At 36.7% G+C, this 922746-nt stretch carries 892 protein-coding genes, 35 tRNA genes, 3 rRNA genes, 2 other RNA genes, 4 pseudogenes, 1 CRISPR repeat array, 4 riboswitches and 5 other annotated features (2 of these 946 only partly in view); of the genes and pseudogenes, 709 read left to right on the top strand and 227 right to left on the bottom strand.

Features of this window, described 5'->3' with window-relative positions:
- The 11 genes from LF20184_RS11435 to LF20184_RS11385 form a co-directional block, all read left to right on the top strand.
- Positions 1-356, top strand: the 3' end of a protein-coding gene (locus LF20184_RS11435; protein WP_010018266.1) for an L-lactate dehydrogenase. It extends 571 nt beyond the left edge of the window; the window shows 356 of its 927 coding nt (coding positions 572-927); the start codon falls outside the window, past its left edge; its stop codon occupies positions 354-356.
- 339 nt (positions 357-695) lie between these two features.
- A complete protein-coding gene (locus tag LF20184_RS11430) occupies positions 696-1412 on the top strand; it encodes a GntR family transcriptional regulator (RefSeq protein WP_010018267.1) in 717 nt (238 codons plus the stop codon).
- A 33-nt stretch (positions 1413-1445) separates the two neighbouring features.
- Complete coding sequence (locus LF20184_RS11425) at positions 1446-1934, top strand: PTS sugar transporter subunit IIB (RefSeq protein ID WP_010018268.1); 489 nt, start codon at positions 1446-1448, stop codon at positions 1932-1934.
- Positions 1935-1956: 22 nt separating this feature from the next.
- Complete coding sequence (locus LF20184_RS11420) at positions 1957-2886, top strand: PTS mannose/fructose/sorbose/N-acetylgalactosamine transporter subunit IIC (RefSeq protein WP_010018269.1); 930 nt, start codon at positions 1957-1959, stop codon at positions 2884-2886.
- Positions 2873-3688 (top strand): PTS system mannose/fructose/sorbose family transporter subunit IID, encoded by an 816-nt coding sequence (locus tag LF20184_RS11415; RefSeq protein WP_010018270.1) that lies wholly within the window; start codon positions 2873-2875, stop codon positions 3686-3688. The genes LF20184_RS11420 and LF20184_RS11415 overlap by 14 nt, the downstream gene beginning before the upstream one ends.
- A gap of 13 nt (positions 3689-3701) precedes the next feature.
- Positions 3702-4124 (top strand): PTS sugar transporter subunit IIA, encoded by a 423-nt coding sequence (locus LF20184_RS11410; protein ID WP_010018271.1) that lies wholly within the window; start codon positions 3702-3704, stop codon positions 4122-4124.
- Positions 4117-6132, top strand: a complete 2016-nt coding sequence (locus tag LF20184_RS11405; protein ID WP_010018272.1) for a hypothetical protein — start codon at positions 4117-4119, stop codon at positions 6130-6132. Before LF20184_RS11410 ends, LF20184_RS11405 begins: the two co-directional genes overlap by 8 nt.
- A 27-nt stretch (positions 6133-6159) precedes the next feature.
- On the top strand, positions 6160-7332 hold the full coding sequence (locus LF20184_RS11400) for an SIS domain-containing protein (protein ID WP_010018273.1): 1173 nt from the start codon (positions 6160-6162) through the stop codon (positions 7330-7332).
- A 112-nt stretch (positions 7333-7444) separates the two neighbouring features.
- Positions 7445-8605 carry an N-acetylglucosamine-6-phosphate deacetylase gene (nagA, locus tag LF20184_RS11395; protein ID WP_010018274.1) on the top strand — a complete coding sequence of 387 codons (1161 nt, stop codon included), beginning with the start codon at positions 7445-7447 and terminating at the stop codon, positions 8603-8605.
- Between the two features lie 137 nt (positions 8606-8742).
- Positions 8743-9903, top strand: a complete 1161-nt coding sequence (gene nagA, locus LF20184_RS11390; protein ID WP_010018275.1) for an N-acetylglucosamine-6-phosphate deacetylase — start codon at positions 8743-8745, stop codon at positions 9901-9903.
- Positions 9904-10020: 117 nt separating this feature from the next.
- Positions 10021-10764 (top strand): glycerophosphodiester phosphodiesterase family protein, encoded by a 744-nt coding sequence (locus LF20184_RS11385; protein ID WP_010018277.1) that lies wholly within the window; start codon positions 10021-10023, stop codon positions 10762-10764.
- A gap of 417 nt (positions 10765-11181) precedes the next feature.
- Here LF20184_RS11385 and LF20184_RS11380 read toward each other — a convergent pair whose 3' ends face one another.
- The 3 genes from LF20184_RS11380 to LF20184_RS11370 all read right to left on the bottom strand — a co-directional run bounded on the left by LF20184_RS11380 (position 11182) and on the right by LF20184_RS11370 (position 15703).
- On the bottom strand, positions 11182-13092 hold the full coding sequence (locus LF20184_RS11380; protein ID WP_010018278.1) for a hypothetical protein: 1911 nt from the start codon (positions 13090-13092) through the stop codon (positions 11182-11184).
- A gap of 158 nt (positions 13093-13250) precedes the next feature.
- The gene (locus tag LF20184_RS11375; RefSeq protein ID WP_010018279.1) at positions 13251-14582 is read right to left on the bottom strand and encodes a zinc ribbon domain-containing protein; all 1332 of its coding nucleotides are present in this window, start codon (positions 14580-14582) and stop codon (positions 13251-13253) included.
- Positions 14583-14950: 368 nt separating this feature from the next.
- Positions 14951-15703, bottom strand: a complete 753-nt coding sequence (locus tag LF20184_RS11370; protein WP_010018280.1) for a tyrosine-protein phosphatase — start codon at positions 15701-15703, stop codon at positions 14951-14953.
- A gap of 92 nt (positions 15704-15795) precedes the next feature.
- On the opposite strand from LF20184_RS11370, the gene LF20184_RS11365 reads away from it, so the two are divergent.
- From LF20184_RS11365 to LF20184_RS11355, 3 genes are all read left to right on the top strand, one after another.
- On the top strand, positions 15796-16530 hold the full coding sequence (locus tag LF20184_RS11365; protein ID WP_236906319.1) for a glycosyltransferase family 2 protein: 735 nt from the start codon (positions 15796-15798) through the stop codon (positions 16528-16530).
- Positions 16531-16750: 220 nt separating this feature from the next.
- A complete protein-coding gene (locus LF20184_RS11360) occupies positions 16751-17443 on the top strand; it encodes a hypothetical protein (RefSeq protein WP_010018284.1) in 693 nt (230 codons plus the stop codon).
- A 43-nt stretch (positions 17444-17486) separates the two neighbouring features.
- Positions 17487-18503, top strand: a complete 1017-nt coding sequence (locus LF20184_RS11355) for a helix-turn-helix transcriptional regulator (RefSeq protein ID WP_010018285.1) — start codon at positions 17487-17489, stop codon at positions 18501-18503.
- A gap of 152 nt (positions 18504-18655) precedes the next feature.
- On the opposite strand, the gene LF20184_RS12980 is transcribed toward LF20184_RS11355, so the two are convergent.
- The gene (locus LF20184_RS12980; protein WP_010018286.1) at positions 18656-19243 is read right to left on the bottom strand and encodes a hypothetical protein; all 588 of its coding nucleotides are present in this window, start codon (positions 19241-19243) and stop codon (positions 18656-18658) included.
- Between the two features lie 206 nt (positions 19244-19449).
- Between LF20184_RS12980 and LF20184_RS11345 the strand changes: the two genes are divergently transcribed.
- Together LF20184_RS11345 and LF20184_RS11340 are read left to right on the top strand one after the other, a co-directional pair.
- Positions 19450-20115, top strand: a complete 666-nt coding sequence (locus LF20184_RS11345) for a type 1 glutamine amidotransferase (RefSeq protein WP_010018287.1) — start codon at positions 19450-19452, stop codon at positions 20113-20115.
- A 9-nt stretch (positions 20116-20124) separates the two neighbouring features.
- The gene (locus LF20184_RS11340) at positions 20125-20727 is read left to right on the top strand and encodes an alpha/beta hydrolase (protein WP_010018289.1); all 603 of its coding nucleotides are present in this window, start codon (positions 20125-20127) and stop codon (positions 20725-20727) included.
- A 19-nt stretch (positions 20728-20746) separates the two neighbouring features.
- Here the strand turns inward: LF20184_RS11340 and LF20184_RS11335 are convergent, their stop codons facing one another.
- Together LF20184_RS11335 and LF20184_RS11330 are read right to left on the bottom strand one after the other, a co-directional pair.
- Positions 20747-21559 (bottom strand): hypothetical protein, encoded by an 813-nt coding sequence (locus LF20184_RS11335; protein WP_010018291.1) that lies wholly within the window; start codon positions 21557-21559, stop codon positions 20747-20749.
- A gap of 374 nt (positions 21560-21933) precedes the next feature.
- Complete coding sequence (locus LF20184_RS11330) at positions 21934-22173, bottom strand: hypothetical protein (RefSeq protein ID WP_010018292.1); 240 nt, start codon at positions 22171-22173, stop codon at positions 21934-21936.
- Between the two features lie 128 nt (positions 22174-22301).
- Between LF20184_RS11330 and LF20184_RS11325 the strand changes: the two genes are divergently transcribed.
- The 3 genes from LF20184_RS11325 to LF20184_RS11315 all read left to right on the top strand — a co-directional run bounded on the left by LF20184_RS11325 (position 22302) and on the right by LF20184_RS11315 (position 24432).
- A complete protein-coding gene (locus LF20184_RS11325) occupies positions 22302-22682 on the top strand; it encodes a YueI family protein (protein ID WP_010018294.1) in 381 nt (126 codons plus the stop codon).
- A gap of 15 nt (positions 22683-22697) precedes the next feature.
- Complete coding sequence (locus LF20184_RS11320) at positions 22698-23678, top strand: ribose-phosphate diphosphokinase (protein WP_010018296.1); 981 nt, start codon at positions 22698-22700, stop codon at positions 23676-23678.
- Between the two features lie 112 nt (positions 23679-23790).
- Positions 23791-24432, top strand: coding sequence for an SDR family oxidoreductase (locus tag LF20184_RS11315; RefSeq protein WP_010018297.1), 642 nt, complete (start codon positions 23791-23793; stop codon positions 24430-24432).
- A gap of 39 nt (positions 24433-24471) precedes the next feature.
- Here the strand turns inward: LF20184_RS11315 and LF20184_RS11310 are convergent, their stop codons facing one another.
- From LF20184_RS11310 to LF20184_RS11295, 4 genes are all read right to left on the bottom strand, one after another.
- A complete protein-coding gene (locus LF20184_RS11310; RefSeq protein ID WP_148223951.1) occupies positions 24472-27030 on the bottom strand; it encodes an L-type lectin family protein in 2559 nt (852 codons plus the stop codon).
- Positions 27031-27249: 219 nt separating this feature from the next.
- Entirely contained in the window at positions 27250-27618 is a 369-nt protein-coding gene (locus tag LF20184_RS11305) for a hypothetical protein (RefSeq protein ID WP_010018299.1), read from the bottom strand.
- A 137-nt stretch (positions 27619-27755) separates the two neighbouring features.
- On the bottom strand, positions 27756-27959 hold the full coding sequence (locus LF20184_RS11300; protein ID WP_010018300.1) for a helix-turn-helix domain-containing protein: 204 nt from the start codon (positions 27957-27959) through the stop codon (positions 27756-27758).
- Positions 27960-27968: 9 nt separating this feature from the next.
- The gene (locus tag LF20184_RS11295; protein WP_010018302.1) at positions 27969-28442 is read right to left on the bottom strand and encodes a DUF2975 domain-containing protein; all 474 of its coding nucleotides are present in this window, start codon (positions 28440-28442) and stop codon (positions 27969-27971) included.
- A gap of 179 nt (positions 28443-28621) precedes the next feature.
- On the opposite strand from LF20184_RS11295, the gene LF20184_RS11290 reads away from it, so the two are divergent.
- The 5 genes from LF20184_RS11290 (at position 28622) to LF20184_RS12795 (ending at position 34155) form a co-directional block, all read left to right on the top strand.
- Positions 28622-30073, top strand: a complete 1452-nt coding sequence (locus tag LF20184_RS11290) for a glycoside hydrolase family 1 protein (protein WP_010018304.1) — start codon at positions 28622-28624, stop codon at positions 30071-30073.
- A gap of 399 nt (positions 30074-30472) precedes the next feature.
- The gene (locus tag LF20184_RS11280) at positions 30473-31492 is read left to right on the top strand and encodes an acyltransferase (RefSeq protein WP_010018307.1); all 1020 of its coding nucleotides are present in this window, start codon (positions 30473-30475) and stop codon (positions 31490-31492) included.
- A 147-nt stretch (positions 31493-31639) separates the two neighbouring features.
- On the top strand, positions 31640-33742 hold the full coding sequence (locus LF20184_RS11275) for an SLAP domain-containing protein (protein WP_010018309.1): 2103 nt from the start codon (positions 31640-31642) through the stop codon (positions 33740-33742).
- Positions 33743-33833: 91 nt separating this feature from the next.
- Complete coding sequence (locus tag LF20184_RS12800; protein ID WP_010018311.1) at positions 33834-33992, top strand: hypothetical protein; 159 nt, start codon at positions 33834-33836, stop codon at positions 33990-33992.
- A gap of 10 nt (positions 33993-34002) precedes the next feature.
- Entirely contained in the window at positions 34003-34155 is a 153-nt protein-coding gene (locus tag LF20184_RS12795) for a hypothetical protein (RefSeq protein WP_010018312.1), read from the top strand.
- Positions 34156-34217: 62 nt separating this feature from the next.
- Here LF20184_RS12795 and LF20184_RS11270 read toward each other — a convergent pair whose 3' ends face one another.
- Entirely contained in the window at positions 34218-36551 is a 2334-nt protein-coding gene (locus LF20184_RS11270; protein ID WP_010018313.1) for an HAD-IC family P-type ATPase, read from the bottom strand.
- 87 nt (positions 36552-36638) lie between these two features.
- On the opposite strand from LF20184_RS11270, the gene LF20184_RS11265 reads away from it, so the two are divergent.
- The 4 genes from LF20184_RS11265 to LF20184_RS11250 all read left to right on the top strand — a co-directional run bounded on the left by LF20184_RS11265 (position 36639) and on the right by LF20184_RS11250 (position 41594).
- Positions 36639-37301 carry an HAD hydrolase-like protein gene (locus LF20184_RS11265; protein WP_010018315.1) on the top strand — a complete coding sequence of 221 codons (663 nt, stop codon included), beginning with the start codon at positions 36639-36641 and terminating at the stop codon, positions 37299-37301.
- 5 nt (positions 37302-37306) lie between these two features.
- Positions 37307-38122, top strand: a complete 816-nt coding sequence (locus LF20184_RS11260) for a hypothetical protein (protein ID WP_010018316.1) — start codon at positions 37307-37309, stop codon at positions 38120-38122.
- A gap of 65 nt (positions 38123-38187) precedes the next feature.
- Positions 38188-39843 (top strand): putative glycosyltransferase family protein, encoded by a 1656-nt coding sequence (locus LF20184_RS11255; protein ID WP_010018317.1) that lies wholly within the window; start codon positions 38188-38190, stop codon positions 39841-39843.
- A gap of 47 nt (positions 39844-39890) precedes the next feature.
- Positions 39891-41594, top strand: coding sequence for a YfhO family protein (locus LF20184_RS11250; protein ID WP_010018318.1), 1704 nt, complete (start codon positions 39891-39893; stop codon positions 41592-41594).
- A gap of 36 nt (positions 41595-41630) precedes the next feature.
- On the opposite strand, the gene LF20184_RS11245 is transcribed toward LF20184_RS11250, so the two are convergent.
- Complete coding sequence (locus LF20184_RS11245; protein ID WP_010018320.1) at positions 41631-43019, bottom strand: hemolysin family protein; 1389 nt, start codon at positions 43017-43019, stop codon at positions 41631-41633.
- A gap of 228 nt (positions 43020-43247) precedes the next feature.
- Here LF20184_RS11245 and LF20184_RS11240 point away from each other — a divergent pair, with 228 nt between their 5' ends.
- From LF20184_RS11240 to LF20184_RS11210, 7 genes are all read left to right on the top strand, one after another.
- Positions 43248-43808, top strand: coding sequence for a MerR family transcriptional regulator (locus LF20184_RS11240; RefSeq protein ID WP_010018322.1), 561 nt, complete (start codon positions 43248-43250; stop codon positions 43806-43808).
- Positions 43809-43929: 121 nt separating this feature from the next.
- Complete coding sequence (gnd, locus tag LF20184_RS11235; RefSeq protein WP_010018323.1) at positions 43930-44853, top strand: phosphogluconate dehydrogenase (NAD(+)-dependent, decarboxylating); 924 nt, start codon at positions 43930-43932, stop codon at positions 44851-44853.
- Positions 44854-44907: 54 nt separating this feature from the next.
- Positions 44908-45324, top strand: a complete 417-nt coding sequence (gene crcB, locus LF20184_RS11230) for a fluoride efflux transporter CrcB (RefSeq protein ID WP_010018325.1) — start codon at positions 44908-44910, stop codon at positions 45322-45324.
- Complete coding sequence (locus LF20184_RS11225) at positions 45321-45662, top strand: fluoride efflux transporter FluC (protein ID WP_010018326.1); 342 nt, start codon at positions 45321-45323, stop codon at positions 45660-45662. Before crcB ends, LF20184_RS11225 begins: the two co-directional genes overlap by 4 nt.
- 11 nt (positions 45663-45673) lie before the next feature.
- Positions 45674-46096, top strand: coding sequence for a DUF805 domain-containing protein (locus LF20184_RS11220; RefSeq protein WP_010018327.1), 423 nt, complete (start codon positions 45674-45676; stop codon positions 46094-46096).
- A gap of 52 nt (positions 46097-46148) precedes the next feature.
- A complete protein-coding gene (locus LF20184_RS11215; RefSeq protein WP_010018329.1) occupies positions 46149-46718 on the top strand; it encodes an SOS response-associated peptidase in 570 nt (189 codons plus the stop codon).
- Between the two features lie 6 nt (positions 46719-46724).
- A complete protein-coding gene (locus tag LF20184_RS11210) occupies positions 46725-47564 on the top strand; it encodes a methyltransferase domain-containing protein (RefSeq protein ID WP_010018331.1) in 840 nt (279 codons plus the stop codon).
- An 11-nt stretch (positions 47565-47575) separates the two neighbouring features.
- On the opposite strand, the gene LF20184_RS11205 is transcribed toward LF20184_RS11210, so the two are convergent.
- On the bottom strand, positions 47576-48127 hold the full coding sequence (locus tag LF20184_RS11205) for a TetR/AcrR family transcriptional regulator (RefSeq protein WP_010018332.1): 552 nt from the start codon (positions 48125-48127) through the stop codon (positions 47576-47578).
- A 425-nt stretch (positions 48128-48552) separates the two neighbouring features.
- Here LF20184_RS11205 and LF20184_RS11200 point away from each other — a divergent pair, with 425 nt between their 5' ends.
- Genes LF20184_RS11200 through LF20184_RS11190 form a run of 3 tightly spaced genes read left to right on the top strand, consistent with a single transcriptional unit; the run spans position 48553 to position 52545 of the window.
- A complete protein-coding gene (locus LF20184_RS11200) occupies positions 48553-50925 on the top strand; it encodes an ATP-dependent DNA helicase (protein WP_056945162.1) in 2373 nt (790 codons plus the stop codon).
- Positions 50915-51631, top strand: a complete 717-nt coding sequence (locus tag LF20184_RS11195; protein WP_010018333.1) for a hypothetical protein — start codon at positions 50915-50917, stop codon at positions 51629-51631. The genes LF20184_RS11200 and LF20184_RS11195 overlap by 11 nt, the downstream gene beginning before the upstream one ends.
- On the top strand, positions 51628-52545 hold the full coding sequence (locus LF20184_RS11190) for a sce7725 family protein (RefSeq protein ID WP_010018335.1): 918 nt from the start codon (positions 51628-51630) through the stop codon (positions 52543-52545). Before LF20184_RS11195 ends, LF20184_RS11190 begins: the two co-directional genes overlap by 4 nt.
- Positions 52546-52614: 69 nt before the next feature.
- Here the strand turns inward: LF20184_RS11190 and LF20184_RS11185 are convergent, their stop codons facing one another.
- On the bottom strand, positions 52615-53475 hold the full coding sequence (locus LF20184_RS11185; RefSeq protein WP_010018337.1) for an NAD(P)-dependent oxidoreductase: 861 nt from the start codon (positions 53473-53475) through the stop codon (positions 52615-52617).
- A 459-nt stretch (positions 53476-53934) separates the two neighbouring features.
- Between LF20184_RS11185 and LF20184_RS11180 the strand changes: the two genes are divergently transcribed.
- From LF20184_RS11180 to LF20184_RS11155, 6 genes are all read left to right on the top strand, one after another.
- Positions 53935-54786, top strand: coding sequence for a YitT family protein (locus LF20184_RS11180; protein WP_010018338.1), 852 nt, complete (start codon positions 53935-53937; stop codon positions 54784-54786).
- An 85-nt stretch (positions 54787-54871) separates the two neighbouring features.
- Complete coding sequence (locus LF20184_RS11175) at positions 54872-55453, top strand: NAD(P)H-dependent oxidoreductase (RefSeq protein ID WP_010018339.1); 582 nt, start codon at positions 54872-54874, stop codon at positions 55451-55453.
- 87 nt (positions 55454-55540) lie between these two features.
- Complete coding sequence (locus LF20184_RS11170; protein WP_010018340.1) at positions 55541-57421, top strand: LTA synthase family protein; 1881 nt, start codon at positions 55541-55543, stop codon at positions 57419-57421.
- A gap of 100 nt (positions 57422-57521) precedes the next feature.
- Positions 57522-58631, top strand: a complete 1110-nt coding sequence (locus LF20184_RS11165) for a DMT family transporter (RefSeq protein WP_010018342.1) — start codon at positions 57522-57524, stop codon at positions 58629-58631.
- A gap of 113 nt (positions 58632-58744) precedes the next feature.
- The gene (locus tag LF20184_RS11160; RefSeq protein ID WP_010018344.1) at positions 58745-59656 is read left to right on the top strand and encodes an aldo/keto reductase; all 912 of its coding nucleotides are present in this window, start codon (positions 58745-58747) and stop codon (positions 59654-59656) included.
- A gap of 24 nt (positions 59657-59680) precedes the next feature.
- Positions 59681-60277, top strand: coding sequence for an NAD-dependent epimerase/dehydratase family protein (locus tag LF20184_RS11155; RefSeq protein WP_010018345.1), 597 nt, complete (start codon positions 59681-59683; stop codon positions 60275-60277).
- 77 nt (positions 60278-60354) lie between these two features.
- On the opposite strand, the gene LF20184_RS11150 is transcribed toward LF20184_RS11155, so the two are convergent.
- Positions 60355-61020 carry an ABC transporter ATP-binding protein gene (locus LF20184_RS11150; protein ID WP_010018347.1) on the bottom strand — a complete coding sequence of 222 codons (666 nt, stop codon included), beginning with the start codon at positions 61018-61020 and terminating at the stop codon, positions 60355-60357.
- Positions 61020-62084 carry an ABC transporter permease gene (locus tag LF20184_RS11145; protein WP_010018348.1) on the bottom strand — a complete coding sequence of 355 codons (1065 nt, stop codon included), beginning with the start codon at positions 62082-62084 and terminating at the stop codon, positions 61020-61022. The genes LF20184_RS11150 and LF20184_RS11145 overlap by 1 nt, the downstream gene beginning before the upstream one ends.
- A 117-nt stretch (positions 62085-62201) precedes the next feature.
- Here LF20184_RS11145 and LF20184_RS11140 point away from each other — a divergent pair, with 117 nt between their 5' ends.
- The 10 genes from LF20184_RS11140 to LF20184_RS11095 all read left to right on the top strand — a co-directional run bounded on the left by LF20184_RS11140 (position 62202) and on the right by LF20184_RS11095 (position 71918).
- Positions 62202-62762: a TetR/AcrR family transcriptional regulator gene (locus LF20184_RS11140; protein ID WP_010018349.1), complete on the top strand. Its 561-nt coding sequence runs from the start codon at positions 62202-62204 to the stop codon at positions 62760-62762.
- A gap of 98 nt (positions 62763-62860) precedes the next feature.
- Complete coding sequence (locus LF20184_RS11135) at positions 62861-64483, top strand: APC family permease (RefSeq protein ID WP_010018351.1); 1623 nt, start codon at positions 62861-62863, stop codon at positions 64481-64483.
- Between the two features lie 297 nt (positions 64484-64780).
- Entirely contained in the window at positions 64781-65485 is a 705-nt protein-coding gene (locus tag LF20184_RS11130) for a helix-turn-helix domain-containing protein (RefSeq protein ID WP_099240395.1), read from the top strand.
- Positions 65482-66375 (top strand): IS3 family transposase, encoded by an 894-nt coding sequence (locus LF20184_RS11125; protein ID WP_099240391.1) that lies wholly within the window; start codon positions 65482-65484, stop codon positions 66373-66375. Before LF20184_RS11130 ends, LF20184_RS11125 begins: the two co-directional genes overlap by 4 nt.
- Positions 66376-66771: 396 nt before the next feature.
- Positions 66772-68400 (top strand): APC family permease, encoded by a 1629-nt coding sequence (locus LF20184_RS11120; RefSeq protein WP_056945188.1) that lies wholly within the window; start codon positions 66772-66774, stop codon positions 68398-68400.
- Between the two features lie 130 nt (positions 68401-68530).
- Positions 68531-69061, top strand: a complete 531-nt coding sequence (locus tag LF20184_RS11115; protein WP_010018353.1) for a DUF1836 domain-containing protein — start codon at positions 68531-68533, stop codon at positions 69059-69061.
- 5 nt (positions 69062-69066) lie between these two features.
- Positions 69067-69915 (top strand): DegV family protein, encoded by an 849-nt coding sequence (locus LF20184_RS11110; protein WP_010018354.1) that lies wholly within the window; start codon positions 69067-69069, stop codon positions 69913-69915.
- Between the two features lie 136 nt (positions 69916-70051).
- Complete coding sequence (locus tag LF20184_RS11105; RefSeq protein WP_010018356.1) at positions 70052-70423, top strand: GntR family transcriptional regulator; 372 nt, start codon at positions 70052-70054, stop codon at positions 70421-70423.
- A gap of 2 nt (positions 70424-70425) precedes the next feature.
- A complete protein-coding gene (locus tag LF20184_RS11100) occupies positions 70426-71274 on the top strand; it encodes an ATP-binding cassette domain-containing protein (RefSeq protein ID WP_010018358.1) in 849 nt (282 codons plus the stop codon).
- Positions 71274-71918: an ABC-2 transporter permease gene (locus LF20184_RS11095; protein ID WP_010018360.1), complete on the top strand. Its 645-nt coding sequence runs from the start codon at positions 71274-71276 to the stop codon at positions 71916-71918. The genes LF20184_RS11100 and LF20184_RS11095 overlap by 1 nt, the downstream gene beginning before the upstream one ends.
- 82 nt (positions 71919-72000) lie before the next feature.
- On the opposite strand, the gene LF20184_RS11090 is transcribed toward LF20184_RS11095, so the two are convergent.
- Positions 72001-72600, bottom strand: coding sequence for a TetR/AcrR family transcriptional regulator (locus tag LF20184_RS11090; RefSeq protein WP_010018361.1), 600 nt, complete (start codon positions 72598-72600; stop codon positions 72001-72003).
- Between the two features lie 132 nt (positions 72601-72732).
- On the opposite strand from LF20184_RS11090, the gene LF20184_RS11085 reads away from it, so the two are divergent.
- The 4 genes from LF20184_RS11085 (at position 72733) to LF20184_RS11070 (ending at position 76350) form a co-directional block, all read left to right on the top strand.
- The gene (locus tag LF20184_RS11085; protein ID WP_010018362.1) at positions 72733-73416 is read left to right on the top strand and encodes a hypothetical protein; all 684 of its coding nucleotides are present in this window, start codon (positions 72733-72735) and stop codon (positions 73414-73416) included.
- Position 73417: 1 nt separating this feature from the next.
- Complete coding sequence (locus LF20184_RS11080) at positions 73418-74386, top strand: SIR2 family NAD-dependent protein deacylase (RefSeq protein ID WP_010018363.1); 969 nt, start codon at positions 73418-73420, stop codon at positions 74384-74386.
- A gap of 61 nt (positions 74387-74447) precedes the next feature.
- The gene (locus LF20184_RS11075) at positions 74448-74933 is read left to right on the top strand and encodes a PH domain-containing protein (RefSeq protein ID WP_010018364.1); all 486 of its coding nucleotides are present in this window, start codon (positions 74448-74450) and stop codon (positions 74931-74933) included.
- On the top strand, positions 74923-76350 hold the full coding sequence (locus LF20184_RS11070; protein WP_010018365.1) for a PH domain-containing protein: 1428 nt from the start codon (positions 74923-74925) through the stop codon (positions 76348-76350). Before LF20184_RS11075 ends, LF20184_RS11070 begins: the two co-directional genes overlap by 11 nt.
- A 72-nt stretch (positions 76351-76422) precedes the next feature.
- On the opposite strand, the gene LF20184_RS11065 is transcribed toward LF20184_RS11070, so the two are convergent.
- A complete protein-coding gene (locus tag LF20184_RS11065) occupies positions 76423-78738 on the bottom strand; it encodes an ABC transporter ATP-binding protein/permease (RefSeq protein ID WP_010018367.1) in 2316 nt (771 codons plus the stop codon).
- 158 nt (positions 78739-78896) lie between these two features.
- On the opposite strand from LF20184_RS11065, the gene LF20184_RS11060 reads away from it, so the two are divergent.
- Positions 78897-79433: a TetR/AcrR family transcriptional regulator gene (locus tag LF20184_RS11060; protein WP_010018369.1), complete on the top strand. Its 537-nt coding sequence runs from the start codon at positions 78897-78899 to the stop codon at positions 79431-79433.
- Here the strand turns inward: LF20184_RS11060 and LF20184_RS11055 are convergent.
- Positions 79420-79950: a PadR family transcriptional regulator gene (locus LF20184_RS11055; RefSeq protein WP_010018371.1), complete on the bottom strand. Its 531-nt coding sequence runs from the start codon at positions 79948-79950 to the stop codon at positions 79420-79422. The two genes, LF20184_RS11060 and LF20184_RS11055, sit on opposite strands and share 14 nt — an antisense overlap.
- Before the next feature lie 70 nt (positions 79951-80020).
- On the opposite strand from LF20184_RS11055, the gene LF20184_RS11050 reads away from it, so the two are divergent.
- Complete coding sequence (locus tag LF20184_RS11050; RefSeq protein WP_010018373.1) at positions 80021-81436, top strand: MFS transporter; 1416 nt, start codon at positions 80021-80023, stop codon at positions 81434-81436.
- Positions 81437-81556: 120 nt separating this feature from the next.
- Here the strand turns inward: LF20184_RS11050 and LF20184_RS11045 are convergent.
- A pseudogene (locus tag LF20184_RS11045) lies at positions 81557-82899 on the bottom strand (cytosine permease).
- A 206-nt stretch (positions 82900-83105) separates the two neighbouring features.
- On the opposite strand from LF20184_RS11045, the gene codA reads away from it, so the two are divergent.
- Both codA and LF20184_RS11035 read left to right on the top strand, forming a co-directional pair.
- Positions 83106-84338 carry a cytosine deaminase gene (gene codA, locus LF20184_RS11040; RefSeq protein ID WP_010018374.1) on the top strand — a complete coding sequence of 411 codons (1233 nt, stop codon included), beginning with the start codon at positions 83106-83108 and terminating at the stop codon, positions 84336-84338.
- A gap of 51 nt (positions 84339-84389) precedes the next feature.
- Positions 84390-85073: a GTP pyrophosphokinase gene (locus LF20184_RS11035; protein ID WP_029606438.1), complete on the top strand. Its 684-nt coding sequence runs from the start codon at positions 84390-84392 to the stop codon at positions 85071-85073.
- Between the two features lie 43 nt (positions 85074-85116).
- Here the strand turns inward: LF20184_RS11035 and LF20184_RS11030 are convergent, their stop codons facing one another.
- Positions 85117-85659: a GNAT family N-acetyltransferase gene (locus tag LF20184_RS11030; protein ID WP_010018376.1), complete on the bottom strand. Its 543-nt coding sequence runs from the start codon at positions 85657-85659 to the stop codon at positions 85117-85119.
- 235 nt (positions 85660-85894) lie between these two features.
- Between LF20184_RS11030 and LF20184_RS11025 the strand changes: the two genes are divergently transcribed.
- Entirely contained in the window at positions 85895-87541 is a 1647-nt protein-coding gene (locus LF20184_RS11025) for an alpha,alpha-phosphotrehalase (RefSeq protein ID WP_010018377.1), read from the top strand.
- A 510-nt stretch (positions 87542-88051) separates the two neighbouring features.
- Positions 88052-88783: a GntR family transcriptional regulator gene (locus LF20184_RS11020; RefSeq protein ID WP_010018378.1), complete on the top strand. Its 732-nt coding sequence runs from the start codon at positions 88052-88054 to the stop codon at positions 88781-88783.
- Positions 88784-88819: 36 nt separating this feature from the next.
- Here the strand turns inward: LF20184_RS11020 and LF20184_RS11015 are convergent, their stop codons facing one another.
- From LF20184_RS11015 to LF20184_RS11005, 4 genes are all read right to left on the bottom strand, one after another.
- Positions 88820-89560: a GntR family transcriptional regulator gene (locus LF20184_RS11015; protein WP_010018379.1), complete on the bottom strand. Its 741-nt coding sequence runs from the start codon at positions 89558-89560 to the stop codon at positions 88820-88822.
- 147 nt (positions 89561-89707) lie between these two features.
- Positions 89708-89863, bottom strand: coding sequence for a hypothetical protein (locus tag LF20184_RS12790; protein ID WP_010018380.1), 156 nt, complete (start codon positions 89861-89863; stop codon positions 89708-89710).
- Positions 89864-89886: 23 nt separating this feature from the next.
- On the bottom strand, positions 89887-90783 hold the full coding sequence (locus LF20184_RS11010) for a GDSL-type esterase/lipase family protein (protein ID WP_010018382.1): 897 nt from the start codon (positions 90781-90783) through the stop codon (positions 89887-89889).
- Between the two features lie 154 nt (positions 90784-90937).
- Positions 90938-91750 (bottom strand): WxL domain-containing protein, encoded by an 813-nt coding sequence (locus LF20184_RS11005; RefSeq protein WP_010018384.1) that lies wholly within the window; start codon positions 91748-91750, stop codon positions 90938-90940.
- A gap of 307 nt (positions 91751-92057) precedes the next feature.
- Between LF20184_RS11005 and rpsN (LF20184_RS11000) the strand changes: the two genes are divergently transcribed.
- The 16 genes from rpsN (LF20184_RS11000) (at position 92058) to LF20184_RS10925 (ending at position 107225) form a co-directional block, all read left to right on the top strand.
- Positions 92058-92327 carry a 30S ribosomal protein S14 gene (gene rpsN / locus LF20184_RS11000; RefSeq protein WP_010018385.1) on the top strand — a complete coding sequence of 90 codons (270 nt, stop codon included), beginning with the start codon at positions 92058-92060 and terminating at the stop codon, positions 92325-92327.
- A gap of 607 nt (positions 92328-92934) precedes the next feature.
- A complete protein-coding gene (locus LF20184_RS10995; RefSeq protein ID WP_010018386.1) occupies positions 92935-93084 on the top strand; it encodes a teichoic acid D-Ala incorporation-associated protein DltX in 150 nt (49 codons plus the stop codon).
- 20 nt (positions 93085-93104) lie between these two features.
- The gene (dltA, locus tag LF20184_RS10990) at positions 93105-94625 is read left to right on the top strand and encodes a D-alanine--poly(phosphoribitol) ligase subunit DltA (RefSeq protein ID WP_010018387.1); all 1521 of its coding nucleotides are present in this window, start codon (positions 93105-93107) and stop codon (positions 94623-94625) included.
- Positions 94618-95826 carry a D-alanyl-lipoteichoic acid biosynthesis protein DltB gene (gene dltB, locus LF20184_RS10985; RefSeq protein ID WP_010018388.1) on the top strand — a complete coding sequence of 403 codons (1209 nt, stop codon included), beginning with the start codon at positions 94618-94620 and terminating at the stop codon, positions 95824-95826. Before dltA ends, dltB begins: the two co-directional genes overlap by 8 nt.
- Positions 95827-95841: 15 nt before the next feature.
- The gene (dltC, locus tag LF20184_RS10980; RefSeq protein WP_010018389.1) at positions 95842-96081 is read left to right on the top strand and encodes a D-alanine--poly(phosphoribitol) ligase subunit DltC; all 240 of its coding nucleotides are present in this window, start codon (positions 95842-95844) and stop codon (positions 96079-96081) included.
- An 11-nt stretch (positions 96082-96092) separates the two neighbouring features.
- Positions 96093-97349, top strand: coding sequence for a D-alanyl-lipoteichoic acid biosynthesis protein DltD (gene dltD / locus LF20184_RS10975; RefSeq protein ID WP_010018390.1), 1257 nt, complete (start codon positions 96093-96095; stop codon positions 97347-97349).
- A gap of 122 nt (positions 97350-97471) precedes the next feature.
- Entirely contained in the window at positions 97472-97885 is a 414-nt protein-coding gene (locus LF20184_RS10970) for a MerR family transcriptional regulator (RefSeq protein ID WP_148223953.1), read from the top strand.
- Positions 97886-98028: 143 nt separating this feature from the next.
- A complete protein-coding gene (locus LF20184_RS10965; RefSeq protein WP_010018392.1) occupies positions 98029-99153 on the top strand; it encodes an acyl-CoA dehydrogenase family protein in 1125 nt (374 codons plus the stop codon).
- 9 nt (positions 99154-99162) lie between these two features.
- Entirely contained in the window at positions 99163-99960 is a 798-nt protein-coding gene (locus tag LF20184_RS10960) for an electron transfer flavoprotein subunit beta/FixA family protein (RefSeq protein WP_010018394.1), read from the top strand.
- A complete protein-coding gene (locus LF20184_RS10955; RefSeq protein ID WP_010018395.1) occupies positions 99961-100929 on the top strand; it encodes an electron transfer flavoprotein subunit alpha/FixB family protein in 969 nt (322 codons plus the stop codon).
- A 209-nt stretch (positions 100930-101138) separates the two neighbouring features.
- The gene (locus LF20184_RS10950) at positions 101139-102350 is read left to right on the top strand and encodes a quaternary amine ABC transporter ATP-binding protein (protein ID WP_010018397.1); all 1212 of its coding nucleotides are present in this window, start codon (positions 101139-101141) and stop codon (positions 102348-102350) included.
- Positions 102343-103209, top strand: a complete 867-nt coding sequence (locus tag LF20184_RS10945) for an ABC transporter permease (RefSeq protein WP_010018398.1) — start codon at positions 102343-102345, stop codon at positions 103207-103209. Before LF20184_RS10950 ends, LF20184_RS10945 begins: the two co-directional genes overlap by 8 nt.
- Positions 103210-103219: 10 nt before the next feature.
- Positions 103220-104125 carry a glycine betaine ABC transporter substrate-binding protein gene (locus LF20184_RS10940; RefSeq protein ID WP_010018399.1) on the top strand — a complete coding sequence of 302 codons (906 nt, stop codon included), beginning with the start codon at positions 103220-103222 and terminating at the stop codon, positions 104123-104125.
- A 195-nt stretch (positions 104126-104320) separates the two neighbouring features.
- Positions 104321-105211 (top strand): helix-turn-helix domain-containing protein, encoded by an 891-nt coding sequence (locus LF20184_RS10935; RefSeq protein WP_082607437.1) that lies wholly within the window; start codon positions 104321-104323, stop codon positions 105209-105211.
- An 85-nt stretch (positions 105212-105296) separates the two neighbouring features.
- The gene (locus LF20184_RS10930) at positions 105297-106418 is read left to right on the top strand and encodes an AI-2E family transporter (RefSeq protein WP_010018401.1); all 1122 of its coding nucleotides are present in this window, start codon (positions 105297-105299) and stop codon (positions 106416-106418) included.
- A gap of 18 nt (positions 106419-106436) precedes the next feature.
- Positions 106437-107225, top strand: coding sequence for a membrane protein (locus LF20184_RS10925; protein ID WP_010018402.1), 789 nt, complete (start codon positions 106437-106439; stop codon positions 107223-107225).
- Between the two features lie 55 nt (positions 107226-107280).
- Here LF20184_RS10925 and LF20184_RS10920 read toward each other — a convergent pair whose 3' ends face one another.
- From LF20184_RS10920 to LF20184_RS10895, 7 genes are all read right to left on the bottom strand, one after another.
- Entirely contained in the window at positions 107281-108492 is a 1212-nt protein-coding gene (locus tag LF20184_RS10920) for an MFS transporter (protein WP_010018404.1), read from the bottom strand.
- Between the two features lie 159 nt (positions 108493-108651).
- Positions 108652-109101: a hypothetical protein gene (locus LF20184_RS10915; RefSeq protein WP_010018405.1), complete on the bottom strand. Its 450-nt coding sequence runs from the start codon at positions 109099-109101 to the stop codon at positions 108652-108654.
- A 109-nt stretch (positions 109102-109210) separates the two neighbouring features.
- Positions 109211-109864, bottom strand: a complete 654-nt coding sequence (locus tag LF20184_RS10910) for an HAD hydrolase-like protein (protein WP_010018406.1) — start codon at positions 109862-109864, stop codon at positions 109211-109213.
- A gap of 49 nt (positions 109865-109913) precedes the next feature.
- Positions 109914-111095, bottom strand: a complete 1182-nt coding sequence (locus LF20184_RS10905; RefSeq protein ID WP_010018407.1) for a CynX/NimT family MFS transporter — start codon at positions 111093-111095, stop codon at positions 109914-109916.
- A gap of 100 nt (positions 111096-111195) precedes the next feature.
- A complete protein-coding gene (locus LF20184_RS12785) occupies positions 111196-111357 on the bottom strand; it encodes a hypothetical protein (protein ID WP_010018408.1) in 162 nt (53 codons plus the stop codon).
- 66 nt (positions 111358-111423) lie between these two features.
- Positions 111424-111975, bottom strand: a complete 552-nt coding sequence (locus LF20184_RS10900) for a TetR/AcrR family transcriptional regulator (RefSeq protein WP_010018410.1) — start codon at positions 111973-111975, stop codon at positions 111424-111426.
- A gap of 11 nt (positions 111976-111986) precedes the next feature.
- Positions 111987-112460, bottom strand: coding sequence for a nucleoside 2-deoxyribosyltransferase (locus tag LF20184_RS10895; RefSeq protein ID WP_010018412.1), 474 nt, complete (start codon positions 112458-112460; stop codon positions 111987-111989).
- A 410-nt stretch (positions 112461-112870) separates the two neighbouring features.
- Here LF20184_RS10895 and LF20184_RS10890 point away from each other — a divergent pair, with 410 nt between their 5' ends.
- Complete coding sequence (locus tag LF20184_RS10890; RefSeq protein ID WP_010018414.1) at positions 112871-113812, top strand: ADP-ribosylglycohydrolase family protein; 942 nt, start codon at positions 112871-112873, stop codon at positions 113810-113812.
- A gap of 38 nt (positions 113813-113850) precedes the next feature.
- Here the strand turns inward: LF20184_RS10890 and LF20184_RS10885 are convergent, their stop codons facing one another.
- Genes LF20184_RS10885 through LF20184_RS10875 form a run of 3 tightly spaced genes read right to left on the bottom strand, consistent with a single transcriptional unit; the run spans position 113851 to position 116025 of the window.
- Positions 113851-114702 (bottom strand): amino acid ABC transporter substrate-binding protein, encoded by an 852-nt coding sequence (locus LF20184_RS10885; RefSeq protein WP_010018415.1) that lies wholly within the window; start codon positions 114700-114702, stop codon positions 113851-113853.
- An 18-nt stretch (positions 114703-114720) separates the two neighbouring features.
- Positions 114721-115359 (bottom strand): amino acid ABC transporter ATP-binding protein, encoded by a 639-nt coding sequence (locus LF20184_RS10880; protein ID WP_010018416.1) that lies wholly within the window; start codon positions 115357-115359, stop codon positions 114721-114723.
- A 12-nt stretch (positions 115360-115371) separates the two neighbouring features.
- Positions 115372-116025 carry an amino acid ABC transporter permease gene (locus LF20184_RS10875; protein WP_035181739.1) on the bottom strand — a complete coding sequence of 218 codons (654 nt, stop codon included), beginning with the start codon at positions 116023-116025 and terminating at the stop codon, positions 115372-115374.
- A 150-nt stretch (positions 116026-116175) separates the two neighbouring features.
- Positions 116176-116396 (bottom strand) — a binding site (T-box leader).
- A 204-nt stretch (positions 116397-116600) separates the two neighbouring features.
- On the opposite strand from LF20184_RS10875, the gene LF20184_RS10870 reads away from it, so the two are divergent.
- The 4 genes from LF20184_RS10870 to LF20184_RS10855 are packed head-to-tail and all read left to right on the top strand — an operon-like array spanning position 116601 to position 119340.
- Positions 116601-116918, top strand: a complete 318-nt coding sequence (locus tag LF20184_RS10870; RefSeq protein WP_010018419.1) for a PadR family transcriptional regulator — start codon at positions 116601-116603, stop codon at positions 116916-116918.
- Positions 116908-117570, top strand: coding sequence for a DUF1700 domain-containing protein (locus LF20184_RS10865; RefSeq protein ID WP_010018420.1), 663 nt, complete (start codon positions 116908-116910; stop codon positions 117568-117570). Before LF20184_RS10870 ends, LF20184_RS10865 begins: the two co-directional genes overlap by 11 nt.
- Positions 117563-118495 carry a DUF4097 family beta strand repeat-containing protein gene (locus tag LF20184_RS10860; protein ID WP_010018422.1) on the top strand — a complete coding sequence of 311 codons (933 nt, stop codon included), beginning with the start codon at positions 117563-117565 and terminating at the stop codon, positions 118493-118495. Before LF20184_RS10865 ends, LF20184_RS10860 begins: the two co-directional genes overlap by 8 nt.
- A 59-nt stretch (positions 118496-118554) precedes the next feature.
- Complete coding sequence (locus tag LF20184_RS10855; protein WP_010018423.1) at positions 118555-119340, top strand: DUF975 family protein; 786 nt, start codon at positions 118555-118557, stop codon at positions 119338-119340.
- Between the two features lie 43 nt (positions 119341-119383).
- Here the strand turns inward: LF20184_RS10855 and LF20184_RS10850 are convergent, their stop codons facing one another.
- Positions 119384-120034, bottom strand: a complete 651-nt coding sequence (locus tag LF20184_RS10850; RefSeq protein WP_010018424.1) for a metal-dependent transcriptional regulator — start codon at positions 120032-120034, stop codon at positions 119384-119386.
- Between the two features lie 128 nt (positions 120035-120162).
- On the opposite strand from LF20184_RS10850, the gene LF20184_RS10845 reads away from it, so the two are divergent.
- The 4 genes from LF20184_RS10845 to LF20184_RS10830 all read left to right on the top strand — a co-directional run bounded on the left by LF20184_RS10845 (position 120163) and on the right by LF20184_RS10830 (position 123997).
- Positions 120163-120684 carry a DUF308 domain-containing protein gene (locus tag LF20184_RS10845; protein WP_010018425.1) on the top strand — a complete coding sequence of 174 codons (522 nt, stop codon included), beginning with the start codon at positions 120163-120165 and terminating at the stop codon, positions 120682-120684.
- A gap of 53 nt (positions 120685-120737) precedes the next feature.
- A tRNA-Thr gene (locus tag LF20184_RS10840) sits at positions 120738-120811 on the top strand.
- Between the two features lie 185 nt (positions 120812-120996).
- Positions 120997-121866, top strand: a complete 870-nt coding sequence (locus LF20184_RS10835) for a DegV family protein (RefSeq protein ID WP_010018426.1) — start codon at positions 120997-120999, stop codon at positions 121864-121866.
- 310 nt (positions 121867-122176) lie between these two features.
- Positions 122177-123997: a collagen-binding domain-containing protein gene (locus tag LF20184_RS10830; protein WP_198403322.1), complete on the top strand. Its 1821-nt coding sequence runs from the start codon at positions 122177-122179 to the stop codon at positions 123995-123997.
- Positions 123998-124043: 46 nt separating this feature from the next.
- Here LF20184_RS10830 and LF20184_RS10825 read toward each other — a convergent pair whose 3' ends face one another.
- Positions 124044-125117 (bottom strand): acyltransferase, encoded by a 1074-nt coding sequence (locus tag LF20184_RS10825; protein WP_010018430.1) that lies wholly within the window; start codon positions 125115-125117, stop codon positions 124044-124046.
- A gap of 444 nt (positions 125118-125561) precedes the next feature.
- On the opposite strand from LF20184_RS10825, the gene LF20184_RS10820 reads away from it, so the two are divergent.
- From LF20184_RS10820 to LF20184_RS10795, 6 genes are all read left to right on the top strand, one after another.
- Complete coding sequence (locus tag LF20184_RS10820; RefSeq protein WP_010018431.1) at positions 125562-126227, top strand: CPBP family glutamic-type intramembrane protease; 666 nt, start codon at positions 125562-125564, stop codon at positions 126225-126227.
- Between the two features lie 158 nt (positions 126228-126385).
- A complete protein-coding gene (locus LF20184_RS10815) occupies positions 126386-127513 on the top strand; it encodes a helix-turn-helix domain-containing protein (RefSeq protein ID WP_010018432.1) in 1128 nt (375 codons plus the stop codon).
- Positions 127506-127715, top strand: coding sequence for a PLD nuclease N-terminal domain-containing protein (locus LF20184_RS10810; protein ID WP_010018433.1), 210 nt, complete (start codon positions 127506-127508; stop codon positions 127713-127715). The genes LF20184_RS10815 and LF20184_RS10810 overlap by 8 nt, the downstream gene beginning before the upstream one ends.
- A complete protein-coding gene (locus tag LF20184_RS10805; RefSeq protein WP_010018434.1) occupies positions 127715-128620 on the top strand; it encodes an ABC transporter ATP-binding protein in 906 nt (301 codons plus the stop codon). The genes LF20184_RS10810 and LF20184_RS10805 overlap by 1 nt, the downstream gene beginning before the upstream one ends.
- Positions 128617-129381 (top strand): ABC transporter permease, encoded by a 765-nt coding sequence (locus LF20184_RS10800; protein ID WP_010018435.1) that lies wholly within the window; start codon positions 128617-128619, stop codon positions 129379-129381. Before LF20184_RS10805 ends, LF20184_RS10800 begins: the two co-directional genes overlap by 4 nt.
- A gap of 35 nt (positions 129382-129416) precedes the next feature.
- Positions 129417-129977, top strand: coding sequence for a GNAT family N-acetyltransferase (locus tag LF20184_RS10795; RefSeq protein ID WP_157769894.1), 561 nt, complete (start codon positions 129417-129419; stop codon positions 129975-129977).
- Between the two features lie 62 nt (positions 129978-130039).
- Here the strand turns inward: LF20184_RS10795 and helD are convergent, their stop codons facing one another.
- Positions 130040-132313, bottom strand: a complete 2274-nt coding sequence (helD, locus tag LF20184_RS10790) for an RNA polymerase recycling motor HelD (protein WP_010018438.1) — start codon at positions 132311-132313, stop codon at positions 130040-130042.
- A 326-nt stretch (positions 132314-132639) separates the two neighbouring features.
- Between helD and trpS the strand changes: the two genes are divergently transcribed.
- From trpS to LF20184_RS10750, 8 genes are all read left to right on the top strand, one after another.
- Positions 132640-133656: a tryptophan--tRNA ligase gene (gene trpS / locus LF20184_RS10785; protein WP_010018440.1), complete on the top strand. Its 1017-nt coding sequence runs from the start codon at positions 132640-132642 to the stop codon at positions 133654-133656.
- Positions 133657-133785: 129 nt separating this feature from the next.
- Positions 133786-134223, top strand: a complete 438-nt coding sequence (locus LF20184_RS10780; protein ID WP_010018441.1) for a MarR family winged helix-turn-helix transcriptional regulator — start codon at positions 133786-133788, stop codon at positions 134221-134223.
- Between the two features lie 180 nt (positions 134224-134403).
- Positions 134404-135897, top strand: coding sequence for an MDR family MFS transporter (locus LF20184_RS10775; RefSeq protein ID WP_010018442.1), 1494 nt, complete (start codon positions 134404-134406; stop codon positions 135895-135897).
- Positions 135897-136625 carry a DUF4811 domain-containing protein gene (locus tag LF20184_RS10770; RefSeq protein ID WP_010018443.1) on the top strand — a complete coding sequence of 243 codons (729 nt, stop codon included), beginning with the start codon at positions 135897-135899 and terminating at the stop codon, positions 136623-136625. Before LF20184_RS10775 ends, LF20184_RS10770 begins: the two co-directional genes overlap by 1 nt.
- Positions 136626-136839: 214 nt before the next feature.
- On the top strand, positions 136840-138078 hold the full coding sequence (locus tag LF20184_RS10765) for a C39 family peptidase (RefSeq protein WP_010018444.1): 1239 nt from the start codon (positions 136840-136842) through the stop codon (positions 138076-138078).
- A gap of 21 nt (positions 138079-138099) precedes the next feature.
- The gene (locus LF20184_RS10760; protein WP_157769893.1) at positions 138100-138303 is read left to right on the top strand and encodes an NlpC/P60 family protein; all 204 of its coding nucleotides are present in this window, start codon (positions 138100-138102) and stop codon (positions 138301-138303) included.
- 163 nt (positions 138304-138466) lie between these two features.
- Positions 138467-139111 carry an ABC transporter ATP-binding protein gene (locus LF20184_RS10755; protein WP_010018447.1) on the top strand — a complete coding sequence of 215 codons (645 nt, stop codon included), beginning with the start codon at positions 138467-138469 and terminating at the stop codon, positions 139109-139111.
- A complete protein-coding gene (locus LF20184_RS10750; RefSeq protein ID WP_010018449.1) occupies positions 139104-139877 on the top strand; it encodes an ABC transporter permease in 774 nt (257 codons plus the stop codon). Before LF20184_RS10755 ends, LF20184_RS10750 begins: the two co-directional genes overlap by 8 nt.
- Before the next feature lie 40 nt (positions 139878-139917).
- Here LF20184_RS10750 and LF20184_RS10745 read toward each other — a convergent pair whose 3' ends face one another.
- A complete protein-coding gene (locus tag LF20184_RS10745) occupies positions 139918-140733 on the bottom strand; it encodes a 2-keto-4-pentenoate hydratase (RefSeq protein ID WP_010018451.1) in 816 nt (271 codons plus the stop codon).
- Positions 140734-141281: 548 nt separating this feature from the next.
- Between LF20184_RS10745 and LF20184_RS10740 the strand changes: the two genes are divergently transcribed.
- Positions 141282-142202 carry a Ppx/GppA phosphatase family protein gene (locus tag LF20184_RS10740; RefSeq protein ID WP_010018452.1) on the top strand — a complete coding sequence of 307 codons (921 nt, stop codon included), beginning with the start codon at positions 141282-141284 and terminating at the stop codon, positions 142200-142202.
- On the opposite strand, the gene LF20184_RS10735 is transcribed toward LF20184_RS10740, so the two are convergent.
- A complete protein-coding gene (locus LF20184_RS10735; protein WP_010018453.1) occupies positions 142203-142706 on the bottom strand; it encodes a YbhB/YbcL family Raf kinase inhibitor-like protein in 504 nt (167 codons plus the stop codon).
- Between the two features lie 31 nt (positions 142707-142737).
- Here LF20184_RS10735 and LF20184_RS10730 point away from each other — a divergent pair, with 31 nt between their 5' ends.
- From LF20184_RS10730 to LF20184_RS10685, 10 genes are all read left to right on the top strand, one after another.
- A complete protein-coding gene (locus LF20184_RS10730) occupies positions 142738-143694 on the top strand; it encodes an HELLH-NELLK family protein (protein ID WP_010018454.1) in 957 nt (318 codons plus the stop codon).
- A gap of 23 nt (positions 143695-143717) precedes the next feature.
- Complete coding sequence (locus LF20184_RS10725) at positions 143718-144419, top strand: NAD-dependent protein deacylase (protein WP_029606442.1); 702 nt, start codon at positions 143718-143720, stop codon at positions 144417-144419.
- Between the two features lie 48 nt (positions 144420-144467).
- Entirely contained in the window at positions 144468-146486 is a 2019-nt protein-coding gene (gene metG, locus LF20184_RS10720; protein WP_010018456.1) for a methionine--tRNA ligase, read from the top strand.
- Positions 146486-147247 carry a TatD family hydrolase gene (locus tag LF20184_RS10715; RefSeq protein WP_010018457.1) on the top strand — a complete coding sequence of 254 codons (762 nt, stop codon included), beginning with the start codon at positions 146486-146488 and terminating at the stop codon, positions 147245-147247. The genes metG and LF20184_RS10715 overlap by 1 nt, the downstream gene beginning before the upstream one ends.
- A gap of 2 nt (positions 147248-147249) precedes the next feature.
- Complete coding sequence (gene rnmV, locus LF20184_RS10710) at positions 147250-147825, top strand: ribonuclease M5 (protein WP_010018459.1); 576 nt, start codon at positions 147250-147252, stop codon at positions 147823-147825.
- The gene (gene rsmA, locus LF20184_RS10705) at positions 147812-148693 is read left to right on the top strand and encodes a 16S rRNA (adenine(1518)-N(6)/adenine(1519)-N(6))-dimethyltransferase RsmA (RefSeq protein WP_010018460.1); all 882 of its coding nucleotides are present in this window, start codon (positions 147812-147814) and stop codon (positions 148691-148693) included. Before rnmV ends, rsmA begins: the two co-directional genes overlap by 14 nt.
- A gap of 75 nt (positions 148694-148768) precedes the next feature.
- Positions 148769-149044, top strand: coding sequence for a Veg family protein (locus LF20184_RS10700; RefSeq protein WP_010018461.1), 276 nt, complete (start codon positions 148769-148771; stop codon positions 149042-149044).
- Positions 149045-149220: 176 nt separating this feature from the next.
- On the top strand, positions 149221-150063 hold the full coding sequence (gene purR, locus LF20184_RS10695) for a pur operon repressor (RefSeq protein WP_010018463.1): 843 nt from the start codon (positions 149221-149223) through the stop codon (positions 150061-150063).
- Positions 150064-150137: 74 nt separating this feature from the next.
- Positions 150138-151526, top strand: a complete 1389-nt coding sequence (gene glmU, locus LF20184_RS10690) for a bifunctional UDP-N-acetylglucosamine diphosphorylase/glucosamine-1-phosphate N-acetyltransferase GlmU (protein WP_010018464.1) — start codon at positions 150138-150140, stop codon at positions 151524-151526.
- 14 nt (positions 151527-151540) lie between these two features.
- Positions 151541-152521, top strand: coding sequence for a ribose-phosphate diphosphokinase (locus tag LF20184_RS10685; RefSeq protein ID WP_010018465.1), 981 nt, complete (start codon positions 151541-151543; stop codon positions 152519-152521).
- 66 nt (positions 152522-152587) lie between these two features.
- Here LF20184_RS10685 and mscL read toward each other — a convergent pair whose 3' ends face one another.
- The 4 genes from mscL to LF20184_RS10665 all read right to left on the bottom strand — a co-directional run bounded on the left by mscL (position 152588) and on the right by LF20184_RS10665 (position 157446).
- Positions 152588-152998, bottom strand: a complete 411-nt coding sequence (mscL, locus tag LF20184_RS10680) for a large conductance mechanosensitive channel protein MscL (RefSeq protein ID WP_010018466.1) — start codon at positions 152996-152998, stop codon at positions 152588-152590.
- A gap of 517 nt (positions 152999-153515) precedes the next feature.
- On the bottom strand, positions 153516-155213 hold the full coding sequence (locus tag LF20184_RS10675; RefSeq protein ID WP_010018467.1) for a glycerol-3-phosphate dehydrogenase/oxidase: 1698 nt from the start codon (positions 155211-155213) through the stop codon (positions 153516-153518).
- 77 nt (positions 155214-155290) lie between these two features.
- A complete protein-coding gene (locus LF20184_RS10670; RefSeq protein ID WP_010018468.1) occupies positions 155291-156634 on the bottom strand; it encodes an HD domain-containing protein in 1344 nt (447 codons plus the stop codon).
- On the bottom strand, positions 156634-157446 hold the full coding sequence (locus tag LF20184_RS10665) for a lipoate--protein ligase family protein (RefSeq protein ID WP_056945145.1): 813 nt from the start codon (positions 157444-157446) through the stop codon (positions 156634-156636). The genes LF20184_RS10670 and LF20184_RS10665 overlap by 1 nt, the downstream gene beginning before the upstream one ends.
- A 55-nt stretch (positions 157447-157501) precedes the next feature.
- Between LF20184_RS10665 and LF20184_RS10660 the strand changes: the two genes are divergently transcribed.
- From LF20184_RS10660 to LF20184_RS10635, 6 genes are all read left to right on the top strand, one after another.
- Positions 157502-157942 carry a YwiB family protein gene (locus LF20184_RS10660; protein ID WP_010018472.1) on the top strand — a complete coding sequence of 147 codons (441 nt, stop codon included), beginning with the start codon at positions 157502-157504 and terminating at the stop codon, positions 157940-157942.
- A 46-nt stretch (positions 157943-157988) separates the two neighbouring features.
- Positions 157989-158627 carry a DNA-directed RNA polymerase subunit delta gene (gene rpoE, locus LF20184_RS10655; protein ID WP_010018473.1) on the top strand — a complete coding sequence of 213 codons (639 nt, stop codon included), beginning with the start codon at positions 157989-157991 and terminating at the stop codon, positions 158625-158627.
- A gap of 176 nt (positions 158628-158803) precedes the next feature.
- Positions 158804-160417: a CTP synthase gene (locus LF20184_RS10650; RefSeq protein ID WP_010018474.1), complete on the top strand. Its 1614-nt coding sequence runs from the start codon at positions 158804-158806 to the stop codon at positions 160415-160417.
- 37 nt (positions 160418-160454) lie between these two features.
- Positions 160455-161735: a UDP-N-acetylglucosamine 1-carboxyvinyltransferase gene (locus LF20184_RS10645; RefSeq protein WP_010018475.1), complete on the top strand. Its 1281-nt coding sequence runs from the start codon at positions 160455-160457 to the stop codon at positions 161733-161735.
- A 227-nt stretch (positions 161736-161962) separates the two neighbouring features.
- A complete protein-coding gene (abc-f, locus tag LF20184_RS10640) occupies positions 161963-163459 on the top strand; it encodes a ribosomal protection-like ABC-F family protein (protein WP_010018476.1) in 1497 nt (498 codons plus the stop codon).
- 100 nt (positions 163460-163559) lie between these two features.
- Positions 163560-163808 (top strand): type B 50S ribosomal protein L31, encoded by a 249-nt coding sequence (locus LF20184_RS10635; protein ID WP_010018477.1) that lies wholly within the window; start codon positions 163560-163562, stop codon positions 163806-163808.
- A gap of 25 nt (positions 163809-163833) precedes the next feature.
- On the opposite strand, the gene LF20184_RS10630 is transcribed toward LF20184_RS10635, so the two are convergent.
- Positions 163834-165072 carry a multidrug efflux MFS transporter gene (locus tag LF20184_RS10630; protein WP_010018479.1) on the bottom strand — a complete coding sequence of 413 codons (1239 nt, stop codon included), beginning with the start codon at positions 165070-165072 and terminating at the stop codon, positions 163834-163836.
- An 88-nt stretch (positions 165073-165160) separates the two neighbouring features.
- On the opposite strand from LF20184_RS10630, the gene LF20184_RS10625 reads away from it, so the two are divergent.
- The 5 genes from LF20184_RS10625 (at position 165161) to ald (ending at position 171478) form a co-directional block, all read left to right on the top strand.
- Entirely contained in the window at positions 165161-166522 is a 1362-nt protein-coding gene (locus tag LF20184_RS10625) for a UDP-N-acetylmuramoyl-tripeptide--D-alanyl-D-alanine ligase (protein WP_010018481.1), read from the top strand.
- 83 nt (positions 166523-166605) lie between these two features.
- Entirely contained in the window at positions 166606-168129 is a 1524-nt protein-coding gene (locus tag LF20184_RS10620; RefSeq protein ID WP_010018482.1) for a degradosome RNA helicase CshA, read from the top strand.
- Positions 168130-168371: 242 nt separating this feature from the next.
- Positions 168372-168734, top strand: a complete 363-nt coding sequence (gene acpS, locus LF20184_RS10615; RefSeq protein ID WP_010018483.1) for a holo-ACP synthase — start codon at positions 168372-168374, stop codon at positions 168732-168734.
- Positions 168734-169846 (top strand): alanine racemase, encoded by a 1113-nt coding sequence (gene alr, locus LF20184_RS10610; RefSeq protein ID WP_010018484.1) that lies wholly within the window; start codon positions 168734-168736, stop codon positions 169844-169846. Before acpS ends, alr begins: the two co-directional genes overlap by 1 nt.
- Before the next feature lie 516 nt (positions 169847-170362).
- Complete coding sequence (ald, locus tag LF20184_RS10600) at positions 170363-171478, top strand: alanine dehydrogenase (protein WP_010018485.1); 1116 nt, start codon at positions 170363-170365, stop codon at positions 171476-171478.
- A gap of 195 nt (positions 171479-171673) precedes the next feature.
- Here ald and cbpA read toward each other — a convergent pair whose 3' ends face one another.
- A complete protein-coding gene (cbpA, locus tag LF20184_RS10595; protein WP_010018486.1) occupies positions 171674-172336 on the bottom strand; it encodes a cyclic di-AMP binding protein CbpA in 663 nt (220 codons plus the stop codon).
- Positions 172337-172455: 119 nt separating this feature from the next.
- Complete coding sequence (locus LF20184_RS10590) at positions 172456-173439, bottom strand: L-lactate dehydrogenase (RefSeq protein ID WP_010018488.1); 984 nt, start codon at positions 173437-173439, stop codon at positions 172456-172458.
- A 146-nt stretch (positions 173440-173585) separates the two neighbouring features.
- Between LF20184_RS10590 and pth the strand changes: the two genes are divergently transcribed.
- From pth to LF20184_RS10490, 20 genes are all read left to right on the top strand, one after another.
- Positions 173586-174143 (top strand): aminoacyl-tRNA hydrolase, encoded by a 558-nt coding sequence (gene pth, locus LF20184_RS10585; protein WP_010018489.1) that lies wholly within the window; start codon positions 173586-173588, stop codon positions 174141-174143.
- Between the two features lie 23 nt (positions 174144-174166).
- Positions 174167-177691 carry a transcription-repair coupling factor gene (mfd, locus tag LF20184_RS10580; RefSeq protein ID WP_010018490.1) on the top strand — a complete coding sequence of 1175 codons (3525 nt, stop codon included), beginning with the start codon at positions 174167-174169 and terminating at the stop codon, positions 177689-177691.
- 1 nt (position 177692) lies between these two features.
- Complete coding sequence (locus tag LF20184_RS10575) at positions 177693-179252, top strand: putative polysaccharide biosynthesis protein (RefSeq protein WP_010018491.1); 1560 nt, start codon at positions 177693-177695, stop codon at positions 179250-179252.
- Between the two features lie 2 nt (positions 179253-179254).
- A complete protein-coding gene (locus LF20184_RS10570) occupies positions 179255-179494 on the top strand; it encodes an RNA-binding S4 domain-containing protein (RefSeq protein WP_010018492.1) in 240 nt (79 codons plus the stop codon).
- A gap of 98 nt (positions 179495-179592) precedes the next feature.
- The gene (locus tag LF20184_RS10565; RefSeq protein WP_010018493.1) at positions 179593-179982 is read left to right on the top strand and encodes an FtsB family cell division protein; all 390 of its coding nucleotides are present in this window, start codon (positions 179593-179595) and stop codon (positions 179980-179982) included.
- Positions 179983-180005: 23 nt separating this feature from the next.
- Positions 180006-180419: a S1 domain-containing RNA-binding protein gene (locus LF20184_RS10560; RefSeq protein ID WP_010018495.1), complete on the top strand. Its 414-nt coding sequence runs from the start codon at positions 180006-180008 to the stop codon at positions 180417-180419.
- A gap of 56 nt (positions 180420-180475) precedes the next feature.
- Complete coding sequence (tilS, locus tag LF20184_RS10555) at positions 180476-181801, top strand: tRNA lysidine(34) synthetase TilS (protein WP_010018497.1); 1326 nt, start codon at positions 180476-180478, stop codon at positions 181799-181801.
- On the top strand, positions 181798-182343 hold the full coding sequence (hpt, locus tag LF20184_RS10550) for a hypoxanthine phosphoribosyltransferase (RefSeq protein ID WP_010018498.1): 546 nt from the start codon (positions 181798-181800) through the stop codon (positions 182341-182343). The genes tilS and hpt overlap by 4 nt, the downstream gene beginning before the upstream one ends.
- 82 nt (positions 182344-182425) lie before the next feature.
- Entirely contained in the window at positions 182426-184606 is a 2181-nt protein-coding gene (ftsH, locus tag LF20184_RS10545) for an ATP-dependent zinc metalloprotease FtsH (protein WP_010018499.1), read from the top strand.
- A 56-nt stretch (positions 184607-184662) separates the two neighbouring features.
- Positions 184663-185544 (top strand): Hsp33 family molecular chaperone HslO, encoded by an 882-nt coding sequence (gene hslO / locus LF20184_RS10540; RefSeq protein WP_010018500.1) that lies wholly within the window; start codon positions 184663-184665, stop codon positions 185542-185544.
- A 69-nt stretch (positions 185545-185613) separates the two neighbouring features.
- Positions 185614-186618 carry a tRNA dihydrouridine synthase DusB gene (gene dusB, locus LF20184_RS10535; RefSeq protein ID WP_010018502.1) on the top strand — a complete coding sequence of 335 codons (1005 nt, stop codon included), beginning with the start codon at positions 185614-185616 and terminating at the stop codon, positions 186616-186618.
- Between the two features lie 75 nt (positions 186619-186693).
- Entirely contained in the window at positions 186694-188184 is a 1491-nt protein-coding gene (lysS, locus tag LF20184_RS10530; protein WP_035181814.1) for a lysine--tRNA ligase, read from the top strand.
- A gap of 135 nt (positions 188185-188319) precedes the next feature.
- A tRNA-Val gene (locus tag LF20184_RS10525) sits at positions 188320-188392 on the top strand.
- 36 nt (positions 188393-188428) lie between these two features.
- A tRNA-Leu gene (locus LF20184_RS10520) sits at positions 188429-188511 on the top strand.
- A 62-nt stretch (positions 188512-188573) separates the two neighbouring features.
- Positions 188574-188646: transfer RNA gene (locus LF20184_RS10515), tRNA-Thr, on the top strand.
- Between the two features lie 10 nt (positions 188647-188656).
- Positions 188657-188728, top strand: a tRNA-Gly gene (locus tag LF20184_RS10510).
- A 263-nt stretch (positions 188729-188991) separates the two neighbouring features.
- On the top strand, positions 188992-191493 hold the full coding sequence (locus tag LF20184_RS10505; protein ID WP_010018505.1) for an ATP-dependent Clp protease ATP-binding subunit: 2502 nt from the start codon (positions 188992-188994) through the stop codon (positions 191491-191493).
- 245 nt (positions 191494-191738) lie between these two features.
- Positions 191739-195347, top strand: a complete 3609-nt coding sequence (rpoB, locus tag LF20184_RS10500) for a DNA-directed RNA polymerase subunit beta (RefSeq protein WP_010018506.1) — start codon at positions 191739-191741, stop codon at positions 195345-195347.
- 24 nt (positions 195348-195371) lie between these two features.
- Positions 195372-199040: a DNA-directed RNA polymerase subunit beta' gene (rpoC, locus tag LF20184_RS10495; RefSeq protein ID WP_056945144.1), complete on the top strand. Its 3669-nt coding sequence runs from the start codon at positions 195372-195374 to the stop codon at positions 199038-199040.
- Between the two features lie 134 nt (positions 199041-199174).
- A complete protein-coding gene (locus LF20184_RS10490) occupies positions 199175-199993 on the top strand; it encodes an alpha/beta hydrolase (protein ID WP_010018508.1) in 819 nt (272 codons plus the stop codon).
- Here LF20184_RS10490 and LF20184_RS13155 read toward each other — a convergent pair.
- Positions 199979-200653, bottom strand: coding sequence for a prepilin peptidase (locus tag LF20184_RS13155; protein ID WP_412766373.1), 675 nt, complete (start codon positions 200651-200653; stop codon positions 199979-199981). The two genes, LF20184_RS10490 and LF20184_RS13155, sit on opposite strands and share 15 nt — an antisense overlap.
- 221 nt (positions 200654-200874) lie before the next feature.
- Between LF20184_RS13155 and rpsL the strand changes: the two genes are divergently transcribed.
- The 3 genes from rpsL to fusA are packed head-to-tail and all read left to right on the top strand — an operon-like array spanning position 200875 to position 203945.
- Positions 200875-201288, top strand: a complete 414-nt coding sequence (rpsL, locus tag LF20184_RS10480; protein ID WP_010018509.1) for a 30S ribosomal protein S12 — start codon at positions 200875-200877, stop codon at positions 201286-201288.
- 46 nt (positions 201289-201334) lie between these two features.
- Positions 201335-201802 (top strand): 30S ribosomal protein S7, encoded by a 468-nt coding sequence (rpsG, locus tag LF20184_RS10475; protein WP_010018510.1) that lies wholly within the window; start codon positions 201335-201337, stop codon positions 201800-201802.
- Between the two features lie 46 nt (positions 201803-201848).
- Complete coding sequence (gene fusA, locus LF20184_RS10470; protein ID WP_010018511.1) at positions 201849-203945, top strand: elongation factor G; 2097 nt, start codon at positions 201849-201851, stop codon at positions 203943-203945.
- A gap of 75 nt (positions 203946-204020) precedes the next feature.
- Here fusA and LF20184_RS10465 read toward each other — a convergent pair whose 3' ends face one another.
- On the bottom strand, positions 204021-205226 hold the full coding sequence (locus LF20184_RS10465) for a CPBP family intramembrane glutamic endopeptidase (protein ID WP_010018512.1): 1206 nt from the start codon (positions 205224-205226) through the stop codon (positions 204021-204023).
- 285 nt (positions 205227-205511) lie between these two features.
- On the opposite strand from LF20184_RS10465, the gene rpsJ reads away from it, so the two are divergent.
- The 38 genes from rpsJ (at position 205512) to LF20184_RS10275 (ending at position 224996) form a co-directional block, all read left to right on the top strand.
- Entirely contained in the window at positions 205512-205820 is a 309-nt protein-coding gene (gene rpsJ, locus LF20184_RS10460; protein WP_010018513.1) for a 30S ribosomal protein S10, read from the top strand.
- Positions 205821-205860: 40 nt separating this feature from the next.
- Complete coding sequence (gene rplC / locus LF20184_RS10455) at positions 205861-206496, top strand: 50S ribosomal protein L3 (protein WP_010018514.1); 636 nt, start codon at positions 205861-205863, stop codon at positions 206494-206496.
- Between the two features lie 17 nt (positions 206497-206513).
- Positions 206514-207137: a 50S ribosomal protein L4 gene (gene rplD, locus LF20184_RS10450; RefSeq protein ID WP_010018515.1), complete on the top strand. Its 624-nt coding sequence runs from the start codon at positions 206514-206516 to the stop codon at positions 207135-207137.
- Positions 207137-207424, top strand: coding sequence for a 50S ribosomal protein L23 (gene rplW / locus LF20184_RS10445; RefSeq protein WP_010018516.1), 288 nt, complete (start codon positions 207137-207139; stop codon positions 207422-207424). Before rplD ends, rplW begins: the two co-directional genes overlap by 1 nt.
- A 16-nt stretch (positions 207425-207440) precedes the next feature.
- Positions 207441-208274, top strand: a complete 834-nt coding sequence (gene rplB / locus LF20184_RS10440; protein WP_010018517.1) for a 50S ribosomal protein L2 — start codon at positions 207441-207443, stop codon at positions 208272-208274.
- 34 nt (positions 208275-208308) lie between these two features.
- Positions 208309-208590 (top strand): 30S ribosomal protein S19, encoded by a 282-nt coding sequence (rpsS, locus tag LF20184_RS10435; protein WP_010018519.1) that lies wholly within the window; start codon positions 208309-208311, stop codon positions 208588-208590.
- A 17-nt stretch (positions 208591-208607) separates the two neighbouring features.
- Positions 208608-208961 (top strand): 50S ribosomal protein L22, encoded by a 354-nt coding sequence (rplV, locus tag LF20184_RS10430; RefSeq protein ID WP_010018520.1) that lies wholly within the window; start codon positions 208608-208610, stop codon positions 208959-208961.
- A 17-nt stretch (positions 208962-208978) separates the two neighbouring features.
- Positions 208979-209653, top strand: a complete 675-nt coding sequence (rpsC, locus tag LF20184_RS10425; protein ID WP_010018522.1) for a 30S ribosomal protein S3 — start codon at positions 208979-208981, stop codon at positions 209651-209653.
- Between the two features lie 3 nt (positions 209654-209656).
- Positions 209657-210088 (top strand): 50S ribosomal protein L16, encoded by a 432-nt coding sequence (gene rplP / locus LF20184_RS10420; RefSeq protein WP_010018523.1) that lies wholly within the window; start codon positions 209657-209659, stop codon positions 210086-210088.
- Positions 210078-210272 (top strand): 50S ribosomal protein L29, encoded by a 195-nt coding sequence (rpmC, locus tag LF20184_RS10415; RefSeq protein ID WP_010018524.1) that lies wholly within the window; start codon positions 210078-210080, stop codon positions 210270-210272. Before rplP ends, rpmC begins: the two co-directional genes overlap by 11 nt.
- A gap of 22 nt (positions 210273-210294) precedes the next feature.
- A complete protein-coding gene (gene rpsQ, locus LF20184_RS10410) occupies positions 210295-210567 on the top strand; it encodes a 30S ribosomal protein S17 (protein WP_010018525.1) in 273 nt (90 codons plus the stop codon).
- Between the two features lie 29 nt (positions 210568-210596).
- Entirely contained in the window at positions 210597-210965 is a 369-nt protein-coding gene (gene rplN / locus LF20184_RS10405) for a 50S ribosomal protein L14 (RefSeq protein ID WP_010018526.1), read from the top strand.
- A gap of 32 nt (positions 210966-210997) precedes the next feature.
- Entirely contained in the window at positions 210998-211240 is a 243-nt protein-coding gene (rplX, locus tag LF20184_RS10400; protein WP_010018527.1) for a 50S ribosomal protein L24, read from the top strand.
- A gap of 16 nt (positions 211241-211256) precedes the next feature.
- Complete coding sequence (rplE, locus tag LF20184_RS10395; RefSeq protein ID WP_010018529.1) at positions 211257-211799, top strand: 50S ribosomal protein L5; 543 nt, start codon at positions 211257-211259, stop codon at positions 211797-211799.
- A 16-nt stretch (positions 211800-211815) separates the two neighbouring features.
- Positions 211816-212001: a type Z 30S ribosomal protein S14 gene (locus tag LF20184_RS10390; protein WP_010018530.1), complete on the top strand. Its 186-nt coding sequence runs from the start codon at positions 211816-211818 to the stop codon at positions 211999-212001.
- A gap of 30 nt (positions 212002-212031) precedes the next feature.
- A complete protein-coding gene (rpsH, locus tag LF20184_RS10385; protein ID WP_010018531.1) occupies positions 212032-212430 on the top strand; it encodes a 30S ribosomal protein S8 in 399 nt (132 codons plus the stop codon).
- A 30-nt stretch (positions 212431-212460) separates the two neighbouring features.
- Positions 212461-212991 (top strand): 50S ribosomal protein L6, encoded by a 531-nt coding sequence (gene rplF, locus LF20184_RS10380; protein WP_010018532.1) that lies wholly within the window; start codon positions 212461-212463, stop codon positions 212989-212991.
- A gap of 16 nt (positions 212992-213007) precedes the next feature.
- The gene (rplR, locus tag LF20184_RS10375; RefSeq protein ID WP_029606445.1) at positions 213008-213373 is read left to right on the top strand and encodes a 50S ribosomal protein L18; all 366 of its coding nucleotides are present in this window, start codon (positions 213008-213010) and stop codon (positions 213371-213373) included.
- Between the two features lie 18 nt (positions 213374-213391).
- Positions 213392-213892 carry a 30S ribosomal protein S5 gene (gene rpsE, locus LF20184_RS10370; protein ID WP_010018535.1) on the top strand — a complete coding sequence of 167 codons (501 nt, stop codon included), beginning with the start codon at positions 213392-213394 and terminating at the stop codon, positions 213890-213892.
- A gap of 17 nt (positions 213893-213909) precedes the next feature.
- Positions 213910-214095 (top strand): 50S ribosomal protein L30, encoded by a 186-nt coding sequence (gene rpmD, locus LF20184_RS10365; RefSeq protein WP_010018537.1) that lies wholly within the window; start codon positions 213910-213912, stop codon positions 214093-214095.
- A gap of 30 nt (positions 214096-214125) precedes the next feature.
- Positions 214126-214566 (top strand): 50S ribosomal protein L15, encoded by a 441-nt coding sequence (gene rplO, locus LF20184_RS10360; RefSeq protein ID WP_010018539.1) that lies wholly within the window; start codon positions 214126-214128, stop codon positions 214564-214566.
- Positions 214566-215861, top strand: coding sequence for a preprotein translocase subunit SecY (secY, locus tag LF20184_RS10355; protein ID WP_010018541.1), 1296 nt, complete (start codon positions 214566-214568; stop codon positions 215859-215861). Before rplO ends, secY begins: the two co-directional genes overlap by 1 nt.
- Positions 215862-215875: 14 nt before the next feature.
- Entirely contained in the window at positions 215876-216529 is a 654-nt protein-coding gene (locus LF20184_RS10350; protein ID WP_010018542.1) for an adenylate kinase, read from the top strand.
- Positions 216530-216624: 95 nt separating this feature from the next.
- Positions 216625-216843: a translation initiation factor IF-1 gene (gene infA / locus LF20184_RS10345; protein WP_010018544.1), complete on the top strand. Its 219-nt coding sequence runs from the start codon at positions 216625-216627 to the stop codon at positions 216841-216843.
- 32 nt (positions 216844-216875) lie between these two features.
- The gene (gene rpmJ, locus LF20184_RS10340) at positions 216876-216992 is read left to right on the top strand and encodes a 50S ribosomal protein L36 (protein ID WP_010018546.1); all 117 of its coding nucleotides are present in this window, start codon (positions 216876-216878) and stop codon (positions 216990-216992) included.
- A gap of 23 nt (positions 216993-217015) precedes the next feature.
- A complete protein-coding gene (gene rpsM / locus LF20184_RS10335) occupies positions 217016-217381 on the top strand; it encodes a 30S ribosomal protein S13 (protein ID WP_010018548.1) in 366 nt (121 codons plus the stop codon).
- A 21-nt stretch (positions 217382-217402) separates the two neighbouring features.
- Entirely contained in the window at positions 217403-217789 is a 387-nt protein-coding gene (rpsK, locus tag LF20184_RS10330) for a 30S ribosomal protein S11 (protein ID WP_010018549.1), read from the top strand.
- A gap of 63 nt (positions 217790-217852) precedes the next feature.
- Positions 217853-218791 (top strand): DNA-directed RNA polymerase subunit alpha, encoded by a 939-nt coding sequence (locus LF20184_RS10325; protein WP_010018550.1) that lies wholly within the window; start codon positions 217853-217855, stop codon positions 218789-218791.
- Positions 218792-218821: 30 nt separating this feature from the next.
- Positions 218822-219202: a 50S ribosomal protein L17 gene (gene rplQ, locus LF20184_RS10320; RefSeq protein ID WP_010018551.1), complete on the top strand. Its 381-nt coding sequence runs from the start codon at positions 218822-218824 to the stop codon at positions 219200-219202.
- Between the two features lie 188 nt (positions 219203-219390).
- The gene (locus LF20184_RS10315) at positions 219391-220224 is read left to right on the top strand and encodes an energy-coupling factor ABC transporter ATP-binding protein (RefSeq protein WP_010018552.1); all 834 of its coding nucleotides are present in this window, start codon (positions 219391-219393) and stop codon (positions 220222-220224) included.
- The gene (locus LF20184_RS10310) at positions 220200-221051 is read left to right on the top strand and encodes an energy-coupling factor transporter ATPase (RefSeq protein WP_010018554.1); all 852 of its coding nucleotides are present in this window, start codon (positions 220200-220202) and stop codon (positions 221049-221051) included. Before LF20184_RS10315 ends, LF20184_RS10310 begins: the two co-directional genes overlap by 25 nt.
- Positions 221052-221849: an energy-coupling factor transporter transmembrane component T family protein gene (locus tag LF20184_RS10305; RefSeq protein ID WP_010018556.1), complete on the top strand. Its 798-nt coding sequence runs from the start codon at positions 221052-221054 to the stop codon at positions 221847-221849.
- 3 nt (positions 221850-221852) lie between these two features.
- A complete protein-coding gene (truA, locus tag LF20184_RS10300; protein WP_010018557.1) occupies positions 221853-222599 on the top strand; it encodes a tRNA pseudouridine(38-40) synthase TruA in 747 nt (248 codons plus the stop codon).
- Between the two features lie 126 nt (positions 222600-222725).
- A complete protein-coding gene (gene rplM / locus LF20184_RS10295; protein ID WP_010018558.1) occupies positions 222726-223169 on the top strand; it encodes a 50S ribosomal protein L13 in 444 nt (147 codons plus the stop codon).
- Between the two features lie 13 nt (positions 223170-223182).
- Positions 223183-223575 carry a 30S ribosomal protein S9 gene (rpsI, locus tag LF20184_RS10290; protein ID WP_010018559.1) on the top strand — a complete coding sequence of 131 codons (393 nt, stop codon included), beginning with the start codon at positions 223183-223185 and terminating at the stop codon, positions 223573-223575.
- A gap of 90 nt (positions 223576-223665) precedes the next feature.
- Positions 223666-223911, top strand: coding sequence for a hypothetical protein (locus LF20184_RS10285; protein ID WP_010018561.1), 246 nt, complete (start codon positions 223666-223668; stop codon positions 223909-223911).
- A complete protein-coding gene (locus LF20184_RS10280) occupies positions 223908-224411 on the top strand; it encodes a GNAT family N-acetyltransferase (RefSeq protein ID WP_081454074.1) in 504 nt (167 codons plus the stop codon). The genes LF20184_RS10285 and LF20184_RS10280 overlap by 4 nt, the downstream gene beginning before the upstream one ends.
- 123 nt (positions 224412-224534) lie before the next feature.
- Positions 224535-224996 (top strand): DUF8821 family protein, encoded by a 462-nt coding sequence (locus LF20184_RS10275; RefSeq protein ID WP_010018563.1) that lies wholly within the window; start codon positions 224535-224537, stop codon positions 224994-224996.
- 47 nt (positions 224997-225043) lie between these two features.
- On the opposite strand, the gene LF20184_RS10270 is transcribed toward LF20184_RS10275, so the two are convergent.
- Positions 225044-226147 (bottom strand): YdcF family protein, encoded by a 1104-nt coding sequence (locus LF20184_RS10270; RefSeq protein WP_010018564.1) that lies wholly within the window; start codon positions 226145-226147, stop codon positions 225044-225046.
- Positions 226148-226254: 107 nt separating this feature from the next.
- Between LF20184_RS10270 and LF20184_RS10265 the strand changes: the two genes are divergently transcribed.
- The 13 genes from LF20184_RS10265 to LF20184_RS10205 all read left to right on the top strand — a co-directional run bounded on the left by LF20184_RS10265 (position 226255) and on the right by LF20184_RS10205 (position 238013).
- A complete protein-coding gene (locus LF20184_RS10265; protein ID WP_154645999.1) occupies positions 226255-227079 on the top strand; it encodes a Cof-type HAD-IIB family hydrolase in 825 nt (274 codons plus the stop codon).
- 9 nt (positions 227080-227088) lie between these two features.
- Complete coding sequence (locus LF20184_RS10260) at positions 227089-227586, top strand: macro domain-containing protein (RefSeq protein WP_328285109.1); 498 nt, start codon at positions 227089-227091, stop codon at positions 227584-227586.
- 86 nt (positions 227587-227672) lie between these two features.
- Positions 227673-227939 (top strand) — a binding site (T-box leader).
- Positions 227940-228054: 115 nt separating this feature from the next.
- Positions 228055-229074 (top strand): anthranilate phosphoribosyltransferase, encoded by a 1020-nt coding sequence (gene trpD / locus LF20184_RS10255; RefSeq protein ID WP_010018567.1) that lies wholly within the window; start codon positions 228055-228057, stop codon positions 229072-229074.
- On the top strand, positions 229071-229850 hold the full coding sequence (gene trpC, locus LF20184_RS10250; protein ID WP_010018569.1) for an indole-3-glycerol phosphate synthase TrpC: 780 nt from the start codon (positions 229071-229073) through the stop codon (positions 229848-229850). The genes trpD and trpC overlap by 4 nt, the downstream gene beginning before the upstream one ends.
- Positions 229851-229853: 3 nt before the next feature.
- Complete coding sequence (locus LF20184_RS10245) at positions 229854-230432, top strand: phosphoribosylanthranilate isomerase (RefSeq protein WP_010018571.1); 579 nt, start codon at positions 229854-229856, stop codon at positions 230430-230432.
- 15 nt (positions 230433-230447) lie between these two features.
- Entirely contained in the window at positions 230448-231656 is a 1209-nt protein-coding gene (trpB, locus tag LF20184_RS10240; protein ID WP_010018572.1) for a tryptophan synthase subunit beta, read from the top strand.
- Positions 231649-232425, top strand: a complete 777-nt coding sequence (trpA, locus tag LF20184_RS10235; RefSeq protein WP_010018573.1) for a tryptophan synthase subunit alpha — start codon at positions 231649-231651, stop codon at positions 232423-232425. Before trpB ends, trpA begins: the two co-directional genes overlap by 8 nt.
- Before the next feature lie 81 nt (positions 232426-232506).
- Positions 232507-233244, top strand: a complete 738-nt coding sequence (pxpB, locus tag LF20184_RS10230) for a 5-oxoprolinase subunit PxpB (RefSeq protein ID WP_035181747.1) — start codon at positions 232507-232509, stop codon at positions 233242-233244.
- Positions 233237-234253 carry a 5-oxoprolinase subunit C family protein gene (locus LF20184_RS10225; protein ID WP_010018575.1) on the top strand — a complete coding sequence of 339 codons (1017 nt, stop codon included), beginning with the start codon at positions 233237-233239 and terminating at the stop codon, positions 234251-234253. The genes pxpB and LF20184_RS10225 overlap by 8 nt, the downstream gene beginning before the upstream one ends.
- A 14-nt stretch (positions 234254-234267) precedes the next feature.
- Positions 234268-234666: an acetyl-CoA carboxylase biotin carboxyl carrier protein gene (locus tag LF20184_RS10220; RefSeq protein WP_010018576.1), complete on the top strand. Its 399-nt coding sequence runs from the start codon at positions 234268-234270 to the stop codon at positions 234664-234666.
- 10 nt (positions 234667-234676) lie between these two features.
- Positions 234677-235984 (top strand): acetyl-CoA carboxylase biotin carboxylase subunit, encoded by a 1308-nt coding sequence (locus tag LF20184_RS10215; protein ID WP_010018577.1) that lies wholly within the window; start codon positions 234677-234679, stop codon positions 235982-235984.
- Between the two features lie 24 nt (positions 235985-236008).
- Complete coding sequence (locus LF20184_RS10210; RefSeq protein WP_010018578.1) at positions 236009-236758, top strand: LamB/YcsF family protein; 750 nt, start codon at positions 236009-236011, stop codon at positions 236756-236758.
- A gap of 19 nt (positions 236759-236777) precedes the next feature.
- Positions 236778-238013, top strand: coding sequence for an NRAMP family divalent metal transporter (locus LF20184_RS10205; protein WP_010018580.1), 1236 nt, complete (start codon positions 236778-236780; stop codon positions 238011-238013).
- 2 nt (positions 238014-238015) lie between these two features.
- Here the strand turns inward: LF20184_RS10205 and LF20184_RS10200 are convergent, their stop codons facing one another.
- The 4 genes from LF20184_RS10200 to LF20184_RS10185 form a co-directional block, all read right to left on the bottom strand.
- Positions 238016-238774, bottom strand: coding sequence for a biotin--[acetyl-CoA-carboxylase] ligase (locus LF20184_RS10200; RefSeq protein ID WP_010018582.1), 759 nt, complete (start codon positions 238772-238774; stop codon positions 238016-238018).
- A gap of 77 nt (positions 238775-238851) precedes the next feature.
- The gene (locus tag LF20184_RS10195; protein ID WP_010018583.1) at positions 238852-241065 is read right to left on the bottom strand and encodes an L-type lectin family protein; all 2214 of its coding nucleotides are present in this window, start codon (positions 241063-241065) and stop codon (positions 238852-238854) included.
- A gap of 233 nt (positions 241066-241298) precedes the next feature.
- Positions 241299-243053: an ABC transporter ATP-binding protein gene (locus tag LF20184_RS10190; RefSeq protein ID WP_010018585.1), complete on the bottom strand. Its 1755-nt coding sequence runs from the start codon at positions 243051-243053 to the stop codon at positions 241299-241301.
- A 19-nt stretch (positions 243054-243072) separates the two neighbouring features.
- Positions 243073-243738 carry a MarR family winged helix-turn-helix transcriptional regulator gene (locus LF20184_RS10185; protein ID WP_010018587.1) on the bottom strand — a complete coding sequence of 222 codons (666 nt, stop codon included), beginning with the start codon at positions 243736-243738 and terminating at the stop codon, positions 243073-243075.
- A 176-nt stretch (positions 243739-243914) separates the two neighbouring features.
- Here LF20184_RS10185 and rpsN (LF20184_RS10180) point away from each other — a divergent pair, with 176 nt between their 5' ends.
- From rpsN (LF20184_RS10180) to LF20184_RS10165, 5 genes are all read left to right on the top strand, one after another.
- Complete coding sequence (gene rpsN / locus LF20184_RS10180) at positions 243915-244184, top strand: 30S ribosomal protein S14 (protein WP_010018588.1); 270 nt, start codon at positions 243915-243917, stop codon at positions 244182-244184.
- 9 nt (positions 244185-244193) lie between these two features.
- On the top strand, positions 244194-244307 hold the full coding sequence (locus tag LF20184_RS12870) for a putative metal homeostasis protein (RefSeq protein ID WP_010018589.1): 114 nt from the start codon (positions 244194-244196) through the stop codon (positions 244305-244307).
- An 85-nt stretch (positions 244308-244392) separates the two neighbouring features.
- A complete protein-coding gene (locus LF20184_RS10175; RefSeq protein ID WP_010018590.1) occupies positions 244393-245922 on the top strand; it encodes a YfcC family protein in 1530 nt (509 codons plus the stop codon).
- A 110-nt stretch (positions 245923-246032) separates the two neighbouring features.
- On the top strand, positions 246033-247430 hold the full coding sequence (locus tag LF20184_RS10170) for a class II fumarate hydratase (protein WP_010018592.1): 1398 nt from the start codon (positions 246033-246035) through the stop codon (positions 247428-247430).
- Complete coding sequence (locus LF20184_RS10165) at positions 247420-248805, top strand: flavocytochrome c (protein ID WP_010018593.1); 1386 nt, start codon at positions 247420-247422, stop codon at positions 248803-248805. The genes LF20184_RS10170 and LF20184_RS10165 overlap by 11 nt, the downstream gene beginning before the upstream one ends.
- Positions 248806-248833: 28 nt before the next feature.
- Here LF20184_RS10165 and LF20184_RS10160 read toward each other — a convergent pair whose 3' ends face one another.
- From LF20184_RS10160 to LF20184_RS10145, 4 genes are all read right to left on the bottom strand, one after another.
- Positions 248834-249460 carry an HAD family hydrolase gene (locus tag LF20184_RS10160; protein WP_010018595.1) on the bottom strand — a complete coding sequence of 209 codons (627 nt, stop codon included), beginning with the start codon at positions 249458-249460 and terminating at the stop codon, positions 248834-248836.
- Positions 249461-249472: 12 nt separating this feature from the next.
- On the bottom strand, positions 249473-250225 hold the full coding sequence (locus LF20184_RS10155) for a DeoR/GlpR family DNA-binding transcription regulator (protein WP_010018596.1): 753 nt from the start codon (positions 250223-250225) through the stop codon (positions 249473-249475).
- Positions 250226-250301: 76 nt separating this feature from the next.
- Complete coding sequence (locus LF20184_RS10150; RefSeq protein ID WP_010018598.1) at positions 250302-251717, bottom strand: PTS transporter subunit EIIC; 1416 nt, start codon at positions 251715-251717, stop codon at positions 250302-250304.
- A 12-nt stretch (positions 251718-251729) separates the two neighbouring features.
- The gene (locus LF20184_RS10145) at positions 251730-252527 is read right to left on the bottom strand and encodes an alpha/beta hydrolase (protein WP_010018599.1); all 798 of its coding nucleotides are present in this window, start codon (positions 252525-252527) and stop codon (positions 251730-251732) included.
- 130 nt (positions 252528-252657) lie between these two features.
- Here LF20184_RS10145 and LF20184_RS10140 point away from each other — a divergent pair, with 130 nt between their 5' ends.
- A complete protein-coding gene (locus tag LF20184_RS10140) occupies positions 252658-253506 on the top strand; it encodes an AraC family transcriptional regulator (RefSeq protein WP_010018600.1) in 849 nt (282 codons plus the stop codon).
- Here LF20184_RS10140 and thrB read toward each other — a convergent pair.
- Both thrB and thrC read right to left on the bottom strand, forming a co-directional pair.
- Complete coding sequence (gene thrB, locus LF20184_RS10135) at positions 253503-254384, bottom strand: homoserine kinase (RefSeq protein WP_010018602.1); 882 nt, start codon at positions 254382-254384, stop codon at positions 253503-253505. The genes LF20184_RS10140 and thrB overlap by 4 nt on opposite strands.
- Complete coding sequence (gene thrC, locus LF20184_RS10130; RefSeq protein WP_010018604.1) at positions 254371-255861, bottom strand: threonine synthase; 1491 nt, start codon at positions 255859-255861, stop codon at positions 254371-254373. Before thrC ends, thrB begins: the two co-directional genes overlap by 14 nt.
- A gap of 109 nt (positions 255862-255970) precedes the next feature.
- Between thrC and LF20184_RS10125 the strand changes: the two genes are divergently transcribed.
- Positions 255971-257143 (top strand): homoserine dehydrogenase, encoded by a 1173-nt coding sequence (locus LF20184_RS10125; protein WP_010018606.1) that lies wholly within the window; start codon positions 255971-255973, stop codon positions 257141-257143.
- On the top strand, positions 257143-258468 hold the full coding sequence (locus tag LF20184_RS10120; protein ID WP_010018607.1) for an aspartate kinase: 1326 nt from the start codon (positions 257143-257145) through the stop codon (positions 258466-258468). The genes LF20184_RS10125 and LF20184_RS10120 overlap by 1 nt, the downstream gene beginning before the upstream one ends.
- Positions 258469-258504: 36 nt before the next feature.
- Here LF20184_RS10120 and LF20184_RS10115 read toward each other — a convergent pair whose 3' ends face one another.
- Complete coding sequence (locus tag LF20184_RS10115) at positions 258505-259374, bottom strand: aldo/keto reductase (protein ID WP_010018608.1); 870 nt, start codon at positions 259372-259374, stop codon at positions 258505-258507.
- Positions 259375-259548: 174 nt separating this feature from the next.
- Here LF20184_RS10115 and LF20184_RS10110 point away from each other — a divergent pair, with 174 nt between their 5' ends.
- The 6 genes from LF20184_RS10110 to phnW are packed head-to-tail and all read left to right on the top strand — an operon-like array spanning position 259549 to position 264896.
- Positions 259549-260592: a phosphate/phosphite/phosphonate ABC transporter substrate-binding protein gene (locus LF20184_RS10110; RefSeq protein ID WP_010018609.1), complete on the top strand. Its 1044-nt coding sequence runs from the start codon at positions 259549-259551 to the stop codon at positions 260590-260592.
- Positions 260593-260604: 12 nt separating this feature from the next.
- Entirely contained in the window at positions 260605-261360 is a 756-nt protein-coding gene (phnC, locus tag LF20184_RS10105; protein ID WP_010018612.1) for a phosphonate ABC transporter ATP-binding protein, read from the top strand.
- Positions 261360-262151: a phosphate/phosphonate ABC transporter permease gene (locus tag LF20184_RS10100; protein ID WP_010018613.1), complete on the top strand. Its 792-nt coding sequence runs from the start codon at positions 261360-261362 to the stop codon at positions 262149-262151. Before phnC ends, LF20184_RS10100 begins: the two co-directional genes overlap by 1 nt.
- Entirely contained in the window at positions 262148-262999 is an 852-nt protein-coding gene (locus tag LF20184_RS10095) for a PhnE/PtxC family ABC transporter permease (RefSeq protein WP_010018614.1), read from the top strand. The genes LF20184_RS10100 and LF20184_RS10095 overlap by 4 nt, the downstream gene beginning before the upstream one ends.
- 17 nt (positions 263000-263016) lie before the next feature.
- Complete coding sequence (gene phnX / locus LF20184_RS10090) at positions 263017-263811, top strand: phosphonoacetaldehyde hydrolase (protein ID WP_010018615.1); 795 nt, start codon at positions 263017-263019, stop codon at positions 263809-263811.
- Positions 263805-264896: a 2-aminoethylphosphonate--pyruvate transaminase gene (gene phnW, locus LF20184_RS10085; protein WP_010018617.1), complete on the top strand. Its 1092-nt coding sequence runs from the start codon at positions 263805-263807 to the stop codon at positions 264894-264896. Before phnX ends, phnW begins: the two co-directional genes overlap by 7 nt.
- Positions 264897-264928: 32 nt before the next feature.
- Here the strand turns inward: phnW and LF20184_RS10080 are convergent, their stop codons facing one another.
- Positions 264929-265585, bottom strand: a complete 657-nt coding sequence (locus tag LF20184_RS10080) for a phosphatase PAP2 family protein (RefSeq protein WP_010018618.1) — start codon at positions 265583-265585, stop codon at positions 264929-264931.
- A gap of 140 nt (positions 265586-265725) precedes the next feature.
- Here LF20184_RS10080 and LF20184_RS10075 point away from each other — a divergent pair, with 140 nt between their 5' ends.
- The 4 genes from LF20184_RS10075 (at position 265726) to LF20184_RS10060 (ending at position 269271) form a co-directional block, all read left to right on the top strand.
- The gene (locus LF20184_RS10075) at positions 265726-265971 is read left to right on the top strand and encodes a hypothetical protein (RefSeq protein ID WP_010018619.1); all 246 of its coding nucleotides are present in this window, start codon (positions 265726-265728) and stop codon (positions 265969-265971) included.
- A 92-nt stretch (positions 265972-266063) separates the two neighbouring features.
- On the top strand, positions 266064-266993 hold the full coding sequence (locus tag LF20184_RS10070) for a DMT family transporter (RefSeq protein WP_010018620.1): 930 nt from the start codon (positions 266064-266066) through the stop codon (positions 266991-266993).
- A gap of 115 nt (positions 266994-267108) precedes the next feature.
- Positions 267109-268869 carry a thiamine pyrophosphate-binding protein gene (locus LF20184_RS10065; protein WP_010018621.1) on the top strand — a complete coding sequence of 587 codons (1761 nt, stop codon included), beginning with the start codon at positions 267109-267111 and terminating at the stop codon, positions 268867-268869.
- 87 nt (positions 268870-268956) lie between these two features.
- Entirely contained in the window at positions 268957-269271 is a 315-nt protein-coding gene (locus tag LF20184_RS10060) for a hypothetical protein (RefSeq protein ID WP_010018622.1), read from the top strand.
- Positions 269272-269311: 40 nt separating this feature from the next.
- On the opposite strand, the gene pstB is transcribed toward LF20184_RS10060, so the two are convergent.
- From pstB to LF20184_RS10040, 4 genes are all read right to left on the bottom strand, one after another.
- On the bottom strand, positions 269312-270106 hold the full coding sequence (pstB, locus tag LF20184_RS10055) for a phosphate ABC transporter ATP-binding protein PstB (protein WP_010018624.1): 795 nt from the start codon (positions 270104-270106) through the stop codon (positions 269312-269314).
- 10 nt (positions 270107-270116) lie between these two features.
- On the bottom strand, positions 270117-271004 hold the full coding sequence (pstA, locus tag LF20184_RS10050) for a phosphate ABC transporter permease PstA (RefSeq protein WP_010018626.1): 888 nt from the start codon (positions 271002-271004) through the stop codon (positions 270117-270119).
- Positions 271005-271922: a phosphate ABC transporter permease subunit PstC gene (gene pstC, locus LF20184_RS10045; RefSeq protein ID WP_010018627.1), complete on the bottom strand. Its 918-nt coding sequence runs from the start codon at positions 271920-271922 to the stop codon at positions 271005-271007.
- A gap of 76 nt (positions 271923-271998) precedes the next feature.
- Positions 271999-272904 (bottom strand): phosphate ABC transporter substrate-binding protein PstS family protein, encoded by a 906-nt coding sequence (locus LF20184_RS10040; protein WP_010018628.1) that lies wholly within the window; start codon positions 272902-272904, stop codon positions 271999-272001.
- Between the two features lie 377 nt (positions 272905-273281).
- Between LF20184_RS10040 and LF20184_RS10035 the strand changes: the two genes are divergently transcribed.
- Positions 273282-274019, top strand: a complete 738-nt coding sequence (locus tag LF20184_RS10035) for a winged helix-turn-helix transcriptional regulator (protein ID WP_010018629.1) — start codon at positions 273282-273284, stop codon at positions 274017-274019.
- 41 nt (positions 274020-274060) lie between these two features.
- Here the strand turns inward: LF20184_RS10035 and LF20184_RS10030 are convergent, their stop codons facing one another.
- Positions 274061-276715, bottom strand: coding sequence for an HAD-IC family P-type ATPase (locus LF20184_RS10030; protein ID WP_010018630.1), 2655 nt, complete (start codon positions 276713-276715; stop codon positions 274061-274063).
- A gap of 374 nt (positions 276716-277089) precedes the next feature.
- Between LF20184_RS10030 and nagE the strand changes: the two genes are divergently transcribed.
- From nagE to LF20184_RS09990, 8 genes are all read left to right on the top strand, one after another.
- Complete coding sequence (gene nagE, locus LF20184_RS10025) at positions 277090-279066, top strand: N-acetylglucosamine-specific PTS transporter subunit IIBC (RefSeq protein WP_010018632.1); 1977 nt, start codon at positions 277090-277092, stop codon at positions 279064-279066.
- 157 nt (positions 279067-279223) lie between these two features.
- A complete protein-coding gene (locus LF20184_RS10020) occupies positions 279224-279904 on the top strand; it encodes a DUF4867 family protein (RefSeq protein WP_010018633.1) in 681 nt (226 codons plus the stop codon).
- Positions 279905-280561: 657 nt separating this feature from the next.
- Positions 280562-281533: a PTS sugar transporter subunit IIB gene (locus LF20184_RS10015; protein ID WP_010018634.1), complete on the top strand. Its 972-nt coding sequence runs from the start codon at positions 280562-280564 to the stop codon at positions 281531-281533.
- Positions 281534-281574: 41 nt separating this feature from the next.
- Entirely contained in the window at positions 281575-282393 is an 819-nt protein-coding gene (locus LF20184_RS10010) for a PTS mannose/fructose/sorbose transporter subunit IIC (RefSeq protein ID WP_010018635.1), read from the top strand.
- Positions 282394-282412: 19 nt separating this feature from the next.
- Positions 282413-283324: a PTS system mannose/fructose/sorbose family transporter subunit IID gene (locus LF20184_RS10005; protein ID WP_010018638.1), complete on the top strand. Its 912-nt coding sequence runs from the start codon at positions 282413-282415 to the stop codon at positions 283322-283324.
- A gap of 112 nt (positions 283325-283436) precedes the next feature.
- Positions 283437-283829 (top strand): DUF956 family protein, encoded by a 393-nt coding sequence (locus LF20184_RS10000; RefSeq protein WP_056945143.1) that lies wholly within the window; start codon positions 283437-283439, stop codon positions 283827-283829.
- A 169-nt stretch (positions 283830-283998) separates the two neighbouring features.
- Complete coding sequence (locus LF20184_RS09995) at positions 283999-284532, top strand: hypothetical protein (RefSeq protein WP_056945142.1); 534 nt, start codon at positions 283999-284001, stop codon at positions 284530-284532.
- 208 nt (positions 284533-284740) lie between these two features.
- Positions 284741-285478: a CPBP family intramembrane glutamic endopeptidase gene (locus LF20184_RS09990; RefSeq protein ID WP_056945141.1), complete on the top strand. Its 738-nt coding sequence runs from the start codon at positions 284741-284743 to the stop codon at positions 285476-285478.
- Positions 285479-285494: 16 nt separating this feature from the next.
- On the opposite strand, the gene LF20184_RS09985 is transcribed toward LF20184_RS09990, so the two are convergent.
- Positions 285495-286235 (bottom strand): DUF5067 domain-containing protein, encoded by a 741-nt coding sequence (locus LF20184_RS09985; RefSeq protein ID WP_010018643.1) that lies wholly within the window; start codon positions 286233-286235, stop codon positions 285495-285497.
- 198 nt (positions 286236-286433) lie between these two features.
- On the opposite strand from LF20184_RS09985, the gene LF20184_RS09980 reads away from it, so the two are divergent.
- The 5 genes from LF20184_RS09980 (at position 286434) to LF20184_RS09960 (ending at position 290472) form a co-directional block, all read left to right on the top strand.
- Positions 286434-286646, top strand: coding sequence for a hypothetical protein (locus LF20184_RS09980; protein ID WP_235699452.1), 213 nt, complete (start codon positions 286434-286436; stop codon positions 286644-286646).
- 99 nt (positions 286647-286745) lie between these two features.
- Positions 286746-287624, top strand: coding sequence for a cation diffusion facilitator family transporter (locus tag LF20184_RS09975; RefSeq protein ID WP_010018645.1), 879 nt, complete (start codon positions 286746-286748; stop codon positions 287622-287624).
- A gap of 64 nt (positions 287625-287688) precedes the next feature.
- Positions 287689-288363 (top strand): 2,3-bisphosphoglycerate-dependent phosphoglycerate mutase, encoded by a 675-nt coding sequence (locus LF20184_RS09970; protein WP_010018646.1) that lies wholly within the window; start codon positions 287689-287691, stop codon positions 288361-288363.
- Positions 288364-288702: 339 nt separating this feature from the next.
- Positions 288703-289563 (top strand): GRP family sugar transporter, encoded by an 861-nt coding sequence (locus LF20184_RS09965; protein ID WP_010018648.1) that lies wholly within the window; start codon positions 288703-288705, stop codon positions 289561-289563.
- Between the two features lie 102 nt (positions 289564-289665).
- Positions 289666-290472: a Cof-type HAD-IIB family hydrolase gene (locus LF20184_RS09960; protein WP_082607429.1), complete on the top strand. Its 807-nt coding sequence runs from the start codon at positions 289666-289668 to the stop codon at positions 290470-290472.
- Between the two features lie 48 nt (positions 290473-290520).
- Here the strand turns inward: LF20184_RS09960 and LF20184_RS09955 are convergent, their stop codons facing one another.
- Positions 290521-290808, bottom strand: coding sequence for a hypothetical protein (locus tag LF20184_RS09955; RefSeq protein ID WP_010018650.1), 288 nt, complete (start codon positions 290806-290808; stop codon positions 290521-290523).
- 236 nt (positions 290809-291044) lie between these two features.
- Here LF20184_RS09955 and LF20184_RS09950 point away from each other — a divergent pair, with 236 nt between their 5' ends.
- On the top strand, positions 291045-291563 hold the full coding sequence (locus LF20184_RS09950) for a hypothetical protein (protein WP_010018652.1): 519 nt from the start codon (positions 291045-291047) through the stop codon (positions 291561-291563).
- A 35-nt stretch (positions 291564-291598) separates the two neighbouring features.
- Here the strand turns inward: LF20184_RS09950 and LF20184_RS09945 are convergent, their stop codons facing one another.
- The 5 genes from LF20184_RS09945 to LF20184_RS09925 all read right to left on the bottom strand — a co-directional run bounded on the left by LF20184_RS09945 (position 291599) and on the right by LF20184_RS09925 (position 298719).
- Positions 291599-293683 (bottom strand): KUP/HAK/KT family potassium transporter, encoded by a 2085-nt coding sequence (locus LF20184_RS09945; RefSeq protein ID WP_010018654.1) that lies wholly within the window; start codon positions 293681-293683, stop codon positions 291599-291601.
- 124 nt (positions 293684-293807) lie between these two features.
- Positions 293808-296228 carry a Xaa-Pro dipeptidyl-peptidase gene (locus LF20184_RS09940; protein ID WP_010018656.1) on the bottom strand — a complete coding sequence of 807 codons (2421 nt, stop codon included), beginning with the start codon at positions 296226-296228 and terminating at the stop codon, positions 293808-293810.
- A gap of 130 nt (positions 296229-296358) precedes the next feature.
- On the bottom strand, positions 296359-297702 hold the full coding sequence (locus tag LF20184_RS09935; protein WP_010018657.1) for a C1 family peptidase: 1344 nt from the start codon (positions 297700-297702) through the stop codon (positions 296359-296361).
- A 24-nt stretch (positions 297703-297726) separates the two neighbouring features.
- The gene (gene rpiA, locus LF20184_RS09930; RefSeq protein ID WP_010018658.1) at positions 297727-298416 is read right to left on the bottom strand and encodes a ribose-5-phosphate isomerase RpiA; all 690 of its coding nucleotides are present in this window, start codon (positions 298414-298416) and stop codon (positions 297727-297729) included.
- Positions 298417-298719 (bottom strand): GNAT family N-acetyltransferase, encoded by a 303-nt coding sequence (locus LF20184_RS09925; protein WP_010018659.1) that lies wholly within the window; start codon positions 298717-298719, stop codon positions 298417-298419.
- Positions 298720-298850: 131 nt separating this feature from the next.
- On the opposite strand from LF20184_RS09925, the gene LF20184_RS09920 reads away from it, so the two are divergent.
- The 23 genes from LF20184_RS09920 (at position 298851) to LF20184_RS09810 (ending at position 315066) form a co-directional block, all read left to right on the top strand.
- Positions 298851-299393: a dCTP deaminase/dUTPase family protein gene (locus LF20184_RS09920; RefSeq protein WP_010018661.1), complete on the top strand. Its 543-nt coding sequence runs from the start codon at positions 298851-298853 to the stop codon at positions 299391-299393.
- A 19-nt stretch (positions 299394-299412) separates the two neighbouring features.
- Positions 299413-300783, top strand: a complete 1371-nt coding sequence (radA, locus tag LF20184_RS09915; RefSeq protein WP_010018662.1) for a DNA repair protein RadA — start codon at positions 299413-299415, stop codon at positions 300781-300783.
- Between the two features lie 17 nt (positions 300784-300800).
- Positions 300801-302099: a PIN/TRAM domain-containing protein gene (locus tag LF20184_RS09910; RefSeq protein ID WP_010018663.1), complete on the top strand. Its 1299-nt coding sequence runs from the start codon at positions 300801-300803 to the stop codon at positions 302097-302099.
- Positions 302080-303576, top strand: coding sequence for a glutamate--tRNA ligase (gene gltX, locus LF20184_RS09905; RefSeq protein ID WP_010018664.1), 1497 nt, complete (start codon positions 302080-302082; stop codon positions 303574-303576). The genes LF20184_RS09910 and gltX overlap by 20 nt, the downstream gene beginning before the upstream one ends.
- A gap of 85 nt (positions 303577-303661) precedes the next feature.
- The gene (gene cysS, locus LF20184_RS09900; RefSeq protein ID WP_010018665.1) at positions 303662-305068 is read left to right on the top strand and encodes a cysteine--tRNA ligase; all 1407 of its coding nucleotides are present in this window, start codon (positions 303662-303664) and stop codon (positions 305066-305068) included.
- Positions 305061-305474, top strand: a complete 414-nt coding sequence (locus LF20184_RS09895; RefSeq protein WP_010018666.1) for a Mini-ribonuclease 3 — start codon at positions 305061-305063, stop codon at positions 305472-305474. The genes cysS and LF20184_RS09895 overlap by 8 nt, the downstream gene beginning before the upstream one ends.
- A complete protein-coding gene (gene rlmB / locus LF20184_RS09890; protein ID WP_010018668.1) occupies positions 305455-306231 on the top strand; it encodes a 23S rRNA (guanosine(2251)-2'-O)-methyltransferase RlmB in 777 nt (258 codons plus the stop codon). Before LF20184_RS09895 ends, rlmB begins: the two co-directional genes overlap by 20 nt.
- Positions 306232-306352: 121 nt before the next feature.
- Positions 306353-306910, top strand: coding sequence for a sigma-70 family RNA polymerase sigma factor (locus tag LF20184_RS09885; protein ID WP_081454077.1), 558 nt, complete (start codon positions 306353-306355; stop codon positions 306908-306910).
- Positions 306911-306980: 70 nt separating this feature from the next.
- Positions 306981-307130, top strand: coding sequence for a 50S ribosomal protein L33 (gene rpmG, locus LF20184_RS09880; RefSeq protein WP_010018670.1), 150 nt, complete (start codon positions 306981-306983; stop codon positions 307128-307130).
- Positions 307131-307143: 13 nt separating this feature from the next.
- Positions 307144-307329: a preprotein translocase subunit SecE gene (gene secE, locus LF20184_RS09875; protein ID WP_010018671.1), complete on the top strand. Its 186-nt coding sequence runs from the start codon at positions 307144-307146 to the stop codon at positions 307327-307329.
- 97 nt (positions 307330-307426) lie between these two features.
- Positions 307427-307972, top strand: a complete 546-nt coding sequence (gene nusG, locus LF20184_RS09870) for a transcription termination/antitermination protein NusG (RefSeq protein WP_010018672.1) — start codon at positions 307427-307429, stop codon at positions 307970-307972.
- Between the two features lie 119 nt (positions 307973-308091).
- Positions 308092-308514 (top strand): 50S ribosomal protein L11, encoded by a 423-nt coding sequence (gene rplK, locus LF20184_RS09865; RefSeq protein ID WP_010018673.1) that lies wholly within the window; start codon positions 308092-308094, stop codon positions 308512-308514.
- A gap of 96 nt (positions 308515-308610) precedes the next feature.
- Positions 308611-309291, top strand: coding sequence for a 50S ribosomal protein L1 (gene rplA / locus LF20184_RS09860; RefSeq protein WP_010018674.1), 681 nt, complete (start codon positions 308611-308613; stop codon positions 309289-309291).
- Between the two features lie 34 nt (positions 309292-309325).
- Positions 309326-309445 (top strand) — a sequence feature (ribosomal protein L10 leader region).
- Between the two features lie 48 nt (positions 309446-309493).
- Positions 309494-310000 (top strand): 50S ribosomal protein L10, encoded by a 507-nt coding sequence (rplJ, locus tag LF20184_RS09855; RefSeq protein WP_010018675.1) that lies wholly within the window; start codon positions 309494-309496, stop codon positions 309998-310000.
- Positions 310001-310043: 43 nt separating this feature from the next.
- A complete protein-coding gene (gene rplL / locus LF20184_RS09850; protein ID WP_010018676.1) occupies positions 310044-310412 on the top strand; it encodes a 50S ribosomal protein L7/L12 in 369 nt (122 codons plus the stop codon).
- Between the two features lie 69 nt (positions 310413-310481).
- On the top strand, positions 310482-311084 hold the full coding sequence (locus tag LF20184_RS09845) for a class I SAM-dependent methyltransferase (RefSeq protein ID WP_010018677.1): 603 nt from the start codon (positions 310482-310484) through the stop codon (positions 311082-311084).
- 43 nt (positions 311085-311127) lie between these two features.
- Positions 311128-311442: a lipase chaperone gene (locus tag LF20184_RS09840; RefSeq protein WP_010018678.1), complete on the top strand. Its 315-nt coding sequence runs from the start codon at positions 311128-311130 to the stop codon at positions 311440-311442.
- 1 nt (position 311443) lies between these two features.
- Complete coding sequence (locus LF20184_RS09835; RefSeq protein ID WP_029606450.1) at positions 311444-311920, top strand: nucleoside deaminase; 477 nt, start codon at positions 311444-311446, stop codon at positions 311918-311920.
- A 43-nt stretch (positions 311921-311963) separates the two neighbouring features.
- Positions 311964-312046, top strand: an RNA gene (gene ffs, locus LF20184_RS09830) — signal recognition particle sRNA small type.
- Positions 312047-312130: 84 nt separating this feature from the next.
- On the top strand, positions 312131-313837 hold the full coding sequence (gene dnaX, locus LF20184_RS09825; RefSeq protein ID WP_010018681.1) for a DNA polymerase III subunit gamma/tau: 1707 nt from the start codon (positions 312131-312133) through the stop codon (positions 313835-313837).
- An 11-nt stretch (positions 313838-313848) separates the two neighbouring features.
- Positions 313849-314178, top strand: a complete 330-nt coding sequence (locus tag LF20184_RS09820) for a YbaB/EbfC family nucleoid-associated protein (protein ID WP_010018682.1) — start codon at positions 313849-313851, stop codon at positions 314176-314178.
- Positions 314178-314777 carry a recombination mediator RecR gene (gene recR, locus LF20184_RS09815; RefSeq protein WP_010018683.1) on the top strand — a complete coding sequence of 200 codons (600 nt, stop codon included), beginning with the start codon at positions 314178-314180 and terminating at the stop codon, positions 314775-314777. The genes LF20184_RS09820 and recR overlap by 1 nt, the downstream gene beginning before the upstream one ends.
- A gap of 1 nt (position 314778) precedes the next feature.
- Positions 314779-315066 (top strand): YaaL family protein, encoded by a 288-nt coding sequence (locus LF20184_RS09810; RefSeq protein WP_010018684.1) that lies wholly within the window; start codon positions 314779-314781, stop codon positions 315064-315066.
- A gap of 189 nt (positions 315067-315255) precedes the next feature.
- Here LF20184_RS09810 and LF20184_RS09805 read toward each other — a convergent pair whose 3' ends face one another.
- On the bottom strand, positions 315256-316149 hold the full coding sequence (locus tag LF20184_RS09805) for an IS3 family transposase (RefSeq protein WP_099240376.1): 894 nt from the start codon (positions 316147-316149) through the stop codon (positions 315256-315258).
- Positions 316146-316820, bottom strand: a complete 675-nt coding sequence (locus tag LF20184_RS09800) for a helix-turn-helix domain-containing protein (RefSeq protein WP_082607452.1) — start codon at positions 316818-316820, stop codon at positions 316146-316148. Before LF20184_RS09800 ends, LF20184_RS09805 begins: the two co-directional genes overlap by 4 nt.
- Positions 316821-317242: 422 nt before the next feature.
- On the opposite strand from LF20184_RS09800, the gene tmk reads away from it, so the two are divergent.
- The 21 genes from tmk to LF20184_RS09700 all read left to right on the top strand — a co-directional run bounded on the left by tmk (position 317243) and on the right by LF20184_RS09700 (position 334940).
- Complete coding sequence (gene tmk / locus LF20184_RS09795) at positions 317243-317893, top strand: dTMP kinase (RefSeq protein ID WP_010018685.1); 651 nt, start codon at positions 317243-317245, stop codon at positions 317891-317893.
- Between the two features lie 3 nt (positions 317894-317896).
- Positions 317897-318223, top strand: coding sequence for a cyclic di-AMP receptor DarA (locus LF20184_RS09790; protein WP_010018686.1), 327 nt, complete (start codon positions 317897-317899; stop codon positions 318221-318223).
- 2 nt (positions 318224-318225) lie between these two features.
- Positions 318226-319179: a DNA polymerase III delta subunit-related protein gene (locus LF20184_RS09785; protein ID WP_010018688.1), complete on the top strand. Its 954-nt coding sequence runs from the start codon at positions 318226-318228 to the stop codon at positions 319177-319179.
- An 11-nt stretch (positions 319180-319190) separates the two neighbouring features.
- Entirely contained in the window at positions 319191-319556 is a 366-nt protein-coding gene (locus LF20184_RS09780) for an initiation control protein YabA (RefSeq protein ID WP_010018690.1), read from the top strand.
- Positions 319557-319570: 14 nt separating this feature from the next.
- Positions 319571-320440 (top strand): 16S rRNA (cytidine(1402)-2'-O)-methyltransferase, encoded by an 870-nt coding sequence (gene rsmI, locus LF20184_RS09775; protein ID WP_010018691.1) that lies wholly within the window; start codon positions 319571-319573, stop codon positions 320438-320440.
- 2 nt (positions 320441-320442) lie between these two features.
- A complete protein-coding gene (locus tag LF20184_RS09770) occupies positions 320443-321186 on the top strand; it encodes an acyl-[acyl-carrier-protein] thioesterase (RefSeq protein WP_010018692.1) in 744 nt (247 codons plus the stop codon).
- Positions 321187-321247: 61 nt separating this feature from the next.
- A riboswitch (THF riboswitch) is annotated at positions 321248-321342 on the top strand.
- A 55-nt stretch (positions 321343-321397) separates the two neighbouring features.
- On the top strand, positions 321398-321922 hold the full coding sequence (locus LF20184_RS09765) for a folate family ECF transporter S component (protein WP_010018693.1): 525 nt from the start codon (positions 321398-321400) through the stop codon (positions 321920-321922).
- A gap of 66 nt (positions 321923-321988) precedes the next feature.
- Entirely contained in the window at positions 321989-322711 is a 723-nt protein-coding gene (gene tsaB, locus LF20184_RS09760; protein ID WP_010018694.1) for a tRNA (adenosine(37)-N6)-threonylcarbamoyltransferase complex dimerization subunit type 1 TsaB, read from the top strand.
- The gene (rimI, locus tag LF20184_RS09755) at positions 322677-323228 is read left to right on the top strand and encodes a ribosomal protein S18-alanine N-acetyltransferase (protein WP_235699453.1); all 552 of its coding nucleotides are present in this window, start codon (positions 322677-322679) and stop codon (positions 323226-323228) included. The genes tsaB and rimI overlap by 35 nt, the downstream gene beginning before the upstream one ends.
- 11 nt (positions 323229-323239) lie before the next feature.
- Positions 323240-324262 carry a tRNA (adenosine(37)-N6)-threonylcarbamoyltransferase complex transferase subunit TsaD gene (gene tsaD / locus LF20184_RS09750; protein ID WP_010018696.1) on the top strand — a complete coding sequence of 341 codons (1023 nt, stop codon included), beginning with the start codon at positions 323240-323242 and terminating at the stop codon, positions 324260-324262.
- Between the two features lie 132 nt (positions 324263-324394).
- Positions 324395-327775 (top strand): type II CRISPR RNA-guided endonuclease Cas9, encoded by a 3381-nt coding sequence (gene cas9 / locus LF20184_RS09745; RefSeq protein ID WP_010018698.1) that lies wholly within the window; start codon positions 324395-324397, stop codon positions 327773-327775.
- A 181-nt stretch (positions 327776-327956) separates the two neighbouring features.
- On the top strand, positions 327957-328865 hold the full coding sequence (gene cas1, locus LF20184_RS09740; protein WP_010018699.1) for a type II CRISPR-associated endonuclease Cas1: 909 nt from the start codon (positions 327957-327959) through the stop codon (positions 328863-328865).
- An 11-nt stretch (positions 328866-328876) separates the two neighbouring features.
- Positions 328877-329185 (top strand): CRISPR-associated endonuclease Cas2, encoded by a 309-nt coding sequence (cas2, locus tag LF20184_RS09735; protein ID WP_029606452.1) that lies wholly within the window; start codon positions 328877-328879, stop codon positions 329183-329185.
- Positions 329182-329490: a P-loop NTPase family protein gene (locus tag LF20184_RS09730; RefSeq protein WP_099240499.1), complete on the top strand. Its 309-nt coding sequence runs from the start codon at positions 329182-329184 to the stop codon at positions 329488-329490. Before cas2 ends, LF20184_RS09730 begins: the two co-directional genes overlap by 4 nt.
- A 31-nt stretch (positions 329491-329521) precedes the next feature.
- Positions 329522-330196 (top strand): helix-turn-helix domain-containing protein, encoded by a 675-nt coding sequence (locus LF20184_RS09725; RefSeq protein ID WP_082607452.1) that lies wholly within the window; start codon positions 329522-329524, stop codon positions 330194-330196.
- Positions 330193-331086, top strand: coding sequence for an IS3 family transposase (locus tag LF20184_RS09720; RefSeq protein ID WP_099240376.1), 894 nt, complete (start codon positions 330193-330195; stop codon positions 331084-331086). The genes LF20184_RS09725 and LF20184_RS09720 overlap by 4 nt, the downstream gene beginning before the upstream one ends.
- A gap of 44 nt (positions 331087-331130) precedes the next feature.
- Complete coding sequence (gene csn2-St / locus LF20184_RS09715) at positions 331131-331898, top strand: CRISPR-associated protein Csn2-St (protein ID WP_056945244.1); 768 nt, start codon at positions 331131-331133, stop codon at positions 331896-331898.
- 27 nt (positions 331899-331925) lie between these two features.
- Positions 331926-332225: a CRISPR direct-repeat array (repeat unit 36 nt; unit sequence GTTTTTGTACCTTAAAGAATCTAGAAATAGTAAAAC).
- Between the two features lie 241 nt (positions 332226-332466).
- Positions 332467-332733, top strand: coding sequence for an ACT domain-containing protein (locus LF20184_RS09710; RefSeq protein WP_010018703.1), 267 nt, complete (start codon positions 332467-332469; stop codon positions 332731-332733).
- Positions 332734-332744: 11 nt separating this feature from the next.
- A complete protein-coding gene (locus LF20184_RS09705) occupies positions 332745-334088 on the top strand; it encodes a PFL family protein (protein WP_010018705.1) in 1344 nt (447 codons plus the stop codon).
- 144 nt (positions 334089-334232) lie between these two features.
- Entirely contained in the window at positions 334233-334403 is a 171-nt protein-coding gene (locus tag LF20184_RS12780; protein WP_010018707.1) for a hypothetical protein, read from the top strand.
- Between the two features lie 51 nt (positions 334404-334454).
- Positions 334455-334940 carry a hypothetical protein gene (locus LF20184_RS09700; RefSeq protein WP_198403320.1) on the top strand — a complete coding sequence of 162 codons (486 nt, stop codon included), beginning with the start codon at positions 334455-334457 and terminating at the stop codon, positions 334938-334940.
- A gap of 30 nt (positions 334941-334970) precedes the next feature.
- On the opposite strand, the gene LF20184_RS09695 is transcribed toward LF20184_RS09700, so the two are convergent.
- Together LF20184_RS09695 and LF20184_RS09690 are read right to left on the bottom strand one after the other, a co-directional pair.
- Positions 334971-335816, bottom strand: coding sequence for a DUF368 domain-containing protein (locus LF20184_RS09695; protein WP_035181753.1), 846 nt, complete (start codon positions 335814-335816; stop codon positions 334971-334973).
- Positions 335817-336430: 614 nt separating this feature from the next.
- On the bottom strand, positions 336431-338344 hold the full coding sequence (locus LF20184_RS09690) for an ABC-F family ATP-binding cassette domain-containing protein (RefSeq protein ID WP_010018711.1): 1914 nt from the start codon (positions 338342-338344) through the stop codon (positions 336431-336433).
- A 138-nt stretch (positions 338345-338482) separates the two neighbouring features.
- Here LF20184_RS09690 and LF20184_RS09685 point away from each other — a divergent pair, with 138 nt between their 5' ends.
- The 3 genes from LF20184_RS09685 to LF20184_RS09670 all read left to right on the top strand — a co-directional run bounded on the left by LF20184_RS09685 (position 338483) and on the right by LF20184_RS09670 (position 342162).
- Positions 338483-339133 carry a redox-sensing transcriptional repressor Rex gene (locus LF20184_RS09685; protein WP_010018712.1) on the top strand — a complete coding sequence of 217 codons (651 nt, stop codon included), beginning with the start codon at positions 338483-338485 and terminating at the stop codon, positions 339131-339133.
- A 20-nt stretch (positions 339134-339153) separates the two neighbouring features.
- On the top strand, positions 339154-340122 hold the full coding sequence (gene manA, locus LF20184_RS09680; RefSeq protein ID WP_010018713.1) for a mannose-6-phosphate isomerase, class I: 969 nt from the start codon (positions 339154-339156) through the stop codon (positions 340120-340122).
- Between the two features lie 759 nt (positions 340123-340881).
- On the top strand, positions 340882-342162 hold the full coding sequence (locus LF20184_RS09670; protein WP_010018715.1) for a cation:dicarboxylate symporter family transporter: 1281 nt from the start codon (positions 340882-340884) through the stop codon (positions 342160-342162).
- A gap of 84 nt (positions 342163-342246) precedes the next feature.
- On the opposite strand, the gene LF20184_RS09665 is transcribed toward LF20184_RS09670, so the two are convergent.
- Complete coding sequence (locus tag LF20184_RS09665; protein WP_010018717.1) at positions 342247-342798, bottom strand: CPBP family intramembrane glutamic endopeptidase; 552 nt, start codon at positions 342796-342798, stop codon at positions 342247-342249.
- Positions 342799-343014: 216 nt separating this feature from the next.
- Between LF20184_RS09665 and groES the strand changes: the two genes are divergently transcribed.
- Positions 343015-343299, top strand: coding sequence for a co-chaperone GroES (gene groES / locus LF20184_RS09660; protein ID WP_010018718.1), 285 nt, complete (start codon positions 343015-343017; stop codon positions 343297-343299).
- 49 nt (positions 343300-343348) lie between these two features.
- Positions 343349-344986 (top strand): chaperonin GroEL, encoded by a 1638-nt coding sequence (gene groL, locus LF20184_RS09655; RefSeq protein ID WP_010018719.1) that lies wholly within the window; start codon positions 343349-343351, stop codon positions 344984-344986.
- A 64-nt stretch (positions 344987-345050) separates the two neighbouring features.
- Here the strand turns inward: groL and LF20184_RS09650 are convergent, their stop codons facing one another.
- A complete protein-coding gene (locus LF20184_RS09650) occupies positions 345051-347558 on the bottom strand; it encodes an isopeptide-forming domain-containing fimbrial protein (RefSeq protein ID WP_010018720.1) in 2508 nt (835 codons plus the stop codon).
- A gap of 184 nt (positions 347559-347742) precedes the next feature.
- Positions 347743-350214: a DUF11 domain-containing protein gene (locus tag LF20184_RS09645; RefSeq protein WP_010018721.1), complete on the bottom strand. Its 2472-nt coding sequence runs from the start codon at positions 350212-350214 to the stop codon at positions 347743-347745.
- A gap of 166 nt (positions 350215-350380) precedes the next feature.
- Between LF20184_RS09645 and LF20184_RS09640 the strand changes: the two genes are divergently transcribed.
- The 6 genes from LF20184_RS09640 (at position 350381) to LF20184_RS09615 (ending at position 358886) form a co-directional block, all read left to right on the top strand.
- Complete coding sequence (locus tag LF20184_RS09640) at positions 350381-351196, top strand: MerR family transcriptional regulator (protein ID WP_010018722.1); 816 nt, start codon at positions 350381-350383, stop codon at positions 351194-351196.
- Between the two features lie 58 nt (positions 351197-351254).
- Positions 351255-351950, top strand: coding sequence for a DUF554 domain-containing protein (locus tag LF20184_RS09635; protein ID WP_010018723.1), 696 nt, complete (start codon positions 351255-351257; stop codon positions 351948-351950).
- Between the two features lie 73 nt (positions 351951-352023).
- On the top strand, positions 352024-352992 hold the full coding sequence (locus tag LF20184_RS09630) for a restriction endonuclease (RefSeq protein WP_010018724.1): 969 nt from the start codon (positions 352024-352026) through the stop codon (positions 352990-352992).
- A 163-nt stretch (positions 352993-353155) separates the two neighbouring features.
- The gene (locus tag LF20184_RS09625; RefSeq protein ID WP_010018725.1) at positions 353156-356134 is read left to right on the top strand and encodes a type I restriction endonuclease subunit R; all 2979 of its coding nucleotides are present in this window, start codon (positions 353156-353158) and stop codon (positions 356132-356134) included.
- A gap of 3 nt (positions 356135-356137) precedes the next feature.
- Positions 356138-357745: a type I restriction-modification system subunit M gene (locus LF20184_RS09620; RefSeq protein ID WP_010018727.1), complete on the top strand. Its 1608-nt coding sequence runs from the start codon at positions 356138-356140 to the stop codon at positions 357743-357745.
- A complete protein-coding gene (locus tag LF20184_RS09615) occupies positions 357738-358886 on the top strand; it encodes a restriction endonuclease subunit S (protein WP_010018728.1) in 1149 nt (382 codons plus the stop codon). Before LF20184_RS09620 ends, LF20184_RS09615 begins: the two co-directional genes overlap by 8 nt.
- A 51-nt stretch (positions 358887-358937) precedes the next feature.
- Here LF20184_RS09615 and LF20184_RS09610 read toward each other — a convergent pair whose 3' ends face one another.
- The 3 genes from LF20184_RS09610 to LF20184_RS09600 all read right to left on the bottom strand — a co-directional run bounded on the left by LF20184_RS09610 (position 358938) and on the right by LF20184_RS09600 (position 361928).
- Complete coding sequence (locus LF20184_RS09610; RefSeq protein ID WP_010018729.1) at positions 358938-359864, bottom strand: site-specific integrase; 927 nt, start codon at positions 359862-359864, stop codon at positions 358938-358940.
- Positions 359865-359953: 89 nt separating this feature from the next.
- Entirely contained in the window at positions 359954-361126 is a 1173-nt protein-coding gene (locus LF20184_RS09605; RefSeq protein ID WP_277751462.1) for a restriction endonuclease subunit S, read from the bottom strand.
- A 232-nt stretch (positions 361127-361358) separates the two neighbouring features.
- Complete coding sequence (locus tag LF20184_RS09600) at positions 361359-361928, bottom strand: SLAP domain-containing protein (RefSeq protein ID WP_010018731.1); 570 nt, start codon at positions 361926-361928, stop codon at positions 361359-361361.
- A 175-nt stretch (positions 361929-362103) separates the two neighbouring features.
- Here LF20184_RS09600 and LF20184_RS09595 point away from each other — a divergent pair, with 175 nt between their 5' ends.
- From LF20184_RS09595 to trxA, 19 genes are all read left to right on the top strand, one after another.
- A complete protein-coding gene (locus tag LF20184_RS09595) occupies positions 362104-362907 on the top strand; it encodes a TIGR00282 family metallophosphoesterase (RefSeq protein WP_010018732.1) in 804 nt (267 codons plus the stop codon).
- Positions 362908-362919: 12 nt separating this feature from the next.
- Positions 362920-365556 (top strand): DNA mismatch repair protein MutS, encoded by a 2637-nt coding sequence (mutS, locus tag LF20184_RS09590; protein ID WP_010018733.1) that lies wholly within the window; start codon positions 362920-362922, stop codon positions 365554-365556.
- A 24-nt stretch (positions 365557-365580) separates the two neighbouring features.
- Positions 365581-367515, top strand: a complete 1935-nt coding sequence (gene mutL / locus LF20184_RS09585) for a DNA mismatch repair endonuclease MutL (protein ID WP_010018734.1) — start codon at positions 365581-365583, stop codon at positions 367513-367515.
- Between the two features lie 3 nt (positions 367516-367518).
- On the top strand, positions 367519-368106 hold the full coding sequence (ruvA, locus tag LF20184_RS09580; RefSeq protein ID WP_010018736.1) for a Holliday junction branch migration protein RuvA: 588 nt from the start codon (positions 367519-367521) through the stop codon (positions 368104-368106).
- Between the two features lie 13 nt (positions 368107-368119).
- Positions 368120-369139 carry a Holliday junction branch migration DNA helicase RuvB gene (ruvB, locus tag LF20184_RS09575; protein WP_029606454.1) on the top strand — a complete coding sequence of 340 codons (1020 nt, stop codon included), beginning with the start codon at positions 368120-368122 and terminating at the stop codon, positions 369137-369139.
- Between the two features lie 65 nt (positions 369140-369204).
- On the top strand, positions 369205-370239 hold the full coding sequence (queA, locus tag LF20184_RS09570; protein WP_010018740.1) for a tRNA preQ1(34) S-adenosylmethionine ribosyltransferase-isomerase QueA: 1035 nt from the start codon (positions 369205-369207) through the stop codon (positions 370237-370239).
- 9 nt (positions 370240-370248) lie between these two features.
- On the top strand, positions 370249-371391 hold the full coding sequence (gene tgt, locus LF20184_RS09565; protein WP_010018741.1) for a tRNA guanosine(34) transglycosylase Tgt: 1143 nt from the start codon (positions 370249-370251) through the stop codon (positions 371389-371391).
- Between the two features lie 96 nt (positions 371392-371487).
- Positions 371488-371973: a preprotein translocase subunit YajC gene (gene yajC / locus LF20184_RS09560; protein WP_010018742.1), complete on the top strand. Its 486-nt coding sequence runs from the start codon at positions 371488-371490 to the stop codon at positions 371971-371973.
- Positions 371974-372464: 491 nt separating this feature from the next.
- Positions 372465-373904, top strand: coding sequence for a glucose-6-phosphate dehydrogenase (gene zwf / locus LF20184_RS09550; RefSeq protein ID WP_010018744.1), 1440 nt, complete (start codon positions 372465-372467; stop codon positions 373902-373904).
- Between the two features lie 8 nt (positions 373905-373912).
- Positions 373913-375046 carry a DNA polymerase IV gene (gene dinB / locus LF20184_RS09545; protein ID WP_029606455.1) on the top strand — a complete coding sequence of 378 codons (1134 nt, stop codon included), beginning with the start codon at positions 373913-373915 and terminating at the stop codon, positions 375044-375046.
- The gene (locus tag LF20184_RS09540) at positions 375039-375995 is read left to right on the top strand and encodes a DHH family phosphoesterase (protein ID WP_010018746.1); all 957 of its coding nucleotides are present in this window, start codon (positions 375039-375041) and stop codon (positions 375993-375995) included. Before dinB ends, LF20184_RS09540 begins: the two co-directional genes overlap by 8 nt.
- Positions 375996-377336 carry a DEAD/DEAH box helicase gene (locus tag LF20184_RS09535; protein WP_010018749.1) on the top strand — a complete coding sequence of 447 codons (1341 nt, stop codon included), beginning with the start codon at positions 375996-375998 and terminating at the stop codon, positions 377334-377336. It begins immediately after the preceding gene.
- 258 nt (positions 377337-377594) lie between these two features.
- A complete protein-coding gene (gene alaS / locus LF20184_RS09530) occupies positions 377595-380231 on the top strand; it encodes an alanine--tRNA ligase (protein WP_010018750.1) in 2637 nt (878 codons plus the stop codon).
- 63 nt (positions 380232-380294) lie between these two features.
- Complete coding sequence (locus tag LF20184_RS09525) at positions 380295-380552, top strand: IreB family regulatory phosphoprotein (protein ID WP_010018752.1); 258 nt, start codon at positions 380295-380297, stop codon at positions 380550-380552.
- A complete protein-coding gene (ruvX, locus tag LF20184_RS09520) occupies positions 380553-380987 on the top strand; it encodes a Holliday junction resolvase RuvX (protein ID WP_010018753.1) in 435 nt (144 codons plus the stop codon). It begins immediately after the preceding gene.
- Positions 380988-380997: 10 nt separating this feature from the next.
- Positions 380998-381297, top strand: coding sequence for a DUF1292 domain-containing protein (locus LF20184_RS09515; protein ID WP_010018754.1), 300 nt, complete (start codon positions 380998-381000; stop codon positions 381295-381297).
- 100 nt (positions 381298-381397) lie between these two features.
- Positions 381398-381940, top strand: a complete 543-nt coding sequence (locus tag LF20184_RS09510; RefSeq protein WP_029606456.1) for a CvpA family protein — start codon at positions 381398-381400, stop codon at positions 381938-381940.
- 51 nt (positions 381941-381991) lie between these two features.
- A complete protein-coding gene (locus LF20184_RS09505; protein WP_010018756.1) occupies positions 381992-384346 on the top strand; it encodes an endonuclease MutS2 in 2355 nt (784 codons plus the stop codon).
- A 63-nt stretch (positions 384347-384409) separates the two neighbouring features.
- Entirely contained in the window at positions 384410-384721 is a 312-nt protein-coding gene (trxA, locus tag LF20184_RS09500; protein ID WP_010018758.1) for a thioredoxin, read from the top strand.
- A gap of 109 nt (positions 384722-384830) precedes the next feature.
- Here the strand turns inward: trxA and LF20184_RS09495 are convergent, their stop codons facing one another.
- Positions 384831-385295, bottom strand: coding sequence for a DUF2507 domain-containing protein (locus LF20184_RS09495; RefSeq protein WP_056945233.1), 465 nt, complete (start codon positions 385293-385295; stop codon positions 384831-384833).
- A 124-nt stretch (positions 385296-385419) separates the two neighbouring features.
- Here LF20184_RS09495 and murI point away from each other — a divergent pair, with 124 nt between their 5' ends.
- The 4 genes from murI to LF20184_RS09475 all read left to right on the top strand — a co-directional run bounded on the left by murI (position 385420) and on the right by LF20184_RS09475 (position 387612).
- Positions 385420-386265, top strand: coding sequence for a glutamate racemase (gene murI / locus LF20184_RS09490; RefSeq protein ID WP_010018761.1), 846 nt, complete (start codon positions 385420-385422; stop codon positions 386263-386265).
- A complete protein-coding gene (locus LF20184_RS09485) occupies positions 386240-386839 on the top strand; it encodes an XTP/dITP diphosphatase (RefSeq protein ID WP_010018763.1) in 600 nt (199 codons plus the stop codon). Before murI ends, LF20184_RS09485 begins: the two co-directional genes overlap by 26 nt.
- Before the next feature lie 66 nt (positions 386840-386905).
- The gene (locus tag LF20184_RS09480; protein ID WP_010018764.1) at positions 386906-387316 is read left to right on the top strand and encodes a DUF948 domain-containing protein; all 411 of its coding nucleotides are present in this window, start codon (positions 386906-386908) and stop codon (positions 387314-387316) included.
- 2 nt (positions 387317-387318) lie between these two features.
- The gene (locus tag LF20184_RS09475; protein ID WP_010018765.1) at positions 387319-387612 is read left to right on the top strand and encodes a hypothetical protein; all 294 of its coding nucleotides are present in this window, start codon (positions 387319-387321) and stop codon (positions 387610-387612) included.
- 352 nt (positions 387613-387964) lie between these two features.
- On the opposite strand, the gene LF20184_RS09470 is transcribed toward LF20184_RS09475, so the two are convergent.
- A complete protein-coding gene (locus LF20184_RS09470) occupies positions 387965-389065 on the bottom strand; it encodes a M24 family metallopeptidase (protein ID WP_010018766.1) in 1101 nt (366 codons plus the stop codon).
- A 171-nt stretch (positions 389066-389236) separates the two neighbouring features.
- Here LF20184_RS09470 and ccpA point away from each other — a divergent pair, with 171 nt between their 5' ends.
- Positions 389237-390238 carry a catabolite control protein A gene (gene ccpA, locus LF20184_RS09465; RefSeq protein WP_010018767.1) on the top strand — a complete coding sequence of 334 codons (1002 nt, stop codon included), beginning with the start codon at positions 389237-389239 and terminating at the stop codon, positions 390236-390238.
- Positions 390239-390287: 49 nt separating this feature from the next.
- Here the strand turns inward: ccpA and LF20184_RS09460 are convergent, their stop codons facing one another.
- The 4 genes from LF20184_RS09460 to LF20184_RS09445 all read right to left on the bottom strand — a co-directional run bounded on the left by LF20184_RS09460 (position 390288) and on the right by LF20184_RS09445 (position 396464).
- A complete protein-coding gene (locus LF20184_RS09460; protein ID WP_010018768.1) occupies positions 390288-390587 on the bottom strand; it encodes a hypothetical protein in 300 nt (99 codons plus the stop codon).
- Between the two features lie 100 nt (positions 390588-390687).
- Positions 390688-393456: a transglycosylase domain-containing protein gene (locus tag LF20184_RS09455; RefSeq protein ID WP_010018769.1), complete on the bottom strand. Its 2769-nt coding sequence runs from the start codon at positions 393454-393456 to the stop codon at positions 390688-390690.
- A 115-nt stretch (positions 393457-393571) separates the two neighbouring features.
- Positions 393572-394969 (bottom strand): dipeptidase PepV, encoded by a 1398-nt coding sequence (gene pepV, locus LF20184_RS09450; protein ID WP_010018771.1) that lies wholly within the window; start codon positions 394967-394969, stop codon positions 393572-393574.
- A gap of 67 nt (positions 394970-395036) precedes the next feature.
- On the bottom strand, positions 395037-396464 hold the full coding sequence (locus LF20184_RS09445; protein ID WP_010018772.1) for a glycerophosphodiester phosphodiesterase: 1428 nt from the start codon (positions 396462-396464) through the stop codon (positions 395037-395039).
- A gap of 66 nt (positions 396465-396530) precedes the next feature.
- Here LF20184_RS09445 and LF20184_RS09440 point away from each other — a divergent pair, with 66 nt between their 5' ends.
- Genes LF20184_RS09440 through LF20184_RS09415 form a run of 6 tightly spaced genes read left to right on the top strand, consistent with a single transcriptional unit; the run spans position 396531 to position 400753 of the window.
- The gene (locus LF20184_RS09440) at positions 396531-396863 is read left to right on the top strand and encodes a hypothetical protein (protein ID WP_010018773.1); all 333 of its coding nucleotides are present in this window, start codon (positions 396531-396533) and stop codon (positions 396861-396863) included.
- Complete coding sequence (locus LF20184_RS09435) at positions 396863-397474, top strand: metallophosphoesterase (protein WP_010018774.1); 612 nt, start codon at positions 396863-396865, stop codon at positions 397472-397474. Before LF20184_RS09440 ends, LF20184_RS09435 begins: the two co-directional genes overlap by 1 nt.
- A gap of 6 nt (positions 397475-397480) precedes the next feature.
- Positions 397481-398848, top strand: coding sequence for a bifunctional metallophosphatase/5'-nucleotidase (locus LF20184_RS09430; RefSeq protein ID WP_010018777.1), 1368 nt, complete (start codon positions 397481-397483; stop codon positions 398846-398848).
- Positions 398849-398857: 9 nt separating this feature from the next.
- The gene (locus tag LF20184_RS09425; protein WP_010018778.1) at positions 398858-399385 is read left to right on the top strand and encodes a YutD family protein; all 528 of its coding nucleotides are present in this window, start codon (positions 398858-398860) and stop codon (positions 399383-399385) included.
- Positions 399382-400158 (top strand): TIGR01457 family HAD-type hydrolase, encoded by a 777-nt coding sequence (locus LF20184_RS09420; protein ID WP_010018779.1) that lies wholly within the window; start codon positions 399382-399384, stop codon positions 400156-400158. Before LF20184_RS09425 ends, LF20184_RS09420 begins: the two co-directional genes overlap by 4 nt.
- Complete coding sequence (locus tag LF20184_RS09415; protein ID WP_056945234.1) at positions 400151-400753, top strand: TIGR01906 family membrane protein; 603 nt, start codon at positions 400151-400153, stop codon at positions 400751-400753. The genes LF20184_RS09420 and LF20184_RS09415 overlap by 8 nt, the downstream gene beginning before the upstream one ends.
- A gap of 4 nt (positions 400754-400757) precedes the next feature.
- Here LF20184_RS09415 and LF20184_RS09410 read toward each other — a convergent pair whose 3' ends face one another.
- Together LF20184_RS09410 and LF20184_RS09405 are read right to left on the bottom strand one after the other, a co-directional pair.
- Positions 400758-401408, bottom strand: a complete 651-nt coding sequence (locus LF20184_RS09410) for a VTT domain-containing protein (protein WP_056945237.1) — start codon at positions 401406-401408, stop codon at positions 400758-400760.
- A gap of 91 nt (positions 401409-401499) precedes the next feature.
- A complete protein-coding gene (locus tag LF20184_RS09405; RefSeq protein WP_010018783.1) occupies positions 401500-402492 on the bottom strand; it encodes an NAD(P)/FAD-dependent oxidoreductase in 993 nt (330 codons plus the stop codon).
- Between the two features lie 79 nt (positions 402493-402571).
- Between LF20184_RS09405 and LF20184_RS09400 the strand changes: the two genes are divergently transcribed.
- The 32 genes from LF20184_RS09400 (at position 402572) to LF20184_RS09245 (ending at position 410909) form a co-directional block, all read left to right on the top strand.
- On the top strand, positions 402572-402958 hold the full coding sequence (locus tag LF20184_RS09400; RefSeq protein ID WP_056945235.1) for a CvfD/Ygs/GSP13 family RNA-binding post-transcriptional regulator: 387 nt from the start codon (positions 402572-402574) through the stop codon (positions 402956-402958).
- A 418-nt stretch (positions 402959-403376) separates the two neighbouring features.
- Positions 403377-404943: ribosomal RNA gene (locus tag LF20184_RS09395) — 16S ribosomal RNA — on the top strand.
- An 84-nt stretch (positions 404944-405027) separates the two neighbouring features.
- Positions 405028-405102: transfer RNA gene (locus LF20184_RS09390), tRNA-Ile, on the top strand.
- Positions 405103-405127: 25 nt separating this feature from the next.
- A tRNA-Ala gene (locus LF20184_RS09385) sits at positions 405128-405200 on the top strand.
- A gap of 111 nt (positions 405201-405311) precedes the next feature.
- Positions 405312-408229 (top strand): 23S ribosomal RNA (locus tag LF20184_RS09380).
- A 78-nt stretch (positions 408230-408307) separates the two neighbouring features.
- Positions 408308-408424 (top strand): 5S ribosomal RNA (rrf, locus tag LF20184_RS09375).
- The 16S, 23S and 5S rRNA genes sit together here with 28 tRNA genes alongside, the layout of an rRNA operon.
- An 11-nt stretch (positions 408425-408435) precedes the next feature.
- Positions 408436-408508: transfer RNA gene (locus tag LF20184_RS09370), tRNA-Val, on the top strand.
- Between the two features lie 6 nt (positions 408509-408514).
- Positions 408515-408587: transfer RNA gene (locus LF20184_RS09365), tRNA-Lys, on the top strand.
- 23 nt (positions 408588-408610) lie between these two features.
- Positions 408611-408693: transfer RNA gene (locus LF20184_RS09360), tRNA-Leu, on the top strand.
- A gap of 61 nt (positions 408694-408754) precedes the next feature.
- Positions 408755-408827 (top strand) — tRNA-Thr (locus LF20184_RS09355).
- Positions 408828-408831: 4 nt separating this feature from the next.
- Positions 408832-408903: transfer RNA gene (locus tag LF20184_RS09350), tRNA-Gly, on the top strand.
- A 14-nt stretch (positions 408904-408917) separates the two neighbouring features.
- A tRNA-Leu gene (locus LF20184_RS09345) sits at positions 408918-409003 on the top strand.
- A gap of 13 nt (positions 409004-409016) precedes the next feature.
- Positions 409017-409090, top strand: a tRNA-Arg gene (locus LF20184_RS09340).
- Positions 409091-409110: 20 nt separating this feature from the next.
- Positions 409111-409184 (top strand) — tRNA-Pro (locus LF20184_RS09335).
- Positions 409185-409217: 33 nt separating this feature from the next.
- Positions 409218-409291, top strand: a tRNA-Met gene (locus LF20184_RS09330).
- A gap of 7 nt (positions 409292-409298) precedes the next feature.
- A tRNA-Ile gene (locus LF20184_RS09325) sits at positions 409299-409372 on the top strand.
- A gap of 33 nt (positions 409373-409405) precedes the next feature.
- A tRNA-Met gene (locus tag LF20184_RS09320) sits at positions 409406-409479 on the top strand.
- 19 nt (positions 409480-409498) lie between these two features.
- Positions 409499-409572 (top strand) — tRNA-Asp (locus tag LF20184_RS09315).
- 43 nt (positions 409573-409615) lie between these two features.
- Positions 409616-409686: transfer RNA gene (locus LF20184_RS09310), tRNA-Gly, on the top strand.
- 13 nt (positions 409687-409699) lie between these two features.
- Positions 409700-409774, top strand: a tRNA-Ile gene (locus tag LF20184_RS09305).
- Positions 409775-409782: 8 nt separating this feature from the next.
- Positions 409783-409870, top strand: a tRNA-Ser gene (locus LF20184_RS09300).
- Between the two features lie 9 nt (positions 409871-409879).
- Positions 409880-409951, top strand: a tRNA-Glu gene (locus LF20184_RS09295).
- 46 nt (positions 409952-409997) lie between these two features.
- A tRNA-Ser gene (locus LF20184_RS09290) sits at positions 409998-410087 on the top strand.
- A gap of 30 nt (positions 410088-410117) precedes the next feature.
- Positions 410118-410191 (top strand) — tRNA-Met (locus tag LF20184_RS09285).
- Between the two features lie 23 nt (positions 410192-410214).
- Positions 410215-410288, top strand: a tRNA-Asp gene (locus tag LF20184_RS09280).
- A 5-nt stretch (positions 410289-410293) separates the two neighbouring features.
- Positions 410294-410366: transfer RNA gene (locus LF20184_RS09275), tRNA-Phe, on the top strand.
- 4 nt (positions 410367-410370) lie between these two features.
- Positions 410371-410453, top strand: a tRNA-Tyr gene (locus LF20184_RS09270).
- 4 nt (positions 410454-410457) lie between these two features.
- Positions 410458-410528: transfer RNA gene (locus LF20184_RS09265), tRNA-Trp, on the top strand.
- Between the two features lie 18 nt (positions 410529-410546).
- A tRNA-His gene (locus LF20184_RS09260) sits at positions 410547-410619 on the top strand.
- 6 nt (positions 410620-410625) lie between these two features.
- Positions 410626-410697 (top strand) — tRNA-Gln (locus LF20184_RS09255).
- Between the two features lie 19 nt (positions 410698-410716).
- Positions 410717-410787 (top strand) — tRNA-Cys (locus LF20184_RS09250).
- 38 nt (positions 410788-410825) lie between these two features.
- Positions 410826-410909 (top strand) — tRNA-Leu (locus LF20184_RS09245).
- Between the two features lie 140 nt (positions 410910-411049).
- Here LF20184_RS09245 and LF20184_RS09240 read toward each other — a convergent pair.
- Positions 411050-411529, bottom strand: coding sequence for a hypothetical protein (locus LF20184_RS09240; RefSeq protein WP_010020455.1), 480 nt, complete (start codon positions 411527-411529; stop codon positions 411050-411052).
- Positions 411530-411737: 208 nt separating this feature from the next.
- Here LF20184_RS09240 and LF20184_RS09235 point away from each other — a divergent pair, with 208 nt between their 5' ends.
- Positions 411738-412244, top strand: a complete 507-nt coding sequence (locus LF20184_RS09235) for a TetR/AcrR family transcriptional regulator (RefSeq protein WP_010020453.1) — start codon at positions 411738-411740, stop codon at positions 412242-412244.
- Positions 412245-412467: 223 nt separating this feature from the next.
- Entirely contained in the window at positions 412468-413034 is a 567-nt protein-coding gene (locus LF20184_RS09230) for a GNAT family N-acetyltransferase (RefSeq protein WP_010020451.1), read from the top strand.
- A gap of 29 nt (positions 413035-413063) precedes the next feature.
- On the opposite strand, the gene LF20184_RS09225 is transcribed toward LF20184_RS09230, so the two are convergent.
- Both LF20184_RS09225 and LF20184_RS09220 read right to left on the bottom strand, forming a co-directional pair.
- On the bottom strand, positions 413064-413603 hold the full coding sequence (locus LF20184_RS09225) for an LURP-one-related/scramblase family protein (RefSeq protein ID WP_010020450.1): 540 nt from the start codon (positions 413601-413603) through the stop codon (positions 413064-413066).
- A 2-nt stretch (positions 413604-413605) separates the two neighbouring features.
- Positions 413606-414481 carry a Cof-type HAD-IIB family hydrolase gene (locus tag LF20184_RS09220; protein ID WP_010020449.1) on the bottom strand — a complete coding sequence of 292 codons (876 nt, stop codon included), beginning with the start codon at positions 414479-414481 and terminating at the stop codon, positions 413606-413608.
- 83 nt (positions 414482-414564) lie between these two features.
- Here LF20184_RS09220 and LF20184_RS09215 point away from each other — a divergent pair, with 83 nt between their 5' ends.
- From LF20184_RS09215 to LF20184_RS09200, 4 genes are read left to right on the top strand one after another with little or no spacing between them, the layout of a single operon-like run.
- Positions 414565-415263, top strand: coding sequence for a uracil-DNA glycosylase (locus tag LF20184_RS09215; RefSeq protein ID WP_010020448.1), 699 nt, complete (start codon positions 414565-414567; stop codon positions 415261-415263).
- Positions 415263-416231, top strand: a complete 969-nt coding sequence (gene pta, locus LF20184_RS09210) for a phosphate acetyltransferase (RefSeq protein WP_010020447.1) — start codon at positions 415263-415265, stop codon at positions 416229-416231. Before LF20184_RS09215 ends, pta begins: the two co-directional genes overlap by 1 nt.
- Before the next feature lie 15 nt (positions 416232-416246).
- A complete protein-coding gene (gene tsaE, locus LF20184_RS09205; protein WP_010020446.1) occupies positions 416247-416705 on the top strand; it encodes a tRNA (adenosine(37)-N6)-threonylcarbamoyltransferase complex ATPase subunit type 1 TsaE in 459 nt (152 codons plus the stop codon).
- Positions 416702-417169, top strand: coding sequence for a GNAT family N-acetyltransferase (locus LF20184_RS09200; protein WP_010020444.1), 468 nt, complete (start codon positions 416702-416704; stop codon positions 417167-417169). The genes tsaE and LF20184_RS09200 overlap by 4 nt, the downstream gene beginning before the upstream one ends.
- On the opposite strand, the gene LF20184_RS09195 is transcribed toward LF20184_RS09200, so the two are convergent.
- On the bottom strand, positions 417162-417695 hold the full coding sequence (locus tag LF20184_RS09195; RefSeq protein WP_056945218.1) for a 3'-5' exonuclease: 534 nt from the start codon (positions 417693-417695) through the stop codon (positions 417162-417164). The two genes, LF20184_RS09200 and LF20184_RS09195, sit on opposite strands and share 8 nt — an antisense overlap.
- 3 nt (positions 417696-417698) lie before the next feature.
- The gene (locus LF20184_RS09190) at positions 417699-418460 is read right to left on the bottom strand and encodes an exodeoxyribonuclease III (RefSeq protein ID WP_010020441.1); all 762 of its coding nucleotides are present in this window, start codon (positions 418458-418460) and stop codon (positions 417699-417701) included.
- 112 nt (positions 418461-418572) lie between these two features.
- Here LF20184_RS09190 and murB point away from each other — a divergent pair, with 112 nt between their 5' ends.
- From murB to LF20184_RS09075, 23 genes are all read left to right on the top strand, one after another.
- The gene (gene murB, locus LF20184_RS09185; protein ID WP_010020440.1) at positions 418573-419472 is read left to right on the top strand and encodes a UDP-N-acetylmuramate dehydrogenase; all 900 of its coding nucleotides are present in this window, start codon (positions 418573-418575) and stop codon (positions 419470-419472) included.
- Between the two features lie 20 nt (positions 419473-419492).
- Positions 419493-421619, top strand: a complete 2127-nt coding sequence (locus LF20184_RS09180; protein ID WP_010020437.1) for a cation:proton antiporter — start codon at positions 419493-419495, stop codon at positions 421617-421619.
- A 76-nt stretch (positions 421620-421695) separates the two neighbouring features.
- Positions 421696-422553 carry a diadenylate cyclase CdaA gene (cdaA, locus tag LF20184_RS09175; protein ID WP_010020436.1) on the top strand — a complete coding sequence of 286 codons (858 nt, stop codon included), beginning with the start codon at positions 421696-421698 and terminating at the stop codon, positions 422551-422553.
- A complete protein-coding gene (locus tag LF20184_RS09170) occupies positions 422537-423616 on the top strand; it encodes a CdaR family protein (RefSeq protein WP_010020435.1) in 1080 nt (359 codons plus the stop codon). Before cdaA ends, LF20184_RS09170 begins: the two co-directional genes overlap by 17 nt.
- A gap of 21 nt (positions 423617-423637) precedes the next feature.
- Positions 423638-424990 carry a phosphoglucosamine mutase gene (glmM, locus tag LF20184_RS09165; RefSeq protein WP_010020434.1) on the top strand — a complete coding sequence of 451 codons (1353 nt, stop codon included), beginning with the start codon at positions 423638-423640 and terminating at the stop codon, positions 424988-424990.
- A 326-nt stretch (positions 424991-425316) separates the two neighbouring features.
- Entirely contained in the window at positions 425317-427128 is a 1812-nt protein-coding gene (glmS, locus tag LF20184_RS09160; protein WP_010020433.1) for a glutamine--fructose-6-phosphate transaminase (isomerizing), read from the top strand.
- 82 nt (positions 427129-427210) lie between these two features.
- Positions 427211-428806, top strand: a complete 1596-nt coding sequence (locus tag LF20184_RS09155) for an APC family permease (RefSeq protein ID WP_056945219.1) — start codon at positions 427211-427213, stop codon at positions 428804-428806.
- A complete protein-coding gene (locus LF20184_RS09150) occupies positions 428806-429330 on the top strand; it encodes a VanZ family protein (protein WP_010020427.1) in 525 nt (174 codons plus the stop codon). Before LF20184_RS09155 ends, LF20184_RS09150 begins: the two co-directional genes overlap by 1 nt.
- Positions 429331-429521: 191 nt before the next feature.
- Complete coding sequence (locus LF20184_RS09145; protein WP_010020425.1) at positions 429522-433139, top strand: leucine-rich repeat protein; 3618 nt, start codon at positions 429522-429524, stop codon at positions 433137-433139.
- Between the two features lie 113 nt (positions 433140-433252).
- Positions 433253-433987: a YebC/PmpR family DNA-binding transcriptional regulator gene (locus tag LF20184_RS09140; RefSeq protein ID WP_010020424.1), complete on the top strand. Its 735-nt coding sequence runs from the start codon at positions 433253-433255 to the stop codon at positions 433985-433987.
- Positions 433988-434064: 77 nt separating this feature from the next.
- Positions 434065-435033: a competence type IV pilus ATPase ComGA gene (comGA, locus tag LF20184_RS09135; protein WP_010020423.1), complete on the top strand. Its 969-nt coding sequence runs from the start codon at positions 434065-434067 to the stop codon at positions 435031-435033.
- Positions 434999-436012 (top strand): type II secretion system F family protein, encoded by a 1014-nt coding sequence (locus tag LF20184_RS09130; protein WP_010020422.1) that lies wholly within the window; start codon positions 434999-435001, stop codon positions 436010-436012. The genes comGA and LF20184_RS09130 overlap by 35 nt, the downstream gene beginning before the upstream one ends.
- A complete protein-coding gene (gene comGC, locus LF20184_RS09125; protein ID WP_099240486.1) occupies positions 436009-436332 on the top strand; it encodes a competence type IV pilus major pilin ComGC in 324 nt (107 codons plus the stop codon). The genes LF20184_RS09130 and comGC overlap by 4 nt, the downstream gene beginning before the upstream one ends.
- 184 nt (positions 436333-436516) lie before the next feature.
- On the top strand, positions 436517-436756 hold the full coding sequence (locus tag LF20184_RS09120) for a hypothetical protein (RefSeq protein WP_010020419.1): 240 nt from the start codon (positions 436517-436519) through the stop codon (positions 436754-436756).
- The gene (locus LF20184_RS09115; protein ID WP_010020417.1) at positions 436740-437027 is read left to right on the top strand and encodes a hypothetical protein; all 288 of its coding nucleotides are present in this window, start codon (positions 436740-436742) and stop codon (positions 437025-437027) included. The genes LF20184_RS09120 and LF20184_RS09115 overlap by 17 nt, the downstream gene beginning before the upstream one ends.
- A gap of 46 nt (positions 437028-437073) precedes the next feature.
- Positions 437074-437448: a ComGF family competence protein gene (locus LF20184_RS09110; RefSeq protein WP_198403319.1), complete on the top strand. Its 375-nt coding sequence runs from the start codon at positions 437074-437076 to the stop codon at positions 437446-437448.
- A complete protein-coding gene (locus LF20184_RS09105) occupies positions 437438-437662 on the top strand; it encodes a hypothetical protein (protein ID WP_010020415.1) in 225 nt (74 codons plus the stop codon). The genes LF20184_RS09110 and LF20184_RS09105 overlap by 11 nt, the downstream gene beginning before the upstream one ends.
- Positions 437663-437713: 51 nt before the next feature.
- On the top strand, positions 437714-438727 hold the full coding sequence (locus LF20184_RS09100; protein ID WP_010020414.1) for a class I SAM-dependent methyltransferase: 1014 nt from the start codon (positions 437714-437716) through the stop codon (positions 438725-438727).
- Between the two features lie 10 nt (positions 438728-438737).
- Entirely contained in the window at positions 438738-439934 is a 1197-nt protein-coding gene (locus LF20184_RS09095) for an acetate/propionate family kinase (protein ID WP_010020413.1), read from the top strand.
- A gap of 168 nt (positions 439935-440102) precedes the next feature.
- Positions 440103-441779 (top strand): oleate hydratase, encoded by a 1677-nt coding sequence (locus LF20184_RS09090; RefSeq protein WP_010020411.1) that lies wholly within the window; start codon positions 440103-440105, stop codon positions 441777-441779.
- A gap of 369 nt (positions 441780-442148) precedes the next feature.
- Positions 442149-444767: a bifunctional acetaldehyde-CoA/alcohol dehydrogenase gene (adhE, locus tag LF20184_RS09085; RefSeq protein WP_010020410.1), complete on the top strand. Its 2619-nt coding sequence runs from the start codon at positions 442149-442151 to the stop codon at positions 444765-444767.
- Positions 444768-445069: 302 nt separating this feature from the next.
- Entirely contained in the window at positions 445070-446311 is a 1242-nt protein-coding gene (locus tag LF20184_RS09080; protein ID WP_099240625.1) for an MFS transporter, read from the top strand.
- A gap of 163 nt (positions 446312-446474) precedes the next feature.
- Positions 446475-447038, top strand: a complete 564-nt coding sequence (locus LF20184_RS09075) for a hypothetical protein (RefSeq protein ID WP_010020408.1) — start codon at positions 446475-446477, stop codon at positions 447036-447038.
- A gap of 144 nt (positions 447039-447182) precedes the next feature.
- Here LF20184_RS09075 and LF20184_RS09070 read toward each other — a convergent pair whose 3' ends face one another.
- The 3 genes from LF20184_RS09070 to LF20184_RS09060 all read right to left on the bottom strand — a co-directional run bounded on the left by LF20184_RS09070 (position 447183) and on the right by LF20184_RS09060 (position 448779).
- Positions 447183-448037: a glycerophosphodiester phosphodiesterase gene (locus tag LF20184_RS09070; RefSeq protein WP_010020407.1), complete on the bottom strand. Its 855-nt coding sequence runs from the start codon at positions 448035-448037 to the stop codon at positions 447183-447185.
- Positions 448038-448118: 81 nt separating this feature from the next.
- Complete coding sequence (locus tag LF20184_RS09065) at positions 448119-448370, bottom strand: hypothetical protein (RefSeq protein ID WP_010020406.1); 252 nt, start codon at positions 448368-448370, stop codon at positions 448119-448121.
- 88 nt (positions 448371-448458) lie between these two features.
- Positions 448459-448779, bottom strand: a complete 321-nt coding sequence (locus tag LF20184_RS09060) for a DMT family transporter (protein ID WP_010020405.1) — start codon at positions 448777-448779, stop codon at positions 448459-448461.
- A 158-nt stretch (positions 448780-448937) separates the two neighbouring features.
- On the opposite strand from LF20184_RS09060, the gene LF20184_RS09055 reads away from it, so the two are divergent.
- On the top strand, positions 448938-449357 hold the full coding sequence (locus LF20184_RS09055; RefSeq protein ID WP_235699474.1) for a GNAT family N-acetyltransferase: 420 nt from the start codon (positions 448938-448940) through the stop codon (positions 449355-449357).
- A gap of 82 nt (positions 449358-449439) precedes the next feature.
- Positions 449440-450786, top strand: coding sequence for an NADP-specific glutamate dehydrogenase (gene gdhA, locus LF20184_RS09050; RefSeq protein WP_010020403.1), 1347 nt, complete (start codon positions 449440-449442; stop codon positions 450784-450786).
- Between the two features lie 46 nt (positions 450787-450832).
- On the opposite strand, the gene LF20184_RS09045 is transcribed toward gdhA, so the two are convergent.
- Positions 450833-452017, bottom strand: coding sequence for an MFS transporter (locus LF20184_RS09045; RefSeq protein ID WP_099240619.1), 1185 nt, complete (start codon positions 452015-452017; stop codon positions 450833-450835).
- A gap of 258 nt (positions 452018-452275) precedes the next feature.
- On the opposite strand from LF20184_RS09045, the gene LF20184_RS09040 reads away from it, so the two are divergent.
- Positions 452276-452914: a GNAT family N-acetyltransferase gene (locus LF20184_RS09040; RefSeq protein WP_010020398.1), complete on the top strand. Its 639-nt coding sequence runs from the start codon at positions 452276-452278 to the stop codon at positions 452912-452914.
- A 138-nt stretch (positions 452915-453052) separates the two neighbouring features.
- Here LF20184_RS09040 and LF20184_RS09035 read toward each other — a convergent pair whose 3' ends face one another.
- Positions 453053-455479: an isopeptide-forming domain-containing fimbrial protein gene (locus LF20184_RS09035; RefSeq protein WP_010020397.1), complete on the bottom strand. Its 2427-nt coding sequence runs from the start codon at positions 455477-455479 to the stop codon at positions 453053-453055.
- 183 nt (positions 455480-455662) lie between these two features.
- Here LF20184_RS09035 and LF20184_RS09030 point away from each other — a divergent pair, with 183 nt between their 5' ends.
- Positions 455663-456418, top strand: a complete 756-nt coding sequence (locus tag LF20184_RS09030; protein ID WP_010020396.1) for a hypothetical protein — start codon at positions 455663-455665, stop codon at positions 456416-456418.
- A gap of 227 nt (positions 456419-456645) precedes the next feature.
- Here the strand turns inward: LF20184_RS09030 and LF20184_RS09025 are convergent, their stop codons facing one another.
- Entirely contained in the window at positions 456646-457518 is an 873-nt protein-coding gene (locus LF20184_RS09025; RefSeq protein ID WP_056945222.1) for an SLAP domain-containing protein, read from the bottom strand.
- Between the two features lie 200 nt (positions 457519-457718).
- Here LF20184_RS09025 and LF20184_RS09020 point away from each other — a divergent pair, with 200 nt between their 5' ends.
- Positions 457719-458891: an MFS transporter gene (locus tag LF20184_RS09020; RefSeq protein ID WP_081454123.1), complete on the top strand. Its 1173-nt coding sequence runs from the start codon at positions 457719-457721 to the stop codon at positions 458889-458891.
- Positions 458892-459011: 120 nt separating this feature from the next.
- Here LF20184_RS09020 and ssrA read toward each other — a convergent pair.
- Positions 459012-459376: a transfer-messenger RNA gene (ssrA, locus tag LF20184_RS09015) on the bottom strand.
- 141 nt (positions 459377-459517) lie between these two features.
- On the opposite strand from ssrA, the gene LF20184_RS09010 reads away from it, so the two are divergent.
- Positions 459518-460156 carry a DUF3862 domain-containing protein gene (locus LF20184_RS09010; protein WP_056945223.1) on the top strand — a complete coding sequence of 213 codons (639 nt, stop codon included), beginning with the start codon at positions 459518-459520 and terminating at the stop codon, positions 460154-460156.
- 48 nt (positions 460157-460204) lie between these two features.
- Here the strand turns inward: LF20184_RS09010 and LF20184_RS09005 are convergent, their stop codons facing one another.
- On the bottom strand, positions 460205-460804 hold the full coding sequence (locus LF20184_RS09005) for a YitT family protein (protein ID WP_133278263.1): 600 nt from the start codon (positions 460802-460804) through the stop codon (positions 460205-460207).
- A gap of 207 nt (positions 460805-461011) precedes the next feature.
- Between LF20184_RS09005 and LF20184_RS09000 the strand changes: the two genes are divergently transcribed.
- Positions 461012-461692 carry a DPBB and LysM peptidoglycan-binding domain-containing protein gene (locus tag LF20184_RS09000; protein ID WP_010020388.1) on the top strand — a complete coding sequence of 227 codons (681 nt, stop codon included), beginning with the start codon at positions 461012-461014 and terminating at the stop codon, positions 461690-461692.
- Positions 461693-461834: 142 nt separating this feature from the next.
- On the opposite strand, the gene LF20184_RS08995 is transcribed toward LF20184_RS09000, so the two are convergent.
- The 4 genes and pseudogenes from LF20184_RS08995 to LF20184_RS08980 form a co-directional block, all read right to left on the bottom strand.
- Positions 461835-462575, bottom strand: coding sequence for a hypothetical protein (locus LF20184_RS08995; protein ID WP_010020387.1), 741 nt, complete (start codon positions 462573-462575; stop codon positions 461835-461837).
- 16 nt (positions 462576-462591) lie between these two features.
- The gene (locus tag LF20184_RS08990) at positions 462592-463314 is read right to left on the bottom strand and encodes an ABC transporter permease (protein ID WP_010020386.1); all 723 of its coding nucleotides are present in this window, start codon (positions 463312-463314) and stop codon (positions 462592-462594) included.
- Positions 463311-464157, bottom strand: a pseudogene (locus tag LF20184_RS08985) (ABC transporter ATP-binding protein). Before LF20184_RS08985 ends, LF20184_RS08990 begins: the two are co-directional and overlap by 4 nt.
- A gap of 105 nt (positions 464158-464262) precedes the next feature.
- The gene (locus tag LF20184_RS08980; RefSeq protein WP_010020381.1) at positions 464263-465219 is read right to left on the bottom strand and encodes a LytTR family transcriptional regulator DNA-binding domain-containing protein; all 957 of its coding nucleotides are present in this window, start codon (positions 465217-465219) and stop codon (positions 464263-464265) included.
- Positions 465220-465947: 728 nt separating this feature from the next.
- Here LF20184_RS08980 and LF20184_RS08975 point away from each other — a divergent pair.
- The 10 genes from LF20184_RS08975 to LF20184_RS08930 all read left to right on the top strand — a co-directional run bounded on the left by LF20184_RS08975 (position 465948) and on the right by LF20184_RS08930 (position 473812).
- Positions 465948-466772, top strand: coding sequence for a MetQ/NlpA family ABC transporter substrate-binding protein (locus tag LF20184_RS08975; protein ID WP_010020380.1), 825 nt, complete (start codon positions 465948-465950; stop codon positions 466770-466772).
- Between the two features lie 31 nt (positions 466773-466803).
- Positions 466804-468138 carry a M20/M25/M40 family metallo-hydrolase gene (locus LF20184_RS08970; RefSeq protein ID WP_010020379.1) on the top strand — a complete coding sequence of 445 codons (1335 nt, stop codon included), beginning with the start codon at positions 466804-466806 and terminating at the stop codon, positions 468136-468138.
- 7 nt (positions 468139-468145) lie between these two features.
- Entirely contained in the window at positions 468146-469204 is a 1059-nt protein-coding gene (locus LF20184_RS08965) for a methionine ABC transporter ATP-binding protein (RefSeq protein WP_010020378.1), read from the top strand.
- Between the two features lie 3 nt (positions 469205-469207).
- The gene (locus LF20184_RS08960; protein ID WP_010020377.1) at positions 469208-469897 is read left to right on the top strand and encodes a methionine ABC transporter permease; all 690 of its coding nucleotides are present in this window, start codon (positions 469208-469210) and stop codon (positions 469895-469897) included.
- Positions 469896-470135 (top strand) — a binding site (T-box leader). It overlaps the preceding gene by 2 nt.
- 53 nt (positions 470136-470188) lie before the next feature.
- Entirely contained in the window at positions 470189-471019 is an 831-nt protein-coding gene (locus LF20184_RS08955) for a MetQ/NlpA family ABC transporter substrate-binding protein (RefSeq protein WP_010020376.1), read from the top strand.
- 86 nt (positions 471020-471105) lie between these two features.
- Positions 471106-471936, top strand: a complete 831-nt coding sequence (locus LF20184_RS08950) for a MetQ/NlpA family ABC transporter substrate-binding protein (protein WP_010020373.1) — start codon at positions 471106-471108, stop codon at positions 471934-471936.
- A gap of 101 nt (positions 471937-472037) precedes the next feature.
- Positions 472038-472856: a helix-turn-helix domain-containing protein gene (locus tag LF20184_RS08945; protein ID WP_010020372.1), complete on the top strand. Its 819-nt coding sequence runs from the start codon at positions 472038-472040 to the stop codon at positions 472854-472856.
- Between the two features lie 75 nt (positions 472857-472931).
- Complete coding sequence (locus LF20184_RS08940) at positions 472932-473351, top strand: hypothetical protein (protein ID WP_010020371.1); 420 nt, start codon at positions 472932-472934, stop codon at positions 473349-473351.
- 68 nt (positions 473352-473419) lie between these two features.
- A complete protein-coding gene (locus LF20184_RS08935; protein WP_010020370.1) occupies positions 473420-473605 on the top strand; it encodes a PspC domain-containing protein in 186 nt (61 codons plus the stop codon).
- Positions 473606-473623: 18 nt separating this feature from the next.
- Positions 473624-473812 carry a PspC domain-containing protein gene (locus LF20184_RS08930; RefSeq protein WP_010020369.1) on the top strand — a complete coding sequence of 63 codons (189 nt, stop codon included), beginning with the start codon at positions 473624-473626 and terminating at the stop codon, positions 473810-473812.
- A gap of 417 nt (positions 473813-474229) precedes the next feature.
- On the opposite strand, the gene LF20184_RS08920 is transcribed toward LF20184_RS08930, so the two are convergent.
- Together LF20184_RS08920 and LF20184_RS08915 are read right to left on the bottom strand one after the other, a co-directional pair.
- A complete protein-coding gene (locus LF20184_RS08920) occupies positions 474230-475021 on the bottom strand; it encodes a Cof-type HAD-IIB family hydrolase (protein ID WP_056945201.1) in 792 nt (263 codons plus the stop codon).
- Positions 475022-475107: 86 nt separating this feature from the next.
- The gene (locus LF20184_RS08915; RefSeq protein WP_010020366.1) at positions 475108-475836 is read right to left on the bottom strand and encodes a DUF554 domain-containing protein; all 729 of its coding nucleotides are present in this window, start codon (positions 475834-475836) and stop codon (positions 475108-475110) included.
- A gap of 114 nt (positions 475837-475950) precedes the next feature.
- Here LF20184_RS08915 and LF20184_RS08910 point away from each other — a divergent pair, with 114 nt between their 5' ends.
- The 6 genes and pseudogenes from LF20184_RS08910 to lpdD all read left to right on the top strand — a co-directional run bounded on the left by LF20184_RS08910 (position 475951) and on the right by lpdD (position 482051).
- Positions 475951-476841: a LysR family transcriptional regulator gene (locus tag LF20184_RS08910; protein WP_010020364.1), complete on the top strand. Its 891-nt coding sequence runs from the start codon at positions 475951-475953 to the stop codon at positions 476839-476841.
- Positions 476831-479182, top strand: coding sequence for a UvrD-helicase domain-containing protein (locus tag LF20184_RS08905; RefSeq protein WP_050783084.1), 2352 nt, complete (start codon positions 476831-476833; stop codon positions 479180-479182). The genes LF20184_RS08910 and LF20184_RS08905 overlap by 11 nt, the downstream gene beginning before the upstream one ends.
- Positions 479160-479447 (top strand): LasU family protein, encoded by a 288-nt coding sequence (locus tag LF20184_RS08900; protein WP_010020360.1) that lies wholly within the window; start codon positions 479160-479162, stop codon positions 479445-479447. Before LF20184_RS08905 ends, LF20184_RS08900 begins: the two co-directional genes overlap by 23 nt.
- Before the next feature lie 136 nt (positions 479448-479583).
- Positions 479584-481053, top strand: a pseudogene (locus LF20184_RS08895) (UbiD family decarboxylase); the annotation flags it as partial.
- Between the two features lie 18 nt (positions 481054-481071).
- Positions 481072-481644, top strand: a complete 573-nt coding sequence (locus LF20184_RS12865) for a UbiX family flavin prenyltransferase (RefSeq protein WP_169308711.1) — start codon at positions 481072-481074, stop codon at positions 481642-481644.
- Positions 481644-482051 carry a prenylated flavin chaperone LpdD gene (lpdD, locus tag LF20184_RS08890; RefSeq protein WP_010020358.1) on the top strand — a complete coding sequence of 136 codons (408 nt, stop codon included), beginning with the start codon at positions 481644-481646 and terminating at the stop codon, positions 482049-482051. Before LF20184_RS12865 ends, lpdD begins: the two co-directional genes overlap by 1 nt.
- A gap of 72 nt (positions 482052-482123) precedes the next feature.
- Here lpdD and coaBC read toward each other — a convergent pair whose 3' ends face one another.
- Complete coding sequence (gene coaBC, locus LF20184_RS08885) at positions 482124-483314, bottom strand: bifunctional phosphopantothenoylcysteine decarboxylase/phosphopantothenate--cysteine ligase CoaBC (protein WP_010020357.1); 1191 nt, start codon at positions 483312-483314, stop codon at positions 482124-482126.
- A gap of 78 nt (positions 483315-483392) precedes the next feature.
- Between coaBC and LF20184_RS12775 the strand changes: the two genes are divergently transcribed.
- Positions 483393-483578 carry a hypothetical protein gene (locus LF20184_RS12775; RefSeq protein WP_010020353.1) on the top strand — a complete coding sequence of 62 codons (186 nt, stop codon included), beginning with the start codon at positions 483393-483395 and terminating at the stop codon, positions 483576-483578.
- A gap of 642 nt (positions 483579-484220) precedes the next feature.
- Positions 484221-486848 (top strand): glycoside hydrolase family 3 protein, encoded by a 2628-nt coding sequence (locus LF20184_RS08880; RefSeq protein WP_010020352.1) that lies wholly within the window; start codon positions 484221-484223, stop codon positions 486846-486848.
- A gap of 53 nt (positions 486849-486901) precedes the next feature.
- Here LF20184_RS08880 and LF20184_RS08875 read toward each other — a convergent pair whose 3' ends face one another.
- The gene (locus tag LF20184_RS08875; protein WP_010020350.1) at positions 486902-487450 is read right to left on the bottom strand and encodes an NADPH-dependent FMN reductase; all 549 of its coding nucleotides are present in this window, start codon (positions 487448-487450) and stop codon (positions 486902-486904) included.
- A 317-nt stretch (positions 487451-487767) separates the two neighbouring features.
- Here LF20184_RS08875 and LF20184_RS08870 point away from each other — a divergent pair, with 317 nt between their 5' ends.
- Positions 487768-488439, top strand: coding sequence for a hypothetical protein (locus LF20184_RS08870; RefSeq protein ID WP_010020348.1), 672 nt, complete (start codon positions 487768-487770; stop codon positions 488437-488439).
- A gap of 103 nt (positions 488440-488542) precedes the next feature.
- Positions 488543-489538 (top strand): zinc-binding alcohol dehydrogenase family protein, encoded by a 996-nt coding sequence (locus LF20184_RS08865; protein ID WP_010020347.1) that lies wholly within the window; start codon positions 488543-488545, stop codon positions 489536-489538.
- Between the two features lie 48 nt (positions 489539-489586).
- On the opposite strand, the gene LF20184_RS08860 is transcribed toward LF20184_RS08865, so the two are convergent.
- Positions 489587-490363 (bottom strand): Cof-type HAD-IIB family hydrolase, encoded by a 777-nt coding sequence (locus LF20184_RS08860; protein WP_010020346.1) that lies wholly within the window; start codon positions 490361-490363, stop codon positions 489587-489589.
- Between the two features lie 97 nt (positions 490364-490460).
- Here LF20184_RS08860 and LF20184_RS08855 point away from each other — a divergent pair, with 97 nt between their 5' ends.
- Positions 490461-491210, top strand: a complete 750-nt coding sequence (locus tag LF20184_RS08855) for a winged helix-turn-helix domain-containing protein (protein WP_010020345.1) — start codon at positions 490461-490463, stop codon at positions 491208-491210.
- The gene (locus LF20184_RS08850) at positions 491210-492706 is read left to right on the top strand and encodes an ATP-binding protein (protein ID WP_010020344.1); all 1497 of its coding nucleotides are present in this window, start codon (positions 491210-491212) and stop codon (positions 492704-492706) included. The genes LF20184_RS08855 and LF20184_RS08850 overlap by 1 nt, the downstream gene beginning before the upstream one ends.
- A gap of 60 nt (positions 492707-492766) precedes the next feature.
- On the opposite strand, the gene LF20184_RS08845 is transcribed toward LF20184_RS08850, so the two are convergent.
- Together LF20184_RS08845 and LF20184_RS08840 are read right to left on the bottom strand one after the other, a co-directional pair.
- Positions 492767-494905, bottom strand: coding sequence for an LTA synthase family protein (locus tag LF20184_RS08845; protein ID WP_010020343.1), 2139 nt, complete (start codon positions 494903-494905; stop codon positions 492767-492769).
- A gap of 80 nt (positions 494906-494985) precedes the next feature.
- Positions 494986-497136, bottom strand: a complete 2151-nt coding sequence (locus tag LF20184_RS08840) for an LTA synthase family protein (RefSeq protein ID WP_056945200.1) — start codon at positions 497134-497136, stop codon at positions 494986-494988.
- 112 nt (positions 497137-497248) lie between these two features.
- Here LF20184_RS08840 and LF20184_RS08835 point away from each other — a divergent pair, with 112 nt between their 5' ends.
- Both LF20184_RS08835 and LF20184_RS08830 read left to right on the top strand, forming a co-directional pair.
- Positions 497249-497869, top strand: a complete 621-nt coding sequence (locus LF20184_RS08835; protein WP_029606551.1) for a VanZ family protein — start codon at positions 497249-497251, stop codon at positions 497867-497869.
- A gap of 61 nt (positions 497870-497930) precedes the next feature.
- On the top strand, positions 497931-499271 hold the full coding sequence (locus tag LF20184_RS08830) for a glucose-6-phosphate isomerase (RefSeq protein ID WP_010020337.1): 1341 nt from the start codon (positions 497931-497933) through the stop codon (positions 499269-499271).
- Between the two features lie 31 nt (positions 499272-499302).
- Here the strand turns inward: LF20184_RS08830 and LF20184_RS08825 are convergent, their stop codons facing one another.
- The 3 genes from LF20184_RS08825 to LF20184_RS08815 form a co-directional block, all read right to left on the bottom strand.
- The gene (locus LF20184_RS08825) at positions 499303-499806 is read right to left on the bottom strand and encodes a GNAT family N-acetyltransferase (protein WP_010020336.1); all 504 of its coding nucleotides are present in this window, start codon (positions 499804-499806) and stop codon (positions 499303-499305) included.
- A 1-nt stretch (position 499807) separates the two neighbouring features.
- Positions 499808-501205 carry a branched-chain amino acid transport system II carrier protein gene (gene brnQ, locus LF20184_RS08820; protein ID WP_010020335.1) on the bottom strand — a complete coding sequence of 466 codons (1398 nt, stop codon included), beginning with the start codon at positions 501203-501205 and terminating at the stop codon, positions 499808-499810.
- 424 nt (positions 501206-501629) lie between these two features.
- Complete coding sequence (locus tag LF20184_RS08815; RefSeq protein WP_010020333.1) at positions 501630-503348, bottom strand: DUF6792 domain-containing protein; 1719 nt, start codon at positions 503346-503348, stop codon at positions 501630-501632.
- Positions 503349-503603: 255 nt separating this feature from the next.
- On the opposite strand from LF20184_RS08815, the gene LF20184_RS08810 reads away from it, so the two are divergent.
- From LF20184_RS08810 to LF20184_RS08790, 5 genes are all read left to right on the top strand, one after another.
- Positions 503604-503786, top strand: coding sequence for a hypothetical protein (locus tag LF20184_RS08810; protein ID WP_010020331.1), 183 nt, complete (start codon positions 503604-503606; stop codon positions 503784-503786).
- 48 nt (positions 503787-503834) lie between these two features.
- Positions 503835-504827: a dihydroxyacetone kinase subunit DhaK gene (gene dhaK / locus LF20184_RS08805; protein WP_010020330.1), complete on the top strand. Its 993-nt coding sequence runs from the start codon at positions 503835-503837 to the stop codon at positions 504825-504827.
- A 13-nt stretch (positions 504828-504840) separates the two neighbouring features.
- The gene (gene dhaL / locus LF20184_RS08800) at positions 504841-505428 is read left to right on the top strand and encodes a dihydroxyacetone kinase subunit DhaL (protein ID WP_010020329.1); all 588 of its coding nucleotides are present in this window, start codon (positions 504841-504843) and stop codon (positions 505426-505428) included.
- Between the two features lie 2 nt (positions 505429-505430).
- Positions 505431-505799 (top strand): dihydroxyacetone kinase phosphoryl donor subunit DhaM, encoded by a 369-nt coding sequence (dhaM, locus tag LF20184_RS08795; RefSeq protein ID WP_010020328.1) that lies wholly within the window; start codon positions 505431-505433, stop codon positions 505797-505799.
- Between the two features lie 142 nt (positions 505800-505941).
- Positions 505942-507591, top strand: a complete 1650-nt coding sequence (locus LF20184_RS08790; RefSeq protein ID WP_010020326.1) for an aryl-sulfate sulfotransferase — start codon at positions 505942-505944, stop codon at positions 507589-507591.
- 50 nt (positions 507592-507641) lie between these two features.
- On the opposite strand, the gene LF20184_RS08785 is transcribed toward LF20184_RS08790, so the two are convergent.
- A complete protein-coding gene (locus tag LF20184_RS08785) occupies positions 507642-508022 on the bottom strand; it encodes a DUF4430 domain-containing protein (protein WP_010020325.1) in 381 nt (126 codons plus the stop codon).
- A gap of 122 nt (positions 508023-508144) precedes the next feature.
- On the opposite strand from LF20184_RS08785, the gene LF20184_RS08780 reads away from it, so the two are divergent.
- Genes LF20184_RS08780 through LF20184_RS08770 form a run of 3 tightly spaced genes read left to right on the top strand, consistent with a single transcriptional unit; the run spans position 508145 to position 511252 of the window.
- The gene (locus LF20184_RS08780) at positions 508145-509071 is read left to right on the top strand and encodes an energy-coupling factor transporter transmembrane component T (RefSeq protein WP_010020324.1); all 927 of its coding nucleotides are present in this window, start codon (positions 508145-508147) and stop codon (positions 509069-509071) included.
- Positions 509005-510600, top strand: coding sequence for an ABC transporter ATP-binding protein (locus tag LF20184_RS08775; protein WP_056945199.1), 1596 nt, complete (start codon positions 509005-509007; stop codon positions 510598-510600). The genes LF20184_RS08780 and LF20184_RS08775 overlap by 67 nt, the downstream gene beginning before the upstream one ends.
- Positions 510581-511252, top strand: coding sequence for an ECF transporter S component family protein (locus LF20184_RS08770; protein WP_010020321.1), 672 nt, complete (start codon positions 510581-510583; stop codon positions 511250-511252). Before LF20184_RS08775 ends, LF20184_RS08770 begins: the two co-directional genes overlap by 20 nt.
- 48 nt (positions 511253-511300) lie before the next feature.
- Here the strand turns inward: LF20184_RS08770 and LF20184_RS08765 are convergent, their stop codons facing one another.
- A complete protein-coding gene (locus LF20184_RS08765) occupies positions 511301-512020 on the bottom strand; it encodes an MIP/aquaporin family protein (RefSeq protein WP_010020320.1) in 720 nt (239 codons plus the stop codon).
- A gap of 154 nt (positions 512021-512174) precedes the next feature.
- On the opposite strand from LF20184_RS08765, the gene LF20184_RS08760 reads away from it, so the two are divergent.
- Both LF20184_RS08760 and LF20184_RS08755 read left to right on the top strand, forming a co-directional pair.
- The gene (locus tag LF20184_RS08760) at positions 512175-512744 is read left to right on the top strand and encodes a cob(I)yrinic acid a,c-diamide adenosyltransferase (RefSeq protein ID WP_010020319.1); all 570 of its coding nucleotides are present in this window, start codon (positions 512175-512177) and stop codon (positions 512742-512744) included.
- An 8-nt stretch (positions 512745-512752) separates the two neighbouring features.
- A complete protein-coding gene (locus tag LF20184_RS08755) occupies positions 512753-513361 on the top strand; it encodes a sugar O-acetyltransferase (protein ID WP_010020318.1) in 609 nt (202 codons plus the stop codon).
- Positions 513362-513390: 29 nt separating this feature from the next.
- On the opposite strand, the gene LF20184_RS08750 is transcribed toward LF20184_RS08755, so the two are convergent.
- The 3 genes from LF20184_RS08750 to LF20184_RS08740 all read right to left on the bottom strand — a co-directional run bounded on the left by LF20184_RS08750 (position 513391) and on the right by LF20184_RS08740 (position 516100).
- Positions 513391-514185 carry a Cof-type HAD-IIB family hydrolase gene (locus LF20184_RS08750; protein ID WP_010020316.1) on the bottom strand — a complete coding sequence of 265 codons (795 nt, stop codon included), beginning with the start codon at positions 514183-514185 and terminating at the stop codon, positions 513391-513393.
- Between the two features lie 75 nt (positions 514186-514260).
- Positions 514261-515067, bottom strand: coding sequence for a Cof-type HAD-IIB family hydrolase (locus LF20184_RS08745; protein ID WP_010020314.1), 807 nt, complete (start codon positions 515065-515067; stop codon positions 514261-514263).
- 64 nt (positions 515068-515131) lie between these two features.
- Positions 515132-516100, bottom strand: coding sequence for an ROK family protein (locus LF20184_RS08740; RefSeq protein ID WP_010020313.1), 969 nt, complete (start codon positions 516098-516100; stop codon positions 515132-515134).
- A 139-nt stretch (positions 516101-516239) separates the two neighbouring features.
- Here LF20184_RS08740 and LF20184_RS08735 point away from each other — a divergent pair, with 139 nt between their 5' ends.
- The gene (locus tag LF20184_RS08735) at positions 516240-517283 is read left to right on the top strand and encodes an alpha/beta hydrolase fold domain-containing protein (RefSeq protein ID WP_010020312.1); all 1044 of its coding nucleotides are present in this window, start codon (positions 516240-516242) and stop codon (positions 517281-517283) included.
- 35 nt (positions 517284-517318) lie between these two features.
- On the opposite strand, the gene LF20184_RS08730 is transcribed toward LF20184_RS08735, so the two are convergent.
- On the bottom strand, positions 517319-518668 hold the full coding sequence (locus LF20184_RS08730; protein ID WP_010020311.1) for an MATE family efflux transporter: 1350 nt from the start codon (positions 518666-518668) through the stop codon (positions 517319-517321).
- Between the two features lie 179 nt (positions 518669-518847).
- Between LF20184_RS08730 and LF20184_RS08725 the strand changes: the two genes are divergently transcribed.
- The 3 genes from LF20184_RS08725 to LF20184_RS08715 all read left to right on the top strand — a co-directional run bounded on the left by LF20184_RS08725 (position 518848) and on the right by LF20184_RS08715 (position 521998).
- Positions 518848-520182 (top strand): dihydrolipoyl dehydrogenase family protein, encoded by a 1335-nt coding sequence (locus LF20184_RS08725; protein ID WP_010020310.1) that lies wholly within the window; start codon positions 518848-518850, stop codon positions 520180-520182.
- A gap of 368 nt (positions 520183-520550) precedes the next feature.
- Positions 520551-521171, top strand: a complete 621-nt coding sequence (locus LF20184_RS08720) for a helix-turn-helix domain-containing protein (protein WP_010020309.1) — start codon at positions 520551-520553, stop codon at positions 521169-521171.
- A 155-nt stretch (positions 521172-521326) separates the two neighbouring features.
- Positions 521327-521998 (top strand): phosphatase PAP2 family protein, encoded by a 672-nt coding sequence (locus LF20184_RS08715; RefSeq protein ID WP_010020307.1) that lies wholly within the window; start codon positions 521327-521329, stop codon positions 521996-521998.
- A 268-nt stretch (positions 521999-522266) separates the two neighbouring features.
- Here the strand turns inward: LF20184_RS08715 and LF20184_RS08710 are convergent, their stop codons facing one another.
- On the bottom strand, positions 522267-524966 hold the full coding sequence (locus tag LF20184_RS08710) for a glycoside hydrolase family 65 protein (RefSeq protein ID WP_010020306.1): 2700 nt from the start codon (positions 524964-524966) through the stop codon (positions 522267-522269).
- 210 nt (positions 524967-525176) lie between these two features.
- On the opposite strand from LF20184_RS08710, the gene LF20184_RS08705 reads away from it, so the two are divergent.
- The 5 genes from LF20184_RS08705 (at position 525177) to LF20184_RS08685 (ending at position 532280) form a co-directional block, all read left to right on the top strand.
- Positions 525177-527144: a PTS sugar transporter subunit IIABC gene (locus LF20184_RS08705; protein WP_010020305.1), complete on the top strand. Its 1968-nt coding sequence runs from the start codon at positions 525177-525179 to the stop codon at positions 527142-527144.
- A gap of 125 nt (positions 527145-527269) precedes the next feature.
- Positions 527270-528805 (top strand): gluconokinase, encoded by a 1536-nt coding sequence (gene gntK / locus LF20184_RS08700; protein ID WP_010020304.1) that lies wholly within the window; start codon positions 527270-527272, stop codon positions 528803-528805.
- Between the two features lie 337 nt (positions 528806-529142).
- On the top strand, positions 529143-529823 hold the full coding sequence (locus LF20184_RS08695) for a LysM peptidoglycan-binding domain-containing protein (RefSeq protein WP_010020302.1): 681 nt from the start codon (positions 529143-529145) through the stop codon (positions 529821-529823).
- A 126-nt stretch (positions 529824-529949) separates the two neighbouring features.
- Positions 529950-531374 carry a C69 family dipeptidase gene (locus LF20184_RS08690; protein WP_010020300.1) on the top strand — a complete coding sequence of 475 codons (1425 nt, stop codon included), beginning with the start codon at positions 529950-529952 and terminating at the stop codon, positions 531372-531374.
- Between the two features lie 72 nt (positions 531375-531446).
- Entirely contained in the window at positions 531447-532280 is an 834-nt protein-coding gene (locus LF20184_RS08685; protein WP_010020299.1) for an alpha/beta hydrolase, read from the top strand.
- 489 nt (positions 532281-532769) lie between these two features.
- Here the strand turns inward: LF20184_RS08685 and LF20184_RS12860 are convergent, their stop codons facing one another.
- Positions 532770-532967, bottom strand: coding sequence for a hypothetical protein (locus tag LF20184_RS12860; protein ID WP_170175139.1), 198 nt, complete (start codon positions 532965-532967; stop codon positions 532770-532772).
- 98 nt (positions 532968-533065) lie between these two features.
- Positions 533066-533500, bottom strand: a complete 435-nt coding sequence (locus LF20184_RS08675) for an ACT domain-containing protein (protein WP_010020298.1) — start codon at positions 533498-533500, stop codon at positions 533066-533068.
- A gap of 138 nt (positions 533501-533638) precedes the next feature.
- Here LF20184_RS08675 and LF20184_RS08670 point away from each other — a divergent pair, with 138 nt between their 5' ends.
- Both LF20184_RS08670 and LF20184_RS08665 read left to right on the top strand, forming a co-directional pair.
- The gene (locus LF20184_RS08670; RefSeq protein WP_010020297.1) at positions 533639-534331 is read left to right on the top strand and encodes an NAD(P)H-dependent oxidoreductase; all 693 of its coding nucleotides are present in this window, start codon (positions 533639-533641) and stop codon (positions 534329-534331) included.
- 2 nt (positions 534332-534333) lie between these two features.
- Entirely contained in the window at positions 534334-534513 is a 180-nt protein-coding gene (locus LF20184_RS08665; protein ID WP_010020296.1) for a hypothetical protein, read from the top strand.
- 35 nt (positions 534514-534548) lie between these two features.
- Here LF20184_RS08665 and LF20184_RS08660 read toward each other — a convergent pair whose 3' ends face one another.
- The gene (locus LF20184_RS08660) at positions 534549-535256 is read right to left on the bottom strand and encodes a B3/B4 domain-containing protein (protein ID WP_010020295.1); all 708 of its coding nucleotides are present in this window, start codon (positions 535254-535256) and stop codon (positions 534549-534551) included.
- A 118-nt stretch (positions 535257-535374) separates the two neighbouring features.
- Between LF20184_RS08660 and LF20184_RS08655 the strand changes: the two genes are divergently transcribed.
- The 6 genes and pseudogenes from LF20184_RS08655 (at position 535375) to LF20184_RS08630 (ending at position 539166) form a co-directional block, all read left to right on the top strand.
- A complete protein-coding gene (locus LF20184_RS08655; protein WP_010020294.1) occupies positions 535375-536235 on the top strand; it encodes an SDR family oxidoreductase in 861 nt (286 codons plus the stop codon).
- 99 nt (positions 536236-536334) lie between these two features.
- Positions 536335-536957: pseudogene (locus tag LF20184_RS08650) on the top strand (DUF6198 family protein).
- A gap of 132 nt (positions 536958-537089) precedes the next feature.
- Complete coding sequence (locus LF20184_RS08645) at positions 537090-537365, top strand: hypothetical protein (protein WP_010020291.1); 276 nt, start codon at positions 537090-537092, stop codon at positions 537363-537365.
- A gap of 114 nt (positions 537366-537479) precedes the next feature.
- Positions 537480-537932, top strand: a complete 453-nt coding sequence (locus tag LF20184_RS08640; RefSeq protein WP_010020290.1) for a MarR family winged helix-turn-helix transcriptional regulator — start codon at positions 537480-537482, stop codon at positions 537930-537932.
- The gene (locus LF20184_RS08635) at positions 537932-538450 is read left to right on the top strand and encodes a GNAT family N-acetyltransferase (protein WP_010020289.1); all 519 of its coding nucleotides are present in this window, start codon (positions 537932-537934) and stop codon (positions 538448-538450) included. The genes LF20184_RS08640 and LF20184_RS08635 overlap by 1 nt, the downstream gene beginning before the upstream one ends.
- Positions 538451-538452: 2 nt before the next feature.
- On the top strand, positions 538453-539166 hold the full coding sequence (locus LF20184_RS08630; RefSeq protein ID WP_194073948.1) for a B3/B4 domain-containing protein: 714 nt from the start codon (positions 538453-538455) through the stop codon (positions 539164-539166).
- A gap of 80 nt (positions 539167-539246) precedes the next feature.
- Here the strand turns inward: LF20184_RS08630 and LF20184_RS08625 are convergent, their stop codons facing one another.
- Both LF20184_RS08625 and LF20184_RS08620 read right to left on the bottom strand, forming a co-directional pair.
- Positions 539247-540392, bottom strand: a complete 1146-nt coding sequence (locus LF20184_RS08625; RefSeq protein WP_056945243.1) for an MFS transporter — start codon at positions 540390-540392, stop codon at positions 539247-539249.
- A gap of 142 nt (positions 540393-540534) precedes the next feature.
- Complete coding sequence (locus LF20184_RS08620; protein ID WP_010020283.1) at positions 540535-541308, bottom strand: NrtR DNA-binding winged helix domain-containing protein; 774 nt, start codon at positions 541306-541308, stop codon at positions 540535-540537.
- Between the two features lie 227 nt (positions 541309-541535).
- Between LF20184_RS08620 and LF20184_RS08615 the strand changes: the two genes are divergently transcribed.
- Positions 541536-542165 (top strand): WxL domain-containing protein, encoded by a 630-nt coding sequence (locus LF20184_RS08615; RefSeq protein WP_010020281.1) that lies wholly within the window; start codon positions 541536-541538, stop codon positions 542163-542165.
- 74 nt (positions 542166-542239) lie between these two features.
- Complete coding sequence (locus LF20184_RS08610) at positions 542240-543277, top strand: WxLIP family cell surface protein (RefSeq protein ID WP_010020279.1); 1038 nt, start codon at positions 542240-542242, stop codon at positions 543275-543277.
- A gap of 34 nt (positions 543278-543311) precedes the next feature.
- Here the strand turns inward: LF20184_RS08610 and LF20184_RS08605 are convergent, their stop codons facing one another.
- Positions 543312-543623, bottom strand: a complete 312-nt coding sequence (locus LF20184_RS08605) for a DMT family transporter (RefSeq protein ID WP_010020278.1) — start codon at positions 543621-543623, stop codon at positions 543312-543314.
- 905 nt (positions 543624-544528) lie between these two features.
- On the opposite strand from LF20184_RS08605, the gene LF20184_RS08595 reads away from it, so the two are divergent.
- From LF20184_RS08595 to LF20184_RS08585, 3 genes are read left to right on the top strand one after another with little or no spacing between them, the layout of a single operon-like run.
- The gene (locus LF20184_RS08595; RefSeq protein ID WP_010020275.1) at positions 544529-545140 is read left to right on the top strand and encodes an ATP-binding cassette domain-containing protein; all 612 of its coding nucleotides are present in this window, start codon (positions 544529-544531) and stop codon (positions 545138-545140) included.
- Positions 545141-545151: 11 nt separating this feature from the next.
- Complete coding sequence (locus LF20184_RS08590; RefSeq protein ID WP_010020273.1) at positions 545152-545970, top strand: DNA/RNA non-specific endonuclease; 819 nt, start codon at positions 545152-545154, stop codon at positions 545968-545970.
- 50 nt (positions 545971-546020) lie between these two features.
- Positions 546021-546581 carry a sugar O-acetyltransferase gene (locus LF20184_RS08585; protein WP_010020272.1) on the top strand — a complete coding sequence of 187 codons (561 nt, stop codon included), beginning with the start codon at positions 546021-546023 and terminating at the stop codon, positions 546579-546581.
- A 114-nt stretch (positions 546582-546695) separates the two neighbouring features.
- On the opposite strand, the gene LF20184_RS08580 is transcribed toward LF20184_RS08585, so the two are convergent.
- On the bottom strand, positions 546696-547424 hold the full coding sequence (locus tag LF20184_RS08580) for an SDR family oxidoreductase (protein ID WP_010020271.1): 729 nt from the start codon (positions 547422-547424) through the stop codon (positions 546696-546698).
- Between the two features lie 74 nt (positions 547425-547498).
- On the opposite strand from LF20184_RS08580, the gene LF20184_RS08575 reads away from it, so the two are divergent.
- Entirely contained in the window at positions 547499-547978 is a 480-nt protein-coding gene (locus tag LF20184_RS08575; protein WP_010020270.1) for a MerR family transcriptional regulator, read from the top strand.
- A 56-nt stretch (positions 547979-548034) separates the two neighbouring features.
- On the opposite strand, the gene LF20184_RS08570 is transcribed toward LF20184_RS08575, so the two are convergent.
- Positions 548035-549078 (bottom strand): alcohol dehydrogenase catalytic domain-containing protein, encoded by a 1044-nt coding sequence (locus LF20184_RS08570; protein WP_010020269.1) that lies wholly within the window; start codon positions 549076-549078, stop codon positions 548035-548037.
- A 143-nt stretch (positions 549079-549221) separates the two neighbouring features.
- On the opposite strand from LF20184_RS08570, the gene LF20184_RS08565 reads away from it, so the two are divergent.
- Both LF20184_RS08565 and LF20184_RS08560 read left to right on the top strand, forming a co-directional pair.
- A complete protein-coding gene (locus LF20184_RS08565; protein ID WP_010020268.1) occupies positions 549222-549929 on the top strand; it encodes an AzlC family ABC transporter permease in 708 nt (235 codons plus the stop codon).
- Entirely contained in the window at positions 549916-550242 is a 327-nt protein-coding gene (locus LF20184_RS08560; RefSeq protein ID WP_010020266.1) for a branched-chain amino acid transport AzlD family protein, read from the top strand. Before LF20184_RS08565 ends, LF20184_RS08560 begins: the two co-directional genes overlap by 14 nt.
- 461 nt (positions 550243-550703) lie before the next feature.
- Here LF20184_RS08560 and LF20184_RS08550 read toward each other — a convergent pair whose 3' ends face one another.
- The gene (locus tag LF20184_RS08550) at positions 550704-551534 is read right to left on the bottom strand and encodes a hypothetical protein (RefSeq protein WP_010020264.1); all 831 of its coding nucleotides are present in this window, start codon (positions 551532-551534) and stop codon (positions 550704-550706) included.
- Between the two features lie 112 nt (positions 551535-551646).
- Positions 551647-552183, bottom strand: a complete 537-nt coding sequence (locus LF20184_RS08545; RefSeq protein ID WP_010020262.1) for a TetR/AcrR family transcriptional regulator — start codon at positions 552181-552183, stop codon at positions 551647-551649.
- A 440-nt stretch (positions 552184-552623) separates the two neighbouring features.
- Here LF20184_RS08545 and LF20184_RS08540 point away from each other — a divergent pair, with 440 nt between their 5' ends.
- The 11 genes from LF20184_RS08540 (at position 552624) to LF20184_RS08485 (ending at position 565636) form a co-directional block, all read left to right on the top strand.
- Complete coding sequence (locus tag LF20184_RS08540) at positions 552624-553163, top strand: PadR family transcriptional regulator (protein ID WP_010020261.1); 540 nt, start codon at positions 552624-552626, stop codon at positions 553161-553163.
- A gap of 14 nt (positions 553164-553177) precedes the next feature.
- Entirely contained in the window at positions 553178-554347 is a 1170-nt protein-coding gene (locus LF20184_RS08535; RefSeq protein WP_035182219.1) for an MFS transporter, read from the top strand.
- A gap of 432 nt (positions 554348-554779) precedes the next feature.
- Entirely contained in the window at positions 554780-555946 is a 1167-nt protein-coding gene (locus tag LF20184_RS08530; RefSeq protein WP_010020259.1) for a cation:proton antiporter, read from the top strand.
- Positions 555947-556048: 102 nt separating this feature from the next.
- Positions 556049-557143 carry a lactate oxidase gene (locus LF20184_RS08525; RefSeq protein WP_010020257.1) on the top strand — a complete coding sequence of 365 codons (1095 nt, stop codon included), beginning with the start codon at positions 556049-556051 and terminating at the stop codon, positions 557141-557143.
- Positions 557144-557334: 191 nt separating this feature from the next.
- Positions 557335-559095, top strand: a complete 1761-nt coding sequence (locus LF20184_RS08520) for an ABC transporter ATP-binding protein (protein ID WP_010020255.1) — start codon at positions 557335-557337, stop codon at positions 559093-559095.
- Positions 559085-560881, top strand: coding sequence for an ABC transporter ATP-binding protein (locus tag LF20184_RS08515; protein WP_010020254.1), 1797 nt, complete (start codon positions 559085-559087; stop codon positions 560879-560881). The genes LF20184_RS08520 and LF20184_RS08515 overlap by 11 nt, the downstream gene beginning before the upstream one ends.
- A 16-nt stretch (positions 560882-560897) precedes the next feature.
- On the top strand, positions 560898-561752 hold the full coding sequence (locus LF20184_RS08510) for a DUF3737 family protein (protein ID WP_010020253.1): 855 nt from the start codon (positions 560898-560900) through the stop codon (positions 561750-561752).
- Between the two features lie 12 nt (positions 561753-561764).
- A complete protein-coding gene (locus LF20184_RS08505) occupies positions 561765-562934 on the top strand; it encodes a MalY/PatB family protein (protein ID WP_056945240.1) in 1170 nt (389 codons plus the stop codon).
- Positions 562935-563196: 262 nt separating this feature from the next.
- Positions 563197-563901 carry a helix-turn-helix domain-containing protein gene (locus LF20184_RS08495; RefSeq protein WP_099240395.1) on the top strand — a complete coding sequence of 235 codons (705 nt, stop codon included), beginning with the start codon at positions 563197-563199 and terminating at the stop codon, positions 563899-563901.
- A complete protein-coding gene (locus LF20184_RS08490) occupies positions 563898-564791 on the top strand; it encodes an IS3 family transposase (protein ID WP_099240391.1) in 894 nt (297 codons plus the stop codon). Before LF20184_RS08495 ends, LF20184_RS08490 begins: the two co-directional genes overlap by 4 nt.
- Before the next feature lie 200 nt (positions 564792-564991).
- The gene (locus tag LF20184_RS08485; RefSeq protein ID WP_010020250.1) at positions 564992-565636 is read left to right on the top strand and encodes a nicotinate-nucleotide adenylyltransferase; all 645 of its coding nucleotides are present in this window, start codon (positions 564992-564994) and stop codon (positions 565634-565636) included.
- Between the two features lie 47 nt (positions 565637-565683).
- On the opposite strand, the gene LF20184_RS08480 is transcribed toward LF20184_RS08485, so the two are convergent.
- The 3 genes from LF20184_RS08480 to LF20184_RS08470 form a co-directional block, all read right to left on the bottom strand.
- The gene (locus LF20184_RS08480) at positions 565684-567063 is read right to left on the bottom strand and encodes an amino acid permease (protein ID WP_029606546.1); all 1380 of its coding nucleotides are present in this window, start codon (positions 567061-567063) and stop codon (positions 565684-565686) included.
- A gap of 147 nt (positions 567064-567210) precedes the next feature.
- The gene (locus tag LF20184_RS08475) at positions 567211-567903 is read right to left on the bottom strand and encodes a hypothetical protein (protein WP_010020248.1); all 693 of its coding nucleotides are present in this window, start codon (positions 567901-567903) and stop codon (positions 567211-567213) included.
- A gap of 83 nt (positions 567904-567986) precedes the next feature.
- Complete coding sequence (locus LF20184_RS08470) at positions 567987-568706, bottom strand: alpha/beta hydrolase (protein ID WP_010020247.1); 720 nt, start codon at positions 568704-568706, stop codon at positions 567987-567989.
- A gap of 77 nt (positions 568707-568783) precedes the next feature.
- Positions 568784-569022, top strand: a binding site (T-box leader).
- 60 nt (positions 569023-569082) lie between these two features.
- Between LF20184_RS08470 and asnS the strand changes: the two genes are divergently transcribed.
- From asnS to LF20184_RS08455, 3 genes are all read left to right on the top strand, one after another.
- Positions 569083-570474, top strand: coding sequence for an asparagine--tRNA ligase (gene asnS / locus LF20184_RS08465; RefSeq protein WP_010020246.1), 1392 nt, complete (start codon positions 569083-569085; stop codon positions 570472-570474).
- Between the two features lie 693 nt (positions 570475-571167).
- On the top strand, positions 571168-571533 hold the full coding sequence (locus tag LF20184_RS08460; protein WP_010020245.1) for a VOC family protein: 366 nt from the start codon (positions 571168-571170) through the stop codon (positions 571531-571533).
- A 20-nt stretch (positions 571534-571553) separates the two neighbouring features.
- A complete protein-coding gene (locus LF20184_RS08455) occupies positions 571554-572507 on the top strand; it encodes an alcohol dehydrogenase catalytic domain-containing protein (RefSeq protein WP_010020244.1) in 954 nt (317 codons plus the stop codon).
- A gap of 139 nt (positions 572508-572646) precedes the next feature.
- On the opposite strand, the gene LF20184_RS08450 is transcribed toward LF20184_RS08455, so the two are convergent.
- On the bottom strand, positions 572647-573060 hold the full coding sequence (locus LF20184_RS08450; protein ID WP_010020243.1) for an Lrp/AsnC family transcriptional regulator: 414 nt from the start codon (positions 573058-573060) through the stop codon (positions 572647-572649).
- 155 nt (positions 573061-573215) lie between these two features.
- Between LF20184_RS08450 and LF20184_RS08445 the strand changes: the two genes are divergently transcribed.
- Together LF20184_RS08445 and LF20184_RS08440 are read left to right on the top strand one after the other, a co-directional pair.
- Positions 573216-574148: an ATP-binding cassette domain-containing protein gene (locus LF20184_RS08445; RefSeq protein ID WP_010020241.1), complete on the top strand. Its 933-nt coding sequence runs from the start codon at positions 573216-573218 to the stop codon at positions 574146-574148.
- Complete coding sequence (locus tag LF20184_RS08440) at positions 574148-575674, top strand: ABC transporter permease/substrate-binding protein (RefSeq protein WP_010020239.1); 1527 nt, start codon at positions 574148-574150, stop codon at positions 575672-575674. The genes LF20184_RS08445 and LF20184_RS08440 overlap by 1 nt, the downstream gene beginning before the upstream one ends.
- Positions 575675-575699: 25 nt before the next feature.
- Here the strand turns inward: LF20184_RS08440 and LF20184_RS08435 are convergent, their stop codons facing one another.
- On the bottom strand, positions 575700-576080 hold the full coding sequence (locus LF20184_RS08435; protein WP_010020238.1) for a winged helix-turn-helix transcriptional regulator: 381 nt from the start codon (positions 576078-576080) through the stop codon (positions 575700-575702).
- 149 nt (positions 576081-576229) lie between these two features.
- On the opposite strand from LF20184_RS08435, the gene LF20184_RS08430 reads away from it, so the two are divergent.
- Together LF20184_RS08430 and rpmA are read left to right on the top strand one after the other, a co-directional pair.
- Complete coding sequence (locus tag LF20184_RS08430; protein WP_010020237.1) at positions 576230-576979, top strand: SDR family oxidoreductase; 750 nt, start codon at positions 576230-576232, stop codon at positions 576977-576979.
- A 16-nt stretch (positions 576980-576995) separates the two neighbouring features.
- On the top strand, positions 576996-577268 hold the full coding sequence (gene rpmA, locus LF20184_RS08425; protein ID WP_010020236.1) for a 50S ribosomal protein L27: 273 nt from the start codon (positions 576996-576998) through the stop codon (positions 577266-577268).
- Between the two features lie 60 nt (positions 577269-577328).
- On the opposite strand, the gene LF20184_RS08420 is transcribed toward rpmA, so the two are convergent.
- The 3 genes from LF20184_RS08420 to LF20184_RS08410 form a co-directional block, all read right to left on the bottom strand.
- Positions 577329-578318 carry a tRNA dihydrouridine synthase gene (locus LF20184_RS08420; protein ID WP_010020234.1) on the bottom strand — a complete coding sequence of 330 codons (990 nt, stop codon included), beginning with the start codon at positions 578316-578318 and terminating at the stop codon, positions 577329-577331.
- A gap of 229 nt (positions 578319-578547) precedes the next feature.
- A complete protein-coding gene (locus LF20184_RS08415) occupies positions 578548-579156 on the bottom strand; it encodes a histidine phosphatase family protein (protein WP_010020233.1) in 609 nt (202 codons plus the stop codon).
- Positions 579157-579251: 95 nt separating this feature from the next.
- Complete coding sequence (locus LF20184_RS08410) at positions 579252-580424, bottom strand: multidrug effflux MFS transporter (RefSeq protein ID WP_010020232.1); 1173 nt, start codon at positions 580422-580424, stop codon at positions 579252-579254.
- Positions 580425-580651: 227 nt separating this feature from the next.
- Between LF20184_RS08410 and LF20184_RS08405 the strand changes: the two genes are divergently transcribed.
- Positions 580652-581647, top strand: coding sequence for a tRNA dihydrouridine synthase (locus LF20184_RS08405; protein WP_010020231.1), 996 nt, complete (start codon positions 580652-580654; stop codon positions 581645-581647).
- Positions 581648-581686: 39 nt separating this feature from the next.
- On the opposite strand, the gene LF20184_RS08400 is transcribed toward LF20184_RS08405, so the two are convergent.
- Positions 581687-582640 (bottom strand): aldo/keto reductase, encoded by a 954-nt coding sequence (locus LF20184_RS08400; RefSeq protein WP_010020228.1) that lies wholly within the window; start codon positions 582638-582640, stop codon positions 581687-581689.
- Between the two features lie 164 nt (positions 582641-582804).
- On the opposite strand from LF20184_RS08400, the gene LF20184_RS08395 reads away from it, so the two are divergent.
- The gene (locus LF20184_RS08395) at positions 582805-583287 is read left to right on the top strand and encodes a MerR family transcriptional regulator (protein ID WP_010020227.1); all 483 of its coding nucleotides are present in this window, start codon (positions 582805-582807) and stop codon (positions 583285-583287) included.
- Between the two features lie 118 nt (positions 583288-583405).
- Positions 583406-583714 carry a hypothetical protein gene (locus LF20184_RS08390; RefSeq protein ID WP_010020226.1) on the top strand — a complete coding sequence of 103 codons (309 nt, stop codon included), beginning with the start codon at positions 583406-583408 and terminating at the stop codon, positions 583712-583714.
- Positions 583715-583754: 40 nt separating this feature from the next.
- On the opposite strand, the gene LF20184_RS08385 is transcribed toward LF20184_RS08390, so the two are convergent.
- Positions 583755-584660 carry a hypothetical protein gene (locus LF20184_RS08385; protein WP_029606545.1) on the bottom strand — a complete coding sequence of 302 codons (906 nt, stop codon included), beginning with the start codon at positions 584658-584660 and terminating at the stop codon, positions 583755-583757.
- A 300-nt stretch (positions 584661-584960) separates the two neighbouring features.
- Here LF20184_RS08385 and LF20184_RS08380 point away from each other — a divergent pair, with 300 nt between their 5' ends.
- Both LF20184_RS08380 and LF20184_RS08375 read left to right on the top strand, forming a co-directional pair.
- Positions 584961-585284, top strand: a complete 324-nt coding sequence (locus LF20184_RS08380) for a hypothetical protein (RefSeq protein WP_010020224.1) — start codon at positions 584961-584963, stop codon at positions 585282-585284.
- A 132-nt stretch (positions 585285-585416) separates the two neighbouring features.
- Positions 585417-585488: transfer RNA gene (locus tag LF20184_RS08375), tRNA-Gln, on the top strand.
- Between the two features lie 153 nt (positions 585489-585641).
- On the opposite strand, the gene LF20184_RS12975 is transcribed toward LF20184_RS08375, so the two are convergent.
- Positions 585642-587906, bottom strand: coding sequence for an SLAP domain-containing protein (locus LF20184_RS12975; protein ID WP_010020222.1), 2265 nt, complete (start codon positions 587904-587906; stop codon positions 585642-585644).
- Between the two features lie 497 nt (positions 587907-588403).
- A complete protein-coding gene (locus tag LF20184_RS08365) occupies positions 588404-589243 on the bottom strand; it encodes an SLAP domain-containing protein (protein ID WP_010020221.1) in 840 nt (279 codons plus the stop codon).
- 216 nt (positions 589244-589459) lie between these two features.
- Between LF20184_RS08365 and LF20184_RS08360 the strand changes: the two genes are divergently transcribed.
- From LF20184_RS08360 to LF20184_RS08325, 8 genes are all read left to right on the top strand, one after another.
- On the top strand, positions 589460-589696 hold the full coding sequence (locus LF20184_RS08360) for a hypothetical protein (protein ID WP_010020219.1): 237 nt from the start codon (positions 589460-589462) through the stop codon (positions 589694-589696).
- Between the two features lie 68 nt (positions 589697-589764).
- A complete protein-coding gene (locus LF20184_RS08355) occupies positions 589765-589944 on the top strand; it encodes a CsbD family protein (protein ID WP_010020218.1) in 180 nt (59 codons plus the stop codon).
- A 196-nt stretch (positions 589945-590140) separates the two neighbouring features.
- Positions 590141-590467 (top strand): heavy metal-binding domain-containing protein, encoded by a 327-nt coding sequence (locus LF20184_RS08350; protein ID WP_010020217.1) that lies wholly within the window; start codon positions 590141-590143, stop codon positions 590465-590467.
- Positions 590468-590476: 9 nt separating this feature from the next.
- Positions 590477-591907 carry a C69 family dipeptidase gene (locus LF20184_RS08345; protein WP_010020216.1) on the top strand — a complete coding sequence of 477 codons (1431 nt, stop codon included), beginning with the start codon at positions 590477-590479 and terminating at the stop codon, positions 591905-591907.
- Positions 591908-591945: 38 nt separating this feature from the next.
- Entirely contained in the window at positions 591946-593472 is a 1527-nt protein-coding gene (yjeM, locus tag LF20184_RS08340) for a glutamate/gamma-aminobutyrate family transporter YjeM (protein WP_010020215.1), read from the top strand.
- 323 nt (positions 593473-593795) lie between these two features.
- On the top strand, positions 593796-594572 hold the full coding sequence (locus LF20184_RS12970; RefSeq protein WP_010020214.1) for an SLAP domain-containing protein: 777 nt from the start codon (positions 593796-593798) through the stop codon (positions 594570-594572).
- Between the two features lie 34 nt (positions 594573-594606).
- Positions 594607-595593, top strand: coding sequence for an SLAP domain-containing protein (locus LF20184_RS08330; protein ID WP_010020212.1), 987 nt, complete (start codon positions 594607-594609; stop codon positions 595591-595593).
- Between the two features lie 31 nt (positions 595594-595624).
- Entirely contained in the window at positions 595625-596458 is an 834-nt protein-coding gene (locus LF20184_RS08325; RefSeq protein ID WP_010020210.1) for an SLAP domain-containing protein, read from the top strand.
- 72 nt (positions 596459-596530) lie between these two features.
- Here LF20184_RS08325 and LF20184_RS08320 read toward each other — a convergent pair whose 3' ends face one another.
- From LF20184_RS08320 to LF20184_RS08290, 7 genes are all read right to left on the bottom strand, one after another.
- Positions 596531-597208 carry a type 1 glutamine amidotransferase domain-containing protein gene (locus tag LF20184_RS08320; protein WP_010020208.1) on the bottom strand — a complete coding sequence of 226 codons (678 nt, stop codon included), beginning with the start codon at positions 597206-597208 and terminating at the stop codon, positions 596531-596533.
- A gap of 3 nt (positions 597209-597211) precedes the next feature.
- Entirely contained in the window at positions 597212-598426 is a 1215-nt protein-coding gene (locus LF20184_RS08315) for an NADH:flavin oxidoreductase/NADH oxidase family protein (RefSeq protein ID WP_010020207.1), read from the bottom strand.
- 60 nt (positions 598427-598486) lie between these two features.
- The gene (locus LF20184_RS08310; protein WP_010020206.1) at positions 598487-598795 is read right to left on the bottom strand and encodes an ArsR/SmtB family transcription factor; all 309 of its coding nucleotides are present in this window, start codon (positions 598793-598795) and stop codon (positions 598487-598489) included.
- Between the two features lie 105 nt (positions 598796-598900).
- The gene (gene glyA, locus LF20184_RS08305) at positions 598901-600139 is read right to left on the bottom strand and encodes a serine hydroxymethyltransferase (protein ID WP_029606544.1); all 1239 of its coding nucleotides are present in this window, start codon (positions 600137-600139) and stop codon (positions 598901-598903) included.
- A 10-nt stretch (positions 600140-600149) separates the two neighbouring features.
- On the bottom strand, positions 600150-600953 hold the full coding sequence (locus LF20184_RS08300) for a DNA/RNA non-specific endonuclease (protein WP_010020204.1): 804 nt from the start codon (positions 600951-600953) through the stop codon (positions 600150-600152).
- A 154-nt stretch (positions 600954-601107) separates the two neighbouring features.
- Positions 601108-602016 carry a zinc metalloprotease HtpX gene (gene htpX / locus LF20184_RS08295; protein ID WP_010020202.1) on the bottom strand — a complete coding sequence of 303 codons (909 nt, stop codon included), beginning with the start codon at positions 602014-602016 and terminating at the stop codon, positions 601108-601110.
- A gap of 12 nt (positions 602017-602028) precedes the next feature.
- Positions 602029-602577: a LemA family protein gene (locus LF20184_RS08290; RefSeq protein WP_010020201.1), complete on the bottom strand. Its 549-nt coding sequence runs from the start codon at positions 602575-602577 to the stop codon at positions 602029-602031.
- A 161-nt stretch (positions 602578-602738) separates the two neighbouring features.
- Here LF20184_RS08290 and LF20184_RS08285 point away from each other — a divergent pair, with 161 nt between their 5' ends.
- The 4 genes from LF20184_RS08285 (at position 602739) to LF20184_RS08270 (ending at position 609164) form a co-directional block, all read left to right on the top strand.
- Positions 602739-603815, top strand: a complete 1077-nt coding sequence (locus LF20184_RS08285; RefSeq protein WP_235806597.1) for a serine hydrolase domain-containing protein — start codon at positions 602739-602741, stop codon at positions 603813-603815.
- Between the two features lie 204 nt (positions 603816-604019).
- A complete protein-coding gene (locus tag LF20184_RS08280; RefSeq protein WP_010020199.1) occupies positions 604020-604844 on the top strand; it encodes an aldo/keto reductase in 825 nt (274 codons plus the stop codon).
- Positions 604845-604999: 155 nt separating this feature from the next.
- The gene (locus tag LF20184_RS08275) at positions 605000-606772 is read left to right on the top strand and encodes an oleate hydratase (protein WP_010020197.1); all 1773 of its coding nucleotides are present in this window, start codon (positions 605000-605002) and stop codon (positions 606770-606772) included.
- A gap of 127 nt (positions 606773-606899) precedes the next feature.
- Positions 606900-609164: an ATP-binding cassette domain-containing protein gene (locus LF20184_RS08270; protein ID WP_010020196.1), complete on the top strand. Its 2265-nt coding sequence runs from the start codon at positions 606900-606902 to the stop codon at positions 609162-609164.
- Positions 609165-609206: 42 nt separating this feature from the next.
- On the opposite strand, the gene LF20184_RS08265 is transcribed toward LF20184_RS08270, so the two are convergent.
- From LF20184_RS08265 to LF20184_RS08235, 7 genes are all read right to left on the bottom strand, one after another.
- Positions 609207-609833 (bottom strand): NUDIX hydrolase N-terminal domain-containing protein, encoded by a 627-nt coding sequence (locus tag LF20184_RS08265; protein WP_010020195.1) that lies wholly within the window; start codon positions 609831-609833, stop codon positions 609207-609209.
- Between the two features lie 61 nt (positions 609834-609894).
- Positions 609895-610719, bottom strand: coding sequence for a helix-turn-helix domain-containing protein (locus LF20184_RS08260; RefSeq protein WP_010020194.1), 825 nt, complete (start codon positions 610717-610719; stop codon positions 609895-609897).
- Between the two features lie 496 nt (positions 610720-611215).
- Positions 611216-611953, bottom strand: a complete 738-nt coding sequence (gene nfsA, locus LF20184_RS08255; RefSeq protein ID WP_010020193.1) for an oxygen-insensitive NADPH nitroreductase — start codon at positions 611951-611953, stop codon at positions 611216-611218.
- A 53-nt stretch (positions 611954-612006) separates the two neighbouring features.
- A complete protein-coding gene (locus LF20184_RS08250) occupies positions 612007-612387 on the bottom strand; it encodes a PH domain-containing protein (protein WP_010020192.1) in 381 nt (126 codons plus the stop codon).
- A gap of 189 nt (positions 612388-612576) precedes the next feature.
- Positions 612577-612649: transfer RNA gene (locus LF20184_RS08245), tRNA-Glu, on the bottom strand.
- A gap of 56 nt (positions 612650-612705) precedes the next feature.
- Complete coding sequence (locus LF20184_RS08240; protein WP_010020191.1) at positions 612706-612933, bottom strand: hypothetical protein; 228 nt, start codon at positions 612931-612933, stop codon at positions 612706-612708.
- Positions 612930-613628 (bottom strand): CPBP family intramembrane glutamic endopeptidase, encoded by a 699-nt coding sequence (locus tag LF20184_RS08235; protein WP_010020190.1) that lies wholly within the window; start codon positions 613626-613628, stop codon positions 612930-612932. The genes LF20184_RS08240 and LF20184_RS08235 overlap by 4 nt, the downstream gene beginning before the upstream one ends.
- A 97-nt stretch (positions 613629-613725) precedes the next feature.
- On the opposite strand from LF20184_RS08235, the gene LF20184_RS08230 reads away from it, so the two are divergent.
- The 3 genes from LF20184_RS08230 to LF20184_RS08220 all read left to right on the top strand — a co-directional run bounded on the left by LF20184_RS08230 (position 613726) and on the right by LF20184_RS08220 (position 618367).
- The gene (locus tag LF20184_RS08230) at positions 613726-615435 is read left to right on the top strand and encodes an ABC transporter ATP-binding protein (protein ID WP_010020189.1); all 1710 of its coding nucleotides are present in this window, start codon (positions 613726-613728) and stop codon (positions 615433-615435) included.
- 11 nt (positions 615436-615446) lie between these two features.
- Complete coding sequence (locus LF20184_RS08225) at positions 615447-617327, top strand: ABC transporter ATP-binding protein (protein ID WP_010020186.1); 1881 nt, start codon at positions 615447-615449, stop codon at positions 617325-617327.
- A 71-nt stretch (positions 617328-617398) separates the two neighbouring features.
- Positions 617399-618367, top strand: a complete 969-nt coding sequence (locus LF20184_RS08220) for a serine hydrolase domain-containing protein (RefSeq protein WP_010020185.1) — start codon at positions 617399-617401, stop codon at positions 618365-618367.
- A gap of 23 nt (positions 618368-618390) precedes the next feature.
- Here the strand turns inward: LF20184_RS08220 and LF20184_RS08215 are convergent, their stop codons facing one another.
- Positions 618391-619734 (bottom strand): Mur ligase family protein, encoded by a 1344-nt coding sequence (locus LF20184_RS08215; RefSeq protein WP_010020183.1) that lies wholly within the window; start codon positions 619732-619734, stop codon positions 618391-618393.
- Positions 619735-619887: 153 nt separating this feature from the next.
- On the opposite strand from LF20184_RS08215, the gene LF20184_RS08210 reads away from it, so the two are divergent.
- The 22 genes from LF20184_RS08210 (at position 619888) to LF20184_RS08105 (ending at position 636644) form a co-directional block, all read left to right on the top strand.
- Positions 619888-620469 (top strand): thymidine kinase, encoded by a 582-nt coding sequence (locus LF20184_RS08210; protein WP_010020181.1) that lies wholly within the window; start codon positions 619888-619890, stop codon positions 620467-620469.
- Between the two features lie 20 nt (positions 620470-620489).
- Positions 620490-621587: a peptide chain release factor 1 gene (gene prfA / locus LF20184_RS08205; RefSeq protein WP_010020180.1), complete on the top strand. Its 1098-nt coding sequence runs from the start codon at positions 620490-620492 to the stop codon at positions 621585-621587.
- Positions 621532-622413: a peptide chain release factor N(5)-glutamine methyltransferase gene (gene prmC, locus LF20184_RS08200; RefSeq protein WP_081454117.1), complete on the top strand. Its 882-nt coding sequence runs from the start codon at positions 621532-621534 to the stop codon at positions 622411-622413. The genes prfA and prmC overlap by 56 nt, the downstream gene beginning before the upstream one ends.
- Before the next feature lie 2 nt (positions 622414-622415).
- On the top strand, positions 622416-623426 hold the full coding sequence (locus LF20184_RS08195) for an L-threonylcarbamoyladenylate synthase (RefSeq protein WP_010020178.1): 1011 nt from the start codon (positions 622416-622418) through the stop codon (positions 623424-623426).
- An 11-nt stretch (positions 623427-623437) separates the two neighbouring features.
- Complete coding sequence (gene upp / locus LF20184_RS08190) at positions 623438-624067, top strand: uracil phosphoribosyltransferase (protein WP_010020177.1); 630 nt, start codon at positions 623438-623440, stop codon at positions 624065-624067.
- 87 nt (positions 624068-624154) lie between these two features.
- Positions 624155-624865: a F0F1 ATP synthase subunit A gene (gene atpB / locus LF20184_RS08185; protein WP_010020176.1), complete on the top strand. Its 711-nt coding sequence runs from the start codon at positions 624155-624157 to the stop codon at positions 624863-624865.
- Positions 624866-624888: 23 nt separating this feature from the next.
- Positions 624889-625101, top strand: coding sequence for a F0F1 ATP synthase subunit C (atpE, locus tag LF20184_RS08180; protein ID WP_010020175.1), 213 nt, complete (start codon positions 624889-624891; stop codon positions 625099-625101).
- An 80-nt stretch (positions 625102-625181) separates the two neighbouring features.
- On the top strand, positions 625182-625703 hold the full coding sequence (gene atpF, locus LF20184_RS08175; RefSeq protein WP_029606542.1) for a F0F1 ATP synthase subunit B: 522 nt from the start codon (positions 625182-625184) through the stop codon (positions 625701-625703).
- Positions 625690-626238, top strand: a complete 549-nt coding sequence (gene atpH, locus LF20184_RS08170) for an ATP synthase F1 subunit delta (protein ID WP_010020173.1) — start codon at positions 625690-625692, stop codon at positions 626236-626238. The genes atpF and atpH overlap by 14 nt, the downstream gene beginning before the upstream one ends.
- A gap of 15 nt (positions 626239-626253) precedes the next feature.
- The gene (atpA, locus tag LF20184_RS08165) at positions 626254-627798 is read left to right on the top strand and encodes a F0F1 ATP synthase subunit alpha (protein WP_010020171.1); all 1545 of its coding nucleotides are present in this window, start codon (positions 626254-626256) and stop codon (positions 627796-627798) included.
- Between the two features lie 17 nt (positions 627799-627815).
- Positions 627816-628733, top strand: a complete 918-nt coding sequence (locus LF20184_RS08160; protein ID WP_010020168.1) for a F0F1 ATP synthase subunit gamma — start codon at positions 627816-627818, stop codon at positions 628731-628733.
- 20 nt (positions 628734-628753) lie between these two features.
- Positions 628754-630205, top strand: a complete 1452-nt coding sequence (gene atpD / locus LF20184_RS08155; RefSeq protein WP_010020167.1) for a F0F1 ATP synthase subunit beta — start codon at positions 628754-628756, stop codon at positions 630203-630205.
- A gap of 17 nt (positions 630206-630222) precedes the next feature.
- The gene (locus LF20184_RS08150) at positions 630223-630651 is read left to right on the top strand and encodes a F0F1 ATP synthase subunit epsilon (protein ID WP_010020166.1); all 429 of its coding nucleotides are present in this window, start codon (positions 630223-630225) and stop codon (positions 630649-630651) included.
- A 115-nt stretch (positions 630652-630766) separates the two neighbouring features.
- The gene (locus tag LF20184_RS08145; RefSeq protein WP_010020165.1) at positions 630767-630997 is read left to right on the top strand and encodes a DUF1146 family protein; all 231 of its coding nucleotides are present in this window, start codon (positions 630767-630769) and stop codon (positions 630995-630997) included.
- 28 nt (positions 630998-631025) lie between these two features.
- Positions 631026-632348: a UDP-N-acetylglucosamine 1-carboxyvinyltransferase gene (gene murA / locus LF20184_RS08140; protein WP_010020164.1), complete on the top strand. Its 1323-nt coding sequence runs from the start codon at positions 631026-631028 to the stop codon at positions 632346-632348.
- A gap of 105 nt (positions 632349-632453) precedes the next feature.
- Entirely contained in the window at positions 632454-633443 is a 990-nt protein-coding gene (mreB, locus tag LF20184_RS08135) for a rod shape-determining protein (RefSeq protein ID WP_010020163.1), read from the top strand.
- Between the two features lie 8 nt (positions 633444-633451).
- On the top strand, positions 633452-633634 hold the full coding sequence (locus LF20184_RS08130) for a DNA-directed RNA polymerase subunit beta (protein ID WP_010020162.1): 183 nt from the start codon (positions 633452-633454) through the stop codon (positions 633632-633634).
- 4 nt (positions 633635-633638) lie between these two features.
- Positions 633639-633932 carry a membrane protein insertion efficiency factor YidD gene (gene yidD / locus LF20184_RS08125; RefSeq protein WP_010020160.1) on the top strand — a complete coding sequence of 98 codons (294 nt, stop codon included), beginning with the start codon at positions 633639-633641 and terminating at the stop codon, positions 633930-633932.
- 10 nt (positions 633933-633942) lie between these two features.
- Positions 633943-634164 (top strand): DUF2969 family protein, encoded by a 222-nt coding sequence (locus LF20184_RS08120; protein ID WP_010020158.1) that lies wholly within the window; start codon positions 633943-633945, stop codon positions 634162-634164.
- Positions 634165-634175: 11 nt separating this feature from the next.
- Positions 634176-635378, top strand: a complete 1203-nt coding sequence (locus LF20184_RS08115) for an FtsW/RodA/SpoVE family cell cycle protein (RefSeq protein ID WP_056945167.1) — start codon at positions 634176-634178, stop codon at positions 635376-635378.
- Between the two features lie 8 nt (positions 635379-635386).
- Complete coding sequence (locus LF20184_RS08110) at positions 635387-635683, top strand: glycine cleavage system H family protein (protein WP_010020156.1); 297 nt, start codon at positions 635387-635389, stop codon at positions 635681-635683.
- 103 nt (positions 635684-635786) lie between these two features.
- The gene (locus LF20184_RS08105; RefSeq protein ID WP_010020155.1) at positions 635787-636644 is read left to right on the top strand and encodes a helix-turn-helix domain-containing protein; all 858 of its coding nucleotides are present in this window, start codon (positions 635787-635789) and stop codon (positions 636642-636644) included.
- Between the two features lie 79 nt (positions 636645-636723).
- Here the strand turns inward: LF20184_RS08105 and LF20184_RS08100 are convergent, their stop codons facing one another.
- The 3 genes from LF20184_RS08100 to LF20184_RS08090 all read right to left on the bottom strand — a co-directional run bounded on the left by LF20184_RS08100 (position 636724) and on the right by LF20184_RS08090 (position 638857).
- Entirely contained in the window at positions 636724-637197 is a 474-nt protein-coding gene (locus LF20184_RS08100) for a universal stress protein (protein WP_010020154.1), read from the bottom strand.
- An 87-nt stretch (positions 637198-637284) separates the two neighbouring features.
- Entirely contained in the window at positions 637285-637563 is a 279-nt protein-coding gene (locus LF20184_RS08095) for a hypothetical protein (protein ID WP_010020152.1), read from the bottom strand.
- Entirely contained in the window at positions 637553-638857 is a 1305-nt protein-coding gene (locus tag LF20184_RS08090; RefSeq protein ID WP_010020150.1) for a replication-associated recombination protein A, read from the bottom strand. The genes LF20184_RS08095 and LF20184_RS08090 overlap by 11 nt, the downstream gene beginning before the upstream one ends.
- A 51-nt stretch (positions 638858-638908) precedes the next feature.
- Between LF20184_RS08090 and LF20184_RS08085 the strand changes: the two genes are divergently transcribed.
- Complete coding sequence (locus LF20184_RS08085) at positions 638909-639514, top strand: DUF1054 family protein (protein WP_010020149.1); 606 nt, start codon at positions 638909-638911, stop codon at positions 639512-639514.
- A 373-nt stretch (positions 639515-639887) separates the two neighbouring features.
- Here LF20184_RS08085 and rpsD read toward each other — a convergent pair whose 3' ends face one another.
- A complete protein-coding gene (gene rpsD, locus LF20184_RS08080; RefSeq protein WP_010020146.1) occupies positions 639888-640499 on the bottom strand; it encodes a 30S ribosomal protein S4 in 612 nt (203 codons plus the stop codon).
- Between the two features lie 320 nt (positions 640500-640819).
- Between rpsD and LF20184_RS08075 the strand changes: the two genes are divergently transcribed.
- From LF20184_RS08075 to thiT, 12 genes are all read left to right on the top strand, one after another.
- Positions 640820-642508, top strand: coding sequence for a septation ring formation regulator EzrA (locus LF20184_RS08075; protein ID WP_010020144.1), 1689 nt, complete (start codon positions 640820-640822; stop codon positions 642506-642508).
- 76 nt (positions 642509-642584) lie between these two features.
- The gene (locus LF20184_RS08070; protein WP_010020143.1) at positions 642585-643730 is read left to right on the top strand and encodes a cysteine desulfurase family protein; all 1146 of its coding nucleotides are present in this window, start codon (positions 642585-642587) and stop codon (positions 643728-643730) included.
- Positions 643731-643739: 9 nt separating this feature from the next.
- Positions 643740-644957 (top strand): tRNA uracil 4-sulfurtransferase ThiI, encoded by a 1218-nt coding sequence (gene thiI, locus LF20184_RS08065; RefSeq protein ID WP_010020142.1) that lies wholly within the window; start codon positions 643740-643742, stop codon positions 644955-644957.
- A gap of 401 nt (positions 644958-645358) precedes the next feature.
- Complete coding sequence (locus LF20184_RS08060; RefSeq protein WP_056945166.1) at positions 645359-648007, top strand: valine--tRNA ligase; 2649 nt, start codon at positions 645359-645361, stop codon at positions 648005-648007.
- A 72-nt stretch (positions 648008-648079) separates the two neighbouring features.
- Positions 648080-649345, top strand: coding sequence for a bifunctional folylpolyglutamate synthase/dihydrofolate synthase (locus LF20184_RS08055; protein WP_010020140.1), 1266 nt, complete (start codon positions 648080-648082; stop codon positions 649343-649345).
- A 9-nt stretch (positions 649346-649354) separates the two neighbouring features.
- Positions 649355-649993, top strand: coding sequence for a RadC family protein (gene radC / locus LF20184_RS08050; protein WP_010020138.1), 639 nt, complete (start codon positions 649355-649357; stop codon positions 649991-649993).
- Positions 649994-650087: 94 nt separating this feature from the next.
- A complete protein-coding gene (locus LF20184_RS08045) occupies positions 650088-651089 on the top strand; it encodes a rod shape-determining protein (RefSeq protein ID WP_010020136.1) in 1002 nt (333 codons plus the stop codon).
- A gap of 45 nt (positions 651090-651134) precedes the next feature.
- Positions 651135-651995 (top strand): rod shape-determining protein MreC, encoded by an 861-nt coding sequence (mreC, locus tag LF20184_RS08040; RefSeq protein WP_010020134.1) that lies wholly within the window; start codon positions 651135-651137, stop codon positions 651993-651995.
- Positions 651995-652537: a rod shape-determining protein MreD gene (mreD, locus tag LF20184_RS08035; RefSeq protein WP_010020132.1), complete on the top strand. Its 543-nt coding sequence runs from the start codon at positions 651995-651997 to the stop codon at positions 652535-652537. Before mreC ends, mreD begins: the two co-directional genes overlap by 1 nt.
- Positions 652534-653172, top strand: coding sequence for a septum site-determining protein MinC (locus tag LF20184_RS08030; protein WP_010020131.1), 639 nt, complete (start codon positions 652534-652536; stop codon positions 653170-653172). The genes mreD and LF20184_RS08030 overlap by 4 nt, the downstream gene beginning before the upstream one ends.
- Positions 653173-653194: 22 nt before the next feature.
- Complete coding sequence (gene minD / locus LF20184_RS08025; protein ID WP_010020130.1) at positions 653195-653992, top strand: septum site-determining protein MinD; 798 nt, start codon at positions 653195-653197, stop codon at positions 653990-653992.
- Positions 653993-654025: 33 nt separating this feature from the next.
- A riboswitch (TPP riboswitch) is annotated at positions 654026-654126 on the top strand.
- A gap of 48 nt (positions 654127-654174) precedes the next feature.
- On the top strand, positions 654175-654765 hold the full coding sequence (gene thiT / locus LF20184_RS08020) for an energy-coupled thiamine transporter ThiT (RefSeq protein ID WP_010020129.1): 591 nt from the start codon (positions 654175-654177) through the stop codon (positions 654763-654765).
- Between the two features lie 61 nt (positions 654766-654826).
- Here thiT and LF20184_RS08015 read toward each other — a convergent pair whose 3' ends face one another.
- Positions 654827-654952: a DUF4044 domain-containing protein gene (locus LF20184_RS08015; protein WP_371874030.1), complete on the bottom strand. Its 126-nt coding sequence runs from the start codon at positions 654950-654952 to the stop codon at positions 654827-654829.
- Between the two features lie 215 nt (positions 654953-655167).
- On the opposite strand from LF20184_RS08015, the gene mraZ reads away from it, so the two are divergent.
- The 26 genes from mraZ to recD2 all read left to right on the top strand — a co-directional run bounded on the left by mraZ (position 655168) and on the right by recD2 (position 680948).
- On the top strand, positions 655168-655599 hold the full coding sequence (mraZ, locus tag LF20184_RS08010; RefSeq protein WP_010020125.1) for a division/cell wall cluster transcriptional repressor MraZ: 432 nt from the start codon (positions 655168-655170) through the stop codon (positions 655597-655599).
- Positions 655589-656539, top strand: a complete 951-nt coding sequence (rsmH, locus tag LF20184_RS08005; RefSeq protein ID WP_010020124.1) for a 16S rRNA (cytosine(1402)-N(4))-methyltransferase RsmH — start codon at positions 655589-655591, stop codon at positions 656537-656539. The genes mraZ and rsmH overlap by 11 nt, the downstream gene beginning before the upstream one ends.
- A gap of 15 nt (positions 656540-656554) precedes the next feature.
- Entirely contained in the window at positions 656555-656920 is a 366-nt protein-coding gene (gene ftsL / locus LF20184_RS08000; protein WP_010020123.1) for a cell division protein FtsL, read from the top strand.
- A complete protein-coding gene (locus tag LF20184_RS07995; protein ID WP_010020122.1) occupies positions 656917-659085 on the top strand; it encodes a penicillin-binding transpeptidase domain-containing protein in 2169 nt (722 codons plus the stop codon). Before ftsL ends, LF20184_RS07995 begins: the two co-directional genes overlap by 4 nt.
- A gap of 14 nt (positions 659086-659099) precedes the next feature.
- The gene (gene mraY, locus LF20184_RS07990; RefSeq protein WP_010020121.1) at positions 659100-660065 is read left to right on the top strand and encodes a phospho-N-acetylmuramoyl-pentapeptide-transferase; all 966 of its coding nucleotides are present in this window, start codon (positions 659100-659102) and stop codon (positions 660063-660065) included.
- A 16-nt stretch (positions 660066-660081) separates the two neighbouring features.
- Complete coding sequence (gene murD / locus LF20184_RS07985; protein ID WP_010020120.1) at positions 660082-661458, top strand: UDP-N-acetylmuramoyl-L-alanine--D-glutamate ligase; 1377 nt, start codon at positions 660082-660084, stop codon at positions 661456-661458.
- A gap of 1 nt (position 661459) precedes the next feature.
- Positions 661460-662560, top strand: a complete 1101-nt coding sequence (murG, locus tag LF20184_RS07980) for an undecaprenyldiphospho-muramoylpentapeptide beta-N-acetylglucosaminyltransferase (protein ID WP_029606540.1) — start codon at positions 661460-661462, stop codon at positions 662558-662560.
- A gap of 17 nt (positions 662561-662577) precedes the next feature.
- Entirely contained in the window at positions 662578-663276 is a 699-nt protein-coding gene (locus tag LF20184_RS07975) for a cell division protein FtsQ/DivIB (protein ID WP_056945165.1), read from the top strand.
- Positions 663277-663351: 75 nt separating this feature from the next.
- Positions 663352-664677, top strand: a complete 1326-nt coding sequence (gene ftsA / locus LF20184_RS07970; protein WP_010020115.1) for a cell division protein FtsA — start codon at positions 663352-663354, stop codon at positions 664675-664677.
- A gap of 39 nt (positions 664678-664716) precedes the next feature.
- On the top strand, positions 664717-665952 hold the full coding sequence (ftsZ, locus tag LF20184_RS07965) for a cell division protein FtsZ (RefSeq protein ID WP_010020113.1): 1236 nt from the start codon (positions 664717-664719) through the stop codon (positions 665950-665952).
- 14 nt (positions 665953-665966) lie between these two features.
- Positions 665967-666374, top strand: coding sequence for a cell division protein SepF (locus LF20184_RS07960; protein WP_010020112.1), 408 nt, complete (start codon positions 665967-665969; stop codon positions 666372-666374).
- 14 nt (positions 666375-666388) lie between these two features.
- Complete coding sequence (locus LF20184_RS07955) at positions 666389-666655, top strand: YggT family protein (RefSeq protein WP_010020111.1); 267 nt, start codon at positions 666389-666391, stop codon at positions 666653-666655.
- Between the two features lie 2 nt (positions 666656-666657).
- Positions 666658-667452, top strand: coding sequence for a YlmH family RNA-binding protein (locus tag LF20184_RS07950; protein ID WP_010020110.1), 795 nt, complete (start codon positions 666658-666660; stop codon positions 667450-667452).
- A 12-nt stretch (positions 667453-667464) separates the two neighbouring features.
- Positions 667465-668217: a DivIVA domain-containing protein gene (locus tag LF20184_RS07945; RefSeq protein ID WP_010020109.1), complete on the top strand. Its 753-nt coding sequence runs from the start codon at positions 667465-667467 to the stop codon at positions 668215-668217.
- Positions 668218-668398: 181 nt separating this feature from the next.
- Positions 668399-671176, top strand: coding sequence for an isoleucine--tRNA ligase (gene ileS, locus LF20184_RS07940; RefSeq protein WP_010020108.1), 2778 nt, complete (start codon positions 668399-668401; stop codon positions 671174-671176).
- Between the two features lie 12 nt (positions 671177-671188).
- Complete coding sequence (locus tag LF20184_RS07935) at positions 671189-671404, top strand: cold-shock protein (RefSeq protein WP_010020107.1); 216 nt, start codon at positions 671189-671191, stop codon at positions 671402-671404.
- A 34-nt stretch (positions 671405-671438) separates the two neighbouring features.
- A complete protein-coding gene (locus tag LF20184_RS07930; RefSeq protein WP_010020104.1) occupies positions 671439-672860 on the top strand; it encodes an MFS transporter in 1422 nt (473 codons plus the stop codon).
- The gene (locus tag LF20184_RS07925) at positions 672853-673422 is read left to right on the top strand and encodes an NUDIX hydrolase (protein WP_010020103.1); all 570 of its coding nucleotides are present in this window, start codon (positions 672853-672855) and stop codon (positions 673420-673422) included. Before LF20184_RS07930 ends, LF20184_RS07925 begins: the two co-directional genes overlap by 8 nt.
- Positions 673423-673710 carry a hypothetical protein gene (locus LF20184_RS07920; RefSeq protein ID WP_010020102.1) on the top strand — a complete coding sequence of 96 codons (288 nt, stop codon included), beginning with the start codon at positions 673423-673425 and terminating at the stop codon, positions 673708-673710.
- A gap of 12 nt (positions 673711-673722) precedes the next feature.
- On the top strand, positions 673723-674412 hold the full coding sequence (locus tag LF20184_RS07915) for a 5'-methylthioadenosine/adenosylhomocysteine nucleosidase (protein WP_010020101.1): 690 nt from the start codon (positions 673723-673725) through the stop codon (positions 674410-674412).
- A 12-nt stretch (positions 674413-674424) separates the two neighbouring features.
- Entirely contained in the window at positions 674425-675573 is a 1149-nt protein-coding gene (locus LF20184_RS07910; protein ID WP_010020100.1) for a cysteine desulfurase family protein, read from the top strand.
- A 56-nt stretch (positions 675574-675629) separates the two neighbouring features.
- Complete coding sequence (locus LF20184_RS07905; protein ID WP_010020099.1) at positions 675630-675965, top strand: hypothetical protein; 336 nt, start codon at positions 675630-675632, stop codon at positions 675963-675965.
- Positions 675966-675979: 14 nt separating this feature from the next.
- A complete protein-coding gene (gene mnmA, locus LF20184_RS07900; RefSeq protein WP_056945164.1) occupies positions 675980-677098 on the top strand; it encodes a tRNA 2-thiouridine(34) synthase MnmA in 1119 nt (372 codons plus the stop codon).
- Between the two features lie 148 nt (positions 677099-677246).
- On the top strand, positions 677247-677897 hold the full coding sequence (locus LF20184_RS07895; protein WP_010020097.1) for a histidine phosphatase family protein: 651 nt from the start codon (positions 677247-677249) through the stop codon (positions 677895-677897).
- Positions 677898-677905: 8 nt separating this feature from the next.
- Positions 677906-678574, top strand: a complete 669-nt coding sequence (locus LF20184_RS07890; RefSeq protein ID WP_010020096.1) for a tetratricopeptide repeat protein — start codon at positions 677906-677908, stop codon at positions 678572-678574.
- Positions 678561-680948 (top strand): SF1B family DNA helicase RecD2, encoded by a 2388-nt coding sequence (gene recD2, locus LF20184_RS07885; RefSeq protein ID WP_010020095.1) that lies wholly within the window; start codon positions 678561-678563, stop codon positions 680946-680948. The genes LF20184_RS07890 and recD2 overlap by 14 nt, the downstream gene beginning before the upstream one ends.
- Before the next feature lie 48 nt (positions 680949-680996).
- Here the strand turns inward: recD2 and LF20184_RS07880 are convergent, their stop codons facing one another.
- From LF20184_RS07880 to def, 4 genes are all read right to left on the bottom strand, one after another.
- The gene (locus LF20184_RS07880) at positions 680997-681941 is read right to left on the bottom strand and encodes a diacylglycerol/lipid kinase family protein (protein ID WP_010020094.1); all 945 of its coding nucleotides are present in this window, start codon (positions 681939-681941) and stop codon (positions 680997-680999) included.
- 42 nt (positions 681942-681983) lie between these two features.
- Entirely contained in the window at positions 681984-683675 is a 1692-nt protein-coding gene (rnjA, locus tag LF20184_RS07875; protein ID WP_010020093.1) for a ribonuclease J1, read from the bottom strand.
- A 3-nt stretch (positions 683676-683678) separates the two neighbouring features.
- A complete protein-coding gene (locus tag LF20184_RS07870) occupies positions 683679-683891 on the bottom strand; it encodes a DNA-directed RNA polymerase subunit epsilon (protein WP_010020092.1) in 213 nt (70 codons plus the stop codon).
- A gap of 136 nt (positions 683892-684027) precedes the next feature.
- A complete protein-coding gene (gene def / locus LF20184_RS07865; protein ID WP_010020090.1) occupies positions 684028-684588 on the bottom strand; it encodes a peptide deformylase in 561 nt (186 codons plus the stop codon).
- Between the two features lie 246 nt (positions 684589-684834).
- Between def and LF20184_RS07860 the strand changes: the two genes are divergently transcribed.
- From LF20184_RS07860 to holA, 16 genes are all read left to right on the top strand, one after another.
- Positions 684835-685833: a D-2-hydroxyacid dehydrogenase gene (locus tag LF20184_RS07860; RefSeq protein WP_010020089.1), complete on the top strand. Its 999-nt coding sequence runs from the start codon at positions 684835-684837 to the stop codon at positions 685831-685833.
- A 161-nt stretch (positions 685834-685994) separates the two neighbouring features.
- Complete coding sequence (gene pdhA / locus LF20184_RS07855) at positions 685995-687098, top strand: pyruvate dehydrogenase (acetyl-transferring) E1 component subunit alpha (RefSeq protein ID WP_029606539.1); 1104 nt, start codon at positions 685995-685997, stop codon at positions 687096-687098.
- A 2-nt stretch (positions 687099-687100) separates the two neighbouring features.
- Entirely contained in the window at positions 687101-688078 is a 978-nt protein-coding gene (locus tag LF20184_RS07850; protein ID WP_010020087.1) for an alpha-ketoacid dehydrogenase subunit beta, read from the top strand.
- A gap of 25 nt (positions 688079-688103) precedes the next feature.
- The gene (locus tag LF20184_RS07845; RefSeq protein WP_010020086.1) at positions 688104-689378 is read left to right on the top strand and encodes a 2-oxo acid dehydrogenase subunit E2; all 1275 of its coding nucleotides are present in this window, start codon (positions 688104-688106) and stop codon (positions 689376-689378) included.
- 6 nt (positions 689379-689384) lie between these two features.
- Positions 689385-690812 (top strand): dihydrolipoyl dehydrogenase, encoded by a 1428-nt coding sequence (lpdA, locus tag LF20184_RS07840; protein WP_010020085.1) that lies wholly within the window; start codon positions 689385-689387, stop codon positions 690810-690812.
- Between the two features lie 123 nt (positions 690813-690935).
- Positions 690936-691226: a UPF0223 family protein gene (locus LF20184_RS07835; protein WP_010020083.1), complete on the top strand. Its 291-nt coding sequence runs from the start codon at positions 690936-690938 to the stop codon at positions 691224-691226.
- A complete protein-coding gene (locus tag LF20184_RS07830) occupies positions 691213-691992 on the top strand; it encodes an inositol monophosphatase family protein (protein WP_010020082.1) in 780 nt (259 codons plus the stop codon). Before LF20184_RS07835 ends, LF20184_RS07830 begins: the two co-directional genes overlap by 14 nt.
- 56 nt (positions 691993-692048) lie before the next feature.
- Positions 692049-693908, top strand: a complete 1860-nt coding sequence (gene typA, locus LF20184_RS07825; protein WP_035182037.1) for a translational GTPase TypA — start codon at positions 692049-692051, stop codon at positions 693906-693908.
- A 131-nt stretch (positions 693909-694039) separates the two neighbouring features.
- A complete protein-coding gene (locus LF20184_RS07820; RefSeq protein ID WP_010020080.1) occupies positions 694040-695218 on the top strand; it encodes an FtsW/RodA/SpoVE family cell cycle protein in 1179 nt (392 codons plus the stop codon).
- A 4-nt stretch (positions 695219-695222) separates the two neighbouring features.
- Entirely contained in the window at positions 695223-695486 is a 264-nt protein-coding gene (locus LF20184_RS07815; RefSeq protein ID WP_029606538.1) for a YlbG family protein, read from the top strand.
- The gene (gene rsmD / locus LF20184_RS07810) at positions 695486-696034 is read left to right on the top strand and encodes a 16S rRNA (guanine(966)-N(2))-methyltransferase RsmD (protein ID WP_010020076.1); all 549 of its coding nucleotides are present in this window, start codon (positions 695486-695488) and stop codon (positions 696032-696034) included. The genes LF20184_RS07815 and rsmD overlap by 1 nt, the downstream gene beginning before the upstream one ends.
- Positions 696035-696036: 2 nt before the next feature.
- Complete coding sequence (gene coaD, locus LF20184_RS07805; protein ID WP_010020073.1) at positions 696037-696528, top strand: pantetheine-phosphate adenylyltransferase; 492 nt, start codon at positions 696037-696039, stop codon at positions 696526-696528.
- Between the two features lie 6 nt (positions 696529-696534).
- Entirely contained in the window at positions 696535-697590 is a 1056-nt protein-coding gene (locus LF20184_RS07800) for a SepM family pheromone-processing serine protease (RefSeq protein ID WP_010020072.1), read from the top strand.
- Between the two features lie 39 nt (positions 697591-697629).
- A complete protein-coding gene (locus tag LF20184_RS07795) occupies positions 697630-698229 on the top strand; it encodes a helix-hairpin-helix domain-containing protein (protein ID WP_010020071.1) in 600 nt (199 codons plus the stop codon).
- Between the two features lie 4 nt (positions 698230-698233).
- Positions 698234-700480 carry a DNA internalization-related competence protein ComEC/Rec2 gene (locus LF20184_RS07790; protein WP_082607431.1) on the top strand — a complete coding sequence of 749 codons (2247 nt, stop codon included), beginning with the start codon at positions 698234-698236 and terminating at the stop codon, positions 700478-700480.
- Positions 700455-701468, top strand: a complete 1014-nt coding sequence (holA, locus tag LF20184_RS07785; protein WP_010020067.1) for a DNA polymerase III subunit delta — start codon at positions 700455-700457, stop codon at positions 701466-701468. Before LF20184_RS07790 ends, holA begins: the two co-directional genes overlap by 26 nt.
- Before the next feature lie 78 nt (positions 701469-701546).
- Here the strand turns inward: holA and rpsT are convergent, their stop codons facing one another.
- Complete coding sequence (gene rpsT / locus LF20184_RS07780; RefSeq protein WP_010020066.1) at positions 701547-701795, bottom strand: 30S ribosomal protein S20; 249 nt, start codon at positions 701793-701795, stop codon at positions 701547-701549.
- A gap of 215 nt (positions 701796-702010) precedes the next feature.
- Between rpsT and rpsO the strand changes: the two genes are divergently transcribed.
- The 5 genes from rpsO (at position 702011) to tig (ending at position 708033) form a co-directional block, all read left to right on the top strand.
- Positions 702011-702280, top strand: a complete 270-nt coding sequence (gene rpsO / locus LF20184_RS07775; protein ID WP_010020064.1) for a 30S ribosomal protein S15 — start codon at positions 702011-702013, stop codon at positions 702278-702280.
- A 173-nt stretch (positions 702281-702453) separates the two neighbouring features.
- Positions 702454-704163 carry a ribonuclease J gene (locus LF20184_RS07770; RefSeq protein ID WP_010020063.1) on the top strand — a complete coding sequence of 570 codons (1710 nt, stop codon included), beginning with the start codon at positions 702454-702456 and terminating at the stop codon, positions 704161-704163.
- A 36-nt stretch (positions 704164-704199) separates the two neighbouring features.
- Positions 704200-705147 carry a tetratricopeptide repeat protein gene (locus LF20184_RS07765; RefSeq protein WP_010020062.1) on the top strand — a complete coding sequence of 316 codons (948 nt, stop codon included), beginning with the start codon at positions 704200-704202 and terminating at the stop codon, positions 705145-705147.
- A 205-nt stretch (positions 705148-705352) separates the two neighbouring features.
- Positions 705353-706543 (top strand): elongation factor Tu, encoded by a 1191-nt coding sequence (gene tuf / locus LF20184_RS07760; RefSeq protein WP_010020061.1) that lies wholly within the window; start codon positions 705353-705355, stop codon positions 706541-706543.
- 203 nt (positions 706544-706746) lie between these two features.
- Entirely contained in the window at positions 706747-708033 is a 1287-nt protein-coding gene (gene tig, locus LF20184_RS07755; RefSeq protein ID WP_010020060.1) for a trigger factor, read from the top strand.
- 90 nt (positions 708034-708123) lie between these two features.
- Here tig and LF20184_RS07750 read toward each other — a convergent pair whose 3' ends face one another.
- Positions 708124-709374 carry an ISL3 family transposase gene (locus LF20184_RS07750; protein WP_056945266.1) on the bottom strand — a complete coding sequence of 417 codons (1251 nt, stop codon included), beginning with the start codon at positions 709372-709374 and terminating at the stop codon, positions 708124-708126.
- A gap of 259 nt (positions 709375-709633) precedes the next feature.
- Between LF20184_RS07750 and clpX the strand changes: the two genes are divergently transcribed.
- Both clpX and yihA read left to right on the top strand, forming a co-directional pair.
- Positions 709634-710881, top strand: a complete 1248-nt coding sequence (gene clpX, locus LF20184_RS07745) for an ATP-dependent Clp protease ATP-binding subunit ClpX (RefSeq protein ID WP_010020059.1) — start codon at positions 709634-709636, stop codon at positions 710879-710881.
- 54 nt (positions 710882-710935) lie between these two features.
- On the top strand, positions 710936-711520 hold the full coding sequence (yihA, locus tag LF20184_RS07740) for a ribosome biogenesis GTP-binding protein YihA/YsxC (protein ID WP_010020058.1): 585 nt from the start codon (positions 710936-710938) through the stop codon (positions 711518-711520).
- Positions 711521-711548: 28 nt separating this feature from the next.
- On the opposite strand, the gene LF20184_RS07735 is transcribed toward yihA, so the two are convergent.
- Complete coding sequence (locus LF20184_RS07735) at positions 711549-712124, bottom strand: histidine phosphatase family protein (RefSeq protein WP_010020057.1); 576 nt, start codon at positions 712122-712124, stop codon at positions 711549-711551.
- A gap of 336 nt (positions 712125-712460) precedes the next feature.
- On the opposite strand from LF20184_RS07735, the gene tyrS reads away from it, so the two are divergent.
- From tyrS to LF20184_RS07705, 6 genes are all read left to right on the top strand, one after another.
- A complete protein-coding gene (gene tyrS, locus LF20184_RS07730; protein ID WP_010020056.1) occupies positions 712461-713705 on the top strand; it encodes a tyrosine--tRNA ligase in 1245 nt (414 codons plus the stop codon).
- 268 nt (positions 713706-713973) lie between these two features.
- Positions 713974-714924, top strand: coding sequence for an aspartate carbamoyltransferase catalytic subunit (locus LF20184_RS07725; RefSeq protein ID WP_010020054.1), 951 nt, complete (start codon positions 713974-713976; stop codon positions 714922-714924).
- On the top strand, positions 714881-716152 hold the full coding sequence (locus LF20184_RS07720) for a dihydroorotase (RefSeq protein ID WP_010020053.1): 1272 nt from the start codon (positions 714881-714883) through the stop codon (positions 716150-716152). Before LF20184_RS07725 ends, LF20184_RS07720 begins: the two co-directional genes overlap by 44 nt.
- A 16-nt stretch (positions 716153-716168) precedes the next feature.
- On the top strand, positions 716169-716861 hold the full coding sequence (pyrF, locus tag LF20184_RS07715) for an orotidine-5'-phosphate decarboxylase (RefSeq protein WP_010020052.1): 693 nt from the start codon (positions 716169-716171) through the stop codon (positions 716859-716861).
- Positions 716861-717499 (top strand): orotate phosphoribosyltransferase, encoded by a 639-nt coding sequence (gene pyrE, locus LF20184_RS07710; protein WP_010020051.1) that lies wholly within the window; start codon positions 716861-716863, stop codon positions 717497-717499. Before pyrF ends, pyrE begins: the two co-directional genes overlap by 1 nt.
- Complete coding sequence (locus LF20184_RS07705; RefSeq protein ID WP_010020050.1) at positions 717499-718644, top strand: quinone-dependent dihydroorotate dehydrogenase; 1146 nt, start codon at positions 717499-717501, stop codon at positions 718642-718644. The genes pyrE and LF20184_RS07705 overlap by 1 nt, the downstream gene beginning before the upstream one ends.
- Positions 718645-718973: 329 nt before the next feature.
- Here LF20184_RS07705 and LF20184_RS07700 read toward each other — a convergent pair whose 3' ends face one another.
- Positions 718974-720560: an L-lactate permease gene (locus LF20184_RS07700; protein ID WP_056945247.1), complete on the bottom strand. Its 1587-nt coding sequence runs from the start codon at positions 720558-720560 to the stop codon at positions 718974-718976.
- Positions 720561-720674: 114 nt separating this feature from the next.
- Positions 720675-720938 carry a hypothetical protein gene (locus LF20184_RS07695; protein WP_010020048.1) on the bottom strand — a complete coding sequence of 88 codons (264 nt, stop codon included), beginning with the start codon at positions 720936-720938 and terminating at the stop codon, positions 720675-720677.
- 124 nt (positions 720939-721062) lie between these two features.
- Here LF20184_RS07695 and LF20184_RS07690 point away from each other — a divergent pair, with 124 nt between their 5' ends.
- Positions 721063-721560, top strand: coding sequence for an acyl-CoA thioesterase (locus tag LF20184_RS07690; protein ID WP_010020046.1), 498 nt, complete (start codon positions 721063-721065; stop codon positions 721558-721560).
- Positions 721561-721630: 70 nt separating this feature from the next.
- Here LF20184_RS07690 and LF20184_RS07685 read toward each other — a convergent pair whose 3' ends face one another.
- Entirely contained in the window at positions 721631-722173 is a 543-nt protein-coding gene (locus LF20184_RS07685; RefSeq protein ID WP_010020045.1) for a hypothetical protein, read from the bottom strand.
- Positions 722174-722343: 170 nt separating this feature from the next.
- On the opposite strand from LF20184_RS07685, the gene LF20184_RS07680 reads away from it, so the two are divergent.
- The 14 genes from LF20184_RS07680 to LF20184_RS07615 all read left to right on the top strand — a co-directional run bounded on the left by LF20184_RS07680 (position 722344) and on the right by LF20184_RS07615 (position 738651).
- A complete protein-coding gene (locus LF20184_RS07680) occupies positions 722344-723849 on the top strand; it encodes a YfcC family protein (protein ID WP_010020044.1) in 1506 nt (501 codons plus the stop codon).
- A gap of 28 nt (positions 723850-723877) precedes the next feature.
- Complete coding sequence (locus tag LF20184_RS07675) at positions 723878-725212, top strand: M20 family metallopeptidase (protein ID WP_010020043.1); 1335 nt, start codon at positions 723878-723880, stop codon at positions 725210-725212.
- 145 nt (positions 725213-725357) lie between these two features.
- Positions 725358-726659, top strand: coding sequence for a 3-phosphoshikimate 1-carboxyvinyltransferase (aroA, locus tag LF20184_RS07670; protein WP_010020042.1), 1302 nt, complete (start codon positions 725358-725360; stop codon positions 726657-726659).
- 74 nt (positions 726660-726733) lie between these two features.
- Positions 726734-727552: a Cof-type HAD-IIB family hydrolase gene (locus LF20184_RS07665; protein WP_010020041.1), complete on the top strand. Its 819-nt coding sequence runs from the start codon at positions 726734-726736 to the stop codon at positions 727550-727552.
- 220 nt (positions 727553-727772) lie between these two features.
- Positions 727773-728078 carry a PTS sugar transporter subunit IIB gene (locus tag LF20184_RS07660; RefSeq protein WP_010020040.1) on the top strand — a complete coding sequence of 102 codons (306 nt, stop codon included), beginning with the start codon at positions 727773-727775 and terminating at the stop codon, positions 728076-728078.
- Between the two features lie 95 nt (positions 728079-728173).
- On the top strand, positions 728174-728509 hold the full coding sequence (locus LF20184_RS07655) for a PTS lactose/cellobiose transporter subunit IIA (protein ID WP_010020039.1): 336 nt from the start codon (positions 728174-728176) through the stop codon (positions 728507-728509).
- 5 nt (positions 728510-728514) lie between these two features.
- Entirely contained in the window at positions 728515-729960 is a 1446-nt protein-coding gene (locus LF20184_RS07650) for a 6-phospho-beta-glucosidase (protein ID WP_010020038.1), read from the top strand.
- A gap of 24 nt (positions 729961-729984) precedes the next feature.
- Positions 729985-731442: a 6-phospho-beta-glucosidase gene (locus LF20184_RS07645; RefSeq protein ID WP_010020037.1), complete on the top strand. Its 1458-nt coding sequence runs from the start codon at positions 729985-729987 to the stop codon at positions 731440-731442.
- A gap of 139 nt (positions 731443-731581) precedes the next feature.
- Positions 731582-732358 carry a MurR/RpiR family transcriptional regulator gene (locus LF20184_RS07640; RefSeq protein ID WP_010020036.1) on the top strand — a complete coding sequence of 259 codons (777 nt, stop codon included), beginning with the start codon at positions 731582-731584 and terminating at the stop codon, positions 732356-732358.
- 136 nt (positions 732359-732494) lie between these two features.
- Entirely contained in the window at positions 732495-733799 is a 1305-nt protein-coding gene (gene celB, locus LF20184_RS07635; protein WP_010020035.1) for a PTS cellobiose transporter subunit IIC, read from the top strand.
- A 21-nt stretch (positions 733800-733820) separates the two neighbouring features.
- Entirely contained in the window at positions 733821-734906 is a 1086-nt protein-coding gene (locus tag LF20184_RS07630) for a DUF871 domain-containing protein (protein WP_010020034.1), read from the top strand.
- A 54-nt stretch (positions 734907-734960) separates the two neighbouring features.
- Positions 734961-736121, top strand: coding sequence for a GNAT family N-acetyltransferase (locus LF20184_RS07625; protein WP_010020033.1), 1161 nt, complete (start codon positions 734961-734963; stop codon positions 736119-736121).
- Between the two features lie 129 nt (positions 736122-736250).
- On the top strand, positions 736251-737381 hold the full coding sequence (locus LF20184_RS07620; protein WP_029606534.1) for a GGDEF domain-containing protein: 1131 nt from the start codon (positions 736251-736253) through the stop codon (positions 737379-737381).
- A 139-nt stretch (positions 737382-737520) separates the two neighbouring features.
- The gene (locus LF20184_RS07615) at positions 737521-738651 is read left to right on the top strand and encodes a GGDEF domain-containing protein (protein WP_010020031.1); all 1131 of its coding nucleotides are present in this window, start codon (positions 737521-737523) and stop codon (positions 738649-738651) included.
- Between the two features lie 37 nt (positions 738652-738688).
- Here LF20184_RS07615 and LF20184_RS07610 read toward each other — a convergent pair whose 3' ends face one another.
- Positions 738689-740029 carry a uracil-xanthine permease family protein gene (locus LF20184_RS07610; protein ID WP_010020030.1) on the bottom strand — a complete coding sequence of 447 codons (1341 nt, stop codon included), beginning with the start codon at positions 740027-740029 and terminating at the stop codon, positions 738689-738691.
- The gene (gene guaD, locus LF20184_RS07605) at positions 740029-741342 is read right to left on the bottom strand and encodes a guanine deaminase (RefSeq protein ID WP_412766379.1); all 1314 of its coding nucleotides are present in this window, start codon (positions 741340-741342) and stop codon (positions 740029-740031) included. Before guaD ends, LF20184_RS07610 begins: the two co-directional genes overlap by 1 nt.
- 368 nt (positions 741343-741710) lie before the next feature.
- Between guaD and LF20184_RS07600 the strand changes: the two genes are divergently transcribed.
- The 18 genes from LF20184_RS07600 to LF20184_RS07515 all read left to right on the top strand — a co-directional run bounded on the left by LF20184_RS07600 (position 741711) and on the right by LF20184_RS07515 (position 760631).
- On the top strand, positions 741711-742991 hold the full coding sequence (locus LF20184_RS07600; protein WP_010020027.1) for a PTS sugar transporter subunit IIC: 1281 nt from the start codon (positions 741711-741713) through the stop codon (positions 742989-742991).
- Positions 742992-743073: 82 nt separating this feature from the next.
- The gene (locus LF20184_RS07595) at positions 743074-743892 is read left to right on the top strand and encodes a Cof-type HAD-IIB family hydrolase (RefSeq protein WP_010020026.1); all 819 of its coding nucleotides are present in this window, start codon (positions 743074-743076) and stop codon (positions 743890-743892) included.
- Between the two features lie 310 nt (positions 743893-744202).
- Entirely contained in the window at positions 744203-745054 is an 852-nt protein-coding gene (locus LF20184_RS07590) for a PRD domain-containing protein (protein WP_010020025.1), read from the top strand.
- Between the two features lie 13 nt (positions 745055-745067).
- A complete protein-coding gene (locus LF20184_RS07585) occupies positions 745068-745418 on the top strand; it encodes a PTS lactose/cellobiose transporter subunit IIA (RefSeq protein WP_010020024.1) in 351 nt (116 codons plus the stop codon).
- 18 nt (positions 745419-745436) lie between these two features.
- Positions 745437-747134, top strand: coding sequence for a PTS lactose transporter subunit IIBC (locus tag LF20184_RS07580; RefSeq protein ID WP_010020023.1), 1698 nt, complete (start codon positions 745437-745439; stop codon positions 747132-747134).
- A gap of 13 nt (positions 747135-747147) precedes the next feature.
- On the top strand, positions 747148-748569 hold the full coding sequence (lacG, locus tag LF20184_RS07575) for a 6-phospho-beta-galactosidase (RefSeq protein ID WP_010020022.1): 1422 nt from the start codon (positions 747148-747150) through the stop codon (positions 748567-748569).
- A 266-nt stretch (positions 748570-748835) separates the two neighbouring features.
- On the top strand, positions 748836-749690 hold the full coding sequence (locus LF20184_RS07570; protein WP_010020021.1) for a PRD domain-containing protein: 855 nt from the start codon (positions 748836-748838) through the stop codon (positions 749688-749690).
- 13 nt (positions 749691-749703) lie between these two features.
- Complete coding sequence (locus tag LF20184_RS07565; protein WP_010020019.1) at positions 749704-750054, top strand: PTS lactose/cellobiose transporter subunit IIA; 351 nt, start codon at positions 749704-749706, stop codon at positions 750052-750054.
- Positions 750055-750108: 54 nt separating this feature from the next.
- Positions 750109-751845 carry a lactose/cellobiose PTS transporter subunit IIB gene (locus LF20184_RS07560; RefSeq protein ID WP_010020018.1) on the top strand — a complete coding sequence of 579 codons (1737 nt, stop codon included), beginning with the start codon at positions 750109-750111 and terminating at the stop codon, positions 751843-751845.
- Positions 751842-753269: a 6-phospho-beta-galactosidase gene (lacG, locus tag LF20184_RS07555; protein WP_010020017.1), complete on the top strand. Its 1428-nt coding sequence runs from the start codon at positions 751842-751844 to the stop codon at positions 753267-753269. Before LF20184_RS07560 ends, lacG (LF20184_RS07555) begins: the two co-directional genes overlap by 4 nt.
- A 156-nt stretch (positions 753270-753425) precedes the next feature.
- Positions 753426-754238, top strand: a complete 813-nt coding sequence (locus LF20184_RS07550; protein WP_010020016.1) for a Cof-type HAD-IIB family hydrolase — start codon at positions 753426-753428, stop codon at positions 754236-754238.
- Positions 754239-754336: 98 nt separating this feature from the next.
- Positions 754337-755197 carry a PRD domain-containing protein gene (locus LF20184_RS07545; RefSeq protein ID WP_010020015.1) on the top strand — a complete coding sequence of 287 codons (861 nt, stop codon included), beginning with the start codon at positions 754337-754339 and terminating at the stop codon, positions 755195-755197.
- Positions 755198-755463: 266 nt separating this feature from the next.
- Positions 755464-756177 carry a gamma-glutamyl-gamma-aminobutyrate hydrolase family protein gene (locus LF20184_RS07540; RefSeq protein ID WP_010020014.1) on the top strand — a complete coding sequence of 238 codons (714 nt, stop codon included), beginning with the start codon at positions 755464-755466 and terminating at the stop codon, positions 756175-756177.
- Positions 756178-756238: 61 nt separating this feature from the next.
- Positions 756239-756373: riboswitch (FMN riboswitch) on the top strand.
- A 133-nt stretch (positions 756374-756506) separates the two neighbouring features.
- A complete protein-coding gene (gene ribD / locus LF20184_RS07535) occupies positions 756507-757526 on the top strand; it encodes a bifunctional diaminohydroxyphosphoribosylaminopyrimidine deaminase/5-amino-6-(5-phosphoribosylamino)uracil reductase RibD (protein ID WP_029606532.1) in 1020 nt (339 codons plus the stop codon).
- Positions 757526-758125 carry a riboflavin synthase gene (gene ribE, locus LF20184_RS07530; protein WP_010020011.1) on the top strand — a complete coding sequence of 200 codons (600 nt, stop codon included), beginning with the start codon at positions 757526-757528 and terminating at the stop codon, positions 758123-758125. Before ribD ends, ribE begins: the two co-directional genes overlap by 1 nt.
- The gene (gene ribA / locus LF20184_RS07525) at positions 758115-759317 is read left to right on the top strand and encodes a GTP cyclohydrolase II (RefSeq protein WP_010020010.1); all 1203 of its coding nucleotides are present in this window, start codon (positions 758115-758117) and stop codon (positions 759315-759317) included. The genes ribE and ribA overlap by 11 nt, the downstream gene beginning before the upstream one ends.
- A gap of 1 nt (position 759318) precedes the next feature.
- Positions 759319-759780 carry a 6,7-dimethyl-8-ribityllumazine synthase gene (gene ribH, locus LF20184_RS07520; protein WP_010020009.1) on the top strand — a complete coding sequence of 154 codons (462 nt, stop codon included), beginning with the start codon at positions 759319-759321 and terminating at the stop codon, positions 759778-759780.
- Positions 759781-759869: 89 nt separating this feature from the next.
- Positions 759870-760631, top strand: a complete 762-nt coding sequence (locus LF20184_RS07515; RefSeq protein ID WP_010020008.1) for a Cof-type HAD-IIB family hydrolase — start codon at positions 759870-759872, stop codon at positions 760629-760631.
- Between the two features lie 46 nt (positions 760632-760677).
- Here LF20184_RS07515 and LF20184_RS07510 read toward each other — a convergent pair whose 3' ends face one another.
- Positions 760678-761511: a LysR family transcriptional regulator gene (locus tag LF20184_RS07510; RefSeq protein ID WP_010020007.1), complete on the bottom strand. Its 834-nt coding sequence runs from the start codon at positions 761509-761511 to the stop codon at positions 760678-760680.
- A 250-nt stretch (positions 761512-761761) separates the two neighbouring features.
- Between LF20184_RS07510 and LF20184_RS07505 the strand changes: the two genes are divergently transcribed.
- The 12 genes from LF20184_RS07505 to LF20184_RS07450 all read left to right on the top strand — a co-directional run bounded on the left by LF20184_RS07505 (position 761762) and on the right by LF20184_RS07450 (position 775989).
- Positions 761762-763063, top strand: coding sequence for a YeeE/YedE family protein (locus LF20184_RS07505; protein ID WP_010020005.1), 1302 nt, complete (start codon positions 761762-761764; stop codon positions 763061-763063).
- A gap of 12 nt (positions 763064-763075) precedes the next feature.
- Entirely contained in the window at positions 763076-764782 is a 1707-nt protein-coding gene (locus LF20184_RS07500; protein WP_010020004.1) for an FAD-dependent oxidoreductase, read from the top strand.
- Between the two features lie 19 nt (positions 764783-764801).
- Positions 764802-765569, top strand: a complete 768-nt coding sequence (locus LF20184_RS07495) for an ABC transporter permease (RefSeq protein ID WP_010020003.1) — start codon at positions 764802-764804, stop codon at positions 765567-765569.
- Positions 765569-766582, top strand: coding sequence for a taurine ABC transporter substrate-binding protein (locus LF20184_RS07490; RefSeq protein ID WP_010020002.1), 1014 nt, complete (start codon positions 765569-765571; stop codon positions 766580-766582). The genes LF20184_RS07495 and LF20184_RS07490 overlap by 1 nt, the downstream gene beginning before the upstream one ends.
- Entirely contained in the window at positions 766569-767321 is a 753-nt protein-coding gene (locus tag LF20184_RS07485; protein WP_010020001.1) for an ABC transporter ATP-binding protein, read from the top strand. Before LF20184_RS07490 ends, LF20184_RS07485 begins: the two co-directional genes overlap by 14 nt.
- A gap of 125 nt (positions 767322-767446) precedes the next feature.
- On the top strand, positions 767447-769738 hold the full coding sequence (locus tag LF20184_RS07480; RefSeq protein ID WP_056945138.1) for a UvrD-helicase domain-containing protein: 2292 nt from the start codon (positions 767447-767449) through the stop codon (positions 769736-769738).
- Positions 769739-769834: 96 nt separating this feature from the next.
- A complete protein-coding gene (locus LF20184_RS07475) occupies positions 769835-770494 on the top strand; it encodes a helix-turn-helix domain-containing protein (protein ID WP_133278250.1) in 660 nt (219 codons plus the stop codon).
- Positions 770495-770680: 186 nt separating this feature from the next.
- Positions 770681-770995: a PTS sugar transporter subunit IIB gene (locus LF20184_RS07470; RefSeq protein WP_010019996.1), complete on the top strand. Its 315-nt coding sequence runs from the start codon at positions 770681-770683 to the stop codon at positions 770993-770995.
- Positions 770996-771002: 7 nt separating this feature from the next.
- Positions 771003-771347, top strand: a complete 345-nt coding sequence (locus tag LF20184_RS07465; RefSeq protein WP_010019995.1) for a PTS sugar transporter subunit IIA — start codon at positions 771003-771005, stop codon at positions 771345-771347.
- Between the two features lie 44 nt (positions 771348-771391).
- On the top strand, positions 771392-772636 hold the full coding sequence (locus tag LF20184_RS07460) for a PTS sugar transporter subunit IIC (RefSeq protein WP_236906316.1): 1245 nt from the start codon (positions 771392-771394) through the stop codon (positions 772634-772636).
- 26 nt (positions 772637-772662) lie between these two features.
- Positions 772663-774519, top strand: a complete 1857-nt coding sequence (locus LF20184_RS07455) for a BglG family transcription antiterminator (protein ID WP_056945137.1) — start codon at positions 772663-772665, stop codon at positions 774517-774519.
- 18 nt (positions 774520-774537) lie between these two features.
- Positions 774538-775989: a 6-phospho-beta-glucosidase gene (locus LF20184_RS07450; RefSeq protein WP_056945136.1), complete on the top strand. Its 1452-nt coding sequence runs from the start codon at positions 774538-774540 to the stop codon at positions 775987-775989.
- Positions 775990-776108: 119 nt separating this feature from the next.
- Here the strand turns inward: LF20184_RS07450 and LF20184_RS07445 are convergent, their stop codons facing one another.
- Complete coding sequence (locus LF20184_RS07445) at positions 776109-776954, bottom strand: aldo/keto reductase (RefSeq protein WP_010019989.1); 846 nt, start codon at positions 776952-776954, stop codon at positions 776109-776111.
- 232 nt (positions 776955-777186) lie between these two features.
- Here LF20184_RS07445 and LF20184_RS07440 point away from each other — a divergent pair, with 232 nt between their 5' ends.
- Positions 777187-778386 carry a NupC/NupG family nucleoside CNT transporter gene (locus LF20184_RS07440; RefSeq protein ID WP_029606526.1) on the top strand — a complete coding sequence of 400 codons (1200 nt, stop codon included), beginning with the start codon at positions 777187-777189 and terminating at the stop codon, positions 778384-778386.
- 42 nt (positions 778387-778428) lie between these two features.
- Here LF20184_RS07440 and LF20184_RS07435 read toward each other — a convergent pair whose 3' ends face one another.
- Both LF20184_RS07435 and LF20184_RS07430 read right to left on the bottom strand, forming a co-directional pair.
- Positions 778429-779157, bottom strand: coding sequence for an alpha/beta hydrolase (locus LF20184_RS07435; protein ID WP_010019985.1), 729 nt, complete (start codon positions 779155-779157; stop codon positions 778429-778431).
- Positions 779158-779224: 67 nt separating this feature from the next.
- Entirely contained in the window at positions 779225-780274 is a 1050-nt protein-coding gene (locus LF20184_RS07430) for a CdaR family transcriptional regulator (protein ID WP_010019984.1), read from the bottom strand.
- Between the two features lie 264 nt (positions 780275-780538).
- Here LF20184_RS07430 and LF20184_RS07425 point away from each other — a divergent pair, with 264 nt between their 5' ends.
- From LF20184_RS07425 to LF20184_RS07405, 5 genes are all read left to right on the top strand, one after another.
- On the top strand, positions 780539-781822 hold the full coding sequence (locus LF20184_RS07425) for a GntP family permease (RefSeq protein ID WP_010019983.1): 1284 nt from the start codon (positions 780539-780541) through the stop codon (positions 781820-781822).
- An 11-nt stretch (positions 781823-781833) separates the two neighbouring features.
- Complete coding sequence (locus tag LF20184_RS07420) at positions 781834-782973, top strand: glycerate kinase family protein (RefSeq protein ID WP_010019981.1); 1140 nt, start codon at positions 781834-781836, stop codon at positions 782971-782973.
- Positions 782974-783101: 128 nt separating this feature from the next.
- The gene (locus LF20184_RS07415; RefSeq protein ID WP_010019978.1) at positions 783102-783473 is read left to right on the top strand and encodes a hypothetical protein; all 372 of its coding nucleotides are present in this window, start codon (positions 783102-783104) and stop codon (positions 783471-783473) included.
- Positions 783474-783638: 165 nt separating this feature from the next.
- The gene (locus LF20184_RS07410; RefSeq protein ID WP_010019975.1) at positions 783639-783848 is read left to right on the top strand and encodes a DUF3923 family protein; all 210 of its coding nucleotides are present in this window, start codon (positions 783639-783641) and stop codon (positions 783846-783848) included.
- Positions 783849-783887: 39 nt separating this feature from the next.
- Positions 783888-784220 (top strand): hypothetical protein, encoded by a 333-nt coding sequence (locus LF20184_RS07405; protein ID WP_010019974.1) that lies wholly within the window; start codon positions 783888-783890, stop codon positions 784218-784220.
- Between the two features lie 146 nt (positions 784221-784366).
- Here LF20184_RS07405 and LF20184_RS07400 read toward each other — a convergent pair whose 3' ends face one another.
- Together LF20184_RS07400 and LF20184_RS07395 are read right to left on the bottom strand one after the other, a co-directional pair.
- A complete protein-coding gene (locus LF20184_RS07400; RefSeq protein ID WP_010019973.1) occupies positions 784367-785329 on the bottom strand; it encodes an AEC family transporter in 963 nt (320 codons plus the stop codon).
- Between the two features lie 34 nt (positions 785330-785363).
- Entirely contained in the window at positions 785364-786986 is a 1623-nt protein-coding gene (locus LF20184_RS07395) for a malolactic enzyme (RefSeq protein WP_010019972.1), read from the bottom strand.
- A gap of 233 nt (positions 786987-787219) precedes the next feature.
- On the opposite strand from LF20184_RS07395, the gene LF20184_RS07390 reads away from it, so the two are divergent.
- The 3 genes from LF20184_RS07390 to LF20184_RS07380 all read left to right on the top strand — a co-directional run bounded on the left by LF20184_RS07390 (position 787220) and on the right by LF20184_RS07380 (position 789432).
- A complete protein-coding gene (locus LF20184_RS07390) occupies positions 787220-787978 on the top strand; it encodes a LysR family transcriptional regulator (RefSeq protein ID WP_010019971.1) in 759 nt (252 codons plus the stop codon).
- A gap of 707 nt (positions 787979-788685) precedes the next feature.
- A complete protein-coding gene (locus tag LF20184_RS07385; protein ID WP_010019970.1) occupies positions 788686-788976 on the top strand; it encodes a helix-turn-helix domain-containing protein in 291 nt (96 codons plus the stop codon).
- Entirely contained in the window at positions 788977-789432 is a 456-nt protein-coding gene (locus tag LF20184_RS07380) for a low molecular weight protein-tyrosine-phosphatase (protein ID WP_010019968.1), read from the top strand.
- Positions 789433-789438: 6 nt separating this feature from the next.
- Here the strand turns inward: LF20184_RS07380 and LF20184_RS07375 are convergent, their stop codons facing one another.
- Positions 789439-790191 (bottom strand): MurR/RpiR family transcriptional regulator, encoded by a 753-nt coding sequence (locus LF20184_RS07375; RefSeq protein ID WP_010019967.1) that lies wholly within the window; start codon positions 790189-790191, stop codon positions 789439-789441.
- Positions 790192-790309: 118 nt separating this feature from the next.
- Between LF20184_RS07375 and pfkB (LF20184_RS07370) the strand changes: the two genes are divergently transcribed.
- From pfkB (LF20184_RS07370) to LF20184_RS13060, 6 genes are all read left to right on the top strand, one after another.
- Positions 790310-791239, top strand: a complete 930-nt coding sequence (gene pfkB, locus LF20184_RS07370) for a 1-phosphofructokinase (protein WP_010019966.1) — start codon at positions 790310-790312, stop codon at positions 791237-791239.
- Positions 791240-791241: 2 nt separating this feature from the next.
- On the top strand, positions 791242-793146 hold the full coding sequence (locus LF20184_RS07365; RefSeq protein ID WP_010019964.1) for a fructose-specific PTS transporter subunit EIIC: 1905 nt from the start codon (positions 791242-791244) through the stop codon (positions 793144-793146).
- A 110-nt stretch (positions 793147-793256) separates the two neighbouring features.
- Positions 793257-793832 carry a PTS sugar transporter subunit IIA gene (locus LF20184_RS07360; RefSeq protein WP_010019963.1) on the top strand — a complete coding sequence of 192 codons (576 nt, stop codon included), beginning with the start codon at positions 793257-793259 and terminating at the stop codon, positions 793830-793832.
- A gap of 33 nt (positions 793833-793865) precedes the next feature.
- Complete coding sequence (locus tag LF20184_RS07355) at positions 793866-794570, top strand: MgtC/SapB family protein (protein WP_056945135.1); 705 nt, start codon at positions 793866-793868, stop codon at positions 794568-794570.
- A gap of 136 nt (positions 794571-794706) precedes the next feature.
- Complete coding sequence (locus LF20184_RS07350) at positions 794707-795207, top strand: hypothetical protein (RefSeq protein ID WP_133278252.1); 501 nt, start codon at positions 794707-794709, stop codon at positions 795205-795207.
- 12 nt (positions 795208-795219) lie between these two features.
- Positions 795220-795342, top strand: a complete 123-nt coding sequence (locus tag LF20184_RS13060) for a hypothetical protein (RefSeq protein ID WP_010019960.1) — start codon at positions 795220-795222, stop codon at positions 795340-795342.
- 120 nt (positions 795343-795462) lie between these two features.
- On the opposite strand, the gene LF20184_RS12765 is transcribed toward LF20184_RS13060, so the two are convergent.
- On the bottom strand, positions 795463-795612 hold the full coding sequence (locus LF20184_RS12765; RefSeq protein ID WP_010019958.1) for an SPJ_0845 family protein: 150 nt from the start codon (positions 795610-795612) through the stop codon (positions 795463-795465).
- A gap of 76 nt (positions 795613-795688) precedes the next feature.
- Positions 795689-796246, bottom strand: coding sequence for a hypothetical protein (locus LF20184_RS07345; RefSeq protein ID WP_056945134.1), 558 nt, complete (start codon positions 796244-796246; stop codon positions 795689-795691).
- A gap of 177 nt (positions 796247-796423) precedes the next feature.
- On the opposite strand from LF20184_RS07345, the gene uvrC reads away from it, so the two are divergent.
- Both uvrC and map read left to right on the top strand, forming a co-directional pair.
- Positions 796424-798241 (top strand): excinuclease ABC subunit UvrC, encoded by a 1818-nt coding sequence (gene uvrC, locus LF20184_RS07340; RefSeq protein WP_056945133.1) that lies wholly within the window; start codon positions 796424-796426, stop codon positions 798239-798241.
- Between the two features lie 17 nt (positions 798242-798258).
- On the top strand, positions 798259-799098 hold the full coding sequence (gene map / locus LF20184_RS07335; RefSeq protein ID WP_010019953.1) for a type I methionyl aminopeptidase: 840 nt from the start codon (positions 798259-798261) through the stop codon (positions 799096-799098).
- A gap of 37 nt (positions 799099-799135) precedes the next feature.
- On the opposite strand, the gene LF20184_RS07330 is transcribed toward map, so the two are convergent.
- The gene (locus LF20184_RS07330) at positions 799136-801007 is read right to left on the bottom strand and encodes an SLAP domain-containing protein (protein ID WP_056945132.1); all 1872 of its coding nucleotides are present in this window, start codon (positions 801005-801007) and stop codon (positions 799136-799138) included.
- Between the two features lie 215 nt (positions 801008-801222).
- On the opposite strand from LF20184_RS07330, the gene LF20184_RS07325 reads away from it, so the two are divergent.
- On the top strand, positions 801223-802575 hold the full coding sequence (locus LF20184_RS07325; RefSeq protein WP_010019950.1) for a PTS transporter subunit IIC: 1353 nt from the start codon (positions 801223-801225) through the stop codon (positions 802573-802575).
- 57 nt (positions 802576-802632) lie between these two features.
- Here the strand turns inward: LF20184_RS07325 and LF20184_RS07320 are convergent, their stop codons facing one another.
- The 4 genes from LF20184_RS07320 to LF20184_RS07305 form a co-directional block, all read right to left on the bottom strand.
- Complete coding sequence (locus tag LF20184_RS07320) at positions 802633-803166, bottom strand: GNAT family N-acetyltransferase (protein WP_010019949.1); 534 nt, start codon at positions 803164-803166, stop codon at positions 802633-802635.
- Positions 803167-803262: 96 nt separating this feature from the next.
- A complete protein-coding gene (locus tag LF20184_RS07315) occupies positions 803263-805200 on the bottom strand; it encodes a PTS fructose transporter subunit IIABC (RefSeq protein ID WP_010019948.1) in 1938 nt (645 codons plus the stop codon).
- Positions 805201-805221: 21 nt separating this feature from the next.
- Complete coding sequence (pfkB, locus tag LF20184_RS07310; RefSeq protein WP_010019947.1) at positions 805222-806142, bottom strand: 1-phosphofructokinase; 921 nt, start codon at positions 806140-806142, stop codon at positions 805222-805224.
- Positions 806142-806894: a DeoR/GlpR family DNA-binding transcription regulator gene (locus LF20184_RS07305; RefSeq protein WP_010019945.1), complete on the bottom strand. Its 753-nt coding sequence runs from the start codon at positions 806892-806894 to the stop codon at positions 806142-806144. Before LF20184_RS07305 ends, pfkB (LF20184_RS07310) begins: the two co-directional genes overlap by 1 nt.
- A gap of 201 nt (positions 806895-807095) precedes the next feature.
- Here LF20184_RS07305 and obgE point away from each other — a divergent pair, with 201 nt between their 5' ends.
- The 7 genes from obgE (at position 807096) to LF20184_RS07270 (ending at position 813462) form a co-directional block, all read left to right on the top strand.
- A complete protein-coding gene (gene obgE, locus LF20184_RS07300; RefSeq protein WP_010019943.1) occupies positions 807096-808370 on the top strand; it encodes a GTPase ObgE in 1275 nt (424 codons plus the stop codon).
- Between the two features lie 13 nt (positions 808371-808383).
- Positions 808384-810309 (top strand): acyltransferase family protein, encoded by a 1926-nt coding sequence (locus LF20184_RS07295; protein ID WP_010019942.1) that lies wholly within the window; start codon positions 808384-808386, stop codon positions 810307-810309.
- A gap of 13 nt (positions 810310-810322) precedes the next feature.
- On the top strand, positions 810323-811249 hold the full coding sequence (gene rnz / locus LF20184_RS07290) for a ribonuclease Z (RefSeq protein WP_010019941.1): 927 nt from the start codon (positions 810323-810325) through the stop codon (positions 811247-811249).
- An 18-nt stretch (positions 811250-811267) separates the two neighbouring features.
- Positions 811268-812065, top strand: coding sequence for an SDR family NAD(P)-dependent oxidoreductase (locus LF20184_RS07285; protein ID WP_010019940.1), 798 nt, complete (start codon positions 811268-811270; stop codon positions 812063-812065).
- A gap of 12 nt (positions 812066-812077) precedes the next feature.
- Positions 812078-812392, top strand: coding sequence for a lipopolysaccharide assembly protein LapA domain-containing protein (locus LF20184_RS07280; protein ID WP_010019939.1), 315 nt, complete (start codon positions 812078-812080; stop codon positions 812390-812392).
- A gap of 89 nt (positions 812393-812481) precedes the next feature.
- Positions 812482-812667 carry a 50S ribosomal protein L32 gene (rpmF, locus tag LF20184_RS07275; RefSeq protein ID WP_010019938.1) on the top strand — a complete coding sequence of 62 codons (186 nt, stop codon included), beginning with the start codon at positions 812482-812484 and terminating at the stop codon, positions 812665-812667.
- Positions 812668-812727: 60 nt separating this feature from the next.
- Positions 812728-813462 (top strand): hypothetical protein, encoded by a 735-nt coding sequence (locus tag LF20184_RS07270; RefSeq protein ID WP_056945131.1) that lies wholly within the window; start codon positions 812728-812730, stop codon positions 813460-813462.
- A 66-nt stretch (positions 813463-813528) separates the two neighbouring features.
- Here the strand turns inward: LF20184_RS07270 and LF20184_RS07265 are convergent, their stop codons facing one another.
- Positions 813529-813735, bottom strand: coding sequence for a YjzD family protein (locus tag LF20184_RS07265; protein WP_010019932.1), 207 nt, complete (start codon positions 813733-813735; stop codon positions 813529-813531).
- A gap of 93 nt (positions 813736-813828) precedes the next feature.
- On the opposite strand from LF20184_RS07265, the gene dnaE reads away from it, so the two are divergent.
- From dnaE to LF20184_RS07245, 4 genes are all read left to right on the top strand, one after another.
- Complete coding sequence (gene dnaE, locus LF20184_RS07260; RefSeq protein WP_010019931.1) at positions 813829-817146, top strand: DNA polymerase III subunit alpha; 3318 nt, start codon at positions 813829-813831, stop codon at positions 817144-817146.
- Positions 817147-817245: 99 nt separating this feature from the next.
- Positions 817246-818205, top strand: coding sequence for a 6-phosphofructokinase (gene pfkA, locus LF20184_RS07255; RefSeq protein WP_010019930.1), 960 nt, complete (start codon positions 817246-817248; stop codon positions 818203-818205).
- A 66-nt stretch (positions 818206-818271) separates the two neighbouring features.
- Positions 818272-820041, top strand: a complete 1770-nt coding sequence (pyk, locus tag LF20184_RS07250; RefSeq protein WP_010019929.1) for a pyruvate kinase — start codon at positions 818272-818274, stop codon at positions 820039-820041.
- Between the two features lie 122 nt (positions 820042-820163).
- On the top strand, positions 820164-820961 hold the full coding sequence (locus tag LF20184_RS07245) for a DUF4931 domain-containing protein (protein WP_010019928.1): 798 nt from the start codon (positions 820164-820166) through the stop codon (positions 820959-820961).
- 184 nt (positions 820962-821145) lie between these two features.
- Here the strand turns inward: LF20184_RS07245 and LF20184_RS07240 are convergent, their stop codons facing one another.
- Positions 821146-822267 (bottom strand): NAD(P)-dependent alcohol dehydrogenase, encoded by a 1122-nt coding sequence (locus tag LF20184_RS07240; RefSeq protein WP_010019926.1) that lies wholly within the window; start codon positions 822265-822267, stop codon positions 821146-821148.
- Positions 822268-822474: 207 nt separating this feature from the next.
- Here LF20184_RS07240 and LF20184_RS07235 point away from each other — a divergent pair, with 207 nt between their 5' ends.
- From LF20184_RS07235 to LF20184_RS07205, 7 genes are all read left to right on the top strand, one after another.
- Complete coding sequence (locus LF20184_RS07235) at positions 822475-822732, top strand: hypothetical protein (RefSeq protein WP_010019925.1); 258 nt, start codon at positions 822475-822477, stop codon at positions 822730-822732.
- Between the two features lie 168 nt (positions 822733-822900).
- The gene (locus tag LF20184_RS07230) at positions 822901-823770 is read left to right on the top strand and encodes a CvfB family protein (protein WP_010019923.1); all 870 of its coding nucleotides are present in this window, start codon (positions 822901-822903) and stop codon (positions 823768-823770) included.
- 44 nt (positions 823771-823814) lie between these two features.
- Positions 823815-824702 (top strand): site-specific tyrosine recombinase XerD, encoded by an 888-nt coding sequence (gene xerD, locus LF20184_RS07225; RefSeq protein WP_029606523.1) that lies wholly within the window; start codon positions 823815-823817, stop codon positions 824700-824702.
- A gap of 8 nt (positions 824703-824710) precedes the next feature.
- A complete protein-coding gene (locus LF20184_RS07220) occupies positions 824711-825097 on the top strand; it encodes a hypothetical protein (RefSeq protein ID WP_010019921.1) in 387 nt (128 codons plus the stop codon).
- A complete protein-coding gene (locus tag LF20184_RS07215; protein ID WP_010019920.1) occupies positions 825097-825822 on the top strand; it encodes a segregation and condensation protein A in 726 nt (241 codons plus the stop codon). Before LF20184_RS07220 ends, LF20184_RS07215 begins: the two co-directional genes overlap by 1 nt.
- Before the next feature lie 20 nt (positions 825823-825842).
- On the top strand, positions 825843-826370 hold the full coding sequence (scpB, locus tag LF20184_RS07210) for an SMC-Scp complex subunit ScpB (RefSeq protein WP_050783092.1): 528 nt from the start codon (positions 825843-825845) through the stop codon (positions 826368-826370).
- The gene (locus LF20184_RS07205) at positions 826357-827082 is read left to right on the top strand and encodes a pseudouridine synthase (protein ID WP_010019918.1); all 726 of its coding nucleotides are present in this window, start codon (positions 826357-826359) and stop codon (positions 827080-827082) included. The genes scpB and LF20184_RS07205 overlap by 14 nt, the downstream gene beginning before the upstream one ends.
- 167 nt (positions 827083-827249) lie before the next feature.
- Here the strand turns inward: LF20184_RS07205 and LF20184_RS07200 are convergent, their stop codons facing one another.
- Positions 827250-828248: an Abi family protein gene (locus LF20184_RS07200; RefSeq protein ID WP_010019916.1), complete on the bottom strand. Its 999-nt coding sequence runs from the start codon at positions 828246-828248 to the stop codon at positions 827250-827252.
- Positions 828249-828539: 291 nt separating this feature from the next.
- A riboswitch (FMN riboswitch) is annotated at positions 828540-828660 on the top strand.
- 72 nt (positions 828661-828732) lie between these two features.
- Between LF20184_RS07200 and LF20184_RS07195 the strand changes: the two genes are divergently transcribed.
- From LF20184_RS07195 to LF20184_RS07150, 9 genes are all read left to right on the top strand, one after another.
- On the top strand, positions 828733-829284 hold the full coding sequence (locus tag LF20184_RS07195) for an ECF transporter S component (protein ID WP_010019915.1): 552 nt from the start codon (positions 828733-828735) through the stop codon (positions 829282-829284).
- Between the two features lie 82 nt (positions 829285-829366).
- Positions 829367-830458: a LysM peptidoglycan-binding domain-containing protein gene (locus tag LF20184_RS07190; RefSeq protein ID WP_010019914.1), complete on the top strand. Its 1092-nt coding sequence runs from the start codon at positions 829367-829369 to the stop codon at positions 830456-830458.
- A gap of 59 nt (positions 830459-830517) precedes the next feature.
- Entirely contained in the window at positions 830518-831177 is a 660-nt protein-coding gene (gene cmk, locus LF20184_RS07185; RefSeq protein WP_010019913.1) for a (d)CMP kinase, read from the top strand.
- 11 nt (positions 831178-831188) lie between these two features.
- Positions 831189-832502, top strand: coding sequence for a ribosome biogenesis GTPase Der (gene der / locus LF20184_RS07180; protein WP_010019911.1), 1314 nt, complete (start codon positions 831189-831191; stop codon positions 832500-832502).
- Positions 832503-832687: 185 nt separating this feature from the next.
- Complete coding sequence (locus tag LF20184_RS07175) at positions 832688-832963, top strand: non-specific DNA-binding protein Hbs (protein WP_010019909.1); 276 nt, start codon at positions 832688-832690, stop codon at positions 832961-832963.
- Positions 832964-833029: 66 nt separating this feature from the next.
- Positions 833030-834274: a tetratricopeptide repeat protein gene (locus LF20184_RS07170; RefSeq protein WP_010019908.1), complete on the top strand. Its 1245-nt coding sequence runs from the start codon at positions 833030-833032 to the stop codon at positions 834272-834274.
- 480 nt (positions 834275-834754) lie between these two features.
- A complete protein-coding gene (gene nhaC, locus LF20184_RS07160; RefSeq protein WP_010019906.1) occupies positions 834755-836173 on the top strand; it encodes a Na+/H+ antiporter NhaC in 1419 nt (472 codons plus the stop codon).
- A 157-nt stretch (positions 836174-836330) separates the two neighbouring features.
- Positions 836331-839807, top strand: a complete 3477-nt coding sequence (locus tag LF20184_RS07155; protein WP_010019905.1) for an L-type lectin family protein — start codon at positions 836331-836333, stop codon at positions 839805-839807.
- A 63-nt stretch (positions 839808-839870) separates the two neighbouring features.
- Complete coding sequence (locus LF20184_RS07150; RefSeq protein ID WP_010019904.1) at positions 839871-840752, top strand: ROK family protein; 882 nt, start codon at positions 839871-839873, stop codon at positions 840750-840752.
- Positions 840753-841073: 321 nt separating this feature from the next.
- Here LF20184_RS07150 and LF20184_RS07145 read toward each other — a convergent pair whose 3' ends face one another.
- Both LF20184_RS07145 and LF20184_RS07140 read right to left on the bottom strand, forming a co-directional pair.
- Positions 841074-841694, bottom strand: a complete 621-nt coding sequence (locus LF20184_RS07145) for a hypothetical protein (RefSeq protein ID WP_010019902.1) — start codon at positions 841692-841694, stop codon at positions 841074-841076.
- Between the two features lie 211 nt (positions 841695-841905).
- On the bottom strand, positions 841906-842316 hold the full coding sequence (locus tag LF20184_RS07140; protein ID WP_010019900.1) for a hypothetical protein: 411 nt from the start codon (positions 842314-842316) through the stop codon (positions 841906-841908).
- Positions 842317-842517: 201 nt separating this feature from the next.
- Here LF20184_RS07140 and LF20184_RS07135 point away from each other — a divergent pair, with 201 nt between their 5' ends.
- Genes LF20184_RS07135 through LF20184_RS07125 form a run of 4 tightly spaced genes read left to right on the top strand, consistent with a single transcriptional unit; the run spans position 842518 to position 847387 of the window.
- Positions 842518-845322, top strand: coding sequence for a family 78 glycoside hydrolase catalytic domain (locus LF20184_RS07135; protein WP_056945130.1), 2805 nt, complete (start codon positions 842518-842520; stop codon positions 845320-845322).
- Between the two features lie 14 nt (positions 845323-845336).
- Positions 845337-845744, top strand: a complete 408-nt coding sequence (locus LF20184_RS12965) for an MFS transporter (RefSeq protein WP_236906315.1) — start codon at positions 845337-845339, stop codon at positions 845742-845744.
- Entirely contained in the window at positions 845711-846520 is an 810-nt protein-coding gene (locus tag LF20184_RS07130; protein WP_235699469.1) for an MFS transporter, read from the top strand. The genes LF20184_RS12965 and LF20184_RS07130 overlap by 34 nt, the downstream gene beginning before the upstream one ends.
- 9 nt (positions 846521-846529) lie before the next feature.
- The gene (locus tag LF20184_RS07125; protein ID WP_010019895.1) at positions 846530-847387 is read left to right on the top strand and encodes an alpha/beta hydrolase; all 858 of its coding nucleotides are present in this window, start codon (positions 846530-846532) and stop codon (positions 847385-847387) included.
- 33 nt (positions 847388-847420) lie between these two features.
- Here the strand turns inward: LF20184_RS07125 and LF20184_RS07120 are convergent, their stop codons facing one another.
- Entirely contained in the window at positions 847421-848533 is a 1113-nt protein-coding gene (locus LF20184_RS07120) for a helix-turn-helix domain-containing protein (protein ID WP_056945129.1), read from the bottom strand.
- A gap of 104 nt (positions 848534-848637) precedes the next feature.
- Between LF20184_RS07120 and LF20184_RS07115 the strand changes: the two genes are divergently transcribed.
- Genes LF20184_RS07115 through LF20184_RS07105 form a run of 3 tightly spaced genes read left to right on the top strand, consistent with a single transcriptional unit; the run spans position 848638 to position 851304 of the window.
- The gene (locus LF20184_RS07115) at positions 848638-849561 is read left to right on the top strand and encodes an ROK family protein (RefSeq protein ID WP_010019893.1); all 924 of its coding nucleotides are present in this window, start codon (positions 848638-848640) and stop codon (positions 849559-849561) included.
- Positions 849551-851014 (top strand): glycoside hydrolase family 1 protein, encoded by a 1464-nt coding sequence (locus tag LF20184_RS07110; RefSeq protein WP_010019891.1) that lies wholly within the window; start codon positions 849551-849553, stop codon positions 851012-851014. The genes LF20184_RS07115 and LF20184_RS07110 overlap by 11 nt, the downstream gene beginning before the upstream one ends.
- A gap of 8 nt (positions 851015-851022) precedes the next feature.
- Positions 851023-851304, top strand: a complete 282-nt coding sequence (locus LF20184_RS07105; protein ID WP_010019890.1) for a SemiSWEET family transporter — start codon at positions 851023-851025, stop codon at positions 851302-851304.
- 62 nt (positions 851305-851366) lie between these two features.
- Here LF20184_RS07105 and LF20184_RS12850 read toward each other — a convergent pair whose 3' ends face one another.
- A complete protein-coding gene (locus LF20184_RS12850) occupies positions 851367-851507 on the bottom strand; it encodes a hypothetical protein (protein ID WP_154646003.1) in 141 nt (46 codons plus the stop codon).
- A gap of 158 nt (positions 851508-851665) precedes the next feature.
- On the opposite strand from LF20184_RS12850, the gene LF20184_RS07100 reads away from it, so the two are divergent.
- From LF20184_RS07100 to LF20184_RS07080, 6 genes are all read left to right on the top strand, one after another.
- Positions 851666-852868, top strand: coding sequence for a CCA tRNA nucleotidyltransferase (locus LF20184_RS07100; protein ID WP_010019889.1), 1203 nt, complete (start codon positions 851666-851668; stop codon positions 852866-852868).
- Positions 852869-852921: 53 nt separating this feature from the next.
- Positions 852922-853386, top strand: coding sequence for a hypothetical protein (locus LF20184_RS07095; RefSeq protein ID WP_010019888.1), 465 nt, complete (start codon positions 852922-852924; stop codon positions 853384-853386).
- Positions 853387-853443: 57 nt separating this feature from the next.
- Complete coding sequence (locus LF20184_RS12760; RefSeq protein ID WP_010019887.1) at positions 853444-853614, top strand: hypothetical protein; 171 nt, start codon at positions 853444-853446, stop codon at positions 853612-853614.
- Positions 853615-853703: 89 nt separating this feature from the next.
- Positions 853704-855605 (top strand): ABC-F family ATP-binding cassette domain-containing protein, encoded by a 1902-nt coding sequence (locus tag LF20184_RS07090; RefSeq protein WP_010019885.1) that lies wholly within the window; start codon positions 853704-853706, stop codon positions 855603-855605.
- 9 nt (positions 855606-855614) lie between these two features.
- Positions 855615-856565, top strand: a complete 951-nt coding sequence (locus LF20184_RS07085; RefSeq protein WP_056945128.1) for a thymidylate synthase — start codon at positions 855615-855617, stop codon at positions 856563-856565.
- Between the two features lie 10 nt (positions 856566-856575).
- Complete coding sequence (locus tag LF20184_RS07080; RefSeq protein WP_010019881.1) at positions 856576-857067, top strand: dihydrofolate reductase; 492 nt, start codon at positions 856576-856578, stop codon at positions 857065-857067.
- Here the strand turns inward: LF20184_RS07080 and trhA are convergent.
- Positions 857060-857710: a PAQR family membrane homeostasis protein TrhA gene (trhA, locus tag LF20184_RS07075; RefSeq protein ID WP_010019880.1), complete on the bottom strand. Its 651-nt coding sequence runs from the start codon at positions 857708-857710 to the stop codon at positions 857060-857062. The two genes, LF20184_RS07080 and trhA, sit on opposite strands and share 8 nt — an antisense overlap.
- 205 nt (positions 857711-857915) lie before the next feature.
- Between trhA and LF20184_RS07070 the strand changes: the two genes are divergently transcribed.
- The 13 genes from LF20184_RS07070 to LF20184_RS07010 all read left to right on the top strand — a co-directional run bounded on the left by LF20184_RS07070 (position 857916) and on the right by LF20184_RS07010 (position 869411).
- Positions 857916-858758 carry a fatty acid kinase binding subunit FakB gene (locus LF20184_RS07070; protein WP_010019879.1) on the top strand — a complete coding sequence of 281 codons (843 nt, stop codon included), beginning with the start codon at positions 857916-857918 and terminating at the stop codon, positions 858756-858758.
- 46 nt (positions 858759-858804) lie between these two features.
- Positions 858805-859653 (top strand): DUF459 domain-containing protein, encoded by an 849-nt coding sequence (locus tag LF20184_RS07065; RefSeq protein ID WP_056945127.1) that lies wholly within the window; start codon positions 858805-858807, stop codon positions 859651-859653.
- Positions 859653-860246, top strand: a complete 594-nt coding sequence (locus tag LF20184_RS07060; RefSeq protein ID WP_099240474.1) for a YpmS family protein — start codon at positions 859653-859655, stop codon at positions 860244-860246. Before LF20184_RS07065 ends, LF20184_RS07060 begins: the two co-directional genes overlap by 1 nt.
- A gap of 12 nt (positions 860247-860258) precedes the next feature.
- Positions 860259-860483: a YozE family protein gene (locus LF20184_RS07055; protein ID WP_010019875.1), complete on the top strand. Its 225-nt coding sequence runs from the start codon at positions 860259-860261 to the stop codon at positions 860481-860483.
- A 23-nt stretch (positions 860484-860506) separates the two neighbouring features.
- On the top strand, positions 860507-861361 hold the full coding sequence (gene ylqF / locus LF20184_RS07050; RefSeq protein ID WP_010019874.1) for a ribosome biogenesis GTPase YlqF: 855 nt from the start codon (positions 860507-860509) through the stop codon (positions 861359-861361).
- Complete coding sequence (locus tag LF20184_RS07045; protein ID WP_010019872.1) at positions 861351-862124, top strand: ribonuclease HII; 774 nt, start codon at positions 861351-861353, stop codon at positions 862122-862124. Before ylqF ends, LF20184_RS07045 begins: the two co-directional genes overlap by 11 nt.
- Before the next feature lie 49 nt (positions 862125-862173).
- Positions 862174-862989, top strand: coding sequence for a DNA-processing protein DprA (gene dprA / locus LF20184_RS07040; RefSeq protein ID WP_010019871.1), 816 nt, complete (start codon positions 862174-862176; stop codon positions 862987-862989).
- Between the two features lie 105 nt (positions 862990-863094).
- The gene (gene topA, locus LF20184_RS07035) at positions 863095-865182 is read left to right on the top strand and encodes a type I DNA topoisomerase (RefSeq protein ID WP_010019870.1); all 2088 of its coding nucleotides are present in this window, start codon (positions 863095-863097) and stop codon (positions 865180-865182) included.
- Positions 865183-866082: a tyrosine recombinase XerC gene (xerC, locus tag LF20184_RS07030; protein ID WP_010019869.1), complete on the top strand. Its 900-nt coding sequence runs from the start codon at positions 865183-865185 to the stop codon at positions 866080-866082.
- Between the two features lie 12 nt (positions 866083-866094).
- Positions 866095-866619 (top strand): HslVU peptidase proteolytic subunit, encoded by a 525-nt coding sequence (hslV, locus tag LF20184_RS07025; RefSeq protein ID WP_010019868.1) that lies wholly within the window; start codon positions 866095-866097, stop codon positions 866617-866619.
- A 16-nt stretch (positions 866620-866635) separates the two neighbouring features.
- Complete coding sequence (gene hslU / locus LF20184_RS07020; protein WP_010019865.1) at positions 866636-868072, top strand: ATP-dependent protease ATPase subunit HslU; 1437 nt, start codon at positions 866636-866638, stop codon at positions 868070-868072.
- 9 nt (positions 868073-868081) lie between these two features.
- Positions 868082-868960, top strand: a complete 879-nt coding sequence (locus LF20184_RS07015) for an aldose 1-epimerase family protein (RefSeq protein WP_010019864.1) — start codon at positions 868082-868084, stop codon at positions 868958-868960.
- Positions 868961-869132: 172 nt separating this feature from the next.
- Positions 869133-869411: a hypothetical protein gene (locus LF20184_RS07010; RefSeq protein ID WP_010019863.1), complete on the top strand. Its 279-nt coding sequence runs from the start codon at positions 869133-869135 to the stop codon at positions 869409-869411.
- 53 nt (positions 869412-869464) lie between these two features.
- Here the strand turns inward: LF20184_RS07010 and LF20184_RS07005 are convergent, their stop codons facing one another.
- Positions 869465-870157, bottom strand: coding sequence for a DUF3862 domain-containing protein (locus tag LF20184_RS07005; protein WP_056945126.1), 693 nt, complete (start codon positions 870155-870157; stop codon positions 869465-869467).
- A gap of 291 nt (positions 870158-870448) precedes the next feature.
- Between LF20184_RS07005 and LF20184_RS07000 the strand changes: the two genes are divergently transcribed.
- Together LF20184_RS07000 and LF20184_RS06995 are read left to right on the top strand one after the other, a co-directional pair.
- The gene (locus LF20184_RS07000) at positions 870449-872167 is read left to right on the top strand and encodes an ABC transporter ATP-binding protein (RefSeq protein ID WP_010019859.1); all 1719 of its coding nucleotides are present in this window, start codon (positions 870449-870451) and stop codon (positions 872165-872167) included.
- Positions 872167-873948, top strand: a complete 1782-nt coding sequence (locus LF20184_RS06995) for an ABC transporter ATP-binding protein (protein ID WP_010019858.1) — start codon at positions 872167-872169, stop codon at positions 873946-873948. The genes LF20184_RS07000 and LF20184_RS06995 overlap by 1 nt, the downstream gene beginning before the upstream one ends.
- 50 nt (positions 873949-873998) lie before the next feature.
- Here LF20184_RS06995 and plsY read toward each other — a convergent pair whose 3' ends face one another.
- Positions 873999-874622: a glycerol-3-phosphate 1-O-acyltransferase PlsY gene (gene plsY, locus LF20184_RS06990; protein ID WP_010019857.1), complete on the bottom strand. Its 624-nt coding sequence runs from the start codon at positions 874620-874622 to the stop codon at positions 873999-874001.
- A 206-nt stretch (positions 874623-874828) separates the two neighbouring features.
- Here plsY and parE point away from each other — a divergent pair, with 206 nt between their 5' ends.
- From parE to rbsU, 5 genes are all read left to right on the top strand, one after another.
- Positions 874829-876829 (top strand): DNA topoisomerase IV subunit B, encoded by a 2001-nt coding sequence (gene parE, locus LF20184_RS06985; protein ID WP_010019856.1) that lies wholly within the window; start codon positions 874829-874831, stop codon positions 876827-876829.
- Positions 876830-876839: 10 nt separating this feature from the next.
- On the top strand, positions 876840-879281 hold the full coding sequence (gene parC / locus LF20184_RS06980; protein WP_010019855.1) for a DNA topoisomerase IV subunit A: 2442 nt from the start codon (positions 876840-876842) through the stop codon (positions 879279-879281).
- A 95-nt stretch (positions 879282-879376) separates the two neighbouring features.
- Positions 879377-880333: a LysR family transcriptional regulator gene (locus tag LF20184_RS06975; RefSeq protein ID WP_035182169.1), complete on the top strand. Its 957-nt coding sequence runs from the start codon at positions 879377-879379 to the stop codon at positions 880331-880333.
- Between the two features lie 29 nt (positions 880334-880362).
- Positions 880363-881295 carry a manganese-dependent inorganic pyrophosphatase gene (locus tag LF20184_RS06970; protein WP_010019853.1) on the top strand — a complete coding sequence of 311 codons (933 nt, stop codon included), beginning with the start codon at positions 880363-880365 and terminating at the stop codon, positions 881293-881295.
- Between the two features lie 348 nt (positions 881296-881643).
- Positions 881644-882528 (top strand): ribose/proton symporter RbsU, encoded by an 885-nt coding sequence (gene rbsU, locus LF20184_RS06965; RefSeq protein WP_010019852.1) that lies wholly within the window; start codon positions 881644-881646, stop codon positions 882526-882528.
- A 255-nt stretch (positions 882529-882783) separates the two neighbouring features.
- On the opposite strand, the gene LF20184_RS06960 is transcribed toward rbsU, so the two are convergent.
- From LF20184_RS06960 to LF20184_RS06930, 7 genes are all read right to left on the bottom strand, one after another.
- Positions 882784-883353 (bottom strand): LOG family protein, encoded by a 570-nt coding sequence (locus LF20184_RS06960; protein ID WP_010019850.1) that lies wholly within the window; start codon positions 883351-883353, stop codon positions 882784-882786.
- 12 nt (positions 883354-883365) lie between these two features.
- Entirely contained in the window at positions 883366-884193 is an 828-nt protein-coding gene (locus LF20184_RS06955) for a site-specific integrase (protein ID WP_010019848.1), read from the bottom strand.
- A gap of 81 nt (positions 884194-884274) precedes the next feature.
- A complete protein-coding gene (locus tag LF20184_RS06950) occupies positions 884275-884754 on the bottom strand; it encodes a PTS sugar transporter subunit IIA (protein WP_010019847.1) in 480 nt (159 codons plus the stop codon).
- A 2-nt stretch (positions 884755-884756) separates the two neighbouring features.
- The gene (locus LF20184_RS06945) at positions 884757-885611 is read right to left on the bottom strand and encodes a MurR/RpiR family transcriptional regulator (RefSeq protein ID WP_010019846.1); all 855 of its coding nucleotides are present in this window, start codon (positions 885609-885611) and stop codon (positions 884757-884759) included.
- A 3-nt stretch (positions 885612-885614) separates the two neighbouring features.
- A complete protein-coding gene (locus tag LF20184_RS06940; protein WP_010019844.1) occupies positions 885615-887087 on the bottom strand; it encodes a PTS transporter subunit EIIC in 1473 nt (490 codons plus the stop codon).
- Between the two features lie 3 nt (positions 887088-887090).
- Positions 887091-887987: an N-acetylmuramic acid 6-phosphate etherase gene (gene murQ / locus LF20184_RS06935; RefSeq protein WP_010019843.1), complete on the bottom strand. Its 897-nt coding sequence runs from the start codon at positions 887985-887987 to the stop codon at positions 887091-887093.
- A gap of 4 nt (positions 887988-887991) precedes the next feature.
- Positions 887992-889029: a MupG family TIM beta-alpha barrel fold protein gene (locus LF20184_RS06930; RefSeq protein WP_010019842.1), complete on the bottom strand. Its 1038-nt coding sequence runs from the start codon at positions 889027-889029 to the stop codon at positions 887992-887994.
- Positions 889030-889197: 168 nt separating this feature from the next.
- Between LF20184_RS06930 and LF20184_RS06925 the strand changes: the two genes are divergently transcribed.
- From LF20184_RS06925 to LF20184_RS06900, 6 genes are all read left to right on the top strand, one after another.
- Positions 889198-889692, top strand: a complete 495-nt coding sequence (locus LF20184_RS06925) for a methylated-DNA--[protein]-cysteine S-methyltransferase (RefSeq protein WP_010019841.1) — start codon at positions 889198-889200, stop codon at positions 889690-889692.
- A 97-nt stretch (positions 889693-889789) separates the two neighbouring features.
- Positions 889790-890527, top strand: a complete 738-nt coding sequence (locus tag LF20184_RS06920) for an ABC transporter ATP-binding protein (RefSeq protein ID WP_010019840.1) — start codon at positions 889790-889792, stop codon at positions 890525-890527.
- Entirely contained in the window at positions 890505-891575 is a 1071-nt protein-coding gene (locus LF20184_RS06915) for an ABC transporter permease (RefSeq protein WP_010019839.1), read from the top strand. Before LF20184_RS06920 ends, LF20184_RS06915 begins: the two co-directional genes overlap by 23 nt.
- Before the next feature lie 4 nt (positions 891576-891579).
- On the top strand, positions 891580-892221 hold the full coding sequence (locus tag LF20184_RS06910; RefSeq protein ID WP_010019838.1) for a TetR/AcrR family transcriptional regulator: 642 nt from the start codon (positions 891580-891582) through the stop codon (positions 892219-892221).
- Between the two features lie 57 nt (positions 892222-892278).
- Positions 892279-894084 (top strand): DNA helicase RecQ, encoded by a 1806-nt coding sequence (recQ, locus tag LF20184_RS06905; RefSeq protein WP_010019837.1) that lies wholly within the window; start codon positions 892279-892281, stop codon positions 894082-894084.
- Between the two features lie 416 nt (positions 894085-894500).
- A complete protein-coding gene (locus LF20184_RS06900) occupies positions 894501-895358 on the top strand; it encodes a metallophosphoesterase family protein (protein WP_010019836.1) in 858 nt (285 codons plus the stop codon).
- Between the two features lie 408 nt (positions 895359-895766).
- Here the strand turns inward: LF20184_RS06900 and LF20184_RS06895 are convergent, their stop codons facing one another.
- The 4 genes from LF20184_RS06895 to LF20184_RS06880 form a co-directional block, all read right to left on the bottom strand.
- Entirely contained in the window at positions 895767-896507 is a 741-nt protein-coding gene (locus LF20184_RS06895; protein WP_010019835.1) for a YoaK family protein, read from the bottom strand.
- 92 nt (positions 896508-896599) lie between these two features.
- Positions 896600-897925, bottom strand: coding sequence for an FAD-dependent oxidoreductase (locus tag LF20184_RS06890; RefSeq protein ID WP_010019834.1), 1326 nt, complete (start codon positions 897923-897925; stop codon positions 896600-896602).
- Positions 897926-897936: 11 nt separating this feature from the next.
- Positions 897937-899169 carry an oxalate decarboxylase family bicupin gene (locus LF20184_RS06885; protein ID WP_010019833.1) on the bottom strand — a complete coding sequence of 411 codons (1233 nt, stop codon included), beginning with the start codon at positions 899167-899169 and terminating at the stop codon, positions 897937-897939.
- A gap of 523 nt (positions 899170-899692) precedes the next feature.
- Complete coding sequence (locus tag LF20184_RS06880) at positions 899693-900334, bottom strand: SAP domain-containing protein (RefSeq protein ID WP_010019832.1); 642 nt, start codon at positions 900332-900334, stop codon at positions 899693-899695.
- Positions 900335-900483: 149 nt separating this feature from the next.
- Here LF20184_RS06880 and LF20184_RS06875 point away from each other — a divergent pair, with 149 nt between their 5' ends.
- From LF20184_RS06875 to LF20184_RS06870, 3 genes are all read left to right on the top strand, one after another.
- The gene (locus LF20184_RS06875) at positions 900484-901668 is read left to right on the top strand and encodes an amidohydrolase (protein ID WP_010019831.1); all 1185 of its coding nucleotides are present in this window, start codon (positions 900484-900486) and stop codon (positions 901666-901668) included.
- A gap of 75 nt (positions 901669-901743) precedes the next feature.
- Positions 901744-901902 (top strand): hypothetical protein, encoded by a 159-nt coding sequence (locus LF20184_RS12755; RefSeq protein ID WP_010019830.1) that lies wholly within the window; start codon positions 901744-901746, stop codon positions 901900-901902.
- 84 nt (positions 901903-901986) lie between these two features.
- A complete protein-coding gene (locus tag LF20184_RS06870) occupies positions 901987-902160 on the top strand; it encodes a type II toxin-antitoxin system Phd/YefM family antitoxin (protein ID WP_081454112.1) in 174 nt (57 codons plus the stop codon).
- Positions 902161-902209: 49 nt separating this feature from the next.
- Here the strand turns inward: LF20184_RS06870 and LF20184_RS06865 are convergent, their stop codons facing one another.
- From LF20184_RS06865 to LF20184_RS06855, 4 genes are all read right to left on the bottom strand, one after another.
- Positions 902210-903085: a DMT family transporter gene (locus tag LF20184_RS06865; RefSeq protein WP_029606519.1), complete on the bottom strand. Its 876-nt coding sequence runs from the start codon at positions 903083-903085 to the stop codon at positions 902210-902212.
- Positions 903086-903926: 841 nt separating this feature from the next.
- Positions 903927-904055 carry a hypothetical protein gene (locus tag LF20184_RS13055; RefSeq protein ID WP_010019827.1) on the bottom strand — a complete coding sequence of 43 codons (129 nt, stop codon included), beginning with the start codon at positions 904053-904055 and terminating at the stop codon, positions 903927-903929.
- Positions 904056-904074: 19 nt separating this feature from the next.
- The gene (locus LF20184_RS06860) at positions 904075-904281 is read right to left on the bottom strand and encodes a type II toxin-antitoxin system RelB/DinJ family antitoxin (RefSeq protein WP_157769888.1); all 207 of its coding nucleotides are present in this window, start codon (positions 904279-904281) and stop codon (positions 904075-904077) included.
- 328 nt (positions 904282-904609) lie between these two features.
- Entirely contained in the window at positions 904610-905452 is an 843-nt protein-coding gene (locus LF20184_RS06855; RefSeq protein WP_010019825.1) for an NAD(P)H-binding protein, read from the bottom strand.
- Positions 905453-905583: 131 nt separating this feature from the next.
- Here LF20184_RS06855 and LF20184_RS06850 point away from each other — a divergent pair, with 131 nt between their 5' ends.
- On the top strand, positions 905584-906159 hold the full coding sequence (locus LF20184_RS06850; protein WP_010019824.1) for a TetR/AcrR family transcriptional regulator C-terminal domain-containing protein: 576 nt from the start codon (positions 905584-905586) through the stop codon (positions 906157-906159).
- Between the two features lie 164 nt (positions 906160-906323).
- Positions 906324-907154: an N-acyl homoserine lactonase family protein gene (locus LF20184_RS06845; RefSeq protein WP_010019821.1), complete on the top strand. Its 831-nt coding sequence runs from the start codon at positions 906324-906326 to the stop codon at positions 907152-907154.
- Here the strand turns inward: LF20184_RS06845 and LF20184_RS06840 are convergent.
- The 3 genes from LF20184_RS06840 to LF20184_RS06830 form a co-directional block, all read right to left on the bottom strand.
- On the bottom strand, positions 907143-907676 hold the full coding sequence (locus LF20184_RS06840) for a TetR/AcrR family transcriptional regulator (RefSeq protein WP_010019820.1): 534 nt from the start codon (positions 907674-907676) through the stop codon (positions 907143-907145). The two genes, LF20184_RS06845 and LF20184_RS06840, sit on opposite strands and share 12 nt — an antisense overlap.
- Before the next feature lie 99 nt (positions 907677-907775).
- The gene (locus LF20184_RS06835) at positions 907776-908036 is read right to left on the bottom strand and encodes a type II toxin-antitoxin system Phd/YefM family antitoxin (RefSeq protein WP_010019818.1); all 261 of its coding nucleotides are present in this window, start codon (positions 908034-908036) and stop codon (positions 907776-907778) included.
- A gap of 83 nt (positions 908037-908119) precedes the next feature.
- Positions 908120-908560, bottom strand: coding sequence for a GNAT family N-acetyltransferase (locus tag LF20184_RS06830; RefSeq protein WP_010019817.1), 441 nt, complete (start codon positions 908558-908560; stop codon positions 908120-908122).
- A 142-nt stretch (positions 908561-908702) separates the two neighbouring features.
- Between LF20184_RS06830 and LF20184_RS06825 the strand changes: the two genes are divergently transcribed.
- Complete coding sequence (locus LF20184_RS06825; protein WP_010019816.1) at positions 908703-909965, top strand: replication-associated recombination protein A; 1263 nt, start codon at positions 908703-908705, stop codon at positions 909963-909965.
- Positions 909966-910012: 47 nt separating this feature from the next.
- Here the strand turns inward: LF20184_RS06825 and ppsA are convergent, their stop codons facing one another.
- Positions 910013-912403, bottom strand: a complete 2391-nt coding sequence (gene ppsA / locus LF20184_RS06820; RefSeq protein WP_010019814.1) for a phosphoenolpyruvate synthase — start codon at positions 912401-912403, stop codon at positions 910013-910015.
- Positions 912404-913115: 712 nt separating this feature from the next.
- Here ppsA and LF20184_RS06815 point away from each other — a divergent pair.
- Positions 913116-913703, top strand: coding sequence for a site-specific integrase (locus tag LF20184_RS06815; protein WP_010019812.1), 588 nt, complete (start codon positions 913116-913118; stop codon positions 913701-913703).
- 59 nt (positions 913704-913762) lie between these two features.
- Here LF20184_RS06815 and LF20184_RS06810 read toward each other — a convergent pair whose 3' ends face one another.
- The 3 genes from LF20184_RS06810 to LF20184_RS06800 form a co-directional block, all read right to left on the bottom strand.
- Positions 913763-916270: an excinuclease ABC subunit UvrA gene (locus LF20184_RS06810; RefSeq protein ID WP_056945125.1), complete on the bottom strand. Its 2508-nt coding sequence runs from the start codon at positions 916268-916270 to the stop codon at positions 913763-913765.
- Positions 916271-916453: 183 nt separating this feature from the next.
- A complete protein-coding gene (locus tag LF20184_RS06805) occupies positions 916454-917707 on the bottom strand; it encodes a CAP domain-containing protein (RefSeq protein ID WP_010019809.1) in 1254 nt (417 codons plus the stop codon).
- 130 nt (positions 917708-917837) lie between these two features.
- Positions 917838-918704, bottom strand: a complete 867-nt coding sequence (locus LF20184_RS06800) for a fatty acid kinase binding subunit FakB (protein ID WP_010019807.1) — start codon at positions 918702-918704, stop codon at positions 917838-917840.
- A gap of 168 nt (positions 918705-918872) precedes the next feature.
- Here LF20184_RS06800 and LF20184_RS06795 point away from each other — a divergent pair, with 168 nt between their 5' ends.
- Positions 918873-920504 carry an Rqc2 family fibronectin-binding protein gene (locus LF20184_RS06795; protein ID WP_235699468.1) on the top strand — a complete coding sequence of 544 codons (1632 nt, stop codon included), beginning with the start codon at positions 918873-918875 and terminating at the stop codon, positions 920502-920504.
- Between the two features lie 44 nt (positions 920505-920548).
- On the opposite strand, the gene LF20184_RS06790 is transcribed toward LF20184_RS06795, so the two are convergent.
- Positions 920549-922746, bottom strand: the 3' portion of a protein-coding gene (locus tag LF20184_RS06790) for an ATP-binding protein (RefSeq protein WP_010019805.1). Its footprint extends 205 nt past the window's final position; 2198 of the gene's 2403 nt are visible here — the last part of the coding sequence; its start codon lies off the right edge, out of view; its stop codon occupies positions 920549-920551.

The following is a 922746-nucleotide window of genomic DNA, read 5'->3' as shown; positions in this document are numbered from 1 at the left end:
TCATGGACCGCTCCATTAAAGATTGGGCTCAAGAAGATGGTCTTGATCTCGATAAATTGAATGAAGATATCAGAATGGGTGGCTTCACAGTATTTAGTGGAAAGAAATATACTAATTATGGTATTTCGACTGCAGCGGTGAAGTTAGCTTTGGCAGTGTTAAATGATGCTCACATCGAATTGCCTGTCTCTAATTATCGTGAAGAATATGGCACTTACTTGTCATATCCAGCTATTATTGGAAGAAAAGGTGTTATCAAACAGGTTCAATTAGATTTGCCACAAGAAGAATTGGATAAATTGCAATATTCAGCTGATTTCATTAAATCTAAACTAGCTGAACGAGTTTCTGAATAAAATAGTATATATAATAGAATATTTTGAATCGAATAACGTAGCCATAACGCTACGTTATTTTTTTGTATTCCTATAAGTGCAGTTGCTCCAATCGTTATTGATTACATTATGAAAAAAAGAATATACATATGAAAAATTGGTCAGCCCAATTTTAATAGTGGTATCTTATGAAAGTGGTACCAAAAAAAGTACCACTTTATTTTTAGACCATAAAAACCATTGATATCGCTGATTTTTCCAGATAAACCACCCCAAAACTGGTCTATCCCAGTTGTTGTGTTATGTATTGTAACCGGATACAATGGTCTTGTGGTTGATACCAGAAAGGATTGGATTCGTATGAAAATTACTCTTCAAGAACAGTTAATCAACTTGCTGACTAATTACATTCAGACTTTACCAGCCAATGCTAAATTGCCTTCCGAAAGGGAATTAGCTGAAAAATATGAATTATCTAGGACGACAGTTAGAGCTGCTTTGATGGAACTAGAGGTCACTGGGATGATTCGTCGGGTTCATGGTAAAGGCACTTTTGTTAATAGAGTTGATCTGAATAGTGATTTGAATAGTAGTTATAGCTTCAATAAGCAGATGATTTCACTGGGGAAAAAACCACAAACCAAGATTCTTAGCTTTGAGAGGAAGGAGGCCAATGCATACTTCGCTAAGAACTTGGAAACTGAAGTGGGCAGTCAAATCATTAAGTTAAAGCGACTTCGATTTGCCGACGGGATTCCGGTAATGTTGGAAAGAACTTACTTACCGGCTGACCATTTCAGTTTAATGACTGAATCGATGTTATCCAATCGCTCGTTGTATTCAGTTTTCGCAGAAGAATTTAATGAACAAGTGTACTACGCTGATGAGTATTTTCTGGCTGGCATTACCAGTGTAAACGACAGTAAATATTTGAAAATCAAAGAAGGTACACCGTGCTTGAATCTCAGACGACAAACTTATGATCCACATAATCAAATTATTGAGTTTACTTTGAGTGTTGCGAGAAGTGATCAATTTGCATATCACATCAGACACGATATCAGTAACAAATCCTAAGGAAGAGTAGTTAATATTTGGAGGTATAAAGATATGGGTATTATTGCAGTAAGAATCGATGAAAGATTAATTCACGGACAAGTTGCTAACTTATGGACAACTAAATTACAAGCTTCAAGAATCATGGTAGTTGATAACGATATTATAAAGAACGACATTCAAAAGACTGCCCTTAAATTAGCTAAACCAGCCGGAGTTAACCTCAGTATTTTAGGAACAAAGAAATCTTCAGCAAATATCTTAGCCGGCAAGTATGAATCACAAAGAGTGTTCCTTGTTGTTAAGAAACCAGAAACATTAGTACAAATGATTGAAGAAGGTGTTAAGTTCGACACTATCAATGTTGGTAACATGTCTCAAAAAGACACAACACAACACTTAACACAATCAATCAATGTAACTGACGAAGATTACGATGCATTCCACAAGATTTTAGATGCAGGGGTTAAGATTACTGCACAAATGGTTCCAAATGACGATGCCAAAGACTTCGCAGGTATCTTAAAAGATTACAAAAAATAGCGATTAATTGGGGGAAGAAACAATGGAATTTTCAATTGTTCAAATATTGCTTTTAACGGCATATTCTATGTACAACATTTATGATGAATTGCAAATGAACTCATCATTAAGTCAACCCGTTTGGGCCGGTATGATTTCTGGTCTTATCATGGGTGATATGAAGACCGGACTAATTATTGGTGCCGCTCTTCAACTAACAGTTCTAGGTGTTGGTACTTTCGGTGGTGCTTCAAAGATCGATGCCAACTCAGGTACTGTTTTGGCTACAGCCTTTTCAATCGGTACTGGTATGAAAGCTGCTACAGCTATCGCCGCTATCGGTGTTCCAGTTGCTGCCTTGTTAACATCATTTGATATCCTAGCAAGATTTGCTAATACTTATTTCCAACACAAAGTTGATAAAGATATCGAAAACTTCAACTACAAGGGTATTGAAAGACACTCAATCATGGGTGTACTTCCATGGACATTATCACGTGGTATCCCTGTATTCCTAGCTTTGGCTCTAGGTCAAGGTGTTGTTAAGACAATGGTTACATATCTAAACGGAGATCTACAATGGTTGAACACAGGTCTACAAACAGCCGGTGCTACACTTCCAGCCGTTGGTTTTGCTATTTTGCTTCACTACCTACCAGTTAAGAAGCACATTGCATACTTGATCCTTGGTTTCACAATTACAGCTCTACTTTCAACATTGTTCACAAGCGTTCAAACACTTGGTACAGGTCTTGGTGCTGCAAGCAAAGCCTTTACAACAACATTCAATTCTCTACCAATGTTAGCTATTGCCTTAATCGGTGGTGCATTTGCCATTCTTGAATACAAGAGATCAATGGCTAAATTAAATTCTGCTCCAGCCGCAGGATCAAACAATAGTTCTGACGATGAGGACGAAGAAGACGAAATCGAAGATGCTAATGGGGAGGTTTCCGGTGATGAAGAAGAATAACGGATATGAATTAACTAAAGCAGATTTTAAACAAATCAATAAGCGTAGTTTGTTCGGTTTCCAAATGGGATGGAACTACGAAAGAATGCAAGGTTCAGGTTATTTATACACGATCTTGCCACAACTAAGAAAAATTTATGGTGACGGTACTCCAGAGCTAAAAGAAGCTATGAAGACTCACAACCAATTCTTTAACACAAGTAACTTCTTTAACACAATTATTACTGGTATCGACTTGGCCGTTGAAGGTAAGGAAGGTGTTGACTCACTAGACACTGTTGCCGGTATTAAGACAGGTCTTATGGGACCATTCGCTGCTATCGGTGATTCACTTTTCGCCGCTTTAGTTCCAACTATCATGGGTGCTATTGCTGCTACAATGGCTGCTCAAGGTAACCCAATCGGTTTGTTCCTATGGTTAGCAGTAAATATTGCTATCATGGTCTTCCGTTGGAAACAACTTCACTTTGCTTACAAGACAGGTACAAAACTTGTTTCTGAAATGCAAGGTCAACTAAATGCTTTAACAGATGCTGCTACATTGCTAGGTGTCTTCATTGTTGGTGCTTTGATTGCAAGTATGATCAACATCCAAGTTCCACTAGTTGCTCACTTGGGTAAAGTTTCATTGAGTGTTCAAAGCAACATTGATATGATTCTTCCACGTCTTGTTCCAGCTGCAGTCGTAGGTCTTGTTTACTGGTTACTAGGTAAGAAGGGTATGACTTCTACAAAGGTTATCTTTATCGTTATTATCTTCGCAGTTGCACTTTCAGCAATCGGCGTACTTGGTAAAATCTAGGAGGATTTAAATTATGGCATTAATCTTGATGAGTCATGGAAACATGGCAATTGAAACTTTAAAATCAGCAGAATTAATTATTGGTGAACTACCTGAAACAGTAGCTTTGGGACTTCAAAAATCTGACGGACCTGAAACTCTAAAAGCTAAGGTAGAAACTGAAATCAAAAAGTATTATGGCAAGGAACCAGTCTTCTTGATCGTTGACTTATTAGGTGGAACTCCTGGTAACGTCGCTGTCAATTTGACTCAAGACTATCCTGAAATGCACGTTATTTCTGGTTTGAACCTACCAATGGTCATTAACTATGCTAATCAAAAGTTTATCGGACAAGACATTGAAGTTAACGACATTATGAAGGAAGGCAAAGACGGAATCGTCGATGTTAACGCCTTTATCAATGCTGAATCTGACGAGGATGATGAGGATGAATAATCCCTATCGTTATACATTAAGACTCGCCGTTGACAAAAATGTTTATACTGCTGAAAAGAAACAGAGATTGATTGATTTTGTCAAAAAAGCTCATATTTCAGATGTTGCCTTTTTCCTAAATCAAGAAGAACTGTCAGATACTCACATTACTTTAGATAAAGCCAAAGAATTAATAAAAAATGTTGATGAAATAAGTCAACCGCTTAAAGAATTAGGCGTGACAATCAGTTTGAATCCATGGACAACGATGAATCATTCTGATCGAGGAATTTCCATTAAACCTGAGCTTGATATCAAGCCAATGGTTAATTATCAAGGCGTTACTAGTTTATCTATGGCTTGTCCTGGATACAGCGGTTGGGCTGATTATATCAGTGATATCTATGCTATCTGGGCAAGTATTCACCCACATGAACTATGGCTGGAAGATGACTTCAGACATTACAAGAACGCACCCTTCAAATTAGGTTGTTTCTGCGATGATCACATGAAGCAGTACAACGACATCTTACAAACCGACCTGTCTCGTGAAGAATTCGTCCATAAGATGTTCACTGGTGGCGAGAATATTTATCGTAATGCTTATTTACAAGTTGCTCGAAAAGAAATTTTCCACGTAGCTCACATGATCGAACAAAAAGTTCATGCTGTTTCACCAACCACAACCTTAGGTTTGATGAGTTCTTGGCCAGAGGTACATGCTCTTGAGGGGCGTGATTGGCAAAAGCTCTTGGACTTAATGAGTGGTGAGGATACTCCTGCTGTTTCCAGACCACATTTGCCTGCTTACAACGAGGTAAGTCCACAGCAATATGCTAGAGATTTTGAAAAATATACAGTTGCAACGAGAACGGAAGTTGGCGACAAACATAAGATTTATCCGGAAATGGAGAGTTTCTTGTATTCACCTTATGCTAAGTCAAATAAATTTACTCAATTTCAATTAGATACAACGAGTTTAGTTCATGCTGACGGCGTTTTGCTAAACATGTTCAGTATGATGGGGGACGGGATCAATCCGACTTACCGTTATGACGCCTTACTAGATGATGACAAAGAATTCTTAGATTTCTTATACAATCATGGCGTCGATATTGAACAGCGTGGCGGCGTTATCGTACCGATGAACCAAGACGTTGCACAAACAAAAATTGACGAAGAGGGTACTCTAGAAGGTTTAGTAGCTTCGCAAACACAGTGGTTAGAGTTCCTTTCCACAATGGGAATCGCAACGAAACCATTAAATTATATTGACCAGGAAATCAAAAATAAATGTGTTGCCGTTACAGGTAATTTCTTGAATACCTTAAATGATGATCAGATTACTCAATTATTAACACGTAACTTTGTCCTTTTGGATGGGGATGCGGTAGTTATTTTGAACAATCGTCATTTATTGAACTTGATCAATGCAACTAGTATCGAAGTACTCAAGAATCGTTCAGGACAACAATCCTTTGAACAATTTGACGGGACAACAATTTCAGGAATCAGTGATCCAAGAATCACCATGTTAACTCACACTGGCGATTACGTAAGAATCCAATACCAATCTCAAGTTAAAGTACATTCACATGCTTACGATCGCTTTGAGAACAATTTAGGTCCAGTAACTGTCAGCGATGACAAATTTTATATCCTCCCAATGACCGACTCTCCAAAATACGGTTGGCAAGCGCAATATACCGATATTCGTGAGGGCGATATAAAGCATTTCTTTGAAGAACAGTTAAGCGTTCCACACTTAGTCAACATGTACAATTGCAAGATGGTTATCGATGAGGCACAAACTCAAATGATTGTCAGCAATTGGTCAATCGATAATGTTGATGGAATTAATTTCTTCTTGAAAGACCGCAGTGTCAAGCGAGTTTCTATTACATATCGTGATGAAAACAATCAAATGCAAAATGAAGTTCTAGATGTCACTTTGGATAAAAAGGGAATCTATCACGTCGACTTCACTGTTAAAGAATTAGCAGTTGTTCATATTCAATTCTTAGACTAAATAAATAGAGAAGGGATTTTCAATATCATGTTTACTAAAACAGATCAAGAACTAGAAAAAATGGGTGCTAAAATTACAACCCGTGAAATTCAACAACAACCAGACTTATGGAAAGAGGCTTTCCAAAACTACACTAATAAAAAATCAGAAATAGATAGCTTTTTAAAGCAAATCACAGACAAGTTTGCTGACCAAAAGATTAGAGTTATCTTCACTGGTGCTGGTACTTCAGCTTATGTAGGCGATACCTTAAGACCATATTTGAATCGTGTTGGCGATACATCACGTTTTGTCTTCGAAAGCATTCCCACAACTGATATTGTATCTGCTCCTTTAGATAATCTAAGAAGTGAAGATCCAACTATCTTAGTATCATTTGCTAGAAGTGGTAACTCACCAGAAAGTGTTGCTACAGTAGAACTAGCTGAAAAGCTCATTAAGAATTTGTATCAAATCACTATCACTTGTGCTCCAGAAGGACATCTAGCTAAGAAGGCTGAAAACGAAGACGCCAACTTGCTACTTCTTCAACCAGCACTTTCAAATGATAAGGGATTCGCCATGACCGGAAGCTTCTCTTGCATGACTTTAACAGCTGCATTGATTTTTGATACGAATGCTGAAGACAAGAAATCTTCTTGGGTTGATACGATGATCAAGATGGGTCAAGAAGTCATCAGCCGTGAAGATGAAATTCAAGCCTATGCTGACTTAGACTACGATCGTATTACTTACCTTGGTAGTGGTTCACTTTCAGGACTTACTCGTGAAGCCCAATTGAAAGTTCTCGAACTAACTGCTGGTGCTTTGACAACAATCTTTGATTCATCAATGGGATTCCGTCATGGTCCAAAGTCATATGTTAACGGCAAAACAATTGTCTTTGATTTCTTAAGCAACGATAAATACACTCGTCAATACGATGTAGATATCTTGGAAGAAATCAAAGGTGATGAAATTTGCGAAAAAGTTGTTGGTGTCGGAACTTCTGATGACAACGACTTCTCAGGCGACAACTTCTTCATTAAGGCTGGAGACAAAGATCTTCCAGAACTTTACCAAGCATTGCCTGACGTAGTATTTGCTCAAACATTTGCATTGATGAACTCAATCAAGGTTAATAACACTCCTGATACACCATCAGCTAGTGGTACTGTTAACCGTGTTGTTAAAGGTGTAACGATTCACGATTACGAATAAAAACTTTTAAAAGGTTGAGACATTAATTTGTTTCAACCTTTTATTGCAAAAGGTATGGTATAGACCGATTCTCGGTGCTATAATACTTTATATATTTGGAGGAGATGTGGAAATGACGTACTATATTCATGCTAAGAAATTCTTTTTACACAATACTACTGAACACGGTGGTTATCTAGAAATCACTGACGACGGTAAGTTTGGTAAATACTTCACTGAAGAAGATGGAAAGCCAGCAGGCAAAGTTGTCGATTACTCAGATAAATTCATCGCCCCAGGTCTAGTCGACACACATATTCACGGAACTTGTGGTCATGATGTTATGGATAATGACTTTGAAGGTATCAACGAAATGTCAGAAGGTTTACTTAAGACAGGTGTTACTTCATGGTTGCCAACAACATTGACAGCTTCACACGAAGAGTTCTTGAACGTATGTAAAACAATTGGTGACAATTACCAAAAAGCTACTGGTGCTAAGATTCAAGGTATTCATCTTGAAGGTCCATTTTATACAGAAGAACATAAAGGTGCTCAAAATCCTAAGTACTTTAGAGATCCAAGTGTTGAAGAATTCAATGATTGGCAAGATGCTGCTCATGGAATCATCAAGAAGATCTCGATTGCTGCCGAACGTGATGGCGCACTTGATTTTATTAAAGAAGTTACAGCTAACGATGTAGCGGTTGCTATTGGTCATACGAATGCAACTTTTGCTCAAGTTAAAAAAGCTGTTGAAGCTGGAGCTAGCGTCTTTACACATGCCTTTAATGGTATGAGAGGTTTCACACATCGTGAACCAGGAGTTGCTGGTGCAGCTATGGGTTTGGATGGAATTTATGATGAGTTGATCTGTGATGGTCACCACGTTCATCCATTCTCTGTTAAGATGTTGATCAACGCTCAAACACCTGACCACGTTACTTTGATTACAGATTGTATGAGAGCCGGTTTGATGCCAGAAGGTGATTATGTTTTAGGTGAATTGCCAGTTATCGTTGAAAACGGTACAGCTAGACTTAAAGACGAATCACACAATTTAGCCGGAAGTATTTTGCAATTGAAACAAGGCGTTAAAAACGTTGTTGACTGGGATATTGCAACACCAGCTCAAGCAGTCAAGATGGGTAGTTATGTACCAGCTAAGAGTACTTATATTGATGACAAATGTGGTATTATCGCACAAGGCCGTGACGCAGACTTTATCGTATTAGATGAAGACATGGAATTGAGCGAAACATATTTGGACGGAGTAAGCCGTTACCAAAGATAGATACAGTAAATCCCTTATTGATTGATATGTGAAAGCCTTTCATATAACTTTCGAAAAGGGATTTTTTTTAAGGTCGAATACAAGGTATAGACCAAATAGAGTGTTATAATTATGGAGTAAATTAAGGAGGAAAAACGATGTCATATTATATTCATGCTAAGAAATTCTTTTTAAAGAACACAACTGAAAATGGGGGTTATCTAGAAGTTACTGACGATGGTAAATTTGGTAAATTTATTCCAGCTGACGGTAACAAACCAGAAGGTAAAATTGTTGATTATTCAGACAAATTTATCGCTCCTGGACTTGTAGATACTCACATTCATGGTCTTGTAGGTCATGATGTTATGGATGATGATTTTGACAAGTTGAACGAAATGTCAGAAGGTCTACTAAAAGCTGGTGTTACTTCATGGTTGCCAACAACTTTGACGGCTTCACACGACCAACTTTTGAGTATTTGCCACACAATTGGTGATAATTACAAGAAGATTACTGGTGCTAAAGTTCAAGGAATCCACTTTGAAGGACCTTTCTACACAGAAAAACACAAAGGTGCTCAAAATCCTAAATACTTCAGAGATCCAGACGTTGATGAATTTAATGACTGGCAAGATGCTGCTCAAGGCATGATTAAGAAGATTTCAATCGCTCCTGAAAGAAAAGGTGCCGCAGAATTTACAAAAGCTGTTGCTTCTGACAACGTTGCCGTTTACTTAGGTCACAGTGATGCTACATTCGAACAAGCTAAGGCCTGTGTTGAAGCTGGAGCTACTGGATTTACACACACATACAATGGTATGAGTGGTTTGAACCACAGAGTTCCTGGTATGGTTGGTGCAGCTCTTTCAATGCACTTAGTAGATGATGAATTGATTTGTGACGGACACCACGTAAATCCTTATGCCGCAAGAATCGTAATCGAAAAGAAAGGTGCCGAACACGTTGCTTTGATCACTGATTGTATGCGTGCTGGTTTGATGCCAGATGGTGACTACGTACTAGGTGAATTACCTGTTGTTGTTGCTAACGGAACTGCTAGATTAAAGGCAGAACCACACAGTTTGGCTGGTTCAATTCTTATGCTAAATGAAGCTATCAAGAATGTTGTCGACTGGAACATTGCTACAGATGAAGAAGCTATCGAAATGGCTAGTTACACAGCAGCTAAGAGTTCAAAAGTTCTTGATAAATGTGGTATCATTGCTGACGGCCGTGACGCTGACTTTATCGTTTTGAATAATGACATGAGCCTATCAGAAACATACCTTGATGGTGTTTCACGTTACCAAGCTTAATTAGATAGAATACCGATAATTATTTTTAAAAAGACTGTTAAACCGAGAATATAAATGTACTCTCGGTTTTTTTGTTACTTGCATATTGTTGTATACTCTATCTATTGGAGGATTATTATGTCAAAAAAAATTGTTGCGCATAGAGGAATACCTACCTTAGCACCTGAGAATACCATGGCATCATTCAACACTGTTGCTGATTGTGATGTGAAGTGGATAGAAACTGATCTTAGTATTACCAAAGATGAACAAGTCTTTGTTATTCATGATGATAAGTTGGATCGAACAACTAACATATCTGGTTCAATCGAGACAGTCGACAGTTCTGAAGTGAAAACTGCTGATGCTGGTTATTGGTTTGCCGAGAAATTCCGTGGTGAAAAGGTACCAACCTTAGACCAACTAATCGACTTTCTTAATATCCATAAAATCAATGCTAATATCGAGTTAAAAGGTGTCGTTGGGGACGATGCCAATTATTTAGCTGATAAATTAGTCGAAAAATTTGCTAAAGCTTTAGATCGTTTGGATGACCAAGTGGAATTGATTATTTCTAGTTTCAATCCCATCATGTTGGAAAAAATGTATCAACTTAAACCAGATTTGAAGTATGCTGTTTTGTTCAGTAAAGCTACTTTAGGGGATGACTGGAATCTAGTTATGCAAGCTTGCCACGCTAAAATCGTTCATCCAGATAGTAATGGTTTGACCGAAGCTAAAGTTAAAAAAATGAAAGACTATGGTTATGAAATCAACGTTTGGACGGTTGACGATATCAATCGTGCTCAAGAATTATTGAGTTGGGGCGTTGATGGTGTAATTACTAATATTGCTGATAGAATGCTCTTCTTAGAAAAATAGACACAAAAATGACCTCGGGATTCAGTACGACACTGACTATCCTGAGGCCTTTTTGTCTAGACTAATTTGTGTTTTCGGAGGATTCATTATGAAAATTAATAGCTTACTGTTTATTAAAAGGGGCAGAAGCTTACTCCAAATACGATTTTTATGAATTAACATTGATTGATACTGCAAAATCCGAATTTGTTTTCGATTTTGCCTCATCTCGATTCAACCCAAATTTTGATACTATCCCATTCTACAACTACCTTAATTACGATTCTTTTAAATCGGTGACGTCTTGGTAGATGTACGCTCTTGCGAGGCTTCGAAGATTAGAAACTACTTAGTTCATTTCTATTCCTCTTACTTTTAAGTATAAACATTCTGGGGACTTATCCAATGAAAAATGGGGGTATCATACTGTTTGTACAATTAGGTCGATTCTATGAAGGTCCAATTGAGTGTAGTTTCGTAATTACCAGGACTGATTGATCCCGGTTTGAGTTTAAGGAGAAGACCTTCGTTCTTGTTCCAATTTAGATAGTGAAGTTTTTGGTCACGTGTTGAGATAGCTACGAAAGCAGGATGGTCTGAAACATTCGTAGTGGTATTGTCTGTAAGGTTATGTATTTGTAAAACTGCTGGCAAATAAGCTTTACTTTTTTGGTCATAAAGAGCATGACTTTGAGCTACCATTATTTTGACAGGATTAAAGTTCCGACGCTGGTCGTCAAAGTCAATAATGTTATTCGGCGCATTAGTATCGTTTAAACGATAGATTAAAGAATTTGGAGCGTACGTTTGAATAGGATTAAAGGTAATATCATGAATTGATGGGAAAAACATATTTGTTATGAAATGAAAAGATATTGTAGATCCGTAATTGTGGTAACTGCTGTCATTGTTATTCTCAAGATATGTACCGTAAATGACAGGCTTTGATTCAAATTCGAAATTGGTCGAAATTGGTCCGACTTTTAAATTCAATTCGATATTTAAATCTTCTCTATCTTTAAATTTAGTCAGATCAATAATTAAATTTTTTCTTTTGAGACTTTCAGTTTGAAGTTTGTATTCAATGTTTTGTTCATCATTAATTTTTAGTTTGGTAATGTCCACTTGTAGTGGTAGTGGAATAACCAAAGTTTGATCTTTTAGATTAGTTTTATTGGCATTAGATAAATGAAGTAGATAAGTTAGTTTATCATCTTTAGCAACATTGGCTAGATTGGTTTTCGTATCTAACGGATCATCTTTATGAGTTGTATTTTGAATTTGATTGTCGATACCAATAATAGAGTTGGAAATTGTCAATTGGGCGGAGTTTGTTTTGAAGGATTCTTTACCATATTTAAATTTTGCATAATATGAAGAACCATCTAATTTAGAAGTTACATTTTTTAAGGTAAGTTCCGCTTGATTGTCATTGGGTAGTTTTATATAACTAGAGGTTGGTGAAGATTTTTGATACCATTCGATTGATAAGTTGTCTTCAGAATCTCTTTGTTCATCTGAAAGTCCTTGAACCTTGAAGGTTACATCTTCTCCTAACTTAGCGGACATATCTTCTAAACCACCACCGACGTGAATAGATTTTTCTGCTTTGATTTTTTGTTTATTGATTGAATTAGTAACTGAAGCGATAATTGTAACATCTCCAAAATTTTTAGAGATAGCAGCAGTTATTTTTCCGTTAGAATCAATTTTAGCCAATGAATCATCACTTGTTTCCCATTTGATATCGTCAGTGGAATTAACAGGTGTTCTAGTAGTGGAAGCAAAAATGGCATTTTGTGAGGTGGTACCATCAATATTTAATAAATAATCATAATTAGTATTGATAGTTAGCTCTTTAGTATCTATCGAAGTTGGATGAACATCTACCTCTATAATATTGGAATAATAAGTATACCTTGTATATGAATATTGTACTTGTAGTTGATAGTATTGAGTGCCAATTTTAGAAGTGTTTACAGGTAAATCATCATTATTATTATTGTTAATTTTTTTCCAATTTTTTTTGTCAGATGATACCCACCAAGTAGATTTTTTTTTACTGATATAATTTAAAAGACTTGATTCTCTAATTACTTCAATGTGAAAAGTTAACTTATCTCCAACTTTTCTAGAATAAAAATTGTCTGGTTGTTGTAAAAAACCACCTCTATAAACGAAAATTATTCCAGATTTACTAGGTGGTGAAGGAGTAAAAGGCGGACTATTCTGCCCATATGTTTGCAAATCAGTAGTATCCGCTGAAGCACTTTGTACTGTCGAATGATAAGCAATTGGGGTGATGATGATCGTTAAAAAGAACAGAAATTTGAAAAGTGCGGTCGTCATGATATTTTCTCCTTAGTTGTCTATACCAATTTAGTATTATATAAAATATCATGATGATAAGATAGTCTAGATAGCAATTTAAATTTTAATAACTAAATATGAATAGAAAAAGAGCTTACGAATAGGCATCGTAAGCTCTTTTTTGAAATATTTTTTAATTACATTTTTACTTTTGGACGTAAAGTGTAAGCCATGATCAATGAAATAACTGAAGTAATCAAGAGAACGTAAAAACTAGTTCCTAATGATTTACCAGTAGATGCGACTACTTGACCAGTAATCATTGATGAATTGACGTAACCGAAGTTAATTACCACGTATAAAGCAGCGTAGAGGATTGAAGGCAAGAAGGTAAATAATCTAACCAAACGAATCGTTCCACGTGATCTGAAACAAGCAGCAATCAGAGCGATAACTGGTGATAAGAAACAGATTAAACGAATAGCAGACACACCGTTAGTGATCCAAACAGGTTGAGCAACGTAGGCACTAGTTCGGCTGGCAGCACTAGTAATGGTTGCTGAAAGTGAGAAGCCATCTAGGAAAGGTCCACCGATTGAAGCGATGAAGCCAATCAATGATGCTACAATGATAGTCTTTTGAGCAGTTGTCTTGTGATTTGGCTTGAGACGGTCAGCCGCTGTATCATATTTAGGCTTTTGGTGATGAGTTTCGTGTGTTGTTTGAGCAGTTGTGTCAGGAGTATCTTTATTGGAATCTTTGTTAAAAGAAGTCTCGTGTTTGAGAGCTTTATTAGCGCCGACTTCATTACCGTGACGAAGTTGTGAAAGTAAGAACCACAAAATAATGACGATAGCTAAAGCAATATATCCATAATTTCTCTTAACAACTAATAAAATAGCCGTGATGATAACTGCAAAGATACTAATGTAAGCATTGTTTTTGGCAAACTTGATCATGTTGTGGATAAAACCATCGTTAGGGTCAGTTTGTTCAGCTTTTCTTTTAGCTTCAGCAGCACGTTTTCCGTTTTCAGTTGGTGCAAAAGGATCCTTGATGGGATCTTTAATAGGGTCTTCAAAACGATGATAATCAGTCTCATGTTCTTGAGTCTTTTTATAAGGCTTTTGTGAGATGGGATTGAAATCATTCTTGCTATAGACTTGAGTTTTGTCATCCAAAGGCTCGTCGGCACTAGACTTGGCGAATGAAGATGGATGCGAAGTACTATCGCTAGTCTTGTTATAAGTCTTCATTTCGGGTTCAGGGTCTGGACGTTGAACTTTAGGATGGTCGAAAGAACCGTACTCTTTTTGTTGAGCTGGAGCTTGTTGTAGTGGAGTTTCTGGTTCTTCTTCTGATTTATCTTCTTGATTTAATTCATTTTCAATATCTGACAATGAGCGAATGGTGTCATCATCTTTTACTTGATTAGTAGTTTCAGTTTTTTTCTTCTTTAGGGCGTAGCCGCAATTATCACAAAATTTTTGATCTGGATCGACTTTATGACCACAATTTGGACAAAACATTATTCATTCCTCCATTATGTTGACAAAATAAGTATACAAGACAACCTCTATCATAGGAAGACATTCCCCGTAAAGTTCACAGAAACGTCACATGTTGTATATCCGAAACTTAATTATACAAAATATTCTTAGACTTTGCTTAAATAAATAAAAAAACCTCACACATCGGGAAATGAGTGAGGAAAACGATTATAGGTTTTGTATTAGTCAAACTTCAAGGTATGGAAATGTTGCAAATCGGTAGCGGGAGAGAACAGGCTGGATTTTTGAGTAAGAGGTGAGGTTCTTCTCTCCCGTAATTGTATTATAACGAAACCTAATTCCTTAGTGCCAATCTAGTTTGATATAAGTGGATATTAACTTGTTGATTATTCGGTATAAATGGATTTTAATTGCTTTAATTTAGCGGCGTCGATGTCTAAAGCCTTGTCTAAGTAGTTGTCAAAAGTCCCATAATAATGTTCGATAGCACGAAAGACAGAAGTGATACTAGCCAAATCAGCTTTAGTCATGTTCATCTTGTTGATATCTTGATTGCCGTTTTCATCATTTAGAGTATTTTCAATTGTATCGATGTCATCGTACATCAAGTTAGTTAGCAAATAATCTTTTGTAATCGTCTCTTCGTCTACACCAAGAGCTTTTAGAACTAATAAGGCGCCGATTCCAGTCCGGTCTTTTCCAGCTGCACAGTGAAAGAGCAAGGATTGTTTGGGTTGGTCGTTGTGCAACATCAAATCAAATAAAATCTTGTAAGCTTGTTGACCATGTTTGTCGAGGACGACGCTTTGATAAATCATGCCTAAATAAGAATAGCCGTTGCGATTGATCATCATGGCTAATTTGTCGCCGTTACCCTTAAGCGGATAGACAGGGTCGGAATAAATTTTATAAAAATCAGAAGTCGTGTCGGCCCAAGTTTGTTGTTCGCTGTTGGAACGGAAATCGACGACGTACCGTAATCCGTAATTTTTAAGGTAACTTAAAGATTTTCCTGTTAGATTACTTATATCCCCTGAACGTAAGAGTTTATGATATTTAATTGTTGTTCCATTGTTTGTGGGATATCCACCTAGTTCACGTAAATTTATTGCACCTTCGAGATTTAATATACGTTTCATTTTTGTCCTCCCCTGGTCGTTGCGTATTTTAGGTCATTAGAAGTATTATAATAATAAGGTGATTTATGGTGAGAAATAAACTTTCAATTATTATGACAGCTTATAATGTAGCTGATTATATTTCTAGCTCGATCGATTCAGTGATTGCTCAAACTAATCGAAATTTTGATTTAATTATTGTGGACGATTGCTCTACAGATCAAACTCAAAAGATAATCCGTTCTTATGCTCAAAAATATGATTGGATTTCTGTTATTTGCCACGCTCAAAATTTTGGCGTTTCAACGGCTAGAAATACTGGCTTGAAAAACGCTGATGGCGAATTTATTACTTTTATCGATGGCGATGATTGGGTCGAACCTGATTATGTCGAGCATTTTTTAGAAGTTTTTTCGGATCAAGATGTCGATATGGTAACTTGTGGATTCTTCAATGAGACGGAAAGCGGCAAAGTTAAAAATAAATTTACTAAGCGTCAAATTAGTGTTGTTGGTCGTGAAGAAGTCACAAAGCTTATTATCAAGATGACCGGTACAGTCATGGGCTACACGTGGAACAAGGCTTACGTCCGCTCAACCATTGAAGAACACAAGCTGATGTTTCAGACGGATTTAGATTTGATGGAAGATCAAGTCTTCAATGTCGAATATGCCGCCCACGCTAGAAAGTTCTATCTTGATAATTTGCCACTGTACCATTACATTTCTCGTAAAGAGAGCATTACTAATCGTTTTGCGATGGAAAATGTCAGAGACATCGGTGTTGCTAGAATGAAAGTTTATAAAACCATTCGAGAAAGCACTCGAAATGAGAAAAAACAGATTTAATATATATATTAATGGGTAAGTCGAGCCGAGTGCTTGGCTTTTTTTGTGCCATCAATCCTCTTTAGAATAACATTTTATGGGTTGAAAATGCTTACAAAGATACTTTTTGTTACCATCCATTAAAAAAATTGAGCTTTGTCTTTGAACTCCGTCCGAATGTCATAATATGGCACACCTCAATGATAGAATTTGAAATGATTGAAGAAGGGGATGTCAGATATTGACTAATAGGGATGTTAACAGTAAAGAACGAGCTCTTATTATTGCATTCAGAATGTTCTTTGGCGAAAAAATCAACGTAAACGATACCGCTGAAGCTTACGGTGTTTCTAAAAGAACGATTTTACGTGATATTAGTGCAATTAGACATGTTTTAGCGGATAAAGATTTAGCTAATGAGCGTTTTGAATTGAAATATAATGAAGGTCACAATAACTACAATATATTAGATAATGGAATTCTGTCCTTAGAAGAAGCTTTGTTAGTGTTGATGACATTGGCAGGAAATATTCCAGATATTAATTCCGATTCACTTAATAAAGTGTTGAAAGGAATTACTAATTTGGTGGCAACCGCTGATCGACGCCAATTGAAACCAGCAATGTTGAATGCTAAAGAAAGTTATTTGGCTTTGTCCAAGAAAAAAGATATTTTGCCACAAGTAAGGGAACTTTTGATTTGGATTATTAATCGCAAAGCAGTGCATTTTACTTATAAGAATCGTAGTTTTAATGGTGTGCCATTGAGTATCTTCGTTAAGAATCGCGATTGTTTTGTTTTGATGTATGTCGATGACGATGTTAAACAAAATGTCGTTTACCCGATTAATAAATTGCTGAATTTGAGTGAAAGCAAATTAGAAATAAAAATCGCACGAACTAATTTAGAAAGACACTGTGATTTTGTTAATTAAGTGAGGCCAACATTATATAATCAAGTAAATAGGGGGATTTAAAATGGAAGATGATAAAAAGAAATTAGATCCTGAATATCAAGATATTGAGAACAGTGGTAGCCGTTATCGAATCTTGAATATCTTCACACGTTTTTTAAATCACGAAACGATGACAATGGATTGGGCGACTGATCACTACGAAGCCAATAAAACGGCCATCCAAAAGGATTTTAAGCTCATCAGAAGAATCTTGGCGCAACAAATGCCAAATCGACAATTGGTTTTGGATAAAAGCAATTCTGAATACCACATCACTCGAGAAGGTGTGATTGACGGTGCTGATGCAATAGCTCTTTTGAAGATGCTGATTGGAACTAGAGCTTTTTCAAAAGCCGAATTGAAGGATTTTACTAGCGATATTTTAGATTTGGTCGATGACGGTGATTACCGCAATATTAAAGTTCTATTGTCTGCTACGATAGCCGAATATAAGCCAGTTAAAGTTAGCGATGATCTGCGTGAACGAATCAGACGTTTGTCAGAATGTATTTTAAAGAAGAGGTCAGTTACTTTTAAATATCACAGTAGTCGTCAAGGCAGTGATGCCACCAAAGATATTATTGGTGTTCCTATCAATATGTATTTTGATACGTCTTATTATTACGTGATGATTTATGTTTTAAAGGACGCTGATCCAACCGACAATCCACGAATCTTTCGTTTAGATAGATTTGAATTTCCAATTGATTCAAGTAAGAGAGCAATTAATATCCCTTATTCAAAGAAAGTTGATGAAGGAACGATGTTGAACAAGACTCATTTGTTGAAGATGGGTAATGATGTTAATTATAGTTTTGAATATTTCAGCTATCCTCAAACTGCTTTGGATAAATTGCCGGGATCAAGAATTGTGAAGAAAAAGGAAAATAGCGTCATCATTGAGGGTAGTATTTTTACTGAAGGTGCGTTGTTGTGGATCTTTAGTCAGGGCAACCAGTTGAAAGTTTTGGGACCTGATTCGTTGGTAAGGGCTGTTAAACAGCGTTTAGTCGATACCTTAAAATTGTACGAAAAATAAAAAATCGTTGTTTGAATTGGTGTAGGATTCCGTCCTCCATAGCAATTTTATATATTAAAAGACAAATAGCACCTGTATCGGAATAGCTTTCTATTCGCAGATACAGGTGCTAATTTTGGCTTAACATTAATTTTCCAAGTGAGTTTTGAAGTTTATTTTTTTAAAATGTTCATTACTTGTTCGTGAACTTTGTCGGCTTTCCAGTATGAATTTGCTCTGGAGTAGTGGTACATAGTTTTGACTGGGCGATTAGCATATTTTGTTAAAGCTTTATTAACTTTTCCTCCCAAAGCAATTAGAACGGCAGTATCAGGAACGCCTAATTCGTCCAGATGTTTTTCCATATTGATGACATCCGCTTTATGGATTTTGACTTTACTACTTTTACTTTCAGTAGTTGATGAAACGTCAGTCATAAAAGAACCCCAAATTTCAGTTCCATAAATAGCAGCTGCAAAACGATAATCAGCACTCTTTTTAGCACCATGGAAATTTAGGAATAGTTTGCTGTTATCTTGATTGACAGCAGCATCGCCGGGGTTCATACCAACAACAATATATTTAGCGTTATTAAGACGTTCTTTTAAATCACCCTTTAACTTATCGTTGGGGAATTGATTAGGAACGTAGTTATCACCAAAAATATCTTGACGTTCTTGAGGTGATTTCTGCTCAAGATTCTCACCGGGAACGTCCCAGAATGCCCAACTATCAACTGAAGTAAATTTTGTGTTTGTCATGTAAAATACCCTCCTATAATAACCTCTATCGATTTCTTATGGTTTTAGAATAACACCGAGGGGTGTCATAATATGTCACTCTGGGAGTTCTATTTAGAGAAACTCAAAATAAATATTATTTTTTTTGACATGCTATAATGATTGCATATTGGGCAGTTGCAGGCGATACCCAGACCAAACATTGCCGTTGTCTGAAAGGAATTCCTATGAGAATAAATGTGTTGCAACATACTCCAAATGAAGGTCCCGGAATGATCCAAGATTGGTCACAAGAACATGGGCATCAAATGTATATCTATCATCCTTATCAGTTTGGACATTTACCATCAGCCGAACAGACAGATATGCTAGTCATTCTTGGTGGACCAATGAGTCCTAATGATGATTTACCTTGGATCAAACAGGAACGCCAATTGATCAAAAAATTGTTGGCTCAAAATAAGCCACTATTCGGTGCTTGTTTTGGGGCTCAACAAATTGCAAAAACGCTAGGCAAGGAAATCAAGAAAGCTCCAGCTAAAGAAGTGGGCTGGGCACCAGTTTATCGTCAAAATGAAGCAATCTTTGGTATCCCTGAGAAAATGACGGTTTTGCATTGGCATGAGGAAATGTTTGAAATTCCAGAAGATGCTAAACTGCTATTCTCAAGTGATAAGGTCAAGAATCAAGGCTTTGTCATGAATCATCGAATCATCGGCTTGCAGTTTCACGTTGAACCTGAGGCTGATAATGTGCGAGAAATGGTAGTTAATGATTTTCCATATCTTAAAGGGTCAGTTTTGAATCAATCGAGTGAAGATATTTTGAATACACCAGTGCCCGCAGAAAACAAATTGATTTTAAATCGTATGTTAGATTACATCACAGACTGAGGTGGCATTTTGAAAAAAGCGATTATTTACGTTCATGGCAAAGGTGGCAGTGCTTTAGAAGCAGAACGTTTTAAGAAAAATTGCCCGGGTTTTGAAATGATTGGTGTCGATTATCGGGAATATTTGCCCTGGGTCGTTGAAAAACAGGTCCGGGACACTTATGAAAAATTGACGTCAAAATACGACCAGATATTTTTGCTAGCTAATAGTATTGGCGTCTATTTCTCGATGCTAGCTTTACAAGATATGCCAATCAAGAAGGCCTTGTTTATCTCGCCAATTTTGGATATGGAAAAATCAATCACTGATACGCTTGAAGAAAATAATTTAACTGAAGCAGACTTAAGGGATCAACAAGAAATCACTTTAGGTCGTAAGACTTTATCGTGGAAATATTTGCAATTTGTTAGAGAACATCCAATCAACTGGCAAATAGAGACAGAAATTCTTTATGGTCAAAAAGACGATCATACTTCAAATGAAGTTTTGAATGATTTTGTTGGAAACCATAACGCTCACGTAACGATAATGGAAAATGGAGAACACTGGTTTCATACAAAAGAGCAACTAACTTTTTTGGATAATTGGATGAAAAAAACAGTCGAATCGTAAAATTCGGCTGTTTTTGTTATTAATCAAATGAACGATTGTTGTATGGAGGATATCCATCGACACGAACGGTAGATTCATCATCGATGTTCCATTGAATTTTGTTGACGTCAGAATAGAAGTTACGACTGGCAAATGAACTTGAGAAGACATCAACAATTGGTGAGTCAGTTGTAAAAGCAAGGTAGCGACCCTCAACGATTGAATTATTAAGAGCATAAAAATCGCTATCGGGACATTCGTCATTGGCATTTACAGTCATACGAATAAAAGTTAACGATGATTGGAAGTCAACGCCAATCGAATGATTGATCAAGCAGTCCTTTTGTTTACAATTGGAATTTTTTAAATAAAGAGTGTTGATCGTATCATTGACGAGCAAATTAGGACAATTTTCCAGATACAGACCAGCGGTTTCAATATCAGCAGTCGACACAACGGAATCGTAAAGAGCAAAAGAGGCGTTTTTACAAAAAATCGTATTCCATTTGTTGTTGAGAGGATGTAAGAAACGAACGTTTTCGGCATAAAAATGTGCATCATCGTATATCGCAACAGTGTTAAGGGGACTTTGCCCGGATGAAATTGTCATGTTTTTAAGGATGATTTGAACATTGTCACCAATTAAAAAATAAGCATGGAGTTTTATTGCACAGTTATTGGAACTATCACCAATTATATTGACGTTTTTTTTCAAATTTAAATAGTAAGGTTTGTTATCAGAAAAATAATCACCCTCGGCCAGCTTGATAGTGTCGAAAGGTTTAGCAAGATTGAGAGCAGTTACCAGGTCCAAATCCTTTTCGTTTGTGTTTTTGATATAAAATGTTGTCATATACGCAAGCCTCCATTTGTTTTATAGTTCCATTATATGAGGGTCAGTAGCATAGTATGGCAATCTAAAGAAACTACACAAAATTAATAAATCAAAAAACATCAATTCAGATATGGTCAATTAACCATTTATCTGAATTGATGTTTATTTGTTTGATCATAAAAAAATATAGAACCACTATCTAGTCCGGAATAGCAAAGAAAATTGGCTCAGCTGTGAAATTTCTCTTGGCAATTTATTGCCTAGTGAAAGACCGAGCTTGAAGACTTTGCCCGATTTTGGGCTTAGCAAAGGCTCCAAGTCGTGTCCACAGCGTTCCAGCCGAATTTTCTTTGCTATGGAGGACAGAATGTTACGCTAGTCTACTAGAATCTTTAAATTTTCTTTTTCAAATGATACTTAACGATACCAGTGTCAGAATCCTGAATATCTTTCTTTTCGTCTTTAGCAAAGTAAACCGCAAAGCTCTTATTGTCGGAAACATCTTGTGCAACTACTAGGGATGATTCATAGGGATCCTTTGCTTTATAAATTTGTGCTCCACGAACTGCTTCGCCGTAATCTTTTGAATTGGCAATCGCATCGCCGGGGTTAAAAAATACCATTTCATCCATAAGTAACACATCCTTTCTCTTTTTTTCATTATACAATTATTGGGTAAAAGAATGGTAAGAATAACGATATCATAAACTTTTATTAAAGGGCTTTCTTCGCTATACTATGACGTATGGAGGGTGTATAAATGACTAATGTTGAAGATTATATTAAACAAAATGTTTTTGGCAAGCCACAGTTAAAGCCTGATGAGAAGAACAAATTCTTGGGAAACTTTGCTGAAAGAGTAGCGATTGCTTTAACGATTGCCCAATTAAAAAATGAGGATAATATCAAGACGGTTGAAAGCGTTATGAAAAAATATCCAGAGTATCATCTGTACTTAAATGGAAAAATTGATTCATATATACTGGATAAATACCTACAATTGAGTGTAAAATTAAAGTATAAGTTTACAATAGTTTCACAATCGGGAGTCCGTAATAAAGACCGTGCCTTGACTGATAACGACATGGGACTAGTTATTGCTAACGAGGGTAAACCTGTTGATAGACCAGTGCTTATATAATTTTGGAGGACAAAAATGTCTAATAGCTCATTAGATAAAATTGCTTTACTTTCTTTAAATGGTAATAAACCATTAGCAAAAAGAATTTCTGACTACATGGGAATTCCATTGTTGGATGCTACCGTTTCACATTTTAGTGATGGTGAAATCAACATTCAAATAAACGAAAGTATTCGTGGAAAAGACGTTTACATTATTCATTCAGTTTCTGATCCTGTTAATGACAACTTTATGGAATTGATGATTGCCGTAGATTCTTTGAGACGTGCTAGTGCTAACAGCATTACTTGTGTATTGCCATACTTTGCTTACACACGTTCAGATAGAAAATCTCGTTCTAGAGAACCTATCTCAGCTAAGTTGTTTGCCAATATGCTAGAAATGGGACAAGTCGATCGTGTTATTGCTATCGATATGCATGCTGACCAAATTCAAGGATTCTTTGATATCCCAGTTGATCACTTACGTGCAATGCCTATTTTTGCTAGTTACTTTGAACAAAAGATCAAGAATCCTGACGAATTTGTTTTCGTAGCTCCTGATCACAACTCAACTAAACGTGCACGTTCTTTGGCCGAAGTATTCGGTTCACAAATTGCTATCGTTGACCAAAGATCAACTGAAGATGATAATGTTGTTCCTGATATCATTGGTGACGTTGATGGTAAACAATGTGTTATCGTTGATGATTTGATTGATACAGGTACTAGAATGATCAATAGTGCTGAAGCAGTTAAAAAGGCCGGTGCTAAGACAATTTCTGCCGTAGCTACACACCCAATCTTCTCAAAAGATGCTGCTAAACGTCTAGAAGCATCAGATTTGATGGAAGTTTTAGTTTCAGATTCAATTGTCGTTCCAGAAGAATGTCATTTTGATAAATTAAAAGTTTTATCCGTAACTGACTTAGTTGGTGATGCTATTCGCATGACTCAAGATAATGAATCAATCGACTCACTATTTGATGTTCGTGATAGCTTTACAATTATTAAGTAAATCGATTAATCTCAATCCTTCGTGATTGGGATTTTTTTGTTATCAAAATACTTAATAATGGAAAAATAAAATAATTGTTGTTAAGGTAATGGTACTTGAGGAGGTTTTATTAATGAAAGTACTTATTATTGGTGCCCATGGTAAAGTGGGACGTTTGTTAGTTGACGAATTAAAGTCTCGAAAGATTGATTTTGCGGCCGGTTTGCGTAAGGAAGAACAAATCAACGCTTATCAAGCGGAGGGCATTCCAACTCAATACATTGACTTAACAGCATCTCCAAAGGATATTCAAAATTCAATCGCCGAATCTGGTGCTGATACGATTGTCTTTTCTGCTGGTGCCGGTGGTGCTGGATATGACAAGACAATTGAAATTGATTTGGACGGAGCTATCAAGACGATGGATGCCGCTCAAATTCTTGGTATCAAGCGTTACGTCATGGTCAGTGCCGTTTACAGCGATGATCGCACAAAGTGGGAAGCTTCAGGAATCAGACCATATTATGTAGCTAAGCATTATGCTGACAAGTATCTTCGTAGCACAAACTTAGATTACACAATTGTTCATCCAGGGACTTTGACTGACGATCCTGCAACGGGAAAAGTTAATATCCAAAGCAATTATGAAGGTGGATCAGTTGCTAGAGCAGATGTCGCCAAAGTTATCGCTCAAGCCATCCAAACTCCATCATCAATCAAAAATGAATACAATTTCTCTTCTGGAGATCAAGCTATTCAAGACGTTATTAGATAACAAAAAGGAGCCTAAATTTAAGGCTCCTTTTTGTGTGTCTTAGTTAATGTCGGCGTCAGCTAAACTCCATTCCAGAGTTCCGACGTATTGGCCAGCTTCATTCAAACCAGTCTGTTTCAAAATAACGCCAGTATCATCTTTCCAAGTATCAGAAATTGTTTTTACAGTTTCTTCAGAGTAGCTGTGGTTGTCTTCTTCAATCAAAGTAGGTGAATCATCTAGAGCAGATCTTTGGTCGTCATCGATGTAAAGCAAACTACCGACGAATTGTTCATTGTCATTAGACTTAGTTAGAGGCTTGACTACACGCGTACGTAATTGCCAAGGATTATTACGACTAGTTACTTTGACGTAGCCATCATCTTGACGATGAATATAATCTGCTTTGCTGGAATAATTGATGTTCTTGAAGGAGATACTCTTAGAAGCATCAACTCTGAGAGTTTTATCAGGAATTACTTCAACGAAAAATTGAACGTTGTTAGAAACTTTAGAATCCTTATCGGTTACCGTGATTTCAATTCGGTGAGGATTGTTCTTTTCTAATGAGAAAGTGTTCCAAAAATCACTTGCTGAATCAAAGATTGTTTCATTGATAGGAATTTCAATTTTTTCAGTCGTGTCATTGCCAGTGACATTGATTTTACTTTCGATTTTTTTCTCATTATCGATGTTGATATCAACGATTAATTCATCTCCGGGAACAAATTTTTGTTCAGGATTGTAAGACAATTCGATAGGCAAAGTGATATTAGGATTGTCTTGTTGGAAACGTAATGTGTAATTTTCTTCGAGACCCTTAGCCATCAAGCTCCAGTTCTTCTCGTAACGGATATTAAATTCAGGGGAACTAGTTGAAATGATGGCATTGCTACCATTGAAATAGACGGGGGCTTTTTGAACTAGATGGTCTTTTAGGTCTTTGTTAATAGCTGTTCCAAAAATTTTAACATTGGTAATTTTGTTGTCAGTGTTGTCGAGATCTTTGGAGAGCTTTTTGGTGACTAGACGGCTGTTAATAGCGACTTTGGTACTAGTACTTTCAGCTTGGCCACTAGTCAAAGAGACATCTGAAACCAATAAGTCGTCTTGAGTACCATCTTGATATTCAATGTAGCCGATTCGTTTTTGTCCGGGAGTATTGGGACTGTCTTCCTGGCGAAAATCTAAGTAGGTTTCCATGTCGGGAATTTGGATAGCAGCGACGATATCTTTCCAAGACGGCTTTTGTGAATCGGGTAGAATCTTGGAGTCGGAAGTTTTGTTGTTATCTTCGGCGTGCTTGATTTCATAATTTAAATCGACTGAATCGCCACTGTTGACGTTGTTATCCGTGGATTGATCAGTGATGGTTTTGTTTAGCGTATTATCAGTTATCGAACTGTTAGCAATTGGATTAGGGGAGTCGGGGAGAGTTTCTAGTTTTACATACTTATCAGCCACTTTTTCGCTACCAGTCTCGTTGCCATCTGCGTCAAGTTGACCTAAAGAACTATTGGCACCAGTGAATCCCCAACGAACATTGTAATCTCCATTATGAACATCAAAAGTGCTCATTGGAACTTTTACAGATGATTCGACACGTTTAAAGTAGTTATCTGTTGTTTTATTAGTGTTATTAATACCATGTTCATCCTTGTCATTATAAACATAGCTAAGTGTTCCTGCTAGAAGATTTTCATCAGGCGTCCAAGTAATAGTTACGTGATGCCAATTAACGGGTTTACCGAAGTAATCAATGTCATCTATTAGGTTAGCAACGGTTGCATTAGAATGAAAGAGGCTCATACCTGTGGAAATTTTAAGCTTGCTATAACTGGTTGGGACGGAACCGTTGAAAACGTCAGCATATGAATTTTCATTTCCAGGAAGTGAAAAGGCAATGTGTCCCCAACCTCTTTCTCCAGGGATTTTCAAACCAAGGTATGAGTTGGGGAGAAGGTTAACGCCTGTGGAACCAGCTATTCCGATATCACTGTCAAAACCATTAGAAGTATAATGTTCTTCAGATTTGTCTATCAACAAGTCTTTATAATGGATAAGCGTTGGCACTTTACCTTCCCCAGCCTTATTTAGGTTAGTATCAAACTCTATAGCAACGCTGTTTTTCACGGCAGTCAGTGTAACCAATTCCGGACTTGGGGGGGTAGGTGAGGCTGACGGAAAAGTAGTTAAATCATATCCATAGACACCTAGTCCTTGTAATCCAGTACCAATGGCTTTAGTACCTCGGTTGTCATTTTGAATTACGAAAGCTAGTCCTTCACCATTAACTAAAGAGGAATCATCAGGAGGGCCAAAATTCATCCAGGCAGATATTTGTTGAACTTGAGATAAATCCCAAGTATCACTGTCTTTAGACCAAATTGCTCCCATAGTACCACGATTTAAAGTATATAAGTTTTTAACCAACAATCCCCCTTCTTTTACTATTTGGCCTGCTTTGTCAGTTAATTTGGCAGTATCCTCATTTTGAATAGAAGCGGTATTTTTATTAAAGTAATTAGTTCCATTTGGTGGATTGATAATTGTTGGCGTATCAATAACCATATAATCATTCAAAGGCAACCCCACTGGTTCAGCTTTAACAGTAGTCAAAGGTATAAAAAAATTTGCAAATAACATAAAAAAGGATATAAAAATATATCCAATCAGATGCTTATGATGTCCCTTCATCAAGATTCACTCCCCGAAATGTATATTCATTGTATACAGTAGTATATCAAGATATGAATCCGCTTTCATCTCATTTATTAAAAGTTTTATTCTTCGTAAATGGAATACAAAAAAACCGACCCTTAAAAGGATCGGTAAAAGTTAAGCCAACGTATCTTCAACAACGTATTCGTTTTTATTTTTGAAATTAGGCAATATTTTGTTTTTCAGTTGTTCGTTCTCAAAGATAACTGCATCGTAAGGATGATCCTTCAAGTAACGGGAAACTTTGTTAGCAAAATAGTTGAATTTCAAAACATCATGCTTATTGGATTTTTTGGAAAATTTCTTAAAAAATGAATTCAAAATTGAATCAAATAATAAAATCCGTTTAGGTATCTCAATTGATTGAGTATTTGTCGTATACCAAATCCTTTGAGTTCCTGGGGTAAAAATGACATCAACATCACTGTTGTAGGGAATCTTATTGATATCTAAAGCTACGGCAATAACTTTCTTTGTCTCTGACATAATCTAAGACTCCTTTCTATAACTTCAACTGCATATTAGCATAATAAAAATTATAATATTTAAAGATTGCTTGATGATTTTGTGAAGATACGAGCTGAAGCTTTGAGGAGTAGGGAAAAGGTGATGTATACATTCCGTCATTCCTGTACATATTCTAAGATATCACCGGGTTGACAGTCTAGTGTTTTACAGATTTTTTCTAAAGTTGAGAAGCGAATTGCCTTGGCACGACCGTTTTTTAGAATGGAAATGTTAGCTTGAGTGATGCCGACTTTTTCAGCTAGTTCGGTAACGGTCATATTTTTTTTGACTAATAGAAGATCCAAATTTATTTTTATCATTTTGACCTCCTATATCGTCAATTCATTTTCTTGCTTAAATTGAATCGAATTGATTAAAATCTTCTCCATCACTGAAATAAAAGCAGCAATCGCACTAGGGAAAAAGATAAATCCTAAAGCTACGATAATGAGTCCGGGAGCATCGTCAATGTCAGCGGCTTGGTAAGCTATCGGCAAAATTGCGAGTAAAACGACTGAACAAGCGATGAATAAATAACGAACCATTCTAACGAAATGCAGTGCTTGTTGGGTGAAGAAATTATGGTTGTCGATTAGTTTAAAAATTCTAAATAAGTAATAACTGATGATAAGAACTAATAGACCCACAATTAAAAATGTTGAACCGGCAATCGTTGGGAATAAGTCAAAGGGATGGTCTTGAATAGCGTTAAGCATGCTCATAGATAACATGACTACAAAGAATAAAACAAAAGCATCTATAATCAAAGTAACAAATTTTAGTAAAGTAGTTTTGATTTTCATAATCGAAATCTCCTTTGTGATTAAGGATATTTTAGCTCATTTTATATCGATAAACAATATGAATATATTGAATTTCGATATAAATACAATTCTAATGTTTAATCGATTTGAAATAAACTTGTTTTCAATCTAAAGAAAACGTTACCATAATAATATATTGATAGAAGGAGAATTTAATTATGACAGTATTTCCAAAGAACTTTTTATGGGGTGGCGCTACTGCTGCTAACCAATACGAAGGTGCCTGGGACGTTGATGGCAAAGGTGTTAGTACAGCTGACCTCTTATTAGGTGGTACATATGAAAAGCCACGTGTCTTCACTAAGACCGTTAAACAAGGCGAATATTATCCATCTCATCAAGGTAGTGATTTCTACCACCACTACAAAGAAGATATTAAATTACTAGCAGGCATGGGCTACAAAACTTATCGTTTGTCAGTTGCTTGGACAAGAATTTTTCCTAACGGTGACGATGCACAACCTAATCAAAAAGGTTTGGATTTTTATCGTAATGTCTTCGAGGAATGTCATAAGTATGGTATCGAACCATTAGTAACAATTTCTCACTACGAAATGCCTTATCATTTAACCGAGGCTTACGGTGGTTGGGGCAATCGTAAAGTGATCGACTTTTACGTTAAATACGCTAAGACTTTGTTCACAGAATACAAAGACCTCGTTAAATATTGGTTAACATTTAATGAAATCAATATCGGTATGATGTTTGGTGGCTATATGTCACTGGGACTTCCAGTTGAAGACGGTGCTGCACCATTCAATCCTAAGATGAGTAATGACGATATCCAAGCTAACCTCCAAGGTTTGCATCATCAATTCGTTGCCAGTGCTTTGGCAGTTAAAATTGGTCACAAGATCAATTCTGACAACATGATTGGTTGTATGATTGCCGGTAACGTTAACTATCCATTAACATCTAACCCTGATGATATTTTGAAAGCTCAATTAGCTAACGAAATCAACAATTATTACTGTGGTGACGTTCAAGTTCGTGGTGCTTATCCACACTTTGCCAAACGCTTCTGGGATGAACATGATGTTAAATTAGACATCACAGCTGAAGATAGCGAAGTTCTAAAAGAAGGTACAGTTGACTTCTATAGTTTCAGTTACTACTCATCAAACGCTTTGACAACTGATGAAAGTAAAGCTGACGCTGCTGGTAACTTCAGTACTGGTGTAAAGAATCCTTACTTGAAGTACAGTGAATGGGGCTGGGCAATGGACCCTAAAGGTCTACGCTGGTACCTAAATGACGTTTATGGACGTTACGGTATTCCTATCATGGTCGTTGAAAATGGACTAGGTGCTCGTGATGAAGTCAAAGCTGATGGTTCAATTGATGATGACTATCGTATCGAATATCTCAAGGGTCACATTGAACAAATGAAAGAAGCTATCAAAGATGGTGTTGACTTGATTGGTTACACTCCTTGGGGTTGTATCGATTTAGTTTCTGCCGGAACTGGTCAAATGGCCAAACGTTATGGTTTCGTTTATGTAAATCGTGATGATAATGAAGAAGGAGACTTCAGCAGAACTCCAAAGAAGAGTTACTACTGGTATAAGAAAGTTATTGCTTCTGATGGTGAAGATTTAGAAAATAATTAAGCATCTGAATTGCACGTTGTTAAAAAATCTTCCATAATGTAGGTGAAATCTCAAAGCAAAGAGGTAATAATTTTATGAAAGACAAAGTACCGAGGTTTTCGCTTAGAGTATCGATCCTAATATTAATCGGACTAGCAATAGTTTTGTACTTCTTTAATCAACCAAACGCACTCCTAGCATTGTTTGCGGTGGTAGTGCTGTCGATAGTTTATTTAGGTGGTATGGAGAAGAATCACGAAATATTCATGCGACATCATAAGCGTTGGTTGTAAAAAATGAATAAATAAATATAGACAAAATTGCTTTTAAAGACAATTTTGTCTTTTTTTGTCCATAATTTTTTCTTTAATGTAGGAAGAAATATGATAATATATTTCTTGTTGATTTAGGGGGAAAAATATGAAGTCAAAACGTGTTATTTATATTGATGTTATTCGCGTCGTGGCTATGATTTTGGTTGTTTTGGCACATGCCTGTTCAGTCAGAATCGCAACGCCAGATCATTCTTTTTCATGGTCAGTGACAAATGTTTTAGTAGGGATTACCGAAGTAGCTGTGCCAATGTTTTTCATGATAAGTGGGGCAACTATTTTAAATAGTAAAAAAACGACGAATGTAGGATATCTATTCAAGCATCGTTTGAAAAGAGTTATCATACCATTCATCGTTTGGTCGATCATCAGTGCTTATCCAGTAAGCAAGATCGATGGGGTTTTTAATATTCACCAATTCTTAGTAACAGTTTCTTTGATTTTTCATCAACCAGTTTTGATGGCTTATTGGTTTATTTATTCATTGTTTGGGTTGTATTTAATTTCACCATTCATCAAGCTATTAGTGGATCATATGAATAAGAGCTTGTTGAATTATCTGCTATTGTTGTGGATGATTGGCGACATTATTTTGCCAGCAATCGGTCAATTTACGCCACCAGCAATTGGTAATGCATTTAGTTTGTACAGCATGGCTAAGATTATCTTGTCATCTTATCTAGGGTATTTCGTTATGGGTTACTTATTGACCCACGACACTAAGTTGAAATTCAATTTACCTAAGTATGTAAGTATCATTGCTCTTTTATTCGTGATTAAAGTGGCAGTGAGATTTATTCCGGCACAAAGTCCATGGGCTTTCTTGAATATTGCTTCTTCATTGAGCACACCAGTGATTGCCGTCATGTTGTTCATGTGCTTTAAGTCGTTTGAAGGTAAGTATTCAAATTGGTTTACGAAGTCGATAGAATTTGTTGCACCATTGACGTATGGAATTTATTTGTCTCATGGATTGATTATCAATTTTGTTGGTAAATTCATTAGTCCTAATAACTATCCAGTTATCTTTTTAGCTACGTTAGTATTTTCAATAATTATGATTTACATTATCAGAAAAATTCCTGTAATTAAGAATTTACTGGCATAATTGTTCGAAAAAAGTAACCGTTTTACAAATATTAACTTTTATTTAAATTTTTCTTAAAAAAGAAGGTATTTTTGCCTTCTTTTTTTGTTGTTTCTTGATATGATAAAGGTGTCTAGATATACATAATTTATCAGGGAGATATATGCTATGAGAAAAATAAAAATGATAGCTTTGACTGGTATTTTGTTGTCGAGCACTATTTTAGGGGCAAATACAACAGTTGCACAAGCTAGTTCTAACAAAGCATTAAGCGTTGACAAAACTGAAATCGCTAACAACGTGATCCAAGTTATCAACGAGTTATTGAATTCAAGTTCTACCGCTAGCAACGTGAACTCTCAAATGAAGTTTTCTGATTTAGAAGATGGTCAAACTATGCAAGTTGCGCCAATCTTTGGTCAAAAGACTGATACTCAATTTGACAATGTCTTGCAAGGGGAACTAAACGTAGTTGATGGTAATGAGCAATTAGTTCCTATGACTTCAGGCACTAGAGATAAAAATGGATTCCCTCAGACAGTTAAATACACGCTTGATGGTGTTACTAAGACTGTTACAGTAGAATATAACTTTGCTAAACCAATTGTTTCCTTTACTAATAATAGCCAAGTTATGAATTTTAAAGCAGATGATGGAAACGACGCAATTCAAAAAGCTGCTACTGATAATTCTGATGTTAAGGCTATTAGTTCCAATGGTGCAGACGCTAATGGTAAGGCAAATAGTACTTCGGTATCTGGAACCATGGACGATGGTAATAAATCAGTGACTTTCACACCAAAGGATAATTATATTAGTGGTATTTCAGCCACAAGAACAATTAATACTTATACAGAACCTAATTGGGATAACATTACAACTACAGATACTAACGTTGTAGTAAGTGATAGTGAAAATCCTAATGACTATTATTTGGTTAGTTTTACAACAGATAATACTGGTAAAACTACGGCAACGGCTACAGCGATTGATGCTGTTGGTAACGATGTAATATCCAATGCGACAAATAAATCGATTACTTTTGTAAAAGATAATTTTGCTATTCCAACAGATCCTGAAAATCCCGCAACTCCTAGCTCAATATTGACTTTCAAAATTCTAGGATCAGGTAAAACTGTCTTTACCACTCCAGTTACAGGGAATATGACGGTGGCTCAGATTCAAGATACTCTACCTGAAGGATATACATTGGCCGCAATATCTACTGACTATGAAGTAAAAAATGGTAATCAGACATACTATGTAACTAAGAGTGCAGATACTAATGTAAATTATATAGATATTACAACTGGAAACTCGGTTGGCAGTGAGACTCTTAACGGTATCCAAGGTGAACCAACTGTTCTTACAAAGATTCCAGAAAATTACAAGTTAGTCAATCAATCTGATATACTTCAAAAATTGAATGCTCTAACTCCAAATAAGAACATCTACGTAACGCCAAAAGCAGATTCCAATTCCTTAAACTACACCGTAACCTTCAGAGACAAGACAACAGGTAAAGTTGTTGGAACAGAATCTCAAGGTAGTGGTAATTTCGGTAGTTATGTTGGTGTTACAGCACCTGATGGCTATGCTTTAGCATCTGTTATTGATCACGGCTTTATTCTTTTGAAGAATGACCAAAAGGTAACGAAGTATGTTGTAGCTGCTGACACGCCTTATAACGTCTCCTACGTTGATCAAGATACTGGCGAAGAAGTCGGTACACAATCAGGTAAGGGTGCTAACGAATCGAAGATTGTTTTGAAGGCTCCAACAGGCTATGCTTTCGTTAATGCTGATGACATCAATTACACAATCGATAAAGACACACCTACTTCGACAGTTTACGTTCAAAAATCAGATCAAACAGTTGATAACATCGTTTCTGGTTATCCACATAAAGGAAATATCAAGATTTATGACGGCAACGGTAAACTAAACGATGATGTAGTTCTTTCTGAAGGTTCAAGTTGGATCATCGACAAGACTATAACTATCAATGGTGCTGAATACTATCGTGTCGCTACAGACCAATATGTTAAGGCTAGTGACGTTTACAAGTACACACCTCTACAAACGGTGGCTGTAACTAATGGAACTAACGTTACACCAGTTTATAACACTAAAGGACAATTGATTATCGACCGTGCTTTGGATGTTAATACACCTTGGTACACTGATAGAAGTGCTACGATCAGAGGTAAGAAGATGTATCGTGTTGCTACAGATGAATGGATTAAAGCAAGCGATGCAACATTAAATTAAATTCTAAAATACACTGACTTTGGTTGGTGTATTTTTTATTTTGTTCCCGCTTACATTCTGGGTTACACTATAACCAAAAGGAGGCAATAAAATGCGTAGAATGATTAGAATGTTGCTGATAGTCATGGCAGCTGCTTTGGTCGTCGGGATTGTTTCAACGTTGAAATTGAACATGTTAGTTCAGAGTTTGATTTATGCCGTAGTCGTTGGCTTAGTCATCTATGCAATTGCCAAAAAGGTTGATAAGTAGGGAGTAAATTATGGATAGAAGTATGCAAGGTTTGATCATGGGGTTTGTCGCCTTCATTGTTGTTTTTGGGTTAAGTATGTTAAAAGTCAGTCAAACAGTTATTGGGGCAGTACTAGTTGTCGCTATACTATTGAGTGCAGTAATTATGAGACGAATTAAATAAAAATGGCATCTATTCAGATTCCTTTGAATAGATGCCATTTGTTTTTCATATTACTACTATATTTATTTCCAATTAATTCTTGAAAATACACGCCGACCCAAAACTTCACGCATGAACATGAATAAAGGCCAAGCAGTTAAGAAAATTGCGATGTATAAGTAAGTGTAGTGCCAGTTTAAGATACTTTGTAAACCAAAAGCTTTTTCACTGAAGATGAAAGTAACAATGAAAAGGACAAAGGCGATGCCAATCATAATTTGCTTTCGAACGTACAGTGGATTGGCAATCGAAATCAAAGCGCAGAAACCGATGACACCGATCGTAAAGACTGACAAAGTTGAAGTAATTTCATATGAGAAGTTAAAGTGTTTGCCCAAGATTGAAATTGCTACGATAAATGCAATGTTGCAAATAGCCGCCGGTAAAGCAATTTCCATGACATTGTGCATGAAACGTCCAGCTGGTGGGGTATAGTTGGGTTCCAAAGCTAATAGGAAGGTTGGAATACCAACAGTTAAAGCGTTGATTGGTGTTAATTGAGAAGGTTCAAATGGGTAGCCAGTTCCCAAAATAATGAAGAGAATCGACAATACTACTGAATAAATGGTTTTGATTAAGAATAGTGAAGCAACACGTTCAACGTTATTGATTACTCGGCGTCCTTCGTTGAGCATGAAAATCATCGAATCGAAATTACGATTTAACAAGACGAAATCCGCCGCTGCTTCGGCTGCATCACTTTCACCGGCAATAGCAACGCTACAGTCAGATTGACGCATGGCTAAAACATCATTGACACCATCGCCAGTCATACCAACGGTTAAACCATTGTCTTGCATAGCCTTGATCAATTCTGATTTTTGACTAGGACGAACTCGACCAAAAATTTTGTAGTATTTAACTAATTCGTGATAATCTTTTGTTTCATCAACTTGGCTCATATCGATGTAGTCATTTCCTGAAGCAATCCCAGCTTGGGCGGCAACATTGGCTACAGTAACGGGATTGTCACCGGAGATGATTTTGAGATTGATTCCTTGATTGTGCAAGTAGTTGAAGGTATCGGGAGCTTGTTCTCTGACTTCATCAGAAATCAATAACAAGCCTAGGACTTCTTGTGTTGGAGCTTCTTTTAGTATGGCAATGACTCTGAATCCTTTTTGAGCAGCTTGTTGAATCGTGTTCGTCATTTCTGAACTAGAGTTTTTGATGATGAATTCTGGAGCACCCATGATGTAACGCGTATCGTCTTTGGCAACGAAACCGGAATACTTAGTTTCAGATGAAAATGGGATGACTTCTTTCACATCGCTTGCAAAGGCTTTGACGTTTAAAGCTGAGACCGCCAGGGCAGTTGCGTTTGATTCTTGAGTAGCTTCGACGATTTTTTGAGCAATTGCCTGAACGTTTTGTTCACTAGTTTGATAACTAATAGTTTTTTTGACGGTCAATTTACCGGTCGTGATCGTTCCTGTTTTATCAAGGCACAAGACATCGACACGAGCTAAAGTTTCGATGGCACTCAAGGAACGAACCAAAATACGACGTTTAGATAAGTTGTAAGCTCCAGTAGCTAAAGCCACGGAAGTTAACAAAACTAATCCTTCAGGAATCATACCGATAACTGAGGCGGAAGTTCCTAAGATTGATTTGGCAACGTTGTTGTTTTGAGAATAGGTTCTAAAGAATAGTAATAAACCGATAGGGATGATAGTGTATGTTAGAATTTTAATAATATTATTTATAATCTTCATCAAGACACTAACGGAACGCTTTTCTTTGCCGACAGCTGAAGAAATTTTAGAAACGAAGCTTTCCTTACCAACTTGCGTCAATTGAATTTGAGCTTGACCGGCAACGACAAAACTACCTGAGAAAACTTCATCGTTAGTTGTTTTGCTGATAGTGTCGGCTTCACCGGTAATACTTGATTCATTAGTTTGTAGACCATTAGAAGAGCGGATAATACCGTCAGCGGGGATAGTATCGCCACGTTTGACAGTTACGATATCGTCTTCAACTAAATCGGCAATATCGACTTTTTCTAATTGCGAGTTTCTAGTAACATTAAAACTAGCCGAATTGACTAAACTAATTTTATCGACAGTAATTTTGGCACGGATTTCCTGGTAGCTTCCAATAATAATATTGGCAATCACGGGACCTAGGAAAAAGAGATTTCGATAGGAACCGGTCCAAAAAATTAAAATAGCAATGACTAAATTTAAAAAGTTAAACAGAGTAAATAAATTATCGGCTAAAATTTTTGGAATCGGACGCGATAATTTTTTGATTTGAACGTTTGTCAGTCCCCGTTGTACTCGGGAGTCAACCTCTTGATTAGTTAATCCTTCGTCGAGACTGGTGTATTTTTGAGGTTGTTTGATTTTTACCATACTCTACCTACGACTGTTAGTTATTTTCTATTGAATGCTATATACTCTTTACATAACTTAAATTTAACATAAAAGGATGAACAAATTTTGAACAATTTATTTTTTGATTTGGATGGAACGATTATTAATTCTGAAATTGGAATTATGAAGAGCTTGAAGTACATGTATGAGCATACTTTAGGATACGTTCCACATGATGACGCTACGTTGCACACGTTCATCGGTCCAACAATCGGTGCATCTTTGCAAAAGTACGACCACGTAGCGCCGGATGATCCCTTTATTAACCAAAGTATAAATGCTTTCAGGGAATATTATCAAGAAGAGGGCTGGGAACAGTATACTGTTTTTGATGGCATCTATGATATGATGGAGTCCTTGAAGAAAGCTGATAAAGAAATCTTCATTGCGACTTCTAAACCAGAGGTTTTTGCGAAAAAGATTATTGATCAACTAGATATGAAACAATATGTACGACATGTTTTTGGGGCAGCTGAAGATGAATCGATTCGTTCTTTAAAAGAGGATGTTATCTCTTATGGAATTGAAAAAACTTCAGTTGAGTTAGACACAAAGAATCTTGTTATGGTTGGGGATCGTAGCAGTGATATTGTGGGGGCACATAAAAATAATTTAAAAGCTATTGGGGTAACTTATGGCTTTGGGGATTATGCTGAATTGAAATCTGCTAATTCAGAATGGATCGTAAATAAACCACAAGAAATTGCTAAACTAGCTATGGAGAATTAGAAATTATGAGCAAGTCATTGTCATACAACAGACACGGTTTTACTTTGATATTATTGTCAATTTGTTTAATGGTCATCGTTTTCTTAGGGATAACTCTGTCCACAGTTTTGAACAGTAACTATGTCAAAAAAGTCGTTAGTAGTGATACTAATGTTACTTTGATCAGAAACTATACGAATCAACGTTTAGGTAGATTGGTCAATAGTTATTCTGTTTCAACTGATTTGTCAGCGGTGAACCTAACTAACAAAGATGTCAGAAGGATTATTAATGTTTCAGTAGACGAAGTGTATGATGATGACTCGCAATTAACTATTGGTAGCAATATTTTGGCGACTATCAGTACCAAATTGAAGGATCAGGCCAATAAGTACGGCTTAAATATCGACAGTGAGATCGACACCGTTATTAGAAGTAATGAAGATATAATGAATCAAATCGTCAATAATGACTTGGGACCGATTGAGACCGTTATTGAGCGAGTCCAGACTATTAAACGTTTGATCAAGACCGTTATGGTGATTGCGGCCGTCTTGTTCGTTATCCTAGCGTTACGTTTGCGTGCTAAAGTTGGTTCTAATATGTTATTTTTCCATCATTTAGGAACGGTGGGAATCTGTACATCAATTTTATTGGCAATGCTGTTGGGATGTACCTATTTTCCATTGCAGGACTTGATCATAAACAATATAGATTACAATGTCAGGGATGTATTATACAATGTCCTAAACGGAATATTTATTAGTTATATTTCGATTATTTTCATGGTATTTATCGTCAGTATTCTGGATTGGGGCAGTACTGTTAAGTATAAATATTAAAAAACAAAATTTGAGGGAACTTGAGGACTTAGTCTTCGAGTTCCCTTTTTTATTAGGCAAAAATTATGAAAAAAATCCTTCTGAAATATAAGTTTCCACTGACATTGATTTTATTTTTGGTAGTTAGTATTCTTTCAATTTATTTGACCGGACTGGATGGACATATCTGGTCTTTTTTGGAAATGGGCAATGACGGTCGTTTCCACGTTATGAGAATGCAAGGTTTGTACGAGGCTATCAAAGCTGGAAATTTCTTTCCCGTCGTTAATATGTCATTTTTGGGTGGCTTTGGATATATCTCCAATGTCTTTTATTCTAATTTATGGCTTTATCCAGTAGCTTTTTTGAGATTGCTGGGGATGACGACTGTTCAAGCGTTTATTAGTTTTTATATTTTGATAAACTTCGTGACATTCGTGATTTCATTTAGTTGTTTTTATAAAGCTAGTAAGAAATTCGACAAGAGTTTAGTCTTTAGTTTTGTTTATACTTTGTCGATTTATCGGATTTTTGATATGGTGCGCCGTTTCGATATTGGTGAAGTATTGACTTTGACATTTTTGCCAATTGTTATTTTGGGCGTCTATGAGATTTTTTATGCGGATAATAGCAAATGGTGGTATTTAACGATTGGAATGACGGCCGTGATTTATTCGCATGCTCTGTCACCGATATTAATTGCCATTTTTATTTTGTTCGTTGTCGTTTTTCGTATCAAAACTTTGATTAAAGAACCAAAAAGAATTTTAACGTTGATTTATTCAGGATTATCGTCCTTATTATTGAGTTTAGGCTATTTTTTGCCGATGTACGAACAGCTGAAACACACTCAGTTCAAATTGACGAATGCACCGTTGATTTATGTTTCCCAGGGTAGCATGCAAGTTCCTGAACTAATTAAATTTAGTTTGCAAAATGATCTTTTTACACAAAATATTGGTCTCTTGATGTTATTGGTGGCGGTAATTATTCCGGTAATAGTATGGAAAGCAACACCGGTGGTTCGTGATTTTGCGATTATCGGGGAAATTTTGTTACTGATGACGACTGATATTTTTCCGTGGAAATTGTTCATCCACACGCCTTTAAATATGATTCAGTTTCCTTGGCGTTTTAACATGTTGGTGACGATTTTATTTGCAGTCGTTTTAGCGAGTGACCCTAAAGGTTGGTTGAATCGTTTTTGGAAAAAGGGAGCGATGATTAGTTTAACTATCGTTATGATTTTCTTAGCCGAATTCAGTTTGATCACTAACCATCCAGCTCAAGATGATAGTTACGCTGCTTTTAATAATTTGGATGTCTACAGTATCGGTGCAGGTCAGGAATATTTACCTAAAAATGCTAGTTTGACCCAGTTGCGCAATACCAAACACGTACCTGAGGTCAAAAGTGGTGCCGTTAAAATAAAGGATTTTCAACAGCATGGGTCATCGATAAAACTAGATTTTAATGCCACTAGAAATAGTAAAATTGATTTACCGATTATTGGATATTATGGATATTCGTCCAATTCGTCTACTGGAAATGTCTCAGCAGTAAAGATGAATCAAGCTAACAATGGATTAGCTCAAGTAAAAGTCAGTGGCGATGGGATTTTACGGGTTGATTATCAAAAAACTCCTATTCAAAAAATCAGTAAATTGATATCCCTAATGAGCTTTTTAATAATGGTTATTTGGCTTTTTCGTCGAAATAGAGTTTCTTCAAAACTTAAATAGTGAGTATAATATGTGATATTGCATGTACAAAGGAAGGCATTTAATTTATGCAATTAAGTTTTTTGAAGAAAAAATCCACTAAGAAAACCGCAGTGATTGTCTTTACAATTTTGCTTTTCTTATTAGTTAGTTTTTTGGCACTTTATCAAACACAATTTTCTCATGGAAAGATTTGGTCGTATTTAGGTACTAGCGATGATCGTTTCCACATGATGAGAATTGAAGGCTTGTATCATTCGTTGCAACGACATCAATTTTTTCCGTTCGTGAACATGTCGTTTATGAATGGATTTGGCTACATTGTTAATGTTTTTTATTCGGACCTCTTATTGTATCCAGCTGCGTTCTTACGCTTGATAGGGTTCTCTAGTGCGCAAACTTTAATGGGATACTATTTGCTCGTCAATTTTTTGACCTTTGGAATTTCCTTTTTATGTTTTTACAAAATCAGTCAAAAGTATTTCAACAGTTTAGTATTTAGTTTTGTTTATACTTTATCGACATATCGCTTACATAATTTGTTGTTCCGACACGATCTAGGCGAGGTTGGAGCTTTCATCTTCTTGCCAATTGCGATGTTGGGTATTTATGAGATCTTTTACGGAAATCGCAAGAAATGGTGGTATTTGACCTTTGGGATGACGGCCATCATTTATTCGCATGCTATTTCACCGATTTTGGTAACGATGTTGATAATTATTGTCGGCTTATGTCAATTTAAAGAAATCAAGAAACATCCAAAAAGACTACTGTCATTAGGTTGGGCAGCTTTGTGCTCTTTGTTGCTATCAGCAGCATATTTCTTGCCAATGATTGAACAGTTACGTCATACAAAGTTTGTTTTGACACAGTCGAATGGCATTTTGCCTAAAGGTGCTACAAGTTTCTTCGACATGAGTAAATGGAGTTTGAATAATGGTCTAGGTGAACCTAATATTGGAATCGTCTTGTTTATCGCGGCAGTTGTAATAGTCTTGTCATTCACTAAAATCAAAGATAAAGCTATCAAGGACTTTGCTTTGATTGGGGTTATCTTGTTGCTTTGCAGTACAAAAGTCTTTCCGTGGGTGATTTTAAATCATACGCCATTCAAAGTTATCCAATATCCTTGGCGTTTTGATATGTTAGTAACGTTGTTATTATCTATTGTAGTCGCAAGTGATCCGTTGCATCTCTTTAACAGTAAATTGGCTAAGAGTGGTCTAATCTTCTTTACCTTGTTGTTCTCAATTTCTGCTAGCTATCGTTTGGTTCAAGGTTCACCGTTGCAGTTCGTCAATCAGAGTGAATATAATCAATTAGAACCCTTTAGTATTGGCGCAGGACAAGAGTATTTGCCTCAAGGTACTAGTTTAAGCGATTTGCAAAGAATGCCTCACAAGCCAAGAATAACGGCGGGTAAAGCTAAGATTAGTCAGTTTAAGCAATATGGAACACGTTTGAGCTTCGATTTTAAAAATGCTAAGAATGCCAAAGTAGATATTCCGATTATTGCCTACTATGGTTTCCAATCGACACAATCTGAAGGTAAGGTTTCTAGTTTGCGAGTGGATAAGCGGAATAATAACCTGGCACAAGTGACGATCAATGGTAGTGGGAAAGTTGTCGTTGATTACTTTGAGACTATGACTCAAAAAGTAGCTCGTCGAATTTCATTCCTATCGTTATTGATCATGGTAGCGATGATTTTTATCAATAAATTGAATTTAGTAGACTTTGGAAGAATTGAAGGTTTACGTTCTAAAGAATAAAAAAAGCTGAATCCATTGCGGATTCAGCTTTTTTAGTTATTCTTTCAAATCATCAACGTCGGTCAATGATGCCAAATTATCTTGTTTCGTAACGGCTTTTTTATCGACTGTAACTTTGAACCAGTTAACGAAACCGTGATCGAATTCGGCAACTTCAAAATGGAAGTTATCCATATCGAAGGTCGAACCCTTTTGCAAGTTAGGGAACTTTTCAATCAAGTAACCACCAACAGTGATGATATCTGATTTTTGAAATTCTCTAACATCGGTTCTGAAGTAACGTTCAAAATCGTATAACGTAGTTTTACCAGAAACGTTGTATGAACCGTCTTCGTTTTTGACGATATATTCATCAGAAACATCATCGATTTCATCTTTAACAGTTCCAAATAATTCTTCGTAAATATCTTTATCGGTGACAATACCACTAGTACCACCGTATTCATCGACAACGATAACTATCGGTGTTTGTTTCTTGATCATCTTAGACAAGATATCTTGAATAGGCATAGTTTCAGGAACAGTATTGACAGAACGTAGAATCCGGCTGATGCCAACGTCGCCATCAACTTGGTTTTGACGAACGATATCGTAAGCGTAAACGTAACCGAGGACCTTATCTTTATCATTATCGGCTACAACAGGGAATCTTGAAAAACCTTGTTGCAAGTAGTCTTTAATAACATCTTTGACTTTGTCCGTTATATCGACGACATAAAGGCTAGTCCGGTCGACCATAATATCTTTAGCAACTTTATCGTTCAACTCGAAAGCACGTTGCATGAAGATAACGTCATCTGGTTCCATATCGCCACCTTTGATTGAAGACTTAGACAATCTCAAGATTTCTGATTGTGAGAAGACTTCGTTCTCAGTGTCAGCGGGTTTCATACCCATCAATTTGACGATTCCAGACGCTGAAACGTTTAGTAACCAAACGAATGGATAAACAGCAATGTGGAAGAAACGTAATGGTGTAACGACTAACATTAGCATCTTCATCGGCATATCGATTGAGATATTCTTAGGAACGATTTCTGTTAGAACCACTTCTAAGTAAGTTAGTAGTAAAACACCAACGATTGAACTCAAAGCATGTAGACCGCTACTACCGCCGGCTGAAATATGTGCTACGCCAAATACTTCTACTAGCAAGTATTCGATGGTACTTTCACCGATCCAACCTAAAATAATACCTGCGATACTAGTACCAACTTGTGTCGTTGATAAGTATTCGTTTAGATTATTGACCATCTTTAAGGCACGTTGTAATTTTTTCTTGTTGCCTTCACCTTTTTGAATGGCATCTTCTAGTTGACTGGATCTAGTTTGAACTAAAGCAAACTCAGCAGCCACGAAGAAGAAGGCAAAGATAAAGGTAACAATTATAATAATAAAATTTGTTGTAATTGCAGAACTTGACAATATATTATTTCCCCTTCTATTTCCTGTAAATCGAATTATACACCAAAGAAAAACCGACTGTGTCGGCAAAGAGTAAATATTTTATCTTTTCATCTTTAGTATATCCAATTTAATGGTTAAAATATAGCTAAGACAATTTTAATTTGGCTTCGTTATGAATTTTGTAGTTGAACTTAACAATCATTATTTTTATAATGAAGAGAATGAAACAACCTTGGGGGAATCCTTTTGAGTAAAGTAAAAACTAACAACTTATTAACTCCTGCACAAGCCGCAAAGGACTTGGGGATCAGCGTTGCAACGCTACGTAAATATTCTTTGATCGTCGAAAAGACTACAGCCAATAGCAAGTATTTTGAGCGTAATAGTCAAAACAATCGTCTCTACACTCAAAAAAATATTGATGACTTTAAAGAAATGGTCAAATTAAGTCATGGACCAAAGATGACTTTGGAAACTTCAGCTGCACAAATCTATCCTGCTGCCGATGCCAAAGAGTCGACTGATACTAAGCAAAACGATGAAATTGCAGGATTACAAGAAACTGTAGCTAAACTAGAATCAGCAAATAAGAAGCGTGAATTAACTATTAAAGAACTACAACAAGAGTTAAATGATGCTCAAAAATCAAAAGAACAACTCCAAGTTGAGTTGGATACTTTGAAGCAACAAGCTAAAGAAAAAGTTGAAAATAATGACACGCAAAAAGATGAAAACATCAAAGAACGTGTAAACGAAAAGGTCAATGATGACAAGAAGGGTCATTGGTGGAACAAGTTCATGAACTAATCAACCAATAAGCCTTATGATATCAACCTCTTAAGCAATCGGGTCGTACCAAAATGTTGATTTTGGTGCGGCTTTTTTATGTATAATTAGAACTTGTGATAACAACTTAGGAGGATTAATTTTGAAATTAGCAATGATTGGACTCGGTAAGATGGGAATTAACTTAACCGAGAATTTGATTCGTAACGGTAATGAAGTAGTTGCTTTTGATTTAAACGACGGTGCTAGAAACGATGCTTCAACTTTGGGTGCACGTGTTGAAAAAAGCCTAAAAGATGCGGTTTTGGCTTTGGATGCACCACGTATTGTTTGGGTAATGTTACCAGCGGGGAACCCAACTAATACTACAATTGATACCTTGAGCGAAATTCTTGATGAAAATGATATCGTAATTGACGGTGGAAATTCATTTTACAAAGATTCATTGCGACACAATAAAATCCTAACTGATAAAAACATTAAGTTCTTCGATGTTGGTACATCAGGCGGTATGAGCGGTGCAAATCGTGACGGTAACTTCATGATCGGCGGAGACGATGAAAAAGCTTTTGAATATATTGAACCTATTTTCAAAGGTATTGCTCAAACTGATGGTTACTTATATACTGGAAAAGCCGGTAGCGGTCACTACTTGAAGATGGTTCATAACGGTATTGAATACGGTATGATGCAAGCTATCGCCGAAGGTTTTGATGTTTTGAAGCATAGTGAATTCGATTATGATAACGAAGCTGTAGCTAAAGTATGGCAAAATGGTTCAGTAGTTCGTAGTTGGTTGATGGAATTAACACAATCAGCCTTTTCAAAAGATCCAGACTTGGATGAGATCAAGGGTGTTATGCATTCATCAGGCGAAGGTAAGTGGACTGTTGAAGAAGCCTTAAGATTACAAGTTCCAACACCTGTAATCGGAGCCTCATTGATGATGCGTTACCGTTCACTAGAAGATGATACATTTACAGGTAAGGTCGTAGCGGCCTTGCGTAACGAATTCGGTGGACACGTTGTTGAAATAAATAATAATGGTAATAAAGATAAAAAATAATTAATGAAAAACTTGTCGTTGGCAAGTTTTTTCTTTTTGTAAGGAGTTTTTCGATTGAAAGAACGAGGGAAAATATTTTTATTGGTACTGGTGGGAGCTTTTATCGGTAGTGATTTACGTTATTTAGAAAGTTTGATTTTCAAAACCACCAATGGTTTTCCTTTGGGAACTTTAGTGGCTAATTTGACTGGAGCTTTTATCATGCCCTTTTTGATTCATTATTTGCAAGACCGTTATAACTTATCGTCGAAAGTTGTCTTGACCTTAAGTACGGGACTATTGGGTTCGTATACGACTTTTTCAACTTTTACGGCTGATAGTTATCGGTTGTATCAAAGTGGCAACTGGGTATCTCTGCTGATTTATTTGACCATAACGATTCTAGGTGGTTTTGTCGTAGCGATATTAGGCAATTATTGGGCTGCTAGTCGTGCTTTCAATGATTACGTTAAAAAGGAGCAGGACAGATGAACTTTTTAATTGTTGGCCTGGGTGCCAGTCTTGGTGCTATTTTGCGAAATGAATTGACCCTCTTACAAAGTAAAATAAAAATAGATTTTCCCGTGATAACCTTATTGATAAATATTTTAGGAGCGTTATTATTAGGTATCTTCACTGCACAAATTCATAACGGTGCTTTATTATTGTTGTTAGGAACTGGTTTTTGTGGCGGCTTCACAACCTTTGGAACTTTGAACATGGAATTAAGTCAATTGTGGTTTCAACGCCGTTTCGTACGTTGTTTCCTTTATTTCATTTTGACTTATATCTTTGGTATCCTAGGATTTGTCATTGGAATTCACATATAGGAGATTTTTTTATGCAGATGAGAGAACCAATTTGGAACGAAAGTTTTCGACCAGGAATTATTTCTTCAACTAAATTATATTTTCAAGATCTCTTTGTTGGCGCTAAAAGAATGAGTCGCAAGGACTTTTGGTGGGGCTACTTAGGCTTTAGTATTGTGGCCTATATAGTCGTCGCTTTATTGGCTTTTATAATAACTAAAATGCCAGTGATGGACTATTATTGGAGTTCAATTGTTGGCGTAGCGCTTGCTATGACGATGGGATATTACTGGATTGCCGTATTTACCGCTATTATCAGACGACTCCATGATCGAAAAATGCGTGGTTGGTGGGTATTAATAGGTCTGATTCCAGTAGTTGGTTTCGTAGCCTTAGTCGTTTTATTGTGCTTGCCACAACGTAGTCTTGGTAATCGTTTCCCCAAATCAATCTAAAATTTTGTTAAACTAGAGCAGAAATGTTCTAGTTTTTTGTTGGAGGAATAATATGTGCGGACGCTATTTGTTTGAACCAGATAAAAATCCTGAAATTAAACGAATTTATCAATTAGCTAAAGATGCTGGTTTCAATCCGAAGACGGGCGAAGTTTTCCCAACTGATGAGACGGCTTTGATCATTGCAGGTCAGCGTCAAGTTCAAGTTGTCGGTATGAAATGGGGCTTTCCGGGTTTCAAAACGGGGCAGTCGTTGATCAATGCTCGTAGCGAAACAGTACAGCAAAAACCAATGTTTGCTGATTCATTTTTAAAACGGCGTTGTGTTTATCCAACAACTGGCTTTTTTGAGTGGAATAAGACTAAACAAAAGTATAAATTCAATTTCTCCAATGATCCTCAAACGCTTTTTATCGCGGGCTGCTATAACTATTTTGATAATATTCCTCAAAGTATCTTATTTACTACGGCTCCTAATGAATCAATGGTACAAATTCACGACCGAATGCCATTGATCTTACAAAAAAATCAAATCAATGCTTGGATTTATAATGATGACTTTGCTAAAAGCTTTTTAGATTCAGCAATGCCACAATTGTATTCACAAACAGAAAATAGGTAATTATTTATGAATGACAAGATTCAAAAATTTAGTAACAGTCAAGATTTCTTTCAGTGTCCAATCTGTGGAAAAACTTTAAAATTAGTCGATAACAGTCTACTTTGTAGCAATAATCACTGTTTCGATATTTCCAAAAAAGGCTTTGTCGACTTTGTCTTGAATAATAAAGTCTCAAAGAATTATGATCGTGATTCTTTTGAAAATCGTCATGTAATTTTGGAACATGGCATGTATGATCACATAGCTAATAAATTAGTTGAATTGATTGAAAAATTGCATCTGGACAGTATTTTGGATGTTGGCTGTGGCGAAGGTTACTATTCTAAAAAAATCACACAGGCGGGAATAAAAGACGTTTTAGCTTTTGATATTTCTAAGGATTCGATTCAATTGGCTGCTAAAGGCGTTAATACTCCGGTAAAATGGTTTGTCGGTGATTTGGCCCATTTACCAATTCAAGACAATACGGTCAGGGGTATCGTTGACGTCTTTTCGCCAGCTAATTATGCGGAATTCAATCGAATTTTAGATGACGGTTATGTTTTAAAAGTTATCCCCAACCAATATCACGTTCAAGAATTGCGCCAAGTGGCAAAAGACCAGTTGCAGCAAGCAGAGTACTCGAATAAAAAAGTTCTGGATTATTTTGAAGAACATTATGAATTGGTCGATCAAATAGATGCAACCAAAACTTATCCGGTGACAGAAGAAGTTAGAACGGCTTTTATCAATATGACGCCGTTATTGTTCAATGTTGATAAATCAAAAATCGATTGGTCACAAGTTAAAAATATTACAGTCGGCTCAACTATCTTAGTTGGACAACAAAAAAATCGTCGAAATTAATCGGCGATTTTTTATTTGGCATATTTTTGCAAGTCGTTTTTGAAATCTCCTTGAACTAGAGTCGCAACTTGTTGAACAATTTTTTTCGGATCTTCTTTGAGGCCATTTTGGACCCATTCGTGAATCAAGGCTAAAAAGGCCAACGTGTAAAAATGAGCGATGAAATCTTTGTGCTTTTGGGCAACGTTCATATCTTCAGCTAGCTTTTCAACAATATCGATGACGTAGCTATAAATGACCTTGAAGATGTACTTTTCCATTAAGTCGCGATAGTTGGATTGATAAGTGTTTTTGACGATAGTCTTATTATTCTGCATGACCGTCATAACGGCATAGAAACCACATTGCCATTTATCGTAACTGGCAGTTTTATCCAGAATTTTTCGTGCATTGGTGCAAGCAGCATACTCGACTAATTCGTAGATATCCGCGAAGTGATTGTAAAAAGTTTGCCGAGTCAAATTACATTCAGTCACGATATCCTTAACCGTAATTTTATCGACCGGTTTTCTTTTCAAGACGTCGCGTAGTGACAAAGCTAGAGTTTCTTCAGTTGTAGGCATTTTATCCCCCAAATAATCTCAAGTGAATTCGATTATATAATTTTTTAAATAAAAGTACACAGAAATTTAGACTATTTTTGAATCTAGACTATTGTCAGATGATGCTGCCGATTAGAGAAAAGCGTTTTTTATTTCTTCAAATTAAAATGAAGTCAAAAATAGAACCACTATTTAGTCCGGAATAACAAAGCAAATTGGCTCAAATGTGAAATTTCTCTTGGCAATTTATTGCCTAGTGAAAGGTCGAGCTTGAAGACTTTGCCCGGGCTTGGGCTTAGCAAAGGCTCCAAGTCGTGCCCACATTGTTCCAGCCAAATTTGCTTTGTTATGGAGGACGGAATGTTACAACTAGCGAAGTTATGAAATCTACAGACAAACCAGAACGTATGTTTTACAATATTAATTAATGATTAAGGGGGTAGAGTATGGCGACTAAAATTGGAATTCGGCAATTAGTGGAATTCGTCTTGCGTAGCGGTGATTTGAATGAGACTAAAAATAGTCAAAATACAGCCCTAAATGGTGCACGAATTCATCGTCGATTACAAAAGCAACGTGGTAAGAATCCGGACTATCAAAGTGAAGTTTATTTAAAGACTGAAGTGACGATGAATGATAATGAATATTTGATTTCTGGTCGTGCTGATGGTTTGAAGATTACCGATAAAAGTATCTTGATTGAAGAAATCAAAACTTCTGACCAACCGTTTGAAGAGTTGAGCGATAATACCTTGGAATTGTATTGGGGACAAGTTAAAGTCTATGGCTACTTGATTTTAAAAGATCAGCCGGAATTTGACCATGTGACTTTGCGGTTAACGTATTTTCAAGTTAGCACCGAAAAGATTACGACAGATGAGCAAGTTTATAGTCGTGAAGAATTAAATGCTTTTTTTAAAAATTTAATTGATGAGTATGAATATTGGTTGGTTTTACGCGCTAATTTACGTAAAGAACGTAATACTACAATCAAAGAATTACAGTTTCCTTTTCCCAAATTTCGTACGGGCCAACATGAACTAGCAGCAGCAGTTTATAAAACGATTTTGTATGAGACGAGGTTATTCGTTGAAGCACCGACGGGTACTGGAAAGACGATTTCAACGATGTTTCCGGCTATTAAGGCAATGGGGGAAGAAAAGATTCAACGCCTGTTTTACTTAACAGCTAAACAGAGCACACGACGAGTTGCAGAAGAAGCTATCGAATTGATGGCTAGTAAGGGTTTGAAACTAAAAAGTATTACATTGACGGCAAAAGATAAGATTCGTTTTCCTGAACAAGATGTTCCACCAGAAAAGGATCCATATATGATTGGTTATTATGACCGTTTAAAGCCGGCTTTATCAGATTTGTTGACCAATGAAGATAGTATTACTCGCGAAGTGATTGAGAAATACGCTAGGAAGCACCAAGTTGATCCCTTTGAATTTTCGCTAGATGCTTCGTTGTTTTGTGACGTAATTATTTGCGATTATAACTATTTATTCGATCCATTGGTGTACTTGCAGCGTTTCTTCATCGAAAAGGATACCGACAATTTCTTCTTGATTGATGAAGCACATAACCTTGTCAGTCGTTCTCGTTCGATGTATTCGGCTCAAATCAGCGACCAAAAGATTGCCGGTTTACTAAAAGTGGCCAAGAAGATCAATACGCAGCCGAGTGCTGATTTTCAAAAGCAACTAAAGAAGGTTCGACGAGTCTTCAATCAAATGAAAAAAGTTTTAAAAGATGATGATTTGACGGAACAGATCACTTCAGACGTACCTGATAAATTGTTGAACACTTTGAGTAAATTTAATGATTTTATGACTGATTGGATGGCGGATCAACAGCCTTCAGATTTTCTTGAGAGTGCCAAAGATTACTTCTTTGATAGTTTGACCTTTGTCAAAATTGGAGCGTTATATGACGATACGTATAAGACAAGAATCGTGGTTGAAGATAAACATCTGACTGTTAAGCAATTATGCCTAGATCCAAGTCACTTTTTAGATAAATCTTTGAATTTAGGTTTAGGGGCAGTGCTATTCTCAGCTACCTTATCCCCGATGGACTATTATCAAAGTGTTTTGGGCGGTAAAGAAAATAGTTTGGCATATCAATTGCCATCGCCATTTCCGGCACAAAACCAAGCCATTATGGTCACACGCTACGTTCAGACGACCTATCGACAACGACCTTTTAGCCAAGATGACATCGTTGAAAGTTTGCATACGTTGGTCAGTGGTAAGACGGGTAATTATCTGTGCTTTTTCCCTTCTTACGGCTATCTGAAACAGATTGAAACACTCTTTGAAGAGAAATATCCCGACATTTCGACCGTTATGCAAACTAGTACGATGGACAATGTTGCTCGTGACGAATTTTTAGATAAATTTCAAGATAATCCAGATCACACGCTATTGGGATTCTGTGTTCTTGGAGGAATTTTTTCGGAAGGAATTGACTTACGAGGCAACAAGTTGATTGGCGTAGCAATCGTTAGTGTTGGATTACCCGGACTTAGTGTGGAGAATAATTTGATTCGTGATTACTACGACCAAGAGAATGGACACGGTTTTGAATATGCGTATCAAATGCCGGGAATGAATAACGTTTTGCAGGCCGCAGGTCGACTGATCCGAAGTAGTCATGATAAAGGAATTGTTTTGTTGTTGGATCAGCGTTTTGCTAGTTTCCGTTACACACAACTTTTCCCCAATCATTGGCAAAATCGACAAAATTTAAATTCACTTGAGCAATTGCAACAAGCTGTGGATAAGTTTTGGAAGGGAGCTTCAAATGAAGACTAAGTTAACTAAAAATTTGGAAAGCACGCTTTATCAGTACTGTTTGGAACAAGGTTCATACGTAGTTGAGGAAGTATCGATGCCAGACAAAAAAGGAATCGTCGACACTTTGAGTTATCAACAGTTGACTGATGGCAAGATTGAATGGCGCTGTTATGAATTGAAAGTTACGAAAGCTGATTTTCATTCCAAAGCTAAATTATCATTTATTGGCAACTACAATTACTTTGTTTTGCCTCAAAAATTATTTGAAGAGGTCCAGTCGGAAATTCCCACACATATCGGCGTTTTGATCTATCGGGCTTTTGATAAAAAAGCTATCGAAAATTCGCCACAGACTTTACGAGCTCCGGGATTTTTAACTGTGGCTAAAAAAGCACAATATCAAGAGCTGCAAGTGGATGAAGATAAATTGACTAGTCATTTTGTTGCGTCGTTGTTTAGGGAAGTGGACAAAGCTAAGAAGGTTGAAAAGGGTCTGCAATTGTATTCTGATGATAAATTGTTCAAGGAATTGAAGAAGCGTTCCAAGGCCGGATATGACGTCTATACGCCAGATCACAATTTATATGATCAATTTGTGGAGGATTTAAAAGATGAAGCTGTTGCGTCGTTGCAAGAAGAATTAGACGCTCGCAATGAACAATATCAAGCGTTGAAATTAGAATTACAAAAACTGCATCAGCCAAATTTGGAGGATAAAGTATGATTTATTATCCTTATTTACGCGGTAGAATGTATGATTTATTGGCGCTAAAAGAGTTAGTCGAACAAAGACGTCTGAGCCAAAATGTCATTCCTATAATTGAACCAGTTAGAGACTCTAAGGAATTGTTGCAGACGGTTCAGACTCTGATTGAATTTCAACAGCCGTTCAGCGTTATAGCGAACCCTCAAGTTAGCGTCTATGGTTTGAATGACACGAAATTATTTCCTTTGCCAGACTTGTCGAAACTGGACTTTTTCCATCCGAGTGCTATTTTGGCGGCTGACTTTAGTAGTGACTTTGTTAAAACAAAAGGTTTACAAAAATCTTTGTTGATTGCTAAAGATTACGAGTTGTTGAAGGCTTATCAAAAAACACAAGTGTTAAAAGCTGTGGATAAAGTGTTGATTCCAGACGTTGCTAGAATGCAATTGCTTGTTGCTGATAAAGCTGTTAAATTAGTTGATCCTTTGACCTTCGTTAAACACGTTGAGGATTATCAATTGTTGGAAGATGAGCTTTTTGAACCAGCCGATTGGAATTATCAAGTGGATAACTTTTTTGGGTTTGGCGATTATTCAATGGTTGGACATGTCTATTTCGATAAAGGGATGCCATCGCGAGCAATTGCTTTACATTTGATTTATGTAACGAAGACTGGAGAATTACGAATTCATCACTTCGTTTCGGATAGTAATGAGAAGATGAGTGGTCAGAAAGAAAAGTTCTTTGAAGCGTTGAACAAAATGGTGCCTTGGTGTCGTCAAAATATGTCCGGTTTAAATCAGACGCCAGCTTTAGAAAAATTATTGAGTTATGCACAGCAAGATAAATTTCCCGGCTTAGGAATAATCAAAAAATTATCACTGATGCACCATTTTGAATTAATGAGTAGACTATTAGAATTAGAAAAATAAAAAAGAGACATCATCAAACGATAATCTTGTGTCATTGTTTGGATGATGTCTCTTTTTATAAATCAATATTTACCACAATTTAATTAAGGCTTGTGTTCCATCATTACCAAGACCTTTTTCATCAACTAAGGTCTCATAAAGCTTCTTAGCCTGTTTAGTAGCGGGCAAATCTAAATGCATCTTTTCACTCTCATCTAGGGCAATTCTTAAGTCCTTTAGGAAGTGTTTTGAGTAAAAGCCTGGTTTGAAATCGCCTTTGAGAATTCTTGGACCGTAATTTTCTAGACTCCAGTTATCTCCGCCGCCACCTTCGACAGTTTCAAGAACTGATTGTAAGTCCAATCCGGCAGCTTTGGCGTAAACGAACATTTCCGTCAAGCCAGTCATTGTACCAGCAATCATGATTTGATTGGCCATCTTTGCGTGTTGACCAGCTCCGTATGAACCGAAGTAGTGATAAGTCTTACCGATGATCTCAAAGATTGGTTTGAGGGTCTCGAAAGCTTTTTTATTACCACCGACCATGATAGTCAATTTACCATCTCTAGCACCAACGTCACCGCCTGACACGGGAGCGTCGATTGATTCAACGTTTATTTCTTCAGCCTTTTGACCAATTTTCTTAGCCAAAGTAGGTGTACTAGTTGTCATATCAACGATAATCTTGCCGGCGCTTAATCCTGCAAAGATACCATTGTCTTTAAAGTAAACATCTTCAACATCTTGTGGAAAACCGACCATAGTGAAGATAATGTCGGCATTTTGTGCTACGGTTTTTGGATCAGCAAACCAGTTAGCACCCTTGTTTATCAGAGGTTCTGCCTTTGATTTTGTTCTAGTATAAATATCAACGTCATAGTTGGCATTCAATAGGTTGTTGATGATGCCACTACCCATAACGCCAGTACCAATGAAACCAATTTTTTGCATATTATTTCCTCCAATCGTCAAGTTAATTATATTATACGAAAAATCTTCTAGATAATGATATGATTGCCCTATTTATTGACCATGGTTGTTTGCTATAATTCAGTTGATATCTCATCGAAAGTGTTTTTTGTTAGTTAGGTTGGTGGTAAATTGCCGTTGTCCACAAAGCTGTCACTACCGACTAGATAATGTTTTTTATTTTTACTTCTTTAGTAATTAAAAAACAAAACCACTATCTAGTCCGGAATAGCAAAGCAAATTGACTCAAATGTGAAATTTCACTTGGCAATTTATTGCCTAGTGAAAGGTCGATCTTGAAGACTTTGCCCGAACTTGGGCTTAGCAAAGGCTCCAAGTCGTGCCCACATTGTTCCAGCCAAATTTGCTTTGCTATGGAGGACGGAATGTTACACCAACCAAAATTTAGAAAAAACTAAATAAGATAGGAGGGGGTATTTCGTGACATTTATTAAGAACTACTATAAGAGTATTTTGGCAGCCTTATTTTATGGAATAACCTCGGCTCTGGGTATTCAATTACTCTTGCAGCCGGCAAAGCTTTATACCAGTGGAGTTACTGGTGCATCGCAGCTGATTGTTAACTTGTTAAATCAATTTGCAGATATGAATACACCTGTTTATCTGTGGTATGTTTTATTGAACTTACCATTGATTATTTTGGCCTGGTTGAAGTTGGGAAAGAAATTTACGATACTTTCGATTATTTCAGTTGCCTCGGCTTCATTGTTTATTTTAATTATACCGTTATACCCAATCACTAAAGACCCGCTGCTTTCAGCTGTTTTTGGTGGAATCCTATCAGGAGCTGGAATTGGCTTATGTTTCCGTTACGGATTCTCAACTGGTGGAACGGATATTATCGCTTTGATCGTGCAAAGAAGTACCGGACAATCGGTTGGCCAAGTTAGTTTTGCCATTAATGCCGTTATCATTACGATTGCAGGGTTTGCATTCGGTTGGGAACTAGCTTTGTACACGATTATTTCTATCTACATTACTAATATGGTGATAGATAAAATGTATATCCAGCAACAAAAGATTACCGTTACAGTCTACAGTCATCGAGTTGACGATATTTCAAAAGAATTGCTCAAGTCGCTTAATCGTGGTTTGACGCTCGATTACCATTTACGTGGGGCATATTCTGGTGAAGAAATTGGTTCAATTACGATGGTTCTGACTAAATATCAATTATTCTTTGCTAAAAAAATCATTTTGAAAGAAGATCCACAAGCATTTATCAATATTCAACCAACAATGTCGATTGCCGGCAAATTCAATGACAATTAAATTCGAAAAATATTATAATAATATTTATTAAATTTAGAAATCGTTTACAATCTACATTAGAGTTAGGTATGAAGGAGATTTTAGTATGAAAACTATTATTTATACTCATCCATACGCAGGGAGCTTCAATCATGAGATTTTGAACAGATTGACGAACTCTTTTTCAAAAAATGATGAAGAATTTGAAATTATTGATCCTTACGGTGACCACTTTGATCCGGTACTTTCTGCCGAGGATTTAAAAACCTATAGTCAAGGCCAGACAAGTGACGAGTTAGTCAAAAGATATCAACGTAAAATTGCGGCATCGGATGAGCTAGTATTTATCTTTCCAATTTGGTGGCATAATTTACCGGCTATGCTAAAAGGCTTTTTAGACAAAACAATGTTAAATGGCTTTGCGTATAACGAAGATAATGGTTGGAAAGGTTTATTGACCAACATTAAAAAAGCTACCGTTATAACGACTTCAACGGTAACTAAAGAATATCTAGAAAATAATTGTGGCAATCCGATTCAAGATGTTTTTATTGCCAGAACTTTGAGTGATTTAGGCATTGATCCACAGACAGTCAATTGGATTCATTTCGGTCAGGTCAACACTACAACTGATCAAATTCGAGAAAAGTTTTTAGATGATTTACCAAAACTCTATGCAAATAAATAATAAAAAAGAGCGAATCGAGAAATCGGTTCGTTTTTTTTGTGATTTTAAATTAGAATATTAATATACATTCAATAGAGGACATGGGATATGCATATTAAAAAATCTGTTTTTATTTACTTGTTACAATTTTTATTTATGTTGTTTTCCGTGGCATTAGTGGGTTATCTACTTCATCTTTCACAAACGGTGGATATTAAAGCTACCAACCAAGCAGTTTTTCACACTAATGTAGCGGCGTACTTATTAACGATAACGATTTTGTTCTTACTGTATTTAGCAATTTATGGTTTAATCAATCGTTTCTTTTATGCGACGGCTGTTTACTATATTTTCTTTGGCATTTATATCGTAGCTAATCGTTTAAAAGTGGCTTATCGAAAAGAGCCAATTATGCCTAGTGATTTAGCACTTTTAAGAAGTTGGAAACAGTTATTTTCTATGATCAGTTGGAAGATAGTTGTTTTAGCTATCGTAAGTTTTGTAATGGTAGTAGTTTTTTGTGTCTTTTTAGGAAAGCATTTCTCCAAAGACACCTTGCAATTTAATTTGATTACTAGAATTATTCTAGTTGTTTTGGGGGTTGCCACTATCGGGTCGTTTTATAACGTTGATAAACAGGGCTCGATGATGAATAAAATCACTGCAAAAACTGGCTATATCAACTTTGCACCTAATATTAGTTTGGTAGCCAATACAACCGGTCCACTGTTGCCGTTTTTGGGTAATATTCATACGGACATCATGGATGAGCCTAAAGGGTATAGTGAAGAAACGATGCAAAAGATTTATCGCAAGTATCAAAAGACAGCTCAACGAATCAATAAAAATCGTCCTAATGATAATTTGAATAAACAAACGTTGATTTTTGTGTTGAGTGAAAGTTTTTCTGATCCTCAACGAGTACCAAACGTTACGATCAATCAAGATCCGATTCCAAAAATTAATCAAATAAAACAAGAGAATACTTCTGGCTTAATGTTGAGTTCTGGTTATGGTGGCGGAACAGCTAATATGGAATACATGACTTTTACTGGTTTGGCTTACAACCAATTTGCTAAATCACTGCAATCTCCATATACTCAGTTAGTTGTTAATCAAAAGCATCCAGTCAATATTATCAATAGTTTTGACTATGCTGCGGCTATTCATCCATACTACGGTAATTTTTACGACCGTGATATCGTCTATCCAAAATTAGGCTTTGACGTATTCAAAAATCTTCAAACTAAAGGTAAAGATGCCTTGCAATATCATTCCAAACTCAGTTTTAGTACTTTTGTCAGTGATGAATCTTCCTATAAAGAGACTTTAAAACAAGTTAACTCTAGGAAAAAAGGGCAGTTCATCAGTTTAGTGACGATGCAAAACCATATGCCGTTCAACGTAATGTACGATAATACATATTTTACTTATAACGGTACAGCAGCCGGCATGCCTGAACAAGTTGCTAATTATACTAATGGGATTAATTATACTGACAATTCGACCAAAGAATTCTTGGACAAGCTAGATGCTATTCAAAAACCAATTACGGTTGTTTGGTACGGCGATCATTTGCCAGGAATGTACGATAAGAACTCGATGGAAGAATACAATGTCGTCCAACATGAGACTGATTATTTTATTTATAGTAATAAATATGCCTTAGAGCACAACTATGGAACTAAAAAGGTTGAACAAAATACGGCTATCACTGATCCAAATGGCTTTATTCCAATTGCATTGAAGCAAATGAAACAAAAGGTCACACCTTATTATGCTTTGTTAACTGAAGTCCAAGAAAATTTGCCAGCAACTGCTAAGAATAGTGTCGGAAATAGTGAGAGCTTGATGGTTGATCAAAATGGCAAGCAACTTTCAGCTAAGCAATTGACGAAGTCTCAACGTGAAATCCAAAAAGACTATCGTTTAGTTCAATATGACTTAACAGCTGGAAAAGGTTATCTAAAAACAAAAATTAATAAATAATATCTTTTTTAGAAATGAAAACACTTTCATTTTTTGGAACCCGTTTCATAGGAGTACACTTAACATATTCACTTACGAAAAATGGGGATGAAATTAAGTTTTGAATTTAAAGGGTTTTCTATACATATTGATACCAACATTTCTTTTCAGTTCAATGGAAATTGCATTAAAGATTGCTGGTGGACAGTTCAATCCAATCGAATTGAATTTTATTAGATTCTTGATTGGTGGACTAGCCCTCTTACCATTTACTATTCTTTACCTTAAGAAGAACAATGTAAAAATTTCTAAATCTGGCTGGGGTCGTATCGCTTTGACAGGATTTGTTATCGTGGTAGTAAGTATGACCTTGTATCAAATCTCAATTGGGATGGCTAAAGCATCGGTTATCGCTATCATGTTGAGTGCCAATCCAATCTTTGGTTTGATCATCGGCTTCGTGTTCCTCAAAGAAAAATTATCGAGAACTAACGTCTTAGCTTTAGTTTTAACGTTAGTCGGTTTATTGATTATTATTAATCCCTTCCACTTGTCAGGTGCCATGGGAATCATGTTAGGTTTATTATCATCAATTATCTTTGGTGTTTATGGCGTTATGTCACGTGTTTACGGCGGCAAAATCGGTTTGAACGGTCTATCAATGACTTGTTTAGCCTTCTTATTTGGTTCTGGTGAACTAGGTATTTTGATGGCAATCAGTCACATACCAGCCGTTGCCAGCGCTATTCCAAGTAACTTTTCACAATTTAGCAACATTCCATACTTCCAAGGAATTTCCTTGCAAACATTACCATTGATCTTGTACATTTCAGTCCTAGTCACAGGTGTGGCTTTTGGTTTGTACTTCCTATCAATGGAAAAAGTTGGTATCTTGCAAGCTTCATTAATTTTCTTAGTTAAGCCTGCATTAGCACCAGTTCTATCACTTCTGATTTTAGGCGAAGCAATGACTGCCAATACTATCTTTGGTATCGTCGTTATCTTGCTTGGTTCACTAGTTACACTTATGGGAGAAAAAATTGCTTACCGTGTTATGGCAATCTTCAGACGTAATAATCCTGAAGCTCATCAAGAAGTGGATGAATTGGAAATCGTTAAGGATAAAATTGAAAATAGTGAACTTGCTAAACGTCGCAAGGCTACTGAAGAAGCTGTTCGTGATACTCTAGAAGCTAAAAAAGAACGTCAAGAATTGCCTTCTGAAGACTAAAATATTGATTAATAAGATTATGCAAATTATGCATAATCTTATTTTTTTGTAAAAATTTGAGCTATTATGAAGGTAGCGGTTTCAAACGACCCAATATTAAGGAGGTTTTGCGAATGGATAACTTAATTAAAATTGGTAATACAGATGTAACTAGCAAAAAAATTGGTCTTGGGACTAACAAAGTTGGTGGCCACAATTTATTTGATAATTTAAAAGATGAAGATGGCTATGCAGTAGTTAAAGAGGCTATCGACAGTGGCATCACAACTTTGGATACAGCCTTCATGTATGGACTTGGTCGTTCAGAAGAGATTATTGGCGATGTGATTCAAAACTATGATCGTAGCAAATTAGTCATCGCCACTAAGGCTGCTCAAGATCCTGACAATGACTTGAAGTATAATAATAGCCCTGAATTTTTGAAAAAGTCAGTTGATTTAGCTTTGAAACGTTTGAAGACTGACTATATTGATATTTTCTATATTCATTTTCCAGATGAGAAGACACCTAAAAATGAAGCGGTAGCAGCTTTGAATGAACTCAAGCAAGCTGGAAAAATCAAAGCGATTGGTGTTTCTAACTTTTCCCTAGATCAAATCAAAGAAGCTAATCAGGATGGGTTAGTTGATATTGTGGAAGATAACTACAGTTTGGTTCATCGGGATGCCGAACAAACCTTGTTCCCATACTTGAGAAAGAATAATATCTCGTTTGTACCATATTTCCCATTGGCTTCAGGTTTGTTAACAGGTAAATACAATGCTTCTGATTATAAGAAATTTAAGCAGTTTACTAAAGATGAGTTCGACAACATTTTGAAGTCGATTGCGGTCGTACAAAAGATTGCTAATAAGTACGATGCAACAGTCGCTCAAGTAATCTTGGCTTGGTACATGAAGAACCCAGATATTTCTATCGTGATACCTGGAGCTAGAAAACCAGCCCAAGTGGATCAAAACGTGAAGTCTTTGAGTGTTGAATTGGGTAACTCTGATTATCATGTGATTGATGAAGCATTTGAATAGTTTTAAATTGAGAGGATTTTAATTATGGCAAGAAAAATAGTAATTTTTGGTGCAAATGGATTCGTAGGTGGCGAATTCGCTAAACAATTTATTGAAAATGGAGATTCAGTTACTAGTGTTTCAAGAACTGGTGAACCTTTGGGCAATGAATCTTGGTATGGCAAAGTGGATTGGAAGATTGGTAATGCCTTGGGAACTGGCTTTTGGGAAAACTATTTGAAGGACGCCGATGTAGTTGTTGATACGATTGGTGAATATCAAGAGAGTCAAAATGAGAATTTAACTTTTGAAAAGGTCAATTATCAAAGTGCCTTAAATATTGCTGATGCAGCTGAAAAGAATAAAGTTCCAGTCTTCGTTTACATTTCAGCTGACGATATTCCTGGTGCAAATAAGCGTTATATCAGTACTAAACGTGATGCTGAAGACAACTTGAATAAGCGCAGTTTTAGAACGGTTATCATGAGACCAGCTACGATGGTAACGGATGACGATAAGGTTGATTCTGATTCTAGATACCGTAGTTTACCTGTTAGCATGGTAGCTTTAGCAGCTTTGGATGCTGTGGATAATGATAAAGAAAATGTCACTTTGGACGTTGATGATATTGATAAGTTGTAGTTATTTATCATTAATAGAAATGTAAAAGACACCATAATACTCATGTGAGTTGTTATGGTGTCTTTTGTTAGTAATTGTTATTGAACTTTTTTCAACTTACCGTCTTCAATTTCCCAAATCGTATCGACTAAATCTAGCACTCGTTCATCATGGGTTACCATGACGGCAGCTTTGTTTTCTTGATGAACAGTCTGTTGAATAATGGAAACTACTTCGTGACCTCTTTTGGAGTCGAGACTGGCAGTTGGTTCATCGGCTAAAATCAAGTCTGGTTGATTGATGAAGGCCCTAGCGATTGCAACCCTTTGTTTTTCGCCACCAGATAGGACATTTGGATAGCTGTTGAGACGTGATTTTAAACCTAGTTTATCAAGAATTTCTATGGCGTCGACGGGCTTTTTGGAAGAGATTTTTTGAATGAATTGTAGTTGATCTTTTATTTTTAGATAAGGAATCAAGTCAGAATTTTGGAAGATAAAACCAATTTGATTGAGACGAATCTCAGTTTGTTTTTTCTTGGATAATTGGCTGATGTCTTGACCATTTAAGAGGATTTGTCCAGAAGTAGGCGTTAATAAGGCACCCATGATTGTCAGTAAAGTACTTTTACCAGCACCACTGGGACCGACGATGGCAGCGAACTCTCCTTGATTGACTTGAAAAGAGACATCCTTTAAAACTTCGTTGATATTTTGTCCATCGGGATAGTTTTTGATGATATTTTTTAATTCTAAAACTGGCATTAGTTATTACCTCCGATTGCAGAAATTGGATCGACTTTGACAACTTTGATTAATGATAGTAAAGCGCTGATCAAAGTGATGGCTAAAAAGAGTAGTCCAGTACCAAGCAAGGTTGTTGTGCCCAAGCTAAATGGCATTGAAGCAGGCATGTAAAGTGAAATACCGTAAGTGACTCCTGAAGCAACTATGATAGAAATAAGAGAAAGGATTCCCATTTCTGATAGGACATGCTTAACTAAATATGAAGTTTTGGTTCCAAGAGCTTTTAAAGTTCCAAAGTCGCTTAATTTTTGTAAATTGATAATATAGAAGAAGACAGCTAGGACGAATAAGGAAATGATGTAAAGAAAGCCAATCATTAAGTAGAGTGAGCCTTGTTCAGCTGAGTATCCGGGGATAGCATCGATTAAGGTTTGTTGACTAATAACTTGATAGCCGTTTTTTTTAGAAACTTTACTCTTTAAAGCAATAGTATTGAAATTAGTATTTGGTGAAAGTTTTTGAGCTTGTTTTTGGTTGAGATAAATTACGGGTGTGTGTGAATAGGCTTTGTTATCAGTAAAGCCAGCAATTTCAAAAGTTGTTTTAGTAGCAGGGTCTTTGAATTTATCGCCAAGTTTGTAGCCGGAAGACTTTAACTTATCACTGACGACGACTTGATTGTTATCAGTATTCTTTAATTTTTGACCAGAGATAGTCGTGGGATTTAAAAAGCTATTAGCGTCAATTATGAAATAGGCAATGTCAGTTTTTTTGCTAGCGTTGTTAGCTTGTTGAATGGACATTTGCGAGACGCTCAATTTGGCAGCTTTATTGTGGTATTTATCTTGAAATTTTTGCCAATCTTGCTCAGTTAATTCGGAGCGGTTCAATCTAGATTCAGAGCCTTTTTGCAAAATAAAAGTTTGAGCATTGGTTTCTTTGATAGCTGAACCAGAGTCATTTGCAAGACCACTAGCTAGACCAGTAATGAACAAAACTAAGAAAACAATTAGAAAAATGATGAGTCCTAAAGCTGAAAATTTTAATTTATCGTGTAATAATTCTTTTAATGTGAGAAACATAATATCTACCTCCTGAGTAACTCTATCTTATGGAGGAATGGCTTTAGGAACAATAAACAATGGCAGCGGTTATGTGTTTTAATACACAGAAACTATGATTTTGTGAAGGAGATTTGTATGAATGAAAATGATCGTCGGACTAGACGTACCCAAAAATTGATTCGAGATAACTTCATTGACTTGATGGAACAAAAACCGATCAACGAGATTACGATTCAAGAGATTACTGACAAGGCTGATATCAATCGACGGACATTTTATCTACATTTCACAGATATTTATGATCTGTTGAGTAAAACTGAAGATTACGTCATGAATCACTTTGCCCAGATGTTGATAAATTTTGAAGCACCAACGAATAATGAAGTTATTGGTCCAGAATTTTTCCGAACGGTTATGGCTTATATCGGTGAAAATCAAAGAATGATTGGCGTCTTGTGTCAAAATCCTGATTCGAAATTAATGCAAAAATTGATTGAATTGACGATTACTAATGGTAAAAAAGTTATTCCGTTCGTCCATCCGGAAAATAGCGATTATATTCTTAATTACTGTTGCTGGGGAATGGTTGGCGTTTTGCATACAGCTTTGCATCAAGGAAAGTTTGATATTACAAAGTTATCTGATTTAGCAGATAATTTATTGACCAGTACCTTAAAGGCTGATGGAATAGCATAAAATTAATTAGGAAAACGCTTTTGTCTATGTACGTAAACTAATAAGTTGTAAAATTAAAACTTGTTTTTAGGACAAATTTACATACATAGGGGTTTATTATGGAAGAACTAGAACCAAATAAGAAGTACATCTCCTGGCCAGTTTTGGCTTTGATGGACTTTGTTACCGTAATTGGCTTTGATGATTTAGCTTACAACTTTCAGAGTCAAGGGATGGGAGTTATCACATCCTGGGTTATCATGCTATTCTTGTACGTCATTCCTTATTCATTGATGGTGGGACAGTTGGGGTCTACCTTCAATAAGGAAGGTGGCGGTTTGACTTCTTGGATCAGAGGTACAAATGGTGAATTTTTGGGATATTTCACTGCTTGGACTTATTGGGCAGCCTCGATTCCTTACGTTGTCGATACTGCCAATTCGTTAGTCGTTGGTTTGGGCTGGACTTTTAATGGAAATGCTAGCTTGCAAAATCATATGTCTAACGGTTGGTTTGCTTTTTGGACTTTGGTAGTATTCGTGGTCTTTATTTTCACTCAATCACGCTTCAAACATTCATTGGAAGTCTTGAGTACGATCGGTGGGGTAGCGATTTTTGGATTGACGGTCTTATTCGTCTTCATGACTTTCGCCGGATTAGCTATGGGTGGACACATTGCCACTCAACCATTTACGATTCACACAATTATTCCGAAATTTAATTTGCATTACTTAACTACTTTGGGACTTTTGATCTATGCAATGAATGGAGCAGAATTGATTGCACCATTCGTTACGAAAATGCGTCATCCAAATAAAGAATTTCCTAAAGCAATGATTATGTTGGCTGCTATGACAGCTTTCTTGACTATTTTTGGATCATTCTCATTAGGTGTTTTCTTCAATGCCTATCATTTACCAAAAGACTTAAAGATGAACGGTGCCTATTATGCTTTCCAAGCCTTAGGTAATCAGTATCATCTCGGTAACACTTTGTTGTACATTTACGCTCTAGCAGAAGTATTTTATTTGGCTGCTTTGTTGGCTGTCTTGTTGGATGCCATGACGAGAATGTTGATTTCTGACACTGGTAATCGTTACATGCCACAAGTTTTGAAGAAAACTAATTCAGTTGGCTTACCAGTTAATGGATATTTGTTAACTTGTGGTTTAAGTGCCTTCATCATGTCACTAGGTATTTTCTTACCAAGTATGAACGATATTTTCAACTGGCTCTTAAACTTGAACGGAATTATTTCTCCAGGTGTAACTTGCTGGGTTTTCTTCGCTTTTATTAAGATTCGTCAAGATAGTGAAAAGTACCCATCAGATTACGTCTTTATCAAGAATGACAAAACTGCTTTGACAGTCGGTTGGTGGTGCTTGATCGTTACCGCCGTTGCGACAATTTTTGGTATCGGACCTCAAGATGTAGTTTTCGCTTCATCAACATGGTGGTATGAATTGATCATCAATTTTGTTTCTATCATCGTCTTGGTTGGGCTAGGTTTGATCTTGCCATACGTAACTCGCCGTGAAGAACGTAGTACTAATGGTTCAGCCTTCACTCGTTTACAATGGACAGGAATTTTGGCTGCAATCTTCTTAACGATTGTCGGTGATTTGTATTTAGGTGGTTCCCATCTTACTTACAATATTCACGGAATCGTAGCACTTAGTGTTGTAGGAATTTTGTTAGTCATCTTGTTTGGTTGGAAAGAACATAATTTGAAAGTTGACTAATCTTCGTTCCCAATTATTATTTATTTCGTCAAATTAAAAATCACATTTATTCAGATTTGGAGACAGATCTGAGTAGATGCTTTTTTTAGTATTATTAAAAAGTAAAGCCACCATTTAGTCCGGAATAGCGAAGAAAATTGGCTCAAATGTGAAATTTCTCTTGGCAATTTATTGCCTAGTGAAAGGTCGAGCTTGAAGACTTTGCCCGGTCTTGGTCTTAGCAAAGGCTCCAAGTCGTGCCCACATTGTTCTGCTATACTCCCTTTGTGGTTGACATATGAAATGGAATAATTTCAGATGAAAATCAGAAGGGATTTTTTTATGAAGAAGTACGAATCAGAGTTCAAGATAAAAATAATTAAAGACTATTTGAAAGTAAAGTCAGAAATAATATTTACAGAATATTGCAGATCAATCGGAGTTAATCCTATTACTGCTAGAGGTTGGCTTACCTTATTTCAAGCATACGGTGAAAAGGGATTAATCCCTCAAGTTCCCAAGAAATATAGTTATGAGACTAAGATTCAAGCTGTCAGTGCTTATCTTAATGGCGAAGGGACTCTTAAAGAAGTATCTATAAAGTTTAAACTACGTTCTTCTAAACAATTGAGATATTGGATAATACAGTATAATAATGACAAGAATCTAATCAAGGCTACGCCTGTTAGAAAGAAGGTCGTTACAATGTCGAAGAAAACCACTCTTGAAGAAAGAATTGAAGTAGTTGAATACGTAACTCTTCAAAAACATTCATACTCTGAAGCTTCGGAACATTTTCAAGTTTCCTATCAACAAGTACGCAATTGGGTATTAATCGTGAAGAAACAAGGATACTCTGCCCTCGCTGATAAGCGAGGACGCAGAGGTTACGTCAAAGAAAAGAGTTTAACAGAAGTTGATAAATTAAAACTAGAAAATAGACAATTAAAGGCTGAATTAAATAAACGTAACGCTATAGAGGCTTTTGAAAAAAAATTCGAAGAAATCCAGCGTGGGGAGTGAACAAACAGCATAGGCATGCTTACCAAGCGATAAAGGAAGTATGTCAAAGCCATCATGGATGGGAAACTATCCTATTAGAGTACATAGGTGTCAGTCGACAAGCCTATCACAAAAGCATTAATCGTAAAGAAACTGTCTGGGAAAAACAAGACAGAACTCTAAAAAAACATGTTAAGAGAATATATGAAGAACACAATGGAAGTGTTGGAGCAGGTAAAATACTTACTCATCTTATACACGAAAATAAACTAGGATTTAAATTATCATTAAAACGAGTAAGAAGAGTAATGAATGAATTGAATCTTGTTTGTAAAGTACGGAAGAAAAAGATAAATAGAAAAGAAAAAGAAGAAAAATATATTCAAGATAATATCTTAGATCAAAATTTTAAAGTTACTAAGCCAAATGAAGTTTGGCTAACAGATTCAACACAAATAGAATATGGACCAAATAAAAGATACAAAGTACGACTAAGTGGAATATTGGATCTTTATGGACGTTTTCTATTGGGATACATAATAACACCCACTGAGACGGCAGAAGCTGAAATGACCATGTTTGAAGAAGTATTTAAAAATGAAGGAGACGTGCACCCTATGGTCCATACGGACCGAGGGTCAGCTTATGTAGCTAACAGTTTTAATAAATTACTAGCACAACATAAAGTTTCTAGAAGTATGTCCAGACCAGGGACTCCTTATGATAATTCACCAATGGAACGCTGGTGGAACGATTTTAAATTACGTTGGATGGATCTTCATCCTACACCAGCTACGCTGGAAGAGTTGAAGAATCTAGTTAAAGAAGGAATAGATTACTTTAACAATCAAGATAGATCAGACAAAATAAATGGCTTTACTCCAGCGGAATACCGGAATAAAGCCATTTAAATATGTTTTATAATTTTAACTCTATTGAAATGTCAACTTGACAAGGCAGAGTGCATTCCAGCCAAATTTTCTTCGATATGGAGGACGGAAAATTACCACCAACTAAACTTTTAATGATATCTTTTTTTGAATAAATGTAGGCAAATCAGGAGAGAAAATATTTATATATCACTCCCAGATTTTTTATGGTAAAATATTTCGAGTTGCTTATTTTCCATAATGTACACCAAAAGGTCAATCTTTTTAGATTGCGGTCATGTCGGGTAAGTAAGCGCTTAAATTATTTGATATTTTTAAATCATTTTTCTCCTATTATTCAAAAAGTATTGTATATTTGAATTAACCGTTAGGTGAATAAATTAGAAAGATGATTTATTTTCACTTGAGGAAAACGCCATGACAGAATTAGATACAAAGAAGAGATACATCAGCTGGCCAGTGTTGGCCCTTATGGATTTTGTAACCGTAGTTGGATTCGACGATCTGACCTACAATTTCCAGAATCAAGGGATGGGCGTTATTACGTCCTGGATCATTATGATTCTCATGTATGTTATTCCGTATTCGTTGATGGTTGGACAATTAGGGTCCACCTTTGATGATGACGGTGGAGGATTAACTTCATGGGTAAGAGAAACTAGTGGGGAGTTTTTGGGATATTTTGCTGCTTGGACTTATTGGGCCGCATCGATTCCGTACGTTGTTGATACCGCTAATACGATTGCGGTCGCGTTAGGTTGGGTCTTCAATGGAAATGCTAACTTACAGACACAAATGTCTAATAGCAGTTTTGCCTTGTTCACTTTGTTGATCTTTGTATTCTTTATAATCATTCAATCCCGTTTTGAACATTCGTTAGAAGTATTGAGTACGATTGGTGGAATTGCCATGTTCGGGATGACAGTTCTATTCGTAGTAATGACCGTCACTGCTTTAGGTATGGGTGGTCACATTGCGACTAAACCTTTAACCGTTCACACGATCGTACCGACTTTTAATTTACATTATTTGACGACTCTAGGGTTCTTAATTTTTGCCATCAATGGGGCAGAAAGAATTGCACCGTTCGTAACGAAGATGCGTAATCCTAATCGTGATTTTCCCAAAGCGATGATCATGTTGTCGATTATGACCGGATTTTTAACTATTTTTGGCTCATTTTCATTGGGAGTATTTTTCAATGCTTACCATTTGCCAGATGATTTAAAAATCAACGGATCATATTATGCTTTCCAAGCCTTAGGTCAAAGGTTCCACATGGGAAATACTTTGATGTACGTGTTTGCTTTTACTGAAATTTTCTATTTAGCTGCTTTGTTGGCCGTCTTGTTGAATGCAATGACGAGAATGTTGATTTCTGATACGGGTAATCGTTACATGCCTAAGTTTTTACGAAAGACTAATTCCGCTGGATTGCCAATTAATGGCTATATTTTAACAGTTGGGTTGAGTGCCTTTATTATGTTCTTAGGTATTTTGTTGCCTAACATGAAAGACATCTTCAATTGGCTGTTGAATTTAAACGGAATTATTTCACCGGGTGTAACTTGTTGGATCTTCTGGTCTTTCATTAAGATTAGAATGAATGACGATAAGTATAAATCGGGTTATGTTTACATTAAAAATAAAAAACTTTCGCTAGCCGTTGGTTGGTGGTGCTTGATCTTGACTGGAGTAGCAACTGTCGCTGCTGTCGGTCCACAAGATGTGCCATTTGGATCAACGATGTGGTGGTATGAGTTAGTTATCAATTTCGTAGCCATTATTGTTTTAATTGGTCTCGGTTTTGTACTACCATACATTACGAAGAGAGAAAGACGCAGTCAGACTGGAACTGCCTTTACAAGAATCCAACGTATCGGTATCTGGGTTGCCGTTCTAGGTACCTTAGTCGGAGATTTGTATTTGGGTGATGTTAATTTCAGTCGCAATATTGGTTATATCATTTTACTGACCGCTGCCGGTTTAACTCTAATAGTTGCCATGGGTTGGCGTGAGCATGATTTGAAGGAAAGTCTTGAATAGTATTCAAGACTTTTTTTGATACAATAAGATAAGAATTAGAATAAATTTACACCTAGTTTTAAAAACTAGATTGAATAGTTAAGATAACTATGATAAATTATAAAAGTAATTACAAAAGGAGCGCTTTCTTATGGATGAATTACAAGATTGGTTAGACAAGGTGGAGGCTTATCATCTACCAAGATTTGAGGACTTACCAGAGTTGGATCTGTATCGTGATCAACTTCTGACACTCGTTGATAAATATATTGAGCCAATTTGGTTGGAGGATAGTCCAGTTGTCACCACATCGATGGTCAATAACTACGTCAAGAACGGGTTGTTACCTCATCCAGAGAAGAAACGATATACTCGTGAACATTTAGCATATTTGATTGCCATAACTTTTTTGAAACAAGTAGTTTCAATTAATGATATTGAAGAAGGCTTGAAGGTAATGACCGGTTTAAATGGCGGCATTGCCAACGCTTATGATTTCTTTTGTGACAAACAAGAAATAGCTTTGCGCATGTTGAATCATCGTGAAGAGAATCAGGTTTTATCTGAAAAGGATCAATCTTCAGCTTATTTGATGGTCGAAATGGTGACAATGGCTTTTGCTACGAGACTAATTACGAAGAAAATATTAATGATTGAAAATAATTCAGATGAAAAGAGTTAATTAAGATGGAAAAGATTGCTGTATTGGTAGATTCTTGTTGTGATTTGCCTAAAGAATATCTCAAAAAAACTGGTATTTATGAATTGCCAATGCAAATTGCTTACCATGACAAAACTTATTTAGATCGAGTCGATATTTCGGCTGAAGAAGTTTACCAAAACTTACCCGTGGAAATTCCTAAGACTTCGTTGCCATCGGGAGAATCAATTCAAAAGACTTTGGATCAGATTGCTGAAGATGGCTATACACACATTATTTCTATTTCCGTTTCTTCAGGTTTGAGCGGAACGTTTAATTTTTTGAAAGTCTTCTTAGATGACGATGACCGCTTTGTTTCGAAGTACTTTGATACAAAACAAGTCGCCATTGCTTCTGGTTTGATTGCTATTGGTGCTAAGAACTTGATTGATGAAGGCAAGAGTTTTGATGAAGTAGCTGCTGCAGTTGAAAAGATGTGTCAAAATGCAATGGTCTACTTCTGTATTCCAACTTTGACTTATTTACGTGCCGGTGGTCGAATTAGTGCGGTCGCTTCTGCAGTTGGTGGAATGTTGAAATTAGCACCGATCGTCACTTGTACACCTGAAGGTACTTATACGATTGCTGCCAAAGCTCGTGGTATGAAAAAAGGTCAAAAGATGATGTTGGGTTACGCTCAAGATTTCATCAATGATGGTGATAAATATTTAATTGGTATTGGTCATGGAGCCGATGAAGCTGGTGGGCAACACATGTTGGATATTTTGCATGACAATGGAATTCAAGGCCAACAAGAATTTACTGAACAAGTTGGACCTGCTTTAGGAGTTCACACTGGACCTGGTTTGATAGGGGTCGCAGTAGTTAAAATATAATAAAAAGTAGTTATTCATTCCGTAATTTTACTGGTTTGAATAGCTACTTTTTTATTTTTTTGCGAATAAACAGTGTATAACACTTGGCAACTGTTAGTAACTGTTATATACTGTTTATACGCAAAGGAGAAAATGAATGAAAATTATTATCAATCACTCATCTATGATTCCAATTTATGAACAAATAATTGAACAAATCAAAACTTTAATTCGAAAAGGTGAGTTAAAGGAAAATGATAATCTTCCTTCAGTTCGGTCTTTGGCAAGAGAATCTAAGGTTAGCGCTTTAACTGTCAAGAAAGCGTACGATCAATTAGATGAACTAGGATTTACTATTACGATTCATGGCAAGGGAACGTATGTTACAGCAACTAACACTGATTTATTATTTGAAGATCAGAAAAAAGAGCTGGAAGTAGATTTTGAAAAGGCCATTCAAAAAGGCAGAAGTTTTGGAATTAGTGATGGCGATTTAAAAAAGATGTTCGAGTTAATTTTGGAGGATTAATCATGTTAGAAGTAAAAAATATTAAAAAGGAATATCCCAAATTTTCACTTGATTGTTCTTTAAAAGTAAAAGAGGGACAGGTTACCGGCTTGATTGGTCAGAATGGTTCTGGTAAAAGTACAACTTTTAAAGCAATTTTGGGATTAATTAAGATTGATAGTGGTTCGATTTCATTGTTTGATAAGCCAATCTCACAAGTTAGTGTTGCAGATAAGGAAGATATTGGCGTGGTTTTAGCTGATTCTGGTTTCAGTGGATATTTAACTCTCAAAGATATCATGCCAGTTTTAAGTAATTTGTATAAAAAATTTGATAGAGATTTTTTTATTAAACAAGTTGATGACTTTGGGTTACCTTGGAATAAGAAAATTAAAGAATTATCAACGGGGATGAAAGTAAAAATCAAGATTCTCGTTGCAATGTCTCATAAGGCTAAATTATTGATTCTAGATGAACCAACAGCTGGGTTAGACGTGGTTGCTAGAGATGAATTGCTAGATATTTTGAGAATGTTTTTAGAGAATGATGAGAATAATTCCATTTTAATCAGTTCGCATATTTCCAGCGATTTGGAATCGTTGTGTGATGACTTATATATGATTGATCAAGGGAAAATTATTTTGCATGAAGACACAGATGTTTTGTTGAGTGATTATGGAATGTTAAAAGTGAATGAAGAACAATTTGTTGAATTAGATAAAAATTATTTGCTTAAAGTTAAAAAGGAAAACTTTGGTTATAGTTGTTTGACTAATCAAAAGCAGTTTTACTTAGAGAATTTTCCTAGCTTAATAGTAGAAAATGGCAGTATTGACGAAGTAATTACAATGATGAGTCGAGGTGAAAAGTAGTGAAGGGACTTTTTGTTAAAGATTTTGAACTGATGAAGGAACAAAAAAACATCTATTTATTGATAATTGCAATAGCCTTAGTTATGACGGTCATGTCAAAAGAAAACTATTTTGCCATTGGATTTTTGGGCATGATTGGATCGTTATTTACTATAAGTTCAATCAGTTATGACGAATTTGATAATGGTAACGCATTTTTATTCACGCTGCCAATCACTAGGAAAGGTTATGTTTATGAAAAGTATTTGTTTGGTTTGACGATTGGAATTTGTTTCTTAGTTTTGGGAACAGTAATTAGTATACTAGCTTCAGTAATTAATAATTCTGAAGTAACTGAAATTTTTAGACAAGTCATGCCACTACTATCAGCGGTGATTATTGCTTTAGCCTTAATGTTGCCAGCTCAATTAAAATTCGGTGGTGAAAAAGGAAGAATCGTCCTTATTAGTATAATTGGAGTTATATTTTTATTAGGGAAATTGATTAAAGATAATCTCCAAGCATTGAATTTAAATGGAATTTTACAGAAATTGTCAAAAATGAATGATGTAACCTTGTTTTGGCTCTTTTTATTGGTGTCATTGATAGCCTTGGTGATTTCAATGTTTGGCAGCATCTTAATTATGAAAAAAAAGGAATTCTAAATTATTTTAATATTAATAATTTAAAGTCAAAAAAGACGTCCATTAGATATAGTGTGATAACTATTATCTAAGTGGACGTTTTTTAGTTGGAATTATTTTCTTTGATAGATTCATAGCCGGCACTGGTAAATTGATTGAGTAATTGTAATTCGCGATACCAGGCGTCGTCCTTAACGAAATGATGACGTTTATTGATAGCAAATGAACCATGAATTGAATAAATGAAGAGCAATTCCGCCTCTGATTCATTGAGACCGGTTCTTTTCTGGATAGCTGGAACAATTCGGTCCTTTTCATGAGCAACGATACGACCAATAATATAGTCATTTAAATTTGGGTCCATCAACAATTGACGATATTTTGACGAGTCAGCGATTCGTTGGCAAGCTGGTAAAAGCGATTCGTTTTCCTTCAATAAATCCAAACTGATTGTGGGGTCAATGGTCGCAGTAGCTTGAGTGTCATTAGTAAAAAGCATAGCATCGTCCAAAACAGCATTTAGAACAGCGGATAAATTATCAAAATGTGAGTAAAAAGTCGAACGAGTCATATCAGCGTGACGGCACAATTTAGCAACGTTGATTTGTGAATAAGGTTCCTGATTGATCAATTCTAAGAAAGAATCCTTGATGGTATTGACTGTATAAATTGTTCGCCGGTCTAATTTGTTTTTCTTAGTCATATAAACTCCTTTACACTTTTTGAAATCTGTTTTAAAACTAAGCAATTTTTCAAAAGTGTTCTTAATTTCAAAAAATATATTTCGTACACTGTGTACATAATTGTACTACATGAAGGATATAAAGGAGAATAAATGAACACACAAATAAGTGAAGCTAAGCGATTAATTGACCAAAGCGATGCGCTTCTAATCAGTGCTAGTAACGGTTTGTCGATTGCTGAAGGATATAACATTTTTGCTGATGATGATAATTTCGAAAAGTATTTTGATCATTTCAAAATTCTATATGGAATTAACAGCTTGATTCAAGGTGTCTTTATGCAAATTCCAACGCCAGACCATCAAGAATTCATGCGCAAAGTGCATCAGTATTTGATTGATGATTATCAAAAGACTGAAATCTTCGCAATGTTGAAGCAAATTATTAATCAAAAAGATTATTTTGTCGTCACATCTAACGCTGACACGCATTTCCAATTGAATGGATTTGATCCCGAAAAAATCTTTGAAATAGAGGGAAACTTTGACCAACTAGAAATGCAATCACCACAGTGGCAAAAACAAAAAGAACGTTTTGATCAATTTATCAACGAATATGCTGACAAAAAAGTCGTTCAACTTGAATTAGGAATCGGTTCACGAAATAAGTTGATCAAGCAACCTTTGATGAAGGCTGTTAGTCAATTGCCTTCGTGGAATTATGTGACGCTCAATATGGCAAATGAGATCATGATTGCACCAGAAATAAAATCAAGGTCTATCGCTTTACCAGGAGACATCGAAACTACTTTTAAGGATTTATTGAAGGAGAATTAACATGAATCAATCATTTTATGAACAATTAGTAATGAAGACCCAAGTAAACTATCAACAATTTTTCAACGTCTATGCTAGTGGCAAGACACCAGTAAAGTTGTCTGAAAAGCCAATGTTGCCATATGAAGAACAAGTACAGATCCTAGCAGATAAAATTAAAGAGGCTGACCATATTATCGTCGGTGGAGCTTCAGGTTTGTCAGCTGCCGGTGGTGGTGATTTTTACTACGAAGACAATGCTTCATTTAGAAAATATTTTGGAAAGTTTGCTGAGAAATACGGCATCAAAGGAGCTTTTTCAGGGATGCAATATCCTTGGCCTAGCCGTGAAGAATACTGGGGTTATTTAGCTACTTTCTTGCACACAACTCAACACGCTGAAGTTAGAAAGCCATTCCGGGATCTTCAAGAAATTTTGAAGGATAAGGATTATTTCATCTTAACAACTAACCAAGATACTCAAGCTATCAAGGCCTTTCCGGAAGAAAAAGTTGCCCAAATCCAAGGAGATCATCGCTATTTCCAATGTTCACAACAATGTAGTGATGAAGTTTGGGATGCAGTCAAACCTGTTGAAGAAATGATTCAAGCAATGGGAGATGACACTAAGGTCCCAACTGAATTGATTCCTCGTTGTCCTAACTGTGGTGCTGAAGCCTTTCCTTGGGTGCGTGGTTACGGTAATTTCTTAGAGGGAACTAGATATCACCAAGAATACCAAAAGATATCTGACGATGTTTTGAATCATTTACACGATGACCATCTTTTGTTGATCGAACTAGGTGTAGGTCGCATGACACCAATGTTTATTCAAGAACCTTTCTGGGGCTTAACAGGTAGTCTTGATGGTGCCTATGACGTTATGATCAATCGTGATTATCAATTCTTGCCAGAAGAAATTGAGGACAAAGCTCAAGCTATCAAGGGTGATATTTCTCAAGTATTGGACGATGTCAAAGCTGCAATGTAATTTTGGAACTCTAAAACTTTTTTGATATGATTAAAGGAAATTAGTTTTAGGGGGATTAATAATGGAACGAGTGGAGAAACTACCGTCGTCGATCAAAACGATTTGGCGAATTAAGGCTTTAATTACTTTGGGGATTTGGCTAATAATTGCTGTGGCACTATTTGTAGGAAAGAATTGGGCCAGTGGATTTTTTGAGCAATTTCTATTTTGGGCTAGTTTGGCAGCACTGATCATAGGTATCTTGAATTTTGCCTTTGATATGGGATTAGTTAATTACCATTGGAATTATTGGACTTACTTTATTGATGGACGACAAGTTGAGTTGCATCACGGTTTCTTCTTTCGTAAACAAATTGTTATTCCAATTGCTCGGGTGCAAAATGTTACCTTGAAACAGGGACCGATTTTACGTCTCAAAAAATTACAAAAAGTTGTCGTTGAAACAGCAGCTGGAGCGGAGGAAATCGCTGGATTAGATGAAAGAACAGCTGATGAGCTAAAAGAATTGATTATGAAATTAGCGCAGGAGGCCAGAAATGACATCTAAACCGAGACGAATGCATCCGGCGGCGTTGATTTTTTTGACGTACACTTCAATTCGAAGCGTGATTGTTCCTTTAATAATTTTGGCGATTGGGATGAATAACGGTAACGCTCAATTTCAAAAAATTATTATGGTAATCGTTGCTGTACTAATCATTTGGTCAGTTGCCGATATTTTTGTCGATTATTTTATGTACACTTATCAACTGCTTGAGAGTGAAATCGTCATTAGAAGTGGTTTATTCGTCAAAAAGGTCAACCACGTGCCGTACAAGAGAATTCAAAATATTACAACTAACCAGTGGTTCTTTTTAAAACCATTCAAATTAGTAGAGTTAGAGATTGAAACAGCCGGTCATTCAGAGACTTCAGAAGTGTCTTTAAAGGCTGTACCTAGTAGTCTCAAAGATGAAATCAATCAGCTGAGAAACGGTGTTCAAGTTGCTGAAGACATTAAACCAGTCGCTCAAAATACTTATCAAATTTCTTGGTCTGACTTATTGTCATTTTCTTTAACATCACCGGCTTTTCTTAGTGGACTGTTAGTAGTTTTGGCTGCTTATGGTAAAATTTCTGATTTGATCAGTGACCAATTTTATGCAGATATGGCAACTAAGGCAGCAGGATTAGGTGTTTTAGTAATTGTCTTTTTGGTTATTTTGGTAGTAGTGATTTTTTATGTTGGTTCAGCGTTGATTTTGATTGCCAAGTATTATCACTTTCGGCTGACAGAAAACGATGGGCAATTTGTAATTGAGCGTGGCTTGTTCCAAACTAAGAAGACGACGATTGCGACTGAACGGATTCAAGCTATTGTTATTAAGCAACCGATAATGCGAAGTTTTTTGAAAATTGCGACGATTCAATTAGTGATAGTATCAAATTCTAATCAAGGCGATACAGAAAAAGATATCATCGTAATGCCAGTAATTAAGACGGATAAAATACCACAATTTATGGCACAATTTTTTAAGAGTGTTCCGTTTGCTATTCCAGAATTTCAACCACAGAAATTTACGTATTTTTACAATTTCAGAAATTACAGCTTGTGGTTTTTGCCAGTACTAGCTATTTTGATTGCAACTTTGCACAACCACCTTTTAATTGCGGCAATTTTAGCTGTAGTAATTTTGATCTTGTGGAATGTCCCAGCTTATCTTGAGTCCAAACGTTCTAAGGTAACAGTTTTAAATCGAGATTATATTTTCTTGCAGAATAGCTCTTTATTGACTAAGCAGACGATGTTTATTCCTAAAATGACGATTCAGTTTTTGAAAAGACGTAATAGTTTCTGGCTAGAGAAAAAGCAAATTGCTGGTTTAACAGTTAATGTACGCTCGGGAATTACCGAACGTAGTTTTAGTGTAGATTATCAAAAACAAACCGATATTGATTCTGTTATGAAATGGTATAAAGAATAATTGTAATTAATTTAGATGATTGCTAAAAACTCCTCAAAATTTTAATTAATTTTGAGGAGTTTTTATTATGCATTATTCGGATCTAAGTGCTGTAGCGGCATCTTTTTTAGCTGCCATCTTAGCAGGAATGTGACCACCTAGAACAGTTAAAATCGTACTGATAATAACCAAGACGATTGCGTGAACTGGGTTTAGCTGTGAGACATTCTTCAGATCAGTCATGTTTTGCAAGATGATATTGATTGGGAAAGTTGCCAACCAGGCGATAATAACACCGAGTAATCCAGAAGAAACACCTAAAATAGTAGTTTCAGCATCGAATACACGGGTGATATCTTTCTTTCTAGCACCTAAGGCTTTTAAAATACCGATTTCTTTAGTTCTTTCAAGTACAGATGTGTAAGTGATAATAGCAATCATGATCATACTTGTTACTAGAGAAATACCGGCGAAGGCTACCAAGACGTAAGTAATGGCATCCATCAAACCACCAGTTAAATTAGAAACTTGACCAGCTAAGTCAGTGTAGATAACTTTGTTAGATTCCTTCTTGCCTTTGTTGTATTTGTCCAAGTAACTTAGAACCTTGTCTTTGTCCTTGAAAGTATTAGGATAAATCAAAATACTTGCGGGAGTAGTTGAGCCACCTAAGTAGCTGACTAAACTAGTCTTAGTAGTATCGTCAACGTTACTACCAGTTAAGACATTGCTGTCACTAGCTTTTTGAGCTTTGACGATGTCAGAATTCTTGTTAGTTTGGATGATATCTTGAGTTAATTTATCACTGTAAGCAATTCCTGATGAAAGAATGTTTTCAGATGACTTAGATTTAACTTTCAAAATACCAGCAATTTTAATAGTCTTGTTGTTAGCGTTGTTGTAAACGTCGTTTAAATTAGAATTTGGTGTGTAAAGATTGTCGCTAACTTTGTTGTAGTAATCGTTATTGGCAACTACCTTTATTTCTTTACCAACTAATTTGTTGAAGTCGAGTTTTTGGTTGTCTTTAACATTCATACCGAGATTCTTTAGAGCATTGATATTAACGGAATTGTCACGGTCGACTAGTAAGATAACGTCATTTTCGTTCTTAGGAAGAGAACCGGCGATAACTTTGTAATGTTTCTTCAAGAAATTGTTGCCATTAGAAGATGGGTAAACGGAAGTTCCAATACCAGTTGATGAAGCCATAGCAGCTGACATGCCACTCATTGAATTGGAACTATTTGAGTTTGAGAACTGAGCAGTTTTGACCTTGCCATCATTCTTAGTTAAAAGATTCATACCAGTTGAATAAGTGTAAGTAACGTTCTTACTCAATTCTGGATCTAAGTTCTTAATGTAGTTTAAATAGTTCTTATTAAGTTTATTAGTGTGAGTAGATTTCTCTTGTTGGCTCAATTTAGCAGTAACTTTTTTGGAATTGGAGTTTTTAACTTTATCCGTTGGAGCAGTTTGCTTAGAAGCAGTTTGAGAAATCGTAACTGGAAATTGTGCCAAAGTGTTACCTTGAGTTTTGTCGATTTGTTTTTGGAAACCAGATGACAAGGCTAGGACGATAGCGATACTGATGATACCAATACTTGAAGCAAAAGCAGTCAGAGCAGTTCTGGCTTTTTTAGTTTTCAAGTTAGTGAATGACAATTTCAAAGCAGTCCAGAAAGTCATCTTAGTTTTCTTGAGTTCGAAGTTGTCTTGAGAAACATCTTCAACGAAAGGATTAGAATCGTCAAGAATCTTACCATCGGCAAAGTTGATAATACGGTCAGCGTATTCTTTAGCTAAAGTAGGGTTGTGAGTAACCATGATAACTAATCGTTCAGCTGACAATTCTTTGATCAACTGCATGATTTCTTCACTAGTTTCAGTATCTAAGGCACCAGTGGGTTCATCACAGAGTAAAATCTCAGGGTCATTGGCAATCGCACGGGCAATCGCTACACGTTGTAATTGACCACCGGATAGTTGATTAGGTTTCTTGTTGATGTGTGGACCTAGACCGACTCTTTCTAGTGCTTCACGAGCTTTCTTTTTCTTCTCATCGTTACCAATACCACTGAGGGTCATTCCCATTTCAACATTATCAAGGATACTCAAGTGTCCAATGATATTGTAGCTTTGGAAAATAAACCCAACAGAATTATTACGATAAGCGTCCCAATCAGCTTCAGAAAAGTCCTTAGTTGATTTACCGTTGATAACTAGATCCCCTGAATCATAGATATCCAAACCACCGATACCGTTAAGCATGGTCGTTTTACCAGAACCACTAGGTCCTAAAATTGCCACGAATTCTTGCTTACGAAAAGCAACTGAAACGTCATCTAAGGCCTTGGTAACGGAATCGCCAACATGGTAGTACTTTTTAATATGTTTTAATTCCAGCATTAATTATTCTCTCTAACTTTAAGATTTTAATTGATTATAACAATTAATTTGGTAATATGTCATTATTGTTGCAACACCATGTTTCATATAATAAAAAATATGTTTAATGAATTCAATCATCAATCTGAGACAAACTGTTGCATGAATGGGAGATAACTATGGTCGGAATCAAGAATAATAAGCAAGCACAGCATACGAAAAAAGTTTTACAAGAAAACGTTTTGCAATTACTACAGAAAAAAAGCCTCAGCTCCATTACGGTTACTGAGGTTTGTCAAAGAGCTCACGTCAATCGAACGACCTTTTATCGTTATTTTGAGGATGTTTACATGTGTGTCGATAAAATAGAGAGTGATTTTTTGGAAAGTTTGGATATGCCCAAAGATATCTCACCAGCTAAAGCCCTCCAAAAACTATTAGAAGGGTTCTATACTAATCCCCAAATTAGTAATTTAGTTTTCATCGAAGGTGAGACCAAACTTTTAGATAAAATGCACCATGCGATGGAACAAGGAAGTAAACGAGTTGAACCAATGAATGGATATCAAGAAACCTACATTATGTTAGGCATGCAGGGAATCATGAAGCGCTGGGTCAAAGAAGGGATGCCCGAAACCCCAGAGGAATTGACCAAAATTATTATCCGAGTGGCTTTTGCGGATGATTTGCAGAGTTTACGTGCTAGCTTTTTTTGATAGTTGAATTTAATAATTTGAGGTCGTTATTTTTATTGGCGAGTTCTTTTCGAATGATCAATTCGTGACCGTATTGTTTGGGATGTTTTGCAACTTCAACTAATTCCAGTTCTAATTGAGCTAATTCAACTTTAATAGTCTGTTTTCGCAGAGTCATCAATGGTTGTAAGATATCTTGATCATCTTTACCTAAAAAATGCAATCTTAAAACAAAGTCGTCGTTATTCAGCTGAGTAACTTCGGGTGTTAGTGGAATTTTTAACCAATCATTGAATAACTTGAAACCTTGAGAAGAAATTCGATAGGTTTTTTTTCTGGAATTTTTTGTTTCGTCAGGGACTAATTCAATCAACTCTTTTTTGAGTAAACGACTTAATTCAGGATAAATTTGGCTAAAAGGGGCGCTCCAAAATTCAGCCTTTTCTTTGTCGAAGGTTTGTTTGATGTCATAACCAGTCATTTCTTGTCGGGTTAGTAATCCTAAAATCATAAATTGTAAAGTGTTTGTACGAGCCATTTTATTGTCCTTTACTTTTTTTAACTGTGTATTAAACTATATATATTAATATATAGTATTGAGGATAATTATGGAACAAATTAAGAATAAAAACTTAACGATGATCCTGATAGGAATTGGGATCGTTATTTTTATGTCTACTTTAGATAGTAGCATCGTTACCGTGGCGCTACCAGTTTTGAGTAAGGCGTTGCATACTAATATGAGCTTGATCAACTGGGTCGTGACGATGTATTTGATCGTGATGAGTAGTACCTTGATGATTTTTGGGAAACTTGGCGACAAGTATGGCAAAATCAAATTCTTCAAGTGGGGAACTTTGTTATTCGTCGTTAGTTCGGCTTTGTGTGCTCTGTCAGTCAGTTGGCTAACTTTGATAATTTCACGGAGTTTGCAAGCAATCGGTGCCGCAATGACGATGGCAACTTCAAATGGAATCATCGTTGAAGTTTTTCCAGATAGTCGTCGTGGACAAGCCTTAGGTTGGATGGGGTCGTTCGTTTCCTTAGGTGGAATCATCGGACCTAGCATCGGCGGGATCTTACTGAATTTCTTCCCTTGGCACATCATCTTTTGGTTAAACGTACCAATCGGTATTATTGCAACTTTTCTATTATTTAAGTATTTACCTAGTAATTTAGATCAAAAATATGCAAGTCAAGGCTTTGATTTAACTGGTTCAGTTTTGTTAGTGATTGGTTTTACTAGTATGTTCGTTGGAATCTTACTAAGCCAGCAATTAGGTTGGGCCGACTGGCGAATTCTTACTATGACGATTGTTGGATTGATTTTGTTAATTATTTTGTATCGTTATGAAGCCAAGCAAAATGAACCAATTTTACCGGTTAATTTATTCAAAAATAAATGGTTCACGATGCAATTATTAGCTTGTTTCATGGTCTTTATCATCGATTTCTTTTTTGATGTTATCGCACCATTTTATTTACAAAATGCACGGGGATTCAGTCCATTATTCAGTGGGTTCTTCTTGTTGATTTTCCCGGTTGTACAGTTGTTTGTAGCACCAATTTCGGGAAATTTAGCCGATAAGCATGACCCTTTCAAAATCACTTTAATTGGATTAGCAATTATCAGTTTTGGTCAAATTTTCTATGTTATCAGTGGTTTGAACAATACTATTTTGATCTTTGCTGTCGGCGCTGCTTTGGCAGGTTTAGGAAATGGTTTATTCCATTCACCTAACAACGTGTTAGTTATGAGCAACGTTTCGCAAAAAGATTACGGTTCTGCGGGTAGTGTTTATAGTTTAGCGAGAACAGTCGGAATGGTAGTTGGATCAGCAATGTCAACGACATTATTGTTTGGTTCGATGTCAATTTTAGATGGCAGTCGAGTTAAGTCGTACATACCAAGCAAACCACAGTTATTTATTGACGGGATGCACATTACTTTTGGGTTGTCCTGTGCTATCAGTGTTATTTTGTTGATAGGGATTTTTGTTTGGCATCGTCGCAGTAGTAAATGATTTTTGCTAAATATTCCGGACTGGTTTAGTGGTTCTATTTTTATTTAATATCAACAAATCAAAAACATCTATTCGGAGTTGTGTGCGCACACTTTCCAAATGGATGCTTTTTTACGTAATTTAAATTGTATTAGCTTTTTTAGTTTTAGCACTAACTAAGTAATAAAGAATAGCAGTAATAATCATGGCGGGGAAAGTGGCACCGACTGTTTGAACGATGAAGTCTAACTTATTCAATCCTAAGTAACTCAAGACTCCAATTGCCCAAGTGATGATAGCAATCAAGTTGACACCTTTTGTGTACCAATACTTGCCATTTGGCTTAGCAAATTCACTAACTTGATAATCTTTTTTCTTAATAAAGAAGAAATCAATCAGGAAGATAGCAATTTCTGGTCCTAAGAACATTCCGATACCGTCTAGGAAAGTTTCGAAGGTAGTTAAAAAACTGGCTACATAAACGGGAATAAAGGTCATAACGGTAGCAACTAGAGTAACAATCCACAAGGCTGGTGTTAATTTGAGTTTGTGGAAGATGTTGGTCATAGCTGAACCGGCTGCCATTAAATTAACTGCATTAGCTGTAGTACTAGTGATGACGATAACTAACATAGCTAAGATTCCTAGGCCTAATTTGGCAGCAATTGTACTAGGATCGGCGTTGTTAGGATCGAATTTGTTGATAGTGATGGCTGTGGCGATAGTTGCAATTAAACCGATAAAGGCAAACCAGAACAAACCGACATTGGCACCGAAGAATGAAGCAGTTGTGGCAGCGTGTTTGTCTTTTGTGAAGCGGCTAAAATCGGCAGCGGCTGTGACCCAAGCTAGGTTGAAGGCTGCTAAGATATCAACGATTTTTCCACTAGGTAGTTGGAATTTGGCGGCTGGTTGCCATTTGACGATTTCGTGGAAAGGGACGGTTTTTAGAACGACGATTGATTCCCAGGTTACTAGGATGATAACTAAAATGATTCCAAAACGTTCGATCCATTTTACTGATTTTTCCCCAACTGAAATACTGATTAGATGTAGAATGGACATGACGACAATTCCAATGATGATGCTGAATTGATTGTGGAAAGCTGAATTGTCCCAGCCCAAGATGTCTTTTAAGATGAAACTAATGGAAGTAGCAGCGATAAAAGTATTCAACCGATGAATTGAACGACATTGACTAAGGATGGCAAGATGGAACCTTTGACGCCAAATGATGGTCTAGTCAAAGTCATGGCTGGCAATCCCGTTTTGTACCCCATGTAAGATGCTAAAGCTAATAAAACATAGGATAGAGAACCAACGATTACTAATAAAGTTGATGCTTTGATTAATCCGACAGCAGCGATAACGCCACCGATATACCAAGTTCCGTTGTTGGCATTAGCTCCGATCCAAGTGGCAAATAAGTCCCATTTGGACATAGCCCGTTGATCTGGTGTTGTTGCTTGAATATGTTCTTTCATATTAGTTTACCCCCATAATCAGAGCAGTAAAAAAGGGGACTGCACCTGAGCAGTTCCCTCAATAATTGACTATTTACCGCTCTCTTATCAGCCTCACTGGACTGTTTTAAAAAGATATTTATATTGTTGTCAGTGTAGTTTATGTACTTGGCAATGTCAACTAATAAATTGTATACTATATCAAAAATTCAAAGGAGTGTATCTCGATGTTATTACAACAAGTCAGAATCCAAAATCAATCCGCCCAAGATATCAGAATTGAAGATGGTAAGTTTACTGAAATTGCCGACCATTTGACTCCAAAAGATGGTGAAGAAGTAATCGCTGGTCACGAAAAATTAGTTTTGCCACCATTCATTGATCCTCACGTTCACTTAGATTCAACTTTGACAGCTGGTCAACCAGAATGGAATGAAAATGGAACGTTGTTCGATGGAATTCGTATTTGGACTGAACGTAAGAAGTCATTAACTTATCAAGATGTTAAGAAACGGGCTATTTTGGCTTTGAAGATGCAAGCTAGTCACGGAATCCAATTCGTTCGTTCTCACGTTGATGTAACCGATCCTAGTCTAAAAGCTCTTAAGGCTTTGATTGATGTTCGTGAAAGTGTCAAAGACTGGATGACTTTGCAATTAGTTGCCTTTCCACAAGAAGGAATCCTCTCTTATCCAAACGGTAAAGAATTGATGCAAAAAGCAGTTGATTTGGGCGTTGATGCAGTCGGAGCCATTCCACATTATGAATTTAATCGTGAATACTCAGTAGAATCATTGCGCTTTGCTTTTGATTTGGCACAAAAAAATGACTTGTTGTTCGATGCACATACTGATGAAATCGATGATCCTAGTTCTAGAAGTTTAGAGACTCTTGCAACTTTGGCATATGAAAGTGGCATGGGTCAACGTGTTACAGCTTCACATACGACCGCTATGGGATCATATAACGATGCTTACATGTATAAGTTGATGCGTTTGTTGAAGATGTCAAATATGAACTTCATCTCTAATCCCTTGGTAAATATGTACTTAGGTGGACGTTTCGATACTTATCCTAAGCGCCGTGGTTTGACTCGTGTGAAAGAATTGACTGAAGAAGGAATCAATGTTGCCTTTGGCGAAGACGACATCAAAGATCCTTGGTATCCAATGGGTAACGGCAATATGTTCGATGTTTTGGCTGAAGGATTGCACGCTACGCAAATGATGGGACACCAACAAATTATGGATTCGTACAAGTTCATTACTTTGAACAGCGCTCGTGCTTTGCAAGTTGAGGACCAATACGGAATTGAAGTCGGCAAGCCAGCTAACTTCGTTTTGTTGGATGCTCACAACTTCTATGATGCCATTAACAAACGAGCTGCAGTCTTGTTGTCAGTTCACAATGGAAAAGTTATCGGTAAGACTAAACCTGCTGAAACGGAATTATATATTTAATAAATTAGGGGGCAGCCAATTGGTTGTCCTTTTTTTTGTAAGGATGGAATTATGATATTAGAAAGACCCAATGTTATTAATTTGCGTAAGTTACAAGCACAATTAGGTGGTTTGAAAAATCGACCTGATATTGATCAACTATCAAAAATGATTAAGATGTTTCAACTTTATCAAGCTGGGCAAAAAGAAATCAGTACTAAACTAGAGAATCTTGATTCAGAGTTTCAAGTTAATTATGATTACAACCCAATTCATCACATGGAATCTCGTATGAAGGATGTTCAAAGTCTATTGCAAAAGGCTGAGCGTAAGGGATATGAATTGACGGTCGAAAGTATTGAAAAAAATATTTACGATATTGCAGGAATTCGAGTAATTACTAATTATGTTGACGATATTTATAAGATTGAAAAAATGTTGACCAAGCAGTCCGATGTAACGCTATTACGTCGTAAAGATTACGTCAAGCATCCGAAAGTTAGTGGTTATCGTAGTTTACACATCGTCGTGAAAGTGCCAGTTTTCCAAGCTGAAGGGCCAATTGATGTGCCAGTCGAAATTCAAATTAGAACCGTTGGTATGGACATGTGGGCTAGCTTGGAACATAAGTTGCGTTATAAGACAAATGTCGATAAAAAATTAGTTGACCAATATGGCGACCAATTACAAGGATACGCAGATGAGTTAGAGAAAATTGAACGTGGAATGCAAGATATACATCAGAATTTAATCTAAAAAAGGGCCTTAGTTCACTGATAGTAGCGAATTAAGGTCCTTTTTACACAGCCTGCTCGGGTGCATTATTCAATAGCCAATTTTCTTTGGTCAGTTCGTAAGCCATGACGGTTCTGACTTCTCCAGTATGTGGTGAAGGAAAGGTGCCAATGGAACCTAAATCAGTCATGCCCATTTTTTCCATTACTCGACCAGATCTAGGATTAAGACTGGCATAGTGAGCTTCTACTCGTTCGAAGTTTAAATCTTCGAATCCATAAGCCATCATAATATTACCAACTTCAGCAACGAATCCTTTGCCCCAAGCACTTTGAGCTAGAGCATAAGTTAGCAAGGCACTGTAACCTTCTGGATGGAATTCGTAAAAACCAATCAATTGGTGGGTATCTTTAGTTTCGATACCAAAAGTATAGATTGACCCTAAAAAGTGAGAGTTAAAAAGTTCAGCGAAATTATTCTCGGCTTGAACATTGCGATACCTAGTGTATCTAACTACCAAAGGATCATACAAGATAGCTTGTAAGTCGTTAAAGTCCTCAATTTGAATCGGACGAATAAGTAATCTCTCTGTTGTAATTTGACGCATCTTTTTTTCTCCAAATCCTCAATTAGAATTAGAATATAAACTATTATTTAGTGTCTGTAAACTATTTTATTTCAAAAAAATCATTGACTTTATAATTCATTGTTTTAGGCGTTTGAAACGCTGTTATGAGAGAAGTTTGAACTTTTAAATCATTGACAGATGTATAAACATATTATAAAATTACGGCGTTAAGTAGGTGCATTTTTAAATTTCAAATACTGAGGAGTTCTAATTAATGAGGGAATGGCAAAAAGAAACTGTGTATCAGATCTATCCGCGCAGTTTTCAAGACTCTAATGGGGATGGTATCGGTGATATCAACGGTATTATTTCTCGATTAGATTATTTACAGAAGCTTGGAATTGGTTTGATTTGGTTGACTCCAATGTATCGTTCACCAGGCAACGATAATGGTTACGATATTGCAGATTACTATCAAATTGATCCAGTTTTTGGAACAATGGAAGATTTTGAGAATTTACTGAATGAAGCTCATAAGCGTAATATCAAAATTATCATGGATATGGTCTTGAATCACACTTCAAATGAGAATCATTGGTTCCAGGAAGCTTTGAAGTCAAAAGATAATCCGTATCATGATTTTTATATTTGGAAAGATCCAGTTGATGGACATGAACCTAATAACTGGGTTTCAAAATTCAGTGGTAGTGCATGGAAGTATGTGCCAGAACTAGACCAATATTATTTGCATTTGTATGATGTGACGATGCCTGATTTAAATTGGCGTAACGAAAAATTGCGTAATAAGATTTTTAAGATGTTAAAATATTGGGCTGCTAAAGGAATTGACGGTTTCCGTTTGGATGTGATCAATAATATTTCTAAAGCTAAAGACATGCCTGATGACACTTTTGCTACACCTCTAGACGACGGACGTAACTTCTATACCAATGGTCCGCATGTTCATGAATATATCCACGAAATGTATGAAGAAGTTTTTGGACCTCATAATTTTGTAACCGTTGGGGAATTATCTTCAACGCCAATTTCAGAAGCAATTAAATATACCAATCCTAAACGTCAAGAGCTCTCAATGGCTTTTACATTCCACCATGTCAAAGTTGACTACACAAATGGCAATAAGTGGACACTCGGACAATACAAATTGTCTGATTTAACGAGAATTTTGAGTGAATGGCAAGTGAAAATGAATGCTCATGGCGGCTGGAACGCTTTGTTCTGGAATAACCACGATCAACCACGAGCAATTTCAAGATTTACCAATGATACGAAATATCGTGACCAATCAGCAAAACTATTAGCGATGGTCGAATTTGGTTTGCAAGGAACACCTTATATTTATCAAGGCGACGAAATCGCAATGAAGAACGCCTATTTCACTGACATTAAGCAATACAACGACCACGAATCGATTAATGCTTACAATGAATTGATTGACAATGGCGTTGATAAGAATAAGGCCATTAAAATCTTGCAACAGAAATCGCGTGAAAATGCTCGTTTGCCAATGCAATGGAATTCACAGCCAAATTACGGTTTTACAACTGGTCAACCATGGTTAAAACCACTGCACCATGATGATTATTCAGTTGAAAAAGTTTTGAAAATGAAAAATAACGTCTTTGATTTTTATCGAGCTTTGATTTTTTTGCGTAAACACAAGCAAATTCTCATAAATGGACAATATAAATTATTAAATTCGCAAGATAATAGCGTTTATAGCTATGAAAGAATTAATAATAAGGGTAAAATTTTAGTAATGGCTAATTTCACTGATCAAGTACAGGAAAGAAAGATTGCTACTGGTTTTGATTTGTTGCTCGGTAATTATGAGGGGATCGAGTTGAACAATGAAACAGTAACTTTACGACCATATGAATCAGTCATGTTGGAAAAATAATTAATTATGATTCTTTTTAAACCTTAGTTAGCGTAATATTCCGTCCTCCATAGCAAAGAAAATTTGGCTGGAACAATGTGGGCACGACTTGGAGCCTTTGCTAAGACCAAAACCGGGCAAAGTCTTCAAGCTCGACCTTTCACTAGGCAATAAATTGCCAAGAGAAATTTCACATTTGAGCCAATTTTCTTTGCTATTCCGGACTAGATAGTGTCTTTGTTTTTGATGTTCTTAATCAAGTGAAATAAGCAATAAGAGACGTTATCTAGTCGGTAGTGACAGCTTTGTGGATGCTCAGTACTGAAATTTCACTTAGCGATTTATCGCTTATGTGAAAGGCCAATCTTGGAGATGATTCCCGGTTTTGGAATTAGCTTCAAGTTGTGCCCAGTACGTTCCAGCGTCCACAAAGCCGAACGGACGACGACATACGATTATTAACCTAATTAAAAAAAGCTCGATTAGAGAGGGTATTTCAAATTTTGTACTACCGAAATTGAGGAGAAAAAAATGCCAAAGAACTTATATTCAGATATTTATCATATATTAAAAGGTGAAATTGATAGCAATGTTTACCCACCTAAGACAATTTTGCCTGGGGAAGAAGACTTGTCACAACGTTTCAGTGTAACTAGAAATACGATTAGAAGAGCGTTGAAAAAACTTCAATCTGATGGCTTAGTTTATACGGTCAAAGGACGTGGAGTAGTAGTTTTGGAACCAATCGTGGATAATCGAGTGATTTTCTCAGCCGCTAATCACTATGGATTCCAAGACTTGATGAGTTTTCCACAGAATAAGTTCATTAAAAAGTTGGATACTAAAGTTTTAGAATTTAAGACTATTGAAATTGATGATCAATTGTCGAAACATACTTCTTTTTCAATTGGCGACATGGCTTATTATATTGAACGTCTTCGTTTGGTTAACGGAAAAGCTATGGCAATTGATACGAGTTACTTTAGACAAGAAAATATGCCTAATTTAACGATTGAAAATGCTCAAGACTCGATTTATCAATATATTCGCGATGAAAAATTATTTAAAATTGCGGCAGCCCGTTCAGTTGCTACGGTTGAAACAGTTACTCAAAAGGAAGCAGACGTTCTAGCACTCAAAGAGGCCAATTGTGTTGGTGCTTTGAAGAAATACGTTTATACTGACTTGGGTAATTTGTTTGAATGTACTGAAACTAAATATGTTCCAGATCATTTCTCATTAGTAGGATTTGAATCTTATTAGCAATAAAAAAAGTCGACCAGTTGTGGTCGGCTTTTTTTAGAATTTAATAATTTGATTGAAAATAAAGTTGTCAGGGATAAAATGCGATTCAGTATATTCGAATTGCTTACCATCATCGTTAAATGCAAAGCTGACCATGTTACCAACACAATTGTTGATTCCAAGATTTAGATGTTCATAGTCGACTTGTTCAGCGTGTTCAATTCTTAATTGACGTTTGACGACAGCAATTTTCATCTTCATGTCATCTTTGATGTAAGAATAGATGGAATCCTTGGCAATTTCTGCAGTGATGCCGGGAACAATCTGAGCATTAAAGTAGTTTAAGTCTAGGACAGCATTTTTATTGTTGATCCGGCGTACACGTTTGATTGCATACACGGGAATACCTACAGCAAAGGAAGTTTTATGACTGAGTTTTTCATCAACGATTATTTGTTGGAAATCAGCGATAATCGTTGCTCGTTTGAGATCCTCTGCCTTATTGAGATCCTCTGCCTTATTGAGATTTTGTAAACTGTTAATATCACGAAGACTCAAGTTGATTTCTTGAGTTTTTGGTGTCTGTTCTAAGACGACGACGCCTTTTCCTTTAACACTGTACACCAATCCTTCATCAGAAAGTTGTTTGATTGCTTCGCGGATAGCATAACGGCTAGCATTGAATTCCGCAATTAATGATTCTTCAGTAGGTAAACGCATTTTAATATTATATTTTCCATTGATTACACGTTGTTTAAGTTCTTGATAGATATCTTTATTAGTAGTCTCAGCCATTTGTAACGCTCCAATACAATTGATCAATATATACTATTAATAATATATTATATTGAAAATGATTTAAATACGATATTGCAATAAATAATACATTTATGCATAATGCTATATTCCAATATTTAATACTAATAAAAATTACGGGAATAATTAAATCATTCTTTTCCTGATTAATTGCTCCTTGATATAATTTGCGACAATTTCGCCACCATCATGCGAGAAATGAACGTGATCGCCACAGTCGAATTCTGGTTTTAGATGATTGTCTTCACCGACTAGAGTGGATAAATCGATAATGTGTGGCATTTTTAATAGTTCACGGTTGATAGCTAAGCGTAATTGTTCTTTTTTTCATTCCATCCTGGGACGCCATCGTTCATATTTCCATAGGCAGGCGTTATCGTCATCGGAACAAAAGTTGCATCGTGCTTTTTGCACTTGGCTTTTAGAAGATGAATTGCAGTAATAACCGCTTGAGAGGTGGGCAATTCACTGATAGGAGTGCCAGTACCGGGATGCAGTAGATCATTGATACCCTCCATAAAGATGACGATATTGGGTTGGAAGTTAGCCAGCATATGATCAAAGCGAGTAAAGCCAGCCTCACCAAAACTAGTAGACCACTGGGAAGTGCTGTTTCCTTGATGTAAGAGGCGATTGCCGGATATCCCAAAATTACCAGTCATAATATGAAAATTTTGTTCCAAGTCTTTTGAGAGTGGGGCTGAAAAATTCCCTTGATTAGTTAAAGAATCACCGAAGAAGGCTATTTTTTCGTAAGTTTGTTCAGTTTGGACTTGAATAGCCGATATTCCAAAAAAGTATTTGGGCATTTGAGGATGATTGATCTTAGTCTTGACCAAATCGTTAGAGATAGTTAAACCAACCGAATGGATTTCAACCTTAGGCGAGGTGATATCGACGGACAAGAATGTATTAGAAGGTAAGTCGATATCGATCCAGTCTGACCATTGAAGCAATCGAGGTTCAATTTGGAAACTACTTTTATTGTCTAAAGTCACTGAAACCTTGTGGGATGCTTGATCGTAAATTTCCATATGGGAAATTACTAGTGGCGTTTCGTCATAAAGATTGTTTAATTGAAATCGAATTTTTTTGGTTGCCAAAGGTTGGAAGATTTTTAAATGTTGAAATTGAGCTTGGTTGACTGCTTTTAAGTTGTCATAGTTGGTAAAATTATGCTTCCAAGTCGTCGTGATGATCATTTTTATGCCTTCTTTAAGTGTTTAATTATTCTCTACTTGTATGATAGCATGTTTAAACAGTTTAAACTCATAAAAAAAGCAAAAAAATAATAAATTTTATGCAAAAAAAATCCATAGAATCTGATTAGAGATCCTATGGGAAATAAGAAAATAATTATTGGGTTACGCTAGGTTTAGCACTCAAAGTCCATGTAATTACGGCGTTTCTTTTTTTAGATGATTGTTCAGTACCGTTATTAGTACCGCCAACGTGTAATTTTGCTGAATCAGGCGTGTTGAATTTGGCACTGACGATACCAGCATTGTAACTACCTTTTTCAAGATTCATGACAGTAGCAGGAGCATCTTGTTTAGTACTGTCGATTGTTGCGGCTTGTGTTGATAAGTCTGTTGAATTGTTAGAAACATTTTGTTGATCACCGTTCAATAATGGAATAGCGCTCAAATATAGAATGGCATCTAAGTCGGCAGATATATCAGTATCAATTGTTTTGAGGGGTCCCATTGAAGCTGTCAAAGTAAAGCCGGGCATGTCGCTAGTCATATTACGTGAATCGATAACTTCTAAAAGACCATCGTCATTGCCATCGATACCAGCAGTAGTTCCATTAGTAAAACCAGTTGTATCGGTAGTGTTACTCTTTAATTTACCAGTTGAGTTAGCCATTAAGGAACCAAAATTGAAGTTCGGTACCGCTTCCAAGGTTAAAATTCCAGAAAGAACTGTGACGCTAACGTTTGATGAAGCAGTAGTTCCATCACCAGTTGTATCATCAGAAGAAGTAACAGTATCTGATTCCGCTACTGGGGTTGATCCTGAATCTGATCCAGGTAAGGCATTGTAAGTGGATTTTGTGTCATTCTGAACTTGAATAGCAGTTGCTGCTTGAGCTGTAGTTAAAGGAGACAGAGATAGACTAAGGCTGATCAGTAGCAATAAACGAACGACATTTTTAAACCATTTCATCATTTGTCCCCCTAACTTCTTATTTAGGTTTCAATACGCACCTATACCATGTCTAAAGTTTAGCAAAATAAATCATACGGTTTGTATCGTAATTCATAAATGTTTTTTATCTAAACTGAAACAAGATTAATTTTTCCGCACTATTATTTATTTAGCTGATATTTTGGAAATATTTTTACCGAGACAAATAAATTGCCTTCAAACAAATTATTTGATAGTGTTTGTTTTTACTGATAAGTTTGAGATGAAGAAAGAAATCACTAGTAATGACTTCCTAACAAACATAAAAAAAGAGGTTAGGTAAGATATGGCTCGTAAAGCTAAAATTGAACGTGAAAAAAGATTACAAGAGACGGTTGCTCATTACGCTAGTTTGCGTAAACAATTGAAAGCAGCTCATGACTATCAAGGATTGAGTGAATTACCAAGAGATGCATCGCCAGTTAGAATGCATTCTCGTGATCAATATGATGGTCGTCCACACGCATATTTGAGAAAATTCGGTATGTCTAGATTGACTTTCCGTAAGTTGGCTCATGAAGGAAAGATTCCTGGTGTGAGAAAGGCTAGCTGGTAATAGTAGTTTTTGTATAAAATAGTTTAAGAATAGAGATCTCATTGGAATGACAATACATTCCGATGAGGTCTTTTTTTTTAGAAATATTTGGCATAGTAGTTCATTAATTTAATTATTAAAGATATTGATAGGAAATAACTGCTTAATAATATCGTTAATAAGAAAGCGTTTTATCTTACAAAAATGTCACATGGGACTAACACTTTGGTCATTGTATCAAGCATTTATTTACTTTTGAAAACCTACGGATAATAATAAAAAACGGTCGTTGAAGGGACTCGTCTCAAGGTACCTCTATAAGTAAAGTGGTCAAAAGTTAGAACTACAGAGCGTATATTTTGAAAAGCAATTATTAATAAATTATAATTAATTTGTTTAAATAGAAGTGGAGAAAACCCGCAACGAAATAGGAAATAATCAAAAAAGACAAATAATTTTTACAAAAGTAGCCAACTATAAACAATTATTTTTTTATTATAATGTTTATACAGGTGATATAGAAATAACAATATTCAATTATTTTGATTCATTTTTTGGTTTGACACCATTTATTTTGAATGGTTATATAGTTTCCGCATGAGCGAAGTCTTTTATCGAGGTGTTATTTATGAAAAATAACTTTCTAGATTTTTTGAAGAAACCAATCACAATGTTCGTTATAAAAACAATTGTATTTTTCGCAATTTTCATTGTGCTTTTATACATTTATGGATACAACGGCGTCGGCAGTGCCAAGTTTATTTATAACGAGTTTTAGTGAGAAGAAGGGAAAATCATATGAACAAGATTATTGAGAAAATCACAACTACCGCATTGCAAAACCCCGAAAAGATTTGCTACCAAAATGGTGAAGAGACACATACTTATCAAGAACTACTACAAAAATCAGATCAAGTTGCTAGCTTTTTGCAAGACAAATTCTTGCCTGCCAAAAGTCCTTTGATAATTTTTGGAGGACAACAATTTGAAATGCTAGTTTTGTTCTTAGGTTCAATCAAGGCTGGTCATCCTTATATACCAGTTGATGACGCTTCTGACCCATCACGAGTTATTCAAATTAACGGGGTGGCGAAACCAAGCCTAATTTTAAATTGGAGTAACATTACAGACTTCGGTGTGGAAACTCCTCAAGTTACAAAAGCTGAATTACAACAAGTTTTATCATCTGACAATAATATTTACGACAGCAACAAGAGCGTTGGATTAGACGACGACTTCTATATCATCTTTACTTCTGGTACAACGGGAACTCCTAAGGGTGTGCAAATAAGTACGAATAACATCTTGGACTTTTCGCAATGGGCTGAAAAAGAATTTGATTATTCCGACCAAATGAAGATGTTGTTGCAAGCACCTTTCTCATTTGACCTTTCAGTCTTTGATATTTATCCGGGATTGATGAGCGGCGTAACTTTGGATGTTGTTGATAAAGATACGACGAAGAATTTTGGTAAATTACAACAAGCTATTTTAAAAGCTGACTTCAATACTTGGGTTTCAACACCATCGTTCTTTGAAATGTGTTTGTTATTCAGAGGCTTTGATGAAGAACATCTACCTCAACTGAATAAGTTTATGTTCTGTGGTGAAGAATTAACTCACGCTACTGCTCAAAAATTATTGAAGAAGTTTCCAAGTGCCAAGGTCTATAACACTTATGGTCCAACCGAAAATACCGTAGCCATTACTTCAATTTTGATTGATCAAGCGGCGTTGGACAAATATGATCGCTTACCAATCGGTTATTTGAAATCAAATATGGAGCATAAAGTTGTTGGTAGCGTTGATCTTAAAACCGGCATGATGACAGGTGAGCTGTTAGTCAGTGGACCAGATGTTTCCAAGGGATACTTGAATAATCCAGTTCAAACAGAGAAGGCTTTTGAAAATATCGATGGTAAGATTTTCTACCACACTGGAGATATGGTCAGTGAAGCGAGTGATGGATTGTTGTATTATCACGGTCGAACGGATTTTCAAATTAAAATGCACGGTTACCGAATAGAGCTAGAAGAGGTTGATTCACTTTTGGGTAATCTCAAGCAAGTTAAACAGTCTTGCACTGTACCGCTTTATAACAACAAGAAACAAGTTAGCAAGATGATTGCCTGCATCGTCTTGGAAGATGAATATGGCAATCATGATACGAATGATTTAACAGATACGATTAAAAGTTCACTTAAAGAAACAACGATGGAGTACATGATTCCTAATGTTCTCAAGTTCGTTAAACAGTTGCCAATTAGTAAAAACGGAAAAATTGATAGAAAGACTTTGATAGGCGAGATTAATGAATAACATTACTCCTTATAGCAGTCCACATTACTTTATCTATTTACTATTACTATTATTGCCAATCATGATTGGACTGTGGTTTGGCAAACGACTTCATGTTTATGATTTCTTCGCAACTGTTGTAATTCTTTGGATCACGTTCTTTGGTGGAAACATGTCGCAGGGAATTTCACTGATCTTTTACATTCTCTACGAAATGTTATTAGTATTTATTTACTTGTCGTATCGTAAAAAGCACAATAATTTCTGGATCTTTACTACGTTTGTTGTATTAGCGATTGTGCCGCTGGTCTTCGTCAAACTGGATCCACTGTTGAAAAATGCCACGATTTCCTTATTTGGCTTCATGGGAATCAGTTATTTAACCTTCAAAGCGGTTGAAATTATCATGGAGATCCGTGATGGAGCAATTAAGAATATTAAACCTTACGAGTTCGTTCGGTTCTTGCTATTCTTCCCAACCATTTCCTCAGGACCAATTGATCGTTTCAGACGTTTTCAAAAGGATGTTTTAAAAGTTCCTAGTCGTGATGAGTACGTCGAATTGTTGCACAGTGGTGTTAATAAATTGATGCAAGGTTTGGCTTATAAATTCATCATCGGTTACTTCTTTGGAACTTTATTATTACCAAAGATTCAAATTTTAACTTTGTCTTATCGTGGTGAAACACCATTAGGAATTTCCTGGGCTTTGGTGGCTTATATGTACGTTTATAGTATGTATTTGTTCTTTGATTTCGCTGGATATTCACTATTTGCCGTTTCAATCAGTAATTTCATGGGTATCAAGACACCAATGAACTTCAAGGCACCATTTAAGTCCAAGAACATCAAGGATTTCTGGAATAGATGGCATATTACCTTGTCATTCTGGTTCCGTGATTTCATCTACATGCGTTTGATGTTTACAATGATCAAACACAAGTGGATCAAGAATCGTGTCAATATCGCTAACTTCGGTTACTTGACTTTGTTCTTGATCATGGGATTCTGGCATGGTGAGACTTGGTATTACATCGTTTATGGTTTGTTCCACGCCGGAGCAATGATCACTAACGATGCTTGGTTGAGATTTAAGAAGAGACATCGTAAGAGTATTCCAAGCAACAAGTTTACGCATGCGTTCGCCGTTTTCTTGACTTTCAATGTTGTATGTTTCAGTTTTATGATTTTTTCAGGTATTTTAGATAAATTATGGTTTTAGTTAGGAGAGCTTATTATGGATGAAATTAAAAACAAAATTGTGGATATTTTAAAAGATGTTACAGGTTTGGATGACGCAGGCTCAGATGCCGATCAAGATCTATTTAAAGATGGTGTTCTAGATTCAATGGCAACTGTAGAAGTTCTAGTTACATTACAAGATACCTTTGGTATCCAAGTACCAGTTTCAGAATTCGACCGTTCTCAATGGTCAACCGTAAATAAAATTGCTCAACGTGTACAAGAATTGGAATAGAGTAGATACTAATGAAAAAAAAGTTATGGATGATTTTTGGACCTGTTATAGTTGCTATTGTTGCATTGTTGATTCTTCTATTTGCACCAATTAATTTTAAAACTGTTACTCCTAAAAAGATCGACCAAGCGGCCACTTCGTTGGATGTGCGAGTTTTAAAGGGTGAAAGTGTTAAGAATGCTGCCGAAAAAGAAAACTACATTCCTATTATTGGTTCATCGGAACTTTCTAGAATGGATCCGTTCCACCCATCTTCCATGGCGCAAAAATATCATTGGAAGAACAAACCATTCTTGCAAGGAAATCCTGGTACGGCTTCATTGACTCAAGCTTTCAATGTCGGTGGGATGTCTAATTTAAAAGGTAATAAAGCAGTCTTTATTATCTCGCCACAATGGTTTACTAAGACCGGTGTTCCTTCCGACGCTTTCAAATACTTCTTATCACCATTGCAATTGACCGGATTTATTTTAAATTCAGATCATGGTGATAAAGCGATGAACAAATACATTGCTAATCGAGTACTTGATCTGGGTGTTAGCAAAGGTCCGATTGAAGATGGCGCCTTAGAACGTATTTCCAAGGGTCAACAGATTACTAATTTTCAACGGATGTACATTAAACGAGTCTCCCGTGCAAGTTTGCAGAGTCAGGATAACCTCTTTGGAGCACTTTCGATGAATGATCATCAAAATATGATCAACAAAGCAGCTAGTCAATTGCCAGATACTTATGATTACAAGCATTTAAACAAACTAGCTACTAAGTTGGCAAAGAAACATTCAACTGATAATGATTTGCAAATTGGTAATTCTTTTTACAAGAAAGAATTAAAAAAGAGAATCGTTAAGTATAAGAATGCGCACAGACATGTAACTTATACGCGTTCCCCAGAATATAATGATTTTCAAGCATTGCTATATATGTTTGCTCAAAATAAGACTGAAGTAATGTTCGTCATTCAACCAATCAATCCTTACTGGGTTAAATATACTGGCATGCCAATGAGTTCCATTACTAATTTTGATAAAAAGATCAAATATCAATTGAAGTCCCAAGGTTTCAATAATATCGTAGATTTATCAAACGTTAAGAATCCTAACTACATCGCCGAAGATACGATTCACATGGGTTGGCGTGGCTGGTTAATGTTAGATAAGGACCTCAAAGGTTACTATCAAACTAAGAAAGCTAACCCCGAGAATACACAGTATCACATGAATAGTTACTTCTTAACTAATAAATGGGCTAGTGATAATCAATTTTAAGAATCGAAGAAGCCTCTCTGAATGGTCAGAGAGGCTTTTTTTGTGTATAAATGTTATTATCAACACTAAACATTAAGTTAACTTTAGGTCAATGAAAAATTAAGGAGATCATTATGCAAGAAATAGAAACTACTTATTCAATTGGTGAAGTGGCTGAAAAATTCGGTTTATCAGTTCCCACACTACGCTACTATGACAAAGAAGGCTTGATTCCTAATTTAAATAAGAACGCTGCTGGAGTACGTCGCTTTACCGAAGAGAATTTAGGCACGTTACAAATAGTTGAGTGTGTGAAAAATGCTGGGATGCCAATAAAAGAAATCAAACAATTTATCAAATGGACAACTGAAGGCGATGATTCGTTGCAAGAGCGTTTTGATATGTTCTTACAGTTACGTTTGTCAGTTCAAGAACAAATGCGCCAACTACAAGAAACGCTGGATGTCATCAATTTTAAATGTGAATACTATGGTAAGGCAACCAATGATGGTACAGAAAAGTACGTTAAGGAAGAAATGCATTTGGATAAGCCTTAGCTTTGATATAGATAAATAATTGTCTATATATAATATTATTATATTTACTTTATATCCAAACTAATATATCATGTGGCTAGATAGATTAGTTTGGTATTTTTTTATACTTATATGTGAAAAAATTAACATGCAAGGAGAGCATTATGGATCAAAATAAGACGAGTAGAGAAATCCTCTTACGAATGGTTAAATCATTCACAGAAAATGAAGTAGCACCATTTGATATGGAAATTGATCACACTAGATCATATGTAAATGACTTGTTGAACAAAATAAAGAAAACAGATTTGCTAAGTACAATGTTACCTAAAGAATACGGTGGGGCAGGATTTGATGGTTCAACTACTGCTGAGATGATCAATGAGATTGCTCGTGGCAATGCTAGTTTGGCAGTCACTTTGGAAGGTCACTTCAAGTCGATTGATCAAATCGTTAAGTTTGGTAACCAGGCTCTAAAAGATGAGTATTTACCTCAAGCAAAATCACGAATTATTGCTTTTTCAATGACTGAACCTAGTGGTGGCTCTAATCCTTTAGGAATTAACTCACATGCAGAACACGTTGGTGACAAGTGGATTATTAATGGCGACAAGATCATGATTACGAATGGTGGACTAGCAGAAATCTATTGTGTTCTTGTCAAAACTGCACCGGAAGAATTGTCTTTCTTCGTTGTCGATAAAGATATGGAAGGCTTTGAATTTGGTAAGCAAGAGAACTTCTTAGGTTTGACGGGTGTTCCAGTTGGCGAAATCGTCATGAACAACATCGAAGTTGATGAGAATCACTTGTTAGGTAAAGTCGGTATGGGTAAAGAAATCGGTGACAGTGCTCACAATGATGCGCGAGTTTTGATGGGAGCTGTTTTGACCGGCATCATGGAACACGAGTTAGATATAGTAACAGATTACGCAACGCATAGAAAAGCTATTGATACACCAATCATTCAAATGCAAGGTATTCAAAGAAAAGTTGCTGATATTGCCATTGCCAAAGAGACTACTAAACTGCTTTACCAAAAAGCTGCTTGGTTAAAAGACAATCGTCAAGATTACGAAGAGGAGGCTGCCATGGCTAAAGCATATGGAAGTCGAAGCGCCGTTAAATCCGGTGCTGATGCCTTACAGATTTTGGGTGGCTATGGTTATAGTTTGGATTATCCGGTTGAACATTTGATCAGGGATGCCAGAGCGATGGAATTAGCAGAAGGTACAGTTGAAAAGATGCGGACAGAGATTGCTTTGATTGAAGCAAAGAATAGAGCCTAGGAGGAAGTTATGAAAATAGTTGTTGGTATTAAACAAGTTCCTGAAACGACAAACGTCAAAATTAATGAAAAAACTAAAAATATTGATCGACGTGGCCTAGGTGGTGTTATCAATTCTTATGATTTGCACGCCCTACAAGCAGCTTTAATGATTAGAGATAAAGTTGGCGGAGAAGTTATTACTTTGTCCATGGGCCCAGATGATTTTGCTGTTTCCTTGCAAGAAACATTGGCTCTTGGTGCTGATAAAGCCGTTCTTTTGTCGGATCGTGCTTTCGCTGGTGCGGATACTCTAGCAACTGCATATGTACTAGGTGAAGCTATCAAAAAAATTGGTGGGGTTGACTTAGTGTTGGTAGGACAACAGTCAGTTGATGCTGACACTGGTCAAGTAGGCCCAATCATCGCTGAAATGCTTGGCGTTCCTCAAGTTACTTATGCTGATAAGATTGAGGCCTTTGAAGATCATTTGGTAATTGATCGTAAATTGGAAAATGTCGAGCAAACCATCACTGCTAAATTACCGATTCTCCTAACAGCCACTGACAAAGCTAATAGTCCCAAATATACTAATGTCGTTGAAATTGCTAAGAGTTTTGACAAACCTATCATTACTTGGCATGCTAGTGATTTGAATTTGGACGAACAACGAGTTGGACAAGCTGGTTCTCCGACAATTGTTCGTTCAATTTCAGAGCCTAAAAAAGTTGCTAAGAAAAATCATCGTTTGTCTGATGACCCAGTTACAGCTGCTCGTGAACTAGTTGATATTTTGAAGCAGAAGAATATTTTGACGGAGGACAAATAGATGACAGTTATAAAAGAAAATTGGATTTTTGCAGAAAATGATTTAAATGAAATCAATCCGGTTACTTTTCAATTAATTACTAAGATGAATCAAATTAGTCATGATCCAGTAGTAGTCGTTCTGATAGAAAAAGCTGTTGCCAATTTGGAAGAAGTCTTGAGTGCCTACGGTCCAGACAAGATTATTACTATTAAAGATGATGCTTTGGCTTCAGGGGATGATTTAGAAATTACGGATGCTTTAGCTGATTTGATTAAGCAAAAAGGCACTCCTAATACTTTGATCTTCCCAGCTACAGTTGCCGGTCGTTCGATTGCTCCAAGATTGCAAGCACGTTTACAAACGGGTTTAACTGCTGATTGTTTGGATTTGCACTTTGAAGACGATTTATTGGTACAAACGAAACCTTCATATGGTGACAATATTATGTGTGAGATTACGATTCCAGATTGTCGTCCCCAGATGGTCACAGCACGTCCCAATATTTTCAGTGCCGAAAAGAAAATTAATCCTAATTTGCAAATGGAAACTATTTCCAACATATTATGGAAGAAAGACGACCAATTACAAATAAAAAGTCGTGTTTTACCTGTTCAAAAAGCTAAGGATATTAAGCAAGCAAAACGCGTCGTTGCAATCGGTCGTGGTAGTAAAACATCTAAGGATATCGACGTTGCCAAAAACTTATCTAAGAAGTTAAATGCAAGTCTTGGTGTAACTCGTCCATTGACTGATTTGGATGAATTTACAATTACTGACCAAATTGGCCAAAGTGGTCAAACCATCGCCCCTGATTTGTTGATCAATTTGGGAATTTCTGGAGCGGTTCAATACACTTCTGGAATATCAAATGCCAAGGTCGTTGTTTCGATTAATACGGATAAAAACGCACAAATTTTTAAGCATTCAGATTATTTTTTTGTGGGGAATGCTCAAGAATTCGCTAAGTCGCTTGAAGCTATACTATAACTACAATACGTCTCCTATTCCAATTCGCGAATAGGAGATTTTTTTTGGAATAAACTGCTTACAATAAAAGTAATAATTTGCATAAGCAAAATATATTTGTTAGGGTTATAAGGGTCGTTGTTATTTCTCTATTGTTAAATAACAGCTTTTTTATTTCTAAATATTGAGCATAAAAGTAAGTTTAATCAATTCCAAGAATGGGGGATTTAATGAGTACTAATAAAAGTACAAAAGTAGAAGTCAAAAACCTAACAAAAATCTTTGGTAAGAGAATCGCCAAAGCCAAAGAGTTAAGCAGACAAGGAAAAGATAAATCAGAAATTCTCAAAGAAACAGGTGCCACAGTCGGTGTAGACCGTGCGGATTTCAAAATTTATGATGGTGAAATTTTCGTTATCATGGGTCTATCTGGTAGTGGTAAGTCAACATTGGTAAGAATGATCAATCGTCTTATCGAGCCTACAGAGGGTGAAGTTTTGATTGATGGCGAAAATCTAATGAAGATGGATAAGAAGAAGCTTCGTGATGTTCGTCGTAAGAAAATGAGTATGGTTTTCCAAAACTTTGGTTTGTTACCTAACAGAACAATTTTGGAAAATGCCGAATATGGTTTGGAAATTCAAGGAGTAGATAAAGATACTCGTGAAAAGAAAGCCAATGAAGCACTAGAAACAGTCGGTATTACAGGTTACAACAATGAGTATCCTGATCAACTATCAGGTGGTATGCAACAACGTGTTGGTTTAGCTCGTGCATTAGCCAACGACCCCGAAATACTATTGATGGATGAGGCCTTTTCAGCCTTGGATCCTTTGAACAGAACCGACATGCAAGATCAACTTTTGGATATCCAAGATAGATTGCACAAGACTATTATCTTCATCAGTCACGATTTGAATGAAGCTTTGAAGATCGGTGACCGTATTATGATCATGAAGGATGCTCGTGTTATTCAAACTGGTACACCGGAAGATATTTTGACTCACCCAGCTAATGAATATGTTGAAAACTTCATTGAAAACGTTGATAGAAGTAAAGTTCTTACTGCTGGTAACGTTATGATCCGTCCAATGACTATCAACATTGAAAAAGCTGGTCCACGTTTGACCTTGAAGATGATGAAAGCTAACGAAGTTTCAACAGCTTATATCGTCAACAACGAACGTAAATTGATTGGTGTCGTTGATGCCAATGACGTGATTAAATTAGTTCGTGAGAAGAAAGGGGATATTACACCTATTATTCAAACCAAAGTTCCTACAACAGAAGAAGATACTCCAATCTCAGACTTGATGGATGATATCTCACAAACAGGTATTCCATTTGCCGTTGTTAACGACAAGAAACAATTGAAAGGAATCATTGTTCGTGGTGCCGTACTTGGTGCCCTTGCAGGAAACGAGGTGAGCGATTTTGAATAGTCTTTTACTATTAGGTAGTATTCCAAAACTTCCATTAGCTAACTGGATCGATGGTTTTGTCGATTGGCTAGTTCAATTCACCGGCTTCTTCAATGCCGTTACTAATTTCATCGGCTCAATCAACAATGCTTTCCAATGGGTCTTCGATGCTTTGCCAATTTGGTTGTTCATCGTTTTGATCTTGGCACTAACTTATTACGTTAACCGTGATAAACAAAACTGGGGCTTATTAATATTTGAGTTCCTAGGCTTATTACTAATTTGGAATTTGCACTATTGGCGCGATATGACACAAACTTTGACGTTAGTTTTAACATCTAGTTTGATTGCGTTAGTAATTGGTATTCCACTTGGTATTTTAATGGCTAAGAGTCACATTGCTGAAATCATCTTGAAACCAATCCTTGATTTCATGCAGACAATGCCAGCCTTCGTTTACTTGATTCCAGCTGTTGCCTTGTTCGGTATCGGTATGGTTCCAGGTATCGTAGCTTCAGTTATTTTCGCTATGCCACCAACAGTTAGAATGACTAACATGGGTATTCGTGAGGTTCCTGATGAACTGATCGAAGCCGCTGATTCATTCGGTTCAACAGAATGGCAAAAATTGTTCAAGGTTGAATTACCAATTGCCAAGACTAGTTTGATGGCCGGTGTTAACCAAAGTATGATGCTTTCACTTTCAATGGTTGTTATCGCATCTATGATCGGTGCTATGGGACTTGGTACAGAAGTTTACTTCGCCGTTGGTAGAAATGATGCTGGTAATGGTTTCGCTGCTGGTTTAGCAATCGTTATCTTAGCAATTATTTTGGATAGATTGACTCAATCACTAACAAGAACACGCAGAAAAAACTAGGAGGGATTTTTTGAAAAAACAAAAGTTTATTAAACTTTTCTTATTAGCTTTACTAATTATCCCAATTATTTCCGCATGTAGTTCCCAGACAGCTCCATACAACAGTAAGGAAAAGTTGGGTCCCCAAATTAATTACACGATTACTGGTATTGATGCTGGTGCTGGTGTGATGGCGTCAACTCAAAACGCCTTGTCTGATTACAAGTTGGCTGATAGTAACTGGCAATTACAACCCAGTTCAACTTCAGCTATGACTAGTACTTTGGACAAAGCTTACAAGAACAAGCAACCAATCGTAGTGACTGGTTGGCAACCACACTGGATGTTCACGAAGTACAATATGAAATTCTTGAAAGATCCAAAGAATTCTTTTGGTAAAGCTGAACATATCAGTACTATCGTTCGTAAAGGTTTGAAGAAGGATTCACCTGAAGCTTATACAATTTTGGACCGTTTCCACTGGACACCTTCACAAATGTCTGACGTTATGTTGAAGGTCAACGATGGGATGGATCCTAAAAAAGCTGCTAAACAGTGGATCAAGAAAAACCCTAAGGTTGTTTCAAAATGGACTAAAGGTGTTAAAAAAGTTCATGGCAAGTCAATCAAGCTAACTTATGTGGCTTGGGATTCTGAAATTGCTTCAACTAACGTAATTGCTGAAGTATTAAGAGAACAAGGCTACAAAGTAACTATCCAATCAATGGAAATGCAACCAGTCTGGGCCTCAGTTGCCACAAAGGCTGCCGATGCTACTGTCAGTGCTTGGTTACCTAAGACATCTGCTAAATTCTACTCTGACTATAAAGGTAGATTTGAAGATTTAGGTGCCAACTTGAATGGTGCCAAAGTTGGATTAGCTGTGCCAACTTACATGAAAAACATCAATTCTATTGAAGATTTAAAAACAAAATAATAAAAGTTAAAAAATGGAAGAAATTCCATTTTTTTTTGCGCTCAAAATCGTTTTTATATATTAATGGAATATTTAATTAATTTGTTATTCCTTAAATCATATGAAATAATATTTAGAAACAAGACAAACCATCTACTTATTATAGAATTCAATGACATGGCATAATGGAGGGTATATAATTATATTAATTATAATATGAAATTTTTATATAGGGGCGATGACGTGGATATACAGACGTTTATTGATAAAAGAAAAAAATTAGGTCTCTCCCAAAAAGAATTAAGTAACGGCATCTGTACTCAAGCTACATTGAGCAAATTTGAGAATAATGGTAAAATTCCTTCTTTGAAGATTTTGATTCAGTTATGCAATCGTTTAGATCTATCTTTAGATAGTATTATTGGTGTGAGTGATAATAAGAGCCAACAAGTTATCAAACGAATGAATAAGGCTGAATTTAATTTGATAATTCAAGAGTATGAAGAATCTTGGGAAATTATTAAATCGATTGATTCAAAAGATTTGGCTGATGATCGTGATGCCTTGATGCAATATTATTACCTCAAGGGTTACTTAAATGTTTTGGACAATGGAGATTTGTTTGATGCGGTCTTTGATTTCAACCGAATCCTTTCAGAACTAGATAGTCACGGCGAAACTATCTTTACTTTCTTGTCGTTTGTCGGCATGGGAATGGTTTATGCCAAACAAGGAGACGATCAAAAGAGCGAATATTACTTTAGCAAAGTATTTAGCAATATTTATACGATGTCGATCGATGATGTAACTAAGATTTGGCGTTATATTAATATTATTTTCTACTGTGCAATTTATTATTCAGAAAGCAACGATTTGGAAACAGCCAATGCACTTTTGAAATACGGTGTAAAAGTTTGTGCGGAAAATCATGTAACTTACTATATTGCTAGGATTTATGCACAGTTGGCAATGAATGAGAGTCGTGTCAATGGCAACAATAAAAAAGTACGTAACTTTATGAACAAAGCTTTAGTCTTTTCAGAATTTAATCAGAATGAAAAAGAAATAGCTTTGATCAAACGCTGGGTTGCCAGCAATAAATTATAATTCTTATTAAAGAAGACCCCACAAGATTATTGTGGGGCCTTCTTTTTTGTTATGATAGACAATAAATATAGTTAGGAGAGAGATTATGAATATCAGCCGCAAGCAAGTTATTAAATACGGGATAGTAGTCGTGATATTGCTATTTTTATTAGTCTATCCAGCACAAATTTATAAAATAGCCTTAAACTTATTCGGTGTGATTTTGCCATTAGTTTTGGGAGCTGTTTTGGCTTATGCACTCAATATTTTGTGCGTCCGGATAGAGAAACATTTCTTTCCTAATACTAAAATCAAATGGATACAAAAGACACGGCGACTGTGGGTGATTTTATTATCGCTCTTGATAGTTGTTTTAGTTATGGCTGGAGTATTTAGACTGGTCTTGCCCCAGTTCATCAGTGCTTTGACTAATTTCTTCAAGTCGATTCCGTCAATCTTTACCGATTTAGCTGGCTTTGCTGAAAAGCTCAATAAGAATTCAGTGATTTCGGATCAGTTGGAATCAGTCAATGTTGATTGGACTAGCGTTCAAACTAAAGTTATGAAATTTCTGACTAGTGGCGTTGGTGGGGTCTTTGGTTCCTCAATTAAACTAGTTACGGGATTTGCCAAAGGATTGTTCAATTTCATTTTGGCTTTTACTTTTGCTATTTATATATTGGCCTCGAAAGAAAAATTAGCTGCCCAAATAAAAAAAGCTGGTCGTGCTTTTATCAAGCCAGCTCATTTGAAGAAGACAGATTATGTTTTGTCAGTAACTAATAAAATGTTCAGTAGTTTCATCGTTGGACAAGTTACTGAAGCAATTATTTTAGGGACGTTGTGTTCCTTAGGTATGGTTTTGTTCAAATTCCCTTATGCGCTACCAGTTGGAGCTTTTGTCGGCGTGACGTCCTTGATTCCAATCTTAGGTGCTTGGATGGGTGGAGCTGTCGGTTTCTTGTTGATTGCCGTGGAGTCGCCAATTGATGCGATTTTGTTCATCGTCTTCATCTTAGTATTGCAACAATTAGAGAGCAATTTAATCTATCCAAAAGTTGTCGGTACTTCGATAGGCCTACCAGGTATCTGGGTATTGGGTGCTATCACGATTGGTGGCGGTCTCGGAGGAATTGTCGGAATGCTATTGGGAGTTCCTGTGGCAGCCACGATTTATCAATTAGTAAAAAATGAAGCTGACCGTCGTTTAAGTAAAACGAATTTATAAAAATGAGGTGCAATAATTGTGTGGGATAGTTATTTTGGCTTCGTAATCACTTTCGTAGCTGTTTTTACGTTAGTTCCTTATTTGACATCATTATTAACATCATGGCTGGGACATCTTTCTAAAATTACCTTGGTCAATAATTTAGGCAACAATAGTCAATTAGTCGTTGGTGGTCTGGGTGTGATAATCCATGAGTTAGGACATGCCATCTTTGCTTATTTATTTGGTCATCAAGTTACTAAAGTACAATTGTTAAACTTGAATTATCGTCAATCGGGCTCTTTAGGCTCAGTTGATCATCGTTACAATGACCGCAATGTGTATCAATTGTTAGGAAATTTCTTTATCGGTTTAGCACCGTATTATACGTGTTCATTGGCTTTATACTTTTTGCAAAAATTCCTGTTGAAAGCTCAATTCAGTGTGACTTCTTTAGTTCAAGGATTGGACATTAATACGACTTTGTCATTTCAGATGATTTTTGAATCAGTTTTGGACAATTTGAAGTCCAGTTTTGCTAATGCTTCTTGGGCAATGGTAGCCTTGTACATTTTGTTGACGATTATGATTGCTAGTACCGGCTATGATTTGAGCAGAAACGACTTCATGACGGTGAATAAAGGGATTTTGCCTTGGGTAGTCGTTTTGATAGTCTTTGGTTCGATTTTTTATTGGTTCAATATCAGAACGGCTATCATTAGCGGCTCAGTTTACTTCATTTCATTTTCAATTCTATTTATGATCCATGCGATTATTAGTATTGTGATTGCTATGTTAGTTATTAAAATACTAGGAATGTTTAATTAAATAAAAATAGGGCGTTACTGGAGAGTTACCTCTAGTAATGCCCTATTTTGCTTTTTTAGATGTTTTTGTAATTTTCAGCTTTAAGGTTAGTGATAGTTAACATTACTAACAAACTGATGATGTAAAGTGTTGAGATGAAGACCATTACGGTCATGATATTGTAATTATCTAGAATGAAACCAATGGCTAAACTTGAGAAACCACCGATGCAGCGACCAACGTTCATGATGACGTTATTGGCAGTAGCTCTAACCTCAGTTGGATAAAGGCGACTAACGATGGCACCGTAACCGGCAAACATCCCGTTAGAGAAGTAACCAACGACCGCACCGACAAGAATCAATGACCAGACATTACTTGGTAGAGTTAAAACATAAACGCCAATAGCCGAAGCAGCTAAGAAAATTCCGAAGGCTAGACGTGGTCCTAAGTTGTCCAAGATCCAACCGAAAGTTAACATTCCGGCACACATACCGAGGATTGTTGCAATCATCCAAGTTGAAGCACCGACAGTTAAGTTCATTTGTTTTTGCATGATAGTTGGTAGCCAGTTCATCAAGCCAAAGTAGCCGGCAATTTGAACGATAGCCATAATCATTAAAGCAATGGTTTGATAAGCAATCTTAGGTGTAGCAAAGAGTTGCTTGACGTTACCATGTTTTTCTTTGGAGGAATTAGTGAAAGCAGTACTTTCTTTCAAATGTCTTCTGATGAAGAAGGTAATGACAACGGGGATGACACCGAATAAGAAGAGTGCATGCCAACCCAATGTAGGTAGGATCAAAGCTGCTAGTAGTGAAGCAAAGATAGCTCCGATTTGACCAGCCATGCCGACCCACGATGAAACGCGACCTAATTTTTCCTTTGAGAAGCTTTCGGCCAGAACAGTCATACCGATTCCGTATTCACCACCGGCACCGATACCAGCGATGAAACGACAAATATAAATTGCAGTAAGATTATGAGCAAAGAACATTGCTGCTGTCGCAAAAGCGAAGATAAAGATTGTATGACTGAAAGTTTTGATACGACCGATTTTATCGGCTAAAATTCCAAAAAAAATACCACCTAATAACATACCAATGTTAGTGATTGTTGAAATCAATCCTGCTTGCGTGCCGCTAAGATGCAATTCAGCGATGATGGATGAAAGAGCAAAGGACAAGAACATTACGTCCATGTTTTCCAATCCAAATCCTGAAGCTGTCGAAGCAACTACTTTAGCTTGGTAGTTATCGAGCTGGTTCTGTTTTGATACTATTTTCATTTTATTCCCTCCAAAATTGATGCTCACTGACATCATTTATTTTGCTTGAATGTATAATAGCACAAGGTATTTTTTTAAACAACTATCGTTTAAGCAGTTTGGTAGACATTTAGGCAGTAAAAAAGCTAGCTGATAAGCTTTTATCAACTAGCTAATTTTTTAGTCTGTAAATGATTGATTCAATTTATTCAATTCGCTGCCATTGAACTTGATGTCATCCAATTGGTCAGCTTTTTCGTGTAAAGCTTTAGTGATTTTGTCATTCAAAAGATCGACATCGCTTTGAGAAGTATTGCTTGGGAACATGCCAACAATCAAGTAATCGATTGGAGTTCTGTCATTTCCCCAAGCTACAGGGTCTTTGAACGTCAAAGTCATAGTGTGAGCTCGACTCTTCTTATCGCTAGTAACGAACATGAAGACAGCACGGTCCTCGATAAAATTGTCATCTTGAGCAGCACTAGCAAAAATACTACTTTGAATGTTTTGTTCATCAACGTTGAACTCTTCAGCGGTCTTTGAAGCAGCTAGTTTCAAAGCACTCATTTCATTGTTGTCTTTTAATTCGATGTTTGCGGTTGTGTGGTTCTTTCTGAAAATTTTGAACATAATTGTTATCTCCCTTGCATAGTTATTTTACAAGTATCGACATGTCTAACTCTTTACAACCATTATGTTATCTTATCGAACCCGTTTCATAGCAAGGGAAAAAACTAAATTATTTGAATTTTTTTACTGCGCCTGGAATATCATCAACGTGGTCGACAATTAATTCGGCACCTGATTCCTTTAATTCTTGATGATCACCGAAGCCATAAGTGATACCTAAAGTGTGAACGTCATTTTGAACGCCACCTTGCATATCAGTCATGCGGTCGCCAATCATAATAGAATCATCAGCAGCAGATTTACTTTCGTCGAGACCATATTTGAGAATGGCTGGTTTTGTATTACGAGTGAGTCCGTCTTCTGATTGACCATAAAAACCTTCAAAGTAGTCGTCCAAACCTAAATGTGGGATAAGAATTTTTAGCATAGATTCGGTTTTGACCGATGAAATATAGAGGTTGTAACCAGCATCTTTTAATTGTTGCAACATGTCTTTCATACCAGGGTATAGTTCTAGTTGATAAACACCCTTGGTATTGTAGTAGCTTTGAAAAGACTTAACTGCCTCTTGATAACGTGTTTTAGGGAAGTCAGGATAAAATTTTTCAAGACTGTCGATTAAACTTGGTCCAATGAACTTCTTGTAAGTATCGACACCGAGGTGTTCCATTTGCAAGTCGTTGACCATATATTCTAGAGCATTAACGATACCCTCTTGGGTATTAGCAATCGTACCATCAAAATCAAAAAACAAATTCTTCATAAATTTTTCTCCTCAATGATTAATATTATTTAATTATAATACAAAATAGCTATTGTTCCGCAATAGGTTGGTGACGGGCGATTAAAATTCCGGATAAAACGAGTAAGACTGAAACTAAAACGAGAATTTCTAAAACTAAGCTCCAAGAACGTAAAGCATTTTCTAAATATCCGAATAAAACTGGACCGATAGCACCTAGTAAGTAGCCGGCGGACTGAGCCATTCCCGATACTTCAGCAGTTTGATAGTGATTAGTAGTTTTCTCAGTAAAGAAGATGACCGCCATGTTGAAAGCAATCCCAGAACCAAAACCAGTCACGACAGTTACAATGCTTAGAAAAATCAGATTGCCAGTGGAGAATAAGTATCCGAGTGGGGCAATAGCGTAACCGATTGTTAGCATGATCAATAAATGTTTGAAACCGTGTTTTTTAGTTGAGAAATAAGGAACGATGAAAGAACAAGGTAGACCACTCAACTGTAAGACGGTCAACAAATTACTAGCTAAGATGGCACTGACACCGTGACTTTCTAGCATTGACGGCAACCACGTAACGAATGAATAATAGACCAGTGATTGAAAACCAAAAAAGGCCGTGATTAGCCAGCCAAGTGATTGATTCCAGACACTACGATAATTGACATGTTTAGTACTAGCGGTGTCACGTTGGTTGTAGCGTAAATTAGGAACCCAGAAGATTAAGGCGATAATAGCCATAACCGATAAAATCATCAAGGTAACTTGCAGACTGACTTTGGTAATCAAAATACCCGATAGAGCCGTTCCAATCGCACCAATCAATAACATCGACATCGTATATAGACTAGTACCCAAAGGAATTTGATTAGGTAAGTGGTCTTTGATCATTGCTGGGACCAAGACGTTACCACTGTCGATACCCACTCCGACTAGGAAAGTCCCAAACATCAGAGCTCCAATCGTAGGGATGACACGTAAATAACTACCGATAATTAACAGTATAAAAAACAAGAAAACCGTCAATTCATTACCGAATTTTTTGGCAACTTTGACGATGATTGGTGAAAGTAGGGCAAAGGTAACTAATGGAATTGACGTGATGAGTCCGGCTAAAGACTTTGGAATTCCCAAGTTCTTTTCAATCGTGCTGAGTAGTGGTGGAATCATGGTAATTGGCAATCTTAAGTTAGCTGCAATCAACATCATGCTAAATAAGAACCACGATTTATTGATTTTTGTGGATGCTTTCATAGTTTCTCCCCAAGTGTTTGATATTAATTTAATTTTAAACCTAATAAAAGATTGTGCCAAATAGGACTTTTGTTATGAACTAGAAACAATCAAGTGGCTACTATTTAGTCCGGAATGGCAAAGCAAATTGGCTCAAATGTGAAATTTCTCTTGGCAATTTATTGCCTAGTGAAAGGTCGAGCTTGAAGACTTTGCCCGGTTTTGGTCTTAGCAAAGGCTCCAAGTCGTGCCCACATTGTTCCAGCCAAACTTGCTTTGCCATGGAGGACGGAATCAAATAAAAACCCCATCAAAATGAATTAATCACTTTGATGAGGTAGATAAAATCTTATTTAGACCATTTGGTGAAGAAGTTCTCAGTAAACTCGATAAACTTGGTTCGGGAAACTTTGAAATCATTATCTTCTAAGTATTCAACTAATCCAATCAAACCACCAACAATGAAACTGATCATTAATTCGGGTGCATCTGATTCGGTAATCATTTTGATTAGAGGATCTTTTTGACTATTAGGATCTTTACTTTTAGTTTTGACAATATCCTGGAGAATGCTTCTAAACTCAGGGTAGAGATTAGCTTTTGTTTGATATTGTGGTGAAATATGGTGGATAAAATTGCTATTCTTTTCCATGAAGTCAGCGATTTGATAAACAATTGTCTTCGCGTTGGAAGTGTTGTTGATCAAGTCATCCAATAGGTAAGAAAAGACTGAATGTAGCAATTCATATTTATCACTAAAGTAGCGGTAGAAGGTACTATGGTTAATTAGAGCCTCGTCACAAATATCACCAACAGTGATTTTTTCGAATGGTTTCTTTTGAAGTAGGGAAATTATCGCTGTGATAATCGATTTTTCTGTTCGTTGTGTTACTTGTGACATTTTTGTTCCTCCTAGAACACTTTTACATTTTCATAACGAGTCATCAATGAATTGAAATCATAATCTTTGATGTCTTGAATGTTTTTAGAACCATTAAAGAAAGCAGTTAAACTGGCAGCTAGCATTAAATTAAGTGGTTGATCATCAATATTTCTAACGCCAATGACAGGGATGTTGTGAGCTGCTGCATAGCCACATTCCCAAACAGTTCCAGAGTCTGGTTCAAACTCGTTTTCTTCTATTTTATAGTCTAACATTGCAACGACTACATCTGAAACATTAATATTGTTTACATCATGTTTGAAGACAGCTGTTTGCCATTCGAATGAGCCAAATTCAGCAGCATCGTAGGCATGCTTACCGGGACGGAAAACGTCACCAATAGTAGGATTTTGTTCCAAAAGAGCTTGAACGTCATCTAGACGTTTGACTTGTTGATCACTGAAAAATGGGCCTGCTAAGTAAACACGATTCTTTTTTTCCATGGTTTTAGTAATAACTCCTTTATGTTTATACTTTAATTATACTGAAATGTTCGGAGAATGCTCGTGAAATCGTTTTTAAAAGAGATATTAATTCCTTAATAATCTGCAAAATCCTAAAATAATAATTGCTCAAATTGTCAAAAAAGCCTTTTCATCTGATTCATAAGATGATATAACTTTTCTAGGGCATGGAGGTATATGCTTATGAATAAAAAATTACCAAAGACCAACAATGACAAGAAAAAAGTCGGTTGGTTAGCCGCATTCGGGATTATTTTAGCGGTACTTCTTTTAATTTTTTAGGATTAAACGTGCTTATAGATGGGAAAAAATGTAGTATTCTTAATATATAGAAGAATCAGACTGAGACTAAAATTTAGTCTCAGTTTTTTGATGGGAGATGAATTTGGATGCGAGCGTACCAAATAGAGAATATTCTTTATGCTGGTGTAGTTGGGGATGCATTGGGAGTCCCAGTCGAATTTGAAAAGAGAGATTCATATTATATCGACTCAATGACTACGGGTACTTGGGAACAACCTGCTGGAAGCTGGTCAGATGATACATCTTTTACCTTGCCTTTAATTGAGAATTTAATGACAAATAAAAGTTATGATGACTTGATGCAAAAGTTCGTTAATTACATGTTCCACAATGAATATACGCCTAATGGTGTAGCATTTGGAATTGGTAATACTTGTGCCAAGGCCTTGCGTAATTGGTCAGTTAATCATTATCCAGCCTTAGAATGTGGTGATCCAAGTGTTGAGGCTAATGGGAATGGAGCTTTGATGAGATTAGCGCCTTTGGCAATTCATTTGGCAAACGAAAAGGACATCAGCAAACGTCTCGATTTAGAACGTGAGTACACTAGCTTGACGCACCGTCATCCTAGAAGTATTGTTGCTAGTTATATTTATTTAGAAATTATTCATGATTTATTAAATGGTTGTTCTTTAAGATCCAGTTTAGACAATTTGCCAAACAGACTAACACAAGCCTTGCAAGGGCGCTTTGATGAGTTGAAGGAGCTTTCTTATTTTGAAGCAATGTTTCAACCAGACTTTGCAACAACTTTGAGAAAAGAAATTAAATCTAGTGGTTATGTCGTAGATACGTTGTTAGCTAGTACGTGGAGTGTTTTAAACTCTACAAGTATTGACGGAGCAGTTATTTTAGCAGTTAATTTGGGTGAGGATACTGATACGATTGCCAGTATTACTGCTACATTAGCTAGTTGCGAAAATTTGAGTGATCATATCAATGATGATTGGAAGAGCCAGTTACAAAACAAGCCACTGTTAGATAAATTTATTAAACCATTTGCTAAAAAAGAAGCGTCAGAAAAATAAAACTCGTTAGACTTCAATGTGAGGTCTAACGAGTTTTTTTACTTTTCAGGTTGAATCAATGAATTATCGGAATTTCCAAACCATTTCTTATTGATCTGTTGTAATTCGCCAGTGTTGGCTAAGTTTTGTAAACCTTGATCAATCTTTTTCTTCAAAGTTTTGTCACCTTTTCGCATCCCAGCAGCGAAATCTTCACCATCGAAGCCACCACGGGTAATACGGTATGAATCAGGATTCTTTTCTTTACTAATGTAATAACCAGCGTAGACACTATCAATCAAAAGTCCTTGGATTCGGTTAGCATCTAGATCCATTAAGGCATTGTTAAAGGAATCATAGAGGACGGGCGTTTTATCCTTGATGTAATTTTTTAACATTGCAGGGTGTTCGTCCAACAGACTGGCACCAGAAGAACTCGTTTGAGCTCCAAGAGTTTTGCCTTTCATACCTTTGAAAGAAGTGATGTTTTGGTCGGTTTTAGTAACGAGAACTTGACGATTAGCCATGTAAGGACGTGAGAACATCAATTGTTTTTCACGAGCAGGCGTAATCGTATAACCGTTCCAGATCAAATCAATTGTACGGTTTCTTAATTCGGTTTCCTTCATATTCCAGTCGATTGGTTGAAAATCGGCTTTGATGCCGTATTGTTTGAAAACAGCTTTGGCTAGGTCGATATCGTATCCAACTAAGTTGCCATCTTTTTGACGAAAGCCCATGGGAACGAAGGTATCGTCCAAACCGATAATGACACGACCTCTTTTTTTGATTGATGACCAAGTATCAGCTGTGTTGGCTTGTTGAGCTACTGACTTCTTATTGTCGCTACAACCAGCTAATAAACCAAAGAAGGCTAAGAAGGTCATGAATAGTAATATTTTTTTCTTCATAATTTAATCCCCCTATGATTAATTGTTCAGTGGTTTTACTTCTAGTAATTGATCGGCAATCTTTTTGGCAAAATCAGGATCGTGGGTGATAACGATTTGAGTGATACCAGTTTTTTTCAAGTCCAAAATAACTTGAGCTACGGTGTCACGAAGACTGGGGTCCAATGCTGAAGTTGGTTCGTCATAACAGAGGATTTGAGGTTTCATGGCTAAAGCACGGGCGATAGCGACACGTTGTTTTTGACCACCAGATAGTTCGAAAGGATATTGGTTTTTGAGACTAGTTAAGCCTAATTGATCTAAAAGTTCATTAACGTTTTTTTCAACAGTTTGTTTGTCTTGTTTTAAAACCATTTGAGGAGCCAAAGCAACGTTTTCCATAACGGATAGATGAGGGAAGAGATTGAAATCTTGGAAGACGACGCCGACGACACGTTCTTTGACTGATTCGTCGAAAGGATCAAATGGTTTGTCGTTGAGAATAAAACTACCAGAATCGATTTTTTCTAGTCCAGCGATACAACGCAAGAGAGTAGTTTTACCAGCACCACTAGGTCCAACGATGCTTAAAATTGAATTGTCTTTAACTTCAAGGTTTAAATTATTTAAGATGGTCTTGCCATCAAAGCTTTTAGTAATATTATTTAATTTCAACATATTTTCTCTCTCCTAACGGTAATAACTGAAACGTTTTTCTAGAACTTTTAGTACCCAAGTACAAATTAATGTTAATAGTAAGTAAATGATACCAACTAAGACTAATGGAAGTAGGGTAACATCACGTGAACTGGCGATATTTCCGGCACGAAGCAAGTCGCCTAAACCAATTACGTAAACTAAAGATGAATCCTTAACTAAGTTGATGACTTCGTTACCAATTGAAGGTAAGACGATTTTGACAACTTGTGGAATGATGATTTTTCGAATCGTTTGCCAATAACTAAGCCCAAGAACTTTAGCACCTTCGAATTGCCCCTTGCTGACGGTTGAAAAACCACCACGGAAGATTTCGGCAAAGTAAGCAGTGTAGTTAAGAATAAAAGCAAACAATGCGGCGTCGTATCTTTCAAAAACGATATGTGCAAATGGCATGTTAGGTAAGCCGTAGAAAACGAAAATTAATTGCAGTAGTAAAGGAGTTCCTCGCATGACCCAGATGTAAAAGGAAATGATCCAACTGAGTGGTTTAAATTTGGAGCTGCGTCCTAGTGATACCAAAACTCCTAATGGTAATGAACAAACAAGTGTCCAGAAGAAAACTTTCAAAGTCATTACCGTACCACTTAGTAGTGACGGTAAAATTTCAAAAATGTAATTCATCATAATATCTCTCCCCTTTTTCAAATATAAAAAAACGCCCACTAGCATATAGCTAGAGGACGTCTTGACGTGGTTCCACCTCGAGTTCGTTAGTATCTCACAACACTAACCTCAAGAAGTTATTGTAAAAAAATACCCTCCTAGTCAAAAGACTAAGAGGGCGAATATTCGCGGTTCCACCTCTGGTTCCTAATACCTCACGATATTAGGCTCACGAAGTTACAATAACTTCAGCTTTAACGGTGCTACCGAAATGACCTACTTGATTCAATCATTCAACTTACAGATGTGTTTCGCCAAGGACTAGATCAACTCGCACCAACGTTGATTCTCTGGACTAGTTAACTCAGTTACTCTTCTGTCGTCGTTTTTTATATTTGTTTGAAATGTTGCAACTATCGTACGGCCTAGAATAAATAATGTCAAGGTTTATTTATCAAAAAATATTTTTGATGTTAATACATCGCCGTTTATTCGTTGTTTTTAGTCTATAAAAATTGACATATAATGTTATTTATAATATATTGTTACTGAAATGATATTATACGGCGTATAGTATTGAGAAATGAGGAGATAATATGGCAATTCAAGTTTCGACTGAGATCCTTGAAGGTTCAGTTTTAGCTCTGTTAACTACGCAAGATTACTACGGTTATGCGATTACTCGTGAGATAAAGAAGAGTTTTCCCATTTCAGAATCAACGATGTATCCCATTCTCCGTCGTTTGAAAAAAGAAGAGTGGTTGAGTACATACGATGAGGCTTACGAAGGTAGAAATCGTCGCTATTATCAAATAACAGATTTAGGCAGAGAACATTTGGAACAGATCAAAGTCAACTGGCAGGAATTAAAGGCAGCCACAGACGCTATCTTGGAGGGGAAAAATGAAGAATAAGGCAATAGATTCGTATATTGATGAATTTAGGATTTATTTGCACCAATTGGATGAAAAAGAACAAGCTGATGTTATTGAATTTTATCGTGAGTATATGATCGATGCTGATTTGCAAAGTTCGGACAAAATAATTAATGAGCTAGGTACACCCAAACATTTAGCTCGAAAGGTCTTAGCAGATTATTCAATTAAGATGTCTGAAGAAAATTATCAAAATATTAATAATGGGCAAATCACTAGCAATGAACGCGCTTCACGTAATTTGAAAATGATAGGATTAGTTATTTTGGCTTTAATGGCTTCTCCAGTAGCGATTATGATTGCTATTGTTTTAATTCCTCTGATTTTGACTTTCTTTGGAATGATTGTTTTTATGATCCTACTATTCCTATTCTTGGTAGCAATGTCGGTCGTTGGCGGTATTGGAGCTATCTTTATCGGTCTATCAGTCATTTTCCAATCATTTTGGACGACTATTTTCTATGTTGGAATTGGTTTATTGATCTTGGGAGTAGATTTTTTCTTGATTCCTATCGTTATAGCGCTAGTTAAGTGGTGCTTTAGCGTAGTAGTTATCTTCTTCCGTTGGTTAGGTAAAAAGTTACTTTATGGACGTAAAACACCGATGAAAGGGGATAAGACTAATGCGTAAGTATTTCGTAACAGGTTTTTATTTATTAATAATTGGTGGAATTCTTCTACTAGGTGGTGTTTTGATGGGAGCCAATCGTTCCGTTGTTTGGGATCATGGCTTCAAAGTGGCACAAAGCGTTGATGAAACCTATCCATTATCTGATTTTAAAAATGTCTATGTTGAAGGTCGAGACACAAATGTTAATTTTAAATTGGGTGACCGTTATAAAATCCATGTCGATGGCGATAAGTCACAGATGCCAAGTTACAAAGTGAGAAATGATACTTTGACTATTACTGGTAAAAAGAAAAATAAGCACGTTGGTGTTGATGTATTAGGACGTGCTAAAGTAACTATCACGATCCCAATGGATAAGACCCTTGATAATGTCAGTCTACGATTAGCCAATAGTGCTATATATATTAATGACGTAACGATAGAACATCTCGTTAAAACCGCAAAAGATATGGATTATGATGCACAACTTTATATCAAAAACGCAACGATAAATAATTTAGACAAGATCAATTTGTATGATGCTAATTTTGAAGTGGAAAATTCAAAAATAAGTAATATGACCCTAGTTGCCAATCAATATTCTGACGTTATTATAAAGAATTCAACGTTAGTTAAAACTAGTGTCAATCTAAATGAATCTGCTTTGAAAGTGAAACAATCTAATTTGGATACAATGAATTCTTTATCAAATCACGGTCGTATTACGATGGATAAAGTGGTTTTTATGAATAAAAATGATTTCCGTATTTTTAGTGACGGACACTTTACTGGTAGTGACATCACATCAGATGGTTCAGATTTAACTACAGCAGATGGTGTAGTTAGAGTTATGGATAAGGATTATGGTCATGAGTATCAAAATAAAGTCGATGCAAGTAACTTGTTGACTGTCAAAGCAACCAAAGGCTCAATTACAATCAAGTAAATTAGTAGCTATTAATTATCTTTGTTATAATGGCGTTATTGTAATTGTGAGGGATATAGATGAATAATAATCGAATATCTGCCTTGGAGATCAGACGTGAAGCCCACAGAGCTTTTCGAAAAGATATTAAAGGGAATATTTCTCTTAATGTCATTCCGATTCTTTTGAGATTTTTGGCAGTGTACTTTGGAACTAAAATTTACACAACGTGGATGGCTAATTTAAATGTTAATTTAGCTGATCCATCTCAAGCTAGTCAACGACTATCAGAAATTTCTGCTAGCATGGCAAATGATCCTAGTTCAGCTAGTGATTTCATGCTGACGTTAACTCCTGAAACTAGTGTTGCTGTCTACGCCTTTATGTTTTTCTTTATTATGATTTGTGTCGGCGTTTCATACACTTTGATTGATAAATTACGTAACCCTGATTATCAAGTCAATGCTTTAAAAGGTAGTCTACAAGCTTTCTCTGGTCGTTATTTCTTTCCACTTTTGTTTATAACGGCGTTATTCGGACTATTTTTAGAAGCTGGATTAATGTTATACATTATTCCAGGTATTTGGTTCTTGATGATTTTTTCACAGGCCTTTTTCATTTTTAAAGATGATGTGGCTGATCAAAATAAATGGACTTTACGAATGGCCTTTTCTAGTTTTAGTCGTAGTTCAGTCTTGATGCGTGGCTATAAGTGGGCTTACTTCTCACTATGTCTTGAATTTTTCTTCTGGGAAATCTTGAATGCTTTAACGCATGAACTATTATCAATTTGGCTTCAACCATATGAACAATTGACGATGGCTATCTTCTATCAAAAGGTGTTAGAAAATAATCGCAAAAAATAAAAGAATCTTCAGTGTGATCACAATCACATTGAAGATTCTTTTTTTAACGTGTTTCCACGAAGATATAATCGATGGCCTTAGCACCAATTGTTAAGTTTGAACCATCTGCTTTTTTAACGACTAATGAATTGTCGAATTTTTCATGTTTGACAACTTCGATCGTATCGTCAATTTCTAGATTTAAACTGCCGAAGTATTGAAGGAAGTCATAGTTATCAGATACACGGACAATTTGAACCTTAGTTCCATCGGGAATCATGCTGAGCAATTTATCGTCAGCGTCAGTTTCACCTTGACCGTTACCGGGGATAATACCACCATGTGGGCAACGTTGAGGATGATCAAGAAAGTCATTCAAATGATCGATCAAGTCATCATCGGAAGCGTGTTCCAAAGCATCAGCGTTGTGGTGAACGTTATCGACGGGATATTTGAGACATTGATTAAGAAATACTTCCCAAAGTCTATGTGTGCGAACTAGCTTTTCAGAAACCTTGTTTCCCTTAGGTGTTAAAACAATTTTGTTGTATGGAGAATGTGTTAGGTAGCCTTCACTTGCTAGGGCATTCAACATTTCAGTAACAGATGGAGCGGACACATTCATGATCTCTGAAATACGTTTGTTAGTGATCTTTGTGAAGTCATAATTCAATTCATAAATGGTTTTTAAATAGTTTTCTTTGTTAGGGGACAATTTTACAACCTTTCGTTTAGCCTAATAATATTCTTAGCCCTTTTATTATAGCGCATATCGTTCAACTTTGATATTGGATAATGTTAAAATGATTACGTGATTGAGAAATTGAGAAGGGGAAGATTTATATGAGTGAACCAAAGCGCCATTTCGATTGGTTTGGTTTTATCATTGGTTTGATTTCTTTGTATGCGGGTTATTTAGTTTTGTGGTATCCGCTCAAAAGTTTATCGACCATTGCCGGAATTTTTGGCTTTTTTGTAATTTTACGAGGGGTGTACCAATTGTGGTTTGGCTCTCAAATGACACGCTTTTTGGGTGTTAGAAGTGGCTGGACGATTTTTTCAGCTATTGTGAATATTATTATAGGCATTATTTTTATTGCCCACATTAATGTAGGTGTTATCGCAATCATTTATATGTTTTCAATTTGGTTTTTGCTCGATGCGGCATTCCAAATTTTTACCGCTCGTTTTTACCATTTCTTCGGTAAAAAGTACTATTGGTTGATCGTGATTTTGGCAGGCTTAAACCTCTTGTTTGCGATTATTCTATTGTTCAATCCAGTTTTGGCTGGGGGCTTCATTGTTTTCCTATTAGCCTTTTTCTTCTTTACCACGGGAGTAGCTGAAATTATTGAAGCATTTTAATTAAAAGCATTCTCTACAGTATCTAAGTTTGCTAAAATGTAGAGAGTGTTAATGCCGTCTTAGCTCAGATAGGTAGAGCATCACCATGGTAAGGTGGGGGTCGTCGGTTCAAATCCGATAGACGGCTGATTGATAGCAGTTGTGCGCTTGTCGTACAGCTGTTTTTTTGTTCTTAAAAAAATACTAATAATCATTCATTAAACATATAGTTTTAAAAACTATGTTACATAGTTTACAGAATTAAAATTAATGGTATTATTAATCGGTGACTTAAATACGATAAGTCACTATTTAATTTTGAGGGGGTAGACTATGTATCAAATTTTAACGGATTCGGAATGCGACCTACCTTTAGCGACTCTAAAGGATAGCAATGTTGATGCAATCTGCTTCCATACAAAAATTGGTGCTGAAGATATCTACAATGATTTTGGACAAAGTTATGATATCGAAGAATTTTACCAGAAAATTCAAAAAGGAATCATGCCGACTACCACACAAGTCAATATTGGCGAATATTTGGAATTTTTCAAACCATACGTAGAAAAGAAAATGCCAATCGTCTATATTGGATTCTCTGGTGGTTTGAGTGGTTCCCTTGCTAGTGCTAAACAAGCTCGAGATATTTTGTTAGAATCCTTCCCAGAAGCAACGATTGAGATTGTTGACACGGCTGCTGCAAGTGGTGGTCAGGGACTACTAGTTTTGCAAGCAATCAGATTACAAAAGGCTGGTAAGAGTTTGCAGGAACTAATAATGTGGTTCACTGATAATAAATTACGGCTTCAACAATGGTTTACCGTCGATAATTTAAATTATTTGTATCATGGTGGCAGAATTTCTCATACTTCAGCCGCTTTAGGTACGTTGTTAAAAGTTAAACCAATTTTAGAAGTTGATACTAACGGGAAGCTTCGTGTAGTTGAAAAGACACGAACACGTAAGAAATCACTTTTAGACTTGGCTAATAAAATAACTCCGGCTATCCAAAATGATATTGATCAACCAATTATTATTACGACTAGTGGTGATTATGACGCTGCTAAAGTCGTTAAAGATAAGATTCAAGAGTCGATTCCTGAAGCTGATATTCAGATTTATCCTATCGGCATGACTATTTCAAGTCATACAGGGTTTGGTTGCGTGGCAGTCTTTGCCATGGGCTCTGATAATCGACAATAATTTTTCCTCCCCACGACTATTTATAAAATAATGCGAAAAAGTCCAATTTTTAGGAATTGGGCTTTTTATATATCAAAAATTATTTAAAAGGGAACTATCGAAGTTTTTCTAAAAGGGGTATGAGTACTGTTAAATCAACGTTCTATTCAGTGCTTTCGTAATAAATAAGTTATAGGATTATAATATAATATTAATTTGACAATATTTTGGAGTAGCGTAATAATTTTCATAAATAAAATTATTACCTGATTTATTACCACTAGATAATAATTATTCTAAATTGATGAGGGAGATTTAGTTAATTATGTTAATGAAAAAGGGAAAAGAATGGGCTTTATCTTGTGTAGCTGTAAGTGCAGCAGTTTTGATGGGAATGTCAACAACAACCCAAGCTGATGCGGCAACTACTGTCAATAATGGTTTCACTAATAGTACTTCTGTAAGCGATAACTCAAATGCATCGCAAACAACAAATACTACGAATGCTGATGCGACAACTCAAGGTTCAGCACAATCAACAAGTAATACAGCAACAACACAAAGTTCATCACAAAATCAAACAGCCGTTACTCAATCCGTAAATGATGATGTTCAAAATGGTGGAAGCGTTAGTGATGACTTTAGTAATGAGAACAGTAACCAACTAGGCTACGCATCAAACTTCCATATTTTTGCCAATGAAGCAACTTTGAATGCTCATACTAATGGTAATGTTGCAGTAGGTAATCTACATGGTAACGTTAATTTCGGTACCAATGTTCATGAAGGTACTTTAGAGAAGGATATTTCATATATCCAAAGTCATGACAAGATGGCTAATAGCTCTTTTGTTTCTAGCACTGATAGCCGTTCAAATAAAGTTATTTTTGGAGAAGAAGATACAATAGATGTCTCCAATCCTAATAGAACGTTAGTAAATAATGATTACATTGATCATTTGACTAAGGATGAAACATATCAAGATAAGAATGGTAATACATATATTGATTTTGGTTCACAATTCTCACAATTAGAGAGTAAATCAAATACACTTTCAAACATGGAACCAACCGTATCAGTTCAAACTAGTGATTTTCCAGATCAAAATAAGCGTGTTATCAATTTGGAAGATTATAATCCTAACGCAAACAATCAAATTATTATTAATTTGGATGCCGACGTTCTAAATAGTAATACTCCGATTTATATTGCCGGCTTATCTGCTGATAAAGGTGGAACAAGTGTAATTATCAATGTTGATACTAAAGGTCAAAATCCATATAGTGTTAATTCGCCGGTCAAATTAACCTTTAATGATGGTGAAGGTGCTAACGCCAATCAAAAGGATCGTCCTAATCAAGAAACAGAGTATTTTGACGACAATCACTTGTTATGGAACTTCTATGACAGTACTGCTAGTGATAACTTATACACTGGAACTGTTAGTTTTGATGCTGCATTCCAAGGTAGTGTTTTAGCACCTAAGGCAACCATGGTCGTTAACCACAATCTTGATGGTAATATTGTAGCTGATAAAGTAATCGTCAATGGTGAAACTCACAGATGGGACCTTCAAGATGATAATGCTACAGAAACTGAATTCGAAAGACCTGTAACAATTCCTGGCGAACTTCCTGATGGATTACCAGATGAAGGAGACGGCGACGAAAACGACGGTGGCAATATCAAGAACCCTGATGAAGAAGAAGAGGAAGAAGATATTGACCCTGATACTGGTGATTTAATCGAAGTCGATGGTGGTTCTGAAGGCCAAAAGCCTGGTACTGACGATAACGACGACGAAGATACTGATGACAAAGATACTGATGATAATGAAGAAAACGGTGGTTCTGAAGAGGAAAATAACGAGTCAAACGAATCTGAAGAAGAAAATGAAGCCGGTGAGGAAGATGCTGATGGTGGTTTAATTGACAGCGATGGCAATGTTATCACTAACGGCGGTTCAGAAGGAAGTTCCGAAGGCGTATTGCCTAACGTAACTGGTAATAATAGTACTAGTTCACAAGGTTCACAATCCGGATCATTGCCACAAACTGGTGAAACAACTGGAATTCTTGCAACAATCTTAGGTGTAATTTTGGCAGCCTTTGGTGCAATTTTGAAGTTTACAAGAATTAAAAAAGAAGATTAAATTTAGACAAAAATAAAGCCTCCACGATTGATTTCGTGAAGGTTTTTTATTTACGCTTTTTTGAATTACCAGTTAACAAATAATTGATACCTGGAATCCAATTTAAAATCCAAATAATAATAATCGATAGTACTAACACGACAACGTATCTCAAGAAAGTAGCAGCTAATCCATGAATAGCAACGTGATTCATAAACCAAGGTTCAATGAAAAGAATCAATAAATTGTGAATCAAGTAAACTCCAAATACTAATGGTGATAAGAATTCAAAAGTTTTGATCGTAGTGTTAGATTTTATCTTGCTGCCCCATTTTTGTAACAGGATGAAGGCAGCAACTGACATGATAGGGATATAGATCGAAGTAACATAATAGCCATTGCTGCTATCAAAAATTCTAGGCACAGCTTCGGAAATGAAATTACCACCGAAACCAGCAATTAGGAAAATAATCAGCAAAATCAAATTGTTAGTTTTTTCAACATTCAACTTAGTTAGTAGATATCCCAAAATGAAGTATCCAGTGAAACCTCCAACTAAGAAGAAATTAGCTACTGGTGATAGAGTGAGAATCTTCGTATAATCCTTAGGCAACATAACCGCTAGGGATGGTAAAAGTGAACAAGTCACTAACCAAATTCCAGTAACGTAAATCAGCATCTCATTTGAAGCGTGTTCGACGAAAGTTCTGATTACTGGAGAAAGAATATAAATTCCAACTAAAGGATACATGAACCAAAGAGTTGGAGAAGTTGGTTGGTAAAGAATAGTTTTAACCGAACTAATCACATTGGTAAGTGACAACGAATGAGCATAAATCCCAACCACAATCGGTGAAATGACCGACCACATGATAAATGGAATAGCTACATGCGGAATCCTTTTTTTCCAAGTGTAGCTTAAAGAAGTAGTTTTTTTGCTGTTGAGCAAGAGTGAACCAGAAATCATAAAGAAGACCGGCACACTAATGTGAGCAAAGTAATTTAAAATTTTAGTGATCTGCCACTGTCCACTGCCGACATTCAAAGTAGTGTCGATAGCAGAGACGTGGATAAAAACCACTAAGAAAATAGCGATAACACGGATAAAATCTAGATAAAAAATCCGATGATTCTTATTCATAAAAAAAAGTCCCTCCAAATGCAGGTTTTATTTAGAGTTTTGTCGTCCGTTTGACCCTGACTAGGCAGTGCTTTTTTCTCTTATTTTATTCAAATAATTGAGATAAAAGATACCGATATTCAATCAAATTAAATTTAAGACTATCAAGAAATAGAAATGAAAACTAGTCGGGAGCAAAATCTCTGTGGTGGCTCAGCCGCCAAATTATTCTTAGCGATTTATCGCTTAGAATAAGACCGAGCTTGGAAACAATACGCTTTTGGTCCATGTATTGGTTTCAAGTCGTGTCGGCAGCGTTCCAGCCAACCACAGAGATTTTGTGGACGACGGCAATTTAGCGTCAAACCCAAATACTCTACTAATAATAGTTGAAAACAGGAAGAAAATGAAGTATTGGCGTATGATATAATGACAAAGTAAAATTATTGATTGGAAGAAGTTATTATGCGAGTAGGAGAATCTCCAGGAACAGATTTTGTCAGATATTTAATATGGATAGCATTTTCCATCGTAACATTGATGTTGAAAAATAATGCGGCAAATAGCAAAGGATTGGATATGCCAATCGTAATAGCCTTTTTTGTCGTTGGATTAATTACGCTATTTTTAATGATTAGAAAATATATTCGAGAAGAAAAATCATTTTCCGATACGGCTGATGGTTTCGTGTATTCGTTATTATCTAATGCTGGATTAGTCAGCTTAATGATAATTTTGGTTTGTTTGATGCGAATCATGGTCAGTTACTTACAAATTACCGGGAAGTTGCCTAAATTTGCTAACGATGACATTTCCAGTGCTGAACAAAGCGTCTTTGTCTTTAATATGGTCGCAAATGTTTTCGTCGTGGCGGTTCAACAACAGTTAGTACAAACTGGATTTTTCTTCAATTATTTCTTTAGAAAGAGTTCAGCTTACAGTGCCATCATGGGAATTTTGTTGAGTGGAATCATTGCTGGTTTGATTAGCTTGCCAGGCTCATTATTGCAATTCTTTATGATGATGGCTCTAGGTTGGTGCTATGCTTTGACATACTTATATACTAAGGATGAAAAAATAGCTATCTTTGTAGCTATGGTTAGTGCAGCCGTAGGAACAATTATTATTTAAATACCGATCAAGTCTAATGTCGTGGTTTATAACTATGGCGTTAGGCTTTTTTTGATGACAAAAGTATCGTATAAGTTGATAAAAGCTATTTGAAGTTAACTAAGTATCGCTATACTAAACATAATCAACCTCATATAATTATTACAAGAGGTGATGATATGAAGTTGGATATGAGTAAAGTAATTTTACAAAAACGCAAAGAAAAACAAATCACGCAGCAGCAATTGGCTGATTTTATTGGTGTATCGAAGGCTTCTGTTTCCAAATGGGAAAATGGTCAGACGTATCCCGATATAACGTTGTTGCCCTTATTAGCGAGCTATTTCGATATTACGGTCGATCAATTATTGAGTTATAGCAATAATTTATCTGCTGAACAAATTAGAAAGATTTATCAGTCCTTGGCTAATTCTTTTAAAGATAATTCACCTGAAAAAGTCTATAAATCATTTGAAGAAATCATTCATCGTTATTATTCATGTGCCCCGTTGATTTTGGAAATGGGACAGTTTTTAGTCAATCACGGCGACTTATTTCCTGGCGATGATAAGAAAGATAAGGCTGAGAAATATTTAACTGAGGCCCAAGGCCTTTTTCAACGTGTTTTTGAAATATCTAATGATCCAGAACTGTTGGCAAAGGCTAAAAACTTCTCGGCTTATTGCTCATTGGTTCTACAAAAACCAGATGAAGTTTTGCACAAATTAGGTCAGTATGTACCCGAATATTATCCAGTAGAAAGCTTGATAGCGTGGGCTTATCAACTAAAAGGTGAAAATGACAAAGCTGTAGCGACCACACAGAGTGCTCTATTTCAATATATTGCCGTTATGATGAGTCAATTAACGAATTATTTGCAGTTGATCGTCAGCCAACCACAAAAATTTTTAGCTACTTATCAACGTGGAAAACAAATAATCGTGGCCTTTTCTGTCAAAAAACTAAATCCAACTATCGTAATTAACTTTTTAACTTCGGCAGCGTTTGGTTTTGCTCAAACTAAAAATGACGAGATGGTCAAGCAGTGTTTGTCTGAATACGTTGATTTGTTAGAAGATGTTAAGTTTCCACTCAAGCAGCATGGAGACCAGTTCTTTGATCAAATAGATGATTGGTTAGCACAAACCGATTTAGGCGACGTTTTACCTAGAAGCGACCAACAATTAAAAACTGATTTTGTAACGATAATTACCCAAAATCCAACTTTTATGTCATATCAGAACAATGAAGAATTTAAAGAGATATTTGAACGTTTAGAAAGAATAAAGGAGAACTTGAATGAATAATCCAGATATTTTTTTCAATAATTTACCACTATTTATCCCACTGATAATCTTGGAATTAATTTTAGATATTGTGGCTTTAGTGCATATTTTCAAGCATCAGAAATACCGTTTCGGCAACAGAATTTTGTGGATAGTCCTAGTCTTACTGTTTCAACCAATCGGTGCCGTCGTTTACTTGTTAGTTGGCAGGGAGAACGAATAATGTCAATTTTGGAATTGCACAACGTTAAAAAAAGCTTTGGCGATAAAGAGATTATTAAAGAATTAGATTTTTCCGTTCCAGAAGGCTCAATTTTTGGCTTTGTGGGTGAAAATGGTGCTGGTAAAACTACTACGATGAGAATGATTTTAGGATTGGAAACTATCGATTCGGGGTATATCAAGGTCAATAACAAAAAAGTTCATTATGGTAATTCACTTGCTAATAGAGTGATTGGTTACTTGCCAGATGTTCCTGAATATTACGATTATATGAATCCAAGCGAATATTTGACGCTCTGTGGAAATTTGACTGGTGTTCCTAAAAAAGAACTATCAAATCGTATTACGCAACTTTTAAAAACAGTTGACTTGCCAATCAATAAGAAAAGAATCAGCGGTTTTTCTCGAGGAATGAAACAACGTTTAGGAATTGCTCAAGCTTTATTGAATCACCCTAAACTGTTAATTTGCGATGAACCAACTTCAGCTCTTGATCCGATTGGTCGGAGTGAATTTTTGGACTTGTTGGCAAGTTTACGAGGTGAAATGACGATTATTTTTTCAACTCATATTTTGAGCGATGTTGAAAGAATCAGTGACCGCGTGGGGATACTCGACGATGGAATTCTAAAAGTAAACGACACGCTTGATAATCTTAAAAATGATTATTCTAAACCTCAAATAGTCTTGGATTTTGACTCGGAAAATACCGCTAAAAAAGCCAACGTTTTATTGAACCAACAAGCATATCAAGATAACTCGCAATTGATTATCGATTATCGAGACTCATATCAAGAGAGTGCAAAGTCCATTTTGGAAAAACTGTTAAAATCTGGCTTAATACCGATTTCTCTGAACAGGCAACTCACTAGTTTTGAAGATATCTTCACGGAGGTGACACAATGAAGATATGGATCTTTATGCGCAAAGAATTGTTGGAATCGTGGCGCAACTACCATCTTCTAATTATTGCCGCAATCTTTATCGTATTTGGAATTGAGGGACCACTGATGGCCAAATTAACGCCAGATCTTTTAAAGATGGCTTCAACTAGTCAGATGACTATCAAAATGCCTGATCCTACTAGTGTTGAAGCGTGGCAACAGTATTTTAAAAACATGACGCAAATTGGAATTTTTATTTTGGCGGTTATTTTTAGTGGGACTATCAGTAACGAAATATCTAAAGGCACTCTGGTCAATCTAGTGACGAAGGGGTTACCACGCTATGCCGTGGTTATTGCCAAGTACGTTGTTGCTATGTTGCAGTGGTGTCTAGCCGTGATCATTGCATTTTTGATCAATTGGGCTTATACGGCATACTATTTCCCAGATGACAAAAGTCCTAATATTTGGACCGGGATGTGGCCTTTATTAGTCTTTGGCTTATTATTCGTTGCCGTGGTGATTTTTGGCTCAACGTTAAGCAAAAGTAATTACGTTGGATTTTTGATGTCAGTAATTTTGTTTATTAGTTTGATGCTAGTGAATATGTTTGAAAAATTGCAGAAGTATAATCCGATATCGTTAGTCAGCGATAATTTAGCTTTAGTCAAAGGTACCGAAAAAATATCTCACATTTATCCAGCCATCTGGATTAGCGTTGTTGCAGCAATAGTAATTTTGTCGATTTCAATCTTGATTTTAAATAAGAAAAAAATAGGCTGATGTTGTCACCGTTAAGCTTGAAAAAATGTTGTACAATGAAATACAAAATAATTAATGAAGGTGACAGCATGCAGGAATGGTTAGTTCGAGAAAATGTTAAATTGAAAATTGTTGATCCTAAAGATGCAGAGAGTCTTTATGAACAAATCGAGAAAACCAGGCCTCAATTAGCTAAGTTTATGCCTTGGGGTGAGTCGACCAAATCAGTTGCTGGCGAGCGAGCTTTTCTAGAATATTGTCAGGACCGCATGGCAGCAAAGAAATTGTGGAACGCTAGTATTTGGATCAATGGGCATCCAGTCGGCATGATAGATTTGCACAATATCGACCTTAATAATAAGCACGCTGAAGTTGGCTATTGGCTTGGAGGAGAATTCCAAGGTAACGGCGTTATGACTGATTGCCTGAAAAAGTTATTAGAAATTGGCTTCGATGAACTAGGTCTACACAAAATTAAACTTATGGCAGAAGAAGTTAATCTTGCTAGCAATGCAGTTGCCAAAAAAGTTGGCTTTCAACTTGAAGGAACTTTGAAAGATGAAATTTTTTCGGCTGGGAAATATCACGATGCATCGTTGTATGGATTAGTAAAATAGCCAGGGATGACAAAAACTCCAATGAGATACCCACGTAGGGATATTTCATTGGAGTTTTTAAATTATTGTTCAGAAATTAAATCTGAAGATTCATTACTTAACAATGGTGAGACTGTACCATCGATACACAAAGTCAAACTGTGCATAGCTCGAGTACAAATCGTGTATAAAACGTCGGTACTGCGACTGTCAGGATAATTTTTGGCTGAGATATCATGACCGATTACAGCGTCGAATTCTAATCCTTTAGCTAAGTAAATTGGCAAGACTAGAATTCCCTTTGGAATCGAACGAAAATCAGCATCGACTAAAGTGATGATTGATTCATCGCTGAAGTGAGTATAAATTTGTTCAGCTTGAGCTTGATTACGTGTCAAAATAGCGACTGTTTCGTATTTTTTATTGAGCTCTTTGGCGGTTTCCTTCAATCCTTGATAGTAATTGTCATCGTCAAAAACTTTAATGATTGGGTCTTCGCCTTGACGGGAGAAGGCTTTGATTTCTTCACCATTTGGTAAGAGCTTAGTGGCAAAGTTAGTGATTTCAGCAGTCGAACGATAACTTTGATTTAAGGTAATGGTGTTGATGCGCTTTTTACTGAATAATTCGTTAACTTCAGTGACGAGGTCCTTTTGACGATAAGAACTAGTCAAAACATCTTGAGCACGGTCGCCTAATAAAGTCATCTTGGCATTTGGAAAAGCGTGGGCAATGTATTTAAGCTGTGCCATCGTGTAATCTTGCACTTCATCGATGAAGATGTGTTGGATTGAATGATTGACGCCACCGTCAGTAACGATGTCACGTAAATAAAGAATAGCGATTGAATCACTGAGGTTTAATTTATGAGCTTCAATATTGTTGTCGATAGATTCAATCATTGTTTGCCAAACACTGTCGGATACTAAGCCTTGATCCATCTCGTTGAGCAAGAAAAGATATTCTTTGTAAGGGTTGAAGAAATAATTATTGATCAGAGCGTTGTAAATTGGTGCGTAGCGTTCCTTCAAAAATTCTTCAGCAATGATTTCACGTTGGTTAGTAGACTCTTCAATATTGTGGTCGGTGATGATTTGTTGGAAATCTTCATCAGATAAATTATCGATTTCAGCTTGAACCCAGTCGGCGTTACGATCCTCGTGAATTCGTCTTTGGAGACGTTTGATCAAGGCGTTTTTCGTCTTTAAAAAGCGGTCGGTAATGTGATAAGCATGATTGATAGAATCATAAATTTCAGCCATTTCTTCTTTAGTAAAGAAAGGTTTACCTTCAAAGATAATATCTTCAAAATGCAAAATATGCTCGGGATAATTTTCTTCAAGTTCAGCTAATTTATCTAAGAAGTCGCCACTTTCTTTATAGAGACGCATTTTAACTGTTGATTCAGGCAAATTGCGTTCGTCTTTTTCGTAACGTTCGAATAGGGTTTCTACTTGGACGCCGGTTAATCGTAAGGAAATGAATTCATTTAGAGTAACTTGACGCATGTTTCGTTCACCTAAACTTGGTAAAACTTCAGAAATATAATTACTGAATAGTTTATTAGGTGAGAACAAGACGATATTGTCAGCATTCATCGTTGAACGGCTGTGATAAAGCAAGTAGGCCACACGTTGCAAAATGGCGGAAGTTTTACCAGATCCAGCCACACCTTGAACTAACAAGACGTCAGAACGAGTGTCACGGATAATTACGTTTTGTTCGTGTTGAATTGTGGCAACGATGTTCTTTAGATATTCATCACTGTATTCGCTTAGGACTGATTGGAGAATCTCGTCGCCAACTGTCTCATTAGTATCGAACATATTGCGAATGTGGTTCTTCACAATTTGGAATTGACGTTTCTTTTTTAATTCAACTTCGGCTTTGCCATTAGGAGTTTGATAGTGAACTTTACCGAGCATCCCGTTGTAATAAATTCCAGAAATAGGGGCACGCCAGTCGTAGATTAAGAAATTACCATCATCGTCTTGTAAAGTAGAAGTACCGATATAAAGGGTATCTTCTTCACCATCTTCGACGATATCGATTCGTCCAAAATAAGGGGAACCTTGAAGGTTTTCTAGTTTAAGACGGTTGGCGTTTAAAATGTTTTCGTTTTCGACTGCCAAGGCAACCAATTGCTTTTGTTGTTGAACAGAAGCGTTAGTTTCCATTTGGTCATCGACTTCAAAAGTATTAACTTTGGTATTTTCACCGTAGTTACGATAAATACGATGTGTTTCTTGATGAGCTTGGGCAATGCTTTGGTCAACTCGTTTGATCTTGTTGTCGATTTTTTCAGCAACTGAATTGACTCTTTGTTGTTCTTCATCTTTTGATTGATTAATCGTCATTAAAATCCCTCTCACGTTGACAATTTGTCGATTTTTAATTATGCTAATAGCAATTAGAGTACATTAAAGCATAAGCATTTTTTAGTACTAATTCAAGTAAGTTGGTTCAGAGAATAACTTCACGGCTGCAAAAGTTATCGACCTTGAGTTAGGAAGTGGGTATGGTTAGTCACCTTATAACTTTGAGCGGTAGAGCAATCTACAAGACAGGTGGCACCACGCATTTGCGTCCTATTATTATAAAATAATAGGGCGCTTTTTTTATTGTGGAGAGCCATTATACCACCAGAAAAATCTTTGTGCATTAATTAATTCAGGAGGAAAACATGAAAACAAATACTATTTTAACTGGGGATCGTCCCACAGGAAAATTACACATTGGACATTATTTAGGTTCATTGAAAAACCGCGTTAAGCTCCAAAATGAAGGCAAGTACAAGATGTTTATCATGATTGCTGATATGCAAGCTTTGACTGATAACGCACGTGACCCTCAAAAGGTTCGTAACAGTTTGATTCAAGTTGCTTTGGATTATCTTTCAGTCGGAATCGATCCAGCTAAAACTAATATTTTGGTACAATCACAAATTCCTGCTTTGAATGAATTAACAATGTATTACTTGGATCTTGTTTCAGTTTCACGTTTGGAAAGAAATCCCACTGTTAAGTCAGAAATCAAACAAAAGAGTTTCGGCCAAAGTATTCCTGCCGGATTCTTAACTTATCCAGTCAGCCAAACTGCTGACATTACAGCTTTTAAGGCTGATACAGTTCCAGTAGGTGACGACCAAGAACCAATGATGGAACAAGCTCGTGAAATCGTTCGTACCTTCAACAATACTTACAATGTTGATACTTTGGTAGAACCAGAAGGTTACTTCCCACCTAAAGGTCAAGGACGTCTACCTGGTATCGATGGCAACGCTAAGATGAGTAAGTCATTAGGTAACTGTATTTATCTATCTGATTCAGCGGACGAAGTTACTAAGAAAGTCATGTCAATGTACACTGACCCAGATCACATCCACGTTGAAGATCCTGGTAAAATCGAAGGCAATACTGTCTTTACTTACCTCGATGCTTTTGGTACTGACACAGAAAAGATTGCTCAATTGAAGGAACAATATCAAGCAGGTGGTCTAGGTGATGTTAAAGTTAAACGTTATCTAAACGATGTCTTGCAAGAAATCCTTGAACCAATCCGCAACCGTCGTGCCGAATACGAAAAAGACATCCCTGGTGTTTACGATATTCTTAAAAAAGGTAGCGATAATGCCAATATTGTTGCTAACCAAACTTTATCTGAAGTTAGAAAAGCCATTGGCGTCAACTATTTCGACTAATTTCTGAAAAATAAAAACGTTTTTACTGAAAAATGCTATGCTTAACTCTTGATTTTATCAAGAGTCGGGTGTAGCATATTTTTTGTTCTAAAATATTAAAAGTTTTTTTTGAAAAAATGAGGTGACTTAATGGACGATTATAATTTGGTTGGATTCGTGATGCGATATTCGATGGTCAAGAAACGAATTGCTGCTAAGTATTTGAAAGAAGAGGATCTGAATACTTTTGAAAGTATCCTCTTGGGTATTGTTTATAAAAATCACCAGTGCAGCCAAGATAAAATCGGTGAAATCACATTATTCGACGGTGCTAGTATCGCCAGAGCCTTAAAAAAACTTGAGGATCGTGGCTTTGTCTCTCGACAGCCTGACCCCAATAATCGTCGTAAGAAACTCGTTACCATTACCGACGCAGGACAAAGGCTTTATGATGAAGTACGCAAAGCTTTTCATAAGGGTAATGATGCGATTTTTAAAGACATAACTTCTGAGGAACAAACACAACTAGAGAAAATTTTGATGAAAGTCTATAAGAATTTAGACGATATTAAAATCGAATCGAAATAAAATGGATTTTTCTTAAATAGGTTAGTGTTAAATTGCCGTCGTCCGTTTGGCTTTGTGGACGCTGGAACGTACTGGGCACAACTTGAAGCTAATTCCAAAACCGGGAATCATCTCCAAGATTGGCCTTTCACTAAACAAAATTTAGAAAGAACCAAAAAAAGAGAAGAGGATTTTGTTATTATGGCGAGCAATAAACCTATTGTAGACGCACATGGGAAGACTTTTAACCGTAACCTTTTGGTTTTAGTTCTTCTTGTGGGTACCTTCTGTACAGTTTTAAACGGTACAATTTTAACTACTGCTTTTCCAACTTTAATGAAAGAATTCAACGTTACAACTTCTGATGTTCAATGGTTGACGACTGGATTCTTGATGGTCAACGGGATCATGATTCCTGTTACCGCTTGGTTGAGTAATAATTTCAGTACAAAAATTTTATATATTATCGCAATGTCGACTTTCTTAGTCGGTACGATCATGGCCTTTGTGGCTCCAACTTTTTGGGTCATCTTGGCTGGTCGTTTGATTCAAGCTGTCGGTGTTGGTATTACCATGCCTTTGATGCAAGTGGTTATGCTATCGATATTCCCAGCTAATCAGCGTGGTGCTGCCATGGGACTAGGTGGCTTGGTAATTGGACTAGCTCCAGCTATTGGACCTACACTTTCAGGTTTCATTATTGATAACTTCAGTTGGAGAGCACTCTTCGGAATGATCATTCCAATCGTTATCTTAGTTTTGATCTTAGCATTTTTCTTCATGCGTCCTGTTATTCAAACGCATCGTACTAAATTGGATATTTTATCATTGATTGAATCAACCGTTGGTTTCGGAGCCATCCTTTATGGATTCTCGTCCGTTGGTGACGAAGGTTGGGGTTCAATGATCGTTATCGGTTCAATTGCAATCGGTATTATCTTTATTCTATTGTTCGGCTATCGTCAATTGCACATGGACAAGCCATTCTTGGAACTACGTGTTTTCAAAGAAAAGAAATTCGCCATCGCTGCCGCCTTGTCATCAGTTACTAACATGGCCATGGTCGGTGTTGAAATGGTTCTACCACTATACTTGCAAATCGTTAAAGGGATGTCAGCTTTCCATTCTGGATTGACTTTGCTTCCTGGTGCTTTGATGATTGGTGTTATGAGTCCTATCACTGGTAATGCCTTTGATAAGTATGGACCTAAGGATTTGGCTCGTATGGGAATGTTCTTGTTAACTGCCGGAACGATTCCATTCTTATTCTTGACTAAGAGTACTCCAGTGCTTGATATCGTAGTTCTTTACATGATTCGTATGTTTGGTATCTCAATGGTCTTGATGCCTGTTACAACTGATGGTATGAACGCCTTGCCATTCAACTTGATGAGTCACGGTACTGCCGTTAATAACACAGTTCGTCAAGTCTTTAGTTCTATGGGTACAGCTATTTTGATCAGTGTCTTGACTAACGTAACTAACAATCTAAAACCTGGTAAGTCACTCTTGTCAGCTGCACCACTTCAATATCAAGATAAGTTTTACGATGCTACTTTGAGTGGTTATCATGCCGCTTTTGCTGTAGCTATTGTCTTCTGTTTACTAGGCTTTATGATTACATTCATGGTTAAGAGCAGTTCTAAGTCAAAAGAAGTCGAACTAAATAAGACAGAATTGGCAGGTGAAGCATAATGGTTTTAATCTCAATTTTACTTTGCGCAGGTTTAGCTTATTTCTTCGCTGTCTTTTTAAAGAATAAAAAAGTAGGTTACAGTTTAGCCTTTACTTTTATCGGCTTGTTCATTATCGGATTGGTACTCTTGATCTCAAATGAATACGGTCACTTCGGAATGGAAAAGGTAACGACGGAAAAGACTTACCAAATCCAATCTGTCCAAAAAGGAACTAATTTGTTGCTTGAGAAAAAATTAGGTACTAATGGCAAAGAGAGCGTTTATGTTTATCGGACACCAGAAACTGCCAAAGCTAAAAAGCCTCAAACAACTAAGGTAAACTCACAAGTCAAAAATGTCGTTAAAACTGGCAACTACAAGAACGCCACAGTAACGAAGAAGACGACTCGCTGGGAATACAAGAACGGCTTCTATTCATTCTTATTTGGAATTTCTGACAACAATAAAGAATTCGTCAAACAAACTAATACCTTTAAGGTTGGCGATGATTGGTTAGTTTTGACAACAAAACAAGCTAAGCAATTACAAAAGAAGATGAATAGCAAAGCCTTCAAAGCTCAAATGAAACAAGAGGGCGAAGCTTTCGTTAAAGCAGAAGTTACTAAGGCAATGATGCAAAACCCATCAATGACAGCTGCTCAACAAAAGCAAGTCACTAAACAAGCTCAACAAGCATTTCAAGCTCAGGCTCAAGCTAAATTGATCCAAGAAATTAAAAATAAATAGTGAGTTTTTATTATTCACGTAAGTAGACAAAAAACACAAATTCTGTTGTAGAGTTTGTGTTTTTTTTGATGCAATATTTTAAAATTTTATTTCTATTAATACATATAATCAAAATATGAATAAATAATAAACTGTTTTCATAAATTTAATTCATAATTTCATATTGATTAATAATTGTAACTATTACATAATTATTCCTTGAAAGGGGAATGTTATGGGATTAAAGAGGAAAATGCTCTATGCCACGATTTTGGCCTCCAGCTGTTTACTTTCAACTACGATTGTCAAAGCTGACCAAGTCGATGCAAATCAAGGGCAAAATATTAGTCAAAACGTTACGAACCAACCTAACAGTTCAGAAAATAAGCCAGTTAATAACGCTTTAGACCAGACCGAGACACCAGACGCAACGACTCCAAAAGAAGCTCCAACGGTTCAAGATTCGAATCAAGATCAGAGTCAATCAAATAATCAAAGCAATGTTCAGAACAATGTTCAAACTACTCAGGCCAACAGCCAAATTGCTTCTGATAAACCAATTGATGGTGTCTATACGGTGAATAATAATGGATTTATTCCACTGTATTATATGGATGGATCACTGGAAACTAATCGTGTTTTAGCTGCTAACAGTGCTTGGTATACTGATACGTATCATACCTTAGATAACGGCAATAGTTATTATCGTGTCGCTACCAACGAATATGCCAGCGTTCATGACGGAACTTTTAAGTCATATGTGCAACCATATTCTGGTGACGCTACCGTCGTTTATCAAGCAGGTTCTAGTATTCATTCCTTCAAAGGATACGGCAATCGTGCTGTTTATGAAGGCAATGATTTAAGTACTGGTACGAGTTGGAAAGTAATTAATCACGCCAATATTGGTGGTAAAGAATGGTATCAGATAGGTTCTGACACTTGGGTTCCACAAGACTATGTCGTTATTAATAATGGCAATTATGAAAATGCAGCTTGGATTTCGGGGGTTCCTTTGATTGCTCAAAGACCAGAACTTCCTAATGGTTGTGAAATCACTGCCGTAACGATGATGTTGCAATACGCTGGTGCCAATGTCGATAAGATGCAAATGGCAAGAGAAATGCCACGTAGCAGTGATCCTAATTATGGCTACATTGGTCAACCTTGGGATGGAACGGGAATTACTATTTTCCCACCAGCCTTGATGCGTTTAGTCGAGAAATATGCCGGTACTGCTAAGAATTTGACTGGTCAAAACTTTGATGCAATCAAATATCAAATCAATATCGGACATCCAGTTGTTACTTGGAATACACTTTACGGATTTCCATATCACGCATTGGTAGTTACTGGTTATGACAGCAATAAAGTTTATTACAACGATTGCTGGACAGGTCAAACTTTGCAAATGGGAATCACTCAATTTATCAATAATTGGAACACACAAAATAGACGTGCAATAAGTTATTAGTTTTAACTTTTTCCTGTGACTTTGTACTCTCCCCGTACTAACTTCAACGAACGTCAAAGAGGAGATTTGATCTTCTTTACAGACCCATCAAGCGGTATGTTATGGCACGTTGGTATCTTATTGGATGCCTCAACAATGGTTGAATCATGGCCATATGCCGTTCAAATTCACTCAATCTACTCAGGTCGTGGAAACATTGCCGGAGTAAAACGTGTCTTTGCTTAATAATTGATATATTTAATAAACTTCATTGGGATTATCCTGATGAAGTTTTTTTCTACCAAAAAATTGGTAAAAGATGTTCCCTATGTATTAATTTTTTTGTAAGCTAATTGTTAGTAACTAGGAATTTTCTTAGGGATAATGTTATGAGAACAGAGGTGGGATTGTGGAAAAAATATTTCAAGTTAAGCATCTTTTTTATAAGGTGGATGAAACAACAATTTTAAAAGATATAAATTTAGAGATTCAAAAGGGAAAATACATCACAGTCGTTGGACCATCCGGTAGTGGAAAAAGTACGTTGATGCGTATTTTAGCCTCGATGATCAGCCCAACTTCTGGGGAAGTCATGTTTGACGGTAAATCTATTGAAACTTATGATCCAATTTCGTATCGTCAAAAGGTTTCCTACGCTTTTCAGCAGCCAACTTTATTTGGAAAAACAGTCAGAGAAAATTTGGAATTTCCATTTGAAGTGCGTAAAGAAACGGTGGATGAAGCAAAAATTATCGACTATTTGAAGATGGTCAACTTAGATGAGTCTTATATTGATAAGAGTGTCAATGACGTTTCCGGTGGTGAAAAACAACGAATCGCCTTGCTGCGTAATTTGCTTTTTCCACCAGAAGTGTTGATAACTGATGAAGTTACAGCTGGTTTAGATGCTGAAAATAAAGAAATTGTGCATAAGATGTTGAACCAATTCAATCAACGTGGTTTGACGATTTTACGCGTGACACATGATGAAACGGAAATAAGTGCTGCGACGGATAAAATCACGATTAGAAAAGGGGAACTAATAAATGACTAATTTAACAGTTTCTAATTCGACATTAGCTTTAGGCTTTGTCTTAGTTTTAGTAGCCTTGGTTATTGGTTACGTTGAAAAATTACGTATTAATAAAGATATTTTAATTGGTGTTGTACGAGCAATTATTCAATTATCGATCGTTGGATATATTTTGAAGTTCGTTATCAAAGCTGACGATATTTGGTTAACTGGCGCTTGCTTTGTCATTATCGTTATCAATGCTTCGTGGAATGCGGGTAAGCGTGGCAATGGAATTCCTAAGGCCTTTCAATCTTCATTATTGGCAATTTCAGTTGGGACAGTTATTACTTTAGGAACTTTGGTGTGGACAGGTTCTATCAAGTTTGTACCTGAACAAATCGTGCCAGTGACCGGAATGATTGCTAGTAACATCATGGTTGCTATTGGCCTTTGTTATCGTAATATGATGCAGACTTTTACCGATCGGCACCAACAAGTTTTGGAAAAGCTAGCTCTAGGAGCTGATATTAAAATGGCTTCTTTGGATATTTTACGAGACAGCATCAGAAGTGGTATGCAGCCAACAATTGATTCCATCAAGACATTAGGATTAGTTAGTTTGCCAGGGATGATGTCTGGCTTGATCTTTGCGGGTGTTGATCCAGTCAAAGCTATCAAGTATCAAATCATGGTAACTTTCATGCTCTTAGCCTCAACTGGTTTAGGATCAATTATTTCTTGTTATTTAGCTTATAAACAATTCTTTAATGAAAGAAAGCAATTGCGAAATGAATTAATTTCGTAAAAAAAACGTATATCATTTTCGATATACGTTTTTTTGATACTTAATTTACTTGTAAGTTAACGCTCCCCAAGCCATTGTCAAAATCAGCTCGCCAGGTTCCTTTAGTTAGTGATGGTGGTAGGACAAAGGTTCCAGAAGATACTCGCTGCCCCTTTAATAGTCGTTTTCCTTGAGAATCTAGCTTCTTTACTAACCATTGCAAAGACTTCAAAGGATTATCGAGAACTTCCGAAGATTTACCAGATTTTAAATTTTCTTGATCGTGAAAGAGGGTGGCAGAGACGTTTGCTAGAGCTTCGACTGACCCTAGGGTTTTGGTATCTTTTTCGTCTCCATAAACGACTAGTCCGCTGACAGCTTCATCTGACATGACCATGTATTTGGACAAGCTAGGAAACCAATTGCTGAAGCGAGAGTCGGGAACTTCCAAGGCTGGTGCCACAGTGGTTTTCTCCAGTAAGTCTTCTAGAGAATCTGTCGGCAAGAGGTCTTCTTTAGCTCGGAAGCACAATTCAACTTCTACTAGTGGCTCCATTAGGTTCTTCAGTGAAACCACGGCAGTGGATTTCAAGAAATTATTGGTCATCTCAGCCCCATACAAGGGTTCATTTGAATCAAACATGTCTTGAGTTTGTTTGCTAGTCAATGAGACTTTGTATCCGCCGACGGAATCATCTTTCAAATCGGTAAAGGCTTCTTGAACTTGATAGGCCGAATTCTCGTCAGTGACTAGATTAGTCCAGTCGTCTTCTAATAAAGGTTTTTTAGATTGCAGTGCTTCTGCTAATTCGTTTGCAAATTCCTTTTGGTCATAAGTTAAAGTAGTAGTTTGAGTTGTAGTTGTATTTTGTGTCATAGGTGGTTCCTCCATGAATTTTATTTTTTAATTTAATCTGAATCTGAGAATCGTTATTAATGCCACTAATATCACTTTCCATTTGGAACCACCTCACTTTTTTGAATTTTAATTTAACAAAAAACGCCCTCTGATGACTAGAACCATCAAAGGACGTTTACCGCGTGTTACCACCTTTTATTCGTAATATTATTACTAATATCACCTTGCACAAACTAATGAATAATTTGTCGGCACGTTAATGGGTGCAACCAGCGTTTTCTACTCGGATAAGCCTTTTGAATCGCAACTGACAGGTGATTGAATCGATTTTTTGATATTATCTCGCATCAACCGATAACTTTCTGAATCAAGTCGATCGACTCGTTTCCTGCTGAACGTTTTTTATTAAATTAATTGTTGCGAGTAATTTAAACCCATTTTAAAATAATGTCAACAGTTAAATTAAAAAAAGATTAAAATAATTTAATTTTAAAGCTTTCTGCAATTAAACCTACTATATGGACCAGTTTTTTTATATAATTGGTACAATGGGATGTGATGTAAATTTGAAGTTAGCAGTTATTGAAATTGGGTCTAACTCCATTAGAACATCAGTGTATAGATCTTCAAAAAAGAATCGTTTTAAAACTTTGGATCGTTGGCGTGAGCCTGTTAGACTTGGAAAATCGATCACACAGAGTCGACTTTTGACTAATGATCAGATTGAAGAAACAATTGATGTTTTAAAGAAATTTCAAGACCGAATTGAACGCTATCAAGTGGATAGAATAAGCTTGATTGCCACTGCCGCAGTAAGAATGGCTAAGAATCAGGAACAATTGATCTTCGCTGTTTTAAAAGAAACCGGATTACAATTAGATATCATCAATGAACAAGAAGAAGCTTATTATGATTACGTAGCAGTTAGAAGCACGATGCGTATTAAGGATGCTTTGATCGTTGATGTTGGTGGCGGTAGTAGTGAAATCAGTTTAGCCAAAAAAGGACGTCTAAAATATGGACTAAGTATTCCGATTGGCGCTATTTCAATTTCGGACTTGTATTTGGCAAGTGACCCAATAAAAACAGAACAATTAACAAAAGCAAGACAAGATATTAGTCGACGTTTAGAAGACTTGCATTGGATGAAAACTCCGGCCACTTTTGTTGGTCTTGGTGGAACTTTGCGAGCTGTCACTAGTATTTTGAACCGTGAAGGTAAAAATAAAAAGAACTTGCATAACTCAGTGATTTCATGTGAGCAGATCGATGCTCTCTTTGATAAATTGATACATACTTCTTTGGAAGAACGTAGTCAGATCAAGGAACTCAGCGATGGCAGATATGAAGTTATTTTGGGTGGGATTTTGATAATCTCAGAAATCCTAAAAAAGAGCCCCTCTAAGGAAATCCGTTTTTCGAATTTCGGCGTTAGAGAAGGCTACGTTTTTAATTACTTTCACAAGATGAATCTTCAAGAAAATTAATTATGCACGACTAGGAATGGTTTGTTGAGCACTAGCCACAATATGACCGTCCATTTTGTGTAGCAATTCATTCATCCAGAAACCATTTTCCAAATCAAGATTGTCGTCTAGAGCAAACACCTTGAGTACATAATCATGGGTTTGGTCTGGTGGATAAGGTCCGTTGTAACCCGTGGCCACATCTTTAGGACCATCGAGTAAGGGACTGGCAGAACTATTCTTACCTTGAACGACTGGAGCTGTAGCTATTTGACTGAAATCTTCAGTGATTTCTTGAGCAACAGGAATGTTGGCAGCAGTCCAGTGAATCCATTCAAAACCACAAACAGGAATTGAATCAGGATCAGTAAAAGTTAGAGCAATAGTTTTGGCATCTGCTGGTATGTCTGATAACTTAATTGGGAAACTGATAACCGGTTTCCCATTTTTTATTGCTTGAGGGTTCGCATATTTACCGTATTTGTCTGGTAATAAGTTATTTGGTAAATCAACTTTTATTTCCATGCAAAAATCTCCTTTATATGAGGTATCAATAATGAAACAAATAGATATTAATGAACTACCTGAGAATATTGTAAATCAGGTTAAAAAAATAGAGCAAGATTATAATAAAAAAATCGAAATCTTTTCTGATTATGCACAACAAGATTATTTAACTTTAGATCAAGCTAGTCATACAACAAAAGATGATACGATCAAAGTGGTTATTACTAATGAAAAGTATGCCGACTTCGTCTTATCGCATGAGTTGCACCATATTGAATTGGAATTGTCCGATGAACCAGAGATTGACTGCGCTGTTACTAGTGGTCAAAAAGATCGTGACGGTCAAGTTTTGATGGTTGCCAATTCAGTATTTGAAACTTTGGAACACGTCACTGTTTTGCAACGTCAAAAGGCTGATGGCACTTATACAGACGAAATCAAAGAGGAATTCCTTAAAGGTGTCGACATTGCTCTTCGTCCTAGAGTTTCAATGGACGTGGCTAATATGCGTTTTTATCGTACTTTAGTTTTGTTTGATGGAATCATCTTTAGTGAACACGAAAAGGACGCAGACTGGAAAGATAATTTTCCTAAATCATTCAAATATGCTAGTGAATTGGTAGAAATAGCTGAGCAAAATGATTTGTCAGTTCCTTTCCAATTCCGTCGTGCATTAGTTAACTGTTTGGATGCCTACAATGAAATTATTATTTCAAATGGCTATCAGGGACTACATTTCCATACCTTCTTGAATGTCACACCAATCATTTCTAAGCGTCAATTGCGCTTGTCACTCAATCAAGTTTATCAAATCAAGCACTCTGAATATAAAAACCGTGCTACTGGTCGAGATGGTTTTGTCTTGATTGCTATCAATGATGGTCAAGGCGTGGCAACATTGAATCTGGACCCAGACAAAGTAACACCTGAATTTTACAAAGCATTTTACCAATATACAGTTCAAGAAGTATTTGAAAAAGAGGGTATCAAATATTTAATTAGATAGAGGTAAAATTTATGACCGATAAAATCAAAGAGTTTAAAACGTTATTGAACCAAGCTAAATTCGTAACTTTTCTCACTGGTGCCGGAGTTTCTGTACCGTCAGGGATTCCTGATTATCGTTCAAAAAATGGGCTCTACAAACGGGAAAAATACAATTTCCCACCAGAATACATGTTGAGTCACGATAATCTGATCAAGCATCCAGATGTTTTTCATGATTTCGTAGTTCACAACATGTACTTCCCGGATGCTAAACCGAATATCATTCATCAAAAGATGGCTGAGATCAGTAATCAAAAGGGTGCCATCGTTACGCAAAATGTCGATAAATTGCATACAAAAGCCGGCGCAAAAAATGTCGTGGAATTTCATGGTAATTTATACGATAATATTCATTGCTTAACGTGTGGAAAACAATTTGATTATCATGATTACTTAAAAGATTTTAGACACCATGAAGATAATGGTATTATCCGTCCCGGAACGACGGTTTTATATGGCGAAAATATCAATCCCGACAACTTCCAAAACGCAGCTTTGATGGTTCAAAAGGCTGACTTGTTGGTAGTTGTTGGTACTAGTTTTAAGGTTTATCCCTTCGCGGGATTATTGGAATACAGTTCACCGGAAGCTAAGTTGGTTGTCATTAATAAAGAGGATTTAGATATCGATTCATCAATTCTGGCTATCGCTGACGATGCCACGAACGTTTTTTCACAAATTTAAAATAATGCTATACTTAATATCAATTTAGAAGCGGTGGAGGTTAATATATTGACTGAAGAAAGAAAAACTTTTTACATTACAACACCCATTTATTATCCATCTGGAAAATTAACAATTGGGAATTCATATACGACGATTGCAGCGGACACTCTAGCCCGTTACAAGCGTAATGAAGGCTATGATGTGTTCTTCTTAACAGGAACTGACGAACATGGTCTAAAAATCGAACAAAAGGCCGAAGAAAAGCACATGCAACCACAAGAATACGTGGACATGATGGCTAAAGGCATTAAAGAACTTTGGAAGAAACTAGATATTTCCAATGACAAATTTATCCGTACAACTGATGATTATCACGTTAAAGCGGTTCAAAAGATTATTGAACGTCTGATCAAACAAGGCGATATTTACTTAGGCGAATATGCTGGCTGGTATTCAGTTGACGATGAAGAATATTTCACTGAATCACAATTGGCTGAAGTTTACCGCGATAAAGATGGTAAAGTCACAGGTGGTAAAGCTCCTTCAGGACATGAAGTTCAATTAGTCAAAGAACCTTGTTATTTCTTCAGAATGAACAAGTATGCTGACCGCTTATTGCAATACTACAAAGACAATCCAACCTTCATCCAACCAGAAATTAGAAAAAATGAAATGATCAACAACTTTATCAAACCAGGTCTTGAAGACTTGGCTATTTCACGTACTAGTTTCAACTGGGGCGTTAAGATTCCAAGTAACCCTGAACACGTTGTTTACGTTTGGGTCGATGCTTTGTTGAACTATATTACAGCTCTAGGTTACGGTAGCGACGATGATTCTCTATTCAAGAGATACTGGCCTGCTAATGTCCAATTCGTTGGTAAAGAAATCGTTCGTTTCCATACAATTTACTGGCCAATTATTTTGATGGCACTAGATTTGCCACTTCCTAAGCAAGTCTTCGGTCATGGTTGGCTATTGATGAAAGACGGTAAGATGTCTAAGTCTAAAGGTAACGTTGTTTACCCAGAAATGTTAGTTTCAAGATACGGACTAGATTCATTACGTTATTACTTGATGCGTGCTATGCCATTTGGTAATGATGGTGTCTTCACTCCTGAAGATTATATTGACAAGATCAACTACGATTTGGCTAATGACCTTGGTAACTTGTTGAATAGAACTATTTCTATGATCAATAAGTACGACGACGGTAAAATCGTTACAACTACAGCTGTGACTGATTTGGATAAAGATTTAGAGAAGACTTATGCTGACACTTTGGCACAATATCGTGATCACATGAATAAGTTTGAATTCCCAGAAGCTCTAGCTAGCGTTTGGGCCTTTATCAGTCGTGCTAACAAGTATATCGATGAAACACAACCTTGGGTTCTTGCTAAAGATGATGCTAAGAAGGCTGAATTACAATCAGTTCTTGGACATTTAGCTGAATCATTACGCTTGATTGCTCTTCTAATCAGTCCTGTTATGACACAAGCCCCTGTAAAGATGTTTGCTCAATTAGGATTGGATTACGATAAAGATAAGTCACTTGAATTTGGTGAAACTGTCGTTGGTAAGACTGTTACTGCCAAACCAGAACCAATCTTCCCAAGACTTGATGCTAAAGAAGAAGTTGAATACATCAAAGGCAAAATGGCTGAAGAACAAGCTAAGCATGGTGCTGGTAAGTTGAGTAAGTCTGCTCAAGCTAAGGCTAAGGCGCAAAAAGAAGCTGACGATGGTTTCCCTAAGGAAATTGAATTCGACGACTTTGCCAAAGTTAAGATGGTCGTAACTGAAATTCTTGATGTTAAGCCAGTTGAAAACTCAAGTAAATTACTACAATTCAAACTAGATGATGGTTCTGGCGTTGATCGTCAAATCCTTTCAGGTATGCACAAATTCTATCCTAACTACAAAGAATTGATTGGTAAGAAGGTTCTAGCAGTTGTTAACCTCAAACCTCGTAAGATGGTTGGCGAATGGAGTAACGGAATGTTGCTTTCAACTGAAAAGGGCGACGAAGTTAAACTAGCTATCGTGGATAATTCACACAAAAATGGAGCTATTTTAGGTTAATGAAAATATTTGATACGCACACACATTTAAATGATCCAGCCTTTAGTGGCAATACCCAACAATACATTGATAATGCCAAAGAACTAGACGTTGACGAAATGGCGATTATTGGTTCTAACGAAGAGTTCAATATTGAAGCCATTCGTCTAGCTCAAAATTATCAACCATTGCACGCGGTTGTCGGCTGGCATCCTGAATTTGCTAAAGAATACAATGAAGAACAACTTGTCAATCAAATCAAGCTTCCCGAAGTAGTGGGAATTGGTGAAATTGGCTTGGATTATCATTGGGAAGAAGACCCAGAACCAAAGATTCAACAAAAGGTCTTGATTCAACAATTGGATGTGGCTCAACAATACAATATGCCAGTTTCAATTCACTGTCGTGATGCCTTTGATGATATGTATCAGATCTTAAAGAATCATGATATGTCAAAATCAGGTATCATCATGCACAGTTTCAATGGGGATGTTGAGTGGCTCAATAAGTTCTTGGATTTAGGACTTTGGATTTCATATAGTGGTGTCGTTTCATTCAAGAATGCTCCTGAAGTTCACGAGTCAGCCAAAGAGACACCGTTGGACAGATTGCTAGTTGAAACAGATGCACCATATTTAACGCCAGAACCTTATCGTGGTCACACTAACCAACCAGCATACACACGTTACGTAGTTGATGCGATTGCAAAATACAAAGGTATTACACCTGATGAAGTGGCTGAACATACTTTTAACAATGCCCACCAAGTGTATAATCTATAATTATGAAAAAAATAAAAGAAATTATTGTAGTTGAAGGAAAATCGGATACGAATCGTTTAAAGGATTGTTTAGGTGACGTTGATACGATTGAAACGACCGGTTCAGCCTTGAGTGACGAGACCATCAAGCAGATTAAAATTGCTCAAGAAAAACGTGGCGTTATCATTTTTACCGATCCAGATTTTAACGGCAATCGTTTACGGACAATTATTCAAAAAGCTGTTCCCGATGCTAAACAAGCTTTTTTACCTCGAGCTAAAGCCGTTCCCAAGAAGAGCGACGGTAGTTTAGGGATTGAACATGCTAAAGATGAAGATATCAAACAAGCTCTAGCAGCAGTTTATACTCATGCGGAGACTGATTTTCAAGCATATGATCACGCTGATATGGTCAATTTAGGTTTAGTTGGCAAACCAGATTCTCACCAAAGAAGATTGTTCGTTAGTTCAGAATTAAAAATTGGCTATACGAATGCTAAACAATTTTTGAATCGACTAAATATGTTTCAAGTGGCACCTGACATTTTGGTAGCCGCGGTTAAAAATTTTGATGAAGGAAGTACTCATGACACAAAATAGATTAAGTATTGCTGATCCTATTCGCACGAATGACATCATGCGCAAATACAAATTACGTGCAAAGAAAAGTTTAGGACAAAATTTCTTAACCAATGAAAAAGTTTTGGACGACATTGTTGATGCTAGTGGTTTAAAATCGGATGAAATTGCTATTGAAATTGGACCTGGTATCGGTGCCTTGACTGAAAAGTTAGCTCAAGTAGCAGAAAAAGTTTTTGCTTTTGAAATCGATGATAATTTGATTCCAGTTCTAGCTGATACTTTGCAGTATTACGACAATATCGAAGTTATCAACCAAGATATTTTGAAGGTCGACTTAGATGAATTCGTTAAAGAACATGGCCTGGAAGGTAAGACTATCAAAGTCGTTGCCAACTTGCCATACTACATCACGACACCGATCATGTTGAATTTGATCAACAGCGATTATCCATTCCAATCTTTAGTTTTGATGATGCAAAAAGAAGTTGCTCAACGTATCACTGCTAAACCGGGACATCGTGAATACGGTTCTCTAACAATTGCCGTTCAAACACAGATGAATGCGCGAATCGATCGAATCGTTGGTAGCAGTTCTTTCATTCCCAGACCAAAAGTTGATTCTGCGGTAGCGGTTTTGGATCGTCTACCTAAGGAACAAGTTGATATTGAAGATCCAAAATTCTTCAATCAAGTTGTTCGTTCTGCTTTCATGCAAAAGAGAAAGAGTTTGATGAATAACTTACTCAATTTGTTAGGTCGAACTGATGAAAACCGTGCGAAAATAAAAAATGTTTTTGAAAATTGTGATATTGCTGAAAATGCCCGTGCAGAGCAAGTTTCCATTGAACAATTCAAAAAAATGGCTTTAGAATTTGCTAAAAATTAGATTACAAAATTATTATTTTCTTGCGATTTTCACAGAAACGTGGTAAAATTTCACTCCTAAGGAGTGATTATTATAATGCCAACATCATTGAAGACAATTAAGAGTCGATTAGATTCACACTTAGGTGAGAATTTGACAATTGTTGCACAAGCAGGTCGTAAGAAGGTTGTCCGCCGTCGCGGTACCCTATCAGAAACATTCCATTCAGTTTTTGTTGTAGATTTGGATCAAAATGAAAATTCATTTGAAAGAGTTTCATATAGTTATGCTGATTTATTGACAAAATCAATTGATATTAAGTTTGATGGTGAAGAATCAGAAGATTCAGAACCTGAAGCTGAAGTTGAATAAAATAATAAGCGTTCATTAGAATAGAGGTTTGAACAAAATCGTTCAGACCTCTTTTTTTGTGTGGAGGCTGAAGGCAAAGTTTGGGGAATGACATGTTTTACTTCGAAAAAAACATGAATTGTTCATTGTTTTGCTTTATAATCCTTGTAGGAAGATATGTTTTAGGAGAAAAAAAGATGAAAACACGAAGAAGCGAACGTTTAATTGATATGACTCGCTATTTGCTGGAACGACCACATACATTGATTTCACTAGCGTTTTTTGCTGATCGTTACGAATCAGCTAAGTCATCAATTTCTGAAGATTTAGGTATTTTACGAAGAACTTTTATGATTAGAGGAATTGGTGTTTTGGAAACTTTGCCCGGAGCTGGTGGCGGAGTTATCTTTACACCGGGAATTTCTAAGAAAGAAGCTACAGAATTTATTGAGGATACTTCCAAGCGTTTGGTTGAACCTAATCGAATTTTGCCGGGGGGATATTTGTATCTAACCGACTTATTGGCAGATCCAGAATTATTAAGAACTGTCGGTCGCATGATTGCTACTCAATATTCACAGAGTTCAATCGACGTCGTTATGACAGTGGCAACTAAGGGTATACCAATTGCTCAAAGTGTAGCCAATTTCTTAAATATTCCATTTGTCATCGTTCGTCGCGATTCTAAGATTACTGAGGGTTCAACTATTAGTGTTAACTATGCATCCGGTTCATCTGATCGTGTAGAAAAGATGGAATTATCTAAGCGTAGTTTGGACGAAGGTTCCAGAGTCTTAGTCGTTGATGACTTTATGAAAGGCGGCGGTACCATCAATGGATTGCAAAGTTTGATTTCTGAATTTAATGCTATTTTTGTTGGTGCAACTGTTTTTGCCGAAAATATTAATATCCACAGTCAATTTAGTGATGATGATATTACATCAATCTTTAAAGTAACTAAAATCGATACGAAAAACCGAATTCTCAACGTAGAACCGGGAAATTATTTAACTAATACCGATTTCAGTTATTTTGAATAAATTCTAGATTGAGCAGTTATATATAATAATGCTATTATATATAAGGATATTTGAATGACTGAAGGGAGTTTCTGATGTCGAATCGTTATGTAATAATTCTTGCTGCCGGAAAAGGTACAAGAATGAAGTCAAGATTGTACAAAGTATTGCATCCTGTTGCTGGTAGAGCCATGGTAGACCATGTTTTAACGCAAGTTGAAAAAATCAAGCCAGACCAAATTGAAACTGTAATTGGTAATGGTGCTGATAAGGTTGAAGCCTTACTTGGTGACAGAACTAAATATGCTTTGCAATCTGAACAACTAGGTACAGGTCATGCTGTATTGCAAACAGAAAAAGATTTAGGTGACAAAGATGGTATTACTTTGGTAGTTACTGGTGATACTCCTTTGTTCACTGCTCAAACTTTTGAGAATCTTTTGGACTTTCACGAAAAGGAACAAGCTAGTGCAACTATTTTAACAGCTCATGCTGACGATCCATTCGGTTATGGTCGAATCGTTCGTGATAGCAATGGTAACGTTGAAAAAATCGTTGAACAAAAAGATGCTTCAAGAAGTGAACAAGAGATTCAAGAAATCAACACAGGTGTTTTGTGCTTCGATAATAAATTGCTATTTGAGAACTTGCACAAAGTCAATAATGACAACGCCCAAGGTGAATACTACTTGCCAGATGTTATTTCATTGTTGAAACAACAAGGTAAGAAAGTTTCAGCTTATCAAATGGCTGATCTTAGTGAATCACTAGGTGTTAATGATCGTGTGGCTTTATCAAAAGCTGAAAAAATCATGCAAAGAAGAATCAATGAAGCACACATGCGTGATGGTGTAACAATCGTTGATCCTGATAATACTTACATTGATGTTGACGTTGAAATTGGCAATGATACTGTCATTGAACCAAACGTTAAGATTTTTGGTAAAACAACTATCGGTTCAGAATGTGTTATCGGTTCTGGTTCAAGAATTTCAGACTCTGAGATTCAAGATAACGTTGAAGTTATCAGTTCCACAATTGAAAAGGCCATTATGCACAAGGGTAGCAACATTGGTCCTAACTCACATCTACGTCCTAAGGCTGAAATTGGTCGCGACGTTCACGTAGGGAACTTTTGTGAAATTAAAAATGCTAAAATTGGCGACAGAACTAAAGTTGGTCACTTAACTTATGTTGGTGATGCTACTTTGGGTACTGACATCAATGTTGGTTGTGGTGTTGTCTTCGTCAATTACGATGGCGTTAAGAAATTCCACAGTACTATCGGTGATCACTCATTTATCGGTAGCAATTCTAATATCGTTGCTCCAGTTGAGATGGCTGATCATTCATTCATCGCTGCCGGTTCAACAATAACAAATGATATTCCTAAGCATGCGATGGCTATTGCACGTCAAAGACAAACAAACAAAGAAGATTTTTGGAACAGATTACCACTATCAAAAAGTGAAGAATGGAAATAAGGGTGAATAATTAAATGTCATGTCAAAATAACGAAGTACCAATGAAGATTTTTGCATTGAACTCCAACAAACCTTTGGCTGAAAAGATTGCTAAAGAAGTCGGTGTACCACTAGGAAAGTCATCAGTTACACGTTTCAGCGATGGCGAAATCCAAATCAATATTGACGAAAGTATTCGTGGTTCTGAAGTATTCTTGATTCAATCAACTTCAGCTCCAGTTAACGATAATTTGATGGAATTATTGATCATGGTTGATGCACTAAGACGTGCTTCTGCTAGTGTGATCAATGTTGTTATTCCATATTACGGTTATGCTAGACAAGATCGTAAATCACGTTCACGTGAACCTATCACAGCTAAGTTAGTTGCTAACATGTTAGAACGTGCTGGTGTTGACCGTGTTCTTGCACTTGACTTGCATGCTGCACAAATTCAAGGATTCTTTGATATTCCAGTTGACCACTTGATGGGTGCTCCATTGTTGGCCGACTACTTCTTGTCAAACCATCTTGAAGAAGATGCCGTAGTTGTTTCACCTGACCACGGTGGTGTTACTCGTGCCAGAAAATTAGCTGAATTCTTGAAGACACCAATTGCTATTATCGATAAACGTAGACCTCGTGCTAACGTTGCCGAAGTTATGAACATTATTGGTAATGTTAAAGGCAAACGTGCCATCATTATTGATGATATGATCGATACTGCTGGTACAATTTCTCTTGCATCTCAAGCTCTAATCGACGCTGGTGCTACAGAAGTTTACGCATGTTGTACACACCCAATTCTTTCAGGCCCAGCTATTGAAAGAATTGAAGCTTCACCAATCAAGACTTTGGTTGTTACAGATTCAATCAACCTTCCTAAGGAAAAAGTTATCGACAAGATGGTACAAGTTTCAGTTGGACCACTTATCGGAGAAGCTATCAAGCGTGTTCATGACAATGACCCAGTTAGTCCATTGTTCAACACTCGTTTTGAAAGAAAAAGTAAATAATTGTTAAAATTAAAAAGACTTCGTTGGAATTGATTTCCAATGAAGTCTTTTTTTGTGACGACAAAATTAATATCGTCTATTGTGATCATTTCTTTGTTGATATCTCAATAAATCTCGGATTTGTTGTAAGTATTCAGTTTGTGGATCAGGTATTTCATCACCATTTTGGTCAAACTTACTACGAGATCCATCACGACGCATACGGTTCATCATCTTAACGATTAAGAACACGACGAACATGATGATTAGGAAATTGATTATAGCATTGATCAAGTCACCGATTAAAAAAGTTGCACCTAAGACTTGAAACTTCATGTCAGATAAATCAATTTGACCAATGATGAGTCCAATTAGCGGATTCAAAAGGTAGGTAGTGATCGCTGATACTAAACTATTAAAAGCAGCACCAACGATAACACCGACAGCTAAGTCAACAACAGTACCACGGGAAATGAATTCTTGAAATTCCTTAAGCATTCTCGCTAAATCTCCTTCATTGCATTTTTTGTACAAGTTTCACTTTACTATATTTTTGTGAAAATAAAAGGAATAGCGAAATATTTATTGAATATTTAATCAGAATGAAATTTGTTTTTGTTGGTGTGGTATTATTCCGTCTTCCACACAAGTCCTGTGATTGGCTGGAACGCTGCCGGCACTATTTTGAGCTTTTGCATGGCCCCAAAGACGCAAAATCTCAAAACTAGGCCTTTTTGTAAGTGCTAAAGCACTAACAAAAAATTTGGCGGCTGAGCCATCACAGAACTTGTGCTCCAGACTGGATCCTAGTTTTATTATTTATCTCGTTTAATTCAAAAAAATGAAATCATATATAGTGAATATAGAACTCTTCTGCATTTTTAAATAACCAAACTATGACAAGAGCCAATAAATTGCCAAGTGAAATTTCACATTTGAGCCAATTTTCTTTGCTATTCCGGACTAGATGGAGGGTTCTATTTTTTAATTACTTGATAATTGAAAGTAATTAAATTTAGTGTTCTTTCTTGTAATCCAAGTATTGCTTTTTGACTTGTTTCAAATCACTTAAATCTAGCTTTTGGTTCACTTCGTCAGTCATTTGCTGTTTAGTATCTTCATCCCAATCGTAAAACTTACTTATGTAATCGATAACGGGAGTTTTGATACTCTTCATGTGAGCAATATTGAATAGCATTTGACTGCTGCGACGAAGCAAATAATCAATTGGATGTTCAACCATTTCATTTTGTAAGCCGTAGTTTAACATTGCCCAGTCGATTCTTGGCAAACGAGCTTTAGTTTTGGTTTCAGGCAATAGTTCATAAACTGCACGTACGTTTGAACCAAAACGTTGAACTAATTTCTCGGCATCGTTACGGTCTAAATCGTAATTGACGATGCCTTCGTGGACTTCTTTATCGAAAAATTCCATCCAGTATTTGCCACCGCCAACGTCGCCACCGGATAAAGTTAAATCTTTTGTTTGAGTGGGTAAAAACTCGTATTCACTTTCGAGATCTAATTGTTTAGCAACTCGGTCGACAATTTTTTCTGCCATTTTACGATAACCGGTTAATTTACCGCCGGCAATTGAAAGCAATCCTGAGTCGGCTTGGAAGATTTCATCCTTACGAGAAATTTCAGAAGGAGATTTGCCTTCTTCTTGAATCAAAGGTCTAACTCCAGACCAGCCACTTTCGACATCTTCTGGCGTGAGGTATTCTGGAAGGTCAAACATTTGATTAGCCGCTGCTAAGATGTAAGTTACATCAGTCGCAGTGATATTAGGTTCTTTAGGATCTTCTGTCCAAGTGGTGTCAGTCGTTCCGATGTAAGTTTTGCCTTCACGAGGAATAGCAAACATCATTCGACCATCGTGAAAAGGTGTATCAAAGTAAATTGAATTAGAAATTGGGAATTTATCATGATCAATGACTAGGTGAACTCCCTTAGTTAAATGCAAATGTTTGCCTGTGTTGGAGTGATCCATATCTCTAATTTCGTCAACCCAAGGGCCGGTAGCGTTGATAACTTTTTTGGCGTGAATTTCGCCGGTTTTTTCAGTGATTAAATCTTTAAAAATAACACCGCAGATTTTGTCGTCAGCGTCATACAAAAGACCAGTAACTTTAACATAGTTGGCAATCAAAGCACCTAAGTCATTGGCTTTTTTGAGGACTTCTAAAGTTAAACGAGCATCGTCAGTCCGATATTCAACGTAAACGCCAGAACCTTTTAATCCTTCGCCTTTGATGTATGGTTCGCGTTCCAAAGTGTCGTGTGGATTCAACATGTACTTACGTTCGGAATATTTCACTTCAGCTAGACGGTCATAAACGTCCAAACCAATGGCAGTAGTGAAAGGTCCAAAAGTTCCATCTTCATAGAAAGGTAACATCATTTTCAAAGGTGTTGTGACGTGTGGAGCATTGTTGTAGACGATAGCACGTTCACTGCCGACTTCGTGTACTTCTTTAATAGCAGCTTGTTTTAAATAACGTAAGCCACCATGGACCAACTTGGTTGAACGACTAGAAGTCCCTGAAGCAAAGTCGCGCATTTCTAATAAACCAGTTTTGAGGTTACGAGATTGAGCATCAAGGGCAATCCCACTACCAGTAATACCTCCACCGATAATCAGTAAATCTAAGACTTGATCTTGCATATTTTGTAAATTAGATGATCTAGTTTTATCTGAAAATTCTGACATGATATTCCTCCTCGTTTTAAGAAAGACTACTTAGTTTAAGTACATTTTAGTAAAATTCTAGACAAGTTGAAAGCGATTTACAAGACGATTTTGTCATTGTGAATGTGTTTTTGAAATTCGAGGTAGTAATTGTTGAATAAATCATCAGTTTGTTCTAAAAGCATTGATTTAGGGAAGTAGAAACGTTGATCTCCTAGAATCTTGCCGGTTAAAGCGTTGACTAGTCGACTGACAGTTGAAAGTTCGATCAAAGAACCATCGTCTTGCATGATTTCAATTTGTGTACGACTCTTGTTGGAATTAGGGTTGTAAACATCATAAGGCAAATCGAAGCTGGAATTAGTAGCGGTATAGTACTTTTTGTCAAATCCGGCATTTTCAACGATTTGAGCCAATTCAGGTAAGAAATGCTTGGTCTTATTGTCGTATTCTGAAGATTTGAATGGCTTACGAGATAAGAAACGATAAGCTAAATCTTTGAGAATTTCGTCTGGGTAACTTTGCCAAAGCGTGAAATAAGTATTGAGAATACCATCGTCTAGCAGTAAGTAATCATCGATAGTTACTTTATCCTCGAAGAATGGAACTAATAAGCTAGGCATTTCAAAGTCACGCATATGATTGTGTTCGTATAAGTCCTTAGCTCGTTGCAATAATTTCGTTAAAACGACCTCCATACCACGAGAAACTGGGTGGAAGTAAATTTGTTGATACATTTGGAAACGGCAGAGAACGTAGTCTTCAACGGCATGCATTCCATCGTTGTCAAAGGCGATTCCACCTTTATAAGGACGCATAACGCGTAAGATTCTAGTTAAATCAAACATTCCATATTTGGTGCCGGTAAAATAAGCATCACGCAACAAGTAATCCATTCGATCAGCATCAATTTGACTAGAAATCATTTGAACGACTTGGGGATTAGGATAAGTATGGGCGATGACGCTAGCTACTTTTTCAGGGAAGTCTTCGCTGACTTGTCTGAGCACGTGGTTAATTTCGGTTTCTTTGGAAGTGATGATCTTTTGAGTCCACATTTCATGGTCAGTATTGAAGATGTGTTCAAAGGTATGCGAATAAGCACCATGACCGACATCATGCAATAAGGCAGCACATAGAGCAACTAAACGTTCGTTGTCATTCCACAATCCATCGCCAGGTGTTTTTGATGGGTAGTTTCTTTGAAAGTTGTCACAGATTTGACGAGTAATTTCGTAGACACCCATACAGTGAGTAAAGCGGGAATGCTCGGCGCCTTGGAAGGTAAATGAAGCAGTACCTAATTGTTTGATTCGACGCAAACGTTGAAATTCCTTTGTATTGATCAGATCTAAAATGACTTGATGTTGAACATGAATGTAGTTGTGAATAGGGTCTCGAAAAACTTTTTCTCGAGGTAGCATTTTGATATTGTCTGCCATTATTTTTCCTCCAAAATAATTTTATTTCGTTTGATCAAACTAGTTAGAGTTTGGTTAAAAGCGTTTTGATATGGTTGCGAATTTTGAACGATGAAGAATTCTTTTTGCAAAACTTGATAATCAGGTGTCAAAGCAGCGAGAATCCTCTGTTTAGCCTCAGTTACGGACAACTTAATCTGCAATAAACTATCAAGATTTTCCATCGCATGAATGTCGATATTGGGATAATCGAATTGTTGGTTCTTAGGGAAATCGCCAATCTCATAAAAATCTTTCATCAACTGGCTGCGATTTTTTTGATTGCCGTTGATACTAATGTAGGCCATTACCGCCACAGCATTGCCAACACGGCGTTGTGAAATCCCAGCAAATTTTTGATGGTCGATACTGAGATCAAACGTTCCCGGACAATAAGAGCGAGTAATTTCACCAGTTTGAATCTTGTCACTAAAAGCTTTTTTTAGTAAGGTATACATTTTGTTATAAGCATCATCAATTAAAAGGTTATCTTTGTCCGGTAAAAAGAGCGTACAATTTAAAATGCCATCGTCAGAAACTACGCCTAAACCACCAGAGTTGCGTAAGTAAAATAAATAATCTTTGGATGACAAAAAGTCGAGTCCACTTTGAAAATTGTTGAGACGCTTGTCTTGCATCCCTAAGATAACAGTCGGTGGAGTAGTCCAAAAATGGATAACTGGTTGACTAGTTTCCGAAACAAATTTTAAAATAGCACCGGTATCAGAAAACGGTACAAGTAAATCTTTAGTTGAACTAATTTGTTGATCGTATAATATAATAGTATTGTTCACTTAATCACTTCTTTTAATTAATTAATATAATTTTATCATGTAGAGGCGGGAGTTATTGGAAAATAATAGTTTTGACATAAATGTCGAATTAAATATAGAAACTTTGCAATCGGGAGAATTGACCCACACAAAAATTTCTGAACCAGGTAAATTTATCCAGATTGGCGATTCAGTTTATTTGCGGTTCAACGAAAGTTTAGATAACAATGACAAAGCGTCCATCTTAGTTAAAGTGACTGAGAGTGGCGAGATCCACGTTAAACGTGTCGCTAAGTCTACTAATTTAGCATCATTGTTGTATTTTACGCATCAAAAGCACAATACTGGTCATTTGGAAACAGAATATGGCGTCTTGCCATTAGCAACTTATACTAAGGATTCTCAAGTTGAAATTGTTAATAATCCACTTTCTGGTAAAATAAACATTGATTATGACTTGATTTACGATGATAATGTGATAGGTAATTATAAGTTTAGATTGATTTTTAATGCTTAGGTCTATATCATTATAAGTAAGACGCTGCGAAAGGACGTGTACACGTTTGAAGTTTGATAAATTCAAGGATCAAAATAAAGACGAGCTCTCATTGATTGAGGTTGCCTATGAGATTCTCAACAACAATAATAAAGAAGTAATGAATTTCTCAGATATCGTTAACGAAATGCAAGACTATTTAGGTAAGTCTGACGATGATATCAAGAGAGCACTTCCACAATTCTATACAGATTTGAATAATGATGGAAGTTTTCTTTCACTCGGCGAAAATGTTTGGGGTCTACGTAAGTGGTATCCATATGATTCAGTCGACGAAGAAGTAAATCACCCTGAGGATAATGGTACTGAAAATACTCATAAAGCTGCTCAAAAGGTTAATGCCTTCTTGAGTGAAGATGATGACGACGATGATGTTGTCGATTATGATGATGACAGTGACCTAAATGTATCTGATATGGATGACGACGATGACAGTGATGGCTCATCAAGCAATGGCCCAGACTTGTCTAAGTTCACTAATTCAGATTTGACATCAGTTGATGACGACGATGACGATGAACATGATGATTCATTAGAAGACGGTATCGAAGGACAATTATCAGAGTTTGATGCTGATGACGACGACGAAGATATCGACTTGTCTGACCAAGATGATGACGATGATGAAGATGACGACGAAGAATAGTTAAAAAATAATAGTTAAATTTTCGAATTAAAAGTTTGACGACTCGAACATATCACGGTATTATATAGTTCGGGCTCTATTAGATAGACAAATTCAAGTTCCCTGTTCATGTTGAATAGGGGACTTTTTTATTTTTGCGAGTAAGAAATCCCTAGAATTAGTATGTGGAGGAAGTTATGACTAAATACATTTTTATTACAGGTGGAGTTGTTTCATCATTAGGTAAGGGAATTGTTGCCGCATCCCTTGGTAGATTATTAAAGAATCGCGGCCTTAAGGTAACAATGCAAAAGTTCGATCCTTATATTAACGTGGACCCTGGTACTATGAGTCCATACCAACACGGTGAAGTTTTCGTTACTAACGATGGTACAGAAACTGACCTTGACCTTGGACATTACGAAAGATTTATCGACAACGATTTGAACAAGTATTCAAACGTTACTACTGGTAAGATTTATTCCGAAGTAATTCGTCGCGAACGTCGTGGTGATTACAACGGTGCAACTGTGCAAGTTATTCCACATATTACAGATATGATCAAACAAAAGATTATGCGTGCTGCTTCAACTACTGACTCAGACGTTATCATTACTGAAGTTGGTGGTACTGTTGGTGATATCGAATCACAACCATACTTAGAAGCTTTACGTCAAATGAAAGCTGAAGTTGGTTCAGAAAATGTTGTTTACATTCATACATCACTAGTTCCTTACTTGAAGGCTGCTGGCGAAATGAAGACAAAGCCAACACAACACAGTGTTAAAGAATTGCGTGGAATTGGTATTCAACCTAACATCTTGGTAGTTAGAACAGAATTGCCAATGCCACAAAACATGAAAGATAAGATTGCTTCATTCTGTGACGTTGACTCAGAAGCCGTAATCGAATCACGTGATGCAAGCTCACTTTACGATGTTCCTTTGAACCTACAAGCTCAAAACTTCGATGATATCGTATGTCGTTACTTGCACTTAGAAACAAAACCAGCCGATATGGAACAATGGAACAAGTTGGTTAACCGTGTCCACAACTTGAAACATAAGACAAAGATCACAATGGTTGGTAAGTATACAAAATTACAAGATGCATATATTTCTGTTACAGAAGCACTCCGTTCAGCCGGATATGCTTACAATTCAGAAATCGAAATCGAAAAAATTTCAGCTGATTTGATCAATGATGATAATGTTGCTGACTATTTGAAGGATTCAGATGGTATCCTAGTACCTGGTGGTTTTGGTAGCCGTGGACTAGAAGGTATGATTGCTGCTATTAAGTATGCTCGTGAAAACGACGTACCATATCTTGGACTATGTCTAGGTATGCAAATGGCAAGTATCGAATTTGCTAGAGACGTTGCTGGTATCAAGGATGCAACAACTGGTGAAGTAGACGAAAATGCTGCTAATAAGATTATTGACATTATGGCAGATAAAAAAGATGTAGAAGATCGTGGTGGTACTTTACGTTTGGGTGCATATCCATGTAAACTAAAACCTGGTACTAAAACAGCTGCTGCTTATGGTAATCAATCAGTTATCCAAGAAAGACATCGTCACAGATACGAATTCAACAACGAATACCGTAAACAATTTGAAGATCTTGGCCTAGTATTCTCAGGTGTTTCACCAGACAACCACTTGGTTGAAGTAATTGAAATCCCTGAAAACAAGTTCTTCGTTGCTGCTCAATACCATCCAGAATTCTTGTCAAGACCAACTAAACCAGAAGGACTATTCAAAGCCTTCATCGGTGCAGCTTCTGGCCTTGAAGAAGACGAAATTTAGTCTTCCTTAGTAGTCAAATATAGTTAGGAAAAAGCTTATGCAAAAACTTGTAATCAACGGTGGAAAGAAATTGTCGGGTGAAGTGACAATTGGTGGTGCCAAAAACAGTACTGTAGCTTTGATACCAGCAGCCATTTTATCCGATACACCTGTAGTATTAGATTCTGTTCCACAAATTAGAGATGTAAAAAATTTACGTTCTATTTTGAAAGATATGAACGTTACTTCAGAAATGAATAATGATGTATTGCGAATTGATCCGACAAAGATCCAATTTGCTGAATTACCAAGTGGTAAAGTAAGCAGTTTGCGAGCCTCATATTATTTTATGGGTGCAATGCTGGGACGATTCGGTAAAGCTGTAGTCGGATTTCCCGGTGGTGACGATATTGGACCACGTCCTATTGATCAACATATCAAGGGATTTGAAGCATTAGGTGCACACGTTGAGAACAAACATGGGCAAATCATTATCACAACTCCTGAAGAGGGTCTTAAGGGAGCTAAAATCTTTTTAGATATGGTTTCAGTTGGGGCAACAATCAATGTTATTTTGGCCGCTGTCAAAGCTAAAGGAACAACAGTGATTGAAAATGCCGCTAAAGAGCCTGAAATTATTGATTTAGCAACTTTCTTAAACAACATGGGTGCTGTCATCCGTGGTGTCGGAACGGAAACTATCCGTATCGAAGGTGTGGATACATTACGTTCTAACAATGCTCATACAATTATTCCTGATCGAATTGAAGCTGGAACTTATTTGAGTTTAGCCGCTGCTTGTGGTGGTGGTATTTTGGTTAAGAATATCATCAGTGAACATTTGGATGCCTTTTTGGCAAAGCTCGATGAAATGGGTGTTAATTTAGAAGTTGGCGAAGATAGCATTTATGTCAAACCATCACCTGAATTAAAAGCCGTCAACATCAAAACTATGCCATATCCAGGTTTTGCGACTGATTTGCAACAACCAATCACGCCTTTGTTAATGCAAGCTAATGGCGATGCAATGATTATTGACACGATTTATCCTAAGCGAGTAAAACATATTGCTCAATTAACAAAAATGGGTGCCAACATCACTAGTGAAAATGATTTGATCTTCGTACACGGTGGTGCCAAGTTAAAAGGTGCTAACGTTTCAGCTGATGAAATTAGAGCTGGCGCTTGTTTGATGATTGCCGGTCTATTAGCACAAGGTCAAACAGTGATCGATCATGCAGAAAATATCTTGCGTGGTTATGATCAAGTAGTTTGGAAATTGCATTGTTTAGGTGCCGACGTTAAATTGATTGGTGAAGATGATTTAGTAGAATCTTGACATTAGAGAATTAACCTGATAAATTTATTTATATTAAATACAGAGAGGAAGTGCGCCGTTGAGAAACTAAGCTTGAGTTTTAAATTATACGAATATAGAAATATATGGTGTAGTTTAGCTCGGCTTAAATTCTCAACAGTGCTTCCTGTAAAGAGGGAGGACGCTGTTTAGCGTTCTTTTTTTGTGCGCTTAAGTCGACTAATCGACACCTTGTGAGGTGTTGTTTTATGGGAACAATTCAAATAGAAAATGTTAGTTTTAAATATGATCAGATGATGGACAACTTGTTCGATTCATTGAATTTAAAAATAGATGAGAGTTGGAAACTCGGATTAATAGGTCGCAATGGTCGAGGTAAGACGACTTTGTTAAAAATGTTATTGGGGCAGTTGAAATACAGTGGTCAAATAGTTTCTAATTTGAATTTTTATTATTATCCACAGACAGTTGTTAATAAAGATTTATTGACTGTTGACGTGGTAAAAGAGATCACGCAATTAGAAGACTATGACCTTTGGAAAATAGAAGTTGAATTAGATAAATTAAAAGTCGACCAAAATGTTCTTCAGCAACAGTTTTCTACTTTGAGTCCTGGAGAAAGGACTAAAGTCTTGTTGGCAATTTTGTTCATTGATGAGTCAGGATTTCAATTGATTGATGAACCAACTAATCATTTGGATATAGAAGGTCGTCAAATAGTTGCTGAGTATTTAAAGAGTAAAAAAGGTTTCATCGTTATTTCACACGACAAGAGTTTCTTAAATCAAGTGATTGATCACGTTATCTCTATCAATCGTAGTGATGTCTCGGTATACAAGGGTAATTTTGATACGTGGCAAACACAGTGGGAATTACAAAATCAAACGGAAGCAGCTGAAAAAGAGCAATTACAAAAGGATATTAGTCGTTTACACGAGACTGCCGTTAAACGTGAAAACTGGTCGCGACAAACGGAAGCACATAAGAATCGCAAACAGTATCATGAAAAGGTTCATCTCGATAAAGGGTTCATCGGAACTAAGGCCGCTAAGATGATGAAAAAAGCCAAGACTGCTGAGAATCGAGTTAATTCGGCAATCGACGAGAAGAAGACTTTGTTGAAAAACATCGAAGTCGAAGCGCCTATACAATTAAATTACGAAAAAAAGAACCATCCTGATTTATTTGTACAAGTAGAAAATCTGACCTTAAGACATAATGATATTGTGACACCAGAAGTAAGTTTTGAAGTCAAACGTAATCATGTTGTAGCGCTTGTTGGTCCAAACGGTATTGGCAAGACGACAATTTTTAGACAAATTCTCGGTTTATCACAGCCTTTTACACAGGAAGGCAGTATTCGAATGGCAAATAACTTAAAAATCTCTTATTTGCGACAGGATAACGAATTAGAGGGAACAATCAGACAGCTAGCAGAACGTAAACAAATCAGCCCCGAATTGGTTTTCTCCAATCTACGCAAATTAGGCTTTGAACGTTATCTCTTTGATCAACCTGTGGAAAAAATGAGCCAAGGCCAACGTCGTAAAGTCGCTTTAGCTTTGAGTTTGTCTGAAAGTGCTAATCTTTATTTTTGGGATGAGCCGTTGAATTATTTGGACGTGATTACCCGTCAACAAATTATCGAGGCCATTCAAAAACAGCGTCCGACTATGCTTTTGATTGACCACGACCAAGATCTGATAGATGCAGTTTCTAGTGTAAAAGTCAAATTGCATCACTAGAATTGTGTTGAATAATTAGCTAACTCATGATATTATTAGACACTGTTAGTAATTTAATCTATATTTCTGTAAAAGATTTATGGCAAAGGAGCGACATAGAATGAAACAAGGAATTCATCCAGAGTACCGCCAAGTTGTATTTATGGATTCATCAACAGGTAAGAAGTTCTTAGCTGGTTCAACAATGAACTCAAAAGAAACAACTGACTATGAAGGTACAGAATACCCATTAATTCGTGTTGAAATCTCATCAGATTCACATCCTTTCTATACTGGTAAACAAAAGTTTGCTCAAGCAGATGGACGTATCGATCGTTTCAACAAGAAATATGGCTTGCAAAACAAGTAAAAAAAAGTCATCCAAGACGGATGGCTTATTTTTTTGCGTTTATATTCTTTTTTCGTGATTTCAAATGGGTAAAGACCCAACCAAAGTTGATCAAGGCCAAAAAACTAGTACTCAAGAATACAGCTGAATAACTAAGAACACTGGAAATCGATGAACCAAGTAGTGGTCCACAGACGTTACCGACTGATTGGAAAGACTGGTTGTAACCGAAGACTCTTCCGGTGTATTTGGTATCAGTGTATTTGGCTAAAATCGTTTGAACTTGTGGAACTAGACAAGCATCGGAGATACCGACTAAGAATCGTAAGATTGCTAGTTGCCAGACGTTAGTTACAAACGCTTGTGGGATGTAGACTAAGACGGCAAAAATCAAACCACCGATCAAAATCTTACCAGTACCGATCTTATCACCTAAAGCACCAAATCTAGGAGCAGCGATGATATTAGCAATCCCCGGCATTGCCGCTACGACTCCGGCTACTAAGGTAACTTGACTAGAGTCGTGCATCAATTGTTTGACGTACAAACTGATGATGGGATTGATCGAGTTATTTGAAGTTTGGATAATCATCGTAGTGACGAACATTGCCAAAATCAAATTGGGATTTTTCAACTTGTGGAAAATTTCTTTAGTTGATTCTTCATCTTCTTTAGAAATTGGTTTGAAATCTTCCTTAATAAAGATAGTGACTAAAATAAATGCTATGAATAGCAATGAACCGGTTATCATAAAGGGAATTCGATAACCGAAGTATTGAGCAATAACACCACCGACCAATGGACCTAACAAAGTACCAGAGATAACTCCAGTATTTAAAGTCCCTAAGGCTTTTCCACTTTCAGATCTAGGAGCTGTGGAGGCAATCAAAGTATTGGAATTACTAACGAATCCAGAAAAGACACCTTGTAGGAGTCTTAAGACAACTAATTGCCAAGGGGCAGTTACGAAGGCCTGTAGGAAAATAACAATGGCCATACCAAGCGATGCGCGAATCAACATCAACTTGCGACCTTTTCTATCAGCTATCTTGCCCCAGATAGGGGAGATGATCGCCATGACAAGAAATGTCGATGAAAAGGCGATACCATTCCAGATAACGAGCTGACTTTTTGTGAAATTACCTAACTGGTTAATGTATAATGGCATAAAGGGTGTTATCATACTAAAGCCAATACCTGATACAAAGGTACTGAACCAGAGAACGATTAGATTTTTCTTCCAATAGTTGTTCGGCTGCTCAGAATCATTCGTATTAGATGACATATACATCAAATCCTTTCTAAGTATCCTAGTATACTCTTTTTAGTAGAATCATATAAAATTATTTTTTTAAAATTGGGGAAGTCTATTCATGAAGATGAAGTTAAAAGAAGTTTACTCCGCATTAAAAATAGAAGCTGACGACATCAAAGATGTTGAAATCACAGGAGTTTGCTTCGACAGCCGAAAAGCTAAAAAAGGTGATTTATTCTTTCCATTGCAAGGTCAACGTGATGGACATGAGTTTATTAATAGTGCCATTGAAAATGGAGTTAGTGCGACTATTTGGCAAAGCGACCATGAGATTCCAAATGACGATATTTCTTATGTGGTAGTTGAAAATGTTTCAGAAGCCTTTGAGACATTAGCTAAGTATTATTTGAACAAAGTTAATCCAAAAGTTATCGCAGTCACTGGTAGCAATGGTAAAACGACCACTAAAGATATGATTGCCAAAGTTTTGAGTACTAGCAACAATGTAGCCAAGACACCACAAAACTTTAACAACGAAATTGGAGTTCCTTTTACGATCTTAAATATGCCGATCAACACGGAAGTATTAGTGGTAGAAATGGGCATGGATCGTCCTGGTCAAATCAATCACTTGAGCAGTATTGCCAATCCAGATATTTCCGTTATCACAATGATTGGGGAAGCTCACATTGAATTCTTCGGCACACGTGACAAAATCGCTGATGCTAAGATGGAAATTACAAATCATCTACAAGAAGACGGAACCTTTGTTTATAACGGGGATGAACCATTACTATTAGAACGAGCAAAAGAAGTCGAACAGAGACAATTGACTTTTGGTAGTCATGATACTAACAATTTGTACGCTACTAAGATTATTCCTGGCAAAACAACGACGAAATTTGTTACTAACGAATGGCCTGATTTAGAGTTTGAAATCCCAATGATGGGTGAATACAACGTCAATAATGCGTTGGCAGCCTTGTTAGTGGGACGTGCTTCTCACATCAGACCAAAGGCTATGCAAGAAGCTTTGAAAGATTTATTCGTGACAGAGAATCGGACTGAATGGCTCAAAGCTAAAAATGGTGCCGATATTTTGAGCGATGTGTATAACTCAAATCCAACCGCCGCAATTGAAGTTTTGCACAGCTTAAAAGAAATCCCTACAGGTCGTAAATTGATTGTTTTGGGCGACATGCTAGAACTAGGTGATGCTGCCAGAAGTTTGCACGAATCATTGGCTGATCATATCGATCCCAAGGATTTTGAAAAAGTTTATTTAGTCGGTCCAGAAATGAAATATTTGCGTGATAAATTAAGCGCCAAATATTCAACTGATAATTTACTTTGGTATAGCCAAGATCAATTGGCCGATTTGACGAAAGATTTGCAAAAAGAAATGACACCAAATGACACTGTCTTGTTAAAGGCTAGTCATGGAATTCACTTAGAAAACGTTTTACATGATTTAATGTAGGAGTTGTCATTTGAGTTTGTGTAAAAAACGTGGTAAAGTAGTCAAATTGTTATTTATCGTGTTTTAAAAAATGGAGGACATTTGTGAAATTTAAAGAATTAGATTTAGATCCCAGATTATTGAGTGCCGTAGACGAAGCCGGTTTTGAAGAAACTACACCTATTCAAGCTCAAACTATTCCACTAGTTATGACTGGCGCTGACGTTATCGGTCAAGCTCAAACTGGTACAGGTAAGACGGCAGCCTTTGGCTTACCATTGCTAAATGCCGTTGATACTCAATCTAGCGATATTCAAGCATTGATTATCTCACCAACTAGAGAATTAGCTATCCAAACACAAGAAGAATTGTATCGTTTGGGTAAGGAAAAGAAAGTTAAGGTTCAAAGTGTTTACGGTGGTTCTGATATCAGACGTCAAATCCGTGCACTAAAGAATCACCCTCAAATTGTTGTCGGTACACCGGGTAGAATGCTCGATCATATCAACCGTCACACTTTGAAGTTGCACAACGTCAAGACAGTCGTTCTTGATGAAGCTGATGAAATGTTAGATATGGGATTCGTTGAAGATATCGAAAGTATCCTTTCAAACGTTCCTAACAAGCATCAAACATTATTATTCTCAGCTACAATGCCAAAACCTATCATGAAGATTGCTGATAAGTTTATGAACGAACCAGAAGTAGTTAAGATCAAGTCAAAAGAATTGACTGCTGATAAGATTGAACAATACTTCGTTAAAGCTAGAGATTATGAAAAATTTGACTTGATGACTCGTTTATTCGACGTTCAAGCTCCAGAATTGGCTTTGATCTTTGGTCGTACTAAGAGACGTGTTGATGAATTAACTCGTGGCTTGCAAGCTCGTGGTTACAACGCTGAAGGTATCCACGGTGATTTGTCACAAGACAAACGTACTAGCGTATTGCGTAAGTTCAAGGCTGGTAAGTTAGACTTCTTAGTTGCTACTGATGTGGCTGCTAGAGGTTTGGATATTTCAGGTGTATCACACGTTTACAACTACGATATTCCTCAAGATCCTGATAGTTATGTTCACCGTATTGGACGTACAGGACGTGCCGGACATTCTGGTGTGTCAGTAACTTTTGTTACACCTAACGAAATGGGTTACTTACGTACAATCGAAAACTTGACTAAGAAACGTATGGAACCACTTGCTCCACCTACTGACAAAGAAGTTCTTAAGGGACAACTTGAATCAGTTAAGCAAGATATCAAGGATACTTTGGAACATGACAAGCACCTTGATCGTTTCGATTCAGCTGTTCAAGAATTACTTGCTGAATATTCACCAGAAGACATTGCTCGTATTTTCTTGAGTGAATCAATTAAGGATGCTGAAACAGTTCCTGTTAAGATTGCTCCTGAAAGACCACTTCCATCAAGAAAAGTTAGTCACAGTCGTTCTGGCCATGGTCGTCGCGGTAGATATAACGGTCACCGTGGTGGCAACAATGATCACCGTCGTCGTCGCAACAATGACCGTCGTGATGATAAGAAGGGTGGCAAACGCCGTGAAAATGACAACAAACGTCATGGTCGCAGCAAGAAGTCATTCAAGATCAGAACTAATCTAGAAAAATAATTAAATAAATAAATTGAGACAAGGTAAATTATTTTACTTTGTCTTTTTTTGTACAGTAAAATAGGCCTAAGGGATTTGTAGATAACTACTGGGACTTGTAAAGTAAGTTAATAATGCTATGATTTAGGCTTAGGCTACATGAGTCAGTAATTTGTCGCACTTTTTTGTTGATTTGAACTGCAAAAAAATTATTTTCATGAAATAATTTAGCTGTTCTTGAAAAAATGGAAGGAAGGTTACGTATGATCAAAGGATTAGGTATCGATATTGCCGAAATTAGTCGAGTTAAGCAGATTTATGGTCGTCATCCCAGATTTTTGGAAAAGATTTTAAATGCTGATGAAATTGAAGTTTTCAATTCTCTCAATACCGAAAAAGCTAAGATGACTTATTTAACAGGTCGTTTCTCTGTAAAGGAAGCTTTCACCAAAGCGATGGGAACCGGGTTAGTAGGCATCGGTTTTCATGATTTGAGCGTTTTGAATCATCCATCTGGTCAACCATTTATTAAGACAGAACTCTTCAAAGGTAATATTCATGTTTCAATTTCAGATACAGACGAACTAGTAATAACAGAAGTTATTCTAGAGGAGGAAGAAAAATAATGTTGCCATCAATTCATCGTCCTGCTTATGTTGAAGTGGATTTGGGGAAGTTAAAGACAAATCTCCAAAATGAATTAAATTCAGTACCAAAGGGTACCAAAGTGTTTGCGGTCGTGAAAGCCAATGCCTATGGACACGGATTAGTTAAAGTCGCCAAAAGTGAAATTGAATTCGGTGCAAGTGGATTGTGCGTTGCTACTTTGGACGAAGCTCTAGAAATCCGTAATAGTGGCGTAGAAGCTCCTATTTTAGTTCTAGGTATAATTCCTGTCGAATACGCTAAAGTCGCCGCACAAGCCAATATTTCGGTAACTGTGGGTGATTTAGACTGGCTAAAGGTCGCTGTACAAATAAGAACGACTAATTTACGAGTTCATTTAGGAATCGACAGTGGTATGGGTCGAATCGGTTTTCAAACCAAAGACGATCTAATTGCTGCTTGCAATTTCTTGAATGAGCACCAAGAAGCCTTTATCCCAGAAGGATTATTTACCCATTTTGCTACGGCTGACAGTCCTGATGAAAATTATTTTGAAAAACAAGTCCAACGTTTCAAAGAAATGTCGACAGATCTACCAACGCAATTCACTTACGTTCACTGTGCAAATTCAGCTACAGCCTTGTGGCACAAAGATCTAGCCATCAATATGGTTAGATATGGAATTGCCTTGTACGGCTTGAATCCATCCCAAACTGATATCACCTCATTGCCATACAAGTTAGAACCAGCTCTTAGTTTGTATTCAGAGTTAGTCTTCGTTAAAAAGATCAAAGCCGGTCAAAGTGTCGGTTATGGCGCAACTTATACTGCCAAAGAAGACGAATGGATCGGAACAGTTCCAATCGGTTACGCTGACGGTTGGTTGAGAAGAATGCAAGGCAGCGACGTTTTGATCAATGGCCAACGTTGTCAAAATGTCGGTCGCATTTGTATGGATCAATTCATGGTCAGATTGCCAAAAGAATTGCCAGTCGGAACTAAAGTAACCATTTTAGGCAAAGACGGCGATCAAGAAATTACCGCAACTGATGCCGCCAAATATGCTGGTACAATTAATTACGAAATACTCTGCTGCTTGAGTGAAAGATTACCTCGAGTTTATAAGAAATAATCGTGCGATGCTGCCGTCGTCCGTTCGGCCCTGGAAAATTTAACAACTGAGTATTTTCCAGGACCTCACTCCCGACTAGATAGTGGTTTCTATCTTTATATAAATTACTTCAGAAAATTAATAGAGGATATTATTAGAATTGTGGTATATTGCTGCATTCTAATGGTGTCCTTTTTGTTTTATTTACGTAAAGAAGTAGAGTTGTTCTTTAAGAAATATGTGTTTAATTCTATATAAATAGAAATTGGAATCTAGTCGGGAGTGAAAATCCTGTGGCGGCTCAATGGCTAAATTTCTCTTGGCAATTTATTGCCTAGTGAAAGACCGAGTTTTGAGATTTTGCGTCTTTGGGGCCATGCAAAAGCTCAAAATCGTGTCAGCCATGTTCCAGCCAGCCACAGGATTTTCACGGACGACGGAAGTCCTCCTCTCATTGTCAAATTTGAGAACGTTTTCAGTCTATGATATGATATATTATATTGCTAATAAATTCACAATAAGGAGGATTCATATTTTATGAAAGTTGGTATACCAAAAGAACTCAAAAACCAAGAGGAACGTGTTGGTTCTACTCCCGATGGAGTAGTGGGACTGGTCAAAGCTGGACATACTGTTTTAGTGGAGAAAAATGCGGGTATCGGTTCGGGATATACTGACCAACAATACATTGATGCCGGAGCTATTATCGCTGATGTAGCAGACGTTTGGGACTCTGACATGATTATTAAGGTTAAAGAACCAATTGAAACAGAGTATAAGTATTTCAAGGAAGGCCAAATAATTTATACTTACTTGCACTTGGCTGCCAATAAGAAGTTGACGGATGCATTACTAGCAAGTAAAACAACCGGAATTGCTTATGAAACGATGGTTGGACCAAATGGTGGTTTGCCATTGCTTTTCCCAATGAGTGAAATTGCAGGGCGCATGGCAGTTCAAGTTGGAGCCCATTTCTTGGAAGAGCCACATCAAGGTAAAGGTTTATTATTGAGCGGTGTACCAGGAGTTAAGAAGGGTAAAGTTGCGATCATCGGTGGTGGTACTGTTGGTGTCAACGCAGCTAAAATTGCTATCGGCATGGGTGCTGAAGTAACGCTTTTGGATATCAATCCGCAACGTTTGGTAGAAATTGAGGATATTTTCGATGGCAAGATTCAAACGTTGATGTCGAACGCTCAAAATATTGCCAAGTGCGTTAAGGAATCTGATTTGGTAGTTGGAGCTGTACTGATTCCCGGTGCTGCTACGCCAAAATTAGTAACTGAAGAAATGATTGCTTCGATGGAGCCAGGTTCAGTGGTCGTTGATATTCCTATCGATCAAGGTGGACTATTTGAAACTAGTGTTAAAGCTACGACTCATGAGGACCCTGTTTACATGTCCCACGGCGTAGTTCATTACACAGTCGCAAATATTCCTGGGGCTGTACCAAAAACGGCTACACAAGCTTTATCTGGCGTTACAATGCCATATGCAGTTGAGATTGCTGATAAAGGTATTGCGGCAATTGAAAATAAAACTATCAAGACTGGTGTTAATACTTATCAAGGCAATTTAACCGAAAAAGCTGTCGCTGACAGTTTGGACATGAAATATGTTTCATTAGATGATTTAGTAAAAGTTGAAGTTTAAAAATAAAAAATCCTTACTAGCTGTGTGGTTGACAGTTAGTAAGGATTTTTGGTTTTGTTTTGGAAACGGTTTTGTTTTAGAAACATTTTATATTTGTATTTCCCAAAACGGCTTACCGTGGTGGATTAGATTGATGAACTGTTTGCTGCGTAAACAATTAAAAAATTAAATCAACTTTGGTAAGCAACACTATTATTATAATGTATTTTTGTCGAGAATTTTACCTGATTTTAAATCATCGATTTCAGAAACAACAAAACTCTTCTTTTCGAGGCGTTTAATAATTTCTTTTAATGTTTCAATATCAGTTCCAGATGGCAATGTGAAGAGGGTTCTGCGGACTACTTCATTTGATTTGGCATCCAAAGTCATGCAAGCAGCCACCGAAACATATTTAGCAAAAATTTTAGACATCTTTTCAAGATCGCCACGGTCGCCAGAGGAACTGACAGTTAGAACGTAACTACTGATATCAAGGTTCCAAGCATCTGACAACATACTCAAGAGTCTTGAGTGAGTTAGAATACCGTAGAAGAGATTGTTTTCATCTAGAACGGCGATGTAAGGAAGATCCTTGATGTTGAAGAAGACTTTGAAGAATGGTGAATCCACGCTGATAGTCTTAGTAGCATTTTTCATCAAGGTAGTTACAGGCAAGTTCATGTCGCCACCACGTGACTTGTGACGATAGATGTGCATCTTGTAAATATTCCCCCTAAATATTTGTCCACTCTCATCCAAAATTGGCACACAACGGTAACCTGAGTCTTCTAGGACCTTCAAGGCTTCTTCAAGTGTAACTGTTTCTTTGACAGTAGTAAGCTTATCTTTCTTTAGTACAAGTGATTTAACTAACATATATATTCACATCCAATCAAACTATAATTGAATTAATAATACAGTACTTCGGGATAAAAAAAAAGCTGGAAACAAATTATTCATTTGTCTCAAGCTTTTTTTAAACGGTAATCAATAGATTATTGACGACCTTCGATACCAGTTGCTTCGAATCCATCCTTAAGGATCTTTTCAAGTTCTGCAGCTGATTTCTTCATTTGTGCTGATTCTTCATCGTTCAATGGAACTTCGATGATTTGTTGTAGACCTTTACGGTTGATGATTGCAGGTGAACCAATGTAAATGTCTGAAACGCCGTATTGACCAGTCATCATGTTTGATAATGGCAATACTGTGCTTTCGTCAGCAAGCAATGCTTTACAGATTCTAGCAAGAGCAGTACCGATACCATAGAATGTAGCACCCTTAGTATTGATAATGTCGTAAGCTGCGTTAACAGTCTTCTTGTAGATCTTGTCTAGAGTATCTTTTGTGATTTCTGGGTGTTTTTCCATCCATTCTGCCATTGTAACGCCACCAACAGTTAAGTGTGACCATGCAGCGAATTCTGAATCACCGTGTTCACCCATGATGTAACCATTAACTGAACGAGGGTCAACGTTTAATTCTTCACCAACGAATTTTTGTAGTCTAGCAGTATCTAGTGATGTACCTGAACCAATTACACGTTCCTTAGGGAAGCCTGAAAGTTTCCAAGTAGCGTATGTCAAGATATCAACAGGGTTAGCAGCAACTACGAAGATACCATTGAATCCTGATTCAACGATAGGATCAACGATAGTCTTCAAGATGTTCAAGTTCTTGTTAACTAGGTCAAGTCTTGTTTCACCTGGTTTTTGTGGAGCGCCGGCTGTGATAACTACGATATCAGCATCCTTAGCATCTGAATATTCACCAGCGTGAATGTTCTTTGGATATGAGAATGGAATTGCATCAGCAAGATCCATTGCATCACCCTTGATCTTATCTTTAGCGATATCACAGATAACAAGTTCTTGTGCAATACCTTGAAGTGTCATGGCGTAAGCAAATGTTGAACCTACGGCACCGTCACCAACTAGAAGTACTTTTTGATGGTTCTTTTCGTTTGTTGGAGTTGTCATTATAAAATATCATCCCTTCGAAAATAATATGTTCCTGACCCATTATACAAATAATTTGGGTAAATAAACAAGCTGATTGTGAAAAAAGTGAAAATTTAGTATTTTTTAAATGATATAATGTAAGTTCGAAATGAGGTATTAATAATATGAAACTAATTGTTGGCTTAGGTAATCCAGGTAAGAAATACGATCGTACAAAGCATAATATGGGTTTTATGACCATCGATAGATTGATGGATGAATACGGTCAAACACAAATGAAAAAAGATTTTGAAGCAGAATACTGCAAATTTAAAGTTGATGGCGAGACAGTTTTCCTTGTTAAACCTTTAACTTTTATGAATGAATCAGGTAGAGCGGTGAAGTTTTTGATGGGCTACTACCAAATTAGAACTGATGAATTGATGGTTATTCAAGATGACCTTGATATGCCAATCGGTAAAGTTCGTTTAAGAACGAAGGGTTCTGCTGGTGGTCATAATGGTATTAAGAGTATAATTTCAGCTGTAGGTACCAAAGACTTCGATCGCATTAAAATTGGTATACAACATCCTGATAAACAAACTGTCGTCAACTGGGTTTTGACACCATTTTCTAAGGATCAAGAGCCAGTAGCTTTGTCTGGAATCGATAAAGCCGTTGACATGGTTAAGGATTGGGTCAGTGGCAGTACTGCTGATCAATTAATGAATAAATACAATTAGAATTACTAAAAAGGGGGCAAAAATTGAATTTAATAAATTTCATAACGAATAAGCTCGACCTTGGGGAATTTATTAATCAAGTTAAGCCAGAGACCAAAAACGTCTTAACTGGCTTGACGGGATCAACAATTTCCCTTTTTGCATTGGAAGCATTAAGGAAAACGGGTAAGAAATTATTGATCGTGGAAAATACTAATTTCCATGCCAATAAAGTTTATGATGATTTGAATTTGTTAGACAGCGATATTGTCCACATCTTTCCAGTTGAAGAGTCAATTTCCACTGAAATAGCTACTAGTTCACCTGATGAATTGAGCCAAAGAATCGATTCTTTGAGTTTTTTGATCAGCGATGAGCCAGGAATCCTTGTGACATCAGTATCCGGATTAGAATATGAATTATCAAAACCAGAATTATTCAAGTCAGCTCAATTAAAGATTAAAGTTGATGAAGAATATGATTTGGAAGATTTGAATCAAGAATTCGTCCAAATGGGCTACGTTAAAGAAAAATTGGTCGCTAAACCTGGGGATTTTGCCATCCGTGGGGACATCGTCGATATTTATCCTTTAACGGTCGATAATCCAGTACGAATTGATTTCTTCGGTAATCAAGTAGAAAAGATTAAGTATTTCGATACTGAAACGCAACGCAGTATGGATACGTTAGAAACAATAACAGTATTGCCAGCTAAGGATCGAATCGTGACTGATGAACAAGTCATTAAGGCCTTAGATAAATTGCAAAAGAGTTATCAAAAGCAGCTGGAATCAACTGACGATAAAGATATCAAAGATAATTTGGAGATTTCTTTTGGACAGACAATTGCTGAATTGTCAGAAGGAATGCGTCCAGAAAATATCGGCCGAATTGCTGATTATATTTTTGACCAACCAGATAGCTTATTGGATTATTTATCGGCTGATGATTTAGTGATTTTTGATGAATACAATCGTTTGATTGAACAATCCAATGATAATCGGGCCGAAAATGAATCTTGGTTAGCTAGTCAATTGGAATACGGCAAGGCTTTGCCAGAACAAAAAATTCGTCAAGATTTTGTGGAGAACATTAAGAGCGATTTGCATGGACAAGTGTATTTGTCAGCCTTTCAACAAGGAATGGGCCGAATGCGCTTGAATCAATTGCAAGATGTCTCTGTACGTTCGATGCAACAATTCTTCAGTCAAATGCCACTCTTAAAATCCGAAGTAGAGCGTTGGCAAAAGCAAGAATATACAGTGATTTTAGCTATCAGCAATGAGAAAAGAATCGATGCTATCAACAATACTTTGACTGATTTTGGTATCAAAGCTACTTTGACGACTGAAGACAAAGTGATTGCTGATCAAACGCAAATTATGAATGCTAGTTTGAGCTCTGGTTTTGAAATGCCGGAAGAAAAATTGGCTGTAATTACAGAAAAGGAGCTTTTCAATCGTCAACCTAAGAAACGTCGTCACCAAACTTTGGCGAATGCGGAGAGATTGAAGAGTTATAACGAATTAAAACCAGGCGACTATGTTGTCCACGTCAACCATGGTATTGGTAAGTTTATCGGTATGCAGACGATGGAAGTTGACGGCAAGCATCAAGATTACATTACAATCGAATATCGCGATGATGGTCGTCTGTTCATTCCCGTTACGCAGTTGGACATGGTACAAAAGTACGTTTCTGCTGAAGGTAAATCACCAAAAATCAATAAATTAGGTGGTAACGAGTGGCAAAAGACTAAGCGCAAAGTTCAGTCCAATATTGAAGATATCGCTGATGATTTGATTGACTTGTATGCCAAACGTGAAGCTGAAAAAGGATTTGCCTTTCCAAAAGACGATTCAATGCAACACGATTTCGACAATGCCTTTCCTTATCCAGAAACGCCAGATCAATTGCGCTCAATCGATGAAATCAAACGTGATATGGAAAAACCTCATCCAATGGATCGTTTATTAGTTGGGGATGTTGGTTTTGGTAAGACTGAAGTCGCTTTGAGAGCTGCTTTTAAAGCCGTTGAAGCAGGTAAGCAAGTTGTTTTCTTAGCACCAACGACCTTGTTAGTTCAACAACATTACGAAACTATGAAAGAACGTTTTGAAGGCTTTCCTGTCAATATCGGTATTTTGTCACGTTTCCAAACTAGAAAGCAAAGTAAGGAAACAATCGAACAATTAGCCGATGGTCAATTAGATATCGTCGTTGGAACTCATCGCTTGTTGTCAAAGGATGTTAAGTTCAGCGATATCGGTCTCTTGATCATTGATGAGGAACAACGTTTTGGCGTTAAGCACAAGGAAAAAATCAAACAACTAAAAGCTAATGTGGATGTCTTGACTTTGACCGCCACACCAATTCCCAGAACTTTGAATATGTCAATGCTAGGCGTACGTGATCTTTCCTTGATTGAGACGGCTCCTAGCAATCGTTATCCAGTCCAAACTTATGTGATGGAACAAAATTACGAAGTTATTGCTGGTGCTATCAAACGAGAGATGGCTCGTGGTGGACAAGTCTTTTATTTGCACAATCGAGTCGAAGATATGGATCAAGTCGCTGAACAACTACAAGCTCTAGTGCCTGACGCAAGAATTGCAACTGCTCATGGACGAATGAACGAAACTCAGATGGAAGGCGTAATTGCTGACTATTTGAATGGTGAATATGATGTTTTGGTAACGACGACTATCATCGAAACGGGTGTCGATATGCCTAATACCAACACTTTGATCGTTGAAAATGCGGACCGTTACGGTTTGTCACAGCTTTATCAAATCAGAGGTCGAGTGGGTCGTTCGAGTCGAGTCGCCTATGCCTATTTGATGTATCGTCCAAATAAGGTTTTGACAGAAGTCGGTGAACAACGTCTGGAAGCTATCAAGAACTTTACGGAATTAGGTTCTGGATTCAAGATAGCGATGCGTGATTTGTCCATTCGTGGAGCTGGTAATTTGTTAGGTAAACAACAGCACGGTTTCATTGATTCGGTTGGATTTGACTTATATACGCAAATGCTAAATGATGCCGTTGCCAAAAAACGTGGACATACAAAAGCTGAGAAGACTAACTCAGAAGTTAATTTGTCCTTGGAAGCTTATTTACCAAATGACTACATCAGTGATCAACGTCAAAAGGTTGAATTGTACAAACGAATTAGACAGATTGATTCTTTGGAAAATTATCAAGAAGTTAAGTCAGAATTATTGGACCGTTTTGGTAAATATCCACAAGAAGTCGCTAATTTGTTAGATATTAGTTTGCTAAAGAATTCATTCGATGAGTCATTAGTTAAGAGTGCCATTATGAGAGACGGCTTTATTACGATTAAATTCGATAAAAAGGCTAACGATTATCTGACTGGAGATTTAGTCTTTAAGTTCTTGAGCAACACAACGATGAAGGCTAAAGTCAGCGATAAGAATGATGAATTTAAAATGACTTTAGATTCAAAGAGTGTCGATAAGTCTGAATGGTTCCAACAACTTGAAACTTTTGCCCAAAAGATGGCTGAAGGTTTTGATAAATTAAAGAAAGAAAAAATTAAAAATTAATATGCAAAAAGAAGTGTCTAGGGCTATTAAGGGGACCTGGATTCTGACTATTGCCTCATTGTTCTCTGAATTATTGAGTGCCATTTATCGGATTCCATTGCAAAACATTGTTGGGGATCGTGGTTATTTTATTTATCAACAAGTTTATCCAATTTACGGGATATTCTCGGTTTTAGCTTTGTCTGGTTTGCCAGTGGTGATTTCGAAGGCTTTTGCACAACAAGATTCCCTGGCTGCTAAGCACAATTTATTGAAAAAAACCTTTGTGATTTTATCGGTGAGTTGTGTCGTCATCACGGGATTGTTGTGGATGTCGTCACGATATTTAGCTTTCTTGATGGGAGATCCACAACTCTACTTAGAAGTTAGAATGGTCGCTTTGACATTTTTATTAGTGCCTTTTGAAGCTAGTTTACGTGGATATTTCCAAAGTGATCTATTGATGACACCGAGTGCTATTTCACAAGTTAGTGAACAATTCTTGCGGATCGTGGTTATTATTACGAGTGCTGTTTTGTTCGGACATGGTATCTTGAACGTTTACCAAATGGGTTCAATTGCTAATGCCGGTGCTTTTATCGGTGGGATTTTGGCAGTGGTTATCTTGTTGAAAACTTTTCAAAAGCACCACCAGATTGAAGAAGTTGCCAGTGATGGAAAAATCAAACTGGAGCATGGATTGGCATTAGAAGTGTTGTTGATCGTCGTCTTTACAGGAATTACGATTTTTTATCAATTCATCGATTCCTTCTCAATGCTGCGTTTATTGATGCATTCAGGGATTTCTCTGACGCAAGCAGAAATTCAAAAAGGAATCTTTGATCGTGGACAGCCGCTTTTACAGTTGGGTATCGTTATCTCACTGTCGTTTGTGTCTACGATCATGCCACAGTTAAAAGAGACTAATAAGGTAAAACAAAATCAATCAACGATTCAAAAGATGGTTCGAGTCTGTCTGTGGCTGTCAGTGGCAGAAACTGCTGGATTGATTGCTTTGATGCCACAGATTAACACGATGCTATTTACTGATATGAATGGTTCAAAGACTTTGAGCATTTATATGTTATCGATTTTGATCGTATCGTTGATCAATTTATTGATTGCTATTACTAGTAGCGATGATGAAAAAAACCTTCACAAGCTGGTACTGTTTGGGATGTCGTTAGTGGCTAAAGCTGCTTTGAACGTTATTTTGATTCCTAAATACGGTATTGCTGGTGGAGCGATGGCTACTGTCTTGAGTGAATGTGTTATTTTGTTTGGAATCCTAATTATTTATGGTTTTAATCGTGAATTTTTATCGTTAGACAAGCAATTTATTTTTAACTTGATCAGAGCGGGACTAGTAATGGCCATTATCGTCAAAATTGTCGTCAGCTTATTTGCTGTTGGAACAACGATGACGAGAGGTCATAGCGTGATTTTAAATATTATTGCTATTCCTATTGGAGCGTTGGTTTATTTGAAACTATCCAAACGTTGGCGGATGCTGACCAAAGAAGAATGGGAAATTTTACCAATGGGTAAATATCTCACTAAATTTATGAAAATTGAGGATTAATTATGAGACTAGATAAGTTTTTAAAAGTAAGTCGTATTATTAAGAGAAGAACTGTAGCTAAGGAGTTTGCTGACAACGGTCGTGCTACTATCGATGGACGTGTCGCCAAATCGTCTACTGACGTTGCAGTTGGAGATGTATTAGAATTACACTTCGGAGAAAGAACTATGAAGATTAGAGTTCTTAACACTAAAGATACAACCAAGAAAAATGAATCAGCTGATATGTACGAAGAAGTCTAATTAAAAATTAGAAATAGATTAAAATTAACAATTTTATTATTCAAATAATTGCTTAAACTTGTTATACTCAAGGTAATCATTTCTAGGGGAGTAGTGGTATGGAAGTACGTAAATTAAATTCCAACGTTTCAGTCTTACAGCCAAAAAAATCTCAAACTCCTAATCATCACAATAATTACGTCAAAAAAGTTCATCGTCGACGGATTTTGATGATAGGAATTATTTTCGTGATTATTTTGACTGTTTTTGGCGTTCAGATTTTTAATGCGCACCGAACTTACACCAATACAATGGAACAGATTGAAGTTGGCAAACAAAAGCTAGACAAACAAAAATCCACGCAACAGGATTTGAAGCTTGAGGTCAGTCAACTTCATAACACGAACTATTTGGAAAAATATATTCGTGAAAAGTACATGTATAGCAAACCGGGCGAACAAATTTATAATTTGCCAGATGATGTGAAGACCACTACGATTCAAAAATAGGGAAAGGAATTTTTTTTAATTAGATGACAGTTGAAGTAGGAGCTAAAACAGAAGGCAAAGTTACTGGAATTACAAATTTTGGGGCATTCGTTGACCTAGGAGAAGGACAAAGCGGAATGGTGCACATCAGTGAAATTGCCGATGGATACGTTAAGGATATCCATGATGTGCTAAGCATTGGCGATACAGTGAAAGTTTTAGTTCTTGGTGAAAGAAATCATAAAATTGCACTTTCAATTAAACAGGCGTCAGATAAACCTAAGCCAAAGTATCATTCACACCGTTCACACGAACGTAATGAAAGAAAGCCACAACGCAAGCAAGAGAGTTTTGACGATATGATGTCAGGCTTCATGAAAGAAAGTGAAGAACGACTAAGTATCTTGAAGAAAAACACTGAAGGTAAACGTGGTGGTCGTGGCGGACGCCGTAGCTAATAATTTTATATGGTTGGGACTTAGTCTCAACCTTTTTTATTTCAGTGGAGGCAAGTATGGAATTAGATAATAAATTATTGGGAACCTTGCGCCAAAGACTCCAACACTATCAAGCAAAAAAAGTTTTAGTGGCAGTTTCTGGAGGCGTGGACTCGATGGTTTTGTTGCACGTTGTCAGTCGGGTGTTGAAGCCAGACGATTTTGCCATAGTTGATGTTGATCACAACTTGCGACCAGAGAGTGCCAGTGAAGTAAACTTCGTCAAAAATTATTGTGCTGAAAATGGTTATCGATTTTTCACGACCAAATGGCGTCAGAAGCCTAAAGACATTGGGATGGAAGCCGCTGCCAGAAACTTCCGTTATGATTTTTTTCGAAAGGTCATGATAAAAGAAGATTTTGATACCTTGCTGACAGCCCATCACAATAATGACTTGGCAGAAAATATTTTGATGAAGTTGATTCGTTCAGGCAACGCTTATGAGGTCGTTAGTTTAAAGGAGCAACGTCCTTTTGGAAGTGGTCAGATCGTGCGTCCGTTGTTAGATTTTTCTAAGCGTCAGTTAGCAGAATATGCGGATATCCATGATATAAATCATGTTCAAGATGAAACTAACTTTGATAACATAACTATGCGCAATCGTTTAAGAAATAATATTTTCCCAGAATTGCAAAAAGAAAACGGCCAACTCTTGAGTCACTTTCGTTTTTTTGATCAGCAGTTGACGGCTTTGATCGATTTAGCCAAAAAGCAATTTGTCACTATCGAACAAGCTATGGACTTAAAAGAAAATTCTGGACAAATTATCGGTCAGATAAAACCCGTGTTGTCATTGGATAAAGACCAGCAGACTTTGTTCTGGGGCAATTTCTTTACGAAGCGACAATTAGATATTTCCATCAGCAATCGCCAGATAGACCAAATCATCGAAGTTTTAGTTGGTGATAATAGCAATGCCTCAGTTGATTTAGAAGATTCTTGGCTTTTTATCCGTACTTACGATCAATTTGTTATAAAAAGAGCTACACAGACTAATCTGGAAGCAATTGATGTTAAACTAAATCAAGTCGTTACCTTTAATGGTAAGAAACTAAAGATTACGGATGACGATTCAGGTAGCTTAATTGTTGACAAAATCCCTCAAAAAATTACGTTAAGAACTCGGCGTGACGGGGATAAATTATTATTGTCGAATGGCTTGCATCAAAAATTAAGCAAACGATTTATTAATGAAAAAATACCAGAATATGAACGTAAAAATTATTTAGTTTTATTATTTGATAATCAGATAGTTTGGGTTGAAAAAATTTATAATATGAGTGATTATTTAAAAAAAGGTAATAAACATTACAAAATTAACTTTGTTGAGGTAAAAGAATGAATTCAGATATCGAAAAGATTTTGGTTTCGAAAGAAGAGATCCAAAAGGCTAATGCTCGTTTGGGAAAAGAATTAACTGAGGAGTATCGTGGTAAGAATCCATTGTTTGTATGTATCTTGCGTGGTGCAGCGATGTTTATGATGGACTTGGTTAAAAATATCGATATTAAAATGGAATATGACTTTATGGACGTCTCCAGTTACGGTGGCGAAAATACAATGTCGACCGGTGACGTTAGAATCATTAAGGATTTGGATACGCCATTGCGTGGGCGTGATGTGGTCATCGTTGAAGATATTATCGATACCGGCTACACGCTAGACAGATTGACTGAGTTGTTCAATGCTAGACATGCTAACTCAATTAAGATCGTTTCGTTTTTAGATAAACCAGCTCGAAGAATCAAACATGTTGACGTCGATTACATTGGTGTACAAATTCCAGATGAATTCGTTGTTGGCTATGGAATGGATTATAATGAACAATATCGTAATTTACCTTATGTTGGAGTTTTAAAGTCAGAGGTATATAGTACAAAATAATTTAGATAGAGTTACAATTATTATTGTGTTAATGTTCACCAATGTTACAATATGTAACGTCTAAGTAATTAGGAGGAAATGTATGAAAAATAATCGAAATAGGTTAATTAATAATAGCCTGTTTTACATCTTGCTCTTTGTTGTTTTGGTTCTTGCAGCAAGTTGGTTTGCTGGTGGTCAATCCTCAGACCAATCAAAAACATTAAGCCAAGACCAATTCATCTCACAATTGAAGCAAGGCAAAGTGAAGAGTTTCAAATTGGAACCTATCGGAGGAGCTTATCAAGTTACTGGTGAATACAAGAAAGCTCAAAAGGCTGATACTACACGTTCAGTGTCATTATTTAGCCGTTCTCAAAATACAGGTTCTAGTGAAGTAACTTCATTTAGTTCAACTGTTTTGCCTAACAATGATACGTTGAAGAGAATCAATAACGCTGCGACTGCTAAGGGAGTTAAGACGACTGCGGCTCCTAAATCACAGTCCGGTCAATGGATCTCTTTGATCTTGACGGTGATTGTTCCGTTTGCATTATTCTTCTTTATAATCTTTGCAATGATGGGTCGAGGAGGCCAAGGTGGCGGTGCTAACCGTGTAATGAACTTTGGTAAATCCAAGGTTAAACCTGAAGATCCTAAGAAAAATAAAGTTAGATTTTCTGATGTTGCCGGTGCTGAAGAAGAAAAACAAGAACTTGTTGAAGTTGTTGAATTTCTAAAAGATCCAAGAAAATTCGTTTCCTTGGGTGCCAGAATCCCATCAGGTGTTCTTCTTGAGGGTCCTCCCGGGACTGGTAAAACTTTGCTAGCTAAGGCTGTTGCTGGTGAAGCTAAAGTTCCGTTCTATTCAATCTCTGGTTCAGACTTCGTTGAAATGTTTGTCGGTGTTGGTGCATCACGTGTTCGTGACTTGTTCGAAAACGCCAAAAAAGACGCCCCATCAATCATCTTTATCGATGAAATTGATGCCGTTGGTCGTCAACGTGGTTCCGGTACCGGTGGTGGTAACGATGAACGTGAACAAACGCTTAACCAATTATTGATTGAAATGGATGGATTTACTGGTAACGAAGGTGTTATCGTTATGGCTGCTACTAACCGTTCCGATGTACTTGATCCAGCGTTACTACGTCCAGGTCGTTTCGATAGAAAGATCCTTGTTGGTCGTCCAGACGTCAAGGGTCGTGAAGCTATTCTTAAGGTTCATGCTAAGAATAAGCCATTCACAGACGATGTTGATTTGAAAGCTATTGCTCAACAAACTCCAGGTTTTGCTGGTGCTGATCTTGAAAACTTACTTAACGAAGCTGCCTTAGTTGCTGCAAGACGTGGTAAGCAAAAGATTGACCCAACTGACCTTGATGAAGCTGAAGACCGTGTTATTGCTGGTCCTGCTAAGAGAAATCGTGTTGTTCCTGAAAAAGAACGTCACACGGTTGCTTATCACGAAGCTGGACACGCTTTGATTGGTTTGGTCTTGAGTGATTCTCGAGTAGTTAGAAAGGTTACAATCGTTCCTCGTGGACGTGCCGGCGGTTATGCTATCATGCTTCCTAAGGATGACCAAAACCTTGCTACTAAGAAAGAATTGAATGAACAAATTACTGGTTTGCTTGGTGGACGTACGGCTGAAGAGTTGATTGTTGGCCAACCATCATCCGGTGCTTCAAATGACTTTGAGCAAGCTACTCAAATTGCTCGTACTATGGTTACTGAATATGGTATGACAGACAAGCTTGGTACCGTTCAACTTGAAAAGAATGGACAACCATTCAGTGGTGGTAACTATCGTCAATTGCCTTCATATTCTGAAGACACTGCCAAAGCTATCGACCAAGAAGTTAAACGTATTATCGATGAAGATCACGAACGTGCTCGAGAGATTCTTGAAACACATCGTGAACAACACAAGATTATTGCCGAAGCCTTGTTGAAGTACGAAACACTTGATGAAAAGGAAATCTTGAGCTTGTACAAGACAGGTAAGATGCCTGCTAATGATGCTAACCAAGAATTCCCAAGCGAAAGTGCTGCTACTTTTGAAGAAGCTAAGAAAGCTGCTGAAGCAAAAGATGCCGCTAAGCAAAGATCTGAAGAATCAAACAAAGAAGAAAATGCTAAGTCAGAAACAACTCCTGATGAGACAACATTCCCTTCAGAAAAAGATGATCAACCTAAGGCTGATTCATCTGATACAAACGATTCAACAGAAAATTCTGATAGTAATTCAGATAGCAATAAAGATAATAATAGTGATAATTAATAATATAAGAAAAAGCGACTCTTATGGAGTCGCTTTTTTGAACGGAGGAAATAAATATGACAGATACATTAACAAAAGCTGTTTCAACTAACGGTAAGTTTAGAGCTTACGTTGTTAATGCCACACAAACCGTTCAAGAAGCTCAACAAAGACATGATACTTGGAGAAATTCCAGTGCTGCTTTAGGAAGAACTTTGATTGGTTCAATGCTTGTTGCAACGTCAACTTTGAAAGAAGACGAAGTATTAACAACTCGTATTCAAGGTAATGGTCCAGTTGGTGCCATCGTAGTTGATGCCAATGCCAAAGGTGATGTCAAAGGTTATATTACTAACCCACACATCAGTTTGAAGGCTAGAGAAGACGGTCATATCAATGTCAAAGCGGCTGTTGGTACAGATGGTACTTTAAGTATCACTAAAGATTTACATTTAAAAGCTCCTTTTACAGGTTCAGTTCCTTTGGTTTCAGGAGAGATCGGCATGGACTTTGCTTACTACATGGCTAAATCCGAGCAAATTCCTTCAGCTATCGGCGTTTCAGTTTTTGTTACGCCTAACGAGACAGTTGGTGCCGCTGGTGGCTTCTTAGTCCAAACACTTCCCGGTGCAAGTGATAAAGATATTGCCAAAATCGAAGCTAACTTGAAGACTATTCCTAATTTGTCAACGTTGTTAAACGAAGGTTTGAGCAACAAGGATATTATGGAAAAAGTTATGAACGGCATTGAAATGAAATACTTGGAAGAAATGCCAGTTCAATTCAAGTGTGATTGTTCTAAAGAAAGATTTTCTAAATCATTAGCTACTTTGCAAAAATCCGAATTGGAAAATATGATCAAAGAAAATCATGGTGCCGAAGCAGTCTGCAAATTCTGTGGCAACAAGTATCAATTTAGTGAAGCTGACCTAAAGGAAATTATCGCTCAACAAGGTTAATCATATTTGCCATGTTAATAGATAATTTGTTATTATTTGACGTTGTAGGAAATGATCAGAGGTAAACGTATGGAATGGAAAATAGGCAATGTGACGATACCGAATCAAATTGTCGTTGCCCCAATGGCAGGTGTTACTAATTCTGCTTTTCGAGTGACAGCTAAGGAGTTTGGTGCCGGTTTGGTCGTTTGTGAAATGATCAGTGGCGAAGGTATCAAGTATCATAATGCTAAAACTTTAGGCATGCTTTTCGTTGATCCTAAAGAACATCCCGTAAGTATTCAGGTTTTTGGTGGCGATAAAGAAACATTAGTCAATGCGGCTAGATTCGTGGCTGAGAATACTGGTGCTGATATTATTGATATCAACATGGGATGTCCCGTCAAAAAAGTCACTAAAACAGGTGCTGGCTCTACCTGGTTACAAGATCCCGATAAACTATATGAAGCTGTTAAGGCGGTCAGTTCAGCAATTGATAAGCCTTTAACGGTTAAAATGCGGACTGGTTGGGACAGTGATCATATCTTGGCTGTTGAAAATGCTTTGGCGGCTCAAGAAGCTGGAGCTAGTGCAATTGCTATGCATGGCCGGACGAAAGCTCAGATGTATTCTGGACATTCTGATTGGGAACTTTTAAATGAAGTAGCTCAAAGAGTTTCGATTCCTTTCATGGGCAATGGTGATGTCAAAACGCCACAAGATGCTAAATACATGTTGGATCAAGTCGGAGCTGATGCAGTGATGGTTGGTCGAGCAGTCTTAGGCAATTTGTGGAGATTGAATGCCATGAACCACTATTTGGAAACAGGCGAGCTTTTACCAGAGCCAACTGTGGCAGAAAAAATTAATATAGCTAAACTTCAACTCCAACGTCTGGTAGACTTAAAAGGTGAGCATGTTGGTGTTCCAGAATTTCGTCAACAAGCAGCATATTATCTAAAGGGGATTCCCCGTGCAGTCAGAACTCGTGCTAAAGTAATGGAAGAAGACTCCATGCAAGCAGTGTTCGATACGCTAGATCAATTTGTTGAAAGTTATGAAGCAAGAGAAGCGAAATCTACAAAAAATCAGTAGACAGGGGGAAAAATTTTGAGTAACGAAAATAACAAGAAGCAACCAACAAAAGAAGAAATCAAGAAGAAGAGAGTCATGAATGACCAACTAAGGGTCAGACGTGAAAAACTTCAAGAACTTTATGATGAAGGTGTCGATCCATTTGGTTCAAGATTTGAAAGAACTGCTTTGGCACAAGAGATTCATGACAAATATGGTGATGAAAGTAAGGAAGTCCTTGAAGAACAAGAATTGCCTTGCGTCATTGCTGGTCGTATGATGTCAAAACGTGGAAAAGGTAAAGTTGGTTTTGCTGATTTACGTGATAGAAGCGGTAGAATCCAAATTTACGTACGTAAAGATGAAGTTGGTGAAGAAAATTATCACATCTTCAAACGTGCTGATATCGGTGATCACCTAGGTATCCATGGTGAAATCATGAAGACAGACATGGGTGAGTTAACTGTTAAAGCTACTCACGTTACAATGCTTTCAAAATCATTGCGTCCATTGCCTGATAAGTTCCACGGTTTGACTAACGTTGAACAAATTTATCGTCAAAGATACTTGGACTTGATTGCTAACCAAGACAGTTTCGATCGTTTCAAGAAACGTACTAAGATTATTTCAGCTGTTCGTGAATATTTGGATAACGAAGGCTTCTTATCAGTTGAAACTCCTGTTCTAAACACTCAAGCCGGTGGTGCTAGTGCTCGTCCATTTATCACACACCACAATGCATTGGATATGGAAATGTATCTTCGTATCGCTTTGGAATTGCCATTGAAGAGATTGATCGTTGGTGGTTTCGAACGTGTTTATGAAATCGGTAGAGCTTTCCGTAATGAAGGTTTGGATACACAACACAACCCTGAATTTACATCATTGGAAACATATGCTGCATACTGGGATATGACTGATGTTATGAAAGAAGTCGAAGGAATCTTCAGACATGCTGCTCAAAAAGCTAACGGTACACAAATTGTTACTTACCAAGGCGAAGAAATCGATTTGAGCAAGCCTTTCAGACGTCTCAAGATGGTTGATGCTATCAAGGAACAAACTGGTGTCGACTTTAGTCAAGATATGACTTTGGAAGAGGCTAGAAAGATAGCTGACGAAAAAGGCGTTCACTACGAAAACTTCTGGGGCGTTGGTCACATCATTGCTGAATTCTTCGAAGAATTTGTTGAAGATACTTTGAAAGAACCAACATTCATTTATGAATATCCACTTGAAGTTTCACCTCTAGCTAAGAAGAATAAGGAAAACCCTAACTTCACTGACCGTTTTGAAGTTTACATTCTCGGTCATGAATATGGAAATGCCTTTACTGAATTGAATGATCCAATCGACCAAAAAGAACGTTTTGAAGCACAAGCTAAAGAACGTGAAAATGGTAATGACGAAGCTGAACACATCGATAACGATTACGTTGAAGCCATGGAATATGGTATGCCACCAACTGGTGGACTAGGTATCGGTATTGATAGATTAGTTATGTTGTTAACTGATGCACCATCAATTCGTGATGTTATCTTGTTCCCAACTATGAGACCTGAAGACAATACTAATAATGAAGAATAATTAAACTAAAGCTAGGCCGTTGGTCTGGCTTTTTTTGTACTCTCATAATCTAACTAAAAAAATACAAAATTTTCGTTGACAACTTTTATAGGCAAAAGGTATACTAATATAGTTGTTTCGAACGAGAAACACTATGGAGGATTAGCTCAGCTGGGAGAGCATCTGCCTTACAAGCAGGAGGTCACAGGTTCGATCCCTGTATCCTCCATTAAGCAAAATGCTTAATGGATTTATTAAGTTTTTTGCGGGTGTGGCGGAATTGGCAGACGCGCTAGATTTAGGTTCTAGTGTCCTTTGGACATGAAGGTTCAAGTCCTTTCACCCGTATTAAATTGGTCTTGCAAAAAGATTGATTTATGTGTATTATGTTAAATGTTGTTTGACATAATGCCGACTTAGCTCAGTTGGCAGAGCATCTGTCTTGTAAACAGGGGGTCGGAGGTTCGAATCCTCTAGTCGGCATTTACATAATGCGGAAGTAGTTCAGTGGTAGAACATCACCTTGCCATGGTGGGGGTCGCGGGTTCGAATCCCGTCTTCCGCTTCAGAGAATTTGAAAGTAAAAAGGGTAATTGATTCTGATAAAGAATTGATTGCCTTTTTTCGTTCTCTAAGAATTGTTCAAAAAGACAATATAAATTCCCGATATTAACTTCAGTATTGTGTTAGGATTCTAATTGAGAACAATTATTAGTAAGGTAATTGAATTTTATGATTAATCTGAAGTGAATAAGTTAAATTAATTGCTTTTTTTGAAAACACAATTATACTTTCTAAACAGACACTTAAAAAGTAGAGGTAACGTTAATGGACAAAGTATTTACCGAAAGCGCCAAGAATGCACTTGTTTTAGCTCAAGAACGTGCTAAAGCATTTCATCACAATGCTGTTGGAACTGAGCATATTTTACTTGGTCTAACAATGGAAAATGATGGTATTGCCGGTATTACTTTGAGAGATCTAGCTGTGAGCGATCGAGATGTTGAAGGGGAGATTGAACATCTGACAGGTTATGGGGATGTCTCATCTAATACTGCTAAGGGAATTTACCTACCATATTCTCCTAAGGGACAATTAATTTTAAGTGCAGCCCAAGAAGTTTCTGACGTATACAAGTCAAATCGTGTCGGAACTGAACACATTTTGTTAGCAATTCTTGATGACGCTGATAATTTAGCGAATAGAATTTTAGTTAACTTAGGACTTAGTCTAGCCAAAACCAAATCATTGCTTCTTTCTAAGATGGGAATGTCTAACAAGGCAGCTCGTCGTGGATTTGCAGCTAGCTTATCCGATAAACAAAAGAAGACTCAAGGACAAGCCAAAGGAAAAGGTGGTACGCCTACACTTGATTCATTAGCTCGTGACTTGACGAAGATGGCTAAGGACAATCAAATCGATCCAGTTATTGGACGTCAAAAAGAAGTCGAAAGAACTATCCAAATTCTTAGTCGTCGTACGAAGAATAATCCTGTCTTAGTGGGTGAACCCGGTGTTGGTAAGACTGCTATTGCTGAAGGATTAGCTATTAGCATCGTCAAAAAAGAAGTTCCTTTTGATATGCAAAACAAACGGATCATGATGCTTGATATGGGTTCATTAGTTGCTGGTACTAAGTATCGTGGTGAGTTTGAAGATCGACTTAAAAAAGTTATCGAAGAGATTTATCAAGATAAGCACGTAATCTTATTTATTGATGAATTGCATACCTTGATTGGTGCCGGTGGTGCTGAAGGTGCTATCGATGCTTCTAATATTTTGAAGCCTGCTTTAGCGCGTGGCGAATTGCAATTGATCGGTGCAACGACTTCAAATGAATATCAAAAATATATTGAAAAAGATACTGCTTTGGAACGTCGTTTTGCCAAGGTTTATGTTGAAGAACCTAGTGCCAAAGATTCTGTTAAAATTCTAGATGGTTTGCGTCCTAGATATGAACAACATCACGGTCTAACAATTTCTGATGAAGCAGTTGAAGCAGCAGTTCGTCTTTCAACTCGTTATCTTACAAACCGTTTCTTGCCAGATAAAGCTATTGATTTGATGGATGAAGCTTCTGCTAAAGTTAGAATCCACAATGTTTCTAAGAATAACAAATTAGAAGAATTGACTGACCAATCAATGAAGTTGATCAATGATAAGAACAATGCCATCTTAGATCAAGACTTTGAAAAGGCCGCTAAGATCCGTGAAGAAGAACAAAATGTTCAAGCACAATTAGCTAAGCTAAAAGACAAGAAGTCTACTAGCAAGAAACCGGTCGTTACAGCTGATGACATTGCTGAAGTAATTGCTGAATGGACTGGGGTTCCGGTCAAACAAATCACTCGTAAGGAAAGCGAGAAATTGCTTAACCTTGAAAAAGAACTTCACAAGCGTGTTATTGGTCAAGATACAGCTATCAGTGCTGTTTCCCGTGCCATTCGTCGTGCTAGAAGTGGTATGAAAGACCCTAACCGTCCAATCGGTTCATTTATGTTCTTAGGACCTACTGGTGTTGGTAAGACTGAACTAGCTAAGTCAATCGCTGAAGTTATGTTTGGTTCAGAAGACAATATGATTCGTGTTGATATGTCTGAATACATGGAACAATACAGTACTTCTAAGTTGATCGGTTCAGCTCCTGGTTACGTTGGTTTTGACGAAGGTGGACAATTAACTGAAAAAGTTAGAAATGAACCTTATTCAGTTGTCCTACTAGATGAAGTTGAAAAAGCTCATCCTGATGTCTTCAATATCTTATTGCAAGTTCTCGATGACGGTATTTTGACTGATGCTAAGGGACGTAAAGTCGACTTCAGAAACACTATCATCATTATGACTTCTAACTTAGGTGCTAGAGCCTTGAATGAAGATAAAGAAGTTGGTTTTGGTGCCAAAGACGTTCATGATGACTTCAAGGAAATGCAAGAACGTATCGACACTGAAATGAAGAAGTTCTTCCGTCCAGAATTCTTGAACCGTGTTGATGAAACAATCGTCTTCAAGGCTTTGAACAAAGAACAACTTAAAGCAATTGCCAAGATTATGAGTAGCAATCTTCAAAAACGTTTGGCTGAAAGAGATATCAAGTTAGTAATTTCTCCAACAGCTTATAATGATTTGGTTAAAGATGGCTATAATCCAGAATATGGTGCTCGTCCAATGAGAAGAACCATCCAAAGAGAAATCGAAGATCCAGTCAGTGAACAACTCTTAATGGGTAAGGTTGATGCTGGTGATACGATCAAGGTTGGTTCTAAGAAGGGCAAGTTAACTATCAATATTGCTAAGCCTGAAAGTAAAAAAACTCTAACTCATCAAAAATAGTTTTCAACTATTGACAATATGAGACTACCAGAGTATTATGTCTTTTGAGATTCAAAGTTCAAATTGCATGTCACGATCTATTGTCCGTGGTTATGCTAAATAAAAAACGCAAAAATAGATTTATGATTCTATTTTTGGTTTTTTTTTGCCTAAAAATAGGTTATAAAACCGTTTTCAGGTAAATTGTAATCAAATTGTAATATTTGAGATGTGATTTGAACAAATTAAATGTTGAGGTGAAAAATTTGACTTATCATAACGTTAATTATGGTGCACACCGTGTTCGTCGTAGTTATGCAAAGATCAAGGAAGTACTTCCTTTGCCAAATTTGATTGACATCCAAACAAATTCTTACAAGTGGTTCTTAGATGAAGGACTAAAAGATATGTTTGACGATATTATGCCAATCGATGACTTTGCTGGAAACCTTTCTTTGGAATACGTCGATTACAAGTTGCTCGAACCAAAATATACTGTTGAAGAAGCTAGAGCACATGATGCAAACTTCTCAGCACCATTACACGTAACTTTGAAATTGACAAATCATGAAACTGGCGAAATTAAGACACAAGATGTTTTCTTTGGTGATTTCCCAATCATGACAGATGAAGGAACTTTCATCATCAACGGTGCTGAACGTGTTATTGTTTCTCAATTAGTACGTTCTCCTGGTATTTATTACAATCAAGATACTGATAAAAATGGTCGTGTAAACTTTGGTACAACTGTTATTCCTAACCGTGGTGCATGGTTGGAATATGAAACAGATGCTAAAGGTATCGGTTATGTAAGAATCGATAGAACTAGAAAATTGCCTATTTCTGAACTAGTTAGAGCTCTTGGCTTTGGTGAAGACTCAGAAATTCTTGATATTTTTGGCGAAAACGATACTTTGAACCTAACACTTGAAAAAGATGTTCATAAAGAAGCAACTGACTCACGTGTTGAAGAAGCTTTGAAAGATATCTATGAAAGACTTCGTCCTGGTGAACCAAAGACTGCAGATAGTTCTCGTTCATTACTATATGCTAGATTCTTTGACCCACGTAGATATGACTTAGCTCCTGTTGGTCGTTACAAGATCAATAAGAAGTTAAACCTTAAGACAAGACTTCTTAACAAGACTTTGGCTGAAACACTTGCTGACCCAGATACTGGTGAAGTTATTTTGGCTAAGGATACATTGCTTGATCGTGATGCAATGAAGAAATTGAGTCCATACCTTGATAGAGATGATTTCAAGACTATCACTATGACTCCTTCTGATGAAGGTGTTCTAACAGACCCAATCACTATTCAAACAATCAAGATCTATTCAGAAGCTGACAATGAAAAAGTTGTTAATATTATTGGTAACGGTCATATTCCTGAAGAAAACCGTACAATTACACCAGCTGATATTTTAGCCGGAATTAACTACTTCTTGAACTTGAAAGAAGACATCGGTACTACAGATGATATTGATCACTTGGGTAACCGTCGTATCCGTTCTGTCGGTGAATTGCTACAAAACCAATTCCGTATTGGTCTATCACGTATGGAACGTGTTGTACGTGAAAGAATGTCAATTCAAGACTCAGCAACTGTTACACCTCAACAATTGATCAACATTAGACCTGTTGTAGCTTCAATTAAGGAATTCTTTGGTTCATCACAATTGTCACAATTCATGGATCAAACAAACCCACTTGGAGAACTAGAACACAAGCGTCGTCTATCAGCCCTTGGACCTGGTGGTTTGACTCGTGACCGTGCCGGATATGAAGTTCGTGACGTTCACTATACTCACTATGGTCGTATGTGTCCTATCGAAACACCTGAAGGACCTAATATCGGACTTATCAATAACTTGGCTTCATACGCTATCATCAACAAGTATGGTTTCATCGAAACACCATATCGTCGTGTTTCATGGGATACTCACAAAGTTACTGACAAGATCGATTACTTAACTGCTGATGAAGAAGATAACTATGTTGTTGCCCAAGCCAACTCTCCGTTGAGTGATGATGGTTCTTTCGTTGAAAGTACTGTTTTGGCTCGTCATAAGGATGACAACATCGAAACTACTCCAGAAAAAGTCGATTACATGGACGTTTCTCCTAAGCAAGTAGTTTCTGTTGCTACTGCATGTATTCCTTTCTTGGAAAACGATGACTCAAACCGTGCCTTGATGGGTGCCAACATGCAACGTCAAGCTGTTCCTTTGATCAATCCACATGCACCATTAGTTGGTACTGGTATGGAATACATTGCTGCCCATGATTCTGGTGCTGCATTGCTTTCAGAACACAGTGGTGTCGTTGAATATGTTGATGCTAAGAAAGTTACTATCAAACGTGACGAAGATGGCACAACTGACGATTACAAGATCACTAAGTTCCGTCGTTCAAATAATGGTAAGTCATATAACCAAAGACCTATCGTTCACAAGGGTGAAGAAATCAAGAAGGGTGAAATCATTGCCGATGGTCCTGCTATGGAAAACGGTGAATTAGCTCTTGGTCAAAACCCACTTATCGCCTTCATGACATGGAACATGTATAACTATGAAGATGCGATTGTTCTTTCAGAAAAATTAGTTCGTGAAGATGCATATACTTCAATCCATATTGAAGAGTATGAATCAGAAGCACGTGATACTAAACTTGGACCTGAAGAAATCACACGTGAAATTCCTAACGTTGGTGAAGATTCATTGAAGGATCTTGACGAATTCGGAATTATCCGTATTGGTGCTGAAGTTCGCGATGGCGATATCTTAGTTGGTAAAGTTACACCTAAGGGTGTTACAGAATTATCAGCTGAAGAAAGACTATTGCACGCTATCTTTGGTGAAAAAGCTCGTGAAGTTCGTGATACTTCACTTCGTGTACCACATGGTGGTGGCGGAATTATCCAAGACGTTAAAGTCTTTACTCGTGAAGCCGGAGACGAACTTGATCCTGGTGTTAACATGTTAGTTCGTGTTTACATTGCTCAAAAGCGTAAGATTCAAGTTGGTGACAAGATGGCCGGACGTCACGGTAACAAGGGTACTGTTTCAATCGTTGTACCTGAAGAAGATATGCCATATATGCCAGATGGTACTCCAGTAGATATCCTATTGAACCCAATGGGTGTTCCATCACGTATGAATATCGGACAAGTTCTAGATCTTCACTTAGGTATGGCTGCTAGAAAACTCGGCATCCACGTTACAACACCTGTTTTCGATGGTGTAACTAACGATGAACTTTGGGACATTGTTAAAGAAGCTGATATGGATTCAGATGGTAAGTCAATCCTTTATGATGGACGTACTGGTGAACCATTCAAGAACCGTGTTGCTGTTGGTGTCATGTACTACTTGAAACTAGCTCACATGGTTGATGATAAACTTCATGCTCGTTCAATCGGACCATACTCACTAGTTACTCAACAACCACTTGGTGGTAAAGCACAATTTGGTGGACAGAGATTTGGTGAAATGGAAGTTTGGGCCCTTGAAGCTTATGGTGCCGCTTATACATTGCAAGAAATCTTGACATACAAGTCTGATGATATTGTTGGACGTGTTAAGACTTATGAAGCTATCGTTAAGGGTGAAAGTATTCCAAAACCTGGTGTTCCTGAATCATTCCGTGTTCTTGTCAAAGAACTACAAGCCTTAGGACTAGATATGAAAGTTCTAGACTCTCACAAGAAAGAAATCGAACTTAGAGATATGGATGAAGATGAAGATACAGTAAGTATCGACGCTCTATCTAAGTTTGCTAAACAACAAGAACAAAAACGCGCTGAAGAAGAAGCTAAGAAACTCGAAGCATCTAAAGATTCAGCTGAGTCAACTAGTACAAAATCAGAAAACTAGTTAAAACTTTAGGGAGGTTACCTTTTGATAGACGTTAATAAATTCGAAAGTATGCAAATTGGTTTAGCATCTCCGGACAAGATTCGTAGTTGGTCTTATGGGGAAGTTAAAAAACCAGAAACTATCAACTACCGTACTTTGAAACCAGAAAAAGATGGTCTATTCGATGAAAGAATTTTCGGACCAACTAAAGACTGGGAATGTGCCTGTGGTAAGTACAAACGTATCCGTTATAAGGGTATTGTTTGTGACCGCTGTGGTGTTGAAGTTACTCGTTCAAAAGTTCGTCGTGAACGTATGGCTCATATCGAACTAGCAGCCCCAGTATCACACATCTGGTACTTTAAGGGTATCCCATCACGTATGGGACTTGTTTTGGACATGAGTCCAAGAAACTTGGAAGAAGTTATCTACTTTGCATCATACGTAGTTATCGATCCAGGTGAAACAGATCTAGAAAAGAAACAACTATTAACTGAAACAGAATATCGTAAGAAACGTGAAGAATTTGGCGACAAGTTCGTTGCTAAGATGGGTGCTGAAGGTATCCGTGATTTACTTAGCCAAGTTGATATGGATGCTGAAGTTAAAGAATTACGTGAAACATTGAAGTCCGCTCAAGGACAAAAACGTACACGTGCTATCAGACGTTTGGATATCTTAAGTGCTTTCCAAAAATCAGGCAATAAGCCTGAATGGATGGTAATGGAAGCAATTCCCGTTATCCCACCTGATTTACGTCCAATGGTTCAACTTGAAGGTGGCCGTTTTGCCACTTCTGATTTGAACGATTTGTACCGTCGTGTTATTAACCGTAACAACCGTTTGAAGAGATTGTTAGACTTACACGCTCCAAGTATCATTGTTCAAAATGAAAAGAGAATGTTGCAAGAAGCTGTCGATGCTTTGATCGATAATGGTCGTCGTGGCCGTCCTGTTACAGGTCCTGGTAACCGTCCATTGAAGTCACTTTCACATATGCTTAAAGGTAAGCAAGGACGTTTCCGTCAAAACTTACTTGGTAAACGTGTTGACTACTCGGGTCGTTCAGTTATCGATGTTGGTCCTACACTTAAGTTCTATCAATGTGGACTTCCACGTGAAATGGCTTTGGAATTGTTCAAGCCATTCGTTATGCATGAACTTGTAAAGAGAGAAATTGCTTCTAACGTTAAAAATGCTAGAAGAAAGATCGACAGACAAGATGATGACATTTGGGATGTACTAGAAGACGTTATCAAAGAACGTCCAGTACTTCTTAACCGTGCCCCTACACTTCACAGACTTGGTATTCAAGCCTTTGAACCTGTATTGGTTGATGGTAAATCAATGCGTTTGCACCCACTAGCTTGTGAAGCTTACAATGCCGATTTTGATGGGGATCAGATGGCTATCCACGTTCCTCTATCAGACGAAGCTCAAGCTGAAGCTCGTATGTTGATGCTAGCTGCTCACCATATCCTTGCTCCTAAAGATGGTAAGCCTATCGTTACTCCTTCACAGGATGTTGTTTTAGGTAACTACTATCTAACAATTGAAACAAGACATATGACTGGTGAAGGTAAGATCTTCAAGGATGCTAACGAAGTACAAACAGCACTTCTAAATGGTGATGTTCACTATCACACAAGAATTGGTATCGCTGTAGATTCAATGCCTAACAAACCATTCAAGGATGAACAAAGAGATAAGGTTATGATTACTTCTGTTGGTAAAGTAATCTTTAACGAAATTCTTCCTGAAGATTTCCCATACTTGAATGAACCAACTGATGACAACTTGATGCACGGTGTTCCTGATAAATACTTCCTTGGCAATGGTGAAGATATTCATCAACGTCTTGACGAAATGGATCTAGTAGACCCATTGAAGAGTGGTTATCTATCAGATATCATCGCTCAAGTCTTCAAGATTTACCGTGTTCAAAGAACTTCATCACTACTTGATGATATGAAGGAATTGGGTTACACAATCTGTACACTTTCTGGTTTGACAGTTGGTGTTACTGATGTTCCTAACTTAACTCAAAAACCTGAAATCATCGAAAAAGCCCACAAACAAGTTGCTTCAATTTCTAAGCAATTCCGTCGTGGTCTTATCACTGACTCAGAACGTCACGACCGTGTTATCAGTGTTTGGAACGATACAAAGGATGAAATTCAACAATTGTTGATCGACTCATTTGATCCTACAAACCCTATCTCAATGATGTCTGACTCTGGTGCCCGTGGTAACATTTCAAACTTTACTCAGCTAGCTGGTATGCGTGGACTTATGGCTGCCCCTAACGGTGGTATGATGGAAATCCCTGTTATTTCTAACTTCCGTGAAGGACTAACAGTTATGGAAATGTTCATGTCAACCCACGGTGCTCGTAAAGGTATGACCGATACAGCCTTGAAGACAGCCAACTCAGGTTACTTAACACGTCGTCTAGTTGATGTTGCTCAAGATGTTATCGTTCGTGAAGAAGATTGTGGTACTGATCGTGGTCTTGTCGTAAGTGCAATCACTGAAGGTACTGATATGATCGAACCATTGTATGACAGACTTGTTGGTCGTTATACACAAAAGACTGTCAAAGACCCTCAAACTGGGGACGTTATCGTTCCTCGTGGTGTCTTGATGGATGAAGATATCGCTCAAAAGATTGTTGACGCAGGTGTTACACACGTTACAATCCGTTCTGCATTCACATGTGATACAAAACATGGTGTATGTAAGAAGTGTTACGGTAGAAACCTTGCTACTGGTGAAGAAGTTGAAATTGGTGAAGCTGTTGGTACAGTTGCCGCTCAATCAATCGGTGAACCTGGTACACAATTGACTATGAGAAACTTCCATACCGGTGGTGTTGCTGGTGGCGATGATATTACTCAAGGACTTCCTCGTGTTCAAGAAATCGTTGAAGCTAGAAATCCTAAAGGTCTTGCTGTTATTTCTGAAGTTGAAGGTACTGTTACTGCAATCGACGAAAACCCAGCTGAACATACTAAGGAAATCACTGTTGAAGGTGATATCGATAAGAGATCTTACAGTGTACCTTACACATCAAGTGTTGCGGTTGCCGAAGGTGATCACGTTAAACGTGGTGGTAAGTTGACACAAGGTTCAATCGATCCTAAGGAATTGATCAAAGTTACAAACGTCCTACATACAGAAAACTATTTGCTTGCTGAAATTCAAAAAGTTTACCGTATGCAAGGTGTTGATATCTCTGATAAGCACTTTGAGGTCATGGTTAGACAAATGCTTAGAAAGATCCGTATTCTTGATCCTGGTGACACAGATGTATTGCCTGGTCAATTGATGGATATTTCTCAATTTACTGACCATAACCGTGAGACATTGTTCAATGGCGGTATTCCTGCTACTGGACGTCCTGTTCTTCTTGGTATTACGAAGGCATCTCTTGAAACTAACAGTTTCTTGTCAGCTGCTTCCTTCCAGGAAACAACAAGAGTTCTTACAGATGCTTCAATCAGAGGTAAGAACGATCCACTTCTTGGTCTTAAGGAAAATGTTATTATTGGTAAACTTATCCCTGCTGGTACTGGTATGGCTAAGTACAACCACATGGAACCTAAGAAAGTCGGCCCTATGGCAGATAATTCTTTGAATGGTGCCTATACAATTTCTGACATCGAAGCTCAAATGAAAGCTGAAGATGCTGCTAAAGAAGAAAAACATTAATAAATAAAAAGTCGATAGATTAATTTCTATCGGCTTTTTTTATGATTTGTTGGGTAAATGACTTGTATTTAGCACAGTGTTATCCTCTATAATAAGAGATATAAATTACTGAAAATAATTTGGGGGTTAATATTTTGCAAAAACAAGAATTATCTTATAAAGACACCAAATTTACGGTTGATACTTATTGGATTGATCCATTGGTAGACTATGAAGAGCAAGTTGATCGTCCGGTCGTTATTATTTGTCCCGGTGGCGGGTTCAAATTCCATTCTGATCGTGAAGCTCAACCAATTGCTTTAAAATTCAACTCAATTGGCATCCACGCTTTGGTTCTACGTTATCAATTAGTTGATGATGATCACAGTGTTTATCCATTATCATTGCAAGAAATGGCTACAACTTTGAACTGGTTGAAGACGCAATCTGAGCACCACATTGACTTGAAGAAAGTTATTTTGATTGGCTTTTCAGCTGGTAGTCAAATTGTTGCTGACTTCAATTCCATCATGCTCGACCCTGAACAAAGAGAGAAGATCTTTAATGATGAGTTAGAAGTTGAGCCTGCAGTTAACGTGATGGGCTATCCAGTAGTTGATATGACTCTAGGTTGGCCTAAAGAAGATAGCTGGGCTATGAAGATTTCTCCAGACATCTATTATTGGCAAGCCCAAGAGCACTTAACTAAGAATGGTAAGCCAACCTTTATTTGGCAGACTGTTACTGATGAAGTAGTTCCAGTGATGAATTCGATTATTTATGCCCAAAAGATGGATATGCTAAAAATTCCATATGAAATGCATTTGTTTGGCTCAGGTAGTCACGGGTTGTCATTGGCCACTTACGTTACACAAAAACCTGGTGTGGAAAAGAATTTGAATGATTATGATTCTAAGTGGTGGGACCTCTGTGTCAACTGGCTCAAACTACAAAAGATTTTACCTAAACATTAAATAAGAGAGCGGATAGATTATTCCTGTGGACCAAGTTAGATAGGGAATGAATCTAAAAGCTCTTTTTTTGTACCAAAAATATTGCACCAAACAAAAAGAACAAGCTAGCAATAATATATTTAGAAATGAATTTAAATCAAAAAGCAAACCAATGATAGTCAATACTTCAACATCGCCCAATCCTAAAGGATATTTTTTATGCAACAAGGTAAGGCTTAAATAAATAATTAGAGCTGTCAGCCAATGTAGAAAGTGAAAATGTAGTAAAAGGCTGGGGAGGGCGAGCAAATAAAAGATAGGATAGATGTAGCCAAAAAATGAATCACTGAATCCTAAAATGACTAACATTAAGAAAAATGGCAGGTAAGAAAAATCACCGATATATAAGAAAAAACAAAGCGTCAAACCACCAGTAAATTCAAAGATAGAGTTCTTAAAATCAAGTTGATTTTTGCAAGAAATGCATTTACCATGAACTATGAAATAACCTATTATAGGTATAATTTCGAACCATCGTAGAATCCTACTGCAGTAGTCACAGTGAGAACGCCGAGAAAGACTGATCTGTGGGTAATCATGTGCAATAACTTTTAGAAAGGAGATAATGCAAGCTCCTAGTATGAAAAATAATAAGTATAAAAAGTATATCAATTTAACCACCTCATTAAAGATTACGTTGAAATGTGGATAACTTTTTAGAAAGGTTGCATTGACATGGCATTTTTAAGATGGTATTCTAATAGACGTGCTTTTATTGGCAGCAATATTAGTTTGTTTATTAAATATAAAGCTCATAACGTACGCCACTAACGTGGTTTATTATTTTACTCAAATATGAACCACCTGGATGTGTGTACTTAAATAATTAGGAGGAACTTTGAATGCCTACAATTAATCAATTAGTTCGCAAAGGCCGTAAGTCACAAACTTCAAAGTCTGATGCACCTGCATTGAACTACGGCTACAATAGTATGAAGAAAGTTGCCACAAAGAACCCAGCTCCACAAAAACGTGGTGTTGCAACTCGTGTCGGAACAATGACACCTAAGAAACCTAACTCTGCCCTACGTAAGTATGCCCGTGTTAGATTATCAAACCTTATTGAAGTAACAGCATATATCCCAGGAATTGGCCACAACCTACAAGAGCACAGTGTTGTTTTAGTACGTGGTGGACGTGTAAAGGATCTACCTGGTGTTCGTTATCATGTTGTTCGTGGTGCCTTAGATACTGCCGGTGTTGATGGACGTATGCAAAGTCGTTCAAAATATGGTGCTAAGAAGCCTAAGAAATAACAATTAATTATTATAAAGAAATAATGTAATAACGGAGGAATTTAATATGCGTAAAGGTAGAGCTCCAAAACGTGATGTTTTGCCAGACCCAATGTACAACTCAAAGCTAGTAACTCGTTTGATCAACCATTTGATGTATGATGGTAAAAGAGGTACTGCTTCAACAATTTTATATCGTGCATTCGATATTATTAAGGATAAGACAGGTAACGAACCATTGGACGTGTTTGAAGAAGCAATGAACAATGTTATGCCTGTTCTTGAAGTTAAGGCTCGCCGTATCGGTGGTTCTAACTATCAAATTCCTATCGAAGTTCGTCCAGATCGTCGTACAACTCTTGGACTTCGTTGGATCACAAGCTATGCTCGTCTACGTGGTGAACACACAATGGACGAACGTCTAGCTAACGAAATTATGGACGCAGCTAACAATACTGGTGCTGCTGTTAAGAAACGTGAAGATACACATAAGATGGCCGATGCTAACCGTGCATTCGCTCACTATCGCTGGTAGGATCTAGTTTTAAAACTAGTTAATTTGAGAGGAGAAACAATTTTTCATGGCTAATAAACGTGAATTTCCACTAGAAGATACCCGTAATATTGGTATCATGGCCCACATCGATGCCGGTAAAACTACAACTACAGAACGTATCTTGTACTATACTGGTAAGATCCACAAAATTGGTGAAACACATGATGGTGCTTCACAAATGGACTGGATGGCTCAAGAACAAGAACGTGGTATTACTATCACATCAGCTGCTACAACTGCTGAATGGAAGAACAACCGTATCAATATCATTGATACTCCCGGACACGTTGACTTCACAATCGAAGTTGAACGTTCACTCCGTGTTCTAGATGGTGCTATTACAGTTCTTGATGCTCAATCAGGTGTTGAACCACAAACTGAAAATGTTTGGCGTCAAGCTTCAACATACGGTGTTCCTAGAATCGTCTTTGTTAACAAGATGGATAAAATCGGTGCTAACTTTGACTACTCAGTAGAAACATTGCATGAAAGACTAGATGCTAACGCACATGCTATCCAAATGCCTATTGGTGCCGAAGACAAATTCGAAGGTGTTATCGACTTGATCGAAATGAAAGCCGATTTATACGACGAAGATGAATTAGGTACAAAATGGGATACAGTTGATGTTCCTGAAGAATATCGTGCTGAAGCTGAAAAGAAACGTTCAGAATTAATCGAATCTGTTGCTGATGTTGATGATGATATCATGGACAAGTACCTTGAAGGTGAAGAAATCAGTAACGATGAAATCCGTGCTGCTATTCGTAAAGCAACAATCAACTTGAAGTTCTTCCCAGTTCTTGCAGGTTCTGCCTTCAAGAATAAGGGTGTTCAAATGTTGATGGATGCCGTTGTTGACTACCTACCATCACCACTTGATGTACGTCCTTATAAAGCTACAGATCCTAAGGATGATTCAGAAGTTGAACTTATGGCTGACGATACAAAGCCATTTGCTGGTTTGGCATTTAAGATTGCTACTGACCCATTCGTTGGACGTCTAACATACATTCGTGTATATAGAGGTTCACTAGAATCAGGTTCATACGTTCTTAACTCAACAAAGAACAAGCGTGAACGTGTTGGTCGTTTGCTACAAATGCACTCTAACCACCGTAAGGAGATCCCTGAAGTATTCTCTGGTGATATCGCTGCCGTTATCGGTTTGAAGAACACTACAACTGGTGATTCTCTAACAGATACTGACCACCCATTGATCCTTGAATCATTGGATATTCCAGATCCAGTTATCCAAGTTTCTATCGAACCTAACTCAAAGGAAGATAGAGATAAGATGGATGTTGCTATCCAAAAACTATCTGAAGAAGATCCTACTTTCCAAGCTGAAACAAATCCTGAAACTGGTGAAACATTGATCGCCGGAATGGGTGAATTGCACTTGGATATCATGGTTGACCGTATGAAACGTGAATTTAACGTTGCATGTAAGGTTGGTGAACCTCAAGTTGCTTACCGTGAAACATTTACACAACAAACAAGTGCTCAAGGTAAGTTCGTTCGTCAATCTGGTGGTAAAGGTCAATATGGTGACGTTTGGGTTGAATTTACACCTAACGAAGAAGGTAAAGGCTTTGAATTCGAAGATGCTATCGTCGGTGGTGTTGTTCCTCGTGAATACATCCCTTCAGTAGAACAAGGATTGAAAGAATCAATGGAAAACGGTGTTCTTGCTGGATACCCATTGATCGATGTTAAGGCTAAGTTGTATGATGGTTCATACCACGAAGTCGATTCATCTGAAGCTGCCTTCAAGATTGCTGCTTCAATGGCTCTACGTAACGCTGCTAAGTCAGCCGGTGCTGTAATTCTTGAACCTATTATGAAGGTTGAAATTGTTACACCAGAAGACTACTTAGGTGATGTTATGGGACAAGTTACTGCTCGTCGTGGACGTGTTGAAGGTATGGAAGCACGTGGTAATGCACAACTTATCAATGCTTTAGTTCCACTTGCAGAAATGTTTGGTTACGCTACAACACTTCGTTCAGCAACACAAGGTCGTGGTACATTTACAATGACAATGGACCACTACGAAAAGGTTCCTAAGTCAATTCAAGCTGAAATCATTAAGAAAAATGGTGGAAACCCTGAAGACTAATTACTAATTTAGTAAATTAAAAAACGTAATGACAATCGTCGTTACGTTTTTTTTGTGCAAAAAAATACCTCTCGATTAAGAGAGGTATCTATTATATGACTTGTTTCTTCTATTATAAACTGACTTTAACAAAAGTAGGGCGATGATGATGAAGACCAAAGTTTCAATAATTGTTAATATATTGTCAGCCGTGGTGACTTTTCCAGACATTAATTCTCCAGAAACACTGAAGACCAATGTATCTAATAGGAAGTGAATGATGACTGGCAAGTAAAATAGATCAGTATATAAATAAATGCCACACATCAATAGTCCCATACCAAAAGCAAAAACTACTTGCTCAATCGTACTTGCTAGGTTTTGACCGGCGGATAAATTACCTAAGTGCAACAATCCGAAACATAAGCTACTAATAATTGCTGCCCAGAATATTTGATAAGGGCTATTTTTAAAAGCTACTAATAAGATAGTAAGAAAGGCATAACGGAAAAGCAATTCTTCAGCAATACCGGCTTCGAGACCACTCAGGATATATTGTGGCTTTAGATTCACTCCCGAAAAGTTAAAGTGAAAAAAGGAAGTTAAAATATTGCCACTGCCAAATGCATTCCAAAGCACAAACCAAAGACTGAACAATAGAACTAAACTGAGAACGAGCCAGTTGACACTATTTGATAAACGCATCTTTGGAAAACCGTAACCCCAGCGAGTCATTAAAACTATGATCAGAATCATGAAGGTGATGCCACCTAAGAAACTAGAATTAGTGATTAATGAGATGAAAGGGTTAAAGTAAAGAATTGTTCCATAAGTAACTGTACTTAAAGTACTCATAGAAATTACTGCGAAGCAATAAATGCTGATCAGTAGCTGCAGTAATTTATTTTCAATTGCACCGAAGAACACTCGAACATAGGGAATGTACATCACTAGCATTGAAACTACCATTAAGGCAATTGATGAAGGTAAGTTCCAGTTGTACAGTCGCATGGAGACGTTAATTAAATAATGGTAGGATTCTGCTATCGTCACTGCTTGAAAAAACAGTTGAAAAATATAATTCATCCGATCAATGATTTTATCGGGACTCGGCTTTAAGTACAGAGCTAAGAGATTCAAAAAGATAGGAACGAATAAATAGAGGTTCTTAGTCAAAGCACTGTACCAGAAAAAGATAAGAGCATTAAGGATAACTTGAGCTTTTAGCAAAATAAAATAACTTTTGTCTTTATTATTTTGTGAAAACCTGTTATTATAACTAAATTCGAGATTATTATTCAATTTACACCTCCACTACATCTTTAGAGTATAGTTGAAAAACATTTTTTTAGAAAGCGTCTTTCATTTGAAAAAATACTTGATTTTACCTTGAAAATGTGGAGTTCATCGTGTAATATTATAAGAGTGCTTATTTCACATAGAAGTATGTACTAAAGTGATATTGAAATAATATCGACGGTTTAGAAGTGAGAGGTTGCGACACACCCGGCCGCTTTGCCACGGCAGGGCTGGCGGATATTTTCACGGAGCCGGTCATCTTGAAAGAGACAAAAAGGAGGTAACCCCATGGCAAGTCAAAAAATTCGCATTCGTTTGAAGGCTTATGAACATCGTATTCTAGATCAATCAGCTGACAAAATTGTGGAAACAGCAAAGAGAACTGGTGCACAAATTTCAGGCCCAATTCCATTGCCTACAGAACGTTCACTATATACAGTGCTAGCATCACCACATAAGCACAAGGATTCTAGAGAACAATTCGAAATGCGTACACATAAGAGACTTATCGACGTTGTTAACCCAACAAAGAAGACGGTTGATTCACTAATGAAGTTGGATCTACCATCTGGTGTTGACATTGAAATCAAATTATAATCAATTAATTAATCAAAAATAAATTATTGGAGGTGCAAACATGGCCAGAAAAGGTATTCTTGGTAAAAAAGTCGGAATGACTCAAATTTTCACTGACAACGGAGAACTTGTTCCCGTAACAGTTGTTGAAGCAACACCAAACGTTGTTATGCAACTTAAGACAGTTGAAAATGATGGTTATGAAGCCGTTCAACTAGGTTTTGAAGATAGACGTGAAGTTCTATCAAACAAACCAGCCAAAGGTCATGCAGAAAAGGCAAACACAACTCCTAAGCATTACATTCGCGAATTCCGCGATGTTGAAATGGGAGATTATGAATTAGGTGGCAACGTAACAGTTGATACATTTAATTCAGGTGATATTGTCGACGTTACAGGTACAACAAAGGGACACGGAATGCAAGGTAACATCAAGCGTTTTGGTCAAGCTCGTGGTCCAGAAACTCACGGTTCTAGATATCACCGTGTTGCTGGTTCAATGGGTGCCATCATTAACCGTGTATTCAAAGGAAAGATGCTTCCTGGTGTTATGGGTAACAACCGTGTTACTACACAAAACCTTGAAATCATCAAAGTTGATGCAGAACGTAACGCAATCATGATCAAGGGTAATGTTCCCGGTGCAAACAAATCATTAGTTAAAATCCAAACAGCTATTAAAGCTAATCAAAAATAGGAAGGAGGAAATGAGTTATGACAAAAATCACAGCTTACAAAGATAACGGTGCTGAGAACGGTGCTGTTGAAGTACAAGATGCAATCTTTGGTATCGAACCAAACGATAGTGTTGTTACAGATGCAGTAATCATGCAACGTGCATCAATGAGACAAGGTACTCATGATGTTAAGAACCGTTCCGAAGTACGTGGTGGTGGAAGAAAGCCATGGCGTCAAAAGGGTACAGGACGTGCTCGTCAAGGTTCAATTAGATCACCTCAATGGGTAGGTGGTGGTGTCGTATTCGGCCCAACACCAAGATCATATGCCTATCACCTTCCTAAGAAGGTTAGCCGTTTGGCATTGAAGTCTGTACTTTCACAAAAGGCTGCTGACAGTAACTTAATCGTTATTGACTCAATTTCATACGACAAGCCAAGTACAAAAGCTTTTGCACAATTACTAAATACAGTAGGTGCTGATAACAAGGCTCTTGTAGTTGTTGAAGATGGTAACGACAATGTTGCTTTATCAGCAAGAAACATTGATAAAGTTAAGGTTGTTGCACCAGAAGGTGTTAACGTTCTTGACGTTATTAACGCAAACAAGTTAGTTGTTACAAAAGCAGCACTTTCTAAAATTGAGGAGGTGCTTGGATAATGAACGCTAGAGACGTAATTATTCGCCCTATTATTACTGAAAGCTCAATGGATGCTATGAACGACAAGAAATATACTTTCGCTGTTGCTCTAGATGCTAACAAAGTTCTTGTTAGACAAGCCGTTGAAGAAATTTTCGGTGTTAAGGTTAAGCAAGTAAATATCATGAATGTCGCTGGTAAGAAGAAGCGCCAAGGTCGTTACGAAGGTTTTACAGCAAAACGTCGTAAGGCTATCGTTACTCTTACAGCTGATTCAGATGAAATTAAGATTTTTGACGAAGAATAAATAAGGAGGTCAAATAATGGCGATTATCAAGTATAAACCAACCACAAACGGTCGTCGTAATATGAATGGTTCTGACTTTTCTGAGATCACAAAGACAACTCCTGAAAAGACACTTCTAGAATCACAAAGCCATACAGCTGGTCGTAACTCATACGGTCATATTACAGTACGTCACCGTGGTGGTGGACACAAACAAAAATACCGTGTTATTGATTTCAAACGTAATAAAGACGGTGTTAAGGCTACAGTTAAGGCTATCGAATACGATCCTAACCGTACAGCTAATATTGCACTTATTCATTATTCAGATGGTGTTAAATCATACATCTTGGCTCCAAAGGGTCTAGAAGTAGGACAAGTTATTGAATCTGGTAAAGATGCAGATATCAAACCAGGTAACGCATTAACACTTGCTGATATTCCTGTTGGTACAACAGTTCACAACGTTGAATTGAAACCAGGCAAGGGTGGTCAACTAGGCCGTTCAGCTGGTACTTCAATCCAATTGCTAGGTAGAGATGGTAAGTATTCAATCCTACGTATGCCTTCTGGTGAAGTTCGTTTAATCCTTTCAACTTGCCGTGCAACTGTTGGTGCTATTGGTAATGAACAACATGAACTTATTAAGATTGGTAAAGCTGGACGTAAGCGTTGGTTAGGTATGAGACCTACAGTTCGTGGTTCAGTTATGAACCCTAACGATCACCCACACGGTGGTGGTGAAGGTAAAGCTCCTATCGGTCATCCATCACCAATGTCACCATGGGGTAAGAAGACCTTGGGTAAGAAGACTCGTTCATCACATGCCAAATCTGAAAAGCTTATCGTTCGTCATAGAAAAGGTAAGTAAACTATTCATTAGAATAATATAAGGAGGACATAAGATGAGTCGTAGTTTAAAAAAAGGACCATTTGCTGATGCACACCTTCTAAAGAAGATCGATGCTCAACAAGACTCTGATAAGAAATCAGTTATCAAAACATGGTCAAGACGTTCAACAATTTTTCCTAGTTTCGTAGGATACACAATCGCAGTTCATGATGGTCGTAAGCACGTTCCAGTTTATATCCAAGAAGATATGGTTGGTCACAAATTAGGCGAATTCGTACCTACACGTACTTTCCATGGTCATGCAACTGATGACAAGAAGACAGTTAAGAAATAAGAAGGGAGACTTAAATGATGGCAGAACAAGAAATTACATCTGCAACAGCTAGAGTTACTAACGTGCGTATTGCACCTCGTAAGGCTCGCCTTGTTATTGATCTAATCAGAGGCAAGAATGCTGCTGAGGCACTTGCAATTTTGCAATTCACACCTAGAGCAGGCTCTCCAATTATTGCTAAAGCTCTTAAGTCAGCAATTGCAAACGCAGAACATAACTTTGATTTAGATGCACAAAACCTATTCGTTAGCGAAGCATTCGTAGACGAAGGACCAACTCTAAAACGTTTCCGTCCTAGAGCTAAGGGTTCAGCATCACCAATTAACAAGAGAACAAGTCACATTACAGTTGTAGTAAGTGAAAAAGAATAGTATTGGAGGTAACTTGAGTGGGTCAAAAGATTAATCCAGTCGGATTCCGTGTCGGTGTTATCCGTGACTGGGATGCCAAATGGTATGCAAACAATAAAGACTTTTCAACATTTTTACATGAAGACCTTAGAATTCGTAAGTACATTGAAGACAAACTTTCAAATGCTTCCGTTTCAAGAATCGAAATCGAACGTACTGCAAAGAACGTTACAGTTTCAATTCATACTGCTAAACCAGGTATGGTTATCGGTAAGGGTGGTTCAGAAGTTGAAAAATTACGTAATGAACTAAACAATTTAACTAAGAGAAACATTCACATCAACATCATCGAAATCAAGAAACCTGATCTAGATGCAAAATTGGTTGGTGAAAGTATCGCTCGTCAACTTGAAGCTCGTATTGCTTTCAGACGTGCACAACGTCAAGCAGTTCAACGTTCAAGACGTGCCGGTGCTAAAGGTATCAAGGTACAAATTTCTGGTCGTTTAAACGGTGCCGATATGGCTCGTCGTGAATGGCATACAGAAGGAACTGTTCCTTTGCACACATTGCGTGCAGATATCGATTATGCTTGGGTTGAAGCTAAGACTCAATACGGTAATCTAGGTGTTAAGACTTGGATCTATCGTGGTGAAATTCTTCCAGCAAAGCCACAACATAACGACAAAAAAACTGAAGGGAAAGGAGAATAATCTATGCTAGTACCAAAACGTGTAAAACACCGTCGTGAATTCCGTGGTAAGATGCGCGGAGAAGCTAAAGGTGGAAAAACTGTTACATTTGGTGAATATGGTTTGAAGTCACTTGACTCAAGCTGGATCTCAAATAGACAAATTGAAGCAGCCCGTGTTGCTATGACTCGTTACATGAAGCGTGGTGGTAAGGTTTGGATTAAAATCTTCCCTCATAAATCATACACTGCTAAGGGTGTAGGTGTTCGTATGGGTAATGGTAAAGGTGCTCCAGCTGGATGGGTAGCTCCAGTTAAACGCGAAAAGGTTTTGTTTGAAATCGGTGGCGTTTCTGAAGAAGTTGCTCGTGAAGCTTTAAGACTTGCATCACACAAACTACCCGTTAGAACTAAGTTTGTAAAACGTGAGGAAGTAGGTGGCGCTGATGAAGGCTAGTGAAATCAAAGAGCTAACTGCTGCTCAATTGCAAGACAAAGTTAAAGAATATAAAGAAGAACTATTCAACTTGCGTTTCCAACAAGCCACAGGTCAATTGGAAAACACAGCTCGTCTAAAGGCTGTAAGAAAGAACATTGCAAGATTAAGAACAGCTCAAAACCAAAAGAATAACGAAAAATAATAAACAGGAAGGGGATATCAAGTTGAGCGAAACACAAACTCGTAACCATCGTAAAGTATATCAAGGACGTGTCGTTTCAGATAAAATGGATAAGACAATCGTCGTTGTTGTTGAAACAAGAAAACAACATCCAGTTTATGGTAAGCGTGTAAGATATTCTAAAAAATACTACGTTCAAGACGATAACAACGAAGCTAAAGTTAACGATATTGTACGTATCATGGAAACTCGACCTTTGTCAAAGACAAAGCGCTTCCGTTTATTAGACATCGTTGAAAAAGCAGTTAAGATCTAGACTATAACGGATGAGAGGAGGGCCAAAACGTGATTCAACAAGAAAGTCGTCTAAAAGTTGCAGATAATTCTGGAGCTCGTGAAATTCTAACTATTAAAGTACTTGGTGGTTCAAACCGTAAGATTGCTAACATCGGTGATATTATCGTTGCTACTGTCAAACAAGCAACACCAGGTGGCGTTGTTAAAAAGGGTGATGTAGTTAAGGCAGTTATTGTAAGAACTGTTTCAGGTGCTCACCGTGCTGATGGTTCTTACATCAGATTTGACGAAAATGCTGCAGTTATTATTAATGCTGATAAAACACCTAGAGGAACTCGTATCTTTGGACCAGTTGCTCGTGAACTACGTGATAACGATTTTATGAAAATCGTATCTCTAGCACCAGAAGTGCTATAAAAAGAACAATTAAATTCAGGAGGTGCTGAATAGTGTTTGTAAAAACTGGAGACAATGTCAAAGTTATCGCTGGTGACGCTAAGGGTAAAACAGGAGTAGTTAAAAAAGCTATGCCTGCTGTAAACAAAGTTATCGTCGAAGGCGTAAACGTTGTAAAGAAACACTCTAAGCCAACTAACGCACAACCACAAGGTGGAATTGTTGACGTTGAAAGACCTATTAGCGCAACTAACGTTAAAGTTGTAAATAAGACAACTGATAAAGAAGACAAATAAGAAAGGAGAAAACTAAATGGCTAACGCATTAAAAGAACAATATGTTAGTGAAATCACACCATCAATGATGAAGAAGTTCAACTATTCATCTGTTATGGAAACACCTAAGATCGAAAAGATCGTTTTGAACATGGGTGTTGGTGATGCCATTGCTAACTCAAAGAATCTTGACGAAGCTGTTGAAGAACTAAGCTTGATTGCTGGTCAAAAGCCTTTGATCACAAAAGCTAAGAAATCAATCGCTGGTTTCAGACTTCGTGAAGGTATGTCAATCGGTGCTAAAGTTACTCTTCGTGGTGACCGCATGTATGACTTCCTTGACAAATTAATCAATATTGCTTTACCACGTGTTCGTGACTTCCGTGGTGTATCAACACGTTCATTCGATGGTCGTGGTAACTATACACTAGGTATCAAAGAACAATTGGTTTTCCCAGAAATTGACTACGATAAGGTTAACAAGATTCGTGGATTGGACATCGTTATTGTTACAACAGCTAACACAGATGAAGAATCACGTGAACTATTAACTCAAATCGGTATGCCATTCACAAAATAAATAGGAGGTAAATTCATTGGCTAAGAAATCACAAATCGTACGTAATCATAGACCCGCAAAGTTCTCATCACAAGCTTATACACGTTGCGAACGCTGTGGACGTCCACATTCTGTATATCGTAAATTTAAGCTTTGCCGACTTTGCCTTCGTCAATTGGCTCATGAAGGTCAAATCCCTGGTATGAAAAAAGCTAGCTGGTAAAATTTTTAATTTAAAAAGGAGGCAAATCAAATGGTCATGACAGATCCTATTGCAGATTACTTAACACGTATTCGTAATGCAAACATGGTAAAACATGAATCTCTAGAAATTCCTGCTTCAAACATCAAGAAGAGTATGACAGAGATTCTTAAGAATGAAGGATTTATCAAGGATTACGAAGTTGTTGAAGACAACAAGCAAAACGTACTTCGTATTTTCTTGAAATATGGTAAAGATCAACAACGCGTTATCTCAGGCTTGAAACGTATCTCAAGACCAGGTCTACGTAGTTATGTTGATTCAGATAACGTGCCAAAGGTTCTTAACGGATTAGGTATCGCTATTCTTTCAACTTCAAAAGGTGTTATTACTGACAAAGAAGCCCGCGCTCAACACGTTGGTGGAGAAGTAATCGCTTATATTTGGTAATATACTTAAAAAGTAAGGAGGTGCACTAATTTGAGTCGTATCGGTTTAAAAGTAATTGAAATACCAGCAGGTGTTACAATTACTCAAAAAGATGAAAACATTACTGTTAAAGGCCCTAAGGGTGAATTAACAAGACATTTTGATCCAAAAATCAAGTTAACTCTTGATGAAAAAGAAGCTAAGTTCACACGTGAAAGCGAAAATGATAAAGCTCTTCATGGAACAATGCGTTCTAACTTAAACAACATGATTATTGGTGTTACAGAAGGTTATGAAAAGAAGCTTGAACTAAGAGGTGTTGGTTACCGTGCACAAGTTAAGAACAATCAACTAACACTTACTGTAGGTTATTCACATCCTGTTGTTATGGACACACCAGAAGGTATCAAAGTTGAATCACCTTCAAATACAGAAGTTAACGTTTCAGGTATCAGTAAGCAAAAGGTTGGTCAATTTGCTGCTGAAATCCGCGATGTACGTTCTCCAGAACCTTATAAAGGTAAAGGTATTCGTTATGTTGGCGAATATGTACGTCGTAAAGAAGGTAAAACTGGTAAATAGTAAATAAATCCATGAGGTGAAAATTGTGATAACAAAACCAGACAAAAACAAAGCACGTCAAAGACGTCAAAGACGCATCCGTGCCAAAATTTCTGGTACTGCTGAGCGCCCACGCTTAAACGTGTTCCGTTCGAATAAAAACATTTACGCTCAATTAATTGATGACGTAAAGGGTGTAACGCTAGCAAGTGCCTCAACTCTTGATAAAGAAGTTAAAGACGGTTCAAAAGTTGAACAAGCTCAAGCTGTTGGTGCATTAATTGCACAAAGAGCACAAGAAGCAAAAATCAGCGACGTAGTATTTGATCGTGGCGGTTACCTATACCACGGTCGTGTACAAAGTCTTGCTGAAGCAGCTCGTGAAAATGGGCTAAAATTCTAGAAGGAGGAAACCAAATTTATGACATATATCGATCCATCTCAATTAGAATTAGAAGATCGCGTTGTCTCAATCAACCGTGTTACTAAGGTTGTTAAAGGTGGACGCCGTCTACGTTTTGCTGCTATCGTAATCGTTGGTGACAAGAATGGTCACGTAGGTTTCGGTACTGGTAAAGCTCAAGAAGTTCCAGAAGCTATTCGTAAAGCTGTTGAAGATGCTAAGAAGAACCTAATCAGTGTTCCTATGGTTGGCTCAACTATTCCTCATCAAGTTATCGGTACTTTCGGTGCTGGTAGAATCTTGTTGAAGCCTGCTGAAGAAGGTTCTGGTATTGCTGCTGGTGGTGCTGTTCGTGCCGTTATCGAATTATCAGGTGTTGGTGATGTTACAAGTAAGTCACTAGGTAGAAATACACCTATCAACGTAATTCGTGCAACAATCGATGGACTAAAACAACTTAAGACTGCCGAAAGCGTATCTGAAATGCGCGGTATCTCAGCCCAAGAATTGCTTAACTAGAAGAAAGGTGCGTAATGATGGCTAAACTTAAAATTACTCTAATTAGAAGTGCAGCTCACCGCCTTCCTGCTCAACGTACAATTGTTAAAGAACTAGGACTCGCAAGAGTTTCAAGTTCAGTTGTTAAGCCGGATGATCCTGCAATTCGTGGTGCTGTACGAAAAATCGCTCACTTAGTAAGCGTTGAAGAAGTTAAAGATTAATAAATTTACAAGAGATTAGGAGGTGCAATAATGGAACTAAACGAACTTAAGCCAAGTGCAGGCTCAAGACATGCTAGAAAGCGTCTAGGTCGTGGTACTTCAAGTGGTACAGGTAAAACTGCTGGTCGTGGTCAAAAAGGTCAATTAGCTAGATCAGGTGGTAAGACACGTGTAGGTTTTGAAGGTGGACAAATGCCATACTTCCGTCGTATGCCAAAACGTGGATTCAATAACATCAACCGCAAGGAATATGCTATTGTAAACCTAAGTGATTTAAGTAAGTTTAATGATGGTGCTGAAGTAAATGCTGAAACATTGAAGGCAGCAGGAATCATTAAAAAACAATATAATGGTGTTAAGTTGCTTGCTAACGGTGAGGTTAGTGCTAAGTTAACTGTTAAAGTTGCTAAGAGTTCAGCCGCAGCTACTAAAGCAATCGAAGCCGCTGGTGGCACTGTAGAGGTGATCTAATGCTTAGAACTATCAGAGATGCTCTAAAGGTCAAAGAAATCCGTAAGAAGATTCTCTTTACCTTGATGTTACTTGTTATATATCGTTTGGGATCACAAATCACAGTGCCTGGCGTTAATGCTGCGGCAATGGATAAAGTTGGTTCTACAGGGTTAGTTCCACTATTGGATACTGTAACCGGTGGTGGTCTTTCAAACTACTCTATTTTCTCAATGGGTGTTTCACCATTCATCACGGCTCAAATCGTTGTTCAACTTTTGCAAATGGATATCATTCCAAAATTTGTTGAGTGGAGCAAACAAGGTGAGGTAGGTCGTAGAAAGTTAAATCAAGTAACGAGATATTTGACGATTGTTTTAGGTTTTGTTCAGTCAATCGGTATTACTGCCGGTTTTAACCAATTAAGTGGGTTAGGATTAGTTAAATCGCCTAACATGAAAGCTTTCATTACAATTGGTATCATCTTAACTGGTGGTACGATGCTTCTTACTTGGATTGGTGAGCAGATTACTGATAAAGGTTTAGGTAATGGAGTTTCAGTAATTATCTTCGCTGGTATTATTGCTAGATTCCCTAACGGAATTCAACAAATTTACCGTGATTATATTACTAACGCTAGCTCAGCAGATCTTGCTAAAAACATTGGATTCTTAGTTGGTCTTGTGATCATCATCTTGATCGTTGTACAGTTTGTTACTTATGTACAACAAGCAAGTAGAAGAATTCCAATTCAATATACAAGACGTGCTGCAGGTAGTGGTAGCGAAAGTTTCCTACCATTGAAGGTTAACGTTGCTGGTGTTATTCCTGTTATCTTCGCTAGTTCATTTATTGTTACGCCACAAACTATTTTGATGGCGTTCCAAGCAAATCACAGTGAAGATCAATGGTATCAAGTATTAACAGAAATATTCAGTATGCAGACTACAACAGGTTCGATAATTTATACATTGTTGATTGTATTATTTACATTCTTCTATGCATTTGTTCAAGTAAATCCTGAGAAGCTTGCAGAAAACCTACAAAAACAAGGGGCTTATATCCCTGGTGTTTGGCCTGGTAATGAAACAATTAAATTCATGTCAGGTGTATTAATGAGACTATCAACTGTCGGAGCTGCGTTCCTAGGTTTGGTTTCATTACTTCCATTACTAGCTGCTAACTTATTCAATTTACCTCAATCCATCGGATTAGGTGGTACGAGTTTATTGATTATCGTTGGTGTTGCTTTGGAAATGGATCGTCAATTACGTGGTCTTTTGATGAAGCGTGAATACGTTGGATTTATTAGATAATTGGAGATGTGACAATGAATATTGTATTGATGGGATTACCTGGTGCTGGTAAAGGTACTCAAGCTGAAAAGATTGTTGAAGATTTTAAAGTTGTTCATATTTCAACAGGTGACATGTTCAGAGCTGCTATGGCTAATAAGACAGAAATTGGTCTAAAGGCTAAAGGGTTCATCGATAAAGGTGAACTTGTTCCTGACGATGTTACTGAAGGAATCGTTCAAGATCGTCTATCTGAAGAAGACGTTCAAAAAGACGGATATATGTTAGATGGATTTCCGAGAACTCTTGAACAGGCTAACGCTTTACAGACAATTGCAAAGAATGTAAACAAACCTATAGATGCTGTCATCTATATTGATGTTAAGCCTGAAACATTAGTTGATCGCTTATCTGGAAGATATATTTGTTCTAAGTGCGGAGCAACTTATCATAAAATTTACAATCCTACTAAGGTTGAAGGAACATGTGACGTTTGTGGCGGCCATGACTTCTATCAACGTGAGGACGATAAGCCAGAAACAGTTAAGAATAGATTGAAAGTTAATATTGAAATGAATACACCATTAATTGATTTTTATGACAAGCTAAACTTGTTGTACAAGATCAATGGTGAACAAGAAATAGATGAAGTTTATAACGAAGTTAAGAAAGTTTTACAAAACTTGTAAGACTTTTTGCTTTGAATGTTTACATGTACGGAAAATTATTGTATAATTCGCCAGTATATGCAGAATAATTTCATCCCGTATGGAGGTTAATATCTTTGGCAAAAGAAGATGTCATTGAAGTAGAAGGTACAATTTCAGAAACATTGCCTAATGCGATGTTTAAGGTAAAGCTTGAAAATGGAGCTACAGTTCTAGCCCATGTGTCAGGTAAAATCCGTATGCACTATATTAGAATTTTACCCGGTGACAAGGTTACCGTGGAATTATCCCCTTATGATTTAACCAAGGGAAGAATTACATATAGATATAGATAATAAGTTTTTTAATGGAATGGAGGTTCCACAATATGAAAGTAAGACCATCCGTTAAACCTATGTGCGAACACTGTAAAGTAATCAAAAGACGCGGTCGCGTCATGGTGATTTGCTCTGCAGATCCAAAGCACAAACAAAGACAAGGATAATTTAATAGGAGGTGCATTGATTAATGGCTCGTATAGCAGGTGTAGATTTACCTCGTGATAAGAGAATCGTTATTGCCCTAACATACATTTTTGGTATCGGTAATACAACAGCTCAAAAAGTGCTTAAAGATGCCGGCGTATCAGAAGACATCCGTACTAGAGACTTAACTCCTGATCAAGAAGATAAGATTCGTGCAGAAGTTGATAAGGTACGTGTCGAAGGTGACTTACGTCGTGAAGTAAGCATGAATATCAAGAGACTACAAGAAATTGGCTCATATCGTGGTATGAGACATCGTCGTGGTTTGCCAGTAAGAGGACAAAACACAAAGAATAACGCAAGAACTCGTAAGGGTAAGAAGACTACCATTGCAGGTAAGAAGAAGTAATAATAAGATAGGAGGTTAATCATGGCACAAAATAAAGGTCGTAAACGCCGTACTAAAAAGCATATTGAAGCTGGCGTGGCACATATCCACTCAACTTTCAATAACACACTTGTTATGATCACTGATGTTAACGGTAATGCCGTTTCATGGTCATCAGCTGGTGCATTAGGATTCAAGGGTAGTCGTAAATCAACACCATTTGCTGCACAAATGGCTGGAGAAGCTGCTGCTAAGGAATCAATGGAACATGGTATGAAAACAGTCGAAGTAGCTGTTAAGGGACCAGGCTCTGGTCGTGAAGCTGCAATCCGTTCACTACAAGCTACTGGTTTGGAAATTACTGCTATTCGTGATGTTACACCAGTTCCTCACAATGGTTCTCGTCCTCCAAAGCGTCGTCGTGTATAGAATGGTTGTATACCCATATGAACTACGCTACACACATTTCGTTTTGAAAGGGGAACTAACCGAATGATCGAATTTGAAAAGCCAGCTATTACTTCTGTTGAAGAAAGCAGTAGTTATGGTAAATATATTATTGAACCGCTTGAAAGAGGTTATGGTACAACTTTAGGTAATTCATTACGTAGAGTATTGTTAGCATCACTTCCTGGTACAGCGGTATCTGATATTCAAATAGATGGTGTATTGCATGAATTCTCAGCTATTGATGGCGTAATTGAAGACGTTACACAAATCGTGCTTAACGTGAAGAAATTAAAGCTTAAATCTTATGCTGAAGACAGTCTAAAAGCTGAAGTCGACATTGTTGGTCCAGCTACTGTTACAGCTAAAGATATCAAGGCTGACGATGACTTGGAAATCCTCGATCCAGAACAATTTATTTGTACTGTTGCTGAGGGTGGACACTTCCACATGCAAATGACAATTAAAAATGGTCGTGGATATACTCCTGCAGAACAAAATAAGACGGACGAAACACCTATTGGTGTTCTTCCAGTTGACTCTATTTTTACACCTGTAGAAAAAGTTAACTATCAAGTTGAAAACACTCGTGTGGGTAAGAGAAACGACTTCGACAAATTAACAATCGATATCTGGACAAATGGTTCAATTGGACCACGCGAAGCTATTAGTTTGTCAGCTAAGATCCTTACGGAACATCTAAACAGTTTTGTAAATCTTACTGAAGAAGCTAAGAGTGCTGACATGATGATCGAAAAAGAGGAAACTCAAAAAGAGAAGAAACTTGAAATGACTATTGAAGAACTTGACTTGTCAGTTCGTTCATATAATTGTTTGAAGCGTGCCGGTATTAATACTGTGCAAGAGCTTACTGAAAAATCCGAAGCAGATATGATGCGTGTCCGTAATCTTGGACGCAAGTCACTTGTTGAGGTTAAAGAAAAGCTTGCTGATCTTGGATTGTCATTGAAGCAAGAAGACTAATACTATCAAATTCAAACAGGAGGTATAGACATGGGCTACCGTAAATTAGGACGTAACAGTTCACAAAGAAAAGCTATGTTACGCGATTTAACTACTGATTTAATCATTAATGAACATATTGTTACTACTGAAACACGTGCTAAAGAAATCAGTCGTACAACAGAAAAAATGATAACCTTAGGTAAACGCGGTGATTTGCACGCTCGTCGTCAAGCTGCTGCTTATGTTAGAAACGAAGTTGCTAACATTACAGAAGATGATGATGCAGTTATTGTACAATCAGCTCTTCAAAAACTTTTCAGTGATATTGCACCTCGTTACAAAGAACGTAATGGTGGATACACACGTATCTTGAAGACAACTCCACGCCGTGGAGATGCTGCACCAATGGTTGTTATTGAATTAGTTTAATAATAATTGTTTATTAATATTTAAAAAATCAGTCATTCTGATGAATTAGTGAGTGTTAAGATGATGGCCTTTGGGCTAAGTCTATCTCTGAGATCTCTTTAAAAGGGGACACTAATTTGTCGAATGATTTTTTTTTACTCAAATTTTGGTATTATAAATGTATGTCACACGGTTAGGGAGATAATGCTGTGGAGAAAATCATATCAATAAAGAATTTAACTTATACTTATCCCGATTCAAAAGTACCAGCCATCAATGATTTATCGTTGGATATTTACAAGAACGAGTGGCTCTCGATTGTGGGAAAAAACGGGAGTGGTAAATCGACTTTGACTAAATTGATTGACGGATTGATTGAAGCTGATTCGGGCACGATTGCTGTCGATGGGGAAATTATCAACGAAGAGAATATTTGGGACGCCAGAACTAAAATTGGAATCATTTTCCAAAATCCTGATCATCAATTCGTTGGAGCAACCGTAGAAGATGATGTAGCCTTTGGACTCGAGAACCAAGGTATGCCACGAGAGCAAATGGTTAAAGAAATTGATCGAGCCTTAGAATTAGTTAAAATGTCTAATTTTAAAACACGTGATCCACAGTCATTATCTGGTGGTCAAAAACAACGTGTAGCTATTGCTGGAGTACTAGCAACTAAACCACAGATAGTCATTATGGATGAATCGACTAGTATGTTGGATCCTGATGGTAGAAAGACGGTCCTTGAACTGGTTCAAAAATTACGTCAAGAACAAGACTTGACGATTATTTCTATTACGCACGATATTGAAGAGACTGAATTGTCGCAACGAATCGTAGTTATTAACGACGGAAAAATCGTTCAAGAAGGAACACCAGCATCTATTTATGATATTGGACCTGATTTGACTAAATTTGGACTTGAGGAGCCTTTTTCAAGTCAATTAGTACAAACACTAAGGGATAGTGTAAAATTGCCTGAAGGGTATTTAAGCGAAGAGGAGTTGAAGGAGCAATTATGGAAATTACATTCGAACATGTAACCCATTCTTATAATGTGGGTAGTCCGACAGCAAGTCTTGGCTTAGATGATGTCTCCATGACGATTAAGGATAAGAAATTTACAGCTATTGTTGGGCAAACTGGTAGTGGTAAATCGACTTTAGTTCGTCATATTAATGCTTTGCTCAAACCAACTTCAGGAACAATTTTGGCTGGAGACCGCAAGATAACTTCAGAGACTAACAATAAGAATCTGAAGTCATTGCGTAAAAATATTGGTATGGTTTTTCAATTTCCCGAGAGTCAGTTATTTGAGGATACGGTTCAAAAGGATATTATGTTCGGACCGATGAATTTTGGAGCCAGTGAAGAAGTTGCTAAAGAGGCAGCTCAAAAGATGATCAAGCTAGTTGGTTTGGATGAATCGTATTTGCAGAAATCACCATTTGACTTATCTGGTGGTCAGATGCGTCGTGTGGCGATTGCAGGTGTTTTAGCTAGTGATCCGGAAACTATCATTTTAGATGAACCAACGGCTGGATTGGACCCTGTAGGTCGTGCTGAAATTATGGGTTTGTTCAAGGATTTGCAATTAAAAGGCAAAACAATTATCTTGATTACCCACAATATGGACGATGTGGCGAACTTTGCTGATGAGATGGCAGTTATCCACAGTGGAAAACTTATTGCGACTGGTTTGCCAGAAGACGTGTTCAATCGTCAAGATTTATTAAAAGAGGATCTGTTGTCACTGCCTAAGAGTGCTGAATTTGCTAAAGAATTGAGCAGTCAAGGCTTTCATTTCGATAAATTGCCAATTACGATCGAAGCCTTAGGAACAAAAATTAAACAACAGTTAGGTGATTAAATGGATAAGATAATTTTGGGAAGATATTTACCTGGGGATTCGCTGTTGTATCACCTAGATCCTCGAGGTAAATTCTTATTAACGTTTTATTTTGTGGGGATAGTCTTTTTAGCTAATAACGTTGCATCCTATGCCTTTTTGTTAGCATTTGTGATTTTTGCGGTCTATTTGTCGAAAATCAATTTTGGCTTTTTTATCAAAGGATTAAAGCCGGTCTTTTGGTTGATCTTGTTTACAGTCGCGTTGCAGTTGCTGTTCACGCCTAGTAGTCATCCGATTTGGCACTGGGGAATCTTTACTTTCTCTAAAGAAGGATTAGTGATTGCTGGGTACATTTTTATGCGGTTCGTGTTGATCATCTTTATTTCAACTTTATTGACGTTGACGACTACGCCTATCGAAATTTCCGATTCAATCGAGAGCATTCTCAAGCCATTGAAAAAAGTTAATTTTCCAGTGACCCAAGTAGCTTTAATGTTGTCGATTGCATTAAGATTCGTGCCGTTATTAGTTGATGAAACTACCAAGATCATGGATGCTCAGCGTGCTCGTGGGGTCGATTTTGGCGAGGGTGGTTTGATCAAACGTATCAAGTCATTCGTACCGATTTTGATTCCATTGTTCGTCAGCAGTTTTTCAATTGCTTACGATTTAGCGATTGCCATGGAATCTCGTGGTTATAAGGATGGAGAAGGTCGAAGCAAGTATCGAGTTTTGAAGTGGGAAAAGCGCGATACTTTGACGATTTTGTTCATGTTAGGTTTGACGATTATTTTATTATTATTACGGAGTTATTAATTTATGACGAGATATAAATTGACGATAGCCTACGATGGAACTAAATTTCATGGCTTTCAACGTCAAAATGATTTACGGACAGTTCAAGGAGTTTTAGAAAAGGCTCTGACTAAAATGACTAAGGGACAACACGTTGATGTCGTGGGTTCTGGCAGAACAGATGCTGGAGTCCACGCTTTTGGTCAGGTGATCCATTTCGACTATCCGGGACAAATGCCAGCGCAGAACATGCTAAAAGCTATCAATTCTTTGATGCCATTGGATGTCTTGGTTAAAGATTCAGCAATAGTCGATGAAAATTTCCACGCTCGTTTTGGAGTTAAGAGAAAGACTTATCAATATCGCGTTGACTGTGGATATTATACGGATCCTTTCAAACGGTTTTACACAGGCCACTATCCTTATAAGATTTCTGTGGATAAAATTCAGACTGCACTCAAGGATTTAGAAGGTGAGCATGACTTTACAAGTTTCGCCGCTTCAGGTGGTGTGATCGAAAATAAAGTTAGGACTATCTATTCAGCGACATGCGTGTATAATAAGAACAATGACGAATTAGTTTTCGAATTTACAGGCAATGGCTTCCTATATAATATGGTTAGAATCTTAGTTGCTACTCTGTTAGAGATTGGTAATGGGCGCAGGGATGTACACGATTTCTTGAGGTTGTTTGAAGTGAAAGACCGCCAAGAAGCACGAGGAACGGCACCTGCTAGTGGGCTATATTTAAAAGAAGTTTTTTATGATTAATCTGTGGATAATTATTGACTTACAATGAAAATCACAGTATTATTGTAACTGGTATTGTTTGCCCCACGATAAGCCCCGGAAACTTATTGAGTTGTCAAACAGACGTAGAAACTGGAGGAAATTAAAGTGCGTACAACACCATTAGCAAAAGCAAGTGAAGTTGAACGTAAATGGTATGTAATCGACGGTGAAGATGTTGTCTTAGGTAGACTTTCATCTGTTGTTGCTTCTATTCTTAGAGGTAAGAACAAACCAACTTACACACCTAACGTTGATACAGGTGATAATGTTATTGTCATCAATGCAGATAAAGTTAGATTAACAGGTAAGAAAGCTAAGAATAAGATTTATTATTCTCACTCAGATCACCCAGGTGGGTTGAAGAGTATTAGTGCCGGTGAAAAGAGAGCTACAAAGCCAGAACGCTTTGTTGAAGACTCAATTCGCGGTATGTTGCCTAAGAACACTCTTGGTCGTCAAGAAATTAAGAAGTTGCATGTTTATGCAGGTTCAGAACATGGCCATCAAGCACAAAATCCAGAAATGTTGGATATCAACAAACTAATTTAAGGAGGAAAAGAATTTGGCACAAGTATCATACGCCGGAACAGGTCGTCGCAAGGACTCAGTTGCTCGTGTACGCCTAGTACCCGGAAACGGAAAGATTACTATCAACAAACGTGATGTCAAAGATTACATTCCTTTTGACAATTTGATTGCTGATATGAAACAACCTCTAGATGTTACTGAAACAGCAGACAGCTATGACGTTATTGCTAACGTTAACGGTGGAGGCTTCTCAGGACAAGCTGGAGCAATTAGACATGGTATCGCAAGAGCCCTACTTGATGTTGATCCTGATTTCAGACCATCACTTAAGTCAGCCGGCTTCTTAACACGTGACCCTCGTATGAAGGAACGTAAGAAACCAGGTCTTAAGAAAGCCCGTAAGGCTTCACAATTCTCAAAACGTTAATATTTATTATTTCCAGTTTTGGTTCAAAAACATCTCTCAATACGAGGGATGTTTTTTTGTTATAATTAAGAAAAAAATTGGAGGACGTCGATGTTCTGGCTATTACTAGTACTGATTATTATCGTCAATCTATATTTGTATTTTCATTACAGCAAGCGTAGCAAGCAAAAGATTCAATCTATTCTTGATACTCCAGAGATTGTCAGTGAGATAAAGGAGATAGTCCGCAATCACAACGATTCAAAAATAGTGTTAAAATTAATGCGCGATAAATACTTCTTGAACACCAAAGAAGCCATTTTAGTTTTAAAGAGGATAAAAGAGGAGAAAAAATGATGGATTTGACAAAGTTATCCACAAGTTATCAAGTAAGAAGACTCAACCCCCAAGATGCTAATCACGTCTTGAAGTTAGTTTTGAGCAATGATAGTTATTACAATTTTTGTCCACCACGTCCTAATCGCCATACGATTTTAGAGGATATTAAAGTTGTTCCTGCTAATAAGACGATGGATGATAAGTATTATGTCGGTTTTTATGATCAAGATAAATTAATAGCCGTTTTAGATTTGATCAGTGGTTATCCCGATGAGAAGGCTGCTTGGATCGGTTTCTTTATGGTTGATGCTGCTGTTCAAGGCAAGGGAATTGGCTCTAAAATTTTTGTAGGGATTGAAAGCGAGCTAAAGGACTTAGGATTATCTAGGGTTGAATTAGCTTTTGCCAAAGGAAATACCAAGAGTGAGAAATTTCTTTTGAAGAATGGTTATCAAAAGACTGGTCAAGAACTCAATGTACCTGGCTATACGGTAGTGGTTGTGGAAAAAATGTTATAGGCTTTTAAAATTCTTGTAAACAAGACTTAATGTTAAAAAAGTGTAAAATCTAAACGTCATGTTGTAGTTGCGGTTATAATATTAATTGGTCATTATGTATACAAAGAATTTAAGAGGTCAAAAATGCCATATAAAGTAGATTTTGAAAATATTGAAACCACAGGGTTAGAGGAGTCACCGGTTGCCAAAGATTTAGCCAAGTTGCGAGCTAATGAAGCCCGATACTTTTGGAATAAGTATCAGCACGAATTAGTTACTATGCCAGCTGATGAAGTGCCCGAGATTTTGAATCGCGTTCAAACAATTTTGAAGGAACGAAATTTAGATTTGCCTTATAAAGCCCTAGAGGTCAGTGACTTTGCTGCCAACAATGTTCGCTGGTCTCAAGTTTATTACGATAACGGACTAGAAGTCAGTGTCATTTATAGTCTTGATAAGAATGGTCGTCATTCAGTCAGTTTTAAATTAGCGCATGGAATTGACGTACCAACCGAGTTGAATAAGAAGTTTAAATTCGTTCATCAAAGATCACAAGCGGCCGATAAAATCAGAAGTGCCTATTTTATTTTGCAACGTAATTATTAACAGAAAAAGAAGCTTTCAGAGTATATATCTCCGAAAGCTTCTTTTTTTTACTTGGCCACAAAGCTAGTGTAAATGGTAATGATAACCATTAGTAAACTGAAGAGTGCAATTAGGCCAATTACGATAAAATGTCGTTTCTTGTTCATCAAGAAGACGGCAACGAATTCTCTAATTAAAGCATTGGGCAAAAAGTAAAAGCGAGTTGGAGCACCAACCCCGTTAGCAGCTAAATGTGCCATCTTGGCGTAAATTCCAGCTCTAAAAATGTGATAATTATTACTAAAAAACTTGATATAAGCTTTGTCACTGCCGAAATCTTTTTGAATCAGTTCTTTAGAATATTGCATATTTTGCAAAGTGTTGCGTGATTTATCTTCTAGAAGAACCAAATCTTTATCCCAACCTTGTTCAATCGCAAAGTCGGCCATCGCTTGAGCTTCAGACAATTTTTCGTCGGGACCTTGACCACCAGAAAAGACGATCTTTGGTGCCGGACGGCCTTTTTTAACTTGTTTTTGAGCAAATTTGATGGCTGCTTTGATACGATTGCCTAGTAAAGTCGAAACCTGATCTCCATTGATCAAGCCAGCACCAAGGACGATTAAGTAATTAGCTTTATAACGTCTAGGTAAGAATTGATACAACAGCACGTTTACTAAGAAATTGTACGAGCAAATCACTAAGTAAGTACCAACAATTGGTAATCCGCCGAGTAAAGCATTGAACCAATCTGGCAAGAATTGAGAATGTCCAGCCATGAAGGTATTGGCAAACCATAAGACAATCAAGAATATTGCTAACAGTAATGTCAACATATTCGGCAAAGTGTGACTTTCCCTTTTCCAAACGATAAAAGCATTCCACAAAAGAAGCAGCCACATCATGGCTAAAGTGATGACGATGATAGCTACGATAACTAAGAAAAGAATTCCCATCGTGGTGACGAATATTAAGTTGGCGGTGCTAAAAATCAAAAGTGCTAATTCAGCCAAGAAACTGATAAAGAAAATTGTAAAAGTAATCCCATTTACTAATCGGCGTGGTTCGTAGAGCCATAATCCCAAGAAAATGCCAAAAAGAATTAACGTAATAATCCCCCAATAAATTGACATCCCTTGAAGTTCATTCATGTACGAAGCGAGTCCGTTCATTAATTCACCTCCCTATAATCATTTTAATTTTAGCATATTGCAGTACTTCTGAAACCTTATTAGCAACACCTAGTTATTCATGTCATAATGAGAATAGAGGAGGTTTTTTGATGAGTGAAATTAAACTGATTTTGAGTGATATTGATGGGACGATTTTAAATGATGACAATGTGATTGATACTGGCTTAAAAGCCGCTATTAAGAAGTTGCGTCAAAAAGGTGTACCCTTTGTTTTGGCTTCTGCTAGATCTCCTGAAGGAATGCGTCAGATTGCTGCAGACTTGGATGTTTTGGACAATCCGATTGCTTGTTATAACGGTGCTTTAGTCGTCAAAGATTTACATGAAGAAAACTATACCACTATTTTGAGACATGAATTAAATGTACCTGAAGTGGGAGAGATGCTTACGATTCTTGGACAAAAATTCCCAGAAGTCTCTGTCAATTTATATTCAGGTTCTGATTGGTATGTCAATGATTTAGATAAGTGGGTTAAAGTTGAAGCTGATATTACTAAAATGGATCCAATCGTTAAGAACTTGCCAAAACTAATTGCAGAACATACCGTACCAATTCACAAATTGTTGTTGATTGGCGAAACTGAGCAAATTCAACGTGCTTTAAATTACTTCAAGCAGTCAGGTTTCTCAAATAGTTCGTTTTACTTATCAAAACCTAATTATTTAGAAATTACTAACAGCAATGTTTCTAAAGAAAAAGCTTTACGTGAATTGGCTAAAACTTATCAATTGGATTTAGCAAATACGATGACTTTGGGCGATAATTTCAATGACGTACCGATGTTAAAAATTGCTGGATTAGGCGTTGCAATGCAAAATGCTCCAGTTGAAGTTCAAAAATGTGCTAATGTGGTAACAGAGACTAATAATCAAAATGGCGTATCAAAAGCTATTGAGAAATACGCTCTCTAGGGAGTTAGTATGATGGAAAAATTTTCAATTATCAAAGGCGATATTGCTTATTTACCATTTCACGTCGATGCAATCGTCAATGCAGCCAATTCTGCTTTAGTACCAGGTGGTGGAGTTGATGGAGCAATCAATAAGAAGGCTGGTCCAGAGCTTGGTCGAGCTATGTTGAAGTTCGGTGGAACCCCTACAGGTACTGCTGTGTATACGCCGGCATTTGATTTGAACGCTGACTATGTTATTCATGCAGTTGGACCTAAATATCAAGACGGTGAACATGGCGAAGCTGAATTACTAGCAGCTGCCTACCAATCAATTATGAAACTTGCTCAAAAATTAGAAGTAAATTCTTTAGCCATTCCGTTCTTAAGCACTGGTGTTTATGGTTATCCACTAGAAGAAGCTATTAATATTGCTGTGGAAAACGTGAAGAAATTTGATTTAGATGCACGAATTTATTTTGTGGCTTTTGATGAATCTACGGAAAAAATTGCTAAAAAATGTTTGTGATTTTTAATAAAATTAAAAAAATTCCAATTTAACTGTTGACAAAAATAAGATTAAGATTTAATCTCATAACAACAAATTAATTCGTCCATAAACCGATGAGATGGAGATCAAGATTATTGTGCACGCCCAGAGAATTGCCGGTGCTGAGAATGGCAGTCGAACGCAGATAATTAAATGGACCATCGAGGGTTTCCCCGAAGTTATAGTACGGGAAGACGTCAGGCATACGTAAGTTGTCGGGAGGATGTTGGTCCTTCGCTAAGAGTAATGGATGAAGAATTTGAGTATATTTTTGGTATACTCTATTTTTCTCCATTAAAATAAGGTGGCACCGCGGGTAATCCGTCCTTAAACTTAATTGTTTATGGACGGATTTTTTTTATTCTCAAGGAGGCTTTCTTATGAAAAATGATAGACGATGGCAAACTTCAAATTAATTAACAGGCTATTAATTTGGAGGAAGAAAAAATGATTGAAAATGCTATTAAAAAAATTGCCGCAGGTACAGATTTAACTTTTGAAGAAACTAACCAAGTGATCGATGAAATAATGACGGGTAAAACTAGTCCCATTCAAATTGCTAGTTTCTTAACCGCTTTGAGTGTGAAAAAAGAAACCGTAGAAGAAATTGCTGGAGCTGCCAATGCTATGAGAAACCGAGCTTTAGAATTTCACGCTGATGAACCAGTGTTAGAAATCGTTGGTACTGGCGGAGATCATTCTAATTCATTTAATATCTCTACTACTTCAGCTTTAGTCGTTGCAGCCAGTGGAATTCCAGTTGCTAAACATGGCAATCGAGCCGCTAGTTCAAAGAGTGGCGCCGCTGATGTTTTGGAATCTCTTGGGGTCAAAATTCAAGTCGATCCTAAACGAAGTGAAGCTATTCTCAATCAAATCGGCATCTGTTTCTTGTTCGCCCAGGAATATCACAAGGCAATGAAATTTGTCGCTCCGATCAGAAAGGAATTAGGAATCAGAACTCTATTCAATATCCTAGGTCCACTAGCAAATCCAGCTCATGCCAATAGCCAAGTGTTGGGTGTTTATGATGAAAGCCTAGTTGAACCAATGGCAAAAGTTTTACAACAGTTGGGTGTAAAGAATGCCTTAGTAATTCATGGTCAAGATGGATTCGACGAAGCTTCAATTTCTGCACCAACTACGGTGATGGAAGTACACGGCGATAATTTCAAGAAATATGAAATCACCCCCGAACAATTTGGTTTAAATCGGGCAACTAAAAATCAAATTATCGGTGGCACACCACAAGAAAATGCTCAAATTACTTTAGAAATTTTAAACGGTCAAAGTGGTGCTAAACGTGACATCATTTTACTAAATTCGGCCTTAGCCATTCATACAGCTAGACCAGAACTTTCAATCCAACAAGCTATCACGATTGCTAGACAAACAATCGACAGTGGACAGGCACTAGCTAAACTAAATCAATTTATCAAATTAACTGAAGCTGGTGTTGCAGCTTGATATTAGACGATTTAGTTACAGCGACCAAACAACGACTGATAAGAGAAAAAAAGTTACAAAGTTTAGCTACTCTAAAAAAACAAAGCCAAAAAGCGCCAATGAAGAATCCACAGTTGATTGTTAATAAGTTGTTAGAACCAGAATTGATCTTCATCGCCGAAATCAAAAAGGCTTCACCATCAAAAGGTGTGATTGTTCAAGACTTTCCATACTTAGAAATTGCTCAAGAATACCAAGCCAATAAGATTGATATGATTTCTGTTTTGACTGAACCTGATTATTTTCAAGGCAATTTAAAATATTTACAACAAATCACACAAGAAGTTGATCTACCAGTTTTGCGCAAGGATTTTACGATTGATCCTTACATGATTTACCAAGCTAAAATTGCCCAGGCTAGTTTGATCCTGTTAATAGTGGCAATCCTGTCAGATGAACAGTTGAAAGATTATTTAAAATTAGCCAAAGAATTAGGTTTAGCAGCCATCGTAGAAGTACATGACGAAACAGAATTAAAGCGCGCTTTACGAGCTAAAAGTGAAATTATTGGCATCAACAATCGCAATTTAAAAGATTTTTCAGTCAATTTCAATAACAGCCTTAAATTGAAGAAATTGATTCCAGTTGATATTCCCGTGATTGCCGAAAGTGGCATCAAGACAAAAGCTGATATTAAACTGCTGAAAAAGGCTGGTATCAATGGAGTTTTGATTGGTGAAACATTTATGAAAGCTAAAAATAAAGCTGAAATTATCAATGATTTCAAAAGTGTGTAAATTATGACAAAAATAAAAATATGCGGCTTGATGACACCAAAAGACATTGCAGCCGTAAACGTAGCAAAACCAGATTTAGCCGGATTTATCTTTGCCTCTGGTCGACATCAAATTAGTTTGTCACAAGCAATGACCTTAAGAAAATATTTGGATCCCCAGATTCCGAGTGTTGGCGTTTTCGTAGATGCACCACTAGAAGAAATGTTTAAGGCCATTAAAAGTAAAGCTGTTTCGATGATTCAACTACACGGATCAGAAAGTGAAACTGTCATAGAAAAACTTCAGCAACAAAATATCCCGGTAATTAAAGTTTTTAAACCTGATCGAATACGAGACCCCCAAGCTGATTACGTCATGCTGGATAGTGGCAAAGGGGATGGAAAAATAGTTCATTGGCAAGATTATCAAAACAATTTTTCTCAGCCTTTAATAATCGCTGGAAACTTAAATTTAAAAAACATAACAACTGCTATTAAAGCAATAAAACCACAATTTGTTGATTTATCGCGAGGGGTTGAAACTAACAACCAAAAAGATCCACAAAAAATCAACGAGATAGTCAAATTAGTACATCAATTATAATCGGAGGATTTTCCTATGAAAGAAATGCAAAAAGATACAACTGATATTAGAAAATATGGTCAATTCGGAGGTCAATACATTCCAGAAACTTTAGTTAATGAAATCAATGCCGTTTCCAAAGCATATAACCGCTACAAAGATGATCCAGAATTTTTGGCAGAGTTTCACAATTTGTTAAACAACTACGCCAACCGACCATCATTACTATATTACGCAGAAAAAATGACTAAAGACCTTGGTGGAGCCAAAATTTACTTGAAGCGTGAAGATTTGAATCATACTGGAGCTCACAAGATCAACAACGTTATCGGACAAGCTCTGATTGCAAAGAGAATGGGCAAAACTCGTTTGATTGCTGAAACTGGAGCAGGTCAACACGGTGTCGCCACGGCTACGATTGCAGCATTGTTCGGGATGGAATGCGAGATTTTTATGGGTAAAAAAGATACCGAAAGACAAAAATTGAACGTTTATCGAATGCAATTGCTCGGCGCCAAAGTCCATGCTGTTACTAGTGGTTCAATGGTCTTAAAGGATGCTGTCAATGCCACAATGCAAGAGTGGGCTAGTCGAGTTGATGATACTTTTTACATTTTAGGATCAGCTGTTGGACCTTATCCGTTCCCTGAAATGGTGCACGATTTTCAAAGTGTCATCAGCAAGGAATCGAAGCAACAAATTTTAGAAACCGAAGGTAAATTACCAGATATGGTCGTTGCCTGTGTCGGCGGTGGTAGTAATGCCATTGGTAGTTTTGCCGATTATATCGATGATAAAGATGTTCAATTAATTGGTTGTGAAGCGGCTGGAAAAGGTGTCGATACTGACCAGACTGCCGCAACGATTGAACGTGGATCAGTTGGAATTTTTCACGGGATGAAGTCACTCTTCTTACAAAATGACGATGGTCAAATTGATAAAGTTTATTCCATTTCAGCCGGACTTGATTATCCGGGAGTTGGTCCAGAACATGCTCGCTTAGCAGAATTAAAACGTGCGCAATATGTTGGTATTACAGATGATGAAGCGGTCAATGCTTTTGAATATATTGCCAAAACTGAAGGTATCATTGCAGCGATTGAAAGTTGTCACGCTTTAGCCTACGTTCAAAAAATCGCTCCAAAAATGTCTAAAGACCAAATCATTATTTGTACAGTTTCTGGACGTGGAGATAAGGATGTTTCATCAATTGCTAAGTATAGAGGGGTAGATATCGATGACTAATTTAACTAAAGTATTTCAAAATAATAAAGCTTTCATTCCATTCGTTGTAGCTGATGATCCAGATTTTGACACAACCGTTGAAAGTATTTTAACGTTAGCCAAAAATGGTGCCGACATTGTGGAATTAGGAATTCCGTTTTCAGATCCGGTAGCTGACGGTCCAGTGATTCAAGCAGCAGATTTAAGAGCCTTTAGTGCCGGTGTTAATACAGAGACGGTTTTTGAAATTGTTGAAAAAGTTAGGGAATCTAGTTCGGTTCCACTAGTTTTTCTAACTTATGCGAATATTCCGTTCAAATACGGCTATGACAAGTTTTGTCGAAGATGCCAAGAACTAGATGTTTCTGGTTTAGTTATTCCCGATTTGCCTTTGGAAGAGCAAGCTGAGATCAAATCTTATGCTGATGAATATGATATTGCTTTGATTCCCTTGATTGCTCCAACATCTGCTGACAGAATCGAAAAAATAGCTCGCAATGCTACTGGATTTATCTATGTGGTGTCATCCCTTGGTGTAACTGGAATTAGGGATGAAATTGCCATTCAAAACTTGTCAGAAACAATTGATAGAATTCATAAAGTGACTGATGTGCCAGCCGCAATTGGTTTTGGAATCCATTCACCAGAACAAGCGCGCAAACTATCCGAAATTGCTGATGGAGTTATTATTGGCAGTGCGGTAGTCAAAATTATTTCTGAAGGAGGAATTGACGTGCAAAACCAGCTGGCACAGTACTCACAATCAATCAGAGAAAACTTATTTGAATAAAAAGAAAAAAATACTTATTGATTCATTTAAGAAACAATATTACAATTAATTTAATTTATTTCTAATTTATGGAGGGTATTTATGATGGATTACAGTTATTTTCAAGTAAACGAGCAGTCTTTGGAAGTCGAGTTTCCCGAACAGATCAACGTTGAAGAAAATAAACTAATCCAAAATATAGCTCGTGAACTAATCGAACAAAAGGCGGTTGGGGTTACGGGTGTCATACCTGCATATCATACGTTAACCGTCAATTTTGATTTTGACTTAACTTCTTTTAAAGAATTAGTTAATCAAATTGATGAAATCATTGTAAATTCAAATGAACTAACAAAAACGGGCAGGTCAATTATTGAACTGCCTGTTTTTTATAGTCCAAAATATGGTCCTGACTTAGAAGATGTGGCTAAATTTGCTGCTATCAGTGTTGAAGAATTGATCAAATTGCATTCAGGAACAGATTATTTTATTTATATGATGGGCTTTTTGCCAGGCTTCGCATACATGGGTTCAGTTCCTGAAAAGATTGCTATGCCAAGACTTGAAGTTCCTCGTAAAAGTATTGCCCCAGGTAGCGTTGGTATTGCTGGAGCCCAGACGGGGATGTATCCGGTCGAATCTCCCGGTGGATGGCGTATATTGGGACGAACTCCAGTTAAACTTTATGATCCGGCCCGACCACAGTTGAAATATCGTTCTGGCGATTACATTCGTTTCGTTCCCATTGATGAAAAAGAATATCAGAAAATCCAGCAGTTGGATGCTGCCGGTAAGTATTCATTAAAAGTGATCAAGGAAGGAGACATTGATAATGGCTAACTTTGTTCGTGTTATTCAACCAGGGTTGTCAACTACTGTTCAGGATTTGGGACGTCCTAATCACCAAATTGAAGGTTTTCCTGAATCTGGTGCGATGGATAGATTTAGTTATAAATTGGCTAATTTATTGGTCAATAATCATCGCAATTCGGCATCCTTGGAGTTTGTTTCAACCGGTCCGACTTTACGATTTGCTTGCGATTCCTTTATTGCTTTAACTGGTGGCAAAGTCAATGCTACTTTGAACGATCAACCGATATTGCAAAACGAAGTAGTGGAAGTTTCTGAAGGTTCTATTTTAAAAATAGGTCCAGTGATTGAAGGCAATTACGGCTACTTAGCTTTTTCAAACGGCGGTGTAATTACTCAACCGGTTTTGGACAGTCGTTCAACAACTTTACGAACAAAAATGGGTGGACTCGATGGACGAGCTTTAGAAACTGGTGATACGATACCGATTCGAGACAGTGTAGTGATGCCTAGCTTAAGTTCTCGAAAAATCGTTTTTAAATCGGAAAAAATTACTGAGATTCATTTCGTCAAAGGACCACATTGGGAGATGTTTTCGCAAAGTGCTCACGAACAATTTCAAAGTGAAATTTACCAAATATCAGAACAGATGGATCGAATGGGTTATCGCCTCAATGGACCTAAATTAGAAGTTCCTAACAAGAACTTGCTGTCAGAAGGAACTGTTTTGGGCAATATTCAGATCACCCGTGATGGTAGTCCGATTGCTTTATTGGCTGACCGTCAGACGACTGGTGGCTATCCGGTGATTGGAACAATTATTCGTGCCGATTTGAATAGATTTGTCCAGATGAAACAAGGCCAGCAATTCAAATTTGTGTTGACGGATATAGATACAGCGGTTGAAAAACTAGTCCAGCAGCAAAAAGTTATTAACGATACTTTTGAAAAATGGTATGCCGGACGCTACATCGAACCGATTGGACCAATCAGACGAAATGCTATCAAAATTAGTCGCTTGATTCGAGCTAACAAATAAGGAGGATGAATGAAATGGAATTAGATAAAGTTCAAAAAATGATTGAATTGATGAATGAAGCGGGTTTGAGTCATTTAGAAATTGACGACAAAGAAGGTCATATCGTTTTAGAACGAAATATTACTAGCTCTGAAAATGTTGCTCCACAGCAGACAATAAGCTCTGAACCAACATCAGAAGAAAAAACTATCACAGCACCATTCGTGGGAACATTTTATTCATCCGAACAGCCTGATAAAGCTCCTTTAGTAAAATCAGGTGACAAAGTAATAAAAGGTCAGTCAATCGCGATTATTGAAGCTATGAAAATGATGAACGAAGTAAAAGCTGACAAAGATGGTATCGTTGATAAAATTCTCGTATCAAACGGTGATCAAGTTGAATATGACCAACCACTGTTCATGTTGAAATGAGGTGGTTTGAATGAAAAAAATATTGATTGCCAATCGTGGTGAAATTGCCGTAAGAATTATTCGCGCTTGCAAAATTTTGGATATTCTCAGCGTGGCAGTTTATTCGACAGCCGATAAAGATGCGATGCACGTTGCCATGGCTGATGAAGCAGTTTGTATCGGGGGACCAAATCCAGAAGATAGTTACTTGAATCAAAACAGTATCATTGCTGCAGCTGAAATTACTCAATCTGATGCGATTCATCCTGGATATGGCTTCTTATCAGAGAATGCAGATTTTGCCAAATTATGTGAAGAACAAGGTATCAAGTTTATTGGCCCAAGTTCAGAAGTTATTGCAACGATGGGTGAAAAATCGACCGCTCGTGAAACGATGATTCAAGCTGGTGTTCCTGTTATTGCTGGTTCAGAAAGTGATTTTTTAGACCTTGATGATGCCAAAATTGCTGCCGAAAAAATTGGTTATCCAGTCATGCTCAAGGCTAGTGCCGGTGGTGGTGGAAAAGGGATGCGTGTTGTTGAAAATGTAAAGGATTTAGAAAGAGAATTTGATTTAGCTCAAGCTGAAGCCAAAGTATCTTTTGGAGATTCGCACATGTATCTTGAAAAATTCTTAGCTCATCCACGTCACATTGAAGTCCAAGTTGCAGCTGATCAGTTTGGCAATGCAATTGCTATTGGAGAAAGAGACTGTAGTTTGCAGCAACGCCATCAAAAAGTTATCGAAGAAGCACCTGCTAGTACGTTAGACGAAAAAACACGTCAACAAATGTATGACGTGTCAGTGAAAGCAACTCAAGATATTGATTTTGAAGGATTGGGGACAATGGAATTTTTAGTCAATGGTCCTGAAGAATTTTATTTTATGGAAATGAATACTCGAGTTCAGGTTGAACATCCTATTACAGAATTGACTAGTGATGTCGATTTGATTGATTTACAGATTAAAATTGCTCAAGGAGAACCGATTCCTTTTGCAGAAATTCATGAACACAACTTTGCTTTGGAATGTCGAATCAATGCCAAAACTGCTGGTAAGATTGAGGCACTGCATTTGCCAGCTGGTCATGGAATTAGAACGGATAGTGCTTTGTATCAAGGATATAAGGTGCCATCACAGTATGACTCAATGATTGCCAAAATCATCAGTTTTGCTTCTGACCGTGAAACAGCAATTCGTCAAATGTCAGAAGCTTTAGAAGAAACAGTTATTGATGGAGTTCAGACTAATCTAGACTTTTTGATGCAAGTGATTGAAGAGCCTGATTATAAAATTAACCATACCGATATTAGTTGGTTAGACAATTTAGCCAATTAAGCAACTTAAAAATAGGGGGACATCATGACAAAAATTGATTTAAATAGTGATTTAGGAGAAAGCTTTGGTAGATACAGTTTAGGAAGAGATTCTGAAATTATTCCATTAGTTAGTTCAGTTAACATTGCCTGTGGTTTTCACGCTGGAGACCCGGATGTAATGGCAAAAACCGTTGCTTTAGCAGAAGAAGCTGGTATTGGTGTCGGTGCTCATCCCGGATTTCCTGATCTACAAGGATTCGGTCGTCGAAAAATGGCAATGAAACCAACAGAAGTGAAGAATATGATTACTTATCAAGTTGGCGCTTTGATGGCCTTCACATCTAACAAGAAATTGCAGCACGTGAAACCCCATGGAGCTCTTTACAATATGGCTGCCACGGATCACGATTTAGCAGTTGCCATCTGTGAGGGAATCAAACAAGTTGATCCTGATTTGCCAATTTATGGTTTAGCCAATTCTGAATTGATCAAAGCTGCTCAAGAGGTGGGAATTCCTTATGCTCAAGAAGCTTTTGGCGACCGCAATTACAATGCTGATGGCACTTTGGTCAGCCGATCATTGCCAAAGGCAGTTATCAAAGACCCTCAAGAAGTAGCTAAAAGGGTCAAAATTATGATTGAAAATGAAGAAATAATTGCTATTGATGGAACGAAAATACCTCTAAAGCCAGATTCAATCTGTGTCCATGGCGATAACCAGCAGGCCTTAAATATTGTTTCTGAATTGAGAGCCACATTAATTGATGCTGGGATTGAAATTATTCCCTTTTAAACTTTAGGAAAAGGTAAAGATGATTATGGATAAGAAAGAAAAAGAATTTGTGGATCCAAAAATGACCCCAACTCGTTCTCCACGAAGCATAGCTATGGGTGCAGCGTTCTTGATGGCGATGGCAGCTGTGGGACCAGGATTTCTAACTCAAACAGCGACTTTCACAGGTGAAATGGGGGCTAACTTTGGTTTTGCAATTTTACTGTGTATCATTGTAGACTTTATTGTTCAAATGAATGTTTGGCGTATCATCGTCGTCAGTGGCAAGAGAGCTCAAGTTATCGCTAACGAAGTTTTACCAGGATTAGGTTATGTCTTATCATTTTTAGTTGCCGTTGGAGGACTTTTGTTCAACATCGGTAATATCGGTGGGGCAGGTTTAGGATTGAATGTTTTGTTTGGAATCTCCCCTGAAAATGGTGCGGTAATAGCGGCCTGTATTGCGATTGCTATCTTCGTTGCTAAGAATGCCATGACAGTTGTTGATCGAACGGTTCAGTTATTGGCAGTCGTAAAAATCGGTATTTTGATTTATATCATCTGCGTTATGGCCGTGCCTTATCAAGCCGCTGTGACACACACGTTTATGCCAACTAATATCAACTTTTATTCAATCGTAACTATTATCGGTGGAACTGTTGGAGGATATATTTCTTTCTCCGGAGGACATCGTTTGATTGAAGGTGGAATGAAGGGTGAAAAGGAACTCAAATACGTCAACGAAGGTGCCATCACTGGTATCGGTGTTGCATCCTTGATTCGTATTCTCTTATTCTTAGCTGGACTAGCAGTCGTTAGTGTCGGTTACAAACTAGATCCAAGTAATCCGGCTGCTTCAATTTTTAAATATGCCGCTGGAAACTTCGGTTATAAGTTTTTCGGACTCTTGCTATTTGCAGCCGGAATGACATCTACTTTGGGTTCAACTTTTACTTCAATTTCCTTTTTAAATTACGCTAGAAAAGAAAAGTCAGAAGCAAAAATGGCCCGCTACAATCGTCTCTTAGTGATGGGATTCATTATTTTTTCAACCGTAGTCTTTTACTTCATCGGTGAACCGGCAAAGATCTTAGTTGTAGTAGGAGCTATCAATGGTTTCATCTTGCCAATTTCTCTAGCTATCTTATTGATTGCTGCTAAGAAAAAAGACATCATTGGCAAATATCACCATTCATGGTTTTTGACGATCACTGGTTGGTTCGTAGTAGTCTTCATGCTATATGCTAGTGTCGAAGCAGTTCTTAATCTTTTGTAAAATCAAATACTAATCTTAGAAACTTCACCACTATTGAATAGGTGGTGATTTTTTTTGTCGTCAATGACAATTAAAGCTCCTGAATCATCAACGTTGACTGCCTGACCAACAACTATTTGGTTACCGTTAGTGATTTCGACACGATGTCCAAAAGTAGAACAAAGCAGACGAAATTGGGGGATGATCTGCTGATTTTCTGATAAAAGTTCTAAAAATGAATTAATTACCTCAGCTATGAAGAAATTACGATCAAATTCTTCAGATTGTGGGATGTTGCTGGCGATTCCGATTAATTCATCTGGGAATTGTTTAACGTTGATATTCACTCCAATACCGATAATAAAAGCTGAATTGCCCTTATCATCGGAAATGTTTTCTGCCAAAATACCGCCACATTTGAGTCCGTCTATCAAAATATCATTGACCCATTTTAGAGAGAAGTTTCCACTAGGAATAAATTTTTTCGAGACAGAACAAACAGCCACCCCAGCTGCCAAAGTTAGTAAATTAGGATTTTTAACTAATTGGTGTGGCAATAAAATGCTGAAGTAAACTCCAGAATTAGGAGAAAAAAAGTTTCTTTTAAATTTACCGTAACCGGCAGACTGGGAATTAGCCACTATTAGAGAAGGTCGTTCAGACGAAAAATCTATAAAATTTCGTTTCAAAAAAGTATTAGTCGAGTCTATTTCATCGAAGACTTGAATCGAAACAGGAGAGTCTAAGTGAGATAAAATACTATTTTTATTTAAGGGTAACAAGAGGAACCTCCAAATGAGTAATTAACATTATTATACCAAAAAAGACTTTCACTATTTGTTAGTAAAATAATGAAAGTCTAGCCAATGTTTTTAATTCCATCAACGGCAGTCCAAGTGATGGTGGAAGTATACGTTCCAGTGGGTTCAATGCCACTTTGTTGTAATAGGATTCCATTGTCGTGACCCCAACTGTCATCGATGTCGAATTGTTGCTCCGCATCTTGAGATTTGGTGCCATTAGCAATGTTAGCGACCCTGTTGGTAATTGGGTAAACATTGCCATCTTTATCAACAAAGATTATTCCGCCATTGTCCCAAGTCTGTGAACCATTGGAAAGGGATGTTGCTTGAGCTTGCAAAGTCCAGGATGAATTTTTCGAACGTTGGTCGTTAACGGTCAAAGACCAATCTTTACTACGGTGGATCATTCGATTGGTAGGATATTCTTGAACAGTTTGGAAATGACTAGTTTGTGCAGCGTTGACGATTAAATCGCCAACGACGTTGACAGTATAAGTGATGAGATTAGATTGATTGAAGTTTTCATCTTCGGCATAGAAAGAAACAGTATTTTTACCTTCAGTTAGATCCTTTGCCGAAACATTGTAACTGAAAGTGTCAGCAGAACTGTTAGAATTCAAACTACCTAGAAGTGGAGCATTATTTGAACTTGGTGTTTCAGAGCCATTGATAATACGGTGGATAGTAATCTTAGAATCATCGAGTGTATCAGCGGGATTGTATGCTACGATACCTCCTAAATTAGTTTGACCAGATATCTTGACTGTTTGATTGTCTTCACTATTAGCGGTTAAGGTCAATTTCTTTGGTTGAACGATAGTGAATGCTGGTGACATAACGTTTTTTTGCAAGTTGGTTCCGATAAAACTAGCATGTTGACTAGCTACTGAAGTGGAAACGGTATTGGCATCGGCTTTAGCAGTACCGGTGAAAGTGATTTTGGCTAATTTATTAGTAGAAGAAATATCTTTGTTCAAGGTTGCCTTCACATTGGTTGAGTTCCCGCTGACCGAAAGATTTTGAGTTGTACCGTCAGTATAAGTGATTTGACCGCTGTTGTAAGTAATATTGGTAGGTAAATCAATGTCCGCAGCGATTGATTTCCAATTTTGTGAACCACTGAGGTATTTTAGATCGTATTCAAGTGACAATTTATCGCCGTTGTTGACTTTACCAGAATCGCCAACTTCACGAGGAGTGCCACTACCGTCAGCTTGAGTGATATCGAACAATTTGCTAGTAGTGTCAGCTTCAACGATTGATGGTACTGATTCAAAGACTACCAAATTAGTTTCAGTATCTGCACCAGTTGAACCTGTGAATCCCCAATACAATTTGGTTAATCCATTTAAATGCATCTTAGATAAATCAATATTGACGTTTTTTTCAATGTCGGCTTCTTTGGGAGCACCATCTAGAGTTTCGTCGTTGAATTTGTAAGTGATCATGGGTTTACCAGTATCAGTCATTGATTCTGGTGTCCAAGTGATGGTTAGATGATGCCATTGTTGATCAGTTAAAATGTTTCTTTGTCCATTGATTTTAAAAGTAGGATCATAGTGAATCAATTCAGGATAATCATTTTGCGAATCAAAGGTATATGAACTTGAATCGCCAGGGTAACTATAAGCAATGTGATTAATTTCAGTTGGGTCAGGAAATGCATTTAAGGGTACATCGTAGTAACTGTCGATGCTATTGTCGCCGTTAAACTTAGTATCGAATTCAAGAGCCCAACTCTTTTGGATAGCTGAGTTAGCTAATTCTGCAACAGTCGTTCTAAGAGGTACACCCCAAACACCCATCGTTTCACCACCGACAGGGGTATTGGTGATTAATTGGTGATTGAAGGCGTCAGCCCCTTGTCCTTGTAAAACAAAGGCCATTCCGTCACCGTAACTACCATTGCTACGACCACCACCAAAGAGTAACCACATTGACATAGTTTGTTTTTTATTGATATCAATATAGTTTTGGTTGGCTTTGTCAGAAGCGTTGAGATTAGACCAGACAGCCCCGAAACTACCATTCTTGCCTTTGTCAGTGATTTCAATAACGTTACGGCTAGTGAAATTATTCCCGGAATTTGGTGGTAGCAGTTTAGCATTATTAGTACCGTTATTTAAATTAGCAATATCAAACCATTGACTGACATCTGATAATCCATTTGGAACATGATCATCGTCACTCAAAAGTTTATATAGAGAAGCATTTTCTGATAACCCAGAGTATTGAGAGATAGCTTGTGCATTATTTAAATTAAACGCCAAAAAAGCCCCAAAGCTAAGAATTATTAATGAGAGTAAATAAACTAATTTTTTGATAATAATCCCCCCAATAAGGATATAACCATAATTGTGTTAATCTGATTAAACAGATTTCTAACTTCATATTAGTATAAACATGTTAATAATTCTATATAAAAGCTTATGTTTTTTAGCAATAAAAAATCGATTGGTCTATGTATTGATAACATAGGTCAATCGATTTTTATTTGGAGACATTAAACCATTTGTTCATTGACGTATTGAGAGTATAATTCATGGTCTTGCATGAGTTGTTTGTGCGTTCCATGTCCTGTTACTTGACCACGTTCAATGAAGAAAATTTGATCTGCGTCAACGATTGTTGAAAGTCGATGTGCGATAACTAGAGTAGTGCGGCCGATCATTAATTGATCTAAAGCACGTTGCACTTTTTCTTCAGATTCTGAATCAAGGCTAGCTGTAGCTTCATCTAACATTAGAATCTTTGGATTACGCAAGAAAGCACGGGCAATGGCAATTCGCTGTTTTTGACCACCGGATAATTTCACGCCACGCTCACCAATTTGCGTATCTAATTGTTCAGGAAAATTAAATACGAATTCTTTGGCGTAAGCTAGTTCCAATCCATGCCACAATTGCTCGTCAGATAGTTTCTCATCTAGGCCGTATTGTAGGTTATCACGGATACTACCAGCAAAGACAGCACTATCTTGAGAAACGTAACCAATCTGTGAACGCCAATTGTTCAAATCAATTTGATTGATACCGTCTTTACCAATGAAAATCTCGCCACTGTCAGGTTGGTAAAATCGTTCTAATAGTGAGAAAATAGTTGATTTACCACCACCAGATGGTCCGGCAAAGGCAATCACAGTATTAGGTTTGGCTTCAAAAGATACGTCTTGAAGAATGGGATGTTTGGGATCATAACTGAAGTCTAAATGTTGAGCACTGATTGTTTGTCCTTCGACGTCTAAAATTTTACCCTGAGTGTTTTCGGGCTGGGTATTTAAAATTTCTTGAATTCTTTCTGTGGAACCCATGGCTTTTTGGACTTGTGAGAAGAATGTTGCAAAACTAGCAACTGGGGTAATGATGTTGAATAGATACAATAGGAAAGCTACTAATGAACCACTAGTCAAAGTTCCTTGTTGAATTCTGACAGCTCCGTATCCCAAAATACCGACAAAGATTCCTAACATTACAGTCGTCATGATAGGTTGGAGGACAGCTTCAACTTTGGCATCTTTAATACCGACCTTGAAAATTTTGTCGATTAAATTGCCACCAGTTTGTTTTTCAAATTGTTCACCATTGCTAGATTTTATCAATCTCACTTCGGATAATTTTTCACTAGCATCGGCGTTGAAGTCAGCTGTAGCAGCTTGTAATTTTCGCCCTAGTCGTGACATGATTCGACCAATTGGCAAAAGAATCAAGACGATAATTGGGACGATACTGAACATCAACGTTGCCATTTTCCAATCCATGAAGAAGAGAATGATCATTGAACCGACTAATTGAATAGCACCGGTAATGAAGTTAGGGAATTGAGAGGTAATTAAATCTTTAATGACACTAGTATCATTAACTAAACGAGAGCTACTCTCACCAGATTTGTGATCATCAAAGTAATCAACTGGTAGTTTGAGTAGGTGTGACCAAAGTTTCTCACGTAGTGTTTTGACAGAACTCTCGCCGACAAAACGTAAAATGTAGCCACCGATTGTTCCAAAACCTAGTTGGATTATGAAAGCTAAAATCAAAACTGCCAGCATCTTACCATCGATTTTTGACAGTCCTGAAGTATCAACCAATCCTTTGGTCAATTGTGGCACGATCAAGCTAGCACCACTGGTAACTAAACTTAATAGTAATCCTATTATAAATAAAGATTTTTTTGGATTGACACTGTTGATCAATTGAAGAAAATTCTTGAAATTGAATTTGGAGCTTTTAGGTAAATCTTGTTCGATTGCAGGATTGCGCATAAACATTTCCTCGTTCTAATTAATATCTAAAACCGTTCCAGAAATCTTGACGAAAATCTGGGCGACGACCGTGGTGTCCGTGGGGACCTTGTGGCATGCAGTGATTAAAAGGTGAGTGGCGCATATGTTCACGCATTTCATGACGCATGTGTTCGATATCCTCGGGTGTCATTTTGTCACGCATATCCATCATTTGTTCACGCATGTTAAGCATGGCTTGGTAGCGGTCAGTTGGATCGATGAATTTTTCAGAATTTTGTTTGAAATCATCGTCCCAACCCTCAGAAATCTTTTTGAGATAGTCACTGAAGTCGACTTTTTCTTCGTCGTTTAAACCAGCTAGAAAGGCTTCACTGTAATTTTCATTTTTGAGAGAAGCATTGTCTTCGGCTTTTTGACGACCAGCATCGGTTAAGTAGATCAGTTTACTGCGCTTGTCGTGTTCATCTTCTTTACGAATGATATCGCCGTTGTTTTCCATTTTTTTCATCAATTCAGCGATTGAACTCGGACTCAAGTCCAAAATTTCACGTAAATAATTTTGCGTGAGACCGTCGCCTAATTTCAAGACAGCCAAAACTCGTTGTTGTCCCGTAAGTTTTTGCTTCTTTTGGCTCATGTAGAAGTTAGCGGCCTCACTGATAAAGCGTAATTGTTTCATTAAATCATCTGTTAAGTTACTCATAATTAAAATCCTCATTTCTATTAAATTGTTTCGGTACCGAACTTTATTGCAGAAACCAGTATAGTTCGGTACCGAAACAAATGTCAACTATTTTCTTTAAGAAATTAAAATTGTTGACTCTGAAAATTAAAAGAGTATTATCGTAATAGTAAAAATTACTATTTAGGGAGAATTAAATGGCTAAAAAATCAAAAATCATTAAAAATCAAAAGCAACAAGAATTAATCGAAAGATATGCAGCAGTACGACAAGAATTAAAGGCAAAGGGTGATTACATTGGTTTATCCAAGTTGCCTCGTAATTCTAGTCCGGTTCGTTTGAAGAATCGTGATGCAATTGACGGTCGTCCCCACGCTTATATGCGCAAATTTGGGATGTCCCGTTTGAACTTTAGAAAACTAGCTCACGCCGGTCAAATTCCTGGTGTAAAGAAGGCTAGTTGGTAAGGAGTTATTATGGAAAAAATGAATGTAGCAACGGCTTATCGCAATTTAAAAAGTCCTAATTTAAAGACTAGAAAAAGAGCTCTAAGAGCTATTAAAGATAGCAAAAAGAAACCTGTGAAATAATTAACAATCTAAATGAAAACGTTTTCTTTCTCTGATATAATTAACTTGTGTGTAATTAATAATATGGGGAAAGAGGGGACATATCATGGCTGGTGCGAAGAAGAAAAAACATAGTTTTCCGTCTGCGTATACTGTTATCGTTATTGTTCTAATTTTAGTTCAAGCTCTGACATTCTTTATTCCTTCGGGAAAGTACAGCACGTTGGAATATAATTCAGGCTTGGACAAGTTTGTTATTACTGAGGCTTCAGGGAAGACAATCAAGAAGCCGGCAACACAGAAAACATTGGATAATTATAAGATTAAGATCAATGTTTCCAAATTCAAGGACGGTACGATCTATCGTCCGGCAGCAATTCCAAATACTTACCATCAAATTAAGAAACCTAAGCGTGGGGTCTTTGGAACTATTAATCAATTCTTAACCTCGCAAGTACAAGGTATCGTTGACAGTGTTGATATCATTGTCTTCGTCTTGATTCTTGGTGGGGTTATCGGAGTCGTCAATGCCACTGGAGCAATGGATTCAGGGATGATGCGACTTTCTGAAAAACTAAAAGGAAAACAAAAGTGGTTGATCGTAATCGTTACTTCCTTGATTGGTCTAGGTGGAACGACCTTTGGTATGGCCGAAGAAACGATTGCCTTTTATCCTATTTTGATTCCAATTTTCTTACTGGCGGGGTACGATACCTTAACGGCAGTAGCGGCAGTTTACTTAGGTACGGCAATTGGTTCGATGAGTTCGACGATTAATCCGTTCTCAACCGTTATTGCTTCTAATGCTGCCGGGATCAACTTCACGGATGGCTTGCCAATGAGAGCCTTGATGTGGGTTTGTGCAATTGGTATCTCGATTATTTACACAATTAGATACGCTGAAAAAGTTAGAAAAGATCCATCGAAATCATTAGTTGCTGATCAAGCTCAAGAAGATAAAGATCGTTTCTTAGGCGATTTAGACTTATCCGAAAAGAGTGACTTCACAGCTCGTCAGAAATTGTCATTGATTATTTTTGCTTTAGGATTCGTCGTGATGATTTATGGTGTTCAACAGTTAGGCTGGTACTTCACCGAAATTGCGGTTGTTTTCCTAGCCGTAACTTACTTGCTGATTTTTACAGCTGGTCTCAAAGAGTCCAAGTTCGTCGATAGTTTCGTTTCCGGAGCCGGAGACTTATTAGGAGTTGCTCTGACAGTTGGTTTAGCAAGATCTGTTGGTATCGTTATGGAAAACAGTTATGTCAGCGATACGATCATGAATTACTTCAGCAACAAGATTAGTGGCATGAACAGCGTCTTATTCATCTGCGTTTTGTTCTTTGTTTATATCGTTTTAGGGTTCTTTATTCAATCATCTTCAGGTTTGGCAGTACTTTCTATGCCAATCATGGCTCCTTTAGCCGATGTTGTGGGAATTGATCGTGCTTTGATCATCAATGCTTATAACTGGGGACAAGGTTTGATTGGTTTGATTGCGCCAACAGGATTGATTTTAGTATCGTTATCAATGGTTAAAGTTGGTTTCGATAAGTGGATCAAATTCGTTACGAAATTGCTGATTATGATAGTTGTTTTGATTTTAGTATTCTTAAGTGTCGGTGTTTTATTGTAAAAAAATTAACTCGCAAAAATGCAGCTGTGATCAGTGCGTTTTTGCGAGTTATTTGTTTAAGAGCATCTTTTCGTTATAATTAGAGTAACAATTTTGCTTGGAGGAAAAAGATGTCAGAATATCGAATTGAAGAAGATACTTTAGGAGCAGTTAAGATTCCAAAAAGTGCACTCTGGGGAGCTCAAACACAACGTAGTTGCAATAACTTTTCCACGGGAAGTAAGATGCCGTTAGAAATTATTAAAGCATTATTGCAGATAAAAAAAGCAGCAGCTGTTGCCAATAAAGAAGTTGGTGCGATTGCTGGGGACAAAGCTGATTTGATTGTTGCTGCAATTGATCAACTATTGAAACTCGATGATAGTAATTTACGCAAGGACTTTCCATTAGTGGTTTATCAAACAGGTTCTGGTACGCAGACGAACATGAACGTGAATGAAGTCGTTAGTCATGTTGCTCAAAATATCAATCCTCAATTAGAAATTTTGCCCAACGATGATGTTAACCATGGACAAAGTTCCAATGATATTTTTCCTACAGCAATGAATATTACGGCAGCTATGGCAGTTGAAAAGTTAATTGATTCTTTGAAACATTTGATTGAAGAATTGCAAAAGAAGCAAGCTAAGTATTGGCACGTAGTCAAGATTGGTCGAACACATTTACAAGATGCTACGCCTTTGACTTTTGGACAAGAAGTTAGTGGTTGGGTGTCGATGTTACAACACGATTTGGATTATTTACAAACACTCAAAAAGACCCTTGGCGAATTGGCAATGGGTGGGACAGCTGTGGGAACTGGTTTGAATGCTGCTCCCGGTTTTGCCGAGAAGATTGCCGAACAAATGAGTATAGTTTACGATTTTGAATTTACTGCTGATACGAATAAATTCTTCGGTTTGGCTGCACATTCTGGTTTAAACGTCGTTCACGGGGCAATCAAAACTTTGGCAAGTGATCTATTGAAGATTGCTAATGATGTCAGATTTTTGGCCAGTGGTCCACGTTCTGGTTACGGCGAATTGAATATTCCGGCTAATGAACCAGGCTCTTCAATCATGCCAGGAAAGGTCAACCCTACCCAAGCTGAAGCTATTACGATGGCGGCAGTCAAAGTTATGGGAAATGATGTCACAATTGATTTAGCTGCTAGTCAAGGTAACTTTGAAATGAATGTTTATAAGCCAGTTTTGATCAGTACCTTCTTAGAATCAGCTGATTTGTTGACTGGAACGATGACTGGTTTTGCAGATAAAATGATTGCTGGTCTGACAGTCAATGAAACTCGCATGGAAGAATTAGTCGACCAATCATTGATGACAGTTACGGCTTTGTCGCCACACATTGGTTATCACCACAGTGCTGAAATTGCCCAACTAGCTCAAAGAGAAGGAACGACTTTACGAGAAGCTGCTATTAAGTCTAAATTAGTTACCGCAGAACAATTCGATCAGTGGGTCGTGCCAATTGATATGACAAATATTGAGGAGAAAAAAGATGGCGAATAAATTTATTTTTAAACCTAATAAGATTGACGAACTAAAAGATCACTACGATGTTGTAATCGTAGGTTCCGGTGGGGCAGGTTTGACGAGTGCCATTCAAGCTTATGAATTAGGACTTTCGCCAGTGATTTTAGAAAAAATGGACAAAATCGGTGGCAATACTAATCGAGCTTCTTCAGGAATGAACGCTGCTGAGACTTTCGTCCAATTGAATCATCACATCGTTGATAGCTTTCAAGAATTCTATGATGAAACTTTTATCGGTGGTGGCAAACAAAATAATCCTGAACTTTTGAAATTCTTCACAGAACATGGAGCTCTAGCAATCGATTGGTTAGATCAACACGGGTTAAAACTCGATGATTTGACGATCACTGGTGGAATGAAAACTATGCGAACTCACCGACCTAGCAGTTTGATGCCAATTGGTGGCTATCTAGTTACTGAATTGTTGAAATACGTTGAAAAATACCAAATTCCTCTGTTTGATAATGTTAAAGTGACTGATATTTTATCTGACAATGGTCAAGTTACTGGTATCAAAGCTGAATCAGACCGTGAAATCGAGATTAAAACTTCAGCGGTGATTTTAGCAACTGGTGGTTTTGGAGCTGGGAAAGATCTCTTAGCACAATATCGTTCTGACTTGCTTAATTTGAGAACAACTAATCAACCCGGTGCTACTGGGGATGGAATTAAGTTAGCTCAAAAGTTAGGTGCTCAATTGGTCGATATGGAACAAGTTCAAGTCCATCCAACTGTTCAACAAGATACTCCTCATGCATATTTGATTGGTGAAGCTGTTCGTGGCGAAGGAGCTATTTTAGTTAATAATAACGGAACTCGTTTCGTTAACGAATTGGATACTAGAAAGAATGTCACTCAAGCTATCGACGACTTAGGTGGAACTGGAGCATACTTGATCTTTGATACCGATATTCGCAAGCGGGTCAAAGCAATTGAATTTTATGATCACGTTGGCTTAGTAAAAACAGGTCAAACTTTGTCGCAATTAGCTGCTGAAATTAAAGTCGATGCAAATGAATTAGAAAAAACAGTCGCTAATTGGAATCAAGCGGTTAAAGCTCAACAAGACTCAGAATTTAATCGTACAACGGGTATGGAACGCGATATTTCTGATGGGCCATTCTTTGCTATTCATATTGCGCCAGCTGTTCACTATACGATGGGTGGCTTGAAGATCAACGATAAGACTCAAGTATTGAATACAGATAATAAGGTTATCAAAGGACTATTTGCGGCTGGTGAAATTGCTGGTGGTTTACACGGTAATAATCGAATCGGTGGCAATTCAATCGCCGAAACAGTAGTCTTTGGTAGACAAGCTGGACAACAAGTTTATAAGTATCTCCACTAAAAAAGCTGACCAAAACGGTCAGCTTTTTTTAAACTAATCTAGTAAGATCAAGCGGTGTTTTTAGGTGATAGTCAACTTTTGCAAATTCAGGATTCTCTTTAGCACCCCAACTGGCTAAACCAAATTCGATACCAGCATTCTTGGCACATTGAAAGTCATAAATCGAATCACCAACATACATAGTCTCTTGAGGTAATAAGTTTAAAATTTCCATGGCTTTTAAGATAGGGTCAGGATTGGGTTTGTGTAATTTAGTCTTGGAAGCGGTGATGAAGATATCGAAGTATTTGCCGATGTCAAAATTGTCTATCACGACTTGCATTTCAGCGTCAGTTCTTGAGGTAACAATACCAAGTTTAATATTTTGTCGTTGTAGTTGTTCTAAAGCCTGTTCGATGCCATTAAAAACTTCAGAATAGTGGAACATAGCGTGATCATTTTCAGTCCAGTCGGCTAGTAACTTCTGGCTTTCAGCTTCTGAATGCACGTATCTTTCGACCGCTTTAGTACCAGGTATCCCTAGGACATAAAAGAGTTCTTCAGCTTTACGTGTAATGCCATAAGTGTCGGACAGTGTCTTTTGGAAAGATTTGATAATCGTTTTTTCAGTATCAATCAAAGTGCCGTCAACGTCGAATAAAATTGTACTTTTCATAATGGAATCCTCCTAAATGTAAATCATCTGCGTTTTAGATTTGATTAATTTATTTTCGAGCTTTTGGGGTAATTCGCCATTCATAATAATATAATCAATCTGATTTAGTTTGAGAGCTTTGAAATTGTGTTGAACGTTTACTTTGCTATGATCTAGCAAAAGAACGACTTTCTTGGATTGTTTACGAATTTTCGCCTTATAATCAAGATCATCTTCGTAAGCATAATAAACCCCTTGTTCGTCGATTCCAACACAGCTGAGAAAAGCATAGTCGAATGAATAATTTTCTATATCAAGACAAGGTTTAGTTCCGACGACACAACGCTTCTCGGGGTCCAAATTACCGCCTAAGATTCGTGATTTACAAGGGGCAAAACGAATCAATTGGTCAGCAATGTCCAAGGAATTAGTGACAGCAAACAAATCTTTTTTAGTGATATATCTCGATAAAAAGCTAACGGTTGTAGAAACGTCTAAATAAATTTGATTAGCTTGGTTAGCAAAGACAGCGGCTTTTTTAGCTAATTTTTGTTTGTCAGTAACATGTTGATCATTACGTTTTAAGTAGTTATCGAGTTTTTTAAAAGTGTTGGGTAAGCTGATGCCACCGTAACTTCGTTCTATCAAGTCATTATCAGCTAATTTGACGATGTCACGACGAGCAGTGTCCCTAGAAGTATTAGTTAGATCGATGATTTCTTTAAGAGATAAGGATTGTTTTTCTTGGAGAGTTTTCATAATTAGTTCTAGTCGTTCTTTTTGCATATGTTTACCACCTAAAAAAAATAAGTTACTATAAGTATTTAATTTATAGTAACTTATTTTAACTTAAAACACAATATTAAGCTTCTTGATCACTTGATTGCATCTTGTCGTTGTAACCGAAGAGGTAAGTGAGGACAAAAGCAGCGCCAAAGGCAATCAAATGAGAGATTATGTAAGCTGTGAAGTTAGCATCGATTCCGCCTTTAGGATTGATGAATGAAGGAAAACCAATCAAACTGCCAGTAAATCCATAAATCACTAAGTTCATTCCACCAGCAACAGCACCACCGATAGCATTGCCAATCATTGTCATGTAGAAGACTTTCTTGTATTTTAGAAGAATTCCGTAAAGCGATGGTTCAGAAATTCCGCAAAGAGCAGAAACACCGGCTGAATAGCCAAGAGCTTCGAATTTCTTTTTCTTAGTTTTGATAGCTACTGCAAAAACTGCACCAGCAATTCCCATAGCAGTAATAGAAGTTAGAGCACAGATAACGCTTTGGCCGTTAACAGCTAAATCATTGATAACAATTGGAATCAAAGGCCAATGCAGACCAAAGACTACTAAGATTGGATAGAAGGCGCCGTAGATAGCACCGCCGATAATACCGTTAAAAGCTAATAAACCAGAAATTCCATCTGCCAAACCTTTACTCAAAACAGTGATGATTGGAGCAACTGCTAATAATAGAACGAATGATAAAACAATAATTTCAATAATAGGAACGAAGATTCCTTGAATCATTTCAGGAATGGCTTTTTTGAGATATTTTTCAACGTATTTACCTAACCAGGCAGCTACGATGATTGGAAAGACTGATCCGGAATAGTTCATGATTTTAACAGCGAAGTCACCGAATAATCCGATTTCTGGAACTTTGTTTCCGGCAATACCAATAATATTAGGGTGAATTAGAAAAGCACCGATAACCGCCATAGCGATAGGGTCAGAACCGAGTTTCTTGGCAGCGGTAAAACCTAAGATAACCGGCAAGAAGTAAAAAATCGTATCGGCCATTGTATTGATCAATAAGTAGATTCCGGCTTTGTCACTTAAAACTCCAGCACTGACTAAACCGGCTAAGATACCTTTGGTGATACCAGAGCCAGCTAAAACACCGATGATTGGCATCATAGAAGCAGTTAAAATACCGATAAATTCATCGTAGCCGTGCTTGATTTTTGCACCAAAACCTTCATCAGCTACTTTTTCAACGACATCTTTAGGAGCATCTTCAGTATTGAGACGAGGTAGAACATCTAAAATGGCGTTGAAGACGTCGGTTACTTTATTGCCAATGACAACTTGATATTGACCTTGAGCTTTCATAACCTTGATAGTAACATCCATATCTTCTAAGGCTTTAGTGTCGGCTTTTGATTCATCTTTTAACGTGAAACGCAGTCTTGTCATGCAGTGAATCAAAGTGTTGATATTTTCATCGCCGCCGACGTGTTTGATAATTTGTTTAGCATCAGCTGAATAATCCATAATTTTTCTCCTTTAACATAGTCTTTCTTCGGGTAAGTAATCGATTGGCAACCAATTTAAGATATCTTCCAAGAACTTGTCCCAGTAGTACCAATCGTGCTTGCCATTAGTAAAGTTGGCGTTAACTTGAATGCCGATTTGTGACAATTCACTAATGAATTTTTGGTTATCTTGATAGAGGAAGTCTTGTTTGCCACACCAGTCATATAATTTAGGAACGTCTTCGGTACAAGCAAGCTTTTGTTTGGCCAAGTGCATGAGATTATTTTGGGAGTTATCGAAGTTCTTTCTTTCGAAGATACCATTCCAATATTCTTTAGGACGAAAGCTTTCAAGAATCTTATTTTGTCCATCGGGATAAAATGCTCCAGATAAGGCAGCAGCGTGGCTAAATTGGTTAGTAGAGAGAGCTATTTTGTAAGCACCATAGCCACCCATTGAAGCTCCCATAATGAAATTTTTTTCTCGTTTGCTAGAGATTTGTGGGAAGAATTCATGTACGACCTTCGGCAATTCTTCAGCAATGTCGGTGTAGTAGTCCAAACCGTAATTAGTATTGGCATACCAACTTAAATCAGCGTTGGGCATAACGACAGCAACGGCAGTATTTTTGAGTAAACGTTCAAGACGGGTTTTACGTAACCAAGAAGTGTTGTCGTCGCTCATGCCGTGGAGTAAATAAATTACAGGAAGATCGTTTAAAAGATTTTTATCCCAAGTAGTGTCGTTGGTTGTTTGGGGTAATAAGACATCCATTTGGCAATCTTTGAGTAGGGCATTAGAAAAATAATTGATTTTTAAATGTGCCATTTTTTGCTCCTTTGCTTTTTTGTTATTTAAATGAATCTCATTGACAAGACCTATTGTATACGCTTACAATTTAACTAATCAGTTTATATTTGCTTAAATAACTACCATTTTTTGTCTAGGAGTGAAAAATATGGCTACACCAATGGAGATACTGGAATTTGATTATGTGAATCCCGTCAAATGTATTTATCATCGGCCGATTGGAAAAAAGTACGTTGTCCCACATTGGCATGAGGCAATCGAAATTACCTATGTTGCTAAAGGAAATCCCGGAACTATGTTCATTGAGGATCAGACGTATCAATTAGAACAAGGGGATGTTTATGTAATTAATTCTCGTTTGATTCATGGATTCGATACTCAGATTACTAAGAGTCAAAAGATAGTTACTTTGCTGATCAATTATGATTGGTTACGTCATTGCTTACCCAAGACGGTTCGTAACAAGAGTTTTGACTTAATTAAGCAACCAAAAAAAGACAGCCAAATGGCTGCCTTCAGGGAGTTAGTAGGTTTAATAAATAATATCAAAGATTATCAATGCCTCGATACTAGTGAGGATAATCATTTGCATCAGTTGTCGATGTCGGTAGAATTGATCAGCGTCTTAGTAAAAAACTTTGCCGTCGACCAAGAACTGCAACACCAAATACCACCAATAATTGCCCAAGTGATAGATGATTTCCAACAACAATATCAAAATGAAATTCAATTATCAGATATGGCTAAAAATTATAATTATAGTTATGCTTATTTTTCGAAATTATTTAAACGTTATTTAGGTATTTCGCCAAAGAAATATTTGACTTTATTGCGAGTTCAAAAAGCGGCGGAAATGATTGAAACTAGTGATGATAAATTGAGTGAGGTGGCTTTACAAACTGGCTTTCCCGATGAAAAGAGTTTTTATGCTGCTTTCAAAGCTAGATATCGCCAAACTCCTTTGGAGTATCGTAAGAAATTGCAAAGTATCACTTAAATCAAAACGCCACTAGCACCCTTAGTGTCAACAGATAATAAATGAGTTTCCCAATTTGGGAAGCTCTTTTTTGTTTCATCGATAATTTTTTGAGCATCGTTGAGGTTGGAAGCAATTGCCATTAAAGTTGAACCACTACCACTGATATAAAGAACGCCACCGTCCTTTTCACAGATGGATTTAACAGCTGAATAGTCAGGAATCAATTTGCTACGGAAGGGTTCATGCATTTTATCGATAATAGCTTGACGAATCAATTGTAAATCGCCAGTTTCTAAAGCCTTGGAGAGGGCTACGGCATGTCCAACTTGGTAACTGACTGTTTGATAGTCCATCGATTTGGGGAGGACTTGACGAGCTTTTTTGGTACTGAGTTGATAATTGGGAATTAAAGCCACAAAAAATAAGTCCGATGAAACTTTAAAAGCTACATTTTGGATATTTTCCAAGCTGTCAGTAAAGGAAACGTTCAAGTTTCCTAAAATAGCGGGAGCAACGTTGTCGGGATGACCTTCCATTTCAGTTGCTAGAGTCAAGATCTCTTCTTTATTTAGGGGAGAATCAAACCACAAGTTAGCTCCCATCAAGCCACCAACGATACAAACAGCTGAACTTCCTAATCCACGAGAAACAGGAACGTGATTGTCGATAGTGATTTTTACGTTGGGAATTGGTTGATTGAGAAATTGGCAACCGCGGACAAAAGCTTGATAAATTAAGTTTTGTTCATTTTGAAACTGTTCATCACAGCCATTTATGATCAATTTTTGAGAGCTTTGTTCAAAGTCAATCGTTGAATAGAGAGAAACGGCCAAACCCATGCAGTCAAAGCCGACACCTAGATTGGCGCTTGTAGCAGGGACTTTAATTCTTATCATAAAAATCAGCCTCGACTTTCTGTTGGATGTAGTCTTCCATTTTATCTTTATCGATCACATCATCATGCAGAACTGGTAAATTCCAAACCTCAGCGAGATTTTTAGGAATTGGTAAATTCGTTTTTTTGTTAATAGCTTGCATAGCATCAAAATCATCATCAATTTTTTGTTTGAGAATGGCCTCTGCAACTACGTGTGTGAATTTATAAGGACTGGCCGTACTGAGTAGGATCATTGGTGTTTTAGAGTCGTTTTCTTGATAGTCACGCATGACCTTATAGCCGACTGCAGTGTGAGGGTCCATTAAATAGTTATCTTGTTCATAAACTTGTTCGATGGACTGCTTGATTTCTTCATCAGTGCTGTATCCACAGTAAAAGTCTTTTTGAATTTCAGCCAAAACTTCTGGCTTAACTTGATACTTGCCGACATTTTCTAATTGATCCATTAATTGCTTAACGTATTGTGTATCTTCACCAGACTTGTAATAGAGCAGTCTTTCAAAATTACTAGAAATTTGAATATCCATACTTGGAGCAAAAGTCTTTAGAAATGGACGATTACGGTCATAAATACCAGTTTGGAAAAATTTTGTTAAGACATTGTTTTCATTGCTAGCGACGATAAATTTTTTGACAGGTAGTCCCATTTGTTTAGCGTAGTATCCAGCTAAGACATCACCGAAGTTACCAGTTGGAACAGTGAAATTAACTTGGTCGCCTAATTTTATTTGCTCTTTTGTTACTAACTGTATATATGAAGCAAAATAATAAACGACTTGCGGGATCAGACGGCCAATATTGATGGAATTGGCACTTGAGAGACTGATATTTTCACCCAACTTTTGTTTGAAACTTTGGTCGTTGAAAATCTTTTTGACATTGCTTTGAGCATCGTCGAAGTTTCCTTTAATAGCTGTGATTTCTGTATTATTGCCATTAGTAGTTTGCATTTGTAATTGTTGGATCTTGCTGACGCCATCATGTGGATAAAAGACTGTGATACCCATTTTTTCGAGATTTTTAAAACCTTCAAGAGCAGCCTTACCAGTGTCGCCACTCGTAGCTGTTAAAATCATGACTCTTTGTTCTGGTGTTAAAACTTGTTTCATTAATTGTGGCAACATTTGTAGACCAATATCCTTGAAAGCACTCGTTGGTCCGTGAAATAGTTCCAAAACGTTAAAATTATCGACTTGTTTAATAGGAGTTATAAGGGAGGTGTCAAAGCTATGATTGTAGGCATTCTTAATGCATTCTTCAATTTGTATTTCTGAAAAGTCAGGTAATAATTTCATCAAAATAATTTTGGCGATTTCTTGATAATTTTTATGTACCAATTGACTTAATTCTACTTTTAATTTGGATAGTTCTGGATAGACGAAGAGCCCACCATCATCAGAGAATCCTTTTCTAATTGCTGCTTTGGCAGGTAGTTGCACCTGATTGTCGCGTGTACTTGTATAATTTTTATTCATAATCATAACTCCTTGCTTTTCGAATATCTATATAGTAGACTGTTCATAAATTAAAAACAAGTGTTTATTGTTAATAGACACAAATAAAAGAAAACAGGAGGTTAAACCTATGAAAATTGCAATCTTAGGATTTGGTACAGTAGGAAAAGGCGTATATGAAATAGTTAAGAAGGCCAATATGCAAACCCAAAACCTCTCTGTAAGTCACATTTTGATTAGGAAAAATAAAATTCGGACAATGCCCGAGATGACAGATGACATGTCAGAAATATTAACTGATAAGGATGTCGATGTAGTTGTAGAAGTGATGGGTGGTATTGAACCAGCTCATGAATATATTTTGGCAGCCTTAAATCATGGAAAGAACGTTATTACAGCTAATAAAGCTGTCGTAGCTATTTATTTAAAAGAATTTACAGAAGCAGCCGAAAGAAATCATGTGAAATTTTACTTTGAAGCATCAGTTGGTGGCGGTATTCCTTGGATTCAAGGATTGGAAAAGGCCTTGCGAATCGACAACGTTAATTCGATTTCTGGTATCTTCAACGGTACAAGCAATTTTATTCTCGATCAGATGAGTAAAAAGGGCCAACCATTTGTTGAAGTGCTTAAAGAAGCTCAAAAATTAGGCTATGCGGAAGCTGATCCAAGTGCTGATATTGATGGTTACGATATTGCCAACAAGCTGTGCATCAGCGCTGACATTGCCTACGATATTGATATCAAAAATCATCAAAAACTACCTATCTTTGGAATTAGAAATATTACTTGTGAAGACGTGAAGTATTTCCAAAAACGTGGTCTAGCAGTCAAGTTGATTGGTCGTTCACATCAAAAAGATAACAAATTCGATTATGTAGTTGAACCAGCATTATTTTTAGACCAGACTTTGGAAGCTAATACTCCAGACAATTACAATTTGATTTCTTTAAATGGAGAAACAATTGGCAAGCTCGACTTCTTCGGTCAAGGAGCAGGAATGTTGCCAACTGCCAATGCAATCGTTCAAGACATTTTGGATGTTAAGGAAAGAAAGAGTCATTTGAAACGTGACTTTGATAAGCGAATGGAATATTGTCCAGATTTAACTAAAGGTGATTATCTCTTGCGAACAAAAGTTAATGTCAGTGAGTTGTTTAAAAACTATCAAGTCTCAAAAGAAGGTTCATATCTAGTTGTTCATCAGATTCCGGTTGGTATGATGCACAAACTAATGAAATTGGTCTTGCAAGAAGATAAGGCGGCCTTTATGGTAAGCCTTCCAGATCAGGAGGTTGCCTAATGAAAGTTGCAAAATTTGGAGGAAGTTCAGTTGCTGATGCTAATCAGTTTAGAAAAGTTAAACAAATAATTGAGGCAGATCCTGATAGACAAATAGTTGTTGTCAGTGCCGCTGGTAAGAGTGCTAGTGAAAGAATTAAAGTAACTGATCTTTTAATAGAAATGGAACGAGCTATTAATGATGGCGACGATTTTTCTAAATTATTCTCAAAGATTAGTTCACGGATTTTAAAAATTAGAGATGATTTAAATCTAAAGCTTGATATTGAAGCAGATTTAAATGAAGTTGCTAAGCATTTAAATGGTTGTTCACATGATTATTTGATTTCTCGTGGTGAATATTTGACAGGTAAGATGATGGCTGAATTCTTAGGTTATTATTTCGTCGATGCTAAGGATATTTTGATTTTTGATGGTGATAATTTAAACTACGAACTATCTCGTCAAAAACTATTAACAATTTTACAAAAACATCAAAATATTTTAGTTCCTGGTTTTTATGGCAGCAACGAAGATGGCTCGATTCATCTAATGCCTAGAGGTGGTAGCGACATTACTGGTGCTATTTTGGCTAACTTAGTCGATGCTCAATTGTATGAGAACTGGACTGATGTGTCAGGAATCTTGATGGCAGATCCTCGAATCGTTGATCATTCAAAGAAAATCGACGTTTTAACTTATGAGGAATTACAAGAGTTGTCATACATGGGTGTCGGTGTTTTTCAAGAAGAAGCTGTGCGCCCAGTACGTCAAAAAAATATTCCAACAGAGATCCTCAATACTAATTGTCCTAGTGCCGGTGGAACTTTAGTAGTAAGTAAAGAGAAGCATTTAAATAACAACATCGTAACTGGAATTGCCGGCAAGAAAAATTATATTGTCATTACTATTAAGAAATATCGTTTGAGCAAGCATCTGGAAGTGTTGCAAAAGGTACTGGCAGTTTTTCAAAAGCAACATATTTCAATTGATTCAACTCCTTCAGGAAACGATGGATTTAGTTTCTTGTGTCAGCGTGGTGACGTTGGCGATAAATTAAAATTGATCATTCAGGAATTAAAATCTAATTGTGGCGTTGATGCTGTTAACGTTCGTGAAAATATTGCTTTGGTAGCTGCCGTTTCGTTGAAATTAAGCAGTCGTCCAGCTATTGCAGGTAGAATCCTCAATTACTTAGATGAAAGTTTAATTAAAGTGAAGTTTGTCTTTCAAGATGGCAGCGATATTAAAGTAGTTTTCGGTGTTAATAATGAAGATTACGAAAAAACAATTGAAAAAATTTATCATGAATCGATTAATTCTATTGCTCAAAAAATTTCTGCATAAAAAAAGTTCTCAAGGATCATCCTTGAGAACTTTTTTTTAATGATTTTGAGTTGAATAAGTGATTGAGTTGGCTAAAAATTCTTTGTCGTCAGGATCAGCTCCAACTCGTTTATCGCTGTCTAATTTCTTGATTTGTTCCATCTCTTCAGGCGTTAAATCAAAGTGATAATCGAAAAGATCGATATTTTCTTTGATACGACTTTCATGCGTTGACTTAGGGATGATTATTTCACCACGTTGAATGTGCCATTTTAAAACGATTTGAGCAGGTGTCTTGTGATGGTTCTGTGCAATTTCTTTGATCACAGGATCATCGATAACTTTGTTTAGGCCACCACCTAAAGGACTCCATGACTCGTGAGCAATGTGCTTTTCTTGTAAGTATTCGTGAAGATCAGTTTCTTGTAAATAAGGGTGAGTCTCAATTTGGTCGACCATAGGGGCAATCGTAGCTTTTTCCATTAATTGTTCGATGTGGTGAGCCTTGAAGTTAGAAACACCAATAGCTCTAACTTTACCTTGTTTGTAAAGGTCTTCCATCGCACGCCAGTTTTCTTCAAAGCCTTCAGCTGGCCAGTGAATCAAATAAAGATCCAAGTAATCTAGACCCAATTTTTGTAGAGAACTGTTAAATTGAGCAATTGTTGCATCATATCCTCTAACGTCGTTCCAAATTTTAGTAGTAATGAATAGATATTTTCTATCAATGCCACTTTCTTTGATAGCTTGCCCGACAGCTGATTCGTTGTCATAGAAACTAGCAGTGTCGATATGACGGTAGCCACTTTGGATGGCCCATTTAACACTGTTCAAAACTTCGTCGTCTGACATTCTGAAAACTCCTAGACCTACTTGGGGAATCATTACGCCATTGCTTAATTCAATATAAGGAATATTTGTTGCCATAAATTTACCTCCTATTTTTTTCAATTTCATTATAGCCCATTTATTTGTATAAAAAATGTATAAAGAATGTAAATGTTATATCTAATTATTTTACAGAAAATATATTTTTATTTTACATTCGTTTGTTACTCTTATGTTGCTCGAAAAAAACAAACAGAAAGTTGGGATTTATCTATGAAAAAAGGGCGATTTTTAACCGCTATTTTAGGGGTATTTTTATTACTCGCAGGGGTATTAGCGGGTTGTTCATCAAATAGTTCAGCTTCACCAAAAGCTGGTAGTAAGGACAATAAGGAAATCACAATGGTTTTCTATCCAAACGAATCAGCTAAGAATTTCACTGCATCACGTAAAGCTTTGCAAGAAGAATTACACAAGGCTACAGGTAAGAAGATCAACATTCAAACAACAACTGATTACAACGTAGCGATTGCTGCCATTGCTTCAGGTAAAGCACAATTGGCATTCATGGGTGCCGATGGTTATATTCAAGCACATGCTCAAAACAAAAAAGTTGTTCCTTTGCTTCTACAATCAGGTCCAGATGGAACTACAAAGGGTGCAAGTTACCGTTCATATCTAATGGTTCAAAAAGATAAAGCCGATCAATACAAAAAAGATGGCAAGTACAATATCGATAAGATCAAGGGTGAAAAGATTTCATTCGTTTCAGCTAGTTCAACATCAGGTTTTGCCGTACCAACAGATGAAATTGCAAAACATTTCAAACTAAAGAACAAAGACGAATTATCAGAAGGTGGCAAGTTCTTCAGCAAGGTATTGTATGGAACAACTCACCCAGGTTCAGCTATTAACTTACTAAAGGGTGACGCCGACGTTGCTGCATTTGACGATGGTGATTTAACACCATTCTTGAAAGTTACAGAAGGTAGTTACGATAAAGTTGGTTCAACATTTACAGTTCGTGACGATGCAGAAGCACCATTTGCAGAATTCAAGGGTAAGGAATTAGTTAACCTATCAGTATTGCCAGTTCAAAATGGACCTTTCGTAGTTAACTCAGGAGCATTGAGCAAGAAAGATATCGATGCTATTACAAAACGTTTCACAACTAAAGAATTTACAGAAACAAAGGGTCTATTCTCAGATGGTAAAGGTAAGACACCAACACTATGGCAAAAGAAGAGTGACAAGACAATTCTTCTAAAAGTTGATGATGACTGGTACAAACCTACACATGAACTAGTTGGTAAATAAGAGAGGTATCTTATGTTAGAGGTTAAGAATTTACAAAAGAGTTACGAGAAAGACAAGCCAGCTTTGACAGACATTTCTTTCGACATTAAACCAGGAACCTTTGTTGCAATCATTGGACCTTCTGGTGCTGGTAAGACAACAATTTTAAGAAGCTTAAATCAATTGATCAAAGATGATGATGGTCAAATCCTTTTGGATGGCAAAGACATTCGTACGGCTAACAAAGAGCAACTACGTAAATTCCGCCGTCAAATTGGAATGGTTTTTCAAAATTATAATCTGGTTGAAAGATTAACGGTTATTGAAAATGTTTTACACGGTCGATTAGGTTATAAGTCAACATTGGCGGGTGTTTTTGGTAGATATACTCAAGAGGAAAAAGAAGAAGCAATGTCTCTTTTGAAAAAAGTTGGTTTAGAGAAATTTGCTTTAAAGAGATGTTCCGAATTGAGTGGTGGTCAAAAACAACGTGTTGGGATTGCCAGATCATTGATTCAACATCCAAAGGTTATTCTCTGTGATGAACCGATTGCTTCTCTGGATCCGGCCTCTGCACAAAATGTCATGGAATTACTGAAGAGATTGACTGATGAGTACAATTTGATTTGTATCGCTAATTTGCATCAGATCAATATGGCAAAAAAATATGCTGATCAAATTATCGGCATTAGAAAAGGACATTTAGTCTTTGATGAAGATGCTGATTTATTGTCAGAAGATATTTTGAGGACTCTTTATGATCAAGATATTACAAAGGAGCTTGAATAATGCAATCTCCTACAAACTTTTTAAAACGCAAAGGATGGCATCAGACAGCGATTATCGCAATTATTGGCGTTATTTATATATTCGCTAGTTGGCTCCTGAGCTTTGATAATCTAGCCGGTTTTACTGCAATTCCCAGAGCTTTTGCTTGGTTAGGAGTTAATTTCAAACCAACAGCTAGTTCAACGGAATTCTTACCTAAGATTTGGCAAAAATTGCTACAAACAGTTCTTTTAGCGATTGCTTCAACAGTAGTAGCGTCAGCAATTTCTATCTTTGTTGCTCTATTGGGTTCTAAGGTTACAGGAATTAACGGAACAGTTCAGACAATTGTCCGAGGAATCGCATCTTTCTTCAGAAATATTCCGTTAGTAGCCTGGTCAATGATTCTCTTGTTCTCATTTAAGCAAAGTGATTTTACCGGTTTCTTAGCACTGCTATTACTATCTATCGGGTATTTGATCCGTGCTTTTATGGAAATTATTGAAGACGAAGCTAGTGAGACAATGTTAGCTTTGAAAGCCACTGGAGCAAGTTATTTCCAAGTTATTTTCCAAGCAGTTTTACCACAGATTTTACCAAGTATTTTAAGTTGGATTCTTTACATGATTGAAAATAATGTTCGTGATGCAACTTTAGTTGGTATTTTGACAGGTACAGGAATCGGTTTTATCTTTGATGTTTATTTCAAGAGTTTCCGATACGATGCTGCAGGGATGACCGTTTTAGCAATTATTATCGTAGTTATTGCTCTAGAAACTATTTCCAATCAAATTAGGAGGGTGATTTTATGATCAATACTGATGAACAAATAATTCAACAACCTAAATCACCAAAATCACCTGAAATCAAGTTACATGAAAATAGTCTTTCTAGAACGATGATTGCAGTTGTTTTTGCCAGTTTGGTAATTATTACTGGTTACACATTAATGCACTTAGACGCAGCGGGAATTCAATTGAACACTGCTTTTAAGGAATTAGGTACTAATTTGCAACAAATGTTTTTACAGCCTAGTGCTGGAACTGATGGTTTTATGCCTTTACTACAGGCTTTAGCCAGCAGTGTATTACTTTCAATTTTAACAACAATTATTGGTGCGGTTTTTGGATTCTTCTTTGCTGTTTTGGCATCTAAGAACTTAACTAATGCGTATTTGGGAGCCGGAATAAGAATAGTTATGGCAATTGTGCGAGCAATTCCAACCATCATCTGGGCGCTGATCTTTTCTATTATTTGTGGACTAGGTACTACAGCGGCTGTTTTAGGATTAAGTTTCCACAGTGTGGCTTACTTAACTAAAGCATATTCAGAGAGTATTGAAGGAATTGATAAGTCGACAATTGAATCATTGAAAGTGACGGGAGCAAAATTTTGGGTAGTTGTCTTCCAAGCAATTTGGCCCACTATTATTGCCTCGTTTGTCTCATGGACGTTCATTCGTCTAGAAATTAATTTTGCTAATGCGATTGCTGTTGGTGCTGCCGCCGGTGCTGGTGGAATTGGTTATCAACTGTTCGTTGCTAGTGGGATGAGTTTTGATTTCCACGAGACAGGATTGATCGTTTATCTAGTTATTTTCGTAACATTTGTACTTGAGTTTATAGCGGTTAAAATTCGTCAAATGTACTTAGACCGTTAATTAGGGAGAAAAATTTTATGATTGAAGCAGTTATATTTGATTGGGCAGGAACAACCGTTGATTACGGTAGTTTGGCACCTGTCATTGCATTTAAAAAGGCCTTTAAAAACGCAGGAATTTCATTGACAGATGATGAAATTCGTCGTGATATGGGGATGGCTAAATGGGACCATATCGGAAAGATATTGGAACTAGATGATGTCAAACAGCAATGGAAAGAAATGTATTCCAAGTTGCCAACGGATGATGATCGTAAGAAAATCTACGAAGACTTTCAACAATCGTTGCTACATTATTTGAGAGAAGACACTGATTTAAAAACTGGCGTCTTGAAGACTTTCAACTATCTGAAGGAATATGGTATCAAGGTTGCTACGACAACAGGATATACTGCCGAAATGATGAAAATAGTTCAAGAAAAAGCTGCTGATCGTGGCTATACTCCTGAGTTAGTGGTGACTTCTGAAGATGTTGACGGAGCTGGTAGACCATCACCAGCAATGATCCAGTTCATCATGCAAAAATTCAATATCAGTGATCCTAAAAAGATTATTAAAGTTGGGGATACTTTGGTAGACATTGAAGAAGGTCAAAACGCTGGTGTCAAAACAGTTGGGATAGTTGAAGGAAGCAGTTTGATGGGATTAACACAGGTTGAATTTGATGAATTGAACAATGAAGAACAAATTGCTAAACGTAACGAAGTTAAACGTAAGTTTGAATCAGTGAATGCTGATTTTGTAATTGATAGCATTTTGGATTTAGTCCAAATTGTAGAATATTTAAATGAATCGATGGATAAAAAATGGTAGAAAAAAATTATTTACTCTTAACCCCTGGACCTTTAACAACTAGTGAAGAAGTAAAACAAGCAATGGATTTTGATTACTGTACTTGGGATGATGATTATAAGAAAATTACTCAATCATTTCGCCATTCGCTTTTGGAGGTTGCCCAAGTAAACGACGAAGAATATACTGCTGTTCCTATCCAAGGTAGTGGAACTTACGGTGTTGAATCAGTAATCAGTTCTACAATTTCAGACGATGATACTTTATTGATTGCCATGAATGGTGCTTACGGTAAGCGTATTGGTGAAATGGCTGATATCTATGGTATCAATCATGTCGATTTAGTCGTTGATGAAAGACAACCAATTACTTTGGAAGAAGTTACAAGATGTTTGGATGCCAATCCCGGTGTGACACATTTTGCAATGATCCACTGTGAAACTACAACCGGAATTTTGAATCCAATTGAAGATATCATTCCTTATGTTAGTGGCAGAGGAATTACAACAATTGTAGATGCTATGAGTAGTTTTGGCGGTATTCCAATTGATGTTAAAGCTAATAAAATTGATTATTTGATTAGTAGTTCTAATAAATGTATTCAAGGTGTACCAGGATTTTCTTTTGTGATTGCCAGAAAAGAAGTTTTGGAGAATACTAAAGGTATGGCAAGAACTCTATCTTTAGATCTTTATGGTCAATACATTGAAATGGAACGTAACAATGGTAAGTGGAGATTCACTTCACCAACTCATGTTGTTCATGCCTTTTATGAAGCTCTTAAAGAGCTAAAAGAAGAAGGCGGCGTAGAAGCTCGCCATCAACGTTATACAAATAATCAAAAGCATCTTGCTAAGGGTATGGAAGAACTTGGATTTAAGGTTTTGATCGATGAAAAGTTCCAATCACCAATCATTACATCTTTTATTTATCCAACGGATGATTTTGATTTCCATGCATTTTATCAACAATTAAAATCAGATGGATTTGTGATCTATCCAGGTAAGATATCACAAGTTCCAACATTTAGAATTGGTAACATCGGTGAAGTTTATGATGAAGACATTACTAAGTTGCTACTAGCAATTAAAGAAATTACTGGATAATAAAAAGGGCTTGGCAATCTGCCAAGTCCTTTTTATTCGATTGGAATATCAATTTTTGATCTGTCTGTAAAATATCGTAAATATAGTAATTCACTACTTTCCCACCAAGCCCCAGCAAGTAGGACGCTACCAATTACATCGGTTGGAAAATGTCCATGTAAATAAACTCTAGAGATGGCAACTAGTATCAACCAAAGAATCAAGATGGTTTTGTAGATCCAATTAAATGATTGATTCTTTAGATAAGGCAAGATGAACAAAATAATAGCCAAGATAACTAGAGTAGTGCCAAAGACGTGACCACTGGGAAAACTATATCCAGTCGCAGGAATGATTTTTCCTGTAGGGCGCGTTCTTCTAACAGTGATTTTTACTAAGAAGGCAATGATATTACCTGATATTAAAACAGATCCTAGCCACAAAGCACTCTTTTTACGTTTAGCAAACCATAGGAAGACAATGATGAGTATTAAATAAAATGCATCCATTACGGGTTTACCCAAAAGCGTGATAAATTCAAAAATTTTATTATTAGTGCTGTTAGTGATGTGAGCTAGTAAGTTTTGGATTGAATAGTCAAAATTCGAAGTGATTTGGCTATTAGTTACAATCATCAATTCTAGTAAAAAGAACACGATGATATAACTAAGCGCCAACCATTTTCGAGAGGGATTTTTTTTGAATATCAAAATAAGCGCTCCTTTTTCTTTAAGCCTTGATTGTAATATTTTTTTCATGAAAATAAAAGTTTTTTATTATAAAGTTTGAAATAATTTCCTTAAATATTATTAACATGATATAATCGGTTTTACTAAAAAGGAGGCGTAAGATGCTCACATTAATGGCGGCCAGCTCAAGTAGCTCGGCACCTTTACTAATTGCTATTGGAGTGGCAATCTTAGTTATTATTTGGTTATTTATTAAAACCGGGATTGCTTTGCTTCATCATCCAATAATTGGGATTATCTTAATTCTTTTAGGGGTATTAGGATTATGGAACTACTTAATTATTGGTATCGGGGTAATTGTAGGTGGGATAGTTTTCTTAGTCATATCACAATTCTTTAATAATTAATTTGGAGCAGGACAATTTGTCCTGCTTTTTTTAATCAAAAAAATTTCGTTTAAAAATACTAAAACTTATATTAAAGATGTGAAGGTGAAAAAATGTTAACGATATTAATTGGTTTGATAATTGGAATTGGCTTACCGATGCAAACGAGTATTAATTCCCGATTAAAGGTCTCAGTGGGGTCGCCTTTTGTGGCTTCACTGATTTCATTTTCGTTAGGAACATTATTTTTGGCATTAATTACGTTACTCATTGATAAATCGCTTCTTTTTCCTCTTAATTTATTTGGAAAAGAACCGTTTTGGCTATGGATAGGCGGTTTATTGGGGGTAATCTATTTAACTTCAAATATTCTTTTATTTCCAAAACTAGGTAGCGTACAGACTGTGATCATGCCGATTTTGGGGCAAATAATCATGGGATTAATAATCGATAATTTTGGTTTATTTGGTTCGTTAGTTCAACCACTGAATTGGAGTAGAATTGTCGGAGCTATTTTAGTAGTTATTGGTGTAATAGGAGCCGTGTCCATCAATCAAATAATCGTATATCGTCACAAGAAATTTGTGCCTGAAAAATCCAATAATCTATGGTTTTATCGCTTAATTGGAATTGTGATGGGAATGTTTAGTGCCACGCAGACAGCTATCAATGGACATTTAGGAATTGTTTTGAATTCTTCAGTTAAAGCCGCTTTTGTTTCATTTTTTGTTGGGACAATTTCGTTAATTATTATTGTTACAATAATTCATCCCAATTTGAGTTTTCAAAAAAATAAAGATACTCCTTGGTGGATTTGGTTAGGAGGATTTATAGGGGCACTATTTGTTTTAGGAAATGTTTATTTGGTACCAAAAATCGGTACTGGCTTGGCGGTGGTAATCGTTTTAGTAGGATTAATTGTCGGCAGTTTATTGATAGATCAATTTGGTTGGTTTAATTCAACTAAAAATCCCATTACTTTTGCACAAATAATGAGTTTATTAATTATGATTTTTGGTGTAATTATTATCCGACTTTTATAAGTAACAAGTTAAAGTTTTAACAAGAAAGATTATTTGATTTTTTTGTAAAAGTATTCGATGATAGCGTTTACAAGGGTAAACAATAAACCCACTAAAAAAGAGAGAAAGTGTAATTATGACAAAAATGATAGCTGGACAGGCTTTAGTAAAAGTTCTAGAGGATTGGGGCGTTGACCATATTTACGGTGTACCCGGTGGTTCCATCAATCATACTGTTGAAGGTTTGTATTTGGAAAAAGATAAAATCAAATATATTCAAGTTCGTCATGAAGAAGTGGGTGCCATTGCTGCTTCAGCTGATGCTAAGTTTACTGGAAAAATTGGTGTCGCTTTTGGCTCTGCTGGCCCTGGGGCAACGCACTTGTTCAATGGCTTGTATGATGCCAAAATGGATCACGTTCCCGTTTTAGCTTTGGTAGGACAAGTTCCTCAAGAAAATATGAACACCAATTATTTCCAAGAAATGGATGAGGGACCAATGTTTGAGGATGTGGCAGTTTACAATCGTACCGTTACGACTTCTGAACAAATTCCTTACGTAATCAATCAAGCAATTCGTGAAGCTTATCGTCAAAATGGTGTAGCAGTAGTAATTTTGCCAGAAAATTTGACGACTGAAGAGATTGACTATGTACCTGCTAAAACTCCTAAAATTGTTAAAAATAATTATTCACAAAAAATTGATCAAAAAGATGTCGATAACACTTTGAAACTACTCAAAGAAGCTAAGCATCCACTAGTTTATGCTGGTCGTGGTTTATTGGGAGCTAAGGAAGTTTTGACGAAGTTTTCAGAACAATTCAATATTCCAGTGATGAATACTGTTCCCGCTACTGGTGTTATCAGTACTGATCATCCAAACTTTATCGGAACTTTTGGACGTTTGGGAAGCAAATCAGGTTTTGAAGCTTTGCAACATACAGACTTGATTCTATTCATCGGTTCAGAATTTCCATTTGCCAGATTTTGGCCAGAAGGTGTCAAAATTATTGACGTTAATAACAATCCTTACGATATTGGGAAAACTATCGATGTCGACTACGCCGTAATTGCTGATGCTAAGAGTTATTTACAAGCTTTGATTGATACTAAGGAGACTTTACCAGCAGGTATTTGGTTGAAAGCTAATCAGGAAAATAAAGCTAACTGGGATAAGTGGTTAGATAAATTGGCTGCAGATGATAGTCACGGCTTGAATCCCGAGACTGTCACAAAGAAGATTGCTGAAATGGCTGGTCCTAATGATACTTATGGTGTCGATACCGGCAACGTTTCGGAATTTGGTGTCCGAGGGTTACCAATGAATCATAATCAACGTTTTGCTTTGTCAGGTTTGTTTGCCACGATGGGCTTTGGTCTACCTGCTGGAATTGCCGGAGCTTTGAGTGTACCTGAAGGACAAGCGTGGACATTGTCAGGTGACGGTGGTTTTTCAATGGTGGCTCCAGATATTATTACTGAAGCTAGATATGGTTTGCCAGTAATTAATGTAGTTCTTTCAAATGAGCGTTTAGGTTTCATTTATTATGAGCAAGTGGCTTCCAAACAACATTTGTACGGGGTTGATTTGACTGGTGCTGATTGGGCCAAAGTTGCCGAAGGTTTAGGTGGAATTGGCTTTACCGTTCAATCAATCAAAGATGCCGATGAAGCCTTTGCCAAAATTAAAGAATTGCAAGACAGTGGCAACAAGAAGCCAATCGTAGTCAACGCTGTTATCAAACAAGATGATCCGGTTGCTACAGCCTTTATGCCACTGGATCCAAAACTATATGGTCAAGAAGCTGTCGATGCTTATGCTAAGAAGTATCACATTGACGTTAAAGAACAACCATCCTTAGGAGAAATTCTGAGAGCTCAAGGCGATAATGACTAAATCAAACTATCGAAATTACCGATAAACAAGTAGAATAAAAGATGGGATAAATTTATTTCGTCTTTTATTTTTTTATGAGGTAATTAAATGGAAATTAATAATTTAGAGGATTTAAAAAAAGCTATCGATGATAGAAAAAACAATTTTATAGTTAAACAAGCTGCTTTTGAATTTTGTGATGAAATTCATCGTGAACAAGTAATGGGCAGTGGAGCTGAATGGTCAATTGCTACAACTGCTGGCTGGATGGGTTTAGTAACTGGCTTTAACCATTGGGTCCACCGCAAGTTTATGAGTGAAGCTAAGAAACAACGCGAAGATACAAAGCATGTTATTGTCAAAGAATATATTATTAAAAAAACTGATCAAACTAATGAGTATGAATTAGTTTTGAGAAAATAAAAAATGGTAGTTCATTCAAAATTGAATGGCTACCATTTTTTTAACCAAAGTTACCAGAAACGTAATCTTCAGTGGCTTGCATTTTAGGCTTAGTGAAGACATTTGCGGTCGTATTGTATTCGATAATATGACCTAGATGTAAGAAAGCAGTGTAATCACTAATACGAGAAGCTTGTTGCAAATTGTGTGTAACGATGATGATTGTATAATCCTTTTTTAAAGTTTCGAGTGTTTCTTCAATCTTTGAAGTGGAGATTGGATCCAAAGCACTGGCTGGTTCGTCTAGCAACAAGATATCGGGATGCATAGCGATTGAACGAGCGATACAAAGACGTTGTTGTTGACCACCAGATAAGGCTAGAGCACTTTTATCAAGATCATCTTTTACTTCGTCCCAAAGGGCTGCATCTTTTAAACTTTGTTCCAAGCGTTGTTCTAGAGTTTCTTTTTTAGTAATACCAGCGTTCTTCAAGGCAAAGGTGATGTTTTCACGAATGGATTTGGCAAATGGGTTAGGTCTTTGAAACACCATTCCAATATGCTTTCTAACTTCGTAAACGTTGATTTTTGGTGAATTGATATCGAGGTTACGATACATTATTTCGCCGTCAACTCGAGCACGTTTGTCATTCATGCGATTCAAGCAACGTAAGAAAGTTGATTTACCACAACCAGAAGCACCAATCAGGGCAGTGATCTCGAAGCGTGGAAATTCGAGATTAGCATCGAAAATTGCATGATTGTCGCCATAGTATACTTGTAGATTTTGAGTTGTAAGTGCCTTTTCTTCTGCAATGTTAGTTATAAAGGATTCGTTTAAATTGTATTCTTTCAAAGATGAGACCTCATTTCGTAGCAGTAATTTTTTTGTAGAGTTGGTTTCCTAAGAAACGGGCTCCTAGGTTGAAAATCAAAATAACGATAATTAACACAGCAGAAGAAGCACTAGAAATCAAATGAGCATCCGGAGTAACACTTTCAGTATTAACTTTCCAAATGTGAACTGCTAAGGTTTCAGCTGGACGCATAGGATTCAAAAAGCTAGAACTAGAAAAAATATTCCAGTTAGTGTAATCAACAGTAGGAGCACTTTGACCAGCAGTATAAATTAAAGCGGCAGCTTCACCAAAGATTCTTCCGGCACTAAGAATCAAACCAGTTAAGATACCAGGTAAAGCAGCAGGCAAAACAATCTTTGTAGTAGTTTTCCAATTAGATAGACCTAGAGACATTCCGGCTTCTCTTTGTAAATCTGGTACGCTTCGAAGTGATTCTTCAATATTTCTAGTTAAGAGGGGCAAGTTGAAGAAAGTTAGAGCAATGGCACCAGAAAGAATTGAGAAACCAAGATTCAATTTGATAACGAATAGCAAGTAGCCGAATAATCCAACTACGACTGAAGGCAAAGAACTTAATACTTCGACACTAGTTCTGATCAAATCAGTAAACCAGTTATCTTTAGCATATTCGGATAAATAAATTCCTGCTCCCAAACCGATTGGCAAGGAAACAATAATTGTTAGTACTAATAAGTAAAGCGAATTGAAGAGTTGATCTCTAATTCCACCGCCAGCGCTGAATGATTGAGCAGCAGAAGTTAGGAAATGCCAGGAAATATCAGGCACACCATTGAACAAAATGTAACCTAAAATGGCAACTAAGATTAAAATAACCGCCACGACTAAAGCATAGATAATGCCTGTGGCTAGATGATCGTATTTTTTAGCATTCATTTAGAAACGACCTCTCTTTCCAATGAATTTAACTAGCATGTTTAAAATCAAGGACATCAATAAAAGAATCAAGGCTAATGACCAAAGTGCGTTGTTGGGTAAAGTTCCCATGACGGTATTACCGATATCAGTAGTTAATTTACTAGTCAAAGTTGATGCAGGTGAAACTAGGTTTTTAGGCAATAATGCTGCATTACCGATAACCATTTGTACGGCCAAAGCTTCACCAAAAGCTCGAGCCATTCCGAAAATAATGGCTGTCAAAATACCCGGAACAGCAGCTCTTAAAACAACTTTGTAGATAGTTTGCCACCTAGTAGCTCCAAGGGCTAGTGAAGCTTGACGGTAGAAAAGTGGGACGGCATTTAAACTGTCGACTGATAGAGATGTTATCGTGGGTAAAATCATGACGAAGAGGACTAAAGTACCTGAAAGAATACCAAATCCAGTTCCACCGAAAATACCTCTAATAAAGGGAACGATAACTGACAAGCCGATGAATCCATAAACGACAGAAGGGATACCAACTAGTAGTTCAATAACTGGTTGAAGGATCTTGCTACCACGTTTGCTGGAAAATTCGGCCATAAAGATGGCAACTCCTAAAGCAAAGGGTGTTGCTAGTAATGCAGCTAATAAAGTGACGCTAAAAGAAGTGACGATCATTGGTAGAGCACCAATATCGGGATGTCCTTTAGCATCGGTAGCACCAGGATTCCAATTTGTTTTAGTTAAGAAATCAAAGACGTTTATATGGTTTTGTGTAAAGGTAGCTAAACCTTTAGAAGCAATGAAGTAGAGAATACAAGTAACTAATAAAATGATTAAACCAATGCAGACGTAACAGATTCCTTTACCAAAGTAATCTTGGAAGGTGGCCTTAGATTTTGTTTGTAATTTTTTTTGAATATCATCCATAGGGAGAACCTCCTGTATAAAAATATAAAAAAAGAACCTCGACCAAGATTGGGCAAGGTTGAAGTTCTCTTTTCAGTTATTTAATGTCGCTAACTGTTCCTTTAGAATCTTTTTGAACCTTCATATTGTGAATACTGATGTAACCCATGTCTTTAACAAGTGAGCTTTGAACATCTTTAGAGTTCATATAATCAAGGAACTTAGCAGTAGCACCTTCAGCTTTGCCGTTAGTGTACATATGTTCATATGACCAGATCTTCCACTTGCCTGATTCAACATTTTCGTCAGTAGGTTGTACTTTGTCGATTGAAACTGCTTGTACTTTATCAGTAATGTATGAGAAAGCTAGGTAACTAATAGCACCTGGTGTGCTTTCAACGATTTTTTGAACTGTACCATTTGAATCTTGTTCTTGTGATTTAACAGCTTCAGCACCTTTTAGAACAGCTGCTTCAAATGTTGCACGAGTACCACTACCTTTGGCACGGTTAACAACAGTGATTTTTTCGTCTTTACCGCCGACTTCTTTCCAATTAGTGATCTTACCAGTAAAGATTTGTTTTACTTGATCCATTGATAATGATTTAACATTTGCATCTTTGTTAACTACTGGAGCCATACCAACAACGGCAACCTTGTGGTCAACAAGCTTCTTAGCATCAACGCCATCTTTTTCTTCGGCGAAGATATCTGAGTTACCGATTGTAACTGATTTATCTTGAACTTGGCTCAAACCAGTACCAGAACCACCACCTTGAACAGTGATGTCAACTTTTTTGTTATCCTTTTGGAAGTTAGCAGCAGCTTTTTCAACTAGTGGTTGCAAAGCAGTTGATCCAACGGCTGTAATCTTGCCAGAAGTTGTGTTGCTGTCGCTCTTTGAAGTAGCACTGGTTTTGCTATTCCCATTACCGCAACCAGTTAGAACGAGCATTAAAGCAGCGAAACCTAATACTAATGAAATAATAGTTTTCTTTTTCATTTCTAAAACCCCTATTCAGATTCGTATTGATAAAATCATTTACCTAACACTTATAAAGATAAAGGTGACGTGTATATATAATGTTTATTTAATGTAAAAGTTTTGTAAAGTTGTGAAAAAAATATACATTTGCTTTGTAGACTAAAAAGGTGACCTGAAACACTTAAATATAGCAATATAACAACATTTGTAAATGTATATATTGAAATACAATACCGAATTTGGCTATTGTAAATGACCACCATTATTTACATTGCTATAATCAAATTGTGATGTAGCTACAGTTAGTGTTTGTTTCAGGAAACCTCATGTAAAGATTCCTTAGTATTGTAAAGATGAAAAATTCGATATTAAGGATTTGGAAGGAAGTCGAGTACATGCAACCGCTAGTATTGTTGAGTAATAAACTACCACTATTTATAGAAATCAATCGAAGCTTTAATAAACAAGGCTGGTTTCTTCAAAATATTACTGATCCTCAAGAAGTAGAAAAGTTAGCTGAAGAAGAAAAAATTGCAGGATTATTGTGGGATTTCACGATTACAGATTTGAATAGTTCCATTAAGATCTTAAAATCTTTACGTAATAAGATTTCAGGTCCTATCATTGTTCTAGCTCCTGCAAAAGAGAAAAAAAGACGTTCTTTGTTTTACAACATTAATATCGATAGCTTCATCACTAAGCCATTTGAATATCCCGAATTAGTTGCGAAGGTTAAGCAATTGTTTTGGGTTTACAATAAGTTCTCAATTAGAAGAGAAAAACATCCAATTAAAAGAAATTCTAAGAAAAATACTATTAAGTACAATGATATCGTGATTGACTTTAAACATTATCGTGTCACACACAATGGCTATGATATCGGTCTGACTCCTAAAGAATTCAGTTTGTTCTGGTATTTGATTCAACATCGGGGCAAGGTGATGAGTCGAGATCAACTTTTGGAAGGTGTCTGGGGGTATGATTCGATAGGCTCCAGTCGAACAGTCGATATCCACATTAGCCATTTGCGTGATAAATTAGCCGAAAGGTCACAGTCACAAAATTGCATTAAAACAGTTCGAGGTTTTGGGTACGTTTTGGATAATAAATATCCGCTAGTATCTGAAAGCTAAAAAAGCGTTCGCTATAAAATTTTAGCGGACGCTTTTTGGTATTATCTATTAATTTTTAAACGGATCATTTTGTCGATTTCAGTAATCAAGAGGACTACTGCACCAGCGACAATTGCCATGCCCCATTCGACTAAACCAATGTTGCCAGTGTAGAAGATCTTTTGCATGAATGGTACGTAAGTTAAGAACAGTTGTAGCAATAACATCAAGCCAACGAATACGAAGACTTTGGAGTTAGAGAAGAGTTCTTTTGATAGTGCAAATTTTGGAGTTCTGATATTAAATAGGTAGAAAATCTTACCTAGGATTAAAGTGTTGACCATGGTTGTACTTGAAATGGCATCACTGACACCGATGTTGTTGAGGTAAGTATCGATGATCAAACTGACCGCTGCAATCAGAATCGCTACGTAGGTCATTTGGAAAATATCGTGACGATTCATTAATTTGCTACCAGTTTTACGTGGCTTACGAGTCATGATTCCCTCTTCGGCTGGCTCAAAAATCAAGGCAAATTGAATAGTGATGGCAGATACCATGTTGATCCACAGTAATTGTGAAGGCTGCAATGGAATCTCTTGTTTGGTCAAGATAGCATAAGCTACGATCAAACCTTCAGAAAAGGAGATAGGTAATAGGTACAAAATACTCTTCTTGATATTATCGAAGATTCGACGACCTTCTTTAATAGCAGAAGACATTGTTGCAAAGTTGTCATCGGTCAAAATCATGTCGGCGGAATCCTTTGCAACGTCAGTTCCCTTGATACCCATAGCGACACCGATATCGGCACGTTTTAAGGCGGGAGCATCGTTGACACCGTCACCAGTCATGGCAGTGACCTTATTGTTCTTTTGCAAGGCTTCGATGATTTCAAGTTTGTTACTTGGAGTGGTTCTAGCAAAAACTTGGTTCTTATCAGCCGCAATGATTTTTTCATCGTCTGATAAAGCGTCCCATTCCACACCAGTAATAGCGTTTATTTCGTCAGCTAGACCAAGTTTTTCACCAATAGCCTTAGCAGTAATGGCATTGTCACCAGTGATCATTTTTACTTGAACACCGGCAGTACGCATAACTTTTAATGACTCAATTACTTCCTCACGAGGTGGGTCAATGATCGCCACGACGCCTAAGAAATTCAAGCCATCGACAATCATTTCATGAGTAACTTTGTCGGTTGTTGGAGCTTGTTTTTCATAGCCGACAGCAATGACACGCTTACCTTCAGCAGAGAATTGTTGAATCTTTTTTAACCAGTAATCGTAATTAAAGTTAGAATCTTGTTTCTTAGCCATATCCAAAAGTTTATCTGGAGCACCTTTAACAAAAAGTGTTCGTTGATTGTCTTTATCCTTGACCAATTTACCAATGTAACGATAGTCAGAGTCGAAAGGTAAAATATCGACTTCTTCGTATTCGGGCTTTTGTTCAAAATCAAAAACCTTATGATAGAGCGTTAAGAAGGCTCCGTCAGTTGGCTCACCATTGATGATCCACTGACCATTTTCATGCGATAAGTTAGTATCGTTAGCGTAGTATCCAGCTTCTAAAAATAGCTTTAGTTCTGGAGTGATTTCTACAGGTTGATTATTTTGAGTGATTTGACCAGTTGGTTCATAACCAGTTCCACTAACTTGCAGTTCTTGGTCGCCGATTAAGATATCAGTTACGGTCATTTCATTTTTAGTTAAGGTACCAGTCTTGTCAGTTGCAACGACGTCAACGGAACCTAAAGTTTCAACTGCGGGCAAAGTTTTGACGATGGTATTTTGTTTCTTAGCCATGTCGCTAACGCCTTTAGCCAAAATAACGGAAGTCGTAGCCGGCATACCTTCTGGAATTGCGCCAACCATCATGGCAACTACGGCCAAAGCTAAAACGGGTAGGGCATAAGTATCGAAGACTAGTCCAATGATGAAAATCAAAATTGAAGCAGCCACGATAAAGTAGGAAACTTTTGTACCTAGACCATCGATAATTTGCATCAATGGAGTTTTGCGTTGTTTAACGGAACTTACTTCAGTTGAGATTTTACCAATTTCAGTATCTTTAGCTGTGGCAACGACGACACCACTACCACTACCGTTAGTAACAGCGGTCGAAGCAAAAGCCATATTGAGTTGGTCGGCTAAAGCAATGTTTTCTCCATCAAGTTTTGAATCGATTTTTTCAACTGAATTAGATTCACCAGTCAAAGCGGATTCTTGGATACGTAGGTTATCAGAGTCGATGATTCGAAGATCAGCCGGGACATTATCACCAGCTTCTAAAAAGACTGTATCACCGACAACTAAATCTTCGGCTGGGACGTCTTTTCTTTGACCATCACGATAGACAGTCGCTTCAATCGACAACATTTGTTTAATCTTTTCTAGGGCATCAGAAGCATTGGATTCTTGGTAATAACCAATGATAGCATTGATAACAACTACTAAGCCGATAATGATTGAGTCAGAGTAGTGACCCATCAATAAAGTAATAATAGTAGAGGCAATCAAGACGTAGATGACCATATTGTTGAATTGACGCAAGAAAATCTTCCATTTTGGAGTTTTCTGCGATTCTAATTTGTTAGGACCGTTTTGAGCTAAACGTTTCTTAGCCTCGTCAGTTGTAAGTCCTTGTTTAAAATCATTTGTGTTATATGTTTCTTTTATTTCGTTAAATCCTATCTGATAGGGTTTAGTTTTCATTGACATCTCCTAGTTTTTAGAGTTAAAAAAAGCGCATTGCTATAAAAGTAATGTGCCAAACTCAGCAACGGATGCGATAGAAGAAATATATAAGATTCGTTTTCAGTTAAAGTTCACTCCCTCAAATATCTGTATCAATAAAGATATCAGGTTCACCTATATCATGTCAATATTAGAGTTTCTTTAAGAGTATTAATTTTAACGATTCGGGATATACCAATTATAAATTAATCTAGTCCAATTACGCATTGAAAACGTTTAACCAGCTTACATACAAGAAAATATACACAAAACTATTGCAATTATCGATGTATACCAGTATTGTTGGTCACGTTGTTAAAAAAACTTTTTTTATTTAGGGAGAAAAATAGAAAATGAAAACCTATCTTCAAAGAATGGGTCGATCCCTTCAATTGCCAGTGGCAGTTTTACCTGCGGCGGCTTTACTTGAGGGAATTGGCCACTGGCTTCCACAAAATTGGGGGTTAGCACAATTCCTCCAAGTCGGTGGATCTGCTATTTTAGGCCAGTTAGCATTATTATTTGCTGTTGGATTATCACTTGGGATGTCCAAAGCCAAAGACGGTGCCGCTGCTATGGCCGGGGTAGTAGCTTATATAGTTCCTACCTATGTATTAGCACCAAAACAAGTAGCCTTATTATTAGGAATAAAAGTTAGTGCGGTCAATCCAGCCTTCAATGCAATCGCTGGAAATGTCTTTATCGGTATTATTGCCGGATTGATTGCTGCGGCCTTGTTCGATCGTTTCCATGAGACAAAGTTGCCAATGGCGTTGTCATTTTTCAGTGGAAAACGTTTAGTACCTATTTTAGCCACTCTAGTTATGTTATTGGTTTCAGTTGTTCTACTGTTCGTCTGGCCAGTATTGTATGATGCCTTGATTTCATTTGGTAAGTTCATCGTTAATTTAGGCTGGATCGGGGCTGGATTATTCGGTTTCTTCAATCGTTTGTTGATTCCAACCGGATTGCATCAAGCATTGAATCAAGTCTTTGAATTTAACATTGCCGGTATCAATGACATTGGTAATTTTTGGGCCAACAAAGGAACTAAAGGTATTACCGGTATGTACTTAGCTGGATATTTCCCAGTGATGATGTTTGGATTACCAGCTGGTGCTTTAGCAATTTACAAGAACGCTTTGCCAGAAAAGAAGAAAGTTACAGCCGGATTGATGTTGGCTGGAGCCTTCGCCTCATTCTTTACTGGTGTAACTGAACCCTTAGAGTTCTCCTTCATGTTTGTCGCTTGGCCACTTTATGTGATTCATGCAATCTTCACTGGATTGTCGATGGCTTTTGCTGCCTTTATGCATTGGACAGCTGGATTTACGTTCAGTGCTGGGTTAGTCGATTATATTTTGAGTTTCCACATGCCAATTGCTAATAAGCCTTACATGTTATTAGTTCAAGGATTAGTAATGGCGGTGATTTATTACTTTGGATTCGACTTTGCAATTAAGAAATTCAATTTAATGACACCAGGTCGTGAAAAAACTACTGATGATGCACCAGTTGAGGAAGTTGCTACTTCAGATTCTGATGATAAATACATGGTCATGGCCAAAAAGGTTTACGCCGGAATTGGTGGTCACGATAATATTAAAGTGATCGATAATTGTACAACTCGTTTACGTTTGCAATTAGATGACACAGGAAACGCTAATAAATCTCAAATTATGGATGCCGGCGTTTCTGGTGTGAATGTTCTTGATAAAACTAACATCCAGATTATTGTCGGAACTGAAGTTCAATTCGTAGCTGATGATTTGAAGAAGTTGTTCGATCAAAATGCCAAAATTGAAGCTGTTGATTCAAAACCAGCCAAGCCAGCCCAAACAACTTCTGACAGCGATGTTAAATCTGGACAAGTCGATACCTTCTATAGCGTAGCTAACGGACAAGTTGAAGATATCGAAGAAGTTTCTGATCCAACTTTTGCTCAAAAGATGCTAGGCGATGGTTATGCAGTTATTCCTAGTGATGGAAAAATCGTAGCTCCAGTTGATGGGACAATCGAAAGTATTTTCCCAACTAAGCACGCTTTAGGTATTAAAACTGATAGTGGTTTAGAAGTTTTAGTTCACATGGGAATCGATACAGTTCAACTAAAAGGTGAACCCTTTGATATTAAAGTTGAGGCTGGTCAACAAGTTAAGCATGGCGATCAATTAGCACAAGTAGACCTAGACAAGATAACTCAAGCTAATAAGAAGACTGACATGATGGTGATTATCACTAATATGCCAAACGTCGCTTACTTGAAATATCGAGTTTTAGATCAAAAAACAGAATTGAACCAAATTGTTTTAAAAGCAACAACTAAATAATAGTTTTTTTCACCCTTCATAACTCGCTTAAAAGCCTACGGAAATCAGTTTCTGTGGGCTTTTTTTATGTTTCAAAATTCAATTTTACTATTGACTAAAACGTTTACAACTGTTAGATTATGTTTGAAATGAACATTAACAAACATGGGGGAAAAGCATGAGTATATTAGAAGATTTCCAAAAAAAGAATCCAGACTACAAGATCCTCTCCATTGATGATCCTGATTTTAAGAAGTATGGAAAAGTTTATACTAAATACGATATTAGTGAAGTAAAAGACTACATGGATAAGAATGTTAAGATTTCTAGTCCAAGTAATTTCTACACACCTTCAAATAAAGAACTTGAAAAGATTCCTGCAATTCAAGAAATGGGTAAAGATATTTATGCCTTTATGCCAATTGAAGCAGGTGAATGTACTGGTCAATCAACTAACTTCTCAGCTATTGAATATCACCAAGGTAGCGAAACAAACATTATGTTGACTGATGTCATCATGGTTTTAGGACAACGTTCAACACTTGATACAAAGGGTGAGTACAGTCCTTCAGAAGATGGTCAAATTTTCTTTGTTCCTGCTGGAACAGTTGTTGAATTCTATAGCACGACTCTACATTACGCACCAATCAAGGTTCACGACTCAGGATTCTCAATTATCGTTATCTTGATCAAGGGTTCAAACGAAGAATTGCCTGCTGATTTCAAGAGTGACAACAAACGAATCGTTAAACAAAACAAGTTCCAATTAGTAGATCCTAGTCGAAAGGATAAGATTGCTATTGGTGTAGAAGTTGGTTTGACAGGTAAATTAATTGAAATGACACCTTTAGATAAGTAATTATTTTTAAGATTTAGCTTAATTGCTCAAAAAATAAAAAGAGAATGTTGTTAGATTAGTAGTTAAGAAACTGCATCTAATAACATTCTTTTTTATTTTGAAAAAAAGACAAAATTTTAGTACGCAAAAGTAAACAAATGTATTTACTAAAATGGCAAAAGGTATAGTCTACATCATGTTACACACGAAAAACACGTGGAAAATCTTTATTTGAAATAAATAGACTTTATAAACCAACTTGAAAATGCTGATATAAAAGGGTATAGACCCATAAAATCATGAAAACACTGAAAAGATAGAAAGATTTTCAAACAATAGAAATCTTCTAAAAATATCTCTCAAAAAATGGAATTGGTTTTGACCATTTAATACCTATTTTTCAAATAACTTGATGTAATAGCTTTAAATTAAGGACCAAAAAGCCAAAAACTATATTGTTAAATTTATAACAAAAGTTTAAATTTGTTTTAATTTGCTTAATTTTGTTAAAAAGGCTGTTTTTTTTCTGAAAAAATGATATTATGTAAGGGTTCACATGAAGGGTGAGCTCTATTAAAGCGGTTTATTTAGAAATTATTCTATTTTTATTGTCAATCGATCATAAATGGGTGGTCAAAGTAAGCGCTTTAATGACATAAAAATAAAGGAGGATTAAACATGGTTGGAATTGTTATTGCAAGCCATGGTGACTTTGCCGACGGTATCAAGATGTCTGGTTCAATGATTTTCGGTGAACAAAAAGATGTTCAATCCGTTACATTACAACCCGACATGGGTCCTGATGACCTAAAGGCAAAATTGGAAAAAGCTGTTTCAGCTCTTGAAGATCAAGAACAAGTTTTGTTCTTAGTTGATCTCTGGGGAGGAACACCTTTTAACCAAACAAATGGTTTGTTCGAGGCACATAAAGACAAGTGGGCTATCGTCGCTGGTCTTAACTTGCCTATGTTGATTGAAGCTTATGCTTCACGTATGTCAATGAATTCTGCACAAGAAATTGCTGCACATATCATTGAAACAGCCAAAGAGGGTGTTAAGGTTCGTCCAGAATCTCTACAACCTAAAGAAGCTAAAGCTGCTCCAAAACAACAAGCTGTATCAGGTGGTAAACCTGGTAAGATGAAGTATGTTTTGGCACGTATCGACTCACGTCTATTGCATGGTCAAGTTGCTACTGCATGGTCTAAGTCGGTTGTCCCAACACGTATTATTGTTGTTTCAGACAACGTTGCTAAAGATGATTTGCGTAAACAATTGATTATGCAAGCTGCACCAGTTGGTGTTCACGCACACGTTATCCCAATCGATCAAATGATCAAGATCGCCAAAGATGACAAACACTTTGGTGGCGAACGTGCACTATTGCTTTTCGAAACACCACAAGATGTTAAGAGAGCAATCGACGGGGGAGTTCCATTGAAGACTATCAATGTTGGTTCAATGGCTCACTCAGTTGGTAAAGTTCAACCTAATAAAGTTTTGGCTTTCGGTCAAGATGATATCGATACATTCAAGGCTATGGAAAAGGAAGGCATCAAGTTTGATGTTCGTAAAGTTCCAACAGACTCAGAAGATAACCTTGATAACATCATGAAGAAAGCTCAAGACGAGTTGAATAAAAACAAATAAATTTATATATGTTTAAGAAATAAAACGGAGGATTAATAATCATGCAATTAAATGCTATTCAGATTATTCTTGTCGTTTTAGTATCATTCCTAGCTGGTATGGAAGGTATCTTGGATGAATTCCATTTCCACCAACCAGTTATCGCATGTACTTTAATCGGCTTAGTTACAGGTAACTTGTTACCTTGCCTTATCCTTGGTGGTTCACTACAAATGATCGCCTTAGGTTGGGCTAATATCGGTGCTGCCGTAGCACCTGATGCTGCTTTGGCAGCTGTTGCTTCAGCTATTATTCTAGTTCTTGGTGGTAAAGGTCAAGCTGGTGTTGGTTCAGCTATTGCTATCGCTGTTCCTTTGGCTGTTGCCGGACTACTACTAACAATTCTATGTCGTACTCTTGCAACTGGTATTGTTCACATCATGGATAAAGCTGCCGAAGAAGGTAGTTTTAGAAAGATTGATTTCTGGCAATATGTTGCTATCTGTATGCAAGGTCTACGTATCGCTATCCCTGCTGCAATGATTCTTGCTATCGGTGCTGGTCCCGTTAAGGGCTTGCTAGATGCTATGCCTACATGGTTGACAGATGGTTTGTCAATCGGTGGTGGTATGGTTGTTGCTGTTGGTTACGCAATGGTTATCAATATGATGGCTAGTCGTGAAGTATGGCCATTCTTCGCTATTGGTTTCGTACTTGCAACAGTTACAGATCTAACACTTATCGGTCTTGGTGCTATCGGTATTTCTATGGCGCTCATCTACTTGAAATTATCTAAATCAGGTGGTAATGGCGGTTCATCAAATGGTGGAGGAAACTCCAATACAGGTGATCCAGTCGGCGACATCATAGATAATTACTAATAGGGAGGAACTCATAAAAATGGCAGATCAAGTTAAAATTTCTAAAAGAGATAGAATCTCCGTTTGGTGGCGTTCAACATTCCTTCAAGGTTCATGGAATTACGAACGTATGCAAAACGGTGGCTGGACTTATTCATTAATTCCAGTATTGAAAAAATTATATAAGACAAAAGAAGATCGTGCTGCTGCATTGAAGCGTCACATGGAATTCTTCAACTGTCACCCATATTTAGCTTCACCTATTCTAGGTGTTACTATGGCCTTGGAAGAAGAACGTGCAGGCGGTGCTCCAATCGATGACGTTACTATTCAAGGTGTTAAAGTTGGTATGATGGGTCCTCTAGCTGGTATTGGTGATCCTGTGTTCTGGTTCACTGTTAAGCCAATTATTGGTGCCTTAGCTGCATCACTTGCTATGACTGGTAATATTCTTGGACCAATCATTTACTTCGTTGCATGGAATGCTATTCGTATGGCCTTCATGTGGTACACACAAGAACTTGGTTACAAAGCCGGTTCAAAGATTACAGAAGACGTTTCTGGTGGTGTTCTACAAGACATCACAAAGGGTGCTTCAATTCTAGGTATGTTCATTCTAGGTTCATTGATCAACCGTTGGGTTGTTGTTAAATTCACACCAACAGTTTCAACTGTTAAACTAGATAAAGGTGCTTACATTGACTGGTCACATCTACCATCAGGTGCTCAAGGAATCAAGGAAGCTTTGATCCAACAAGGCGCTGGTCTTTCATTGACATCTCACAAAGTAACAACATTGCAAGATAACTTGGATCAATTGATCCCTGGTTTAGCTGCTTTGCTTCTAACATTGTTCTGCATGTGGTTACTAAAGAAGAAAGTTTCACCAATCGTTATTATTCTTGGTTTGTTCGTTGTCGGTGTTGTCCTACACGTACTTCACGTTATGTAATAATTCGAAACTTTCATTTTGGGGTGAACTCTTTAGAGTTCAGCCCCTTTTTTGATAATAAATAAGTTCAGACGTATAATACGATTCAGGAAGTTAAAGGAGTAGATTTTAGATGGTTGAATCAATCAATACGAAAGCAGATCTAGTTGAAAAAGCTACCTCTCATTTGGGAATGACCGATTATGGCAAAATCATGATTGGAGATAAGGGCTTTGAATTTTATGACGACCGTGACGTTAATAACTACATTCAAATTCCTTGGAGTGAAGTGGATCTAGTTATCGCTTCAATTATGTTTGGTGGCAAGTGGATACCACGTTTTGCACTTCAAACTAAGAAGAACGGAACTTTCTCGTTTTCTTCACGTGATCCAAAAAAGGTTTTGCGTGCAATTAGGGTCTACATCGAACCGGACCGTATTGTACGTTCGTTGAGTTTCTTCCAAGTTGTGGCGCGGGCTTTCAAGCGTAATCCTAATAAGAAGAAAAAAAATAAAAAGAAGTAGAAATATAAAGAATATTATTGGAATTGTGGTGTAACGCCGTTACGATTCTAGTAATGTTCTTTTTTTGTGCCAAAGAGTATATTTTGTAATAAATTAGAACTTAATTTTGGAAAAAGTGACTAGATTGTCTTATTTTATAGATAGTAAAAAGACAATCTAGGTGATTGAAATGGATAGAGAATTGAATTTTGAAAGAAAAATCAGTTTTGAACCATTATTGATCAGTATCTTTTTTGGTATCGTCGTGGCGATTATCGTTTATGTGATTTTTCCAACGATGCCAATTTTTGCTTTAACTGGTGGAATTTTAGCTTTTGGAATAGATAGCTTGGTGATTTTTCCTAAGTCATTGGAGAAATTTTATGACTATTGGAGCGTCGATGAAACTGGAATTTATTATTCAGATTATGACACTTGGTCAAAACAACTACTGGCAATCTTTTGGCCTGCAAAAAAGCAGCTGCAAAGGATTTCTTTTGACCAGATCAAGAGTTTTGCAATCGTCGACGGCAAGACCGTTATGAACACGCAAAATCCTGTTGGTGGGGAATTAAACTATCCATTAGCTCGTAAGACACATTGCTTAATTGTTAGTACCGATAATAAAAATATTTGTTTACGTTGTGCTTGGACTAATGATGAATCACCAGTATCTGAAAATGAGCTAAAAAGATTAATTAGTTTTTTAAATTCAAATATGTAAAAAAGACGAGTATCCATTGGAGATGCTCGTCTTTTTCAAACAAATAAATTTTTTGAAATACGGCTTTGAAGGGTAAGCTCTACAAGGAAGATAACAGTGTTTTCATGCAGAACAAGTATTTCAACGATTAAAGAATACTTTATCGAACGCGTTTCATGTCAAGAGATTTTTCTATATAATTTACTTAAAAATAATTAAAGGGGATTTTATGAGATTATTCAAAAATAACATTGTAAAAATTATTGTGGCCAGCTTGATTTTTCCCGTTACCTTGACAATCATTGGTCTGATTTTGAGTAAACAGTCAGTTAACAGCTTTGCTCAGGCGTTAGCAGATTTGGTGGTTTTCTTGGTTGCTTACTTGTTGAATCGACAATACTTTCAGGAAAAAGTTTTCTGGTTTAATCGAAAGAACGGTCTAGCACAGTTATCAACTGCTTTTCCGGCCTTGATTATCGTGGCTTTTTTGAATTCACCGGTCTTGTTGGTAAATGATTTTCAAGTTAAATTCCAAGTGATTTTGATTTGTTTATTAGTCGGTTTAGCTGAGGAATACATTTTTAGAGGTTTGTTGATTGGGTTATTTTTGAAAGTTAATCACAATAATGCTTTTGGCGCTGTGATAGGTTCGAGTATTTTGTTTGGCTTGATTCACATTACAAATTTAAAAGCTTTGCCATTTGGCTATGTTTCAGCACAGATGATCTTTGCGGCAGCAATTGGGATTTTGTTTGGAACAATTTACATCAAAACCCATAATTTAGCGATTGTCATAGCTTTGCACGCTTTTCGAGACATGTTCCCAATGTTTTCTAATAAATTGATGCAGCAAGCTTCACAGACTAGTTTTACCATGGCTAGTTTGTACGTCATGATCGTTTTCTTAGGTATTGCTTTGTTCATTGCATACATTCAACTGCAAAATTTTGAAATAAAAAAAAGCTGATATTATTCAGCTTTTTTTAGTCTAGTTTGAGTGGTTGAGTACTATCTAACCAAGCATTTGTCTGGATGTTCTTGAAGTACATCGTGACTTCAGAAGTGGTGTCGTTGACTTTTACTAATAATGCACCGTCAAAACTCTTACCGGGTAGAACTTGACCATTGTTAGTAGAATTAATCAGACTAGCATTGTCGCCAGTTGCCGTAGTGGGACTTAATTGTTGGTCATTTTGTTTGAGCATGATGGCATTGTTTTGGACTTGTTGAGGAACTTCGTTGCTATTGGTTTTGTTAGTGTAATTGTATTTGACCATCAAAGCAGCGTCGCCATTGGCATCTTTGATCAACTTAACCTCATTAGAAATTTTGAATGTGTACCAATCAGTATCGTAGACTAAATCATTGTAAGTTCCAGGATTTTGAATCTTAACTTCTTGTTTTGGTTCTTCTTGCTTTTGAACTTTTTGTTCTGGTTGTTCTTTGGTTACCTTTTCGGCTTTGTTAGCTTTTTTGGTCGTTTTTTTCTTTTTAGTAGTTTTCTTTGGCTTAACTTTTTCAATTTTGTGAGTGGTTTGTTCGGTGCTTTCGTTGTTGCTATTATTAGAAAAATTGACTTTCCAAATAATAAATAGACCAATTATGATAACTAAAATTAAAATAATTGAAATTAAGAATGATTTCTTTTTATAAAATGGTTGTTTTCTGCGTCGAAATGCTTCACGAGTCATACGAGATCTATTGTTGTTATTTTCCCTTTTCATAAATGTTGGCTCCCCTGTGAATAAATCGTTACGTTTATAATATCATAATTAACTCTTAGGAATTAATTATCAAAAATATGCTTAGTTTTTTTTAAACAATACAATTTTTACATAGAGTGTTGAACTGCTATTTGAAAAGTGGTATAAATATCTGGTCGAAGTTAATGAGATAGTTATTTTGCATAGAAGGGGGTCACAATGATGTTGTTTTTTGGTAATCATGGCGATTATGAAGTTACTTGTAATTTTTTGAGCAAAGAAGGCCAAACAATTGCTGAGAAGCGCATTTGTCACAATACTTCTAAGAAAGAAGCACGTGACGGTATGAGAGACTATATTACAAATAGATTCTCTGATATCATTGATGTAGCTCATCCCATTAAAGTTGTTGCTAAGCTAACAACTAAATAGAAGGATAATATAAATTAAGAAAGGCGAGGTTTTGAGGAACCCCGTCTTTTTTTATACTTTTTTGTAGTTATTGATTATGATAGATAAGGAGGCAAAAATATGGATCACGAAAAAATAACTGGTAAACGTTTCTTTTATGTTACGGCTTTGAATATCATTATTACGATCACTGAATTCGTTGGTGGCTTTGTTTCAGGAAGTCTTGGCTTGATTTCTGATGCTTTCCATAATTTGGAAGATTCCTTGTCGATTGTTATTTCATACATTGCCAATGTGATTGGTCAAAGAAAGAACAACGCTAAGAAGACCTTTGGCTATAAGAGAGCAGAAATTTTAGCAGCTTTCGTCAATTCAATTGTGTTAGTCATTATTACCGTGATGATGGTCTTTGAATCGTTTAAACGTTTGAATCAACCACAGCACATTGATGGTAAATTGATGATGATCGTATCGGTTATTGGTTTGCTTGCCAATCTAGTTTCAATGCTGATGTTGATGTCGGGCTCAAAACATAATTTAAATATCAAGGCAACGTTTTTACATATGCTGACTGATACCTTATCTTCAGTGGGTGTTTTTGTGGCATCTATTTTTGTCATTTTATTCAATTGGAATTGGGTCGACCCGGTAATTACAATAGTTATTGCCATTTGGCTCTTAAAAGAAGCTTACACAGTCGTTTCAGAGACTATCAACATCCTTATGGAGGCCAGCCCAAAAATCGATTTAACGACAGTTGAAGCAGAAATTATGACAATCCCTGAAATTGTTCGGGTTCATCACATGCACGTTTGGATGATCGATGAAAATCACATCATGCTCGATGCTCATATTAACGTTTTGAAAAACTGCAATATGAAAGAGTTGGATTCTTTGTACGATCAAGTGGATCAATTGCTGCTCGATAAATTCAATATTACTCATGTGACCTTACAGGCAGAGTGTTCTAGAGGTCTTGATAATTCATTGATCGATTAATTTAGAAACCAAACTGTGCTAAGATTAGAAGGTAATTTTATATGAAAGTTGGGAATGTCATAATATGGTAAAACTTGTCATGGTAAGACATGGAGAGAGTATTGCTAATGCTTTGAATCAATATACGGGGTGGAATGATGTTGATTTGACGCATGAAGGTGTAATGCAGGCACATGAAGCTGCAAAAAAGCTCAAAGGTTTTTATTTTGAACACGTACATACATCAGTTTTACAGCGTGCTATTAAGACAGCCTATATAATTCAAGATGACTTAGATCTTAATTATGTGCCAATAACTAAAACTTGGCGCTTAAATGAACGTCACTACGGGGCCTTGCGTGGACTCAATAAGGATGACACGAGAAAAGAATATGGTTTGGAACAAGTTCACTTGTGGCGTCGAAGCTTTTATTCAGTCCCACCGGCTTTGAGTAAACCAGATCCTACGACCGGTCCTTACAAGTATTTTGATCAAAATATGATGCCAGTTGCAGAGAGCCTTTATGAAGCTTATCAAAGAATAATCCCTTATTACGTTGATCACGTGGCTCCTGGTCTCTTGGATGGCAAGAATCAATTGATTGTAGCTCATGGAAGTACGATTAGAGCCTTGATCAAATACATTGAAGGTATTAGTGATAAAGATATCGATGGAGTAGAAGTAGCTAATGGAACTCCGTTGGTTTATGATTTTGATGATAAATTAAATATAATTAATGATAATCGTCAACGCTATTAACAATGATTTTATACAAATAAAATGATTTTTCGAAATATCTGGAAGTGCTTGCTAGTCTTAGGACAGCTATGAATGCACTTTCATTTTTTTTGCCTTTTTGAGAGAAAATGCTTTCTTTTTTCAAAATATGTTGTAAACTATTTAAATGGTCTAGATGAGTTTCACACATTTTTTTGTGCCAAAAGGACTTATTTAACCAAATTTGTTCGTAATAATATTCATTTTTTGTCTGAGTAATAGAACTTGTATGATGAGAAACATAGTTCCTTATATATGAAATATTTGCCACGTTAAAAAAATAATTATTACTAATATTCGTTTGCTGAAAAGGAGTTTGCTATGAATATTTTAATTGCTTTAATACCAGCTTTAGGTTGGGGCTTCATGCCAATTATTACTGGAAAAGTGGGTGGCTCTCCAGTTAACCAAATGTTTGGTATTGGTGCTGGTGCTACTATTGTCGGTTTGATTTCTTACTTAGTTACTCAACCGAGCGTTAGTGCACAAGCATTCTGGTTCTCCGTTTTATGTGGGGCCTTGTGGACGATCGGTCAAATCGGTCAGTTCATTTCTTTCAAGCGTATCGGAGTATCTGGTACAGTTCCACTATCAACTGTTTTTCAATTAGTTGGTAATTCAATTATCGGGATGTTGATTTTCGGTGATTGGAGCAGTGCTCACGCTAAGATTATCGGAATCGCTGCCTTGTTGATCGTTGTAGTTGGTGCGTTATTAACATCAGTTACCGACGGCTCAACTTCTCAAAAGATGGAAATCAAAGATGCGTTATTCCTTCTATGTACAACAGTTGGTTTTTGGATCTATTCTTCATTTCCTAATATCTCAATCGTTAAACATGAAAGCAGTACTGGAATTTTCTTACCTGAAATGCTAGGTATTTTGTTAGGTGCCATCATTTATGCAGTATTTACAGATCGTAGTTCATTCAAGCAAAAGCAACAATATCAAAACATTATTGCTGGTATTGCTTGGGGAATCGCCGCTTTTGCTTATATTTTCTCAGCTAAAGCTAACGGTAATACTTCGGCCTTTATCTGGACACAATTAAACGTTGTGATCGGTACATTCGGTGGAATTATCGTCTTGCATGAACACAAGAGTCATCGTGAATTGACTTATACGATTTTAGGTATCGTCTTGATCGTTATCGGTAGTGTTGCTACATCATTTGCATCTTAATATAACAGCTGATCAGTTGATTGGCTGTTTTTTTGTGCTGTTGTAGAAAAATGTATTCGCTTCCATTATAATGGGAAATAACTCAACCTAGGAGGAATGATTTTGATCAAACATATTTTTTCCGATATGGATGGAACTCTTTTACAAAGCAATTGCAAAATCAGTGAAAAAAACGTCCAAACTATTAAAGAAAGTCAAATTCCGTTTACATTAGTTTCGGCGCGTTCACCAATGGAAATGACCGAAGTCATTGATAAACTTGATTTAGACGAACCACAAATTGGCTTCAACGGTGGTTTGATTTTTCAAAAACAAGGCCAAGGTTTGAAAATTCTCAGTGAACATACATTGAATATTGATAGCGTAAAGAGAGTGATTGCTTTAGTTGATGAGCAATTTCCTAAAGTTAGTCGCAGTTTTTACGATGTTGATACTTGGTACGTTGATAAATTCGACAAAGGTGTCAAATATGAGCAAAAAATGGGTGGACAAACGCCTAAATTAGTCGATTATGTTTCTTTGTTAAAACAACCGGACGTAAAAGTCTTCAAAATTATGTTGTTATCATTTGATGTGATTGAAATGAAACAATTGATTGAAAAATTAGAATCAATCAACACGGGAGATATGAGTATTAAACAGTCTGGCGAATATTACCTCGAAATCACCAGTCATTTGGCTCAAAAGTCACGTGGCATCAAATACATTCAAGACTTAGAAAAATTGCTTAAAAAGGATATGGCGGCTTTTGGTGATGGCTTCAACGATTTATCAATGCTAGAAATGGTCGGAACGCCAGTTGTCATGGATAATGCTTTAGAAGGCGTGAAGGAATACGGTAAGTACATCACGAAGAACAATGATGAAGATGGCGTCGCCTACGGTATAAAGAAGTTTCTTCAAAAATAACTAAAAAAGGTCTTACTAGAAAATTAATTCTGGTAAGACCTTTTTTAGTTAAGCTTTAGTAGCTTTTAAAATGTGATGTTGTAAATATTTAGATTCGCCATAGCCAGTATTGATAAAGGAGAACTTTTGAGCGTTGTAAATGAAGTTGACTCGATCTTCGCCGTAAAACTTATCGATGGTTAAATCAGTGATCTCTGAAAAAGGAATAACGATATGGCGCAAGGTCTTCATGCCTCTGACTAAGGTCATTGATAGTTTATCTTTTCCAAACTCATAATCAACATAGCCCTTGAATGTTTCTGAATTGCGTTGAGTAATTTGAATATAAGTGAACATAATAATCACTTGCTTCTTTCTATGATTTGAATTGATCAATGACAAACAAATTAATATCGTTGATTAATTACAATTATATTTAGTTATTAATAAATTAAAAGATTGTTACCCTTTTCTATGACAAGTTGTCTATTTCAGAGCAGTTTCTTTGATGTCATGAGGGATAAAAGGTATTTTTAATTTAAATTTATTAATTAAATAATAAATTACTAGGAATTTAAAAGTAGGCGATTAAGATGGAAAAAAGTTTTGCTAGAAAATTAAATTGGAAACCATTGTTGAATAGTTTGATCTTCGGAGCCGCTATAGGTTCTTTTGTATATATTATTTTTAGACACGATTTGACTGCAGGTATAATTTGGGGTCTAATCGGATTTTTCATTCAAAGTATGGTGATTTATCCACGGTATTTGCCTAGTCTCTATGGACAATGGAAAATTACTGAAGGAAATGTTTCTTATTACGATTACAGTACTTGGACGAAACGTATCAAAGCAATCTTTTTGCCATTAGCCAAGAAGCAAAAAGCAATTTCATTCGATGATATTTTGTCCTATTCATTAGTCGTAACCAAAAAGTCTAACAAGTGGACGCCACATTATATTATTTTGAAAGTCGATGACGGACATGACGTGGCCTTAGACTTATCTTGGAACTTGTTGAAGTCAGGGGCTCCACAAAAGGACGTCGAGTGGGTAGTTGACTTTATTACTAATAAGCTAAATCAAAAGACAGTCAAAGTTTTGCAAGCATAGAAAAAAGCCCTCACAACAATTGTGAGAGCTTTTTGTTATTCGTCGTCATCGTCATCAATTTCGCCGTCGATTTGAATATCTTTCAAAGCGGAACGATCTTTTCTAACTAGACGTAAACGGTTGAGTGAAACTTTGCCTAGAACTAATGGTACACGCTCTTCGACAACGTCACTGTATGAAAGTCCAAACCAGTTAGCAGGTGAAATGAATTTTTGCAAAATCAATCTCATGTGGATAATACTCTTATTCAAACTACTGATCTTAGTATCTGGTGAGATAACCTCTTTGATAATAACAAACGAGAAGTCACCAACTTCACGATCTGGAATAGTTGTATATTTCTGTGGCTGTGGCTTGATTTCACCATTTGACATCATGTCATTAACAACTTGACGAAGGTAAACATTAACTTTTTGATCAACACGGAATCCTAAGTACAATTGGACGCTGACCATGTAGTCTGTATCGAATGTTTCAACGCTATAAGCGGCTGTATAAGGTTCATCGGTAACGTTAACTGTTACGAACCAGTAAACCTGAGCACGCTTAGGACGTTTATCAAGAATTGAGTAAAGAATGTTTTTCTTGATACGATAACCGTCATGAATCTTAGTTAAGTAAACTAAGTTAGTTGTATATAGTGGGTAACTAGGATCTTTTCTCAAGTCGTTTAGTTGATGCTTGAAAGCAAGCAATGAAACGAAGTGACTTCTAAACGTATTGTCATCCTTGAGTCTTTCGCCGTATCTCCAAACGAACATAACGAGAATAAGTAAAGCAGCAATGAACATTGTAATGTAAGCACCGTGGATGAACTTGCTACTGTTAGTTACGAAGAAAATACTTTCAATGACGAAGAAGAAACTAATGATAACGGTAGTAAATAGCCGGTTAGCACGTTTCATCAACAACCATTGATGCAAGAGGATCGTAGTCATTAACATAGTGATAGTAATTTCTAGACCATAAGCATTTGACATGTTTTCTGAAGTTTTGAAATAGAAAACGATGAATAGACAAACGACCCAGATAATTGAGTTAACAGTTGGGATATATAATTGACCCTTGAAGTTTGTAGGATAATAAGTCTTCAAACGAGGGAACATTCTCAACTTCGTAGCTTCGGATACCAAAGTATATGAGCCAGAAATCAAGGCTTGAGAAGCGATGATAGCTGCCATAGCTGATAAGAAGATTCCAAAGAGTCTAAAATCGGCTGGAATAGATTGGTAGAACGGATTCATTGAAGAACCCATTTGTTGCAAGGTGTGGTTGTCGCGAACGCCGATTATCCAAGCAGCTTGACCTAAGTAACTGAGTAATAAACAAACTTTAACGAAAGGCCAACTAGTATAAATATTAGGGCGCCCAACGTGTCCCATATCAGAATACAAGGCTTCAGCACCAGTAGTAGCCAAGAAGATACTACCTAAGATGAAAACACCTCTGATGTTGATAGGGCTTCTGAGCAATTCAAAAGCGTAGTAAGGATTCAAAGCACGAATGATAGTCCAATCAGATGATAGATTGAAAATACCAATCGCACCTAAGAAACTAAACCAAATCAACATGATAGGACCGAAAGCACGTCCGATAAGTTGTGTCCCAAATCTTTGAATAAAGAAGAGGGTCGACAAAATAATGACCGTTACGATGATAACCTGGTTTTGAGTACTGATCAGCACCATATTGTTGATCTTAATACCCTTTAAACCTTCAATTGCCGCTGTAACGGTAACCGCTGGGGTCATCATACCGTCGGCTAAGAAAGTTGCTCCACCAATCATGGCTGGAATAATCAACCATTTAGCACGTTTTCTAACCAAGGTGTAGAGGGCAAAGATACCACCTTCACCACGGTTATCAGCACGTAAAGCAATCAAAACATACTTGATTGTCGTTACCAAAGTCAGTGTCCAAAAAATTAGTGAAACACTACCTAAAATAAAATCAGTGGACATTTTTTCTAGTCCGCCGTTCCCAACCATCAAAGAGTGCATAACATATAGAGGAGATGTACCAATATCCCCATAGACGATTCCTAAAGCAATTAAGAATCCGGCTATGCTCATCTTTGAATGGGGGTTATTTTTCAAAGAATTCAGTTGTGTCTTTTCCATATAAATAATCTCCAAAATTAAACAGTTCAACCGCGATTATAACATTGAAATTGATAGTATGAAACCACATAATTTTGGTCTAGTGAGATTCCATATATATCAAGGCATTTATGAACTTTTGGTACTATTTGTGAATCGGAACGATCAATGATGAATCTTCTGTTTGAACTGTGTATTTAATATCTTGATTACCACGAACCGTCATTTCAAAATCAGTAGCGTAGACGATCAATCCCAATTGATGTCCCTTTAATAGCTTGTAGAATGTTGGCTGTAATTCAACACCCACATTATAGAAAACATCTGGTTTTAGTTCATCTACTTTATAATTATTTTCTCGATTTTGTAAATTGAGGTGACCTTTAGAAATCATCTTGAAAGGAGTCTCTTTACCATAAGTAAATTCACGTAAATCATCTTCGCGCCAATCAAACGTTCCTGCCAAACTATTTTTGGAAAGAAGCGTAGGTGAAACTGTTAGTCGTTTAGCTAATCCGTAGTCGACTAGTTGGAAACTCAAAAGACCAATATTTTGGCTAGAAGAAACTTTTAAATTAACTAACGTTTTACCGTCAATCGTTAAATCGTCATCTAAAGGTGCGCTCTTAAAGAGCAAACGATTCTTAAGCAACTTCTCATTAGAAGATAATAGTTCATTTTCCCAAGTATCGTTATGCTTAGCGTAAAAATCAAAGGACTTTTTGTCTAATTGATCATTGAAAGATAATTCTTGCTTTACAGGTTGTCCAGTATTTAATTTATCACTTGATAAGCTGTATTTGATTTGTTCGTTATCATTATTAGCCCAGTCTTGATAAGCGTTCCAAGTTTCAGTCTCGGTGTTGTCTTGGATAATAACATTAGGGATAATTTCTTTAGCTTGATTGTCCACGCCAAGTAATTCATGAGTGAGCCAGAGGTTGATAATATCGTTATAGTCGATAGATCTGAAAGCATTGATGTAGATATGTTGACCTTGGTGCAAAATCAGTTTTTGTGTAACGCCGTTATGCTTGATGCCATTCCACAGACGTTCGACATTTCTTGGCTTAACGTTCCAGTCATTGAGACCGTGAACCATGAAGACATCAGCAGTGATGTTTTTGAAATCTTTATGATAATTTCTAGCGTCCCAGAAGGTGTTGTAATTACCAGTTGTTCGGTCTTGTCCCTGATTGATTTTTTCAATTTGCTTATTCCAAGTATCTTTAACATTGTGGAAGTCACCAGGTTGAAGACGACGACTGAAGGTTTCTTCAGCTAACACGTCGGCATCTTCACCAGGAAAACCACCGGGAGCAATAACGAGACCACCGTCACGATAATAGTCGTACCAACTAGAAATAGCAGCTTCACTGATAATTGTCTTTAGTCCGTAAACCCCAGTTGTAGCAGCGGCAGTAGCTAGAGTTCCTAAGTAAGATCTACCCGTCATAGCGATACGTTTGTTTGACCACCAAGCCTTGATTTCAATATTGTCGATTCTATTAGTGAAAGCAGGTAGTTCACCGGTTAGCCATTTGATGATAGAAATTGTAGAAGTAGTTTCATCAGGGTCACCAGTTGTTCTTAAACCTTCAGAATCTTTAGTTCCAATACCTGCCATGTAAACGACCGCGAAACCACGAGCTAGGAAGTAATCGTTCATGGTATAAGAACTCTCACGAGAGAAATCTTCTTCGGCACGTTTAGTCTGACCGTTGACTACTCGTGAATGTGGTAGCTTGGTTTCAGGAGCGTGGTATTCGATATCGTTGTATTGTAAGTTGTTAGGTTCTTTATGCTGAAGCGTTACGTTGACGTTATGAGTTAACTTTTCGCCTGTTTCGTCGTTAGTTCCTTGATTGTATGGACTAGCGGTATAAAGGACTGGGACTTTTAGACCATTTTCAGTGGCTTGGGGACGTAATATTTCGGCTTTTAGTAGGTCTCTTTTACCATCATGATCGGTGTCTTGAGGAGACTCTACATAAACAACTTCACGAATTAATTGATGTGGATCAAAGACAGGTAGGGTTTTGCCGTTGAATAATAGTGGGTGGTTGACCTTGCCATAGAATCTTATGAAAAAGCCCTTGGTAGCTAGAAAATCAATGAAAGTTTGACCATTTTTATTGTGAGTAGCTAATAGCCAATACCAAGCGGATTTTAATTCATCGACTGAAAAGAAGTCGGTGTTGTGATCAGCAATCATCAATTGGATTTTTTTCATTGCACCCAAAGGATCGCTGAAATTGAAATCTACGTCTGGATTGAATTTTAATAATTGTAAAGCGACGTTATAAAAAGCACTGACAGAAACATTAGTTGCGGAATCTAAGTATTCATTCAGATTCAAAGATTCGGTTGCCATATAGGTTTTTAATTTTTCCTCAAAAGCTGAAGATGTTTTGGCTTCTAAAAAACTCTTACTTAAGAAACTTTTCCATAATTTGATAGGGTCGGTCTCTGATTCGTTATCTTTATCCAGAAAACCGATTGTTTCAAGTTCAACCAGCTGATCTTTGTATTCAGTTGGACGAATTGCAAATTGATTATTTTTCATACAGACAACTCCTTCTTCGATATTAATCTCATTATAAGACAGTGAAAGGGTTTTACATAGGTATTACGATAGAATTTAGGTACACAAAAACCCCGCTAGAATATTCTAACGAGGTTAAATTACTTAAAAATTAGGCAAGAGCACCCATTGGATCCCAAGGAGCAAGAACTTTAGGTTCTTTAGATTCCTTTTCAAAAGTATCCTTTAGGTCTTCTGGCAAGTACTTCTTGTTGATAACTAGTTGATAAACGTATTCGTCAAACCATGAGTCGCTCATGACAAAGTAACCTTTGTTTCCGACTTTTTCGCCCCATGAGTTTTCGACTTTCCACTTCAATGGATTGCCGTTTTCGTCTAGGTCAACACCAGTGATAACCATAGCGTGAGTCATCATACTTTCGATGTAGTCAAGACGTTCTGCCTTAGTCATCTTCAAATCTGTATTTAGTAAGCCTTCAAGGTCATAGATGTTTGTGTCCATGATACCGATCTTACGATCAGAACTTTGACCAACATCACTACCGAACCAAACTGTTTCACCGGCTTGAAGTTGTTTGATAGCAAGTTTCTTGAAGTCATTGATTTCAAGATTCAAGTGACGAACTTGACGACCGCCAACGACATTGCCAAGCATTTCAACGGTATAAACGTGATTGTAAGGCTTGTCAGCTGTTGGAGCGTTGATAGTTGAGATATAGCTGTCTAAGTCCCAACCAACGTATTTCTTGAAGAATTCTTGAGGTGTAATGCCAACTTCTTTGTGATAATTCTTATCGTCATCACGGTAAGCCCAGTCGAATTTTGTTGGAGGAACACCAACTGTGTAAACTAAAATCTTGTAGATTTCGCTTAGTAATTCGTTCTTCTTACGTTCGATATCTTCTTCTGATTTGTTGTCGTTAACTAAGTTACGTAGGATAATAGCACCTTTACGTAATTTCTTGTTAAGAACGTTATTTAGTTCAGATGAGTTCTTACGACTGAAAGTATCTGGCATAACGCTCTTAGGAACTAGTCCATATTTTTGAACAAGTGCCATGACCATATCCCATTGACCACCGTCTTGTTGAGGTGTTGTCATTAAGAAGTCAACTTTACGGTCACCTGTTGGAAGCGCAGCAGTGTTGATGACATTTTCGAAGAAGTAGTTAGATTTTTCTAGCTTATCCCAGAAAAGCATGTAGCCTTGTGATAATTCAAAGCCCTTGATCTTAAATTCATTTTGGACAGGGTGTCTCATAGTATTCAAAGCAGCGAAGACCCAGCAGAGTCCAGAACGCATTTGATCAGCAACTTTACCAGTATCTAGTTCAACTGAGAAAGTTGGATCCATAGCAATTTTAGATTCGATAGTTTCACTTGATTTGAAAAGTCCGTTGTTGATTACAGCGTTTTTGATAGCTGCTGAAGCGGGTGTCTTTTCAAATGCTGTTTGAAAATTAGTTAAATCTGATGATGTAATTTCTTTAGTCATGCAATATTCTCCTCTGTTTGAAATTTATCTGATATTATCGATTACTTTTGGACCATCCTCGTAACCGACGATAATAGTATTAACTATATCAAGAAATAGACCATGTGCAACTATTCCAACTTGATGATCTAACCAATCGGCTAGAAGATGAGGGTGATTGATCGTACCAACTTTTAAGTCGATGACGTAATTTTTGTTGTGAGTTAGGACACGTTTGCCATTTTCATCGAGACGAAATTCTGGCTTTAAGTCTTCCTTTTGCAAGTCTTCAAAAGTCTTCTCGCAACCGAATGGAATTACTTCCAAAGGTAGTGGGAAACTGCCTAATGTGTCGGCCATTTTTGATTGGTCAACGATCCAAATATTTTTAGTTGAGTTAGTAGCAACCATCTTTTCTAACAAGTGGGCAGCACCGCCACCTTTGATTCCTTGATAGTTTTTGTCGATTTGGTCAGCACCATCAATTGTTAAGTCGATGTGGTCAACGTCGTTCAAATCTTTAGTTGGAATGCCAAGAGATTGAGCTTGTTTCTCAGAACGAGATGAAGTGGTTACGGCAACGATATTTTTGATCTCGCCACTTTGATATCTCTTGCCCAATTCTTCGATCATGTAGTAAACGGTGGAACCTGTACCTAGACCAACTACGGTATCACTCTTGATATAGTCGACTGATTTAACACCAACGGCTTTTTTTAATTCATCTTGATTCAACTAATTTTCCCCCTTCAATAGCTCTTGGTAATTGTCTGCTAAAAGAAATCTGATTTCTGGCTTCTTTTCAAAAGCAGCTTTGGCATATTCACAAACTGGCACTACTTTGAGACCCTTTAAGTCAGAAAAATCCAACATAGCGTTTAGAAGTTTGCCAGCTAGACCTTGACCTCGATAATTGTCGTCAACGTAAGTGTGATCGATTGAAACGACACCATCTTTAACGGTTGAATAAGTGATTTCACCAATCATTTTGTCGTTGTCTTCAAAATAGAAACGACCGTCCTCATGTTTCATTTCCATATAATTACCTCCTGCTAGATTAATTTAATTTTATATTACTCTATTATAAGTAGAAAGTCAGTGTAATGAATAGTTTTATAGCGCTTAAAATGCTATTATTTTAGTTATCTAATGCTGAAGGAGTTTTCGATTTGACAAAAAAACGTGGATTTGAAATTGTGAAAAAATACGAGGGACAAGGTATTAATTTGCCAGTTCGTCAGACTAAAAACGCTGCTGGTTATGATATAGAAAGTGCACAGGATTTCGTGGTACCTTCTATCTGGAAATTTGGAGTTTTAAATGTTTTGAAATTTATTTTGAATAAAGGTAAGATGGACGACTCAAAACTTGCTGAAATTCAAAAATCAATCAAGCCGGTTTTAGTTCCAACTGGTATCAAAGCTTACATGCAAGATGATGAAGTCTTGATCATTGCCAGTCGTTCGAGCAATCCTTTGAAACGTGGACTTTCGATTCCTAATGGTATTGGTGTAGTTGACGCAGACTACTATAATAATGATAGTAATGAAGGTGAATTGTTCGTTCAATTGATCAACTTTTTCCCAATGGACTATAAGGTCAAAAAAGGTGAAAGATTAGCGCAAGGAATTTTCATTAAATATCTTACAACCGATGATGATGAGGGTGGATTGAAGAAACGCCTTGGTGGATTTGGTTCTTCAGGAATATAATAAGAAAGGAACTATTTTATTGGCTAAAGCTAAAACAAAATTCGTATGTCAAAACTGTGGTTACGTCTCACCAAAATATTTAGGGCGTTGTCCTAACTGTGGCGTTTGGAATCAAATGGTCGAAGAAGTCGATCAAGCAACTGTCAAAGCTAGTGCTACACCTAGTCGTCGCGTGAGTGATTTGGAATCTAAACCAGTTAAGATTGGGGATGTCTCATTTGAAAGAGAACCTCGTATCAAGACTGATATGGACGAACTAAATCGAGTACTCGGTGGCGGAATCGTGCCAGGGTCTTTGATTTTAATTGGTGGAGATCCAGGAATTGGTAAGTCAACGCTTTTGACCCAAGTTTCGGGACAACTTCAAAAGACCGGTGGCAAAGTTTTGTACGTTTCTGGCGAAGAGAGTGCTTCTCAAATTAAGATGCGTGCTGACCGTTTAGGTATCAAAGGCGACAACTTATACATTTATCCACAAACGGATATGAGTTATATTCGTCAAACAATCGATGATATGAAACCAGACTTTTTGATTATCGATTCTGTGCAGACGATGGATGAGCCAGAGATTTCTTCAGCGGTCGGTAGTATTTCGCAGATTCGTGAAGTAACGGCTGAATTGATGAACATCGCTAAACAGCAAAATATTACCGTCTTTGTCGTTGGGCATGTGACTAAAGGTGGCGCTATCGCAGGACCAAAGATTTTGGAACACATGGTGGACACGGTTTTGTATTTTGAAGGTGACACTCATCACAGTTATCGAATTTTACGTTCAGTCAAAAACCGTTTCGGTTCGACTAACGAAATCGGTATTTTTGAGATGCGGACCAAAGGACTAGTTGAAGTGGCTAATCCTTCAGAAATCTTTTTAGAAGAGCGTTTAGCTAATGCCAATGGTTCTGCAGTGGTAGTTTCAATGGAAGGAACGAGACCAATTTTGGTTGAAATTCAATCCTTGATCACACCAACTGTTTTTGGGAACGCCAAGAGAACAGCAACCGGATTAGATCATAATCGAGTTTCCGTTATCATGGCGGTACTAGAAAAACGTGGTAATTTGATGCTCCAAAATCAGGATGCTTATTTGAAATCTACTGGTGGCGTAAAATTAGATGAGCCGGCAATCGATTTAGCTTTGGCGATGTCAATTGCTTCTAGCTATAAGAATATGGGTATCCCTGGAACTGACTGTTTCGTTGGTGAAGTTGGTTTGACTGGTGAAGTAAGACGAGTCAATCGAATCGATCAACGAGTCAATGAAGCTGAGAAATTAGGTTTCAAGCGAATCTTTATTCCTAAGAACAATCTTGGCGACTGGTCCAAAAATAATAAGATTCAAATCATCGGTGTCAGTACCGTGTCAGACGCTATGAACAAAATATTCTAAAAATTAAGGAGGTTTTTATGCGAAAGATTGTAATAAATATAATTTTTGCTTTGCTAGGTATCGCAGTTGGTATCACGGTTTTACCTAGCTTGTGGGAAGTTTTCGGTTTAGCAGGAATTGCTTTTATCAACAACGGCTATTTTGACGGACTTATTGGATGTATTATATTTTATTTCTTGTCGTTCTTGTTTGTTAAACCAATTATGGATTTGAACCAAAGGATTGAAAAATATCTAAATTCTAGATCTCCCGGTTGGATCATTTATGGTTCAACATTTCTAATCGTAGGTCTAGTTTTGGCTAACATCATTTCGATTCCGTTTTACATGATGCACAATATGTTTTCTAATGTGATTCCGGTAATCTTGATGATTGTCTTTGGCTGGATTGGTTTTCGAATGGGAACTAGTCGTCGAAATGACTGGACTAATTTTTCCATCACGAAGCGAAACAACAATAATAAGACAAGTAATGATAAAAACGACCAGATTGCTGCTGAAGGTGAAGTAACTCGTCGTTCAGCCAAAAAAGAATTTTATCCATATAAGATTTTGGATACTTCAGTAATCATTGATGGTCGAATTCATCAATTAGCTGAAACAGGATTTTTGGAAGGGAAGTTGATGATTCCGGACTTTGTTGTTCATGAATTGCAACTGATCTCCGATTCCAGCGATAGTCAAAAGCGTGAACGTGGACGTCGTGGTTTGGACATTTTAAACGAAATGAAGATGGATCAAACTATCAATTATGAAACAACGACGCGAGATTATGATAATATACCAGAAGTTGACATGAAATTACTTAAATTAGCCAAAGAAATTGGTGGTGCCGTCATGACAAATGATTATAATTTAAGTAAGGTAAGTGAATTTCAAAATGTTCAAGTACTTAACATTAACGAACTAGCCAAAGTCTTGAAACCAATGATTTTGCCAGGAGAGGCAATGACTGTTAAAGTTATAAAAGAGGGTACTGAAAGAGAGCAAGGTGTCGCATACCTAGAAGATGGTACGATGGTCGTTGTTGAAGAAGGTAAATACTTCATTAATAAAGACGTCGAAGTCATCGTAACTAGTGCATTGCAAACTGATGCTGGTAAAATGATATTTGCAAAACCTAAACATTCAATACATGGTATCCAGGAAAAGAGTAGTGCCAAGGAGAATTCAAACAACCACAACGGCAACAATAACCATAATAGTGGCAATCACAACAATGGAAATCGCAACCGTAACAATGGCAACCGGAATTCAACTAAAAACAACTCGAGAAATAAAAGGGGAGAACACAGAAATGGCAAAAAAGTCAGATAATAAAATTCGTGTAAGATATGCACCAAGTCCAACAGGTCACTTGCACATTGGGAATGCTAGAACAGCTATCTTTAACTACTTGTTCGCACGTAGTCACAAGGGAACTTTCGTTATCCGTATTGAAGATACTGATACAAAGAGAAACGTTAAAGGTGGAACAAAGAGTCAACTAGAAAACCTAAAATGGCTTGGCGTTGATTGGGATGAAGGTCCAGATGTCGGTGGTGACTATGGTCCATATCGTCAATCAGAAAGAAAAGAAATTTATCAAAAATACATTGATGAATTACTAGAAAAAGGCTTGGCTTACAAATCATATCTGACTGAAGAACAACTACAAGCAATGCGTGAAGATCAAGAAGCTCACGGACAAATGCCTCACTACGAATACGAATTCGAAGGTATGTCTGACGAAGAAAAGGCTGCAAAGATCAAAGAAGCAGAAGATGCTGGTGTTCAACCAGTTGTTAGATTCCACGTACCAGTTGGTAAGAACTACGAATGGGACGATATCGTAAAGGGTCAAGTTTCAATCGGTTCAGATACTATCGGTGGCGATTGGGTTATCCAAAAGCGTGATGGTATGCCAACTTACAACTTTGCGGTTGTTATTGATGACCATTTGATGGAAATCAGTCATGTTCTTCGTGGTGATGACCACGTTGCTAACACACCAAAACAATTGATGATTTACGATGCCTTAGGCTGGGAAGCTCCAAAATTCGGTCACATGACATTGATCATTAATACTGAAACTGGTAAGAAGTTAAGTAAACGTGACGAATCAATCCTACAATTTATCGAACAATATCGTGAATTAGGTTACCTACCAGAAGCTATGTTCAACTTCATTACACTTCTAGGTTGGTCACCAGTTGGTGAAGACGAATTATTCACTCGCAAGCAATTCATCAAGATCTTTGACGAACACCGTTTGAGTAAATCACCTGCCAAGTTTGACCAAAAGAAACTAGAATGGGTCAACAACCAATATGTTAAACACGCTGATGTTAGTGAAATCACTGACTTAGTACTTGCTAACTTGATTGAAGCAAAACGTGTCCAAGAAAACCCAAGCACTGATGAAATTCAATGGGTAAGACATTTGACAGAACTTTACATGCCACAAATGTCATACACTCAACAGATCGTTGACTTGGCTGATGTTTTCTTTAACCAACCAGAACACTTAACAGATGACGAACAAAAAGAATTAGCTGACGATGATGCTAAGACTGCTATTGAAGACTTGAAAGGCAAGTTAGAAAAATTGCCACGCTTCACAGCTACTCAAATCATGGCAGCTATTCAATCAGTTCGTGCTGATACTGGTGTTAAGGGTAGAAAACTTTACATGCCAGCTAGAATCGCTGCTACTAGAACAATGCATGGTCCAGCAATTGCTGAAACTATCGAATTGTTTGGTAAAGAACAAGCTCTTGCAAATATCGACAAGACTTTGTCAGAAATGAACTAGAGTGTATAAAAACTAAAAGAAAAGAAAAAGAGGTTGAAGGAAAACTTAGTTTGCCTCCAAGCTCTTTTTTATATAGGTGAAGATTATGTTGAAAATTTTCAATACATTGACCCGTGAAAAAGAAGAATTTAAACCAATAACACCTAATCAAGTTAACATGTATGTCTGTGGACCTACGGTGTATAACTACATTCATATTGGTAACGCTCGTTCAATCGTGGCGTTTGACACTGTCCGTCGTTATTTGGAATTCTTAGGCTACAAAGTAAAATTCGTATCTAACTTCACTGATGTCGATGACAAGATGATTAAAGAGGCTAACCGTGAAGGCATCACTGTTCCCGAGGTTGCTGATCGATTTATCAAAGCCTTCTATGAAGATATTGCAGCTATCAATGTCCAAAAAGCTACCATCAACCCTAGAGCTACCGATAACATTCAAGATATTATCGACTTCGTCAAAGTTTTGATTGATAAAGGCTACGCTTACGAATCTGGTGGGGATGTCTTCTATCGAGCTAGAAAATTCAAGCATTACGGTGAGCTCTCTGATCAAAATATCGACCAATTAGTCGAAGGTGCCAGTGAACACATCGGTGAAGCTGAATTTGACAAGAAACAAGATCCAATCGACTTCGTGCTCTGGAAAAAAGCTAAGCCAGGTGAGATCAAATGGGATTCTCCTTGGGGTGAGGGTCGTCCAGGTTGGCACATCGAATGTTCAGTTATGTCAACTAAGTACTTAGGTGAAACCTTTGATATTCATGGTGGTGGTCAAGACTTAGAGTTCCCACACCATGAAAATGAAATTGCCCAAAGTGAAGCTAAGACTGGCAAGAAGTTTGTCAATTATTGGATGCACAACGGTTTTGTAACTGTCGAAAATAACGAGAAGATGAGTAAGTCACTTGGTAACTTTGTCACAGTTCATGATTTAGTCAAGAAGACTAATCCACAAGTTTTGCGTTTCTTCCTTTCATCAACTCATTATCGTCGTCCGCTCGAATATTCAGAAGCTAACTTGCAAAAAGCCGCTGACAACTTGGATAAAATCAAGACAGCTTACAACAATTTGAAATTCAGATTAGATGATGCCAAAGACACTGATGATGAAGAAATTGTTTCTCAAACACAAAGTATTATCGAAGACTTCAAGAACGCTATGAATGATGACTTTAACGTGCAAAATGGTTTGACAGAAATCTTTAATTTGGTCAGTTTGGCTAACAACTACTCATCAAGAGATACGGTTGCTAAAAATGCTGTAAATGTTATCCTAAAAGCTATGGCTGATTTGACAAGCATTCTAGGAATCAACTTGGATAGTCAACAAGACCTTTCTGAAGAAATTCAACAAATGGTCGACCAACGTGATCAAGCTCGTGCTGACAAAGATTTCGCAACGAGTGATAAATTACGTGACCAACTAAAAGATATGGGCGTAATCTTAGAAGATACCCCTCAAGGAACACGGTGGCATATTAATGACTGATGTTAAGAAATTTAACGGTGTAACTTTGGCCTATTTAGGCGATGCAGTTTATGAAGTATTTATTCGTGAACATTTGTTGTCCAAAAATATCGTCAAAGTAAATGAATTACAACACCAAGCCAAACATTACGTATCAGCGAAAGCTCAAGCTTCATTGATAACTTTAATGCTCGATAATGATGTTTTGACTGAACAAGAAGTAAGGATTTACAAGAACGGGCGTAATGCCAAGAAACAAACTAAAGCAAAGAATACAAGTGTTGTCACTTATCATATGTCCACTGGTTTTGAAGCCGTCTTTGGTTACTTGGATATTACTGGAGACAAAGAACGTGTTAAAGAACTTGCATTGTGGTGTATAAATGAAGTAGAAAGTGGTGCAGCAGATGACCGGAAATTCGAATAGAAATAATAACAGTGAAGAAAAAGAATTAGTTTATGGAGTTCATTCAGTAATTGAACTATTGAAGTCTTCAACAGCTGATCAACGTGTCAATAAAGTCTTAGTTCAAAAAGGACTTTCAAGTGAACACATCGCGGAAGCTATCAAATTAGCTAAACGTGATCGTTTGATCGTTCAAGAAGTACCTAAGAACAAGCTGGATGATATTAGTGAAGGCGGCAATCACCAAGGAATGGCAGCTTACATTGCCCCTTATCAATACGCTGAAATGCAAGATATCTTCGACAATGCCAAGAAGAAAAATGAAGATCCCTTTATTTTGATTTTGGACAAAATTGAAGATCCTCATAATCTCGGTTCAATCATGCGTACAGCCGATGCCGTAGGAGTGCATGGAATCATTGTGCCAAAGCATCGTTCAACAGGACTCACTTCAACGGTTGCTAAGACTTCAACTGGTGCCATTGAACACGTACCAGTAGTCCGCGTAACTAACTTAGTTAACACAATCAAAGACTTGAAGAAGAAAAATGTCTGGGTCTTTGGTACAGCTATGGAAGGTGACAATTACCGTAACTGGAATGCCAAAGGAGCAGTTGCTCTAATCATTGGTAACGAAGGTAAGGGAATTTCACCATTAGTTCTCAAACAAGCTGACCAAACTTTGAATATTCCGATGGTTGGACACGTGCAAAGTTTGAATGCTTCAGTTGCAACTGGTATTTTGTTGTATCAAGCTTTTGCTTCAAGAAATGCGTAATTTATATTAAACGAATGATTAAATTTCATTCGTTTTTTTTGTAAACAAATGTTCTCTTTTAATGCAAGAAATAGCAATGTTATTCTAAAAATATAAAATTATTCCCACAACAACACGCCAAATGTATAGCTCAGAGTCACTATGGATTGAACAGGTTAGAACTGATAGAGATTCACCAGCCCTAGATAAACTAGTGAAGAAATATCATCCGATGATCGATAACTTAGCTAAACATTACTATATCGTTGGCTTTGACCGTGAAGATTGGTATCAAGAAGCTTTTATAACTTGTTATGAGACTTGTCAAATTTTTGATGGTACTACTGGTTCAAGATTCGGCAGCTTCTTTAAAATGAAGTTTGAACGACGAATTATTGATTTGATCAGACGTGAAAATGCGAGTAAGAGAAAAATCAATGGGATGACTGAGCCGCTAGAAATTCATCCGAATCAACAACCGATTGACGGTCATCGCTACTTAATAGAGGTAAAAGATCAAGTTGAAATTTTGACTAAAAAGATGAGTAAGCTGGAATTAACGGCGATGCAATTCATTTTAGGCAAGATAACAATGGATCAAGCTTGCAAGCAACAATCGTGCACTCCTAAAAAAATTCAAAATGCAATTTATCGCTTGAAACATCTGATTTTGCAACGGGATGATTCTGATTTGTCATGAGTTTGCAATGGACAAACAACCTTCCAGAGTTTACAATTAATAAGATTAAGAATAGATTTTGGAGATAAACATGGGATTAAGAAAAGTCGCATTAGCTTGCACTGTTTGTGGTTCACGTAACTACACAATCAGCGAGAACCCAAACCGCACAGAGCGTCTAGAAGTTAAAAAGTTCTGTAAGCACTGTGGAAAACACACGTTACATAAAGAAACAAGATAAGCTGGAGGAACAAATGAAACTATTTAAATTTTTTGGTAGTGTCAATAAAGAAATGAAATTAGTTGTTTGGCCTACATTTAAAGAAAACAAGCGTGATACATGGACTGTTATCGCTACATCATTAATGTATGCAATCTTCTTTGCCGTAGTTGATTGGGGTCTAATTAAACTATTACAAACCTTTATCATGGGTAAATAGATTGTAAGAGCGTCAAAAATTTGCTATGATATTAGCAATGAGAAAAAAACTTCGACTGTGGTTCGAAGTTTTTTTATTTTGAATTTTGGAGGAAATTATGGCTGAAGCTGGCGAAAAACAATGGTATGTTTTGCATACCTATTCAGGATATGAAAATAAAGTTAAGGAAAATCTAGAATCACGTGCTCAATCAATGGGTATGGAAGATTACATTTTCCAAGCAGTTGTTCCTGAAGAAGAAGAAACAAAAATGAAGAACGGTAAAGAAAAGAAAGAAATGGAAAAAACTTTCCCTGGTTACGTTTTAGTACAAATGGTTATGAGTGATGAATCATGGTTTATCGTTCGTAATACACCAGGCGTTACTGGATTTGTCGGCAGTCACGGTTCAGGTAGTAAGCCTGCACCACTATTACCCGAGGAAATTGATAGCATCATGAAACAATATGGTATGAATGCTAATAAACCTTCTGACTTTGAAATTGGCGAAACAGTTAACATCACTGATGGTGCCTTTTCAGATACAACTGGTAAGATCACAGAAATCGATGATGAACACAGAAAACTTAAAGTTGACGTTGATATGTTTGGTCGTATGACATCAGCTGAACTTGATTTCACATCAGTTGAAAAACAAAAATAGTTATTGAAAAGACTAGTAGGCCGTGCTACTATATAACGGTATGTTTTTGACACATACATGTGGGAGAGAAAATTTTTATTCTCATCATGACCACATCACGGAACAAGGAGGTATGCACCGTGGCTAAAAAAGTTGCTAACGTAGTAAAATTACAAATCCCTGCTGGACAGGCTACTCCAGCTCCTCCAGTTGGTCCTGCACTAGGACAAGCTGGTATTAACATTGTTGCCTTTACAAAAGACTTCAATGCACGTACACAAGATCAAAAGGGTATGATTATCCCTGTTGTTATCTCAGTATACGAAGACCGTTCATTCGATTTCGTTACTAAGACACCACCAGCTGCAGTTCTATTGAAGAAAGCTGCTGGCGTTGAAAAGGGTTCTGGCGAACCTAACACAAACAAGGTTGCCACAGTTACTGAAGACCAAGTTCGCGAAATTGCTGAAACCAAGATGAAAGACCTAAACGCTGCTAGTGTTGAATCTGCAATGCGTATGGTTGCTGGTACTGCAAGAAGTATGGGCTTTGAAGTAAAGTAAAAGACTAGATTGAGCAGTTTACAAAGAATGTGAAAGCATTCTTAACAAGTGGGAGGGGAAATCCCCGTAAGACCACAAAGCAAGGAGGAACTTAGCATGGCTAAGCATGGAAAAAAATATACAGAAGCATTAAAACAAGTAGATAAAAACAAAAGTTATACTGCTGAAGAAGCTGTAGAACTATTAAAGAAAGTTGACTACGCTAAATTCGATGCAACTGTTGAAGTTGCTATCAATTTGGATGTTGATCCTAAACAAGCTGATCAACAAATTCGTGGTGCTATCGTACTACCTAACGGTACAGGTAAAACTCAAAAGGTTATCGTCTTCGCTGAAGGACAACAAGCTAAGGATGCAGAAGCAGCCGGCGCTGATATCGTTGGTTCAGATGACCTTGTAGAAAAGATTCAAGATGGCTGGTTGGACTTTGACGTTGCTGTTGCTACACCACCTATGATGGCCAAAGTTGGTCGTTTAGGTCGTGTTCTTGGACCTAAAGGTTTGATGCCTAACCCTAAGACAGGTACAGTTACAATGGATGTTACAAAGGCTGTTAATGATATTAAAGCCGGACAAGTTACATACCGTGTAGATCCAAATGGTCTTATCCACGCACCAATCGGTAAGATGTCATTTGATACAAACAAGATCGTAGAAAACTTCAATTCATTCTACGGTACAATTGCTAAAGCACGTCCTGCATCATTGAAGGGTAACTATATTGTCAGTGTAAACATGACATCTACATTTGGACCTGGTCTAAAGATCAACGCTTAATAAGTGTTGACTAATTACCAAAATAATGATAAATTATCATAGTTGATTTCTACCGAAGACTCAGGTGATGAAAGTCTTAATATCCTGCCGAGGCCAGAAGATTATTTCACTTAATCTCTGTGTCCTTAGGGCACAGGGATTTTATATTTTTAGCCGAATTTGTAGAAGATTAACTAAAAAATTGTGGAGGTGAAACGTAATAATGAAGCAAGAAGTATTAGCACAAAAACAAGCAGAAGTAGATGAAATTGCTAAGCAACTTACAGGCGCAAAATCAGTAATCGTTGTTGATTACTTAGGTCTAACAGTTGAACAAGCAACTGAAATGCGTGCTGAATTACGTGAACAAAATGCTACTATGCAAGTTGTTAAGAATACAATCTTGAGACGTGCAGCTGAAAAAGCTGGTGTTGAAGGTCTAGAGAAGTTCTTCGTTGGACCTACAGCTATCGCTTATTCTGAAGAAGATCCTGTTGGACCTGCTAAGATTGCTGCTAAGTTTGCCAAAGATGTTGATGCCGTTGAAATCAAGGGTGGAATCATCGAAGGTAAAGCTGCATCTCTTGACGAAATTCAAGAATTAGCTACATTACCAGACAGAGATGGCTTGCTATCAATGTTGGTATCTGTATTACAAGCTCCTGTACGCGACTTTGCTATGGTTGTTAAGGCAATCGCTGACAAAGAAGACGACGGACAAGAAGCTTAATTACATTAACTAAAAAAACTCATAATATTTGGAGGATACAATAATGGCTTTAGATACACAAAAGATTATCGATGATTTAAAAGATGCATCAATTCTAGAACTTAACGACCTTGTTAAGGCTATTGAAGAAGAATTTGACGTTAAGGCTGCTGCTCCAGTTGCTGCTGCCGGTGCTGCTGGTGGCGACGCTGCTGCAGAAAAGGACTCATTTGACGTTGAACTTACAGAAGCAGGTCAAGAAAAGGTTAAGGTTATCAAGGAAGTTCGTGGTATCACAGGACTTGGCTTGAAGGACTCAAAGGACCTTGTTGATGGTGCTCCTAAGGTTATCAAGGAAGGCGTTGCTAAGGCTGACGCTGACGACATGAAGTCAAAACTAGAAGCTGTTGGTGCAACAGTTACATTGAAGTAATACACTTTATGTTAAAATTAATCCTCGTAAGAGGATTTTTTTTTACCCAAAAAAGGAAGGAATAAACTTATGGCTAATCAATATTTTGAAAATACTCCTAGTGTGGAACATGAAGTTAAGAATTTCAATTTTACTTTGCGCAAACATAATTTAGATTTTATGTCTGACAGTGGGGTTTTCTCTAGACAGACAATCGATTACGGTTCACGAGTACTAATTGAAGCAATTGATTTCCAGAACATTCCTAATGGCAATATCTTAGACGTTGGCTGTGGCTATGGTCCAATCGGTTTGGCACTAGCTAAAGAACAAACTAAGCGTAACGTGACTATGGTTGACGTTAATCTAAGAGCATTAGATTTGGCAAAGAAAAATGCCGACAATAATCAAATTAAAAATGTCGAGATCTTTGAATCAGACACTTATGATAAAGTATCAGGCAAGTATGCGTTGATCGTTTCTAATCCACCTGTTCGTGCCGGTAAAAAGGTCGTCAATTCCATTTTGGCTGACTCCAAAGAGTACCTTGAGCCAAATGGTGAATTGTGGATCGTCCTACAAAAGAAACAAGGTGCTCCTTCAGCTAAAAAGCTAATGGATGAAACTTTTGGCAACGTTGAAGTAGTTACACGTGACAAAGGATATTATATTTTAAAAAGTAAATTAATTTAAAATACTCCTGAATATGGTATATTCATGTTGGAGGCGTTTACTTATGAAGAAAAAAATCGTAATTGGAATCATTATCTCTGCAATTTCTGCAGGTACAATTTTAACGGTATCATCTGTAATTCATCTTTTGAAGAATAAGACGATTCAAAATGATCGCAAGCAATTGGAAGAATATGTTGATAAATATCTTCACGGTAACGAAAAATTAATGGCTTTTGTCGGTACATTATCCGATGATCAAGTGCGTGAATTGATTGATATCTTGGAAACTTTGAAAAAAGAACAAGAACAATTAAAAATTAAAGCACCAGTATTTCCCAAATATTTAGAAAAGAAAGTAACTAATTTAATCGGATAAAATGATATTTTCAGAAGATAAAATAAATGAATATATGGATTTGGCAATAGCAGAAGCAAAAAAAGCTGAATCTAGAAGAGAAGTTCCTATTGGCTGTATCATCGTTGACAACCAGACTGGCGAAGTTATTGCTCGTGGTTCAAATGAACGTGAGGAAACCCAAAATGCTATTAAGCATGCTGAAATCATTGCCATTGAAGCAGCTTGCAAAAGGATTGGCAGTTGGCGTTTAGAACACACGAGTCTGTTTGTCACGCTTGAACCTTGTCCAATGTGTGCCGGAGCGATTATCAATAGTCGCATTGAAGAAGTTATTTATGGTGCCAAAGACCCCAAAGCAGGATCAGTTGGGTCCATCAATAATTTACTAGCTGAGACTCGTTACAACCATCAGCCAGAGGTGTTGAGCGGAGTTAAAGACCAAGAGGCAGCCGATCTTCTTCGTAATTTCTTTCGAGAAATTCGTCGCAAAAAGTAGAAAAAATTTGTGATTTATAGTATCATAGTTATTGCCGTAAGGCCTTAGGGCAATGGTGCTCTTGTGAATCGTGTCAGGTTCGGAAGAAAGCAGCACTAAGTAAGGTGTACCATGTGCCTTTTGTTATGTATATTAGCCTCCTAATCTATTCCGGATTAGGAGTTTTTTTGTGTTAAAATTTACATATCAGATTTTTTTGAAGGAGAAAAAATGGCATATCAAGCACTTTATCGAGTTTGGCGTCCCCAAACTTTTTCTGACGTAATTGGCCAAGATGTCATTACTCAGACGTTGAGAAATGCGGTGGCTAGCAATATGACTAGTCATGCGTATTTATTCAGTGGGCCACGTGGTACTGGGAAGACATCCTGTGCGAAGATTTTGGCTAAGGCAGTTAATTGTCTTAACCCTCAAGATGGTGAGCCTTGTAATGAATGTGAAATTTGTTTAGCAGCCAATGAGAACCGTTTAAATGATGTGATTGAGATCGATGCGGCCTCAAACAATGGTGTTGAAGAGATTCGTGACATTCGTGACAAAGTTAAATACGCTCCAACTGAAGCCAAATATAAAGTTTATATCATTGATGAAGTTCATATGCTTTCTCAAGGTGCATTCAATGCCTTACTGAAAACATTGGAAGAACCACCAGCAAATGTTATGTTTATTTTGGCAACAACCGAACCACAAAAGATTCCCGCAACAATTATTTCTAGAACACAAAGTTTTAATTTCAGAAGAATCTCTAAACAAGATATCCTGAAACGAATGACTTTTATTTTAAATGATAAAAATATTAAGTATGACGAAGAAGGATTGGACATTATTGCCGCTTCTGCTGAAGGTGGAATGCGTGATGCTTTGAGTATTTTGGATCAAGCTTTATCGTATGGCGATGATGAATTGACCCTCAAGAACGCTCAAGAAGTAACCGGTGCTTTGAGCAATGAACAGATTGTTTCTTACATGACCGCGATTGCTGAAAACAAGCCTGCTCAAGCTTTGACGAGTTTATACCAAATCTTGGAGAGTGGTCGTTCGGCTTTACGATTTACAGAGATGATCATTCGAGTTTGTCGTAATTTAATTTTGTATAATTCCAATTCTGATTTATCTAAGCAGATGGATAGTTCAGTTATGACGAAAGAATTATTGGCGATTGCGGATAAGTTTGACAATGACCGCTTGTTTTATATCGTTGATCAAGTCAGTGCGACACAAAAGAATCTCAAGAATTCCAATCAGACTGATATTTATATGGAAATTTTGACAGTTAAGATTTCTGAACCTAAGGTAGCTAAAACTAGTGCTTCGGAAGCAGAAGTGCCAGTTGAAAATGAAGTTATCGATAAGTTGCGTGATGAAGTTTCTCACTTGCAAAATGAAGTCAAAGACTTATCTAGTGGTGCAGTCGTGTCAAAGAACAATTCCAAACCTAAGCCACACCATCGTGCCAACAACAATACTCGTTTGAACAAGACCGCAATTTACAAAGTTCTCGGCAGCGCTACTAAGAATGATTTAGCCGAAGCTAGAGACATGTGGCCCGAACTAATGAGTATGCTTTCTATTTCACAACGTGCTATGATGAGAGTCGCACAACCAGTTGCTGCATCTTCAGAAGGCATCGTGGTCGCTTTTGATTACGCTATGTGGTTTGAACAAGTGCAAGATGATAGTGACTTCTTACAGTCTTTGATCGATAATTCTAGCAGGTTATTGAAGCGAGATTGTCAAATAGTTCTTGTACCTAAGGTCGATTGGCCTAAAATAAGAAAAGAATATATTGATAATAATATTGATTCAACTAAGAAAAACACGGTAAAATCTAATAAAGAAACTAAAAAGACTGATCCCACCGTTGATGAAGCTTTAAAATTATTTGGTGACGATATAGTTGATGTAAAAAATGACTAGGAGGAATTATTATGAGTAAAGGAATGCCAAATATGGGTGGAATGGGTGGCAACATGGCCAATATCATGCGCCAAGCCCAAAAGATGCAAAAAGAAGTTCAAGCTACAACTGAAGAACTTAACAAGACAGAATACACTGGTAAATCAGTCGATGACTTTGTCGTTGTTAAAGTTACTGGTGACAAGAAGATTGCTGACATGACAATCAGCGACAAGATTATTGATCCAGATGATCCAGATACATTGCAAGATATGTTGATCGATGCTTTGAACAATGCTTTCAAGGCTGTAGATGATGACAAACAAGCAAAATTAGGTAAATATACAAACGGGTTGATGTAATGAAATATCCAGAACCAATTTCGAAGTTAATTGATAGCTATATGATGTTACCGGGTATTGGTCGCAAGACTGCTACTCGAATGGCATTTTTCACGCTTGGTATGGACAAAGACCAGGTTAAGGAATTTGCCGATAACTTAATTTCCGCTAAGACAGATTTGAAGAAATGTAAGATCTGTGGAAATATTACCACTGAGGATATTTGTCCAATTTGTAGTGATAAGAGTCGTGATCAATCAACTATTTTAGTCGTCGAACAAGCTAAAGACATTATGTCCTTAGATGATATGAACGGCTATAACGGGTTGTATCACGTCCTAGGAGGGGTCTTATCGCCAGTTGATGGAGTTGGCCCAGAAGATTTGAATATTAAGATGTTGCTTAATCGTTTGAAGCAGAATCAAAGCGTTAAAGAATTGATCATTGCTACAAACGCAACGCCAGAAGGGGAAGCAACTGCTCAATATTTAGCCAAATTAGTTAAGCCAGCAGGAATAAAAGTAACTAGACTGGCACATGGTTTAGCAGTCGGCTCAGACATTGAATATGCCGATGAAATGACGTTAAAGAGTGCTGTTCTAGGTCGCAGGGAGATTTAACATGTTTGGTAGAAAAAAAGTGTCTGTCCAAAAAATGGAAGACGATCGCCTCTTAGATAATATTCACCAGATTCAAAGACGAATCGGGAATACCCAAAGAATGATCAATAATTCAGTGGATGTAGACGATACGACAAGAATCCACTTGAAGTTAGATCAATTGAAGTATCAATTTTTGTATTTAGAAGCTAGAAGAAGAAAGGCCCAAGCTAAGGCTACGACCAATATTATTTTTGGTGAAGAAGATACTTTCTTGAAGCAACCTAGTCGAGCTGAAAAGCACTGGTAGTACTTTTAACTGCCGTCCTCCATAGCAAAGAAAATAAGAATAATTTCACCACTGAGCCAATTTTCTTTGCTATTCCGGACTAGATTCTAGCTTTATAATTTAATAGAAAAAACAAATAGCATTCATATTATTAGTGCGTTGGCACCTGTCAAGTTGATATTTGAAATAATATAAAAATTGAATATTTTTTTAGATGGCCATATCCCAGTGTTCTGCTGGGGTATGGCCATTTATTGTTTGTGATCTGTTTATATGATTGAAATAGTGAATTCCTTCGTTGACAAGTTTGACTAGTTCTTTGTAAGTCTTAGGCATTGGATGGCGATTCATCCAACGTAATTTGAATTCACTCCACCAACGTTCCATTGGTGAATTATCGTACGGTGTACCTGGTCTTGACATACTTCTAATAACGCCATGTTCATCTAAAAAATTTCCAAATGATAATGACGTAAACGCTGATCCGCGGTCCGTATGGACCATCGGACACACATTACCAGCTTTTGTAAATGCACGTTGAAATACAATTATTTCAGCTGCTGAAGTTTCTGTAAGGCTGATATTACTTGAAATTAAATAACGACCGTAGAGGTCTAAAACTCCACTCAAACGGACTTTATATTCGCCGTTTAAGCCGTAAGGAATTTCTGTTGAGTCACATAACCAGACTTGATTAGGTCCCGTTACCTCGAAATTTTGATTCAGTACATTATCTTGTATATAAATCTCTTTTTGTTTAGAACGATTGTGTTTCTTGATTCTAGACTGACATTTAATGTCTAATTCTCTCATTAAACGTTTCACTTGTTTAAGTGAAACCTTAAATGTGATTTGATTATCCGCTAATAGGTTAATCAATATCTTGCCTGCACCAATAGTCTTAGTATTTAATTCGTACCAGTACATAATACGTTCTTTTAATAGCTTATCTTGAAGTTCCTTTTCCGTTTCTGTACGAGTCCAGTATTTGCTATATGCTTGTCGGCTAACACCGACAACGCGCAGTAAAACGGTTATGGCTCCATGATTATTTTGACTGACTTCCTTTATTGCCTGGTAAGCCAATCTATGTTGTTGTTTCACCCCCTGTGCTGAATTTCTTGCAATTTTTTTGCGAATTCCTCAATTAATTTTTGGTCTTTTAATTGGGATTCCAATTCTCTGATTTTTAAATGCGCTTTATCTAATTCTGTTAAGTCATCTTTTGCTTTGTGATGGCCCCGGCCATCGATCAAAGCTTTATAACCGCCGTCCTTGGATTTTAAAACCCAAGAACGAACTTGTTGATAAGATATGGAATACTTTTCTGCAGCTTCCTTATAAGTATGTTTGCCCTTAACGACATACTCTACGATTTCGATACGTTCTTCAAAGGTTATCTTTTTTTTCATAATGGAATTCTTCTTTCTTGGTGAGCCATCCTTCAACAGTTTTCCATTATTATACTTGAACACCCAGTCCGATACTTGAAAAGTATTTCTTAAACCATATTTATAGGCAATGGTTTCTAAAGAACCTTTACCTTCAAGATAGTCTGTCACGACTTGTAATTTAAATTTATATGAATATTTTGTACGCTTTGTTATTTCCTTCAGGCCGTCGATTCCATATTGATCGAAGAGATGGACCCATCTACGAAAAGTTTTATGAACAATATTATTTTTTCTGGCAAATGTTCTGAGTGGATAAGTTGACTCTTTGAATCCTAGCACTAAATCTAGCTTTTCTTGAAGTGAGTGTTTACTTCTAGGCATAGAAAAATCCTTTCATGAATATCAGATGAATTTATATTATTTCATCTGACAACCATAAAAGGATTATCGCATTAGAATGTGGTTCTTCTGAACAGAACTATACTCTATGTATGAATGCTATTTTTGACTTCGATTTATTTGAAATAAGCAATAAATGTCGTTATTTAGTCGGTAGTGGCAGCTTTGTGGATGCTCAGTACTGAAATTTCACTTAGCAATTTATTGCTTAGTGAAAGGTCAAGCTTTAAGACAGTTCCCGGTCTTGGAATTGGCTTAAAGTTGCGCCCAGTACGTTCCAGCGTCCACAAAGCGGAACGGACGACGGCATATTTTTAATCAAAACCAAATAACAACTTGCCATGAGTTTCATTTATTTCATTTTTCAAGTAAAATAGTAGTAATCATTTAAAAGGGGTTATATAATGTCAGGAATATTTATATCATTTGAAGGACCAGACGGAGCGGGCAAGACGACTGCACTTGAAAAGCTATTGCCACTTTTGAAGGAGAGAACTGATAAAGAAGTCGTTCTTTCTCGAGAACCCGGTGGCAGTATCATTGCTGAAAAAATCCGAAAAATTATTTTGGATATTCATGATGAAGAAATGGACCCTAGAACAGAAGCTCTATTGTATGCAGCAGCTAGACGTCAGCACTTGGTTGATGCCGTTTTGCCAGCTTTAGAGGAAGGCAAGGTTATGTTGAGTGATCGTTTCGTTGATAGTTCAATTGCTTATCAAGGTGGCGGTCGTCAAATTGGGACTAAAGAAGTTGGTGAAATCAATGATTTTGCCATCGATGGTCACTTGCCTGATTTGACAGTTTACTTTGACGTTACACCAGACGTTGGGCTTAGCCGTATCAGAAAAGATCACGAAGGTGCGATGGATCGTTTGGAAAAGGAAGCTTTGTCATTCCATCAACGAGTTTATGATTCATATATGGAAATCGTTAAGAATAATCCCGACCGAATCAAAACTGTCGACGCCGCCCAACCAGTGGAAAAAGTCGTTGATGATACTTTAGATGTTATAATCAAGAGATTTCCCGATGTTTTTAATGGAGGAAAATAAATTATGAAATTAATTGTCGCAATCGTTCAAGATAAAGATAGCCAACACTTGGAAGCCAACTTAGTAAAAGCCAACTTCCGTGCTACTAAATTGCCATCAACTGGTGGATTTTTAAAAGCCGGAAACTGTACTTTCTTGATTGGTGTTGAAGAAGAAAAAGTTGACGATGCCTTAGCTGTTATCAAGAAGACTAGTCATACACGTTCACAATACGTTACACCAACATTCTTAATGCCAGAAGCTGCTTCAAGCATGGCTGATCCAGTTGAGGTTCAAGTCGGTGGAGCAACTTGCTTTATTTTACCGGTGGATAAATTCGTGAGATTTTAATAATGGAAAGTTTAGTAAAGGAACAACCGCGCGTAGTTCATGAGTTTCAAAAAATCATTTCATCCAATATGTTGTCGCACGCGTATTTGATTGACAGCGCTTCGTCAAAAGTCAGACAACAGATGGCAATTTGGTTAGCGCAAAGTCAATTTTGTGATAACTTAGTAGATGGAGCACCTGATCAAACTTGTCAAAAATGTCAGACGATTGCTTTAGGCGATAATCCTGATGTTTTGGAAGTTAAGACTGATAAGAGAAGTATCGGTGTTGATGACATCAAGTTTTTCAAAAAAGAAGCTAATATGGCTGCTACTCAAGGTAAGCGCCGTATTTTAATCATTGATGAAGCGGAAAAGATGACCGTTCAGGCTGCTAATAACCTGTTGAAAACAATCGAGGAGCCAGAAGGTAACTTGATGATTATCTTGCTGGCTGAATCGGCTAAACAGTTGTTGCCGACAATTCAATCACGTGTGCAAATTTTTCATCTGTCTAATCAAAGTAACGACGATGAAATAACGGCATTAGTTAACTTAGGATTTAAAGAAGAACAAGCTAAGCGTGCTTTAAAAGTCACTGATATTAAGTATTTGGAAGCTATTGATGGTGAAAAGTTTCAAGCATATACCACTGTTATAACGAGTTGGTTAAAGGAAATTAATAAACAAAAAATAAATTCTTTTGTGGATATACAGACCGACGTTATGCCGTTAGTAGAGAATAAGGATCAACAACATTTGTTTTTCGATATGTTGAATCAAATTTTTAGTGATATATTATCAATAAGGTACAATTTAGAAAAATCGACATTAACATCTGTGGATATCTTGTCAAATAAAAGTATTAAACGAGTTATCCAAATGTCAGATGATTTATTCACAGCGCAACAAATGTGGAAAAGTAATGTTTCGTTTCAAGCTATTTTAGAAGATTTGTCATTAAAATTTGTGGATTAGTAGGTGAAATCATGGCAGAGAAAGATTTATATGATGAATTTGAGACAATCACAGATCAACTAAATGATATAAGTAAAAAAGTTTCTTTGCTTAAAGAAGAATTATCGAAGACTCTCGAAGAAAAAGAAGAGTTAAAGATTGAAAACAAAAATCTTCGCAAGCATTTAGAAAAGATGGGTTATGAAGATAAGGATTTTAAGGGAAACAAGTTATCTTATTCACGGTTAAATCTAGAAAGTTTATATCGTAAAGGATTCCATGTTTGCCAACAATTTTACGGAACTCATCGTAAGGACAAGGAAGAATGTATCTTCTGTACGAATGTCCTTTATGGAAGCAACAAGAAGAGCAAGAAAAAAGCAATTAAGAACAGATAAGGGGAGCTATTTGAATGAAGGAACAAAGGAGTTTTGTTGATAATTCGAAGGGCTGCCTTTTTTTAGTGCCAACGCCAATTGGTAATTTAGAAGACATGACTTTTCGAGCTGTTAACACGTTAAAAGAGGTCGATTTAGTCGCTGCAGAGGATACTCGTAATACTAAGAATTTATTAAATCATTTTGATATCCCAACAGAATTAATAAGTTTTCATGAACATAATACTGCCCAACGTATTCCAGAATTAATAGAAAAAATGAATCAAGGACTAAAGATTGCTCAAGTTAGCGATGCCGGAGCACCTTCAATCAGTGACCCCGGAAAAGAATTAGTCAAAGCGGCTATTAAAGAAGAGATTCCAGTCGTACCATTGCCCGGCGCAACTGCTTCAATCACAGCTTTGATTGCTTCGGGAATTAGCCCACAACCATTTTATTTCTATGGATTCTTGCCTCGAAAGGGTAAAGAGAGAACTCAAGCTTTAAGTAACTTGTCTAAGCGCGAAGAGACAACTATCGTTTATGAATCACCTTATCGGGTTAAGAAGACGATTCAAGATTTGATTGATAACTTCGGTGGCGACAGACAGATAACTTTGGCCCGAGAACTAACCAAGATTCACGAAGCCTTTTTACGTGGTAGTTTGGATCAAGTGGCAAGTTATTATGAAGAAAATGATCCTAAAGGCGAATACGTTTTGATTATTGCGGGAAAACCTGAAGAAGTTACACAAGCTGAATCAGATGATGACTTGGTTGGTTCAGTCGATAAATTGATTGCACAAGGCTTAAAGCCAAACAAAGCCATCAAAGAAGTAGCCACTCAAAATGGTCTTAAGAAACAAGAAGTTTATAATTTGTATCATGGAATTGGAGAAGAGTAATCGTGACTGAAAAAAGAACCTTTTCAATCGAGATGGAAGTACCTTATTATTTCGTCAACTTTACCGGCGACATGCGTTTGTCAGCACTAGTCGATGCAATGCTGTTGACGTCAGAAAAGCAGTTGCATCAAGCTGATATTGATAGTAGTGAAATGGTAAAGAATAATGGCCTAGGTTGGGTCGTCGTGCAATATCACATGGACATTGATAAGATGCCAAGACTTGGTCAAAAAATCAAAGTTACTACGCAAGCAACGAGTTACAACAAGTATTTCTTCTATCGTGATTTTTGGATTGACGATGAAGAAGGCAACCGCATGGTCAGCGCCACGAGTGCCTTTGTTTTGATTGATATCAAGCAACGCAAGATTGTCAGTGCAGCAGATCGATTGGATGATTTGTTTGGAGCAGTCGAAACTACTAAGCTCAAACGTTTCAATCGGATCAAAGTACCGGATGATTTTGATTTCCAACAACAGCAACATATCGGTTATTACAACATTGATGTTAATAAACATGTTAATAATTCATATTATTTCGATTGGATGGTCGACACCTTAGATATTGATTTTATCGGCAGTCATCAACTAACTAGTATGGACATTAAATATGACAAAGAACTAAATATCAAGAGTCAACCAATCGCTTATGCTAAATTAGATAATACGAACAATAAATCTATTCATTGGATAAAGAACGGTGACGTACTGAACGTTGTTGCTCAGTTCAATTGGAAAAATAAGTAAATTGCAAACAAAACACTTGTTTACAGAAAAAATAGTGCTATGATAGACGAGTACTAAAAAATTTGGAGTAGGATTCAAGGCGTTAAGTGCTGGTGGAACGGAATGTGAACACCGGACAAAGAGTTATCTCGCGATCTTGTTTCCGCATTCGCCACTTTATATACGTCTTAAGCCTATATCTGGTGGCAGCTCCGTCTAGGAGATGTCGATTATGAACAGTAGAAGTACAGTAATAAGTGTGCAAGAAGTCACTTGGATGGCATTGTTGATCGCAATGCAAATGGTATTAGCAAAGCTTTCCGTCGGGAGCAATACCTTGAAAGTCGGCTTTAGTTTCATTGCAATAGGATTATTAGGTTATTATTTTGGACCAGTGAAAGCTGCTATGGCTAACGTCTTGGCTGATGTTATCAGTAACGTCGTCATGCCATCGAGTGGTGGATTCTTCTTAGGATTCACTTTCTCAGCTTTAGTAGCTGGTGCCATCTATGGTTATATGCTTTACAACCATAAAGTAACAGTTTGGAGAAGTTTAGTAACAGTGCTTTTGATCACAGTAGTTGTCAATACTGGATTGAACACGATATGGATTCACATGATGACAAACGTTCCATATTCAGCATTGTTGATCACCAGACTACCAAAGGAAGCATCCAGTTTGGTTTACCAGACAGGGCTTTTGTATATCGTCCTTAAGTGGATTGATAATTCGAAATTTAATAAAATCGGCCAATAAGTGGTCGGTTTTTTTTTATCCCAAATTCTGTGTTAAAATAAATTCTACTAAGAATGAGGGATAAATATGAAAATATTAGCATTTGATACATCTAATAAACCACTCTCCGTTGCAGTAGTTAGTGATGGAAAAGTTTTAGCACAGATGGAATCTACTGAAAAAAAGACACATAGTGTAACACTTTTACCAGATATCCAAGCTTGTTTAAAAAAGGCTGATTTGACGGCCCAAGACTTAGACTTGATTGCAGTGGCTAAGGGTCCAGGTTCATACACAGGAGTAAGAATTGCTGTGACAGTTGCCAAAGTTTTGGCTGATACTTTGAATAAGAAATTAGTTGGAGTTTCCAGTTTGAAATTATTGGCAGCTAATGGGGATAAAGCACACATTTTAGTACCATTGATGGATGCTAGAAATGACAACGCCTTTGCTGGTGTTTACCAAGTTAATCGGGATGATTTGAGAAATATTATCGAAGATCACCACACTTCAATGGCCAAGTTGTTCGAGTCATTGCAAGATTACAATCAAGATCAACTTGAATTTATCAACGCAACGCCAAGATTACAGGAATTAATTCAAAATCAATTTCCCAATGCCAAAATTATTATGAGTGAAAATTCATTGCCAGATGCATCCAAGTTAGCTCAGTTAGCTGAGAATACTAAACCAGTTGAAAATATCGACGATTTTGTACCAACTTACTTACGTTTAACTCAAGCTGAACATGATTGGTATGCTAAGGGACATAAGGATGACGGCAATGTTTCCTATGTTGAAGAAGTTTAAGAGTTTATTTACTAGTAACAAAACTCCGAAATTTGATTTTGAAGAAAAAGTAGTAACGATTGAGGATCAAAAGTTTGTTTTAAGAAAAGCAGTTCAAGCTGACGATATTCAATATATGCAGATTCAAGAGACCATTTATCCCATTCCGGTTCCATGGCCCATCGATATTGTAAAAATGGAGATCGACAATAAGAATGCCCTATATTTGTCACTCGTCTATCGAGATAAAGTTGTGGCATTTATTGGCATTTCTTTGAGCGACAAGAGTGAATCGCACATTACTAATTTGGCAGTTCACGTTGACTATCAAAATATGGGCATTGGACATTTATTGTTGAATCAAGCCTTTAGTTATTGTCGAAAACGTAATTTTGAAAAGATGTCATTAGAAGTTGACGTTACTAATAAGCCAGCCTTGGCACTATATGACGCCTTTGGTTTCAAGACGAAGACCGTTCATAAAAAGTATTATTTTAGAAATCATCACGACGCTTTGGAAATGATGGTTGATTTGTAAGGGAGATTACTGTGAAAAAAGATACATTAATAATGTCATTTGAAAGTAGCTGTGATGAAACTAGTGTCGCTGTTATCAAAAATGGTAAGGAAATATTATCAAATATAATTGCAACCCAAATTAAGAGTCACCAACGTTTCGGAGGAGTCGTACCAGAAGTTGCCAGTCGTCACCACGTTGAAGAGATCACTAAGTGTATCAATTTGGCTTTAGATGAAGCAAAAGTTAGTTACGAAGACTTAGATGCCGTAGCCGTTACTTATGGACCAGGACTAGTCGGAGCTTTGTTGATTGGTATCATGGCTGCTAAGACAGTTGCTTTTGCCCATAATTTACCATTGATCAAAGTTAACCATTTGGCAGGACACATCTATTCAGCTAATTTCGTGACTGAATTGCAATATCCATTCATGGCTTTGTTGGTTTCTGGTGGACACACTGAATTAGTATTAGTTACCGCTCCTGGAGTTTTCCAGACCCTCGGTGATACTCGTGACGATGCTGTCGGAGAAGCTTATGACAAGATTGGTCGAGTTCTAGGAATCAACTATCCAGCTGGTAAAAAAGTCGACCAAATGGCTGCTGTTGGTAAGGATACTTTCGATTTTCCACGTGCCATGGTGCAAGAAGATAACTTGGACTTCAGTTTCAGTGGTTTGAAGAGTGCCTTCATTAACACCGTTCACCATGCCGACCAAGTTCATGAGGAATTGAACAAAGACGACCTCGCTGCCAGTTTCCAAGGTGCCGTTTTGGATATCTTGAGCAACAAGACTTTCCGTGCTATAAAGCAACATCCAGTTAAGCAATTAGTTGTCGGTGGAGGAGTTTCCGCTAACCAAGGTTTGAGAAAACGTTTGGCAAAAGATATCAAGGACAAGAATTTGGATATGGAATTAGTCTTTCCACCATTGAGACTTTGTGGTGATAACGCCGCAATGATTGGTGCCATGGCTCAGATTCAATTTGATAAAGGCGACTTTACGGAATTGGATTTGAACGCTAATCCTAGTTTAGATTTTGATATGGAATAATTTATAGGGATGCTATCGAAGTTTTCGGTAGGGTCCTTTTTGTTTTGACCGTAATGCGGAATTTAGGAAAATATTGTGATATATTTTAAATAGTGATTAATTTAATTATTTCTTAAATCAGAGGGTGAAAAAATGGCAGATAGGATCAGTTTGGGTTTGGATATTGGTGTAGCCTCGGTCGGATTCAGCGTTTTGGATATCGACAAAGGAAAAGTTATCGAATTAGGAGCTAGATTATTCAGTGCGACAGTTGCCGCTGGAAACCAAGATCGTCGTGATATGCGTGGTGCTAGACGATTATTGAATCGTAATAAACAACGTCGTCAAGATACTGGTAAATTATTTAAAAAGTTTGGTTTAATAGACGATTTTGATAAAGGGAGTTTTTATGACAATTTTAATCAGAATTTGAATCCTTATGAGTTGCGAGTTAAAGGATTGACTGAACAACTAACCAAAGAAGAATTGGCCGAGAGTTTGTATCAGATTGTTAAACATCGTGGGATTAGCTATGCTCTAAAAGACGCCGATGTTGATGAAGGTGGAACTGATTATTCAGTTAGTTTAAAAATCAATAGTCAAGAATTGGCTGAGAAAACTCCAGCTCAAATTCAATTACAACGTTTAAATGATTATGGCAAAGTTAGAGGACAAGTGGTTATTGGAGATGATCCTGATAATCAAAAAGTATTATTAAATGTTTTTCCAACGAGTGCTTATGAAAAAGAAGCTAAGCAAATCATTGCTACGCAACAACAATTTTATCCAGAAAGTTTGACCGATAAATTTACTGAAGAGTATTGTCAAATTTTGACAAGAAAAAGAGATTACTTTGTTGGACCTGGTAATGAAAAATCTCGGACTGATTATGGAATTTATAAAACCGATGGTCGGACTTTGGATAATTTGTTCGAGGAATTAATTGGTCATGATAAAATTTACCCTGAAGAATTAAGAGCCTCAGCTGCGTCCTATACTGCACAATTATTTAATGTATTGAACGACTTGAATAATTTGAGAATTTTGAATTATGAAGATGGAAAATTAACTAAAGAAGACAAAGAAAAAATCATTGCCGAAATAAAGAATAATACGACAACGATAAATATGTTAAACGTTATTAAAAAAGTCGCTGGCTGTTCAAAAGATGACATTAAGGGATTCCGTGTTAATGAAAAGGACAAACCAGAAATCAGCTCAATGCCCGTTTATCGTAAAATTCATAAGGACTTACTTAAAGCTGGAGTGGATATTAGCGATTGGCCAGTTGAATTTATTGATGAATTAAGTTTTATTTTGACTTTAAATACTGAAAATGGTGAAATCAGAAAACAACTTAATAATCGTCTAGCTCCTAAATTTGATTTTTTGAATGCTGATCTAATTCAGTTGATTATTGATAATAAAGATAGTTTTGAAATTAAGACTAATAATAAGTGGCATCGTTTCTCAGTGAAGACAATGAATAAATTGATTCCTGAAATGATGGAACGTCCTGTTGAACAGATGACTTTGTTGAATGAAATGGGTTTGGTCAAAAAAGATAAGAAGCGTTTCGAGAATAACAAGTATTTACCTTACAAAGAAATTGCTAAAGATATCTTCAATCCAGTTGCATCTAAATCAGTTCGTGAAGCTTTGAAAATTGTTAATGCAGTTTTGAAGAAATACGGACACATTGACTATTTAGTTGTTGAAATGCCTCGTGATAAGAACTTAAAAGAAGAACAAGATAACATTAAAGAATTTCAAAATAAAAATAAAAAGGCCAAAGATGCTGCCTTCGAAGCTTTTGTTAAATCAGTTGGTAGTGAACAAAGAGTAAAAGAAGCTTTGAGTAAGAATCGTAAATTACAAATGAAGATGCGTCTTTGGTATCAACAACAAGAAATTGATCCATATAATGGCAAAACAATCGATGCAACTGATTTGATCAATAATCCTGACAAATTTGAAATTGATCACATTATTCCACAATCAATTTCTTTCTACGATAGTATCAATAATAAGACATTGTGCTTTGCTTCAATGAATCAAGTAAAAGGTCAAAAAACACCGTATGAATTTATGCTTGAAGGTCACGGACAAAGTTATGACAAATTCAAAGCTACTGTAATGGCAAACAAGAACTTTGGTAAAGCTAAACGTGCTAACTATTTGTTTGAAGAAAATGTCAGTGATATTGAAACAAGAAAGAGATTCTTATCACGTAATTTAGTTGATACAAGATATTCTTCTCGAGTAGTACTTAATAGTTTGCAAGACTTCTTCCGTGAAAAGTCAGCTGATACTAAGGTGACAGTTATTCGTGGTAAGTTTACTTCTAACATGCGTAAGCATTGGCACATTGATAAAACTCGTGAAACTTTCCATCACCACGCAATTGATGCCTCAATTATTGCTGCTACTCCATTTTTGAGAATGTGGAAAAAAGGCGGCACAATTTTTCCAGTTAAAGTCGGTGAAGAATCAATCGATATTGAAACCGGTGAAATTTTAGATGATAAGAATTTTGATAAAGCTATGTATGAAGAACCTTACAGTGGCTTTGTTTCTGAAATCATGAATGCAGATGATCGAATCAAATTCTCACATCAAGTTGATAAGAAGATGAATCGTAAGGTAAGTGATGCAACGATTTATTCAACTCGAACTGGTAAATTGGCCAAAGATAAAAAAGATGCTGAGTATATCGTAGCTAAAGTGAAAGATATTTATAGTGTTGATGGCTTTAAGAAATTTAAGAAAGTTTATGATAAAGATAAGACTAAGTTCTTATTGTACAAGTATGATCCTAGAACTTTCTCCAAGTTGGAAAGAATCATAAGCGACTGTCCAGATAAAGTTGAAAAGGTACAGACAAATGGAAAGGTCAAAGCTGTGGACATCAGCCCATTTGAAATGTATCGAAGAGATCATGGAATGATTAAGAAGTATTCAAAGAAAGGTAATGGACCAGCCATTAAGCAACTTAAGTATCTTGATAAGAAACTCGGTTCACATATTGACATCACACCAGCTAATGCCAATGGTAAACACGTTATACTTCAATCGTTGAAACCTTGGAGAACCGATGTGTATTTGAATCATGAAACTGGTGAATATGAGATCATGGGAATTAAGTATTCTGATTTGAAGTTTAACAAAAATGAAGGATACGGAATCAAGAAAGATAAGTATTTGGAAATTAAGAAGGTTGAAGAAGTATCTGAAAAATCTGAGTTTATGTTTAGTTTATATCGAAAAGATAGAGTTAAAGTACAAGATATGAAAACCGGCGAATCAGTGGAATTATTATTCTGGTCGAGAAACTTTTCTAATAAAAAATATGCAGAATTGAAACCAATATCTCAGGCAGAAAATGATAAAAAATTGCCAGTTTATGGAAAAGGCCGCTTAATTAAGCGATTAATACCCAAAAATTGTAAGATTTGGAAAGTAAATACAACTATTTTAGGAGATCCATATTACTTAGAAAAAGAATCCGATAGTCCAAAAGATATCCTTGATTAATTAGAAAAATGTGATATCATTTTAACCGTAAGGGACGCCTTATACGTATGTGCGCACGTACGTTTATGTTTTACTATTTCTAGATTCTTTAAGATCTACAAAAATAAGGATTTATTCCGAATTTACCACCTATTTTAATTAATAGGTGGTTTTTTTTATAAAAAAATTTGGAGGAATGTCTATGGCTTGGAGAATTGTTCACGTCAAAGAAGGGGATGTTCTACGGCTCCGATTAGATAATTTAGAGGTCATGAAACAAGATAATAAAGTTTTTATTCCGTTATCCGATATTACGATGGTAGTTTTGGAAGGTAATCGAACGATGCTATCGACTAAATTAATGTCACGAATGAGCCAAAATAATGTTGGGTTGGTGATTTGTGATGATAACTATTTGCCGGTTGGAATTTATTTACCCTATGGACAATATCATCATTATTCCAAGCGAGCAATTAAGCAATCGTCATGGAGCGATGAACAAAAGGGTATTATTTGGCAAGAAGTAATCAGACAGAAAATGAACAATCAGTTAACCTTTGCTCGATATAGTGGCGTCGCAAGTGAGAGATTAGAATTGATGGAAGATTTGATCAATAATCTACAAGTTGGTGACACGACTAATCGTGAAGGACATGTGGCTAAGGTTTATTTTGATTCTTTATATGGCAAAAGTTTTACTAGAAATAACAATTGTTTGATCAATGCCGCAATGAATTTTGGTTATGCAATACTTCGTTCTTGTATGGCTCGAATCGTAGTTGGTAATGGCTTGGTTACGATGCTTGGTATCTTTCATCGAAATGAGTTTAATAGCTTTAACTTAGTTGATGACTTAATGGAACCCTATCGACCGTTAATGGATTATTGGGTCAATGAGAATGTTCTTGATGACAAAGAATACTTGAGTTATGAATCGAGATTGAAAATTATTGAATTTATGAATCAGAAAATCAGAATCAATAATAAAAGGATGACGATTGATAATTCAATGCAAGAGTACGTTCAAAGTTTCATCAGTGCTATTGACGAAACTGATTCTAGTTTAGTTATAAAAATCGACCTAAATAATTTTGTGGGAGAGGAAAGTTGAAATATCAAAATATGAGAATGTTATGTATGTTTGATTTACCCGTTGATACTCCGCAAGAACGTCGTCAATATCGTATTTTCCGTAAAGAATTGTTGAGAAATGGCTTCACAATGTTGCAGTATTCAGTTTATTATCGTGCGGTTCAAAATCGTGCTGCTGGTAAAAGGTATGAAACTGCTATTAAAAGGTTTTTACCCGTACATGGGGAAGTGAGATTATTTTCAGTCAGTGAGAAGCAATTCAATGATATGCAGATTTTAGTCGGTTCCAGAAGTAATCAGGAAACCATAGTCGGTAGTAAGGAATTGGTGATTATATGATTTTGAATATTGAATTAGAAAACCAAAAATTCTTGGAATTAGATTTTGAAGATGAAATTTATATCACTGGAGAAAATCGTCAAAAAATTTGGCAAGTTTTTCGTAGTTTGTATTATTACTTCAACAAGGATCCGAAGCTGACGACTAATGTTTATGGGGAAAACAAAATCGAGATTACTTGTGATGACGAAGCTGTTTCAATAAAAAATACCTTGCCTTTTTTTATTCATAATCGAGAAAGCATCTATCAACAGATGCTTTATAATGCGATAATCCTTTTATGGTTGTCAGATGAAATAATATAAATTCATCTGATATTCATGAAAGGATTTTTCTATGCCTAGAAGTAAACACTCACTTCAAGAAAAGCTAGATTTAGTGCTAGGATTCAAAGAGTCAACTTATCCACTCAGAACATTTGCCAGAAAAAATAATATTGTTCATAAAACTTTTCGTAGATGGGTCCATCTCTTCGATCAATATGGAATCGACGGCCTGAAGGAAATAACAAAGCGTACAAAATATTCATATAAATTTAAATTACAAGTCGTGACAGACTATCTTGAAGGTAAAGGTTCTTTAGAAACCATTGCCTATAAATATGGTTTAAGAAATACTTTTCAAGTATCGGACTGGGTGTTCAAGTATAATAATGGAAAACTGTTGAAGGATGGCTCACCAAGAAAGAAGAATTCCATTATGAAAAAAAAGATAACCTTTGAAGAACGTATCGAAATCGTAGAGTATGTCGTTAAGGGCAAACATACTTATAAGGAAGCTGCAGAAAAGTATTCCATATCTTATCAACAAGTTCGTTCTTGGGTTTTAAAATCCAAGGACGGCGGTTATAAAGCTTTGATCGATGGCCGGGGCCATCACAAAGCAAAAGATGACTTAACAGAATTAGATAAAGCGCATTTAAAAATCAGAGAATTGGAATCCCAATTAAAAGACCAAAAATTAATTGAGGAATTCGCAAAAAAATTGCAAGAAATTCAGCACAGGGGGTGAAACAACAACATAGATTGGCTTACCAGGCAATAAAGGAAGTCAGTCAAAATAATCATGGAGCCATAACCGTTTTACTGCGCGTTGTCGGTGTTAGCCGACAAGCATATAGCAAATACTGGACTCGTACAGAAACGGAAAAGGAACTTCAAGATAAGCTATTAAAAGAACGTATTATGTACTGGTACGAATTAAATACTAAGACTATTGGTGCAGGCAAGATATTGATTAACCTATTAGCGGATAATCAAATCACATTTAAGGTTTCACTTAAACAAGTGAAACGTTTAATGAGAGAATTAGACATTAAATGTCAGTCTAGAATCAAGAAACACAATCGTTCTAAACAAAAAGAGATTTATATACAAGATAATGTACTGAATCAAAATTTCGAGGTAACGGGACCTAATCAAGTCTGGTTATGTGACTCAACAGAAATTCCTTACGGCTTAAACGGCGAATATAAAGTCCGTTTGAGTGGAGTTTTAGACCTCTACGGTCGTTATTTAATTTCAAGTAATATCAGCCTTACAGAAACTTCAGCAGCTGAAATAATTGTATTTCAACGTGCATTTACAAAAGCTGGTAATGTGTGTCCGATGGTCCATACGGACCGCGGATCAGCGTTTACGTCATTATCATTTGGAAATTTTTTAGATGAACATGGCGTTATTAGAAGTATGTCAAGACCAGGTACACCGTACGATAATTCACCAATGGAACGTTGGTGGAGTGAATTCAAATTACGTTGGATGAATCGCCATCCAATGCCTAAGACTTACAAAGAACTAGTCAAACTTGTCAACGAAGGAATTCACTATTTCAATCATATAAACAGATCACAAACAATAAATGGCCATACCCCAGCAGAACACTGGGATATGGCCATCTAAAAAAATATTCAATTTTTATATTATTTCAAATATCAACTTGACAGGTGCCAACGCATAAGAAAGATACATTGCTATTTGATTTCTTGAATAGTTTTGAAAATGATTTAGATATTGATCGTTCAATTGAACGATTAAACGATGAATTATTGAAAATAGAGATTTTGTTACAACAACATCTAGATAATTATTCAAATAATCTTCAAAGTGAATTTCAGAGCTTTTCTTATGCAGATCTGCTTAAAACAAAATTGTTGATGGGGTACAAGGAAAGAGGATTAGACTATCCATTAGAATTTATGGATACTGAATTATTGCTCGATGAATTCTTGAATTTTTTGAAATTTCGTTTGGAAAATACCGGTTTACCAGTTTGGTTGATACTTTATAACTTAGATAGTTTTATCGCTCCAAGAGATATCGACTATTTATTGATTAAAGTTAAGGAGCTAATGAAAGAGTATGATTTGAAATTAATTTATTTGGGTAATAGTTTGAATAATATTCCACTAGATTCAAGTGAAATTGATGGTGTAGTGTTAGCGGCTGATGAATTTAACCAGTTACTGCCAATCGATGAATTGATGGAATCTATCAAGCTGCATTATCCTAATAACTTTAATATGTCCGAGAATGAGATTACTGATTCATTAAAAAGAATTATTCCGTTTATAGGAATTAAGGAAAAAGTGTTCATATCTAATAAAGATTTGGTATTATTAAAGGTAGTGAACGATATTTTAGGATATGAGACGTCGTATGATCTAAAATCTCAATCACTAACGGGTGCAGAAACCAAATTTTTGGAAGATTAATTGACGAATTAAGATTTTGAATTTGAGGTTTTTGTACCTTAAAGAATCTAGAAATAGTAAAACTATTTAACACTCACAACAGTAACCCAAGTAGTTTTTGTACCTTAAAGAATCTAGAAATAGTAAAACTAGCCGAAATTACCGCTTGGTTGAAAGCTCGTTTTTGTACCTTAAAGAATCTAGAAATAGTAAAACATATTTGATGCGTATTCAACGTTTAGTTGAGTTTTTGTACCTTAAAGAATCTAGAAATAGTAAAACTACCTGCGAACATTAGTCTAGTGCCCCCCCGTTTTTGTACCTTAAAGAATCTAGAAATAGTAAAACAATAATTATTTCTAAAAGTATCAAGTAGTTTTTGTACTCCCAAAAGAATCCAAAACAGTAAAACCCAAAGAAGACTAGATCATGGTGGAATCTAGTCTTTTTATTTTTGCAAAAGTGTCATTAAATTTAATAATATTACATTTTTTCTAATTAATTTTAACTTTAACCATAAATACCTATTGCCCAAATTAATATTCTCGTTTATGATAGTCTCAAAACTTTCCAAGGAAGAGGGATCACTATGAAGGCAATTTTGACAGTAATTGGTCATGATCACGTTGGTATCGTGGCTAAAGTTTCAACTAAGTTGGCTGAATTGAACGTTAATATTATTGATATTTCGCAAACTTTGATGCACGAGAATTTTACAATGATGATGATGGTAACGCTCGATAACTCAACTCAATTTGACACGGTACAACAAGAGTTAGCTGGTCTTGGTCAAGAAACCGGTTTGGATATTCGCATTCAACGTCAAGAAATTTTCGATGCGATTCAAAAACTTTAGGGGGATCAATGATGGAAACTAATTCGATTTTAGAAACAATCCAGATGGTCTCTGAAGAAAAGCTGGATATTAGAACGATTACCATGGGAATTTCTCTGTTTGATTGTATCGACAGCGATGGTAAGAAGGCTCGTCAAAAAATCTACAACAAATTGACTACTAAAGCTAAGGACTTAGTCAAGGTAGCTAACCAAATTGAAGCTGAATACGGCATTCCCATCGTCAACAAGCGTATTTCAGTAACGCCGATTTCTCTGATTGCGGCCGCTTCTGATGATAAAGATTACGTTGAATTTGCCAAAACTATGGACAAAGCTGCGACAGACTTAGGTGTTGACTTGATTGGTGGTTTCTCAGCACTCGTTCAAAAGGGTTATCAATCTGGCGATATCAAATTGATCAACTCACTGCCACAAGCTTTGACGGAAACTAGTCGTGTCTGTGGTTCAGTCAATGTCGGTTCAACTCGTTCTGGAATCAACTTGGATGCGGTTCAAAAGATGGGTACAGTCATCAAAGATCTTGCCAAAGTTGATCCAGTAAATTGTATGAGTCTAGTTGTTTTTGCCAATGCGGTTGAAGATAATCCATTTATGGCAGGGGCTTTCCACGGTGTTGGTGAAGCTGACTGTGTAATCAATGTTGGTATTAGTGGTCCCGGTGTTGTTAAGAACGCTTTGGAAAAAGTTAAAGGTCAACCAATCGATGTTGTATCTGAAACTATCAAGAAGACAACCTTCAAAGTAACTAGAATGGGTCAATTCGTCGGTAACGTGGCTTCTAAGGCCTTAGGCGTACCATTTGGTATCGTAGACTTGTCTCTTGCTCCAACGCCTAATGAGGGTGATTCTGTAGCCGAGATTCTTGAAGAAATCGGTTTGGAAAGTGTCGGAGCTCCAGGAACAACTGCCGCTTTAGCTTTACTAAATGACGCAGTTAAAAAAGGTGGCGTCATGGCTTGTGAACACGTCGGTGGTTTGTCAGGTGCCTTCATCCCTGTTTCTGAAGATGCTGAAATGATTCGTGCTGTAACGGCTGGTCGTTTGAACATCGAAAAACTCGAAGCAATGACAGCTGTTTGTTCAGTTGGTTTGGACATGATTGCTATTCCTGGTGACACGACTGCTGAAACTATCAGTGGTATGATTGCCGACGAAGCTGCTATCGGTGTTATCAACAATAAGACAACAGCGGTAAGAATTATTCCCGCTACTGGTAAAAAAGTTGGTGATGAAGTTGAGTTCGGTGGCTTGTTTGGAAAAGCTCCAGTTATGGCAGTTAATACCAATTCACCAGCTGATTTCATTCATCGTGGTGGTCGGATCCCAGCACCAATTCATTCATTCAAAAATTAATTTAGAAAATATCGGTCTAGTTACCGGTATTTTTTTATTGCCATAGATAATTTTTTGGAACTATAATGCAATTAGAAGAGAAAATTTAATCAAATCGCTTAAAAAAATTTACTAAGTATGGTACAAATTAGGGGAGGTGTATTAATGAAAACTAAAACTAAAGTTTCATACGTAGTTTTAAAGTATGACGATCAAACTGATGGTATCTACATGAATTCCAGCAGTAAAATGACACCGGGATTTGGACTGCCAGAGTACGAGTATCACAACCAAAACGACTCTTTGACAGACATTGCTGAAGACTTGGCGCAATAACTGAATTTCCCTTACTACAAAATCGAAGCAAGTCACGTTTTTGTGCCATTTTTGACCGTTTACAATGAAAATGAAACTAAGATTTACCATTACGTTGCCGTAGTGTTCGAATCAACTCGCGATGAATTTTCTTCCCGTCGTGATGAATCGTGGCATCGTGTAAAATTAGACCAAGGAACGCAGAAATGGTCCCTGCCTTTTGGGAATGGTCTAATCGATTCAAACGACTACCAATTTAAGAATTATGCAAAGACCGACTATGCGGCCAATCCTAAATTGAATCCTGAGATTACTTTCTCAAATGTCATGCGTTATGTGGAACAAGAGACGTTGAATTTCCCAATTTTAGGTTTGTTGTCAGGCGACAAATTTACAATGAGACAAGTTTTGCATTATCAAGATTTGTTAGGTATTGAAACTCTAAAGGCAGGCAATAACATGACTTTTGAACATCAATATTCACAATCAATTCAAACAATTCAAGACGACCGTATGACCACGTCTTATCGCATCAAAAAAGATTACTTACAAAAATAACGCTGAGAAATTAATCTCAACGTTATTTTTTTACTTGTATTTTTCTTCTAAATTACTCATCCATAGGGCTAACAGACATCCTAGAATGAAAAAGGCGATACTCAAGATCCAATCCATTCCGCTGACACCAACGTAAGAAATACTTTCGGTCGAGTAGGGACTAGGGATTAAGATCAAAACTGTACTGGCTAAAACGATACCGAGAATGAAATGATAAACCCGGGAGTGATGATGTTTGATCAGACTTTCCATAGCTTTTGAGAAGGTCAAAATAGAGATGATTCCTCCAATAGCAATCGGAATGAATACCAGTGGGTCAAAACTCTTAAAACCTTGGAGCATCGGTGTATATAAACCTAAGATTATCAACAAGTTTGAAGGACTCAATCCTGGTACCAAAACACCCAAAGCAATCAAAGCTCCGGCAATGATGAAACCAAAGAAGTTGGCCGGGATAGTTCCAAAAATTTCACTCATGAAGAACAAGAACAATCCACCACCGATAAACATTGAAAAGAACCAAACAATATCGATTTTGTCACGATTAGTCCGCGAAGTAGATTCTTTGATCAAAGTAGGCAGCGTTCCGATAATGGTTCCGGCAAAGCCCCAAAGTACAATCATTTGATAATGAGCTAATAAGTATTCTAACGGTTTTGAAAGGACGCCAATTCCGACGATACCACCAAGACCAATTGGCAAGAAGTATAAGAAGTCTCGCTTGAAGTTTTGTCTGACGTGGGCCATGAAACTCAGCAATCTCTCATAGATTCCCATGATGGCAGCTAGGACACCACCAGAAACTCCTGGCAAGATGAATCCTAGAGCAATAATGACACCTTTGAAAAATCTAATTAAAAAATTATCTCGTTTTATTGTTAAGTACCTCGTTTTTTAATTTCGTTTAATCAAAGTTATCAAATTTCTAGGTAATAGGCAATAGAAATCGTTAAGTGGATAAATATGCCGTCGTCCGCAAAAGCCCTGTGATTGGCTGGAACGCTGGCGACGCCACTTTGAACTACTGCATAAACCAAGTGCGCAGCATTTCAAAGCTGGGTCTTATTCTAAGCGATAAATCGCTAAGAATAAATTTGCCGGCTGAGCCATCACAGGGCTTTTGCTACCGACTAGATTTCACTTTCTATTTAGATGGAGTTAAATCCATACTTTATGAATAATTAATTCATTTCTTTTTTTAATATAATAAAAAGAAGGTATTACTAGAATTGCAGCAATAAACTACAATTCCAATAATATCTTCTATTAATTTTTAAGTAATTTATATAAAAATAAAAACCATTATATAGTCGGGAGCGAGGTACTGGAAAATGCTCAGCCGTGACATTTCACTTAGCAATTTATTGCTTACGTGAAAGCCCAATCTTGAAGACTTTGCCCGGTTTTGGTTTTAGCAAAGGCTCCAAGTTGTGGCCACAGCGTTCCAGCGTTTTCCAGTGCCGAACGGACGACGGCAAGTAAACCACAAACTAACTATTAAAATCTTCCAATTCAATCGACTTATTAGTCCATTCTTCTTCGATTTCATCTTGCTTAGCTTTGTTCTCATCAAGTTCTTTTTGCAAGTCAGCCAATTTGCTGTAAGAAGTTAAGTTTTCATCCTTGGTCATTTCTTTTTGAATAGCCGCATTTTTTTCTTCCAATTCAGCGATTTGGTTTTCTAAATCCTCAACTTGACGACGTAATTTACGTTCTTGTTTTTGTTGTTCTTTAGATTGTTGATATTCCATTTTCTTTTCACTGACAGTTGGAGCTTTCTTAGTTTCTTCGACCACTGGTGTATCAGAAGTTTTTTCAACGTAGTAGTCGTAGTCACCGAGATAAATTTTGCTGCCGTGTTCGCCGATATCGACGATACGATTGGCCAAAGTGTTCAAAAGGTAACGGTCATGGGATACGAAGAGAACTGTTCCAGGGAATTCCTTTAGGGCATCTTCAAGAACTTCCTTACTGTCGATGTCCAAGTGGTTAGTGGGCTCATCCATGATCAAGAAGTTATCGTGTTCCATAGATAATTTGGTCAAAGTCAAACGGGCTTTTTCACCACCGGATAATCCAGCTACAGGTTTTAGAACGTCGTCGCCACTGAACAGGAAGGCTCCTAATTTCTTACGGATGATTTGTTCGTCGAGTCTAGGATAGAGGTCCCAGATTTCGTGCAAGACGTCTTTTTTAGGATCGAGTCCTTTTAGATTCTGGTCGTAGTAACCGACTTGAACGTTGGCGCCAAATTGGGAAGTTCCTTTGATCATCGGAATTTTTCCAAGGATTGATTTCAAGAAAGTTGACTTACCGATACCGTTAGGTCCGATGATACCGACACGTTCGCCTTTTTTGACATCCAAATTGATAGGTTCAGACATGATCCGATCATCGTAACCGATAGCAGCATCTTTGACCAAAAGCACGTCGTTACCACTTTCTTTGTCGATTTCAAATGAGAAGTGAACTGAACCTTGATCACTGCCGGGACGGTCTAAGACATCCATGTGTTCGAGCTTTTTACGACGACTTTGGGCCATCTTAGTAGTTGAAGCGCGGACGATATTTTTCTGAATGTACTCTTCGGTCCGTTTGATCTCGGCTTGTTGCTCTTCGTAATGTTTCCAAGCAACTTCTTGATTCTTCTTCTTTTCTTGTAAGTAGAAAGTATAGTTACCAGAGTAGTGAGTAGAAGAGTGTTGATTGATCTCGACGATTTCGTTAACGACTTTGTCTAGGAAGTACTGATCATGAGATACGATTACTAAAGCGCCTTTGTAGCCTTTAAGATAGCTTTCTAGCCATTCAACAGTATTGATATCCAAATGGTTAGTCGGTTCATCCAATAATAAGATATCCTGATGTTCTAAAAGCATTTTAGCCATCGCCAAACGAGATCTCTCACCACCGGATAGGGTCGAAATCTTGTCTTGCCAAACATCTTCATCAAAGCCGAACCCCTTGAGGACACTTCTGATTTCAGACTGATAGCTGTAGCCATTTTCTTGGCGGAAAGTATTTTGGAGTTGGTCGTATTGTTTCAAAATATCGTCATAGTTGTCGACATTAGGATTGGCCAATTTTTCTTCCAAAGCGCGCATCTTTTTTTCCTGAGCTTTGAGGTAGTCAAAGACGTGCTCCAATTCATCAAAAATTTTACTGTCATTATTTAATCCTGAGTCCTGAGCTAAGTAGCCAATATTGGTGTCTTTTTTGAGTGCAATATTGCCACTGTTGTAGCTCTCTTGGTCAGAGATGATTTTTAATAGGGTAGATTTACCTACACCATTGCGACCAACGAGGCCGATACGACTATTGTCTTGAATTTCGAAACTGACATTTGAAAAGAGTTTCTTCGTTCCAAAATTTTTGGTAATGTTTTGTGCTTGTAATAAAATCAAGTTGATTGCTCCTTTACCTTATTCACAATTTTATCATTAATTAATAATTTATGCCTTTATAGGTTTAACGTGTTGCGTTTTTTGTGTTTTTTATTTAGTATAAATGTTAGTGAAATGACACACATATGGTGGTAAATTATGACAAAAACAACAGTTCCAAACGCAACAATAAAGCGTTTACCAATTTATTATCGTTACTTCCAATTTCTCAAGGATGAGGGTACAAAAAAAATCTCCTCTGGTGAATTATCAGAAGGGGTTAAGATAGATAGTGCTACAATTAGACGTGACTTCTCATATCTAGGTGCACTTGGCAAGCGTGGCTATGGCTACGATGTAAACGATTTAGTAACGTTCTTTAAGAAGTTATTGAATCAAGACAAACGTACCAACGTCGCTTTAGTTGGGGTCGGTAATTTAGGTAACGCCTTACTAAATTATAACTTTTCTCGGACAAATAATGTTCGAATTGCAGCAGCTTTTGATATTAATAAAGAAATTGTCGGTACAGTCAAGAGTGGAGTTCCCGTTTACGATATTAGTGAACTAAAGGAACAACTCCACTTGCAACAGATCGACGTCTGCATTTTGACAGTTTCTTCAAATGCTGCGCAAACAACAGCCGACTTGTTAGCTGATGCTGGAGTTCGTGGAATCTTGAACTTTACGCCGGTTATTATCAACGTGCCAAGCAGTATTCGCGTTCACTATGTCGATTTGGCAAACGAATTGCAAACGTTGATTTTCTTCTTGGACCGTGATAAGTCAATGACTGAAGAAATAGAATAAATTTTTGGGGGAATTTTTTTATGAGTGAACCATTATTTTTAAAACCCGTCTTTCATGAGAAACTCTGGGGTGGAAGAAAACTAGAAACAGAATTTGGCTACAACATTCCTGATGGAACAATTGGTGAATGCTGGGCAATTTCTGGACATCCACATGGTAAAGAACAAGTCGTAAATGGCGAGTTTGCTGGTCAAATCCTTGCCGATCTATGGAATGACCACAAAGAATTATTCGGTAATCCTAAGGGCAAAGTATTTCCACTTCTAACAAAGATTTTGGATGCAAATGCTAGCCTATCAGTTCAAGTTCATCCTGACAACGAATATGCTGAAAAGCACGAACACGAGCTAGGCAAGACAGAATGCTGGTACATCATTGATGCAGAACCAGGTTCATACTTGATTTATGGTCACAATGCTAAGAACAAAGCTGAACTCGACCAAATGATCGAATCAGGCGACTGGGATCACTTATTAAGAAAAGTTCCTGTTAAGAAAGGTGAATTCTACTACGTACCAAGTGGTACAGTTCACGCCTTGAACAAGGGAATCATGGTCTTAGAAACACAACAAAGCAGTGATACAACTTATCGTTTGTATGACTATGACCGTGTCGACAAGACTACTGGTAAGAAACGTGATCTTCACATCAAACAATCAGAAGACACAATCACAGTACCTCACAAAGATCCAAAACTAGATATTCAATCTAAAGAAGTTGGCAAGAACAAGTTTACAACCTTCGTTCAACCACCAATCTCACCATTCTTCTCAGTTTATCACTGGGAAATCAAAGAACCAGTTCAATTGCACCACCAAATTGGTAAGTACACATTGATCTCAGTTCTAAACGGTGAAGGTAAGATCACTGCTGACGGTAAAGACTATGACTTGAAGAAAGGTACACACTTGATTGTTCCTGCAACAATCAACGAGTGGACTTTGTCAGGTGATTTGGATATTATCGCTTCAGAATCTGGTGAAAACTAAATTAACTATTTTGAGGGATGCTAAACTGCCGTCGTCCGTTCGGCACTGGAAAACGCTGGAACGCTGTGGCTACAACTTGGAGCCTTTGCTAAGACCAAAACCGGGCAAAGTCTTCAAGATTGGGCTTCCACTAAGCGATAAATCGCTAAGTGGAATTTCACGGCTGAGCATTTTCCAGTACCTCGCTCCCGACTAGATTATGGTTTCTATCTTTATATAAATTGCTTCAAAAAAATTAATAGAGGATGTTATTAGAATTGCAATAGATTGTTGTATTCTAATGATGTCCTTTTTTGTTTTATTTGTGTAAGGAATAAAGAAATAGGGCTGCTTTTTAGGAATTATGTGTCTAATTCAATCCAAATAGAAATTGAAATCTAGTCGGTAGCAAAAATCCTGTGGCGGCTCAATAGCCAAATTTCTCTTGGCAATTTATTGCCTAGTGAAAGACCGAGTTTTGAGATTTTGCGCACTTGGTTTATGCAAAAGCTCAAAATCGCGTCGGCTATGTTCCAGCCAGCCACAGGATTTTTGCGGACGACGGCATTTTTACACTTACCCCCAAAAATAAATCCGTATATTTTTCTTCAAAAAATCCCAAATTAAACTAAAACTAGAACATTAAACCATTATTAAAATAAAATAGTTCGTCCTTAAAATCAAAATGAAAAAACCTTTAATTTGGAATCGCTAACATTTTCCATTTTGATGAAAAGTCTTCTATAATTAAAAATAAGCTTACTTAAAGGGGACCTAAAATTGCAAAAGCAAAAGTTTTTCCGGATAAGCTTAGGTTGGCAAATCATCATTGGTTTGATCCTAGGTATTATTTTGGGGCAGTTATTCTATCAGAATAAGGCTGCCATTCAAGTTATGCAAAACATTGGTACGATGTTTATCTCCATGATTCAAATGATCGTTTTACCAATCGTTATTTCCTGTTTGACCGTTGGTATCGCCAATATGGGTGATATTAAGAAACTTGGTCGGATTGGATTAAAAACTTTAATTTATTTCGAAATTATGACAACAATAGCGATTATTATTGGTATTATCGTCGCTAATGTTACTCATCCCGGTACCTTTATTGACATTCATAGTCTAAAAGGTTCGGATATTAGTCAATATACTGCGACGGCAAAAACTGCCAAACATTCGGGTATTTGGTCAATCTTGATGAGTATCATTCCAACAAATATCTTTGCCTCGCTTGGAAAAGGCGATATGTTGCCAATTATCTTCTTCTCTGTATTGTTCGGATTAGGAACGGCTTCAATTGGTAAACAAGGTAAGATTATCGTTGATGTTTTAAACGCTGTCGCTAACGTTATGTTCAAAGTAACTAACTGGGTTATGCGTTTAGCTCCAATTGGTGTCTGTGCTTTGATCGGTGTTACAGTTGGTGAGATGGGCTTTAGTTCCCTCAAGCCATTATTGTTATTCATTGTGATTGCTTATGCGACAATGGCATTTTTCGTCTTTGTCGTCATGGCTGGTGTGGGACATTTGTTCCACGTTAGATTTTATGAAATGTTCAGAATTATTGAAAATGAAGTTACTTTAGCTTTTACGACCGCTAGTTCGGAAGCTGCTCTACCTAAGATGATGGAAAAGATGCAAGATTATGGTTCTTCAAAAGGAATCGTTTCATTCGTTATTCCAACGGGTTATACTTTTAACCTTGATGGTTCTGCCATTTATCAATCACTAGCTGCTTTGTTCTTGGCTCAAGCCTACAATATCCACTTATCTCTTGGGCAACAAATTACCCTTGTAGTGGTATTGATGTTAACATCTAAGGGGATGGCCGGAGTGCCAGGTGCATCATTTGTTGTGCTACTAGCCACAGTTTCAACAATTGGTGTTCCAATGCAAGGTTTGACCTTCATTGCTGGTATTGACCGTCTCGTAGATATGGGACGTACTGCTGTTAACGTTGTTGGTAATTCACTAGCAACTGTTATTATTGCTAAGAGTGAGCATGAGTTCGATGAGGACAAAAGAGAGAAGTATGTCGCATCCTACAAGCGTGGAGACTAAGATTTCCATGTAGTAAGAAACAAACGATTTAAACACACGTAAATAGCCTACCGATAATTTTATAATTACCGATAGGCTATTTTTTTAGGCGATACTCATGGTCAAAACGATGGCATTCATAATGATGTGACTACCGGCGCTGACGTAGATATTTTTTGACTTGTAATAAATAAAAGCAAACCACAATCCCATAGCGACATAAACTAAGAATCTCGTATCTTGATGCATGAAAGCAAAGATAACTGCCGAAATAATTGCAGCAATGTAAATATTAGTAGGTTTGATCAAGTTGGCGAAGAATACTCGTCTGAAGATGATTTCCTCCATTATCGGAGCAGCAATCATAACGTAAAGGAAATAGTAAGGATATTCTTTGACCATCAACAGCAAGCCAATCGTATTTTGCGAATTAGTGCTGGCATGAAAGACTAGTTGATCTAAAAAGCCGATTCCGAATTGAACTACGATGGCACCGACCGTACCCAAGATGATCCACTGTAAATCGTGATTGAGGTCAGATTTTTTTTCAAAAGGTAGTGGACCGCTTAATTTAACTAAGTAGATCATCACACCAGTTGCGATAAGTGAACCTAGGGTAATAGTAAGAAAATACGCTGAGCCCGTGATAGAGAGCATTGATAGGATTGTCCCTAACGATAACAGCAGGATATAGGTTAGCAGCGTGAAAAACTGATTTTTTTGGTAAGACATGATTCCCTCCGAATTTTTTAAAGGTAAATACTTGCAACTTCACAATATAATGTTAATATAAAACTTGTGATTAGCACAAGAGATGTTTGAGTGCTAAAAAAGTTAAAAAAACGTAGAATTACTATATTGGAGGTATTTAAATTGTTAAAACCACTTGGAGATAGAGTCATTGTAACAGTCGATAAAGAAGAAGAAAAGACAGTTGGTGGTATTGTTTTAGCTAACAATGCTAAAGAAAAGCCACAAACAGCTGAAGTTGTTGCTGTCGGTGCTGGATTAGTTACTGATGATGGCAAGACAGTACCTATGAACGTTAAGAAGGGTGACAAAGTTCTTTTTGACAAGTATGCAGGCTCAACAGTTAAGTATGAAGACAATGAATATTTAATCCTTCATGAAAAAGATATCATGGCAATCGTTGACTAATAAAAGTACTTTTAGATAAATTTTTACAGAATATGGAGTGTGAAATTTAATGGCAAAACAAATTAAGTTTTCAGAAGATGCACGTTCAAAGATGATGGACGGTGTTAACAAATTAGCTGACACAGTTAAGACAACAATCGGACCTAAGGGTAGAAACGTTGTTCTTGAAAAGAATTACGGTTCACCAGAAATCACAAACGATGGTGTTACAATCGCCAAGAGCATCGAACTAGAAGACCACTTTGAAAACATGGGTGCAAAGCTAGTTTCTGAAGTAGCTTCAAAGACAAATGACATTGCCGGTGACGGTACTACTACAGCTACTGTTTTGACACAAGCAATCGTTAAAGAAGGTATGAAGAACGTTACAGCCGGTGCTAACCCTGTTGGTATCAGAACTGGTATCGAAAAGGCTACAAACGCTGCAGTTGATGAACTTCACAAGATTTCACACAAGGTTTCAGGCAAGAATGATATTGCTCAAGTAGCTTCAGTTTCATCAGCTAGTGAAGAAACAGGTAAGTTGATCGCTGACGCCATGGAAAAAGTTGGTAACGATGGTGTTATCACAATTGAAGAATCAAAGGGTATCGATACAACTCTAGACGTTGTTGAAGGTATGCAATTTGATCGTGGATACATTTCACAATACATGGTTACAGATAACGACAAGATGGAAGCTGACCTCGACAATCCTTACATCTTGATCACAGACAAGAAGATTTCAAACATCCAAGATATCTTGCCATTACTACAAAAGATTGTTCAACAAGGTAAGGCATTGCTTATCATTGCTGATGATATTGATGGTGAAGCATTACCAACACTTGTTTTGAACAAGATTCGTGGTACATTCAACGTCGTTGCTGTTAAGGCTCCTGGCTTTGGTGACCGTCGTAAGGCTCAACTAGAAGATATCGCTACATTAACTGGTGGTACAGTTATTACTTCTGATCTTGGTCTTGAACTAAAAGACACAACAATGGATCAATTAGGCCAAGCTGGTAAGGTTACTGTTACAAAGGACAACACAACAATCGTTGAAGGTTCAGGTAACAAGGATGCTATCAACGAACGTGTTGACCTATTGAAGAAACAAATTTCTGAATCAACATCAGACTTCGACAAAGAAAAATTACAAGAACGTCTAGCTAAATTAGCTGGTGGTGTTGCTGTTGTTAAAGTCGGTGCTGCTACTGAAACAGAACTAAAAGAACGCAAATACAGAATTGAAGATGCTCTAAATGCTACACGTGCCGCTGTTGAAGAAGGCTACGTTGCTGGTGGTGGTACAGCTTTGATGAATGTACTTGGCAAGGTTAAAGAATTAAAGGCTGAAGGCGACGTTCAAACAGGTATCAACATCGTTGCCCGTGCTTTGGAAGAACCATTACGTCAAATAGCTGAAAACGCTGGTTACGAAGGTTCAGTTATCGTTGAACACATCAAGAACCAAGAAAACGAAATTGGTTTCAACGCTGCTACTGACAAGTGGGAAAACATGGTTGAAGCCGGAATCATCGACCCAACTAAGGTAACACGTTCAGCACTACAAAATGCTGCCAGTGTTGCATCACTATTGTTGACAACAGAAGCAGTTGTTGCTGACAAGCCAGAACCAAAGGATAACAATGCTGCACCCGCTGCTGGTAACCCTGCTGCCGGTGGTATGGGCGGTATGATGTAATTTAACCCCAATAAATAATACAAAAGCGCTAGTAGATTTTTCTACTAACGCTTTTTTTGTTGTCCTATTCAATTGGTGTGTCAGCAATCGTCCAAGTTACTTGACCACTGTATTGACCTGATGTTGCCGTGCTAGGAACTCTTAGTTTCCATTTATCTAAAACGACATATTTAGTAAGGTCTAGTGGTTCATCAGAGCCAACGAACTCTTGATTGTTGATGGGAATTCCCGTTGTAGATAATGGTTCCCAATCATCGACTGCTTCATTGGAACTATTGTCGAGCAATAAGGATAGGCCATCATCTTGAATCAATTTGTCGTCTCCATTAGCCAGAGCTTGATCACTGTTATTGTCGTAGCTGACTAAAACTTGATATGGGGTTTCGGCGCTGTGACTGACAATGAGATTTCCTTTAGTTTGCTTATTTGTCAGCATCTTTTCGGTACCAGTGGAGTTGATGCTGCCGAAGTCGATTAGTTCTGGGACTTCGATGAAGGAAGTTGTTGGAACAGGGGGATGAACGTTAATATAGATGGAATTTGAAGGGTCAATATACAAAGATTCACCTGTCAAAAAGTTTGTAGCATCTAGAAGTTGAGCGTAATTCTCAATAGTTTCTTCAATATTACTATTTACTTTAACGTGGAAAATAAATGTATTCGATTGATTAGCAGGAGTGACAGGCGGATATATTCCATTAAAAATAGAGTCTGATTGTCCCGCACCGTTCAAAGTTACACTACCAGGAACTAATTGTAATTTATCTTTTGAAGTGTATCCAGTATTGATGTTGTTAACATATCGAGTTCTATTATCAGTTGCAACACTAGCTGTGAAGACAGATTTAATTTCAAGTGTATCTCCAGTAGTAGCGTCTACAGTATCGGAGAAATTACTGTTAGGATCAGCAGTGATGTTACGTACTTGGTGAGTAAAATCATAACTGTAATTTGGGATTTCAATAGGAATATCGACACTATCTTCATAAGTTCTAGTATCACTGAAGCCTTTATTGTAACCAGTGAATTGAACCGTATTAGTGAGTATTCCATTAGGTGCATAAATGGGAGCTTTATTATTGATAGTGGCGTCAAATTCATAAGTTGCAGTTGCACCATCAGTAACGCCAGTATTAGGGTTGTAATCAATTCCAGTTCCACTTTCATTTATCAGAGCACTATTAGGATCGATGGTTAAGCCCTTTGGCAAGTCATCTTTGATTTTAGAAATTATCCAATTAGAACCATAACCGTCATTTCTTACTGACAGAGTAAAATGTAATTTATCGCCTACATTATTAGTTCCATCTTTAGAAGTTAAGTTCTTGTAGGTTTTTTTAACAGTTGGAATGGCATAAGGTTTAACAGTAGCACCGATATTTGAAACATATTTTGCTACGCCTCCTGGTGCTAGGGAAGTATAAGGCCATCTTAAAATATACGAAGTATCTTGTTTTCCACTACCATCAATGATCTTGTACTCTTGACCAGAATTGCTTTTTCCTATTAATAAGTTTTGATCGGCTTTAGCATTGGTATCACCGTCTAAGCTGGAAGAATGATTATCATCTGTTACTACTGGAAGTTTTGGAGAAGCAATTTCAGCTTTATTGTTATCTTTTCCCTTAATGCTCCAGTTATCTGGATTTGCTAGAACTCTACCCATGAAATCTTTAAATCCACCATCAATATTATTAGTGATGAATAGTTTTGATTCAGAATTTGTTAAACCACTTTCAATGTATAAACCTAAACCGCCACCGATAGCAAACATAGGAACGTTATCAACTGAACTATTGTCGTCATTGTCAGGATTCAAACCAGTATCTTCGCCATAGAAGGTTTGGAATTTAGCGGTTGTGCTTTCAGCATTGTAAACATATAATTCACGTTGCACGACGGGTGAGCCACTTGGAGATGGTCTCAAGACAATTTCAAAGTAGACATTTTTTTTGCTAAAATATCCAACTAGTTTGAATACTTTTCTTCCGTTCTTATCATTAGCCGTATAAAATAATTTGTACGTCTTATAAGAAGAGTCTATCTGACTTGCATTAGTTAAAAGATTCATACCGTCATAAAAAGGACTTGAGGTATTACTATTTTCAAGCAGTGCAAAATCAATTGATGATATAGAAGCATTTTCTGGATTTCCACCAACATAAGATTTGTCACCTTGATGCAAAATACCGTAATATTTCCCATTGTCTATTAGGAAAATATTTATTTTAGAATTTGTGATATGAGGAATACCTGTACTAAAGTCGTAATTACTTCTCAAAGTAATAGTTTTGTCGCCTGCTTTAACATTTCCGTTTGCGTCACGAGCAGCACCAAAAGCGTAACCTAATGAGACGTTACCACCGATTGGGATGGATCCGTATTGGTTAGTAGCCACGTTGTCTATGAGCCGCCAACTACTAATTCCATCATATTTACGCATGACTTGTTCTGCCGCTAGTACGTCTGTCTTTGTAATAGCTTTAGTATTAGTAATATTAAAAGTTAAAACCATCAATAAAGCTGTAAAAACAAGTAAAAATACCTTGGGAATTGCTTGATAACCTTTCATTTTATTTTCCCCCGTAGAAATATATTTATATGAAATCTCTCGTTTTTGAATATATCTTTATAACATATATTATATGGTGAATTTATTAACAAAATGATTCAGTTATTCAGTCTTTTTCTTTCACGAAATGAAAAAAGCCATTATCCCAAAATTTTTCTTCGAAATAATAGCTTTATTTTTTAATTTAATTGATTGTATCGGCAATCGTCCAAGTTACTTGACCCGTGTATTTCCCAGATTTACTGTTGGCGGGAACTCTTAATTTCCATTTCTTGGCACCAATAAAGTCATTCAATGATTGATTCAACATTTGACCGGAGAATCCTTCTGATTTGATTGGAACAGGGGATGTCGAGACGGTTCTCCAATTGTTGGATTCATTGCTAGCTTGGTGGAAGAACATGGCGTCGTCATTGTCATTGATCAACTTGTCACTGCCATTAGTTAAAGGTGCATTGTTGTTGTCGTAACTGACGCTGACTTGGAAAGGTGTTTCAGCGGTATGATTGATAATCAAATTACCGGTAGTTTTGACATTGGGTAAAATCCGTTCTGAATCGGTCATATTGACACTACCGAAGTCGATACTAGTAGGAACTTCCACGAATGAAGTCGTCTGCGGTGCCACTTCGATATTGACGATTGCGGGTGCTTCAGTTTGAATTTTGCTGTATTGTTGACCGGTATTAGTGATTATATTGGTCATATAGGCTGTATTGGAGGCCGTAGTAGCATCGATTGCTGTGACTTTAGCCTGAAAAGTTATCTTGTTAGTTATAGTGTTGGATAAAGTCCCGAGTGAGAAATTCAAATCATTTTGTTTAACACCATTTAAGGCCACACTACCAGGAACTAGTTCTAGTCCAGCAGGTAAGTCATCTTTGAAGTTACCACCAGTTACATTGGAAGTACCATTACTGATGAATTGAACTTCGTAGTCGATGATGTCGCCTTGTTTAGCAGTTGTTTGACTAGCAAAGGCACCGTTTGGATCATTGGTATTATTTCTAACTTGTTTAGTGAAACGATATTTGAAGGTTGGCGTCTCAACGGGGATGTCGACACTAGCTTCATAAGTCTTTGAATCGCTTTGTCCCTTATTGTTACCAGTGAATTTTGCTGTATTAGTTAATTTTCCATCAGTCAAATAATAAGGAGCTTGATTATTGATTGTGGCACTGAAAGTATATTTGGTCGAAGCTTTATCAGGAATAGAAGCTCCGGGGTTAAAGTCAATTGTGTCGCCATTAGCCATGGAAGTGTTCACGGAATTAGGGTCAATTGTTAAACCTTTTGGTAATTCATCTAATATTCTAGTTAGTTGCCAATTTGAATTGTAACCATCGTTTCTGACAGTTAACGTGAAGTTTAATTTATCTCCGACGTGATTTTTACCATCAGTTGAGGTTGCATTAGTGTAAGTCTTTTTGACGTTTGGGATAGCATAACCTGAGATTGTTGCACCGATGTTGGAAACGTATTTATTGACTTGACCAACCTCTAGATTCTCTTGTGGCCATCTTAATGTATAAGCGGTATCTTGCTTACCATTACCATCGACGATATCGTATTCACGACCATAGTTCGAACCTTTTAGTAAATCAGCATCAGCATCAGCTTTTGTATCACCAACTTGACTTGATGAGGGCTTTGCAACCCAAGGTAAACTGGGATCGCTAATATTAGAACCAGTATTGTTAACCTTCCCTTTGACACCCCAATTGGTAGGATTTGTCAAAACTCTACCCATAAAATCTTGGAAACCGCCATCAACGTTGTTTGTAACGAATAGCTTGGAAGCCGGATTGTAATTAGAACCACTTAGTAGATAAAGCCCTTGTCCACCACCAATAGCGAACATAGGGACATTATCAACCGTTTGATCATCATTATTAGGATTTAATCCTGTATCTTCACCATAAAAGGGTTGAATTTGAGCAGTACTAGACCCACCATTATAGACATACAATTCACGTTGTATAACAGGTGATCCAGAAGGTGAAGGTCTTAAAACTATTTCTACGTAAACATCTTTAGGACCATAGTAACCAACTAATTTGAAGACTTTTTTCTTATTAGAATCAGTCCCAACATAAAATAATTTGCTACTATTACTTGATGAATCAAATACTGATAATTTATAAAGGAGGTTCATATCTTTATAAAAATATGAATCACTATTACCTGTAGGAAACGCAAAGTCAATTGAAGTATCTGATGCGGCGCCTGGATTACTTCCACCAACATAGGCATCTTTATTTTGATGGAGAATTCCATAATATTTACCATTATAGTCTAGAAAAATATTGATTTTAGAATTATTAACTGTGGGCGCGCCATTGATGTTACCAACAGTACTGGCCTTTGTAATAGTATTATCGCCAGCTTTGACATTACCATTAGCATCACGTACTGAACCAAATGCGTATCCAATTGAAATATTGCCACCTATAGGTATCGTGTCATAATCATTGGATGGACTATAGGATTTGAGTTGCCAATTATTAATACCATCATACTTACGCATGACTTTTTCGGCATTTTCAAGATCGGTTTGATTAAGAGCTTTGACAGTTGTGGTATTAAAAGTTAAAACCATCAACAAAGCTGTAAAAAAGAGCAAGAATAGTTTGGGAATCGTCTTATAATCTCTCATATTGTTTTTCCCCCGTGGTAGAAGTACTTTTATATAAAGTTTATTAATTTAGAATATATCTATACACTAAGTATTATAAAACGAAATAAATATCCTTGTGATTCAGTTATTAATGATTTTTCTTTCATAAATTGAATCAAATTAATCAGCTCAAAGGAGACAAGACGTGGAGCAACTTTTTACTATCGGGCAATTGTCAAAACTCTTTAATATCAAGGTTCCAACGCTTCGTTACTATGATGAAGTCGGATTATTGAAACCCGCAAAAATCAACAATAAAACTCATTATCGCTATTATTCTACCCAACAATTTGAGCGTTTGAATGTTATCACTTATTTACGAGCTTTGGATTTGCCGATTGATGCCATTAAGCAATTTTTTGACGCACGAGATATTAATAAGTTGGAAGCAATGTTGAGAGAACAAAAATTACAAGTTCAAAAGCAAATAACAGCATTAGAAAATATTGATCGACGAATCGATGCTCGAATCAATCAAGTTGAAGATGCGGTGAATAGTATTTGGGATAAGATTGAAATAGTCGATTTGCCAGCAATTCCAGTCGTTTATTTGGATGAAGATTATCGACCTAATGACGATATTGAATTGCCAATCGTAACTTTGAGAAAACGTTTTGGATTGGACAAAAATATCTTCTTGGGAAAAATTGCTCTAGCTGTCTCAAAAGAAAACTTATTGCGAGAACAGTTTGATAGTTACAACGGCTTGCTGTTGATTTTAGAACCCGGAGATTCAGGGGATGCGACTGGTACGTTAAGTGCTGGTAAATACATTCGTTTGAGATTTCATGGAACTCACGATACGGCAGCAATTCAATATCAAAAATTATTGCAATATTGCCAAAAACATAATTTTGAAATTAGTGGTCCAGCGATTGAGACAGCTCTGATTGATTATGGTATTACGGATGATTTTGACAAATATGTGACAGAAATTAAATTTCCTATCAAAGACAATTGACCCTCTAGTGACTAGAGAGTTTATAATTTTTGTTAATAAATTTACGAGGGGGGATCTCATGATAGGGACGTTTTTTAATGTTGCCATGATTTTAGTGGGCAGCTTTGCTGGTAGTTATTTCAAAAAAGGAATCAAACCTGCGTATAATGAGATTCTGACACAAGCACTAGGACTCGTTGCAATGGCAGTCGGTATCAATGCAGTTGTGCAACACATGCCAAAAAGCCACTATCCCGTTTTGTTCATCGTCAGTTTGGCAGTTGGCGGTGTCATTGGACAGTGGCTCGATTTAGAGAAACATTTTGATAATTTAGTTGGGAAGTATTCCAAACCTAGTGCTGATGGAAAAAGTAATTTAGCAGAAGGTTTGGCAACCGGAATCTTGTTGTACTGCATCGGTTCGTTGTCGATTCTAGGACCAATTCAAGCAGCCTTGAACAAAGACTACACATTCTTGTTCACCAATGGGATGTTGGACGGAATTACTTCGATAGTCTTAGCATCAACGTTTGGTTTCGGAATGGCCTTCGCAGCAGTGGCAGTATTTTGTTGGCAAGGCAGTATTTACTTGATCGCCATGTTGCTGCAAAATTCAATCAATGCCGATATGATCACGGAATTGACTGTGGTTGGTGGAATTTTGATTTTGGCTTCTGGATTAGGCTTGTTAAATATTAAGAAAATTAAAGTGTTGAATCTCTTGCCATCTTTGATTGTGCCGATTGTGGTGGTTGGGGTTTTGCAGATGTTTTAAATTGGTCAGACGATTGTCTGGCTTTTTTATTTACATTACAATGGAGTTATTAATATTCTTATGGGTGGTAGATATGGATTATAGAGATTTGAAAATTGGAAAGCATGGATTGCCAACATGGGATGCGTTAATTCCTAATGTTTTACATTATTTAGAAGACGGGAATGCAAAGAATTCTAAAATGATTTTTAAGGATATAGCTGATTCACTAAAGTTACCAAAAGATTTGAGAGAAGCTACTTATCCAAATAATCCTAGAGCTAATATGATTGAGGATAGAGTTAAATGGGCTATTAGTGAATTGAACACTGGTGGGGCGCTTGAACGACCATCAAGAGGTGTCTATAGAATTTCTTCAGTTGGTAAGGAGCTTCTAAACTTAGATGATAAAGAATTAACTAGAAATAAGGTACATTCATTACCAGCCTATGTTAATCATAAAAATGAATTAAAAGAGCGAAATAGGATTAAAGGTGTTGCTGAAAAAGAAGACGCTGAAGAAAATAGCGATGATAGTTTTTCAGAAGAAATGGATGTTATTGACAAATTAACTAAACAAACTGACAAATATAATAATGAAATTGCTGCTAATTTGTTAAAGAGAATTCAAGATGCGGAACCAGCTTTTTTTGAAAACTTGGTTGTAAAATTATTGGTTAAAATGGGTTATAAAGGTCCAAACGGTTCTTCAAAGGTTACTCAAAAAACTAACGACGGTGGGATCGACGGCATAATCAATCAAGATCCACTGGGAACAAGTACAGTTTATATTCAAGCTAAGAGATACAAAGATGACAATGTCGTTCAAAGACCAGCAATCGATGGTTTCTTTGGAGCTTTGTCACGTGTTCACGCCGATCGTGGTGTATTTATTACTACTTCTCATTTTTCTAGTAGTGCTATTTCTACCGCTAAGAATTTTTCAATAGTCCTGATTGATGGGATTCAGTTGACTAATTTGATGTTGCAATATCAAGTTGGTGTTCAAGTTAAAAAACATTTAAATTTGTTTGAAATTGATGAAGATTTTTTTGAAGATTAATTTAATGAGTAGTTAGACAATTTGTCTAGCTGCTTTTTTATTATGGAATAGAAGAAAAACGTACTCTTAAATACTAAAACTCTTTAACAGCGCAAACTTTACAGTTAAACTAAGTACAATGAAGGTTTTTTGTAGTTTTTTAACTGTAAAGTGAGGGAGATATATGGTGTTGTACAGAGCAAAAAGGGAGCTTGCTTTTGAGAAAGAGTTTGTAGAAACCTTAACTCAGAACGGGTGGACGTATAACAAAGCACTAGATAATGCGACACCCAAGGATTTGGAAAACCATTTCCGTGAGATTCTCAATCAAAATAATCATAGTGTTCTGAACGGAGTAAAAATCACTGATACTGAAATGAGTGAAATTATGCGTAATATCGGTGGAAAAACTCCAACTGAAATGAATGAATTTTTAACTGGTAATTATGAATCAATCTTAAATATTGCAAGAGATAATCCGGAATTAGGAACTATGGACTTGAAGTTGTTTTGGCGTGATGCAATTGCTGGTGGACAAATGCGTTATGAAGTTATTCGTCAAGCTATTCGTCCAGGCAAAGAAGATTCACCTGATAATGTTAACCGTCGTTTTGATGTGACATTGTTATTCAATGGATTACCCTTGATTCAAATTGAAGAGAAAAAAGTCGATGTCAGTATCAAGGAAGCATCAAATCAAATCGTAAAATACAAATCAGAAAATAAGTATGACGGTTTATTTTCAGCCGTTCAGATTTTTGTGGCCTTAAAAGAAGACACGGCCCGTTATTTTGCTAACGAAAAGAGTGCGGACTTGTTCAATAATAAATTCTTCTTTGAATGGTTAGATAAGAAAAATCAACCAGTCCATAATTGGAAACAATTTATCGAAGACTTTTTAAAAATACCTATGGCACACAATCTTATTAGTAATTACACAGTTGCTGATGGAGATGCCTTAAAAGTTTTACGTCCATATCAAATTCATGCTGTAAATGCTGTTCGTGAAGCTTTTTCTAAGCATGAAGATGGTTACGTTTGGCACGCTACAGGGTCTGGAAAAACACTCACAGCCTATAAAATAGCTACTTTATTGCAGAGAAATCCAAATAATCAAGTGATTTTCTTGTCAGATAGAAAAGAGCTAGATAATCAATCAGGAAAGAATTTTAGTAAGTTCTCAACTAATAGTGACGATACTATTTTTGAAACTAATAATACTGGAGAATTAATTAAAAGACTTAGGAGTTCTAAGCCGGGGGTCATTACAACGACCATTAACAAAATGAAAATAGCCGTTGAAAGAAATGAAGAAGCTATTAATACTGGTCATAGAGAACCTTTAGCCAGTGTAATGAAGAAACGCATGGTATTTATCGTTGATGAAGCTCACAGATCGCAATTTGGAGAAATGCAAAAAGTTATTCGCCAAGCTTTTCCTAAACAGAATTGGTATGGATTTACCGGAACTCCAATTTTTGATTTCAATAAAACGCCACAAGATCAAACTACCGAGAGCCAGTTTGGACCAGAGCTTCATCGCTACAACATCGGGAACGCACTAAGTGATGGGGCTATTTTGCCATTTAATTCTGAGTATGTCAGTTTGATGCAGGTAACTGATGAACGTAATGGTGATGAAGTAGAAGAAGAGCAAATACCTGACGAAGCATATAACGGTGATAAGGAGGTTGCTCAAAATTATCGTTTAAAAGTTGTGAAGTGGATTATTAAGAATTGGCGTAGAAAGTCTGAAAAGGGTAAATTCAATGCTATTTTTGCGACTGTAGACATTAATCAGGCCTTGAAGTATTACCGACTATTCAAAAAAATGGAACAAAAAGGAAAGCATAACCTTAAAGTTGCTTTGACTTATTCCATTAATGAAAATGGCGATGCCAATCAAGAACAACGTTCAGGTTTAGCAGAGGCTATGAGAGACTACTCGATTCGTTATGCTGGATCAGAAACGGCATTTTCTCTCGATAACGTGAATGTCTATATCGATGATGTTGCAAAAAGAACAGCTCGTACTGAAGCACAATACAAAAACTTGCCACCAGATAAAGAAATTGATCTAACGATTGTAGTGGCACGTTTATTGACAGGTTTTGACGCACCGAGATTGAATACATTGTATTTAGATAAATTGATGCAATATCAAGGATTGATTCAAGCTTTCGCTAGAACTAATCGTGTTTATGACAAGAATAAAACGCAAGGAAACATCGTCATGTTCAGACGCCCTAAACTGATGAGAGCAAGAACTGAAGATGCGTTTGAAAAGTACGCTGGAGAAGGTTCATTCAAGAAAGTCTTTCGACCTGAATTTCATGAAATGGAAGATACTTTCAAGGAAGCTGTTAAGGAACTAAAAGAGTTTACTCCAACTCCTGAAGTGGCGAACAATTTAACTAAATCCACTGAAAAAGAACAAGTGGATTTCTTAAAGAAATTTAGGAATTTATCTAAAGAATTACAATACATCTCTTCATATTCTGATTTTGATTGGGTTGAACATGCTGACGAGTATGGAATAACTAAAGAAGAATTTGGTTATTTCCAAGGTGCTTTTCAAAATATTAGGGATTATTTAAAGGAACATAAACCTGACGATAAAGATGATTCGGATCCTATTTCATTAAAATATGACCTTGACGATGTAGTAATTACTGAACTTTTTATAGATAAAGAATATGTCTTAGGATTAGCAACTAAATACTTGTTAGATACAGAAAACCTATTTGCAGCTGATGAATTTAACCAAGCTGCCGATAAATTTGCAAAATCCGGAAATCAACGTGAAGCTGATAGTATCCGAGAATTCGTGACAGAAGAAAGAAAACGTGGAGATATACCTGCTAATTATGATGCCAGAGCTAGTTATGCACTCCATCAAAGTAGAAAGAAGCAACAAAAAATAACTAAATTCGTCAATGAATATGGACTTGATGAAGAATTATTTAACCGCTTGGTAACTGAATATGAAGCAACCGGTGAATTTGGACATGAACAAGCTTTGAAACAGACGGCTGATATTAAAGTTGCCGAAAGTAACGGCCATGAATATCGCAATATCTTGAGTTTTAAAGGTTCAGTTCAGCGTGCTTGGAGAAAGTTTATCAAAGACGACTTAGCACCATACATTGCAGGGGAGAAATAAAAAATGAGTGAAGATACATCAAAAACATTAGAGCAAGCATTGTGGAATTCCGCCAACGCCTTGAGAGGAACGATGGATGCTAGTGAATATAAAAACTATTTGTTAGGTTTGATTTTTTATCGATTCCTAAGTGATATGACTTTGAAAACAGTTATGGAAGCTACTGGTGAAGATGGTGATCCAATCGAAGTCTATAAGAAATATTGGGATGAGCAACAAGAAGATATTAAGAGTGAATTATATGGAGCTAACGGATATATCATTGAACCTAATGATTTATTTGACTCGATGGTCGTTAGAATTCAACATCATCAATTCCAAATTAGTGATTTGAAACAAGCATTATTCAATGTTGAACAATCAGTAAAAGGGCACAGTTCGGAAGAAGATTTCGAAGGATTATTTTCTGATATTGATTTAGATTCAAATAAATTAGGCAAAAATCCCAGTCAAACTATGAACGACGTTATTACTTCTTTAAAAGATATTAATTTTGATAATGGTCGCGATGTTTTAGGGGATGCCTATGAATATTTAATTAGTGAGTTCGCTTTGAGTGCTGGTAAAAAGGCTGGAGAATTCTACACACCAAGATCAGTTAGTGAAATTATTGCTCGGATTGTTTCTATTGGTCACAAAGAAGGAGATACTCAAATTCGTAGTGTCTATGATCCAGCTATGGGTTCAGGTTCTTTGCTATTAACGATTGCTGATCAAGTAACTGGAGATCAACCAATTAGTTATCATGGACAAGAATTGAACAATACAACTTTTAACTTAGCTCGTATGAATTTGATGTTGCACGGTGTAAGTTACGAAGATATTTATGCTCGTAATGGTGACACTTTGGACGTTGATTGGCCATCAGATGAACCTTATCAATTCGATGCTGTAGCGATGAATCCTCCTTATTCAGCCCATTGGGATAATAACGCTGGTCGTTTGAGTGACCCACGTTTTCGTGATTATGGAAAATTAGCACCTAAAACTAAAGCCGACTATGCCTTTCTATTGCATGGTTTATATCATTTGAAACCGACTGGTACGATGGGAATTGTCTTACCACATGGTGTCTTATTCCGTGGTGCAGCTGAAGGAACGATTCGTAAAGAGTTGATTAATAAGAACCAAATTGACGCTGTTATCGGGCTTCCAGCTAACATCTTTTATTCAACAAGTATTCCAACCTTAATTATGATTCTCAAAAAGAACAAAACTAATGATGATATCTTATTCATTGATGCAAGTAATGAATTTGAAAAAGGTAAAAATCAGAATAAATTAACTGAAGAAAATATCGATAAAATTGTTCAAACTTATGCAGACCGTAAGAACGTTGATAAGTACGCTCATGTAGCGACAATCGATGAGATTAAAGAGAATGAATACAATTTAAATATTCCTCGATATGTTGATACTTTTGAACCTGAACCAGAAATTGACTTAGGTGAAGTTACTAAAGAAATTCGAGAAAATAACAAAAAAATTATGGAAAATAAAAATGAGTTGCTTTCAATGATGAAAGAACTCACTTCTTCGGATGAAAAGACTCAGAATGATCTTAATGATTTTATCTCTATGTTGAATGATGAGGTGAATAATCATGGATAAGAAAATGGTGCCTGAGGTTCGATTTAAAGGGTTTTCTGACGATTGGGAACAGCATTCATTTCAGAACACTCTAATCATACACTCTGGAAAAGATTACAAACATTTAAATAAAGGAAATATTCCCGTATACGGCACTGGCGGTTATATGCTTTCAGTCGATGAAGACCTATCCAAAGTAGATGGCATTGGTCTTGGAAGAAAAGGTACGATAGATAAACCACAATATTTGAAGGCCCCTTTTTGGACAGTTGATACATTATTTTATATGACCCCTAAGCCTAATTTTGAAATATTATTCTTATATGCAATTGTTCAAAAATTCAATTGGAAAAAATTGAATGAAGCATCTGGGGTACCAAGTTTATCTAAGAAGACTATAGAAAAAGTAATACAATTTTACCCTGTTCAATTAGAACAAAAGAAACTTGGAATTTTATTAAAAAACATTACAGAAGCGGTTCTCCTACAACAACGTCAATTAGACTCCTACAACAAGCTTAAAAAAGGATTATTACAAAAGCTATTCCCTAAAGATGGGGAAAAGGTACCTAAAGTAAGATTTACTAATTTCACTGGAGATTGGGAACAGCATAAGTTAGGAATGATGGCGCAAATAGTTCGTGGAGCTTCTCCCAGACCAATAAAAAGTAAAAAGTGGTTTAATGATAAATCAAATATTGGATGGTTAAGAATTTCTGATGTTACCTCTCAAAATGGAAGAATAACACATCTTACCCAAAGATTGTCCGAAGCAGGTCAAAGTAAAACCAGAATAGTTAATACTCCCCATCTGCTTTTAAGTATTGCAGCATCAGTAGGGAAACCTGTAATAAATTACATTCCCACAGGGGTACATGATGGGTTTTTAATATTTTTAAATCCAAAATTTGAAATTGAGTATATGTTTCAATGGTTGACTTATTATCAAAATGAATGGAAAAAGTACGGTCAACCTGGTAGCCAAATTAATTTAAATTCTGATATTATTAAAAATCAAAGTTTGTTCATTGCAACCATCACCGAACAGAAAAAAATTGAAAATATTTTACGGCATGTAGATAAGCTTATTGCCCAACAACACAAGCAATTAAATGAATTAAAATCTCTAAAAAAATATCTACTGCAAAAGCTATTCATCTAATAATAACAAAAAGACAAACACAACAATTTAAATATTGTCATGTTTGTCTTTTTACATTAGTTGAGCCATTTGTCGCATTATTTTTTCGCCATCTTGCGTTTCTAATTCCTGAATAATATGAAGATAAGTTTCTTGAGTGGTGGTCATATTAGAATGTCCCAATCTTCTTGCAACACTGGCAATCGAAACCCCAGCAAATAAGAGAATCGATGCATGAGTATGTCTAAGCCCATGGACAGTGATGATGGGAACTTCAGCACGTTTGCATAAAACAGTTAGACGATTATTTACGGTCGAATTAAAAACACGCTGCTTAACAAAAATCGGTTCATTTTCAGGTAAGTTTTTTACCATCTGAGAAAACTGCATAGCAATCTGCCAATCAAGTTGGACTTTTCTGATTGATGAGAAGTTTTTAGTAGGTTGAAAGTTACCTTTCGTTGCTCGGTAATTCCAAGTTTTACTGACATTCAATAATTGCTTAGCAAAGTCAAAATCATTTGGAGTAATTGCCAAAGCTTCCGCAAATCTCAATCCAGTTTTAGCTACCAGTAAAATGTACCAATCCCAATTTAATTCTGTTCCTAGATCAAGTTGTCTGATTAATTGTTGCAACTCATATTGATTTAAAAACTTAGGTTTCTTTTTGCTTGGCTTTTTTCCTTTAATAATGATTTTTCGAGTAGGATTTTGTTTGATCAATCCTTCATCTACAGCATCCATAATGGCACTTTTTACTTGATGATGAAAATCTTGAGTAGTTTGTTTCTCATGTTCCAAAGCATAATCATTAATCAATTTCTGATAAGTTCTTCGATTCAAATCATTTAACTTTAATTCCGGAGCCAACTTAGTAATCCATTTTAGGCTCATATAATATTTGTCCAAAGTGACTGATCTAATAGCGTTAACTTTGTACAATTCAATCCATTCTTCATAATACTTATAAAATAACTGTGATGATTTAGTTCTGGGCATAGAAAAAACCTCCGAATAATTTATGTGGTATTAAATTTAGATACCAGTATTTATTATCCAGAAGTTGAAAATTCTAGCATTCGATTTTGTTAAATAAATAATTTTTGTAGTAGAAACTTTTTTAACTGCTTTAATTTTTTTAAATTATTTTCTTGTAATAGTATTTGAAAATCTAACAATTGAAATATATGACCAATATTCTTTTGTTCATGTATGGTAGGTATTGTAATCGGCATTTCCTTCATTTGTTTGCCTGATACTTCTGTAAAGGTTGAACCTCCACCAACTCTTTCTCCATATCTTTTCAATTTATCAGAATTTGAATATAAATAATATATATCCAGTTTATCTTTAATGGGTACTATTGATTGAAAACCTTGATTAGTTGTTCCTTCTTTTTTTAATATTGCAGTATTTCCAATACCCGCCCGAGATGTGAATAGTAAAGTATTAATTGGTAATATTTTTGCTGAACTTTTATTAAGTCCAAGTTTGGTTATTCTTTTTTGACTATGATTTACAAAAATACTTTTACCTATTTCAACAGGAGAATACCAATCTATATCTCCATTCCAATACTCACCTATTTTTGTAGATGGAGTTCCGCCTCCAATAACATTGGCTAAATCTTTTAGTTTTCGCTGTTCCCAGTCTTCATGAAAATCAGCAAATCTAACTTCGGGTACTCTTTCCCCATCTTTCGGGAATAATTTTTGTAATAATCCTTTTTTAAGCTTGTTGTAGGAGTCTAATTGACGTTGTTGTAGAGCAACCGAGTTATCAATCAAAGATAGTAAGTCTGATACTTTTTTTTGTTCGGCGATATTAAATGGAATATAAAAGTTCAAATTTTTAATATCATCTGAATTAATTGATTCAAATGTAGATCCGGTAGTAAGCTTATTCCAATAACCACTCGATTTTATTTTTTTCAATAATTGAAAAATAAATGAGTTCTCACTTAATGCAGCAATACCTCTACCTATGACAATGTCATAGTTTGTACTACTAACATCACCCACAGGAGCTCGTACACTCAAAAGCGTACTTCCCTTTTTGGCAGATTTAGTTATTTGTTTTGTCCATATTCTTGGTTTTACCCAACCGTCCACAATATCAGTATTTCCTTGAACTAAAATATAATCTTTGGGATTGTTTGTATAATTTGAAGATTTTGGTGATTGTCCCATTGTTACAGATACTACATCATTTAGCTTACGAAGTTCCCAAGTTTTAGTAAAAAAGTAGAAATTAAATTTGATTATTTTGATTATTTTTATTAGACAAAAATCTTTAATAATAACAAATATAATTATTGTTAAAATAGTAAAACTTATTTTTGATCATTATTGGGTGAGTAATAATTCGGTTAAATAACAATAACTTTAGATTTACTTAATACTCCAAGGAATCAAAAGGAGAAAAGTAAAAAAAGTCTCCAAAATAAAAAAGACCGAGCATCAAAACTCAGCCTTAAAATTCAAAATAAAACCATCAATGCAAATTAATAACTCTCTCTCCAGCAACAAACTCATCTTTCCCAATCTGATAATAAGCATTATCCCCCAAATAAGCAGGCTTCTCAAAGGCAATCCACTCACTACCAACAGCCAAAGTCTTCCCAGTATCGTTTAATTTCCCATCAAAAACAGGGGCAGGCAAGACCGGACCAATTCGAATCGTAATGGTCTTTTTCTCAAAGTGTTTTCGATTGTGATGACCACTGAAACCTTCCAACTCATCAAATCGAATCCATTCATTAGTCGCAATCCGATAATAGATTTCACCATTTCTTGAAACAGTCTGATCATAAAACCAAGCTGTCTTAGGTGCCACGGCACGATTACGAATCAAGCTGAATTGATTGTTATTGAAGGTATACAATGTTAAAAATGGTTTATTGCCAATAGTAGTGACAATCCCCGAATAACTAGTATCGATTGGTCCGTTGTCAGTTGGAAAATAATTATAAGTGGTAGTTTTTGCTGATACGTCGATCAAAGTAGTGCAAGGTACTAAAAGAAAAAGAACAGAAAATAAACTCAAAGCGTGGTATTTTTTCATGTAGAACTCCTTTTCATTGTATTTGCACCGCCAGTATAGCAAAAAATAAAATTTCTTACTGGTTTTAAAAGCAAGTTTTTTAGTGTTAAAATATACGACCAAGTGTTCGCTTGGTCTTTTTTATTTTCACTAAAATTGATACAATATCATAGGTAAAGATTGGGGATAAAATAATATGAAAATACTCTTCGTAGGAGATGTCGTAGGTTCTGTCGGCATTAAGGCAATTGAAACGTATCTACCTGAAATCAAAAAGAAGGTTAAGCCACAACTAACCATCGTAAACGGTGAAAATGCTGCTGGTGGTAAGGGAACCAAAGAACCTGACTATCAAAAGATCACTCGTGCTGGAGCTGATGTGGTCACGGGAGGAAATCATACTTGGGATAAACGTGAAATCTTAGACTTCATCGATGATCCTAAGAAAAATATTTTACGTCCATACAATTTCCCTGGTAAAAATGTTCCTGGTCGTGGCTTTATCGAAATCAACGTCAATTCTAAAAAAGTCTACGTCATCAACATGATGGGAACAGCGATGATGCGTGCGCTCGATAATCCGTTTTTAGCCGCCGATGATTTGTTGAAGACTTTGGACGATGATGCTATCAAATTTGTTGACTTCCACGCTGAAACAACTAGTGAAAAGATTGCTTTTGCCAATTACATGGTTGGTCGTGTTTCAGCAGTTGTCGGAACTCACACTCACGTTCAAACTAATGATGCACAAGTTATCAACAAGCAAACGGCACTCTTGACTGATGTCGGGATGACCGGTTCATACGACGGTATCTTAGGTGACAAAAAAGAACCAATCATCAATAACTTCTTAACGCAAAGACCTAATCGCTTCGATGTTGATGAAGATGGTCGCATGCAAATTAATTTCTGTGTTGTTGAAATAAATGACAAAACAAACAATGCACGTAGTATCAAAAATTATGTAATTACACCAAATAATCAAACTTTTTTGAATTAATGGAGGGAATTCATGCCTCAAAAAACTAAAGAAACACCAATGATGGAGCAATATCTGGAGTATAAGAAACAATACCCAGATGCTTTTTTGTTATATCGAGTTGGTGACTTTTATGAAATGTTTTACGACGATGCTGTCAAAGGTTCACAAATTCTCGAATTGACTTTGACATCCCGCAACAAAAAAGCTGACGAGGGTATCCCCATGTGTGGAGTGCCGCATCATGCAATTGAAGGCTATATCGACACCCTTGTGGATAAAGGTTACAAAGTTGCTGTCTGTGACCAACTAGAAAATCCCGCTGATGCCCAAGGTAAAATGGTCAAACGTGGCGTGACTCGAGTAGTTACTCCTGGAACTATCATGGACAAAGCCAACCAAGCTAAGGAAAACAACTACATCACAGCCATCACAGCACACAAAGATGTCTTTGGCTTAGCTTATGCTGACTTATCCACTGGTGAAGTTAAAGTTACCTCAGTCAAAAATCAGTTAGATTTAACCAATGAATTGCAAAATCTCGATACTAAAGAAACAGTTGTCTACGGTAGTTTCCCACAAAAATACCTCGACCAATTGCGCAAATACGGTATCTTGATTTCTAAATTAGATGAGTTAGATGACAATTACAGTTTCGATTTTTCACAGATTTCAAATGATCAAGAAGTTGATACTGTTAAGCTATTGATCAGTTATTTAATCAAAACCCAAATGCGCTCCCTCGACCATTTGAAGCCGGCTCAATCATATGAAACTTCCGCTTATTTATTGATGGACCATTCGGCTCAAAGCAATTTGGAATTGTTCAAAAATATTCGGACTAATAAGAAGTCGGGAACACTCTTGTGGCTCTTAGACGAAACGAAAACTGCCATGGGAAGTCGACTTCTCAAACAATGGTTAGCCAGACCTTTGATTTCAGTCGATAAGTTAAAACAACGTCAGCATTTCGTACAAGTATTCTTGGATAATTATTTCCAAAGATCATCATTCCAAGATTATTTAACAAAGGTTTATGACCTTGAACGTTTAGCTGGACGAGTAGCTTATGGAACTGTTAACGGCCGTGACTTGATTCAATTGAAGACTTCTTTACAACAAGTGCCTGAAATTAAGTCTATCTTGCTAGATATCGGTGATGACGAATTGACAGCCTTTGTGGAAAAAATCGACGAAGTGGCTGATATCCGTGATTTGATCGACCAAGCTATCGTTGAAGAAGCTCCAATTTCTGTTACTGGCGGGGGTTTGATCAAAGAAGGTTACAACGACCAACTTGACCAATATCTCGACGCTTCAAAAAATGGTAAGAAGTGGCTCGCTACTTTAAAGGCTAAGGAACAAGACGAAACTGGTATCAATAATTTGAAGATTGGCTACAACAAGGTCTTTGGTTACTACATCGAAGTCAGTCGTGCTAATATCGACAAAGTCCCAGAAGACCGCTATACCAGAAAGCAAACTTTGGTCAATGCTGAACGCTACATCACACCAGAATTAAAAGAAAAAGAGAGCATGATCCTAGAGGCTGAAGAGAAGTCAAAAGGTTTGGAATATCACTTATTTGACCACATTCGTCAAAAAATCAAAGACCAAATCAGACGTATTCAAGCCCTAGCTAATATTTTGTCACAACTCGATGTTCTCCAGAGTTTTGCGGTCGTCAGTGAAGATTACCACTACGTCGCTCCAGAATTTGTGGATAAACACGAGCTAAAAATCACTAACGGACGTCACCCAGTTGTGGAAAAAGTCTTGAGTAATAACAGCTACATTCCAAATGATGTCAATTTTGACAAAGACACTGATATTTTGTTGATAACTGGACCCAATATGTCCGGTAAAAGTACTTACATGCGTCAACTAGCTCTGATCGTTATCATGGCTCAAATCGGTTGTTTTGTTCCCGCAGAGAGTGCCAAATTGCCAATATTTGATCACATCTTTACTAGAATCGGTGCTGCCGATGATTTGATTTCTGGTGACAGTACTTTCATGGTCGAGATGCGTGAAGCTAATGATGCTTTGAAGAATGCGACTGAGAATAGTTTGATCATCTTTGATGAAATTGGTCGAGGAACGGCTACTTATGACGGGATGGCGCTGGCTCAAGCAATCATCGAATACATCGACAAAAATGTACATGCGATGACGATGTTTTCAACTCACTATCACGAATTGACGGAACTAGAAGCTCAATTACCAGGTTTGAAAAATGTCCACGTTGACGCTTCTGAAGAAAATGGCGATTTAGTCTTCTTGCACAAAGTTTTGCCCGGACCTGCGGATAAGTCTTACGGAATCCACGTTGCTAAATTAGCTGGATTGCCAGAAGAAGTTTTGAACAGTGCCGGCAAGATTTTGAGCAGTTTGGAAGAAACTTCCGTTCATACGACGACTTCGGAAAGTATCCATGAACCAGCTGCTCTAAAGCCAGTCGAAAAAGTCAAAGAACAACCAGAAGTAGTTGATACGGTAGATGACGACGAACAACAATTGTCGCTTTTCCCAGAACCCAAACCAACTACTAAGAAGATATCCACCAAAGAATCACAAGTGGTAAAAGAAATTTCTGAACAAGATTTAATGGGTATCACCCCAATTGAAGCCATTAACTTACTTTACAAATGGCAGAAAAAACTCAAATAAACTTAAATAAAAGAAGGTGGAAAAATGGGTATTATTCATGAACTACCAGTTGAATTAAGCAACCAGATCGCAGCTGGGGAAGTTATTGAACGCCCAGCATCAGTCGTCAAAGAGCTGGTGGAAAATTCCATCGATGCCAAAGCTACTCAAGTTTTAATTACCGTCGCCCAAGCAGGATTGAAGTCGATCGAAGTCAATGACAATGGTAAAGGAATTGCTAGTGATGATGTCGAAGTTGCCTTTTTGCCACATACGACTAGTAAGATTTCAACTGACCGTGACTTGTTCAATGTCAAAACCTTGGGATTTCGTGGTGAAGCTTTAGCTAGTATCGCTTCTGTTTCCAAATTGACGGTTGTTTCAAGTGTTGACGGTAAGTCAGCTCAACGGGCTAAGTTCTCAGGTAATGAGTTGATCAAGAAGGAAACTTTTGCCCGTTCAAAAGGAACAACTATGACAGTTGAAGATTTGTTCTTCAATACGCCGGCTCGTTTGAAATACGTTAAGTCGCTGCACACTGAATTGAACAAAATCGTCGATATCGTTGACCGTTTAGCCATGGGGCATCCCGAGATTTCATTTCGCTTGATTCACGAAGGTAAGGACTTAGTTTGGACTTCTGGCAACAACAATTTACAGCAGACGATTGCCGGAATTTATGGTCGCACGATTGCTAGTCACATGCTCGATTTTGAAAATTCTGACCCCGATTATCAAATCAAAGGTTACTTTTCAAAGCCAGATACGACTCGTTCCAATCGTTCGTACATTTCAATAATTTTGAACGGTCGCTACATTCGCAATTTCCAACTAACTAACGCTATCATCAGAGGTTATGGTTCGAAGTTGATGGTGGCAAGATTTCCAATTGCGGTAGTCGATATCACCATGGATCCGGCTCTAGTCGACATCAACGTTCATCCGACGAAACAAGAAGTTAGACTTACTAACGAAGGTCACATCGGTGACTTGATCAGCAATGGGATTCGTGAACGTTTGTCAGATCAAAACTTGATTCCAGATGCAGTCAAAAATCTTGGTAAAAAAGAGATTACTCCAAAAGTTGATACGTATAAACCTGAACAAATCAGTTTGAATGATGTATCGACTATCGACAAGATCAACGAACCACTAATGACTGCTACAGCTGAACCGGCACCAGAATATCAGCGTCCAATGTCACCAGAAGCGCCAGTAGAAACGCCGATGGATGGGATGCCAATTTTTAAAGACCCCAAACATCTTAGGTCTTGGGACCAACGACTCAAACAAGAAACTGAACAAAAACTCAGAGTGGTCGACTCGCAACAAGCAACTCAACAAGAACCAGTATCACAAGAAGAAACGATTGGCTTTCCAGATTTACGTTACATCGGCCAAATCCACGGAACTTATTTAGTTGCTGAGAGTGAAGATGGCTTTTACTTGATTGATCAACACGCCGCCCAAGAGCGAGTTAATTACGAATACTATCGTAAAGAGATTGGCAAAGTTTCCAACGACCAACAAAAACTATTAGTCCCAATCGTCTTGGATTATCCCAACGCTGAAAGTATTTTGATCAAAGAAAAGAAACCCGTTTTGGAGAGTATTGGTTTGTATTTGGACGACTTTGGTCAAAATAGTTTTGTTGTCAACACTCATCCGACTTGGTTTGTGCCCGGGCAAGAAGAGTCGACCATCAAAGAAATGATTGACTATGTCCTAAATGATTCTAAAATTAGTGTGGCTAGTTTTCGTGAGAAGAACGCTATCATGATGAGTTGTAAGCGAGCTATCAAAGCTAATCACCACATAACTGACAATGAAGCACGAAAGTTATTGGAGAATTTGACTAAGGCCGAGAATCCTTATAATTGTCCCCATGGTCGTCCGGTATTAGTGCAATTTAGCAACAAGGATCTCGAGAAAATGTTCAAGAGAATCCAAGATCCACACGATACTAGAGAGAGTGAATAAATTATGTTTGAATATTTGAATGGTTTAATAACAGCAGTGACTCCTTCATATATTGTGGTGGATGTCCAAGGTGTCGGTTACAAAGTACAAGTGGCTAATCCTTATCGTTACGAAGAGAACCAAGAAGCTAGAGTTTATGTTGAACAAATCGTTCGTGACAATGAGCAGTCGTTGTATGGTTTTTATGATTTGAATGAGAAAAATATTTTCTTACATTTAATCAGCGTTTCAGGAATCGGACCAAAGAGTGCTTTAGCAATTTTAGCTGGGCAAGACTTGCAAGGCTTGATCCATGCGATTGAAAATGACGACGTCAAATTCTTAACTAAGTTTCCTAAGATTGGTAAGAAGACCGCTCAACAAATCATCTTGGATCTATCTGGTAAATTTACCGCTGAAGGTCAGATGACTCTAGGTGAAACTCCAGCTGTCTTAAGTAACGGCAACCAAGAATTAGAGGATGGACTAGCAGCCTTAGATTCATTAGGTTATTCAGCTAAAGAGATCAGTAAAGTAAAGTCACAATTAGAAAAAGAAAATCTCAAATCTGCCGACGAGTACTTACGTGCCGGATTAAAATTATTGAGTTAGGGAGGTGTAGATTATTCAAAACGATGATGAACGTTTAACGGATGCTGATTCATTAGATAATATTGAAAATATCGTTGAACAAACGCTCCGTCCCCAAAGTTTTGACCAATATTTAGGTCAGGAAAAAGCAAAAAAAGAATTAGATGTTTATATCAAAGCTGCTAAACAACGCCAACAAACTCTAGACCACGTTTTGTTATATGGGCCTCCAGGGTTAGGTAAAACAACTTTGGCTATGATCATCGCTAATGAAATGGGCGTAAATATTCATACGACAACTGGTCCTTCGATTGAAAAATCTGGAGACTTAGTAGCTGTTTTGGACGAATTAGAGCCAGGCGACGTCTTATTTATTGATGAAATTCATCGTATGCCTAGAGCAGTTGAAGAAGTTTTGTATTCAGCAATGGAAGATTTCTACATTGATATTATCGTTGGTCAAGGCAGTGAGTCACGTTCATTGCATCATCAACTAGTGCCTTACACTTTGATTGGTGCGACAACGGCTGCCGGGAAACTTTCTGCTCCATTAAGAGATCGGTTTGGAATTGTCGAAAGAATGGAGTACTATACCATAGATGAATTGTCTAAAATTGTTTTCCGTTCTGCACGAGTTTTAAACATCAATGTCGATGAAGAAGGGGCTCATGAGATTGCTAGAAGATCCCGTGGGACACCTAGAATTGCCAACCGCTTGTTAAAACGTGTTCGTGATTTTGCTCAAGTAGCTAATCAAGATACGATCGACTACAAGATGGCAAAATCTGCTTTGAACCAATTACAAGTTGACGATGCCGGATTAGATCACTTGGACCGGCGAATTTTAGAGATGATCATTGAACTATACAATGGTGGTCCCGTCGGTCTAAAAGTCATCGCTGCCAATATCGGTGAAGACCAAGAAACAATTGAAGAAGTTTATGAACCATATCTTATGCAAATGGGATTCTTGAAGAGAACTGCCAAGGGTCGTGTCGTGACGAGAAAAGGTTATGAACACATGGGAATACCTTATCCCGAAAAAAACGAGTAAAGCGATTTACTCGTTTTGGCGTATCTAAAGAATTTTGTTAAACCACATAAAAGGAGATTACATTAATGTCACTATCAACCGAAGATTTTGATTATGATTTACCAGAAGAACTAATTGCCCAAACACCTATCAAAGACCGTGATCACTCAAGACTACTAGTTTTGGACCACGAAACAGGAGAATATCAAGACAAGCATTTTTATGACATCTTGGATTATTTGAATCCTGGGGATGCTTTAGTTATGAACAATTCTCGAGTTTTACCAGCTCGTTTGTACGGGACTAAAGAAGACACTGACGGTCATGAAGAAGTATTGTTGTTGAACAACATCGAAGGCGACAAGTGGGAAGTTTTGATGAAGCCAGCTCGTCGTGCCAAAGTCGGTACCAAAGTTCAATTTGGCGATGGTCAACTAGAAGCTGAAGTTTTGGAGAATCTTGAACACGGTGGAAAAATCATCGAATTTCATTACCAAGGAATCTTCATGGAGATTTTGGAACAATTAGGTGAAATGCCACTTCCTCCATACATCAAAGAAAAACTCGATGATCCTGACCGTTATCAAACTGTTTATGCCAAAGAAAATGGTTCAGCTGCTGCTCCAACTGCTGGTTTGCACTGGACTAAGGATTTGCTCAAACAAGTTGAAGCAAAAGGCGTTAAATTAGTTTATGTAACTTTACACGTTGGTCTAGGAACATTTAGACCTGTAACTGAATCTGACGTTGATAAGCACGTAATGCATTCAGAATTTTATCGTTTGGATGAAGACTCAGCTAAGACTTTGAATGAAGTTAAGAAAAACGGTGGCAAGATCGTTGCGACTGGAACTACTTCAATCAGAACGCTTGAAACTATCGGTACTAAGTTCAATGGAGAAATCAAAGCCGACAGTGGTTGGACTGATATCTTTATCAAACCTGGTTACGAATGGAAAGTTGTCGATGAATTTATTACTAACTTCCACTTGCCAAAATCAACTTTGGTTATGTTAGTTGCCGCATTTACTGGTCGTGAAAATATCTTGAACGCTTATCGTCACGCTGTTGAGGAAAAATATCGTTTCTTCAGTTTTGGCGATGCAATGTTCATTAAGTAGAGGGAATATATGGAACCAGCTGTTAAATACACATTAATTAAAAAAGAAAAGCATACTGGCGCACGTTTAGGTATGTTAGAAACACCACACGGAACTTTTGAAACACCAATCTTCATGCCAGTTGGAACGGAAGCTTCAGTTAAAAACATGGCACCCGAAGACCTAGAAAAAATTGGTGCTACGATCGTCTTGGCTAATACTTATCACTTGTGGTTGCGCCCTGGTGAAGACATCGTTAAAGAAGCCGGTGGTTTGCACAAATTCATGAATTGGGACAAAGGTATCTTGACTGATTCTGGTGGTTTTCAAGTCTTTTCATTAGCTAATACTCGTGATATTACTGAAGCCGGAGTTCACTTTAGAAACCACTTGAATGGCCGTCGTGAATTCTTGTCACCAGAAAAAGCTATCAAGATTGAAAATTACTTAGGACCAGATATCATGATGAGTTTGGATGAATGTCCACCATTCTTCGAAAGCTATGATTACATCAAGAAATCCGTTGCTAGAACTAGTCGTTGGGCTGAACGTGGTTTAAAAGCTCACCGAAATCCTGACTGGCAAGCATTATTTGGTATCGTTCAAGGTGCAGGCTTTGAAGATCTACGTAAGCAAAGTGCCGAAGACTTAGTAAGTATGGACTTCCCAGGTTATTCAATCGGGGGACTTTCAGTTGGTGAATCAAAGAGCGAAATGAATCGTGTGCTTGATTTCACAACACCATTACTACCAGAAAACAAACCTCGTTACTTGATGGGAGTAGGTACTGCTGACTCATTGATCGATGGTGTTATTAGAGGAATCGACATGTTTGACTGCGTCTTGCCAACGAGAATTGCCAGAAATGGTACTTGTATGACAACTCACGGCCGTCTAGTCGTTAAGAATGCCAAATATGCCAGAGACTTTGGTCCAATCGATCCAGACTGTGACTGTTACGTATGTCGCAACTATTCACGTGCTTACATCCGTCATTTGATCAACGCCAACGAATTGTTCGGTACACATTTGACTAGTTACCACAATTTGTACTTCTTGTTGAACTTGATGAAAGGCGTTCGTCAAGCTATCAAAGATGACAATTTACTAGAATTTAGAGAACACGTTTTTGAAGATTACGGTTTCAACAAAGAAAACGCCAAGAATTTTTAGAAGATTTTGATAAGAAAAACCTACTAGTATGGAAAGACAAAGAAATATTTGTTAATCTATACTTATGCAAATTATTAAGAGGTGGAAAATTTGAATATGCTTACATTAGGCGCTGCAGGTGCTGGTGGATCAATGGGACTCATGATTTTTGTCGTTATCATGTTCGTTGGTATGTACTTTTTATCAATTCGTCCTCAAAAGAAACAACAACAAAAACGTCAAGAAATGCTTAAAGGCATGAACAAGGGTGACAAAGTCGTTACTCTTGGTGGTATCAAAGGTGTTATCGCATCAATCGACCGTAACAACAAAGAAGTTGTCGTAGATTGTGACGGAATTTATTTAACATTTGATTTAAACTTCATTCGCCGTGCTGAACCAGGTAACAGCGTAACAGCTGCTAAAGAAGACAGTGCAGAAACAAAGAATGAAAAATCAGAAGCTCCAGCCGAAGAACCAAAAGAAGCTGAAACTGAAAAAGTAGAAACTGCTGAAGAAAAACCAGCCGAAGATACAAAGGTTGAAGAACCAAAAGCTGAAGAATCAAAAGATGCAGAAGATACAAAAGAAGAAACAAAATAATTAATCAAAAAAGATTGAAGCCAAGCGCTCCAATCTTTTTTTGTAAGTTTTGATGTTAATATTTTGATCTTAAGGTTTTGTTTTTTGTCTTTTCATTTGAACTTGTTTTTGGATTTTGTTTTTGATTTTAATCTTTAAGACAGAGAAGCAAAAATGAAGAATCTAGTCGGGAGCAAAAGCCCTGTGATGGCTCAGCCGCCAAATTTTCACTTAGCGATGTATCGCTTAGTGAAAGGCCTAGTTTTGAGATTTTGCGTCTTTGGGGCCATGCAAAAGCTCAAAATAGTGCCGGCAGCGTTCCAGCCAATCACAGGGCTTTTGCGGACGACGGCATCCTTAGACAAGTTTTTTTCCTTGCCTTAAACCCAACTTGAGGGTATATCATTTCCAAGTAAACAACATATTTATATAAATAATAAGCGTTTAATGAAGAAGTTTAATAATTCATGTTGTAAAATATAACTACATGATGCTTTCAAAGGAGTTTAAAAATGGTTACAGAAAAATCAGCAATTTTTATTATTTTTGGGGGATCTGGTGATTTAGCTCATCGGAAACTGTATCCTTCTTTGTTCCGTTTGTATAAATCAGGATTTTTAAAGGATCACTTTGCCGTTATCGGTACTGCTCGTCGTCCTTGGAGTGATGACTATTTCCGTGAAACTGTTATCACTTCTTTGAAGGACTACTTTGATGATAGTGAAAGTGTAATGAAAGAATTTGCACAACATTTCTTCTATCAATCACATGACGTCAATGATTCAGAACATTACATTGCTCTAAAGAATTTGGCTGCTAAATTAGATGATCAATTTTCTGCTGGCCACAACCGCGTTTACTACATGGCAATTGCTCCAAGATTCTTTGGAACTGTTGCTGAACATATCAATTCAGAAGGCTTGAAGACTGACGGTTACAATCGTTTGGTTATCGAAAAGCCATTTGGTCGTGATTTAGATTCAGCTTGCGAATTGAACGGCAATATTTCTAAAGCCTTCCCAGAAGACGATATTTACCGTATCGATCACTATTTAGGTAAGAAGATGGTTCAAGTTATTCCTGACCTTCGTGCTCACAATCCTAAGTTCGAAAAGGCTTTGAACAACAAGTATGTTTCAAATATTCAAGTGACTTTGGCCGAAAAAATCGGTGTTGAAGATCGTGGTGGATACTATGAAACTGCTGGGGTTCTTCGTGATATGGTTCAAAATCACATCATGCAAATTATCGGTGCTACAGCTATGGATGAGCCAGAAGCTACTGATGCCAAAATTATTCACAAACACAAGTGTGACTTGTTCGCTTCTTTGAAAGAAATGACTCCAGAACAAGTTGATCAAGATTTTGTTCGTGGACAATATGATACTGATAATCTCGGTGAAGAAAATGCCTATCGTCAAGAAGACAAAGTAGCAGAAGATTCTAACATTGAAACTTTCACTGCTGGTAAGCTTGAATTTGATTCAGACCGTTGGAGTGGCGTACCATTCTACGTTCGTTCTGGTAAGAGAATGCCTGATAAGACTTCAAGAATCGATATCGTTTTCAACGAAAAAGTTGATGAACTAGGTATCAAACCGAATACAGTCGTGACACTTTTGATCGAAAGAAAAGACGGTCACAGCATTTTGATCAACGGCATCGACTACAAAGAGTCAGCTCAAGATTTCATCAAGTTCCCTGAAGAGAAGGAATTTGACAATGCTCGTGAAGCTTACGAAAGTTTGATTATCGATATTCTTTCTGGAGACCGAGTTCACTTTACACTTTGGGATGAACTAAGAAGTACTTGGAAGTACATCGACACGATCGAAGAACGTTGGGCTAGTCAAACACCCGAATTTCCAAATTACATCAGTGGCACAATGGGACCAGATTCTGCAGAAATGTTACTCGAACGTGATGGTAATTCTTGGGTTTGGGATGATTAGAGGTAGTAATTATCTTCTTAAAAATACCCATTAAAATTGAAGAAAACAGAAAAGTCATCCATGTTGATATGGATGCTTTTTTCGCTTCTGTGGAAGAAAGAGAACATCCCGAGTATAAGAAGAAATGTTTGATCGTAGCTCAAGACCCACGAAAACACCATCATCACGGAGTAGTAACCACAGCCAATTACAATGCTAGAAAGTATGGGGCTCATTCAGCCATGCCAGCTCAACAAGCAGTTGATTTGATTCCCAAAGAAAAACTAGTCATCACGCCGCCTAATTTTGAACTGTATCGCAGTGTTTCCAATCAGATTCACGATATTTTTGCGGATGTGACTGATAACTATCAGTCAGTTGCTTTGGATGAAGCTTACTTAGATGTCACCAAAAACAAACTCAACGAAACTAATACGATTAAAATTGCCAATTACATTCAACAACGAATCGTCAAAGAAACTAATTTAACTTGTTCTGTCGGTATTTCCTACAACAAATTCTTAGCTAAAATGGCTTCAGATTATCGCAAACCTTTTGGTCGGACGATTATTCTCGGTAAGTATGCCAAAGAATTTCTCAAACCGATTCCAATCGAAAAATTCAACGGTATTGGCAAAGCCATGCAGGAAAAATTGCACGAGATGGATATTTATACTGGTGAAGATTTACAAAAACTCGATCAAGATAAATTTTTGCAGAGATTTGGCAAGATGGGTTACGTAATTTATAAACGTGTCCACGGAATCGACGATGCGCCAGTAGAAGGACATCGAGCACGCAAGTCGATTGGTCGCGAACGGACTTATAATCGTAACTTAGTTACTGAAGAACAAATTTATCGCGAATTAGATTTTTTAGCAGAATTAGTCAGTCAAGATTTAAAAAAGAAACGTCAACACGGCAAGACAGTCGTCCTAAAATTACGTAATTCTGACTTTGAAACGATTACTAAACGCATGAGTTTTCAAGACTATGTCCAAACAAAATCAGAAATTTATCGTGTTGCCAAAGATATTTATGATAAATTAAAGGTAACTGATAAAAAGATTCGCCTCTTGGGGATTACGGTCACCAATCTGGACCCATTATCATATGAGGAAGTCTCTTTGAATTTGTCTTATAAGGAGGACAAGTATGAATAGTTTTGCGCAAATAATTGCAACAATCAAAAAATATGATAGAATTATCATTCTACGTCATCAAAATCCTGATCCTGATGCATTGGGATCTCAAGCTGGTTTAGCCACAGCCATTCGCCAAGCATTTCCAGAAAAAAATGTTTTAATTGGTGGTAACAATACTGAAGGCTTAAAATGGCTTTCAACAGTTCAAGAAGTAACTGATGAAGACTACAAGGGTGCTTTGGTAATCGTTACTGATACTGCCAATCGACCAAGAATTGACGATCAACGTTTTGATGATGGAGCTTACTTGATCAAAATCGACCACCATCCTAATGACGATGCTTATGGTGATCAACTTTTTGTTAATACTGATGCTAGTTCCAGTTCAGAAATCATCGCTGATTTAATCGACAGCAGTTCTGAATTAACTTTGACTAAAGAAGTCGCTTATTACCTATACGCTGGGATTGTCGGCGATACAGGAAGATTCTTGTATCCAGCAACAACGGAACATACAATGCGTGTCGGTGGTAAATTTATCGCTTTAGGCGTTGATACAGCAGCAATTAACAACAAGATGAACGAGATCACTTTACAACAAGCCAAACTTCAAGGAGTTTTATTCGATATTTTACAAATCGATGAAACTGGTGCAGCCTATGCTGTGATTGACCTCGAAATGATGAAGAAACTTGGCATCAATCAAGAACAAGCTAATTCAGTCGTTTCCACACCAGGTCGTTTGAAAGAAGTTTGTTCATGGATGGAAGCTGTTCAAAAAGATGATGGAACTTTCAGAATGCACTTGCGTTCTCAAGGACCAATCATTAATGAATTAGCTAAAAATCACAATGGTGGCGGACATCCACTCGCTAGTGGAGCAACTGCCAAAGATCTTGATGAAGTAAAACAAATGTTTGAAGAACTAAAAGACTTAGTAGCTAAATATAACCAGAAGGGTGAATAGATGACTAAATTTTCACAATACAACTTTAATGATGCTATCAATAAATCATTAAAAGAGATACATTTTGAAGAACCAACTCCAGTCCAAGAAGCAGTAATTTCATTGATCAACAAGAAGAAGGATATTATCGTTCAATCAGAAACAGGTTCTGGTAAAACGCATGCTTTCTTATTGCCATCAATGAACGCTTTGACTAGTGATCAAGAAGTACAACTTTTGATTGCAACACCTAGTCGTGAGTTGGCTTACCAAATTTATGAAGACACACAAGCAATTTTGAAAAACTATCCTGAAGAATACAATGCCTTTATTTTCGTTGGAGGAGCTGACAGGGATCGTCAAAGAAGAAAACTAGAAGCTCACCAACCACAAATCGCTATCGGAACTCCCGGAAGACTTTGGGATTTGATCAGCGATAATTCCTTGCACGTTGAAAATGTTCAAAGATATGTTATTGATGAAGCCGATATGACTTTAGATATGGGATTCTTGGATGTTGTCGACAAGATTACTGACAAGTTGCCAGAAGACCGCGAAATGATGGTCTTTTCAGCTACAATTCCACAAAAACTAGAACCATTCTTGAAGAAATACATGCACGGACCTCAAAGAGTTGAGATCAAGAACAACAGCATTATTCCTAAGAACGTTGACAACTGGTTGATGTTCTCACACGGTCGCGACAAAAAAGAAATCATTTATCAATTAATGACGATTGGTGAACCATACTTAGTCTTGGTATTCGCTAATACTAAGAAGACCGTTGATGAGATTTATCAATATCTTCGTGGCAAAGGTCTAAAGGTCGCTCGTATTCATGGTGGTTTAACACCCAGAGAACGTAAGCGTACGATGAAACAAGTTGAAAACATGGAATATCAATTCGTAATTGCAACTGACTTAGCTGCTCGTGGAATTGATATCAATGGTGTTTCCCACGTTATCAATGCCGAAATTCCTGACGATTTGGACTTCTTCGTTCACCGTGTTGGTAGAACTGGTCGTAATAAGATGTCAGGTATTGCCATTACTTTGTACGATCCCGGTGAGGAAAACAAGATTGATGCCATTGAACACATGGGTATTTCTTTTGAACCTAAGGACATCAAAAATGGTGAAATCGTTGAAGCCGTTGAACGTGACCGTCGTTTCACACGTAAGGCTAATCAAGAAAAGCTTGATACTAAATTAGTTGGTTACGTTAAGAAACAAAAGACTAAGAGAAAACCTGGCTACAAGAAGAAGATCAAAAAGGCGATCAACGAAGAACATCGTCAACAAAGAAAGATCAAGATCAGACAAGAACGTAAAAAACAAAGAGATGCAAGACGTAATAGCTAGATTAATAGTTAGCTCAGATATAATTATTGACAATTTTTAAGTTGATGGTTAATATTTTCCTTGGATATATCTTATATTGAGTACTTCTCAGAGAGGGCTAGTTGGTGAAAAAGCCTAAATATTGAATATAAAGATGCTGCCAATTTAAATTGTAAATAATAAGTGTTGAGAGGCTAACGAAAATCGTTGCAAACAAGGTGGTACCGCGCAGTGGCGTCCTTGGAATGCAGCGATTTTTCGTTTTTTTGGGGAGATAAAATGAAGAATTTATCAAGTGCTGAAATAAGAAAAATGTTTTTAGACTTTTTCCAATCAAAAGGTCACATGATTGAACCTAGTGCATCATTAGTTCCACATGATGATCCAACTTTGTTGTGGATCAACTCCGGTGTTGCTACTTTGAAGAAGTATTTCGATGGTACAGTTGTGCCAAAGAACCCACGTATCACTAATGCTCAAAAATGTATCAGAACAAATGATATTGAAAATGTTGGTAAAACAGCTCGTCACCAAACATTCTTTGAAATGCTAGGTAACTTTTCAGTTGGTGATTACTTCAAGAAAGAAGTTATCCCTTGGGCTTTTGAGTTCTTAACAAGTCCCGATTGGATTGGCATGGACGTCAATAAGATGTACGTGACAACTTATCCTAAGGATACTGAAACTCAAAAACTTTGGGCTGAAGTAGGAATTCCTCAAGATCACATCTTAAAAGCTGAAGATAATTTCTGGGATATCGGTGAAGGTCCTTGTGGTCCCGATTCAGAAATCTTCTACGATCGTGGTCAAGAATTTAATAATTTATCTGAAGATGATCCTGAAAACTATCCTGGTGGCGAAAACGAACGTTATCTAGAAGTTTGGAATATCGTGTTCTCAGAATTGAATCATTTGCCAAATGGTCAATATGTTGAACAACCACATAAGAACATTGATACGGGGATGGGACTAGAACGTCTAGTTTCCATCATTCAAGGTACTAAGACTAACTTTGAAACTGATTTGTTCATGCCTTTGATCGAAGATGTAGGTCAAATCAGTGGCAAGAAGTATGGCGAAGATGCTGAAAACGATATTTCATTCAAGATTATCGCTGACCACGCTAGAACTGTTTCCTTTGCTATCGGTGATGGAGCTTTGCCTTCAAACGAAGGTCGTGGATATGTTATTAGACGTTTGATCAGACGTGCTGTTTTGAATGGTAAGAAACTTGGTATCAATGGACCATTCCTATACAGATTGACACCAATCGTTGGTAAGATCATGGAGAGTTACTATCCAGAAGTTAGCCAACAACAAGAATTCATTTCTAAGACTATTCAACAAGAAGAAAAGCGCTTTTCAGAAACTCTTGATGCTGGTCTTGCTTTGCTTAACGGTGTTATCGCAGATCTTCGTAAGAACAATGAAACTGTGATCGATGGCGCCAATGCCTTCAAACTTTACGATACTTACGGTTTCCCAATGGAATTAACTCGTGAATATGCTAACGACGAAGGTTTGTCAGTTGATGAAGCTGGTTTCAAGGAAAACATGGAAGCTCAAAAGCAACGTGCTCGTGAAGCTCGTGGAAACTTACAATCAATGGGTATGCAAGATGAAACTTTGATGGAAATCAAGACACCTAGTGAATTCATTGGTTATGATCACAATGAAACACAAAGTACTTTGAAGAACATCATCGTTAGCGATAAAGAAGTGAAGTCCGCTACTGAAGGTCAAGCTCAATTAGTCTTTGATACAACTCCTTTCTATGCTGAAATGGGTGGACAAGTTGCCGATGCTGGTAATATCTATGACCTTAAAGGTAATCAAGTTGCTGAAGTAGTTGACGTTCAACACGCACCAAACGGTCAAAATATTCACTTGGTCAACATCATGTCAGAAATTGACGTTGATACAGAATATCAATTGAAGATCGATACTGACTTCCGTGAAAAGGTTCGTCACAACCACACAGCTACTCACTTGTTGGATCAAGCTTTGCGCGATGTTGTTAGTTCAAGAACTCACCAAGCTGGATCATTAGTTGAACCAGATTACTTACGTTTTGATTTCAATAGCAATGCTGCTTTGACACCAGAACAAATTTCAGAACTTGAAAAGATCGTCAACGAAAAGATCTGGGCAGCTATTCCTGTAAAGACAGAAGTCTTGCCTATTGAAGAAGCTAAAAAGAAGAAGGGTGCCATTGCCTTATTCAGTGAAAAATACGGCGATACTGTACGTGTGGTTGAAATTGATGACTACTCAACAGAATTCTGTGGTGGTACACACGCCCGCAATACTTCAGAACTAGGTTTATTCAAGATCACTTCTGAATCAGCTATTGGTTCAGGTACAAGAAGAATCGAAGCCGTAACTGGTGAAGAAGCCTTTGAATACTTGAATGAACAACTACAAACATTGCAAGAAACAGCTAAGAATATGAAAGTCAACCAACTAAAAGATGCTCCTAGTCGAGCAATTCAAATGGCTGACGAAATCAAAGCTCTAAAACGCGATAACCAAAACTTAAAGACACAACTTACAAATCAAAAATCCGCTGAAGTCTTTGACAACGTGGAAGAAATCAATGGCTACAAAGTTATTTCAAATATTGTTCCTGCCGACATGTCAGCTCTTAGACAATTAGCTGATAAGTGGAAGAACGATAATAGTTCTGACATTTTAGTTCTAGGTGCTAGTGGCGACAACAAAGCTAGTCTAGTCGTAGCTGTTAACAAAGCTGCTCAAGACAAAGGTGTCAAAGCTGGAGATTTAATCAAGAAAATATCTAAGGAAATTCAAGGTGGCGGCGGTGGTCGTCCTGATATGGCGCAAGCTGGTGGTAAGAATCCTGCTGGTTTAACAAATGCGTTACAATTAGCTAAAGATATTATTAAATCTCTATAAAGTGGGCTATAATTGAAATGAAGCTTTTCGGTCACTTAAATTTTAGTTAGATGGAGGTTTGCCATGAGTTCACTTGATAAAACTATGAGTTTCGATTTTAATGAAAACAAGGGCAAAGATGTCAAAGAAACGCTGCAAAGTGTTTACCAATCACTAGAAGAAAAGGGATATAACCCAATTAACCAAATCGTTGGATACCTACTTTCTGGTGATCCAGCTTATATTCCAAGACATAACGATGCTCGTAATTTGATTTTGAAGCATGAAAGAGACGAGATAATTGAAGAATTAGTCAAAAGTTATCTCAATCAAGGTAAATAAATGAGATTATTAGGTTTAGATGTTGGTTCGAGAACTGTCGGTGTTGCTTGCAGCGATTTATTGGGATGGACTGCTCAAGGGGTAGAGATCATCCGTATCAATGAGGATAAAGAGGAATTTGGCTTAGATCGATTAGGCGAAATTATCAAAGAAAAGCAACCTACAGGAGTTGTATTAGGCTTGCCCAAAAACATGAATAATACTGAAGGGCCTAGAGTAGAAAAATCTCGCGAGTACGGCAAGATGGTCGAAGACAGATTTCATTTACCAATTGATTTCATCGATGAGCGTCTGACAACTGTTCAAGCTGAGAGAATGTTAATTGATGAGGCCGATGTGTCTCGTAAAAAACGAAAGAAAGTTATCGATAAGATTGCCGCCGAGATGATTTTACAAAATTATCTTGATGCTAAAGGTAAACTAACACGAAATTAAGGTGATAAACATGAGTGAAAAACAACCACCAAAAGATTTAGACGAAGTTATTTTAAGTGATGACCAAGGTAACGAAGAAGTTTACAAAATTCTTTTTACTTTTGAATCAGACGACTATGGTAAGTCATATGTATTCCTATATCCTAAGGCTAGTGAAGATGATGAAGAAATTGAAATTCAAGCATTTTCATTCACACCTGACGAAAATGGTGATGTCGATGCTGGAGATTTAGATCCAATCGAAGATCCAGAGGAATGGGACATGGTTCAAGAAGTTTTGAACACCTTCACAAGTGACGTGGATCAATAAAGCAAAACACCTAACGATTGGCATCTGCCAATCGTTTGATTGTATCTAGTCCTATGATTTATAAATTCGCTTTTTAGCATGATTGAAGTAAGGGGAAATAATGCTGAGTCTGTTACTTATTTTACTTTTGATATATGGTTTTTATATTGGCGCTCGCCGAGGACTTGCCATGGAGGCATTTTACGGAATCGGATATGTACTATTCTTTGCTTTGGCTTTAGTGTCTTTTAAGGCACTGGGCCCTAAATTTGAAATGTTAGTACCATATCCTTCTGCTAACTTGGGTAGTGAGTTTGCCTTTTTCTCAACAAAAGTTGGTATGGAATTGGATAATGCATTTTACCGCGCTTTTGCTTTTATTTTTGTATGTTTCATTGGTTGGATCATCGTTAGATTCGCTGGACTTTATTTCAAGCGTCTGACATATTTTCCAATGTACAATGACATCAATATTCTAAGCGGAGGTATCATCGCCTTTGTCGTTACTTACGTGGCCATTTTTATGGTCTTGTTAATGATGGCAATGGTGCCTGTGAGCGGTATTCAACATGCTTTGGAACATTCATTTATAGCTTCAACGATGATTAAGAGTACGCCGGTTTTGACGAACTTGCTTAGTCATTTATGGATTGGAGCTATCTAAACTTTAAGACTGAGACGTTTGTTTCAGTCTTATTTTGTAATAGGAGAGAATATGAATAATAAAGCTTTGAAAGTATTGGAATTTGACAAAATCAAAGCTGAGATTGCCAAATATCTAATCACGACACGTGGGAAAACTCTCTTAAAGAAATTAATGCCGATGTCAGTCGAATCCATCGTTCAAAGATTGATTGACCAAACTAAAGATGGTGCTGACATTATTCGGATTAAGGGTGAGATCCCAGTTAGAAAATTGGCTGATTTGCACGATCAAGCCAATCGTCTGAAAAAAGACGGTAATTTAAATGGAACTGAACTTTCTCAAATTGGGCAAGTTCTCCAGAATACTAGTGAATTAAAAGAATTCTTTGAAGATTTAAAAGATGAACAACTAGATTTGCGTCAGTTATACGACTTGAATGACAACTTGATCGACAATCCCGAATTAACTAAACATTTGGCCCGTTCACTTGATGATACTGGACGAGTTTTGGATACTGCTTCAGAAGACTTGAAGTACATTCGTAACCAAATCACCCGTTTGAATGACCAAATTCGTCACACTATGGAACAATACACTCGTGGCAAGAATACTAAGTATTTGACTGAGAATTTGGTAACTTTGCGTGATGACCGTTTCGTTATTCCTGTAAAGACTGAATATAAGACGAAATTCGGTGGCGTTGTTCACGACCAAAGTGCCAGTGGGCAGACGCTTTATATCGAACCACAAGCTGTCGTAGGGATGAACAATCAACTTCACGAAGCTCAAGTTTCTGAAAAGGCCGAAGAGATTAGAATTTTAAATAAATTGTCCGATCTAGTTCGTCCACAAATTGATGAGATCCTAGAAAATAATGAAGTATTGGCTCAATTTGATTTGATCAATGCTAAAGCTAAGTATGCTAAAGAAATTAAAGCCACTGAGCCAATTATTTCCAAAGACCATATAGTTGACCTACACGATGCAAAACACCCGCTAATCGACCCAGATAAGGTTGTAGCTAATGATATTAAGATGGGTGAAGGTTATAAGACGATGTTGATCACTGGTCCGAATACTGGTGGTAAAACTATCACGATGAAAACATTAGGTTTGATTCAATTGATGGCTCAAGCCGGATTGTTTATTCCCGCCCATGAAGAGAGTGAAATTGCTGTCTTTGACGAAGTTTTCGTTGATATCGGTGATGAACAATCAATTGAACAAAACTTGAGTACTTTCTCGTCACATATGGATAACATCATTAATATTATTCGTAAAGTGTCAGAACATAGTTTGGTTTTGATCGATGAATTAGGTGCCGGAACTGATCCTCAAGAAGGTGCTGCGATTGCGATTGCCATTCTTGAGAAATTAGCTCAATCGCACTGTTTTATCATGGCAACGACTCACTATCCAGAATTGAAGATCTTTGCTTACAATACCCCAGAAACTATCAACGCCAGTATGGAATTTGATGAGAAGTCATTGAAGCCAACTTATCGTCTGTTGATTGGAATCCCTGGTGCAAGTAATGCCTTTAATATCGCCGCTCGTTTGGGGATGGACAAGGGTGTCGTTAACCGTGGACAAGCTTTGATGGATGGTGAAAGTCAAGACCTTAACAATATGATTGCTGATCTTGAGAATCGTCGTAAAGAGTTTGAGCAAAAGAACGACCAATTAAAAGTTCAACTAGCTAAGAACAAAGACGTGCAAAAGGATTACGAAAAGAAGAGCGACGCTTTAGACAAGTCGAAGAATTCTGAAATTCAAGCCGCTAAAGTTCGAGCTAATCAAATCGTTTCTAAGGCTCGTAAAGAATCGGACAAAATCATTGAAAAATTGCACAAACTAGAGCAAGATGGTGTGGCTGTTAAGGAAGACCAAATTATCGCTGCTAAAACTGGTTTGAAGAATTTGCATCAAGATGAAGCCGTTAAAAAGAATCGAGTATTGCGTCGTAACAAGCGTCGTCAACAATTAAAAGTCGGCGATACAGTCAAATCATTGCAATATGACCAAATCGGTACGATTGTTCGTAAGAATAAAAACAATGAATTTGAAGTTCAACTCGGTATTTTGAAGATGAAGTTTGGTGCTGATGAACTAGAAAAAGTTCAAAACCAAGAGCCAGAACCAGAGAAGAAACCAACCATGGTCAAGAGAACAAAGAGTACTGGACTTTCCAGTAAACTAGATCTTCGTGGCAAACGTTATGAAGAAGCAATGGCAGAGTTGGATCAATATATCGATTCTGCATTATTAGCTGGCTATAACCAAGTTACAATCGTGCATGGTTTTGGAACTGGCGTTATTAGAAAAGGAGTTACTAAGTACTTGCAACGCAATCCACATGTGAAGTCATTTGGATATGCTCCGGCAAGTTCTGGTGGTTCTGGAGCGACAATTGTTGACCTATAAGCAAATCTTTTTTTAAAATAAACGAGTAATGCTAGTATTTAATTTGTCGAAGGAGTGAATAAAATGGTTGATGAAGTAACTGATAAAGATTTTGAAGAAGAAACAAAAGACGGTGTCGTCTTAGTAGACTTTTGGGCAACATGGTGTGGTCCATGTCGTATGCAATCACCTGTTGTTGACGAATTATCAGAAGATGATGATTCAGTTAAGTTTTTGAAGATGGATGTTGATGCTAATCCTGATACACCTAAGAAGTTCGGGATTATGGCTATTCCAACCTTGTTGATCAAAAAAGATGGCAAAGTTGTTGAAACATTGACTGGCTTCCATAATAAAGCTCAACTTACAAAGATTTTAGACGGATATTCAGACTAATAATAAAAAACTCCACGATTATTGATTACATAATCGTGGAGTTTTTTTGTATAAATTGGCATTTAAATCCCTTAGTGGGTGTCATTTTGATCATTTTTTGGTGTATACTTTAGTTTCGATCAATTTGTATCTTAATTGAAACGCTTTTGGCTTTACTGTTTACAGTATATGTTCCCAAACAATAAGCTGCGATTGTTTTTTCAACAGTTTCAGCAATTATCCCTGTTTCCAGTGAAAATTCTGGATCATCGTTATTAGTATCAAAACGTTGAACGACTTCTGGACCAGTTAAAGTATAAATATAGCTCTTTGGTGTTTGTTTAGAAATTTCTAACTTACCAAAGCCAGCTTTTTGAAATAGTTCTGGTAAACTATCCATATCGAGAATTAATTGTCGACTGAGATTTTTTCCAGCCCAGTATAGTAGTTCAACAGTATCTTTATCAAGAAGGTCGGGAAGAATGAAATCGCGAAGAACTGAAACGGCAAAGTAATTTTCTGTTAGAGTATCTTCATTTTTTTGTGGAGCTTCTGTTGATGTTGATTCATTAATATCTTTAGATTTTGCAGACATTGCTTATAACTCCTTTTTCTGACAATTCATTATATCATTAGAATAATTGCTTTTTAAGTTATTGTAAAAGATAGCACATAATTATTTTTATAGGTACAAATAATTCTTAAGTGAGGTAAATATTATGAGTGATCAAAGACCAATTGGAGTATTAGATTCCGGCTTGGGTGGCTTAACTGTTGTCCAAGAAGTGATTCGCCAGTTGCCAAATGAAAGTATTATTTTTATTGGTGACGAGGCTAGAATGCCTTACGGAGTGAAGACTCATGAACAAATCATATCCTATACTCGAGAAATGGTACAGTATTTAATCAGTCAAAATGTCAAGATGATCATTTACGGCTGCAATACTGCCACAGCCCAAGCTCTGGATGCTATGGAAAAAGAATTTACGATTCCCATGATCGGTGTGATCAAACCTGGCTCTGAAGCTGCTACTAATGTTACTAAAACTAATCATATTGGAATTATTGGTACACAATCAACTATTAATTCAAAGAGTTACAATGAAACTATCAAGAACCTTGATCCTAAGGCTGATGTTTTAGGCATTGCTGCTCAAAAATTTGTCAGTATCGTTGAATCAGATTCTGCTAATACTAAACAAGCTAAAGAAAATATCGAAACGACTTTGAAACCTTTTAAAGATAGCGACTATGACACTTTAGTTTTGGGATGCACGCATTTTCCAATGCTAAAAGAACAAATCAGTGATTATTTGCCCGACATCAAATTAGTTGATCCGGCATTGAAAACTGTCGAGCGAGCTGAGAAATATTTAACAGATAATAATCTTTTAACTGATAGTAAAAATCGTGTTTTGCAGTTACACGCAACTGCGAATATTGAGGAATTTTCAAAACTTGCCAAACGTTGGTTAGATGTGAAGATCGATGAGATAAACTTAGTCGATTTAGAAGATGCAGTCGCAATTGGAGGAAAAAATGAAAGAAATAATCATCGCCACTAAAAATCCGGGGAAGGCTCGTGAATTTAAACGAGTTTTTGATGACCAAGAGTTTACTTTGAAGACTTTATTAGATTTTCCTGATTTTCCAGAAATTAGAGAGACGGGAACTACTTTTAAGGAAAATGCTACGATTAAGGCACATGCTGTCATGGAACGCTTTAATTTGCCTGTGATTGCTGATGATTCCGGATTGGAAGTCAGAGCCTTATATGGTCAACCAGGCGTTTATTCAGCTCGTTACGCTGGAGATCACAATGATGCAGCTAACAATGCTAAGTTGTTGAGCGAATTAGGTGGTGTTCCCAAGGAAAAAAGGGATGCGCGCTTTGTTTCTACGTTAGTTTTTGCTAATCCTAAGAATGAAGAAGACTTAGTCGTTGAAGGTGAAGTCAAAGGTATCATCGCCCAATTTCCACAAGGAGACGACGGTTTTGGCTATGATCCATTGTTTTATTTACCAGAGTTAGGTAAGACGATGGCTGAATTGTCAGTTGATGAAAAGAATCAAATCAGTCACCGTGGCAATGCTATTAAAAAGCTCGAAAAACAGTGGCAAGATTGGATCAATTGGTAATTAATTGCCCATAAATTGGTATAATGCTAATATGAAAGTGCTATTAAAACATAGGAGGGTAATATTATGACTGGTGGACAAATTGCAGGATTAATTGCAGCCGTTGCTTTTGTAGTATTGGTTGTATACTTAGCCAGAACTTTAGTTCAAACAGCTAAATTGCTTCAAGAGTTACAAGAGACAATGAAGGAAACAACTAAGATGGTTGAGGTTCTTTCAAAGAACACTGAACAAATCATGGATCAAAGTACAAAGTTGGTTGATAAGACTAACACGTTGTTAGAAGACGTTAACCACAAATCAGATAAGTTGAATCCATTATTTGATACCGTTGAAAACATCGGTAAGAAGACTGCTAAGGCTACTGAAGAAAAGCCAAACAGTGGTTTCAATTTCCAAAATCTAATGACTATCGGTAATTTAGCAACCGTTGCAAAGACAGCTGCCAAGATTTGGCCAAGAAAGAAGAATAAATAATTATGAAAAATAATCACTTTTTACTAGGCCTAGCCTTGGGTTGTGCATCAGGATATGCTGCCTCTAAATATTTAACTAGCGAGTCAGGTCAAAAATTACTAGAAAATATCAATACTATTCGCAGCGATTTCAATAATGGAGGCGTTGGTCTTAACAATAATGATTTAGTTGATCATTTCAACGAGAAGACAGATGCTTTGAAAGATCACATGGCTTCTACTGTTGATAAGATCAAAGAGGACGAAGATACTTCTGATATTGTTTTTGATGAAGATGATTTGAACAACGAAGAGTAGTTTCGGATAAGAATGCCGTCGTCCACAAAAGCTCTGTGATTGGCTGGAACGCTGCCGACACAACTTGGAGCCCTTGCTAAGCCCAAATTCGGGCAAGGCCTTCAAGATTGGTCTTATTCTAAGCGATAAATCGCTTAGAATAATATGGCGGCTGAGCCATCACAGAGCTTTTGCTCCCGACTAAATTGCAGTTTTTATTTTTATGGAGTTAGACAGATTTTTATTAAATAACGTATAAAATTAAAATTTTAGCCTTGCTGGAAGAAGTTCTAGCAAGGTTTTTTTCATCAAAAAAAGACATTACTAGAATCTAATAATACAATTCCTGTAATGTCTCTTATATATTTATGAATTATTTAATATATTTCAATTCTTTACTTGTATGTGTGAATGGTTCGCAGCCATCTTCAGTGATGTAAACACAGTCTTCGATTCTTACGCCGGCAACATTTGGAATGTAGATTCCGGGTTCAATGGAGAAGCACATGCCTGGTTTTAGAACCATGTCATTTCCTTCCATGATTGAAGGGAATTCGTGTTCTGAAGTTCCCATACCGTGGCCTAGTCTGTGGATGAAGTATTCACCATAGCCAGCTTTAGTAATGATATCACGAGCAACTTTGTCTAATTCAGCAGCTGTAATACCGGGTTTAGCAGCGTCCATAGCAGCGTATTGAGCTTCTAGGTCTACTTTATAGATGTCGAGTGATTTTGCGTCAGGTTGGCCGAAAGCTACGGTTCTAGATGCATCACTGATATAGCCGTTGTGAACTGTACCAAGGTCAAACAGGATCAATTCATCTTTTTTAACGGGATTCTTTTCCGGACCACCGTGTGGATTAGCAGCGTTGGCACCGGCTTGAACGATTGTGTCAAAACTCATGTGCATAACGCCTTTTTTCATCATTGCATATTCGATTTCGGCAACGATTTCTTGTTCGGTACGTCCTTCTTTGATAGCATTGAAAGCTACTGAGAAGGCATAGTCAGCTTCAGCACCAGCGGCTTTTAATTCTTCGATTTCTTCAGGAGTTTTGATCAACTTAGCATTTTCCATGTAACGAGAAAGGTTAACTGGGAAAGTTGCGTCTGGGAATTGGTTAGTCAAAGCTTCGAGTTTTTGAACGGACATGTCATCTTTTTCGATGGCCCATTTAACAGGACTGCCAGCAACGTCTTTGATGTGACCAGCCATTAAAGCAAATGGATCTTCATGGTCAAGATATCCGAAAACATCTTTATCCCAACCGACTTCTTTGACAGCTTCAACTTCAAGTTGAGGGGCGAAGACAAAAGGATCTTTGTCAGGGAAAACTAAAAGTGCAAGAATTCGTTCTACCGGATCACTGTAAAAACCGGTAAAATAGTGAATGTCGTTTGGATTTGAAACATAAGCTGCATCAAGTCCATTTTGTGCTAAATATTCTTGTAGTGCTAATAATTGTTTCTTCATGAAAATGCTCCTTTACGTTAATATTTATAATAGTATAGCATTGAAAATGATTTTCTTTTTGAAAAAATATGAAAACATACAACAATAAACTAGAAACCGCTTGCAAAATGTAAACTTTTTTGATAAATTAGAGATAATTAATGAAAATATTGTTTGAGAGAGTGAATATTAATGGAGAAAAAAGTAGTAACAATCTATGACGTAGCCGAGGCTGCCAACGTTTCAATGGCAACTATTTCACGTGTAGTGAACGGAAACGCCAATGTAAAGGAAGAAACTAGAAAGCGTGTTTTGGAAGTAATCGATCGTTTGAATTATCGTCCAAATGCGGTAGCCCGTGGTCTTGCAAGTAAGAAGAGTACAACAATCGGAGTAATTTTGCCAGATATTACTAACTTGTACTTTGCATCTCTAGCAAAAGGTATTGATGACGTTGCTTCAATGTACAAATACAACATCATTTTGACTAGTTTACAAGAATCTGTCGGTGATGAAGAACAAATCTTGAATAATTTACTATCAAAGCAAGTTGATGGACTTATTTACATGGGCAAGCAATTGTCTAAGAAATTAAAACGTATCCTTGCAAACTCAAAGACACCAATCGTTTTGGCTGGATCAGTTGACAAGAACAATGAAAGTGCCAGTGTAAACATTGATTTTACTGATGCCGTAGCTAGCGTTGTTGGTCAATTAACACAAAATGGTCACAAGAAGATTGCCTTTGTTGGTGGAAGTCTTGAAAATCCTATTGATGGAAAATACAGACTAGATGGTTACAAGAAGGCTTTGAAGAAAGCACATCTTAACTTCTCATCTAACCTAGTTTTTGAAGCAGAATACTCAGTCAGAGCCGGAGAAGCAATCTGGGATGCTGTTCACAGCAGTGGTGCCACAGCAGCATACGTAACAGATGACTTGTTGGCTTCAGGTATTTTGAATTCAGCTGTTAAAGCAGGCGTTAAGATTCCTGATGACTTCGAATTGATCACAAGTAACGATACAATCCTTTGTGAAGTTACACGTCCAAAGATGAGTTCAATCGAAGAACCATTGTACGATATCGGTGCGGTTGCTATGCGTTTGTTAACTAAGATGATGAATCAAGAACAAATCGATGACAACACAATCAAGTTGCCATACAGCATTGTAAAACGTGGTTCAACAAAATAAATTGCAATTAAATAAAGCTTGTATTGCCTAATTAGGCAGTGCAAGCTTTTTATTTTTCACTAATTTTTCGTTGTTTGTGCAAATCCCAAATGATAACAACAATATAGCCAAAAGCCACCAATGACAGACCACCAGTGACCACAGAACTCAACTCGTAAGGCAAGTTAATAAACCCACCTAAGATCGAATAAAGTGTGTTTAACAAGACGACAATAGCAAGAGTCATCGACTTGTCCCAAATTTTTATATTATGTTTAATTTTGTAAATAATCACTGTCAAAATAAAGACAATCAAAACTGCCGCGACAATGTATAAAGTATTTTGTAAAAAGCTTGGACTAAAATACATAAATTTTCTCCTTAAATCAAAGTAACGCTCTAATTCTATCACATTTTGGTGAATGTAAAAAAATAACCCTAATGATCGAATGACCACTAGAGTTATAAGATTAATTTTCTGTAGAACCAGTACCAGTTTCGATGTTGCCAGTCACAGTATCGCCAGTTGAACCACTAGATTCTTGACTAGAGCTGCCACCAGTTTCTAATTCGGTACTTGAATTGGAATTAGAGTTTGAACTAGATCCAGAGCTTGAACCAGAACCGGAACCAGTTCCTGATCCAGTACCAGTTTCAGTAGTACCACTAGTAGTACTTGAGTTAGTAGTTCTTGATCTCGTTGTAGTTGAACTAGTTGTGACTTCAGAAGACTCGTTGCTATTAGTACTGTTGCTAAAACCAGAAGTTCTGCCGCTACCATTTTCGTTGGCTAGTTCATTAGCTGATTTAGTATTTTCACCTAATTGCTTAACCACTGAATAACCGTTGCTACGTCCGAAGTAGTGATCCCAGAATAATTTGTAATTCTTAGATTTACCACCAATAGCGAAGTTATTGTAAGACATCGCTTCAGGACGACCCTTATAGTATAGCGAGTTGGTTGTGTGTTGATTTACCTTAGTTGTTATACCGTTGTACTCAATTGAACCAGTGTAAGTACCAGTTTCTTTGTCGACCTTGTAAGACTTAACGCCACTAGGTTTCTTGAATGACTTATTGACGTTGAAGACTGATTTATCTTCTTCGTACAAGGAGTTAGCCATACGAGACCAAAGTTCTTGGTTGATATCAGTTGAGTTACTTGCGAGGTTGTAATTATCATGATAGAAGTTATCGTATCCAATCCATGATGCTAAAGTCATACCATCGGTACTTCCAATGAACCAGTTATCACGATAGTTATTTGATGTACCAGTTTTACCAAAGAGGTTCTTCGTATTGAAGTTAGCTTCGTAAGAGAGAGCAGAAGCAGTACCTTTAGTAACAACTCCGTGAAGCATGTTCTTAATGATATAAGAAGTTTGTTTAGAGAAGACGCGGGTCTTTGAACCCTTGTGCTTGTAAACAGTCTTGCCAGTTGGATCTGTAATGCTTTTGACAACATAAGGATCAACGTGGACACCTTTATTGGCAAAAGTAGAGAAAGCACTAGCTTGTTGGAGTACTGTGACACCATTTTCAGTACCACCTAAGGTAATACCTAATTGGTTGTATTCCTTATTGCTTAAATCGATACCCATCTTCGACATGTATTTCTTCGAACTGACACCTTGTTGTCTCAAATAGTTGTACAAGTTAACTGAAGGAATATTGTATGATTCTTCCAATGTCTCACGAGCAGAAACAAAACGATTTTGAATTGTTTCGCCGTAATCAGTTGGAGCGTACTTCTTAAAACTTGTCTTGAAATCGGCCAACATTGTTTGTGAACCGATAAGACCATTTTCAATCGCTGGAGCAAAAGTAATCAAAGGCTTGATTGATGAACCAGGAGATCTCTGCGTACTAAAGGCGTGGTTCAATTGAGATTTCTTAAAGTTGACCCCACCAACAAAGGAAAGTACTTGACCAGTCTTGTTATCTAGTAGAACTGAACCGTTTTGAACAGGTTCTGATACTTTAACAGTTTTACCAGTATTAGCATCAGTTCCTGAACCAGTATGAGTTGTTCCTAGATTACCTTTGAATTGTTGAGCTTGTTCGTTCATTGCTACATAAAGTTTCTTGTCGATCGTACTGTGAATCTTGTAATTCTTGTTGTGCAATTCGGTATTGGCTTGTGTGTAATATCTTTCGTAAAGGTTTTTATCCTTTTTGACATCACTGTATTTGACACCATCGCTTTTGGCCAACCGTTTCATCAAAATAGTTCTTGTTTGTTCAGTCAAGAGATTGTAGATGTAGCCATACTTGATTTCTTTAGAACTAGCTTTAGCTGGCTTTAGGAAATCTTTTTTCAAGTCAAATTTTTTGGCGCTGTTGTATTGAGCTTCAGTAATTTGTTTGTCACGATACATTCGATAAAGAACGATATCTTTACGTTTCATACCAAGGCTCATGTCTTCTTTGAAAGTACCACGTTGTGTAGTACCGTTTGTTTCTGAGACGACACGATTATAAGGTGTATAGACCGAGGGACTTTGTGGCAAACCAGCGATAAAAGCTGATTCGGCAATATTCAAGTCAGAAGCATTTTTACCAAAGAGACCTTTAGCAGCAGCTTGGACACCTTGAATATTTTGTCCTTTGTTATTAGCACCAAAGGTTGCGGCGTTTAAATAATCCTCTAGAATTTCTTCCTTAGAGAAGTATTTATCGACACGCATAGCTAAGAAAATTTCGACTGCTTTACGTTTCCAAGTAGTTTCAGATGATAACATCTGCATCTTAACTGTTTGTTGAGTCAAAGTTGAACCACCAGTTTGAGCACCGATTCCGGTAACGTCAGAAATAATAGCTCTAAAAATAGACTTAGGAACGACACCCTTATGACGATAAAAGTCACTATCTTCGGTAGCTACAATGGCTTTTTTCAAATAAGGCGACATTTCAGATAATGAAATTTTCTTACCTTGAAGGTCTTTTTGTAAATTATCGACCTTAGAACCATCACTAAAGTATAGCGTGGCAGAATTGTTCACGTCTTGAAGTTCTGATTTCATTTCTTGTTTAGTAGGTACTTCGACTTGACTCGTCAAAGCAGATACGTAACCTGTACCAAGACCGATAGCTAAACTCAAAAGAATCAAAATCCCAGCAATGGAATAGAGAATAATTCGGCGAATAACTTCAATCGTTAGATTAGCTTTTTTAGCAAAGTCGGACCAGCTTTTAATACTTTTGAAGCTGTTGACGATGCTATTCCATAAATTTTTCACTTTAAAATAAGCTCCCTTAAAAAGTTACATACCGTAATTATATAATAAAATCGATTTAGAAGTGTAAAAACAAAAAAAGTTCTGTCGAAATTATGTCCAACAGAACTTTTTAGTTTTACTTAATTAGGCGATAAATGGCGTCGGCGTAAATGGCAGTCGACTTCAATAATTTATCGATATTAATATATTCATTAGGTTGATGCATAACATTTTCATCACCAGGGAACATAGCACCGTAGGCAATTCCGTGTTTTAGAATACGACCGTAAGTTCCACCACCAACGGTAAATGGTTCTGTGTCGTCACCTGTATGATCACGATAAGCTCCAACTAAAGCTTGAACCAATGGATCGTCAGCATCGACGAAGTGTGGCAATTGATTGTGCCCTTCGATAACGGCAGTGACATTTTCTGGTAGGTGATTGTTGATTTTTTCAGTCAAAGTATCACCAGTGTCACCTTTAGGATAACGAATGTTTAACAAGATATTAGCTTTGTTTTCATCGTATTCGTAGATGTTAGGTGAAAGTGTCAAATCACCCATAACAGCGTCAGTATTAGCAATGCCAAGATGTTTGCCGGCAAAGTCTAAATGTAAGTCATTAGCAATGAATGAGAAGTAAAGCTTTTCACTGTCATTTAAGTCTAATGTTACTAAGAATGATGCTAAATAAGTGGCGGCATTGATACCATTGAATGGTTCCATAGCATGTGCACCTTTACCGATAATTCTTACTTCGGCAACATCATCGTTGATTTCTAGACTACCTTTGATTTCTTTGTTAGCAGCTAAGAAATCATTGAACTTAGCTTTCAAATCGTCAGCACTGATATTTGCAAGATTGATTTGGCAATCAGCGTTTTGAGGAACCATGTTAGGTCTGATTCCAGCTTCGAACTTCTTAACTAAACCGATTGTTGGTGTAGGGAAGTTAACTCTAAATGAGACGATTCCTTTTTCACCATTGATGGCAGGAAATTCAGCATCAGGTGAAAATCCAGTTTCAGGCATGGTTTCTTTTTCCATGTAGTGATTGATGCCGACCCATTCGCTTTCTTCATCAGTCCCCAGAATCAATTGCACACTCTTAGATGTAGGCAAAGCCAATTCCTTGATGATTTTCATAGCGTAGTAGGCAGCAAGGCCAGGGCCTTTATCATCACTGGCACCACGAGCATAAAAGTTACCGTCTTTAATTACGGGTTCAAAAGGATTAGTCTCCCAACCTGGTCCTTCAGGAACGACGTCCACGTGTGACAAAATAGCAATGGCATCATCGCTGTCACCTAGTTCAATTCTTCCAGCCAAGTTATCGACATTCTTAGTTTTGAAACCATCACGGTCTGCAAAGTGTAAGAATGTTTGAAGAGCTTTCGCTGGTCCAGGACCTAGTGGAAAATCGCTAGTCTTGTGTTCTGTATCTCTAGAACTATCAATACTTACTAATTCAGAAAGATCGTTGATCAATTCATCTGAACGATGTGCAACCTCTTTCTCCCAATCTATCGACATATTTTCTATGACCTCCACATGAAGTTTTTTTCATTTTACCAAAGGTTGAGCTTAAAGGCTAATCGGTCTATATCTCATTTATGGAATCGCTGTCAAAATTTTCAGAGAAATTAATAAATGAATTATTAAAATCCCTGATTAAATCAGCGTTTTGGACCGATTGGTCGTTTGTTGGCATGGCGAAAGAAATATTTTCTAGTAAATCAATATTTTTAAGACGTTGACCCTTAGGCAAACTCTCATAGCTTTCTTCAGAATTGTTGCCGAGGTAGTTGTTTGGATTCAATTGAATTAAGACATTTTTGGCATTGATCCAGCCATCTTTTAATTTCAACCACGTTTGTGAGCCGACTTTTTGAATCGTCAAGATGCGTTCTGCTTTGTTAGCTTCGAGACGGTTGCTGATGACGTCAGTATTTGGTTCTTGGTAGAGCAAGTTATTCGGTTGTTGATTGCGGTAGATAGCTTTGGCACCGAAATATTGACGTAGATCACTGAGTGAGTATTCGGAGTTGAAGCCAGTGGCATTGGCAAATTGATTCTCACCAACTTGAACGTATTTTTCGCCATTTACTTTGACGATGTTAGTGATGTGATAGCCATCAAGTGGATTGACTCGTTTTTTAGTCTTGATTAAACGATAAGGATTCTCGTAGATAGGCTCAGATTTTGTCGACATGTAGTAGACATTTTGATTGAGAGCTTCTGATTTAGACTTATCTTTTAGTTCACGATATTCGTTACCAGTTCCAGGGTAGTTAGTGACCACGCCATCGATAGGCATATTGATCAAGGTATTCCACTTCTGGGGACTTTCGTTCATTTCATCCCAGGCATAGATAGTTTTGCCCATGAAATGCATCGTATTGATAATTTCTGGAGTAATGATTTTTGAAGAAAGATTGACCCCGGTAACGTAGCTTAATACTTCGAAGTTAACTCGCTTGATAGTTCCAGCAATGAAAATCCGAAGGATGTTTGGCATCAATTCGGCTTCATTTTGTAAACTCTTAGTGGAGAAGGAATGAAACATGACTCGGTCTTGCATGCCATATTGATCGATAGCTTGTTTCAACAATTCTTCCATATTTTGAGGATTGCCTTTTTTGGTTTTCTTAGTTTCAATCAAGAACTTAGCCTTAGGGTTGTTTTTGTAATGCTCAAAGACTTGATTCAGACTGTGGATCGGTTCGCCATTTTTTTGAGTCAATTGTGACAACTCAGAGAAATTGTGTTGAGAAACGATGGCCGAAGTTCCGGTAACTCTTTCCAGATCACGGTCATGCGAAATAACTAAGACGTTGTCTTTAGAAACGTGAATATCTAGTTCAACATAATCGGCACCTTCGTCAAAAGCTTTGTTAATACTTTCGAAGGTTTCTTCTGGAGCATTGATGGGGTCGCCACGATGACCGATAACGGTAAAACCACTAGCGAAAAAGAAGATTAACAAAGCTAGTGATACTTTAAAAATTTGGAAACTTTTTGAAATCATAATTAACTCCCTAATTTTTTAGATATTATATACTAGAGTAAGTAGTGAAATGTGAGGTATTTATTAATGAATAACGAGAAACAAACATTAGATATGATTGAGCAAATAACTCGTAATGATGGAACAAAGTATTATGAGCTTGCCAATATTGTAATGAACGGTCGGGCTGAAAAAGCTGCTGAATTAGGATTAATCAAAGAAGTTAGAATTCTAAAACTCAATATCCCACATTCTTCAGCTGTTGGCGTTTACGAAGATTACGTTAACCAAAATTATACAGTTCCACCTATGGAATTAACAGAATGGGTTGAATATAAAAAACCAGAAGGTAAAGTGTTGGATGCTTTTAATGAAATCTTGAAGGCTAACCACATTGCCACAGAGGACAGTGCTGAATAATGAACTATTTTATAGCAGATACACATTTTTATCATTACCAATTGTTGCAACCAAATAATTTTGCACCACGTCATTTTGGCAATGTTGATGAGATGAATCAAGCAATGATCGATGCTTGGAATAGTCGCGTGGATGAAAATGATCGAGTTTATCATCTAGGCGATATTTCGATGCGTCCGCAAAACACGCCGACTGACGAAGAGACTTATGATATGCTACGTCAATTGAATGGACATATGACTTTGATCAAAGGAAATCACGATTATCGTTCTTTGTTCAAATTCTTGGATAAACACAATGAAACTTTGTCTGATGGCAAGAAGAGATTTGAGTTTGAAGACGTTGGTGCTTTATTGAAATTTGATCATCATCAATTTTATTGTACTCACTATCCTCTGTTATTGGGAAAAGTTGAAAAAATTATCAATCTTCACGGTCATATCCATCACTATGCCGTACCGATTCCCGAAAATATCAATGTTGGCGTCGATGCTCCAGAACGAGATTACTTGTCAGAAGATCTACCTTGGGGTTCACCTTTACGTGGTGAAGAAATTTTGGAAATGTACGACAAGAAGAAACAGGACTTAGCTAGATTACAAAGAAAGTAGGATATTATGGAGAAAATTCAAATAGTTCATACGAATGATTTACATTCACACTTTGAGAACTTTCCAAGAGTCAAACGTTTCATTGAACAATCTAGAAAAGATAGCACTGCTGATGATTTTTACTTATTTGATATTGGGGATGCCATGGATCGAGCACATCCTTTATCAGAAGCAACTAATGGTCAAAAAAATATCGAATGGATGAACCAATTGCATTATGATGCTGTAACGATTGGCAATAATGAAGGATTAGGCAACAGTCACGAACACTTGGAACATCTGTACGACCATGCTAATTTTCCAGTCGTGTTGAACAATGTCTATGAAAAGAATCCATCACGTTTGGCTGACTTTGCTCAGGCTAGTAAGATAATTGAGACTAAAAAGGGTACTAAGATTGGAATTATCGGTTTAACGGCACCTTATATTTTGACGTATCCACTGTTGGATTGGGATATTCGTCTGATTCAAGAGATGTTGCCAAAATCTTTAGAGCTGGTAAAAGATTGCGACGTCATAATCTTGCTATCACATTTGGGTGTTTCTATGGATCGATTGATTGCCAAAAAACGTCCCGAAATCGATGTTATTATCGGTTCTCATACGCATCATTTATTTCCTAAAGGGGAAATGGACAATGGCGTCTTGTTAGCTGCTGCCGGAAAGTATGGTCAAAATATCGGTACTATCAATCTAGAACTAAACGATGATAAAAAAGTCGTTGAGAAGTCAGCTTTTACTACCAAGACCGAAACTTTGCCAGAGTTGTCAGGCGATGAAGACTGGATTAAGAGCCAATTTGATTTGGGTGAGAAATTACTCGATGAAAAGAAGGTTGCCAACCTACCAGAATCCTTGAGCGCAGATTATCAAGCACCAAATTCGATCATGAATGAAGCTTTGTCAGCCGTTCAAGAATTTGCCAATAGTGATGTGGCAGTTTTGAGTTCAGGATTGTTTTTGAGTGATTTGCCAAAGGGAATCGTTACTCAAAAAAATCTTCATGACATTTTACCACATGCAATTCACGTGATGAGAACTACTATGACAGGCGATAACGTTTGGCGCTTAGTCATGGAAATGGAAAAGAATCGTCTATACTTACGCAATCACCCTCAAAAAGGGATGGGATTTCGTGGTAAGATATTTGGCGAACTAGTTTATCGGGGAATAACGATTGATAATAAACGCAATGTTTACATCAATGGTCAAGAATTAGAGAAGAACAAAGAGTATACTTTAGCATTATTGGATCATTATTTATTCGTCCCTTACTTCCCATCGATTGAGATTGCGGGGAATAATGAAATCTTGTATCCTAAATTCTTACGAAGTGTATTTGGAGATTACTTAAGTAAAAAATATCCGATTTGAGGTGATTACTTGCAGGACGTTGAGGAAAAGAACGTTACAAAAGTAGCTTACGTAATAAAGTTGGCTGATAATTTAGTTTCTATTAATAAGACACAATACAGAATAGTCGAAGACCACGACAGTGGTTTTAATGAAGAGAGAATTGAAGAACGTTACAACAACGTTTTAGATAAATATGATTATATTGTCGGCGATTGGGGATACGATCAATTGCGTTTCAAGGGTTTTTATGAAGACCAACGCAAGGAAAGTACGCTTGACAATCGTATTTCGCATTTGGAAGACTACCTATTAGAGTATTGTAATTTTGGCTGTGCTTATTTTGTTTTGGAGAAAGTTAAAAAAGCTCCACTCAAAAATAATCATCGTCGCACCAATCATCGTTTTAAGACGAGAACTAATAAGTTTGTCAAGAATGTCAATAAGTCTAAGCCCCACAATAATCAACATAAAAGAAAGCCTACACGACACAAGAAGACGACTGTCAGTGCCAAGAAGACTTTTAAAATTAGAAAAATAGGTGAAAAGAATAAATGAAGTATCAAACATATTTAATTGATTTAGATGGAACAATGTATCGTGGAAAGGAAAAAATTCCTGAAGCTCGTGTTTTCATCGATAATTTAAATCGAGCTGGAGTTGATTATTACTTTTTGACGAATAATACGACCAAAACACCACAACAAGTGGCTGAAAATTTGGTCAACAACCATCAAATCACAGCTACACCAGAACAAGTTGTTACACCATCACTTGCTACAGCAGCATATATTCAAAATATGTTTGATGATGATATTACTAACCACAGTGCTTATGTTATCGGTGAATATGGATTAAAGAGTGCTGTTTTTAATACTGGTATTAAATTGAATGAAGATAACCCTGATGTAGTAATTGTCGGATTGGATTACGACGTAACATACCATAAGTTTGAAGTAGCTACTTTAGCTATTAAGAAGGGCGCATTCTTTATCGGTACTAATGCTGATACTAATTTGCCTAATGAAAGAGGACTAGTACCTGGTGCTGGTTCAGTAATTTCATTAGTCGAGACTTCAACTCAACAAAGAGCTCACTACATTGGTAAACCAGAACCCGATATGATTTTCTTTGCGGCCAAGGAAAAAGGCTTTGATCCTAAAACTTCCGTAATGGTTGGAGATAATTACAATACTGACATTAAAGCCGGGATCAGTGCTAAAGTCGATACTTTGTGGGTCAACACAGGTGTCAGTACCCATGCCGATATCGATAAAGAAAAAATCAAACCAACACACCAAGTAGAAAGTCTGGATCAATGGGATGTCTAATGCGCAAAAAGACTTGTTTTATACAATAGCTCTAGCTTTCTTTATTTTGACAGCTACTATTACGATTACGATCTTTGCAAGTTATTTGTTGTTTGCTTTTGATATTAAACATTATTATTTAGAGCAGGCAGTTAGTTTGAAGTATTCCACGATTATGAAGAATTACGCTCAGATGATGGATTATTTGATCAATCCCTTTAATTGGCATTTTCAATTGAGCGATTTTGCGTCATCAGCTTCAGGTAGACTGCATTTTGAAGACTGTAAAAAATTGTTCTTATTGAATTTCGGTGTTTTTATCGGGACAGGACTGATTGTTGCTAAATTCAGAAGAGTTCGAGCGAGATACAATCGCATCTTCTTGTGGATCGGTATTTTTGGTATCGTATTAGCAATTTTGATGTTGTTGAACTTTGACGAATTCTTCGTGATCTTTCATGAAGTTTTATTTAGAAATAGCGATTGGTTATTCGATCCTAATAAAGATCCAGTTATCAATATTTTGCCAGAAGAGTTCTTTACGCAGTGTTTTGTTTTATTCTTTATCTTGTTTGAAGGACTGAATTTTTGGAAAGCCAATAAAAAAAACGTTTAGGAAGTTAATCCTGAACGCTTTTTTTTCGTCTATTTTTAAGAGCAGTAATTAAAATTGGAATCAATGATACTAGGACGATTCCGATAATGATCAATGAAAAATGTTCTTGAACTGCAGGGATGTTACCGAAAAGATGCCCAGCTAGAGAACAAATCGTTACCCATAAGAAAGCCCCGATGAAGTTGAACTTCAAGAAGGTTCCATAATGCATCGTTCCACTACCAGCAACAAATGGTACGAAAGTTCTAATTAGAGGAATAAAACGACCAATGGCGATAGTTTTACCACCATGTTTTTCAAAGAAGACGTGTGCATCATGCAAATGCTCTTTGTTGATCAATTTTCCAAGGTATTTATTCCTCGTCGCGTATTCTCCAAAATGCTCACCGATTTCGTAGTTCATTGAATCTCCCAAAACGGCGGCCGCTAAGAATAGTAAGAACAACACCCACGAAATCAATCCATATTTAGGATTAGCGGCTAATGCCATGGCTGCAAAGATTAAAGAATCACCAGGTAGGAATGGCAAGATAACCACACCAGTTTCAATAAAGATGATTATAAACAAAATTAAATATGTCCAAAGACCGAAATTATTCACGATATTAACTAAATGACTATCAATATGCAAAATGAAATCGATCAGACCAGTCACGTAACTCAACAAATCAACTCCAAAAATTCAAATTAAACTACATTATAACAGCTTAACTTAAAATAAATTTAAATACAGGCTAAATTAAAGATTATTTTTCAAAAATAGAAGTACTGTGTTCGAAGTAATCTTTGTCAGGATAGAGATTTCTCAAGGCTTTAGTAATTGCGATAGGACCTTCGGCAAAGGCAGTGGCAATCAATTGTAGTTTACCAGGGTAAGTTACAACATCTCCAATTGCAAAGACGTTAGGTAGATTGGTTTCCATTTCTTGAGAAACTTTGATGAACGGACCATTTAATTCCAAATTCCAATCACGCAAAATCTTAGAATCGGACACGAAACCGTAGTTGACTAATAATTTATCGGCAGTGACTGTCTTTACGTCGTCAGATTTGATCATTTTCAAAGTGACATCGATTTTGGAATTGTCTGCTTGATTGAAGTCGACATTTTTGATGATATAAGGATTGAGCTGTTCGACGGATGATTGATTCAATTTGTTGACGCTAGATTCCATAGCTCGATACTTGTTTCTTCTATGAATGAGGGATGTATGGTTAGTGATTTTATCTAAGTCGATTGACCAATCAACAGCAGAGTCGCCACCACCAGCTACTAAGACGTCTTTACCTCTAAAATCTTCCAAACTGTTGACGAAGTAGTCGAGATTATTCTCTTCTAGAGTCTTGTCATAATCAAAGGTCAACTTTCTAGGTTTAAAAGCACCGTTACCGATAGCGATAATAATTGCCTTACTATAGATAGTTTCTTTATTAGTAGATAATTCCCAAACGTCATCTTTTCTATTAATAGAAGAAACGGAAGTTCCTAAGTATTGATCACAGTTGAGGATTTGTAATTGATCAAGTAGCTGTTGCGTTAACTCACTACCAGATACTTTGGGTAAAGCCGCAATATCGTAGATGTGTTTTTGTGAGTAAAGTGTTTCGGGTTGTCCACCGAGTTTAGGCAAGCTCTCTATTAACGCAACGTCCAAATTTCTTAAACGTCCGAAGTAAGCCGCAAACATACCGGCAGGGCCGCCACCGATAATAGAAATGTCATAAATTTTCGTATTCATATCATAGTCACCATTTTCTGTTATATAATCTATAGATATATTGTCACACATTTTATATTAGAACAAAGGAGGAAATTAAGTGAGAATAGGAGATAAAATCACAGGTACGATTTCTGGTATTCAGTCATACGGTGTTTTCGTTAAGATTGATGATGAACATCAAGGACTGATTCACATTTCAGAATTAAAGCATGGCTTTGTTGCTGATCTAAATAGTCAGTACAAAGTAGGAGATAAGGTCGATGTAATTGTAATGGGAATCGATGAGTATAATCAAAAGATAAGTTTGTCGATGCGGGCATTACATCCACAGAAAGTAGGAAGACCGATTTTACATAAGCATTTTTGGACTAATTACCGTGATCACATAGGCTATAAGACGATTGCAATCCACAAAGATGCCTGGATTAGCAGTGCAATGAAGCTAATTTCAGAAAAAAAGCAAAAAAATTCAACTTTTTTGTAAAAAAGGGTTGCGCACCTCTATTCTAATTGGTAATATATATCTTGTTGTTGCGACAGAGCAACGGCGTCAATGGATTCAAGCCTTACAGCTTATCCAAGACGTCAAAAATTATTTTAAAAAAGTGCTTGACTTGCTCTTACATCTTCGATAAGATAATTAAGTTGTCTGTTAGACATCACCTAACAAATTATCATTTACTTGATGATTTGTTAGAAAAATTATTTTAAAAAGTTCTTGACATTAAATTGTCAGCTTGATAAAATAATTAAGTCGCTGATGAGCGTAAGCGCTTAATCAGCTGGTAGACCTTTGAAAACTGAACAAAGTTTTAACACTAAATTGTGTAGGCCAACATTTATTTGTTGGATTTACAACGAAGTCAATTCGCTAGTATAATTTTTTATGAGTCACAAACTTTTAATATGAGAGTTTGATCCTGGCTCAGGACGAACGCTGGCGGCATGCCTAATACATGCAAGTCGAACGAACCATCCTGAAGATTGAAGCTTGCTTCATGATTCAGACCTTGGTGAGTGGCGGACGGGTGAGTAACACGTGGGTAACCTGCCCAAAAGTGGGGGATAACATTTGGAAACAAGTGCTAATACCGCATAACAACTACTTTCACATGATCGTAGCTTGAAAGATGGCTCTGCTATCGCTTTTGGATGGACCCGCGGCGTATTAGCTAGTTGGTGAGGTAATAGCTCACCAAGGCAATGATACGTAGCCGACCTGAGAGGGTAATCGGCCACATTGGGACTGAGACACGGCCCAAACTCCTACGGGAGGCAGCAGTAGGGAATCTTCCACAATGGGCGAAAGCCTGATGGAGCAATGCCGCGTGAGTGAAGAAGGTTTTCGGATCGTAAAACTCTGTTGTTGAAGAAGAACATGCGTGAGAGTAACTGTTCACGTACTGACGGTATTCAACCAGAAAGCCACGGCTAACTACGTGCCAGCAGCCGCGGTAATACGTAGGTGGCAAGCGTTGTCCGGATTTATTGGGCGTAAAGAGAATGTAGGCGGTTTATTAAGTTTGAAGTGAAAGCCCTCGGCTCAACCGAGGAAGTGCTTCGAAAACTGGTAAACTTGAGTGCAGAAGAGGAAAGTGGAACTCCATGTGTAGCGGTGGAATGCGTAGATATATGGAAGAACACCAGTGGCGAAGGCGGCTTTCTGGTCTGTAACTGACGCTGAGATTCGAAAGCATGGGTAGCAAACAGGATTAGATACCCTGGTAGTCCATGCCGTAAACGATGAGTGCTAAGTGTTGGAGGGTTTCCGCCCTTCAGTGCTGCAGCTAACGCATTAAGCACTCCGCCTGGGGAGTACGATCGCAAGATTGAAACTCAAAGGAATTGACGGGGGCCCGCACAAGCGGTGGAGCATGTGGTTTAATTCGAAGCAACGCGAAGAACCTTACCAGGTCTTGACATACCATGACAAACTAAGAGATTAGTCTTTCCCTTCGGGGACATGGATACAGGTGGTGCATGGTTGTCGTCAGCTCGTGTCGTGAGATGTTGGGTTAAGTCCCGCAACGAGCGCAACCCTTATTATCAGTTGCCAGCATTCAGTTGGGCACTCTGGTGAGACTGCCGGTGACAAACCGGAGGAAGGTGGGGACGACGTCAAATCATCATGCCCCTTATGACCTGGGCTACACACGTGCTACAATGGTCGGTACAACGTGTTGCGAACTCGCGAGGGCAAGCAAATCACTTAAAACCGATCTCAGTTCGGATTGCAGGCTGCAACTAGCCTGCATGAAGCTGGAATCGCTAGTAATCGCGGATCAGCATGCCGCGGTGAATACGTTCCCGGGCCTTGTACACACCGCCCGTCACACCATGAGAGTTTGTAACACCCAAAGTCGGTGGGGTAACCCTTCGGGGAACTAGCCGCCTAAGGTGGGACAAATGATTAGGGTGAAGTCGTAACAAGGTAGCCGTAGGAGAACCTGCGGCTGGATCACCTCCTTTCTAAGGATATGGTGCTTTAGCACCAACGGAAATACACAACGTTAAAACTTTGTTTAGTTTTGAGAGGCCTACCGGGCGCATTTCGGGCCTATAGCTCAGCTGGTTTAGAGCGCACGCCTGATAAGCGTGAGGTCGATGGTTCAAGTCCATTTAGGCCCATTCTCAGAAATTTTAATAGTACCATGGGGGTTTAGCTCAGCTGGGAGAGCACCTGCTTTGCAAGCAGGAGGTCATCGGTTCGATCCCGTTAACCTCCATTGACAGAGATGTCATACTCGTACCTTGAAAACTGGATATTAAGAATTAATGATTTAAAGAAACACCGAAAACTGCGCGATAAAAGTGGATGTATTTCCATATTTTGTCAAGATTAAGTTATAAAGGGCGCACGGTGGATGCCTAGGCACTAGGAGCCGATGAAGGACGTAACTAACGACGATACGCCTCGGGGAGCTGTAAGTAAGCTTTGATCCGGGGATTTCCGAATGGGGGAACCCAAATATCGTAATGGATATTTACTTGTTTGTGAATACATAGCAATCAAGAGGAACACGCAATGAACTGAAACATCTAAGTAGTTGCAGGAAGAGAAAGAAAATTCGATTCCCTGAGTAGCGGCGAGCGAAACGGGAATAGCCCAAACTATGAAGCTTGCTTCATAGGGTTGTAGGACTGATGTTGTGAGAACAAAAGGTAACGATAGTTGAACAAGTTGGAAAGCTTGGCCAAAGAGAGTGAAAGCCTCGTAAACGAAATCTGACCCACTCCATTCAGTATCCTGAGTACGGCGGAACACGAGAAACTCCGTCGGAATCCGGGAGGACCATCTCCCAAGGCTAAATACTCCCTAGTGACCGATAGTGAACCAGTACCGTGAGGGAAAGGTGAAAAGTACCCCGGAAGGGGAGTGAAATAGATCCTGAAACCGTGTGCCTACAAGTAGTCAGAGTCCGTTTATGGATGATGGCGTGCCTTTTGTAGAATGAACCGGCGAGTTACGTTAACATGCAAGGTTAAAATGAAAAGTTGGAGCCGTAGCGAAAGCGAGTCTGAATAGGGCGACTAAGTATGTTGATGTAGACCCGAAACCAAGTGACCTACCCATGACCAGGTTGAAGATGCGGTAAAACGCATTGGAGGACCGAACCCGTGTATGTTGAAAAATGCTGGGATGAGTTGTGGGTAGCGGTGAAATTCCAAACGAACTTGGAGATAGCTGGTTCTCTCCGAAATAGCTTTAGGGTTAGCCTCGGGGATTAGGATCGTGGAGGTAGAGCACTGTTTGGACTAGGGGCCCGTCTTGGGTTACTGAATTCAGATAAACTCCGAATACCATTGATCTATACCCGGGAGTCAGACGATGAGTGATAAGATCCACCGTCGAAAGGGAAACAGCCCAGATCACCAGTTAAGGTCCCAAAATTCATGCTAAGTGGAAAAGGATGTGGAAACGCATAGACAACTAGGATGTTGGCTTAGAAGCAGCCATTCATTCAAAGAGTGCGTAATAGCTCACTAGTCGAGTGATTCTGCGCCGAAAATGTACCGGGGCTAAGCATGATACCGAAACTGTGGATGCATCGTAAGATGTGTGGTAGGAGAGCGTTGTAAGAGCATTGAAGCTGTACCGTGAGGAGCAGTGGAGTTCTTAGAAGTGAGAATGCCGGTATGAGTAACGAAAGACCAGTGAGAATCTGGTCGGCCGCAAGACTAAGGTTTCCTGGGGAAGGCTCGTCCTCCCAGGGTTAGTCGGGGCCTAAGATGAGACCGAGAGGTGTAATCGATGGATAACAGGTTGATATTCCTGTACTAGTTTATTTTGTTTGAACGATGGAAGGACGCAGGAGGATGATGTGTGCGCGCTGATGGATATGCGCGTCCAAGCAGTAAGTCTTGATATGAGTCAAATGCTTATATCTCTAAGGACAAGCTGTGATGGGGAGTGAAATTTTAGTAACGAAGCACAACAACTCACACTGCCAAGAAAAGTTCCTAGTTAGAAATAAACTACCCGTACCGCAAACCGACACAGGTAGTCGAGGAGAGTATCCTAAGGTCAGCGAGTGAACTCTCGTTAAGGAACTCGGCAAAATGACCCCGTAACTTCGGGAGAAGGGGTGCTGGTGTAACAGCCAGCCGCAGTGAATAGGCCCAAACAACTGTTTATCAAAAACACAGGTCTATGCTAAATCGTAAGATGACGTATATGGGCTGACGCCTGCCCGGTGCTGGAAGGTTAAGAGGATCAGTTAGCTTTTGCGAAGCTGAGAATTGAAGCCCCAGTAAACGGCGGCCGTAACTATAACGGTCCTAAGGTAGCGAAATTCCTTGTCGGGTAAGTTCCGACCCGCACGAAAGGCGTAATGATTTGGGCACTGTCTCAACGAGAGACTCGGTGAAATTATAATACCCGTGAAGATGCGGGTTACCCGCGACAGGACGGAAAGACCCCATGGAGCTTTACTGTAGCTTGATATTGAGTTTTTGTGTGACATGTACAGGATAGGTAGGAGCCGTTGATTTCGGAACGCTAGTTTCGAAGGAGGCGTTGGTGGGATACTACCCTTGTTATATGAAAGCTCTAACCTACATCGCTCAGCGCGATGAGGGACAGTGTCTGGTGGGCAGTTTGACTGGGGCGGTCGCCTCCTAAAATGTAACGGAGGCGCTCAAAGGTTCGCTCAGAATGGTTGGAAATCATTCGCAGAGTGTAAACGTAAAAGCGAGCTTGACTGCGAGACTGACAAGTCGAGCAGGGACGAAAGTCGGAGTTAGTGATCCGGTGGTACCATATGGAAGGGCCATCGCTCAACGGATAAAAGCTACCCTGGGGATAACAGGCTTATCTCCCCCAAGAGTTCACATCGACGGGGAGGTTTGGCACCTCGATGTCGGCTCATCGCATCCTGGGGCTGTAGTCGGTCCCAAGGGTTGGGCTGTTCGCCCATTAAAGCGGTACGCGAGCTGGGTTCAGAACGTCGTGAGACAGTTCGGTCCCTATCCGTCGCGGGCGTAGGAAATTTGAGAGGAGCTGTCCTTAGTACGAGAGGACCGGGATGGACATACCTCTGGTGTACCAGTTGTGCCGCCAGGCGCATCGCTGGGTAGCTACGTATGGAAGGGATAAACGCTGAAAGCATCTAAGTGTGAAGCCCCCCTCGAGATGAGATTTCCCATTCCTTTATGGAAGTAAGATCCGTTAGAGAATATGACGTAGATAGGCTGCGGGTGGAAGTGTAGCGATACATGGAGCTGAGCAGTACTAATAGATCGAGGACTTAATCGAGTAAGAGTTTACAGCAGTTTGAAGTGTTTTAAATCATTGATATTAATATCTAGTTTTGAAGGTACGAGTGTCAAACAGTGTAGTGACGATAGTGAGAAGGATACACCTGTTCCCATGCCGAACACAGAAGTTAAGCTTCTCCGCGTCGAAAGTAGTTGGTGGGAAACTACCCGCGAGGATAGAGAGTCGCTACGCTGTCTCATGATGGAGGATTAGCTCAGCTGGGAGAGCATCTGCCTTACAAGCAGGAGGTCACAGGTTCGATCCCTGTATCCTCCATATCATGAGCCGTTAGCTCAGTTGGTAGAGCATCTGACTTTTAATCAGAGGGTCGACAGTTCGAACCTGTCACGGCTCATTTGCAACATATATACACACCATGCGGGTGTGGCGGAATTGGCAGACGCGCTAGATTTAGGTTCTAGTGTCCTTTGGACATGAAGGTTCAAGTCCTTTCACCCGTATTCAATATTGTTGTTGCAATATTGAGTTTCATTTAGTAAAATATGAAAGTATTGTTTTTATGCCGACTTAGCTCAGCTGGCAGAGCATCTGTCTTGTAAACAGGGGGTCGGAGGTTCGAATCCTCTAGTCGGCATAATGCGGAAGTAGTTCAGTGGTAGAACATCACCTTGCCATGGTGGGGGTCGCGGGTTCGAATCCCGTCTTCCGCTTTCATTATAGTAACGCCGGGGTGGCGGAACTGGCAGACGCACAGGACTTAAAATCCTGCGGTAAGTAATTACCGTACCGGTTCGATTCCGGTCCTCGGCACTATAATGAATATGCACCTATAGCGCAATTGGATAGAGTGTCTGACTACGAATCAGAAGGTTGTAGGTTCGACTCCTACTAGGTGCATTGCTCCAAATATTCAATCTCGGGAAGTGGCTCAGCTTGGTAGAGCACCTGGTTTGGGACCAGGGGGTCGCAGGTTCGAATCCTGTCTTCCCGATAGACAATGTATGTTGTCAGTTTCACAGTTTTTGGCGGTGTAGCTCAGCTGGCTAGAGCGTCCGGTTCATACCCGGGAGGTCGGGGGTTCGATCCCCTTCGCCGCTATTATTCCGGACCTTTAGCTCAGTTGGTTAGAGCAGGCGGCTCATAACCGCTCGGTCGTAGGTTCGAGTCCTACAGGGTCCATCATTTTGTATGGACCTTAACAATTATTGTTATCGCGGGATGGAGCAGTCTGGTAGCTCGTCGGGCTCATAACCCGAAGGTCGTAGGTTCAAATCCTGCTCCCGCAATTGTTTCAAAGATTAATTTGGTTCCTTGGTCTAGTTGGTTAGGACGCCTGCCTGTCACGCAGGAGATCGCGGGTTCGATTCCCGCAGGGACCGTTGATAGTTAGTCTATCATAAGAAGTTAGCCGTAAGGTAATATGCGGGTGTAGTTTAGTGGTAAAACCACAGCCTTCCAAGCTGTTGTCGCGAGTTCGATTCTCGTCACCCGCTTTGCCACTTTTATGGGCCTATAGCTCAGCTGGTTTAGAGCGCACGCCTGATAAGCGTGAGGTCGATGGTTCAAGTCCATTTAGGCCCACTATATCTGGAGAAGTACTCAAGTGGCTGAAGAGGCGCCCCTGCTAAGGGTGTAGGTCGCGTAAGCGGCGCGAGGGTTCAAATCCCTCCTTCTCCGTTTTAATATGACCCGTTGGTCAAGTGGTTAAGACACCGCCCTTTCACGGCGGTAACATGAGTTCAAATCTCGTACGGGTCATTGATGCTAGTCATCAAGAATTAAATAGTTTTACGTTTTAAGCAATGGAGGATTACCCAAGTCCGGCTTAAGGGAACGGTCTTGAAAACCGTCAGGTCGCGAAAGCGGCGCGTGGGTTCGAATCCCACATCCTCCTTAGTGGGTAGCATGTGATATTTTTTATTATCGCGGGATGGAGCAGTCTGGTAGCTCGTCGGGCTCATAACCCGAAGGTCGTAGGTTCAAATCCTGCTCCCGCAATTTGTTTTGAAAAAATTAAATTTGGTTCCTTGGTCTAGTTGGTTAGGACGCCTGCCTGTCACGCAGGAGATCGCGGGTTCGATTCCCGCAGGGACCGTTAATGGCTCGGTAGCTCAGTTGGTAGAGCAATGGATTGAAGCTCCATGTGTCGGCGGTTCGATTCCGTCCCGCGCCATTTTGGAGGGGTAGCGAAGTCTGGCTAAACGCGGCGGACTGTAAATCCGCTCCTTCGGGTTCGGTGGTTCGAATCCACTCCCCTCCATATTAGGGATATAGTTTAAAGGTAGAACTACGGTCTCCAAAACCGTCGGTGTGGGTTCAATTCCTACTATCCCTGTTTCTACCTTTTATCATGGCGGTATTGGTGAAGTGGTTAACACACCGGTTTGTGGCACCGGCACACGTGGGTTCGACTCCCACATACCGCCCTTTATTGGGTTATAGCCAAGCGGTAAGGCAACGGACTTTGACTCCGTCATGCGCTGGTTCGAATCCAGCTAACCCAATTGCTGTAAAAAAGAATATGGCGGTATAGCCAAGTGGTAAGGCAGAGGTCTGCAAAACCTTCATCACCGGTTCAAATCCGGTTACCGCCTTTGGTTATGCTCAAGTAATCAGGCATATATAATAATATGCCGGTGTGGCGGAATTGGCAGACGCGCAGGATTCAAAATCCTGTTCCCACTAGGGAGTATCGGTTCGACCCCGATCACCGGTATTGATGGTTTTAAACCAAATATCAGTTAGCTCAAATCATTGTTAAATCAATGACTTGAGCTTTTTTTGTATCTTCAAATAATGGAACTTTTGAATGTTTTTTGAACTTCTGCATATATTTTGCACATTATTGTATCTAAACTAATTGATTTCAAAATGATCAACAATGACGGAAACGGCTTTTTTGCCATTGTACTTTGAACTAAAGGAGTATTCGTCATGTACTTTAACTTTGCCATTGATAAAACCTTGAATGGTTATCTTATCGCCAATTTTGATGGTCTTATTAGACTTAATTGTTGTTACGAAGTATTGGTTGCTAGTCTTCAAGGGTGTTAGTAGCAAATGATAAGTACCTTGATCATCAAGATAGATGTCTTTTACGTGGAAGTTTCTCAAAGTTAAGTTCATGAATAGCACATTGCTACTGTATTGTTCCATAGAAGTTATATCTAGCTCCTTAGAGATGTCTGGATACTTATCGCTAGTCTTTTTCTTATGAGATTGAGAAACGGCTTGTACGTCGTTTTTAAGGTCATTTTTTAAAGGATTAAAGCTCTCTATACTGCAATCAGATAAAAAAATAAGGCTAGTAATTAAAGCAATCCGTTTTCGATTCATAATATCCTCCCAATAACTATTTACATTCAGTATAATTCTTTAAATATGTTGATATGTACGTAAAAGGATAGCTAATTATTTGTAAATGATAATTTTATATTTATTGCTTAATCAAAAATAATAATAATTTAAATTCAATAATCGACTTTATTTGGTATCTAAAAAAATTTTGACTTGTTAAGATGATTACAAAAACGGGAGAAAGTACATGCCAATGTCTTTAACTAAAAAACATTTAATCGAAACTACTTACCGAGAATTTTCTAGTCGACGGATTGATAAATTTACTTTAGTGGAACTAGCTCAAAAGGCTACTGTCAGTCGCAGTACGATTTACAATAATTTTGGTGGCTTGGAATTCGTATACAAGGACTTAGTTGAAAAGATCATCCTTGAAGAAATTACACGTGATTGTCGCTCCTACGAAGAATGGATCAAAAATCTAGTCGCATATATTTATGACAATAAGTTGCTTTGTTTAAATTTATATCGGCAGACGATGCCATTTATTAATCAAGAGCACGTTCATCGCCGAATAATGGAGAATTTCAGCAAAATATTGGTTCAATATAATCAGGAAAAAGTGATTAGTAAAGTGGCTCTGGATGCGTTTATTTTGATGTTAAAGAAGCAATTCGATAATAATTTAAAAACCAATCGTTTTGAGATGACTGAAGCCTTGGTAAAATATGGACATTTTTTATTTAATGTATAAAATTGCACATTTTCAGAAAAATGTAGATTCTCAGATGAAAACAGACACGTTAAAATATATTTGTAATCAGAAATGATTATAAAAAAATAAAGAGGAGAATTGCGGGAGTAATTTTATAAATAAAAAAACAATGATTCGTTGTGGGGTCATTGTTTTTGTTGTGTGCTTTGCTATATTTGAGATTATTATTAAATCATGTATTATATATACTTGAGGTGAAAAAATGTTTAGAAATGCTAAAGAGGAAGATGCAGACCAGATATTACCAATTTTGTTCCAAATCTTTGATGAAATGGAACTAGATGTTTTCAAAAAAGTTGGCGATGAGAAGATGGCCCAAGTTATTAAGGAAGGCTTTTTCCAACCGGGCTATCGCTATGGACTGGACAATATCCTAGTAAATGAGATCGATGGTAAAGTAGTAGCAATCATGGTCGGCTACCCAGAAGAGGCAGAAGATACGATTGACGAACCTTTGAAGAAAATCATGCACAAGTATGGTATCAAAGAAGATAACCTATTTGGTGATAAGGAAGCTTGGCCAGGTGAATGGTACTTAGATTCATTTGCGGTTGCTCCAGAATTTCAAGGTAAGGGTATCGGAACTGCAACGATGGAACACTTTATTGAAGTGATTCGCGACCGTGGCGAAAAGATACTAAGTTTAAATGTTGACGTTGATAACGCACCTGCTAGACACGTTTATGACAAGACTGGCTTCAAACAAGTTGGACAATTATATATCGGTAGTCATTTGTATGATCACATGCAATATGACCTAACTAAATAAAGACCTTTCCTTTGATTAGGAGAGGCCTTTTATTTATTGAAGTTATTTAGATAGGGCATGTTTGATTTTAATCCTAAATTATCTAAATCAGTTTTTGGCGCTAAAGTAGGTAGTTTAATGTATTTATCTAAAAAGATTGCTAACAGAGTACTCATAGGTCCATCATCCAAATTACCAAAAGATAATTCTAATCCGGGGTGACCTTGGCTTAAAATAGTTGGTTGAACTTGAAGAACTTCTTTGCCACCTTGGGTTACGTGGTAGTTGGATTCAACTAAATTACCGACGACACTCCAGTTGACTTTGCTAAGATACACAAATTTCAAGTCGATCATTGGAAGTGCATTGATGGTTGCTTTTTCTTCACCGTTGATTTTGATTGAGTAAATTTTTAGAAAGTTATTTTTTAGACTTATTTCACCAATTAATGTGTTTAAACGATTATATAATTTGATCAGGAACGGATTGTCTTTATCACGTGAGGCTATAAAGACTGTCTCCTTACTTTGATTGGCGACGACTAAGATATTGCCGACTGCCAAATCTGCTTTACGAATATAAAGCTCCATGATTAATCCTGCTTTTGGTCCTCAATCGTTTTTTCAATGATTTGGGCTACACCGTCGTTGGCGTTGTTGTCAGTTTCAATTTGGGCGATTTCTTTAATAGCTGGAATAGCATTTTTCATTGCTACACCAACGCCAGCATCTCTGATCATGGAATAATCGTTTAAATTATCTCCAATTGCCATAATTTCATCAGGTGAGATATTACGTTTTTTGGCATATTGTAGAAGAGCAATTCCCTTTTGAGCGTCAATGCTGTTGATTTCAACGTTGTTAGGGGATGAGGAAGTGACAACTACATCTTTAATATTTTTGGTGATTTCTTTTTTCATGGGAGCGAGTACTTTATGTTGGTGTTCGTTGAAACCAATTAACTTCATGATTTTGAAGGATTGGTCATTAAAAATATGGTCGTAGCTGTCAACAAAGTTCATTGGCATCATCTTGACACGTTCTTGAGTGTCTCTTAGCGCTTGCTTGAATGAAGTACCAGGGTTTAATTTGACTAACAAATTAGCTAAATTGTTGACTCTAGCTTCGCGGTCGTTAGAAAAGATTCCTTTGTTAGTAACGACTTCAAAGTAAATGTCGTACTTGTGAAAGTAGTCAACGACTTTGTTTTGAGATTCTGCTGAAATTGGATTGCTAGAAATCATTTCTCCCTTATTATCAAAGACTTCAGCACCATTTAAAGTGATGTATCCTGGATGAACTTGATTTCTTAAAAATGGTTCAGCCTCACTTAAACCACGACCGGTAGCGATTAAAAACTCGATACCAGCATTTTGTGCATCCTTGATTGCTTGGATGTTACGATCTGAAACCTCCATCTTTTCGTTTAGTAAAGTACCATCCATATCGGATGCGATTAATTTAATCATAAAGTTTCCTCCGAATGCGTTATGCTATAAGTGAATGTTACCATATTTTATAGCATTATATATCAAAACAGGTAGGTGTAAATTTGAAAACCTTAATAAATAACGATTGGCAAGAAGTTTTAAATGGTGAATTTGACAAACCGTATTATGAAAAGCTCCGTGAATTTTTAGTAGAAGAGTATAATACACAAACTATTTATCCAGAGATGCACCACATTTATCAGGCTTTTGAGTGGACTCCTTTTTCTGAGACGAAAGTTGTTATCTTAGGACAAGATCCGTATCACGAACCAAATCAAGCGATTGGCTGCAGTTTTGCAGTTCAACCGGGTGTAACGATTCCACCATCATTGCGCAATATCTATAAAGAATTACAAGATGATCTTGGTTGTACGCCGGTTAATCATGGTTATTTGAAGTCTTGGGCTACTCAAGGAGTCTTGTTGCTTAACTCGGTTCTTACAGTAAGAAGAGGACAAGCTAACTCGCATAAAGGCAAAGGCTGGGAAGAATTGACTGATTATGCAATCAAGGCCTTATCAGAACGTGGCAAGGTTGTCTTTATTTTGTGGGGGAATGCTGCTAAGAGTAAAATCCCTCTGATCGATCAATCGAAGAATACGATTATTTCTTCAACTCATCCGAGTCCATTTGCTGCTAGATATGGATTTTTCGGCTCCAAACCGTTTTCTAAGGCAAATCAAGCACTTTTAAACTATAATGAAAAAGAAATCAATTGGCAGTTACCTGAACGTGCCGATGATGAAATGGAGGAAAAGTAATGGATTTATTTGAAAGTCTCAAGAGTAAGATTAATGGAAAAGATTTAACAATTGTTTTCCCAGAAGGTGAAGAACCTAGAATTTTAGGTGCAGCCGTTCGTTTAGTTAAAGAAAATGTTCTTAAACCTATTTTAATCGGTAGCCAAGAGGAAATTGGCAAGGTTGCTGATGAAAAATCATTTGATATTTCTGGTATTGAAATTATTGATCCTAAAAATTACGCTGATTTCGACGCAATGGTTGAAAAATTCGTTGAACGTCGTAAAGGCAAGAATACTAAAGAACAAGCTGAAAAGATGCTTTTGGACAACAACTACTTTGGTACAATGCTAGTTTATTTGGACAAAGCTGACGGAATGGTCTCTGGTGCTATTCATTCAACTGGTGATACTGTTCGCCCAGCTCTTCAAATCGTCAAGACAGCTCCTGGCAATTCAAGAATCAGCGGTTCATTCATCATGCAAAAGGGTGAAGAACGCTACATGTTTGCTGACTGTGCTATCAATATCAATCCAAACGCTCAAGAGTTAGCTGAAATTGCCGTTCAAACAGCTAAAGATGCCAAATTGTTTGATATCGATCCTAAAGTGGCTATGTTGAGTTTTTCAACTAAAGGTAGTGCTAAGAGCGATGAAGTTACTAAAGTTGCTGAAGCTACAAAGATTGCTCAAGAATTAGCACCTGATTTGGCACTTGATGGCGAATTGCAATTTGATGCCGCTTTTGTGCCTAGCGTTGGTGCTCAAAAAGCCCCAGATTCAAAAGTTGCTGGACATGCCAATGTCTTTGTTTTCCCAGATCTTCAATCAGGAAACATCGGCTATAAGATTGCGCAAAGATTTGGTGGCTTTGAAGCTATTGGACCTATTTTGCAAGGACTTGCTAAGCCAATTTCTGATCTATCACGTGGCTGCAATGAAGAGGATGTTTATAAATCAGCTATTTTGACAGCAGCATTAGCATTATAGAATTAAGGAGAAATTATGCTTGAATACCAAGTAACGACCCATTCATACGAAGAAACTGAAGATTTAGGCGAGAAGTTGGCTCAATTGTTGAGACCAAGTGACGTTGTAGTCTTAAACGGTGATCTCGGTGTGGGAAAAACAACTTTAACTCGAGGACTAGCTAGAGGTTTAGGTATCAAACGCAACGTGAAGAGCCCAACTTTTACATTGATTCGCGAATATAAAGATGGCAAAATTCCTTTGTATCATATGGATGCCTATCGTCTAGAAAGTAGCCCTGATGAAGATTTGGGCTTTGATGAGTATTTCAATGGCGATGGTATAACGATGGTGGAGTGGCCACAATTCATTAAAGATGAGATTCCTGATGAACATTTGACAATCAATATCGAACGCCTGTCAGATTCTGATAGAAAGATCATTTTCAAATTGCATGGCGACAAATTTGATCAGCGAGGTTTTGACCAATTATGAGCCAACAACTAAAATTACGTGAAGCTGTTCCAAAAGATGCACAAAGTTTGCTGGATTTTTTAAAAAAAGCTAGTCAACAGAGTGATTTTATTTCGTTTGATGATATGAAAGATGTTACGGTCCAAGACGAAGAGATTGCTTTGGATGCTATTTTTCAGTCGCAATATGATGAATTGATTGTTGCAGTGCTTGAGGATGAAATCATTGGTTATTGTCGGTTGGAAAATATCGATGACCAAAAAGCGGAATTTGGCGTCGTAGTCGATAAGGATTTTTGGAACAATGGTATTGCTTCATTCTTGTTGGAAGAAGCAATTGATTGGTCTAGCGGTTCGCCATTAGAAAAATTGATTTTAGAAGTATATAAAAATAACCCAGCTGCAATTCATATTTATCAAAAATATGGATTTACAACTGAGTTAACTAAAGATAAAACATTAGTAATGTCAAAGATGGTTAAGTAAGCTTAATCATCTTTTTTATTTGTTCTGTTCCAAACTCTTGCTCGGTTTTAAGCAAAATTTCGGCACAAGCGACACTATCGGCTAAGGCGTTATGGTGATTTTTCAAATCGATGTTTAAGGCTTTAGAAACAGTATTTAACTTATGATTAGGGAAATCTGGATAAAACTTGCGACTCGTTCTCAAAGTATCGATGGTCAAATAATTTGGAACCATAATACCGTAATTAGTTAGGGTATTTTTCAAAACGCTATTGTCAAAACTGGCATTGTGAGCCGCAACGAGGTGACTGTTGTCAAATAACGACTCGATATGTGGCCAAACTTGATCAAAGGTTGGTGCATCTTGAACGTCTTGAGGCGTTATGTGATGAATTTGAATGTTGCGTGGGCTAAAAACTTCTCTTGGATTGATCAAAGTATAAAAGTTATCCACGATTTTGTTGTCTCGCACGAGAACTAAGGCTAATGAACAAGCACTGGAACGTTTACCGTTGGCTGTTTCAAAATCCATGGCGACAAAATTCATAAATTATTCTCCTTTAATATTAAGGTCTAATTCGATTGGACAGTGATCTGATCCATAAATGTCAGTTAAAATATCGGCATCTTGAATGAGTTGCTGACCATTTTTAGAAACGACAAAGTAATCAATTCTCCACCCAGCGTTGTTTTTACGGGCATTAAAACGATAACTCCACCATGAATATTTTATTTCTTGGGGATGAAGTGAGCGGAAACTATCGATAAAGCCGCTATCGAGCAATTCACTAAATTTGTCACGTTCTTGATCAGAGAAACCGGGATTTTTGTGATTAGTCTTAGGATTCTTCAAATCAATTTCTTCGTGAGCAACGTTTAGATCGCCACAGAGGATAACGGGTTTATCGGCTGATAATTGTAACATATATTCTCTTAAGACATCGTCATAACGCATCCGATAGTCGACACGTTTTAATTTTGGCTGTGAGTTAGGCGTATAGCTGTTAATTAAATAATAATCAGGGAATTCTAACGTTATAGTGCGTCCTTCATCGTCGAATTCTTCGATACCTAGACCTTGTTTAACAGAAATTGGCTCAGCTTTAGAGAAGACAGCAGTTCCAGAGTAGCCTTTTTTCTTAGCATAGAAAAAATATTGATGATAACCAGGCAAATCAAGGTCTAATTGACCTGCTTGCATTTTAGTTTCTTGAATACTGAAAACATCAGCATTTAATTGTTGAAAAGTAGTAACGAAGTCTTTTTTGACGACGGCACGTAAACCGTTTACATTCCAAGATATTAGTTTCATAAAATCACCTCGGCATAATTATAGCATTATTGGGATGCCTGTTTGGTCGTTAAGTAACTAACTATGTGATAAAATTAGACGTAAGTCTTAGTAACATAAAGGATGATGAATATTGAATTTTCCAGTTGAAAAATTACCAAATATTGAATTTAAATTAGATGAACCACTTAGTAAATATACTTTTACTAAAACTGGTGGAAATGCTGACGTTTTAGCTTTTCCCAAGACGCGTGAAGAGTTGATCCAAATTGTCGACACTGCGCGTGTCAACCAAGTGCCAATTACTGTGATTGGTAATGCCAGTAATTTAATTATTAAAGATGGTGGCATTCGCGGCATTGTGATTATTTTGCCTAACTTTAAAAAAATCGAAGTTTCTGAAACTAAAGTTACAGCTGAAGCTGGTGCAACGATTATTAATACGACCATTGCTGCACAAAAAGCTGGTTTGACTGGTTTGGAGTTTGCAGCTGGTATCCCTGGAAGTGTTGGGGGAGCTGTTTTCATGAACGCTGGAGCCTATGGTGGAGAAGTAAAAGATGTCTTTGAATCGGCTGAAGTTTTATTGCCAGATGGACATATCACTACTTTGACACACGATGATATGAACTTTAGTTATCGTCACAGTACCGTTCAAGATGACGGAGGTATCGTTATAAGCGCTACGTTCAGTCTAAAACGCGGTAACAAAGACGTTATTCAAGAAGAAATGGACCGTTTGAATGCATTGAGACGTTCTAAACAGCCACTGGAATACCCATCATGTGGGAGTGTCTTCAAACGTCCAAAGGGTCATTTCACTGGTCCTTTGATTATTAAAGCTGGTTTGCAAGGCAAAATGGTCGGTGGAGCACAAGTTTCTATGAAACACGCTGGCTTTATCGTCAATGTCAAACATGCTACAGCAACTGACTATATGAATTTGATTCATTTGATCCAAAAGACTGTTAAAGAGAAGTTCGATGTTGAGCTTCATACCGAAGTTCGCATTATTGGTGAAGACAAAAAATAAAAGAATGGTAGGTGTTGTCTGTGGAAATACTTGAATCAATTATTTTGATTCTTTCACTTTTAATTATTGCCAATATTGTTAGTCACTACTTTGTGTCGATTCCACCGAGTTTGTTACAAATTGCGGCCGGGGTTTTAGCGGCATTATTTATGCACGTCAAAATTTATGTCGATACAGAGTGGTTTTTGTTAGCATTTATTGCGCCGATTTTGTTTAATGATGGAAATAATTTTCCTAAACGGGAACTTTGGAAACTCAAGGGTCCAATTTTAGGGAACGCAATTATTTTAGTTATTATTTCGACTTTAGTTGGTGGGGTATTCGTGAAGTTCTTAATTCCGAGATTGCCTTGGGCGACCGCTTTTACGCTCGTGGCAGTACTGTCGCCAACTGATCCAATTGCGGTGCAGTCGATTGCTAAAAAAGCACATATCCCAGATAAACTGATGCATTTGATCAGTGGCGAGAGTTTGATCAACGATGCATCTGGTTTGATTTGTTTTAAATACGGAGTTGCTGCTACTGTTACTGGGATGTTCTCATTAAAGAGCGCTACGATCGATTTCTTCCACATTTCAATTGTTGGTGCTTTAGTGGGTGCAATAATGATTTGGATTTTTAACGGAATCCGTTTGTACTTGATCAATCAAGGTGTGGACGATTCGATTTTGCATGCCATAATCCAAATTATTATTCCATTTATTATTTACTACGTTGCCGAAGATGTCTTCGATGTTTCTGGTGTTGTGGCGGTCGTAATTGCTGGTATTTTGAATATTTCTTCAAACCACAATATGAGCGCTTTTACACCGGAGATTCGTCTAATCACATCAAGAACCTGGGATTTAGTCGTTTACGTTTTAAACGGAATTGTCTTCGTCTTGTTGGGAATTGAAATTCCTTTTGCAATGGAAGAATTGATTCATAACGATAATATCAACACTTTCTTAGCGACAATTTTAGCTTTTGTTATTTGGATAATGCTAGTCGTAATTAGATTCTTGTGGAGTTATATTTACTCGACATTTTCTAATAATCCTGACGGAAAAATCAAATTATGGTCTAAGACTAGACTTTACGATTGCTTGATGTCAGGAATTTCTGGAGTTCGTGGAGCCGTAACTATGGTCGGTGTGCTTTCACTTCCTATGACAATCAAAGGTGGAGCACCATTTCCTTCCAGAACGTTATTGTTATTCGTTGCTAGTGCAGTAATCATTTTCAGTTTGCTGGGAGCAACGATTTTAATACCACTGATGACTAAGAGTAGTGCTCCGGTCGCTTATCGTGGTAATACCTTTAGTTCTGATGGGGCAAGTGATTCTGACGATGATGAAGAGGAGAGCGCACCTGTTGAATTGACGCGAATAGAAGCGAATCGTGTCATTTTAGATAAGACAGTCAAAAAGCTCCGTAATGAGATGGATGACGGCGATACAGCAGTTTACTCTTCGGTCATTGCTGAATACTTGAATGATATTAGAAATTTGAGTTTTCGTAACCACAATTCTAATGTTGTCAGCCATCAAATCAGTAAGCGTCGAGTAAAGAGTAAAAAAGACGCTGAATTGTGGGACATTTGTTTCAATTGTGAATTAGAAGCTATCGATGAATTGTACGAAAATCATGAGATATCTGATGATTCATATGATTTAGCAACGAGAAAAATCGCTAAATATAAAAAAGAAATTGTTCACCGACGTTATAACACAACGATAGAATTTTTCATCAGCTATTTTAGAAGAACCTTCTTACAAATTAGACGTTGGATCTATCGTTCAGTTAAATATAACGACGTGCAACAGATGAACCAAGACTCGATCAAGATTTCGATTGCTGGAGCGAAAAGAGCCTTGGAAAAGCTTCAAGAATTGAATCAATCTGATCAAGAAGATATTGATGATAACTTGATTTACATTTTCCAACGGCATTATGAAGATCGTTTGGAATTGTTGCAAGGTAAATATCGTGGACGTTCGCCAGAATTCAATAGTGAACGGATGGCGTTAGAAGTTAAGGCTTTGAGTTACCAAAGAGCCTTCGTTCAAGATATGTTGGAACAAGGACGTGTCAGCAAAATAACTGCTAATGAATTAAGAAAAAATATTAATTATAGCGAGGAAGTTATCAATATAGGTGTGGAATAAAAACACAAAATATGATGAACTTTTATAATTTTTATTGTTTGTTATAATTAGTTCGAACTGCTAAGGAGCTAGAAAAATGAATTTTATACCAAGCAATATTTTTACATGGCAGAACCTGGCTAACTTGGTTGATATCCTAGTAGTCTGGTATTTTTTATACAAAGTTCTGTCGATGTTACGAGGAACTAAAGCAGTACAGCTTCTCAAAGGAATCGTAATTATTTTTGGTGTAAAACTGATCAGTTGGGCCTTGAATTTGCACACTGTGTCATTTTTGATGGACCAATTGATCAACTGGGGAATTATTGTTATTGTCATAATCTTCCAGCCAGAAATAAGACGTGGTTTGGAGCATTTGGGAAGATTGCCGTTATTCAGTTCGACGAGCAATGAAGAAGGTAAGACGAAAAATCATTTGATTGAAAGTCTTGATCAAGCTATCCAATATATGAGTAAGCGTCGGATTGGGGCTTTGATAACTTTGGAGATGAATACTGGTTTGGAAGAGTATGTCGAAACCGGAATTGATTTGGATGCCGAAGTTACTGGAGCTTTATTGATCAATATTTTCATTCCGAATACGCCATTGCATGATGGGGCGGTTATTATTCGAAATAATCGAATTTCAGTAGCTGCTGCCTATTTGCCTCTTTCTGAAAGTAATACGATTCCCAAGGAATTAGGAACACGTCATAGAGCCGCGGTTGGTATCAGTGAAGTGACCGATGCTATTACGATCGTTGTTTCTGAAGAGACTGGTGGTGTTATGATTACTCGAAACGGTCATATGATGTTGGATCTAACGAGAGAAGATTATCTCAAATATCTTCACGCTCAACTTAAAGATCCGAACGAAAATGCCAACCGTTCAATTTTAGATTTCTTTAAAATAGGTCGTCGAAAGAAGGAGGACCAAAATGAAAAAGATAATTAACAGTAATTATTTTTATGCATTTATTGCCCTCTGTTGTGCATTATGGTTGTTTTTCTACGTCAGCTCACCCGGTGTTGGATCAACGAGAGATTCCAATCAATCTAACACTTCAACTGTAACGAAGAAGACAACTATTTCAGTACCACTGCAATTACAAGCCGATGTTGACAAGTACTATATAACTGGGTATCCAGAAACCGTTAAAATAACGATTGAAGGACCTTCGGCTTTAGTTACGGCAACAAAAAATACGCAAAATTTTAATTTATATTTGAATTTAAAAGATTTATCTGTTGGGCAGCATCGCGTGCAAATTAAAGAATCAGGATTAAACAGTGAATTGACTTACAGCATCAAGCCTAAGTACGTCACAGTTAATATCCAGCACCGTGAAACTAAGAAGTTCGATGTAGATGTTGATTACAACCAAGATTCCTTAGCTACTGGCTATGAAGCTGGCAAAGTAGAAGTCTCTCCAGAAACGGTAACAGTAACTGGAGCGGCTACCGAAATTGAAAAAATTGCCAAGGTAATCGTCAAGCCAATTTTGCCTAAAGGAATAAAATCGACATTTGATCAAGAAGTTTTAGTGCAAGCACTCGATAAAAATGGTAAAACTGTAAATGTTACATTGGATCCACAAACTGTTCACGTCAAAATTCCTATTTCGATTCAGAGTAAACAGGTCAGCATAAATTTGAAGCAAAAAGGAACCTCAAGCAGTACCACTTCAAATCTATCGGTTACCTCTGATGTCAAGACGATTCGAGTCTATGGAACGCAAGATCAAATTGATGCAATCAATAGCTCAATTGACGTACCAGTCGATGTCAGCGATGTGAATGGCAATACTAAAAAATCAATCAATTTGGCTGACGCTTTAGGAAGCAAAGTGGCTTTTACAGATCCAGACACTATTGATGTTTCGATTTCCACTGGTTCATCCAGTTCATCAAGCAGCAATAGCAATAGTAATACAAGTTCGAATACTACTAACAGTAGTACGAACAATGATACAAGTTCATCGAATGATAATTCGACAGACGATAATAGCGAACAATAATACGCTGGGGGTAAGTTTTTCATGACAAAATATTTTGGAACAGACGGAGTAAGAGGTATTGCAAATAAAGAATTAAGTCCCGAACTAGCATTCAAGCTAGGAAGATTCGGTGGCTACGTTCTAACACAACATTCAGAAAATGATGATGCACGTCCACGTGTTTTAGTTGCTAGAGATACACGTATTTCAGGTCAAATGTTGCAATCAAGCTTGATTTCTGGACTACTTTCTGTAGGTATTGAAGTTTTGGATCTTGACGTAATCACTACTCCTGCCGTAGCATATTTGATCCGTGCCGTTTCTGCTGACGCAGGAATTATGATCTCTGCATCACACAATCCTGCTGAAGATAACGGAATCAAGTTCTTTGGTTCAGACGGTTATAAGCTACCAGATGACGTTGAGGAAGAAATTGAAGAATTGTTGGATGCTAAAGAAGACACTTTACCAAGACCATCAGCTGAAGGTTTAGGTAGCGTTTCTGACTATCCAGAAGGTGCTCAAAAGTATCTCCAATTCTTGAAGCAAACTCTTTCTGATGATTTGAGCGGCATGAAGATCGTATTGGATACTGCTAATGGTTCAACTAGCCGTTTGGCAAGCACATTGTTTGCTGACTTAGGCGTAGACTTTGAAATTATGGCATCTCATCCAGACGGAATCAATATCAACAAAAATGTCGGTTCAACTCATCCAGAACAATTGGCACAACGTGTCAAAGATTCAGATGCTGTAGCTGGATTGGCTTTTGATGGTGATGGAGACCGTTGTATTGCTGTCGATGCTGACGGAAATATCGTTGATGGTGACAAGATCATGTTCATTCTTGGTAAATACCTTCACGATGGTGGCCGTCTCAAGAAAGATACAATCGTAACAACTGTTATGAGTAATATTGGTTTGTACAAGGCTATCGAAGCTAACGGGATGAAGTCAGTTCAAACTGCTGTTGGAGACCGTCACGTGGTTGAAGAAATCCGTGAGAATAATTACAACATCGGTGGCGAACAATCAGGTCACGTTGTTTTGTATGAATACATGAATACTGGTGATGGAATGTTGACTGGTATCCACTTGTTGCACGTTATGAAAGAAACTGGCAAGAGTTTAGCAGAATTGGGTGCACCAGTTAAAGTTTATCCACAAAAATTGGTTAATGTACCTGTTGCTGACAAAAATTCATGGGACAAGCACCAACCAATCCTAGACGCTATCAAAGCAGTTGAAGATGAAATGAACGGCGATGGTCGAGTACTAGTTCGTCCTAGTGGTACTCAAGCATTGTTGCGTGTTATGTGTGAAGCTTCAACTGAAGAAAAGGTTAACGAATACTGTGACCAAATCGTTGAAGTAGTTAAAAATGAATTAAGCTAAAATATTGGTTTAATGGTCTTAAAGGTCATATAATAAAATTAATAAATAGAGATTGAGGGATTTATGCCTCAATCTCTATTTTTTTGGCATACTTTTTTCTTATTGATTTTATAGAGAGTGTATTATATCGGCATATACCAACTATACCGGTTGTCCAATTATGGTATGTACCAACTATACCATTTAAGAAAAATGTTAATATTTTCTTGACAAAAAAACTTAATATTAGTATTCTAGGCATTGTCGCAAGATGATAAAGTTAATTCGAATGAACTATACCACTTAAAAATAATAAACTAGACCAATTGAGAAAGGCTTGAAAAACTATGTGTGGAATTGTTGGAGTAATTGGAAATAATAAAACTACTGATATTTTATTGAACGGACTGGAAAAACTAGAATACCGTGGCTATGATTCAGCTGGTATTTATGTCAATAATCAAGCAGGTAAGGATTACTTGGTTAAAGAAGTTGGTAAAATCAGCAAACTTGAAGATGCTGTTACTGAAGACGTTGTTGGATCAGTTGGAATTGGTCATACTAGATGGGCAACTCATGGTAAGCCAACAGTAGAAAATGCACATCCTCATTTCTCAGAAGACAATCGTTTTTATTTAGTTCACAACGGTGTTTTGACTAACTTTGAAGAATTAAAAGAAAAATATTTGCAAGGCGTTGACTTCAAGAGCCAAACTGATACTGAAGTAGCCGTTCAATTAGTTGATCACTTCGCTAAAGAAGGTATGAATGGTGAAGCTGCTTTTAGAAAAGCTCTTGGCTTGATCCAAGGTTCATATGCCTTTGCTATGATTGATAAGGAACAACCAGACAGAATCTTTGTTGCCAAGAATAAGAGTCCATTGTTGATCGGTTTGGGCGATAACTTCAATGTTATTTGTTCCGATGCTATGGCTATGCTTGATCAAACCCATGAATTCGTTGAGATCCATGATGGTGAAGTTGTTATTTTGGGAAAAGGTAGCGTTAATATTTCAAAAATCGATGGTACACCAGTTCACAGAGATTCATACACAGTCAACTTAGATGCTAGTGACATTTCTAAGGGAACTTACGAACACTACATGCTAAAAGAAATTGACGAACAACCAAATGTAATGAGAAAAATTTCTCAAAACTATATCAATCCAGATGGAAGTTTGAACGTTGAACAAGACTTGTTGGACGAATTGAAGAAAGCTGATCGACTATACATCGTTGCTGCCGGTACTAGTTATCACGCTGGTTTAGTTGGTAAAAATATTTTTGAAAAGATTGCTGATATTCCAGTTGATGTTGAATTAGGTAGTGAATTTGGTTACCACATGCCAAAACTTTCTAAGCATCCATTCTTCATCTTCCTATCACAAAGTGGTGAGACAGCAGACAGTCGTCAAGTGCTTGTTAAAGTAAATGAAATGAATTTGCCAAGTTTAACTATGACAAATGTTCCTAACTCAACACTTTCAAGAGAAGCAACTTTCACAATGGAACTTCTAGCAGGTCCTGAAATCGCCGTTGCTTCAACTAAAGCCTATACAGCTCAAATTGCTGTCGAATCAGTTTTAGCTAAAGCTTTGGGTGATGAAAAGAACTTAGAAGTAGCAAAAGACTTCAACTTGAAGAAACAACTTGCTTTGGCTGCTAACGGTATTCAACAAATCGTTGACGAAAAAGCAACCATCAAGCAATTAACAGCTGACTACTTAACAGATCAAACAGATGCCTTCTATATTGGCCGTGGAATCGATTATGCTTTATCACTTGAAGCAGCCTTGAAACTAAAGGAAATCTCTTACATCCACGCTGAAGGCTTTGCTGCCGGAGAATTGAAGCACGGTACCATTGCTTTGATTGAAAAGAATACTCCAGTAATTGCCTATATCAATGATGGTGTTGGTGCTAGTCATACACGTGGAAACATTCAAGAGGTTGAAGCTCGTGGCGCTCACGTACTAGTAATTGCTAGTCAAAAGTATGCTGAAAAAGGTGACCAAATTATCATCCCTGAAATCGATGAATTGATCTCACCAATCATCAGTGTTGTACCCGCTCAATTGATTGCCTACTATGCAAGTTTGGCACGTGGCAATGACGTTGACAAACCTCGTAATCTTGCAAAAAGTGTAACAGTAGAGTAGCCTATTTAGACATAGTGGATATATAATAGTCTCGTAATTGAGGCTATTTTTTTTACTATAAAAATTATAGATTGGTGGTTTTATGAGGAATAAAAAATTAAATCTGTTTTCAACAGTTATGTTTGGTCTGAGTGCTATTATTGGCTCCGGTTGGATGTTCGGTTCTAGTCAAGCAGCTCAAATAGCTGGTCCAGCGGCAATCTTGTCTTGGATTATTGGGGCAGTTTTAGTAGCAATGATTGCGATGGTTTACGTTGAGATTGGGACAATGTTTCCTGAAGAAGGTGCGATGAGTCGATTTACGATGTATACTCACGGATCGCTTTTGGGACACATTTTCTCATGGGCTAATTGGCTATCGCTTTTAGCAATTTTACCGATTGAAGCTGTAGCATCAACTCAATATATGAGTACTTGGCCTTGGGAATGGGCACAGTGGACTCATGGTTTTATGAAAGATGGACAATTAACGCCACAAGGATTAATGATGGCGGCTGTGATGATTTTAATATTTACATTTATCAATTATTGGTCAGTAGCAATTATGGCTAAGTTCAATAATTTCATTTCAGTTTTAAAATTAGTTGTACCGATTATTACAATGATCTTTTTAATTACTGCTCACTTTGATTTAGGCAATTTGGGAAGCAACTTTCAAGAATTTATGCCAAACGGTTCTGCTTCAATTTTCGTGGCAATTGGTAGTGCCGGAATTATTTATTCTTACGTGGCTTTTCAAACGGTTATCAATTTGAGTAATGATATTGATAAACCTTCGGTCAATATTAGACGAGGAATAATTATTTCGTTATTAATTAGTGCTTTGGTTTATATTGCCTTACAGATTGTCTTTATCGGCGCTTTACCACAGTCAGTAATTGATGCTGGTTGGGCTAAGATCAATTTCAATTCTCCATTTGCCGATTTGGCAATTTTGTTAAATATTTATTGGTTGTCGACTTTGGTTTACTTCACGGCCTTTATCTCACCAGTTGGGAGTGGTATCGCCTTTGCTTCTTCAGCTAGTAAGTCATTATCTTCAATGCCTAAGAATAAGCATTTACCAATGTTTTTGAGTAATGCTAATAATAAATATCATTCACCTAGAGTGGCTTTGATGATAAATATGTTTGTTAGTTTTATTTTGATTTTACTATTTAAGAATTGGTCGCTACTTTCACGAGTAGTTGCAGCATCAACTTTGATTTCACTTTTGTCAGGTCCAGTAGTTGCTGGTAGTTTACGAAAGATGGGTCCTAAGTTGAAACGTCCAACGAAAATCAAAGGGATGCATATTTTGGCTCCAGTTGTCTTTGATTTGATCAGTTTGGCAATTTATTGGGCAATGTTCCCAACGACTGTGGAAGTTATTGTTATAATAATCGTTGGTTTGCCAATTTACTTTATCTATGATGCTCGTCGTGGATTTAGAGAGTTTAAGCAAAAATTATATGCTAGTTTGTGGTTGATCGTACATTTATTTGGATTAGCAATGATTTCATGGTTAGGTAGTTCCAGTTTTGGAGGAATTAACTTAGTTCATTATCCATTTGATTTTATTGTGATTTTGATTTTCTCTACGTTTATGTACTTCTGGGCAATTCATTCCTTGTATTATTCAGGATATTTTGATGATGCCAAGGAGATCAATGCAACAGTTAAAATGGATGAGGAATAATGAAAAAAATTAAGCAATACGAGAAATGGTTTTACGGAATAGCAGTCGTGATTTTATTAGGATTGTTTTACAGTTCTTCTATGACTTATAAGCAACAGACATCGGTGCCTTTTTTGGAAAGATACCTTCAAAATAAACCCTTTGAACACGGTTTGTCTCAAATAGGTTTTAATTATGGTGGTAAATATCAATCGGTTGCTAACGATGGCTATTTTAAATTCGTTGAGTTCTTTATTCGTAAGGGAGCACATTTTAGTATTTATTTGGTTTTAGGAGTTTTTCTCGCATTAGCTTTGATCACATATTTCAGACGTAATTATTTTTTGATGATTTTTATACCTTGGATGACAACGACTGGCTTAGCAGCTTTCGATGAATTTCATCAAGGATTGACTGGTGGACGGACACCGTTAGTTGAAGATGTGATTTTAGATAGCGCTGGAGCTTTTACTGGCATCGTTATATTAGTAATTTGTCTGTATTTGTTTAGCTTTAAAAATAAAAAATATGATTCAAATTTATAAAATAATAATTACAAAAGGCGGCCTAGATGGTCGCCTTTTTTGTTATACGATTAATTATCGATTTTTATATAAAAGAAAACCTGCCAAAGGCATAAAAATAGAAATTAATTTTAGAAGTTGTATTATATTAATTGAGATGTTTAGACAGGTTTATGATTTTTATTTCATCCCAGCAAGGACGGTTTATTAATATGACGAGTAAAAAATTAACAATTGATAAAAAAGAATTATTAATTGCCGCTGGTGCAGCAATGACTTTGGGACTAGGGGCCAGTGCAGGACATTCAGTCATTGTTCATGCGGCCACGACTGATAATAATACAAGTTCAGTTGCTGTACCTTCTAAAACAACTACCGATTCAGTATCTTCAACTTCAGATGCAGCTACTGCTTCTGATACTACCTCTAATGCTACTTCAACTACGAATTCAACATCAACACCTACTAAGACTGCTTCTGGCACCACGACTGATGACACTAAAACTACAGATAATACCAGTGCCACTGGTTCAGATAGCTCAACAACGACACCAAAAGTAGCTTCTGATGCCACGACAAATACTGTAACGCAAGCTGCAACTAAGACTGATACCGACAATAGTGCCGATAAAAATACGACCAGTCTTGTTCAACCAGCAGCCTCAAGTTTGACTAAATCGACCACGACTACAAATACCGTGACTCCAACAACAGCCACGCCAACTACGACGACACCAGTAGCGCCAACATCAACTACTGATTCAACTGCTACAACACCTGCTAAAACTACCACTGATACTAAAGCAACTACTTTGACGCCAGTAGATACAAGTGCCAATACAATTTCTTCAGATGGGGATTATACTGACGCCAACAAGTTCAATTGGAGTACCGACAACAACGGTAATGCTACTTTAACAGGTACTAATTCTAATTTAACTTCTGCGGATACTAATATTAATATTCCACCTAAGATCACAGTAACTAATAAGGATACTAATGCCAGCACCGACTATAATGTTACTGCGATTGGGAATGCGGCTTTCTTCAGTAACCAAAATATTAACAGCGTCCAAATCAATGATGGTGTGACGGATATTGGCGACGATGCTTTTGCTTATACCAAAGTTAATAATCTTGATCTATCTAATAACAAGACTTTGCAAAATATTGGTAAACAAGCCTTTTCAAGTGATCAAATTAAACAAGTTCAATTGCCAGATTCAGTTGAGAATATCGGCGATTCAGCTTTTTCTTACAATAATGCTTTGACTTCGATTACTTTGCCTGCCAACCTACAAACAATTGGCTATCAAACTTTTGCTGGTAATACTAATTTAGCAAGTGTAGATTTCTCCAAGGCTACTAATTTACAAAATATTGGTGAAGAAGCTTTTGCAACAGATGCTAAGCTAACTTCAATCGATTTGAGTCAAAATAACCAATTAACAAATATCAGTAAGGGTGCTTTTATTTATGACAATGGTTTAACATCGGTAACTTTGCCAGATAGTTTGGAGACTATTGGTGATCAAGCCTTCTTAGCTGATACTAGTTTGACTTCGATGAAATTTGGTCCTAACTTGAAATCCATTGGTTACCAAGCCTTTACTTACAATGACAAGTTAACTAATGTTGACTTCTCCAATGCGAAAGCTTTGACTACGATTGGAACGGGAGCATTTGAGTATTCCAATTTGGAAGGAACATTAACTTTGCCTGCTAATTTGCAAACAGTTGGTGAATATGCTTTTGCCGGCAATAATATTTCAAACGTAGTACTCAATAATGGTTTGCAAACAATTGGCAATGGAGCTTTTTCAACTAACAAATTGACAGGTACATTGACAGTTCCTGATTCAGTTCAAAGTATTGGTGACTCTGCCTTTAGCAACAATCAATTAACGGGTATTTCGTCCAATGCTTCTAATTTTCAAGTGGGAACAAATGCCTTTGCCAACAATCGTATTACGACTGTCTTATTGCCAAATGTTTCATTAGATAATGTTAATTTGAATGGTATCGTTGATCAGTTAGCAGCAATTTTCACTGATTCGGCCCACAATAAAATCTCTGATTACTTCAATATCAACATCGGTGGAGTAACTGAGAATGATTTAGCAATTTCTGATTTGAGCAATGGCGTAACTTATAGTGATGGCGTCTTTGATATTCCAAGTGGTACTGATAGCTTTACCTTCACTTGGGCTTTGCCAGGCACAAATAAATATAGTGGAACTTACGATGTCGTTTTAAATGACCCTGTGATCGAAGCAATTAATTCTAAGGTTGCTGCCGGAACAAATTGGCAACCAAGCGATAATTTCATTAGTGCTAAAACTCCCGATGGCGATACCGTTCCTTTTGATTCGATAACTTACAGCATCGTCGACCCCAATAATCAAAATGTCACAACCATTGATACGTTGAAACCCGGAACTTATAAAGTCACTTATAAATATGGCAGTGATTCAAGTACCGTAACAGTTGAAGTCTACAAACGTTCAGGAACTTATAGTTTAAGTGGAACACAAGAAACAACTTATAATGGTCAAGATCAAAGTATTGATTATGGTAACTTTGTTGTTAATTTGTCAGATGGTTCAGTTTATACACCTCAAAATGGTGATTTGATTTTAAATACAGATGCTAAAAATGCTGGCAGTTATCAAGTGGGATTGACTCAACAAGCAATCGACAATATCAATAATTTGTCTCAAAGTGCTTATATTAACTGGCAACAAAGTGACTCTACTGGCCAATTGATCATTCAAAAAGCTCCAGTTACAATTACAGTCGCCAATGCTAATAAAGTTGCTGGACAAGCTGATCCAACATTCACGGCTGAAGTTTCTATGCCTGGTGTTACTGATGGTGATCAAGTAGTTTACAACTTAACTAGAGTTCCTGGGGATACAGCCGGAACCTATGCAATCAATGCAAGTTTTGATCCTAATGCCAATCCTAATTATTCGATTACAGTAGTACCTGGTACTTTGACAATCACTGCTGATAAACAGAGTTTAGTCGGTAGCAATTATACGATGCACGTTGGAGACCCAGCACCAACAGCTAGTGACTTTCAAGCTTCAGCAACAGATGTTAATGGTAATCCTTTGGATGTTAAAGTTGACTTGAGTAAAGCTGATTTGAATACAGCTGGAACTTATGACGTTGTATTGAGTACCGCTGATGGACAAGAAAAAACAGTTCAATTAACAGTTGAAGCTGATCCTACTAGTGGCGGTGGTACCGTTGACCCAACAGATCCAACAGATCCAACAGATCCAACGGATCCAACAGATCCAACAGATCCAACAGACCCAACGGACCCAACAGACCCAACGAATCCAACGGACCCAACGGATCCAACAGATCCGACAGACCCAACCAATCCAGTAGAACCACCAGTCGTATCTCCAGTTGAACCGGTAGTTCCTGATGAAAAAGATCCAAACAACAATGGGACTGGCAATAATCCTGACGAAAATACTAATGACAATGTGAATAACAATACCGATGGTTCCTCAAGCAGTAATGTCAGTGATGCTTCAAAGAATCCTTCAGAAACAGTCGTTAACAATAATTCACGTCCTGAAGTCATTATGGAAGGCAATGTTTACTATGTTCCAGGAGTAAAGGGACAATCCAATGGCGTCTTAGTGGCACCAACTAACTTGCACAAAAACGGTTATGATCCTACTAATCAAAGTGGTATTCAAACATTCCCACAAACGGGTAATGACAGTGGTACATTTATGAAAATTCTCGGTGCGATGATTGCTGTTTTGACGCTAGGTGTAATCGATATCAGAAAAGTTCGTCACTAGATTAATAAAAACTACTTTTTTGATGGTTATTTGACCTGCAAATATTGAAATAACGAAGTTGTTTTGATAAAATAATATGCGGTTTACAATAATCATGAAAGAAGGAAACAGAAATGTCAGGACATTCAAAATGGCATAACATCCAAGGTAGAAAAAGTGCCCAAGATGCAAAGCGTGGTAAAATCTTCCAAAAGCTGTCTCGTGAGTTATTTATGGCAGCTAAGGCGGGTGGCTCCGATCCTAACGATAATGCTGCCCTTCGTTTAATAGTAGATAAAGCTCGTGCAGCCAATATGCCAAAGGACAACATCAAACGTGCCTTAGACAAGGCTGATGGCGGTAGTGACGATCATTATGATGAAGTTACATACGAAGGCTATGCTCCAGGTGGAGTTGCAGTTTTAGTAGAAGCTTTGACAGATAACAAGAACAGAACTGCTTCTGCCGTACGTGTTGCATTTACCCGTAACGGAGGTAGCATGGGTTCAAGTGGTTCAGTTTCATACATGTTTGACCGTAAAGGTTACATTGTTTTGGACCGTACAAAGAACTCACAAGATGAAGATACAGTATTAATGGATATCATGGATCTTGGTGCAGACGATTTGCAAACATCAGATGATGCTTTTGAAATTTATACAGAAGCAAAAGAATTTGCTGCAGTTCGTGATGGTTTGATTGAAAAGGGATATGACCTTGCCGATGCAGAATTGACAATGATTCCTCAAAATACAACACCAGTTCCTGAAGAAAAGAAGGAACAATTCCAACACATGATCGATCAACTTGAAGACGATGATGATGTTTCAGAAGTTTACACTGCTGCTGCAGATGAAGACGACGAATAATTTTTAAAAATTAAGACCGTAAACAATTGAGTTTGCGGTCTTTTTTTGCGTAATTTTTTTGTAAAGGAGGAATTAATATGTCAATTATTACGATGGTCAAAAATTTATTAACCGAAGCCTGTACTAATAAAATTTCAGATATTTATTTCTTGCCAAGAGAAGGCCACTATCATATCGAAGCACGCAATGCACTTCAAACATATACGGTAGCAGATCTGACAACTGAGGAAACTACTATGATCATGAATTATCTTAAATTCAATTCTGGTTTGGATATTTCAGAAAGACGGCGTGCTCAAAAAGGATCTTTTAACTTTATGTATCAAAATCGACAAATCTTTATTCGAGTTTCGGCTGTGGGGGACTTCAAAAATCGAGAGTCAATGGTAATTCGCTTGATTTATCCACAGGAATTAGTTTCACCAATATCAGAAGAAATCGTCGAAAATTTATTACCGATTGCTAAGCAAAAGGGCATGATGCTATTTGCGGGACCAATGGGTTCAGGAAAAACTTCGTTGATGTATGCCTTGACGCGCCAGCTTAGCTACAAGAAGCGAGTCATGTGTATCGAAGACCCAATTGAAATTGTTGAGGATAGTTTTTTACAATTACAAGTCAATGAAGAAGCCGGAATGACTTATGAAGAGTTGATTAAAACCACTTTGCGCCATCGCCCAGGTATTTTGATCATTGGAGAGATCAGGGATGCCAAGACTGCTCAACAAGCTATTCGGGCAGCTATTTGTGGCTATACGGTCATGTCTACGATTCATGGTAAATCTAAGTATTCAGTGATTCAAAGACTGCAACAATTTGGCGTTAGCGATGAGGAAATTGGCAATGCTATCAACTTGATTTCGTATCAAAGATTAATTCCAACGTATGATGATTTACAAATATTTTTAGATACTTTGAATGCGACAGAAATCAAGGAGTATTTGGAAAACAATCTCAAGGACGACAGATGGGGACAAGGTATACGGAAAATTTATCAAGCAGGGCGAATAGATGAAGATGTTTATCAAGAATTTGTTAACGGATAAGAAGATAAATTCTAAGCAGCAAGCACAATTTTTACTGACCATCAGCAAGCTTTTGGGGAACGGATTTTCACTAAGTCAGTCGATCAATTGTTTACGCTTACTCGAAAATAGACACGATGTTTTTGAAAAAATTCATCAGGACTTGCAAAATGGAGCAATGATTTCACAAGCGCTACGACATCTGCAATTACCTGATGTGATTTTTAATCAAATCGTTATTGCTCAAAATCACGGCAAGATTGATCAGACTTTAATGCAAACAGGGATTTTATTGCAGAGCCAAGCTCAACAAAAGAACAAATTAAAAGAGCTGTTAGTTTATCCGAGTTTTATTTTAGTGTTTCTATTGACGATGCTAGTTGGAATGAAGATTTACATTGTGCCACAGTTGGCTATCGCTGGTAGTGGAAAGTCGATTGATTTATTTTTAGGAGTTATCTTGGTTAGTTTGTTTTTGTTAGCAAGCGGAGTAATTTTATTGATTGTTAATTTGCGCCGAAGAGATGAATATCATCGTTCGTTATTACTTGTGAAATTGCCGTTAGTTGGCAAGATTTATTTACATTTTTTTCAATTTTTAATTTTACAGGGATTGGGAATGCAGTTGGCCAGTGGTATGAATTTTTTCATAATTTGTGAATCTAGCAATCGCTTTCAAGAAGGCTCAATTCAACGCTATTTGGGCACTAAATTTATCAATGAATTACAGCAGGGAAAAAGTTTGATGCAAATGATTCAAGAAGAACCATTATTGCCAAATCAGTTGCAAGTCATTATTCAAGCTGGCGAGAGTGGACCACAGTTGGCACAAGATTTGTTACTGATTTCAGAATTAAAGTTCGAGGAAACTAAGCAAGAATTAAAAAAACTTTTAAATTTAGTTCAGCCCATATTGTTCGGCATTATTGCAATCGTAATTGTTGTGACGTATTTGATCGTCTTGGTGCCGATATATGGAATGATGAAAGGGATGTCATGATGAAAAAAATCAGAAAAGGTTTTACTTTAATTGAAATGGTAGTTGTTTTGTTTATTATTTCTTTGCTAATGCTAATTATGGTGCCGAATATTGTGGCTCAAAAAGATCATGCCAGCACTAAGTCGGAAGAGGCTTTTAAAACAACTCTAACTACTCAAGCAGAATTATATTTGGAAAACAATCCAGAAAAAACAACTGTCTCGGCAGACGACTTACAAAAAGAAAACTATATAACTGCAGCTCAATCCAAAAGAGCAAAAAAAATAAAAGATCTCAATCTCAATAATTTAGTGGAAAAAGATAAAACTGATGCCAGTTAGAAAGGCTTTTACATTATTGGAAACTGTCGTAAGTTTAACCATATTTTGTAGCCTAACGATTTTTTCAATCTATAATCTCAAAGACTATCAAGCTAGGGTTGAAGAACGTCAGTATTTGCAATGGTTCAAGGATTCATTTAAGAGCACCTTTAATTATTGCTATCTGCACAATACTGGAGGAAGGATGGTCTTTGATAAAGAGAGAATTATTTTTCATACTTCAAAAGACGATAAGACTAAAACTCAAAGTAAAAAAATACCCAAAACTTTAAAAATAACTTCAGGTTCAAGGGCTAATTATACGATCAACAATGGTGGTGAGGCTACGGCAGCAACGATTATTGTTGAGTCGAAATTGAGCCATCAAAAAATTTTTTATAAAATCCAAATGAATTGGGGTGAAATTATTGAGACAACATCGTGAAGGCTTTGTTTTGGCAGAATCACTCGTAGCGTTATCGATTTCAGTTTTGATAATTTTTACCCTGACTTATTGTGTCAAAGAAGAATTCAAATTGATTGATCACTGGGAAGAGCGCGTCAATGCTCATAAAATTGTCTTGTTAAATTTACGAAGTCACAACGTACCCAATCCTTTGATCATCAAAGACAAAAAGTATTTTTTTGAAACGAATAATAACGAATACCAGGTAACGGTCAATAAAAATGTTTATCAAATCAAACCAACCACATAGGGGATTTACATTATACGAGACAATCATCGCATTAATGGTCACAATCATGACCTTAGGTATTTTGCAGCAGAGCCTACAAATTTTAAAAATCATTCAACAGACGGATTTTCAAGAACAAGTTAGATGGCATATCACGCAAGAAAAACTGCAAACAGTTTTGCAAAATAGTAAAATTATTAATTTAAAAAATCAACGAATAGTCTATTCACCAAATGATGAACAAAATAAGCGAGTCATTGAGAAATACTGGGCAGGAGATAAATTAATGTTGCACGCAAGGACGGTCTCAAATGGAGGACATGAACCGATTATGACGGATCTGAAAAAAATTGATATTGAAAAAAATGGAAATTTAGTTATTATTACAACAGAGAATAAAGCTCAGCAAAAATCAACAATGTGTTTAGTTTATGATGAGTGATTGGTTGCAAAAAAGTCAAAAACATGGCGCAACTGTCCTGTTAAATAGTATATTAGTATTAATGGTCGCAATTATGGTTATTGGTTACAGCAGCTCTTATTTAGCTGAAGAAATCAACGATTACCAGAAGTTGGACGAATTATACAAGCAACAAATTAACAAGAATTTTAATAAAAGTAATAAAATAGACTATCGTGAATTTAGGAATCCTTGAATAAAATCGGTTCCAACGTTAAAATTTTATTATGAAGCAAAGAGGTTAACTATGTCAGAAAAAGATATGCAATCATATTTTGATAAGCTAAACAAAGCCAATTCTTTATTGATGGAGTCTTTGAAAGTAAGCAATATTGATACACTTGCCGAGAATTTAACTAATATTTCCGATGGCAAAGTTTATGTTGAAAATTCAGTTCCTGATCAAGCAACAGTTGCTAAACTAGAAGCAATTTATCAAGAACTAAAACAATTGAACTTAACTCCATTGCAGTTGAAGCAAGCTATCACGGTCGCTATTATCAAAGCTCAAAAAGATGATAAGGCAGAAGTCAATAAATTAATGACTCCAGATGCCATTGGTTTGATTGCGAGCCTTATTGCTTATGAGGTACTAAATGTTCAAAATAAGAAAACGGTGAACATAGTTGATCCGACAGTCGGAACAGGTAACTTGTTGATTGAAGTTATCGAACAATTGAATATGACTGATAAATTCCATATCAATGCTGCGGCTTTGGATAACGATGATACACTTGTCGCATTAGCCAAGTCATTTAGCGAAGTGATGAATCTTAATTTGGATGCCTATCACCAAGATAGTGTGGCAGATTGGGATATTACTGATATCGACATGGCGGTGGCAGATTTACCAGTTGGCTATTATCCAATTGATGAAAATGCCAAGAATTTCCAGACTAGCGCTGAATCGGGCCATTCTTATGCTCATCATCTGTTGATTGAACAAACAATGAATAATTTGAATGATGGTGGACTGGGTATCTTTATCGTCCCATCACAAATTTTCCAAACGGATCAAGCTAAGAAATTATCCGAGTGGATGGTTTCAAGTGTTTATTTGCAGGCTGTCTTAGACTTACCTGCCAATTTGTTTGCTTCTAAAGAGGCACAAAAGGCAGTAGTCGTTTTGCAAAAGCATGGTAATAATGCTAAGCAAGTGGAAAATGTTTTGATGGGTACAATTCCAGACACTAATAATCCCAAGTTGTTTGAAGGATTTAAAGACCAGTTACAAGACTGGGCTAAAAATTTTAAAGGTTAGGTGAGATTAAATGTCTAAAATCATGGCCGTTAATTCTGGTAGCTCTACACTGAAGTGGAAACTATACACAGTACCTGATGAAAAAGTTGTTGCAAAAGGAATGGTTGATCGTCTTGGCCTTTCTGATTCGGTTTTTGAAGTTGAATTTGGTGGTAAAAAGATTAGTGAAATGGGTGATATCCCTGATCACACAACTGCCGTCAATAAAATGCTCGATAAATTGATCGACTTAAAGATCATTGATGACTATTCAGAAATTACTGGTGTCGGTCATCGAGTAGTTGCCGGTGGTAGTATCTTTAAAGACTCTGCTGTTGTAACTCCAAGAGTGGTTCAACAAATCAAGAACTTGTCAGAATTTGCTCCATTGCATAATCCTGGACAAGCTGCTGGTATTGAAGCTTTTGAAAGAATATTGCCAGATGTACCACAAGTAGCTGTCTTTGATACGTCATTCCATCAAACAATGGATCCAGTCAATTACTTGTATAGTATTCCTTACGAATATTATGAAAAATATGGTGTTCGTAAGTTTGGAGCTCACGGTACTAGCCATAGATATGTCTCACAAGCTGCAGCTGATTACTTGCAAATACCTTTGAACGATTTGAAGATTATTTCTTGTCACTTGGGTAGTGGTTCATCAATCGATGCAATTGAAGACGGCAAATCAGTCGATACTTCAATGGGCTTCACACCGCTAGCTGGTATCACAATGAGTACACGTTCTGGAGATATTGATCCTTCGCTTGTTGCTTATTTGATGCAAAAGTTAAAGATCACTGATCCAAGTGAAATGGTTAAAATTTTAAATACTAAATCTGGTTTGCTAGGTATTTCTGGCGTTTCACCAGATATGCGTGATTTATTAGCTACTAGAGCAGAAAACGACCGCTCTGATTTGGCAATCAAGATTTTCATCAATCGAATCGTCAAATATATCGGTTCATACATTGCTATGCTCAAAGGCACTGATGTAATTATCTTTACAGCCGGTGTTGGTGCAGGCAATGCTGAAATTAGAGCAGATATTGCCAATAGTTTTAATTATATGGGTGTAAAAATTGATAAAGATCGTAACGAAAATGGTACTGGCACACGTTTGATCAGTACCGATGACTCAACAGTCAAAGTCCTAGTCGTTCCAACAGATGAAGAACTGATGATTGTTCGTGACGTCATTCGTCTAACTAAATACAGCGATTAATATGCAAGGAATCGAAACTAATTTAACTAGTTTTGATTCCTTTTTTTATTCCAAAAACTAGAAGAAAAATGATACAAAAATCAAAATGTAAGCCTTTACTTTCTTAAGAAAACTGCTATATTTGAGTTGTATAGATGAACAGTAAGATTTGAATGGAGGTCAGTTATTATGACAAGAAAAGCCTACATGATTGGTACTGGTATTGGTAACTTAGCTGCTGGTATCTATTTGATTCGTGATGGCGGATTCAATGGTGATCAAATCACTATGATGGGACTTGAAGACCACGGTGCTAATGATGGTGCCGCTGTAAAAGATTATGAAAATGAATATGGCAACCAAGCACTTTCTAATAACAAAGGATTTCTAGCAAAAGGTGGAAGAATGCTTAACGAAGAAACTTTCGAGAATCTTTGGGATGTTTTGCGTTCAGTGCCATCTCTAGATCATCCTGGACAAACTGTTACCGATGACATTTTGAACTTTGATCATGCTCATCCAACTCATGATGTGGGACGTTTGATTGATCACAATGGACCACGTGTAAATCCGGGCAAAGACAATTACAAGCATATGCAATTCGATAATAAAGATCGTTACTTGTTGTCGAAATTAATGTTGATGCCAGAAAAAGACGAAGAAAAGTTGAACAACATCAGTATTGCTGAATGGTTTGCAAGTAGTCCTCACTTCTTCACAACTAATTTCTGGTACATGTGGCAAACAACCTTTGCTTTCAAACGTGCTAGTTCAGCAGTTGAGTTGCGTCGTTATATGAATCGTATGATTCTAGAATTCAGTCGTATCAATACTTTGGAAGGTGTAACGAGAAGTCCTTATAACCAATTTGAAAGTATTATTTTACCAATGCGCAAGTATTTGGAAGACCGTGGCGTAACCTTTATCAACAATCGTAAGGTTACTGACCTCGAATTCAAAGACACACCATTGCAAGATGATATCGTTGTAACTGGCTTGAAGTATGAAGAAGTCGATAATGACAACAAAGAGGGACATATCGATATCGCTGAAAACGACTTAGTCTTCGATACTAATGGTTCGATCACTGATAGTTCAGCAATTGGTGATTTCAATACACCATTCAAAGAGAATATGGATTATGCACCTAGTGCAATGCTTTGGAAGAAGGCTGCTGAGAAGTTCTATTCACTAGGCAATCCTGATAAATTCTTCGGTGACCGTTCACAAAGTGAGTGGGTAAGTTTCACAGTTACGACTAACAACCACTTTTTAGTTAACGAAATTTCACGTATCACCCAACAAGAACCAGGTAATGCTTTGAACACTTGGATTGAAAGTACGCCATTGTTGTCAATCGTTGTTCACCATCAACCACACTTCAAGGCACAAAAACCTAACGAATCAACATTCTGGGGTTACTTCATGTATCCAAGAAGAAACGGTGATTACGTTCAAAAACCTGTTATGGAATTGACTGGTAAAGAAATGCTTGAAGAATTGCTCGGTCATCTAGCTGCAACTGATCCAAGTAAAGACAATATCAAGAATCATACTGAAGAAATCATGGACAGTATTGTCAACGTAATTCCCGTTCACTTGCCATATGCTTCAGCAATGTTCAATCAAAGAGCTGTCGGTGACCGTCCAGATGTAGTGCCAAAGCACAGTAGAAACTTAGCCTTCATCAGTCAATTCTGTGAACAACCATTCGATATGGTCTTTACAGAACAATATTCATTCCGTGCCGCTCAACGTGCTGTTTATACCTTGTTGAACATTCCATTGTCAGAAATGACACCAATGCACCATTACGAAAAAGATCCAAAAGTAATGGCCCGTGCTACTAAGACAATGTTTAGATAGATAGAGAGAGCGGAGAATGACGGTTAAACTTTGAGCATTTGCCTAACTATGGGAATTGGCTTGTGTAACCCGTTTAAAAAACAAAATATTTCACAAAGTAGGTTGAAAATCACTTCAATCTACTTTTTTTGTGAATTCAAAAAGACCCATAACACGGACTTTGTGAAGAATTATTCACAATAGAATTTATGAAATCGAGGATGTGAAATTCATTAACTAACAAACAATCATCGGATACGTGTTGATACATCAACGTGGATACGTTTACATTGTCTTTTTCGATTAAAATGCTTGAACAAAAAAAACACAGTGATATGATAAAACGTGAATTAGTTAACAAATATAGTTTTTATTCTTGGAGGTAATCAGATGTTGAAAGGTTCCAAAGATACAAATACTGCTGCAAAACCTGATAAAAAAGAAGAAGTAAAACCTGTTATTGATGAAATGGTTGCTAAAGCTCACAAGGCTTTGGAAATCATGGACAGCTTCACTCAAGAACAAGTTGATCACATTGTTCACCAAATGGCCATTGCCGGATTGAATGCTAGTTTTAGATTAGCTAAATTGGCATACGAAGAAACTGGTCGTGGTTTGGTTGAAGATAAAGTTATCAAGAATATGTATTCAACCGAAGAGATTTGGCACTCAATCAAACGTGATAAAACCGTTGGTATCATCGAAGACGACAAAGAACACCGTTTGATCAAAGTCGCTGAACCACTTGGTGTTTTAGCTGGTGTTACTCCAGTTACTAACCCAACTTCTACAGCAATGTTCAAGTCATTGATTGCCTTGAAGACACGTAACCCAATTATTTTTGGATTCCATCCCCAAGCTCAAAAATGTTCAGTCGCTGCTGCTAAAGTTATGTTAAAAGCTGCTGTTGATGCAGGTGCACCTGAAGGTGTTATCCAATGGATCGAAAAACCAAGTATCGAAGCTACTTCATACTTGATGAATAACGAAGGGGTTGCCTCAGTTCTTGCTACTGGTGGTCCTGGAATGGTCAAAGCTGCTTACTCAACTGGTAAACCTGCTTTGGGTGTTGGTCCTGGTAATGGTCCTGCTTACATTGAGAAGACTGCCAACATCAAACGCGCTGTTAACGATATTATGATTTCTAAGACTTTTGATAATGGTATGGTTTGTGCCGCTGAAAATAGTGCCATTATTGATGCTGATATTTATGACGAAGTTAAGTCATTATTAGAAAAGAACAAAGTCTTCTTCATCAAGAAAGCTGACTACAAGAAGTTAGCCGATGCTATGTTTAGACCAGAAGGTGGAGTTAAAGGTCCTATTGCCGGTCAATCAGCTTTGAACATTGCTAAACTTGCTGGTATCAAAGTTCCTGCTGATACTAAAGTTCTAGGTGTTGAATTGAGCAAGGTTGGTCCAGACGAACCACTTTCAGCTGAAAAGCTTTCACCAGTACTATCAGTCTTCAAAGTTGCTGGTCACAAAGAAGGATTTGAAAAAGCTGATGAATTGCTACACTTCGGTGGTTTAGGTCACACAGTTGGTATTCACACAATGAATGAAGATTTAGCTACTGAATTTGGTATCAAGATGAAAGCTAGTCGTGTACTAGTTAATACTCCTGCTGCTATCGGTGGTATTGGTAATCTTTATAACGAAATGATCCCATCATTAACACTTGGTACTGGTTCATGGGGTAAGAATTCTATTTCTCACAACGTATCTTCATTTGATTTGCTTAATATTAAGACAATCGCTAAACGGAGAAATAACATGCAATGGATTAAACAACCAAGAGTTTACTATGAAAAGACTTCAGTTCGTTATCTAGAAGATCTTCAAGGTATGAAGAGAGCCTTTATCGTCTGTGATCCTGTCATGGTTCAATTAGGATTTGTTGACACAATCACTGATGAATTGAAACGCAGTAAAGTTAATGTTGAATACTCAATGTTCTCAGACGTTGACAATATCGTAACTACTGATGTTGTTAAACGTGGCGTTACACAAATGAATCTCTTCAAGCCAGATACAATCATTGCCTTAGGTGGCGGTACAACCATGGAAACTGCCAAAGACATGTGGTTATTCTACGAACATCCAGATGTTGACTTATTTGGTGCAAAACAAGGCTTCATCGATATTAGAAAACGTACTTATAAGTTCCCTAAGCCAGAAAAAGCTCAATTTGTTGCTATTCCTACAACATTCGGCGGCGGAGACCAAGTTACACCATTTAGTTCAATCATCGATACTAAGACTGGTACTAAGTACCCAATCGCTGATTATGCATTGACACCTGATGTTGCTATCATTGATTCACAATTTGTTGAAACAATGCCAAAAGACATCATGGCTGAATCTGGTATGGATGTTTTGACTAATGCCGTTGAATCATACGTTGCAAATATGGCTTCAGATTACACAAGACCATATGCATTACAAGCTATTAAATTAGTCTTTGATAACTTAGAAAAAGCTGTTGCTGGTAACAAAGATGCTCAAGCAGAAATGCACAACGCTTCAACTCTAGCTGGCTTATCATATGGTAATGCCTTTGCCGGTGTTGCTCACTCAATCACTGATGTTTTGACAAATGCCTATGGTATCAGACACGGATTGGCTTCAATCATTGCCTTGCCACAAGTTATCAACTATAACTTCGAGCAACCAACTAAGATGACAATGTGGCCTGCATACGAAAGCTTCAGAGCTGATTCTGATTATGCTGCTATGGCTAGTTACATTGGTTTGACTGGCAAAGACAACCGTGCTTTGAAGGATGCCTTAGTGAAGAAGATTGTTGATCTTGCTCATGCTGTTGGTATTAAGTTAAGCTTGAAGGACAACTATATCGATAAGAAAGACTTCGATAGTAAGTTGGACGACTTAGCTGAAGCAACCTTTGGCGATCAATTCTCATTCACTAACCCTAAGGAACCATTGATTTCAGAATTGAAACAAGTTCTTGAAGATGTTTATGTCGGAAAAGGAATCGAAAAATAGACTTCATTAAATAAAAATGATGTAGTTCAGAGTAAAATCTGAATTACATCATTTTTTTTATGATTTTTTATACAATTTTGGCTATATTAATTCTCAGTTTTTTCAGTCTATAATAATACAACCGATATTTATTTTTTTGTTGATTGTTAAAAAATGCTGTTAAATCAGTGTTTATAAGGATAAAATTAAGAAAATTTAATTGAGATTTTTGATATCGGAGATTGAATTGTACATGCTACAATTTCGATGAGTTTAAAGAATGGATGGGGATTATGATTTCTTTAAAGAATAATAAAATCAAACTGGGTATTAATAAAGAGCAATGGAGTTGGATCATGTATGATTGGGCCAATTCTGCTTATGGAATCATCGTTACAACGGCAGTTTTGCCAGTTTACTTCAAATCAGTTGCGACGAGTTCTGGGATTTCTAACGCTAGTTCGACAGCATACTGGGGATATGCTAATAGTTTTAGTACGTTATTAGTTTCGTTGTTGGCACCATTTTTAGGAGCTTTGGCAGACTATCCTAATTTTAAAAAACGACTATTGAGTATGTTTTGTTGGTTAGGGATAGTAATGACAGTCGGTCTAGCTTTTGTACCAACAAGTCAGTGGCAAATGCTATTAACGATTTATATTTTTTCGGCGATTGGGTATTCAGTCAGTAATTTGTTTTATGATAGTTTTTTGACCGATGTGGCAGATGATCTGCAGATGAATAAGATATCGACTTATGGCTACGCTTTTGGATATTTAGGTGGGGTGCTTGCATTCATACTCTTTCTAATTATGCAGTTGACGAGTGGATTTGGGATGTTGGATGGAGTAGGTATTGCCAAAATGAGTTTTATCATTGCCGCTAGTTGGTGGTTGATTTTTTACTTGCCACTTCAAAGAAACGTTACTCAAAAGTACTCTGTAACTTCTACCAAATCGCCAGTATCTGGGAGTTTTAAACGAGTGTTTGCAACTATCAGACATATTCGTCAATATAAAAAAGTTGCTTGGTTTTTGGTAGCGTACTTCTTCTATATTGATGGAGTAGATACGATTTTTACGATGGCGACTGCAATCGGTTTAGATATTGGTATTAAGACGACAGAATTGATGATTGTCATGTTGGTCGTACAATTGATTGCCGTACCATTTTCAATCATGTTTGGCTGGTTAGCAGATAAAACTTCAACGCGCAAAGGTATTTTATTAGGAATTGGAGTTTACTTGTTGATCTGTTTGTATGCCTTACGTTTGAAAACTAGCTTTGACTTTTGGGTACTAGCAATTTTAGTCGGGACTAGTCAGGGTGGTTTGCAAGCTTTGAGTAGATCCTACTTCGGTCAAATTATTCCTAAAGAATCCGGCAGTGAATTTTATGGATTCTTGAATATTCTGGGTAAATTCTCAGCAGTTATGGGTCCATTTATTGTGGCTATCGTCACACAAATGACTGGTAAGTCGACCATTGGCGCTGCTTCTTTGAGTGTTTTGTTTTTAGTGGGATTAGTAATATTTGCTATGTTGACTAAGATTGCACAGGAATAGTAAAAAGAGAAAAAGTGTACAAAATATGGTTTAATATGGCTCCTATTTTCATATTAAATTCTGTAATACAGTACGATCTTTTGAAAACAAGTTTACATACCAAATTTAAATTTGTTTTCTTTCGATTGAGAGTACGATAAAAAATTGAAAAGGGGATTTATTTATGAAGCGCACTAAGAGAATTAGATTCAATAAAAAACCACTATTAACATCACTAGCGGTTTTGAGTATTGCAGCAACAGGATTACCTTTGTTACAAGCTACTAATGTTCAAGCTGCAGATTATACTGCAGAAGAAATTCAAGAAATGACTTCTGAGGAACAAGGTGGATATTGGTACGAACACGATTTTGATACTACTCATCCTTGGGACGGTACTGAACTATCGCCTGAAGAGGTTCAATATAGTATCGAACATCCAGGAAATATTTCACCAGAATACATGCATAATGGAAGTTTTCATCTACCTGAATCAGAAAAGAAGAAATATGAAAAAACTATTTTGATGCAAGGTATTGTTACAGTAAGTAATAAAAATTCATCATATTGCAAGTTATTTAGTTTCTCTGAAGATGGAAGTTCTAAAGTCATTACTAACAGAGCGTTAGCAAATAGTACAAAGTGGATCACTGACCGTTATCGAATTCATGATGGTCATTACTATTATCGTGTTGCAACAAATGAATGGGTTCAAGATACAGTAGTGATAAATATTGGACCACGATAGGCAGAGAAGTTTCATAATATCAAGAATTATATCTATCGATGAGATTTTTTGATAATTCTGAAATTACAGATCCTAATAATAAAAAAGAAGAAGCTCCCTCAAACAGGGGCTTCTTCAGATGGACTACTAGATAGTTTGTTGTTTTCATTTCCAGCGGTTGATTAAGTGAGCTGTTTCTTTGGTGTTGTTAGTAAAGACGCTGTCTAGCTTAAGTGTATTTAAAGCTTCGTAATTGTCATTGTAAGTATTCAAGATCCAACCATTAGTTTTGAAACCATTCTTATGTGACAGTTTAACTAATTTTGGTGTCCATTGATCTAATTTCATTGAGATGAATTTGATATAGCGAGGAGCATTCTCGATTTGTTCCTTATATTGGCGTTCAGTAGCAGAACTTAATAGCCAAAGGGTAGGAACTTTTTTTAGTGATTGGTGTAGCTCTTGGATACCAGGTAAACTTTCATCCTGGAAAATCACATTTTTGGTCATTTTATATTTTTTAAGCTCTTTGACGAGAGCTTTTTCTGTGTCGGTATTGTCGCCGGCATTTTTTTTAGTTTCAATTATGTAGTGAACTTTTTTGCCGTAACGTTTGAAGACATCTTTTAGTTGATGAATCTTTTCACCGTTGTGCAATTTAACTTGGCTAATTTGACTAGCATCTGAAGTTGAAATCGTGACATTTTTGCCAGTAGATTGTTTGAGATTATCGTCGTGGGAGACGAATAGTTTGCCATCTTTGCTCAACCAAACGTCTTGTTCGATATATTGAGTACCATCTTTGATAGCGCGATTATAACCCTTGAAAGAGTGATCAGGATAATTGTAAGGACTGCCACGATGAGAAAAAATCAATGGCGTATCTGGTGAAGCATGATTGACACTTCGTGTAACTGAAGTCAGGTTTTTAGCTTTTGGAGCTGCTGCCGCTTGGACGTTTAATGGCATGCCTAGAGCTAGTAACAAAGTAAATAAAATAATGGTTAGTTTCTTTTTCATGATATCCCCCAAATAATATATTCCTATCATAGTTTAATTGTAAAAAAAGTGCCACCGCAATAAATACGATGACACAATCATTTAGCAATTATGAAAGGGGCGAATTTTCTTAGGTTCAGATAGTCTTAAAGTAGCACGCTTCGTCTTTTCTCGTTCGATTTTTAGTTGATTTTTTAACTGACGATTCTTCCAGAAACCACGAATGCAAATAGCAGCAGGAATTGCCATCCAAGCTACAGTTGCGGGAATTAACCATGGATTTTTACTAATAATTTCTAATTCTTTTTCATTACGTTTTTGCATTTCTTGATAAAATTCTTCGGGTATTTGCATAATTGTCATCCTTTTTTACTTAAATCATACTCCGAATAGAAAACGCTGTCATTACAATCGATTAATTTGTTACAATGTTTATTGGAATTTAACTTCCAGAAGTGATTTTGATACCAATGATACTAATTAGTAATAAGGCTACAAAGACCCAAGTTAATGGAGACATTTTATCGCCAAAGATTATTACTCCAGCAATGATTGAACCGACGGCTCCAATTCCGGTCCAGATAGGGTAGGCCAAACTCATCGGCATTTTTTTAATAGCAATTGATAGGAAGAACATACTCAAAGCTAAGCCGATAATTGTATAAATAGTAAAACTGATTTTAGTAAAACCGTGACTCAATTTCATAGTGGTTGCCCAGACAACCTCAAAAAGTCCGGCGATGATTAAATAGATCCAATGCATAATATTTCCTCCAAAAAAAATAAGTATCCCTAATAATTCCTTCTTTGGCCTAATGGAATTATTAAGAATACTTGATTAAGTGACACCCGGCGGTGTTTATTAACTTCAAGGAGATATTTTAGCAAATAGAAAAAAGGTTGGCAAGTATGATTCGAAAAATGAAAGATTTGGAATTGGAAAAAGTCAGTCAGATTTGGCTTGATAGCAATTTGGAAGCACATGATTTTATTGATAAGAATTTCTGGCTTGATAATTATCCAATGGTTAAAGAACAATTCAAAACGGCTGAAATTTATGTCGATGCTGAATTGGAAATTAAAGGTTTTGTTGGTCTTCAAAGTGATTATATAGCTGGGATTTTTGTAGAGAAAAGTTATCGTAATCAAGGTATTGGAAAGAAGCTGATAAATTTTTTAAAGAAGAATCATCAAGAATTGTCGTTAGATGTTTATGATAAAAATATTCGTGCTAAGCAATTTTATGAAAAAAATGGTTTTGAAGTTTCTACTCAGTCGATCGAAAGAGAAACTGGTGAAAAAGAATCACGGTTAGTTTGGAAAAAAGTGAATTATGGTTAATTTATTTCTAATTTAAAGTCAATTATTTTAATATTGAGCTATAATAACAGTAGTTTAATTAACTAAAAAGGTGGTATTTTACATGGCAGATGTCGAAACATATATTAAAGATCTAAAGGATTCTATTATTAAAAGAGACCCTAATCAACCAGAATTTCAAGAAGCAGCTTTTACTGTTTTGGATACGTTAAAACCAGTTTTAAAAAAGCATCCTGAATACGTTAAGAACAATATTTTAGGTTCCTTAGTTGAACCAGAACGTGCGATTCAATTCAGAGTTCCTTGGCAAGATGATGAAGGAAACTTCCATATTAATCGTGGCTTTCGTGTTCAATTCAATTCTGCCATTGGACCTTACAAAGGTGGTTTGAGATTACACCCTAGTGTAAACTTGAGTATCATCAAATTCTTAGGTTTTGAACAAATCCTAAAGAACAGTTTGACTGGACTACCAATCGGTGGTGGTAAAGGTGGTTCTGATTTTAATCCTAAAGGTAAATCAGATTCCGAAATCATGCGCTTTTGTCAAAGTTTCATGACCGAATTGCAAAAATTCATTGGACCAGATTTGGATGTTCCTGCCGGCGATATCGGTGTTGGTGGTCGTGAAATTGGTTACTTGTTCGGCCAATACAAACGTTTGAATGGCTTCCAAGGTGGAATTCTAACTGGTAAAGGATTGCAATACGGTGGTTCACTCGCTAGAACTGAAGCTACTGGATTTGGTTTGATTTACTTCTTGAATGCCCTGATCAAAGACCAAAAGGATACTTTGAAAGGTAAGACAGTTAAGATTTCTGGTGCCGGAAATGTTGCTATCTATGCATTACAAAAAGCTCAAGAAAATGGTGCCAAAGTAGTAACTGTTTCTGATTCAAATGGTTACGTTTATGATCCAAATGGAATTGATCTTGATACTGTTAAACAAATCAAAGAAGTTGAACGTGGACGTATCAAAGAATATGCTGACAAGATTTCAACTGCTGAATATCATGAAGGTTCCGTATGGGATTTTGATATTGATTACGACATTGCTTTGCCATGTGCCACACAAAATGAAATTAACGAAGATCAAGCTAAATTGATGGTTAAAGATGGAGCCAAGTACATTGCTGAAGGTGCTAATATGCCAAGTAATACTGATGCCATTGCCGTCTACAAGCAAAATGATATCATCTATGGGCCTGCTAAAGCCGCTAATGCTGGTGGGGTTGCTGTTTCAGCCTTAGAAATGAGTCAAAACAGTGAGCGCTTGTCATGGACATTCGATGATGTTGATAAGCAATTGAAAGATATCATGGAAGATATTTATCAAAAGATTGCTGATGCCGATGCTGAATATGGATTGAATCAAGATTATCAAGCTGGTGCAAATATTGCCGGTTTTGAAAAAGTCGCTAAAGCCATGTTAGCTCAAGGATTAGTTTAGAATCAAAAAAGAACTAGATTACAATTAAATGTAGTCTAGTTCTTTTTTATTCAGCTGGTACGATTGGATGTTTTCTAACGATGAAAGTCAAAAGATAAGATGCTGCTAAGATGAAAGTAACGACTAAATATGGATAATGCGTATTCCAATCCATCAAAGCTCCAGACATCAAAGGTCCAATGACGTTACCAACACTAGTCAACGACATATTCATACCATTGATCAAACCTTGATTAGAGCGGCTTGATTTGGTTAACAGAGTCGTGATAGCTGGTCTTAACAAGTCAAATGAAGAGAAGATAATCAAAGTAGCAACGATAACTTCGACATGAGTGTGTGCTTGAGTTATCCAGAAAACACAGATAGCACTCAACAAAAAGGCAATGCTGATCAGGCGCATTTCACCGATTTTGTTGATAATCCAGTTGAATGCAGCAACTTGCAAAATTAAAGAGATAATCCCGTTTAAAGTTAAAACTAAAGCAATTGTCCCCAAGCCAAAATCGAAGACTTGGTTAACGTAAATACTGTAAATACTTTCGAATCCTTGTAATCCAAAAGATGAAACTAAAATCATACCGAACAACATAACCATTGGCAAAGTTAAGATTGCTCGAATAGAACCTTTTTCTTGAGCTTTCTTTTCAGCTTCAAGTTCTTCACGTTCAAGAACTGCTTTGTCTTCTTTTAAGAAGATGTGAGTAAAGATAGCACTAGTGATACTCAATATACCAGCGACCCAAAATGGTGTCTTATAAGTAATACCAGCTAAGATTCCTCCTAGTCCAGGGCCCAAAATCAACCCACCACTGAAGGCGGCTGATAACCAACCGATAACTTTAGCACGGTCTTTTAAGGTTGTTAGATCAGATCCTAAAGCCATTGAAGTAGGGATAACCATGGCAGCAGATAATCCACCGATAATACGAGAAATATTAAAAATTGGTAAGGTCGTCGCTATCGCAAAGATAAATTCTGAAATCATATAAGTGAATAATCCAAAGACAATAACTGGTTTTCGGCCTAATTTATCAGACATTTTACCAACGATTGGTGAAGCGACAAATTGGGCAAAGGCGAATAGAGACGTCATGACCCCCATTTGTGAAGTCGTAAAGTGATACTGAGTTTTGATGAAAGGTGTAACCGGTATGACTAATCCGATTCCTAAACAGATTAGAAAGTTACTGAATACTAAAATGTAGATTGATTTTTTGTTCTTCCCCATAATTTCCCTCCCTATAATAAACTTTTTGAGCATAAGAAAACCGATATACTAAGAAGGCCTTAGCTATCGGCTTTGAACAAGAATCTCACTTTACTGAAAATCATACTATCATTCTATATTATTGTCTAATACTTTAAGTTAAATTTATTGTTAAAAATATATTACGAAAATGACGTTTGGCACAAAAATAATTTGTATTAGTGGACAATTGGTATAGAAGTGCTTATGATGAATGTATGACTTAATAAGGAGGTCATATTTTTGGATTTTCGGAGCGGCTTAAACAGTGATAAGCCTCAGATAATAAATTTACTAGTAGATTCATTTAAAGAATACATAACAACTAAGAACATGTTCCAACAAGAATTTCGTTCTAGCGCTAAGTTTGATAAGTTGTTGAGAAAGTACTTTGAGCTTGAAGTTAATGTATTCATGAAAAAAGGTTTGGTTTATGTTGGAGCTGACGGAAAGGGAAAGCCTAGAGCGGTTGCTCTAATTGAATTTAATCAAGGTAAGCAGATCAGCAATTGGGATTATCTATCAATGGATGGTCTAAAATTATTGCCAGAAATTATCAAGAATGGATTCAATGGTTTCAATGCATTCGATATCTTTAAATTCGAAGATCTTTTCGACAAAGTAAAGGGTAAGAAAAAATGTGCGGTTGAATATTTGGCCGTTGATAAGAAGTTACGTGGTCAAGGTATCGGTAGTAAGATGCTCAATAATCACATTAGCCCTTACGTGAAAAAAATTGGTTACAGAAATATCATTTTAGAAACGAATACACAAAAGAACGTTAAGTTTTATAAGAAGAATAATTTCTCCGTTCGCTCAGTTAAGAAAGTTAATTTGAGTCATGGGGATGTTAAGGATTGGGTTTTAGCTAAAACAATCTAAAATAAAAAAGCCGCTCACACACTGTGAACGGCTTTTTTTTATAAAAACAACTAATTCTTCCTACGAGTTAAGAATACCAAATTGCCCAAAAAGTGTTCTTATTCTTAAGGAAACTTAATTTATTTTAACAAATCTTAATTAGCTAGTAGTTATGTCATCGACCATAGTCCAAGTTAATTTACCATTATAGGCTCCAGGGACTGTATCAGGTGCTAGTTTCAACTGCCAATCGCCAACGCCAATGTAATCGGTAAAATTCAAATTTTCTTCCTGATTAGTATTTTGGAAGGAGGCGGTTCTTATTGGTGTTGCTTCACTAGAAAGTGGGTGCCAAGTACCATTATTTGTTGAAGAATTGTTTTTTTGCTTGATAAATAATAATCCAGCTCCATCACTTGATAATTTATTTCCATTACTATTTTGGAGACCATCTTTGGAATTGTCGTATGAAACGTAAACATTAAATGGATTGTCATCGGGATGGGAGACAATTAGCTCTCCGTTAGTACTAGTATTCGTTAGGTTTTCTTGCTGTCCAGCTAAGTTTACCGCTCCAAAATTGATCAATGAAGGAACCTGAATAAAACCATTTATATTTTTAATATTTAAATCAGCTCCATTTGAAACCATTTCACCGGTAGCTTGTCCGCCAGAAGTAGTTCCTCCGGTAATATTAGCGGTATTGGTAATCAAACCAACTGAATTGGCTGTAACTGTGGCGGAGAACTTAATTAAAACGGATTCACCTTGTTCAATAGCATTCATTCCAGTGCTGATCAATTTTCCTTCGTGGTAGTGAGTGCCTTGATAGTAATAGTTAGTATCTTTTGGTCCCTTGACATAGACACTGGATTCATCGACTTCTAATCCTGCGGGGATTTCGTCGGTAATAGTTGCCCCAGATTGTAAGTAATCTTTACTTCCAGAGTCTACCTTATAAGAGATTAAATAATCGATAACATCACCTTTTTTACCTTCAGTACTGTCCTTAAATTCTGAGTCAGTTGATTCATTTTTTAATTGTTTGGTAAATGTCGAGGAAAAAGATGGTTTTTCCACAGGGATATTTACTGAGGCATCAATTGTTTCCTCCGTTGATCCGGTAACTTTTTGATCAGTACCAAAGAATTGACCGGTGTTTTTTAGGTTACCACTGGAATCAAGGTGTGAAATCGCATCGGTAGTTATATTTGCTTCAAAGGTAACTTTTTCCGTTTGATTATCAGTTAAAGATTGAGCAATGGGGACGGTTAGAGTTCTAGTAGAAGCATCGTAGTCACTCGGATTTATAGAAACTTCTGTACCGTTGTTAAAGGACTTTTTGATTGAGTTGGGATCAATTTGTAATCCTTCAGGGATTTTGTCCACTAATTGTCGATAATTCCAGTTAGCGTTGTAACCGTTGTTTGTAATGTTTAAGGTAAATTTCAGTTTGTCATTGATATTGTTTTTGCCAGTATTATTAGTTTCGTTTTTGTAGGTTTTGTTGGCGTGCATTAACGAGTATGGAGATTGTGTTTCACCAATAGTGGAAGAAAAATGAGCGACTTGATTATTTGCCAAAGTTGTCTTATCCCAGCTCAATGAATAAGCAGAATCGGTTGAATCTAGCAAAGTTTCGCCATAATTCAAATTCCTCTTTTCATCACCATTTCCATTGCTGTCATAACGATCAGCCCAATTTGGAGCATTTGTTTTTCTACTCAAAGCAACATAATGTTGGAAACCGTCTTCCGTTTCATTAGTGATGGACAGTTTATAATCTCCTGCGGCAATAAAGATACCGTGGTTGTTACCAAGATCTTTGATTGGGACCGCATCAGCGTATGAACTGGAAGCAAGCCCCATTTTAGTATCTTCACCAAAGAAGACCTGAAATTCTTGTGTCGATCCAGAAACGTTTCGGACGTACATCTCACGTTGAACTAAAGTTCTATTTGTAGAAGAAGGGCGGAGCAATAGTTCAACGACAAAATTATAATTGTCACGTTTAAAATTCCCGGCAATCATATAAGTGTACTTTCCATCACTGTCTTCATGAAAATAGTAAGACTTGTCCGTCATTTTATTCCCTAAAACAGACATAGTGTCTGAGAGGACATTAGAGTAAACGCCAGGTTTTGTAATTAAAAAATCCGGTGAAGTCATTGATACCCCTTGTTTACGAGAAGCAATATTGCTAGAGGTGGCAAATCCTTGGAAGGTGGAACTAATATACTTATTAGAGGGACTTACTAAGAAAATATTCATTTTGGAGTAATACATATTTAGTGAGCCATTGGTTTCAGAATCTTTGACCATAGTATTATCTGAAGTGTTGGGTGTGTAATTACTATTAGCGTCAGTAGTTAAACCAAAGCTATACCCGAGGCTTAAGCTGCTATTTAGTTTGATTGGATCAGAACGCGTAACTGAACCCTTTGACCAACGGGAAACGCCATCGTCAATACCATCATTATTTCCATCAACAGCTGCATTAACCCTAACCAAAGTAGTCAACAGAATAAAGAATAATCCCAAAAAGATAATATATATATATTTAAAAATACTTTGTATCTTGCCCATTATGTCCCCTCCATTAAATAATGTGTAGCAACGATCAAGGTTATTATACAATTTTTGAATAAATAAAGTGATTGTAATTATGATTATAATAGCAAAATAATATAATTTTTTAAGTGAGATGTGGAAGTATGAAAAGTGACATTATGTTAGAATTTATTAACTAGATGAGAGGACAATAAATCAATGGACTTTACAGGCAGTGTTTCGGATACGGGAGTGACCTTTAACTTAGAAAAATTAGGAACGGTCAATTATTATTCAAAGATTCCAGAACAAGTGAATGATGAATCGATATTTATCGTTATAAAAAATTACGAAGTTATCGGTATAAATCTAGGAAGTTTAATGAATGCCAAAGATTGTGATGGGATTGTGGAATTGATCTTGCCAGAAAATATTATTCCAGTAGACTTCTTTTACTTTTTGACTAAAGAATTGACTAGTTATGGATATATGATGAATGTCGAATATAAGATGGCAATTTCACCTGAATCTTTGAAGGTTTATCAGAATTATTGGAATAAAATTGCGCCACTGATGAAGATGTTTGGTTTGAAAGAACAGCCAAAAAGGAAGACTAAAGCACGTCATCGTTTTGTTAAGGGATTATCTGAAGTACCATTTTCCGTTGACTATAATGGCAGTAAAGCTACTGTATATTGGAACAGTCGTAATGAACTGATTATCAAAAAGGGTGCCATTTTAGTGGATAAAGCGCCGCTGACTAAAGCTGGAATCGTTGGTTTTGCGGGAAGATTTGGGATGCAATTGCGTCAAGAACATGCTGATTCAATTGAAGATAATGTTTTGACTAAAGATGTTCACTTGCGTAGCGTCAATGAAGTGGGGACCTTCTTGTATTTTGCTGGAACTAACAGTTGGTTGAAATTGATCTCACCAGAGGGTAAAACTTTGGATGAATTAACGATTGTTAAATAAAATTTTGGAAATAAAAAAACTCTTCGGGAAAAAATTTTTCTCGAAGAGCTTTTTTTAGATTGTATCTTTTGGTTTAGCACCACAGTAACCGTCACAGGCACATTTTTGGTCATCTAGCATTTTACAATGGCAGATACCGTCACTTCTTGAGCAACGACAGCCATCATGACAGACCATACCTGCATGACAGTAAGGATTTTGTTCTGGCATAATGTCTCCTTTAATGATTATTTGTTGATACTAGTTGCAAATTCAGCAATGTATTCTGAGTTGTCTTTTAGATTAAGACCACTATTAATTGTAACATCACCTAACCAAACATATTGGTCAGTAGCAATTTCACCCCAGTATGAACCATACTTGTTAACGACTAACTTAGAAACTTTCCAAGCAGAACCGGCAGGAAGAGTTTGACCGTAAGCATTGTCAGCATAGTTGTAAATACGTGTTGAAACGTTAATTGTAGCAACTAGACCATTATTTGGCATTGGAATAGTAGGCGTTGTGTTGGTATTGTTGTTAGTGTTTGTATTTGTGTCACTATTTGTATCATTTGAGTTGATTTTAACAGCAAGTGCAATTACATAAGCATTAGATGCGACTTGATAGTAGTCGTTGCCATCAATGTTCTTTGTTATGCCGAGCTTCCAAGCAGAACCAGCAGGAAGAACTTGACCAGTAGCGTTTCCGTCTGGATCAACTACTTTGGCAGCGTATGATAAAGTACCAATTTTTGTTGTATCAGTATCTTTATCGGTAGTCGTGTCTGTATTTGTATCTGTATTAGCGTTGTTGTTAGTGTCGGTGCTTGTTGAATCAGAATTGATAACGGTAATATTAGTTGAAAGGGCATATTCATCTGTAGCAACTTGATAGTAAGTGTTGCCGTTGATGTTGATGATCTTACCTAATTGCCAATCAGTATCTTTGCCAAGAGCTCTATTTTGAACAGCCTTACCAGTGGAATCGACTAAAGAAGTGATGCTGTTTGTACGTCCAACTAGTTTAGTAGCAGCTTGAGAATCTTGTTGTGATAATGAAAGCACAGTTGGTGCTAATAAAATTAAAGCTGAAGTGATAAAAATGTTTCTTTTTTTCACGTTTTTTTCCTCTTTTGGTGTTTTTTGGTACACAACTAGATTATATATTACGAAAAAATTGTTACAAGCCTATATATTAAAATAATTGTGGATACAATATTAATTTTGGTTGCTTTATAATTATCAGTAAATGTTCTAAAATCAAAACATTCTAAGAGGGCTGAATACCATACGATAGAGGTATTTGGGGGGATTTATCGATGAAAAAAATAACCGCGAAAGTATTAGTTTTGGGGACAATAATGCTGTCATGTGGGGCTAGTTTCATGTGGCCAATTAATACAATCTTTATTCACAATTATTTGCATAAATCTTTAGCTGTGGCAGGAATTGTCTTGTTTTTTAATTCCTTATGTAATTTTATTGGCAATTATATCGGTGGAAAAATGTTTGACCGTTTAGGTGGTCATAAAACTGCCATGATCAATGCTTCAATTGCCTTGATAGCTTTAATGGGGGTGATAATTAATCACAATTGGCCAGCATTTCCAATCTTTTTATCGATGCTCGGTTTTGGAATCGGCGGAACTTATACAGTGATTAACTCCTCAGCGGCTTTTATTGGCGGCGTCGACCGATATAAAGTTTTCAACAATATTTATATGGGCAGTAAAATTGGTAGCTTAATAGGAACAGCCATCTGTAGCGTTATTGTGGGAATTCAAATAAGTTTGGTCTTTGTGGCCGACTTTATTTGCGTGTTGGGCTTTTTAGTCATGGCATATTTTCTATACAATAACCCTGCAAAAATTGGTAAAAAAGAACCTGCTAAGAAAGTTTCGTTCAAATGGAAATTAACTCCAGGAATCGGTTGGATTATTTTATTTCTGAATTTGACTTGGATAGTCAATTCTCAATGGGGCAGTAATATTTCTACACATTTGACTGATATTGGGGTACCAGTCGGTAAATATAGTTTCTTGTGGACGATTAATTCTTTGATAGTGATTGTCTTTTTGCCAGTGCTCAATCATTTTGCTGGAAAGCGTGACTGGTTCAAAAAGATTCAAGTTGCTTTAGGTGTCGTGTTGTTTATCGTTGCTCTGGGGTCTTTAGTTGGATCAACACATTACTTGTCCTATGCGGCCGGGATGGTATTCTTGATTCTAGGCGAGATGTTAGTTTATCCAACCGTGGCAGCTTTAGTAAGTGAAACTACACCGAAAAGTGAGTCAGGATTGTATCAAAGTATCGTCAGTATGTCGGAGAATTTTCCTAAGGCAATTGGGCCATTTCTTGGTGGAGTTTTGATTGAAAAGAGTTCTTATAATACGATGTTTTTATTGGCTATGATTATGTTGGTTTTGTCGCTGTTTGTGTTGTGGCGGGCTTATAGGAAGTTGGTTTGGGATAGGAAGGAATTAGTTGATTAATTGTTGACTACCAAAATGACTACCAATAAAGCATCGAGATTCTATTTTGGTATTAATAAGAAAAACAAAAAACCAGCTATATCAATGCATTTAAGCATTTGATATAGCTGGTTTTCTTCATTATGGAGGTGAGGGGAATTGAACCCCTGTCCAAGCATAATGCTATGCAAGCCTCTACACTCATAGTCGTATCATTTGAAGTTTCGCCATCATGAACGCCATACGACCCGGCTAACCACAATGACTATCCCGATGATCTCTTTTTAACTATTCAGGATGCACAGTTAAACGTAGCCCAATATTTTTGAGACCCATTTCCAACCCTTGGGCGAAATTAGAATGGATCACGCTTAGACTGTTTTTAGGCAGCTAATGCGTAGTTATTATTATTTTTTGCAGTTATAATAAACTGTGCGTTTTAAAGGGACGCAAGGCCCTAAGTGCAGCCTGCACGCTACTACACATGTCGAATCCAGAACACCCCCATGGTGTCCACTCACTATAATATCTAATTATTGATTAATTAGCAACTATAAAGCTTGTTTTTCCAATGAAAATAATAATGCATTAAAGGTGCTACTTTCTGTAAATATTGGTAGAATACGGGTTGAAAACGGAGGTAGAAAATGAACGAACAAAATGAAGGAAAACCTTTCTATAAGAGAAACTGGTTCTGGATTATGATTCTCTCCATTTTTATCATAGTGTCAGCGACTACTTATATCGCCAACTTTTCTTTCTATCAAGGAAAAGCTGATTCAACTGTAGTTAGCCAAAAGAAAACTAAAAAAACTGTTGCGGACTTGTCTTTATCTGATAAATACAATGAATTGAAGACAGGGAAAATAGGATATTCGAAAAAAGAAGTTATCCAATTATTAGGCGAACCAACGTCGATCCAACAAATTGATGATACTAGCCAAGTGGCCAGTTTGATCTGGAATAAAATGGATAATGGTAAGTCTATCGTTATTCAAGTAACTTTTGAAAAGGGTAAAGCCTCTGCCAAATCGATTCAAGGATTGGACATTGATCGAAAACAACTTTTGACTAAGAAAGATTACAATAAACTTCAAAATGGAGACAATTATAATCGAGTGTTAAATGTGTTGGGAGATCCTGATGATTATTCTGATACTAATGGCATCAAGACGTTGATATACGAATCGGATTTATCTGAAGCAGATCCAACTTATGATGCGACAATCAAAATTGAAATAGCTAATGATAAAGTGATCAGCCTCGAACAACAAAATCTCAAATAAAAAAAGGTGCATATGTCAAAACAAACTCTGCTTTGATATGTGCGCCTTTTATTGTGCAATTCGTTTGCGGAAGAAAGTGAACCCTTTAATAGATAGACTAGAGATTCCAACTGACATAACGGCCAGTGAAAATGAAATCAAATCACCTAAAGCTAAATTTCCTAAACAAACTAGAGCATCGATAATGAATAAACTGATGTATTTTTCAATGCCAAAATTTTTATGAATAATCATTGGAGGAACTGTAGTCCCACCACTAGACATATTAAGTGCGTAAAGAATTGCTAAACCAATTCCAAAAATGATACTTCCTACTATTATAGAAATAACTCGGTTATTTGGTATTAAATTAATTACTGGTGTAATAAACAGCATTAATGGAAGCAAGAAACTTCCCAGCGCTAATTTAATAGTAGTTTGACGATCTAAATGTAAGTAAGCCAGTACTAACATCACAATATTTATGACAAGAACCGAGATGAATGTTGGGATTTTCCATCCTGCTTGCAACAAGATAGCAATTCCAGTGGCTCCACCGGCTGCTATACTGTGCGGCTCGAAGAACATATTTAAACTAACTGCGATAAGTTCCAAAGCAACTAACATTATTAGTAGTTTTGAGGACAATCTTTGTTTTTTATTCTTCATACTAATAACTATACCATGAATATATTTTTGAAGCAATAAAAGTACTCACTACCTTTATTTATCAATGTTTCAATAAGATTACTTAAATTACATAAACGATTGAAAATGTAACTTTGCAGTTGTTGTCATGTAATATAAACCTGTTAGTATAGCACCATAGTAATTGAGAGAGCTCAATAATCTAAAATATAAGGATGTAATTAATATATGAAAAAAGTTTTATCTATCGCTTTAGTAAGTGCAATGGCTTTATCAGGAATTCTTGCTTCAACTTCTAACACTGTTCAAGCTGCCGTAAATAACGGTGACAATACAGTGACTGTTGAAAAGGGTGATACTTATAAGAGTATTGCAGAAGCTAATGGAATTAGTATTTCTGCTCTAGAACAAGCTAACGGACGTGAAGTTGGCGGATTTGACTTAATCTTCCCAGGTGAAACAATTACATTACCTGGTGCTACAACTACAACCGATACTACAGATACAACTAATAATACAAATACAACAACAGATACAACATCACAAGCAACTGATGCTTCACAACAAACACAATCACAAACTGCAACTACACAAGCTGCTACTGATACAACATCACAAGCAACAACTCAAACAACTAGTACTTCACAAGGAACATTCAAGATTTCTTTCTACGATCCTTCAGTTCTAGGTTCTAACATGGGTTATAGTGGTGTTGCCGCTAACTTATCCGTTTTCCCTAAGGGAACACAACTAAAGATTACTTTAGCTGACGGAACAGTACTTTATAGAACTGTTAATGATACAGGAACATTTGCCAACAGTAACTCACAACAATTGGATGTCGCTATGCCAAGTTCATCAATTCCTTCATATGGTGTAACCACAGCCTCTGTTGAAGTGTTATCATAGGCATGTACCAGACAATTGCAAAAAGAATCTCCTATTAATTTAGGGGATTTTTTTATTAGTAAAAATCTGATTTTTTAATGTAAAATAATGAATGAAAATAAATCCCTTCATTTTGGATGTGAGTCTAGATGAAGGGATTTTTTTATAGAAAACTAGGATTAAATTTTTGAAAGAGATTCTGCTTTTTGGACAGCGCCAAAATAACTTTTTGTTGATCATAAATCGCAACGTTTTGATAATTCAATTCGGCGACCAGGTCGATCAATTCCTCTTCTAGTTTGGCATTGACATTAATAGTTAATTCTTGATTGTTCTTTAACGTACACGTCAGTTGAAAGACGTCAGGATTGATGTCAAACGGACTAGTTCGAATTCTTTTATGATAAAAAATATTAATGTGGTCAATTTCTGAATAAGGAATCACTCTTTGAGGCATGGGTGTTAAATGTAATAATTGTGCTAATTTGATTATTCCTAGGTTATTAAATTTAACCGCTTTGATATTTTTTTCGTTGATTAACCAATAATCGTTGAAACAACTTGGTAAAGTTACGAATAAACTAATCAAAACAACTAACAGAAATACCCAGAAAGGTTGATAACCAAAACCAGTGAACAAGAGACTAACAAAAATAATGAAGATGATGGAAATAATTACCCGTCTAATTTTGATGGTTTGACCAAATTGAAAATTCTTCTCTAAAGCTGGTTGCGTGACAGTTATTGGCTGTTTTGCGAGCTGAATAATCTTTTTGGTTAAAGTCTGTGATGGATAAAGTTGTTTATTTTTAATCAATTCAATTTCAGTCGCTGAAATACCCAATTGTTTTGCGATATCCTGATCAGAATCATTCTTTAAAATTTTACTTACATCTACCAACATAATTAATTCCTCCTGACTAGTCAAAATGTTTATATCTATAAGCATAAAATAAGACAATTGAGAAAATAATGAACCAAGCTATTAAAACGCTGACTTCGAATAGGCTCCAAGAGTAGTTGTGTTTGAAGAGGCTTTGATTAACGAATCTAGGGATTACTCCTGAATACAGGAAGTCAGAAGTGTGTGAAATTTTATTTGAGAAACCTTTAAAGAGAGGAACTAGTGTAAAAATAACCGCTGGTAATAGACTCACGACGCCGGCATTGGTTTGATTTTTGGAAAAAAGTCCCAAGGTAAAGCCAATTAAAATACTGATAATCGAACAAATTACTGTGATAATCAAATAGTTGATAATTGACACTTGGTTCCAGGAAGTGCCGTTTAGCGGTACCAAAATGATATTGGTTATGGTCAAAATCAACAGTGCTGGGAGTAAACTTCCAATGAAATATTCAGTTGCGTTGATTGAAGAAGTCATCAAGACTCCTAAAGTATGATGTTCTTTTTCTTCGGCGATAGGATAAGCGCCAAACATTATGCCACCCACAATTATATTCAAGAGTACACCCATGTTTAACGTCAGTGCCTTAAACGCAACCGTATTAGCAGGAAAAAAGTTTTTAAAAATCACCACGTAGCCAATTGCCATGGCCGGAATCATTAGTAAGGAAAGGTTTCCTAAAAATAGTTGTAATTTCAAGATAAAGATTGCATTTATTTTTCGCAATGAGATGTTCATTTTAATTTCCTCCCCGTAACTTGTAAAAAGACGTCTTCTAAAGTTGGTTCGCAAGAATGGATGGTCTGTAATTCACCGTTTTCCAGCCACCAATTGATTTTTCCTCTGGTTTCTTCAGAGTCGTTTAACTTTAGTGATTCGTTATCTTTTAAAAGAACTTTGAATTGAATTTTTTTATTGTATTTCAAACTCAAGTCTTGTGGTGAACCGATTTCTGCAATTTTACCATCGTTTAATAACGCTACTCGATCACACAATTTGGTGGCTTCAGTCATATTATGAGTCGTCAAGAAAATAGTTGTTCCAGAATCCCTTAGCTCAAAAATTAATTTGTGGATTTCCTTAGTCGTTCCTGGATCAATTCCATTGGTTGGTTCATCAAGAAAAAGGATTTCCGGGCGATTGAGGATTGCTCGAGCTAAAATTAGGCGTTGTTTCATTCCTTGGGAGAAGTTTTTAACTAGTTTGTTTCTATCGTTATAAAGGCCGACACGTTTTAATAAAGGATCAATTGATTTTTTATCACTATTAAAGATTCTCGCAAAGGTGACTAGGTTATTGTAGGCTAATAGATTTTCATATAAACCACTATCATGCGTTACGACACCTATAAATGTTCTCCTTAAAATGTTGAGAATTGCTGCCTAAAACTGTAGCGCTTCCTGAATCTTGATTGAGTTGTCCGGTAAGAATCTTGATCGTGGTAGTTTTCCCAGCTCCCGATGGGCCAAGAAATCCAAAAGTTTCGCCTTTTTCAACGGAAAAATCAAGATTGTTCAATGCAGGTTCATTGCCGAAACTTTTATAAAGTTGTTTCACTTCAATGATTGGGTTGTTGGTCATTTTGTACTCCTCCTTGCTTTTTACAATTACAGAATACAAAGAAAGATTGCATAAGTACGCAAAAATCAGTGAACGGTGGAAATAATGGTTTGAATTGTACCCACGTTATTGAAGTAAGTCCTTGAGTTGATCTAATTTAGCACGAGATAAGGGGAGAGTCTCCTGACTATTTTTTAAAATCAAGGTGTAACTGTTCTTGGAGTAGCTGATCAATTCAGATATTCGTTGGAGATTGACCAAATATGATCGGTGACATCTGAAAAAGCCGAAGTGAACTAACTTCTTTTCGAGTTCTTCCATTGTTAGTGAAGAAGGGAAGTATTCGGAGTTTACCGAGAAATTACTAACACCGTTGATGCTTTCGATGAAGTCGATTTCGTTGGGACTGAAGAAAATTGTTTTATCATCAAGGTGACTGGAGAGCCGGAAAATGTTTTGTGGTTTGAGTGAATCTTGACCAGTTTCTAAGGAAACTTTCTCCAATTTGTGATCGACAGATTGATAAATAGTTGAACTCAGTTGTAAAAGTTCTTCCATAAAGGAAGAGATAACGACCACAGTTGACTTCTGGCGGACGACCTCGAGGGCTTTGAAGTAAAACTTGATGCCGTCATTGGATAAATCACGTAGGGGACTTTCTAAAAATACCAGATCAGGTGCAGTTAGGTAGATTCTAAAGAGATGCAACCGCTCAATTTGATCGATTGTTAAGGCGTCTGTCTTCATAGTCAAATTATCGCCCAGGGAAAAGTCAGGAGCGAGTTGCTTAATGTCTTGGCGATTACTAGTCAAGTGATTGAAGAACTCTAAATAGCTTTTTACAGTCATTTTTTGATAAATACCATCGTTATAACGCTTAATTGAGATATTTTGAGTATTATTTTGAATTGAACCGCTGCTAGGAAGAGTCTTTTCTTCCAATAAACTAAAAAACATATCGGTTTCACTATGCATTAATTTTAAACCGATTTGTTGATGCTCAGCTATGTCTAGTGAAAAATTGGTGAAGACACTTTGATTTTCAACTTGCTTAGTAACATCTTTAAAACTAATTAAACTCATTTTCTACTCCAGAATTACGATTTATTATTACTTCCAATTTTAGCAAAGAATACCTTTGAAAACTTAATTTCGATTACAAAATCCAATTGATTTACAGTAGCGTGACACGAGACTTGATTCTAATTAAATATTAATTTTCTCTAATGTAAAATATTCTTGAAAATGGAATTAATATATTTTTTATTTCCAAAAAATATTCTTTCAAGTAGCATAAGAATAGCCATCACACGACCTATAAAAGCCTTAAATGACAGTAATTGAATCAATCTCATATTATAAATGACGTTTGGCATAAAATTCTAAAATTAGAAAACTAACTGAAAAAACTTATTTTTATTGATTGACATTTCAAAAATTAGATTGTATTATCTAACCAACGATTAACAAAGAGATATTTATTAAACAATTTGATCGGGGGAAGTAATTCAAACTCGTTAGTACAGAAAGCCTCTAATTGCTGAGATGAGGACAACGACTTGAATGAAAATGACCCGTGATTGGTGCGCTGAATCTTCGGATAAAGATGCAATGGTTGGTACCCTTTACAGTACACGCGTATAGAACTTTTGTACGTTGTTAAGGGGATAAGTGTAAATTTATTCCGAATTAGAATGGTACCGCGGAAAGCCGCTTCTAACATTGAACCCAGTGGGTTTAGTTAGAAGTGGCTTTTTTGTTTCTATAGATATTTTTAGTTGATTAAGTATTAGTTAAGGTGGGAGAGAAATATGAGTAAATTTAAGAAGTTTAGCAAGGTTATCTTATTAGCCTTCACAGCATTGTTTATTTTTGTACTAGCTGGTTGTGGTAATCAAAACAGCGGCAAGACAGTTAAGGTTGGTATTAATCCTTCCGATGAAGAAATTTGGAAGGTAGTTAAGAAGAACGTTAAGAGTGAAGGCATTGATCTTCAAATCAAGACTTTCAGTGACTACAATCAACCTAATACAGCTTTGAACCAAGGCGAAGTTGATATCAACGCTTATCAACATACTGATTTTCTAAATTCATGGAACAAAGCACACCACACAGATTTAGTTTCAATTGGTAAAACAGTTATTCAACCAATGGCTCTTTACTCAAAGAAGATCACAAAGCTTAGCGAATTAAAAAACGGCGACAAGATTGCTATTCCAAATGATGCTTCAAATGAAGCTCGTGCATTACAATTACTAGAATATAACGGTATTTTAAAACTAGATGATAGCAAGACATTGCCATCAACAAAAGATATTAAAGAAAACAAATTGAACTTGAAGTTTACAACTGTTGATGCAGCTCAAACAGCTCGTGTCATGGATGATGTTACTGCTTCAATCGTTAATGGTAACGTTGCTAACGATGCTAAGTTGAATCCTAAGAAAGCTGTTGTAACAGAAAAAATCAACAAGAACTCAATTCCTTGGATCAATATCATCGTTGCTCAAAAGAAAGACAAGAACAACAAGACTTACAAGAAGGTTGTTAAAGCTTTCCAAACAAAAGATGTTGAAAAAGCTATCAAGAAAGTTTACGGCGGAAACGAAATTCCAGCCTGGAACGCAAAACTATAATCAGACGTTAAAAATATGAGGAGGTTTTCTAATGTCAAAATTATCAGATCCATTAATTCAGAATTCGATTGAAGATTTAGAGAAATATATCGCACTGCCATCTGTTTCAGCAAAGAATCAATCTATCCCTGAGACAGCCGAATTCCTCAAAAATCTACTACAAGATTTCGGAGCCGATGCTACAGTTTGGGATGAGTTTGAATCCCCTGTTGTCTTTGCAGAAATCAAACCTAAAAAGCCAAGTGATACTACCATCCTGATTTACAATCACTATGATGTACAACCAGCTGAACCACTTGAGCTTTGGAATTCAGATCCTTTCAAATTAAAAGTAACTGATGATAAATTCATCGGACGTGGAGTTTCCGATTGTAAGGCTGACTTAATTAGTCGTATCACAGCTTTGAAGATTTATCGTCAAGAACATGGCGACCTACCTTGCAACATTAAATTCTTAGTTGAAGGACAAGAGGAAGTTGCTAGTCGTCATTTGGAAGATTATTTGAAAAAGTATTCCGACAAGTTATCGGCGGATTTGGTAATTTGGGAATCAGGCTACAAGAACGAAAAAGAACAATTTAATTTCACTGGTGGAAATAAAGGTGTCCTTTGCTTCGAACTTGAAGCCACTTCCGCAAACATTGATCTTCATTCATCATTTGCTGCGGTAGTTGATTCCGCCACTTGGAGATTAGCTCAAGCTTTGAACGCTTTGAGAACTCCAGAAGGAGACATTAAGATTCCTGGTTTCTATGACGATGTTGTAGAACCAACTCAAAAGGAAATTGATTTAGTTAACAAAGCAACTAATCCTGATTTGAAGTCAAAATGGGATTTACAAGTTCCATTGTTGAAGAACAAGTCAGTAAATTATAATTTGACTTTCAATCCTACTATTAATATAGAAGGAATTAGCAGTGGCTGGGAAGGACAAGGTGTTAAAACTGTTACTCCTAAAGCTGCTACAGCCAAATTAGAGTTTCGCTTAGTACCAAATCAAGATCCACATGATTTATTCGATAAATTAACCAAGTATTTGAATGATCAAGGATTTACCGATATTAAAGTTAAGTACTTATTAGGTGAAAAAGGTTATCGTTGGGATTTAGATAGTCCAATCGTTAACAAGTTGATTGATACAGCAAAAGATTTCTTCGGTGGAGAAGACAAAATAGAAGCTTTGCCATCAAGTCCTGGTACTGGTCCAATGAACCTAGTCAACCACTACACAAAAGCTTCAATTGTTTCAACTGGAGTTAGCTATTCAAAAGCTGGCAATCATGCACCAAATGAAAATATTCGGATTCAAGATTACTTAGATTTCATCGATTTCTTTAATCAATTCTTGGGTAAATTAAGGGAGTAGTAAATAAATGGCAGAACAAAATGGGATAATTCAGCTAAAAGATATTGACGTTACTTTCCACAATGAAGGTAAAACAATTGAAGCTGTCAAAGATGTTTCAATTGACGTTCAAAAAGGTGACGTCTTTGGTGTTATTGGTTACTCTGGTGCCGGTAAAAGTACGTTGGTTCGTGTAATTAATTTATTGCAACAACCAACTTCTGGCTCAGTGATCGTTAACAACCAAGATATGCTCAAACTAAGTCAAAAAGATTTACGTAAAGCACGTCGCAATATTGGAATGATTTTCCAACACTTTAATCTAATGAATTCTCTAACAGTTTATGGAAATGTTGATTTTCCATTGAGAGATTCAGGATTGAGCAAAGCAGAACGTAAGAAGAAGATTGATCACTTATTAGATATTGTTGGTTTGAGCGACCGTGCTCACAACTATCCATCACAATTATCTGGTGGTCAAAAACAACGTGTTGCGATTGCCCGTGCTTTAGCTTCAGATCCAGAGATCTTGATTTCTGATGAAGCAACTAGTGCCCTAGATCCAAAGACGACAACCGAAATTTTGAATTTGCTAGGTCGTTTGAATAAGGAACTAGGTATCACAATTGTTATCATCACTCACGAAATGGATGCTATCAAACAAATCTGTAATCGTGTTGCCGTCATGGAAAACGGTCAATTGATCGAAGAAGGTAGCTTGTTGACGATTTTTGGTGAACCAAAGAAGAAGCTTACTAAAGACTTCGTTAATACTTCAACTCATATCGGTTCAGTGCTTGATGAAATTAAAGAAAGTGGCATTGTTGATAAATTATCCGGTCGCTTGATCGAACTTAATTACATTGGCGATTCTACTAATGAACCAATCGTTGTTGAACTTTATAAACGTTTTGAAGTCGAAGCTAATATTTTGTTCAGTAATATTGAAAGATTACAAAATACAACTGTTGGTATCATGCTCTTTGCTTTAACCGGTGAAGATCAAAAGGTTGAAGAAGCTATCAAGTATTTGAATAGCTTGAACGTAAATGTTAAAGAAATTAGTTTAGAGAAAGAAGGCAAATAATTCATGGCAGATTTAGTTAATAAATTTTTACCAAACGTCGTCGCCAATTGGGAAGGTGACAATGGTTTCGTAGTCGCAATTTGGCAAACATTATATATGACTTTTGTCAGTGCCTTATTTGCTGGAATCATCGGAATTATCTTAGGAATTTTACTAGTTGTTACAGCAGAAGATGGTATTACGCCACACAAGGCTTTCTATACTTGCTTAGATAAACTAGTCAATCTATTCAGATCAATTCCTTTCATTATCTTACTAGCTGTTATTGGACCATTTACTAAGTTGATTGTTGGACAAACAATTGGACCTACTGGAGCTTTAGTTCCGTTAGTTGTAGGTACTGCACCATTCTTTGCCAGACAAGTACAATTAGCTTTAGTCGAAGTTGACCCTGGTGTTATCGAAGCCGCTGAAGCAATCGGTTTATCACCAATGAAGATCATCTTCCGAGTTTATTTACGTGAAGGACTTCCAGAGCTTATTCGTTCTGGTACTCTAACAATTATCAGTTTGATTGGTTTGACTGCCATGGCCGGTGCCGTTGGTGGTGGTGGTCTAGGTAACATGGCCATTTCCGTTGGTTATCAACGATTTGAAAATGATGTTACCATCGTATCTATGTTATTCATCCTAGTCCTTGTCTTCGTAATTCAAGGAATTGGTGATTTCGCGGTACGTAAATTAGAACATTAATAACAAAGTGAACGAAAAAGTAGTCTATTTACCATAATTTGCCCAGAAAGTCTCGGTAGCTGTGAAGAGATCAAATTGATAGATGAAAAATGACTCGTGATTGGCATTCCTGAATAATCAAGGAATGATGGCTAGTACCCATTAAAACACTGACATGTGCAATACATGTTGTTGAGAAAAGTAAGTGTGAATTTACTTTTGAAATAGAATGGTACCACGCCAAATAAGCGTTTCTATCTGAGGGATGACCTTTGATAGAAGCGCTTTTTTAGTTGAGAAGGAGAGATATCTATGAAAAAACTTAAGGGATTATTTTTGTTAGTTGTTGCTACATTTAGTTTGTTTCTATTAGCTGCTTGTGGAAATTCACAAGCTTCAAGTAATAATGAAAAGACAGTTAAGATTGGTGTTACTGGTTCCGACAATCGAGTATTAAATGCCGTTGCCAAAAAGGTTAAAAAAGAAGGAATCAATATCAAAATCGTTGAATTTTCCGATTACAATCAACCTAATACCGCTTTACAGCAAGGTGAAATTGATTTGAATGCCTTTCAAACAGTGACCTTCCAAAATGATTGGAACAAAAAACACCACAGCAATATTGTTTCAATCGGTTCAACGGTTATCGCACCAATGGCACTATTTTCTAAGAAAGTAACAAACGTGAACCAAATCAAAGAAGAATCTAAGATTGCCGTTCCAAACGATGCCACTAATGAAGGACGTGCTTTACAACTATTGGAAAGTGCTGGCTTGATTAAATTGGATAACAGCAAAATTCCTAATTTGAAAGATATCACGGAAAATAAATTGAATTTGAAGATTTCAGCCCTTGATGCTGCTCAAACTGCTAAGTCACTCGATGATGTCACAGCCTCAGTTGTTAACAGTGGTGTTGCTAGTGATGCTAAGTTGAATCCTAAGAAAGCAATTTATCGTGAAAAGATCACTGCTAAATCAAAACCTTATGTCAATATTATTTCCGCTAACGCTAAAGATAAGAATAATAAGACTTACAAGAAGATTGTTGAAGCATATCAAACTGAAGATATTGCTAAAGAGATCCAAAAGGATTATAACGGTTATGAAACAGCAGCATGGAATTACAAAGTTTTACAATAGAATAGTTTTTGCTTTAATTGTTTTGCCATAAGAAGGCATTTCTATTAAGCAAGGGGGATGCCTTTTCAAATTTGAGGAGGAAAATCATGCTAAAGAACCGAATTAAGGGAATATTGTTAATATTCATTACCACACTTAGTTTGTTCATTTTAGCTGGTTGTGGGGGCAATCAGTCAAGTAACGAAAAAACCGTTAAGGTTGGAATCTGTGGAGCTAATGATCCGGAATTGGAAAAAGTAGCTCAGATAGTTAAAAAGGAAGGAATCAATATTAAAATCGTTCAATTTTCTGATTACAGTCAACCAAACAAGGCTCTGGCTGATGGCGAAATCGATATGAATGATTTTCAGACGTATACTTTCCAAGCTGATTGGAATAAAAAGCATCATACTAATATTGTTGCCTTAGGTACGACGGTAATTGCACCAATGTCACTCTTTTCTAAGAAAATCACTAAATTGAGTCAACTAAAAAAAGGTGATCAAATCGCAATACCAAATGATGTTACTAATGAAGGTCGAGCCTTACAGTTGTTACAAAGTGCTGGAATAATCGAGTTGGATGATAGTAAGATTCCTAATTTACATGATATTAAAAAGTATAATGTAAAAGTAAAGATTTCATCACTTGATGCTGGACAGACTGCTAAGTCATTAGATGATGTGACGGCCGCCTGTGTCAATAGTGGAGTTGCTAGTGATGCTAAATTAAATCCAAAGAATGCTGTTTATCGCGAAAAAATCACTGCTAAATCTAAGCCTTATGTCAATATTCTTTCTGCAAACGCTAAGGATAAAAACAACCCTACCTTCAAGAAGATTGTGAAGGCATACCATACTAAAGAAGTTGGTGATTTAATCACTAAAGAATTCCATGGTTATGAGAGTCCAGCTTGGACTTATAAAATTTTACAATAGGCAAAAAGGAACTGTTTTTGAAAGCAGTTCCTTTTTTTGTGTTTTTATTCCGATTTTCCTTTAGAATAAAGGTAGTATACAAGAGAGAAATCAGGGATAACATGAAAAATTTAGGGAGTGTCTTAAAAGAGTTACGAAAAGAAAAAGGCTTAACTCAAAAAGAATTAGCTGACGGAATTTGTGCACAATCAATGTTGTCAGCAATCGAAAATGATGTCTATGTACCAAATGCAAATTTATTGATTAATTTGGCTAACCGCCTGGGAGTCGATTTAGGAGAAATTAGTTTAGCTACTAACTTTGCTATTAGTGATAAGGCTGACTTTAACGAAACTATTGATGAACTCTGCAACCAACATCAGTATCAACAAATGCTTGAATTTTTACACAAACCTGAAGTATTGGATAATTTACAAACTGCTAAGCAAATGCAAGCTTATTACTATTATTTAGGTGTGGCTCAGTTGCAGACTAATGCAGTCGATGAGGCAGTAAGATCATTTAAGTTGTCGTTGACAGAAATTAATCATTTACACCTGGATACAATTTCACGCTTGGCATATTTAGCAATGGGTTATATTTATTCATTGAAGAATAAACGTACAGCAGCTGTGGATAATATCGATTTGGCTTTTCGTAATTGGGATGATTACAGTTATGATGAAAATCAAAATATTTTATATTACTTGGCCTCGCTGATTTATTTCAAACTGAATGATTATCAAAACTCAACCGCTTATTTGGTAGATGGAATTACCTTCATTGCCAAACACAATTCTCATTACATGTTAGCTAATTGCTATTTCTTGATGGCTCGACTGGCTCAGGAAGCCCACGATGATGATGAACGTCTTGAAGCCCACCGCCGGAAGGATTTATTTAGCGAATTGTACAATGAACAAATTTTTCAAGACTTCTAAAATATCAGAATACTGATTATTTATTAAGATTATTTTTTCATAGAATAAACTCATCAAATTAAGAGGAGTAAATTTATGAAAAAATATTTTACTAACAGCACTATCACAGGTGCCACTAAAAATGAAGTGGAGTTAGTTTTGTTAAATATTGGACAGATTATGGCTTGGAATCCAGCTATCAGTAGTGTCACGCAAATTGATACTAATACTTTCTCGGTTCATCGCAATCAAGTGGCACTAGTCAATGATGAGATTATTTCTGTGATCAAAGAAAATGGAAAAATTATTTTGCACAGTCACGGGGGAGAACTTGAGTATAAACTTATTTTTGAATTATCCGTCAAGACTCAACAAACGGTAATTACCGAGACGTTATTTGTAGTCGATGATGGGCATTTACCTTTGGTACTATTACGGCCAATTGCTAAAAATGCCTTCAATCATAACTTACAAGCGTTAAGTAAACTATGTGACAAATTTGTAAGTCAATTGTAAGTATTATAAATGTAATTATTTAAGGGAATAGATTAATATATTAAGTAAAGATAAAGGGGGAAGCAAGCATGCATATTCCAATTAAGCGTTCATATAGTGACAAAGTTTTTGCAGGGGTAATTGGTGGATTATCAGAACATTTTCACTGGAATCCAACGATTGCTAGAGTTTTATGGGTAATTGTCAGTTTGACACCATTCCCAGGTATTATCGGTTATTTAGTTCTCTGGATGTTGATGGAAAATCCGGATTAATTCGTTGAGGTGAAAATAATGCATATTTCAGTTAAAAGATCTAAAGACAATCAAGTATTGGGTGGCGTCATTGCTGGTTTTTGTGAGAAGTACGATTGGAATCCAGCTGTTGGTCGAATATTATATGTAGCCTTATCATTGACACCAGTTTTCCCAGGCATCATCGTTTACTTAATTTTGTTGTTAATCATGGAAAAGCCAGAATAAAAAAAGCTTGTTAGATGATAGTAGTTCTTTCTTAACCTTGGTTAGTGGAAGTATTCCGTCTTCCATAGCAAAGAAAATTTGGCTGGAACAATGTGGGCACGACTTGGAGCCTTTGCTAAGACCAAAACCGGGCAAAGTCTTCAAGCTCGACCTTTCACTAGGCAATAAATTGCCAAGAGAAATTTCACATTTGAGCCAATTTTCTTCGCTATTCCAGACTTTATAGTGGTTCTATTTTTAATATCAACAAATCAAAAGCCTCTATTGGGAGTGTATTCTCCAAATAGAGGCTATTTTTGACCTTGAATAATGATAAGAAACGTTATCTAATCGTTAGTGATGGTTTTGTAATGCTCAGATGGCATTTTAAGACTAATTAACGTAAGAAAGAACCTGAATGTCTAACGAGTTTTTTTGTTACAACTTAAAATATGTTTGCAAGGTATTGAGAACACCATCGTGGTTATTGTCAGTTTCCGTGACTAAGTCGGATGCTTGCAATACTTCTGGTTTGGCATTTTTCATAGCAACGCCAAGGCCAACTTCTTGGATCATTTCTAAATCGTTGAGGTTGTCGCCAAACGCCATGATTTCAGTTAGCGGAATACCTTTTAATCTACTCAAACGATTCAAAGCAATACCTTTGTCAATGTTGCTACGCATGATATCGATACTGCCAAAGCCACTGACGGCTGCGTAAACGTCATTTCCATAATGTTTATTTAGAAATTCGATAGCTTGAGTTAAATCGTCGTGTTGCAATTGGATATTGAATTTGAAAAAGGTATCGTCAACTTGGAATAAATCGGGAACAATTTTGAGATTTTTCATGTGATAGAGTGGCAAATCTTTCTTACTTTCAGCGTAAGTAGCTTTTTTACCAGAAATTGATAGTGATTTTAAGTCTAATTCACTGTTTAAAGATTTAATCATGTCGTGAACTAAAGTTTTTGGCATGGGATGTTCGAAGATAGTTTTTCCTGCTTCGACTATTTGAGCACCATTTTCGGCAATGAATAAATCAATGTCAGGAGTCTTTTCAAAGATTCTTCTTAAATGATCGTAGTTATTGCCACTTGCTACAGTAAATAAAATATTCTTTTGATGAAGCTTATCGATATAATCATTCAAACGCTTTACATCATAATTCTTGTCGTCATCGAATAGAGTATCATCGATGTCAGTTGCGACTACTTTTATTTCAGCCAAATTATTTCCTCCTATTTGTCTCGTCAGTAAAAATGATACACGACCGCAATAAAAAAACAACCGACTTATGTAATCGGTTGTAAGTATTAGAGTAGTGGTAAAAACCAGTTAGCCCAGATCCAACTTAATGGCATAATGATGACCATTGCTGGAATCATGTCAGCTATTGGGAACATCTTTAATTTGACCATTCTAAAGCCAGTTGCCAGCATCAAGAAACCACCGCAGGCTTTAAAGTCTAAAATCATATTTGGATTTGTCAGTGGGAAAATAAATCTTGCGAGTAAGAATAAAATATAGAACAAAATAAATTGTGGTATAGCAATGATAGAAACAACATATCCTAAGTTACAAGCAAAGATTGCTGCTGTGAAGAAGTCGAGTACTGACTTAGAAATCAAGATAGTTGTGTCACCAGTCATACCGTTGTCCAAACTTCCGTAAATACCAGTACCACTAGCACAGAAAAGTACGATAACTGTTACTAAAGTGTTGATAAATTCTTCTTGTGACATGTCAGAGTTGTTGTTTGGAAAAAATTTAGAAATTGGTTTTTGCATTTCCATTGCACCCTTGTCAATCCACTTACCCAAGTGCATCCAAAGACCGATACCAGTACCAATAACTAAGGCAAAAATAACAGCAGGCATATATTTCATTGGTGCGATAGAATAAATTCCCATACCCATGGAACAAACACCAAAAATCAACGTGATGTCTTTTTTGAATTGTTCACTAAATTTATCACCCAAGAAGCCACCAAGTAGGCCACCGAATAAAACAGAAGCCGCATTAATAATAACGCCAGTTGGCATAATCGTAATACCCCTTTCAAAAAGTAACTAAATAAAACTTTAAGATTGGTGGACTGAATAAACAATTCAAAAACTATGATATAGTATTCTAAAATGGAATAGGAGGTGTTGGGAATGGATTTGCACAAGCTACAGATTTTTGTAGATTTATCCAAAACGTTAAATTATACTGACACGGCTAATAACTTGTTCACTACGCAGGGAAATATTTCCAAGCAGATTTTAGCACTGGAAAAAGAATTAGATGTGTCACTATTTAAACGTGCTCATCGTAAAATTGAGTTGACTCAACAAGCTGAAATTGTCTTACCTTATGCCAAAGAAATCCTCGCTAAATATAGTGAAATGACGATTAAATTGGCTGATTTTCAAGATGCTAAGAATTTAACAATTGAAATGCACACTATTCCGACAATGCCTAGTTATGTCAGTTTTAATTTGATCACGAAATTTTTGCAGCAACATCCTGAAGTTCACATGCAGCTCAAAGAAGAAGAGAGCTATAACTTAGTAAACTCTTTAAAATCTGGTGTTTGTGAGATTATTTTTGCCCGAATGTTTGATTTCGATGATTCTGATTTGGAATATATTGAAATGGAAGATGACGATTTCGTGGCTGTCTTACCGAAGAATCATCCTTTTGCTAATGAAGAAATTTTAGACTTAAAAAAGTTAAAGAAAGAACGTTTTTTAATATTGGGGCCGTCGACGAATCTTTATGACCTCGTTATTAAATTGTGTCAAATGGCTGGTTTTAAACCTGATATTAGCTATCAAGGTACGCGTGTTGATTTGATCATGCAGATGGTTCAAAATAATATGGGTATTTCTTTAATGATGAAAAAAACAGCACAGAATTTTGATAGTAAAGAATTTTCAATCGTGCCCTTAACGACAAACATTGCTAATAAACTGTGCTTTGTCAGAAAAAAAGGTCAACATTCTAGTGCTAATAATATGTTTTGGAAATATGTCAAAATGCACCTGAAAGATATTGGGGGATAAGGATATTCAAGATTTATCAACGAAAGAAATAATCGACCTGATGGAATCAGGTCTTAATATGAAGTTCTCCAATGAACAAATTGCTATTTTGGAAAATGATTTTACTAAGCCGTTACTAGTTAATGCTTGTGCTGGAGCTGGTAAAACAACGATTTTTATTTTAATGGCTTTGATTGCTATTGCTAAAGGTAACGCCGACCCTGATGAAATTTTAGGAATTACTTTTTCTCATAAATCACGGGTCGATATGGGTGATCGGTACAATAAATTTGTAAACGAATTGAGTGAAACAGGACTGGAATTGGCAGACGGTCATCCCAATTTCACTACTTTTCATGCCTTGTTTTATCAATTATTACGTCAAAATCAGGAATATCAACAAGCACGGGTTTTAACGAGTTATCGTTTGTTCACTAGGGATTTGGGCGATACGATCAAACATCCCAGCACGATGATTACAAAGTCAGAAATGTTGGAACAAATGTTTAATCTTAATGAGTACTTGATCAATCAAGATTTAACTAGTGACGGGATTTTACCTCGAGAAGCTGATGTTTCATTGACGGCAGCTATTGAGAAGATGGCGGGATTTTCTAGACAAAGTCATGATGAAAACTTTTATTCTGATTACGTTGATGTAATGGCAAAATATCGCGAGTTGAAACGCCAAAACGGCTATATCGATTTTAATGATATGAAGATGTTGCTGTTGAAAAGTATGGAAGATCCTAATTACTTACAGTTTTATCAACGCATCATGTCACGTTATAAGATTGCTGTGATTGATGAGTTCCAAGATATCGACAACTTACAGTGGAAAATTATTTCGAAATTGCTCAGCCCCGAAACAATGGAACATCTGATCGTTATTGGAGATGATGACCAAAGTATTTATGCCTTTCGTGGCAGTAATCCAAAATTTATTTTGAACTATAAGAAATTATTGCCTAACGCTCAGAAGAAAAATCTTTCAACTAATTATCGAACTGGCGAGAAGATTCTCCAAAAAGTTATTCCTTTGATTAAAGAAAATCACGTTCGTTTAGATAAAGATTTGCTCTCAGGAAAAACCGGTGTCGGTAATTTTGTACTTTATAGTAGCAAGAAGTCTGGTTTCAGTCGCAAGTCCAAGATGCTCAAACATTTGGTCAAACAAATCAATGATCCTGATATTGATAACGAAGACATTGCCATTTTAGTTCGCTATAATTCTTCACGAATGTTGCTGGCTGATTGGTTAGCTAATAAAGAAATTTACGCTGATATTAACAATGCTAGTGCCATTTTGCAGAATAATTTAATTTATCGAATTATTACTGAATTGATGAAAGCTTTGTGGAAAGATGAGTACAAGTATTTTTCTGAACAGTCGAATCGAATCGGCTTCAGTAAGTACAAGAATCATACCCAAAAAGTTGAAGCTCGTGCTGATGATAAATTTCGTAAATTAAGTAAGTACTTGTTAGCGGCAGAGAGTTACAACGCTGAATTCAATACGCCTTTGAAGAGAACCGATGAAAAAGTTCAAATTTATTTCAACAGTATCAAGCGTTTCAAGAAGAGAATGGAACAGGCCGACAATCAAGAAAGCCAAGAAAAAATCGCTAAGGCTTTGATCAAGGACTTGTTACAAGCGGCTATCAAGTTAACTGACAAATACTTTGATTACATGATTCAAAAGAAATTCATGGCCAAATCTGAAGTCAATGAAATTAAGAATTATCTGGAAGAAGAATTAGAAACATATAGCAATATCGACGACTTCTTCTTTGATGAGGAACAAAAAAAGTCAATTTTATCTAGTCAGGTGGAACGGAACAAGCAAGAACATCACATTCAATTCTTATCTTTGCACCAAGCTAAAGGACTAGAGTTCAAGTATGTTTATTTGTATGGTTTGACGAACAAAGAAGTTGAAAAACCAGGACTATCGATCAATGAATGGTTCCCACCAAATATGACTTTTGAACAATTTACGAAAAAATGGAGTCTAGTTTATAACAAGAGTTATGAATATTTGGGGACGGCTCTGGGGGCAACGAGAATTGATGATTACCAAGACTTTTGGAAGAATAACGCCTTTAATCCAATCAATTTGAAAGCAACATTGAATAAAAAGAAAGAAACAATCATGTTTCACAATTTTTATCAAGAAGTTAAAAACTACTCAGAATTCATTGAAGAAGAAAGACGGTTGTTGTATGTTGGAGTTACTCGAGCACAAGAGGAGTTGTGTATGAGGATAGCACCAGATTCCAATCCGTTGTTGTTTGAATTAAATTTGCCAAAGAAAAAGAAAAAAGTGAATGGGGTAAAAAATGAAAATACGTCGCACAATTGAGGTAGTGCCTAGTTTTGTTTTAATTGCGATTTTTATTTACAGTCTATATCTGAAGGCTGTCGGTGGAAGTTGGGTCAATTTGTTCGTTATCGGAATAACTGGGTTGAGTGCTTATATTCCAATAGCGGTGTTTATTGAAGCCATCGCCAATTCATTTCGGAATGTTCGACCAGTTCCGTTGCGAGATAAACTTTTTTACGGATATATGATAATAATTTGGGTGATTGCATTAGTAGTTGCGATTGGCTCGATGGGACAAGCTTAGTGATGAGAAATCGTCATTAGGCTTTTTTTATTTTTCAATGCATTCCATTATGGAATACATACTGTGTCAACTTGAATTGTTCCTCCAATATCCAGAACCTATAATTATCATGTTAAGAAAAAGAGGAGGCAATTGTATGTCAAAACAACCATATGATTTAAGAAGAGTTATTGAAGAACTCAAACAACAACCTGGTCAATATCATGAAACTGATGTTGAAGTCGATCCTGATGCTGAATTATCAGGAGTTTACCGTTATATCGGTGCCGGTGGAACAGTTAAGCGTCCAACACAAGAAGGACCTGCGATGATGTTCAACAATGTGAAAGGATTTCCGAATACACGTGTTTTGATTGGTGCAATGGCCAGTCGTAAACGTGACGGAATGATTTTGCACCATGATTACAAGACTCTAGGACGTTTGTTGAAAGATTCAGTCGAACATCCTGTAGCTCCAGAAATGGTGGATTCTGACAAAGCTCCAGTTCAAGAGGTAGTTCACAAGGCAACTGATAAGGATTTTGATATTAGAAAGATTTTGCCAGCTCCAACTAATACTGAATATGATGCTGGTCCTTATATCACAATGGGTCTAGTGCTAGGTTCAGATCCGGACAAAACTATGACAGACGTGACAATTCACCGCATGGTTTTGGAAGATAAAGATACTATTGGAATGTATATCATGCCCGGTGGTCGTCACATTGGTCATTTCCAAAAACAATTTGAGAAATTAGACAAACCAATGCCAATTACAATTAATATTGGTTTGGACCCTGCGATTACTATTGGTGCAACTTTTGAGCCACCTACAACACCACTTGGCTATGATGAATTGAACATTGCCGGTGCTTTGCGTAATCAAGCTGTGCAATTGGTCAACGCTACTTCAGTTGATGAAAAAGCGATTGCTCGTGCTGAATACGTCGTTGAGGCCGAAATCATGCCAAATCAAACAATGCAAGAAGATATCAATACTAATACTGGTAAAGCTATGCCAGAATTTCCCGGTTACAATGGTGATGCTAATCCAGCCGTTAATGTGGTCAAAGTCAAAGCTATTACTCACAGAAAAGACAATCCAATTATGCAAACAACGATTGGTCCTAGTGAAGAACACGTTTCAATGGCCGGTATTCCGACTGAAGCAAGTATCCTCGAATTAGTTGATAAAGCAATTCCAGGAAAAGTCGTTAATGTTTACAATCCTCCAGCAGGTGGTGGTAAGTTGATGACTATCATGCAAATCCACAAGGATAACGAAGCAGACGAAGGTATTCAAAGACAAGCCGCTATTTTAGCTTTGTCAGCTTTCAAAGAATTAAAGACCGTCTTTTTAGTAGATGAAGATGTTGATATTTTTGACATGAACGACGTTGTTTGGACAATGAATACCCGTTTCCAAGGGGACAAAGATATCATGGTTCTACCGGGAATGCGTAATCATCCACTTGATCCTTCAGAAAGGCCAGAATATGATCCTAAGTCGATTCGTTTTCGTGGGATGAGTTCCAAGACTATCATCGATGGAACAGTTCCATTTGACATGAAAGACCAATTCATCAGAGCTTCGTTTAAAGAAGTGAAAGACTGGCAGAAATATTTAGATTGGGGAAGTGTTGAAATGGCACGTAAGAGAAAAATTGTCATCGGAATTACCGGTGCTTCAGGAACGATTTATGCAATTGATTTGATGAAGAAACTAAGTCAGATTGAAAATGTGGAGACGCATGTCGTTATGAGTGCTTGGGCTAAAAAGAATTTGCAGCTAGAAACTGACATGTCTCTAGCAGATATTAAGCAGTTGGCAGATTATTTTTATAGCGACAGCGACTTAGGTGCAACCATTGCCAGTGGTTCATTTTTGACTGATGGGATGGTAATCGTACCCGCAAGTATGAAGACCGTTGCTAGTATTGCTGTTGGTATCGGTGATAATTTAATCTCTCGTGCTGCTGACGTTACGTTAAAAGAACAGCGTAAATTGATTATTGTTCCCAGAGAAACGCCGTTGAATACGATCCATTTGGAAAATATGACTAAATTATCTAAGATGGGCGTGCAAATGATTCCCCCTATTCCAGCTTTTTATAACCATCCCCAAACCATTCAAGATTTAGTTGATCATCAAACAATGAAGGAATTAGATGCTTTAGGAATCGAAAACGATTCTGACGGTCGTTGGGAGGGAATTTAATGAAGTTTTCAGTCACACAAGAAAATTACACGATGAATTTGGAAGTTTTTGTAATTGGTAAAGACTTGTTCGTAACGATAACTGGCGGCGATACACCTCACATTGGAACAGTGACTACTTTGACGAAGAAGACTGATATTCAAACGATTCGTTATCCGAGCCATGATGGTAGATTTCATAAAGACGACGTTTTAGCCGTTCGAGTTGCTAAAATAATTCAGTCGGATTTACCAGGTAGCTGTACGATTACGGCTGGTGTTCACGTTAATCACATTTCTAGAAAGCAAATTGCCGTTTCATCTCAAATGGCAAAAAAACTCGGAGAAGATTTGAAAAATTGGTTACAAGAAACTGATTTTGATGCTCCAGAACCAATTTATTATTCCGATTCAGAAAATCCGCAATAGAAAAAGACTTAGAAGATCATAACTGATTTTCTAAGTCTTTTTTGTTGGGGGTGTAAAAATGTTAGGGTGAGATTATTGTTGTAAATAGAAGTCCCAGAATTTCTTAGCGACGTCGACTTTTGACATCAAAGGCCAAGTTTCTGGAGTATGATTTTTCTGTAAAAGGGTCATTTTGTTAGTATCGACACCGAATCCAGCACCAGCTTGAGCAACATTGTTGGCTAAGATGACGTCAGCATTTTTACTATTGAGCTTCTTCTCGGCGTTATCCAAAAGATTTTGTGTTTCGGCAGCAAAGCCAACGACGAATTGGTTAGTTTTTGTAGCAGCGATAGTTTTTAGGATATCAGGATTCTTGGTTAATTTGATAGTGAAGATATCTTCATTGGGGTTTTTCTTGATCTTTTGATCAGCAACCGTCATCGGTTTGAAGTCAGCGACCGCGGCAGCCATAACTAATACGTCAGCTTGGGGAAATTCTTGTCGTAAAGCTGCCATTAATTCGTCTGCTGTTTGAATTTCTATTTTATTGACACCAGATAACTCGGTTTTAACACTAGTAATCAAAGTAACGTCAGCACCTAAATCACGGGCAACTTGCGCCATAGCGATACCCATTTTGCCAGAGGAACGATTGCCGATATATCTGACTGGATCGATGGCTTCTTTAGTACCACCGGCAGTGACGATAATTTTTTTACCTTTTAGTTTAGGTTCAATAAAGAACTCTTCGATAGAAGTCATGATTTGGTCTAATTCAGGTAGACGACCTTTGCCAGTCATCCCTTCGGCTAAAAAGCCAGTTGCTGGTTGAACAACTTTGACATTATTAGCTTGCAAGAATTGAAGATTTCTTTGGACAGCAGGGTTTTCTAGCATATCAGTGTTCATTGCTGGGAAAACCAGTTTAGGAGCTTTAGTAGCTAGTAAACTAGTTGATGCAATATCATCAGCGATACCGTTAGCCATTTTCCCGATAATATTGGCAGTAGCTGGAACAACAATTGCTAAATCAGTCCACAAAGCCAATTTGATGTGGGGAATAAAGTCGTCGTTACTAGTTTGGGCTGTAAAATTATCAGTAATGACGGGTCGTTGGCTCAAAGTAGCAAAGGTCAACGGTGTGACAAATTGTTGAGCCTCCTTAGTCATAATGACTTGTACGTTAGAATGTTGTTTGATCAATGCTCTAACAACATTGAGCGTTTTGTATGCAGCAATGCCACCACTGACATAGACTGCAATGTTTTTACCCTTTAACATTTTTCACCTCGTATAACTTTTTTCTACTATTATTATACAATTTTTGGATATACTATTAGCTAGTATATGGAGGAAAACATGAGTATTTATACAGCAGACATAATTTTGTTTTTATTGTTGGTTTCGATTTTGAATAATCCGCTTTTGAATATCTTTTTGGCATTGGGATGGAATTTTTTGTTCAGCGAAGTTTTGATTGGGGTTATTTTGTTAGCTATTGTGGTTGTCGTGCATAAGTTTTTGTTTAGTAAGTTTCTTAAATAAGGTAGTTTGGGTTTAGTTAAATATGCCGTCGTCCGCAAAAGCCCTGTGATTGGCTGGAACGCTGCCGGCACTATTTTGAGCTTTTGCATGGCCCCAAAGACGCAAAATCTCAAAACTAGGCCTTCTTGTAAGTGCTAAAGCACTAACAAGAAATCTGGCGGCTGAGCCATCACAGGGCTTTTGCTCCCGACTAAATTTCAACTTCTATTTAGATAGAATTAAACACATACTTTTTAAATAACAATTCTATTTATTTTTTACAACGCATATAAAAAGAAGATACTACTAGAACCACAGCAATTTACTGCAATTCTAATAATATCTTCTATTAATTTTCTGAAGTAATTTATATAAAGATAGAAATCACTATCTAGTCGGGAGTGAGGTTCTGGAAAATGCTCAGCCATGAAATTTCTCTTGGCAATTTATTGCCTAGTGAAAGGTCGAGCTTGAAGACTTTGCCCGGGTTTGGTCTTAGCAAAGGCTCCAAGTCGTGCCCATGGCGTTCCAGCAATTTTCCAGGGCCGAACGGACGACGGCATCATAACACACAATTCAAAATACTTTTTGGAATTTCGACCTTTAGTACATAAAAGTGTAAAATTAAGTTAATAAAATTTCCACCAGAGAAGAGGTTTTGAGATGGAAAATATTTCTCAACGAGAGCTTGAAAATCAAGAGTTAGCTAAAGATGCTGCTCAAGAGGCTATCGTTTTATTACAAAATAAAAATCAAACTTTACCATTAAAAAATAAAACAGTTGCTCTATATGGACACGGTGCTTTTGCCACTGTAAAGGGTGGAACTGGTTCAGGTGACGTTAACCAAAGAAGTGTCGTTAGTATTTTGCAAGGTTTAGAAAATGCTGGTTTTACAGTTACGACTAAGTCTTGGTTGATGCGATTGCAACGTTTCTATCAGCAACAAAAGCATGAGCACGATGAAAAATTAAAGGATGACCCGATGGCAATTTTGGCACCAGGGTTCACTTTTAAAGACCCAGAGATAGCTGAATTTGAGGATGCAGCAACGGGGATTTATGTGATTTCTCGTGTATCTGGTGAAAATTATGACCGCCGCAATCGTAAAGGTGACTTTAAGTTAACCGATAATGAGTTATCAAATATCATCCAAATGAGTCAATTTTATTCTAATAGTATCGTCCTATTAAACGTTGGCGGTGTTATGGATACTAGTTTCATCGATCAATGTCCAATGCTTGATAGTGTCGTTTTGGTTTCTCAATTGGGGATGACGGCTGGTGATGCTGTGGCAGAAATTCTCGATGGCACCAAAACACCTTCTGGTAAATTGACCGATACTTGGGCTTATAACTATGAAGATTATCCTAGTTCCGAAAATTTTGGGATGTCTAATCCGGAATATGTTGAAGGAATTTATGTCGGATATCGTTATTTTGACAGTTTTCAAATTAAACCACGTTTTGAATTCGGTTTTGGTCAAAGTTATGCGAAGTTTTTCTTAAAGACGCAAAAGGTCAATGTTAATGAAGATCGGATTCGTCTACAAGTTGCGGTTGAAAATAGCAGTGAGAAATTTTCTGGTCAAGAGACGGTACAAGTCTATGTATCAAAGCCTCAGTCCGATATTCCGACACCTTATCAAGACTTGGTAGCTTATCAAAAGACGACCTCACTACGTCCAAATGCTCGTCAAACTTTGGAATTTACTGTTCCAATGTCTGATTTGAGCATCTTTGACAGTGAATTGGGCGCTTACGTTTTGATGCCGGGAACTTATTACTTGCGAGTGGGTAATAGTTCGAAAAACACACAAGTAGTCGCAACTTTCAAATTGGATGAGAAGGTTATCTTAAAAAAAGTTGATAATTTGTTAGTACCAAGAATTGATCCAACTACTTTGACAGCTAATAAAGTATCTTTGAAAAATGTCAGTGGAGTACCTTTCTTCTTATTAAAAGCCACTAATTTCCCAGAGACAAAGTTTGCTCATTACCAAGAAAAGAATGACGTGACAACTTTTGTTGAAAAACGTGAAGACTTACCAGGTAAAGGCTTGAATCAAATCATTGAACACGTTCGCAATGCAGCGGGCAAAACTTTAGACGATGTAAGTAATGGCGATGTCGAGTTAGCAGAATTCGTTGCTAGTTTAACTGATCAAGAATTAGTCGATTTAGTTGAAGGCCAAATGTCAGCTAACAAAAATGGCGTCGTTGGTATTTCTTCAGATTTAGTTCCGGGAGCTGCCGGGCAAACTGGAACAATTAAGAATAAACGGATTCCAGCAATTGTTATGGCCGACGGACCTGCGGGAGTTAGAGTTGAGCCAGTTTATAAACGAAACGACCAGGTAATTGAGCATTTTGCGACAGCTTGGCCAATTGGAACAGCTTTAGCACAAACTTGGAATAAAGATTTGATTGAAAAAGTTGGTTTTGCCGTTGGAACTGAATTAAAAGAATTTGGAGTTGATCTGTGGTTAGCTCCAGGTATGAATATTCATCGTGATCCACTCGGTGGACGCAATTTTGAATATTTCTCAGAAGATCCTTATTTGTCAGGAACAATGGCTGCTTTTGAAACAAAAGGTGTCCAAACGCATCATGGAATCGGCGTGACGATTAAGCATTTCTTCGGTAACAATCAAGAAAGTCATCGAAATTATGGCAACAGTGTTATTGGCGAACAAGCTCTACGTCAGATTTATTTACGTAATTTTGAGATTGCTATCAAGACTTGTGCACCAGTTTCTATCATGACTTCTTACAATCGCGTCAACGGCATTTTTTCTGGTAGTAACTTTGAATTACTAACGAATGTTTTACGTGATGAATGGCATTTCGAGGGCTTAGTTATGACCGATTGGTTCAGTTCAGCTGATCCTAAACAAAGCATGCACGCTGGAAATGACTTGATCATGCCGGGAAGTTCAAAATCAGAGTTGATGAGTGCGGTGACTGACTTTGGACCGGAATTTGATGAGCAAGGTAATTTGTTAATCAAACATGGTTATGATTTCTTGAAGAAACGTAGCACGGAAACTGAGATGTGGAATGATTTCATCGTTGATAACGAAGGAGACGTGCTCGTTAAACTCAGAATTGGCGATGATTCAAACTTAAAAGATCGACTCAAAGATTGGGTTTATGACGGCGTGGCCCAAATTACTGATAAAAATCATGTTTTACTTTCTGGTAAGTGGAAAGACAATAATGATTTGTACTTAGGAGATTTACAAAAATCTGCCATCAATGTTTTGAGAGCAGTTTTGAAATTAAAATTTTAGATGAAAAAAAAGCGGACCAATTCGATTAGGAATTGATTCACTTTTTGTGTTAATTAATATCTGTTTAATAATTCAACGTAAGCATCAACGATACTTTGTAAGAAACCAACTGTACCTTCAGCAACGTTGCCGTCTTCATCAAGAATGTTTGTAACATTTCCGATGTAAGCTTCTGGTTGTTGCAATGTTGGCATGTTCAAGAATACTAATGATTGACGTAGAGCATGGTTAGCACCGAAACCACTAATAGCACCAGGTGAAACACTGATTACAGCAGCAGGCTTCTTGTCCCAAGCACTTTGACCATAAGGACGAGAACCAACATCAATAGCGTTCTTCAAGCCACCAGGAATTGAACGGTTGTATTCAGGTGTGACGAATAAAACACCAGCAGCTTCTTTGATTTGGTCTCTGAATGCAGTATATTCTGCAGGAACGTTTTCAGGTGTATCAATATCTTCGTTATAAAGTGGTAGGTTACCAATTTCAACAAATTCTGGTTCGTAGTCGCTAGGGAATAACTTCATAACATTCTTAGCAATTTGTTTTGAGAATGATCCTTTACGTAAACTACCAACTACAACAGCAATTTTTTTTGACATATAAAACTCCTCCATATCCTTCGATGTTTCTAAATTATCACAAAAAAATTTATTCAACAAATATTTGTTCTCGCAAACAAAAATATTTTTTTAAGATGTGGTAATCGGTTACAAAAACATTGATAAATAACTCACAATATGTTAAAATTCACCGCTTTTGTCAAAATATTCTAAATAATATAAAACAATATGAATCTCATTACAAAAAGATTACAGAAATCTAGTTCACTGGAATTTTTTTATTGTGTCTGTAATATGTTTGTCATATTCATCTTGTATAGTGTCCTCTGGTAAACATAAAACCGGGGAGAGATTAGTTGCTAAAGCAAATTAAATTAGATGCACTACTTATTATCAGTTTGATCGTCACAGGGGGAATGGGATACACAGTCGCATATGCTGCCGATACATCAACTGAACAAGTAAGTAATACAACGGATTTTCATAAAACATTAACTAATTTGGAAACACATCAAACAGTTAATGATGATGCTAACACACTAAACAAAAAGGTATCATTACCAGGTAACAAGGAATTTATGCCAGGTATTAGTCACAGTGAAAAAGATCCAAATATGGCTGATGTAGAAACACTTCAACAAGAAGTTGAGGTTGATCATGCACCAGTTCAAGAATCACAACCAGAACAATTCGAACAGTCACAACAAGCTATTACACAAGCCGCTGCTGAACCACCTGTAGAAATGCAATCAGTTGGTCGCAATGTTGGGACTTTCAAAATCAGTTTTTATGATCCAGCTGTTTTAGGATCAAACATGGGTTATTCAGGAGTTGCTACTAACTTAAATGTTATTCCACGCGGATCACGTTTGAAGATTACTACAGCTCAAGGGGATGTCTATTATCGTACTGTTAACGATACCGGAACATTTGCCTATGACAATCCATACCAAATCGATATGGCGATGCCAAATAGTATGATTCCTTCATATGGAATTACTAGCGCAACCGTTGAAATTATCGGTTAAACAACTACATTCGAATAATTATAAATCCGTTTTCACCATTAATTTGGAGTTAGCGGATTTTTTGTTATAAAATGAGGTAAAGCTACAAAAAGAGGGTTAATTTATGAAAGCATTCGGTGTCACTAATGATAAAGTTGAAAGCTTTACAGAATTTGAAAAAACTAAAGAAAATCCCACAGGAAGAGACTTGTTAGTCAAAATTGAGGGTATTTCGATCAATCCTGTGGATATCGCTACTAGAAAGAAAATTGTTGATGAATTGTCAGATCCCAAAATTTTAGGCTATGACGGTTATGGCGTAGTCGATGAAGTCGGTAGTGAAGTTAAAAATTTCCAAGTCGGCGACAAAGTCTTTTTTGCTGGCGACTACACTCGTGACGGTTCTTATCAAGAATATGAATTGATTGATGAACGAATTGTAGCTCATGCACCAAAGAAGACTTCGATTGAGAAAAGTGTCGCTATGCCATTAGTAACTTTGACAGCTAGTGAACTATTATTTGAAAAATTACAGATCAATCCGACTCACGACAATCGGGATAAAACTGTCTTGATTATCAATGGTGCCGGTGGTGTCGGTTCGATTGCCATTCAATTGGCTCATTTAGCCGGTCTAAGAGTGATTGCTACTGCTTCAACGTCAGAAAAGGTCGATTGGGTCAAAACCTTAGGAGCTGATTTAGTGGTCAATCATCATCATGACCTAATTGAACAAGTTCACGACCTAGGAATAAAGAATGTCGATTACATTTTGGGGTTGAGTGACAATGATCCACACTGGTCAGAAATCGTAGAATTGATCAAACCATTCGGAACCTTTGCAACGATTACTAATCTACGTGAATCACAAATTGCTGATTTGAAACAAAAATCGGTCAACTTTGCTTGGGAGTGGATGTTTACTAAAGCTAAATTCAAGTTGGCTTCAATGTCCACACAAGGCGACTATCTGGAGAAATTAGCTCAAGGTCTAGACAGTGGCATGATTGATTCAACCGTGACAAGGGTCTTCCATGGCTTTAACTTAGAAAATATTAAAAAAGCTACGCAATTAGTTGAAGCTGGTCACATGATGGGCAAAGTAGTTATTAAAGCTTAATTTAAGCTAAAAAGAGGATGATACTTAAGTGAGTGTCATCCTCTTTATTTAGATTAAATTGTAATGTTTCAAGCCGTTAACAATACCACCGTTAACGTTTTCAGTGGTAATATAAGTAGCAGCGTCTTTAACTGAATCTATACCATTACCCATGGCAATTCCATAATCAGCATATTTGATCATTGGTAAATCATTAGTTCCGTCGCCGAATGCGTAAACTGGCTTGTCTTCTAAAGCTAAGCCTTTAATAAGATGTTTGATACCACTCATTTTGGAGACGTCTTTTTCGACAGTATCGATTGAATAAGGACCAGTTTTGTAGAATTTTAGTTCAGGGAATTTTTCTTGATAACGTTCTGAATCGCCGCCTGATACGACTACGACCATAGGAACATCACCCTTTTGGTAAAAGAGTGGGTCGATTAAAGGTAAATCGATATCAACGGCACGATAAAATTCTTCAACGAACGGACTAGCTTCACTGAGAAATGATTCAGTCGGAGAGTGCATGCTGACACTGTCGCCGAATTCTTTCGCCTGTTCGATAACTTGCTTGACTAATTCAGGTTTAATATTATTTTGATAAATGACCTTATCCTGTGATTGGACAAATGCGCCATTTAAAGTAATATAAGTATCAATACCAGTCGTACTAGTAGCAGCCTCGATTTCGATAGGGGAGCGCCCAGTACTGATAACTGGTAAATAGCCATTCTCTTTCAATTGGTGGACTGCTGTTGCTACGGAGTCATCCACTCGAGATTCGGCGTTTAGTAAGGTTCCGTCCAAATCAAAGAAGACGGTACCACGATAATTGTTTTGCAAAAAATCACCAACTTAATTTTATTTTGTATACTAGTAATATGGTAACAATTTTTATTGTAATGATATAGTCAAATCTCACATATGGAGTGATATGTTTATGAAAATATTAATGATTGAGGACAACAAGTCTGTATCTGAAATGATGGGCATGTTTTTCCAAAAAGAAAAATGGGAAGCAAGTTTTGCCTACGACGGTAATGAAGCCGTTGATATGTTCAACGAAGATCCCGACAAATGGGACATGATTACCTTAGACTTGAACTTACCGGGAAAAGATGGGATGGAAGTTGCTAAAGAAATTAGAAAAGTTTCCAAGACCGTTCCTATTATCATGTTGACAGCTCGTGATACAGAAAGTGATCAAGTACTCGGTTTGGAATTTGGAGCTGACGACTACGTCACAAAGCCATTCAGTCCCATTACTTTGATTGCTAGAATGAAAGCTATCCATCGTCGTGATGAGAATATGGCAGAAAAATTAGCTGAATCAACTCCTGTTAACGCTGAAGTAGAAGAAGCTGACGACGGCTTTGATATCAATACTGGTTTCTTCAAATTAAACTCAAATACTCGTGAAGCTTATTTGAATGGCAAAGAGATTCCTGATTTAACACCGAAGGAATTTGATTTGTTGAAGACTTTAGCAAGTAAGCCTAAACAAGTTTTCTCACGTGAACAATTGCTAGAACAAGTTTGGGATTACGATTACTTCGGTGAAGAAAGAACCGTTGATGCCCATATTAAGAAGTTGCGTCAAAAGATTGAAAAGGTTGGACCGCAAGTTATTGAAACTGTTTGGGGTGTTGGCTACAAATTCGATGATACAGGAGCAAAGAATAAGGCATAATGAAATTAATCTATCAAAACATGCTGAGTTTTTTGATCGTTATTTTGACGACTCTTGGAATTATTTTGTATTCCGTCACTAGTGCAGCTACGAACTGGGAATACAATCGAACTTACAAGAGTTTGGAAAGTTATGCTGGTAATCTGGAAAAGATAGCTTTGAAAACTGATCCTAAAACTGGGCAGATTCATAACATCACTGGCGACAACATTAGAACGGTTGAACAAGTTTTATCTGAGAGAAATGTTCAATTCGCTATTTTTGATTACAACAATAACCAAGTTTATCCAACGCCACCAACGAATGTGAAATTGCACTTGAAGCAATCTTACTGGAAAAAGCTCAAGCAAGGTAAGACGATTCGTAATATTCAAAAATCGCAAAATACCGAAGGTAATCCAAGACTTCGAAAAGATGACAACCGCAGTTATGTTTACGTTCTAACGCCGTGGTTCCAAAATGGTAAGTTGATTGCGGCTGTCTGGGCAGGTTCAGATGTCTCGGAATTGCAAACTAATATCGGTGAGATCAACAGTCGACTTTATTTTGCCTTGCTGATTTCTCTTTTGGCAGCGATTATTTTGAGTTTCTTATTGTCGAGATATCAAGTCAACCGAATCAATCGCTTGCGTGGAGCTACCAAACGAGTTGCCAATAATGATTTCTCAGTTCATATCGAGAGTAAAGGTCGCGACGAATTAGACGATTTGGCTGATGATTTCAACCAGATGGTTAAGTCACTAGAGGCCTCTGATACTGAAATTAAACGTCAGGAACAGCGTCGTAAGGAATTTATGGCCGATGCCTCTCACGAAATGAGAACGCCACTGACGACTATTAATGGACTTCTGGAAGGATTAGCTTATGATGCCATTCCTGAAGAGTCTAAAGGTCAAAGTATTCAATTGATGCGTAATGAAACTAAGCGTTTGATTCGATTAGTCAACGAGAACTTGGATTATGAAAAGATTAGAACTAACCAAATCACTATGGCTAAACGAGTTTTCGATGCTAATAAACCATTGCATGATATTACGTCGCAATTGGATAAAAAGGCTAAAACAGCTGGTGATGAGTTGATTTTGAAACCTTATGAAGGTGAATTGAAGACCTACGCCGATTATGACCGTTTTGTACAAGTGATCTTTAATATCATGCAAAATGCTATTCAGTTTACGAAGGATGGCAAGATATTTATTAGTGGCAGTCGTAATGAGGAACGTCACGCTTCAGTCTTCATAATTTCTGATACTGGTATCGGGATGTCAGAAGACCAAGTCAAGAATATTTGGGACCGTTACTACAAAGCTGATCCATCTCGTAAGAATCGTAAATATGGTGAGTCAGGACTTGGACTTTCAATCGTCCATCAATTGGTGGAAAACCATGGTGGTGAAATTGAAGTTAAGAGTAAGCTCAACGAAGGAACGACGTTCACCGTGACATTGTTTGATGAAGGATTCGAACATAAGAAAGATGAACAAAAACAAGATTAATAATTAAAAAAGGAATCTCATTTGAGTGTAGTTATAGCTACATTTGATGAGATTCCTTTTTTATTTTTGATTCAAATAGTCCCAACTATCGATTGGCGTACGATCATTTTGTAATTGTACCGCATCAGTTGTATAGAGATTGGTTGTTGATTTATTGCCATTTTTTGAATAGAGACTAGTTGATTTATCTCCGAGTTTGTTACGAAGTTCCTCCATTTGTTGCACTTGATTCAAATAAGAATAATTATTCGGATCAGTAGGAGTGAAGCCCTTTGGTGTATAGAAGCGAAGCAAGTTTTTGTTATTGATATTGTCAGAGGTCTTGAGCTTGGTATCAACATCTTCTTCCCATTTAGCAACTTTAGTGACTAATTCAGGATTGTTGCGCATATCGATCTCTTCACCGGTTTCATTGGCATAAACAGTTGTCGAAGCTCCATTTCTGATGACAGTGTATTTTGGCGTTACGAAACTTTTCTTTCTAAAAGCAACGATTGAATTATGCTGCTTGGAAAGTAAATCGGTTCCTAACTGTACGTACGATTTAGTGTTGACTCCAGCTAAATGCAAGATTGTTGGCAGAACATCAATTTCGCCACCATAAGTGTGATTAATTCCACCTTTTAGTCCGTTCATATGAATCATAAAAGGAACACGTTGCATTTGAGTATTGTCAAATTTTGTCCAAGTCTCTGGGGTTTTGCCAATCATTGTCGAAAGAGCTTTGTGTTGTTCGTCATTTAATCCATAATGATCACCGTAAAGTACGACCATAGTATTTTTTTCTAAGCCGGAAGCCTTTAGATAATTGAAAAATTCTTCGACTGATTTATCGAGATAATGGGCAGTTTTGAAATAGTCGTTTACAATAGGGTTCTCGTTGTCAGAAGTTTGGAAACCGGCATTGTCTTCATCAGAAAATTGATAGCCGACGTGATTAGTGATAGTTAAGAATTTGGTATAGAAGGGTTGTTGCATTTGTTCTAGATATTTGACCCCTTCAGAAAAGAGCAACTTGTCTTTAACACCATAGCCGTTTAGCGATAAGCTATCAGAATCTTTGGTGTCATAGTAGCTTTTATCGAAGAAATAATTGTAGCCCATGTTTTTATAGGTAATATTTCGTCCCCAAAAACTTCCGATATTACCGTGGAAAACAGCACTCGTATAACCTTTTTGCTGAGCTAAAATTGCTGGAGCGGATTGAAAAATGTTGTCGCCACCAAGTTTTTGGAAAAATGAACCTTCAGGTAATCCGAATAAACCTGATTCAAGCATTGTTTCTGCATCACTCGTTCGACCATTACCGACTTCATTGAAGAAGTTGTCGAATGAAAGGGTATTTTGGTCATTGTAAAGACTATTTATAAATGGCGTAACTTCTTGACCATTAACTTTCATGCCGATCAGAAATTGCTCAAAACTTTCTAGATGGATGATGATAATATTTTTGCCATTGGCTTTACCGAAGTACTTAGGATTTGGTTTGGCATAATTGTTATTTACATAATCTAAGACGCCATCGATTTCAGCTTCGGTAGCATTAGAACGCACTTGGTTGTTTTGAACTGAACGGACTGAATCATAGCCTAAAAATGAGTTGATGCCGAGATATTGGACGATGTAAGAGTGATCAAAAGTTCTACCTAGCAATTGTGGGCGGTTGGCTTCAGAACCCGCTAGATCAGCAGAAAATAAAGCAATTCCTAACATACTAGTAGCTAGGGCATTGAGTTTTCTAAAGGGACGTTGGTCGATTTTTACAAAACGAGTTGCGAATAACAAAATTATCACTACAAAGTCAATCAAGTAGATCAGATCTCTTGGCTGCATCGAACTCAAAGTACTGGCGCCCAAGCCTTTAGCAACTTTAGTAACGCCAAGCATCGTACTGACTGAAATGAAGTCAGCCATTTCACGATAATATAGTAGATTAGCGTAGATAAAAATTGAGTCAGCAAGATAAATAAGCCCCATGACTAAATATGAAATCTTGGGCTTATTGATGTAGAGTGCTAATCCTAGTAAGAAAACTAATGTAGCTAAGGGATTAACTGTCATAAAAAAGTATTGCCATAAATTATTGATTGTTAAATTAAAGTCTAAATAATAGGTGATCGTTGTTTTTAACCATAGGCACAAGACTAGGAAACCCATGAATCCTAATCGAGTGTTCAATATGGATTTTATTTTTTGCATAATGTCCCTCATAACTAAATTAATTCATTAATTAAATAATACGTTATTTGAGAAAAGAAAAAAAGCCAGCTTCCGCTGACTTACTTAGTAGAATCATTTTTTCCCTTGAGAACGCTGGACCAACTATCAATAACACTTCTGTCGCCATTTAGTTCGGGAGCATTAGTTGTATAGAGATCAGTAGTTGATTTGTTGCCGTTTTGCGAATAGACACTCGTTGACTTCAATCCGAGATCATTTCTCGTGGCAACTAGTTTTTGAATCTCATTTTGATAATTATATTCTTTACTATCAACCGGTGTAAAACCAGTTGGTGTGTAGAATCTCAACAGATTCTTGTTGTTGATAGTATCGGAGAGTTTCAACTTATCATTGACGTATTGTTGCCATTTAGCAACTTTTTGTTTTAATTCAGGATTTTGACTTAAATCGACTAATTCGCCAGTTTTATTCTTATAAACTTTCGGATCACCATTGCCATCTTTTAGAACTGTGTAATGTGGCGTGACGAAGTTTTTATTTCTAAAGATGACGATTTGGTTGTGTTGTTTAGATAATAAGTCAGTTCCTAGTTGAACGTATTGCTTAGTATTGATACCAGCTAAATGCAAGATGGTAGGTAGAACGTCGATTTCTCCACCATAGGAATGATTGATACCACCTTTTAGGCCTTTCATATGAATCATAAAAGGAACTTTTTGCATTTGCGAATCGTTGAAGTCAGTCCAATTATCAGAATTGATACCTAATAGCGGTGCTAAGTCAGGGTTTTGATTATTTGATAATCCATAATGGTCACCGTATAAAACAATCATGGAGTTATCGTAAATACCGCTCGACTTCAAGTAATTGAAGAATTCTTCCAAGGCATTATCCAAGTAATGAGCCGTTAAGAAATAATTATTCACAGCACTGTTATTAGTATTTGGTGCTTGGAAACCATCGTTATCTTCATCTGGCAATTCAAATGGATAATGATTAGTAACGGTAATAAACTTAGTGTAGAAAGGCTGTTGCAGCTGTTCGAGGTATTTAACGCTTTCTGAGAGCATTAACTTGTCTTTCATTCCATATTCCAAACTCGAATTATCAGTTTTATTGAAATAAGTAGAATCAAAGAAATAATCATAGCCCATGTTTTTATAAACATTATCACGATTCCAAAAACTTCCAATATTACCGTGGAAGACGGCGCTAGTATAGCCATCTTGTTGTCCTAGAATCGCTGGAGCAGCTTGGAAAGTATTGTCACTACCAAGTTTTGAGAAGAGAGATCCCTCGGGTAATCCAAAGAGTCCAGTCTCTAGCATGTTTTCAGCATCACTAGTTTTTCCTTGTCCGACTTCATGATAAAAATTGTCAAATGACATTGTATTTTTATCGCTGTAAAGACTGTTTAAAAACGGTGTAACTTCTTGACCATTGACTTTGTAATTAATGAGGAATTGTTGAAAACTCTCCAAATGAATGACAATGATATTTTTACCCTTAGCCTTGCCGAAATAAACAGGGTTAGGTTTGGCATAATTCTTTTTGACTTCAGTTAAAACATCATCCATATCGGTTCCAACAGCTTCCGAACGAACTTGATTATTTTGAACTGTTTTAATCGAATCATAGGCTAGAAAACTATTTAGTCCTAAATACTTAACAATATAAGCACGATCAAAAGTTCGACCTAACAATTGCGGACGGTTACTTTCGGCGATAGTTAAGTTCAGTGAAAATAAAAAAATACCCAAAAAAGTTGTTGCAATTGCAGTTAACTTTTTCATTGGTTGGGGATCAATTTTGATATAATGAGTAAGTAACAAAATTGCTAAAATAATGAAATCTAAACCATAAATAAAATCATGAATTTGGACTAAATTAGCGGCACTACCACCGAGACCTTTGGAAACTTTAGCAGCCCCAGCAATCGTGTTAAAGGATAGAAAATCACTAAATTCTCGGTAATAAAGAATGTTTCCATATAAAAGGGCGGATTCCAACAGATAGATGAACCCCATAACGATATAGGAAATTTTGGGGCGATTGATGTATAACGCTATACTTAAAAGTATAACGGCTGTAGCAATAGGATTGATTATCAAAATGAAGTGTTGTAACGGGTCCGAAACGCCTAATGAAAAATCAGAATAGTAGGCAATAACCGTTTTGATCCATAGTAAAGCTACTAGTAGGCCCATAAAGCCAAGTCGTTTATTCAAAATATTTTTTAATTTATTCATTGAAAGTTCCTTGTTTTTAAAAATTCTTAAATAAATCTATTTAAAGACTAAATAAATCACTTAATTGTTAGTATAATACGTTATAGGTAAAAAGTGGGAAAGAATGAGCAAAATGATATTTTTAGGACCGTTATATAGTTATATATATGAGCGCTTTGCAACAAAAATTAATCATTTTCCATTGATTCGGCTTTCTTTTTACGCTGTTGATAAAGCAATATTATATACTTTAATTTTTATAATTTTAAGGTATATCTGGGTTAAAATAAAGAGAAGAAAAACTACCTTTTGGTATGAGTTTTGGCTCAGCATGTTCGTATTTTATGTTTTCCTACTTTTTGCTTTGACAGTTTTTCGAGATGGCTATTTCATATGGCAATTCAAATTTTATTGGCATCGTCCGTTAACCGATATAAATACTATTCCACTGATAGAAACAATGAAATTGGCAGATGCTAAGTCATTGGTCGACTTTTTTTATAATTTGTATGGTAATATTGTGTGGTTCGTACCGATGGGGTTTTTCATTCCCGCATTAAGTAAGCGCCACCTCAACTTCCTGCAAGTTGTCTTAATGGGTGCGATGATCTCAGTGTCAATTGAAGCTTTACAGTTTGTTTTGCACACCGGCGTCACCGATATTGATGACGTTATCTTCAACACTTTAGGTGCTGTGGTAGGGTATTTATTATATTTTTTGGGAAAATGGATAAAAAAGCTAATAAAAATTTGAAATTTTCTTCGAAAATGATTAATCTTAGATTTGATGATATATATGGAGGAGAGAGAAAAAAATGACTCAAATTAAATTTGATGATTCAAAATTGAGCAAGTTTGTTCAAGACAACGAAGTCGGCGAAATGCAAGCTTTAGTTAATGCTGCTGACGAAGAACTACGTAAGGGTACTGGTGCCGGTGCTGACTTCCGTGGTTTCATCGATTTGCCTGTTGACTATGACAAAGATGAATTTGCTCGTATTAAGAAAGCTGCTAAGAAGATCCAATCAGACTCAGAAGTCTTCATTGGTATCGGTATTGGTGGTTCATACTTAGGTGCACGTGCTGCAATCGACTTCCTAAGTTCATCATTCTACAATGTTAAGAATGAAAAAGATGTTCCAGAAGTTTACTTCTGTGGTAACTCAATTTCTCCAAATTACTTAGCTGATTTACTAGACGTTATCGGCGACCGTGATTTCAGTGTTAACATCATTTCAAAATCTGGTACAACAACAGAACCTTCAATTGCTTTCAGAATTTTGAAGGCTAAATTGATTGAAAAGTATGGTGTTGAAGGTGCTAAGGAACGTATCTACGCTACAACAGATCGTGCTAAGGGTGCTTTGAAGACAGAATCAGATGCTGAAGGCTACGAAGAATTCGTTGTTCCTGATGATATCGGTGGTCGTTTCTCAGTTCTTACAGCTGTTGGTCTATTGCCAATCGCCGTTGCTGGTATCGACATTGACAAGTTGATGGAAGGTGCTGCACAAGCTCGTACAGACTACTCATCAGCTGATCTAACAAAGAACGATGCATACAAGTATGCTGCTTTGAGAAACATCTTGTACCGTAAAGGTTACACAACAGAATTGCTAGAAAACTACGAACCAAACGTTCAATACTTTGGTGAATGGTGGAAGCAATTGATGGGTGAATCTGAAGGTAAAGATCAAAAGGGTATCTACCCATCATCAGCTAACTTCTCAACTGACTTGCACTCATTAGGTCAATACATTCAAGAAGGTCGTCGTAACTTGATGGAAACTGTTGTTTTGATCGACACACCAAGACATGACGTTAAGATCCCTGCTGAAAAAGATAACCTTGATGGTTTGAAGTACTTGGAAAACAAGTCAATGGACTTCGTTAACAAGAAAGCTTACGAAGGTGTTGTTCTAGCTCACACTGACGGTGGCGTTCCAGTTATGACAGTTCACATTGAAAAACAAGATGCCTTCAACCTAGGTTACTTGATGTACTTCTTCGAAATTGCTGTTGGTATTTCTGGTTACTTGAATGGTATTAACCCATTCAACCAACCAGGTGTTGAAGCATACAAGAAGAACATGTTTGGTCTACTTGGCCGTCCTGGTTATGAAGAACTTGGCGAAGAATTAAACAAGAGACTATAATTCATAATTAATTGCAAATGAAAAAGCATCCTCAATCGAGGGTGCTTTTTTTGTCGTTCATTGTAAAGACAACTTCGTGAACGAGACCATATTCTGTTTGATCAGCGATTTGATCGAGCGTTTCTTCAAAGCCAAACATTTCATAAAATGCCTGGGCAATTAAATTTTTCTTCAAGACAATCAAGTAAAGGTTATTAAAATTTTTAGTTAAGTTTTCTAAGGCAGTGGTGAACAACTTTTGACCGATACCTTGATGTTGATATTCTGGCAAGATGTAAAGCGTATAGATCTCCCCAAATCCTTGATACTTTTTACGTCTAGCAGGACCAAATGAACAAACCCCGACTACTTTTTCACCGTCTAAGGCAACTAAAGTATTGTTCCATCTAGTCTCTGGATGCCAAATATCAACTCTTAGATTATCTAATAAAGCTTGTGGCACTAGACCAATGTAAGCATATTGCCAAGTTTTATAATACAGCTCACTGATTGTCTGAAAATTGAAATCTTTAGTAGTAGATGCGACTTCAATCATCCTAGTTTCTACTTTCAACTGAATTTGTTTGACTAGCGAAGACGCCTAATTTGCCAAAGACTAATCCTAGAACAAATCCTGCTAGAGTCAATGTGACCCAGCCTAATCCTAAACTGGCGAATGGAACGTATTGATGATAGAAGTTTAGTGCAGCTTTGACGAAAGTTAAGTTTGTAACAGCTTCAGGTGAAGCATTCAACATATCAAAGACAGCAGGTAAAACTGTGAAAGCAATTGTCATCTTATAAACGACCCCAGCGTATGGTTTTGAATGAACGGTCAAAGAAACGAGGATCAAAGCTAATGATAGTGGGTAAAGTAGCATTAGTACTGGTAGTGACCAAGCGATGATGTTATCAAGTCCAGCGTTAGCAACAACAAATGACATGACCGTTGTGACACGTAGCCAAGCTAAGTAACTTACTTTAGGGAACAATTTGTGGAAATCTTGTGAGAATGAGGCAACAAGTCCCATAGCAGTAGTGAAAACACCTAAGGTAACTAAGACACCTAAGAAGGCAGCTCCGAAGTTACCGAAGTAATAATTAACGATTTGTGAAAGAGCAGTACCACCATTGTCAGAAAGACTTAATCTACTCAAACTAAATGATCCTAAAAGAACTAATCCAAAGTAAACTAAAACTTCTAAGGCGATACTCAAAGAACCAGCTTTAGCAGTTAAACCAGTTAGTTCTCTATCTTTGTAGCCAAGTCCTTTAACAGCATGAACGAAAGTAACACTTAAAGCTAGAAGGGCAACGGCATCGATCGTATTGTAGCCTTCGAGCAAACCACTGACTGTAGCACTAGTTTGATAAGCTTGTGTTGGCATGTGATTCAAGCCACCCATAGGGTTCAAGAAGGCAACCACGAAGATAACAGCTAATAATACCAAGAAGATAGTGTTTAAATATTTTCCAACGTATTTCAATAATCTGTTTTGGTGAACAGTTAAAACATAGGCTAAACCAAAGAATAAAGCGGTGAAAACTAACATCCCGACGGTGTCGAATTTTGCTGGCAAGAATGGTTTAAGCCCCATTTCAAAAGCAGTAGCGGCAGTACGTGGAGTACCGAAGAAAGGTCCGATGGTCAAGTGAACCAAAACTAAGAACATTGCGGCATAGAATTTACCGACTGGACGTGCTAGATCGTATAAACCATCACTCTTTGTTACGACAACAGCCAAAATTGCTAGTAACGGAAAGAGTGAACCAGAAATTGCAAAACCAAATGCAGCTGACATCCAATTATTTCCTGATAATTGACCTAAATGGACTGGAAAAATCAAGTTCCCAGAACCGAAGAACATTCCAAAAATTAATGATGATACTACTAGTAGATGTAGTAATTTTTTCTTACTTCTTTTTTCTCCTGATAAATCGTAATCGTCTTTCATAAAACTTCCTCCTAAAAATGTTGTTTCTAATCTGTGATGGGCTTTTAATGCCACTAATATCAGAATCCATTTTTAACCACCCCTTTTGAAATTTTAAAAACGTTAGGAACAAAAAGAGCCCTCTTCCAGCTAAGGAAAAGGGCTCAAATAGAACGGTACCACCTTTTATGGGTATTACAAAAATACTCACTCACTTAACGGACAAATAATCCGCTAGCCTGATAATGGTGGCAGCCACGGTAACCTACATATCGGCACCGAACTCAGAAATGATTTTCAAAATTCTCATGACGGTCATTTTTCACTCAACATGACTCACTAGGCGTTTTTGAGATTTCTACTTTTTTCTTCAACGTTTTGTTGGTTCGTATTATAGGCACATAAAATTAAAAGTTCAAGCCTTTTTTTAATAAAGTTCTAATTTTTATAATTTCGTTGGTTTACGATTCAAGAAATGCTTAGCTCCATCTATAACGTGGAAGTAGGTCGCTAAGCCTAGCATATCAGTGTTTATGCTCTTTAAAAATGGCCACTCACGTAACGAACCACGGAGGACAGAGTTATTTTCTTCGATGAAAGTTTGACTAATTTTTTGTGGCCGATCCTTAAAGACTCCTGACTGATACAAATAATTAGCATAGTCAAAAAAGTATTTCGCCGTTCTAGGATCATTGATTGTATCGTGCAAAATTCGCGTTCGATGTCTAATAAAACTCATACTGTTTTTGACAACTTGAGCACTATTATTGGAAATGGTCAGATAAGCGAATAATTGTTCGAAAAATCTTTGATAGGCGTGGATTTCACCACTGCTTAAAAAGGCTCGGGGATGGTTTTTGAATGGATATTGCCAATTGCTCAAATTATATTCCCATTTTTGACCAACCCAAATAGTGAAAGGTAGTTCATAGAAAACTTGGGTCATATCTTGTTCAAAGCTTTGGTTGATGATTTCAGAGTGGTCTCGTGGCAACAAACGGTTGATTTGATTTTTCAAGTCAGTCGTAATGTATTTTACATTTTCTGTGTCATCAGTAAGATCAAATAATTTTTGCCAAATTTCAGGCGTGAATAATTCTGGTTTTAGATGCTGAATCAATTTTAAGTTGACTGGAGCAGAGTTCAACGTGAAACCAGCGTCAAAAGAGTCATCCATTAATTGCAAAGTCTGCACGAAATGTCCACCTAAGGAATGTCCTAAACCATAGACCATGGTGTCAGAAAGGCTACGTGATTTAACGTATTGCACGAATTGACGAGCCATTTTTAACTGACTGAGATTTTTGTCGCTGCCAATTAAAATAGCATTGACGTTGTAATCCCAGTCTTTGTATGTTTCTAAGATTGAAGCTTCAAAACGTTTGCTGCGGGATTTGATAGTATTATCGTCGCCACCTTCAGTTCCACGAAAGGCGATGTATAATTCTTTGACACCGTCGATAGCAATTTGGAAAGCCGTAGCAGAAAATCCGCATTCAGCAGCTTCTGGTAGGACTTTACGAGCTTCAAAGGATTTGACATAATCAGGCATCCGATGAACACGATTGTAAATCAAGAGTCGTAAGTAATTTTCCGGTTCAAATTCTTCATACAAGTAGCGATCATAATCGTATTGCAAAAGCTTCGTCCGAAAATCGCTATCTTGAAGTAATTCACCAGCTTGATATCGTTGATCTCGTAATTCCAAGGGTAGGGCATGATGGATTAGCAAAATGATATAAATTTGGTTGAGATATCCTCGACAAAGATTCAAATTTTCGTTTTCAATCATCGTGATCAATTGCTTTAATTTGTTGATTTTACGATTTCTGGAAGGTAATTTGAAGCGTTGTTTGCCAGGTGCTTGATTGATGTTTTGCAGTTTTAGAACTTTATCGATCATCTGGGGATGGATAGTCTTATTTTTGATAAAAATTGGTAAACGTAAATCAATAATTTGGTTCAACAGTAAATTTGTTAAACGAGATTTTTCTTTATTTAGATAAGAATAGCTGAAATAAAGTCGTTTGTTTTGGGGTAGTAACTTCTTACTATCTTCCTTGTTGAAAGTTAAAGGAAGATTCTTGTGAGCTCGAAAATTGAGTAAATCGAGTTGATCATAAACATGATTTAATCTGTTTAAAGTACTTAGTAAGGCCCTCATTAAATCACCTCTTAATAGTTTTAGTTTAACAAAATGTTGCCAAATTAGGAATTAAGAGAAATTTAAAAATATAGCACATTTGTGATACTTCACATTTGTGTTATATCACAAACGTGCTATACTATAAGTGTGGAGGTTGGAGAAAGATGAGAATAGATATCAAATCATACTTAGAAGACAACGGATTAACAATTTATGTAATAGCAAAAAGGATTAGCGTAATTTATTTGAAAACAAGTAGGAAAGAGGACAATTATGACTGATTTTTTTAATTCGATAGGTTATTGGATTATAGGATTGTTTGTAGCTTTGTTTGATTGGTGTATAAAAAATAATAAAGATCCCCTTACGGGCTTATTCCAATTTGGTATGATTCTTTGGGGAATCGATGTAATTACAGATATTATTATTAGAAGTAAACGAAAAAAGCATGATTAAATCAAAAGCTGTATAATAAAAATTGTAAGCGTAAACAAGGAGGAGAATATGAAGAAGATTATTAATAACGTTGAGAATATTGTACCTGAAATGATTTCAGGTTTAGTTAAGACCAATTCTGATTTAGTAAGACAGATCGATGGTACGACAGCTGTAGTTAGAAACGATAAGAAGTTTACTGAAAACAAACAAGTCGGTATCGTTTCTGGTGGCGGTAGTGGTCACGAACCATTGCATGCTGGCTACGTGGGCGATGGGATGCTCAGTGCTGCTGTAGCTGGAGAAGTCTTTACTTCACCAACTCCTGACCAAATTTATGAAGCTATTACTGCTGTTGATCAAGGTTTAGGTGTTTTGTTGATAGTTAAGAATTATTCCGGTGATGTTATGAATTTCGACATGGCTAAAGAGATGGCTGAAGCGGATGATATTAAAATTAAGACGATTGTCGTTGACGATGATATTTCAGTAGAAAACAGTGAATTTACTCAAGGTAAACGTGGGGTTGCCGGCACTGCTTTAGTTGAAAAAGTCGTTGGAGCTGCAGCACGTTCTGGGATGTCCTTAGACGATGTCGCAACTTTAGGTCAAAAGGTTATCGACAACACTAAAACGATTGGAATTGCCCTCCATGCAGCTACTGTGCCTGCTGTCGGACACCCTGGATTTGAATTAGGCGATGATGAAATTGAATACGGTATTGGTATCCACAATGAACGTGGTTATGCTGTTGAAAAGATTCAACCTTCAAAAGATTTAGCACATGAATTGATCGAGAAAATTTTAAAAGAATTTGACGATAAATCAGGAAGTTTTGCCATTTTAGTTAACGGTATGGGTGGAACTCCATTGATGGAACAATATATTTTTGCTAACGATGTTTTGAAAGAATTAGCTGATAAAGGTATTGATGTTGAGTTTAGCAAAGTTGGCAATTTGGTCACTTCACTCGATATGGAAGGAATTTCTTTAACTATTATGAAAGCTGACAGTGACTGGATCAATTTCTTGAAAGAATCAGTTACAACAATCGCTTGGTAGAGAGGAAGATTCGATGAAATTAGAATTAGTTGACGCAAAAAAATGGATTAACTTATTTGTAGAAAAAGTTCAAGCAAATAAAGCTAACTTAAACGAGTTGGATACGGCAATCGGCGATGGTGATCACGGAACGAATATGGATCGTGGAATGAACGCCATCAAAGACTCTTTTGCCAAAAAAGACCCTGAAAATGTGGCTGATTTGTATAAGGCAACAGCTTTTGCAATGATTCAAAAAGTTGGTGGAGCTTCAGGTCCTTTGTATGGAACTGCTTTTTTGGATATGTCTAAGGCTGTTAAGGCTGAAAATATTGAATTGGCAGATTTGATTCAAGTTGGAACTGACGGTATCAAACGCCGTGGTCAATCAGATGTTGGTATGAAAACAATGATCAATATCTGGCAACCAGTTAGCGATGCCTTGAAAAATGATGCTTTCGATCAAAAAGTTATCGACTCAGCTCTAGAAAATGTCAAAGAATTAGTAGCAACCAAGGGTCGTGCGAGTTATCTAGAGGAAAAGTCAAAGGGACATATTGATCCTGGTGCACAATCAAGTGCGTACTTATTTGAATCCTTATTAGAAGTATTGGGGGACTAGAAATGAAATATGGAATCGTAATAGTTTCTCATTCGAGTAAGATTGCTGCCGGCGTAAAAGACTTGATTTCTCAAGCAGCACCAGATTTATCAATAACGACAGCTGGAGAAACTGATGAAGGCGAAATTGGTTCTTCATTGGAGAAGATTCAAGCAGCTGTTGATGATAATACTGGCGATGAAATTTTAGCATTTTACGATTTAGGCAGTTCGAAGATGAACCTTGAAATGTTGATAGAAATGACCGATAAAACGATTCATAAATACGATGTAGCTTTGGTAGAGGGTGCTTATACCGCTGCCACTTTAGCTCAAGTTGATACTCCATTGGCTGAAATCGAAAAGAATCTTCAACCATTAATAATTAAATAAAGCTACCCTGAAATTATCCTTGAAACGGTAATTTCAGGGCCTTTTTTGACCTAAATTCATAAAATCTTCACAGGATATTGAAGAAATACAAATATTTAATTGATAAATTATTCATATAAGAATAAAAGGAGGGAATGATTTTTTGAGGAGGAGAGTAATTTTTTCTTTATTACCGTTATTATTTATCTCGTTTCTTTTAGTGGGATGTTCACAGACTAGTAGTAATGATTCACAAGTCCTATCTACAGCCCAGATAAAGAAAAATATCGGTTCGAAACTTGTTAATACACGTGAGGATAAGCAAGCGACGTTAACAAAGACTTATCAAAAAGCTGTTAAGAATAAAGAATATACTTTGGATAATCCATACGTGAAGGTTAATCCATATAAAACATCACCACTGACCGCATTAGTAATTTTCCAGACTGATCAAAAAGCGAAAGTTTCATATACTGTTGAGGGTAAAACTGATTCTACGGATATTACTAATACAGTCAATGGCAATTCAACGACTCATCAAGTACCAGTAGTAGGTTTGTATGCGAATACTACTAATAACGTAAAAATCACTGTTACTTATGAGGACGGCACGACTGACGAAAAGACGATTCAAATTAAAACTGGCTCGTTGCCAAAATATGTCAAGAATGCCAAAATAACCGTTTCTAAGAACGATAAGTCAAAAATGGATATTGGCGACAATAAACTAACTATCGTTAACCGTACGACCAAAGAGCCATTTGCAATCGATGCTGACGGAGAGGTTCGCTGGTATTCGACTGATTATTCACAACACACGATTGAACAAATTTCTAACGGTCACATGTTAGTTCTGACGAAAAAGAACCAAGATTCTTTAGTTTATAATGATTTGATTGAAACAGATGTCTTGGGTCGAGTTTACAAGGAATATACTTTCAGTACTAAGACGAAATCTAATGATTCGGGTAATGCTAAAGACGAAAAGACTTTGATTCACCACGATTTAGTCGAGTTGCCAAATAAAGATATTCTAGCTACTGTCAGCGATGGTTCGAAGTACAAAGAAGACGTTATGGTACAGATTTCTCATAAGACCGGTAAAGTAGTCAAAGTTATCGATTTGAAGAAGATTTTACCTAGTTCAATGTACAAGGATTACAAAGCTGGTTCCGATGGTAAAGTCGACTGGTTCCATCAAAATTCAGTCGATTATGATGAATCAGATAATTCGATTATTATTTCAGGACGTAATCAAGATATGATTATGAAACTAGATTATAAGACGAATAAAATTGTCTGGATCTACAGCGGTAAGAAGAAGTCGTCATGGCCTAAGAAATATCGTAGTAAGGTCTTAACACCTACTAAAGGAACTTCGATAACTGGTGGTCAGCACGGATTGTATCTTTTGGATAAAGGCAAAAATTATGAAGATGTGATCTTGTATGACAATAATATCGATGTTACAAACGGTGATAAGAAGACTAGTGGCAAGTATTCACAGGCTGTGCAATATCATATTGATACTAAGAATATGACGATTGATCAAACTTGGTCTTATGGAAAAGATTTGGGTAAAGCTAACTTTACTAGTATTATCGGTTATGCAGAAAGAGAATCTAACGGTAATACCTTAGTCGATTTCGGATTCAAGAAAAATGGTGAAGAAAGTAATATTATTGAAGTCGATTCTGATGGTAATCAAGTTTTCAACGTAACAATTGAAAATGCAGCTTCTAAAGCCTATGTTTACCGAGCATATCGAGTTCCATTCTATTCAAGTTCTTACACATTTGACGTTAATAAATAAAAAAACATTCAACATTTTTCCGTTTGCGGAAGTTGTTGAATGTTTTTTTATTAGCCGTTATATTTTGAAAGCTTAAATTCGACTTTGTCTTTATTGTGCAATTTCTTCTTGTCAGCTGAAACGTTAACTTGTTTCTTGTTGACGGTAAAAGTCCAGTAAATCTTTTTCTTAGTATTTTGTTTGTGACCATCGATCTTAGAAATGAAACCGCCTTTGTCAGTTACTTTCCAACCTTTTTTCAAACCTTGAGCAACAGTGGTATTTTTCTTCAAAGTTAGAGTTTTCTTGGCAATTTGTTTCTTATTCTTCTTCAAAACGTAAGTCACTTTGATATTTTTAGTTGACTTAGCTTGAACAGGTGTTGCAGCAGCAGGAGCAAATACTCCTAGTAACATCAATAATGCAACTAAAAATGCAGCAATTCTTTTCATCGATAATTCCTCCTCGTAAATTAAACACGATTTTTATTATAACAAAATAAAACTTTCTTGAATCATTTGGATTTTTAAAGTTAATAAGTTAGAATAAGAATATTGGAAAAGAGGTGGAGATATTGAATCAATTAGTTTTTCATTTTCACAAGAATACTAATAATTTGGCGATATTTGCTTATTTAGTCAATGTCATCTTAATATCTCTGCTGTTTAACAATCCAATCATTATTGTTGGCGTGTTAGTTTCACTGTTGGTTGTAGCATTTTTTACACGCCGGGAGAAATTCAAAACGTATTGTAAATTCTCGGGGCTAATTTTCTTAGTGACTGTATTGTTTAATTTGATTTTGAATCAGCGTGGAAATAATCTTTTATTGACGATACCATTTGTCAAAGTCACGCTTGAATCGCTTAGCAACGGAATTATTTTAGGAATTTCTTTTGTGAATTTATTGTGGGCTTTTTATTTATATGATGCTTTGATTAGGATCAAAGTGATATTTGAATTATTGGCAAAGTTTTTTAAAAGCGTAGCCGTTGTCTTCGTTTTAACAATTAAATTTATTCCGCAAATTATTGCTATTTACCGTGAGACTAAAGAGTTAAACAAGTTTCGAGTCTATGAAAAACCGCAAAAATTTGATCAAAAAATCAAGGTAACCTTAGAACTTACGGAAGTGGTATTGAACAAGGCAATTGCTAATTTCATGAATGTGGCTGATGCATTGACTTTGAAAGGCTATGAGCAGCGACAACAAAAAATAGGAAAGACTGATTTTAAAAACAGCGATTGGGCAATTCTAATGATTGTTTTAATATCTGTGATAGTCAATCTTGTTTTAGTAATTTTAAAAATTGGCAAAATCAACTTTGGTTCGGCTAATCTACTTATTCAAACTGATGTTAAAGTTTGGTTGGTTATGATTTTCGATAGTTTATTGATTTTATTGCCATTGATTATAGGGGGATGGACGTACTTATGGTGGAAATACTACGTTTCAAAGACTACAGCTTCCAATACTACAACAGTCAAAGACTTTCGCTAGATAAGATCAATTTTGCCCTCGATAAGGGTGATTTTGTGGTGATGATCGGTGAAACTGGCAGTGGCAAAAGTACCTTGTTAAAGCAATTATTGCCGATAGCTGATGGTAAGAGTTCTGGTAGCATAGAAACCGAATTATTGCGGGATACGAATCATTTTGCCTATGTTTCACAGTTTGTGGATAACCAGTTGATTATGGAAACTCCTAGGGATGAATTGAAGTTTATTTTGGATAATCAAGGTCAGTCTAACAACGAGATAGGTTTGAGAATTGCCGAGATTGCTAGTTTTTTGGGAATTATCAATTTATTAGATGAACCAGTCAAGAATTTATCTGGTGGACAAAAGCAGTTGATCAATTTGGCGAGTGCGTTGATTTTGAAACCACAGGTTTTGTTATTAGATGAGCCCACGTCACAACTTGACCCGATTGCAGCTGAGAAGTTGTTGCAAATGGTCCACAAGGTTAATGTCGAGTTCGATATGACAATTATTTTAGTGGAGCATAAATTAGATCAAGTAATACAATATGCTAATCGTTTAGTTGTAATGGAAGCTAGCCATTTGGTCGTCGATCAAAGCACTAGTGCAGCTTTGCAAACTATTTTTAACAATCCTCGTTATAAAAATTATTTGACGCAAGTAGACCGGTTGTTTTTGGAATTACGATTGCCTGAAAGAGTCTCTTTGCCATTGAACAATAAGGAATTGAGTTCAATCATTCATCATCATCAAACCGAATTGCAGTTTAAAGACAACGAGGTTCCAATTCAAAGTGATACTGAGCTGCTTTCGGTAAATCGATTGAACTTTCGTTTTGACTATAATGGCAACGAAATTGTCGATAATGTCAGCTTTAAATTGATGAAGGGCTTATCTTATTGTGTAGTTGGCCCTAATGGTATGGGGAAGACGACTTTACTTAAGGTCATTACCCAGCAGTTGCAAAAACAATCTGGTCAAATCTTATTTGCAGGACAAAAGATAACGAGAGATTTTTATCGTAATGTTTTTGTGTTGCCACAAGATCCAGCAACTTTGTTTGCTAAGGATACGGTTGCCAAAGAATTAGAATTTCAGATTGAATTGAGCCAAAGCCAACAAAAAATGTCAGATGTTTTAGAGGCCTTTTCTTTAGAAGGATTGGAAAATGTCAGTCCCTACGATTTAAGTGGTGGTCAACAAGAATTTTTGGCATTAGCGCTAGGTTTCATCAAAAATCCTCAGATTCTATTCTTGGATGAACCTACGAAGGGCCTAGATCCTAATAAACGCATGGAATTAGGTCGACGGCTTAAGGAATTTCAAGAAAAGGGCGGGACAGTTTTTGTCAATAGTCACGATTTATTATTTGCAGCCCAGTATTTTGACCGAGTGGCAATGATGTTTGATGGCAAATTAAGTGATTTCAATCGTCCACAAACATTTTTCAGTCATCGATTTTTTTATACAACAGAAATAAATAAGGCTCTGAGGGATATTTTCCCTAAGGCTTTATCATGGAAGGATATTGAACGGTTTGAATCGTAAATCAACAATCTTATTAGTATTATCGCTGATAGTTTTGATTCTTATGGCAGTTTTTTCTAGTCAAAATTATTTGTTATTCTCATTTGGCTTTTTAATTGTGACTTTAGGAGTTTATTTTTGGAGATTTGAGAAGTCTCAACACAATTCCAAAGAGATAGTCTTTATCGCAATAATTTGTGCATTAGCAGTTGTTGGTAGAATCATCTTTGCAGCTTTGCCATCAGTAAAACCAGAGATTTTTATCTTAATTATGGGAGCAATCGTTAGTGGTCCGGAGACTGGTTTTTTGATGGGAACGATCATTGCTTTGACATCTAACATGTATTTTGGACAAGGCGTTTGGACACCATGGCAGATGTTTGCTTTGGGCGTGATTGGCTTGATTTCCGGTTTAATGAGCGATGGCGTTCCTAAATGGCTTTTGGTCGTCTGGGGCTTTTTCAGTGGCTTTTTGATGGGTTGGATAATGGATATTTATTATATTGTCGGTTACGTTGATCCAATTACAATTAAGAGTATCTTTACGTCAATAATGGCCAGCTTTTATTTTGATTTCGTCCACGCATTGTTTACTGCCGTATTGTTGTTATTTGTGGGTAAACGGTGGATAAAGTTATTCAATAATTACAAACGAAAATATGATTTATTTTGAGCATGAAAAAAGGCGAGCCTATTGATTTAGGTTCGCCTTTAAAAATTATTACGGAATTAATAGATATAAGAATGCACCAACAGCACCACCGGCTAAAGGTCCTAAGATAGGAACCCAACTATAGGCCCAGTCTGATTCTCCTTTATTAGCGATTGGCAAGATTTGGTGAGCAATTCTTGGTCCAAGGTCACGGGCTGGGTTGATGGCATAACCGGTTGTCCCACCAAGTGAGAAACCGATAGCTGTGATCAATAGTCCAACGACAATAGGATTCAATCCTTCGGTGAATTTACCACGTGTGAAAGCTAATAATGCAAAGACTAGGACAAATGTACCAATGAACTCACTTAAAAAGTTAAAGAAGTAATTTCTAATGGCAGGTCCAGTAGCAAATACTCCCAAAATTGCACTGGAATCTTCTGTTTCTTCCCAATGTGGGTAGTAGTTGAGCCAAACGATAATGGCACCAACGACACCACCTAAGGTTTGAGCAATCATGTAAGGGATGACGCTTGACCAAGGGAATACTCCGGCAATGGCCATACCTAACGTAACTGCTGGGTTCAAGTGGGCTGGACTTAAGAAGGCTGAACAGTAAACCCCCAAAGTTACTGCAAGTCCCCAACCAAGAGCAATGGCGATCCAACCAGAACCTTCGGCTTTAGATTTTTTCAATGTAACCGCGGCAACAACTCCGTCACCAAGTAAAATCAAAATTAACGTACCAACGAATTCCCCTACAAGCTGTAAGGTTAAACTATCATTCATGTAATCTCCTCCAGTTTCACAATGACTGCGCTTACATGTGATATTATACATAGATATAGGAGATAAAGCTACGGTTATTCATTGTGAAATTATTGATAATTTATTATAGAATGTATGATAATTATTCATACGTAATTAAATAAGGAGTACGAAAATGAAAATCTACACGAGAACTGGTGACAAAGGAAAGACCAGAATTATTGGCAATGACGTTTTATATAAATCAGCTCAAAGAATCGATTCTTACGGAACAGTGGATGAATTGAATTCATTGGTTGGAGTAGTGATTGCTAATTTATCCGATAAGACAGAAGTTTTAAAAGATGAATTATTAGAAATCCAACAATTACTGTTTGACTGTGGAACTGATTTGGCTGTTTCACCGACTGATAAGAAACATGAATTTATCTTTAAAGACGATAATGGTTCAGTCGACTGGTTAGAAAAGAAGATTGATGACTATTCAGCTAAAGTGCCTGTAACTAAGAAGTTTATCTTACCAGGAGGATCTAAAACGGCTGCTAATTTGCATATGGCAAGAACAGTAACTCGACGAGCAGAAAGAGAAATTGTTGCCTTGATGCAAGAAGAACCAATTAATGAATTTGTTTTGAAATTTATTAATCGCTTATCGGATTATTTCTTTGCGGCAGCGCGTTTTAGTAATGTGCTTGACGGTGTTGAAGATATTCAATATCGTAACAGTAAACCGGTTTTCAGATAGGAGAAACTATGCGTTCACAAAAAGACAGAATGTTGGCAGGGGACTTGTACATTGCTGATGATCCTGAACTTGCCAAAGATTTTCATAAGGCCAAACGATTATTGCGTGAGTACAATCAAACAACAGAGTATCAAGAAGCTGATCGTAAGAAAATTCTTGATGATCTCTTTAAGCAAAGTGGCCAAAAGATTCATATCGAACCGCCATTTCACACTGATTATGGTTGTAACACCGTTATAGGGGAAAACTTCTATAGCAATTACGACTGCATAATTTTGGATATTGCTAACGTCAAAATCGGTGACAATGTCATGTTCGGTCCCCGCGTCGGTCTTTATACGGCAGGACATCCAATTGATGGAGTTATTCGTAATGAATATTATGAATATGGCAAACCCATAACGATTGGAAACAATGTTTGGGTTGGAGGCAACGTAGTCGTTAACCCAGGTGTAACAATTGGTGATAATGTTGTCATTGGCTCGGGTGCTGTCGTAACTAAAGATATTCCCAGTAACGTTATAGCGGTCGGAAATCCTTGCAAAGTTTTACGTGAGATCAATGACCAAGATAAAAAGTATTGGGAAGCCGAAAAACAACGTTATTTTGAACAATAAAAGAGCATGTGGGTTATCCACATGCTCTTTTATATACCAAAAATTTCTTCTAGATGAGCGATGACGCCTTGTTGATTATTATTGATAGTTTGATATTTGGCCGTTTCTAAAACAATCGGTGAACCATTTTCCATGGCAACGCTGTGACCAACATATCTCAACATTTCTAAGTCGTTACCACCATCGCCGAAGGCACACATTTCTTCTGGTTTAATGTTTAGTTTGTTTGCTAAATATTCTAAACCGTAAGCCTTATTGACATCAGCTCTTACAACATCAATATCACCATGACCGCTAGTTGGAATAGCAACTTCAGGTCCAATTAAATCGGCTAACTTCTGCATATACAATTCTGTTTCGTCGTCGGGACAGTTGCAAGAGAATTTCAAAACGCCATCGTCAACTGTTTTAAAGTCGTCGACCATTTTGATTGTTGGGAAATAGAAGGTACTAGTTTTGATAAATTCTGGTGTAGAACTGTTCAAAATATAAGCTGATTTTTCGCCACACATGATTACTTGAATATCGTCCAGACTATTTAAGAGGTCAATCACACGCATCTTTAAATCATTGCTAAAAATATCAGAGCGGAAAACCTCGTTGTGGCTACCGACTAGGGCACCATTTTCAGCTACGAACAAAGTTTCTGGGAAATCTTTGAAGAAATTTCTCAATTGATCGTATTGATTGCCGCTGGCAGAAACAAATTGGATATTGTTTTGGAGCATATAGTCATAAATCTTTTGAAATCTAGGTTTGTCGAAGGTTTTTTCATCAGTTAAGAAAGTGCCATCCATATCGGTTGCAACTAATTTGATTGTCATATTATTAGATCCTTTCAATTTTCACTTAATTGTAGAAGAAAGCTCAAAGAACTAGCAATCGAATTTGTTAACTTTTTAAAAAACTTTTTTAGCTAAAATTTTGGCGATTCCATCGTTGTCATTGGTGTCGGTAACGTAGTCAGCATAGGATTTTGCAAGGTCTGAACCATTACCCATAGCCACGGCTGTTCCCGCAAATTTAAACATTGGAATATCGTTTTGTTCATCACCAAAGGCCATAATTTCATCAGGACTTATTTTGAGTGCTTGTGCTAATTTTTTCAGACCGCTACCTTTATTGACATCTTGATGCATAATCTCCAAAAAGTTGCCACCAGCACGAACCACGTAATAGTCTTTTGAGAATTGATCCTTGACGGGTTGCTCAAATTGGTCAAGTTGTTCTTTTTCACCAACGATAGCAGCTTTGGTAATTTCAAAATCGTCATCTAATTCATCGGGAGTACGGATCAAAACTCCAGCGCTATTTTCCCAAGCTTGAATGACAGCGAAACGATTAACTTCGTGATCAGAAGTGTAGACGTTGCTATCGTCATCTAAAACGTAATATGGCATGTGATTGACAGTGGCATAACTGGCAATTTTTCGATAGCTGTCGTTGTCTAAAACGTTTTTGGAGATGATATTGCCTGAGACAGTTTCAACTAAAGCGCCGTTATAAGTAATTACGTATTGTTCGTCGCCACTGATACCTAATTCTTTTAGATAGGGACTCACTCCAGCCAATGGTCGGCCAGAACAAAGAACAACTTTGATTCCCATTTGAAGAGCCTTTTGCAAAGCTTCCTTTGTTTGAATAGTAATTTTATTTTGTGAATTTAAAAGTGTGTCATCTATATCAATAGCGATTAATTTAATCATAAGTACTCCTTTTTTAACCTTGTTAATTAAGATAAGGATATTGTACCAAAACAATAAAGCGTTTTCAATTTAAGATTTGATCGTGTAAGAATTGTCGTCTGCCAATAGCAATTAAACCGGTTAAATAGTCTTTTTCAAAGTTATGATCGAAACTCAATGAATAATTTTGATGCAAAGGCAATTTACGGTCGAGGGTCTGTTTAATGTGATTGATTTGAGTATCTGATAAGTCCAATTTTTCGATGTAGGCGATGACTAAATTAGGATTGAGCAAACTGATGATATTTTGTAAGTGCTGGATTATTTCTTGAGGTTTGTTGTCTGAAGAGACCGTACCGAATTCAATTTCACCAGTCAAACCGTCAGCACCGTGCAGCAAATGATTGTTGATGACAATACCAACGCCGGGACCAAAATTTTTCGGGAAGTAGATACCAACGGTAATATTTTCATGGGAAGATTTCTTATTGGCGCCGTAAGTACTAGCATTGACGTCATTAACAATCAAAGAATCGATGCCAGTAGCGGTAGTAATTGCTGCAGTCAAGTTGATACCTTGCAATGATTTAACATCACTGATTTGTAAAAGAGCGTTCAATTCGACACCAGGAATGCCAACAATGATCTTGTCGGGACGTTGTTTTGCAGTCATGCTCTTGATGAAGTCTAATAAGTAGTCCAAAGATTCCAAAGGCTTAGCAGCTTGTTTTTGTAGATAAACTTGTCCTAATAAATTACAGAGAAAGTAGGTTATTTGAATCTTTCCGTCAATTTCAACCAATTGAAAGATTCCTAATTTACCAGCATCAGCTCGTAATTGATAAGTTTTGGCACGTCGACCAGGAGTGTTTAAAAAGCCATTAATGATGAGGTGTTTGCTGTCTAATACATCTAATAATTTATTGATACTAACGATACTTAAACCTGTTTGGGCAGATAAGTTCTTGGCCGATTGGGAATCGTTTTGCTGTAATAAGTTAAGCACTGTTAGTAAATTTCTTTGGCGGGTAGATAGTTCAGCTTCCGTTGTCAAAAAAATAACCTCCTAATTGTCGTTTTGTCATATTTAATAAAAATAATTATTATAATCCAGAATTATATATGTTTAAACATGTAATATAATGTATTCAGTTATAAGGATAACAAATTAATTTTAGAGAATGGTGACGTTTATGATAAAGAATAATTATAACGTAGAACTTGAACGATTAAATCAAATTCAGACAGTTGACATACCACATTTGAAGAGAGTCCAAATGATAGTAAAAGACCGAGTGGACGCACATTCCTATGATCCGATAATTTTTGACCATTTAAAGCAATTGCCAGATGATTCAGATTTGCCAGATGATTTGACGCAATTGCGTGATGGCAACAATCATGATACTATCCAAAATCCTTATCCTGATATTACTGTAGAAAATAATGTTACTTATGAGTTAGGTCGTAAAGTTCGCTATTTGAAAATTTTTAGAAATAACTTGTCTTCAAATAGAGCTCTAGTTTATATGCACGGTGGAGCTTTTTACGGTGGTACTCCAGAAGATACTTTACCATTTTTAACCCTTTTAGCCACGAAATTCACCGGAGTAATTTATAGCGTTGACTATGGAATTGCTCCCGAGAAACCTTATCCAAATGGCATTATGGATTCATTGTCAGTCGTTGCAGAGGCTAATAAGTCATTTGAAAAGATATCTCTGTCGGGGGATTCGGCTGGTGCTGCAATCGCTTTAGGCGTCAGTCAATTGTGTCATAATTTGGGACTTTGCGAGATAGATAAACACGTTCTATTTTATCCTACAGTTGTACATGGCTCTAATCATCAAGGTTGTTTGTGGGATGATCATGAAATTCCCATCAAAGAAGACCAAAGACGTGTTTTGCATAATAATTATACGCAATTTAAGCAATTAGATTCCATTATGACGAAATACTACTTGAATGGACAAAAGATTGACCTAGAAGCACCGATTATTTCACCTTTATATGCTCAACCATTAACTTTTAAAAGAGTTCTCGTTTTAACTGGTGAGTTCGATCCGTTTAGATTACAAGATGAAGCCTTTGTTCAAAAAATCGGTTTGGCCGGTTGTGAGGCAAAATATGTTCGTTATGGTGGTTTAGGACATGCCTTTTTGAATTACGTTGGTAAGATTCCCGCAGTCGAAGATGCTTTGAATGTATCTGCTCAATATTTAAATGAAAATAAATAAGAAAACAGTCTCTATATGGGGCTGTTTTCTTATTTTTATTCTTCACCAAGAAGATTATTCATATTTTTAAGCTTTTTGATTTGGAAATTCCAAGTACTTACTAAAACTAGAACTGATCCGCTCCAAGCTAATGGGTTGGCCATGGCAGCTCCGTAGAATCCGAAGAAGTGAACCAAAACAACACCAGCAAAAACCCGCATTAAGAGTTCGGCAATTCCGGCAATGGTAGGTGCTTTTTGATTGCCCAATCCTTGCAAGGTGTATCTAACGATAAATAATATCGATAAGATAAAGTAAGTTGAACCGTTGAAATAATAGTAAATTTGAACCAAATTTAAAACGGCATCTTGAGCACCATTCATGAATAGATGTGAAATGGCACGGCCAAAAACGATTAGAAGTCCACCAATCACTAGACTGGAAGAAACAGAAATAATGATTCCGTCACGAACGCCACGTAAGATTCTTTGAAATTTCTTGGCACCAAGATTTTGAGCTGTGTAGTTGACTAAAGCTAAGCCAAAACTAAAGGCTGGCAAAGTAGCAATTTGTTCAACACGTCCAGCCACAGTATAAGCAGCCACGGCATTAGCACCGAGAGTATTCAGCATTACTTGTAAAATAATGGAACCGATAGCAATGATGGAAGATTGAAATCCCATGGGCAAACTGATGTGAAGTAATTCTTTGATTTCTGCTTTATCAATTTTGAAATCTTTTCGCGTCAAAATCAAATACGGAATGTGATGACGAATATAGAAATAAAGAATTATAAATGTAATCGTTTGCGCAACAACGGTGGCTAATCCAGCACCGGCTACTCCCATGTGCAAGTACAAAATGAAGACTAATTCTAATAAAATATTCAAAACGGTACTGATGATCAAGAAAAATAATGGTACACGTGAATCACCGAGTGCCCGCATGGTATTACCTAAAAAATCGAACCCAACGAAAGAGAATATTCCTGCAAAAATAATTTCCAAGAAGATAAATGAATCACGAATCAATACTTTAGGTGTTTGCATGACGACTAATAGTGGATAAGCAAGAGCCAAAGCTAACAAAGTAAAGATAATTGTGATCCAAAAGGAAATGATTATCCCTGAAGCAAAACTTTGTCTAACGCCTTGTTCATCGTGAGCACCATGTTTCTGCGCTGTTAAGATAGTTAAACCACTGGTCATACCTTGGGCAAAACCAATGATCAAACCAGTCAATCCACCAGTGGCACCAACACTAGCTAAAGCATTAACACTGATTGTTTTCCCGACGATTAAAGTATCGATGAAACTATAAAATTGTTGGAAAAAGTTACCTAGTAGTAAAGGAATTGTATACAGGAAAATGACTTTCATAGGTCTTCCACGAGTCAGATCTATCATATGACAAATTCCCCTTTATCTAATTAAGACCATTCTAGCATGTTTAAAATCAATAGTTGTCAATGCGACACATAAATATTGTTTTTTTATTGAGTCATTTTCTAATAAAGTAAATTTATTGTCATGACAACTAGAATGGGATATGTTAAAAGTATCAAAAGAAATCGGAGGGTGTTTTAATGTCAGCAAAATTTGATTTTGACGTACTTTATATTGGAGCAGGTCATGGAACTTTTGATGGTGCGGCTCCCTTGGCTCAAACGGGGGTCAATGTCGGTGTTATCGAAAGTGGATTAGTTGGAGGAACTTGTCCTAATCGTGGCTGTAACGCTAAGATAACGCTGGATGAACCAGTGAAAATGACCCGTGAAGCGCAACGAATGGGGAATATTTTACAAGGAAATATTTCCATCGATTGGGCTAAGAATATGGAACACAAACAAGAAATCATTGACGTTTTGCCAGCTGGTTTAACGAAGAGACTGGAAGATGCTGGAGCTAAAGTTATCCATGGTCATGCCAAATTTATCGATAATCATACGGTTGCAATTGATGGCGACCAACAAGTCACAGCTGAAAAAATCGTTATTTCTACAGGTTTAAAGCCACATCGTCTCGATATTTCTGGAACTGATTTAGCACACGACAGCGAAGATTTCTTGAATTTGACGAAATTACCTGATCACATCACAATCATTGGTTCAGGCTATATCGGAATGGAATTCGCTACGATTGCCAATGAAGCTGGTTCAAAAGTTACAGTGATGCTACATTCAGACAAAGTTTTAAGAGATTTTTATCAACCATACGTTAAAAAAGTCGTTGATGATCTCAAAAAGCGTGGCGTAAAATTTATTGAAAACAGTAACGTTAAATCATTCGAACAAAGTGATAATGATTATCAAATTCACTACGGTAACGAAGAAACTTTAACGACTGATTGGATCTTAGATGCCACTGGACGCATTCCTAACGTAGACAATTTGGGCTTAGATGAAATAGGCGTTAAATACGATGAAACTGGCGTTTTGGTAAATGATTATTTGCAAACTAATGTCGAAAATATTTATGCATCCGGAGATGTTATCTCAAGTGATCAACCAAAAGTAACTCCAGCTGCTTACTTTGAATCTAAGTATTTGATGTCACTATTTTCTGGACAAACTACTGATCCAATTAAATTTCCTGTTATTCCGACAGTTGTCTTTACTTCGCCAAGAATTGCCCAAGCGGGAATTTCGGTTGCAGAAGGAAAACAAAAAGGTTATCAAATTAGCGAGAATGATTTAGCAAATTATTGGTACTATATCGTTGATAAAGAACCAATCGCTCACAGTACGCAAATTCATGACAAGGATGGTCACTTAGTTGGTGTCACAGAAGTTAGTGATCAAGCTGAAGATGCTATCAATGCCTTGTTGCCAGCAATTGAGTTCAAATTCGACCGTCAACAAGTTAGCCGTCTAGTTGGCTTATTCCCAACTATTGGATATGCTGCTTGGCATCGTGCTTAGTAAACAAACAAATGGCTGGAATAACAAAGAAACGGAGGATTTTATTCCTCCGTTTCTTTGTTATTCGCCTTTTTTATTTTTTTTTCGGATATGATTGCATATATCATATTATTGTAGCTTATCCATTTCTATTGTTCGTAAGTCCGCATATAATGTGAGCTAAGCAAGAGTGTAGTTGATGTGACGGTTACATTATTACAGCCACCGAAACGGCAACAAGATGGGGTGCTTTAAAAAGGCAGATACAGAAATTATACAAAGAAAGCTGTATACTCGACGTTTCTATATTTAGTTATATGCTGATACCAGAGAGCACAAAAAATTTATTGATGGACGTATGAAAGTAAAAAATGAGTGGGAGGATAATCGTGGAGTTTAACGAAAAATTGCAACGGCTTAGAATTGGGAAAAATTTAACACAGGAACAACTTGCAAAGCAGTTATATGTATCAAGAACAGCAGTTTCAAAATGGGAAAGTGGAAAAGGTTATCCTAACATTGAATCACTCAAATGTATTTCCAAATTCTTTTCTATAACCATAGATGAACTGCTATCGAGTGAAGAATTAATTAATCTTGCAGAAACCGAAAACTACTCTAATATTAAGAGAATTTATAACATTATCAGCGGAATGATAGATGTTTTGGTCGTGGGACTTATTGTATTACCAATTTATGGAGAATCCCGAGGTAACAGTGTCTATCATGTAAATCTTTTGTCAATTACTCACTTATCAAAGATAGATATTGGAATATATTGGGTTGTTTATTTACTTATAATTGGGTTGGGGATTGCCAGACTTGCTTTTGTTTTATTTGATAAGGAACGTTTGTGTAACATTACCTCAAAAGTTTCTATCGTAACAGGGGCAATAGCAATCTGTTTATTTGCTGCGGCAAGAGAACCGTATGCAACTATACTGTTATTTTTATTTTTTGTAGTAAAGATATTCTTGTTGTTAAAACAAAGTGGGATCAAACGAAAATAGTCATAAAACCCTTGAGAACAGGCTCTGACACGATAAGTGTCAGAGCCTGTTTTCGGTTGTGACGATAGGTTTCTTGTACCTCAGACTTCGTGAATAGATAATCGAAATGAGCTTGCAAGTAATTTATTGCAGCAAGAAGAAAGGAATGTATAACTATGCAAAAGAAATCAAAGAAACCTATCATCATAACAGGAATTTTGTTCCTAATTTTTATATTTTTTACTATTATGATTAAGACCATTGACGTACAGCCTATCGGACCAGAGCAGTCTAAGATAGGATTTGCTACCCTTAATCAGTTTATATTTAACTCTTTTGGGGTGAACCTCCTTTGGTATGACATTACTGATTGGTTGGGTATTGTTGCCATAGTAGTTGCTTTAGGATTTGCAATTTTGGGATTAATCCAACTTATACAACGTAAGAGCATTTGGAAAATTGATCTACGCATTCTGTTGCTTGGTGTATTTTATTTTATTGTCGTTGTATTTTATATCTTCTTTGAATTTGTAATTATCAATTATAGACCGATAATTCTCTCTCAAAGTTTAGAAGCATCTTTTCCGTCTTCTCATACAATGATTGTAATTTGTATTATGGTTACGGCAATGTCGCAGTTTCATTACTATTTACAAGATAAAAAAGTTTGTCTATGGACAGTAGAAATAGCTTCTGTTTTGATTATTGCGGTAACGGTAGTAGGAAGACTTATATCGGGAGTTCATTGGTTTACCGACATCGTGGCAGGTGTTTTACTCTCATCAGCGTTGGTGACTCTCTATTATTCTGCCTTGAAGTATGTAGAAGAAAAAGAAAATCTAAAATAGATAATTCCGCATACAGCTGTATGATGTCAAAAGAAAAAGGCTATCATTTCTTTGTTGCAAATGAAACCACACGTTTTACTTGTAGGAGTGAGATTTTAGCATGAAAAAATCCCTTTTCGCAATTATAAAAGGCTACCAACCGATTATAATGCGAAAGGGATTTTTAATGTCTAAATCAAATGACCATCGTAGTTTAGTAAATTGTAAGCACCATACAGTGTTTACTAAGGGTGCTTTGTCGCAATACTTATTTACATTAATATTTGTTTTAATAAGTCAATTCAATTTCTTGATTGGCAGTCAATGGTAAATCTTTACCGATAAATTGAACCTCAGTATCCTTGTCAGTCACGATAGTAATCGTATCTTGGGTAACTTCAAAGGAGAATTTAACACCTTTAAAGAGCATATTGAAAGAAATTTTCTCCCATTGCTTTGGCATATGAGGGTTGATTTGCAATTGGTCGCCACGATAATCTATTCCGGCAAAGTATGATGTAACGACATTTAAGGTAGCACCCATGACACCTAGATGGATTCCTTCGGCAGTAGTACCACCTTGGATGTCATAGTAGTCGCTAGTTAATGCTTCGTAGAACAGTTTCCAAGCTTGCTTATCGTCATTGACTTTTAGCAGTAACATTGAATAAACAATTCTGGAAAGAGTTGATCCGTGAGTAGTTCTTTGAATGTAGTATTGGATGTTGTCACTGATAAATTTATTCGGATTGTTGATAGGATAGCCTAGGTCTTTCATGATATCGAGAAAATCATTTTCCCTGATATTAAAGAGTGCCATTAATGTATCAGCTTGTTTAGCAACCTTATAGTTATCCGGAGAATCATTGTGAGCTTTGAGGATTCGATCCATTCGAGAGATATTGCCATATTGTTGACGATATTTCTCAAAATCTAATTCCTTCAAGTCGAAATAACCTTCAAATTGTCCTAGGATATCATCTTCGAAATCAAGCTTGAGATTGTGCCTGATACTATTCATCTTATCCAGGTAGTCGGGATTGAAATCAGTTCTTTTTAAATTGTCTTTAACGCTGTCAATCGGTTGAGTATGCAACATTTTGGTGATTTGTTTGAAAAGCCAACTGACCATGATATTAGTATAGGCGTTGTTCTTAAGACCACCGTCGTCGTTACCAGGGTAGCCTTCATGGAATTCGTCTGGTCCCATTACATTTTCAATTGAATATTTACTGGTTTTTTCGTCAAAATCAGCCATGTCGATCCAGAATTTAGCAATTTGAAGTAACATCTCTAGACCATATTGTTCCATGAATTCTTCGTCTTCGCTTAGGTTGTAATAATTCCAAATATTGTAGGCAATGGCTAAAGAAACGTGGCGCTGCTTACGAGAATTATCGGGATCCCATTTATTGGTGATTGGATTTAAGTGAACTTCTTGTGACTGTTCATCGCCATACATACCACTTTGCCAAGGGTACATGGCACCGTTATAGTCATAGTCAGAAGCGTAATCCATCGCAGCTCCTAGACGGTTATAACGATACATGAGCAGATATTTGACCAATTGTGGAGCGTGCAAGATATAAAAATTCATATCGAAGAGTTCGTCCCAGAAAACGTGACCACGATAGCCTTCACCAGTTAATCCACGGGAACCAACTGAAGCATCAAGATCCTTATTGGCATTAGATTGTGCGGCGGTAGTCATGCTGTAGCTATTCAAACGTAGTAACTTTTGAGCCGTTATATCTCCTGTAACGGTAACATCTTCTTTATTCCACACTTGACGCCAATTTTTTATAGCCTGTTGTTGATTGAGGGCAAAGTCGGTAATGAAGTGATATTGATTGATGACTTGCTCAAGATCAGTTTGCGTTTCTAAAGAAGTGAAGATGGCAACACTTTTTTCAATTGAATAAGTTTTACCTTCAGAAACAGAGAATTCAATGAATTGAGTGGCTATTTCGTCAGTATTGTTGACAGAGTACTTGGCGTCGGCTATTTGTGGGAAACGTAAATCAGTTTTGATAGCCAATTTGATGTTTGATTGATTGGTATGTGCTAATAAAGTGGTTTCTTGATTTTTGTTCTCTATGTTATCAACTGATAAATGCTTTTTAGCTAAGTTTTTATAACGTTCGACGTTGCTATTAACTACTGATGCGTCAATTTGAGAAATGACTGTAACGTTGCCAGAGAAATTTAAAGGTTTAATTTCATATTGCAAATAGTAGTTGTGATAATTCTTTAAATCGGCGATTTTTTTGGCAACTACTTTTAATTCTTTACCATCAGCTAATTTGATTAGGCTAGTGATAGTTAGGATACCGGATTTCAAATCTAATGAACGCAAGGACTCTTGAATAAGTTTTTGATCAATTTTGAAGAATTCGCCGTCATCTACTTTAAAACTCAAGTATTGGGCATTAGGCAAGTTGATCAAATCTTCATTAATAACGTTACGATTGTTGACGGGAGTAGCTAATTGATTGAAAACTCCAGCGGCATAAGTAGCAGGGTAGTTATCAGAATTAGCTTTGGCTTCTAAATAAGTACCTCTTAAGCCTAAGAAACCATTCCCAATTGTTTGCATCGATTCTTGACCATATTGACGCTTTTTATGTGAAATTCCGTAATAGTCAAGGTGCCAAGTTGAATAATCAATTTCTTGTTCAGCTACAGTATTTAAATCTGAATTTTCTAGATCAGCATAATTGATCACAGGGATATGAAAGATATTTTCTAATTCGTCTCCGAAATCGAAGGCTTCATTATTATATGTGAAGATATTCTTTTTTAAGATAGTTTGTGGAGAATTCATAATAACGATTACGTCAATTGCATCGGAAATATTTTCTTTAAAGTTGTGAAAATTTTGTTTAAGTTCCAATTTTGGATCTAATTCGAAACTACCTTCGTTTAAAGTATTTATATCATCTGAGTAGACCAAGTGGTGTTCAGTAATTTTTAAATACAAAGGTTTCATAATCAATTCCTCCATAAAATAGCAAAATAAAAAACTTAATTATGTGTTTAAACATATTCATACAATGTGTATTATACACGCAATTATTGGCGTTTCAACGCGAGTTTTATAATAAATTATTACAAAACTTGATGTTTATACATGATTGGTTGTAATATAGTATATGATAAAAGCATGTAACCGGTTACTAATTTTTAGGAGGTGCTTTCTATGAAAGGTACAGTTAAAATGCTTGCTCCTGTTTCTGGGCAAGCAGTTGATATAACTGAAGTTCACGATCCAATGTTTTCAGAAAAAGCAATGGGTGAAGGCTATGGGGTATTTCCTAATAGTCATGAAATTGTGGCTCCAGTCTCAGGTAAAGTTATGTTAGTTGCATCAACTAAACATGCGATTGGTTTTAGTACTGCTGATGGGCTTGAAGTGCTAGTTCACATGGGTGTTGATACCGTTGAACTGAATGGAACTCCTTTTGAATTGTTCGTTAAAGAAGGAGATTCAGTCAAGGCCGGTCAAAAGATTGCTTTGATGGATACGGAAGCAATCAAGAAAGCAGGTAAGGTAACTGATGTTATCGTCGCCATTACTAACACCGCTAAGACAGTTAAGGAAATCCATGTTAACGCAGGTGTCGTCAAGGCTGGTCAAGAAGTTGCTCAAGTCGAACCAATGGCTCCTGGAGAAGCTACTGCTAGACCTAGTGGCAAAGTCAACTATGATCAATTAGGTAAAGATATTGTCAAGAATGTTGGTGGAGTAAGTAATGTTGAGAACGTTATCCACTGTATCACACGTGTTCGTTTTTACTTAAAAGATGACAATAAAGCCAATGACGATGTTATTAAGAATATGAATGGCGTTTTGGATGTTGCTAAAGCTGGTGGACAATATCAAGTTGTTATCGGACCAGCTGTAAATGATGTTTTCGATGCCGTTGTTAAAGCTTTAGGGCCTGGTTTTGGTGGCGACACCCAAGCCCAAGCTCCAAAAGCTAAAGCTCCTAAGGGTGTTTGGCCTAAAACTAAATTTTATTTTAGTGCTCTTATTGGTGTTATTACAGCCAGCATGATGCCCGTTATTGGACTATTAGCTGCTTCTGGTATTTTGAAAGGTTTATTGGCTTTAATTGTTTCAGCCAATTGGTTGTCAGCTAAGAGTTCCACTTACATGATCATCAACGCAATGGGAGATTCAGTCTTTTACTTCTTGCCAATTCTAGTTGGTTTTACCGCTGCTAAAAGACTCGGCGCTGACCAGATCATCATGGGTGTTGTTGGTGGTGTTCTAGCATATCCAACATTAGTACAAGTTGCCAGCAAGACGACAAGTACAGCTATGAATGTTAATGGAGATTTCTTTGGAATTCCAATTCACATTGCTAACTATACTTATTCAATTTTCCCAATGATTGCTGCAGCCTGGATTGCTTCAAAAATTGAACCTTGGCTCAAGAAACATATTGTAATGTCTTTAAGAATGATTCTCAGTCCTTTGCTAGAAGTATTCATTGTCAGTGCTGTTATTATTGTAGTTGTTGGACCAATTATTACATTATTAAGTTCTTATCTTGCTAGTGGTATTGTGGCTCTATTGAAATTCAGTCCCGCAATCTCAGGATTGATCATCGGTGGATTCTATCAATGCTTGGTTATCTTCGGATTGCACTGGGCAGTTATTCCGGTTGTTGCCAGTCAAATTGCTACAACTGGACACAGTGCCTTGAATGCGATTGTTTCAGCAACAATGGTCGCTCAAGGTGCCGCTGCTATGGCTGTCTTTGTTAAAACTAAGAAGAATATCGATATGAAACAAATTGCCGGTGCTGCTACACTTTCAGCCTTTGCCGGAGTAACTGAACCTGCAATGTACGGTATTAATTTGAAGTACGGTAGAATTTTCTGGACCGCTAATATCGGTAGTGCCGTTGGTGGTTTGTTAACAGGTTTACTTCACGTTGATATGTGGGGCTTTGCTGGATCATTGATTGGTTTTGCTTCATTTATTAACCCTAAAGGTATCGATGCCAGTTTCACCGGATACTTAATCGCTTCAGCAGCAACAATTGTCGTATCATTTGTATGTACTTATCTCTTCGGATTCAAAGAAGAAGATTTGGAAAGCAGTCACGCTGTTGAAAAAGTAAGATTAGGTAGTCGTGAACCTGCACAAGCTAATTAATATAAGATGCTAATTAAAAGATTTGTCGTATAATATATGGCAAATCTTTTTTTGTTCAGTAGACTTTTTAGAAATCTATTATTACAATTAAACAAGTTTCTACTATATATAAAGGAGTTTTGATAATGGATTATATTATTGGTGTAGATATTGGAACGACGAGTACTAAAAGTGTACTTTACGATACTAAAGGTAAAGTGATCGCCTATGCCAATTCTGGTTATCAACTCTACCAAGATATCCCTGATATGGCTGAGGAAGACCCTGAAGAAATCTTTGGAGCAGTTTTAGAAACGATGGGTTCAGTTATTCGCAAATCTCAAGTCCAAGCTTCAGAAATCAAAGGGGTATCATTTTCTTCAGCAATGCACAGTTTGATTTTGATGGATCAAAATGACCGACCATTGACTCGAGCTATCACTTGGGCTGACAATCGAGCCGCCAAATATAGTGAAGAGTTAAAAGAAAATGGTTTGGGCCAACAAATTTATCAAAAAACTGGGACGCCGATTCATCCAATGGCACCATTATCAAAAATTCTTTGGTTGCGTCACGAGAAAAATAATTTGTTCAAGCAAACGAAAAAATTTATCGACCTAAAAACTTATGTATTCTTTAAACTATTTGGCGTTTATAAAATGGAATATTCGATTGCCTCGGCTACGGGGATGTTCAATATTTTTAAACTCGATTGGGATCAACAAGCCTTGGATGTCTTACAAATTGATCGAGACCAACTGCCACAACTAGTTGAACCAACTGATCAAATAAGGGGATTGAAGTCCGAATATGCTCAATTATTAGGTCTCGAAGAAAAAACTCCTTTCATTTTTGGTGCCAGCGATGGTGTCTTGTCCAATTTAGGAGTCAATGCTATCGATCCTGGAGTAGTGGCCGTTACGATTGGAACTAGTGGAGCCGTTCGAGTTGTAGTAGATAAGCCGGTTGTCGATCCAGATGGAAAACTATTTTGTTACGCTTTGACCAAAGATAAATGGGTCGTCGGTGGTCCGGTCAATAATGGTGGTATCGTTTTTCGCTGGGTCAAGGATCAGTTGTTTGCTCCAGAAAGAATTACTGCCGAGCAAATGCAAGTTTCTACCTATGATATCTTGACGAAAATTGCTCAGAAAATTCCTGCTGGCTCCGACGGATTACTTTTCCATCCTTATTTGGGTGGGGAACGGGCACCAATCTGGAATGCCTATGCTAGGGGATCTTTCTTTGGTTTAACGAGAAAGCACACTAGAGCTCACATGTTACGAGCTACCCTTGAGGGGATTGTTTACAACTTATACGTAGTGATGTTAACAATTGAGAAAATTACAGGAAAACCTAAGAGTATTCAAGCAACTGGTGGTTTTGCTAGATCCGCATTGTGGAGACAAATGTTAGCGGATATTTTTGAACAAGAAGTGTCGATTCCCGAAAGTTTTGAAAGTTCTTGTCTGGGAGCAGCTGTTTTGGCAATGTATTCGTTAGGTTATATAGACGATTTATCAGCGGTAAAAAATATGGTCGGCGTGACTGATACGCACCAACCAAATTATGAAAATTCCAAAGTTTATCGAGAATTATTACCGATTTGGATTCGTATTTCCAAGATTTTAGAGCCAGAATACAAGGCAATTGCTAAATTTCAAAAGAAACACAATAATTAGTTTGACCGATATTTTTAGTTATATTTTTTAAAGCAAAGCACCACAAACCTTGTTAAATTAGGATTTGTAGTGTTTTTTTAATCTTTTTATAAATTGACAATTCAAAAAAGTGCGAAAAAATTTGAGATTATTTAGTTTTTTATTGGCTATTTTATGAAAATCAAAAGTGAGTTATACCAACGATAGAACGGATGTTTGTTTCAGTTGTATTACTAAAATTACAGAAAACAGCTTTTTTGTAACTTTACGGACGTTGTTGTGTAATAAATACCTGTTAGTATATGCAACATAGCAAATGAGGGCTAAACAATTTTAAATATAAGGATGTAATTAATTCATGAAAAAAGTTTTATCTATCGCTTTAGTAAGTACTATGGCTTTAACAGCAATTTCTGCAACAACAAAAACTGCTCAAGCTGCAGTACAACTCGACAGTAACCATGTCCAAGTTGAAGCAGGCGACACATACAAGAGCATCGCTGAAAATGCTGGCGTAACAATCGCTGAACTTGAACAAGCTAACGGCCGTGAAGTTGGCGGATACGACTTGATCTTCCCTGGTGAAACAGTAACATTGCCAGGTGCTACAACTGCAGCCGCTACAGATACAACAACACAAGCTGCTCAAGACATAACACAAACAGCTCAAGCAACACAAACTACTGAAGATACAAGTTACCAAGCACAAAATACAACACAAGCTACAACTCAAAGTGCTGCTACTACAACACAATCAACAACACAAACTGGTACATCACAAGGAACATTCAAGATTTCTTTCTATGATCCAGCCGTACTAGGTTCAAACATGGGTTATGGTGGTGTTGCCGCTAACCTTTCAGTATTCCCTAAGGGTACAACACTTAAGATCACACTTTCTGATGGTACAGTATTGATCAGAACAGTTAACGATACAGGTACATTTGCATACAGTAACCCTAACCAATTGGACGTTGCTATGCCAAATAACCAAATTCCTTCATACGGTGTAACTACTGCATCTGTTGAAGTACTTTAAGATAAATATTTGAGAAGCAGAACATTAATTTGTTCTGTTTTTTTTGTATAATTATAAAATTTCTAATATAGCTACTAGATTAAAAGCTTTTTTAATTTTATACTTATTTTAAAGGGAGGGAACAAAATGATAAATCCAAGTTCCGATTGTACTGAGATACTAGTTGGTAAAGCTGCTAGCATGGATGGTTCCACTATTGTCGCCCGTAATGAAGACGGTTATGGTCCAATCAATCCCATTAAATTTGTTGCACATGTTGCAAAAGATCAAAAGAATGCTTTTTATACTTCAGTAACTACAGGTGTAAAAGTACCACTACCTGAACACGCTCTAAGATATACTGCTACACCACAGGCAGACCAAAGTGATGGTCAATATGAAGAAGCTGGTATTAATGAATTAAATGTTGGTATGAGTTCAACAGAAACTACTGCTACTAATGCCCGCGTTTTAGGATACGATCCATTAGTTCACGATGGTATTGATGAAGAAGCAATGTTGACCTTAGTTTTGCCATACGTTAAATCCGCCAAAGAAGGTGCCAAGAGATTGGGCGCTTTGTTGGAAAAATATGGTACTGGTGAATGCAATAGTATTGCTTTTAACGATAAAGATGAAATCTGGCTCTTAGAAACAGCGGGCGGTCACCATTGGGCTGCTATGCGTTTGCCAGAAGATACTTATGCTATCGTACCTAACCAAACCGTCATGCAAGAAGTTGACGTCAATGATACTGATAACTTCTTAGTAGCAACTGATTTGGTTGAATTTGTCGAAAAACATCATTTAAATCCACAACCAGGTCACTTTAATTTCCGTGAAATTTTTGGAACTCAAAGTGAAGCTGATGCTTATTACAACACGCCACGTACTTGGTATGGACAAAAGATGTTCAACCCAGAAATTGAACAAGTGCCAACCGCTCAAGATATGCCAATGTGCAGAAAACCTGCCAAGAAATTAGCTATTGAAGATGTTGAGGCTTTCTTGTCATCACATTACAATGGTACGAAGTATGATCCATTTGGAACCTTTGCTTCAGGAACTCCAAAAGAACAACGTCAATTCCGTTCTATTGCTATGGATAGAAATCAAGCTTCATCAATTTTACAAATCAGAAATGATGTTGATGATGATCACGCAGCTATTCAATGGTTGTCAATGGGATTCTTTGCTTACAGTCCTTATGTACCATTCTTTACTAACATTACTGATACACCAGAAGACTATAAGAATACAACTACTGAAGTTTCAGTCGACAATGTTTATTGGTTAGAGAAGACTTTGTCAGTTATTATCGAGCCACATTATCACGAATATTCTGATATGGTTCATGCTTACTTAGACGGCTGCCAATCATTTGCTCGTCAACGAGTTGAAGAAACTGATCAAGCGGTAGCAAAAGCTGATGATGTCACTGAATTTTTGACAGCAAGCAACCAAACAACAGCTGGTGAAATTTCTTCTCGCACGCACCAATTGTTTAATAACTTAGTCAAAAAAGGTTTATTACTATCAAAGACTACTTGGGAAAAGGGTCAAAATTTGTAATCAAAAAGACTTAGAGAAATCTAAGCCTTTTTTTGTTGACTCAAAGTAAAAATGCATTAAACTTTGGTAATAATGAAAAATAAATTATTAATCAAAATATTATTAATTAGTTTCGCAGTCAGTTTAGGTTTTTTAACCAACGCTCAAACTACTTTTGCCAGCTCCAATAATCCTAGAGAAATTCCAACGTTATTTTTTCATGGTTTTGGTGGTACGGTGCGGTCGATGGACTACTTAATTGATCAATCACAAGCCGACGGGTACGCGACTAGAACGTTGACTATTTTTGTTTCGAAAAAGGGTAAGCTCAGTTTTGATGGAACTTGGCCCAAAAATGCTAAGAATCCAGAAATTCAAGTTTTGTTTGGCAATAATCATCAATCCGATTACCATAAAACAGCTAAGTGGATCAATACGATTATTTTGACCTTGCAAAAAAGATATCAGATAACTAGGTTTAATGCCGTGGCACATTCTTGGGGCAATAACGCCGTTATGTATTACTTATTTAAATATAGCGACAAGAAAAATCAACCTCAAATCGATTCCTTAGTAAATATTGCTGCGCCGATGCAAGTGTTGAATCGAGACATTTATCGACGTAACCCTTGGCGCTATTCTGATCAATTGACCAGAGACTTTGATAAATATACTCATCCTGATTCGGTTATGCGTCAACTTCACGTTCGGGAATTGAATATCATCGGGCAGCTTTCTAAAGAAGATCATTTTGATAAAGCTGTACCGGTTTCGTCGGCAAAATCATTGAAAAAAGTCTTTAAAGGACCGCATCAAACGTATCAAGCACGACTCTTTACGGGAAATCGGGCAGAACACAGTGCCTTGACGAGAAGAAATCCCAGAGTGCTGCACGATATTGAACATTTCTTGTGGCAACGAAATTAAAAGAACAGATTCTCCATAACAAATTCATTATTTAGTCACATTTATCCTTTAAAGTATCACTTGAATAGAAATCTTAAATGGTAGGTGACGCAATGAACTTTTTATGGATGATAATTATTTTTGTCCTCGGGCTATTTTTAGTATTTTATGGAAACCATGTTAAAAATCGATTTATGTCGAAATGTTTATTCACTTTTGGAACAGTAAATGTCTTAATTGCCATGTACATTGCGTGGCCAAAATAAAAAGCCCTCAAAAAGAGAGGGTCCTTTCTTAATTTTAGGTTATCCTTAGATGTCGTCGTCCGTTCTGCTTTGTGGATGCTGGAACGTACTGGGTACAACTTTAAGCCAATTCCAGAATCGGGAACTGTCTTAAAGCTTGACCTTTCACTAAGCAATAAATTGCTAAGTGAAATTTCAGTACTGAGCATCCACAAAGCTGCCACTACCGACTGGAAAATGTTTTTTATTATTTATTTCAAGTAAATCAAAAAAGCATCAATTCAGATATAGTTGATAACCATTTATCTGAATTGATGTTTATATGTTTGATCATAAAAAAATATAGAACCACTATCCAGTCCGGAATAGCAAAGAAAATTGGCTCAGTAGTGAATTTATTCTTAGCAACTTGTTGCTTAGAATAAGGTCGAGTTTTGAGATTTTGCGCACTTGGTTTATGCAAAAGCTCAAAATCGTGCCCACTACGTTCCAGCCAAATTTTCTTTGCTATGGAGGACGGAATCTTATTACTAACCGAAGTTAAGAAAGAAACAAGAGAGCTTACTCGATCGCAACTAACTGCACATTTTCTACGGCGTCAGACAATTGTAGTTTATCGATCAAATCGTCCATAGTTCCGTTTAGATGACTGATATCTAAGGAAATGACGACGGTCGCAATGTTATGAATAGGGATGTTTTGGTTGATAGTCAAGATAGAAGCGTTCAATTCAGAGATGTCAACTAGAACTTTGGAGAGCGTTCCTTGTTGGTGTTTGAGCATCATTGAAATTACAGCTTTGCGCTCGTTTCTTTCTTCGTCAGGCTTAAAAACCAAATCTTTATATTTATAATAAGTTCCACGACTAATGCCTACGACTTTGACGGCTTCGCTAACGTTGTGGACTTTTTTTGTTTCCAATAAGTTACGTGCTTCAATAACTTTTTCAAATGATTCCGGAAGAATAGAGCTATCAACTATATAATATTTTTCCATAATAAACTCCTTAAGCGAATCGGTATCTTCTTCAGTATATCATTGGATTTTGTCGTTGGAATTAATTTCTAGAAAATAGTTTCAACTGTTATAAAGAGTGATTTTTTGCTATTCTAGTCTTGATTGGAGATGTTAATTTTGAAAACTTTGGTAATAGTGTCACACCCAGAAATCAATAATTCACAGACACAGCAATTTTTGCTGCAAGGTGCTAAATTGCAAGACGTGACTTGGCATCATGTAGAAGAATTGTCAGAAATTGATGTCGAAAAAGAACAAGCTTTGTTAAAGGAACATGATCGAATAATTTTTCAATTTCCTTTATATTGGTATGCAGCCCCAGAAGGATTGAAGCATTGGGAAGATAACGTTTTGACGAGAAATTTTGTCTATGGTGATGGTGACGATAATTTAGCCGAAAAAGAATTCGGTATCGTTGTCAGTACCGGGATGCCCTTGAAGGATTTTCAACGTGGCGGCAGTGAGAATGTGACGATCGATGAGATAATGGCGCCTTATTTTGCAATTGCTCAACGTGCTAAGATGCAAATCTTGCCAGTATTTACGATTGCCCAATTTCAATATTTGCAAGAAAATACACAGATGCAGTTGCTGATTGATTATCAACGTTATTTAACGCAACAATACCCCGACAGTTTACAAAATCGTCAAATTTGGTTTGAAAGAGAATTCACTGACCGATTTAAGAATTTTGATGGTACAAACTGTAACGAATGTGAGACAATTTTGAATACTTTTATCCAGCAACGAGAGGATATTTCACAATTGAAGAGTACGATTAGTTTAATCAAACAAGGTGAGGACGAATAATTATGAGTGAAACTGGTCAATGGTTAAGTAAAACAGTTAATGATTTATCTACTAAACAGACTCAATATGAAAATCGGGCCTTTTTGGTAGCGATGAAAAAAGTGATTGAAGAACAAAATCAACGTCAAGCACAATTAGAAGGCGAAGTCGACGGTCGACTTTGGAATCATGAACAATGGTAAAAAATAATCCACCTAATATTAGGCGGATTATTTTTTTATTTAGCAAAAACAAATTCTGGATTGTCACGAGTAAGAATCGTTAAGTCATTGATGTCGATATTTAGATAATCGTGGAATCGTTTTTCTAGTTGATGAGCGGCAGCTAAGTGGTCATCGTCTCTTTCAGGTTGAATGTTTTCCATATAAAATAGTAAGTTTTTGGTTTCATCGGTATCGGCTACACGGGCACTGTCTCGCCAAGCCCAGCAACGTGAAATTATATCTTGATCATCACGATAAATTACTTCACCTGGTAAGGCTTCTTCAATTTCATCTTCACCGATGGGAGTGAAAGGTTCGCCACCTTTGGCAACAGTTAGATGAACGTCGCCAACAATTTTATCTAGGTCTTCAGCGGCAATTGGGAAGGCGTATTCTAGGGAAACTGAATTGTAGACGTCAACGACTGGATTGATATTGCCCACGCCTTTGTTATTTTTGGCCCGTTTTAAGAGATTTTCCACAGCGTTACGAGCACCTTTTTTAGTTTTGAACTTACGATAGGCATCACGCCAAGCCTTAACTACCGGATTAGCACTGATTGGGTCATCAGGTACCCATTTTTTGGCAATCTTATTGGCGTTTTGAATTAAATCATTTGGAACATTTTGATCCTTATTGTCGACATTGTGGGCTGTCATTACGGCAATTTTTACATCAGGAAACAAATCCCAAAAAGCTTGATCGATTATAATTTTTTGCATTGGAATCCCCCCATTATTCTTTTAATTCCATTATATAATTTTTAAAGGAATAAAGTTGATTAATTTGACAGCCTGTTATTTATATAGTAACATTTGTGACGAAAATGGAGGTAGGATGATGAAATATTTATTAACTGGAGCAACAGGCCATCTAGGTGGTCATATTTTTAATGAGTTGGTCGAATTGGTGCCAAGTAACGATATTACGGTCGGTGTTCACACGGTTTCTAAAGCCGAATCATTGGCAGAAGCTGGTGCAAAAGTTGTTGGCATCGATTTCTTGAAAGAAGATATCTTATTGGAGGCTTTTGAAAATATTGATGTTTTAATTTACGTTCCAAGTAAAAGCCACGATAGTTTCAGTCGAGTTAGCGAACTAGAAAATGTTTTGACGGCTGCTAAAAAAGCTCGAGTTGGACATATTTTATCGATGGGCTTTATTGCTGATCAAGTTAATAATCCATTTGATTTGTCCGCCTTTTACGGTTACTTGCCACGTCGATTAGCTGCTAGTGGAATTCCTTATACGATTATACGTAATGCTTTGTATGCAGATCCTTTGGTACCTTATTTACCAGAGTTGATTGAACGTCAAAATATTATTTATCCGGTAAAAGATCAGGCCTTGTCATTTATCAGTTTGCAAGATAGTGCCAAAGCCTTTGCCAAGGTTGCCAGTAAAGAAGCCTTGTTGCAGAATGGAAGAATTTATACATTAACTCAATCGAGAAATTATACAATGCCACAGTTAGCAAAAGTTTTGAGTTCAGTTTCTGGCAGTGAAATTGGTTATCAACCGGTTAGTCTTGATGAATTTGCTCAGATTTATAACCAAGGCAATGAAGGACATATGTTATCTTCAATGTATGCTGCCGGAGGATTAGGATTATTGGATGAAATCAGTTCTGATTATCAAACAATTATGGGACATCCAGCTCAAGATTTAACAGAATTTCTAAATATGAATTATGGTAAATAGTTTTTTGAATCAACGTGTCATCTTGTTGTATGATAGACAGCATATTGTGTAAGAGGTGATACTATCAAAAATTCAATCCAAACTAGAGTTATTGGCTTAATTTCTGGTTTGATTTTAAATGCTTTTGGAAATGGTTTGTGTATTTCGGCTGATATGGGTAGTGGTCTGTGGACGGCTTCAGCAGTCAATATGACTAAGTGGTTTGGTTGGAATACGGGACTATTGTTATTCATTATCGGAGTGATTAATGCAATCACGAATCAATTCTTGATTAAAAGATTAGATACAAAACGTTTGATTGGTGAAGTTCTCTACGTCATGTTTTTCAGTTATTTTGTAAATGTGTTTACTAATTTGCTCAATTTCTTAGGTGTACCGAGCTTACCAATTTTTATTAGAATTATTTTATCTTGTTTAGGCGTAGTCTTTTTCTGTGTGGCTATTTCTCTTTATCAAAGAGCCAATATTGTGATGCATCCAAATGACGATACGACAATATTTTGAGGTTCTTATATTTAAAAGGTAACTCAACAGCAGCTCAAATTATTGATTTTATTCCTCCAATTATTATTATCATCGTAGCGGGGATTGCCATCGGTCAAGTTTATTCAGTTAATATTGGAACCATCTTTTCTTTTATTTTTAACGGAATCTTGATAGCTAGTGCCGATAAGTGGATTTGGCCATCATTAAAGCATAATTTCAAAACAAAAAATAATTAATTTTATGATATTTGGCATTTCAATGAAATTTCTACCTAGAAGTTATATAATGTAAATACGGAACGTGGTGAACGCTTACATAAAAGCGGAGTTCTGTCGAGAGATTAATAATTAATTAGGTGGTGCGTATTGATGAAACTAAATGACAATACTGAGGCAAAGAAAGTTTTATCGGAGCTATATACCGATATTAATAATCAAAAAGACATCGACAAAGAAGATTATTCCAAAGATTTTGTTCTAAAAACATATAATTTGTTGAATAAGAATTATTCTTTCCAATACTTATTTAGCCGATTGCGGGATGATCGAAAAGTTCAAGCCACACTTGCTAAATTGGAAAACGGTGAAGACTATATCGAACAAATCGACCAATTTGCCCATAATGTAAACTTTGCAATTCATTAATATAATAAAAAATTAGCAACGAATAAAGGTTGCTAATTTTTTTATCCTTAAGTTTTGTTGCAAATGCAATAAAATAATTATACAATACAACTTGTTTGGAAGAGAGGTAATTTTGTGGTAGACATTTTGAGATCTATTGGAGTGATTGCTAGATCATTGGATTCAATCAGTAATATTGAATTTAAGCAATATGATTTAACTAAAGGACAGTATATTTATCTAGCACGAATTTACGAGAATCCTGGTATCATTCAGGAAAAAGTGGCTGAAATGATCAAAGTTGATCGAACGACTGCAGCTCGGGCTATAAAGAAACTTGAGAATAATGGCTTTATTGTTCGTAAACAAGCTCCAGACAATAAGAAAGAGAAAAAACTTTATGTGACTAAAAAGGGTGAAGAAACTTATCCGATTTTGTCTCGTGAAGAAAATTATTCTAATGAGATTGCCTTAAGTGGGCTATCAGATAGTCAAAAGGAGCAAGTCTTTGAACTTTTGGAAGTAGTTGAGAAAAACATTTCTGAAAATTGGGAATACGTAAAAAAAGGTAATAAACGGGTGTATTGATGATAAAACTTATTAAATGTACGCCAGAAGATGTTGAAGCTTTGCAAAATATCAGTATTGAGACTTTTTCAGCAACTTTTGGTCCTTATAATACGGAAGCAAATTTAAAAGGCTATTTAAAAAAAGCTTATGATATTGAAGTTTTGCGGCAAGAATTAAGCAACCAGAATTCCGAGTTCTATTTTGCTTATGAAGATGATGAAATTGCTGGATATTTGAAAATCAATATTCTGGATGCTCAGAGTGAAAAAATGGCCGATGATTTTTTGGAAGTTCAACGAATCTATGTCAGAGAGCAGTTTAAACGTCACGGTATTGGCAAAAAAATGCTGGAATTTGCTATCAAAAGAGCCAATGATTTGGGTAAAGATCGTTTATGGTTAGGCGTCTGGGAGAAAAACTTTGCAGCTCAGAATTTTTATCATTCTCTGGGTTTTGAGAAGTATAGTTCTCACCGTTTTACGATGGGTGATTCAGTACAAACAGATTTCATTTTAAAAAAAGAATTGAGGAAATAGTAATGACAAAAGTAGTTATAGATAAAGAGTTTTTTGAATTATTCCCAGAAGCACAAATTAGTACTTTAACAATTCATGGGATCGACAATCATGTGGATGAAAAAGATGATCCATACTTTGCTAAATTGTTGCACGAAGGTTCAGAAGAATCGAAGAAGTTTATCACCAATGATGTTTTCCGTGAAAATGATGTTATTGATCAATGGCGTCAAGCCTTTCGTCAATTCAAGACTAAAAAAGGTGCTCGTTGTTCAATTGAAGCTTTGTTGAAACGGGTCAGTCAAGGACATGAATTCTCACCAATCAATCCACTAGTTGATATTTACAACAGTGTTTCTTTAAAATATGGTGTTCCTTGTGGTGGAGAAAATATCAACGCTTTTGATGGCGACATGCATTTAGGAGAAGCTAAAGGTGGCGAAGGTTTCAAACCATTAGGTGCAACTGAAGATTCACCAGCTTTACCAGGAGAAATTATTTATTATGATAATTCCGGTGCCATTTGTCGTTGTCTTAACTGGCGTGAGGCTCAAAGAACTATGTTGACAGAAGATACAACTGATTCAGTCTTGGTTGTTGAAGCTACCAATGAGGAACAAGCTAAACGTGCTAGTGAAGCAATTGAAGAATTAAAGGAATTGACTGAGAAGTATTTCAAGGTTGATGGTAAGATTGAGCATTTGACAAAAGACCATCCAGAAACTGAACAATTATAGAATAAAAAGCCTCTATTCGGGAGTATTCTCCAATAGAGGCTTTTTTGACCTTGAATTAATGATTAAGATGAATTTTTTAATTATTTTTGATCGTTATCGACCATGCCAAAGACTAGCACGATGATACCGATAACTAAACCGACAACGAAATAAGAGAAGACGGTTGAAACATTGATACCTAATCCTAATGAGAAACCAATCAAGTAAGGTCCAATTGTAGCACCGATTCGTCCAATCGATTGAGTAAAACCAATACCAACGCCACGAATTTCTAATGGATATTGAGTTGGTGTTAAGGCAATCATGATTCCCCAAGCACCTAAAGTAAAGAAGGAGAGAATACAACTACTGAAGACAACTAAAAACTCGCTTTGAGCAGTGGCAAACATAAATGCTCCGATGATAGTACCCGTTAAATAAATGGCGAGAACTTTTTTACGACTGAGTTTACCCATTAAATAAGCGGCTAAGAAATATCCTGGCAACTGGGCAAAACTCATCAATAAAGTATATTTAAAACTGTGGACAACTGAGAAACCACGTTTGATCAAGACACTAGGTAGCCACAAAAACATACCGTAGTAAGTGAACATGATGATAAACCAGAGAATACTCAAACAAATAGTAGCGCGACGAAAATCCTTAGACCAAATCTGACCGAAAGCGACCTTTAAATTCAATTTGTCATTTTTGACATTTGTTTGCTCTGGTAAATGGCGTCTGATCACTAATGTGTAAAGGGCCATAACCGAAGTAATGATAACTGTTGGACGCCAGCCATAAACCGGCATGAATAAAAAGGCTAGTAGGGATGCTAATATCCAACCAATGGCCCAAAAGCTATCGACCAAAATTAACATCTTTGAGCGACGATGACCCGAAAATGAATCAGCAATGATAGTTGTTGCTACTGGTAATTCGCCACCAAGTCCAATTCCCGTGATGAAGCGGACTAAGAGAAATTGTGGCAAGTTTTGTGTCAATGCCAGTGCTAAATTACTGATAGAGAACAATAATAACGTAATGATGATAATATTTTTCTTGCCAAATTTATCAGCTAAGTAACCGAATAGAATGGCACCGATAATCATACCGACAGTCGTAATGGAACTAACTAATCCCACTTGTCCGTCAGTTAATAGCATTTCTTTTTTTAATAAGGGCATGATAAATGATAATAAAGCTACGTCTGCAGCATCAAATAGCCAAGCCGTACCAATGACCATTAGTAGTTTCAAGCCACTATTGTCCTTGGTATTTATTTCTTGTGATTTCAAGATCTACCTCCAAAATTATAAAGAATAATAACTATTTTTATTAAAAGTAAAATGTACCTTAAATAGCTTAAAAATAAGACTAGCAGAAGCCCTATTTTTGGTCAAGTAGACCACGAAGTTTATACAATTTGGCCGGTCGACCGCTCTTGCCGTGTTCAATGCCTACTTCAGTGAAGAGGTGAGAGTGAGTCTTGCGAAAGTTAGAGTTATCAATGTTTGTAACTGGCTCTTTCCAAAAAGTTGCGTAGACTTCACGGGCTTGTTTGAGGGTAAAATGATCTCCTAAAATCAACAAAATCGTTGGCAAATAATCGAGTCGGTTAGTGATCCTGCTAAAGGCTAAGCGAAGAATTAATTCATGGTCAGCCGTCAAATGCTTGTCATTATTGAATTCATCGATATTGTTATAAAAATCACTTTCCGATATTTTATCCGATAAAGTTTTAAAAATTAAATTGCGATATTTCAATAAATATTGATCTGCTGCATATTGAACGTGGAACCATTCAGCATCTTTAGCACCGTAGCCAGCGGTTAAATCAACTTTTTGTGGAAGATAGGTCATGTAAGTTAAAGCAATTTCTCGATTTTTTTGAGTTCGATTTACATTACTAAAGGTGGCTAATTGTTCAGTTGAGAACTCTGGTAGCTTGATACCGATTTTTTCTCGAATCAAACGCAAAGAAGCTTCTTCAGCACTTTCATTTTGGCGAAGAATCGTCGTGGGTAGTCCCCATTTATCAGTGTTTTGACCAAGTGAGTTTTTAACTAGCAAAACGACTATTTCTTTATTAGTTGGATCAAAACTCCAAATAATATTAGCGACATTGATGATTAAATTATTGTTCAAATTAGTTTCAACCATATGTTATGACACCTTCTAATTATTACTATACTTATTATAATTTACTTTTCGTACACTGGCATTAGATTTACTTGTTAATAAGTAAAAAGGATTATATAACTGAGATGGAGGTTGAGAGGTCTCCGAAAAGATGGTAAAAGTTATTCCCCAAAGGGTCCTGGAAAACCATCTTGAAAGTTGGCTCTGTTTCATATCGAAAAAAATCGCATATGGAGGGGAATTATATAATGAAAAAATTATTAAAGAATAGTCTATTAATCGGTGCTGCAATTTTAGGGATCGGTTCTGTTGGTGCTGGTGGAATTGTTGCAAAAGCTGCAACAACGACGGCACCTCCAGAAACTTCAACTTCAACGGCAGATTTGACGCCCGGAACGATTACGTTGGATAGTGTACCTGGTGGTTCGACAAGTACAACGACACCTGGTGGAATTGATTTTGGTACTGTTGCATCAAGTGCTAGCGACGCTACTTACAAGTCAACGAGTATTTCCAGTGATTTGCATGTAACTAATCCTGGTGAACCAACTGGCTGGTCAGTTTCAGTTGCAGATAGTGCTTTTAGCAATGCCACTGGTGGAAGTTTGAAAGGCGCGGTATTGTCACTTGCTGATAGTAAATCACCAGCTTTGACAGCCGATGCTTCGGATAACGTTTCTACATTGCCAACATTTAGTCCAACACTTTCATTGTCAACAGCTCCAGTAACTGTAGTTGATGCTGCTGCTGGTGATGGTATCGGTGCTTATACGGCTACATATAATCCTACTGATGCTTCATTGATGGTACCAGCTGGGAATGCCGGTGGATCTTATAGTTCAACATTGACTTGGACTTTGTCTAATGCACCTAGCTAAAATAAAAGTTACAATTTGAGGTTACAAAGAAGAGGGGTATTTAATAATGCCTCTTTTTTTTTGGAGGAAATATTTTGAAAAAGTCGTTAATGGGATTTTTGATTTTCATATCAATGTTTCTTGGTTTTCAATTTTTAAATACTCCAGTTCAAGCTGCAGTCACGCCAACAGTCAATTATAGTGTCAGTCCAGAAAGTGCCACTAATCAAATTGATAAAAAAGTCGGTTATTTTGATTTGAAAGTTAGTCCTAACCAAAAAGAGAATATTAAATTTAAAATCAATAATAACAGTACTTCAACACAATCTTACAATGTTCAGATCAATCGTGCTACGACTGATGTCAATGGTGTGATAGTTTATAACAAACATGGTGTTAAGCCAGACAGCGATTTGAAATATAATATCGAAAATTTGGTAACTTATCCTAAGAAGGTGACCGTACCTGCTAGATCTTCAAAAGAAGTAACAGTTGGTATTCAAGCTCCCAGTGGTCATTTTGAAGGTGAATTATTAGGCGGTATTTTAGTTGAAGAAAATAACCAGATAAATAATAAAAAGAGAATTAAAGGTGTTTCGTTAAGAAATAAATATGATTATGTTTTGGGTTTACAGTTACAACAAAGTACTGCTGCTGTAAAATCTGATTTGAAGTTTGATAAAGCTTTTCAAGTAACTACGAATAGTGACCAGATTTCAGTTGAAGGTCAGATGGATAACGATGTTCCTGAATTGGAAAAGAAAGTTTCAGTTGATGCAAAAGTAACTCCTAAGAATAGTAAAAAGATTATTTTGAAATCCGATAAGCAGAACATGTCCATTGCTCCAGATAGTGATTTTGATTATCCAGTTAATGTTAATACGCCTAGTGGTGTCGGTAAAAATAAACGTCTAAAACCCGGTACTTATACGATGTATTTGAATGTCAAAGCCAATAATGGAGAAAATAATTGGAAGATGAAGCGTAACTTCACAATCAGTAGTCGTGAAAACAAGCAATTGAATAAGAAGGTTCCAAATCGTTCTCATGATCTATGGATTATTTTAGGTGCCATCGTAGCTATGATGGTAATTGCTGGTAGTGTTATTTATATTTATAGAAAAAGAAGATAAAAAAAACGTGTGAATTTTAGAATTCACACGTTTTTTAGAATGCATTTATTAGAACGGTTCCCGATACTACTAAAACGAGTCCAGCGATTGAAGCAGCTGACAATGATTCGTGATAAAAGACCATTCCTGCAATTGTGACTAGTATCAACCCAACGCTACCCCAAGTAGCATAAGTCAAACTAAGAGGTAATCTTTTCAATACGTGGGAGAGGACGAATAAGCAGATGAAGTAAGATAACAATGTACCCAATGTAGGTAACAAGTTAGTGAAGCCATCCGTCTTCTTTAAAAGTGAAGTTCCCAAAACTTCAAAACCGATTGATACTAGTAGTAGTAAGTAATTCATAGGCTTTTCCTCGGTTAAAATTTTTCTCTCAATATCATACCCGATTTTTTCTAAAAAGACACGAATTATTTTTTAAATTGAGAAATTTTTCATATGATTTTATAAATTTTGACGTTTTTTAATATATCAGAATCATAATTGACAGTTAAGTTAAAATATATTAATTTAATTGATGATTTTTGAGAAAATGGGGATTGATTTTTGGAGTTAAGAAATGATTGGGCACTTTTTAAAATACAGCTAACAATAGCTTTCAAAGAACGTTTTTACTTCGTTTACACTTTATTAGTACCGATATTTATGGTTTTTTTGAATAAAACTTTGGACTTTCAAGATAATGAATCGATCTATGTATACTGGTCGTATATCGTCGTGACTACGGTTTTCAATGGCTTTTTACTGAATTTAGTTCGCTTACGTGAGAGCGGATTTTTAAAAACGCTGACTTATTTGAGTGGTTCGCGACATTCGATTATTTTGGCCAATTTGTTAGTTCAATTGATAATCGTACAATTAGAAATTCTTCTATTTAATTTGTACGTTACTTTTTTTATTACCCACGTGTCACTGTTGACTTTTGTATATGGTCTTTTGACGTCATCATTGATAACTGTTTTATGTGCAGCGATGATGTCAATTTTTTTTGTCTTAAAAATTCAGCGGACAATTTTTAATTATTTAGTCGGAGGCTTTTTTACAATTAGCGTGTTGATGTTAGGCATTCATCCACAAGGTTTTAATAAAGCTATTTTGACAATATTTAGTCCATTTCAATTCGTCTATGGACTGTATGTTGTACCTTGTTCAACTGTTAGATTCGCTGTTTTTCTTGCACTGTGCAGTTTGTTATACTTGATAATCAGCCTGTTAGTTTTTAAGAAATTTTCGATTGGAGAAAGATTGCGATGAAGATTGAAAATTTTAATTTAGCTACTAAAAAACAAACTTTCTTTAAAGATGTTAATTTCTATTTTGAAGATTGTCAGTTGAACTTTGTACTTGGTAAACGTCAGAGCGGCAAGACTGGATTGTTAGATCAAATAGCTCAAAGTGAATCGTTTGATAATTTGATTGGTTTTCCTAAAACGCCTGAGATTGCCTATTTAGCACAGCAAAATGATTTTTACGTTAATCTGAAAGTAAAAGAAATTTTGAATTTTATCAGACAATTGGATGGAAACAAAAATTTTACACCGCCTTTACGTATTTTACAGTTAGAAGAACAAAAATTTTTGGAACTATCAGCGGTTGAAAAGAAGCTCGTAATTATCTATCTCAATATTATGGTAGAAAAGGAATTGTATTTATTCGATGAGCCAGAAATGGGATTAGATTTGGAAACATCTCAAGAGGTTTTTGGCTGGATCAAAGGTTTGGTAAAATTAGATAAAACGGTCATTGTCGCCACAAATAAATTAGATAATATTTCTGATATTGATAATGTTAACTATATCAAGGCATGTGATGAAATTTTAGTCGACAGTTACTTAAAAATTAAGTCACGAATGGCTTTTTAAAGGGGATTATTTTGAAAAAATTACTATTGTTATTATTACCGTTACTTATAGGTGGTTGTGCAGCTAATACTAATGATCAAAATCAGCAGAGCAATACTCAGACAAAAGTTGATTCGGTTGTTAGTGCTGAAAAGTTAAGTCAATGGACGTATTCATCGGGAGATAAGCCAGTTAAAATTTTAAATGATGACAAACCTTCAACAATTAAGGCGTCTGATTTCAAGAGTGAGCATATCGACTATGGTGGTTTGGACAAACTCAATCGAACCAAAACAGCGACAGCCTACTTAACGAGAAATAATCTGGGACGCTCGAATACTAGAACCGAACAGACTTGGCGACCTACTGGATGGAACAATCAACCTAAATATGTTAAGGGACAGCGTATAATTCCCCAAAACAGAGGGCATCTAATAGCTTATACGATGACTTTTAATTTGAACAAGTCAGGTCAAGTTCAACAAGGGCAGTTGGGTAGTATCGACAATCCATATAACTTGTTTACTCAAACGAGCTTTTCTAATCAGAAGACTATGGTTCAAGTTGAACAAATCGTTCGTAATTCTTTGACTAGAAATAAAAAAGTGATTTATCGTGTAACACCAATTTTTCGTGGTAATGAATTGATGGCTCGTGGCGTTTGGGTCCAAGCACTAGCGACTGACGGTAGTATGAAGTTGAATCGTTATTTGTGGAATGTTGAAGATCACTTACAATTCGATTATGCGACCGGTCGTTCAAGAGTTGATTTGGAATTTCAAGTTCCCGAAGTGAAGAATCCTTATCAACAGCATCACTATTATAAAAAGAATTATCACCGAAATTATTAATTTGACTTAAACCTATGTTTAAGTGGTAATTTGAATATGAGGTGTTTGAAATGAAAGAAATCGAAAAATTAGATAATGGTGATTGGTATTACTTTATTGATGAAGATGTAGCTGCTCGTAAAGCTCATGCGGCTAAGTTGTGTCAAGAGTTTAATGAGATTCCTGCAACAGATCCTGAAAAACAAACTGAAAAAATCAAAGAGATCTTTGGTTCTTATGGCAAGAATGTTTCTGTTCAAAGTCGTTTTAATTGTGATTATGGTAAAAATATTCACGTTGGGGATGATTTTTTAAGCAATTATAATTTAACGATTTTGGATGTTGCTCCAGTAAATATTGGTAATAATGTGATGATTGGACCCAATGTCGATATTTATACGGTTAATCACCCAATGACTGCTAAAGGTCGTCGTGAATATTTGGGCAAAGGTTTTCCAGTTACGATTGGAAATGATGTCTGGATCGGTGGTAAAGTCACTATCACGCCAGGAGTAACGATTGGCAATAACGTTGTCGTTGCTGCAGGGGCTGTGGTAACTAAAGATATTCCTGATAATGTTTTGGTCGGTGGAGTACCTGCTAAGGTGATTAAAAAGTTAGATGTTGAATAACGAAAAAAATTCCAGGATTTTATCTCTAATTGAGTAAAATCTTGGAATTTTTTTACTTTTTTTATTAAACGGTGCTAATTAATTGTTATAGAGCTATTATTATTTCTGTTCAAACTAATATTTAACGTTGTTTGAAGCTAATCTGAGTTCAACGATACGTGAATGTTTTGGTTGAGTGCAGACTGAGAGTAAGGCACTGGCAACGTCTTCAGGGGTTAGGAAGCCTGATTCTTGAACACCTTGTTTAGTTCTACCAAAACCAACCTCAAAATTAGTAGCACCAGCGTGTGGACAGAAGACACAAGTTCTAATACCATCATCGAGTAATTCATGATCTAGTGCCTGTCCAAAGCCACGCAAAGCAAATTTGCTACAAGTATAAGCAGTTTCATCGGCATGACCTTTGATACCAGTGACGGATGAAGTTAAAATAATTTGTCCATCGTGTTGTTTTTTCATTTCTGGGACAGCATATTTAGTGAAGCAAAACGCACTCTTAACATTGGTGTCCATAATTAAGTTAAAATCTTCGACTGAAGTATCTTCGATAGATAACAATTTACCGATACCAGCATTGTTGATTAAAATGTCTATTTTGTGGAATTTCTCAATTGCTAGTTGGACAACCTTTTGTGCGGTAGTTTCATCTCTAGCGTCACCGGCAAAATAGAACGATTGATTACCAAATTCCTGACATTTTTTTGTAACCGCCTTGAGTTTTTCTTCGTTACGAGCAGTTATAATTAAATTACAGCCTGCTTGAGCAAATTTATAAGCGGTGCCAAGTCCGAATCCCGAACTAGCTCCAGTGATGATGGCAACTTTTCCTTTTAGTTCATTCATAATAAGTACCTCCTCTTAACAAAATCGATGTTAAAGCTTAAACCTAGGTTTAAGTCAAGAAAGGATTTAAAAAAATGGAATATTTAATAGGCGATGTAGCCAAAAAAATGGATATCAATGCATCAGCAATTAGATTTTATGATAAGAAAGGCTTGCTTCCTTTTGTCAAAAGAGATGAAGCTGGTCGTCGAAAATTTGAGCAACAAGATATGAATTTTTTGGAAGTGATCGATTGTCTGAAAAAAAGTGGCGTGCCAGTCAAAGACATCGCCCACTTTGTCCGTCTCTGTATGGAAGGGGATGGTACTCTTCAAGAAAGATACGATTATTTAGATAATGAAGAAAAAGATTTAGAACAAAAAATAGCTGATATGAATGATAAATTAGCTTTTTTAAGATTTAAAAAATGGTATTATAAGACATCAGTTGAAGCAGGGACTGAAAAAATCCATTTTGTGCCAGGGCAAAATCTAGTAGCTCCAGATACTAAAGATAAGTATCAAGCTGAATTAAAAAAAGTTGACGACGTACATGATTTAATTGATTTTAAATAAAAATAGAGCTTCATATTGTTAATACAATACGAAACTCTATTTTTTTAGACTAATAATTAATCACTAACGACAACTAATGACTTGATGACTTTACGATCAGTCATAGCTTTGTAAGCTGCATCGATGTCATCGAGTTTGAAACTCTTTGTGAAAACTAATCCTGGATTGATTTCTCCATCTAGAACAGCTTTCAAAAGAAGTTGTTTGTCATAAGTTGAAACTGAGGCAGGGCCACCGGCAATTGAAATGTTGTTGGCAAAAGGAGTAGTGATATCCATCTTACCAGTATGTGGCAAACCAACACGGCCAACGACACTACCAGGGCGACCAACACGTAGAGCAGTTTCGGTTGATAACTCAGTTCCGACACATTCGAGTACCGCATCAGCACCGAAGCCGTTAGTTAGTTCAAGTATCTTTTTGACACCTTCATCACCACGTTCGGCGACGTTGTCAGTAGCACCAAAAGTTTTAGCGAGTGCTTGACGGTCAGGGTGGCGGCTAGTTGAGATAATCTTCTTAGCGCCGAGTAGTTTAGCAGAAATGATTCCACATAAACCAACAGCTCCATCACCTAGAACAACGACGGTATCGCCTGCTTTGACGTGAGCAACACGAGCAGCATGGAAACCAGTTGCCAAAACATCAGCTAAAGTCAAAAGTGATTTGAGCATGCCTTCACTGTAATCACTAGGTTGACCGGGAACTTTAATCAAAGCCCATTGACCGTGTTGGAATCTGACGTATTCAGCTTGGTTGCCATTACTGAAATTGTCATCGTGTGATTGACAATCGCCGTCAAAACCAGCTAAACAAGCGGGACAGTGTCCACAACCATGGGTGAATGGAGCAATTACAAAATCACCAGGTTTAACAGTTGTGATATCTTTTCCGACTTTTTCAACGATTCCGATAGCTTCGTGACCAGAATTTTCAGAATTTGGAGCTTTTTCTTCAAGACCTCGGTAAGCCCAAAGATCTGAACCACAGACACAGGCACGGACGACTTTGATAATTACGTCATCGTCTTTTTGGATAGTAGGTTTAGCGACATCTTCGATCTTCATTTGACCGACTTTTTCAAAAACAGCTTTTTTCATAAATTTGCCTCCATTGATTTGTCACTTTGATTATAACGTTTTTTTAAAGAATATTTGTTTTTTGAGTTAATTTATTATATCTAATTGACATTTAACTAAATTAAAATTATTATAATTATTTAAACTGAGGAGGGGGAAAGTATATGGATGATAGTTTAAGTGTTGAGACTGCCGTCAAAGATACGCTCCCAACAGTATTTGGTTACATTGGAATTGGCTTGTCCTTTGGCATTGTAGCCGCATCTGCTGGGATGAGTGTTTTGATGGCAACGTTGATGTCGTTGATAGTCTATGCAGGTTCGGCACAATTTATTTTGGTCAGCTTGTTAGTGATTGGGACGCCGATTGTTTCGATTGCTTTGTCAGTCTTTTTGGTCAACTCACGAATGATTTTGATGAGTATGACGACTGCAAATTTCTTTAAGAAAAATTCTTTATTTGAGAATATTTTGTTAGGAAGTTTGATTACTGATGAAAGCTTTGCTTTGAGTATGAATAAACTCAATTACACGGATGGTAAATTAACTTTTAAATGGTTCAATACTGTCAATGTGATGGCTTATCTAGTCTGGGCTGTATCGACTGCCGTTGGTGCAATGTTGGGAAAAATCATCAGTGATCCGGAGAAACTCGGTCTAGATTTTGCCTTAGTAGCGATGTTTATCGGCTTGCTATACTTACAATTGATCAGCGACAAATCGATTTCTCTGAAAGTTCAATTGATTGTTGTTGGCATCATGCTGCCATTGGTTTATTTTGGATTGATTTTTATTTCTAGTGATTTATTGATTTTAGTCGTAACTTTGATAGGTTGCACGATAGGGGTGATTTTGAAACATGCCATCAACTAAATTTGTTTTATGGACTTTAATTGCGTGTGGGTTAGTGACCTGGCTGTCTCGAATCATGCCGTTTGTCCTTTTAAAAAAATTTAATTTGTCACCAAAAGTAGTCGAATTTTTAGGTTTTGTGCCAATAACCATCATGGCTGCTTTGTGGTTTGAAAACTTGTTCCACCAGCAAATTGGCCATCTACCACAGATTGACTTTGCTAATTTGTTGGCTTCAGTACCAACTGTTTTGACTGCCATTCTTACTAAGAAGTTATTGCTTATCGTTGTTGTTGGGATTATTTCTCTGGCGTTAGTACGATTAGCTATCTAAGAACTCTTATTTGCGTTGGTACCTGTCAAGTCGATATTTGAAATAATATAAAAATTGAATACTTTTTTAGATGGCCATACCCCAGTGGAACACTGGGGTATGGTTATTTATTGTTCTATATGATTAAAATAGTGAATTCCTTCGTCGACAAGTTTAACTAGTTCTTTGTAAGTCTTAGACATTGGATGACGATTCATCCAACGTGATTTGAATTCACTCCACTAGCTTTCCATTGGTGAATTATCATATGGTGTACCCGACCTTAAGATACTTTTAATAACGCCATGTTCATCTATGTAATTTCCAAATGATAATGATGTAAACACTGATTTGCGGTCCGTATGGACATCTTCAGCTTTTGTAAATGCACGTTGAAATACAATTATTTCAGTTGCTGAAGCTGATATTACTTGAAATAAATAACGACCATATCTTGTATGTAAATCTCTTTCTGTTTGGAACTATTCAGGTTGGGAATGCATTTGTTTTAAAATATTGATAAACAACGAACTAAACTCAATTGCAAAATGTCGTTGATGACCAACAATTGCTGTATCGGGTACGCCGGCTGGAGCAAATAATCCTAAATCAACATGCAAACCGTCCTTAGTGGGGATAAATTGGTGCAAAGCGTACTGCTGAATATCAAATTGATCACTTGCTAATAATCCCTTACCAAAGATAATTTTCTTGGTCCGTGGATCAATTTTATCTAGAAATTTTTCTTCCTTAGCATCAAGCATCATTAAATTGAAGTGGGTAGGGGAACCATATTCACCAAAAGTCTCGACTACATCTTGTATGTTCCTTTTCTGAGAAAAAACATAATGTTCAGGATGTAAATCGTAAGCTTTCTCTAAAATAGCTATCTCTTTATTAGATAATCCAGTTTTAAATCCATTTTGAATGTTAATTTGAGCAATTTTAGTGATAGTTAAACCTTTAACGTCTAACTGGATGTGCATCTCTTTTAGTGGGGCATCTTGTGGAGTTCTCGCAATTATCTGATGCCACATTTCATCTGATTTCTTAAATTCATCTTGCAATAATTCAAGAATTTTATTTGGCCCTAAAGCTAATTTGGTCTCTTTCGCTGCCTGAATTAGATCGTCATCACTTAAATCATGAAAAGCATCTTGAAGTAAAGTTTGATTTTTCAAAATAACTTTTTGTCCATAATCGGCAAATAACTGAAGAACAACTAAGGCTCGTTTAGCTTTCCAATGTTTGATCTCTTCCCATTGGACGGGACGGTTATCTATAGTAACGGTTAATTCTGGATATACTGTCATAATTCAATTCTTCCTCTCTGTTGATAATTTTATTATCACGTCAGAAAGGAAGAATTAAAATAAGCATCTTTAGACTAACAGTAAGATATCGAACTAATTGCTATCATCAGTTTTAAAACTGCTTGTTTATCTCTTGTAGACCATTCAATAATTCCAACATTACTTTTTGTAGTTGTTCTTTATTTTGCGGAAATTCATTATCGTTATGTATCAGTAAGCTTTCAAAAACAACCGCTGCAAGAAGTCTAGCCGCTAATGGATCATTAATCGAATGAATTTCTTTTTGAAAAACGTCAGCTAATATCTGCTTAATGGTGGTATCAACATTAAAGTTACTAAAATGAATTTTTCGTAACAGCAGGATTTTACTAGAAAGAGTATTGAGTGCATCCAGTAATTTAGATTGTATCCCTGTCTGAAGCCGTTTGCTTAAAGTAATTTTGTACTCATTAAGGTATTTATCTAACAGTTTTTGGGCTAAGTCGTATTTATCAACATAATGATAATAAAAGGTGGTTTTACCAATTAAAGCCTGATCGGTAATTTCCTTAATCGTAATTTTTTCAAAATCTTTCTTTTTGAGTAAATTCCAAAAACTATTCTCGATAGTCTTCTTAGTTTTAATAACTCGTAAATCATTTTCTCCCATGATATACACCTCGGTAATTTTAATTGAAATGCTTAGTTACTTAAATTGTAAAGATAATTGTGTGTCCAAATTTAAAATTGAAGTGTAACCCTTAAATGACTGGACCAGAAAAGCCGCATGAAGACCTATTCTTAAATTGCGTTTCTTGATTCTAGACTGGCATTTAATGTCTAGTTCTTTCATTTATTATACTTGAATACCTAGTCTCATACCTGAAAATGATTTCTTAAACCATATTTATAAGCAAGAGTTTCGAGAGAGCTTTTACCCTCAAGATAATCAGTTATGACTTGTAACTTCAATTTATTTGGATATTTTGTACGTTTTATTTTTTCTCTCATTTAGGGAGGGATAAGAGTTTTTTTGTATTTGACACAACTATCAGTCTGATATATATTAAAAAAGTTGTGCTTATATCAGACTGATATAGAGGTGAGATTATGTATGATTTATTCGTTTTAGGTCAATTAATGGACGAATCAATGAGTGGTTATTTGATGCAAAGTATTTTACAGCAGATCGTTGGACGGCAGAGAAAAATCAGTTTTGGGATGATTTATCCGTTGTTCAATCGCTTGAATGAAGCTGGTTATATTACGATTTCTGAGGTGAAGTCAGAGAATAATCGCTTTATTAAAGTTGCAACGATCACTGAAGCAGGCAAAAAACGTTTTTATGAATTAATGGCACAAAAAGTTCCATTGAATCCCAATTTAGATTTTACTTATAGCGTAAAATTCCGTAATTTTCATCAAGTAGACTTAAAATTGAAAGAACAGATTCTGCATGATTATCAGACTTATTTATTAAAGAGCCAGCATTTATTGACTCAACAAGCACGAGAATTAGAAAGTACGAAGATTTCTAAAACTGATTTGAAGAATGCCAGATGGGTCATCGAATTAGAACAAATGAAGATGAAGGCAGCTTTAGATTGGGCAAAGGAATCGATTGAACAGTTAAATGAGGGGGAAAATTAACTGTGGAAAAAACTATGTCAAGAAAGACCATTTTATTGATGGCCGTAGTAACAGGTGTCATTGTTGCTAATTTAAATTTTATTCAGCCAATTGAAAACTTGATAGCAACTGATTTTGGAGTATCAAAAGCAGTTGTTGGGATATTAGCGATGGTGACGCAATTAGGCTATGCTTTTGGTTTATTGTTGATAGTCCCATTAGGAGACATTTTTGATCGATATCATCTGATTCAATTCATGATGATTTTGTCAATTGTTTCATTAATAATAGCCTTTTTAGCACCAAATGCCGCGGTATTTGCGATTGCCACGACTTTAATTGGTATCACGTCAGTTGCACCGCAAATTATCATTCCTTATGCAGGTTATTTAGCGCCAGCTTTGCAACGAGGAAAAGTTTTGGGAATTGTTTTGAGTGGACTGTTGACAGGTATTTTATTGTCACGTTCATTCAGTGGATTATTGGGAAGCATCATGCCTTGGCAAGATATTTATTTAGTTGCGGCGGTAATTGATTTAATCTTTTTGGTTATCGTGCACCGCTTTATGCCAAAGGATCAACGTGGTCATCAAGATTTAAATTATTTGTCAGTTATCAAAATGTTGCCAAAATTATTCATCAGTCAAAAAGAATTACGTGGATCTTCTATCAACGGTTTTTGTATGTTTGGAATGTCCAACGTTTTGTGGTCAACCTTAGCTTTCTATCTAGCAGACCAGTATCATTTAGGAAGTAATGTCGCCGGATTATTAGGATTGCTTGGAATTGCCGGAGTTTTAGTAGCACCTTGGGTCGGAGATTTAGTAGATCAAAAGTCACCTAAGCTTACAATCGGCTTGAGTATGATTTTCTCTGGTCTAGCTTTTGTGATTTTTTGGTTAGTTGGTTTCTGGATTATTGGCTTAATTGTCGGAATCGTTTTGTTAGATTTGGGAACGCAATTCAGTCAAGTTTCTAATCAAGCAATCGTTCAGTCAATCAATCGTAAGCAAAGTAGCCGTAACAATTCAGTCTTCATGTTCAGTTATTTCTTAGGTGGTTCAATCGGAACCTTGTCAGCTACTTGGGCTTGGGGAAAATTCGGTTGGTCCGGAGTTTGCGTTGTCGCCTTTGTTTTCTTGTTGATCTCAATTTTGGATCACTTGATTGTTGGTGAGCCTCAGAAACTAAATACTGAAGAATAATGGTTAATTTTTAGCAATCAGATTAATTTGACATCAAAAATGGCATCTATATTAAGGATGGTCCTCAAAAAATTGGGCTATTCTAAAATATAGATGCTATTTATTTTTTGATATTAGAAATAGAACCACTGAATTAGTCCGGAATGGCAAAGAAAATTGGCTCAGTAGTGAATTTATTCTTAGCAACTTGTTGCTTAGAATAAGGTCGAGTTTTGAGATTTTGCGCACTTGGTTTATGCAAAAGCTCAAAATCGTGCCCACTACGTTCCAGTCAAATTTTCTTTGCTATGGAGGACGGAATATTACCACTAATTAAAATATAAAATAAACCAAATTTGTAATAGGTCTCAAAATTCGTTTTATTTTATATTTTGAAAAAATTATTATATCATCAGGTGTTGATATTACCAGAGGATATAGAGGATATAAATTATGGAGAGATTTGCACTATTAATCGTATTATTTGCGGCTTTGGCAACACCTTTAATTACCGCAAAATTTCATTTGACCCGAATGCCGACGGCTATTTCGGAAATTATTATGGGAATAATTATCGGAAAAACTGGTTTGAATATTGTTCAACCTGATGCCAGTTTACGCTACATTTCTAGTTTGGGTGTTATTATGTTGATCTTTTTAGGTGGGATGGAAATTGACTTCTCACTGTTGGAGCCTAAGAAGGGTAAAGATACTTTTTCACCACTAGGGACCTCGATTTGGGGCTTTGTTTCAATTCTGATCATGTCGTTAATTTTGAGTGCAATATTGTATGCGACGGGTATTTTTAGTGAATTTATCTTGGCGGTTATTTTATTCAGTACGATTGCTTTAGGAGTTATTATTTCACTCTTGAAAGAAGTTGGACTGTTGCAGACTAATTATGGACAGACGATTCTGTTGACTAGTGCTTTGGGAGAATTTATTCCCTTACTAGCTTTGACAGTCTATTCAGCTATGAAACAGCAGAATTATTTATCCGTTTTAGGATTGCCAGTTATCTTTATCATTGCCATTATTTTATTGCGGAGATTCAACCGGATTTATGTTTTCTTCGAGGGTATTGATAAGAGTACGACGCAATTAGATATTCGTTTGGCCTTCTTTTTGATTTTTATCTTAGTCACATTTGCTGAACAAATTGGTGCTGAAAATATCTTAGGAGCTTTTTTGGCTGGGGCAGTTATGAAATTGCTCAAACCTAAGTCAGATACTGAAGAAAAATTGAGCTCGATGGGGTATGGTTTCTTTATTCCGGTTTTCTTCATTACTACCGGTGTTAATTTGAACTTAAGAACTTTGTTGACTAACAAGCAAGCTTTAGTTTTGATTCCGGTTTTCTTCGTCGCTTTCATTTTGTCTAAGATGATTGTTTACGTAGCTTTTCGAAAGAAGTTTGGCAAGAGGTATTCGGCCGCAGCAACGATTTTGACTTCGACTACGATTACTTTGGTCTTGCCAATTTTACAAGTCGGTCAAAATTTAAAATTGATCAATACCGCTCAAGCTGGAGCAATCACTTTGGCAGCTATTATAACGTGTTTGATTGGGCCAACGCTTTTCAACAAAATTATTAGTGGTGGTCAAAAAGAGACAAATTAATAAAAATATCTTTTTTGGAGAAAAAAGCACAGCAAAATATGTCGATATGGACTAGAATGTACCTGTTAAATAAAAAGTAACATCAAAAGGATGGGGATTTTTATGGCAAAGTATGAAGCAAGTACAGAAGAAAAGCATATTGATATCGTCAATATTGCAAGTTTGGAACAACGTGTTAAGGACCATATGAGTAATGAAAAAGGTGCTTTTGGTTATATTCGCGGTGGTTCTGAAGACGAGTGGACAATGAAACAAAATACTGAGGCTTTCAACAAGAAGAGAATCATGCCTCGTGTTTTACAAGGAATCGATCATGCCGATTTGAGTACTAAACTTTGGGACATTGATTTGAAGACACCAATCATTGAAGCTCCTTCAGCTGCTCACGGTTTGGCTCATGCTAAAGGTGAAGTTGATACTGCTAAAGGTGTTGCTGCTGCCGGTTCGATTTTCTCAATGAGTACTTATGGTAGTACTGCAATCGAGGACGGTGCCGCTGCTGCTCCTGATGCTCCACAATTCTTCCAACTTTATATGAGTAAAGATGACAAATTTAATGAATTTTTGATCAAGAAAGCTGTCAAAGCTGGTGTTAAAGCTATCATTTTGACAGTTGATTCAACGCTTGGTGGCTATCGTGAAGCAGATGTCATCAACAAGTTCCAATTCCCACTACCAATGCCAAACTTAGCTGCCTTTTCTGACGGCGATGGTGAAGGTAAGGGAATCTCTGAAATTTATGCCGCCGCTAAACAAGGTATCGTACCTTCAGATATTCAAAAGATCAAAGATATGTCCGGTTTGCCAGTCTTTGTTAAAGGTATTCAATCACCAGATGATGCAGAGCTTGCAATCGAATTTGGAGCTGATGGTATTTGGGTATCAAATCACGGTGGTCGTCAACTAGATGGGGGTCCTGCTTCATTTGATGTATTGCCTTCAATTGCACAAGTTGTCGACAAACGTGTTCCAATCGTCTTCGATAGTGGCGTTCGTCGTGGAGAACATGTCTTCAAGGCCTTGGCTAGTGGTGCTGATTTAGTTGCCGTTGGTCGCCCAATCATTTATGGATTGAATCTTGGTGGTGCTCAAGGTGTCACAGATGTCATTGAACACTTAAATAAGGAACTTTCCATTACTATGCAATTGGCTGGTACTAAGACGATTCATGATGTTAAGAACGTTGATTTATTATAATTGTTGTAATAATATAAAATTGAATTTAATCATAGAAAGAACAATTCTTAGGATTAATCCGAAGGGTTGTTCTTTTTGTATAGAAAACGTTTTTCTAAAAATAATCTCGAATTAATGCTTGAGTTAAAGTCGACTTTAGGGTGTAGAGTTATTTTCGAGGTCATTTTTGAAGTAACAGGTGGGTGAAATATATGGGGATTTTTTCTCGTTTAAGTTGGTTTTTTAAACACCAATGGAAACAATATTTAATTGGTGTGGTGGCCTTGATATTAGTGGCAATTTGTAATGTAATACCGCCACGAATTATTGGTAACGTAGTTGATTCTGTCAGCAATAAGAATATGACTGTGAGATTTTTGGTCATAAATATGGTGACACTTTTTGTCGTCGCTATCGTGCAATATTTATTGCGCTTTTTGTGGCAGAAGATGATTTATGGCAGTTCTTATGTTTTGGAACGTGATTTGAGAAGTCGACTTTTCAAACACTTTATGAAGATGGATAAGACTTTTTATCAGAGGTGGCGAACTGGTGATTTAATGGCTCATGCTACTAATGATATCGATGCTGTCAGAGATGTTGCAGGACCGGGAATTTTGACTTTAGCTGACTCCTTGATTACGGGTATCTCGATGATTTTAGCGATGGGGATGTTTGTTAACTGGAAGATGACTTTAATGGCTGTTTTGCCACTATTGTTGTTGGCGGTGATGGCTAATGTGCTTGGAAATAAGATTCACGTTGCCTTTCGTGATTCACAAGCGGCTTTTTCTAGTATCAACAATAAGACCCAAGAGAGTGTTGTCGGGATTAAAGTTTTAAAAGCATTAGGTCAAGAGACTGAAGATGAAAAAGATTTCGACTGCTATGTTGATAAAAATATCAAAGCTAATAAACGTTCTTATCGTTTGGATGCGATGTTTGATCCTTTGACGACTTTAATAATGGGGATTTCTTACACGTTGACGATTATCTTTGGTGGATTAGCTGTATTGCAACAGAGAATCACGATTGGTCAACTCGTTTCATTCATTACTTATATGGCTGAATTGATGTGGCCAATGTACGCTGTCGGTAGTTTATTCAATTTATTGGAAAGAGGATCAGCCAGTTACGACCGGATCAGTGATTTATTGAATGAGAAATCTTCAGTGGTAAAAACTAAAGATAGTTTCACGACTGTTCCAAGTGGGTTGTTGGATTTTCGAGTTGAAAGTTTTTCTTATCCAGATGACCCCAAAACAGCTTTGCATGATGTTGACTTCAAACTAAAGCCAGGTCAAACCTTAGGAATCGTTGGACCAACTGGTGGTGGTAAGTCGACCATTATTAGTTTGTTGATGCGAGACTTTGACCATTATCAAGGCTCAATCGATGTCGGTAAAATCGATATCCGAAAATATGATCTAAATAGTTATTTGGATACGATCGGATACGTGCCTCAGACAAACTTTTTATTCTCGACGGATGTTAGAGATAACGTTCGATTTGCTAATATTGATGCTACTCAAGAAGAAGTTGAACAGGCTAGTTTTGTCGCTGATTTGGATAATGATATTAAGCAAATGCCGGAAGGCTATGACACTCAAGTTGGTGAACTCGGAGTTTCACTTTCTGGTGGTCAAAAACAACGTTTAGCCATTGCTCGAGCTATTTTGAGTAACCCTAAATTATTGATTTTGGATGATTCACTTTCAGCGGTTGATTCTAAAACTGAACGACACATTGAATCGCGTATTGCTAAAAATCGACAACAGGGGACGACCATTATTGCGGCCAGTCGTTTGAGTTCAGTCGAAGATGCCGATGAGATTATCGTTGTTGAAGATGGAACAATCGTTGAAAAAGGTACTCATCAAGAATTGTTGCACCAGGCTGGTTGGTACGCTGATACCTATAATTTGCAAGCTCGAAACGAACAACTTGAGGGGAGGTTGAATGATGAAAAATGAAAATGAGAAGACACTTGAAGAGATTCACTCATTGACTAGAAAAGACCAACGACAAGTTTTGAAACGATTATTTAAATTTGCCTGGTTGTTCAAAAAGCAATTTGGCATTGCTATCGTATTTGCCATTTTATTGAGTGTCGTCAACGTGTTGTTGCCAAGAATGTTGCAATTTTACATGGATCATTATTTGACTGACCAAAGTACTGGCGTGCGCTTGATAATTTCATTTGCCATTTTGTATGCTCTTGGCACAATTATCAAAGCAATCGTTCAATTCATTGAGGAGTTTGCCTTTGCGATGGGTGCCGAACGAACGCTAGAAAAAATCCGGAGCAGATTATTTCATAAATTGCATACCTTAGGGTTAAATTACTTTGACGTCACACCGGCAGGGTCAATCGTTTCAAGAGTTACTAATGATACGAAGACGTTGTATAACTTTTGGACTTTGTTTTTGATGATCATTGTGGCATTTTTCGCCATGGTTTCGGCCTTTATAGCAATGATGTCAGTTAACAAAACTTTGGCCTTGTTGACAGCGTTGTTTGTGATCGTGTTGTACTTCTTAGTCTGGCTCTATCAGAAATTGAGTTTTAAAATTTATCAAAATTTGCGTGAATTCTTGAGTCAAATCAATACCAAACTGAATGAATCACTGATGGGTATCAGTATTATCCAACAATTTGGTCAACAAAAGCGAATGACGGCTGAATTCGAAGATCGAAACAATGCCTATTTTGGAATGCGCAACAAGATGATCAACGTTAATGCTTTCTTATTGTATCCGACCATCAGTTTGATGTTCATCTTAGCTGAAGTCGTGTCCTTGAGTGGCTTTGGTTGGGATAGTATGCATTTTCTAGTGCAAGCAGGTGTAATCTATGCCTTCTTGTCTTACCAACAAAACTTCTTTAATCCACTGTCTGATGTGATGAACTACATGTCATTTTTCCAAGATGGTTTAGTAGCCGGTTTTAGAATTATGAAATTGTTCGATAATCAAACGACTGCTCCTAAACAGCTCGAAAATAGCACTGAAGAAATTACCCAAGGAAAAATCGAATTTCGCCATGTGACTTTCAGCTATGAACCGGGCAAACCTGTTTTGAAGGATATTTCCTTTACCGTTCAACCTGGTCAAACAGTAGCCTTTGTTGGTCACACCGGTAGTGGCAAGAGTTCCATTATCAATTTGTTATTGAGATTTTACGAGTTTGGAGAAGGCCAGATTTTAATCGATGACTATGATATCCGTGACTATTCAACTAAAGAATTACGTAAAAAACTCGGTTTAGTTATTCAAGAACCATACTTGTTCTACGGTGACATTGCCAAGAATATTCGGATGTTTGACGACTCGATCACCGACCAACAAGTTGAACAAGCAGGTAAATTCGTTGATGCTGATAACTTTATCCAACAACTTCCTGGTAAATATCATGCCAAAGTTAGTGAGAGAGGAGCTAGTTTTTCAACTGGACAAAGACAATTGATTTCCTTTGCTAGAACTATTGTTAGAAATCCCAAAGTTTTGATTCTCGACGAAGCTACAGCTAATATTGACCCTCAAACTGAACAAAGTATTACTAATGGCTTGCACAAAATGCGAGATGACCGAACAACTATTGCGATTGCCCACCGTTTATCCACCGTCCAAGATGCTGACCTTATTTTAGTTTTGAATAAAGGTCGCATCATTGAACGAGGAACTCATCAAGAACTTTTGAAACTTGGTGGACATTACGCTGAATTGTATGAATTACAAAATAATAATGAAGAAAAATAAAAGAGAGATAAAATAAATGACAACAGAAATTAATGAAGGTTACTTTGACGGTGAACGTCCACTGTTCAAAATCAATGATGCTAAAATTGTTGATACTACTTTTGGACAAGGTGAATCACCATTAAAAGAAGCTAGTAATATCAATCTAGACGACGTAGTTTTTAAATGGAAGTATCCACTTTGGTACGTTAACCACGTCGTTGTAAATAATAGTATTTTTGAAACCATGTCCCGTTCTGGAATTTGGTATACGCACGATATTGAAATTAACGACTCAGCTTTACAAGCACCAAAATTATTCAGAAGAGCTTCTAATATTCGTTTGAATAACGTTCATTTTGCTGACGCTGAAGAAACGATGTGGACTTGTGACGATATCAAGTTAAAAGACGTCCAAGTTAACGGAAATTACTTCGGTAAAGACAGTTCAAATATTTATGCTGAGAATTTAAATGTCGTTGGAAATTATGTTTTCGATGGCGCTAAGAATATTGAAGTTCACAACTCAACTTTTGTTTCAAAGGATGCCTTTTGGAATTGCGAGAACGTAACAATTTATGATTCCAAAATCAGTGGCGAATATTTAGCTTGGAATACCAAGAATTTAACTTTGATTAATTGTACAATCGAAAGTGATCAGGGACTTTGTTACATCGATGGTCTAAAAATGATCAACTGTAAAGTTTTGCGGACTGATTTGGCTTTTGAATACTGCTCAAATATTGATGCTGACATTACGACTAATGTTATGAGTATCAAGAATCCAATCAGTGGTTCAATCAGAGTAAAATCAGTTGATAAAGTGATTTTTGATGACCCACAAATTGATCCTGACAAGACTAAAATTGAAGTCGCTGAAGAAATCAAATAATGAGGTGTTTTGATGGCATATGATTTTGAAACTCTAAATAAAACTCGGGCTGGAAATTCGGCTAAGTGGGATGTTCCAAACGGTGATCTACCAATGACGATTGCTGATATGGATTTTCCAACTGCTCCAGAAATCGTTGAAGCTTTGCAAGAAAAAATCTCAATGGGCTTGTTTGGCTATGAAGAGATTCCACCAGAGTATTTCAAAGCTGTAGCTGATTGGTACGAAAAAGAACATCACACTCGTCCACAAGAAAACTGGATGATTTTTGCAACCGGAGTTGTTCCAGCCATTTCTTCAGCGGTTAGACGTTTAACTTCGTTAGGCGATAACGTCCTAGTTCAAGCACCTGTCTATAATATTTTCTATAATTCTATCGTCAACAGCGGTCGTCACGTAGTTTCTAATGATTTGGTTTACGATGGCAAAACTCGTTCTTATTCAATTGATTTCACAGATTTAGAAACTAAATTGAGTGATCCACTAACTAACATGATGATCCTTTGTAATCCTCACAATCCAGTTGGCAAAATTTGGACAAAATCCGAATTGGAAAAAATCGCTAGTTTATGTTTGAAATATGACGTTAAACTATTCAGTGATGAAATTCACGGTGACATTACCTTCAACGAAAATGGTTATAATCCTATCTTTGGTTTAGATAGTAAGTATCTCGACAATGTTGTTGTAGCAGTATCTCCAAGTAAGACTTTCAACGTAGCTGCTATGCATGCAGCAACGATTATTGTTCCTAATGAAAACCTTCGTGCGCAAGTGAGTCGTGGTTTAAATAGTGAAGAATTAGCTGAACCAAATTTCGTAGCTATTCCCGGAACAATTGCCGCTTATACAAAAGGTGGTCCATGGTTGAAGGCTTTGAAAGAACAACTTTTGAAGAACCGTCAATTAGTCTTAGATTTCATTGAAGAAAAGATTCCACAACTCAAATGGGTACCAGGTCAAGCAACTTACTTGCTGTGGTTCGATATTTCAGAAATCACTGATGATGCTGATAAATTAGCTCAATTTATCAAAGATGACAGTGGCTTGATCATCAATCCTGGTTCTGTTTATCGAGGCGACGGTCAACACTTCATTCGGATGAATATTGCTAGTCCCCAAAGTATGATTCAAGACGGATTGAATCGTTTAGAAAAATCGCTCAATGATTATCAAAAATAACACTTACTTAGATAAAGTTGACTAACTCTTATCTAAGTAAGTGTTTTTGTTTGTTGAAATTAAAAAGATAATTATTAATCTAGTCCGGAATAGCAAAGCAAATTGGCTCAAATGTGAAATTATTCTTAGCAATTTATTGCTTAGAATAAGGTCGAGCTTGAAGACTTTGCCCGGTCTTGGGCTTAGCAAAGGCTCCAAGTCGTGCCCACATTGTTCTGCTATACTCCCTTTGTGGTTGACATATGAAATGGAATAATTTCAGATGAAAATCAGAAGGGATTTTTTTATGAAGAAGTACGAATCAGAGTTCAAGATAAAAATAATTAAAGACTATTTGAAAGTAAAGTCAGAAATAATATTTACAGAATATTGCAGATCAATCGGAGTTAATCCTATTACTGCTAGAGGTTGGCTTACCTTATTTCAAGCATACGGTGAAAAGGGATTAATCCCTCAAGTTCCCAAGAAATATAGTTATGAGACTAAGATTCAAGCTGTCAGTGCTTATCTTAATGGCGAAGGGACTCTTAAAGAAGTATCTATAAAGTTTAAACTACGTTCTTCTAAACAATTGAGATATTGGATAATACAGTATAATAATGACAAGAATCTAATCAAGGCTACGCCTGTTAGAAAGAAGGTCGTTACAATGTCGAAGAAAACCACTCTTGAAGAAAGAATTGAAGTAGTTGAATACGTAACTCTTCAAAAACATTCATACTCTGAAGCTTCGGAACATTTTCAAGTTTCCTATCAACAAGTACGCAATTGGGTATTAATCGTGAAGAAACAAGGATACTCTGCCCTCGCTGATAAGCGAGGACGCAGAGGTTACGTCAAAGAAAAGAGTTTAACAGAAGTTGATAAATTAAAACTAGAAAATAGACAATTAAAGGCTGAATTAAATAAACGTAACGCTATAGAGGCTTTTGAAAAAAAATTCGAAGAAATCCAGCGTGGGGAGTGAACAAACAGCATAGGCATGCTTACCAAGCGATAAAGGAAGTATGTCAAAGCCATCATGGATGGGAAACTATCCTATTAGAGTACATAGGTGTCAGTCGACAAGCCTATCACAAAAGCATTAATCGTAAAGAAACTGTCTGGGAAAAACAAGACAGAACTCTAAAAAAACATGTTAAGAGAATATATGAAGAACACAATGGAAGTGTTGGAGCAGGTAAAATACTTACTCATCTTATACACGAAAATAAACTAGGATTTAAATTATCATTAAAACGAGTAAGAAGAGTAATGAATGAATTGAATCTTGTTTGTAAAGTACGGAAGAAAAAGATAAATAGAAAAGAAAAAGAAGAAAAATATATTCAAGATAATATCTTAGATCAAAATTTTAAAGTTACTAAGCCAAATGAAGTTTGGCTAACAGATTCAACACAAATAGAATATGGACCAAATAAAAGATACAAAGTACGACTAAGTGGAATATTGGATCTTTATGGACGTTTTCTATTGGGATACATAATAACACCCACTGAGACGGCAGAAGCTGAAATGACCATGTTTGAAGAAGTATTTAAAAATGAAGGAGACGTGCACCCTATGGTCCATACGGACCGAGGGTCAGCTTATGTAGCTAACAGTTTTAATAAATTACTAGCACAACATAAAGTTTCTAGAAGTATGTCCAGACCAGGGACTCCTTATGATAATTCACCAATGGAACGCTGGTGGAACGATTTTAAATTACGTTGGATGGATCTTCATCCTACACCAGCTACGCTGGAAGAGTTGAAGAATCTAGTTAAAGAAGGAATAGATTACTTTAACAATCAAGATAGATCAGACAAAATAAATGGCTTTACTCCAGCGGAATACCGGAATAAAGCCATTTAAATATGTTTTATAATTTTAACTCTATTGAAATGTCAACTTGACAAGGCAGAGTGCATTCCAGCCAAATTTGCTTTGCTATGGAGGACGGCATGTTACCACCGATTCAAGTTCAAAAAGAGCTAAATTTGGTTGTGGGAGATTTTTTTGTACAGTTGGTATAATATATAACAAAAGATAATTTGTTAAAGCAGGCGAGAAATATGAATACAGCTGGAGCAGTTTTAACTAGAACCAAAGTCCAACCGCAATTAGATTTTAATTTTAAAAAGAAACATGTCGGCATTCTCAGTGGTTCATTCAATCCAATTCACAATGGACATCTGATGATTGCTCAACAAGTTTTTGAACAGTTAAATTTGGATAAAATTTTATTTATTCCTAGTAAGGTGCCACCACATCGCGGAGTTAGTCGCTACATTCCTAAAGTCAGCGTCGATGACCGTATCAATATGATCAAATATGGCATTAGAGATAATCCCAATTTTCAACTCGATATGACTGATATTGACCTAGGTGGGGTTAGTTATACTTATGAAACAATCAAACGGCTAAAAGAGCGCAATCCTAATACTGAGTACTATTTAATCGTCGGTTATGACATTGTTGAGAATTTGTCCAAATGGTCGCACATTGATGAATTAGTTAAGGAAGTCCACTTTGTCGGAGTCTGTCGTAAAGGCTACGAAAAAAAATCCCAATATCCAATCATGTGGGTCAATACACCAGTGATTGAAATCAGTTCAACTGTGATAAGACAACGAGTTCGAGAAGGTAAGTCGTTGAAGTATTACGTTCCTGATGACGTGGCTTGGTATATTAAGGATAAGGGGATTTATAAAAAGTAAATAAGCTCAAGATAATCTAAAGTGATTGTCTTGAGCTTATTTGATGTTTATTTTTCCTTGTGAGTTTGAAATTTTTCACGAACAAAGTAGAAGCAAGTCATGAATACCAAGAAAACAACCCCAATCAATAATGAAATAGTTGTTTCTGGATTTAAGAACATGAAGACTAAAATTACTAGCAATGCCGCAATGGCTAAGTAATTACTTAGAGGGTAGAGTGGCATTTTGAAAGGATGGTCCTTCATCTTGTCTTTATTGAGCCTTCTGAAATGAAGTTCACTGAACAAAATAACAAACCAAGGCACCATACCTGGCAAGACACTGGAACTGTAAACAACTACGAAAACGTCGCTAGGGGTGTGGAATAAGACGGGAAGCAAGAAGTTGATGATCAAACCAATTAAAATACCTAGTGAAATAGTGATAACGGCGATATAAGGAACACCAGCTTTAGAAATTTTCTTGAACGATTTTGGTAAATTGTTTTCTAGACCAAGTGTGTAAAGCATTCGACTGGCACTGAACATACCTGAGTTACATCCAGAAAGAGCGGCTGTTAAAACGACGAAATTGATGATCTCAGCTGCAAAGGTAATTCCGACTTTGGCAAAAGTTTCGGTAAATGGAGAGCCCATCGTACCTAATTTGTTCCAAGGATAAATTGAAACGATAACAAAAATTGCACCAATATAAAAAATTAAAATTCTTCCAACGATAGTCCGAATCGCATGTACGATACTACTTTGAGGATTTTCTGCTTCACCAGCAGTGATACCAATAACTTCGATACCTTGATAAGAAGCGACAACGATTGAAAGAGCGAAGATAAAGCCTTTCAATCCACCTGTAAAGAAGCCACCGTTAGTCCAAAGGTTACTGATACCAACGGGCTGGCCATTATTACCAAGACCGAATAAGATAACTAAAAGTCCCATGATAATCATGAAAATAATCGTAACGACTTTGATCAATGAGAACCAAAATTCCATTTCCCCATAAGCCTTAACAGAAGTTAAATTGGCTAGACAAAGAGTGGCGACAACGACAACCCCAACGAGCCATTGTGGCAAATTGGGCCACCAAAATTCTAGGTAAGTTCCAACAGCAATTACTTCAGAAATTCCAACGACTAGCCATTGGAAGACGTTACTCCAAGCGGTTAAATAGCCAACAACTGGATGGATGTATTCGGAGCCGAATTTTGCAAAAGAACCTGTAGATGGATCCGTGTAAATCATTTCACCTAAAGCACGCATAACCATGTACAAAATCAAACCAGCAATAGCATATGCGATTAAAACTGAAGGACCTGTCCATTTGATTGTCGAAGCTGAACCCATGAATAGACCAACACCGATTGTTCCACCAAGAGCAATCATTTGCATTTGCCTTGAAGACAGACTCCTATTTAATGACTTTTTTTCCAAGATATACCACCCTTTCGTAACCCCCATTGTTCGTGAATAACGAACATTTTTAGAAATATTTACCATAATAATACTATAAAACACAGCAAAAAGCCCCATAAAAATGAAGTTTCCAACATTTTTATGAGGCTTTTACATGAATGTATATTAACTTATCCTTTGTCGCTGTGGTTGTGTTTGCATGTGCGTGTCAGCAATTATTAGGGTATAGGAGTTTACGCCGAAGAAGGCAATGATAACTAGTAAGCCAGTTAACATGTAGCCTAAGAACATGAATCCTAAGCCTAATAATAATCCAAAGACCGCAAAACAGCGCATTAAATTCTTGGATACTGTGATCAAGCTATTCTCAGTCTTGAAAGCAGCGTGGTAGACTGAATCGATTTTTTGTGATTTGTAGACGGTCATGTCAGCTTTGTGAATTTCTAAAGTCAGTTGATAAGGATCAAAGCCGTCGACAATCTTGTCTTTGTCAAAGTCATCCGGTACGACTTGTTTGAAGAAGCCACCAGTGATACTTAGTTTTGGATAATAATTATTTGATAGAGCTAGTTTTAGTTTAGGAGTGAGAGGAATTGAGCCAATTGTAATGACTTTAGAAGTCCAGACACTTGCTAAAATATAAACACGATTATTTGCAACGTGGACATCGACCATAGCGGAATCCAAATTTTCTAATTGGTACATCTTGAAGATGAATTTGTTCTTGAGAATTTGTTTGTCTTTTAATCCTTCAAAGAGATCTTTATGATTGAGTTCTTTGACATAGTCGATATATTCATTGATAAATCTAGTTGCATCCTCAGTTAAATTTATTTTTTCATTAAATAAGACTGTCATAATTCCCCCAAAAATTGTAACGATTAATGTTAGTATAACAAAAATGTATGCGCTTTTGTGGAAAATTATGAAAACGTTTTATATTATTCACTAATTGAATCATTTAACCAATTTATTAAAAGTGTGCTTATAATATTTTGCTGTTTTGCATTACTGATAGATGCGGTATTATCGCCACTTTGCTTGCCGTAGCTACCAAAGCCCGCATGATTGCCACCTTTTATTTGTTCATAAATTGTATTGTTTGGTAGTAGTTTTTTAGTTTTCTGATAATTGGTATGGTTCAAAACTCCGTCTTTAGTAGCAGTTAGTGAGAGAACTGGTACATTTATTTCATGTAAATCATTTTTGTTTTCAGGATAACTTGCTAAAAAGAACAGCCCCTTGAGATTATTAGGATTATTTTTGGCATACTTGGCAGCCATCGTTCCACCAAGTGAGTGACCACCGATAACGTAGCCGTTGCTCTTAGAAATTTTATTAGCGGCGTTACTATTCAAAACAGCCAAATCAAGTGGGAAGTGGACGATATAAACTGAATAGCCAGCTTGTGCCACCTTTTGAGCCCAAATACTGTAACTTGCTGGTTCAACTAAGGCTCCTGGATAAAAAATCACTTTAGGTTTGTTATTGTCACCTTCGAAACGAATAACATTATCTACGATCGAAGCTTCTTGTGAAGTGGAGATAGCTGTTTGACTTGGCTGATATTCTTTGTTTTTAACCACAACGACCATTATTGAAATTGCTACTAATAGGAAGATCAAAATTCCTAATAGCCATTTCCAGACTTTTTTCTTCATAAAATCCTCCCTTATAAATACTTCTCTATTGTACTTTACATTTGGTATGAAAATATGCTACATTTAAGAAAATCAATATGAATAATATTAGAAGAAGGAGTACTGTATACTTTATCCACAGGGAGTTAAGGCAAGTGAGAACTTAACGTGTCGGTATATAGGAAAAACATCTTCGTTATTTCTGGCTGAAATACACATGTAGAGTAGGTACGGACGTGACCCAATGCGTTACAATTGGAGAGTATATTTATGTACTTTGAGGTGTTTTTTACAAAAAACTTGGGTGGTACCGCGGAAAAGATCTTTCGTCCCTTTTATTAGGGATGGAGGATTTTTTTTTAGTTTATAGTATTCTGGATTTTAAAAGGAGAAAATAATGCAAAACGTTTTGGTTAAAGATTTATACAAAAAAGAATTTGCTGACGGTGACAAGATCACTGTTTCTGGTTGGATTCGTACAATCAGAGGTTCAAAGAGAGTTGGATTTATCGAATTAAACGATGGTTCATTCTTCAAAAATGTGCAAGTTGTTATGACTAGCGACATGGAAAACTACGCTGAAGTAGTTAAGTACCCAATCAGTACAACTATCAAAGTTGTTGGTGAATTAGCTTTGACACCTAAAGCTCAACAACCTTTTGAAATCCATGCTACAGAAGTAGTTGAAGAAGGCTCTTCAGATGCTGATTATCCATTGCAAAAGAAAGCTCACTCATACGAATTTATGAGAACAGTAGCTCACTTGCGTCCAAGAACTAATACTTTCTACTCAGTCTTTAGAATTCGTTCACTAGCTGCTTTTGCTATCCACGAATACTTACAACACAATGACTTCGTTTACGTTCACACACCAATCATCACTAGTTCTGATGCTGAAGGTGCCGGTGAAATGTTTGAAGTTACAACTTTAGATATGAACAACGTTCCTAAGACTGACGATGGCAAAGTTGATTACAGCCAAGACTTCTTCAAGAAGGAAACTAACTTAACTGTTTCTGGACAACTAGAAGTTGAACCATTCGCTTTGGCATTTAGAAATGTTTACACATTCGGTCCTACATTCAGAGCCGAAAACTCACATACTGGACGTCACGCTTCAGAATTCTGGATGATCGAACCGGAACTTGCTTTTGCTGATTTGAAGGATGAAATGGATTGTTCAGAAGCATTATTGAAGTACGTTATCAATTACGTAATGGATCATGCTAAAGAAGAACTAGAATTCTTGAACGAAAACGTTGATAATACTTTGATTGATCGCTTAAAAGCTACAGCTGGCGAAGAATTTGCTCACGTAACTTATACAGATGCTATCGACATCCTAGAAAAAGCTACTGACGTTGAATTTGAAGTTAAACCTTACTGGGGACTAGATCTTGATTCTGAACACGAACGTTATCTATCAGAACAAGTTTACAAGAAACCTGTCTTCATCACTGACTATCCTAAGGATTTCAAGGCTTTCTACATGCGTGCTAATGACGACGGTAAGACCGTTGCCGCAGCTGACTTGTTAGTTCCCGAAATCGGTGAATTGATTGGTGGTTCACAACGTGAGGAACGTTTGGACAAACTAGAAGCTAGAATGGCTGAACTTGATATGAACGAAGAAGACTACAAGTGGTACTTAGAATTACGTAAGTACGGTGGTACAGTTCACTCAGGTTTCGGTATCGGTTTTGAAAGATTAGTTATGTACATCACAGGTATGGAAAATATCAGAGATGTCATTGCTTACCCAAGAACACCTGGTAACGCTGAATTTTAATAGATAATGAAGAAAAGAACTCAGAAATTAATTTTTCTGAGTTTTTTTTTAAGATAGGTTACCGCTGGATGTCGTCGTAAGTGAAGCTTTGTGGACGCTGGAACGTACTGGGCGCAACTTGAAGCTAATTCCAGAACCGGGAATCATCTCCAAGATTGACCTTTTGCTAAGCGATAAATCGCTAAGCAAAATTTCAGTACTGAGCATCCACAAAGCTACCACTCCCGACTGGAAAACGTCTTTTATTATTTATTTCAAATAACTCAAAATTAAAAATGGCATCTATTCAAATATAGTCAATTAATGGCTACCATTATCTGAATAGATGCTTATTTGTTTGGCTGTATAAAAATATGAAACAACTCTCTAGTCCGGAATAGCAAAGAAAATTGGCTCAAATGTGAAATTTCTCTTGGCAATTTATTGCCTAGTGAAAGGTCGAGCTTGAAGACTTTGCCCGGTTCTGGGCTTAGCAAAGGCTCCAAGTCGTGCCCACATTGTTCCAGCCAAATTTTCTTTGCTATGGAGGACGGAATATTACAACTAACCGAAGTTAAGAAGGAACCTAATTTTTCTGTTTTTTTTTACTTTAAAAAATAAAATATTTTACTAGAACACTTTATTTTATGTATTCGGTTATTAAAACTTTTGTCTTAAACTGTTTTAGACAGTTAAGAAAGAAGGAATTTTAATATGAACAACAATAACGTAAATTGGTTTGAAATTGGAACAGATCATCCTCAAGAAACAATGGATTTTTATAGCAAAATGTTTGGTTGGAAGTTCCAGGAATATACAGATATGGAAAATGAATATTATAATATCATTGAACCAGGCAATGAATATCCAACTGGTGGTATTTTGGGTACAGCTGGTAAAATTGCTGAATATTCAACATTCTATACGTTAGTAAGTGATGTTGATAAGGTAATTAAGGCAGCCAAGGATAATGGGGCAACCGTTATTTGGGGTCCTGTTACTGATAAGACAGGTTTAACTTTTGCCAGATTAAATGACAGTACTGGTCATCAATTTGGCGTATTTTCAGCAGGTCAATAGAGAAAGGGTGGTAATAATTTATGAAAGCAGTCGTCGTTTCTAAAGCTGGTGGTCCTGAGGTATTGGAATATAAAGAAGTTCCGACGCCAGAAATAAAAACTGGTTGGTCATTGGTAAAAATTAAAGGATTTGGAATCGTTCACTCTGAAATTTTTACTCGACAAGGTAAGTCTCCTTCAGTCAAGTTCCCACGAATCTTAGGTATCGAATGTGTCGGAATTATCGAAAAAACTACTGATGCTCAGCGTTTACCAGTAGGACAAAAAGTCATTGCCATGAACGGTGAAATGGGACGTGATTTTGACGGTAGTTATGCTGAATATGCACTATTGCCAAATGAAATAATTCATCCAGTTACAACGGATATTCCTTGGGAAGATTTGGCAGCTATTCCGGAAACTTTTCATACTGCTTATCGAGCATTATTACAACTTCAAATCGACAAAGCTGATTCATTATTGATTCGTGGAGGAACTAGTGGCGTTGGAATTGCTGGTTTGAAATTAGCTAAGGCAATCAATCCTAATATTAAAGTTTGGGGTACATCTAGAAAAGCAACTGCTAAAGAAGAAATCCTCCAGCTAGATTACGATGGCTTTGTCTTGGATGATCATCAGAAATTGCAAATGGATCAACCGGTCGAACGGATTTTTGATTTGGTTGGTGCAGCAACGGCTATAGATTCCATGAATAATTTGAAACCATTTGGTATTGCTAGCATTACTGGCGATATGGGTGGAGTCTGGGATATTGACCATTTTGATCCCGTCACGGCCATTCCAAATGATCGCTATATGACATCCTTTGCCAGCTATGTAATTGACGAAGGTCAGTTGAATGATTTATTGAAATTGATTTCTGATAAAGACGTCGATGTTCATCCGGTTAAAGTCTTCTCATTGAAGCAACTTCCTGAAGCACACGAATTTTTAGAAAATCAAATTAAACCTGGTAAAGTTGTGGTTTTACCATAAAAAGAGACCTCATAATCGTTAATTAGTCTAACGGTTATGAAGTCTTTTTGATTTGCTTTAAAAAATAAAATATTTAATGGAAATACTTTATTTTATATCTGTAGCTTTAAATGAATTTCAATTAAACTTATTCAGTTGCCTAAATTAATTCGGAAATAACATCTAAAACTTTGTAATTGGCATATTTGTTTAATTTTTCTAAGAATGTATTTAATTCATCATTGGAATGAAAAGCGCCATGAATCATGTAGTTCATTTCACCAGATATTTTGTAATGATGACGAATGGAATTTCTTTGAGAATGGATGAATTGTAAGTACTTTTCGTGACTATAATATTCCATTTGCGTTTCAATAAAAACTTGATGTGTATAGCCCATTTTGTCCAAATTAACTTCGATAGTGTATCGTTCAATGATGCCTTCAGCTTCTAACTGCTCGATACGAGTATTTACGGCCGGAGGAGTCATATTAACGATTTTGGCTAATTCAGTTTTAGTGATGCGACAATTGCGATTTAATTCTTTGAGTATTTTTTGATCAATGTTGTCCATGTTGTTCCCCCATTAAGATAACTATATTATATGACGAATTATTGGTAAATAGGTGATGACAAACAAGTATCAAAATATAATCGTGCTAATTTTTTGTCTAAAAGTCAGAAGATAATTATTATTAAAGTAAGTTAGTTTTAGAGAGGGGAAATAAATTGATAACTTATAAGAATGTCGGGATGAAGTACGGTCAAAATACGATTTTGCATGATATCAATTTAACAATCAACGACGGTGAATTATTTGTTCTCGTTGGTCCTAGTGGTAGTGGAAAAACTACTTTATTGAGAATGCTTAACCAATTGACTGTGCCGACTGATGGGGATGTTTATTTTGCCAATCGTAAAATAAAAGATTATGACGTTCAGAAATTGCGTCTGGATATGGGTTACGTCTTACAAGATAGTAGTCTATTTCCAAATTTGAACGTTGAAGATAATATTGCCATTCAATTGGAACAAAAAGGTGTATCTAAAGCTAAAAGACATCAACGAGCAGCTGAATTATTGGAATCAGTTGAACTTGATCCCAAAAAATATGCTAAACGAATGCCTTCAGAATTATCTGGTGGACAACAACAACGTGTCGCCATTATTCGGGCTTTGGCAACTGAACCGAGCTTGATTTTGATGGATGAATCGTTCAGTGCTTTGGATCCAGTTTTGCGTAAGAAGTCACAAGATTTAGTTTTAAAATTACATCAACAATTTAAAACGACGATTGTCTTTGTTACTCACGATATGCAAGAAGCTCTACGAATGGGTCAAAGGATCGCTGTTTTGAACAAAGGCGTGATCCAACAAATCGGTACGCCACATGATATCATGCAACATCCAGCGACTGACTTTGTCCGTCAATTCTTTGATTCAAAGACTCCTCACTGGTGGAATATGGACTTTTTGATTGAGTCAGGATTATTGAGAGAAATTTCTTTTGATGAAAAGCTGCCAGTTGTGACTGAATTTAAGCAGTTGATGAATAAACTTCGCGAAGTAAATCAATTTGATTTTCAATATCAAAACAAAGGTTATTCGATGACCGCTCAAGAATTGATTGCCTATTTGGGACAAGAAGGGGGTAGTCGCTAATGCAAATGTTGATGCAAACAATTGTTGAACAACGCGGGGAAATTTTGAAATCCTTGTATCAACACATTGAAATCTCATTTATTTCTTTATTGATTGCGATGCTGATTGCCATACCGATTGCAATATTATTACGAAATCATCGACGATTCGGTGAGATTGGTTTACAAATTGCTGGGATTATTCAAACGATTCCTAGTTTGGCTTTGCTAGGTTTGTTGATTCCAATCGTAGGTATTGGTACAGTACCAGCGGTAGTAGCTTTGACAATGTATGCCATTATGCCGTTGTATCAAAACACTTATTCTGGTTTGACTAATATTGATCCAAACTTGGAAGAAGCGGCAGTGGCCTTTGGTTTATCAAAGTGGAAACGACTGCAGCGTTTGGAATTTCCATTAGCTTTACCGATGATAATTTCTGGAATTAGAATTGCTCTAGTTATGATCATTGGAACCGCCACTTTAGCTGCCTTCATTGGTGCTGGTGGCTTGGGTGATTACATCATGCTCGGTATTCAACAAAACAATAATTACTACCTAATTATCGGTGGTGTTTTATCAGCCTTACTAGCCTTTATTTTCAGTGGACTATTGAAGTACATGGGTTCAACGAAAAAACGTATTTATGGCGGTGGAATCGTTGTTTTATTGTTCCTGTTAGGAATTGGTGGTACCCGGGTTTATCAAGCTGTGAAACCACAACCTGTCAATATTACGATTGCTGGAAAACTCGGTAGTGAACCAGAAATTTTGATGAATATGTATAAAGATTTGATTAAACAAGACCAACCAAATGCCAACGTTACTTTAAAGCCTAACTTTGGTGGTACGACATTCTTGTTCAAAGCCTTGAAGAAAAATCAAATTGACGTTTACCCAGAATTTACCGGAACAGTTTTGGAAGCTCTAGTCAATTACGATAAACCAACGCCGAAAAATCCCAAGACGACTTATAAAATTGCTAAAAATAAGTTATCTAAAGAAGAAAACATGGCTTTCTTGAAACCGATGGAATATGAAAATGGTTACGATTTAGCTGTTACTAAAGAATTCTCAAAGAAATACAACGTTACTAAATTAAGTGACCTAGAGCGAGTCAACGACAAAGTTAAAGCAGCCTTCGATCCTGACTTCTCCAATCAACCAGATGGTTATTTAGGCTTAAAGAAGAAGTACAATCTGAACTTTGCTTCAATCAACCGAATGGAACCAAGCTTGCGCTATAAGGCGATTGCTCATAAACGTGTTAATTTGGTCGATGGATATACGACTGATCCGCAAGTGCAACAGTATGATTTAGTCGTTTTGAAAGATGATAAGCATTTCTTCCCACCATATCAAGGTGCGCCTTTGATGAATAGCGACTTTGCTAAGAAGAATCCTAAGGTAGTGAAGAGTTTGAATAAATTGGCTGGTAAAATTTCAGCTGAAGATATGCAAAAGATGAATTATCAAGTTTCAGTGAAGAATAAAAAGGCTAGTGTCGTTGCTCACGATTATCTAGTTGAACATGATTTATTGAAGTAAAAAAAGCAGCTAAGCGGCTGCTTTTTTATTTCGTCCATTTTTCGTGATCCAAATACTCCAATTTAATATTTTGTCCGTTGTTGTTTAACTGTTGAGCTTGCTGTTCTCCCCAATAAGACATTGATCCTAAAACCTTTGCTAAAGAATGACCAGTAGTTGTCAAACTATATTCAACATGTGGTGGAACTTCGTTGAATACTCTTCGATCAATAATTTCGTCTGCTTCTAATTGTTTTAGCTGTTCAACTAATACCTTTGCGGATATACCTTTTACACGTCTTTGCAATTCTAGCGTTCTTAGAGGACCGTCGATTAAATGACAAATTATCAGTGGTTTCCATTTAGTACCAAGTATTTTCAATGTTAATGAAGCACCATTAGTAAACTCATTTTTTGCTTTTGCCATATTTTTCCCTCCATGATACTTACCTGCAAGTTAATAACCCACTTTAAAGTGCGTTCTAGAATAATTTGAATAATGATTTATGATATAAATATTGTTTTTATCTTAACAAGTATATCAATAGAAAGGTTATAGGTCTCAGATAATCAATTATGAAAAATATTCAGGGTAAAACTATCATCATTACTGGTGCTTCAAGTGGTATCGGAAAAGCTACTGCTGTTAAATTAGCTGAAAATGGTGCACAACTAGTTTTGGCTGCAAGAAACGAAGCTAAATTAAAAAAAATCACAAAAGATTTAATTGAAAAATACGACATTAAAGCTGTATATAAGGTCACTGACGTTACTCAGGAAAAAGATATTAAAGACTTAGTAAATTTCACAATTAGTAATTTTCATAAAGTGGATGTGTTGTTTAACAATGCTGGATTAATGCCTGTTTCATTACTTCGAGATGGTAAATCGGATGAATGGGAGAGGATGATTGACGTTAATCTGAAAGGTGCTCTATATGGAATTAAACATGTTTTGCCAATCATGGAGAATCAACATAATGGTCAAATTATTGTCACCGATTCAGTAGCTGGTCATTTCGTAGGTGCAGGCTCTGCTGTTTATTCAGCTACTAAATTTGCCATGCGAGCTATTATGGAAGGCTTACGTGTAGAAGAAGTGGGAAATGGTATCAAATCAACTTTGATTTCACCCGGTCATTCCCAAACGAGTTTAGCTTCTACCATTAGTGATGAAAAAATGAAAGCAGACGTCTTAAAAAATGAAACAGATGCTGGTTTGAAAGCTGAAGATGTAGCCAACGCTGTGGTGTATGCAATCAGTACTCCTGATAATGTTGGAATCAATGAAATAATTTTACGTTCTACTAATCAAAGAGATTACTAAAAAGAGGAGAAATATTATGTTAAAAATGAATTTACAATTCTTTGCTCACCATAAAGGTGGTGGATCCACATCAAACGGTCGCAATTCAGCTGGTCGTAGACTCGGGGCCAAAAGAGCAGATGGTCAAAGAATAAAAGCAGGTTCTATTATTTATAGGCAACGAGGTACTAAGATTCATCCTGGGACTAATGTTGGTCGTGGAAGTGATGATACATTGTTTGCCTTAAAAGCTGGTACTGTAAAATTTGAAAGATTAGGGAGAAATAAGAAACAGGTCTCCGTATATTAAGCTTAAAAAATTATCGTAAAAAAGATTGTATTCTGAAAAATTCAAAATACAATCTTTTTTTTACTTTTGAAACTTATTTAGAATTTCTCGTACTTCATCAGTTGAGTTAGCTTGTAACATTTCATTCCTCAAATCGGTAGCGCCTAATTCTGGGCGAGCGTAGATTTTGAAGAAACGTTTCAAGGCTGGAAAACGGGGAACGTCGTAGTGAGTGGCAAACTTGTCGAATAGGTCCAACTGCATTCTCAAAAGTCCCAACAATTCATCTAATGAATGCTCTTTAGGTACTGGTTCAAAGGCAAAAGGATTGTGGAAGACACCACGGCCAATCATGATTCCATCTAGTCCGGGATGTTCTTGAGCTAATTTTAATCCTGCTTGGAAATCTTCGACATCTCCATTAATTTGGATGAGGGTTTCTGGAGCAATTTCGTCACGCATTTTGATAATGTCGTCGATAACTTCAAAATGAGCAGGAACTTTACTCATTTCCATCTTGCTACGTAAGTGAATCGTCAATAGATCAACGTGTTGTTCTAGCAAAAAAGGAATCCATTCTTTGAATTCTTCCGCCTTACTGTATCCAAGACGAGTTTTGATGCTGACAGCGAGATTAGTTTTTTTAGCAGCTTCAACGATTTTTATTAAGTCGTCGTGATGTCTGATTAAGTCGCTGCCACCGTGATTTTTGATAACAGTTTTATCGGGACAACCAGTGTTGATATCGATTGCGGGAAAGCCTTGTGATTGGATAGCCTGACCAGCAGATTCAAAGTCCTCTGCGACGTTACCCCACAATTGAACAACGAGTTTCTTTGATTCAGTTTTATCAACATATAAACGTCCGTCAACTGGAAATTTAGTTGTTGGATCAGTGATACCTTTAGCGTAGACGAATTCACTGAAAAAAGTATCTGGAGCATAAGCTTTAGCGATTACTTGTCGAAAAACCGTATTGCTGACGGCTTCCATAGGTGCCATTGTGAAAAAGGGGCGGTTTTCTGATTTAGCTTTGGCGGCAATATCCGGCCAGAAAGTTGATTTTGTCACGTTTAATTACTTCCTTACTATTTGAAAAAATTAACTACATCATTATATATTACTTGTTTTTAAAGTGTTAGGCTAATGTTTAGTTTCAAAAAATACTGTAATAATTGTTATTTATTGTTATAATGTAGTTGATACATCAAACAAGGGATGACTATTCTCGGTTATTCCGTATCCAAAAAAGCACTAGGTGTGGTCACCTAGTGCTCTTTTTGTGTCCTCATTTTTAAATCTAAATGTTTTCTAGTCGTCCGTAATAACCTAAATAAGTACGACCAGTTTTGTTAGAGATTTTAATTTGCGTTACTGAAGCATTGATTGGCTCCAAAATATCTTCAATGTCTGGTGTTTCAGTAACTAGTTGTACAAAAGAACGAGTCACGAAACCATGGCAGACAACTAGAATCTTTTTATCGCCTTTATTGCTCATGTCGTCAATAAATGATTGTAAACGATCCAACACTGATTGATAAGTTTCAGCGTTTTGTGAATAATCTGAATAATTTTTAGTTAAATAGCCATTTTCGTCGAAGCAATTAGGATATTTTTCGTGAACGTCGTCAGCCAAAAGACCGTCCCATGATCCATAATTGATTTCTCTTAAGCGTTTGTCAGTTTGAATTTCTAAAGTATCTTGATTCAAAATAGCGGCAGTTTCTTGAGCACGCTTTAATGGACTGGCAAAGATTTCGTCAAAGTCGTTGATATTGAGATGTTCTTTTAAATGTTCAACTTGTTTTTTACCAGTTCCATTTAAACTCAAGTCAGTTGCGGAACCGTTGATTTTACCAGTATAGTTAGTGTCAGTTTCACCATGTCTTACGATGTATAGTTCGACCATAATTAGCCCCCTTAAAGATTATGTTTTTAGTATTTCATTAATACGCTTACAATGCAAATTAAAAAAAACTACCGCAAATTGCGATGCTTGTAAGATTATTTCTTTTTTAAACCGATTGGCAAGTAAATTATTAGCATAATCAAGCTGGTTACTAATATGAAGCTTGGTAAAGCATAAATTGTTCCGTTGTGAATAAAGCTAACAAGATAGGTCAATAAGCTGACAATTAAATAATAGCCGAGACTAAAAATCCCGCTGGCACTACCAATAATATCTTCGTAGCCTTTTAAGGCCAAATTCAAAGTAATTGGCAAAGTCGTGTTTAAACCTAAAAAAATTAAGAAAAAGCCGACAATCATTAAGTGTACTTGGTCGAATTGTAGACTTATTAACAGTAGTAATGCAGATATCACACTGAAGGTTAATCCTAATAGGGCAATTGTTTCAGATTTGATATATTTGACAGAAATATTAACGATAAAAGCACCGATTAAACTAGCTAGAGCTATTGTTAGACCTAGAGAACCATACTTGACTGATGAAAAGCCGAAATGTTCTATAAAGATAAAGGGTGCTTCTGAATAGTAGCCAAAGAGTATTCCATTGATGCCACCAATCAAAATACCATATCCCCAAACAATTGGATCTTGAAGTAACTTAATAGTAACTTTTAATAGTGAAATTCGTTTGATTTTATTGGTATCTCTTGTTTCAGGTAAGCGAGTATAGCTGTATAGCAAAACTAAAATGGCCATCATGATCAAGCCACTGAAGACATTTTTATAACCTAAGTAGGTTTCAATGGCACCACCAATCAGAGGACCAAAAGCTGGTGATAAAGCCATTGCAGCACCAACTTTGGAAAACACTTGGGTACCTTTAATGCCATCAAAACTTTCACGCATAATAGTTTGGGTGACGACTGAGCCGACACTGCTACCTAATGCTTGGATAAATCGTGAAACTAATAAAAGTTTGAACGTGGGACTGAAATACAAGCCGACATTTCCGATTAGATAGACAATGATGCCTAAATTCATAGCTTTTCGACGACCAATTTTGTCTGATAATTGTCCCCAGAAAAATACTCCTAGGGCAAAAGCAATAAAATAGATACTCATGGTGAGTTGAGCTGTAGAGGCTGATACATTCATATTGGTACTAAGTTGTGGCAGGACAGGTGTGAAAATTGATTCACTGATCTGTGGAAAACCTACCAGAACGATAATTAATAAAATAGATGGTACGGTATTGCGGACGTTTTTCATTTTAGACTCCTAAATTTTATTTTGCTGAAAAACGTCCTTCATCATTTGCAGGCATACAAGCCATGATGTTTGATAATTCCATGGTTTTCACCTAATTTCCTAAAGTCTGCTTAGTATGATATAGAAATAATTATATAATTGCAAATTAAAACTTAAAGCTTGCAATAAACTGACCAAACTCGGTATAGTTGATAGTATTGTAATTTATTGTGATAGGAAGTGAGAATGTGACCCAGTCAGCATACTGGAATCGCATCGCCAAAAAAGCTAAAGAAGAGAATCGTCCTTTCTTTAGTTTGGCACCAATGGAAGCTGTAACTGGCTCAGTTTTTCGTCGAGTCGTGATGAAAGCCACAGTTCCAGATAATTTTTATACTGAATTTACTAACGCTTTGAGTATCACTCATCCGTTAGCTAAAGAAACTACTAAGGGTCGTTTGTATATCGATCCAGCTGAAAATCCTAAGCCAATCGTACAATTGTGGGGTAACTCAGAGATTGACTTTGCCAAAGCTGCTAAAGAAGTAGAAAAGCAAGGCTACGAAGCAATCGACATCAATATGGGCTGTCCAGACATTGCCGTTATCAAAAATCACAGTGGTAGTGACTTGATTCGTCATTTCGATACTGCTAAAGAGGTCATTGAAGGTGCTCGTCAAAGTGATTTACCTGTGACTGTAAAAACTCGAATTGGCTACAGCGATGTGCATGAATATGAAACTTGGATACCATTCTTATTGAAACAACAAGTTCCAGTTTTGACAGTTCACATGCGTACTCGAGAAGAAATGAGTAAAGTGCCAGCTCATTATGAATTGATTGATGATCTAGTTCAAATGCGTGACACTTATGCTCCGGATACCTTGTTACAAATCAATGGTGACATTGCCGATTATCAAGCTGGGATTGATTTGGCTAATGCTCACCCAGGTGTTGATGGGATTATGATAGGACGGGGAATCTTTATGAATCCTTATGCCTTTGAAAAAACTCCTCAACATCACTCTGAACATGAATTATTGAATTTGTTGCGCTATCAACTTGATTTGTATGATCAATTTGTTGCCAAAGGAATTCCGGGTCACTTTGCACCATTGCAACGTTTCTTCAAGATTTACGTTCGTGGTATGAAGGGTGCTTCGGCTATTCGAAATGACTTGATGCAAACTAAAACAACTGATGATGCTAGGGCGATTATTGATCGAATCGATCCTGGTGAATAAAAAAACACTCGCAAAAAAATGTGAGTGTTTTTTCGTATATTAAGGTAAATCATTTCCAGCAGCGAAGTATACGTCATACCATTCTTGATTAGTTAAGGTGATATCAGTACCAGCAATACTCTCGTCTAAATGTTTGGGATTCATTGAACCAAGGATAACTTGCATTTTAGCAGGATGGCGTAGAATCCAAGCTGTAGCAATGGCATTTTTGGTAACTCCGTATTTGTCTGCTAATTCTTGTAATTTGTTATTGAGTTCAGGGAACTTAGGATTATCAATGAAAGTTCCTGCGAATAAACCGTATTGATAAGGTGACCAAGCTTGAATCGTCATATTGTGAAGACGGGAATATTCGATGATTTCGCCATCACGATTGATACTTGCGTCGTCTTGCATGTTAGTGTGCAAACCAAATTGAATTGGGCCAGTGTGCATAACACCGAACTGTAATTGATTGATCATTAGTTTTTGGTTAAGTTCTGACTGCAACATTTCTACTTGCATTGGATTGAAGTTGGAAACTCCGAAATGTCTCACTTTACCAGAAGCTTGTAATTCATCAAAAGCATCGGCAACTTCAGAAAGTTCCATCAATGGGTCAGGACGGTGTAGTAAAAATGAGTCTAAATAATCAATTTGCATTCTTTGTAAAATTTTATCGACAGTTTCGATCAAATGTTGTTTAGAAAAGTCGTATCTTTGACCAAAAACTAATTCTCCAGAACTCTTCTTAGGGTCGAGAACAATGCCGCCTTTGGATTGAATGAAGAAGTCATCACGTTTTAAACTAGATTGTTTGAAGGCTTTTCCAAAAATTCTTTCTGAATCGCCGTTGCCATAAATGTCGGCTGAATCAATGAAATTAATGCCTTTGTCGTGAACATTTTCAAGCACGTTAGTAGCTTCTTTAGGGTCTAAACGTACCATACGCATGATTCCTAAAGCAGTTGCGGATACGTTCATTTGGCTATTGCCAAGTTTTATTGTTTTCATTTTATATACTCCTTAATATTTTGTCTTGCTTCAACGATTACTAATATAGAAGTTAGAGTTAGGTCTAAGTCAAGAGAAATACATAAGAAAATTAATTTTATTTGTATTTGAACATTAATACGTATAAAGTTAGAACAGCTGTTAAGAGGAAAGTGAGAATAATTATGTTATATTCCATTGGGCAAGTTGCCGAAAAATTAAATATCAGTACTTATACATTACGTTATTACGATAAAGAGGGACTATTGCCTTTTGTTGATCGAGATGAAAGTGGTCGTCGTGTTTTTAAAGACGCAGATTTCAATTATTTAGAAACAATCAGCTGTATGAAGGAAGCTGGATTGCCAGTTAAGCACATAGCTAAGTTTATTGAATTGTGCTTGGCAGGTGATAAGACACTTGAAGAACGCTATGACTTTTTGGCTGAACAGGAAGCAGATTTGGAAGACCAGATGGCCGCATTGCAACACACATTAGATTTCTTACGTTGGAAAAAATGGTATTACAAACATGCTTTAGCAGCTGGAACCGAAGATGCTAACTACATTCCTGGTACTACTGAAACGAGACCGGAATTAAAAGAAGAATTTAATGGCTTAATTGATCATGGCTTTGATTCCAAAGAGATAGGTTTAATTGATAAGTAAACTTTGAATAAGGAATTTTTTAAATAGTTGAAACTTTTTTATTCAGTTACGGCACAGAATAAATCTCCCAATAGTATAAAATTAAAAATGTAATATACGAAACGGGAGAGATGAAGCTATGAATAATAATATTGTTGTATTACAAAAATTGAAGAAGATTTATCAAAATTATGGTGATACGACTAGTTTTGAAAATGTTCAAGATTATATTTTGAAAGAGACTGTTTTACGCGTCCGAAATATTGAGTATCGCCGGGTTAAGAAAACTGGCTTAGATATGGAGCTTCCAGTAGGTAAGGCTTTAAATGAAGAAATCGTTTTCTTTAATCCAACTAAAGATTTAGTGGATAAATTACCATTGAACGATGTGAAAAAAGATTCGCAATACATTACTAATTGTTTGATTGATTTATTAGAAACTGCATAAAAAATGCATCTCTGAACATACTCAGGGATGCATTTTTTGGCTATTCAGTTTTCGTCTGTAAAATTGGCTTTATCTTTTTCAAGACTACAATCGAGCCTAAGAAGAAAGTTGATGCTAAAATTGCAGTGATTGGTAACATATGGAACATTGATTTAGGTAAAACTAACGCTAGGAGTGGAAAGGCAAATGCTGCTGGTAACTTGATTCTTAGTAATTGTAATAGTATGAAAACTAATGGCATGGCAATCAACGCTGAAACAATCCATGAAGCAATGAAAGTATGAACGAAAACGCCAATGCTGGCAGCTCCGACTAAAGCGATGAAATGTTTAGCGGCCATACGCCATTTGTAATCTGGTTTTTGTAACACTTCAAAAAAGACGACCATGACTGGTGGAATAGCGGCCATTTGTGCGAATCCAAAGAACCAAACTGCTCCGACCCAAATAATTGCCATAATTGTAAAAATTATCATGTGATGTTTTTGAATAGCTTTGTCGGGAGTAGTTTCTTTGTAGCTACCTTGTAAGAAAACGCCGCACATTAAAGCCAACGTGAACAATAAGATAGCAACAATAAAGGACCAGTGAGTGGCGTTAATAATAATAGGTAACAGACCAGTCGCAAATGAAGGGGCTAAATTAGAACGTAATATTTTCAACAAAATTAACATCAGTAATAGTCCAATTAAGACTTTTTGTGCGTAACCGATTGATAATTGATTGACTAAGAATCCAATAATAGCAGTTCCTGAAGGTGCCAAAAAGATTTTTGTAGGTTGGTGGATCCAGCCATCGTTTTGATAGATCCAAGTCCCAGCAGTTAAAGCACCAATTTCTGGCAGAATAATTTCTAAATCATTTAAGAATGTCGCAATTGAAACCATGAAAATAATAAAAAGAAAGCCAATTAAATAATTTCTTTTTTCGATAGTTGATAAGTACATGTAAAAATTGATATCTCCTCTATTTGTGAAAGTTTCTCGCAAAACTAGATTAGTGTAACACATCTTTATACTTTCTGAAAATATTTCGAATATAAAATAATATATTGAATTGATATATTATAAGAATATTTGTATCAAAATCAAATTAATTGTACAAAAAAATCGGTATCATTTTATCTAAAAATAATATGTACATTCTGGATAATATACTATCTTTCTTTGGAAAAGCAGTTAGAATGATAGTTGTCAGAGAGGTTTTGTATAGACAGATACAAGAAATAAACTAAGGAGTGTATTGTTATGAATAATACAGATAAACTAACTAGAACTTACGATATGGATAAGATTGACGATCTTTTGTGTGAATTGGATAATTCAAAGATTCGCATTAATGCATTGATGGACTTTAATTTAAAATTAAAACGTATTAATAATGAACAAATGAATAAAGGACTTTTCTCTAACGAATTTGAGCGATTGAGTCCCATTATAGAATTGTTGAATAATGAATCATTTGAATCATTAGATCGTGCCATTAACATCTTAGAGAATGATATGGAACAAGCTGAAATCAAAAAGCCAGCCTTTAAAGCTAAGGTTAGTAAAGTAGCTGAAAATAAATAGTATTAGTGAGACCATTTTGACTAGTGTATAGTTGAGTGGCCTTTTTTTCGGCTTGAAAAGTGATTATATCAGGATTACTATTGACATTAGGACGTTTTTTTTATAACATTTTACTGTTAGTTTTATTGTTAATGGGCATTCGCCAAATGGTAAGGCAGCGGACTCTGAATCCGCAATTTATTGGTTCGAACCCAATATGCCCAATAAAAAATAAATGAAAGCCTGTTATATCAATCTTTTGACTGATATTAATCTAGAAGGTGTCCGTAAAAGGGCACTTTTTTAATTTATACGTCTAATAAAACATACAAAAAGGGCATCCACTTTAGAGAGTGAATGCTCTTTTTGTATGCTTAATTACATAACTGTAACTGCATCAACTGGAACAAATTCATTAGTAGCAACACGGTAATAACTCTTGCCATTGATAGTTGCGATACGGTCTGTGTACCAAGCCGTGTTAGCAAGCAATGAACGATTTGTTACGGTGTTACCTTTGGAATCGACTAGTTGTTGGTTATTGTTTGTTTGAATAACTTGGTTCTTATTTTGGTAAACATAAACATTTGAGGCTTTGACCCATTCGTTAGTAGCAACACGATAATAAGTTTCACCGGCAAAAGTCATGTCCTTATCACTGTACCAATCTGAAGCTGTGTTCAAACTACGGTTAGTAATTTTAGTTGTGTCTAGCTTATAAAGTGAAACTACACCATCTGCAGGGTGAGTAGAAACTAGACGGTCTTGATCATTGATATTGTCAGGTGAATCTGGAGATACTACGGGATCTGTTGGGTCTGTAGTTGATGAAGTATTGGAGCTAGAAGATGAGCTTGAACTTGATGAACTAGAATTGTTTGTTGCTGGATCGGCGGTAACTGTGACTGTCTTAGTAATAGCTGTGCCATCTTTTAAGTTGTACGTATAAGTAACTTCAAAGGTACCAGCTTTAACGACTTTACCATCTTGTAAAACACCATCTTGGTCGTTGATTGTTGTCGATACGGCACTTATTGCATCGTTTCCTGTTAGGACATTGTCGTTGTTATCTTGAACTGAAGTTAGGTTGTCTGCTGCAGTCCAGTCTTGACCGACTTTAGTAGTACCATTTTGGGCATTGATAACTTGTCTTAAGATAAGTTGAACCGGATTAACACCAATTTGATAAGTATATGCAGATTGTTGAAATCCAGTACCATCTTGAAGTAGATAAGAATATCCTAAACCATTCAGTTCTTTAGTAATTCCTAGATTGTTTAAGTTCAAGTAGACAAATCCGCCATTTGCTAATAAATTATTATCGATATTAACGGTGTCAAATCCGAAGAAATCATCAATTGTTACGTCTCCGTCTTTGTAATTAGGAATAATGTTTTGAATTTCTGTAGGTACATCATCACCATTTGTAAGGACAGCTTTATACTGACCATCTAAAATAGATGAAGCTTTGCCAGCAACTGATGCGTATCTAAAACTGTATACACTAGATTTTCTACGATAATCACCATTCACTCTGTTATATTCTGTTGTTACTGCAGAGACCCCTGTAATTTTTGTTTGATCGGTTGTCTTTGCTGTAATAGGAATTGTCATAACGATGGATTTTCCGGGTTCTAGATAAGCCGTTGTCCCATTAAAATGAAAAATATTTGAATTAATTTCAATCGCATTGACATTGGACCATTTGAAATTAGGATCTGCAGTCAATTCCTCGGCAGTTTGCCAGTTATTTTGTGTTGAAGTGGAGTAAACAACTTCTGCCCCTTCAGGAAGACCAGTAATAAATGCAGTATTATCAAAATCATCAGATAATACGACATTAGAAGTTCTATGTGCTGAACCCTCAACTTCTTGAACGTTCTTTGGAAGTCTGACAGTTTCTCCGTAGTCTCCTTGTTTTTCATCTGAAGTATTAGTGATAGTTACAATGATGTTTGCTGAAGTTGAATCAGAATTAATCAAGGCAGATGCACCATCGGTAGCAGTAGATACGGAAGTCATCGTTCCAGTAGAATTTGTCGCTGAAACAGCAATAGTGCTTTGGATTGGGTCACCGTTAGTAACTGCAGGTTGGCTGTTAGCCGGAGTTCCATCAATAATAGCTGGATCAGTATTAGTTTGCGTATCAGTGGTTATTGAATCATCATTTTCTGTCGTATTTTGCTGAGAATCCGCTTGTTCATCGGAATTTGTTCCTTGATCATCAGTAGAACCTTTGTCTACATTTTCAGTAGTTGAAAGGGAAGCAGTTTGAATTTGGTCATTATTTTCATTAACGTTATTAGCATCTTGGCTTTGAGTATTTGAATCTTTTGCAATAATGTCAGTATCGTTAACTTGTTGTTGTTCATTATTATTATTTGTTTTACTATCTGAATCTGCATTATCAGTTTCATCAGTATTAGTGATAGAACTAGAATCTTTTTGAATACTAGAATCATCAGCTACAGAGCTATCATTGGTTTCAACAGTATCTTCAGAAGCGGCATCGCCAGTTTTAGAATCTGCGGCAGTGTCAGCTTTAACATTATTAGTTTGCATTAGTTGGAAACCTAAAGCTGCTACACCAAGGGCAGTAACGATAAATTTTTTGTTAAATTTATTTAAGTTTTCTTTTGTCATAATATATCCCTCGCAGTTCTGTATGTATATATCTATAAAATGTTTGTCTTGTTATTTGCTTTACAACTCGTATTATAGGTACGTTTTGGATATAAAAATGGTCATAATGTATAAAAAAATATTTTCTAATCTGAAAGGTATACATGGATAAAATGTCAATGGATGTTGTTATATCAGTATCTTTAGATACAAATTTAAAAATGGTTTATATATAAAGGAACGATTCCAGAATTCAAAAAAACCACTAGATGTGACTTGATAATAAATTACCCACTTTTTGAAAATAATTTTTTTCAAACTTGGATGCACTTACAAAATAATGGAATGTATAATTCTACTTGTAAATAAAAATACGACTGAAAAATTCATTTGATTACAGATACTAATTTAACCTCATCAATTTTATTAGAATTAGATCAAGTGATGATCTCAAAAAGAATCCAAAAAAAATAAACTCGGAGTAGAAGTTATCTACAGCGAGTTTATTAGAATTGAGTTTATTGAACAGCATCTTTAGAAATAAACTTAGTATTAGGATTTGTACCAGTATAATTGTAAAGTTGCTTTTGAGCGGAGATGTTGTCAACATTCCAATCAGCTTCGAAGGCAGAGTTTTTGGCGTTGATTCCAAGACCAACGTTAGGACCAGCATAAATCAAAGCAGCACGGTGACCAAAGTGACCGGCTGTACCCAATGGGTCGACGCAATTATCTTCGTCATACCATTGTTTTAATAAGAAATAAGCAACATCTTTGTCGGACTTAGCTCCGGCATTTTTTATTATGTAGTCATATCCAGCACCAGAAAGATTTTCGGACATGTTCTTAGTAGCTGTGTTGTGAGCCAAATTGTTACCGTTTTGTTGATCAGCTCTTTGGGCAGCATAAGAAACAATGTCGTTAGAAACGTTAACAGAACCAGTACCGTTAGCTTGGTGCAAAGCGTTGACGTATTTTGCAAAGTAACTGTTGATGTTAGCAATATTTGGAGTATATGCAGTATCGCTTTGTGATTCAGTAGTAGCATCTGATTTTGTTGCAACTGCTACCGGAGCGTCTCCAGAAAGGCTAGAAGCACTAGCTTTTAAATATTCATTAGAAGCAACTTGATATAATTTTTCTCCATTAATTGTAATAACGTTTCCAACAGCCCATTTAGTGTTGGGTGCTAAAGCACGATTGGAAATTACTTTACCATTTTTAGTATACAATTTGGCAATTCCGTTGCCGTTAGTAGTTGCGACAGTAGCTGCATCAGCATTTTTTTGTGAAACAGCAAAAGAGCTGGACATAGCAAAAAATACGGCCGAAAGAGTAATAATTCTTGATAATTTCATTTGATTGACCCCCGAAATGAACAATGCGTTATATATTTAATTTTAATCTCATCAATTTTTTCTACACTTATACTATGCGCTCAGTCGACAATAAGCAAATAAAAAGCAATTTTATTTTAAAAAAATTAACGTAGAAACCTTGAGAATGTTATAATGTAAGCGTTAACAAAGATTGATAAATAACAGTTTGTCAATCCAGATGAGGGGGAAACTACCATGAAACATGAAGAAACTGAAACAGAAAACTTAATAGGACTGGTTGTAATTTATATTTTTGCTTTCGTGGCTATATTCTTAGGACTTTTTGCCCTATATTTCCACTTTACAACTAGTATGTCGGTTGCCTGGATGATCAAATTATTGTTTGTCGATCTATTCCTAATGATTTTGGCAATCATGAAACCAATCTTTGATATTACAGTTGATTTCTTTAAGGATATTTTGAAGAACTAAAATATTGCTCAATCTACCAGAAACTTGCTATTCTTTGATTATAGATAAATCAGAGAGGAGTTTTATGTATGAGTATTGAAAGTAAAGAAGATATGATTAAAGGTAAAACGAATCAAGCAGTTGGCAAAGCTTCTGGCAATGATAAGCAAGAATTAAAAGGCAAGGCTCAAGAAGCCATCGGCAAAGCTAAAGAACGAGTTGATGAAACAGTCGACAAGGTTGCCGAAAAGATTAATAAAAAAAATTAAATTAATAATAGGAAGAGAACTTTGTGAGATAATTTACAAGGTTCTTTTTTTACGCTTAAATTTTTTATATTCATGATATTTTTATCCAACAAAAATTGCATTTTGTCGGTAATATTTGTTGAGATATAATCATTTGACGCAATTTATGTGTTACATTATTTATGGAGTGAAATAATTATTTTTGTGAGGTGAATCAATGGAGAAGAGCGAGATATTAGTGACTACGACTGAGCATATTCCAAGTCGCGACTACGAGATTATCGGTGAAGTTTTCGGACTTACTACTCAATCAAAAAACGTCGTAAAAAATATCGGAGCCGGATTCAAAAACATCGTCGGTGGTGAGATCAAAGCTTATACCGAGTTATTAACGGAAGCACGTGATATTGCGATTGACCGTTTGCGTCAAAATGCTTTAGATATGGGTGCCGATGCTGTCGTTATGATGCGTTTTGATTCTGATTCGATCAGTGCTGACATGGAAACTGTTGCAGCTTATGGTACCGCAGTAAAATTTAAGTAAGGTGATTAGATGGCTTTAGTTTATAATAAGAGTTCTTTATCTGCTTGTACCAGTATTTTAATTGGTAAAAAAGCAACCGTTGATGGTTCAACTATCATCGGACGTAACGAAGATGCAATGGCTTCATGGCCTAAACATTTCGTTATTCATGAACATAAAGAATTTACTGATGATCAAAAGTTTGTCTCCAAGGCTAATGACTTTCAAATGGACCTACCTAAAATTCGCTATAAATATTCTGCCACTCCTGAATGGACCTTTAAAGAAGGATTATTTGAAGAGGATGGATTTAACGAATACGGAGTAGGGATGAGTGCCACAGAAAGTGCTTATTCCAACCAACGTGTTTTAGGCGTTGATCCTCTTGATAAAAATGGTATTGGTGAAGAGGCCATGATCACAGTAGTTCTACCCTATGTCAAAACCGCTCGGGAAGGTGTTTTACGACTAGGAAAGATTATTGAAGATTATGGAACTTGTGAAACTAACGGGGTACTTTTCTCAGATAAAGATGAAGTTTGGTACTTTGAAAGTGGATCAGGGCATTATTGGGTTGCGCAACGTATCCCCGACGATAGTTACGCAGTTGTCGCCAATCAACTAGCTATTCAAGAAATCGATTTCGATGATCCAGATAATTTCTTATATCGTAAAGATATTAAAGAATTCGTCGAAAATAATCATTTGAATACTAAACCCAACGGTTTTAATTTTAGAGAAATTTTTGGAACACATGATTTATCTGATGAAATATACAGCACACCTCGTGTCTGGTGGGGCCAACAACAGTTTTCGGGAAAAACTAATGAAAGCCCAGAAAGTGAAGATTTAGCTTTTGTCAAAAAAGCAAACCGTTTGTTAAGTGTTGATGATGCTCAAGATTATTTGGCATCGCATTATCAAAAGACTCCATTCGATCCTTTGAACAAGTCTAATGATAATAAGAAATATCGTCCAATTAGTTTAGCTAAAACTCAAGAGTCACACGTCTTACAAATCAGACCTAATATGGCTCCTGAGATTGCTTGCGTTCAATGGTTAGCAATGGGTGTAGCTTCTCAAAGCGTTTATGTACCATTCTATATGGGAAGCACTGATACACCTGAAGAATACAAACTCGGGAAATTACCATATGATAGCAAGTCAGCTTATTGGACTTATAAATTGGCCGGAGTTTTATTAGATGGTCATTACAAAGAACTTGGAAAAGACTTCCAAGCCAAGCAAAAGGACATCAATATCACGCTTCGCAAGAAGTTAAACGATTTTGATAAAGAGGCCTTGAGCAAAGATGATGATAAATTACCTAATTATTTAACAGAAGCTTCATTTGAAATGGCAAAAATTTCACTTGATGGCTACAAAGAGCTGATTGCTCAATTAATTACGGACTCGACTGATTTTTCACCTCTAAACTTCAAGACAGATATGAATTTATAAAAATTTGTACATTGAAAATTAAATGAGGGGTTTTAAAAATGAATGATGGTAATTCGCCGAAGAAAACAATCACGTTATTTAGTTTGATAATGATGATTTTCACGGCTATTTTTGGATTCGCTAATACAACTGTTGCGTATGAGCAGATGGGATTAGCAAGTATCGTTTGGTATGTTTTTGCCGCTGTCTTCTTCTTCCTTCCAGTAGGATTTATGATGGCAGAGTATGGTTCCGCTTTTAATGAAGCAAAAGGTGGAATTTATTCTTGGATCGATGGGGCCGTTGGACCTAAATGGGCCTTTATCGGTACCTTCATGTGGCTAGCTTCATGGGAAGTTTGGCTAGTCTCCACTTCTTCAAAAGTTTGGATTCCATTGTCTACGACCTTTGCTGGACACGATACAACCCAAACTTGGGGAATGTTTGGTTTAAGTGCTACACAAGTTATTGGTGTTTTAGCTGTTTTGTGGATTATCTTTGTTACATTCACAGCTTCACAAGGTATTGAAAAAATCACTAAGGTTTCAAACTTTGGTGGTATTATGATGATTCTCTTGCAAGTTATCTTCTTCGTGTTAAGTTTGGCAGTTCTATTCATGTCAGGCTTTCACACAGCTGAACCAATTCAAGGCTTAGATACCTTTATCCATTCGGCAAATCCAGCTTTCGCTTCACCACTAGGGATGGTTTCCTTCATCGTTTATGCAATCTTTGCTTACGGTGGTATGGAATCTGTCGGTGGTGTTACTGATAGTATGAAGAATCCTAAGCGTGATTTTCCACGTGGTGTTTTGATTTCGGCTATTGTTATCACAGTACTTTATTCACTAACAATTCTCTTTTGGGCTATGAGTGCCAACTGGAATTCAGTTATTGCCAAAGGGGACGTTAACTTAGGAAATATTACCTATGTTATGATGAGTAACCTTGGTTATCAATTTGGAATTCATACCGGAATGGGCAGTGCAGCAGCTATTACTTTAGGTGAATGGCTCGCACGTTTCACTGGTTTTGATATGTTTATCCTTTACATGGGTTCCTTCTTCGTGTTGATTTATTCACCATTGAAATCATTCGTTTTGGGTACACCAAAAGACTTTTGGCCTGAAAAAGTTACTAAATTAAACAAACATGGTATGCCTGCTTATGCAATGTGGATGCAAGCAATCGTTGTTATCGTATTGATCTTAATTGTCGATATGGGTGGCAAAAACGCCAAAGCTCTATACAATGTTTTGACATTGATGGCTAACGTTTCAACGACTGTTCCATACTTGTTCTTAGTAGGAGCATATCCATTCTTTAACATGAACAAAGACATCGAAAAGCCATACTTGTTCTATAAGAATAAGAAAGCTATGTGGACAGTTTCGATAATCGTCTTCTTAGTATTGGCATTTGCAATTATCTTTACATTGCTACAACCATTAATGGAAGGTGCTTATACTGATGCTCTTTGGACCGTTCTTGGCCCAGTAGTCTTCGGATTAACTGGATTTACACTTTATTATCGTTATGAACATAAAGTTAAAAAAGCTAACCTTTCTATGGATACAGAAGATTAGTTATTAATAGATCTTATCAATTTTGATAAGGTCTATTTTTTTTACACACTCTTTGCGGCTAAGCCGCTTAGAGTGTGTTATGGGGAAGCTTTAGCTTCCGTATTCCATTGTGCGGCTAAGCCGCTTAGAGTGTGTTATGGGGAAGCTTTAGCTTCCGTATTCCATTGTGTGGCTAAGCCGCTTAGAGTGTGTTATGGGGAAATCAAAATTATTTAAACTTTTTTCAAAAAACTTTTGTTAACGCTCGCAGAATGCCATATGGTGACACCCCTTGGAGGTAACATATGAATGTAATTAAATGTTACAGGGAGGAAGAACTTATTATGAAAAAATTCGCTAAATACATGGGGATTACGGTTTTAACTTTATTAGCCGTTGGACCAATAGCGATGCCAACCATTAATACTGAGTCTGAAATGACCGTTGAAGCCGCAGATAATAATGTGAAGAGTTATGGTGATTTTAATATTGACGTAGCTAATAATGGTCCGGCTTATTTATATTTTTATGCTAAGGCCGGGAATAATGAAGTTAAAGTTGGAACAAAAAGTTTGGTTTATGCGGATAAGATTGGGGAAATTTCTACCGTTGATGCGCCTGTATTGGATGGTTATGTTCCCAACTACAATAAGGTTTCATTTCTAAGAACGCCGACAGGATATTCGCTATTAACAAATCTTTATTATACGAAAAATGATGCAAGTAGTGTTACTTCTATTCAGGCTCCGGCAAGTTCAGTTGCTTTAACTTTTGAACTTTTTGATGATTCAGCAGTTTACGATAACAATGGGATGGCAACGTCCACAACTTTACCGGGAGCTTCATCTTGGAGCGTTGATAAAGAAATGACTATTAATGGTATTACATATTACCATGTTGGTGGTAATGAATGGCTTAAAGGTAGTGATGGACTAGAAATTCATATAAGAGACAATATTGTTGATACTGTTAAATTGACGGATTTGTATACTATTAAAGGTAAAAAAATCACGAATCGTGCTTTAGGAGCATACACTAAATGGTATTCGGATAGATACGCAACAATTAATGGTGTTACATATTATAGAGTTGCTACTAATGAATGGGTACATCCTTATTAACAATAAAAATTTATTTTGGGGGAAATTTATTATTATGAATAAAAAAATTAAATACTTAGGTATTACTTCTGCAATGCTTTTAGCAACAGCACCGATTGCCGCACCAGTTATTAATTCAACTACGGAAACCGTTGTCCAGGCTGATACAAATGATGTTAATCAATCAGATGTTAATAAATGGTTAGGCGAAATCAAAAGTACGATTAACTTAACAAAAAATAGTTCATTAATAACAAATGAGGAAATAGGAACGTATTATGTATTCGGATCGGATGGATTATTTTTCATGTATGCCAGTGATTTAACTCCTGAGGAATCAATGATAGTAAATTCAGGGGACAGTTTCTTTAAACATTTTAATGATAATAGTAACGGAGATGACACTTTCTTTAATAATTATCAATATGGGGTGATTATTACCGCAACGGCTACCGATAATAGTGTTTCTGGTAATTTAATCAAAGATCAAGCTAATGAATTATTATCGGAAGGTAAATCTGTGACATTTCATTTGAGTTTAAGACATACTCAACCAGCAGAGGCATATTCATGGGATAGTTTTATCAATGAACCCGTATTAGGAACAAAAGATGTTGTTATAAATCCTGCTAAATCAGAAACTTCAAATGTCAAGGCTCCAGGAACTGGAATCTCAGAATTATTTGAATCCTCAGTAAATTCAACTGTTTATGACGATAATGGAAAAGCCACAACAATCACTTTGCCAAAAACTTCTGTTTGGAATGTAGATAGACAAATGAATATTAATGGAACTATTTTTTATCGTGTAGCTAATAATGAATGGGTAAAAAAAGATGATGGATTAGCTGTAACTCTAAATGAGACTACTGTAAATACTAATAAGCAAGCTTCACTTTATACTTCACAGGGTAAAAAAGTAACTAATAGAGCTTTAGCCAAAAATACCCCTTGGTATTCAGATCGAATGGCTACAATTAATGGTCAAACAATGTATCGTGTTGCAACAGACGAATGGGTTATGGCAGACGATATTAAATAATTAAAAAATGTTAATGAGGGAAGGATTTATTATGAAAAAATTTGCTAAATATATGGGAATTACAGCAGCCGCTTTGTTAGCTGTTGCACCAATTGCTGCACCAGTGATTAATGCTAGTACTGAGGTAACGGCAGAGGCAACTACAGTTAGTGGTGACGTGTTGAATCAAGTAAATGCTGCAAAAGTAACAGGAGATATAACTTCGAATGAGGATGGAACATATAACTTTACTGGTTCAGTTCCAGCTGTATTGGATGGTAAGGCCTCGAGTATTAATGTTAGTAATGTTACATTGACACCTGGGGAAAGTCGTTATTTTGATTATCCTGAAATCCCCAACTATACACCAAGTACTGACCATGGTTCTGGTATGTATGAACTTTATTTGTCAGAAGATGCAAGTGAGGTCATTTTATTTACCTTTCCGTTTTATGATTTAACAAATAATGCAACGACACCATCTAATACACCAGGAACAAGTTTGTCATTGGTATTCTCACCATCAATTGATGCACAAACTTATGATGATAATGGAAATGTCACTGCGATAACTTTGCCAAAAGCATCAGCTTGGCAAATCGATAGACAGATGGATATTAATGGTACAACTTATTATCGTGTTGCCACTAATGAATGGGTTAAAAAGACAGACGGTATTGAAGTAACACCAAGAGAAGGTCAAATAGATACAAATAAAGTATCTAGTCTTTATACATCAACTGGTAAGAAGGTAACTAATCGTGCTTTAGCTGCTCATACTGGCTGGTACACTGATCGTATGGCTACAATTAATGGTCAAATAATGTATCGTGTTGCAACTGATGAATGGATCAGCATAAGTGATACACAATATGCTGCATTTTAATATTCAATAATTATGAAAAAAAGATTCCCTTTTGATTTTTCTAAATCAGTAGGGAATCTTTTTTGTATACACTCAATTCTTATTTTTGATTAACAACTTAGCCACCGCACGTGCTGAAAATGGATTTTGACCAGTGATCAATTGTCCATCTTGAATGGCAAATTCTTTATAAGCTCGTTTCTTTTGAAAATCAGCGCCGTGTAATTTAGCAACATCCTCATTCAAAAAAGGAACGACTTTTCTTTTACCAGCAAGAATTTCTTCGGTAGTCGTAAAACCGGTGATCTTTTTGCCAGTAATCAAATAATTACCGGAATCATCTTTGACGTTTAGTAATCCAGCGATGCCATGACAGACTGAAGTTACGAAGCCGCCTTGTTGATAAATGTCATTAGTGATTTGTTGTAATTTTTGATTGGTAGGGAAGTCCCACATCACACCGTGACCGCCAGTGTAATAAATAGCTAGATAATCTTTGGGATTGATTTCTTCAGGTTTTAATGAATTGGTTAAAGCTCGCTGTTGAAAATCAGGACTGCTATAAATGTCCATGGTGGATTTGTCAGTGTATTTGAAACTACGAGGATCTAAGGGAACGAAACCACCTTTGGGACTGACGTAATCAACTGAAAAACCTACTTTGGTAACTTCGTCGACAAATTCGGTAGCTTCGCCTAGCCAAAGTCCAGTAGCTTGTTGCGTGCCTAAATATTTAATTGTATTTGTTAAAACGACTAAGATTTTTTTCATAAATTACTCCTTACTCCGTTGTGGCATTAAAGCAGATATTCCTTGGTGCTTAAGAGAAAATAATAAGGCTCCCCAAGCATTTGTGGTAGGTTGAACTTTTTTGTCTTCAGCAATTCGCAACATTTGTTGTTGATAAAAGCTCAATCCAATCAAAGAACCAACTTTTTTATCCAATTTTTTTGAACCAGTAGTTAGATGATTTAACTTTACAGAAGTAAAATTACCCCATTTGAGTTGTTTGGGCAAGTCTGGAACCATAACTAATGGACGAGCGAGTCCGACAAAATCAGTCTCATCATTTTTAATAGCCGATTCCATACCATTAGCAGTGTTAAAACCACCAGTAACAATGATAGGAGTCTTGATAGTTTGTTTGACCTTTTTGGCATAATCGATGAAGAAAGCACCTTTGCCAATTCCCTGCATTTTCGGATTCTCGTAGTTACCACCAGATATTTCTATCAAGTCGATACCCATTTGATCCATTTTTTGAATTACTTTGAGTGAGTCCTCTTCAGAAAAACCATCAGGACGAAAATCTGAAGAATTAATTTTTAAAGCAATCGGGAAGTCATTACCTACTTTTTCACGAATGCCCTGATAGATTTCTGTCACAATGCGCATGCGATTTTCTAAAGAACCACCGTATTCGTCAGTTCTTTGATTGTCATGTGGTGAGAGGAACTGATTGAGTAAATAACCGTGAGCGGCGTGAATTTCTACTCCTGAAAAGCCAGTTTTTTGAGCAATGACTGCGGCATCGACAAATTTAGCGATGATTTGCTGTATTTCTGTGTGAGTTAAAGCGCGAGGTGAATTGAAAGCAAAACTATTTGAACCAGTCATAGGAACAGCACTGGGGGCGACGGGTTGTTTTGTGATAGTCTTGGGAGATTGTTTACCAGGATGATTTAATTGCATAAAGATTTTAGTATCATTGGTAGTTCCAGCTTGAGCCCATTTTTTTAGCAGCTCAAAATTTTGATTGCGGTCGATGACGATATTTCCAAATTCACCGCGAGCGTTTGGATCAACCATCACGTTTCCTGTAATGAGTAGGCCAGTCCCACCATTAGCCCATGCTTGATAAAGTGAAATGAGTTGTTCTGTTGGTTGGTAGTTTTTATTGCCTAAAGTTTCACTCAGAGCAGCCTTAACGAAGCGGTTTTTAATTGTAGTATTAGTTTTTAAAGTTAGAGGTTCAAAAATAGTAGTCATAGTATTCTCCTGATTATACGTTTAAACATTTAAACATAATGAGTAAAAATAAATTCCATCTTATTTAGATGAAATACTTTTTTCGAGGGAAACGGTCAAATCTTTCAATAATTGTACAGTTTCATCTAGTGAAACACGGTAAAATCGTTCTTTACCAACTTTGTTTACTGCGATAACTTTAGCATCTAGCATCAATTTGAGATGGTGTGAGACAGCTGGACGTGATAAATTCAGTTGATCGGTAATTTGATTGACAGTTAATTCTTTGTCTTTACATAATAGTAAAATAATTTTTTGACGATTCTCATCTTGAAAAATTGAAAAAATCGGCATACCTTTTTTAAAAAGATTCATAGTTTCTTCGGCCATGATATTCCTCCTTTGCAATACGTTTAAATGTTTAAACTTATAATAATGACCTTTGAGAAAAAAGTCAACAAAAAAAACAGAGCCTAAGCTCTGCTTGAGTGATTATTATTTGATAGGATGCTTGTCAGTCAATGCTTTAGTACGTGCATCTAATTCTTGTAATTTTTCAGGATTGTCGTGATATTTGATAGCGTCAACGATGATGTGAGCTACTTCGTCACAGTCTTTTTCGTCAAAACCTCTTGAAGTAACAGCAGGAGAGCCTAGACGTAAACCGGAAGTATATTTTGGAGGCAATGGGTCGTTTGGAATAGCTTCCTTATTAGTTGTGATGTGAATAGAATCTAGTAAGTTTTGTACTTCCATACCATTCAAGTCACATTCTGTTAGAACAACATTTAGCAAGTGATTATCCGTGCCACCAGTTAGGACAGAAAGGTTATCTGCAGCATCGATGACTTTAGCCATTGCCGCAGCATTTTTAACAACTTGTTCCATGTAAGTCTTGAATTCTGGTTGAAGGTCTTCGCCAAAAGCAACGGCCTTACCAGCAATGACGTGTTCTAGTGGTCCACCTTGTGTACCTGGGAAGACAGCTGAGTTAAGTTTCTTACCTAATTCAGCATTGGCAAGGATCATACCACCACGAGGTCCTCTTAAAGTTTTGTGAGTAGTAGTAGTAACAATATCGGCAACTCCAACTGGAGTAGGGTGTAAACCAACAGCAACTAGTCCAGCAATGTGGGCCATATCGACCATCAAATATGCACCGACAGAATCAGCAATTGCTCTGAATTTCTTGAAGTCAATGATACGACTGTATGCAGAAGCACCAGCAACAATCAAGTGTGGCTTGACTTCTTCAGCGATTCTTTGAACGTCGTCATAATCGATCAAACCTTCATCATTAACGCCATATGAGAAGAAATCATAAATTTTACCAGAAAAGTTAACTTTTGAACCGTGAGTTAAATGACCACCGGCATTAAGATCCATACCTAAAACTCGGTCTCCTGGTTTTAGAACAGCTTGATAAGCAGCAGCATTGGCTTGTGAACCTGAATGTGGTTGAACATTAACGTATTCGGCATTGAAAAGTTTCTTAGCACGGTCGATTGCGATTTGTTCGATACCATCGATATATTCACAACCACCATAGTAGCGGTGCCCAGGATAACCTTCAGCATATTTGTTAGTCAAAACTGATCCTTGAGCTTTTCTAACGTTGTCAGAAACGATATTTTCAGAAGCAATCAACTCAATATTTCTATTTTGTCGTTGTTCTTCCTTATTAATTAGATCGAATACTTCTTTATCACCTGTACTATATTGCACTACGACCATCTCCTAATCATTAATTATTATTAACTACGCTGGTACCATCACTATAATTAATCTTCACACCCTTTTCAACATTAAAGATATAAACGTTGAAAGAAACTCCATGATCGGCTTGTCCGTTGCTAGACAAGGACTCAGCCATCATTTGGACGCCACGAGCAACTAATTCATCGCCACGATATATCGGTTTGACACGATATCTAATAAAGTTATTAGGATTTTGCTTGAGATAGTAAGCAATATCGTTTTCATGTTTGAGCATTTCAGGCGAGTTCAAAGAGCGGGTACCGGTCATCAGATTCTTAGGATTATTATTTTGTCCAGTCAATTGATAACCGATTAAGTGTGAACGATTATATAGCCAACCGCCTTTAATACGCTTATTATGCCAACCAGTAGGGTTAACATAGAGTGCTTCACGTTTGGCAGTAGGCATCAGACTTTTACTTAATAAAGCATCTGCTTGGATGGCTCGGTTTAAATTGTCTAAGTCGGCAAATTGTTGCCAAGGACCATTCGAAACAGTTAGTTCGGATTTTGTGAAAGTAGGTGTATTGTTATTAACTTCCACTTCTTGAGTACCTTGATAATTCAAGTTAGCCAAGTCAGAATCAGCAGTAGTGGTTTTTTCAACCCGTTTAGGATTATCGCCAGTACTTAAATTCCCTTGATAGGACTGATAAACTCCTGAACCCCCAGCAATAACTAAGATTATTCCTAAGGATACTAACTTCTTTTGGACTCGTTTTTTAGGTTTGATCATAAAAGCGGTAAACAGTACGATTAAACCTATGACAATGAGTAATAACATATACATAAAAAAATTCCCCTCACTACGAAGATTTCTTCAATCTCCAAATATGATTCTATCATAGATTTTCTGAAATATTGAACAATATTTGCATTAACAACAAATTTAATTCGGAAATAACGGATTAAAAATAAAAAAGAAGTTGAAATCAATCAACTTCTTACTGAAAGGTCTTCTTTAAAGCTTCGATCCGTTTGTCTAATGGTGGATGAGTATCGAATAATCCTGCAAAATGTTTCTTCTTATTAGGATCATCAATATAAAGAGCCGCTGAAGCATCATCGACTCGTTTCATTGGTTTAGTACTCTGTTCGAGCTTTTCGAGAGCATTGATCAGTCCTTGTGGATTTCTAGTCAGCTCAGCACCAGAAACATCGGCCAAATACTCACGGTTTCTTGAAATTGCCATCTGAACTAGAGTAGCAATCATTGGTCCTATAATTGCAAAGATTAAACCAACTAACCAAAGAACTGCACGAATAGCACCAGAATTATTGTTGTCACGGTCATCATCACTCATCGGAATCCACCAACGATAAGCATTACCGATAATAGAACAAATCAAAATGATGGCTGACGACAAGGCGACTGAAATAGTTGAAACACGAATATCGTAGTTTCTAACGTGAGAAATTTCATGTGCCAAAACGCCCTCTAGTTCCTCACGATTCATCATCTTATATAAACCACTAGTTACGGCAACTGCTGAATGCTCTGGGTCACGCCCGGTTGCAAAAGCGTTAGGACTAGGGTCGTCAATGATGTAAATTTCTGGCATTGGGATGTCAGCGACCATTGTTAAGTCTTCAACGATGTGCCATAGATCTGGTGCTTCTTTAGCCGAGTTGAGTTTTTTAGCACCGTTCATTTGCATTACGATACTAGTTGACTGAAAGTAGGTTATCAATGTATAAACGACTGCAATAATTACCGCTACAACGATACCTGAGTAAATATTGTCGAAGAAATAGGCACCGATAAAACTGCCTAAAGCAGCTAATATCAAAAAGAAGATAAAAAATATCAAGTAGGTTTTACGTTTGTTACGATCAATCTGTTCGTAAATCATTGTAGCCCTCGACTAAAATTTAACTTTAGGAGCAACTTTATCAGCGTCAGGAATTTGGAGGAAGTTCATTTCCTTAAATCCATGAATTCCTGCAATGATGTTACGTGGAAAAGTTTGAATTGCGGTATCGTAAGCCTGGACTTGACTGTTGTAAGCTTGACGTGCATATGAAACTTTATTTTCAGTGTTGGATAATTCTTCCATTAATTGAGAGAATTCTTGATTGGCTTTTAAATCAGGATAGTTTTCGGCCAAGGCAAAGACTTGTCTCAAAGCACCACTCAAGGCACTGTCAGCTTCGACTTTGTCTTGTAACGAGTCAGCTGCGTTAACGTTATTTCTTAATTGGATAACGTTTGCGAGAGTTTCTTTTTCGTGCTTAGCGTAACCTTTGACAGTTTCAACTAAGTTAGGAATCAAATCAGTCCGACGTTTCAATTGAACGTCGATTTGAGAACTGAATTCACGAGCACGATTACGATATTTAACGAGGCTATTGTACATGCCAGCATAAATAGCAATCAATAAGATAATAACAACGATAATTATTATAGTTTTCATTTAAATCTCCTTCTTTTCTTATTGAATCCATTTTACCATATCGGATATTTTCTAGTCTTTAACAAGCAATATTAATGAGTTTATTAGTATTCCTTTTTGGGAAAATAATTTATAATTGTGAATTGAGGAAGGTTTCTAGACAGGTTTCACAGGTGTGTGTTATGAAAAAAAATATTTTAGTTCTTTTCATGCTTTTAGCAATCTTTTCAGGATTAGCTCCTGAGACTGTTTTGGCAGATTCAACTGATTCATCGGCTGACAGTGAATTTAATCAAAAAATCGACAGCTTATTAGATCAGAAAGGATATTCTGGAACATTGTTGGTCGTTAAAAATGGTAAGCCGATTTATCAAACTAGCCGCGGTTTTGCCAATTATGCTAATGGCATCGACAATGATAAGAATACAACTTATGAGATTGATTCCGTACAGAAGTCAATGACAGCAGCGATGATCATGAAGCAAGTTCAAGATGGCAAGCTGAAGTTAAGTGATAAATTGTCTAAATTTTATCCACAGATTCCCGGCAGTAAAAAAATCACCATTAGACAAATGCTCGACATGACTTCGGGCTTGATTTTAAAGGGTGATATTGGGCCTAGTCGGATTCTTTCCGATGAAGATATTATTCATGAAGATATTACTAACATCAAATTCTCTAATTTTTTGCATGGTAAGTGGGATTATCAAGCGATTAACTTCAATTTGTTGAGTGGTATCTTGGAAAAGTTGACTGGTGAATCATATCGTCAGTTGTTTACCGATACTTTTATTAAGAAACTTGATTTGGATAATACGATTTTTGCATACGACAATGATCCTAATATTCTCAAAGCTACTGGATATAACAATATCGATCCATTGTCATCACGACTCGATTACAAGAACGCTTTTTATACGAGAAAATGGTTCGAATTTGATGAGTTAGGTACTGGCCAAATTTATATGAGTGCCAATGATTTATATAAAGTAGAAAAATATATTATGACCGGTTCTTACTTGAGCAAAAAATCTCGTAAAGAGCTATTTAAGCCTGGTAGTGGCAGTACTTATGGAGGCGGTTTGTATCATCGTCCAAATGATAACTTTGCTAATGGTTGGGGTTATGGCTTTCAAACCGTGATGCATATTTCTCATAATGGAAAGAACGCCGTTATTGTTTTGGAAAATTATTCCAGATTGGCAGCTGATATTAAGCCAGCCGCTAAGACAATTTATCAAATGGTCAACGAAAAATAAAAATAATGGTAGCTATTTCTCGTAAATGCTTGTATGATTATTTATGCAGGTAGCCTACCTGTGAATTAAAATGACTGCTTTGCACATTCCAAAGTTTTCTGTAAGGTGGTCTAAAGTCCTACATCACGGATTGATGTAGGACTTTTTCTTTTGTCCAATTTCTCAATTTGTTGTAGTTTATAAGTATTGAGGAGGATTATATTCATGTATAAATTAAATGATGGACAAAAGATTCCTAGTTTTGGTTTTGGAACTTACAAGTTAAATGGACGTAGTGGTGTTCAAAGTATTGTTTCGGCCATTAACAATGGTTATACGATGCTGGATACAGCCTATAATTATGAAAATGAGGGCACCGTTGGTAGAGCTATTGCTGAAAGTGGCATTAATCGTGATCAATTGACAGTTACTTCTAAATTACCCGGTCGATATTACGCTTACGATGATGCCATAACGGCGCTACAAGAATCGTTGTATCGAGCACACCTAGATTATTTTGACTTGTATTTATTGCACTGGCCTAATCCTAAGCGTGGTATGTATGTTGAAGCTTGGCAAGCTTTGATTGATGCCCAAAAATTTGGACTCGTAAAGTCGATTGGTGTCTGCAACTTTTTACCAGAACATTTGAACAAACTAAAAGATGAAACAGGCATTATGCCAAGCGTTAATCAAATTGAGTTGCATCCATACTTCAACCAAGAACCAATGCGTCAATTTGATGCAGATAACGGTATCGTAACGATGGACTGGAGTCCACTTGGACGTGCTAGTTCTGTATTGCAAGATGAATTATTGATTAAATTAAGCAAAAAATATAAAAAAACTGTTGGTCAAATGATACTGAGATGGGAATTGCAATTAAATACAATTCCTATTCCCAAATCAGCTTCACCAGTTCGTCAACGTGAAAATATGGATATTTTTGATTTTGAAATTTCGGAAGAAGATATGCGTCAAATCAACGGTTTGACTAAGCCTAACGGTCGAACGAAGAATCAAGATCCAGCGGTATATGAAGAGTTTTAAAAAATGAGAGTGTTATTTGTTTTTATCGCAAATGACACTCTTTTTATATTCTGTCTCAAAATACATAAGTTTACTATTGCAAAAAATGATAATTGGAACTATATTCTGGTTGTAAACAGTTACAAAATAAAATGATACAACAAGAGGCGGTTCTTATGTATAGAAGTAATGGAAATTATGAAGCATTTGCAAGACCAATGAAGCCAGCTGGAGTTGATGAAAAATCAGCTTATATTGTAGGTTCAGGATTAGCTGGTTTAGCTGCCGTAACTTTTTTGATTCGTGATGGTCAAATGAAACCAGATAAAATTCATATTTTAGAAGAATTAGGACTACCTGGTGGTAGTATGGATGGTATTTGGAATGAACAAAAGGGTTACATTATTCGTGGTGGAAGAGAAATGGAACCACATTTTGAAACTCTTTGGGATTTGTTTAGATCGATTCCATCTTTGGAAAATCCAGATGCTTCTGTTTTGGATGAATTTTATTGGTTGAATAAAAAAGATCCTAGTTTCTCTCATGGTCGTGTTATTCAGGAGCAAGGCAAAGAATTACCAACTGAAGGAGATTTAACTTTGACTCCTAAGGCAGTTCAAGAATTGCTCGATTTGGTGATGACACCGGAGAAAGATTTGGATGGCAAGAAGATCAACGAAGTATTTTCAGAAGATTTCTTGAATTCTAATTTCTGGCTCTACTGGTCAACAATGTTTGCTTTTGAACCATGGGCTAGTGCAATGGAAATGAGACGTTATTTGATGCGTTTTTGCCATCACATCGATTCATTGTCTAATTTGTCATCATTGAGATTCACTAAGTACAATCAATATGAATCACTCATTCAACCAATGGTTAAATTTTTGGAAGACAAAGGTGTGCAATTTACTTACAATACTCACGTTGAAAACATTCAAGTCGATACTTCTGGTGATGGTAAGGTTGCCACAGAAATTGAGATGACGACTGATGGCAAAGACAGTTCTATCAAATTAACTGAAAACGACTTAGTCTTTGTCACTAATGGTTCGATCACTGAGAGTACTACATATGGTGATAAAACTCATCCAGCTCCAGTCGAACATGAACTAGGCAGTAGCTGGTCACTTTGGGAGAATTTGGCTAAACAAGACCCTGCCTTTGGTAATCCAGATGTCTTTTGCAAGAATATTCCTGAAGCTAATTGGGTAATTTCTGGAACAATTACTTTGACGGATGATCAAGTGGTTCCATATATTGAAAAAATTAGTAAAAAAGATCCTCACAGTGGGTCAATTGTTACTAGTGGACCAGTAACTATTAAGGATTCAAATTGGTTGTATGGTTATTCAATCAGTCGTCAAAAACACTTTAAGAGACAAAAAGATAATGAATTAGTTGTTTGGGTTTATGGATTGTTCTCTGACAAACCTGGTAACTTTGTTCACAAGAAGATCACAGAATGTAGCGGTGATGAGCTATGTGAAGAATGGTTGTATCACATTGGCGTCCCAACTGATAAGATTGAAGATATTGCTAAGAACCATGCCAATACGATTCCTGCTCACATGCCATATATCACTTCTTACTTCATGCCTAGAAAAGTGGGCGACCGTCCTTTAGTAGTACCAAAGGGTTCAAAGAATTTAGCCTTCATTGGAAACTTTGCCGAAACTGAACGTGATACAGTCTTTACAACTGAATATTCAGTTAGAACTGCTATGGAAGCTGTCTATACTTTGCTAGATGTTGATCGTGGTGTTCCAGAGGTCTTTGGTTCAGCATACGATGTCAGAGTATTGTTGAGAGCTATTTACTACTTGGATGGCAAGAAGAAGTTAGAAGATATTAAGTTGCCATTTAAGGAGCGCATGGTAGAGAAGAAAGTCATGGAGAAAATCCATGGAACTTATATTGAAGAATTAATGAAAGATGCACATTTGCTTTAGATAGAGATAAACTCATTAGCGTAATTAACGTTGATGAGTTTTTTTGTGCTAAGGGTTAAAAATATCCCCGTATTTTAATCTGGAGTAAGATTAATAATGTAATGATATTTCAGAATAGGAGTTTTATATGACTGATATATTCCAAGATGGTGCCATCAGTATTCATGGCGCTAGAGAAAATAATCTAAAAAACGTTGATTTGGATATTCCTAAACATAAGATGACTGTTTTTGCTGGATTGTCAGGTTCGGGTAAATCCTCTTTAGTTTTTGATACTTTAGCAGCAGTTTCTCGACGGGAATTGAATGAGACTTTTCCGAGTTTTACGCAACAGTATTTACCTAAATATGGTCAACCACAGTTTGATAGTATCGAGCATTTGCCAGTAGCAATCGTGGTTGAGCAAAAACCAATTGGACGGAATTCTCGCTCAACTTTGGCAACTTATACGGGAATTTATTCGGTTTTACGACTGATGTTTTCACGAATCGGACAGCCTTGGGTAGGTTATTATGAATGGTTTTCGTTTAATCTGCCACAAGGAATGTGTCCTAATTGTCAGGGCTTAGGCTTTGTCGATGAGGTGGATGAGAGCCAATTGATTGACCCTAACAAATCTTTGAATGAAGGAGCAGTGACTTTTGTTGGCTTTCAGCCGGGGACGTGGCGTTGGAAAGAGTATGGCAACAGTGGTCTCTTTGACCTTGATAAAAAAATCAAAGATTATTCTAAAGATGAATATGAAATGTTTATGCATGCGCCAAAGCAAAAGTTGAAGAATCCTCCAAAAACTTGGGCTCGAACGGCTCAATACGAAGGATTAGTTCCACGGATGCTTCGTTCAGTGATCCACAGTGCTTCAGGTCGTCATCATCAAGCAGCACTGGAAAAAATCGTTACGAGAAAAACTTGTCCAGTATGTCACGGAACACGTTTGAATAGTAAAGCACTGACAGCCAAGATAGAAGGCAAAAACATTGCTGAAGTTGGTGAGATGGATTTAGTCAACGTGTTAAAGTTCTTGGATAGTATTACTGACTTCAAAGCTAAGACGATGGTCCGTGAATTGCGTAGTAAAGTTCAATCGTTAGTAAATATTGGACTGGGCTATCTTTCCTTGAATCGTGGAACTGATACTTTATCCGGCGGAGAAGCACAACGAATCAAAATTGCTAAATATTTGACTAGTTCTTTGTCAGATTTAGTTTATGTCTTAGATGAACCAAGTGTCGGGTTGCATCCACACGATATTCAATTGATCACTAAATCATTGGAAAAATTAAAGAATCAAGGAAATACGATCGTTCTAGTCGACCACAATCCGGCAATTATTTCGGCGGCTGACTATGTGGTAGAAATTGGACCTAAGGCTGGTAAAGCTGGCGGAGAAGTAACTTTTACCGGAACGTATTCTGAACTGTTGAAATCTAATACAATTACTGGAAAGATGCTACGAACTCCGATAAAATTTCGGCAACCTAGAAAAGTTAGTGATTGGATCAGTGTCCAAAATATTACCTCTCATAATTTGAATAAGGTCAGTGCTAGGATTCCTAAGGGTGTTTTGACAGTTGTGTCTGGACCGGCTGGGTCTGGGAAAAGTACCTTAGTTAATGCATTTAAACAACAGATGTCAGGGATGGATTACGTTGACCTTAGTCAAGATTCTGTCGGAGTAAATATTCGCTCAACTCCTGCGACGTATTTGAATATTTTGAATCCCTTGCGAAAACTTTTTGCCAATGCAAATAAAGTCTCGACGCAATTATTTAGTTATAATGGCAAAGGTGCTTGTCCACGTTGTAAAGGTAAAGGTGTGACAATAACAGAAATGGCTTTTATGGATCCGGTCGTTCAAACTTGTGAATTGTGCGGTGGTAAAAGATACAGTCAAGAAGCTTTGCAATACAAGTATCACGACAAAGATATCTCTGAAGTGATGAACATGTCGATTGATGACACTTTAGATTTCTTCAAAGATGTTCCTAATATTTTGAAAAAAGTCGATTTACTTGAAAAGGTCGGTCTGGGATACTTGAACCTGAGTCAATCAATGACTACTCTGTCTGGTGGGGAAGTGCAACGTGTCAAATTGGCGCTCGAACTAGACCACGAAGGCAGCGTATATTTCTTAGATGAACCAACGACGGGTTTACATTTGAATGACACGAAACGTTTGATTGATTTATTTGAAAAGCTTGTTGATAACGGCAACACTTTGATTGTGATTGAGCATAATTTATCGCTTATTTCTCAAGCTGATTGGTTAATAGATATGGGACCTGATGCTGGTAAATATGGTGGTAAAGTTTGTTTTGAAGGTACGCCAAAAGACAGTATGCAGCATTTGGAATCGCGAACTGGAGTGGCTTTAAAAAAATTAGTTAAATAAAAAATGTCCAACTGAAATTTTCAAAATCCAGTTGGACATTTTTTAGTCAAAATAAGTTTCCCAATTATCAGCCTTGTGACATGCAAAAGCCCGTTTGAAGTCATCCGGCATATTTCTAGCTAAGGATAAATTAAGTTTTAAAGCTTCTTCCAAGGTGAAATATTTAACGTCAGAAGTTTCTACGCCACTGTGAATATCGTCTTCAGTAGGGATGCATTCAAAGAATAGTTTGTACACATAGTTGAGGTTCTTCTTAGGATAGTGATTTTTTTGCATATCCTTGATAGCAATCATCCGTTTTGGCTTGACGGTAATGCCAGCTTCTTCAAAAGTTTCTTTGACAGCAATATCGGTAGCCGAATAACCAATATCGCCCCAACCACCAGGAATTGACCATTCGCCACTGCTTTTTTCACGAACGAGTAGTATCTTGTCGTCTTTAAAAGTTGCAGCTCGGACATCGACTTTCGGTGTAACGTAGCCAGTATCAGCATCGAAGAAAATATCTAATTGCTTTTGAGAAGAGTTCTTGACTAGCTTAGTGATTAATTGTTTTGAGACGTCTTCTAATTGATCATATCGTTCACGGTCGAAGACATCTTTACTGTAATGTTTACCAGTTTGTGCAATTGCTTGTAGTTTTTCGATTAGTAATTCAATATCATCCATTTTTTTACCGCCTTTAATTGGATTATATCATTAGAAGACTAATCTTTTGAAATCGATTTCATCAATTGGCTTCTTCGTAGAGTGGTTGATGAATGAAGGAATTAAAGAGGCTATAGCTTTTAATGGTCAAGCCGACATTCTCTTCTTTGACCATTTCGGCAATGTTAGCCATTAAATAGAGACTGTTGATCATCATAGAATGGGAATTATTGGAAAGGGCAAATTTAATCCCTTTTTCTAAAGTTTGAATGGCTAAGTCAAATTTGGAAATGTGAAAGTAAGATAGTGCAGCGATGTAAAAGAGAAGATTTAAATTTTCATCGTAAGTTGATTTCTCAAGATGTCGAAAGGCCAATTCGATTTGAGCAAAGGTGGAAGTTTTGAGCCCTTGTTGAGCATAAACATAAGCCAGAGTAATATTGCCCAATCTAGTTAGAGTCGTTTGCTTACGACCATTAGTTGAACAAGCCAAGGATAACTTGAGGTATTCTTTAGCTTTGTCAAAACCTCGATCAAGATGTAATGAACACAATGCCAAATAAAAGTAATAAGCTTGTGTCTGCTGGTCATTTTGCACCGTTTCTAAAACAGTTGGACGATTCAAAAAAGCCTGCAGTTGTCGGTAATTTCGACTGTGATAAAAACTGGCAGCTTTTTGATTGAAATACTTTTCGCGACAAATTTGAAAGCTTCCTACTAAGCAGAGATCATCGAAACCTACTGCTAATCGCTCACAAAGATTAATCAGTAGTTGTGTATTGGGAATATATTTGTTGTGTTCAATTTCTGAGAGAGTTGATTGTGAACAAATATCTTCGGAAATTTCGCTTTGAGATAATTGTTGCTGTTGTCGCGTTTCTCGCAAGATATCACCTAAATTATTCATATAATAAACACCCACTATTTATTTCTATGATTAGATAATATAGAAAGAGTGTATATTTTCTGTTCAATTAATGTAAAGTTGTGTAATTTTTTTGTAAATAATTTAAAAAAAGCTATTTCTTAACCTTGATGAGTGGAAGTATTACGTCCTCCATAGCGAAGAAAATTTGGCTGGAACAATGTGGGCACGACTTGGAGCCTTTGCTAAAACCAAAACCGGGCAAAGTCTTCAAGCTCGACCTTTCACTAGGCAATAAATTGCCAAGAGAAATTTCACATTTGAGCCAATTTTCTTCGCTATTTCGGACTTGATAGTGGTTTTATTTTTTATACCGAACAAATCAAAAACCTCTATTGGGAGTGTATTCTCCAAATAGAGGCTTTTTTTGACTTTGAATTATATGAAATAAACGATAAGAAACGTTATCTAGTCGGTGGAGACAGCTTTGTAATTAACTTAAGAAAGAACCTTATTAAAGGAAATAGCTTTTTGAAATCTAATGAAGTGAGAAACCTTGTTCCAATAAAAAGTCGGCAACGTCAGGACGATGAATGTGGTTGAAAATAGTTAAGTTCTTTTCAGTCCAAGTTGTATCTTGAGGATTGGTTTTTCGGTTGGAATAATAATCTTTTACTTCATTATCATAGGAAGATAAATTATTGAAAAGGTTATTATCGTAAGTATTTTTGGAAACTTGATTTATTTTTGGAAGCCTTGGCTTAGTTTGGTTGAGTACTTTAGGAACACCGATGGTCATTCCAAAGAGTGGGAAAGTGTACTTAGGAAGATTCAACAATTTAGCAACTTGTTTGATGTTGTTACGAATGCTTCCGATATAACAAATTCCTAAGCCCATTGATTCAGCAGCTACAGCCATATTTTGGGCGGCAATAGTGGTGTCAACTGTGGCAACGAGTAGCGATTCCATATTTTTAATGCTATCTAAACTTTGGTCGTGTTGTTTGAGCATAGTAGCTTGGCGATTAAGATCGGCTACAAATATGTAAAAAGTGTCAGCCTTTTTGACGTGTGGTGAACTGATAGTGATATCTGATAATTGATTACGCAAATCAGGATCAGTGATTTCGATGATTGAAAAAGCCTGGACGAATTCAGAAGTTGATCCACTTTGAGCAGCTTTAACTAATTCTTCTTTGGTGTTTTCACTAATAGTTTCATCTTTAAAATCCCGAATTGATACGTGTTTTATCAAGTTTTCAATAGTTTGATTCATTTTGTTCCCTCATTTTTTGAAAATAATTTTACCTGTTTTTGTATCATAACACTTTAAAGTAAAATTGCGGTCGCCAAAGCTTTTTGAATTGTAGTGATACTGTTGTCTTTTCGGAACTGAAGTACTTGGGCTGGTTCAACTGCTCCAGAGATCCAAATTTTTAATTCAGCGTCTAAATCGAAGTGACCAGTGGTTTCAACTGAAAAGCGGGAGATACTTTTATAAGGAAAAGTTTTGTAATCAACCTTTTTGCCTGTGACACCTTGTTTGTCGACAACGATTAATCGATGACTAGTGAAGACTACTAAGTCGCGAACTAGTCTAAAAGCTAAGTCCACCTCTTCATTTGGGATTAAAACATCCTTTAATTCTTTTTTGATAGCGTCTTGATCGACATTAGTTGCGTTACCGAGTAGTCCGTCTAGTAAACTCATAGTTTGTAGCCTCCTTAATGTTTGTTAATATAATTATTCACTAGGAGTAGGTGTGAAAGCAAATAAAAATTGACTAAGCTTTTGACTAAGCCAATATGTGAAAATTATCGATTGATAAATAAATTTAAAAATAAAAAAGCTGTCATATCAGGATTTTAACCTAATATAACAGCTGACGAAATTTCACAATCACCCGTATGGGAATCGAACCCATAACTCCACCTTGAGAGGGTGGCGTCTTAAACCATTTGACCAACGGGCAATTAAACAACATTCATAATTTTACCCGTAAATAGGTAAATCTGTCAATACGAATTATTATTTTTTATGATTATTCTCATCCTTTGTTTTAATAACTAGGACATAAACCATCATTCCAATCAAAATTATCGTATAAATAGCACTGACAAATCCTGCGTATTCCATGATGATCCAATCAGTTACACGTGCACTGGCTAATAATAGCATTGATAAAACACCAAACATAACAACTTTTCGTAATAAGTCTTGATAAATCTCGTTAAATTTTTTCTTGTTGTTTCTCATAGAAAAATAACCCCTGAAGCTACTGCTCCTGCCAAAATTGCTAGAAAATTATTTAGGAAGTGAACAGTTATATTAGCTTTAATGTTTTTAGTTCGATAATATACGCCAGCTAAAACGATTCCCAAAAGGATTTTTGACAGCGCATAGAACCAATCAGTATTGCTACTAAAGGGAGCGTGGACGTATCCAAAAATTACACCACTGACGATGACCGAAATTAAGGGATGATCGACGAAAAACCAATTCATGAAAATTCCGCGAAAAAGAATTTCTTCTAATATCGGTGCTACGAAAATAGTAAATATTATTAAAATAATCATGCTATTATTAGCAACTAATTGTAGTGCTTCAACGTTTTCGTTACTACTTCTCATGAATGGCAACGTTACAATATTAATTAAAAAGGTTAAGATAGTCGCGAGTATGATGATGAACCAAGTACTTTTGGTAAAGCTTAGAGTTGGGAATTTTTGAGCTTTTTTGAAGGTCCAGATGATGATAGTTGCGGCAATTATCAACAAAACCAAGGTTACTAAGGGAGCCATTTTAATGTAGGATGAGTATTTAGTACCAAGGTCTTTTTTTGTCAAAGTCAGAACACTTAACGGTAATTGTTCCATTAAAAACAGAGCTAAAAAGGCTATAATATGAAGTATGACTTTTATAGGATGATAAGTATTTTTTGTATTGTTCATTAAAATACCGCCTTTATCAGAATAATTATTAGAATTTTTTGATGATTAGTGCTTTAATACTATAATGCTATTAGTCAATTTTAAAGGGAGTGAATAAATGTTTAAGATTGCTAGAGGTCGGATTAATAACTGGCAAGTGCTTGGTGCGGTCATTTTTATGATTTTCCAAGTCATTGCAACGTTATATATTCCTAATCTTACATCAGACATTGTTAACAAGGGTGTAATTACTGGTGATACAGATTATATCATACGTACCGGTATTGAAATGGTTGTCGTTTCTTTGATAACAGCCATTGCTGCCTTCGGAAATGTTTTGATGGCTTCTCAAGCCTCACAAGGTTTGGGTCGGAAATTAAGATCTGATTTATTTAAGAAAATATTATATTTTACACACGATGAATTCGACAAGTTTGAAACGTCTTCACTGACGACTAGAACGACTAATGATGTTATTCAAATTCAAAATGTAATGATCATGATGTTGAGAATGATGATCATGGCGCCAATCATGTTAATCGGTGCTAGTTTCATGGCTTATCAAAAAAATGCTGAAATGACAAAGATCTTCTTGATTTCAATTCCAGTTTTGATTGTTATCGTGGGATTAGTCATGTTCTTTGCTGTGCCATTGTTTAAGGCTATGCAAAAGAAAACTGATCGTTTGAATTTGGTTTTTCGTGAAGGATTGACTGGGGTACGTGTTATTCGTGCTTTTAGACAAGATCAATTCGAACAAGACCGTTTTAAGGAAGCAAACGAAGATTATACTAACAATGCTGTCAAAGTATTTAGTATCGTTGCCGTTATGTTCCCAGTCGTTACATTGGTTATGAGTGGAACTAATGTTGGTATCACTTGGCTAGGGGCACATTATATTGCTAATCAATCAATGGAAATTGGTAATATGATTGCTTTCATGACTTATGCTATGCAAATTTTAATGAGTTTTATGATTCTTTCAATGGTATTCGTCTTCGTACCACGTGCTTCAGCTTCGGCTGCTCGTATTCAAGAAGTCTTTGAAACTAAGAGTAAGATCGACGTCGTTGCCAAACCCGCTAAGTTAAAGGATGAACCATCATTGAGCTTTAATGATGTTAACTTCAGATACCATGGTGCTGAAAGGCTAGCCTTGAATACTTTGAATTTCAAAGTTACTAAGGGTCAAACTTTAGCTATCATCGGTGGTACTGGTTCTGGTAAGAGTACTTTGATCAATTTGATTCCTAGATTTTACGATGCTGAAACTGGTGTGGTAAGTATCAACGGAACTGATGTCAAAGCTTTGAGTACTGAAGATATCAATAGCAAAGTTTCAATGGTTCCACAAAAGGCTATCCTTTTCAAAGGAACTATTCGTGAAAACATGGCTTATGGTAAAGAAAATGCGACTGATGATGAAATTTGGCACGCATTAGAGATTGCCCAAGCTGCTGACTTCGTTAAGGAATTAGACGGACAATTAGATGGTGAAGTTGAACAAGGTGGAGATAATTTCTCTGGTGGTCAAAAACAACGTCTAGCAATTGCTCGTGCTTTAGTTAAAGATGCTTCAATTTATGTCTTTGATGATTCCTTCTCAGCTCTTGATTTCAAGACTGATCTTAATTTAAGAACAGCTTTGAAGAATGATGCCAAAATCAGTCAAGCGGTTGTCGTTATCGTCGGTCAACGTATTTCAACAGTTGCTGATGCTGACCAAATCGTTGTCTTAGATAACGGTGATATGGTCGGATTAGGTACTCACCAAGAATTAAAAGAGAATAATGAGACTTATCAAGAAATCATTAAATCTCAATTATAGGAGGGTAAGTAATGGCTGAAAAGAAAAATGAATCACAATCACCCGCAGTTCATCATGGTCCCGGTCCTGGTCGTGGGCCTAATGTAGTTGTTAAGCCTAAGAACTTCTGGAAGACTACCGGTCGTTTGGCAAAATACATGTCAACTTATGTGGTCGGAATTATCGTTGTTTTGGCTTTGGCCATTGCTTCAGCTGTTTTCCAAATCAAGACCCCAAAGATTTTGGGTGAAGCTACTACCGAAATTTACAAAGGTTTAATGACTGGTGTAGCACAACAAAAAGCTGGTTTTAAGATCAATGGGTTGCCAATTAATTTTGACAAGATCGAACACATTATTTTCATTGTTATTATAATGTATCTGGCTTCAGCGTTGTTTAACTTTATTCAACAATTCGTTATGACAAGAATTTCTCAACGAACTGTTTACAAATTAAGACGTGATTTGAAAGGTAAGATGAGAAGATTACCAATCAACTACTACGATTCCCATTCTAATGGTGATATCATGTCTCGTGCCATCAACGATATGGATAATATTGCGGGTACATTGCAACAAAGTTTGACTCAATTAGTAACTAGTTCGGTTACCTTTGTTGGTATTATCTGGATGATGTTAACAATTAGTTGGAAGTTGACTTTGATTGCTTTAGCAACAGTTCCATTGAGTTTGATCGTGGTTGGAATCATTGCTCCACAATCACAAAAATTCTTTAAACGTCAACAGAATTCATTGGGACTTTTGAACAACCAAGTTGAAGAGAATTATTCTGGACACGTTGTTGTTAAGAGTTTTAATCACGAACAAGAATCGATCGATGAATTTGAAAAAGAAAATACTAAATTGTACAAAGCCTCATGGAAAGCTCAATTGATCTCTGGTATCGTTATGCCAATGATGAACTTTTTGAATAACTTAGGTTATGTTTTCGTTGCTATGTATGGTGGTATTCAAGTTGCTAATGGTGGGATTGCCCTTGGTGATATTCAAGCCTTCTTGCAATATATGAACCAATTTTCACAACCAATTGCCCAACTGGCCAACTTGACTAATACGATTCAAGCTACGATTGCTTCAGCTGAACGTGTCTTTGAAATTTTGGACGAACCAGAAATGGAAGATACGTTGGTCGATGTGCCTGATGTTGAAACTGACGATAAAGTTACTTTGGACCACGTCAAATTTGGTTATGAAGGTAGTCCAATTCTTTTGAAAGACTACAATCTTGAGGTTAAACCAGGTGAGATGGTTGCTATCGTTGGACCTACTGGTGCTGGTAAGACTACTATTATCAACTTGCTAGAGCGTTTCTACGATGTTAGTGGCGGTTCGATCAAGTTGGATGGTAAAGATATCCGCAACATGACTCGTGAACAAGTTAGAAGTCATTACGCAATGGTTCTTCAAGATACTTGGCTCTTTACTGGTAGTATTTATGACAACTTGAAGTACAGTCGTGAAGATGCTACGAAAGAAGAAATTATTGAAGCTGCTAAAGCTGCCCATGTGGATAACTTTGTTCGTCAATTGCCACAAGGTTATGACACTGTTTTGAATGAAGAGGCTTCGAATATTTCTCAAGGTCAAAGACAATTGATTACTATTGCCCGTGCCTTTGTTGCCGACCCCGAGATTTTGATTTTGGATGAAGCTACTAGTTCAGTTGATACGAGAACTGAATTGCACATTCAACATGCGATGGAACGTTTGTTGAAGAATCGGACGAGTTTTGTTGTTGCTCACCGACTTTCAACTATTCAAGATGCTGATAAGATTATCGTGATGAATCATGGTTCGATCGTTGAAACTGGTAATCATGAAGAACTTATGGCTAAAAACGGTTTTTATGCAGATCTTTACAATTCACAATTTGCCGGAAATGTCGCAATGTAAAAGTATAAGCTTTATAATTAGGACGTGTTTTTATAGCACGTTCTTTTTTTATTTTCAGAGGAGAGGCAACTATGGCAAATTTTGAAGAAACCAAAGCACAAATTATTGATTTAGTTAATAAACAAGTCGTTCCAGGAGTTAGTTTTGGCTTCATAAACTCCTCTCAGACGAATAAATATATTTATGGTGATAAGGAATGGTGCCCGCAAAGAAAACCCCTTAGAGGCACAGAATTGCACGATTTAGCCTCTTTAACGAAGATCATGGGAACAATTCCGTTGATTATTAAATTAATAAATGAAAAAAAGATTAGTTTGCATGATCCAATTAAAAAATATTTACCAGATTTTTCGGACGAGCGAGTTGAACTATTTCACTTGTTGACGCATACTTCGGGAATTCATGGCTATATTCCTGATCGTGATTCTTTAGATAGCGACCAGTTGATTAAAGCTTTGATTAAATTGCCGGTGACTGACACTTTCAATAAAAAGGTCGTTTACACTGATACCGGCTTGATTTTTTTAGGCTTAGTGATTGAGCAAATTTATCAAATGCCAGTTCAAAATGCGATTATGAAATACATTGTTGAACCAGAAGGATTAAAAGATGCTACATTTGAACCTGACCCAGAGAACTGCGTTCCAACATACGAAGTCAACAATCAGATGCTTTGTGGCGTACCTAACGACCCTAAAGCTCGTCAACTAGGTAAACGTTGCGGTTCTGCTGGAATGTTTGCCAGTTTGGATGATGTATTGAAATTTGCACAGGATATGCTATTGCCAGATAAGAAATTCTTGTATCACAATTTTACGGAGTTAAATCCAGGACGTTCGTTGGGATGGGATGTTAAGCCTGATGGATTTGGGCATGTCTTGTTCCACACTGGTTATACGGGACATTTCATTGCTTTAGATTATCAACATCAAAATGCAATGGTCGTTTTGACAAATCGAGTTCATCCAATTGAGCACAATCAGATTTTCTTAGAACGTCGCGAAACGATTTTGGATTCGTTTTTAAAAGAGAGTAAATAAAAAAAGCAGCCGTTTGGCTGCTTTTATTTTTGCTTGATGTATCCTTTTTCCATTAAATTCTTACGTAAACTGAGCATAGCTGTATAAGTTGCTAGGACGTAAATTTTGTCCGTTGGGATGTTTGGTATTTCTTTAACGAAGTCTTCAATTTCAACGGTTTCTTTATTTTTTTTCATATCCAAACCGGCAATCTTGAAACGATAAGTAACATCTTTGACACGCTTGCCACCAGTAATAACTAATGGCAACTTATCGTAGTCAAAGTCTTCGAAGTTAGCGTCCCAGATCCAACTAGTATCGATACCGTCAGCGTAGTTAGCATTCAATAAGAAGGCCAACGTATAAGGATCTTTGTCACTGAGAACAGTCTCGATAACTTGGTTTAGACCAACAGGATTTTTAACTAAGATGATATTGACGTCTTTGCCATCAACGTTAATAGTTTCTTGACGTCCAAAGACTTTTTCATCGTAAGCAAAGGCTTTTTGCATTTGTTCAACGCTGATACCCATTTCTGAAGCTACTGCGTAGGCAGCCAAGGCGTTGTAGACGTTGTACTTTCCACCGATATTCATCGTGAATTTATTGCCATCAATTTCAAATTCTGTCTTGTTAGGGAGCAAAGTTGAGATGCCAGTAACTTGATATTTCAATTCGTGACGCTTGAAACCACAGTTAGGACAGAAGTAACTACCAAGGTTAGCGTAAGAAATCATGTGGTAATGAATGATGTGGTTACATTTAGGACACAAGACACCATCAGTATTAGTTGGTGCTTTGAAGTCTTCATTTTCATGCCCCTTGTCGCTGAAACCGTAGTAGATGAACTTGTTAGGTAAGTCTTTAGAAGAGAAGATAGAGGCGTCACCATTAGCGATAACTGTAGCATCTGGTGCCATTTTGATACCATCGACGATTTTTTGATAAGTAGTGTAAATTTCGCCGTAACGGTCCATTTGGTCACGGAAAATGTTAGTTAAAACGAAATATTTTGGTTTGATATATTTACAAATGATAGGGACGTTAGCTTCGTCGACTTCCAAAACTGCCAAAGGTTTCTTGCTAGTTTTGTGGTGAGTAACGAAACTAGTAACGATTCCTTGGATCATGTTGGAGCCAGTTGGATTAGTCAAGACGTCGTTATATTTTTGAATCAACATCTTATTGATCAAAGAAGTTGTCAAAGTTTTCCCGTTTGTACCTGTGACGACAATCAAATCGTAGTCCTTACCAAGACTTTTCAAAATATCTGGATCAATTTTATAAGCAATTTTTCCGGGATATGAAGAACCACCGTTAAAAAATTTGCTCAAAATAAAATATGATGTTTTACCTGTAATTGTTGCTATACTTGATTTAAATGTCATTAATAAAAACCCCAAATTGAATTAATTAAAAATATATTATCATACCTGAACTATATTTTATCCGTTTTTGATTGAAAATGGGAAATCTTTGCTGTGTTCAAGAGCCATTTTTTTCGTTATAATCTTGAAGGACATATTTTTGGAGGCGTAAATTTGGCTCAATTATTTTTTAAATATGGTGCTATGAATAGTGGAAAATCGATTGAGATTTTGAAGGTAGCCCATAACTACGAAGAACAAGGTAAATCAGTTATCTTAATGACTAGTATTTTGGACACTCGCTCAGGACATGGAAAAATCGTAAGTCGCATGGGATTAAATCGTGATGCAATTGCTTTAAAAGACGATTCAAACGTTTTTGAAATTGTTAAAGAAAAAAATCCTAACGCAGCTTGTGTATTGATCGATGAATGTGAGTTTATGACTAAGGACCAAGTCTTACAAGCAACTCAAGTCGTCGATGACTTAGGGATTCCAGTTATGACATTTGGTTTAAAGAATGATTTTAAGAACGAATTATTCGAAGGAACGAAATATCTTCTTTTGTATGCAGATAAGTTGGAAGAAATGAAGACAATTTGCTGGTTCTGTACAAAAAAAGCTACAATGAATATGCGTATGGCTAATGGTAAACCAGTTTATGATGGCGAACAGATTTCAATTGGTGGTAATGAAATGTACTATCCAGTTTGCCGTCGTCACTATAACCATCCTCCAATGCTTGATGAAAACTAATATAAGAAAGGATAGTTGAGTTGGATAAAATATTTGAACAACTAGAAACATTGCTTGAAAGATATCAAGAACTTCAAGAATTAATGAGTGATCCTGAAGTTATCAACGATACAAAGCGTTATATGGCTTACTCAAAAGAAGAAGCTGACATGCGTGAAGTTGTCGCTGCTTTCAAGCACTACAAAGAATTGAAACAAAGTATCAGTGACAGTGACGAGATTCTTCGTGAAACTGATGATCCAGAAATGGAAGCAATGGCAAAAGATGAATTAGAAAGTTCCAAGAAAGAAATTGATGAAGTTGAACATCAAATTACTTTGTTGATGCTTCCTAAAGATCCTAATGATGATAAGAATATTATCATGGAAATTCGTGGTGCCGCTGGTGGTGACGAAGCTAGTTTGTTTGCAGCTGATTTATTGACTATGTACAGTAAATACGCTGAAAAACAAGGCTGGAACTTTGACATCATTGATGAAACTGACACTGAAGTCGGTGGCTACAAGGATGTTGCCGTAATGATCACCGGAACGAAAGTTTACTCAAAGCTTAAGTTTGAAAATGGTGCTCACCGTGTACAACGTATTCCTTCAACTGAATCACAAGGCCGTGTTCACACATCAACTGCTACTGTAGCGGTTATGCCTGAATACGACGAAGTAGATATTGATATTGATCCAAAAGACATTAGAACCGATGTTTATCGTTCATCTGGTGCCGGTGGTCAGCATATCAATAAAACTTCATCTGCCGTCCGTATGACTCACTTGCCAACAGGTATCGTTGTTGCTATGCAAGATCAACGTTCACAACAACAAAACCGTCAAAAAGCAATGCAAATTTTGAAGTCTCGTGTTTATGATTACTATGAATCACAAAATCAAAGTGAATACGATGAACAACGTAAATCTGCTGTTGGTACTGGTGACCGTTCTGAACGTATTAGAACCTACAATTATCCACAAAACCGTGTTACCGATCACCGAATCGGTCTATCTTTGAATAAACTTGACCGTATTATGAATGGTGAACTAGAAGAAATAATTGATGCCTTGATCGTTCATGACCAAGCTCAAAAGTTGGAGCAAATTCAAAGTGGAGAAGCTAAGCTATTCTAACGCCCTGAAAAGGGCTTTTTCTATGTTAAAGAGCCAAAATAAGTTTCCAGAAGATGCACAATACTTAATGGAAGAATTAAGTGGCTTTAACTATACCCAATTGCAGCTGCACCGAAATGAAGAAGTGCCAAATGACATTATGCATAAATTTCGTGACGGTTTATTGCGACTAGGGATGGATGAACCTGTGCAATACATTCTGGGATACGCATATTTTATGAATCGTAATTTTTCTGTTAATGAGAATGTATTGATTCCAAGAAATGATACCGAAGAAATGGTCCAACAAATTATCGATGACCACCCAAAGAAGAACTTATCGATTTGTGATATTGGAACAGGTTCTGGGATTATTGCGATAACTTTAGGAATTGAATTTCCTGAGGACGATATTTTGGCGACTGATATTTCAAAAGAAGCTCTACAAGTGGCACAATTGAATGCCGATAACTACCAGACGAACAACGTTTTTTTCAAGCAGAGCGACCTGTTCAAAAAGATTGATCCGCAAAAATTTGACGTTGTCGTGTCTAATCCTCCATACATTGCTGAAGACGAGAAAAAAGATATGGATCAAAGCGTTATTAAATTTGAACCGGATTTGGCTTTATATGGAAAGGATAATGGGTTAGAATTCTATGAGAATATTACGCAACAGATCGATAATTATCTTTCTGATGATGGTATTTTGTACATGGAATTCGGTTTTCGACAAAAAAACGCAATAAAAGCGATTTTTCGTGATAATTTACCTAATTATGTTGTAGAATTTCATAAAGATATAAGTGGGAATTACCGATATCTAAAAGCTAAAAAGGAGATGTAGTATTGGAAACTGAGATACTAGAGAATACACAGATTCAAGAAGCTGCAGATTTCCTAGCTAAAGGACAATTAGTTGCCTTTCCAACTGAAACTGTCTATGGCCTAGGTGCTGACGCGACAAGACCTGATGTAGTCAAAGATGTCTATGCTGCTAAAGGACGTCCAAGCGACAATCCTTTGATCGTCCACGTTGCTAGTCCTGAAATGGTCTGGGAATATGCCGACAACAGCTACAAACCTTTGGCCCAAAAGCTAATGAAGGCTTTTTGGCCAGGTCCGTTGACAATCATTATGCCAATACAACCTGGAAAACTTTCTAAGGCAGTTACAGGGGGACTGACGACTGCTGCTTTTAGAATGCCTAACAACTTGGCAACTTTGAATCTTATTAAGACTTTTGGCAAACCAATTGTTGGCCCATCCGCCAATACAAGTGGCAAGCCTAGTCCAACTTTAGCAAAACATGTTTACCACGATTTACATGGTAAGATTGCAGCTATTTTGGATGATGGTCCTACTAAACTGGGAGTGGAATCGACCGTGATCGACTTATCTGTTGATATACCTACGATTTTACGTCCAGGAATGATTGACTCTGATGATTTATTAAAAGTCATCGACAATGTCAATTCGGATCACCATAAAGTAACTGCAACAGAAGTTCCAAAGGCACCAGGGATGAAGTACAAGCACTATGCACCAAGCGCTCAAGTCATTATTGTTGATGACGTCAACGATTTTCCAAAAGCGATTGCTGAATACAGTCAAAAAGATGCTTCATTAGGAGTTTTGGCCACCGATGCAATTCTGAAAGAAGTACCTAAAAACATCACTACTTATTCTTTGGGTGATGACGTTTATAGCGCTTCCAAAGAATTATTTGCAGGATTGCGTCAGTTGGATGTTGACCATATGGATTACATCTTGGCTCAAGGATTTTCTGATGAAGGTCACGGCGCTGCATACAGCAACCGTTTGAATAAATCAGCAGGCAATGCACATTACAAAAACTAAGGAGATTTAAAATGTCTAAATTTACAGTATTGAACCACCCATTGATCCAACACAAACTTACAATTATCCGTAACAAGCACACAGGTACAAAGGTATTCCGTGAAGTTGCCAATGAAATTGGTGAATTAATGGTTTATGAAATTACTCGTGACTTGCCACTAAAGGATGTTGAAGTTGAAACACCAATGGGCAAATCTACACAAAAGGTGCTTGCCGGTAAGAAATTAGCAGTTATTCCTATTTTGCGTGCTGGTTTAGGAATGGTTGACGGAGTACTAGAATTGATCCCAGCTGCCAAGGTTGGTCACATTGGTATGTACCGTGATGAAAAAACATTGAAACCACATGAATATTTTGTAAAGCTACCTAGCGATATCGACCAACGTGAATTGTTCATCGTTGATCCAATGCTTGCTACTGGTGGTTCTGCAAATATGGCCATCGACGCTTTGAAGAAACGTGGTGCTAAGCACATGCGTTTAGTAGTCCTAGTTGCTGCCCCAGAAGGTGTTAAGGCAGTTCAAGACGAACATCCAGACGTTGATATCTATGCTGCTTCACTAGATGAGAAGATTACAGACAGTGGTTATATTTTCCCAGGTTTAGGCGATGCCGGAGACAGATTATTTGGGACAAAATAAGAATTTCATTGTTTGAATATATAAAATTTAGTGTTATTATTTTGTGGTATCAATTGTTTTCAATAAGCGAAGAAAGGAGGGTTATTATTGGATGATAAGTATAAGTTTATTGATTTCTTAGGCTTAAGATTCAATGTTGCAAATGACTTGTCAGTGCTTGTCTCTGCAGTCCTTGTTTTCATTTTGGTGTTTGCATTATCTCGTAAAGTCACAATGAGACCAGGTAAAGCACAGAATGTACTTGAATGGATGATTGATTTTACTAATGGTATTGTAAAATCGGCAATGCCAGATGGTTCAGGTAAACAGTTCAATCTTTACGCGTTTGTATTATTCCTATTTATTTTCGTTTCTAACCAATTAGGATTATTCTTCCAACTAAAGATTGGCGGTTTCACATATGTTAAGTCACCAACATCTAATCCTTTGATTACAATGGGACTTGCGACGGTTTCATTGTTACTTTCACACTATTATGCTGTGAAAAAGTTCGGATTTGGTGGTTATTTATCCAATTATGCGAGACCGGTAAAGTTTTTACTACCAATTAACCTTCTGGAAGAATTTACCAACTTCCTAACATTGTCACTACGTCTTTACGGTAATATTTTTGCCGGTGAAGTACTTCTTGCACTTATTGGAACTGTTGCAAAGAGTCTTGGCGCTGTGACATTTATTGGCGCAATGCCATTAGCCATGATTTGGCAAGGCTTTTCTGTATTTATTGGAGCCATCCAAGCGTACGTATTTACCACATTGTCTATGGTTTATATTTCACGTAAAATGGAACAAGAATAACATTTATTGGAGGATTTTTAATTATGAAGGATATTGCGGCAGCTCTTGCAGCTGGTATCGCTGCTCTTGGAGCATCAATCGGTAACGGACTTGTTATTTCAAAAACTCTTGAAGGTATGGCTCGTCAACCAGAAGTAGCTGATAAATTAAGAGGAACAATGTTCATTGGTGTTGGTCTTATCGAAGCTGTTCCTATCATTGCCATTGCTATTGCGTTCGTTATTCTTTTCGTTTAATACATACGATTTTAAACTTGGCGATGTCTAAAGATAATCGCCTTTTAATGCTATGTATTTTAGAAAGGAAGGAGTGAAGAATATTGGCAGGTTTATTAGTTCTCGGAGCTGGTCAAGTAGCTTTGGGTGACATGCTTTTCATTCTTATTTCTTTCATCATTTTGGCACTCTTAGTAAAACATTTTGCTTGGGGTCCTGTTACAAAGATGATGGATGCCAGATCTGAAAAGATCACTGGCGATCTTGATTATGCGGATCAGGAACGCACACGTGCTAAAAAGTTGGCTGAAGAACGTGAAGGAGCTCTTAAAAACTCACGTGCAGAAGCAGTTGAAATTGTTAATAAAGCAAAGGAAAGCGGTGAGACTCAAAAGAAGTCTATCGTATCCGATGCTCATAGCGAAGCTGAAGAATTAAGACAAAGAGCTAAATCTGATGCAGCAAAAGCTAAACAAGATGCGTTGTCAGATGCTCAAAATGACATTGCAAACTTGTCTTTGGAAATTGCTTCAAAAGTTATTTCTAAAGAGCTTAATGCAGACGATCAAAAGTCACTAATCGACTCTTATATTAAGGAGTTGACGGTAAATGAAACTAAGTAAATATCAAGTGGGAAAGCGATACAGTAAGGCACTTTTTGAAGTAGCTGAAGAACAAAATTCCATAGAAGAAATACTTGAAGACTTGAAGTCTTTAAAAAAGGTCTATGAAGAAAATCCTAGCTTGAGCTTTGCTCTTGCGGGACGTTCTATTTCTCGCACTGAAAAAATCAAAATTTTGGATACATTGAAGAGCCAATTTGGTGAATTGATGCAAGATTTCTTAGGATTAGTTTTTGACAACGGCCGTATGGACTGTGTGACAGATATTGCTGATGCATTTATTGAAAAATATGATGCAGTAAACGGTATTGTTGAAGCAACAGTTAAAACAGCGGTCGATTTGGATGAAGCACAAATCAGTCATCTTGAATCCGTAATTAAAGAGAGATTTTCAGTAAATAAAGTAAATTTAACGAAAATAGTTGATCCTACTATCATCGGTGGCGTTATAATCCGTGTTGGAGATCAAGTTATCGATGGTAGTGTTGTTAAGAGATTTAATGACATCAAGAAGACGCTATTGGTTAATAATTAAGTCGAGGTGAAAAGAATGAGCATCAAAACTGAAGAGATTAGTTCACTGATCAAAGAACAGTTAAAGAACTATAAAAATGAACTCTCAGTTGATGAAGTAGGTACAGTTACATACGTCGGTGATGGTATTGCTCGTGCTAATGGCCTTGAAAATGCTATGGCAAGTGAATTGCTAGAATTCCAAGACGGTACTTTTGGTGTAGCTCAAAACCTTGAAAGTGATGATGTTGGTATCATCATTCTAGGTAATTACGATAAAATTCGTGAAGGCGATACTGTTAAGAGAACAGGTCGTATCATGGAAGTTCCAGTCGGAGACGAAATGATTGGACGTGTCGTAAATTCTTTGGGTCAACCAGTTGATGGACTTGGAGAAATCAAGACAGACAAGACAAGACCTATTGAATCACCTGCACCCGGTGTTATGCAACGTAAGTCAGTTTTTGAACCTCTACAAACAGGTTTGAAATCAGTTGACTCACTTGTTCCTATTGGTCGTGGTCAACGTGAGTTGATCATTGGTGACCGTAAAACTGGTAAAACATCAATTGCTATTGATACAATTCTTAATCAAAAAGATGAAGATATGATTTGTATCTATGTTGCGATTGGACAAAAGGAATCAACAATTAGAGCCCAAGTTGAAACTCTAAGAAAGCATGGCGCAATGGATTACACTATCGTTGTTGAAGCTGGTCCTAGTCAACCAGCACCTATGCTTTACTTTGCACCATATGCTGGTGCTGCAATGGGTGAATATTTCATGTATAACGGCAAGCATGTTTTGATCGTCTATGATGATTTAAGCAAGCAAGCTAATGCTTATCGTGAAATATCACTATTGCTTCGTAGACCACCTGGGCGTGAAGCATATCCCGGTGATGTTTTCTACTTGCACTCACGTTTGCTAGAACGTGCTGCTAAGTTGAGTGATGCTTTAGGTGGCGGTTCAATGACTGCTCTACCTATTGTTGAAACACAAGCCGGTGATGTGTCAGCCTATATTCCAACTAACGTAATTTCTATCACTGATGGACAGATTTTCTTGAGTAGTGATATGTTCCACTCAGGTACACGTCCAGCTATTGATGCTGGTACTTCTGTTTCTCGTGTTGGTGGGGATGCCCAAATTAAGGCTATGAAGAAAGTTGCTGGTACTTTACGTCTAGATCTTTCTTCATATCACGAATTGGAATCATTCGCTCAATTCGGTTCAGATCTTGATGAAGCTACAAAGGCAAAACTAGATCGTGGTCGTCGTACAGAAGAAGTTCTAAAACAACCTGTACACTCACCCGTATCTGTTCAAAAACAAGTTTTGATTTTGTTTGCTTTGACAAGAGGATTCTTGGATAAGATCGATGTAGATAATATTAAAGAATATGAAACTTCACTTTCTGAATATTTCGATGCAAACCATGCAGATCTTTTACAAACAATCAAAGAAAAAGGTACATTGCCTGACGAAGATAAGTTTAAAGCTGCTGTAAAAGACTTTACAGAAAACTTCTTAGCTTCAAAATCAGGAACAGATTCAGATAGCAAGCAAGCAGAAAAATAATACAGGAGGTTTAAATTATGGCTGAGTCCCTTATGGATATTAAAAGAAGAATTTCTTCTACTAAGAAAACCGGTCAAATCACAAAGGCCATGCAAATGGTATCTGGTGCTAAACTCTCTCGTATTGAAAAGAAATCTATTGCTTATCAATTGTATGAAAAAAAGGTTGAAGATATTGTTAGACATTTGAAAGCAGCTGATGTTTTCAAAGAATTGTCAGTCGCTGATGATTCCGATGATCCATTGAGTCTAAACAGTCTTTTAAAAGTTCGTGAAGTCAAAAAGACCGCCTACGTTGTTATTACTAGTGACCGTGGTCTTGTTGGTGGATACAATAGTAATATTTTGAAAGCTATGATGGAGTTGTTTGAAACAAAATATCATGGTGATCAAAGCAAGTTTACTATCATTTCCTTAGGTGCTACTGGAACAGAATTCTTCAAAGCACGTGGATATGACGTATCGTATGAATATCGTGGTTTACCTGATATTCCAACAGTTAAAGATATCACTCCAATCATGAAGACGATTCTACAAATGTATCAAGCAGAATTGTTCGATGAAATTGATATTTGTCATAATCATCACGTGAACTCATTAGTTTCTGAATTTACTAATCAAAAACTTTTGCCTTTGGCTGATCCTGATGACGTTACACCAGAAGAACAACAAGTTGCGACTGAATACATCACAGAACCAAACCCTAAAGCAGTTCTATCTGCAATTGTGCCTCAATATATTGAGTGTTTAGTTTTAGGAGCAATGATGGATGCAAAAACAGCAGAGCATGCCGCTTCTGTAACAGCTATGAAGAGTGCCAGTGATAATGCTGATGATCTTATTTCAAGTTTGTCACTACATTATAACCGTGCTCGTCAGGCTCAAATCACAACAGAGATCACCGAAATTATCGGTGGTGCTGCTGCACTTGAATAGTTTAGAAAGGAGCCAAATTAATGAGTAGCAAAGGTAAAGTTATTCAGGTAATCGGTCCAGTTGTCGATGTTGAATTTTCTTTAGATGCAGATTTGCCAGAAATCAATGATGCTCTTAAAGTTAAAAAAAGCGACGGATCAGAGATTACCCTCGAAGTTGCTCTAGAACTAGGTGATGGCGCCTTGCGTGCTATTTCCATGAGTTCTACTGATGGACTTCAAAGAGGTGCACAAGTACTTAACACAGCCAAACCTATTTCTGTACCAGTTGGTAAAGAAACTTTAGGTCGTGTGTTTAATGTTTTAGGTGAATCTATCGATGGAGGCAAGGAATTCCCTGCTGACTTTAGAAGAGATAGTATCCACAAACAAGCACCTGCTTATGATCAATTAAATACATCAACAGAAGTTCTTGAAACAGGAATCAAAGTTATCGACCTTCTCGAACCTTACGTTCGTGGTGGTAAAGTTGGTTTGTTCGGTGGTGCCGGTGTTGGTAAAACCGTTTTGATTCAAGAGTTAATTCACAATATCGCTGAAGAACATGGTGGTATTTCTGTATTTACTGGTGTTGGTGAAAGAACACGTGAAGGTAATGACCTTTATTATGAAATGAAGGAATCCGGTGTTCTTGCTAAGACAGCCATGGTTTATGGACAAATGAACGAATCACCTGGTGCTCGTATGCGTGTTGCCTTAACAGGTTTGACAATTGCTGAGTACTTCCGTGATGTTGAAGGACAAGATGTTCTATTGTTTATCGATAACATCTTTAGATTTACACAAGCTGGTTCAGAAGTTTCTGCCTTGCTTGGTCGTATGCCTTCAGCCGTTGGTTACCAACCAACATTAGCTACAGAAATGGGTCAATTGCAAGAACGTATTACATCAACTAAGAAGGGTTCAATCACTTCTATTCAAGCTGTTTATGTTCCTGCCGATGATTATACTGATCCTGCTCCAGCTACAACATTCGCCCACTTGGATGCAACTACTAACTTGGAACGTAGATTGACACAACAAGGTATTTACCCAGCTGTTGATCCACTAGCTTCAACATCTTCAGCTCTTGATCCAGCAATCGTTGGTCAAGAACACTATGATGTTGCTACACAAGTTCAAGAAGTTCTTCAAAGATATCATGAACTTCAAGATATCATTTCTATTTTGGGTATGGACGAATTGTCTGATGAAGAAAAGACAGTCGTTGCTCGTGCAAGACGTATTCAATTCTTCTTGTCACAAAACTTCAGTGTTGCTGAACAATTTACTGGTAAGCCAGGTTCTTATGTTCCTGTTTCAGAAACAGTTAAGGACTTCCGTGCTATCCTTGACGGTAAATACGATGATGTTCCAGAAGATGCCTTCAACGGTGTTGGTGGAATTCAAGACGTTATCGACAAGGCTAAAGACATGGGCTGGACACCAGCTGATGGCCAAGATGAAAATACTGATCAAGCAGTTGCCAATTAACGATAGGAGGAGATAATATGGCTGAAAACATTATGACGGTCAATATTGTTACTCCCGATGGTGTTGTTTATGATCATCATGCAAAACTCGTTGTTATAAGTACCATTGATGGTGAAATTGGTGTCATGGCTCATCATGCTCCAATCATCGCCCCTTTGGTTATTGATGAAGTTCGTGTCCGTCGTGTGGATAAGCCTCATCATGAAGATTCAATTGCTGTAAACGGCGGGTTCTTGGAGTTTAGCAATGATCTAGTATCAATCGTCGCCAACAGTGCTGAAAGAGCTAGAGACATTGATTTAAGACGTGCAGAATATGCTAAGCAAAAAGCCGAAGATACTATCAAAGTTGCGGAAGAGAAACACAACGTTGATGAATTGGCTCGTGCTCAAGTATCCTTGCGTAAGGCTATTAATAGAATTAACGTAAGTTCGCATAGAAATTAACTTAAAGGATTAGGGAAACCTAATCCTTTTTCTTTTAAATAATTTTAAAGTATTTGATAACTAACGGAATAATTTAGGCAAAAATGTTACTATCTAGAAAAGTGAGGTTTATAAAATGACAAATATCGGAATAAATGCCATAATAACGCTTATAAGTCATGTTATATTTATTTGGATCAGCTTCAACGTTTTGCAAGTGGTTGATTGGAAAAAGATTTATAACAAAACCAACCCTAAAATGTTACAATTACTTGTAGCGTTTATTGCAATCGCTCTAGGTTATACAGTTAGTTCGTTTTTCATGAGCATTTTTAGTTTAGCTCGAAATATAACCTTACTTTTTTAAATGATCCCAGGTTTTGGAGGAGAATATTGTGCAACAAATAATCGTTAATGGACCTACGCAATTAAAAGGAACTGTCAGAATTGAAGGTGCAAAAAATGCCGCTTTACCAATTTTAGCGGCGACTATTTTAGCATCAAAAGGTAAAACCTTCTTGACTAATATCCCTCCGTTATCGGATGTAATAACGATGTCTAAAGTTTTAAAAGCTCTAAATGCTGAAGTTTCTTACGATGAAGCAGATGAGATTTTGACTGTCGATACATCTAATGGAACTGCTACGACTGCACCAGAAGACTTAGTGGACAAGATGCGTGCTTCGATTGTTGTCTTAGGACCTCTCCTAGCTCGTAACAAGGAAGCTCATGTCGCAATGCCTGGTGGCTGTGCAATTGGTTCTAGACCGATAGATTTGCATCTCAAGGGACTAGAAGCTATGGGTGCACAATTCAGCCAAAGAGGCGGTTTTATTGACGCAAAAACTGATGGTTTACATGGAGCTAACATTTATCTAGACTTTCCAAGTGTTGGTGCAACACAAAACATTATGATGGCAGCTACTTTAGCCGATGGTGAAACGGTTATCGACAATGCCGCCAGAGAACCCGAGATTGTTGATCTTGCTAATATTTTGAGCAAGATGGGTGCAGACGTTACAGGAGCCGGTACTAATACCGTAAGAATCAAGGGAGTATCTGCCTTACATGGATGTGAACATTCAATTATGCAAGATCGTATTGAAGCGGGTACTTTCATGGTTGCTGCTGCTGTAACAAATGGTGACATCTTCATCAAAGATGCCGTCGGTGCTCACAATCGTCCTTTGATTTCCAAATTGATTGAAATGGGAGTTTCAATTGAAGAAACTGACGAAGGAATTCACGTTGTTGGAACTAATCAACTAAAACCAGTTGACGTTAAAACAATGCCACATCCTGGTTTTCCAACTGATATGCAAGCTCAAATGACTTTGGCTCAATTATTAAGTGTGGGAACTACTGTTATGACAGAAACAGTTTTTGAAAATAGATTCATGCATTTCCCAGAATTTGGAAAAATGAAGGCCGACTATAAGATTGAAGGTAATTCAGTTATTATGTTTGGTCCAGCACAGTTAAGTGGTGCTAACGTTGCTGCTACTGATTTACGTGCTGCTGCAGCACTAGTATTGGCAGGATTAGTTGCTGAAGGTGAGACTAGAGTTTCTAACCTTCAATATTTGGACCGTGGATATTATCATTTCACTGAAAAGTTAAGAGATTTAGGTGCTAAGATCAGAAGAGTCTCAATCGATGAATCTGGTAGAGAAAGATTAGTATTGAATACAATACCAAGTGTTACAAAATTGGCTTAAAGTTCGCTTAAGGAAGTGGAAATACCACTTTCTTTTTTTATTGGCAATTTAATGATTAGGCTGGTTATGATATACTTTTTGTGTTCAGATTTTGGAGGATATAGTATGTCGAAATATCTAGGAATTGATTTAGGTACAGCAAATGTACTGATTGATGTCAAAGGTGAAGGAATTGTCTTAAATGAACCTTCAGTTGTGGCAATCAATACGAATAATAATGATGTAGTAGCAGTTGGTAAGGACGCTTATATGATGGTTGGTAGAACTCCAGCTAACATTAAGGCCATTCGCCCCTTAAAAGATGGTGTAATTGCCGACTTTGATATTACTGAAAAGATGCTTCAATATTTTATTGAAAAACTAAATGTTGGTGGACGTTTTTCGAAGCCAACAATTATGATTTGTGCACCTACAAACGTAACGCCGGTTGAGCAAAAGTCAATCATCGAAGCAGCCGAACAAGCTGGTGGCGGTAAGGTATATCTTCAATTAGAGCCAAAAGTCGCTGCAGTCGGTGCTGGTTTGGATATTTTCAAGCCACAAGGAAATATGGTTATTGATATCGGTGGTGGTACTAGTGATATCGCCGTCATCTCAATGGGTGATATTGTAACGAGTCAATCGCTTCGTTTCGCTGGTGATAAGATGACTGGTGCCATTCAAGCTTACATTAAACAACACCACAACTTGATTATTGGTGAAAGAACAGCCGAACAAATCAAGATGGAAATTGGTTGTGTAATGGACGCTGACGAAAGCAAAACATTCTCTGCTAGTGGAATTGATATTGTTTCTGGATTGCCAAAAGAAATCACTACTAATGAAGTAGAGATTCAAGAAGCACTATCAGATGGTATCGATCAAATTGTTATCGCTGCAAAGAATGTTTTGGAACAAACACCTCCAGAACTATCTGGTGATATCATTGACCGAGGCATCATGCTAACTGGTGGTGGCGCTTTGTTGAAGAACTTGGACAAGTTATTGTCTGAAAAGCTTCAAGTGCCAGTTCTCTTGACTGATAGTCCACTAGATTCTGTTGCTTTAGGTACAGGTGTATTATTGGATCATATCGAAAAACATCAAAAATACTAGGGTGAAAAATGAAAAGAGACTTTGGTAAAGAATATCGTCATGATATTTTTAAAAAAATTGGCTGGGTATTATTATTAATGCTCATCTTCTTGGTTTTAGGTATGTTGATTGGATCAGCACTAGGTGGGTCTAATCCATTAGCTGTATTGTGGCCAGGAACTTGGATGCACATGTTTGAATTTTTAAGGTAATTAGATGCTAAAAAAACTTTTAATTGGAATAGTTCGTTTTTATCAGAAATTTATTTCGCCAGTTTTACCACCTAGTTGTCGTTATTATCCGACATGTTCGACTTACTTTATTGATGCGGTTAAAAAACATGGTGGAATTTTAGGTACGATAATGGGATTAGCACGTATTTTGCGTTGTAATCCTTTTGTTCGTGGTGGGGTAGACCCAGTACCTGATAATTTCACTATTTTTAGAAATCCTCATCCTGAAAAATACGAAGATGAAATTATCGCCAAGAAATTTCATAGCAAAGAATAGGAAAGATTTAATGTCTAGTAGAAAAAAAACAGTTGAAATCAACTTAAAAGATATCAGTAGCGATCCTGAAACTTATGAACTTTGGGACCGTAAAAAATATATTGGTACCATCAAAAAAGATGGAGACCGTTACCTTTCATTTGTTGAAAGCAACGATACTCCCTTCAAATCAGTAAAATTGGACGATGCAATCAATGAATTGTTAATGCAATATAATTTACATAATCATTAGCAGGTGTAAATATGCAAATAAGAGAAAATAGAAAAAAGAATGATGTGGATTCTCGAATCGATTACGGAATTATTTTTTCGGTAATGATGCTTGCGATGATTGGACTTATGTCTATTTACGTAGCTACGATTCAGGACTCACAAAATCCATTAAGAAATGTAGTTTCACAACTAGCATGGTATGTTATCGGTGCGATTGGGATAGCCATTATCATGCAATTTGATGCGGAGCAACTGTGGCAAGTGGCAAATTATGCTTACTTTGCCGGGATTGCTTTGCTGTTCTTAGTTTTGATTTTTTATAGCCGCTCTTATGCCGCAAGTACTGGTGCCAAGAGTTGGTTTGCGATTGGATCGTTTACGTTTCAGCCGTCTGAAGTAATGAAACCAGCATATATACTGATGCTGGGGAAAGTTATTACGAATCATAACAGTGAATATCAAGTTCACACCATAAAAAATGACTTCATCTTATTGGGCAAATTATTCTTGTGGACTCTACCAGTCATGGTTCTTTTGAAGTTGCAAAATGATTTTGGTACTATCTTGGTTTTCGTGGCCATCTTAGGTGGAATGATTTTGGTATCTGGAATCGATTGGCGAATCCTCTTAACTGGTTTTCTGATTGTTGCCGTTATCGGTGGAACAGCTCTGTTATTTGCAACGACTGATTGGGGCCGTGAGATCTTAGGTCATTTTGGCTTTAGATCTTATCAATTCGCCCGTATCGATAGTTGGCGTAATCCGTCAGCTGATACATCGGAAAATGGTTATCAGATCTGGCAGAATATGAAAGCTATCGGTTCTGGTAAGTTGTTTGGTAAGGGCTTTAACGTTTCTAACGTTTATGTGCCTGTTCGTGAGTCTGATATGATTTTCTCAGTTATTGGTGAGAACTTTGGTTTTATCGGTTCATGTGTCTTAATTTTGCTTTATTTCTTATTGATTTATCAAATGGTTCAAGTTACTTTTGATACTAAGAATGAATTTTATGCTTACGTATCAACTGGCGTTATCATGATGATTTTGTTCCACGTTTTCGAAAACATTGGTATGAGCGTTGGTTTATTGCCATTAACAGGTATTCCGCTGCCGTTCATCTCGCAAGGTGGATCAGCGTTGTTAGGTAATATGATTGGTATTGGACTAGTCATGTCGATGAGATTCCATCATAAGAGTTATATGTTTGAAAATGGTACTTTTAAGCAAAGGTAGGAATTTTTATGAGTGAAAAGAAAAATTATTATTGGATAAAAAAGGGTGACAAGACAACTCGTATAGGTTTAACTCAAGAGGCTCAAGAGGCTTTAGGGGATGTCAAATATGTCGAACTACCTGATCTAGATTCTGAAATTAAAAAAGGTGAATCTAGTGGTGAGATTGAAGCTCAAAAGGCTGTAATAGAGCTAGAATCACCAGTTGACGGGAAAATCGTCAAGGTGAACGATAAATTAAATGATAATCCTGAATTATTAAATGGTAGTGAAAAAGATGCATGGTTCTTTGAAGTAAATAATTAAATTTTTAAAATTTATCTTTTTATCGTTGCTTATTTCTTGCAACATTTTTTAATAACTGTTTAAATTATCCATGGAATTAATAAATGAATGGGGATAGTTTAGAATGAAAATTTTAGGTGAAAAGATTCGCCACTACAGAAAACTCAGAGGAATTTCTCAATCTGAGTTAGCTGATGGTATTTGTACACAGGCAACTGTCAGCCTGATTGAAAAAAAAGACAAGATTCCAAGCATGGAAATTTTGGTTCGCATTTGTGAAAGACTGGGTATCACAATGAACCTTGTAATCGTCAATGACGATAGTCAAATATATTCCATCATTAGCGATATCAAGAAGTCATTTTATCAAGATGATTTCGAAGGTATCAGTGACAAACTGGGTAAATTAAAAAACATCAATGTCAATAACAAGCAAGAAATCAAGTTGATCCATTTCTTCAATGGATTGATTGAATATGTAACTAGCAAGAATTATGACAAAGCTATTTTTGATTTCAACCGGGCTATGAACGTCAATATTGCTAACGTTGATATGTATGACATTTTGATCGATGTCTTTACTGCTAAGGCCTACATCAATAAGAAGTCAATGGACGAAGCTCGAGTTTATTACAATCAAGCTAAGGATTTGATCAAATCAAGTCTTGACAAGATTGGTGATGAAAATTATCACGATAGCATTTTGATCTATAGCAACATGGCTGATTTGTCATTGAAGCTAGAAGAAAATCAAAAAGCTATGGAATATGCTAACGAAGGTATCTTCATTGCTAGAAGAGAACAAACTTTGTTCAAACTCGATGAAATGTACTGCTACTTGGCAGATGCCGGTACTCGTGAAGGTCAAAAGACTGACGAGGACTACATCAAGGCATATGTGATCTCAAGTATCAGTGAAAATAAAACAGTTTTTGAAAAATTAAAGACTAAAATGAAAGATATGCATTTGAATATCTTTTAAATATAAAAACAATTTATTAATTTCGCTAATCAAAAAGAGGGTCGATTCGTTTAGAATCGATCCTCTTTTTTTGTAGTTACTATTTCTTAGGTTTTTGAATCGTTTGATTGTTCAAGTCAGTTCTTACTACTAAGACATCGCAAGCAGCTGTTCTAGTTACATATTCAGTAACTGAACCAATTAGAAGTCTTTCCATAGCATTAAGACCAGTAGCACCGATCATAATCAAGTCGACACCTAACTTCTTTGGAAAGTCAGTAGCGATGATGGCTTTTGGTGAGCCATATTCAATGCTGTAGTCAATTTCGTCTAATCCAGCATCCTTAGCTGTTTGAACGTACTTCTTAACTGTTTCCTTAGCTTTTTCAGTAATTTGTTCTACCATTGTTGAATCGAAGCTAGAAACGTTTTGGAAAGCTCTAGTATCAATGACGTGGATTAAATGGATCGCAGCTTTATTTCTCTTAGCTACTTCGACAGCCTTCTTAAATGCTAATTCTGCCTCAAATGAACCATCAATTGGTACGAGAATGTTTTTATATTGTTGTAACATAAGTATCACCCCGTTAATGTAATATTACTGCTTTTATAATTTCATTTTAGTTTATTTAGGGAAATAAATACAGTAATCCAACGATATTTAACGTATATTTGCTAAATAAATTGAAAATCCAGCCGCAATTAAACTTCCTAACAATAAAGTAATGAAGTTAGCTTCACGACTTCCGAAAAAGGCAATTGCAATTCCCATGATTGCTACTAAAACCAATAATACAGCCGTATAGCGCATGACGTTTTTGAGCGTCAAATTTTCATCTGGTGAATAAATCAAAAACTTTCCGCTACTGTGTGACCAAAGGATGTAAGCTAAAGCTAATAAAAAAATCACAAAAAAGATCATTAAAATTTTAATTATCATAATTATTCTGGCTCCGTTTCGAATTCTTTTTCCAAGATTGTATTTGTTGGATTCTAAGGTTTAAGGCTTGCTCATATTTACCAGTATCGTTTGGTTGATAGTAATGACGATTACGAAGGTTATTTGGTAAGTATTGTTGCTCGACCCAAGAGTTTGGATAATTGTGGGGATATTTGTATTCAACGCCATGTCCGAGTTTTTTTGCTCCAGAGTAGTGAGCATCTTTAATATCGTCGGGAATGGAATTAGCTTTGCCGCTGCGGACGTCTTCTAATGCCGAATCGATAGCGACCATACCTGAATTTGATTTAGGGCAAAGGCACAAGTCAATGACAGCATCTGCCAAAGGAATCCTAGCTTCAGGTAAACCTACCATTTGAGCAACTTGGCAGGCTTGAACGGCTCTGGCACATGCTTGAGGATTGGCTAACCCGACATCTTCATAGGCACAGACCATCAACCTTCTAATCGCTGAAGTCAAATCGCCAGCTTCTAGTAGTCGAGCTAAATAAAGAATTGCTGCATCGGGGTCGCTGCCACGAATCGATTTTTGGAAAGCAGACATGACATCGTAGTGACTGTCGCCGTCTTTGTCAGAAGAGATAGCTTTTCTTTGAACTGATTCTTCGATAGATTGTAAGTCGATGTGAATTGAATCGTCTTTTTCTTGTTCTGTCGAAAGAACTGACAATTCAAGTCCGTTGAGAATACTTCTTAAATCGCCATTGGTTGAATTAACTAGTAATTCCAAGGCATTTTCATCGAGTTCTACATGATATTTTCCTAAACCGTTCTCTGTGTCATTTAGAGCACGTTTAACAGCTTTTTTAAGGTCATCACTATTAAGTGGCTTCAATTCGAAAATTTGAACTCTAGAGCGGATTGCAGGGCTTATATTGATATAGGGATTTTCAGTGGTAGCACCGATCAAAATAATCGAGCCACTTTCCAGTAAAGGCAATAGAAAATCTTGTTTAGTTTTATCTAAGCGGTGGATTTCGTCGAGCATCAATACGACGGTACCACTCATTTTAGCTTCTTCAGCTACGATTTGTAGGTCTTTTTTAGTATCAGTTGCGGCATTTAGCATGCGAAAGGCATATTTAGTAGAGCCGGCAATAGCACTGGCAATACTAGTTTTACCGATCCCGGGAGGTCCATAAAGGATCATCGAGGATAGCAATTTACTTTCAACCATCCGACGAATAATCTTATGTGGTCCAACTAAATGTTGTTGTCCAACGACTTCATCGATATTAGTAGGGCGCATCCGATATGCTAATGGTTTTTGCATAGCTCCTCCTATATAATTAATATATATATTCTACAACAAAGGATTGAGAACATGTTTGATAAAAATGATTTTAAAGTTTTTGAAGATATGACACTCTCTGGACGTTTAGATTTAATTAAAACAAATCTTGATCCAAAGTTCGAAGTTTTTGGTTCAGATTTATTAAAACATCTAGAAGATGAATACCAACAAAAGTTCTTTATGAAAATAGCTAAGCATCAAAGGAGAACAAAAAATCCACCTCCCGATACATGGTTGGCTATTAATCAAGATAAAAAAGGTTATAAGAAAACACCACATCTAGAACTTGGGCTGTGGCCAGACCGTTATTTTATCACATTTAGTCTCTTAGCAGATATTCGCGACCGTCAAAAATACTATCCAATCTTAGAAAAATATCAAGATCAGATCGTTAAAGAAGGTTGGGGCGTTTCTAATGATCATACCTCTAGTAAATTATTGCCGGCTTTAGACTTTGAAAAAATTATCGCTCATTATCAAAAGGTGAAATCTAGTGATTTAGTAGTTGGTTTTGAATTGTTAAACAGTTCTGAAGAAGTCTTGTCTGGCGATTATGATCAATTATTGCAAGATAAATTTCTACAATTAAGTAAATATTTGGTCAACTTCAATCAAGAGATTTCTACACAAAATTAATTTTTTATTATTAGTTTAATTTGTATAGAGGATATCCTATAATGATGTTGAATTAAGAAGATATTAATTAAGGGATGATGTAGATGAAGATGGAGTGGTACAAATGTGCGGAATTCTGGCTTGGTGTGATCGTAACGTTGGCATTTTTCCAATTATTTTTTAACGAAACCTTTGGAATCATGTGGTGGACCGGTCTAATAGCTAGTATTGTCGGCTTACTATTAATTTTAAGATCTTTTAGCAAAATCAAATATAAATAGAAGACATTTTTGGAACAAGATTTTGAATCGCATTCCAAAGATGTCTTTTTTGTTAATTAAATTAGGGCAAAAAAAATACACCCACAAAGAGTGAATGTATTTTTGTCCAAATATTAAAGTACTTGGTTGTAGTATTCAACAACTAGTGATTCATCAATGTTTGGTTCTAGTTCGTCACGTTCTGGGTTACGTACTAGTGAACCTGTCAATGTGTTATCGTCGAAGCTAACGAAACCAGGACGACCAACAACGTTTTCAAGGTTTTCCTTAACAATAGCAAGGTCCTTTGACTTTTCACGAAGGCTGATCTTTTGACCAACTTGAACTTCGTATGAAGGGATATCAACACGTTTGCCATCAACTGTGATGTGACCGTGGTTTACAAGTTGACGAGCTTGTGGACGTGAGCTTGCAAGACCTAAACGGTAAACAACGTTATCCAATCTTGTTTCAAGAAGGATCATTAAGTTGATACCATGGATACCATCCATCTTACCAGCACGGTTAAATAGGTTACGGAATTGACGTTCGTTAACATCATACATGAAACGTAACTTTTGCTTTTCAGTTAATTGTTGACCGTATTCTGAGATCTTACGACGGCCACCATTTGGTCCGTGTTGACCAGGGGCATAGTTTCTACGAGCGATTTCCTTACCAGTACCTGAAAGTGAGATACCTAAACGACGTGATAATTTCCAGCGTGGGCCAGTATATCTTGACATATTTTAATTCCTCCAAAATGTTTGTCTGGAGTAAAATAATTAACTAGAGCTTAGCATTCGTGCAGTTATCGTTACAAATTTCACCTTGTGCAGCCACAGGTTACTGATTGAACTAAATCGTCGATAACTGTTGACGTTCTTGCCGCTCTTTGCTGCATATTTTACACGAAGGCTAGTATACCGTGCTAATAGCTAATTGTCAAAATTATTTTGGGAATAGTTTAAAACTTTATTATGAAAAGCTGACTTAGATAATAATAGGAGTAATATTTGTTATAATTTCATAAAGATAAGACTGAATCGTCATTAGGGGTGTAAATGTGTTTGTAATTATTATTGGAATAATTTTAATCGTTCTTTTTTTCTTATGGTACATGTGGTTTTTACAAAAGAAAAACGCGTCCACGCTGAATAAATACAAGGATAGAACTGATTATTTAAAAGAAGCTCGCTTAGAAGGCAAAATCGAAAAACTGACTAAAATGAAGTTATCTGGTGCCAGTGATGATCGTTTCAACCAATTAAAGGTGGAATATCATAAGCAAGAGGAAGAGATTTTTTCAGATATTCTTCGTCAAATGCGTGGGGCTGAATATAAAAATACTGAATTCAAAGTTTTTGGTGCTAACCAAGATCTAAAGAAGGTCAATACTAGTTTGGATCAGTTTGAGAAAAAAATTGCTGAGATTTCACAAGGCTTTGACGAATTGTTGAAGAGTAATGAATTGAACGCCACTCACAGTGAAGAATTACAAAAGAAATATCAAACATTACGCAAACAAGTTTTAACGCAATCATTTAGTTATGGTCCAGCAACTGATAAATTAGAGGATGAGTTGTCAGAAATTGCTAACCTATTAGATAATGAGAAACAATTGACTTCTAAAGGTGACCACATTGAAGCTAGTCAAATTTTGGACGATATTAAAATTAAGCTAGGCCTGATCACGGATCAATTGAAGGTTATTGAACCATTATTTCATGATTTAAATGAAGTTTTCCCAGGTCAAGTTGATGAAATCAAGTTCGTCTTTCAAAAGCTAGACAAGCAACATTTCAAGTTTAATGATGATATTGTCGCTTTGATTCAAGAAGTTCAAAAAGAAATTGAAGAATCAAATGAAAAACTTGGTGAATTGAATTTCGATGCAGTCAATACTAATAATGAAGATATCAAGCAAAGAATCGACGATCTATATGAGACTTTGACCTTAGAAATAGACGGCAAACGCGATGTCTTAAAAGAACAAAAACCAGTTTTGGACTATCTCAATCATGCGGTTTTCCAACACAATCGCTTGGATAAGAGGATTCAAAAGTTGCAAGAGAGCTATATCTTAACAGATAAGACCTTGGATACTTTTAAAAACAATTTTGATACCTTGAATGAAGTTCGTCGCGAGTATGACAGTGACGTGCAAAGTATCGCTGATAAGCAAGTGATCTTCTCGCAAGTTAGAAATGATTTTAAAGATATCGTTAAAGAGTTGGATGAGATTGAAACTAATGAAAAAGATATCAATGATGAACTCAATCAAATGTTGACCAGTGAACAGATTGCTCGGAACAGTGTCGACGAATATGCCAAACGCTTAGAAATTCAAAAGAAAATGATCGAACAATTACGTTTGAACGGTTTACCTGATGATTACCTCGACTATTTCTACATGGTTTATGATGAAATTAACAAGTTATATGACGATTTAGATGCTGACCAAATTAATATGGAAGATATTAGTAAGGCCGTCATCATTACACAAGAAGATTTGAACAATTTAGTCGAAAAGACTTCTAAATTAAAGTACAATGTTCAATTGGCAGAAAAATTGCTTCAATATGCGAACCGTTATGCTACTAAGAACAAAGAATTCAGCGATGAATTGGCTCATGCTCGTTCATTGTTTGACGATGATTACAATTATCAAGAATCGGTTGATGTGATTTCAAAAGCGCTAGAAGAAGTTGAATCTGGTTCAGTTGATCGGATAAAAGAGACAATTAATTCTTAATTTTTCTAAAAGTGTGTTAAATTATAATAGATAAAAATTTAGGCCCTTGAGGCCTTTTTATTTTGGTGAGGCAAAAATGATATATTTTGATAATAGTGCAACAACTAAAGTTAATGATTCAGTTCTAAAAACTTACAATGCTGCTAGTGAAGAATATTTTGGGAATCCTTCTAGTTTGCATAAGTTGGGATTGAGAGCTTATGAATTATTAGAAACATCTCGTAAACAAATCGCAAAATTAATGGGCTTCAAACAAGATGAAGTCGTTTTTACTAGTGGTGGTACTGAGGGTAACAATTGGATCATCAAAGGTACAGCTTTTAAGAAGCGTGAATTTGGTAAACACATCATTACTACACAAATTGAGCATCCATCTGTTTTGAACACGATGCATCAACTTGAAGAATTAGGTTTTGAAGTAACTTATTTACCAGTCGATAAAACTGGTCATATTAGTGCTGACGACCTTAAAAAAGCTATTCGTGACGATACTATCTTAGTTTCAACTATGGCAGTCAACAATGAAATTGGAGCAATTCAACCAATCCATGAAATTGCTAATGTATTAAAAGACTATCCAAATATCAGTTATCACGTTGATTCTGTCCAAGCAATTGGTAAGAATATTCAAGATAAATTCATGGATCCTAGAGTTGACTACTATACCTTCTCTGGTCACAAGTTCCATGCACCTCGTGGAATTGGCTTTATCTATATGAAAGAAGGTAAGCAACTTGAACCACTAATGGCTGGTGGCGGTCAAGAGTCAAACCTTCGTAGTGGTACTGAGAATACTCCGGCAATTGCTGGTATGGCTAAGGCTATTCGTCTATTAAAAGAAGATGAAGCTAAAAAAGCTGACAAGATGGAACAATTAAAAGAAAAATTAGTTGCCCACTTGAAGACAATGGACAATGTTCACGTCTTTTCACAAGTTGCTGATAATTTTGCCCCACACATCATCTGTTTTACAATCGATGGCGTTCGTGGCGAAACAATCGTGCATACGTTTGAAGACCGTGATATTTATATTTCAACGACTAGTGCTTGTTCATCCAAAAAAGGTTTGGAATCAGGTACTTTAAAGGCAATGAATGTCAGAGAAAATGTTGCAACTAGTGCTGTACGTGTTAGTTTAGACGAAAGCAATACTGAAAAAGAAATGGATGAGTTCATTAAGAATCTTGATGAAATTCATGACCATTTCCAAATTTTGAACTAGGAGAAATACATGGAATATACTGAAATTATGGTTCGCTACGGTGAACTATCAACAAAGGGTAAAAACCGTAAGAGCTTCATCGACCGTCTTCACGGAAATGTAGCTAAAGTTTTGAAGGATTACCCTGATCTTAGAATGCAACCACATCGTGACCGTCTACACATCAATTTAAACGGTGTCGATGCTAAGCCAGTAATGGAAAAATTAAAGAACGTCTTTGGGATTCAAACTTTCTCACTCAGTGTTAAAGTTTCACGTGATTTTGAAGATGTGAAGAAAAAAGCCGTTGAAATGATGCACGAAGCTTATAAGCCAGGCATGAGTTTCAAAGTTGGAACAAAACGCGCTGATAAGACTTATGAGTTAGATACTAACCAAATCAACTTGCAATTAGGGGACGCTATTTGTGAAGCTTTCCCAGAAATTGACGTTGAGATGAAACATCCTGATATCAAGATTTCAGTCGAAGTTCGTCAAGATGGAATTTACTTATCATACTTAACAGTTAAAGGTGCTGGTGGTCTTCCTGTTGGAACTGCTGGTAAAGCTATGTTGATGTTATCTGGTGGAATTGACTCTCCAGTTGCTGGATACCTTGCTATGAAGCGTGGAGTTGACATTGAAATGGTTCACTTCTTCAGTCCTCCATACACTTCCGAACAAGCCTTGAACAAAGCTAAAGAATTAACTTCTAAATTGACTGCCTTCGGTGGCAATATCAAATTTATCGAAGTACCTTTTGCTGAAATTCAAGAGACAATCAAGTCCAGCGTGCCAGAAGGTTACTTAATGACGATTCAACGTCGTTTCATGTTGAGATTGACTGATATGATTCGTGAAAAAGAACACGGTCTAGCAATTTTTAACGGTGAGGCCGTTGGTCAAGTTGCTTCACAAACATTGGAAAGTATGGCTGCTATCAATGACGTCACAACTACACCAATCTTGCGTCCAGTGGCAACAATGGATAAGACAGAAATTATTCGCTTAGCTGAAAAGATCGATACATTTAATCTTTCAATTCAACCATTCGAAGATTGCTGTACTGTCTTTGCTCCACCATCACCAAAAACACGTCCAAGTATCGAAAAGACACGTCACTTTGAAAGCGTCTTAGATATTGACGGATTATTGCAACGAGCAATGGATGGTATCAAGATTACAACCGTTGAACATGGCAACAAGTTCATGGAAAGTGATCAAGAAAACATCAACAGTTTGCTATAAAATTAATTGACGTTTAATAAAGAATGTTTTATTATCAGAATATCAGCTTTGAGCAGGAGTGTTGATTGAAGAGATTTCAGAGAAGGCATGTTGTTGAGAATTGCCGAATCGAATCAGTTGATTGTTGCCTGTGAGCTATCATTAAATGATCGGGCCACCGTTATCTGTTGAGTGAAGAGTGAAAACTCTTAATTTAGGTGGTACCGCGAGCATTCGTCCTATTAGGGATGGGTGCTCTTTTTTTACAGTCTCTTACCGGCTATGCCGGTTAGAGAGTGTTATGGGGGCGCATAGCGCCCGTATTCCATGACTTTTGGCTATGCCGGTTAGAGAATGTTATATGGGGATAATCCTCATTTTAAGTAATATATCAGAATAAATAAAAAAATGGAGGAAACAACATGAGAGAAATCGACATGGATACAAAATACAATCCTCAAGAAGTCGAAGAAGGTCGTTATCAAACTTGGTTAGATGAAGACGTCTTCAAACCTTCTGGAGATAAGAAAGCTAAACCTTATTCAATCGTTATCCCACCACCCAATGTTACTGGTAAGTTGCACTTGGGTCACGCTTGGGACACAACGATTCAAGATACTTTGATTCGTTACAAGAGAATGCAAGGGTTCGATACTTTATACCTACCAGGTATGGATCACGCCGGAATTGCTACTCAAGCTAAAGTTGAGGCTAAATTACGTGAACAAGGAATTTCTCGTTACGATCTAGGTCGTGAGAAGTTCGTTGATGAAGTTTGGAAGTGGAAAGATGAATTCGCTTCTATCATCAAATCACAATGGGGTAAATTAGGACTTTCATTGGATTATTCACGTGAAAGATTTACTTTGGACGAAGGCTTGTCAAAGGCTGTTCGCAAGGTCTTTGTTAAGTTGTATAACGAAGGTTTGATCTACCGTGGCGAATACATTATCAACTGGGATCCACAACTACAAACAGCTTTGTCAGATATCGAAGTTATCCACAAGGACGATCAAGGTGCTTTCTACCACGTTAAGTATCCATATGCCGATGGTTCAGGTTACATTGAAATTGCTACAACACGTCCAGAAACTATGTTTGGTGATGTTGCCGTAGCTGTTGCTCCTGATGATGACAGATACAAGGATATCGTCGGTAAGGAAATCATCGTGCCATTAGTTGACCGTAAGATTCCAATTATTACTGACCACTACGTTGATAAAGAATTTGGTACTGGTATGGTTAAAATCACTCCAGCTCATGACCCTAACGACTTTGCGGTTGGTAATCGTCATGACTTGAAACGTATCAACACAATGAACGCTGACGGTACAATGAACGAAAATGCTGGTAAATACAACGGCATGGATCGTTTTGAAGCTAGAAAGGCTATCGTAAAAGACCTACAAGATGAAGGTTACATGATCAATATTGAACCTTACGTTCACAGTGTTGGACATTCAGAACGTTCTGGCGTACAAGTTGAGCCAAGACTTTCAACACAATGGTTCGTTAAGATGAAGCCACTTGCAGAAATGGCTTTGAAGAACCAAAAGGGTGATGACAAAGTTAACTTTGTACCTGACCGTTTTGAAGATACCTTCACACAATGGATGGAAAATGTTCACGATTGGGTTATTTCTCGTCAACTATGGTGGGGACACCAAATCCCAGCTTGGTACAACAAGAAGACTGGTGAAACTTACGTTGGTGAAGAAGCACCTAAGGATATTGAAAACTGGGATCAAGAACAAGACGTGCTTGATACTTGGTTCTCAAGTGCTCTATGGCCATTTTCAACTATGGGTTGGCCAGATACTGACGCAGAAGACTTCAAGCGTTACTTCCCAACTAATACTTTAGTTACTGGTTACGATATTATTTTCTTCTGGGTTTCAAGAATGATTTTCCAAAGTTTGAAATTTACAGGTAAGAAACCATTTGACCACGTTGTTATCCACGGTTTGATTCGTGATGAACAAGGTCGCAAGATGAGTAAATCACTTGGCAATGGTATCGATCCAATGGATGTTATCCAAAAATACGGTGCCGATGCTTTGCGTTGGTTCTTGATGAATGGTTCAACTCCAGGACAAGATACAAGATTCAGTTATGACAAGATGGACTCTGCTTGGAACTTTATCAATAAAATCTGGAATGCTTCTCGTTACGTTATCATGAACCTTGACGATGACACTCCAGCTATGGACGATTTGTCACAGGTAACTAGTTATGACTTATCTGATAAGTGGATCTTGGCCAAATTAAACCACACTGTTAAAGAAGTTAATCGTTTGATGGACAACTTTGAATTTGGTGAAGTTGGTCGTAATCTTTACAACTTTATTTGGAACGATTTCTGTGACTGGTACATCGAAATGAGTAAAGCTACTCTAACTGGTGATGATGAAGCTGCTAAGAAACAAAAGAAGATGATCTTGACTTATGTCTTGGATCAAACTTTGAGATTGATGCACCCAATCATGCCATTTGTTACTGAAAAGATTTGGCTAACAATGCCTCACAACGGCAAGTCAATCATGCAAGCTAAGTATCCCGAAAATCATGCTGAATTTGACGATGCTGATGCTATGAATCAAATGGATGTTTTGATCGATTTGATCAAGTCCCTAAGAAAGATCCGTTTGGAAGCTAATGCCCCAATGTCTAAAGCTGTTGATATCTTGATCAAACCTCAAGACGACAAGGTTAAAGATGTGGTCTTGAACAACAAGGAATACATCGACCGCTTCATGCATCCAAAGGACTTGAAAGTTGCAACTGACATCGAAGCCCCAGCTCTAGCAATGACTGCTGTTACTAATGGTGCTGAATTGTACGTTCCATTGGCTGAATTGATCAACATTGATGATGAAATTGCTCGTCAAAATGAAGAAATAGCTAAACTTGACAAAGAAATTGAACGTATCAACAAGAAACTTTCTAACAAGAACTTCGTACAAAAGGCTCCTGAAAAAGTTGTTGCTGAACAAAAAGAAAAATTGGCTGATTATCAATCACGTCAAGCCAAAGTACAACAAAGAATTCAACAATTACAAGCTAATAAATAAAATTTGAGTATATAATGATGAGGGTTGGCAAAAGTCCAGCCCTTTTTATTTAAGAAAAATTGGAGAAAGATATTGTTAGAAACTTACGAAGAAGCGTTGAAATTTATTCATAGTTTACCTAAATTCAAACGAACGAATGATTTGGGTAATATTAAAGAAGCTTTGAGCCGATTAGATAATCCTCAAGACAGTTATGAAACGATTCATATCACGGGGACTAATGGTAAGGGTACAACTACTAATTTTTTGGCAAATTTACTAGAGGCTAGTGGCAAGCGTGTAGGAATGTTCACGTCGCCTTTTATTAAAGAATTCAATGAACGTATTCAAATCAATCATCAATATATTTCTAACGACGAATTAGTTAAAGAAGTTAATTACATCAAAGAAAAAGTTGCAGGAATTCCGTTAGCTGAGTTTGAATTTGTAACGATTTTGGGGTATTTTTATTTCCGTGGTCGTGTTGATGTAGCTGTAATTGAGGCTGGAATCGGTGCTAAACATGATAAAACTAATGTTATTACACCGGTGCTTTCAATTATTACTTCAATTGACTTAGACCATGAGTTATTGATTGGACCAACTTTACAAGACATTGCTCGGGAAAAGGCTGGTATTATTAAGCCAAATCGTCCAATCATTACTGGACAATTGCATGAATCAGTTCGAGGCATCATTCAAAAAGAAGCCGAGACATTAAATAGTCCGTTATTCAGTTATGGACAAAATTTTTCACTAAAAAAGTATAAAAATAATGATTTTTCTTTATCGTTTATATATTATGATGATAAGCTATCAGTAGAAGGCTTAAATTGCTTAGGTTTTGAAAAAACTACCGCAATTAATGCTTCAATAGCGATAAAAGCTTTTCTAGAATTTCAGAAGTTACATGGTTTAAAACTGGATTCAGATTTGATCAGGGATAATCTTGATAAATATCAATTGCCTGGTCGAGCTCAAGTAGTTCAGAAGAAACCATTGATTTTGCTAGACGGAGCCCATAACATTTCAGCAATTTACAATTTAATCAATTCTTTATCAATAAATTATGAAAATAAGGATATAATTGTTTTATATGCAGGGATGAAGGATAAAGATCGTCACGATATTTTGGATGAATTGGTGCCAAAATCTAAGCATATTTATATTACAAAGCTTGATATGGCACGTTCTGCTACGAAAGAGGACTATAACTTATCGCAATATTCGAATGTTTCTTTTGTTGAAAATTATCGTGATGAATTACAGAAAATTGTTTCTCACTTGACTGATGACCAATTGTTGTTAGTTACAGGATCATTTTATTTAGTATCAGATTTGGAGAATTATTTTTCGTAATTTTCAATTATGATGATAAATTTAAGAGAAAGAATTTTAAGCTATGGTGTCGCTACATTAAAAGATGAAGAATTATTAGCCGTGATTTTGGGAAATGGGACTAAAGAATATCCTGTAGCCAAACTTGCTAGAAAAATAGTTTCTGAATCCAATGGTTTAAACTTGAGTTTAGAGCAATTAATGTCTTTTAATGGAGTAGGAGTAGCGCAAGCTTGTAAAGTACTTGCGGCAATAGAATTAGGATCAAGAAAAAATCAAGCTGATACCTTATCAGAAGAAACTGTTTCGGTTGCTGATATGGGTCAACATTTAATAAAGAAAATTGGGAGTGCTCCACAAGAAAAGCTAATAGCAATATATTTAAATAATAGTTATCACGTGATCTCAGAGAAAATTATTTTTATTGGTACAGTCGATTCAGCAACGGTCCATCCGCGGGATATTTTACGCGAAGCGGTTGGGATGTCTGCAACGCAAGTTTTGATTGCTCATAACCATCCGAACGGTTCGTTGATGTTTTCGCAAAACGATCAAGAGTTCAGTTTGAGACTACAAAAATGTTGCCATTTAATAGGAATAAACTTAATAGACCATTTAATTATTACAAAAAAGACATATTCTAGTCTAAAGTCTTTAAATTTAATTTAGGATATGATTTCGTCGTACTTTCATTCGGCGTTTTCTATGATATAATTTTGATTAGCGTAAAATGTGGTGTGTACTTTAAAGGAGAGAAAATAAATTGTTTGGTATTGGATCAAAGAAGCTCGGTATAGACTTGGGAACTGCAAATACTCTAGTTTATGCTGAAGGAAAAGGTATAGTTTTAAATGAACCTTCAGTTGTTGCAAAAAATAATAACACTGGAGAAATCGTTGCCGTCGGTTCAGACGCACGTGAAATGATTGGTCGTACACCGGGTAGTATTTCTGCAATTCGTCCAATGCGTGACGGTGTAATTGCCGACTATGACACAACAGCAGCTATGATGAAGTACTTCATCGAAAAAACTGCTAACAACTCAAAACCATCAGTTATGGTTTGTGTTCCAAGTGGTGTTACAGAAGTTGAAAAGCGTGCTGTTATTGAAGCAACACAACATGCAGGGGCTCGTGAAGCTTATGTAATCGAAGAACCATTTGCAGCTGCTATCGGTGCAGGTCTTCCTGTTATGGATCCAACTGGTAATATGGTTGTTGATATTGGTGGTGGTACTACTGATGTTGCTACTATTTCATTGGGTGGTATCGTTTCATCACGTTCTATCCGTGTTGCTGGTGACAAGTTTGACGAATCAATTTCTGCATATATTAAGTCAAACTTCAACCTACAAATTGGTGAAAGAACTGCTGAAGACGTTAAGATTCAAGTTGGTTCTGCTTCAATCGAGAAGTCAAAAGAACTTGAATCAATGCAAATTCGTGGTCGTGATTTGGTAACTGGTCTACCTAAGACAGTCTCATTGACTGGTGAAGATATTGCCACAGCTATTCACGAAAATGTCGAAGAAATCATTGAAACAATTAAAGAAACTCTTGAGGAAACATCTCCTGAGATTGCCGCCGACGTTATCGATCATGGTATCGTACTTACTGGTGGTGGTGCTTTATTACATCATTTACCTGAAGTGATATCTGAAGCAACTGGAGTTCCCGTATTCATTGCTCAAGACCCACTAGATTGTGTGGCCATCGGTACTGGTGAATCACTTAAAAATATCGATGTAATGCGTCGCCAAAAATAAGCGGGTTAATCCCGTTTTTTTTATTTGATCTACTAGGAGGAAGCAATGCAAAAGTTCTTTTCAAATAAAAAATTGATTATCTTAATGATACTTATTATCGTAACTTTTGGACTTTTAGCGGTGACGGTCAATATTCGTGATAAGAAGAGTACGCCGCCAGTAGTTCAACAGATCGGTAATGATGTTGTCAGCGTGGTTGGTGGTGTCTTTGCTTATCCAACCAATGCTGTGAAAAATGCTACCTCAGAATTCTCTGATTTATACAACACTTACACTGAGAACAAACGTTTAAAAGCACGTATCGGTGAATTGGCTCAAAATCAGGCTAAATTAGAAGTAGTTCAAGATGAAAATAAACAACTCAAACAAGAATTAAAACTCAATAGTACTTTGACAGATTATTCCACTGTCAATGCTTCTGTTTTGTCACGTTCACCAAGTAGCTGGCAAAGTTACTTGACGATCAATCGTGGTCAAACAAGTGGTATTAAAAAGAATATGCCAGTCATGTCTGGTAAAGACTTGATTGGTAGAATCATTGAAGTCGATAAAGTCAGTTCAAAAGTTGAATTGATTTCAACCAATAATGAATTAAATGACAAATTTGCTGCTGAAATCATCGGCGACAATAAGAACATTACTGGTGTTGTGAGTCGTTACGATGGCGATACTGGTGATTTAGTCATGGAAAACGTCACTTCAACGAAGAGTATTAAAAAAGGCCAAAGCGTTATTACTTCCGGTTTAGGTGGTTTGACACCAAGAGGGTTATACATCGGTAAGGTTTATGGAATCAAAAAAGACAATTACGGTATGACTAACTCGGTATACATCACTCCAGCTGCTGAATTGCGTAACTTCACAGTTGTGACAGTAATCAAGTCATCAGTTAGCGGTGAGAAGTAATGAATATCAAAACTCGTAAAGTAGTCGGACAAGTATTTTTTCTATTATTAGCATTTTACTTGGATGGTTTAATGAAATGGGCCTTTTTGAATAATATGAACCATGGTGGATTTAACGTTTTGCCACAGTTGATGTTGATGCTAATAGTAATGTTGACGATGCGAATCGATGATCGTAGACATTTGATAATTTTAGGAGTCGTCTTTGGACTTTTGTACGATTCTTATTATTACGGAATAATTGGATTGTATACGATTTTATTGCCACTTCTAATGGTGGGAATTGATCATTTTAAATTCTTATTGTTGAAAAACAATATGGGATATGATCTTTCGATTTATTTCTTGTCGTTGACATTCTTGCAATCAGGTATTTATTTGTTGGAACGCTTATTGCAACAAACTAATACTGATGTATTAGATTTCATCACGTATACATTGGGTCCAACTTTGTTGTGGAACGTAGTAGTTTTCTTTATTCTTTACGTTCCCTTGGCTAATTTGTCGAGTTGGATGGTGAAATATCGGAGGGATAGTAAATGAGTGACATCATTTTAAAAGGTGATAAGAATGGCTTTTCGGTCATTATTGACGACAAAGCTAATTATGGCGCTGCTTTAAAAGAAATGAAGGATTTGATTATCCAGCAAAATGCCAAATCAACTAATGAAAATGATGATGTTATTTACTTTACTGTTAAAACAGGACGTCGTTTACTAACTGAAGATCAAAAAAACGATATCCGTGATTTCTTTGATGAATATCCACAATTAACTTTGAAAGATATCGAAGCTGATGTTGAAGATAATTTGAAAGTTGCCGATATTTTAAAAGCTAATCGGACTAATGTTGAATCGGGAATTATTCGTAGTGGACAAAAAATCGATTACGAAGGTGATTTGATTTTTCTGGGCACTTTGCATCGGGATGCTCAAGTGAGAGCTAGCGGGTCAATTTATATCCTTGGCGATGTGAATGGAATCGTTCATGCAGGATTTCCTGACAATACGAATGCAATGATCTTTGGCAATTTAAAAGATGTTGATCAACTGAGAATTGCTGATGTGATTGAAATCGTAACTGATGATAACAAAAAAGATTTTCAAGCTGAAAAGTATGCCTTTATTGATGATTTGCATTCTATCAGCATTGATGATCTGAAAAATTATAAGCGTTAGTTTAAAAAAGGACAGGTTAACTATGGGGATATCAATCGTTGTAACTTCTGGAAAAGGTGGAGTTGGAAAGACTACTACCACAGCAAATGTTAGTACTGTCTTGGCAAGCCTTGGAAAAAAGGTCTGCATGGTTGATTTGGATATTGGTCTAAGAAACCTGGATGCGGTCATGGGGCTAACCAATCGAATCGTTTACGACATTGTTGATGTGGCACAGCATCGAGTGGTAGTATCGCAAGCTTTAGTCAGAGATCCACGTTTCGAAGATAATTTGTATTTGTTAGCAGCTTCGCAGTTTGCTGATAAATATGTTTTGGATAAAGAATCCGTTGGCAATATCGTCAATGAATTGAAACAACGTTTCGATTTTGTGATGATCGATTGTCCAGCGGGAATTGAATATGGCTTTCAAAATGCCGTTTCCATTGCAGATGGAGCTTTGGTAGTTACTAATCCAGAAGTCGCTTCTGTTAGTGACGCCGATCGTGTTGTCGGTATTTTGGAAAACATGAACATGCCAATTACGCCACATTTAATTATTAACCGGATTCGAAAAAATATGATCAATGATGGTACGTCAATGAGAATCGATGACATCGTTAACCATTTAGGGATTCCACTATTAGGAATCGTAATTGATGAAGATAAGGTAATTTCAGCTTCTAATTCAGGTAGAACTGTAGTCTTTGATGACCAAAGCGATGCGGGCCATAGCTATCAAAATATTGCTCGACGTATGCTTGGTGAAAACATTCCTCTTGATTTGTCAACTCACACAAAAAAAGTTGGCTTTTGGGGCAGAGTGTTTGGAAGAAAATAGGGACTATGGTACAATTTTTCTGTAAATTGAATAAGTCAACACAGGGGGAGCCATTCGGCTGAGAGTGAATTAAGTTCAGACCCTTTAAACCTGTTATGTTAATACATGCGTAGGGATAGTGTTGTTCAAGCAGAAGCTCGAACTCTCTTGTGATGACGAAAATCAGAAGGGAGTTCTTTTTTATGATCAATAATGTTAGTAAAGGTACGGGCAATGATTTAGTTGTCATTACCGAAGGGGCTTTGATTACCGCTTTAGCGATGGTCTTGTCATTTATCCCTCATTCTACAGGAGTCTCTGCAGTAGAATTTTCTTACGGATTGATTCCGATGTCGATCTTTGCTTTGCGCCGTGGTTTGAAACCTGGCTTAATGGCTGGATTAGTTTGGGGAATTTTAGACTTGGTTATTCGTGGTTTTAGTAGTGGTGGTTTTTTGAATCCTTTGCAAGGTTTTGTAGAATATCCAGTTGCTTTTGGTGTAGTTGGTTTGATTGGACTTGGTAGTGTACAAGTAAAACGTTCGATTGAACAGGGCAACAATGCCTTAGGATTGATTATTTTCTATTCGGCTATTGGTTTCTTTGCAAAATATTTCTTCCACTTCATCGCTGGCGGTATTTACTGGGGTTCATATGCTCCTAAGGGAATGAATCCTTGGATTTATTCTTTTGCCATTAATGGTGGTAGTTTCATCGCTAATATGATTATGCTGTTAGTCTTAGCGGTCTTGTTGAATAAGATTTTCAAACGTTTGATTATGGTTAAAAATTAGAAAAAAATAAATCCTCGTGGGAATGTAGAAAAATTACATTCTCACGAGGATTTTTTTTATTTTAAATGAAACTCATCAATGCACCTAAAACTACACCGCCGATAGTAACTAAGATCATTAACCAAACGACTACTTGTGTAATTTTAGTCAAAGTGCTTTTAGGTTTTTTATCGTCCAATAATTCCACCACCAAATTAATCTATAGTGAAATACTACTTCACAAACTCATTTTATGCAATGTTTGCAACCGCTAACATTACAATTTGAAAAATTACCCCACCGCTAGAACCATACAAATAGTAATGGCTTTCACTTTTCTTGTGAAATTCTTAAATATCGTGTGGTTAAAAGTGGGGAATTGTGGTAAATTAGGAAGTGTTAAAGAATTGAGGTGAACTGTCCGTGTTCATGGGTGAATTTCATCACACACTAGATACTAAAGGTCGAGTTATTGTCCCGGCCAAATTTAGAAAACTACTTGGTGATAAGTTTGTAATTACTCGAGGCATGGATGGTTGCCTTTTTGGGTATCCAATTGAGCAGTGGGAAAAGCTCGAAGCTCAGTTGGATAAGTTGCCTTTAACAAAAAAAGACGCAAGAGCATTCACGCGGTTCTTTTATTCTGCTGCGGCAGAAGTCGAATTTGATAAGCAGGGTCGAATCAATCTTTCGGCACCTTTAATCAAATTTGCTAAATTGGAAAAGGATTGTGTGATTGTCGGAGTTTCAGATCGAATTGAAATTTGGGATGCAGAGCGTTGGAACGAATTTAGCCAAGAGGCTGAAGATAATTTTGAGGAAATATCGGAGAAAATGACAGACTTTGACTTCTAATGTATATAAACATAAAACAGTACTTTTAAAAGAAACTATTGATGAAATAAATCCACACGATAATGGTATTTACGTTGACGCAACCTTTGGGCGTGGTGGACACACTAAAGAATTATTGAGTCGCGTACACAATAGTCATCTTTATGTTTTTGATCGTGATGAAGCTGCCATTGAGGTCGGTGAAAATATTCAAAATGATCCAAACATTATTGGTGATAATTCACTAACTTTAATACGTGATAATTTTGAAAATATGCAAGAACGTTTGAACGAACTTGGAATAGAGAAGGTTGACGGCATTGTTTATGATTTGGGAGTTTCTTCTCCCCAATTTGATGATGCCCAAAGAGGCTTTAGCTATAAAAAAGAAGCACGTTTAGATATGCGGATGGATCAAAGACAAGATCTTGATGCTGAAAAGATCGTTAATGATTGGTCATTCAATGAGTTAGTAAGTATTTTTTACAAATACAGTGACGAAAAATTTGCTAAACAGATTGCTCGTGCTATTGAACGTACCAGAGAAAATCATCGTATTACTTCTACCTTGGAATTGGCTGATATTATTAAGAATGCTATTCCTGCTGCAGCTAGAAGAACCGGTGGTCATCCAGCTAAGCGTGTTTTTCAAGCGATTAGAATTGCCGTTAATGATGAATTGGGTTCTTTAGAGAGATCTCTTGAACAAGCCATTGATTTGTTAGCACCAAAAGGCAGAATAAGCGTTATAACTTTTCAATCCAAAGAAGACCGAATTGTAAAACATATTTTTAAAAACAATTCCCATGTTGATTTACCAAGGGGGCTTCCTGTCATTCCTGATGACATCAAACCTGTCTTAAAACAGATCACTAGGAAACCAATCTTGCCTAATGAAGAAGAATTGTCTGAAAATAATCGGGCTCATAGTGCAAAATTACGTGTCGTTGAAAAGATATAATGGAGAAATAATGATATGAGAGAAGAAAGTACTGCCAGAAACTTACAAGAATATCAAGTTGAACAACAACCACAAGAGCAGGTTCAGTCTGCTCCTAAAACTTCTAGCGTTGCTTTGTCAAAGTTTGAGATCCTTTCAATCGTGACATTAGCTTTATTGACCTTGGGCTTAATGGTTACCTTGGTCAGTATTAAAGTTTCAATGACTTCTTCTCAAAATAAATTAGATAGTCTGACTACACAGATTACAAAAACAAATACCAGTAACGTTAATTTAAGACAAGAGATTTCTGAATTAACTAGTTTTGATCGCTTTTCTTCGTTTGCAAAGAAGCATAATTTGAAAATGAGTGACAACAATGTAAGGAATATTTCAAAATGAGTAAGTTCAGAAAATTATTAAAAAATAAGGCAAGACGCAATCATTATATTGTTGGGATAGTAATCTTGATTGCGACTGCCTTTTCTTTTATCCTTTTTATCCAAAGATTCGCCTATATCTCAATGAGTAAGCAATATGACGGCGTTAATTTGGTGCAAAAGACGAAACAAAAATATGAACGAGTAACAAAAGTCAATGCCAAGCGTGGCGATATCCTTGATGTTAATGGGGATATGATTGCTGGAGATTCAACTATTTACAATATTTATGCGATTGTAGACCATAAATCAAAAACAGTTGATGGCAAGGCAGATTATGTAGTTGATAAGGACAAGACAGCCCAAGTTTTGAGTAAGTACTTATCTTTATCAAAGAAACAGATTAAGAAGTATTTGACTCCGGTAAGCAAAAAACAGTACCAAGTAGAGTTTGGACCATCTGGTCGTGGGTTATCGATTGAAATAAAGCGTAAGATTGCGGCCAAAAAATTACCAGGGATTCATTTCATTGAATTACCTTCGAGATCTTATCCTAATGGTGTCTTTGCGACTAATTTAGTCGGTATCACTAAAGCTGACGATGCTAACGATAAAAACAGCAATATCAGTGGTGTCATGGGAATCGAAAAGTATTTCAATAAGGTTTTATCTGGTAAAAATGGTAAGCAGATCACTAAAGTCGATAAAAATGGCAATGAATTACCAGGTTCACAGATGGTCGAAAAGAAATCTGCTGATGGATCGAATATTTATTTAACATTAAATAGTAAGATTCAACAGTATGCTGAAATTTTGGCACAGACTGTTGAAGAAAAATATGAACCAAAGAATCTACAGATTTTAGTAATGAATGCCAAAACTGGTGCGATTGAAGCGGCCACACAACGCCCAACCTTTAATCCTACAACTGGTAAAGGTCTCAGCAATAGCTGGCGTGATACTTTAGTTGAAGATCAATTTGAACCAGGATCAGTCATGAAGATTTTGACTTTGTCAGCTTCGATAGATTCTGGAAATTATGATCCTAATCAACTTTATCAATCAGGTACAGTCGAAGTCGGTGGTCGAACAATTGGTGACTGGAATACTGCTGGATGGGGATACATTCCTCTATCAGAAGCCTTCACTAGATCTTCTAACGTCGGAATGGTCAAGCTGGAACAAGAAATGGGCTCAGAGACCTGGATGGAATACATGAAGAAATTCCATATTGGTCAAAAGACTGGCGTTGATTTACCAGGGGAAGTTTCAGGTAGTATTTCTTATGAGCACACTAGTGATCAAGCGATGACTTCATTTGGTCAAAGTGTCAACGTTAATACTATGCAAATGTTACAGGCTTTCTCAGCTATCGCTAATGGCGGCAAGATGATCAAGCCACAAATCATTAAAAAAGTTGTTGATGCTGATACTGGTAAGACAACTAAGAAATTTAAGCGTGAAGTAGTGGGGCAGCCAATCAAAGCAAGTACCGCTAAAAAAGTTCAAAAGGCAATGCGCCAAGTTGTAACGAAGAGTTATGGAACTGGGGTAGTTTATAATGTACCTGGAGTAAAAGTCGGTGTAAAAACTGGTACTGCTCAAATCGCCTCACCAAGTGGTGGATATTTAACAGGTTCAAACAATTATATCTTCTCCGTTGCCGGGATGATTCCATATAATGATCCTAATTACATTGTTTATGTCACGATGAGACAACCTCAAAAGATGACCGAATCGGCTGAAAAAATCTTGTCTGAAGTCTTTAATCCTTTAGTTAAACGTTTAGTTAGCCAAGGAAAATCACAGACTGATTCAGTAGAAGTGGGCAGTCAATATGTGAGTGTACCAAGTCTTTTGGACAAGTCGACGAACTCAGCTTTGGATAAAATTAAGAATTTGGGATTGCAATCAGGTGTAATTGGTACTGGTGACAAAGTTGTCCAACAATTGCCTGATAGTGGTCAAAAAGTCATGCCGGGTCAAAGAATGGTCTTGTTGACTAACGGCGCTATGACGATGCCAGATCTTAATGGTTGGTCGAAGAATGACGTTTTGAAGTTTGCTGAAATCACTGGTAAACAAGTCACGACCAAAGGCGACGGATATGTCGTTAAACAGTCGGTTGAGGCTGGTCATGTGATAAATGACAGTGGTAAAATTATAGTTACATTGAAAAATAAATAATTAAGGGGATTTTCATGGAAATTAGTCATATTATTTTCGATATAGTTAGCTCGTTTGCTATCGTTGCAATTTTGATGCCATTTTTAATTGGCTATCTGATTAGACATAAAGAAGGGCAATCGATTCGTGAAGAAGGTCCAAAATGGCACGCTAAAAAGTCCGGAACGCCTACTATGGGTGGTTTATTAGTAATTTTAGCTACTTTGATCACCAATATTTGGGTCGGACTTTGGCAAGGCCAGTTGGATCGCTCACTATTGATTACAACGTTTGTCATCGTGTTATACGGGTGTATTGGTTTCATTGATGATTTCATCAAGGTTTTCAAAAAGAGAAACCTAGGTTTACGTGCCTATCAAAAAGCTTTGTTGCAAGTAATCGTAGGAATTATTTTCTTGTACGTTTATAACGACGATCAATTACCTATGAATTTCACTATTCCTGGGATCTTGTCGATCGATTCAGTAGTGATTTTCGTATTGTTCACACTATTTTGGTTGGTTGGTTTTTCAAATGCCACTAACTTAACTGATGGTTTGGATGGTTTACTAGGTGGTTTAGGAACAATTTCTTATTTCACTTACGGAATTATTTCTTTGAACCAAAACAAACCAGATTTAGCTATCGTCTGTTTTTCAGTCGTTGGTGCACTTTTGGCTTTCTTGCTATACAACCACAAGCCTGCCAAAATTTTTATGGGTGATGTTGGTTCATTAGCTCTTGGTGCTGGATTAGCAGCTATTTCAATTTTATTAGGCCGTTACTGGTCACTATTATTGATCGGTTTGGTTTATGTAATTGAAACCGCTAGTGTTATGCTACAAGTCTTTTCATTCAAAGTGTTCCATCGCCGTATTTTCAAGATGACGCCAATTCACCACCATTTTGAAATGATGGGTTGGAGTGAATGGAAAATCGATATTGTTTTTTGGATTTTTGGAGCCATCTGTTCTGCAATTTATTTAATTTTATTCGTATAGGGAAGTAGTTTAAGCAATGAAAAAGAGTAATTATTCAAATAAAAAGATCTTAGTATTAGGTTTAGCCAAGAGTGGTTACGCCGTAGCCAAATTATTGAAAAAGATGGGTTCAGATGTTACCGTTGTCGATTCTAATCCCCTTGAAGGCAACACTGAAGCCAAAGCTTTGATCGATGAAGGATTCAATGTGATCACGGGTACTAATAGTGCTGATTTAATTGATGATTCATACGATTATTTGGTAAAAAATCCCGGAATTTTCTATTCCAATGAGTTGATTCAAAGAGCTGAGGAGTTGATGATTCCAGTTATTACTGAACCAGAAATTGCTTATAGCTTTAGCGATGCTACAATGATTGGCGTTACTGGAACTAATGGTAAAACTACTGTAACAACTTTGATTCAATTGATGCTCAAGCACTCACCAAAATTCGAAAATTCTTATTATGCTGGAAACATCGGTATTCCTATCTCTGATGTCATTCAAAAGGCTACAGCTAAGGATGTCGTTGTGACTGAGCTTTCAAGCTTTCAACTGCAAGGAACGATTGAATTACATCCGCATGTAGCAGTTTTAAATAACATCTATTCAACTCATTTGGATTTTCATAAGACTCGTGCAAATTACATTAAGGCTAAGATGCACATTACTAAGAACCAAACTAAGAATGATTACTTCGTAATTAATTACAATACAGAAGAATGGCGTGATTTAGCTAAGCAATCCGATGCTCAAATTTTGCCATTTTCTGACAACCAGACTTTAGATAAAGGTGCCTTCGTAAAGGATGATGTCATTTATTGCAATGGCCAAGCAGTTATGAAGACCGATGAAATTAAGATTCCTGGTGAACACAATGTTCAGAATGCCTTGGCAGCTATTAGCGTTGCTAAGTTGTATGATGTAAGTAACGAAGATATTATTGAAGTTCTATCTTCATTCAAAGGTGTTAAGCATCGTATCCAATATGTCGATACTTTTGGTGGACATAAATTTTATAATGATTCCAAAGCAACTAATGTAGAAGCTACTATCGTCGCCTTGACGGCCTTTAAACAGCCAATCACTTTGATTGCCGGTGGTCTGGATCGTGGAAATGGATTCGACGAACTCATTCCATCATTGAAAGGAAAAGTTAATAATTTGGTAGTTTATGGTCAAACTGCAGATAAAGTGATCGAATCGGCTCAAAAAGCTGACGTAAGCAACATTGTTAAAGTTAATAATTTGACTGAAGCGGTTCCTGAAGCATACAAGCAAAGCGACCCAGAAGATGTCATCTTGCTTTCACCAGCTGCAGCTAGTTGGGATCAATTCCACACCTTTGAAGAACGTGGTGACCTATTTATTAAAGAGGTCGAAACTTTAAAGGGAGAAGTTAACGATGACTAAGATGCGCATAATTGTTTCTGGTGGTGGTACCGGAGGACATATTTACCCAGCAATGGCCTTAATTAAGCGTCTACAAGAACGTGACATGATTGAGGATGTTTTATACGTTGGGACAGAAAAAGGCCTAGAAAGCAAAATTGTTAAGAACGCGGGCATTGCTTTTAAGACAATTGAGATTCAAGGTTTTAGACGTAAATTAAGTCTTGATAATTTGAAGACAGTTAAATTGTTCTTATCAAGTATTCATAAATCTCGTAAGATCATCAAAGAATTTAAACCAGATATCGTTGTTGGTACTGGTGGCTATGTCTCTAGTGCTATTGTTTATGCAGCCCACACTATGCACATACCAACAGTGATTCATGAACAAAATACGATTGCCGGCGTTACTAATAAGTTCTTAGCCAAATTTGTCGATAAGATTGCGATTGCTTTTACAGAAGCAGCGGACCAATTCAACGAGAAGAAAAAAATCGTCTTTACTGGTAACCCTAGAGCTCAAGAAGTAGTCAATATTCAAAAAAATGATCGTTTAACTGAGTTTGGTTTAGAGCCAAATAAAGATACGGTCATGATCTTTGGTGGTTCCAGAGGAGCTAAGCCAATTAATCAAGCTGCAATCGCAACGATGTCTAAATTTGTTGAGAGCGACTACCAAGTGCTGTTCGTAACGGGTCGAGTACATTATGACGGCGTTATTAAATTGATCGATGACAAGTACCTAAATAGTGCAAATGTTTCGGTATTACCATATATTGATAATATGCCTGAAATTTTACCTGATATTAAGCTGATCGTTGGTCGTAGTGGTGCTACTAGTATTGCTGAAATAACGGCACTAGGAATTCCGGCAATTTTCATTCCTAGTCCTTACGTAACGCATGATCATCAGACGAAGAATGCATTGTCAGTCGCTAAGGTCAATGCTGCAGTCATGATTCCAGAAAAGGATTTGACTTCTGATAGTCTGTTCAAAGAAATCAATCAAATTATGAGCGACACCGATTTGCAACAAGAAATGTCAAACAATTCTAAGAAAATTGGTGTTCCTGATGCAACTGACCGCTTGATCAAAGTTTTGGTCGACTTAGTAAATAAGTAAGATTTGAGGATTAGGTGTTGAAGAAGATAAAAATCAAAGTAAGTAAAAACAGTTTGATCATCATGTTAGTTTTTTTGATAGTTTTAATTGCTTATTTTGGTTCGCCCTTGAGTAAAGTTAGAAATATCAACGTCAAAGGCGTGAACGATTTAGGAGCACAGCAAGTTATCAATGCTACGGAAATTGATGACCATTCTAATTTGTTCAATGTTTTGTTGCACCACGGTTCGATTTCAAAAGAGACTGAAAAAAAATTACCATCGATTGAATCAATTTCACTGCGTACTCACAATTTGCGCGACTTGACGATTACTGTTAAGGAACGTCCAACGCTTGGGTTTATAGCCAAGAACGGTGGTTATTATCGAATCATCAACAATGGCCAGATCATTAATCAAAAACTCAATTCACCGATTGGAAGTTATCCAATTTATAGTAATTTTAGTCATAAAAGATTGAAACAAATTTCCAATATTTATGCTAAGTTGGCTAAAAACATTCAAACTAACATTTCTGAGATACGTAATGCTCCAACAAAATTGAACCCCTATCGTATCAAAATCGATATGAATGATGGCAATAAAGTGATTGCTGACATGAGGACGGTTCAGTCGAAGCTGAAATACTATCCGGGCATGGCGTCACAGATGAAGAAAAAAGGCGTTATAGATTTAGAGATCGGTGCCTATTCTTATCCCTTTAAAGACAAGAAATAGGTTTAATATAATCATATTTGTGTTAAAATTTTTTAGTGAATAGATTTTTCTAGGTAAGGGAGGCTGCCACGATTAATGGACAATTCTGAATTCTTTGTAGGTCTAGATATTGGTACTAATTCGATAAAAGTAGTCGTTGCTGAATCGTCAGATGATAGATTGAGTATCGTGGGCGTTGGAAGCGAACGTTCTGAAGGAGTTAGCCGTGGCGTTATAGTCGATATAGACAAAGCGGCAGGAGCTATCAAAAAAGCCATTAAAAAGGCCGAAACACAAGCAAATATAACCATTCGTAACGTTGTAGTCGGTATATCGGCAAACATGTTACAGATTGAGAAATGCCAAGGGATGATAGCAGTTGGTTCTCAGTCAAAAGAAATCAATGAAAATGATGTCAGACAAGTAATGCTGGCCGCTATGGTCCAAAACTTACCTAGTGAAAGAGAAGTAGTTTCTCTAATACCTAAACAATTTTCCGTTGATGGCTTCACTAATATTCGTGATCCACGTGGAATGATTGGCGTTCGTTTGGAAATGACGGGAATCATTTACACAGCGCCAAAAACAATCGTACATAATACTAAAAAGGCCATTCAAAAGGCCGGTCTAAATATTATTCATAAAGTAATCTCTCCAATGGCATTGAGTCAGGTGGTATTAAATGACGGTGAAAGTGATTTCGGAGCCGTTATCATCGATATGGGAGCTGGTCAAACGACTGCTTCTGTTGTCCATGATCACAACTTGAAATTGTCAACTGTAGATTTTGAAGGTGGAGATTATGTCACGCATGATATTTCCGTCGTCTTGAATACGACAGTTGAAAATGCCAACCAATTAAAACTTTATTACGGTAATGCATCAGCTGATAAATCAGATACTGAAGAAAACATTAACGTAGAAGTAGTTGGTAAGAGTGAACCAACCATGATTTCAGAAGAATATTTAGCTGAGATCATTGAAGCTAGATTGAACCAAGTCTTTACGAGATTGCAAGCACCGCTAGAAGAGGCTGGAGCTTTATCACTTCCGGGTGGTATTGTTTTGACTGGTGGTGTAGCAGCAACTCCTAACATCGAAGATCTTGCACGAAAGATTTTTGACGTTAAGGTAAGAAGCTATGTGCCTACACAAATGGGTATGCGCTATCCTTCTTACTCGTTAGGGTTAGGATTAGTTACTTATGCTTCAAGATTGAATGACATTGGAGTAATTGCTGACAATGTTGTCAATGGTGCTACTGTGTCAAATAGTAGACCTCAACCGACTGCTCCAGAACCACAACCAGAGCAAACGGTTGATACGACTCAAGAGGACCAACCAACTGAAGAAGAGACGCCAGAACCAAAGGAAAAGAAGACGTCGAAGTTCAAGGACTTTTGGAGTAGATTTTTTGATTAGTAAATAATAAATTAAATGATTTGTAGGAGGAACTCCTTAATGGAATATACTTTAGACTCAAGCCAAAACAAGGGAGCGGTAATTAAAGTTATCGGTGTCGGTGGTGCCGGCGGAAATGCTGTTAATCGAATGGTTGAAGCAGATATCAAAGGTGTTCAATTCATCGCTGCTAATACTGATGTTCAAGCTCTAGAAAATTCAAATGCTGAAACTAAGATTCAATTAGGACCCAAATTGACAAGAGGATTAGGTGCTGGTTCGAATCCTGAGGTTGGACAAAAAGCTGCTCAAGAAAGTGAAGAAGCCATTAAAGAAGCTCTTGAAGGCGCAGATATGATTTTTGTCACTGCCGGAATGGGTGGTGGAACTGGTACTGGTGCTGCTCCTATCGTTGCAAACATTGCTAAAGAAAGTGGTGCTTTGACAGTCGGCGTTGTTACACGTCCATTTGCTTTCGAAGGTGCTAAGCGTTCACGTTTTGCCGCTGATGGAATTACTGAGCTTAAAAAAGATGTTGATACATTAGTTTTGATTTCTAACAGCAAACTATTGGAAATCGTTGATAAGAAGACACCAATGAACGAAGCCTTCAGTGTAGCTGATGATGTTTTACGTCAAGGTGTTCAAAGCATCTCAGATTTGATCACATCACCTGGTTTCGTTAACTTGGACTTTGCCGATGTTAAGACAGTTATGTCAGATCAAGGTTCTGCTTTGATGGGTATTGGTACAGCTAATGGCGAAAACAGAATTACTGAAGCTACTAAGAAAGCTATTTCTTCACCATTGCTTGAAGTTTCAATTGACGGTGCTAAACAAGTTCTTCTTAATATTACTGGTGGACCAGACTTATCACTATTTGAAGCACAAGATGCAGCGCAAATTGTTTCCGAACAAGCTACATCTGATGTTAATATTATCTTTGGTACTTCAATCGACGATACTTTAGGTGATCAAGTTAAGGTAACAGTTATTGCTACTGGTGTTGAAAGTGGCGACAAGAAGAAAGAACCAGCTAGACGTCCATTGCACAATCCAAGAGCTACTTTGGATAACAGCAAGAAGCCAGAGGAGCAAGCACAAGCAAAGCCTCAAGCTAAACCATCAAATGATCCTTTAGCAGATTGGGATATTAATCGTGATGCATCCAAGAACAGTAACGTTTCTGGCGAAAAGGGCGACTTTGAGATTTTCCAAAAACCAGAAACAATTGATTTAAGCGATGATGATGACGATTCAACTCCTCCAATTTTTAAGCGTCGTAACAAAAAATAAAAGGAGACTTTCCTATGGCATTTGAAAAGTTAGGCAGTTTTTTTGGTATCAATGATGAAGACGACTTCGAAGAAAAGAAGCCAGAAGCAGAACCAAAGCAAGAAAACTACGCAAATAACGAAAAGGTAGTATCTATGAGTACAGCTAGTGAAGCTAGAACTAAAGCCAACAGCAAAATTGCTATTTATCAACCTAGGGTTTACTCAGATGCGAAAGTTATCGCTAAACAGCTTTTGAATAATAAAGCAGTGATCGTTAATTTCACTAATGTCAATGATCAACAATCAAAACGGATCGTGGACTTTTTGACAGGTGCAATCTATGCCATCAATGGTGAAATCAAGCGTGTCGGCGATAAGATTTTTCTTTGCACACCACCTAAGTTTGAAATCGACGGAAGCATACCAGATATAAACGAATAAAGTCGAGGAATGATATGGATCGAATTGTAAGTGGACTGCCGTTCATTATTAGTTTGGCTTTCGAATTCTATGAATTTATAATTTTTTTGTATTGTATATTGTCTTTTATACCTTCATTGTATAATTCAGCTTTCGGAAGTTTGATAGTTAGAGCAGTAGATCCATTCTTGAACTTAATTAGAAGATTTATTCCTACTAGTATAGGTTTTCTAGATTTTTCTCCAATAGTTGCACTGATATTGATTCGATTATTGCAGAAAGCGATATTTTTAATAATTTAACTATGGATGATAAAAATACAATCATTGGCGGCGGCTATTTTCGTCCAGAAGAAAAGCCGTTCATTGATAAAATAAGCGATATTTTATTAAAAGCTCAAACGATGTATACACCGCAATTGACTGATTTTTTGAATCTGCGTGAACAAACAATTTTGAATAACCTGATCAATAAGTATGACGACTTGTACGTCCATTACTTCGGGGGTTTTGGAAATGCTGAAAGAGTCAGGGGGATAGTTGCTCCTGACTATTTTGTACCGCAGGATTCAGATTTTGGGATTGCCATGTATGAAATACGTTATCCAGAAAAGTTTGCTAATTTACATCACGGTCAAATATTAGGCTCATTAACAGGTTCAGGCGTAGAACGTGACCGTTTTGGAGACATAATTACCGATGGTGAAAATTGGCAATTTTTTGTATTTGATTCAATGAGTGAATACATTGAGGAACAAGTGAAAAAGATTGATCCTTACAAGATTCATTTGATTAAAAAAGATTTTTCTGAGGTTCTTTTGCCTAAAGATGAATCAGTCGATGAAACAGTCCTTGTGCAGTCATTACGCTTGGACTCGATTATTTCGACGGTTTATGATTTGTCGCGACAAAATTCTAAAGCCTTGGTGGATCACGGTAAGGTCCAAATAAATTGGGTCGTAAATAAGAATGCGTCTGCGTTTATTGCCATTACTGATACTCTAAGTGTTAGAGGCTTTGGTCGTATTCGAATCAATGATATTATGGGTCGATCAAAGAACAGCAAGTACATCTTGCTCGTTAATATCTTTAAGAAATAGGGGCGTGAAGTTATGGTATTGTCACCAGTAGAAATACAGGATAAAGAATTTGATAGTAAATTTCGAGGCTATGACCGCGACCAAGTTGATAGTTTTTTGAAACAAGCAGCTCAAGACTATAATTTAGCTCTCCAAAAAAATGCTCAACTAGAAAAAGAGCTCAAAGAGACTTCAGAACAGTTGAAATACTTTACTGATATGAAGGATGCTTTGAATCAATCTATTTTGGTGGCTCAAGAGGCCGCTGAGAAGGTTAAAAATGAATCTGAACAAGAAGCCCAGATCATTGTAGAAGAGTCTCAAAAGAAAGCTCGTGACTTGTTGAACCAATCAACTGAAAAGTCCAACCAAATTTTGCAAGACGCTTCTGATCGAGCACGCCAAGTGACAATTGAAACTGACAATCTTAAGAAGAGCGTCAATTCTTTCCGTCAAGGTTTGCAAGGCATGTTGAAACAACAATTAGATATGGTTGACAGTCCTGAATGGTCGAAACTTAATGACAGTACTTCTACTGACAAGTTAAAACAAGAAGTTGGCGATCATTCGGACGTTGATACAGGTGCCAATTATCAAAATAATCAACAAAAAAATTCACAAGATTATGAAAATAATCAAGAATCAGTTTTCAATTCAGATCAAATGAACTATAATGACAATTATCAGGATGACCAACCAGATGAAACATATACGATTAATCATCAACAAAATGAACCAACGTTCAATTTTTCTGATGATAAATCTGGTGATGATCCTAAAAAATAACCTAAGAGAACAAGTGCCTTTTGGATGTTTTTTCAGCGAGCTAGTGTATGGTGTGAGACTAGTAAAAATTAATCTAGGTATATCAACTCTTAAACAATTTATGTAATTTACCAATAGGTGGTATAGCGAGAACTCGTCCTAAATTGGATGGGTTCTTTTTATTTTCAGAAGGGGTGAAAAGATGCGAGTAAAAGATACTCTAAACTTAGGTAAAACTAAGTTTCCAATGCGTGGTAACCTTCCAAACAAAGAAGCGGAATGGGAAAAGGCTTGGGAAGAAAACAAAATTTATGAAAAGCGTCAAAAATTAAACGAAGGTAAACCAACTTTCGAATTATTGGATGGACCTCCATTTGCTAATGGTGACATTCACATGGGACATGCTTTGAACAAGATTTCAAAGGATATCATCGTGCGTTACAAGTCAATGGACGGCTTCCGTTCACCTTACGTTCCTGGTTGGGATACTCATGGTCTTCCAATCGAACAACAACTTGCTAAAAAAGGTGTTAAACGTAAGGAAATGACAATGAGCGAATATCGTCAATTGTGTTACGAATTCGCTGAAGGTGAAATCAAGAAACAAATGGCTGGTTTCAAACGCTTAGGTGTTTCAGCTGATTGGGATCACCCATACATTACATATCAAAAAGAATTTGAAGAAGCCGAAGTTAAAGTCTTTGGTGAAATGGTTGACAAAGGTTATATCTATCGTGGTAAGAAACCAGTTTATTGGTCACCATCTTCAGAATCAACTCTAGCTGAAGCCGAAGTTGAATATAAAGATATCAAGTCACCATCAATTTTCGTAGCTTTCAAAGTCCGCGATGGTAAAGGTGTTGTTGACGATGATGCATCATTCATTATTTGGACAACTACTCCTTGGACAATTCCATCAAACAAGGCTATCTGTGTGAACCCTAAGTTCATCTATGCTGAAGTTAACGCTGATGGTAAGAAATACGTTGTGGCTCAAGAAAGAATCCAATACGTTCAAGAAGAATTAGGTTGGGAAAACGTTGAAATCCTTAAGACATTCAAAGGTTCAGAGTTGGAATACGTTACAGCAACACATCCATTCTACGACCAAGAATCACTTTTGATCTTAGGTAACCACGTAACGCTTGATGATGGTACTGGTTTAGTTCATACAGCTCCTGGATTTGGTGCCGATGACTTTGTTGTTGGTATGAAATACAAGTTGCCAGTCTTCTCACCAATCGATGCTCAAGGTAAATTCACTGATGAAGTACCTGAATATCAAGGTGTCTTCTACGATGACGCTAACAAGTTGATTACAGAACGTATGAAGGAAAACGGCTCACTCTTGAAGTTGAGTTTCTTCACTCACAGTTATCCACATGATTGGCGTACTAAGAAACCAGTTATTTTCCGTGCTACACCACAGTGGTTTGCTTCAATCGATAAATTCAGACAACAAATTCTTGATGCTATCGACAAGATCGACTTCAAGCCAGCTTGGGGTAAAACTCGTCTTTACAACATGATTCGTGACCGTGGCGACTGGGTAATTTCTAGACAACGTGCTTGGGGTGTTCCACTACCAATTTTCTATGCTGAAAATGGCGACCCTATCATGACTAAAGAAACTGTTGATCACGTAGCTGAATTGTTCGGTAAATATGGTTCTAACGTTTGGTTTGAAAGAGATGCTAAGGATCTTCTTCCAGAAGGCTATACTAATGCCGGTTCACCAAATGGTAAATTCACTAAGGAAACAGATATCTTGGACGTTTGGTTCGACTCTGGGACAGTTCATGCGGGAGTTGCGAAAACTCGTGATAATCTAACTTTCCCAGCTGATTTGATTCTTGAAGGTTCTGACCAATATCGTGGTTGGTTCAATTCAATGTTAGTAACATCAGTTGCTGCATTTGGTGAAGCTGGATACAAGTCAATTCTTTCACAAGGTTTCACTTTGGATAAGAATGGCGTTAAGATGAGTAAATCACTCGGTAACGTTATTGCTCCTAGTGATATCGAAAGACAATTTGGTGCTGAAATTATCCGTCTATGGGTTGCTTCAGTTGATTCAAGTTCTGATGTTTCTGTTTCAGTTGACTCATTCAAACAAGTTTCTGAAACTTACCGTAAGATCAGAAATACTATCAGATTTATGTTAGCTAACACAACTGACTTTGATCCTGAGACTAATGCCGTTAGTTACGATGATCTTCGTCCAGAAGACAAGTACATCAAGGTTAAGTTGAACAACTTAGTTAAAGAAGTTCTAAGTGACTATGACAAGTATGACTTTGCTGACGTGGCTAAGAATGTCGTTAGTTTCATCGTCAATGAAATGTCTACTTTCTACTTAGACTTTGCTAAGGATGTTGTTTATATCGATGCTGAAGATGCACATTCACGTCGTTCAATGCAAACTGTTATTTACGAAACAGTTGTTAAACTAGCTAAGTTATTGACACCAATCCTTCCACATACAATGGAACAAGTTTGGGAATACCTCAAGGAGCCAGAAGAATTCGTTCAATTAGCTGAAATGCCAGCTGTTGAAGAAATCCCTGATGAAGCAGAAATTCAAAAGGATTGGCAAGTATTCATGGACTTTAGAGATAATGTCTTGAAGTCACTTGAAGTTGCCCGTGCAGACAAATTGATTGGTAAATCACTTGAAGCTAAGGTTACTGTACATCCTAGTGATGAACTAAAAGCAGTTCTTGACAAGATTGATAGCAACTTTGGTCAATTGTTGATCGTTTCTCAATTTGAATTAGTTGATGCAGCACCAGAAAATGCTGACAAGTATGAATTAGCTGATGTCTTAGTTCAAAAGGCTGAAGGCGAAGTTTGTCAAAGATGTCGTATGATCAAGACTGATGTTGGTAGCGACAGTAATTATCCAACATTCTGTGCTAGATGTGCTAAAATTGTTGCTGAAGAGTATCCAGAAACAAAGGCTGAAGGCTTTGATGATTAGGAATGGTGAATAATGTTCACAGGAAAAATTGTAAGATTTAATAATAACCGTGGTTTTGGCTTCATAAATAATGGCGAGGAAGATATCTTTTTCTTTGCGGACTCAGTTTTGAATCGTGACGACTATTTCATCAAAGATGGACTAGAAGTTAATTTTGAAATTGCTCCTGGCTATAAAGGACCACAAGCGGTAAATGTTAATATCAAAGATGAAGAAAGCGCTGATTAGTGCTTTCTTTTTCTTTGGTGTAAAGGAGAGAAAAATGAGCGAACAAGTAAATCCAAGAAGATGGATGATTCTGATCTCAGTCGGTATCTTTACTTTGATGGCGACTTTAGATGGTTCAATCGTAAATATTGCTTTACCAGTGATCAGTAAGAATTTGCACATTGGCATGAATATGGCTGAATGGGTCGTTTCAATTTATTTAGTAACTATTTGTATCTTCTTATTAATGTTTGGAAAGATTGCTGATTCAATCGGAAAAATCAAAGTATTTAAGATAGGGTCGATTCTTTTCATTGCCGGCTCCATCGTGTGTGGTTTAAGTAACAGTCTGATTGTTTTATTGCTAGGTCGAGTTTTACAAGCAATTGGGGCTTCAATGGCCATGGCAACGAATAATGGTATCATCACGCAAACTTTCCCTTTGTCAGAAAGAGGTTATGCCCTAGGTTACATTGGTTCATTCGTATCAATCGGTGCTATCGCTGGACCAGGAATCGGTGGAATTATTTTAGGACATTTTCACTGGAGCTATATTTTTTGGATTAATTTGCCGATCGGTATCATTGCTTTGCTATTAGGGTATTTCAACTTACCAAAGACGGAATCTACTAATCCTAAAAAGTTTGATACGAAAGGATTTTTGGCCTATTTTGTAACCTTATTGTTATTCTTCAGTGCTATTTTCATTGGTCAGGCAGTCGGGTTCACTAAACCATATATTATTGTGACTTTTGTCGTTGCTTTGATTTGTTTGTGGTTGTTCTTGCGAATTGAAAAACGAGTTGCCAATCCGATGATTGAATTGAGGATTTTTAAAAATAATAATTTTACTTTGGGATTAGTTGCGGGATTTTTTATCTTTGTAACGAATTTCTTCTTTAACGTTGTTTCGCCGTTTTATTTGGAGAATGCCTTAGGGATTGCAGCGTCGACAGCTGGATACATTTTGATGGCATTTCCATTGGTACAGGTTGTAGTCGCACCAATTTCTGGTAAAATATCTGCAAGGGTCAATCCAATTATTTTGACAATAGTCGGCTTAGTTGTGATTGAAATTGCCCAATTAGGATATCTAGCTTTTAACCTAAAAACTAGTATTTGGTTTATACTGTTATTTATCGGTTTAAATGGTCTAGGTAACGGACTGTTTCAAGCTCCCAACAATACGATGATCATGAGTTCAGTAGAGACGCACGACCTCGGAATTGCCGGTGGCTTGAATGCTTTGTCACGTAATTTAGGAATGATTATCGGTGTATCCGTATCAACGACCGTGTTGTTCCTATCCATGAGTCAATTTTATGGTCAACCAGTTACGACTTATATTGAAGGTCGACCAGATATTTTTATCGACGGAATGCGTGTTACAATGACACTTGCGGTTGTTATTTGTTTGATTGCAATTGTGATGTCAGTAGTTCGATTAATCAAGTCAGGAAGGTCTCAAAATGAATAAAGAAGATTCAAGATATTATGAAGAAGTAGTTGCCAAGAAACAAATGTTTGGCGGAAAAATTTTTGATGTCAATGTGGAACAAGTAGTTTTGCCAAACGGCATTCCCGATATTCGTGAAGTTGTTGAACATCACGGTGCTGTGGCAATTATTCCTTTTACTGACGATGACAAGATGATTTTTGTCAGACAATGGCGTACACCTATGGAACAAGAAACTTTGGAAATTCCCGCTGGAAAAATCGATCCCGACGAAGGTAGTGACTTAAAAGAAGTTGCCTTGCGTGAGATGGATGAAGAATTAGGCTTGACGACTAAGAATTTAGAAAAGGTCACAGCTTTCTTCGCTAGTCCGGGATATTCCAACGAAAAATTAACTGTCTTTGTGGCAAAAGATTTACAAAAAGTTGAATTCAAGCGTCCACTCGATCCAGATGAATTTTTAAATGTTGAAAGCCTAACTTTAGATGAAGCTAAACAACAAGTTAAAGATGGTGTCATTTGCGATGCTAAGAGTATTTACGCAATTACTTATTGGGAATTATTAAAGGCAAAGGAAAAATAAATGTTTTCAAAAGTAAAAGATTTTGTTAATTCTAAAGTTAAAAAATCCAATCACCCACAGACAGTAGTTCGTGCTGATCAAGTAGAAGCACAGCAACAAAGAATCAGACAGCAGGAAAGAGAACGTGCTGAAAAAGAGTATCAACAGCAACATCCAGAGCAAACTATTCAAGAAAATTTGGAAGTTTTTGAGTATAAGACAAATAAATTGAAAAAGAAGTTGAATATTGCCATCATTACAGTATTCGGCCTCATTGTTCTGGTCTTTTTAATCTTATTTTTTATTTAAAGGAGTTAAAGTATGAAAATTGGCGTAATCGTCCCTATGGAAGAAGAAATCAAATTAATGAAGGAGTCTTTGACAGACATTCAAACAGTTACTGTCGCTGGGGTGGAATTTACTCTAGGTAGCTATAAGAACCACGAAGTATACCTTGCCCAAAGTGGTATTGGTAAAGTTCAAGCAGGTATGACAGCAACTTTGATGAATGATCGTTATCAACCAGATTTTATCGTTAATACTGGTTCAGCTGGTGGAATTGGTGAAGGATTAAGTGTCGGCGACGTGGTAATTTCTGACAAACTAGCTTATCACGATGTTGACGCAACTGGTTTTGGTTATAAGATTGGTCAACTTCCTCAAAAAGACCTTTATTTCAACGCTGATCCTGATTATGTCAAGGCAATTTCAGAAGCTGCGACAAGAACTGGTCTAACTAGTAAAGTCGGTTTGATCGTTTCCGGAGACCAATTTGTTGACGGAAAAGAAAAAATTGCTACAATTAAAAAGTCGTTCCCTGATGCTTTGGCAGCAGAAATGGAAGGCGCAGCTGTGGCTCAAGTCTGTGTTGAATTCAAAACACCATTCGTTGTTATTCGTTCAATGAGTGATGTGGGCGACGAAAATGCTAGTGTAAACTTTGACGAATTTGTTTTACAAGCCGGACGCAAATCAGTAACTATGTTATTGAACTTTTTAGACCAAGAATAGAGGGGATTTATTGTGGCATTTATTTATTTAGATAATGCTGCCACCACACCGATGGCTACACCTGTAGTCGATGTAATCAGTGAACAGATGGCTAATAATTTTGGTAATGCATCTGCTACCAATTATTTTGGTCGTCAAGCTCGAAAGGTTTTGGATGAAAGCCGGCATACGATTGCTCAAAGTCTCAACGCTAAAGACTCAGAAATTGTCTTTACTAGTGGAGGGACCGAGAGTGACAATACCGCTGTAATTCAAACAGCATTATCTAGACAAAAACTAGGTAAACATATCATAACGACTGCGATTGAGCATGAAGCGATTCTTAAACCGTTAGCTTATTTAGAGACATTAGGTTTTGAAGTAACTTATCTAAAACCCAATGAACGCGGCGAAGTGACTGCTCAACAAGTCAAAGATGCTTTGCGTGACGATACGATTTTAGTAACGATCATGTACGGCAACAATGAAGTTGGTTCGATGAATCCAATCAAAGAAATTGGTGAAGTCTTAAAAGACCATCAAGCATATTTCCACACTGATGCTGTGCAAGCATTTGGTATGGAAGATATTGATGTCAAAGACCAACACATTGATATGTTATCGACTTCGGCTCATAAGATTAATGGACCGAAATTCATCGGCTTTTTGTATATCAATGATGATATACATATTCCATCTTTTATTAAAGGTGGCGATCAAGAAACCAAACGTCGTGCGGGAACAGAAAATGTCCCTGCCATCGCTGGTTTTGCTAAAGCCGTTGAGTTGATTACTCCGGAAGAAAAACAAGCTCGACAAGATCGTTATTTTGGATTTAAACAAACGATTCAAAAGATCTTAACAGAGAATAAAATTGATTTTGACATCAATGGACCAAAGGATAAACATGCTTTGAATCACGTGATGAATTTGTATTTGCCAGGAATCGATCGCGGTGTTTTATTGACGAGATTGGATCTTGACGAAGTAGCAATTTCTGGAGGTTCTGCATGTACTGCTGGAAGTTTGGAACCATCACATGTTTTAGTGGCTATGTATGGTGAAGACAGCCCAAGAATCAATGATTCAGTCAGAATCAGTTTTGGTAAAGACAATACTGAAGAAGAAGTAGTGGAATTTACCAACAAACTAGTTAAAATCGTGCAAGACTTGACTAATTAGGCAATTTTATTCAAACTTATAATTAAGAGAAAATTTGATTATGAGGGATGATTATTATGGATAAACGCCAAGCTCAAGTACAAGGGGATCAAGAAGTTTACGAACTCAACCCCGAAGTAAAGAAATATTCACTATTAGATTCAGGTTTCATGGAAACAAATAAAGGTAGTTTTCGTCTGGAACACCCAATCAATGGGTCATCTCCTTACGAAGCTAGATATTATTTGCGTGCCGTTGTTAGCAAGAATCTAGACAGTTTGAAATTGTCGATCACTGATAAGAGTGGTATGCACAATATCAATATGTTCAAAATTAAAGATGTAGAAAAGGAAATCAGTGACTATCGTTACTTGATGAACTTTTTGAAAGAAAAAAACGTATTAGTTAAATAAAATGAGGTTTTCAAATGGATAATAAGAAGAAGCGTGTTGTAGTAGGTATGAGTGGTGGCGTTGACTCGTCAGTTAGTGCACTTCTTTTGAAACAACAAGGCTATGAGGTTATTGGAGTTTTCATGAAGAACTGGGACGATTCTGATGACTCTGGTGTATGTACTGCTACTGAGGATTATGAGGATGTTGCTAAGGTTGCCAACAAGATTGGTATTCCTTATTACTCAGTTAATTTTGAGAAGGAGTATTGGGACCGCGTGTTCGAGTACTTCCTAGCAGAATATCGTAAGGGTAGAACACCAAACCCTGATGTTATGTGTAACAAAGAAGTTAAGTTCAAGGCTTTCTTGGACTACGCTAACAAATTAAACGCCGATTACATCGCAATGGGTCACTATGCACAATCATTCCGTGACGACAACGGTGTGGTTCACTTGCTTCGTGGTGGCGATGCTAACAAGGATCAAACTTATTTCTTGAGTACCGTTCAACAAGAGCAATTGCAAAAGGCATTGTTCCCAATCGGTGGTATGCAAAAGTCAGAAGTTCGTCGTATTGCTGAGGAAGCTGGACTAGCTACTGCTAAGAAGAAGGACTCAACTGGTGTATGTTTCATCGGTGAGAGAAACTTCCGTAAGTTCTTGAGCGAGTTCTTGCCTGCACAACCTGGTAAGATGATGACACCAGATGGTGAGATCAAGGGTGATCACGCCGGTTTGATGTACTACACAATTGGTCAAAGACAAGGACTAGGTATCGGTGGAAATGGTAAGTCAAACGAGCCTTGGTTCGTAGTTGGTAAGGACATGAGTAAGAACATTCTTTATGTCGACCAAGGATATGACAATCCAAGACTATATGCTGATCATTTGGATGCATCTGACTTGTCATTTATTACTGGCTTAGATTATGGCGATACTTTCCATGCCACAGCTAAGTTCAGATATCGTCAACAAGATACTGGCGTTACAGTTCATGTTTTAGGCGATGGCAAGGTCAACGTTGAGTTTGATAATCCGGTTCGTGCAATTACACCAGGACAAGAAGTTGTCTTCTATGACGGCGAGGAGTGTCTAGGTGGCGCAACTATCGATTGTGCTTATATGGCAGAAAAGAAGCTACAATACATCTAAAAATTAATTCACAGCGATTGATATTGACTGATTAAATGGTCAATATTAACCGCTGTTTTTATATTTTCAGTAAAATAGACTCTGGCTTGAAAAAATCTTCCAAAAAACCGATAATTAAAGGTAATTAACTTTGTAAGGTGAGAATAAAATGGAATTATATTTTGTCAGACATGGAAAGACCGAATGGAATTTAGAAGGAAAATATCAAGGTGGACATGGTGATTCGCCACTTTTACCAGAAAGTTTGCATGATATTAGTTTATTGGCAAAAAGATTGCAAGATGTAGATATCGCTCACGTCTACTCCAGTCCTTTGCCACGCGCTAAGACAACTGCTCAAACTTTGATCAAGGACTTAAACCGCCAAATACCTTTTGACGTCGTTGACGGTTTGAGAGAATTTGATTTGGGAATTATGGAAGGTCGTAAGTTTTCTGAGTTGGAAAATGAAATGCCAGAAGTAATCTATGCGTTCAGACATCAACCCAAAGACTACGATTATGATCTGATCAAAGGTGAATCCTTCGAACAAGTTGCTAAGAGAACGACTGATGCGGTTAAAGAAATAGTTAGTCAAAACTCTCCCGACAGTAATCTCGTGATAGTTAGTCATGGGGCTGCTTTAGTGACGTTGATCCAATCGTTGTTAGGAACTAAAGTTTGCGATATTCGTAAGAACGGTGGCCTTTCCAACACTAGTCTGACTCATTTACAATACCAAGATGGCCAATTTAAATTAATCAAGTGGAATGAAACTAGTTATCTGGACAAACAATTAGACAGTTCAGATACTATTTGAGGTATCAGATGAACAAACAAGCAGAGAAATTATTTAATCAAGGTAACAAAGAAGACGCAGTTAAATTATTAGTTGAGGATTTAAACCAAAATCCAAAGCAATTACCTGAGATCTTACAATTATCAACTTATTTAGTCCAAGCTGGCGATCTAGAACAAGCTGAGGAGTTATTAGCTCGCTCGTTAGAAATATTTAAAGACAATCAAGACTTACTTTATAATCTAGGCAATATTTATTATTTAGCTGATAAATATGATAAGGCTAATGATATTTTTCAAAAACTAGTCAACAACGATTATGCTTTCGAAGCTTACTTCATGATGGCAAAAACTTTGGATCAACAAGGTAAGCGTCAATTAGCAATTATGTATGCTTTGACAGCTGTGGAAAAAGCTCCAAAAGATTTACAAGCAAATGAGCTCTTAGCTGATTTATTGTTAGCTAACGGCAATTTCCAAGAAGCCTTAACATTTTATCAGACAGCTAATAAAATCCAGCCAGCGGCCAAATATTACTTCAATATGGCTTTGTGTGCGATGAATCTCAAGAAGGATTATCAAACTTATTTAAATCAAGCTAAAAAACTAGATGAAGAGTACTATTTGAAGAACGAAAAGAAATTAGCTGATTTGCAAGAATTTATCAAAAAGCAAGGAGATAGCAATGACGGACAGTAATGAAACACCATATTTTTTAGGCACTGTCAAAGCTATCTTTTTTGAGAATCCAGAGAATCTCTACAAAATTTTTACGATTAAAATAAAAAAGACTAATACTGACTGGGATGCCAAAGATATCGTTGTAACTGGTAGCTTTGGCGAAATTTCTGAAGAAGAGGAATATCGTTTTGAAGGGCGAATCATTGATCATCCAAAATATGGCAAGCAATTTCAAGCTACTTCATATCAAAGAAGTCGTCCGAATGGTCGTAAAGAACTGATCAATTTCTTTTCGAGTGAAGAATTTCCCGGTATTGGTAAGAAAAAAGCCGAAAAAATTGTCGATGAATTAGGCGAAGATGCTATCGATAAAATTATCAAAGATCCCCATGCACTCGATTTCTTAAAGTTGGGTGCCCAAAAGACTCAACAAATAATTGAACAAATTTCTAGCAACCATCAGACGGAACAAGCCTTGTATCAATTGAATAACTACGGTTTTGGTCCCACTTTGAGTGCACGGATCTATCAAAAATATGGCGTGCAGACCTTAGAGAAGATTCAAGATGATCCTTATCAGCTAGTTTTAGATGTTAAAGGCGTTGGTTTTAAGCGGGCTGATGAATTGGCTAGAAGATTAGGAATTACTGGTGATGACCCTAGACGGATCAAGGGTGCTTTGATTCAAATGACTAGTTCGATGATCAATGAAACCGGCGATACTTACGTTGATGGACAGGATTTGATCAGACGAGTCATGGGAGTTCTACGTAGTAATTCGACTGATGATTTATCCCAAAAATTAGTAGCGGGTTTGCGTGATTTGGTCAAAAATGGCGTTTTATTAGTTGAAGATGGCAATGTTTATCAAAAAGACATGTCTGATTCCGAATGGTCGATTGCCCAATCCTTGAAGATGATCACTGATACTTTCAAGGGCGTCTCTTGGAAAGAAAGGGAGATGAAAAAAGAGCTCAAAAAGATCGAGAAGCAATTTAAAGTTAAATATGACGATTCTCAAGAAAAGGCTATTCGTCAGTCCTTGACCCATCCGATTTTTCTTTTGACTGGTGGTCCAGGAACTGGGAAAACGACAATTATCAATGCGATAGTAGCTGCCTATGCAGAATTAAATGACATGCCACTTGATCCAAATTCAGATGACTATGCGATTGCCTTAGCTGCTCCAACTGGAAGGGCTGCTAAACACATGGGTGAAGCTACAGGATTGCCAGCGATGACGATTCACCGTTTATTAGGTTTAACAGGTACTGAGGATGATGAGTACGCTGAGCCTAGTCTTGATTGCAAGTTGTTGATCATTGATGAAATGTCGATGGTCGATACGAAGTTATTTAAAGTTTTGATCTCGGCAGTACAACCGGGAACTCAAATCGTCTTAGTAGGTGACCGTGATCAGTTGCCATCAGTTGGACCGGGACAGATTTTTGCTGATTTGATCAACAGTGATGTTTTTCCGACAACTATCTTAAAAAATATTCACCGTCAAGATGAAGATTCGACGATTATTCAATTGGCTCACGATATCAATGAAGGTATTATCGTCGACGGAATTTTTCAAAACAAAGCGGACCGAAGCTTTATTAATTGCGACAGCCGCAATGTTCCTAATGTACTGTCCCAAATCATCGCAAAATCAGCTGAGCGTGGTTTCGATATTGCCGATGTACAAGTCTTAGCACCAATGTATCGTGGTCAAGCTGGAATCGATAATTTGAATTTTGTGATTCAAAATGTAGTTAATCCGATGAAGCCGAAGAGAAAAGAAGTTTCGATGGGCAATGTCAAATATCGAATCAACGATAAGGTCGTTTACCTCGTCAATACACCAGAAGACAATGTTTTTAATGGTGAAATTGGCAAAATCGTCGGAATTATTTTAGCCAAAGAGAACACTGACCACGTTGATCAATTAGTGATTGATTTTGATGGCAATGAGGTAACTTTGGATCGCAAGGATTGGACCAATATTTCGTTGGCTTATTGTACGTCAATTCATAAATCTCAAGGCTCAGAGTTTGAAATGGTAATTTTGCCATTGGTCAACGAAGAGTCAAGGATGTTGCGTCGTAATTTGTTGTATACTGCTGTGACACGTGCTAAGCGATTGTTGATCATGGTGGGAGATAGGTCGGCGTTTGAGCGTTCAATCAAAGACCAATCGAGTGAGCGACAAACTACGTTAAAACAAAGAATCTTTACGACTTTTAAAATTAAAGTTGAAGAAACATCTGATCAATCAGAAGAAAAACCAGAACAACAAGCTCCAATCGATTATCATTTAACGATGGATATGATTATGAATAATGCTATCAATCCGATGATTGGTATGGAAAATGTAACTCCAAAAGATTTTTTGGAGAAAAAATAACCTCATTAGAAAGGCAGTTGAATGCTTTCTAATGAGGTTTTTGTGTTTTTATTTGATGGGTAACCAAAAGGGATGTTGGCTGACTTCGAAGTGGAAATTAAATTCGTTTTGACTTAATTCCTCACCATCCATTTGACCATATTGTTTAGTTTGATTGTGAAGAGAAAAATGATTGTCTTCGATGTGCCAGACATTTTTGTCTTGTAAGTGAGAACCATTGGTCAATAACTTGCTGAATAGTTTGATAAAGGTCATGCCAGTGATTTTTTTGACTACGACCAAATTTAAGTGATGATTAAAAGGGTTCGCAGTTGGATCGATTGCAAAGCCACCACCAAAATAAGGATGATTCGTCGCAACTACGATGTAAGCTGAATCAAAATGTTTTTTGTGGTTCCTATAGTCGACATCTAATCCAAAAGCAGGCTGTTTCTTGATGACTTTTAACAGATTAGTGAAATAGGACAAAGTTCCCAAATGTAATTTATTGAGAAAATCCTTACGTTCAGAATGATTAGTGTAATAGACCGTGCGAGCATCAAAGCCGATACCAATGTTGTTGATGAAATAATGAGAAAAATCATCATTATAAGCTTTGCCAACATCGATTGTTTGTGGTTGCTTCATAGAAAGGATGGCTTGCAACAAGACTATGGGGTCTTTGATCTTTAACTTGATACCACGGCAAAAATCATTGCCAGATCCACCAGGAATATAGCCTAAAGCAGTATTAGGATAGTTAGATTCCTTTACGCCATTGACTGCTTGGTTCAACGTTCCATCGCCACCGATAACGATGATTTTACTATCGTTTGGATGATTGGCTAATTGTTTGGCAATTCTTACGCCATCGCCATCTTTTAAAGTTTTGTGGATCTCGTAACTGATCTGATTTTTTTCTAGAAAATTTATTACTTTATGGCAAGCGGAAATTGCTAGTCCATTGCCAGCATGATGATTTAAAATTATTTCGACTTTTGTAGTTTTACTCATTTGAATACCCTTAAATAAAAAAAGTAGATCAAATGATCTACTTTAGATTGAAGTTCCAATTAACATTGGCAAGATAACAGGATTTCTAGCTGTACGTTTGTACAAGAACTCTTGCAATCCTTCAATGATGATACGTTTTAATGTTGCTTCAGTAACTTTTTCATCTTCGTCGTCAAAAGCATTCTTGATCAAATGGAAGACACGTTTTTGTGCTTGGTTGATCAATTCGCCTGACTCACGCATGTAGACGAAACCACGTGAAAGAATATCAGGACCAGCTAAGACGATGTGTTTTTGATAATCGATCGTAGCAACGACGACAACCATTCCTTCTTCAGAAAGGACTTGACGATCATGGATAACAACGTTTCCGATATCGCCGACACCTTTACCATCGACATAGACATCGCCAGCAGGGAAGTGTCCAGCTACACGAGCAGTATCTTTCGTTAAGGCTAAGACATCACCGTTTTCCAAAAGGAAGGAGTGATCTTGTGGTACGTCGCACAATTCAGCTAATTCAGTGTGAATCTTCAACATTCTATACTCACCGTGAATTGGCATGAAGAACTTAGGCTTCATTAAACGAAGCATCAATTCTTGTTCCTCTTGGCCACCGTGACCAGAAGCGTGGATGTTGTTGACTTTACCATGAATAACTTCGGCACCAGCTTCAGAAAGTTGGTTGATCAAATGGTTAACACTGATTGTGTTACCAGGAATTGGGTTACTTGAGAAAATAACCGTATCGCCAGGTTGAATTGTAATTTGTCTGTGAGTACCATTGGCAATTCTACTCAAAGCAGCTAATGGTTCACCTTGTGATCCAGTACATAGAATCAAAGTTTCAGAGGCTGGAGTTTGGTTCAAAGCGTGTGGGTCGATCAACATGTTATCAGGAATATTCAAGTATCCTAATTCACGACCATTTTCAATTGCTTGTTCCATGCTTCGTCCAAAGACCGCAATCTTTCTGCCTTGTTGAATCGCTGCATCGACCGCTTGAGAAATACGATAGATGTTAGAAGCGAAAGTAGCAAAGATGATTCGTCCTTGAATTGTTTCAAAGATTTGGTGAATCGTTAAACCGACAGAACGTTCTGACTTAGAGAAGGTTGGAATTTCTGCATTAGTACTATCGGATAGTAAACATAAAACACCCTTAGCACCAAGTGCAGCCATCTTTTGTAAGTTAGGTGATGGCAATCCAGCAACTGGTGTTAGGTCAAACTTAAAGTCACCAGTTTCAACGATAATTCCCTGAGGGGTATGAACAGCGATACCTAAGGTATCAGGAATTGAGTGAGTCGTTCTAAAGAATGAGACACTAGTCTTTGGGAATTTAATAACATCGTCTTCGTGCAAGACGTGCATTTCGGTCGTTCTTAATAGACCATGTTCTTCCAATTTACCTTTAATTAATGCACAAGCTAATGGACCGGCATAAACAGGGATGTTAGGAAGTTGTTGAAGGAGATAAGGGATACCACCGATATGGTCTTCGTGACCGTGAGTGATAAATAGACCCTTGATCTTATCCTTATTTTCTACTAAGTAGCTGTAATCAGAAATGACATAGTCAATTCCGAGGAGTTCGTCTTCTGGGAATTTAATTCCGGCATCAATCACGATCAATTCATCTTGATATTGAACTCCATACATATTTTTACCGATTTCACCAAGGCCCCCGATGGCAAAGACGGCAACTTCATTATTTTTAACTTTAAAGGACATTAACTAAAACTCCGTCAATTTAAAGTCAGGACTCTTTTTCTCGTATTCGAGATGTTTTTCATCGAGCTCCTGAATAAATTCGATGTCATAGTCAGTATTATCCTCTACTGCTTGACGCACTTCGATACTTGAAGCAGCGTCCATATAGAGTGAATGTGTAAATTCACGACGGGGGTTGTCTAGTTCACTTGTTTGATACAAAACTTTATAAATCAATATATAATTCTCCTTTAATCAAATTGAATGAAACAAGTCAGTCTCATTCGGTAATTCTTTTCCAGTCCATTTGTGCACTATTCAATAGATAGCACAATTCTACCATAATAAGTTATCTAAGTATACTTAACTACTATTACGAAATGACTACAGTACTTGGATCTAATTCAAATGGGGCAGTCTTACTGATCTTGTCATAGTATAGGTGTCCATTTAAGTGATCGATTTCGTGTTGGCAAACGATAGCAGGGTAGTCTCTGACACGAAGTGTTTGTGAGTTACCATCGAAGTCATCGTATTTGATAGTGATACGGTCAGCACGAGGAACAAATCCAGGAACATCTTTATCAACTGATAAGCAGCCTTCACCTTCAGACAAAGCAGCTCTTTGAACAGAGTTTCTAATAATAACTGGGTTGATCAAAGTCATCTTGAGAAGTGGCTTGTCAGGATCTTCTTCATTAGGAACCAAAACAGAAGCCATCATCTTTGAAACGCCAACTTGAGGAGCAGCCAAACCAACACCGGCTCTTAATTGGTGTTTTTCAGCATATTCTTCATCTTGACTCTTAACGAGATATTCCATCATGTTATCCGCTAAAGCTTTATCTTCATCACTTAGTGGAAATTGGACCTTTTCTGCAACTTTTCTTAAAACGGGATCGCCATCACGGACGATATCTTTCATAAAATACATAGTTTCCTCCAAATGTTAAATTGTACAAAATTACCTTAGTATATCTATTATAGATTATTTTTCTTAAAAAATAGAAGTAAATGAAAAATTTTTTGGAAAAGAAATCAAGTAAGCGCCACCATCCGAAAAGATTTTAGTGGGTCATATCTTTGTGATATCAAACACCATAATGATAAAATGGTAAATGTACATGTTACCGATTTCATATTGGTGCATAAATAAAAAAGATGGCTGGAGGTTTTGTTAATGAAGCTAATTGATTTTGGCGTCAGGGAAGATGAAAAGAAATATATTCAAGAGTGGTCTAAGACCAACAATATTGAAGTAAAAATCGTGACTGATTTGTTAACGCCAGAAACAGTCAAAATGGCTCAAGGATACGATGGAATCGTCGCTTATCAACAGTTACCATACGACGAGAAGATTTTTGATACGATGAATGAATTTGGGATTCATGTTTTGTCGCTACGTAATGTTGGTGTCGACAATGTTCCATTCGAAGCTTTGAAGAGAAACGATATTCGTTTAACTAATGTTCCAAGTTATTCGCCAGAAGCTATCGCTGAATATTCAGTTGCTGGTTTGATGGCATTATTACGTAATTTTAAACATATGATCAGAAAAGTGGACCAACACGATTTCAGATGGGCACCAGATATTGGTCGTGAGTTGAATCAATTAACAGTAGGGGTTGCAGGTACTGGAAGAATTGGTCGAGCCGCAATAAAAATTTATCAAGGATTTGGTGCAAAAGTCATCGCATATGACAAATTTCACAATCCAGAAATTGAAAAACAAGGATTATACGTCGATGATTTAGATACGCTTTTGAAAGAATCAGATGTTGTAACCCTACATATTCCTAGTCTTGGCAAGGGTCACACGGTGATAAATAAAGATACAATTGCTGAAATGAAAGATAATGCGATTGTTGTCAACTCAGCTCGTGGCGACTTGATCAACACCGAAGAACTCTATGATGCAGTTGCAAATGGAAAGCTTTACGGAGCAGTTTTGGATGTCTATGAGAATGAAGTCGGCGTGTTTAATACCGATTTAAGCGATCAAGAATTTAGCGACAAACTATTAGAGCGAGTAATTAAGAGTAATCGGATTATATTGACGCCACACATCGCCTTTTATACAACTAAGGCCGTAAAAAATATGGCAACCGTCTCTCTCAATTCAATGGTCAGCGAACTAGAGAATGGAAGCTCTGAAAATGAAATAAATTTGGATAAATAGTTACAATTTTCACAAACTAATGAAAAATATTTTTAAATTTTTTTTGTGCCAAGAACGTTGAAACTACTTGTTTTTTGGCAGATCAATGTTAGACTAAAATTATATGAAAGCCCTTACAAATATTCACAAGGGATGAGTTTTTTATGAAAGGACTGTGGAGAATGGCAAATAAACCAATTGTTGATTTTGAAGCAATAAAAAATAATTTATCGAACGTTTCAAAACCCATTCAAGTTTTGAATGAAAATGCTGAAATTACTGATCAAGAGGTTTTCGATAGTTTTTCAGATGAAGATTTAGTTGAATTCATGAAGAAAATGGTCTGGGAACGTGCTTTGCATGAACAGACAATGAACTTTTCACGTCAAGGACGCATGGGATTCTATGCCCCAACTGAAGGTGAGGAAGCTTCTGAGATGGGAACTGTTCTCGCAATGAAGAAACAAGATTATCTTCTACCTGCTTATCGTGACGTTCCTCAATTGATCCAACATGGAGCTACTGTGACTGAAGCTTATCTTTGGTCAAGAGGACATGTTTTAGGTAACAAATTTAAAGCTCGTTCAATGATGCCACAAATTATCATCGGTGCTGCTTATGTTGAAGCTGCTGGTGTTGGACTTGGTATCAAGAAGAATAAAGAAGAAGATACAATTGCCTTCACATATACTGGTGATGGTGGTACTTCACAAGGTGATAGTTATGAAGGAATGAACTTTGCTGGTGCTTATCAAGCTCCTGTTTTGTTCATCGTTCAAAATAATGGCTTTGCTATTTCAACACCTCGTGCAAAACAAACAGCTGCTCCTACATTAGCTCAAAAAGCTGTTGCTGCAGGTATTCCTAGCGTTCAAGTCGATGGAATGGATATCTTAGCTTGTTATGCAGTTGCTAAAGCAGCGCGTGATTACATGGTTGCAGGCAATGGTCCTGTTTTGATTGAAACTCTAACTTATCGTTTCGGTGCTCACTCAAGTGCCGGTGACGATCCTAAACGTTACAGAACTAAGGATCAAGAACAACCTTGGTTTGAAAAAGATCCATTGATTCGTCTCAGAAAAGTTCTTACAGATAAAGGACTTTGGTCAGAAGATGAAGAAGACAAATTAGTTGATGAGTACAAAGCATCATTTAAGGATGCAATCAAAGAAGCAGATAACGTTCCTGCCGATAAAGTTTCCGATATGTTGAAACGTACTTTTGAAATTCCAACTCCAGAAATGAAACAAGAAATTGATAAATTTGAAGCAAAGGAGTCGAAGTAAAAATGGCTAAGAAAACTTATATTCAAGCAGTTACAGATGCCTTAGACATTGTTCTGGAAGACGATCCAAAAACATTGATCTTCGGTGAAGATGTTGGTAAAAATGGTGGTGTTTTCAGAACTACTCAAGGACTTCAAAAAAAATATGGTGAAGATAGAGTCTTCGATACTCCACTTGCTGAATCAGGAATCATGGGATTGGCAACAGGGCTTGGTCTAACTGGCTGGCGTCCAATTCCAGAAATTCAATTCATGGGCTTTTCTTTTGAAGCTGTCGACCAAATTGCTGGTCAATTAGCTAGAATGCGTTTTAGATTCGATGGTTTGAAGAACGCTCCGGTAACTATCCGTACTCCTTATGGTGGTGGTACACATACTGCTGAAATGCACGCTGATAACCTAGAAAACTTCTTTACAGGCGTTCCTGGACTCCGTGTTGTTATGCCAAGTAATCCATATGATGCTAAAGGTTTGTTGATTTCTTCAGTTGAAAGTAACGATCCAGTACTATTCATGGAAAACTTGAAACTATATCGTTCAATGAAAGACGATATTCCTGATGGTAAGTATACAGTGCCTTTGGACAAAGCAAACGTTGTTCGTGAAGGTAATGATATTACGATCGTAGCTTATGGTGCGGAAGTTAATGAAGCACTTAAAGTTGCTGATAGTTTGGCTGAAAAGAATATTTCAGTTGAAGTTATTGATCTTAGAACTGTTTCTCCAATTGATACGGAAACAATCTTCAAGTCAATTGAAAAGACACACAAAGTTGTAATCGTTCAAGAAGCTCAAAAGATGGCCGGAGTTGGCGCACAAGTTGCATCAGCTATTGCTGAAGGCGCTATTCTTTCTCTCGATGCACCAGTTGGTAGAGTTGCAGCACCAAACAGTGTTTATCCATTTGCGTTAGGTGAAGACATTTGGATCCCACGTGCCAAAGAAATTGAAGAAAAAGTAAATGAGATTCTCAACTACTAATTAATCGAAGGAAGGGAAAACAACTATGGCTTACAAATTTAAATTACCAGAACTTGGTGAAGGGATGGCCGAAGGTGAAATCGCTAGCTGGCTAGTTAAAGAAGGAGACACCGTAAAAGAAGATGACTCCTTGGTAGAAATTCAAAATGATAAATCAGTTGAAGAACTACCATCCCCAGTTGCCGGAACTGTCAAACAAATTGTAGCTAAAGAAGGAGAGACAGTTGAGGTTGGCGATACTTTGATCGTTATTGACGATGGTTCAGCTGACGACGGCGACGATGAAGCACCAAAAGCCGAAACAAAAGAAGAAGCTAAACCAGAAGCTAAAGAACAAGCCGGATCTGCAACTGGTTCAGCCAATGCCAAATATTTGGCTATGCCATCAGTTCGTCAATATGCACGTGACAAAGGTGTTGATTTGAGCCAAGTAACTCCTAGTGGTAAGCATGGTCAAATTACTAAAGCGGATGTTGATGCCTTTAAGAGCGGTAATCCACAAGCAGCTACCCAAACTTCAGCAACTGCTACAAGTACAGCTGCAGCTCCAAGTGCACCAGCACAACCAATTACTCCTTACAAGTCAGCAACTCCTGAATTAGAGACTCGTGAAAAGATGTCTATGACTAGAAAAGCAATTGCTAAGGCAATGCTCAATAGTAAGCACACAGCTCCTCACGTAACTAGTTTTGACGATGTTGAAGTAAGCGCTTTGATGGCTAACCGCAAGAAGTACAAGGCAATTGCTGCTGATAAAGGTATTCATTTAACATTCTTGCCTTATATTGCCAAAGCCTTAGTAGCTGTTTTGAAGGCATATCCAGAGTTGAATGCTTCAATTGACGATTCAACTGAAGAAATTGTCTACAAGCACTATTACAATATCGGAATTGCCACAAATACTGAACATGGACTTTATGTTCCAAATGTTAAGAACGTTGATTCTAAAGGTATGTTTGAAATTGCCAAAGAAATCACTGAAAACTCGCAAGCTGCTTATGACAACAAGTTGAGTATGGACAAGATGTCTGGTGGTTCAATCACTATCAGTAATGTCGGTTCAATCGGTGGTGGCTGGTTCACTCCAGTTATCAATTACCCTGAAGTAGCAATCCTTGGTGTCGGTAAGATTGCTAATGAACCTTATGTAGATGAGGACGGCAACATTCAAGTAGGTAAGATGTTGAAGTTATCACTAAGCTACGATCACAGATTAATTGATGGTGCTTTAGCTCAAAACGCTTTGAACTTATTGAAGAAGTTGTTGCACGATCCAGATATGTTATTGATGGAGGGCTAATTTAAAATGGCAGAAAATGTAATAGAAAAAGATACCGTTATTATTGGATCAGGCCCTGGTGGTTATGTTGCAGCAATCAGAGCTTCAGAATTAGGACAAGATGTAACAGTTATTGAAAAATCAGATACTGTTGGTGGTGTTTGTTTGAATGTCGGTTGTGTGCCTTCAAAAGCTTTGATCACAGCTGGTCACAGACTTCAACAAGCGAAAGATTCATCAACTTATGGTATTACAACTAGCGATGCAACGATTGACTTTACTAAGACACAAGCTTGGAAAGATGAAAAAGTCGTTGCTCGAATGACTAATGGTGTTCAAATGCTACTCAAAAAGCATCACGTTGAATTGATCAATGGTGAAGCATATTTGGATAGTGATACGCAATTACGTGTAATGCCAAGTGGTCCTAGACAATTCATGGACAACGGTGGCGGTCAAACTATCAAGTTCAAGAATTTGATTTTGGCAACTGGTAGTCGTCCTATCGAGATCAGAGGATTCAAATTCGATGACCGAGTAATTGATTCAACTGGTGGCTTGAATTTGAAAGAAGTTCCTAAGGAATTCATTATCATCGGTGGTGGTTATGTCGGAACAGAACTTGCCGGTGCTTATGCTGACCTTGGTGCTCACGTAACGATTCTTGAAGGTTCTCCAAATATCATTCCTAACTTCGAAAAAGACATGGTTTCTATCGTTAAGAAGAACCTTGAGAAAAAAGGCGTTACGATCATTACTAATGCCATGGCCAAAAAGAGTGAAAATAAAGGCGATCACGTCGATGTTACTTACGAAGTAGATGGCACTCCAACTACGATCAGTGCTGACTACTGTATGGTAACAGTCGGACGTCGTCCAAATACTGACAACTTTGGTCTTGAAATGACGAATGTCAAAACTACTGACAGAGGTTTAGTCGAAGTAGATGAACAAGGCAAGACTTCAGTTGATCACATTTATGCTATCGGTGATATCACTCCAGGACCTGCTCTGGCTCACAAGGCTTTCTTTGAAGCTAAGACTGTAGCTGGTGCTATTTCTGGCAAGAATACCGCTAATGACTACATTGGCGTCCCGGCCGTTTGTTTCACTGATCCGGAATTGGCTAGTGTCGGTTTGACAGAAAAAGATGCTAAGGATAAAGGCATCGACGTCAAAGTTGCCAAATTCCCATTTGCTGGTAACGCTCGTGCGGTTTCCTTGGACGCTGCTGAAGGATTCGTGAAGTTGATTGCTCAAAAGGATACTGGCACACTTCTTGGTGGACAAATCGTCGGACCCGGTGCTAGTGATTTGATCTCTGAATTGAGTGTTGCAATTAATTGTCAACTAAATGCCGAAGATATTGCTCTCACAATTCACCCACATCCAACTCTAGGTGAACCAATTCAAGAAGCTGCTGATATTTTGATTGGCTATCCAACACACATTTAAATCAGTTTTGCGTTTAGAAACCAAAATAAGATATTTTGTAAACTAAATAAAATGATTTGACTAAAAGCGATGCAATTGCACCGCTTTTTTTGTATAGTAGAATAAATGAAAGGGGTTATTTCAATGCAAGATAATTACAGCTATCCGCTTGATGAGACTTGGAGTCAAGAAGATATCGTGACCGTGATAGATTTATACAATGCCGTCGAAAAGGCCTATGAGTCAGGTGTCAAGCGGGATGAATTTTTGCAAAAATACCGCTCGTTCCAACAAGTAGTGCCCATGAAGATGGAGCAAAAACGTCTCGATAAAGAATTTGAAAGTGAATCAGGCTATTCAATTTATCAAGTCTTCAAACAATGTCAAAAAGCTAAAAACAGTGAGAAAGTCAGGATTCGAAATGAACGTAGATAGTAAAAAAATCGATGCATTTCTAGTAGAATTATTAACTCAAGTTGGTGAAAACTTACGAGAGGATTCTATTAAGAAGATGTCTGTCGGTACAAAGAAGAATCGTAATGATTTAGTAACTAACTTTGATAAAAAGACTGAGAAGTTTATTAATACGAGAATCAAAGAGGCTTATCCAGAAGCTACGATCGTTAGTGAAGAAGGCTATGGCGATTTAGTAAAAGATATGTCGGGCTTGGTTTTCTTTGTCGATCCTATTGATGGCACGATGAATTTTGTGAAGCGCGGCGACGATTTTGCATCAATGATTGGCGTTTACATTGACGGTGAACCCTTAATTGGTGCTATCATAGACGTTATGGATAATGAAATTTATCATGGCGGTAAGGAAATTGGATTATTCATCGACCAAACACCGATCGATATTCCAAAGAATTTACCTTTGATAGAAGGGTTAGTTGACATATCAGCTCCAATGGCTTTGGCAAACAAATTTGATGTTCAAGAAGTCGTAAAGAAGAGCAGTGGACTGAGGGTTTATGGTAGTGCTGGAATTATCTTCGGACACCTTTTAACTGGAAAAGAAGTCATGTATATGTCATACTTAGCTCCTTGGGATTTAGCCGCTGGACGCGTTCTATGTGAAGCAGCGGGGATGAGTGTCGTAAGTATTGACGATTCCCCAATAAATATGTTAGAATCACAAGTCGTAATAGTTGGTACTCAGAAGGTTGCTTCTGAAGCACTAAAGACACTTAAAGCGCGTTAGTGAACTGTGACAGTCATTCACAGTTTTTTTATTGCAAGTAATCTAAACACGTATTTATGGAAGGAAGAACTAATTTGACTAAGAGAAGAGAAGATATTAGAAACATTGCGATCATCGCTCACGTTGACCACGGTAAAACTACATTAGTTAACGAAATGCTAAAACAATCAGACACACTAGGAAAGCACTACGAAATCCAAGACCGTGCGCTTGATTCAAATGCTATTGAAAGAGAACGTGGTATCACAATCCTTTCAAAGAATACAGCTGTTGATTACAAGGGTAAGAAGATCAATATCTTGGATACACCAGGACACGCGGACTTCGGTGGTGAAGTTGAACGTATCATGAAGATGGTTGATGGTGTATTGCTAGTTGTTGATGCCTATGAAGGTACAATGCCTCAAACACGTTTTGTTTTGAAGAAAGCTTTGGAACAACACTTAACACCAATCGTTGTTATTAACAAAATTGATAGACCAGGTGCTCGTCCTGCAGAAGTTGTTGACGAAGTGCTTGAACTATTCATCGAATTAGGTGCTGACGACTCACAACTTGATTTCCCTGTTATTTACGCTTCAGCTATCAACGGTACATCAAGTTATTCAGATGACCCAGCTGATCAAGAACACACAATGGACCCATTGTTCGATACAATTTTGAAGACAATCCCTGCACCAATCGACAACTCAGATGAACCATTACAATTCCAAGTTGCCCTACTAGACTACAACGATTACGTTGGTCGTATCGGTATTGGTCGTGTATTTAGAGGTAAGATCAAAGTTGGGGACAGCGTTACTGTTATGAAACTTGACGGTTCAACGAAGAACTTCCGTGTAACTAAGTTATTTGGTTTCATGGGCTTGAACCGTGTTGAAATCAATGAAGCTAAAGCCGGAGACTTAATTGCTGTTTCTGGTATGGAAGATATTTTCGTTGGTGAAACTGTTACACCAGTTGACCATCAAGAAGCACTTCCATTGCTACGTATTGATGAACCAACATTGAAGATGATGTTCTTACAAAACAACTCACCATTTGCTGGCCGTGAAGGTACAGAAGTTACTGCTAGAAAGATTGAAGACCGTTTGAAGAAACAATTGCACACTGATGTTTCATTGAAGGTTGAAGATACTGATCAAGCTGGTGCTTGGATGGTTTCAGGTCGTGGTGAACTTCACTTGTCAATCCTTGTTGAAGAAATGCGTCGTGAAGGTTTCGAATTGCAACTATCACGTCCAGAAGTTATCTACAAGACTATCGACAATCAAAAATGTGAACCTTACGAAGAAGTAACTATCGATACTCCTGACGAATACGTTGGTTCAGTTATCGATTCTATGGCCCAAAGAAAAGGGGACATGGAAAACATGGAAAGTACAGGAAATGGTCAAACAAAACTTATTTTCTCTGCACCTTCACGTGGTTTGATCGGTTACTCAACAGAATTCTTGTCAATGACTGGTGGTTACGGTATCTTGAACCACACATTCTCAGAATACAAGCCAGTTGTTAAGAACTGGAACCCAGGTAGAAGAACTGGTGCTTTGGTTTCAATCAACCAAGGTCCATCAACTACTTACTCACTACAATCAGTTGAAGATCGTGGTACATTGTTCATCGGTGCCGGTGTTGATGTCTACGAAGGTATGATCGTTGGTGAAAGTAGCCGTGATCAAGATATCGCCGTTACTGTTACAAAGGGTAAGAACCTTACAAATACTCGTGCTTCTGGTAAAGACCACGCTGCTGCAATCAAGACACCTAAGGATATGTCACTTGAACAATCAATCGAATTCCTAAACGAAGACGAACTTTGTGAAGTAACACCTGAAAGTGTTAGATTACGTAAGAAGATCTTGAACACAAATGAACGTAAGAAGTTCGACAAACAAAAGAAAAACACTAAATAATTGATAATTTTAAGGGTTGGGGACACTAGTCTTCAGCCCTTTTTGTTTTGATTTTTTTAATAAATTGTGTGAAGTTTTGTATCCATTTGTTTGGTGGTATAATCGTTATATCAGATTTTAGGAGTTAAAATGTGAAAAAATTAAAGAAAATAGACTTATGGATCGTGATTCCATATATTCTGTTATTGGGTATAGGCATCGTGATGGTGTATTCAGCCAGTTTTTATAATTCTTTAATAGCTGGTGGCAGTACTAATCAATATTTGATCAAGCAAGCCATCTATGCGGTGTTGGGGATTTTTCTATGTTATGTAACTTTTATGCTGAAAGAGCGGATCTTAAAGAGTCAGCGGATTTTGAGTATGGTAATGCTGATTACAGTCGGTTCGTTATTTTACTTGTTAGGACGTGCTTTGATTGATCCTAGTAGTCGTGTTAACGGGGCCTCGGCTTGGATCAGTTTGAAGATATTTAACTTTCAACCATTGGAATTTGCTAAGTTGTTTTTGATCATGTTTTTGGCATTAGTTTTGACTAATAAACAAAATCGTCTGATTAGAAAACAAGGTTGGAAAGAAGTTTTTCGAGAAGTTTTACAACCGATGATAATTGTAGCCTCAATCATCATCATGGTGCTCGTGCAACCAGATATTGGTGGGGCTTTGATTTTGTCGTTGATAACTTTGGTTTTGTTGGCGTCATCAACTATTCCGGGAAAATTAATTGCTGAATTGAGTGCTTTCTTATTGACGGTTTTCATTGGTGTCGTAGTTATGATAACCAAGTTTCCACCTAATTTTGTGAAAACTAATTATGCTTATCAACGTTTCTTAGCTATGCAGCATCCGTTTCAATTGGAACAAAAGTCTGGAGCGCAGTTGGTTAATTCTTTTTACGCTATTAGTAATGGTGGGATTTTCGGTACTGGCTTAGGAAATAGTATTCAAAAGCGTGGTTATTTGCCCGAACCGCACACTGATTTTATCTTGTCGATCATCAGTGAAGAATTGGGCTTAGTTGGCGTGGCTTTTATTTTAGGCTTATTGTTGATTATTATTTTGAGAATGATTTCTTTAGGACTTCGTTCGAAAAAATCTTATAATTCATTAGTTTATTATGGCGTGGCGACAATGATTTTGGCTCAAACGGTCTTAAATGTTGGTGGATTGTTAGGATTGATTCCATTGACTGGTGTTACCTTGCCATTTATTAGTTATGGTGGTTCCAGTCTGTTGATTTTATCAGTCGCCTTAGGAATCGTTTTGAACCTTGAAGCAACGACGAAGTTTGAAAAAATGAAAAAAAGGTGATTCTATGTACAAAAAAGTGGAACGTCAGGCGCTGTATGTCTGGGTCTACTCACTAAAATGGAGAAAAAAATTGCAACGTTATGGAACAATTTATTACACTTCTCCCAAAATGAAATATGTTATGTTGTATGTCAATTCAGAAAAGGTTTCAGAAGTTAGAAAAGAATTGATTTCTAAAAATTATGTTAAACGTGTAGCATTGGCTCATCGAAAAGAGTTGGATGAACATTTTGTCTTAAAATCTAAGAATACTGAAGAGGAAGATTAATGAAGGTAGTTTCAGGTAAATTTCGAGGGCTCAATTTAAAAGCAGTTCCGACTAATAACACGCGTCCAACTTCGGCCAAAGTAAAAGAAGCAGTTTTTAGCATGCTATCGCCGTATATGGTTGATGGTGTCGCTTTAGACTTATTTGCTGGAACCGGTAGTTTAGGGATTGAAGCTGTCTCTAGAGGTTATCAGCAAGCTTATTTAGTTGATAAGGCTTATAAAGCTATCAATACTATTAAGGAAAATGTCGAAAAAACTCGTGAAGAAGATAGTTTCGTAGTAATTAAGTCCAGTGCCACAGAAGCTTTGAAGAAGTTTGAAGACGAAAAGGTCAAATTTGATTTAGTATTCTTAGATCCACCGTATCGGATGAAGATTACTGAACAAATTATTTCTGATATGGTTGACAATGACTTGTTAAATGATGGGGCAGTTATTGTCGATGAAACAAATTATGACATTGATTTAGAACTAGAACAGATTGAATTGATCAAAGAAAAAAGATATAAAGATACTAAAGTAGCGATGTATCGATTTGGGGGTTAAGAATGTCTGAAAAGATTGGACTTTATGCGGGAAGTTTTGATCCAATTACCAATGGTCATTTGGATATTATTCATCGATCAGCTAAATTATTCGACAAATTGTATGTTGTACCGATGACGAATACTTCAAAAAATTACTTATTTACATATCAAGAGAAGAAAGCTTTTATTGAAGCCGAGACGACTGATTTAGATAATGTTGAAGTTTATGATGGAAAAGGTGAACTGTCTACTAAGCTGGCTAAGGATTTAGGAGCACAATTTCTAGTGCGTTCCATGCGTAATCCCGATGATTTTGGCTATGAATCAGGTGTCGCTTCAATCAATAAAGTTTTGGATAAAAATATTGAAACGATATTCCTGCTAGCTAATGGCAAGTATGCTACGATATCATCATCAATGATGAAAGAGGTAGCAAAATTTGGTGGCGATATTTCTGAATTTGTTCCTCCAGCTGTTGCTAAAGCATTGATAAAGAAGTTGAGGAAGGAATAATTCATTTTGAAGTTCAACAAAACTAGAAACAAAGTTTTTGGTGCTATTTTTATTTTCATAGTTGTGGTGGCATTTTTCTTCTACCCAACTAAATATTATTTGGAAGTACCCGGTTCAGCAGAAGATACTTCTCAATTTGTTAAAGTTGCTGGTAAGCACGATCAAAAAAAAGGCAATCTGTTGTTGACGACAGTTGGAATTGTTAATGGAACACCATTTACGCTCCTAAAATCCGTTGGCAATAATTTTGAGACCATCTATTCGCAACAGGAATTGATGGGCGATGAGACTAATGAAGAGTATTTACGCGTTCAACAGTATTACATGAAGTCAGCTACGAACAATGCCATTCAGGCCGCTTATTCTAAAGCTGACAAGCCCTTTACGAAAAAGTACTTGGGTGTGTATGTTATGGACGTGATGGATAATTCTGACTTTAAGAATAAACTAGCAATTGGCGATACGATAACATCAATCAACGGTTACCACTTCAACAACGCTGATCAATTTATCAAGTATGTCAAAAAGCAAAATAAGAAATCTACGGTAAAAATTAAGTTTACCCGTGATGGCAAGGAAAAAACTGCTAGTGGTAAGTTAGTCAAATTAGCTGATACAAAACGTTTTGGCTTAGGCATTACTTTGACTGATAATACTGAAGCAAAAGGTAAGCCGGCGACAAAGATCGATGCAGGTAGTATCGGTGGTCCATCAGCTGGTTTGATGTTTACCTTGCAAGTTTATTCGCAAATTGCTAACAAAGATTTAAAGGCTGGACGTACGATAGCGGGAACGGGAACTATTTCTCCAGATGGTACGGTCGGTCCAATCGGTGGAATCGAGAAGAAAGTTTATGCTGCTTCTCAAGAAGGTGCAACAGTTTTCTTTGCTCCCGATGATCCGGTTACAAAATTGATCAAAAAATATGAACCTGGCTACGTTAATAACTACCACTTAGCTTTACGTGCCGCTAAAAAAATTCATACCAAGATGAAAATCGTTCCTGTAAAGAACTTGAATGATGCAATTAATTATCTTGAAAAGACAAAACAGTCCAAATAAGGGCTGTTTTTTTTCGTAATCTTTTTTGAGGTGATAAAGATGAATGAATTTTTAGACTATATCAAACAAAATAAATTAATAGTCATTGTGTTAAGCATTTTAATTTTAGGAGTCGGGGGTTATTGGTGGACTAATAAAACCCCGGCAGTCAAAAATGATATCAAGACTGAGATAAAGACTTCTCCCAAAGCTCCTAAAAAAACAACTTCGATGCCTAAAAATAAGTTAGTGGCGGTCGATATTCAAGGAGCAGTAAAAAAGCCGGGTGTCTATCAAGTTAAAGAGAACTCCCTAGTTCAGACGGCGATTCAATTGGCTGGCGGTTTAGCTGACAATGCGGATACTAAGCAGATAAATCAGGCAAAAAGGGTATCTGATCAAATGCAAGTTTATGTACCAGTCGTTGGCTCTACCAGTGCGGTTTCAACTAGTGCCTCCACTAAAGGTGAGAAGGTAAATATTAACAATGCTAAAGCTGAAGATTTCAAGGATGTTACCGGGATTGGACCTAAAAAAGCTGAAAAAATCATTGCTTTTCGAGAAAAAAACGGTAATTTCAAAAGTTTGCACGATTTGACGAAAGTATCTGGCATTGGCGAGAAGAGTTTGGATTCTTTGAAAGATCAATTAACTGTTTAAGCTTATGAAGGATTACTTTATTTTTCCGGCTATTATGGTCAGTATTGTCGTGGCAGCGATATTTGAATCTACCTGGTTTTGGAGTTTGGCAGTGATTTTAATAGTTAGATTAGTCTGTTTAAAAAAGCCGGTAGTATTGATTGTCACGCTCGTACTAGCTATGATCACGGGTATTCGATGCCAAAGCTTTGTTCAGGAACCGAAATCGACAAACTTTCAGACAGCTATTTTTTCTCCCGATAAAATATCAGTCAATGGTGATATTTTGAATGGCGAATTGAAAGCTGACCGAAATTATCGATTTATTTATCGGATTAAAACGGAGCGTGAACAAAAGATTTGGAAAGATTTATCTGAATTAACGATAGCTCAAGTAAAAATAGCAAAAAAGCAACCTCTATCAGGACCGCGCAATCCAGGAGAATTCAATTTTAAAAAATATGCACAGCATAAAGGCGTTTTTTATCAAGTGAATTTACAGAGTATCGATCACTTGCAAAAGATGCAGCCAAAAACAATATCAGAAAAAATAAATGTTTTACGAATACATATAATCAATCATCTGTCATACTTGCCAAAATGGTTAAAGATTCATGCGCAGAGTTTATTAGTCGGCTATGTGCCTAGTTCAGAGAAAGATTTCCTCAAGACTTTGAGTATTTTAGGAATCATTCATTTATTCAGTTTGTCAGGGCTACATGTTTTAGTGATTCTAACTTTTGTAAGAAAGCTGACCTCTTTTTTTAGGATTCCCGTTGATTGGGTAGATGGTTCGTTCTTATTGATTTTACCGTGTTATGGATTATTAGTAGGATCAAAAAGTGGTATTTGGCGAGCAATTATTTTAGCAATGTTAGCGATGATTTTGAAGAAGATGCAGATATCGATCAGCAAATTAGATTTATTTAGTTTGACCTTGTTAGTTTGTACACTGATTTATCCATTTGCCATGATTGAAATGGGTGGACAATTGAGTTTTCTATTATCTTTTACAATTTTATATTTATATGAAAGAACAAATTTATTGTTAACGACTTTTAAAATGAATTTGGTCAGTCTTCCACTGATTTGTTATTATACGTATCAATTCAATTGGTTGACTATTATCGTGAATATTATTTTTGTGCCATTGTTTATGATGGTGATTTTGCCGATCACAATAGTTTCTGCCATCACTGTTCATTGGTCGTTTTGGGATTTCGTAAATAAAATTTTTGACCAGTTGTATCGATTTTTGGATAGTATAGCTTTAAATAGGCAATTTGGGTTTATTACTGGTCAATTTCCGATTGCATTAGTGCTGTTACTCGTAATCATTACACTTTTCTATGTAGAAAGTCGCAATTTTTGGAATCGTTACTTGTTGAGCTATCTGGTTGTATTTTGGGGATGCGTCTTCTTGAATAAGTTTCCTCTTGTTGGTTCGGTCAATTTGATTGATATTGGACAAGGAGATAGTATCTTGATCACTACGCCTCTGAATCGAAAAGTCGTCATGATCGATGTAGCCGGTAAGGTGCATTTTCCCACTAAGCCTTGGGCAAAGCATGATAGTGGCAATCAAGTTGACTTCAATACTTTGCCTGTTTTGAAATCAAAAGGAATCAGTCACGTTGATAAGTTATTTTTGACCCATAAAGATGTCGACCATATTGGAAATCTAGAAACGATTTTGACTAAATTCGATGTTAAAGAAGTTAATTTTGGAATCGGCTTAGAAAACGATCCGAAAATTAAAAAGACTATCCAAAAACATCCGCAAATCAAATTTAAAAATCTACATCAAGGAGATAGAGTAAAAGTCGGAACGCTTGATTTTCAAATTTTATGGCCGAAAAAAAGCGGCAAGGGCGAAAACAGTGACTCTTTGACGTTGTTAACCAAAATACAACAAAAAAATTGGTTATTTACTGGGGACTTGGACATTCCATCGGAGAATAAGATTTTAAAAAAGTATCAATTCAAAGTGGATTATTTAAAACTCGGTCATCATGGTTCTAAAACTTCGACTGGCGATAATTTATTGCAAGTTACTAAACCTAATGTTGGTTTGATTTCTGCAGGGATCAATAATCGCTATGGTCATCCTAATCAGGAGACTTTGACACGTCTGAAAAACCATCAGGTCCAATATTTTAATACGGCCGAATATGGTATGATATCTTGGTATTATAATTTCTTCAATAATGAAGAAAGATTAACGACATTTTTAAAGGGTGACTTGATTGAAGGTAACGGAACTAAAAAATAATTTAAAACAAGGTAATTTAAGTAATGTTTATTTGATTACCGGTAAAGAACAAGTTTTTATCAAAGAAATTCAAAAGTCATTTAAAGAGATCATGTCGGCTGAAGAACGAGAAATGAATTTTTCCAACTTTGACTTGGAAGAAGTATCGATTGCTGATTTGATCAATGAAGCAATTTCAGCACCTTTCTTTGGTGAACGACGACTAGTTTTTGCTCAACATCCATATTTTTTAACGGGCGAAAAAACTAAAAATGTTATTGAACAAAATGTTGATTTACTGATTAAATACATTCAAGATCCGACGCCATCGACGATTTTAGTTATTTTTGCATCGTATGATAAATTGGACGCACGAAAAAAAATTACTAAGCAACTTAAAAAGCTAGCTACTGTAGTTGATGCTGGTCAAATGGAAGGTCCGGTCTTGAATCGAACAATTAAGGCAGACTTGAACAAAGCTGGCTATGAGATTGAACCAGCTGCGTTGGAATTGCTGATCAATAAAACTAAAGGTAATTATTCTTTGATTACTAATCAGTTGGATAAGTTGAAATTATATTCATTACAAACTAAAAAGATTGATCAAACAGCCGTAAATGAATTAGTTCCACAGTCTTTGGAAGATAATGTTTTTGATTTAACGACTCAAATTCTTAATAAGAACATTTATAAGGCGGAAGAATTGTACAATCAATTTCTTTTACAAAAAATTGACCCAATCTTATTGGTAGCAATTATCATTTCACAACTTAGATTGTTGATTCAAATTCAAATCTTGTCAGAAAAGGGACTTTCGGAAGGGACGATTGCCAAGAATTTGCGTTTGAATCCTTACCGAGTTAAGTATTCTTATCGACAAGCCAAGTCATTGAACCGTAAACGACTTCAAGTAATGTACTCCGATTGTGTCAATCTTGATTATCAAATAAAATCAGGACAGGGCGATAAGGAATTACTATTTGATCTATTTATTGCTAAACATGCATAAAAAAAGGGCCCGGATATCAATATCCGAGTCCTTTTTTTTGGACAAAATAAAAAAGCAACCTTCTGGCTGCTTATATCATTAATTCAATTTTGCAAGTCTTGACTTATCACGAGCAGCCTTGTTAGCCTTGATTAGGCCTTTTGACTTAGCCATGTCAATAGCACGGACAGCTGTTCTGAACAATTCGTCTTTGTTGTCAGCGTTTTTGGCAGCTGATGTTTCAAAGTTCTTAATTGCTGAACGCATTGAACTCTTTTGTGCATTGTTGCGAAGGTTTGCGCTTTCTGCAGTCTTTACACGTTTCATAGCTGATTTAATTTGTGGCATTAATTTCACCTCCGATTACCTAGTAAGCTTTAAAACTCAATACATAGAATTATACATAATTCGCATTAGCAATGCAACGAATTGTGTATTTTTTTTCGCTATTGCAAAAATATCTATTTTGTAGTAAATTTATTAGTTGTGTTAACCATGCTCTGTTTGACGAATCACCAACGCAAGCATAGTTTGGCTAAATTTATAAGGAAAAGGTGAAATAAATGGCTATTTCAAAAGAAAAGAAAAACGAAATTATCAAGCAATATGCACGTAAAGACGGAGACACAGGTTCTCCAGAAGTACAAATTGCTGTATTAACTTATGATATCAACGCACTTAACGACCACTTGAAGGTTAACAAGAAAGACCACCACTCATATGTTGGTCTACTTAAGAAGATCGGTCACCGTCGTAACTTATTAGGTTACCTACGTAACAAAGATGTTCAACGTTACCGTGAATTGATCAAGTCATTGGGTCTACGTCGTTAATAATTATTTTAGGAGTTTCCATTATGGAACTCCTATTTTTTTTGCTTATTTTCTCTAAAACACTGTTGATATGGTAGAATAAAAAACAGGTATAGCTTAAATAGTCTTAAAAGACTTCAAAATCACAATAGAATATTATGATCTATGCTATTTTAATGAAATGAGAGATGAAAATGGATAAAAAAATTAAAATAATTTTGTTAAGTGGCGTACGTGAAAATGGAAAAAATATGTACGCAGTAGAAGTAAATGATGAGATTTATATTCTCGATATTGGTTTGCAATATCCTGATAATGATCTTTATGGAATCGATGTCGTCGTACCTGATATGACTTACATCAAGAAAAATATTGATAAAGTAGTAGGAATTTTCTTGTCACATGGACACGCTGATGCCATTGGCGCTTTGCCATATTTGATCAGTGAATACGATATTCCAGTCTTTGGTTCAGAAATGTCAATTGAACTTGCTAAGATCGTTTGTGCAAATGATCGTCGTAGTAAGAAGTTCTCAGATTTTCATGTTATCGATGAAAACACAGCTATCGACTTTAACGAAGCTTCAGTGTCATTTTTCAAGACGACTCACTCAATCCCTGGTTCATTAGGAATCGTTATCAAAACGAGTGAAGGTCAAATTGTTTATACTGGTGATTTCAAGTTCGACCAAGCTGCTGCTCCAATTTATAAGACAGATTACGGTCGTATTGCTAAAATCGGTAGCGAACGTGTCTTGGCTTTATTGAGTGACTCTGCTAATGCCGAATCACCTTACGAAAATTCAAGCGAAAAAGATATCTACGAATATATTTTTGATACTTTTAGCTATCACACAGGAAGAATTATCGTAGCTCAAGTTGCTTCTAATATTCAAAGAATGCAACAAGTATTAGACGCAGCTGATAAGACGGGTAGAAGAGTCTTTTTGTCCGGAACCGACGCTGAAAAGATTTTGAAGACAGCGATGAAGTTGAACTACCTAACTATTAAGAACAAAGAATTATTAGTTAAACCTAAGGAATTAAAGAACGTCGATAAGGATAAACTAGTCATTATCGAAACTGGTAAGATGGGCGAACCAATCAAAGTCTTGCGTAAAATGGCTAACCCTGCTGCAAAGACGAAGTTCCAAATTGAAGAGGGCGATTTAGTCTTTATTGCTACAACACCTTCACATGCGATGGAAACAACTGTTGCTAAAGCTCGTGATGCCATTTATCGTACCGGAGCTGAAGTTAAAGCCTTGAGTGATGACAAGCATTCATCAGGTCACGCTAATAAATCTGATTTGCAATTGATGATCAATTTGTTGAACCCTGAAAACGTTATTCCAATTCAAGGTGAATATCGTTTATTAGATGCTCACGCTAGAATTGCTCATGAAACTGGCGTTCCTTATCAAAATATTTTCCTAACTAAAAAAGGTGACGTTCTCAATTACGAAAATGGTCAATTTTATCAAGGAAAAGGCGTTGATGCTGGTGATACGATGATTGATGGTATTGGTATCGGCGATATCGGTAGTATTGTGCTCCGTGACCGTGAATTATTGGCCGAAGACGGCGTCTTTATCGCAGTCGCTACAATTGACCGTAAAAAGAAAAAAGTCGTTGCTAAGCCTAAAATAACTGCACGTGGCTTCGTTTATATGCGTGCTAGTCGTGACTTGTTGAGCGAAAGTTCAGATATTATCGTTAATACGATCGTCGACTACATGCAAACAAGCAAAGATTTCGATTGGTCAGACTTGAAACAAAATGTTCGTGACAAATTAAATCATTTCTTGTACGAACAAACTAACCGTCACCCTGTTATTTTGCCAGTGATCATGGAAGTGAACCAAAATAGACATAGAAAGTCTAAGTCAAAAGCAAAAAAATAGAATAAGTAATTTATTCAGAGATGGTTGAGGTACTTTATGAGCGACTCAGATAATCTAAAAAAAATCCTAGATCAAGCTCAAGATGCCTTTGATCAAGGTGACTGGGAAGAGTCAACCGACTTATTTACGCAAGCGTATGCTATGCAGCAGACGTTTGATATCAATAAGGGGTTGGCCGCTTCTTTATTGAATCAGAAAAGACCTGGGGATGCTGAAGCAGTTATTTTAGATTATTTTAATTACTACCTCAGTGAGCCCGAAACGGCTCAGATGGCATTGGACATTATTTTAGAGAATAATGATTTTTTGCTAGCCAATCAATTATTGAACTTTTATGATGCCAATCCGATGCCAAACATTAAACGGGACTTTTTAGATGAAGTCGTTAAACGGATTCAAATTGCTGAAGATAGACATGAACGCGCCTTTAAGCCGGAAAAAGAAACAATAAAAAACCGTCTCTTGTCGATCGTAACTGAACCAACGAGTGAACAAATTCAATTATTGCGAAAGTTGCGGGAATTTAGAAAAGACGATTACATCGAAAATGCTAAGATTTTATTAGACAATCCCTTGCTGCATCCGCTTTTAAAGAGTGAAGCCTTGGAGAATTTATTGAAGCTTGGACTAGATGAAAATATCGATATTTCTTTTTACGGCGAAAATAAAACTTGCAATCCAAGCAAGTTAATGCCTATTATGTCAACTGATGTCTATTTGAAAATGTGTGACGAACTAGAAAAATTATTGACTGATAAAAATGAAACTCAGTTGGAAAACTTTAAAGGTGAATTGTCACTTTACGCGGCATTTGTCTATCCGTTTGGGGAAGAAATAATAAAAAGCCCTGAACTCTGGACAAAGGCGATGCTTTTAAGGTATGGTTTAGTGGATGATTCACAAGTTAGTGATAATCAGGGGCTAGATAATGTAAAAACTTGGCTAAAAAGATTCGATAATCTGATTGATGCCTTTCAAGAGTGAAAAAATTAAACTTTTTTCGCTTTGAGTATTTACAATTATGCTTACGCCCCGTATAATCCAAAGAGTATATTTTTAGTCGGTGATTTGCGTTGAATTAATTTGCTTTCACCTCTGAAAGTAGTATAATTTTTCAGTAAAGAGTCGTCTAAAGAACATTTTCTTTGGATCAATCTTATGAAATGAAATTTTAGGAGGATTCTTTGTAATGGCAGAAAAAGAACATTATGAGAGAACAAAGCCCCATGTAAATATTGGGACAATTGGTCACGTTGACCACGGTAAGACTACTTTAACAGCAGCAATCACTAAGATTTTGGCTGACAAAGGTTTAGCTAAAGCTGAAGATTACGCTGATATCGATAAGGCCCCAGAAGAAAAGGAACGTGGGATTACAATCAACACTGCTCACGTTGAATACGAAACTGAAAAGCGTCACTATGCACATATCGATGCTCCAGGACACGCTGATTACGTTAAGAATATGATCACTGGTGCTGCACAAATGGATGGTGCCATCCTTGTTGTTGCTGCAACTGATGGTCCTATGCCACAAACTCGTGAACACATCTTGCTTGCTCGTCAAGTTGGTGTTGAATACATCGTTGTCTTCTTGAACAAGACTGACCTTGTTGATGACCCAGAACTAGTTGATCTAGTTGAGATGGAAGTTCGTGAACTTCTATCAGAATACGATTTCCCAGGGGATGACATTCCGGTAGTACGTGGTTCAGCTTTGAAGGCTCTTGAAGGAGACCCTGAAGAAGTAAAACACGTTGAAGAACTTCTTGATGTTGTTGATGAATACATCCCAACACCAGAACGTGATAATACAAAACCATTTATGATGCCCGTTGAAGATGTCTTCACTATCACAGGTCGTGGTACTGTTGCATCTGGTCGTATCGATCGTGGTGAAGTTAAGATCGGTGACGAAGTTGAAATCGTTGGTTTGAAACCAGAAATCGAAAAGTCAACTGTTACAGGACTAGAAATGTTCCGTAAGACTCTTGATCTTGGTGAAGCCGGAGATAACGTTGGTATCTTACTACGTGGTATTAACCGTGATGAAATCGAACGTGGACAAGTTCTTGCTAAGCCAGGTTCAATCCAAACTCACAACAAGTTCAAGGGTGAAGTTTATATCATGAGTAAAGAAGAAGGTGGACGTCATACTCCATTCTTCTCAAACTACCGTCCACAATTCTACTTCCATACAACTGATGTTACTGGTGTTATTGAACTACCAGATGGTGTAGAAATGGTTATGCCTGGTGACCAAGTTACTTTTGAAGTTGACTTGATTGCTCCAGTTGCTATTGAAGAAGGTACAAGATTTACTGTTCGTGAAGGTGGCCGTACTGTTGGTGCCGGAGTTGTTACAGAAATCTTAGACTAATTCTAAGTGGTAATGATTTTAAAGAGTTGGTTAATCCAACTCTTTTTTTTATGCTTAAATATTCAAAAATGCTGCAAAGTATTTTATAATGTAACAATGATGTCTAAAATTACCTAGAAATGACGACGAATGTTTACAATATTGCCATTTTAGGGTAATATTACAAAGTATGAGATCGTTGAAATACCGGAGGGATAATATAAATGTCTGCTAAGGCTAAATTTACAAAAAAAGAAAACAATACTGGTGAATTGAAATTTGAAATTGACCAAGACACAATCAAACAAGGTTTAGATACTGCATTTAACCGTGTTAAGAAGAGTTTAAATGTACCTGGTTTCAGAAAAGGTAGAGTACCTCGTCAAATCTTCAACCGTATGTATGGTGAAGAAGCATTGTACGAAGACGCCTTGAACGCTGTTTTACCAACTGCATATCAAAATGCTGTCGATGAAACTAAAGTAGAACCAGTTGATCAACCACAAATCAACGTTGAATCAATGGAAAAAGGTCAACCATGGGCTATTACAGCTGTTATTACTGTTAAACCTGATGTTGAACTTGGTGACTACAAAGGTATCGAAGTTAAGAAGCAAAAACGTAATGTTATGAAAGCTGACGTTGAAGCTCGTTTAGAAGAACTACAAAAGCAACAAGCTGAATTAGTTCTTAAAGACGGTAAAGCTGAAAAAGGCGATACAGTAATTATTGACTACGTTGGTACTGTTGATGGTAAAGAATTCGATGGTGGCAGTGCTCAAAACTACTCACTAGAACTTGGTTCAGGTACATTCATTCCTGGATTCGAAGACGAATTGATTGGTCACTCAGCTGGCGAAGATGTTGACGTTAACGTTACATTCCCAGAAGATTACCAAGCAAAAGATTTAGCTGGTAAGAAAGCTATCTTCAAGACAAAACTTCACGAAGTTAAGACAAAGGAATTGCCAGAATTAGACGATGACTTTGCTAAGGATGTTGACGAAAATGTTGACACACTTGAAGAACTAAAGACTAAGATCCATGACGAAATCAAGGATCAAAAGAAAGAAACTGCTGAAGAAAACATTCAAGAAGAAGCCATCTCAGGTGCTGTAAAGAACGCCAAGATTGATGACATTCCTCAAGCAATGATCGACACAGAAGTTGAAAATCAATTGAACCAATACTTAGCTAACTTACGTCGTCAAGGTATCGATCCTAAGTTGTACTACCAAATGACTGGTACAACAGAAGACGATTTGAAGAAGCAATTTGCTAAAGATGCTGAAGAACGTGTTAAGACTGACTTAGTTATCGAAGCAATCGTTGCTAAAGAAGATATCAAACCTTCAGAAGACGAAATCAAAGCTGAAATCAAGTCATTGGCTGACGAATACAAGATGGAAGAAAAAGCAGTTAGAAATGCACTTTCAGATGATATGTTAGCTCATGATATTGCTGCTAAGAAGGCAATTGAATTGATCGTTGACTCAGCTGTTGAAAAATAAAGCTAAAAGCTGTTAAACTTAGGCTCTAAGTCAAATCGTATTGGTGAGACTTTTTAGAGCATTTACCACACCATTTATGGTGTGGTTTTTTTATGCGATGATAAGTCTGATCCTCACAAAGAAGTTATGGAGATTCCGGAACCCATAGCAGTTATGTTTAAGCTTTTTGATCTTTCCAATCAATCCTTCAAGAGGACCATTGGAATATGGCAATTCGCAGCTGTTGACTAGATATTTGTAGTTGTTCTTAAAAGTGGTTATAGCAGTATCCATTGAGCTCCCATTGTTTTTATATTCTTGCAATGTTTGCTTAAGCAATTCAGGGTCCTTAGATTTTATTGAACGTAGAACGTTCTGGTAAGTCTGGTATACATCTTTGAATACTGGATCGGCATCAAGACCAATGTCTACAAGATTCTGTTGAGTCATATACTCGTTGATACCAAAGATATATCTAATGTTGGCTTGATCCAATTCATCATCAAATAAGTGGAACATCCGCCATTGGCTTTTAAGAGCTTTGTATTCACGAGACTTTTTGTCACTGAGACTATTCAGTACAGACAAACGTGCTTTATCCAGCGCTCTTCCGACCAGTTGAACGATATGGAATCTATCAACGATTATCTTTGCGTTTGGGAATAATCTTCTTATGACACCTTGATAATTGGCATTCAGGTCTATCGAGACTGATTCGACTTGTTGTCTCTCAGATAATGAATACTCTCTTTTAAAGTGTTCGATTATCTTCATCGAAAGACGATTGGGCAAAAGGGTGATCATTTGGTGAGAGTCTGCATCGCAAGCTATAAAAGAAAACAAATGATTGGCAGACCTGAACTCATCGATGCAGATATTCTTTGGTAGTAAACGTGCTCTTTTAGGTAATTGAAGTCTGCCATATATCTTTCTGGCGACTGTGCTAGCAGATATCCCCAGCATCATAGCGATGGATTTGAAGGTAAAGGATTGTTTTGCCAAAAGTATGATCAGTTGATCTATTTGACGAGACATTGATTGATTCTTTTCTACCAGGTTAGTATGTGCTCCACAAGTCGTTTTACATGATCTACACAAATAGCGCTGCTTCCAGAGTTTCAAATGATATTCGGAACCGTTGAGGCTGCCTAAGCGGACATTGGTTTCTCTAGCTCCGTTCTTGATCAAGCAATCGAACCCGCAATTAGGACATTTCTTCAAGCGATACGATAATCTTCCTTCGATGACCTTGATATGGAGCTTTTGACTGCCACGGAATATCACTTTGTCATTTGAATTTAAGATATCGATATTTGTGTCTGTTATATTTAGAAGATTTAAGATAGAATTTAATTGGGGCATCACAGTATCTCCTTTGTACGATTTGGTTTGGTTGCTTAAATCATAACATTGGACTGTGAGGTCCTTTTTGTATGCCCAAAAGAAGACAATAAAAAACTGGCATTGGCTTTCACCAATACCAGAAAGTTTAGACCCTAAACTTAAGGAAGCCGTAAGGCTTTCTTTTTTTATCACGAACGACTTAGAAACTAATTACTTTACTCTTAATTATTACAATGCTAGACTTTCAAAGTATTGGAACTATTGAAGGAGAATAACTATGTTTGATAGTACAGAAAATACTGGCACGATTAGCTGTTCATTTTGTGGTAAAACACAAGATCAAGTAAAGAAAATCGTTGCTGGTCCCGGTGTCTATATTTGTAATGAATGTATTGATTTATGCAAAGAGATTATCGATGAAGAATTAAATGAAGCTGCACCACTTGATTTAGACAACATTCCTACACCTGTAGAAATTAAAAAAATCTTGGACGAATATGTGATTGGACAAAAATCTGCCAAACGTGCTTTGTCAGTTGCTGTTTATAATCACTATAAGAGAATTAATAAAATGGAACACCTTAAAGACGGTGAGACTGAGCTTCAAAAGAGTAATATTGCCTTAATCGGACCTACTGGTTCAGGTAAAACTTTCTTAGCTCAAACCTTAGCTCGTATTTTGAAGGTCCCATTTGCTATTGCCGATGCTACTACGCTTACTGAAGCTGGTTACGTTGGTGAAGATGTTGAAAACATTTTGCTTAAGTTGCTTCAAAACGCTGACTTTGATGTGGACAAGGCGGAACACGGAATCGTATATATTGATGAAATTGACAAGATCGCTAAGAAGAGTGAAAATGTCTCAATTACACGTGATGTTTCTGGTGAGGGTGTCCAACAAGCCCTTTTGAAGATTCTTGAAGGAACAATTGCTAGTGTGCCACCACAAGGTGGAAGAAAGCATCCACAACAAGAACTTATTCAAATTGATACAACTAATATTCTCTTTATCGTCGGTGGGGCTTTTGATGGTATTGAACAAATCGTTAAGAACCGTTTAGGCGATAAGACGATTGGTTTTGGTGCTGAACAAAAAGCTAGCGTTGCTGAAGAGAAGAACTTGATGAAACAAATCATTCCAGAAGACTTGATGAAGTTTGGTATTATTCCAGAATTTATCGGTCGTATTCCAATCGTTACAGCTTTGGATAAACTTACTGAAAGTGATTTGGTTGAAATCCTTACTAAGCCTAAGAATGCTCTTGTAAAGCAATATAAGGAACTTCTAGGACTTGATGGGGTTGACTTAGTCTTCACTGATGATGCTCTTAAAGAAATTGCTAAGATGTCAATCGAAAGAAATACCGGAGCTCGTGGTTTGAGATCAATTCTTGAAGAAACGATGCTCGATACGATGTTCGATATTCCTGGTCGCGATGACATTGAAACAGTTAAAGTTACTAAAGATGCCGTTAGAAAAGTTAAAGAACCAGAAGTTATTTTGAAAAATGGAGAGGTTGCCTAGTGGGCAGCCTTTTTTTATACTAAATATGATAAAATTATGAGATTGAGGTGAATTATGCAAGTAAATAATGTTTCGATGAATTTGAGTGCAGTAAGCTCTAAGCAGTACCCTGATGAAGGATACCCTGAAATAGCTCTTCTAGGCCGTTCTAACGTCGGTAAATCTTCTTTGATTAATACGTTGATCAATCGTAAAAGCTTTGCGAGAACGTCTAGTACGCCTGGTAAGACGCAAACACTTAATTTCTACAATATTGAGGACCAATTGTACTTAGTTGACGTCCCTGGATACGGTTTTGCAAAAGTATCAAAGAAACAACGTGAAGAATTCGGTGCAATGATCGAAGAGTATTTGACTACTCGAAAAGTTTTAAAAGGGGTAGTTATTTTAGTTGATGGTCGTCGTAGTCCTAGTGACGATGATGTTTCGATGTATCAATTCGTCAGTTACTATCACATTCCTACGTTGATCGTGGCTACGAAGATGGACAAAGTAAAACGTAATCAATGGAATAAGACAATCAGCCAAGTCAAGAAAACAATGGACATCAATCAAACTGATGATCTACAATTGTTCAGTTCTGAGACTAAATCTGGTAAAGATGAAGTTTGGAATTGGATCGAAAGTCATATGCAATAAAAAAATCGACTATCGCAGTCGATTTTTTTTATTGCGGAAAATTTATAATTTTTTCAAAATGAAATTTATTATTTTCAAAAGTATATTTTAAAATGCTGCAATTCGTGAAACCACTTTGAAAAATCTTTTGAATGTCAGTCCAAAGATCAGAAAACATCATCATAGCACCAGCATGACTAACGACTAGCACTGTTTGATTATCTTGATTCATAATGTCTTGTAGAGTAGTGGCAATTCTTTTTTGAGCAGCTTGATTATCTTCGCCACCAAATTGGACGTAATAATCGCCAAAATGCTTATCAGGGTCTATTTTAGGATGCAGATATTCATGTTCACCCTCAAAGACACCAAAGGATAGCTCTTTTAGACCTTTTAAGCGCGTATATGGCATGTCAGTTACAAGTTCTAAGGTATCGCTGGCACGCTCAGCAGTCGAGCAATAGGCCGCATCAAATTGAATCTTGTTGTCCCGAAAGTATTGACCAGCAACTTTGGCTTGTTGTATTCCTTTTTCGGTTAAAGGAGAGTCACACCAGCCTTGAATCTTTTTTTGAACGTTAAACAAAGTTTCACCGTGTCGCATGATATAAAGTGTCTTTTTCATTTGCATTTCCCCCTCATAGAAAACACTTACATTATACAATAACTTGTAAAAAGACCTTGAAAAAAATTATGGCTCTGTGTATCATCATACTTATAATAAGATTTTGGTTTTAGAACAAGTAATGGTTTGTTTCAGTGTTCAGAGAATTGACGGTTGGTGCGAGTCAAGCAGGATAAATCACGAAATACGAAATCAAAATTCACGTCCAGTCGATGGAATAAAGTGCAAGTATACGATTACTTGAATTTGGGTGGTACCGCGCATAAAGCGTCCCTGCAATTACTGCAGAGGCGCTTTTTTTATTACTCGATTCGGACAATTACAGGAGGAAAATTTATGAACATTATTGATGAATTATCATGGCGTGGTTTGATCAATCAACAATCTGATGAAGAGGGATTGAGAAAATTAGTTGATGAAAAGGCAATTTCTTTATACTGTGGAATGGATCCAACAGGAGATTCAATGCACATCGGTCACTTGTTGCCTTTTATGACTTTGGAAAGATTTGCTAAAGCTGGTCATCATCCTTATATCGTTATCGGTGGAGCTACTGGTTCAATCGGTGACCCAAGTGGTAAAAAAGCTGAACGTCCTATGCAAACCATGGATCAAGTTAACCACAACGTAGAGGCTTTGAGTAACCAAGCTAATAAGATCTTCAGTAACTTTACAATGGTCAATAACTACGACTGGACTCATCAAATTGGGATTTTGGACTTCTTGCGTGATTACGGTAAATTATTTAACGTTAATACAATGTTGAACAAGGAAATTATTTCTAGTCGTCTAGAAGTTGGTATTTCCTTTACTGAATTTACTTACCAAATCTTGCAATCACTTGATTTCTTGACACTTTACCGTCAACACAACGTGCAATTGCAAGTTGGTGGTGGTGACCAATGGGGTAATTTGACTGCTGGTTTGGATTTGATCCACAAAGCTGAAGGTCAAGATGCTAAAGTTTATGCTTTGACAATTCCATTATTGCTTAAAGCTGATGGTACAAAATTCGGTAAGACAGCTGGTGGTGCTGTATGGCTTGATCCTAAGAAGACTTCACCTTACGAATTCTATCAATTCTGGTTCAACCAAGATGACAAAGATGTTATCAACCTATTGAAGAAATTCACTTTCTTGTCAAAAGAAGAAATTGATAAATTGGCTGACGCAGTTAAGACCGCACCTGAAAAACGTTTGGCCCAAAAGACTTTGGCTGAAGAAGTTACTAAATTCGTTCACGGTGAAGAAGCCTTAAAGACTGCTGAAAAGATCACTGAAGTATTGTTCTCTGGTGAAATCCAAGAATTGACAACCGAAGAAGTTGCTGAAGCTTTCCACGGTGTTCCTAGTGAAGAAATCTCAAGTGACCCTATCAATTTAGTTGACCTCTTGATTGCTGTTAATGTCGATAAGTCAAAACGTCAAGCTCGTGAAGATATTCAAAATGGCGCTATTAGAATCAATGGGGAAAGATTGACTGATACAACAACTGAAATCGATCCAAAAGATTCATTTGACGGCAAGTACATCGTAATTCGTCGTGGTAAGAAGAAATATTTCTTAGCAAAAATTAACTAATACTATTGACTGAGAATGTGAAATCGTTTATATTATTTGCAACGAAAACTTTTAATCGAGTCCTGTGAGGCTTGGAAGGTTACTTACACATTAGACAGAAAAAGTGTAAACTTCCTTTCCTTGTGGGATAGGAAGTTTTTTGTTTACTAAAAAATAAATAGTCAGGGAACTTTTAAATAGATCCAGTGAGGTCTGAAAGGTCGGTTGAACACCAAACTTTTTAGGGGTAGCTGGATAAAAGCTATCCCTTTTAATTTGGAGGAAAACAATGAAAAATATACTTTCTATGTCACAATTATCAAACGAAGAGGTACTGAACTTAATTGATTCTGCAATTGATTTCAAGGCCGGCAAGAAATCAGAAATCGGCCAAGATAAATTTGCCATCAATTTGTTTTTTGAAAATAGTACGAGAACAAAATCTAGTTTCCAAGTAGCTGAAATGAAGCTAGGGATGAAAGAAATCGAATTTGAAGCCTCAACATCTTCAACATCTAAAGGCGAAACGCTCTATGATACGGTCAAGACTGAAGAGAGTATCGGCGCTAGCGTAGCAGTCATTCGTCACAGCCAAGATAAGTACTATGAAGACTTAGTAAACAATCACAATTTAAAGATTCACATCATCAACGGTGGCGATGGTACTGGTCAACATCCTTCACAATCACTCTTAGATTTAATGACGATTTACGAACATTTTGGCAGCTTTGATGGTTTAAAAGTTGGTATTATCGGGGACTTAAGTCATTCACGAGTAGCGCATTCTAATGCTGAAATTTTAACAAGACTAGGGGCATCAGTTTGCTTCGGTGGATTAGATTCATGGTACACGCCAGAATTTGCAGAAATTGGACCACATATGAGTGTCGACGAACTTTGTCAAGAAATGGACGTTGTAATGCTACTTAGAGTTCAACACGAACGTCTTTCTGCTGAAGAAAACAAAAACTTCTCCAAAGCTGATTATTTTGAAAAATACGGTTTAGATATGGATCGTGTCAATATGATGAAGCCAGATGCAATGATCATGCACCCAGCACCAGTTAACCGAGGAGCAGAAATCGCTGATGATGTTGTGGAATGCGACAAATCATACATCTTCCCCCAAATGGCTAACGGGGTCTTTATGAGAATGGCAATGATTGAAGCAGTTTTAGAAGGAGATAATGCAGAAGATGAACTTACTGGTCAAAAATGCAAAATTGTTCTACATAAATAAATTAATCAATTGCGATTTGTTAATCGAAAATGGCAAGTTTTCTAAAATTGCAGAAAACATTCATCCTCAAGGCAGTAAAATAATCGATGCTAAGTTTAATTTAGTTACGCCGGGTTTGGTTGATATCCACGTTCACTTCAGAGAACCAGGTCAAGTTCACAAAGAAACAATCGAGACAGGAACCAAAGCTTCAGCTCACGGTGGTTTTACGACAGTTGGTGCGATGCCTAATGTTATTCCAGTACCTGACGATGCCGACAAATTTTCTAAACAGATTGAACTTAATCAAAAGAATTCGGTTATCCATACTTTGCAATACGCACCAGTTACTAAGGATGAAACTAGCGATGAATTAGTTGATATTGAAGAATTGGATAAATTGGGAGCTTTCGCCTTTTCTAATGATGGACACGGAATTATGAATGCTAAGTCGATGTTTGATGCGATGGAAAGAATTGCAGCTATCAACAGCCACCTAGCAGCTCATGTCGAAGATAAGAATCTCTTTAATAAAGGTGTAATCAATTTTGGACCAGCAGCCACACGTTTAGGCTTGCCAGGCATTCAACAAGTAGCAGAAACGTCACAGTTGGCTAGAGATCTGATGCTTGCTAAGGAAACTGGCGTTCACTACCACGTCTGTCACATTTCTACTAAGGACGGCGTTGATTTAGTCAGAATGGCTAAGGATGCTGGAATCAACGTTACTTGTGAAGTATCGCCACATCACTTGTTGTTGAGCGAAGACGATATTTTGACAGATGATGCTAATTTCAAGATGAATCCACCATTGCGTAGTGAAAATGATCGAAAAACGTTGATCCACGGTCTCCAAGATGGCACGATCGACATGATTGCAACTGACCATGCGCCACACGCTGAAAATGAGAAAAATCAAGGTTTTGAAAAGAGTGCTTTTGGAATAACAGGTATCGAAACAAGTTTTCCATTGATGTACAGTCGTTTGGTCAAGACCGGAATTATCAGCTTAGAAAAATTATTGAACCTGATGTCGACTAATCCAAGTAGGATTTTTGACTTAAATGAAGCTGGAGAAATCAAGCTCGGACAAAAGGCTGATTTTTCAATTATTAATTTAGCTGATGAATTTGAAATCAACAAAAAAGATTTTATTTCCAAAGGTTTCAATAGTCCTTTCATTGGACAAAAAGTCTTTGGAGCAGTGCAACAAACTTATTGTGATGGACAACTAGTCTATTCAAAATAAAGAACGAGGGGTAAAGATGAATAAGCCAGTAATAGTAGCGTTAGATTTTGCAGATGATTTTGAATGTATTAATTTTTTGAACCAATTTCCTAAGGATCAAAAGTTGTTTTTGAAGATTGGCTTGGAAATGTTTTGTCAATTCGGTTATCCGTTTGTCAGAAATTTGAGAGAGCGTGGTTACAATATTTTCCTTGATTTGAAGTTGCATGATATTCCCAATACAGTTAAGAGAACTTGCGAAATGATTGCCAAGTGGGATGTTCAAATGCTTACAGTGCATGCTAGTGGTGGTGCTGAAATGATTGCTGCAGCTAAGAAGGGCTTAGCAGGTTCTGATACGAAATTATTAGCAGTTACCCAGTTGACTTCATTAGGACAAACTGAATTAAGGGATGAATTGCAAGTGCCATTGAAATCTCAAGATTACGTTACTCATCTAGCAAAATTAGCGTTTGATAACAAGGCCGACGGTGTCATTTCATCAGCTTTGGAAGTGCCAATGATCAAACAAGCTACTAGCGAAGACTTTTTATGTGTTACCCCTGGTATTCGTCCCAAAGCATCACAAGTGGAAGATCAAAAACGTGTCGCTACACCAGCTAAAGCTAAGACTTTAGGTAGTGATGCCATTGTGGTTGGTCGTCCGATTACTTTAGCTGAAAATGGTTATCAAGCATACATGAATATTTGTAAGGAGTGGAATAAATAATGGATACAGTCTCAGTCGCAAACAATATTGCCAGTCAATTATTAAAGATCAAGGCGGTGACCTTGAATCCTAAGGAACCTTTCGTATGGGCTAGTGGTATTAAGGCACCGATTTATACGGACAATCGTTTGACCATTGCTTATCCAGATTTTCGCCAAACAATTGCGCATGATTTAGCCGAATTGATCAAAGAAAAATATCCTGAAGCTGAAGTTATCGGAGGAGTTGCCACAGCCGGAATTCCACACGCTACTGGTGTTTCTAATATTTTGAACTTGCCACTGAACTACGTCCGTCCGCAAAAAAAAGACCACGGCAAGAAGAGTCAAATCGAAGGTCGCTGTCAAAAGGGTGACAAAGTTGTTTTGATTGATGACTTGATTTCAACTGGTGGTAGTATTTTAAAAGCTGTTAAGGCTGTTGAAGAAGAAGGCGGAGATGTAATTGGAACAGTCGCAATTTTCTCCTATGATTTGCCAGAAAGTACCAAGAATTTCGCCGATGCGCACACTAAATTATTTACATTGACAGATTATCCAACCATGATTCAAGTAGCTCAACAGTTAAACTACGTTGAAGAAAGCGATATGGAATTATTGCAACAATGGTATCAAGATCCAGAAAGTTGGGGTAAATAATGAGTCTATACAAGTTAGTTCGTCCAGTGATTTTCAAAGGTGATCCTGAAGTCGACCATCATTTGGTGGCTAGTGGTTTGAAGATGTTTAATAAGACGCCAGAAATTTTGGAAACAATGTTTCAAGCTAAAAAGCCTAATAATATTAAGGTGACCGTCAAAGGAGTTACTTTCGATTCACCAATTGGTATTGCTGCAGGTTTTGATAAAAAAGCTGAATTTTATAACAGTTTGGGTGCTTTAGGTGCAGGATTTGTTGAAATTGGAAGTGTCACCAAGAATGATCAACCCGGCAACAAGAAAAAACGGATCTTTCGTTTGCCAGAAGACAACGCTATTATCAATCGTATGGGTTTGAATAATTTGGGCGTTGAAGAAACAAGACATCACTTGGCTAATACTCCTAAACACGTCAAAGTTGGTATCAGTGTAGCCCCAGGGCATGGTTTGAGTAGTGAAGAAATGGTCGAAGAGATGGTTGAAGACATCAAGGAAATCCATTCTTTTGGTGATTACATCGCTTTGAATCAAAGTTGTCCTAATCAAAAGGGTGTCACGACTTTACAAGAAATTCCTGTAGCTAAGAACTTGTTGCAAAAGATTCACAATTTGCACATCAAAGAACCGGTTTTTTGTAAATTTGGCAATGACATCACTGCTGAACAACTAATTGAATTGATTCAAGAAACTGACGGTTTAATGGACGGAATTATTTTAACTAATACAGCTTCAAACCCTAGTCCAATTCATGACAACCTCAAGTCAGCTCATAAAAATGAAGGCGGTGGCCTCAGTGGCAAGCCAATCTTCAAGAAATCATTGAGTTTAACTAAGGCAATCCATTCAGCTTTTCCAGATTTACCGATCATGTTTTCTGGTGGGGTGTTCACGCCTGAAGATGCCAAAGCAGCTTTAATTGCAGGCGCAAGTTTAGTTCAAGTTTATACAGGCTTTATTTATAACGGACCTACGTTAATGAAACAAATTAATCAATATTTATCAGAAAATGAAATTATTAATTCAGATGATTATCAAAATGTTTGTGAAGCACCAATTAGAGATTCTGAAGATATAACCGTTGCACCAATTAACGAAGATAAAAAAGTGGAATTGGACGCCAATTCTGGCGCATCATTTCACGAATAACAAAAAAGAGCCAAGATTGTATTTTTCTACAATCTGGGCTCTTTTTTAACCTTGGTTAGTGGGAGTATTTCGTCCTCCATAGCAAAGAAAATTTGGCTGGAACGTAGTGGGCACGATTTTGAGCTTTTGCATAAACCAAGTGCACAAAATCTCAAAACTCGACCTTATTCTAAGCAACAAGTTGCTAAGAATAAATTCACTACTGAGCCAATTTTCTTTGCTACTCCGGACTAGACAGTGGTTTTATATTTTTATACAGTCAAACAAATAAGCATCTATTCAGATAATGGTAGCCATTAATTGATTTGAATAGATGCCATTTTTAATTTTTAGATAACGAGTGTGAAGATAAAACCGACGATACCAACGACTAGTCCGTAAATTAAGGCCGGTACAGCGGTTTTTCTTAAAATGTTACCCTCTTGACCGGTAAGACCAACAACTGAACTAACTGAAACGATGTTGTGAACGCAGATCATATTACCTGCAGCTGCACCGATCAATTGAGCAGCTAAAACTAGGTCAGTACCGACGCCAGCTTTAGTAGCAATATCGGCTTGAATCTGTCCAAAAGTCAAAGTTGAAACGGTCGTACTACCAGTGACAAATGAACCTAATTGTCCTAAGAACGGTGCAATGACGATCCAAACGGAAGATAAGTATTTGGAAATAACTTGAGCGATGTACATTGGCATGCTAGGGATGTTGCTTTGATTTAATTCTGAGTTAGTAAAAATTTGTACCATGATCAAAGTTACTATTAAAGCAATCGCAGTGGATTTCATTGAAAAAGCAACTTTTTTAGCAGTAGGTAAGAAAGATTTGAGCGATTTAACTTGAAGCAATAGACCGATGATGGCGGCAATTGTCAACAAAGTACCAGGAGAGTAGAGAAACTCCCAGTCAGAGTTGATTTGTTTGAAGCCGAGGATATTATTCCAAGATAAGTTAATGTTTTGCGTTAAAAAGTTCTTTAAAGGCATGATAGTTCTTGTGGCTAAAAGTAACAAAATAACAACGATGTATGGTGACCAAGCTGTCAGTAGGGACATTGAATGATCGGACTTAATTTCCTTAGTTGAAGTTGTCCAAGGTTTTTGAAGAATTTTCTTCGGCAATAGGAAGTTGATTTTGATAGAAATAATGGCAACGATAATAGTGAAGAATGGTGCTAAAATTGCTACGAATTCGTAACTGATCAAAAATGAAACTATTAAAGCGAATAGACTGTAAACTAGGCCGATGAATAAAGTCCAAGGTACTAAAGCTAAAAAGTCTTTTGATTTCTTTTCGTCATTTTTACCAAAGAGGAATATCAGCATGAAGACTAGTAAAAGTGGCATGAACGTTCCAGAAAATAAGTCTAATTGAGTGATACGTTGGCCGATATTATTTAAGAAATCGCTCTTGTCGCTGACGTTACTCAAACCAACTGTCAAAGGTGTTCCCACGGCACCAAAAGAAGCAGGCGTCGAATCAGCTACTAGTGATAAAGTAACTGCAGCCATAGGCGAGTATCCTAAAGCAATCATCAAAGGAGCTGTAACCATTGCTGGCGTACCGAATCCAGAGACTCCTTCAATCAGACCACCAAATAAGAAGGCGACTAAAATCAATTGGAGTCGCATATCTGCGGAAATTTGATGAAATCCAGAATTGATACGATCAATTGCTCCAGTGTGTTGCAAAATATTTAGCATCATCAAGGCACCGAATAATATCCAGAGAATGGGCAAAGCTTTGTGAACAGATTGGAGAATCGATGCTAACAATACCTTGCTAGGCATTTTCCAAAAGAAATAACCCTCTAATAAAACGATAGTTGCACTGATCGACATCCCTTTGGTAGCTGGCATATTGAGAATCCCCAAAAGAATTAGTGGCAAAATAACAGCTGAAAGTGCGATTAAAATCATAAAAAACTCCCTCTTTTAAATTAATTTTATATATTATATAATTTTTTACTTATATTTGGGAACAGATTTCGAAAAAAATTTAATCAAAAAACGAACCTAAAATAATAGGTTCGTTTATAGCATTTTAAGAGGACCACCATCGATGCCTTTGGTAACGGTTACACCAGTTGGGTCAATGTCAGTGTTCTCAGACAATAGTTTATTCAAATGTCTATTAAAGTCTTCCTCATCTAGTTGTGATTTAACGTGCCAGGATGAAAAATCACCATTAGTAAAAATATCGCCGAGTTTCTCAAAAGCTTCGATTTTTTTAGGATCGATTAAATTGTCAGATTTAATATCTACAAAATAGTTGGTATACCACAATAAGAACGCCATAATTTCCTCCGAAAGTTATATTACTACTATCATAATATAATTTATTTGGTAGCGGTTAACTTTTTGTTAAAAAAGATTGTTCCTATTACTAGCTACTATTAGAATATCTTTAGAGGGGTAGATTATGATTCAAAAGACATGTCAGCAAACTAGAACTATTAGTGAACGAATTATTTTTGATAAAGATTTAAACGATAAAAGAACGCTCTTTGGTGGCAAGACTTTGAGTTTATTGGATGAGAACGCCGGTTTAGCTAGTTTTAAGTTCGTCAAAGGTAAGATTGCTACGGCGGGATACGATCATATTAATTTTTGGAATCCAATTACGACTGATAAGTACATCAAAATGGAGTCTTTTGTGACAGGTGTTTATCATCGACAGATAGAAGTTTTTACCAAGATAATCAGTCGGGACATAAAAACTGATCAACCAGAGATTGCTTTCACCAGCTTTTGTACTTTGATAGTCTTAAAATCTAATAATGAAATAGCAATTCCTGAAATCATCCCAGAGACTGCCGAGGAAAAATACCTTTGCCAAGGATTTGAAAATCGTTTAAAGCAAAGAAAAACTGAATATTTACGAAAAAATGAATTCTTAGGACATTTGAGTCTAAATTAAAGGAAACTGAGATGAAAATTAAAAGCCCCACTAGAGTGTATGATGACATTCTAGTGAGGTTATTTTTGAATCAATTGATCTTCTCAGCTAATTTTTTTAGAACGTTGCTCAAACGATACAGAGTATTTTTAGAATCGTGAAATTGATTATAGCTCAAATCTAAGTCAATTTTGTCTTGATTGATTTCGAGTCGCAAAAAAAACGGTTTTCTCAAAAAAGGCAAGAATGATTGCTTAGCAGGCTTGATAGTCAAAAGATTATTTAAATCGTATTGATTGTCGCGCTCGATAATTTTGAAGCCTTTGATCTGCGAGTAACTGATAAATTGAAATTCAGTTCGGTTGGGAAAAAGAATCATCTTCAATTTATCCCAATATGAGTTCATTTTGTAGTACGAAATACCATGATTTTCTAGTTGCCAATGACCAAAAATTTTTGGTAAATTGACTGGAAAATAGACACAAAGTAGCAAAAATAAAACTGCCAAAAATGATATTATTGCAATTTTAATGTTAACGGTTAACCCCAAACCACCAACTAAAAAACTACCAATAAAACTGACAATTAATGGACGATGATTGATTCTTTTTCCGAATTCGATCGTATCAGTCATTCTAATGTCTCCCTCTTAAATCTAATAATATTGTAATATTTTGTAATCGTTTACACAACTGGCATTAAAGGAAAATTTATTTACAAATATTTCCATGGAAACCATTGTAATAGTTTATTTTATCGTATATCCTGAAACTATATTATAAATATATATAGGAGGGTTGATTCATGGGAAAAAAAGCTAAAAAATGGCAAATGCCGTCGGCATATACAATTTTATTCTTCTTAATTATTTTAGTTGCCATTTTGACTTGGATTATACCAGCTGGTGAGTACGCAACCACTAAAGCAGGAAATATTATTGCAGGTACGTACAAGGCCCGCGCAAGCAGTCCTCAAGGTATTTGGGACGTATTTTTAGCACCGATCAACGGAATGGTTGGTACCGATGTTACTGAAGGTTCGATTTCAGTCTCGCTATTTATCCTAGTTATCGGTGGATTTTTGGGTGTCGTCAATAAGACTAAGGCCTTGGATGATGGTATCAGTTCCACCGTTCAAAAGTATAAGGGTAAAGAAAAGGCACTTATTCCTATTTTAATGACATTATTTGCCATCGGTGGTTCTACTTATGGTATGGGGGAAGAAACAATTGCTTTCTACCCAATCTTGATCCCAGTTATGATCAGTGTTGGTTATGACTCGATCACAGCGATTTCTCTAGCTTTAATTGGTTCACAAGTTGGATGTTTAGCTTCAACAGTTAACCCATTTGCGACTGGTGTTGCTTCACAAACAATCAATATTTCACCTGGTGACGGGTTGATTCCACGTTTCATTCTTTTGATTTTGGTAACCGGAATCAGTATTTTTTACGTTATGCACTATGCAGACAAAATCAAGAAAGATCCATCACAATCATACGTTTTTGAACGCCGTCAAAAGGATTTGGAAGAATTCTCTATGGCTGACAGAACACTTGGTGAAAAATTAACTAAGAAGCAAAAGAGCGTTCTTTGGCTATTTGCACTTACTTTCGTAGTTATGATCACTAGTTTGATTCCTTGGTCAAGTTTGAATCCAAATTGGACATTCTTTGACAGCTTCACAAAATGGCTAACCAATGTACCATTCTTAGGTGCTTTGATTGGTAAAGACATTGCTCCACTTGGTACATGGTACTTTACAGAAATCACAACATTATTCTTCATGATGTCAGTTATCATCATGTTCATCTTCGGAATGAAAGAATCAGAATATATCGATGCCTTCTTAAATGGTATGGGTGAATTCTTGAGTGTTGCGATTATCGTTGCGGTTGCTCGTGGTATTCAAGTTATCATGAACAATGGTTACATTACAGCTACAGTTCTACATGCCGGTGAAACAGGACTTCAAAATCTTTCTGCCGGTGTCTTCATCGTTTTGACATACATTTTCTACATTCCAATGTCATTCTTGATTCCTTCAACTTCTGGACTAGCTGCCGCTACAATGGGAATTATGGGACCATTAGGTAAGTTCTCTGGCGTTGACGGATCATTAGTTATCACAGCTTATCAATCAGCTTCAGGATTAGTTAACTTGATTACACCAACTTCAGGTATCGTTATGGGTGCTTTGGCTATTGGACACGTAAGTATTGTTAAATGGTGGAAGTACATGTGGAAGTTGGTTGCCATTTTATTCGTGGTAATTGCAGTCTTCTTAGTTATTTGCTCGATGTTTAAGTAATTTTGTTTAAATAATGGGGGAAAGAATAATGGAAAAATTTATTACAGATGAAATTCAAGATGCAGCCATTAAGGACTTAGGCAAATTGGTTGGCGTTGCTTCATACAATGAACCAGCTGAACCTAATGCACCCTTTGGTAAGGGACCTAAAGCAGCCTTGGATAAAGTTTTGGAAATTATCGGTAATCTAGGTTTTAAGACTTACGAAGATCCAGATGGCTATTACGGCTATGCTGATATTGGCGAAGGTGATGAAACCTTTGGTATCGTTGGTCACGTTGATGAGGTACCAGCTGGCAATTTGGAAGCTTGGGATGTAGAGCCTTATCAATTGACTGAAAAAGATGGCAAGTTGTATGGTCGTGGAACTCAAGACGACAAAGGACCTACAATCGCTGCTATTTATGCCGTTAAATCTATCCTCGATAAAGGTTATAAATTAAATAAAAAGATTCGTGTAATTTTTGGTACTGACGAAGAGATTCTTTGGAGATGCCTAGCTGAATACAACAAAAAAGAAGATCCAATCGACTTGGGAATCGCACCAGATGCTGAATTTCCATTGATCTATGCTGAAAAAGGTTTGCAACAATCACATTTGTTTGGACCTGGCTCAACCGAATTAAATATCGATTTGGAAAATGCCTTCAATGCTGTACCTGGTAAAGCTATTTACAATGGTCCAAAACAAGATGAAGTAATGGCAGCTTTGAAAGCTCACAACTTTGAGGCTGACCAAACTGCTGACGGCATCGAAGTTCACGGTCATTCAGTTCACGCTATGAATGCTCCGGAAGGAACTAACGCAGTAGTTAGATTAGGAATTGCTTTAGCTGACGTTTATCCTGATATTAAAGTATTGCAATTCTTGAAGGACTTTGGCGAAGATGCTAATGCTACTAATTTGCTAGGTGATATTTCAGATGATGTTTCTGGCAAGTTGACTTTCAACATTTCTAGTTTGAAGATCACTCCAGAAGAATCAAAGATGCAAATCGATATGAGAATTCCTGTTAAGATCGATCACGACGAGTTGATTCAAAAAGTTTCTGATGCAGTTGCTAAATACGACATGAGATACGAAAACTTTGATTATGTTGCACCACTTTATGTACCAACTGATAGCACTTTAGTTAAGACTTTGATGCAAACTTATCAAGACTTAACTGGCGACACGAAGTCACAACCTGCTATTTCTGGTGGAGCAACTTTTGCTAGAACAATGCATAACTGTGTGGCTTTTGGTGGGATGTTGCCAACGACTCCTGATTTCATGCACCAAGCCAATGAAAACTGGAGCAAAGCAGATATGAGAAAAGCTATGGAAATATTTGCTGAAGCAATTTACAGATTGTGCTTTTAAGATGAAAATTTAATAGGGCGAAAGCCCTATTTTTTTGTCCTCAAGACTAAAAGTTTGTTTTATGCTCCAAAATTAGGTAGCGTAACAGTAAGAAAACAAAGAGAGAAGTAAGATAATGAACAGCTTATTAATGAGGTGTATTTAAATGTTTAACTATAATACGAAGGCACACAAGTTCAAGTTTCAAGGTGAAGTGACGGTTCCAGGCGACAAGAGTATTGCCCACTTAGCTATTACTTTGGGATCCTTGGCTAGTGGTGTTACTCAAATCGGCAATTTTAATTATGCTGATGATTTAGCTGTTACTGCTAGAACTTTTCAACAATTAGGAGCTAAGATCCATACAGAGGTCAATACTAAAGCAATGGTCATTAAGGGCTTGGATCACCAATTAAAGCCACTAGATAAACCATTGAATATCGAAAATGTCGGAACGCTTGAGAGTTTGTTGCTTGGAGCTTTAGCAAGCAGTCCTAATCAATATGAGATAGTCGGTGGAGATTACCTTTCCAAACGTCCTAATGACCGCTTAGTGGAACTTCTTCAAGCGATGGGGGCTAGTTACCAAACCTTAGGAGAAAACTCTTTACCAGCTAAAATAACTGGTAGTGAGGATTTAAAGGGTATCGTCTACCACCAAGATATTTCTAGTGCTCAAATCAAGAGTAGTTTAATGTTAGCTGGTATTTATGCCAAAAGTGATACGACAATTATTAGAAAACAGGCTACGCGTAATCATACAGAAGTTTTGCTCAATTATTTTGGTGGCGATGTTTCAGTCGATCCGGCCACTATTGTTGTTCATCCTGGGGCTCATTTGAAGGGTCAAAGTATTACTATTCCGGGAGACTTTTCTTCAGCTGCTTTATATATTGCTGGAGCCTTATTGTCCAAAGTCAGTCAAATAACCTTGCCACGGGTAAGTTTGAATTCAACTAGAATTGGACTTTTAAATGTGGCTAAACAAATGGGTGCACATATTTATGTCGATAATCGTTCGGTTAACAGCATTGAACCCTATGGCGATTTAATTATCAAATACCAGAAATTGCATGGGACTAAAATTACTAACAAACAAGTACCATTTATCATCGATGAGATTCCTTTGATTGCTCTGATGGCTTCACAAGCTAGTGGTCAAACAGTGATTGAAGGTATTCATGACGTTCACTTGCAATTAGGTGATCGGATCAGAAATATGCGTGTTGAGTTGGCAAAATTAGGTATCGTCATGCAAGTTAATGATGACACGATCGTAATTGAGGGCGACCAAGAGATTAAAGTCAAAGATGATGTCGACAGTCACAATGACCATCGTATCGCTATGATGCTCTGTATCGCTTCAATTTTGACTGACAGTCCGTTCCAAATTAAAAACATTGAATCGATTGACGTTTCTTATCCAAGTTTCATTGCTGATATGAATAAAGTTCTCGTTAACAAGTAATTGGGTATTTGTTTTTATTAAGCAGTGTCGTATGATTAATGTAAATTGATTTTATGTAAGGGGTTACTTAATTAATGATCAAATTTATAGGGACTGACCTAGATGGGACGTTGTTAAACAGTTACAGTAAAATATCGACACAAAATGCTCAAGCCATCCGTGATGCGGTCAATTCTGGAATTGATTTTGCAATCTGCTCGGGAAGAACGTTGCATTCAGTTAATAAGTTTTTCGAAAAAGATTTAAAAATCGACGGCTATCGAGTGGTATTAAATGGTGCTGTGGTAGTCGGTCCAAAAGAGAAAAAGATTATTGATCAACCGATGGATCCAGCTGTTATTGCGGAGATTTTAAAACGAGCTGAATTCAGTAATTTTAAAGTCGTTTTAGATGGACTCAATGATATTTACGTGTATGATCCAAACCACAGTTGGACGACGTATTTTGAAGGGATGGATCGACATCATAAAAAAGCTCGTTCAATCGCCGACTTAATGAAAATCAATCAAGATTCGCAAATTGGTATTTATAAAGTCTGTTTCAGCTGTCCACCAAAACAGTTGGCATCATTGCAAAAGAAGTTAGAATCATTCACTTCATTGCCTGTTACGATAAGCCGTTCAGGAAGTTATTACTTTGAGATCAATGGACAAGATGTGACCAAACTAGCAGCATTGCAAAGAATTTCGGAGTATTCTAAGATTCCGATTGCTGATTTCATGTGTTTTGGAGACTATGGCAATGATTTGGATATGATTAAAGAAGTAGGTTATGGAGTAGCGATGGAGAATGCTATTGACAGTGTTAAAAAAGCTGCTTGGAAAGTAACTGGCAACAATAATCATGACGGAGTAGCAGAAATGATCCAGCGTGTGTTGAAAAAAGAATTTTAAATTAAAAACATCTATTCAAATCTCGTAAATGGGAATTTGAATAGATGTTTTTATTTGTCTAAAGATAATTCTTTTAAAGAATATTTGTTTTTCATTAAAAACAACTTGATAAAACCTTTGATGAGTTATATACTCTAAGTGTTCTATGAAAGCGTTTTTAGTAAACGTTTTAGATGAAAAACAAACAAATAAATTTTATAACCAAGAGGGGTATTTCATTATGGCTGAAAAAACAATTATGTTATGTTGCGCCGCAGGTATGTCAACAAGTTTACTAGTATCAAAGATGCAAAAGGCTGCTGAAAGTGACGGTATCGATGCTGAAATCTTTGCTGCTGCTGCCGATGCAGACGCAAAATTGGAAGAAAAACATCCAGATGTATTGATGCTTGGACCTCAAGTAAGATACATGGAAGGTCAATTCAAGAGTAAGTTGAGTATTCCTGTTGAAGTTATTAATATGCAAGACTATGGAATGATGAATGGTGAAAAAGTTCTACGCGAAGCTGTAAAACTAATTGGCTAATTATCAATAAAAACTAAACAAAAAGGGGCGCAGATTGCACCCCTTTCGTTATTTAAAAATCAAGTAAGCGCTTAATCATTGAGGGAGAAATAAAAATGGCTGAAGAACAACATGACGAACAACTACAAACAGTAATGGGATTAATTATTAATGGTGGAAATGCTAAGAGTTCTGCTTTTGAGGCAATCAATGCCGCTAAGAAAGGTCACTTTACAGTTGCAGATCAAAAATTAAAAGAATCTGACGATTTCCTAGTAGATGCACACAATTCACAAACAGATATGCTTACTAAAGAAGCAAATGGTGACCATGCCAAAGTTACTTTGTTGATGGTTCACTCACAAGATCACATTATGAATGCTATTACATTTAGAGATCTAGCAGGAGAAATCGTTGACTTGTACAAGAGATTAGCCAAAGAAGGAGAATAATTTCTATGAGTGAAGGAATTAAAATGCCAAAAGGATTTCTTTGGGGTGGCGCTGTTGCTGCACACCAACTAGAGGGTGGCTGGAACGAAGGCGGCAAAGGCGTCAGCATTGCTGATGTCATGACTGCTGGTGCCAAAGGCGTTGCTAGAAAAGTTACTGATGGTGTTGAAGATGGTCAAATCTATCCTAACCATTGGGGAAACGATTTCTATCATAAATATCCTGAAGATATCAAATTGTTTGCTGAATTAGGTTTGAAATGTTTTAGAACTTCAATTGCTTGGACGAGAATTTTTCCAAATGGTGACGAAACAGAACCTAATGAAGCTGGTTTGAAATTTTACGATGACATGTTTGATGAATGTCTCAAGTATGGAATTCAACCAGTAATTACTTTGTCACATTTTGAAATGCCATATCACTTAGTAAAAGAATATGGTGGCTTTAGCAATCGTAAGGTGATTGAATTCTTCGACCGTTTTGCTGAAGTTTGTTTCAGACGTTACAAAGACAAAGTTAAGTATTGGATGACATTTAACGAAATCAATAATCAAACTGATTGGCGCGATCCACATCCATTGTTGCAAGATTCTGGTTTGCAATTGGGTAAGGATGACAATTGGGAAGAAGCAATGTTCCAAGCTGCTCACTATGAATTTGTAGCAAGTGCTCATGCAGTTCAAATTGCCCACAAGATTGACCCAAGTCTAAAAGTTGGTTCAATGATTGCTATGTGTCCAGTTTATCCATTGACTTCTAAGCCAACTGATATCATGAAAGCTGAACGTGCAATGCAATATCGTTATTACTTTGGCGATGTTCAAGCACTTGGCTTCTATCCTGAATGGATCACTAAGTATTGGGCTCGCAAAGGTTATAACTTAGATATCACTGCTGCTGATTTGGCAGATATCAAAGCCGGCACAGTCGATTATGTTGGTTTTAGTTATTACATGTCATTTACAACTAAAGCTAAAGATGGGGAAACTCATTTTGACTATGATGAACACAATGATTTAGTTTCTAATCCTTACGTAGAAAAATCTGATTGGGGTTGGCAAATCGATCCAGTTGGACTTCGTTACGCAATGAATTGGATGACTACTCGTTGGCACAAGCCATTATTTATCGTTGAAAATGGTTTTGGCGCTTACGATAAATTAGAAGACGACAATAGCATTCATGATCCATACCGTATTTCATATTTCCATGACCATATTTTACAAATGGAAAAAGCTGTTCACGAAGATGGTGTTGATTTGATTGGATATACTCCATGGGGTCACATTGATTTGATTTCAGCAAGTACTGGAGAAATGAAGAAACGTTACGGCATGATCTATGTTGACCAAGATGATGAAGGCAACGGAAGTCTCAAACGTTACAAGAAAGATTCATTTGCTTGGTACAAGAAAGTTATTGCTTCTAACGGTGAAGATTTAACAGAGTAATAAAAAAGAATTGAGGGTTAATAAATGACTGAAACGACAAAAAGTGGATTAAGAAAAGACTTTCTTTGGGGTGGTGCTGTAGCTGCCAACCAACTTGAGGGTGCATGGAATGTCGATGGCAAAGGTGTCAGTGTTTCAGACATTATGACAGCTGGTGCTTACCAAAAGCCACGTGAAATCACGAAGGGAATTATTCCAGGCAAGAACTATCCAAACCACGAAGCAATCGATTTTTATCACCAATACAAAGGCGACGTTAAGATGTTTGCTGAAATGGGCTTCAAATGTTTTAGAACCTCTATTGCCTGGACAAGAATTTTTCCAAATGGCGATGAAGACGAACCTAATGAAGCAGGTTTGAAGTTTTACGATGATTTATTTGATGAATGTTTGAAATATGGAATCGAACCTGTGATCACTTTGTCACATTTTGAAATGCCATATCACTTAGTTGAAGAATACGGTGGCTGGAGAGATCGTCGTGTGATTGATTTCTTCGTTAAATTTGCTACAGTATGTTTCAAACGTTACAAGAATAAAGTTAAGTATTGGATGACTTTCAACGAAATCAACAACCAAACAACTTATACGAATGACTTCTCAATTGCTACTGATTCCGGTTTGATCTTCTGGGACAACGAATCAGAACAAGAACGTGAAGCTTTGATGTATCAAGCATCTCACTATGAAGTTGTTGCCAGCGCTTTGGCAGTTAAAATTGGTCACAAGATCAATCCTGATTTCAAGATTGGTAATATGGTCAACTTTACACCAGTTTATCCAGCCTCATCAGATCCTAAAGACATCTTGTTAGCCGAAAAAGCTATGCAAAGACGTTACTGGTGGTCAGATGTTCAAACACTAGGCGAATATCCAGTTGGTATGGAAGCTTACTTCAAGAATCACGATCTAAGACCAGATATTACGGCAGAAGATCGAGTTGTTTTACGTGAAGGAACAGTCGACTATGTTGGTTTCAGTTATTACAATTCTATGACCGTTAAATACAGTGATGACAATCCAGAATTCAAGTTTGTTGGAGATCGTGAAACTGTTAAGAATCCTAATATGAAATACAACGATTGGGGTTGGCCAGTTGATCCAGTTGGACTTCGTTACTCAATGAATTGGCTTACTGAACACTATCACAAGCCTTTGATGATTGTTGAAAATGGCTTTGGTGCTTATGATAAAGTAGAAAAAGACGGTTCAATCCATGATGATTACCGTGTTGACTATTTGAGAGCACACATTGAACAAATGATAACGGCGGTTAATGAAGATGGCGTAGATCTTCTAGGTTATACACCTTGGGGATGTATTGATTTGGTTTCTGCTGGAACAGGTCAAATGTCCAAACGTTACGGTTTCATTTATGTCGATAAGGACGATGAAGGTAACGGAACACTTGAACGTTCAAAGAAAGATTCATTCTACTGGTATCAAAAAGTAATCCGTTCAAACGGATCAGACTTAGACTGAATCTATTAAAATAAGCTGAGACAAAGCCAAATTATTTGTCTCAGCTTATTTGTTTTCTGGAATAAGTAACTTGTTACATTTATAATTAAAATATCTTTACTAAAAATGATATAGACCAATCAAAAGAGGAGGGAGATTTATGTTTCCATATCAAAAAGTACATGAGCTCAATCGCTTGGAACTAATCGTTTATAAGTACATCATTGGCCACACTAAAGAAGTTCAAAATATGACGATTCGAGAAATGGCAGATGCGGCACATGTTTCAACGACGACAATTTTACGTTTCTTGAAGAAAATGGATTATAGTGGTTTCTCAGAATTCAAGTTTGCTTTAAAGCAGAGTCTGAAACAACCAGCTAAGTCTCAACAAGACCCCAGTATGGAGCCTATCAAGAACTTTTTCCAACTAGTAGCTGATGAGGAGCCATTTGACGATAAGATCAATCAAGCAGCCGATATGATCAATGCAGCCGATTTAGTATTGTTTTTTGGAGTAGGTAACAGTGGCAGAATTGCCCAATACGGAGCTAGTATTTTATCAAGCTACGGAGTTTATTCATTGCCTATTCTTGATCCTTTTCAACCGGAACCATTTTCCGACCGTGATTTCTCAAAGACATTATTAGTTTTAGTGTCGATTTCCGGTGAGACCGATCAGGTTTTGGAGCAAGCTCGTTACTACAAAAAAAACGGTGCCGAGACGATTGCTTTAACAGCCAATTCGTATTCGGTATTGAATCAGATCACCGACTTTTCGATCTCTTACGATACGCCTCAGAACCGCAAGGGGCACATCAATGTCACTACTCAAGTGCCAATAGTTTATACGTTAGAACAGATTGCTAATTGTTCTTATCACAAGATGGTAGACCACATTGATAATCGTTTTACGGAACATGTCACAGAAAAGTAACACGTTTTTTCTACGTTAACTTATTATTTTACTTATAAAAACACACATATTTTAATGTAAAGGTTTACAATGGTTCTTGTAAGCGGATAACAGTGTTTCTGCTTAGTAACAAATTATATTTGAGGGGGTTTTGCATATGGCTGAAAAGAAATCCGGCAGCTTCGTCCAAGAGAAAATTATTCCTCTTGCAGGTAAGCTTGCTTCTTCTCGTCATTTGATTGCATTGCGTGATGGTATGACATTAGCCGTTCCAATGATCATCATTGGTTCAATCTTCATGATTATCGCGCAATTCCCAATTCAAGCCTATCTAGACTTTATGGCTGGTATCTTTGGTAAGAACTGGGCAACAGTATTACAATATCCAACAAACGCATCATTCCACATCATGGGTCTGATTGCTGTTATTGGTATTTCTTATAACTTGGCTAAGAGTTATAAGGTCGATCCTATCTCTGCTTCAATCGTTTCATTAGGTGCTTTCGTCCTAACAATTCCATTGAAGACAGACAAGGCTGGAGCATTGTGGATTCCTTTGACACAATTTGATTCAGCTGGTCTATTTACAGCTATTATTGTTGGTTTGTTTATTACCGACTTTTATGTTTGGATGGTTCACAAGAACTGGACAATCAAGATGCCTGATACAGTTCCACCAGCAGTAAGTAACTCATTTGCTGCTTTGTTCCCAGGTATGATCGTATTGCTTCTAGTTTGGTTAGTACGTATCGGTGTTGAAGCTACACCAATGCAAAGTATTCCAAACATCATTTCATTCTTCTTGGCTGATCCACTAGGTCACTTGAGTAACACATTGCCAGGTGCTTTAGTAGCTGAATTCTTGATTTCCTTCCTATGGATTTTCGGTATTCACGGTGCTAACGTTGTTTCTGGTGTTATGATGCCTATCTGGTTGACAGCTTTGAACCAAAACCACGCAGCCTTTACTGCTGGTAAAGCTCTACCAAATATCGTTACAACATCATTCTTCGATAACTTTGTTCACATGGGTGGTTCAGGTGCCACAATCGGTTTGGCATTCTTGTTAGCCTTTGCTGCAAAGAGTAAAGAATTAAAGACCTTAGGTAAGTTGGTTGCTGGGCCTGCCTTGTTCAATATCAATGAGCCTATTCTATTCGGTCTACCAATTGTTATGAACTATAAGATGTTAGTTCCATTTATCCTAACACCACTTATCAACGTAACAACAACATATATTGGTATGGCTACAAACTTAGTTGCAAGACCAATGGGTGTTTACATTCCTTGGACAACTCCACCAATTCTATCTGGATTCATTGCAACTGGTCACTTGTCAGGTGCTGTAATGCAACTTATCAATATTGTTCTTGATACTTTGATGTACTGGTACTTCTTCAAGTCAATGGATAAAGACAAGTTGGCTGAAGAATTAGGTCAAACACAAGAAGCTGCTAAATAATAATTTTTTGGAGGTCATGTTTTGAGAAGACTAGGATTATCACTATATCCTGAACATTCAACTTTGGCAGAAGATAAGAAGTATCTTGATACTGCTAGTAAATTAGGTTACTCACGAATCTTTGCTTCATTGCTCGAATTAGGTGATGACAAGGACAAGACTATCAATCGCTTTAAAGAAACCATTGCTTATGGAAATAAACTCGGTTTTGTAACGATCGTGGATATGAATCCTAGACTATTTAAAGCATTAGATATCAGTTACGATGATCTATCATTTTTCCACGAGCTAGGAGCCTTTGGTATCCGTTTGGATGAAGGTTTCTCTGGAATGGAAGAAGCTAAGATGACGCGTAATCCTTATGGGTTAAAAATTGAAATCAATATGAGTTCTGGTACACACTACTTGGATAATATTCTTTCCTACCATCCTAATAAGGATAATCTACTAGGATGTCACAACTTCTATCCTCAAAGATATACTGGTTTAGGCGAAGACTTCTTCATTAAGTGGTCAAACTTCTTTAAAGAACGTAACATTCACTCAGCTGCTTTTGTCAGCTCGCACAATGCTACCTTTGGTCCATGGCCAGTTCAAGATGGTTTGCCAACGCTTGAAGATGATCGTGATTTACCAATTTCTACGCAAGTTAAACATTTATTGTTGAGCGGAGTGGTTGATGATGTCATCATTGGTAACACGTATGCTTCAGATGAAGAATTAAAAGAAGCCGCTGATGCTTTCTATGCACCAGTTCCAGTATTGAAAGTTGATTTATCTTCTGACATTACTGATCTAGAAAAAGAAGTTATTTTGAAATCTACTCACGTTTATCGTGGTGATGCATCTGACTATTTGTTACGTAGTACGATGACTCGAGTAGTTTATAAAGATGGGAATTTCCCTGCCCATGATACTCAAGACATTAAACGCGGCGATATCATTATAGTTAATGAGAACTACGGACAATACAAAGGTGAGACGCAAATTGCACTTCGTGATATTAAGAATGACGGACGTCGCAACATTGTTGGACACTTGAATTCAAATGAGGCTTTCTTGTTGAGTTATATTAAGCCTTGGAGTAGTTTTAAATTAGCAGAATAAAAACAAAGAAATACTATTCTCAATTGAATAGTATTTTTTTATAGGGAGAAAAATATGAATAAATATTTGCTCGGCAAAGATAAATTTAATCAATTTTATGAATTGTACTTATATTCATTCAATCGACCCGATTCCCCACAAAGAAGGTCAGTCTTAAAAGAGCGTTTTGATCATGCCATCGTTTATGGAATCATGAATGAAGACAAGCTAGGTAGTGGGTTGTTTAGTATTCCTTTTAATGTTAATTTTCATGACGTTGATTTTAAGATGAATGGAATCGGCGACGTTATGAGTGCCCCGGAATTTGGTGGTCGTGGTGGAGCTAGTTCATTGATGAATCAAGCTTTAGAAGATATGTATAACGATGGTGTAACGCTATCATATCTAGCACCGTTTTCATATGGATACTATCGTCAATTTGGTTTTGAACAAGTTTTTGATCATACCAGAATAACTATCAAAAACTTTGAATTACCACGAGTAAAGAATACTCAAGAAGGAATAGTTAAACGAGTTAAAATAACTGAACTGCCTGATTCAGTAAAACGGCTATATCTAGAGAAGAACCACCTTGGTGGCATGTCTCGAGCTGATTGGTGGTGGAATCATATGGTCGACAAACACCCTGAATATCAATTGGCTTTGGCATATCAAGCTAATAAATTGATTGGCTATTTGGTTTACTACAATGAAGGCGTCAATTTTGTGATTCACGAGTGGGTCAATAGCAATCCCTTGAGTTTGCAGTTGCTGTTGAAATTTGTTACTAAGCACCAATCTATTTTTAAAAACTTTATTTATGAATCTCCAGATGCCGATTTCAAGGCTGATTTATTGGAAGATCCTAATTCGGCTAAATTAGAAGTAATACCTTATATGATGGCACGAATTGTTAACTTGGAAGATTTCTTAAAACGTTATCCGATTCAGAAGATGAACTTAGCACGAATCAATTTTAAAGTTGAGGATTCATTAGCTTGGAATAATCATACTTGGTCATTAGCTATTAATGATGGAATTGTTGATTTGAAAGTGGCTGATGAATTAAAACCCGACTTAGAACTTACTATTCAGAATTTGACTAAGGCAATGTTTGGCTATCGTAGTCTTGATTCGTTAGTTAACTATGGATTGATCAAAGGCGATGTTGAAAAGATTTCAGATTTATCGAGTCTTTTTGTACAAGAAAAACCTCAATTAATTGACTATTTCTAAGTGTTGATGATTAAGATTGTTGCAATATAAAAATATTTATCGCAAGTACTGCTTTTTGTAGTATTATTATGAATAACAGTCTTTATGGATTTAATCGATGGCTTACTACAATGGGAGGTACAAGTATAGTTGACTTGGCTTGTATGGCGAGTTTCACCATTTATTACTAGTATTTTTTTCATTTTGGGTGTCTTCACACTCTTTGAAGTATTAGTTGATTGGATTAAAGTAAAGCTTCATTCAAAAGACATTAATATCAAGGACCATACGGTTGAGTCGGTAATTGGGATACTTTACATGCTGATTTTTTCTTTCGGTATGCAATATTCTATCTTAGGGCAGTCGTATTCTTGGGAGTTTATGAATTTTCAGCTGATAGCAATCGTGTTTTGTGCGTATTTTTTGAACATTCGGATTCCATATTATTATCTTTTTCCGATTGTTTTACTGTTTATGATCTATAATTCTTCAGTTGGATATTGGGAATCATGGTGTCACGCAATTACGTTAATAGTATTTTACGTAACAATGAATAAAGGTTACCTGTGGTCGCAAAAGCTCAAATCACCTTTGTTCTTTTATTTAGGTACAGGGACATTCTTTGGAGCATTGCTGTGGTATTTCATGAAATTAAAGTTTGATTTCTCCTGGACGACCTACGTTCAAGAATTATCATACTTAGTGATTTTTGAATTACTACTATATTCATATGTCAGAATGCTTTTCAGAGATGATCGTTTGAAGGCTCGATTAGCTGAAGTTGCTAGTCATGATGCCTTGACGAAAGCTCTGAACTATTCGGCTTATGAAACAGAAGTTAAGTATTTATTTAAAAATAGTAAAGACAACAATTTAAGCTTTTCAATGGTTATGTTCGATATCGATCATTTCAAACGTGTAAATGACACTTATGGACATTTAGCGGGTGATCGAGTTTTGCAGCACACGGTCGATGTCGTGCAAACAGTTTTAAATGCTAACGACTCGTCAGTAAAACTTTATCGAACTGGTGGGGAAGAATTCAATATTCTATTTCCCAATTATGACCTTGAAGGAACGCAAACGATTGTTGAAGAGATTTTTACCGCTTTGAATCATTTGAAAGTCACGTTTGATGATAAAGAGATTGAGATTTCTGTTTCGATGGGAGTTTCTCAAATTTCAAACAAAGATGCTACACCAAATGACTTTTATAAAAGAGTTGATAATAATCTTTATTACTCAAAGAAGCACGGCCGTATGCAAATTACGACAATTTAAAGAGATCATCTTATTATGGATGTTCTCTTTTTTTGATACAAGAAATATAATAAAAATAAGTCTTTTTATAACAAGATAGTTATAAATTTGTAGTAGAATAAAGCTAGTGAGTTAATACCTGAGATGGGAGGGATGATTAATGACTTGGTCTGTTTGGCGAGTGGCGCCGGTAGTAACGAGTATCTTTTTCATTTTGGGCGTTTTTACATTATACGTAGTTTTAGTCGATTGGTTGAAATCGAAAATACGTTTAAAATATCCAGAAGTCCGAGAACATACGATTGAATCGTGGTTCGGTGTCATTTATATTTTAGTTTTTGTCTATAGCCTACAGTTAGGGATTGCCGGGCAAGATATTTCTTGGCTATTTATGAATTTCCAATTGATTGCGGTAATTTTTTGTGCTTATTTTTTGGCTATTCATATTCCTTTTAAGGCTTTTTTGCCGATCGTTGTATTATTTATGTGGATCAATTCATCACTTTCGTATTGGGAGTCTTGGACGTATTCACTAGCAATTATTCTCTTTTATTGGAGCATGAATTACGTCTACAAATGGTCTCAAAAACACAATTATGTCTTTTTAGTCTACTTTACGACTGGGACGTTCTTCGGAATGATATTGTGGTTCCTAGTTAAAATTAAGTTTTCGTTATCATGGTATATTTTTATCCAAGAAATTAGTTATTTCTTAGTATTTCAGGCGTTACTATACAGTTACATTAGAATGTTGAATAAGAATCAACGTTTAGAAAATAATCTAGCCCGTTCCGCTCATCACGATGCTTTGACTCAGGCTAAGAATTATGCGGCTTATATGACTGAAGTGAGTGATTTATTCCAAAATAGTCACAACAACAAATTGCACTTGTCGATGATGATGTTTGATATTGACCACTTTAAGCATATCAATGATACTTATGGACATTTGGCAGGTGACAAAGTTTTACAGCATGTAGTTGATGTCGTACAAACCGTAATTGATGAAAATGATTCAAGAATTCAACTGTATCGGACTGGTGGAGAAGAGTTTAACGTCTTGTTCCCTAGTTATGATTTGGAAGAAACTCAAAAGGTCGTTCCTCAAATCTTCAATGCCTTGAATCATTTGGGAATCGACTTCAATGGACAACACATTGATTTTACCGTTTCGATAGGAGTATCTGAGGTATCTAAAAAAGATGATGATCCAAATGACTTTTACAAACGGGTCGATGCCAACCTGTATCATTCAAAAGATAATGGCCGAATGCAAATTACAGCAAAATAAAAAGAAGGAATCCTTTAACGGAATCCTTCTTTTTTTGTTAGGCTGTTGTTACTTCAGGATTGCTTTTAGGCATGACCAAATTCAAAATGATTGCAGAGATAGCCGCTACGGCAATTGGCGAACCTAATAAGTATTGTAAAATTTGTGGTGCATTTTTAGTAACACTAGCTGGCAATAAGACCAAAGCCAATGTTAAGACGATTGGAATACCGATAATGTAAAGATCACGGTCTGTAGTTTCCAATCCACGAATAACGTTTAAACCGTTCAACATGATCGTAACAGTGATGATGGCGAAGACTCCACCGATTACTGGTGCAGGGATGGCGGCAAGAAAAGCTGATAGTTTACTGAAGAATCCGAGTATTGAGAACCAGATTCCAGCGAATAGGAAGACACGTTTACTTGCAACACCAGTGATAGAGATAACACCGGCATTTGTCGAATATCCAGTAACAGGAGTAGTTCCAAGTAGTGAAGCTACCATACAGCTAAGACCTTCACCGATGATTCCGTGATTCCATTGTTTGTCAGTGATTTCGTGATTGGTAACGGCACCCATAGCGAACCAAGTACCAGTTGTTTCAGTCGTTATAACGGCATAGATGATGATGAAAGTGATGATTGCTGATGGACTAAAATTGATACCCCAGTGGAAGATAGTTCTTTCAGGAAGGCCAAACCAAGCGGCTTCGTTAACTTCTTTCCAATTGAACATACCCATCATAGTTGAAACAATTGTACCGACACCCAATGCTAAAATAATCGAACTAGTTCTAAAGAAACGACGAACTTTTTTGAACTTCAAACTGATACCGACAGAAACTAAAAGAGTTAAAGCAGTAACGGAAGCTAAGATTATGTTGTTGTCAATTTTACCTGGAGCGTTGAAGATGTTGCTATTTAAAGCGGTTGGGATCAATGATAAACCAACACAAGTGATGATTGTTCCACCAACTAAAGCGGGTACTAGACGATTGATAATCTTTTGGAAGATTCCCGTAGCACCTAAGATAATCAATATAATTGAACCGATTAATGTGGCACCAATTAGAGTACCCATTCCGTTACCCTTGAGGCCACCTGATGCTAAAACAACACCGGCAGCAGCTCCTAATGGAACAAATGAAGGACCTTGAGAAACTGGCATCTTCATGAAAACGAAGGTTTGTAAGATTGTTCCAATTCCGGCAGCTAAGAAAGTTGATTGCAACAATCCCATTTGGTCACCCAGACCCATTGCCATCATACCGGCTAAAACGATTGGTGGAACGTAGATATCCATTGCTAATACGTGTTGCAATCCTAAGAAACCGGCTTCTCCCATACCGATTTTGTCATCAGGACCGACTAATAAATTGCTTTTGTTGTTATCCATTATTCTTCTCCTAAGTTGTCATGTACTAATTTTCCAGATACATAGACTTGCTTGATGTTTTCTTTATTCGTGTGGTAAATCAGTCTTTCAAATATTTCTTGTGGTTCATTGGATGAAATATCAAAATATTGATCTTGAACAATTTGCAAATCGGCTTTAAAACCTGATTTGATTTGTCCGGATTTGATATGCAAAGCTTGTGCTCCACCAACAGTGGCGAGATAAAAGGCATTTGCGGCCGAAATACGTGCGTTGTCATGTCCTTGGTCAGTTAAAATTTGTGACGACATGATACTTTGTTGCATATTGCGATAAAGACTAGGAGAGAAACCTCCAGAGATATCTGTACCTAAACCAACTTTGACGTTCTTTTGATGAGCATCTTGAACGCGCATCACAGAATTGCCAAAGTAGACATTAGAAATTGGACAGTGAGCGATAGCTGTTTGCCGACTATTGAAAGTATCTAAATCTTGGTCACTTAATTGAGTACCATGAGCCATAATTGATTTATCGGTCAATAAGCCAAATTTGTCCAAAACTTGTGTATCTCTTAAATTGTAATGCTCTATAGCGTAGTGATCTTCCCAAATACTTTCGCTACAGTGCGATTGAATCGGCAGGTCATATTTTTTTGCCAGTTGTCCTAGACCCTGCAAAGTCTCTTCAGTACAGCTGGGGACAAACCTAGGCGTTATAACGGGAGTTATTTCCGCTTTGGTCTGATTTTGCAAGTCGAACATCGCTTGGATAAATTCTTCAGTTTGTTGTAAGGCAACTTGTGAGTTTTGATCACGATAATAATCTGGTGTTTGCTCGGGGTTATCCATCGCAACTTTACCGATGAAAGCCCTTTGACCGAGTTGGGCACAGATTTTAGCAAGAATCAGATTGGCTTCATTGTGGATCGAACCGAAGAATAGTCCGGTTGTCGTCCCATTAGCCAAGAGTTCTTTAATTAGACTGTAATAGATTTTTTCGGCATATTCTTTATCCTTGAATTTAGCTTCCAATGGAAAGGTGTAAGAATTTAGCCATTCATTCAGTGGTTTGTCTAGAGCCAAACCAGCTTGGGGCCATTGCGGCGCATGAATATGTAAATCAGTGAATCCTGGTAGAACGTAACTGTCTTTTGCAACTTGATGATAGGAACCATTTTGTTGCGCAGTTTGTTTGACAGACTGATAATCGCTATCAGTAGCGGATATAACTCGGTCGATAATTCCTGACTGATCTACACATATAAGTACTTCTGGTGTAAAATCCGCCTTGTCAAACGAAACTGAAGAAATAATAGTTCCCTCAATAACTATTTGATAGGTGATAATCTAACACTTCCTTAAATTTTATATACGTAAGAATAACATGAATGATAATGTAAATAAATAGTAAATAGTTCGTATTTTAGTTGAAAGATGTGTGAAAGTGTGAAATATCGGTTTTTATCGTTATGAAATTACTAATAATATATATATTGGATGCGATTACAAATAGTGCTATAGATAAATTTACATTCTTTTAAAAAAGTGTTTAAACCGTTATAAATAAAATTTGCAGACTTTTTGGAAAAATTTTACCGATATTGTTATATGTAGATTGTAAAATAACAAAATTATATCTTGTCAGATAAAAATAACCTAACGTATACTTTTAACAGGGATTTATATGGGGGAGTATTTTTGTGCAAGAAAAATTTGAAAATAAATTGACGCCATTAGCCAATAAATTGGCTGAGAACGTCGTTTTGAAATCGTTACGTGATGGCTTTTTGATCATTACGCCTTTAATTATTATTATTTCGATGTTTTTACTGATAGGCAATTTTCCAATTCCAGGTTGGACAAAATTCTGGACTGGAGTATTTGGACACAGATGGATCGAATGGTTTAGCGCTATTTCGGGTTCAGTCTTTAATTTCACTGGTTTATTGTCTTGTTTCGGGATTTCTTATGCCTATGGTAAGAATCGAGGTTTAGTACCAGTTCACGCTACAGCAGTGGCATTAGTTTCCTTTTTCATCTTAACGCCAATGACCTTAACAGTTGGCAAGCAAGAGATTGGAGCCGTCAAAACTTTGTATCTTGGCCCCAATGGAATTTTTTTGGGGATGTTTACAGCTTTAGTCAGTGTTGAATTATTTAGATTTGCCAAAAAACGAAATTGGACGATTAAGATGCCTAAAGGCGTTCCGGATATGGTTCGTGAATCTTTTGACGTCTTGTTGCCAAGTGGTTTTGTAATTTTAATTTTCTTTTTGATAAGAATTATTTTTAGCTTAACAACGATGGGAACAGCCTATAATTTTATTTACACGCTTTTGCAAGCACCATTGAAACACGTTGGCAATTCTTTAGGTTCAGTTTTCTTATATATTTTGATAGCTTCAATTTTGTGGTGTTTCGGTATTAATGGACCGTCAGTAGTAAATAGTGTTTGGTCACCAATATTTTTTGTCTTGAGTCAGGATAATCTGAAAGCTTTTCAAACAGGGCATTCCTTGCCACACATTTATACTGAACAATTCATTGAAGATTTTGCGACTTACGGCGGAGGCGGCAGCGTTTTATCGTTAATTATCGTAATGGTATTTATTTGCAAATCTAAACGGATCAAGGAGTTGGGGAAACTAACTATTATTCCTAGTATTTTTGGGATTGGCGAACCGCTTATTTATGGACTGCCAATTGTCTTAAATCCAATCATTGCCATACCATTCGTAATAACACCGGTGGTGAATGTTTTGTTGTCAGGGTTGGCGTTTTCAATCCATTTAGTACCATACACTAACGGTGTTATGCTGCCATGGACTACGCCACCAATCATTTCAGGCTGGTTGACGACAGGTAGTTGGCGAGGAGCGGCGTTACAAATTGTGGAGATTATTATTGGTGTTATGATTTATTTGCCATTTATTAAGATGTTGGATAAAAAATATTTACGTGATGAGACGGCTACTGAATAAGTGGTCGTTTTTTTTGGCCTGAATTGAAAGCGCTTAATTTATAGGCTATTATCAATAGTGAAGTGCGAGGAGGGTATGGAATATGTCAAATATCAAGTTAGTTGCGATGGATATTGATGATACTTTGTTAGACGACAAGAAAAATATTTCTTTAAAAAATAAGCTGGCCATTCAAAAAGCCTTGGGAAAAGGAGTCAAAGTGGTACTCAGCTCAGGCCGGACTTTCAATGGGATGATTGAATATTTAGATGAGTTAGGAATTAATGGTGATGATCAGTTCGTGATTCTCGATGGTGGAGGCGTAGTCCAAAGTGTTTCTGGTAAGATAATTTATCAACAAACGCTATCTAATGCTGCTTATCGAAAGATTGATAAATACGTAGTCGAAAATAATTTGCACTACAATGCGGTGGATGTTCAGGGAAATACTTATACGAGCAATCGAGATTTTATTGACAAATATACCGTTTTACAAGCTTTTGAAAATAATAAAGGGATAATTATCAAGCGTCCAGGAGAGCTGCCTAATGATTTTGAAATAGTAAAAGCCATTTTAAATGAAGATGGTCCAAAATTGGATGCAATTACACCTGAGGTTAATCGTTTGTTTGGCGACAATCATTACGTGGTAAGAACGGATGTTGGATTCTTGGAGATTATGCCCCAGCACGTTAATAAAGGCAATGGATTATTGCATTTAGCCAAGTATTTAGGAATTGGTATAGACGATACACTAGCAATCGGCGATGGGGAGAACGATATACCAATGTTAGAGCAAGCTGGTGTGGCTGTAGTGATGGAAAATGCGGACGATTCAATAAAAAAATTAGCAGATTTTGTGACTACGAATAATAACGAAAGTGGCATAGCAACGGCGTTTGAGAAGTATGTTTTAAATTAAGATAAATAATGACCTAAAAAATAATCTTTTGAAACCGTTTACAAATCATTGTGAATGTTTTATACTAATTTGTGTTGAAAGAAATGAACATGGCTCAGTGAGTTGTTACTATTAAATTAGGCGAGATCACTTAGCACTTTGATTGGAAGTTTTTTAACTCGGTCAAAGTGTGGGTGGTCTTTTTTATTTGTTGAGTGAGTTGTTACTATTAAATTAGGCGAGATCACTTAGTATCACAGACTTGTAGTATTACTGCATAACTGTATACTAGTGGTCTTTTTTTATGGGTTGAAGAAAGGAGGCAATTAAATTGGTACAAATTGTACAAGTTTTTAATAACAACAGTGCTCTGGTTGACATAGGAGACCATCGTCAAGCAATTGTGAATGGAACCGGCATTGCTTTTAACAAGCATAAGGGGTCGGAAATTGACTCTAGAAAAGTGAATAAGATTTTCTATTTGGATACAAAAGAATCACAACAAAATTTATATTTCTTGATTAAAGATATTCCAATCGATATCGTAACTACTACTTATGAAATTATTGACTATGGTGTTAAAAAATATAAGTATCATGTACTAGATTATGCCTATATTACTTTAAGTGATCATATTTTAGGATCTTATAATCGCATAGTGGATGGTACCTATCAAGAAGCATTAATACCAGATATGCACAATGAATATCCTTTAGAATACAGAATTGCTGAACATGCTTTGGAAGTAATTAACAACAATTTAGGTGTTGAATTTCCTAAATCAGAAGTTAAAAGTATTGCTCTTCACTTTATTAATGCCAAGGGTAATGGACCAGAAGAGAATGGTTTGAAGAAAGATGAAAGTCAAGATATTAATGAAATCGTAAACAGTATTTTAGACAAGTATGGAATCAAACGTATTGGTAGCAATAGCAATTATTACGATCGATTCATGATTCATCTCCAATATTTAGCTGGTCGTTTAGATAAACCGGAAGATAAAAAGGAAATTAGTCCTAGCTTAGAAATCGAAATGAAGAAGTCATATCCGGATTCTTTTGAAATTGCTAGTGAGATGTATGATGAGCTTCAAATCAGACTTGATAAAAGTTTAGGATCAAATGAGTTAATTTATTTTATTATTCATATTCAGCGTTTAATTCAAGAAGAAGTTAAAAGTTAGCGAGGAAGAAATTATGGCTGTTACAAAAGAAGATATATCAATGACAGGTTTTGCAATCGTTGCTTATGCAGGGGATGCAAAAACAGCACTTATAAAGGCTTTGGATAATGCTCGTGAAGGTAAAATCGCTGAAGCTAAAAAATTGGTTGAAGAAGCTAATCAATCAATTGTCGATGCTCATAATGAACAAACTAAATTGTTAGCCGATGAAGCTGGTGGCATGGATATGGATGTCACATTCATTATGGTTCATGGTCAGGATACTTTAATGACAACAATGATGTTGATGGATCAATGTAAATTTTTCATTGATGAGTATGAAAGAATCAATAAGATTGAAGAGAAATTAGATATGCAAAATTAAATAAGGGGGATTTAAAAAATGGATGTCATTACTAATAGAATTGAAAAAATGAAACCCGGATTTGAAAAAATTGCTTCTAATGCATACGTTTCAGCAATCCGTGATGGTTTCATCGCCGCAATGCCAATTATTTTGTTCTCAAGTTTGTTCATCCTAGTTGCATATGTTCCAAATGCTTGGGGATATCACTGGCCAACTAATGTTGAAAATAACATTATGATTGCCTATAACTACTCAATGGGTCTTCTAGCTTTATTCGTTACTGCAACAACTGCTAAAAATTTAACAGATACTAAGAATCTAGATTTGCCAAAGACAAATCAAATGAACTCAGTGTCAATTATCATGGCAGCTGAAATCGCCTTTATCATCAGTTCTATCGTTCAAAATAAAGGTGGAGCAGATCTTACTTATTTAGGAACACAAGGTTTAGTAGCATCATATCTTGTTGGTTTGATTGTTCCTAATATTTACTACATTTGTATTAAAAATAACGTTACTATCAAAATGCCTCCACAAGTACCACAGAATATTTCACAGACATTTAAAGACGTTATTCCAATGTTCTTATCAGTTACGGTTTTCTGGGCTTTCTCATTGCTTCTAGTAAATTTAACTGGTAAAAACTTAGCTCAATTAATTATTGCAATGTTAGCACCTATTTTCAGTGCCAGTGATTCTTATCTTGGCTTAGCCATTATTGCTGGTGCGATGGGATTCTTCTGGTTTGTTGGTGTTCAAGGACCATCAATCGTTGCTCCTGCCGTTTCTGCTATTGAAGTTACAAATACAGCGGCTAACTTGAACTTGATCCAAGCCGGTCATCAAGCAACACACGTTTTAGCTCAAAATGCTCAAGATTACGTTATGAACATGGGTGGTACTGGATCAACCTTTATTTTAGTATTCTTGTTCCTATTCCTAGCTAAATCGAAACAATTAAAAGCTTTGGGTAAAGCTTCATTTATTCCAGTTAGTTTCTCAGTTAACGAACCTATTTTGTTTGGTGCTCCAATTATCATGAACCCTATTTTCTTCGTTCCATTCGTCGTCACACCAATGGTCAACATCTGCATGTTCAAGTTCTTTATTGACGTCTTAGGAATGAACGGTATGATGTACACCATGCCATGGGTAATTCCAGCTCCAATTGGTATTTTAGTAAGTACTGGTTTTGCACCATTAGCCTTTGTCTTCGTACTTCTAAGTTTAGTTGTAGACGCATTCATTTGGCTCCCATTCATGAGATCATATGATAGAGATTTACTTACTGCTGAAAATAAGAAGGCAGAAGAAGAAGGAATTGCTGTTGCTGATGCTACTGACGAAACAACAGATGACTCTAATGATGCAACTGTAATGGCAACAGATGAGTCTTCTGATACAGACGATAGTACTTTAGATAAGGATACTGCCGTTATGGTCATTTGTGCCGGTGGTGGTACTAGTGGTATTTTAGCTAATGCTTTGAATAAGATGGCTAAGGAACGTGATTTGCCATTATCAGCTGCTGCACGTGCTTATGGTCAAGATATGAATATGATTCAAGATATGGATCTAGTTATTTTGGCACCACAAATGGAAAGTATGAAAGGTAATGTTCAAAAAATTACCGACAAGTATGGTGTTAAATTAGCAACTACATCAGGTAAAGAATATATTGAGTTGACAAGAAATCCTGAAAAATCATTGAAATTTGTTAAAGATAATTTATAGGAGGATATAATTAATGCTTAAATTACCAAAAGATTTTTTGATGGGCGGAGCTAGTGCTGCTTATCAAGTTGAGGGTGCGACTAAAGAAGATGGCAAAGGTAAAGTTCTTTGGGATGATTATCTTGAAAAGCAAGGTCGCTTTAGTCCAGATCCTGCTGCTGATTTTTATCATCGATATGATGAAGATTTAGCATTATCTGAAAAGTATGGTGTGCAAACTATTCGTGTTTCGATTGCTTGGTCAAGAATCTTTCCAGAAGGCACAGGTAGAATAGAACCACGCGGTGTTGAATATTATCACAAATTATTTGAATCTTGTGCTAAACACCATATTATTCCTTTTGTAACATTACATCATTTTGATACACCACTTACTTTGCACTATAAAGGTGATTGGTTGAGTCAAGAGATGCTCGATGCTTTCGTGGATTATGCCAAATTCTGTTTCAAAGAATTCCCAGAAGTAAAGTATTGGATTACCATCAATGAACCTACTTCTATGGCTATTCAACAAACTGTCAGTGGAACTTTCCCTCCAGGGACTAAGGGACGCTTTGATCTAGCATTTCAAGCTGAACACAACCAAATGGTAGCTTCTGCTAGAATTATCAACGCTTATAAAGAAATGAATCTTGGTGGACAAATTGGTATCGTTCATGCTCTACAAACTGTTTATCCATACAGTGATAGTCCAGAAGACAAACATGCTGCTGACTTGATGGATGCTTTTGAAGACAGATTATATTTGGATGGAACTTTAGCTGGTAAATATAATCCTGAAACTCTTAGTTTAGTCAAAGAAATATTGGATGCTAATAATCAACCTATGTTCAAGCCGACTGATGAAGAGATGGCACAATTGGATAAAGCTGCACACCAAATCGATTTTGTTGGAGTAAATAATTACTTCAGTAAATGGATGCGTGCATATAAAGGTGAATCCGAGATGGTTCACAACGGTACTGGTGCTAAAGGTACGTCAGTTTCTAGATTGCATGGTATTGGTGAAGAAAAGAAACCTGATGGAATTGAGACAACTGACTGGGATTGGTCAATCTATCCTAAAGGGATGCACGATATTTTAATGCGTATCCACAACGAATATCCATTGGTTCCAGCTATCTATGTAACTGAAAATGGTATTGGTTTGAAAGAAAGTCTACCAGAAGGTGCAACCTCTGATACGATTATTGATGATCCAAAGAGAATTGACTATCTTAAGAAATATATTTCTGCAATTGCAGAAGCCATTAATGAAGGTGCAAATGTCAAAGTGTACTTTATTTGGTCATTGCAAGATCAATTCTCATGGACAAATGGTTATAGTAAACGTTATGGATTATTCTTTGTGGATTTTCCAACACAAAAGAGATATGTCAAAAAGAGTGCTTTGTGGTTCAAGAAACTCAGTGAAACCCACGAAATACCTGAATAAAATCAAATTGGTAGAGTTAAGAATTTAATTATTCTTGGCTCTATTTTTTGATTATTTAAAAAAAGTTCGTTGAAACCGTTTACAAATAATTAGATGTGATATATACTAGGTTCTGTTGAAAGATGAATAACTAGTAAATTGTTACTATTAGATTAGGCGAGATTACTAGACACTTCACTTGGATATAACTGTTTCTAATGAACGGCTATATCTAGGGGTTCGTGTCGGTAATCTCGTCTTTTTGCGTCTGGAAAGGGGGCTGGTTGATGGTAGAGATTGCTCAAGTCTTTAATAATAATAGTGCTTTGGTTAACCTAGGAGATCATAAGCAGGCAATTGTTAAGGGTAAGGGTATCGGTTTTCACATGACAAAAGGATCAAATTTAGAATCAAATAAAATCGAAAAAATATTTTATTTAGATACTAAAGGATCACAGGAAAATTTATTTTTCCTAATGAAAGATATACCAATCGATGTGGTTACCACTACTTATGAAATTATTGATTATGCTAAAAAGAAATTTGATTACAATGTTTTGGATTATGTTTATATCACATTAAGTGATCATATCTTTGGCTCATACAGAAGATATCTTTCGCATACGTATTCAGAAAGTTTAGTTCCCGATATGAGCAATCAATACACGACAGAATATTTAATCGCCAGTCATGGTTTAGATGTAATTAATAAAAATCTAGGTGTCAACTTTCCAGAATCTGAGATAAAAAGTATTGCTTTACATTTTATCAACGCTCGTGGTGAAGAAAATCAGGAAAATCACTTGAAGAAAAGTGAGACGATTGACATTAACCAAATTGTTAAAGCAATTTTGATTGATAACAATATTTTTCGAGAAGAGGGTAACGGAAATTATTATGATCGTTTCATGATACATCTTCAGTACTTAACTGGTCGTTTAGATGATCAGACTGATGAGGATGAGGAATTTAGTGAAAAGTTGGAAAAGGAAATGCAAGATTCATATCCGATTTCTTTCAAAATAGCTAAAGATATCTATATCACTATTCAAAACAAGCTAAATAGAAAATTAAGTAGCAATGAACTTTTATATTTCATCATTCATATTCAACGTTTAACGCATGAAAAATCAAAAAGTTAAGAGGTAAATTATTATGGCAGTTACTAAAGAAGATATTTCAATGACAGGTTTTGCAATTGTTGCTTATGCAGGAGATGCTAAGACAGCACTTTTGAAAGCATTAGACAATGCAAGAGAAGGCAAGATTGAAGAAGCTAAGAAATTAGTTGAAGAAGCAAATAAGTCCATCGTTGATGCTCACAACGAACAAACTAAGTTGCTTGCTGATGAAGCTGGTGGCATGGACATGGACGTTACATTTATCATGGTTCACGGTCAAGATACATTGATGACAACAATGATGTTGATGGAACAATGCAAGTTCTTCATCGATGAATATGAACGTATTAATAAGATTGAAGAAAAATTAGACATGAAGAATTAATTATTTAGAAATTTTAAGTATTCAAAATAAACTAACTCTGGGGGGTAAGTACTTATGAATACGATCGTTAAACAGATTGAAAAAGCACAACCGTTTTTCAAGAAACTCTCAGCCAACATTTATCTACAAGCCGTTCGTGATGGTTTCATTTCACTAATGCCAATCATCATCTTCTCGTCCTTGTTCATTTTGGTATCAGCTGTTCCTAATATTTGGGGATTCTACTGGCCAACAAATGTTAATGATGGCTTGATGAAGATTTATAACTTTTCAATGGGTGTTCTATCACTTATGGCTGCTGCCAATGTTGCTAGAGCATTAACTAAGAATTTGAACTTACGTTTGCCAAAGATCAATCAAATTCCTACGGCAGCCGTAATGTTCTCATCACAAATTTCATTCTTACTTGTTGCTGTTGATCCTTTTACTAATAAAGCCGGTGCTTTATTCTTCACAGAAGGATATATGGGTACTAAAGGTTTGCTAGCTGCATTCCTTGTTGGTTTTATTGTTCCAAACATCTACTACTTCAGTTTTAAGAATCATTTAACTTTGAAGATGCCAGATGCTGTACCACAGAATATTTCTTCAGCTTTCGCTAATATCATTCCATTCGCATTAGCTACATCATTCTTCGGTTTGTTTGATGTATTCTTCAGAATGGCAACTGGTACTAACTTGGCTGCTTGGATTATTCAAGTATTAGCTCCATTGTTCACAGCTGCTGATGGTTATGTCGGTTTAGCTATTGTCTATGGTGCTATGGCTTTCTTCTGGTTCATTGGTATTCAAGGTCCTTCAATTGTTGAACCCGCTGTTACAGCTATTTACTTAACAAACGTTGAAACAAATATGAAGATTTTCCAAGCTGGTGGACACGCTACACATATTCTTGCACAAGGTACTCAATACTTCGTTGCTACATTAGGTGGTACTGGTGCTACATTGGTTATCACTTATATGTTTGCTCTTTGGGCAAAATCAAAAGAATTGAAAGCTATCGGACGTGCAGCCGCAATTCCTGTTACATTCGGTGTTAACGAACCTATTTTGTTCGGTGCTCCATTGATCTTGAATCCTATCTTCTTTATTCCATTTATTGGTGCTCCAATTGTTAACGTTTGGTTATTCAAGATATTCGTTGATTACTTGGGAATGAATGGATTTATGTATAACTTACCATGGACAACTCCAGGACCAATTGGATTATACATGGGTGTTGGATTCTCAGTTCAAGCATTGATTTTAGTTGCATTATTGCTAGTAGTCGATGTTGCTATTTACTACCCATTCTTCAAGGCATACGATATGCAAAAAGTTCAAGAAGAAGCTGACAAAGCTGTTGAAGCAGAAGCAAATGGTGAAAGTGGTGTAGAAACTACTGATGCTGTTGTTGCTACAGATGCAGGTGATATTCCTCTAGGACTTACAAAAGATAAAAAAGATTTGAACATTTTAGTTATTTGTGCCGGTGGTGGTACATCAGGTATCTTAGCCAATGCCTTAAATAAGATGGCTAAAGAAAAAGACTTACCAATTGAAGCCGCAGCTGCCGCTTATGGTGCTCACGGTGATCTATTACCAGATATGGATGTTACAGTTCTTGCTCCACAAATGGATGCTATGAAAGATTCACTTAAGAAAGAAGCCGATGCAAGTAATGTTAAGATGATTACTACATCTGGTAAGCAATATATCGATTTGACTAGACATGCTGACAAGGCCTTGAGTTTTATTGTCGATAAACTAAAAGGCAATGATGCTGATCAAGCAGAAGGAGATAAAAAATGACACTGATTAACCGAGTAAAATCATTACCAAAAGGTTTCGTTCTAGGAGGAGCTACTGCAGCTTATCAAGTAGAAGGAAATACTAAAGTAGACGGTAAAGGGAAGACCATGTGGGATGATTATTTGAAAAAGCAAGGCCGTTTTAGCCCTGATCCTGCAAGTGATTTTTACAACCGTTATCCAGAAGACTTAGCTCTATCTAAGAAGTATGGACTCAATGCCATTCGTGTTTCAATTGCTTGGAGTAGAATTTTCCCAGATGGCTATGGTGAGCCTAATCAAAAAGGTGTTGAATACTATCACAAGTTATTCAAGCAATGCCTAGATGATGGCGTTGAACCTTATGTAACTTTGCATCACTTTGATACACCAAAGACTTTATTTGACCAAGGTGATTGGTTGAACAGAAAGCAAATTGATTATTTTGTTGATTATGCTAAATTCTGTTTCAAAGAATTTCCGGAAGTTACTAATTGGTTCACAATTAATGAATTGATCTCATTAGCACAATCACAATATATTGGTGGAAACTTCCCACCTAATCATCATTTCGATGTATCTAGTGCTATCCAAGCTGAACACAATGAATTATTAGCACATGCCCGTGTAGTTAACTTGTTCAAAGAGATGGGATGCAAAGGCAGAATTGGTTTGATTCATGTTATTCAACCAGTTTATCCAATCGTTGATACACCAGAAAATCGCCATGCTGCAGCGCTACAAGATGCTTTCATCAATCGCTTCCTACTAGATGGAACATTCCTTGGTGAGTACAGTGACGAAACAATGAGTTTGATCAATGAAATCTTGGAAAAGAATGATGCTCATTTGAATATCCAAGATGGTGATATGGAAATCTTGAAGAAGGCAAGTACCCAAAATGACTTCTTCGGATTGAATTATTATCAAAATCAATATGTCAGAGCTTATGATGGTGAAAGTGGCAATACCTTCAATGGTACTGGTGATAAAGGTACTAGTTCATTTAGATTCCATGGTGTCTGTGAAACAGTTAAGAATCCTGATATTCCAACTACTGATTGGGATTGGAACATTTATCCAGAAGGGTTATATGATGTTTTGACAAGAATCCACCGTGAATATAAGAATTGCAAAACTATTTACATCACTGAGAATGGTATTGGTATGAAAGAGCACATTGCTGATGACGCTCCAGACGACTTTATCTATGATGATGATAAACGAATCGATTACGTTGACCAACATCTACAAGCTATATTAAAGGCTCGTGATGAAGGTGTTGATGTTAATGGTTACTTTATTTGGTCATTGCAAGATCAGTTCTCATGGGCAAATGGTTACAACAAGCGCTATGGTTTATTCTACGTAAACTTTGATAATCAGAAACGTTATGTTAAAAAGAGTGCACTATGGTTTAAAGAACTTTCAGATACAATGAAATAATTTTAACTTCCCTCAATTGAAAAATTTCAGTAACTGTTAGATAGCTTTTTCCTAGGTAAAAAATTAAGCGTTGAAATAAAGGAACCTCGAGAAAATAAAAATTCTCAAGGTTCTTTTTTCTATTACAATAGAAGTAAATAAACAAAGGAGATTGTGATGACTTACAAATTAATTGCATTAGACATGGATGATACGCTTTTAACGTCTCAAAAGACGATATCGGATACGAATAAAGAAATGATTCAAAAGGCTCTCTCCAAAGGCATTAAAGTAGTTTTATGCTCGGGGAGAACTCACAATGCTGTGATTGACTACGCTAAAGAATTAGGTATCGATGGTGCTGATCAGTATATGATTACTAATGGTGGGGCAATTATTGAAAATTTGGCGGGAAAAATCATTTATCAACGGATGATGAGTAATGATTTTTATCGTCAATTTGTGCACTTTATCAAGGAAAACGACCTACATTATAATGTCGTTGATAATCAAGGCAACACGTACACTAGTCAGAGTGATTGGTTTGATAAATACACCATCATGCAAGCTTATGAGAATGATAACGGATTGTTTGTTCGTGAACCAGATGATTTGCCAGCTAATTTTGAAATCACTAAGGCTATCATTAATGGCGATGAAAAGAAATTGGATGCTATCACACCAATGGTCAATGACAAATTTGCCAAGGATTATTTCGTAGTAAGAACTGGCGTTGGTTTCTTAGAGATTTTTCCTAAGGATGTTAATAAAGGAAATGCCATTAAGATTTTGGCAAAGGATTTAAATTTGGATTTGTCTGAAGTAATGGCGATGGGAGATCGTGACAATGATATTCCAATGTTAAAAATCGTTGGTAAAGGAATTGCTATGGGAAATGGAATGCCCCAAGTGAAAGCTGCTGCCGACTTTGTGACCGCTGATAATAATCACAGTGGCGTTGGCTTAGCAATTGAAAAATTTGCTTTATAAAATCATAATCATTTTTCAGGATACGCTTTCATTATTTTGCTCGATTTGACCGCAAATACCCGAAAGTACTTTATAATTAAAGTTATGAGGAGGGGATTATGCGATTACTGATTGAACAAGTTTTTAATAACAATACAGCTGTCGTTAATTTGGGGGACAACCAACATGCGATAGTCAAAGGCAAAGGGATAGCTTTCAATAAATCCAAAAAATCCTTTCTAGATAGTTCCAAGATAGAGAGGATTTTTTATTTGGATTCTGAGGAATCACAAAAAGATTTGTATTTCTTATTAAAGGATATTCCCATTGATGTAGTAACTACTACTTATGAAATAGTTGATTATGCCAAGAAAAATTTCAATTATTCTGTCATGGATTACATTTATATAACGCTCAGTGACCATATATTTGGAGCGTACCAGCGTTACAATAACGGTCAATATAAGGAAAGCCACATTCCTGATATGAGTGATAATTACTTGGATGAATATTTAATAGCTAGCAAGGGATTGAACATCATTAACCATAACTTAAATATTCAACTACCAGACTCAGAAATCAAAAACATAGCGTTACATTTCATCAATGCAAAAACTGATAAAAAAGTCGTCGAGCATAACGATGAAGTGAAAGTCGATTTTAATAAAATAATCAAGCGTGTAATGATTAAAAACAATATTTTTCGTACAAAAAGCAATGCTAATTATTATGATCGTTTCATGGTACATCTACAATATCTTTCACAGAGGTTGAAAAACAAATCTCAAGATACCAATTTTGATAAGAAAATCGAGTTGGAGATGGAACGAGACTATCCTGGATCAACAAGCATTGCTAAACAAATTTCTTTTGAAATCAAGCAAGTAATGGGAGTGGAATTAAGCAGTAAAGAATTATTGTACTTTATTATCCATATTCAACGGATCACCCAAGAGGATGGTTTGAATCAAAATAAGTAAATTTCTAATAAAAGAAGGATTTATTTCATCAAAATAATGCATTTAAGGTGTTGTTTTGACAGAAATGAATCCTTTTTTTCTTTTATTAAATAAAAATTAGAAGTCGTGAAATCCCTTTAAATTCCTTGAAAAAATCTTAAAATTTGAAATTTAATAGATAGATGCTTGAATTATAATTAGAAAATATTTAATATTATTAATAAATCGTTTGACAGATTAAAATAGAGTGCTAATCTAAAATAAAATTGAAAAAGGAGCGATTGCTCATGAGTAAAATAATTGGAATTACCGCAGATATTTTTTTAGGTGCTACAGACGTGATCAATCAAAAATTGATGGATTTTGTTCCCCGTCCGCTCGTTAATGGAGTCATCGCTGCTGGCGGTATTCCAGTTAGTTTACCCTCAATTCCTAAAGAAGAGGTCAATGGTTTGATTGCGAGATTAGATGGAATAATTTTTCCTGGCGGTCCTGATATTGATCCCATCTTTATGGGCGAAGAGCCGATACCTAATCTTGGCGTTACTAATCGTACTAGAGATTTATTCGAAATTGCTTTGGCTAGAACAGCAGTTGCTAAGAGGATTCCCATTTTAGGAATTTGTCGAGGTGCTCAGGTCATCGATGTGGCTTTAGGTGGTTCAGTTTATCAGGATCTAACAAGTCAATATCCTGGTAAGCTGTTGAAACATCACCAACAATCGCCAGGTGATCAGCCGACCCATTTTGTTTCAGTCGATCATGATTCTCAGTTATTTAAGTCAATTGGAGATAATGTTTTCGTTAATTCTAGACATCATCAAGCAATTAAAAATGTTCCAGAAGGTTTAAAAGTAGTTTCCAAAGCAACTGATGGCGTAATCGAGGGTGTCGAAAATGAAGATGCGACCGTTCAAGCTGTTCAGTGGCATCCTGAAAATCTTTGGCAACATGATTCGCAACAATTACAATTATTTAAAGATTTTATCGCTCGAACATAATAAAAAGCATGACTTGTCAAAATTATTTTTGTGTTGTAGTATTTTTAATTGAAAACTGAATAGATTTCTTCGGGGCAGGGTGTAATTCCCGACCGACGGTGACAATTCAACGAAATTGAAGTCCGTGACCCACGCAAGTGGTGGACCTGGTGAGAATCCGGGACCGACAGTATAGTCTGGATGGTAGAAGAACAATGAAATAATTATTTCATGCTATAAGTAGGCTTATTTGAGTCGCTCTCGTGTGAAATCTTATTTAGCTTATCTTTAGCCCCGCATTTTTTTATGCGGGGCTTTTTTTGTGGGGTGAATAGGATTTGGATAGATTTATGAAATTAGCTTTTGAGGAAGCTAAGAAGGGAATTAATACGTGGACTAATCCTCAAGTCGGTGCGGTGATCGTAAAAAATGACCAAATTTTAGGTCAGGGACATCACGCAACTTTTGGACATGAACATGCAGAAATCAATGCTTTTAAATCATTAAAAAATATTGACGATGCTAAAAATGCCACGTTATACGTAACTTTAGAGCCTTGCTCACATTTTGGTAAAACGCCACCTTGCGTGCAAAAAATAGCTGAATTAGGTGTTAAAAAGGTCGTTATCGGACAAATTGATCCTAATCCACTAGTAAGTGGCAAAGGTGTTAAATACTTGCAAGAGCACGGGGTAGAAGTTGAAGAACAATTGATTAGTTCTGAATTAAACCGCTCATACAATTATTTTTATAAAAACAATCGTCCACTGGTGACAGTCAAGTATGCAATGACTTTGGACGGAAAAATCAATAAAAACGATGGGCAACGGTCAATCGTATCAAATCAAGCTACGTTTGAAGATTCTCAACAATTGCGCAGCCAACAACAAGTCATTTTGATTGGAGAGAATACCTTAAAAATCGATGATCCAGCTTTGACTGTTAGGGATAGAAAAATGCTCTTCCCACCAATCAGAGCAGTAGTTGTGAGAGATATCAATCAAATATCTTTAGATTTAAAAATTTTCCAAACTGATGAACCAATTTGGCTTTTCAGTGAAAAGAAGAATCGTCGAACTTTACCAAAAAACGTTGAAGTCATCGTAGGCGAGTGGACACCAGAAAATATTTTGAATTATCTGACTGCTCAAAAGGTTCAGGCAGTTCTAGTTGAAGGTGGCAGTTTCTTGCAAGCTAAGTTTTTATCCGCCGGTCTAGTAGAAAAGTTAGTAATTTATTTAGCTAACAAAATTTATGGCTCTGGTTTGCCAGCAGTTTGGGGTGTGGATTTTGATCCGCTAGATTTTGCCAAACCAACTGTAGAATCGTTAGCCGATAATTTGAAAATAACGACGTGGAGGAAAGACTGATGTTTACAGGAATTATAAAAAATATTGGCACGATTGCTGGCGTAAATCGCGAAAATGATAACTATCGTTTAACTATCAACCATGGTTTGAAAGACTTGAATCTAGGCGACAGTATTTCTATCAATGGAATTTGTCTAACCGTTGTTGATTTCCAAAAGGATCAATTTCAAGTTGACGTTATGCCAGAAACTATTAAGCGAACCAATTTAGCAGAAATGTCAGTTGGCACAAAAGTAAACTTAGAACCGGCATTGAGACCAAACTCTGAAATTGGTGGTCATTTCGTACTGGGACACGTTGATACAACAGGTAAATTATTATCCAGAGAAGTGACTGAAAATTCGGTATTATTAACATTTTCAATACCTAAAAAGTACAATCCTTACTTAGTTGAAAAAGGTTCAATTGCAATTGATGGGGTGAGTTTGACTTTGATTGCAGTGACTGAGGACACTTTCCAAGTGGGTATTATCCCTTATACGCAAGATGAAACAATTCTAGGCTCTTTAGAAGTTGATCAGACAGTTAATCTAGAGACTGATATTTTGGGAAAATACATTTATAAAGATTTGAAACGGGGCTATCAAGATGAAAAATAACGAGATTATTGCCAAAGTTGAACGAGCAATTGCAGATTTGAAACAAGGAAAATTAATTATCGTCGCTGATTCTGAAAAAAGAGAAGCCGAAGGAGATATGCTGGGATTGGCCGACTTTGTCACGCCAGAAAATGTCAATTTCATGATTACGCATGCTCGCGGTTTGTTGTGTGTACCAATGGCAAAATCAGTTGCCGAGAAATTGAACTTGCATCCGATGACAAAATCACACGATGCTTTTGGAACAGCTTTTACTGTAAGTACTGATAGCAAGGAAACTACGACCGGAATTTCAGCCTTTGACCGAGCTACAACGATTCAAAAATTAGCTCAATCAAGTGATGCTGATGACTTTTACCATCCAGGTCATATTTTCCCATTGATTGCTAGAGATAATGGCGTAATTGAAAGAGACGGTCACACTGAAGCCGCGGTTGATTTGGCTAAAATTGCTCAAGCCACACCAGTAGCTTATATTTGCGAAGTAGTCAGAGAAAATGGTCGCATGGCTAGAAGACCACAATTAAAGCAAATTGCCGAAGAAAATAATTTAACTTTCATCACGATTGCGGATATCATCAATTATCGCTATTTAAAGAATTTTGATGTATTACACGCAATCTCAGACGTTGATCTACCAACTAAGTTTGGTCATTTCCGTTTGAAGTCATTTACTTATAAAGATGAGCCAGTCTTAGTAATTTATAAAGGTCAAATTCAAAATAAAGCTGATTTGTTATTACGAGTTCATTCTGAATGTTTGACTGGAGATATCTTAGGTTCAAAACGTTGTGATTGCGGTGAACAGTTGGAACAATCACTGCAAAGAATTGAAAAAAATGGCAGTGGTGCCGTGATCTATTTGCATCAAGAAGGCCGTGGAATTGGTTTGATCAACAAATTACGTGCTTATCAATTGCAAGATGAAGGCTTAGATACAGTTGAAGCTAACTTGAGACTTGGCTTTAAGGCTGACCAAAGAGATTATCGTGTTGTTTTAGCAATTTTGGAAGAATTGGGTGTTGAATCAGTCGATTTATTGACAAACAATCCTGATAAACTAAAACAATTAGAGCAATTCGGCTTAAAGGTAAATCGTGTAGCTTTAGAAACTGAACCTAACGATAATGACATTGACTATCTAAGAACGAAGAAACAAAAATTCAATCATTTATTAAACGAGGTAGACTAAAATGAAACAAATTAACGGAAATTTGAACGGTCAAGGATTAAGAATTGGCATCGTGGTTGCGAAATTCAACGAAGTAGTTACCAACAAATTACTTTCGGGTGCGCTTGATAAGTTGGAACAATTAAACGTTGATGCAGCAGATATTACAGTGGTTAAGGTTCCGGGAGCTTTTGAAATTCCTCGAATGGCTCAAAAGTTAGCTAAGAGTGGTCAAGTTGATGGAATTATTACTTTAGGGGCAGTTGTCAGAGGAGAAACGGCTCACTTTGATTACGTTTGCTCTCAATCGGCAGCTGGAGTCAGTCAAGTTTCCTTAAATGGTGAAGTTCCGGTTATGTATGGAATTTTGACTACTAATGATATGTCGCAAGCTTTGAATCGAGCTGGGGGGAAAGCTGGTAATAAAGGTAGCGAATGTGCAAGTGATGTCGTTGAAGTCATCAATGCCGAAAAAAATATCTAACAATCCTAATTGTCTATTAACTCTTTATAACAAAATCGTTATTTTGGATTACAATTTTCATAGAATGAGTAATCTAAGGAGTGTTATGTATGGGTTATAAATTAATTGCAATCGATATGGATGGTACGCTCTTGAATTCGAAGCAAAAGGTTTCTCAAAAAAACATTCAAGCAATTCAAGAGGCTAAGTCAAAAGGAATTTATGTAGTGCTTTGTTCAGGCAGAGCTTATGATGGGATAATTGACAGTGCTAAAATTTTAGGAATCAACGAGTCAGATCAATATATGATTTGTTACGGTGGCAGCGTTATTCAAAATTATGATCAAGAGGTCATTTATCAACGGACTCTGAAGAATGAAAATTGTGAAGAAATTGCTCGATTCTTAACAAATAAAAAGATTCACTACAAATTTATCGACAATACGGGAACGTTATATCAGTCGTATCAAGATTGGATTGAAAAGCACATGCTGAATCCAAAATTAGGTATCGTCAAAGTATTGCTAAAAACTAGAAAGCATAAATTGCCTGAGGTTTTGAAATTAGTACATGAACAATATGATAGTGACTATTTTGTCGTGCAAACGAGTGAAAAAGAATTAGAAATTTTCCCCAAAAATGTCAACAAAGGCAACGCCTTAGAAAGATTGACCAAATATCTAAAAATCAGTCCCAAAGAAGTTATGGCTATTGGGGATTATGATAACGATATGCCAATGTTTAAAACTGCAAAATTCAGTGTCGCTGTTGACAATGCCATTCCTAAAGTAAAACAATTAAGCGATGCCGTGGTGGCCGATAATGATCACGATGGTGTAGCAGAAGCAATTGAAAAATACGTGTTAGAGTAAGCAAAAGGACATCCCATTGAAACTGGATGTCCTTTTTTTATAGAAATTAAAATCGTAATTGTGGTAACAATGTTTTGACTAGTTGGATCAATTTTTGGATTTCATTTGAATTAGGAAGTTTCGGATTGATCAAATAAAACTCGTTGCAGAAGTCGTTTGTTAATTGTTGATAGGGCAACAAGCTATTAGTGATTGAACGTTTAGAAATTATTGCCTTGCCGATATTTCTTGAGATGAGCTTAATAATGAGATCATTGTCGTTTACCTTGATTATTTTTGTGGGACGCAAATGGTGTTCGTTGAAATATTTGTCAGTATATTCTCGTTGAGTAGAACCGGGTTTGCCAACTATCCATTCAGGGTTGTCACTATCGCCGGCCAAAACCATCTCGTCAGTAGCAAAAGAAATTTGTTCAATTTCGTGAGTCACGATAGGCTTTTCAATTATTCCAAAGTCGATTTCACGTTTAATAATTTCTTCTAAGATTTTTTCTGAATCGCCAGTCACCAGTTGAAAGTCGAAGTAATCGAGATATCTTTTGAGACTTTGCATTAATGGCGGCAAAACGTGACTAGCAGTAGTTGGGGAAGCTCCAATTACACATTTGATACGGTTGCTCTTGTGCTTTTTTACTAAGTGGTTGAGCGAGTTTTCCCAACTATTCAAGACTAACTGTGAATCACGATAAAAGCGGTTAGCATTTTCAGTCGGAACGAGTTGTTTGTTGCCATTGCGTTTGAATAATTGTACGCCAAGCTCTTTTTCGAGTTTTTTGATTTGAATCGAAACAGTCGGTTGCGTCACGTATAATTCTTTAGCTGCCCGAGTGATACTACGAGTTTCGTATACTTTTTGAAATGCAGTGATATCCCTAAACATAGCGTTTTCTCCTCGATATAAAGAATATTTATCAATGAATATATAAATATAATAACACATGAACATTGTGAAATAATTATGAAGTTAAAATGTTGCTATGATTGCAAAAATACCAATTACAAGTGATTGATATTTTTAATATAATAAAAAATTCACAATAAAACAAGAGCGAAATTACTTCTATCTAAGTAACGTATAAATAAATTCTATGCTACATTAAAAGCATAAAAATAAGTTAGGGGGCTATATTATGGAAAATGTAGATAGAAGTATAGAACCAAACCCCATCAAGTGGGATAAGGCTATAGGCTTTGTTTTATTCTTTATTTTAATTATCGGTGCACCATTTGTTTTGCCATCGAATATGCATTACTTGCGACTTTTGATGGGCTTAGCACTGGGCTACATATTATCTAGATCTTATACGGGATTTGCAGGGAGTGTTAATCGGGCTTACAAAACTGGTTCAACGAAATTAATGAGAACAATGATGTTCATGTTTTTGATCACTGCAATTGCTAATGTTACATTTTTAATGTTTACAAAGGATTTAACAACTTACGCATTGTCGATTAATCCGATTAATTTGGGCTTGATTTTGGGCGGTTTGTTGTTCGGATTTGGAATGGCATTTTCATCTTGTTGTGCAACAGGTGTTATGACAGATTTGGCAACGGATTTACCAAGAGCCGGCGTAACTTTAGTTTTCTTCTGTTTAGGAGTGTTCCTTGGTTTTCCACTTCAAGCTACACAATCATGGATCAAAGGCTCAATTGCAACTTCAGCCACAGGTAAAAAATTTGCACAAGGTATTTATATGCCAGACTGGTTTAAGTGGGACGGATTAGATGGATATCTTGGAGCAGTGATTTTAACAGCACTTTTGGTCAGCCTCGTTATTTATCTTTCCTATCGTTATGAAAAGAAGCGCCGTCAAAAAGATACTTATTCTGGCGTACCTTCAGAGCGTGTTCAAGATAGTCCTCAAGACGAAGACATTGCTAACTTCACTATGGGTAGCGAATCTACTTACAATGTTTTGTTCAAGAAACCTTGGACTTTAAAACAAGATGCCGTAGGGATGACAATTATTTTTGTTTTGATGATGGGATTGACTAAATCAGGTTGGGGAGCATCAACTCCTTATGGTTTCTGGTTTGGAAAGGTTCTTAATATCTTTGGTGTTTCTGCTACATCACTAGCAAACTTTACTCATCAACCAGCTGCCGTTTATTCAGGACCATTTTTGGCAAACGGTGTGACGGTCCAAAATATGGGTATTTTCTTAGGAGCTATCATTTTCATTTTCACAGCGGGATTATTTAAGCAAACTATGCATTCTGTTTCTACTTTGAATTTCAAGAGTGCTTCCTTATTTGCACTAGGTGGATTTACAATGGGATTTGGAACTAGATTATCTAATGGATGCAACGTTGGGGCCCTTTATACTCCAATCGCTCAATTCTCAGTCTCTGGTTGGATTTTCTTGGCAGCCTTAGTGCTAGGTGGAATTATTGGTAACAAATTGTCTAAAACTATTTACGGATATTAGGGGGATATAATAATGGATAATAAAAAAATCGTCGTCGTAGGTGGAGTTGCCGGAGGGGCATCTTCAGCAGCTAGAGCTCGTCGTTTGGATGAATTTGCAGAAATCACGATGTTTGAAAAAGGACCCAACGTATCTTTCTCAAACTGTTCATTGCCATATCATTTGAGTGGCGTTATTCCAGATGCCGACAGCATTGTTTTGATGACACCAGAACAATTCAAGAATCAATACAATATTGATGCCGAAGTAAATTCTGAAGTAACCGATGTTGATACTGATAAAAAAGAAGTAGAAGTTAAAAATACACAAACAGGTGAATTGAAAAAAGTACCTTATGATGAATTGATCCTATCACCGGGTGCTAATCCAATCATGCCAAACTGTATCAAAGGTATCGACAAGGATAATGTCTTTTCAGTTAGAAATGTTGTCGATATTAAGAAAATTCAAACTTATTTAGAAGTCAACAAAGTTACTGACGTTGCTATCATCGGTGGTGGATTTATCGGTTTGGAAGTTTGCGAAAACTTAGCTCAAACTGATAAGAATGTTTCCTTAATTGAAGCTTCTGGTCACGTAATGGGAACAATTGATGATGATTTTGCCGAATTAGTTCATAAAGAACTTTACGATCATGGGGTAAACGTGGTCTTAAATGATGGATTAGCAGAAATTACTGATGATCATATCAAACTAGGTTCAGGTCGAGAAATTAAATCACAAGTTGTCATCATGGCAATTGGTGTTAAACCAGATACTGCTTTAGCTACAAAGATTGGCTGCAAATTAGGTTTAACTGGTGGTATTGCTGTTGATCATCAATACAGAACTTCTATTCCTAATGTATATGCAGTTGGTGATGCTATCGAAGTAAGTCATATGATTACTCGTAAGAAGACTCGTTTGGCCTTAGCTTTCCCAGCTCAGATGCAAGCAAGAGACGCCGTTGACCATATTTATGGTAGAACAGTTGAAAATAGAGGAGTTATTGGTTCACAAGTAATTCATGTCTTTGATATTAACGTTGCTTCTACAGGTTTGACTGAGAATGAATGTCAAAAGGATGGTATTGACTATCGAACAGCAGTAGTAATTCCAAAGAGTCGTGTTGGTATCATGCCTGATGCTACGCCATTATACTTCAAATTGATTTTTGGTTATCCAAGTGGAGAAGTTCTCGGCGCTCAAGCTTTAGGTAAGTCAGATGTCGACAAGCAAATTGATATTGTTTCGACAATGATCTCTATGCATGGACACATTTCAGACTTAACTCATTTGGAAGTTTGCTACTCACCATGGTTCAGTACTGCTAAGAATGCCGTTAATATGGCAGCCTTAGTTGCAGAAAATGTTTTGAATGGTGAATTTGAACAAATTCAAGTCAAAGACGTTCGTAAATTAGTCGAAAAAGGTGCTTTCATTGTTGATGCACGTGAACCAGCAGAATACGAAGAAGGACACATCAAATCAGCTGTCAATATTCCTTTGAGCCAATTCCGTCAAAGATTGGATGAGATTCCAACTGATCGTCCAGTTTACGTACACTGTCTAACGGGACAACGTAGTTACAATATGGTTCGTGCATTAAATAATCGAGGGTATAATAATATTATTAATATTGATGGCTCATACTTAGCATTGTGTGAATATGAATACTTTAAAGATCAAACAACTGATCGTAAACCAATCGTGACAAATTATCGTTTTGATTTGTTGTAAAAATTAGAGGAGTGGTGGAATGAAGAAGAAATCTAGACTAATAACGGGTTGTGTTTGGATCGTCTTGTTATTAATTTGGTTTATAGTGACCAATCTAAAATTAGTTTCGCCAATCCTTTTTCCATCGCCACAAGATGTTTGGTTTACATTCACTGGCATATTGACCCATGGCTACAACAACATTTCATTTTGGCAACATCTGGGAATTACTTTATTTAGACTATTCTCAGCTCTGATTTTGGCGATAATTACTGCCGTACCTTTGGGACTAGCTTCAGGGATGTCGGAGTGGGTCCACGCAATCATCGATTCATTGATCCAATTCTATCGTCCCATTCCACCCTTGGCTTACTACACGATTTTGATACTCTGGTTAGGAATAGGTGAAGGGTCAAAGATAATCTTGCTGTACTTGGCAGCTTTTGCACCTATTTATATTGCTTGTGTCGAAGGAGTTCGTCATTTGAATAAGGATTACGTCTTGAGTGCAAAATCTTTAGGTGCCGGCAAGTGGTCAATCTTTAAGTGGGTAATTTTCCCGGGAGCTTTGCCCGATATATTTACCGGAATTAGAACAGCTATGGGAGTTTCGTTTTCGACATTAGTTGCGGCAGAAATGGTTGCTTCAACCTCAGGAATTGGTTGGATGGTCATTGATGCTTCTAAGTATTTAAAGAGTAGCGTGATGTTTTTGGGGATTTTCATTCTTGGTGGCTTAGGTCTGTTGTTGGACTGGATTTTACAATTGCTCGAAAGAAAATGGATCTTCTGGAAAGGTAAAGAGTAATGAGAAAATTAAAACGTTTCGTTCTAATGATCTTGTTGCTTTTTGTACCGCTGTGTTTGAGTGGTTGTTCGTCGAAAGATAAAGTTCCTCAAAATGAAATTAGAATCGGTATTCTTAATACGCCTAATGATGTAGCTGTTGCGAGAAATAAAAATTTCTTTGAAGAAAAATTTCCCAATAAGAAAATTACCTTTATTACGTTTGATTCCGGAGTAGATGCAAACAAAGCCTTAATGTCAGGTGGAGTTGATTTTGCGACGATGGGTGATACTAATGGTATCGTGGCTTTAACCGCTGGCATTCCGGTGAAATTGCTTTGGATAAATGAGATGTGTGGTGCCAATGAAAGTTTAATTGTCAAAAAAGAATCAGGGATTAACTCTCTGGCAGATTTAAAAGGCAAAAAAGTCGCTACACCATTTGCCTCGACATCACATTACAGTTTGATGATAACTTTGAAAAAAGCAGGTCTAGAAAAAAAGGTTCAATTGCTGGATATGGATACGCAAAATATTGTGGCAGCTTGGAAGCGTGGCAATATTGATGCAGCCTATACTTGGCAACCGACCTTGTCGCAATTGCAAACTGATGGCAAAGTCTTAGTTGATAGTTCTGATTTGTCAAAAGCTGGTTATTCGACTGGGAATATTACCTTAGTCAGCAAAGCTTTTCTAAAACAGCATCCACAAGACGTTAAAAAATTCGTCTCCGTTTTGGCAAGAACACATCAATTACGAAAAAATAACTATAACGAGACTGTGAAAGCAGCAGCTAAGCAAACCGGTATTAGTGTGAGTGATGCTGACAAACAGATGCGAGGAACCCAATGGCCATCGTTAAAGGCAGAATATTCAAAAGAATACTTAGGTCAAGCTGGTGACTTAGGACAATTCGTAGTTGAAATGCAAAGAGCTGGCAAATTTATGTATGGACAACAAACTATCAGTTATGCACCAACATTAGAGCAATTTAGAAAATTCGTTTATCAGGAGGGTGAAAATGGCATTAATTAAAGCTGATCATTTAAATATTAAATATAAAAAATCTGATGAATCAGTAATAGTTGATACTAATTTTTCGATTGAGAAGAATGAGATTTTCGTCTTGGTTGGACCCTCAGGTTGTGGCAAGAGTACTATTTTACAAGCTCTAGCTGGATTTATTCCGGCAAGTGGAACCTTAACCATGAATGACCAACCGATTACCAGCCCGGATTGGCAGCGAGGAGTAGTTTTTCAAAATTCTTCATTATATCCATGGTTAAAAGTAAAAGATAACGTCGGTTTTGGACTTAAATCTAGAAACTTTACTAAAGAACAAATCAGTCAAAGAGTTGCCTATTTGTTAGATTTGATTGGTCTAAGTGATCAGGCAGATGCAAAGACGTTTGAACTATCTGGGGGGATGAGACAAAGGGTAGCGATTGCTCGAGTTTTGGCCAATAAATCGCCATTGTTGCTAATGGACGAACCATTTGGAGCTTTGGATGCTTTTACTAGAGCAAAGATGCAACAATTGATTTTGGACATTTGGCATAAGGAAGATACGAGTATTTTTATGATCACGCACGACTTGAATGAAGCTATTCGTTGCGGCAATAGGATTGCTATCATGAATTCTCACGATAAAAGGATTGTAGAAATCTTGGATAATCCTTTTCAAAATATCGATATAGAAACACTTGATGACTTTGACGTTGAACGAAAGATCGACTCTTTCCGTAAACAGATTTTAGAAGTTATCAATCAGTGATTATTACAATTATTAAAGACATCCGTTTGGGTGTCTTTTTTTTGAAAAAATCGTCATTTTTTGTCCACAAGGATTTTCTTCATCGTATATACTTCTAGGTAAATAAGTTGTCGAAAGGGACACGGATGGATACACAAACAACTGCCACAACTGAACAAATTATCAGATTAATGGAGTCAGGACTGGGATTGACTTTTTCTCAAGAGCAAAAGCAGATTCTGATGAATGATTTTGAAAAGCCACTATTAGTCAATGCCTGTGCCGGGTCTGGTAAAACGACGATAGTTATTTTGATGATTTTGGTAGCTATCAGTAAAGGATTAGTGGATTCATCAGAAGTTTTAGGAGTAACTTTTTCCAATCGTTCAAGGTTGGATATGGATAAACGCTACGACAAATATATTAAGGAACTTTCAGATGTAGGATTAAATATGCGTGATACGCAGCCGCTTTTTTCGACTTTTCATGCGTTGTTTTTGCATCTTTTAATGACTAATGATGAGTACAAGAATATAGAAGTCTTGCAAAGCCCTAGTTATTTTACAAGACAATTGAAGACTAAAATTACGCATCCTAGTGACGTTTGTAGTATCAACGAAACTCTGAATCAAATTTTTACTTTGAACAATTACATGATCAATCAAGATTTGACCGAAGACTGCATATATCCAATTGGATATGGGAATATGAATGACGAGGAAGTTTTTGAAGCCCTTAGTCAGTGCACCCGTCAAGAGCACGAAATTGGTTTCTATCAAGACTATATTGAAGTTGTTACATATTACCAAGAATTGAAAATTCAAAATGGCTTAGTCGATTTTAACGATATGAAGATACTGCTTCTTCAAAGTATGAAGGATAAAAAATACTTGAAACAGTATCAGGATGTTATGAAGCAATTCAAATTAGTAATCATTGATGAATTCCAAGACATCGACAAGTTACAATGGAAAATCATTTCAAAGCTACTTAGTTCTGAAACAATGAGCAGACTAGTTGTTGTTGGGGATGATGATCAGAGTGTTTATTCTTTTCGTGGCAGCAATCCTAAATACATCATGAATTACTGCGAATTAATGCCTAACGCACAGACCTTGAATCTTTCCACAAATTATCGTACTGGTGGCAAAATATTATGTGCTGCCATACCAGGAATTACATTGAACTCTATTCGTCTTGAAAAGTCACTACAGGCATTTAATTCAGAGAAAGGGACTATCTTTACTTACGAACCAAACAATTCTGAGGAATACGGAATACTAAAACATCTTGCTGAACAAGTAAATGACTCTAGTATCGATAATAAAGAAATTGCTGTACTAGTTAGATACAATGCATCAAGAACAATTGCAGCCGACTGGTTGGCAAATCATAATATTTACGCAAATATCAACAATAAAAGTCTTGTTCTACAACGAAATAGATATTACAAGATTATCGTGGAAACAATGCGTGCATTATGGAATAATAACTATAAGTACTTTTATAACCAATCAAGTAGAATTGGATTTAAAAAATACACCGCTCATATTGACGAGGTAAAGAAACGCTATGGAAAAAAGCGCATTGTGAAATTGAGCAAATATTTGACTCTAACTCAAGATTCTATGAATTCACTCACTTCAACCGAATTAGACGAATATGGGTTTGAATTTGACTCGGCTGTTATCGAGGAATTTAACGACATTCAAAATATGAAAAATGAGGGACCTGAAAATGCTGAAATTCCTGTAGATTTGTTTATTTCGGCGAGACGATTAACTGTAAGATATTTTAACTTCATGACGTCCCGTAAATTCATATCGATCAAAGAATTAAATAAGCTCTTTTCTTATCTTGCAGAAGAACTTTCGATGTATAAGAATCCTGATGACTTTTTTAAGCATGAGGATTACAAGGAATCTATCCTTACCAAGAAAGAAGAAGTTGCTAAACAACAGAACCAAGTCCAGTTTCTTTCCCTCCATCAATCGAAAGGACTAGAATTCAAGTACGTTTATCTTTATGATTTATCAGATAAAGAAGTTCATCAGGGAAGCCTTGACATTAATAAATTCTATCGTCCCGATATTAGCTTTGATAATTTCGTTGATATATTCTCGAAGCGTATTTTATTCTTTCGTGAGCGTACTGATAAAGCCTTTAATAGCGCCATGATTGAAGAATATTCAGACCTAGTTCATGAGAAATCATTTGATCCTAGAAACTTTGAAGAAAGTCTTAACAATAAACGGGTCATTCAATTAATGTACAATCTATATAAAGCAGCAAAGAAGTATTCAGCCTTCATTGAAGAAGAACGTCGCTTACTTTATGTTGGCGTTACTCGAGCAAAAGCTGAATTGAATGTTGAACTTATTGGGAATGCTAATCCACTATTATTCGAATTAAACTTACCTAAACCACGCCAAAATTAATATTTAAGTGAGGCACTCACATTGACCAAAATTAACTCAAAACTAATGATCACAAGAATGCGAGACAACATATTAACAAAAACAGGCTACAGTAGTATGTCTGATATACCATTTTCGGATGACTTTATCTCGTATTTCTTAAATCATATGGGTTACAAATACCTTGAAGATACTGAAACTTATCACACTACCGGAAAAGTAAACAAAAATTATTTAATGGATCGCCTTTGGGACGGAAAATACAGTACTACCATGACTAACAGAATTACCTTCTCTGTCCTAGTTAAACTGGCTCTAGAGCTTAATATATCCCTTGAAGACATTATTTACGGTACCGATGATTCAGTGGAAATAGCTAAGTATAACTACGATAACTATGAAAATCTTTCTAAAATAAACCGTATTTACTTAGTTGAGAACTTTAAGCGAACTAAGAAATTAAACAGAATCTTCATTAAACTTTTAACCTACAACTCAATAAGAGAACTCGCTGAAAAAGTAGGGCTTGGGAGACAATCAATTGCTAACTACAAAAACCTTGATGATAATTCTTTTGGAACTCTTCCTCGAAAGCGTGAAGTCTTCGATAACATTGCAATGATTCTTAATATTGAACCATACGAAATACTAGAAGCCCCAGTCAACATTCTGTTACCAGAAAATGATTTTCTAGAAGAATATACGGACAGTAATATTCAAAGTAACGTTTCCGCCCTAGATAAAAGTCTCAAACTAAACACTAAAGATTACAAATAAAAACTGAAACTAAAATCTAAATGAAGTGCACATTTAATCACCCCCCTCAAATGTTAATTACAACAATGTTTGAGGGGGATTTTAGTTAAAGATTAATTAATTTCACCTAGGGAGTGAAATTATAAAATGTAATCGGTTTCTAAAATAAATTATTATATAAGCGTAAAGAAATTGGAGGTAACAATTATGAGTAAACAAAGCGTTTTATTAGTATGTGGTTCAGGTGCATCATCAGGATTTATGGCTGCAGCAACAAGAAAAGCTGCTAAAAAATCAGGATTAGATTTGGACATTAAGGCTAGAAGTGAATCAGAAGCAGAAGATTTTATGGATAAAATTGATCTTTTACTTTTCGCTCCACATTTGAAGTATATGTTAGACGATTTCAAAGAGATGACTGATAAAAACAACGTAAAAAGTGCTGTAATTCCTCAAATGATTTATGGCTCCCTAGATGGAAAACGATTAGTTAAATTTATTGAAAAAGAATTAGGAGAATAATTTTAAAATGTCTGAAGGAATTACAAGAGAAAAATTGATCAGTATCTCTATGCAAGTAATCTTACATGCAGGAAATGCAAAAGATTTTGCATATGATGCAATAAAAAAATCTAAAGAAGGAAAAGTTGAAGAATCCAATAAACTACTGGAGAGTGCAAATGATGAAGTTACAAAAGCTCATCAATATCAAACAAATACTCTTCAACTAGAAGCAGAAGGAGAAGAAATACCCTATCTTGCTCTTTTTGGACATGCTCAAGATACATTAATGACTACACAAAGTGAAGTTAGTCTAATTAAGCAAATGGTAGAAATATTAAATGATAAAACTGGGAAGGAAAATGAAAAATGATGAATTCTCTAATGTCATGGATGGGAGACAAATTTGCTCCCAAAGTGAACAGATTAGCAAAGAATGATTGGATTGCTTCAATTCAAGATGGTATTTTGGCAGCTATTCCAATGGTACTTATTGGTTCATTCGCATCAGTTCTAAATATTATTAGGAATTACTGGAAAGCATTTCCTGATCTTACGGTAATAAACACTTTTTCATTCGGTTTATTTTCCGTCTTTCTAGCATATTTAATTCCTGAATCTCTTTTAAAGAAAAAGGGACACGAAGATGTTTCAAGACAAGCCGGTATGGGAGGATTAGCATTTTTCTTCATGTTAGTTTATCCATCTCTACCAAAGTCAGGAAATATTATCTTTAATCTTAGTTCATTTGGATCAGGTGGTATGATTGCTGCATTGCTTGCTGGCCTATTCGTTGCTTTTGTAGTAAATCTTTCTACTAAGCACAGCCCTATTGGAGAGGACTCATCTTTACCTGATTTCATCGCCGCTTGGTTCAATACATTGATTCCAATTACAGCAGTATTACTAGTTGGTTGGCTATTTACTTTCCAACTACATTTTAATTTATATAAAGCAATTCAAAGTTTATTTATTCCATTAATCAATGTTGGTCAAAATTTCTGGGCCTTTTTACTTATTTACTTTTTGGCTATGGCCTTTCTTTACTCGTTTGGTATTTCAAACTGGGTATTCTATCCAATTATGACCACAATTGCATTAACTGGTATTGCACAAAATTCTGCTAATTACGCTGCAGGAAAAGCAGTAACAAATATTTTCGTTAATGAGGCAGCCGATTTATTCTTAATCGGTGGTGGTGGCGCAACATTGACACTATGTATCATGTTAGCGTTCTTAGCAAAATCAAAACGATTAAAGATGATTGGTCGTGCCGCTATTATTCCATCTATCTTTAATATTAATGAACCGGTTGTTTTCGGTGCCCCAATCGCATTTAATCCATTATTGATGGTTCCAATGTGGATTAACGGGTTTATCGGACCGGTTCTAACATGGATCGTTATGAGATTAGGAATGGTTCCAATTCCTCATGAAGTGTTTGGTGTCTGGTACACACCTGCACCACTATATGGTTGGCTTGCAACTCAATCTTGGAAGGGTGCATTGTTCCAAGTCGTACTATTTATTATTTCTTGGCTTGTATACTATCCATTCTTTAAGATGTACGATAAACAAGCCTTAGAACAAGATAAACAAATGGCAGAAGAGGACGAAGAAGACGAAGAAGAGGAAAGTTCTGAATCAGTCGCAAATGCATAGTTTTTAGATAAAAAGGGACAAATTACATGAGCAATCGTGAAAAATTATGGGAATTTCTAATTAATAATCCTGGTTGGCATACTTCATCAGAATTGGCTTTAGTGGTGGGGGTAACCTCAAGAACAATTAAAACCTATCTTCATGACAGCCCTAAATATTTGAATCTTACGTCTAGTAACAAAGGCTATATGATCGATTCAAAAAACTCTAATTTAAAATCATTAAAAAAAGATAACGTTCAAACTATTCATCAAATTGAACGTTATTTATTATCTGACAAAAAAAGCAATATTATGGATTTGTCGATAGAATTATATTTGAGTGAATCGTCAATCAATAAGAACTTAACGATAATAAATGACAATATAAAAAAGTTTGGACTATCTATTGAGAGGAGCGGCGATAACGTTTCTCTAATTGGGACGGAAGCTCAAAAAAGAAAATTAATAAGTTCTCTATTATATGAAGAATCAAATGGGAGTTTTTTATCACAGAATATGGTTAATGAAAACTTTCCAAATATCGATTATGCCAAGATAAAGCAGGCAATTGAAGAAAATGCTAATAAATATAACGTATACCTTAATACGTTTGACGTTAACAACATTTTGTTGCATTTGTTAATTGCTATACAGCGTATTAGTAGCGGACATGTTATGAGTAAACATATAAATAACATGAAACCGAATGAAAAATTAAACGTTGTTTCAGCAATTTTATACGATGTGGAAAACGTAGCTAAAATTAGTTTTCCATCAAATGATTGGGACGAACTAAGTACAGTAATAAACTACTCAGTTTCAAGATGGCATAAAGATCTTGTCGATAAAGTTTCTCAAGAATCCATAGATCTAGTAAATGAACTGATTGAATATGTTTGGTCTATTTTTAACGTTAATTTAAATAACTCCAGTTTTAAGACTCAATTTACAATTCACTTAGACAGAGTCTTAAAACGATCCAGAACAAACAAGACTATTCATAATCCTATGGTTCAAAAAATAAAAACATCATCCCCAACTATATATGAATGTGCTGTTTTAATGGCACACCTGATTAGTCAAAAAGCCAAAGTGACCTTAGATGATAACGAAATAGCTTTTATTGCAATGCACATTGGTAATGCAATCGCTGAACAAAATAGTACAAGAGATAAATTAAAAGTTGTAATTCTTATGCCCGATTATCAAGGAAGTATGTACGAAATTGTTAATAGAATAAAAAAAGAATTTCAAAATTCAATTGTCATTGAAGATGTCATAGAGGAACCTGCTTTACAAAATATCCCAAATGATATTGATTTAGTCGTTGAAATAAATTCTGATTATGACATTAAAAATATCAACCATCTAGTGATATCGCCTTTCTTAGTTCCCAGCGATATTGCTAATTTAAAAATAAAGATTGCTACCAAACAGCATGAAATTAAGAAGAAAAGATTTCAAAAATCATTAATGTCATTCTTCGATAAACAAAACTTTATATTTACAAATAGCATCAACGACCGTAATCAAATTTTTGATATGGTTACAAAGAAATTTGTTGACGAGAAAATTGTTGATTCAAACTTCAAAGACAATTTAATAAATCGTGAGAATATGTCAAGTACAGCCTTCGGTAGATTTGCTGTTCCTCACTCCTTTAATATGAATGCAAACAAAAGCAATGGTTTTATTGTCATAAATAATAAGGGGATAGGCTGGACAAACAATTCTGAGGTTTATCTCGTGATTGTTCTCGCTGTTGATCCAAATAATAAATCGTTATTCCGTGAAGTTTTTGATGATATTTCTGAAATAATGATTGAACCTGCTAATTTATCTAAATTATTGAAATGCAAAACATATGAACAGTTCATTGTTCAACTAACTGAATTAATTTAATAGAATTGAGGTATTAAAATGCAAGAATCTGGTTTGCCTAAAAACTTTTTGTGGGGTGGTGCAGTAGCCGCTCATCAATTAGAAGGTGCATGGAATGAAGATGGTAAGGGTACAAGCATCGCTGATGTTATGACGGTCGGTAGTGCCACTACACCACGAACAATAACTTATGATGTTGAGAGCGATAAATACTATCCTAATCATCAGGGAATTGATTTTTATCATCATTACAAGGAAGATATTAAGCTAATGTCCGAAATGGGCTTTAAAGCATTTAGAACTTCCATTGCTTGGACCCGAATATTCCCAAATGGTGATGAAGAACAGCCTAATGAAAAGGGGTTAAAATTTTATGATGACCTCTTTAAAACATGTCATGAATATGGAATTGAGCCTGTGATAACCTTATCGCACTTTGAGATACCTCTTCATTTAATCCATAAATATGGCGGTTGGAAAAATAGAAAAATGATTAACTTCTTTGTTAAGTTTGCCACTGTTTGTTTCAACCGTTACAAAGATTCAGTTAAATACTGGATGACATTTAATGAAATTGATAACCAAACTGACTACTTAGATGACTATTTAATGGCAACCAACTCTGGCTTGATATATGAAAAAAAGGTTAGCAATTCGACTAGGGAACGAGATATGTTTCAAGCATCCCATTACGAATTAGTCGCTAGTGCACTTGCTGTGAAGTCGGGGAAGAAGATTAATCCAAATTTCAAAATTGGTAATATGATAAACTTTAAACCTTTCTATGCTATCTCTGCCAAGCCAGAAGATGCTTTATTTGCTCACAAGGTTAACGATTACCGTAATTGGTGGACCGACATTCAAGTAAGGGGAGTCTACCCAGAATGGTTAATTAAATATCTTGATAGAAAAGGTTATCACGAAGATATTACTGATGATGATCTCAAGATACTAAAAGAAGGTACCGTTGATTATATCGGCTTCAGTTATTATTCAACAAAAGCCGTTAAATATAACAAAGATATGGGATATGATTTCGTATCGCAAAGCAAACAAGTCGTTAATAATCCTTATCTAAAAAGTACCGATTGGGGATGGACAATTGATCCTTTAGGTTTAAGATATTCGTTGGATTTTCTAACGGATCGCTATCATAAGCCTCTGTTTATCGTTGAAAATGGATTGGGTGCAGTCGATCATATCGAAAAAGACGGTTCCATACATGATCCTTATCGAGTTGATTATTTACGTGAGCATATTTCTGCCATGATTGATGCGGTTAAAGATGATGGCGTTAATTTAATGGGATATTTGCCTTGGGGCTGCATCGATTTAGTCTCTGCAGGAACTGGACAGATGTCCAAAAGATATGGATTTATCTATGTCGATATGGATAATGACGGAAATGGAACTTTGAACAGAAAGAAAAAAGATTCATTTTATTGGTTTAAAAAAGTTATAAAAACAAATGGAGCAGACTTATCCAATTAAATAACTTTTTATTGTTTTGTTAATATTTTTTTCAGTTAAAAAACGTTCCTAATTTATTTACCGTAGTTGGTATAAATTAGGAACGTTTTATTTTTGAAGTATTTTATAATGGCTCTTTGTCAAATCGTATCGAGTGGTTTTTCATTTTTAGGAGCTGGATAAGTTTTATCAAGCAACTCCAATTCATCCGCTGAAAAACTAACATCGACGGCTTCAATATTTTGTTTCATATGCTCAACAGAAGAAGATTTAGGGATGCTCAATAAATCGTGGTTTCTAATCACCCAAGCTAGTAATAGTTGGTAAGCGGTAATGTGTTTTTGTTGAGCCATCTCTTGAATAACGGGAGCAATCTTCAAGTATTCACTGCCATCTGATCCAAAAGGTGAATAGGCGATAAAGGACATATTGTGCTCTTTTTGCCAAGGCAAGATTGAATACTCAATGCCACGACTGCCGATGTTATAGAGATCTTCATTGATGCGACAATTTTTACCATTAGGTAGGGCGTTTAATTCTTTGAGATCTTCGATATCAAAATTTGAAACACCCCAGTTTTTGATTAAGCCAGCTTGGACCATATTTTCTAAGCCCTCGACTGTTTCTGCCAATGGAGTTTGACCACGCCAGTGTAATAAGTAGAGATCCAAGTAGTCAGTCTGCAATCGTTTGAGGCTAGCCTTAAGACTTTGTTCAATTAATTTTGGCGTTGCGTGAAATGGATAGAACTTCGAAATTAATTGAAAATCTGAACGTGAGTAATCTTTAATGACGTTACCAATTAAAGTCTCTGATTTACCTTCGCCATACATTTCGGCGGTATCGATGACATTGATGCCGTGATCAAGACCAAATCTTAGAGCTGCCATTTCTGATTCAGTTCTAGCTTGGTTGCCTTCACCGATGTGCCAAGTGCCCATGCCAATGGCTGAAGTATTTTGATGATTGAATGTAATTGATTTCAAAACTATTCCTCGCTTTCGATATTAAATAGGTAATTATAAAGCATAATATTGTAAGGGATAACATTACTATTATAAAGCCAATCGTATTAATTATAAAATGAAGACGATTTAATCCCTCCGAATTGTAAAAATTCATTTACAAAGAGTTTTTTGCCATGTAATATAAAAAATGAAGTGAAAAGTTTAACTAATTCTGACTTCAAATAAAAAAAGGGGTTAAGTATAGATGAGTATGTACCTAGTAGTTAATATTTTAGGTCTTTTTATTTTTCTAGGCATCGGTTTTCTCTTTTCGAAGAATCGTAAGGGAATCCAATGGAAATCAATCGCCATCATGGTCGTTTTGAACTTGTTCTTGGCATGGTTTCTAACTAGTTTCGGTGTCGGTCGTGCAATTGTTTCGGGGGCTGCTGATGGTTTTAATTGGCTAGTTCAAGTTGCTTACACTGGTATCGAATTTGCTCTACCTAGTTGGGTTCATGTGAAGAGCATGGACTTCGTAACTAGTGCTCTATTACCAATTTTACTAATTGTGCCATTATTTGATATTTTGACATATATTGGTGTTCTACCTTTTATTATTAAGTGGATCGGTAAAGGATTGTCATTTATTACTGGTCAACCTAAGTTTGAATCATTTTTTGCCGTTGAAATGATGTTTTTAGGTAATACGGAAGCTTTAGCCGTATCAAGTTTGCAATTAAAACAAATCAAAGCACAACGTAACGTTACTTTGGCAATGATGTCAATGAGTTGTGTTACTGCCTCAATCATTGGATCATACATCCAAATGATGCCAGGTCAATTTATTTTAACAGCTATTCCTATCAATATTATTAATGCAATTATCGTAACAAGTTTATTGAATCCTGTTACAGTTGAACCAGAAGAAGATACAATTGCTAAGCTTCATGGTGAAGATGGTAAAAAAGAACCATTTTTCTCATTCCTTGGCGATTCAATTCTTGGTGCTGGTCGTTTGATCTTGATCATTGCCGCTAACGTTATCGCATTCGTTGCTTTGGCAGCTTTGATCGATAAGATTTTGCAATTGGTTAATCCATGGTTAACGCTTGAACACATCTTGGGTATCGTAATGTATCCATTTGCTTGGTTACTTGGTTTGAATGGTTCAGATTCATTCCAAATGGCTCAATACATGGGAACAAAATTAGTTACTAATGAATTCGTTGTAATGGGTAAAGTTACAAGTATCATTAAAGACTTTGATCCTCACTTCAAGGCTGTTCTAACAGTCTTCATCACATCATTCGCTAACTTCTCAACTTTGGGAATGATTATCGGATGTTTCAAAGGTATCGTTGATAAAGAAAAGAACGACGCTATTTCTAAGAATGTTGGCTACATGTTGCTATCAGGTATTTTGGTATCACTATTGTCAGCTGCATTTGTTGGATTGTTCGTTTGGTAAAAATAAAAACCGCTAACTTCAAAATTAGCGGTTTTTTTGTGCTTATTTTTCTAACCAATCAAAGACACGATCGATGTTTTGACTCCAAGTGTTCCACGAATGGTCTCCTTCAACAGGCACCCAAGTATAGCGACCTTTAGCATGAATCGATAGGAAGTTTTTGAACATGACGTTGTCTTCATGCATGAAATCTTGATCGCCACATAAGGTTAAAATCTCTTGCTTAGGTTGACGGTTGTTATAAATATTAGTCAATTGATTTTTGGCCAATTTTTCAGGACTGTCGAAGATGCTGTCAAAAGTATTTTTAGCCATTGGACTCTTAGGATTATCGCGGAAGTGTTCAATATCAGTGATAGGCGAGAGAGCGGCAACTTTACTGAAGAAATCGTTGTTTTTAAAAGCAATCTTTAAAGCTCCATATCCACCCATACTGGAACCAACGATGTAGTTTTTGGATCTATCTTTTGAAATAGGCAAGAGGTGTTGCATTTTGGGGATGAATTCATCGATGAAATAAGAATAGTAAGGTATGAAGTCGGAATCAGAATAAAACGAATTTCTGGCTTCAGGCATAATGATGGCAACGTTATGCTGACGGGCTAGTTTTTCGACGTTAACGTGTCTGATCCAAGCACTGTCGTCACCGGTGTAGCCATGAAGCAACCAGACTGTTGTGTAATTAGATTCATTAGTGTCCGGAATTACAACAGTAGTTTTGAAATAAGTATGTAAATAATTAGTTCTGTAATTCAAATTCATTAATACCATTTGATAAACCTCACAATATGAATTTATTCACTAGAATAATAAGCAATTTGTCAGAAAATATCAATTTTTAGCGATGCTCATACTGATATTTTTTGAAATAAAGGAAGTTAACGTATAATTGCAAAACGTCGGTTAAATCTCTTAGATCCAAACCAAAGTATTCGGAAATATTGTTAAGCCGGTAATTAGTGGTATTACGATGAACATTTAAAGCTTTAGAAGTCTCCGTTACGTTACCGTTATGCTTAAAATAACAGTCGATCGTATCAATTAATTCCAAACCAGATTTAGTCTTGAGAAAGCTTTTAAAAACACTCAAGGCTTTTTTTGAATACAGGTTGCTATCAAGAATGTGGTTGAGAAAACGTACTTCTTTAAAATGATAAAAACCTTCTAATTGTAATTCTTTACTGACAGTAATAGTATCTTGAGCTTGACGAACGGCTTGTTTAAGGTTAACCAACTTATCGCTGATACCAATCATTAGATGGTTTTCTTTACTGAATTTTAGGTATCTTTTCAAATCGGTCTCGTTTCTAACAATCAGTAAATATTCTTCCGGAGTTTTTTTGTAAGAAAAATCAAAGGGGCTGATTTGTAATTCGCTTAAATCATTTGTTTCAATCAGAACAATATAGCGATTGATTGATAAGTCGATGTTTAAAGTCTCAGCACGTAGCTGCAATTCATCGTTTGCCAAGGCGTCTTCGGTATTAGTCCATTCATATAAGAAATGATTTAAACTTTCCTTGCGACGACCTTCAACTTTGGTGTTGTTAATTTGTGAAATCAATAACTCGGTTGAGATTTTCAATAGTGAGGCAAGTGGAGTGACTTTTTCAGGATCACCAGTAATGCCGATAACACCAATAGTTTCATTGTTAAATTGTACCGGGATATTAACTCCTGGTTGACCGTACTTACCAAATGACTGAATCATTGGCTTAGTCTTGCCACTTTGAATAGTGTCGACGGCACCGATATGTAGGGTGTGAATTCGAGTCTTGTCGCCACTGGCAATAATAATTCCTTTTTCGTTCATCATATTAATGTTATAAGGCACACTCTTCATCATTTTATCAACGATAGACTGTGCCAGATTCGGGTCTAATTTCATATTTTATTCTTCCTTGTTAAAAAATATTCAAACTTTAATGAAAACGCAAAGCATTAATTTGTGCATATAGTTATTTTACAATATTTTTGAAGAATAAAACATTGATTTATCAAGTAAAAATAATAAATTTTCATCATATTTACATGATAATTTGTGCAAGTGTACATTGATTTTGAAAAAGCAAAAAGGTATTATACACACGTTGCTCAATTGTTAATTATTTAACAATTGGCTAAAGATGTTGAGAGAGGATGTACATTTAGGATGGTTATTGCATGGTGGGCAGCACTTTTGGGGTTGCTTTTAGCGATTGGCTTGATTTTATTTAGAGTTAATCCAGTTTACGCTTTGATCTTTGGTGCAATCGTAGGATGTTTAGTCGGTGGGATGTCTCTGACACAAACGACTGATACGATTGTCAAAGGTAGTTCCGGTGTCATGGGGACGATTATTCGAGTAATCGCAGCCGGAGTCTTAGCTGGTGTCATGATGGAATCTGGTGCAGCTAACGTAATTGCTTCTAATATCGTGAACCATTTTAGCGATAAGTTAGCAATTTTAGCATTGGCACTTTCTACAATGGCTTTGACTGGCGTGGGAATTTTTATTCCGGTGGCAGTTTTAATCGTAGCACCGATTGCACTAGAGGTCGGTCAAAAGATGCATTACAGCAAGCTTTCATTATTAGTGGCTCTGTCTGGTGGAGGTAAGGCGGGTAACGTTATTTCGCCTAATCCCAATACAATTGCGGCTGCTAAAGGATTTAATGTCGATTTATCACAAGTAATGATTGCTGATTTTGTTCCAGCAGTCGTTGGTTTGATCGTAACAGTTTTGTTGGCAACTTTAATTAAGCATCGTGGTTCTTTTGTACCAGATGATCAAAAATTTGAGTCGAAGCAACAAGACGATTTACCAAGTTTAAAAGCTGCTATCGTCACACCTTTGGTAGCGGTAGTGTTGCTTTTGATCACCCCAGTAGGAGATATTTTTGGTATCAAGGCGTTAGCTTCATTCAATCTTGATGCGATGTATATTTTACCGATAGCTGGTTTGATTGGAACTTTAGCCATGGGTCAAAGTAAGAAGTTCTTGCAATACATGGCTAAAGGATTAGCTAGAATGACTGATGTCGTAATGATTTTGATTGGTGCTGGTGCGATTGCTGGGTTGGTTTCAGCATCAAACTTGCCACAAAAAGTTGTCGAAATCGTTCAAACAACTGGAATTTCTGGTACTTTCTTAGCTCCAATCGCTGGTATTTTGATGGCCGCAGCTACGGCTTCAACTTCAACTGGTGTTATCTTAGCTTCAAATTCATTTGCCAAGTCGATTATGTCATTTGGAATTTCTGGAACTGGTGCAGCCGCAATGGTCCACACTGGTGCCACAGTAATCGATCAATTGCCACATGGTAATTATTTCCACGTTACAGCTCAAGCAGTACAAATGCACTTTAAGGAAAGAATGAGTGTTGTTTTGTGGGAAATGTTAGTTGGACTTTCAATGACAATTGTCGCAACATTGATGTATGGAAATTTGTTTTAGAGGTGAGATAGATGAAAATAGTATTAGCTCCAGATTCATATAAGAACTCGTTAACTGCCAAACAAGTTGCTCAATCAATGAAAAAGGGCTTTGCCAAAGTTTATCCTGATGCCGAATTCGTCAATGTACCAATGGCTGATGGTGGTGAAGGAACGGTTCAATCATTAGTTGATGCAAGAAATGGCCAAATGGTCACTGAAACAGTAGTTAATCCGTTAGGTAACAAAACCCAAGCTCAATACGGTCTAATCGATGATGGTCAAGTTGCCGTTATCGAAATGGCTCAAGCTAGTGGGATTCAATTTATCAATCAATTTACCCAAAATCCTTACGTTACGACAACTTTTGGAACTGGTGAATTGATCAAATCAGCTATTCAAAAGGGTGCTAAGACTATCATTATTGGAATCGGCGGTTCTGCCACAAATGATGGTGGTGCCGGAATGGCCCAAGCCTTAGGTGCTCATTTGTTAGATGATAAAGGTGAAGAATTGCAATATGGTGGTGCCATGCTTAAAAAACTCGACCATATTGACATTTCCGAGATGTTGCCAGAATTAAAGGATGTTAAGGTCGTCATTGCTTCTGATGTTACTAATCCTTTAACTGGTGAGAATGGTGCCAGTCACGTCTTCGGACCACAAAAAGGTGCTAATCCGGAAATGGTTGACTTCCTAGATGAAGCTTTATCGCATTATGCCGATGTTTTAAAACGTGATCTAGGAAAAGATTTAGAACAAACACCTGGTGCCGGTGCTGCTGGTGGATTGGGAGCAGGACTTTTAGCCTTTACTAATTCACAAATGCGTTCAGGGGTCGACATTGTCGTTGACTATACCGGCTTAAAAGATATTGTACAAGATGCTGACGTCGTTATAACTGGCGAAGGTCAGATTGATTTTCAGACTAAATTCGGCAAGACTCCCATTGGGGTTGCCAAGGCTACTAAGGCCGTCAATCCCAATGCGACAGTAATTGCCATCGCTGGTTCCGTCGGCGAAAAGATTTCTGAGTTATATCCTTTGGGTATTGACGCTATCTTCACCTGTGTTCCGGGGGTAGAAGATTTATCCAAAGCCATTGCTGATACTGATAAAAACCTTCAACAAGTATCAGAGAACATCGCCCGTTTAATCAAAAATACAAAATAAAAAGCTGAGTATTCTATCATCTGCGGATAGGGTACTCGGTTTTTTTCGTCATTGGCAAATAATTGTAAAAGATGTCATAATAATAATTGTATGATGAATTAAAAACTGAGAATAGAAAGGCGGATATGATGAAAAAAGTATTAGCCCTATTATTTATGAGTTTGATGTTAGTTTCTGTAACTAATGTTGAAACGGTTAACGCATCATCGAAGACTTATGAGGGTGAACAAACTATTTGTATTTCAGCATCAAGTAAATCAGATTCGAATAAATATCGAGTTTACAAGTTGAAGAAAAAGAAGATGTCTAAGACTTCTGAGTTTGTTAAACTTCACAACGAATCTGAAATTAATTTCTGGAAGGCTAGTCAAGTAACTATCAAGGGACAACAGTGGTGGAAAATAGGTAAGAATCGTTATCTCAAAGACACTAGAGTTGAGGTAGTAAATACTGACAGAATGAAAGAATTAGGCCAAGAATTACCAACTTATCAAAACTAAAAAAGCGCTCAATTGATGAATAAAGTTACAGTACTTTATCGTTGATAGAGCGTTTTTATTGTTGAGTTGTATAAATCTATTTGTTTAAGAAATATCACTTGTCAATTTAAGGTCATTTGCGTGATACTTAACACATGAACTTCTTTTTGAGAGGGAAGTGTTTTTATGAAAACTTGGTGGAAATTTAATTTCTTTTGGTTGGTGATGTTTGTTATCGGCGTTTTATGGATCATGGTTCGCAAAGTCGATGGTGCGGGCGTGGTTCAAAATGGTTACGCAAAGTCTATTAGCTTATTAGTTTTATTGGCTTTTGCTATTTTGATAGCAGTGTGTCAATCAATTATTTTTATTGTAATGAAGAAACGGGCTAAGTGATTGTTTAATGAGAAATTATTTTTTGTAAAGGTGAATAAAATGAATAATGAAATAAAGTTTATTATCAGTGAATTGGAAGTTATTTATGGGTTTTATCAAGACAATTTCAGTCTTAAACGAATCAAAAGTTATATTCTCAGTATGCCTGAAGGAGCTAAAATCGTGAAAGTTGAAGCCGGTAATGTTCCTATGTATGACCACAATGTAACTTTGCCGATTGCTAAATTTAACGATGATTCTGACTCAATTGGTCTTCTACAAGTAACACATACTATGATCAACAATCGTGGCGTCGATGTAATTGCCAATGATGCTAACCGTGTGACTCAATTAGTCAACCGTTTGATTGATTTGATTGCACCAACAAAATAATAATAAGTACACAAAAAAAGCCGCCAAACCGCAGAATGTTTGACGACTTTTTTAATTTATTAGAGGAGGATCTGATTTTTTGTTTTAAATGTGTGAATGTGAATTGTTTTCAATAAATTTTTGATTTTTGGATTATTAATGATTAATTAGATCAAGTTAGCAACTTGCATCAAGATAGGTACAACGATTACGAACAAGACGGTTGAAGTAGTAACCAAGTTAGTTGCGTAGTCGACATCACCGTGCGATTGATCAACTAGGATAGGCAATACGGCAAGACCAGGAGCAGCTGATTGAATAATGAATGAGCTACTTTCTAGTTGTGGCATAGTACCGATCATTGAACCACCGATAAGGATGATACCAATCATGATAACTGGAGCAACGACGAATCTACCTAGTAAGGCAAGAATTGTATCACGGTCAAATCTGATAGATTTCAAACCGGCATCTGCCAAGATAATACCAATGTAGATAAGTGACATAGGTGTAACGATACCACCGACCATGTCTAAGGTCTTATTGATCCATTCTGGAACAGGAATTGCTAGAAGCAAGAATACTAATGAAACTAAGAAACCAACAAGTGGAGCAGGAAGTAATTTCTTCCAGTTGAAATCTTTCTTTTCACCCTTTGCTACGGTTGGATCATCACTTGAGATGAAGAAGATACCAACAGCCCAAGTTGAAATTGTATTCATAACATAGTAGATAAGGAAGTAAGGTAAACTCTTATCTCCGAACAAAGCCATGTTTAAAGGTAAACCAATGAAGATTGTATTAGCATTAACGAACATGTTAATGAAGGTACCACGACGGCCTTTTCTAATACGGAAAACTTTCGTTAGGATCCATGCGACAATGTATCCAATAGTGAAACTGGCGAAGGTGAAAACCAAACCACCAGAAAGACTTGCTAATTTGTCTCGGTTCAAATACTTAAGAACAGAAACAAAGATTGAAGCAGGTAGGGCAATCTTCATAATAATGAATGAGATATTACCCTTAAATTCATCACCTAAACGGCCTGACCCTCTTAGCCAATAACCTAAGGCGATAACTAGTACGATTTCAGCAACACTCTCTAGAGAAGTGATAAATGCAGCCATAAAATAATTCCCCTTTATTTTACAAATTTATATATTAATATTTAGGTTCCCACTTAGCGTCTTCAACAGCTTTCTTAGCATCAGTAGCAGATGTAAGTTTTTCATCAATAGCTTGTTGAGCAACACCTTCAGCAACAGTAATACTGAACTTGTCTAGTTTTGAAACTGGAGGAAGTACAGCAGCACCTGGTTGTGTAGCATCAACGATACCACCCAATGAGTGAGCAGCTTTGTTGATCATACCGTCTGAAAGAACTTTAGCATTAACAGCTAATGAACCAAGACCAAGACCAGGGTAAACCAAAGCGTTGTTAGCTTGACCAATGTTGTATGTAACACCGTTGTATTCGATTGGATCAACAGGAATACCAGTAGCGATAAGAGCTTTACCATCAGTCCACTTCAAAAGATCTTCAGCCTTTGCTTCAGCAAGTTTTGTAGGGTTTGAAAGTGGGAAGATGATTGGACGTTCTGTGTGAGCAGCCATTTCCTTGATGATAGGTTCTGTGAATGTACCAGGTTGTGTTGATGTACCAACCATGATTGTTGGGTGAACTGCTTTAACAACAGCTTCCAAGTTAGTTAGTTCGTCAGCATTTGCAAATTCACTACGTTGTCTTGTGAATGGCTTTTGTTCTGGTGTAAGGCCTTCTGTGTCATCGAACAATAGACCTTGCTTGTCAACTAGGTAGAAGTGTTTCTTAGCTTCTTCTTCAGAAAGTCCTTCTTCAACCATAGCGTCAAAGATTCTCTTAGTAATACCAGCACCGGCAGTACCAGCACCAAATGATAGGTAAACTTGGTCAGTAAGTTTTTGCTTAGAAATGTTCAAAGCACCTAAGATACCAGCTAATGTGATGATACCTGTACCTTGGATGTCATCGTTGAATGTCAAGATGTCATCTTTGTACTTGTTCAAAATATTAGCGGCGTTGCTACGACCAAAGTCTTCAAAGTGAAGATACATGTCAGGGAACAAGTTTTCAGCAGTTTGAACAAATTTGTCAACGAATGCGTAATATTTGTCGCCTGTAACACGTTGGTGGTGGTTACCCATGTAGAGGTCGTCTGCAAGAAGTTCTTTGTTGTTAGTACCAACATCAAGAACAACTGGAAGAACTGACTTAGGATCAACACCAGCAGCGGCTGTATAAACCATCAATTTACCAACAGAGATGTCAACACCTTGAACACCCCAGTCACCAATACCAAGAATACCTTCACCGTCAGTTACAACGATAAGTTTGATGTCGCGACCCTTAGTAGCATTCTTTAATGAAGCTTCTAATTCGTCTTGGTCATCGATTGATAGGTAAACGGCATTTTGTGGGTCCAAGAAGAAGTGACTGTAGTTTTCGATTGTGTCAGCGATAGTTGGATCATAAACAACTGGCATGAATTCATTAACATGTTCACTGAACAATTTGTAGAACAAAGTAACATTTTCATTGAACAAGTCCATCAAGTACATTCTCTTATCAAGGAAGGTAGCCTTCTTTGAATAGTTTTCGTAAGCTTGTTCTACTTGTTGGTCCAAAGTTTGAACAAATGGTGGAAGTAAGCCTTCGATGTGGTTTTCTTTTCTTTCTTCTTTAGTAAAGGCAGTACCTTTATTGAAGAAATGATTATTGAGTAAATCTAAACCTTCATATTTCATAAAAAAAATTCCTCCTAATTAACTTTTTCAACAGTTAAACATTAATATATTTAATAGCTCCGTACATATCATATTATATAAATTAATTTTATTAATATTGGAATAGAGCTTTATTCCTTATTGGCATATTAAATATTCAATGTCTTTAATTAACTTTCGAATGTATAATAGTACATGATAAAAAATATAGTCAAATATGTGTACTTCGATAAATAAAATTTATAGGTGGGAAAATGAACTTAAAAGATTATCAATATTTCAAAAAATTATCTGAATTAAAAAACTTTTCTGATACGGCTAATTTCTTTGGTGTCAGTCAACCAACCATCACTTATTCCTTAAAAAGGCTAGAGGATACGTACGGACTTTCTCTAATTAAGCGAAAAAGTTTTGCTAATTCTCTGTCACTGACTTATGCCGGACGCCAATTGTTAATGCATATCGATCGAATTCTTTTGGAAAATGATTTGATCAGTGACGACATGGAGCGAATTAAACGTGAAAAAATCATGATGGGCTGGCCACCAATTATTACAAATTACGTCATTCCTAAAGTTTTTGACCGTTTACGAGATGCTGACTTACTCAATTCAATTATTCCAATAGCCGATGGTTCAGGAGAATTATTGGACAAATTAAAAAATGGCGAAATTGATCTTTCCTTATTAGGAACGACAATTTTGCCACAAGAAAATCATTTGGACTATCAATTGATTAAAGAGCATCATTTTAAATTTATCGCTGCCGCAGATCGGGATGTTTCAAAGATTAAAACAATTGAAGATTTATTTGCGGAAGATTTCATCTCATTAAATGAAGGTTCTGTTCACAATTTGGTTTTGCAAAGAATGATTGAACGTTACAATGTCACGCCACATACCTTGTTTCAAACTTCGGATTATCAGTTGATGCTCAGCTTGGTCAAGGAGAACAAAGGGATTAGTTTTGTGACAGAGACGGCTATTCAAGGGTTTCAGGTATTCAAGAAATAAAACTACCCGAAATTCAATTGCCACCGTTTTATATCTTATTTGTTTATCGTCACAATATGATTGGAAATGAGACTTTAGCGCAGTTGATGCACATTTTCAAAAATATATAGATAAATGAATATAAAAAAATTATGGTATACAGGTATAGTCCAATAAGGGTACAATGTATTTACCAATTGGTATTGGTGGATTAATCCTTAGATAGTTTTTATAACTATCTAATTGTCGACACTGTGATAGTAATGCAATATAATAAGAAATTTATATCTCATCAATATAGCTGTTTTATTATGCTTTCATTACATTTTTATCACTTTATCAAAATAAAATGGATTAAATTTTGTGGGATAGTATATGTTTAAATAAATCCATTTTACTGTCAGAAAGCCATTCTAGTGGGCTTTCTGTCTTTTTTTTAACACTATTTATAAAAATATGGCGACTTTTTGAAATTAGCTGTTTTTAAAAATGAGTGTGTTAGTATATTAAGTGAAGAGGAGATAAATCCTACATTTCCTCTTTCTTGATAATTTCATGATAATAATTGGTTAAAAACTATTGTCAATTTAATGGTGGTTCCTCCCTGAGCTACCATTTTTTTTGTGCTTTTTTTTAGGAAAATCGACTGTTAAAACTTTGTTACATCAATAATAGAGTTATTTTGTATGGTATAATTTTTTGTAATAAGCCGTTTAGGAGTTTTTAGTATGAATTACAATGAGAGTCAACAAAAAGAAATTGCGCAATATGCGATTGAGCATGACAACAATTACAAAGCTACAGGTGAAAAGTATCAAATTTCATATCAACAAGTTGCCGCTTGGGTTAGAAAGTACAATAAAAAATCTACTGCTAAAAAAGTAACTGCCAAGAAGGCTACTAAAAAGACAAACAAGACTTCAACACCACAAGCAAGTGCGCTAGATGTTTTGAGTCGTAAAGATCCAGTTTTGGAAGCTCAATTAGAAGAAGTTAAAAAGAGATTGGGATTGATTTAAATGAAGAAAATCATTTTTGTTTGTTTAGGTAACATTTGTCGTTCACCAATGGCAGAGATGATGATGCAGAACTTAATCGAGCAAGAAGGTTTGTCAGACCAAATAACGGTCGCTTCTCGTTCGACATCCACTTATGAAATTGGCAACCCACCACATCCTGGTGCAATTGCCGAACTAAAAGACAAAAAAATTCCAATTATCCACCATCGTGCTCAACAGATCACCCGACAGGATTTCGATGAGGCCGACGTAATAATTGGAATGGATCAACAGAATATTGTCAATTTGCAAAATATGGCACCAGCTGCTGATCGAAATAAAATTCACTTAGCTTATGAAGCTCTTGGACAAACTAAAGTAATTGAAGATCCTTGGTATGATCATAAATTTGATCGAACCTATCAACAATTAGCCGAAGTTTTGCCCGCCTGGTTAAAGATACTATTGAACCAATAGAGAAATCTATTGGCTTTTTTGCGTTCGGATGACGTAGGAATCCAGTAAGATGCGACTGATTACTTGAAGAGGTAGTCTTGATCTGACCTCATAATCAGGAAAGTATGAGGTTTGTGACTTGAAGCCTAGTAGTACCATTTCGGAATACTTGATAATGGAGCCTTCCTCATTAGTGGTGATAGTGAGGGTACTAACGCCATTGTCGAAAGCATTTTTAGCACCAGCCACTAATTCTTTAGTCTCACCATTTAAAGTAATGAAAATAACTAAGTCTTCGCGTCTGATTCGTTTACTCATTGTGACAATGATATTAGGATCAGTGCTCAAGACACAATTCTTGCCAAGCAATTGCAGCTTTACGAGTAATTCTTGAGCAATAAATTCTGAAAATCCTCTGGCAAAAATATAAATGTCGGAGGATTTTTTTATTTTTTGAATAGCATCTTCAATTGAGCCGACATTTAACATTTTTAAAGTATTATCGACTTCATATTTGTTCTTTAAAATAGCTTGCTTGATGTCGTGGTCGACTTTTTCTAAATTTTTGTACTGTTGTGTATCTTTTCTTTTGAGCGTCAACTGTTGACGAAAATCAGTGTAACCGGAATAACCCATCTTTTTTGTGGTTCGGACAATGGTTGCGGTTGAAACGTTGGCATCTTCACTTAATTTAACTATCGACAGATTAGGAATATCATCTAGATTGTTTTGAATGTACTCCCAAAGATATTTTTCTGATGAACTTAATTTATTTTTCATAAAATCTCCCTAATTAGTAAAAGATTTTCTAAATATTTGCAAATATACCTGATTATGAAAACATTTACATAATATCATATTGTAAGATGTATTTAGAAAGTAAAGAGGGGTTTTGCAAATGATTTATACTTGTACGCTAAATCCGGCAATCGATTTATTCATTGAAACCGAATATTTGAAACCGGAAATTGTTAATCGAACTAATAGTTATGATATTCAACCAAATGGAAAAGGTGTGAATGTTTCCTTTATCCTAAAGCACTTAGGTGTTGATAATACAGCATTAGGAATTGGCGGTGGATTTACGAGTGACTTTATTGAAGAGTCATTGAGAAATAAAGGTATAAAGACAGATTTTACACATATAGACGGCATTTCACGAATTAACGTCTTTACACGAGTTGTCGATACTGATACTGAATACAAACAAGTCAACAATGGGCCTGAAGTTAATGAAGAAAAAGTAAAAGATTTTCTTGAAAAAATTTCTGAGTTAAAAAAAGATGATAAATTGGTAGTCTCTGGTAGTTTTTCTAAGGGAGTTCCAGCTGATATTATCATTAAAATCGCCAAAATGGCACAGAAACAACAATTTGATTTGGTGATTGATACTAGTTATCCAGATGTTGTTGAGACTATCGGTTATCATCCATATTTGTTGAAACCGAATGATGAAGAGCTTTTATCATGGTTCGATGATGAAGAAAATAATAATATTCCAACGTTGATCAGTCATTCAAAAGAATTGATTGAAAAGGGTGCCAAAAATATTCTGTTATCTCTAGGTAGCAAAGGGGCCTTACTAATTAATCAAGATACAGTTCTTTTCGGTAATGCTCCTAAAATAAAAGTCGTTAATACTGCTTGTTCTGGAGATACGATGCTAGGAACATTCTTGGCTGGTATCGAACAAGGATTAAATGCTGAAGATAATTTGAAGAGAAGTATTGCTGCTGCTAGTTCAACTGCTGCAAGTTCAGGATTAACAGATTTTAAAGATGTAGACGAATTAATGAAACAAATTGATATCAAAAAAATGGAGGGGTAGATATGGCAAAATATGAAATTATTGCAGCTACAGGCTGTCCTACGGGAATTGCCCATACTTACATGGCTCAGGAAGCTCTGGAAGAAGCTGCAAAGAAACGTGGTATCTCGATAAAAGTTGAAACACACGGACAATCTGGTGTTGAGCATGCCTTCAGTCAATCAGAAATTGACCAGGCCAAGGGTGTAATTATTGCAGCTGATAAAGACGTTGATATTGATAGATTTGATGGCAAACGTCTGATTAATGTCTCGGTAACTAAAGGCATGAAAGAACCCGATGAGTTGATTGAGAAAATTTTGAATGACAAGAACGTACCTGTTTATCACAGCGCCGGTGGTTCCAAAGCAAGTAGTTCCGAAGAAGCAGAATTAACTGGCTCATTTTGGCATAAGTTATATGTTTATCTGATGAATGGTGTCTCACACATGTTGCCATTAGTTGTTGCTGGTGGTGTCTTAACCGCTGTTTCATTCTTCTGGGGAATTAATTCAGCAGATCCTAAGAGCGCTCAATATAACGCTGTTGCCGCCTTATTAAACATTATTGGTGGCTTTGCAATGAATTTAATGGTACCTGTTTTGTGTGCTTATATTGCTGAGGCAATCGGTAAGAGGACTGGTTTAATCATCGGATTTGTTACTGGTATGATTGCCTATACTAACGGTACAGGATTCTTAGGTGGTATCGTTGGTGGTTTCTTGGCAGGTTATGTAGCCGTATTATTAACGAAATTATTCAAATCATTGCCAAAATCACTTGATGGTTTAAAATCAATTTTTATTTTCCCAGTTTTAGGGGTTTTAATTTCTGGAACTATTATGTGGTATGGATCAGTACCAATGAAAGATCTTAATACTGGTATGATGGCTTTTCTAAAGAGTATGGAAAACTCAAGTCCAATTCTTTTAGGATTGATTGTCGGAATCATGTGTGCTGCTGATATGGGTGGCCCAATTAATAAAGCTGCTTATTTAACTGGTACAGCTTTACTTGCACAAGGTAATTACTTCTTTATGGCTGGAGTTTCAGCTGCTTGTATCGCTCCACCACTAGCTACTGGTTTTGCCGTTTTGTTCAACAAAAAAGCATATACTTCAAAAGAACGTAGTGCTGGATATGTTAACTTTTTGCTAGGTTCAACGCACATTACTGAAGGTGCAATTCCATTTGCTGCCAAAAATCCTTTACTAAATATTCCATCATTTATGGTTGGTTCAGCGATCGCAGCTATTTTATCCTATGTGACTAAAATCTCTGTTCCAGCTCCTCATGGTGGTTTCATTGTTTTACCATTAGTCAACAAACCATTCTTATGGGTTCTCTGGATTGTTATTGGTGCACTAGTGTCAGGGTTCTTACTATCTATCATTGCCGGCCGTCAAAACCAAAAGAACAGTGTTGTAGTTACTCCTGTTGGTAACGTGGAAGTTGGAAATGAAGAAACAGAAACATCAAATAATGACCTAGGAGAAATTCTCAACAAAAATAATATTGCATTAAATGTGGAGGTATCTTCAAGAGATGAATTGTTACAATACTTATCTGACTTCTCAGAAAAATTAGGATACTCAACTGATTCAAAGGCTGTTTATAAGAAATATCTAGCACGTGAAGCTGAAAATTCTACTGGTATGGAAAAGGGGATTGCCATTCCACATGCTCAAGATAAATCTATCAAGGGTTCTGCCATGTTGATTGCAAAATTGGCCAAGCCAGTTGAATGGAAAACTTTTGATAATCAACCAGTTGATATCGTAATTTCATTCTTAATTCCTGATGAAGATAATGGCAGCAATCACTTAGAATACTTATCAAGTACTTCAAAGTTGTTGATGCATGATGAATTTATCGAATCATTGAGAAAAGCACAAACTAAAGAAGAAATTCTTAAATTGTTTAAATAACTAGAATCACCAATTCAATTTGGATTGGTGATTTTTTTGTTAAATGAAAGCGACAACTTAAAAATAATTGTATGATAAATATAAAGCAATTATTGATAGGGGATGAGTGAATGGCCTTTTGGAAAAAATTTGGAGATTTTTTAACTGGAAAATCAGCCAAGGATGACAAGCCTAAAAAAACTATTGTTGTGGTAGCACGTGATAGTAACGTTCCAAATCAAAAACGAGTTGACCAGATGATGGATCTGTCAGCAATTTTAAGTGAAGATAGTATTGCCTTGGACGTCGAAGCTGACTCAAAAGAGAAAGTTTTAAAGTATTTGGCAAATTTTGCTAAGAAAAATGATGAGAATGTTGATGTTGAGGCTGTTTACGGAAAATTATTGATACGAGAAAACGAAGCTTCTACGGTTTTAGGTGAGGGAATCGTTATGCCCCACGTTCAAGATGAGTCGCTAACTAGTCTGAAAATGTTTGTTTTGAAACTGCACCAACCGATAATTTGGGATGATCAGGAGTCAACGGATGTGGTTTTAGGATTGTTAGGACCAGACCCAGAAAAGGATTATGAAAACATTCCATATATGTCAACAATCGCTCGCCTATTGCTAAGAAAAGATTTCATTGTTACACTAAAAAGTGCATCTACAAAAGAAAAAATATTTAAATTATTTAAAAATAGTTAATAGCTTGAATCTGAAGAACATTGGAGGGGTTATTTGATTAGTCAATTAAGTGTTCTTACAGTTATCACAAGATTATTGGTTTCAGTTTTATTTGCTGGAATTATTGGAATCGATCGGGCGTATAAACATCGACCAGCCGGATTGAGAACGCACATCTTAGTTTGTCTAGGTGCTTGCATAATAGCGATGATTCAACAAAATATCGGCTTCAATGCCATAGAGATGGCTCGTCAATATCCTGAGGTAAAAGGTGTCTTGAGAGCTGATGATGCGCGATTGATTGCTCAAGTCGTCAGTGGAATCGGTTTTTTGGGCGCTGGAACGATTATCGTTGAACACCATTCGATCAGAGGTTTGACGACTGCTGCTAGTTTATGGGTCGTAGCTTGTATTGGCTTGGCAGTTGGTATGGGAGATTATATAATTGCCATTGCTGGATTCTTAGTCGTTTATGCGGTTTTGGGATTCTTAAAAAAGATTATTCGAATCAGTCCAGTTCGAAAACTAAAAGTCGAGTATCTGCATAAAGTCGAGACTAAAAAATTCATCGATGATTATTTCAAAAAGAATGACATCACAGTTGAAGGTGTCCGTTTTAGCGTCTACAAGCGAGACGATGAAAAGGTCTATACGAATGTTTATTCAATTGATTTTGGAAAGAATCTTGACTATGTCGATATTGTCGAAGGATTGTCAATGAATTCCAATATAATTAAAGTTGAAACTATTAATGTTTAAAAAAATATTCCTAAATATAGATTTAGGAGTATTTTTTATTGGTTCGTTTATACGGAAATATTTAAATAATTAAATGTTCTAAATCAATTGTAATTTGTCTAGACCTTTGCTATCTTTGGATTATTGGGGGAATTAAATGATAAGAAATTTACCGACCAGACTCTTGATCATGGTCCTATGTTTGCTTGCACTGGTGGCAGTTTTTTTGGTTTCATCAAAGGATAAAATATCTGGAAGCATTATGGAAACAAAAATTAATCTAGTTGATAAATCAAGACAGAGTACAGCTGCTGAATTTGCCAGTAAACGTAAGAACTATTCTTATGTCTCATTTGATAATCTTTATTCCAATACGAGTTTGTATTATGGAACTAAGGTTCATCAAAGTGGTCATATCAAGGATCTTGACATGGAACATAAATACTTATTAATTGCTTTAGACGGGAATGATGAGTCAAAAACTATCAAATTGAAATATAATCTATCCAACTTTGAACGGGGAAACGTTAGTTTACAGGAGAATGATCCTATAAAATTTTACGGTCGTGTTTTGGCAACTGATAATTATATCAATGACAAAGGACGAACCGTTCAACGACCAGTTATTTCCGCTGATTTTATTCAATCCAAAATATAAAGGGGATAAATTATGGCGTTATTCAATGGTGTATCAGACGCTTACTTTGAATATTTGATGTATCAGGAACTAATTGATTTACGACAAGAAGAAACTGATGTGGATATTCGTTTTGATAACAAAAAATTTGAATAAATAAAAAAGGCCTAGGACATAATGTCTTAGGTCTTTCTTTTTCATCAAAAGGATTCTCGTTAAAGAAATAGTAAAATAAATGGCAGTCGCTTACAAGAAGCAACATTAAACAAGAGAAGTTTATTTTTTATCTTTTAGATTCTTATCTTTTGAAGATTTTTCATCCGCAGAATCTACGCGTTTTACGTTTTCTTTTACATCATCGGGAAGAGAGGCAAACTTATCAAATAAACTGCCAAAATTACTTTCACGTTTCACTGTTAGGCCCATCGGTATCAGCCCCTTTCAAGTTTCTTTATAATTAACTACATTATAAAACCTTTTTGAGTAAATAACAAATATCTGCCTAAGCTTTTTCAATCTTTCCGGTAGCGATTGGAAGAGTTACGTGAGCATCGTAGTCGCCAACTTCACCAGCTACAGAAGTTGGCAATTTGAGACTTTGAGGAACGCCGTGAACGTAAATAACACGTTTATCTAGTTCCAAATCGTCTGTTCCAAAGACTTCCTTAAATTGTTTCTTCAAGGCGTCTAAAGGAACATCTTTTTCGTAGGCAAAATGACCGTTTGCATCAGAAGTTGGATAGTTGTCGTTAGGAATATTCATATCTTGTGGAGCATTGTCAAAAGGAACCATAGTAGTACCGGAAACAGCTTCAGTTTCAGGCAGGTCGACTAGATTGTCGTGATTGGCATCTTGATCCATTGTAGCAATTTTGGCGTCTTTACCATCAGGAAAACCGTGGAAATGTTCCCAGTGTTGGGTGTTAGCAGGAGTATCAAACATTTCAATCTTGATATGTAAGGTGTCATCATCTTCAGTGAATTCAGCTTGACCGTGAGCTTTAGTACCAATGAAATCAGCATTTAGTGGAACGATTTTTGCAATATATTTTTGTGTCATAGTGAAATACCTTCTTATTTAATTTTGTACAAATTGATTTTACACAATATAGTATATTACAGAAAAATATACTTTCAACAAATTTGCTTGTATCATATAAGTGGCAGTTAATTTGACAATTATTTAGATTAAATTAAGATTAAATAAGTCTAAAGTTAAAAGGGAGGGGTATTTTCATTGGCAACTGAGTATCTTGAACATAAATTAAGTCTTTTACCACCACGTCCAGGTTGTTATCTAATGAAAGATATCAATTCCAAGATAATTTACGTTGGTAAAGCTAAAAATTTAAAAAATCGGGTTCGTTCTTATTTCAAGAGTTCACACGAAGGTAAGACAGCTCGATTGGTCTCAGAAATTAGAGATTTTGAAACCATCATCACGTCGAATGACAAAGAAGCCTTTTTGCTAGAAATAACTTTGATTCAAAAGCATCAGCCTTATTACAACATCAAATTGAAACGAGGTACCGGCTATCCCTACATCAAGATCACTAATGAACGTGATCCCAAAATGGAAATTACTGGTTTAGTTAAAAAAGATGGTGCCTATTATTTCGGTCCATATCCTAATGTTTGGGCAGCTTCTAATACCTTGAATTTCTTACAAAAAGTCTATCCTTTAAGAAGATGTCAAGGAAATTTGGGGCGTCCTTGTTTGTATTATCATATGGGACAGTGTTTGGGTGCCTGTTTTAAAACGGTACCAAAGTCTGAATATGATGACCAAATTGAGAAAATCAAGAAATTCCTAGGCGGCAATGTTGGAGAAATCAAGCATCAGTTGGAAGAAAAAATGTCACAGGCTTCTGAGAAGATGGAATTTGAACGGGCTGCTGAATTGCGCGACCAAATCAAATACATCGAAACCACAGTTGAAAAGCAAAAGATTATTTCAAATGACAGTACGCCGAGAGATATTTTTAATTATTACGTGGAAAAAGGTTGGATCTCGATTCAAATCTTCTTTATTCGTCAAGCTCGATTGATGAAACGTGAGAAAAAAGTTTTTGCTTGTATCAATACGCCGGAAGAAGAATTGTCGACGTTTATTCTGCAATTTTACAATCGTCGCAATCAAGTTTTGCCTAAAGAGATTTTAGTGCCTGATAATTTGGATAAAGATACCTTATCGCAAGTTTTGAATATTCCTTTTAGAACGCCTCAACGTGGTCAAAAAAAGGATTTGATGGATATGGCTGCTGAAAATTCCAAATTAGTCTTGCAAGAGAAATTCCGCTTGATGGAACTTGATAATCGTCAAACTTATGGTGCTCAAAAGCAGATTTTTGAAGCTTTGGATCTGCCATATGGTCACATTATTGAGTCGTTTGACCACTCGCATATTCAAGGAACTAGTCCAGTTTCAGCAATGGTCATGTTTAAAGATGGTCGTCCGGAAAAGAGTGGCTACCGGAAGTATAAGATCAAAGGTGAAGTTGAGCATCAGTCTGGAGCCGATGAAGCTGCTAACACGCGTGAAGTAATTTATCGTCGCTATTCACGTTTGATCAAAGAAAAACATCCATTACCGGATTTAATCTTGATGGATGGTGGTATCATTGAATTGCGTGCTGTTATGGACGTTTTGGTTAATGAATTGGGAATCGATATTCCAGTAGCTGGAATGGTCAAAGATGATCATCATAATACGTCGCATTTGATTGTCGGTGAAGATGGAGTTGAAGTGCCACTAGATCGAAAGAGTCAGGGCTTTTACTTGCTGCAGAGGATTCAAGATGAAGTTCACCGTTTTGCGATTACTTTCCATCGTAAGACACGTAGTAAAAATGCTTTGTCTTCGCAACTCGATAACATTCAAGGTGTTGGACCAAAGACTCGAACTAAACTATTGAAGAAATTTGGTTCTGTTAAGAAGATGAAGGAAGCTAGCGTTGAGCAGTTAACCGATTTGGGTATTCCCAAAACAACTGCACAGACAATTAAAATTACGTTAGCTAGTACAGATTTTCATAAGAAGTATCATAAAGGTTAAAAATTGGGGGATATTAGATGATTACATTAAAATCACAACGAGAAATTGAAGGAATGCGTGAATCTGGTAAGATTTTGGCTGGAGTTCATTTGGGACTTCGCGACATTATCAAACCAGGGATTTCAGCTTATTCCATTGAAGAGTTTGCCAATGACTATATCGTAAGTCATGGTGCTACACCTTCAGAAAAAGGATTTGAAGGCTATAAGTACGCTACTTGTGTCGACGTCAATGATGAAGTTGCTCACGGTACGCCACGTAAAGATTTGATTTTGCATGAAGGCGACGTTGTTAAAGTAGACATGACCGTCAATTACAAAGGCTATGAAAGTGATTCATGTTGGAGTTACGCCGTAGGTTCTGTCAGTCAAGAAACATCAGACTTGATGGAAGTTACTAAGAAATCATTATACCTAGGAATTGCTCAAAGTATTGCCGGCAATCGTTTAGGCGATATCGGTTATGCCATTCAACACTATACTGAAGATGAACATGGCTACGGGGATGTTCGTGAATTGTGTGGACACGGAATTGGACCTACAATGCATGAAGAACCAGATGTTTTGCATTATGGAGAACCTGGTCGTGGATTACGTTTGAAGAATGGTATGACTATTACCATTGAGCCTATGATCAATGAAGGTACTTGGGAAATCGTCGATCGTTCTTTGAAGGACCCTAACGATGACTGGATCTACTATGCTAGTGCTGATGGTTCATGGTCTGCTCAATATGAACATACTTTAGCTATTACTGAAAATGGTCCTGAGATTTTGACATCACAAGACGCAGCTGAAGATGAAAAATATTTAGCTTGGGCTCGTGACTATCTTAAAGAACACAATCAAAATAAATAAAAAGTCGTCCAAAATTGGACGGCTTTTTTTGGTGGAATTAATTATTTATTACATCACTAGCTTTGACAAATTCATCGGTTGCTACGCGATAGTATTTAGTTTCGTTAGAGCCTAGATAGGCGATGCGGTCGTACTTCCAAGCGGTATTGGCAGCTAGGCCTCGGTTATTGATTAATTTGTCTTCAACAGTTGATAAATAAGTTACTTCAACATCTTTAGTATCAACGATGCCTTTTTGAGCTACGTAACGATAAATATCACTGTCTTTGACCCATTCGTTAGTTGCTACACGATAGTATTTTATACCTTTTAGAGTGATGATTTGATCGACTTTCCAATCGGAGTAAGCTGCCAGTTGACGTTGTTTGTTTTTAGTCATTTGACCAGTTTTGAAATCATATAGATCAACGTTTTTTTTCATAGTTCCCACTAGACCATTGTAATGACTAGGTAAATTCGAGATTTCGTTGTTCCCATTTTGGTTGTTATTATTGTTAGGCTTTTCTTCACTAGTTTCTTTTTTAGTGTAAGTGACTTTTTCTTTAGTCGTGATAGTACCATCTTGGTTTACTTGAGCGGTTACAGTTTCTTTATCAGCAACGTAACCATCCTTTTTTGGAACTGTAACTTGAATGTCTTTGCCAATTTCTCCGGTTACATTTTTGACTACTTGGTCACCAAGATTAGAGTTGATCATGACGTTAGCAGTAACGGTGCTGTTAGTGTCGTCAGATTGATTAGATTCATAGTAAAGTTCCAAAGTAGTTGTACGACCGGCATTTTCATCTTCAACGACCACTTGGTTATTATCTAACATTTCTCCACTGATACCGTAAATACCAGTGTTTAGAAAGTTTGGTTGACCTTCGATACTGTTTGCGGCGCCAATTTCACCAAAGTTTCTTTCGTAAATCTTGTGATGAAGGACTGAACCAGTTTGAATGTAAGTTCCTAATTGAGGAAGATATTCATTGATTGAGCTGACAGCAGTTTTGTTCTTATTCAAAGTTGCTACTTTACTGTCGGGCATCTTAGGTTCATCTTGAAGTGGAATTGAACCATTTAGTTCCCCAGTAACTTTTTTTGAGAAATAAGGCTTGTTATCTAAATAGACCTTGAAATTGACCGTGTAAGGCTTAGCTTTTTCTAAGTAAACAGTGTATTCAGTCCCGTTATCTTTATCGATCTTTTTACGGTCGTATTCTTTCACTATAGGGGATTCAAAATTAGCCTCATTTTCATAATTATTTAGAGGATTCCAATTGGCCAAGGCGTCAAAATCTATGTCATAAGCATCAAAATAACCAATCAAATCAGGAGCATCGTGAATGCTACTTAAAGTTGCTACCCTGAATTCATTTTCAGAAGGATCATCGTGATATTGAAGCGCTTCTGTTTGTTCATAACTGTAAAATTCTTCGTTGGTGTCTTTTAAAATATAGTGAATTTTGGCCGAACCTTCATACAACTCACAAACTAGTTTATTTATCGGTTTACCATTGTCGAGTAGTGTAAAAGTCTTAGTATTTTCATCGTAGACCATGTTTAAATTGATATTTAAGGCTTCGTATTCTAGGTATCCACCCCAGCTTGATTTAGTGTAGATAGTAGGTGTATTGACGATAGTTTCTTTTTTTTGTTGTAAGTCCCAGATATCGCGTTGATTTAATTTGATGTAGCCAATTTCTAAAAATTGTCCTGTTTCTGCATAAGCCTTAATAGGAATCGAAGCTTCTGCTTTTAAATCAGATAATTCAAATTTTTCTCCAATGTTGAGTATTTGTCCCGTTGGAGTAGGCATTTCTTGAGTATCAGTGGTCGCAGCTTGAATAGTAGCTGCTTGGAATGCTGGTCCACAGAAGCTAGTTAAGATTAAAGCTGATAGTAAGATAGTTGTTTGTTTTTTCACGTTATAAACTCCTTGCGTTTTGTGGTAGGGGGTTCTTCAAGTTTTCCTTGAAAGCAGTTACAAGTATAGCAAGGAAAACTAGCTTGTGAAGCAAAAATATCATGATATATCAACAAACAATGAAACTGAAAAAAAATAATTATATTAAATATTTTTGTTGGTGCTTACAAACAAATCTAGTGAGATAATTAATGGGTTGAGGGGGGATACAATTGATGAATTTTTTTACCTTTGCTAATGGCTTGAGTGTCGTCTGTATCTTGTTGATCATCGTCATGATGATTGGCAAAACGCACTTTACCAAAATAGTAGAGAGCATTATCAAATTTTTAATCGCTATTATGGCAACGACTTCGTTGGTAGCGTTGTTGATGCAAACTTATAATCCCGATATTGCTAAATTAGTGGCAAAAACGGGTTTGAATTTGGATGTGATTGATCTAGGTTGGACACCAGCAGCTATTATTACGTGGAGTTCAGCATATAACTTATTGGTTTTATTAGTAATGATGATCGTTAATGTGATTTTGCTGCATTATCACGTTACAAAGACCTTAGACGTCGATGTCTTCGATATTTGGCACTTGTCATTCGTAGGTCTACTAGCGATGTATATGGGCGCAAATATCGTCGTCAGCTTGATTTTTGTGATTGCTTTAGGAGTTTTGAAGTTCATTAATTCTGATTTGATGAAACCAACTTTTAATGACTTGATGAACGATCAAAAGGGTCCGATGACTTCGACGCATATGAATTACTTGATGAACCCAGTCGTAATGCTACTAGATGAAATTTGTAATTTGATTCCAGGTATCGACAAAGTTAATTTCAATTCCACGAAGTTAAATAAAGCAGTTGGTTTTTGGAGCTCCAAATTTGCGACCGGATTTTTCCTAGGAATCTTGATTGGTTTATTCGGACAAATTAGTTTGAAGGATATTTTTGGATTAGCCTTCTTACTAGGAGCCTTCATGGAATTGTTCAATCTCATTGGTTCATGGTTGACTTCATCGCTTGATCCAATTATTAAAGTCATCACTGATCATTTGAATAAATATGGCGTTAATATGAGCTTTATCGGTCTGGACTGGGCCTTTTTATCCAGTCGGCCCGAAGTTTGGTCAGTGGCTAATATTTTGGCACCTTGCTTGATTATCGAAGCCTTCTTATTGCCAGGAAATCGAATTATTCCATTAGGTGGTTTGATTGCTATGGGTATTACGCCATCGTTGTTAGTCGTAACGCGTGGTAAAGTCTTTCGAATGATAGTTATTGGGGTAGTGGAGATTCCAATTTTCTTGTGGTCAGCTACTTTGACAGCACCATTCATTACTTCAATGTTTAAAAATATTTTGCTAAGTAATTCAAATATTGGGATGATTGGTTCCGCTACTAAAGAAGGACCAATTGAACAATTGTTGGCAATCATGATTGGAAAATCTTCATCCGGTGATTTGAAATTTATCGCTTTGACAGCTGGCGCAATTGTCGTTTACTTATTACTATTCTTCTGGTATCGAGGCAGAATGAAAAAACGTAATTTAGCTTATCAATCAGAAACAAATTAATTTAATCAAAACAAATAGGATGCAACTATCTGCATCCTATTTGTTTTGATTAAATTTTTATAAGTTTAATTCAAAAGCTAGACGGGCATTGTCTTCATGATTGACAGCTGGTTCAGATACGTAGATTTTGCCACGATGAACGTAACCAGAACTCTTAGCAAGAGCTTGCATGCGTTTGTTCAATTGGTGGGTATCGATTCGAAAGTTTCTGATGCCGTTTTGATATGAATAACTGATCAAGTTGGAGACGAAGATCTTTCCTAAATGTTGACCGGCATAGTCAGGGTTGATAGCAATTCGGTGAATTGTCGCATATGGATCAGTATTGTTTTGCCATTGACCGTTAGTAATGTCGTGATAATTAGGGTCGTCAGCCACGATTAAAGTAGCCGTTCCGGCAATCTTGCCATCAACCATTAAGACCCAGCATTGTTGAGCTAGAATGTCGTTTTTAATAGTGTCAGTATCGGGGTAGCCATTTTGCCATTGTGGGCTGCCATCGGCTTTTAACATAGCCTGAGCTTGACTGATGATTTTCATTATTTCTGTTAAATCTGAAACTTGGGCGTGCTTGATATAAACTGAGCTCATTTGTAAGCCTCCATATAAGTAAGATGATTTAATTTTATCACTTTATTTTTGGTAAAAAAAAGTATCTATCGCCAAAGGATAGATACTTTAAAATTATTATTTCTTTTTAGCAGGTTTCCAAACACCGTAGATGACACCAGAGATGATAGCACCGATGATAACAGCCAATAAGTAAAGCAATGGTTTGTTAGCAAGTGGTGTAACGAAAATACCACCGTGAGGAGCAGGAACGTTGATGCCCCAAAGTTGTGTCAAGCCACCACCGATTGCTGAACCGATAACACTAGATACGATAACGTGTAGTGGATCTCCGGCAGCAAATGGGATAGCACCTTCAGTAATGAATGATAAACCTAAGATGTAGTTAGATAGACCAGCTTGTCTTTCTTGTTCTGTAAACTTGTTCTTCCAGAATGTTGTAGCAATAGCGATTGCTAGAGGTGGAACCATACCACCAACCATAACGGCAGCCATCAAAGCACCGTCTTGTGTAGCAGTGAAAGTACCGATAGCAAATGTATAAGCGGCTTTGTTGAAAGGACCACCCATATCGATTGACATCATACCACCGAGCAAAGTACCTAAGATAACAGCATTACCAGTACCCATTGATTCTAGGAAGTGAGTAATTGCAGCATTAACAACGGCAAAGATTGGATCAACAGTAAAGTACATGATAGCTCCGGTCAAGAGCAGACCTAGAACTGGATAAATCAAAATTGTCTTCAAACCAGCAAGTGAATGAGGTAAATTCTTGAGCCATTTCTTTAAGAAGACGATAACCCAACCAGCGATGAAACCGGCAAGTAGACCACCGATAAATCCGGCCGGACTCTTAGAACTAACAACAGAAGCTGTTGCTTGTGAAGCCATGTAACCACCAACGAAACCAGGTAGCAAGGCAGGACGATCACCGATTGAAACGGCAATGTAAGCAGCTAGAACAGGAATCAAGAAACTAAATGCGTAATTACCAACGTTGTTAAAGAATAAGAACCATTGTGATTTGGCACCAACGGAGTTTTCTAATAGGAATGAAATTGCCATTAGAATACCACCACCGACAACGAATGGAAGCATGTTACTGATACCATTCATCAAGTCAGCATAGATTCTTGACCAAAGTGATTTCTTTTCTTCTGATTCTTCTTCTTCAGAACTTGCGCCACCTTCATCATGGAAAACAGGGGCTTTTTGTTCAACAGCTAAGTTGATCAATTCTTCAGCCTTGTTAATACCATCACTAACGGGACGGTTAACTAAATGCTTGCCATCGAAACGAGGCATTTCAACTTTTTTATCAGCAGCAACGATAACACCGTCAGCACGCTTGATTTCGTCAGCAGTTAGTCTGTGTTTAACACCTTCAGAACCGTTTGTTTCAACTTTGATATCAATACCCATCTTTTCAGCTTGTTCTTTTAGAGCAGCTTCAGCCATGTATGTGTGGGCGATACCAGTAGGACAAGCAGTAACAGCGACAACATAAGGTTTCTTCTTATCGTCAGAAGTAGCAGCTTTGGCAGCTTCTGCTTGAGCCTTTTGCTTTTCCTCGTCAGCTTTGTCCTTAGCTTCTTTTTCCTTCATAGCTTGGTCAAATAAGTTTTGAACTTCATCAGGAGTTTTAGCAGCTTTTAAGTTCTTAACTAATTCTGGGTTGATTAAAAGTGATGAAAGAGCAGCTAGAGCTTGCAAGTGAAGATTGTCGGCACCATCTGGAGCAGCAATCATGAAGAATAGGTAAGCAGGTTGTCCATCGAGTGATTTGTAATCGATACCTGAATTGCTCTTAGCAAACAAAACAGTTGCGCGTTTAACCGCTTTGTCACGAGCATGTGGCATGGCGATTCCGTCACCAATACCGGTACTAGTTTGAGCTTCACGTTTTAAGATGTCAGCTTTATAAAGTTCTTTGTCGTCAATGACACCAACTTGATAGTACTTATCAACCATTTCTTCAATGGCATCCTCTTTGTTAGTAGCTTTCAAGTCCATAATCATGGCGTCTTTTAATAATAGTTGTTTCAAGTACATTTTTAAAAGTCCCCCCTTGGATTAAAGTTCAGTAATATTAATTTGTTGATAAACTTCGTCGATTTTTTCTTTAGTAGCGATGTCTTGGCTAAAAGCAGTAGCTGAACCACAAGCAGCACCGACATGGAAGCTTTCAATTGGATCTTTTGTATCCATGAAAGTACCAGAGAATCCAGCAATCATTGAATCACCGGCACCGACTGAGTTGATGACAGTACCTTTAGGAGCATTAGCCTTATAAGCTTTGTCTTTAGTAACTAATAAAGCACCATCACCAGCCATTGAAACTAGGGCATGTTTTGCACCTTGTTCCAACAACTTTCTAGCATAAGTAATGATTTCTTGTTCATTTTTAAAGGTAACATTGAATAATTCGGCTAATTCGTGGTGATTTGGTTTAACTACTAGTGGATGTAGGGGCAAAGTATCTAACAATGCTTGACCGGTAGTATCGATAACGAATTCAGCACCATTTTTTTGAATCTTTTTAGCAATATCTAAATAAAAATTTGAATTTAAATTTTTGCAAAGGCTACCAGCCATGATAACAATATCGCCGTTACCGATAGTATTTAAATTATCCATGAAGGCTTTCTTTTCAGCGTCACTAATTTGTGGACCAGCACCGTTGATTTCAGTTTCCTCATTTTGATCAACAGCATTGATCTTAACGTTGATTCGAGTATCTTCTTTAACCTTAGTAAAAGAAGTTTTTAGATCGTGTTGGCTTAACAACTCTTCAAACATTGAACCAGTTGCGCCACCGACAAAACCAAGGGCAGTAGAATCAAGCTTCAATTCCTTGAGGATTCTAGAAACATTGATTCCTTTACCACCAGGAAGTTTAACGTCGCTAGAAGTTCGGTTGACTTCACCAGTGTTTAAATTCTTCAATTGTAAAACATAATCAATTGAAGGATTGACTGTAATTGTATAAATCACTATTTTGCCTCCATAATTTTTGTATATTTGTTCAAAAGACTGAATTCTTTTTCTGATAGCTTATTCGTTATTAATGGAACTTCATCTAGAGTTGCAAAACGACTAAAGCTGACTTGCGAAAACTTAGAACTATCAGATAAGACAAAGGATTGATTCGAACGAGCTATGGCTAAACGTTTGATAGCTGCTTCTTCAGGATCAGGTGTTGTGTATCCAGCTTCAGTATCAAAACCATTTGTACCAATAAATGCATGGTCAAAATGATAATTTTCCAAAGTTTGAATAATTGTTGATCCAACCAAAGCCTTTGTAGATGACTTTAATTTCCCCCCGGGAATGAACGTGTTTACTTTGTAATCGGCTAACATCGAAGCATTGTCGACACTGTTAGTAATCACCAGTAAATCAGTATGCTCAATTAAATAGGGAATCATGAATTGAATCGTTGTCCCTGAATCGAGAAAAATTACCTCATTATTTTGAACTAAACTAGCAGCCGTTTGACCAATCATTTTCTTCTCATTAATGTGAACCGCAGCTTTTTGTGAAAGGGCAGGTTCTTCATGCAATGAAATCACGTTTTGAGCGCCACCGTGGATTCGCAATAATTTGTGGCAATTCTCCAAATCTTGCAAATCACGGCGCAAGGTTGATTCGGATGCACCAGTTAATGGAATTAAATCGTGGAGTTTGACAATATTATGAATTTTTAATTGTTCAAGAATTATTTGTTGTCTTTCTTCAGTAAGCACTTTCATCACCTCGCAAATGATATAATACAACCATTATCGTTCAAAATCAATCATAAAATAGCAAAAACTTCCAAAAACAGTCAAAAAGATTGACGGCTTTAAAAAAGTACTGGACAATCAATCGCAGTTCAAAGTATTATGAAGTCTGTTTTTGTGCTAAAATTTAGAAATGATAATTATAGTTTAGAAAGGGGGATTTTAATGTTTGTAGATAACGTTAAAATCACCGTTAGATCCGGAAAGGGTGGCGACGGAGCGGTAGCTTTTCGTCATGAGAAATATGTTCCACTCGGTGGACCTTCCGGCGGTGATGGTGGTCGCGGTGGCGATATCATCTTAAAGGCCAATGAAGGAATGAATACTTTAATGGACTTTAGATACAAGAGAATTTTTAAAGCTCAACCTGGTCAAAATGGTCAAATCAAAGGAATGTATGGTCATAAGGCTGATCCAGTCTATATTAATGTACCAACTGGTACATCAGTATATGATGTAGAATCTGGTCGTTTGATCGGTGACTTAATCGAAAATAATCAAGAATTAGTAGTAGCAAAGGGTGGCGACGGTGGTCGTGGAAATATTCACTTTGCCAATTCCAAGAATCAAGCACCAGAAGTAGCTGAAAATGGTGAACCCGGTCAAGAAAAGATTATTAAATTGGAATTGAAATTGATTGCTGATGTTGGTTTAGTTGGTTTCCCATCAGTTGGTAAGTCAACGCTTCTATCAGTTTCAACTTCTGCTAAGCCTAAGATTGCGGCTTATCACTTTACGACTTTGTCACCAAACCTCGGTATGGTGCGTTTGGAATCTGGTCGTGATTTTGTTATTGCCGATTTGCCAGGTTTGATTGAAGGAGCTTCAAATGGTGTAGGATTGGGAATTCAATTCTTACGTCACGTTGAACGTACAAGAGTTATTTTGCACTTGGTCGACATGGATCCAAATAATGGTCGTGATCCTTACGAAGATTATTTGGCAATCAGAAATGAATTAGGTAACTATGATGAGAACGTTTTGAAACGTCCCGAAGTTATCGTGCCAACTAAGTTGGATATTCAAGGCTCAGAGGAACGTTTAGCTGAGTTTAAAGAGAAATTACCAGAAGATGCTGATATTTTCCCAATTTCAAGTATTCAACACACTGGTGTGAAGGCTTTGATGAATCATACTAGTGAAGTCTTGTCTAAAGCCGAGCCAATTCACTTTGATGTTCAAGCTGATGAGACTAAAGAATACAATTATGAACCAGAGAAAAAGGCATTTACAATTGAAAAAGATGCTGAACACAGTTTTGTCGTTAAAGGTGCTAAGGTTGAATTACTTCTTAAGAGAACTAATTTGGATCACCAAGATGGAATTATGCGTTTCGCTAGACAACTTAAGTCTATGGGTATTGAAGATGCATTGATTGATGCAGGAGCTGAATCTGGAGATTCAGTAACAATTCTCGATTTCACTTTTGAATTTATTTAGGGGCAATAAAAAAATGAATAAATCACCGAAAAGAAGATTTATTACTGGATTTGATGGACTACGTACTTTAGGGGTTATCGGTGTTATCATGTATCACTTGAATCCCAATATTTTTTCCGGCGGGTATTTGGGAGTACCAATTTTCTTCCTTATATCGGGTTACTTAATCACAGATCATTATTTTAATACTGTTGATTATGGTGGTTCATTCTCGTTAAGTAATTTTTATACTAAAAGAATCAAACGATTATATCCGGGGATGTTATTTGTATTACTAGCATCTGGGGCTTATATCGTGCTGTTTTTAAAAGATCTGTTGTATCACTTAGATCAAATATTTGTAACAAATGTGTTGAACGTCTATAACTGGTGGCAGATTTTTAATGGCCAATCTTATTTTGAAAGATTTGCCAATAATGAATCACCATTTACTCATTTGTGGACGTTGTCAATTGAAGGTCAATTTTATATCGTTTGGCCAATTTTGCTTATTTTATTCACTAAATATGGCGTTAAAAAGAGCCGTATCTTCAGTTTTGCGATGATTCTTTCAATCGCTTCAGCAATCTGGATGGCTATCTTGTTCAAGCCGGGTGTTGATCCAAGTAGAATTTATTATGGAACTGATACTAGACTTTTCTCAATCCTTCTAGGTTGTGGTTTGGCTTTAGTTTGGCCAGCTGAGAAACTGAAGAGTGGTTTGAAGAAAAATGACAAACTGAAATTAAACATAGTGGGACTATTATCATTTGCCTTGATGCTTTTGATGATTTTCACGATCAAAGATAACGATCCATTCCTATATCGTGGTGGGATGTTTATCTTCTCAGTCACTACATGTATTTTCATTGCTGTAGTTGCGCATCCTGATTCATTCTGGAATGGTATCTTGTCAAACCGTGTCTTCCACTATGTAGGTACTAGAAGTTACGGTCTTTACTTGTATCAATTCCCAGTAATGATTTTCTTTGAATCAAAGTTCAAGAACATTGCTGATCACCCAATTCTTTACCCAGTTATCGAAGTTATTTTGATCGTCTTAGTAACTGAATTTTCATTTAGATTCGTTGAACAACCTTTGGCACACGCTAAATGGCAAGATGTTAAAAACTTCTTCCGTTCTTCAACTAGCGTACAAAGAGTTCTAGCTTTGATTATTGCGGTAATCAGTATGACTGGTTGCTACAGTGTCGTTAAAGCTGTTAGTGCACCTAATCCAAACGTTAACCACAGTGAATTAGCTACGAAGATCAATAAGAATGAAAAAGCGAATAAAGCTAAGAAGCAAAAGGCTATCGAAAACTTGAAGAAGTCGAAGAACAAACAAGACGCTACTGGCAAGATGTCCGATGCTGACTACGCTCGCTATAAGAAGGCGGCTAAGTCCAATCCAATCAATACTGACTTTGAAAAGTACGGTTTGACACAAATTGATCTACAAAGATTAAAAGATGTGCCAATGACCGCAGTTGGTGATTCGGTTATGGCGGATGGATCTGACAACTTCTTGAAATTGTTCGATGACAAGAAGGTTATCGTTGATGCTGCTGTTAGTCGTCAATTGGATGCAAGTATTGATATTTTACAAAAATATAAGGATCAAGGCGTTTTAGCATCTAACGTTATGATTGGTTTGGGAACTAACGGGCCATTCAATCTTCAACAAGTCGGTCAAATTATGGACTTAGTTGGACCTAAACGTCACGTCTTCTGGATCAATGTTCACGTTCCAACTAGACCTTGGGAAAAGACTGTTAATGGCGTCTTAGACCAAGCTTCAAAGAAGTATAAGAATTTGACTATTATTTACTGGAATGCTTATTCAAACGGTCATACGGATTGGTTCTACGATGACAACGTTCATCCAAATCCTGATGGGTCAATGTATTATTCTGCCTTTGTTGCAAAAGAAGTTTTGAAATCATTAGATAAAAAATAGATAGGATTTTTTTATGGAATTAGAATTTTTAGGAACTGGTGCCGGAGTTCCATCGAAAGGCCGCAATGTTTCTAGTACAGCATTAAAGATGCTGGATGAGCGAAATGAAGTTTGGCTTTTTGACGTTGGCGAGGCTACGCAGCATCAAATATTAAAGACAACTATTAAGCCAAGAAAGATCACTAAGATTTTTATCACTCATTTGCACGGTGATCATATCTTTGGTCTTCCTGGATTATTGTCTAGTCGTGCCAATCAAGGTGGCAATACACCATTGGAGATTTATGGACCAGTGGGAATTAAGCAATATGTCGAGACATCTTTGAAGGTTACTGGTAGTAAATTAGGATATCAAATTAAATATATCGAGTTAAAAGACGGCGGCGAGATTTTTAATGATAAGACTTTCACTGTCTATGCTGGAAAACTAAAGCATCGAGTAACTTGCTTTGGCTATCGAGTAGTTGAAAAGCCACGTGTTGGTGAATTGTTGGTTGATAAATTAGCAACTTACCATATTCCTAATGGGCCAATTTTTGGTCAGTTAAAGGCTGGTAAGGTCGTAACATTGGATGACGGGACAGTCTTAAACGGTCAAGATTTCATTGGACCAGACAAACCAAGTAAAATTGTGACAATTATTTCTGATACGCGTTATACGCCAGAAATTGATAAATTATCACAAGACGCTGACGTGATCGTGCATGAATCGACTTTCTCTAATGATGAGAAGAAATTGGCTTACAACTACTTCCATTCGACGGCTACTCAAGCTGCTCAAGTTGCAAAAAGAAGTCACGCTAAAGGGTTGATTTTGACTCATATCTCTGCTAGATATACTGGTAGAGGGGCTTTGATCTTGCAAAAAGAAGCTCAAAAAATCTTTAAGCCTACGAAAGTAGCTAAAGATTTCGATATTTACGAAGTACCATTTAATTAATTAGAAAAGAGGATGAGTATGGTTAATTTATTGAATCAGACAATCGTCGTAACTGGTGCATCTTCTGGAATCGGTAAAGATGTAGCAGTCAATGCCGCTAAATGTGGTGGCAACGTGATTTTGATTGCTCGTAATGAAGAAAAACTTCTACAAGTGAAAAATGAATGTATCCGTGTCGGAGCTGAAAATGCTCACCACGAATATTTGAGCGTTGATATGAGTGATCCAGATCAAATCAGTTCTGGGGTCGAAAAAATCTTTGAATTGACTGAGAGTGTCGATGTCCTAGTTAATGCAGCTGGTTTTGGGGATTTCTCAAATTATATGGAAACTGATTTTGACAAAATTGAAAAGATGTTTCGTGTAAACGTCTTAGGATTGATGTTAATGACTCGTTTAGTAGCCTCACATATGATTGACCAAGGAATCGGCCATATCTTCAATGTCGGCTCAATGGCGGGTAAAATTACTACTCCTAAGTCTGCAGCTTATGCAGCTACAAAAGCAGCTGTAATTGCTTTTTCTGACGGTTTAAGACTAGAGTTGAAACCATTTGGGATTTATGTTACAACTATAAACCCCGGGCCTGTTAAGACTAATTTCTTCAATTTCGCTGATCATTCAGGCAATTATCTAGATTCAGTGAAGTATTTCGTCCTTGATCCTGATCAACTAGCTTGGGAGATCGTAAAGACTTTTGGTAGAAATAAACGTGAGATCAATCGTCCACGTTATATGGAATTGGCAGCAGTGCTTTATAAACTGGCACCAAGTTTGGGTGACTATTTTGCTGCTACGCTTGGTAACCGTAAATAGGGGAGGATTCATATGAACGGTAAACAATCTCGATTTGTTATAGGTTTGGTCATTGCATTGATCGTCGTGATCTTTGCGGTTTTAAATGTCAATCCGGTTACTGTTAGTTTTGGATTCACACGTGTTAAATTACCATTGATTATTTTGATCATCGTTTCTTTACTTTTGGGGGCCGTAATTACTATGCTCTTGGCTACTTCAGGTAAGAAGAAAAATGATGATCTAAATCGTCACGCGAAGAAACAAATTTCTAAAGTTCAAGTGTCACATGACAATCAAATTGCCGATGCATTAAAGGAAAATAATGCAAAAAAGCAAACAAAATAGTATTTTTGCTTGCTCAAACGATTTTATGATAGTATCATATTAAACGTTAGATTTGATTGAGTTAATATAAATAAAGGAGTTTTTTAAATATGGCAGTTCCAAAGAGAAAATCATCAAAACAAAGAAAGCGCCAAAGACGCGCACATCTTAAATTAGATACACCAAACATGCAATTCGACGTTGCTACTGGTGAATATCGTTTAAGTCACCACGTATCACCATCAGGTATGTACAAAGGTGAAAAAGTTATCAACAACGATAGCAAAGAAGCTTAATGAAAAAGTCAAGTTGAACTTGGCTTTTTTTTATATAGATTTAAATGATGAGGTATGACTATGAAAAAACTGAAATACGTCTTACTAATGGTTATTCCGCTATTCTTTTTACTATTGACTGGTTGTTCTAAATTAAGCCTCTCGACTACTAAAAAAGAATATAGTGCAGATGGATTAGTGGCTATTATTAAGGGTAAGGCTACTAATTATCAAAAACTTACTTATACAGTAGCGGGTGAAACAAAAAAGGTTGCCGTCGATGGTGGACACTTTGCTATCTCAGTTCCTGTTTCCGATAAGAACCAAAGAGTTCGTATCAAAGCAGTTAATGGTGATAAAACTGAAACTAGTTTAGTCAAAGTCAAAAAAGCAACACCATTGAAGAATTACTTGGAATTTGCGCAAGCTTATAATTATACGATGTTGTCAACAGGACAAGCTGATGATCAATTACAATTGATTTCTAAAAATGGCATTTCGACGCATAAAAAGAATGATGGAACTAAGTGGTATTTGAATGTTCAGAATAATCAACTAATGGGAGTTGCAACTCAATTCCCTTATAAAGACTTGAAGTCTAAAACTGGTCAAAAGAATTTTGCGACTGATTTGATGATCGTCTCTAAGTTATTAGGAGCTGATGGCCAAAAAGTTTTGAAGGATTTTGCTAAGCAAACTAAAAATGCTGACAAAAATTCAACTAAAACTTCGATGGATCCAATAAAATCCAATGGCATCAATTTCAATATTAATTTAGCTACTAAAGGATTTTATCTTTATATTACTAAGTATTAAAAAAGAGTTTCGTTAGAATGTTCTAGCGAAACTCTTTTTTGGACACAAAAAAACGCCTAATATTAATTAAGCGTTTTTCTCGTTATTAGACTCTTTAACAGAGCTATCAAGAATCAATGGAATTACACTGAATATGATAGCAAAGACTATACTAACAATAATAGAATAGTTTGTGTTATATGTCTGTTGGTTCAAAGCACCACCGATAAAACCGGCAACTTGTCCCAGCATGATAGACCAGAAAATTACAGCAATGTATCTCATTTCTTCCATCTCACTTTCTCAAGTAGTTTAGCACATTTGAGGATTTTTCCCAATAAACTTTCACTTGCTTTTGATATAATTTTAAACAAAGGGGGCGACAAATTGCAAGCACAACTGCAAATGATGAGTAGTTTTAGTTTGTTGCATAGTCCCGCAAAATTGACAGAGTTGATTGATCAAAGTAAAGCTCGCGGTTATACGGCGATTGCCTTGACCGATTTAAACAATTTATACGGTTCAATCGACTTTTATAAATATGCCAAAAAGATTGGTATTAAACCAATTATAGGTTTAACAATTGAAATAGCTGGGATTATTGAAACTGATAATACTTATCCATTATTGCTTTTAGCTCAAAATGATAAAGGTTATAAAAATTTAATAAAAATCTCATCACAAATAATGTCTACAAAAGAACCGGTTCACATAAATGACTTAAGAGACGTTTTGAGTGGACTCTTTGTAATTACACCGGCCAGCGATGCAGAAATTCTTAAAACGGATTTATCGGCCTATTTTGAACAGTTGAGGGCACTAGTCCAGGCAGACAATTTGTATTTAGGCGTCAGTTTATACTCTGGTCAGATCGATAACGTTAAAACGATTCGAAAGATTGCTCATGACTATCAAATTCCCTTAGTAGCTTTGGGTGATGTTAGATACGTCAATCAAGACGATCATTTAGCATATCAAGTAGTCAATAATTTGCGTACTGGACAACGGTTTGAAAATTTAGATCAAGTAGTCGTCAATGGGGATCATTATTTACGCGATTATCAAGTCTTTGCAAATGATTTCGGTAACGTTGACATGCAAGAAGCCGTCGATAATGCTAATTCGATTGCGGATCGGTGCAATGTTGAAATTGAATTTAAAGAAACAGAACTGCCAGAGTTTCAAACTCCTCAAGGAATCACATCAATTCAATTCTTACATGATTTGACTAATAAAGGTTTGAAAAAGCGCTTAGGAACAGTATCAGCAGATTATCAAAAACGTTTAGAATATGAGCTGAGCGTAATCGATAAGATGGGCTTTTCAGATTATTTCTTGATTGTCTGGGATGTCATTAAGCACGCACATGCGGTTGGAATCAAGACCGGTCCTGGACGTGGATCAGCAGCTGGTTCATTAGTTTCGTACTGTTTAGGGATTACTCAAGTGGATCCAATCAAATATGATTTATTGTTTGAACGTTTCTTGAATCCTCAACGTGTCAATATGCCGGATATTGATTTGGACTTACCGGATGACCGTCGTGACGAAATGGTCATGTACATGCATGATAAATACGGATCTGATCATATGGCTCAAATCATAACTTTTGGAACTCTGGCGGCCAAGATGGCTTTAAGAGATATTTCTCGAACTTTTAGTCAAACGCAGTTTCAAATGTCGCAGTGGTCGAATGCAATTCCTCGTAAGTTAAACATTTCTTTGAAAGAATCCTTCGAAGAATCGAGTACTCTTCGCAATTTGATTGATAATTCTAAGGAAAATCAACTGATATTTAAAGTTGCACAGAGGATTGAAGGAATTCCAAGACACTATTCGACTCACGCTGCCGGAATCGTTTTGAGTAAGAAGCCGATGACTGATATCGTGGCGGTGCAATTGGAAGACGACGGCATCAATTTAACGCAACAGACGAAATATAACGTTGAAAGCGTCGGCTTATTGAAGATGGATTTTTTAGGATTGAAAAACTTAACTATCTTAGATAAGTCCGTACAAGCTATTTCAAACCGCTATCAAAAGGAATTTATTCCAGAAAAGATTCCGTTGAATGATCAAAAAACTTTACAAATCTTTCAACGTGGAGCGACTGATGGGGTATTTCAATTTGAATCTGACGGTATCAGAAGTGTTTTGCGCAGATTAGTACCGACAAGCTTTGACGATATTGTGGCGACAAATGCCCTATACCGTCCTGGTCCCATGCAAAATATCTCGACTTTTATTGCTAGAAAGCACGGTCAAGAGCCGGTTACTTATCCGGATGCTTCACTTGAGAAAATATTGAAGCCAACCTATGGAATTTTGGTTTATCAAGAGCAAGTTATGCAAGCATCTTCAGAAATGGCCAACTTTTCTCTAGCAGACGCTGATATTTTACGTCGGGCTATTAGTAAGAAAAATGAACAATTGATTGAAGAGAATCGCCAAAAGTTTATTGATGGAGCAATCGAGCAAGGTCACGAAAAAGAATCAGCTCAAAAGGTTTATCAGTATATTGAAAAATTCGGTAATTATGGTTTCAACAAGTCTCATGCGGTTGCTTATTCGATGATTGCTTTTTGGTTAGCCTATATCAAAGTTCATTTTCCAGATATCTTCTTTGCCTGTTTGTTGAATGCTAATTTGAATAATGAAACAAAAGTTTCGACCTATATTCAAGATGCAAAGGATTCGCATGTCAAAATCCTCAATGTCGATATTAATCAAAGCCAGTTTGAATTTACTGACTCAGATGCTGGGATTAGATTTGGCTTTTTGAGTATTAAAGGGATGAGACGAGACTTAGCCGCTGAAATTATCAATGAACGTAACAAAGATGGTGAATTTACTAGTCCTTTGAATTTCTTGCAACGGTTAGATCGGCGCTTTGTTAAAAATGATTATCTGGAGCCGATGATTTTGTCCGGAGCTTTTGACGAGTTTAATCGTAATCGAAAAGAATTATTGTATGATTTTCGAGATTTAGTTGAGAGTATCCAGTTAGCAGGTAGTAATTTGTCATTATTTGATGTGCTTGATCCTAAAAAGCATCAAGTGGATGACTTTTCGCTGACGGAACGTTTGAATCAGGAGAAAGAATACTTAGGTGTATACGTTTCAGGACATCCGGTTGAAAAATATCGCGAGCGTATCCTTAATCTACCATTAGTAAAAGTTACGGACCTACATCAAACTCAAAATGCCGTCAACGTCTTAGGTTTAGTCAAGAACTTGCGTGTGATCCGGACAAAAAAAGGCCAACGCATGTGTTTTATGACGATTGAAGATGAAACGGGTTCAATTTCTGTGACAGTCTTTCCAAAGCTATTCCAACAAATTGAAAATATGGATCTGGATGGTAAAATTTTTGTTTTCGTTGGACGTGGCAATGTTGGTCAACGAGGAGATTTGGAATTGATTGCTGACAGACTAAATGACCCTAAGCAGTTTACCGTCCAATTGCCAGCCGAAAAATTGTATTTGCGTGTAACCAAGCAATTAGATACGGCACAGAATTTGGAAAAATTGTATGAAATAATTGAAGAATCCAGAGGGAAAATGCCGGTGATTATTTATCGAGAAAAAAATCGGCAAGCATTACTCTTGAAATCTAATCACTGGATAGACTTTAATAGTAACGTGCGGAATAAGTTGGAAATGTTTCTAGGTAAACGGAGTGTTTTAGTGAAAAAAAGCAATTAATTTATCTTAAAACGTTTTCAGCTCTACAACTTAATCAGTAAAAATGTTATATTTGATTAGGTTTTGTTTTAGAAACAAATAATTTTGGAGTGTGAACAAATGAAGCGTATTGGTATTTTAACCAGTGGTGGCGACGCCCCTGGTATGAACGCTGCTATCAGAGCAGTCACACGTAGAGCCATTGACAAAGGGCTTGAAGTGTTTGGTATCAATTATGGATACGCTGGTCTTGTTGCGGGAGATATCTTCCCATTGACAAGTGCTGACGTTTCTGACCGTATTCAACGTGGTGGTACATTCTTGTATTCTGCAAGATATCCTGAATTTGCTAACGTAGAAGGTCAACTCAAGGGTATTGAGCAATTGAAGAAATTTGGAATTGACGCATTAGTTGTTATCGGTGGCGATGGTTCTTACCATGGTGCATTGCGTTTAACTGAACATGGTTACAACACAATCGGTCTACCAGGAACAATTGATAACGATATTCCATTCACTGACTTTACAATCGGTTTCGATACAGCTGTTTCTACTGCTGTTGACGCTATTGATAAGTTACATGATACTGCCAGCTCTCATGAAAGAACATTTATTGTTGAAGTAATGGGAAGAGGCGCAGGTGACGTTGCCCTTTGGGCTGGTGTTGCCGGCGGTGCTCAAAAGATCATCGTTCCAGAACGTGACTTCGATATTGCAGAAATTGCAGAAGAAGTTAAAAAAGGTCGTCAAAACGGCAATAAGAATATGATTATTGTCTTGGCCGAAGGTGTTATGCACGCTGACGAATTCAAGAAAGAATTAGACAAGTATGGTGACTTTGATTCACGTGCAACTGTCTTAGGACATGTTCAACGTGGTGGTTCACCAACTGCAAGAGATCGTGTCTTAGCAAGTAAGATGGGTGCTCACGCAGTTGATTTGCTTCTTGACGGTAAGGGTGGTCTTGCCGTTGGTATCGAAGACAACAAGATTACTTCTCATGATATTCTTGACTTGTTCGATAGCAAGCACAAACCTGATTTATCACTCTTTGACTTAAACGAATCTATTAGCAGATAAGTTAAGCAATAAGTGAATTAATTTGTTACAATAAACGATGAATACAACAAGAAAAGGGGATTCTCGATGAAAAGAACTAAAATTGTAAGTACACTTGGACCTGCTAGTAACGATGTCGACACAATCGTTAAATTGATTGAAGCCGGAGCTAACATCTTCCGTTTCAACTTCTCACATGGTGACCATCCAGAACACAAAGCTCGTATGGAAATGGTACACGAAGCTGAAAAAATTACTGGTAAGACTGTAGGTATCGTTCTTGATACTAAGGGTGCTGAAATCCGTACTACTGTCCAAGAAGGCGGCAAGTTCGAAGCTAAGATTGGTCAAACAATCCGTATCTCAATGGATGACTCATTGACAGGTACACCAGAAAAGATTGCTTCAACATATCCTGGTCTATACGATGATACACATGTTGGTGGTCACGTATTGATCGATGATGGTCTTGTTGATTTGAAGATTACTGAAAAAGATGACAAGAACCGTGAATTGGTTACAGTTGTACAAAACGAAGGTATGATCGGCTCAAGAAAGAGTATCAATGCTCCTGGTGTTGAAGTTCGTCTACCTGGTATCACTGAAAAAGATTCAGATGATATTCGTTTCGGTCTAGAACAAGGTATCAACTTCATCTCAGCTTCATTCGTTCGTAAGGCTCAAGATGTCCTAGACATTCGTGAAATCCTTGAAGAAAAACACTGTGAATACGTACAAATCTTCCCTAAGATTGAATCACAAGAAGGTATCGACAATATCGATTCTATTCTTAAAGTTTCAGATGGTTTGATGATTGCTCGTGGTGACATGGGTGTTGAAATTCCATTCAAAAACGTACCATTCGTACAAAAATCATTGATCAAGAAGTGTAACGCTTTAGGTAAGCCAGTTATCACTGCTACACAAATGCTTGACTCAATGCAAGAAAACCCACGTCCTACACGTGCCGAAGTTACTGATGTTGCTAACTCTGTTCTTGATGGTACAGATGCTACAATGCTTTCAGGTGAAAGTGCTAACGGTGACTACCCTGTAGAAGCTGTTGCTGCTATGGCTCGTATCGACGAACGTACAGAACAACAATTAGACAAGAACAACTCACTTGCTATCCAAAGATTCGAAGACTACAAAGGTTCAAACGTTACAGAATCAATCGGTGAATCAGTTGTTAGAACTGCTGAAGAACTAAACATCAGCACAATCGTTACAGCTACAAAGAGTGGTTACACTGCACGTATGATTTCTAAATACCGTCCAAGTGCTGACATTCTTGCTGTTACATTTGATGAAAAGACACAACGTGGTTTGACAGTTAACTGGGGTGTTGATCCTATTATTGCTGACAAGCCAGAAAACACTGATGAAATGTTTGACTTAGCTGCTAAGAAAGCTCAAGAACGTGGCTTTGCCAAGGAAGGTGACTTGATCCTTATCGTTGCCGGTGTTCCTGTTGGTGAAAGTGGTACAACAAACGTTATGAAGGTTCAATTGATCGGTTCAACATTGGTTAAAGGCCAAGGTGTTGGTGAAGAATCAGTTGTTGGTAACGTTGTAGTTGCTCACTCTGCTGAAGAAGCAAACAAGAAGATCAACGAAGGTGACGTATTAGTTACAGAAATGACTGATAAAGATTACCTACCAGCTCTTGAAAAGGCAAGTGCCGTTGTTGTTGAAAACGGTGGTTTGACTTCACACGCTGCTGTTGTTGGTATTGCTATGGGTCTACCTGTAGTTGTTGGTGCTAAGAATGCTACATCACTTGTTAAAGATGGTGACACTGTTACTGTTGATTCAAGACGTGGTGTTGTATACAAGGGTGCTTCACGTTCACTATAATTTTTAAATAAAATTATAATTAACTATAAAATATAAATTGACTGAAAGAGACTGACGAGTTTCTTTCAGTTTTTTTGTGTTTGCGTTAATATCATAGTATTAAAGAATTTTGAGGTGGAAGATTGTCGAATAAAGATGTACTTGTTTTTGAGATTGAACAAGCTAAAGGAAAACCCAGAGATGTCGAGAAGAGAAACGACTATTGCCCATTTTGCGACACCAAAAATTTGACTAATATCATTGAGCAAAAAAGCGATATGATTTGGTTGGAGAATAAATTTAAAACTTTAAGAGATACTAATCAAACTTTAGTGATTGAATCTAGTGATCACGAAGGCGATATTTCTAATTATTCCGTAGAAAAGAACCAAGAAGTCTTTGAATTCATTTATCATTGTTGGAATGAAATGATTCAAAGCAAAAAGTACGAGAGTGTCTTAATGTATAAAAACTTTGGGCCAATGTCTGGTGGATCTTTACGTCATCCGCATTTTCAAATTATCGGTTTAGATAAAGTTGATGGCTACAAACACGTTGAAGAAGAGAACTTTACCGGAATGGATGTCTTCAATTCCAAGCACATCAATGTCAACGTCTCACAAAAACCAATCATGGGCTTTGTTGAATTTAACGTCGTTATTAATAATCCTAAGTATATTGATGATTTAGCTGAATTTACTAGGGTGACAGTTAAATATGTTTTAGATGACTTGTATGGTGGGAAGTTTGATTCATATAATATCTTCTTCTATAAATTTGGTAAGAAAATCATCTGCAAGATTGAGGCTAGATATGTAGTTTCACCTTATTTTGTTGGTTATCGTTTGTCTCAACGCGATGGTGACAAGCAAGTTAGAGGGATTGCCGATGTCTTATTGAAGAGATTGCAAGAAAATGCCCAGAGTGATGAAATTGAATAAATGAAAAATAAGCTGACAGATTATAGAACATCTATCAGCTTATTTTTTATTGTACACAATTGTACACAACTTATTTAAATTAATCTTATGTAACTTTATATTAAGTAATATAAAATGTTTTACGAAAACATAAAAACAAAACAAAAAGCAGACCATCAAAAACAGTCTGCCTAAATTAAACTAATTATTCACCGGGTTGGTAATCTTTATCAATAATCAAAATAGGTTTGATAGTTTCACCACTGACTGAATCAGCGTCAGCTTCATTGATTTGGTCAAAGTCGTAGAATTTTTCTGTTAGATCGAATGGGAAGACGCCCATTTGATAGAATTTGATCAAACGAGGGATGTCAACTTGAGGAATTGAATCACCCATGTTTACACCGACAATCTTCTTATCATCAACACAAAGGTCGTTCCAAGTACTGATATCGATGTTATGTGGTGTAACAGCGATTGTGGCAGTAGTACCACCTTGTGTCAAAGCAGCGATTGAATCTGTCATAACTTTAGCAACACCAGTAGTATCAACAGCCCAGTCAACACCTAGACCGCCTGTGATCTTCTTGATTGCTTCAACAGCATCTTCGTTTTTACTGTTTACAACGTCAGTAGCGCCCATCTTCTTAGCTAATTCCAAACGTGAGTCAACAATATCAACAGCGATAACATTGACACATCCAGAAATCTTACCAGCCATCATGGCAGCAAGACCAACAGCACCAGTACCGAAGACAGCGATTGTGTCGCCAGGTTTTGGTTGGAGGGTATTGAAGACAGTACCACTACCAGTTACATAGCCACAGCCCAAAGGTCCAAGTTTTCTAAGGTCAAGATCCTTAGGAACTTTAACAGCATTACGTTTGTCAATTACAGTGTGTGTTGTAAATGATGATTGATTGAACATGTCACTTACGTGGTGGCCGTCTTCTGTGAAGTGATCTGAACCATCGGGACGTGTACCTGAAAGGTTAGATGCAGCATACTTACGACATTGGGTTGGTTTACCTTTTAGACAGTTGTCACATTCACCACATGAGTAGAATGACATAATGATATGATCGCCAGGTTTGAAGTTTGTAACATTTTTACCAACTTTTTCGACAATTCCGGACCCCTCATGTCCAAGAACTACTGGAAAACTAAAGGCAGCATCACCTTTACGTAGAGCTTCATCAGAGTGGCAGATACCTGAAGCAACTACCTTAACTTGTAGACCATCATCGGTCATATCAGCTAATTCGACGTCATCTTTGATAACGAATGGGTCATTTACTTTATCAACTATAGCAGCTTTAATTTTCATAACAAAATCCTTCTCTCAATATTAAATTTGTAATCGCTTACTACAAAGAAAATTATTTCACTCTTTTAATATAATTTCAACGTTGACATTGAGAAAAATATCGTTACCATATAGTATTTATTTAATCGAAAAAATGATGAGTCTAATTTTTTGTTATCTGATGTTTTTGGAACTACACTAGATACGTAAGAGAACTAGGAGAATTGGATGAAATTTGATAAAAATGATTTTGATTTTATAACGACGGTTGGTCCTAAGAAGATGTACCGCAGTGAACAAAAGAAAAATATCTTTGCTTTAGTCAATGATGATCAAAAAGGATTATCGGTCTTTGATAAGATCCAAACGGCTGATATTTTGGCGGCGGCACGAAGATATGATAAGTGCAAAGATGATAAATACAACACTGGACAAGAAGAATCAGATTATATCAATTCAATGTTTAGAATCCATGCTATGAACTAGAATTCATTCTATTTAATAGAGTGAGTTCTTTTTTTAGTGTGAAGTTATTACTTAGTCGTTCTTTCTGATATAATATAGAAGATTAAATATTCAATAATAGATACCCTCTAGTAGTTGGGGGTATTTTTATTCTAGATAAATAAAATGTCAAAAAGAGTATGGTGAAAAATGGAAGCAGCAGAAATGTACGGTCAAGTATTGCCTGGAACGGTAACTGACCTTAATAAGGATGAAGCCTTTGTTCAAGTAGAAGGGGTAACTTTTGCCTTAGATTTAATTGAATTAACCGAAATACCTGAATTAGGTGATCAAGTAGCAGGATTTGTTTATGAAAATCAAGCACATAAAAACAAAATGACAACAGTCTTACCTTTCGTAACTCAAGGAGTTTGGGATTTCGCAGAAGTTACTGAAGTGAGAACTGACTTGGGAGTTTTCGTCAATGTCGGTTTGGAAGATAAAGATATCGTTGTTTCTTTAGATGATTTACCACTAGAACACAGTGAATGGCCTAAGAAGGGCGATAATTTGATGGTCAAATTAGAAATTGATCACAAGGGTCGTTTATGGGGTAAACTAGCTGATATCGAACTTTACACACAAATTGCTCGTAGCCCTAGCACAGATCTAAAAGAATTAATGAATAAGAATGAGGAAGGAACTGTGATTGCTATTAGAGAATCCGGTGCTTTTGTCATGACTGACAGTTATTATATGGGCTTTGTCCACGTTGAAGAACAAGACCAACCATTACACATTGGACAACATATCAAAGCTCGTGTAATTGGCTCAAGTCACCGTCGTTTAAACCTTTCAATGCGCCCACGTGCCTATGAAGAAATTACTCCCGATGCACAAATGATCATGGCCGTTTTGGAACACGCTCGTGATGGGAAGATTCCTTATACAGACAAGAGTGATCCTGATGATATTAGAGAATACTTTGGTATCAGTAAGGGTAGTTTTAAACGTGCTCTTGGTAATTTGATGAAACAAAAGAAGATTGAGCAAAAAGATGGCTACACTTATCTCAAATAGAGGTGACTTTAGTGAGTGATAAATTAGCGATTAAAAATCAAACGATGATTGATACTTTGTCTGATTACGCTCGCTTTTTACGATTAGAACGTGGTTTGTCAAAAAATACAATAACTTCATACAATCAAGATCTATTGGAATTCAGCCAATTTCTAGAGAAGAAGAAACTTGATTTTTATCCAGAAGATCATTTTATTGTCACTCAGTTTTTTGCTAGTCAGGATAAAGCTGGCAAATCGAAAAACTCTCAGATGCGAATGTTTTCGTCTTTGAAGAAATTTTATCAATGGTTAGAATTGCTTGATAAACTTTCTACTAATCCGATGAATGAATTGGATGCTCCCAAAAAGGGCAGTCATTTGCCGGTAGTTTTGTCGATGGATGAGGTCAATAAATTGATTGAGTCGCCTGATATTTCAACTAGTTTGGGTATTAGAGACCGCACGATTTTTGAAGTAATGTATGCGATGGGGTTGCGAGTGAGTGAATTAGTCAATTTGAAGATGGACGATTTGCACTTAGACTTGGAACTGATTAAGACTTTGGGTAAAGGTTCAAAAGAACGTCTTTTGCCAATCAGCGAGACGGCCATTAAGTGGTTGAATAAGTATCTTCAAGAAACCCGTGAACCTTTGGTGACAAAATATGGTCAACAGGCGGAAGTCTTTTTGAATTTTCGCGGGAAAAAGTTAACTCGACAATCGATTTGGCGGATGATCAAAAAATATATTGCTCAAGTAGGTATAACTAAAGACGTAACGCCACATACTTTACGACATTCTTTCGCTACTAATTTATTAGAGAATGGAGCGGATTTACGTGTGGTTCAGGAATTGTTGGGACATTCAGATATTTCAACGACTCAAATTTATACGCACGTTAATAAGACGCGGATGAAGCAAGTTTATAACAAGGCTTTCCCACGAGCATAGGAGGATTTATGCTTAGTAAATATAGTGATGAAAACAAAAAAATTGCCATGGGCTTTTTGTCATATATCAGTGATTTAAAAGACTTTCACAATATGGAACAAGAATTAAATCTTTACTCAGAGGATGAAAATCGCCAGTTGTATTTATGGAAGAGTAACGTTGATGATTATTCCGGAATAGTAGCTTTGTCTTTTTCTGAAGGAACGGTCTTCATTGAATATATTTCGTTAAATCCCTCATATCGCTCGCAAAGCAATGTTTTTAAAATTTTTGACGATGTTCAAAAACGATTCCCTAAACTAGTCATTTTAGGTAATTTTGAATTGAGTAAAGAGATAAAGCTTTGGCGTCAAAACAAAGAGAAACTTGAGAAGGATTTGGAAGAAACAGATTAATGCAAAAATTGAACTTAGTTTTAACTGACTTTGAAGGTCCAATTGACTTGTTGCTACATTTGATCAAGGAATCAAAAGTCGATATTTATGACATTCCAATAGCTCAAATTACTCAACAATATTTGGATTATTTGAAGAGTATGAAAGTTTTGCAGTTGGATATTGCCGGCGATTATCTAGTGATGGCGTCCACATTGATGTCAATTAAAAGCAAGATGCTGTTGCCTCAAGCACCGGATGAAATTGAAGATGAATTTCAAGATGAAGATCCTCGTGATCAGTTGGTTTCACAATTGTTGACTTATCAGACTTTTAAAAAAGTTGCTGCTTATTTTGAAGAAAAAGAGCAGTATCGCAAGCAACAGTTTGACAAAGAGGTCAGTATTCCTAATAAACAATTGGAGCAGTTTCTTGAACCTGGTTCGGTTGCGTTGACGGATTTGGCAACTACCTATGCTGAATTGTTACGCGAACAAAAAAATCGTCAACCAGAAACGGAGACGATTGAAAATGAAACTCTCTCAATTGAAGATGCGACTGACAATATTATGACGGAGCTGAAATCTGTCAAAAAAACTACTTTTAAAGCACTTTTGAAACTGAACGGCAATATTGAAGAAATCGTCACTGACTTTATGGCAATTTTGGAATTAGCACGTAAACAACTCGTTTCCGTTCAACAAGCTGACTTTAAGAGTGAACTATTTATTGAATTGAGGAATTAAACGTGTATCAAGCAAAAATAATGGCATTATTGTTTGTGGCTGGAGATCAGGGTATTAAAGAAAAAGATTTGGTCGAATTGTTAGAAATCGATAGTGCTGCTTTACGACAAAATCTTGAAGAATTACAAGTTAAATTATTAACTGATGGAGATTCGGGCATCCAATTAGTCAATTACAACTCACTTTATAAATTAGTTACCAAAAATGAATTCAGTGAATTGCTAACTAAATATTTTAAGTCAGGGTTGGGAACAAAACTCAGTCAAGCAGCTTTAGAAGTTTTATCGATCATTGCTTATCGACAACCAATCACAAGAATAGAAATCGATGAAATTCGTGGTGTACAGAGTTCCGGAAGCTTGAATACTTTATTGATGCGAAAAATGATTAAAGAACATGGCAAGAAGAATGTTCCCGGACATCCTAATTTGTATGTAGTGACGGATGAATTCTTCGATTACTTTGGAATTAAGAGTTTAGAGGATTTACCAAAAATAGAAAACTTTGAGGAAAACTCAAATACAGGAGAGATAGATGGAGAAAGTTAGATTACAAAAATATATGGCCGATGCTGGTGTGGCTTCAAGACGCAAATCAGAAGAATTGATTGCTAAAGGTCACGTTAAAGTTAATGGCAAGTTGATCACGGAAATGGGTGTCAAAGTTGATAACCACGATCGTATCGAAGTAGACGGCGTTCCTATGGAAGAAGAGAAGAAACGTTATATCTTGATGTACAAGCCTCGTGGCGTTATTTCAGCCGTTTCAGATGATAAGGATAGAAAAGTTGTCACTGACCTGTTGGAAGATGATGTCCGTGAACGTGTTTACCCAATCGGCCGTTTGGATTATGATACGTCTGGTTTGTTATTGTTGACTAACGACGGTGAATTTGCCAACCATTTGATGCATCCAAGATATCACGTAGATAAGACTTATATCGCTAAAGTTGAAGGCATTTTGACAACTGAAGAGATCAGAAAATTGGAAAACGGTATTAAGCTAAAAGGCTATACAACTGCTAAAGCCAAAGTTCGTGTGATGTCAAAAGACAAAAAGAAGAACAGTTCAATCGTTAGAATGGTTATTCACGAAGGCCACAATCATCAAGTTAAGAACATGTTCGATGCCGTTGGGCATAAAGTTGAAAAGCTATCCCGTGAAAGTTATGATTTCTTGACTTTAGATGGTTTGGTTTCTGGTCAATATCGTGACTTGACTCGTTTAGAAGTTGCTACTTTGAAGAAGAATCAAAAGTAATAATTTTGAACAATATTTATTAGCAAATCTCGGAAGTGTTTTTTCGAGATTTTTTTATGCCTAAATCAAATGAGTATAATAGTTTAGCAGAGTACATTAATTTCATTTGATTCATTCCAAAAAAAACAGATATAGATTAACTATATCTGCCCAATCTTAGTTTTTATTTAATTTTTTAAATCTATATTTGTAAGGTTTAATTCCATAGAATTAATTAAAAAAGTTTTATCCATTGGATATACTTTTAAATATTCTTCTAAATGTACAGTTAGCCATGATATAAGAGTGGAATAACAATTCAAATTATCTAAAGAAGCTAAACAGCATAATAAAGTGCCTATGCTACTTCTTCCTAATCCTTTGTTAAATTCATCTTCAGTTTCTTTTATAAAATTGGGAAAGAGGTATTTTGAATATCTTAGACCAAATTGTTTGCTTCTTTGACTAAAAACATGGTCTCCATGAGAAGCATGGTTTCTATAAAATAACGATAGGGAAAGGAGATCACCGAAAGCCTGTCGTATGTGAAAATCATTGTCAGCTGCAGAAATTAATGGGGTACTAATTGCAAACATTTTTGAAACAACCTTATCTCTAATTGTTTGCTTACTTAATTTGTAAAGAAAAATTGATTGCCCAAAACTTAAATCTTTAACCGCAATCCACGGTGGTACATTGCCATGTTCTTCACGATAATGTTTATAAGGCTCGTATGCATTATACTTTACGATATAATTTAATTTCTTTAATAACCTATCTCTGTCAGTCTCTTTATGATTACCTTTTTTATGCAACTCTCCTACATTGTAAAGTATAGGGTTAGTGTATTCAGAATCATCATCTGAATATGTTTCAGCTATTACATATGCGAGTGATTGTTTAAATGTCAATTCAAAATCTTCAAGCGCATTTTTTAAATCACCACGAATATTTTTGTCTAATTTATAGAGAGCATATATGTGTTCGAAAGTTGTATTCGGTATAAAGCCCTCATTATCGTTAGAACTATTAATAAGGAATTTACTTTTATAACCATTTATCACTTCATAATAACCATATCTGCTTAGTACAGATTTTACAGTGTCTTCATTTTCAAATATAAGATTTCTGGTTTTGAGAATGCTCATCTGCTCATCAATAGACTTAAAAGGTTTATCATTTGTCATATTTTTCTCCAAAATAAAAGGGCAGGTATAGTTCAACTATATCTGCCCAGTGGCGTACTAAGTACGCGTTCATTTGTATGCTTATATACTATCATTATTTCTTGAGTAAGTTCAACTTTTTTGATAAAAAATATTCAAAGATTTTAAGTGTATTTAGTGGGTACTGGTAAAGAAATATCGACAAAACAACCAACTTTCACCACCTAATAACCAAATGGTATTGTTCCCATAACAACAACTCAGTTGCTATACATCAAGGGGTCTGCTATATTATAAATATAAAAATAAATAATTGGTTTTCAGGGCAGGGTGTGATTCCCGACCGGCGGTAAAGTCCGCGACCCAGCGCAAGCTGGTTGAATTGGTGAGATTCCAATACCGACAGTTAAAGTCTGGATGGAAGAAAACAGAGTAAGGTCTGTTTTGGTATGCCCAAAATAGGCCTTTTTTCTTTGGAGATCAATTTGGAAGAGGGTTGATTTTAATGGGAAAGAGTTTATACAAGTTTCAAGATATAATTGGGGTTTCAATTTTTGCAGCATTAGGAACGATCTTGATGTTCTTTGAATTTCCAGTTTTGATCTGGTTGCCATTTTTGAAAGTTGATTTAAGTGACGTCGTGGCAGTCGTGGGAACATTTGCTTTTGGTCCTGTTGGGGGAATTATGATTGCCTTACTGAAATCAATGGTCCACTTATTAGTAACTGGAACTGGGTTAGCTGGTTTAATTGGCGATGGAGCAGCATTTGTAGGTTCAGTAGCCTTGCTGTTGCCTTTCAGCTATTTCTGGAAGAAGAACAAAAAAATCATGGCAGTTGTTGCTGGTACTTTGAGTTTGACGGTAATTATGTCAATTTTGAATTATTTTGTAGTCATGCCACTTTATATGAATGTCGTCGGGATGCAACTGAATATGTCACTTGCTAAATATGTAGCAACTGGGGTCATTCCATTCAATATTATCAAGGCATTGATCATCTCAGCAGCAGTTATTATCATTTATCCTAGAATCAAGGGGCATTTCGCTATTAAATAGTGAAATTTTATAAATCTTTAAAGAAAAATTTTAAACTTTTATGATATGCTTTAAGAGATAGAAATTAGGAGGTTGGTTTTTAATGGCCGATAATGATAAAAACAATATGTCTGGCGATTCACGTGTTCCAAAATCCACCAAAGGACTAGAAGGATCTGTCAGTCTTGAGGATTTAAAGAAATATCATCTAATCGATACAGGTGATGAAAACACACCAACGAATAATACTGTTTCTGACGATCAGGCTTCTAATGATGAGCCTAAACAAGTTGAGGATAATCCTACACCTGTTGGGGCTGATCATCTTCAGGCTGAAGAAAGCAATGATCATTTAAGCGAAGCAAAACACGATGCTCCTGAAGTTGACGAACCTAAGTTTGAGCCAACTCCAGTGCCACCTGTGACACCTAAAGAATCAGTTGAGGACTCAAAGGCAGAATCTGATCAAGATCAAGACGATTCTTCTGCTGATCAAGAAGATGTTAAGCCTTGGGAAAAGAGTTTTGACTCTGATACTGACGATGAGGGTCATGTTTCACGTGCTGTTACTAAAGAAAAGCAACGTGGAAATCACACCCTAGTCGTTACCTTAGTTGTTGCATTGATCGTTATTATGTTTACACCGGTTATTATCAATGCGGTGAGGGGTAGTAGTAGCGGCGATTTAGACAGTTCTCAAGCTGAAAGTTCAGTCGAGAATAAAGATAAGTCTTCCAAGAAGAAAGCTGCTAAGAAGTCAACGAAGAAAAAGTCAACCAAGAAAGCTACTGCTAAGAAGAAGACCACTACTAATAAAGATAGTGACTCTGATTCTAATAGCAATGCTTCAAGTACTGCTAGTGACAGTACTGCCGCTAATAGTACTACGGCTGACTCAAGCAACTCACAAACAGCTAATAACACGCAACAACAAACACAAGAATCACAACAGACTCAACAGTCACAACAATCGCAACAAAATAATCAACAAGCTTCAACTGGTACAACTGCTAACGACAGTTCAACAACTTCAACAGATAGTAATAGTAGTAATTCAGCATCTTATTACACTGTTAAAGCTGGTGACAACTGGTTTAGAATTGCATATAACAATAATCTAACTACTGCTCAACTTAAGAGTTTGAATGGTAACGTTGGTACATTGACACCTGGTACAACACTAAGAGTTAAATAATTTTTATGTGAAGGGTCTTGGACATTTAGTCTGGGCCCTTTTATTAAGGAGAGAAACGAATGCAAATTGCTATAGACGGACCAGCATCAGCTGGAAAAAGTACGATTGCCAAATTAATCGCAAAAAACTTGAATTTTGTATACTGTGACACAGGTGCAATGTATCGAACAGTGACTTTACTTGCAAAAAAGCACAATGTGGGTTATGGTGATACTCTCAATATTTTGAAATTAATGTCAGAACATCGAATTCATTTTCTAAATAAAGAGGATGGACAACACGTTTATTTAGACGATGAGGATGTCTCAGATGACATTAGAACTGAAGAAATAACAAACAACGTTTCACAAGTTTCAGCAATCAAGGAAGTAAGAACACAATTAGTTCAAATGCAACGCGATTTAGCCAATGATTGCGATATCGTCATGGATGGCCGTGATATTGGTACAACTGTCTTGCCTAAGGCAGAAGTAAAGATCTTTTTGATTGCTAGTGTGGAAGTTCGTGCACAGAGACGTTTTAAAGAAAATGTTGAACGTGGCATCAATACTCCATTAAAAGAACTACAAGATGAAATTGCAGCACGTGATTATAAAGACTCACATCGTGAAATTTCACCATTGAAGAAAGCTGACGATGCCATTGAAGTAGATACTTCCGATATGACCATCGAACAAGTTGTTAAAAGAGTAACTGAAATAGTTAATGAACATAAGTAGGGAGGCAAAATATGTCTGTTCCAGTAGTTGCGTTAGTAGGACGCCCCAATGTTGGTAAATCTACAATTTTTAATCGAATTATTAATGAACGACTTTCAATCGTTGAAGATACACCTGGTGTTACTAGAGATCGAATTTATTCTCGTGCTAGTTGGTTAGGAAGAGAATTTCGTTTGATCGATACAGGTGGTATTGAAATGAGCGGTGAAAAGATGTCCGTTCAAATCAAGAATCAAGCTGAGATTGCGATCGATGAAGCTGATGTTATCGTCTTTATCACTAATGGCCAAAATGGTGTAACTAAAGAAGACGAAGATGTTGCAAAGATTTTGTATCGTACGAAGAAACCAGTTATTTTAGCAGTTAACAAAGCTGATAATCCTGAACAACGTCAAAATATCTATGACTTTTATGCTTTAGGTTTCGGTGATCCAAATCCTATTTCTGGTGCCCAAGGTACTGGGTTAGGTGATTTGTTGGATGAAATCGTTAAGGTCTTTCCATACGAAGACAAGATGGAAGAAGATAAGACTATCAAATTTAGTTTTATCGGACGTCCTAATGTTGGTAAATCATCGCTAGTCAATGCTATCTTAGGTGACCAACGTGTTATTGTTTCCGATATGCAAGGAACGACTCGTGATGCCATTGATACTAAGTATCATGATGAAAAGCTTGATAAAGACTTTACAATGATCGATACTGCCGGTATTAGAAAACGTGGTAAAGTCTACGAAAATACTGAAAAATACTCTGTCTTGCGTGCTTTGAGTGCTATCGATAAGTCAGACGTCGTTTGTGTTGTTTTGAATGCTGAAGAAGGTATTCGTGAACAAGACAAGCGTGTGGCTGGATATGCTCACAACGCAGGTAAGGGTGTTATCATCGTCGTTAACAAGTGGGATACTTTGAAAAAAGACACTAATACGATGAAGGACTTTGAAAACCAAATCAGAGTTGAATTCCAATACTTATCATATGCACCGATCTTGTTCACTTCTGCTATTAAGGGTCAACGCCTCGACCAAATTCCAGAATTAGTTGCAAGAGTTTATGGTAACCGTGATCGTCGAATTCAATCATCGGTTCTGAACGATTTATTATTGCGTGCAACGTCAATTGCGCCAACACCATTGGTAAATGGAAAACGTTTAAGAATTTATTACATGACACAAGTTGCCATTCAACCGCCAACATTTGTTGTTTTCGTTAATGAAACAGAATTGCTTCATTTCTCATATGAAAGATTCTTGAAGAATCAATTGCGTGATACTTTCGACTTCGAAGGAACACCAATTAAGATTCTTCCTAGAAAGCGAAAATAGCTTAGAAGGACAGTATTTTATCCGTTTTTATAAATATAATTATATTTAAGAAGAATTATGTTAAAAAATGGCTTAAATGCTTGCCACATCGGCATTGCTATGGTAATTTTGTACATAGAATAATGAACGCATTAATAAAAGTTCATGTGTTCTAAATTTTTACAAATTTCCGGAGGTATTCACATATGGCAAATAAAGCTGAACTTATTGATAGTGTCGCAAGTAAAACTGGTTTGACAAAGAAGGATGCAACTTCTGCTGTTGATGCAGTATTTGAAACTATCCAAGAAAACTTATCAGAAGGTAACAAAGTTCAATTGATTGGCTTTGGTAACTTTGAAGTTCGTCAACGTGCTGCTCGTAAGGGTCGTAACCCACAAACTGGCGAAGAAATCAAGATTCCAGCAAGCAAGGTTCCTGCATTTAAACCAGGTAAAGCTTTGAAGGATTCAGTTAAATAATTAGTTTTATAAGGGGCGGTCGTTTGACCGTCTTTTTTTACGCAAAAGAAAGTATGAGGTTTTAATTTGAGTAAAGCAGATAAAGTTATGGAAACAATCGATGATGGTGATTTTTCAAAAGTCGATGGTCTGATTCAAGAATCTCTTCGAGAAGATGACGATCAAACACAATTTTCATTAGCCGAGACATTGATGAGTCGTGGACTCTCTGTTCAAGCTAAGACGATTTATCAACACCTTTTGGTTAATTACCCAACAGAGGGCCAAATCCTCTCCAGATTGGCTGAAATTGCTGTTTCTGACGGTGATAGCGATCAAGCTTTAGATTATATTTCTCAAATCACGCCTGATTCGCCAGCTTATGCCGAAAATTTATTAGTTTCAGCCGATATTTATCAGTCATTAGGACTTTATGAGGTCAGTGAACAAAAGCTCTTAGAGGGAATCAGAGAGTTTCCTGACGAAGAAGTCTTCAAGTTTGCTCTAGCTGAAGTTTATTTCGATGAAAATAAATTTAATCAGGCTTTGACGTACTATGACATGCTTTTAGATATGGGAATCAAGAATTACTCTGGTATTTCAATTGTCTTGAGAAAAGCTAGTTCTTTAGCCGGGGATGGACAATATGAAGATGCTATCAGTGAATATGAAAAATTAAACGCTTTGGAATTGAATGAAGATGCTCAATTCCAACTCGGATTTTTGTACAATCAAGTTAAAAATTATAATAAGTCGATTTCTGTTTTGGAAAACCTATTGGATACTAATCGTGACTATCCGACAGCTTATCCAGTCATCGCTGAAGATTATTTGAATATTAAGAAAAATGCTGATGCCTTCAAGTATGCTCAATTAGGTTTGAACTTGAATGAATTAGATGACCGTTTGTACCAAATTGCCTTTGATGCTGGAACATCGGAAGATGCCAATAATGCCATCAAGATTTTGGAAACTGGTATTAAAAAAGTCGAAAATCCAATGCCATTAGTCATCAAGTTGAGTGATTACTATGTTACTAAGGGTCAATTTAAGGCTAACTTGGATCTGTTGAATGGTCGTGAGATCAATAACAATCCTAAGTTAGTTTGGAATTTGGCTAAGTCAGAATTTGAAACTGACGATGTTAATAAAGCTCAAGAAGATATTTTGACGGTCCTAGACGAGTTCAAGGACAATCTGGACTACTTGTCAGACTTGGTAGAAATCTTGCGTAGTACCGGCAATAAAGAGGTTCTCCAAGCAGCATTGAGACTTTATTTGAAGCAAGATCCCGACAATGAACAAATGCAAGAATTGTTAGACTCACTTTAATTAAAATTAGAAAAATTAAAAAATAATAATATTTTTCTAATAAAACTCTTGCATTCTGAAAAAGTTCTGCTAAGATTACTTACATAAATTGATTTTGATTTTACAACAAGTAGCGAAGTGTCTCAGCGTTCAGAGAAATGGCGGTCGGTGCGAGCCATACAGGATATTTTCGCAAAATACTAAGTCGAGATCACACGTCCTGTGTTTACGGAATAAAGAGCAAGTATTATTACTTGAATTTGGGTGGTACCGCGCCAAAAGCGTCCCTGCATATATTGCAGGGGCGCTTTTTTTATTCATTAGGACAAATAATTTTAGGAGGAATTACCAGATGAAATTTATCGAAAAGTTACGCATGCAAGCAACCTTTGCACAAATCCTAAATGAGAAAGAAATTAACGAAGTACAAAGAAACTATTATTACAGACCCTATCAAAACTACTAAGAAAAACAAATCAAATTCAAAATAGGGTGAGTAATATGAAAAAAGGTAAATTATCAGTTTTAGAAAGTTTAATTATTATGATCGTAATGTTTGGGATGTTAGGAACAATGATGATTGCTCTGGGCATGACACCTCAAATTCCAATTTTATTAGCATTTACATTATTGTTGTTTTACGGAAGATTTCGTGGCTTTACTTGGAATCAACTCCAAGATGGTATCGTTGAAGGCGTCAAACCCGGAATCGTACCAATGATCATCTTTATCATGATCGGTGTTTTAGTATCAGCTTGGTCAATGTCTGGGGTAATTCCAACTATCATGGTTTATGGTCTAGAAATATTAAATGTCAGATTTTTCTTATTTACAGTCTTTGTCAGCTGCTGTTTAGTCGGCGTAATCGTCGGAAGTTCATTCACAACTATCAGTACACTAGGTATCGTCTTTATGGGTATCGGTCACGTTATGGGAATCAATACAGCTTTAACTGCCGGTTCGATCGTTTCTGGTGCTTTGTTTGGAAACAATATGTCGCCACTATCTGGAACAACTAATTTAGCTACCGGAATCGCGGGAGTCGACAATGTTTTTGATCACATTAGAACAATTGCTCACACAGCCATTCCTTCAGCAACTATTACAGCTATTATTTTCTTGATTGCTGGTCATACGACTGCCAATCCTAACATGAGTTCAGTGCACCACATTATCAATGCTTTGAACGCTAATTTCTTCGTCTCACCTTGGATGCTAGTTCCAATCGCAGTTCTAATTATTTGTGCTATTATGCAAGTTCCCGCTATTCCAACGTTATTATCAGGTTCGATTACCGCTATTATCATGCATATCTTTATCAATCATCCCAAGCTTTCAACTATCAGTAACCAAATCATGAACGGTTTTCAATTGAATTCAGCTGATAAAAAAATCAACAGTATCGTCAGTGGCGGTGGCGTTACTAGTATGTTGAGCAGTATTTCCTTGATTTTAGTTGCTTTGACTTTAGGTGGCGTCTTGATCAAGATGGGCGTCGTCGAAAATCTAGTCGGCAAGATGAAACAAAGCGTCAATACACCTGGCAAGTTGATCTTAACATCAGTTTTGAGTGCTATTGGAGTTAACTTCCTAGTCGGTGAACAATACATTTCAATTATTTTGCCTGGAACAACTTTCAAAGAAAACTTTGATAAACAAAATATCAAACCAGTTTACTTATCACGAATCCTTGCTAGTGGGGGAGCTGATATCAATGCTTTGGTTCCTTGGGGAGTTACTGGAATCTTCATCTCTGGAGTCCTTGGTGTTAGTCCATTAGTCTTCATCCCATGTGCCTTTTACGTTTGGATGAATCCATTATTAACAGTTACCTTCGGTTTTATCTTTGGTAAAAATTACAACAAGGATAAAGTTGTCGAACCAAAACTTAATCGCCAAGTTTCTGAACAATTGAATTAGAAATGAATTAAAGTTGTAGTCATCTTACATAATAAGATGGCTATTTTTTTATAATAATTTTTTCATAAATTGAGACAAAATGAAAACGCTTATATCATATAATAACGATATCAATAATATATGTTTAAACTTGTTATAAATATGTGAGGTGAGTTTCATGAAGAAGCATGGGTTCATTCTTAAATTATTACTTGTTATGTTTCTTTTACCACTGTTTAGAGCAACTCCAATTACTTCCGTGATGGCCGCAAGTGAACCGTCTAGAGAAGAAGTTTATAAACATGCTCCAAAAGGCGTGAAGTTTAATGATTTTATTACCGCACCAAGTTCTTACTCCAATACCAAGACTGGCGCTGCCAATGCGTTTCCTAGTTCTAACAAGATAATACGGGCAGAAGATTCTGGTAATCCTAGCGATATTATTCAAATGTTAGATGCTGATAGAGCTGATAAGCAGATTGGCTCTTTTTGGGGAACCGTGAAAGACGACAATGGTAATAAAACTTATAATTATTTTGATTTAAGCAAGGACCAAACGTTATCAGTTTGGTATTACGGTGGCAACACTATCGATGGTTTTGCCTTTGTCTTGCAAAATGATCCTAATGGCGACCAAGCTATCTCTAGAGATTATACTGATGGAATCCCTAGTTACGGACAGACCTTAGGTGTCTGGGGTGGTAGTAGCTCTGACGGCAAAGGTTTGGATGAAGCAATAACAGATGATTCTGGTGGTATACAGAATAGTGTTGCAATTGAGTTTGATAGATACTTGAATCAAAATGCAGGTTCAAAATCTAATAATATAAGTGATTATTTAGACTATAATGGCGATGCTAATTCAGGTTTTGTTTCAAATCAATTAAAGGAAAATCATATATCATGGGGATATCCAGGAGACGTAGCTACGTATTTTGGCAAGAATTATACAACTGGATTAGTTTTTAAGGAAACTACTACGTACAATTACATGGGACATAGAGGAAGAGTTCAAAGTAATGCTTATCTATTAGGTTACGATGGCATCACGGTTGCTAACTCTGAAACTCAAGACCCCAGAAATGGTTGGCGTCATTTAACAATCGATTATCAAAAACCAGATACAGGTTCTTCAATTGGATATTTGTCATATCATATCAATGACAAGTTCCAAGATGGAACGATCAGATCTCAAAATGCTCAAGATGTTAAAACTTTTGAAATTGACACGAATCAATTAGTCAAGGATAGTTCTGATAAAAAAGTTCGTTGGGGCTTTACTGCTTCAACTGGATCACCAGAATCAACAAAAAGCGATTTTGCCATGGTAATCGAAAAAATGCCTCGTGTGGTAGATATCAAAGGTACTTCGAAGATGACTGATTTGACTAGAGATACTTCCGCAAATTCAACTGACGGTGACACTTTAAATGTCTCCGATGGTGATCAAATTATGTTAGAGCAAAACTTGAAGTATGTCGGTGGTATTTCTGAATCTGGAGAAATCACTGCAACCGTTGCTTTGCCAGACTATTTAGATTTTTCTGGCGATGAAAATGGTGTGATTGGCGAGATGAATTATACTGCCGCAGATGGCACTAAACAAAGTCTCAAGATCAATAAAGCAGATTTAGAAGAAGTAACTGTCAGTACAACAACCGGTAATGACACAGATACGCCAATTTTTAAGCAAGTTACTGGTTTTAAAGTTAAGATTCCTTCAATGAGTAAAATTGACGATCAATCAAATATTCAAGTTTATGGGACAGTCAAAGGACCGGAGAGTCAAACACCGATTACGACAAAAGTAAGTGGCGTTAATACTAGTTACAATTCCGACGGTTTTACAGGTGATACGATGAGTCCTGACTTTACGATTGATAATGAAGTATTGCAGATAACAAATACTAATGACTTGTCTCAGGAAGTCAGTCCCGATGAAACAGTTCATTTTAAAGGTAAGATGTCTTATTTAAAGGATTCTGAATTTGATGGCGAAGATGTAATTAGTGAAGTAGATGTGTATGATCAGAACAATAAATTAGTTCCTGGCATTCAAAAAGGCAATATTTCAGTTGCTAAAGGAGTTAAGTCAGGTAATTTCGATATTCCTTTTGATGTCAGTGATTTAGAAAGCAATAAAACTTACGACTTCAAAGTTAAGATGACTGACTCTAAAGGACATGTTTCTAACGTTTTAGATTATCAAGTCAAGGTTTTAGACAATAAGCAATTAGTGATTTCTAGATACAATTTCAAGGAATATTCGGTACGTGAAAAAGGAAAACCAGTATTGTATGATGTTAAATTGGCATATGACGATGGTTCTGCTGTAAGCGTTGGCAATGCGACTATTCATGTAGAAGTAGACGGAGAGAAAGTCGATTTTGAACCGCAATTTGGTTCTGATTCTGGAGCTCTAATCTTTGGCATTGATGACGTAATTACCAAATTAGATTATGGTTTACATGAAGTTAAGATGTGGGCAGATGACGGTACACGTCAATCAAATATTTTAGATTTTAAAATAAAAATAATTGATAAGGGAATCGTTTTAGAACCTAAGGAAGCAACAATTGATGTTCACGACAATGATCCTGTCCCTTTGAATTGGTTAATGAAATACAGTGATGAAATAGATTCTGACGATAACACATCTCTAGGTTTTAAAAAGCTAACTTTGAAGATAAAAACTGAAGATAGTGATAGTTTTCAAAACTTCTCATTCATTAGTGATGCAGTGGCCTTCTTTCCTGATGAAAACGATAATTATAGTTTCTCGATAAATCCAATTGGATATAATACAGCCTCTGGTCCAGATTTGTTGAAGGAAGGAGAAAATATCGTTAAATTCTCAATTTCTGGAGGAGTGTATAGTTCAGAAGAAAAAACGGTAATTATTAATGTTCCAAAATTGACGCCTAATTTGACTTCAAGGCAAAAATCAATTACCGCCAGTACGGCTCAAACAGTAATTAAGCCACTTCTAGAATTTAAGTATTTAGAAGATGAAACTTATCGTGCTGATCCAAGTAAATTAGTAATTGTTGTTTGGGATGAAAATAAGAAATATGGTCAATTGGGTTCAGCAAGTAGTGCTGATTACGGACCTCCAATGACATTTAAATCACAATTTGTACCACACTTGTTTGGAATGACTTCAAACGATGGTGTGATGAAATTAAGTGGTAGTGTCACTGATGTATATGGAAGAACGTCTGAAGGTCAACTCTTTGATTTTCAAATTAATAAGAAGCTCTTAGAATTAGATGTCGCAGATTCACGCTTTAGGGATATAAATTTTGATGATCAAAATGGCGACTTTATTCAACGTGATGGGAAATGGGATGTCAAAGTAAACAGTGTCGGTACGAAATGGAACCTATCAGCCCATTCATTAGGATTGTTTAATGTCTTAGATAATGATTATATTGAGCCATTATTCTTCATTGATAAAAATGACAATTATCAATCTTTGACTAATACACCAATTATTGCAAATCGTGATACTGCCGTGAGTGGACAAAGTCAAATTGAAAATATTTCTGACAATTGGGATGACGACGACGGTATTATGATCAAAAATCAAAAGTCCAATCTTAGTGGCGAATATCAAGGTCAAATTGAATGGACTTTGTCTGAATCGATTCAATGAAGGATGTATTATAATAGGTGTGTAAGTAAAGAAAACGCTTAATTTATTTTCTGGATGGTAAATATGAAACCAATAATAACAATTGATGTTGGTGGAACAACGATTAAACACGCCTTATTCAATGAATCAAACCAAACCTTAACTAATAAGAGTGCCGTTGATACGCCGAAGAATTTAGCAACATTTTATGCAGTAATTGAAAAAATAGTAAAAAAATATGATCGAACTAAGATTGCCGGGGTAGCTTTGAGTATTCCAGGGGCGGTCAATCAACAAACAGGAATAATTGGTGGAATCAGCGCTTTGCCATATATTCACAATTTTCCAATCAAAACAGCTTTGGAGAAACGTCTAAACCTGCCAGTTTCAATGGAAAATGATGCTAATTGTGCGGCCTTAGCCGAAGTTAATAGTGGCATGGCGGTCAATATGCAAAATATTGTCATGTTGGTAATTGGAACTGGGGTCGGTGGCGCCGTTGTGATCAATCGTCAATTAGTCCACGGTCAGCATTTACTAGGTGGAGAATTTGGGATGATGTTAGGTCAGACGGATCAACGTCTCAGTTTAGTTGGTACCGCAGTGAGAATGGCCCAACACTACAATCAAGCTTATAAGACCAATTATACGGGCAAAGAGATCTTACAAATGGCTCAAGATGGCGATGCAACTGCTCAAAAGTATGCTTTGAAGTTGTACGATAATCTAGCTCGTGCAATCTTTAATTTGCAATTTGTCGTTGATCCAGAAGCCTTTATCATCGGTGGTGGAGTTTCGGGCAATCAAGACTTCATCAATAATTTGAATGAGGCCGCCCAAAGATTAGTTCAGCGAGTAGCCGATATTAAATTAGTTCCCAAAATCATCCCCGCATATTATCACAATGATGCCAATTTGATTGGTGCAGCGTTGAATTTTAAAATTAAAAAAACTGTCTTGATTTGATTGATTTTTTCTTAACTTCGGTTAGTGGAAGTATTTCGTCCTCCATAGCGAATAAAATTTGGCTGGAACAATGTGGGCGCGACTTGGAGCCTTTGCTAAGCCCAAGACCGGGCAAAGTCTTCAAGCTCGGCCTTTCACTAGGCAATAAATTGCCAAGAGAAATTTCACATTTGAGCCAATTTTCTTCGCTATTCCGGACTTGATAGTGGTTCTACGTTTAATACCAACAAATCAAAAGCCTCTATTCGGAGTGATTATTCTCCAAATAGAGGCTATTTTGCTTTTAAATTATATGAAATATGATTAGAAACAGTTTTTGTTTTAGCAAAGATCCGTATAACGATAAGGGATTGCTTGATTTAATTGTTCAGTAATTTCTTTTAGACATGGTTCTTGGCGAATAGTTTGGTTATTTAAAACAAATTCGTGATCTTTTTCAACCCAAATATTGGAATTAGGTGCTAAGACTCGATACTCATTGTGTGTTTTATCTAATCTGAGGATAATCTTTTGTCCCAATTTTGGAAGTGGACATTGAGTTGATCGATAATAAACGTTTTGGTCAATGCCACCGGGTAGTTTGATGTCGATATTTTTTCCTAAGATATCTTCCGAACCACTGATAATGTGATTGACGTAAATGGATGCATTTGTAGATTTTTTACTACTATGGGAGAAATCTATAACTGTTCCCTGAATGAGAAAGTCGCTGTTTTTCTTTAGCTGATTTAAAGACAAGTTCTTTTTAGGAATTATTTTTTGAGTAGATAATGTTGAATGAGTGACTTGTTTTGTCTGTTGGTGCCACTTCTTTTTGTTGCGCTTTAAAACAATTTGTTGTTTTTGCAAGTCAGTTTGGTCAATATTTGAAGTCTTGGAATTATGACTACAACCAGTTAAAAATAAAGCACAGACAGTAATTGTTGCCAAATAAATTTTCATTGAGGATACTCCTTACTTTTTTTGCAAGTTAGAAGGTGGTATCAGTCCTTTGATTCCTCGAATGAAAGATATTTTACGGTGGCAACTTTTGCCGAATGCATTTGATTCACTCCTTTATAAGATTATATATATATCATAACATGGTTTAACTTTTCTCCAAATACGACAAAAGAGCCTAGAAATCCTGATTGAGGATTTCTAGACTCTCTTTTTATGCGTGATTCTCTGCTTTCATTTCATAAACTTCTGGAGCAAAGGTCGAACGTAACGTTTCGATACCCTTGTTAAAGGAATTAAGAACAGACTCAGAGGTTTCATTACGATTGATTTCTACAGTCACGACTGACTCATCCGTTGGGTCGGTAAAAGCAGCCATAATAAAATTATCACCACCATCGATTCCACGTTCAAAATCAACTTGGTAATCTTTGAATTCCGGATTATTTAAAACATCCAGCAAAAAGTGTTCTTTGAGACTCTTGTACAATTCGATATTGGTAATATCTGGATCTAAAACCGCAAGATTACGATACTTCGATTCATTTTTGTATAGTGTTTCAAAATGATTTACAAAATAATCAAAACAGTCGGTTGCAGTTAGTTGCGTTAAATCGTTAGCCACAATTATCAACTCCTTAATTATATTGGTCTATAACTTATATTATAACGTATCTGAATAATTAAAGGGTGATTATTGGGTTTTATTATTTTTTATAAAAAGCATTATTTTGAAATTAAAAGCATTATTTGTTAATAAATTATTTTGATAAATCATACTATATTATTTGTAAGCGGTTACTGATGATTGAAGGAGGTTTACATAGTGGAATTTGAACAAATATTTATTAATCATATGGAAAATCCTGTTGGTTATGAATTTAATGATCTATTTATAAATTGCCAAATTAAAGCTAATAGTTATTCAAATGAATTATTAAAACGTTTAAAAATTACTAATAGTAAGAAAGAAATTTTTTCAACAGATTGGGAACCAGCAAATGATTTATCATTTCAGCCAGATCTTCAACTTCAAAGTAAAACTAGATATCAAGTTTTTGTCGAATTGAAAGATAAAGATCGAATTTATAAGAAAGAAGCTTTTTTTGAAACTGGATTAATGACGGGGTTCAAAAATAGTCAATGGATTGGTAGTTCAGATGAAGGTATTCACGGCATTCAAGCAATAAAAGAAATTAATGCAACTTCTAAAGTCAAAAAAGCTCGGTTATATGTAACGGGTTTAGGCTTATATGAAGTTTATATCGATAATCAAAAAGTTGGGGATGAATATTTGGCACCAGGCTTTACTAATTATAGTTACTATACTCAAATAGCAACGCTTGATGTCACGAAATATTTGAAAACTTCGGGAACACATCTCTTAAAAATTTCTTTAGGCGATGGTTGGTATAAAGGAAAGCTGGGTATCAAAGAACACGGTGGTAAAGAAAATCAATATGGCAATGCCTTAATGACTAATGCTGAATTAGATTTAGAAGATGATATTGGCAGATTGCAAGTGATTGGAACTGATGAAACCTGGAAGATTCAGACTTCTGAGATTACACATTCTGGAATTTACTATGGAGAAGATTTAGATGAAACCATGACTCCAAAAACATTATCATTAAAAGTTTTTGAACAACCAAGTAAGCATCTTAAAGATAGACTGAGTTTACCTATCAAAGCTCACGAAATTTTTCGACCTAAAAAGATTGTTACTCCAGCCGGAAATTTAGTTCTAGATTTTGGTCAGAACATGGCGGGCTGGATTGAATTTGAAAATGATTTGCCAAAAGGTACTAAAGTGGAAATTCAATATGGTGAAATTTTGCAAAATGGCGAATTATATCGGGAAAATTTACGTTCAGCTCGCGCTAGCTTTACTTACGTAAGTAATGGGATAAAGCATTTAGTTCGTCCACATTTTACTTATTTTGGTTTTAGATATGCTAAAGTGAACGGCTTATCAAATGATTATGACGTTACTAACTTTAAAGCCGTAGCTTTGTACTCAGATATGAATCAAATTGGTGATATTCAAACTGATAACGGGCTAGTTAATCAGTTGTTCAGTAACATTCAATGGGGACAGAAAAGCAATTTTATTGATGTTCCAACTGATTGTCCACAACGTGATGAGCGTTTGGGCTGGACAGGTGATGCTGCTATCTTTGCCAAAACAGCTAGTTATAACATGAATACTGCACAGTTCAATAAAAAATTTGCATATGATATAGCAGTTGAACAAAGTCAACGTCAAGGCGAAGTTCCATTGTACGTACCAAATGTCGATGGCGATGATGGTGGTAAAGCAGTTTGGGGTGATGTTGCGACAATTATTCCTTGGATCACTTATCAACGATATAAAGATACGACTATTTTGAAACAAAATTTTGGTGCCATGATGTCTTGGGTTGATTGGATACATGACTATGCTAAAAAAACTAAGAATGAATTTTTATGGCTTGATTCTGATCAATTGGGAGATTGGTTGGCTTTAGATACTGAAGATATTTTTCATCTCAAAGGTAAGACACCTGATGATTTAATAGCCAGTGCATATTATTATCAATCAACTTTAATAGTTTCTAAAACAGCACAAGTCCTTAATGCAAAAAGAGAATTTGACTACTATCGCTTATTGGCTAATAAAATTAGAGAATCATTTATTAATGAATTTTTCACAGCTAGTGGCAGACTAATTACTGATACACAAACAGCATTAGCTCTTTGTTTACATTTAAATCTTTATCCAAAGAAGTTTAAAGAACAGTTGGTAAGTAAATTTATTGAGCGAATTGAGAAAGATAAAAATCATCTTACAACTGGTTTTGTTGGAACACCTGTATTGTTACCTGCTTTGACAGAAAATAATCAACATGACTTAGCCGTTCAAATATTCTTAAATGATGATTATCCAAGTTGGTTAAATGAAGTTAAATTAGGTGCAACAACTATTTGGGAACGTTGGAATTCAGTACAAGAAAATGGAACCATCAGTGAAAATGGAATGAATTCCTTAAATAATTATTCATCAGGAGCTGTTATGCAGTGGTCTTATGAGTATCTATTAGGTATTCAACAAAAAGAACAATTAATTATTGCACCGCGTATTACACCAAAATTTAGAAAGTTAGCTGGATATACGGATTTAAATACTGGTCAGCTTGCAATTTCTTGGAAAATTGAGGATCGACAAGGTAGTCAAGTAAGTTTAAAGATAGATATTCCTTATGATAATCCCGCTAAAATTATTCTTCCTAATACAAAGGAATGGAAAGATAATGGCATCGTCCATCAAAATGGCGACGTTTTAGCTCCAGGACATCATGAGATCACTTATCAACCAACAGTTGCTTTTATAAATACATATAGCGTACACACAGCTTTAAAAAATTTTAATGATGAAAAAATTAACAATAAGTTGAGAGAATTAGTACCATTTTGGAATTTTATTGAATTACCAGGGAATTTTGATCACTTTAAAGAATTTTCATTATTGCAATTGAGTAATGAAATGAAGGGGATTGGTTTTTCTCCATTGACGCATGAACAAATTAAAAAAATTGATGCTTATTTTAGAGAATATTCAAAAAATAAAATTATGGAAAAGGATGATAAATAATTATGAGAAAAATAATGACTAGATTTGCAATTTTAATTTTGTCAGTCTTTACAGTTAGCGCCGGAGCGACAGCCGCTACCATTCCACTAATGATGAAAAGCTTTCCAAATATTAGTTCCACAACGATCGAATTGTTAATGACGATTCCATCATTAGGAATAATTGTTTTCACTCCAATTAGTAATTGGGTTGCTGATTTAATTTCTGTTAAAAAGACTATTATGACAGGTTTGATCTTGATTTTTATCGGTGGGGTTGTTCCAGCAGTTACGTTAAATTTCCCATTGATCTTTGCTTCAAGAATTATTTTAGGATTAGGAACAGGATTGTTGATGTCATTCTCACAATCTTTGATCATCCAATTGTATCAAGGACGCGAGCAACAAAAATGCTTGGACTATCAAGTGTATTTCAAGGTTTAGGTATGTTTTTTATGACTTATATGGCCGGTGTTTTGCTCAATAGTGGTTGGCAGATGTCATATTGGGTCTACTTGATTGTTATTCCAATTATTCTATTAGTTGGAATTTATGTTCCCAAAACAGTTGGTAAGGTCGAAGAAACCGGTGCAGTTAGTGATAGTAAGAAAATTGACGGTAAAATTTGGTTGTTAGCATTTTTTGCTTTCTTATTCAATGCAACATTTGCTTTCATTTCGATTAAGTTTGCTATGTTAGTAGTTTCAAGAAATTATGGAACTGCCGCTGATGCTAGTACTTTATTAGGTTTAATGGCTTTTGCAATGGCTGCCGGTGGTTTTGTTTTCATGTATGTTCAAAAACATTATTTCAAATTCACCACAGCAATTGGTTTAGGTTTTGCCACGATTTCATTTTTGATTTTAACGATTTCCAGATCACTTATGTTTAGTGGACTGGGTGTAATTTTAGTTGGTATTTCAGTTTCAATTTTTATGGCTTCTATGGTTGCAAATATTAATAAAATGACTTCACAGTCTCAAGTGGCTTTTTCAACTTCGATTGTTATGACTTGTGCCAATGTGGGGACACTTATTTCTCCTTATTTTGCACAAATTATTGCAAAAGCATTTGGTAATCAAGAAGCTGGATTTACGTTTGAAGCTGGATTAGTAATCTTTGCCATTTTATTAGTTATTTCCACATTAGTTGGTTTGAATTATTCAAAATTTGAAAACAAGGATAATCGTAAAGATACAAATATTAAAATGCAAAATTAGGAGTAAGAAATGTTAAGTAAACAAGCAAAAGAAGCAATAAAAATTGCTCAAAGTATTAAAACTCAGCAATCAGATGATTTAACGCCTGAACAGGCAGTATTTTTAAGAAAAGACGCTGATAAAAATAATTCAATTCCAATACCTAGTGATATCAAATTAGAGAGCCTAGATGACCCTAAAGGTGAGTTATATCATTATGGAACAAGTAATGAGAATGTTTTATTATTTATTCATGGTGGGGCTTATGCAACAGGAAGTGTTAAGTCGCGAAGAAATTTATGTTTTGGTTTGATCAAACGTTTAGGGTATGATGCATTTTCTGTTGATTATCGTCAATGGCCGGAAGCGAAACATCCTGCGGCCCAAGAAGATGTTATGAATGCTTACAAATTTCTTAAAAAACGTTACAAACATATCTTTATTTTTGGAGAATCTGCCGGAGCTACTCTTGCTTTAACTTTGACTTTGCAATTAAAAGCTGAGGGATTATCGTTACCAGATAAAATTGCTGTCTTTTCACCAGTAATTACTCAAATAAATATCCTGCCATCGGAATATCTCTTGCAAGAAAGAGACCCAATGTTGCTCGGTGCTGGTGCCCCAGTTCCATATTTTGATGAACCTTATAAAAAGGATCCTTTAATTTCTCCAATTTATGGTGATTATAAAGGTTTTCCACCATTGATGATCAATTGTGGAAGTGAAGAAGTTAAATACGATGATTCCAAAATACTTAATTTTCTATGTCAAAAAAATAATGTCGATGTAACTTGGACCGTCTGGCAAGATTTATTCCATGTTTTTGTATTATTTGATATGCCGGAAACTGATCAAGCATTAAATCAAATAGCACGATTTTTAAAATAAAGAAAGTCGGCAAATAATTTGTCGACTTTTTTCTTATAGATCCTGATTTTTTCTAAATTGTGATGGGGTTTGACCGGTTGTACTCTTAAACACCCTAGATAATTGAGAAGGGTTCTCATAACCTAAAGTATCAGATATTTCTCTGATTGGTAATTGAGTAAAAAGTAAAAGTTGTTTGGCAGAAAGAATTTTTTGTGAAGTTAAGAATTCAATAATGCTGATACCAGTCGTTTTCTTAAATAGGTGCATTAAATAAGATTTACTGCTACCAACGGATTGGGCAATTTCATCGACATTTTTAACAACAGTTAAATTGTCGTAGATATATTCTTGTGCCCGATAAATCAATGAAGGAATGTTATTTCTTTTTACCAAAGCAACGTTTTTAACGAAACGTTCACCGATTGTTCTAGTGTATTCGTAAATATTGGTAATGTTTTGTTTTAATTCTGTTTTTTTTATGCATTCATCACTCAATTCATAGGCACTTTCAGCATACATTCCTCCACGAATTGCCGCTCGGGTGAAAAGCGTTGTAGCAGCTACAGTAATATTCTCTTTACTTCTTAAATCTGATGATGCCAGAATCCCAAAATTACCTTTATCCATGAAAGCAATGTAATTTTTATTAAATTCTTTTAAATTACCATGTTCAACTCCCAATAACATTTGTTGTTCGGCTAAGTAACCATTGTGAGAAGGTTTATTAGCGTTAAATGATTCAACACGTTGATTAGGACGATCTAGAAGTCCATAGTCGTTTAAATCTAGTTGCTGTTGAGTAAAAATAGGTTCCGATTTTGTTAGAGCAAAATAAAATATCTTCAGTTGAGCTTGAAAAGTATTGAAATCAGTTAGTGGAACTTTGTCAGCGTAGGCTCCGTTACCGTTAATTGCAGTTGATGTAGCCCAGATAAGAACTTTTGTTTTTTCTAACCTAAATGAAGCGATGGATCCAATTTGGGCAAAAAGATTAATAGTTATTTTAGAATTAATATCTTTTAAAATTTTATTGCTAAGTCGTTCTGAAAGATTGGGGGCAACGGTCATCTTGAATACCTTTGATAAATGATTTGAATCAGCATACAAAAAGACTGATAAATTGGTTGCTTCGTGAAACCATTGTGAAATTTTTTCTATTTCCATATCGATTACCTCAATGATAGCTATATTCGTATATAAAAAGCATGATTAGTTAATTGAATTTTAACAGAAGAATAATAATAAAACATATAAAAGAGGTAATAAAAATGAAAACCTACTTAGCCTTTGATATTGGCGGGACTAAACTAAAATATGCTTTGATCAACAATCAAGGACAAATATTAAAGAAATATTCAGAAAACACTATTAGTAATTCTAAGTCAAATTTTATTAAACGACTTAATGAAATCATTGAGCAGTTTGAATCTCAAATATCAGGTATTGGTGTCAGTGTACCCGGGAAAGTCGATGCTAAGACTGAACAAATTCATTTCGGTGGATCTTTACCTTTTCTTGATGGGATTCAGTTAAGTAATGTTTTAAATACATCATTACCGATTCATATAGAAAATGATGCCAAAGCAGCCACGTTAGGAGAAAAATGGCTAGGTTCATTAAAAGACATTGATAATGGAGTAATGTTGGTTTTAGGAACAGCAGTCGGTTCAGGAATAGTATTGAATGGACAACTTCTTTACGGTAGTAATCAACAAGCAGGCGAAGTCAGTTTTATGAGTTTAGGAAACCTTGATAGGGAACATTTCTTTGGAAGTAAGTGTTCAGCGGTAGCAATGATTGAAGATATTAGTCATCATTATCATCTAAAAGACGTTGATGATGGTAAAAAGGTCTTTGAATTGATTATCGCTAAAAAAGATTTTGCTAAATTACGTTTTGAAGAGTTTTGTCAGAATGTGGCTTTATTAATTTACAATATGCAAGTTATTTTGAATGTGAATTGCTTTGTAATCGGTGGTGGAATTTCTCGACAAGCTATTGTAGCCACGGGAATCAATCAAGCGTTAATTGATTTAAGAGCAACCAATTTGATGGTAAAGAGGACGCTTAAAAAACCGGATATTATTAATTCGCGTTTATTTAATGAAGCAAATTTATTGGGTTCCATTAGTAGTTTCAATGTGGATGATTCAATTCAATCAAATTTAAGGGAGATATCAAATGATAAGTAAAACTAATTTTCCAAAGAACTTTTTGTGGGGTGGTGCAACTGCTGCCAATCAAATTGAGGGTGGATATGACCTTGATGGTAGAGGGATGTCGATTGCCGATACTTTACCTGGAGGTAAAAACCGTTTCAAAATTGTAGAATCAGATGATTTCGATTGGAGTATTGACAGTAGGAAATACCGTTATCCTAATCATTTGGGCATTGATTTTTATCACCACTATCAATCAGATATTAAATTATTTTCGGAGATGGGATTTAAAACTTATCGTTTCTCCATTGCATGGAGTCGAATTTTTCCTCGAGGTGATGAGGAGTATCCTAATAAAGCTGGATTACGATTTTATTCTGAAGTTATTGACGAATGTCTAAAATATGGAATTGAACCAGTGATTACATTGTCACATTATGAGTTGCCTTTATTTTTGGCCAAGGAATATGGTGGATGGAAAAATCGTAAATTAATCGATTTTTTTGAAAAATACGTTCAAGTGATCATCAAACAATTTGGTAAGAAAGTTAAATATTTTTTGACTTTTAATGAAATTAACTCTGCCGGACAACATCCGGTGATGGGTCAAGGAATGATACCAAAAACTGGGAGCCTAAATAAGCAAAATGTGTTTCAAGCTTGGCACAATCAATTTGTTGCTAGTTCCAGAGCAGTTAAAATTGCACATGATTTTAATAGGAACATTCAAGTTGGTTGTATGTTGTTGTATGCCACTTCATATGCATATAATTCCGATCCAAGAAATCAACTAGCTAACTTGCAAAATGAACAAGAGTTTAATTATTTTTGTGGTGATGTTCAAATACGTGGTGAATATCCAGCTTATACAAATCGACTTTTTAAAAAATATGGTGTGAAAAACTTAGAAATTACTGATCAAGACTTGAGTGAATTGAAGAAGTACCCAGTTGATTTTATTTCAATAAGCTACTATATGTCGACTGCCATAGAAGTTACTCAGAATTCTCATGATACAGCTGCTGGTAACTTAATTGGGGGAGTTAGAAATCCATATTTGAAATCTAGTGAATGGGATTGGCAAATTGATCCCACTGGTCTGAGAATTGCCTTGGATAAGTTGTATGATCGCTACCAGAAACCAATTTTTGTAGTTGAAAATGGTTTGGGCGCTAAGGATAAATTGACAAAAGACAATAAAGTTTATGACGAATATCGCATTGATTATTTGCGTTCACACATTCAAGCCATATCAGAAGCTATTGCTGATGGAGTTCCAGTGATGGGATATACACCTTGGGGTTGCATTGATTTAGTCAGTGCTTCGACCGGTGAAATGTCCAAACGTTACGGTTTTATTTATGTAGATTTAAATGACGATGGAACAGGTAGTTTACAACGATTCAAGAAAGAGTCGTTTATGTGGTATCAGCGAGTTATCAAAACCAATGGGGCCGACTTATCTACAGATGGACTAAACTATTGAGGTGAACTATGGAACAAACAAAAATAATTACAAAGAAAAAAGATGGACTTTTTTATGTCAGTAGATTAGCTACAATTTTTTCTATTCTGATGTATGTTTCTTATATACCACAAATTATGGATAATCTTAATGGATCACAAGGAAATCCTATTCAGCCCCTATGCGCAGCTCTCAATAGTACTTTATGGGTTTCTTATGGGCTTTTAAAAAAGAAACATGATTGGCCAGTAGTGATTGCTAATTTGCCAGGAATCGTTTTAGGATTGGTTACTTTCTTTACATCTTTATAAGTACAAACAAAATAAACCTTATTAGAATGTGTTTTAATTTACACATTCTAATAAGGTTTTTATTATTTATCTTTTCCAGCCACCAGACTGATGAGAAAAACAACGGAGTTTAATAAAAGTGCCGAAAAGGTCAGCCAGTTGATACCGCCAATAATTCCTACCCATAATCCAATCAATGAAATCAAAAGTATAATATTTACCATTTTCTACGATTGCCAGAAGGATTGTTTTTAGAACTGTTTTCCAGCAAACTTTCACTTCCTTATTGACTTCATTATATCGCAGATAAAGAGGTTTATTTGGCAACTTGGCTTAATGGTATATAATAATTAAAGACTTTTATTATACGTGAGGTAAATATATGCAAATCAAACAACTTCCTGCAGATTTTCAAGCAGCATTACCAGTTTTAGAAAAAATAGAACAAGCCGGATTTGAAGCTTATTTTGTAGGAGGTAGTGTCCGTGATCACATTTTAGGCTTAGCGATTCACGACGTTGATATTGCTACCAGTGCTTACCCTGAAGAAATTAAAGAGATTTTTAAGCGAACAGTTGATACTGGAATCCAACATGGAACAGTGACCGTTTTGATGGGGGATGATTCTTATGAAATCACTACCTTTAGAACTGAATCCGGCTATCAAGATTATCGTCGTCCTGACAAGGTAACCTTCGTACGTTCATTGGCTGATGACTTAAAAAGACGTGATTTTACGATCAATGCTTTGGCAGTTGATAAAAATGGTCAAGTGATCGATAAATTTGATGGATTAAAAGATTTAGATAAGAAAATTATTCGTGCTGTCGGTCACGCTGAGGAAAGATTTCACGAAGATGCCTTGAGAATGATGCGGGCGGTTAGATTCCAAGCACAGCTGAATTTCAAAATTGAAGAAAAAACTGCTCAAGCGATTGCTGATAATGCGCCGTTATTAGCAAAGATTGCGATTGAGCGTATCCGTGAAGAGTTTGTCAAAATGATGCTGAGTCAAAATTGGCAAACAGGTTTGGCTGACTTCATTAAACTAGGTTTAAGCGAGTATTGTCCTGGATTTAAAGATCAAAAATTGGAATTAGCTGAATTATTGGATGTTAAAGATGCCAAATTTAGCGATGAAGAAGCAGCCTTTAGTGCTATTGGCTATGTCCTAAGCTTGAATCATCAAGAATTCAACAAGTTTTTGCGTGACTGGAAGGTTTCCAATAAGACTCGTGAAATTAGTTTGAATACTTTGAATCTGCTTCACTTATTTGAGAGTCAAGACTTCGATCTTTGGAATATTTATAAGTTAGGAACGGATAATTTGAACCGGACAATTGAGTTATCAAAGATGTTCCAAATTGAATTTGATTATACAAATTTGAAGCAAAAAGTAGATCAAATTTCTATTAAAAGCAGCCATGATTTAGAGCTGACAGGTAAGAATGTTTGTGAAATATTGGACGTAAAACCGGGTCCAATCATCGGTAAGTCGATGTCGCAAATGGAGCGTGCTGTCGTGGAAGGAAACGTTTCCAATAATTTTGATGATTTGAGACATTATTTGTTAAGTAATCAATAATGCTGTGTTATCATAAATTTAGTAAGTATTTTAGAAATTGGAAGGGTGATAATATGACTAAACATGTTTTTAAAGAACTTAAGTTTTACTTTAGAAATGATGATACTTGGACTGTTAGTCACAGTGAAATGAGTGATGTTTGGATTGCGCGTGTAACAACTAGTTATGGACGTATTAAAGGTGGACGTATGCAAGAGATTCACCCATGCAAACGCTTTAGAATTGAAATCTTGCCAGAAGCTGATTATATCAAGGATACAGATGTTTCTACTGCTGCAATGGCCGATGGCATGTTCAATCGTATTATTAAGTATCAAGACATTGAAAAATGCGACATTGTCTTTGAAGATGACCAAGATAAAGAGCCAATGCAAATTTACTTCCCATTCAAGCAAAAAGATGTTGAAGGATTAGATAATGCTTATCAATCTTCAGCTGTTTCAAGTAAAACTGGCAACCTTTATATTGCTATTGACCCAGAAAATACAGTTTACGACATTTATAAAGAAGATCTTTAAAATAGTGCGAGACCTTAGTGTAAAATCTAAGTCTCGCTTTTTAATTGGAGGAGAATAATGGGAAACTTAAAAATTGGCAGCATGGTGACGGTCGTTGATCAAAAGGATGTCATGAAAGATCAAATCGGTGCTGTCGTGTATTTTGATGAGAAGCGAGCTAAGATTTTAGTTAGATTTGGCGGACAACAGCAAATGTATTATTCCATCGACCAATTGCAGGAATATTAACTTCTGACATGTGATAAAATAAAACAGAACAGCAATAATACCTCTATCTACATCGGTAGAGGAATTTTTTATTTATAGTGGTGAAATAATTGAAAACCTTAAACATAACAAATGCATCAAAATCATTTGGTGAAAGAACGCTTTTTACCAATGTTACCTTTACAATCAACGAAGGAGATCGAATCGGTCTTTTGGGACTAAATGGAACTGGTAAGACGACTTTGCTAGACGGAATCGTCAACAACTCTGATCTCAATACGATCGAAGTTGAAAAACCTAAGGACTACAAGATTTCTTATCTCAAGCAGCAACCGGATTTGGACGAAAATTCATCAGTCATCGATGCAGTCTTTAACGGTAGTGGCGAAAAATTCCAATTGATTCGACAATATGAGAATTCCTTGGCAAAATTCAACGCTAATTCAACTGATCAAAAGATTCAAAATGACTTTTTCAAGTTGCAAGAAAAGATGAATGCGGCTGAAGCTTGGCAGATGGAATCTGATGTTAAATCGATTTTGAACAAACTAGGAATTACGGAATTAGACAAGAAAATCAAAGAGTTATCTGGTGGTCAACAAAGACGTGTCGCTTTAGCTCAAACTTTGATATCTGAAGCTGACCTTTTGATCCTAGATGAGCCAACCAACCATCTTGATTATGAAGCTATCGATTGGCTACAAACTTACTTGAGCAAATACAAGGGTTCAGTTTTATTCGTAACCCATGATCGTTATTTCTTGAATGAAGTGGCGACAAGAATTTTTGAGTTGGAAAACCGCAATGTGACTGAATATGACGGTAACTATGAAAAGTACTTGCAACAAAAAGCGGCCAACGAAGAGATCTATGCTTCTGAACAACATCATAAGACTCAATTGTACAAGCAAGAGTTGAATTGGATGCGTGCTGGTGTTAAAGCTCGTGGAACTAAACAGCAAGCTAGAAAAGACCGTTTCAACGACTTAAAAGAGGACTTACAAAACAAACCAGACGTTCAAAAAGAAATGTCGATCGATATTGCTCAACAGCGTCTTGGTAACGATGTCTTCGATATCAAAGATGCCAGTTTGAAATTCTCAAAACATGTGATCTTAGACGATTTCAGTTATTTGGTAACTAAAGGTGATCGAATCGGAATCACTGGTGCTAATGGTTCTGGAAAAACTACTTTCTTGAATACGATTGCTCAACAAATTCCACTCGATTCCGGAGAAATTAAGACTGGTCAAACAGTTCGACTCGGTTATTACACGCAGCATACGCGTGATATGGACCCAGACAAGCGTGTTATCAGATACCTTGAGTCAATTGGACAAGGTGCTAAAAACACTGACGGTACGCATATGTCAGCCTCACAGATGCTAGATACTTTCAAATTCGATCATCAAATGCAAGGAGCTTTCATTCGTGAATTGTCCGGTGGTGAAAAACGTCGTCTGTACTTGTTGGCTATTTTGATGGACCAACCAAACGTCCTGTTGCTAGATGAACCGACAAATAACTTGGATATTGAAACTTTGACGATTCTAGAGAATTACTTGGAAAACTTTAAGGGAACAGTTATGGCAGTTTCTCATGACCGCTACTTCTTGGATAAAGTTGCCCATAAATTACTAATTTTTGAAGGTCAAGGCGATATTGAAGAAAGCTACGATTCATATTCTGGCTATCTACAAAAAGAGACAGAGAAAAAACAAGCTCAACATCATGAAGTGAAGACACAAAAGCACGTTGAAGCCAAGGAAAAAGAAGCTCAGAACAAGCCTGCTGAAAAGACTAAGTTAACTTACGCTGAACAAATGGAATTCGATAAGTTAGAGCCCCAAATCGAAAAACTCGATGATGAAATGGCTAAGTTAAAGGAACAATTAAATGATCCTAAGAATGGCTATGAAGATTTGATGGATTTCCAAAGACAATTGGATGAGAAGACTGCCGAATCTGATAAGTTGATGGATCGTTGGGAATATTTAGGACAGTATATCTAGGAGAAAACTATGCATAACGAACAACAATATTTAGACCTTTTGCAATACGTTTTGGACCATGGACATAAAAAAAGCGACCGCACGGGAACTGGTACGATCAGTACTTTTGGTTATCAAATGCGTTTTGACCTACAAGAATCATTTCCACTTTTGACAACGAAAAAGATTCCTTTCGGTTTGATCAAAAGTGAATTGTTGTGGTTCTTGCATGGCGATACCAACATTAGATATTTGCTAGAACACAAGAATCATATTTGGGATGAGTGGGCTTTTAAAAATTATATTGAGAGTTCTGACTATAAAGGACCAGACATGACAGATTTTGGCCGCCGTCACTTAATAGATGAAGATTTCAATCAAAAATATCAAGTTGAAAAAAAGAAATTTGATCAGAGCATTTTGAATGATGATGCATTTGCCCAAAAATTCGGTAATCTCGGGGATGTCTATGGTGCTCAATGGCGTCATTGGCAAAAACGAGATGGTGGATTCATTGACCAAATTGCTGATGTGATCGAGCAAATCAAAAAGACTCCTGATTCAAGACGTCTGATCGTCAGTGCCTGGAATCCAGAAGACGTTCCAACTATGGCCTTGCCACCTTGTCATACGTTGTTTCAGTTCTATGTCAACGAAGGGAAGCTCTTTTGTCAATTGTATCAACGCAGTGGCGATTTATTCTTAGGTGTGCCTTTTAATATTGCCAGTTACGCTTTATTGACTCATTTGATAGCTCGTGAGACTGGCCTAGAAGTCGGTGAATTTATCCATACTTTGGGTGATGCACACATTTATTCTAATCACCTTGAGCAAGTAAAAGAGCAATTGAGTCGTAAACCTGTTGCTGGACCAAGTCTAGAAATTACCAGTGATAAGAGCATCTTCGATTTAGATGTCAAAGATATTCGTGTCGATAACTATAATCCGCAACCAGCTATCAAAGCTCCGGTTGCTGTCTAGGAGTGAGAAAATGATCAGTTTTGTTTGGGCCGAAGATAAAAACCATGTGATTGGCGTTGATGGACATCTACCATGGAAGTTACCTAATGATATGAAGCGTTTCAAAGATGTTACGACTAATCATCCTATTGTTATGGGACGTAAAACCTTTGAGAGTTTTCCCAATGGACCTTTGCCAAAGAGATTAAATATCGTCATCTCTAGAAATCCCAATTATCAAGTACCAGAAGGCGTAGTTTTGATTTCTAATAGAGAACAACTAAAAGACGTCGTTAAGCCAGATGATGAAGTTATGGTCATTGGTGGTGCGGGAATTTTTAGAATGTTTGAAGATATTGTGGATCGTTTGTATTTGACACGAATCAATCACGAATTTGTTGGAGATACGAAAATGGTTGATTTAGATTATCGTCAATTTAAATTGATCGAAAAAAAAGAAGGCATCATGGACAAAGAAAATGTTTATCCATATACCTTCGAGACTTATCAAAAAATTAATTAACAAAGAAATAAACTGAGAAGTACATTAGAGCCGTTCCAATCATGACGAAAATGTGCCAGATAACGTGAATGTATTTAAGATTTTTCATTAAGTACAAGCAGGCTCCTAATGTAAAGGCCACACCTCCTGCAACTAAAAGCCAGATACCAGTTGCACCGATTGCTTGATAAAGTGGCTTCATAGCGATGATGATGGCCCAACCCATTAAAACGTAAAGTAGAGTTTCAAAGTATTTGAATTTGCCAACGTTGAAAATCTTGTAGAGAATACCACCGATAGCTAATAGCCAAATGAAGGCCAGAATTCCGTAACCAAAGGCTGAATGTAAGGCAATTAAACAATATGGCGTGTAGGTACCAGCAATCATCAAGAAAATCGAGCTGTGGTCAAAAATTTGAAAAACACCTTTAGCTTTAGTGAAATAGAGACTGTGAAATAACGTTGAGCTCAAATATAAGAAAAATAACGTGAAAGCGTAAATAAAATATGCGGTAATGTTAAGTGGATTTCCTTGGTGGAATCCCTTAATGAGCAAGAAGACTGATCCAATTATTGCTAAGATAATTCCAATACCGTGCGTAACGGCGCTGAATATTTGATCAGTTATCAAATAAGTTCTAGTAAAATTTGGTTTTTTTGACATTTTGAAGACCTCAATTGTTTGGATTACGTAAATATTATATACGTCTAGGGACTTTTCAGACAACGACAATCTTTAGTATAATGAAAAACGGTCATTGTTTTGTATATAAATATTAATTAAAATACATGATATTGATAATTTACTAAGAATAAATTTGGTATAATTAGATTAATTAAGAACTAAGACCCTATGAAAGAGGGATAAAATGAGCAAAGTAAAAATTATTGCCGATTCGTCGGTACAATTAACTCCAGAAGAAATAGAGAAATATAATATCAGTATTGTCCCTTTGACGATCAGTATTGACGAAAAAACCTATGTAGATGGTGTAAATATCACTCGAGAGAAGTTTGTTGAGGAAATGGACTCTTCAAAAGATCTACCTAAGACATCACAACCTTCAATCGGTACTTTTATGGAAGTAATCGACAAGGTGCCAGAAGACTATACGGATATCTTGTTGTTGATGATGACACCTGCAATCAGTGGTACAATCAACGCAGCTAGACAAGTCGCTGATATGACTGACCGAAACGTTGAGGTAATCGATACAGAATTTACCGATCGTGCACAAGGGTTCCAAGTTATCAAAGCAGCACAATTGGCTCAAGAGGGTAAGTCAGTTGCTGAAATTAAGACAGCTTTGGATGAAGTTCGTGATCACACATACTTATACATGGGCGTAACTAGTATTGAAAACATTTTGCGTGGTGGTAGACTAAGTCGTTTTGCTGGAACATTGTCAACTTTATTGAATATCAATTTAGTTTTGATAGTTAAAGACAACAGCTTAAATATTGCTAAACGTGGTCGTGGTCGCAAGACGATTGAAAAATACATGGACAACGTCTTAGAAGAAATCAAAGGCTTAAAGAATATTAAAGCTATTGGTATTTCTTACGTTGATAAGATGGATTACGTCAATGAATTGAAGGAAAAACTTGCCGAAATCGTACCGAATGTGCCGTTATTGATTCGTGTTACTAGTCCTGTAATTGCAACTCATGCGGGATCAGGTGCCTTCGCAATTGAATTTTATACAGAGTAAAAGCTGATGATTGCATCAGCTTTTTTTTGAAAGATGGATTATATAAATGAAGAAAAAAAGTATTTGGATTATTGTAATAATTATTTTGTTGGTTGCTGTCAGTGGGGGAACTTATTATTTTGTCCATAACAATGAACAACAAGTGGTTGAAACAAAAACGGCTAAAAAAACTAAGCCTAAAATAAAAGTTATTCCTAAAAAGAAAAGTATCGATATCGTGGCAGTTGGTGATTCTTTGACTCAAGGTGTCGGTGATTCTAAGTCAGTTGGAGGCGGCTACGTTACACGTTTGACCAAAAGGGTTCAAGATAAATACGATGTCAAAGCTCAATCTCATAACTATGGAGTTTCCGGTGATACTAGCAGTCAGATCATGACTCGAATCAAAAATGACAAAAAGATGCATCAAGATCTACCAAAAGCTGATATCATCACGGTAACAGTCGGTGGCAATGACTTTATGCATTTGTTGCAAAGAAAAGGTTTAGATCTTACAGCTGGCGATATTGCCGATGAACAAGTACAATTTGACAAAAGATTAACGCAGTTGTTGACTGATTTACGTGGTTACAACAAGACAGCACCGATTTATTTAATTGGAATTTATAATCCATTCAGTATTTATTTATCAAATGTCAAAAATGCTAAGACAGCCTTTATTAATTGGAACAAGGCTTCAGCTAAGGTAGCAAGTAACTTTAATGATACTCATTTTGTGGATATCAACAATTTGTATCAACCAAAAAATATCAAGAAGAAGATTCAAAAAACGGGTGTCAATCCATATCTTTACAAGAAAGACCACTTCCATCCCAACGGAACCGGTTATGATATGATGACAGAAAAAATCTTTGAGCAAGTAAATGGGACTAAGAAAGAGTGGCTTTACAAGTAATGAAGAAAAATTATTGGAAATATGCATTTATCGCTTTAGTAGCAATCATCGTAGTAGGATTAGGTTTTATCGGGACCAAAGTTTTTAGTTCTCCAAGAGACAATTATCAAGTTTCTTCAAAAATCGTTGATCAAGATGCCAAAGTCTTTACTGTCGATATGACTAAACAAGAAGCCAATAAGATGGCACAATATTATTTGAAACATACTTTAAATGATGGCAAAACTGATTATCAATTGATTTTGAAAAAAGACGCTGAATTGACTGGTGACGTCAAATTCTTAGGCGCTACCATCAATTTTACGATTTTGATGCAACCTTATGCCAAAACTAATGGTGACGTGTTGCTTAAAGCAAAAAAAATGAAAATCGGTGATTTATCATTACCAATTTCTTTTGTAATGAATTATATTAAGAATAGCTTTAAAACACCTAATTGGGTCAGTATCGACGGTAAAGACAAGTCTATCTTGTTGAAATTTACTAAGTTCACTACCAAAGAAGGTTATGGCATTCGTGCTAAGAACATCGATTTGAAAAATAATAAGTTGTCCTTTGAAGTAATGAATACTAAAATTACTGATAATCAATAGGAAGGAGTAAAAATGAGACGCAGTTTTTATGAGTTTTTAATGACTCTTCGCAATTCAGAGAGTGTCGAACCAGAAGCAGAATTTGCGAATAATGCTTTTCGTGACTCTTCTTTCCCTAAACATGAAGAAAGCTACCAAAAACTTTCGGAATATTTGGAATTAAATGCAGGCTATTTGCCAAGCATGACTATTTTTGACGAAGCCTATCAAAAGTATCAAGAAATAGATAAAAAATAAATGACAGAAAAAGGGTGATGGTAATGGCACTACAGTGGTATCCGGGACATATGAACAAGGCAAAGAATCAAGTACAAGATCGACTCAAATTAGTTGACATTGTACTTGAAATCGTTGATGCGAGATTGCCTTTCTCGTCCAGAAATCCAGTTTTGGAACAAATCATTGACCAAAAGAAACACATAATTATTTTGAATAAGTCTGATTTGGCTGACCCTAAAATCACGGCTGATTGGAAGTTGAATTTTGAACAAGAAGGTACTAATTCAATCGAAATTGATGCCAAGCATACTAAAGGTATGAATAAGATCAAATCGATGATTCGTTCAGAATTGTCTGAGAAAATCCAACGCTACGAAAATAATGGCGTTCAAAATTATCGTATCAAGGCTATGTGCATTGGAATTCCTAATGTTGGTAAGTCAACGATTTTAAACCGTCTAGTCGGAAAAAATGTGGCGGTAACAGGAAATAAGCCTGGTGTCACTAAGAATCAAAATTGGTTGAAGACTAATATTGGTATCGATCTATTGGATACGCCGGGAATTCTTTGGCCTAAGATCGATGATCCCAAAGTAGGAATGAAATTGGCTCTCTCAGGCGCTATCAAGGATAAAATCTATGCTCCTGATGATGTGGCTATCTATGCCTTGAATTTCATGGAAACACATTATATGGACCAATTACAAGAAAGCTATGGCTTGACTAATGCTGATATTTTCAACCATACGACACCAGAATTATTGATGAACTTAACTAAAAAGTTTGGATACAAAGAAGACTATGACCGTGCATCCAGAAGAATTATCGATGATGTTCGTAAATTGAAATTAGGACGTTTGACATTCGATATTCCTGGGGAGTTTTATGAAGAATAAGTACACCATTAAAGCAGTAAAAGAATTACTGAATCAAGAAACTGTTTCAGATGAGCTACTAAAAGAATTGCAATTGGATTCTCGTGTTGGCGTTAAAAAGTTATTAGAGCAATATTATAAAAAAATTGAGCAGAAAACGGCTTTGATCGAGAAATTTCATACGAAAGAATTTTTGGAAAAGCCTTATTGGAACCATAATTTATTAGTTGCTGGTGTCGACGAGGTTGGACGTGGACCATTAGCTGGACCAGTTGTGACAGCTGCGGTGATTTTGCCACCAGATAATACTTTATACGAAGTCGATGATTCTAAGAAATTGTCGATTTCAAAGCGAGCTCAATTATATAAGCAAATTTGTGATCAAGCGATTGATATCAGTGTGGCAGTAGGCTCACCACAATTAATTGATCAGGAAAATATCTATCACGCAACCGAGTTAACAATGGCACAATCTATCAAGCGTTTGTACGCAAAACCGGATCATATCCTAGTCGATGCGATGACTATACCAGTTGATATTCCTCAGACCAAATTGATCAAGGGGGATGCTAAGTCATTAAGTATCGGTGCTGCTAGTATCGTCGCTAAAGTCAGTCGAGACCGTCTAATGACGATGTATAGCCATTTGTATCCTGAATTTGGTTTTGAGAACAATGATGGTTATGGAACTAAGCAACATTTGCAAGCTTTGGACGAATTTGGTCGAACAAAAATTCATCGCTTGAGTTTCTCACCGGTTAAAAAAATCAATAAATTATATTAAATTAAGACATCACTTCGTAATTTTGATTAAAAGGAGTGGTGTTTTTATTATGAATAAATTGACGGAATTTTTAGTGAAATGTCGCATGACAGGGATGGTTTCCAATCAAATTCTTTTAAAAATTATAAAAATATCATTAAAAAGTGATAATCTTGAGGATGAAACCCGTCTAATGCTAGAAAAAGAGTGGGAGTTGGACAAATTAAACCAGTTTCTACTATTATTAGAGGGTCAGGATTGTATAAATGTAAAAGCAATCAATTATTTAGATGAAGCATACCCACAGAGCCTGCGAACGATTTATAATCCACCGGCACTCTTGTTTTTTGAAGGAAATATTGCTTTACTTAAAACGGAATGCGTAGCAATCATCGGTTCAAGAGAAGCGACAAATTACAGTTTTCGTTGCATTAGTACTCTTGTCCCGCGTTTAGTAAATCGTTATACTATTGTGAGCGGTTTAGCAAATGGGGCAGATTCAATGGCAAATGAAGAAGCTTTAGTGTATGGTAAAACTATTGCCGTACTTGGAAGCAGTTTGAATCAAGCGTTTCCAACTAAGAATTGCCATTTGCAAAAAGCTATTGCTAAAAACGGATTATTGATCACTGAATATCCAGTTGGCGATTCGATAGAACCGTGGCATTTTCCCCAACGGAATCGCATTATTGCAGGTTTGAGTCAAAAAATTATTGTGACGGAAGCTAAGTTGAAGAGTGGATCAATGATTACCGTTGATTTGGCTTTAGAAAATGGTCGCGAAGTTTTGGCTTTGCCGGGTCGGATCGATAGTGAATTATCGCGCGGCTGCAACAGTTTGATTGAGCAGGGCGCGACACCGTTGATCGATTTTGATAATTTATAAAAAACATTTATTTGAAAAATATTTCATCTTTTAAATTGACAAATTAAAAATCTGTGATTAATATATTGTCAGTTTTAACTGATCCATTGGAAAGGAGCACTTTACGTGCCATCAACAAAGCAGAAAAATTTGGTGATCGTTGAATCACCATCAAAAGCAAAAACAATTGAAAAGTACTTGGGACGTAATTATCACGTTGTTGCTAGTTTAGGACATGTTAGAGATCTACCTAAGAGTCAAATGGGTGTTGATATCGAGCATGACTATGAACCAAAATACATTTCCATTCGTGGTAAAGGTCCAGTAATTAAAGATTTAAAGAAAGAAGCTAAAAAAGCTAAAAGAGTTTATCTGGCAGCCGATCCGGATCGTGAAGGAGAAGCTATTGCCTGGCACGTTTCGCATTTATTAGGTTTAGATGATGATGACAAGAATCGAGTCGTCTTCAATGAAATTACTAAAGATACTGTCAAGCAAGCCTTCAAAACTCCTCGTTCGATCGATATGAACTTAGTTGATGCTCAACAAGCTCGTCGAGTTTTGGATCGTTTGGTTGGTTATTCAATTTCCCCAATTCTTTGGGCAAAAGTTAAAAAGGGCCTCAGTGCCGGACGTGTGCAATCAATCGCTTTGAAATTAGTGATTGAGCGTGAAAATGAGATTAAGAAGTTCGTTCCTCAAGAATATTGGACGATCGAATCGATCTTTAAACATGACAAAGACAAGTTCAAGGCTAACTTCTACGGACTTGACGGCAAAAAAGCCGAATTAAAGAACAATGATGAAGTTCAAGATGTGCTTGGTCGTGTCGATAAGAAAAAAGATTTCTCAATTGATAAAGTTACTAAAAAAGAACGTAAACGTATGCCTGCCGCACCATTTACAACTAGTTCTTTGCAACAAGAAGCCAATAAGCGTTTGAACTTCAAGACGAGAAAAACCATGATGATTGCTCAACAATTGTATGAAGGAATCAACTTGGGACGCAAAGAAGGTACAGTTGGTTTAATCACATACATGCGTACTGATTCTAAGCGTATTTCTAAAGTCGCTGAAGCAGAAGCTTCAAAATTCATCCATGAAGAATATGGCGAACCTTTTGCCATTATCAAAGAGCGTAAAGATAAGAACCAAGAAGGTGCTCAAGATGCCCACGAAGCTATTCGTCCATCATCAGTCTTTAGAACACCAGCTTCGTTAAAAGATATCTTGAGTCGTGACCAATTCCGCTTATACAGTTTGATCTGGTCAAGATTCGTTGCCAGTCAAATGACGCCAGCTGTCTTTGATACGATGACAGTTGATTTGTCACAAAATGGCGTTATGTTTAGAGCTAATGGTTCAAAAATCAAGTTTGAAGGTTACCGCAAGGTTTACCAAAGTGCTGCTGATAAAGCTCGTAAGGACAATATCTTACCGGACTTAGCTGAAGGTGACACTGCCAAGCTTCAATCAAATGATCCAGCTCAACACTTTACACAACCACCAGCAAGATTTACTGAAGCTTCCTTAGTTAAAGCTCTAGAAGAAAATGGTGTTGGTCGTCCATCAACTTATGCACCAACAATCGATACGATTCAACGTCGTTACTACGTTAAATTGAATGGAAAGAGTTTTGAACCAACTGAGTTAGGTGAAATCGTCGACAACTTGATTCAAGCTTACTTCCCAGATATCGTTAATATCGACTTTACAGCTAACCTAGAAGACGAACTGGATCATATTGAAGAAGGCAAGGAAGACTGGGTCAAAGTCGTTGATCGCTATTACAAGCCTTTTGCTAAAGAATTAGAGTCGGCTGAAGATAAGATTGAAAAAGTGCAGATCAAAGATGAACCAGCCGGTATGGATTGTGATATCTGTGGTGCACCAATGGTTATCAAGATGGGACGTTATGGTAAGTTTTATGCTTGTTCACGTTTCCCAGCTTGCCGCAACACTAAACCAATCGTTAAAGAGATCGGCGTAATTTGTCCTAAATGTAAGAAGGGACAAGTTATTGAACGTAAATCAAAGAAGAATCGTATTTTCTACGGTTGTTCAAGATACCCTGACTGTGACTTCGTTTCATGGGACAAACCAATTAATCGTGATTGTCCAAAAGATGGTCACTACTTAGTTGAAAAGAAAGTTAAGGGTGGTCGTCAAGTAATCTGTCCAAATGGAGATTATGAAGAGGATATTCAAAAATAAATGATAGAAAAAGAGTTAATCGATAAATTCGTTGATAATTTAATGGTTAACCATCACTACTCAGAAGAAACAAAAAAATCTTATTTAGAAGATATAGATAATTTTGTTTCTTTTTTAGACCAAAATGGTGGTTTTAAAGGCTTTACGAAAGTTAATCGGATTGATATCGAAACTTTTTTGACGTATATGGATGAAAAAAATTACGCTGATGAGACTGTGGCACGAAGAATTTCTGCCTTGCGTTCGTTTTATAATTTTTTAGTTCGTAATAAATTTATCCAAAATAATCCTTTTGATTTAGTGCAATTACGTCATAAAGGAAGAAAGCTGCCCCGATTTTTTTATGAAAAAGAAATGCAGCAATTATTCGATGCCGTCCGTGGTGTTGACCCACTTTCGCAAAGAAATTCAGCTTTATTAGAATTGCTCTATGCCACTGGCATGCGAGTTAGTGAGTGTGCTAATCTATTATTAGACCAGCTAGACTTCTCTAATGGCATCGTCTTGATTCACGGAAAAGGTGATAAAGATCGTTATGTACCTTTTGGAAGCTTTGCTCAGAAGGCGTTGGAGAAGTACTTTGAGTCTGGTCGTAAGACCTTGATGGAGAAAAATCATCAAGATCATCAATTTGTCTTTGTGAATAGTCGTGGTGGCAATTTAACGAGTCGCGGGATCTCATATATTCTTGATCAAATTATTAAGAAAACTAGTTTGACCGCTGATATTCATCCCCACATGATTCGTCATACCTTTGCAACGCATATGTTAGAGCACGGAGCTGATTTAAGAACCGTGCAGGAGTTGCTAGGACATTCCAGTCTATCAACAACCCAAATCTATACGCATGTGACTATGGAACATTTACAAAAAGATTATAAAAAATATTTCCCAAGATAGAGAGGGTTTCAAATGACTACAATCGTTGCTGTTAAACACAATGACCGCACTGCTATTGCTGGTGATGGTCAAGTTACAATGGGTGAAAAGTATATTATGAAGGGAACTGCTCACAAAGTAAGACGTATTTATGATGATAAAGTTATCATTGGTTTTGCTGGTGGAGTGGCTGATGCTATTACATTACAAGATTGGCTTGAAAAGAAATTAAAGGCTTACTCAGGCAATTTAAAACGTGCTGCTGTGGAATTGGCACAAGATTGGCGTAAAGACCCTACATTGCAAAAATTAGAGGCTTTGTTGATTGCTATGGATAAAGATAACTTGCTTTTGATCTCTGGTAGCGGAGAAGTTATCGAACCTGATGAAGATGTTGTTGCAATCGGTTCTGGTGGTAATTTTGCTCAAGCAGCCGCTATTGCCATGCAGCGTCATGCCAAAGATATGGATGCACAACAAATTGCCGTTGAAGCTATTAAAATTGCGTCAAGCATTGATATTTTTACTAACGAAAATATTATTTCAGATAAATTTTAAATTGAGGAGTTAGTCAATGGACACATTAACACCAAAACAAATTGTCGCTAAATTGGACAATTACATTATTGGACAAACAGATGCTAAAAAGGCAGTGGCGATTGCACTTTACAACCGTTATCGTCGTATGCAAGTACCAAAGAAATTGCAACAAGAAATCACACCTAAGAACTTAATGATGATTGGACCTACTGGTGTTGGTAAGACTGAAATTGCCCGCCGGTTAGCCAAGATCGTCAATGCACCATTTGTAAAAGTCGAAGCTACTAAGTTTACTGAAGTAGGCTACGTTGGTCGTGATGTTGAATCAATGGTTCGTGACTTAGTTAGCATGGCAGTTTCTATGGTCGAAAAAGAAAAATTTGATGAGATCAGACCAGAAGTTCGTCGTGATGTCGATAAGAAATTGGTTAAATTATTAGCTCCTGGTGTTAAAAAAGAACAAAAGCAAAATCCTAATGACTTTATGAGTATGCTCAATAGCATGCAAAATGGTGGTCAAAATCTTGGTAGTATTTTTGGCAATAACGAAGATACTATCGACGAAGATCCAGATAAAAACGCTGAAGTAACTGATGATATTAGAAATCAACGTCTATCTGTCAAAGAACAACTTGATAAGGGTCTTCTCGAAGATGAAGAAGTAACTATCAAAGTTGAAGAATCTAAAAAAGTTGGTCCAATGGATGATCAGATGGGTCAAATGGGTGTTGACATGTCCGGTATGATGGATTCTTTGATGCCTAAGAAGACTATTACTCGTACACTTCCAGTTAAAGAAGCTCGTGAATTGTTGATCCAACAAGAATCACAAAAACGTGTCGATCATGATGAGATTTATCAAAAGGCTATCGAAAAAACTCAAAACAAGGGAATCATCTTCATTGATGAGTTCGATAAGATTGCAGCTGGAGACAAGAAGACTTCAGGTGAAGTTTCTCGTGAAGGTGTACAACGTGACATCTTGCCTATTGTTGAAGGTTCAAGAATCAATACTAAGTACGGTCCAGTTGATACTGATCATATTTTGTTCATCGCTTCAGGTGCTTTTGCCGAAAGTAAGCCTAGTGATTTGATTGCTGAACTTCAAGGACGTTTCCCAATTCGTGTTGAATTGAACGACCTAACTGAAGACGATTTCATTCAAATCTTGACAAAACCAGACAATGCTTTGACAAAACAATATGTAGCGCTTACAAGAGCTGACGGAATTCATTTAACTTTTACTAAAGAATCTGTCGAAGAGATTGCAAAAATTGCTTTTGAATTGAATAATAGTAATCAGAACATCGGTGCAAGACGTCTTTCTACTGTCTTGGAAAAGATCTTGGCTGATATTCTATATGAGGGTCCTGATATGCAAATGGGCGATATTACTATTACACGTGAATACGTTCGTGAACAAGTCGGTAAGATTGCCGAAAATCAAGACCTTTCACGTTACATTCTTTAGGGGGAAATCATGACAGTTTATCAATTGAAGAACGATTACTTAACATTAAAGGTTAATTCATTAGGTGCTGAAATGAACAGCATCACTAATAACGAAGATTCACAGTTCATCTGGCAAGCAGATAAGAACGTTTGGGGTCGTCACGCTCCAGTGTTGTTCCCAATCGTTGGTCGTTTAAAGGATGATCACTATTTCGTTGATGGTAAAGAATTCAATATGACTCAACATGGGTTTGCACGTGATCAAGAATTCAGTCTTGATTCACAAACAGATTCAAAATTAGTTTTGAGCTTGACTACTAGTGAAGCTAGTCTTGAAAAGTATCCATATCACTTCAAGTTGAGAATCATTTATCAACTAGTTAAAGATACTGTACAAATTTCATACTTAGTTGATTCATTGGAAGAAAATGATGACATGTACTTCTCAATCGGAGCACATCCAGGCTTTTGCGTTCCATTTGACAAAGGTTTGAAGTTTGAAGATTACAAAGTTTCAATCGATCCAGCAGAAACTAGAACTCACATTCCAATCGACAATCACTTGATCGACTTAAATGGTGAGAAGAAAGTTGAAAATCAAAACTTTGATATGACACGTGATTACTTCGTTGATGACGCTGTTGTTTATCGTTTAAATGATCCAGCAGAAGTTACTATTTACAGTGATAAGTCAGATCATAAGTTGACACTTGATACAGGTAACGCCAAATTCTTCGGTATGTGGTCAACATATCCTGATGATAACGGTAAGTTCATGTGTATCGAACCATGGTGGGGACTTGCTGACAAGACTGATAGCGATAATAACTTTAAGAATAAATATGCTATTAACAAGTTGGCTCCTAAGGAACAATTCGAAGCATATTTCTCAATTAGCGTAAAATAATAATTAATTAAAAAACAGAGTTTCATGATTCTTTTGAATTCATGAGGCTCTGTTTTTTTGTGTTTTAAAAGAAAATACTCATTCAGGACTACCTAAGGGGGGATTGAAGATATCCTCTTATAAGCGCTTACATTTAGCGGTACAATAAAATAAAGACGAGGGGGGTTAAGCAATGAAATTTAAATCATTATTCGAAGTGATTCCAGAAACTTGGGAGATTGAGTTTAAAGACCGTGACACAGCTCACAAAATTTATGATGAGGTGAAGAGTAAATATAATGACAATTTGGGACCAATTACTGTTAACAATGATACTTGGTACATTGGAACTAAATTATCAGATGAAGAATTCAAAAAGGATATCGTAGAATTTTTAGATCAGTTTGATATCGAGCAATCGCAGTATTCCGTCGATAAAACTGAAGTTGGCAAATTTTGGAGTCCCCTCTAAAGACAAACAAAAGCCTCACTAGGCACTTGCCTAATGAGGCTTTTAATTTGGTATTATTCCATCCCTGATTGGCTTTTACCACTCACTGAACCGTCAGTAAAGGTAACAACGAAATTGGCTCCAGTATCGCCAGAAACATCGGATGAGTAAGTATAGTTGACGACTGACTTACCATCGGCAAGCGATTCGCTATAACTGTTGGGTTTTCCTAAGTTAGTGTGAATAGCGTCAACATCTTGACCGTTTTGAACTGAACTGTAAGCATCTAGTCCCAATTTTTCAGAACGTTTAACCTTTAAGCCGTTTAAAGCTTTGTTGATAGCATGTCCATTTGCAAAGCTGACTTTGAGAGTTGAGCCTAATTGACCATTTTGGACGTCGTTCCAAGTATCTTGTTCAGTTTTAACACCTTGATTTTCAGTGATAGAGGTAGATGAAGGTTTACCTAAGATATTGTGGACTGTTTCGATTGGTGTTCCACTAGTTTCGTTTAGATAAATACCATTATATTGATAGAAGGTTACACCAGTCTGCTTTTTGACCTTCTTTTTAGAGGTATCTTTTTTTTCTACTTTAGTGGTAGTTTCTTTGAAAGGACCAGTAGAGGTGATCTTCATGCCAGCAGTCGCACCACCAGCTAAGATAATAATTATTATTATTAACCAAAACCACCAGCGACTGTAAAAATGCTTAGGATGTTTTTTTGAACGATATTGTGCTCTAGTCGGTAAATTGTTTGAATCCATCTATTTAATCCCTCCCCGAATTGATAACGCTTTAATTTCATTTTATCAGTAACAATGGATAAAAGTAGCTTTATTTACGAAAAAAATTAATGATTTAAAAATATTTTTAACTTTTATAATGTATCTTTCTTGATAAAAATATTATTTCAGTGTACTATTTCTACTAACGTTTTCATTCAGTTTAAGTTTCATCGGAGGGTCCAAGGATTTGTACCAGACAAGATGCTAAGTAGTTTTTCTACTGAGTGTCTTGTTTTTTTTAACTGGATGAGTGAATGAGGGAGGTTATTTATGAAAGTATTGATCCCATATATTAAGCGTTATCGAAAAGACCCGTATATTGCAGTCATTTCAGTCATTGCCTTAGTTTTTGCGACATTGTGGCAACCAAGACTGTTACAAGTTGTTATGAATGCAATTTTAAAGGGAGACAAAGCAACTATTTTTCAACAAGGAATCCTTTTGATAGGTCTAGCAATCATCGGTATTATTGCTGGTGTTATCAATACGATTTATTCAGCACACGTCGCTTTAGGTGTAGCAACTGATTTACGTGCTGATCTGTATAGTAAAGTTCAGTCATTTGCATATGCGGACGTTGAGAAGTTTTCAGCATCCAATTTAGTTGTCCGAATGACTAATGATATTAATCAAGTTCAACAGATCGTCATGGCTGGATTCCAACAGATCAGTCGAATCCCATTGCTATTTATCGGAGCATTTATTTTAGCGATGGTAACGATGCCACAACAATGGTGGGTCTTGATTGGAATGATGATTATCGTTTTGGGGGTTAGTTTTTACTCATACAAGAAGATGAGCGACTACTTTGGTCAAACTCAACAAAATATTGAGGACGTCAACACTGTAGCTCGTGAGAATTTAATGGGTATTCGAGTGGTTAAGTCTTTCGTCCAAGAACCTAATGAGATTGCTAAGTTCTCTAAGGTATCGGATAAATTGACGAAAGTTACGGCTAAAATTGGTTATAATTTTGCTATTTTAATGCCGGCATTCTTTTTAACCGCCAACATTGCCGTAGCTATCTCGATTTATATTGTCGGACAAAATGTTACGACGCATCCAACGTATTTAGCAGCTATCACTAGTTTTATCTCATATTTGATGCAGATCTTGTTTGCGGTTATCAACGGTGGTTTCTTAATGATTGCGGCTTCTAGAGCTAACATCTCATTGGGACGAATCGGAGAAGTTATGGCTACTACTCCAAGCATGAACTACGTAAAAGGTGACGATAAACCTGTTATTGGCGATATCGAGTTTGATCACGTAAGCTTCACTTATCCGGGCGATGACGAACCAACGCTAAAGGATATCTCTTTTACAGTTAAAGCTGGTGAAATGATTGGTATCGTTGGAGCAACTGGCTCAGGTAAAACTACTTTGGCACAATTGATTGCTCGGTTGTATGATCCGGACTCTGGAGTTATTAAAATTGGCGGAGTTGATATCAAACAATTGCCAGAAAAATCTCTTCGTGAAACGGTTGCCTATGTTTTACAACGTTCAACGATGTTTTCTGGAACGATTTCAGCTAACTTGCGTCAAGTAAAAGAAGATGCGACTGCTACTCAAATGCAATGGGCTGCTAATATTGCTCAAGCATCTGAATTTATTGAACGTCTACCACAGACTTACGATGCACCGGTTGAAGAGCGTTCATCTAACTTCTCTGGTGGTCAAAAGCAACGTCTTTCTATTACTCGTGGAGTCATTGCTAATCCGAAGATTTTGATTTTGGACGATGCGACCTCAGCACTTGATGCTAAGTCAGAAAAATTAGTTCAAGAGGCATTGGATAAAGATTTGCAACACACTACGACAGTTGTGATTGCCGAAAAGATCTCTTCAATTATTCGTGCTGACAAGATTTTAGTAATGGATGATGGAAAAATAGTTGGTAATGGCAATCATCATCAGTTAGTAGCTGACAATGCTGTTTATCAGGAGATTTATAAGACACAAAAAGCTAGAGAGGGGGCAAAATAATGAGTGACTTGAAAAATGCTGGGAAATATTATTGGCATTATTTGAAAAAATACTGGTTTGGATTCTTAATGACATCCATTTTGATCGGTATTTCGACTGCCTGTATCGTTATTGCCCCAACTTATTTAGGAAAAGCAGTTTCAGAGTTGACGACCTACTTGCAACAATGGACTGACGCAGCAACTCGTGGAAGTGCCAGTTTAGGAAGCTTTCACAAGACGTTGTGGATCTACTTGAGTCTATACATTGGAGATGCATCAACGCTTTTGATTGCCAGTTGGATCTTGGCTAGAATTACGGCTTTTTCAACTGGGACTATGCGTGTGGGAATGTTTAGAAAAATGCAAAGAATGCAAGTTAAATATTTCGATTCTCACAGCGATGGCGACATCTTAGCTCGATATACGTCTGACTTGGATAACATCTTCAATGCGATGAACCAAGCTTTGATTGAAATTTTCTTGTCAGTTGCGCAGTTTATCGGTTTGTTAATCGTCATGTTCAACCAAAATGTCACGATGGCTTGGGTCACAATGGCTTCAACACCGGTAGCTTTGATCGTGGCGGGATTCGTAATGAAAAAAGCCGGCGTAGCTGTTAACCACCAACAAGATGATATTGGTAATTTGAACGGTTATATCAACGAACAAGTTACTGCCCAAAAGGTCATTATTACTAATGGCTTGCAAAAGGATTCGATTAAAGGCTTCTTGAAACACAACCAAACAGTCCGTAAATCGGCTATGTCTGGTCAAATTTGGTCAGGTGTCTTAAATCCTTTGATGCAAGGGATGTCACTGTTGAACACAGCAATCGTTATTTTCTTTGGTTCATGGTTTGCTCTAAACGGAACGATGTCGACTGGAGCAGCTTTAGCCTTAGTCGTAGTCTTCGTTAACTACGCACAGCAATACTATCAACCAATCATGTCTTTAACTAGTTTGTACGGTATGATTCAATTGGCTATCACTGGAGCTCGTCGTGTTGATGAGGTAAGAAGCCAACCTGATGAAATTGCACCAAAAGATGGCAAGTCGCTGGACGGCATCAAAAAAGAACTACAGATCGATGATGTACACTTCAGTTACTTACCAGGAAAAGAAATCTTGCATGGCGTGTCTATTTCAGTCCACAAGGGCGAAATGGTCGCTTTAGTGGGTCCAACTGGTTCAGGTAAGACTACGGTCATGAATTTATTGAATCGCTTCTACGACGTCGACAGTGGTGCTATTACGATCGATGGCGTGGACATTCGTCAATTCGACTTGCAGAAGTTGCGTAAGAACGTCGGGATTGTCTTGCAGGATCCGCAACTATTTTCAGGTACGATTGCTGATAACATTCGTTATGGTGATCCAAGCGCTTCAATGGATCGAGTAATCGATGCGGCTAAGCAAGCTAACATCAATGAGTTTATTATGAGTTTACCTGATGGCTATGAAACAAAGGTTTCAGATGAGCAGAGTGTTTTCTCAGCTGGACAAAAGCAACTGATGTCAATTGCGAGAACGATTTTGACTAATCCACAATTATTGATTTTGGATGAAGCAACTTCTAACGTTGATACAGTTACTGAAGCAAATATTCAAGCAGCAATGGATCGGGTAATTCAAGGACGGACGAGTTTTGTTATTGCTCACCGTTTGAAGACGATTTTAAATGCTGACAAGATTGTGGTCTTAAAAGACGGAAATATTATTGAACAAGGCAATCATCAAACCCTTTTGGCAGAAGATGGTTTTTATGCCGGTCTTTATAAAGATCAAATGGTCACAAATTAAAAAAAAGAGCAGGTCGAGAAGTTAAATTCTTGACCTGCTTTTTTGTGGAATTATTTTTGATTTTTCTTAGCTTGTTGTTTCTTGTATTGTAGACCAATTGGAACGAGGTTTTCTTTTCCTTTGAGTAATCGCTTGATATTAGGAATGTGACGAACATAAATAATGACGGTAACAATAGCAGCGACGGTAGTTAAGATCCAATCGTGCAAAAATAACGAAGCGACGGTAAAGAAGAGTACGGTTGTTAAACTAGCTACACTGACCATGCTAGTAACGTAAACGATTGTTGCTAAGACGATAAAACAAATCGTAAACAACAAAGGATTGTAAGCTAGTAAAATACCAGCACTAGTAGCGACGGCTTTACCACCTCTGAATTTCAAGAAGATAGAGAAGCAGTGGCCGATAACGGCACAGATTCCGACGAAAAGAACCCAATGATGATCAAGTCCAAAGAAGACAGGCATCAATGCTCCTAATGTTCCCTTTAAAATATCGATAATTAAAACTAGTGTTCCGGCATATTTACCGAAGACCCGGTAAGCATTTGTGGTTCCAACGTTACCACTACCATAATCAAAAATATTTTTGTGGAAGAAAAATTTTCCGACTAGATAGGCAGTTGGAAATGAGCCGATTAAATAGGCTAAAATGGCACAAATGAGAAGTTTCATTAAAAAATCACTCTCTCAGCTTTATTTTTTGGTATATTGTAATTCTATGGTGTTTTAAAAGAATTATAAATACCAACTTAGACATTATCCACTATTTTAGCCAAAAATAAAAGATTTCTCTTGAATACGAACGTATATTCGTATAGTGTGAATAGTGTTATAATACTAAAATAACTGCAGTAGTAAATGAAAAAGGAATGATATAAATGCCAAAATCATCTTATGATGATTCGTCAATTCAAATCCTTGAAGGATTAGAAGCTGTACGAAAAAGACCTGGTATGTACATTGGTTCCACAGATTCACGTGGATTACATCACTTGGTCTATGAAATTGTCGATAACGCAGTCGATGAAGCTCTATCAGGATTTGGTAAGGAGATCAATGTCACTATCAACAAAGATAGTAGCATTACTGTCGTTGACCATGGTCGAGGAATGCCAACGGGAATGCATTCGTCTGGTCGTCCAACGATTGAAGTTATCTTAACGGTTCTACATGCCGGAGGTAAGTTCTCCGAAAATAGTTACAAAACGTCTGGTGGTCTACACGGTGTAGGTTCATCAGTTGTAAATGCCTTGTCTGAATGGATGACAGTTCGTGTCGTTCGTGATCACAAAGTTTACGAAGAACGTTTTGAAAATGGTGGCCATCCGGTCGGAACTTTGAAAAAGACTGGTTCAACTAAAGAAGGCAGTGGAACAACGATTAGTTTCAAGCCTGATAAGACGATTTTTCAAACAACCAAATTTAATTTCGATACTTTAGCCGAAAGACTTCGTGAGTCAGCCTTCCTACTCAAAGGTGTTAAGTTTACTATCACTGATAAACGTGGTGAAGAAGACAAGGAAGAAGTTTTCCATTACGAAGATGGTATTCAATCATTTGTTAAATACCTCAACGAAGGAAAAGATGCTCTTGGTGGAATTTTCTACGTAGAGGGTACTAATTCAGATATTGAAATCGAATTTTCCGGTCAATATAACGACGGTTATTCTGAAAATATCATCTCGTTTGTTAATAATGTTCGTACTGCTGATGGTGGGACGCACGAGGCCGGAATGAAGTCTGGTTTGACTAAAGCGTTCAACGACTATGCAAGAAAGGTCGGACTATTAAAAGAAAATAGCAAGAACCTTGAAGGTAGCGATGTTCGTGAAGGTCTATCAGCAATTATTTCGGTACGTATCCCTGAAGAAATCTTGCAATTCGAAGGTCAAACTAAGGGAAAACTTGGTACTCCTCAAGCAAGATCAGCTGTTGACCAACTAGTTTATGAACAAATGAGCTTTTATTTATTGGAAAATGGTGAGCAAGCACAAATGCTCGTCAAAAAAGCTCTCAAAGCTCGTGAAGCTAGGGATGCTGCTAGAAAAGCTCGAGAAAGTACTCGTAGCGGCAAGAAGAACAAGAAGACTGATGGTTTGTTGTCTGGTAAATTGACACCTGCTCAATCAAAGAATCCAGATAAAAACGAATTGTTCCTAGTCGAGGGTGATTCTGCCGGTGGTTCTGCTAAACAAGGCCGAGACAGAAAGTTCCAAGCTATCTTGCCATTGCGTGGTAAGGTTTTGAATACTCAAAAAGCTAAGCTGGAAGATATCTACAAAAATGAAGAGATCAATACGATGATCTATACGATCGGTGCCGGTGTTGGAGCTGACTTCAAGCTAGAAGACAGAAATTACGACAAGATCATTATCATGACCGATGCCGATGATGATGGTTCTCACATTCAAATCTTGTTGTTAACGTTCTTCTATCGCTACATGCGCCCACTAGTTGAATCAGGTCACGTATATATTGCTTTGTCGCCACTTTATCGTTTGCAAAAAGGTAAAGGTGCCAAAACTAAGACTAAATACGCTTGGACTCCAGATGAACTAAAAGCTGGTATCAAAGAAATGGGTAAAGGCTACGACTTGCAACGATTCAAAGGTTTGGGTGAAATGAATGCCGACCAACTTTGGAAGACGACAATGGACCCTGCTAATCGAATTTTGATTCGGGTCAATATCGATGATGCGGCTTTAGCTGAACGTCGTGTAACTACCTTAATGGGTGACAAAGTTAAACCACGTCGTGATTGGATCGAAGAAAATGTTCGCTTCAACGGAACTGAAGAAGGGGACAATATCCTCGAAAAAGTCGATGCAACTGATCCAATCGACAGTAAAATCGTTGACGATTTATTGAATAAGGAATAGGTGATAAATAGTGACTGAAAATTCTCCTAAAATTCAAGATATCTCGCTCGAAAAAATCATGGGAGATCGATTTGCGAGATATTCAAAATCAATTATTCAAGAAAGAGCTTTACCTGACATTCGAGACGGTTTGAAACCAGTTCAACGTAGAATCTTGTACTCAATGTTTTTGGATGGCAACACGTATGACAAAGGCTTTCGTAAGTCTGCCAAAGGTGTTGGTAACGTCATGGGTAATTTCCACCCTCACGGGGACTCTTCAATTTATGAAGCCATGGTGCGTCTTTCACAAGATTGGAAATTACGTGAACCTCTAATTGAAATGCATGGTAACAATGGTTCGATGGATGGAGATCCGCCAGCTGCCATGCGTTATACTGAAGCTCGCTTGAGCAAGATATCAACGGAAATGTTACGTGATATCAACAAAGGTACTGTCGATGAAGAGTGGAATTTCGATGATACTGAAAAAGAACCAAAGGTTTTACCAGCTAGATTTCCTAATCTTTTAGTTAATGGTGCAACTGGTATTTCTGCCGGTTATGCGACAGAGATTCCACCACACAACTTAGGTGAAGTTATCGATGCTACGATCAAGATGATCGACAATCCAGATATTACTTTGGATGAGTTGATGAAGATCGTTAAGGGACCAGACTTTCCAACCGGTGGTATCTTACAAGGAAAAGATGGTATCAAAGAAGCTTATCAAACTGGACGTGGCAAGGTCTTTCTTCGTTCTAAGACAACGATTCAAGAAATTCGTGGTCATAAATCGCAAATCGTGATTACCGAGATTCCTTATGAAGTTAACAAGGCTCAATTAGTTAAAAAGATGGATGAAATCAGAGTTCTTAAAAAGGTCGAAGGTATCGCTGAAGTTCGTGACGAATCTGACCGTCAAGGTTTATCGATCGTTGTTGAATTGAAGCGTGACGTCGATGCTAACGGAATTTTGAATTATTTGTTCAAAAATACTGATCTGCAAGTTTCATATAACTTCAATATGGTGGCTATTGCTAATATGTCGCCACAACAAGTTGGTTTGATTCAAATCTTGAAGGAATACATCAAACATCAAGAAGACGTCGTTTTACGTCGTAGTCAATTTGACCTAAGTAAAGCGAAGAAACGCTTGCACATCGTTGAAGGTTTGATCAAAGCTTTGTCGATTCTTGATAAAGTTATCAAAACGATTCGTGGCAGCAAGAATAAATCCGATGCCAAGAATAATTTGATTAAATCCTATAAATTTACTGATGAACAAGCAGAAGCTATCGTTTCCTTGCAACTTTATCGTCTAACTAATACTGATGTAACTGAACTTGAAAAAGAAGACCAAGAGTTAAATGACCAGATCACTTCTTTGAATAAAATTATCGATGATCATCAGACTTTGATGAATGTGATCAAAAAGGAACTATTGACCGTCCGTGATACGTACGCTGACAAGCGTCGAACTAAGATTGAGGCTAAGGTCGAAGAAATCGAAGTTGATACTTCAGTTATGGTTGCCAGTGAAGATGTTCGTCTATTAGTTAGTCATGATGGTTACGTTAAACGTAGTAGTTTGCGTTCTTATCAAGCTTCTAGTCCAGAAGACAATGGTCTAAAAGACGAAGACTATCCAATCATCGATCAAAATGTCAACACGCTTGATCATGTCTTCATTTTTACTGATAAGGGTAATTTGATCTATCGTCAAATTTTTGAAATTGAAGATAGTCGTTGGAAGGATACCGGTTCGCACTTGTCTCAACAGGTTGGTTTGGATAGTGATGAGTCGATTCTCAAAGCGTTTGTCTTTAAGGATTTGAAAGAAACAGGCAATTTCTTAATTGCTACAAATGAAAACTACATCAAACAAGTTGCTTTCAGTGACTTGTTGCCGGGACGTACTTATAAGTCTCGTGCTTCGAAGTATTGCAAGATCAAGTCAGCTGATGCTAGAGTTATGAACGTCTATTACTTAGCTAGCGATTCATCTGATTTAGTTTATGTCTTTACGCAACACTCTTATGCTTCAGCCTTTCCAGTTTCTGAAGTGCCGGTAGTTAGTGGCAAAGCTATTGGGGTTAAATTTGTCAGTCTAAAAGCTGATGATCAATTAGCTGGATACTTCCTATCGACTGACGAAAATGAAAAAATTGCTTTATTGACGCAACGTGGTTCATACAAGCAAATGAAGTTGTCAGAGATTCCTATAACTAGTCGTGCCCGTCGTGGTGTCTTAACGTTACGTGAATTAAAACGCAATCCACATCGAGTGCAATTAGTAACTAATATTTCAAACGACGAGTCAATTTCAATCATTACTGACATTAACAAAGAAATTGAAATCGATCGTGCTGGACACCAAAGTACCGACCGTTATTCTAATGGTTCATTTATCATGGATCCGGAAACTGATGGGATTCCTGTTAGATTTGTCAAAAAAGTTGAAGAAAAATAGGATATAATCAGCATAGTTTTACGTTATATAGTATTATTATCTTATTGAACATATTAATTTTTACTATGACAAATAATTAGGAGGATTCTTTATTGCTGGACGAAAAATCAAGAAGAGTCTTTAGTTCCAAAGCTTTAAATTACTTTGACGAGTTGACTAAGAACATGAGTTATACCAAAACAGCTCAGATGTTAGGTATTACGCAACCGGCTTTGACTCAACAGATCAAAAAGATTGAACGCGTGGTGGGAGCTCCATTGTTTTATAGCGTGGGTAAAAAGATTTATTTAACTGACGCAGGAACATCCCTCCTAAAGGCTACACACCAAATGTTTGACTTGATCAACAATGTGACCGATCAAATCCAACAAGCATCATCAGAAAAAAGCGGTACCATCAGTATTGGACTGTTATCAACGGCCGAATCTGTCGTGATCGAGGACTTTATTGTCGAATACAATCGTATCAATCCAAACGTTGTGATCGATTTGAATTTATTAACTCGAAAAGAACTTTGGGATAGTATCCAAAATAATCGAATCGATTTGGCAATCATGTATTTACCAGATCGAAATATCAAGAGTTGGAAAATTTACAAGTCTAAAAAGATCATTAGTGATAACATAATGTTGATTCACAACAATGAGAAGTTTAGCAAGAGAAAGTCAGTCTGCTACAAGGATGCAACCCAAAAGCCTTGGGCAACTTATTTGAAGAGCTACTATTTCTCAGAATTATTGCAAGAACGATATCGGGATGCTTTAGTGGACTTGCCAAAGGTTATTGCGAGATTTTCATCGCCTTATCAACTTTTGAAGTTTACCCAAGAATCCGACGATGTTTATACGGTTTTACCATTGAGTTTTTGTATTGCACATGAATCAATGTTTAAACTTTATCAAACACCACTTGAACCAGCTATATCAAGTGATTTATCATTTGTATATCGAGAAGATAAAGAAAAGATTCCACGGATTCAAGAATTCTTGAACGAATGGGATAATTTCTTAGATAAAATGAGCTATATTGATCGTTTGAAGTCTTCAAGATAAATTATTTTATAAAAGGGGTATAAAACAACATGCCAGAAAAAGAATTAGTATTTGGACACAAGAATCCTGATACAGATGCTGTCTCAGCAGCTATTGCTTATTCATACTTACAAAACAAATTAGGCTACAACACTGAAGCTGTAGCTTTGGGTGAACCAAACCTAGAAACAAAATTTGTTTACGATCATTTCGATGTGAAGTTCCCACGTGTAATTTCTGCTATTGACGGGGAAGTTAAGAAAGTTATGCTTGTGGACCACAACGAAAGACAACAAAGTGTCAGCGACATCGATACTGTTGAAGTTACTCACGTAGTTGACCACCACCGTATCGCTAACTTTGAAACTGATTTGCCATTGTACTACCGTGCAGAACCACTAGGTTGTGTAAGTACAATCGTTTGGAAGATGTACAACGAATCAGAAGTAGAAATTCCTGAAAAGATTGCTGCTATCATGGCATCATCAATCATTTCTGATACATTGCTATTGAAGTCACCTACAACAACAGACGAAGACCGCGACGCTCTTAAAGATTTGAGCAAGATTGCTGGAATTGATTATGAAACTTATGGTCTTGAAATGTTGAAGGCTGGTACAAACTTAGACAGCAAATCAACGCAAGAATTGATCGACATGGATGCTAAGAGCTTTGACATGAATGGTACAAGCGTTCGTGTAGCTCAAGTTAATACTGTTGATGTTGACGACACTTTGAAGCGTGAAGCTGATTTTGTAAAAGACATCAAGGCAGAAAATGCTGACAACGGTTATAACTTGTTTGTCCTATTGATCACTAATATCTTGACTAGTGATACTACTGGTGTTGTTATCGGTGATGACGATGCTATCAGCAAGTTTGAAACAGCTTTGAATACTAAAGTTGAAGATAACAAGGCTGCTTTACCTGGCGTTGTTTCACGTAAGAAGCAAGTTGTTCCTCCATTGAACGAACAATTCTAATTAATGAATAAATCAGCTCTTTTAGGTTAGTTTTAGGCTACCTAAGAGGGCTTTTTTTTATTAGTACAGTTTGATTAGCTATGTTCGAATACATAATATTTTTTGTGATAACGATTTACGAAAAGATACATTTGATTTACAGAATAAAATTTATTTATAGATAATTATATAATTGTAAACGGTTCTCGTAGTACCAAATCAAAGACTAATCAAAAATATTAAATATTTATCATGATATTTTTAATGAAAACGTAGATTTTTCTTGAAAACGCATTCTCATTTTTGATATAATATCCACATTGCTGAAAAATTGCTTTGTTATTTTGAACTAAAGGGAGTTTGTAAAAAATGAATATGGTAAATATTTTAATTGGACTAATGCCGATGATCGGTTGGGGATTATTCCCAATCTTGACAGGTAAATTCGGAGGGAAGCCAGTTAATCAAATTATTGGTGCAACTTATGGTACATTTTTGTCTGCCATTGTCGTAGCACTTGTTACTCAAACACCACTTGTAAGTGGTAAGACCTTCTTATTCACCTTCTTGTCTGGTGTTTGTTGGTCAGCTGCTCAATCATTAGTCTTTTACGCCTTTGCTGAAATGGGTGTTTCAAAGACAATGCCAGTTTCAACTGGTTTCCAATTGATCGGTACATCACTTTGGGGAGTGATCGTTTTAGGCGAATGGCCTGGTGTTACAGCTAAATTAGTTGGTGCCTTTGCTATTCTTTTGATTATTATTGGAGTTTACTTGACTACTTACAGTGAAAAGAAAGTTTCTGAGAGCGAATCAAGCGTTGTTAAAGGTATTACTTTAGTATTGATTGCTACAATTGGTTATGTTGGTTATTCAGCCTTTCCACAAGCTGTAACGATCAATGGTTTTGAAGCCTTCTTGCCACAAGCATTCGGTATGGCAGTTGCTGCAACTGTTTTTGCCTTTCTTACTAAGGGTAATCGTGAAGCTAAGCCTTACAAGTCAAAGAGTACTTACTTAAACATCATCAGTGGTATCTTCTTCGCTTTTGCTGCTGCAACGTACTTGATTTCATCTCGTAAGGACGTTAACGGATTAGCTACTGGTTTCACGCTTTCACAAATGAACGTTATCATTGCTACGTTAGGTAGTATTTACTTCCTTCATGAAAGTAAGACACGTAAAGAAATGATCATGGTTATTTCTGGATTAGTACTAGTAGTTATTGCTGGTGTTATCACATCTTTCTTATAAAATACTAAATAAAAAACACGCTGGAAAATTAATTCCAACGTGTTTTTGTTATATATCAGAGAGTTTATAAGTTTATTGGTCTATATCTTTTTCAATTTTACAAAATTGGGAGGATATTTATTTTGTATATAGTATTAATGAGAGAACCATAGTTTGTAATGTATATCTAAGGAGTATATTCGTCAGATATCATTTTCCTATCTGACAACTAGAATATAACTCCTTTTTGGTTAGTAGTGAAATAAAACGCTCATCTTAATTTTTATATTTACGCAATGCTGGTGGGTTATATGAATCTATAAAATCTTTTATTTCAGTCAGTGAATCGCTAAAGAGTAAAGTCTTTCGTGTAGTGGGCTCCATAAAGCCTTTTTCAGCCATTGAATCAAAAAATGCTTCTAGTTGATCGTAATAATGATTGATGTTGTAAAAGATACAGGGACTCTTACTATCTCCCAAAATCGTCCAAGAAAAGGCTTCAGCTATCTCCTCGAGTGTTCCAGGTCCACCGGGTAGAGCAATGTTAACTACGGAATCCTTTAGCATGGCTTGTTTTCTAACTGAGATGTCAGAGACGATGTCCAATTTGGAAATCTCTTCAAAAGCTAATTTGCGGTCGAAAAGTTCTTGGGTGATAATTCCATGAACGAAACCACCATTTTCCAGAACACTGTTAGCAATGACGCTCATCAATCCAAATTTGCCACCGCCATAAGTTAGACCGTAGTTGTTTTGAACGATCCATTGACCGAGTTTTTTAGCTCCTAATTTGTAAACCTCATCATTTCCTGTAGCAGCGCCACAGTATACAGCAATATTTTTCATTTTTCACACTTTCTAAATATCAAAATTTGTTTCGCGTTTTAAGCGGCGATAATACATCAAGGAAGGAGTGTCTAGAGCATCTAAAGCTCGTTGTTGGTCAGCACTCAGTTCTTTTGTACTCAAAGCTAGTAGGATAAAAGTCGTATAGAGCTTTTTAGGCGAGAGGTCCAATTTGGTAGCTTCACTGTCACGTTTTAAATCACGATGGATCGCTGGAACTGTCAAGAGAGGACTGTTAGCACCACGATTGCGACTCAAGAAAAGATTGTCATTGTCCCAATACGTCTTGTAAGGTTCAATGTAATTGCGATAGAGATTTAAGAATTTAGTCTCATCTTCATCGAAGTCCAGTTGATTGAACTTTTGATAAAATCCTGCTTGCATGGCTTCCTTATAGTTAAAACCTTTTGCTACGATCAAAATTAACAGTCGCGTATAAACACTCAAGTCAGCTTGTAGGTAATAGGGAAGCTTCAGAAAGACTTCTACGGGAAAATCACTCTGTTTGGGTACGGTGACACTGTTTATGTTCAAAGTTGGAATCTCGGGTGTTTTTTTGACACTGAAGAGGTATTTAAAGTAGACATTCAAATTGCTAATAACTTTGTTGATCGTACTAGCACTGAGTTGTAATTCTTCTAGCATAAAGTTTTTAAACAGTCTGACATCCATTTCGTGGACATCTTTGATATCTTCAGTAATTTTGTAGTCGGGATTGTGTTGAATCGTGTAATTGAAAAAATCAGTCAGTGAGTTCATGTATTCAGTGTGAGCTTTGTCTGAAATTTTTCTGGTCTTTAAATAAGCTTCGAAACCAGTCAAATAAGGAATTTTAACCATTAGAAAACCTCCTTTTATTTATTATACAGTTAGTTAATCAATGGAACAAAAAAGCCAGGTCATTTAACCTGACTTTTGTATTTAATTGACGGTAATTTCTAAAGCCTTATCACCAGCAGAAACTGATTTATCTTCAAAATCCCCCATATCTTTAACAGCATCTGAATTAGTGATGATAGTCATGATCGGTGTATCTTTGCCACTGTCTAGGACCTTTTGCAGGTCCATCGTAGCGAGCTTTTGACCAGCTTTGACTGTATCGTTTTCTTGAACGAACATTTCAAAAGGCTGTCCGTTTAGTTCAACTGTGTCGATACCTAAGTGCAACATGATTTCTAGACCATTTTTAGAAGTGATCATTAAGGCGTGTTTAGTGGGGAAAACTGTCCCAATAACACCGCTGATGGGAGCGACGATTTCGTTATCGCTTGGTTTAACCGCAAAGCCGTCACCCATTAGTTTTTGTGAAAAGACTGGATCGTTGACTTTGTCCAAGTGGATCAATTCACCATTGGCAGGTGAAACGAATTCATCGATCTTTTTTCTAGAAAATAACCCCATGTTTATTCTTCCTCCTTGAAGTTCTTAGCAATAAATTTTTGTGAAGAGATGATTTCTTTGACGTGTTTAGAAAAGTCTAACTTGAAGTAACTGTAATATAACAAATCAATTGCATAGAATTGGGCAATCAAAGAGGTGGTTGCGGCACTTCGCAAAGAACTATTTTCGGTACTGTCATCGTGAATCAAAACTACATCCGACATTTTTGCTAAAACGCTTTCATTTTTATGCGTTAATACAATTATAGGGATTTTATTTTGTTTTGCAAGACGTGCTAAGTTGATTGCTTCCTTAGTCTCACCGGAGTTTGAAACTATCAAAACGGCCGCTTGTTCTTTTTTAGCCAGTAAAATCGTTGATATGACATGAACATCGTTGTTAGTGATGACAGTTTTACCGATTCGGAAAAATTTTTGTTGGAAGTCTTCAGCTACTAAGTGGGATGCACCGATTCCAAAACTTACGATAGTTTCTTTTTGGCTGAGGATTTGTATCGCTTGGGTCAAAGAAGCATCGTCCAAAATACTATTTGTTCTGATTAAGGTTTGATTGATTCGAAAGGACAACTTGTCTTTTAAATCATCGATAGAGTCTTTTGGATCTAGTTCATCGTAGATCTTTTGATTTAATTCACTTTCCGCCGACAATTTCAACTTGAAGTCAGCGAAACCATTGGGACAAAATATTTTAGCAAACCGAACGATCGAAGCGGAACTCGTTGGAATCGCACTGACTAGTTCTTGAACACTCATTGAAATTACTTTTGCCGGGTTATCAATCACGTAGTGAGCAATTTTTTGTTCAGTCTTCGTTAGTTCCGGTAACTTTTGCTTAATAGAAAAGATTAGACTTTCCATAGATTAGTCTAATTCAGTAGCTTTCTTGGCATCATTTGGAACACCAAAGAAGTAAGTAGCGATAAAGCCTCCAACGTAGGCAGCTAGTAGTCCTAAGACGTAACCTAAGATGTGTCCGTTAGTGATCAATGGAATCAAGGCAACACCAGAAGGTCCAATGGCAATCGCACCGACGTTACCAAAGGCTCCAACAACGGCACCACCAATACCACCACCGATACAAGCAGTAATGAATGGACGACCAAGAGGTAAAGTAACACCGTAGATCAAGGGTTCACCAATTCCTAAGAAACCAACTGGTAGAGCACCTTTGATCATATTAGTTAACTTCTTGTTTTTTTTGCAACGAACCCAAAGAGCTAAAGCAGCACCAACTTGTCCAGCACCAGCCATAGCAAGGATAGGCAATAGTAAAGTAGAACCGGTTTGGTCGATCATTTCAATATGAATAGGAGTTAAGATTTGATGTAAACCAAGCATAACCATAGGTAAGAAGAATAGTCCTAAGATAAATCCAGAGAAGGCACCACCGACTTTTAGAACCCACATGATAGAACCAACTAATGAGTCAGAGATAACACCAGCGATAGGCATAACGATGAAGATTGTGAAGACACCGACGGCTAGAAGCGTCAACGTAGGCGTCACGATGATATCAATCGAATCAGGGATGACTTTGTGCAATTGTTTTTCAATGATTGAAAGAATCCAAACAGCAAAGATGCCCCCGATGATACCACCTTGACCAGCTGAAAGGGCAGAACCGTTAAAGATATTTTGCAAGGGAACTTTAGGATCCACACCAGCAAGCAAGGTCACGGCACCAATCACACCACCAAGACCAGGAGTTGCCCCGAATTCTTGGGCGGAATTGATACCAACATAAATAGCTAAATAAGCAAAAACACCATTTTTAATAACATTTAGAACAGTAATAAATTCAGTCCAATTCTTGCCGATATCATCAGCGACCATCATATTGGAAAGAACGGCAGCGATACCACCAATTAAACCGGCACCGACGAAAACAGGAATCAAAGGTACGAAAATATTAGAAATAGATTTTAAGACAGCTTTCGTTTTAGAAGGCTTGATCTTCTTTTTTTGTTGAGCCTTGAATTCAGCAGCTTTTTGAGTGACCTCAGCTTTAGCCTTTTGGTGTTCGGATAGTTGAGGTTGGTCATCTTCTTCAAGATTTTCTGGGAAGGGTTCTCCCAATTTGACGCCAACTTGGTCAATCATTACTTGGGCAACTTTATTTACTAGACCAGGTCCAACGACTACTTGTAAGGTATCTTCTTGGACGACACCTAAGACACCATCGATGGCCTTTAATTTTTCCATATCGACCTTATCGTAATCACGAATCGTCATTCTGACCCGAGTCATACAATGGATCAATTTTTCTACATTGCTAGGTCCCCCAACAGCACTGTATATTTCACGAGCTAAGCGTTCTTCTTTTTTCTCAGCCATGGTTTAATCCTCCTTCATAGCTTTTCTGACAAAGCCATCATTTTGCTTGAGATTCTTGACGGCGTTATCTTTGTCGCTACCAGTTAAAATCATAATAATTGCGACTTTAACGTCTTGGTCGGCAGCTTTTAACGTATCAGCTGCTGTTTGGTAATCGCAGTCTGTTGCTTGCATGATGATTCTTTTGGCACGTTCAACTAATTTATCGTTAGTAGGCTTAACGTCGATCATCAAGTTTTGATAAGCTTTGCCGAGCTTGATCATTGAAGTAGTAGAGATCATATTTAAGACTAGTTTTTGAGCTGTTCCAGCCTTGAGACGAGTTGAACCAGTCAAGACTTCTGGTCCAGTAACTACTTCGATTGGATATTTGGCAAATTTTGAAATTTCAGCATTTTCGTTGCAAGCGATACTGATAGTTGCTGCTTGAACCGTTTGAGCGTACTTTAAAGCTCCGATAACGTAAGGTGTGCGACCACTAGCGGCTAAGCCAACGACGGCATCGTCTTCATTTAAGTCGAGCTTTTTCAAATCTTCTTCGGCTAAGCTGAGTGAGTCTTCAGCACCTTCGACAGCAACAGTCATGGCACTCTGACCACCGGCAATCAAGCCTTGAACTAGAGATGGGTCGGTTCCAAAAGTAGGTACGCACTCAGCGGCATCCAAAACCCCCAAACGGCCACTAGTACCAGCCCCTAAATAAATCAAACGGCCACCCTTTTTGAATTGTTGAATAATGATCTCTACGGCGTTTTCTATTTGTGGCAATTGTTTTTGAATAGCGAGTGGCACTGTTTGGTCTTCTGAATTCATTAGTTGTAAGATTTCAGCGACTGACATGGTATCTAGTTCCATACTTTTTTGATTACGTGTTTCAGTACTTAATTTTGTTAAATCCATAATTTCACTCCTTGTAATTAAACCTAAAGGCGGTATTGGCACTAAAGTAGGGCAGCAATTGAATTGAAGCTTGATCAAGGTGTCCGCAGACGTTGACTTTTTCGTCCATTGGCAAGTCAGTTTTAATGATCTGAACTTCTCCCATGTAGCGTCCGTACTTTTGATTGTCGATCGTAATTGAACCAATATTTCGAGGGATGGTATCGAGGGGTTCAACTATTTTTTTATTCAAAGCGTTCATCCCACGGCTCTCGACGACTCTGATTACTTGAGCAGCTGGATCAGGTCGATTGTGCAAGACTTTGTTGACTAGATATGGTGGAAAATTTGGATTAGCTTTTAAGCATAGATCGAAAACTCTATCATTAAAGTAGTCATAGAATTTCGTCTGGTAAGTCAAATCCAACCTTGGGTCACCAATGAAGATCTTGTCGACACCGTATTTTTCTAGTTCCAATGCGGAAGCTAATAAATCTTGTTGGCGGTGGTGTTCTAGAGTTGGCAATCCAGAATAAATTGGTCCCCGCAAAGTTTCATTACCAGGGATAAAGGCCTGAGTAGTCAAGCCTAATTGCTTTAACCAGCGATTTTTTTGAATAAACCAGTTTTTATCTAAGCCAGTTTCAGGACGAGGATAAAAATTGTGCCAAGCTTCTAAGCTTTTGAAATTAGCCTTGAAGTCTCTTAATTCGGTAATATCTTGTTCACTTAAAGTGCTAGCGTTTAAAGCTACTGGACCGTCTTGGGATAACTGGGCGATCTCTTGATTAGTGAAGCCGTCATCGAGTCGCAGTGAAAAGCCAGTTAAATCGCGAGGCAAATTTTTAAGTGAATGCTTATCGATATCTACAAAGACGTGTAACGACAAGTCATTGGTAAATTCGAGCAATTCCTGTAGACGAGTGGCATATTGCGATGGTTCATCTTCAGGGATGTGAAGCGAAGTAAATATTTCATTAAAATGGTGTTGCTGCATACTTTGAAGGTACTTTTTGTCATCCTCATTCAAAGTATGATCGAGGTAATACGAAAACCCGAGCAATTGATGATCCTCCTTTTAAAACTGTAAGCGCTTTACAAGTAATATCATATAACCTATGTAACAAAATTACAATATAAATCTTAAAATAAGACATAAAATGTAATAAAAATACAAAATGACTAATTATTGATACTAGAGTAATATGCTAATAAAGAGGGGAGAATAAATATGAAAACCTTGTATTGTCACCAATTCAAACTCGTAGGGCATACTTATTTATTGGCCGCCACTGCAAAGGGATTAGCCTTTGTCGGTTCAGCAGATAAAGACTTAAAAGAACTGTCAGATTTTTATCCAGAGGTGCAATTAATCGATGATGAATCAAAACTAACCAAAATCGCCACTGAATTAAAAGCATACTTGGCAGGTAAGCTTGAAAAATTTGATGTGGAGTTAGATGTTTCGGGAACTGCCTTTCAAGAAAGTGTTTGGAAAGCTTTGGAACAGATTCCTTATGGACAAACTAGAAACTATACACAAATTGCTGAAGAGATTCATAAGCCAAAAGCAGTTCGAGCGGTCGGCAGTGCTATCGGCAAGAATCCTGTCTTAATGGTTATTCCTTGCCATCGAGTAATAACTAAAGCAGGAAAAGTCGGCCAATATCGTGGTGGAGCTGTCATGAAAGAGCATTTATTGGATTTGGAAAGTCATCTCAAATAGGGATGGCTTTTTATTTTAGCTAGTACTATACTGTGGGGAAAAGCATAGTGAGTAACCACTCACTCACTATCAAAATACCATTCGAGGAGGACGGATAATGTTCAACAGCGTTATTTCAATGCAAGGAATCGTCAAAAAATTTGGCCGGCAAACAGTTTTGAAGCAAGTTGATTTTCAAATACCAGGAGGACGTATTATTGGTTTGATTGGACCGTCTGGAGCTGGGAAGTCGACCATTATCAAGATAATTTTGGGCATGGAAGTCCCTGATAGAGGGTCTACGACAGTCTTTAATCAGAAAATGCCCAATCGTAAATTACTAGGAAAAATCGGCTATATGGCACAATCTGATGCTTTATATGAGCAACTGACTGGGCAAGAAAACTTGCAGTTTTATGCTGACATGAAAGCTTTGAAAAATTCGAAGAAATTTATTGAGCACGTCGCCTCAGTCGTTGAATTGACTAAAGATTTGAACAAACGAGTCAGTGGCTACTCTGGAGGGATGAAACGTAGACTCTCCTTAGCAATTGCGATGTTAGGCAATAATGATATTTTGATTTTGGATGAGCCAACAGTCGGAGTTGATCCAGCTTTGAGAAGAAAAATCTGGTGGGAACTACAAAATTTGCGTAACCAAGGCAAAACGATTCTGGTAACGACTCACGTAATGGATGAAGCCCAGTTGTGCGACGATGTAGCATTATTGCTCGACGGACGGATCATTGCCTATAACGACCCGCTGAGTTTGGAACAAATCTATCAAGTCAATTCGATCGAAGAAGTATTTTTGAAGGCGGAGGGTTTGAATAATGCGAACAATAGCTATCGCTAAACGAGTTACTAAAGAATTATTGCGAGATAAAAGGACCTTGATGTTGATGTTTTTAGCACCGATTTTTATCTTATTTTTGATGAAATTAGTTTTTTCAGTTAACTCTACGACTGACGTAAAAGTTGCTACAGTAAATGTCAATGAGAACTTAATTACGCAATTAGATAAGACTAGTCATCTAACTACTAAAAAATACGACAGTACTAAAAAGGCCAAAGAAGCGTTGTCTGATCAAAAGGTGGATGCCATCGTGCAATCTAAAGGCGCTGATTTTCAAGTAACTTATGCCAATATTGACGCTAGTAAGACTAAAGCTGTTAAGTCTGCCTTTAAAATGTCTCTGTTAGCTAATTCCATGCAGGAGATGAAACGAGTTTTAAAACCACTGGGAGCACAAGTCTCACAGCCTAAAATTCATCAAAAATATGAGTACGGCAATTCTGATACTAACTTCTTTGACAAAATAGTACCAATTTTAATGGGATTTTTCGTCTTCTTCTTTGTTTTCTTAATTTCAGGGATGGCTTTGTTGAATGAACGAACGTCTGGCACGTTGAATCGACTCTTAGCGACACCAGTAAAACGTTCAGAGATAGTCTTTGGCTATATGCTCAGCTACGGAGTTTTAGCAATCTTGCAGACGTTATTGGTCGTCTTATTTACCGTCTGGATGCTAAAAGTTGAAGTAGTCGGCAGCATTTTTTACGTAATTTTAATTAACTTCGTTTTAGCATTAGTTGCCTTAGCGTTTGGAATCTTAATGTCGACTTTTGCTAAATCGGAATTTCAGATGATGCAATTTATTCCCTTGATCATCGTGCCACAAATATTTTTCTCGGGGATTATTCCCTTAGATACGATGGCTAAAGGCGTACAAGCAATTTCGTATGTTTTACCATTGAAATATGCTGGAGATGCCTTGAGTGGCGTAGTCATGTCTGGGGACGGCTTTATCAAAATATTGCCTGAAATTGGAATCTTATTGTTATTCTTAGTAATATTGACGATTTTAAATATTCAAGGATTGAAAAAATACAGAAAGGTGTAACAAAATGGAACAAGCATTTGAGGATCTAAACGACTGGTTGATGACTAGTGAGATGCCATTTGGCAAGAAACAAGTTTTAAAAGCGGCTATTAATTTGTTTTCTAAGCAAGGTTATGATGGTACGTCCACTGCACAAATTGCTGAAGCTTCAGGGATGAGTCAGGCGACTATTTTTAAGTACTACAAATCTAAAGAAGACCTGCTACTAGTTATCTTAAAACCACTAATTGAGCATTTACTACCAGTTTATGGAAAAGAGTTTGCCAAAAAATTGTCTCAGCAAGACCAAAATTTAGCTAATATGATTCATTTCATCGTTCAAGATCGTTATAGCTTTTTAGTACAGAATAAAGATGCGGTAATGATCTTGATTTCACAATTGTTGATCAATCAGCAGATTAAAGATAACGTTTTGCAAAAAATCGTGGACGTGAAAGATATTTTTGAACAAAATGTCTGGTTACCGTTAAAAAAGACTGGTGAGTTGAGGGATGACTTAGATGTAGCAGGCTTTTTGAGAATAGTCGTCAGTCAGATTATCTTCTATTTCATTCAAACGCAACGAATTTCTATCGCCGATGAAAAAACAATTCAAATTGGCTTGAAACAGATTGAAGTCAGCATTTTAAGAGCAATTGAAAAATAATTTTACATCTATGCTATGCTTTAACTATATATTTTTTGATAAATAGGAGTTTTTACCTTGAAATTAGAAGCTATCTTAAAAGAAGAATTCGGTTATGATACGTTTCGGCCCGGTCAAAAAGAACTGATCGAAATGGTTTTGGATGGTAAAAAAACCATGGGTATCATGCCAACCGGTGGTGGTAAATCAATTTGCTATCAATTGCCAGCCACAATTATGTCAGGATTGACTTTAGTCGTCTCACCATTGATTTCTTTAATGAAAGATCAAGTAGATAGTTTGAATGAGGATGGTATTCCGGCTACTTTTTTGAACAGTACCGTTGAATGGCACGACCGTGAAGAAAGAATGCGCTATATCGAAAGCGGTGCAGTTAAACTGTTATTTGTCGCTCCAGAAAAGATTGTTGACGAAGAGTTTTACAGTTGGCTATCAAGTCTAGATATTTCATTGATTGCAATTGATGAAGCGCACGTTTTGTCGTCTTGGGGACATGATTTCCGGAGTAGTTATTTGGAAATGATCCAACCATTGAAAGCTTTGTCCACGGATTGTGCTTGGCTAGCTTTGACGGCGACCGCTACAGAAGAAGTTCAAGCCGATTTGGCTAGAATTTTGGATGTTCCTGATGAAAATATCGTTAAGACTGGCTTTGATCGTGATAATTTGGCTTTAAAGATTGAACGGGGCGTAGATAAAACTGATTATGTTTTGAATTACGTCAAGTCTCATGAAAATGAATCCGGCATTATTTATGCAGGTCGGCGTGAAGATGTTGATAAAATCTACAATTTTTTGAAAGAAAATGACGTTTCAGTTGGACGTTATCATGCTGGCTTAAGCGACATAGAACGCCACAATCAACAAGAAGATTTTTTGTTTGACCGTATTAACGTGATCGTAGCGACAAATGCCTTTGGAATGGGTATCAATAAGACTAATGTGCGCTATGTGCTGCATTTTACCGTACCTGGGACAATTGAGAATTACTATCAAGAAGTTGGTCGTGCGGGACGTGATGGCCTGCCAGCTGAAGCGATTTTGCTGTATACGCCAGCTGACTTACGATTGCATCAATTTTTCATCAATAAGTCCTTAGGCGATGACCAATACAAATTGAGTTTGCGTAAGAAGTTATTTGAAATGAGTCGTTACGCTGAAACGCAGACTTGTCTGATGAAATTCATCTTAGATTACTTTGGAGAGACCGATACGCAAGTCTGTGGTCGTTGCTCCAATTGTTTGGATGACCGCGAAGTAGTCGATGTAACCGCTGATGCTCAGAAAGCTTTGAGTTGTGTCGTTAGAATGGGGCAAAACTTCGGTAAGAAGATGATTACTAGAGTTTTAGTCGGCAAAGATGACGTAGCTAACGACTGGCATCATTTTGAAAAATTGTCAACCTTTGGTATTTTTGAAGATAGAACTTTAAAAGAAACGAGCCGTTTTATTGAATTTTTGGCAGCTAATGGCTATTTGACTGGATCAGGAGGTAAGTATCCAACTCTGAAATTGTCAAAAAAGGGTGCCGATGTCCTAAAGGGAAAAATCAACGTTGCTAAGCGTCAAGATCTTCCGAAATACAAGCCGGAAAACGTTACTAAGAGTAGGACCATTGTCGCTGATGGCAGTTTTGATATGAATCTATTCGAGAAATTACGTGCTTTACGAACAAAGTGGGCGAGAAAACAAGCTTTGCCACCATTTATGATTTTTTCAGATAAGACCCTAAAGGATATGTGCGTCAAGAATCCAATAACGGAAGCCGACTTTCTCAACGTCAGTGGAGTGGGGAAAGTGAAACTAGAGCAGTATGGTGAAAGCTTCTTAAATGAAATAAAAGAGTATCAAGCTGAAGCGTAGTAGATAGGTCATTTAAATATGATCTATTTTTTTGACGGTTTAGGGTAAATAATAATAAATGTTTTACGAAAACTTTAACAAATGAAGCAAAAAAATAAACTAGGAGACAAACACCGTCATAACAGGGTTTTTAGGAAAGGAAAACTGTTATAGATCCAGATTTCGAGCTTAAAAAAGGGTAAATAGAGCTTAAATGAGGTCTGAGAGACGTATTCTGTGACTAACTAATGATGAGTTGTTCAGCTAAAATGGTGAAAAGCTCAATAAAACAATCATAAATTAACGCTTATTTGAAATATAATTATTATTGAAATAATATGTTTTACGAAAACATACTTCAAAAAATAAAAAAACAACTCATTATGACACAAAATGCGTTAGAATCAAGGGATAGGGACGAAAGAAGGGGGCAAACAATGAAAAAAGTAGCAATTATTTCAGACATCCACGGCAATCTCACCGCCTTTCAGCAAGTCATTAAAGATGCCGAAAAGCAAAGGGTAGATGAATATTGGTTTTTAGGCGACCTACTCATGCCCGGACCTGGTGCAGAATCAATTTTGGAGCTACTCAATCAAATCAATACTACCCATTTTATTCGTGGAAATTGGGACGACTTCCTATTTGAGAATATTCTGGGCATCAGCAAAGACTATATCAATGAGCCCCAAACCACCTATATGGTTGAATTGATCAAGTACGTAAAGAGTCACCTCGATTCTAAGTACGTTCAACAAGTTCAACAATGGCCTATTTCAAAAAATATTCATTTTGAGGGCCTAAATATCCTTTTGACGCACAACCATCCTCAAAAAAATTATGGACACGAATTGTTGCCATATGAGGATCAAGCTAACTTTGATAAACTGCTGTTTAATGAACCTTATGACTTAGCTATTTATGCTCACGTGCATCATCAACTGCTGAGAACTAGCAGCAATGGTCAATTGGTTATCAATCCTGGTTCAATTGGTCAACCGTACACTGACTGGAAAAAGTTCCGTGCTGACAGACGCGCTCAGTATGCAGTTTTGAGTTTTAATCAAGGACTTGTTGATGTAAACTTCAGAAAAGTCGCATACTCAATTGACGATGAATTAAAAATTGCTGAAGCAAATGATTTACCATTTCGTGAGTTGTATCAACGACTATTTGCTGAAGGCATAACTTTTACGCATGATAATGATGCTTTAAATGAACAGATTGAAAAACATAATTATAAATCTGATGCACTCGAATATTTGAAGAAATTGGAATCTTCTAAAGATCTTTAATTAGAGGTTCTTTTTCTTTAAATACGTAACTTCGTATAATATATATTATGTAACCTTAAATGCCAAAATCTAATTTAACTATTGAATCTTGGTATTTTTTGGTCTGCTCTACTTTTTTCATTTTATATTACTGTTTTGTGTTCTTGAGCTTTACGTCTACAGTTTTATTTTGAATGATTCGTATATCTTTGATAGCAAAACAAAAAGCAAAATCCGTAATGGATCTACAGATTTTGCTATGAATTAAATACTTGATTGTTTATCTAGATTAGACTCATTTAAAGGTTAATTATCAGATTGCTACCAAATCTACATAACTGAACAAAATTTATTCTAAATTAGTTGAATTTTTGCTTCTAACCCGAGGATTTTTAAAATATATGTGCTGTTTCACATATATTCTAAAAATTAAAAATCATGCTTCTTTTTAAAATATTTAACATAATTAACTAATAAAAATAAAGCCAATATTGTTAAAATTACTAGCGGTATTAAAATGGTTTTGTTTGATAACTCAGTCTGCGTATACCCAACTAAAGTAGCTCCAGCTATAAAGCAAAACATTAAAGCAAATGTCTGTATGGCATTCTGTCTAGCTGTTGTCGCATGAGAAACAGATTCATCAAAAACTGCTTCGGCTAATGCTCTCAGATCACTTGTCATTGTTAGTGGTGTGAACGTTTGGCCTCGCACTTTTCTAAATTCTTCCAATTCTCCTGCTACTGCCATCGACAAGAACATGGCCGCTATTTCAGTATTTCCTAACATATCTAAGAAAATGGATAATATTATCATTGTTATTTCATATGCCAAAACTATCAGATGAAGTTGTTGTTGGCGCTTATTTCTCAAAAATGTTTGCTGAGGCGATTCGTCTGGCTTTAATCTAATAAGAAAGCGCAACTGTACACTTCTAATAACAATAGTTCCAATTATAAAAGCAAGTATTGATAATGTATGGCGAATGACCGCATCTAGTGAATGTTGTCCTAAATGAATTCCTAGAAGGATCAAATTACCTGTCTGTAATCCGGCAAATACCCCACCATGAAAAAGAAATGAATAGGCATCTAATGACCCGGCAATCATTGTTAAAACACAGGCAAACCACAATCTTTGTTCAATTGGATATTGAAATTTTCCCTCCATATTTTTTCCTCATTCTGATTTAAATTTGAACAAAATACATAAACTAAAAGCCAGAACAGGACTATCTGCTCTGGCTTTTGCTGTCAAATCACTTATCTTGATTGCCAAATTCCATATAAATCACTAGCTTGGCTAGGATAAGCAAATAATTGTTGTTGTAAATCTTCAGCACTGACATGTTGTTGAATTAGTAATGATAAGTAATCAACTAATTGATCTGCATCTTGACTCAAAACTTCTGCTCCAACGATTTGTTGACTACCCTTATTGAAAATAATTTTTAATTCTGCTAAATCATCACCATTACGGGCATAAGTTTGCCAATTCTTTATATCCATCGTTTTAATTTCTAATTCTGGCTTGTTAGCAGCTTGTTGTGTACTAATTCCCACTTGTCCTAACTTAGGTATGCTGAATACAGTCAAGGCAGGTGTTGGATATTTAATTGGAAATTGTATTGGTTTCTGTAGGTTATTGCCTAAGTATTTACCCTGATAGATAGCGTAATTGCTTAGTTTGGGGACAGGCGCATCACAACAATCACCAAGTGCAAAAATTCGGGGGTCGTTAGTCTTTAGGCTTTCATCAACTTTGATACCTTGTGGACCAACCTTTACACCAGTGACCGATAAATTCAAATCTTCTGTATTTGGCACCCTTCCAGCAACACAGTAAACGGCTTTTGTTTCGAATTGATCTTGATTTGTAGTTACTTGGTAAGAATCAGTTGATAGTTCAGTAATATTTTGGATGGTATTATCAAATTTAAACACTACCCCAGCATTCTCCAAGCGGCTAATTAGAGTTTGAACTAAACCTTGATCAAAAATCCTTAATGCCATTCGATTATGTTGAACGATTGTTACTTTCGTTCCTGCTTCCGTAGCTATACTAGCCAATGCGAATGCAATGATTCCTGCACCAACAATCGTTATCTTGTCAGGTAAATTAGAAGCTTTTAGAAAACTAGCACTGTGTTCCATATATTGACTTCCAGGGAACTCTAATTTTCTAGGGCGAGCACCAGTTGCTAAGACAATCGTTTTAGCTTGGTATCTTTGACCATGAACTAAAATTGTATTTGAATTTACAAAAGTCGCGTGACCTTCGATAGTTGTTATTCCTGCATTGACCAAATTATTTCCGTACCGTTGATTAGCAGCCAAAACCACTTTGGCACTATGACTTGCCATTTCTGACCAACTAAGTGGTGCGACATCTTTTACTAACTGAGTCATCCGAAAATGCGTTTCAGCGCTAGCTAACAATGCACGTTTTGGAGTACTACCACGGTTGATTGTTGTTCCACCCCAGTCACGTTCTTCAACGATGGCTACTTTAAATCCACGACTTGCCAAATTTAAAGCGACAGAACCGCCACCTACTCCGCCTCCAATAACTAGAACATCATATTGCATCTGATCACTTCCTATTTGAAGACTTGTCCGGCTTTATATTGGAGATCTTGAGGGGTCTCCTCAGTAGAACTTTCAACATTTTTCTTTGAATGGCTTTGATCATACCAAACTACCGCGGCTTCTTCTTTAGGAAATTGTTCAACTGTTTCTGGACTGATATTCAAATGATCAGAAATCATTTGTGTTGGTGAAGTAGCCAACCATTTGTTTAGAGAAATATCTGAATAAACTGGGTTCTTAAAGACTTCTAGGAAGATTAATGGTTCATCGCCGATATTCTTGATATAGTGTCCAGCAACGATTGGAATTACGCCAACGTCTCCAGCTTGGAAATTAAATGTTCTTGCAAGTGAAGCAGAATTGAAGACACCCACCTTGGCATGCCCCTGAACAAAATAATCCCATTCTTCTGACTTAGGGTGCCAGTGAAGTTCACGCATACCACCTGGTTGAATTTCTACGATTGCAGCTGAAATTGTTTGTGCAACTGGGAAGACCTTTGAATCAATAATCCAGACCTTACCAGCTTCGAATTCATGTGGTTTCAGATCATTCATATGGAATGTAAATGGTGATGGTACGTCGCCATTTGGATTATTCTTCTTAACTTCAGAAATTGGGCCTGGGACTTCACCGTTGAAGATGTATTTTTCTTTACCAGGCAAGTTAGCTAATACACTTTCATCAACCTTAAAATTAGCAGCGACAATATCCTTTGGAGTATGAGCCAACCAATCAGTTAGTAAGAAAGTATTATTTTCAGAAAAATCAGGTTCACTAAATACAAGTAAGAATTCACAACCTTGATCCAAGGCTTGAATTGAGTGAGGAATTCCGGCCTCAAAGTTCCAAAGGTCCCCAGCATTGATATCATCAATAAAACTGCGACCTTCTGCATCTAGTGCAGTCACTCTGGCGTTTCCGGCAATCATAAAAGCCCATTCAGCTTCTTTGTGCCAATGTAATTCTCTATATGCTCCTGGCTTCAAGCACATGTCGACCCCAGTTAAATCATGTGAAGCTGGCAGTTCACGGTTGGTAACTTCGCGTGTCCAACCACCTTCCTCAATTCTCATATGTGCATCAGAAAAGCTAAAACGTAAATTGGAAACTGTACCATGATCAGTGATTGGTGGTACAAGCAAATCAGGGTTTTGTAGATCACGTTCGTAATTTCTAGGACCTCGATCAATCCAACCTGCATTATCGGCTGTACGTTCAGGTTCAACTCTTCTATTTGACATTTTGTATACCGTCCTTTTTTTGATAGCTCAACAATATAGCAAACGATTCCAAAAGGCAAATGATAACTCAAAAAGTTAAAAATTATTTTTAGTAATTTTTTTAATCATCGAATAATAGGATACATATTCTTTATTATTTGGCCAAATAATCCAACATATGAGTTATTTATAATAATTTGTTTGATTTACAAAAACATGAATTTCTAGAAAATAAATATAATATTTTTTTTTAGATAAACCTTAGCATCGACAATAATTAACTTTCGTTCCACATAAATTAATTATTGATTCGTTTATCTTTGATTGCAAAACAAAAAGCAAAACCTGTGATTGATCTACAGATTTTGCTACGGATTAAATATTTGATTGTTTATCTAGATTAGACTTATTTAAAAATCAATCAGCGAAATACTGCCAAATCTAAATAGCTGAACAAAAATCATTTTAAATTAATTGAATTTTTACTTCTAACCCGAGGTTTTTAAAAATATATGTGCATATTCACATATATAATGACAATTTGCTATTTTAAATACGTTTCAATCAATTTATTATTTTTAACCATTAATTCGTGACTGTATTTCTTTTCTTGATTAGAGTTTCTTACTAATTTCCAAAGAATTGCTGCAACCTTCATCGGAGATTTATATTTTTTTGAAAGTTCATCATTCATGAAATCTCGTACAAAATTGTTCCACTGATAAGTTTGTTCTTCCTTATTAGGAGTTGCATCTTTTTCTGTGTTTTCTATGACGTGGATTAGATCCGCAACGGTAGCTTTTGTATCTCCGCTCTTTTCAACTTCTCTCATTTTGATGCCCATTGATTTACAAAATGAGAATTTTTGTACATTGTAATATTCTTCAAAGAATTTTCTAGCTTCCTTATTAAGAGAAAAGCCAGAATTCAGTAATTTTGTATCTAATCTTATGTCTTTTGATTGCAATTTTTTTGAAGTATCTCTTCTTATTTTTCTAACGGATTTGATATTTGACGACGGAACGCCATCTAAGAATTTTACAATATAGTTTGTTAATTCTGCCTTCGTTCCATAGCTTGGTAATTTGTATTCTCTACATATTTGTTCCAATTCAGTTTTGTACCAATAAAAGCTAATGAAGACTTCACTAGTCATTTTTACATCAAATTGCGGTCTATTAGACATTTTCCCTCTCCAGTATTACTCATTTATTTTAATATTACAGTTTTCTATATAGATGAACAATAATTCAAAAATATTCCAATATTACTCCCCCAAAAAAATTCAGAGATTTGTGTTACATTTGAAGTATCAAGAGTTAAGGAGTGAATCAATTGGCAATCCAAAATGAATTAATGCAATCTTTAAACGATTCTGAAACAGAAATTATCCAAATTCGGCGTTATCTTCATCAACATCCCGAAACATCTTTCCATGAGAAAAACACTTCAAAATATATCAAGGACTTCTATCATAAACTAGGTATCGAAACTAAGGATTGTGGTGATGGCTATGGCTTTATAGTCGATATTGATTCAGGTAAACCCGGGAAATCAATTGCTTTACGAGCCGATTTCGACGCTCTAGCCATTCAAGAAGAAAATGATCTACCTTTTAAGTCAGAAAATTCTGGTGTGATGCATGCTTGTGGTCACGATGGTCATACTGCCTACATGATGGTTTTAGCCAAGAATTTATACCAAATGAAGAACAAATTACACGGTAAAATCAGAATAATTCACCAACCTGCAGAAGAGATCACTCCAGGTGGCGCCAAAAGTATGATCAAAGATGGCGTACTCGATGGTATCGATAAGGTCATTGGTGCACATGTTATGACATCAATGCCAACTGGTTCTATTGGTTATCACTGGGGCGAAACTCAAACCGGTCGAGCAGATTTTTCGATTAAATTTATCGGTAAAGGTGGACACGCTTCAATGCCCCACTTATCAAAGGATGCTATCGTTGCCGGTAGTTATTTTGTTACGGCCTTACAAACAGTCGTTTCACGTAATATCGACCCGTTTGATACAGCTAGCGTGACTATTGGGTCATTTGATGGTCTAGGTTCAAACAACGCTATCAAGGCTTCTGTCGAGTTAAAAGGTGACGTGCGAATTATGAAAGAATCAACTAGATCAACGATTCATCAACGTATCGAAACGATTGCTGAAAGCGTTGCTGAGATGTTCGATATGAAAGTTGAAATTGATTATAATGACAATTACCCAGTCTTGGTTAATGATGAAAAGTTAACTAAGCAAGTAGTAAGTTCAATCGAAAGTGCTGAAATACCTGAAGTTAAACAAGTCTTTGACTGTGGTCCTCAAGACCCTTCTGAAGATTTTGCCTACTTTGCACAAGAACGTCCTAGTTGTTTCTTCTACGTAGGTTGTGATCCTGACGACGGCATGAACCATCCCCACCACAGTCCAGAGTTTTTAATGGATGAGAAATGTTTGCTTGTCGCTGCAAAAGGTATGGGTTCGGTTGTTTTAAATCTATTAAATAGTTAATTTGATTTATTCATTTGAGATAAATAAAGTGAGATAATGTATCCATTGAGCATTTAAGAATATGGGGGATCTTGCATGACTATACTTTTAGGCATCGGACTGATAATTTTAGCTATCTTTGCTATTGTTGGGAACATTAGTAATTCCAAACAATTTGGTAGAAAGATTATGTCGGACAGAATTTATTTTTACATCTTATTACTAGTCGGTGGTTTAGCTTTGATTTTCTTCTGATTTCAAGAAACACCAATAAAAAGGAGTCTTGATTATGACAACAACTTCAACTATACTCTCTGAAGCAAGAAAAAATCTAAAAAAATAACTGATGATGTTGCAGATTTTGATGATCATGTAATTATTACAAAACCTAAGAATCGTAACGTGGTTATTATCTCAGAAAAAGAATTTCAATCTTGGAAGGAAACTTTCTACTTACTCGGTACGGAAGCTAACCGAAAAAATTTAGATGAATCTTTAAATCAATTAAAATAAAAGCCAATCAGCTCACAATAAAAAATGAGTTGATTGGCTTTTATTTTTACTATTCATTTCTAATAGATACGATGATACTTACTAAAATCAATCCCAAACCGACGAAAAATCCAACTTTAATTGATTCATTCAAAAATAACCATCCCAAAAGTGTTCCAACGATTGGTTGAAACAAGAAGAACAATCCTGATGTTGGGCTGTGAAATAAGACTAATCCTTTATTCCAAAGGAAAAATGCAATTGCAGTAGAAATTATTCCTAAGTATAAAAGACTTAACCAAATGTGTACACTGCCCCAGGATATATTTAATAAGGTTCTCTTTTGTATGAAAATAACAGGCGTTAAACAGACAATAGCAACTAAAGTACCTAAAAAAGTAACTTGAATGATGCTGTACTTTTTATCAACTAATTCAATCAAAACAGACATCAAGGCCCAAGTAAGTCCAGCAATCAACAAGAAGATTACTCCTAGTAATAAGTTCTTTCCTTTAAAGTGAAAACCGACAATTGATACAACACCTAAAATAGCTAGGGATAAACTGATCCACTTATTCTTGGTTGGTTTTATTTTTAATAATGGCCAACTGAAGATGATCATGAATGCTGGTGTTGCTGTCGTCACAACTGAGCCTAATTGAGCTGAAGAAAACATCGTGCCTGTTTCTTGAGCAACGATAGAGATCGTATCACCAATTAATCCGATTAAGAAGATCAGTAGTAAATTTCTTTTATCCCAGTGCCACTGAATTTTTGCGACTAAGGCAATTACCAATAAGGTAATGGAACCAATCAGATATCGTAACCAAACTAGTTGAATCGGTGGAACTTCACTAACGACTGATTTGACGACGACGAACATCCCACCCCAGATACATGCTGCTAATGTTAAATATATGCTACCTATTATTTTATTTTTGTTCAAAATATGAAACCTCCGCTTTATTTACTTAATTGGTTAAGAAATCAGCGGATTCACACCACTGATTAGCGGTATGAAGGTACATCACATTCGAATAATGGTGAATATAACAAGATGAAAGCCTCCTTTTGAAGGAAATATAGTTTTAATTATATGTTTGTATTAGGTTAATTACAAATTGGTATCTTCCCGCAAACTATCACATTTTGTGATATAATAACTTTGCAAGAAGAGAATAACATATATACACCAAAACCCCCAACGAGTGCAAGTCGTTGAGGGTTTTTTAGTGAGCTAAATTGCCTTTTTATTTTACTTGCGGTGTCTACGTTTTAGCCAATCAGCAAACCAAGCGGTTATTAAGCCGACTACAAGTGGGGCAAAAAGAGAATTAAACATATTAATACACCTCCAATCCGTGCCGGATTGGTTTAAGGCAACGTCTAATATTTTACCATTTTTAACAATATTTTTTGTTAGTTAGATTAAATTATAAAAAGTAAATACAAATGATTTTGAAAAAGAATCGTCGATGTTAATACTGGTATTGAATCTATCAATAAGATATCTTCAGTTGTCAAATTAATTATAATAAGAGCAAAAAAGAGATTTCTTTAGTATTGAAGGAATCTCTTTTGTATTGAAACATTATTTTTTATTTAACTTGTTAAAATAATTATTTACAAAATCAAACGGAGCGATGACGTCATATTCAGACAACATGCCGATTGGTTGATGCTTAAATACAATACTTTGAGGTAAGCGATATGTTTTATGTACATCAACATAGCTAGTCTTTCTCAGATGTGCATCTTTCCAATATCAAGAAAGGTCCTTTGTTTTGTCATAAATCTTTTAATCGTTCCATTAAGTTAGAGTGCTTGTTATATAACCTCTTAGCAATTTCAAGGATTTTCGGACGTGCTTGTTCACTATTTGATGTTTTTCTATCTTCTTTTGAAATTTGTGTCATCCCCTCATATGCGCATATCCTATTTTTTGTTTCTTTTTCCTATTATATTAACGATTTCCCTTTCAGTTAAAGTCAAATCTACTGGATAAGAATTAGTCCTAGCAATCTGTTCATATAAAAGAGTTATTGCATCTGTTGTAGTCATCCCAAGATTCTTGAGGACCCTTTCGACATCTTTTTGTAGTTTCTTATCAACTTGAATAGTAACCTCATCTTCTTTAACCACAGGCATCGTTCCCCTCTAATATTGATTTCGAATACATAATACCAGAATTTAAAAATGATAACAGCTTTCTACGATTAACTACTTTATTTACCAAACGTCTTCTATTAAAAATACCCTTAATCATCCCTAGCACCTAAAATATCAACTAAAAGAAATATTAAGAAGGTGCCGCCATGATCAAAAAATTAAGGCCGCTATTCTACATTATCGTTGGGGTATTATTTGCTTTTGAAACTTATTGTCTTTTAACCGATAGTAAATATACCTTATTAATAACTAGCCTGTTGCTTTTTACATTGGCATTGAGTTATTGGCTAGATACTAGAAATTAAAGAAACTCTTTAACAGCTTCCGATAATTTAGTCAAAGGATGTCCCAGAACTTGTTCGAATTCAGAGTTATCGGCTAAATTTTCACCATTACCTTCATTCAAAGTATATTGTTGATAATTTTCGGATACTCCGATCCACATTTGAGAAATTCCAGCTAGAACTAGGTCCGGTGTAAATACATCTTTTGAAACCGATTTGATATCTAATTCCCCATTCATTGCCACTTTGGTTGCTTGGGCAATTTCTTCATAACTTCTTGGAGTATTAGCCAAATTAATGACTTCTTTATTGCTTTTCTCGACAATTACTCTAGCTCCGGCTTCAGCATACTCACGTCTTAAAGCAAATGATAACTTACCTTTAGTGGCAAAGTATTCAAATTTATTAGTTTGTTTAGCGTAATCGAATAACGCTTGATGAACTTCCATATACCAACTGTTACGCAAAATGGTATAAGGGATGCCTGAATCTTTGATCCATTGTTCAGTTTGTTTGTGATTGATCTCTAGCCCAAATTTGTCATATTCAGGTTGATAAATACTAGTATAAGCAATGTATTGAACCCCAGCTTCTTTAGCGGCATCGATAACATTCTTTTGGATATTAGGAATTGGCGAAGAAACAAACAGCAAACGGCCGATTCCTTGTAAGGCTTTCTTCATTGAATCTAAGTCTGCGTAATCACCAATTCTAATGTTGATTCCTTTTTCTTTTAAAGCAGCACCTTTATTTTCACTTCTAACTAGTCCATAGAGATTGGCTTCAGGGATAAATTGTTGAAGATAGTCAAGAGCTCGACTACCGTATCCACCATTGGCACCTGTAACTAAAATATTCATCAATGACACACTCCTTTTTAATCTGTATCGAGTACTATACAAGCTAAATTTCCATTTGAAACTAGATGAAAGTGATAAAATGTATAAAAACTAGATATAATTGTAATTTCATATAAAAGGAGTTTGTCGAAATGGATTTGAAAAATCAAACCAAATTGCTTTTTGCTCGGGAATTGGAAGAAATGTTAAAGACCATTCCCATGGATAAAATTCGAATCGTCGATTTATGTAAAAGGTGTAATACCATCCCTCAAACCTTCTACTATCATTTTCATGACAAATATGAATTAGTAGCCTGGACTTTTTTATATGATTTTTCTAAAACTTACGTTAATCAAGATTTTGAATATTCCGTTAAAAGTATTGTCGATAATCTAAAACAGATGAACCAACGGCGAGTCTTTTATCAAAAAACCTACACGCAACACTCACAAAATTCGATTGATCAATACATTCAAAAATTCAATATTCATTCAGCAATAGATGCGATGGAAAATCATTCCCAACAACCCGTCACGTTTGACCAACTTTTAGAAATTAAATACCACTCGTACGGGATGATGGGCCTATTTCAAGAATGGATCAATGACAAAAGCACTGTTTCTATTGAACAACTAGCTCAATTTCAATTTGATCATACACCAGATTTTTTAAAGATTGCTTATCAAAATTATTCATTTAAGAAAATATCAAAAAAGCTTCACTAAAAGTCTAGTGAGGTTTTTTAGAATCTATTTATCCTAAATAGTCTGATACGAAACAAATTGATTTAATTTGTTTCGTATCTTACAAACAGCATTTTTTTGATTCTAGGAATTAGTCTGATTTCCTCGTATGATAAGGACATCAATTAAGAAGTCGAGGCAAACAAATGACTAATCAAAAAATCAAAATTCACATTCTACACACTGGTTTAGTAAAAGTAGACAGAGCACTACCCTTCCATGGCGAATATCGTAATCCTTTAGCATTCACTGGTCTATTTCGTTCAGAAAAAAATCAAGTGATTTTACCCGTTTCCAGTTATTTAATTGAACATCCCCATGGGTTGATTTTAATCGATACTGGTTGGAATAAATTAGTAAGACAAAGCAATTGGAAAGAGCTAGGTCCACAAGTTCAAATTAACACTGGATATTTGCCAATGGGCTGGTCAGTTGATGAAAGATTAGCTGCTTTGGGTTACAAGCCTTCAGATATCGATTACTTATTATTGAGTCATTTGCATTGTGATCACGTCAGCGGTTTAAAACAAGTCAAGGATGCTAAAAATATCCTCGTATCCGAACCAGAATTAAGAATTGCTAACAAATTGCCAATGGTTTATTTACCTCATGAATGGAAAGGTGTCAATCTTCAAACATACCAATACGATCATACTGACATTGGTCCTTTTAACGAAAGTTTTGATTTGTTTGGTGACGGCAGTATTGTTCAAATTCATACTCCAGGGCATGCTTCAGGTATGTCAGCTACTAGAATTCAAGGTAGTGATGGCAAATTTGTCCTATTAGCAGCAGACACCGGTTACTCATCTATGTCTTGGGAAAGGATGTTAACGCCTGGTATTTGTACTAGTCGTAAAAAAGCTATAACTTCTCTAGGCTGGGTCAGAGAACAAGCTCACAAGGATAACTGTATTGCGGCAATTGCCAATCATGATACCAAAGTTGATCAACAAACAATTGAATTACCTTATTAATTTTCTCACCAAATCGTTCATAAATTCAGCAATTTCATCTTGATGACCATTTTTTAAGGACCAAATGATCGAAGTTAACGCACTGTTGGCGTAAAAATCACCTAAAAAATCATCAGGTACTTTTAAGTTTAATTGTGGGGCTATTTTTGAAAAGTATTTTTTAAGTGATTTTAAGTAAAATGATTTCAAAGAACCCTTTTCCAGCGGTATTTTTAATAAAGTGATAATAACTCGGGTATCTTTATTTAAACCATCATAAAGTTCTATCAGAAGTCTATCTTGGTCAATCTCTTGCATGCGATTAAAAAGTAATTGATCAAATATATCGACCTGCTCTTGAATCATCCGCTCTAACAAATCATATTTGTCAGTATAATGATGGTAAAAAGTACTTCTACCAACTAAACTAGTTTTACAAATATCGTTAACGGTAATTTTATCGAACGATTTAGTTTGTAAAAGCTCAATAAAGCCTATTTGAATATCTCGAATTGTTTTTATGATTCTTAAATCTTCTGTCATTAAAGTTACTTCCCATTATTAAAACTAAAAAGACTTCACTAACGAATCCGATTATCACATATTAGGATTTTTAGTGAAGTTTTTTACTAGTAATTATTTTTAAAGTTTATTCCAATCAGCATCATTTGTTATGTCAATTTCATCAGAATTGTCGATAACCGTATGAACTTTATTGAGCGTACCGTCATTCATTAAGTAGAGTGTTTCCTGTAATGATTTATAATCTTTAGCACTCATAATAACTGCACTCTCATCTTCTGTTCTGCCATTTATTTCTACAGGTGTGGGGGGTTCGTTTACGAATTTAATAATTTTATAAAAGTCTTTTTTTGCTTGAATAGGATTAGTCATTCTTCTCATTGCATGATTTCCCCCTACACTTTTATATCCTCTAGTATGAGATTTGTATTTAATTACGTCAAACAACAAACGCTTTTCCCACATTACAATTTCATATATAGAAGTGGATATGGATTACCTTGTTCATCTCGATTGGTTCTTTTATATACTTCAAATCCCATATGTTCGTAAAAACCTTTAGCAAGTGGATTTTGTTCATTAACAGCTAGATCATTGACTGAATATTGTTCTATTCCGTAGTTCAACAATTTTTTACCTAAGCCTTTTCCTCTTTCTTCGTTAGAAACAAAGAGCATTTCAAGGTGCTGGTTTTCAATCCCCATAAAGCCAACAGGAACTTGATTTTTGTTTTCTACAATAATTAAATGTGGTATTTGCTTTAGTGCTTGTGGTACATATTTCTTAATACTTTCTATTTCATTTTCTGACAAAAACAGATGTGTTGCTTTTACGGAACTTTCCCACGCTATTAATAATTGCTCAATCAATGCTTGGGGTCTATCTTCTACCTCTTTAATCTTCATTTCTATCTCCTGTATCCTAATTTACTCATTTGCATTCTAAATATAAGTTACATGTCTATGCACGTCAAACAACAAACGCTTTTACCATAATTTCTTTTTGAGTTACAATTTCTATATCAATAATAATGAAAGGAAATTAATCTTGGCATTCAAAACACCCCTAGCTGATCAAATGCGTCCTACTAAATTGGAACAAATGGTCGGTCAACAAGATCTCTTAAAAACCGGTCAACCACTTCGCCAAATAATTGATAAAACTGTCAACATCCCTTTGATTCTCTGGGGACCTCCCGGGACTGGAAAAACTAGTTTGGCAAGAATTATCGCCAAAAAATACAAATATCCTTTCGTTTCATTCAATGCTTCGACTGACAATAAAGCTCAACTAACACAATCGATCGACACCTACCCTTATCAGTCTTTTGTCTTATTGATTGATGAAATTCATCGGATGAACAAAACGTTACAAGATTTCTTATTGCCATATTTAGAAAATGGTCATATCATGTTAATTGGCTCAACGACTGAGAATCCTATCATGTCAATTGTTCCCGCCATTCGCTCAAGATGTCAAATCTTTGAGTTTAAACCGCTAGGTACTGAAGATATTACCAAAACTTTGAAACGAGCTACTGATGAGATTTTCAAATTAAAAGAAGATCAAATTGAAGCCGATTCTTTAAAGTTGATTGCTATTTCTTCTGGTGGCGATTTAAGAATTGCCTTAAATATCTTGGAAACGATTCACGCCATCAATCCTGACAAAATAACTGTCAAAGACGTCAAACGATTTGCTAAGCAGCAACATTTCAGCTACGACAAAAAAGCTACCAAACATTACGATTATTTATCAGCTTATTCTGATTCGATGGCTGGTTCTGATACTGACGCCGCTTTGTATTATTTAACTGTCCTTCTAAAGAACAACGACCTACCGTCTGTTGTCAGAAGATTACGAGAAATCCCCTACACTTATATTGGTTTGGCTAATCCTCAACAAGCCACCCAAATAGTGATTGCGGCTAACCAAGCGGAAAAAATTGGCATGCCTAAAGCTAAATATCCGTTGATGTTTGCAACGATGTTAATGTGTCTGTCACCGAAATCCGGTTCTTTTGACCAAACTTGGGAATTGTTAGACAAAGATACTGAACATCCTAATTTGCATCCAATGCCAAAAGGTTTACGCGATGCCCACTACAAGCATTCAGAAGAGATCACTGGCGGAGGTCTGTTCACGAGTCCTTTCGCCCAGCCATTTCAAATTGCTTCTCAAAACTACATGCCTGAAGGATTTACTGGTAAGCGTTACTATTACCCTAAAAATAATGACAGTGAGAAGAAATTTGGCGAACAATACTTAAAATTGCATAAATTCATTTATCATGAAGACTACAAAAAATAGTCAAAAAAATACCCCCAATTCATGGAGGTATTCTTTTGACTATTTATTTATTCCCAACCGTAATCGTTAGGATCAAGTAATCCACGTCCTGTTGCCTTGTCGAGCATAATTCTTTGTTCAAAGTGAGCAACATTACGTTTTGTAGTCTTGACCATGTCAGGGTTAACTGATACATAATCAATACCACAACGAATCAAGAAGTCTGTAAAGTCTGGATACTCTGATGGAGCTTGTCCACAGATTGAAACTGTCTTGCCATCTTTATGAGCTGTCTTGATCAAGTGATTAATTGCACGTTTTACAGCTAAGTTACGTTCGTCAAACAATCTTGAAACAGTATCGTTATTTCTATCGCAGCCTAGAATTAACATTGCCAAGTCGTTTGAACCGATTGAGTAACCATCAACGTATTGATTGAATTGGTCAGCCAAAATAATGTTTGTTGGAATTTCAGCCATCATGTAAACCTTGAAGTCATCGCCACGAATCAAGCCTTCGCCTTTAATAATATCGGTAACTTTTCTAGCTTCATCAACAGTTCTGACAAATGGAATCATGATGTTCAAATTCTTCAAACCAAATTCGTTACGAACTTTCTTAACAGCACCAAGTTCTAGTTTGAAGGCTTCAATGTACTTAGGATCATAGTAACGTGAAGCACCACGCCAACCTAACAAGTCAGCTGGCTCATGTGGTTCATACTTGTCTCCACCTTTGAGGTTACGATATTCACTGGACTTGAAGTCTGATAGACGTAGGACAACTGGTCTTGGAGCCATGGCACGAGCAACTTTAGAAATACCATCAGCCAACATATTAACAACTTTTTCTGGATGGCCTTGTTCGATCAAGTATAGTGGGTGTTCGTGAATGAACGTAGTCCACAAGAACTCTTCTCTCATTAGACCAATACCATCAGCTGGTAATGTTGAGTACTTCTCAGCTAAGTCTGGGTCACCTAAGTTCATCATGACACGAGTTCCTGTTGGAGCAAATGTTTCAGCAGCTACTACTTGGCCAGCAGATGCATTGCTTTCTTTCTTCTTAGCGATTCCTTCCACTTTGCCGGCATAAACAATACCGTTTGTAGCATCAACTGTAATTACATCGCCAGTATTAAATGATTCTGTAGCGGCTTGGCCTTTACTCTTAGTACCAACGATACAAGGAATCTGCATTTCTCTTGAAACGATAGCAGCGTGACAAGTCATACCACCATTGTTAGTTACGATAGCAGCAGCTTTCTTCATAGCTGGAACCCAGTCAGGAGATGTCATCAATGTTACTAAGACTTCGCCTTCCTTGAATTTATCAATGTCATCTGGAGAGTCGATTACGTGAACAACACCACTGGCAACTCCAGGACTAGCAGGTAAACCACGAACTACAACTTTAGCATCTGATTCAGCTACTAGATCTTCGTCATCATCCTTCTTCTTTTTCTTTTGTGACCAAACCGTTTCTGGACGAGCTTGAACGATCCAAAGACGATTTGTGTTCTTGTCCAAAGCAAATTCCATATCCATGTAGCAGCCATAGTGACGTTCAATTTCCTTAGCATATCCAGCTAATTCGATAACTTGTTCGTCAGTAAGAACTTGTTTTTCTTGTAATTCTTCAGGAACAGCTGTTTCAACAGTTCCTCCATTAGTATCTCTTTCCAATTGGATAGTTTGTTTTACGACGTTCTTTTCATCGATCTTCATTGATTGTTTGTCGACAACGAAGTGGTTAGGTGTAACTTTACCTAAAACGATGTATTCACCCAAACCGTTGATTGAGTCGATAACGATCTTAGATGCGTCACCATTAGCAACGTTAACTGAGAACATAATACCTGAAGCCTTTGAGAAGACCATCATTTGAACTGCAGCTGACAAAGCAACTTTTTCATGTGGGAAGTGTTGCTTGTGTCTATAATATGTTGCACGATCTGTAAATAGTGAAGAATAACATTGTTGTACACGGTTAACTACATCAGCAGCTCCCTTAATATTTAGATAAGATTCTTGTTGACCAGCAAATGATGCATTTGGCAAATCCTCAGCTGTAGCAGAAGATCTGATAGCAACAAATGGATTGTCTTGTCCAACTTTTTCAGATAAGTCAGCATATGCCTTTTCGATATCTTTAGCCAAATCGTCAGGCATCTTTGCTCCAACAATTAAGTTTCTGATCTTTTCACATGTTGCATGTAGTTCATCTGAATTTTCGTAGTCCTTGATACCCTCAAGCAATGCGTTAACCTTGTCGTTTAAACCTGTTTGAGCCATAAAATGTTGATATGCACGTGCGGTTGTCGCAAAGCCATAAGGCACAGGTACATCCATCGAAGAAGTCATTTCTCCAAGTGAAGAAGACTTTCCTCCTACTAAATTAACATCTTCCCGATGTAACTCATCAAACCATAAAACGTTAGCAGTATCACGACTACTCATAAATATTACCTCCTTTTGATTTTTCCCTTGAATCTTTCTAAAAGCTGAAATGTAACCGCTTTCAACCACAACTTTATTATAGTTCACTTTGTAACAAAATGTTACCCTATTTTATGTTTTTCTATCAAAAATTTTATGATTCCTTTTGAACGTTTCAATTGGTATAACCTCGTTGAGACTACTATATTTCTACAATAAGTCGGTGATTACGAATGATTGGTATTGATTGAGACAAAAAATATATTTTGTTTCTTGCAAATTAATTGTTTCACAATATGCAAATTTTTGAACTCAATTTCATCAATTTTTTCTTCAAAAACATGATTATATGAGGAGGAATTTGTTGGTATGCATTTAGAAGCAATAATGATCTCGCTGTTTAAATTTGTATGGATAAATTTTGCAGCTTTAGTTAAAGAATCGTTTATTTTTAAGACTATTTCTATCTTTAATTTGTCGTCAGTTAACAAAAAATAGCTCATGTCTGAGAGACGCATTCTATGAATCACTTGTGTATAGTTGGTGGTCTGACAAATGAACTTGACCATACAATCCATATTCTTAAAAATCACCTTTTTCGGGCAAAAACGGGGGCTATTTGTAAATAATAACCCCTGTAAAACGTTGACGTATCAGCACTTAAAAACTACAATAAAATGGTAGGGGTTATTTATTAATATAACTAAATAATAGTCCCCATGATGGAGGAGCTATGAAACAGCTAGTTTTACCTATAAAAGATACAAATATCTTGAATGAAGTTAAAAATACGTTACTAAGGAATTTTAAATATGGTCGTCGTAACTACACAATTTTTCAGACTGGCAAGGCAACTCTACTTCGAGTTTCTGATGTCATGTCTTTGAAGTACAGTGATGTTTTTGACGAGTATGATGAGTTACGAAAGAACGCCTATATCCATGACAAAAAAACTGGTAAACCGAATACTTTGTATTTGCGACCAATTAAACGTGATTTACTAATTTATCAAAAATGGCTTTTGGAAAATCACATTAATTCAGAATGGCTCTTCCCTTCGATGCAAAGACCTAATCGACACGTTTCGGAAAAGCAATTTTATAAAATCATGGCAAAGACTGGAGATTTATTAGGAATTAATTATTTAGGCACGCATACGATGAGAAAAACTGGCGCTTATCGTGTCTACATTCAATCCAATTACAATATTGCTTTAGTCATGCGTTTGTTAAATCATTCTAGTCAGCAAATGACTTTAGCTTATTTAGGATTAGACCAAGAATCACGTGAACAAATGCTTGATCAAGTTGACTTTGGATAATTAAGCAAAAAGACAGACCCAACATTAATCTTGTTAGGTCTGTCTTTTTATTTAAAATACTATAAATTAAACTTTTGAAAATGTTCTTTTAAATAATCAATTGTTAAACTTGATGCATTTTTGACTAGCTCACTTGGCTTACCAGCGGCCATTAATTTACCACCAGCAGCACCACCCTTTGGACCTAGATCAATTAAGTAATCGGCATTAGTCATCAAATCTAAATCGTGAGTAATGATAATGATCGTTGCACCTTGAGATTTTAATTTATTCATGACACCGAGTAACGTTTGGACATCGATAGGATGTAAACCAACTGATGGTTCATCAAAGACAAACATCGTTTTATCCTGCTTGCCAGTCAAATGATTAACTAATTTCAAACGTTGAGCTTCCCCACCTGATAATTCTGGAGTGCTTTCGCCGAGATGCAAGTAATTTAGTCCGATTTCGTCCAATAACTTTAATTGTTTCTCAATTTTTGGAACGGATTCAAAAACCTTTAATGCATCTTTAACTGATAAATTGAGTAAATCGACAATAGAGTAACCGTGCCAGTGAATTTGTTGAATCTCATCTTTAAAACGATTGCCATGACAATATGGGCAAACTTCTACCATATCGGGAAGATATTGAATATCTAGTGAAATTTTTCCAATACCACCACAGTGTTCACAAGCACCTTGTTTATTATTGTAGGAAAAATTTGAAATAGTATATTTTCTGGCTTTAGATTCAGGTAAATCAGCAAACATTCGTCTCAAATTATCCATGATTGTCGTATAAGTCGCTAAACTTGATCTAGTATTTTTACCAACGGGTTTGGCATCGATACTGACGACATTAGTTAATTTGGTATCTAGTTTGACAACTTGTTTGGGTAATGCTTGCTTATTTTTCTTGTCTTCGATAGCCGGTACTAAACTATCTAAAATCAAACTAGTCTTTCCAGCTCCAGAAAACCCAGTAATAGCGGTTATTTTATTTCCCGGTATTGAAGCTGAGATATCGTGCAAATTGAAATAGTCTTTAACTTCAAAATTAGTTGATAAATCTGTCGCATTTTTCTTTGAAGAAACTTTTTCATGCATGATATCAGCTTTTCCAGAGATAAATGGACCAATTAATGAATTCTCATCATGAATTAACTCTTGAGGAGTACCTTGAGCGATAACGTTTCCACCTGCATCCCCAGAACCAGGACCAATTTCAATCACCCAGTCAGCAGCACTGATGATATCGACTTCATGATCAACGACTACTAAAGAATTTCCTTGATCAATCAATTTATGAAAAATATTGATCAGACCTTTAACGTTATCAGGATGCAGTCCAATCGAAGGTTCATCCAAGACGTAAAGTACTCCGGTCGTTTCTGTTCTCAATGTCTTTGCTAATTGAATTCGTTGTAATTCACCCGTCGACAAAGTATTACCATTTCTCGATAAGGTTAAATAATCTAATCCCAAATCGAGCAGTGGCTGTAAGGTGTCATGCAAGTTTTTAAAAAGTACTCTAGCCATAGCTTGTAATTCTTGAGGTAGTTCTGATTTTGTCTGTGTTTCCCATTCATTGAGATTACCAAGAGTCAAATCAGAAACTTCCGCAATATTCTTCTTACCCACGATTTGTGTCAACAATTCGGGATTCAGACGTGTTCCGTGACAAGTTGGACAAGTCGAAAAATGAAAGAATTGGTTAATTTTGTTAATAGAACGTTCACTTTTAACTGTCTTTAAGGAGTCGTAAACTGCTTCATAAGCATTTTCATATAGTGTTTTATCAGTGTGAAAAACACGACCGGTAGAAGTTCTAAAATCAACTGAATATTGTTTCTTTTCACCATGTAAAACGATATTTTTTTCTTTATCGGTCAAATCCTTATATGGAACATCGGTTCTTACACCTAAAGTTGCTGCAACTGTTGGCATGAAATTTCTGCCGGGAAGATGCCAAGAAGCAACCACTCCTTGATCAAGGCTTAACGACTCATCACCAATCAACTTTCTTTCATCCAATTCACGAATTTTACCAGTACCGTGACATTGAACACAGGCACCACCAGAGTTAAAGGCAAAATCTTCAGCTGCCTTAGCCATGAATTCGACACCACAGACGGGACAAGTGATTACTCCCATACGGTCTCCTGGCAAATCCATTGCTTGAGCTATTTTAAGACTTGGTTCTATTCGATGACCATTTGGACAAATCGTTGATCCTAAACGTGAAAAAATCAATCTGACGACATTAAAAATCTCACTCATCGAACCAACGGTCGATCTTTCGGAAGGAACTCCTGGACGTTGACGTAGAGCAATGGCAGATGGAATGTGCTTAACTTCTTGAACGTCTGAACGCTTGCTTTGACTGATTCGTCTTCTCGTATAGGTCGATAAAGCTTCCAAGTATCTTCTCGAACCCTCAGCATACAAGATACCCATGGCTAACGAGCTTTTCCCCGATCCAGATGGTCCAGAAATAGCTACAAATTTATTCAAAGGGATGTCAACATTGATATTTTTCAAATTGTTGACCTTTCCTCCTCGAACCTCAATTTTTTTATCCATACAATCAATACTTCCTTTTTATGAATAATGATTTAACAACTAATTATATTTCTATATGACAGTGTAAATTATACAATCACATTTCAATTAAGACAATTTTTAATCGGAAACTGGACTTTCTAAAGATAATTATAAATAATTAGTCAAAAAAATAAGGAAACCAACTGAGGTCTCCTTATACTTTTACAATTGTTGTAATTGATTTTGTTGAATCCAAGCGTTAGTACCAATACGATACATCTTAACATTAGTCAACGGATTAACAGCACGACGGTCAACAATCCATTCTGTACCATTGTTTACGGTGTTACCAGTGTAGTTACCAGCATTATCATAAATTTTAGCATTAGCTGTTGTTCTAACAGTTGAGCCAGCTAAGAATGTTGCCCAAGGCAAAGCATCGTTAGCGGCTACAAAACCGTTAGTACATACGTGATAATAGAAATTACCATCAATGATAGCAATCATATCGGAAATCCATTCACTATTTGGTGCCAAAGCCAAATCAGTTCTCTGTGCTCCGTAACGATCATATAAATGAGTTACTTGATTCTTAGTTGTCACACCACCACGAAGATCAGCTGTCTTGTAATTATCTCTATTTTGATAATCAGCATCAGTCTTTTTAGCATCCGCAATGTCATATTGGGAAACATTAGCGTAATCATTGTCGTTAGTTAGGTAGTAGGCGTAAACGTCACTAGCATCGTACTTACTATAAGTTTCTTGATTATTTCCCATTTCTTGTGAGAAGTAAACCATACCGTTGTCAGCGATACTTACTCCGATACCAACAAAGTTCACATAAGGATTTAACATGTTTTTTCTGTGACCATAATTTGGTTCAGGATCATACATTTCGCTATAAAATTCGTTAGTAATCTTTTGGGCAATAACAGTTGGATCTGTTGTACCAAGCATTGAATATGGCATTTGGGCAATATTTTCTTCAGCTGTTAAATTGTATGGATACATGTTAGCTGAATTCCAACCGGCATGATTGTCGACACCACCAGAACCAAGAAAACTATCAGTTCTGCTTTGAGCATAGGCATTCAAGGTATTTACTGAAGTTAGTGGTTGTAAATTGTTTTGGGCACGTAGACGATTCAATTCAGCCAACATAGCTACACGAACAGCGGCCGTATCGATTTTTTGATAACTAGCTTGAGTAGTGGCAGTACCGGTAGTTTCAGAATTGTCCGTACTTGAAGTTGCTTGATTATCATTAGTAGTACTGTTTTTAACAACGTTTTCTTGATTATTGTCATTTGTGGCAGTTGCTACACTAGAATTATCGTTGTTTGCAGTAGTGTTTGATACTGTAGGATCTGTCGTAGCAGTCGTATCTGCATAGGCGAGATTTCCTCCTAGACTTGTTGCAAGAAGTGCGCTGGCGGCTAGTAGAATAGCCGTTTTCTTAGTTTTCGAAAACATGATACTCCCCTTTTCACTGTGATAATACTGAATACATTCATTTTAACTCAATCAGGTTATTAATAAAGCATTACTTATAATAAATATTTTATATTATTACGGTAAAATAAAAAAGCCTTTCGGCTTTAAATTATGATTTATCAAAATCCCTGATCCAAGCAATTGCAAGCGCTCCCTTACCGAGATGAGCTCCAATAACTGGTCCAAAGTATGAACGTTCCAAAGTGTTGTCTGGATACTTTTCTTTTAACTCTTCTGCCCAACGGTCACCGGCTTCTTTATCATCAGCATCGATAACTAATAATCTCAATGGATAATCAGCATCTTGCATCGCATTAGCCAGTTTTTCTTCAGCCTTTAATTTAGCTTTTTTCATGGATCGAACCTTATCATAAGCCACGATTGCATGAGTTTGGTTGTCAAATTCCAATAAAGGTTTAATATTTAAGACAGTACCAATTACTGCAGAAGCATTGGAAAGTCTGCCACCTTTAACTAAGTTCTTTAGATCATCCACGACGAATGATTCACCAATCGATGCTCTCAATGAGTCTAAGCGAGCGATGATTTCATCTAGTGGTTTGTCTTCTTGAGCCATTTTGGCAGCCTCTTGAGCTAAATAACCCATTAAGCGAACGGTGATATGTGAATCATAAACCACGACGTTAATGTCGTCGATAGTTTGAGCAGCACTCTTTAGATTATTAACAAATCCAGAAATTGTGCTTGCTAAATGAATCGAAATTACGTTATCATAGCCTTCTTTAGCCAATTTATCGTATACGTTCATCATTTCACCAAGAGAAGGTTGAGCCGTTGAAGGTAGTTCTGGTGATTCTTGTAATAAATCATAAAACTCAGATGTAGTAATATCGATGTCTTCTCGATAAGTTTTAGTATTAAATACTACCTCAATCGGTACAACTGTTATATGATATTTATCGACTATTTCTTGTGGCAAATAAGATGTGCTATCAGTTACAATGGCTATTTTCATAAATTTATCAATTCCTTGTTTGGTTACGTATAATGATTGTATAACCATTAGATTATATCATACTCATTCACTTTTATATTTGTTACAACATAAAAGTTTCAGAAATTCTCAGGTATTTTTAGAAAGGAAATTATATATATGTCTTTTGACGGAATGTTTACCCACGCGATGGTAAACGAATTAAATCAGAATCTCAGCGGTGGTCGTATCAGTAAAATCCAACAGCCATTCGCTAACGAATTGATTCTAACAGTACGTAGCAATCGGAAAAATCGTCAACTTTTGTTATCGGCGCATCCCAATTATGCTCGCGTACAAATTACTGATCAACCTTTTGCTAATCCGGCTAAACCTTCGACTTTTGTCATGTCTTTACGTAAGTATATTACGAGTGCAATCGTCCAAGATTTTCGCCAATTAAATAACGACCGAGTGGTCATGATCGATTTATCAGCTAAAAATGAACTTGGTGATATTCACGAATACACATTGATCACTGAAATCATGGCTCGTCACAGTAATATTTTCTTGGTAAGTAAAGAAACTGGTAAAATTGTTGACTTGATCAAACGTGTTTCACCAGAAAACAACAGTTATCGAGGATTATTACCGGGAGACGATTACAAGTTGCCACCTGCTCAAAACAAAATCAATCCCTTTGAGACTAGTGAGACGGGTAAAGGATTGTCAGCTAGTGATTTACGTGCTAAATTCGAGGGAATCGGTTTGGATACTTCAAAAGAATTAGCTGACTTCATCGAAGCTGGTCACAACTTAGCAGATTTCACCGAACTTTATCAAAATCAAATTCATCCCAATGCAGCAAAATCTAACGATAAGAATAAATTAGGTTTCTTCCCAATTAGTTTCAACAGCACTACTACTGAAGTTACGGCTTATCCTAGTTTGGGCGAATTACTGGATAATTTCTATTTGGACAAAGCTAGATTAGATCGAATCGAACAGCAGACTAAGAGTATTACCCATCGTTTAGATATTATCTTGAAAAAAGATAAATCTAAGATCAAAAAACTCAATCAGCAGTTGAAAAAAACTGACGTTATGAGTAAATACAACCTTTACGGCGAATTATTAACGACTTATATGTCACAAATCAAGCACGGTAGCAGTTCGATAACTTTGACCAATTATTACAATAATGAAGAGGTCACAATCAAGCTTAATCCAGAGTACTCCCCTTCTATGAATGCTCAAAGCTATTATAAAAAGTATCGTAAGTTGCAAAATTCTATCCCTCACATCAACGAACAACTAGAAATTACTACTAATGAAGTAAATTACTTAGAATCTGTATTGGCTTCCTTAGAGTATGTTGATATTGAAGACGTTGACGGTATCGTTGAAGAGTTGATTTCTTCAGGCTATATCAAGAAGAAACGTAAGAATGCTCGTAAGAAGCGTAAGAAAAAGATTGGTGAAAACTTCCAGACTACTAATGGCATTGAAATTACTGTTGGTAAGAATAACTTGGAAAACGACCAATTGACGATGAAACTAGCTCAAAAGAATCATTACTGGTTCCACGTTAAGAACATCCCTGGCTCTCACGTTATCTTAAAGACTAGCACTCCTGACGAGGATTCTATTACTCAAGCGGCAACGATTGCTGCCTACTATTCAAAGGCACGTGATTCTAGCAAAGTTCCAGTAGATTACGTTCAGATCAAGCATATTAGAAAGCCTAACGGTGCTAAACCCGGCTTTGTAATTTTTGAAGGTCAAAAAACAATTTTAGTCGATCCTGACCGCAAGTTAGTTGAATCACTAAAAGAAAACTAAAAAAGACAATGATTTCATCTATTTTAAATGAAATCATTGTCTTTTTATTTTTCATTTTTTCTTAATTTGGATAGTTCAGTCTTAGTTTCTTCTTCATCAAGTAATTGGTAACGTTTTGAATCAATCGTCAATAAATATCGATTGTCGAAATTATCGAAGATCTTCTCTAAGGTCAAATCATCGCCTATCTTATTTCCAAGCAATAATTTTACCAAAGTATCAATCACGTGCACGGAACTTGCTAACTCATGGCGGATGATATCATTGGTCATACCACGATATTTCTTAGTCATCAACCAATGGTCGTTGTTCTTCACTAATTCAAAATTATAAATATCGACCTTTTCATCGTTTTCCAGTTCTTGTCTAATGAGACGAGAAATACTAGCACGATCTTCAACTGTCATAAATTGATTTACCGAACTGATCTCATACAAATGTCCATCACGTTTAGCTTGATAGATTACTGATGGAGCCAAAAAGTTCTCTCCATCGCTTACTACCATTACTCTGACTGAAGTATTACCACTCAATTTTAGATTCTTTAACTCTTGAGCGCTAAATTGGAAAACTCGTTTGTCATCAGTCTCAATCAAATTCTTAGAAAGATCAATGATATTTAATACACTGTCATTTGCTATCAAGCCAAGATTTTTCATCTCCATATGTGGATCGTCAATCTCGACTACTTTTCGACGCATCGACAACGGTGCATTCCAAGGCTCACGACCAATAATAATCGGTTCTAATCCGTTTTGATCAATTGATTTTGCTAGTTGAAACAAAACGAACTGACGAATCATAATATCAGTTTTAGAAGTGATAATTGGCGTTCTAACGACTATCTTCATTCGGTCGCTCAATTGCAGTTCATTGCTGATACCACTCGTTACAAAATAATTGTGATTAATAAAATCATTGTTAGCTACCGATACTGCCTGTTTATTCTTAACGACAGTTTTCGTTACGATATCTGGACTGTCGAGCAACAATTTCGAATGACCAACACCTTTAACACCCATATTGACCATGTGCTCTACATTGTTACCGTCAATCTCGCCTTCACGAATAATCAAGCTGTTGTCAATGATATTTTGCAACGCTGTTAAATAAGGCATATTAATGCCAGTAATTTCTGATAGAACCGGCTTTTCAAATTTTCTTCTCAAAGCTTCTGACAAAACATCAAGCATCCAATTAGTAGGGTGAATGATTTTTTCAAATAGTTCATCATCGTCTAATTTGCGTAATTCATTATAGCGATTGAAATTGTTATTTAGCTTGTCGTTTAGAGCACCTTTATTCAAAACCTCCTCTAAGCTAAAGCCATTGACGACAATACTAGAGTTTGAAGTCTTACTTGGACCCAAGTATCTTTGATCATTAGTCGTCCACTGTGGGAAGCGAGACGTTATGTGATCCACGAAAGGTTCCGTTGCACCGTTAAAGTAATTTCCAGCATCTAGTTGCAATTTATCCAGATGATATCCTAGACACAATTGTGCCACAGCTGTAGCGACGGGATAACTTGTAGCATATTCCAAAAACTTAGTCTCTTCGCTCAATCTAGGAATAAATTCGGTAATATAAGATTCATTCGTTGCGTGATTGTAAGCAAAGTGGACGGTACAAATACCAACGATATTGAATGTTCGTGCTAATTTGATAGAGAAATTTCTCAAACGTTGCAATTTAGAATCATTGAGAGAAATCGCTGGGGAAATCAAATTTGAGTCCAAATGATGAATACCAATTGGTTCGATATCTTCAATCGTTCCCACTAATGAAGAATTATCGTAGCGATCCCGTAAAATCGTAAATGAATATTCACTGAAGCCACGAATACTGCGTTCAATTTCAATTTTCGTATCAGCGATATCTTCCATTGCCATAAAGTTATCTAATTCAAACAAGTTATTGATATTCGTCCAACCACTCGAATGACGATTTGAGTATCGACGTCTAGCAATGATAGGAAAACCAATTGAACGGATAAAACTATAAATTTCTTTTTCGTCGTCTGAAGAAATAAATTTAATAACTGGCAAATTAGCGTGCACTAATTTTTTGATAAATAGTTCCCGCTTAAATGTAGCTAAAGAAGCCGCAAAGCTAGGTCCTAAAATCTTTGTTTCACCAATCTTACCATTCAAGCTAGATACGATTCCCAAAGCATTTCTATCTCCAACAATCGGTAAAATTGAATCGGGATGGTATTTTTGAACATATTTTAAAACATTGT

This window comes from Companilactobacillus farciminis KCTC 3681 = DSM 20184 (genome assembly GCF_002706745.1).
Classification (GTDB): domain Bacteria; phylum Bacillota; class Bacilli; order Lactobacillales; family Lactobacillaceae; genus Companilactobacillus; species Companilactobacillus farciminis.
This window is presented reverse-complemented; position numbering and strand designations above follow the sequence as displayed.

Bases quoted from the DNA above. Each gene is read 5' to 3' on its own strand.
- LF20184_RS09230 (WP_010020451.1), top strand. From the start codon at position 412,468: ATGTTTAGAAATGCTAAAGAGGAAGATGCAGACCAGATATTACCAATT.
- LF20184_RS09510 (WP_029606456.1), top strand. From the start codon at position 381,398: ATGCTGAGTCTGTTACTTATTTTACTTTTGATATATGGTTTTTATATT.
- LF20184_RS07655 (WP_010020039.1), top strand. From the start codon at position 728,174: ATGGCTGAAGAACAACATGACGAACAACTACAAACAGTAATGGGATTA.
- LF20184_RS07320 (WP_010019949.1), bottom strand. From the start codon at position 803,166: ATGAGCTCAGTTTATATCAAGCACGCCCAAGTTTCAGATTTAACAGAA.
- LF20184_RS10830 (WP_198403322.1), top strand. From the start codon at position 122,177: ATGAAAAAGGGAAAAGAATGGGCTTTATCTTGTGTAGCTGTAAGTGCA.
- pxpB (WP_035181747.1), top strand. From the start codon at position 232,507: ATGATGGATTACAGTTATTTTCAAGTAAACGAGCAGTCTTTGGAAGTC.
- rpmG (WP_010018670.1), top strand. From the start codon at position 306,981: ATGGGATTAAGAAAAGTCGCATTAGCTTGCACTGTTTGTGGTTCACGT.
- tig (WP_010020060.1), top strand. From the start codon at position 706,747: ATGTCTGCTAAGGCTAAATTTACAAAAAAAGAAAACAATACTGGTGAA.
- LF20184_RS07500 (WP_010020004.1), top strand. From the start codon at position 763,076: ATGGATAATAAAAAAATCGTCGTCGTAGGTGGAGTTGCCGGAGGGGCA.
- LF20184_RS09020 (WP_081454123.1), top strand. From the start codon at position 457,719: ATGAAAAAAATAACCGCGAAAGTATTAGTTTTGGGGACAATAATGCTG.
- LF20184_RS08525 (WP_010020257.1), top strand. From the start codon at position 556,049: ATGGCAAAGTATGAAGCAAGTACAGAAGAAAAGCATATTGATATCGTC.
- lpdA (WP_010020085.1), top strand. From the start codon at position 689,385: ATGGCAGAAAATGTAATAGAAAAAGATACCGTTATTATTGGATCAGGC.
- LF20184_RS07440 (WP_029606526.1), top strand. From the start codon at position 777,187: ATGTACCTAGTAGTTAATATTTTAGGTCTTTTTATTTTTCTAGGCATC.
- LF20184_RS09665 (WP_010018717.1), bottom strand. From the start codon at position 342,798: ATGCTCTCTATCACGGGCTCAGCGTATTTTCTTACTATTACCCTAGGT.
- LF20184_RS07295 (WP_010019942.1), top strand. From the start codon at position 808,384: ATGAATAAATCACCGAAAAGAAGATTTATTACTGGATTTGATGGACTA.
- rplA (WP_010018674.1), top strand. From the start codon at position 308,611: ATGGCTAAGCATGGAAAAAAATATACAGAAGCATTAAAACAAGTAGAT.
- LF20184_RS08575 (WP_010020270.1), top strand. From the start codon at position 547,499: ATGGAATATTTAATAGGCGATGTAGCCAAAAAAATGGATATCAATGCA.
- LF20184_RS11170 (WP_010018340.1), top strand. From the start codon at position 55,541: ATGCATATTAAAAAATCTGTTTTTATTTACTTGTTACAATTTTTATTT.
- LF20184_RS07065 (WP_056945127.1), top strand. From the start codon at position 858,805: ATGAAGAAAAAAAGTATTTGGATTATTGTAATAATTATTTTGTTGGTT.
- LF20184_RS07380 (WP_010019968.1), top strand. From the start codon at position 788,977: ATGAAGAAAATCATTTTTGTTTGTTTAGGTAACATTTGTCGTTCACCA.
- LF20184_RS09435 (WP_010018774.1), top strand. From the start codon at position 396,863: ATGAACTATTTTATAGCAGATACACATTTTTATCATTACCAATTGTTG.
- LF20184_RS10065 (WP_010018621.1), top strand. From the start codon at position 267,109: ATGACAAAAATGATAGCTGGACAGGCTTTAGTAAAAGTTCTAGAGGAT.
- LF20184_RS07205 (WP_010019918.1), top strand. From the start codon at position 826,357: ATGGAGAAAGTTAGATTACAAAAATATATGGCCGATGCTGGTGTGGCT.
- LF20184_RS09885 (WP_081454077.1), top strand. From the start codon at position 306,353: ATGTATAGCTCAGAGTCACTATGGATTGAACAGGTTAGAACTGATAGA.
- LF20184_RS10205 (WP_010018580.1), top strand. From the start codon at position 236,778: ATGATTATGGATAAGAAAGAAAAAGAATTTGTGGATCCAAAAATGACC.
- LF20184_RS08215 (WP_010020183.1), bottom strand. From the start codon at position 619,734: ATGACATTTAAATCAAGTATAGCAACAATTACAGGTAAAACATCATAT.
- LF20184_RS07505 (WP_010020005.1), top strand. From the start codon at position 761,762: ATGGAAAATGTAGATAGAAGTATAGAACCAAACCCCATCAAGTGGGAT.
- LF20184_RS08755 (WP_010020318.1), top strand. From the start codon at position 512,753: ATGCGTTCACAAAAAGACAGAATGTTGGCAGGGGACTTGTACATTGCT.
- tilS (WP_010018497.1), top strand. From the start codon at position 180,476: ATGGAATTAGATAATAAATTATTGGGAACCTTGCGCCAAAGACTCCAA.
- LF20184_RS08630 (WP_194073948.1), top strand. From the start codon at position 538,453: ATGACAAAAGTAGTTATAGATAAAGAGTTTTTTGAATTATTCCCAGAA.
- LF20184_RS10815 (WP_010018432.1), top strand. From the start codon at position 126,386: ATGAAGTTGGATATGAGTAAAGTAATTTTACAAAAACGCAAAGAAAAA.
- celB (WP_010020035.1), top strand. From the start codon at position 732,495: ATGGCTGAAAAGAAATCCGGCAGCTTCGTCCAAGAGAAAATTATTCCT.
- LF20184_RS08990 (WP_010020386.1), bottom strand. From the start codon at position 463,314: ATGAACATCTCATTGCGAAAAATAAATGCAATCTTTATCTTGAAATTA.
- tsaE (WP_010020446.1), top strand. From the start codon at position 416,247: ATGCTTGAATACCAAGTAACGACCCATTCATACGAAGAAACTGAAGAT.
- rpmJ (WP_010018546.1), top strand. From the start codon at position 216,876: ATGAAAGTAAGACCATCCGTTAAACCTATGTGCGAACACTGTAAAGTA.
- rpsL (WP_010018509.1), top strand. From the start codon at position 200,875: ATGCCTACAATTAATCAATTAGTTCGCAAAGGCCGTAAGTCACAAACT.
- LF20184_RS10855 (WP_010018423.1), top strand. From the start codon at position 118,555: ATGAATAATAATCGAATATCTGCCTTGGAGATCAGACGTGAAGCCCAC.
- LF20184_RS10805 (WP_010018434.1), top strand. From the start codon at position 127,715: ATGTCAATTTTGGAATTGCACAACGTTAAAAAAAGCTTTGGCGATAAA.
- LF20184_RS09495 (WP_056945233.1), bottom strand. From the start codon at position 385,295: ATGTCTGCAAAATCTAAAGATATTAATGAATCAACATCAACAGAAGCT.
- LF20184_RS11275 (WP_010018309.1), top strand. From the start codon at position 31,640: ATGAGAAAAATAAAAATGATAGCTTTGACTGGTATTTTGTTGTCGAGC.
- LF20184_RS08460 (WP_010020245.1), top strand. From the start codon at position 571,168: ATGAACAACAATAACGTAAATTGGTTTGAAATTGGAACAGATCATCCT.
- LF20184_RS07325 (WP_010019950.1), top strand. From the start codon at position 801,223: ATGAATTTTTTTACCTTTGCTAATGGCTTGAGTGTCGTCTGTATCTTG.
- ftsH (WP_010018499.1), top strand. From the start codon at position 182,426: ATGAAAAATAATCGAAATAGGTTAATTAATAATAGCCTGTTTTACATC.
- LF20184_RS09925 (WP_010018659.1), bottom strand. From the start codon at position 298,719: ATGGAAATGAAACATGAGGACGGTCGTTTCTATTTTGAAGACAACGAC.
- LF20184_RS11025 (WP_010018377.1), top strand. From the start codon at position 85,895: ATGAGGGAATGGCAAAAAGAAACTGTGTATCAGATCTATCCGCGCAGT.
- LF20184_RS09065 (WP_010020406.1), bottom strand. From the start codon at position 448,370: ATGCAAATACCCGAAGAATTTTATCAAGAAATGCAAAAACGTAATGAA.
- LF20184_RS10285 (WP_010018561.1), top strand. From the start codon at position 223,666: ATGTTCTGGCTATTACTAGTACTGATTATTATCGTCAATCTATATTTG.
- LF20184_RS09240 (WP_010020455.1), bottom strand. From the start codon at position 411,529: ATGAATCGAAAACGGATTGCTTTAATTACTAGCCTTATTTTTTTATCT.
- LF20184_RS06850 (WP_010019824.1), top strand. From the start codon at position 905,584: ATGGATTTGAAAAATCAAACCAAATTGCTTTTTGCTCGGGAATTGGAA.
- LF20184_RS10005 (WP_010018638.1), top strand. From the start codon at position 282,413: ATGGCAGATCAAGTTAAAATTTCTAAAAGAGATAGAATCTCCGTTTGG.
- LF20184_RS10060 (WP_010018622.1), top strand. From the start codon at position 268,957: ATGGAAATTAATAATTTAGAGGATTTAAAAAAAGCTATCGATGATAGA.
- ylqF (WP_010019874.1), top strand. From the start codon at position 860,507: ATGGCACTACAGTGGTATCCGGGACATATGAACAAGGCAAAGAATCAA.
- LF20184_RS09785 (WP_010018688.1), top strand. From the start codon at position 318,226: ATGGAAAGTTTAGTAAAGGAACAACCGCGCGTAGTTCATGAGTTTCAA.
- LF20184_RS07345 (WP_056945134.1), bottom strand. From the start codon at position 796,246: ATGACACAAAAATATATTGCAAAAATCGTTCCACTAAATGCTGATTTC.
- ftsL (WP_010020123.1), top strand. From the start codon at position 656,555: ATGAGAGAAGAAAGTACTGCCAGAAACTTACAAGAATATCAAGTTGAA.
- LF20184_RS08750 (WP_010020316.1), bottom strand. From the start codon at position 514,185: ATGACAATCAAATTAGTTGCAACCGATATGGATGGCACTTTCTTAACT.
- LF20184_RS09685 (WP_010018712.1), top strand. From the start codon at position 338,483: ATGACAAAAACAACAGTTCCAAACGCAACAATAAAGCGTTTACCAATT.
- LF20184_RS13055 (WP_010019827.1), bottom strand. From the start codon at position 904,055: ATGACACAAATTTCAAAAGAAGATAGAAAAACATCAAATAGTGAACAA.
- LF20184_RS07540 (WP_010020014.1), top strand. From the start codon at position 755,464: ATGAGTAAAATAATTGGAATTACCGCAGATATTTTTTTAGGTGCTACA.
- LF20184_RS06970 (WP_010019853.1), top strand. From the start codon at position 880,363: ATGCCAGAAAAAGAATTAGTATTTGGACACAAGAATCCTGATACAGAT.
- LF20184_RS08385 (WP_029606545.1), bottom strand. From the start codon at position 584,660: ATGTACTTATCAACTATCGAAAAAAGAAATTATTTAATTGGCTTTCTT.
- LF20184_RS10750 (WP_010018449.1), top strand. From the start codon at position 139,104: ATGACTAATTTAACAGTTTCTAATTCGACATTAGCTTTAGGCTTTGTC.
- LF20184_RS08350 (WP_010020217.1), top strand. From the start codon at position 590,141: ATGGAGAAGAGCGAGATATTAGTGACTACGACTGAGCATATTCCAAGT.
- rpsN (WP_010018588.1), top strand. From the start codon at position 243,915: ATGGCTAAAAAATCAAAAATCATTAAAAATCAAAAGCAACAAGAATTA.
- LF20184_RS11215 (WP_010018329.1), top strand. From the start codon at position 46,149: ATGTGCGGACGCTATTTGTTTGAACCAGATAAAAATCCTGAAATTAAA.
- LF20184_RS08730 (WP_010020311.1), bottom strand. From the start codon at position 518,668: ATGATAGATCTGACTCGTGGAAGACCTATGAAAGTCATTTTCCTGTAT.
- LF20184_RS10260 (WP_328285109.1), top strand. From the start codon at position 227,089: ATGATGGAAAAATTTTCAATTATCAAAGGCGATATTGCTTATTTACCA.
- LF20184_RS09430 (WP_010018777.1), top strand. From the start codon at position 397,481: ATGGAGAAAATTCAAATAGTTCATACGAATGATTTACATTCACACTTT.
- pepV (WP_010018771.1), bottom strand. From the start codon at position 394,969: ATGTCGATAGATTGGGAGAAAGAGGTTGCACATCGTTCAGATGAATTG.
- LF20184_RS08265 (WP_010020195.1), bottom strand. From the start codon at position 609,833: ATGGATGATATTGAATTACTAATCGAAAAACTACAAGCAATTGCACAA.
- LF20184_RS07720 (WP_010020053.1), top strand. From the start codon at position 714,881: ATGAACTTACTGGTCAAAAATGCAAAATTGTTCTACATAAATAAATTA.
- LF20184_RS07045 (WP_010019872.1), top strand. From the start codon at position 861,351: ATGAAGAATAAGTACACCATTAAAGCAGTAAAAGAATTACTGAATCAA.
- yjeM (WP_010020215.1), top strand. From the start codon at position 591,946: ATGAATGATGGTAATTCGCCGAAGAAAACAATCACGTTATTTAGTTTG.
- LF20184_RS11055 (WP_010018371.1), bottom strand. From the start codon at position 79,950: ATGGCTCGTACAAACACTTTACAATTTATGATTTTAGGATTACTAACC.
- LF20184_RS07420 (WP_010019981.1), top strand. From the start codon at position 781,834: ATGAAAATAGTATTAGCTCCAGATTCATATAAGAACTCGTTAACTGCC.
- LF20184_RS09075 (WP_010020408.1), top strand. From the start codon at position 446,475: ATGAAGCGCACTAAGAGAATTAGATTCAATAAAAAACCACTATTAACA.
- abc-f (WP_010018476.1), top strand. From the start codon at position 161,963: ATGGGAACAATTCAAATAGAAAATGTTAGTTTTAAATATGATCAGATG.
- LF20184_RS09035 (WP_010020397.1), bottom strand. From the start codon at position 455,479: ATGGGCAAGATACAAAGTATTTTTAAATATATATATATTATCTTTTTG.
- LF20184_RS12980 (WP_010018286.1), bottom strand. From the start codon at position 19,243: ATGACAAACACAAAATTTACTTCAGTTGATAGTTGGGCATTCTGGGAC.
- LF20184_RS08030 (WP_010020131.1), top strand. From the start codon at position 652,534: ATGAGTGACATCATTTTAAAAGGTGATAAGAATGGCTTTTCGGTCATT.
- LF20184_RS08815 (WP_010020333.1), bottom strand. From the start codon at position 503,348: ATGAGGGCCTTACTAAGTACTTTAAACAGATTAAATCATGTTTATGAT.
- LF20184_RS09145 (WP_010020425.1), top strand. From the start codon at position 429,522: ATGACGAGTAAAAAATTAACAATTGATAAAAAAGAATTATTAATTGCC.
- cbpA (WP_010018486.1), bottom strand. From the start codon at position 172,336: ATGTTAGTTAAATCACTTGTACTAAAGAAAGATAAGCTTACTACTGTC.
- tsaB (WP_010018694.1), top strand. From the start codon at position 321,989: ATGAAAATATTAGCATTTGATACATCTAATAAACCACTCTCCGTTGCA.
- LF20184_RS08690 (WP_010020300.1), top strand. From the start codon at position 529,950: ATGATAAATCCAAGTTCCGATTGTACTGAGATACTAGTTGGTAAAGCT.
- LF20184_RS11155 (WP_010018345.1), top strand. From the start codon at position 59,681: ATGGCAAGAAAAATAGTAATTTTTGGTGCAAATGGATTCGTAGGTGGC.
- ileS (WP_010020108.1), top strand. From the start codon at position 668,399: ATGCGAGTAAAAGATACTCTAAACTTAGGTAAAACTAAGTTTCCAATG.
- LF20184_RS08715 (WP_010020307.1), top strand. From the start codon at position 521,327: ATGCAAAAGAAATCAAAGAAACCTATCATCATAACAGGAATTTTGTTC.
- LF20184_RS09945 (WP_010018654.1), bottom strand. From the start codon at position 293,683: ATGGAAAAGACACAACTGAATTCTTTGAAAAATAACCCCCATTCAAAG.
- LF20184_RS08105 (WP_010020155.1), top strand. From the start codon at position 635,787: ATGAAAATTTTAGGTGAAAAGATTCGCCACTACAGAAAACTCAGAGGA.
- comGC (WP_099240486.1), top strand. From the start codon at position 436,009: ATGATGAAAAAAATCAGAAAAGGTTTTACTTTAATTGAAATGGTAGTT.
- LF20184_RS06940 (WP_010019844.1), bottom strand. From the start codon at position 887,087: ATGGCTGAGAAAAAAGAAGAACGCTTAGCTCGTGAAATATACAGTGCT.
- LF20184_RS07390 (WP_010019971.1), top strand. From the start codon at position 787,220: ATGAACTTAAAAGATTATCAATATTTCAAAAAATTATCTGAATTAAAA.
- LF20184_RS08485 (WP_010020250.1), top strand. From the start codon at position 564,992: ATGAATACAGCTGGAGCAGTTTTAACTAGAACCAAAGTCCAACCGCAA.
- LF20184_RS06960 (WP_010019850.1), bottom strand. From the start codon at position 883,353: ATGAAAAATATTGCTGTATACTGTGGCGCTGCTACAGGAAATGATGAG.
- mreD (WP_010020132.1), top strand. From the start codon at position 651,995: ATGAATATCAAAACTCGTAAAGTAGTCGGACAAGTATTTTTTCTATTA.
- LF20184_RS09935 (WP_010018657.1), bottom strand. From the start codon at position 297,702: ATGACTAAAGAAATTACATCATCAGATTTAACTAATTTTCAAACAGCA.
- LF20184_RS07705 (WP_010020050.1), top strand. From the start codon at position 717,499: ATGAGTCTATACAAGTTAGTTCGTCCAGTGATTTTCAAAGGTGATCCT.
- LF20184_RS09635 (WP_010018723.1), top strand. From the start codon at position 351,255: ATGATAGGGACGTTTTTTAATGTTGCCATGATTTTAGTGGGCAGCTTT.
- LF20184_RS09030 (WP_010020396.1), top strand. From the start codon at position 455,663: ATGGACTTTACAGGCAGTGTTTCGGATACGGGAGTGACCTTTAACTTA.
- rsmD (WP_010020076.1), top strand. From the start codon at position 695,486: ATGAAGGTAGTTTCAGGTAAATTTCGAGGGCTCAATTTAAAAGCAGTT.
- dltC (WP_010018389.1), top strand. From the start codon at position 95,842: ATGGATGAAATTAAAAACAAAATTGTGGATATTTTAAAAGATGTTACA.
- LF20184_RS08300 (WP_010020204.1), bottom strand. From the start codon at position 600,953: ATGTATATGTTATTACTCATTGTCATAGGTTTAATCGTACTGTTTACC.
- LF20184_RS08975 (WP_010020380.1), top strand. From the start codon at position 465,948: ATGAGTAAATTTAAGAAGTTTAGCAAGGTTATCTTATTAGCCTTCACA.
- LF20184_RS09540 (WP_010018746.1), top strand. From the start codon at position 375,039: ATGAATAGTTTTGCGCAAATAATTGCAACAATCAAAAAATATGATAGA.
- LF20184_RS10190 (WP_010018585.1), bottom strand. From the start codon at position 243,053: ATGCGCAATCCTGCAATCGAACAAGATTTACCTAAAAGCTCCAAATTC.
- LF20184_RS09725 (WP_082607452.1), top strand. From the start codon at position 329,522: ATGCCTAGAAGTAAACACTCACTTCAAGAAAAGCTAGATTTAGTGCTA.
- LF20184_RS07680 (WP_010020044.1), top strand. From the start codon at position 722,344: ATGGGAAAAAAAGCTAAAAAATGGCAAATGCCGTCGGCATATACAATT.
- rplW (WP_010018516.1), top strand. From the start codon at position 207,137: ATGAACGCTAGAGACGTAATTATTCGCCCTATTATTACTGAAAGCTCA.
- LF20184_RS11150 (WP_010018347.1), bottom strand. From the start codon at position 61,020: ATGCCAGTTTTAGAATTAAAAAATATCATCAAAAACTATCCCGATGGA.
- LF20184_RS10275 (WP_010018563.1), top strand. From the start codon at position 224,535: ATGCCATATAAAGTAGATTTTGAAAATATTGAAACCACAGGGTTAGAG.
- rlmB (WP_010018668.1), top strand. From the start codon at position 305,455: ATGACCGGAAATTCGAATAGAAATAATAACAGTGAAGAAAAAGAATTA.
- rpsO (WP_010020064.1), top strand. From the start codon at position 702,011: ATGGCTATTTCAAAAGAAAAGAAAAACGAAATTATCAAGCAATATGCA.
- LF20184_RS07890 (WP_010020096.1), top strand. From the start codon at position 677,906: ATGAACAAACAAGCAGAGAAATTATTTAATCAAGGTAACAAAGAAGAC.
- LF20184_RS11060 (WP_010018369.1), top strand. From the start codon at position 78,897: ATGGTCGGAATCAAGAATAATAAGCAAGCACAGCATACGAAAAAAGTT.
- LF20184_RS10150 (WP_010018598.1), bottom strand. From the start codon at position 251,717: ATGGATTATTCAGCTGATGCTAAACAAATTATCAAACACGTCGGCGGC.
- pstA (WP_010018626.1), bottom strand. From the start codon at position 271,004: ATGAATGCTAAAAAATACGATCATCTAGCCACAGGCATTATCTATGCT.
- LF20184_RS08675 (WP_010020298.1), bottom strand. From the start codon at position 533,500: ATGGAAAAATATTATATAGTTGATAGCTCTATTCTTCCGGAATCATTT.
- LF20184_RS08930 (WP_010020369.1), top strand. From the start codon at position 473,624: ATGCATATTTCAGTTAAAAGATCTAAAGACAATCAAGTATTGGGTGGC.
- LF20184_RS09200 (WP_010020444.1), top strand. From the start codon at position 416,702: ATGAGCCAACAACTAAAATTACGTGAAGCTGTTCCAAAAGATGCACAA.
- LF20184_RS09055 (WP_235699474.1), top strand. From the start codon at position 448,938: ATGAAAGATTTGGAATTGGAAAAAGTCAGTCAGATTTGGCTTGATAGC.
- LF20184_RS07795 (WP_010020071.1), top strand. From the start codon at position 697,630: ATGAATGAATTTTTAGACTATATCAAACAAAATAAATTAATAGTCATT.
- pta (WP_010020447.1), top strand. From the start codon at position 415,263: ATGGATTTATTTGAAAGTCTCAAGAGTAAGATTAATGGAAAAGATTTA.
- LF20184_RS10895 (WP_010018412.1), bottom strand. From the start codon at position 112,460: ATGGAAAAAAAGAATCGTGTTTACTTAGCAGGCCCATTTTTCAGTGAT.
- mscL (WP_010018466.1), bottom strand. From the start codon at position 152,998: ATGCTTAAGGAATTTCAAGAATTCATTTCCCGTGGTACTGTTGTTGAC.
- rpmF (WP_010019938.1), top strand. From the start codon at position 812,482: ATGGCAGTTCCAAAGAGAAAATCATCAAAACAAAGAAAGCGCCAAAGA.
- LF20184_RS07830 (WP_010020082.1), top strand. From the start codon at position 691,213: ATGAACGTAGATAGTAAAAAAATCGATGCATTTCTAGTAGAATTATTA.
- LF20184_RS10070 (WP_010018620.1), top strand. From the start codon at position 266,064: ATGTTAACGATATTAATTGGTTTGATAATTGGAATTGGCTTACCGATG.
- LF20184_RS11140 (WP_010018349.1), top strand. From the start codon at position 62,202: ATGAATGAAAATGATCGTCGGACTAGACGTACCCAAAAATTGATTCGA.
- LF20184_RS08645 (WP_010020291.1), top strand. From the start codon at position 537,090: ATGAAACTAAATGACAATACTGAGGCAAAGAAAGTTTTATCGGAGCTA.
- LF20184_RS10890 (WP_010018414.1), top strand. From the start codon at position 112,871: ATGCGAGCGTACCAAATAGAGAATATTCTTTATGCTGGTGTAGTTGGG.
- LF20184_RS08875 (WP_010020350.1), bottom strand. From the start codon at position 487,450: ATGTCAAAAAAAATTGCTGTTGTAGTTGGTAGTTTACGTAAAGGATCA.
- LF20184_RS09460 (WP_010018768.1), bottom strand. From the start codon at position 390,587: ATGTATTTTAGTCCAAGCTTTTTACAAAATACTTTATACATTGTCGCG.
- LF20184_RS08940 (WP_010020371.1), top strand. From the start codon at position 472,932: ATGAAAAAATATTTTACTAACAGCACTATCACAGGTGCCACTAAAAAT.
- LF20184_RS11130 (WP_099240395.1), top strand. From the start codon at position 64,781: ATGAAAATCAGAAGGGATTTTTTTATGAAGAAGTACGAATCAGAGTTC.
- LF20184_RS08910 (WP_010020364.1), top strand. From the start codon at position 475,951: ATGGATTTGCACAAGCTACAGATTTTTGTAGATTTATCCAAAACGTTA.
- LF20184_RS07190 (WP_010019914.1), top strand. From the start codon at position 829,367: ATGGCCGATAATGATAAAAACAATATGTCTGGCGATTCACGTGTTCCA.
- rplQ (WP_010018551.1), top strand. From the start codon at position 218,822: ATGGGCTACCGTAAATTAGGACGTAACAGTTCACAAAGAAAAGCTATG.
- asnS (WP_010020246.1), top strand. From the start codon at position 569,083: ATGCAAAACGTTTTGGTTAAAGATTTATACAAAAAAGAATTTGCTGAC.
- LF20184_RS11220 (WP_010018327.1), top strand. From the start codon at position 45,674: ATGCAGATGAGAGAACCAATTTGGAACGAAAGTTTTCGACCAGGAATT.
- LF20184_RS07375 (WP_010019967.1), bottom strand. From the start codon at position 790,191: ATGAAAAATAAATTAAGTTCATCAGAAAAATATCTTTGGGAGTACATT.
- tuf (WP_010020061.1), top strand. From the start codon at position 705,353: ATGGCAGAAAAAGAACATTATGAGAGAACAAAGCCCCATGTAAATATT.
- LF20184_RS08495 (WP_099240395.1), top strand. From the start codon at position 563,197: ATGAAAATCAGAAGGGATTTTTTTATGAAGAAGTACGAATCAGAGTTC.
- LF20184_RS07240 (WP_010019926.1), bottom strand. From the start codon at position 822,267: ATGAAAATTAAAGCTGCTATAGTTGATAAAGTAAATGACCCATTCGTT.
- LF20184_RS07125 (WP_010019895.1), top strand. From the start codon at position 846,530: ATGTTAAGTAAACAAGCAAAAGAAGCAATAAAAATTGCTCAAAGTATT.
- LF20184_RS07585 (WP_010020024.1), top strand. From the start codon at position 745,068: ATGGCTGTTACAAAAGAAGATATATCAATGACAGGTTTTGCAATCGTT.
- LF20184_RS08345 (WP_010020216.1), top strand. From the start codon at position 590,477: ATGGCTTTAGTTTATAATAAGAGTTCTTTATCTGCTTGTACCAGTATT.
- ruvX (WP_010018753.1), top strand. From the start codon at position 380,553: ATGAGATTATTAGGTTTAGATGTTGGTTCGAGAACTGTCGGTGTTGCT.
- LF20184_RS10115 (WP_010018608.1), bottom strand. From the start codon at position 259,374: ATGGCAACAAATATTCCTTATATTGAATTAAGCAATGGCGTAATGATT.
- LF20184_RS07100 (WP_010019889.1), top strand. From the start codon at position 851,666: ATGCAAATCAAACAACTTCCTGCAGATTTTCAAGCAGCATTACCAGTT.
- LF20184_RS09475 (WP_010018765.1), top strand. From the start codon at position 387,319: ATGAAAAATAATCACTTTTTACTAGGCCTAGCCTTGGGTTGTGCATCA.
- mutL (WP_010018734.1), top strand. From the start codon at position 365,581: ATGGGTATTATTCATGAACTACCAGTTGAATTAAGCAACCAGATCGCA.
- LF20184_RS12760 (WP_010019887.1), top strand. From the start codon at position 853,444: ATGGGAAACTTAAAAATTGGCAGCATGGTGACGGTCGTTGATCAAAAG.
- purR (WP_010018463.1), top strand. From the start codon at position 149,221: ATGAAAACACGAAGAAGCGAACGTTTAATTGATATGACTCGCTATTTG.
- LF20184_RS10955 (WP_010018395.1), top strand. From the start codon at position 99,961: ATGACAGTTATAAAAGAAAATTGGATTTTTGCAGAAAATGATTTAAAT.
- dusB (WP_010018502.1), top strand. From the start codon at position 185,614: ATGGAATGGAAAATAGGCAATGTGACGATACCGAATCAAATTGTCGTT.
- LF20184_RS10685 (WP_010018465.1), top strand. From the start codon at position 151,541: ATGTCATGTCAAAATAACGAAGTACCAATGAAGATTTTTGCATTGAAC.
- mreB (WP_010020163.1), top strand. From the start codon at position 632,454: ATGTCGAAATATCTAGGAATTGATTTAGGTACAGCAAATGTACTGATT.
- LF20184_RS10965 (WP_010018392.1), top strand. From the start codon at position 98,029: ATGGATCAAAATAAGACGAGTAGAGAAATCCTCTTACGAATGGTTAAA.
- LF20184_RS10560 (WP_010018495.1), top strand. From the start codon at position 180,006: ATGACAGTTGAAGTAGGAGCTAAAACAGAAGGCAAAGTTACTGGAATT.
- LF20184_RS09620 (WP_010018727.1), top strand. From the start codon at position 356,138: ATGAGTGAAGATACATCAAAAACATTAGAGCAAGCATTGTGGAATTCC.
- LF20184_RS08550 (WP_010020264.1), bottom strand. From the start codon at position 551,534: ATGACAGTATATCCAGAATTAACCGTTACTATAGATAACCGTCCCGTC.
- LF20184_RS07640 (WP_010020036.1), top strand. From the start codon at position 731,582: ATGTTTCCATATCAAAAAGTACATGAGCTCAATCGCTTGGAACTAATC.
- LF20184_RS08665 (WP_010020296.1), top strand. From the start codon at position 534,334: ATGAGTGAAACTGGTCAATGGTTAAGTAAAACAGTTAATGATTTATCT.
- LF20184_RS06795 (WP_235699468.1), top strand. From the start codon at position 918,873: ATGGTAAACGAATTAAATCAGAATCTCAGCGGTGGTCGTATCAGTAAA.
- rpmD (WP_010018537.1), top strand. From the start codon at position 213,910: ATGGCTAAACTTAAAATTACTCTAATTAGAAGTGCAGCTCACCGCCTT.
- thrC (WP_010018604.1), bottom strand. From the start codon at position 255,861: ATGAATAAAAATTATACAAGTACACGCGACAATCAGGTGCAACTACCT.
- LF20184_RS10645 (WP_010018475.1), top strand. From the start codon at position 160,455: ATGCAAAAACTTGTAATCAACGGTGGAAAGAAATTGTCGGGTGAAGTG.
- tyrS (WP_010020056.1), top strand. From the start codon at position 712,461: ATGAACATTATTGATGAATTATCATGGCGTGGTTTGATCAATCAACAA.
- LF20184_RS06945 (WP_010019846.1), bottom strand. From the start codon at position 885,611: ATGGAAAGTCTAATCTTTTCTATTAAGCAAAAGTTACCGGAACTAACG.
- LF20184_RS10860 (WP_010018422.1), top strand. From the start codon at position 117,563: ATGCGTAAGTATTTCGTAACAGGTTTTTATTTATTAATAATTGGTGGA.
- LF20184_RS07455 (WP_056945137.1), top strand. From the start codon at position 772,663: ATGAGCAATCGTGAAAAATTATGGGAATTTCTAATTAATAATCCTGGT.
- LF20184_RS07220 (WP_010019921.1), top strand. From the start codon at position 824,711: ATGCTTAGTAAATATAGTGATGAAAACAAAAAAATTGCCATGGGCTTT.
- LF20184_RS10765 (WP_010018444.1), top strand. From the start codon at position 136,840: ATGGGATTAAAGAGGAAAATGCTCTATGCCACGATTTTGGCCTCCAGC.
- LF20184_RS10670 (WP_010018468.1), bottom strand. From the start codon at position 156,634: ATGGCAGACAATATCAAAATGCTACCTCGAGAAAAAGTTTTTCGAGAC.
- LF20184_RS07200 (WP_010019916.1), bottom strand. From the start codon at position 828,248: ATGACAAATGATAAACCTTTTAAGTCTATTGATGAGCAGATGAGCATT.
- LF20184_RS10155 (WP_010018596.1), bottom strand. From the start codon at position 250,225: ATGCAAAAAGAACGACTAGAACTAATTATGAAAACTCTCCAAGAAAAA.
- LF20184_RS10960 (WP_010018394.1), top strand. From the start codon at position 99,163: ATGAAAATAGTTGTTGGTATTAAACAAGTTCCTGAAACGACAAACGTC.
- LF20184_RS08595 (WP_010020275.1), top strand. From the start codon at position 544,529: ATGAAGATTGAAAATTTTAATTTAGCTACTAAAAAACAAACTTTCTTT.
- aroA (WP_010020042.1), top strand. From the start codon at position 725,358: ATGTTTAACTATAATACGAAGGCACACAAGTTCAAGTTTCAAGGTGAA.
- LF20184_RS08545 (WP_010020262.1), bottom strand. From the start codon at position 552,183: ATGGGAGAAAATGATTTACGAGTTATTAAAACTAAGAAGACTATCGAG.
- cas9 (WP_010018698.1), top strand. From the start codon at position 324,395: ATGGCAGATAGGATCAGTTTGGGTTTGGATATTGGTGTAGCCTCGGTC.
- rpsS (WP_010018519.1), top strand. From the start codon at position 208,309: ATGAGTCGTAGTTTAAAAAAAGGACCATTTGCTGATGCACACCTTCTA.
- manA (WP_010018713.1), top strand. From the start codon at position 339,154: ATGAGTGAACCATTATTTTTAAAACCCGTCTTTCATGAGAAACTCTGG.
- LF20184_RS08240 (WP_010020191.1), bottom strand. From the start codon at position 612,933: ATGAGAAACAACAAGAAAAAATTTAACGAGATTTATCAAGACTTATTA.
- LF20184_RS06955 (WP_010019848.1), bottom strand. From the start codon at position 884,193: ATGGTTAAAATTCCTTATTTGACTGGTTTCGAAGCTTATTTAAAGACC.
- dprA (WP_010019871.1), top strand. From the start codon at position 862,174: ATGAATAAATTGACGGAATTTTTAGTGAAATGTCGCATGACAGGGATG.
- murG (WP_029606540.1), top strand. From the start codon at position 661,460: ATGCGCATAATTGTTTCTGGTGGTGGTACCGGAGGACATATTTACCCA.
- LF20184_RS11250 (WP_010018318.1), top strand. From the start codon at position 39,891: ATGCAATTAAGTTTTTTGAAGAAAAAATCCACTAAGAAAACCGCAGTG.
- LF20184_RS07735 (WP_010020057.1), bottom strand. From the start codon at position 712,124: ATGAAAAAGACACTTTATATCATGCGACACGGTGAAACTTTGTTTAAC.
- LF20184_RS07915 (WP_010020101.1), top strand. From the start codon at position 673,723: ATGAAAATTGGCGTAATCGTCCCTATGGAAGAAGAAATCAAATTAATG.
- LF20184_RS11415 (WP_010018270.1), top strand. From the start codon at position 2,873: ATGAAGAAGAATAACGGATATGAATTAACTAAAGCAGATTTTAAACAA.
- LF20184_RS07725 (WP_010020054.1), top strand. From the start codon at position 713,974: ATGAAAAATATACTTTCTATGTCACAATTATCAAACGAAGAGGTACTG.
- LF20184_RS09645 (WP_010018721.1), bottom strand. From the start codon at position 350,214: ATGAGAGATTATAAGACGATTCCCAAACTATTCTTGCTCTTTTTTACA.
- LF20184_RS07895 (WP_010020097.1), top strand. From the start codon at position 677,247: ATGGAATTATATTTTGTCAGACATGGAAAGACCGAATGGAATTTAGAA.
- LF20184_RS07425 (WP_010019983.1), top strand. From the start codon at position 780,539: ATGGTTATTGCATGGTGGGCAGCACTTTTGGGGTTGCTTTTAGCGATT.
- LF20184_RS08830 (WP_010020337.1), top strand. From the start codon at position 497,931: ATGACTCAAATTAAATTTGATGATTCAAAATTGAGCAAGTTTGTTCAA.
- LF20184_RS10035 (WP_010018629.1), top strand. From the start codon at position 273,282: ATGCAACCGCTAGTATTGTTGAGTAATAAACTACCACTATTTATAGAA.
- mraY (WP_010020121.1), top strand. From the start codon at position 659,100: ATGGAAATTAGTCATATTATTTTCGATATAGTTAGCTCGTTTGCTATC.
- LF20184_RS08615 (WP_010020281.1), top strand. From the start codon at position 541,536: ATGAAAAAATTATTAAAGAATAGTCTATTAATCGGTGCTGCAATTTTA.
- LF20184_RS07230 (WP_010019923.1), top strand. From the start codon at position 822,901: ATGGAAGCAGCAGAAATGTACGGTCAAGTATTGCCTGGAACGGTAACT.
- LF20184_RS09095 (WP_010020413.1), top strand. From the start codon at position 438,738: ATGTCTAAAATCATGGCCGTTAATTCTGGTAGCTCTACACTGAAGTGG.
- LF20184_RS10325 (WP_010018550.1), top strand. From the start codon at position 217,853: ATGATCGAATTTGAAAAGCCAGCTATTACTTCTGTTGAAGAAAGCAGT.
- LF20184_RS11075 (WP_010018364.1), top strand. From the start codon at position 74,448: ATGGAACGAGTGGAGAAACTACCGTCGTCGATCAAAACGATTTGGCGA.
- LF20184_RS10015 (WP_010018634.1), top strand. From the start codon at position 280,562: ATGGTTGGAATTGTTATTGCAAGCCATGGTGACTTTGCCGACGGTATC.
- LF20184_RS07945 (WP_010020109.1), top strand. From the start codon at position 667,465: ATGGTATTGTCACCAGTAGAAATACAGGATAAAGAATTTGATAGTAAA.
- LF20184_RS06835 (WP_010019818.1), bottom strand. From the start codon at position 908,036: ATGAGAAGAATGACTAATCCTATTCAAGCAAAAAAAGACTTTTATAAA.
- LF20184_RS07860 (WP_010020089.1), top strand. From the start codon at position 684,835: ATGAAGCTAATTGATTTTGGCGTCAGGGAAGATGAAAAGAAATATATT.
- LF20184_RS08605 (WP_010020278.1), bottom strand. From the start codon at position 543,623: ATGAATTACTTACTACTACTAGTATCAATCGGTTTTGAAGTTTTGGGA.
- groL (WP_010018719.1), top strand. From the start codon at position 343,349: ATGGCAAAACAAATTAAGTTTTCAGAAGATGCACGTTCAAAGATGATG.
- LF20184_RS08320 (WP_010020208.1), bottom strand. From the start codon at position 597,208: ATGAAAAAAATCTTAGTCGTTTTAACAAATACAATTAAATATTTAGGC.
- LF20184_RS11120 (WP_056945188.1), top strand. From the start codon at position 66,772: ATGACAGAATTAGATACAAAGAAGAGATACATCAGCTGGCCAGTGTTG.
- LF20184_RS09105 (WP_010020415.1), top strand. From the start codon at position 437,438: ATGATGAGTGATTGGTTGCAAAAAAGTCAAAAACATGGCGCAACTGTC.
- LF20184_RS09955 (WP_010018650.1), bottom strand. From the start codon at position 290,808: ATGTTCACTTATATTCAAATTACTCAACGCAATTCAGAAACATTCAAG.
- LF20184_RS07130 (WP_235699469.1), top strand. From the start codon at position 845,711: ATGCTTGGACTATCAAGTGTATTTCAAGGTTTAGGTATGTTTTTTATG.
- LF20184_RS09625 (WP_010018725.1), top strand. From the start codon at position 353,156: ATGGTGTTGTACAGAGCAAAAAGGGAGCTTGCTTTTGAGAAAGAGTTT.
- LF20184_RS08380 (WP_010020224.1), top strand. From the start codon at position 584,961: ATGAATAATACAGATAAACTAACTAGAACTTACGATATGGATAAGATT.
- LF20184_RS10800 (WP_010018435.1), top strand. From the start codon at position 128,617: ATGAAGATATGGATCTTTATGCGCAAAGAATTGTTGGAATCGTGGCGC.
- LF20184_RS11035 (WP_029606438.1), top strand. From the start codon at position 84,390: ATGATATTAGAAAGACCCAATGTTATTAATTTGCGTAAGTTACAAGCA.
- LF20184_RS11185 (WP_010018337.1), bottom strand. From the start codon at position 53,475: ATGCAAAAAATTGGTTTCATTGGTACTGGCGTTATGGGTAGTGGCATC.
- LF20184_RS06810 (WP_056945125.1), bottom strand. From the start codon at position 916,270: ATGGATAAAAAAATTGAGGTTCGAGGAGGAAAGGTCAACAATTTGAAA.
- LF20184_RS07515 (WP_010020008.1), top strand. From the start codon at position 759,870: ATGGGTTATAAATTAATTGCAATCGATATGGATGGTACGCTCTTGAAT.
- coaD (WP_010020073.1), top strand. From the start codon at position 696,037: ATGTCTGAAAAGATTGGACTTTATGCGGGAAGTTTTGATCCAATTACC.
- LF20184_RS10030 (WP_010018630.1), bottom strand. From the start codon at position 276,715: ATGAAAACTAAACCCTATCAGATAGGATTTAACGAAATAAAAGAAACA.
- murQ (WP_010019843.1), bottom strand. From the start codon at position 887,987: ATGGATTTAACAAAATTAAGTACTGAAACACGTAATCAAAAAAGTATG.
- LF20184_RS08760 (WP_010020319.1), top strand. From the start codon at position 512,175: ATGAAAATCTACACGAGAACTGGTGACAAAGGAAAGACCAGAATTATT.
- LF20184_RS11195 (WP_010018333.1), top strand. From the start codon at position 50,915: ATGAAGACTAAGTTAACTAAAAATTTGGAAAGCACGCTTTATCAGTAC.
- LF20184_RS11065 (WP_010018367.1), bottom strand. From the start codon at position 78,738: ATGCTGGAATTAAAACATATTAAAAAGTACTACCATGTTGGCGATTCC.
- LF20184_RS06920 (WP_010019840.1), top strand. From the start codon at position 889,790: ATGTTCAACAGCGTTATTTCAATGCAAGGAATCGTCAAAAAATTTGGC.
- LF20184_RS07080 (WP_010019881.1), top strand. From the start codon at position 856,576: ATGATCAGTTTTGTTTGGGCCGAAGATAAAAACCATGTGATTGGCGTT.
- LF20184_RS10210 (WP_010018578.1), top strand. From the start codon at position 236,009: ATGACAAAAATTGATTTAAATAGTGATTTAGGAGAAAGCTTTGGTAGA.
- comGA (WP_010020423.1), top strand. From the start codon at position 434,065: ATGTCAATTATTACGATGGTCAAAAATTTATTAACCGAAGCCTGTACT.
- LF20184_RS06805 (WP_010019809.1), bottom strand. From the start codon at position 917,707: ATGTTTTCGAAAACTAAGAAAACGGCTATTCTACTAGCCGCCAGCGCA.
- LF20184_RS09220 (WP_010020449.1), bottom strand. From the start codon at position 414,481: ATGATTAAATTAATCGCATCCGATATGGATGGTACTTTACTAAACGAA.
- LF20184_RS09505 (WP_010018756.1), top strand. From the start codon at position 381,992: ATGAATAATAAAGCTTTGAAAGTATTGGAATTTGACAAAATCAAAGCT.
- rplO (WP_010018539.1), top strand. From the start codon at position 214,126: ATGGAACTAAACGAACTTAAGCCAAGTGCAGGCTCAAGACATGCTAGA.
- LF20184_RS10910 (WP_010018406.1), bottom strand. From the start codon at position 109,864: ATGAAGAATTTGTTTTTTGATTTTGATGGTACGATTGCTAATACCCAA.
- phnX (WP_010018615.1), top strand. From the start codon at position 263,017: ATGATTGAAGCAGTTATATTTGATTGGGCAGGAACAACCGTTGATTAC.
- LF20184_RS10715 (WP_010018457.1), top strand. From the start codon at position 146,486: ATGAAAATATTTGATACGCACACACATTTAAATGATCCAGCCTTTAGT.
- LF20184_RS11380 (WP_010018278.1), bottom strand. From the start codon at position 13,092: ATGACGACCGCACTTTTCAAATTTCTGTTCTTTTTAACGATCATCATC.
- LF20184_RS11280 (WP_010018307.1), top strand. From the start codon at position 30,473: ATGAAGTCAAAACGTGTTATTTATATTGATGTTATTCGCGTCGTGGCT.
- LF20184_RS09790 (WP_010018686.1), top strand. From the start codon at position 317,897: ATGAAATTAATTGTCGCAATCGTTCAAGATAAAGATAGCCAACACTTG.
- LF20184_RS07645 (WP_010020037.1), top strand. From the start codon at position 729,985: ATGACTGAAACGACAAAAAGTGGATTAAGAAAAGACTTTCTTTGGGGT.
- LF20184_RS08845 (WP_010020343.1), bottom strand. From the start codon at position 494,905: ATGCAAAAAATAAAATCCATATTGAACACTCGATTAGGATTCATGGGT.
- LF20184_RS08995 (WP_010020387.1), bottom strand. From the start codon at position 462,575: ATGTTGGTAGATGTAAGTAAAATTTTAAAGAATGATTCTGATCAGGAT.
- LF20184_RS07650 (WP_010020038.1), top strand. From the start codon at position 728,515: ATGAGTGAAGGAATTAAAATGCCAAAAGGATTTCTTTGGGGTGGCGCT.
- LF20184_RS09130 (WP_010020422.1), top strand. From the start codon at position 434,999: ATGAAGATGTTTATCAAGAATTTGTTAACGGATAAGAAGATAAATTCT.
- LF20184_RS10845 (WP_010018425.1), top strand. From the start codon at position 120,163: ATGAGTGAACCAAAGCGCCATTTCGATTGGTTTGGTTTTATCATTGGT.
- thiT (WP_010020129.1), top strand. From the start codon at position 654,175: ATGATCAATAATGTTAGTAAAGGTACGGGCAATGATTTAGTTGTCATT.
- LF20184_RS12775 (WP_010020353.1), top strand. From the start codon at position 483,393: ATGAGTATTTATACAGCAGACATAATTTTGTTTTTATTGTTGGTTTCG.
- LF20184_RS07770 (WP_010020063.1), top strand. From the start codon at position 702,454: ATGGATAAAAAAATTAAAATAATTTTGTTAAGTGGCGTACGTGAAAAT.
- LF20184_RS11205 (WP_010018332.1), bottom strand. From the start codon at position 48,127: ATGCCTACAACTGAAGAAACTCTAGCTTTGTCACTACGCGACGTCTTG.
- LF20184_RS09970 (WP_010018646.1), top strand. From the start codon at position 287,689: ATGGTAAAACTTGTCATGGTAAGACATGGAGAGAGTATTGCTAATGCT.
- LF20184_RS08840 (WP_056945200.1), bottom strand. From the start codon at position 497,136: ATGAATAAATTAAAAAATATTTTGAATAAACGACTTGGCTTTATGGGC.
- LF20184_RS11160 (WP_010018344.1), top strand. From the start codon at position 58,745: ATGGATAACTTAATTAAAATTGGTAATACAGATGTAACTAGCAAAAAA.
- LF20184_RS09615 (WP_010018728.1), top strand. From the start codon at position 357,738: ATGGATAAGAAAATGGTGCCTGAGGTTCGATTTAAAGGGTTTTCTGAC.
- LF20184_RS11005 (WP_010018384.1), bottom strand. From the start codon at position 91,750: ATGAAATGGTTTAAAAATGTCGTTCGTTTATTGCTACTGATCAGCCTT.
- LF20184_RS11400 (WP_010018273.1), top strand. From the start codon at position 6,160: ATGTTTACTAAAACAGATCAAGAACTAGAAAAAATGGGTGCTAAAATT.
- LF20184_RS08855 (WP_010020345.1), top strand. From the start codon at position 490,461: ATGAAAATATTAATGATTGAGGACAACAAGTCTGTATCTGAAATGATG.
- brnQ (WP_010020335.1), bottom strand. From the start codon at position 501,205: ATGAAAGACGATTACGATTTATCAGGAGAAAAAAGAAGTAAGAAAAAA.
- LF20184_RS12800 (WP_010018311.1), top strand. From the start codon at position 33,834: ATGCGTAGAATGATTAGAATGTTGCTGATAGTCATGGCAGCTGCTTTG.
- LF20184_RS08960 (WP_010020377.1), top strand. From the start codon at position 469,208: ATGGCAGATTTAGTTAATAAATTTTTACCAAACGTCGTCGCCAATTGG.
- nhaC (WP_010019906.1), top strand. From the start codon at position 834,755: ATGAAAAAAGGTAAATTATCAGTTTTAGAAAGTTTAATTATTATGATC.
- LF20184_RS06855 (WP_010019825.1), bottom strand. From the start codon at position 905,452: ATGAATATTTTAGTTACAGGTGCCAATGGTGGATACGGTAGTCGAGCT.
- LF20184_RS10770 (WP_010018443.1), top strand. From the start codon at position 135,897: ATGGTTTTAATCTCAATTTTACTTTGCGCAGGTTTAGCTTATTTCTTC.
- rpsD (WP_010020146.1), bottom strand. From the start codon at position 640,499: ATGTCAAGATATACTGGCCCACGCTGGAAATTATCACGTCGTTTAGGT.
- LF20184_RS10350 (WP_010018542.1), top strand. From the start codon at position 215,876: ATGAATATTGTATTGATGGGATTACCTGGTGCTGGTAAAGGTACTCAA.
- LF20184_RS09420 (WP_010018779.1), top strand. From the start codon at position 399,382: ATGAAGTATCAAACATATTTAATTGATTTAGATGGAACAATGTATCGT.
- mutS (WP_010018733.1), top strand. From the start codon at position 362,920: ATGCCTCAAAAAACTAAAGAAACACCAATGATGGAGCAATATCTGGAG.
- LF20184_RS08430 (WP_010020237.1), top strand. From the start codon at position 576,230: ATGAAAAATATTCAGGGTAAAACTATCATCATTACTGGTGCTTCAAGT.
- LF20184_RS08635 (WP_010020289.1), top strand. From the start codon at position 537,932: ATGATAAAACTTATTAAATGTACGCCAGAAGATGTTGAAGCTTTGCAA.
- recD2 (WP_010020095.1), top strand. From the start codon at position 678,561: ATGACGGACAGTAATGAAACACCATATTTTTTAGGCACTGTCAAAGCT.
- LF20184_RS09730 (WP_099240499.1), top strand. From the start codon at position 329,182: ATGATTTTGAATATTGAATTAGAAAACCAAAAATTCTTGGAATTAGAT.
- LF20184_RS07235 (WP_010019925.1), top strand. From the start codon at position 822,475: ATGAAATTTGATAAAAATGATTTTGATTTTATAACGACGGTTGGTCCT.
- LF20184_RS07880 (WP_010020094.1), bottom strand. From the start codon at position 681,941: ATGAGTAAAACTACAAAAGTCGAAATAATTTTAAATCATCATGCTGGC.
- LF20184_RS07175 (WP_010019909.1), top strand. From the start codon at position 832,688: ATGGCAAATAAAGCTGAACTTATTGATAGTGTCGCAAGTAAAACTGGT.
- LF20184_RS09000 (WP_010020388.1), top strand. From the start codon at position 461,012: ATGAAAAAAGTTTTATCTATCGCTTTAGTAAGTGCAATGGCTTTATCA.
- parE (WP_010019856.1), top strand. From the start codon at position 874,829: ATGCCAAAATCATCTTATGATGATTCGTCAATTCAAATCCTTGAAGGA.
- map (WP_010019953.1), top strand. From the start codon at position 798,259: ATGATTACATTAAAATCACAACGAGAAATTGAAGGAATGCGTGAATCT.
- LF20184_RS07400 (WP_010019973.1), bottom strand. From the start codon at position 785,329: ATGGCTGCATTTATCACTTCTCTAGAGAGTGTTGCTGAAATCGTACTA.
- LF20184_RS11410 (WP_010018271.1), top strand. From the start codon at position 3,702: ATGGCATTAATCTTGATGAGTCATGGAAACATGGCAATTGAAACTTTA.
- LF20184_RS07790 (WP_082607431.1), top strand. From the start codon at position 698,234: ATGAAGGATTACTTTATTTTTCCGGCTATTATGGTCAGTATTGTCGTG.
- LF20184_RS12795 (WP_010018312.1), top strand. From the start codon at position 34,003: ATGGATAGAAGTATGCAAGGTTTGATCATGGGGTTTGTCGCCTTCATT.
- LF20184_RS09060 (WP_010020405.1), bottom strand. From the start codon at position 448,779: ATGCATTGGATCTATTTAATCATCGCCGGACTTTTTGAGGTTGTCTGG.
- LF20184_RS09950 (WP_010018652.1), top strand. From the start codon at position 291,045: ATGGAAAAAAGTTTTGCTAGAAAATTAAATTGGAAACCATTGTTGAAT.
- trhA (WP_010019880.1), bottom strand. From the start codon at position 857,710: ATGTCAAAAAAACCAAATTTTACTAGAACTTATTTGATAACTGATCAA.
- glyA (WP_029606544.1), bottom strand. From the start codon at position 600,139: ATGGTCGTAGTGCAATATAGTACAGGTGATAAAGAAGTATTCGATCTA.
- LF20184_RS09005 (WP_133278263.1), bottom strand. From the start codon at position 460,804: ATGAAGAATAAAAAACAAAGATTGTCCTCAAAACTACTAATAATGTTA.
- LF20184_RS08400 (WP_010020228.1), bottom strand. From the start codon at position 582,640: ATGAAAACAATAAAACTTGGCAATAGCCAAATGAACGTATCCGCAACT.
- LF20184_RS08580 (WP_010020271.1), bottom strand. From the start codon at position 547,424: ATGAATGAACTAAAAGGAAAAGTTGCCATCATCACTGGAGCTAGTTCG.
- rpsJ (WP_010018513.1), top strand. From the start codon at position 205,512: ATGGCAAGTCAAAAAATTCGCATTCGTTTGAAGGCTTATGAACATCGT.
- LF20184_RS07215 (WP_010019920.1), top strand. From the start codon at position 825,097: ATGCAAAAATTGAACTTAGTTTTAACTGACTTTGAAGGTCCAATTGAC.
- LF20184_RS07850 (WP_010020087.1), top strand. From the start codon at position 687,101: ATGGCTAAGAAAACTTATATTCAAGCAGTTACAGATGCCTTAGACATT.
- LF20184_RS10095 (WP_010018614.1), top strand. From the start codon at position 262,148: ATGATCAATACTGATGAACAAATAATTCAACAACCTAAATCACCAAAA.
- LF20184_RS07115 (WP_010019893.1), top strand. From the start codon at position 848,638: ATGAAAACCTACTTAGCCTTTGATATTGGCGGGACTAAACTAAAATAT.
- LF20184_RS10040 (WP_010018628.1), bottom strand. From the start codon at position 272,904: ATGAAAAAGAAAACTATTATTTCATTAGTATTAGGTTTCGCTGCTTTA.
- LF20184_RS09600 (WP_010018731.1), bottom strand. From the start codon at position 361,928: ATGAAAAAATACCACGCTTTGAGTTTATTTTCTGTTCTTTTTCTTTTA.
- LF20184_RS08270 (WP_010020196.1), top strand. From the start codon at position 606,900: ATGACTGATATATTCCAAGATGGTGCCATCAGTATTCATGGCGCTAGA.
- yidD (WP_010020160.1), top strand. From the start codon at position 633,639: ATGCTAAAAAAACTTTTAATTGGAATAGTTCGTTTTTATCAGAAATTT.
- helD (WP_010018438.1), bottom strand. From the start codon at position 132,313: ATGACGATTAATCAATCAAAAGATGAAGAACAACAAAGAGTCAATTCA.
- LF20184_RS07955 (WP_010020111.1), top strand. From the start codon at position 666,389: ATGGATCGAATTGTAAGTGGACTGCCGTTCATTATTAGTTTGGCTTTC.
- LF20184_RS10650 (WP_010018474.1), top strand. From the start codon at position 158,804: ATGACTAAATACATTTTTATTACAGGTGGAGTTGTTTCATCATTAGGT.
- LF20184_RS09990 (WP_056945141.1), top strand. From the start codon at position 284,741: ATGAGATTATTCAAAAATAACATTGTAAAAATTATTGTGGCCAGCTTG.
- atpD (WP_010020167.1), top strand. From the start codon at position 628,754: ATGAGTAGCAAAGGTAAAGTTATTCAGGTAATCGGTCCAGTTGTCGAT.
- LF20184_RS11385 (WP_010018277.1), top strand. From the start codon at position 10,021: ATGTCAAAAAAAATTGTTGCGCATAGAGGAATACCTACCTTAGCACCT.
- LF20184_RS11110 (WP_010018354.1), top strand. From the start codon at position 69,067: ATGGAAAAGATTGCTGTATTGGTAGATTCTTGTTGTGATTTGCCTAAA.
- LF20184_RS07660 (WP_010020040.1), top strand. From the start codon at position 727,773: ATGGCTGAAAAAACAATTATGTTATGTTGCGCCGCAGGTATGTCAACA.
- LF20184_RS08585 (WP_010020272.1), top strand. From the start codon at position 546,021: ATGAAAGAAATCGAAAAATTAGATAATGGTGATTGGTATTACTTTATT.
- prmC (WP_081454117.1), top strand. From the start codon at position 621,532: ATGACCAAGCTCAAAAGTTGGAGCAAATTCAAAGTGGAGAAGCTAAGC.
- LF20184_RS10110 (WP_010018609.1), top strand. From the start codon at position 259,549: ATGAAAAAAGGGCGATTTTTAACCGCTATTTTAGGGGTATTTTTATTA.
- LF20184_RS07675 (WP_010020043.1), top strand. From the start codon at position 723,878: ATGGAAAAATTTATTACAGATGAAATTCAAGATGCAGCCATTAAGGAC.
- LF20184_RS10100 (WP_010018613.1), top strand. From the start codon at position 261,360: ATGCAATCTCCTACAAACTTTTTAAAACGCAAAGGATGGCATCAGACA.
- LF20184_RS10825 (WP_010018430.1), bottom strand. From the start codon at position 125,117: ATGAATAAGAATCATCGGATTTTTTATCTAGATTTTATCCGTGTTATC.
- LF20184_RS10570 (WP_010018492.1), top strand. From the start codon at position 179,255: ATGAGACTAGATAAGTTTTTAAAAGTAAGTCGTATTATTAAGAGAAGA.
- LF20184_RS08220 (WP_010020185.1), top strand. From the start codon at position 617,399: ATGGCAAATTTTGAAGAAACCAAAGCACAAATTATTGATTTAGTTAAT.
- LF20184_RS08225 (WP_010020186.1), top strand. From the start codon at position 615,447: ATGGCTGAAAAGAAAAATGAATCACAATCACCCGCAGTTCATCATGGT.
- LF20184_RS10505 (WP_010018505.1), top strand. From the start codon at position 188,992: ATGGACAAAGTATTTACCGAAAGCGCCAAGAATGCACTTGTTTTAGCT.
- LF20184_RS08150 (WP_010020166.1), top strand. From the start codon at position 630,223: ATGGCTGAAAACATTATGACGGTCAATATTGTTACTCCCGATGGTGTT.
- LF20184_RS09110 (WP_198403319.1), top strand. From the start codon at position 437,074: ATGACCTTAGGTATTTTGCAGCAGAGCCTACAAATTTTAAAAATCATT.
- LF20184_RS11135 (WP_010018351.1), top strand. From the start codon at position 62,861: ATGGAAGAACTAGAACCAAATAAGAAGTACATCTCCTGGCCAGTTTTG.
- xerC (WP_010019869.1), top strand. From the start codon at position 865,183: ATGATAGAAAAAGAGTTAATCGATAAATTCGTTGATAATTTAATGGTT.
- LF20184_RS09595 (WP_010018732.1), top strand. From the start codon at position 362,104: ATGAAAATACTCTTCGTAGGAGATGTCGTAGGTTCTGTCGGCATTAAG.
- LF20184_RS07615 (WP_010020031.1), top strand. From the start codon at position 737,521: ATGACTTGGTCTGTTTGGCGAGTGGCGCCGGTAGTAACGAGTATCTTT.
- LF20184_RS07285 (WP_010019940.1), top strand. From the start codon at position 811,268: ATGGTTAATTTATTGAATCAGACAATCGTCGTAACTGGTGCATCTTCT.
- LF20184_RS12850 (WP_154646003.1), bottom strand. From the start codon at position 851,507: ATGGTAAATATTATACTTTTGATTTCATTGATTGGATTATGGGTAGGA.
- lysS (WP_035181814.1), top strand. From the start codon at position 186,694: ATGAATGACCAACTAAGGGTCAGACGTGAAAAACTTCAAGAACTTTAT.
- LF20184_RS08980 (WP_010020381.1), bottom strand. From the start codon at position 465,219: ATGAGTTTAATTAGTTTTAAAGATGTTACTAAGCAAGTTGAAAATCAA.
- LF20184_RS11115 (WP_010018353.1), top strand. From the start codon at position 68,531: ATGGATGAATTACAAGATTGGTTAGACAAGGTGGAGGCTTATCATCTA.
- thiI (WP_010020142.1), top strand. From the start codon at position 643,740: ATGGAATATACTGAAATTATGGTTCGCTACGGTGAACTATCAACAAAG.
- LF20184_RS08435 (WP_010020238.1), bottom strand. From the start codon at position 576,080: ATGGCAAAAGCAAAAAATGAGTTTACTAATGGTGCTTCATTAACATTG.
- LF20184_RS10075 (WP_010018619.1), top strand. From the start codon at position 265,726: ATGCTCACATTAATGGCGGCCAGCTCAAGTAGCTCGGCACCTTTACTA.
- LF20184_RS08540 (WP_010020261.1), top strand. From the start codon at position 552,624: ATGTATGATTTATTCGTTTTAGGTCAATTAATGGACGAATCAATGAGT.
- LF20184_RS06800 (WP_010019807.1), bottom strand. From the start codon at position 918,704: ATGAAAATAGCCATTGTAACTGATAGCACATCTTATTTGCCACAAGAA.
- LF20184_RS07120 (WP_056945129.1), bottom strand. From the start codon at position 848,533: ATGGAAATAGAAAAAATTTCACAATGGTTTCACGAAGCAACCAATTTA.
- rplV (WP_010018520.1), top strand. From the start codon at position 208,608: ATGGCAGAACAAGAAATTACATCTGCAACAGCTAGAGTTACTAACGTG.
- LF20184_RS09980 (WP_235699452.1), top strand. From the start codon at position 286,434: ATGATGTTGTTTTTTGGTAATCATGGCGATTATGAAGTTACTTGTAAT.
- LF20184_RS07560 (WP_010020018.1), top strand. From the start codon at position 750,109: ATGAATACGATCGTTAAACAGATTGAAAAAGCACAACCGTTTTTCAAG.
- LF20184_RS08085 (WP_010020149.1), top strand. From the start codon at position 638,909: ATGTTTGATAAAAATGATTTTAAAGTTTTTGAAGATATGACACTCTCT.
- LF20184_RS09800 (WP_082607452.1), bottom strand. From the start codon at position 316,820: ATGCCTAGAAGTAAACACTCACTTCAAGAAAAGCTAGATTTAGTGCTA.
- LF20184_RS07150 (WP_010019904.1), top strand. From the start codon at position 839,871: ATGAAACCAATAATAACAATTGATGTTGGTGGAACAACGATTAAACAC.
- LF20184_RS07930 (WP_010020104.1), top strand. From the start codon at position 671,439: ATGAGCGAACAAGTAAATCCAAGAAGATGGATGATTCTGATCTCAGTC.
- lacG (WP_010020017.1), top strand. From the start codon at position 751,842: ATGACACTGATTAACCGAGTAAAATCATTACCAAAAGGTTTCGTTCTA.
- LF20184_RS08810 (WP_010020331.1), top strand. From the start codon at position 503,604: ATGACTGATTTTTTTAATTCGATAGGTTATTGGATTATAGGATTGTTT.
- xerD (WP_029606523.1), top strand. From the start codon at position 823,815: ATGATTGATACTTTGTCTGATTACGCTCGCTTTTTACGATTAGAACGT.
- murI (WP_010018761.1), top strand. From the start codon at position 385,420: ATGAGTGATCAAAGACCAATTGGAGTATTAGATTCCGGCTTGGGTGGC.
- LF20184_RS07495 (WP_010020003.1), top strand. From the start codon at position 764,802: ATGAAGAAGAAATCTAGACTAATAACGGGTTGTGTTTGGATCGTCTTG.
- LF20184_RS08970 (WP_010020379.1), top strand. From the start codon at position 466,804: ATGTCAAAATTATCAGATCCATTAATTCAGAATTCGATTGAAGATTTA.
- LF20184_RS11290 (WP_010018304.1), top strand. From the start codon at position 28,622: ATGACAGTATTTCCAAAGAACTTTTTATGGGGTGGCGCTACTGCTGCT.
- LF20184_RS09155 (WP_056945219.1), top strand. From the start codon at position 427,211: ATGAGGAATAAAAAATTAAATCTGTTTTCAACAGTTATGTTTGGTCTG.
- LF20184_RS08935 (WP_010020370.1), top strand. From the start codon at position 473,420: ATGCATATTCCAATTAAGCGTTCATATAGTGACAAAGTTTTTGCAGGG.
- secE (WP_010018671.1), top strand. From the start codon at position 307,144: ATGAAACTATTTAAATTTTTTGGTAGTGTCAATAAAGAAATGAAATTA.
- LF20184_RS07410 (WP_010019975.1), top strand. From the start codon at position 783,639: ATGAAAACTTGGTGGAAATTTAATTTCTTTTGGTTGGTGATGTTTGTT.
- LF20184_RS07010 (WP_010019863.1), top strand. From the start codon at position 869,133: ATGAAATTTAAATCATTATTCGAAGTGATTCCAGAAACTTGGGAGATT.
- LF20184_RS07595 (WP_010020026.1), top strand. From the start codon at position 743,074: ATGTCAAATATCAAGTTAGTTGCGATGGATATTGATGATACTTTGTTA.
- trpA (WP_010018573.1), top strand. From the start codon at position 231,649: ATGACTAATTTAACTAAAGTATTTCAAAATAATAAAGCTTTCATTCCA.
- LF20184_RS08395 (WP_010020227.1), top strand. From the start codon at position 582,805: ATGTTATATTCCATTGGGCAAGTTGCCGAAAAATTAAATATCAGTACT.
- LF20184_RS08570 (WP_010020269.1), bottom strand. From the start codon at position 549,078: ATGAAAAAAGCTGTTTTTGAAAAAGTCGGTCAAATGAAGATCGAAGAT.
- LF20184_RS08110 (WP_010020156.1), top strand. From the start codon at position 635,387: ATGAGTGAAAAGAAAAATTATTATTGGATAAAAAAGGGTGACAAGACA.
- LF20184_RS08850 (WP_010020344.1), top strand. From the start codon at position 491,210: ATGAAATTAATCTATCAAAACATGCTGAGTTTTTTGATCGTTATTTTG.
- LF20184_RS07545 (WP_010020015.1), top strand. From the start codon at position 754,337: ATGCGATTACTGATTGAACAAGTTTTTAATAACAATACAGCTGTCGTT.
- LF20184_RS11425 (WP_010018268.1), top strand. From the start codon at position 1,446: ATGGGTATTATTGCAGTAAGAATCGATGAAAGATTAATTCACGGACAA.
- LF20184_RS07815 (WP_029606538.1), top strand. From the start codon at position 695,223: ATGTACAAAAAAGTGGAACGTCAGGCGCTGTATGTCTGGGTCTACTCA.
- LF20184_RS06925 (WP_010019841.1), top strand. From the start codon at position 889,198: ATGAAAACCTTGTATTGTCACCAATTCAAACTCGTAGGGCATACTTAT.
- truA (WP_010018557.1), top strand. From the start codon at position 221,853: ATGACGAGATATAAATTGACGATAGCCTACGATGGAACTAAATTTCAT.
- LF20184_RS10935 (WP_082607437.1), top strand. From the start codon at position 104,321: ATGAAATTTTTATATAGGGGCGATGACGTGGATATACAGACGTTTATT.
- LF20184_RS08450 (WP_010020243.1), bottom strand. From the start codon at position 573,060: ATGGACAACATTGATCAAAAAATACTCAAAGAATTAAATCGCAATTGT.
- alaS (WP_010018750.1), top strand. From the start codon at position 377,595: ATGAAGAATTTATCAAGTGCTGAAATAAGAAAAATGTTTTTAGACTTT.
- LF20184_RS10880 (WP_010018416.1), bottom strand. From the start codon at position 115,359: ATGTTGAAATTAAATAATATTACTAAAAGCTTTGATGGCAAGACCATC.
- LF20184_RS07155 (WP_010019905.1), top strand. From the start codon at position 836,331: ATGAAGAAGCATGGGTTCATTCTTAAATTATTACTTGTTATGTTTCTT.
- LF20184_RS11325 (WP_010018294.1), top strand. From the start codon at position 22,302: ATGACTAATGTTGAAGATTATATTAAACAAAATGTTTTTGGCAAGCCA.
- LF20184_RS10885 (WP_010018415.1), bottom strand. From the start codon at position 114,702: ATGAAGAAAAAAATATTACTATTCATGACCTTCTTAGCCTTCTTTGGT.
- LF20184_RS07465 (WP_010019995.1), top strand. From the start codon at position 771,003: ATGTCTGAAGGAATTACAAGAGAAAAATTGATCAGTATCTCTATGCAA.
- LF20184_RS10010 (WP_010018635.1), top strand. From the start codon at position 281,575: ATGCAATTAAATGCTATTCAGATTATTCTTGTCGTTTTAGTATCATTC.
- LF20184_RS09630 (WP_010018724.1), top strand. From the start codon at position 352,024: ATGGATTATAGAGATTTGAAAATTGGAAAGCATGGATTGCCAACATGG.
- rsmI (WP_010018691.1), top strand. From the start codon at position 319,571: ATGAAGGAACAAAGGAGTTTTGTTGATAATTCGAAGGGCTGCCTTTTT.
- LF20184_RS10175 (WP_010018590.1), top strand. From the start codon at position 244,393: ATGGCTGGTGCGAAGAAGAAAAAACATAGTTTTCCGTCTGCGTATACT.
- LF20184_RS07845 (WP_010020086.1), top strand. From the start codon at position 688,104: ATGGCTTACAAATTTAAATTACCAGAACTTGGTGAAGGGATGGCCGAA.
- LF20184_RS11370 (WP_010018280.1), bottom strand. From the start codon at position 15,703: ATGAAACGTATATTAAATCTCGAAGGTGCAATAAATTTACGTGAACTA.
- LF20184_RS11260 (WP_010018316.1), top strand. From the start codon at position 37,307: ATGAGCAAGTCATTGTCATACAACAGACACGGTTTTACTTTGATATTA.
- LF20184_RS10225 (WP_010018575.1), top strand. From the start codon at position 233,237: ATGGCTAACTTTGTTCGTGTTATTCAACCAGGGTTGTCAACTACTGTT.
- LF20184_RS06895 (WP_010019835.1), bottom strand. From the start codon at position 896,507: ATGGAGGGAAAATTTCAATATCCAATTGAACAAAGATTGTGGTTTGCC.
- LF20184_RS08765 (WP_010020320.1), bottom strand. From the start codon at position 512,020: ATGAATGATAGTTTAACCTTACAGCTTGTAGGGGAATTCGTTGGTACG.
- LF20184_RS09835 (WP_029606450.1), top strand. From the start codon at position 311,444: ATGATATTTTCAGAAGATAAAATAAATGAATATATGGATTTGGCAATA.
- LF20184_RS08725 (WP_010020310.1), top strand. From the start codon at position 518,848: ATGTCAGCAAAATTTGATTTTGACGTACTTTATATTGGAGCAGGTCAT.
- LF20184_RS08310 (WP_010020206.1), bottom strand. From the start codon at position 598,795: ATGGCCGAAGAAACTATGAATCTTTTTAAAAAAGGTATGCCGATTTTT.
- pyrF (WP_010020052.1), top strand. From the start codon at position 716,169: ATGAATAAGCCAGTAATAGTAGCGTTAGATTTTGCAGATGATTTTGAA.
- LF20184_RS12785 (WP_010018408.1), bottom strand. From the start codon at position 111,357: ATGGCAAAGCAAGTTTGGCTGGAACAATGTGGGCACGACTTGGAGCCT.
- LF20184_RS07960 (WP_010020112.1), top strand. From the start codon at position 665,967: ATGGCATTTGAAAAGTTAGGCAGTTTTTTTGGTATCAATGATGAAGAC.
- LF20184_RS06830 (WP_010019817.1), bottom strand. From the start codon at position 908,560: ATGAAGATTAAAGAGGTAGAAGATAGACCCCAAGCATTGATTGAGCAA.
- LF20184_RS10920 (WP_010018404.1), bottom strand. From the start codon at position 108,492: ATGAAAATAGTATCAAAACAGAACCAGCTCGATAACTACCAAGCTAAA.
- LF20184_RS11330 (WP_010018292.1), bottom strand. From the start codon at position 22,173: ATGGATGAAATGGTATTTTTTAACCCCGGCGATGCGATTGCCAATTCA.
- LF20184_RS08330 (WP_010020212.1), top strand. From the start codon at position 594,607: ATGAATAAAAAAATTAAATACTTAGGTATTACTTCTGCAATGCTTTTA.
- thrB (WP_010018602.1), bottom strand. From the start codon at position 254,384: ATGATAAGAATTAAAGTCCCTGCTACAAGCGCCAATCTAGGTGTCGGC.
- LF20184_RS12865 (WP_169308711.1), top strand. From the start codon at position 481,072: ATGGCACGTAAGAGAAAAATTGTCATCGGAATTACCGGTGCTTCAGGA.
- LF20184_RS11420 (WP_010018269.1), top strand. From the start codon at position 1,957: ATGGAATTTTCAATTGTTCAAATATTGCTTTTAACGGCATATTCTATG.
- LF20184_RS10700 (WP_010018461.1), top strand. From the start codon at position 148,769: ATGCCAACATCATTGAAGACAATTAAGAGTCGATTAGATTCACACTTA.
- nagA (WP_010018275.1), top strand. From the start codon at position 8,743: ATGTCATATTATATTCATGCTAAGAAATTCTTTTTAAAGAACACAACT.
- LF20184_RS07000 (WP_010019859.1), top strand. From the start codon at position 870,449: ATGAAAGTATTGATCCCATATATTAAGCGTTATCGAAAAGACCCGTAT.
- LF20184_RS11100 (WP_010018358.1), top strand. From the start codon at position 70,426: ATGTTAGAAGTAAAAAATATTAAAAAGGAATATCCCAAATTTTCACTT.
- LF20184_RS10590 (WP_010018488.1), bottom strand. From the start codon at position 173,439: ATGACAACTCCAACAAACGAAAAGAACCATCAAAAAGTACTTCTAGTT.
- ribD (WP_029606532.1), top strand. From the start codon at position 756,507: ATGAAATTAGCTTTTGAGGAAGCTAAGAAGGGAATTAATACGTGGACT.
- LF20184_RS08900 (WP_010020360.1), top strand. From the start codon at position 479,160: ATGAAAATACGTCGCACAATTGAGGTAGTGCCTAGTTTTGTTTTAATT.
- rpsT (WP_010020066.1), bottom strand. From the start codon at position 701,795: ATGCCACAAATTAAATCAGCTATGAAACGTGTAAAGACTGCAGAAAGC.
- LF20184_RS08285 (WP_235806597.1), top strand. From the start codon at position 602,739: ATGAAAAAAAATATTTTAGTTCTTTTCATGCTTTTAGCAATCTTTTCA.
- LF20184_RS08685 (WP_010020299.1), top strand. From the start codon at position 531,447: ATGAAAAATAAATTATTAATCAAAATATTATTAATTAGTTTCGCAGTC.
- LF20184_RS11030 (WP_010018376.1), bottom strand. From the start codon at position 85,659: ATGCGTCAAATTACAACAGAGAGATTACTTATTCGTCCGATTCAAATT.
- LF20184_RS09150 (WP_010020427.1), top strand. From the start codon at position 428,806: ATGAAAAAAATTAAGCAATACGAGAAATGGTTTTACGGAATAGCAGTC.
- LF20184_RS07570 (WP_010020021.1), top strand. From the start codon at position 748,836: ATGGTAGAGATTGCTCAAGTCTTTAATAATAATAGTGCTTTGGTTAAC.
- coaBC (WP_010020357.1), bottom strand. From the start codon at position 483,314: ATGTTAAAGGGTAAAAACATTGCAGTCTATGTCAGTGGTGGCATTGCT.
- LF20184_RS09810 (WP_010018684.1), top strand. From the start codon at position 314,779: ATGTTTGGTAGAAAAAAAGTGTCTGTCCAAAAAATGGAAGACGATCGC.
- atpE (WP_010020175.1), top strand. From the start codon at position 624,889: ATGAAGGATATTGCGGCAGCTCTTGCAGCTGGTATCGCTGCTCTTGGA.
- LF20184_RS07350 (WP_133278252.1), top strand. From the start codon at position 794,707: ATGATAAGAAATTTACCGACCAGACTCTTGATCATGGTCCTATGTTTG.
- pstC (WP_010018627.1), bottom strand. From the start codon at position 271,922: ATGGATGATATTCAAAAAAAATTACAAACAAAATCTAAGGCCACCTTC.
- obgE (WP_010019943.1), top strand. From the start codon at position 807,096: ATGTTTGTAGATAACGTTAAAATCACCGTTAGATCCGGAAAGGGTGGC.
- minD (WP_010020130.1), top strand. From the start codon at position 653,195: ATGGGGATATCAATCGTTGTAACTTCTGGAAAAGGTGGAGTTGGAAAG.
- LF20184_RS11345 (WP_010018287.1), top strand. From the start codon at position 19,450: ATGAGAATAAATGTGTTGCAACATACTCCAAATGAAGGTCCCGGAATG.
- glmM (WP_010020434.1), top strand. From the start codon at position 423,638: ATGACAAAATATTTTGGAACAGACGGAGTAAGAGGTATTGCAAATAAA.
- LF20184_RS08290 (WP_010020201.1), bottom strand. From the start codon at position 602,577: ATGAAAACTATAATAATTATCGTTGTTATTATCTTATTGATTGCTATT.
- LF20184_RS08655 (WP_010020294.1), top strand. From the start codon at position 535,375: ATGAAATATTTATTAACTGGAGCAACAGGCCATCTAGGTGGTCATATT.
- LF20184_RS09225 (WP_010020450.1), bottom strand. From the start codon at position 413,603: ATGGAGCTTTATATTCGTAAAGCAGATTTGGCAGTCGGCAATATCTTA.
- LF20184_RS08365 (WP_010020221.1), bottom strand. From the start codon at position 589,243: ATGAAATTATCAAGAATTATTACTCTTTCGGCCGTATTTTTTGCTATG.
- LF20184_RS09940 (WP_010018656.1), bottom strand. From the start codon at position 296,228: ATGAAAAATAATCAATTTGCAATTCGTCCAACTGAATACAAAGATCAG.
- LF20184_RS10185 (WP_010018587.1), bottom strand. From the start codon at position 243,738: ATGAGTAACTTAACAGATGATTTAATGAAACAATTACGCTTTATCAGT.
- LF20184_RS11145 (WP_010018348.1), bottom strand. From the start codon at position 62,084: ATGTTTCTCACATTAAAAGAATTATTACACGATAAATTAAAATTTTCA.
- rnz (WP_010019941.1), top strand. From the start codon at position 810,323: ATGGAATTAGAATTTTTAGGAACTGGTGCCGGAGTTCCATCGAAAGGC.
- LF20184_RS09070 (WP_010020407.1), bottom strand. From the start codon at position 448,037: ATGAAAAAGAAACTAACCATTATTTTATTTACTTTGTTACTAGCTCTA.
- glmU (WP_010018464.1), top strand. From the start codon at position 150,138: ATGTCGAATCGTTATGTAATAATTCTTGCTGCCGGAAAAGGTACAAGA.
- LF20184_RS10310 (WP_010018554.1), top strand. From the start codon at position 220,200: ATGGAAATTACATTCGAACATGTAACCCATTCTTATAATGTGGGTAGT.
- LF20184_RS08090 (WP_010020150.1), bottom strand. From the start codon at position 638,857: ATGCAAAAACCATTAGCATATCGGATGCGCCCTACTAATATCGATGAA.
- pyrE (WP_010020051.1), top strand. From the start codon at position 716,861: ATGGATACAGTCTCAGTCGCAAACAATATTGCCAGTCAATTATTAAAG.
- ribE (WP_010020011.1), top strand. From the start codon at position 757,526: ATGTTTACAGGAATTATAAAAAATATTGGCACGATTGCTGGCGTAAAT.
- LF20184_RS11335 (WP_010018291.1), bottom strand. From the start codon at position 21,559: ATGACAACATTTTATATCAAAAACACAAACGAAAAGGATTTGGACCTG.
- trxA (WP_010018758.1), top strand. From the start codon at position 384,410: ATGGTTGATGAAGTAACTGATAAAGATTTTGAAGAAGAAACAAAAGAC.
- LF20184_RS07610 (WP_010020030.1), bottom strand. From the start codon at position 740,029: ATGGATAACAACAAAAGCAATTTATTAGTCGGTCCTGATGACAAAATC.
- LF20184_RS10905 (WP_010018407.1), bottom strand. From the start codon at position 111,095: ATGAAAGCATCCACAAAAATCAATAAATCGTGGTTCTTATTTAGCATG.
- LF20184_RS09100 (WP_010020414.1), top strand. From the start codon at position 437,714: ATGTCAGAAAAAGATATGCAATCATATTTTGATAAGCTAAACAAAGCC.
- LF20184_RS07060 (WP_099240474.1), top strand. From the start codon at position 859,653: ATGAAGAAAAATTATTGGAAATATGCATTTATCGCTTTAGTAGCAATC.
- LF20184_RS10820 (WP_010018431.1), top strand. From the start codon at position 125,562: ATGCGAGTAGGAGAATCTCCAGGAACAGATTTTGTCAGATATTTAATA.
- LF20184_RS10160 (WP_010018595.1), bottom strand. From the start codon at position 249,460: ATGAAAAGTACAATTTTATTCGACGTTGACGGCACTTTGATTGATACT.
- LF20184_RS07550 (WP_010020016.1), top strand. From the start codon at position 753,426: ATGACTTACAAATTAATTGCATTAGACATGGATGATACGCTTTTAACG.
- LF20184_RS11020 (WP_010018378.1), top strand. From the start codon at position 88,052: ATGCCAAAGAACTTATATTCAGATATTTATCATATATTAAAAGGTGAA.
- LF20184_RS07480 (WP_056945138.1), top strand. From the start codon at position 767,447: ATGGATACACAAACAACTGCCACAACTGAACAAATTATCAGATTAATG.
- LF20184_RS10675 (WP_010018467.1), bottom strand. From the start codon at position 155,213: ATGTCAGAATTTTCAGATAAAACTAGATCATCTAATTTACAAAATATG.
- LF20184_RS07765 (WP_010020062.1), top strand. From the start codon at position 704,200: ATGAGCGACTCAGATAATCTAAAAAAAATCCTAGATCAAGCTCAAGAT.
- LF20184_RS10170 (WP_010018592.1), top strand. From the start codon at position 246,033: ATGTCAGAATATCGAATTGAAGAAGATACTTTAGGAGCAGTTAAGATT.
- LF20184_RS08535 (WP_035182219.1), top strand. From the start codon at position 553,178: ATGTCAAGAAAGACCATTTTATTGATGGCCGTAGTAACAGGTGTCATT.
- LF20184_RS06890 (WP_010019834.1), bottom strand. From the start codon at position 897,925: ATGCAATATGATGTTCTAGTTATTGGAGGCGGAGTAGGTGGCGGTTCT.
- LF20184_RS07490 (WP_010020002.1), top strand. From the start codon at position 765,569: ATGAGAAAATTAAAACGTTTCGTTCTAATGATCTTGTTGCTTTTTGTA.
- lacG (WP_010020022.1), top strand. From the start codon at position 747,148: ATGCTTAAATTACCAAAAGATTTTTTGATGGGCGGAGCTAGTGCTGCT.
- gntK (WP_010020304.1), top strand. From the start codon at position 527,270: ATGGATTATATTATTGGTGTAGATATTGGAACGACGAGTACTAAAAGT.
- LF20184_RS12970 (WP_010020214.1), top strand. From the start codon at position 593,796: ATGAAAAAATTCGCTAAATACATGGGGATTACGGTTTTAACTTTATTA.
- LF20184_RS07485 (WP_010020001.1), top strand. From the start codon at position 766,569: ATGGCATTAATTAAAGCTGATCATTTAAATATTAAATATAAAAAATCT.
- cysS (WP_010018665.1), top strand. From the start codon at position 303,662: ATGTTGAAAATTTTCAATACATTGACCCGTGAAAAAGAAGAATTTAAA.
- LF20184_RS08095 (WP_010020152.1), bottom strand. From the start codon at position 637,563: ATGATAATTAAAATTTTAATGATCTTTTTTGTGATTTTTTTATTAGCT.
- LF20184_RS10835 (WP_010018426.1), top strand. From the start codon at position 120,997: ATGTATCAAATTTTAACGGATTCGGAATGCGACCTACCTTTAGCGACT.
- LF20184_RS07475 (WP_133278250.1), top strand. From the start codon at position 769,835: ATGTCTGATATACCATTTTCGGATGACTTTATCTCGTATTTCTTAAAT.
- LF20184_RS08280 (WP_010020199.1), top strand. From the start codon at position 604,020: ATGTATAAATTAAATGATGGACAAAAGATTCCTAGTTTTGGTTTTGGA.
- phnW (WP_010018617.1), top strand. From the start codon at position 263,805: ATGGTAGAAAAAAATTATTTACTCTTAACCCCTGGACCTTTAACAACT.
- LF20184_RS07145 (WP_010019902.1), bottom strand. From the start codon at position 841,694: ATGAAAATTTATTTGGCAACAATTACTGTCTGTGCTTTATTTTTAACT.
- ftsZ (WP_010020113.1), top strand. From the start codon at position 664,717: ATGGAATATACTTTAGACTCAAGCCAAAACAAGGGAGCGGTAATTAAA.
- LF20184_RS11300 (WP_010018300.1), bottom strand. From the start codon at position 27,959: ATGATAAAAATAAATTTGGATCTTCTATTAGTCAAAAAAAATATGACC.
- LF20184_RS10305 (WP_010018556.1), top strand. From the start codon at position 221,052: ATGGATAAGATAATTTTGGGAAGATATTTACCTGGGGATTCGCTGTTG.
- LF20184_RS10995 (WP_010018386.1), top strand. From the start codon at position 92,935: ATGAAAAATAACTTTCTAGATTTTTTGAAGAAACCAATCACAATGTTC.
- LF20184_RS11085 (WP_010018362.1), top strand. From the start codon at position 72,733: ATGAACACACAAATAAGTGAAGCTAAGCGATTAATTGACCAAAGCGAT.
- LF20184_RS10950 (WP_010018397.1), top strand. From the start codon at position 101,139: ATGAGTACTAATAAAAGTACAAAAGTAGAAGTCAAAAACCTAACAAAA.
- ald (WP_010018485.1), top strand. From the start codon at position 170,363: ATGAAAGTTGGTATACCAAAAGAACTCAAAAACCAAGAGGAACGTGTT.
- LF20184_RS09480 (WP_010018764.1), top strand. From the start codon at position 386,906: ATGACTGGTGGACAAATTGCAGGATTAATTGCAGCCGTTGCTTTTGTA.
- LF20184_RS09705 (WP_010018705.1), top strand. From the start codon at position 332,745: ATGGAAACTAATTCGATTTTAGAAACAATCCAGATGGTCTCTGAAGAA.
- nfsA (WP_010020193.1), bottom strand. From the start codon at position 611,953: ATGAATCAAACTATTGAAAACTTGATAAAACACGTATCAATTCGGGAT.
- LF20184_RS07055 (WP_010019875.1), top strand. From the start codon at position 860,259: ATGAGACGCAGTTTTTATGAGTTTTTAATGACTCTTCGCAATTCAGAG.
- LF20184_RS08475 (WP_010020248.1), bottom strand. From the start codon at position 567,903: ATGACAGTCTTATTTAATGAAAAAATAAATTTAACTGAGGATGCAACT.
- LF20184_RS08160 (WP_010020168.1), top strand. From the start codon at position 627,816: ATGGCTGAGTCCCTTATGGATATTAAAAGAAGAATTTCTTCTACTAAG.
- LF20184_RS11175 (WP_010018339.1), top strand. From the start codon at position 54,872: ATGAAAACTATTATTTATACTCATCCATACGCAGGGAGCTTCAATCAT.
- LF20184_RS11105 (WP_010018356.1), top strand. From the start codon at position 70,052: ATGAAAATTATTATCAATCACTCATCTATGATTCCAATTTATGAACAA.
- LF20184_RS08695 (WP_010020302.1), top strand. From the start codon at position 529,143: ATGAAAAAAGTTTTATCTATCGCTTTAGTAAGTACTATGGCTTTAACA.
- LF20184_RS08945 (WP_010020372.1), top strand. From the start codon at position 472,038: ATGAAAAATTTAGGGAGTGTCTTAAAAGAGTTACGAAAAGAAAAAGGC.
- hslO (WP_010018500.1), top strand. From the start codon at position 184,663: ATGACAGATACATTAACAAAAGCTGTTTCAACTAACGGTAAGTTTAGA.
- LF20184_RS09910 (WP_010018663.1), top strand. From the start codon at position 300,801: ATGCGAAAGATTGTAATAAATATAATTTTTGCTTTGCTAGGTATCGCA.
- LF20184_RS11355 (WP_010018285.1), top strand. From the start codon at position 17,487: ATGGAAGATGATAAAAAGAAATTAGATCCTGAATATCAAGATATTGAG.
- LF20184_RS06900 (WP_010019836.1), top strand. From the start codon at position 894,501: ATGAAAAAAGTAGCAATTATTTCAGACATCCACGGCAATCTCACCGCC.
- LF20184_RS08710 (WP_010020306.1), bottom strand. From the start codon at position 524,966: ATGAAACCTTTGTATTTAAAAATTACTGAACACCACTTGGTCTACTCA.
- LF20184_RS09840 (WP_010018678.1), top strand. From the start codon at position 311,128: ATGAAGAAAAAAATCGTAATTGGAATCATTATCTCTGCAATTTCTGCA.
- LF20184_RS07265 (WP_010019932.1), bottom strand. From the start codon at position 813,735: ATGGAAGAAATGAGATACATTGCTGTAATTTTCTGGTCTATCATGCTG.
- LF20184_RS12975 (WP_010020222.1), bottom strand. From the start codon at position 587,906: ATGACAAAAGAAAACTTAAATAAATTTAACAAAAAATTTATCGTTACT.
- LF20184_RS08510 (WP_010020253.1), top strand. From the start codon at position 560,898: ATGACAACAGAAATTAATGAAGGTTACTTTGACGGTGAACGTCCACTG.
- LF20184_RS10575 (WP_010018491.1), top strand. From the start codon at position 177,693: ATGCAAAAAGAAGTGTCTAGGGCTATTAAGGGGACCTGGATTCTGACT.
- LF20184_RS07315 (WP_010019948.1), bottom strand. From the start codon at position 805,200: ATGTACTTGAAACAACTATTATTAAAAGACGCCATGATTATGGACTTG.
- LF20184_RS07690 (WP_010020046.1), top strand. From the start codon at position 721,063: ATGATTCAAAAGACATGTCAGCAAACTAGAACTATTAGTGAACGAATT.
- LF20184_RS11200 (WP_056945162.1), top strand. From the start codon at position 48,553: ATGGCGACTAAAATTGGAATTCGGCAATTAGTGGAATTCGTCTTGCGT.
- LF20184_RS10220 (WP_010018576.1), top strand. From the start codon at position 234,268: ATGGAATTAGATAAAGTTCAAAAAATGATTGAATTGATGAATGAAGCG.
- LF20184_RS10000 (WP_056945143.1), top strand. From the start codon at position 283,437: ATGGTTGAATCAATCAATACGAAAGCAGATCTAGTTGAAAAAGCTACC.
- cas2 (WP_029606452.1), top strand. From the start codon at position 328,877: ATGAGAATGTTATGTATGTTTGATTTACCCGTTGATACTCCGCAAGAA.
- LF20184_RS06815 (WP_010019812.1), top strand. From the start codon at position 913,116: ATGAAACAGCTAGTTTTACCTATAAAAGATACAAATATCTTGAATGAA.
- LF20184_RS07750 (WP_056945266.1), bottom strand. From the start codon at position 709,374: ATGCCCCAATTAAATTCTATCTTAAATCTTCTAAATATAACAGACACA.
- LF20184_RS10915 (WP_010018405.1), bottom strand. From the start codon at position 109,101: ATGTTCAAAATTTTCAGAAAGAACCACACAACCGCAAACATCGAATTA.
- LF20184_RS11190 (WP_010018335.1), top strand. From the start codon at position 51,628: ATGATTTATTATCCTTATTTACGCGGTAGAATGTATGATTTATTGGCG.
- recR (WP_010018683.1), top strand. From the start codon at position 314,178: ATGAAATATCCAGAACCAATTTCGAAGTTAATTGATAGCTATATGATG.
- LF20184_RS08560 (WP_010020266.1), top strand. From the start codon at position 549,916: ATGCCATCAACTAAATTTGTTTTATGGACTTTAATTGCGTGTGGGTTA.
- LF20184_RS10730 (WP_010018454.1), top strand. From the start codon at position 142,738: ATGAAACAAATAGATATTAATGAACTACCTGAGAATATTGTAAATCAG.
- typA (WP_035182037.1), top strand. From the start codon at position 692,049: ATGGAAGGAAGAACTAATTTGACTAAGAGAAGAGAAGATATTAGAAAC.
- acpS (WP_010018483.1), top strand. From the start codon at position 168,372: ATGATCAAAGGATTAGGTATCGATATTGCCGAAATTAGTCGAGTTAAG.
- LF20184_RS10140 (WP_010018600.1), top strand. From the start codon at position 252,658: ATGGCTACACCAATGGAGATACTGGAATTTGATTATGTGAATCCCGTC.
- lpdD (WP_010020358.1), top strand. From the start codon at position 481,644: ATGAAGTTTTCAGTCACACAAGAAAATTACACGATGAATTTGGAAGTT.
- LF20184_RS08230 (WP_010020189.1), top strand. From the start codon at position 613,726: ATGTTTAAGATTGCTAGAGGTCGGATTAATAACTGGCAAGTGCTTGGT.
- LF20184_RS08565 (WP_010020268.1), top strand. From the start codon at position 549,222: ATGGATGATAGTTTAAGTGTTGAGACTGCCGTCAAAGATACGCTCCCA.
- LF20184_RS08235 (WP_010020190.1), bottom strand. From the start codon at position 613,628: ATGAACAATACAAAAAATACTTATCATCCTATAAAAGTCATACTTCAT.
- LF20184_RS09535 (WP_010018749.1), top strand. From the start codon at position 375,996: ATGACTAAATTTTCACAATACAACTTTAATGATGCTATCAATAAATCA.
- nagE (WP_010018632.1), top strand. From the start codon at position 277,090: ATGAAAACCTATCTTCAAAGAATGGGTCGATCCCTTCAATTGCCAGTG.
- LF20184_RS06880 (WP_010019832.1), bottom strand. From the start codon at position 900,334: ATGTCTAATAGACCGCAATTTGATGTAAAAATGACTAGTGAAGTCTTC.
- LF20184_RS09780 (WP_010018690.1), top strand. From the start codon at position 319,191: ATGGCAGAGAAAGATTTATATGATGAATTTGAGACAATCACAGATCAA.
- LF20184_RS07995 (WP_010020122.1), top strand. From the start codon at position 656,917: ATGAGTAAGTTCAGAAAATTATTAAAAAATAAGGCAAGACGCAATCAT.
- scpB (WP_050783092.1), top strand. From the start codon at position 825,843: ATGGCATTATTGTTTGTGGCTGGAGATCAGGGTATTAAAGAAAAAGAT.
- clpX (WP_010020059.1), top strand. From the start codon at position 709,634: ATGTTTGATAGTACAGAAAATACTGGCACGATTAGCTGTTCATTTTGT.
- LF20184_RS10245 (WP_010018571.1), top strand. From the start codon at position 229,854: ATGACAAAAATAAAAATATGCGGCTTGATGACACCAAAAGACATTGCA.
- rpsH (WP_010018531.1), top strand. From the start codon at position 212,032: ATGGTCATGACAGATCCTATTGCAGATTACTTAACACGTATTCGTAAT.
- LF20184_RS09190 (WP_010020441.1), bottom strand. From the start codon at position 418,460: ATGAAACTAATATCTTGGAATGTAAACGGTTTACGTGCCGTCGTCAAA.
- LF20184_RS09195 (WP_056945218.1), bottom strand. From the start codon at position 417,695: ATGAATTTTGTCGCCATGGATTTTGAAACAGCCAACGGTAAACGTTCC.
- LF20184_RS06845 (WP_010019821.1), top strand. From the start codon at position 906,324: ATGACTAATCAAAAAATCAAAATTCACATTCTACACACTGGTTTAGTA.
- LF20184_RS12790 (WP_010018380.1), bottom strand. From the start codon at position 89,863: ATGCCACACATTATCGATTTATCCACTCTAGTCGGTGAAGACAATCAT.
- der (WP_010019911.1), top strand. From the start codon at position 831,189: ATGTCTGTTCCAGTAGTTGCGTTAGTAGGACGCCCCAATGTTGGTAAA.
- LF20184_RS07360 (WP_010019963.1), top strand. From the start codon at position 793,257: ATGGCCTTTTGGAAAAAATTTGGAGATTTTTTAACTGGAAAATCAGCC.
- LF20184_RS08775 (WP_056945199.1), top strand. From the start codon at position 509,005: ATGGTGGAAATACTACGTTTCAAAGACTACAGCTTCCAATACTACAAC.
- LF20184_RS07470 (WP_010019996.1), top strand. From the start codon at position 770,681: ATGAGTAAACAAAGCGTTTTATTAGTATGTGGTTCAGGTGCATCATCA.
- LF20184_RS09965 (WP_010018648.1), top strand. From the start codon at position 288,703: ATGAATATTTTAATTGCTTTAATACCAGCTTTAGGTTGGGGCTTCATG.
- LF20184_RS06950 (WP_010019847.1), bottom strand. From the start codon at position 884,754: ATGGGGTTATTTTCTAGAAAAAAGATCGATGAATTCGTTTCACCTGCC.
- rimI (WP_235699453.1), top strand. From the start codon at position 322,677: ATGACGGCAATGTTTCCTATGTTGAAGAAGTTTAAGAGTTTATTTACT.
- LF20184_RS08470 (WP_010020247.1), bottom strand. From the start codon at position 568,706: ATGAAGAAAAAAGTCTGGAAATGGCTATTAGGAATTTTGATCTTCCTA.
- LF20184_RS10635 (WP_010018477.1), top strand. From the start codon at position 163,560: ATGAAACAAGGAATTCATCCAGAGTACCGCCAAGTTGTATTTATGGAT.
- LF20184_RS10215 (WP_010018577.1), top strand. From the start codon at position 234,677: ATGAAAAAAATATTGATTGCCAATCGTGGTGAAATTGCCGTAAGAATT.
- LF20184_RS10865 (WP_010018420.1), top strand. From the start codon at position 116,908: ATGAAGAATAAGGCAATAGATTCGTATATTGATGAATTTAGGATTTAT.
- LF20184_RS08250 (WP_010020192.1), bottom strand. From the start codon at position 612,387: ATGAGTTTACTAGACGGACTACTCGGTAACGCAACTAATGTCGATCAA.
- LF20184_RS09995 (WP_056945142.1), top strand. From the start codon at position 283,999: ATGGATAGAGAATTGAATTTTGAAAGAAAAATCAGTTTTGAACCATTA.
- LF20184_RS07270 (WP_056945131.1), top strand. From the start codon at position 812,728: ATGAAAAAACTGAAATACGTCTTACTAATGGTTATTCCGCTATTCTTT.
- hpt (WP_010018498.1), top strand. From the start codon at position 181,798: ATGAATTCAGATATCGAAAAGATTTTGGTTTCGAAAGAAGAGATCCAA.
- LF20184_RS08705 (WP_010020305.1), top strand. From the start codon at position 525,177: ATGAAAGGTACAGTTAAAATGCTTGCTCCTGTTTCTGGGCAAGCAGTT.
- LF20184_RS07565 (WP_010020019.1), top strand. From the start codon at position 749,704: ATGGCAGTTACTAAAGAAGATATTTCAATGACAGGTTTTGCAATTGTT.
- rplD (WP_010018515.1), top strand. From the start codon at position 206,514: ATGACAAAAATCACAGCTTACAAAGATAACGGTGCTGAGAACGGTGCT.
- LF20184_RS07435 (WP_010019985.1), bottom strand. From the start codon at position 779,157: ATGGTATTAATGAATTTGAATTACAGAACTAATTATTTACATACTTAT.
- LF20184_RS07925 (WP_010020103.1), top strand. From the start codon at position 672,853: ATGAATAAAGAAGATTCAAGATATTATGAAGAAGTAGTTGCCAAGAAA.
- dltA (WP_010018387.1), top strand. From the start codon at position 93,105: ATGAACAAGATTATTGAGAAAATCACAACTACCGCATTGCAAAACCCC.
- LF20184_RS07580 (WP_010020023.1), top strand. From the start codon at position 745,437: ATGGATGTCATTACTAATAGAATTGAAAAAATGAAACCCGGATTTGAA.
- LF20184_RS09120 (WP_010020419.1), top strand. From the start codon at position 436,517: ATGGTCTTTGATAAAGAGAGAATTATTTTTCATACTTCAAAAGACGAT.
- ccpA (WP_010018767.1), top strand. From the start codon at position 389,237: ATGGAGAAAAAAGTAGTAACAATCTATGACGTAGCCGAGGCTGCCAAC.
- dltB (WP_010018388.1), top strand. From the start codon at position 94,618: ATGAATAACATTACTCCTTATAGCAGTCCACATTACTTTATCTATTTA.
- LF20184_RS08880 (WP_010020352.1), top strand. From the start codon at position 484,221: ATGGAAAATATTTCTCAACGAGAGCTTGAAAATCAAGAGTTAGCTAAA.
- htpX (WP_010020202.1), bottom strand. From the start codon at position 602,016: ATGATTTACGAACAGATTGATCGTAACAAACGTAAAACCTACTTGATA.
- LF20184_RS09470 (WP_010018766.1), bottom strand. From the start codon at position 389,065: ATGAAGAAACAATTATTAGCACTACAAGAATATTTAGCACAAAATGGA.
- LF20184_RS07665 (WP_010020041.1), top strand. From the start codon at position 726,734: ATGATCAAATTTATAGGGACTGACCTAGATGGGACGTTGTTAAACAGT.
- LF20184_RS08360 (WP_010020219.1), top strand. From the start codon at position 589,460: ATGAAACATGAAGAAACTGAAACAGAAAACTTAATAGGACTGGTTGTA.
- LF20184_RS12870 (WP_010018589.1), top strand. From the start codon at position 244,194: ATGGAAAAAATGAATGTAGCAACGGCTTATCGCAATTTAAAAAGTCCT.
- rbsU (WP_010019852.1), top strand. From the start codon at position 881,644: ATGAATATGGTAAATATTTTAATTGGACTAATGCCGATGATCGGTTGG.
- LF20184_RS08060 (WP_056945166.1), top strand. From the start codon at position 645,359: ATGAGAGAAATCGACATGGATACAAAATACAATCCTCAAGAAGTCGAA.
- LF20184_RS11305 (WP_010018299.1), bottom strand. From the start codon at position 27,618: ATGTCAGAGACAAAGAAAGTTATTGCCGTAGCTTTAGATATCAATAAG.
- LF20184_RS08325 (WP_010020210.1), top strand. From the start codon at position 595,625: ATGAAAAAATTTGCTAAATATATGGGAATTACAGCAGCCGCTTTGTTA.
- dnaX (WP_010018681.1), top strand. From the start codon at position 312,131: ATGGCATATCAAGCACTTTATCGAGTTTGGCGTCCCCAAACTTTTTCT.
- nusG (WP_010018672.1), top strand. From the start codon at position 307,427: ATGGCTGAAGCTGGCGAAAAACAATGGTATGTTTTGCATACCTATTCA.
- LF20184_RS10810 (WP_010018433.1), top strand. From the start codon at position 127,506: ATGAATAATCCAGATATTTTTTTCAATAATTTACCACTATTTATCCCA.
- LF20184_RS11430 (WP_010018267.1), top strand. From the start codon at position 696: ATGAAAATTACTCTTCAAGAACAGTTAATCAACTTGCTGACTAATTAC.
- plsY (WP_010019857.1), bottom strand. From the start codon at position 874,622: ATGAAACTTCTCATTTGTGCCATTTTAGCCTATTTAATCGGCTCATTT.
- LF20184_RS09515 (WP_010018754.1), top strand. From the start codon at position 380,998: ATGAGTGAAAAACAACCACCAAAAGATTTAGACGAAGTTATTTTAAGT.
- glmS (WP_010020433.1), top strand. From the start codon at position 425,317: ATGTGTGGAATTGTTGGAGTAATTGGAAATAATAAAACTACTGATATT.
- LF20184_RS09525 (WP_010018752.1), top strand. From the start codon at position 380,295: ATGAGTTCACTTGATAAAACTATGAGTTTCGATTTTAATGAAAACAAG.
- alr (WP_010018484.1), top strand. From the start codon at position 168,734: ATGTTGCCATCAATTCATCGTCCTGCTTATGTTGAAGTGGATTTGGGG.
- LF20184_RS12755 (WP_010019830.1), top strand. From the start codon at position 901,744: ATGACTATACTTTTAGGCATCGGACTGATAATTTTAGCTATCTTTGCT.
- LF20184_RS09440 (WP_010018773.1), top strand. From the start codon at position 396,531: ATGAATAACGAGAAACAAACATTAGATATGATTGAGCAAATAACTCGT.
- LF20184_RS09985 (WP_010018643.1), bottom strand. From the start codon at position 286,235: ATGAAAAGGGAAAATAACAACAATAGATCTCGTATGACTCGTGAAGCA.
- LF20184_RS11050 (WP_010018373.1), top strand. From the start codon at position 80,021: ATGGAACAAATTAAGAATAAAAACTTAACGATGATCCTGATAGGAATT.
- LF20184_RS10165 (WP_010018593.1), top strand. From the start codon at position 247,420: ATGGCGAATAAATTTATTTTTAAACCTAATAAGATTGACGAACTAAAA.
- LF20184_RS10930 (WP_010018401.1), top strand. From the start codon at position 105,297: ATGAATATCAGCCGCAAGCAAGTTATTAAATACGGGATAGTAGTCGTG.
- pth (WP_010018489.1), top strand. From the start codon at position 173,586: ATGAAACTAATTGTTGGCTTAGGTAATCCAGGTAAGAAATACGATCGT.
- LF20184_RS07105 (WP_010019890.1), top strand. From the start codon at position 851,023: ATGGAACAAACAAAAATAATTACAAAGAAAAAAGATGGACTTTTTTAT.
- rplP (WP_010018523.1), top strand. From the start codon at position 209,657: ATGCTAGTACCAAAACGTGTAAAACACCGTCGTGAATTCCGTGGTAAG.
- ftsA (WP_010020115.1), top strand. From the start codon at position 663,352: ATGGACAATTCTGAATTCTTTGTAGGTCTAGATATTGGTACTAATTCG.
- LF20184_RS08505 (WP_056945240.1), top strand. From the start codon at position 561,765: ATGGCATATGATTTTGAAACTCTAAATAAAACTCGGGCTGGAAATTCG.
- LF20184_RS08455 (WP_010020244.1), top strand. From the start codon at position 571,554: ATGAAAGCAGTCGTCGTTTCTAAAGCTGGTGGTCCTGAGGTATTGGAA.
- cdaA (WP_010020436.1), top strand. From the start codon at position 421,696: ATGAATTTTATACCAAGCAATATTTTTACATGGCAGAACCTGGCTAAC.
- rpsE (WP_010018535.1), top strand. From the start codon at position 213,392: ATGACATATATCGATCCATCTCAATTAGAATTAGAAGATCGCGTTGTC.
- LF20184_RS09235 (WP_010020453.1), top strand. From the start codon at position 411,738: ATGCCAATGTCTTTAACTAAAAAACATTTAATCGAAACTACTTACCGA.
- LF20184_RS08620 (WP_010020283.1), bottom strand. From the start codon at position 541,308: ATGGTTGAAACTAATTTGAACAATAATTTAATCATCAATGTCGCTAAT.
- LF20184_RS11375 (WP_010018279.1), bottom strand. From the start codon at position 14,582: ATGTTTTGTCCAAATTGTGGTCATAAAGTCGATCCAGATCAAAAATTT.
- LF20184_RS09485 (WP_010018763.1), top strand. From the start codon at position 386,240: ATGAAAGAAATAATCATCGCCACTAAAAATCCGGGGAAGGCTCGTGAA.
- LF20184_RS08785 (WP_010020325.1), bottom strand. From the start codon at position 508,022: ATGAAAAGAATTGCTGCATTTTTAGTTGCATTATTGATGTTACTAGGA.
- LF20184_RS11225 (WP_010018326.1), top strand. From the start codon at position 45,321: ATGAACTTTTTAATTGTTGGCCTGGGTGCCAGTCTTGGTGCTATTTTG.
- LF20184_RS08145 (WP_010020165.1), top strand. From the start codon at position 630,767: ATGACAAATATCGGAATAAATGCCATAATAACGCTTATAAGTCATGTT.
- phnC (WP_010018612.1), top strand. From the start codon at position 260,605: ATGTTAGAGGTTAAGAATTTACAAAAGAGTTACGAGAAAGACAAGCCA.
- tgt (WP_010018741.1), top strand. From the start codon at position 370,249: ATGGAACCAGCTGTTAAATACACATTAATTAAAAAAGAAAAGCATACT.
- LF20184_RS07070 (WP_010019879.1), top strand. From the start codon at position 857,916: ATGAGCAAAGTAAAAATTATTGCCGATTCGTCGGTACAATTAACTCCA.
- LF20184_RS07280 (WP_010019939.1), top strand. From the start codon at position 812,078: ATGAACGGTAAACAATCTCGATTTGTTATAGGTTTGGTCATTGCATTG.
- LF20184_RS13060 (WP_010019960.1), top strand. From the start codon at position 795,220: ATGGCGTTATTCAATGGTGTATCAGACGCTTACTTTGAATATTTGATG.
- LF20184_RS07950 (WP_010020110.1), top strand. From the start codon at position 666,658: ATGGATGATAAAAATACAATCATTGGCGGCGGCTATTTTCGTCCAGAA.
- LF20184_RS11320 (WP_010018296.1), top strand. From the start codon at position 22,698: ATGTCTAATAGCTCATTAGATAAAATTGCTTTACTTTCTTTAAATGGT.
- LF20184_RS08625 (WP_056945243.1), bottom strand. From the start codon at position 540,392: ATGGTCATTGGTACGGCTTGGCTATTTGATGCTGCAGACGTAGCTTTA.
- LF20184_RS07005 (WP_056945126.1), bottom strand. From the start codon at position 870,157: ATGGATTCAAACAATTTACCGACTAGAGCACAATATCGTTCAAAAAAA.
- hslU (WP_010019865.1), top strand. From the start codon at position 866,636: ATGGACACATTAACACCAAAACAAATTGTCGCTAAATTGGACAATTAC.
- gltX (WP_010018664.1), top strand. From the start codon at position 302,080: ATGGCAAAAAAGTCAGATAATAAAATTCGTGTAAGATATGCACCAAGT.
- pfkA (WP_010019930.1), top strand. From the start codon at position 817,246: ATGAAGCGTATTGGTATTTTAACCAGTGGTGGCGACGCCCCTGGTATG.
- LF20184_RS10900 (WP_010018410.1), bottom strand. From the start codon at position 111,975: ATGTCACAAGTAACACAACGAACAGAAAAATCGATTATCACAGCGATA.
- rpsN (WP_010018385.1), top strand. From the start codon at position 92,058: ATGGCTCGTAAAGCTAAAATTGAACGTGAAAAAAGATTACAAGAGACG.
- LF20184_RS07395 (WP_010019972.1), bottom strand. From the start codon at position 786,986: ATGAAATATGAAGGTTTAGATTTACTCAATAATCATTTCTTCAATAAA.
- LF20184_RS08440 (WP_010020239.1), top strand. From the start codon at position 574,148: ATGCAAATGTTGATGCAAACAATTGTTGAACAACGCGGGGAAATTTTG.
- LF20184_RS11295 (WP_010018302.1), bottom strand. From the start codon at position 28,442: ATGAAAATCAAAACTACTTTACTAAAATTTGTTACTTTGATTATAGAT.
- LF20184_RS08530 (WP_010020259.1), top strand. From the start codon at position 554,780: ATGGAGAGATTTGCACTATTAATCGTATTATTTGCGGCTTTGGCAACA.
- LF20184_RS08520 (WP_010020255.1), top strand. From the start codon at position 557,335: ATGGGGATTTTTTCTCGTTTAAGTTGGTTTTTTAAACACCAATGGAAA.
- secY (WP_010018541.1), top strand. From the start codon at position 214,566: ATGCTTAGAACTATCAGAGATGCTCTAAAGGTCAAAGAAATCCGTAAG.
- pyk (WP_010019929.1), top strand. From the start codon at position 818,272: ATGAAAAGAACTAAAATTGTAAGTACACTTGGACCTGCTAGTAACGAT.
- upp (WP_010020177.1), top strand. From the start codon at position 623,438: ATGTCTAAATTTACAGTATTGAACCACCCATTGATCCAACACAAACTT.
- LF20184_RS10020 (WP_010018633.1), top strand. From the start codon at position 279,224: ATGAGTATATTAGAAGATTTCCAAAAAAAGAATCCAGACTACAAGATC.
- LF20184_RS11070 (WP_010018365.1), top strand. From the start codon at position 74,923: ATGACATCTAAACCGAGACGAATGCATCCGGCGGCGTTGATTTTTTTG.
- rplB (WP_010018517.1), top strand. From the start codon at position 207,441: ATGGCGATTATCAAGTATAAACCAACCACAAACGGTCGTCGTAATATG.
- LF20184_RS11080 (WP_010018363.1), top strand. From the start codon at position 73,418: ATGAATCAATCATTTTATGAACAATTAGTAATGAAGACCCAAGTAAAC.
- LF20184_RS12765 (WP_010019958.1), bottom strand. From the start codon at position 795,612: ATGGGCCTAACAGTGAAACGTGAAAGTAATTTTGGCAGTTTATTTGAT.
- LF20184_RS12780 (WP_010018707.1), top strand. From the start codon at position 334,233: ATGAAAACTAAAACTAAAGTTTCATACGTAGTTTTAAAGTATGACGAT.
- LF20184_RS09405 (WP_010018783.1), bottom strand. From the start codon at position 402,492: ATGAATACGAAAATTTATGACATTTCTATTATCGGTGGCGGCCCTGCC.
- LF20184_RS07405 (WP_010019974.1), top strand. From the start codon at position 783,888: ATGAATAATGAAATAAAGTTTATTATCAGTGAATTGGAAGTTATTTAT.
- LF20184_RS08965 (WP_010020378.1), top strand. From the start codon at position 468,146: ATGGCAGAACAAAATGGGATAATTCAGCTAAAAGATATTGACGTTACT.
- LF20184_RS09445 (WP_010018772.1), bottom strand. From the start codon at position 396,464: ATGATTTCAAAAAGTTTCCAAATTTTTAAAGTATCACTAGCTTTGTTA.
- LF20184_RS11210 (WP_010018331.1), top strand. From the start codon at position 46,725: ATGAATGACAAGATTCAAAAATTTAGTAACAGTCAAGATTTCTTTCAG.
- LF20184_RS10630 (WP_010018479.1), bottom strand. From the start codon at position 165,072: ATGTCATCTAATACGAATGATTCTGAGCAGCCGAACAACTATTGGAAG.
- LF20184_RS07920 (WP_010020102.1), top strand. From the start codon at position 673,423: ATGTTTTCAAAAGTAAAAGATTTTGTTAATTCTAAAGTTAAAAAATCC.
- mreC (WP_010020134.1), top strand. From the start codon at position 651,135: ATGCAAAAGTTCTTTTCAAATAAAAAATTGATTATCTTAATGATACTT.
- LF20184_RS09010 (WP_056945223.1), top strand. From the start codon at position 459,518: ATGAACGAACAAAATGAAGGAAAACCTTTCTATAAGAGAAACTGGTTC.
- LF20184_RS10145 (WP_010018599.1), bottom strand. From the start codon at position 252,527: ATGGCACATTTAAAAATCAATTATTTTTCTAATGCCCTACTCAAAGAT.
- LF20184_RS10270 (WP_010018564.1), bottom strand. From the start codon at position 226,147: ATGAACGGACTCGCTTCGTACATGAATGAACTTCAAGGGATGTCAATT.
- LF20184_RS07415 (WP_010019978.1), top strand. From the start codon at position 783,102: ATGAAAAAAGTATTAGCCCTATTATTTATGAGTTTGATGTTAGTTTCT.
- LF20184_RS10565 (WP_010018493.1), top strand. From the start codon at position 179,593: ATGGAAGTACGTAAATTAAATTCCAACGTTTCAGTCTTACAGCCAAAA.
- LF20184_RS11010 (WP_010018382.1), bottom strand. From the start codon at position 90,783: ATGATCATCACGACGACTTGGAAGCATAATTTTACCAACTATGACAAC.
- ppsA (WP_010019814.1), bottom strand. From the start codon at position 912,403: ATGAGTAGTCGTGATACTGCTAACGTTTTATGGTTTGATGAGTTACAT.
- LF20184_RS09610 (WP_010018729.1), bottom strand. From the start codon at position 359,864: ATGCCCAGAACTAAATCATCACAGTTATTTTATAAGTATTATGAAGAA.
- LF20184_RS11405 (WP_010018272.1), top strand. From the start codon at position 4,117: ATGAATAATCCCTATCGTTATACATTAAGACTCGCCGTTGACAAAAAT.
- LF20184_RS08955 (WP_010020376.1), top strand. From the start codon at position 470,189: ATGAAAAAACTTAAGGGATTATTTTTGTTAGTTGTTGCTACATTTAGT.
- rpsG (WP_010018510.1), top strand. From the start codon at position 201,335: ATGCGTAAAGGTAGAGCTCCAAAACGTGATGTTTTGCCAGACCCAATG.
- adhE (WP_010020410.1), top strand. From the start codon at position 442,149: ATGTTGAAAGGTTCCAAAGATACAAATACTGCTGCAAAACCTGATAAA.
- LF20184_RS07695 (WP_010020048.1), bottom strand. From the start codon at position 720,938: ATGGCGTTCTTATTGTGGTATACCAACTATTTTGTAGATATTAAATCT.
- murD (WP_010020120.1), top strand. From the start codon at position 660,082: ATGAAAAAGAGTAATTATTCAAATAAAAAGATCTTAGTATTAGGTTTA.
- LF20184_RS08950 (WP_010020373.1), top strand. From the start codon at position 471,106: ATGCTAAAGAACCGAATTAAGGGAATATTGTTAATATTCATTACCACA.
- LF20184_RS10795 (WP_157769894.1), top strand. From the start codon at position 129,417: ATGAAATACAAAATAATTAATGAAGGTGACAGCATGCAGGAATGGTTA.
- dhaL (WP_010020329.1), top strand. From the start codon at position 504,841: ATGAAATTAGAATTAGTTGACGCAAAAAAATGGATTAACTTATTTGTA.
- nagA (WP_010018274.1), top strand. From the start codon at position 7,445: ATGACGTACTATATTCATGCTAAGAAATTCTTTTTACACAATACTACT.
- ruvA (WP_010018736.1), top strand. From the start codon at position 367,519: ATGTTTGAATATTTGAATGGTTTAATAACAGCAGTGACTCCTTCATAT.
- def (WP_010020090.1), bottom strand. From the start codon at position 684,588: ATGTATTTTATGAAAGATATCGTCCGTGATGGCGATCCCGTTTTAAGA.
- LF20184_RS10120 (WP_010018607.1), top strand. From the start codon at position 257,143: ATGAAAGTTGCAAAATTTGGAGGAAGTTCAGTTGCTGATGCTAATCAG.
- tmk (WP_010018685.1), top strand. From the start codon at position 317,243: ATGTCAGGAATATTTATATCATTTGAAGGACCAGACGGAGCGGGCAAG.
- cas1 (WP_010018699.1), top strand. From the start codon at position 327,957: ATGGCTTGGAGAATTGTTCACGTCAAAGAAGGGGATGTTCTACGGCTC.
- trpB (WP_010018572.1), top strand. From the start codon at position 230,448: ATGAAAGAAATGCAAAAAGATACAACTGATATTAGAAAATATGGTCAA.
- rplJ (WP_010018675.1), top strand. From the start codon at position 309,494: ATGAAGCAAGAAGTATTAGCACAAAAACAAGCAGAAGTAGATGAAATT.
- LF20184_RS06840 (WP_010019820.1), bottom strand. From the start codon at position 907,676: ATGACAGAAGATTTAAGAATCATAAAAACAATTCGAGATATTCAAATA.
- LF20184_RS09845 (WP_010018677.1), top strand. From the start codon at position 310,482: ATGGCTAATCAATATTTTGAAAATACTCCTAGTGTGGAACATGAAGTT.
- rnjA (WP_010020093.1), bottom strand. From the start codon at position 683,675: ATGTCCTTTAAAGTTAAAAATAATGAAGTTGCCGTCTTTGCCATCGGG.
- LF20184_RS07385 (WP_010019970.1), top strand. From the start codon at position 788,686: ATGAATTACAATGAGAGTCAACAAAAAGAAATTGCGCAATATGCGATT.
- yajC (WP_010018742.1), top strand. From the start codon at position 371,488: ATGCTTACATTAGGCGCTGCAGGTGCTGGTGGATCAATGGGACTCATG.
- LF20184_RS06910 (WP_010019838.1), top strand. From the start codon at position 891,580: ATGGAACAAGCATTTGAGGATCTAAACGACTGGTTGATGACTAGTGAG.
- LF20184_RS07195 (WP_010019915.1), top strand. From the start codon at position 828,733: ATGGGAAAGAGTTTATACAAGTTTCAAGATATAATTGGGGTTTCAATT.
- LF20184_RS08315 (WP_010020207.1), bottom strand. From the start codon at position 598,426: ATGACTACTATTTTTGAACCTCTAACTTTAAAAACTAATACTACAATT.
- LF20184_RS08410 (WP_010020232.1), bottom strand. From the start codon at position 580,424: ATGAAAAACGTCCGCAATACCGTACCATCTATTTTATTAATTATCGTT.
- LF20184_RS08120 (WP_010020158.1), top strand. From the start codon at position 633,943: ATGTCTAGTAGAAAAAAAACAGTTGAAATCAACTTAAAAGATATCAGT.
- rpmC (WP_010018524.1), top strand. From the start codon at position 210,078: ATGAAGGCTAGTGAAATCAAAGAGCTAACTGCTGCTCAATTGCAAGAC.
- LF20184_RS08415 (WP_010020233.1), bottom strand. From the start codon at position 579,156: ATGGTCGAACTATACATCGTAAGACATGGTGAAACTGACACTAACTAT.
- LF20184_RS09975 (WP_010018645.1), top strand. From the start codon at position 286,746: ATGGATCACGAAAAAATAACTGGTAAACGTTTCTTTTATGTTACGGCT.
- LF20184_RS11015 (WP_010018379.1), bottom strand. From the start codon at position 89,560: ATGGCTGAGACTACTAATAAAGATATCTATCAAGAACTTAAACAACGT.
- LF20184_RS09820 (WP_010018682.1), top strand. From the start codon at position 313,849: ATGAGTAAAGGAATGCCAAATATGGGTGGAATGGGTGGCAACATGGCC.
- dhaK (WP_010020330.1), top strand. From the start codon at position 503,835: ATGAAGAAGATTATTAATAACGTTGAGAATATTGTACCTGAAATGATT.
- LF20184_RS08115 (WP_056945167.1), top strand. From the start codon at position 634,176: ATGCAAATAAGAGAAAATAGAAAAAAGAATGATGTGGATTCTCGAATC.
- LF20184_RS08275 (WP_010020197.1), top strand. From the start codon at position 605,000: ATGTATAGAAGTAATGGAAATTATGAAGCATTTGCAAGACCAATGAAG.
- LF20184_RS09895 (WP_010018666.1), top strand. From the start codon at position 305,061: ATGACTGATGTTAAGAAATTTAACGGTGTAACTTTGGCCTATTTAGGC.
- LF20184_RS09710 (WP_010018703.1), top strand. From the start codon at position 332,467: ATGAAGGCAATTTTGACAGTAATTGGTCATGATCACGTTGGTATCGTG.
- LF20184_RS08835 (WP_029606551.1), top strand. From the start codon at position 497,249: ATGATATTTTTAGGACCGTTATATAGTTATATATATGAGCGCTTTGCA.
- LF20184_RS12965 (WP_236906315.1), top strand. From the start codon at position 845,337: ATGACTAGATTTGCAATTTTAATTTTGTCAGTCTTTACAGTTAGCGCC.
- LF20184_RS06885 (WP_010019833.1), bottom strand. From the start codon at position 899,169: ATGTCAAATAGAAGAGTTGAACCTGAACGTACAGCCGATAATGCAGGT.
- LF20184_RS07905 (WP_010020099.1), top strand. From the start codon at position 675,630: ATGGATAAACGCCAAGCTCAAGTACAAGGGGATCAAGAAGTTTACGAA.
- LF20184_RS10870 (WP_010018419.1), top strand. From the start codon at position 116,601: ATGGCAATTCAAGTTTCGACTGAGATCCTTGAAGGTTCAGTTTTAGCT.
- LF20184_RS07510 (WP_010020007.1), bottom strand. From the start codon at position 761,511: ATGTTTAGGGATATCACTGCATTTCAAAAAGTATACGAAACTCGTAGT.
- rnmV (WP_010018459.1), top strand. From the start codon at position 147,250: ATGAAAAAAATAAAAGAAATTATTGTAGTTGAAGGAAAATCGGATACG.
- LF20184_RS09170 (WP_010020435.1), top strand. From the start codon at position 422,537: ATGAAAAAGATAATTAACAGTAATTATTTTTATGCATTTATTGCCCTC.
- LF20184_RS07365 (WP_010019964.1), top strand. From the start codon at position 791,242: ATGGCAAAATATGAAATTATTGCAGCTACAGGCTGTCCTACGGGAATT.
- LF20184_RS06995 (WP_010019858.1), top strand. From the start codon at position 872,167: ATGAGTGACTTGAAAAATGCTGGGAAATATTATTGGCATTATTTGAAA.
- LF20184_RS08825 (WP_010020336.1), bottom strand. From the start codon at position 499,806: ATGATTGAAGTCGCATCTACTACTAAAGATTTCAATTTTCAGACAATC.
- LF20184_RS10745 (WP_010018451.1), bottom strand. From the start codon at position 140,733: ATGACACAAAATACAACTACAACTCAAACTACTACTTTAACTTATGAC.
- atpA (WP_010020171.1), top strand. From the start codon at position 626,254: ATGAGCATCAAAACTGAAGAGATTAGTTCACTGATCAAAGAACAGTTA.
- rplE (WP_010018529.1), top strand. From the start codon at position 211,257: ATGGCTAACGCATTAAAAGAACAATATGTTAGTGAAATCACACCATCA.
- LF20184_RS07430 (WP_010019984.1), bottom strand. From the start codon at position 780,274: ATGAAATTAGACCCGAATCTGGCACAGTCTATCGTTGATAAAATGATG.
- LF20184_RS08660 (WP_010020295.1), bottom strand. From the start codon at position 535,256: ATGCAAAAAATTATAATCGATCAAGCTTTTTGGGATTTGTTTCCTGAT.
- dhaM (WP_010020328.1), top strand. From the start codon at position 505,431: ATGAAATATGGAATCGTAATAGTTTCTCATTCGAGTAAGATTGCTGCC.
- rpsK (WP_010018549.1), top strand. From the start codon at position 217,403: ATGGCACAAAATAAAGGTCGTAAACGCCGTACTAAAAAGCATATTGAA.
- trpS (WP_010018440.1), top strand. From the start codon at position 132,640: ATGAAAACAAATACTATTTTAACTGGGGATCGTCCCACAGGAAAATTA.
- yihA (WP_010020058.1), top strand. From the start codon at position 710,936: ATGCAAGTAAATAATGTTTCGATGAATTTGAGTGCAGTAAGCTCTAAG.
- ribH (WP_010020009.1), top strand. From the start codon at position 759,319: ATGAAACAAATTAACGGAAATTTGAACGGTCAAGGATTAAGAATTGGC.
- LF20184_RS07110 (WP_010019891.1), top strand. From the start codon at position 849,551: ATGATAAGTAAAACTAATTTTCCAAAGAACTTTTTGTGGGGTGGTGCA.
- queA (WP_010018740.1), top strand. From the start codon at position 369,205: ATGTCACTATCAACCGAAGATTTTGATTATGATTTACCAGAAGAACTA.
- LF20184_RS09765 (WP_010018693.1), top strand. From the start codon at position 321,398: ATGAACAGTAGAAGTACAGTAATAAGTGTGCAAGAAGTCACTTGGATG.
- pdhA (WP_029606539.1), top strand. From the start codon at position 685,995: ATGGCAAATAAACCAATTGTTGATTTTGAAGCAATAAAAAATAATTTA.
- LF20184_RS09650 (WP_010018720.1), bottom strand. From the start codon at position 347,558: ATGAAAGGTTATCAAGCAATTCCCAAGGTATTTTTACTTGTTTTTACA.
- LF20184_RS07685 (WP_010020045.1), bottom strand. From the start codon at position 722,173: ATGACTGATACGATCGAATTCGGAAAAAGAATCAATCATCGTCCATTA.
- LF20184_RS08745 (WP_010020314.1), bottom strand. From the start codon at position 515,067: ATGATTAAATTAATCGCTATTGATATAGATGACACACTTTTAAATTCA.
- LF20184_RS08515 (WP_010020254.1), top strand. From the start codon at position 559,085: ATGAAAAATGAAAATGAGAAGACACTTGAAGAGATTCACTCATTGACT.
- ribA (WP_010020010.1), top strand. From the start codon at position 758,115: ATGAAAAATAACGAGATTATTGCCAAAGTTGAACGAGCAATTGCAGAT.
- rpsM (WP_010018548.1), top strand. From the start codon at position 217,016: ATGGCTCGTATAGCAGGTGTAGATTTACCTCGTGATAAGAGAATCGTT.
- LF20184_RS08100 (WP_010020154.1), bottom strand. From the start codon at position 637,197: ATGTTACAACAATATAAAAACATTCTCGTACCAATTGATGGTTCATTT.
- LF20184_RS08070 (WP_010020143.1), top strand. From the start codon at position 642,585: ATGATATATTTTGATAATAGTGCAACAACTAAAGTTAATGATTCAGTT.
- LF20184_RS07700 (WP_056945247.1), bottom strand. From the start codon at position 720,560: ATGATTTTAATCGCACTTTCAGCTGTTATTTTGCCACTAATTCTTTTG.
- LF20184_RS10625 (WP_010018481.1), top strand. From the start codon at position 165,161: ATGAAGATGAAGTTAAAAGAAGTTTACTCCGCATTAAAAATAGAAGCT.
- LF20184_RS10775 (WP_010018442.1), top strand. From the start codon at position 134,404: ATGGCGAGCAATAAACCTATTGTAGACGCACATGGGAAGACTTTTAAC.
- LF20184_RS07935 (WP_010020107.1), top strand. From the start codon at position 671,189: ATGTTCACAGGAAAAATTGTAAGATTTAATAATAACCGTGGTTTTGGC.
- LF20184_RS06915 (WP_010019839.1), top strand. From the start codon at position 890,505: ATGCGAACAATAGCTATCGCTAAACGAGTTACTAAAGAATTATTGCGA.
- LF20184_RS10125 (WP_010018606.1), top strand. From the start codon at position 255,971: ATGAAAATTGCAATCTTAGGATTTGGTACAGTAGGAAAAGGCGTATAT.
- LF20184_RS10735 (WP_010018453.1), bottom strand. From the start codon at position 142,706: ATGGAAATAAAAGTTGATTTACCAAATAACTTATTACCAGACAAATAC.
- hslV (WP_010019868.1), top strand. From the start codon at position 866,095: ATGACTACAATCGTTGCTGTTAAACACAATGACCGCACTGCTATTGCT.
- LF20184_RS11315 (WP_010018297.1), top strand. From the start codon at position 23,791: ATGAAAGTACTTATTATTGGTGCCCATGGTAAAGTGGGACGTTTGTTA.
- LF20184_RS08130 (WP_010020162.1), top strand. From the start codon at position 633,452: ATGAAAAGAGACTTTGGTAAAGAATATCGTCATGATATTTTTAAAAAA.
- mnmA (WP_056945164.1), top strand. From the start codon at position 675,980: ATGGATAATAAGAAGAAGCGTGTTGTAGTAGGTATGAGTGGTGGCGTT.
- gdhA (WP_010020403.1), top strand. From the start codon at position 449,440: ATGGCAGATGTCGAAACATATATTAAAGATCTAAAGGATTCTATTATT.
- LF20184_RS08260 (WP_010020194.1), bottom strand. From the start codon at position 610,719: ATGAATAATTTAGGTGATATCTTGCGAGAAACGCGACAACAGCAACAA.
- atpH (WP_010020173.1), top strand. From the start codon at position 625,690: ATGAAACTAAGTAAATATCAAGTGGGAAAGCGATACAGTAAGGCACTT.
- LF20184_RS08735 (WP_010020312.1), top strand. From the start codon at position 516,240: ATGATAAAGAATAATTATAACGTAGAACTTGAACGATTAAATCAAATT.
- LF20184_RS10780 (WP_010018441.1), top strand. From the start codon at position 133,786: ATGGACGATTATAATTTGGTTGGATTCGTGATGCGATATTCGATGGTC.
- LF20184_RS09415 (WP_056945234.1), top strand. From the start codon at position 400,151: ATGTCTAATGCGCAAAAAGACTTGTTTTATACAATAGCTCTAGCTTTC.
- LF20184_RS07835 (WP_010020083.1), top strand. From the start codon at position 690,936: ATGCAAGATAATTACAGCTATCCGCTTGATGAGACTTGGAGTCAAGAA.
- fusA (WP_010018511.1), top strand. From the start codon at position 201,849: ATGGCTAATAAACGTGAATTTCCACTAGAAGATACCCGTAATATTGGT.
- LF20184_RS07625 (WP_010020033.1), top strand. From the start codon at position 734,961: ATGAATAAATATTTGCTCGGCAAAGATAAATTTAATCAATTTTATGAA.
- rsmA (WP_010018460.1), top strand. From the start codon at position 147,812: ATGACACAAAATAGATTAAGTATTGCTGATCCTATTCGCACGAATGAC.
- pfkB (WP_010019966.1), top strand. From the start codon at position 790,310: ATGATTTATACTTGTACGCTAAATCCGGCAATCGATTTATTCATTGAA.
- LF20184_RS09140 (WP_010020424.1), top strand. From the start codon at position 433,253: ATGTCAGGACATTCAAAATGGCATAACATCCAAGGTAGAAAAAGTGCC.
- LF20184_RS07450 (WP_056945136.1), top strand. From the start codon at position 774,538: ATGCAAGAATCTGGTTTGCCTAAAAACTTTTTGTGGGGTGGTGCAGTA.
- radC (WP_010020138.1), top strand. From the start codon at position 649,355: ATGATGATAAATTTAAGAGAAAGAATTTTAAGCTATGGTGTCGCTACA.
- LF20184_RS07015 (WP_010019864.1), top strand. From the start codon at position 868,082: ATGACAGTTTATCAATTGAAGAACGATTACTTAACATTAAAGGTTAAT.
- rpmA (WP_010020236.1), top strand. From the start codon at position 576,996: ATGTTAAAAATGAATTTACAATTCTTTGCTCACCATAAAGGTGGTGGA.
- LF20184_RS11255 (WP_010018317.1), top strand. From the start codon at position 38,188: ATGAAAAAAATCCTTCTGAAATATAAGTTTCCACTGACATTGATTTTA.
- LF20184_RS07085 (WP_056945128.1), top strand. From the start codon at position 855,615: ATGCATAACGAACAACAATATTTAGACCTTTTGCAATACGTTTTGGAC.
- LF20184_RS11365 (WP_236906319.1), top strand. From the start codon at position 15,796: ATGACAGCTTATAATGTAGCTGATTATATTTCTAGCTCGATCGATTCA.
- cmk (WP_010019913.1), top strand. From the start codon at position 830,518: ATGCAAATTGCTATAGACGGACCAGCATCAGCTGGAAAAAGTACGATT.
- LF20184_RS10875 (WP_035181739.1), bottom strand. From the start codon at position 116,025: ATGATGAATTACATTTTTGAAATTTTACCGTCACTACTAAGTGGTACG.
- rplL (WP_010018676.1), top strand. From the start codon at position 310,044: ATGGCTTTAGATACACAAAAGATTATCGATGATTTAAAAGATGCATCA.
- LF20184_RS08355 (WP_010020218.1), top strand. From the start codon at position 589,765: ATGAGTATTGAAAGTAAAGAAGATATGATTAAAGGTAAAACGAATCAA.
- codA (WP_010018374.1), top strand. From the start codon at position 83,106: ATGTTATTACAACAAGTCAGAATCCAAAATCAATCCGCCCAAGATATC.
- LF20184_RS08865 (WP_010020347.1), top strand. From the start codon at position 488,543: ATGAAAGCATTCGGTGTCACTAATGATAAAGTTGAAAGCTTTACAGAA.
- LF20184_RS08915 (WP_010020366.1), bottom strand. From the start codon at position 475,836: ATGCCAACTGGCGTTATTATTAATGCGGCTTCTGTTTTATTCGGTGGC.
- LF20184_RS11090 (WP_010018361.1), bottom strand. From the start codon at position 72,600: ATGACTAAGAAAAACAAATTAGACCGGCGAACAATTTATACAGTCAAT.
- LF20184_RS11270 (WP_010018313.1), bottom strand. From the start codon at position 36,551: ATGGTAAAAATCAAACAACCTCAAAAATACACCAGTCTCGACGAAGGA.
- dltD (WP_010018390.1), top strand. From the start codon at position 96,093: ATGAAAAAAAAGTTATGGATGATTTTTGGACCTGTTATAGTTGCTATT.
- trpD (WP_010018567.1), top strand. From the start codon at position 228,055: ATGATTGAAAATGCTATTAAAAAAATTGCCGCAGGTACAGATTTAACT.
- LF20184_RS08390 (WP_010020226.1), top strand. From the start codon at position 583,406: ATGAATAATAATATTGTTGTATTACAAAAATTGAAGAAGATTTATCAA.
- LF20184_RS10280 (WP_081454074.1), top strand. From the start codon at position 223,908: ATGATGGATTTGACAAAGTTATCCACAAGTTATCAAGTAAGAAGACTC.
- LF20184_RS09090 (WP_010020411.1), top strand. From the start codon at position 440,103: ATGACAAGAAAAGCCTACATGATTGGTACTGGTATTGGTAACTTAGCT.
- zwf (WP_010018744.1), top strand. From the start codon at position 372,465: ATGGTTACAGAAAAATCAGCAATTTTTATTATTTTTGGGGGATCTGGT.
- rplC (WP_010018514.1), top strand. From the start codon at position 205,861: ATGGCCAGAAAAGGTATTCTTGGTAAAAAAGTCGGAATGACTCAAATT.
- LF20184_RS07095 (WP_010019888.1), top strand. From the start codon at position 852,922: ATGACTAAACATGTTTTTAAAGAACTTAAGTTTTACTTTAGAAATGAT.